At 67.3% G+C, this 904,322-nt stretch carries 795 protein-coding genes, 5 tRNA genes, 14 pseudogenes and 3 riboswitches (2 of these 817 running past the window's edge); of the genes and pseudogenes, 414 read left to right on the top strand and 400 right to left on the bottom strand.

Annotation, left to right across the window (positions count from 1 at the left end; all coding sequences use genetic code 11):
- The 5 genes and pseudogenes from AC1Z3O_RS31095 to AC1Z3O_RS31075 all read left to right on the top strand — a co-directional run.
- Positions 1-534: the end of an acetyl-CoA C-acetyltransferase gene (locus AC1Z3O_RS31095; protein ID WP_483520570.1), read on the top strand. Its footprint begins 705 nt before the window's first position; only the last 534 of its 1,239 coding nucleotides appear in the window; its start codon lies beyond the left edge, outside the window; its stop codon occupies positions 532-534.
- A gap of 409 nt (positions 535-943) precedes the next feature.
- Positions 944-2,572, top strand: a complete 1,629-nt coding sequence (locus tag AC1Z3O_RS31090) for a long-chain-fatty-acid--CoA ligase (RefSeq protein WP_483520568.1) — start codon at positions 944-946, stop codon at positions 2,570-2,572.
- Positions 2,573-2,675: 103 nt separating this feature from the next.
- Positions 2,676-2,807 (top strand): annotated as a pseudogene (locus AC1Z3O_RS31085) (acetyl-CoA C-acyltransferase); the annotation flags it as partial.
- 12 nt (positions 2,808-2,819) lie between these two features.
- Positions 2,820-3,179 (top strand): acyl-CoA dehydrogenase family protein, encoded by a 360-nt coding sequence (locus AC1Z3O_RS31080; protein ID WP_483520566.1) that lies wholly within the window; start codon positions 2,820-2,822, stop codon positions 3,177-3,179.
- Positions 3,180-3,273: 94 nt separating this feature from the next.
- The gene (locus tag AC1Z3O_RS31075) at positions 3,274-4,512 is read left to right on the top strand and encodes an ABC transporter substrate-binding protein (RefSeq protein WP_483520564.1); all 1,239 of its coding nucleotides are present in this window, start codon (positions 3,274-3,276) and stop codon (positions 4,510-4,512) included.
- Between the two features lie 48 nt (positions 4,513-4,560).
- Here AC1Z3O_RS31075 and AC1Z3O_RS31070 read toward each other — a convergent pair whose 3' ends face one another.
- Positions 4,561-4,830, bottom strand: a complete 270-nt coding sequence (locus tag AC1Z3O_RS31070; protein WP_483520563.1) for a response regulator transcription factor — start codon at positions 4,828-4,830, stop codon at positions 4,561-4,563.
- 1,466 nt (positions 4,831-6,296) lie between these two features.
- Between AC1Z3O_RS31070 and AC1Z3O_RS31065 the strand changes: the two genes are divergently transcribed.
- The 3 genes from AC1Z3O_RS31065 (at position 6,297) to AC1Z3O_RS31055 (ending at position 8,394) form a co-directional block, all read left to right on the top strand.
- On the top strand, positions 6,297-7,163 hold the full coding sequence (locus tag AC1Z3O_RS31065) for an 8-oxoguanine DNA glycosylase OGG fold protein (RefSeq protein ID WP_483520561.1): 867 nt from the start codon (positions 6,297-6,299) through the stop codon (positions 7,161-7,163).
- Positions 7,164-7,464: 301 nt separating this feature from the next.
- Positions 7,465-7,611, top strand: coding sequence for a hypothetical protein (locus tag AC1Z3O_RS31060; protein WP_483520559.1), 147 nt, complete (start codon positions 7,465-7,467; stop codon positions 7,609-7,611).
- A gap of 45 nt (positions 7,612-7,656) precedes the next feature.
- On the top strand, positions 7,657-8,394 hold the full coding sequence (locus AC1Z3O_RS31055; protein ID WP_483520557.1) for an IclR family transcriptional regulator: 738 nt from the start codon (positions 7,657-7,659) through the stop codon (positions 8,392-8,394).
- Positions 8,395-8,422: 28 nt separating this feature from the next.
- Here the strand turns inward: AC1Z3O_RS31055 and AC1Z3O_RS31050 are convergent, their stop codons facing one another.
- Positions 8,423-9,319, bottom strand: a complete 897-nt coding sequence (locus AC1Z3O_RS31050) for an HpcH/HpaI aldolase/citrate lyase family protein (protein WP_483520555.1) — start codon at positions 9,317-9,319, stop codon at positions 8,423-8,425.
- Between the two features lie 253 nt (positions 9,320-9,572).
- Here AC1Z3O_RS31050 and AC1Z3O_RS31045 point away from each other — a divergent pair, with 253 nt between their 5' ends.
- The 9 genes and pseudogenes from AC1Z3O_RS31045 to AC1Z3O_RS31005 form a co-directional block, all read left to right on the top strand.
- Positions 9,573-10,943, top strand: a complete 1,371-nt coding sequence (locus AC1Z3O_RS31045; protein WP_483520553.1) for an MmgE/PrpD family protein — start codon at positions 9,573-9,575, stop codon at positions 10,941-10,943.
- Positions 10,940-11,458 carry a MaoC family dehydratase gene (locus AC1Z3O_RS31040; protein ID WP_483520551.1) on the top strand — a complete coding sequence of 173 codons (519 nt, stop codon included), beginning with the start codon at positions 10,940-10,942 and terminating at the stop codon, positions 11,456-11,458. Before AC1Z3O_RS31045 ends, AC1Z3O_RS31040 begins: the two co-directional genes overlap by 4 nt.
- Before the next feature lie 26 nt (positions 11,459-11,484).
- Positions 11,485-12,699, top strand: coding sequence for an acyl-CoA dehydrogenase family protein (locus tag AC1Z3O_RS31035; protein ID WP_483520549.1), 1,215 nt, complete (start codon positions 11,485-11,487; stop codon positions 12,697-12,699).
- A complete protein-coding gene (locus tag AC1Z3O_RS31030; RefSeq protein WP_483520547.1) occupies positions 12,696-13,190 on the top strand; it encodes a MaoC family dehydratase in 495 nt (164 codons plus the stop codon). The genes AC1Z3O_RS31035 and AC1Z3O_RS31030 overlap by 4 nt, the downstream gene beginning before the upstream one ends.
- A complete protein-coding gene (locus AC1Z3O_RS31025) occupies positions 13,187-14,452 on the top strand; it encodes a CaiB/BaiF CoA transferase family protein (RefSeq protein WP_483520545.1) in 1,266 nt (421 codons plus the stop codon). The genes AC1Z3O_RS31030 and AC1Z3O_RS31025 overlap by 4 nt, the downstream gene beginning before the upstream one ends.
- A 53-nt stretch (positions 14,453-14,505) precedes the next feature.
- Entirely contained in the window at positions 14,506-15,417 is a 912-nt protein-coding gene (locus tag AC1Z3O_RS31020) for an HpcH/HpaI aldolase/citrate lyase family protein (RefSeq protein WP_483520543.1), read from the top strand.
- A gap of 119 nt (positions 15,418-15,536) precedes the next feature.
- Positions 15,537-16,574, top strand: a complete 1,038-nt coding sequence (locus tag AC1Z3O_RS31015) for a Bug family tripartite tricarboxylate transporter substrate binding protein (RefSeq protein WP_483520541.1) — start codon at positions 15,537-15,539, stop codon at positions 16,572-16,574.
- Positions 16,575-17,048: 474 nt separating this feature from the next.
- The gene (locus tag AC1Z3O_RS31010) at positions 17,049-18,029 is read left to right on the top strand and encodes a Bug family tripartite tricarboxylate transporter substrate binding protein (protein WP_483520539.1); all 981 of its coding nucleotides are present in this window, start codon (positions 17,049-17,051) and stop codon (positions 18,027-18,029) included.
- Between the two features lie 655 nt (positions 18,030-18,684).
- Positions 18,685-19,092, top strand: a pseudogene (locus AC1Z3O_RS31005) (ketopantoate reductase C-terminal domain-containing protein); the annotation flags it as partial.
- On the opposite strand, the gene AC1Z3O_RS31000 reads toward AC1Z3O_RS31005, so the two are convergent.
- Genes AC1Z3O_RS31000 through AC1Z3O_RS30980 form a run of 5 tightly spaced genes read right to left on the bottom strand, consistent with a single transcriptional unit; the run spans position 19,045 to position 24,460 of the window.
- Positions 19,045-20,067, bottom strand: a complete 1,023-nt coding sequence (locus AC1Z3O_RS31000) for a tripartite tricarboxylate transporter substrate binding protein (RefSeq protein ID WP_483520537.1) — start codon at positions 20,065-20,067, stop codon at positions 19,045-19,047. The pseudogene AC1Z3O_RS31005 and the gene AC1Z3O_RS31000 sit on opposite strands and share 48 nt — an antisense overlap.
- A 53-nt stretch (positions 20,068-20,120) precedes the next feature.
- Positions 20,121-21,707 carry a fatty acid--CoA ligase gene (locus AC1Z3O_RS30995; RefSeq protein ID WP_483520536.1) on the bottom strand — a complete coding sequence of 529 codons (1,587 nt, stop codon included), beginning with the start codon at positions 21,705-21,707 and terminating at the stop codon, positions 20,121-20,123.
- A gap of 49 nt (positions 21,708-21,756) precedes the next feature.
- Entirely contained in the window at positions 21,757-23,034 is a 1,278-nt protein-coding gene (locus tag AC1Z3O_RS30990) for an acyl-CoA dehydrogenase family protein (RefSeq protein ID WP_483520534.1), read from the bottom strand.
- On the bottom strand, positions 23,031-23,432 hold the full coding sequence (locus tag AC1Z3O_RS30985) for a DUF6285 domain-containing protein (protein ID WP_483520532.1): 402 nt from the start codon (positions 23,430-23,432) through the stop codon (positions 23,031-23,033). Before AC1Z3O_RS30985 ends, AC1Z3O_RS30990 begins: the two co-directional genes overlap by 4 nt.
- Positions 23,432-24,460, bottom strand: coding sequence for a phosphotransferase family protein (locus AC1Z3O_RS30980; protein ID WP_483520530.1), 1,029 nt, complete (start codon positions 24,458-24,460; stop codon positions 23,432-23,434). The genes AC1Z3O_RS30985 and AC1Z3O_RS30980 overlap by 1 nt, the downstream gene beginning before the upstream one ends.
- A 298-nt stretch (positions 24,461-24,758) precedes the next feature.
- Here AC1Z3O_RS30980 and AC1Z3O_RS30975 point away from each other — a divergent pair, with 298 nt between their 5' ends.
- From AC1Z3O_RS30975 to AC1Z3O_RS30940, 8 genes are all read left to right on the top strand, one after another.
- Positions 24,759-25,718: a cyclase family protein gene (locus tag AC1Z3O_RS30975; RefSeq protein ID WP_483520529.1), complete on the top strand. Its 960-nt coding sequence runs from the start codon at positions 24,759-24,761 to the stop codon at positions 25,716-25,718.
- A gap of 492 nt (positions 25,719-26,210) precedes the next feature.
- A complete protein-coding gene (locus tag AC1Z3O_RS30970) occupies positions 26,211-27,086 on the top strand; it encodes an enoyl-CoA hydratase/isomerase family protein (protein ID WP_483520527.1) in 876 nt (291 codons plus the stop codon).
- A 148-nt stretch (positions 27,087-27,234) separates the two neighbouring features.
- A complete protein-coding gene (locus AC1Z3O_RS30965; RefSeq protein WP_483520525.1) occupies positions 27,235-28,428 on the top strand; it encodes an ABC transporter substrate-binding protein in 1,194 nt (397 codons plus the stop codon).
- A gap of 279 nt (positions 28,429-28,707) precedes the next feature.
- Positions 28,708-29,844 carry an acyl-CoA dehydrogenase family protein gene (locus AC1Z3O_RS30960; protein WP_483520523.1) on the top strand — a complete coding sequence of 379 codons (1,137 nt, stop codon included), beginning with the start codon at positions 28,708-28,710 and terminating at the stop codon, positions 29,842-29,844.
- 22 nt (positions 29,845-29,866) lie between these two features.
- A complete protein-coding gene (locus AC1Z3O_RS30955; RefSeq protein WP_483520521.1) occupies positions 29,867-31,111 on the top strand; it encodes an acyl-CoA dehydrogenase family protein in 1,245 nt (414 codons plus the stop codon).
- 356 nt (positions 31,112-31,467) lie between these two features.
- Positions 31,468-32,661 carry an acyl-CoA dehydrogenase gene (locus AC1Z3O_RS30950; RefSeq protein WP_483520519.1) on the top strand — a complete coding sequence of 398 codons (1,194 nt, stop codon included), beginning with the start codon at positions 31,468-31,470 and terminating at the stop codon, positions 32,659-32,661.
- A 16-nt stretch (positions 32,662-32,677) separates the two neighbouring features.
- The gene (locus tag AC1Z3O_RS30945) at positions 32,678-33,805 is read left to right on the top strand and encodes an acyl-CoA dehydrogenase family protein (RefSeq protein WP_483520517.1); all 1,128 of its coding nucleotides are present in this window, start codon (positions 32,678-32,680) and stop codon (positions 33,803-33,805) included.
- Complete coding sequence (locus tag AC1Z3O_RS30940) at positions 33,805-34,053, top strand: tripartite tricarboxylate transporter substrate-binding protein (protein ID WP_483520515.1); 249 nt, start codon at positions 33,805-33,807, stop codon at positions 34,051-34,053. The genes AC1Z3O_RS30945 and AC1Z3O_RS30940 overlap by 1 nt, the downstream gene beginning before the upstream one ends.
- 126 nt (positions 34,054-34,179) lie before the next feature.
- Here the strand turns inward: AC1Z3O_RS30940 and AC1Z3O_RS30935 are convergent, their stop codons facing one another.
- Entirely contained in the window at positions 34,180-35,844 is a 1,665-nt protein-coding gene (locus AC1Z3O_RS30935; protein WP_483520513.1) for a long-chain fatty acid--CoA ligase, read from the bottom strand.
- Between the two features lie 753 nt (positions 35,845-36,597).
- On the opposite strand from AC1Z3O_RS30935, the gene AC1Z3O_RS30930 reads away from it, so the two are divergent.
- Positions 36,598-38,244: an AMP-binding protein gene (locus tag AC1Z3O_RS30930; protein ID WP_483520511.1), complete on the top strand. Its 1,647-nt coding sequence runs from the start codon at positions 36,598-36,600 to the stop codon at positions 38,242-38,244.
- Positions 38,245-38,491: 247 nt separating this feature from the next.
- On the opposite strand, the gene AC1Z3O_RS30925 is transcribed toward AC1Z3O_RS30930, so the two are convergent.
- Positions 38,492-39,184: a Crp/Fnr family transcriptional regulator gene (locus AC1Z3O_RS30925; protein WP_483520509.1), complete on the bottom strand. Its 693-nt coding sequence runs from the start codon at positions 39,182-39,184 to the stop codon at positions 38,492-38,494.
- Positions 39,185-39,337: 153 nt separating this feature from the next.
- On the opposite strand from AC1Z3O_RS30925, the gene AC1Z3O_RS30920 reads away from it, so the two are divergent.
- A complete protein-coding gene (locus AC1Z3O_RS30920; protein ID WP_483520507.1) occupies positions 39,338-41,809 on the top strand; it encodes a penicillin acylase family protein in 2,472 nt (823 codons plus the stop codon).
- A gap of 131 nt (positions 41,810-41,940) precedes the next feature.
- Here AC1Z3O_RS30920 and AC1Z3O_RS30915 read toward each other — a convergent pair whose 3' ends face one another.
- A complete protein-coding gene (locus AC1Z3O_RS30915) occupies positions 41,941-42,945 on the bottom strand; it encodes an NmrA/HSCARG family protein (RefSeq protein ID WP_483520505.1) in 1,005 nt (334 codons plus the stop codon).
- Between the two features lie 110 nt (positions 42,946-43,055).
- On the opposite strand from AC1Z3O_RS30915, the gene AC1Z3O_RS30910 reads away from it, so the two are divergent.
- A complete protein-coding gene (locus AC1Z3O_RS30910) occupies positions 43,056-43,985 on the top strand; it encodes a LysR family transcriptional regulator (RefSeq protein ID WP_483520503.1) in 930 nt (309 codons plus the stop codon).
- A 115-nt stretch (positions 43,986-44,100) separates the two neighbouring features.
- Here AC1Z3O_RS30910 and AC1Z3O_RS30905 read toward each other — a convergent pair.
- Positions 44,101-44,454 (bottom strand): annotated as a pseudogene (locus tag AC1Z3O_RS30905) (transglycosylase SLT domain-containing protein); the annotation flags it as partial.
- Positions 44,455-44,535: 81 nt separating this feature from the next.
- On the opposite strand from AC1Z3O_RS30905, the gene AC1Z3O_RS30900 reads away from it, so the two are divergent.
- Positions 44,536-45,645: a sulfurtransferase gene (locus AC1Z3O_RS30900; protein ID WP_483520501.1), complete on the top strand. Its 1,110-nt coding sequence runs from the start codon at positions 44,536-44,538 to the stop codon at positions 45,643-45,645.
- Positions 45,646-45,801: 156 nt separating this feature from the next.
- Positions 45,802-46,311: a hypothetical protein gene (locus AC1Z3O_RS30895; RefSeq protein WP_483522096.1), complete on the top strand. Its 510-nt coding sequence runs from the start codon at positions 45,802-45,804 to the stop codon at positions 46,309-46,311.
- A 22-nt stretch (positions 46,312-46,333) separates the two neighbouring features.
- On the opposite strand, the gene AC1Z3O_RS30890 is transcribed toward AC1Z3O_RS30895, so the two are convergent.
- A complete protein-coding gene (locus AC1Z3O_RS30890; RefSeq protein WP_483520499.1) occupies positions 46,334-47,350 on the bottom strand; it encodes a GlxA family transcriptional regulator in 1,017 nt (338 codons plus the stop codon).
- A 155-nt stretch (positions 47,351-47,505) separates the two neighbouring features.
- Between AC1Z3O_RS30890 and AC1Z3O_RS30885 the strand changes: the two genes are divergently transcribed.
- Entirely contained in the window at positions 47,506-49,899 is a 2,394-nt protein-coding gene (locus tag AC1Z3O_RS30885; protein ID WP_483520497.1) for an acylase, read from the top strand.
- A gap of 226 nt (positions 49,900-50,125) precedes the next feature.
- Here the strand turns inward: AC1Z3O_RS30885 and AC1Z3O_RS30880 are convergent, their stop codons facing one another.
- From AC1Z3O_RS30880 to AC1Z3O_RS30865, 4 genes are all read right to left on the bottom strand, one after another.
- Positions 50,126-51,352: a YeeE/YedE family protein gene (locus tag AC1Z3O_RS30880; RefSeq protein ID WP_483520495.1), complete on the bottom strand. Its 1,227-nt coding sequence runs from the start codon at positions 51,350-51,352 to the stop codon at positions 50,126-50,128.
- Between the two features lie 485 nt (positions 51,353-51,837).
- Positions 51,838-52,551, bottom strand: coding sequence for a 4-carboxy-4-hydroxy-2-oxoadipate aldolase/oxaloacetate decarboxylase (locus tag AC1Z3O_RS30875; RefSeq protein WP_483520494.1), 714 nt, complete (start codon positions 52,549-52,551; stop codon positions 51,838-51,840).
- The gene (locus AC1Z3O_RS30870) at positions 52,548-53,285 is read right to left on the bottom strand and encodes a PIG-L deacetylase family protein (protein WP_483520492.1); all 738 of its coding nucleotides are present in this window, start codon (positions 53,283-53,285) and stop codon (positions 52,548-52,550) included. Before AC1Z3O_RS30870 ends, AC1Z3O_RS30875 begins: the two co-directional genes overlap by 4 nt.
- Before the next feature lie 61 nt (positions 53,286-53,346).
- Positions 53,347-54,348, bottom strand: a complete 1,002-nt coding sequence (locus AC1Z3O_RS30865) for a tripartite tricarboxylate transporter substrate binding protein (protein ID WP_483520490.1) — start codon at positions 54,346-54,348, stop codon at positions 53,347-53,349.
- 140 nt (positions 54,349-54,488) lie between these two features.
- Between AC1Z3O_RS30865 and AC1Z3O_RS30860 the strand changes: the two genes are divergently transcribed.
- Both AC1Z3O_RS30860 and AC1Z3O_RS30855 read left to right on the top strand, forming a co-directional pair.
- Positions 54,489-55,421, top strand: coding sequence for a LysR substrate-binding domain-containing protein (locus AC1Z3O_RS30860; RefSeq protein WP_483520488.1), 933 nt, complete (start codon positions 54,489-54,491; stop codon positions 55,419-55,421).
- A gap of 330 nt (positions 55,422-55,751) precedes the next feature.
- Positions 55,752-56,375: an HAD family hydrolase gene (locus tag AC1Z3O_RS30855; protein WP_483522094.1), complete on the top strand. Its 624-nt coding sequence runs from the start codon at positions 55,752-55,754 to the stop codon at positions 56,373-56,375.
- A 279-nt stretch (positions 56,376-56,654) separates the two neighbouring features.
- Here AC1Z3O_RS30855 and AC1Z3O_RS30850 read toward each other — a convergent pair whose 3' ends face one another.
- Complete coding sequence (locus tag AC1Z3O_RS30850; protein ID WP_483520486.1) at positions 56,655-58,157, bottom strand: tripartite tricarboxylate transporter permease; 1,503 nt, start codon at positions 58,155-58,157, stop codon at positions 56,655-56,657.
- Position 58,158: 1 nt separating this feature from the next.
- The gene (locus AC1Z3O_RS30845; RefSeq protein ID WP_483520484.1) at positions 58,159-58,446 is read right to left on the bottom strand and encodes a tripartite tricarboxylate transporter TctB family protein; all 288 of its coding nucleotides are present in this window, start codon (positions 58,444-58,446) and stop codon (positions 58,159-58,161) included.
- A 77-nt stretch (positions 58,447-58,523) separates the two neighbouring features.
- Between AC1Z3O_RS30845 and AC1Z3O_RS30840 the strand changes: the two genes are divergently transcribed.
- The gene (locus tag AC1Z3O_RS30840; RefSeq protein ID WP_483520482.1) at positions 58,524-59,270 is read left to right on the top strand and encodes a histidine kinase dimerization/phospho-acceptor domain-containing protein; all 747 of its coding nucleotides are present in this window, start codon (positions 58,524-58,526) and stop codon (positions 59,268-59,270) included.
- 2 nt (positions 59,271-59,272) lie between these two features.
- Positions 59,273-59,476: an ATP-binding protein gene (locus AC1Z3O_RS30835; protein WP_483520481.1), complete on the top strand. Its 204-nt coding sequence runs from the start codon at positions 59,273-59,275 to the stop codon at positions 59,474-59,476.
- A 123-nt stretch (positions 59,477-59,599) separates the two neighbouring features.
- Here the strand turns inward: AC1Z3O_RS30835 and AC1Z3O_RS30830 are convergent, their stop codons facing one another.
- The 4 genes from AC1Z3O_RS30830 to AC1Z3O_RS30815 all read right to left on the bottom strand — a co-directional run bounded on the left by AC1Z3O_RS30830 (position 59,600) and on the right by AC1Z3O_RS30815 (position 63,665).
- Complete coding sequence (locus AC1Z3O_RS30830) at positions 59,600-59,956, bottom strand: SpoIIAA family protein (protein ID WP_483520479.1); 357 nt, start codon at positions 59,954-59,956, stop codon at positions 59,600-59,602.
- Between the two features lie 243 nt (positions 59,957-60,199).
- Positions 60,200-60,934 carry a dienelactone hydrolase family protein gene (locus AC1Z3O_RS30825; protein WP_483520477.1) on the bottom strand — a complete coding sequence of 245 codons (735 nt, stop codon included), beginning with the start codon at positions 60,932-60,934 and terminating at the stop codon, positions 60,200-60,202.
- A gap of 979 nt (positions 60,935-61,913) precedes the next feature.
- Positions 61,914-62,597, bottom strand: coding sequence for an aspartate/glutamate racemase family protein (locus tag AC1Z3O_RS30820; RefSeq protein ID WP_483520475.1), 684 nt, complete (start codon positions 62,595-62,597; stop codon positions 61,914-61,916).
- A gap of 138 nt (positions 62,598-62,735) precedes the next feature.
- Positions 62,736-63,665: an MBL fold metallo-hydrolase gene (locus AC1Z3O_RS30815; protein WP_483520473.1), complete on the bottom strand. Its 930-nt coding sequence runs from the start codon at positions 63,663-63,665 to the stop codon at positions 62,736-62,738.
- Positions 63,666-63,945: 280 nt separating this feature from the next.
- Between AC1Z3O_RS30815 and AC1Z3O_RS30810 the strand changes: the two genes are divergently transcribed.
- Positions 63,946-64,821 (top strand): class II glutamine amidotransferase, encoded by an 876-nt coding sequence (locus AC1Z3O_RS30810; protein ID WP_483520472.1) that lies wholly within the window; start codon positions 63,946-63,948, stop codon positions 64,819-64,821.
- Between the two features lie 57 nt (positions 64,822-64,878).
- Here the strand turns inward: AC1Z3O_RS30810 and AC1Z3O_RS30805 are convergent, their stop codons facing one another.
- Positions 64,879-65,628, bottom strand: coding sequence for an SDR family oxidoreductase (locus AC1Z3O_RS30805; protein WP_483520470.1), 750 nt, complete (start codon positions 65,626-65,628; stop codon positions 64,879-64,881).
- A gap of 235 nt (positions 65,629-65,863) precedes the next feature.
- Between AC1Z3O_RS30805 and ada the strand changes: the two genes are divergently transcribed.
- Together ada and AC1Z3O_RS30795 are read left to right on the top strand one after the other, a co-directional pair.
- Positions 65,864-66,994: a bifunctional DNA-binding transcriptional regulator/O6-methylguanine-DNA methyltransferase Ada gene (ada, locus tag AC1Z3O_RS30800; RefSeq protein ID WP_483520469.1), complete on the top strand. Its 1,131-nt coding sequence runs from the start codon at positions 65,864-65,866 to the stop codon at positions 66,992-66,994.
- A 77-nt stretch (positions 66,995-67,071) separates the two neighbouring features.
- Positions 67,072-67,740, top strand: coding sequence for a 2OG-Fe(II) oxygenase (locus AC1Z3O_RS30795; RefSeq protein ID WP_483522093.1), 669 nt, complete (start codon positions 67,072-67,074; stop codon positions 67,738-67,740).
- A gap of 86 nt (positions 67,741-67,826) precedes the next feature.
- Here AC1Z3O_RS30795 and AC1Z3O_RS30790 read toward each other — a convergent pair whose 3' ends face one another.
- Together AC1Z3O_RS30790 and AC1Z3O_RS30785 are read right to left on the bottom strand one after the other, a co-directional pair.
- Positions 67,827-68,960 carry a thiolase family protein gene (locus tag AC1Z3O_RS30790; RefSeq protein ID WP_483520467.1) on the bottom strand — a complete coding sequence of 378 codons (1,134 nt, stop codon included), beginning with the start codon at positions 68,958-68,960 and terminating at the stop codon, positions 67,827-67,829.
- A gap of 55 nt (positions 68,961-69,015) precedes the next feature.
- Entirely contained in the window at positions 69,016-69,816 is an 801-nt protein-coding gene (locus tag AC1Z3O_RS30785; protein WP_483522091.1) for an SDR family NAD(P)-dependent oxidoreductase, read from the bottom strand.
- 134 nt (positions 69,817-69,950) lie between these two features.
- Here AC1Z3O_RS30785 and AC1Z3O_RS30780 point away from each other — a divergent pair, with 134 nt between their 5' ends.
- Positions 69,951-70,895, top strand: coding sequence for a GlxA family transcriptional regulator (locus AC1Z3O_RS30780; protein ID WP_483520465.1), 945 nt, complete (start codon positions 69,951-69,953; stop codon positions 70,893-70,895).
- Between the two features lie 65 nt (positions 70,896-70,960).
- Here the strand turns inward: AC1Z3O_RS30780 and AC1Z3O_RS30775 are convergent, their stop codons facing one another.
- Entirely contained in the window at positions 70,961-71,995 is a 1,035-nt protein-coding gene (locus AC1Z3O_RS30775; RefSeq protein WP_483520463.1) for an AraC family transcriptional regulator, read from the bottom strand.
- Between the two features lie 153 nt (positions 71,996-72,148).
- Between AC1Z3O_RS30775 and AC1Z3O_RS30770 the strand changes: the two genes are divergently transcribed.
- Positions 72,149-72,568, top strand: a complete 420-nt coding sequence (locus AC1Z3O_RS30770; RefSeq protein WP_483520461.1) for a carboxymuconolactone decarboxylase family protein — start codon at positions 72,149-72,151, stop codon at positions 72,566-72,568.
- Positions 72,569-72,750: 182 nt separating this feature from the next.
- Positions 72,751-74,034 (top strand): MFS transporter, encoded by a 1,284-nt coding sequence (locus AC1Z3O_RS30765; protein ID WP_483520459.1) that lies wholly within the window; start codon positions 72,751-72,753, stop codon positions 74,032-74,034.
- Between the two features lie 2 nt (positions 74,035-74,036).
- Here AC1Z3O_RS30765 and AC1Z3O_RS30760 read toward each other — a convergent pair whose 3' ends face one another.
- The 4 genes from AC1Z3O_RS30760 to AC1Z3O_RS30745 are packed head-to-tail and all read right to left on the bottom strand — an operon-like array spanning position 74,037 to position 80,718.
- Positions 74,037-74,912, bottom strand: coding sequence for an alpha/beta hydrolase (locus tag AC1Z3O_RS30760; protein WP_483520457.1), 876 nt, complete (start codon positions 74,910-74,912; stop codon positions 74,037-74,039).
- Positions 74,913-74,941: 29 nt separating this feature from the next.
- Positions 74,942-76,381, bottom strand: coding sequence for an efflux transporter outer membrane subunit (locus AC1Z3O_RS30755; protein WP_483520455.1), 1,440 nt, complete (start codon positions 76,379-76,381; stop codon positions 74,942-74,944).
- 18 nt (positions 76,382-76,399) lie between these two features.
- Positions 76,400-79,543: a multidrug efflux RND transporter permease subunit gene (locus tag AC1Z3O_RS30750; protein ID WP_483520454.1), complete on the bottom strand. Its 3,144-nt coding sequence runs from the start codon at positions 79,541-79,543 to the stop codon at positions 76,400-76,402.
- Positions 79,544-79,563: 20 nt separating this feature from the next.
- Complete coding sequence (locus AC1Z3O_RS30745) at positions 79,564-80,718, bottom strand: efflux RND transporter periplasmic adaptor subunit (protein ID WP_483520453.1); 1,155 nt, start codon at positions 80,716-80,718, stop codon at positions 79,564-79,566.
- A gap of 133 nt (positions 80,719-80,851) precedes the next feature.
- On the opposite strand from AC1Z3O_RS30745, the gene AC1Z3O_RS30740 reads away from it, so the two are divergent.
- From AC1Z3O_RS30740 to AC1Z3O_RS30730, 3 genes are read left to right on the top strand one after another with little or no spacing between them, the layout of a single operon-like run.
- A complete protein-coding gene (locus AC1Z3O_RS30740) occupies positions 80,852-81,592 on the top strand; it encodes a response regulator (protein ID WP_483520452.1) in 741 nt (246 codons plus the stop codon).
- Positions 81,589-82,695: an ATP-binding protein gene (locus AC1Z3O_RS30735; RefSeq protein ID WP_483520450.1), complete on the top strand. Its 1,107-nt coding sequence runs from the start codon at positions 81,589-81,591 to the stop codon at positions 82,693-82,695. The genes AC1Z3O_RS30740 and AC1Z3O_RS30735 overlap by 4 nt, the downstream gene beginning before the upstream one ends.
- Positions 82,696-82,727: 32 nt before the next feature.
- On the top strand, positions 82,728-83,132 hold the full coding sequence (locus AC1Z3O_RS30730; RefSeq protein WP_483520448.1) for an SRPBCC family protein: 405 nt from the start codon (positions 82,728-82,730) through the stop codon (positions 83,130-83,132).
- Positions 83,133-83,353: 221 nt separating this feature from the next.
- On the opposite strand, the gene AC1Z3O_RS30725 is transcribed toward AC1Z3O_RS30730, so the two are convergent.
- On the bottom strand, positions 83,354-84,277 hold the full coding sequence (locus AC1Z3O_RS30725; protein WP_483520446.1) for a LysR family transcriptional regulator: 924 nt from the start codon (positions 84,275-84,277) through the stop codon (positions 83,354-83,356).
- 211 nt (positions 84,278-84,488) lie between these two features.
- On the opposite strand from AC1Z3O_RS30725, the gene AC1Z3O_RS30720 reads away from it, so the two are divergent.
- From AC1Z3O_RS30720 to AC1Z3O_RS30705, 4 genes are all read left to right on the top strand, one after another.
- Complete coding sequence (locus AC1Z3O_RS30720) at positions 84,489-85,799, top strand: MFS transporter (RefSeq protein ID WP_483520444.1); 1,311 nt, start codon at positions 84,489-84,491, stop codon at positions 85,797-85,799.
- A gap of 47 nt (positions 85,800-85,846) precedes the next feature.
- The gene (ttdA, locus tag AC1Z3O_RS30715; protein ID WP_483520442.1) at positions 85,847-86,746 is read left to right on the top strand and encodes a L(+)-tartrate dehydratase subunit alpha; all 900 of its coding nucleotides are present in this window, start codon (positions 85,847-85,849) and stop codon (positions 86,744-86,746) included.
- The gene (gene ttdB / locus AC1Z3O_RS30710) at positions 86,743-87,351 is read left to right on the top strand and encodes a L(+)-tartrate dehydratase subunit beta (RefSeq protein ID WP_483520440.1); all 609 of its coding nucleotides are present in this window, start codon (positions 86,743-86,745) and stop codon (positions 87,349-87,351) included. Before ttdA ends, ttdB begins: the two co-directional genes overlap by 4 nt.
- Positions 87,352-87,516: 165 nt before the next feature.
- A complete protein-coding gene (locus AC1Z3O_RS30705) occupies positions 87,517-88,032 on the top strand; it encodes a tellurite resistance TerB family protein (protein ID WP_483520438.1) in 516 nt (171 codons plus the stop codon).
- On the opposite strand, the gene AC1Z3O_RS30700 is transcribed toward AC1Z3O_RS30705, so the two are convergent.
- Positions 87,947-88,831 (bottom strand): LysR family transcriptional regulator, encoded by an 885-nt coding sequence (locus AC1Z3O_RS30700; RefSeq protein ID WP_483520436.1) that lies wholly within the window; start codon positions 88,829-88,831, stop codon positions 87,947-87,949. The genes AC1Z3O_RS30705 and AC1Z3O_RS30700 overlap by 86 nt on opposite strands.
- 243 nt (positions 88,832-89,074) lie before the next feature.
- Here AC1Z3O_RS30700 and AC1Z3O_RS30695 point away from each other — a divergent pair, with 243 nt between their 5' ends.
- The 3 genes from AC1Z3O_RS30695 to AC1Z3O_RS30685 all read left to right on the top strand — a co-directional run bounded on the left by AC1Z3O_RS30695 (position 89,075) and on the right by AC1Z3O_RS30685 (position 92,405).
- A complete protein-coding gene (locus AC1Z3O_RS30695; protein WP_483520434.1) occupies positions 89,075-90,352 on the top strand; it encodes a hypothetical protein in 1,278 nt (425 codons plus the stop codon).
- Between the two features lie 224 nt (positions 90,353-90,576).
- Positions 90,577-90,660, top strand: a riboswitch (ZMP/ZTP riboswitch).
- A 20-nt stretch (positions 90,661-90,680) separates the two neighbouring features.
- Positions 90,681-91,313, top strand: a complete 633-nt coding sequence (locus tag AC1Z3O_RS30690; protein WP_483520432.1) for a LysE family translocator — start codon at positions 90,681-90,683, stop codon at positions 91,311-91,313.
- 132 nt (positions 91,314-91,445) lie between these two features.
- Positions 91,446-92,405 carry an alpha/beta hydrolase gene (locus tag AC1Z3O_RS30685; protein ID WP_483520430.1) on the top strand — a complete coding sequence of 320 codons (960 nt, stop codon included), beginning with the start codon at positions 91,446-91,448 and terminating at the stop codon, positions 92,403-92,405.
- Between the two features lie 71 nt (positions 92,406-92,476).
- Here the strand turns inward: AC1Z3O_RS30685 and AC1Z3O_RS30680 are convergent.
- Together AC1Z3O_RS30680 and AC1Z3O_RS30675 are read right to left on the bottom strand one after the other, a co-directional pair.
- Positions 92,477-92,641: pseudogene (locus AC1Z3O_RS30680) on the bottom strand (MFS transporter); the annotation flags it as partial.
- An 82-nt stretch (positions 92,642-92,723) separates the two neighbouring features.
- On the bottom strand, positions 92,724-93,272 hold the full coding sequence (locus AC1Z3O_RS30675) for an RBBP9/YdeN family alpha/beta hydrolase (protein ID WP_483520428.1): 549 nt from the start codon (positions 93,270-93,272) through the stop codon (positions 92,724-92,726).
- A 118-nt stretch (positions 93,273-93,390) separates the two neighbouring features.
- Here AC1Z3O_RS30675 and AC1Z3O_RS30670 point away from each other — a divergent pair, with 118 nt between their 5' ends.
- Positions 93,391-93,846: an Lrp/AsnC family transcriptional regulator gene (locus AC1Z3O_RS30670; protein WP_483520426.1), complete on the top strand. Its 456-nt coding sequence runs from the start codon at positions 93,391-93,393 to the stop codon at positions 93,844-93,846.
- A 299-nt stretch (positions 93,847-94,145) separates the two neighbouring features.
- On the opposite strand, the gene AC1Z3O_RS30665 is transcribed toward AC1Z3O_RS30670, so the two are convergent.
- Positions 94,146-95,129, bottom strand: coding sequence for a helix-turn-helix domain-containing protein (locus AC1Z3O_RS30665; RefSeq protein ID WP_483520424.1), 984 nt, complete (start codon positions 95,127-95,129; stop codon positions 94,146-94,148).
- Between the two features lie 123 nt (positions 95,130-95,252).
- On the opposite strand from AC1Z3O_RS30665, the gene AC1Z3O_RS30660 reads away from it, so the two are divergent.
- The 9 genes from AC1Z3O_RS30660 to AC1Z3O_RS30620 all read left to right on the top strand — a co-directional run bounded on the left by AC1Z3O_RS30660 (position 95,253) and on the right by AC1Z3O_RS30620 (position 107,504).
- Positions 95,253-95,966: a fumarylacetoacetate hydrolase family protein gene (locus AC1Z3O_RS30660; protein WP_483520422.1), complete on the top strand. Its 714-nt coding sequence runs from the start codon at positions 95,253-95,255 to the stop codon at positions 95,964-95,966.
- 24 nt (positions 95,967-95,990) lie between these two features.
- Positions 95,991-96,869 carry a polysaccharide deacetylase family protein gene (locus AC1Z3O_RS30655; RefSeq protein ID WP_483520420.1) on the top strand — a complete coding sequence of 293 codons (879 nt, stop codon included), beginning with the start codon at positions 95,991-95,993 and terminating at the stop codon, positions 96,867-96,869.
- Between the two features lie 58 nt (positions 96,870-96,927).
- A complete protein-coding gene (locus tag AC1Z3O_RS30650) occupies positions 96,928-98,178 on the top strand; it encodes an MFS transporter (RefSeq protein ID WP_483520418.1) in 1,251 nt (416 codons plus the stop codon).
- Entirely contained in the window at positions 98,175-98,930 is a 756-nt protein-coding gene (locus AC1Z3O_RS30645; protein WP_483520416.1) for a sulfite exporter TauE/SafE family protein, read from the top strand. The genes AC1Z3O_RS30650 and AC1Z3O_RS30645 overlap by 4 nt, the downstream gene beginning before the upstream one ends.
- A 44-nt stretch (positions 98,931-98,974) precedes the next feature.
- Entirely contained in the window at positions 98,975-100,426 is a 1,452-nt protein-coding gene (locus AC1Z3O_RS30640; RefSeq protein WP_483520414.1) for an amidohydrolase family protein, read from the top strand.
- 786 nt (positions 100,427-101,212) lie between these two features.
- Positions 101,213-102,505, top strand: coding sequence for an HlyD family secretion protein (locus AC1Z3O_RS30635; protein ID WP_483522089.1), 1,293 nt, complete (start codon positions 101,213-101,215; stop codon positions 102,503-102,505).
- Positions 102,506-102,536: 31 nt separating this feature from the next.
- Positions 102,537-103,889, top strand: a complete 1,353-nt coding sequence (locus tag AC1Z3O_RS30630; protein ID WP_483520412.1) for a hypothetical protein — start codon at positions 102,537-102,539, stop codon at positions 103,887-103,889.
- A 14-nt stretch (positions 103,890-103,903) separates the two neighbouring features.
- Positions 103,904-105,868 carry a glycosyltransferase gene (locus AC1Z3O_RS30625; RefSeq protein ID WP_483522088.1) on the top strand — a complete coding sequence of 655 codons (1,965 nt, stop codon included), beginning with the start codon at positions 103,904-103,906 and terminating at the stop codon, positions 105,866-105,868.
- 58 nt (positions 105,869-105,926) lie between these two features.
- Positions 105,927-107,504 carry an efflux transporter outer membrane subunit gene (locus AC1Z3O_RS30620; protein ID WP_483520410.1) on the top strand — a complete coding sequence of 526 codons (1,578 nt, stop codon included), beginning with the start codon at positions 105,927-105,929 and terminating at the stop codon, positions 107,502-107,504.
- Between the two features lie 83 nt (positions 107,505-107,587).
- On the opposite strand, the gene AC1Z3O_RS30615 is transcribed toward AC1Z3O_RS30620, so the two are convergent.
- The 4 genes from AC1Z3O_RS30615 to AC1Z3O_RS30600 form a co-directional block, all read right to left on the bottom strand.
- Positions 107,588-109,138: an FAD-binding oxidoreductase gene (locus tag AC1Z3O_RS30615; protein ID WP_483520408.1), complete on the bottom strand. Its 1,551-nt coding sequence runs from the start codon at positions 109,136-109,138 to the stop codon at positions 107,588-107,590.
- Between the two features lie 12 nt (positions 109,139-109,150).
- Entirely contained in the window at positions 109,151-109,717 is a 567-nt protein-coding gene (locus AC1Z3O_RS30610) for a hypothetical protein (RefSeq protein ID WP_483520407.1), read from the bottom strand.
- A gap of 14 nt (positions 109,718-109,731) precedes the next feature.
- Positions 109,732-110,046 carry a c-type cytochrome gene (locus AC1Z3O_RS30605; RefSeq protein ID WP_483520405.1) on the bottom strand — a complete coding sequence of 105 codons (315 nt, stop codon included), beginning with the start codon at positions 110,044-110,046 and terminating at the stop codon, positions 109,732-109,734.
- Positions 110,047-110,132: 86 nt separating this feature from the next.
- Positions 110,133-111,584 carry an aldehyde dehydrogenase gene (locus AC1Z3O_RS30600; RefSeq protein ID WP_483520403.1) on the bottom strand — a complete coding sequence of 484 codons (1,452 nt, stop codon included), beginning with the start codon at positions 111,582-111,584 and terminating at the stop codon, positions 110,133-110,135.
- Positions 111,585-111,925: 341 nt separating this feature from the next.
- Here AC1Z3O_RS30600 and AC1Z3O_RS30595 point away from each other — a divergent pair, with 341 nt between their 5' ends.
- Positions 111,926-112,885, top strand: a complete 960-nt coding sequence (locus AC1Z3O_RS30595) for an AraC-like ligand-binding domain-containing protein (protein WP_483520401.1) — start codon at positions 111,926-111,928, stop codon at positions 112,883-112,885.
- Positions 112,886-113,088: 203 nt separating this feature from the next.
- A tRNA-Arg gene (locus AC1Z3O_RS30590) sits at positions 113,089-113,165 on the top strand.
- Between the two features lie 165 nt (positions 113,166-113,330).
- Here AC1Z3O_RS30590 and AC1Z3O_RS30585 read toward each other — a convergent pair.
- Complete coding sequence (locus AC1Z3O_RS30585; protein ID WP_483520400.1) at positions 113,331-115,661, bottom strand: sensor histidine kinase; 2,331 nt, start codon at positions 115,659-115,661, stop codon at positions 113,331-113,333.
- Between the two features lie 189 nt (positions 115,662-115,850).
- Between AC1Z3O_RS30585 and AC1Z3O_RS30580 the strand changes: the two genes are divergently transcribed.
- The 3 genes from AC1Z3O_RS30580 (at position 115,851) to AC1Z3O_RS30570 (ending at position 124,989) form a co-directional block, all read left to right on the top strand.
- Positions 115,851-116,624 (top strand): response regulator transcription factor, encoded by a 774-nt coding sequence (locus AC1Z3O_RS30580; protein ID WP_483520398.1) that lies wholly within the window; start codon positions 115,851-115,853, stop codon positions 116,622-116,624.
- 644 nt (positions 116,625-117,268) lie between these two features.
- Positions 117,269-124,459 (top strand): YadA-like family protein, encoded by a 7,191-nt coding sequence (locus AC1Z3O_RS30575; RefSeq protein WP_483520396.1) that lies wholly within the window; start codon positions 117,269-117,271, stop codon positions 124,457-124,459.
- Between the two features lie 83 nt (positions 124,460-124,542).
- On the top strand, positions 124,543-124,989 hold the full coding sequence (locus AC1Z3O_RS30570; RefSeq protein ID WP_483520394.1) for an outer membrane protein assembly factor BamE: 447 nt from the start codon (positions 124,543-124,545) through the stop codon (positions 124,987-124,989).
- Positions 124,990-125,145: 156 nt separating this feature from the next.
- On the opposite strand, the gene AC1Z3O_RS30565 is transcribed toward AC1Z3O_RS30570, so the two are convergent.
- The 13 genes from AC1Z3O_RS30565 to AC1Z3O_RS30505 form a co-directional block, all read right to left on the bottom strand.
- Complete coding sequence (locus AC1Z3O_RS30565) at positions 125,146-126,078, bottom strand: shikimate dehydrogenase family protein (RefSeq protein ID WP_483520392.1); 933 nt, start codon at positions 126,076-126,078, stop codon at positions 125,146-125,148.
- 114 nt (positions 126,079-126,192) lie between these two features.
- A complete protein-coding gene (gene gabD / locus AC1Z3O_RS30560; protein ID WP_483520390.1) occupies positions 126,193-127,641 on the bottom strand; it encodes an NADP-dependent succinate-semialdehyde dehydrogenase in 1,449 nt (482 codons plus the stop codon).
- 131 nt (positions 127,642-127,772) lie between these two features.
- Entirely contained in the window at positions 127,773-128,513 is a 741-nt protein-coding gene (locus AC1Z3O_RS30555) for an SDR family NAD(P)-dependent oxidoreductase (protein WP_483520388.1), read from the bottom strand.
- Between the two features lie 45 nt (positions 128,514-128,558).
- Positions 128,559-129,965: a dihydrolipoyl dehydrogenase gene (gene lpdA, locus AC1Z3O_RS30550; protein ID WP_483520386.1), complete on the bottom strand. Its 1,407-nt coding sequence runs from the start codon at positions 129,963-129,965 to the stop codon at positions 128,559-128,561.
- Positions 129,966-129,974: 9 nt separating this feature from the next.
- Positions 129,975-131,222: a pyruvate dehydrogenase complex dihydrolipoamide acetyltransferase gene (locus tag AC1Z3O_RS30545; protein WP_483520384.1), complete on the bottom strand. Its 1,248-nt coding sequence runs from the start codon at positions 131,220-131,222 to the stop codon at positions 129,975-129,977.
- Position 131,223: 1 nt separating this feature from the next.
- Positions 131,224-131,712: a VOC family protein gene (locus tag AC1Z3O_RS30540; protein WP_483520382.1), complete on the bottom strand. Its 489-nt coding sequence runs from the start codon at positions 131,710-131,712 to the stop codon at positions 131,224-131,226.
- A gap of 43 nt (positions 131,713-131,755) precedes the next feature.
- Positions 131,756-133,945 (bottom strand): alpha-ketoacid dehydrogenase subunit alpha/beta, encoded by a 2,190-nt coding sequence (locus AC1Z3O_RS30535; protein WP_483520380.1) that lies wholly within the window; start codon positions 133,943-133,945, stop codon positions 131,756-131,758.
- A gap of 78 nt (positions 133,946-134,023) precedes the next feature.
- On the bottom strand, positions 134,024-134,896 hold the full coding sequence (locus AC1Z3O_RS30530; protein ID WP_483520378.1) for an SDR family NAD(P)-dependent oxidoreductase: 873 nt from the start codon (positions 134,894-134,896) through the stop codon (positions 134,024-134,026).
- Positions 134,893-135,627 carry an ABC transporter ATP-binding protein gene (locus AC1Z3O_RS30525; protein WP_483520376.1) on the bottom strand — a complete coding sequence of 245 codons (735 nt, stop codon included), beginning with the start codon at positions 135,625-135,627 and terminating at the stop codon, positions 134,893-134,895. The genes AC1Z3O_RS30530 and AC1Z3O_RS30525 overlap by 4 nt, the downstream gene beginning before the upstream one ends.
- Positions 135,624-136,382: an ABC transporter ATP-binding protein gene (locus AC1Z3O_RS30520; protein WP_483520374.1), complete on the bottom strand. Its 759-nt coding sequence runs from the start codon at positions 136,380-136,382 to the stop codon at positions 135,624-135,626. Before AC1Z3O_RS30520 ends, AC1Z3O_RS30525 begins: the two co-directional genes overlap by 4 nt.
- A complete protein-coding gene (locus tag AC1Z3O_RS30515) occupies positions 136,379-137,656 on the bottom strand; it encodes a branched-chain amino acid ABC transporter permease (protein ID WP_483520372.1) in 1,278 nt (425 codons plus the stop codon). The genes AC1Z3O_RS30520 and AC1Z3O_RS30515 overlap by 4 nt, the downstream gene beginning before the upstream one ends.
- A gap of 2 nt (positions 137,657-137,658) precedes the next feature.
- A complete protein-coding gene (locus AC1Z3O_RS30510) occupies positions 137,659-138,600 on the bottom strand; it encodes a branched-chain amino acid ABC transporter permease (protein ID WP_483520370.1) in 942 nt (313 codons plus the stop codon).
- Positions 138,601-138,731: 131 nt separating this feature from the next.
- Positions 138,732-139,979 carry a branched-chain amino acid ABC transporter substrate-binding protein gene (locus AC1Z3O_RS30505; protein WP_483520368.1) on the bottom strand — a complete coding sequence of 416 codons (1,248 nt, stop codon included), beginning with the start codon at positions 139,977-139,979 and terminating at the stop codon, positions 138,732-138,734.
- 410 nt (positions 139,980-140,389) lie between these two features.
- Between AC1Z3O_RS30505 and AC1Z3O_RS30500 the strand changes: the two genes are divergently transcribed.
- Both AC1Z3O_RS30500 and AC1Z3O_RS30495 read left to right on the top strand, forming a co-directional pair.
- Positions 140,390-141,094, top strand: a complete 705-nt coding sequence (locus AC1Z3O_RS30500) for a FadR/GntR family transcriptional regulator (RefSeq protein ID WP_483520366.1) — start codon at positions 140,390-140,392, stop codon at positions 141,092-141,094.
- A gap of 41 nt (positions 141,095-141,135) precedes the next feature.
- Positions 141,136-141,489: a VOC family protein gene (locus AC1Z3O_RS30495; protein ID WP_483520364.1), complete on the top strand. Its 354-nt coding sequence runs from the start codon at positions 141,136-141,138 to the stop codon at positions 141,487-141,489.
- 25 nt (positions 141,490-141,514) lie between these two features.
- Here AC1Z3O_RS30495 and AC1Z3O_RS30490 read toward each other — a convergent pair whose 3' ends face one another.
- Complete coding sequence (locus tag AC1Z3O_RS30490; RefSeq protein WP_483520362.1) at positions 141,515-141,982, bottom strand: hypothetical protein; 468 nt, start codon at positions 141,980-141,982, stop codon at positions 141,515-141,517.
- 424 nt (positions 141,983-142,406) lie between these two features.
- Between AC1Z3O_RS30490 and AC1Z3O_RS30485 the strand changes: the two genes are divergently transcribed.
- Positions 142,407-143,411, top strand: a complete 1,005-nt coding sequence (locus AC1Z3O_RS30485; protein WP_483520360.1) for a tripartite tricarboxylate transporter substrate binding protein — start codon at positions 142,407-142,409, stop codon at positions 143,409-143,411.
- A 36-nt stretch (positions 143,412-143,447) separates the two neighbouring features.
- Here the strand turns inward: AC1Z3O_RS30485 and AC1Z3O_RS30480 are convergent, their stop codons facing one another.
- Positions 143,448-143,948, bottom strand: coding sequence for a DUF2938 domain-containing protein (locus AC1Z3O_RS30480; RefSeq protein ID WP_483520358.1), 501 nt, complete (start codon positions 143,946-143,948; stop codon positions 143,448-143,450).
- A gap of 166 nt (positions 143,949-144,114) precedes the next feature.
- Between AC1Z3O_RS30480 and AC1Z3O_RS30475 the strand changes: the two genes are divergently transcribed.
- The gene (locus tag AC1Z3O_RS30475; RefSeq protein ID WP_483520357.1) at positions 144,115-144,534 is read left to right on the top strand and encodes a helix-turn-helix domain-containing protein; all 420 of its coding nucleotides are present in this window, start codon (positions 144,115-144,117) and stop codon (positions 144,532-144,534) included.
- 163 nt (positions 144,535-144,697) lie between these two features.
- Here the strand turns inward: AC1Z3O_RS30475 and AC1Z3O_RS30470 are convergent, their stop codons facing one another.
- On the bottom strand, positions 144,698-145,567 hold the full coding sequence (locus AC1Z3O_RS30470) for an IclR family transcriptional regulator (RefSeq protein WP_483520355.1): 870 nt from the start codon (positions 145,565-145,567) through the stop codon (positions 144,698-144,700).
- Between the two features lie 173 nt (positions 145,568-145,740).
- Here AC1Z3O_RS30470 and AC1Z3O_RS30465 point away from each other — a divergent pair, with 173 nt between their 5' ends.
- The 4 genes from AC1Z3O_RS30465 (at position 145,741) to AC1Z3O_RS30450 (ending at position 150,137) form a co-directional block, all read left to right on the top strand.
- Entirely contained in the window at positions 145,741-146,511 is a 771-nt protein-coding gene (locus AC1Z3O_RS30465) for an enoyl-CoA hydratase/isomerase family protein (RefSeq protein WP_483520354.1), read from the top strand.
- A gap of 9 nt (positions 146,512-146,520) precedes the next feature.
- The gene (locus AC1Z3O_RS30460) at positions 146,521-147,789 is read left to right on the top strand and encodes a CaiB/BaiF CoA transferase family protein (protein ID WP_483520352.1); all 1,269 of its coding nucleotides are present in this window, start codon (positions 146,521-146,523) and stop codon (positions 147,787-147,789) included.
- A 54-nt stretch (positions 147,790-147,843) separates the two neighbouring features.
- Positions 147,844-149,013, top strand: coding sequence for an acyl-CoA dehydrogenase family protein (locus AC1Z3O_RS30455; RefSeq protein ID WP_483520350.1), 1,170 nt, complete (start codon positions 147,844-147,846; stop codon positions 149,011-149,013).
- Positions 149,014-149,120: 107 nt separating this feature from the next.
- Entirely contained in the window at positions 149,121-150,137 is a 1,017-nt protein-coding gene (locus AC1Z3O_RS30450) for a Bug family tripartite tricarboxylate transporter substrate binding protein (protein WP_483520348.1), read from the top strand.
- A 75-nt stretch (positions 150,138-150,212) separates the two neighbouring features.
- On the opposite strand, the gene AC1Z3O_RS30445 is transcribed toward AC1Z3O_RS30450, so the two are convergent.
- Positions 150,213-151,412: an amino acid aminotransferase gene (locus AC1Z3O_RS30445; RefSeq protein WP_483520346.1), complete on the bottom strand. Its 1,200-nt coding sequence runs from the start codon at positions 151,410-151,412 to the stop codon at positions 150,213-150,215.
- Positions 151,413-151,564: 152 nt separating this feature from the next.
- Positions 151,565-152,956, bottom strand: a complete 1,392-nt coding sequence (locus AC1Z3O_RS30440; protein ID WP_483520344.1) for an amino acid permease — start codon at positions 152,954-152,956, stop codon at positions 151,565-151,567.
- On the opposite strand from AC1Z3O_RS30440, the gene AC1Z3O_RS30435 reads away from it, so the two are divergent.
- Positions 152,955-153,083, top strand: a complete 129-nt coding sequence (locus AC1Z3O_RS30435; protein ID WP_483520342.1) for a hypothetical protein — start codon at positions 152,955-152,957, stop codon at positions 153,081-153,083. The two genes, AC1Z3O_RS30440 and AC1Z3O_RS30435, sit on opposite strands and share 2 nt — an antisense overlap.
- A gap of 65 nt (positions 153,084-153,148) precedes the next feature.
- Here the strand turns inward: AC1Z3O_RS30435 and hppD are convergent, their stop codons facing one another.
- Positions 153,149-154,228, bottom strand: coding sequence for a 4-hydroxyphenylpyruvate dioxygenase (gene hppD / locus AC1Z3O_RS30430; protein WP_483520340.1), 1,080 nt, complete (start codon positions 154,226-154,228; stop codon positions 153,149-153,151).
- Positions 154,229-154,662: 434 nt separating this feature from the next.
- Between hppD and AC1Z3O_RS30425 the strand changes: the two genes are divergently transcribed.
- Both AC1Z3O_RS30425 and AC1Z3O_RS30420 read left to right on the top strand, forming a co-directional pair.
- Positions 154,663-155,142: an Lrp/AsnC family transcriptional regulator gene (locus tag AC1Z3O_RS30425; RefSeq protein ID WP_483520338.1), complete on the top strand. Its 480-nt coding sequence runs from the start codon at positions 154,663-154,665 to the stop codon at positions 155,140-155,142.
- A gap of 374 nt (positions 155,143-155,516) precedes the next feature.
- Entirely contained in the window at positions 155,517-155,936 is a 420-nt protein-coding gene (locus AC1Z3O_RS30420; protein WP_483520337.1) for a hypothetical protein, read from the top strand.
- Between the two features lie 186 nt (positions 155,937-156,122).
- On the opposite strand, the gene AC1Z3O_RS30415 is transcribed toward AC1Z3O_RS30420, so the two are convergent.
- The gene (locus AC1Z3O_RS30415; protein ID WP_483522086.1) at positions 156,123-156,584 is read right to left on the bottom strand and encodes a DUF6130 family protein; all 462 of its coding nucleotides are present in this window, start codon (positions 156,582-156,584) and stop codon (positions 156,123-156,125) included.
- A 425-nt stretch (positions 156,585-157,009) separates the two neighbouring features.
- Between AC1Z3O_RS30415 and AC1Z3O_RS30410 the strand changes: the two genes are divergently transcribed.
- Complete coding sequence (locus AC1Z3O_RS30410; protein ID WP_483520335.1) at positions 157,010-157,924, top strand: alpha/beta fold hydrolase; 915 nt, start codon at positions 157,010-157,012, stop codon at positions 157,922-157,924.
- Between the two features lie 142 nt (positions 157,925-158,066).
- A complete protein-coding gene (locus AC1Z3O_RS30405; RefSeq protein WP_483520333.1) occupies positions 158,067-158,468 on the top strand; it encodes a cupin domain-containing protein in 402 nt (133 codons plus the stop codon).
- Between the two features lie 130 nt (positions 158,469-158,598).
- On the opposite strand, the gene AC1Z3O_RS30400 is transcribed toward AC1Z3O_RS30405, so the two are convergent.
- Entirely contained in the window at positions 158,599-159,027 is a 429-nt protein-coding gene (locus tag AC1Z3O_RS30400) for a VOC family protein (protein WP_483520331.1), read from the bottom strand.
- Positions 159,028-159,144: 117 nt separating this feature from the next.
- The gene (locus AC1Z3O_RS30395; RefSeq protein WP_483520330.1) at positions 159,145-160,149 is read right to left on the bottom strand and encodes a dienelactone hydrolase family protein; all 1,005 of its coding nucleotides are present in this window, start codon (positions 160,147-160,149) and stop codon (positions 159,145-159,147) included.
- A 433-nt stretch (positions 160,150-160,582) separates the two neighbouring features.
- Between AC1Z3O_RS30395 and AC1Z3O_RS30390 the strand changes: the two genes are divergently transcribed.
- From AC1Z3O_RS30390 to AC1Z3O_RS30380, 3 genes are all read left to right on the top strand, one after another.
- Positions 160,583-161,233 (top strand): response regulator, encoded by a 651-nt coding sequence (locus AC1Z3O_RS30390; protein WP_483520328.1) that lies wholly within the window; start codon positions 160,583-160,585, stop codon positions 161,231-161,233.
- Positions 161,230-164,187 carry an ATP-binding protein gene (locus AC1Z3O_RS30385; protein ID WP_483520326.1) on the top strand — a complete coding sequence of 986 codons (2,958 nt, stop codon included), beginning with the start codon at positions 161,230-161,232 and terminating at the stop codon, positions 164,185-164,187. Before AC1Z3O_RS30390 ends, AC1Z3O_RS30385 begins: the two co-directional genes overlap by 4 nt.
- 230 nt (positions 164,188-164,417) lie before the next feature.
- Complete coding sequence (locus AC1Z3O_RS30380) at positions 164,418-164,924, top strand: YMGG-like glycine zipper-containing protein (RefSeq protein ID WP_483520324.1); 507 nt, start codon at positions 164,418-164,420, stop codon at positions 164,922-164,924.
- Between the two features lie 196 nt (positions 164,925-165,120).
- Here AC1Z3O_RS30380 and AC1Z3O_RS30375 read toward each other — a convergent pair whose 3' ends face one another.
- Entirely contained in the window at positions 165,121-165,597 is a 477-nt protein-coding gene (locus AC1Z3O_RS30375; protein WP_483520322.1) for a hypothetical protein, read from the bottom strand.
- Positions 165,598-166,508: 911 nt separating this feature from the next.
- Here AC1Z3O_RS30375 and AC1Z3O_RS30370 point away from each other — a divergent pair.
- The 4 genes from AC1Z3O_RS30370 to AC1Z3O_RS30355 all read left to right on the top strand — a co-directional run bounded on the left by AC1Z3O_RS30370 (position 166,509) and on the right by AC1Z3O_RS30355 (position 170,186).
- Positions 166,509-166,973, top strand: coding sequence for a DUF3302 domain-containing protein (locus AC1Z3O_RS30370; protein ID WP_483520320.1), 465 nt, complete (start codon positions 166,509-166,511; stop codon positions 166,971-166,973).
- On the top strand, positions 166,974-168,152 hold the full coding sequence (locus AC1Z3O_RS30365; RefSeq protein WP_483520318.1) for an HlyD family secretion protein: 1,179 nt from the start codon (positions 166,974-166,976) through the stop codon (positions 168,150-168,152).
- A 10-nt stretch (positions 168,153-168,162) separates the two neighbouring features.
- Positions 168,163-169,581, top strand: a complete 1,419-nt coding sequence (locus AC1Z3O_RS30360; RefSeq protein ID WP_483520316.1) for an efflux transporter outer membrane subunit — start codon at positions 168,163-168,165, stop codon at positions 169,579-169,581.
- Positions 169,582-169,796: 215 nt separating this feature from the next.
- On the top strand, positions 169,797-170,186 hold the full coding sequence (locus AC1Z3O_RS30355) for a hypothetical protein (protein ID WP_483520314.1): 390 nt from the start codon (positions 169,797-169,799) through the stop codon (positions 170,184-170,186).
- A 145-nt stretch (positions 170,187-170,331) separates the two neighbouring features.
- Here the strand turns inward: AC1Z3O_RS30355 and hpnJ (AC1Z3O_RS30350) are convergent, their stop codons facing one another.
- Entirely contained in the window at positions 170,332-171,753 is a 1,422-nt protein-coding gene (hpnJ, locus tag AC1Z3O_RS30350; protein ID WP_483520312.1) for a hopanoid biosynthesis associated radical SAM protein HpnJ, read from the bottom strand.
- A gap of 656 nt (positions 171,754-172,409) precedes the next feature.
- Between hpnJ (AC1Z3O_RS30350) and AC1Z3O_RS30345 the strand changes: the two genes are divergently transcribed.
- On the top strand, positions 172,410-172,751 hold the full coding sequence (locus AC1Z3O_RS30345) for a hypothetical protein (RefSeq protein WP_483520310.1): 342 nt from the start codon (positions 172,410-172,412) through the stop codon (positions 172,749-172,751).
- A gap of 54 nt (positions 172,752-172,805) precedes the next feature.
- Here AC1Z3O_RS30345 and AC1Z3O_RS30340 read toward each other — a convergent pair whose 3' ends face one another.
- Both AC1Z3O_RS30340 and AC1Z3O_RS30335 read right to left on the bottom strand, forming a co-directional pair.
- Positions 172,806-173,369 (bottom strand): hemerythrin domain-containing protein, encoded by a 564-nt coding sequence (locus tag AC1Z3O_RS30340; RefSeq protein WP_483520308.1) that lies wholly within the window; start codon positions 173,367-173,369, stop codon positions 172,806-172,808.
- Between the two features lie 368 nt (positions 173,370-173,737).
- Positions 173,738-174,379 carry a hypothetical protein gene (locus AC1Z3O_RS30335; protein WP_483520307.1) on the bottom strand — a complete coding sequence of 214 codons (642 nt, stop codon included), beginning with the start codon at positions 174,377-174,379 and terminating at the stop codon, positions 173,738-173,740.
- Between the two features lie 716 nt (positions 174,380-175,095).
- On the opposite strand from AC1Z3O_RS30335, the gene AC1Z3O_RS30330 reads away from it, so the two are divergent.
- Positions 175,096-175,263, top strand: coding sequence for a hypothetical protein (locus AC1Z3O_RS30330; RefSeq protein ID WP_483520305.1), 168 nt, complete (start codon positions 175,096-175,098; stop codon positions 175,261-175,263).
- Positions 175,264-175,303: 40 nt separating this feature from the next.
- Here AC1Z3O_RS30330 and AC1Z3O_RS30325 read toward each other — a convergent pair whose 3' ends face one another.
- From AC1Z3O_RS30325 to AC1Z3O_RS30295, 7 genes are all read right to left on the bottom strand, one after another.
- Positions 175,304-176,512, bottom strand: a complete 1,209-nt coding sequence (locus tag AC1Z3O_RS30325) for an NnrS family protein (RefSeq protein ID WP_483522084.1) — start codon at positions 176,510-176,512, stop codon at positions 175,304-175,306.
- 74 nt (positions 176,513-176,586) lie between these two features.
- Positions 176,587-177,810: an NO-inducible flavohemoprotein gene (gene hmpA, locus AC1Z3O_RS30320; RefSeq protein ID WP_483520303.1), complete on the bottom strand. Its 1,224-nt coding sequence runs from the start codon at positions 177,808-177,810 to the stop codon at positions 176,587-176,589.
- Between the two features lie 307 nt (positions 177,811-178,117).
- Positions 178,118-179,581 (bottom strand): gamma-glutamyltransferase family protein, encoded by a 1,464-nt coding sequence (locus AC1Z3O_RS30315; protein ID WP_483520301.1) that lies wholly within the window; start codon positions 179,579-179,581, stop codon positions 178,118-178,120.
- Positions 179,582-179,612: 31 nt separating this feature from the next.
- Complete coding sequence (locus AC1Z3O_RS30310; RefSeq protein ID WP_483520299.1) at positions 179,613-179,915, bottom strand: 2Fe-2S iron-sulfur cluster-binding protein; 303 nt, start codon at positions 179,913-179,915, stop codon at positions 179,613-179,615.
- A gap of 45 nt (positions 179,916-179,960) precedes the next feature.
- A complete protein-coding gene (locus AC1Z3O_RS30305; protein WP_483520297.1) occupies positions 179,961-180,254 on the bottom strand; it encodes a ferredoxin in 294 nt (97 codons plus the stop codon).
- Positions 180,255-180,334: 80 nt separating this feature from the next.
- Positions 180,335-180,646 carry a 2Fe-2S iron-sulfur cluster-binding protein gene (locus tag AC1Z3O_RS30300; RefSeq protein ID WP_483520296.1) on the bottom strand — a complete coding sequence of 104 codons (312 nt, stop codon included), beginning with the start codon at positions 180,644-180,646 and terminating at the stop codon, positions 180,335-180,337.
- Positions 180,647-180,720: 74 nt separating this feature from the next.
- A complete protein-coding gene (locus AC1Z3O_RS30295) occupies positions 180,721-182,259 on the bottom strand; it encodes a hypothetical protein (protein WP_483520294.1) in 1,539 nt (512 codons plus the stop codon).
- Positions 182,260-182,621: 362 nt separating this feature from the next.
- Here AC1Z3O_RS30295 and AC1Z3O_RS30290 point away from each other — a divergent pair, with 362 nt between their 5' ends.
- The 7 genes from AC1Z3O_RS30290 (at position 182,622) to AC1Z3O_RS30260 (ending at position 189,188) form a co-directional block, all read left to right on the top strand.
- A complete protein-coding gene (locus AC1Z3O_RS30290; RefSeq protein WP_483520292.1) occupies positions 182,622-183,545 on the top strand; it encodes an ornithine cyclodeaminase family protein in 924 nt (307 codons plus the stop codon).
- Between the two features lie 144 nt (positions 183,546-183,689).
- A complete protein-coding gene (locus AC1Z3O_RS30285; protein ID WP_483520290.1) occupies positions 183,690-184,421 on the top strand; it encodes an iron-containing redox enzyme family protein in 732 nt (243 codons plus the stop codon).
- Positions 184,422-184,505: 84 nt separating this feature from the next.
- Positions 184,506-185,966 (top strand): aldehyde dehydrogenase family protein, encoded by a 1,461-nt coding sequence (locus AC1Z3O_RS30280; protein WP_483520288.1) that lies wholly within the window; start codon positions 184,506-184,508, stop codon positions 185,964-185,966.
- Between the two features lie 48 nt (positions 185,967-186,014).
- Positions 186,015-186,494, top strand: a complete 480-nt coding sequence (locus tag AC1Z3O_RS30275; protein ID WP_483520286.1) for a GlcG/HbpS family heme-binding protein — start codon at positions 186,015-186,017, stop codon at positions 186,492-186,494.
- A gap of 66 nt (positions 186,495-186,560) precedes the next feature.
- Positions 186,561-187,571 (top strand): 2Fe-2S iron-sulfur cluster-binding protein, encoded by a 1,011-nt coding sequence (locus AC1Z3O_RS30270; protein ID WP_483520284.1) that lies wholly within the window; start codon positions 186,561-186,563, stop codon positions 187,569-187,571.
- An 83-nt stretch (positions 187,572-187,654) separates the two neighbouring features.
- Positions 187,655-188,365 carry a GntR family transcriptional regulator gene (locus AC1Z3O_RS30265; protein ID WP_483520282.1) on the top strand — a complete coding sequence of 237 codons (711 nt, stop codon included), beginning with the start codon at positions 187,655-187,657 and terminating at the stop codon, positions 188,363-188,365.
- A 106-nt stretch (positions 188,366-188,471) separates the two neighbouring features.
- On the top strand, positions 188,472-189,188 hold the full coding sequence (locus AC1Z3O_RS30260; protein ID WP_483520280.1) for a GntR family transcriptional regulator: 717 nt from the start codon (positions 188,472-188,474) through the stop codon (positions 189,186-189,188).
- 37 nt (positions 189,189-189,225) lie between these two features.
- Here AC1Z3O_RS30260 and AC1Z3O_RS30255 read toward each other — a convergent pair whose 3' ends face one another.
- Positions 189,226-189,852 carry a glutathione S-transferase family protein gene (locus AC1Z3O_RS30255; protein ID WP_483520278.1) on the bottom strand — a complete coding sequence of 209 codons (627 nt, stop codon included), beginning with the start codon at positions 189,850-189,852 and terminating at the stop codon, positions 189,226-189,228.
- 311 nt (positions 189,853-190,163) lie between these two features.
- Here AC1Z3O_RS30255 and AC1Z3O_RS30250 point away from each other — a divergent pair, with 311 nt between their 5' ends.
- Together AC1Z3O_RS30250 and AC1Z3O_RS30245 are read left to right on the top strand one after the other, a co-directional pair.
- Positions 190,164-190,343: a hypothetical protein gene (locus AC1Z3O_RS30250; RefSeq protein WP_483520276.1), complete on the top strand. Its 180-nt coding sequence runs from the start codon at positions 190,164-190,166 to the stop codon at positions 190,341-190,343.
- Between the two features lie 364 nt (positions 190,344-190,707).
- Positions 190,708-192,525 carry a SulP family inorganic anion transporter gene (locus AC1Z3O_RS30245; RefSeq protein ID WP_483520275.1) on the top strand — a complete coding sequence of 606 codons (1,818 nt, stop codon included), beginning with the start codon at positions 190,708-190,710 and terminating at the stop codon, positions 192,523-192,525.
- Between the two features lie 12 nt (positions 192,526-192,537).
- Here the strand turns inward: AC1Z3O_RS30245 and AC1Z3O_RS30240 are convergent, their stop codons facing one another.
- Both AC1Z3O_RS30240 and AC1Z3O_RS30235 read right to left on the bottom strand, forming a co-directional pair.
- Positions 192,538-193,467, bottom strand: a complete 930-nt coding sequence (locus AC1Z3O_RS30240; RefSeq protein WP_483522083.1) for a tripartite tricarboxylate transporter substrate binding protein — start codon at positions 193,465-193,467, stop codon at positions 192,538-192,540.
- Positions 193,468-193,633: 166 nt separating this feature from the next.
- Complete coding sequence (locus tag AC1Z3O_RS30235) at positions 193,634-194,947, bottom strand: MFS family transporter (protein WP_483520274.1); 1,314 nt, start codon at positions 194,945-194,947, stop codon at positions 193,634-193,636.
- Positions 194,948-195,133: 186 nt separating this feature from the next.
- Here AC1Z3O_RS30235 and AC1Z3O_RS30230 point away from each other — a divergent pair, with 186 nt between their 5' ends.
- A complete protein-coding gene (locus AC1Z3O_RS30230; RefSeq protein ID WP_483520273.1) occupies positions 195,134-195,532 on the top strand; it encodes a DUF488 domain-containing protein in 399 nt (132 codons plus the stop codon).
- A gap of 55 nt (positions 195,533-195,587) precedes the next feature.
- Here the strand turns inward: AC1Z3O_RS30230 and AC1Z3O_RS30225 are convergent, their stop codons facing one another.
- The 11 genes from AC1Z3O_RS30225 to AC1Z3O_RS30175 form a co-directional block, all read right to left on the bottom strand.
- On the bottom strand, positions 195,588-196,424 hold the full coding sequence (locus tag AC1Z3O_RS30225; protein ID WP_483520272.1) for a carbon-nitrogen hydrolase family protein: 837 nt from the start codon (positions 196,422-196,424) through the stop codon (positions 195,588-195,590).
- On the bottom strand, positions 196,421-197,311 hold the full coding sequence (locus AC1Z3O_RS30220; protein ID WP_483520270.1) for a serine hydrolase: 891 nt from the start codon (positions 197,309-197,311) through the stop codon (positions 196,421-196,423). Before AC1Z3O_RS30220 ends, AC1Z3O_RS30225 begins: the two co-directional genes overlap by 4 nt.
- Positions 197,312-197,320: 9 nt before the next feature.
- On the bottom strand, positions 197,321-198,781 hold the full coding sequence (locus AC1Z3O_RS30215) for a gluconate:proton symporter (RefSeq protein WP_483520268.1): 1,461 nt from the start codon (positions 198,779-198,781) through the stop codon (positions 197,321-197,323).
- Between the two features lie 124 nt (positions 198,782-198,905).
- Positions 198,906-199,880: a Bug family tripartite tricarboxylate transporter substrate binding protein gene (locus tag AC1Z3O_RS30210; RefSeq protein ID WP_483520266.1), complete on the bottom strand. Its 975-nt coding sequence runs from the start codon at positions 199,878-199,880 to the stop codon at positions 198,906-198,908.
- An 84-nt stretch (positions 199,881-199,964) separates the two neighbouring features.
- Positions 199,965-201,398: an N-acyl-D-amino-acid deacylase family protein gene (locus AC1Z3O_RS30205; RefSeq protein WP_483520264.1), complete on the bottom strand. Its 1,434-nt coding sequence runs from the start codon at positions 201,396-201,398 to the stop codon at positions 199,965-199,967.
- Between the two features lie 67 nt (positions 201,399-201,465).
- A complete protein-coding gene (locus AC1Z3O_RS30200) occupies positions 201,466-201,840 on the bottom strand; it encodes a RidA family protein (protein WP_483520262.1) in 375 nt (124 codons plus the stop codon).
- A gap of 41 nt (positions 201,841-201,881) precedes the next feature.
- The gene (locus AC1Z3O_RS30195) at positions 201,882-203,135 is read right to left on the bottom strand and encodes a D-amino acid dehydrogenase (RefSeq protein ID WP_483520260.1); all 1,254 of its coding nucleotides are present in this window, start codon (positions 203,133-203,135) and stop codon (positions 201,882-201,884) included.
- Between the two features lie 138 nt (positions 203,136-203,273).
- Positions 203,274-204,209, bottom strand: coding sequence for a LysR family transcriptional regulator (locus AC1Z3O_RS30190; RefSeq protein WP_483520258.1), 936 nt, complete (start codon positions 204,207-204,209; stop codon positions 203,274-203,276).
- Between the two features lie 87 nt (positions 204,210-204,296).
- Entirely contained in the window at positions 204,297-205,610 is a 1,314-nt protein-coding gene (gene fahA, locus AC1Z3O_RS30185; protein WP_483522081.1) for a fumarylacetoacetase, read from the bottom strand.
- A gap of 25 nt (positions 205,611-205,635) precedes the next feature.
- On the bottom strand, positions 205,636-206,442 hold the full coding sequence (locus AC1Z3O_RS30180) for a cyclase family protein (protein WP_483520256.1): 807 nt from the start codon (positions 206,440-206,442) through the stop codon (positions 205,636-205,638).
- Positions 206,443-206,492: 50 nt separating this feature from the next.
- Complete coding sequence (locus AC1Z3O_RS30175; protein WP_483520255.1) at positions 206,493-207,770, bottom strand: MFS transporter; 1,278 nt, start codon at positions 207,768-207,770, stop codon at positions 206,493-206,495.
- Positions 207,771-207,930: 160 nt separating this feature from the next.
- Between AC1Z3O_RS30175 and AC1Z3O_RS30170 the strand changes: the two genes are divergently transcribed.
- Positions 207,931-208,629: a TetR/AcrR family transcriptional regulator gene (locus tag AC1Z3O_RS30170; protein WP_483520253.1), complete on the top strand. Its 699-nt coding sequence runs from the start codon at positions 207,931-207,933 to the stop codon at positions 208,627-208,629.
- A 63-nt stretch (positions 208,630-208,692) separates the two neighbouring features.
- Here AC1Z3O_RS30170 and AC1Z3O_RS30165 read toward each other — a convergent pair whose 3' ends face one another.
- A complete protein-coding gene (locus tag AC1Z3O_RS30165; protein WP_483520251.1) occupies positions 208,693-209,688 on the bottom strand; it encodes a LysR family transcriptional regulator in 996 nt (331 codons plus the stop codon).
- A 101-nt stretch (positions 209,689-209,789) separates the two neighbouring features.
- On the opposite strand from AC1Z3O_RS30165, the gene AC1Z3O_RS30160 reads away from it, so the two are divergent.
- Positions 209,790-211,307, top strand: coding sequence for a CoA-acylating methylmalonate-semialdehyde dehydrogenase (locus tag AC1Z3O_RS30160; protein WP_483520249.1), 1,518 nt, complete (start codon positions 209,790-209,792; stop codon positions 211,305-211,307).
- Positions 211,308-211,367: 60 nt separating this feature from the next.
- On the opposite strand, the gene AC1Z3O_RS30155 is transcribed toward AC1Z3O_RS30160, so the two are convergent.
- Positions 211,368-212,456, bottom strand: a complete 1,089-nt coding sequence (locus AC1Z3O_RS30155; protein ID WP_483520247.1) for a YbfB/YjiJ family MFS transporter — start codon at positions 212,454-212,456, stop codon at positions 211,368-211,370.
- An 82-nt stretch (positions 212,457-212,538) separates the two neighbouring features.
- Here AC1Z3O_RS30155 and AC1Z3O_RS30150 point away from each other — a divergent pair, with 82 nt between their 5' ends.
- Positions 212,539-212,772 carry a hypothetical protein gene (locus tag AC1Z3O_RS30150; RefSeq protein WP_483520245.1) on the top strand — a complete coding sequence of 78 codons (234 nt, stop codon included), beginning with the start codon at positions 212,539-212,541 and terminating at the stop codon, positions 212,770-212,772.
- Between the two features lie 203 nt (positions 212,773-212,975).
- On the opposite strand, the gene AC1Z3O_RS30145 is transcribed toward AC1Z3O_RS30150, so the two are convergent.
- On the bottom strand, positions 212,976-214,358 hold the full coding sequence (locus tag AC1Z3O_RS30145) for an NCS2 family permease (RefSeq protein WP_483520243.1): 1,383 nt from the start codon (positions 214,356-214,358) through the stop codon (positions 212,976-212,978).
- Positions 214,359-214,799: 441 nt separating this feature from the next.
- Between AC1Z3O_RS30145 and AC1Z3O_RS30140 the strand changes: the two genes are divergently transcribed.
- Positions 214,800-214,973 (top strand): hypothetical protein, encoded by a 174-nt coding sequence (locus AC1Z3O_RS30140; RefSeq protein WP_483520241.1) that lies wholly within the window; start codon positions 214,800-214,802, stop codon positions 214,971-214,973.
- Between the two features lie 26 nt (positions 214,974-214,999).
- Here the strand turns inward: AC1Z3O_RS30140 and AC1Z3O_RS30135 are convergent, their stop codons facing one another.
- A complete protein-coding gene (locus tag AC1Z3O_RS30135) occupies positions 215,000-215,863 on the bottom strand; it encodes a LysR family transcriptional regulator (protein ID WP_483520240.1) in 864 nt (287 codons plus the stop codon).
- A 161-nt stretch (positions 215,864-216,024) separates the two neighbouring features.
- Here AC1Z3O_RS30135 and AC1Z3O_RS30130 point away from each other — a divergent pair.
- Positions 216,025-216,450 (top strand): annotated as a pseudogene (locus tag AC1Z3O_RS30130) (MFS transporter); the annotation flags it as partial.
- Positions 216,332-217,270 (top strand): annotated as a pseudogene (locus tag AC1Z3O_RS30125) (MFS transporter); the annotation flags it as partial. The pseudogenes AC1Z3O_RS30130 and AC1Z3O_RS30125, both read left to right, overlap by 119 nt.
- 303 nt (positions 217,271-217,573) lie before the next feature.
- Here the strand turns inward: AC1Z3O_RS30125 and AC1Z3O_RS30120 are convergent.
- Positions 217,574-218,179, bottom strand: coding sequence for an N-acetyltransferase (locus AC1Z3O_RS30120; RefSeq protein ID WP_483522079.1), 606 nt, complete (start codon positions 218,177-218,179; stop codon positions 217,574-217,576).
- A gap of 113 nt (positions 218,180-218,292) precedes the next feature.
- Positions 218,293-219,156, bottom strand: a complete 864-nt coding sequence (locus AC1Z3O_RS30115) for a hypothetical protein (protein ID WP_483520238.1) — start codon at positions 219,154-219,156, stop codon at positions 218,293-218,295.
- 733 nt (positions 219,157-219,889) lie between these two features.
- Between AC1Z3O_RS30115 and AC1Z3O_RS30110 the strand changes: the two genes are divergently transcribed.
- The 4 genes from AC1Z3O_RS30110 (at position 219,890) to AC1Z3O_RS30095 (ending at position 224,490) form a co-directional block, all read left to right on the top strand.
- Entirely contained in the window at positions 219,890-221,053 is a 1,164-nt protein-coding gene (locus AC1Z3O_RS30110; RefSeq protein ID WP_483520236.1) for a WD40/YVTN/BNR-like repeat-containing protein, read from the top strand.
- A gap of 39 nt (positions 221,054-221,092) precedes the next feature.
- Positions 221,093-221,344, top strand: coding sequence for a MoaD/ThiS family protein (locus AC1Z3O_RS30105; protein ID WP_483520234.1), 252 nt, complete (start codon positions 221,093-221,095; stop codon positions 221,342-221,344).
- Between the two features lie 91 nt (positions 221,345-221,435).
- Complete coding sequence (locus AC1Z3O_RS30100) at positions 221,436-222,404, top strand: chemotaxis protein (protein ID WP_483520232.1); 969 nt, start codon at positions 221,436-221,438, stop codon at positions 222,402-222,404.
- Between the two features lie 442 nt (positions 222,405-222,846).
- Complete coding sequence (locus tag AC1Z3O_RS30095; protein WP_483520230.1) at positions 222,847-224,490, top strand: SulP family inorganic anion transporter; 1,644 nt, start codon at positions 222,847-222,849, stop codon at positions 224,488-224,490.
- Positions 224,491-224,548: 58 nt separating this feature from the next.
- Here the strand turns inward: AC1Z3O_RS30095 and AC1Z3O_RS30090 are convergent, their stop codons facing one another.
- Positions 224,549-224,743 carry a CopG family transcriptional regulator gene (locus AC1Z3O_RS30090; protein ID WP_483520228.1) on the bottom strand — a complete coding sequence of 65 codons (195 nt, stop codon included), beginning with the start codon at positions 224,741-224,743 and terminating at the stop codon, positions 224,549-224,551.
- Positions 224,744-225,466: 723 nt separating this feature from the next.
- On the opposite strand from AC1Z3O_RS30090, the gene AC1Z3O_RS30085 reads away from it, so the two are divergent.
- On the top strand, positions 225,467-225,595 hold the full coding sequence (locus AC1Z3O_RS30085) for a hypothetical protein (RefSeq protein WP_483520226.1): 129 nt from the start codon (positions 225,467-225,469) through the stop codon (positions 225,593-225,595).
- A gap of 31 nt (positions 225,596-225,626) precedes the next feature.
- Here AC1Z3O_RS30085 and AC1Z3O_RS30080 read toward each other — a convergent pair whose 3' ends face one another.
- The 7 genes from AC1Z3O_RS30080 to AC1Z3O_RS30050 all read right to left on the bottom strand — a co-directional run bounded on the left by AC1Z3O_RS30080 (position 225,627) and on the right by AC1Z3O_RS30050 (position 230,290).
- The gene (locus AC1Z3O_RS30080; protein WP_483520224.1) at positions 225,627-226,736 is read right to left on the bottom strand and encodes a dihydrolipoamide acetyltransferase family protein; all 1,110 of its coding nucleotides are present in this window, start codon (positions 226,734-226,736) and stop codon (positions 225,627-225,629) included.
- Positions 226,737-226,798: 62 nt separating this feature from the next.
- The gene (locus tag AC1Z3O_RS30075; protein WP_483520222.1) at positions 226,799-227,776 is read right to left on the bottom strand and encodes an alpha-ketoacid dehydrogenase subunit beta; all 978 of its coding nucleotides are present in this window, start codon (positions 227,774-227,776) and stop codon (positions 226,799-226,801) included.
- A gap of 80 nt (positions 227,777-227,856) precedes the next feature.
- Positions 227,857-228,939 carry a pyruvate dehydrogenase (acetyl-transferring) E1 component subunit alpha gene (gene pdhA, locus AC1Z3O_RS30070; protein WP_483520220.1) on the bottom strand — a complete coding sequence of 361 codons (1,083 nt, stop codon included), beginning with the start codon at positions 228,937-228,939 and terminating at the stop codon, positions 227,857-227,859.
- A 297-nt stretch (positions 228,940-229,236) separates the two neighbouring features.
- A tRNA-Thr gene (locus AC1Z3O_RS30065) sits at positions 229,237-229,311 on the bottom strand.
- A gap of 24 nt (positions 229,312-229,335) precedes the next feature.
- A tRNA-Gly gene (locus AC1Z3O_RS30060) sits at positions 229,336-229,411 on the bottom strand.
- A 6-nt stretch (positions 229,412-229,417) separates the two neighbouring features.
- Positions 229,418-229,493 (bottom strand) — tRNA-Asn (locus AC1Z3O_RS30055).
- Between the two features lie 275 nt (positions 229,494-229,768).
- Positions 229,769-230,290, bottom strand: coding sequence for a hypothetical protein (locus AC1Z3O_RS30050; RefSeq protein WP_483520219.1), 522 nt, complete (start codon positions 230,288-230,290; stop codon positions 229,769-229,771).
- Positions 230,291-230,986: 696 nt separating this feature from the next.
- Between AC1Z3O_RS30050 and AC1Z3O_RS30045 the strand changes: the two genes are divergently transcribed.
- The gene (locus tag AC1Z3O_RS30045) at positions 230,987-233,224 is read left to right on the top strand and encodes an NADP-dependent isocitrate dehydrogenase (protein ID WP_483520217.1); all 2,238 of its coding nucleotides are present in this window, start codon (positions 230,987-230,989) and stop codon (positions 233,222-233,224) included.
- A gap of 180 nt (positions 233,225-233,404) precedes the next feature.
- Here the strand turns inward: AC1Z3O_RS30045 and fabV are convergent, their stop codons facing one another.
- Entirely contained in the window at positions 233,405-234,595 is a 1,191-nt protein-coding gene (gene fabV, locus AC1Z3O_RS30040) for an enoyl-ACP reductase FabV (RefSeq protein WP_483520215.1), read from the bottom strand.
- Positions 234,596-234,763: 168 nt separating this feature from the next.
- On the opposite strand from fabV, the gene AC1Z3O_RS30035 reads away from it, so the two are divergent.
- The gene (locus tag AC1Z3O_RS30035) at positions 234,764-235,267 is read left to right on the top strand and encodes a NuoB/complex I 20 kDa subunit family protein (RefSeq protein WP_483520213.1); all 504 of its coding nucleotides are present in this window, start codon (positions 234,764-234,766) and stop codon (positions 235,265-235,267) included.
- 17 nt (positions 235,268-235,284) lie between these two features.
- The gene (locus AC1Z3O_RS30030; RefSeq protein WP_483520211.1) at positions 235,285-236,115 is read left to right on the top strand and encodes a helix-turn-helix domain-containing protein; all 831 of its coding nucleotides are present in this window, start codon (positions 235,285-235,287) and stop codon (positions 236,113-236,115) included.
- Positions 236,116-236,238: 123 nt separating this feature from the next.
- On the opposite strand, the gene AC1Z3O_RS30025 is transcribed toward AC1Z3O_RS30030, so the two are convergent.
- From AC1Z3O_RS30025 to AC1Z3O_RS29985, 9 genes are all read right to left on the bottom strand, one after another.
- Positions 236,239-237,060: a MetQ/NlpA family ABC transporter substrate-binding protein gene (locus AC1Z3O_RS30025; protein WP_483520209.1), complete on the bottom strand. Its 822-nt coding sequence runs from the start codon at positions 237,058-237,060 to the stop codon at positions 236,239-236,241.
- 318 nt (positions 237,061-237,378) lie between these two features.
- Entirely contained in the window at positions 237,379-238,653 is a 1,275-nt protein-coding gene (locus tag AC1Z3O_RS30020; RefSeq protein WP_483520207.1) for an O-acetylhomoserine aminocarboxypropyltransferase/cysteine synthase family protein, read from the bottom strand.
- 98 nt (positions 238,654-238,751) lie between these two features.
- Complete coding sequence (locus AC1Z3O_RS30015; protein ID WP_483520205.1) at positions 238,752-239,759, bottom strand: TauD/TfdA dioxygenase family protein; 1,008 nt, start codon at positions 239,757-239,759, stop codon at positions 238,752-238,754.
- Between the two features lie 84 nt (positions 239,760-239,843).
- The gene (locus AC1Z3O_RS30010) at positions 239,844-240,677 is read right to left on the bottom strand and encodes an ABC transporter ATP-binding protein (protein ID WP_483520203.1); all 834 of its coding nucleotides are present in this window, start codon (positions 240,675-240,677) and stop codon (positions 239,844-239,846) included.
- Positions 240,678-240,740: 63 nt separating this feature from the next.
- The gene (locus AC1Z3O_RS30005) at positions 240,741-241,586 is read right to left on the bottom strand and encodes an ABC transporter permease (protein ID WP_483520201.1); all 846 of its coding nucleotides are present in this window, start codon (positions 241,584-241,586) and stop codon (positions 240,741-240,743) included.
- 25 nt (positions 241,587-241,611) lie between these two features.
- Positions 241,612-242,460 (bottom strand): ABC transporter permease, encoded by an 849-nt coding sequence (locus tag AC1Z3O_RS30000; RefSeq protein ID WP_483520199.1) that lies wholly within the window; start codon positions 242,458-242,460, stop codon positions 241,612-241,614.
- Between the two features lie 4 nt (positions 242,461-242,464).
- Positions 242,465-243,571 carry an ABC transporter substrate-binding protein gene (locus tag AC1Z3O_RS29995; RefSeq protein WP_483520197.1) on the bottom strand — a complete coding sequence of 369 codons (1,107 nt, stop codon included), beginning with the start codon at positions 243,569-243,571 and terminating at the stop codon, positions 242,465-242,467.
- 12 nt (positions 243,572-243,583) lie between these two features.
- Positions 243,584-244,579, bottom strand: a complete 996-nt coding sequence (locus AC1Z3O_RS29990) for an IS110 family RNA-guided transposase (protein ID WP_483515946.1) — start codon at positions 244,577-244,579, stop codon at positions 243,584-243,586.
- Between the two features lie 903 nt (positions 244,580-245,482).
- Positions 245,483-246,676: an isochorismatase family protein gene (locus AC1Z3O_RS29985; protein WP_483520195.1), complete on the bottom strand. Its 1,194-nt coding sequence runs from the start codon at positions 246,674-246,676 to the stop codon at positions 245,483-245,485.
- A gap of 103 nt (positions 246,677-246,779) precedes the next feature.
- Between AC1Z3O_RS29985 and AC1Z3O_RS29980 the strand changes: the two genes are divergently transcribed.
- The gene (locus AC1Z3O_RS29980) at positions 246,780-247,673 is read left to right on the top strand and encodes a LysR family transcriptional regulator (protein WP_483520193.1); all 894 of its coding nucleotides are present in this window, start codon (positions 246,780-246,782) and stop codon (positions 247,671-247,673) included.
- A 247-nt stretch (positions 247,674-247,920) separates the two neighbouring features.
- Here the strand turns inward: AC1Z3O_RS29980 and AC1Z3O_RS29975 are convergent, their stop codons facing one another.
- A complete protein-coding gene (locus AC1Z3O_RS29975) occupies positions 247,921-248,826 on the bottom strand; it encodes a LysR substrate-binding domain-containing protein (RefSeq protein WP_483520191.1) in 906 nt (301 codons plus the stop codon).
- 208 nt (positions 248,827-249,034) lie between these two features.
- On the opposite strand from AC1Z3O_RS29975, the gene AC1Z3O_RS29970 reads away from it, so the two are divergent.
- From AC1Z3O_RS29970 to AC1Z3O_RS29955, 4 genes are all read left to right on the top strand, one after another.
- Complete coding sequence (locus AC1Z3O_RS29970; RefSeq protein ID WP_483520189.1) at positions 249,035-250,027, top strand: Bug family tripartite tricarboxylate transporter substrate binding protein; 993 nt, start codon at positions 249,035-249,037, stop codon at positions 250,025-250,027.
- A gap of 185 nt (positions 250,028-250,212) precedes the next feature.
- Positions 250,213-251,235 (top strand): 2-oxoadipate dioxygenase/decarboxylase family protein, encoded by a 1,023-nt coding sequence (locus AC1Z3O_RS29965; RefSeq protein ID WP_483520187.1) that lies wholly within the window; start codon positions 250,213-250,215, stop codon positions 251,233-251,235.
- A 31-nt stretch (positions 251,236-251,266) separates the two neighbouring features.
- Positions 251,267-252,493, top strand: coding sequence for an aminotransferase-like domain-containing protein (locus AC1Z3O_RS29960; protein ID WP_483520185.1), 1,227 nt, complete (start codon positions 251,267-251,269; stop codon positions 252,491-252,493).
- A gap of 164 nt (positions 252,494-252,657) precedes the next feature.
- The gene (locus tag AC1Z3O_RS29955; protein WP_483520183.1) at positions 252,658-253,428 is read left to right on the top strand and encodes a class I SAM-dependent methyltransferase; all 771 of its coding nucleotides are present in this window, start codon (positions 252,658-252,660) and stop codon (positions 253,426-253,428) included.
- Positions 253,429-253,471: 43 nt separating this feature from the next.
- Here AC1Z3O_RS29955 and AC1Z3O_RS29950 read toward each other — a convergent pair whose 3' ends face one another.
- Entirely contained in the window at positions 253,472-254,170 is a 699-nt protein-coding gene (locus tag AC1Z3O_RS29950) for a DNA-3-methyladenine glycosylase (RefSeq protein WP_483520181.1), read from the bottom strand.
- A 216-nt stretch (positions 254,171-254,386) separates the two neighbouring features.
- On the opposite strand from AC1Z3O_RS29950, the gene AC1Z3O_RS29945 reads away from it, so the two are divergent.
- The 3 genes from AC1Z3O_RS29945 to AC1Z3O_RS29935 all read left to right on the top strand — a co-directional run bounded on the left by AC1Z3O_RS29945 (position 254,387) and on the right by AC1Z3O_RS29935 (position 257,498).
- The gene (locus AC1Z3O_RS29945) at positions 254,387-255,328 is read left to right on the top strand and encodes a LysR substrate-binding domain-containing protein (protein WP_483520179.1); all 942 of its coding nucleotides are present in this window, start codon (positions 254,387-254,389) and stop codon (positions 255,326-255,328) included.
- Between the two features lie 66 nt (positions 255,329-255,394).
- Positions 255,395-256,123 (top strand): IclR family transcriptional regulator, encoded by a 729-nt coding sequence (locus AC1Z3O_RS29940; RefSeq protein ID WP_483520177.1) that lies wholly within the window; start codon positions 255,395-255,397, stop codon positions 256,121-256,123.
- Positions 256,124-256,256: 133 nt separating this feature from the next.
- Complete coding sequence (locus tag AC1Z3O_RS29935) at positions 256,257-257,498, top strand: GGDEF domain-containing protein (RefSeq protein WP_483520175.1); 1,242 nt, start codon at positions 256,257-256,259, stop codon at positions 257,496-257,498.
- A 49-nt stretch (positions 257,499-257,547) separates the two neighbouring features.
- Here the strand turns inward: AC1Z3O_RS29935 and AC1Z3O_RS29930 are convergent, their stop codons facing one another.
- Together AC1Z3O_RS29930 and AC1Z3O_RS29925 are read right to left on the bottom strand one after the other, a co-directional pair.
- Positions 257,548-258,384: a citryl-CoA lyase gene (locus AC1Z3O_RS29930; RefSeq protein ID WP_483520173.1), complete on the bottom strand. Its 837-nt coding sequence runs from the start codon at positions 258,382-258,384 to the stop codon at positions 257,548-257,550.
- A complete protein-coding gene (locus tag AC1Z3O_RS29925) occupies positions 258,381-259,580 on the bottom strand; it encodes a CaiB/BaiF CoA transferase family protein (RefSeq protein ID WP_483520171.1) in 1,200 nt (399 codons plus the stop codon). The genes AC1Z3O_RS29930 and AC1Z3O_RS29925 overlap by 4 nt, the downstream gene beginning before the upstream one ends.
- Before the next feature lie 339 nt (positions 259,581-259,919).
- Here AC1Z3O_RS29925 and AC1Z3O_RS29920 point away from each other — a divergent pair, with 339 nt between their 5' ends.
- From AC1Z3O_RS29920 to AC1Z3O_RS29895, 6 genes are all read left to right on the top strand, one after another.
- Complete coding sequence (locus AC1Z3O_RS29920) at positions 259,920-261,197, top strand: Hsp70 family protein (RefSeq protein WP_483522077.1); 1,278 nt, start codon at positions 259,920-259,922, stop codon at positions 261,195-261,197.
- 297 nt (positions 261,198-261,494) lie between these two features.
- On the top strand, positions 261,495-261,698 hold the full coding sequence (locus AC1Z3O_RS29915) for a cold-shock protein (protein ID WP_008650922.1): 204 nt from the start codon (positions 261,495-261,497) through the stop codon (positions 261,696-261,698).
- A 136-nt stretch (positions 261,699-261,834) separates the two neighbouring features.
- A complete protein-coding gene (locus AC1Z3O_RS29910; RefSeq protein ID WP_483520168.1) occupies positions 261,835-262,419 on the top strand; it encodes a BON domain-containing protein in 585 nt (194 codons plus the stop codon).
- A 321-nt stretch (positions 262,420-262,740) separates the two neighbouring features.
- Positions 262,741-263,589: a presqualene diphosphate synthase HpnD gene (gene hpnD / locus AC1Z3O_RS29905; RefSeq protein ID WP_483520166.1), complete on the top strand. Its 849-nt coding sequence runs from the start codon at positions 262,741-262,743 to the stop codon at positions 263,587-263,589.
- A gap of 72 nt (positions 263,590-263,661) precedes the next feature.
- Positions 263,662-265,671 carry a squalene--hopene cyclase gene (gene shc, locus AC1Z3O_RS29900; RefSeq protein WP_483520164.1) on the top strand — a complete coding sequence of 670 codons (2,010 nt, stop codon included), beginning with the start codon at positions 263,662-263,664 and terminating at the stop codon, positions 265,669-265,671.
- Complete coding sequence (locus AC1Z3O_RS29895; protein WP_483520162.1) at positions 265,659-266,372, top strand: phosphorylase; 714 nt, start codon at positions 265,659-265,661, stop codon at positions 266,370-266,372. Before shc ends, AC1Z3O_RS29895 begins: the two co-directional genes overlap by 13 nt.
- Before the next feature lie 32 nt (positions 266,373-266,404).
- Here AC1Z3O_RS29895 and cysK read toward each other — a convergent pair whose 3' ends face one another.
- A complete protein-coding gene (gene cysK / locus AC1Z3O_RS29890; protein WP_483520161.1) occupies positions 266,405-267,322 on the bottom strand; it encodes a cysteine synthase A in 918 nt (305 codons plus the stop codon).
- A 462-nt stretch (positions 267,323-267,784) separates the two neighbouring features.
- On the opposite strand from cysK, the gene AC1Z3O_RS29885 reads away from it, so the two are divergent.
- The 10 genes from AC1Z3O_RS29885 to AC1Z3O_RS29840 all read left to right on the top strand — a co-directional run bounded on the left by AC1Z3O_RS29885 (position 267,785) and on the right by AC1Z3O_RS29840 (position 285,776).
- Entirely contained in the window at positions 267,785-270,631 is a 2,847-nt protein-coding gene (locus AC1Z3O_RS29885; RefSeq protein ID WP_483520159.1) for a bifunctional glycoside hydrolase/polysaccharide deacetylase family protein, read from the top strand.
- Complete coding sequence (locus AC1Z3O_RS29880; protein ID WP_483520158.1) at positions 270,606-274,745, top strand: tetratricopeptide repeat protein; 4,140 nt, start codon at positions 270,606-270,608, stop codon at positions 274,743-274,745. Before AC1Z3O_RS29885 ends, AC1Z3O_RS29880 begins: the two co-directional genes overlap by 26 nt.
- A 60-nt stretch (positions 274,746-274,805) precedes the next feature.
- Positions 274,806-275,348 carry a penicillin-binding protein activator LpoB gene (locus AC1Z3O_RS29875; protein ID WP_483520156.1) on the top strand — a complete coding sequence of 181 codons (543 nt, stop codon included), beginning with the start codon at positions 274,806-274,808 and terminating at the stop codon, positions 275,346-275,348.
- 16 nt (positions 275,349-275,364) lie between these two features.
- Entirely contained in the window at positions 275,365-276,873 is a 1,509-nt protein-coding gene (locus AC1Z3O_RS29870; protein WP_483520154.1) for a PelD GGDEF domain-containing protein, read from the top strand.
- Positions 276,866-277,852: a tetratricopeptide repeat protein gene (locus tag AC1Z3O_RS29865; RefSeq protein WP_483520153.1), complete on the top strand. Its 987-nt coding sequence runs from the start codon at positions 276,866-276,868 to the stop codon at positions 277,850-277,852. The genes AC1Z3O_RS29870 and AC1Z3O_RS29865 overlap by 8 nt, the downstream gene beginning before the upstream one ends.
- On the top strand, positions 277,849-279,459 hold the full coding sequence (pelF, locus tag AC1Z3O_RS29860) for a GT4 family glycosyltransferase PelF (RefSeq protein WP_483520151.1): 1,611 nt from the start codon (positions 277,849-277,851) through the stop codon (positions 279,457-279,459). The genes AC1Z3O_RS29865 and pelF overlap by 4 nt, the downstream gene beginning before the upstream one ends.
- 1 nt (position 279,460) lies before the next feature.
- Complete coding sequence (gene pelG / locus AC1Z3O_RS29855) at positions 279,461-280,831, top strand: exopolysaccharide Pel transporter PelG (RefSeq protein WP_483520149.1); 1,371 nt, start codon at positions 279,461-279,463, stop codon at positions 280,829-280,831.
- Between the two features lie 149 nt (positions 280,832-280,980).
- Positions 280,981-281,691: a response regulator transcription factor gene (locus tag AC1Z3O_RS29850; protein ID WP_483520147.1), complete on the top strand. Its 711-nt coding sequence runs from the start codon at positions 280,981-280,983 to the stop codon at positions 281,689-281,691.
- The gene (locus AC1Z3O_RS29845) at positions 281,675-283,378 is read left to right on the top strand and encodes a FecR domain-containing protein (protein WP_483520145.1); all 1,704 of its coding nucleotides are present in this window, start codon (positions 281,675-281,677) and stop codon (positions 283,376-283,378) included. The genes AC1Z3O_RS29850 and AC1Z3O_RS29845 overlap by 17 nt, the downstream gene beginning before the upstream one ends.
- Positions 283,368-285,776, top strand: coding sequence for a CHASE2 domain-containing protein (locus AC1Z3O_RS29840; RefSeq protein WP_483520144.1), 2,409 nt, complete (start codon positions 283,368-283,370; stop codon positions 285,774-285,776). Before AC1Z3O_RS29845 ends, AC1Z3O_RS29840 begins: the two co-directional genes overlap by 11 nt.
- On the opposite strand, the gene AC1Z3O_RS29835 is transcribed toward AC1Z3O_RS29840, so the two are convergent.
- Together AC1Z3O_RS29835 and AC1Z3O_RS29830 are read right to left on the bottom strand one after the other, a co-directional pair.
- A complete protein-coding gene (locus AC1Z3O_RS29835; RefSeq protein ID WP_483520142.1) occupies positions 285,773-285,961 on the bottom strand; it encodes a hypothetical protein in 189 nt (62 codons plus the stop codon). The two genes, AC1Z3O_RS29840 and AC1Z3O_RS29835, sit on opposite strands and share 4 nt — an antisense overlap.
- A 320-nt stretch (positions 285,962-286,281) precedes the next feature.
- The gene (locus AC1Z3O_RS29830; protein ID WP_483520140.1) at positions 286,282-287,184 is read right to left on the bottom strand and encodes a LysR family transcriptional regulator; all 903 of its coding nucleotides are present in this window, start codon (positions 287,182-287,184) and stop codon (positions 286,282-286,284) included.
- Positions 287,185-287,283: 99 nt separating this feature from the next.
- Here AC1Z3O_RS29830 and AC1Z3O_RS29825 point away from each other — a divergent pair, with 99 nt between their 5' ends.
- From AC1Z3O_RS29825 to AC1Z3O_RS29805, 5 genes are all read left to right on the top strand, one after another.
- Positions 287,284-288,837, top strand: coding sequence for an AMP-binding protein (locus tag AC1Z3O_RS29825; protein WP_483520138.1), 1,554 nt, complete (start codon positions 287,284-287,286; stop codon positions 288,835-288,837).
- Positions 288,838-288,848: 11 nt separating this feature from the next.
- Positions 288,849-290,033 carry an acyl-CoA dehydrogenase family protein gene (locus AC1Z3O_RS29820; protein WP_483520136.1) on the top strand — a complete coding sequence of 395 codons (1,185 nt, stop codon included), beginning with the start codon at positions 288,849-288,851 and terminating at the stop codon, positions 290,031-290,033.
- Positions 290,030-291,010, top strand: coding sequence for a Bug family tripartite tricarboxylate transporter substrate binding protein (locus AC1Z3O_RS29815; protein WP_483520135.1), 981 nt, complete (start codon positions 290,030-290,032; stop codon positions 291,008-291,010). Before AC1Z3O_RS29820 ends, AC1Z3O_RS29815 begins: the two co-directional genes overlap by 4 nt.
- A 22-nt stretch (positions 291,011-291,032) precedes the next feature.
- Positions 291,033-292,130: a CaiB/BaiF CoA transferase family protein gene (locus AC1Z3O_RS29810; RefSeq protein ID WP_483520133.1), complete on the top strand. Its 1,098-nt coding sequence runs from the start codon at positions 291,033-291,035 to the stop codon at positions 292,128-292,130.
- Between the two features lie 189 nt (positions 292,131-292,319).
- Positions 292,320-293,315 (top strand): TonB family protein, encoded by a 996-nt coding sequence (locus AC1Z3O_RS29805; RefSeq protein ID WP_483520132.1) that lies wholly within the window; start codon positions 292,320-292,322, stop codon positions 293,313-293,315.
- A 104-nt stretch (positions 293,316-293,419) separates the two neighbouring features.
- Here AC1Z3O_RS29805 and AC1Z3O_RS29800 read toward each other — a convergent pair whose 3' ends face one another.
- Together AC1Z3O_RS29800 and AC1Z3O_RS29795 are read right to left on the bottom strand one after the other, a co-directional pair.
- A complete protein-coding gene (locus tag AC1Z3O_RS29800) occupies positions 293,420-294,394 on the bottom strand; it encodes an alpha/beta fold hydrolase (RefSeq protein WP_483520130.1) in 975 nt (324 codons plus the stop codon).
- On the bottom strand, positions 294,391-296,679 hold the full coding sequence (locus AC1Z3O_RS29795) for an SDR family NAD(P)-dependent oxidoreductase (protein ID WP_483520129.1): 2,289 nt from the start codon (positions 296,677-296,679) through the stop codon (positions 294,391-294,393). Before AC1Z3O_RS29795 ends, AC1Z3O_RS29800 begins: the two co-directional genes overlap by 4 nt.
- A gap of 82 nt (positions 296,680-296,761) precedes the next feature.
- Between AC1Z3O_RS29795 and AC1Z3O_RS29790 the strand changes: the two genes are divergently transcribed.
- On the top strand, positions 296,762-297,409 hold the full coding sequence (locus AC1Z3O_RS29790) for a TetR/AcrR family transcriptional regulator (protein ID WP_483520127.1): 648 nt from the start codon (positions 296,762-296,764) through the stop codon (positions 297,407-297,409).
- Positions 297,410-297,497: 88 nt separating this feature from the next.
- Here the strand turns inward: AC1Z3O_RS29790 and AC1Z3O_RS29785 are convergent, their stop codons facing one another.
- Together AC1Z3O_RS29785 and hpnN are read right to left on the bottom strand one after the other, a co-directional pair.
- Positions 297,498-298,424 carry an MlaA family lipoprotein gene (locus AC1Z3O_RS29785; RefSeq protein ID WP_483520125.1) on the bottom strand — a complete coding sequence of 309 codons (927 nt, stop codon included), beginning with the start codon at positions 298,422-298,424 and terminating at the stop codon, positions 297,498-297,500.
- 6 nt (positions 298,425-298,430) lie between these two features.
- On the bottom strand, positions 298,431-301,109 hold the full coding sequence (hpnN, locus tag AC1Z3O_RS29780) for a hopanoid transporter HpnN (RefSeq protein WP_483520123.1): 2,679 nt from the start codon (positions 301,107-301,109) through the stop codon (positions 298,431-298,433).
- A gap of 220 nt (positions 301,110-301,329) precedes the next feature.
- Here hpnN and AC1Z3O_RS29775 point away from each other — a divergent pair, with 220 nt between their 5' ends.
- Complete coding sequence (locus tag AC1Z3O_RS29775; RefSeq protein WP_483520121.1) at positions 301,330-301,968, top strand: MlaC/ttg2D family ABC transporter substrate-binding protein; 639 nt, start codon at positions 301,330-301,332, stop codon at positions 301,966-301,968.
- Between the two features lie 163 nt (positions 301,969-302,131).
- Here AC1Z3O_RS29775 and AC1Z3O_RS29770 read toward each other — a convergent pair whose 3' ends face one another.
- From AC1Z3O_RS29770 to ispH, 6 genes are read right to left on the bottom strand one after another with little or no spacing between them, the layout of a single operon-like run.
- The gene (locus AC1Z3O_RS29770; RefSeq protein WP_483520119.1) at positions 302,132-303,163 is read right to left on the bottom strand and encodes a lysylphosphatidylglycerol synthase domain-containing protein; all 1,032 of its coding nucleotides are present in this window, start codon (positions 303,161-303,163) and stop codon (positions 302,132-302,134) included.
- A gap of 7 nt (positions 303,164-303,170) precedes the next feature.
- On the bottom strand, positions 303,171-303,986 hold the full coding sequence (hpnK, locus tag AC1Z3O_RS29765) for a hopanoid biosynthesis-associated protein HpnK (RefSeq protein WP_483522075.1): 816 nt from the start codon (positions 303,984-303,986) through the stop codon (positions 303,171-303,173).
- Positions 303,987-304,018: 32 nt separating this feature from the next.
- The gene (gene hpnJ / locus AC1Z3O_RS29760; protein ID WP_483520118.1) at positions 304,019-305,452 is read right to left on the bottom strand and encodes a hopanoid biosynthesis associated radical SAM protein HpnJ; all 1,434 of its coding nucleotides are present in this window, start codon (positions 305,450-305,452) and stop codon (positions 304,019-304,021) included.
- On the bottom strand, positions 305,449-306,645 hold the full coding sequence (hpnI, locus tag AC1Z3O_RS29755) for a bacteriohopanetetrol glucosamine biosynthesis glycosyltransferase HpnI (RefSeq protein ID WP_483520116.1): 1,197 nt from the start codon (positions 306,643-306,645) through the stop codon (positions 305,449-305,451). The genes hpnJ (AC1Z3O_RS29760) and hpnI overlap by 4 nt, the downstream gene beginning before the upstream one ends.
- A gap of 5 nt (positions 306,646-306,650) precedes the next feature.
- Entirely contained in the window at positions 306,651-307,817 is a 1,167-nt protein-coding gene (gene hpnH, locus AC1Z3O_RS29750; protein ID WP_483520114.1) for an adenosyl-hopene transferase HpnH, read from the bottom strand.
- 21 nt (positions 307,818-307,838) lie between these two features.
- Complete coding sequence (gene ispH / locus AC1Z3O_RS29745; RefSeq protein ID WP_483520112.1) at positions 307,839-308,828, bottom strand: 4-hydroxy-3-methylbut-2-enyl diphosphate reductase; 990 nt, start codon at positions 308,826-308,828, stop codon at positions 307,839-307,841.
- Between the two features lie 173 nt (positions 308,829-309,001).
- On the opposite strand from ispH, the gene hpnA reads away from it, so the two are divergent.
- The gene (hpnA, locus tag AC1Z3O_RS29740) at positions 309,002-310,003 is read left to right on the top strand and encodes a hopanoid-associated sugar epimerase (RefSeq protein ID WP_483520110.1); all 1,002 of its coding nucleotides are present in this window, start codon (positions 309,002-309,004) and stop codon (positions 310,001-310,003) included.
- Between the two features lie 38 nt (positions 310,004-310,041).
- On the opposite strand, the gene AC1Z3O_RS29735 is transcribed toward hpnA, so the two are convergent.
- The 4 genes from AC1Z3O_RS29735 to AC1Z3O_RS29720 form a co-directional block, all read right to left on the bottom strand.
- The gene (locus AC1Z3O_RS29735) at positions 310,042-311,205 is read right to left on the bottom strand and encodes a glycosyltransferase (protein WP_483520108.1); all 1,164 of its coding nucleotides are present in this window, start codon (positions 311,203-311,205) and stop codon (positions 310,042-310,044) included.
- 4 nt (positions 311,206-311,209) lie between these two features.
- Positions 311,210-312,178: a ferritin-like domain-containing protein gene (locus AC1Z3O_RS29730; RefSeq protein WP_483520106.1), complete on the bottom strand. Its 969-nt coding sequence runs from the start codon at positions 312,176-312,178 to the stop codon at positions 311,210-311,212.
- 198 nt (positions 312,179-312,376) lie between these two features.
- Positions 312,377-313,693, bottom strand: coding sequence for an EAL domain-containing response regulator (locus AC1Z3O_RS29725; protein ID WP_483520104.1), 1,317 nt, complete (start codon positions 313,691-313,693; stop codon positions 312,377-312,379).
- A complete protein-coding gene (locus AC1Z3O_RS29720; protein ID WP_483520102.1) occupies positions 313,690-316,416 on the bottom strand; it encodes an ATP-binding protein in 2,727 nt (908 codons plus the stop codon). Before AC1Z3O_RS29720 ends, AC1Z3O_RS29725 begins: the two co-directional genes overlap by 4 nt.
- 307 nt (positions 316,417-316,723) lie before the next feature.
- Here AC1Z3O_RS29720 and AC1Z3O_RS29715 point away from each other — a divergent pair, with 307 nt between their 5' ends.
- From AC1Z3O_RS29715 to AC1Z3O_RS29695, 5 genes are all read left to right on the top strand, one after another.
- The gene (locus tag AC1Z3O_RS29715; RefSeq protein WP_483520101.1) at positions 316,724-317,881 is read left to right on the top strand and encodes a helix-turn-helix transcriptional regulator; all 1,158 of its coding nucleotides are present in this window, start codon (positions 316,724-316,726) and stop codon (positions 317,879-317,881) included.
- A gap of 378 nt (positions 317,882-318,259) precedes the next feature.
- On the top strand, positions 318,260-318,772 hold the full coding sequence (locus AC1Z3O_RS29710; protein WP_483520099.1) for an AmiS/UreI family transporter: 513 nt from the start codon (positions 318,260-318,262) through the stop codon (positions 318,770-318,772).
- A gap of 139 nt (positions 318,773-318,911) precedes the next feature.
- Positions 318,912-320,144 carry a formamidase gene (fmdA, locus tag AC1Z3O_RS29705; protein ID WP_483520098.1) on the top strand — a complete coding sequence of 411 codons (1,233 nt, stop codon included), beginning with the start codon at positions 318,912-318,914 and terminating at the stop codon, positions 320,142-320,144.
- A 74-nt stretch (positions 320,145-320,218) separates the two neighbouring features.
- A complete protein-coding gene (locus AC1Z3O_RS29700) occupies positions 320,219-320,539 on the top strand; it encodes a zinc ribbon domain-containing protein (RefSeq protein WP_483520096.1) in 321 nt (106 codons plus the stop codon).
- Positions 320,540-320,755: 216 nt separating this feature from the next.
- Positions 320,756-321,703, top strand: coding sequence for a bestrophin family protein (locus AC1Z3O_RS29695; RefSeq protein WP_483520094.1), 948 nt, complete (start codon positions 320,756-320,758; stop codon positions 321,701-321,703).
- Here AC1Z3O_RS29695 and AC1Z3O_RS29690 read toward each other — a convergent pair.
- Positions 321,700-323,097: an amino acid permease gene (locus tag AC1Z3O_RS29690; protein ID WP_483520092.1), complete on the bottom strand. Its 1,398-nt coding sequence runs from the start codon at positions 323,095-323,097 to the stop codon at positions 321,700-321,702. The genes AC1Z3O_RS29695 and AC1Z3O_RS29690 overlap by 4 nt on opposite strands.
- A gap of 329 nt (positions 323,098-323,426) precedes the next feature.
- On the opposite strand from AC1Z3O_RS29690, the gene AC1Z3O_RS29685 reads away from it, so the two are divergent.
- The 5 genes from AC1Z3O_RS29685 to AC1Z3O_RS29665 all read left to right on the top strand — a co-directional run bounded on the left by AC1Z3O_RS29685 (position 323,427) and on the right by AC1Z3O_RS29665 (position 328,718).
- Positions 323,427-325,001 (top strand): DUF1800 domain-containing protein, encoded by a 1,575-nt coding sequence (locus tag AC1Z3O_RS29685; RefSeq protein ID WP_483520090.1) that lies wholly within the window; start codon positions 323,427-323,429, stop codon positions 324,999-325,001.
- A gap of 22 nt (positions 325,002-325,023) precedes the next feature.
- Positions 325,024-326,382, top strand: a complete 1,359-nt coding sequence (locus tag AC1Z3O_RS29680; RefSeq protein WP_483520088.1) for a DUF1501 domain-containing protein — start codon at positions 325,024-325,026, stop codon at positions 326,380-326,382.
- Positions 326,383-326,471: 89 nt separating this feature from the next.
- A complete protein-coding gene (locus tag AC1Z3O_RS29675; protein ID WP_483520086.1) occupies positions 326,472-327,002 on the top strand; it encodes a 2-thiouracil desulfurase family protein in 531 nt (176 codons plus the stop codon).
- Between the two features lie 78 nt (positions 327,003-327,080).
- Positions 327,081-328,340, top strand: a complete 1,260-nt coding sequence (gene alaC / locus AC1Z3O_RS29670) for an alanine transaminase (protein WP_483520085.1) — start codon at positions 327,081-327,083, stop codon at positions 328,338-328,340.
- Positions 328,341-328,565: 225 nt separating this feature from the next.
- Positions 328,566-328,718, top strand: coding sequence for a hypothetical protein (locus AC1Z3O_RS29665; protein WP_483520083.1), 153 nt, complete (start codon positions 328,566-328,568; stop codon positions 328,716-328,718).
- Positions 328,719-328,758: 40 nt separating this feature from the next.
- On the opposite strand, the pseudogene AC1Z3O_RS29660 reads toward AC1Z3O_RS29665, so the two are convergent.
- Both AC1Z3O_RS29660 and hutU read right to left on the bottom strand, forming a co-directional pair.
- A pseudogene (locus tag AC1Z3O_RS29660) lies at positions 328,759-328,917 on the bottom strand (arginase family protein); the annotation flags it as partial.
- Positions 328,918-329,051: 134 nt separating this feature from the next.
- Positions 329,052-330,749: a urocanate hydratase gene (gene hutU, locus AC1Z3O_RS29655; RefSeq protein ID WP_483520081.1), complete on the bottom strand. Its 1,698-nt coding sequence runs from the start codon at positions 330,747-330,749 to the stop codon at positions 329,052-329,054.
- A 222-nt stretch (positions 330,750-330,971) separates the two neighbouring features.
- Between hutU and hutC the strand changes: the two genes are divergently transcribed.
- Positions 330,972-331,685, top strand: coding sequence for a histidine utilization repressor (hutC, locus tag AC1Z3O_RS29650; RefSeq protein WP_483520079.1), 714 nt, complete (start codon positions 330,972-330,974; stop codon positions 331,683-331,685).
- Between the two features lie 77 nt (positions 331,686-331,762).
- Here the strand turns inward: hutC and AC1Z3O_RS29645 are convergent, their stop codons facing one another.
- From AC1Z3O_RS29645 to AC1Z3O_RS29635, 3 genes are all read right to left on the bottom strand, one after another.
- Positions 331,763-333,178, bottom strand: a complete 1,416-nt coding sequence (locus AC1Z3O_RS29645; RefSeq protein ID WP_483520077.1) for a purine-cytosine permease family protein — start codon at positions 333,176-333,178, stop codon at positions 331,763-331,765.
- Between the two features lie 511 nt (positions 333,179-333,689).
- On the bottom strand, positions 333,690-334,835 hold the full coding sequence (locus tag AC1Z3O_RS29640; protein WP_483520075.1) for an acyl-CoA dehydrogenase family protein: 1,146 nt from the start codon (positions 334,833-334,835) through the stop codon (positions 333,690-333,692).
- The gene (locus AC1Z3O_RS29635) at positions 334,832-336,079 is read right to left on the bottom strand and encodes a CaiB/BaiF CoA transferase family protein (protein WP_483520073.1); all 1,248 of its coding nucleotides are present in this window, start codon (positions 336,077-336,079) and stop codon (positions 334,832-334,834) included. Before AC1Z3O_RS29635 ends, AC1Z3O_RS29640 begins: the two co-directional genes overlap by 4 nt.
- Positions 336,080-336,157: 78 nt before the next feature.
- On the opposite strand from AC1Z3O_RS29635, the gene AC1Z3O_RS29630 reads away from it, so the two are divergent.
- Positions 336,158-337,072, top strand: a complete 915-nt coding sequence (locus AC1Z3O_RS29630; protein WP_483520071.1) for a LysR substrate-binding domain-containing protein — start codon at positions 336,158-336,160, stop codon at positions 337,070-337,072.
- A 98-nt stretch (positions 337,073-337,170) separates the two neighbouring features.
- Here the strand turns inward: AC1Z3O_RS29630 and AC1Z3O_RS29625 are convergent, their stop codons facing one another.
- From AC1Z3O_RS29625 to AC1Z3O_RS29535, 19 genes are all read right to left on the bottom strand, one after another.
- Positions 337,171-337,818 (bottom strand): DUF2459 domain-containing protein, encoded by a 648-nt coding sequence (locus AC1Z3O_RS29625; protein ID WP_483520069.1) that lies wholly within the window; start codon positions 337,816-337,818, stop codon positions 337,171-337,173.
- A gap of 149 nt (positions 337,819-337,967) precedes the next feature.
- Positions 337,968-338,639, bottom strand: a complete 672-nt coding sequence (locus tag AC1Z3O_RS29620; protein WP_483520067.1) for a DUF2894 domain-containing protein — start codon at positions 338,637-338,639, stop codon at positions 337,968-337,970.
- The gene (locus AC1Z3O_RS29615) at positions 338,632-339,279 is read right to left on the bottom strand and encodes an OmpA family protein (protein WP_483520065.1); all 648 of its coding nucleotides are present in this window, start codon (positions 339,277-339,279) and stop codon (positions 338,632-338,634) included. Before AC1Z3O_RS29615 ends, AC1Z3O_RS29620 begins: the two co-directional genes overlap by 8 nt.
- The gene (locus AC1Z3O_RS29610) at positions 339,276-342,416 is read right to left on the bottom strand and encodes a DUF802 domain-containing protein (protein ID WP_483520064.1); all 3,141 of its coding nucleotides are present in this window, start codon (positions 342,414-342,416) and stop codon (positions 339,276-339,278) included. Before AC1Z3O_RS29610 ends, AC1Z3O_RS29615 begins: the two co-directional genes overlap by 4 nt.
- A gap of 10 nt (positions 342,417-342,426) precedes the next feature.
- The gene (locus AC1Z3O_RS29605) at positions 342,427-343,185 is read right to left on the bottom strand and encodes a DUF3348 domain-containing protein (protein ID WP_483520062.1); all 759 of its coding nucleotides are present in this window, start codon (positions 343,183-343,185) and stop codon (positions 342,427-342,429) included.
- Between the two features lie 279 nt (positions 343,186-343,464).
- Positions 343,465-343,734, bottom strand: a complete 270-nt coding sequence (locus AC1Z3O_RS29600; RefSeq protein ID WP_483520060.1) for a hypothetical protein — start codon at positions 343,732-343,734, stop codon at positions 343,465-343,467.
- A 234-nt stretch (positions 343,735-343,968) separates the two neighbouring features.
- On the bottom strand, positions 343,969-344,532 hold the full coding sequence (locus tag AC1Z3O_RS29595) for an AAA family ATPase (protein ID WP_483520059.1): 564 nt from the start codon (positions 344,530-344,532) through the stop codon (positions 343,969-343,971).
- A gap of 77 nt (positions 344,533-344,609) precedes the next feature.
- Positions 344,610-346,139 carry an efflux transporter outer membrane subunit gene (locus tag AC1Z3O_RS29590; RefSeq protein WP_483520057.1) on the bottom strand — a complete coding sequence of 510 codons (1,530 nt, stop codon included), beginning with the start codon at positions 346,137-346,139 and terminating at the stop codon, positions 344,610-344,612.
- 1 nt (position 346,140) lies between these two features.
- Positions 346,141-349,311 (bottom strand): efflux RND transporter permease subunit, encoded by a 3,171-nt coding sequence (locus AC1Z3O_RS29585; protein ID WP_483520055.1) that lies wholly within the window; start codon positions 349,309-349,311, stop codon positions 346,141-346,143.
- Between the two features lie 17 nt (positions 349,312-349,328).
- On the bottom strand, positions 349,329-350,579 hold the full coding sequence (locus AC1Z3O_RS29580; RefSeq protein ID WP_483520053.1) for an efflux RND transporter periplasmic adaptor subunit: 1,251 nt from the start codon (positions 350,577-350,579) through the stop codon (positions 349,329-349,331).
- 534 nt (positions 350,580-351,113) lie between these two features.
- On the bottom strand, positions 351,114-351,944 hold the full coding sequence (fdhD, locus tag AC1Z3O_RS29575; RefSeq protein WP_483520051.1) for a formate dehydrogenase accessory sulfurtransferase FdhD: 831 nt from the start codon (positions 351,942-351,944) through the stop codon (positions 351,114-351,116).
- A gap of 33 nt (positions 351,945-351,977) precedes the next feature.
- Positions 351,978-352,073 (bottom strand) — tRNA-Sec (locus tag AC1Z3O_RS29570).
- Positions 352,074-354,032, bottom strand: coding sequence for a selenocysteine-specific translation elongation factor (gene selB, locus AC1Z3O_RS29565; protein WP_483520049.1), 1,959 nt, complete (start codon positions 354,030-354,032; stop codon positions 352,074-352,076).
- A complete protein-coding gene (gene selA / locus AC1Z3O_RS29560; RefSeq protein WP_483520047.1) occupies positions 354,029-355,459 on the bottom strand; it encodes an L-seryl-tRNA(Sec) selenium transferase in 1,431 nt (476 codons plus the stop codon). Before selA ends, selB begins: the two co-directional genes overlap by 4 nt.
- Complete coding sequence (fdhE, locus tag AC1Z3O_RS29555) at positions 355,449-356,390, bottom strand: formate dehydrogenase accessory protein FdhE (protein ID WP_483520045.1); 942 nt, start codon at positions 356,388-356,390, stop codon at positions 355,449-355,451. Before fdhE ends, selA begins: the two co-directional genes overlap by 11 nt.
- Positions 356,391-356,438: 48 nt before the next feature.
- A complete protein-coding gene (locus AC1Z3O_RS29550; protein WP_483520043.1) occupies positions 356,439-357,080 on the bottom strand; it encodes a formate dehydrogenase subunit gamma in 642 nt (213 codons plus the stop codon).
- Positions 357,067-358,005, bottom strand: a complete 939-nt coding sequence (fdxH, locus tag AC1Z3O_RS29545; protein WP_483520041.1) for a formate dehydrogenase subunit beta — start codon at positions 358,003-358,005, stop codon at positions 357,067-357,069. The genes AC1Z3O_RS29550 and fdxH overlap by 14 nt, the downstream gene beginning before the upstream one ends.
- Before the next feature lie 10 nt (positions 358,006-358,015).
- Positions 358,016-361,084, bottom strand: coding sequence for a formate dehydrogenase-N subunit alpha (fdnG, locus tag AC1Z3O_RS29540; RefSeq protein ID WP_483520039.1), 3,069 nt, complete (start codon positions 361,082-361,084; stop codon positions 358,016-358,018).
- Positions 361,085-361,261: 177 nt separating this feature from the next.
- The gene (locus tag AC1Z3O_RS29535; RefSeq protein ID WP_483520037.1) at positions 361,262-362,587 is read right to left on the bottom strand and encodes an aminotransferase-like domain-containing protein; all 1,326 of its coding nucleotides are present in this window, start codon (positions 362,585-362,587) and stop codon (positions 361,262-361,264) included.
- Between the two features lie 136 nt (positions 362,588-362,723).
- On the opposite strand from AC1Z3O_RS29535, the gene AC1Z3O_RS29530 reads away from it, so the two are divergent.
- Positions 362,724-363,353 (top strand): LysE family translocator, encoded by a 630-nt coding sequence (locus tag AC1Z3O_RS29530; RefSeq protein WP_483520035.1) that lies wholly within the window; start codon positions 362,724-362,726, stop codon positions 363,351-363,353.
- Positions 363,354-363,417: 64 nt separating this feature from the next.
- Entirely contained in the window at positions 363,418-363,753 is a 336-nt protein-coding gene (locus tag AC1Z3O_RS29525; RefSeq protein ID WP_483522073.1) for an antibiotic biosynthesis monooxygenase family protein, read from the top strand.
- 94 nt (positions 363,754-363,847) lie between these two features.
- On the opposite strand, the gene AC1Z3O_RS29520 is transcribed toward AC1Z3O_RS29525, so the two are convergent.
- Complete coding sequence (locus tag AC1Z3O_RS29520) at positions 363,848-364,870, bottom strand: tripartite tricarboxylate transporter substrate binding protein (RefSeq protein WP_483520033.1); 1,023 nt, start codon at positions 364,868-364,870, stop codon at positions 363,848-363,850.
- A gap of 253 nt (positions 364,871-365,123) precedes the next feature.
- Between AC1Z3O_RS29520 and AC1Z3O_RS29515 the strand changes: the two genes are divergently transcribed.
- From AC1Z3O_RS29515 to AC1Z3O_RS29505, 3 genes are all read left to right on the top strand, one after another.
- Positions 365,124-366,920, top strand: coding sequence for an IlvD/Edd family dehydratase (locus AC1Z3O_RS29515; protein ID WP_483520032.1), 1,797 nt, complete (start codon positions 365,124-365,126; stop codon positions 366,918-366,920).
- A 3-nt stretch (positions 366,921-366,923) separates the two neighbouring features.
- Positions 366,924-367,625 carry a GntR family transcriptional regulator gene (locus AC1Z3O_RS29510; protein ID WP_483520030.1) on the top strand — a complete coding sequence of 234 codons (702 nt, stop codon included), beginning with the start codon at positions 366,924-366,926 and terminating at the stop codon, positions 367,623-367,625.
- Between the two features lie 164 nt (positions 367,626-367,789).
- Positions 367,790-368,539 (top strand): ProQ/FinO family protein, encoded by a 750-nt coding sequence (locus tag AC1Z3O_RS29505; RefSeq protein ID WP_483520028.1) that lies wholly within the window; start codon positions 367,790-367,792, stop codon positions 368,537-368,539.
- 94 nt (positions 368,540-368,633) lie between these two features.
- Here AC1Z3O_RS29505 and AC1Z3O_RS29500 read toward each other — a convergent pair whose 3' ends face one another.
- The gene (locus AC1Z3O_RS29500) at positions 368,634-369,050 is read right to left on the bottom strand and encodes a hypothetical protein (RefSeq protein ID WP_483520026.1); all 417 of its coding nucleotides are present in this window, start codon (positions 369,048-369,050) and stop codon (positions 368,634-368,636) included.
- A 356-nt stretch (positions 369,051-369,406) separates the two neighbouring features.
- On the opposite strand from AC1Z3O_RS29500, the gene AC1Z3O_RS29495 reads away from it, so the two are divergent.
- Together AC1Z3O_RS29495 and AC1Z3O_RS29490 are read left to right on the top strand one after the other, a co-directional pair.
- Positions 369,407-369,835 carry a MarR family winged helix-turn-helix transcriptional regulator gene (locus AC1Z3O_RS29495; protein WP_483520024.1) on the top strand — a complete coding sequence of 143 codons (429 nt, stop codon included), beginning with the start codon at positions 369,407-369,409 and terminating at the stop codon, positions 369,833-369,835.
- Positions 369,836-370,140: 305 nt separating this feature from the next.
- A complete protein-coding gene (locus AC1Z3O_RS29490) occupies positions 370,141-370,428 on the top strand; it encodes a DUF1840 domain-containing protein (RefSeq protein WP_483520023.1) in 288 nt (95 codons plus the stop codon).
- 167 nt (positions 370,429-370,595) lie between these two features.
- On the opposite strand, the gene AC1Z3O_RS29485 is transcribed toward AC1Z3O_RS29490, so the two are convergent.
- Positions 370,596-371,528 carry a DMT family transporter gene (locus tag AC1Z3O_RS29485; protein WP_483520022.1) on the bottom strand — a complete coding sequence of 311 codons (933 nt, stop codon included), beginning with the start codon at positions 371,526-371,528 and terminating at the stop codon, positions 370,596-370,598.
- 124 nt (positions 371,529-371,652) lie between these two features.
- On the opposite strand from AC1Z3O_RS29485, the gene AC1Z3O_RS29480 reads away from it, so the two are divergent.
- Complete coding sequence (locus AC1Z3O_RS29480) at positions 371,653-372,615, top strand: LysR family transcriptional regulator (protein ID WP_483520021.1); 963 nt, start codon at positions 371,653-371,655, stop codon at positions 372,613-372,615.
- An 89-nt stretch (positions 372,616-372,704) separates the two neighbouring features.
- On the opposite strand, the gene dinB is transcribed toward AC1Z3O_RS29480, so the two are convergent.
- The gene (dinB, locus tag AC1Z3O_RS29475; protein ID WP_483520020.1) at positions 372,705-373,880 is read right to left on the bottom strand and encodes a DNA polymerase IV; all 1,176 of its coding nucleotides are present in this window, start codon (positions 373,878-373,880) and stop codon (positions 372,705-372,707) included.
- 352 nt (positions 373,881-374,232) lie between these two features.
- Here dinB and AC1Z3O_RS29470 point away from each other — a divergent pair, with 352 nt between their 5' ends.
- Together AC1Z3O_RS29470 and AC1Z3O_RS29465 are read left to right on the top strand one after the other, a co-directional pair.
- Positions 374,233-374,790 (top strand): carboxymuconolactone decarboxylase family protein, encoded by a 558-nt coding sequence (locus AC1Z3O_RS29470; protein WP_483520018.1) that lies wholly within the window; start codon positions 374,233-374,235, stop codon positions 374,788-374,790.
- A 37-nt stretch (positions 374,791-374,827) separates the two neighbouring features.
- Positions 374,828-375,673, top strand: coding sequence for a helix-turn-helix domain-containing protein (locus AC1Z3O_RS29465; protein ID WP_483520016.1), 846 nt, complete (start codon positions 374,828-374,830; stop codon positions 375,671-375,673).
- A 268-nt stretch (positions 375,674-375,941) separates the two neighbouring features.
- On the opposite strand, the gene AC1Z3O_RS29460 is transcribed toward AC1Z3O_RS29465, so the two are convergent.
- Complete coding sequence (locus tag AC1Z3O_RS29460) at positions 375,942-377,195, bottom strand: MalY/PatB family protein (RefSeq protein WP_483520014.1); 1,254 nt, start codon at positions 377,193-377,195, stop codon at positions 375,942-375,944.
- Positions 377,196-377,256: 61 nt separating this feature from the next.
- Positions 377,257-378,645 (bottom strand): branched-chain amino acid transporter BcaP, encoded by a 1,389-nt coding sequence (bcaP, locus tag AC1Z3O_RS29455; protein WP_483520012.1) that lies wholly within the window; start codon positions 378,643-378,645, stop codon positions 377,257-377,259.
- A 311-nt stretch (positions 378,646-378,956) separates the two neighbouring features.
- Between bcaP and AC1Z3O_RS29450 the strand changes: the two genes are divergently transcribed.
- Positions 378,957-379,415 carry an Lrp/AsnC family transcriptional regulator gene (locus AC1Z3O_RS29450; protein WP_483520010.1) on the top strand — a complete coding sequence of 153 codons (459 nt, stop codon included), beginning with the start codon at positions 378,957-378,959 and terminating at the stop codon, positions 379,413-379,415.
- A gap of 368 nt (positions 379,416-379,783) precedes the next feature.
- Here the strand turns inward: AC1Z3O_RS29450 and AC1Z3O_RS29445 are convergent, their stop codons facing one another.
- The 4 genes from AC1Z3O_RS29445 to AC1Z3O_RS29430 form a co-directional block, all read right to left on the bottom strand.
- Positions 379,784-381,145 carry an MFS transporter gene (locus tag AC1Z3O_RS29445; RefSeq protein WP_483520008.1) on the bottom strand — a complete coding sequence of 454 codons (1,362 nt, stop codon included), beginning with the start codon at positions 381,143-381,145 and terminating at the stop codon, positions 379,784-379,786.
- Between the two features lie 161 nt (positions 381,146-381,306).
- Positions 381,307-382,878, bottom strand: coding sequence for a benzoate-CoA ligase family protein (locus tag AC1Z3O_RS29440; protein ID WP_483520006.1), 1,572 nt, complete (start codon positions 382,876-382,878; stop codon positions 381,307-381,309).
- A gap of 54 nt (positions 382,879-382,932) precedes the next feature.
- On the bottom strand, positions 382,933-384,477 hold the full coding sequence (locus AC1Z3O_RS29435; RefSeq protein WP_483520004.1) for a 3,4-dehydroadipyl-CoA semialdehyde dehydrogenase: 1,545 nt from the start codon (positions 384,475-384,477) through the stop codon (positions 382,933-382,935).
- An 11-nt stretch (positions 384,478-384,488) separates the two neighbouring features.
- On the bottom strand, positions 384,489-384,956 hold the full coding sequence (locus tag AC1Z3O_RS29430; RefSeq protein ID WP_483520002.1) for a DUF4863 family protein: 468 nt from the start codon (positions 384,954-384,956) through the stop codon (positions 384,489-384,491).
- A gap of 88 nt (positions 384,957-385,044) precedes the next feature.
- Here AC1Z3O_RS29430 and AC1Z3O_RS29425 point away from each other — a divergent pair, with 88 nt between their 5' ends.
- From AC1Z3O_RS29425 to boxA, 4 genes are all read left to right on the top strand, one after another.
- The gene (locus AC1Z3O_RS29425; RefSeq protein ID WP_483520000.1) at positions 385,045-386,094 is read left to right on the top strand and encodes a helix-turn-helix transcriptional regulator; all 1,050 of its coding nucleotides are present in this window, start codon (positions 385,045-385,047) and stop codon (positions 386,092-386,094) included.
- A 118-nt stretch (positions 386,095-386,212) separates the two neighbouring features.
- A complete protein-coding gene (boxC, locus tag AC1Z3O_RS29420; protein ID WP_483519999.1) occupies positions 386,213-387,871 on the top strand; it encodes a 2,3-epoxybenzoyl-CoA dihydrolase in 1,659 nt (552 codons plus the stop codon).
- Between the two features lie 109 nt (positions 387,872-387,980).
- On the top strand, positions 387,981-389,408 hold the full coding sequence (boxB, locus tag AC1Z3O_RS29415; RefSeq protein WP_483519997.1) for a benzoyl-CoA 2,3-epoxidase subunit BoxB: 1,428 nt from the start codon (positions 387,981-387,983) through the stop codon (positions 389,406-389,408).
- Positions 389,409-389,512: 104 nt separating this feature from the next.
- On the top strand, positions 389,513-390,793 hold the full coding sequence (gene boxA / locus AC1Z3O_RS29410; protein ID WP_483519995.1) for a benzoyl-CoA 2,3-epoxidase subunit BoxA: 1,281 nt from the start codon (positions 389,513-389,515) through the stop codon (positions 390,791-390,793).
- A 463-nt stretch (positions 390,794-391,256) separates the two neighbouring features.
- On the opposite strand, the gene AC1Z3O_RS29405 is transcribed toward boxA, so the two are convergent.
- From AC1Z3O_RS29405 to AC1Z3O_RS29390, 4 genes are all read right to left on the bottom strand, one after another.
- On the bottom strand, positions 391,257-392,774 hold the full coding sequence (locus AC1Z3O_RS29405; protein ID WP_483519993.1) for an MFS transporter: 1,518 nt from the start codon (positions 392,772-392,774) through the stop codon (positions 391,257-391,259).
- Between the two features lie 153 nt (positions 392,775-392,927).
- Positions 392,928-393,836, bottom strand: a complete 909-nt coding sequence (locus tag AC1Z3O_RS29400; protein WP_483519991.1) for a hypothetical protein — start codon at positions 393,834-393,836, stop codon at positions 392,928-392,930.
- The gene (locus tag AC1Z3O_RS29395; RefSeq protein WP_483519989.1) at positions 393,833-394,165 is read right to left on the bottom strand and encodes a hypothetical protein; all 333 of its coding nucleotides are present in this window, start codon (positions 394,163-394,165) and stop codon (positions 393,833-393,835) included. The genes AC1Z3O_RS29400 and AC1Z3O_RS29395 overlap by 4 nt, the downstream gene beginning before the upstream one ends.
- A gap of 380 nt (positions 394,166-394,545) precedes the next feature.
- Complete coding sequence (locus tag AC1Z3O_RS29390; RefSeq protein WP_483519987.1) at positions 394,546-395,091, bottom strand: MarR family winged helix-turn-helix transcriptional regulator; 546 nt, start codon at positions 395,089-395,091, stop codon at positions 394,546-394,548.
- Between the two features lie 134 nt (positions 395,092-395,225).
- Here AC1Z3O_RS29390 and badH point away from each other — a divergent pair, with 134 nt between their 5' ends.
- The 12 genes from badH to fabG all read left to right on the top strand — a co-directional run bounded on the left by badH (position 395,226) and on the right by fabG (position 405,217).
- Positions 395,226-395,993: a 2-hydroxycyclohexanecarboxyl-CoA dehydrogenase gene (badH, locus tag AC1Z3O_RS29385; protein WP_483519985.1), complete on the top strand. Its 768-nt coding sequence runs from the start codon at positions 395,226-395,228 to the stop codon at positions 395,991-395,993.
- A 56-nt stretch (positions 395,994-396,049) separates the two neighbouring features.
- Positions 396,050-396,832, top strand: a complete 783-nt coding sequence (gene badI, locus AC1Z3O_RS29380; protein WP_483519983.1) for a 2-ketocyclohexanecarboxyl-CoA hydrolase — start codon at positions 396,050-396,052, stop codon at positions 396,830-396,832.
- Between the two features lie 30 nt (positions 396,833-396,862).
- Positions 396,863-398,014, top strand: coding sequence for a cyclohexanecarboxyl-CoA dehydrogenase (aliB, locus tag AC1Z3O_RS29375; RefSeq protein ID WP_483519981.1), 1,152 nt, complete (start codon positions 396,863-396,865; stop codon positions 398,012-398,014).
- A gap of 284 nt (positions 398,015-398,298) precedes the next feature.
- Positions 398,299-398,691, top strand: coding sequence for an ArsR/SmtB family transcription factor (locus AC1Z3O_RS29370; protein ID WP_483522071.1), 393 nt, complete (start codon positions 398,299-398,301; stop codon positions 398,689-398,691).
- 156 nt (positions 398,692-398,847) lie between these two features.
- Complete coding sequence (locus AC1Z3O_RS29365; protein WP_483519979.1) at positions 398,848-399,282, top strand: YeeE/YedE family protein; 435 nt, start codon at positions 398,848-398,850, stop codon at positions 399,280-399,282.
- Between the two features lies 1 nt (position 399,283).
- On the top strand, positions 399,284-399,739 hold the full coding sequence (locus tag AC1Z3O_RS29360; protein WP_483519977.1) for a DUF6691 family protein: 456 nt from the start codon (positions 399,284-399,286) through the stop codon (positions 399,737-399,739).
- A 169-nt stretch (positions 399,740-399,908) separates the two neighbouring features.
- The gene (locus tag AC1Z3O_RS29355) at positions 399,909-400,694 is read left to right on the top strand and encodes a c-type cytochrome (protein ID WP_483522069.1); all 786 of its coding nucleotides are present in this window, start codon (positions 399,909-399,911) and stop codon (positions 400,692-400,694) included.
- Positions 400,695-400,976: 282 nt separating this feature from the next.
- The gene (locus tag AC1Z3O_RS29350; RefSeq protein WP_483519975.1) at positions 400,977-401,294 is read left to right on the top strand and encodes a high-potential iron-sulfur protein; all 318 of its coding nucleotides are present in this window, start codon (positions 400,977-400,979) and stop codon (positions 401,292-401,294) included.
- A gap of 324 nt (positions 401,295-401,618) precedes the next feature.
- A complete protein-coding gene (locus AC1Z3O_RS29345; RefSeq protein WP_483519973.1) occupies positions 401,619-402,056 on the top strand; it encodes a carboxypeptidase-like regulatory domain-containing protein in 438 nt (145 codons plus the stop codon).
- A 524-nt stretch (positions 402,057-402,580) separates the two neighbouring features.
- A complete protein-coding gene (locus tag AC1Z3O_RS29340; RefSeq protein WP_483519971.1) occupies positions 402,581-403,165 on the top strand; it encodes a COG4648 family protein in 585 nt (194 codons plus the stop codon).
- A gap of 41 nt (positions 403,166-403,206) precedes the next feature.
- A complete protein-coding gene (locus AC1Z3O_RS29335) occupies positions 403,207-404,436 on the top strand; it encodes an NAD(P)/FAD-dependent oxidoreductase (protein ID WP_483519969.1) in 1,230 nt (409 codons plus the stop codon).
- A gap of 49 nt (positions 404,437-404,485) precedes the next feature.
- Entirely contained in the window at positions 404,486-405,217 is a 732-nt protein-coding gene (gene fabG / locus AC1Z3O_RS29330; protein ID WP_483519967.1) for a 3-oxoacyl-ACP reductase FabG, read from the top strand.
- 30 nt (positions 405,218-405,247) lie between these two features.
- On the opposite strand, the gene AC1Z3O_RS29325 is transcribed toward fabG, so the two are convergent.
- The gene (locus tag AC1Z3O_RS29325; RefSeq protein ID WP_483519965.1) at positions 405,248-406,027 is read right to left on the bottom strand and encodes an IclR family transcriptional regulator; all 780 of its coding nucleotides are present in this window, start codon (positions 406,025-406,027) and stop codon (positions 405,248-405,250) included.
- Positions 406,028-406,197: 170 nt separating this feature from the next.
- Here AC1Z3O_RS29325 and AC1Z3O_RS29320 point away from each other — a divergent pair, with 170 nt between their 5' ends.
- The 6 genes from AC1Z3O_RS29320 to AC1Z3O_RS29295 all read left to right on the top strand — a co-directional run bounded on the left by AC1Z3O_RS29320 (position 406,198) and on the right by AC1Z3O_RS29295 (position 414,969).
- The gene (locus AC1Z3O_RS29320) at positions 406,198-407,826 is read left to right on the top strand and encodes an acyl-CoA carboxylase subunit beta (protein WP_483519963.1); all 1,629 of its coding nucleotides are present in this window, start codon (positions 406,198-406,200) and stop codon (positions 407,824-407,826) included.
- Positions 407,827-407,914: 88 nt separating this feature from the next.
- Positions 407,915-409,075, top strand: a complete 1,161-nt coding sequence (locus AC1Z3O_RS29315; RefSeq protein ID WP_483519961.1) for an acyl-CoA dehydrogenase family protein — start codon at positions 407,915-407,917, stop codon at positions 409,073-409,075.
- Positions 409,076-409,142: 67 nt separating this feature from the next.
- A complete protein-coding gene (locus tag AC1Z3O_RS29310) occupies positions 409,143-410,000 on the top strand; it encodes an enoyl-CoA hydratase/isomerase family protein (protein WP_483519959.1) in 858 nt (285 codons plus the stop codon).
- A gap of 63 nt (positions 410,001-410,063) precedes the next feature.
- Complete coding sequence (locus tag AC1Z3O_RS29305) at positions 410,064-412,100, top strand: acetyl/propionyl/methylcrotonyl-CoA carboxylase subunit alpha (RefSeq protein ID WP_483519957.1); 2,037 nt, start codon at positions 410,064-410,066, stop codon at positions 412,098-412,100.
- Positions 412,097-413,890 (top strand): acyclic terpene utilization AtuA family protein, encoded by a 1,794-nt coding sequence (locus AC1Z3O_RS29300; RefSeq protein ID WP_483519955.1) that lies wholly within the window; start codon positions 412,097-412,099, stop codon positions 413,888-413,890. The genes AC1Z3O_RS29305 and AC1Z3O_RS29300 overlap by 4 nt, the downstream gene beginning before the upstream one ends.
- 65 nt (positions 413,891-413,955) lie before the next feature.
- Positions 413,956-414,969 (top strand): tripartite tricarboxylate transporter substrate binding protein, encoded by a 1,014-nt coding sequence (locus AC1Z3O_RS29295; RefSeq protein ID WP_483519953.1) that lies wholly within the window; start codon positions 413,956-413,958, stop codon positions 414,967-414,969.
- Positions 414,970-415,322: 353 nt separating this feature from the next.
- Here the strand turns inward: AC1Z3O_RS29295 and AC1Z3O_RS29290 are convergent, their stop codons facing one another.
- Positions 415,323-416,540, bottom strand: coding sequence for a CaiB/BaiF CoA transferase family protein (locus tag AC1Z3O_RS29290; protein WP_483519951.1), 1,218 nt, complete (start codon positions 416,538-416,540; stop codon positions 415,323-415,325).
- 376 nt (positions 416,541-416,916) lie between these two features.
- On the opposite strand from AC1Z3O_RS29290, the gene AC1Z3O_RS29285 reads away from it, so the two are divergent.
- Positions 416,917-417,456: a cysteine hydrolase family protein gene (locus AC1Z3O_RS29285; protein ID WP_483519950.1), complete on the top strand. Its 540-nt coding sequence runs from the start codon at positions 416,917-416,919 to the stop codon at positions 417,454-417,456.
- Positions 417,457-417,498: 42 nt separating this feature from the next.
- Here the strand turns inward: AC1Z3O_RS29285 and AC1Z3O_RS29280 are convergent, their stop codons facing one another.
- Positions 417,499-418,401 (bottom strand): patatin-like phospholipase family protein, encoded by a 903-nt coding sequence (locus tag AC1Z3O_RS29280; RefSeq protein WP_483519948.1) that lies wholly within the window; start codon positions 418,399-418,401, stop codon positions 417,499-417,501.
- Between the two features lie 202 nt (positions 418,402-418,603).
- Between AC1Z3O_RS29280 and poxR the strand changes: the two genes are divergently transcribed.
- The 15 genes from poxR (at position 418,604) to AC1Z3O_RS29205 (ending at position 434,155) form a co-directional block, all read left to right on the top strand.
- Positions 418,604-420,310, top strand: a complete 1,707-nt coding sequence (poxR, locus tag AC1Z3O_RS29275; RefSeq protein WP_483519946.1) for a phenol degradation transcriptional regulator PoxR — start codon at positions 418,604-418,606, stop codon at positions 420,308-420,310.
- Positions 420,311-421,249: 939 nt separating this feature from the next.
- Positions 421,250-421,480 (top strand): phenol hydroxylase subunit, encoded by a 231-nt coding sequence (locus AC1Z3O_RS29270; RefSeq protein WP_483519944.1) that lies wholly within the window; start codon positions 421,250-421,252, stop codon positions 421,478-421,480.
- Positions 421,481-421,572: 92 nt separating this feature from the next.
- Complete coding sequence (locus AC1Z3O_RS29265; protein WP_483519942.1) at positions 421,573-422,568, top strand: aromatic/alkene monooxygenase hydroxylase subunit beta; 996 nt, start codon at positions 421,573-421,575, stop codon at positions 422,566-422,568.
- A gap of 10 nt (positions 422,569-422,578) precedes the next feature.
- The gene (locus AC1Z3O_RS29260; protein WP_483519940.1) at positions 422,579-422,851 is read left to right on the top strand and encodes an MmoB/DmpM family protein; all 273 of its coding nucleotides are present in this window, start codon (positions 422,579-422,581) and stop codon (positions 422,849-422,851) included.
- Positions 422,852-422,915: 64 nt separating this feature from the next.
- Positions 422,916-424,430 carry an aromatic/alkene/methane monooxygenase hydroxylase/oxygenase subunit alpha gene (locus AC1Z3O_RS29255; RefSeq protein WP_483519938.1) on the top strand — a complete coding sequence of 505 codons (1,515 nt, stop codon included), beginning with the start codon at positions 422,916-422,918 and terminating at the stop codon, positions 424,428-424,430.
- A 41-nt stretch (positions 424,431-424,471) separates the two neighbouring features.
- Positions 424,472-424,831 (top strand): phenol hydroxylase subunit P4, encoded by a 360-nt coding sequence (locus tag AC1Z3O_RS29250; protein ID WP_483519936.1) that lies wholly within the window; start codon positions 424,472-424,474, stop codon positions 424,829-424,831.
- Positions 424,832-424,855: 24 nt separating this feature from the next.
- A complete protein-coding gene (locus tag AC1Z3O_RS29245; RefSeq protein WP_483519935.1) occupies positions 424,856-425,926 on the top strand; it encodes a 2Fe-2S iron-sulfur cluster-binding protein in 1,071 nt (356 codons plus the stop codon).
- A 12-nt stretch (positions 425,927-425,938) separates the two neighbouring features.
- Positions 425,939-426,256 (top strand): 2Fe-2S iron-sulfur cluster binding domain-containing protein, encoded by a 318-nt coding sequence (locus AC1Z3O_RS29240; protein WP_483519933.1) that lies wholly within the window; start codon positions 425,939-425,941, stop codon positions 426,254-426,256.
- A gap of 84 nt (positions 426,257-426,340) precedes the next feature.
- Positions 426,341-427,273, top strand: a complete 933-nt coding sequence (locus AC1Z3O_RS29235) for a catechol 2,3-dioxygenase (protein ID WP_483519931.1) — start codon at positions 426,341-426,343, stop codon at positions 427,271-427,273.
- A 364-nt stretch (positions 427,274-427,637) separates the two neighbouring features.
- Entirely contained in the window at positions 427,638-429,092 is a 1,455-nt protein-coding gene (locus AC1Z3O_RS29230) for a 2-hydroxymuconic semialdehyde dehydrogenase (protein WP_483519930.1), read from the top strand.
- Positions 429,093-429,100: 8 nt separating this feature from the next.
- Entirely contained in the window at positions 429,101-429,883 is a 783-nt protein-coding gene (gene dmpE, locus AC1Z3O_RS29225) for a 2-oxopent-4-enoate hydratase (protein ID WP_483519928.1), read from the top strand.
- Between the two features lie 37 nt (positions 429,884-429,920).
- On the top strand, positions 429,921-430,709 hold the full coding sequence (dmpH, locus tag AC1Z3O_RS29220) for a 2-oxo-3-hexenedioate decarboxylase (RefSeq protein WP_483519926.1): 789 nt from the start codon (positions 429,921-429,923) through the stop codon (positions 430,707-430,709).
- 160 nt (positions 430,710-430,869) lie between these two features.
- Positions 430,870-432,645 (top strand): arylsulfatase, encoded by a 1,776-nt coding sequence (locus AC1Z3O_RS29215; protein ID WP_483519924.1) that lies wholly within the window; start codon positions 430,870-430,872, stop codon positions 432,643-432,645.
- Between the two features lie 71 nt (positions 432,646-432,716).
- Positions 432,717-432,908, top strand: a complete 192-nt coding sequence (locus AC1Z3O_RS29210; RefSeq protein ID WP_483522068.1) for a 2-hydroxymuconate tautomerase — start codon at positions 432,717-432,719, stop codon at positions 432,906-432,908.
- Positions 432,909-432,916: 8 nt separating this feature from the next.
- Positions 432,917-434,155 (top strand): formylglycine-generating enzyme family protein, encoded by a 1,239-nt coding sequence (locus tag AC1Z3O_RS29205; RefSeq protein WP_483519922.1) that lies wholly within the window; start codon positions 432,917-432,919, stop codon positions 434,153-434,155.
- Positions 434,156-434,171: 16 nt separating this feature from the next.
- Here the strand turns inward: AC1Z3O_RS29205 and AC1Z3O_RS29200 are convergent, their stop codons facing one another.
- Genes AC1Z3O_RS29200 through AC1Z3O_RS29190 form a run of 3 tightly spaced genes read right to left on the bottom strand, consistent with a single transcriptional unit; the run spans position 434,172 to position 436,455 of the window.
- Positions 434,172-434,945 carry an amino acid ABC transporter ATP-binding protein gene (locus AC1Z3O_RS29200; RefSeq protein WP_483519920.1) on the bottom strand — a complete coding sequence of 258 codons (774 nt, stop codon included), beginning with the start codon at positions 434,943-434,945 and terminating at the stop codon, positions 434,172-434,174.
- 4 nt (positions 434,946-434,949) lie between these two features.
- Entirely contained in the window at positions 434,950-435,609 is a 660-nt protein-coding gene (locus AC1Z3O_RS29195) for an amino acid ABC transporter permease (RefSeq protein WP_483519918.1), read from the bottom strand.
- 9 nt (positions 435,610-435,618) lie between these two features.
- On the bottom strand, positions 435,619-436,455 hold the full coding sequence (locus AC1Z3O_RS29190; protein WP_483519916.1) for a transporter substrate-binding domain-containing protein: 837 nt from the start codon (positions 436,453-436,455) through the stop codon (positions 435,619-435,621).
- Between the two features lie 347 nt (positions 436,456-436,802).
- On the opposite strand from AC1Z3O_RS29190, the gene AC1Z3O_RS29185 reads away from it, so the two are divergent.
- Positions 436,803-438,071, top strand: a complete 1,269-nt coding sequence (locus AC1Z3O_RS29185; protein WP_483519914.1) for a D-amino acid dehydrogenase — start codon at positions 436,803-436,805, stop codon at positions 438,069-438,071.
- Positions 438,072-438,074: 3 nt separating this feature from the next.
- Positions 438,075-438,845: an aspartate/glutamate racemase family protein gene (locus tag AC1Z3O_RS29180; protein WP_483519912.1), complete on the top strand. Its 771-nt coding sequence runs from the start codon at positions 438,075-438,077 to the stop codon at positions 438,843-438,845.
- A gap of 25 nt (positions 438,846-438,870) precedes the next feature.
- On the opposite strand, the gene AC1Z3O_RS29175 is transcribed toward AC1Z3O_RS29180, so the two are convergent.
- Positions 438,871-439,920, bottom strand: a complete 1,050-nt coding sequence (locus AC1Z3O_RS29175) for an EAL domain-containing protein (RefSeq protein WP_483519910.1) — start codon at positions 439,918-439,920, stop codon at positions 438,871-438,873.
- A 528-nt stretch (positions 439,921-440,448) separates the two neighbouring features.
- Between AC1Z3O_RS29175 and AC1Z3O_RS29170 the strand changes: the two genes are divergently transcribed.
- The 3 genes from AC1Z3O_RS29170 (at position 440,449) to AC1Z3O_RS29160 (ending at position 444,708) form a co-directional block, all read left to right on the top strand.
- Positions 440,449-442,164 (top strand): FAD-dependent oxidoreductase, encoded by a 1,716-nt coding sequence (locus AC1Z3O_RS29170; protein WP_483519909.1) that lies wholly within the window; start codon positions 440,449-440,451, stop codon positions 442,162-442,164.
- A gap of 304 nt (positions 442,165-442,468) precedes the next feature.
- Positions 442,469-443,200 carry a glutathione peroxidase gene (locus AC1Z3O_RS29165; RefSeq protein WP_483519907.1) on the top strand — a complete coding sequence of 244 codons (732 nt, stop codon included), beginning with the start codon at positions 442,469-442,471 and terminating at the stop codon, positions 443,198-443,200.
- A 113-nt stretch (positions 443,201-443,313) separates the two neighbouring features.
- Complete coding sequence (locus AC1Z3O_RS29160) at positions 443,314-444,708, top strand: dihydrolipoyl dehydrogenase (RefSeq protein ID WP_483519905.1); 1,395 nt, start codon at positions 443,314-443,316, stop codon at positions 444,706-444,708.
- A 103-nt stretch (positions 444,709-444,811) separates the two neighbouring features.
- Here the strand turns inward: AC1Z3O_RS29160 and AC1Z3O_RS29155 are convergent, their stop codons facing one another.
- Positions 444,812-446,362, bottom strand: coding sequence for an efflux transporter outer membrane subunit (locus AC1Z3O_RS29155; RefSeq protein ID WP_483519903.1), 1,551 nt, complete (start codon positions 446,360-446,362; stop codon positions 444,812-444,814).
- Between the two features lie 144 nt (positions 446,363-446,506).
- Here AC1Z3O_RS29155 and AC1Z3O_RS29150 point away from each other — a divergent pair, with 144 nt between their 5' ends.
- The 4 genes from AC1Z3O_RS29150 (at position 446,507) to AC1Z3O_RS29135 (ending at position 450,551) form a co-directional block, all read left to right on the top strand.
- Positions 446,507-447,052 (top strand): winged helix-turn-helix transcriptional regulator, encoded by a 546-nt coding sequence (locus AC1Z3O_RS29150; RefSeq protein ID WP_483519901.1) that lies wholly within the window; start codon positions 446,507-446,509, stop codon positions 447,050-447,052.
- A 102-nt stretch (positions 447,053-447,154) separates the two neighbouring features.
- Entirely contained in the window at positions 447,155-448,303 is a 1,149-nt protein-coding gene (locus AC1Z3O_RS29145) for an HlyD family secretion protein (protein WP_483519899.1), read from the top strand.
- Complete coding sequence (locus tag AC1Z3O_RS29140; protein ID WP_483519897.1) at positions 448,303-449,919, top strand: DHA2 family efflux MFS transporter permease subunit; 1,617 nt, start codon at positions 448,303-448,305, stop codon at positions 449,917-449,919. Before AC1Z3O_RS29145 ends, AC1Z3O_RS29140 begins: the two co-directional genes overlap by 1 nt.
- Positions 449,920-450,029: 110 nt before the next feature.
- Entirely contained in the window at positions 450,030-450,551 is a 522-nt protein-coding gene (locus tag AC1Z3O_RS29135) for a winged helix-turn-helix transcriptional regulator (protein WP_483519895.1), read from the top strand.
- Positions 450,552-450,570: 19 nt separating this feature from the next.
- Here AC1Z3O_RS29135 and AC1Z3O_RS29130 read toward each other — a convergent pair whose 3' ends face one another.
- Positions 450,571-451,362 (bottom strand): crotonase/enoyl-CoA hydratase family protein, encoded by a 792-nt coding sequence (locus AC1Z3O_RS29130; protein ID WP_483519893.1) that lies wholly within the window; start codon positions 451,360-451,362, stop codon positions 450,571-450,573.
- Positions 451,363-451,614: 252 nt separating this feature from the next.
- Between AC1Z3O_RS29130 and AC1Z3O_RS29125 the strand changes: the two genes are divergently transcribed.
- From AC1Z3O_RS29125 to AC1Z3O_RS29110, 4 genes are all read left to right on the top strand, one after another.
- Positions 451,615-452,544, top strand: coding sequence for a LysR substrate-binding domain-containing protein (locus tag AC1Z3O_RS29125; protein ID WP_483519891.1), 930 nt, complete (start codon positions 451,615-451,617; stop codon positions 452,542-452,544).
- Positions 452,545-452,685: 141 nt separating this feature from the next.
- Positions 452,686-453,804: an OpgC domain-containing protein gene (locus AC1Z3O_RS29120; protein WP_483519889.1), complete on the top strand. Its 1,119-nt coding sequence runs from the start codon at positions 452,686-452,688 to the stop codon at positions 453,802-453,804.
- Positions 453,805-453,979: 175 nt separating this feature from the next.
- Positions 453,980-454,600: an NAD(P)H:quinone oxidoreductase gene (wrbA, locus tag AC1Z3O_RS29115; protein ID WP_483519887.1), complete on the top strand. Its 621-nt coding sequence runs from the start codon at positions 453,980-453,982 to the stop codon at positions 454,598-454,600.
- A gap of 92 nt (positions 454,601-454,692) precedes the next feature.
- A complete protein-coding gene (locus AC1Z3O_RS29110; RefSeq protein WP_483522066.1) occupies positions 454,693-455,031 on the top strand; it encodes a carboxymuconolactone decarboxylase family protein in 339 nt (112 codons plus the stop codon).
- 6 nt (positions 455,032-455,037) lie between these two features.
- Here the strand turns inward: AC1Z3O_RS29110 and AC1Z3O_RS29105 are convergent, their stop codons facing one another.
- Together AC1Z3O_RS29105 and AC1Z3O_RS29100 are read right to left on the bottom strand one after the other, a co-directional pair.
- Positions 455,038-455,688, bottom strand: coding sequence for a uracil-DNA glycosylase family protein (locus tag AC1Z3O_RS29105; protein WP_483519885.1), 651 nt, complete (start codon positions 455,686-455,688; stop codon positions 455,038-455,040).
- A gap of 43 nt (positions 455,689-455,731) precedes the next feature.
- Positions 455,732-456,817: a calcium:cation antiporter gene (locus AC1Z3O_RS29100; protein WP_483519883.1), complete on the bottom strand. Its 1,086-nt coding sequence runs from the start codon at positions 456,815-456,817 to the stop codon at positions 455,732-455,734.
- Between the two features lie 339 nt (positions 456,818-457,156).
- Here AC1Z3O_RS29100 and AC1Z3O_RS29095 point away from each other — a divergent pair, with 339 nt between their 5' ends.
- Both AC1Z3O_RS29095 and AC1Z3O_RS29090 read left to right on the top strand, forming a co-directional pair.
- A complete protein-coding gene (locus AC1Z3O_RS29095; RefSeq protein WP_483519881.1) occupies positions 457,157-457,990 on the top strand; it encodes an AraC family transcriptional regulator in 834 nt (277 codons plus the stop codon).
- A 161-nt stretch (positions 457,991-458,151) separates the two neighbouring features.
- Entirely contained in the window at positions 458,152-459,114 is a 963-nt protein-coding gene (locus AC1Z3O_RS29090; RefSeq protein ID WP_483519879.1) for a Bug family tripartite tricarboxylate transporter substrate binding protein, read from the top strand.
- A gap of 37 nt (positions 459,115-459,151) precedes the next feature.
- Here the strand turns inward: AC1Z3O_RS29090 and AC1Z3O_RS29085 are convergent, their stop codons facing one another.
- Complete coding sequence (locus tag AC1Z3O_RS29085) at positions 459,152-459,862, bottom strand: MgtC/SapB family protein (RefSeq protein ID WP_483522065.1); 711 nt, start codon at positions 459,860-459,862, stop codon at positions 459,152-459,154.
- A gap of 214 nt (positions 459,863-460,076) precedes the next feature.
- Complete coding sequence (locus AC1Z3O_RS29080; RefSeq protein ID WP_483519877.1) at positions 460,077-460,220, bottom strand: hypothetical protein; 144 nt, start codon at positions 460,218-460,220, stop codon at positions 460,077-460,079.
- 674 nt (positions 460,221-460,894) lie between these two features.
- Between AC1Z3O_RS29080 and AC1Z3O_RS29075 the strand changes: the two genes are divergently transcribed.
- Together AC1Z3O_RS29075 and AC1Z3O_RS29070 are read left to right on the top strand one after the other, a co-directional pair.
- Complete coding sequence (locus tag AC1Z3O_RS29075) at positions 460,895-461,626, top strand: BON domain-containing protein (protein WP_483519875.1); 732 nt, start codon at positions 460,895-460,897, stop codon at positions 461,624-461,626.
- Positions 461,627-461,792: 166 nt separating this feature from the next.
- The gene (locus AC1Z3O_RS29070) at positions 461,793-462,086 is read left to right on the top strand and encodes a GYD domain-containing protein (protein ID WP_483519873.1); all 294 of its coding nucleotides are present in this window, start codon (positions 461,793-461,795) and stop codon (positions 462,084-462,086) included.
- A 78-nt stretch (positions 462,087-462,164) separates the two neighbouring features.
- On the opposite strand, the gene AC1Z3O_RS29065 is transcribed toward AC1Z3O_RS29070, so the two are convergent.
- Positions 462,165-463,064 (bottom strand): LysR substrate-binding domain-containing protein, encoded by a 900-nt coding sequence (locus AC1Z3O_RS29065; protein WP_483519871.1) that lies wholly within the window; start codon positions 463,062-463,064, stop codon positions 462,165-462,167.
- A gap of 148 nt (positions 463,065-463,212) precedes the next feature.
- Between AC1Z3O_RS29065 and AC1Z3O_RS29060 the strand changes: the two genes are divergently transcribed.
- From AC1Z3O_RS29060 to AC1Z3O_RS29050, 3 genes are all read left to right on the top strand, one after another.
- Positions 463,213-463,698 (top strand): CidA/LrgA family protein, encoded by a 486-nt coding sequence (locus AC1Z3O_RS29060; RefSeq protein ID WP_483519869.1) that lies wholly within the window; start codon positions 463,213-463,215, stop codon positions 463,696-463,698.
- The gene (locus AC1Z3O_RS29055; RefSeq protein WP_483519867.1) at positions 463,691-464,383 is read left to right on the top strand and encodes an LrgB family protein; all 693 of its coding nucleotides are present in this window, start codon (positions 463,691-463,693) and stop codon (positions 464,381-464,383) included. The genes AC1Z3O_RS29060 and AC1Z3O_RS29055 overlap by 8 nt, the downstream gene beginning before the upstream one ends.
- Positions 464,384-464,489: 106 nt before the next feature.
- Positions 464,490-465,149, top strand: a complete 660-nt coding sequence (locus AC1Z3O_RS29050) for a DsbA family oxidoreductase (protein WP_483519865.1) — start codon at positions 464,490-464,492, stop codon at positions 465,147-465,149.
- 129 nt (positions 465,150-465,278) lie between these two features.
- Here AC1Z3O_RS29050 and AC1Z3O_RS29045 read toward each other — a convergent pair whose 3' ends face one another.
- Positions 465,279-465,605: a hypothetical protein gene (locus tag AC1Z3O_RS29045; protein ID WP_483519863.1), complete on the bottom strand. Its 327-nt coding sequence runs from the start codon at positions 465,603-465,605 to the stop codon at positions 465,279-465,281.
- Between the two features lie 287 nt (positions 465,606-465,892).
- On the opposite strand from AC1Z3O_RS29045, the gene AC1Z3O_RS29040 reads away from it, so the two are divergent.
- A complete protein-coding gene (locus AC1Z3O_RS29040) occupies positions 465,893-467,137 on the top strand; it encodes an MFS transporter (protein ID WP_483519862.1) in 1,245 nt (414 codons plus the stop codon).
- On the opposite strand, the gene AC1Z3O_RS29035 is transcribed toward AC1Z3O_RS29040, so the two are convergent.
- Positions 467,071-468,753 (bottom strand): acyl-CoA synthetase, encoded by a 1,683-nt coding sequence (locus tag AC1Z3O_RS29035; protein ID WP_483519860.1) that lies wholly within the window; start codon positions 468,751-468,753, stop codon positions 467,071-467,073. The two genes, AC1Z3O_RS29040 and AC1Z3O_RS29035, sit on opposite strands and share 67 nt — an antisense overlap.
- Before the next feature lie 256 nt (positions 468,754-469,009).
- Between AC1Z3O_RS29035 and AC1Z3O_RS29030 the strand changes: the two genes are divergently transcribed.
- The 4 genes from AC1Z3O_RS29030 (at position 469,010) to AC1Z3O_RS29015 (ending at position 472,628) form a co-directional block, all read left to right on the top strand.
- Positions 469,010-470,041, top strand: coding sequence for an NAD(P)-dependent alcohol dehydrogenase (locus tag AC1Z3O_RS29030; protein WP_483522063.1), 1,032 nt, complete (start codon positions 469,010-469,012; stop codon positions 470,039-470,041).
- 100 nt (positions 470,042-470,141) lie between these two features.
- On the top strand, positions 470,142-471,092 hold the full coding sequence (locus AC1Z3O_RS29025; protein ID WP_483519858.1) for a DUF3626 domain-containing protein: 951 nt from the start codon (positions 470,142-470,144) through the stop codon (positions 471,090-471,092).
- A gap of 190 nt (positions 471,093-471,282) precedes the next feature.
- Positions 471,283-471,597 carry a PadR family transcriptional regulator gene (locus AC1Z3O_RS29020; protein ID WP_483522062.1) on the top strand — a complete coding sequence of 105 codons (315 nt, stop codon included), beginning with the start codon at positions 471,283-471,285 and terminating at the stop codon, positions 471,595-471,597.
- On the top strand, positions 471,594-472,628 hold the full coding sequence (locus AC1Z3O_RS29015) for a GIN domain-containing protein (RefSeq protein WP_483519856.1): 1,035 nt from the start codon (positions 471,594-471,596) through the stop codon (positions 472,626-472,628). The genes AC1Z3O_RS29020 and AC1Z3O_RS29015 overlap by 4 nt, the downstream gene beginning before the upstream one ends.
- 77 nt (positions 472,629-472,705) lie before the next feature.
- Here AC1Z3O_RS29015 and AC1Z3O_RS29010 read toward each other — a convergent pair whose 3' ends face one another.
- The 4 genes from AC1Z3O_RS29010 to AC1Z3O_RS28995 form a co-directional block, all read right to left on the bottom strand.
- On the bottom strand, positions 472,706-474,121 hold the full coding sequence (locus tag AC1Z3O_RS29010; protein WP_483519854.1) for an ATP-binding protein: 1,416 nt from the start codon (positions 474,119-474,121) through the stop codon (positions 472,706-472,708).
- Positions 474,097-474,762 (bottom strand): response regulator transcription factor, encoded by a 666-nt coding sequence (locus AC1Z3O_RS29005; RefSeq protein WP_483519852.1) that lies wholly within the window; start codon positions 474,760-474,762, stop codon positions 474,097-474,099. Before AC1Z3O_RS29005 ends, AC1Z3O_RS29010 begins: the two co-directional genes overlap by 25 nt.
- A 39-nt stretch (positions 474,763-474,801) precedes the next feature.
- Positions 474,802-475,563 carry a COG4705 family protein gene (locus AC1Z3O_RS29000; protein ID WP_483519851.1) on the bottom strand — a complete coding sequence of 254 codons (762 nt, stop codon included), beginning with the start codon at positions 475,561-475,563 and terminating at the stop codon, positions 474,802-474,804.
- Positions 475,564-475,715: 152 nt separating this feature from the next.
- On the bottom strand, positions 475,716-476,357 hold the full coding sequence (locus AC1Z3O_RS28995) for a helix-turn-helix transcriptional regulator (protein WP_483519849.1): 642 nt from the start codon (positions 476,355-476,357) through the stop codon (positions 475,716-475,718).
- 144 nt (positions 476,358-476,501) lie between these two features.
- On the opposite strand from AC1Z3O_RS28995, the gene AC1Z3O_RS28990 reads away from it, so the two are divergent.
- On the top strand, positions 476,502-476,975 hold the full coding sequence (locus AC1Z3O_RS28990) for a RidA family protein (RefSeq protein ID WP_483519848.1): 474 nt from the start codon (positions 476,502-476,504) through the stop codon (positions 476,973-476,975).
- A gap of 13 nt (positions 476,976-476,988) precedes the next feature.
- Here AC1Z3O_RS28990 and AC1Z3O_RS28985 read toward each other — a convergent pair whose 3' ends face one another.
- Positions 476,989-477,915, bottom strand: a complete 927-nt coding sequence (locus tag AC1Z3O_RS28985) for a LysR family transcriptional regulator (RefSeq protein WP_483519847.1) — start codon at positions 477,913-477,915, stop codon at positions 476,989-476,991.
- A 278-nt stretch (positions 477,916-478,193) separates the two neighbouring features.
- Here AC1Z3O_RS28985 and AC1Z3O_RS28980 point away from each other — a divergent pair, with 278 nt between their 5' ends.
- The 4 genes from AC1Z3O_RS28980 (at position 478,194) to AC1Z3O_RS28965 (ending at position 485,827) form a co-directional block, all read left to right on the top strand.
- Complete coding sequence (locus AC1Z3O_RS28980) at positions 478,194-479,111, top strand: alpha/beta hydrolase (protein WP_483519845.1); 918 nt, start codon at positions 478,194-478,196, stop codon at positions 479,109-479,111.
- 164 nt (positions 479,112-479,275) lie between these two features.
- Positions 479,276-480,568 (top strand): efflux RND transporter periplasmic adaptor subunit, encoded by a 1,293-nt coding sequence (locus AC1Z3O_RS28975; RefSeq protein WP_483519844.1) that lies wholly within the window; start codon positions 479,276-479,278, stop codon positions 480,566-480,568.
- A 215-nt stretch (positions 480,569-480,783) separates the two neighbouring features.
- Positions 480,784-483,972: an efflux RND transporter permease subunit gene (locus tag AC1Z3O_RS28970; protein WP_483519842.1), complete on the top strand. Its 3,189-nt coding sequence runs from the start codon at positions 480,784-480,786 to the stop codon at positions 483,970-483,972.
- A 340-nt stretch (positions 483,973-484,312) separates the two neighbouring features.
- Positions 484,313-485,827 (top strand): efflux transporter outer membrane subunit, encoded by a 1,515-nt coding sequence (locus AC1Z3O_RS28965; protein ID WP_483519840.1) that lies wholly within the window; start codon positions 484,313-484,315, stop codon positions 485,825-485,827.
- Between the two features lie 147 nt (positions 485,828-485,974).
- Here the strand turns inward: AC1Z3O_RS28965 and AC1Z3O_RS28960 are convergent, their stop codons facing one another.
- Positions 485,975-486,715, bottom strand: coding sequence for a TrmB family transcriptional regulator (locus tag AC1Z3O_RS28960; protein WP_483519838.1), 741 nt, complete (start codon positions 486,713-486,715; stop codon positions 485,975-485,977).
- A gap of 400 nt (positions 486,716-487,115) precedes the next feature.
- On the opposite strand from AC1Z3O_RS28960, the gene AC1Z3O_RS28955 reads away from it, so the two are divergent.
- The 4 genes from AC1Z3O_RS28955 (at position 487,116) to AC1Z3O_RS28940 (ending at position 491,672) form a co-directional block, all read left to right on the top strand.
- On the top strand, positions 487,116-488,723 hold the full coding sequence (locus AC1Z3O_RS28955) for an AMP-binding protein (RefSeq protein ID WP_483519836.1): 1,608 nt from the start codon (positions 487,116-487,118) through the stop codon (positions 488,721-488,723).
- 42 nt (positions 488,724-488,765) lie between these two features.
- Positions 488,766-489,221 carry a MaoC family dehydratase gene (locus AC1Z3O_RS28950; protein WP_483519835.1) on the top strand — a complete coding sequence of 152 codons (456 nt, stop codon included), beginning with the start codon at positions 488,766-488,768 and terminating at the stop codon, positions 489,219-489,221.
- Positions 489,222-489,273: 52 nt separating this feature from the next.
- Positions 489,274-490,617, top strand: coding sequence for a short-chain fatty acid transporter (locus tag AC1Z3O_RS28945; RefSeq protein WP_483519834.1), 1,344 nt, complete (start codon positions 489,274-489,276; stop codon positions 490,615-490,617).
- Positions 490,618-490,697: 80 nt separating this feature from the next.
- Positions 490,698-491,672, top strand: a complete 975-nt coding sequence (locus AC1Z3O_RS28940) for an NAD(P)H-dependent flavin oxidoreductase (RefSeq protein WP_483519832.1) — start codon at positions 490,698-490,700, stop codon at positions 491,670-491,672.
- A 56-nt stretch (positions 491,673-491,728) separates the two neighbouring features.
- Here the strand turns inward: AC1Z3O_RS28940 and AC1Z3O_RS28935 are convergent, their stop codons facing one another.
- Positions 491,729-492,643 carry an IclR family transcriptional regulator gene (locus AC1Z3O_RS28935; RefSeq protein WP_483519830.1) on the bottom strand — a complete coding sequence of 305 codons (915 nt, stop codon included), beginning with the start codon at positions 492,641-492,643 and terminating at the stop codon, positions 491,729-491,731.
- A 128-nt stretch (positions 492,644-492,771) separates the two neighbouring features.
- On the opposite strand from AC1Z3O_RS28935, the gene AC1Z3O_RS28930 reads away from it, so the two are divergent.
- The 9 genes from AC1Z3O_RS28930 to AC1Z3O_RS28890 all read left to right on the top strand — a co-directional run bounded on the left by AC1Z3O_RS28930 (position 492,772) and on the right by AC1Z3O_RS28890 (position 501,235).
- Positions 492,772-493,749 carry a tripartite tricarboxylate transporter substrate binding protein gene (locus AC1Z3O_RS28930; RefSeq protein ID WP_483519828.1) on the top strand — a complete coding sequence of 326 codons (978 nt, stop codon included), beginning with the start codon at positions 492,772-492,774 and terminating at the stop codon, positions 493,747-493,749.
- Positions 493,750-493,817: 68 nt separating this feature from the next.
- Positions 493,818-495,026, top strand: coding sequence for a CaiB/BaiF CoA transferase family protein (locus AC1Z3O_RS28925; protein WP_483519826.1), 1,209 nt, complete (start codon positions 493,818-493,820; stop codon positions 495,024-495,026).
- A 72-nt stretch (positions 495,027-495,098) separates the two neighbouring features.
- The gene (locus AC1Z3O_RS28920) at positions 495,099-496,262 is read left to right on the top strand and encodes an acyl-CoA dehydrogenase family protein (protein ID WP_483519824.1); all 1,164 of its coding nucleotides are present in this window, start codon (positions 495,099-495,101) and stop codon (positions 496,260-496,262) included.
- A 9-nt stretch (positions 496,263-496,271) separates the two neighbouring features.
- Positions 496,272-497,048, top strand: a complete 777-nt coding sequence (locus AC1Z3O_RS28915; protein WP_483519822.1) for an enoyl-CoA hydratase/isomerase family protein — start codon at positions 496,272-496,274, stop codon at positions 497,046-497,048.
- A 10-nt stretch (positions 497,049-497,058) separates the two neighbouring features.
- Positions 497,059-498,183 (top strand): thiolase family protein, encoded by a 1,125-nt coding sequence (locus AC1Z3O_RS28910; protein WP_483519820.1) that lies wholly within the window; start codon positions 497,059-497,061, stop codon positions 498,181-498,183.
- Between the two features lie 2 nt (positions 498,184-498,185).
- Positions 498,186-498,617 (top strand): Zn-ribbon domain-containing OB-fold protein, encoded by a 432-nt coding sequence (locus AC1Z3O_RS28905; RefSeq protein ID WP_483519818.1) that lies wholly within the window; start codon positions 498,186-498,188, stop codon positions 498,615-498,617.
- A 19-nt stretch (positions 498,618-498,636) separates the two neighbouring features.
- Complete coding sequence (locus tag AC1Z3O_RS28900) at positions 498,637-499,593, top strand: Bug family tripartite tricarboxylate transporter substrate binding protein (protein ID WP_483519816.1); 957 nt, start codon at positions 498,637-498,639, stop codon at positions 499,591-499,593.
- 282 nt (positions 499,594-499,875) lie between these two features.
- Positions 499,876-500,064, top strand: a complete 189-nt coding sequence (locus tag AC1Z3O_RS28895) for a hypothetical protein (protein ID WP_483519814.1) — start codon at positions 499,876-499,878, stop codon at positions 500,062-500,064.
- Positions 500,065-500,116: 52 nt separating this feature from the next.
- Positions 500,117-501,235: a TauD/TfdA family dioxygenase gene (locus tag AC1Z3O_RS28890; RefSeq protein ID WP_483519813.1), complete on the top strand. Its 1,119-nt coding sequence runs from the start codon at positions 500,117-500,119 to the stop codon at positions 501,233-501,235.
- 14 nt (positions 501,236-501,249) lie between these two features.
- On the opposite strand, the gene AC1Z3O_RS28885 is transcribed toward AC1Z3O_RS28890, so the two are convergent.
- The gene (locus tag AC1Z3O_RS28885) at positions 501,250-502,140 is read right to left on the bottom strand and encodes a LysR family transcriptional regulator (protein WP_483519811.1); all 891 of its coding nucleotides are present in this window, start codon (positions 502,138-502,140) and stop codon (positions 501,250-501,252) included.
- Positions 502,141-502,268: 128 nt separating this feature from the next.
- On the opposite strand from AC1Z3O_RS28885, the gene AC1Z3O_RS28880 reads away from it, so the two are divergent.
- Together AC1Z3O_RS28880 and AC1Z3O_RS28875 are read left to right on the top strand one after the other, a co-directional pair.
- On the top strand, positions 502,269-503,264 hold the full coding sequence (locus AC1Z3O_RS28880; RefSeq protein ID WP_483519809.1) for a tripartite tricarboxylate transporter substrate binding protein: 996 nt from the start codon (positions 502,269-502,271) through the stop codon (positions 503,262-503,264).
- The gene (locus AC1Z3O_RS28875) at positions 503,264-504,253 is read left to right on the top strand and encodes an asparaginase (protein ID WP_483519807.1); all 990 of its coding nucleotides are present in this window, start codon (positions 503,264-503,266) and stop codon (positions 504,251-504,253) included. Before AC1Z3O_RS28880 ends, AC1Z3O_RS28875 begins: the two co-directional genes overlap by 1 nt.
- Before the next feature lie 212 nt (positions 504,254-504,465).
- Here the strand turns inward: AC1Z3O_RS28875 and AC1Z3O_RS28870 are convergent, their stop codons facing one another.
- The 3 genes from AC1Z3O_RS28870 to AC1Z3O_RS28860 are packed head-to-tail and all read right to left on the bottom strand — an operon-like array spanning position 504,466 to position 509,505.
- Complete coding sequence (locus AC1Z3O_RS28870) at positions 504,466-506,613, bottom strand: 3-hydroxyacyl-CoA dehydrogenase NAD-binding domain-containing protein (protein ID WP_483519806.1); 2,148 nt, start codon at positions 506,611-506,613, stop codon at positions 504,466-504,468.
- 28 nt (positions 506,614-506,641) lie between these two features.
- Positions 506,642-507,904, bottom strand: coding sequence for a branched-chain amino acid ABC transporter substrate-binding protein (locus AC1Z3O_RS28865; RefSeq protein WP_483519804.1), 1,263 nt, complete (start codon positions 507,902-507,904; stop codon positions 506,642-506,644).
- Between the two features lie 59 nt (positions 507,905-507,963).
- Positions 507,964-509,505 carry a class I adenylate-forming enzyme family protein gene (locus AC1Z3O_RS28860; RefSeq protein ID WP_483519802.1) on the bottom strand — a complete coding sequence of 514 codons (1,542 nt, stop codon included), beginning with the start codon at positions 509,503-509,505 and terminating at the stop codon, positions 507,964-507,966.
- Positions 509,506-509,782: 277 nt separating this feature from the next.
- Between AC1Z3O_RS28860 and AC1Z3O_RS28855 the strand changes: the two genes are divergently transcribed.
- From AC1Z3O_RS28855 to AC1Z3O_RS28845, 3 genes are all read left to right on the top strand, one after another.
- Positions 509,783-510,919: a sensor domain-containing diguanylate cyclase gene (locus tag AC1Z3O_RS28855; protein ID WP_483519800.1), complete on the top strand. Its 1,137-nt coding sequence runs from the start codon at positions 509,783-509,785 to the stop codon at positions 510,917-510,919.
- A 224-nt stretch (positions 510,920-511,143) separates the two neighbouring features.
- The gene (locus AC1Z3O_RS28850) at positions 511,144-512,238 is read left to right on the top strand and encodes an NAD(P)H-dependent flavin oxidoreductase (protein ID WP_483519799.1); all 1,095 of its coding nucleotides are present in this window, start codon (positions 511,144-511,146) and stop codon (positions 512,236-512,238) included.
- The gene (locus AC1Z3O_RS28845) at positions 512,226-513,098 is read left to right on the top strand and encodes a hypothetical protein (protein WP_483519797.1); all 873 of its coding nucleotides are present in this window, start codon (positions 512,226-512,228) and stop codon (positions 513,096-513,098) included. Before AC1Z3O_RS28850 ends, AC1Z3O_RS28845 begins: the two co-directional genes overlap by 13 nt.
- A 74-nt stretch (positions 513,099-513,172) precedes the next feature.
- Here the strand turns inward: AC1Z3O_RS28845 and AC1Z3O_RS28840 are convergent, their stop codons facing one another.
- The 7 genes from AC1Z3O_RS28840 to AC1Z3O_RS28810 form a co-directional block, all read right to left on the bottom strand.
- Positions 513,173-514,132, bottom strand: coding sequence for a GNAT family N-acetyltransferase (locus tag AC1Z3O_RS28840; RefSeq protein WP_483519795.1), 960 nt, complete (start codon positions 514,130-514,132; stop codon positions 513,173-513,175).
- Positions 514,133-514,549, bottom strand: coding sequence for a DUF5990 family protein (locus tag AC1Z3O_RS28835; protein ID WP_483519793.1), 417 nt, complete (start codon positions 514,547-514,549; stop codon positions 514,133-514,135).
- A gap of 140 nt (positions 514,550-514,689) precedes the next feature.
- Positions 514,690-515,832, bottom strand: coding sequence for a porin (locus AC1Z3O_RS28830; protein ID WP_483519792.1), 1,143 nt, complete (start codon positions 515,830-515,832; stop codon positions 514,690-514,692).
- 167 nt (positions 515,833-515,999) lie between these two features.
- Positions 516,000-517,343: an MFS transporter gene (locus AC1Z3O_RS28825; RefSeq protein WP_483519791.1), complete on the bottom strand. Its 1,344-nt coding sequence runs from the start codon at positions 517,341-517,343 to the stop codon at positions 516,000-516,002.
- 172 nt (positions 517,344-517,515) lie between these two features.
- Positions 517,516-518,460 (bottom strand): PDR/VanB family oxidoreductase, encoded by a 945-nt coding sequence (locus tag AC1Z3O_RS28820; protein ID WP_483519789.1) that lies wholly within the window; start codon positions 518,458-518,460, stop codon positions 517,516-517,518.
- Entirely contained in the window at positions 518,457-519,506 is a 1,050-nt protein-coding gene (locus AC1Z3O_RS28815) for an aromatic ring-hydroxylating dioxygenase subunit alpha (protein ID WP_483519787.1), read from the bottom strand. The genes AC1Z3O_RS28820 and AC1Z3O_RS28815 overlap by 4 nt, the downstream gene beginning before the upstream one ends.
- Positions 519,507-519,709: 203 nt before the next feature.
- A complete protein-coding gene (locus AC1Z3O_RS28810; protein ID WP_483519785.1) occupies positions 519,710-520,477 on the bottom strand; it encodes a GntR family transcriptional regulator in 768 nt (255 codons plus the stop codon).
- Positions 520,478-520,915: 438 nt separating this feature from the next.
- Here AC1Z3O_RS28810 and AC1Z3O_RS28805 point away from each other — a divergent pair, with 438 nt between their 5' ends.
- Positions 520,916-521,395, top strand: coding sequence for a YbhB/YbcL family Raf kinase inhibitor-like protein (locus AC1Z3O_RS28805; RefSeq protein ID WP_483519784.1), 480 nt, complete (start codon positions 520,916-520,918; stop codon positions 521,393-521,395).
- Positions 521,396-521,527: 132 nt separating this feature from the next.
- Positions 521,528-521,983: a DUF2127 domain-containing protein gene (locus AC1Z3O_RS28800; protein WP_483519782.1), complete on the top strand. Its 456-nt coding sequence runs from the start codon at positions 521,528-521,530 to the stop codon at positions 521,981-521,983.
- A gap of 32 nt (positions 521,984-522,015) precedes the next feature.
- Here AC1Z3O_RS28800 and AC1Z3O_RS28795 read toward each other — a convergent pair whose 3' ends face one another.
- A complete protein-coding gene (locus AC1Z3O_RS28795) occupies positions 522,016-522,978 on the bottom strand; it encodes a LysR family transcriptional regulator (RefSeq protein ID WP_483519780.1) in 963 nt (320 codons plus the stop codon).
- 97 nt (positions 522,979-523,075) lie between these two features.
- On the opposite strand from AC1Z3O_RS28795, the gene AC1Z3O_RS28790 reads away from it, so the two are divergent.
- Together AC1Z3O_RS28790 and AC1Z3O_RS28785 are read left to right on the top strand one after the other, a co-directional pair.
- Positions 523,076-526,651 carry an indolepyruvate ferredoxin oxidoreductase family protein gene (locus AC1Z3O_RS28790; protein WP_483519778.1) on the top strand — a complete coding sequence of 1,192 codons (3,576 nt, stop codon included), beginning with the start codon at positions 523,076-523,078 and terminating at the stop codon, positions 526,649-526,651.
- A 114-nt stretch (positions 526,652-526,765) separates the two neighbouring features.
- Entirely contained in the window at positions 526,766-527,206 is a 441-nt protein-coding gene (locus tag AC1Z3O_RS28785; protein WP_483519776.1) for a copper resistance protein CopQ, read from the top strand.
- A gap of 101 nt (positions 527,207-527,307) precedes the next feature.
- Here AC1Z3O_RS28785 and AC1Z3O_RS28780 read toward each other — a convergent pair whose 3' ends face one another.
- From AC1Z3O_RS28780 to AC1Z3O_RS28760, 5 genes are all read right to left on the bottom strand, one after another.
- Positions 527,308-528,330: a fumarylacetoacetate hydrolase family protein gene (locus AC1Z3O_RS28780; RefSeq protein WP_483519774.1), complete on the bottom strand. Its 1,023-nt coding sequence runs from the start codon at positions 528,328-528,330 to the stop codon at positions 527,308-527,310.
- On the bottom strand, positions 528,327-528,869 hold the full coding sequence (locus AC1Z3O_RS28775) for a VOC family protein (RefSeq protein WP_483519772.1): 543 nt from the start codon (positions 528,867-528,869) through the stop codon (positions 528,327-528,329). Before AC1Z3O_RS28775 ends, AC1Z3O_RS28780 begins: the two co-directional genes overlap by 4 nt.
- Positions 528,870-528,937: 68 nt before the next feature.
- The gene (locus AC1Z3O_RS28770; protein WP_483519770.1) at positions 528,938-529,918 is read right to left on the bottom strand and encodes a Bug family tripartite tricarboxylate transporter substrate binding protein; all 981 of its coding nucleotides are present in this window, start codon (positions 529,916-529,918) and stop codon (positions 528,938-528,940) included.
- 65 nt (positions 529,919-529,983) lie between these two features.
- Positions 529,984-530,214, bottom strand: a complete 231-nt coding sequence (locus tag AC1Z3O_RS28765) for a hypothetical protein (protein ID WP_483519768.1) — start codon at positions 530,212-530,214, stop codon at positions 529,984-529,986.
- Complete coding sequence (locus tag AC1Z3O_RS28760; protein ID WP_483519766.1) at positions 530,211-531,992, bottom strand: FAD-dependent monooxygenase; 1,782 nt, start codon at positions 531,990-531,992, stop codon at positions 530,211-530,213. The genes AC1Z3O_RS28765 and AC1Z3O_RS28760 overlap by 4 nt, the downstream gene beginning before the upstream one ends.
- 222 nt (positions 531,993-532,214) lie before the next feature.
- Here AC1Z3O_RS28760 and AC1Z3O_RS28755 point away from each other — a divergent pair, with 222 nt between their 5' ends.
- Both AC1Z3O_RS28755 and AC1Z3O_RS28750 read left to right on the top strand, forming a co-directional pair.
- A complete protein-coding gene (locus AC1Z3O_RS28755; RefSeq protein WP_483519764.1) occupies positions 532,215-533,036 on the top strand; it encodes a LuxR C-terminal-related transcriptional regulator in 822 nt (273 codons plus the stop codon).
- A 130-nt stretch (positions 533,037-533,166) separates the two neighbouring features.
- On the top strand, positions 533,167-533,799 hold the full coding sequence (locus AC1Z3O_RS28750; protein ID WP_483519762.1) for a CDP-alcohol phosphatidyltransferase family protein: 633 nt from the start codon (positions 533,167-533,169) through the stop codon (positions 533,797-533,799).
- A gap of 37 nt (positions 533,800-533,836) precedes the next feature.
- On the opposite strand, the gene AC1Z3O_RS28745 is transcribed toward AC1Z3O_RS28750, so the two are convergent.
- The 8 genes from AC1Z3O_RS28745 to AC1Z3O_RS28710 all read right to left on the bottom strand — a co-directional run bounded on the left by AC1Z3O_RS28745 (position 533,837) and on the right by AC1Z3O_RS28710 (position 542,762).
- Complete coding sequence (locus tag AC1Z3O_RS28745; protein WP_483519760.1) at positions 533,837-535,675, bottom strand: ATP-binding response regulator; 1,839 nt, start codon at positions 535,673-535,675, stop codon at positions 533,837-533,839.
- A 43-nt stretch (positions 535,676-535,718) separates the two neighbouring features.
- The gene (locus tag AC1Z3O_RS28740; protein ID WP_483519758.1) at positions 535,719-536,351 is read right to left on the bottom strand and encodes a response regulator transcription factor; all 633 of its coding nucleotides are present in this window, start codon (positions 536,349-536,351) and stop codon (positions 535,719-535,721) included.
- A 330-nt stretch (positions 536,352-536,681) separates the two neighbouring features.
- Positions 536,682-537,527 (bottom strand): phosphodiesterase, encoded by an 846-nt coding sequence (locus AC1Z3O_RS28735; RefSeq protein WP_483519756.1) that lies wholly within the window; start codon positions 537,525-537,527, stop codon positions 536,682-536,684.
- 32 nt (positions 537,528-537,559) lie between these two features.
- Positions 537,560-538,612 (bottom strand): ABC transporter ATP-binding protein, encoded by a 1,053-nt coding sequence (locus tag AC1Z3O_RS28730; protein WP_483519754.1) that lies wholly within the window; start codon positions 538,610-538,612, stop codon positions 537,560-537,562.
- On the bottom strand, positions 538,605-539,504 hold the full coding sequence (locus AC1Z3O_RS28725; RefSeq protein ID WP_483519752.1) for an ABC transporter permease: 900 nt from the start codon (positions 539,502-539,504) through the stop codon (positions 538,605-538,607). Before AC1Z3O_RS28725 ends, AC1Z3O_RS28730 begins: the two co-directional genes overlap by 8 nt.
- Before the next feature lie 10 nt (positions 539,505-539,514).
- Positions 539,515-540,333 (bottom strand): ABC transporter permease, encoded by an 819-nt coding sequence (locus AC1Z3O_RS28720; RefSeq protein ID WP_483519750.1) that lies wholly within the window; start codon positions 540,331-540,333, stop codon positions 539,515-539,517.
- A 318-nt stretch (positions 540,334-540,651) separates the two neighbouring features.
- Entirely contained in the window at positions 540,652-541,671 is a 1,020-nt protein-coding gene (locus tag AC1Z3O_RS28715) for an ABC transporter substrate-binding protein (protein ID WP_483519749.1), read from the bottom strand.
- Positions 541,671-542,762 carry a LacI family DNA-binding transcriptional regulator gene (locus AC1Z3O_RS28710; RefSeq protein ID WP_483519748.1) on the bottom strand — a complete coding sequence of 364 codons (1,092 nt, stop codon included), beginning with the start codon at positions 542,760-542,762 and terminating at the stop codon, positions 541,671-541,673. Before AC1Z3O_RS28710 ends, AC1Z3O_RS28715 begins: the two co-directional genes overlap by 1 nt.
- A 398-nt stretch (positions 542,763-543,160) precedes the next feature.
- Here AC1Z3O_RS28710 and AC1Z3O_RS28705 point away from each other — a divergent pair, with 398 nt between their 5' ends.
- From AC1Z3O_RS28705 to AC1Z3O_RS28670, 8 genes are all read left to right on the top strand, one after another.
- Positions 543,161-543,943: a fumarylacetoacetate hydrolase family protein gene (locus tag AC1Z3O_RS28705; RefSeq protein WP_483522060.1), complete on the top strand. Its 783-nt coding sequence runs from the start codon at positions 543,161-543,163 to the stop codon at positions 543,941-543,943.
- On the top strand, positions 543,940-544,704 hold the full coding sequence (locus AC1Z3O_RS28700) for a fumarylacetoacetate hydrolase family protein (protein ID WP_483519747.1): 765 nt from the start codon (positions 543,940-543,942) through the stop codon (positions 544,702-544,704). Before AC1Z3O_RS28705 ends, AC1Z3O_RS28700 begins: the two co-directional genes overlap by 4 nt.
- A gap of 37 nt (positions 544,705-544,741) precedes the next feature.
- Positions 544,742-546,202, top strand: a complete 1,461-nt coding sequence (gene hpaE / locus AC1Z3O_RS28695; protein ID WP_483519746.1) for a 5-carboxymethyl-2-hydroxymuconate semialdehyde dehydrogenase — start codon at positions 544,742-544,744, stop codon at positions 546,200-546,202.
- 1,107 nt (positions 546,203-547,309) lie between these two features.
- Positions 547,310-548,158 carry a 3,4-dihydroxyphenylacetate 2,3-dioxygenase gene (hpaD, locus tag AC1Z3O_RS28690; RefSeq protein ID WP_483519745.1) on the top strand — a complete coding sequence of 283 codons (849 nt, stop codon included), beginning with the start codon at positions 547,310-547,312 and terminating at the stop codon, positions 548,156-548,158.
- A gap of 26 nt (positions 548,159-548,184) precedes the next feature.
- The gene (locus tag AC1Z3O_RS28685) at positions 548,185-548,577 is read left to right on the top strand and encodes a 5-carboxymethyl-2-hydroxymuconate Delta-isomerase (protein ID WP_483519744.1); all 393 of its coding nucleotides are present in this window, start codon (positions 548,185-548,187) and stop codon (positions 548,575-548,577) included.
- An 88-nt stretch (positions 548,578-548,665) separates the two neighbouring features.
- Complete coding sequence (hpaH, locus tag AC1Z3O_RS28680) at positions 548,666-549,469, top strand: 2-oxo-hept-4-ene-1,7-dioate hydratase (RefSeq protein ID WP_483519743.1); 804 nt, start codon at positions 548,666-548,668, stop codon at positions 549,467-549,469.
- Positions 549,470-549,522: 53 nt separating this feature from the next.
- Positions 549,523-550,338, top strand: a complete 816-nt coding sequence (gene hpaI, locus AC1Z3O_RS28675; protein ID WP_483519741.1) for a 4-hydroxy-2-oxoheptanedioate aldolase — start codon at positions 549,523-549,525, stop codon at positions 550,336-550,338.
- A gap of 146 nt (positions 550,339-550,484) precedes the next feature.
- Entirely contained in the window at positions 550,485-551,486 is a 1,002-nt protein-coding gene (locus AC1Z3O_RS28670) for a Bug family tripartite tricarboxylate transporter substrate binding protein (RefSeq protein WP_483519739.1), read from the top strand.
- On the opposite strand, the gene AC1Z3O_RS28665 is transcribed toward AC1Z3O_RS28670, so the two are convergent.
- Positions 551,473-552,426 carry a LysR family transcriptional regulator gene (locus AC1Z3O_RS28665; RefSeq protein ID WP_483519737.1) on the bottom strand — a complete coding sequence of 318 codons (954 nt, stop codon included), beginning with the start codon at positions 552,424-552,426 and terminating at the stop codon, positions 551,473-551,475. The genes AC1Z3O_RS28670 and AC1Z3O_RS28665 overlap by 14 nt on opposite strands.
- Positions 552,427-552,550: 124 nt before the next feature.
- Between AC1Z3O_RS28665 and AC1Z3O_RS28660 the strand changes: the two genes are divergently transcribed.
- From AC1Z3O_RS28660 to AC1Z3O_RS28650, 3 genes are all read left to right on the top strand, one after another.
- The gene (locus tag AC1Z3O_RS28660) at positions 552,551-553,978 is read left to right on the top strand and encodes a M20 family metallopeptidase (protein ID WP_483519735.1); all 1,428 of its coding nucleotides are present in this window, start codon (positions 552,551-552,553) and stop codon (positions 553,976-553,978) included.
- Between the two features lie 64 nt (positions 553,979-554,042).
- On the top strand, positions 554,043-555,050 hold the full coding sequence (locus tag AC1Z3O_RS28655; protein ID WP_483519733.1) for a Bug family tripartite tricarboxylate transporter substrate binding protein: 1,008 nt from the start codon (positions 554,043-554,045) through the stop codon (positions 555,048-555,050).
- Positions 555,051-555,168: 118 nt separating this feature from the next.
- Complete coding sequence (locus AC1Z3O_RS28650; protein WP_483519731.1) at positions 555,169-556,062, top strand: LysR family transcriptional regulator; 894 nt, start codon at positions 555,169-555,171, stop codon at positions 556,060-556,062.
- Between the two features lie 38 nt (positions 556,063-556,100).
- On the opposite strand, the gene AC1Z3O_RS28645 is transcribed toward AC1Z3O_RS28650, so the two are convergent.
- Both AC1Z3O_RS28645 and AC1Z3O_RS28640 read right to left on the bottom strand, forming a co-directional pair.
- Positions 556,101-557,453 carry an MFS transporter gene (locus AC1Z3O_RS28645; protein ID WP_483519730.1) on the bottom strand — a complete coding sequence of 451 codons (1,353 nt, stop codon included), beginning with the start codon at positions 557,451-557,453 and terminating at the stop codon, positions 556,101-556,103.
- Entirely contained in the window at positions 557,450-557,725 is a 276-nt protein-coding gene (locus AC1Z3O_RS28640) for a hypothetical protein (protein ID WP_483519728.1), read from the bottom strand. Before AC1Z3O_RS28640 ends, AC1Z3O_RS28645 begins: the two co-directional genes overlap by 4 nt.
- Before the next feature lie 103 nt (positions 557,726-557,828).
- On the opposite strand from AC1Z3O_RS28640, the gene gtdA reads away from it, so the two are divergent.
- The 4 genes from gtdA to AC1Z3O_RS28620 all read left to right on the top strand — a co-directional run bounded on the left by gtdA (position 557,829) and on the right by AC1Z3O_RS28620 (position 561,781).
- Positions 557,829-558,893: a gentisate 1,2-dioxygenase gene (gene gtdA, locus AC1Z3O_RS28635; RefSeq protein ID WP_483519727.1), complete on the top strand. Its 1,065-nt coding sequence runs from the start codon at positions 557,829-557,831 to the stop codon at positions 558,891-558,893.
- A 208-nt stretch (positions 558,894-559,101) separates the two neighbouring features.
- Positions 559,102-559,806: a fumarylacetoacetate hydrolase family protein gene (locus AC1Z3O_RS28630; RefSeq protein WP_483519725.1), complete on the top strand. Its 705-nt coding sequence runs from the start codon at positions 559,102-559,104 to the stop codon at positions 559,804-559,806.
- Between the two features lie 11 nt (positions 559,807-559,817).
- Positions 559,818-560,462 carry a maleylacetoacetate isomerase gene (gene maiA, locus AC1Z3O_RS28625; protein ID WP_483519723.1) on the top strand — a complete coding sequence of 215 codons (645 nt, stop codon included), beginning with the start codon at positions 559,818-559,820 and terminating at the stop codon, positions 560,460-560,462.
- Between the two features lie 35 nt (positions 560,463-560,497).
- The gene (locus AC1Z3O_RS28620; protein WP_483519721.1) at positions 560,498-561,781 is read left to right on the top strand and encodes a 3-hydroxybenzoate 6-monooxygenase; all 1,284 of its coding nucleotides are present in this window, start codon (positions 560,498-560,500) and stop codon (positions 561,779-561,781) included.
- Between the two features lie 67 nt (positions 561,782-561,848).
- Here AC1Z3O_RS28620 and AC1Z3O_RS28615 read toward each other — a convergent pair whose 3' ends face one another.
- Together AC1Z3O_RS28615 and AC1Z3O_RS28610 are read right to left on the bottom strand one after the other, a co-directional pair.
- Positions 561,849-562,541, bottom strand: coding sequence for an AraC family transcriptional regulator (locus AC1Z3O_RS28615; RefSeq protein WP_483519719.1), 693 nt, complete (start codon positions 562,539-562,541; stop codon positions 561,849-561,851).
- An 82-nt stretch (positions 562,542-562,623) separates the two neighbouring features.
- Entirely contained in the window at positions 562,624-563,346 is a 723-nt protein-coding gene (locus AC1Z3O_RS28610; RefSeq protein ID WP_483519718.1) for a Crp/Fnr family transcriptional regulator, read from the bottom strand.
- Between the two features lie 234 nt (positions 563,347-563,580).
- On the opposite strand from AC1Z3O_RS28610, the gene AC1Z3O_RS28605 reads away from it, so the two are divergent.
- Both AC1Z3O_RS28605 and AC1Z3O_RS28600 read left to right on the top strand, forming a co-directional pair.
- On the top strand, positions 563,581-565,218 hold the full coding sequence (locus AC1Z3O_RS28605; RefSeq protein ID WP_483519716.1) for an acyl-CoA synthetase: 1,638 nt from the start codon (positions 563,581-563,583) through the stop codon (positions 565,216-565,218).
- A gap of 132 nt (positions 565,219-565,350) precedes the next feature.
- Positions 565,351-566,811 carry a M20/M25/M40 family metallo-hydrolase gene (locus tag AC1Z3O_RS28600; protein WP_483519714.1) on the top strand — a complete coding sequence of 487 codons (1,461 nt, stop codon included), beginning with the start codon at positions 565,351-565,353 and terminating at the stop codon, positions 566,809-566,811.
- A gap of 54 nt (positions 566,812-566,865) precedes the next feature.
- On the opposite strand, the gene AC1Z3O_RS28595 is transcribed toward AC1Z3O_RS28600, so the two are convergent.
- Positions 566,866-567,342 carry a PaaI family thioesterase gene (locus AC1Z3O_RS28595; RefSeq protein WP_483519713.1) on the bottom strand — a complete coding sequence of 159 codons (477 nt, stop codon included), beginning with the start codon at positions 567,340-567,342 and terminating at the stop codon, positions 566,866-566,868.
- A 60-nt stretch (positions 567,343-567,402) separates the two neighbouring features.
- Here AC1Z3O_RS28595 and AC1Z3O_RS28590 point away from each other — a divergent pair, with 60 nt between their 5' ends.
- On the top strand, positions 567,403-567,861 hold the full coding sequence (locus AC1Z3O_RS28590) for a MarR family winged helix-turn-helix transcriptional regulator (protein WP_483519711.1): 459 nt from the start codon (positions 567,403-567,405) through the stop codon (positions 567,859-567,861).
- Positions 567,862-567,902: 41 nt separating this feature from the next.
- On the opposite strand, the gene AC1Z3O_RS28585 is transcribed toward AC1Z3O_RS28590, so the two are convergent.
- Both AC1Z3O_RS28585 and AC1Z3O_RS28580 read right to left on the bottom strand, forming a co-directional pair.
- Positions 567,903-569,210, bottom strand: coding sequence for a D-amino acid dehydrogenase (locus AC1Z3O_RS28585; RefSeq protein ID WP_483519710.1), 1,308 nt, complete (start codon positions 569,208-569,210; stop codon positions 567,903-567,905).
- Between the two features lie 49 nt (positions 569,211-569,259).
- Positions 569,260-569,386, bottom strand: a riboswitch (glycine riboswitch).
- Positions 569,387-569,555: 169 nt separating this feature from the next.
- Entirely contained in the window at positions 569,556-570,422 is an 867-nt protein-coding gene (locus AC1Z3O_RS28580) for a LysR family transcriptional regulator (protein ID WP_483519708.1), read from the bottom strand.
- A gap of 340 nt (positions 570,423-570,762) precedes the next feature.
- On the opposite strand from AC1Z3O_RS28580, the gene AC1Z3O_RS28575 reads away from it, so the two are divergent.
- Positions 570,763-572,499, top strand: coding sequence for a putative bifunctional diguanylate cyclase/phosphodiesterase (locus AC1Z3O_RS28575; RefSeq protein ID WP_483519706.1), 1,737 nt, complete (start codon positions 570,763-570,765; stop codon positions 572,497-572,499).
- A 129-nt stretch (positions 572,500-572,628) separates the two neighbouring features.
- Complete coding sequence (locus AC1Z3O_RS28570) at positions 572,629-574,197, top strand: methyl-accepting chemotaxis protein (RefSeq protein ID WP_483519704.1); 1,569 nt, start codon at positions 572,629-572,631, stop codon at positions 574,195-574,197.
- 44 nt (positions 574,198-574,241) lie between these two features.
- Here the strand turns inward: AC1Z3O_RS28570 and AC1Z3O_RS28565 are convergent, their stop codons facing one another.
- Positions 574,242-574,412 (bottom strand): hypothetical protein, encoded by a 171-nt coding sequence (locus AC1Z3O_RS28565; RefSeq protein WP_483519702.1) that lies wholly within the window; start codon positions 574,410-574,412, stop codon positions 574,242-574,244.
- Positions 574,413-574,469: 57 nt separating this feature from the next.
- Here AC1Z3O_RS28565 and phnC point away from each other — a divergent pair, with 57 nt between their 5' ends.
- The 4 genes from phnC to AC1Z3O_RS28545 all read left to right on the top strand — a co-directional run bounded on the left by phnC (position 574,470) and on the right by AC1Z3O_RS28545 (position 577,952).
- Entirely contained in the window at positions 574,470-575,303 is an 834-nt protein-coding gene (gene phnC / locus AC1Z3O_RS28560) for a phosphonate ABC transporter ATP-binding protein (RefSeq protein ID WP_483519700.1), read from the top strand.
- 108 nt (positions 575,304-575,411) lie between these two features.
- Positions 575,412-576,392 carry a phosphonate ABC transporter substrate-binding protein gene (gene phnD, locus AC1Z3O_RS28555; RefSeq protein ID WP_483519698.1) on the top strand — a complete coding sequence of 327 codons (981 nt, stop codon included), beginning with the start codon at positions 575,412-575,414 and terminating at the stop codon, positions 576,390-576,392.
- Positions 576,393-576,476: 84 nt separating this feature from the next.
- Positions 576,477-577,271, top strand: coding sequence for a phosphonate ABC transporter, permease protein PhnE (gene phnE / locus AC1Z3O_RS28550; RefSeq protein WP_483522058.1), 795 nt, complete (start codon positions 576,477-576,479; stop codon positions 577,269-577,271).
- Between the two features lie 153 nt (positions 577,272-577,424).
- On the top strand, positions 577,425-577,952 hold the full coding sequence (locus tag AC1Z3O_RS28545; RefSeq protein WP_483519696.1) for a phosphonate degradation HD-domain oxygenase: 528 nt from the start codon (positions 577,425-577,427) through the stop codon (positions 577,950-577,952).
- A gap of 235 nt (positions 577,953-578,187) precedes the next feature.
- Here the strand turns inward: AC1Z3O_RS28545 and phnN are convergent, their stop codons facing one another.
- From phnN to phnF, 4 genes are all read right to left on the bottom strand, one after another.
- Positions 578,188-578,787 (bottom strand): phosphonate metabolism protein/1,5-bisphosphokinase (PRPP-forming) PhnN, encoded by a 600-nt coding sequence (gene phnN / locus AC1Z3O_RS28540; protein WP_483519694.1) that lies wholly within the window; start codon positions 578,785-578,787, stop codon positions 578,188-578,190.
- Positions 578,784-579,527 (bottom strand): DUF1045 domain-containing protein, encoded by a 744-nt coding sequence (locus AC1Z3O_RS28535; RefSeq protein WP_483519693.1) that lies wholly within the window; start codon positions 579,525-579,527, stop codon positions 578,784-578,786. Before AC1Z3O_RS28535 ends, phnN begins: the two co-directional genes overlap by 4 nt.
- Positions 579,528-579,535: 8 nt before the next feature.
- Positions 579,536-580,729 carry an alpha-D-ribose 1-methylphosphonate 5-triphosphate diphosphatase gene (locus tag AC1Z3O_RS28530; protein ID WP_483519691.1) on the bottom strand — a complete coding sequence of 398 codons (1,194 nt, stop codon included), beginning with the start codon at positions 580,727-580,729 and terminating at the stop codon, positions 579,536-579,538.
- A 100-nt stretch (positions 580,730-580,829) separates the two neighbouring features.
- Complete coding sequence (gene phnF / locus AC1Z3O_RS28525; RefSeq protein ID WP_483519689.1) at positions 580,830-581,564, bottom strand: phosphonate metabolism transcriptional regulator PhnF; 735 nt, start codon at positions 581,562-581,564, stop codon at positions 580,830-580,832.
- A 207-nt stretch (positions 581,565-581,771) separates the two neighbouring features.
- On the opposite strand from phnF, the gene phnG reads away from it, so the two are divergent.
- The 8 genes from phnG (at position 581,772) to AC1Z3O_RS28485 (ending at position 588,447) form a co-directional block, all read left to right on the top strand.
- Positions 581,772-582,251, top strand: coding sequence for a phosphonate C-P lyase system protein PhnG (gene phnG / locus AC1Z3O_RS28520; protein ID WP_483519688.1), 480 nt, complete (start codon positions 581,772-581,774; stop codon positions 582,249-582,251).
- A gap of 1 nt (position 582,252) precedes the next feature.
- Positions 582,253-582,882 carry a phosphonate C-P lyase system protein PhnH gene (gene phnH, locus AC1Z3O_RS28515; RefSeq protein ID WP_483519686.1) on the top strand — a complete coding sequence of 210 codons (630 nt, stop codon included), beginning with the start codon at positions 582,253-582,255 and terminating at the stop codon, positions 582,880-582,882.
- Position 582,883: 1 nt separating this feature from the next.
- Positions 582,884-584,038: a carbon-phosphorus lyase complex subunit gene (locus AC1Z3O_RS28510; RefSeq protein ID WP_483519684.1), complete on the top strand. Its 1,155-nt coding sequence runs from the start codon at positions 582,884-582,886 to the stop codon at positions 584,036-584,038.
- On the top strand, positions 584,035-584,937 hold the full coding sequence (locus AC1Z3O_RS28505; protein WP_483519683.1) for an alpha-D-ribose 1-methylphosphonate 5-phosphate C-P-lyase PhnJ: 903 nt from the start codon (positions 584,035-584,037) through the stop codon (positions 584,935-584,937). The genes AC1Z3O_RS28510 and AC1Z3O_RS28505 overlap by 4 nt, the downstream gene beginning before the upstream one ends.
- On the top strand, positions 584,934-585,713 hold the full coding sequence (gene phnK, locus AC1Z3O_RS28500; protein ID WP_483519681.1) for a phosphonate C-P lyase system protein PhnK: 780 nt from the start codon (positions 584,934-584,936) through the stop codon (positions 585,711-585,713). Before AC1Z3O_RS28505 ends, phnK begins: the two co-directional genes overlap by 4 nt.
- A gap of 89 nt (positions 585,714-585,802) precedes the next feature.
- Complete coding sequence (gene phnL, locus AC1Z3O_RS28495) at positions 585,803-586,522, top strand: phosphonate C-P lyase system protein PhnL (protein ID WP_483522057.1); 720 nt, start codon at positions 585,803-585,805, stop codon at positions 586,520-586,522.
- Between the two features lie 153 nt (positions 586,523-586,675).
- Entirely contained in the window at positions 586,676-587,869 is a 1,194-nt protein-coding gene (locus AC1Z3O_RS28490) for an alpha-D-ribose 1-methylphosphonate 5-triphosphate diphosphatase (protein ID WP_483519679.1), read from the top strand.
- The gene (locus tag AC1Z3O_RS28485; protein ID WP_483519677.1) at positions 587,866-588,447 is read left to right on the top strand and encodes an MOSC domain-containing protein; all 582 of its coding nucleotides are present in this window, start codon (positions 587,866-587,868) and stop codon (positions 588,445-588,447) included. The genes AC1Z3O_RS28490 and AC1Z3O_RS28485 overlap by 4 nt, the downstream gene beginning before the upstream one ends.
- 58 nt (positions 588,448-588,505) lie before the next feature.
- Here the strand turns inward: AC1Z3O_RS28485 and AC1Z3O_RS28480 are convergent, their stop codons facing one another.
- Both AC1Z3O_RS28480 and AC1Z3O_RS28475 read right to left on the bottom strand, forming a co-directional pair.
- Entirely contained in the window at positions 588,506-588,775 is a 270-nt protein-coding gene (locus AC1Z3O_RS28480) for a hypothetical protein (RefSeq protein ID WP_483519676.1), read from the bottom strand.
- A gap of 231 nt (positions 588,776-589,006) precedes the next feature.
- On the bottom strand, positions 589,007-589,258 hold the full coding sequence (locus AC1Z3O_RS28475) for a hypothetical protein (RefSeq protein WP_483519675.1): 252 nt from the start codon (positions 589,256-589,258) through the stop codon (positions 589,007-589,009).
- Positions 589,259-589,430: 172 nt separating this feature from the next.
- On the opposite strand from AC1Z3O_RS28475, the gene AC1Z3O_RS28470 reads away from it, so the two are divergent.
- Positions 589,431-590,576 carry an AGE family epimerase/isomerase gene (locus AC1Z3O_RS28470; RefSeq protein WP_483519673.1) on the top strand — a complete coding sequence of 382 codons (1,146 nt, stop codon included), beginning with the start codon at positions 589,431-589,433 and terminating at the stop codon, positions 590,574-590,576.
- A 46-nt stretch (positions 590,577-590,622) separates the two neighbouring features.
- Here the strand turns inward: AC1Z3O_RS28470 and AC1Z3O_RS28465 are convergent, their stop codons facing one another.
- Together AC1Z3O_RS28465 and AC1Z3O_RS28460 are read right to left on the bottom strand one after the other, a co-directional pair.
- Positions 590,623-591,336, bottom strand: a complete 714-nt coding sequence (locus AC1Z3O_RS28465; protein ID WP_483519671.1) for a Crp/Fnr family transcriptional regulator — start codon at positions 591,334-591,336, stop codon at positions 590,623-590,625.
- 256 nt (positions 591,337-591,592) lie between these two features.
- Positions 591,593-592,453, bottom strand: coding sequence for a LysR family transcriptional regulator (locus AC1Z3O_RS28460; protein ID WP_483519669.1), 861 nt, complete (start codon positions 592,451-592,453; stop codon positions 591,593-591,595).
- Between the two features lie 134 nt (positions 592,454-592,587).
- Between AC1Z3O_RS28460 and mdtD (AC1Z3O_RS28455) the strand changes: the two genes are divergently transcribed.
- Both mdtD (AC1Z3O_RS28455) and AC1Z3O_RS28450 read left to right on the top strand, forming a co-directional pair.
- Positions 592,588-593,991 (top strand): multidrug transporter subunit MdtD, encoded by a 1,404-nt coding sequence (gene mdtD / locus AC1Z3O_RS28455; RefSeq protein ID WP_483519668.1) that lies wholly within the window; start codon positions 592,588-592,590, stop codon positions 593,989-593,991.
- A 245-nt stretch (positions 593,992-594,236) separates the two neighbouring features.
- Positions 594,237-594,980: a head GIN domain-containing protein gene (locus tag AC1Z3O_RS28450; protein WP_483519667.1), complete on the top strand. Its 744-nt coding sequence runs from the start codon at positions 594,237-594,239 to the stop codon at positions 594,978-594,980.
- Positions 594,981-594,999: 19 nt separating this feature from the next.
- Here the strand turns inward: AC1Z3O_RS28450 and AC1Z3O_RS28445 are convergent, their stop codons facing one another.
- The 14 genes from AC1Z3O_RS28445 to AC1Z3O_RS28380 form a co-directional block, all read right to left on the bottom strand.
- The gene (locus AC1Z3O_RS28445; protein WP_483519665.1) at positions 595,000-595,368 is read right to left on the bottom strand and encodes a hypothetical protein; all 369 of its coding nucleotides are present in this window, start codon (positions 595,366-595,368) and stop codon (positions 595,000-595,002) included.
- A gap of 73 nt (positions 595,369-595,441) precedes the next feature.
- Positions 595,442-596,122, bottom strand: a complete 681-nt coding sequence (locus AC1Z3O_RS28440) for an alpha/beta hydrolase (protein ID WP_483522055.1) — start codon at positions 596,120-596,122, stop codon at positions 595,442-595,444.
- A 127-nt stretch (positions 596,123-596,249) separates the two neighbouring features.
- Complete coding sequence (locus tag AC1Z3O_RS28435; RefSeq protein ID WP_483519663.1) at positions 596,250-596,543, bottom strand: hypothetical protein; 294 nt, start codon at positions 596,541-596,543, stop codon at positions 596,250-596,252.
- Between the two features lie 350 nt (positions 596,544-596,893).
- Positions 596,894-597,823 carry an alpha/beta hydrolase gene (locus AC1Z3O_RS28430; protein ID WP_483519662.1) on the bottom strand — a complete coding sequence of 310 codons (930 nt, stop codon included), beginning with the start codon at positions 597,821-597,823 and terminating at the stop codon, positions 596,894-596,896.
- 120 nt (positions 597,824-597,943) lie between these two features.
- The gene (locus tag AC1Z3O_RS28425; RefSeq protein ID WP_483519661.1) at positions 597,944-598,690 is read right to left on the bottom strand and encodes an alpha/beta fold hydrolase; all 747 of its coding nucleotides are present in this window, start codon (positions 598,688-598,690) and stop codon (positions 597,944-597,946) included.
- Positions 598,687-599,721, bottom strand: coding sequence for a M14 family zinc carboxypeptidase (locus AC1Z3O_RS28420; protein WP_483519659.1), 1,035 nt, complete (start codon positions 599,719-599,721; stop codon positions 598,687-598,689). The genes AC1Z3O_RS28425 and AC1Z3O_RS28420 overlap by 4 nt, the downstream gene beginning before the upstream one ends.
- Positions 599,722-599,909: 188 nt before the next feature.
- Positions 599,910-600,623 (bottom strand): HAD family hydrolase, encoded by a 714-nt coding sequence (locus tag AC1Z3O_RS28415; protein WP_483519658.1) that lies wholly within the window; start codon positions 600,621-600,623, stop codon positions 599,910-599,912.
- 164 nt (positions 600,624-600,787) lie between these two features.
- Positions 600,788-601,696 (bottom strand): LysR substrate-binding domain-containing protein, encoded by a 909-nt coding sequence (locus tag AC1Z3O_RS28410; protein ID WP_483522053.1) that lies wholly within the window; start codon positions 601,694-601,696, stop codon positions 600,788-600,790.
- Between the two features lie 189 nt (positions 601,697-601,885).
- Positions 601,886-604,024 carry a phosphocholine-specific phospholipase C gene (locus AC1Z3O_RS28405; RefSeq protein WP_483519656.1) on the bottom strand — a complete coding sequence of 713 codons (2,139 nt, stop codon included), beginning with the start codon at positions 604,022-604,024 and terminating at the stop codon, positions 601,886-601,888.
- 89 nt (positions 604,025-604,113) lie between these two features.
- Complete coding sequence (locus AC1Z3O_RS28400; protein ID WP_483519655.1) at positions 604,114-604,305, bottom strand: hypothetical protein; 192 nt, start codon at positions 604,303-604,305, stop codon at positions 604,114-604,116.
- Positions 604,306-604,336: 31 nt separating this feature from the next.
- A complete protein-coding gene (locus AC1Z3O_RS28395) occupies positions 604,337-606,349 on the bottom strand; it encodes a hypothetical protein (protein WP_483519653.1) in 2,013 nt (670 codons plus the stop codon).
- 393 nt (positions 606,350-606,742) lie between these two features.
- Positions 606,743-606,994, bottom strand: a complete 252-nt coding sequence (locus AC1Z3O_RS28390; protein ID WP_483519652.1) for a copper resistance protein CopQ — start codon at positions 606,992-606,994, stop codon at positions 606,743-606,745.
- A gap of 230 nt (positions 606,995-607,224) precedes the next feature.
- A complete protein-coding gene (locus AC1Z3O_RS28385) occupies positions 607,225-608,178 on the bottom strand; it encodes a helix-turn-helix transcriptional regulator (protein ID WP_483519650.1) in 954 nt (317 codons plus the stop codon).
- A gap of 171 nt (positions 608,179-608,349) precedes the next feature.
- Positions 608,350-609,516: a DSD1 family PLP-dependent enzyme gene (locus AC1Z3O_RS28380; protein WP_483519648.1), complete on the bottom strand. Its 1,167-nt coding sequence runs from the start codon at positions 609,514-609,516 to the stop codon at positions 608,350-608,352.
- Between the two features lie 140 nt (positions 609,517-609,656).
- Between AC1Z3O_RS28380 and AC1Z3O_RS28375 the strand changes: the two are divergent.
- Positions 609,657-609,926, top strand: a pseudogene (locus AC1Z3O_RS28375) (sulfite exporter TauE/SafE family protein); the annotation flags it as partial.
- 38 nt (positions 609,927-609,964) lie between these two features.
- Here AC1Z3O_RS28375 and AC1Z3O_RS28370 read toward each other — a convergent pair.
- The gene (locus AC1Z3O_RS28370) at positions 609,965-610,558 is read right to left on the bottom strand and encodes a 2-hydroxychromene-2-carboxylate isomerase (protein WP_483519646.1); all 594 of its coding nucleotides are present in this window, start codon (positions 610,556-610,558) and stop codon (positions 609,965-609,967) included.
- A 296-nt stretch (positions 610,559-610,854) separates the two neighbouring features.
- Between AC1Z3O_RS28370 and AC1Z3O_RS28365 the strand changes: the two genes are divergently transcribed.
- Positions 610,855-611,538: a PadR family transcriptional regulator gene (locus AC1Z3O_RS28365; protein WP_483519644.1), complete on the top strand. Its 684-nt coding sequence runs from the start codon at positions 610,855-610,857 to the stop codon at positions 611,536-611,538.
- 117 nt (positions 611,539-611,655) lie between these two features.
- Positions 611,656-612,468, top strand: a complete 813-nt coding sequence (locus AC1Z3O_RS28360; protein ID WP_483519642.1) for a siderophore-interacting protein — start codon at positions 611,656-611,658, stop codon at positions 612,466-612,468.
- Positions 612,469-612,524: 56 nt separating this feature from the next.
- On the opposite strand, the gene AC1Z3O_RS28355 is transcribed toward AC1Z3O_RS28360, so the two are convergent.
- Positions 612,525-613,352, bottom strand: a complete 828-nt coding sequence (locus AC1Z3O_RS28355; RefSeq protein ID WP_483519641.1) for an IclR family transcriptional regulator — start codon at positions 613,350-613,352, stop codon at positions 612,525-612,527.
- A gap of 96 nt (positions 613,353-613,448) precedes the next feature.
- On the opposite strand from AC1Z3O_RS28355, the gene AC1Z3O_RS28350 reads away from it, so the two are divergent.
- From AC1Z3O_RS28350 to tdh, 6 genes are all read left to right on the top strand, one after another.
- Positions 613,449-614,441 (top strand): tripartite tricarboxylate transporter substrate binding protein, encoded by a 993-nt coding sequence (locus AC1Z3O_RS28350; RefSeq protein ID WP_483522051.1) that lies wholly within the window; start codon positions 613,449-613,451, stop codon positions 614,439-614,441.
- A gap of 270 nt (positions 614,442-614,711) precedes the next feature.
- Positions 614,712-616,247: a class I adenylate-forming enzyme family protein gene (locus AC1Z3O_RS28345; RefSeq protein ID WP_483519639.1), complete on the top strand. Its 1,536-nt coding sequence runs from the start codon at positions 614,712-614,714 to the stop codon at positions 616,245-616,247.
- A gap of 10 nt (positions 616,248-616,257) precedes the next feature.
- Entirely contained in the window at positions 616,258-617,055 is a 798-nt protein-coding gene (locus AC1Z3O_RS28340; RefSeq protein ID WP_483519637.1) for a citryl-CoA lyase, read from the top strand.
- Positions 617,052-617,903, top strand: a complete 852-nt coding sequence (locus tag AC1Z3O_RS28335) for an SDR family NAD(P)-dependent oxidoreductase (RefSeq protein ID WP_483519635.1) — start codon at positions 617,052-617,054, stop codon at positions 617,901-617,903. Before AC1Z3O_RS28340 ends, AC1Z3O_RS28335 begins: the two co-directional genes overlap by 4 nt.
- A gap of 196 nt (positions 617,904-618,099) precedes the next feature.
- Complete coding sequence (locus tag AC1Z3O_RS28330; protein WP_483519633.1) at positions 618,100-619,302, top strand: glycine C-acetyltransferase; 1,203 nt, start codon at positions 618,100-618,102, stop codon at positions 619,300-619,302.
- A 21-nt stretch (positions 619,303-619,323) separates the two neighbouring features.
- On the top strand, positions 619,324-620,352 hold the full coding sequence (tdh, locus tag AC1Z3O_RS28325) for an L-threonine 3-dehydrogenase (protein WP_483519631.1): 1,029 nt from the start codon (positions 619,324-619,326) through the stop codon (positions 620,350-620,352).
- Positions 620,353-620,377: 25 nt separating this feature from the next.
- Here tdh and AC1Z3O_RS28320 read toward each other — a convergent pair whose 3' ends face one another.
- Complete coding sequence (locus tag AC1Z3O_RS28320) at positions 620,378-620,815, bottom strand: universal stress protein (RefSeq protein ID WP_483519629.1); 438 nt, start codon at positions 620,813-620,815, stop codon at positions 620,378-620,380.
- Positions 620,816-621,189: 374 nt separating this feature from the next.
- On the opposite strand from AC1Z3O_RS28320, the gene AC1Z3O_RS28315 reads away from it, so the two are divergent.
- Together AC1Z3O_RS28315 and AC1Z3O_RS28310 are read left to right on the top strand one after the other, a co-directional pair.
- Positions 621,190-622,269: a Leu/Phe/Val dehydrogenase gene (locus AC1Z3O_RS28315; RefSeq protein ID WP_483519627.1), complete on the top strand. Its 1,080-nt coding sequence runs from the start codon at positions 621,190-621,192 to the stop codon at positions 622,267-622,269.
- 332 nt (positions 622,270-622,601) lie between these two features.
- On the top strand, positions 622,602-622,736 hold the full coding sequence (locus AC1Z3O_RS28310) for a hypothetical protein (RefSeq protein WP_483519626.1): 135 nt from the start codon (positions 622,602-622,604) through the stop codon (positions 622,734-622,736).
- Between the two features lie 26 nt (positions 622,737-622,762).
- Here the strand turns inward: AC1Z3O_RS28310 and argC are convergent, their stop codons facing one another.
- Positions 622,763-623,716, bottom strand: a complete 954-nt coding sequence (argC, locus tag AC1Z3O_RS28305; protein ID WP_483519624.1) for an N-acetyl-gamma-glutamyl-phosphate reductase — start codon at positions 623,714-623,716, stop codon at positions 622,763-622,765.
- Positions 623,717-623,880: 164 nt separating this feature from the next.
- Here argC and AC1Z3O_RS28300 point away from each other — a divergent pair, with 164 nt between their 5' ends.
- A complete protein-coding gene (locus AC1Z3O_RS28300; RefSeq protein ID WP_483519622.1) occupies positions 623,881-624,765 on the top strand; it encodes a LysR family transcriptional regulator in 885 nt (294 codons plus the stop codon).
- Between the two features lie 62 nt (positions 624,766-624,827).
- On the opposite strand, the gene AC1Z3O_RS28295 is transcribed toward AC1Z3O_RS28300, so the two are convergent.
- The 3 genes from AC1Z3O_RS28295 to AC1Z3O_RS28285 all read right to left on the bottom strand — a co-directional run bounded on the left by AC1Z3O_RS28295 (position 624,828) and on the right by AC1Z3O_RS28285 (position 628,369).
- Positions 624,828-626,063: a multidrug effflux MFS transporter gene (locus AC1Z3O_RS28295; RefSeq protein WP_483519621.1), complete on the bottom strand. Its 1,236-nt coding sequence runs from the start codon at positions 626,061-626,063 to the stop codon at positions 624,828-624,830.
- Between the two features lie 126 nt (positions 626,064-626,189).
- The gene (locus tag AC1Z3O_RS28290) at positions 626,190-627,458 is read right to left on the bottom strand and encodes an MFS transporter (RefSeq protein ID WP_483519620.1); all 1,269 of its coding nucleotides are present in this window, start codon (positions 627,456-627,458) and stop codon (positions 626,190-626,192) included.
- A gap of 92 nt (positions 627,459-627,550) precedes the next feature.
- Entirely contained in the window at positions 627,551-628,369 is an 819-nt protein-coding gene (locus AC1Z3O_RS28285; protein WP_483519618.1) for an SDR family NAD(P)-dependent oxidoreductase, read from the bottom strand.
- Positions 628,370-628,491: 122 nt separating this feature from the next.
- On the opposite strand from AC1Z3O_RS28285, the gene AC1Z3O_RS28280 reads away from it, so the two are divergent.
- Complete coding sequence (locus tag AC1Z3O_RS28280; RefSeq protein WP_483519616.1) at positions 628,492-629,496, top strand: AraC family transcriptional regulator; 1,005 nt, start codon at positions 628,492-628,494, stop codon at positions 629,494-629,496.
- A 27-nt stretch (positions 629,497-629,523) separates the two neighbouring features.
- On the opposite strand, the gene AC1Z3O_RS28275 is transcribed toward AC1Z3O_RS28280, so the two are convergent.
- Entirely contained in the window at positions 629,524-630,129 is a 606-nt protein-coding gene (locus AC1Z3O_RS28275; RefSeq protein ID WP_483519614.1) for a J domain-containing protein, read from the bottom strand.
- A 348-nt stretch (positions 630,130-630,477) separates the two neighbouring features.
- On the opposite strand from AC1Z3O_RS28275, the gene AC1Z3O_RS28270 reads away from it, so the two are divergent.
- A complete protein-coding gene (locus tag AC1Z3O_RS28270) occupies positions 630,478-630,921 on the top strand; it encodes a cupin domain-containing protein (protein WP_483522049.1) in 444 nt (147 codons plus the stop codon).
- A 124-nt stretch (positions 630,922-631,045) separates the two neighbouring features.
- On the opposite strand, the gene AC1Z3O_RS28265 is transcribed toward AC1Z3O_RS28270, so the two are convergent.
- The 3 genes from AC1Z3O_RS28265 to AC1Z3O_RS28255 form a co-directional block, all read right to left on the bottom strand.
- Positions 631,046-631,378: a DUF2322 family protein gene (locus tag AC1Z3O_RS28265; RefSeq protein ID WP_483522047.1), complete on the bottom strand. Its 333-nt coding sequence runs from the start codon at positions 631,376-631,378 to the stop codon at positions 631,046-631,048.
- Between the two features lie 49 nt (positions 631,379-631,427).
- Positions 631,428-632,705, bottom strand: a complete 1,278-nt coding sequence (locus AC1Z3O_RS28260; protein WP_483519612.1) for an adenylate/guanylate cyclase domain-containing protein — start codon at positions 632,703-632,705, stop codon at positions 631,428-631,430.
- A gap of 466 nt (positions 632,706-633,171) precedes the next feature.
- Positions 633,172-633,303 (bottom strand): hypothetical protein, encoded by a 132-nt coding sequence (locus tag AC1Z3O_RS28255; RefSeq protein ID WP_483522158.1) that lies wholly within the window; start codon positions 633,301-633,303, stop codon positions 633,172-633,174.
- 12 nt (positions 633,304-633,315) lie between these two features.
- Between AC1Z3O_RS28255 and AC1Z3O_RS28250 the strand changes: the two are divergent.
- From AC1Z3O_RS28250 to AC1Z3O_RS28240, 3 genes and pseudogenes are all read left to right on the top strand, one after another.
- Positions 633,316-633,840: pseudogene (locus AC1Z3O_RS28250) on the top strand (aldehyde dehydrogenase family protein); the annotation flags it as partial.
- A gap of 34 nt (positions 633,841-633,874) precedes the next feature.
- Positions 633,875-634,942: a maleylacetate reductase gene (locus AC1Z3O_RS28245; protein WP_483519610.1), complete on the top strand. Its 1,068-nt coding sequence runs from the start codon at positions 633,875-633,877 to the stop codon at positions 634,940-634,942.
- Positions 634,943-634,984: 42 nt separating this feature from the next.
- The gene (locus AC1Z3O_RS28240) at positions 634,985-635,869 is read left to right on the top strand and encodes an intradiol ring-cleavage dioxygenase (RefSeq protein ID WP_483519608.1); all 885 of its coding nucleotides are present in this window, start codon (positions 634,985-634,987) and stop codon (positions 635,867-635,869) included.
- A gap of 281 nt (positions 635,870-636,150) precedes the next feature.
- Here the strand turns inward: AC1Z3O_RS28240 and AC1Z3O_RS28235 are convergent, their stop codons facing one another.
- Positions 636,151-636,705 (bottom strand): TetR/AcrR family transcriptional regulator, encoded by a 555-nt coding sequence (locus AC1Z3O_RS28235; RefSeq protein WP_483519606.1) that lies wholly within the window; start codon positions 636,703-636,705, stop codon positions 636,151-636,153.
- A 154-nt stretch (positions 636,706-636,859) separates the two neighbouring features.
- Between AC1Z3O_RS28235 and AC1Z3O_RS28230 the strand changes: the two genes are divergently transcribed.
- From AC1Z3O_RS28230 to ggt, 3 genes are all read left to right on the top strand, one after another.
- Complete coding sequence (locus AC1Z3O_RS28230) at positions 636,860-637,696, top strand: alpha/beta hydrolase (protein WP_483519604.1); 837 nt, start codon at positions 636,860-636,862, stop codon at positions 637,694-637,696.
- A 287-nt stretch (positions 637,697-637,983) separates the two neighbouring features.
- Positions 637,984-638,553 carry a P-loop nucleotide/nucleoside kinase family protein gene (locus AC1Z3O_RS28225; protein WP_483519603.1) on the top strand — a complete coding sequence of 190 codons (570 nt, stop codon included), beginning with the start codon at positions 637,984-637,986 and terminating at the stop codon, positions 638,551-638,553.
- A 362-nt stretch (positions 638,554-638,915) separates the two neighbouring features.
- On the top strand, positions 638,916-640,652 hold the full coding sequence (gene ggt, locus AC1Z3O_RS28220) for a gamma-glutamyltransferase (protein ID WP_483519601.1): 1,737 nt from the start codon (positions 638,916-638,918) through the stop codon (positions 640,650-640,652).
- A gap of 234 nt (positions 640,653-640,886) precedes the next feature.
- On the opposite strand, the gene AC1Z3O_RS28215 is transcribed toward ggt, so the two are convergent.
- The 6 genes from AC1Z3O_RS28215 to AC1Z3O_RS28190 form a co-directional block, all read right to left on the bottom strand.
- Positions 640,887-641,291, bottom strand: a complete 405-nt coding sequence (locus AC1Z3O_RS28215) for a hypothetical protein (RefSeq protein ID WP_483519599.1) — start codon at positions 641,289-641,291, stop codon at positions 640,887-640,889.
- A gap of 197 nt (positions 641,292-641,488) precedes the next feature.
- Positions 641,489-642,883, bottom strand: a complete 1,395-nt coding sequence (locus AC1Z3O_RS28210; protein ID WP_483519597.1) for an FAD-binding oxidoreductase — start codon at positions 642,881-642,883, stop codon at positions 641,489-641,491.
- A 255-nt stretch (positions 642,884-643,138) separates the two neighbouring features.
- Positions 643,139-643,666: a DUF3455 domain-containing protein gene (locus AC1Z3O_RS28205; RefSeq protein ID WP_483519595.1), complete on the bottom strand. Its 528-nt coding sequence runs from the start codon at positions 643,664-643,666 to the stop codon at positions 643,139-643,141.
- 77 nt (positions 643,667-643,743) lie between these two features.
- The gene (locus AC1Z3O_RS28200; protein ID WP_483519593.1) at positions 643,744-644,376 is read right to left on the bottom strand and encodes a malonic semialdehyde reductase; all 633 of its coding nucleotides are present in this window, start codon (positions 644,374-644,376) and stop codon (positions 643,744-643,746) included.
- A gap of 317 nt (positions 644,377-644,693) precedes the next feature.
- Complete coding sequence (locus AC1Z3O_RS28195; protein WP_483519591.1) at positions 644,694-644,939, bottom strand: hypothetical protein; 246 nt, start codon at positions 644,937-644,939, stop codon at positions 644,694-644,696.
- 660 nt (positions 644,940-645,599) lie between these two features.
- Positions 645,600-646,805 carry a tetratricopeptide repeat protein gene (locus AC1Z3O_RS28190; RefSeq protein ID WP_483519589.1) on the bottom strand — a complete coding sequence of 402 codons (1,206 nt, stop codon included), beginning with the start codon at positions 646,803-646,805 and terminating at the stop codon, positions 645,600-645,602.
- 430 nt (positions 646,806-647,235) lie between these two features.
- Between AC1Z3O_RS28190 and AC1Z3O_RS28185 the strand changes: the two genes are divergently transcribed.
- Positions 647,236-648,372: a zinc-binding dehydrogenase gene (locus tag AC1Z3O_RS28185; protein ID WP_483519587.1), complete on the top strand. Its 1,137-nt coding sequence runs from the start codon at positions 647,236-647,238 to the stop codon at positions 648,370-648,372.
- 58 nt (positions 648,373-648,430) lie between these two features.
- Here AC1Z3O_RS28185 and AC1Z3O_RS28180 read toward each other — a convergent pair whose 3' ends face one another.
- Both AC1Z3O_RS28180 and AC1Z3O_RS28175 read right to left on the bottom strand, forming a co-directional pair.
- A complete protein-coding gene (locus AC1Z3O_RS28180) occupies positions 648,431-648,694 on the bottom strand; it encodes a DUF302 domain-containing protein (RefSeq protein ID WP_483519585.1) in 264 nt (87 codons plus the stop codon).
- 156 nt (positions 648,695-648,850) lie between these two features.
- Positions 648,851-651,403, bottom strand: a complete 2,553-nt coding sequence (locus tag AC1Z3O_RS28175) for a winged helix-turn-helix domain-containing protein (RefSeq protein ID WP_483519583.1) — start codon at positions 651,401-651,403, stop codon at positions 648,851-648,853.
- Between the two features lie 384 nt (positions 651,404-651,787).
- Here AC1Z3O_RS28175 and AC1Z3O_RS28170 point away from each other — a divergent pair, with 384 nt between their 5' ends.
- The 4 genes from AC1Z3O_RS28170 (at position 651,788) to AC1Z3O_RS28155 (ending at position 657,182) form a co-directional block, all read left to right on the top strand.
- Positions 651,788-653,071 carry an acyl-CoA dehydrogenase family protein gene (locus AC1Z3O_RS28170; protein WP_483519581.1) on the top strand — a complete coding sequence of 428 codons (1,284 nt, stop codon included), beginning with the start codon at positions 651,788-651,790 and terminating at the stop codon, positions 653,069-653,071.
- Complete coding sequence (locus AC1Z3O_RS28165; protein WP_483519579.1) at positions 653,071-654,702, top strand: AMP-binding protein; 1,632 nt, start codon at positions 653,071-653,073, stop codon at positions 654,700-654,702. Before AC1Z3O_RS28170 ends, AC1Z3O_RS28165 begins: the two co-directional genes overlap by 1 nt.
- A gap of 53 nt (positions 654,703-654,755) precedes the next feature.
- Positions 654,756-655,874 carry a saccharopine dehydrogenase family protein gene (locus AC1Z3O_RS28160; RefSeq protein ID WP_483519577.1) on the top strand — a complete coding sequence of 373 codons (1,119 nt, stop codon included), beginning with the start codon at positions 654,756-654,758 and terminating at the stop codon, positions 655,872-655,874.
- 66 nt (positions 655,875-655,940) lie between these two features.
- The gene (locus AC1Z3O_RS28155) at positions 655,941-657,182 is read left to right on the top strand and encodes a thiolase family protein (RefSeq protein ID WP_483519576.1); all 1,242 of its coding nucleotides are present in this window, start codon (positions 655,941-655,943) and stop codon (positions 657,180-657,182) included.
- A gap of 205 nt (positions 657,183-657,387) precedes the next feature.
- On the opposite strand, the gene AC1Z3O_RS28150 is transcribed toward AC1Z3O_RS28155, so the two are convergent.
- The 3 genes from AC1Z3O_RS28150 to AC1Z3O_RS28140 all read right to left on the bottom strand — a co-directional run bounded on the left by AC1Z3O_RS28150 (position 657,388) and on the right by AC1Z3O_RS28140 (position 659,643).
- Positions 657,388-658,164, bottom strand: coding sequence for an SRPBCC domain-containing protein (locus tag AC1Z3O_RS28150; protein WP_483519574.1), 777 nt, complete (start codon positions 658,162-658,164; stop codon positions 657,388-657,390).
- A complete protein-coding gene (locus tag AC1Z3O_RS28145) occupies positions 658,161-658,484 on the bottom strand; it encodes an ArsR/SmtB family transcription factor (RefSeq protein WP_483519572.1) in 324 nt (107 codons plus the stop codon). Before AC1Z3O_RS28145 ends, AC1Z3O_RS28150 begins: the two co-directional genes overlap by 4 nt.
- Before the next feature lie 187 nt (positions 658,485-658,671).
- Positions 658,672-659,643, bottom strand: a complete 972-nt coding sequence (locus tag AC1Z3O_RS28140; protein WP_483519570.1) for a LysR family transcriptional regulator — start codon at positions 659,641-659,643, stop codon at positions 658,672-658,674.
- 102 nt (positions 659,644-659,745) lie between these two features.
- Between AC1Z3O_RS28140 and AC1Z3O_RS28135 the strand changes: the two genes are divergently transcribed.
- From AC1Z3O_RS28135 to AC1Z3O_RS28115, 5 genes are all read left to right on the top strand, one after another.
- Positions 659,746-661,233, top strand: coding sequence for an aldehyde dehydrogenase family protein (locus AC1Z3O_RS28135; protein ID WP_483519568.1), 1,488 nt, complete (start codon positions 659,746-659,748; stop codon positions 661,231-661,233).
- 27 nt (positions 661,234-661,260) lie between these two features.
- Entirely contained in the window at positions 661,261-661,923 is a 663-nt protein-coding gene (locus AC1Z3O_RS28130; RefSeq protein WP_483519566.1) for an NADPH-dependent F420 reductase, read from the top strand.
- A gap of 42 nt (positions 661,924-661,965) precedes the next feature.
- The gene (locus AC1Z3O_RS28125) at positions 661,966-662,613 is read left to right on the top strand and encodes an NADPH-dependent F420 reductase (RefSeq protein WP_483519565.1); all 648 of its coding nucleotides are present in this window, start codon (positions 661,966-661,968) and stop codon (positions 662,611-662,613) included.
- Positions 662,614-662,622: 9 nt separating this feature from the next.
- Positions 662,623-663,033, top strand: a complete 411-nt coding sequence (locus tag AC1Z3O_RS28120; protein WP_483519564.1) for an ester cyclase — start codon at positions 662,623-662,625, stop codon at positions 663,031-663,033.
- 388 nt (positions 663,034-663,421) lie between these two features.
- The gene (locus AC1Z3O_RS28115; RefSeq protein ID WP_483522045.1) at positions 663,422-664,369 is read left to right on the top strand and encodes a pseudouridine-5'-phosphate glycosidase; all 948 of its coding nucleotides are present in this window, start codon (positions 663,422-663,424) and stop codon (positions 664,367-664,369) included.
- Between the two features lie 316 nt (positions 664,370-664,685).
- Here AC1Z3O_RS28115 and AC1Z3O_RS28110 read toward each other — a convergent pair whose 3' ends face one another.
- The 4 genes from AC1Z3O_RS28110 to AC1Z3O_RS28095 all read right to left on the bottom strand — a co-directional run bounded on the left by AC1Z3O_RS28110 (position 664,686) and on the right by AC1Z3O_RS28095 (position 666,944).
- Positions 664,686-665,036, bottom strand: coding sequence for a 4a-hydroxytetrahydrobiopterin dehydratase (locus AC1Z3O_RS28110; RefSeq protein ID WP_483519562.1), 351 nt, complete (start codon positions 665,034-665,036; stop codon positions 664,686-664,688).
- A gap of 61 nt (positions 665,037-665,097) precedes the next feature.
- Entirely contained in the window at positions 665,098-665,229 is a 132-nt protein-coding gene (locus tag AC1Z3O_RS28105; protein ID WP_483519560.1) for a hypothetical protein, read from the bottom strand.
- 27 nt (positions 665,230-665,256) lie between these two features.
- Positions 665,257-665,706 carry a hypothetical protein gene (locus AC1Z3O_RS28100; RefSeq protein WP_483519558.1) on the bottom strand — a complete coding sequence of 150 codons (450 nt, stop codon included), beginning with the start codon at positions 665,704-665,706 and terminating at the stop codon, positions 665,257-665,259.
- Between the two features lie 380 nt (positions 665,707-666,086).
- A complete protein-coding gene (locus AC1Z3O_RS28095; RefSeq protein ID WP_483519556.1) occupies positions 666,087-666,944 on the bottom strand; it encodes an oxidoreductase in 858 nt (285 codons plus the stop codon).
- 119 nt (positions 666,945-667,063) lie between these two features.
- Here AC1Z3O_RS28095 and AC1Z3O_RS28090 point away from each other — a divergent pair, with 119 nt between their 5' ends.
- Positions 667,064-668,044: a LysR family transcriptional regulator gene (locus AC1Z3O_RS28090; protein WP_483519554.1), complete on the top strand. Its 981-nt coding sequence runs from the start codon at positions 667,064-667,066 to the stop codon at positions 668,042-668,044.
- 166 nt (positions 668,045-668,210) lie between these two features.
- Here the strand turns inward: AC1Z3O_RS28090 and AC1Z3O_RS28085 are convergent, their stop codons facing one another.
- Entirely contained in the window at positions 668,211-669,875 is a 1,665-nt protein-coding gene (locus AC1Z3O_RS28085) for an ABC-F family ATP-binding cassette domain-containing protein (protein ID WP_483519552.1), read from the bottom strand.
- Between the two features lie 503 nt (positions 669,876-670,378).
- Here AC1Z3O_RS28085 and AC1Z3O_RS28080 point away from each other — a divergent pair.
- On the top strand, positions 670,379-670,885 hold the full coding sequence (locus AC1Z3O_RS28080) for a hypothetical protein (protein ID WP_483519550.1): 507 nt from the start codon (positions 670,379-670,381) through the stop codon (positions 670,883-670,885).
- A gap of 481 nt (positions 670,886-671,366) precedes the next feature.
- Here AC1Z3O_RS28080 and AC1Z3O_RS28075 read toward each other — a convergent pair whose 3' ends face one another.
- From AC1Z3O_RS28075 to AC1Z3O_RS28050, 6 genes are all read right to left on the bottom strand, one after another.
- A complete protein-coding gene (locus AC1Z3O_RS28075; RefSeq protein WP_483519548.1) occupies positions 671,367-671,825 on the bottom strand; it encodes a DUF2846 domain-containing protein in 459 nt (152 codons plus the stop codon).
- Entirely contained in the window at positions 671,822-672,205 is a 384-nt protein-coding gene (locus AC1Z3O_RS28070) for a hypothetical protein (RefSeq protein ID WP_483519546.1), read from the bottom strand. The genes AC1Z3O_RS28075 and AC1Z3O_RS28070 overlap by 4 nt, the downstream gene beginning before the upstream one ends.
- A 659-nt stretch (positions 672,206-672,864) precedes the next feature.
- Positions 672,865-673,026: a hypothetical protein gene (locus AC1Z3O_RS28065; RefSeq protein WP_483519544.1), complete on the bottom strand. Its 162-nt coding sequence runs from the start codon at positions 673,024-673,026 to the stop codon at positions 672,865-672,867.
- Between the two features lie 145 nt (positions 673,027-673,171).
- Positions 673,172-674,734 (bottom strand): alpha/beta hydrolase family protein, encoded by a 1,563-nt coding sequence (locus tag AC1Z3O_RS28060; protein WP_483519542.1) that lies wholly within the window; start codon positions 674,732-674,734, stop codon positions 673,172-673,174.
- Positions 674,735-675,486: 752 nt separating this feature from the next.
- Entirely contained in the window at positions 675,487-675,738 is a 252-nt protein-coding gene (locus AC1Z3O_RS28055) for a DUF4148 domain-containing protein (RefSeq protein WP_483519541.1), read from the bottom strand.
- Positions 675,739-676,994: 1,256 nt separating this feature from the next.
- Positions 676,995-678,896, bottom strand: a complete 1,902-nt coding sequence (locus AC1Z3O_RS28050; RefSeq protein WP_483519539.1) for a DUF3857 domain-containing transglutaminase family protein — start codon at positions 678,894-678,896, stop codon at positions 676,995-676,997.
- Between the two features lie 613 nt (positions 678,897-679,509).
- Between AC1Z3O_RS28050 and AC1Z3O_RS28045 the strand changes: the two genes are divergently transcribed.
- From AC1Z3O_RS28045 to sorB, 4 genes are all read left to right on the top strand, one after another.
- A complete protein-coding gene (locus AC1Z3O_RS28045) occupies positions 679,510-680,394 on the top strand; it encodes a glycosyltransferase family 87 protein (protein WP_483519537.1) in 885 nt (294 codons plus the stop codon).
- Between the two features lie 116 nt (positions 680,395-680,510).
- Complete coding sequence (locus AC1Z3O_RS28040) at positions 680,511-680,759, top strand: hypothetical protein (protein ID WP_483519535.1); 249 nt, start codon at positions 680,511-680,513, stop codon at positions 680,757-680,759.
- Between the two features lie 1,176 nt (positions 680,760-681,935).
- Positions 681,936-683,168, top strand: coding sequence for a SorA family sulfite dehydrogenase catalytic subunit (sorA, locus tag AC1Z3O_RS28035; RefSeq protein ID WP_483519533.1), 1,233 nt, complete (start codon positions 681,936-681,938; stop codon positions 683,166-683,168).
- A gap of 9 nt (positions 683,169-683,177) precedes the next feature.
- Positions 683,178-683,861, top strand: coding sequence for a SorB family sulfite dehydrogenase c-type cytochrome subunit (sorB, locus tag AC1Z3O_RS28030; RefSeq protein WP_483519531.1), 684 nt, complete (start codon positions 683,178-683,180; stop codon positions 683,859-683,861).
- Positions 683,862-683,870: 9 nt separating this feature from the next.
- Here sorB and AC1Z3O_RS28025 read toward each other — a convergent pair.
- From AC1Z3O_RS28025 to AC1Z3O_RS27995, 7 genes and pseudogenes are all read right to left on the bottom strand, one after another.
- Positions 683,871-684,083: pseudogene (locus AC1Z3O_RS28025) on the bottom strand (DUF1348 family protein); the annotation flags it as partial.
- Positions 684,084-684,537: 454 nt separating this feature from the next.
- Positions 684,538-685,731: an ABC transporter permease gene (locus tag AC1Z3O_RS28020; RefSeq protein WP_483519529.1), complete on the bottom strand. Its 1,194-nt coding sequence runs from the start codon at positions 685,729-685,731 to the stop codon at positions 684,538-684,540.
- Complete coding sequence (locus AC1Z3O_RS28015) at positions 685,728-687,218, bottom strand: efflux transporter outer membrane subunit (RefSeq protein WP_483519527.1); 1,491 nt, start codon at positions 687,216-687,218, stop codon at positions 685,728-685,730. The genes AC1Z3O_RS28020 and AC1Z3O_RS28015 overlap by 4 nt, the downstream gene beginning before the upstream one ends.
- Entirely contained in the window at positions 687,215-688,150 is a 936-nt protein-coding gene (locus AC1Z3O_RS28010; RefSeq protein WP_483519525.1) for an efflux RND transporter periplasmic adaptor subunit, read from the bottom strand. Before AC1Z3O_RS28010 ends, AC1Z3O_RS28015 begins: the two co-directional genes overlap by 4 nt.
- Positions 688,147-688,893, bottom strand: coding sequence for an ABC transporter ATP-binding protein (locus AC1Z3O_RS28005; protein WP_483519524.1), 747 nt, complete (start codon positions 688,891-688,893; stop codon positions 688,147-688,149). Before AC1Z3O_RS28005 ends, AC1Z3O_RS28010 begins: the two co-directional genes overlap by 4 nt.
- A gap of 99 nt (positions 688,894-688,992) precedes the next feature.
- Positions 688,993-690,288 (bottom strand): sensor histidine kinase, encoded by a 1,296-nt coding sequence (locus AC1Z3O_RS28000; protein ID WP_483519522.1) that lies wholly within the window; start codon positions 690,286-690,288, stop codon positions 688,993-688,995.
- Positions 690,272-690,961, bottom strand: a complete 690-nt coding sequence (locus AC1Z3O_RS27995; protein ID WP_483522043.1) for a response regulator transcription factor — start codon at positions 690,959-690,961, stop codon at positions 690,272-690,274. The genes AC1Z3O_RS28000 and AC1Z3O_RS27995 overlap by 17 nt, the downstream gene beginning before the upstream one ends.
- An 833-nt stretch (positions 690,962-691,794) precedes the next feature.
- On the opposite strand from AC1Z3O_RS27995, the gene AC1Z3O_RS27990 reads away from it, so the two are divergent.
- Positions 691,795-692,097 (top strand): hypothetical protein, encoded by a 303-nt coding sequence (locus tag AC1Z3O_RS27990; RefSeq protein ID WP_483519520.1) that lies wholly within the window; start codon positions 691,795-691,797, stop codon positions 692,095-692,097.
- Between the two features lie 120 nt (positions 692,098-692,217).
- Here the strand turns inward: AC1Z3O_RS27990 and AC1Z3O_RS27985 are convergent, their stop codons facing one another.
- From AC1Z3O_RS27985 to AC1Z3O_RS27975, 3 genes are all read right to left on the bottom strand, one after another.
- Positions 692,218-692,481, bottom strand: coding sequence for a cupin domain-containing protein (locus tag AC1Z3O_RS27985; protein WP_483519518.1), 264 nt, complete (start codon positions 692,479-692,481; stop codon positions 692,218-692,220).
- A 303-nt stretch (positions 692,482-692,784) separates the two neighbouring features.
- Positions 692,785-694,344 carry a methyl-accepting chemotaxis protein gene (locus AC1Z3O_RS27980; protein WP_483519516.1) on the bottom strand — a complete coding sequence of 520 codons (1,560 nt, stop codon included), beginning with the start codon at positions 694,342-694,344 and terminating at the stop codon, positions 692,785-692,787.
- Between the two features lie 150 nt (positions 694,345-694,494).
- Positions 694,495-694,884 carry a hypothetical protein gene (locus AC1Z3O_RS27975; RefSeq protein ID WP_483519514.1) on the bottom strand — a complete coding sequence of 130 codons (390 nt, stop codon included), beginning with the start codon at positions 694,882-694,884 and terminating at the stop codon, positions 694,495-694,497.
- Positions 694,885-694,925: 41 nt separating this feature from the next.
- A riboswitch (SAM-I-IV-variant riboswitch) is annotated at positions 694,926-695,036 on the bottom strand.
- 204 nt (positions 695,037-695,240) lie between these two features.
- Between AC1Z3O_RS27975 and AC1Z3O_RS27970 the strand changes: the two genes are divergently transcribed.
- A complete protein-coding gene (locus AC1Z3O_RS27970; protein ID WP_483519512.1) occupies positions 695,241-696,254 on the top strand; it encodes a helix-turn-helix domain-containing protein in 1,014 nt (337 codons plus the stop codon).
- 190 nt (positions 696,255-696,444) lie between these two features.
- On the opposite strand, the gene AC1Z3O_RS27965 is transcribed toward AC1Z3O_RS27970, so the two are convergent.
- The 11 genes from AC1Z3O_RS27965 to pedF (AC1Z3O_RS27915) form a co-directional block, all read right to left on the bottom strand.
- Positions 696,445-696,879: a cytochrome C gene (locus AC1Z3O_RS27965; protein ID WP_483519510.1), complete on the bottom strand. Its 435-nt coding sequence runs from the start codon at positions 696,877-696,879 to the stop codon at positions 696,445-696,447.
- Between the two features lies 1 nt (position 696,880).
- Positions 696,881-697,378 (bottom strand): c-type cytochrome, encoded by a 498-nt coding sequence (locus AC1Z3O_RS27960; protein WP_483519508.1) that lies wholly within the window; start codon positions 697,376-697,378, stop codon positions 696,881-696,883.
- A complete protein-coding gene (locus AC1Z3O_RS27955) occupies positions 697,375-697,890 on the bottom strand; it encodes a methylamine dehydrogenase light chain (protein WP_483519506.1) in 516 nt (171 codons plus the stop codon). Before AC1Z3O_RS27955 ends, AC1Z3O_RS27960 begins: the two co-directional genes overlap by 4 nt.
- Positions 697,891-697,909: 19 nt before the next feature.
- Positions 697,910-698,497 (bottom strand): methylamine dehydrogenase accessory protein MauD, encoded by a 588-nt coding sequence (gene mauD, locus AC1Z3O_RS27950; protein WP_483519505.1) that lies wholly within the window; start codon positions 698,495-698,497, stop codon positions 697,910-697,912.
- A gap of 45 nt (positions 698,498-698,542) precedes the next feature.
- The gene (locus AC1Z3O_RS27945) at positions 698,543-699,094 is read right to left on the bottom strand and encodes a MauE/DoxX family redox-associated membrane protein (RefSeq protein WP_483519503.1); all 552 of its coding nucleotides are present in this window, start codon (positions 699,092-699,094) and stop codon (positions 698,543-698,545) included.
- Entirely contained in the window at positions 699,091-700,230 is a 1,140-nt protein-coding gene (locus AC1Z3O_RS27940) for an amine dehydrogenase large subunit (RefSeq protein ID WP_483519501.1), read from the bottom strand. The genes AC1Z3O_RS27945 and AC1Z3O_RS27940 overlap by 4 nt, the downstream gene beginning before the upstream one ends.
- Before the next feature lie 408 nt (positions 700,231-700,638).
- Positions 700,639-701,052: a GNAT family N-acetyltransferase gene (locus tag AC1Z3O_RS27935; protein ID WP_483519499.1), complete on the bottom strand. Its 414-nt coding sequence runs from the start codon at positions 701,050-701,052 to the stop codon at positions 700,639-700,641.
- 35 nt (positions 701,053-701,087) lie between these two features.
- Positions 701,088-701,654 carry a peptidoglycan L,D-endopeptidase MepK gene (mepK, locus tag AC1Z3O_RS27930; protein WP_483519498.1) on the bottom strand — a complete coding sequence of 189 codons (567 nt, stop codon included), beginning with the start codon at positions 701,652-701,654 and terminating at the stop codon, positions 701,088-701,090.
- A 23-nt stretch (positions 701,655-701,677) separates the two neighbouring features.
- Entirely contained in the window at positions 701,678-703,300 is a 1,623-nt protein-coding gene (locus AC1Z3O_RS27925) for a L,D-transpeptidase family protein (protein ID WP_483519496.1), read from the bottom strand.
- 130 nt (positions 703,301-703,430) lie between these two features.
- Positions 703,431-703,871: a thioesterase family protein gene (locus AC1Z3O_RS27920; protein WP_483519494.1), complete on the bottom strand. Its 441-nt coding sequence runs from the start codon at positions 703,869-703,871 to the stop codon at positions 703,431-703,433.
- Between the two features lie 165 nt (positions 703,872-704,036).
- Positions 704,037-704,519: a cytochrome c-550 PedF gene (gene pedF, locus AC1Z3O_RS27915; protein WP_483519493.1), complete on the bottom strand. Its 483-nt coding sequence runs from the start codon at positions 704,517-704,519 to the stop codon at positions 704,037-704,039.
- Between the two features lie 254 nt (positions 704,520-704,773).
- Between pedF (AC1Z3O_RS27915) and AC1Z3O_RS27910 the strand changes: the two genes are divergently transcribed.
- A complete protein-coding gene (locus tag AC1Z3O_RS27910; protein WP_483522041.1) occupies positions 704,774-706,903 on the top strand; it encodes a sigma-54-dependent Fis family transcriptional regulator in 2,130 nt (709 codons plus the stop codon).
- Between the two features lie 30 nt (positions 706,904-706,933).
- Here the strand turns inward: AC1Z3O_RS27910 and AC1Z3O_RS27905 are convergent, their stop codons facing one another.
- Both AC1Z3O_RS27905 and AC1Z3O_RS27900 read right to left on the bottom strand, forming a co-directional pair.
- Positions 706,934-707,923 (bottom strand): MBL fold metallo-hydrolase, encoded by a 990-nt coding sequence (locus tag AC1Z3O_RS27905; RefSeq protein ID WP_483519491.1) that lies wholly within the window; start codon positions 707,921-707,923, stop codon positions 706,934-706,936.
- On the bottom strand, positions 707,920-709,008 hold the full coding sequence (locus tag AC1Z3O_RS27900; RefSeq protein WP_483519490.1) for an alpha/beta fold hydrolase: 1,089 nt from the start codon (positions 709,006-709,008) through the stop codon (positions 707,920-707,922). Before AC1Z3O_RS27900 ends, AC1Z3O_RS27905 begins: the two co-directional genes overlap by 4 nt.
- A gap of 107 nt (positions 709,009-709,115) precedes the next feature.
- Here AC1Z3O_RS27900 and pqqA point away from each other — a divergent pair, with 107 nt between their 5' ends.
- The 5 genes from pqqA to pqqE all read left to right on the top strand — a co-directional run bounded on the left by pqqA (position 709,116) and on the right by pqqE (position 712,425).
- Positions 709,116-709,190 (top strand): pyrroloquinoline quinone precursor peptide PqqA, encoded by a 75-nt coding sequence (gene pqqA / locus AC1Z3O_RS27895; RefSeq protein ID WP_083384790.1) that lies wholly within the window; start codon positions 709,116-709,118, stop codon positions 709,188-709,190.
- A 152-nt stretch (positions 709,191-709,342) separates the two neighbouring features.
- The gene (pqqB, locus tag AC1Z3O_RS27890) at positions 709,343-710,260 is read left to right on the top strand and encodes a pyrroloquinoline quinone biosynthesis protein PqqB (protein WP_483519489.1); all 918 of its coding nucleotides are present in this window, start codon (positions 709,343-709,345) and stop codon (positions 710,258-710,260) included.
- Positions 710,257-710,949, top strand: coding sequence for a pyrroloquinoline-quinone synthase PqqC (pqqC, locus tag AC1Z3O_RS27885; protein WP_483519487.1), 693 nt, complete (start codon positions 710,257-710,259; stop codon positions 710,947-710,949). Before pqqB ends, pqqC begins: the two co-directional genes overlap by 4 nt.
- The gene (pqqD, locus tag AC1Z3O_RS27880) at positions 710,946-711,245 is read left to right on the top strand and encodes a pyrroloquinoline quinone biosynthesis peptide chaperone PqqD (protein ID WP_483519486.1); all 300 of its coding nucleotides are present in this window, start codon (positions 710,946-710,948) and stop codon (positions 711,243-711,245) included. Before pqqC ends, pqqD begins: the two co-directional genes overlap by 4 nt.
- Positions 711,217-712,425 (top strand): pyrroloquinoline quinone biosynthesis protein PqqE, encoded by a 1,209-nt coding sequence (gene pqqE / locus AC1Z3O_RS27875; RefSeq protein WP_483522039.1) that lies wholly within the window; start codon positions 711,217-711,219, stop codon positions 712,423-712,425. Before pqqD ends, pqqE begins: the two co-directional genes overlap by 29 nt.
- Before the next feature lie 133 nt (positions 712,426-712,558).
- Here pqqE and AC1Z3O_RS27870 read toward each other — a convergent pair whose 3' ends face one another.
- From AC1Z3O_RS27870 to adh, 6 genes are all read right to left on the bottom strand, one after another.
- A complete protein-coding gene (locus tag AC1Z3O_RS27870) occupies positions 712,559-712,891 on the bottom strand; it encodes a c-type cytochrome (RefSeq protein WP_483519484.1) in 333 nt (110 codons plus the stop codon).
- A 62-nt stretch (positions 712,892-712,953) separates the two neighbouring features.
- Complete coding sequence (locus AC1Z3O_RS27865; protein WP_483519483.1) at positions 712,954-713,910, bottom strand: quinoprotein relay system zinc metallohydrolase 1; 957 nt, start codon at positions 713,908-713,910, stop codon at positions 712,954-712,956.
- A complete protein-coding gene (locus tag AC1Z3O_RS27860) occupies positions 713,907-714,791 on the bottom strand; it encodes a quinoprotein dehydrogenase-associated SoxYZ-like carrier (protein WP_483519481.1) in 885 nt (294 codons plus the stop codon). Before AC1Z3O_RS27860 ends, AC1Z3O_RS27865 begins: the two co-directional genes overlap by 4 nt.
- The gene (locus tag AC1Z3O_RS27855; RefSeq protein WP_483519480.1) at positions 714,788-715,819 is read right to left on the bottom strand and encodes a tripartite tricarboxylate transporter substrate binding protein; all 1,032 of its coding nucleotides are present in this window, start codon (positions 715,817-715,819) and stop codon (positions 714,788-714,790) included. The genes AC1Z3O_RS27860 and AC1Z3O_RS27855 overlap by 4 nt, the downstream gene beginning before the upstream one ends.
- Position 715,820: 1 nt before the next feature.
- On the bottom strand, positions 715,821-716,225 hold the full coding sequence (locus AC1Z3O_RS27850) for a DUF779 domain-containing protein (RefSeq protein ID WP_483519478.1): 405 nt from the start codon (positions 716,223-716,225) through the stop codon (positions 715,821-715,823).
- 100 nt (positions 716,226-716,325) lie between these two features.
- Positions 716,326-717,846, bottom strand: a complete 1,521-nt coding sequence (gene adh, locus AC1Z3O_RS27845; protein WP_483519476.1) for an aldehyde dehydrogenase — start codon at positions 717,844-717,846, stop codon at positions 716,326-716,328.
- A gap of 458 nt (positions 717,847-718,304) precedes the next feature.
- Here adh and AC1Z3O_RS27840 point away from each other — a divergent pair, with 458 nt between their 5' ends.
- From AC1Z3O_RS27840 to pedF (AC1Z3O_RS27830), 3 genes are all read left to right on the top strand, one after another.
- Complete coding sequence (locus tag AC1Z3O_RS27840; protein ID WP_483519474.1) at positions 718,305-720,227, top strand: methanol/ethanol family PQQ-dependent dehydrogenase; 1,923 nt, start codon at positions 718,305-718,307, stop codon at positions 720,225-720,227.
- A gap of 114 nt (positions 720,228-720,341) precedes the next feature.
- A complete protein-coding gene (locus AC1Z3O_RS27835; protein WP_483519472.1) occupies positions 720,342-720,935 on the top strand; it encodes a pentapeptide repeat-containing protein in 594 nt (197 codons plus the stop codon).
- A 6-nt stretch (positions 720,936-720,941) separates the two neighbouring features.
- Entirely contained in the window at positions 720,942-721,463 is a 522-nt protein-coding gene (gene pedF, locus AC1Z3O_RS27830; protein WP_483519470.1) for a cytochrome c-550 PedF, read from the top strand.
- Between the two features lie 318 nt (positions 721,464-721,781).
- On the opposite strand, the gene AC1Z3O_RS27825 is transcribed toward pedF (AC1Z3O_RS27830), so the two are convergent.
- The 8 genes from AC1Z3O_RS27825 to AC1Z3O_RS27790 form a co-directional block, all read right to left on the bottom strand.
- Positions 721,782-723,248, bottom strand: coding sequence for an N-acyl-D-amino-acid deacylase family protein (locus AC1Z3O_RS27825; RefSeq protein WP_483519468.1), 1,467 nt, complete (start codon positions 723,246-723,248; stop codon positions 721,782-721,784).
- A 47-nt stretch (positions 723,249-723,295) separates the two neighbouring features.
- Entirely contained in the window at positions 723,296-724,291 is a 996-nt protein-coding gene (locus AC1Z3O_RS27820; protein WP_483519466.1) for an ABC transporter ATP-binding protein, read from the bottom strand.
- Positions 724,288-725,316: an ABC transporter ATP-binding protein gene (locus tag AC1Z3O_RS27815; protein ID WP_483519464.1), complete on the bottom strand. Its 1,029-nt coding sequence runs from the start codon at positions 725,314-725,316 to the stop codon at positions 724,288-724,290. Before AC1Z3O_RS27815 ends, AC1Z3O_RS27820 begins: the two co-directional genes overlap by 4 nt.
- 15 nt (positions 725,317-725,331) lie before the next feature.
- On the bottom strand, positions 725,332-726,237 hold the full coding sequence (locus tag AC1Z3O_RS27810; protein ID WP_483519462.1) for an ABC transporter permease: 906 nt from the start codon (positions 726,235-726,237) through the stop codon (positions 725,332-725,334).
- A gap of 15 nt (positions 726,238-726,252) precedes the next feature.
- Positions 726,253-727,188 (bottom strand): ABC transporter permease, encoded by a 936-nt coding sequence (locus AC1Z3O_RS27805; RefSeq protein ID WP_483519460.1) that lies wholly within the window; start codon positions 727,186-727,188, stop codon positions 726,253-726,255.
- Positions 727,189-727,199: 11 nt separating this feature from the next.
- Positions 727,200-728,783, bottom strand: coding sequence for an ABC transporter substrate-binding protein (locus AC1Z3O_RS27800; protein WP_483519458.1), 1,584 nt, complete (start codon positions 728,781-728,783; stop codon positions 727,200-727,202).
- 57 nt (positions 728,784-728,840) lie between these two features.
- The gene (locus tag AC1Z3O_RS27795; RefSeq protein WP_483519456.1) at positions 728,841-730,289 is read right to left on the bottom strand and encodes a M81 family metallopeptidase; all 1,449 of its coding nucleotides are present in this window, start codon (positions 730,287-730,289) and stop codon (positions 728,841-728,843) included.
- 105 nt (positions 730,290-730,394) lie between these two features.
- Positions 730,395-731,552, bottom strand: a complete 1,158-nt coding sequence (locus AC1Z3O_RS27790) for an NAD(P)/FAD-dependent oxidoreductase (protein ID WP_483519454.1) — start codon at positions 731,550-731,552, stop codon at positions 730,395-730,397.
- Between the two features lie 152 nt (positions 731,553-731,704).
- Between AC1Z3O_RS27790 and AC1Z3O_RS27785 the strand changes: the two genes are divergently transcribed.
- Positions 731,705-732,481: a helix-turn-helix domain-containing protein gene (locus AC1Z3O_RS27785; protein WP_483519452.1), complete on the top strand. Its 777-nt coding sequence runs from the start codon at positions 731,705-731,707 to the stop codon at positions 732,479-732,481.
- A 537-nt stretch (positions 732,482-733,018) separates the two neighbouring features.
- A complete protein-coding gene (gene mgtA / locus AC1Z3O_RS27780) occupies positions 733,019-735,781 on the top strand; it encodes a magnesium-translocating P-type ATPase (RefSeq protein ID WP_483519450.1) in 2,763 nt (920 codons plus the stop codon).
- A gap of 53 nt (positions 735,782-735,834) precedes the next feature.
- Here the strand turns inward: mgtA and serA are convergent, their stop codons facing one another.
- Entirely contained in the window at positions 735,835-737,187 is a 1,353-nt protein-coding gene (gene serA, locus AC1Z3O_RS27775) for a phosphoglycerate dehydrogenase (protein ID WP_483519448.1), read from the bottom strand.
- 137 nt (positions 737,188-737,324) lie between these two features.
- Between serA and AC1Z3O_RS27770 the strand changes: the two are divergent.
- Both AC1Z3O_RS27770 and AC1Z3O_RS27765 read left to right on the top strand, forming a co-directional pair.
- Positions 737,325-737,612 (top strand): annotated as a pseudogene (locus AC1Z3O_RS27770) (D-aminoacyl-tRNA deacylase); the annotation flags it as partial.
- 64 nt (positions 737,613-737,676) lie between these two features.
- A complete protein-coding gene (locus AC1Z3O_RS27765) occupies positions 737,677-739,428 on the top strand; it encodes a dipeptidase (protein WP_483519447.1) in 1,752 nt (583 codons plus the stop codon).
- A 175-nt stretch (positions 739,429-739,603) separates the two neighbouring features.
- Here AC1Z3O_RS27765 and AC1Z3O_RS27760 read toward each other — a convergent pair whose 3' ends face one another.
- Entirely contained in the window at positions 739,604-740,452 is an 849-nt protein-coding gene (locus AC1Z3O_RS27760) for a class II glutamine amidotransferase (protein ID WP_483519445.1), read from the bottom strand.
- A 323-nt stretch (positions 740,453-740,775) separates the two neighbouring features.
- Between AC1Z3O_RS27760 and mdtD (AC1Z3O_RS27755) the strand changes: the two genes are divergently transcribed.
- Positions 740,776-742,215 carry a multidrug transporter subunit MdtD gene (gene mdtD / locus AC1Z3O_RS27755; RefSeq protein ID WP_483519444.1) on the top strand — a complete coding sequence of 480 codons (1,440 nt, stop codon included), beginning with the start codon at positions 740,776-740,778 and terminating at the stop codon, positions 742,213-742,215.
- 41 nt (positions 742,216-742,256) lie between these two features.
- Here the strand turns inward: mdtD (AC1Z3O_RS27755) and AC1Z3O_RS27750 are convergent, their stop codons facing one another.
- Both AC1Z3O_RS27750 and AC1Z3O_RS27745 read right to left on the bottom strand, forming a co-directional pair.
- On the bottom strand, positions 742,257-743,279 hold the full coding sequence (locus tag AC1Z3O_RS27750; RefSeq protein WP_483519442.1) for an alpha/beta hydrolase family protein: 1,023 nt from the start codon (positions 743,277-743,279) through the stop codon (positions 742,257-742,259).
- A 119-nt stretch (positions 743,280-743,398) separates the two neighbouring features.
- Positions 743,399-744,589 (bottom strand): helix-turn-helix domain-containing protein, encoded by a 1,191-nt coding sequence (locus AC1Z3O_RS27745; protein WP_483519440.1) that lies wholly within the window; start codon positions 744,587-744,589, stop codon positions 743,399-743,401.
- Positions 744,590-744,798: 209 nt separating this feature from the next.
- On the opposite strand from AC1Z3O_RS27745, the gene pcaH reads away from it, so the two are divergent.
- From pcaH to AC1Z3O_RS27720, 5 genes are all read left to right on the top strand, one after another.
- Positions 744,799-745,500: a protocatechuate 3,4-dioxygenase subunit beta gene (gene pcaH, locus AC1Z3O_RS27740; RefSeq protein WP_483519438.1), complete on the top strand. Its 702-nt coding sequence runs from the start codon at positions 744,799-744,801 to the stop codon at positions 745,498-745,500.
- Positions 745,501-745,503: 3 nt separating this feature from the next.
- On the top strand, positions 745,504-746,073 hold the full coding sequence (pcaG, locus tag AC1Z3O_RS27735; protein ID WP_483519436.1) for a protocatechuate 3,4-dioxygenase subunit alpha: 570 nt from the start codon (positions 745,504-745,506) through the stop codon (positions 746,071-746,073).
- A gap of 61 nt (positions 746,074-746,134) precedes the next feature.
- Positions 746,135-747,526 carry a 3-carboxy-cis,cis-muconate cycloisomerase gene (locus AC1Z3O_RS27730; protein ID WP_483519434.1) on the top strand — a complete coding sequence of 464 codons (1,392 nt, stop codon included), beginning with the start codon at positions 746,135-746,137 and terminating at the stop codon, positions 747,524-747,526.
- 115 nt (positions 747,527-747,641) lie between these two features.
- Positions 747,642-748,811 (top strand): bifunctional 3-oxoadipate enol-lactonase/4-carboxymuconolactone decarboxylase PcaDC, encoded by a 1,170-nt coding sequence (gene pcaDC, locus AC1Z3O_RS27725; protein ID WP_483519433.1) that lies wholly within the window; start codon positions 747,642-747,644, stop codon positions 748,809-748,811.
- Positions 748,812-749,124: 313 nt separating this feature from the next.
- Complete coding sequence (locus AC1Z3O_RS27720) at positions 749,125-750,093, top strand: methyltransferase (RefSeq protein ID WP_483522037.1); 969 nt, start codon at positions 749,125-749,127, stop codon at positions 750,091-750,093.
- 36 nt (positions 750,094-750,129) lie between these two features.
- Here AC1Z3O_RS27720 and AC1Z3O_RS27715 read toward each other — a convergent pair whose 3' ends face one another.
- Positions 750,130-751,572, bottom strand: a complete 1,443-nt coding sequence (locus tag AC1Z3O_RS27715) for a Do family serine endopeptidase (protein WP_483519431.1) — start codon at positions 751,570-751,572, stop codon at positions 750,130-750,132.
- A gap of 216 nt (positions 751,573-751,788) precedes the next feature.
- Between AC1Z3O_RS27715 and AC1Z3O_RS27710 the strand changes: the two genes are divergently transcribed.
- From AC1Z3O_RS27710 to AC1Z3O_RS27690, 5 genes are read left to right on the top strand one after another with little or no spacing between them, the layout of a single operon-like run.
- Positions 751,789-753,009: an amino acid ABC transporter substrate-binding protein gene (locus tag AC1Z3O_RS27710; RefSeq protein ID WP_483519429.1), complete on the top strand. Its 1,221-nt coding sequence runs from the start codon at positions 751,789-751,791 to the stop codon at positions 753,007-753,009.
- Between the two features lie 25 nt (positions 753,010-753,034).
- Positions 753,035-753,898 carry a branched-chain amino acid ABC transporter permease gene (locus AC1Z3O_RS27705; protein WP_483519427.1) on the top strand — a complete coding sequence of 288 codons (864 nt, stop codon included), beginning with the start codon at positions 753,035-753,037 and terminating at the stop codon, positions 753,896-753,898.
- Positions 753,895-754,842: a branched-chain amino acid ABC transporter permease gene (locus tag AC1Z3O_RS27700; RefSeq protein WP_483519425.1), complete on the top strand. Its 948-nt coding sequence runs from the start codon at positions 753,895-753,897 to the stop codon at positions 754,840-754,842. Before AC1Z3O_RS27705 ends, AC1Z3O_RS27700 begins: the two co-directional genes overlap by 4 nt.
- On the top strand, positions 754,839-755,609 hold the full coding sequence (locus AC1Z3O_RS27695; RefSeq protein ID WP_483519423.1) for an ABC transporter ATP-binding protein: 771 nt from the start codon (positions 754,839-754,841) through the stop codon (positions 755,607-755,609). The genes AC1Z3O_RS27700 and AC1Z3O_RS27695 overlap by 4 nt, the downstream gene beginning before the upstream one ends.
- Positions 755,606-756,370 carry an ABC transporter ATP-binding protein gene (locus tag AC1Z3O_RS27690; protein ID WP_483519421.1) on the top strand — a complete coding sequence of 255 codons (765 nt, stop codon included), beginning with the start codon at positions 755,606-755,608 and terminating at the stop codon, positions 756,368-756,370. The genes AC1Z3O_RS27695 and AC1Z3O_RS27690 overlap by 4 nt, the downstream gene beginning before the upstream one ends.
- A gap of 47 nt (positions 756,371-756,417) precedes the next feature.
- On the opposite strand, the gene AC1Z3O_RS27685 is transcribed toward AC1Z3O_RS27690, so the two are convergent.
- From AC1Z3O_RS27685 to AC1Z3O_RS27655, 7 genes are all read right to left on the bottom strand, one after another.
- Complete coding sequence (locus tag AC1Z3O_RS27685) at positions 756,418-757,011, bottom strand: hypothetical protein (RefSeq protein WP_483519420.1); 594 nt, start codon at positions 757,009-757,011, stop codon at positions 756,418-756,420.
- Between the two features lie 178 nt (positions 757,012-757,189).
- Entirely contained in the window at positions 757,190-759,967 is a 2,778-nt protein-coding gene (locus tag AC1Z3O_RS27680) for a molybdopterin-dependent oxidoreductase (RefSeq protein ID WP_483519419.1), read from the bottom strand.
- Positions 759,968-760,036: 69 nt separating this feature from the next.
- Positions 760,037-761,266, bottom strand: coding sequence for an NAD(P)/FAD-dependent oxidoreductase (locus AC1Z3O_RS27675; RefSeq protein WP_483519418.1), 1,230 nt, complete (start codon positions 761,264-761,266; stop codon positions 760,037-760,039).
- Positions 761,263-761,643: a nitrite reductase small subunit NirD gene (gene nirD / locus AC1Z3O_RS27670; protein WP_483519416.1), complete on the bottom strand. Its 381-nt coding sequence runs from the start codon at positions 761,641-761,643 to the stop codon at positions 761,263-761,265. Before nirD ends, AC1Z3O_RS27675 begins: the two co-directional genes overlap by 4 nt.
- A gap of 16 nt (positions 761,644-761,659) precedes the next feature.
- Positions 761,660-764,221 (bottom strand): nitrite reductase large subunit NirB, encoded by a 2,562-nt coding sequence (gene nirB / locus AC1Z3O_RS27665; RefSeq protein WP_483519414.1) that lies wholly within the window; start codon positions 764,219-764,221, stop codon positions 761,660-761,662.
- 48 nt (positions 764,222-764,269) lie between these two features.
- Positions 764,270-765,580, bottom strand: a complete 1,311-nt coding sequence (locus tag AC1Z3O_RS27660) for a NarK family nitrate/nitrite MFS transporter (protein WP_483519412.1) — start codon at positions 765,578-765,580, stop codon at positions 764,270-764,272.
- Positions 765,581-766,146: 566 nt separating this feature from the next.
- Complete coding sequence (locus tag AC1Z3O_RS27655) at positions 766,147-766,641, bottom strand: winged helix-turn-helix transcriptional regulator (RefSeq protein WP_483519410.1); 495 nt, start codon at positions 766,639-766,641, stop codon at positions 766,147-766,149.
- Between the two features lie 90 nt (positions 766,642-766,731).
- Here AC1Z3O_RS27655 and AC1Z3O_RS27650 point away from each other — a divergent pair, with 90 nt between their 5' ends.
- Entirely contained in the window at positions 766,732-767,334 is a 603-nt protein-coding gene (locus tag AC1Z3O_RS27650) for an N-acetyltransferase family protein (protein ID WP_483519408.1), read from the top strand.
- 45 nt (positions 767,335-767,379) lie between these two features.
- Here the strand turns inward: AC1Z3O_RS27650 and AC1Z3O_RS27645 are convergent, their stop codons facing one another.
- Positions 767,380-768,201 carry an EamA family transporter gene (locus AC1Z3O_RS27645; RefSeq protein ID WP_483522035.1) on the bottom strand — a complete coding sequence of 274 codons (822 nt, stop codon included), beginning with the start codon at positions 768,199-768,201 and terminating at the stop codon, positions 767,380-767,382.
- 274 nt (positions 768,202-768,475) lie between these two features.
- Between AC1Z3O_RS27645 and AC1Z3O_RS27640 the strand changes: the two genes are divergently transcribed.
- Positions 768,476-769,198, top strand: a complete 723-nt coding sequence (locus AC1Z3O_RS27640; protein WP_483519406.1) for an SDR family NAD(P)-dependent oxidoreductase — start codon at positions 768,476-768,478, stop codon at positions 769,196-769,198.
- A 33-nt stretch (positions 769,199-769,231) separates the two neighbouring features.
- Here the strand turns inward: AC1Z3O_RS27640 and AC1Z3O_RS27635 are convergent, their stop codons facing one another.
- The 4 genes from AC1Z3O_RS27635 to AC1Z3O_RS27620 form a co-directional block, all read right to left on the bottom strand.
- On the bottom strand, positions 769,232-770,533 hold the full coding sequence (locus tag AC1Z3O_RS27635; RefSeq protein WP_483519404.1) for a type II toxin-antitoxin system HipA family toxin: 1,302 nt from the start codon (positions 770,531-770,533) through the stop codon (positions 769,232-769,234).
- On the bottom strand, positions 770,530-770,823 hold the full coding sequence (locus AC1Z3O_RS27630; RefSeq protein ID WP_483519402.1) for a helix-turn-helix domain-containing protein: 294 nt from the start codon (positions 770,821-770,823) through the stop codon (positions 770,530-770,532). Before AC1Z3O_RS27630 ends, AC1Z3O_RS27635 begins: the two co-directional genes overlap by 4 nt.
- Before the next feature lie 137 nt (positions 770,824-770,960).
- The gene (locus AC1Z3O_RS27625; RefSeq protein ID WP_483519400.1) at positions 770,961-772,169 is read right to left on the bottom strand and encodes a GGDEF domain-containing protein; all 1,209 of its coding nucleotides are present in this window, start codon (positions 772,167-772,169) and stop codon (positions 770,961-770,963) included.
- Positions 772,170-772,395: 226 nt separating this feature from the next.
- Complete coding sequence (locus AC1Z3O_RS27620) at positions 772,396-772,593, bottom strand: hypothetical protein (RefSeq protein ID WP_483519398.1); 198 nt, start codon at positions 772,591-772,593, stop codon at positions 772,396-772,398.
- A gap of 289 nt (positions 772,594-772,882) precedes the next feature.
- On the opposite strand from AC1Z3O_RS27620, the gene AC1Z3O_RS27615 reads away from it, so the two are divergent.
- Positions 772,883-773,464, top strand: coding sequence for a TetR/AcrR family transcriptional regulator (locus AC1Z3O_RS27615; protein WP_483519396.1), 582 nt, complete (start codon positions 772,883-772,885; stop codon positions 773,462-773,464).
- A 27-nt stretch (positions 773,465-773,491) separates the two neighbouring features.
- On the opposite strand, the gene AC1Z3O_RS27610 is transcribed toward AC1Z3O_RS27615, so the two are convergent.
- A complete protein-coding gene (locus AC1Z3O_RS27610) occupies positions 773,492-774,187 on the bottom strand; it encodes a VIT1/CCC1 transporter family protein (RefSeq protein WP_483519394.1) in 696 nt (231 codons plus the stop codon).
- Between the two features lie 453 nt (positions 774,188-774,640).
- On the opposite strand from AC1Z3O_RS27610, the gene AC1Z3O_RS27605 reads away from it, so the two are divergent.
- From AC1Z3O_RS27605 to AC1Z3O_RS27560, 10 genes are all read left to right on the top strand, one after another.
- A complete protein-coding gene (locus tag AC1Z3O_RS27605; protein WP_483519392.1) occupies positions 774,641-775,090 on the top strand; it encodes a hypothetical protein in 450 nt (149 codons plus the stop codon).
- An 84-nt stretch (positions 775,091-775,174) separates the two neighbouring features.
- Entirely contained in the window at positions 775,175-776,260 is a 1,086-nt protein-coding gene (locus AC1Z3O_RS27600; protein ID WP_483519390.1) for an efflux RND transporter periplasmic adaptor subunit, read from the top strand.
- On the top strand, positions 776,260-779,400 hold the full coding sequence (locus AC1Z3O_RS27595) for an efflux RND transporter permease subunit (protein ID WP_483519389.1): 3,141 nt from the start codon (positions 776,260-776,262) through the stop codon (positions 779,398-779,400). The genes AC1Z3O_RS27600 and AC1Z3O_RS27595 overlap by 1 nt, the downstream gene beginning before the upstream one ends.
- Positions 779,397-780,677 carry a TolC family protein gene (locus tag AC1Z3O_RS27590; RefSeq protein WP_483519387.1) on the top strand — a complete coding sequence of 427 codons (1,281 nt, stop codon included), beginning with the start codon at positions 779,397-779,399 and terminating at the stop codon, positions 780,675-780,677. The genes AC1Z3O_RS27595 and AC1Z3O_RS27590 overlap by 4 nt, the downstream gene beginning before the upstream one ends.
- A gap of 106 nt (positions 780,678-780,783) precedes the next feature.
- Positions 780,784-781,539 carry an SDR family oxidoreductase gene (locus AC1Z3O_RS27585; protein ID WP_483519386.1) on the top strand — a complete coding sequence of 252 codons (756 nt, stop codon included), beginning with the start codon at positions 780,784-780,786 and terminating at the stop codon, positions 781,537-781,539.
- A 199-nt stretch (positions 781,540-781,738) separates the two neighbouring features.
- On the top strand, positions 781,739-782,869 hold the full coding sequence (locus AC1Z3O_RS27580) for a hypothetical protein (protein WP_483519384.1): 1,131 nt from the start codon (positions 781,739-781,741) through the stop codon (positions 782,867-782,869).
- A 186-nt stretch (positions 782,870-783,055) separates the two neighbouring features.
- Positions 783,056-783,472 (top strand): hypothetical protein, encoded by a 417-nt coding sequence (locus AC1Z3O_RS27575; RefSeq protein ID WP_483519382.1) that lies wholly within the window; start codon positions 783,056-783,058, stop codon positions 783,470-783,472.
- Positions 783,473-783,777: 305 nt separating this feature from the next.
- Complete coding sequence (locus tag AC1Z3O_RS27570) at positions 783,778-784,548, top strand: ferredoxin--NADP reductase (protein ID WP_483519380.1); 771 nt, start codon at positions 783,778-783,780, stop codon at positions 784,546-784,548.
- Positions 784,549-785,058: 510 nt separating this feature from the next.
- On the top strand, positions 785,059-785,535 hold the full coding sequence (locus AC1Z3O_RS27565) for a tripartite tricarboxylate transporter TctB family protein (RefSeq protein WP_483519378.1): 477 nt from the start codon (positions 785,059-785,061) through the stop codon (positions 785,533-785,535).
- A gap of 5 nt (positions 785,536-785,540) precedes the next feature.
- Positions 785,541-787,088, top strand: coding sequence for a tripartite tricarboxylate transporter permease (locus tag AC1Z3O_RS27560; RefSeq protein ID WP_483519376.1), 1,548 nt, complete (start codon positions 785,541-785,543; stop codon positions 787,086-787,088).
- 129 nt (positions 787,089-787,217) lie between these two features.
- On the opposite strand, the gene AC1Z3O_RS27555 is transcribed toward AC1Z3O_RS27560, so the two are convergent.
- Positions 787,218-787,829, bottom strand: coding sequence for a hypothetical protein (locus AC1Z3O_RS27555; protein ID WP_483519374.1), 612 nt, complete (start codon positions 787,827-787,829; stop codon positions 787,218-787,220).
- A gap of 620 nt (positions 787,830-788,449) precedes the next feature.
- On the opposite strand from AC1Z3O_RS27555, the gene AC1Z3O_RS27550 reads away from it, so the two are divergent.
- Positions 788,450-789,082, top strand: a complete 633-nt coding sequence (locus tag AC1Z3O_RS27550; protein WP_483519373.1) for a phasin family protein — start codon at positions 788,450-788,452, stop codon at positions 789,080-789,082.
- Positions 789,083-789,184: 102 nt separating this feature from the next.
- Here the strand turns inward: AC1Z3O_RS27550 and AC1Z3O_RS27545 are convergent, their stop codons facing one another.
- Positions 789,185-789,676, bottom strand: a complete 492-nt coding sequence (locus AC1Z3O_RS27545) for a GFA family protein (RefSeq protein ID WP_483519371.1) — start codon at positions 789,674-789,676, stop codon at positions 789,185-789,187.
- 46 nt (positions 789,677-789,722) lie between these two features.
- Complete coding sequence (locus tag AC1Z3O_RS27540) at positions 789,723-791,123, bottom strand: DUF2252 domain-containing protein (protein ID WP_483522033.1); 1,401 nt, start codon at positions 791,121-791,123, stop codon at positions 789,723-789,725.
- A gap of 345 nt (positions 791,124-791,468) precedes the next feature.
- On the opposite strand from AC1Z3O_RS27540, the gene AC1Z3O_RS27535 reads away from it, so the two are divergent.
- The gene (locus AC1Z3O_RS27535) at positions 791,469-791,861 is read left to right on the top strand and encodes a hypothetical protein (protein WP_483519370.1); all 393 of its coding nucleotides are present in this window, start codon (positions 791,469-791,471) and stop codon (positions 791,859-791,861) included.
- Positions 791,862-791,950: 89 nt separating this feature from the next.
- Here the strand turns inward: AC1Z3O_RS27535 and trhA are convergent, their stop codons facing one another.
- Positions 791,951-792,568, bottom strand: coding sequence for a PAQR family membrane homeostasis protein TrhA (gene trhA / locus AC1Z3O_RS27530; RefSeq protein WP_483519368.1), 618 nt, complete (start codon positions 792,566-792,568; stop codon positions 791,951-791,953).
- Positions 792,569-792,805: 237 nt separating this feature from the next.
- Here trhA and AC1Z3O_RS27525 point away from each other — a divergent pair, with 237 nt between their 5' ends.
- Complete coding sequence (locus AC1Z3O_RS27525) at positions 792,806-793,993, top strand: dipeptidase (RefSeq protein ID WP_483519366.1); 1,188 nt, start codon at positions 792,806-792,808, stop codon at positions 793,991-793,993.
- 263 nt (positions 793,994-794,256) lie between these two features.
- Here the strand turns inward: AC1Z3O_RS27525 and AC1Z3O_RS27520 are convergent, their stop codons facing one another.
- Positions 794,257-795,069, bottom strand: coding sequence for a MipA/OmpV family protein (locus tag AC1Z3O_RS27520; protein ID WP_483519364.1), 813 nt, complete (start codon positions 795,067-795,069; stop codon positions 794,257-794,259).
- A 713-nt stretch (positions 795,070-795,782) separates the two neighbouring features.
- Between AC1Z3O_RS27520 and AC1Z3O_RS27515 the strand changes: the two genes are divergently transcribed.
- Together AC1Z3O_RS27515 and AC1Z3O_RS27510 are read left to right on the top strand one after the other, a co-directional pair.
- A complete protein-coding gene (locus tag AC1Z3O_RS27515) occupies positions 795,783-796,328 on the top strand; it encodes a malto-oligosyltrehalose synthase (protein WP_483519362.1) in 546 nt (181 codons plus the stop codon).
- A gap of 322 nt (positions 796,329-796,650) precedes the next feature.
- Positions 796,651-796,836 carry a hypothetical protein gene (locus AC1Z3O_RS27510; protein ID WP_483519360.1) on the top strand — a complete coding sequence of 62 codons (186 nt, stop codon included), beginning with the start codon at positions 796,651-796,653 and terminating at the stop codon, positions 796,834-796,836.
- A gap of 161 nt (positions 796,837-796,997) precedes the next feature.
- Here AC1Z3O_RS27510 and AC1Z3O_RS27505 read toward each other — a convergent pair whose 3' ends face one another.
- The 4 genes from AC1Z3O_RS27505 to AC1Z3O_RS27490 form a co-directional block, all read right to left on the bottom strand.
- On the bottom strand, positions 796,998-797,687 hold the full coding sequence (locus AC1Z3O_RS27505) for a GntR family transcriptional regulator (protein ID WP_483519359.1): 690 nt from the start codon (positions 797,685-797,687) through the stop codon (positions 796,998-797,000).
- Between the two features lie 391 nt (positions 797,688-798,078).
- Positions 798,079-799,425, bottom strand: coding sequence for an amidohydrolase (locus tag AC1Z3O_RS27500; RefSeq protein WP_483519357.1), 1,347 nt, complete (start codon positions 799,423-799,425; stop codon positions 798,079-798,081).
- Between the two features lie 166 nt (positions 799,426-799,591).
- Complete coding sequence (locus AC1Z3O_RS27495) at positions 799,592-800,461, bottom strand: alpha/beta fold hydrolase (protein WP_483522031.1); 870 nt, start codon at positions 800,459-800,461, stop codon at positions 799,592-799,594.
- 280 nt (positions 800,462-800,741) lie between these two features.
- Complete coding sequence (locus tag AC1Z3O_RS27490) at positions 800,742-801,377, bottom strand: TetR/AcrR family transcriptional regulator (protein WP_483519355.1); 636 nt, start codon at positions 801,375-801,377, stop codon at positions 800,742-800,744.
- A 274-nt stretch (positions 801,378-801,651) separates the two neighbouring features.
- On the opposite strand from AC1Z3O_RS27490, the gene AC1Z3O_RS27485 reads away from it, so the two are divergent.
- The 4 genes from AC1Z3O_RS27485 to fahA (AC1Z3O_RS27470) all read left to right on the top strand — a co-directional run bounded on the left by AC1Z3O_RS27485 (position 801,652) and on the right by fahA (AC1Z3O_RS27470) (position 805,556).
- On the top strand, positions 801,652-802,038 hold the full coding sequence (locus tag AC1Z3O_RS27485) for a helix-turn-helix domain-containing protein (RefSeq protein ID WP_483519353.1): 387 nt from the start codon (positions 801,652-801,654) through the stop codon (positions 802,036-802,038).
- Between the two features lie 554 nt (positions 802,039-802,592).
- Entirely contained in the window at positions 802,593-802,814 is a 222-nt protein-coding gene (locus AC1Z3O_RS27480) for a DUF2783 domain-containing protein (protein ID WP_483519351.1), read from the top strand.
- Between the two features lie 46 nt (positions 802,815-802,860).
- Positions 802,861-804,189, top strand: coding sequence for a homogentisate 1,2-dioxygenase (gene hmgA / locus AC1Z3O_RS27475; protein ID WP_483519350.1), 1,329 nt, complete (start codon positions 802,861-802,863; stop codon positions 804,187-804,189).
- A 98-nt stretch (positions 804,190-804,287) separates the two neighbouring features.
- Positions 804,288-805,556 (top strand): fumarylacetoacetase, encoded by a 1,269-nt coding sequence (fahA, locus tag AC1Z3O_RS27470; RefSeq protein ID WP_483519348.1) that lies wholly within the window; start codon positions 804,288-804,290, stop codon positions 805,554-805,556.
- A gap of 39 nt (positions 805,557-805,595) precedes the next feature.
- Here the strand turns inward: fahA (AC1Z3O_RS27470) and AC1Z3O_RS27465 are convergent, their stop codons facing one another.
- The 8 genes and pseudogenes from AC1Z3O_RS27465 to AC1Z3O_RS27430 form a co-directional block, all read right to left on the bottom strand.
- Positions 805,596-806,069 (bottom strand): ApeP family dehydratase, encoded by a 474-nt coding sequence (locus AC1Z3O_RS27465; protein WP_483519346.1) that lies wholly within the window; start codon positions 806,067-806,069, stop codon positions 805,596-805,598.
- 1 nt (position 806,070) lies between these two features.
- On the bottom strand, positions 806,071-806,880 hold the full coding sequence (locus AC1Z3O_RS27460; RefSeq protein WP_483519344.1) for a beta-ketoacyl synthase chain length factor: 810 nt from the start codon (positions 806,878-806,880) through the stop codon (positions 806,071-806,073).
- Positions 806,877-808,115 carry a beta-ketoacyl-[acyl-carrier-protein] synthase family protein gene (locus AC1Z3O_RS27455; protein ID WP_483522029.1) on the bottom strand — a complete coding sequence of 413 codons (1,239 nt, stop codon included), beginning with the start codon at positions 808,113-808,115 and terminating at the stop codon, positions 806,877-806,879. Before AC1Z3O_RS27455 ends, AC1Z3O_RS27460 begins: the two co-directional genes overlap by 4 nt.
- An 80-nt stretch (positions 808,116-808,195) precedes the next feature.
- Entirely contained in the window at positions 808,196-809,050 is an 855-nt protein-coding gene (locus AC1Z3O_RS27450) for a polysaccharide deacetylase family protein (protein ID WP_483519342.1), read from the bottom strand.
- A complete protein-coding gene (locus tag AC1Z3O_RS27445; RefSeq protein WP_483519340.1) occupies positions 809,047-811,509 on the bottom strand; it encodes an MMPL family transporter in 2,463 nt (820 codons plus the stop codon). The genes AC1Z3O_RS27450 and AC1Z3O_RS27445 overlap by 4 nt, the downstream gene beginning before the upstream one ends.
- A gap of 29 nt (positions 811,510-811,538) precedes the next feature.
- Positions 811,539-812,150, bottom strand: a complete 612-nt coding sequence (locus tag AC1Z3O_RS27440; RefSeq protein WP_483519338.1) for a LolA-related protein — start codon at positions 812,148-812,150, stop codon at positions 811,539-811,541.
- 4 nt (positions 812,151-812,154) lie between these two features.
- Complete coding sequence (locus tag AC1Z3O_RS27435) at positions 812,155-813,135, bottom strand: LpxL/LpxP family acyltransferase (RefSeq protein ID WP_483519337.1); 981 nt, start codon at positions 813,133-813,135, stop codon at positions 812,155-812,157.
- Positions 813,132-814,936: pseudogene (locus tag AC1Z3O_RS27430) on the bottom strand (AMP-binding protein). The gene AC1Z3O_RS27435 and the pseudogene AC1Z3O_RS27430 overlap by 4 nt, the downstream one beginning before the upstream one ends.
- A gap of 422 nt (positions 814,937-815,358) precedes the next feature.
- Here AC1Z3O_RS27430 and AC1Z3O_RS27425 point away from each other — a divergent pair.
- Positions 815,359-815,619 carry a phosphopantetheine-binding protein gene (locus tag AC1Z3O_RS27425; protein WP_483519335.1) on the top strand — a complete coding sequence of 87 codons (261 nt, stop codon included), beginning with the start codon at positions 815,359-815,361 and terminating at the stop codon, positions 815,617-815,619.
- A gap of 54 nt (positions 815,620-815,673) precedes the next feature.
- Positions 815,674-816,516: a glycosyltransferase family 2 protein gene (locus AC1Z3O_RS27420; RefSeq protein WP_483519333.1), complete on the top strand. Its 843-nt coding sequence runs from the start codon at positions 815,674-815,676 to the stop codon at positions 816,514-816,516.
- Positions 816,517-816,587: 71 nt separating this feature from the next.
- Here the strand turns inward: AC1Z3O_RS27420 and AC1Z3O_RS27415 are convergent, their stop codons facing one another.
- The 3 genes from AC1Z3O_RS27415 to AC1Z3O_RS27405 form a co-directional block, all read right to left on the bottom strand.
- Complete coding sequence (locus AC1Z3O_RS27415; RefSeq protein ID WP_483519331.1) at positions 816,588-816,896, bottom strand: high-potential iron-sulfur protein; 309 nt, start codon at positions 816,894-816,896, stop codon at positions 816,588-816,590.
- A 788-nt stretch (positions 816,897-817,684) separates the two neighbouring features.
- Positions 817,685-819,109: a sensor histidine kinase gene (locus AC1Z3O_RS27410; RefSeq protein WP_483519329.1), complete on the bottom strand. Its 1,425-nt coding sequence runs from the start codon at positions 819,107-819,109 to the stop codon at positions 817,685-817,687.
- A gap of 1 nt (position 819,110) precedes the next feature.
- Positions 819,111-819,788 (bottom strand): response regulator transcription factor, encoded by a 678-nt coding sequence (locus AC1Z3O_RS27405; RefSeq protein ID WP_483519327.1) that lies wholly within the window; start codon positions 819,786-819,788, stop codon positions 819,111-819,113.
- Positions 819,789-819,964: 176 nt separating this feature from the next.
- Here AC1Z3O_RS27405 and zneB point away from each other — a divergent pair, with 176 nt between their 5' ends.
- Genes zneB through AC1Z3O_RS27390 form a run of 3 tightly spaced genes read left to right on the top strand, consistent with a single transcriptional unit; the run spans position 819,965 to position 825,715 of the window.
- Entirely contained in the window at positions 819,965-821,125 is a 1,161-nt protein-coding gene (gene zneB / locus AC1Z3O_RS27400) for a zinc efflux RND transporter periplasmic adaptor subunit ZneB (RefSeq protein ID WP_483519325.1), read from the top strand.
- Positions 821,118-824,237 (top strand): efflux RND transporter permease subunit, encoded by a 3,120-nt coding sequence (locus tag AC1Z3O_RS27395; protein WP_483519323.1) that lies wholly within the window; start codon positions 821,118-821,120, stop codon positions 824,235-824,237. Before zneB ends, AC1Z3O_RS27395 begins: the two co-directional genes overlap by 8 nt.
- Positions 824,237-825,715 carry an efflux transporter outer membrane subunit gene (locus AC1Z3O_RS27390; RefSeq protein WP_483519321.1) on the top strand — a complete coding sequence of 493 codons (1,479 nt, stop codon included), beginning with the start codon at positions 824,237-824,239 and terminating at the stop codon, positions 825,713-825,715. The genes AC1Z3O_RS27395 and AC1Z3O_RS27390 overlap by 1 nt, the downstream gene beginning before the upstream one ends.
- A gap of 180 nt (positions 825,716-825,895) precedes the next feature.
- Here the strand turns inward: AC1Z3O_RS27390 and AC1Z3O_RS27385 are convergent, their stop codons facing one another.
- Positions 825,896-826,678 (bottom strand): IclR family transcriptional regulator, encoded by a 783-nt coding sequence (locus AC1Z3O_RS27385; RefSeq protein WP_483522027.1) that lies wholly within the window; start codon positions 826,676-826,678, stop codon positions 825,896-825,898.
- Positions 826,679-826,802: 124 nt separating this feature from the next.
- On the opposite strand from AC1Z3O_RS27385, the gene AC1Z3O_RS27380 reads away from it, so the two are divergent.
- The 4 genes from AC1Z3O_RS27380 to AC1Z3O_RS27365 all read left to right on the top strand — a co-directional run bounded on the left by AC1Z3O_RS27380 (position 826,803) and on the right by AC1Z3O_RS27365 (position 830,453).
- Positions 826,803-827,195 (top strand): cupin domain-containing protein, encoded by a 393-nt coding sequence (locus AC1Z3O_RS27380; protein WP_483519320.1) that lies wholly within the window; start codon positions 826,803-826,805, stop codon positions 827,193-827,195.
- An 82-nt stretch (positions 827,196-827,277) separates the two neighbouring features.
- Entirely contained in the window at positions 827,278-828,255 is a 978-nt protein-coding gene (locus AC1Z3O_RS27375) for a Bug family tripartite tricarboxylate transporter substrate binding protein (RefSeq protein WP_483519318.1), read from the top strand.
- A 25-nt stretch (positions 828,256-828,280) separates the two neighbouring features.
- Positions 828,281-829,273 (top strand): Bug family tripartite tricarboxylate transporter substrate binding protein, encoded by a 993-nt coding sequence (locus AC1Z3O_RS27370; RefSeq protein WP_483522025.1) that lies wholly within the window; start codon positions 828,281-828,283, stop codon positions 829,271-829,273.
- 7 nt (positions 829,274-829,280) lie between these two features.
- Positions 829,281-830,453 (top strand): acyl-CoA dehydrogenase family protein, encoded by a 1,173-nt coding sequence (locus AC1Z3O_RS27365; protein WP_483519316.1) that lies wholly within the window; start codon positions 829,281-829,283, stop codon positions 830,451-830,453.
- A gap of 79 nt (positions 830,454-830,532) precedes the next feature.
- On the opposite strand, the gene AC1Z3O_RS27360 is transcribed toward AC1Z3O_RS27365, so the two are convergent.
- Positions 830,533-831,396, bottom strand: a complete 864-nt coding sequence (locus AC1Z3O_RS27360) for an NAD(P)-dependent oxidoreductase (protein WP_483519314.1) — start codon at positions 831,394-831,396, stop codon at positions 830,533-830,535.
- A gap of 428 nt (positions 831,397-831,824) precedes the next feature.
- On the opposite strand from AC1Z3O_RS27360, the gene AC1Z3O_RS27355 reads away from it, so the two are divergent.
- Complete coding sequence (locus AC1Z3O_RS27355; protein WP_483519312.1) at positions 831,825-832,403, top strand: acetate uptake transporter; 579 nt, start codon at positions 831,825-831,827, stop codon at positions 832,401-832,403.
- Positions 832,404-832,559: 156 nt separating this feature from the next.
- Here AC1Z3O_RS27355 and AC1Z3O_RS27350 read toward each other — a convergent pair whose 3' ends face one another.
- Complete coding sequence (locus AC1Z3O_RS27350) at positions 832,560-832,985, bottom strand: ACT domain-containing protein (RefSeq protein ID WP_483519310.1); 426 nt, start codon at positions 832,983-832,985, stop codon at positions 832,560-832,562.
- A 289-nt stretch (positions 832,986-833,274) separates the two neighbouring features.
- On the opposite strand from AC1Z3O_RS27350, the gene acs reads away from it, so the two are divergent.
- Positions 833,275-835,335: an acetate--CoA ligase gene (gene acs / locus AC1Z3O_RS27345; RefSeq protein WP_483519308.1), complete on the top strand. Its 2,061-nt coding sequence runs from the start codon at positions 833,275-833,277 to the stop codon at positions 835,333-835,335.
- A 92-nt stretch (positions 835,336-835,427) separates the two neighbouring features.
- Here acs and AC1Z3O_RS27340 read toward each other — a convergent pair whose 3' ends face one another.
- Complete coding sequence (locus AC1Z3O_RS27340) at positions 835,428-835,664, bottom strand: copper resistance protein CopQ (protein ID WP_483519306.1); 237 nt, start codon at positions 835,662-835,664, stop codon at positions 835,428-835,430.
- 301 nt (positions 835,665-835,965) lie between these two features.
- On the opposite strand from AC1Z3O_RS27340, the gene AC1Z3O_RS27335 reads away from it, so the two are divergent.
- From AC1Z3O_RS27335 to yjdN, 5 genes and pseudogenes are all read left to right on the top strand, one after another.
- On the top strand, positions 835,966-836,253 hold the full coding sequence (locus AC1Z3O_RS27335) for an H-NS family nucleoid-associated regulatory protein (RefSeq protein WP_483519304.1): 288 nt from the start codon (positions 835,966-835,968) through the stop codon (positions 836,251-836,253).
- A gap of 178 nt (positions 836,254-836,431) precedes the next feature.
- Positions 836,432-837,352: pseudogene (locus tag AC1Z3O_RS27330) on the top strand (crotonase/enoyl-CoA hydratase family protein); the annotation flags it as partial.
- 239 nt (positions 837,353-837,591) lie between these two features.
- Positions 837,592-838,269 carry a heavy metal response regulator transcription factor gene (locus AC1Z3O_RS27325; RefSeq protein WP_483519302.1) on the top strand — a complete coding sequence of 226 codons (678 nt, stop codon included), beginning with the start codon at positions 837,592-837,594 and terminating at the stop codon, positions 838,267-838,269.
- Positions 838,266-839,756 carry a heavy metal sensor histidine kinase gene (locus tag AC1Z3O_RS27320; protein WP_483519300.1) on the top strand — a complete coding sequence of 497 codons (1,491 nt, stop codon included), beginning with the start codon at positions 838,266-838,268 and terminating at the stop codon, positions 839,754-839,756. Before AC1Z3O_RS27325 ends, AC1Z3O_RS27320 begins: the two co-directional genes overlap by 4 nt.
- Before the next feature lie 128 nt (positions 839,757-839,884).
- Entirely contained in the window at positions 839,885-840,301 is a 417-nt protein-coding gene (gene yjdN, locus AC1Z3O_RS27315) for a VOC family metalloprotein YjdN (protein WP_483519298.1), read from the top strand.
- Between the two features lie 107 nt (positions 840,302-840,408).
- On the opposite strand, the gene AC1Z3O_RS27310 is transcribed toward yjdN, so the two are convergent.
- The 4 genes from AC1Z3O_RS27310 to czcI form a co-directional block, all read right to left on the bottom strand.
- Entirely contained in the window at positions 840,409-843,606 is a 3,198-nt protein-coding gene (locus AC1Z3O_RS27310) for a CusA/CzcA family heavy metal efflux RND transporter (RefSeq protein WP_483519296.1), read from the bottom strand.
- A 13-nt stretch (positions 843,607-843,619) separates the two neighbouring features.
- On the bottom strand, positions 843,620-845,125 hold the full coding sequence (locus AC1Z3O_RS27305) for an efflux RND transporter periplasmic adaptor subunit (RefSeq protein ID WP_483519294.1): 1,506 nt from the start codon (positions 845,123-845,125) through the stop codon (positions 843,620-843,622).
- Positions 845,126-845,140: 15 nt separating this feature from the next.
- A complete protein-coding gene (locus AC1Z3O_RS27300) occupies positions 845,141-846,454 on the bottom strand; it encodes a TolC family protein (RefSeq protein ID WP_483519292.1) in 1,314 nt (437 codons plus the stop codon).
- 77 nt (positions 846,455-846,531) lie between these two features.
- Positions 846,532-846,921, bottom strand: a complete 390-nt coding sequence (gene czcI, locus AC1Z3O_RS27295; protein WP_483519290.1) for a cation efflux protein, CzcI family — start codon at positions 846,919-846,921, stop codon at positions 846,532-846,534.
- A gap of 190 nt (positions 846,922-847,111) precedes the next feature.
- Between czcI and AC1Z3O_RS27290 the strand changes: the two genes are divergently transcribed.
- The 3 genes and pseudogenes from AC1Z3O_RS27290 (at position 847,112) to AC1Z3O_RS27280 (ending at position 850,745) form a co-directional block, all read left to right on the top strand.
- Positions 847,112-849,697, top strand: a complete 2,586-nt coding sequence (locus tag AC1Z3O_RS27290; protein ID WP_483519288.1) for a heavy metal translocating P-type ATPase — start codon at positions 847,112-847,114, stop codon at positions 849,695-849,697.
- A 374-nt stretch (positions 849,698-850,071) separates the two neighbouring features.
- Entirely contained in the window at positions 850,072-850,362 is a 291-nt protein-coding gene (locus tag AC1Z3O_RS27285) for a nucleotidyltransferase family protein (RefSeq protein WP_483519286.1), read from the top strand.
- Positions 850,359-850,745 (top strand): annotated as a pseudogene (locus AC1Z3O_RS27280) (HepT-like ribonuclease domain-containing protein). Before AC1Z3O_RS27285 ends, AC1Z3O_RS27280 begins: the two are co-directional and overlap by 4 nt.
- A 163-nt stretch (positions 850,746-850,908) precedes the next feature.
- Here AC1Z3O_RS27280 and AC1Z3O_RS27275 read toward each other — a convergent pair.
- The 9 genes from AC1Z3O_RS27275 to AC1Z3O_RS27235 all read right to left on the bottom strand — a co-directional run bounded on the left by AC1Z3O_RS27275 (position 850,909) and on the right by AC1Z3O_RS27235 (position 860,200).
- Positions 850,909-851,895 carry a GNAT family N-acetyltransferase gene (locus AC1Z3O_RS27275; RefSeq protein WP_483519284.1) on the bottom strand — a complete coding sequence of 329 codons (987 nt, stop codon included), beginning with the start codon at positions 851,893-851,895 and terminating at the stop codon, positions 850,909-850,911.
- Positions 851,896-852,083: 188 nt separating this feature from the next.
- A complete protein-coding gene (locus AC1Z3O_RS27270; protein WP_483519282.1) occupies positions 852,084-852,974 on the bottom strand; it encodes a polysaccharide deacetylase family protein in 891 nt (296 codons plus the stop codon).
- Positions 852,975-852,987: 13 nt separating this feature from the next.
- Positions 852,988-854,040 (bottom strand): bifunctional UDP-4-keto-pentose/UDP-xylose synthase, encoded by a 1,053-nt coding sequence (locus tag AC1Z3O_RS27265; protein WP_483519280.1) that lies wholly within the window; start codon positions 854,038-854,040, stop codon positions 852,988-852,990.
- Positions 854,037-854,981 carry a formyltransferase gene (locus AC1Z3O_RS27260; protein ID WP_483519278.1) on the bottom strand — a complete coding sequence of 315 codons (945 nt, stop codon included), beginning with the start codon at positions 854,979-854,981 and terminating at the stop codon, positions 854,037-854,039. The genes AC1Z3O_RS27265 and AC1Z3O_RS27260 overlap by 4 nt, the downstream gene beginning before the upstream one ends.
- Positions 854,969-855,970 carry a glycosyltransferase gene (locus AC1Z3O_RS27255; RefSeq protein WP_483519276.1) on the bottom strand — a complete coding sequence of 334 codons (1,002 nt, stop codon included), beginning with the start codon at positions 855,968-855,970 and terminating at the stop codon, positions 854,969-854,971. The genes AC1Z3O_RS27260 and AC1Z3O_RS27255 overlap by 13 nt, the downstream gene beginning before the upstream one ends.
- A complete protein-coding gene (locus tag AC1Z3O_RS27250) occupies positions 855,949-857,136 on the bottom strand; it encodes a DegT/DnrJ/EryC1/StrS family aminotransferase (protein WP_483519275.1) in 1,188 nt (395 codons plus the stop codon). Before AC1Z3O_RS27250 ends, AC1Z3O_RS27255 begins: the two co-directional genes overlap by 22 nt.
- 13 nt (positions 857,137-857,149) lie before the next feature.
- A complete protein-coding gene (locus AC1Z3O_RS27245; protein ID WP_483519273.1) occupies positions 857,150-857,521 on the bottom strand; it encodes an EamA family transporter in 372 nt (123 codons plus the stop codon).
- A 7-nt stretch (positions 857,522-857,528) separates the two neighbouring features.
- The gene (locus AC1Z3O_RS27240; RefSeq protein WP_483519271.1) at positions 857,529-859,289 is read right to left on the bottom strand and encodes a glycosyltransferase family 39 protein; all 1,761 of its coding nucleotides are present in this window, start codon (positions 859,287-859,289) and stop codon (positions 857,529-857,531) included.
- 341 nt (positions 859,290-859,630) lie between these two features.
- On the bottom strand, positions 859,631-860,200 hold the full coding sequence (locus AC1Z3O_RS27235) for an HdeD family acid-resistance protein (RefSeq protein ID WP_483519270.1): 570 nt from the start codon (positions 860,198-860,200) through the stop codon (positions 859,631-859,633).
- Between the two features lie 174 nt (positions 860,201-860,374).
- Here AC1Z3O_RS27235 and AC1Z3O_RS27230 point away from each other — a divergent pair, with 174 nt between their 5' ends.
- A complete protein-coding gene (locus tag AC1Z3O_RS27230; RefSeq protein ID WP_483519268.1) occupies positions 860,375-861,268 on the top strand; it encodes a hypothetical protein in 894 nt (297 codons plus the stop codon).
- Between the two features lie 114 nt (positions 861,269-861,382).
- On the opposite strand, the gene AC1Z3O_RS27225 is transcribed toward AC1Z3O_RS27230, so the two are convergent.
- The 7 genes from AC1Z3O_RS27225 to AC1Z3O_RS27195 form a co-directional block, all read right to left on the bottom strand.
- Positions 861,383-861,691: an amino acid ABC transporter permease gene (locus AC1Z3O_RS27225; protein ID WP_483519267.1), complete on the bottom strand. Its 309-nt coding sequence runs from the start codon at positions 861,689-861,691 to the stop codon at positions 861,383-861,385.
- A gap of 210 nt (positions 861,692-861,901) precedes the next feature.
- Complete coding sequence (locus AC1Z3O_RS27220) at positions 861,902-862,834, bottom strand: amino acid ABC transporter substrate-binding protein (RefSeq protein ID WP_483519265.1); 933 nt, start codon at positions 862,832-862,834, stop codon at positions 861,902-861,904.
- A gap of 302 nt (positions 862,835-863,136) precedes the next feature.
- Positions 863,137-864,624: an efflux transporter outer membrane subunit gene (locus AC1Z3O_RS27215; RefSeq protein ID WP_483519263.1), complete on the bottom strand. Its 1,488-nt coding sequence runs from the start codon at positions 864,622-864,624 to the stop codon at positions 863,137-863,139.
- Between the two features lie 16 nt (positions 864,625-864,640).
- Entirely contained in the window at positions 864,641-865,768 is a 1,128-nt protein-coding gene (locus AC1Z3O_RS27210; protein ID WP_483519261.1) for an ABC transporter permease, read from the bottom strand.
- 2 nt (positions 865,769-865,770) lie between these two features.
- Entirely contained in the window at positions 865,771-868,545 is a 2,775-nt protein-coding gene (gene rbbA, locus AC1Z3O_RS27205; RefSeq protein ID WP_483519259.1) for a ribosome-associated ATPase/putative transporter RbbA, read from the bottom strand.
- Between the two features lie 3 nt (positions 868,546-868,548).
- Positions 868,549-869,529, bottom strand: a complete 981-nt coding sequence (locus AC1Z3O_RS27200) for an HlyD family secretion protein (protein ID WP_483519257.1) — start codon at positions 869,527-869,529, stop codon at positions 868,549-868,551.
- A 247-nt stretch (positions 869,530-869,776) separates the two neighbouring features.
- Positions 869,777-871,315: a bifunctional aminoglycoside phosphotransferase/ATP-binding protein gene (locus AC1Z3O_RS27195; RefSeq protein ID WP_483519255.1), complete on the bottom strand. Its 1,539-nt coding sequence runs from the start codon at positions 871,313-871,315 to the stop codon at positions 869,777-869,779.
- 205 nt (positions 871,316-871,520) lie between these two features.
- Between AC1Z3O_RS27195 and AC1Z3O_RS27190 the strand changes: the two genes are divergently transcribed.
- From AC1Z3O_RS27190 to AC1Z3O_RS27165, 6 genes are all read left to right on the top strand, one after another.
- A complete protein-coding gene (locus AC1Z3O_RS27190) occupies positions 871,521-871,997 on the top strand; it encodes a MarR family winged helix-turn-helix transcriptional regulator (RefSeq protein ID WP_483519254.1) in 477 nt (158 codons plus the stop codon).
- A gap of 1 nt (position 871,998) precedes the next feature.
- Positions 871,999-873,984: an FUSC family protein gene (locus AC1Z3O_RS27185; RefSeq protein ID WP_483519253.1), complete on the top strand. Its 1,986-nt coding sequence runs from the start codon at positions 871,999-872,001 to the stop codon at positions 873,982-873,984.
- The gene (locus AC1Z3O_RS27180; protein WP_483522023.1) at positions 873,984-874,193 is read left to right on the top strand and encodes a DUF1656 domain-containing protein; all 210 of its coding nucleotides are present in this window, start codon (positions 873,984-873,986) and stop codon (positions 874,191-874,193) included. The genes AC1Z3O_RS27185 and AC1Z3O_RS27180 overlap by 1 nt, the downstream gene beginning before the upstream one ends.
- Positions 874,190-875,149 carry an efflux RND transporter periplasmic adaptor subunit gene (locus AC1Z3O_RS27175; RefSeq protein ID WP_483519252.1) on the top strand — a complete coding sequence of 320 codons (960 nt, stop codon included), beginning with the start codon at positions 874,190-874,192 and terminating at the stop codon, positions 875,147-875,149. The genes AC1Z3O_RS27180 and AC1Z3O_RS27175 overlap by 4 nt, the downstream gene beginning before the upstream one ends.
- Positions 875,146-876,675, top strand: a complete 1,530-nt coding sequence (locus AC1Z3O_RS27170; protein ID WP_483519251.1) for an efflux transporter outer membrane subunit — start codon at positions 875,146-875,148, stop codon at positions 876,673-876,675. Before AC1Z3O_RS27175 ends, AC1Z3O_RS27170 begins: the two co-directional genes overlap by 4 nt.
- Positions 876,676-876,849: 174 nt before the next feature.
- Complete coding sequence (locus AC1Z3O_RS27165) at positions 876,850-877,662, top strand: MetQ/NlpA family ABC transporter substrate-binding protein (protein ID WP_483519249.1); 813 nt, start codon at positions 876,850-876,852, stop codon at positions 877,660-877,662.
- 178 nt (positions 877,663-877,840) lie between these two features.
- Here the strand turns inward: AC1Z3O_RS27165 and pcaD are convergent, their stop codons facing one another.
- The 5 genes from pcaD to AC1Z3O_RS27140 all read right to left on the bottom strand — a co-directional run bounded on the left by pcaD (position 877,841) and on the right by AC1Z3O_RS27140 (position 881,923).
- Positions 877,841-878,620: a 3-oxoadipate enol-lactonase gene (pcaD, locus tag AC1Z3O_RS27160; RefSeq protein ID WP_483519247.1), complete on the bottom strand. Its 780-nt coding sequence runs from the start codon at positions 878,618-878,620 to the stop codon at positions 877,841-877,843.
- A 66-nt stretch (positions 878,621-878,686) separates the two neighbouring features.
- Entirely contained in the window at positions 878,687-878,971 is a 285-nt protein-coding gene (gene catC, locus AC1Z3O_RS27155) for a muconolactone Delta-isomerase (RefSeq protein WP_483519245.1), read from the bottom strand.
- A 118-nt stretch (positions 878,972-879,089) separates the two neighbouring features.
- Positions 879,090-879,386 carry a YciI family protein gene (locus tag AC1Z3O_RS27150; RefSeq protein ID WP_483519244.1) on the bottom strand — a complete coding sequence of 99 codons (297 nt, stop codon included), beginning with the start codon at positions 879,384-879,386 and terminating at the stop codon, positions 879,090-879,092.
- A gap of 49 nt (positions 879,387-879,435) precedes the next feature.
- Positions 879,436-880,779, bottom strand: a complete 1,344-nt coding sequence (locus tag AC1Z3O_RS27145; protein WP_483519242.1) for a short-chain fatty acid transporter — start codon at positions 880,777-880,779, stop codon at positions 879,436-879,438.
- 244 nt (positions 880,780-881,023) lie between these two features.
- On the bottom strand, positions 881,024-881,923 hold the full coding sequence (locus AC1Z3O_RS27140) for a LysR family transcriptional regulator (RefSeq protein ID WP_483519241.1): 900 nt from the start codon (positions 881,921-881,923) through the stop codon (positions 881,024-881,026).
- 108 nt (positions 881,924-882,031) lie between these two features.
- Here AC1Z3O_RS27140 and AC1Z3O_RS27135 point away from each other — a divergent pair, with 108 nt between their 5' ends.
- The 3 genes from AC1Z3O_RS27135 to AC1Z3O_RS27125 all read left to right on the top strand — a co-directional run bounded on the left by AC1Z3O_RS27135 (position 882,032) and on the right by AC1Z3O_RS27125 (position 884,548).
- On the top strand, positions 882,032-883,153 hold the full coding sequence (locus tag AC1Z3O_RS27135; RefSeq protein WP_483519239.1) for a muconate/chloromuconate family cycloisomerase: 1,122 nt from the start codon (positions 882,032-882,034) through the stop codon (positions 883,151-883,153).
- Between the two features lie 41 nt (positions 883,154-883,194).
- On the top strand, positions 883,195-883,473 hold the full coding sequence (catC, locus tag AC1Z3O_RS27130) for a muconolactone Delta-isomerase (protein ID WP_483519237.1): 279 nt from the start codon (positions 883,195-883,197) through the stop codon (positions 883,471-883,473).
- Positions 883,474-883,534: 61 nt separating this feature from the next.
- Positions 883,535-884,548 (top strand): tripartite tricarboxylate transporter substrate binding protein, encoded by a 1,014-nt coding sequence (locus AC1Z3O_RS27125; protein ID WP_483519236.1) that lies wholly within the window; start codon positions 883,535-883,537, stop codon positions 884,546-884,548.
- Between the two features lie 70 nt (positions 884,549-884,618).
- Here the strand turns inward: AC1Z3O_RS27125 and AC1Z3O_RS27120 are convergent, their stop codons facing one another.
- Positions 884,619-885,752 (bottom strand): site-specific integrase, encoded by a 1,134-nt coding sequence (locus AC1Z3O_RS27120; protein ID WP_483519234.1) that lies wholly within the window; start codon positions 885,750-885,752, stop codon positions 884,619-884,621.
- Positions 885,753-885,841: 89 nt separating this feature from the next.
- Here AC1Z3O_RS27120 and AC1Z3O_RS27115 point away from each other — a divergent pair, with 89 nt between their 5' ends.
- Together AC1Z3O_RS27115 and AC1Z3O_RS27110 are read left to right on the top strand one after the other, a co-directional pair.
- Positions 885,842-886,846 (top strand): DNA-binding protein, encoded by a 1,005-nt coding sequence (locus tag AC1Z3O_RS27115; RefSeq protein WP_483519232.1) that lies wholly within the window; start codon positions 885,842-885,844, stop codon positions 886,844-886,846.
- 130 nt (positions 886,847-886,976) lie between these two features.
- A complete protein-coding gene (locus AC1Z3O_RS27110; RefSeq protein WP_483519230.1) occupies positions 886,977-887,558 on the top strand; it encodes a hypothetical protein in 582 nt (193 codons plus the stop codon).
- Here AC1Z3O_RS27110 and AC1Z3O_RS27105 read toward each other — a convergent pair.
- Positions 887,527-888,639: an FUSC family protein gene (locus AC1Z3O_RS27105; protein ID WP_483519229.1), complete on the bottom strand. Its 1,113-nt coding sequence runs from the start codon at positions 888,637-888,639 to the stop codon at positions 887,527-887,529. The two genes, AC1Z3O_RS27110 and AC1Z3O_RS27105, sit on opposite strands and share 32 nt — an antisense overlap.
- 98 nt (positions 888,640-888,737) lie before the next feature.
- Here AC1Z3O_RS27105 and AC1Z3O_RS27100 point away from each other — a divergent pair, with 98 nt between their 5' ends.
- Entirely contained in the window at positions 888,738-889,190 is a 453-nt protein-coding gene (locus tag AC1Z3O_RS27100) for a MarR family winged helix-turn-helix transcriptional regulator (RefSeq protein ID WP_483519227.1), read from the top strand.
- 15 nt (positions 889,191-889,205) lie between these two features.
- Here the strand turns inward: AC1Z3O_RS27100 and AC1Z3O_RS27095 are convergent, their stop codons facing one another.
- Entirely contained in the window at positions 889,206-890,453 is a 1,248-nt protein-coding gene (locus AC1Z3O_RS27095) for an MFS transporter (protein ID WP_483519226.1), read from the bottom strand.
- Positions 890,454-890,552: 99 nt separating this feature from the next.
- On the opposite strand from AC1Z3O_RS27095, the gene AC1Z3O_RS27090 reads away from it, so the two are divergent.
- Positions 890,553-891,479 carry a LysR family transcriptional regulator gene (locus AC1Z3O_RS27090; RefSeq protein ID WP_483519225.1) on the top strand — a complete coding sequence of 309 codons (927 nt, stop codon included), beginning with the start codon at positions 890,553-890,555 and terminating at the stop codon, positions 891,477-891,479.
- A 71-nt stretch (positions 891,480-891,550) separates the two neighbouring features.
- Here the strand turns inward: AC1Z3O_RS27090 and AC1Z3O_RS27085 are convergent, their stop codons facing one another.
- The 4 genes from AC1Z3O_RS27085 to AC1Z3O_RS27070 form a co-directional block, all read right to left on the bottom strand.
- On the bottom strand, positions 891,551-892,834 hold the full coding sequence (locus AC1Z3O_RS27085; protein WP_483519223.1) for a S1 family peptidase: 1,284 nt from the start codon (positions 892,832-892,834) through the stop codon (positions 891,551-891,553).
- A 67-nt stretch (positions 892,835-892,901) separates the two neighbouring features.
- Entirely contained in the window at positions 892,902-893,507 is a 606-nt protein-coding gene (locus AC1Z3O_RS27080; protein ID WP_483519221.1) for a DUF2846 domain-containing protein, read from the bottom strand.
- Between the two features lie 231 nt (positions 893,508-893,738).
- Positions 893,739-895,415, bottom strand: coding sequence for a bifunctional protein tyrosine phosphatase family protein/NAD(P)/FAD-dependent oxidoreductase (locus tag AC1Z3O_RS27075; protein WP_483519219.1), 1,677 nt, complete (start codon positions 895,413-895,415; stop codon positions 893,739-893,741).
- A 143-nt stretch (positions 895,416-895,558) separates the two neighbouring features.
- Positions 895,559-896,443 carry an MBL fold metallo-hydrolase gene (locus tag AC1Z3O_RS27070; protein ID WP_483519218.1) on the bottom strand — a complete coding sequence of 295 codons (885 nt, stop codon included), beginning with the start codon at positions 896,441-896,443 and terminating at the stop codon, positions 895,559-895,561.
- Positions 896,444-896,758: 315 nt separating this feature from the next.
- Here AC1Z3O_RS27070 and AC1Z3O_RS27065 point away from each other — a divergent pair, with 315 nt between their 5' ends.
- Entirely contained in the window at positions 896,759-898,099 is a 1,341-nt protein-coding gene (locus AC1Z3O_RS27065) for a sigma-54 interaction domain-containing protein (protein WP_483519216.1), read from the top strand.
- Positions 898,100-898,353: 254 nt separating this feature from the next.
- The gene (locus AC1Z3O_RS27060; RefSeq protein ID WP_483519214.1) at positions 898,354-899,178 is read left to right on the top strand and encodes a sulfite exporter TauE/SafE family protein; all 825 of its coding nucleotides are present in this window, start codon (positions 898,354-898,356) and stop codon (positions 899,176-899,178) included.
- Between the two features lie 16 nt (positions 899,179-899,194).
- On the opposite strand, the gene AC1Z3O_RS27055 is transcribed toward AC1Z3O_RS27060, so the two are convergent.
- Positions 899,195-899,695 (bottom strand): hypothetical protein, encoded by a 501-nt coding sequence (locus tag AC1Z3O_RS27055; RefSeq protein WP_483519212.1) that lies wholly within the window; start codon positions 899,693-899,695, stop codon positions 899,195-899,197.
- Between the two features lie 421 nt (positions 899,696-900,116).
- On the opposite strand from AC1Z3O_RS27055, the gene msuE reads away from it, so the two are divergent.
- On the top strand, positions 900,117-900,683 hold the full coding sequence (gene msuE / locus AC1Z3O_RS27050; RefSeq protein WP_483519210.1) for an FMN reductase: 567 nt from the start codon (positions 900,117-900,119) through the stop codon (positions 900,681-900,683).
- A 121-nt stretch (positions 900,684-900,804) separates the two neighbouring features.
- Here the strand turns inward: msuE and AC1Z3O_RS27045 are convergent, their stop codons facing one another.
- The 4 genes from AC1Z3O_RS27045 to AC1Z3O_RS27030 form a co-directional block, all read right to left on the bottom strand.
- Positions 900,805-901,458 carry a methionine ABC transporter permease gene (locus tag AC1Z3O_RS27045; RefSeq protein WP_483519208.1) on the bottom strand — a complete coding sequence of 218 codons (654 nt, stop codon included), beginning with the start codon at positions 901,456-901,458 and terminating at the stop codon, positions 900,805-900,807.
- Positions 901,439-902,635, bottom strand: coding sequence for a methionine ABC transporter ATP-binding protein (locus AC1Z3O_RS27040; RefSeq protein WP_483519207.1), 1,197 nt, complete (start codon positions 902,633-902,635; stop codon positions 901,439-901,441). Before AC1Z3O_RS27040 ends, AC1Z3O_RS27045 begins: the two co-directional genes overlap by 20 nt.
- A 4-nt stretch (positions 902,636-902,639) precedes the next feature.
- Positions 902,640-903,413: a MetQ/NlpA family ABC transporter substrate-binding protein gene (locus tag AC1Z3O_RS27035; protein ID WP_483522021.1), complete on the bottom strand. Its 774-nt coding sequence runs from the start codon at positions 903,411-903,413 to the stop codon at positions 902,640-902,642.
- A 150-nt stretch (positions 903,414-903,563) separates the two neighbouring features.
- Positions 903,564-904,322, bottom strand: partial view of an LLM class flavin-dependent oxidoreductase gene (locus AC1Z3O_RS27030; RefSeq protein ID WP_483519205.1) — the 3' portion only. Its footprint extends 603 nt past the window's final position; the window shows 759 of its 1,362 coding nt (coding positions 604-1,362); its start codon lies off the right edge, out of view; it ends in the stop codon at positions 903,564-903,566.

Genomic DNA, 904,322 nt, shown 5'->3' with positions numbered 1-904,322 from the left:
CCGCTGGACGAGCAGGGAAATACCTATGCTGGCCTGATCCGCCAGGTCTACCCGGACCTCCGGATCAACTACGTGCACCACGCCGGCAACAGTTCTGGCGTGGTCGACGGCGCGGGCGCACTGCTGCTTGCCTCTGGCGACTATGTCAAGAAGCGCGGCCTCAAGCCCCGCGCGCGCATCGTGGCCATGGCGAACGTGGGCGACAGCGCCACGCTGATGCTCAACGCCCCGGTGCCGGCTGCGCGCAAGGTGCTGGCTAAAGCCGGGCTGACCGTGAATGACATCGACCTTTGGGAAATCAACGAGGCGTTCGCCGTAGTGGCCGAGAAGTTCATTCGCGACCTGAAACTCGACCGCGCAAAGGTCAACGTCAACGGCGGCGCGATGGCGCTCGGTCACCCCATTGGCGCTACGGGTTCGCTGCTGATCGGTACCGTGCTCGACGAACTGGAGCGGCGTGACCTCAAGCGCGGTTTGGTGACGATGTGCGCGGCCGGCGGCATGGCCCCGGCCATCATCATCGAGCGAGTCTAAGCGCTCGCCTTACTCTAGGGATCCTTGGCCAGCGCATGCCGGCCGAGCGCCCGGCTGGCCAGCACACGGAGATCAGGTCGAGCCGGGCCCCACCCCGGCATTGCTGACGAACAGCTTGTCGGGATTGCCTTAGATCCCTGTGGCCGTCCAATGGAGATAGCTGATTCTTCATCAATATCGCGAACCTGTGTCTCCGGTTGCGCCACTCGATGTCCAGGCCGACGTCAAGGGCGGTTTCCCGAGCATTGCACCGGAGAAGCTGTTGCGGACGATGCATGTTGCATGCTCACCGGGCGACGCGTGCCACGAAAGAACCGTCCGATCGGACGAGGTGGACCCGGTGGCAGGCCCTCCATAATCGGTCCGCAGGGCAGCCTGACGACAAAAACGACATGACGGAGACAACACGATGACAGCCGCACCGCTTGACTATTCGATGGATATCCCGCTGCTGCTGCCCGGCATGCTGCAGGCCGCGGCCCGTCATCATCGGCAGTCCGGCATCACGTCGGTCATCGACTGTGTCGTGCATCACCATAGCTACGCCGAATGCGATCACCGTGCGCGACGCGTGGCACAGGCCTGCCTGGCACTGGGCGCGCGCGCGGGTGATCGCGTCGGCACGCTGGCATGGAACGACCATCGGCACCTCGAGCTGTATTTCGGCATCAGCGGCATGGGGGCCGTGTGCCATACCATCAACCCGCGCCTGTTTCCGGAGCAGATCGCCCACATCATCAATGACGCGCAGGACCGCTTCATCGTGTTCTCGCCGGATTTCCTGCCGCTGGTGACAGCCATCGCGCCGCAATGCCCAAGAGTGGATCGCTGGATCGTGCTGGGCGATGCGGACCCGGCACTGCGCCTGGGCAACGACGCGGTGATTGGGTACGAGGACTGGTTGGCCGCGCAGGATGGCAATTACGCGTGGCCGGACCTGAACGAACGCCTGCCCGCATTCCTGTGCTACACGTCGGGCACCACGGGCAATCCCAAGGGCGTGGTGTATTCTCATCGCGCCACGGTGCTGCATGCCTATGCCTGCGCGCTGCCGGATTCGCACAACATTTCGGCGCGCGACGTGGTACTGCCCGTCGTGCCGATGTTCCACGCCAATGCTTGGCAGGCGCCATTCTCGGCCACGCTGACCGGTGCGCGACTGGTGTTGCCGGGGCCGAAGCTCGATGGCGAATCACTGTACAAGCTGATCGAGAGCGAAGGCGTCACGTTCTCGATCGGCGTCCCCACCGTCTGGTTCACGCTGCTGCGCTACATGCAGGCAAACGGCCTGCGCTTCACGACGTTGCGTCGACTGCTGCTGGGCGGCGCCGCCACGCCGCCTTCGATGATCGAGGCGTACGCGGAACTGGGCGTTGAGCTATACCAGGGCTGGGGCATGACAGAGACCGCCGCGCTGACGACGTGCGCGCAGCCGCTGCAGCATCAGGCCAACCTGTCGCCCGCCGAACGCCGAGCCGCCATCTTCAGTTCGGCCGGACGCATCGTGGCCGGCGCGGACATGCGCATCGTGGACGGCGATGGGCAGGAATTGCCGTGGGGCGGCAGCGCCGGCTATCTGCAGGTACGCGCGCCGTGGGCCATCAGCCGGTACTACGGCGCGAAGAGCAGCGCGCTGCAGGATGGATGGCTGCCCACGGGCGATATCGCGGAGATCGATCCGGACGGCTATATGAGGCTCACGGACCGCAGCAAGGACGTCATCAAGTCCGGGGGCGAATGGATTTCCTCGGTCGAGATCGAGAACATCGCGGCCGGCGTGCCGGGCGTGCAACTGGCGGCGTGCATCGCCGCCGCTCATCCGAAGTGGGGCGAACGTCCGCTGCTGGTGGTGCAGCGCGCGGCCGGCGTCACGCTGACGGAACAGCAAATCCTGTCGACCTACGACGGCAAGGTGGCCGCGTGGTGGAAGCCCGATGCGGTGGTGTTCACAGACAGCATCCCGCTGACGGCCACGGGCAAGCTGTTCAAGCTGGCCCTGCGCGAGCGCTACGGCAATCACCTGATGGACCGCCTCTGAGCCTTCCAGGCCTGCGCACCTGACGGGCCCTGCCAGCCTTTCAAATTGCCGCGTCGAATGCACGCGGCTGCACGATCATGCACTTCGCAAGGAATCTGCTGCAATGCATGACGCTTTCATCTACGACGCCATTCGAACGCCACGCGGCAAGGGCCGCAACACGGGGGCGCTACACGAGGTCACGCCGGTCTCGCTGGCCGCGCAGATACTGACCGCGCTGCGCCAGCGCAATGGCTGACGCATGTGCGTGAACGCCACGCGTTCGGGCGGCCGCTGGGGGGCGTTCCAGAATACGCGGTTCACGCTGGCGCGTCGCTTCGCCGAGCTGGAGGCGATGCAGGGGTGGATCGACACGCTGGTGATGGCGCATAACGCGGGCGGCCTCACGCCGACCAGCGCGGCGTCCGCCAAGCTGCTGGCGTCCGAACTGGAGAATCGCCTGATCGACGATTGCCTGCAATTGCACGGTGGCGCGGGCTACATGGATGAATACCGGATCAGCCGCATGTTCCGTGACGCGCGAGTGTCGCGCATCTACGCGGGCGCGTCGGAGATCATGCTGGAGATTGTGGCCCGATCGCTCGGGCTGACGGAAAAGATGCGATAGGGCGCGTCCCGCGCAGGCGAAGGGCGCTGACCGGACAAAGAGCCGCGCCCAGAGCCATTGGTGGTTCATTAAAAAAACCAGGAGGAGACAGATCATGCAACCATTCTTGCTTTCGTGTCGCGCGCTCGCATGCGCGGCGCTGGTACTGGGCGGCGGTGTGGCGCAGGCGGGCGCCAAGCCGGAGAAACTGTCCGATGGCGAGGTGCGCATCGGCGTGCTGACCGATCTTTCGGGCGTCTATGCCGACGCCAGTGGGCGTGGCTCCGTATTGGCCGCCCAGATGGCGATCGACGACTTCAACGCGCAGGCGAAGCCCGCTTTCAAGATCAAGCTGCTGTCCGGCGACATGCAGCTCAAGCCCGACGTCGGCGCAAACATCGCACGCACGTGGTTCGACCGTGAGGGCGTGGACATGATCGTGGACCTGCCGTCCTCGGCGGTCACGCTGGCGGTGATGAACCTGGCCAACGAGAAGAACCGCGTGGTGATCCCCACGGGGCCGGCGTCGCTGCGCATCACCAACGAGGATTGCTCGCCGACGACGATCCACTGGGCCTACGACGAGTACTCGCAGGGCCAGGGGACGGCACGCGCCATCACGGAAGCCGGTCACAAGACCTGGTTCTTCATCGAGGCGGACTACGCGGGCGGCCGTGCGCTGCGCGCGGGATTCGAGGGGGCCGTCAAGGCCGCGGGCGGTCAGATCGTCGGTTCCGCGCGCCACCCGCTTGGCGCATCCGACTTCTCGTCGCAGATCGTGCAGGCGCAGTCGTCGAAGGCGGCCGTCATCGGGATGGCCAATGCGGCGGGGGATTCCGCCAACCTGGTCAAGCAGGCGGCGGAATTCGGCGTCACACCGAAGCAGATCCTGGCGGCTTCGCTGACGCATATCACCGACATTCACGGCCTGGGCCTGAAGGCCACGCAGGGCATGTACCTGACCGATGGCTTCTACTGGGACCGCGACGAAGCGTCGCGCACGTGGTCCAAACGGTTCTTCGACAAGCAGAAGAAGATGCCGACGATGGTGCAGGCCGGCACCTATTCCGCTGTGCTGCACTACCTCAAGGGCGTTGACGCGGCCGGTACCGACGAGGCCAAGGCCGCGGTGACGGCGATGAAGTCGCTGCCGGTCAACGATGTCTTCGCACGGAACGGGCATATCCGCGAGGATGGCCGCATGGTGCACGACATGTATCTGTTCGAGGTGAAGAAGCCCGAAGCGTCGAAATATCCGTGGGACTATTACACGCTGAAGGCGACGATTCCCGCCGACAAGGCGTTCCGCCCGCTGTCGGAGTCGACCTGCAAGTACGTGAAGAAGGCCGCCTGACGGCGCGGCGCAACCAGATCACGCGACGCGCGCGGCGCCGCGTGATCCCTAGCGGATCAGTCCCCGCTTGCGCGCCACCGCCACCGCATGCGTGCGTGAGGTGGCGTCGAGCTTGCAGTTGATGTTGCGCAGATGGGTCTTGATCGTGGTTTCGGACACGAACAGCCGCTGCGCCATGATCTTGTTCGACAGGCCCTCGGCCAGCAGGCCCAGCACGTTCAGCTCGCGACCGGTCAGGCCGTCTGGATGTGCGGCGTCCACTTCGATGTCGGCCTGGGCGATCGATTCGGCCGCCGAGTCTTGCGGGGACGGCGTCAATCGATCCCGCCAGCCTTCCTGGGCGCGGCGCCGCCGCAGCGGCCGGGATCGCGCTGATCAACTCGGTGGGCAACCTGGCGGGCTTCGTAAGCCCCTGCATACTTTCGCGACTGAGACTGGCATGGGCGGGATGGTCGACCGTGAGGCGTACTGCGTTGGCCGATGAGCTGACAGGGCCGTTCTGCAGAGTGTAGGAGTCGTACTCAAACGCTATTCCAATGACGCAAAATGGCTGCGGATTCAACCGGTCGACAGCCACGCGAACTGCAACATTGCCGTCCTGCCTTTGAGGGCAAGTGGCGTCCACCCTTCAGGATCGCTGACGGACCAGGTTCAGAGTTGAGCGAACAAAGTTCAGAGTTAAGTGAATCTCTACACCAGACGGCACGATTGACCACGGTACCTCCCGACAGGATGGTCACACAGCCGACGAGCGCCTGCTGCAGCGAATGGGTCATGGGAATTGTGACCGTGGCGTTCTGCCCTGTCGGCACGATCCCGTCCAAACTGCGCAGGGGTTCACACCAGTGGCTCGATCGCGGTTGCCCGCCGCGCCCGCATTGGCCCCAGCGGGCCGGGCCGCCCGGTTCCGTGCGCGGTCGGCTGACACGCGGCATCCCGGACCTTGCCACCGTTCGCTGTGCGCAGGCAGCTGAGCGGTCCGGGCCAAGTCACAACTTTAGGCACAACTTTAGGTGTGTGAGCGGAGGACCCACTTCGTCGCTCGCACACCTCCTCCGCCTCCGTGTACCCATTAACTGTGAGACAGGCCGTGCCTTTTACCCATTTACTGTGAGATTCTGGCCCAGTTAGTTTGCGACAGTGCTGCGTAACTCCTTGATTTATCTGAGATTGGTTTCCCGCTAACTGTGAGACGTGACAGTAGGCAGACCTTCCGCAGGGACGACTGCTCCAGGTGTCGGACATCGCGCGACCAGACGGGGCAGTAGAGCGTAGGTGTCGAGATTCACTCAACTCTGAACCTGGTCTGTCAGCGATGCAGAAGGGTGGCTCGAGCAAGCACAGTTCCTGAGGATTCCAGTCCCTAGGTTGGCCATGCGCTATCGCACCGAAGCGGAGGTCAGCGCAGCCTACAACCGGCACAACTTCGGCGGCACTCCGCACCGCGAGGAAGAGCGAGTCTTATCCAGGGCGCTACCCGGCGGTCTGTTGACTGTTTGCCAGCCCTTTCGCTAGACTTGCCGTCCCAATCCGAGGTGGAGCAAGCCAAGACACTGCCCACCTGCAGTCCATTCACGCCGGGGTGACCTTGATCGCAAGAGGTTCACGCCAGTTGGACGGCCCAGGCTTACCTGGGTATCCCGGCTAGATAGCGCCTCGGCAGGGATTTTCTGCAATGCTGATCGACCGTCAGCATTGCAGAGAGTCCTTGCCGATGGCTATCTCAATTGCGGCATGGGGTCGCAAAACAAAGTCATCGGCATCTTCAACACAGGAGATCAACGATGGCTTTTTCGCTTTCTGAGGCCGGCATCTGCGCGCAGCATTGGCACCAGGCCGCCCTGGCTCAGCTTCGGAACCAGGACGATCCCCGCAACTGGATCGGGTACAGCACGGAAGCCTGGGCCCGGAGCTGGAGGAACGAAGCGCTGGCCGTCCGTTGCACCGCGCAACCCGAGCTGCGCTGCGCGCTCGACCGTTACGAGACGTGGGCTCTCTGCCATCGCTCTGACATCGACCTGGATCTGCGTGCGTACGCCGCCATGGCTTACGGCGGTGCCAATATGGGCAAGGGAGTCGATAACAACAGGCGCCTGGCCGAGTCCATGCCGAATCTGCTGCCGTTGCTGGAGGATCTGCCCACCCTGACCAGGGAGGAAGCCTATGAGCGCTTTCGCATGCTGCGGCGCCGGCACCTGCTGCGCGGGATTGGCCCGTCGTTCTTCACCAAGCTGATGTACTTCTTCGGCTGTCCTGGCGCCTATATCCTGGACCAGTGGCTTGCTAAATCGATCCTGGCCCTGCGTGCCATCAACTGGCGCCTCGATGCGACCGGCAAGCCTGTCTTCGAGCTGGTCGACGGTAACGGCATCCGGCTGAACCACGATGGTAAGGGCATCCCCGACTCCGTCAGCGGGCTGGACTACGAATTCTTCTGTCGTGAGCTGCAGTCGCTGGCCGAACTCCTGGATCTGCGGGACGGTGCTGAGGTCGAGCGCTGGCTGTTTTCCGAGTCGCAGTCTCCCTGGCGCCAGTACCTTGATGGCCTCGACTGGTCGTCGCCGGGCACCCGGAAGAAGGCGCGCCAAGTTGCAGGGACGTCGCTCCGCATCGCGCCCAGCACCTACGCCTGCGCGCAGCCTTCGCGTTGACCCCGGGGTGCCAAGAAAGGCGTCTCTCCTGCGGAACTGCTAGCAACCTATCGCGCTGCCCATGATCGGCATGGCTCCAGATTGCGCCATCCGCATCCCTGATAGCTTTCTGGATTTGGCCAAACGCTTCAAGACTTAACGAAGGCCGTGAAGGGGGCCCATGATTCGACGGCCGAGTTCAGTCTCGCCCATCGACCGATCTCGCTTTGCGAGACCGAATTCCGCCCCCGAGGCCAAAGAGGATGCCCAAGCGACCATCCGTTGCGCTAGATCTGAACCGAACCCGCGCATCTTCGGATCCGTGCTGCACGGCACCGACCTGGAAGGCAGCGACCTCGATCTGCTGGTCGATGCCTTGCCCGGCGCGACGCTGTCGTCGCATTCCATGTTGCCGCCGCCCTATCGAATTGCTGTGGGCCGGCATCATTTTTTGCTATCGTTGCTATGAGAAGAAAAGCACGCGACAAGACGCGTGAGGCAAGGAGACACTCATATGGGCAGCGGGATTGTCAAATCCGCGGATCGTGTATTCGATCTGCTCGAACTGTTCGAGCGCGTGCGCCGGCCGCTGCGCGTTGGCGAGATTGCCGAGCGCCTCGGTATCCCTCAATCCAGCGTTTCGATGCTGTTGCGGACCATGGTAGCGCGCGGCTACCTGGAGTTCGATGCGCAGATGCGGACCTATTGCCCTTCGGTCCGCGTGGCGTTCCTGTGCGGCTGGACCACGAGAAAGGAGGGCACTGGCGCATCGGTCCACGATGCCATGCGCCGTCTCTCCAGCGAGACCGGCGAGACGGTGCTGCTGGGCCGGCAGAACGGCAACATGCTGCAGTACCTGTCGGTGATCGAATCCAGCCACGCTTTGCGGCTGTCGGTCTCGTCGGGCACCATCCGGCCGATGCACCGCACCGCGATCGGCATCATGCTGATGAGCCGGATGGAGGACGAACAGATCGGACGGCTGCTGCGCCGCTACAACGCGGAAGCGGCGGAGGGCGAGCCGCGTGCCCGGCCTGACGAGATCATGCCTGCGGTGGAGAAGGCGCGCCGCCAGGGCTACTACGAGTCGGCCAGCCTGGCCTCGCCAGGCGCGGGGGTGATCGCCACGCTGGTGGCAACGCCGATACGCGGACAGTGGCTCGGCATTGGCACCGGCGGTCCCGTGGCGCGCTTGCACGCGCGCCGCAAGAAACTGCTGGCCGCCGTACTGGGCGTTGCGCAGGACTGCTGAGTGCCTGTCGAGGGCAGCGGGGCCGGGTTCAGCGGCCGGACTGTTCCCTGCGCGCCCGGATGGCATCGATGCGCGCCAGCAGGCGCGTGGCCTGCTCCAGATGCAGGCGCTCGACCATGCGCCCGGCCAGGTTGATCACACCCGCCGCGGAATGCTCAGGCCTAGCGAAGGCCGCGACGATCGCTTGCGCATCGGCGGTGGCGGCATCCGAGGGCGTGAACGCCAGGTTGGCCGGTTCCACCTGCGACGGGTGAATCAGCGTCTTGCCGTCAAAGCCCATCCTGACCGATTGCAGGACTTCCTTATCGAAGCCGATGTGGTCGCCGAAGTCGTTCCATACGCCGTCGAGCACGTCCATGCCGTAGCGCTTGGCCGCCAGTACCACTGACATCAGCCAGGGAAGCAGATACGCACGGTTATCGCCCGGATACACGCCGGTTTCCTTGGCGAGATCGTTGGTGCCGATGACCAGGCAGTCCAGTTGCAACTGGGCGCATTGGCCCGCGTTCAGGATGCCGTCGATGTGATGGATCGCTGCAGCCGTTTCGATCATGGCCCACAACTTGGGCACGGGGCCATTGGCGACGGCGCCGAGCGCTGCGGCGAAGCGTTCCAGGTCGGCACTGGTGTTGACCTTCGGCAGCAGGATCGCATCGGGCCGGCAGCCGATGGCCGCGCGCAGGTCGGCGTCGAATTCCGCGGTGTCCAGCGCGTTCACCCGGATCACGGTCTCATGCGCCGAAAACGGTTGTGTGGCGAAGGCACTGGCTAGGTTTTCGCGGGCCTGGCCTTTCATCGTCGGCGCCACGGCGTCTTCCAGGTCTAGCACGATGACATCGCAGGGCAGGCTGCGGGCCTTTTCGATGGCGCGGGTATTGGTTGCCGGCACGTAGAGCACGGAGCGGCGGGGTGCAGTCTTGTTCATGGTCATGAGCGTTGGCGTCGCCAGCGGCGACGCGGGCGTGAAAGGTTGACAGGTGCCGCGGTCACGGCGGTTTGGCGGCCAGAATGACCGCAGGAGAAAGTTTCCGGCCCACAGGCGTCCACGTCCATCACATATGTGATGAATGACCTGCGAGGGAAACACATCGCATATGTGATGCTCCGCCAGCCGACATTCGCCAATACTCGGTCCATCGACAACAACACGGCGCCGGTCAACGCGGCGATGCCTCCGAGTGGAAACTGACCAAACCATCGACAATACAGCGGACAGCGGTGGCTATACCCGGGCACTGGCCGACTGGATCAGCACGGTCGAGGATGCCGAGATCGGCGCACCGGCTTTCGCCTGGGCCCGGCACGCCATGCTCGACTGGATCGCCGTCACCATCGCCGCCGCGCGGGAGCCGCTGGTGGAAATGCTCACCGACGAATACGGCAGCCGGCAGGCGTTGCCGTGCGCGCTGGTGGGCAGCACGCTGCGCGCCGATGCGGCACAGGCCGCACTGATCAACGGCGCCGCGGGTCACGCGCTGGACTTCGACGACGTTGCCTCGGCGATGCATGGCCATCCGACCGTGCCGGTGGCGCCAGCAGCCCTGGCCGTGGCCCAGGCCATCGGCGCCAGCGGCAAGGATCTGCTGCGCGCACTGATCCTCGGGCATGAGGTCGAAAGCCGGATCGGCGAAGTGGTCGGCGCGGAGCAGTATCGCCTCGGCCTGCACCCGACCGGTACCACCGGCGCACTGGGCGCGGCAGCTGCCTGCGCCAGGCTGGGCGGGCTCGATCCGGTGCGCACGGCCCATGCGCTGGGACTGGCCGCGACGCAGGCCGCCGGGCTCAAAAGCATGTTCGGCACGATGGCCAAACCGCTGCATGCAGGCAAGGCCGCGATGAACGGCGTGATGGCCGCGCGGCTGGCGGCGCGCGGCTTCACTGCCAACCCCAACGGCATCGAGTGCGAGCAAGGGTTCGGCCGCACCCAGGCGCCCGCTGCGCCGCCGTTCCCAGCCACCTTCGAGCGTTGCGCAGGCATGGCCATCGAACGCACGCTGTTCAAGTTCCATGCCTCCTGCTACCTCACGCATTCCACTATCGAAGCCGTGCGCCAGGTCTGCCGTGAGCATGGCATCGACCTGGACGCGCTGGAATCGATGACCATCTTCGTATCGGGCCCGCATCGTGGCGTGTGTGATATCGCGAATCCGCAGACCGGCCTGGAGATCAAGTTCGCGATCCAGCATCTTGCGGCGATGGCCATGGACGGTGCGCCGACCGCATCGCTCGCCCTGTATTCGGACGAGACCGCGCGCGCGCCGCGCTATGTCAGGGCGCGGCAGCGAATTGCCCTGGAGGTCGTGCCCGGCACGGAGCGCAATGCCGCCAAGGTGGAGATCCTGATGCGCGATGGCCGTACTCTCGGTGCGCAGGCCAATGTCGCCGTGCCGGCCACGGACCTTGCCCTGCAATGGCGTCGCCTGGTGGACAAGGCCCAGGCCATAGTCGTGCCGCGTATCGGCGCGGCCAAATTCGCGAAGCTGGTGTCGGTGGTGGACTCGCTGGACCGGCTTCCTTCCATCGAACCCTTGTTTGAGGCAATCCAATGACATCTATCGATCCCAAGGTCCCCGCGGACCCGGCCGTCGCCCGCCTGAAGGCGGACGCCAAGCTGCGCGCCCGCGGCAACCGCTACGAGGACTTCGAACCCGGCCGGCACTTCCACCATCACTGGGGCCGCACCGTGACCGCGTCGGACAACACCATGTTTTCAGTGCTCACCCTGCACTACAACCCGCAGTACACCAACGATGCGGTGGCACGCGCCAACGGGCATGCGGGCGTACCAGTCAATCCGCTGCTGGTGTTCAACACTGTGTTCGGGCTGTCAGTGGAAGACCTCTCCGAAGGCGGGGGGCCTTTCCTCGGCGTCGACGAGCTGTCGTATGTTAGGCCGGTCTACCCCGGCGAGACGCTCTACGCCAGCTCCGTGGTGGTCGCGCGCAGGCCGGCCAGCAACCGGCCGGGCTACGGCATCGTGACGTGGCACACACGCGGCACCAATCAGCAGGGCGATGCAGTCATTGAGTTCAAGCGTTCGAATCTGGTCAGGATGAGGGGATAAGCATGTCAGGAGACGGTCTGGGTTACATGACGGAAGCGCGTTGCATGATCCGCGATGCGGCGCGTGAATTCACGATGAAAGAGGTGCTGCCGGTGGCCAACGCATTGGACGGCCCCGATGCTGAGATCCCGATGTCGCTGCGCGACAAGCTTGCCGAGATGGGCTACTTCGGCATCACCATTCCGGAGGAATACGGCGGCCTGGGTCTTGGCATTTTCGAGTACTGCCTGATCTGCGAGCAGCTGTCGCGTGGCTGGATGTCGGTGGCATCGATCGTCGCCCGTGCGCAGGGCGGCTGGATCATGAAATCGATGCCCGAGGACATGAAGCAGCAATACCTGCCGCGCGTGGTGCGCGGCGAATTCCTCAATGCCAGCGCGCTGTCCGAGCCGGACACGGGTTCCGACCTGGCATCGATCTCGTGCCGCGCTGTGCTCGAAGGCGATGAATGGGTACTGACCGGCAACAAGTACTGGTGCACCTTTGCCGACGGTGCCGACTACCTGATCGTGTTCGCGCGCACCTCGCCGCCGCCTTCGTCCGCCAAGCGCTGGGAAGGCATCTCGTGCTTCATGATCGAGAAGGAGCGGGGCGGCTTCCCGCCGGGCATGACCGGTTCGCCGATTCCCAAGATCGGGTACTTCGGCTGGAAGACGTTCGAGCTGGCGCTGGATGGCGTGCGGGTGCCAAAGCGCAACCTGATGGGGCCGGAGGGCAAGGCCTTCCTGCTGATGACCAAGGGACTGGAGGGCGCCCGCGCGCATACCGCCGCCCGCGCGATCGGGCTGGCGCAGGGCGCGCTGGAAGACGCGATCGCCTATTCGCTGGAGCGCCGCCAGTTCGGCATGCCCATCGCCGAATACCAGGCCATCCGCTTCAAGATCGCGACCATGGCCACCGAAATCGAGGCCGCGCGCCAGTTGCTCTACTTCGTCTGCAATGAAATCGACAGCGGGCGCCGCTGCGACAAGGAGGCGTCGATGGTGAAGTACTTTGCTTCGGAGATGGCCGAGCGTGTGACCTCCACCGCGCTGCAGATCTTCGGCGGCGCCGGCTATACCAAGCTGTTCCCGGTGGAGCGCTACTGGCGCGACGCGCGGCTGACCAAGATCTTCGAGGGCACTTCTGAGATCCAGCAGCGCATCATCGCCACCAGCCTGCTTGGCAAGTCGGAGGTCGAGGGCATGATCGCCAGCCGCGCATTCGGCAGCCAGGCCCGCCAGGGAAAGGAGGCAGCATGAAGCTCTCTGCCCTCACCAGCCCCGACGGCTACTTCGAGCACTTCGAGCCAGGCATGCTGATCCGCCATGCCCGCGGCAAGACCGTGACCGAGATGGACAACGTGATGCTGACCAACATGGTCATGAACACGGCCGAAGGCCACTTCAATGAAGACGCCATGCAGCGCGCCGCAAACGCAGGCGGCATCTTCAGACAGCGCGTTGTCTTCGGCGGGATCAACCTGTCGATGGTGCTTGGCCTTGCCGCGCAGGACACTGCCGAGCACTGCCTGCGCGAGCTCACGCTGGACAAGATCCGCCTGTCGCATCCGGTCTTTCACGGCGACACGCTCTACGCCTACACCGAGGTGCTGGGCAAGGAGGATTCCGACCGGGAGGATGCGGGCATCGTCCGCTTCCGCCACTTCGGCGTGAACCAGGACGACAAGATGTGTGTGCAGGCAGAACGCACCGCGCTGATCAAGCGCAAGAGCCACTGGGGCACGCGATGAGCGAAAGTGGCCGCACGGATCGCCGCGCAGCTGGCAGCACAACCGGCGCGCTCGACGGCCTGGTGGTGCTCGACCTGACCCAGATGCTGGCCGGCCCGTACTGCTCGATGATGCTCGCCGACCAGGGCGCGCGCGTGATCAAGATCGAGCCGCCAGGCGGTGACAATACCCGGCGCAACGGCCCGTATCTTGATGGGGCGTTGCGGATGGAGTCCGGCGGGTTCGGCGGCTACTTCGGCTCCATCAACCGCAACAAGGAATCGCTGGTGCTGGACCTGAAGCGTCTCGCCGGGCGCGAGACGTTGCTCAGGCTCGTGCGTAACGCAGACGTGCTGGTCGAGAACTATCGTGGCGGCGTGATGGAGCGCCTCGGGCTGGGCTATGAGCGGTTGGCCGAGGAAAACCCGAAGCTGGTGTACGCGGCGCTGCGCGGCTTTGGTGATCCGCGCAGTGGCGAAAGCGCCTATGCGGGCTGGCCTGCCTACGATCCTGTCGCGCAGGCAATGGGCGGCATCATGGGCATTACCGGCCCCCAGCGCGGCGGCGCGCCGACCAAGATCGGTCCAGGTGTCGGCGACATCGTGCCCGCCATGTTTCTGGCCTACGGCATCGCGGCAGCATGCTGGCACGCCCAGCGCACCGGGCGTGGCCAGTTCGTGGACGTGGCCATGGTTGATGCCGTCCTGGCGGTGTGCGAGCGCATGGTGTTCCAGTACAGCGCCACGGAACGGGCGCCAGGGCCCGAGGGCAACGGCCATCCGCTGCTCTGCCCGTTCGGCCTGTTTCCGGCCAGTGATGGCTACGTCAGCCTGGGCGTGCCCAACGACCGCTTCTGGAAGCTGCTGGTGGAGCGGATGGGCAATCCCCCGTGGACCGACGACGCGCGCTTTGCCACCAACGAATTGCGCGTACAGCACCGGACGGAAGTGGAGCAGGCAGTCGGCGCCTGGACGGCACGCCACACCAAGCGCGAGCTTGCCGCGATGCTGGGCGGCGAGGTGCCGTTCGGCCCGGTGTTCGATGCCGCCAACATCTTCAACGATCCGCACTTCCGCATCCGCGAGATGCTGGTCGAATCGGAGCAACCCGGCGCCGTGCGCGGGCTGACCATTGCCGGCAGCCCGGTGCGCATGAGCGCTACGCCCGGTGGTGTGCGCCATCGGGCCCCCATGACCGGGGAACACACGGACCGCACCCTGGCGGATTTCGGCTTCGACGCCCGTGAAATCGCCGCGCTGCGCGCGGATGGCGCGGTGCAGTAAAGGGCTCGCATTCACATCAGACCACACCCATACAACAAGCAGGAGACAAGATCATGCAGGAACGAACCAAGCGGCTGCGCCGTTGCCAGTTGTCCGTACCAGGCTCGAGCGAGAAGATGATGGCCAAGGCCGCGGGCATGGCCGTGGACTTCGTCTTCCTTGACCTGGAAGACGCGGTGGCGCCCAGCGAAAAGCGTCCGGCGCGCCGCAAGATCGTCGACGCCCTGAACGGGCTCGACTGGGGTCGCACCACGCGCTGCGTGCGCATCAACGACCTGACCACCGAGTATGCCTACGAGGACATCATCGAAGTAGTGGAGGGCGCGGGCCGCAACCTCGACGTCATCATGCTGCCCAAGGCCATGTCGGCGTCCGATGTGCAGTTCGTCGACAAGCTCCTGTCGATGATGGAGAAGAAGCTCGGCCTGACCCACCGCATCGGCATCGACGTGCTGATCGAAGAGGTGGAGGCGATGATGAACGTGGAAGCCATTGCCGCATCCACGCCGCGCCTGGAATGTCTCATCTTCGGCATGGGCGATTACTCCGCGAGCCAGGGCGTGTCCATACGTGACATCGGCGGTAGCGGCGGGTATCCGGGGGACATCTGGCATTACCAGCGCCAGCGCCTGACGATTGCCGCGCGCGCCAATCGGCTCGACGCCGTCGATGGCCCGTTCGCCGATTTCCGCAGTCCCGATGCATTCCGCGAGGAAGCCCGTCGCGCCATGATTCTCGGCATGGTCGGCAAGTGGGCGATCCATCCGTCGCAGGTCGAACTCGCGCAGGAAGTCTTCTCGCCGGGTGCCGCCGACGTGGCGCGTGCGCGTGACATGATCCGCGCATATGACGAAGCGCTGGCGCAAGGACTGGGCGCTGTCCAGTATGAGGGCAAGATGATTGACATCGCCTCGGTCCGCATCGTCAGGAACCTGGTGCAGCGCGCCGACCTGATCGGCATGTAGCCGCCAGCCATCCCCCCAGTTCTGCAAATCCTGCCGGCCGTGCGCCATCGCGCCACGGCCAATCCTGGCACCCGCGAGCCGTCGTGGGCGCCCGGATTGACGTTTTCGGGAGTAGACCCATGCGTTCCATTATTCCTCCGGGTAACGACTTGACCGGGAATACCGTAGACCTTCGTCGCCGCACGCTGCTAGGCGCAGCTGCTGGCGCGGCAGCATTGCCCTGGCTGCTGCCGCGCTCCGCGCTGGCCGCCGACTGGCCCTCACGCCCCATCCGCATCATCGCCGCGCAGGCGCCCGGCTCATCCAACGACAGCTCTGCGCGCGCTTTTGCCGAGTTCTTTTCCAGCAAGCTGAGGGTGCCGGTGGTGGTGGAAAACAAGCCGGGCGGCATCGGCATGATCGCCGCGGAAGCCGTGGCGCGTTCCAAGCCCGATGGCTACACGCTGTTGTGCACCTTGCACAGCCAGTTGGCGCAGGCGCCGGTGTTGCTGAAGAAGCCGCCGATCGATCCCTCACGCGACCTCACACCGGTGGCGGCCATCAGTACCGGTGTTGGCGTGATGGTGGCGACCAAGCGGCTGGAGGCCAACACATTCAAGGAGTTGATCGCGCTGGCGCACAAGCGGCCCATCAGCGTGGGCAACTACGGCATCGGCTCGGGCTGGCAACTGATGGTAGCCCAGTTGAAAAAGCTGACCGGGGGCCAGTTCGACATCGTCAACTACAAGGGCACCGGCGCCATGGTTGGCGACCTGATGGCCGGCCATATCGATATCGGTGCGGGGTCGCTGCTCGGGATGTCGGGTGGGCTGGCTAACGGCTCGTTCAAGCCGATGCTGGTGATCTCAGGGCCGCGCTCGCCGAAATTGCCCGGCGTGCCGACCTGGCAGGACGAAGGGATATCCGACCCGATCTTCAGCAACCTGGCCGAGTGCAATATGCTGCTGGGCCCGGCCGGGTTGCCGACCGAGATCATCACCAGCCTAGCGACACTGGTGCGGCAATCGGTCACCGAGTCGGAAGCCGTGATGAACGTGCGGGAGCAGCTTGGCAGCCAGGACACGCCCTTGACCGGTAAGGACCTGCAGCAGTTCATCGCACGTGTCTGGCCGACCTACCAGGCGATGACCAAGGCGGTGGGGCTGAAGGTGGAGTGAGGGCTGAGCCGGCGCAACCGTGAACGCTTGTCGTGTAAGGGATGCGCAACGTCTGCAGACTCCGGTCCCCGGTCACGCGCGCAACCAAGACACGACCCGCCAACGCGCCGATCTGGTGGGTGCTCTCTTTGGAAGTTGTCGCCGTTGGTAAGGTCCCCCGCAAGTATCCCCGTGCAAGACCAAGGATGTTGAGCCAACCACAGAAGGAGAGAAGATCTCACAACGGCACGGCGCGGCGTCCCGCACGCCAAGCATGGCTTGATTCGTTTACTCCATCCATCGCATACGTGATTCACGCCTGAATATCGTCTATTACCACTTTTAATCGAAGCTCCGTGCGCAAGGAACGACGCGTTGACCGCATATGTAGCATCGAGGTCCCGCGGGGAGACCGAAGTGCGGTATTGCCAGGGACGCTCTCTGAGAGTTCTCAAAATCAACACTCAAAATGCCGAGATTAGGCAGGAGACAATTATGCGGTTCGCTGCGTTGGTCGTATCAACCTTTCTTTGTTTGGCCGGCGGGCTGAGCGTGGCAGCAGAGGCCTATCCCTCGAAGCCGGTGAAGCTGGTAGTCGGGTTCCCACCCGGGTCTGGTTCGGATGTCACTGCGCGGCAGCTGGCGAAGCGGATGGCCGATGCGCTGGGGCAGTCATTCCTTGTTGAGAACAGACCAGGCGCGTCCGCGAGTATTGCCGCTCAGATGGTAGCGCAATCGACACCTGACGGGTACACCTTGCTCATCTCGTCGAGCGGACCGCTGATTCTGAGCCCGCTCTTCAATAATGAATTGCGGTACGACGCAGTCCGCGATTTCGAGCCCTTGGGGATTTTGTCCTCCGGCTCGTACGTTCTTCTGGTGAGCAGCAGGTCGAAATTCAAGACTCTTCAAGAATTTGTCGCTGAGGCAAAGGCCCGTCCGGGCAAGCTGAACTATGCTTCCGGCGGGCTAGGAGTCACAAATTATGTGCTGATGGAAATGCTTAAAGCACGTGCCGGCATTGCCCTTCAGCACGTTCCATATAAAGGGGCCTACCCTGCATTCACTGATCTTGCAGGTGGTCAGGTGGACGTCATGTTTGAGGCTGCATCTGTGGCCGAACCTCTAATCAAGCAAGGATTGCTGCGTCCACTGGCGGTTGCTGGCGAGATGCGAGTGGCCGCGTTGCCTGATGTACGTACGTTGAGCGAGTCTGGCTATCCCGGCTTCCAGGGAGAGGCATGGACGGCGATTCTTACTCCCGCTCGTACACCACCCAGCATCGTCGAAAAACTGAGTGCAACGATTCGAAAGATTACCGCAGATCCATCTTGGCGCTCAGACATGGAAGCACTTGGAGCTACTTCACCTCCCGTCTTAACGAATGCCGAATTGAAGCGTTTTATTATAAGTGAGAAAGAGAAGTGGCGATCTGCTATTGATAAGAAGATCATCGCTAGAAGTAATTCCCGTTGAAATATTGAATTAATTGATTTCGCGTCAAAAAAAGCGGTGATGCGGCATCGTGGCCTTTCCTTATATCGCTGCCGCCCATGGCAGGGGAGTCAAATGCACTGGACAGTTGGATCTTTCAGGACCAAGTCCGCCGCGACTGGCTCCGCGGCTTGAAGGCGCTCGCACAAGGGGAAAACGTCTACATCAACCTCGGCGCCCTGCCCGCTATGCAAGGGTAGTGATCGGTCGTCCCCACCCAGTTCGGAGGAGATGGCTGGCAGTTTGGATGCACGAAGCCACTGAGCTCTTTGGCGCGCACCGCGCGATGTTTGAGACCAACGCGCCAGTCCAACCCCTCTTCTCCAGCTATCACAGCACATGGAATGCCTTTAAGCGCATCGCCGCCGGCGCATCAGCCGACGAGAAGGCTGCCCGGCCGCGGCCGCCTATCGCTTGTGGCGTGGCGTCGCGAGGCCGTTCTTGGGAACGCGGTCTGGTACCGGCGCAGTCTTACGCGCCGACGCCAGCCTCTGCCTCCGTGTCCCATTAACTGTGGGACAGGCCGTGCCTTTTACCCATTTACTGTGAGAGATTCTGGCCCGCTTAGTTTGCGACAGTGCTGCGTAACTCCTTGATTTGTCTGTGATTGGTTTCCCATTAACTTTGGGATGTGACAGCCGGGCTGCCCCTGTCGACCCACGCGGACATGCTCCCGGTACAGTGGGGCAAGCTGCTGCTCAACCTCAACAACCCCGTCAACGCCCTCTCCAACCTGCCATTCAAAAGCCAGTTGCCGCAACGCGCCTACCGCCGCTGCGTGGCCCTCGCGCAGCGCGAAGCGCTCGAACTGCTGGCGCAAGCCGGCATCACGCCGGCCAAGATCACGCCCCTGCCGCCGCGCTGGATTCCGCCGCTGCTGGAGACGCCAGATGCGCTCTTTACGCGCTTGGGCAAAGCCATGCTGGCCATCGACCCGCTCGCGCACGAAATCGATTGGATCAACGGCGAGGTGCTGCGGCTGGCCGTGTCAGCCGGGTCAGTTGAGCTGCGTCAGTCGAGCCGGATCCCGAGACTGCTTCACGAAGTACTTGTCGCTGTCATATTGCGAGAAGGCGTACCTCTGATAGTCGTCGGTGCTCATGTAGGCATTCGGCATCGACTCCATCTGCAGCGCGCGCTGGTAGCCGGCGTCCGGAATAGCTGCCTTGAAGGCGTCGTGCAGGACCTTGACGACCTTCGGGTCCATGCCCTTCGGGCCGGCGATGCCGACTTCCGAGATGGCGACGATGTCGTAGCCCATTTCGCGCAGCGTCGGCACCTTGGCCCAGCGCTCCAGCCGCTTTTCCTCGGCCACGGCCAGCGGACGGATCCTGCCGGCCTCGGCGGATGCCGCCCAGCCCCCGTCGAACATGGCCTGGATATGGCCGCCCATCAGCGCCACCAGCACCTCGGCACCGCCCTTGAACGGCACGTAGTTGAGCTCCACGCCGGCCGCTTTTGCCAGCCGTTTGACGAGGATGTGCCCCGAAGTGCCGGTCCCTGTCGCCCCGATATTGACCTTGCCGGGGTTGGCCTTCGCAAAAGCGAGCAGTTCCTGCGGGGTCGTCCACGGCGCGTTGTTCGCCACGCACAAGCCGAACACATAGCGGTTCAGGCCCATGATGTAGGTGAAATCCGTGAGCGGATCGAACGACACCTTCTGGATATGCGGGAGACGGAACAGCGCGGCGTTGGCCACGGCGATGGTATAGCCGTCCGGCGCCGCAGTGCGGGCCATGGCGGCCGGACCCAGCGTCCCGCCCACGCCGGGCTGGTTGACGACAACGATAGACTGGCCCAGCGCCTTGGCGGCCGGGATGACCAGCGCGCGGAACTGCACGTCCGTCGCGCCACCCGCCGGGTACGGCATGATCAGCGTAATCGGCTTGGCAGGGTAAGCCTCCGCGGCGCGCGCGACGCGCGGCAGTACGGCGCCCGTCCCGGTAACGGCCACGCCGGCCAGCCCCGCGGGCACCGACAAGCACAGGGCGCGGCGGCGGCGATTGATCTGTTCGTTCAATTCACGTCTCCTTCTGCAAAGCTTGTTCTAGCCGGGGGCACATCGGGGGCGCATCAGTTGACCTGGCGCTCCTGGCCGTCCCAGTAGGGTTCCCGCAGCTTGCGGCGCAGGATCTTGCCGGACGGGTTGCGCGGCATGGCGTCGATGACGTCGATGCTCTTGGGCAGCTTGAAGCCGGCCACGCGCTCGCGCGCCCAGGCCAGGATGGCCGTGGTGTCCGGCTCCACGCCAGCCGCGGGGACGATCACCGCCTTCACGGCCTCGCCCCATTTGTCGTCCGGCACGCCGATCACGGCCACGTCCGCCACGTGCGGGTGGCCGTAGATGGCACTTTCGACCTCGGCGGGGTAGATGTTCTCGCCGCCGCTGATGATCATGTCCTTCACGCGGTCATGGATGTAGAGATAGCCCTCCGCATCCATGTAGCCCGCATCGCCGGTGCGCAGCCAGCCTTTGCTGTTGAGCGCGCGCTCGGTCTCCTCCGGCTGCTTCCAGTAGCCGGCCATGGTCTGGCTCGAGCGCACGATGACCTCGCCGACCTCGCCGGCGGCCAGCGGGCGGCCTTCCCAGTCGACCACAGCGATCTCCGCCCACGGCATCGCCTTGCCGGCGGCGCGCATGCGGGGCACCGCTTCTGTGGTATGCGCGTCGGGCGGCAGGGCCACCACCGTGCCGGTCGTCTCGGTCATGCCATAGGTCTGCACGAAGCCGCAGCCGAACACCTCCATGCACTCGCGCAACAGCGCGGCCGGAATAGGCGCGGAGCCGTAGACGATGTACTTGAGGCGCGAAAAATCCACCGAACGCGCGCGCGGGTCGCGCAGCACGATCTGCATCGCAGCCGGCACCATGAACAATTTGCTGATGCCCTCGCGCTCGAAGATCTCCAGCACCTGGTGCGGGTCGAACTCCCGTACCACCACGCCGCGCGCGCCGGCCAGCAGGCTGCGCAGCCCCCAGCCGGTACCGCCGATGTGGGCGACCGGCATGGCCACCAGCGAGGTATCGCCCGGGGACCAGCGCATCCAGCCGATGCTCTCGCGCTCGCTGATCTCGCCGCTGATGGTGAGGTTGCGGTGCGTCAGCATCGCCCCCTTGGGGCGCCCGGTGGTGCCGGAGGTGTAGAGCTGCAGCACCACATCGTTGGCCTGCGCCTCGTGCGTCGGACGCACGGCGGGACTGGCGTCGCGCCATGCAGCATAGGTGGTCCAACTGAAGGGGTTGCCCTCGCCTTCTTCCATGGCGATGATTTCGCGCAACTGCGGCAGCCCCGGCGCAACATTCGCCGCGAGCTGCGCCGATTCCCCGCCCGCGAACAGCAGCGCCGCTTCGCAATGGCCCAGGATGTAGGCGACTTCCGGCGCGGCCAGGCGCCAGCTCACCGGGGTGATGACTGCACCCATCTTGGCGGCGCCGAACATCAGCTCGAAATAGCGGTCGCTGTTCCGGCCGAGGTAAGCGACGCGGTCGCCGGGCCGCAGCCCGGCGGCCAGCATGGCTTGCGCCACGCGGTCAGTGTTGGAGTCGAAATCGGCGAAAGTGGTGTCGCGGTCTTCGAAGCGCCAGGCCACGGACGCGCCATGGCGGGCGCTCACGTGGCGCAGAGCGCGCGGCAGGGTTTCGTAATGACTCAGGTCCATGCGGTTGTCTCGTCGCGGCACGTGAAGGGAATGCTGACTACGGAAATGCTCAATGCTTGTTCGGCCCCATGTAGCCGAACAGGAAACCCGCCACCTTGCGCATCTGGATCTCGTCCGAGCCCTCGGTGATGCGGTAGCGGCGATGGTGACGGTAGATGTGCTCGAACGGCTTGTGGCGCGAGTAGCCGATGCCGCCATGCACCTGCATGGCGGTGTCGGCCGCCTCGCAGCACAGCCGGTTGGCGGTGTAGTTGCACATCGAGACCTTGTCGGACAGATGCTTGTCGACTTCGCGCTTGCTCATGCGGTCCATCTGCCAGGCGGTCTGGCGGATGAAGGCGCGCAGCATCTCGGCGCGGGTGGCCAGGTCGACCAGCGGGAACTGGATGCCCTGGTTGCGGGCCAGCTCTTCGCCGAAGGGCTTGCGCTCGCGGGCGTAGCGCACGCTCTCGTTGATGCAGTAGGTGGCAGCGCCCAGGCTGGAGGCGGCCTGGCGGATGCGGTTCTCGTGGACGAAATACTGCGCCACGGCGAGCCCCGCGCCGAGGTTGCCGAGGATGGCATCTTCCGGCACCCAGACGTTGGTGAAGCTCACGCGCGGGTGGTCCGTCGGCATGTTGAAGGTCCATAGGTATTCCTCGACCTTCACGCCGTCGGCCTGCGCCGGCACGATGAAGGCGGTGATGCCTGCGGCGTCGCCGTCCTTGCCGCTGCTGCGCGCGAACACCACGCAATGGCTGGCGACGTGCATGCCGGTGGTCCACATCTTCTCGCCGTGGATGCGCCAGCCGGCGCGACCGTTGCGCGTTTCCGGTACGGCGCGAGTTTCCATGTGCGTAGCGTCGGAACCGTGGTTAGGTTCGGTCAGGCCGAAGGCGAATTTCACACCGTCTTCCAGCATGCCCGGCACGAATTCCTTGCGCTGCGCCTCCGTGCCGAAATCGCGCATGATCAGCACGAAGGGCCGGTTGCCGACGATGGAGTGCTCGTTCTGCAGGTCGTTGTGCAGGCCCAGACCCTTGGACGCCAGGTGATCACGGATCACGGCCATGCCGAGGTTGGTCCCATCCTTGCCGCCGTATTCCTTCGGCAGGGCGTAACGCAGGTGGCCGGCACGGTCGGCGCGGCGGCGGCATTCGGCCAGTAGTTCTTCCCACTCCGGGCGCGGCAGGCCACCGTTCTCGAAATCGGTGCGGGCCCACTCGCGACGGTGGTCGAAGAAGCGCTCGTTGTCGTCCTGGGCTTGCAGGGGCTTGATCTCGGCGTCGATGAAGGCGTCGAGTTCGGCGAGGTAGGCCGTCAGTTCGGCGGGCAGATCGAAGTTCATTTGCGGGTCTCCGTTGCTTGCGAATTCGCTTGGTCCAGCAGGGCGCGGTAGCTGGCGTAGGTGGGCTGGTCTATGGCCACCTTGTCGAGGGTGACGGCCCACAGGTGGTCGGCCAGGCCAGGCGTGGCGGCGTCGAAGCGGCCGGCGGCGATCGCTTCGCACAAATCGCGGTTGAGTGCTTCGAGCGAGCCGTCAGTGCCCAGCAGTTCGCGCAGGCGGGCCCGCTCGGCGTCGCGCGCGGCGGGCGCCAGGCGCAGTTCGCGCTCGACGATGCCGAGCGCGCGCACGGCGACTTGTGTGTCGAAGGCCTCGCGGCCGCTGAGTTTCGGGATCACCGTCTCGCGCAGGAAATGCGCGACGGACTGCAGCATGTCAGCCGCGGATGGGGAGTCTTGCATCACTGGCCTCGCGGAAACATCAGGTTGAGCAGATCGATCTCGGTCTCGGAGCTGCGGCGCCCGATCACCGCGCGCTCGACGGTGCGCGGACCGCCGCTGGCTGGCGGCTGCGACATCGCTTCGCAGCCAATGCCCCACTTGAGCACGCCGAAGGTTTCCCAGAACCGCACGCGGGCCGCGTCGACCACCCCGCCGCCGGCTTCGTAGCCGGCGAACAGGTCTTCACGCGCGCCGAAGCCGCCAACCGGCCCCGCGCCGCCGAAGCGCCACGAATTCACGCAGATCCAGCCAAGGTCTTCCATGGGATCGCCGAGATGGGCGAGTTCCCAGTCGAGTACGGCACGCAGGCCTTCCTCGCCGACCATCACGTTGCCGTTGCGGAAGTCGCCGTGCACCAGCACCGGCCGCGCGGGCGGCGGTGGCACATTGCGCTGCAGCCACTGAAAAGCCAGCTCGAACACGGGCTTGTCGGCATGCAGGCTGCGGTGGCGCGCCAGGTAATTCTTCAGCTCGACGGCGGCGGGCGCTTCGCGCAGCCGGGGTAGGCCGTCGACAGGAATGCGGTGGATGGCGGCCATGGCCTGGCCGCACTGGAAGGCGAGAACGCGGCGGGCGTCGGCGAAGCGCGCATCGCGCACGATCTTGCCGCCCAGGGTCTCGCCATCGATATGGTCCATGACGAAGCCGTCGCCGAGTCCGTCGGACGGCTGCAGCACGGCGCGCACACGCGGCACCGGTACGCCGGCGCGGCTGGCCTGGGCGATCAGTTCGGCTTCGACGGCGAGGCCGGCCTGGGTCGATTGCTCTTCGGGCTTGCCGACCGCGGCCGAGGCACGGCGCAGGATCATGCGCTGCACACCGCCCTGGCCGGTGACAGTGAACGACCAGGTCTCCTGGCTCGCGCCGCCCGACAGGCGGCGCAGATCGGCTACGCCCGGGGCGGCTATGCCCGGTGAACTAGCAATCATCCGCCCGGCCACGCGGCGCAGGCGCTCAGTCATGACTTCAGGGTCTGCGGCTGATGCCATTCGCTTCTGGTATTCCACGTCATGCCCGCGCCATGCGCCGGCGTCTGGTCAGGGATGGCCGCTGGCGGCCGCGCAAGGCGCCACTGGCACCGGGTAGCCATTCTGCGCAGCGGCGCGCCGGCGGTGATCGTCGGATGCGACGATTTGCGCGCCCGAGTGGGGATAGCCCCGATGAGGACCCATCCTTCACTCACTACACTGACCCGTACCAGTCAGCACGATCGTTCCGATCGATAACAATGCGCGGCCTCCTCCCGCTCCCCGGGGCGGCCGCGCATCCTCTTCAAGGAGACAGTGCATGGATGCGAAGAAACCTGTAGTGGCCGACCTGCTGCGCGACTCGCCGAAAAACTGGGGAAAGTGGGGCCCGGACGACGAAGTCGGCTCGCTCAACTACCTGACCCAGGCCGAGGTGCTGCGCGGCGTGGCGGCGGTGCGCTCGGGCAAGATGTTCACGCTGCAGATCCAGATGGGCAACCCGAAGGGCGACCCGGTCTGGCCGGGCCGCCAGCAGGCGCGCCGCCTCAATGTGCTCGACAAGGGCCACTATTTCTGCGGCAAGCGCCCGCATTTCTCCGGGCAGGCCGAGTACAGCGATGACATGATGATCATGGACCTGCAAGGGTCCACGCAGTACGACGCGCTCGGTCACGTCTGGTACGACGACCAGCTCTGGAATGGCTACGACGCCAAGTCCACCATCGGCGGCATGGACCGCGCCAGCGTACTGCCCATCGCCGAACGCGGCGTGGCGGGCCGGGGCGTGCTGATCGACATGGCGCGCCACCGCGGCAAGGACGTGCTCGACGCCGGCGAGACCTTCAACCACGAAGACCTGATGGCCGCCGCCGAGGCGCAGGGCGTGCGGATCGAGAAGCACGACATCCTGATCATCCGCACCGGCTGGATCGGGTCCTTCTACCGGCGGGACCCGGCCGAGTTCTACAAGGACTTCATCGAACCCGGCCTGACGTACTGCCCGGCGCTGGTCGACTGGTTCCACGAGATGGAGATCCCCAACCTTGTGACCGACACCATTGCCAACGAGGTGACCGTTGACCCGGTCTCTGGCGTCGCGCTGCCGCTGCATAACGCGCTGATGCGCAACCTTGGGGTGGCACTGACTGAGATCGCCCAGCTCGATCCGCTGGCGGACGATTGCGCGGCCGATGGCCAATGGAGCTTCCTCTATACCGCGGCACCGCTGAAGGTTGTGAAAGGTAGCGGCGCTCCGGTGAATCCCGTAGTTATTAAATAATCATGGCGGTTTCAAGTGAGCGTGAATCTTCACCCCCAGGCAATCGGCCTGTGCCGGTGCGGCTGTCAGTGTGCATGCCAGCGTGGCGCCCAGCGCGGCGAGTGCGCGGGCAAGATCAGGAGCCCCAGCGTCGTGGCGTTGCAATACGCGGGTGCGGATGGATTCGTTGATCTGATACCGGCAGCAACGAGGTGGAGTACTGCCGCGCCTTGATAGCGAAGGCGACGGAAGTGACCTGCTATCGCCGCACCTTTAGGCACGCCCCCTGCAACGCGTACGTATCCCGCCGCGCAGGGGCGCCGGCGGGGTTGGTCCGCTGCCCGGGAAATTCGTCGCTTTCGACGATGGCCGCCCTCCCCACGCCGTCCAGAATCGGTTGCTTCCCCCGGAACAGCCGCCGGGCGGACCAACGTCTCCCTCCCAACCCTCCCAACCCTCCCAGCCCAGCCGTGCTGGCCGACGGCGGGGCATGGCTTTATCCGGAAGCGCACTATGTCCAACGCCGTTGCAGTCAGTCCTGTCGAGTCGGTTCCCGCCGACGCCGTCATCGAGGCCTCCCGCTACGAGGCCATCCACGTCGAACGGCGAGGCAGGGTGGACTGGGTGACGCTGAACCGGCCCGAGCGCCTGAATACGCTGAACCACCGGATGATTGCCGAATTGCTGCACTACTTCGGCGCACGCATCGAGGATCCGAACGTACGCGTGATCGTGCTGCGCGGCGCGGGCACCGCCTTCTGCGCAGGTCTGGACCTGCGCGACAGCCAGGGTGCTGATCCGGCCTTCCAGCCGCATCAGGGCGACCCGGCCACCCAGTTGCGTCGCCAGCGCCGCATCGCCGAGATCGTCATGCGCATGCGGCGCGCGCCGCAGCCTGTCATCAGCCTGATCCACGGCCCCGCCTGCGGCGGTGGCTTTGCCATGGCGCTGGCCTCGGATATCCGGCTGGCCGGGGAGAGCGTGCGCATGAACGCCGCTTTCATCCGCCTCGGGCTGTCGGCCTGCGACATCGGCGTGTCTTACTTCCTGCCGCGGCTGGTGGGCGTATCGGTGGCATCCGAGCTGATGATGACCGGCCGCTTCATCCACGCGGCGCGCGCGGAGCGCGTCGGGCTGGTGTCCGAAGTGGTGCCCGACGACCAGCTCGAGGCCGCCGCCCAGCCCTATATCGACGACATGCTCAACACCTCGCCGCTGGGCCTGCGCCTGACCAAGGAGTGCCTGAACCACAGCGTCAATGCCGCCAGCTTGGATGCCGCCATTGCCATGGAAGACCGCAACCAGGTGCTGTGCCTGCATTCGCGCGACTTCGCCGAAGGCGTGAGCGCCTTCCTGGCCAAGCGCCCGCCGCGCTTCGGCGACGCCTGAACCCGCCCGGCGGTCGCACCTGTCCGGACACGGCGCCAGCCGTTGCAGTGCCCCGGCTGGCAACGCCCCGCGCTGGGTAATCAACGGTACCAAGGAGGAGACACGTATGGCAGAGCAGGGATCGGGTTTCGGCAGGAGATGGACGCAGGTGAGGTTGCTCGCGGCCGCGCTGATTGGCGGCCTAGCCGCCGCGGGCGCCGTGAGCGCGCAGAAGGCGTATGACGAGGGCGCCTCGGATACCGAAATCGTGATTGGCAACACGATGCCTTACTCCGGCCCGGCGTCGGCGTATGGCACGGTGGGCAAGTCCCTCGAGGCCTACTTCCGCAAGGTCAACGCCGAGGGCGGCATCAACGGCCGCAAAGTCAAGCTGATTTCGCTGGACGACGCCTACAGCCCGTCGCGCGCCGTAGAGCAGACGCGCAAGCTGGTGGAGCAGGAAAAGGTCCTGCTGATCTTCGCCCCGGTGGGCACCGGCAGCAACGCCGCCACGCAGAAGTACCTCAACATGAGGAAGGTGCCGCAGCTCTTCGTCAGCTCTGGCGCCGACCGCTGGGGTGACCCGCAGCACTTCCCGTGGACCATGGGCTGGAACTTGAGCTACCGGCAGGAAGGCGGCGTCTACGCCAAGCACATCCTGGAAACCCGCCCGCAGGCCAAGATCGGCATCCTTTACCAGAACGACGAGTTCGGCAAGGACATGCTGCGCGGCTTCCTCGATGGCCTGGGCGAGAAGGGCAAGGCGCTGATCGTGTCGCAGGTCAGCTATGAATTGAGCGATCCGACGGTCGATAGCCAGCTGATCACGCTGAAGGCTTCGGGCGCCGATACGCTGGTCAACCTGTCCACGCCCAAGTTCGCTGCCCAGTCGATCCGCAAGATGGCAGCGCTCGGCTGGAAGCCGGTGCATTACCTGGGCAACGTGTCGTCGTCGATCACCGCGGTGATGAAGCCGGCGGGCCCCGAGAACGCCGTGGGCATCATCACCACCGGCTACCTGCGCGACCCGGCCGACCCGCGCTGGGCGCAGACCAAGGAAGGGCTGGACTTCGCCGCGTTCATGAAGCAGTACTACCCGGACGGCGACCCGCACGAGGGCCTGAACGTGATGGGCTACTCGGTAGCGCAGACGCTGGTGCAGGTACTCAAGCAGTCGGGCGACAACCTGACCCGCGCCAACATCATGAAGCAGGCTGCCAACCTCGACATGACGCTGCCGATGCTCTTCCCGGGCATCCGAGTGAAGACGTCGAGCGACAACTTCCACCCGATCAGGGGCATGCAACTGATGCGCTACAACGGGACGTGGTATGACTTCGTCGGCGGGGTCGTCGGCCAGTAAGGCGGCAAGCGGCAGAGAGGGGCGTGAATAACCGGTTCTCCGCGCCGTCCCCTCAGGGAATCCACGCAAGCCGGCGGAGCGATCAGATGGTCCCGTTGTTTCAGACCAAATGGGAACGATGGCGGGTCGTAGAGCTACCGCGTCGAGTTCGTCGATTCCGACGATTCCACGGGGTAGCTACGGAAGGGAAGATAACCCTCGTCCCGCGCACTCAAGACTGGACTGGAATTGCGGGATGCGCTCGCACTCTTGGGCGCGTAACGGAGGAGACCATTCCGAATGAACTTCGATTTCTCTGAAGACCTGGGCTTGTTGCGCGAGCAAGCGCGCAAGTTCATGGTCGAGCAATGTCCGACAACCGCAGTGCGTCGCGTGTTGGAGCGCGCTGGGGATGAGGCGGGCATGCTTCGCCCGCTGTGGCGAAAGGTGGCCGAAATGGGCTGGCTCGGCGCGGCGGTTCCCGAGCAGTACGGGGGTGTCGGGCTGGGCCACGAGGCCTTGTGCGTGGTGGCCGAGGAACTCGGACGGGCGCTTGCCCCGATTCCGTTCGCCTCAACGGCCTACCTTGTCATGGAAGCCATACTGACACATGGCACTGAGGCGCAAAAGGCAGAGTACTTGCCGCGTCTTGTGAGTGGCGAAATGATTGGCGCTTTTGCGTTGGCAGAGGGGCCGGGAAATCCCTCAGTCGGGGCGATCGGCGCGAGGTGGCGTGATGGTCGACTGAGCGCCGACAAGTGGCCGGTTGCCGATCTCAACGTCGCTGACCTGTTTGTGGTGGTTGCGCGGGATGACGCGGGTGAACCGACGCTGGTCTTGATGTCCAGGGAGACTCCCGGCGTCGAGCGACTGCCGGTGGACACGCTGGATCCCAGCCGCGACTATGGGCGCCTTTGCTGCAGCAACGCACCTGCCGTGCGTCTTGGCGATGCAGCTTGTGGCTGGGACGGTGTTCAGGCGTTGCTAGACAAGGCTGCGGTGCTTCTCGCATTTGAGCAACTGGGCGGAGCGCAGGCTTGCTTGGACATGGCGAATGCCTATGCCAAGGAGCGCATTGCGTTCGGACGGGCGATCGGTTCTTTTCAGGCGATCAAGCACAAGCTTGCCGACATGTACATCGCGATCGAACTCGCTCGATCGAACGCCTACTACGGCGCGTGGGCTCTCCAGACCGGAGCGGCGGAACTGGGGCTTGCTGCTGCCGCGGCACGCGTGGCCGCGACCGAGGCCTACCACCTCGCCTCCAAGGAGAACATCCAGACGCATGGTGGCATGGGCTTTACCTGGGAAATGGACTGCCACCTCTATTACCGTCGCGCCAAGACGCTGGCCCTCGTCGTTGGAAGCGCTCGCTTCTGGAAAGACAGGCTGGTAACGCTGTGGGGCGCGCAAAGCGATCCGGCAGCCGCTGTTTGATTCGCGACCTCAGGAGACACACATGGATTTCAACGACACCCCTGATGAGGCACGCTTTCGTGCCGAGGTTCGCGCCTTCCTGGATGCCAACGCTCAACATCAACGCGACGGTGAGCCCCAACTGCGTTCCGGTGATGAAAACGGTGCCAAGGCTCTCGCTTTGGCAAAGGCGTGGCAGGCCACGAAGTACGATGCAGGATTCGCCGGCATTACCTGGGATAAGCGGTGGCATGGCCGGGGCGGGACGCCCATCCAGCAAGTGATCTACAACCAGGAGGAGGCACGGTACAAGGTGCCGCGCGGCTTCTTCGACATTGGGTTGGGCATGTGCATTCCAACCATGATTGCATACGCTACGCCGGAGCAACTGGAGCGCTACGTGCGCCCGGCGCTGCGTGGGGAAGAAATCTGGTGCCAGCTATTCTCCGAGCCCTCCGCCGGCTCCGATGTGGCCGGGCTCCGCACGCGAGCCGAGCGGGTATCGGACGAGCCCGGCGCGGATTGGATCATCAACGGGCAAAAGGTTTGGACCAGCGGGGCGCACTACAGCGATTACGGCATCGTGCTCGTACGTACTGACCCTAGGGTGCCGAAGCATGCGGGCCTGACCATGTTCTTCATCGACATGAAGACACCTGGTATCGAGGTACGACCCATCAAGCAAATTCTGGGCACTTCCAATTTCAACGAGGTCTACTTCCACGATGTGCGCGTTCCGGATGCCCAACGGCTCGGTTCGGTAGGCGGGGGCTGGAAGGTGTCGATCACGACGTTGATGAACGAACGTCTGGCAGTCGGCCAAAGCCCGGGGCCGGATGCGCAGGACATCATGCGGCTGGTGCGCGGCCTGCAACTGGAGGGCAGGCCGGCGCTTGCTGATGATGCCGTGCGTGAGCGCCTGGCCGACTGGTATGTTCAGGCTCAGGGGCTGAAGTTCACTCAGTTCCGTACGATGACCGCACTGTCGCGCGGGCAGACTCCTGGCCCGGAGGCATCGATCACGAAGATCGTCAGCGCCAACAAGCTTCAGGCTATCGCCTCCTTCGGTATCGACTTGTTGGGGCAGGCAGGGTCTGTTACCGACCCGGCGCTGGTTCCGGTGCGTGGCTGGTTCCAGCAGGCGCTGCTGTACGCCCCGGGTATGCGGATCGCCGGCGGCACGGATGAAATCCTGCGCAACATCATTGCCGAGCGCGTGCTCGGCCTTCCGGGCGATGTGCGCGTTGACAAGGATCGGCCGTTCAACGCTCCCGCTACCGCGACCTGATGCGGAATTCGCGAACGGTTGCGCGCCTGGCGTCGCGCCGCTCGCCTCTGCTTGCGATTACGTATCGCACCGTGAATAGAAACCGGCCTTGACTCCGTGGCTGATCCAGACGTACGCCGTCGAACCGGGGTACCCCAGCTTCGCCCGACCAGAGCGGCGCGCGCTTGGCTGCAAAGGCTTGAGTCCTGCAATGCGGTCCATGGAGCTGAGTGCGACCTGGGTGGGCGGCATCTGGTTCTCCCAGGGTTCAAGTACTGGAAGCACGCGCCGAGAACGTTGCCTGATTTGCTGATTGCGGTATCCGCCGGGGCTCGCAGCCGAGCGCAGGGCCTGGCGGCCTATGACAGGAGCCACTCATGGATTTTCACTCCGATGCCGGACTGGAAGCGTTCCGGGCGGAGGTTCGCGCCTTCCTGCGCGACCACATGCCGGACGATCTGAAAGGGCGCGTGCACGGCGCCCGCTCGCCGCGCGCCGACGCGCGCCGCTGGCAGGCCACCCTCAACGCCCACGGCTGGGGCGCGCCCACCTGGGCGAAGGAGCACGGCGGCACTGGCTGGTCGCCACGCCAGATTCAGGTATTTGACGAGGAATGCGCGGCCGCCGGTGCGCCCACGCAGGACGGCTTTGCGCAGCGCCTGCTGGGCCCGGTGATGAATGCCTTTGCCACGCCCGAGCAGAAAGCCGAGCACATGCCGCATATCTTTAACGGTACGCGCCACTGGTGCCAGGGCTTCTCCGAGCCTGGCGCCGGGTCGGATCTCGCCTCGCTGCGCATGCAAGCCGTGCTGGATGGCGACCACTACGTCGTCAACGGCCAGAAGATCTGGACCAGTTACGCCCACGAGTCGGACTGGATTTTCCTGCTCGTGCGTACCGACCCGCACGTGAAGAAGCAGGCCGGCATCAGCTTCCTGCTCGTCGATATGAAGTCCCCCGGCATCACGGTGCGCCCCATCATCACCATCGACGGCTGCCACCATCTTAACGAAACCTTCTTCGACAACGTCCGCGTGCCGGTGCACAATCGCATCGGGGCCGAAGGCGAAGGCTGGAAGGCTACCAAATTCCTGCTCAATAACGAGCACGCCGCCACGGCCGACCTGCCGACGCTGACGCGCTTCTTTCGCAAGCTGAAGGAGTGCGCCACGCAGCAATATGCGGACGGCACCCGCCTCATCGAGCAGCCGGCATTCGCGCTGCGGCTGGTGCGGCTGGAGGCGGAACTGCGCGCCATTCGCGTGATGGTCCAGCGCGTGGCCGAACTGGATCAGGAGCACGACCACGAGGCACATGCGATGGGATCGATGCTGAAGATTCGCGGCACCGACCTGCAGCAGCGCATGAGCGAATTCCTGGTCGAATCTCTCGGTGACTATGGCGCCGTGGCGTATCCGGCGGCCTATGGCGACGAAGCCGATGTGCTGCCTGGCCAGACGCTGGGCAAGGGCGCGGCCGCCCAGATGTTCTTCCGCCGTGCCTCGACCATCTACGGCGGCACCAGCGAAGTGCAGCGCGGCATTATCGCCAAGCTGAAGTTCCGGTTCTGACGAGGAGGACGTCACCATGAAATTCAAGCTGAACGCGGAACAACAACTGCTGCAGGACAGCGTGCGCCGCTTCGTCGACAAAGCCTGCGGATTCGACTCGCGCACCGCCCAGCTGCGTGCTGGAGACGACCTGCGCCACTGGCGCGACATTGCTGCTAACGGCTGGGTGGCCGCAGCAGTGCCGGAAGCCTATGGCGGCCTCGGCGGAAGCACCATCGATACCGCGCTCATCGCGCACGAATTGGGCCGTGGCCTGGTGGTAGAGCCCTACCTCGGCAACGGCGTGCTCGCCGTGCAGACGCTGCTGGCCGCTGCCAGCGAGGAACATAAAGCCGGCGTCGTGCCTGCAGTGGTCGACGGTGCCCGCCGCCTCGCGCTCGCCTACAGTGAGCCGGGCACGCGCAGCAACCCCGCCCTGGCAACGACGCGTGCCGAAGCCCACGCCGGCGGCTATCGCCTGACGGGGCGCAAGACGCTTGTGCTCGGCGGCGTTGGTGCTGACCAGTACCTCGTTTCCGCTGTGACGGATGAAGGTGCCGGCATTTCGCTGTTCCTTGTCGACGCCGGTAGCCCGGGCCTGACCGTGACCGTTCTACCTTTGCACGACGGCAGCCATGCCGCCGAACTGTCGCTCGATGGCGTCGCCGTGCCCGGCGCGAACCTCGTCGGCGGCATCGGCGCGGGCTTGCCCGCGCTGCGCACGGGCATCGCCCACAGCATCGCGGCGCTCTGCGCAGAACTCGTCGGCGCCATGGAGCGCGCCATCGAAATGACGTCCGACTACCTCAAGGTCCGCCAGCAGTTCGGCGTGGCCATCGGCACCTTCCAGGCGTTGCAGCACCGCATGTCGGACATGGCCGCCGATCTGGAGCTCGCGCGCTCGATGCTCTACGCGCTGCTCGCCGCGCTGGAGAACGATGCACCCGCCGAGCGCGACTACGTCGCCTCGCAGGCCAAGTCTCTCGTCGGCCGGCTGGCGAGGACCGTGTGCGGGCAGGCCATCCAGCTCCACGGCGGGATCGGCATGACCGAGGAATGCGCGATCGGGCATTATTTCAAGCGCGCCGTGGTGGCCGACGTGCTGCTCGGCAGCGCTGACCAGCACGACATGGCTTGCATGCAAGCCATCCAAGCCGCGCCCTGATGACGGACTGCTTCAAGGCGAAAGCGGACACCACCGACGTGGTGAGCGTGTCATGCAAGGGAACCGGCCCGCAGATGCAAGCGGTCGTCGCCGGCGAGGTGGATATGGCAATCGATCCGTTCAACTCGCTGGCCTTCCGGCCCGGCAAGCTACGGCCGCTGGCGGTCTTGTCGGCCAAGCGCTCGCCGGCGCTGCCGGCACGTTGGGCCCACATCGTGAGGGAAACCGGCTATCGTGCAGGCGCGTAAGCCCGGGTAATTGCGTTCGTGATGCTGCCTGCAGCAAACGAACCGAAGGCCGCCCTCCTGCCGGAGCGGCGGCCTTTCTTTTGATGCTTCACGGTACTATCTGCCGCAAGGAATCGCCCGCTTCCCTCATTGCACGCTATGCAACCCTGCCTCCTGCAAGGCACGCCACATGATCTTGCCCGTGGCTGACTTCGGCAGCGTTTCTACGATGTCAACGATGCGTGGCACCTTATACACGGCAAGACGCTCGCGACACCAGGCAATAATGGCTTCCGGCTCGGCTTCAGCGCTGCCTCGCGCCGGGGGCTTTATGGACACCACTGCCCGCACGGTCTCCCCGCGCGTGGCATCCGGCGCCGAGACTACACAAGCTTCGTGAACGGCCGGGTGGCTGTACAACAGGTTTTCGACCTCCGCCGGCCAGACCTTGAAGCCACTTGCGTTGATCATCCGCTTCAGACGATCGCGCATGAAGAAGTAGCCGTCCTCGTCGACGAAGCCAAGGTCTCCGGTCCTCAGGAAGCGCTTGCCGTCGCGCTCGATGAAGGACTCGGCATTTGCCTTGTCATTGTTCCAGTACCCCATCAGCACTTGCTTGCCGTGGACGATGATCTCGCCCGTCTCGCCGGGAGGCATCTCCGCAAGCGTCTCCGGGTCGATCACGCGAGCGTCGACGCCGAACGTAGGAATGCCCAGACACTCCCGCTTTGGCCGATGACGCGGATTGGAAAGGAGGAACGCCGCCGTCTCCGTCATTCCGTAGCCTTCGATATAGCGCAGGCCGAAGCGCTGCAGCAGCAAATCGGCGATGGCGTCGGGCATCGCTGCGCCGCCACCGCCGATGAATGCGAGGCTGGACAAGTCACGATCGGCGATACCAGGCTGCGTGAAGAAGTCGACCAGCATTGAGGGAGGCGCCCCCCAGTTGGTCACACGGTAACGTTCAATCAGCTCAGCGGCAAGCACCCGGTCCCAGCGGGGCAGCAGCACAACCGTCGCCCCCTGGAAGAAGGGGGTGTTCATGCTCCCCTGCATGCCGAGCAGATGGAACAGCGGCGCAACCGACAAGCAGACAGCTTCGGAGGTGGTGCCGATCCAGACCGGCGATGCGACCGCAGCCGCCATCACGCTGCCATGCGTGTGGATGCAGCCTTTCGGATTGCCAGTGGTGCCGGATGTATAGGGCAGCATGCACATCGTGTCCGGTCCGGCTTGGTGCGGCAGAGGTTCCTTGCCGGCCGACATGGCGTCTGGCCACCGCGTAAGCGGATGGCACACCTCAGACAGCGCCGTGGGAACGCGCGCCCAGTCGGGCACTGGCAGACCACCGTCTTCGATTAGCGCTTCAGCGTAGTCATGTGCGATCACGTGCTGCACGGCTTCGCCATGCAAGGGTGCGAGGCGACCATACAGCTCGTTAGCGCAGAAGGCAACGCGCGCGCCACTGTCCTGAACAACGTGCGCGAGTTCATTGGTGAGCCACATCGGGTTGGCTGGCACGACGACGCCCTCGGCGCGAAGGATCGCATAATAGGCAACGTAGTATTGTGGGCAATTCTGGCTGTACAACAACACGCGATCGCCCGGCGTCACGCCACACACCGCTTGCAGGTAGCCCGCCATGCGCTCGATCTGGTCATAGAGCACGGCGTAGGTGATCGATGTCCCGAAGTATTGAATCGCGGTCTTATCGGGGTAGCGGCGGGCGGCGACCTCGACGTTGTAGACAAGACTCGTCCGAGGCACGTGCAGCGTGGCGGGGAGGCCCGCAGGCCAGTATGGGGAGCGCATCACGGAGTTCTTAGCAGTCATGAAGGAAGGGGAGAAGTACCTAGAGCGAAGCCAAGAAGCAGTCTGCTTCGGGAAACCTGACTACAGGCGCCTAACAAAAGGCCAGTCTGTCTGCCGGAATTCAATGCGCCCTCCGTCCCATCTCCACTGCTTTGCACGAGTGGATAGAAGGCAATGCGTCAACATCTCGCGTCCGACGACTGATGGACTCCGAATGATTGTCGGGGAGAAGTGTTTCTGCGTTCCTCGTCGGAATCGCTGAATTTGACGGTGGGCCTCGCGCTGCGAGAGCATGCGGTCTGGTCAGTAAAACGGCTCCTGCCGTCAGCGCGACATGACCGATATCTTTCCCCACGTCCAGGTCATCGATAGCAAGCACTTTTACATCCCCGGTTGCTTCCAGCACGCGTTCGCTCTCCTGCGGTACCGCAAGTTCAGCTCCAAGTACTCGAAAGCGCAGCCTCAGCTTCCCTGGTCCGAGGGGAATGATAGCGACGGTGTCGGAGGATCGAGGGCGAGCCATTGCCACGCGCTACGACAAGACAGCCGTTGCCTTTCCTGGCGCCATCCATCTGGCTGCCGCTGTCGTATGGCGCATTTGATGAGACGCCCTAGTGTCAGTCCACATCCACATGGCAGTCAAACTGCAAGAAATGCGGCAGTCTCATCTACGCCTCCCTTGTAACTTTCACCTGCGGACCTCAACAAAGGAGACAAGGGCGTGAACGGAATACAGAAAAATGAGGCACGAGCATGATGGTGAGGCCCTGGCAGTCATCGTATGGTCGCGTCCCCCTTGAGATTGATGCCGACAGGTATTCTTCCGTCGTTGATTTGCTGGAGGGCGCAATGCGGAAGTACGCTGCTAGGCGTGCTTTCTGCATGTTGGGCAGATCCTTGAGCTATGCCGATGTCGATCGGCTCTCATCGGCCTTCTGCGCTTATCTGCAGCACGAACATGGTATTACGAAGGGTGACCGTATCGCTGTCATGTTGCCGAATATTGCGGCTTTCCCTATCGCATTTCTCGGCATTGCACGGGCCGGTGCTGTGCAGGTTAACGTCAACCCTCAGTACACTCCGCGAGAACTGCAACATCAACTCCAGGATGCGGGCTGCAAGGCGATTGTCGTCTTCAATGGGGCGGCTGGGGTATTGGCTGATGTAATTGGTGAAAGCGGTGTGCGCACGGTGATCACCGCAGGCATGGGAGATGGAATTGGTGTGTCGGTAGATTTCCCGTCGTCCGACCCTCGTCTGGCCGGAAGCGTTACCTTGGAGCATGCGCTACGCATCGGCGTCGCAATGGAGCGTCGCCCTGTCGAGTTGAACGGCGGCGATCTTCTGTTCCTTCAGTACACCGGTGGTACCACTGGGCTGTCCAAGGGTGCTTGCCTCACGCATCGCAACCTAGTGGCCAATACCGAGCAGTTCAAGGCCTTCATGCAGGAGGCAATACGGCCGGGCGACGAGGTGATTGTGACGGCGCTGCCGCTGTATCACATCTTCGCGCTGATGGTGAACCTGATCAGCTACTTTTCAGTAGGAGCTGAGAACTGGTTAGTGGCCAATCCACGTGACATTGAGGGGCTGATCGATGTGTTCCAGCAGGCGAAGCCAACTATCTTCACCTCGGTCAATACACTTTATGCGAGCCTGGCGGCCCATCCCCGCCTCAAGGAGGTGGACTTCTCGCGCCTGCGGCTTTCGGCAGGCGGAGGCGCAGCTGTGCTTGCTGCGACAGCTGCGCGCTGGAAGGAAGCGACTGGTCGGATCATTCTTGAAGGTTACGGCCTGTCAGAGACAAGCCCAATCCTGACGATCAATCCACCGTTCATCAGTGAATTCACGGGTACCACCGGCCTGCCGGTTCCGTCAACAGACATCAAGCTAATCGACGATAAAGGCCTGGAGGTGCGACTGGGAGAGCCTGGCGAAATCTGTGCCAAAGGCCCGCAAGTTATGAGTGGATACTGGCAAAGGCCTGATGCTAATACTGAGGCCTTCACGACCGATGGCTACTTCCGCACCGGCGACGTTGGCATCTTCGACGAGCTCGGCTTCCTGAAGATTGTTGATCGCATTAAGGACATGATCATCGTATCGGGCTTCAACGTCTACCCGAATGAGATTGAGGCCGTGGCAACGGCATGTCCCGGAGTGACTGAGTGCGCCTGTATTGGGGTTCCGGACGGAAAAACAGGTGAGGCTTTGCAGTTGCTTGTTGTGAAGGCACCGGGTGCAAGTCTGACAGAGCAGGACGTCGTCGAGCATTGCCGTCGCGAGCTCACTGGCTACAAAGTGCCCAGGCAGGTGCATATCGTCGAGTCGCTGCCGAAGTCGACGGTGGGCAAGATTCTTCGGCGTGAACTGAGGCGTGGCATTACCAAGACGACCTGAAGCGGCTATCACTCGACACGATGGCCCAACTGCGCCGCATGTGGTGCGTTCGTTGCTCATCTTCAAAAACCTGCGCCTCGACAGGAAACACGGCGTCAGCGTACTGCCCCGCGAAGGAAGGCGAATAACCAGTACTGGCGTGAATTGCTTCAGTTCCCTGGACGAGTGCGCCAAATAAAAAACTCACACACAACAAGGATTGCTGCACTGTACGAACCTTCCGCGGTGTTTCCATTTCGGTATAGCGCTAGGACGGATCGCAGATCCGGCGCAGTTGCTCCTCCGAAAGGATGTCGATGTAGCGGTAGCCGATCCGGATTGCACCTTGCTCTTCCAGCAGCTTGAGTTCAATGCCTAGTGTCTGGCGTGTGATGCCGAGCATCATCGACAGAGCCTCTTGAGAAACTGGGATACGTGGGCGGATGTCCGGTTCGATTGCCGCATCGCCATGAGCGAGCATAAGCAGGCGATGCACGATACGTACTTGGACGGAGCTTAGCGTCGCAGCCTCCAGCGCGCCGTACAGCAAGCGCACGCGCGATGCCAACAATAACGAGATGGCTTGCGCGAACTCCAACTTCTTCATTAAGGCATTGAATGACGTGCGAGGTAAGGTCAGCACCTCTGTGTCTCGCATGGCAATCGCATCGTGCGGGCGAGGAGCGTCGTTGACCAGCGAGCTTTCGGCAAACCAGACTGCTGTCTCAATGACGGCGAGGACTGCCTCCTTGCCATCGCTGCGAAGGGTCGAGAGTTTTAATGCCCCGCTCACCACCCCATACATGCTGTTGGGGTGGTCGCCTCGTCGGTACAGCATTTCTCCGCGGCGTAGGTGTACCAGCGTGGACTCGTTGACCATGGCCTCTTGCAACTCGCTAGACAGGGCGGCGAACCAGCGATTGGATGACAGGAGCTTCAGTAATGCGGAGTGGACAGTCATGAGCCATCTCTTCTTCGATTGCAAGAAATACGGCAGTTCGCGAAGTCAGATTTTCTGTAATCTGCTGCGCGGATTCCATTGTACGGGACGCCTTCCAAAATCTATTTGCTTTCATAACAATCCATGGCCCGAAGAGGCCACAGGAGACTGTCTATGTTCGAAATTGCAAACCGACATCCTCGGGCTCATTTGAAATTCACGGGCTTGATGGCCTCGGCGGCTGCAGTCGCCGTGCTCAGCGGCTGCGCGACTGTTGTCGCACCAGGCGGAGGGGGAGAGCATTACGAAGCCAGGCTTCAACGCACCAGCTATGGCATTGCACATATCAGCGGCCAAGACTACGCGAGTATGGCGTATGGCCTGGGTTACGCTTTCGCCCAAGACAATTTCTGCGACTTGGCCGCAAAGGTTACTCAGGTAAAAGGTGAATATGCCAAACACTTCGGGGCCGAAGCGCGGGTGGCACTGGCTGCATCGGCCGTGCCGAACATCAGCGCGATCGATTCCGACTTCCTGCATAAGTTGCAGTACGACAAAGCGACCGTGGTAGCCGTCTGGGAAAAGGCCTCGACCGAAACACGCGACATGGCTCGAGGTTATGCGGCGGGCGTCAATCGCTACCTGCGAGAGACCGGTGTCGGCGCGCTGCCTCAGGCGTGCAGAAACGGTAGTTGGGTGCGCGAGATCACGGCAGCCGACCTTTATCTTTGGTGGACTGTCGTGGCCACCATTCCCGGTTCGCAGGCCTACGCGAGCATGCTGGTCAACGTTGCACCGCCGAGTGCGGCGTCTGCCAACGCGCGGGCCATGCCAGAGCCGGCGCCTATGAAGGTCCGGACTATGCTCGCCGATGCATCGCGCGCGCTATCGACCATCGAGCCATCGCTGCGTGATGCCGGCAGCAACGGGTGGGCGTTCGGCAAGGACACCACCGCCGACGGGCGCGGCATGCTGTTCAGCAACCCGCACTGGCCCTGGATGGGCATGAGCAAATGGCACCAGATTCACCTGACGGTGCCGGGCAAACTCGATGCAATGGGCGTGTCGTATCCAGGCATGCCGGTCGTGCTGGCCGGATTCAACAAGAGCCTGGGCTGGACGACCACGGTATCGACCGGAGTGCGTGCTGTGCTGCGGGAGTTGACGCTGGGGCCGACGCCCACGACGTATGTGCTGGATGGCGTGGTCAAGCCCATGACGACCCGCGAGATCACGGTGCAGACCCTAGATGGCGGAACGCAGAAGCGGACCTACTACCTCACCGAGTTCGGGCCCATCCTGAGTGCGCCATCGCAAGGTCTCACTTGGACGAGCAAGCGCGCCTTCGCGCTGACCGACATCAACCTGCAAAACAACCGCGTCGTAGACCACTGGCGGGTTCTGGCCCAGTCTGGATCGGTCGAGGAGGCCGCCCAGAGGATGGCCGCCGTCCTGGGCAACCCGCTGGCCAACCTCGTCATGGCCGACGCTGAAGGCAACGTGGGCGTTAGCGACCATACCGTCAAGGTCAACTTGACCGATGCGCAGCTCGCGGCGTGCGCGCTGCCCGGCGTCGGGCAGGCATTGACTGCGCAGGGGCGACCGACGATTGATGGTTCGCGCAGCGCTTGCAACCCGGGCAACGATGTTTCAACGCCGCAGGCCGGTATACTCCCCGCGCGCAGCCTGCCCTACCTGCATCGGACGGACTATGTGGCCAACGCCAACAACAGCTATTGGCTCTTCAACCCATCGGCACCGCTGACCGGCCTGCCGCTGGTGAATGGCGCGGCGGCAGTGCCCATCAGCCTGCGCGCCCGTATGAACTACGTACAAATCGAGGACCGACTGGCCGGCCGCGATGGCCTGCCAGGCACCAAGATCACGCCGGAGGCCATGCAGACCATGCTCAATGGCTCCGTGGCCAAGCCCCAGTTCGGCAACCGTAGCATGGGCGCCGAACTGCTGATGCCAGCGGTGGTGGAGCTGTGCAAGTCGTCCGCACCAGTGGCAATGCCCGACGGCACGACGCAGGACATCCAATTCGCCTGCGCGGTGCTGAGCCGATGGGACCGCCGCTACAACCCGGAATCCGTTGGCGTGCCCATCTTTCGCGAGTTCTTCAACCAGGCGTCCAGCCTGGGAGATGCGATGTGGGCAGTTCCCTTCTCGCCGAACGACCCGGTCCACACGCCACGTGAACCGAAGCTGGGCGACGCAACGATCAAGCGTGGGCTGCAACAGGCGCTGGGCACTGCCGTCCGCACGCTGGCGGCCAAGGGCATTGCCCTGGATCACCCGTGGGGAGAATTGTTTTACACCAATGTCAACGGCCAGAAGGTGCCGATGGGCGGCGGCAGCACGAACGAAGGTCTGACCAATCAGATGAACGGTGGTCCGTTGACCGCCAGTGGCTACAACGATGTAATCTCCGGTTCAAGCTACGTCTCGGTGATGGCTTTCGGCCCCAATGGTCCTGAGGTCGATGCTGTATTAATTCCCGGTCAGTCGACCAACCCCGCTTCGCCCCATTACTACGACCAGGCTAAGGCGCTGTGGGTGACGCACAAGTGGCAGCGGCTCCCATTCACCCCTGACCAGATCATGGCGGATCCACAGCTCACTCAGAAGTTGCTGCGCGAGTAAGGTCTGTGTTCGTTGCAGTTCAGAGCCAATGTGGGCAAGGCGGGCATCGTACCGAGCAGCTGCTGGAAGGTCGAATTTCCAGCGGCCTAGCTACTCGGGCGAGGTGGCAACTTCGACCAGTTCGCCGGTACTCACCCCGCTTCGAACTCCGCCTGCGTAGTCTCGGGCGGGGCGCCATAGCTCAGCAGCTCGCCTTGCCATTCGCTTCGCTGAAGGAACTGCTCCCAGGTCAGCGCGTTGGGGTCGATCTTTCGGCTCCATTCCATGTCGCGCTCGGGCGCATAATAGCCGTATTCGGCCGCGTACTCCGCCATGCCCACCAGCTCGCGCACGAGGCACTCATTGGCACCGAATGCGGGGAAGTGATGCAGTAACTCCTCGCGCGTGCAGGCTGAGGCGTAATGCGCCTTCTGCCTCGACACGCGGACGAACGTGTCCACCATCTGCCGCGCTGTCAGGACCTCGCCGATCACGGGCAGAGTCTTGCCGGCGTATTTCTCCGGATGGTCGAACACCTCCAGCACTGCGGGGCCAGCCGCGGTGAGAGGGTCCACGAACGGCATGGGCGCGTCTGGCGGCAGATACATGGCGAAGGTCAGGCTCCCGTCAGGGCCGCGCCGGGGCACGTAGTACTCCAGCAAGTTGCTGTAAAAGAACGCCAGGTAAATGAAAGAGCTGCGCAGCGGCAGAGCGCGGATGTGCTCTTCTACCAGCGCCTTCTCGGTGAAGTGCGGCACCCACTTGGTGCCGCCCGTGCGCGCTTCGACGTTCTCCAGGCCGCTCCACACGATGTGCTGCACACCTGCGGCGTGCGCCGCATCGGCCAGCTCGCGACCCAGCGCCAACTCGGGCTGGCCTGGCGGCGGCACCGGTGTGGTCGGCGGCGTCATCAGGAAGGCGCCATCGGAGCCGCGCATCGCGGCGGTGAGCTCGGTCTGGTGGCCCAGCTCCAGCGGCGCCACGACGATCTCAGCGCCGCGCTCAGCCAACTGGCGGATCGGTGCGCTGTCCGTACGCCGGCTAAGCGCGCGCACGCGGTAGCGGCCGCTGGCCAGCAAGGTGTTCGCCACGCTGCGCCCCTGTTTGCTGGACGCACCGGCCACGGTGATTAGGGGTTTTCGTGAAGTGAGGGACATGCGGTTTCTCCGGAAATGCGTAAGCGGCTCGCGCCCGCGAATGAGTACCTAGTCTCGGCCCCGGGATGGCATATGTAAAATTGCAGATTTGTTGGGCTACTATTTGTTTCGTGGATACCAAGCGCCTTGACCTCAATCTGCTGGTCACACTGGAAGCCCTGTTGGCGGAGCAAAATGTGACTAAGGCGGCAAGCCGCCTGCACCTGAGCCAGCCAGCAGTGAGCGCGCAGCTCAGCCGCCTGCGCGACCTGTTCGACGACCCGCTGCTGATACCCGCGCAGCGAGGCATGACGCCTACGGCCAAGGCGCTGGACCTGCTGGAGCCGCTGCGTCATGCACTGGACCAGGTGCGCACGACGGTGGCCCAGCACAGCGACTTCGACCCCGCGCGGGCGCGCCTGACGGTGGTCATCGCCTGCACCGACTACCTTCAAGCTGCACTGGTGCAGCCGCTGGTGCTGCGGCTGCGCAACCAGGCGCCCGGCGTGCGCGTGGCGCTGCGTAGCCTGGACATACCGGAGCTGGGGGCGCTGATGGCGCGCGGCGAGGTGGACTTGGCGCTGATGACGCCAAGCGCTGCGGCGCCCAGCCTGCGCACACGGCATCTGTTCGACGAGCGCTATGTGCTGATCGGTCGGCGCGGTCACCCCAAGCTTCGCAGAAGCATCACCGTGGCGCAGTTTGCGCAGCTGGAGCACGTCATCGTGTCACTGCGCGGCGGCGAGTTCGTCACGCCAGTAGACGACGCGCTGGCGGCGCTGGGTCACAAGCGCAACGTGGTGCTATCGGCGTCGTCGTTCCTATTCCTGCCGGAGATCGTGACGCAGTCGGACTTCGTGGCACTGGTGCCGCAGCGGCTGGTGCGCGATCGCGCCGATCAGTTGCAGATCGTTGAATGCCCGTTTCCGGTGGAAGGATTCGAGGTGAGCATGGTGTGGCACGAACGAAACCACGGTCACAATGGACAGCGCTGGATGCGTGAGGCGTTGGTAGCGCTTGTCGCCGACAGGGGGAGTGACAGGGAGGCGGTCACCGGATGACCAGTCTCAATGGCGTCTGCAGCTTGCACAAAGAAGCGCCGCATCACGGGGTCCCCTTGATCCTGCGCCTCTGTTTCATTTGCAACACCTCCACTGCGGCGGGACATGTCCGCCGATTGATATTGGATTCGGCGATCGCGATGCTGTCCACGTTGAGCTGCTTCCCGGTGGCGGGCATCACCTGTATGATCCCGATCGCTCCCGCGCGCCTGCGCGCACCTTGGTTGAGCTGCGATTCCTGGAATCCCTGTGCCGCAAGCATCAGCGGATCGAAATTGTAGGCATTGCCGCACTTCTCGAAGAAGGCAATGCTGTCGTGGAATCGTTTGATGTCGGCATGCTGATGACCTTCCCGTACCGCAAGATCCTCGTGAATCTTGATCTTTGGGAATATCTGGGCCCAGGTGCGCGCCTTCCAGTCATCGACCACCAGAACCTACAGGGCGCCCGCGTTCAGCATTTCCCTAGCGAGAGGCTGTGCATGTAACAGATACTCGTGGGAATGTTTGGTCGGCACCCTGGGAAGTGCCGCAAGCATATCTTCGATTTTGTGAGCGCCGACTTCATGTCCGTGCGCCTGCGAATGTCTCAAGAACGGAATCGGATGTCCCGCCAGTTAAATGGGCCAGATTGTACGGACGGCAACATCGTCAGCATTGCAACGACGCACAGAACAATGAGCTCACGCGGGGCAGTCCCCCACATTCCGCGCGTTCAAGTAGACGGGGATTCCGGCGAACTGCTGAGGCAGCTGGTGAAGCCCGCGTGGCTGGTCGGGCTGGTGGCGGGCCTGCCGATGATTCCTGCGCCAGCGCGCTCCTGGCGCCTGTTAGAGGTCGGCTGCGGCGGCGCCGTCGATTTCGCGCAAGGGCATATTCCCGGTGCGGGCTACATCGACACCGGCGAGCTGGAGCGCGGCCCCTGGTGGAACAAGGTTCCCGACCACGAGCTGCGGCGCGTGCTGCTGGCCCACGGCATCCGCCGCGACACCACAGTCATTCTCTATGGCCGCAGCATCCTCGCTGCGGCGCGGGCTGCCCACTTGATGCTGTACGCGGGTGTGGAGGATGTGCGTCTGCTCGATGGCGGTCTGACGGCTTGGCAGGCGGCCGGTTGCCCGATGGAGCCTGGGGCGCCCCAAGCTTACCCGGCGCTGGTCGACTTTGGCACACCGGTGCCCGCTTGTCCCGAGTACCTGATGGACACCACCCAGGTGCGGCACCTGCTGCAGCAACGGGATGGCATGCTGGTCAGCGTCCGTACCTGGAGTGAATTCGTCGGTCGGACTTCGGGCTACGACTACATCAAGGTCAAGGGCGACATCCCTGGTGCGCACTGGGGACGTGCCGGCCGCGACGGCGACGTCCACAGTATGAGCGATTACCAACGCCCGGACGGCACCATGAAACCGCACGCCGAGATTCAGGCGTTCTGGAGGCAGGCCGGCATCCAACCCGGGCGCCGTATCGCCTTCTACTGCGGCACCGGCTGGCGCGCCTCGCTCGCATTCTATTCCGCTTGGCTAATGCACTGGGAACACATCAGTGTGTACGACGGTGGCTGGTGCGAGTGGAGCAGCGACCCGGCCAACCCCGTGACTGCCGGCCCCCGCTGCAGAACCGGGCAGCAGCCAGTGCATGCCCACATCTACCACCCATAGGGGGCCTGCTGTAGTCGTACGCGTGTGCCTGCCAATTTCTCAAAAACGAAATCGGGCGATGTCTTCATCGCTGGCGTGCCCACAATCACTTGAGATCGGGGCTCCGCGGCCCTTGCTGTATGCTGGCGGGTTCGACGACAGGTACGGTGAATAATGATGCGCCATTCTGACAATGCCCCGGCGAACGAGGCGTCTGCGGTCTGTGAACCGCGTCTATGGCGAGACAAAGGCTGGACCGCCCGGGTCATCAAGAACGAGGACGGCGACGGATGGGCAGTGGCAATGACGCAAGACGGCTGCGCCGAGCCGGCACTGGTCGGGCCCTGGACCATGGGGCGAAACAAAGTTGACCCGAAGCCGCTGGACGCCACAGCGCACCAGACGCTGATCAAGACCGCCTCAGAGGTCATCCGGCGACATGAGCAGCAGTTGCACGCTCAGCTCAACAAGCAATGCAGCATCGAGACCGACCTTGGAGCAGTGACCATCAAGCTCGTCGTGACACCAGACGAATTCGAGCCTTTCGGCACGCTCACGGCCGTTGACCCCTTTGGGGACGAGATTGCGCGACTCAAAGTGGCGCCTGATTTTCGCCTGACGCGCGACAGTGCCGGCCGATGGGCAAACAGCGGTTTCGGCAAGATCGGCAGCTCGCGGGAAGGCTGAGATTCACGATCCCACGAGAGTGCTAGCGCCTCAACTCGGCGCGCACCGAATGCGCGCGCCGGTGTTCTCCGGGCGGCCGCCCCGTGTACCGCCGGATCAGCCGCCGGAAGGCCGACATGTCCTGATAGCCGCACTGCTCGGCAATCGCCGTCAGGCTCAGCGTGCTGACCTCCAATAGGTGACACGCGCGCTCCACGCGCAGCCGGTGCAGCAATTGCATCGGCGAAGTCCCCACCGTTTTCGTGAAATGCCGCAGTAGCGTCCGCTCGCTAGTCGAGGCGGCGGCGGCCAGCTTGCCCAGATCGAACGGCTCGTGCAGATGCTGCTGCAGGTAGCGCCGCGCGCGCAGCACCACGCTCTCGCGGATGGCCGGCTTGCTGCGCAGCCAGATGGCGCTAGCCTCGCCGCGCGAGGGCTGGTCGAGCACGGTATTGGCAAGTGTGCGTGCCAGCCGCGTGTCAGCCAGGCTTCCGACGAGGCGCTGCGTGAGCGCCGCGCCGTGCTCCATCGCACGCGCAGTGATGACGTTGCCGCTGTTGACGATGGCCTGCCCTGGCACCGGCTTCAGGTGCGGGGCGTGGCTTTGCAGCCAGCCGGCGATCAGCCACGTCACCGTCAATCGTTGGCCGGGCGGCAGAACATCGGCCAGTATTGCCACGCCAGTGAACGACGAGGCGACCAGCCGGCCGCCATCCAGGTAGCGGCGGATGGTAGCGCGCTCGGCCTCCAGCAGCGCCAGCCGTTGCTCCATGGTGCTGATGTGGTCGAAGCTCAGCGGTGGCACGACCAACGCATCGCCAAGTTCGGTGTCGTCCTGCGGCAGTGGCTCACAGCGGCTGGCGAGGGCCTCGGCTGCCGCCTGCCAGCGCGCCGGATCGCGCGCGATCAGACGCCAGCCGAACACCGGTGCGGTGGCGGTATCGGCGCGCTTGCCAGCCTGCATGGAGGCCAGTGCATTGGCCACGCCGAGTGTGTCTGCGGCGGTCGCCAGCGTGGAAAAAGCGGCGTCGGGGAAAGTCAGCAGGTCAATGGTCGGCATGGCCTCAGTATAGAGGCAGGCGCCCCATCCAATGGCGATATTGACCCCAACTCTGGCGGGAATGCCTCTTTCAGAGCAGGCGGGTCTGATTGATGATGCCGCGGTGGTTGCGCCAACGCACCCAGAAGAACAACACCGATACCAGGAGACAACGCATGACGCATGGATTCGCACTGCGCAGCACGCTCGCCGTGGCCACGCTTGCGGCGCTGGCCGGCTGCGCGAGCACGGCCGAGAGTGGCTGGGACACGCTGCCCGACACGGGCCTGTCCGCCGAGATCCGCCGCACCACCTTCGGCGTACCGCACATCCGCGCCAACGACTACGCGAGCCTCGGCTTCGGCATGGCCTATGCGTACGCGCAGGACAATGTCTGCCTGTTGGCCGACCAGGTGGTCACCGTCAATGGCGAGCGCTCGAAAAACTTCGGGCCGGAGGGCACCGTCACCGTCTCGTTCAAGCCGATCGCGAACACGCAAGCGGACGCCTTCTTCAAAGGCATCTTCGACGAGGCCGGCCTGCGCGCCGGCTACGCGCAGATGTCGCCTGAGGCGCGCGAGCTGCTGCGCGGCTACATCGCCGGCTTCAATCGGTATCTGAAAGACACGCCTCCCGCCAACTTCCCGGCCGGATGCCGCAACGCCGCCTGGGTGCGTCCGCTCACGCTGGCCGACATGATGCGCATGGGCGAGGAGAAGGCGATCCAGGCCAGCGCTGGCGCCATGCTGGAGAGCATCGTCGCCGCGCAGCCGCCTGGCCGCGCGACGGTCTCGGCCCGCGTGATCCCGCCGCAAGCCGTCGACACCGTCGCGCTCGACCGCGAGCTGCAGCTGCGCGACATGCCGATCGGCTCCAACGGCTGGGCCTTCGGCGCCGCCGCCACCGACAACGGCCACGGTGCGCTTCTCGGCAACCCGCACTTTCCGTGGACGACCACCAATCGCTTCTACCAGGTCCACCTGACCGTGCCCGGCAAGCTGGACGTGATGGGCGCGTCGATTGCCGCCTTCCCCGTCGTGAGCATCGGCTTCAACCGGGACGTCGCGTGGACGCACACCGTCTCCACCGGCCGCCGCTTCACGCTGTTCGAACTGAAGCTGGCCGAGGGCGACCCGACCACCTACCTCGTCGACGGCACGCCGCACAAGATGACCGCACGCACCGTGGCGTTCGACGTGAAACTGCCGGACGGCCGCATCGAGCGCCGCACGCACACGTTCTACAGCACGGCGTACGGTCCCGTGTTGTCGATGCCGTCCGGCGGCATGCCGTGGACCGCGCAGAAGGCCTATGCGCTGCGCGACGCTAACCGCAACAATACCCGCTCGATCGACACGTGGCTGCATATCGGCCAGGCCAGGGACGTGGCTGGCATCCGCCAGGCGATCGCCAACCTCGGCATTCCCTGGGTCAACACCATCGCTACCGACCGCAACGGCCGCGCGCTGTTCGCCGACGTGTCGACCACGCCGGACGTGTCGGCAGGATCGCTCAAGCGCTGCGCCCCGTCGCCGTTGGCTGACAAGCTGTTCACCGGCGTGGGGCTGGTGCTGCTCGACGGCTCGCGCAGCTCGTGCAACTGGCATGTCGATCCGCAATCCCCGGTGCCGGGGCTGGTTGCGCCGGCGCGCATGCCGGTGCTCGAGCGCGATGACTACATCGCCAACAGCAATGACAGCTCGTGGCTGACCAACCCGGCGCAGAAGCTGACCGGCTTCTCGCCGGTGATGGGCTCGGCTGACGTGCCGCAGCGCCTGCGCACACGCATCGGCCTGATCGAGATCAGCCGCCGCCTGGCCGGCACCGACGGCCTGCCCGGCGACCGCATCAACCTGCCAAACCTGCAGGCGATGATCTTCCGCGACACCAACCTGGCCGGCCACCTCGTGCGCGACGACCTACTTGCGGCCTGCAAGGCGAGCGGCAAGCCCGCCGACCTCGACGCCGATGTGCGCGACGGCTGCGCGGCGCTCGCACAATGGGACCGCACCAGCAACGCCGATGCCCGCGCCGCGCACCTGTTCCGTGAGTTCTGGATGCGCGCAAAGGACATCCGACACGTCTACGCCGTCGACTTCGACCCAGCGGACCCGATCTACACGCCACGCGGTCTGCGCATGAACGATGAGGTGGTGCGCAAGGCGGTGTTCAAGGCGCTCAAGGACGCGGTGGACGCGGTACGCAAGGCGGGCTTTGCGCTGGATGCGCCGCTGGGTACGGTGCAGACGGCGCGCGCACCGGATGGCCATATCGCCCTGCACGGCGGTGAGGAGTACGAAGGCGTGCTGAACAAGCTGCAGAGCCAGCCGATCGGGCCGACGGGGCTGCCCGTGTATTTCGGCACCAGCTACATCCAGACCGTCACCTTCGACGACCAGGGCCCGGTGGCAGATGCCCTGCTCACTTACGGCGAATCGACCGATCCGGCCTCACCGCACGCGTTCGACCAGATGCGCGCGTTCTCGGCCAAGCGCTGGAACCGGCTGCCGTTTTCGGAAGCGGCCATCGCGGCCGATCCGGCGCTGAAGGTGACCAAGCTTTCGCAGTAACCGGCTCGCGGTCCCCGCGCAGTCGGGGACCCTGCAGCGCCATCGTGTCTGCTTCAAGCGAAAAGGGGGGGCGCGTCTGTCCGGGATCAGCATAAGGGGGCTACGACGCCCCGCAACGGCCGCGTGCAAGCCCTTGATTTCTGACTCCCGTCGCGCGCGCGGTGGAAATCTGTAGCTTTGCGTGCCTCGCCTGCGCTGCCTTACGAGTGGGGCAGCAGTGGTCGGCTTAGCTAGGTTTGCACTTCAGGCGTTCCACCTCGAGACCGAAGAGAGGGCGAAGCTTGGTGCCGGCCACGCTGCCGGCGAACGCGCAGACCAGCCACAACCAGCCGTGAAGGCTTCCCGAAACGATGCCGCTGAAGTAGGCGCCAATATTGCAGCCGTAGGACAGGCGTGCGCCGTAGCCAAGCAGCAACCCGCCTATCACAGCAGCCAGCAGAGATCGGAGTGGAATACGCCATACGGGCGCATAGCGTCCGGCAAGAGAAGCCGCGATCATTGCGCCGAGTACCACGCCGATGTCCATCACGGTGGTGACGTCATGGCTGGCAGGTGCGGCGAGGGCGGCGGCATTCGGACCTGCACTCCAGTATTTCCAGCTTGCAACATCGGCGCCAAGCGCGGACAGACCCTTCGCGCCCCATAGGGCGAACGCTGAGGTGACGCCCCATGGACGGCCCGAGAGGGCGAGCGTCGCGAAGTTAAGCAAAGCGAGCGCGATTGCGCCGGCGAAGAGCGGCCAGGGCCCTTGCAGCCAGGGCGAGCCGTGTTGAACTCGCGCCGGTTCATTGACGAGCCGACCATGGCGTCGCCTTTCAATAACAATGGTCAGCGCAGCGATGACGGCGAATACCGCCAGATTGAGCGCCATAGCAGCGCCAGCGCCGAACACCTTCACAAACGAAATCGGTTTGAGTTGTGGCAAGGCCGTCCAGAACGGCATATGGGCTGTCGCAATCACCGAGCCGATAATGAACGCGATCAACGTGACAACCATGCGCGTACTGCCGCCGCCGACAGTGTAGAGCGTGCCGGATGCGCAGCCCCCACCAAGTTGCATGCCAACACCGAAGAGGAACGCGCCCACTATCACTGAGGTGCCTGCGGGCGAAACAAGGCCCGTCACCGGTTGGCCAAAGAGTGACCCCGACGATAGCGCTGGGAAGAACAGCAGCACGCCAATCGCGAGCATCACCATTTGCGCGCGGAGCCCGGCGCCGCGACCGTCGGCAATGAAAACGCGCCATGCAGAAGTAAAACCAAACGCCGCGTGATAGAGCGTCAGGCCAAGCAGCGCACCCACTGTGTAGAGCGCAGCCTGCCGCGCGCTTTCCGTCTGCGCCAGGTACACAACGCCGAGGATCAGGACTAGCAGAGCGGCACTGAGCGGTTTCGCATTGATGGTGTCGAGTAAGCGCGGGGCGCGTACCGTTGCGGGTGACGGATGGAGCATGCTTAAGCGATAAGTCTAAGAAAAACTGGGATTGCAGCACTGAGCCGGACAAAGACCGGCTTCGTTCAAGCTGGCGGGAGGCCAGCGCGATAGTCGTCGATTTCGCAGGGAGCGATTGTGCGCCGAACTCCGCAAAGCCGCGGTATGGCTCGAGGTGGCGTCTCGATATTGGCTGGCAACGTCGGCGGGGAGATTAGCACGAAATAGTTGACCGTTCAGGAGAGCCCGTGCCGTTCCCCGGCCGGCAGAGGCGCTGTGGAAGTCATTTCTCGTCCGCATGCCCCAGCGCCCGGGCCAGGACATGGTTGTCCTTGGCGCGCGCTTCATCGCCCCGCCGCATCACCGGTCTGTACAACGACGTTCGCTCGAGCGCACCGCGCACGGTCAACAACGAACGAGCGGCGTACTTGATTCAGACCACACGGCAAACCAAGCCCGCCAATGGCGCGGCACGCCCGCGGGGCGAGGTCGCCGTGCCGGTGCACTCAAGCTTCCTCGAAGCCGCTATACCAATCAACCACCTGCTCGTTGTACACCAGGCCCTTGGCGGCCAGCGCCTCGCGCATACGGTACATGTCCAGGCCCAGCACGCCGGCCGCCAGCTGTGCCCGCTTGGCCTCCTCGGCCGCTTCGCGTTCCGCTGCGCGGTGCGCGGTTTCGCCGGCCAGCGGCCGCGGCACGACTACCACGCCGTCGTCGTCGGCAACGATCACGTCGCCAGGGCGGACCTGGGCGCCCGCGCACACTACCGGCACGTTGACCGCACCGACCGTTTCCTTGACGGCACCCTGCGCGTGCACCGCGCGCGACCAGACGGGGAAGCCCATGCGCTTGAGCGTGGCCACGTCGCGGACCCCTGCATCGATCACCAGGCCGCGCGCGCCGCGCGCTTTCAGCGAGGTTGCCAGCAGGTCACCGAACAGCCCGTCGCTGCAGTCGCTGACCAGCGCGGCGACCAGCACATCTCCCGGCTGCACCATCTCCACGGCGACGTGGATCATCCAGTTGTCGCCCGGGTGCATCAGCACCGTGACCGCGCTGCCGGAAATCGAAGCGCCGGTCTGGATCGGCCGCATCTGCGTCCGCATCAGCCCAGTGCGACGCTGGGCCTCGTGCACCGTGGCCACTCCGGCTGCGCCCAGCGCAGCGATGTCCGCCTGCGGGGCGCGCAGGATGTGGCGATAGGCGACGGTCCTCATGCCAGTTGCTCCGAGACCTGCGGGAAAACGCGGGCATAGCCCTCGCTGTACGCGACCTTGCGATCCGAGTTGCGCGTGGCCTGCGCGCCGCGCTGCAGCGCCACCCGCGTGTAGTACTCCCACAGATGCTCCTGGGCCGCCATGGTGGCGAAGGCGCGCTGCTTCTTTTCCCAGACAGGCGTGATGTCGAGCAGCACGTCCGGCTTCCAGTTGCACTGCTCGGGCTGATGCGGCTCGAACAGGAAGACCGGTGGCGCGCCGATCACGGGCAGCTCGGGCCTGTAGCCGTGCGCCTGGGCGATGATGCGCGCCTCCTGTGCCACATGGGTAGCAAGCGGGTGGTCGAAGTTGTACAGGTCCTCGCGCGAATGGGTCAGCACCAGTTCGGGCCGCAATTCGCGATAGAGATCGGCCAGCCGCAGCAAGGCCTCGTCGGGCACGCGCAGCGGATAGTCACCGAGGTCGAAGCACTCGAGCGTGGCGCCGAGGATGGCGGCGGCCTGTTCGGCCTCTTCACGGCGCGCGGCCTTGACCCGCTCCAGGGTCATGCCGGGCTGGCGCCACATCTTGGCGGATTCGCCGCGCTCGCCGAAGGACAGGCACACCACGCGCACGTGGTAGCCGCGCTCGGCGTATAAGGCAATGGCGCCGCCGGCGCGCCATACAAAGTCGGCCGCGTGGGCGCTGACGACCAGCACGGAACGGCGGCCGGCGTGAGTTGAGACATCTGGCATGAAGGCTCTCTAGATGATGCGAAAGACGTAGGAAACGGTACCTGCTCAGGACCGGCGCGGTTCAGTCGACGGTAATGCCCGCCTTGCGGATCACGCCGCCCCAGGCCGCGGCTTCCGCACGCACGAACTGGCCGAACGCTTCCGGCGTGCTAGGCACGATCGTCACGCCAAGCTGCGTGAGCTGGCTGTGCACTGCCGGGTCGGCCAGCGCGGCGTTGGCCGCCTCGTTGAGCCGCTTGATCAGGGTATGTGGCGTCTTGGCGGGGGCGACCAGCCCCCACCAGACCGAAGCCGTGAAGCCCGGCAGCCCCTGCTCCCGGGAGGTCGGCACGTCCGGCAATAGAGGCGAGCGTGCATCACTGGCCACGGCGATGGCGCGCAGGCTGCCCGAGCGGATATGGGCCAGCACTTCGAGCGGGTTGATCGGCATGAAGGAGATGCGCTCGCCCAGCAAGTCTGTGATGGCGGGCGCGCCGCCCTTGTACGGCACGTGCAACACGTCGACGTGGGCCGCCTGCTGGAACAAGGCGCCGGCGAGATGTCCCGAGCTGCCATTGCCGGCGGAGGCATAACTGAGCTTGCCGGGATTGGCCTGGGCTCGCGCGATCAGTGCTTTCAGCGAGCCGATGCCGGACTTGGCTGGCACCACCAGCACCAGCGAGGCCTGGCCCACACGGGCCACCGGCGTGAAATCACGTGCGGGGTCGAAGGGTAGCTTGGCGAACAGCGCAGCATTGGTGGCCAGGCTGTTGGACGCCATCAGGATCGTGTAGCCGTCCGGCGCGGCCCGGGCCACGTATTCCATGCCAATGTTGGTGCTGGCGCCGGGGCGGTTGTCGACAATGACGGGCTGGCCCATCAGTACGCTCATCTTCTGGCCCACCGCGCGCGCCACCATGTCGACACCGCCACCGGCGGCATAGGGCACGACCAGCCGGATCGGCTTGGCGGGGAAGTCGTCCGCGGCAACGGCGGCAGCGCCGGGCAGCGCCAGTACGGTGGCCAGCATGGCGCCGAGCAGCGCGCGGCGGGATCGGAAGGCGGGGCGGGGCGAGGCCGGCATGTGGTATCTCCGTGGGCTGGCGCCCAGCCCGCGTATCGCCTGGCGGGACAGGACACCTGGTTATGCGTGCATTCTGGCCATCGCCTGTGATAGTGTCCAATACGTTTTCAGGACACTGGTTATTTCACCTCGATATAAAGATGGATTTCCGCCAACTGCGCTACTTCGTCGCCGTGGCCGAGGCGCTAAGCTTCAGCGAAGCCGCACACAAGCTGCACATCAGCCAACCGCCGCTGAGCATCCAGATCAAGGCCCTCGAGGATGAACTCGGTAGCCCGCTGCTCGAACGCTCGCGCCATCACGTAGCGCTGACGCCGGCCGGCACGCTGTTCCTCGACAAGGCCAGGGCTGCGCTGGCGAACCTGGAGCAGGCACGCGAGGTCGTGCGCCAGGTGGCCAGTGGCGAAGCCGGGGAGATCCGCGTGGCATTCACCGCCTCGGTGCCGATGCAGGATGCCTTCCCTCGCGCGATCCAGCAGTTCCGCGAGGCGCATCCGCGCGCGCTGCTGGAACTGGTGCACATGTCCACCGGACAACAACTGCAAGGGTTGGAGAACGGAGAAGTGGACATCGGCTTCCTTCGCCCCTCCCCCCAGTTCCGCGCGCCGGCCAGCATCACCGTGCGCGAAGTGCTGGCCGACCGGCTGGTGGCGGTGCTGCCGGCCACCCATGTGCTCGCCCGTCCCGTCTCGGCACCGCCCGGCAGGCGTAGGGCCGGAAGAAGGCCCGCGGGAGCGCCCGCCGCGCTCGACATCAGCATGATGTCCGGCCTGCCGTTCCTGTTGTTCCCGCGCGGCCTCGGCTGCGGCCTGTTTGACCACGTCACCACGCTGTGCAACCGCGCCGGCTTTGCCCCGCGCGTGGCTCAGGAGGCCCGCGAAGCCACCACCATCATCGGACTGGTCGCCAGCGGCGCGGGTGTCTCGGTACTTCCCGAGATCTATGCGCGCACCGGCATTCCCGGCGTCGTGTACGTGCCGCTGGCCGGCGCCGACGCAGGCAGCCGGGTGCTGGTGGCGCATCGCAGCGGGACGCTGTCGCCGATCATGCATCGCTTCCTGGCGCTGTTCTGAGCCCAGGACGGCGCGGCATCTGGCCGCGATGGGTAAAATGCCGGCAGGTCAGGCTCGCGTCTCCACGACATGAAACGGCTCCCCGGGGCACCTTCCTCTTTGCCGCTCACCGCCTCTATTCACTCAAACCATGCGATTCGCCTCTCGGCGTCTTTCTCTTGCAATGCCCGCCTGGCCACAACCCAACTGTGATTCGCTTGTCTACACACGGAGTATGGGGTGATCAAGGAAAAGCAAGGTCGCGCGCCGGATGTCTCCCCGGCGTACCCCGGTGCAACGCCTGCGGATTTATCGCAGGTCGCGTCCGGCGATCGCGATCGCAATCAGCCAATGCTCGGCGACGATGTCGTCGCCGCTTTCGATTTCGACGGCACGATCACTACGTCGGACAGTTTGCGTGATTTCGTGCGCGACACGGTTGGTAACGCCAGAATGATCTGCGGCGCCCTTTGCACAGCGCCATGGCTGGCGGGCATGCTGCTCGGCTTATGCGAACGGGGAGCCACGAAGGCGCGTTTCCTTGCCGCGACCATCGGCGGCAAGACGCGGCGAGAACTGGAGGCCGCTGCCCAGCAGTACGCGACGGGAAGATTGCTCGAATTGATCCGCCCGGAAATGGTCGCGAGGATCCAGGAGCACAAGCGCCGTGGGCACCGGCTCGTCCTGGTCAGTGCGTCGCCTGCGCTCTACCTGAATATCTGGGCTGAACATGCCGGGTTCGATGCCGTCATCGCAACCGGGCTCGAGTTTCGCGACGAGCGGTTCTCCGGTCGGCTGGCCACACCGAATTGTTGGGGGCCTGAAAAGGTGCGCCGGCTCCAGCAGTGGTTCGGGAGCCACCGGCCGCGCGTGCTGTTCGCCTACGGCGATAGCCGCGGCGATACGGAAATGCTCGCGCTTGCCGATCGTGGCTGGCTGCGCGGCCACGGCGAGTTGCCTGCTATCGACACCTAGCGGAAAGGCTGGCGGCGCCGCCGCCGGGTCTTTCATCCGGCCTTGAAATTACCAATCACGGACTTCCGCCAGAAATGCCATGATGATTTCTGGCGGATCGATGCAATATAGGAATGTCGTGGCGATCAGATACAGCCAGAGCCATTTCATTTGGGATTCCCGTGATCCGCTCAGGGTTCATTCCGGGAGTGGGGCGGGAGGCTGACGACCACGATGAATCCGGCTGCCGTGGTCCATCCTTGCATCCCAACCCCCGCCACATCCCAACCGTGCCGCTGGCTATAGCTGGGCTTCGGCACCTCGACGTCTGGCAGTCTGCATGCCGAACGCCACCAGTTGCCAGGCCACGAATGCGATGATCAACGTCAGTAGCGTGAGGCTGATGGGCCGCGACACAAAGATGTCAAAACTGCCCCGGCTCAGCAACATGGCACGGCGGAAGTTCTCCTCGAGCATTGGCCCCAGGATGAAGCCCAGCATCAACGGTGCCGCGTCCAGCTTGAGCCGCATGAACGCGTAGCCGAGCACGCCAAACATGGCGGTGATGTAGATATCGTGCAGATTGGTATTGACGCTGAACGTCCCGATACAGCAGAAGAACAAGATGGACGGGAACAGTACGTTGTAGGGAATCTTGAACACCGACAGCCAATAGCGCACCAGCGGCACGTTCAGCGTGATCAGGAAACAGTTGCCGACCCACATGCTGGCAACCAAGCCCCAGAACAGCTCCGGGTGTTCAGCGATCATGTTCGGGCCAGGCTGGATACCCTTGATGATGAACGCAGCGAGCATCAAGGCTATGACAGCGTTTTCGGGGATGCCGATACTCATCAAGGGAATGAAGCTGGTGCGTGCGGCCGCCTCGTCGGCGGCGGCCTGGCCGGCCACGCCTTCGATGCACCCGCTGCCGATCTCGTGCTTGTACTTGCTGACTTTCTTGTCCACGGCATAAGCGGCGAACTGCGCAATAGCTGGACCACCGCCCGGAAGAATACCCAGGATAGACCCGACGACGCTACCGCGCAGCGCGGGAGGCAGGATCCGCTTGAATTCCTGCCAGGTGGGAATCAGCTTGATCTTGCCGCTGAACGGTGAGCGCAGTTCTCTTGCATCCAGGTTCTTGGTGATCTCGGCAATGCCGAAGCAACCTAGCGCGATGCTCACCAGGCCGATCCCATCCATCAGGAAGGGCAGGTCCATGGTGAATCGTGGCACACCGCTATTGACGTCGGTGCCGATCGAACCGAGGAGCACGCCGATCAGGCACATCGCCAGGACGTTGAGCAGGCTGCCCGTTGTAACGAAGCTCACGCAGACGAAGCCCACCATCATCAGGGCGCAGTAGTCTGACGGACCGAAATGGTGCGCTACGTCCCCTAGTACCGGTGTGAGAAAGGTCAGTACCACGATGGCGACAGTGCCACCGATGAAGCTGGAGAACCCCGCTGTGAAGAGCGCAAGGCCGGTCTTGCCCTTGAGCGTCATCTGATAGCCGTCGATGCAGGCGACGATGCTGCTTGCATGTGGAATCTTCATGGTGATCGCGCTAACGCTATCGCCATACTGGGCACCGTAGTAAATGCCCGCCAGCATGATGAGCGCCCCGGTGGTGTCCATCGAATAGGTCATCGGCAGTAACAGGCTGATGGTGGCGAGGGGTCCCAGGCCAGGCAGCAGTCCGACTAGCGTACCGACGACACAGCCGATCGCGCAGAACATCAGGTTCTGGAGTGTGAGGGCGTGTTCGAATCCGAACAGCAGATTTTGCAGAGCTTCCATGTCAGTAGAGCGGTAGGTTCAGGCCAAGAAGCTTCTGGAAGCCTAGAGCCACGATCAAGAGAGCGATCGACAAGATGACGTTGCGCTTCCATGAGTAGTCCGTGCCCGCGAGGGTAGAGCAGAACACCAGGAACACGATCCCGGCCGCCATGTTCACGAAGGACGAGATCAAGGCGAACCCGCAAAGGCTCGCGATGATGATGGCGATGTTCCTGGGCTTCAAATCCATCGGGATCGGCTTCACGATGAACGAGCGCCCAACGCTGATGATTCCGATCAGCAGCAGCATGGCGCTGACCGGACGATCTGACTGTCCAGAAGCCTCGCTTCTACGATGGCAAGATCGGAGATCGCAGCGTCAGGATCGTGGCGATCCGCCTCCGGTACCCGGCTGATGAATTCATCATTCAGGTCGCGGAAACCAAGAGCAAGCGGGAATCCACCATCGGGGAGATCCTGCGCTATGCCGTGCCGCTGCTGGCGCTTGTACTGGCGCTCACGTGGGCGGTGATCTGGTTTGCCGTGACTTCCGGGCTTCGCGTCATTGACCGTCTCACCCAGGATCTCGATCACTACGAGCCGGAAAAACTGCTCCCCCTCGACAAGGTCGCGGGTGTGCCCACGGAACTCGAGACCTTGCTGAACGCCTTGGACCATCTGATCGCAAGGCTGGCGGATTCGCAGGATGCACAACGCCGCTTCATCGCGAATGCGGCTCACCAGCTTCGCACGCCGCTGACGACGCTGCAGGTGCAGACCGAGCGCGCGCTGCGCGAACCCGACGCAGCACGGCGTAGCGAAGCACTCTCGGACATCCTGGCGGCTGTCACGCGGTCGCGCCACCTCGCTCACCAGTTGCTGACGCTGGCGCGGTCGGAGCGCTCTGGCCAACCCATGTTGCGGATGACCGCCGTGGACCTGGCCGAGTTGGCGCGGGATGAACTCGAACGCTGGGCGGATGCCGCGATCGCCCGCAACATCGATCTCGGCTACGACGGCCCCGATAGCGGCGTCATCGTGACGGCGGAACCCGTGCTGCTGCGCGAACTGATCGGCAACCTGGTGGACAACGCCATCCGCTATGGCCGGTGCAGGCGTCACCGCTCGTACTGACGGTGGATGACGATGGCACGGGCATTCCCCAGGACGAACGACTGCTGGTGCTGGAGCGTTTCTATCGCCGCAATGGGAGTGGCGGGAATGGCTGCGGCCTCGGCCTGCCCATTGCGCAAGAGATTGCCGCAAGGCACGGCGCCAAGCTGCGGATTCTCGACAATCCTCTGGGCTGCGGTACCCGCGTCGAAGTTGCCTTTGCTTGAGCGGATGCTGTGTCGCAGCAAGCCTTCGGTGAAATCAGGCGGGGGGCGGCGCGCCGCGCCGACAATGTGGGCTGGCGCTACTCGGCGACGGCGCAGGACGATGCGCGATCGGCCGGGCGGTGCTCAGGCATTGATCCAGGCGCGCGCCTGCTCCAGTTCGTTGACGTGGAACGCCTTGACTTCGGCCTTCGTAAAGAACCGCGCCAGATGCATCGAGGCGTGGATCCATCCCGCATCAGCCACCACGGCGGCGCGCGTGATTCTGCGGGCGAGGGGAACGCCGAGCGTCAAGTCGGTCCACAGCGCCTTGGGCTCGATGCCGGTGAAGTGCTCGATGCGTTCCAGCACGCGGGTCTTGCCATGCAGTTCGATATCCCCACGCATGCGCTCGATGGCTTCGCGCAGATCGTGGTCGGTGACCTTGCCTTCGACGGTAATTTCGACGATCGGGGAATCGGGGTCGGTGTGATAGAGGATCATGGCGGAACCCCTTGGCAGAGGAGACGTGACACACACAGGCATGGGAAAACCTGGCATTCGATCACTTTTTAATGGTACGCCTTTTCACCCGGCCCGGATCGCACAGGGCACCGGTTCCCCCCAACTAGACCCACAAACGGTGAGACAAGGCGGCACCGCGCGCTGGCTCATACAGAGGGTCGGCCGGGATTCGCGGAAAATCCGCCACATCGGCGCTAAGCCACGGCTTTACATGACAATTATCTACCCCTCGTTCCGGCCCATGGTGGGGACCCCGAACACCTCCTCGAGAAGCGCGAGCATCATCGTCCATGACCGCTTGTCTGCGGATGGGTTGTAGCCGTAGCCGGGCTTGTTCAGGCGGTCAATGTCGGGATTGGTGTAGGCGTGCCCGACACCACCGAAGAGGTGAAGCTGCCAGTCCACCTGCTTGCGCTCCATTTCTGCTGCGAAGGCGGCCCTGTCCTCGGCCGGTACATCGGGATCCTGGTCGCCGATCATCATCAGGACTTTGGCCTGGATCGCTTGGTCAAGACTTCCTGCGGGACGCATCAAGCCGGGATGAAAGCCGACAGCGCATCGAATGGGGGCGCCGCCGCGCGCGAGTTCGAGGGCGCTGATGCCTCCTTGGCAAAAGCCGATGGCCGCCATCCGCTTCTGGTCGACGCCAGGCAGAGTCATCAGGAGCCTGAGCGCAGCACTTGCTCGAGCGAGTAGGAGTCCTGGTGCGGACATCAACTCGACATGGCGGCGCACTGCTTCGGATAAGGAAAATCCCTCGGCGCCATACATGTCGAGGGCGAACGCTGCATAGCCAAGCTCGGCCAGGCGCCTTGTTCGTGCCCGTATATGATCGTTCATCCCGAAGGCCTCATGCGCGATCAAAATCGCAGGCTTCTCCGTGTGCGGCGCATTGTCGGCGTAGTACCCCGTCAGCGGAGTTCCTTCACATTCGTAGGCTATCGTGCGTGTCTCCAACGTCGAATCTCCTTGCTCGGTAGGATGATTGGCCACCAGGTTTTGGTGGAGGCTGGTTGGTCTATGTGGATCCGACATTGAACGGGCATCGGCGCCAACCACACGCCGCGTAGGCCAAGCGCGTAGCCGAGTCGTTTCGATTGAGCCTAGGCGGAGCACCGCGTCAGTGTACCCATTAACTTTGAGACGGGACATCAAGTCCCATAGTCGGTTGGCCTTGTGCCGAAGTTAGTGGATTGGATTCTCAAAGATCATGGGCAGACGGAGCGCGCGGAAGGGCGGGGCAGCAGCGCACAATGCCTTGCAAAGAAGGCTTCATTCAGGAAGAAACCTGCGCGACCAATGTCGGCTTTCGCGAGTTCTGTCAGTTGTGATCGGATGCGCTGGATTACAGCCTCCCCCTCCATTGCGTGGGGCACTGACGCACGGATGAATACGCCACCAATGTCAGTGGGAGGACGTCCAGGACTCGAATCGCACCACCCGCCTCAAGGCGCGATGGTCTGACGAGGTGCTGTGACCAGGCGCTAAGACCAGTGCGGGTGCTTGTGGTGTTCGCCAGCGCGGGTAAGCCAGGCCGGGATGTCACCCCGAAGCTTGGGCGGCATCTGGCGCGCAAAGGAGAGTCGTGCCGAGGCCGGGGGCAGCGAGCGGGCGGCTTGCGCCACATGGGCAATAGAGTCACGGGCGCCGACGCTGGGAGCGGCTATCCCTGAAATGAGGAATACGATGCCCACGAGCACCGCACCGAGCATTCCTCCCGCAAGGGGCAGGGTTACAGCACGCCACATAGCCACCAACCTCCGGGAGTCGGCCGAATGTGCACCAGTACCACAGACAGCCCGGACTCACCCTACAGCATCTCCGTTTGATAGTAGCCTAAGGAAAGGCGAAGCGTGCCTTCCGGCGATCCGCTGCAGGTCCCCGGCGATTCTGCGCGACAGCCCCTGGCTCCGGTCACCGCGGAAATCCGGAACCTTCAGCCCTCGCTTTCCCGCCGCGCGCCGGGCAGGTGTAGCCCGGGCGCTGGGCGTCCTGGCGGCGAGACCGCTCGCATAGCAGCAAGCAAGCCAGAGGCCGGACTGCAAAGCAGTTTCGGTGAACTTCCCACGAGCTCCCTGGCTCCCGCCATGGAAGCCTGCGCGAGCGCGACGACATTGGCTCCCTCGTCATACGCCTGCTGGGCCGCAGCGGCAATGGTTTCAAGATAGCGCGCAATTTCGCCAGCCATAAACAATGGCCATGCTCCTTGCACTAGTCGAATCTCAACGGTGGCTCCGGATGTCTCGGCGGCATCCTGGAAGATGCGCGCAGTTGGGCCCAGTGTTGTCTCCACAGCGCACAAGACGATAACGCGGCCTCCCGCACTAGTGGCCTCTCGTGCCAAGGCGCTGTCAACTCGGACCACTGGCACAGGGCCGATCCTTTCCGCTTTCACGCAGGGACCGAGGGTCGAACATGTCAGAAGGACTGCGTCGGCCGCAAGCGCGAGTTCTGCCAACGCCATGGCAGTCTGACGTTCGATCTCAGCGTTCAGGCCTCCGCATTGTTGCGCTGCAGCGAGCAAATCGGGGCGCACCTTGTGGGTCAGGCTTAGTGCGGCGATATCCATCCCTGCCAGCGTCGCCTCAAAGACGCCAACATTGCTTTCGGCGGTATGCAAGCATGCAATGCGCACGTGAGTCCTCCTGATGGTCGACCCCGGAGTCTCGCATACTCGCGCCTGCCGCGACGGCGATGCCTGCACGGAAAGAGGCAGCTCGGCCTGGCTGGTTCGCAGGCCGGCGGCGAATGGTAGCGATCACCCAGGCCGGTAGACCCCGAGCTCGTTCACCTGTACCCGCCCGTCGGCCAGGAGTTCGGCCAGATGCCGGGAAATCGTGCGCGTCTCGGCGTCGACGACCCACAAAGCCTCATAGCCCGGCGGATACAGCAGCCGTTGCTCGACCAGTTGCGCCAGTGTCTTCGGGGATTCGCCCAGCATGGCCAGCAGGCGCTGCTCGCGTTCGTCGAGCTTGGCTGCGTAAGCGGCGAGATCGCGCAGGAAGCGCTCCCGGTCGGTGTAGACACCACGGTGATGGGATGTGACCCACACCTTTGCCGGAATATCCGGCAGCCGCGCCAGGCTGCGGCGGAAGTCGCCCAGGTTTGAACAGGCATCGCCGTAGTACGGCCCGAAGCCGGTCAGATCGATGTCGCCGATGAACGCCACGCCCTCTGGTTCGACCAGCAGGACGCAGTGGCCGGCGGTGTGTCCAGGCATGTGGAAGGCGCGAACCTGCACCTGCCCGAGATCCCAGGATGCACCGTCCACATAGGCTTGCGCGTCGGGTCGCGGTGCATAGAAGAAGTTGCGCTGGAACTTGGCCAGCATCTCCAGCGCGTGTGCGTCAGAACTGCCGTAGGCGGCGCGCAGTCCGTCCCAGCTGCGGGCAGCCTGCACATCGGCTTCGTGCACGTGCACGCTGGCGCCAGGAAGGCGGTGCAGGCCAGCCATATGGTCTTCGTGTACATGACCCATCACCACCAGTTCAGTCGCGTCAAACTCGGGGCCGATGTAGTTCGAGACGATGGGCGTGTCGAAGGCCGCGCGCGTGTCCGAGCCCCGGATGAGCACCTGGTTTCCATCGGGGTATTTCCCGCTCTTCTCGCCGAAGAAGACAGAGACGCGCCCGAAGTCGGCGCGGTGGATTTGCGGACCGGAACCGGGTTTGCCGGCGATGAGGCTCATATTGATCATCCCTTTTCAGATGGAATCTGTCGCAGCGGAGATCGGGAAGGACTGGTTGCGAAGCTGGCGGACCAGCACGTCGATCGGTGATCAGCCACTGGGCTGCCTGGTTTTCTCTTGCCTTCGCAATTCTGAAGAGGAGCCTCGGTTATATCAATGATCAATGGAACAATCGCTATCAAGGGGGAAGCTCTCCGCGCATTGCCCTTCGCGCTTCGCCGTCCTACAACTGCAAGTGGACCTGGAATGCACCGGGCCGCACTTGTCTAGGAGACGCACTATGTGCCGCTGGCTGGCCTACTCGGGCAAATCCGTTCCGCTGGAAACGGTGCTGTTCCAGCCGGAACACTCGCTGATCGACCAGAGCCTGAAATCGCGCCTGGGTCATACCACCACGAATGGCGACGGGTTCGGGGTCGGCTGGTATGGACGTCACTCGGAAGTACCATTCCGCTACCGCTGCCTGCACCCGGCCTGGAGCGACACCAACCTGCGCGAGACGGCGCGGGCGGTGAGGGCGCCGCTGTTCGTCGCTCACGTGCGTGCGGCCACTGGCACGCCGACGCAGGAGACCAATTGCCATCCCTTCCGCTTCGGCCGCTGGCTGTTCGCCCATAATGGCTTGGTCCGCGAATACCCCCTCCTGCGGCGCGACCTGATGATGGCCGTGGCGCCACACCTGTTCCGCTGGATCGAGGGGTCGACCGATTCCGAAGTGATGTTCTTCCTCGCCCTGACCTTCGGTCTGGAACGAGACCCGTGCGGCGCGCTGGAGCGGATGGCGGGGCTGGTCGAGGAAATCGGCCACCGCTACGACGTGCAGTTTCCGCTCAACATGACCATCTGTGTGACCGATGGTGAGCAGATCGTGGCGGTACGCTACTCGAGCGAGGCGAACTCGCGCTCCCTGTTCCGCAGCACCTCGTTCCGGCAGTTGCGCTCCCTGTACCCGAATGACCCGCGCATCATCGCGGCCGGCGATAATGCCTTCCTTGTCCTGTCCGAGCCGTTGATCGACGTGCAGGGAGTGTGGGAGGAGATTCCCGAGGCGAGCATCCTGATTGCCCGGGATGGCGAGGTGGAGCACCACCGCTTCGTGCCGCGGCTGCCGCAACCAGTCGAGTTGAGGGTCGTGGCTGGGTTGCCGCTAGGCTGATTTGCGGAATGATCCTCTTCACTTTGACATCGACGACCCAGGCTCACAGATGGACTGTCACTTGACTGCAGCGTTACCGCCGTCAGCGAACAGAGCCGAACCGGTGACAAAACTTGCCATGGGGCTGGCGAGAAAAAGCGCGGCGGATGCGATCTCGTCCGGTTGGGCGATTCGCTTCATGGCATGCAGCCCGGCTGCCCAGTCCTTCTGGCTTTGATCCCCGGCCATTGCGGTGTCCACACCGCCCGGCAGCAGTGCGTTTGCCCTGATCCCGTGTGCGGCGTAGTCGGCGGTGATGCCTTTCACCAATCCCATAAGACCGGCTTTCGACGCACCATAGGCAGCCATGCCGGGAAGGCCGACACTGGTTCCGACAAAGCTGGAGGTGAATACGATCGAGCCCCCGCCGCGCTTGATCATGGCGGGTATCTGGCTGCGCGCCCCCAGATAGGCGGCGGTCAGATTGGTGGCCAGTGTCTGCTGCCAGTCTTCCGGTGAGATGTCGGCGAGTGGCTTGATCGGCCCGACAGTGCCCGCGTTGTTGATGGCAATGTCGAGCCCACCGAATTCGTGCAGTGCCGCCGCAACAAGCCTTTCATGAGTATCGGCCAGACTGACGTCGCCAGCGGACGCATAGGCCTGCCCACCATGACTGCGGATTTCGTCGGCAACCTGATCCAGCTTGGCCTTGTTTCGCGCTGACAGGACGACCGCTGCGCCTTGTGCAGCGAACATCAGTGCGATCGCGCGTCCAATGCCGGCCGATGCGCCGGTAACGATGGCTATCTTTCCGTCAAGTGCGGTCATTTGTGATGCATCCTCTTGCTGTTGTTCTTAACGGCAATGTATTTGACCTTGCCCCACCAGGCACTCCGTTTCTTGCTTTCAAGGCATTCATGCGCGCAGCAACGTGTTGGAGCCGCTGGTGCCATGCTGGTACATCACCGAGAATTTCAAAGCAAGATTCGGATTTCAGGCTGTGATGGTGCTTGCTATAAAGCTATGGCAAAGACACATGACGGGTTGCTAGCGGAGGCATGAGATGTACACAGACAGGCCGAAGAAGGATGTTTCAAGGGGAGCGGACTCGCTCGCTGCCAGCCAGGGCGGAAGCAATCCATTGGTTTCCGCTGATGAGGATCGGTACTGGAATGCAATCGTCCATCGCGATGCAGCGGCTGAAGGGCGATTCGTCTATGCCGTCCGATCGACCGGCATCTATTGCCGGCCCGGTTGCCCATCGAGGCTGCCGAAGCGAGAAAACGTGTCATTTTTCGCATTAGCCGAGGAGGCTGAGAAAGCAGGCTTTCGGCCGTGCAGGCGCTGCCGGCCCGATGGTGTCTCCTTGGCCGAAAAGAATGCTGCCGCCGTCAGTAAGGCGTGCCGCTTGATCGAGATGTCGGAGACGTTACCGACACTCGATGATCTGGCTGTCGCCGTCGGCATCAGCTCCTACCATTTTCACAGACAGTTCAAGGCCATCACGGGCCTGACGCCAAAAGCTTATGCGAAGGCCCATCGCGCGAATTCCGTTCGTCAGGCGCTGGCCGACACGGATGGAACGGTCACGCAGGCAATCTACGAGGCAGGCTTTGGCTCGAACAGCCGTTTCTACGAAACGTCCACCGAGACACTGGGCATGACGCCAAGCGCCTACAGAGACGGCGGTGCCGGTGCCCAGATCCGGTTCGCCGTGGCCGAGTGTTCGCTCGGTGCCCTTCTTGTCGCTTGCAGTGCCAAGGGCGTATGCGCCATTGCGCTGGGAGAAGATCCCGACGCCCTGGCGCGCGAGCTTCAGGACCGCTTTCCGAAGGCGCAGCTCGTCGGTGGTGATACCGACTTTGAAAGGGTGGTCGCCCAAGTCGTGGGTTTTGTCGAGGCACCCGGCATCGGCCTGAACTTGCCGCTCGACATTCGGGGCACCGCCTTCCAGCAGAGAGTCTGGCAGGCGCTGAGAGACATCCCCGCCGGCCAGACGGCCAGCTATGCCGATATTGCCAAGCGCATCGGCGCCCCCACGGCGATGCGTGCCGTCGCGCAGGCCTGCGCTGCCAACACCATCGCAGTTGCGATTCCCTGCCATCGCGTGGTCAGGACAGACGGCTCGCTTTCCGGCTATCGCTGGGGTGTCGAGCGCAAGCGGGCGCTGCTGGAGAAGGAAGCAGAGTCATGAGCGGGCATTCCCTTCGGCCATCATGCTCCGACGCTTGTGCGACGATCAGGGACCGCATCGAGACCTATCGCTGGGACATGCTTTCGGCCGAGTTGGACACCCAAGGCTTCGCGGTAATGGGCGGTCTTCTCACGCCCCATGAATGCCGGACGGTTGCGGCCCTGTATCCGCATGCTGAGCATTTTCGCAGCCAGGTTCAGATGGGGCGGCATGGATTCGGCCAAGGCGAGTACAAGTACTTTCGCTACCCTCTGCCCGACCTGATCACCGCACTGCGCACAGGCCTCTATCCGCATCTTGCACCGGTGGCGAACGGTTGGAACGAAAGAATGGGGCTCGAAAGACGGTACCCGGCGCAGCACGCACAGTTTCTGCAGGAATGCCACGGCGCAGGGCAGAAGCGGCCCACGCCGCTTCTTCTGCAGTATGTGTCCGGCGACTTCAACTGTCTCCACCAGGATCTTTATGGAGACCTCGTCTTCCCGCTGCAGGTCGCCATTCTTCTATCCGAGCCTGGGGAGGATTTCACCGGTGGCGAGTTTGTCCTGACGGAACAGCGCCCACGCATGCAGAGCCGCGTGGAGGTCGTCCCCTTGCGTCGCGGAGATGCGGTCATCTTCGCAGTCCATCATCGGCCCGTTCGTGGAACCCGGGGGGATTACCGGGTCAATCTCCGGCATGGCGTAAGCCGAGTCCGCTCGGGATTACGCCATACCCTCGGCATCATTTTCCATGATGCCCAATAGAACTGGCCACTTGCTGGGGCGGTCATGGTTTCAAGGCGAAGGGGGGAGCCACGACCCTAGAGGTTGCAGCCGGTTGCTGGCGATCGCTACGGCCGCTCCAGTATCGTGGCAATGCCCTGTCCGCCGCCTACGCATTGCGTGGCCAACGCATAGCGCCCATGCTGCTGAGCGAGCAAGGCTGAGGCCTTGCCGGTGATGCGCGCGCCGGTGGCACCCAGCGGATGGCCGATGGCCAGCCCCCCACCGTCGATGTTCACGGTTGCCATGTCCAGCCCCAGATCGCGGATGCAGGCCAAGGCCTGCGACGAGAACGCTTCGTTGATTTCCACGACGTCGAGATCGGCTGCCGTCAGGCCGGCCCGTGCCAGCGCCTTGCGCGTCGCCGGAATCGGACCGATGCCCATGATGGCCGGGTCGACCCCCACGGTGGCAAAGCTGCGCACACGCGACAGCGGCTGCAGCTTGTGGCGCAAGGCAAACTCATCGCTTACCACCAGCACTGCCGCGGCGCCATCGGTCAGCGGCGACGAAGTGCCGGCCGTGACCACGCCATCGGCCCGGAAGGCCGGCTTCAGTCCGGCCAGCGCCTCCTGCGTCGTAGCGGGGCGGATGCAGCCGTCGGCATCGACCACTTCGCCATCCTGCAGGCGGATCGGCACGATCTCGTCGGCCAGGCGACCCTGCTCGCGGGCGGCGGCGGCCTTCTGGTGGGACTGCAGCGCGAGCAGTTCCTGATCGGCGCGGCTCACGTTCCAGAGCTGCGCCACGTTTTCCGCCGTTTCGCCCATGGAGATGTAAGCAGCGGTGTTGGCCTGCAATTCAGGGTTGGGAGAAAAGTTGAAGCCGCCCTGCGGCACCATCGTCATCGATTCCACGCCCACACAGAGGAAGGCATCGCCCATCCCCGCCTCGATCTGCGCCGCCGCAATGTGCACCGCTTGCATCGAGGAGCCGCAGAAGCGGTTTACCGTCATGCCGCCCACTGCCTCCGGCAGACCCGCCAGCAGGCCGACGATGCGCGCCAGGTTGTTGCCCTGTGCGGCCTCGGGGTAGGCGCAGCCGAGGATCACGTCCTCCAGCAGCGCCGGATCGAGGTCGGTGCGCTGCAGCAGGCCTTGCACGACCTGCGCCGCTAGCGTGTCGGGCCGCACTTCGGCCAGGCGGCCTTTGCGGGCAAAGTGAAAGGGCGAGCGCGCATAGGCGGCGATGACAGCTTTCATGGTGTTTACTCCTTGCATTCCTGGAAGGGATCGGGCAGGGCTTCAGGTGCGCCGATCAGAGCGCAGCCGCATAACGCTGCGCGACGGTGTTGCTGGATAGGTGGCCCGCCATGGTCTGGCGCGCAGCTTCGTAGGCATCCCACTCTTCGCCGGCGTGCAGGGATGGGATGGTGACTCTCTCGCCACGTTCAAAGCCCAGCAGCGCGGCATCGACCATGTCTTCGGCACGCATCACGATGCGCTGATCCAGGTGCTCGACCGGCAGACCGCCGGTGGCCCAGAAGTCGGTGGCGGTAGCGCCGGGCAGCACGGCCTGCACCTGCACTCCCTTGCCGGCCAGTTCATGCTGCAGCGACTGGCTGAAAGCCAGCACGAAGGCCTTGCTGCCGCCATAGACGCCGTTCAGTACCTCCGGCGCGATGGCGACGATGGACGCGATGTTGATGATTGCGCCCCGGCCGCGTGCCACGAACCCCGGGACCACGGCATAGGTGAGCCGCATCAGCGCCGTGACATTCAGTTCGACCATGCGGGTCATCTGCTCCACATCGCTTTCCAGCAGCGGCGTGTGAGTGCCAATGCCGGCGTTGTTCACCAGCAGGGTAATGCTGGCGTCCCGGCGCAGTTGCTCCTCCACCTGCGCCAGCCCGGCCCGGTCGTTCAGGTCAGCGGCCAGTACCTCCACCGCACGCCCGGTGCGGGTGCTGATGTCGTTGGCCTGCGTGTTCAGCCGCTCGCGGTTGCGCGCAACGAGGATCAGGTCGTAGCCGCGCTGTGCAAGTCGGTCCGCGTAGAGCGCACCGATGCCGCTGGATGCGCCGGTGATGAGGGCGGTGCCGCGATCGGACTGGGTCATGGACTGAGTCATGGTGAATCTCCTTGGCAAGGGTCGGATAGGCCCGTGGCGTGAATAGTGGGGTTTGCAGCCGATGTCGTAAATGACGTATATAGTCATGAATAAGGACATCGATGGAAGGAAGGAGCGATTCCATGCATCGCATCGGTTACATACTCCCTGAGGGCTTCCAGGTCATGGCGCTCAGCACCCAGGCCGTATTCGAGTTCGCCAACCTGTTGGCAGGCCAGCCTTTCTACGCCGTGGAGAACTACGCCCTGGGCGGCATGGCGCGCGCATCGACGGGCCTGGCGGCGCAAGCCCGCTCACTCACCGCGCGCAGCAGTGCCGATACCTGGCTGGTGGCCGGTATCATCACACCGCTCTCCATGCCCATGTCGTCCGAACTGCCCCGGCTGGTGGGCAAGATCGCCGCGCGTGCACGGCGCATCGCAGGCTTGTGTACCGGCGCATTCGTCGTGGCCGACGCAGGCCTGCTCGACGGACGCCGCGCCACCACGCACTGGTACTGGGCCGAAGCCTTGCAGCAGCGCCACCCCCGCGTGCAGGTCGAGGCCGATCGCATCTACATCGCCGACGGTCCGGTGTGGACCTCCGCCGGCATGACGGCGGAGCTGGATCTGGCGCTCGCGCTGGTGGAAAAGGATCTGGGCGCCGAGATTGCGCGCTCAGTGGCGCACCGGCTGGTCATGCACCAACGCCGCTCAGGCGGGCAGTCGCAGCATTCCGAGATGCTCAAGCTCGCGCCCAAGTCCGACCGCATCCAGCAAGCGCTCGAGCATGCGCGGCGCAACCTCGCGCAGCCACTGAGCGTGGAGGAACTGGCCGAGGCCGCGCACCTGAGCCCACGCCAGTTCAGCCGCGTGTTCACAGCCGAGACGGGGCAGTCACCAGCGAAGGCCGTCGAGGGACTGCGGCTCGAAGCTGCGCGGCTGATGATCGAAAGCAGCCGGCATTCGCTGGACGTGGTGGCCAAGGAGACGGGATTTCGTGACCGGCGTCATATGCGCGAGGCCTTCATGCGCGGCTTCGGCATGCCGCCTCAAGCCGTCCGGCGCGAAGCGCGGGGAGCGCAGTGAGCCTCTCCATGGGCCGCAAGGCTTTAGGGCGCCGCCAAACTGCCTTTCTTCTGCCTACCGGTTGCCTATTGGCGGGGCGCAAGATCGCTGTGGCTGGATTCCGGCGGGTTGGCCCGCCACTTGGACACACTGCAACCAAACTGGCCGCTGAACCACCGCGAAAAGGCACTCAAGGAAGAAAAGCCGAGCAGCATGGCGACTTCCGACAGCGGTCGCTCTCGATTCTCGATGTAGCGCCTCACCAGATCGACCCGCACTGCATTGAGCACCGTCGAATAGTTCTCACCATGAATGCTCAAGCGCTGGTGAACGGTGCGCCGATCCACGCCGAGATGTTGTGCGATGCGGTCGACGGAGCAGTTGCCTGAGGGAAGCATGGTGACCACCAGCTGCCGCACCTTGTCGGGCATGCTCGCGTTGGTCTGCGCAAGCATGGTGTCGAGGTACTGCTTCACCTGTTGCGCCATGATGGGGTCATAGGTCGGCAAGGGCGCTTCCAGATCGGAGGCGCGGCAGACGATGCCGTCAAAGTCCTGGTTGAACAGCACCGGCATGCCGAAGATGCGCGTATGCGTGGTCGCATTGGCTGGCGCCGCGTGCGTGAAGCAGATGCTGCGCGGCCGCCATGACGGGCCCAGGAAGAGATGCAACATGCGATACAGGACGCCAACGGCCAACTCAACGGATTGACGCGCCGACCCGGGCACGCGCACGCCCAGCAATTCCTCGCGGATGATCACGAGCCCCTCCACTTCTTCGATTCGGGTCGCCAGTCCTTCGTTGTGTACACGCATATGGCGGGCCATCGATTCGAGCGCGCCGCGCAGCGTCGGTTCTTCCCGCAGCGCGAAAGCCAAAGCCCCGAGGTGCGCGAGCTGGCGCGTCTCAGCCATGCGCAGACCGAAGCCCTCGACGCCGGCGACTCGCGCTGACGTCTCCAGCAAGCGACCCAACGCTTCGAGCGGAATCCTGGTATCCGGGTCCAGCAGCGCATAGTGGCTGATGCCCGCCGCACTCAGCTGCTGGTAAGGATCCAGCCCGACCGAGCGCGCGACTTCCACATAGTTGTTGAGGCTGGCGCTGCGTATGAAAGAGGACATCACGTTTTCCCTTGGTCTCCCAAAATGTTAAATCAAACTCCCAAAAGGTCAAATTGCGGCGGGTCGATCACCGATACTGGCCACGTCGCGTATGCCCTGCACAGGTGCCTGAAGGAAGCCTGAGGGAACGCAGAGACTCGATGGAGACTACCCATGAGCAAAGAAGAAAACGGCAAGGCCGAGGCTAGCGTCACCCCCGTCTGTGATGGCCTGCGAGCATCCGGATATTGGAATCCTGTCTGGGATCCTTTTGCCGAGCTCGACCCGATCTGGACCGAGAAATTCATGGCGATGACCATGCACCCCATTATGTCGGGCGTGCTCGAGCCGAAGGTGCTGGAGTTTCTCGCCATTGCCGTGGATGCGTCATGCACGCATATGTACGCGCCGGGCACGCGCCGGCACATCCGCAGGGCGCTCGAACTTGGCGCCACCAAAGAGGAGGTCAATGCCGTACTGCAGGCCGTGAGCGTCCTCGGTATTCACACGAGCAGCCTGGGCGCGCCGATCCTTCTAGAGGAATTGGCTGCCATGCAAGAGACACAAAGAGCGGATGATCGGGCTGCGGCGTGAGTGCCGCAATCACGATCAGGTAGGGCAGGTCATCGGCCCGAACGGCGGCATGTTCTGCTCGAACGGTGGTCGATTCCTGCCCTGTCCGTAGCAAAGTCGAGTTGGCACGAGATGGCCGAGGCAGTCCTGGCCTGACACCCAAGAAAGAGACCGCGTGAGCGGCGCAATTCCAGGAGACAACCGTGTACAAGAAGAGTCCGATCGTCGCGTTGGCGGCGTTGCTGTTCATTCACGTGCTGGCGCACATCGATCGCTACATGCTGCTGGGCTTTTCCTCCCAGGTGATTGGCGATCTTCGCCTGAGCAATGCCCAATATGGCTTCCTGGTGGGGGCGGTCTGGGTGCTGAGCTTCGGCGTGATGGCCGTATTCCTGGGCACGCTTGCCGACCGCTTCAGCCGCACACGCGTTATCGCTGGTGGGTTGTTGATCTGGAGCGTTTGTACTGCGGCCTCAGGCTTCGCGCAGAATTTCGAACAGATGGTGGCTGCCCGCTTCTTCGTGGCCAGCGGTGAGGCTGCATTGGTGCCGGCAGCGGTGGCATTGCTGGTCGAAATGTTCTCCGAGAAGCGGCGGGGCACTGCGATCGGGGTGTTTTTCATGGGCATCCCGCTCGGCGTCGGCTTCAGCTTCCTGCTGGCCGGCACGTTCGGCGCCACGCATGGCTGGCGTTCGACGTTCCACGTGCTCGGGGTTCTTGGCATCTTGATCGCCTTGCCGCTGGCATTCATCAAAGACGAGCGTAAGCACACGGCTCAGCATGAGCGTGGTGCTCCGTTCCTTGCCCAGGTGCGTGGCGCGCTGGGTGTCCTGGGCGGCAATCCGACCTTGCTGGCGGTCACGGTGGGTTTTGTGCTGGTGCATTTCGCGTTTGCCGGCCTGGCGTTCGCGCAACTGTGGCTGGTGCGCGAGCGTGGCTATGACGCCGCAACCATTGCGCGGACGATCGGGGAGCTGCAACTGGTCTTCGGCACCTTGGGATCGGTGGCCGGTGGCGTGCTCGGCGATCGCTTCTCAAAGCGCCTGCCGGGCGGTCACCTGGGGTTCATGTTGTTGCTCGTTGCGATCTGCGGCCCGCTGATGATCGCCTACCGCTTCGCTGCCCCGGGCTCGGCGCTGTTCTATGTCGGGATGTGCGCCGGCTTCTTCCTGCCGCTGGCGCTCTATGGCCCGACCAACACGGTGATCATGAGCCAGGTGCCGGCAAGCATGCGTTCGACGATCTCCGGGTTCAACATGCTGCTCGTCAACGTGTTTGCCGTGGCTATCGGCAACCTCGCTGCCGGCACGATCAGCGACGCGCTTGTCCGGTCTGGTTTTTCCGCGCCGCTGACCTATGTACTGCTGGGTACGGACGTGCTGGCCGTTGCATCCGGCTTGTGCTTCTTCATTGCCGCGCGGCGCGGCTTCCGCACCAAGATGCCGCTGGGCCATGCGGACCAAGCCGCGTCGTACCCTCACGCTTGAGACTAGGCACGTGCTCCGGCCAGGAATTCAGTCACCTGCCGGGCCACGTCCTCGCGCTCGTTGTCGATGCAGATCATGTGGTAGCTGTTGCTGAGCGCCACCAGACGGGCCTTGGGCCGGGCGCGATCACCGGCGCCGCCATCGTTGTTGACGTGATCACGGATGTACTGGGCGGATTTCAGGCTGGTGAGCTCATCATCCACGGAGTGGACAAGCAATGTCGAACATTGCAGCCGCTCCAGGCCCCGCTTCGCGATCTGCCGAAGCCGGTCGAGCTCGCGGATCGTGCTCAACGGCACCCAGGCGTAGTGTCGGCTGTCACCGCGCGAGAACCGTCGCTTGAGCAGGGTGCGCAGGCGCTGGTTCTTCACGCCGTACGGGCTTCGCTCCGGGACCCTGAGGTAGTCGGCCAGCAGGGGGATGCGATAGAGGACGTGCCGGATGAACCGGTACCAGGGCTGCGACCAGCCATCGAGGAACAGCGGGGGCGCCAGCAGCACCAGCCGGTCGCGCCCGTTGCCACCGAGCGCTTCAGTCTTGCCCACCTCCAGGGCCAGCAGTGCTCCCATGCACATGCCGACCATATGCACCGCCCGGTATTGCTGGCGCAGGCTGGCCAGCTTGCCGCGCAACGCTGCCAGCCAATCATCGAGCGTGACCTCGCGCAGGGCTTCAGGACGCGTGCCATGTCCTGGCAGCAGCAGTTCGGCGGTCTGCATGCCCTGGGCGGCGATCTGGCTCTTCAACTTTCCCAGATCGTGCTCGGTGCCGCCCAGCCCATGGACCAGCAGCACGACCTCGGCCCGGGTGTGGCTCGCGTTGTCTGCGTCGCCAGCGTTGCCCGCGTTGTTCGCATTGTTCTTGTGTTCGGCGTTCATGTTCAACTGATTCGACAAGTCCTCTTGATCTACTGTCGCGACGCGCTGCCGGCGGCGGCGTCGGTGTCCGCCATGCCGCCGCCCAGCGCCTTGTAGAGCGCAACGGCGTTACCGAACTCGTCGCGCCGGAGGTCCAGCAGCGATTGCCGCGCGGCATACAGTTGCCGCTGGGAATCCAGCAGTTCCAGGCGGCCATCGAGGCCTGCGCGGTAGCGCAGGTTGGAAAGCTCTGTCCGGCGCTCGGCGCTGGCCACCGCCCGGGTCTGTGCGGCAATCTGGCGGCCGAACGTTTCGCGCCCGGCCAGACCGTCGGCGACTTCCCGGAACGACGCCTGGATCGCGCGCTCGTACTCGGCGACGGCGCTGGATTTGCGCAACTCCGCCAGGCGCAGTTCAGAGCGAAGCCTGCCGCCCTGGAACAGCGGGATCGCGACCTGCGGCGCAAAGGCCCAGCTGCGGTGATCGTCGTCGAACAGGCCACGCAGGGCGGGACTGACAAAGCCCAACGAAGCGGTCAGCGACAGCCGCGGAAAGAATGCCGCGCGCGCCGCGCCGATGTCGGCATTGGCCGCCATCAGTTGCTGCTCCGCCTGCAGGATGTCCGGTCGGCGCAGCAGCAGGTCGGACGGCAGGCCCGCGGGGAGCTGCGTCACCGCCGGCTGCTGTTCCAGCGGCAGGGGAGGGGGGAGATCCGCGCGCAGTTCGGTGCCCACCAGCAATTGCAGCGCATTGCGGGCTTGCGCCACGGCGCGCGTGCGCGCGTCCAGGTCCGCTTCGGCGCTGGCCACCTGGCCTTCGGCTTGTGCCACGTCGAGGCCGCTGTTCTGGTGGCCTTCGCGCAGCCGGCGTGCCAGTTCGAGCGATTGCTGCCAGTCGGCCAGCGTGCGCTGGGCCAGTTGCCGCTGCTCGTCGGCCAGGCGTTCTGCGAAGTAGGCATCGGCCACCGCGCCGACCAGCGAGATCTGCGCGGCCCGGCGCCCTTGCTCGCTGGCCAGGTAGCGTGCGAAGGCAGCGTCGGAGAGCGACCGCAAGCGGCCGAACAGGTCGATCTCGAATGCGCTCAGTCCGACGTTGACGCCAAACTGGTTCTGCGTGGCCGCAGGAATCGCGGGATCGACAGCCGCGTTGGCCGCCGTGCGCTGCCGCGCGGCGGTTCCGGTGGCATCGATGCTGGGGAACTGCGCGGCGCGTTGAATGCCGTACTGCGCCTGGGTGGCCTGCGCGGCCAGCGTGGCCAGGCGGAGGTCACGGTTGTTGGCCAGCGCCAGCTCGATCAGGCGCTGCAGACGCTCGTCGCCGAACATGGCGCGCCAGCCCAGATCGGTTGCCTGCGCGGCTGCCTGCGCGTGTTCGCCGGCGGCCGTGCTTGTGGGGTACGACTGCGGCACAGGCAGGTCGGGTTTGACCAGCGCAGGCGTCAACGAGCAGGCCGACAAGGCCACGACAATGGGGAGAATGAGAAATCGCATGATGAAAGTACTCCTGCCTTAGTCCTCTTGCCCGTGGCCGGGCGCGGCTTGCTTGCGGCGCGACGCCAGCCACCGCCCCAGGCGCTCCTGCAGGCCCGTCACGAACACGAAGAAAACCGGAACGAAGAAAATGGCCAGCACCGTGGCGGCCACCATGCCGCCGAACACGCCGGTGCCGATCGCGTGCTGCGTTTCGGCGCTGGCGCCCGACGCGATCATCAACGGCACCACGCCAAGCCCGAAGGCCAGTGAGGTCATCAGGATCGGGCGCAGGCGCAGCCGCGAGGCTTCCACGGCCGCTTCGACGAGGCCCTTGCCTTCTTCGCGCAACTGCTTCGCAAACTCCACGATCAGGATTGCGTTCTTCGCCGACAGGCCGATCACGGTGATCATCCCGACCTTGAAGAACACGTCGTTCGGCAAGCCGCGCAGCAGCACCGCGCCGATCGCGCCGATCAGGCCGAGCGGCACCACCAGCATCACCGACAGCGGAATCGACCAGCTCTCGTAGAGCGCGGCGAGCACCAGGAACACGACGATCATCGACAGCGCCATCAGCAGCGGCGCCTGCGACGCCGACTGGCGTTCCTGCAGCGACTGTCCGGTCCACTCGACCGCGAAGCCGTTCGGCAATTGCGCGGCCAGTCGTTCCATCTCGACCATGGCCGCGCCGCTCGAGTGGCCGGGCGCGGCGGTGCCCGAGATGCGCGCGGACGGGTAGCCCTGGAAGCGCACGAGCTGCAGCGGCGTTTCGGACCAGACCGGCTGGACCACTTCAGACAGCGGCACCATGCCGCCGCCCGCGTTGCGCACATACAGCTTCATCACGTTGTCGAGCTGCATGCGCGCCGGCACGTCGGCCTGGATGATCACCTGCTGCATGCGGCCCGCGTTCGGGAAGTCGTTCACGTAAGTCGAACCCATCGCGGCCGACAGCGTGTCACTGATGCTCGTGAACGACACGCCGAGCGCTTCGGCCTTCTGCCGGTCGATTTCCAGGCGAACGCTGGTGCCCGGCGGCAGGCTGTCCGGGTAGACGCCGGTGACGACCTTGCTTTGCGCGGCCAGTTCGAGCAGCTTCGTTTCGGCCGCCTTGAGCGCCGCGGCGCCCTGGTTCGCGCGATCCTGCAGGCGCATCGTGAAGCCCGAGCTGTCGCCGAGTTCGTCGATCGCAGGCGGCATCAGGCTCATCACCATCCCTTCGGTCACGCCGGACATCGCCTGCTGCGCGCGCATCGCTTCGTCATAGGTGGTGGCGCCGTTGCGCTCGTCCCAGTCCTGCAGCACGCTGAAGTTCAGTGCGGCGTTCGAGCCCGATCCGGAGAAGCCATAGCCGATCACCGAGACGTTCGACTGGATCGACGGACGCGATGCGAGATGCTTCTCGAGCGTCTCAACCACGTCGACCGTACGCTCGGCCGTGGCATCCGCGGGCATCAGGAAGCTGGTGATGAAGTAACCCTGGTCTTCCTCTGGCAGGAACGACGACGGCAGCGTGCGAAACCCGACCACCAGGGCGCCGCAGATCGCGACGAACAGCAGCAGCACGCGGCCCGTGCGGCCGACCAGGCGGCCGACGCGGGTGTCATACCATTGCGTCAGGCGTTCGAAGCGGCGGTTGAACCAGCCGAAGAAACCGCGTTTCTCGTGATGACCCAGCTCGACCGGCTTGAGCATCGTCGCGCACAGGGCCGGCGTGAGCGTCAGCGCGAGCAGCGCGGAGAACAGGATCGAGACGGCCATCGACAGCGTGAACTGCTTGTAGATCACGCCGACCGAGCCGCTCGCGAGCCCCATCGGGATGAACACGGCGGTCAGCACCAGCGTGATGCCGACGATGGCACCCGTGATCTCCTTCATTGCCTTGATCGTGGCGTCCTTTGGCGACAGGCCTTCCTCGGCCATCAGGCGCTCGACGTTCTCGACGACGACGATCGCGTCGTCGACGATGATGCCGATTGCGAGCACCATGCCGAACATTGTCAGCACGTTGATCGAAAAGCCCGTGGCCAGCATCACGGTGAAGGTGCCGAGCAGCGCCACCGGCGCGACGATCGCCGGAATCAGCGTGTAGCGCACGTTTTGCAGGAACAGGTACATCACGAGGAACACCAGCACCATCGCCTCGACCAGCGTATGCAGCACCTTCTCGATCGAGATCTTGACGAACGGCGAGGTATCGAACGGAATCGAGGCGCTCATGCCGGCCGGCATCGACTTGCTCAGTTCCGCGAGGCGCGTGCGCAGCGCGTCGGCGGTCTTGACCGCGTTCGCGCCCGGCGAAAGCTGCACCGCCGCGAAGGTCGCGGGCTTGCCGCCCTGCCGGCTGAGGAAGGCGTAGGATTGCGAACCCAGTTCGACGCGCGCGACGTCGCCCAGTACGACCTTCGAGCCGTTCGCGTTGGCGCGCAGCACGATCGCGGCGAACTGTTCGGGCGTCGTCAACTGGCCCTGGGCGGTCAGCGGCACGGTCACCCGCTGGCCCGGCAAGGCCGGCGACGCGCCGAGGCTGCCCGGCGAGATCTGCACGTTCTGCTGAGCGATCGCGCCGGTCAGGTCGGTCATCGACAAGCCATAGGTGATCAGCTTGTTCGGGTCGACCCAGATGCGCATCGCGCGCTCGGCACCGAACACTTGCACGCGCCCGACCCCTTCGGTGCGTCGCAGATCCTCGACGATGTTGCGGGCCATGTAGTCGCTGAGCTCGGCTTCGCTGAAGCGGCCGCTTTCGGACTGGAGGCTGATGAACATCAGGAAGCCGGACGACGCCGATTCGACGATCAGGCCGTTCTGGCGCACCGCGGACGGCAGGCGCGGCTCGACGGCCTTGATCTTGTTCTGCACGTCCACCTGGGCCAGCGCCGGGTCCGTGCCGGGCTTGAAGGTCACGGTGATCTGCGCCAGGCCCGAGGTGTCGGACGACGACTCGAAGTAGAGCAGGTTCTTGACGCCGGACAGCTCGCGCTCGATGAGGCTCAGCACGCCATCGCTCATGGTCTGCGGGGTGGCGCCCGGATAGGTCGCGTAGATCGTGACGCTGGGCGGCGCGACCGACGGGTAGCGCGCGATCGGCAGTTGCGGGATCGCGATCAGGCCCATCAGGATGATGAAGAGGGCGATCACCCACGCAAAGACCGGGCGCCGGATGAAGAATTGAGACATGGCTGGATCCTCCCCGTGGCTCAGTGCGCCGCGGCGGTCGTGGCGGCGTCAGGCGACTTCCAGTCGGTCGCGGTCACGGCCGCGCCCTCGGTCAGGCGCTCCATGCCTTCGACGACGACCTTCTGGCCGGCCCGCAGGCCCGACTGGATACGGTAGCGGCGGTTCGTCAGCTCACCCACTTCGATGGCCTGCGGGTGCGCCCGGCTTTTCGCGTCGAGCACCCACACCAGCGGCTTGCCGCCCGCGCGCACGACCGCCTGCTGCGGCACCGTCAGCGCGTTCGCGTAGTGCGCGCGTGGAATCCGGGCGCGCACGTACATGCCCGGCAGCAGTTGCCGGTTCGGGTTGTCGACCAGTACGCGCAGCAGCACGTCGCCGGTGCCCGGGTCGACGTTGACGCCCGAGAACAGCATGCGGCCCTGCACGTCGTAGCGCGTGTCGTCGTCGCGCAGCACGTCGACCGGCAGGCCGGTGCCCGACCCTTCCGGCTGCGCCGCGAGCGCGCCGCGCAACCGTTCGAGCGACGCGGCCGGCTGGCGCACGTCCACGTAGACCTGGTCGATCTGCTGGATGCGCGCCATCGGCTGGCCGTCGCTGCCGGCGACCAGCGCGCCCTCGGTCACGAGCGCCTGGTCGATGCGGCCCGAGATCGGCGCTTCCACGGTCGCGAACTTCAGGTCGAGCTGGCGGCGGGCGAGGGTGGCGCGCGCCTGCGACACGTCGGCGGCGGCCTGGTCACGCTGGGATACCGCGTCGTCATACACCTGGCGGCTGATCGCGTCCGCCTCGACCAGGGGCTGGAGCCGGGTGGTCTGCACGCGTGCGCGCGCCAATGCGGCGTCGGCCCGCTGCAATGCCGCCGCGGCCGTGTCCATCTCGGCCTGGAACGGCGCAGGATTGATCTGGAACAGCGGCTGGCCGGCCCGCACTTCGGTGCCTTGCTCGAAAAGCCGGCGCAACACGATGCCGCTGACTTGTGGCCGGATCTCGGCGATGCGCACCGCCGCGACGCGGCCGGGCAGGTCTTCGGTCAGTTTGAGTGGGGCCGGGACCACGGTGGTCGTGGCCACATGGGGGGCCACCGGAGCGGCCTGCTGGGTCTCCCCGCAACCCGCGAGCAACGCTGCCGCCAGGGCGCATACACCGCCGTAGCGGCACCATCGTTCGTGTTTCATATCGACTCCGTGAGGCAGCGCCGGCAATCACCTGCCGACGAAGACAGGCGCAGTCTGACTGTGGCCGATGGTGTTTCGTCTGCGGTAGTATGGAGATTCGATGGAGACGCTGTGAGAGCGTGAAGTGGCCACCATGCCGGATACGAAGCAACCGAGCGGCGCCGAGCAAGGCGTCCAACCCCTGATTCTCATTGCCGAGGACGAGCCCGAGATCGCCGAGATCCTGACGGCCTACCTCGCGCGCAGCGGCATGCGCAGCGTGCATGCCCCGGATGGCCGCAAGGCGCTGGAACTGCATCTGTCCCTCAAGCCCGACCTGGTGCTGCTGGATGTGCAGATGCCCCGCGTCGATGGCTGGCAGGTGCTGGCCGAAATCCGCCACCGGGGTAACACGCCGGTCATCATGCTGACGGCGCTGGACCAGGACATCGACAAGCTGATGGGGCTGCGCATCGGTGCGGACGACTATGTGGTCAAGCCATTCAATCCGGCAGAAGTCGTGGCGCGCACCCAGGCTGTGCTGCGCCGGTCGATGTCGGGCGCGGGCCAGGGCGGGCAGCAAAGGGTGCTGCGCGCGGCGCCGTTCGTGATCGACCTGGAGCATCACGAGGCCGTGGTCGAGGTCGAGCGGCAACAGCATCGCCTGGCCTTGACGTTGACGGAGTTCCGGCTGCTGGCGCAGCTCGCGCGCGCGCCCAGGCGGGTGTTCAGCCGTGCCGAGCTGATGGCGACCTGCCTGCCGGAGGGCGATACCTTGGAGCGGACCGTCGACAGCCACATCAGCAAGCTGCGCAGGAAGCTGGAAGACCTCGGTGTCGAGGGCATTCCGGTTGGCGTGCGCGGAGTCGGCTACAAGCTCTGGGGCGCAGAATGAAGCTGCAGGGGCTGAGCCGCCAGATCGCCGTGTCGATGGCGGCGATGGCGTTTGGCGTCATGCTGTTGGTCGTGCTGACGTCCTACGCCTTCTATTTTCTGGCCTCGATTTACTGGCCGACGCATTTCGATGAACCGAGCTGGATTCCTACCGGACCGGAGTGGGTGTGGCTGATCTCCACCACGCTGACCGGCCTGGTGCTGGCGCTCATCGTGGGCGTCAACCTGGCGCGCCGCATCCTGGTGCCGTTGAACTCGGTTGCCGATGCCATACGCCGCGTCTCGCAGGGCGATCTTGACGCGCGCGCCATCGCCGGTGATCGCTCCTTGCGCGAGGCGGCTTTGCTGGCCGACCAGTTCAATGCGCTGGCGGCGCAGTTGCAGCGTGTGACCAACGAACAGGCATTCTGGAACGCCGCCATTGCCCACGAACTCCGCACGCCGGTCACCATCCTGCGCGGCCGCCTGCAAGGCTTGGCGGAAGGTGTCTTTACCCCCGATGAAACCCAGTTCCGCAGCTTGCTCACCCAGGTGGAAGGGCTGGTTCGACTGATCGAGGACCTGCGCGTGATCAGCCTCGCCGAGAGCGGTCACCTTGATCTGCAGATGCGGGAAGCCGATCTTGCCGTCGAGGTCGGCGCCGTCGTGGCGGTGTTCGGCGATGCGCTCCGGGCGGCGGACCTGCATCCTGTGCTGGATCTGGATGAGAGGCCGATGCAATGCGACCCGGTCCGCATTCGGCAGGCTCTGCTGGCCCTGCTGGAAAATGCACGCAAGTACGCCGTGCCCGGTTCGATCCGAATCCAGACCCGCGTGGAGCATGGCAGGTGTCATCTGCGTGTGGAGGACGATGGTCCGGGCATTCCAGGCGACCTCGCGCCGCAGATCTTCGAGGCATTCCGGCGCGGAGGCGACGCGCGCCAGGGCGCGAACGGCGGTAGCGGTGGCAGCAGCAGCGGTCTTGGGCTGGCGGTGGTGGCAGCCATCGCGCATGCTCACGGCGGGCAGGCCCAGTGCAGTCCTGCTGCCGGCGGCGGAACGCGATTCGAACTGGACTGGCCAGCCCATCCGCCAAATTGCACTCATCGCCCTGGTGAACTATAGTCATCCGCATTGCCAACCACACTGCTGGGACTATGAAAATCACCGTTGAAACCACCGTTGCAGCCCCGATTGAGAAGGTGTGGCGTGCCTACACGACGCCGGAAGACATCAAGCAATGGAACGCCGCTTCCGACGACTGGCACACGACGGCCGCCACGGTCGATTTGCGGGAAGGCGGCGCCTTTTCCTCGCGGATGGAGGCGAAGGACGGCAGCATGGGATTTGACTTCGCCGGAACCTACACGAAGGTCGTTCAAAACAAATTGATTGAGTATGCCTTCGGCGACCGAAATGCTCAGGTCGAGTTTCTCGACACGCCAGAGGGTGTCACGGTGCGCGTGAGCTTCGACGCGGAAACGCAGTATCCGGTCGAGCAGCAGCAACAAGGTTGGCAGGCCATCCTGAGCAACTTCAAGCGGTACGTCGAATCGCACTGACGATGCACTGGCAACGCATTCGACGTTGCACGAAGCGCCCGTAGCCCGCTTTGGCGGGCTTTTCTTTTGGGGCTTTGATGATCTGTGGGGGCTTGGGGTTCTGGGTGCGCTGGCTTTCCTCACTGCGGCTGGCGATTGCCGCCCCCGCTGTGCGCGAGAGAGGGAAGGGCAGAGGCGGGAACTGTTTGAGTTGAAAATTAAACTCCGCGCGTGCTCAAAGGCTACCAATTCGACCGGTCCTGGCTCGGGCTGTCGGCGTGATGGCTCAGGAAGCTCCGCAGGTGTTCGACGAAATACGAGACCTTGGCGGACAGGTTCAGTCGCTCCAGATAGACGGCGTAAATGTCCGCGGGCGGGGTGTCGTAGTCGGCAAGTACCTGAACCAAACGGCCGCTGCGCAGGTATTTGGCGACATCCCACTCCGCGCGCATCAGGATCCCGTGCCCTTCCAGCGCCCAGTTGAGGGCCACTTCTCCGTCGTTGGTGCTGAGCCCGCCGTGCACCTTGACGGTTTCCGTCTGCTTCCCGCGGGTCAGCCGCCAATTGCCATAGGCGGTCTCGTTCTGCCGCAGCACGATGCACGCATGCTGCGTGAGGTCGTGCGGGAATAGCGGTTCGCCCGCGGTGCGCAGATAGGCCGGTGACGCGCAGAGCAGGCGCCGGTTAGGCGCGATCCGCTTGGCGATGAGACGGGAGTCGGGTAAGTCGCCGAAGCGGATCGATACGTCGATCGCTTCGTCCGGCAAGCTGATCGGGCGGTCCGTCAGTTGAAGCTGGACTTCGACGTCCGGATAGGTCTTCGAGAAAGCCGAAATGGCCGGGCCGATATAAGAGCGGCCGAAGCCGAGCGGCGCATTGACGCGCAACAGTCCTTTCGGCGCCGCGCGGTTGCTCGACACCAGCCGCTCCATTTCGTCGATGTCGCTCAGGATGCGCATTGCATTCGCGAAATAGACCTCCCCCTCGTTCGTGAGACTGATCCGTCGCGTCGTGCGGTTCAACAGTCGCACTCCCAAGCGCTCTTCCAGTTGCGATAGGCGCCGCGATACCGCGGGCGGCGTCAGGTTCAGTTCACGCGCCGTCGAGGCAAGGCTCCCCTGCTTCACGAGCAGGCAGAAGAAGGCGAGCTGGGAGTCGGAGTCCATTAGTAAAAATTTTGCAAGGATGTATTAACTCTACATCGATTCATCGCTGAACTGAAGCGAATAACCTTCGATCACGCCCAATCAGCCAGTGCTGCCTGCTACCAGCGCGACTGACAAAAGAGCTGAAAAGGCTGCGGGAGAGTGAGGGCACCGAGGCCGACAAGCCGCGTTCCCGCACCGATCGGGATTTCATCGATAAGGAGACACCCCTATGCAAGCGGACATCGAGAAGCGGACATTGCGCCGCATCAGTTGGCGCATCGTGCCGTTCATCATGCTCTTGTACTTCATCGCCTACATCGACCGGGTCAATATCGGCTTCGCCGCCCTGACGATGAAAACGGACCTCGGTTTTACCGCGTCGATCCTCGGTTTCGGCGCAGGCATCTTCTTTTGGGGTTATTTCCTGTTCGAGGTGCCGTCCAATATCGTGCTTCACAAGGTGGGCGCGCGCCTCTGGATCGCCCGCGTGATGCTGACGTGGGGACTGATCTCGGCCGGCATGGCCTTCGTCCAGGGCCCGACCAGCTTCTACATCATCCGCTTCCTGCTCGGTGCGGCCGAGGCAGGATTCTTCCCCGGCATCATCCTGTACCTGAGCTACTGGTTCCCCGCACGTCACCGGGCCGGCGTGACGGCGTTCTTCATGGCCGCGGCGCCGATCTCCACTGCCCTCGGCTCACCGCTCTCTGCTGCGCTGCTGGAAATGAATGGCGTCATGGGCCTGGCCGGCTGGCAGTGGATGTTCATCCTCGAAGCGATTCCGGCAGTCATCCTTGGCGTCGTGGTCTTCTTCTACATGACCGATCGCCCCGAGCAGGCAACCTGGCTGAAGGACGACGAACGTGCCTGGCTGGTCAAGGCCATGAGAGAGGAGGCCGCCGGCAAGGGGCATCACGGTAGCCACGGCATCCTGCGCGGCCTCGCCGACCCGCGGGTGCTCGCCCTTGCGCTGATCTACTTCGGCACGTCGGCCGGTCTCTACACACTCGGCATCTGGGCGCCGCAGATCATCAAGCAATTGGGCGTTTCGTCCATCACGGTCGGCTTTCTCAACGCCATTCCTCCGATGGTTTCGGTCATCGCCATGGTCCTGTGGTCCCGCCATTCCGACCGCACCGGCGAACGCACCTGGCACGTCATCCTGGCCTGTGTCGCCGCCGCAGTGGGCCTGGTGGTCGCGGCAAGCGCCAACAGCATCGTCGGGCTGATCGCCGCACTTACGCTCGTCAATGTGGGCATCAGTTGCGCCAAGCCGCCCCTGTGGACCATGCCGACGGCGTTCCTGTCCGGCGCGGCCGCCGCGACGGGCATTGCCACCATCAATTCGATCGGCAACCTCGGTGGCTTTGCCGGCCCCGCCATGATCGGCTGGATCAAGGACCAGACGGGCAGCTTCGCGGGCGGACTCTATTTCGTCGCAGGCCTGCTCGTGCTTTCCGCTGTGCTGACTCTCGTACTGGCCTCTTCGCAGAAGCCGGAGGCGACCGCGCCGAACGAGCCGAACGCGACAGTTCACTGAACGCATTGCACCCCCAATAACCCCCCGCATATCACAAGGAGTACCACATGGACACCGAAGCAGCAGTCCAGTCCCTGACGGACACCATGGCCAAGTTCACTGCCTACATCGGCAAGCGTCTTCCCACGGACGTCAAGAAGAAGCTCGCCGAACTGCGCACGATGGAAACCAATCCGCTGGCGAAGTCGATCTACGATTCGATGGCGGGCAACCAGGAAGCCGCGGACAAGCTCGATCGCCCGAGCTGCCAGGACACCGGCGTCATCCAGTATTTCGTCGAGGCCGGCGCCAACTTCCCGCTGTTGGGCGAGCTGGAAGAGATCCTGAAGGAAGCCACCGCCGAGGCCACCCGCATGGGGCCGCTGCGCCATAACGCCGTCGAGACCTTCGATGAAAAGAACACGGGCACCAATACCGGTACCCAGATCCCGTGGCTGGACTGGCGCATCGTGCCGGGCCTCGATAGCTGCACCATCGACGTCTACATGGCCGGCGGCGGCTGTACGCTGCCGGGCGCGGCCAAGGTCCTGATGCCAGGTCAGGGTTACGAGGGGGTCGCGGAATTCGTGATGGATGTCATCACCGAGCGCGGCGTCAATGCGTGTCCGCCGCTGCTGGTCGGCGTGGGCGTGTCGACATCGGTCGAGACGGCTGCGCGGCTTTCCAAGCTCGCGATCATGCGGCCAGTCGATTCAAAAAGCGCAAATCCTCGTGCGGCGCTCATGGAAGACCTGCTGGAGCAGGGCCTCAACGAGGTCGGCATCGGTCCGCAGGGCCTGACAGGAAACAACAGCGTCATGGGCGTCAACATCGAATCGTCCGCCCGTCATCCGTCGACGATCGGCGTGGCCGTCAATACCGGCTGCTGGGCGCACCGCCGCGGCAAGATCCGGATCAACGCCGACATGTCCTACGAAATCATTTCCCACGAAGGAGTCGTTCTGTGAAGAAAATCCTGACTACCCCCATCAAGGACGAAGACCTTGCGAGCCTCAACGTTGGCGATGTGGTCTATCTCACAGGACGCCTCGTGACCTGCCGCGACGTGGCGCATCGCCGCCTGATCGAACAGGGGCGCGAGCTTCCCGTGAATCTCGAGGGCGGCGCCATCTTTCACGCGGGCCCGATCGTCCGCAAGAAGCAAGACGGCGGCTTCGAGATGGTGTCGATCGGCCCGACGACCAGCATGCGGATGGAGAAGTTCGAGCGCGAGTTCATCAGGCAAACCGGCGTGAAGCTGATTGTCGGCAAGGGCGGCATGGGACCGGAAACCGCGGCAGGTTGCCAGGAGAACGTGGCCGTGCACGCGATCTTTCCCGGTGGCTGCGCCGTGCTGGCAGCAACGCAGGTGGAGGAAATCGAAGGCGCCGAATGGCAGGACCTTGGCATGCCGGAGACACTCTGGATCAACCGGGTCAAGGAATTCGGGCCGTTGATCATCTCGATCGATACCAAGGGCAATAACCTGATCCAGCAGAACAAGGCCGAGTTCAACGCGCGCAAGGCACCGATCCTCGAGCGGATCAGCAAGGAACTGGGCTTCATCAGGTGATCCCGGCCCCCGCATCAGGAGGCGAACCGGCCTCTTGATGCGGCGAGACCACATCGTTACTTCGGTTTTTTCGAAGCAGCAGTCAACGATACCTTGGTTTTTATCGGGCCATTCAGGGCCGACACTGTGCGCTCGTTCAACACTTCCTTCCGAAGGAGCAAGCGAATGCGCAACTACCCCCGAAACAGCCCGCAAGCTGCGGCTCGAATCGTCGCCCTCGTGCAGATCGCGGACGGACACGTCTGCTGTTCCGAAGACAAGGCCCTGGACAAGGTCGATGTCGCACGCGAGCTAGGGCTTCATCCTCGCGAATTCAAACGCATCGTACAGACGCTTTGCGAGGACTACGTACTGGGCACCATCCACACGGGACAAGCGCCAACGCCCGTTTCTGAGTCCGTATTTGCCGCCCTGATGGCCGAAATCGACGAGCCGCACCTGCAACGGACCTTGCTGCGCGTTTGCCTGGAGGTTGTGAACGCCGACGGGCATTGGGCAGATGGCGAAATGGCAGTGTTGGCAGCGGCACTCAGGTATTGGCCTCTAGCCGCAGAGCATGGCTTCCATACCATGAGCCCCATTCCGCGCGAGCTGCTCAGCGCCGTGCGGCGGCCAGCACTTGCTGGGCAAGCGGGTGATGCTGGCCACGCTGCGACTGAATGCCGAAGATCTCCTCTGTGACGCCTTCCGAACGGCCGAGCCACTGGAGACCTTGCAGTAATGTCAGCTCTCCGGCGCGCAATTCGCTGACCGGGAACACGCCCATGCCGCGCGCGGCGAAGATCGCCATCAGTGCACTATCGGCGAACTCACCAACGATGCGTGGGCGGATCCCTTCAGCGTCGAACCAGGCATCCAGCTTTGCTCGCAGCGCCGAATGCCCGATGGGCAGCAGCACCGGTAGTTCGGCAAGGCAATGTGGAAAGGGGGGCAAATCCTGGCGTGCTAGAGCCAGAGAGAGCGGCTCATACCAGTCCACGGGCCACTCCGCCAGGCGCTCGCTGGTCAGGCGAAGATTGGCGTTGTACGGCGCCGGCTGTCCGGCCAGCACCAGGTCGAGGCGATGCAGGGCCAGGGCGGAAAGCAACTGCTCGTAGTTTCCCTCATGACAAAGCAAGCGCAACGATGGGGTATCCAGCACGGGTTCAAGAATCGCGTGCGCGGCTAGCTTGGAAATATCGTCAGAAAGTCCGACGGCGAGCCGCGCGATCTTGAGGGTTGCTGCCTGGCTCACTTCCTCTGGTATCAGCCGCCCGATCCTGAAGATCTCTTCGGCCCGGATGAACGCCGCTTGGCCAGCCTCGGTCATGGTGACGCCGCGGCCGGCTGGCTTGAGCAATTGATGCCCCATCGACTTTTCCAGTTCGCGGACCTGCGCACTGACCGTCTGGACTGCGATGCCCAGCCGCTCGGCAGCCCGGGTGAAACCGCCTTCCTTCACGACGACCCAGAAGTAGTGTAGGTGACGATAGTTAAGCACTTCCGCGCCCTTGCTTCACCAAAAGCGAACTGTCATTCAGGCTATTGCTGTTTTTTTCGAATTTCAAGATCGCGGATCATGGTGGCATGCGTGAGTTGGCGACCACGAAGTCACGATGTGGTCCGAAGACGACTCCGACCTGCCGCTGTCTGATTTGTGTGTCCGGCATCGGCAAGCCGATAACCCATCTATCTCGCGGCGCAATCGACCTGGGGCCCCGAGCACAGCGCCCAAGGAGTGCAAATGGCCGAAATCCAGAAAGAATGGCAATGGAAGCTTAAGAGTTCGGAGCAGCGCTATGCGCCCATCACTGCGCCTCACCTGAGCGGGAGCGGTGGCGGAAGCTTCATGAAGGTGCAGGATTTTTCCTTAGTCCTGGGCGGACCGCTGTTCCAGCTACTAAGACGAGCGCGCTTGTCCGACGATGCCATGACCATGGTGCACCGGCGCGTGATTGTTATCTCGCTTCTAGCCTGGCTGCCACTTTTGGTTCTTTCCGCGCTGGAAAGCCATCTGTTCGAGAACAGCGTAGCTGTACCCTTCCTGGCCGATATTGAGGTCCACATCCGCTTCCTCGTCGTACTGCCGCTACTGATCGTCGCGGAGTATGTGGTGCACCAACGCATGTGTCGCATCGGCCATGCGTTCCTGGAGCGAAAGTTGGTTCCCGAAGCTGCAATGCCACGGTTCAGTGAGGCCATTGCATCGGCTTTTCGCCTGCGGAACTCAGCGCTTGCCGAGGTGCTCCTGCTCGTAGTGGTCTACGGTGTCGGTGTGCTAGTCGTCTGGCGTCAATATACTGCCCTCGACACAACTACCTGGTATGGGTTGCCGTCCTGGGCCGGCGCCGATCTCTCCCTCGCCGGCTTATGGTACGGCTATGTGAGCCTGCCGATTTTCCAGTTCCTGCTGGTGCGCTGGTACTTTCGGCTGCTTATCTGGATGCGGTTTCTCTGGCAAGTCTCCCGCATAGATCTCCAACTGATTCCCACTCACCCGGACAGGGTCGGTGGCGTGGGATTCCTTTCCAATACGATCTACGCGTTCGCCCCGCTGGTTCTCGCGCATGGCGCCATGCTTGCGGGCCAATTTGCCAACCGAATCGTCTTCCTCGGCGCGGAGCTACCGGATTTCAAGATGGAGATCGCGGCGATTGCTATCTTTCTCCTGTGCATTGTGCTCGGCCCACTACTGGTATTTTCCCCACAGCTTGAGCGGACGAAGCGGACGGGCCTCGGAGAGTATGGCGTGCTTGCGGCAAAGTACGTGCGCCAATTCGATCTCAAATGGCTGCGGGGCGGGGCACTTGGCGATGAGTCACTTTTGGGCAGTTCTGATCTTCAGTCGCTGGCAGATATGAATCACAGCTATGGAGCCGTCCGCAACATGCGTCTTGCACCATTCGGCCGCGACGCTATCCTGCTGCTGGCAGCTTTTCTACTCGCTCCCATCGCACCGCTTCTGCTGACCTTGATGCCCCTTGAAGACCTCCTGAAGCAACTGTTTGGCTTGATGTTCTGAAATGTTCGGCTCTGAGTTAAACATCAACCCGAAGGAACACGGTGCCTTGGCTGTCATGCCCCACACGGGGCCACTATTGCTGAATTCGTGGCCTCAACGAGGTGTCGACGCATGGCAAGGGAGTCGGGCGATACCATGGTTGGTGATTCACTGCTGGCGGGCGCAGTTCCCCCATCCCATACGTGGCCTTGGTCCTCGTGGAAACAGAAGACGTGCTAGGATCTCTGCACTCATGTGACTGGCGCATACAGATAGGGCACTATCGGGGAGCGTGAGGTTGTTGGCCGCCGCGCGCCTGGGCATTACCTACTATCTTTGGAGATGGGTTATGCCTGATTTCACGCAATTGCTCATGTTCGCTCTTGTGGCGTTGGGAATGGTGTTAACGCCGGGGCCGAACATGATTTATCTAATTTCCCGCTCAATTTGCCAAGGTAGACGCGCAGGCCTCATTTCGTTGGGAGGCGTTGCTCTGGGCTTTGTGTTCTATATGCTCTGTGCGGCATTCGGAATCACGGCTTTCGTATTTGCGGTACCTTACGCATACGACACGCTTCGCTTTGGCGGCGCTTTGTACCTTCTGTATCTTGCCTGGCAAGCGGTCAAACCGGGCGGGCGGTCCGCGTTTGCAGTGCGCGACCTACCGGTCGATACCCCGAGGAAGCTCTTTGGCATGGGGTTTATCACTAACCTGGTGAATCCCAAGATCGCCGTCATGTATCTGTCTCTGCTTCCCCAGTTTATTACGCCAGGACACGGCAGTGTTCTTACCCAATCGCTGGCGCTCGGCAGCGTTCAGATTTCGATCAGCCTCGCTGTGAATGCACTGATCGTCGCGACAGCCGGATCGATATCTATCTTCCTGTCAGGACGCCCGTCGTGGCTGTCGGTGCAGCGCTGGCTGATGGGAGGCGTTCTGACAGGTCTGGCGGTGCGGATGGCATTCGAATCCAGGAAATAGCAACGACCCGCATCGGCGTACGTCTTCCCCTGCGTCAAGGAAGGTCTGCACAACGCGGATTCATGCTGGCCTTCCACGCCCCCAACAGTTGAGTGATCGCCCCGGATACCGCGTTCCGCACATCATCTACCGATGCCCCAGGCAAGCTACAAGACGGAAACCTATTGGAAGCAGTACCAATCGTTTTTTCCCGCACATGCGCGAGTCACCGCCGCCAACAGCCCGAATGAAGAGCGGCTCCCCTGGAAAGGAGCATCGATCCATGTTGATCGATTTCCCTGCGTTGCATCGCCGCTGACGGTGATCGTAGTGCATGGAGGTGGAGGGTATGGCCGGCTGTTCGCGCCGATTGGCAAGCTGCTGCACGGCGCCGGCTACGAGGTAATAGCTCCGGATCTACCGGGATATGGATTGAGTCAGGCGCCTGCTTCACTGGTTACTTACGAGGCGTGGACCGACTTGCTATGCGATCTGGCATCCATCGAATACCGGAACACTGGGCGGCGCGTAGTGTTGTGCGGCGGTAGCCTTGGTGGCTATCTGGCTTACCTGTGCGCGGCGCGAATGGGTGGCGGCCCGATTGCTGGCGTGATCGCCACGACCCTTGCGGATCCGCGCTCGCCGCTGGTGAAACGGCAGTTTGCCCGCAATGCGCTGGTGTGCCACGTCATGATGCCCCTGTTGCCCTTCTGCGCCCCTCTGATCGGCGGACTGAGACTGCCCGTGAAGTGGTTTACCAAAATGGGCGCGATGTCGAACGATCCATCGCTGAACCGGTTCGTTGCCGAAGATCCTCATGGCGGCGGCGTACGTGTGCCGGTCAACTTCATGCAGTCAATTTTCGCCGTGCGGCCGGACATTGAGCCTGAGGACTTCGACTACTGTCCTCTCCTGCTGGCACACCCCGAAAACGACCGCTGGACGGATTTCGAATCGAGCCGGCAGTTCTTTGACCGCATCAAGGGCGAGAAGAGATTGGTGATGCTGGAAAACTGCGGTCACTTTCCGGTGGAGGCGCCAGGCATCGCCCAATTGGAACAGGCTTCGATTCGATTCCTGCAGGAGATTGCCAGCAACCGATCGCGCGCGTGACCGCGTGACATTGGTTTGTGGTGACGAGGTCAGCGGCGCATCACTGCCCACTGGTGGCCGGTCATGGCTGGCAATACCCCTTGTACCAGCAGAAATCCCATCAAGGCGATGTTGATGGCCAGGGAGATCATGCCGGCGCGCGCGCTCGACACCGAACCCGTCGTGGTGTTGGTCACAGGCGTATTGGTGATGCCCAGGCCCGCGCCAGCCAGCAGGCAGCCTGGCGGCACGGTCAGCCTCCAGGCCCGCAGACGATGACATCGCTCCTACGTTGACGTCCCAAAGTTGCGACCAGATATTCGCTCGCGAGATTGCCTGTCAGGTAGGTGCGCTCGCATCAAAATGCTGCAGGAGCCGGTATCCCTCAGCCCAGTCATTCAGTTGGCTGGCGGCATTCAAATGTCCGCGTGCTCCGACGTCGAGAAATTCGCTACCCCATGTACTGGCACAGGACTGTGCATAACTGATTGCTGCATAGGGATCGTCGTTGCTTGCAACCAAGATACTGCGAAAGGGCAATCTTGCTGACGGTACGGGCGAGAACCCGATGCTGAAGGCGCTGGGAAAGGCCGATGCCGATGGGTCTGGAACAGCTACGAGCAGTGCCCCTCGAATGGCGGCGGCGTAACGCGTGGCCCAATGCACAACCGCGAGGCACCCGAGACTATGAGCGACGATGATCGTATCAGGACCGAGAGCCGCCACTTCGCGATCGATTGCCGCTACCCATTCGTCGCAGACCGCGTGATCCCAGTCTTCCACCTTCATGCGGCGCCAGTGCCCCGGCTTCGCAGCCTCCCAGACACTTTGCCAGTGTGTTGCTCCCGAATTGCCGTGACCAGGCACGATCAGAACGCGTCGACTCATGTTTAGCCCCCCTGAATGAGTATCCAGTGTAAAAGCCGATGGTCTCTGCCAGAATAGCCGAACCAATGAAATCGTTGCCCACGGGCTTCGAATGCACGGAATTGAGGGGCATGCACGAATGAAACCTAAGCAGGTGGAACTGGATCGACTCGACTGGCGCATTATCGAGGCGCTGCAAACGCATGCGCGCGTGACGAATACCGAGCTAGGCAAGCAGATCGGACTGTCGCAACCAGCTGTCAGCGCCCGGATCAGGCGACTCGAGGAGCAAGGCGTGATCGAAGGTTACTCGGCAAGAATCAACGCCGGGCTGATCGGTCGTGATATCTCCGCGCTAGTCCGCATACAAACGAGTCATGCGCAGATCGCGAAGTGCCTGAAGGCCTTTGCGGCGATGCCTGAGATCATCGAGGCGCATCGCATCACGGGCAGCGACTGCTTCATTGTTCGTGTGGTAGTTGAAAGAATGAAGCAGCTGGAAACCGTCATCGACGCGCTGGCCAGATTCGGACCTGTGACGACCTCGATCGTACTGGCAAGCTACCCGCCCAAGGCGATTGGTGAAATCAGGTAGTACATCAATATGGATGTACTCCTGTCACGGCACCGGTGGCCAGCCCTGCGTCTATCGTGCGCTGCGCGATGGCACGCGGCTCGCCGTGACCGCAATCTCAACCAGCCATCCGGGCGGCACTAGCCGGACTACTTCCGAGCGCGTCCGTGCAGGTACGTTGGGTTGCTTGTCCGTGCCGAAAAACTGGTTATAAAGCCGGGAAGATACACGAGCGTGCTGCGCGCTCCGACCGGTATCGTGCAGGCGTCACGAATTGACGCGCTCCCTCCTGCGTTCCAACCGCTGTTTGACAGTTGGGCCTACTCAACCCAGATGCGCGCGCCCACGCCCTGGAATTGGCGTCGAAATGCCAGCGGCGTCGACCCTACGATCTGCCGAAACCGCCTGGCAAAGTTATTCGGTTCGCCGAATCCCGTGCTTTGCCCGATTTCTGCGGCGGAAGCGGATGTGAAAACCAGCAAGCTCTTTGCCCGCTCAATCCGCCTTTCAGTCACCAGTTCCAGAAAAGTCTTTCCGGTTTCGTTCTTCAGGAGGTGGGCCAGGTGGGTTGCTGACACATGACTGGCTTGCGCAGCATCGCCCAGAGTCAGTTCCCCGGAGAGGTTGTCAGTGATATAGCGCATGCAGCGAAGCACGGATTGCTTGTACGGCTGCAGATGTCGTCCGCTAGCCTCGCAACTACGGATCTTGTCGCCATGGCGTCGCCATACCATGCCAATCAGGTTTAGCAGGTGGCTGCGGATCAACAGGTTGCTGGCCGTGTCGCCACTCGGCGATTGCAGCGCCTCTTGTGCCATGCGCTCGCAAAGCTGCTGAAGGTAATGCGTGTCCAGATCATCGAATTGAAAATCCAGGCAATGCTGAAACCGGAAGGGGGCGAGTTCTGGCGCGTGCGCAAGAGGCACGTCCGAGAGCGCGAAAACGTCAAGATTAAGTGATGGCAGCAAGTACTCCTTGCTGATGTTGATCACGTAGAACTGGCCGTCCGCTGGATTCGGAATGTAGTGAACAACGAACGGTAGCACGAAGCTTATCGTGCCGGAGCGAATGGGACGCTGCTGGTCCCCGATGTAGTGAGTGGACTCGCCCTGTATGTTGACGTAGATCTGGAAGTACTCGTGACGGTGCGGTACCGGATTCGGCAGACAATTGCTCTGATCGTGGATGCCAAAGTAGGCGCTCTGCGCCCGGGCCGCCATGGTGTAGTTCCGGATGGAAGCGCGCTTTTCGCCGTTGTGGTGCAGGGGTGGCAGCGGGTCGTTCGAGGGATGCGCCTGGTGCATGGGAAAGGGGCAAAGGATCGCAAGGATTGCACATTTTTTCGCAAGCCTGTGCATTGAGACTGAATGACCTCAACTCTAAACTCTAGCCACTCCGTCAGAACATCTTACTAAGAGACAATCCATATGCCTAGTACCAGTGCAGACAACATCGCGCAGTCGACCGAGATCCTGAGCGTTGCCCCAACCTTCCTTGATATCGTTGACAGCGACCAACGCTTCCAGGTGCGGCGCGTCTATTGCGTGGGGCGTAACTATCTTGCCCATATTCGGGAGATGGGGGAGGGCGACGAACGCGACCCGCCATTCTTCTTCCAGAAGCCGGCTGATGCCATTGTCACCGATGGGCGCGTCCCCTATCCGACGTTTACCGAGGACTTTCAGTTCGAGTTTGAACTGGTCGTCGCCATCGGCAGCGAAGCGGTAAGCGTGTCGCCGGACACGGCATTGAACCATGTCTTCGGCTATGCCGCAGGTCTTGATATGACACGGCGGGACCGCCAGCGCGAATGCAACAAGCGCGGCCTGCCGTGGGAACTGGGGAAGTCATTTGACCATTCGGCGCCATGCGGTCCCATCCATCCCGTAACGCAGGTCGGCCATCTCCGTTCGGGGACACTTAGCCTGGCGCTGAACGGGACTGTGCGACAGGACTCTCTGCTTGAGAAGATGATCTGGAACGTCCATGAAATCGTAAGCGAACTGTCCAGGCAATACCGCCTGCTTCCCGGCGACCTGATCTTCACCGGCACCCCCGAAGGCGTCGGCGCGGTGCAGCGCGGTGACAGGCTCACTGGCCGCATTGAAGGACTCGCCCCCTTGCAGGTCGAGATTGTCTGAGTACCACGTCAACGGAAACACACCATGAAGCCCCTTGAACGCATCTCGTATTCGGCTATTTCAGAGCGTCCGGCCTTGACGTTGCCGGGCGGCAAGCGCCTGGCTGTCTGGGTTATCGTCAATGTCGAGGAGTGGGATATCAACGAGACCATGCCGCGCACGGTTCTCACGCCTCCCGCCGGCGGCTCGCCGATGCCCGATATCCCGAACTGGGCCTGGCACGAATACGGCAACCGCGTCGGCTTCTGGCGCATGCTGGACGTCATCGACGAATTGGGGATCAGCGCCACGCTTGCCATCAACGGCTCCGCGATCGATGCGTACGAGCCTATCGCCAGGGCGGCGAAGGCGCGCAACTGGGAGTTTATCGGTCATGGCTTCGGGCAGCGCAACATGCAGAAGGTGCCCGACGAAGCGATCGACATCGCGAAGACCACCGAAGCCATTCGCGCCTATACCGGCAAGCGCCCGCGTGGCTGGCTTGGCCCGGGGCTCACCGAAACTTGGAACACGCCGGACATCCTTGCAGAGCAAGGCTACGAGTATGTGTGCGACTGGGTGCTCGACGATCAGCCGGTGGAACTGATGACGCGCGATGGCGGCCGCATCGTGAACGTACCCTACACGCAAGAGTGCAATGATGTAGCGATGATGCTGATTCAGCATCACAAGGCCAGCGAGTATCGCGACCGCGCGATCGACCAGTTCGAGCAGCTCTACGCTGATGCGAAGAGCTCGGCCCGCGTGATGGCGCTGGTTGTGCATCCGTACATCATGGGTGCGCCACACCGCCTGCGCTACTTTCGGGAGGCGCTGGCGCACATCCGGGCGCGCGACGACGTCGCCTTCCTTACTGGGGAAGAAATCCTCGATTGGTACAAGGCGGCACGACTCGACCTATAGCCGGCCAGAGCTGCCGGCAACCCGAAAAAAATCTCGCTTGACGAGAAGGAGACACCAAGTGAATTCCTCGACATCGGCCAATCCGCTGACCGGTGAGGGGCGCAACGAAACGCCCGTCACAGCACTGGAGATCGGCATGTTTCTTGTGCTGCTCGCCTCTTACGCGCTCAATGCGATGGACCGGCAGATCTTTCCGCTGATCGCCGCGGACGTGCGAAGGGAGTTTGGGTTCGGCCTCGCCGACACCGGCCTGCTCTCGACCATCTTCACGCTTGGGATGGCACTGGCAGGGGTGCCGACCGGATATCTGCTGGCGCGGTGGTCGCGCAAATCCGTGCTGCAGCTCGGCATCGCGGTTTTCTCGCTCGCCACGCTGCTCACTGCCTATTCGAGCGGCTTCGGCGACATGATCGTGTACCGCGCTGCTACCGGTATCGGCGAGGCGATGCAACTGACCGTGGTTATCGCCACAGCGGCGAGCTATTTTGCGCGATTCCGCGCGACTGCAGTCGGTGCCATCAACTTCTCCTTCGGGGTCGGTGCCATCGTAGGGCCGCTGCTCGGTGGGCACCTGATTGGCTTCGACCGCAACTGGCGCCTGCCGCTGATGGTGTTCGGCCTGGCCGGATTCGCCGCCATGGCACTGATCGCGGCTGCAGTGAGCAAGCGCATGACCGAGAAGGCCAGCACCATTGACATGCGCATCGACACGCGCGGTGCAACGGCGATGTGGAACCGGAACACGGTACTGTTGACCGCGATGAGCGTCATCGGCGGACTGTGCATCTATGGCTACCTCGGCATGTATCCCACTTTTCTGCGAGAGCATCTGCACTACACGCCTTCAGACACGGGCCGGGTCATGAGCATCTTCGGATGCGGGGTGTTCGCCTCCATCTTTGGCGGCTGGCTCGGTGACCGCTTTCATCCCAAGCTGGTGCTGTCGCTGAGCTTTGCGGGGGCCGGGTTGCTCGGCATCCTTCTGTTCTCGGGGCCGACAGGCATGGTGGTCCAATCGGTGTTGTCCTTTGTTTGGGGACTGGTGGTGAGTGGCGTGCTGTACGTGAACCTGGCCGGATACCACATCAAGGCCGTGCGCGCTTCGCTCACGAACCGGGCGACCGGTGTCTTCGTGACGACGCTCTACGGCGCCGGCGCTTTCGCGGGCTACATCATCGGCGGCATCGCGGCGCGCTTTGGCTGGAGCGCGGCCGGCTTCATACAGATCACCTTGCTATCGGTCATCGGAATAGTACTCACGATGCTACTGCGGATCGATCGCATGTCTCTGCCCGTGCCCAAGCCATGACGCCGGTCGATTGGGTATTGCTCGGTGGCGCGGCGACCCTGGCCGGTACGCTGAATGCCGTGGCAGGCGGCGGTAGTTTCCTGACGCTGCCGGCCTTGGCGATGGTTGGCGTGCCGCTGGTATCTGCCAACGCCACTGGGACGGCCGCGCTCCTGCCCGGCTACGTGGCTGGTGCCTGGGCCCTGCGCAAGGAACTGTCCGAGCCGATGTCGCCCTCGCTTGTCCGGATGGGTCTGCTGTCGGTGCTGGGCGGAGCGGCAGGCGCAGCGTTGCTGCTATCGACTTCGAACAGCGCCTTCGGCCGCATCGTGCCCTGGCTGCTATTGGCCGCGACACTTCTCTTTGCCTGTGGGCCATGGCTTCTGCGCAGAGGACGCCCCGCGGCCAATGCTCGCTGCGAATGGGGCGCGGACATCGGCATCGTTGCGGTCGCGATCTATGGTGGTTATTTCAACGGGGGTCTCGGTATCTTGCTGCTGGCGACGCTCGGCGCGCTCGGGCATACCGACTTGAGCCGAATGAATGGCATCAAGAACTTCGTCTCCGTGATCCTGACACTGATGGCCGTCGTCATCTATGCGGCAAGCGGCGCCATCGCCTGGACGCATGCACTATGGATGGCGGCTGGTGCTACGGCCGGCGGGTATTTCGGCGGCGCGATGGCGCGGCGGTTGAAGCCGGCTGTAGTACGCGGCTTTGTGGTCCTGACAGGGCTGGCCATGACCATCGCGTTTTTTCTCAAAACGCGTTGACGACACCTATTTTCCTGCAATCCGCGTCGTATTGGGAGACAAAGATGAGAACCACAAGAAGAGCATTTACCAAGGCCGCCGGCGCAATGATTGCCGTGGCAACAGGGATCCCCTCGCTTGTCGCTTCGGCGCGGGGCGGCGCGCCATCCGCAGCGCCCGGAGCCCGTCGTGGCACCTACCTGATCAGGAATGGCATGGTCATCACTGTTGATCGGAACAAAGGCGTATTGCCACGCGCCGACATATTGATTCGAAACGGTGTGATCGAAAAGATCGGTCGGGGATTGAGCGCGCCTGGTGCGCAGCAGATCGATGCCACGGACATGATTGTCATGCCCGGCTTCGTCAACTCTCACTACCACATGTGGAGCGCGATCGGACGCAGTTTCACTGCGCGTAACGGCGGCTTTTCCTACTATCCGGCCAAGAGTGCCACTTCTGGCCTGTATACGCCCGAGGACTTCTACAACAGCGTGCTCCTTGCGTGCGCCGAACTAGTGAACGGCGGGACCACTACGGTGCACAACTGGTCGCACAATACCCGCTCAGCAGCCCACGCGGACGCCGAGCTTCGCGCGCACCAACACTCGCTGCTGCGGGCTCGTTACTCGTACGGGCACATCGACAAGCTCCCGGTGGACGAGGTGAACAGGTTCAACGACCTTGCGCGCGTCCGGCACGAATGGTTCGGTGCAAATTCTCCGTTCGACGGTCTGGTTCATCTGGGATTGAATCTGCGCGGCCCGCAGCAAAGCACGGAAGCCGTCTTTCACGAGGAAATGAAGTTCGTCAAGGAGAGCGGGCTTCCGGTAGCAATCCATGCGCCGCAGGAGTCCCCCAACAATGTTGATGCGGTCGACTACGAGCGGCGCGGCTATCTCGGTCCGGATTTCATGATCGCGCACTACATCCCCGCGACCACGGAAGATCTGGCGGCGATGGCGCGTACGAAGACACCGCTTTCGTTTGCGACGCATTCCGAGCTCCGGCTCAGTAGCACGGGCGATGCCCGCGCCGCCCTGTTCGCGATGCGTGCCGCGGGGCTGACCATCTCGTTGTCAAGCGACGCGACGTCCATTGCCCCACCGGATATGTTCGAAATGATGCGCTTTACCTGGAATCTCGGAGTGCCCTGGGCAGGCACGCCGAGCGAGCGGGCGTCTGCGGTCAGCGTGCAAGAGGTGATCGAGATGGCGACGATCAATGGGGCCATTGCCATGGGGATCGGTGACATTACTGGATCGATTACCGAGGGTAAGCGTGCGGACATCATTCTGGTGCGGGCCAAGGACCTGAACATCTGGCCAATCGGCAATATCGAAACGGCGATTGTTCAGAGCGGCACCGCCAGCAACGTCGACACAGTGCTGGTCGATGGGCGACTAATCAAGCGGAACGGCCGCCTGCTAGCCTACAACGTGGACAGCATTGTGCGCCGTGCTCAGCAGTCCTCCGCCCGGATTCTCAATACGGCAGATGAGATACTGAAGTTCTGAGCGCTCCCAAGGTGGCACTACTGGCCGTGTGCCTGGCCTCACCAGCATGAGGAGAGCACATTCAAGGAATGTGATGTCCCGTATTTGGGCTCGATTGCGCGATGCGATCTCAGCGTTGGTCCGGAGGCTGGGCGCATGCGCCTATCGAGCGCCTGTGATGAGCGTAGGAAGCGCCCACGGACAGGCTGCATACACTGGGTACACCGGGCCGCTACCGTTGCCCCGCTAACTGTGCTCATGAACGTCGATGCCGCAGCGGATCCGTCGAGTTGTGGCTCGTGTCCGATCCCACAGTTGGTGGGTTCTGTGCCGCCAGCGGCTTGGACAGCGAGCGTGACAGCACCGACAGATCACGCGATTTAAGCAGTGCTACCGTCTGCCCTTACACATTCTTACAGCAAGTGCCGGCATGCTTGAGTAGCCTTAGCGTACACGCGCTGGTGTCGCAGCATCGTTCTAGCCAGCGTGAAACCAACGTGACCGTAAGGTCTATTCAGTGACACGCCCCGGTGCGCCGGGGCGAATCGACGGACCGGTATGCCGGTCGTCCTGATCGTGCGTCGATGCGGCATTTCGCCATCGACTCGCACATCGAACAACAAGCGGGAAGGGGACATGCAAGCCGGGCTGCGCAACGCTCAAGCGCGGGGGCAGGCTTGCATGCGCGCCCGCCAACCGCGCTGATCATGCATCGCGGCGGGCTCCCCTTTTCCCGTGCCTCACCCGTCGGAGGATGCCATGCCAGATTCGCTCGAACACCGCCAGGATGCCCGCACGGAACACCAGATGTCAGGGGTCCGTGCACCTTCGCACCACGGTGTCGTCACCGCCCCGCGCGGCCCCCTGATCCCGCGCCCCGTGTGGCAGCTTCTGCCACGCGCCGCTGGCTATGGCTTTGTCTTGTTCGTCATCTGGGTCGTGCTCACGGTGATGTTCCCCAATGTCTTCACGCGCAGCTCCGAACGCGCCGTGGTCAATAGTCCGGTGACCTTGATCACCTCGCCGGTGGAAGGCGTGGTGACCGGCCAACTCGTGGCGCGGGGCAAGCCGTTCCAAGCCAGCCAGGGCCTGATGACGGTGCAGAATCCCAACATCGACCGCTCCCTGCTGGTCGAGCTCACCGGCAAGAAGCTCGACAACCAGCAGCGCTTTGATGCCGCCAAGGCCAAGCTTGAGGGTGAGCAGGTGCAATTGGCCGCGAACGAGCGCGACCTGCAGCGCTACCATGCCGCCGCGGAACAAGAGCACTCCTCCAACGTCCGCGCCCTGCAGGCACGAGTGGCCGTCGCCAAGGCACAGGTTGACCAGCAGGAAGAGGTGGTCAACCGCAATCAGTCCATGCAGTGGGCGGGCGCGGTAAGCGAGGCCTACACGAGTGCCTCGCGCTACCAGCTCTCCGTGCTGAACAATGCCAAGGCTGCCGCCAAAGCGGAGCTGGACAATGCAGTAGGCAGCAGCCAGGCATCGAAGGGCAAAGTCTTCATCTCGGCCACCGACGGGCCGGTTGCCGCTCTCCAGCAACAGCATACCCAGCTCAGCGCCGACATCGTGCAGCTCAAGGCCCAACTGCAGCAGTTGCAGGACTACGACGCCTCCGTCGACAAGCTGATCGCCACTGAGCAGGGCAGGCTCGACCGCTTGTCCAACCTGGAAATCCGCGCCAGCGAGGCCGGCGTGATCGAGGATGTCCTCGCCGCGCCGGGCACGAGAGTCGCAGCCGGTGCCACGCTGGCACGGGCCAGCAATTGTTCGCAGACGCAGGTGGTGGCCGTCTTCCCGCGCAGCTTGAGCGACAACCTGCTGCCGGGCTCCCGTCTTCGTGTGCATGTTGACGGTGTTCCGTCCGCCTTGCCGGCGTCGGTGGCGGAAATCCTACCGCGCGCCTCGGAAGGCGAGCAGGCACGCTATTTCGTTCCCTTCCCGCCGATCGAGAAGAACGAGATCTACGTGATCGCCAAGCTCGACAAGCCTCTGTCGGCGGCACCACGCCTGGCCACCGCTGACGCCACGCAGCATTGCGCGATGGGCCGGTGGGCCAAGGTAAGCCTGGAGCGGAGCTGGCTCGGCGCGCGCCTCTGAGCGCGTCATGGTGAGCACCGGGAGCCGGATCATGTCGAGTCGCCGCATCCTATCCCTCTTGCCCGTGTCACTGCTGGGCTTGCCCCTGGCGCTCTCGCTGATGTTCGGGCGGTGTGCCGTGGCGCAGCCGGCCTCGCCCCAGACTTTCCAGGCTTCGCCGCGTGCCGCGCTGCTGGCCGCCGGCTGTCGCACACTGGCGGCGCGTGTCGATGCGGTCCCTGGCGGCGGGCCTTTGTTTCTGGCCAGCTACGAGCCCGCTCCCGGCGGAGAGCCCATCATACCGGCGCTGGGCCAGGCGGCATTCGTCTACGACAATGCGCTCGCCGGCATCGCGCTGGTCGCCTGCGGGCGCACGGAGCAAGCGCGCCGGATCGGCGATGCCGTGCTGCGGGCCAGCGCACAGGATCGCTTCTATCACGACTCTCGCCTGCGCAATGCCTACCGTGCCGGGGCTGTGCCGGCCGGGCCGGTACCCTTGCCAGGCTGGTGGGACACACCGTCCAAGCGCTGGTTCGAGGATGAGTACCAGGCCGGCACCGCAACGGGTAACGTCGCCTGGGCCGCCTTGATGCTGCTGGCCTTGCATCAGGCCACGCACGATCCACGCTATCTCGATGGCGCCGCCGCGATGATGGGATGGATCGAGCACGGCATGTTCGACCCAGCGGCGCCGGCAGGCTACACCGGCGGCTATTTCGGCGAGGAACCACGACCGACCCGCCAGGGCTGGAAATCCACCGAGCACAACGTCGACGCCTACGCCGCCTTTCATTGGCTGGCGGGGACATCCGGCGCGCCGCGCTGGGCCGCGCCAGCTGCGCGTGCCCGCGCCTTCGTCGAGGCGATGTGGAGCGCTAGCGACGGCCGCTTCGTGATCGGCACCGCGGAGGACGGCCGCACCCTGAACAAGGGCCCATCCGCGCTGGATGCCTCGTTGTGGCCATTGATCGCCATTCCCGATGGCGCCGGCGGCTGGCAGCGCAGCATCGACTGGGTGGCGCACCACCACCGCGTGCAGGACGGCTTCGGCTTCAATGCCAATCCCGACGGCATCTGGACCGAGGGGACGGCGCAAGCGGCCTTGGTCCTCGTGGGCGCGGGCCGGCAGCAGGACGCCGCACCGCTCTGGCCGCTGCTGCTGGCGCAGCGCGCGCCGTCCGGCCTGCTCTACGCCACGCCGCAGCCTCGCATCCGCACCGGCTTGCGCATCGGCCCGACCTCGACGTCCGACGACTTCTTCTACTTCCACCTGCCGCACCTCGGTGCCACGGCCTGGGCGGTGCTGGCCGCCGCCGGCTGGAATCCCTTCCGTCCCGGCGGCTGCCTGAATGCGCAGTGCGGCGAGCCGCCCGCCAACACCGCGGCAACGCCGCGCCAGGAGTGACGATGCTGACCTCGATGTTCTCCTTCTTTCTCGACTCCCCGATCCTTGTCGTGATCAATGCCGGCGTACTGGTGGTGGTGCTCGCCCTCGGACAGCTAGGCAGGCCGGAGCGCCCGGCCGACCGCGTCCTGTTCGGCGCTTTCACCGCGACTTTGCTGCTCGTCTATCTCGGCTGGCGCGCAAGCCAGACCCTGCCCGATTTCCGCATGGACTTCGCCAGCATCTGGGCGTACCTGTTCTTCGCCTTCGAATGCATGACGATGGCGTACACCTTGCTCTCCATCATCGTGCTGAGCCGAAGCAGCGACCACTCACGCGCGGCCGACGCCGGCGAGGCCGCGCTGCGCCGCGCGCGCTCGGTCCCGCAGGTGGACATCTTCATCGCCACCTACAACGAAGGGCTGGAGATCCTGGAGAAGACCATCGTTGCCGCGCTCGCCATCGACTATCCGGATTTCCGCGTCTGGGTGCTGGACGACACGCGGCGCGACTGGCTCAAGACGTTCTGCGAGAGCGTGGGTGCGCGCTATGTGACACGCCCCGACAACCTGCACGCCAAGGCCGGCAACCTGAACAACGGCCTGCACCATAGTGCGGCGGCCGGCGGCGCCCCCTACATCCTGGTGCTCGACGCCGACTTCGCTCCCCATCGCAACATCCTGCTGCGCACCATCGGCCTGTTCTCCGACCCCAAGGTCGGTGTCGTGCAAACGCCGCAGTTCTACTACAACGCCGACCCGATCCAGTACAACCTCCGCTCCCAGGAATGCTGGGTCGACGAACAACGCGCCTTCTTCGACGTCATGCAGCCAGCCAAGGATGCCTGGGGCACGGCCTTCTGCATCGGTACATCCTTCGTGGTGCGCCGCGACCTGCTCGGCCGCATCGGCGGCTTCCCCACCGGCACGGTGACCGAAGATATCCACCTGACCTACCGGTTGATGCCGCTCGGCTACATCACCCGCTGGCTCAATGAGCGCCTCAGCGTGGGCCTGTCCGCCGAAGGCCTGCCCGAGTACATCAGCCAGCGCAGCCGCTGGGGCCTCGGTACCATCCAGGTAGCGCTGACGGCGGACGGGCCGCTGCGGGGACGCGGCTATACCTGGCGGCAGCGCTTGCATTACATCCACGGCCTGCTGCACTGGGTTGGCCGCCCGTTCACGCTGATGCTGCTGGCAGGCCCCCTCCTGTACTGGTACTTCGACGTACCGACCCTGTCCACCAACGACCCGCTGCAGTTCCTGGCGTACGGCGCGCCGGCTTTGCTCGCGTACTGGGCCTACAGCGTCTGGATCACGCGCTGCCGTGCGCTGCCCATCTTCACCGAGGTCACCCAGATCGTTGCCGCGCTGGCGGTCTCTGCCTCGCTCGTCAGCGCCATCTTCAGACCGTTCGGACGGCCGTTCAAGGTCACCAACAAGGGGCTCGACCGCTCGCGGCTGGTCATCCACGGCAAGCTGGCCGCCCTCTACCTGGGATTGATGCTGCTGTCGGCATTGGGCCTGGGGCACGCTCTGGCCGCCAACCCCGACGCGCCCGGGCTAGCCTTCAATGTCGCCTGGACCACCATTGCCCTGACGCTCTACCTGGCGTCGATGCTGGTCTGCGTGGAATTGCCGCGTCCGCGCAAAGAAGAGCGCTTTCCGTTCGAGGAGCGGGCGCTGCTGCGTGTGGCCGGCAAGGAGTACCGCGTCAGCACGCAGGACCTCTCCTGCAACGGCGCCGCCGTAGTGACGCCGTCGGCCGCCGCGGTGCCCGTTCCGGCCGAGGGCGCCTTGTGGCTGCGCCAGACAGGCTGGATCCCCTGCCGCATCGTGCGCCGGCAGGGCACCTTGCTTGGCGTCGCGCTGCATACAGACATGGCGGCGCGCCATGGCCTGATCCGCATGCTGTTCAGCGATCCGCCCCACAACATCGCAGCCCTGGGACGACCTGGGCTGGCGATCTCGCGCCTGGTGCGAAGGGCGCTCTCCGGCTGATGCCACGCGCTGCCGAGCCAAGCGCCCGCCCTGTCCGGTCCTCTCCCTGATGCTGCCCATGCCTAGTCCGAACCGCTCTCTATCCCTCTTCGTATGCCTATCTGCCCGCACGCGCTGGCTGTATGTCGCGCTCGCCTTGCCGCTGGCAGCCTGCACGCTGGAACCCAATTACCAGCGTCCCGCCGCCCCCGTTCCGTCCAGCTGGCCGAGCGGCGCGGCCTACGCGCCGGCCTCGGGCAGCGCCGCACCACCGGCGCCGAATGCGCCGAACCATGCGCCGGTCGAAGTGGGGTGGCGCGAATTCTTTGTCGATCCGCAACTGCAGGAGCTGATCTCACGCGCGCTGTCGGGTAACCGCGACCTGCGCATAGCGGCACTGTCCGTCGACGAGGCTCGCGCCTTGTATCGGGTCCAGCGCGCTGCGCAGTTCCCGGAGATCGATGTCAATGCCGGCTTGGCAAGCACGCGTGTGTCGCCGAAGCTGCGCGCCCCCGGGCAGTCCGCCCAGATCAACAGCTATACCGCCGGCATCGGCTTCACCTCCTATGAACTGGACTTCTTTGGCCGCGTGCGCAGTCTCAAGCATGCCGCGCTGGAAGAGTTCATGGCCACCGAAGACGCCAGGCGCAGCGCACAGATCACGCTAGTGGCCGAGGTCGCCGATGCCTACCTGACGCTGCTGGCCGACCGCGAGTTGCTCGGGCTGTCGCAGGACACGCTCAAGAGCCAACAGGAGGCTGCCGAGATGGTGTCGCGCGGGCAGCGCGCCGGCGCCCTGGCCAAGCTCGATGAACATCGTGCGCAGACCCAGTTGCAGACAGCCCAGGTCGGGGTGGAGCAATACACGCGCCAAGTCGCGCAGGATGAGAATGCACTGACCCTGCTGCTTGGCGGGCCGCTTCCTGCTCAGCCGCAGCAGGCGCCGGCGCTCGACGCGCCAGGCCTGCTCGCCGCGGTACCTGCCGGACTGCCTTCGAGCCTGCTGGAGCGGCGCCCCGACATTCACGCCGCCGAGCACCAGCTCAAGGCCGCCAACGCCAATATCGGTGCGGCGCGCGCCGCCTTCTTCCCCAGCATCACGCTCTCCGGCGTGCTCGGCGTGGCCAGCACCAGCCTCGCCGGCCTGTTCTCCGGCGGCCTGGCCTGGGTCTTCGCGCCGCAACTCACCATGCCGATCTTCACGGCTGGGCGCAACCAGGCCAACCTGGACCTCGCTACGATTCGCAAGGACATCAACGTGGCGAACTATGAGAAGACCATCCAGACGGCCTTCCGCGAGGTTGCCGACAGCATGGCCGCCACCGCCACCTACGACCGCCAGATCAAGGCGCAGGAAACCATGGTCCAGGAAATCAGCGAAACCGAAAAGCTGTCGCGCATGCGCTTCCGCAATGGGGTCGATGACTACTTCGGCGTGTTCGATGCGCAGCGTCAGCTCTACAACGCCCAGCAGCAACTCGTCACCTATCGCTTGGCGAAGCTGGACAGCCAGGTCGCCTTGTACAAGGCGCTTGGGGGTGGCTGGCGGGAGTCCGGTGCAGCTGGGCAGGACGGGAACAATGCGCAAGGCGAGCCGGCGGCGGCCACCCAACGCACACCGGCAGCTGCAAGCAGCGCAAGCAGCGCAAGCCGCTGACAATGGCGGCGCGGCCCACCTTGCCGGCCCGCGCCGCCGGGTGCCGCTCACTGCCTGCGCGGCGGCACCCTGCAAACGCATCGTCAGATGCGGATGCCTGACTTGCCCGGTGCCAGGATGCCATTGGGATCCAGCGCGCGCTTGATCTTGCGTTCCACATCGCGCTTGACTGGGCCATAGCTGCTGGCCACGCGGTCCATGAAGGCGGTGTTCACCCGGTACACGGCGTAGCCTTGCTTCTCGAACGCGTCGAGCAGCTCGGTGAAGCAGGCGTGGGCGCGCTTGGTTTCCTCTTCGTTCGAGCGGTCGTACAGGACATCGATGATGTGATGCATGTCGCGCCAGCCGACGATGAACTCGCCCACATAGTCGAGACCGTGCTTGTTCAGGATGGACTTGGCCAGCTTGGCCTGCTTGTGGGTCTCGCTGCCGCGCGCCTGGCTGACCGGCGCGAACCACATCGAGCCGCCGCCGCCGCGCCAGTTGTACAGGCCGAACTCCTGCAGGTTGGGTACGCCGTACATGAGCTGGGCGCGGTATTTGAACGGCTGCGTATCGCCGGCTTCCTCCTGCGTGATGATCTGGCCCTTGCCGGACTTCTTGACCACCTGCGTGACGATCTCCCAGTTCACCGCGATCTGCTCGGGCGTGCCGTACAGCGCCGCGTAGACGTTCCAGGCGCCCAGGCCCTTGTCGTGCTTGATCTTCTCGACCACGCTGTCGGGCGTGGCGCCGGGGGTCTGGATGTAGTCGGCGCGGCGCACGTTGGCGCTGCCGGCTTCCCACAGCGCGTTGGCGATCACCACCGCGTTGGGGATGATCTGCGCGATACGCAGCGGGCGCAGCAGCTCGACGATCTCGCTGATGTCGGCCTCATTGTCGTACTTGATGGAGAACGGCTTGTAGGCGGGCGGCTTCGGCATCAGCCAGAAGCCCATCTTGGTGCAGATACCGTAGTTCGACTGCGTGAAGATGCCGTCGAGCGTCGGCCCGTAGCCCCACTTGAAGACCTGCCAGCTGTTGTTGCCCTGGACTCCGCCCATGCCCGTGCGCAGTACGTCGCCGTTGGCAAGGACCACCTCCATGCCGCACTGCATGAGGAAGTGTTCGCCGTACGGCGTATAGCCGACGCCGCGGTCCATGGTGTTGCCCACCGGGCCCGCGATCGCCGAAGGGGCCGGCATCGACAACATCAGCGGCAGCTTGCGTTCTTCGATGTAGTCGTAGAGCTGCTGGTAGGTCACGCCCGGTTCCACCAGCGCCGTGCACAGCTCCGGGTCGACCTCGATGATCTTGTTCATCTTGCGCAGATCCAGCACCACCTGGCCCCGTTCGACCGGTGCGGCCGAGCCGTAGCCGAAATTGCGGCCGGTCGAGATGGTCCAGATCGGGATCCGGAAGTCATTGCAGATCTTGACGATGGCTTGCACCTGCTCCACGGTGGTCGCCATCAGCACGGCGGAAGGCGCGTGCTTGGCCGCGTCTTCCGCAATCATGATCTTCATGTAGGACGCCAGGCGCTCGAGCGAGGTCAGCACATTGTCGGCGCCGACAACGCCCGCGAACTTGGCGATGGCGGCATCGAACTGGCTTTCTGAGACGCCCTTGGGCAGGGAAACGTATTTGCTATTCATGCTCTTGCTAAATCAGATCACGCAACGAAAGGAAACGCAGGCCTGTGCGCCAGCGCCGGCCGAGGTCGGGGTGGCGTCGGTGGCGGCGTGGGCGGCCGCCAGGCTGCGGCCCAGGGCGCGCGCCCACGGCGCTGCATCCGGCCCATTGCCGACGCGGTGGTGCTCGACCGCCAGCACCCGGCCACCGGCCGAGCGCACCAGATCCAGGACCAGCGTGGCGGTGGCGTCGTCGGTCAGGCCGACCAGCATGGTCTGCTCCGTGTCCTTGAGCAGGCTGTCCAGGCGGCCGAAGGCGGCCGCGTCCAGGCCGCGCAACTGCATGGCGGGCAAGGCGGGCAGGGTGGGGCGGACGGCGGCGCTGCCCGCCTCAACGCCCGCGAGGAAGGCGGCATCGAGCGCGCCGCCGCCGGCCTGCGATGTCAAGGCCAGCAAGGCGGTCGCGGCCGCGTCCGTGCCGGGGGCGGCCAGCCCGGGCGCAAGGGCGGCGCCAGGCCCGCCGGTGCGCGCCCAGGCCACGCCGGACACGGCCAGGCCTGCCGCTGCCAGGCCCTTGAGAACCAAACGACGATCCGTGTTCATGAGCGTCCTCCCGTTCATTTCTGGACCGGGGTGTGCGACAGGTAGGACGCCAGGTCTTTCAGCGTCTCGTCGTCGATGTCGGACACGCGGAAGGCCGGCATGGCATTGAAGCCATTGCGGGCGATGACCATGTAGGTCATCTCGGGAAAACCGCGGCCCTTGATCACCGGGCCGATGCCGGCTTCGTGACACTTCGCGCAAACCTTTTCGTAGAAGCGCTGGCCCTTGCCGATGGCCTGCGGCTCCTGTGCGCCGGCCAGGCATGCCATGCCCGCCAGCGCTACGCCAATGGCCGCCTTGGCGACCGACTTTCTGGCTGATTGAATCAACTGCTTATCTCCTCGTGATGCTCGATCTCGTGCGTCGTACCGATACGCGCCGGCGCCTGCGAGCGGCGCCGGGCCGGGCGAGCTGTTCAGAATGGGTAGTGGCGCGGTGTGGTCTGCACCGTGATCCAGCGCAGTTCGGTGAAGGCGTCGATCCCCGCCTGGCCGCCGAAGCGGCCGTAGCCGGAAGCCTTCACGCCACCGAACGGCATCTGCGCTTCATCGTGGACCGTCGGTCCGTTGATGTGGGTGATGCCAGCCTCGATGCGCGACGCCACCTGCCAGGCGCGCGCGATATCGCGGCTGAATACCGCCGAGGCCAGGCCGAATTCGTTGTCATTGGCGGTGGCCACCGCCTGCTCCACGCCGCGCACGCGCACGATGGCCTTGACCGGGGCAAAGGACTCCTCGCGGTAGATCCGCATCGCCGGCGTAACGTGGTCGAGCAGGGTGGCGGGCATGAGCGTGCTGTCGGCCTTGCCGCCGCATACGAGCGTGGCGCCCTTGGCCAGCGCATCGTCGATCAGCGCGTTGCAGCGCTGCACGGTGCTCAGGTCCACCACGGAACCGAGTACCACGGGACCCTTGCGGGGATCGCCCAGCGGCAGGCTCTGCGCCTTGGCCGACAGCTTGGCGACGAACTCGTCGGCCACCGCCTCGTCGACCACGATGCGCTCGGTGGACATGCAGATCTGGCCGGAGTTGGCAAAGGAGCCGAAGGCGGCGGCGGCCACTGCGGCGTCGATGTCCGCGTCGTCCAGGATCAGCATCGGCGCCTTGCCGCCGAGTTCCAGCACCACCGGCTTCAGGTACTTCGCGCAGGTCTGCGCGATCAGCTTGCCCACGTGCGTCGAGCCCGTGAAGTTGACCCGGCGCAGCGCCGGGTGTGCCACGATGGCTTCCACCACGGCCGCGGCGTCGGCCGGCGCATTGGTGATGAAGTTGACCACGCCGGGCGGCAGGCCTGCTTCCTGCAGGGCCGAAATGATCAGGCCGTGCGTGGCCGGGCACAGTTCCGAGCCCTTGAGCACGACGGTATTGCCGCAGGCCAGCGGCGTGGCGATGGCACGCACGCCGAGGATCACCGGCGCGTTCCAGGGTGCGATCCCCAGCACCACGCCCGCTGGCTGGCGGACCGCCATGGCCAGGTTGCCGGGCACATCGGAGGGGATCACCTCGCCCTGGATCTGGGTGGTGAGCGAAGCAGCTTCCTGCAGCATGCCGGCGGCAAGATGGACATTGAAACCCGCCCAGATATCCGAGGCGCCGGTTTCGGCCGCCATGGCGGCAGCAAAGGCGGCCCCCTTGGCCCGCAGTGCTTCGGACGCCTTCAGCAGCAGGGCGCGGCGCTCGCCGGGGCCCAGCGCGGCCCAGGCGGGAAAGGCCTTGGCCGCGGCATCGACGGCAGCCGCGGCATCGGCTGCCGTGGCGGCCGGCGCGCGCGTCGCCACGCTCTGGTCTAGGGGGTTGCGGCGCTCGAATGTGGCGCCATTGGCGGCGCCACAGGCGGCGCCGCCGATCAGCATCTGGATGTCGGCCATGGATTGTCTCCTGGGATGGTGGAGCGGAGCGTCACCGCCCCGTCAGGCGCGCGCCCCTCCGGTTTGCCATCCGGCCGGGGGCGGCCGGGAGCCACTGCCGAAAGCGGACGCAGTGTGGGCGATGCGCTGGTGCCTGTCTTTTACTGGGGGCCGGCACCTTTGCGAAGGAGGAAGCGCGAGTCCGGGTATCGTAAGAACAATCGTGTGGCGGCGCTGTGCCAGGTGTGCACAAGGCATTGTTCGGATCGCGCAAATCCGCTAGGGATTTCCCCTAGCCCTGCGCGGGTAGGCCAATCTGCCTATAATTTGCGCTGCCCCCGCAGTCAGCGTCTGTCAACGCCATGTCCCTCTCCCAAATGATCTCCACCGAGCAGTTCGCCCCGCGCGAGCGGGTGGCAGTGTGGCGTGAATGGATGTGGCACCAGTTCGGCGGGCTGGAATGTGATGTGTACGGCGACGCCACGTTCGACGGTCAGCTCGACGTGCGCCACGCCGGCGACGTGGTCCTGACCCGGCTGGAAGCCAATCGTCATCGCGTGATGCGCACGGCTTCGCTGGCGCGCGCAAGCGAGAGCGCCTTTCTCAAGATTGTCGCGCCCCTGCGGGGCTGCGCGGCAGTCGAGCAGGAGGGCCGGCAGGCCGAGGTGGGCGCCGGCAGCTGGACCATCTACGACACGACCGAACGCTATACGGTGTCCAACCCGGAGTTCTCGGACCACCTGGTCGTGATGTTGCCCAAGACCCGCCTGCTTGTCGCCGGCCTGCCGCTCGACGAGCTGACCGCGCGGCATGTGGGCGCCACGCTCGGGATTTCGCGCGTCACGCTGGAAACGCTGCACAAGACCTGGCAGGAACTGCCCCACATGCATGCTGCCAGCGCGCATGGCAGCGGCGAGGTGATCATGCAGCTGGTGCAGATGTCCTTGCTCGAGCTCGCCGGCCAGCGCACGGAGCGCTCACAGCGCGAAGCGCTGCGCGACCGGGTGCGCCAGACCATCGCCCTCCACCTGCGGGATCCGGGCTTCAACGTCAACCGGCTGGCCGAATTGCTCAACTGCAGCCGGCGTCATCTGCATAGCGTGTTTGCGGGCAGCAGCCAGACTCTCGCTGAGAGCATCCAGCATCAGCGGCTGGAGGCCTGCATGCGCGATCTGTGCGCGCCGGACATGGCCGCGCGTTCGATCACCGAGATCGCCCTGTCCTGGGGCTTCAGCAACTTGTCGCACTTCAGCCGCATCTTCCGCGCCCATGCCGGCTGCAGCCCGAGCGAGTGCCGGGCGGGAATCGCTCCCGGCGGTTGACGGGATGCCGCAGACGCAGTGCGTGCGGATGGGCGCGAACCAATCCCCCGACACGTTGAACCTGGTCGCGCCAGGCCCTGGAACGGCCACGACGGGATGTGCCTGACGTTGCCCGGAGACGCCGGGCCAGCGTACGGAATCCAGCTCGAATGCAGAAAGGGCTTGCAATTTCCGCTGGATGCGATATAGTTCTGTCCTCGCGTGCGGCTGTAGCTCAGTTGGATAGAGTACTTGGCTACGAACCAAGGGGTCGTGGGTTCGAATCCTGCCAGCCGCGCCACCTAATTCAGGAAGTAGCAAATGGACGGTCTGTGTGCCTTGGGCACCCAGACCGTTTTTTTGTTTGTGGCTGCCTGGCGCACCGAGTCTATGCGCCCGCTTGCGCGGGCGCGACGAGCATTTCCAAACCAATGGGATGGACACCGCGCCTTTTGGGCAGGTCGCTCTAAGCCGTCCCGACCGGATCTTCCGGCGCGCAGGGGCCGGTGGCCGGCGAGCCGGGCGGTGTCGACAACGCAAGCGACTCGATTTGCGCGAGATCCAGTATCTGCAAGGCGGCACGGATGTCTCGGAGGAACTCCGGATAGGCTGGCGCTGAAGCCGCCAGGACGTCCACCCAGGCTTCGATGTCGGTCAGCCGGCCGTCGCGTGCGAAGGTGGCCAGCGCCATGCGCGCGTGCGCGGGCGGCAGCGGGTAGGGCGCGCGCGGCGGTGCGGGCGGTCGCGCAGAGCGGCGCCCGGACAGGGCGCAGAGCGCATCGCGGGCGATCAGCGTGTCGTCGACACCTTGAATCTGAATGGCGAAGCTGAACTTGCTGCCCTCGCCGGGTATGCTGTTCACCAGGAGCTCGCCCCCCATGCCTTCGACGATGCGCTGGCCGATGAACAGCCCCAGGCCGACGCCGTTCCCCTTTGTGCCGAACTGCGTAAATGCGTTGAAGACACTCGCCTGCGCCTTGGGCTCGATGCCGATGCCCGTATCGACGACGGCGAACCGCAGCAGCCAGGCGCCATCGGCGCGCTCTGCGCCGACGATGAGCTGGATGGTGCCCTGGCGCGTGAACTTGGCCGCGTTGGACAGCAGGTTCAGCAGCACCTGCCGCAGCCTGCGCCCGTCCACTGAGACGCTGGCAGGCAATGGCGTGGCCGGGCGGAAGACGAATTCGTTGTGCTGCTGGGCGCTCAGGCTCAGGGCGTGCTGCACGATGTCTTCCAGGAAGGCCTGCGTCTGCACCGGCTCGGACACGATCTGCAGCGGCTGCAATTCGCCCTTCGCATACTCCAGCAGCTCGTCGATCAGCGTGATCTGGTAGTGGGCGCTGCGCTCGATCGCGCGCAGGTAGGGGCCTTGCTGCGCAGGCGAAGTCTGGCCGAGCCGCCGCGCGTAGCCGAGCATGGTGGCGAGCGGCGCGCGCAGGTCGTGGCTGATGTAGCCGAGCATCTCGCTGCGCTGGCGGTTCTTCGCGTCCGCGTAGGCCAGCGCCTGGTTCAGCGCGTGGGTCTGCCGCGCGACTTCGTCCTGCAGGCGGTGCTGCTCCTGCCGCTGCCACTTGTCCAACTCGTCGTGCGCGGCCTTGCGTTGCAGGCGCGCGTGGTTGATCCAGGCTGCCATCAGCGTCAGGTTGATGCCGAGCCCGATCAAGGCGATCAGCGGGTTGGTCGAGACATCGCCATTGCCGATCTGCTGGATGAAGGACGGTGTCCAGCCGAAGTGCTCCGTCGTGCGTAGGACCAGGTGCAGCATCACGAAGCCGGCGGTCAGCAGCATCAGCCTGCCGGTCGGGACCATGCGCGTGAGCAGCACGCACGCCGCCGCCACTACGCTCAGCCCGACCAGCAGGTTGAGGGCCATGCCGAACCTGCCGATCGCGTCCAGGCCGCCGAGCGCGGCGGCAACGGCCATCAGGCATTCCAGGGCGGCCAGTGCGATGAAATGCCGGCGCCATGGCATGGCGATCTTCTCGTGCGCGGAGACGCTGATGAGGAAGGCGATGAACAGGGCCGTGCTGCCGTAGCCCAGCACCATGGTGCTGCGGTCGGCCCACACGGTAGATTCCGGCCACAGATAGCGCTTGGCGTAGCCGCGCATGGCCGCTTCATACAAGGCGATGCCCACGCATTGCATGGCCAGGATCAGGAAGGGGAGCCGCCGAGAGAAGGCGGAGATCAACAGTGCCCCCCAGGCCAGCGCCAGCAGGCCGCCGAACAGCAGGCCGTCCCACAGTCTCCCCTGGTCTTCCAGCTCTTGATAGGCGCGCTCCGTCTGCAGCCGGGGCCACAGCGCGACGGGGCGGCTGCTCTGCATGCGTACAAAGATGCGCGTTCGCTCCGCCGGCGCCAGGGCGAAGGGATAACTCGGCAGCCGCGACACATGCTCGTGGGCCGAGGCGGGCACGCCCTCGCCGGCTTGCGCATGGTGCCAGCCCGCCTCCTGCTGCCGGTAGAAGTCGATGCGCTGCAGTCCCGGCGAGCCGAGCAGCAAGCGCAGCGCCAGGGGAGCCGGCGTGTCGTTGCCGGCCTCGATTTCCAGCCATTGCACCGCACGCGCCTTGACCAGCAGCCGGGAACCCCCTTCCAGCGGCACGAAACAGGAATCGGAGCCGGAGGCCAGCAGGGCAATATCTCGGACCGTGCGTTCTCCGGAGTCGTCCTCGCAGACGCGGATGCTGTGCGGGAAGCCGGCCACGGGCGACGGTTCAGCCGGCATGGGCCAGGACCCTGCCTGGGCGATGGTGCTCAGAATGCCGATCACGATCCCAAGGACTATCTGGTGCATTTTCTGGTTCTAGTTCTAGTTCTAGTTCTATCGGGGGGTTGAAGTGCCGACTTGCGCAAAGCTAATATCTGCGCCCGATCCGCGATGCTTATTCCCGGTTTTTTATTTCATCCATTTGGGTGAAATGGCGTGCATTAATCAATGGCGCGCCATAAATCTCGCGGCGCGCCATTTATCGATACGGCCATCATGGACGCACGCGAGCTCCCACACTTTCATATTCTGCTGATTGACGACAGCCCGGATGAATTGCGCCTGCTGGTTGAAACCTTGCGCGATGCGGCATTCCGGCTGAGCGTCGCGTTCGATGGCGTGCAGGGTTATGACCGGGCGGTAGCTTCCTCCCCCGACCTGATCCTGCTGGATGTGCAGATGGCGAAGATGGATGGGTTTGCTACCTCGCGGCTGCTCAAGGCCAATCCGGCAACCGCCGGCATTCCGGTGATCTTCCTGTCCGCGCGGGCGGATGTCGACGCGCGCCTGACCGGCCTGCGGGAAGGGGGCGTGGACTACATCACCAAGCCGTTCTCCCCCGACGAGGTGCTCGAGCGGGTCCGCATCCATCTCAAGCTGGCCGCCGGGGCGAGGCTTCGGATTGCCGGCGCCGCGCCGCAGGCGGATGACGCCGGCGCTGCCAGCGGCGACGAGATCCTGGTGCGGGCCGCCCGCAGATACCTGGCCACTCGCCTGGCCGAGCCCCCCTCCCTCGAAGCGCTGGCGCGCGCCTTGGGCTCCAACGAGCGGCGGCTCTCCGCGGCATTCCATCGTTACGTCGGCCTGACGGTATTCGCCTATGTCCGCGAGGAGCGTATGCGCAAGGCGCGGCATCTGCTGGCGCACACGGCTTCCAGCATCGCAGCCATCGCGGAAGAGGTGGGCTTTTCCAGCACCGCCAATTTCTCTACCGCGTTTCGCGAACATGCGGGCGAGTCCCCGTCGGCGTACCGCGGCAAGAAGCCCTGAAAGCGGTGCCGGACCTGCGCTCCGTTCGCAGCGGCCGACCCGTTTGCTGCTGACCATTCCCGCGCGGGCGTAGCGCACGCTCGCCGGCTTCTCCCCGCCGCCATTCCGGGCCGGCGCCCTTCCATTGCCCGCAGCCAGGCCGGCCCTCCCCGGGCCGCCTGCCAATCTGTCCCTTTTCCCCATATCCCGATCGCAATCCCGCGGCCATGCAGTTTTCCCGTTCTGCTGACGGAATGACCGCACCCTAGGGTTATCTGTTGTTTTCAGTGCCGCGAGACTATCACCAGATTTTCAACGTTGGGATTGCCTTGTCTCCGCGTTTTCATTTGTTTGCAAATTATTGTCGGGATTTCAGTTCCGGCAAAACAATATGCGCCTGCAGCAAAAGAATCGGCTGATTAACTCCGGCATCCTGCGCCCTGTTCATTCTTTGCGAAGCTGAACAATTGAGTGGTGCCTAAGGGTGCGAAACAAGGGTCGGTATTCATTACCGTCGGCGCTTTTTCAGCCGATGCCATTTTTTCAATGGGCGCGCCTGTCCGGGCATTAAAAAACAAACGAGAAGCATTCCGATGCTGCCGCGCCGACTTTGTCGGGGCAGGGCAAGGTCGGGCGGAGCGCTTCCATTCTCGATGGGAAATGGCGTGAATCGTATCTACAGAACCGTTTGGAACGAAGGGACAGGGACCTTTGTCGCCGTGGCCGAGAACAGCAAGGCCAAGGGCAAGGGCGGGCGCTCCGGGCGCCGCAAGCTGGCGCTGACGAGCGCCCTGCTGGCGGCCGGCGTACTGGCGATGCCCGGTGCGATCGCGCAGACGGCCGTGTCTGGCACCACGAACAACAACAACGGCGGCAACGGCAAGACGGCCACCGTCGATACCAACTGCACCACCAACTTCGTCAATCGCAAGAACCCGGGCAACGACCCCACGCCGGCCGCGCAGTACATCCTGCAGAACGGCTGCAGCACGGCGGTCGGTACCAATGCCAACGCCGGCGCGGCATCCATCGCCGTGGGCGACCGCGCCAATGCCAGCGATTCCGGCATCGCCATCGGTGTGGGCGCCTCGTCGACGAAGAACTCGGCGATCGCCATCGGCGCTGTGTCGCTGGCGACCGGCAACACCAGCTTCGCCATGGGACGGCAGTCGGCAGCAACCGCCGACTATGCGATGGCCATTGGTAACGTGGCCTATGCCAACGGCGAGAGCGGCATCGCCGTGGGCCATTCGGCGAATGCCTCCGGCTATCGCTCCATCGCCATCGGTGCCTCGGACTCGAAGAACGCCGGCAATGACGGCGTGTCGGCCGGTGCCTCCTACAATGCAAGCAGCCAGACACGGGCAAGCGGTATCGGCTCCGTCGCGCTGGGTGCTGGCGCTACGACCAACGTCGACAACAGCGTCGTGATCGGCTCGGACAGCGTAGGCGCGGCCAATGCAAAGGGGCCTGCCCTGTATAGCGGCGACACCATCAAGGCCGGCGGTGCCGTGTCGGTCGGCAGTACCGGCAACGAACGCCAGGTCAAGAACGTGGCCGGCGGCACGAGCGGCACCGACGCCGTCAACGTCAATCAGCTTAAGGCGGTAGCCGATAACTCGGTCAACTACGACGACGCTAGCAAGGGCAGTGTGACGCTGGGCGGCACCACCTCGACCGATGGCGGCAAGACCGGTGGCACCCGCATCACCAATGTGGCGCAGGGCAATGTCAACGCCAACAGCACTGACGCGGTCAACGGCTCGCAGCTGTACACCACCAACCAGAATGTGACGCAGCTGGGCAACCAGGTGACGAACATCGATGGCCGGGTGACGACCAACACCACCAACATCGCTGGGCTGCAACAGGACGCGCTGCAGTGGAATGGTGCACTGAACGCCTATGACGCCAGCCACGGCAGCGGCACGGCACAGAAGATCACCAACGTTGCCGCCGGTGATGTCAACGCCAACAGCACCGATGCGGTGAATGGCTCGCAGCTGCATGCGACGAACCAGAAGGTCGACCAGAACACCAGCAACATCACCAAGCTGGGCGACACCCTCACGCAGGTCGCGGGCGACACCAGCACGACCTATGTGGAGCAGAACGGCCGCGGCGTAAAGTACGTGCGCACCAACGACACCGACCTGCCGGGCGCCGACGCACATGCGACGGTGGCGGGGGCGACGGCGCTGGGCTACAACGCGACGGCCAGCCATGAGCAGAGCGTGGCAATCGGCCGCGACGCGGTGGCGGATGGCAGCACGCTGGGCCAGCAAGCCTATGCGGTGGGCGGCACGGCGCTGGGCGAGGTGTCGGTAGGCAAGGCCGGTGCGGAGCGGCGCGTCACGAATGTGGCGGCCGGCGCGGGTGATACCGACGCAGTCAACGTGGCGCAGCTCAAGAAGGTGGCCGGCGATGTGACCCAACTGGACAGCAACGCAGTCAAGTACGACGACGCCAGCAAGGGCAGCGTGACGCTGGGCGGCACGACCTCGACCGACGGTGGCAAGACCGGCGGCACCCGCATCAGCAACGTGGCGCAGGGCAATGTCAGCGCCAACAGCACCGATGCCGTCAACGGTTCGCAACTGCACGCGACCAACCAGAACGTGACGCAACTGGGCAACCAGGTGACGAACATCGATGGCCGGGTGACGACCAACACCACCAACATCGCCGGGCTGCAACAGGACGCGCTGCAGTGGAATGGTGCGCTGAATGCGTATGACGCCAGCCATGGCAGCGGCACGGCACAGAAGATCACCAACGTGGCTGACGGCAAGCTCGATGCCAACAGCACCGACGTGGTGAATGGTTCGCAACTGCACGCGACCAACCAGAACGTCACGCAGCTGGGCAACCAGGTGACGAACATCGATGGCCGGGTGACGACCAACACCACCAACATCGCCGGGCTGCAACAGGACGCATTGCAGTGGAATGGTGCGCTGAATGCCTATGACGCCAGCCACGGCAGCGGCACGGCGCAGAAGATCACCAATGTGGCCGCCGGCCAGGTCGATGCCAACAGCACCGACGCGGTCAATGGCTCGCAGTTGCATGCGACCAACCAGAACGTCACGCAGCTGGGCGACACCCTCACGCAGGTCGCGGGCGACACCAGCACGACCTACATCCAGCAGAACGGCCGCGGCGTGAAGTACGTGCGCACTAACGACACCGACCTGCCGGGCGCCGACGCACATGCGACGGTGGCGGGCGCAACCGCGCTGGGCTACAACGCGACGGCCAGCCATGGCCAGAGCGTGGCGATCGGCCGCAATGCGGTGGCGGACGGCAGCACGCTGGGCCAGCAAGCCTATGGGGTGGGCGGCACGGCGCTGGGCGAAGTGTCGGTGGGCAAGGCCGGTGCGGAACGCCGCGTCACGAATGTGGCGGCCGGTGCGGGCGATACCGATGCAGTCAACGTGGCGCAGCTCAAGAAGGTGGCCGGCGATGTGACCCAACTGGGCGACAACGCGGTGAAGTACGACGACGCCAGCAAGGGCAGCGTGACGCTGGGCGGCACGACCTCGACCGACGGTGGCAAGACCGGCGGCACCCGCATCAGCAACGTGGCGCAGGGCAATGTCAGCGCCAACAGCACCGATGCCGTCAACGGTTCGCAACTGCACGCGACCAACCAGAACGTGACGCAACTGGGCAACCAGGTGACGAACATCGATGGCCGGGTGACGACCAACACCACCAACATCGCCGCGCTGCAACAGGACGCGCTGCAGTGGAATGGTGCACTGAACGCGTATGACGCCAGCCATGGCAGCGGCACGGCGCAGAAGATCACCAATGTGGCTGCAGGTGACGTCAACGCCAACAGCACCGACGCGGTGAACGGTTCGCAGCTGCACGCGACCAACCAGAACGTGACGCAACTGGGCGACACCATCACCAACGTGGCGGGCGACACCAGCACGACCTACATCCAGCAGAACGGCCGCGGCGTAAAGTACGTGCGCACCAACGACACCGACCTGCCGGGCGCCGACGCACATGCGACGGTGGCAGGCGCGACGGCGCTGGGCTACAACGCGACGGCCAGCCATGGTCAAAGCGTGGCAATCGGCCGCGATGCGGTGGCCGACGGCAGCACGCTGGGCCAGCAGGCCTACGCGGTGGGCGGCACGGCGCTGGGCGAAGTGTCGGTGGGCAAGGCCGGTGCGGAACGCCGCGTCACCAATGTGGCGGCCGGTGCGGGCGATACCGATGCAGTCAACGTGGCGCAGCTCAAGAAGGTGGCGGGCGATGTGACCCAACTGGGCGACAACGCGGTGAAGTACGACAACGCCAGCAAGGGCAGTGTGACGCTGGGCGGCACGCCCTCGACCGACGGTGGCAAGACCGGCGGCACCCGCATCACCAATGTGGCGCAGGGCAATGTCAGCGCCAACAGCACTGACGCCGTCAACGGTTCGCAGCTGTACACCACCAACCAGAACGTGACGCAGCTGGGCAATCAGGTCACGAACATCGATGGCCGGGTGACCACCAACACCACCAACATCGCCGCGCTGCAACAGGACGCGCTGCAGTGGAATGGTGCGCTGAACGCTTATGACGCCAGCCACGGCAGCGGCACAGCGCAGAAGATCACCAATGTGGCCGCCGGCCAGGTCGATGCCAACAGCACCGACGCGGTCAATGGCTCGCAGCTGCATGCGACCAACCAGAACGTCACGCAACTGGGCGACACCATCACCAACGTGGCCGGTGACACCAGCACCACCTACATCCAGCAGAACGGTCGCGGCGTGAAGTACGTGCGCACCAACGACACCGACCTGCCGGGCGCCGACGCGCATGCGACGGTGGCGGGCGCGACGGCACTCGGCTACAACGCGACGGCCAGCCATGAGCAGAGCGTGGCGATCGGCCGCGACGCGGTGGCCGACGGCAGCACACTGGGCCAGCAAGCCTATGCGGTGGGCGGCACGGCGCTGGGCGAAGTGTCGGTGGGCAAGGCCGGCGCGGAGCGGCGCGTCACGAATGTGGCGGCCGGCGCGGGCGAAACCGATGCGGTCAACGTGGCGCAGCTCAAGAAGGTGGCGGGCGACGTGAGCCAGCTGAGCGACAACGCGGTGAAGTACGATGACGCCAGCAAGGGCAGCGTGACGCTGGGCGGCACGCCCTCGACCGACGGTGGCCAGACCGGTGGCACCCGTATCAGCAATGTGGCGCAAGGCAATGTCAGCGCCAACAGCACCGATGCGGTCAACGGTTCGCAGCTATACACCACCAACCAGAACGTCACGCAGCTGGGCAACCAGGTGACGAACATCGACGGCCGGGTGACGACCAACACCACCAACATCGCCGCGCTGCAACAGGACGCATTGCAGTGGAATGGTGCTCTGAATGCCTACGATGCCAGCCATGGCAGCGGTACCGCACAGAAGATCACCAATGTGGCTGACGGCAAGCTCGACGCCAACAGCACGGACGCGGTCAATGGCTCGCAGCTGCACGCGACCAACCAGAACGTCACGCAACTGGGCGACACCATCACCAACGTGGCGGGCGACACCAGCACGACCTACATCCAGCAGAACGGCCGCGGCGTGAAGTACGTGCGCACCAACGACACGGACCTGCCGGGCGCCGACGCGCATGCGACGGTGGCGGGCGCAACCGCGCTGGGCTACAACGCGACGGCCAGCCATGGCCAGAGCGTGGCGATCGGCCGCAATGCGGTGGCCGACGGCAGCACGCTGGGCCAGCAAGCCTACGCGGTGGGTGGCACGGCGTTGGGCGAAGTGTCGGTGGGCAAGGCCGGTGCGGAACGCCGCGTCACGAATGTGGCGGCCGGTGCGGGCGATACCGATGCAGTCAACGTGGCGCAGCTCAAGAAGGTGGCGAGCGACGTGAACCAGCTGGACAGCAATGCAGTCAAGTACGACGACGCCAGCAAGGGCAGTGTGACGCTGGGCGGCACGCCCTCGACCGATGGCGGCAAGACCGGCGGCACCCGCATCAGCAATGTGGCGCAGGGCAATGTCAGCGCCAACAGCACCGATGCGGTGAATGGTTCGCAGCTGTACGCGACCAACCAGAAGGTGGAGCAGAACACCACCAGCATCACCAGGATCGGTGACACGATCACGCAGATCGCCGGCGACACTAGCAATACCTATACGGTCCAGAACGGTGCGGGTATCCGCTACGCGCGCACGAATGAAAACGGCCTGCTGCCGAGCGATGCGTTCGCCCAGGCTCAGGGCGCCACCGCGCTGGGCTACAACGCCGCCAGCACGGCAGCCGACGCCGTGGCGATCGGACGCGGAGCCAAGGCCAGCTCGGCAGGTAGTGTCGCGCTGGGCGCCGGCTCGGTCGCGGACGGCAGCACGCTGGGCAATGCCGCCTATCTGGTCGGTGGCACGGCCAAGGCCGAGGTGAATGTCGGCAAGCGCCGCCTCACCGGGGTGGAGGCCGGCGCCGAGGACACGGATGCAGTCAACGTGAGCCAGCTTCGCTTCCTCGATTCGAAGATCGTCAACATCGCCAACGGCTCGATGGGCATGTTCCAGGTGAGCCAGGACTACAACGCGCCGGCGCCGCAAGCCAGCGGTACGGCGTCGGTGGCGGGCGGTGCGAACGCGGTGGCGTCCGGCGCGGGCTCCATGGCGGTCGGCAACAACGCCACGGCCTCCGGTGACACCAGCCTGGCAATGGGCAATGGCGCCAAGGCCAGTGCCACGGGCAGCACCGCGGTGGGCAATGGCGCCAGCGCCAGCGCTGCCGGCAGTGTGGCCCTGGGCAACGGTGCCAGCGATGGCGGGCGCGGTGCGGAAAGCTATGTCGGAAAGTACTCGGGCGCGCAGAACAACAGTGTCGGCACGGTTTCCGTCGGCAATGCTGCGACAGGCGAAACCCGCACCATCAGCAACGTAGCGGACGGCGTGAAGGACACTGACGCGGTCAACCTGCGCCAGCTCGACGGCGCGGTCAAGGCGGCCAACGAGTACACGGACCAGAGCATCAAGAACATCTCGAAGGACATTACCAATATCAACAATGGTTCCGCGGGCATGTTCCAGGTCAGCCAGGACGTCAACACGCCGACGCCTGTGGCGACGGGCGCGAACTCCGCCGCTGGTGGCGCGGGCGCAATCGCGTCCGGAAACAACGCCACCGCCATCGGCAACCGGAGCCAGGCCAGCGGCGCAAACAGCACCGCGCTGGGCAACGGTGCGATCGCCACGGGCAGCAACTCGGTCGCGCTCGGTGCGGGCTCTAGCGATGGTGGCCGCAGCAACGTGGTATCCGTCGGCAGTGCCGGCGCGGAGCGGCAGGTCACCAATGTCGCTGCGGGCACGGCCAATACCGACGCGGTCAACGTGGCCCAGCTCAAGGAGTCCGAACGCGGCGCCGTGCGCTACGACGTCCACACCGATGGCACGGTCAACCACGGCAGCGTGACCATGGGCAACAACTCGGTCTCGTCGGTGGTGATACGCAATATCGCCGAAGGTGTGGCGCCGACCGATGCGGTCAACGTCCAGCAGCTCAACAACGGCATCAACAGCGCAGTGAACCAGGCCAACCAGTACACGGACGGCCAGGTGCGCCAGTTGCGCGGTGACATGGACCGGATCGAGCGCGACGCCAATGCGGGCACGGCAGGCGCCATGGCCATGGCGGGCATGCCGCAGGCCACGTTGCCTGGCCGCAGCATGCTGGCCGCCGGCGTGGGCGGCTATCGTGGGCAGTCCGCGGTGGCCGTGGGCGTCTCGGCACTGTCGGAGAACGGCCGCTGGATCTACAAGCTGCAAGGCTCGGCGAACTCGCGCGGCACGTTCGGCGTGGCCGCCGGCGCGGGCTTCCACTGGTAAGCGGCCCACCCGCCGCATTGGAGACGGCGGGCGTGCCCCACGAGCGGGCACGCCCGCATGGAATTCGAGACGAGAAACCGATCATGCAAACGAACCTGAAACGAGCCGTGGGCCTTGGCGCCGGCGCCCTGCTCCTGATGCTGCAAGCGTGCGGGACCACCATGTACGTGAGCGAGGGGATCAGCGACGACGGCAAGGCGAGCCAGGTGGTCTTCCCCGACATCGAGCGCGATGCCTGGATCAAGGAAGGCACCTTCCCCAACCTGGACAACCTGCGCGCGGTAGGGCCGGGCGTCACCAAGCCGCAGCTCTATGCGCTGCTGGGCAGCCCGCATTTCGCCGAAGCCGCCATACGCGTGCGCGAATGGGACTATGTCTTCCGCTTCCGGAGCGCCAAGGCCGATGGCGAGGCGCGCACCTGCCAGTACAAGGTGATCTTCGACAAGGAGCAGCGCGGGCAGACGTTCCTCTGGCAGCCCGCCGATTGCGCGGAGGTATTGCGCGGTTCAAGCGCGGCGGCAGCCGGCTGAGCGGCGTCCGGCGGCAGGGCTGACGTGCAGCGCATGCGCTGAGCCATTCCTGCCGCTAAAAGGTGTACCCCGATGGCCGGAGAGGGATCTTCGCCATCTTTTACAAGCCCTGGCCATCGTTCCCGCGTGGCCCGGGCTTCTTTTTATTCTTTCTTGCTAGACGCCATCCGGGCCGAGAATATGCGCCACATGCGCCGGGGTCAGCGGCACGCCCATGAAGCGCGCAATCTCCACGATCTGCCCGTAGAGCATCCATTGCCCATGATGGACCGCGCAGCCGCGCTCGCGCGCTGCCCGCAGCAGCGGCGTATCGCCGTCGCGTACGACCGCTTCGCAGACCAATGCGCCGGCGTCAAGCCGGTCGGCGGTGACGGGCAGGGCGTCGCTGTCGCGCAGGCCGAGCGCGGTGGCATTGACGATCACGTCGAAGCCGGCGGGGTCGTCGCCGCCCGCGCGGATGGCCACGCCAGGCACCGCTTGTGCGAGGCGGGTTGCCAGTTCCTGTGCCTTGTCGGCCGAGCGGTTGTAGATGACCAGTTCCGCAGGCCGCTCACGCGCGATCGCATAGGCCATCGATTTGCCGGCGCCGCCCGCGCCCAGTTGCAGCACGCGCTTTCCCGCCAGCGTGTGGCCGCGCTCGCGCAGGCCGGCCACGAAGCCGTCGCCATCGAAATTGCCGCCGATCCAGCAGCCCCTGTCGCGGTCGAAGCGCATGGCGTTGACCGAGCCCACCAGCCGGGCGGTCTCGCTCAGCTCGCCGCAGGCGGCCACCACGGCCTCCTTGTGCGGAATGGTGACGACGAGCCCGTTCAGGCTCTGGATCACGCGCGCGCCATCGAGGAAAGCCGCCAGCCCGGCCGGGTCGACATGAAAGGGGACGCATGCCGCGTCGATGCCCTGTCTGACGACCGAGGCGTTGAACAGTTGCGGCGTGCGCACGTGGGAAATCGGCGCGGCGATGATGCCGACGAGTTGGGTATTGCCGTCGATCTGCATGGTCGTGATGGCTTGGGTGGGTTCTGCAGGTGGTGAGGGGGAGAGTGAGATAGGGGGAGTCCGGTCATGGTCGGCGACGTGGTATCGCTTCATCGACCGCGCGGCTTTCTCCCCTCTCCCACTTGTGGGAGAGGGGTCGGGGGAGAGGGCAGGCGCTCGCGTAGCGCGGGCCGCCTGCATGCAACCGGCGCAGCAGGCGCGCCGGCCTCAGATCCCCGCCATGCAGGTGTACTTGACGACCAGGTAGTCCTCGATGCCGAAATGCGAGCCTTCGCGGCCGACGCCAGACTGCTTGACGCCGCCGAACGGTGCCACCTCGTTGGAGATCAGGCCGGTGTTGACGCCCACCATGCCATACTCCAGGCGCTCGGATACGCGCCACACGCGGCCCAGGTCGCGCGCGTAGAAGTAGCTGGCGAGGCCGAACTCAGTGTCGTTGGCCATGGCCACCACCTCGTCCTCGGTCTCGAAGCGGAACAGCGGCGCCACCGGCCCGAAGGTTTCCTCGCGCGCCACCAGCATGCCGGGCTTGACGTCGGCCAGCACGGTGGGCTCGAAGAAGGTGTGGCCGAGCGCATGGGGCTTGCCGCCCGACAGCACGCGCGCGCCCTTGGAGACCGCATCGGCGATGTGCTCCTCGACCTTGGCGATGGCCTTGCCGTCGATCAGCGGCCCGATGCGCACGCCGTCATCCATGCCGTTGCCGACCTTGAGCGCGGCGACGGCGGCCACCAGCTTCTGGGCGAAGGCGTCATAGACCTTGCTGTGCACATAGAGGCGGTTGGCGCAGACACAGGTCTGGCCGGCGTTGCGGTACTTGGAGATGATGGCGCCTTCCACCGCGGCGTCGAGGTCGGCGTCCTCGAAGACGATGAAGGGGGCGTTGCCGCCCAGTTCCATCGACACCTTCTTGATGGTGGAAGCGGTCTGCGCCATCAGCTGGCGGCCCACCTCGGTGGAACCGGTGAAGGTCAGCTTGCGCACCAGCGGGTTGCTGCTCAGTTCGCCGCCGATGGCGGAGGCGGAACCGGTCACCACCGACAGCACGCCCGCGGGGATGCCGGCGCGCTCGGCCAGCACGGCCAGCGCCAGGGCGGACAGCGGCGTCTGCGAGGCGGGCTTGAGCACCATGGTGCAGCCGGCGGCCAGCGCGGGACCGGCCTTGCGGGTGATCATCGCGGCGGGGAAATTCCACGGCGTGATGGCGGCGCACACGCCCACCGGCTCCTTGGTGACGACGATGCGCTGGCTGCTGACGGGGGCCGGAATGGTCTCGCCGTAGACGCGCTTGCCTTCCTCGGCGAACCATTCGATGAAGGAGGCGGCGTAGGCGATCTCGCCGCGCGCTTCGGTGAAGGGCTTGCCCTGCTCGGCGGTCATGATGGCGGCCAGGTCGTCCTGGTTGGCCAGCAGCAGCTCGAACCACTTGCGCAGCAGCGCCGAGCGTTCCTTGGCGGTGCGGGCGCGCCAGGCGGGCAGCGCGCGGTTGGCGGCCTCGATGGCCTGGCGGGTCTCCTCGGCGCCGAACTGCGGGACTTGCGCCACGCGCTCGCCGGTGGCCGGGTTGTTGACGACGATATGGCGTTCGCCATCCACCCAGCGGCCATCGATGTAGCACTGCTGGCGCAGCAGGGAGGGGTCTTTGAGATTCAGCATGATGGAATTCCTTGGCGACGGTGCAATGTGAGGGATGCGCTGCAAGGTTGCCGGCGCGCCGCGCGCGGGCGGCCGTCGGTTTGATTCTACGCCGGCGCTGCGCTCGCGCTCGGCCGGCGCTAAAGCGGCGCTCAGCCTGCGATATACAGACCGCCGTTGACGTGCAGCACCTCGCCGGTGATGAAGCTGGCGGCCGAGCTGCACAGGAATCCGATCGCGGTGGCGATCTCGCGCGGCTGGCCCAGACGCTTGAGCGGCGTCTGCTCGACCGAGTCGGCGCCGCGTTTCTGGATCAGGTCGGCCGTCATCGGTGTTTCGATGACGCCCGGCGACACGGCGTTGACGCGGGTGCGCGGACCGAGCTCGCGCGCCAGGCTGCGCGTCAGGCTCAGCAGGCCGCCCTTGGAGGCGGAGTAGTGCGCGTTGTAGTAGGCGCCGCGATGAGCCGCCACCGAGGTCAGGTTGACGATGGCGCTGCCTTCGCGCAGCGCCGGCATGGCGCGGCGCACCAGGTAGAACACGCCGTCCAGGTTGATGGACAGGGTGCGCCGCCACTGTTCGTCGCTCATGCCTTCGGCCGGCTGCGCTTCGTACAGGCCTGCCGACGGCACCAGGAAATCGATGCCGCCGAAGCGCTGCTGCGCCAGCGCCACGGCGCGCGCGCTGTCGTCGGGATCGGCCGCATCCATGCGCAGCGTGGCGACGCGTGCGCCGCTCGGGTCCAGGTCGCGCGCGAAGGCGGCCAGGCCGGCCTCGTCGAGGTCGCTGAGCACCAGCCGCGCGCCGTGCGCGTAGAACAGCCTGGCGGTTTCGCGGCCGATGCCGCCGTTGGCGCCGGTCAGCAGCAGGGTGCGTTGGTCAAAATCGTACATGGCGTCTCCTTGATGCGGATGGATTCGGTTCGCGCTGCGCGCGCCTCAGATGTGCAGGGCCCGTCCGTAGGCGGCCAGCACGGCTTCGTGCATGGCCTCCGACATGGTCGGGTGGGGCAGGACGGCCGCCATCAGGTCGGCCTCGGTGGTCTCCAGCGTCTGCGCAATGGCGTAGCCCTGGATCATCTCGGTGACTTCGTCACCCACCATATGGGCGCCCAGCAGCTCGCCGCTGGCGGCGTCGAACACGACCTTGACCAGGCCCGCGGTGGCGCCCATGGCGATGGCCTTGCCGTTGCCGACGAAGGGGAACTTGCCCACCTTTACCTGATGGCCGCGCTCGCGCGCCTGCGCTTCGGTCAGGCCGACGCTGGCCACCTGCGGATGGCTGTAGGTGCAGGCGGGAATGCGCGCGGGGTCCAGCGCATGCGGATGCAGGCCGGCGATGTGCTCCACGCAGATCACGCCCTCGTGGCTGGCCTTGTGCGCCAGCCAGGGTGGCCCGGCGACGTCGCCGATGGCATAGACGCCGGGCTCGCCGGTGCGGCCGAAGCCGTCGGTGACGATATGGGTCTTGTCGACCTTGACCGCGGTGGACTCGAGCCCGAGACCTTCCACGTTGCCGACGATGCCCGCCGCCACCAGCACCACGTCCACCTCCACGCGCACGGCACCGCCGGCGCGCGGCTGCAGCGTCACGGCCCAGCCCTCGCCCTGGCGCTCGGCGCGCTCGAGCGCGGTGGCCACGTGCAGCACGATGCCATCGCGCGCGAGGCTGGCGGCCACCTGGGCCGAGATCTCGGCGTCTTCCACCGGCAGGATGCGCTCGGCCATCTCGACCACCGTCACCTCGACGCCGATGGCGCGGTAGAAGCTGGCGAACTCGATGCCGATGGCACCGGCCCCGACGATCAGCATGCGGCGGGGCTGGCAGGGCGGCGCCAGCGCTTCGCGGTAGGTCCACACGGTCTTGCCGTCGGCCGGCAGCGCCGGCAACTGACGCGCACGCGCGCCGGTGGCCAGGATGATGTGGCTGGCCGACAGCGTGGTGGCCGCGGTGGCGGCGCTCTCGGCTGCCACCGCGAGCCGGCCCTTGCCGGCCAGCCTGGCGTGGCCCGGGATGACCGTCACGCCGTTCTTCTTCATCAGGTGGGTCACGCCCTTGTTGAGCTGCGCGGCCACGGCACGCGAGCGCGCCACCATGGCCGGCAGGTCGGCACTGGCCGCGCCGGCGCGCACGCCGAAGGCGGCGGCCTCGTTGACCAGGCGCAGCACGTCGGCCGAGCGCAGCAGCGCCTTGGTCGGGATGCAGCCCCAGTTCAAGCAGACGCCGCCGAGCTGCGCCTTCTCGACCAGGGCGGTCTTCATGCCGAGCTGCGCCGCGCGGATCGCGGCCACGTAGCCGCCGGGGCCGCCGCCCACGACGACCAGGTCAAATGCGGAATTTGCCATGTCGGGTCCTCAGATCAGCATGGACAGGGGGTTTTCCACCAGGCGCTTGAACGCCGCCAGCCATTGCGCGGCCAGCGCGCCGTCGATGGCGCGGTGGTCGGCCGACAGCGTGCAGCGCATCACCTGGCCGGCGCGGAGCTCGCCCTCGTCCACCACCGGCACCGCCTGCGTGGCGCCCACCGCCAGGATGGCGGCCTGCGGCGGGTTGATGATGGCGGAGAACTCGGAGACGCCGAACATGCCCAGGTTGCTGACGCTGAAGCTGCCGCCCTGGTATTCCTCGGGCCGCAGCTGCCCGGCGCGGGCGCGCGCGGCCAGGTCGGCGATCTCGGCACTGATGACCGACAGCGGCTTCTGGTCGGCGGCGCGCACGATGGGCGTGATCAATCCGGTGTCGGTGGACACCGCCACCGACACGTCGGCCTGGTGGTAGTGGCGCATGGCGCCGTCGGTCCAGCCGACGTTAGCCTGGGGCACCTCGCGCAGCGCGACGGCCACGGCGCGGACGATGAAGTCGTTGACCGAGATCTTGCGCGGCGCCTGCGCGTTGACCTGCGCGCGCAGCGCGAGCAGCTTCTCCATGCGGCAGTCCGCCGCCAGGTAGAAGTGGGGGATGGTTGCCTTGCTCTCGCTGAGGCGGCGTGCGATGGTGCGCCGCATATTGCTGTGGGGCACCTCGGTGAAGGCCGCGGCCGGCGCGCTGGCGGGTGCTGCCGGAGTGGCTGCGGTGGCCGGTGCCGCCGACGGCTGCGCTGCGGCCGTGGCGGGCGCGGCGCTCTCCACATCGCGCTTGACGATGCGCCCGTTGGGGCCGCTGCCGTGCAGCGTAGCCAGGTCGATGCCGCGCTGGCCGGCCAGGCGCCGGGCCAGCGGGCTGGCGAAGATGCGTGCGGGGGCGGCGGCTGGGGCAGGTACTGCCGCAGCGGCCGGCACAGCAGCGGATGCCGTGGCCGCCGCCGCAACAGCAGCAGGCGTGCCGCCGGCGGCGATCAACGCATCGATGTCGACGGCGGACTCGCCATCCACCAGCAGCACGCCGATCGGCGCGCCCACCTCGACTTCCTGTCCGGCCGCCACCAGTTGCCGGCCCAGCACGCCGGCTGCGTCGGCGTTCAGTTCCACCACGGCCTTATCGGTCTCGATCTCGGCGACGCAATCGCCGACGGTGATCGCTTCGCCTTCCCGGCGGGTCCACGACTGCAGCGTGGCGTGGGTGGCATTGGCCGCCACCTCGGGCATGCGCAGGAGAATGGCCATATCAGCGCGCCTCCGCAGCAAACAGGTCAGGGCGGTAGGCCGCGATATCGTCGTACTGCACGATCTCCAGCACATTGCCTTCCGGATCGTGGCAGAACGCGAGCCAGGTGCCGGGGCGGACCTCCACTCTTTGCGGGCCGGTCAGCAGGCGCACGCCGGCCGCGGCCAGTGCGTCGATCACGGCCTGGATGTCGTCGACGATGAAGGTGAGATAGCTGGCGTTGGCCTTGTCGAGGATGTACTCGGGTGCAGGCGCCGCGGCCGGCGGCCTGGCCGGGGCCAGCAGCTTGATGCGCTCGCCGCGGTTGGTCTGCAGGCGCACGGCGGTATAGCCATGCTGGTGCATGGCGGCCTGGGTGGCGGCCGCCGGCGGTACCGCGACCTCGCTGACGAAGGCGAAGCCCAGCACCTGCTCATAGAAGCGGCGCATCAGAGGCAGGTCGCGCACGGCGATGCCGACCTCCAGGGGAACGGTCATGTTCACGGTCATTGGGGAATCCTTGGCTGCATCGAACGGTTCGGGCGGGCGCGCATCAGGCGGCGCCCTTGTCGCGCATCACCTGGCGCAGGCCTTGCACCACTTCCTCGGTGCGCGCGGCGGCGGCGCGCTCCAGCACCTTGGAAATGCTGGGCGCGGCTTCGGCGCCGGTCACGCGCTGCACCGGCTGGTCCAGCCAGTCGAAGCAGCGGCGCTGGATCTCGTCGGCCAGCCAGCCGCCATAGGAGGTGCCGCGCGCGCCTTGCTCGACGATCAGCACATTGTTGGTCTTGCGGATGCTGGCCTCGATGGTGTCCCAGTCGAGGCTGGCGCGGTCCAGCCAGCGCAGGTCGATCACCTCGGCATCGATGCCGGTCTGCTCCACCGCTTCCAGCGCATGGCCCACCATCGACAGGTAGGAGATCACCGTCACGTCCGCGCCGCTGCGGCGCACCGCGGCCTTGCCCACCGGCAGGTGGTAGTCCAGGTCGTCGGCCGGACCGATGCCCGAGCTGTTGTACAGGTCGACGTGCTCGATCACCAGCACCGGGTCCTTGCAGGCCAGCGCGGTGTTCATCAGCCCCACGTAGTCGAAGGGATTGGACGGTGCGACGATGCGCCAGCCCGGATTGGTGGCGAAGATGCCGGCCGGGTCCATCGAGTGCTGCGAGCCATAGCCCGTGCCCATGGCCACCTTGGTGCGCAGCACCAGGGGCACGTCGCTCTCGCCGCCGAACATATGGCGCGCCTTGCCGATCTGGTTGAAGACCTGGTCGGCCGCCACCCACATGAAGTCGGGGTACATGAACTCGACCACCGGCTTGAAGCGGCCGTCCAGCGCCATGCCGCCGCCCAGGCCGACGAAGGCGTTCTCGCTGATCGGCGTGCCCAGCACGCGCTCAGGGAAGCTGTCGCGCAGGCCGCGCGTGGCGCCGTTGGTGCCGCCCTTCAGACGGTGCACGTCCTCGCCCATCACCACCACCGACGGGTCGGTCTGCATGCGCCGCTGCATCACGTCGGCCACCACGTCGATGAACTTGCGCGTCTCCAGCTTGCCGCCGAAGCTGTCCTGGTCCGCGTAGCGCAGCCCTTGCAGTTCACTCAGGTCGCCGCGGATGCCCACGTCGCGGAAATCCGGGCTGGGCCACAGCTCGGGACGGATGCGGCGCTTGCCCGGCTTGCCGGAGGGATCGGCCTCGGTCAGCGCCGAGGCTGCCTCGCGCATGGCCTGCTTGACGCTCTCGCGCAGGGCGGCGATCTCCTCGGCGCTGATCAGCCCGCGTGCCTGCATGCGTCGCGCCATCAGTTCGAGCGGATCGCGCGCGCGCCATTGCTGTTCTTCTTCCTTGCTGCGATAGCCGAAGGCGCTGCCGGGGAAGGGACCGTTCTGATGGAAGAAACGGTACAGGTCGGCCTCGACGATGGTGGGGCCCTTGCCCGCGCGCATGTGCGCCAGCGCTTCCTGCGTGGCCAGGTGCACGGCCAGGGGGTCCATGCCGTCGACCTTCCAGCTCGGGATGTTGAAGGCCAGGCCGCGCGCCGACAGGCGCGGCTCCGCGGTGGACTCCTCCACCGTGGTGGACACCGCATAGCGGTTGTTCTCGATGAAGAAGCACAGCGGCAGATGCCAGGCCGCGGCCAGGTTCATCGTTTCCAGCACCGAGCCGATGTTGACCGCGCCGTCGCCGAAGTAGGTGATGGCCACGGCGTCGGTGCCGGCGTGCTTGTGCGACCAGGCCGCGCCGGCGGCCATGGGCACGCCGCCGCCGACGATGGCGTTGGTGCCCAGCGCGCCGGCCTCGGCCCACTGCAGGTGCATGGAGCCGCCGCGGCCCTTGCAGAAGCCTTGCGCCAGGCCGAGGATCTCCGCCAGCGTGCGCTGCAGCAGGGCCTGGATGGCGGGCGTGACTGGCGCGCGCGGGTCGATGCCGGCCGGCGCCAGGTAGCCCAGCGCCTTGGACAGGAACTGGTGGTGGCCGCGGTGCGAGCCGTTGATCTGGTCAGCGCCGCTCAGGGTCACGAGGGAGCCGGCGGCGCCGCCCTCCTGGCCGATGCTGGAGTGGGCGGGGCCGTGCACCAGGCCCTCGGCGGCGAGTTCGAGCACGGCTTCCTCGAAGCCGCGGATCAGGTGCATATGGGCCAGCAGCGTGCCCAGCAGGGCGGGGTCGGCGCGGGCCCAGTCTTCGTCGGTGGCGCGCAGTTCCACCCATTCTGCGGCGGGGCGCAGGGTGCTACGTTCGGACATGAGGCAATCCTTGAATGCGAGTCGGTTGTGCAGTGATGCGGTCGTGCGGTATGCGGGCAGGCCGGGGGCGGGCCGCGCTCAGAAGCCGTCGGCGGTCCAGCCGCCGTCGGAGACCAGGGCGTGGCCGGTGATGAAGGCCGCCGAATCGGAGGCGAGGAAGAGCGCCACCTCGGCCATCTCTTCCGGCGTGCCGAAGCGACGCAGCGGCGTGCGCGCCATCAGCGCCTCGCCGTCCATGGCGCCGCGCGCGAGCAGCGTGTCGACCAGCGCGGTACGCGTGTAGCCGGGGCAGACCGCGTTGACGCGGATGTTGTGCTCCGCCCATTCGGCCGCTAGCGACTTGGTCAGCGACACCACGCCCGCCTTGGCCGCGCAATAGGCCAGGCGCCGGGCGGAGGAGGCCAGGCCCCACATCGAGGCCGTGCTGAGGATATTGCCGCCGCCCTGGCGCACCATGCGGCGCGCCGCGGCCTGCGTGCAGAAGAAGACGCCGGACAGGTCGATGTCGATGGCGCGCCGCCAGTCTTCCGGTGTCAGCTCCAGCGAGGGCTTGTTCATGGAGATGCCGGCGTTGTTGAGCAGCACGTCGATGCGGCCGAAGCGGGCCTCGGTGGCGGCGCAGGCGGCCTCGACCGCCTCGGGATCGGTGATGGAGGCGCGCACGGTCTCGACTTCAACGCCCGGATAGGCGGCTTCCAGCTCGGCCTTGGCCGAGGCCAGCCTTTCCACGTCGAGGTCCAGCAGCATCAGGCGCGCGCCGTGGCGGGCGAAGCCGTGCGCCATGGCGCGGCCGATGCCGCTGGCGGCGCCGGTGTCGAGCACGACCTTGCCGGCCAGGCCGGGGTAGTGGGCGGGCGCGAACGGCTGGGCGTTCGGGTATCCGCTTGGGAGTCCGTTCGGGAGTCCGTTCGGGAGTCCGTTCGGGATGCCATTCGGCTGTGCGTTGCTCATACGGCTAACCAGTCCTTCATCAGTTGGGTGTTGGCGGTGAGTTGTTCCGGGCTGCCTTCGTAGACGATGCGGCCGTGCCCCATCACGCAGACGCGGTTCGAGACCTTCAGGGCGATGGCGAGCTTCTGCTCCACCAGCACCACCGACACGCCGCGGCGGTGGATGTCGGCGATGGCCTCGCCGACCACCTGCACGATCTTGGGCGCCAGGCCCTCGGTCGGTTCGTCGATCAGGATCAGCAGGGGATTGCCCAGCAGCGAGCGGCACATGGTGAGCATCTGCTGCTCACCGCCCGACAGGCTGCCGGCCTTGGTGTTGCGGCGCTCCTTCAGGCGCGGGAAGTAGTCGAACATCTGTTCGATGGTCCACTTGGCCGCGCCTTCCGGCGCGCGCTGCTCGCCCATGCGCAGGTTCTCGTCGACCGTCAGGTTGGCGAACACCTCGCGCTCCTCGGGCACGAAGGCGATGCCGCGGCGGCAGATGGCGTAGGGCTGGGCGCCGGCCAGGTCGCGGCCGCGCAGCTTCACCTGGCCCGCGCTGGGCGGCACCAGGCCCATGATGGCCTTGAGCGTGGTGGAGCGGCCGGCGCCGTTGCGGCCAAGCAGGCTGACCACCTCGCCCTGGTCGACGTGGAAGTCCACGCCATGCAGGATGTGGCTCTTGCCATAGTGGGCGTGCAGCCCCTCGACGGAGAGCAGCCGCTCGCCGCCCGGTTTGCTGATGGCGTTCATACCGTGACCTCCTCGCCCAGATAGGCTTCCTTGACGCGAGAGTCGTTGCGGATCTGGTCCGGCGTGCCGGTGGCGACGATCTCGCCGTAGACCAGCACGCTGATGCGGTCGGACAGCGAGAAGACCACGTCCATGTCGTGCTCCACGATCATCAGCGTGCGGCCGCGCGAGATGTCGCGGATCAGCTCGGCGGTGTAGTCGGTCTCTTCCTGCGACATGCCGGCCATCGGCTCGTCTAGCATGATCACCTTGGGGTCGGAAGCCAGCGTCATGGCGATTTCCAGCGAACGCTGCTCGGAGTACGACAGCTCGCCGGCGATGGCCTGCGCACGGGGCGCCAGCCGTACCTGCTCCAGCAGGTGCATGACTTCCTCACGCACGGCGCGCAGGCGGTGGGCGAAGCGCCACAGCACGTACTGCAGGCCATGGCGGCGCATCACCGCCAGGCGGATGTTCTCGAACACGCTCAGGCCGGCGAAGATATTGGTGATCTGGAAGGAGCGGGCCAGGCCGCGCCGGTTGATCTCCTGCGGCGGCAGGCCCTGGATGGGCGCGCCGTCGAGCAGGATCTCGCCGCGCGTGGCTGGCAGGCGGCCGGAGATCAGGTGGAACAGCGTCGACTTGCCGGCGCCGTTGGGGCCGATCAGCGCATGGCGCTCGCCGCTGGCGATGTCGAGGTCGACGCCGCGGATGATCTCCGCGTCGCCGAAGGATTTGCGCAGGCCGCGCAGCGAAAGGATGGCTTGCGGGTTCATGCCGGGTTCCTGTGAGCGTGGGCGGTGGGGACGGTGGGCGCGGCGGCGGCATCCTGCAGGCGCAGCCAGCCGGCGTTGGCAAGGCGGGCGGCGGTGATGCCGGCGCCGGCCAGCACGGCGGGGACCAGCCAGGTCAGCGGGGAGAGCGGGTCCCACTCGCGCCCGAACAGCGGGATCGGCGGCCAGCCGCCCCCAGCCAGCGCCGCCATCGAGCGGTAGTCCTGCGAGAAGGCGCGTTGCAGCATCTCCACGGTGAAGACGGTGGCTGCTGCCAGCAGCAGGGCGCACAGCAGGTAGGCCAGGGCCACCGGCAGCATGCGGCGCAGGCCATGCGCGCGGCAGTTGGCCAGCAGGGACTGGATCAGCCCGGCCAGGCCGGCAGGCATGAACAGCATCACCAGCACGAAGACGATGCCCTGGTACAGCAGCCAGGAGCGCGTCAGGTCCGACACCGCATAGCCGAAGAAGGTCATGGCCGCGGCGCCCAGCGCCGGGCCGAGGAAGAGCTTGACGCCGCCGATATAGCTGTTCAGCACCACCGCCGAGGAGGCCGTGGCGTCGAAGACGACATAGTTGGCCGCTTCCATATTGATGGCCTGCAGGCCGCCGGCCACGCCGGAGAACATGGCCGAGACCGCGAACACCAGCACGCTCAGGCGGTGCACGTCATAGCCAAGGAAACGCAGCCGGTTGGCGTTTTCGCGCAGGCCCAGGGTCAGGCGTCCGACCGGGGTCAGCGTGTAGAGGTAGAGCAGGCCCAGCGACAGCAGCACCCAGGCCAGCGTCAGGTAGTAGACCTGCTCGCTGTCGCCGAAGGTGAAGCCCCAGGCCGGCATGCGCATGGTGGAAATGCCCGCCTCGCCGCCGAACCAGCCCGCCAGGTGCGGGGCGAGGGCGTGGAGCAGCTCGGCCAGCGCCAGCGTGATCATGGCGAAGTAGACACCGCTGCGCTGGGTGGCGAACCAGCCGGCCGCGAGGCCCGCGACCAGGCCCATGGCGCCGCCGGCGAGCGGCAGCAGCGGCGTCGGCAGCAGGCCGTTGCCGCCGAAGGCGTTCATGGCGTGCACGGTGGCGAAGGTGCCGATGCCGAAGTAGGCGGCGTGGCCGAAGGACAGCATGCCGCCCTGGCCGCTCAGCAGGTTGAATGCGGCCGCGAACAGCACGGCGATCAGCATCTGGATCGAGGCGTTGACCAGCGCCGGCGAGAACACGGCCGGCACAACGGCCAACGCCGCCACGCCGAGCAGGACGAGGAATTTCTGGATCGGGGTCATGCTTACTCCTTTTCACCCATCAGCCCGGAGGGGCGTACCAGCAGGATCAGCAGCATCAGGGCGAAGGGGATGGTGGCGGACAGGCTGGAGAGCTTCAGCGTCAGCAGGCCGCCGACTTCCTCCGCCCAGCCGCGGGCGCCGAACAGTGCGAACAGGTCGGCGAGGCTGCGGTCGACGCCGACCGACAGCGAGGTGATCAGGCCGATCAGCAGCGAGGCGAGCATCGCGCCCTCGAGCGAGCCCAGGCCGCCCACCACCACCACCACGAAGACCATCACGCCGAGCTCCAGCGCCATATTCGGATTGGTGGTGTAGAAGGCGCCAGCCACCGCGCCCGCCAGCCCGGCCAGCGCGGCGCCCACGCCGAACACGCCCATGAAGACCAGCGGCACGTTGTGGCCGAGTGCCTCGGCCATGCGCGGCTTGTAGATGGCCGAACGCACCACGATGCCAACGCGGGTGCGCGTCAGCATCAGGTAGATCAGGCCGAACATCAGCAGCGCGATGCCGCCCATCAGCACGCGATAGAAGGGGTAGGAGGTGGCGCCGAGGTGGAAGGCGGCGAAGTCCAGCGCAGCGGGCACCCGGTAGTCGACCGGGAAGTTGCCGAAGAACAGCTTGATCAGTTCGGCGATGATGAAAGACAGGCCGAAGGTCAGCAGCAGTTCATGCGCATGGCCGAAACGGTGCACGCGGCGCAGGAAGAAACGCTCCACCGCCACGCCGGTCAGGCCGACCAGGATGGGCGACACCACCAGCGACGGCCAGAAGCCGAGCGCGCCCTGCAGCGTATAGGCCAGGTAGGCGCCGAGCATGTAGAAGGAGGCGTGCGCGAAGTTCAGCACGCCCATCATGCCGAAGATCAGCGTGAGGCCGGCCGAGACCATGAACAGCAGCAGGCCGTAGATCGCGCCGTTGAGCAGCGAGACGATGAGGTATTCCATGAGGCTTCCTGGGCTTTTTTTGGACGAGCCAATCCACTGCGCGGCAGCGCCGTCGGAGGACGGCTGCCGCCGCGCATGCCGGGACGCGCCGCGGATGGCGCGCGCCGGTCAGCGTGATGGGTGTCGCGGGATCAGCTGGGGCGCTGCATCTTGCAGCTGGCCTGCGGCGGGGTGGCGGCTTCGGCCGCGGAGAAGGTCTTGACCGGCTTGAAGCCCATGTCGGTGCCGTCGACCTTGAACTTCGCGTCCTTGCTGACCACCGACACCACCATCGGCAGCAGCACCTGGTGGTCGGCCGCACGCATGCTCATTTCGCCGAGCGGCGTCTTGACCTTGGCCTTCTCCAGCGCCAGGGCGAGTGCCTTGGTGCTGAGCTTGCCGCCTTCGGGCTTGACCGACTTCAGCGCCTCACCCAGCATCTCGATGCCGAACACCGACTGCGGCTCGATGAAGACCGGCATATGGCCTTCCTTGGCCTTGAACTCGCTGGCGAGCTTCTCGCCGTCGGCGCCGCCGGCTTCCGCGTTGAAGGGGTGGGCGACATAGTGGCCCAGCGCCACGTCGCCGGCATTGCCGACGTTGCCCGGCTGGTCGAGGAAGACGGTGGCGAAGCGGGTCTTCAGGCCGGCGGCCTTGCTGGCCTTCATCAACAGCAGCAGGTCGTTGGACCAGTTGCCGGTGATCACCGTGTCTGCCTTGGCGGCCGCGATCTTCGCCACGTAGGGCGAGAAGTCCTGCACCTTGTTGACGTCATGCAGCGTCTTGTCCACCACCGTGTAGCCGCCCAGGCCGGCGTAGTCGGCGACGGCCTTCTGCATGTCGGTGCCCCAGGAGTAGTTCTGGTTGATGGCGTACACGCGGGTGCCCAGCGTATTGAGCGGCTTCATCGCGCCGACCAGCGCCTTGACGCGGATCTGGGCGTTGGTGGCGAAGCGGAAATGGTAGAAGTGGCATTTGTCGCCAGTCAGCTCCATCGCCTCGCCGCCAAGGTTCAGGTAGAGGATCTCCTTGCCGGGGTTGCGCAGGTTGAACTTGCGCACGTCCTCGGTGATCTGCCCCGACACGGCGGAGGACGAGCCCTGCATCACGATCTGGGCGCCGTCGGCCACGGCGGCCTTCAGCTTGTCGGCGGCGCCGGCGGGGCCGCCCTGGTTGTCGTACTCGACCAGCTGCAACGGCTCGCCGTTCCAGCCGCCGGCCGCGTTGAGCTTGTCGATGGTGTAGCGCGCGGCGGCGCGGAACATCAGCCCGGTCGAGGCCTGCGGCCCGGACAGGGTCTCGACCAGCGCAATCTTCACCGGGGCCGCCGATGCCGCGCCTGCCAGCAGGGAAAGCGCCGCTGCCGCGAGCAAAGGACGGGAAATACGGCTACCGCTCATGCATGTCTCCTGGATAGTTAGGCCATCCGGATGCGCCGCGCGGGCGTCATCCTTTATTGGTCTGACAGTTATAAAATTGGTCAGACAGGTTTACTATAGGGAGTTGGACAGGCTGCGTCAACGGCGCTGCCGGCGTATCCGGGTTTTTACTGATGGCCGAAGAACCCCGCTAAAACGGGCAGTCCGGCGAGACGGCGCGCTATTGGAAGCGGGGTGCGAAGGCATCTTGGACAGCGCTGCGTTCGCCTTGCACACGTCGATGTGCGCAAGCGATTGCACTCGCATCGAGACGTGCTACATTGACCTGTAAGACCAATTTGCAGACCGCGCCGGCTGGCGCGAGGGAGAGAACTGTGAGCAAGACCGTGCCGGACATGGCACCTTCTGGCGGGAACCGTGCGGAAAGCGTGATGTTCCACCCTGAACCGAAGCACCTGCCGGACGAGATCGCGCGGCGCCTGAGCCAGGCGATCTCGTCCGGCGAGTTCGCCGTGGGCGACCGCCTGCCGAGCGAACGCTTGCTGTGCGAGCAGTTTTCGGTCAGCCGCGCCGTGGTGCGCGAAGCGCTATCGCAACTGAAGTCGGAAGGGCTGGTGGAGTCGAAGGCCGGCAGCGGCGTGTTCGTGATCGAGCGCAGCCAGCGGCAGGCCTTCCGCATGCAGGACGTGGCTATCGACGAGAAGCACTCGCTGTCGATGGTGATGGAGCTGCTGGTCACCATCGAAGTGGCGGCCACCCGCTTCGCGGCGATACGCCGCACGCCGGAAGACCTCAAACGCATCCGGCGGGCGCTGATCGGCATGGAGTATGAGATCGCCAACGACCGCCTCGGCGACGACGAGGATTTCGCCTTCCACCAGGCCATCGTCGACGCCACCCACAATCCGCACTTCCAGGCCCTCAGCGAGCACCTGGAACACGGCGCACGCCGGCTGATCAGGCAGGCGCGCAGCAATACCAAGAGCCGCCACGCCGACCTCGTCGAGGCCGTGCAGGAAGAACACAAGCTGATCTACGACGCCATTGCCGCCGGCGATCCCGAGCGCGCGGCGGAGGCGGCGGAGTCCCACCTGCGCAATGCGGCCAAGCGCTTGAACATGTACTTGAAGGGGTAGGGCGGCCGGTTGAGCGCGCCGGCCGGCCTCAAGGAGAGCACATGAAGGTCAAACGCATCGTTGCCAACATCGCCGCGGCCGACATCGGTGCGGCCCGCCGCTTCTACCAAGATGTGCTGGGCCTCGACCTGCTGATGGACCATGGATGGATCGCCACCTACGGCGCCGAGCGGAGCATGGGCATCCAGCTCAGCATCGCTACAGAAGGCGGATCGGGTACGCCGGTGCCGGATCTGTCGATCGAGGTCGATGACGTCGACGCGGTGCTGGCGGGCATGCGTGCAGCTGGCTTTGCGGTGGAGTACGGGCCAGTCGACGAGCCCTGGGGCGTGCGCCGTTTCTATGTGCGCGACCCCTTCGGCAAGCTAGTCAATATCCTGATGCACGCCGGCTAGCGGCTGCACTACGGCGCCGGCCTTCCTAGAGCTTCTGCGCCGCGGCCAGGGTGAAGATCTTTGCCCAGCGTTGCGCTTCCTTGCGCGAAGGCATGGGGATGCGCCACAGAGGCTGGGCGTTGTGCTCCAGGCGCAGCGCGAGCGTCCACGCGCCGCCCTCGCTGGCGGGCTCGGCCCCCGCGATGTCCGCGAAGATGAAGCGGGAGCGCGCCTCGTGCAATGCCAGCAGGCCGTGCTTGTGTTCGGCGTCGATGCGCAGGCTGCCCCACGCACCGTCCAGCAACAGGATGCGCTCGCCATTCACGGTGGTGCCGTGGATGCGTCGGTAGCGGCGCACGACGCTGGCGATCAGCGCAACCAGCAAGGCGATGGCCAGCAGCACGGCGCCGGCGCCGGCAAGCGGCCCGAAGGCCGCCGCCACCGCCATGTACAGGCGGACCAAGCCATAGATGAGGGCGCCGATCAGGGCGAGGCCAAGAAGAATGAATGGCACGTTCGGATTCCGGTGTGGCGGGTGGAGCGGGCGCGGGTCCCGCCGCGCCACACCGGATCGGGACGGGTGTGTCGGCGGCGGTGTGGCTCCGGCGCGGGCGCCGCGCGGCGGCTCCACAGAGAACGCCCGATTCTACCCAGCGTGCCCATACCGCTTCAAGCAGGAAGCGGGCCGCCGCCGCGGCCGAACCCGCATGCCCGCCATCCGGCCGGCTTGGTCCATGCCGTCGAGCTGCGGGAGCCGGAACGCTCGCCCCAACGGCTCCGCGCCCTGTGGCGGATCGCCGATGACCGCACAAAATTGCACGCACTTTTTGTTGCAATGTGTCTACTTGATAGCATTACATGTCATGCTTGGCGCGCGTGCGCAAAGAACGCACAGGCGTGACGCAGCGCGCGTTTCACAAGAGATAGAGAGGAGCACAATGGCAGTAAACAAACCGTTCGCCGGCCGTCTGCCGGCCATCGCCGCCGTCGCCACCGCCGCCTTGCTCGGCCAGACTGCAATGGCGCCCGCCGCCTTCGCGGCCGAGGACGCCTGGCCCGCCAAGCCGATCCGCGTGATCGTGCCCTACACGCCCGGCGGCTCGACCGATACCGTTGCGCGCGTAGTGTTCGAGAAGGTGGCCGAACGGCTCAAGCAGACGGTCATCGTCGAGAACCGCCCCGGCGCCAACAGTACGGTGGGCACCACCGTGGCGGCGCGCGCCAAGGGCGACGGCTACACCTTCCTGTCGGTGCTGGCCGCCTACTCGGCCAACCCGAGCCTGTACAAGTCGCTGCCCTACAAGCCGGCCGACCTGAAGCCGGTCAGCTACATGGCCGACCTGCCGCTGTTCCTGTTCACGGCCAAGCAGATTCCGGCGCATACCGTGGCCGAACTGATCGAGTACGGCAAGCGCAATCCCGGCAAGCTGAACTTCGCCTCCAGCGGCACCGGCTCCAGCGCGCACCTGGTGGGCACCCGCTTCGCCATGGTCAGCAAGCTGGAGATGACCCATATCCCCTACAACGGCAGCGCGCCCATCCTGACCGACCTGATGTCGGGCCAGGTGTCGATGGTGTTCGACCCGCTGCTGGTGCCGATGCCGCAGGCCAAGGCCGGCAAGATCAACGTGCTGGCCGTGGCCTCGGCCAAGCGGCTGGCCGTGGCGCCCAATGTGCCGACGATGGAGGAGGCGGGCCTGCCCGGCTTCGTGATGAGTTCCTGGACCGGCCTGATGGCGCCGGCGGGCACGCCGCAGCCGATCATCGACCGCATGTCGCGCACGATCGCTGAAGTCGTGCGCCTGCCTGAAGTGCAGAAGCGGCTGGAAGACCTGGGCTACGTTGCCGTGGGCAGCACGCCGGCGGAGTTCCAGAAGCTGATCGATCGCGACGGCGCACGCTACGCGGAGATCATCAAGGCGGGCAATATCTCGCTCGACTGAGGCGCTTGAGCGTGCGTGATCGCGCCGGCGATCACGTCACGCGATGACAGCGGCCAGCGTACGTGCGGCCAGATAGAGGCCGAACCCGAACGACAGGTGCGCAATGAGGCTGCGCCGCCGCGCGACGTTCGGCCTTGGCGTGCGCGCGGCCGCGATGCCGAAGCCGAACGCCGGCTGCATCACGCAAAAGGGCGCCACAACGCTCGCGAGGCCTGCCGCAAGCGCTGGGATGAGCGTCGGCGTGCGCGCCCAGTCTGGTCCCGCGGACGCCAGCAGCAGCGCCGCAAATGCGATTCCGATCGCGTAATGGGCGACCCAGCCGATCGCGCGTTCGTGCGCCACCGGTGGCGCCGACATGATCGATGCATGCCGGAATTGCCCGCCCGGCATGTGACCGAGCCAGCGGCCCACCAGCGCGTAATCGAGCGATGGCACGCCGAACGCGCGTCGCTGCAGCACGGCCCAGAGATCCATCCCCAGCGTGCCGCCCGCGCCGATGATGAGCGCATCGCGCAGCATCTCGATCGTTTCATGCATCGCCGCCTCCGGCCGGTTCGGTTCGGACGGGGCAGGGGCCGCCAGGGTCGCGGTGTGATGCCGGCCGCTCGGCGCGGCGCGGGATCGGTGTCGTTTTCATGTTGCTTGTTTCAACGGGATCGAGCCGGTATCTTGCTACTTCAAGTTAACTTGAGGTCAAGCAAGCATGCGCTCTCTGGACATCGGCGATGTCGCGCGCCAATCGGGATTGCCCGCTTCGACGTTGCGCTACTACGAAGAGAAGGGATTGATCGCGTCGACCGGGCGGCGCGGCTTGCGGCGTCAGTACGACCGCGAGGTGCTGCAGCGGCTAGCTCTGATTGCGCTCGGGCGCGAGGCCGGCTTTTCGCTCGACGAGATTCGCGCGATGTTCGGCGCCGACGGAGAGCCGGCGATCGACCGTGCGCAGCTAGATGCGAAAGCCGATGAGTTGGACCACACGATCCGCCGGCTCAGCGCGATGCGCGACGGTCTGCGGCACGCCGCCGTGTGCCCGGCGCCGAGCCATCTGGCCTGCCCGACGTTCCAGAAGCTGCTGCGCGCGGCCGGGCGGCGCGCGCGTCCGCCGAAATCCGAGGCACGATAGCTGGCCTATAGGGCGCCGCAGCGTTCGCCGCTGCTGCCCGAAGTGCTGGTCTTCCTCTGCTACAACTTCCAGAAACAAATCGATCGCGACGGTACCCGCTAGGCGGAGATCATCAAGGCGGGCAATATCTCGCTCGACCGAGGCGCGCCTGCCGGCGACCTCCTTATTCGGTGACGCCATCCGCGGCGCCGGCCACGGACGCGCCACCCCAATGCCCGGCCATGCCGACGCGCTGCGCCAGGCCCAGCAGCATGGCCGCGTAGCGCTCGCTGTCGTGGCGGCCATGGCCGGGCCGTTGCGCGTAACTGATGTTGAGGCCGTAGAGCTGCTGGTCCGGGCCGATGAAGGCGGTGCCCACCGCCGCGAGATGGCCCGGCTGGTAGGCCGCCACGCAATAGCCCTGGCGCTGCGCCTGCGCGATGCGGCGGGCGATGCCGGCGGCCCGCCGTTCCCACCGCTCGCCCAGGCGCGTTTCGATGCGCAGCAGCAGATCCTGCCGCACCGCCGCCGGCAGCATCGCGAGATACGCCAGGCCGATCGCGGTGCGCTCCATCGCCACTCGCGTGCCCGGTGCCACGCGCCGCGTCAACGACACGCTGTCCTGGCTGTGCCGGATCGACGCAAGATAGACCATCTCGGTCTGGTCGGCCACGGCCAGTCCGACGTTGACGTGCTCGGCCTCGGCGATCGCGCGCATGCCCGGCAGCGCCAGTTCGGGCACCGGCGTTGCCTGTCCGAAGGCATCGGCCAGGCTCACCACCACCGGCGCCAGCCGGTAGGCGCGCGCAGCGACGTCATAGTGCAGGAACCCCGCATCCACCAGCGAGCGCGTCAGGCGGCTCACCGTCGGCCGCGGCAGGCCGGTGCGCGCGGCCAGTTCCGCATTGCCCAGGCAAGAGGTGCCGACGCGGAAGGCGCGCAGCAGCGCCAGCCCGCGCTCCAGCGACTGGCTGCCTTCGGTGCCGCGTGTGAAGCGGCCGCTGTCGCTTGTCTGGCGCCGTGTCGACGGCGCCGGGGGATCGCTGGCAGGCATGGCAAAAGATTTCGGAATCCGAAATTGCAGTATAGCGGCCGGCCGAGGTTCGGCGAATACTGAGTGCGGTCGAGCGGCAGCGCAATCCGGCCCAATCCGGCGCGTCGCCGGCCGCTCCATTTCCAGCCACCCTGCACGGGCCGCCGTGCCCGCCGTCGAGGAGTCCTTGCCCCATGTCAGCCGATGCCGAAATCCGCGTCTCGCAAGCGCAGCACGTCACCGTGGTCGAACTCAGCCGGCCGCCGCACAATTTTGTCGATGTCAACGTAATGCGCGAGCTTGCGGAGACCTTCGCACAATGCGACGCGGACGATGAATGCCGCGCCGTGCTGCTGTGCTCCGGCGTGGGCACATTCTGCGCCGGCGCCGATTTCAGCGGCGCCGAGCGCGGCAGCGTGGCCAATGATCCATCGGCCTTTTACGCACAGGCGATGAAGCTGTACCGCAACCGCAAGCCCATCGTCGCGGCGGTCGAGGGGCCGGCCATCGGCGCCGGACTGGGATTGGCGCTGGTCGCCGACTTCCGCGTGACCTGCCCCGAGGCGCGCTTTTCCGCCAACTTCAACCGGCTGGGCTTCCATCCCGGTTTCGGGCTGAGCCTGACGCTGCCGCGGCTCGTGGGCGAGCAACAGGCCGCGCGGCTCTTCTATACCGGCCGGCGCATCGGCGGCGAAGAGGCGGTGGCGATCGGCCTGGCCGACGAGCTGGTGCCCAAGGACCAGGTCAAGGCGCGGGCGCTGGCGCTGGCCGGCGAGATCGCGCTGTCGGCGCCGCTGGCGGTGGAGAGCACGCGCGAGACGTTGCGCCTGGGGCTGGCCGATCGCATCGCCGAGATCAACCAGCGCGAACTGGCGATCCAGCGCGTGCAATTCGCCACCGAAGACTTCCGCGAGGGCGTAGCCGCGATGGCGCAGCGGCGCGATCCGGCGTTCCGCCGTCGCTGAGGAGGCACCATGCGATCGATCGATGAAACCGCAGCGGCGGCGGGCGGCGCACGCCGTGCCGCTCCCGGCCACGCTGCGGGCAAGGCACGCACCGGTCCGCTCGACGGCATCCGCGTGCTCGACCTGACCTCGGTGGTGCTGGGCCCGCTGGCCACGCAAGTGCTGGCGGACCTCGGCGCGGACGTGATCAAGGTGGAGGGGCCGGAAGGCGACCTGATGCGCGCCAACGGCGTGTCGCAGCACGCCGGCATGAGTTCGATCTACCTGGCGCTGAACCGCAACAAGCGCTCGGTGGTGCTGGACCTGAAGAGCGCCGACGGCGCGGCCGCGCTGCGCGAGCTGATCGCCGGCGCCGATGTCCTGGTCCACAACATGCGCGTGTCCGCCATCGAGCGGCTCGGCTTCGGCTACGCGGCGGTGGCGGCGCTGAACCCGCGCATCGTCTATTGCGTGGCGACCGGATTCGGCCAGGACGGACCGGACCGCGACAAGCCCGCCTTCGACGACATCATCCAGGCAGCCTGCGGCCTGGTGGCGCTGGGCTCGGCCGCGGGCGAGCGGCCGGAATACGTGCCCAGCCTGATCGCCGACAAGACCACCGGCCTGGCGCTGGCCAACGCGGTGCTGGCCGCGCTGCTGCACCGCGAGCGCCACGGGGAAGGGCAGCAGGTGGAAGTGCCCATGCTGGAGACGATGGCCAGCTTCGTGCTGGCCGAGCACCTGGGCGGGCTGACCTTCGATCCGGCCACCGCGGGCGCCGGTTACGCGCGCCTGCTGCAGGGCGGCCGGCGCCCGGCGCGCACGCGCGACGGCTGGATCTGCGCGCTGCCCTATACCGACCGGCATTGGCAGGCCTTCTTCCGCGCCGTGGGCCGCGAAGACCTCGGCGAGAAATACGACATTTCGAGCCGTGCCCAGCGCAACGCGAACATCCGGGCGCTCTACCAGCACCTGGGGGAGATCACGCCCGAGCGCAGCACCGCCGAATGGATGGCGCTGTTCGAGACACTGGATATCCCGGCCACGCCGATCTACGCGCTCGATGCGCTGCCGAACCATCCCCACCTGGAGGCGGTCGGGCTGTTCCAGCGCACCGAGCACCCGAGCGAAGGGCCGCTGCGCGAGATGCGGCCGGCGGCGCGCTTTTCGGCGACCCCATTGTCGCTGCGGCGGCATGCGCCGCGCCTGGGCGAACACACCGCGGAGGTGCTGGCCGAGGCGGGGCTGGATGAGGCGGCGGTGGCGCGGCTGGCGGCCGGCCGCCAGCCGGCGCCGTGATGCGTGGATCCACGCGCCGCAACCCCAGCACCAAGCGCAAGGAGGAGACCAACGATGAATTTTGAACTGGACCAAGAACACCGGATGCTGAAGGACCTGGTCGCGCGATTCGTGCGCGAGCAGTTGCTTCCGCTCGAGCCGGCCGTGCTGGCGCGCGAGGCCGAAGGCGGCCAGCTGGCGCTATTGCCCGAGGAACATGCGCGGCTGGATGCGCTGTCGCGCGAACTGGGCCTGTGGGGGCTGGACGCCCCCGCCGAAATGGGCGGCTCGGACCTGCCGGTGGTGGCGATGGTTGGCGTCAACGAGGAGCTGGGCAAGACCATCACGCCCTATGACCTGCCGCCGGACTCGCCCAACCTGCGCATGCTGCTGCAGACCGCCAATGAAGACCAGCGCGCCCGCTACCTGGCGCCCTATGCGCGCGGCGAGACGGTGTCGGCGATTGCCATCTCCGAGCCGGGCGCGGGAGGCGACCCGTCGATGATGACCACCCGCGCCGAGCGCGACGGCGACCACTGGGTGCTCAATGGCCGCAAGATCTGGATCAGCCGCGCGGCCCGTGCGGACTGGACCATCGTGATGGCCGTGACCGACCGCACGCGCGGCGCGCGGCCGGGCATCTCGGCCTTTATCGTCGAGCGCGGCACGCCGGGCTTCAAGGTGGAGCGGCGCATCCCGATGATCGGCGGCCATTCCACCTATGAGGTGGTGCTGGAAGATTGCCGCGTGCCGGCCGGCCAGCTGCTAGGCACGGAGGGAGAAGGGTTCGCGCCGATGCAGACGCGCCTGTCCACGCGGCGGGTGCAGATGGCGGCCTGGTGCATCGGCCGCGCGCAGCGCGCGCTGGACATGCTGTGCGAATACGCGCCGCAGCGCCGCACCTTCGGCGCCGCACTGGCCGACCGCCAGGCCATCCAGTGGTGGGTGGCCGATGCCGCCACGCGCATCCACGCCTGCCGCCTGATGACCTACGACGCGGCCGCGCGTATCGATGCCGGCGACCAGGCGCGCACCCAGGTGTCGATGATCAAGGTGTTCGCCACGGAGATGGCCTGGGACGTGATCGACCATGCCATGCAGGTGTTCGGCGCGATGGGCATGACCAAGGAGCTGCCGCTGCAGCAGATGGCCAACGAGACGCGGCTGATGCGCATCTACGAGGGGCCGTCCGAGGTGCACCGCTGGGTCATCGCACGCGACCTGCTCGGACTGAAGCACCGTTGAGCGCCCGCTGCCGCCGCCCGCAGGCCGGGCGCCGGCCAGGCGAAGACCGGGGCCAGCGATGCCCCGGCAAGCACCGGCCGTGCCGGGACAATCATCAAGGAGACATCATGCACACCGCCAACCCTCATTCCACGCCACCGGCGCGCAGGCGCCTGGTCTTCGCGCTGGGCGCAGCCATCCTCGCCGCGGCCACGCTTGCCGCGCCGCCCGCGGCGCGCGCCGCGGACGCCGCCTTTCCGAGCCGGCCGCTACGATTCGTCGTGCCCTTCCCGCCGGGCAGCGGCACCGATATCACCGCACGTGTGTTCGCCAAGAAGATCGGCGAGCTGAGCGGGCATGGCGTGGTAGTGGAGAACAAGCCGGGCGGCAATGGCTTCATCGGCGTGCAGACGGTGTTGAGCGCGGCCCCGGACGGCTACACCGTCTTCATCGGCAGCAACTCGACGCTGTCGACCAATGCCGCCACCTTCCGCAAGCTGCCCTACGATCCGATCGCCGACTTCGCGCCGATCACGCTGCTGTCGCGCGGGCCATGCCTGGTGCTGGTGCCGGGCAACTCGCCCTACACCACGCTCAAGGCGCTGCTCGATGCCGCGCGCCAGCGTCCCGGCGCCCTCAACTATGGCTCGGGGTCGATGTCGTACACGCTGTACACGGAATGGCTGAACGAGCTGGCGGGCGTCAAGACGACGAACGTGCCCTACAAGGGCGCGGGCGATGCGATCAACGGCGTGGTGGCGGGCAATGTGGACTTTGCCGTGGTGGATGCGAGCGGGGCGATCGAGCTGGCCAAGGCCGGCAAGGCGCGCGCGCTGGCCTATACGGCGCCGCAGCGTTCGCCGCTGCTGCCCGAGGTGCCGACCTCGGCCGAGGCCGGCATGCCGGACTTCCTCTGCTACAACTGGGTGGCTGCCGCGGTATCGGCAAAGACGCCGCCTGCCGTCGTGCAGCGCCTGGTTGCCCTGTTCGCCGCCGCGGGTGCGGCGCAGGACGTCAAGGAGTACTACCAGCGGCAGTCGACCTCGCTGATCCTGTCGACGCCGGCCGAACTGCGGCGCTACCAGAGCGAGGAGATCGCACGCTGGAAGCGCCTGGCACAGGTGGCGAAGATCGAACTGCAGTAGGGGACCATGCCGGTGGCGGCCACCGGCATGGCTGGGGCCCGCATGGCGCGGGCCCGCCTTGGCTTTACTGTGGCTTTAGGCCTTGGCCAGCACGGTGCCGATGGCCTTGGCCACGATCGACACATTGCTCTCGTTCAGGCCAGCCACGCACATGCGGCCCGAGCGCAGCAGGTAGACGCCGTGCTCTTCGCGCAGGCTGTCCACCTGCTCGGCGCTCAGGCCGGTGTAGGTGAACATGCCGCGCTGCTTGACGTAGCGCGACAGCGCCTCGCCGCTCACGTGGCCGACCAGGCTGTCGTGGATGGCCTGGCGCATGCGGGTGATGCGCTCGCACATGGCGGCCAGCTCGGCCTGCCACTGGGCGCGCAGCGCCGGCGTGGTCAGGACCTTGTTGACGATGCGCGCGCCGTGCGTGGGCGGGTTGCTGTAGTTGGCGCGCACGGCGCCGGTCAGTTGGCCGAGCACGCGCGAAGCTTCGTCGGCGCTGTTGCAGACCACGCTCAGGCCGCCGCAGCGCTCGCCGTACAGCGAGAAGTTCTTCGAGAACGAATTGGCCACCAGGAAGGACAGGCCCTCGCGCTCCATTTCGCGGATGGCAAAGGCGTCATCGTCCAGGCCAGCGCCGAAGCCCTGGTAGGCCATGTCGACGAAGGGCAGCAGGCCTTGTGCCTTCAGCACAGCGATGACCTGGCGCCATTGGTCCTGGTCCAGGTCCACGCCGGTCGGGTTGTGGCAGCAGGCGTGCAGCAGCACCACGTCGCCCTTGGGCACGGCCTTCAGTGCGGCCAGCATGGCGTCGAACTTCAGGCCGCCGGTGGCGTCATCGTAGTAGGGGTAGCTTTGCACCGTGAAGCCGGCGCGCTCGAAGACCACGCGGTGGTTTTCCCAGCTCGGGTCGCTGATCCAGACCTGGGCCTTGGGGAAGTAGCGCTTGAGGAAGTCGGCGCCCACGCGCAGCGCGCCCGAGCCGCCCAGCGTCTGCAGCGTGGCGATGCGGCTTTCGGCGCGCGCCTTGGCCTGTTCGCCGAAGACCAGCGCCTGCACGGCGTCGCGGTAGGCTGCCAGGCCGGCCATGGGCAGGTAGGGGCGGGGGCCGATGTCGGCCAGCAGCGCGGCCTCGGCCTCGCGCACGGCCTGCATCACGGGCAGCTTGCCGTTGTCATCGAAGTAGATGCCGATGCTCAGGTTGACCTTCTGGGTGCGGGGATCGACCTGGAAGTTTTCGTTCAGCGAGAGGATCGGGTCGCCCGGAAAGGCTTCGATGTGTTCGAACATGGGAGTTCCTGCGTGCTTGGGTTTGGGGGTGAAGCGGACGCCCGCCCGACGGCGCCGGGCGGGCTAAAAGACAGAGAATGCCACAGACGGCGGGCCAGGTCAGCCCATGCCGCTTTCCGCCCGGGCCGGCATGGCGGCCCGGGGGCATCGGATTACCGCGCGGCGACGCCGCCGCCCAGCGCGGCGCCATGGGGCTGGCGCTTCTGGCGGAAGCGGTAGCTGATCGCCAGCACGCCCAGCCAGACCGGGATCAGATAGACCGAGATGCGCAGGTCGGGGGTCAGGTACATGATCACCAGGATGCCGGCCAGGAAGGCCAGGCACAGGTAGTTGGTCAGCGGGTAGCCCAGGCTCTTGAAGCGCGTCTCCTGGCCGGCACGGCGCTTGTCGTGGCGGAACTTGAGGTGGATGACGCTGATCATCGCCCAGTTGATCAGCAGCGCCGACACCACCAGGCCCATCAGCAGCTCGAAGGCCTTGCCGGGCATGAAATAGTTGATCACCACGCACAGCGCCGTGGCCGCAGCCGAGACGCCCAGCGCCACCAGCGGAATACCGCGCTTGTTCACCTTCAGCAGCGCCTGCGGGGCGTTGCCCTGCTTGGCCAGGCCGTACAGCATGCGGCTGTTGCAGTAGACACCGCTGTTGTAGACCGACAGCGCGGCCGTCAGCACCACCACGTTCAGCACGTGCGCGACGATGTCGGCGTTCAGTGCGTGGAAGATCAGCACGAAGGGGCTACCGCCGGTGACAACCTTCTCCCACGGGTAGAGCGAGAGCAGCACGCCCAGCGCGCCCACGTAGAAGATCAGGATGCGATAGATCACCTGGTTGGTGGCCTTGGGGATGGTCGTCTGCGGCGAGTCCGCCTCGGCCGCGGTGATGCCCACCAGTTCCAGGCCGCCGAAGGAGAACATGATGACGGCCATGGCCATCACCAGGCCGCCGAAGCCGTTGGGGAAGAAGCCGCCGTGCTGCCACAGGTTGGTGACGCTTGCCTGCGGGCCCGCCGAGCCGGACACCAGCAGGTAGCCGCCGAAGCCGATCATGCCGACGATGGCCGCCACCTTGATGATGGAGAACCAGAACTCCATCTCGCCGAAGGATTTCACGCTCGACAGGTTGATGGCGTTGATGATCAGGAAGAAGGCCAGCGCCGACATCCAGGTCGGCACGTGCGGCCACCAGTACTGGATATAGATGCCCACGGCCGAGAGCTCGGCCATGCTGACCAGGATATACAGCACCCAGTAGTTCCAGCCCGAGATGAAGCCGGCGAATTGGCCGCAGTACTTGTCGGCGAAGTAGCTGAAGGAGCCGGCCACCGGCTCGTCCACCACCATCTCGCCCAGCTGGCGCATGATGAAGAAGGCCACGATGCCGGCCACGGCATAGCCGAGCAGCACGGAGGGGCCGGCCATCTTGATGGTCTGGGCGATGCCCAGGAACAGGCCGGTGCCGATGGCGCCGCCCAGCGCAATCAGCTGGATATGCCGGTTCTTGAGCCCGCGCTTTAGCGAGCCGTTCTCATTGTCGGAATTCATGTTGTTCCTCTACCCATTCTTTTGGAATGTGAATCCGCGCCTCTCGTCGAACCCCTTCGGTCTCGAGCGCTTCGTGGTGTTGCCGGCCGTCGCCGCAGCGGTGCTGCGGCGACGGCCGGTGCAGTGATGCGGCCGGCACTGGCGAGCCTTATGGGCTGCCGGGCCGCCGGGCCGCTGCATGTGTGGCGGGGGTCAGACCTTCAGGGCGCCGCGCTCGATCTGGTCGCGCTCCAGCGATTCGAACAGGGCCTTGAAGTTGCCTTCGCCAAAGCCGTCGCTGTAGTCGCCCTGGCGCTCGATGAACTCAAAGAACACCGGGCCGAGCAGGGTCTTGGAGAAGATCTGCAGCAGCAGGCGCGGCTTGCCGCCTTCGGTGGTGCCGTCCAGCAGGATGCCGCGTGCCTGGAGCTGGTCGACCGGCTGGCCGTGGCCGGGCAGGCGCTTTTCCAGGCCCTGATAGTAGAAGTCGTTGGGGGCGGTCATCAGCGGCACGCCGGCCATCTGCAGCTTGTCGATGACGTCGACCAGGTTTTCCGTCAGCAGGGCGATGTGCTGGATGCCCTCGCCGTTGAAGGCCATCAGGAATTCCTCGATCTGGCCGCTGCCCTTGGCCGATTCCTCGTTCAGCGGGATGCGGATCTTGCCATCCGGCGCGGTCATTGCCTTGGAGGTCAGGCCGGTGTACTCGCCCGAGATGTCGAAGTAGCGGATCTCGCGGAAGTTGAACAGCTTCTCGTAGAAGCTCGCCCAGTAGGCCATGCGGCCGCGGTAGACGTTGTGCGTCAGGTGGTCGATCAGCTTCAGGCCGTGGCCAACCGGGTGGCGGTCCACGCCCTCGATGAATTCGAAGTCGATGTCATAGATGGACTTGCCTTCCTCGAAGCGATCGATCAGGTACAGCGGCGCGCCGCCGATGCCCTTGATGGCGGGCAGGCGCAGTTCCATCGGGCCGGTGGCGATCTCGACGGGCTGGGCACCCAGTTCCAGCGCGAGCGCATAGGCCTTGTGCGAGTCCTTCACGCGGAAGGCCATGCCGCAGGCGCTCGGGCCATGCTCGGCGGCGAAGTAGGCGGCCTCGCTATTGGGCTCGCGGTTGATGATGAAGTTGATGTCGCCCTGGCGGTACAGCAGCACGTCCTTGGAGCGGTGGCGTGCCACCAGCGTGAAGCCCATCTGCTCGAACAGCGGTTCCAGCACATTGGGGGTGGGCGAGGCGAATTCCACGAATTCGAAGCCCATCAACTGCATCGGATTTTCAAACAGGTCGGCCATGGCGATTGCTTAGCAAGGTGGGAGGGAGTTCACAGCAGCCAACGCGCATGCGTGCTGGCTGCCACCTGCGTGCCGGCCGCGAAGGCGCGCGCCGGCAGGCTTGCAGGGAACGGGGATGAGGTCCCGAGGCACAGCTGGCCGGTAGCGCGGCGCGAGCCGCGTGGCCGGAAATCTGGGGCTGCTGTACGGTCTTCGGGGGACATGCACTGTCTCGGGGGCGGAGAAATAATATTTCGGGTGGGCCGCATGCGATGCTGCGTGTGCCACGCCGGGCCTGACCGTAGCGGCGCAGGGAAACCGGAGGAAATCCCGACGCCGTGTACTGCAGGCATGTCGGGCAGTGTATATTCCGGCGTGGAAAATAGGATTTCGTAAGCCACACAGGGAAACCCTAGATTGCGACACGAAATTTCATTTTTGGTAACGTTAAGGAGATGAAATTGCAGATTACGGAGCTGGACCGCATCGACCGCCGCCTGCTGGGCGTCCTGCAGGAGCACGGCAGGGCCTCCAACCTCGAGCTGGCCGAGGCCATCCGGCTGTCGCCGGCGCAGACCTTGCGGCGTCACCGGCGCCTGGAGGAAAGCGGCATCATCAAGCGCTATGAAACGCGGCTGGATGCCACCAGCCTTGGCTTCGGCGTGGTCGCGTTCATCCACGTCACCATGGAGCGGGGCCATATCCGCGACCTCTCCAATTTCAAGAGCCTGGTCGCCGAACTGGCGCAGATCCAGGAATGCTTCTCGGTGACCGGCGATATCGACTATGTCCTGAAAGTGGTGGCGCGCGATCTCAAGTCGCTGTCGGACTTCCTGCTCGATACCCTGATGCGCATCCCTGGCGTCAGCGGGGTCAAGTCCAGCGTCTGCCTGGACGAGATCAAGTGCACCAGCGCCATGCCGCTGGAAGGTTGAGAGGCCGGGGCGGCCTGGCGCGGCTGGATCCCTGGCGACGCCGGCAGGCCGCTGATGTGATGATGGGCCGCCCCCGGCACGGGAGCGGCTCGTGTGGTAATGACAGTACTTTTCGCGGCAAGGTCCGCAGAGCTCGCCCATCCTGTCAGAAAATCCTTGACTATCTATCTACAGGTAGATAATATTGCGTCATGGATCGCTGCTGCACTCCCGCCCGAAGCGGAAGCCGAGCCAAGAGGATCCAGCGCGACATCGGGGATTTCCCCGTTTTTTCAGGGCCGGTCATCTATCTATGAGTAGATGTGTGTGACGACCCAGACGCCGCGAACAACCGATCCCGAACGCGCGGATCCTCACTGGAGATGGAGAACATCATGAGCACCAAGACCCTGAACGCAAACGCCGTTGCCAAGGCCCTGATCGCTGCCGTCGCGTTATCCGTCGCAGCCCTGGCCGGCCAGGCTCACGCTGCGGGCCCCAAGGACAGCGGCTTCAGCGGCGACCGTTATGGCTATGTCTTCCGTGGCAACGAAAGCCGCAGCGCCTTTACAGACGGCGCCAAGGCAGCCCGTTTCGATCCGTTCACCGATGGCGCCAAGGCCGGCAAGTTCGATCCCTACAGCGACGGCGCGCGCGTCAGCAAGAAGGGGCCGTATGTTGATGGTTTCGGCACGCTCGCGGGCCTGGACCGCGTGGGTGTGTCGTCCGCGCCGGCCCACAACAGGTTTGACCCGTACACCGAGGGCGCCAAGGCTGGCAAGTTCGATCCCTATACCGACGGCGCGCTCGCCTGACGCTAGCGGCGGCACCAGTCCGCCGCCAGCCCTGAACCGTGTCTCCGATGCACGGGGATCTCTCTCCTCTCCGATCCCCGTACAACTGGCCGGCCTTTGTGCCGGCCTTTTTTCGCCCTCTGCGCGAGGCCGGCCCGCGAACCCCTGTGTCGAATCAAGCGCGGAGTACAGACGGATCCAAATAGCTCAGTGCTGATGCGATGCCGGCGCTCTTAAATCCGGCACCGTGACGGCGACGGTCTCGGTGGCCAGGATCTTGTGGTTGGGATCGGCCAGTTCGAGCCGAAGCCTATGTGGACCAGGCGTCAGCCCCACGACGATGATGGGGTCCTCGCTGGTATGCGCCCAGGTACCGTGTGCGTCGTCAATGGTCACATGCAGGTGCCCGATACGCGGCGATATCTCTACGGCGGCCTTGCCGAATACCGGCATGACACGGAAATGCTCGGTTCGGAACTGGACGATGACGACGCCGCGGGCCAGTGGCTCGGCCAGCGGCGGGTACGGAATCAGCTTGGGAGCCGGCTCTGATTGGAGCGGAAGGATTGCCGGAGGGCGGTTGGCATCTGGTGCAGCTTGCGCGAATGCCGTTACGCAGAATGCCGCCCCGGCCGCAGCGACCGACAGGTGTCTTAGTAGGGAGCGCATGGTGTTTTCCTTCTTCAGCAAAGAAAAGTTGCCCCGGCGCGCGAGCCCGTTTCGGTCTCGCGCGTAAGTACAGAGTAGATGGGGCATGGCGGCTCAGGCGGGGTGACCGTGGAGCGATCCATCGCCCGCGCGTTCTTGAGTGAACTGGCGGCGAGCTGACTGTTGCCGGTCTCTTCCGGCTGGCGTGCGCCGGTACCTGGAGGTTCTTACAAGCAAGCCAGGTTACTTACGCAGCATGCTGTGGAGAATTTTGTATGGGAATGTACCGACAGTAGTGCCGGATACGCAGGGGTACATCCGGGCCCGTGGATCGCCATCGACCAGATACATGCCTGTCCTTCAATGCTGCGTATGCAACTGAGGCAACAGAGTTCTTCCGCGCTGGTTTGAATCTGTTCTCGAGTGATTGAGCAAAGGTGAACGACATGACCAAGACGACCACGGATCGCCGATCGTTTGTTCCGGGTGCCAAAGCGAGACCCGAATTTGGGTATGTACAGGTCAACTCAGATATAACAGTCAGGCGGATGGTCGTACACAACACCGGTTCAAAGGGCACGGCGCTGTTCCTGCATGGCTTTCCCGAGACACTCTACGCTTGGCAGGAAATTGCCTCCGCGCTTGGTGAGGAGTACGAAGTTCATGCATTCGATTGGCCGGGATACGGCCAATCGTCCCGACCTTCCGCCGATCAATTCGGATATGCGCCACGGGACTACGCCACTGTATTGAAGGGCTATATCGAGAAAGCCGGGATCGACAAGCAAAACCTTGTGATCTACGCAACCGATATTGGTGCCTTGCCGGCCTTGCTCGCGGCGATTGACGATCCGGAAATTGCAAGGCACATCGTCGTTGGCGACTTCGCACCGTTCAACCGACCGCAATACATGCAGGAACGCCTGCAAGGTCTGAAGGATCCCAAGTCGGCCCAAGCGGTTCGGGCGGCCTTCAACAAAACGCGTGATGAAATTCTCAAGAACACGTTTACGCGGGGATTGCCTGCGGCGTCTCACTATGAATTGGCCCAGGAATTCAAGGCCGACGTGGCACGTGGTTGGCAGAATGGAGAACTGACGTCCGCCGACGCGTTCTACCACTACTATTCGCACTTTACTCGCGATCAAGATGACTTTGAGGCGAACCTGGCGCAGCTCAAGACACCCGTCAAGGTGATCTGGGGAGAGCTGGACTCCTATATCAAGAAGGAAATGGGAGAGGAGTTAGCCAGCCGGGCAGATCTGAGCCTTCGGGTCCTTCCGAACATTGGCCATTATCCGCACCTGCAAGATCAGGCGACCACTATTTCCGAGGTGCGCGCCGTATTTGGCGCCAGATAATCCGATATCGCGCACGCCAGCACGCCAGCACACCATTCACGCTCGCGACTGGCCAAACGAGTTGCCCGCCACCATTGGCGCCAGATACCTGCGCCGGTTGCAATGGGAATTCCCCAGCTGATCAAGACGAAGGAAACTCCAAATGAAACTGAACCGAATCATTGTGGCTGCCATGCTTGCCGCCGGTGCCGCTATGACGCTGCAGTTGGCGCAAGCGCAAACTGCGGAAGTCCATCGAACCGATCTCGTCCAGCACGATCTCAGCGTGCCGGATCGCGAGGCAATACAGGTACGCGTCGACTTCGATCCCGGCGCATTCGCTCCGCAGCACTCGCATCCGGGAGAGGAGATCGCCCATGTCCTGCAGGGGACGCTGGAGTATCAGCTCGGCGGCCAGCCGCCTGTAACGCTCAGGGCCGGTGATTCCTTGTTCATTCCGGCGGGGACTGCCCACTCGGCGAGAAACGTCGGCAGCGGCAAGGCATCTGAACTGGCGACTTACATCGTGAAGAAGGGGGCGCCGCTGGTTGTGCCGGCCAAGTAAGCACCCGGCCCCGATTCGCTGCTACTGCGCAATAACAAGCTGGTAGTCCTGCCCGTTTCGCACCGTGCTGCGTCGAGAAGTCAACCTTGGCCTTGTCGGCGCAGCCTTCATCGCGGTGGGGCAGGCGATGCTATTTTTCTTTCCGCATCCATGGTGTGAAAGTGATACCAATCAGTAATCCTTCCGGCGAGAGGAAACGACTGACAGTCTGACCCCACGGCTCTCTTCTGCTATTCACAAGCATTCGATATCCTCGTGCCTCAAGCTCCACTGTTGCCTCCTCGACGCTATCAACGTCAAACTCAAGCCAAGCTTGTGGAACAGGAATGTCGTCAGGCCAGGAGTCTTTACCAAAGCACGACTGGGCTGCCTGAGAGAGCGGCCAAAGGGCAAAGCTATTTGCTCCTTTCAGCGCCTCCGTATGAAGGTAACCACCACTCTCTTCTTTGAAGGGGATGCCGAGGTTCTCACTATAAAGCGTGCGGCTTGCCCCCGTGTCGCGGACAATTGGACCAAAGCCCGCAATGAACAGAATTTTGATGTTGCCGATTCGATTCATGGCACCCCTCCAACCAATACACTGAGTTTCGACTTGGCGTGCCCCGTTGGCTGCCACAACTTCCCGATCCACTTCGGCCCTATGACCACCAGGCTCCCTTCCGGAGTGTGCCGGTGATCAGGGGGGAATGGTTGAAGCGGTGCCGCTGGGTGCCAGCACGCGCGCCACTATCTCGTGAACAGCCTGTCTTGCCAGCCGTGCCGCCGGCTCGTCATATGCGACCGTCACCCCTCTTTCGACACAAGGGTCGTTGTATGTAAAGGGCTCCCGTGTCTTTGCGTTGACCAGTAGCCCGCTTTCCAGTTCGATTGCCCTGCAATTTCGGGTCGTCTGCGCCTGCGATAGTTGTACCGGCGGCCGGAGAGCCATCGAGTCGAATTGATGATGCGCCCCAGGGTATTCGGTGAGCTGAACATCGTTACCCGTCGCTCTTAAACGACCCACGTACGCACGGCACGGAGCAACCGGATTGTAGTTGTCCGCACCGCCCTGAAAAATGCGTACCGGCTTGTCAACCAGGCTGTCGTCTTCGTGATACGTGTAGGTGCAGTCCGGGTAAAACGCAATGTAGGCAGCGAATTGTGTCCCGGGCAACGCGTGTAATCGGTGAAATCGCTTCAAGCTTGCGTAGAGCGCATTCTGCCCGCCTCGCGAGAATCCCATGAGTATGATCTGTGCAGGGTTAATCCGCGGGTGTCTGGAAAGAACGGCGAGCGCACGATAGGCGTCCTCGGTCTGCGCCAGACGAGGAAGCTGGGTCTGATCGTTATTGGTGTTGATGATGCTGCGCCCCGAGAAGCTGTCGAGGACGAAAGTGGCGACGCCCATTTCGAGCAGGTCATGCTCCCAGTCCGTCACGCCACTGGCAATGCCGCCTGAACCATGCAGCAGGATAACTAGTGGAAGCCGACCGGACGCATTCCTGGGTAAGCGAAGTTCGCCTGCGATCGTAGCCGGTCGGCCGTTTTCGTGGCCGGTCAGGAACTCCTGATCGGTCATTGTGACAGTTTGGATTGGAATGACCTCGGTCCGAACCGGCTGCGCCAGTCCAGCAATCGGCGGACTCACGAGCACCAGCAGCGAAGCAAGCCGGGCAAAGAAGCGGGTATACGTCGGCTTCATGGCACCCTCCTTCTTTAACCTTAAGTTGTGCAGAATCCGCGTACAAAGTACCGCTCCACGAGGCATTCTAGACGGCGAAATTCGCCACTGCCGGAAAGCTAACCGACGGCGTTACGCATCCAACGGCCAAAATTGCTGCTCCCCCTCCGCCTTCGCCATTAGTGATTTACAGCGGAAGTCATCCTTCAGGTGGGCCGTGAGTGGGACGATCGGCAAAATATCTGTCCCGTACGGCAAAACCGGTGCCACGGCAAGTTGGTAGAATCAGGAGCCCTATGCAGGCTGGTTCACCCGGCAGGCTACGCCGCCCCCGTTGATTTGCGCGTGCCGCCGGACCTGTCGAGGCCGTTCTGCCTTGAGGATGGACCATCCACTGCATGCTGTAAGAAAGTGCGCTCCCAGGATCGACCTGGAGTGCGGAGAAATAACGCGCATGCCACCACGTACCATCTCCGTCGTGATCGCGGACGATCACCCGGTGATTCAGCTCGCAGTCAAGAGCACCTTGAGCGAGATCCCGAATGTCCAGGTTTCTGCAACGTGTTCATCAGGAAAGGAACTCTTCGCCGCGCTGGAAACGCATCAGCCTGATCTCATCATCACAGACTTCACAATGGAGCGTTCCCAGGGCAATGACGACGGACTGCGCCTGATTCAGCGGCTCAAGCAGTTCAGCCCCGGAACGCCGATCATTGTCTTCACGATGCTGACCAATGGTGGCCTGCTCACGCGTATCAAGGAGTCGGGCGTCGCCGCCATCGTGGGGAAGAACGAAGAGCCGGGCATCCTGAGGCAAATCTGCATCGACGCGATGTCCGGCCACGCTCAGCGGCTCTCGCCGGCGATAGCTGCCCGGATGGCAAGCGCCGGTGCGCTGGCCGATGGCGGCACAAGCCCGCTGTCGCCGAAGGAGATCGAGGTGGTGCGCATGTTCGCGGCCGGCAGCACCATCACGGAAATCGCCGGGTATCTGCATCGGTCGCTGGCAACCGTCGCGACGCAGAAGCGCTCCGCCATGCGCAAGCTGAACATCACCAGCAATGCAGACCTTGTCACGTACGCACGCGACAACGGTCTTACATGATGCAAAGCACGTTCGAGCCGCCGCCGTCACCCGACCTCCACGACGTCGAACGAAACCTGCAGCGGGAACGCCGGGTGTTCTCGATGGTGATCTTGTTGCTGGCGCTGGTCGTCATCGCGATCGCCTCGGCAACCGTGCTGGTCCGGCTGAATGGCTCGCTGCGTGCCCAGGAGCAGGTTGCCCGCCTGTATGAGCAAGGTATCGTCGACGCCGTCCTGGAACGCCGGAGCACCCTCACTGCGACGAACCTGATCCTGGAACTGCGTGCCAATGGCACGTTCCCCGTCTCGCCGGGCAAGCCGGCCGGGCATCTCTGCAAGCAGGTTTCGCCTTCGTCTCCGCCGGACGATGTCCTGCAGCAGAGCTGCGACCAGTCGGTCCGCACGCTGACGGCCGCAAGCCAGAGGCCATCGATCGAGATGATCGCGATTGCAAACGGCGCGACGTATCGCTATGAGGCGGAAGATCCATCGGGATCGGTCGCGCGGCCGGTGCTTCCGCTGATGTCGTCATCGACGATCATCGGCACGGTCCTCAATCGCTTTCAGAGCCGCGACCTGGACCTGCTGCAGGCGGCAAGGGAGAAGCGCGTCATCTGGCAGGGATTCCCGGCGGGAACTGCGGGACACGATCCCGAGATGATCGGCGCATCGCTGGTCGCGAAGGGCGACGCGCTCTACGCCATCGTCCTGACGCGAATCCCCCTGCGGGAGCTGCTGCGGCCGGCGGGACCCAACCTGTCGATCCCCGAGCCGATCGTTTTCGACAGCCTTGGCGCGCCACTGGTCGCTGCGGGCGCTCGCGCCGGCGTGCAGCACCTGGACGCCCGGCTGGAAGAGCAGCCGGATGAGCTGTTTCACTGGGTTCCGGACTATGGCTGGGCACTGCGCCGCCCGCCATTGGTGGCCGATTTCGGGCATCTGATCTTTGCGCTCCCGGTAGGCCTTCAGTTGCGGGAAATGACGGACGAACTGATCGTCATCGGCCTGACCGCCGCCGCGCTCATCGCCTTGCTGTTTGCGATGTACCGCTACTGGAACTATCGCTTCCTGACCGGGACCTATGCCGAAGCAGCACGCGCGCAGCGCCTCCTGCACGAGGCAAAGCTCGCGAGCGATGCGGCCGCCAAGGCCAGGGTGGCGTTCTTTGCGTCGATGAGCCACGAGATACGCACCCCGCTTGCCTCGCTCCTGGGCAATATGGAGCTGGTTGCCATGGGGGCGCTGGAACCGGAGCAGCGGGCGAGGGTGAGTGCGATGCAGGTGTCGGCCGAGGGGCTGCTGCAGATCGTCAATGACGTGCTCGACTTCTCGCGGATCGATGTGGGGGCATTGAGCATCGCCGAGGAAGCTGTATGCGTCACCGAGCTTCTCAGCCGGATTGCGATCTCGCACGCGCCGCTTGCGGCGCAGCGCAAGCTGACCTTCCTTGCGGTGTACGGCAAGGGCATTCCCGCACGGCTCGAGCTTGACCCGCTGCGCCTGACCCAGATCGTCAGCAACCTGCTTGGCAATGCGTTCAAGTTCACGCAGGTGGGCAAGATCGTCCTGCGCGCGCAGTGGGTGGACGAGAACCTGGAGATCCTCGTCTCCGATACCGGCATAGGCATACCGGCGGAATACAAGGATCGGCTCTTCCAGCCATTCTCCCAGGTCGACAACAACCGCCTGGCCCAGGCCCGGGGGACCGGTCTTGGCCTGTCGATCTGCATGCGGCTGGTGGAGCGGATGAAGGGCCGTATCACGCTGGACAGCATATTGGGTGTCGGAACACGGGTCACGGTTCGCCTGCCGCTCCGGGTGTCCGACGCGGCGCCGACGCTGCGCCTGGATCTGCCGCCGAACCGGACGCTTGTCCTGTCCCGTGAGCCGGAGTGCCTTGAAGGGTTGCTGAATCAGTTCGACTGGGGGGCGTGTCAGCCGTCGGCCCGTTCAGGCATGGATGAGCCCGTGGACGGCGGCCGCTATGACTGCTTGTTCGTGACCGAGGCATTCGATCCCGAGCAAGTCATCGCCTGGTGGCCAAAGCCGGCCTCGATCGTATGGCTGAAGCAGTTGGGTCCGCTCGTCCCAACGACGCGGCCAGACGGCGGCCGCGATGTTTCCGCCTATAGTCTGCCCGGCATCCATGCCGCTGCGCTGGCGGTCATCACAAGGGCGCAGCCGCTTCAGCTGCTTCAGCGGCCTGGCGAGGGCCTTATCGAATCCGCCACGCACGAGCGCCGCCCAGCGCCGCTTGCGGGCTTGTCCGTGCTGGTCGCCGAAGACAACCTGCTGAACAGGAACCTGCTGCGGGACCAACTGCGCGCGCTCGGCGCCAGTGTCGTTGAAGCGAGCAACGGCAGCGAGGCCATGGCGGCGCTGTCGGAGCATGGCGTGGACGCGGTCCTGACCGATATCGACATGCCGGTCATGAACGGCTTCGACCTGCTTCGCGAGATCAAGCATGCCGGTATGCAGATCCCGGTGTATGCCGTGAGCGCAAGCGCGCGGCCCGAGGATGTCGCGGAAGGGGAGGCGAGGGGGTTCACCGGCTATCTCACCAAACCGCTGTCTCTGGCCGCGCTTGCATCGGTTCTCGCTGGCGTCGGCGATCCTGCCGGCATGATGCATGCGGAAGATGGCGTGCAGGCGGAAACGCTGGCCGACGACGAGCTTCCAGAGCTGCCGGTGGTTCCTGCCGAGTATGTCGAAGCCTTCCTCACGCAGACCGGAGCGGATCTGGACGAATGCGACGCCATTCGGGCCGAGCGCGACGTGCAACGGCTAGAACGGCTGCTGCATCGCATCTCGGGCACCCTGGCGGTGGTCGGCCGCTCGCAACTGGCCGAGCTGTGCGAAGACCTGCATGACTACGCGGCGGATGCGGATGGCTGGGACGAGGAGATCGAGCTCCAGTCCGGCTACATCGCGCAGCGTCTGAGGCAAATGTGTGAGCTCCTGCCCACTGATTAGCCGATTAGCCGATTAGCCGATTAGCCGATTAGCCGGATTGCCGGATTGCCGGCCGCGCCGCTGCGCCGATTTTCTAATTCCTATGATTGTGATTGCTCTCCTGCGCCGCGAACATTGAGGGGACGGGTGACTGCCCCTCTTTCAGGCACCCGTCTTGGGGGCTTCCCCAAGCAAGACCTCGCAGTTTGCCCGCCTCACCGGCGGGCTTTTTTCTTTGAACAGGAGAGTTCATGAGCAATCGTCACCACTTTGCTCTTGCCGCGTGCACGGCATTCGCACTGATCTCAGGCGCGGTACCCGGCACGGCCGGAATGGCACGGGCTCAAACCATTTTGCAGAAGCCCATTGCCTATCCGGCTCGAGGGCAATCGGCACCTCAGCAGGCCAGCGACGATGGCGCCTGCTACGGCTGGGCCAGGCAGCAGTCAGGCGTTGATCCGTACCGTGTCGCGAGTGCGCCAGTCCCGGTCATCGTGCCGGGCGGCGAGCGGGTCAGGGGAGCGGCCGGCGGCGCGGCTGCCGGTGCCGTGGTGGGTGCGATCGGCGGTGACGCCGGCCAGGGGGCCGCAACGGGCGCCGCAGTCGGCGCAGTGGCCGGTGGCATCGCGCATCGCCAGCAGCGCCGCCAGGCGGCCGCGGTCAGCGCGCAGATGCAGGCCAACAACGATTGGGCGTTGTCGTCCTACTGGCAGGCGTGGAGGGCTTGCATGACGGGCCGCGGTTACTCGGTGCAATAAGAAACGCCGTCAAAACGATTCTGGCGTCATTGCGCGGCCTTGCCGTACGACTTGTACTGTCTGCGGCCGCGCGCCTAGCCAGAACCGCTTCGCTTCATGTTGATAGCGTTTCTAAGCGCGACGGAAGGTGGACCGGGCCGACGGCGGCCGGTCCACCCCGGCCCCGGGGAGACAGCGTCGATACGTTCTGGAGAAGCTAGAGGACAGCGCACTCTTCGGCGGCGGTGACGACAGTCAGGCTTACCTGCGCATCGTTGCGCAAGAGGACGCACAGATAGCCGCCCGTGATGTCTTCCGGATGCGGATCTTCAAGCCACAGGCGCGGCGGCGGCGTCGTGGCGGCGTGCACCTTCCCCTGAGCGGAAGCCGCGTTGGATTCCGCGCCGGCCACGGCATCGTTCCAGGTGACCGCGATTGGCCCCTCCGGTTTCTCGCCGAGGAAGCAGAACGATGGGGTTGATTGCGAGTCCCGTGATGCGGGTCCGGTTTCGCAACGGCCGGCGCGCACGGCCAGCACGTCATGATCGGTGCGATTGACGGCCACGATCTTGGCCCACGGCCAGGGTTCCTGGAACGGGCTCAAGGTCTCGGCATTGGGGAACGCGCATCCAGACAGGGCGCTTGCGGCTGCAATGGCAATGACGCCAGCAGACATCGAGGAAACAACATTCATTTGGGTAATGGGTTCAGGCGAGCCTGGGCTTCACCTGGGGGACGTGCAACGGCGGACAGGGTAAGGGCGGCCTTGCCGCGCGGGCTATCAAAGGAATTCGAAAAGCCTGGTGATACCGGGGTTAGGTCAATCCGGCGCGTGCTTACTTTCTAATTCCTTTGATAGCCGCGATTGACGCGCCGCAATAAAGTGTGTTCTCGATCGAGACGTGGCCGGCGGTGCCGGTGGGCGTCGACGGAAGCTGAATTACTTCGGAGGGAACTGCAGACATGGTCAAGAACTGCCGATCGGCCATCACGGCAATAGGCGTTGCACTACTGATCGTGGGCGCCGGGCAAGCACACGCGCAGATCTCGGCTGGCTCCCGGCTGCAAGGGTCCACCGATCAGTCGGACCTATGCACGGGCACCGGTCTTGCTGCGACGGCCGCGGTGTGCCGTGCTTCAGGTGCGCCAAGCAGGAGCAAGTACAACCTCCTGTACGCGGCCGATGTACCAGCGACCGAAGACGCCTCGTCGTCAGGGGACGACGCGCGATCCGATCGGCCGGCAGGGCGCACGCCAAAGGACGCTGCCCGCGGCGGCCTGCGCGGCGGGGCAGCAGAGTCCTAGTCCGCTGAATCATTGAAATGGGAGGTGAAGGACATGCCATGCGGGAATCAGCGCTAGGGCGGAGCAGGGAATTCGGATTGCATAGCAATCCGCCTGCGCAGCGGCACGCGCTTACCAGCGCGTGCGCGCCCTGCAAGCGCAAAGCGCAGCAATAGCACGGCTATTGCGAGCATTTGCAACGACGCGATGAGCCCGCATGGCGTGGCAGGCACCGACCGATTTCAGTGATTCAGTGGACTAACCCAGCCGGTGCACTGTGCAACTGAGCCTTCGTGCTCCATCTCATAACAAAACTACTTCATGAAACTGCGACCGTATCTGCTGGCGGGCATCTGCCTGCTGGCACTGACTGAACCTGCTCTTGCATCCGAGCTCAGCGGAAAGGCGCTGGATAGCGTGGCCAATGCCATCTCCTGGGTGGTGTTGGTCTTCGTTCCCGTTGCAGGCGTGTACCTGTTCTGGATGCTCCATATCTGGCCGGAGAAGATCGCGCATCAGAAGCGCCATCCGCAAAAGGAAGCGATCCACGCGCTGTGCCTGCTCTCGCTCTTCTTCGGCGGGCTGCTGTGGCCGCTGGCCTGGCTCTGGGCGCATACCAAGCCGGTGTTCTACCGGGCAGCCTATGGCACCGACAAGGCGCCGGAGGACGACGAGGCACCATCGCATGGCGCCGGGAAATCGACCCCACGTAGCGCCACGACCCTGCCGACGTCCACGATGGAACCGGTTGCCAGCGCGATGCGCGGCGCAAAGGAGTCGATCTGAATGGACGCTCTACTGCTTGCGGTCTACGCGCTGGTCGTGTGGCTGGTCTTTTTCAAGTTCAAATGGCTGCCGTGGAACACGAAGTCGATGGTCATCGTGGTCACGATCCCGGTGGTCGCGATGACGATGCTGATCCTGACGCTCAACGTGGTGGCACCGTCCTCCCATGACATCAGGGTCATGGGCAAGGTCCTTCAGGTGGTGCCGCAGGTCCGCGGCCGCATCGTCGAGCTCGCTGCCGAGGGTAACCGGAGCTACAAGAAGGGCGATGTCCTGCTGCGCATCGATCCGACACCGTATCAGGCCTCGGTCAAGCAACTCGAGGGCAGGCTGATGGCGGACGACGCGGCGCTTGCCGAGGCCCAGGCATCGGCGCGCCAGCTAGGCGAATCCATGCGTGGCGCGGCCGGCAGGGTGAGCGCGGTGGAGGCCAAGCTGACGCTGGCCCGTCAGCGGGTCAAGGAACATGACGCGCTGCTTGCGGCCGGGGCCGGCTCGAAGTTCGACCGGGACGATGCCATGGCCCGCCAGCGCGAGCTGGAAGGCGAACTGGTCAGTGCGCAGGCTGCCGAGGATGAGGCAAAACAGAAGCTGTCCGCCAAGAGCCAGGGTGAGTTCGCGGCCATCGCCACTGCGCGCGCCAAGCGTGCGGAAACCGAAGTCATGCTTGAAAAGGCCAAGTGGGACCTTGACCAGACCGTGTACCGGGCGCCCTCCGATGGCAAGGTCGTAAACCTGCAGGTGCGCGTGGGCACCATGCTTGTCCCGCTCCCCTTCATGCCGGCATTCAGCTTTGTGGAGGATCAGCAGGAGGTGCTTGCCTTCTACCGGCAGAACGAGCTCTACAACGTCAAGGAGGGAGATCTCGCGGAGATCTATCTGCCGACGCTTCCGGGCGAGATCATCAAGGCGAAGGTGGATTCTGTGGTCTGGGCGCAATCGCAAGGGCAGTTTGCCCAGGGCGGCATGATCCCGAATACCGGCGCCACGGATGTCGTGCCGAATCGCTTCGCGGTCAAGCTGGACCTGCGTGACGAGTCGAAGAACCTGATGCTTCCTGTCGGCGCAGTCGGGGCCGGCGCGATCTATACAGAGCATATGAAGATGTTCCACATCATTCGCATGGTCTTCCTGCGCGTCAGTTCCAAGCTGAACTACCTGGTATTCAAGCTCCACTAAAGGGATGTCCGTGTCATCGTCACACATCAAGAAGATTCTTCCGGCATTGCTGGCGCTTCCGGTGGCTATGCTCTGCGGCTGTGCCCTGCAGACGCCGCCTCAAGGTGCCGACCTTCGACACCAGGCGGTGCCGGTGCTCGAAGGACAGCCCGCCTGGGTAAACGACGCCGCAGCGGGCAATCCCGCTGACGGCTGGCTTGCAAGCTTCGATGATGCTGAGCTCCAGCGTCTGGTGCGGGAAGCCATCGCGCACAACAACGACCTCCGGCTCGCCGCGGTGCGTGTCCAGCAAGCGCAGGCGCTTGTCACCATCCAGAGCAGCGGCCTGCTGCCGAGCGTAGGCGTGAAGGGCCGGGCGGGCCATTCGGAGACCCAGATCCTCTCCGTCGGTGCGACCTGGGAGGTCGATCTCTGGGGGCGTATCCGCTCGCAATCGCGGGCAGCAGAATCCCAGTACGCCGCCACCAAGGACGACTATCTCTGGGCCCAGCGCGTCGTCGCCGCAGCCACGGCCAAGGCATGGTTCGCGCTGATCCAGAACGCACAGCTCGAGGACCGGTTGCGGCAGGCCGCTGCCATCCAGGATCAACTGGTGCAGATCGCCGGCCAGCGTGTTGCCATCGGCATCGCGCCGGACAGCGAACTGCTGGAAGCGCAGAATGCGCGCCGGTCGCAGCTTGACGCGCTCAAGACGGCCGAGCTGGCCAGGAGCCGGGCTGCACAGGCCCTGGAACTGCTGCTGGGCCGCTACCCCGCCGGGGAAATCGCCAAGATCGTGCCAGGGCTGGATTTGCCGGCCATGCCAGCGGCCCCTCAGGCGGGCTTGCCGGCGGATCTGCTCGATCGCCGCCCCGATCTTACGGCGGCCGCCCACAAGGTGGCTGCAGCCTTCGACCTGAGGCAGTCAGCCGAGGCAGCACGCCTGCCGCAAATTTCCATCAGCGCGGCCGTTACCGGCATCCGCAGCGACGTGTTCCTGCTTAATCAGGCCGGCACCCCGATCAAGGGGCTGAACGCCGCGCTCTTCGCGCCGATCTTTACCGGCGGAGAACTCAAGGCACGGGCGGACTACTACACCGAGGAGCAAAAGGCCGCCCTGATCGCCTATGGCAACAGCGCCCTGCAGGCGCTGAGCGAGGTGGAGGCGGGATTGCAAGCCGAGTCCAACTATGCCGAGCGCACCAAGCAACTGCAGGACAGGGTGAACGAAAGCCGGGTGCTGGTCCAGCGTGAAGAAGCACGCGCCAGGATCGGGGCCTCGGACACGCGCAGCGTGCTGAAGGACAAGCAGTCACTTCTGGCTGCCGAGATGGACCTTATCAACGTGCAGGGCGGCCATCTCAACCAGCGCATTGCGCTGTTGCTGGCGCTAGGGGGGGACTGGACCCAGAAGGGAGATGCCGCCGTAGCTTCCGGGGCCGGCGCCTGAGGTGCAACGATACTGGAGCCTTTGCAGTCACTGTCGCGAACGAAGAAGGCACGCCGAGGGGGAGAGATCGGCGTGCCGACAGGTCCGCAATACCGGTCGCGCGGCAAAGTTGTATCCTTGATGCACGGATGTACCGGGCGCATTGCCCAGCCAGGCTCGCACCACAGCGATCAGCACATTGATAGTCACGGCACAGGAAGCAGGGCGGTGACGACATGAACCGAATTTACGCAATCGTTGCCGTGTGCAGCCTGTTGGCCGCCTGTGTCTCGACGGGCGTTGACGTCAAGAAAGAGCAATTGGCGAACTTCCTCCCGGGTTTCTCCACCCTTGACGACGTGACCGGGCAGCTTGGGGCTCCCACCTCCCAGGTGGTGCTGAGTAGCGGGTCGACAATACTGATCTATTCGTTTGCAGCCTCCACGCCGCATCCTGAAAGCTTTATGCCGTTCATTGGCCCGCTATTTGCCGGAGGCGAGATCCGGTCGTCGACGGTTCTGTTCGAGTTCGACGCAAACGGTGTTCTCAGGAGCGAGCGCAGGACCACCACTACCGGTAATTCGGGCTTGACCGTAATGCCTCATCAAGGGGGCGAGCAAGACTAAGGCAATCCGATGTCATAAGCCATGCGTTTATGACGAGCCGAGTTTTCTGCATGTCTTTGCTATAAAGGATGGCCCCCATCGAGGCTGCGCGGACGTCAAGGCACGTAGTTGCCGTCCTTGACGACCGCAAACGCATACTGGGGACTTATACCTTGCGCGCCCGGAGAAATTTGAAGAACTCCACGCCTTCCTGCAAGCGCCGCTTCATCATCTCCCAACTCATCAGCATCTCGCGGACGATTTCCCAGATCTTCGACGGCCTGAAATAGAACCGCTTATAGAATTCCTCCACGCCAAGATAGATCTCTTCGCGCGACAGGTGCGGATAGCCGATAGTCGACGCCTGGGTGCCGGTGTCGTTGACGAGGGTGATGACCTTGCTGTCATTCAGCCATCCATTCTCGACCGCTTGCTTGTGAAGGACCGTACCCGGATAGGGCGCCGCGAGTGACACCTGGATCGTGTGGGGGTTGATCTCTTTCGCGTACTGGATCGTCTTCTTGATCGTTTCGTGCGTCTCGCCGGGGAGTCCGAGAATGAACGTGCCGTGGATCTTGATGCCGAGTTTGCGGCAATCCTCACTGAATCGGCGTGCCATATCGGTCCGGAGGCCCTTTTTGACATTCACGAGAATCTGGTCGTCGCCAGATTCGTAGCCGACGAGCAGGAGCCGCAACCCATTCTCTTTCATCACTTTGAGGGTTGAATAAGGCACGTTCGCTTTGGCATTGCACGACCATGTCACGCCTAGCTTGCCAAGGCCGCGGGCGATCTCTTCGGCTCTCGGTCTGAGGTCGGTGAAGGTATCGTCGTCGAACATGATCTCCTTGACCTCGGGCATGTTGTCCCGGATCCACTTTACTTCTTCGAGAACATGCTCGACCGAGCGCGTGCGATAGCGGTGTCCCCCGACCGTGTGCGGCCAGAGACAAAACGTGCACCTGGATTTGCAGCCTCGCCCCGTGTAGATCGATACATAGGGATGCTTGAGGTAGCCGCTGAAGTAATTCTTGGTCGTCAGGTCGCGCTTATAGACGGGCGCGACAAACGGAAGCTGATCCATGTCTTCCAGAATCGGCCGGGCCTCGTTGTGCATGATGGCGCCGTCGGGCAGGCGATAGCTGAGTCCGAGAATGGACTCGAAGGGAAGCCCCTGCGCGATGTCGCGACATGTGAAGTCGAATTCTTCACGGCACACGAAGTCGAGTGCATCGCTTGCGGTAAGTGAGCCGTGAGGATCAACGGCTACTTTTGCACCGACCATTCCGATGAGGACCGTGGGCTTGCGCCGTTTCAAATGCTCCGCGAATTGAACGTCGCTCGGGAACGACGGTGAGCTCGTATGAATAATGACCAGTTCGTATTGCTCAGCAATGCCAAGGGTCGTTTCCAGCGACAGGCCGTCTGCGGGGGCATCCACGACGCGGCTATCCTCGATCAGCGCAGCGGGCTGGGCAAGCCACGTCGGATACCAGAAAGATCGAATCTCGCGCTTCGTCTGGAAACGTGAACCCGCTCCACCATCGAAGCCGTCATATGAAGGTGCTTGCAGAAACAGCGTTTTCATCAATGTCCTCGAAGAAAGTAGTCGGCTTGACTGCGAGCAGTCACCCGTATGAACTCGCGAGGCATCAGCGATGTCCGCAAGTTGTTCAAATACCTTCAAGAATCTGACAGTCGCCGGATTGCTGCTCTGGACGTGGTCTTCCCTTTGGGACTATCGGGACGGACAAGCAGGATATCGACTCATCATCTTCCTTACAGAGTCCCAAGGCAGCCGAGGTGAAGCAGCGAAGCAGCGGCAGTCACAGGGGAGCAGGATGCGGGTCAAGAATACTACGACTTGCGCTCTCGTCGCGGCGAAAAAATTGGCCCTGACATCGGTTGGTCGGCACGGCGCGATGACATTGACGGTTGGCGGTCACATGAACCTGCTGTAGACGCCACTTTTGAGGAAACGCACACTTCAAGAGGTACGCCAGCCGCGATCGCACGCTGTTCCAGCCGGCATAAGCGAAGCTCTCTGTACTATATTTTGGTGAATCCGCAGCAGGGCTTTCCTTGAGCCGCGCGGCGTGCGACATTGCTTCCAACGGCAAGCCCCGTGCAGTGCCGCGCGCAGCAATCCGGCCGCCGTGGGTGGCCTTGCTGAGCAGCCAGCAGCGGTAGTGACACGGTTTCGCGCGTTCACAGCACTCGGTGCTCCAAAGCAGGAGGTGATGTATGGCGCTAGATCACGACAGCACAGCCGGTGTGCCTGTGGGCAATGGTCGGCACATCAGCCCGGCCGAATTTCTGCTGATGGCAGGCTTTCTCGCCTACCGGGCTCCCCGGGCGGAGGTCGATGCCCGCGCTGCCGCCCGGCGCGTCCTGGATGCCGTTCTCGGCGCCGCGGCAGCTCACGGATTCGCTCATTCGGACACGCTCGAATCGATGATGGCGAGCGCCGAAAAGTCTACGCGCGTGTGGAGACTCGCGGAGCAGGCTACCGCTGCCGTCGGCGATACGATTGCCTACCTGCAAGTGATTCGCGGTGCTGGCGTAACGCTGGAGGTGGACTTTTGAACGCGGCCGTCGACGATTCAGCTGCCGACGTTGACCGTCCGCGCATGGCCGAATCTAGCCCTGGCCGGACACACTCGCCTCGCTTTCGATTTCCTTGCGTAGCATCGCGAAACGCTCCTCGACGTTTTTCCCGAAGAGCGGGTCGTCGCTCGCCGGAATAGCAGCGTCAACTGCTGCCCAATCCTCGGGCGTCAGCATCTGAGCTGCGCGCGGCATTACGTGCCGCTCCTCTGTCGAAAGGTGATTTCGATAATACACAAGGTACATCGCTCCGGCGGCCTCCAGCGCCGCGCGCGAACTTATCACATCTCTTTCAGCCTCATTGAGGCGGTCTGATAGCGCCTCGCCCACCGTGGCAATTACGCGATGTTCCTGCTGGAGCCGGCTAACCACAATCTGCATGCCGGGATCTCGCTCGACGAGCCGTGCGTATGCAATATCCTCACGCGGATGGTGAACGCGATCGCCGAAACTCCGCATGTAATAGATGATAATGCTCATCAAATTGTAATTTGGCCGCTCGCCTCGATCAAATAGAATGACCTGCTCTTCCAAAAGGTCTAGCAGCCGGGCAAAATGAATGTGATCTTCGTGCCATACTGCAAGTGCGGTGTTCACGGCGCGCTCCTTGGAAATGGGTTATGCTCAGGTCGCCTTCGACGCCATATCGAATCGAAGCGGCTTACTTAATACAGTAAGCCGCGATCCAGAGACTGTCATGACATAGATCAAAGGTTCGAGCTTATGTCGTTTGCACTCGTCGTAAGCGGCCGAAAATGGCCGACGCCAGCCGGCGGAGGGAAGGGGGCGGTCGGCGCTTGTGGACCTCTTACGGAGATTCGCGCACCCTAATACGAGCGACCAAGGTCTGGCCTTTTCTGTCGTTGACGCGCTGCTTGCCAGATGATTGAAATGGCCGCAAAGGAAGAGCCGTTCGAGCTATTCGAAGGCGATGCCAGCGCGAACTGGCCAGCGGTCACGCCAGATTATCGATCAGGGGCCTTCACGGCTTTTTGGGTGGTGGTGCGAGGATCCTGCCCCGGCTCAGGGGCGCTCGATACAATTGGCCGATTGTGCGTCCAGTTGATGAATCCATTGATCAATGGGTGCAGTAGTGGATCATCGAGACCGGATAGGTTCAGCGCCGTTGCGTCTAGGTACAGGACCGTCTTTCCGGTGGTGGCGTCGATGGCCTTCAACGTGGCTTCCCACTTATACCCGCCCAACCAGATGCCGTCTGGCTCAACGATAAGAAACGGTCCGATCTCCTTACTCAGGTTATTGAGGCTAACAAGATCCGAAACCCCTGGAACCTTGCTGCCAAGGTTCCTCTCGATAATCATCGCTTCCAACTCATCCTGTGTTACGATTTTCTCAAAGGTATTCATATCCCTGAATGCCGAAATGAAGAAGTTGGTGAAGCGCTTGTCTCGATTTTTGGATTCGATCTTGAGATAGAGCAATCGCTTATAGACCGGATCAAACTTTTCTTCCACCACTACATCACCAGGCTTAAGCATCGAGGCGTTAGCGTAGAGCCCTGTCGCGGGATCCGGCTTCGTGACCTGAAGCGTCGTGTTGCATCCAGCAAGCATTCCAATAAGAATCAGCGTGAAGACAGCGCGCACGATGAACTCCCACTTAGCTGGCCACTAGTCAGTCCGACAGAGGGCGGAGACGAGGGGCGTCGATCAGTCATGCACTTGCGTTATCCGCTTGGCCGCAACGGCTTGCCACTCCGCATGAGCTTAGGATCGGAAGAGCTTCCAGATACATCTCTATTCTTCGCAATCAGCGGTCCGACTGTGTAAATGGCGAAAATTGGGTGCCTACATAATCATTCTCTATCAGATTAAGAACACAATGACCGTTCGGTAACGCACATAGGGAAAGATGGAATGACCATGTTCTCGCGCTACCGGGGCCGGTCCGCGAATATCCGCTCGTGACCGCGAGCGGCCGCAGCATCGGTCTGGATCAGAAGTCCCAATTTGGCCTTAGCTGGCATCGCCAAGAGATCTGCACGTTGCAACCGGGTCAGCCGCACCAACACCACCGTCTCTACCGAAGAGCCGACAACATATCGTTGCCATCGTCTCCATGAGATGTGATCGATGATGCGCGTCATCAACTGCGGCGCAGAACAGGCTAGTAGCAGCAACACTAGGAGGAGAACACTAATGGTGGCGCCCCTCAGGTGCGGTGCAGCAATACCCGTTGCCGCTGGGATCGCATTCGCCTTCCCGCAGGTCTGCCGCGCAGGCTAGGGAAAACTACCTGTGACAAATTGCCGCGCCAGCGCCTAAATTGAATCATCACTATAAGAAGGCGAGAGGAGGCTGGTATGCAAAACTATGACGGTCTTGTGTTCGTAAGCGCCATCGTGCTGGTGTGCATGTATGTCTTCCTCGGCACCCAGATCCAGAGCCGCGCACTGACCTACGCCTCGCCGGCGATCGTCGGTGTTCTCGTCTTCCTGTATTCCATCCTGCCCGGCCGGGTCATCGGTTGACCGGAGGGCGCCGCCGCCCCCCGGCGCCAACGGACCTTTTCTAGCCTTCCTTGCCGTCTGCGCGAGCCGTGGACAGCATGGGCGCGTACCGCCACAGGTAAGCGAGGAAGGCGATCGCCCATAGCGCGGACGCCGTCGCGACCCATACCGCCTTCCATTGCGGCAGCAGCGCCGGGCCGCCCACGCGGATCAGCGCGGCCGCCGCGATGCAAGCGTAGGCCAGGGTTTCCGCGCGCCCCGCAACCAGGAGCCGCCCGGTGTGCCCGAGCGCCGTGCGCGTGATCATGCCGATGATGGCGCAAGCGATGGCGCCGGTGGTCAGGGCGTGCAACGCCGTCGAGCGGTCGAGCCAGCCCAGCGCGGCAAGCGCCAGCAGCGCCATCCCGGCGGCCAGGAAGCCGTAGGCCAGGTGCAGGATGAAGACAAGGGGCCGCGTCAGCGTGCGGGCAGTGCCCCAGCCGGCCAGGCGCCAGCCATGCAGCAGCGCGGCCGCGCCAAACAACGTTGCCGCAGCCGCGCCTTGCAGGCCAAGGCCAAGTGTCGCGATAGCGGCGACGGTCAGCGGCAGCACCATCTTTTCCACCCATGTGCGCCGCCGTATCGCGACGCCGGGAATGGCATTGGCGGTGAACATCGGGATCACACGTCCGCCGATGATGGCCACGAACAGCGTCAGCAAGCCCGTTCCGCCCTCCGCGAGATGCAGCGCGACGGCGGCATTGCCGGTCGCGAGCGCCAGATGAAAACCGATATTGAATGCGCCCAGCAGCAGCAGCGCCCCGGCCAGGCCGAGGTTGCGCCGGTTGTGCGCGCGCAGCAGTACGCGCAGGAAGAGCAGGCCGCACAAGGGCAGGAAGGCCGAATCGACCACTGCCGCCAGCGGGGCCGGTCCGGTCCAGAGCAGCACGCGCGCGGCCAGCCAGAGACCGGCAAGCGCCGCCAGCTGCCTGCCGCGCGGCGTCTGCAGTCCGGTCCAGTTTTTGCCCGCGGTGAAGAGAAAGCCCGTGACGACGGCGCTGGCGAAACCGAACACCATTTCATGCGCATGCCAGAACAGGGCCGGCATCGTCGCCGGTGCCCTGCTGGCAGGCAGCCAGCCGAGGTACAGCGCGCACCACAGCAAGGCGGCAATCGGTGCGAAGGCTGCGGCGAGCAGGTAGAGGGGACGAAAGCCCAGGGCGAACAGCGGGTGCCGCCCTGGACAGGCGCTTGCGAGCCCGCGGGCTCGCGTATTGCCGAGGGTGTCCATCATTTCCTCCCTTCCCGAAGGCAGGTTGGCGAGCGGCGGGCCCGCGCCGGGCGGCGAGGGCCCGCCGTCGGCCCTTACAGGATGTGGTCCAGCAGATCCGGACCGAAGACTTCGCGGTGAATGCGTTCCTGCGCGACGCCGCGCGCGAGCAGGGCGGCGCGCTGGGCCTGCATGAACGGCAGCGGGCCGCAGAGGTAGAAGTCCGCCTCGGCGTCGTGGCGCGCGTCGAGGAAGCTGTCCACCTGCATGCGCCCGGCAATGGCGGGCTGCTCGGCCAGTGTCGCGCCTTCGCCGGATTCGACGAAGAAGTGCAGGTCGAGCCGGTCGAGTTGCTCGCTGGCCCGTTCGATATCCTCGAGGTGAGCCACCTGTGACGCGGCGCGTGCGGCGTGGGCGAAGACGATGTCGCGTTGCGGGTCGCGCTGGGCAATGTTGTTCAGCGCCGAGATCATCGGCGTGATGCCGACGCCGGCCGACAGCAGCACCACAGGCGCCGTGCCTTGCGCGCTCACCGTGAAGTCGCCGAAGGGCTGGCTGACCAGCAGCACGTCGCCGACCTTGGCGTGATCATGCAGCCAGTTGGAAACCGTACCTTGCGGGCGGGCAGGCGCGTCCGTTGCTGCTTCGCCGGTCTCGCGCTTGACCGAGATCCGCCACTGACGGCCGTTGGGGGCATCTGACAAGCTGTACTGGCGCTGCTGGTAGACGCCGGGCGACAGTTCCACCTGGACCGAGATGTATTGGCCGGGCAGGAAGTCGGCCAGTGCGCTGCCGTCGGCCGCTGCCAGCGTGAACGAGACGATGCCGTCCGTCTGCTGCTCGCGCGCCACGATGCGCACCGGCTGGCGGTGGTCCGGGCCAGACTGCGCGCTCTGATACAGCCGCGCCTCGGCCGCGATCAGTTCGGCGGCCAGCAGCCAGTACGCTTCGTCCCAGGCCGCGATCAGCTCGGGCGTGGCAGCCGCGCCCAGCACCTCGGCGATGGCGCCCAGCAGGTGGCGGCCGACGATGGGGTAGTGCGCGGGCTTGAGACCCACGGCGGCATGCTTGTGTGCGATGCGGTTGAGCACCGGCGCCAGCGCATCGTTGTTGCCATAGTTGGCCGCGTACGCGAACACCGCCGAAGCCAACGACTGCTGTTGCGCACCGCTGGCCTGGTTGCCCATATTGAACAGATTGGTCAGTTCCGGGCGGTCCGCAAACATATTGCGGTAGAAGGTACGGGTGATGGTGAGGCCGTGTTCCTTCAGGACAGGGACGCTGGCATCGATCAGGGGTCGGGCTTGGGCGGAGAGCATAGCTTAATTGATGTATTTAAGATGCAACAAAAAGGGCGAGGTACCGGCAGGGATCGCTTCCGGCCTCTGGCGCGTTGGCTCACTGGCGTGCGCTGGAACTGATTTTATTTAACATGCATCAGCAATGCAACAAAATGGGCGCACGAATTCGTGGCGGATGCGGCGCTTGCGATGCGGCGGATTGTCGCGGGCAAGGCTTGCGGCCCCGGGGATCCTTGCAGGCAGAAGGGGGGACGATTGCGCCTATCCCGGGGCCGCGGCGCTCAGAGGGCGCTCAGGCGGCGCTCAAGGGCGCTCAGGGAGGAACTCATTCCCCCAGCGCGATGCCGTCCTTGCGCTTGTCGGAGCCGCCCAGCAGAGTGCCGTCGGCAGCACGCATGACCACCTGCGCGCCGCCGAAGTCGCTGCGCCCGCCCAGCTCGCCCGCCCCCGCGGGGTCGGTGTAGCCGGCCGCGCGCAGCACCTGCACGATGGACTCGGGCATGCCGCCTTCGATGGCCAGCGCGGTGTCGGATTCGAGCCGCCAGCGCGGGGCATCGAGCGCGGCCTGCAGCGGTTGTTGCCAAGCCGCAAGCCGGACCAGCAACTGGAGCTGTCCTTGCGGCTGCATCAGTCCGCCGACCACGCCGAAGCCGGCATGGAAGCGGCCGTCGCGCCGCGCCGCGCCCGGCACCACGGTGTGATAGGGGCGCTTGCGCGGCGCCGCGCTGTTGATGTGGCCCGGCGCGGCGAAGCCGAAGCCGCGGTTCTGCAGCACGAAGCCGCATCCCGGCACCGCGATGCCGGAGCCGAAGCGCTTGAAGATACTGCTCATCAGCGTGATGGCGAGACCGTCCGCGTCGACGACGACCGTGCACACGGTATTGCCGGCCGGGTCTGCCACCGTCTCTTTGGCGTAGCGCATCGCTTCGCCCATGGCGCGCACCGTCTGCAGCACGGTGGCGGGATCGTCCGGCGCGAGCGCCAGCGGCTCCAGCGCATCGAGCGCGTGAAGGATGGCGACGCCATGGGTGTTGGGCGGGCATTCGAAGATCTCCAGCCCGCGGAAGCGCGTCGACACCGGCGCGCAGAATCCGCCGCTGTGCTCGGCGAAGTCAGCGGCCGCCAGCACGCCGCCGCGCGCCTGGCAGGCTTGCGCCGCGGCGCGGGCTGGCTCGCCAAGGTAGAAGGCATCGGGGCCGTCGCTGGCAATCGCCTGCAATGTGCGCGCCAGGTCCGGATTGGCGAAGCGCTCGCCGGCCACCGGCGGATTGCCGGCGCGGTAGAGGGCGGCGCAGTTCGGGTCGGCATGCAGCACGCGATCGAACAGGGCCCATTCGCGCGCGGCCACCGGCGCCACCTCGAAGCCGTCGCGCGCCAGCGCAATGGCCGGTGCGAACAGGCGCTTCCACGCCAGCCGCCCGTGGCGGCGGTGCAGGTCATGCCAGCCGCGCACCACGCCGGGCGTGGTGCAAGAGAAGGGATGGCGCTCGGGAATGCGCTGGCCGGGCAGGGCATCCAGCAACACGGGATCGAGCGCCGCCGGCGCGCGGCCGGTGCCGTTGTAGCTGCGGACCTCGCCATCTGGCGAGACCACCATGGCGAGCACGTCGCCGCCGATGCTGGTGGCCATGGGTTCGACCACGCCCAGGATGGCGTCGGCGGCCAGGGCGGCATCGACGGCGCTGCCGCCTTCCCGCAGGCACTGCAGCGCGGCCTGCGCCGCCAGCGGATGGCCCGTCGCCACCATGCAGCGCGCGGCGCGCACGCCTTCGGCTTGCAGCTTGCTCATGCGGCTTTCTCCGGAGGTAGGGGTTGCCGCCTCAGCGGGCGACGGTCTCGAGGACCTTCCATGACACGCCGATGTCGCCATTGACGAAGGTCTGGCAGGCCATGCGGTAGCCGGCAGCGAGCTCCTCGGCCGACAGGTGCTTGTGCTCCTTGGGCTTGACCGCGTCGGTATGCTCCAGGCCGTGCTCAATCTTGCACTTGCAGGTGCCGCACAGCCCCCCGCCGCACTTGAAAGGAATGCCGCCCTTCTCGCGCAGCGAGACGCGCAGCAGGTTGCTGTTGGGCGGGGCCGTGACGACCTTGTTGTCGTTGGTCAGGAAGGTAATCTGGATCATCGGTGTTTCCATAGCGGGAGTGCGGTGGCCCGTGCGCAGCGGCGCTCAGGCCTTGGCCAGTTGAAGGTCCATGCTGCCGAAGCTGGCCAGGCGGCGCAGTTCCTCGCGAGCGGCCTCGAGCGTGTCGAAGCGCTCCAGGAATTTCGTCGGCACGTGGTTGACCAGCGTCGGCTGGTTTTCCTCGACCACGCGGACCTTGGTCTCGCGCTGCAGCTCGGCGATGACGAAGTGCGCCGTCTTGCGGCCATAGAAGAGGTAGTCGTAGCTTTCCACGGCCCGCAGGCCTTCGACAGGCTCGGTGCGGAATTGGCCGGGTTTGCTGGTCAGGATCACGTACATGGTCTGGCTCGAAAGGGCGGGGCGGCCGCCAGGAAGGCGGTCGCGCTGGTCGGTTTCTCTGGTGGAGGCTTCTGGCCAGCTCAAGCGGCGGCCTGCACCTCGTCGTCCTGCGCCAGCTCGATGTCGTGGGAGATCCAGAGCTGGCAGGCCAGGCGATAGCCTTGTTCCAGCCGCTCGCCGAGCTGCTTCTTCTCCTTCCAGTTGGGCGCGGGCAGGTGCTCGGCGCCGGCGATCACGCGGCACGCACATTTGGAGCACTTGCCCATGCCGCATTCATAGCGCAGGTTCGGATAGGGAAACTGCTTGATGCCGGCGCGCACCACCAGGTTGGTGTTGTCCTTGACCTCGTCTGCGAAGACCTGGCCGTGCTTGTGGAAGAGAACTTTGGGCATGACGTCTGCTGGCTTGGTGATAGCGATGTGATGGTGTTCGGGGCGTTGTGGGGCGCGCGCCGGGCGCGGCAGGTTCAGGACCAGATCACCATGGCGGCCGCGGTGGAACAGGCCAGGCCGATCAGCACCGGTATCAGCAGTGCGCGCACGGCCTCCAGCACTGGTACACGGGCGAAGCCGGCCACGGCAATCAGCGAGGACCACGCGATCAGCGTGCCGCCGCCGGTCCACACGGCGCCCATCTGCCCGACCGCCGCCAGCGTGGCCGGGTCGAAGCCGACCACGGGGCCGAGCGCGCCGGCCAGGGTGCCGGTCAGCGGCAGGCCGGCGAAGCCGGAGCCGTCGATGCCGGTGATCATGCCCACCAGCAGCACGCCGAAGGCGACCAGCACGTGGTTGTCGGGAATCATGTGCTGGTAGGCCTGGATCAGTTCGAACAGCAGGCTGGGCGCCTTGCCGGGCGGCAGGCCGAGGATCTGCGCGGCCGTCTCGCCGGCGCCGACGAAGAAGAAGCCGGCGATCGGTAGCACCGAGCCCATGGCCTTGAAGGCGAAGACGAAGCCGTCGGTGATGTGCTCGGGGCAGACGTCCAGCATCTTGCGGGGGCCTTCGGCCGCCAGCGTGGCCAGCATCATCAGCACCGCCGCCACGCCGCCCACTAGCGCCGCGGCCTCGCCGCCCTTGAGGTCGGCGATGTCCGAGCCGATCTTGGGCAGCACCATGATGGCGACCACGCAGAGGAAGGCCAGCGGCGTCACCACCGCGAAGCACTTCGACCACTTGACGCGGCGCTGCTCCACCATGGACAGGCTGGCCTCGATGTTCTTGTCGGTGGCCAGCGGCTCTTCGTGGCTGGTGCCGCGCGCGAGTTCGGCCTTGTCGAAGGTGCCGCCGCCATCGACGGGCTGCGCCGCGCCGCTGGCGCGTGCCTGCCAGCGGTCGAGCAGGGAGCCGTTGGCGGGCACGATGTGCTTGCGCATGGTCAGGTAGGCCAGGCACAGCGCGATGCCGCCGGTGATGATGGACAGCGTCAGTGCCCGGTCCGCGACCACCGCAGCGCTCACCGCCGCGCCCGCCGCCTTGGCGCTGATGCCCGGCGCCACACCGATCACGTAGTCGGAGGACAGCGCCATGCCCTGGCCGGCGATAGCGATCGCCATTGCCCCGGCCAGAGGCGGCAGCCCGGCGGCGATGGCCGCCGGCAGCAGGATGGCTGACACCAGCGGCACGGCCGGCGTCGGCCAGAAGAACAGCGAGATCACGTAGGTGATGGCCGCCAGGATGAAGAAGGCCGAGTGCCCGTTCTTCATCACCACGCGAAAGGGCTCCACCATGCGGATGTCGGAGCGCAGCGTCTTCAGCGAATTCAGCAGCGCCGTCATGAAGGCGATCACCAGGAAGATGTTGAACAGCTCCTTGGCGGCGACCAGGCTGGCCGAGAAGATGCCGCCCAGCGCCTGGATCGGGCTGCCGGTCAGCGCAAAGACAACCAGGAAGGTGCCGGCGATGGCGGGCACCACCACGTTGGCGCGCAGGATCATGGTCAGCACGATGACCGCGACCCCCAATAGATAGATCCAGTGCGCGGCACCGATCACGACATCGTGTTGCATGGCTTTTTCCCCCGGGGCTTAGGTGTTGTGTTCTGAGGTCGGTTGCTTACCGTTTTCGTATACTATATTCCAACATTGCGTCAAACAAGAGGATTCTGATCCGGATTTGTACGGACCCAATCTTGGTGCGCGTGACCGAGAGGGCGCGCATTTATTGGGCATTCAGGCGCCAATCCGGGGCCGCAGGGTTTTCCTTGCTTGCTGTGCTGTTTCTGTATTGTGTAGACTGTATACCAAATTGCAGTTCGGAATCGCAGAAACGCCCAGCCGCACCGGCAGGCCGCATCGGCGGCCCTGACCGTGGGAGGGGTTTCCATCTGACTACACCGCCGGGCCTCCCCGCCGGCCAACCCGGAGTTGCCATGCAGCATATTTCTGATGACATCATCGACCGCCACGTCAGCGGGCAGGAGGCCCAGCAGGTGATGCTCGAAGCCTTCCGCAGCTTCGGCGAGCAACGCGCCGCGATGCAGGAGCGCATCCGCACCGAAGCCGGCGGCGTCAAGCTGTCGACGCTCGGCGCGGTGATCCCGGACCGTGGCGTGGCCGGCGCCAAGGTCTACACGACCATCGCCGGGCAGTTCTCCTTTGTCATCCTGATCTTCTCCACCGAGGACGGCCGTCCGCTGGCCTCCTTCGATGCCGGCGCCATCACGCGGCTGCGCACCGCGGCCTGCTCGGTGGTGGCCGCGCGCCACCTGGCCAGTCCCGAGGCCGCCACGCTTGCGCTGTTCGGCGCCGGCACGCAGGGCGTTGCGCACGCGCGGCAACTGAGCGCGGCCCTGCCGCTCAAGCGCATCCTGCTCAACGATCCCTACGCCGATGCCTCCTTGCCCGGGAAGCTGGCGGACTGGTGCGGCGTTCAGGTCGAGCTGGCCGAGGCCGACGCGGCTGCCGCCGAGGCGGACATCGTGGTGACGGCGTCGCGCTCCACCACGCCGCTGTTCTCCGGCGCCTCGCTCAAGCCCGGCGCCTTCGTCGCCGCCATCGGCTCGAGCCTGCCGCACACGCGCGAGCTGGACGACGCGGCGCTGCGCCGCGCCGCCGCTGTCGTGGTGGAGTGGCGCCCGCAGTCCACGCGCGAGGCGGGCGACATCGTGCTGGCCGGCCCGGACGTCCTGCCGGAGGGCAAGGTCGTGGAACTGGCCGATGTGCTGCTGGGCAAGGCCCAGCCGCGTCGCAGCGCCGAGGACATCGTCATCTACAAGTCCGTGGGCGTGGGCCTGGAAGACATCGCCCTGGCGGGCTTTGCCTGGGAAAAGATCCGCGCGGCTGGTCACGCCTGAGCATCCGGCGCACAGGGCGGGTGCAATCGACGCAGAAAGCCCTTGCCGCCCAGTGATGTATGTATATAGTATACCGAAATGGCGCTGCGATCCCTGACCAGTGCCGAACCGCCCTCAAGCCAAGCCAAGACAAGGAGCCCCGACATGGCTGAACTGATGAACCGTGAAGATTTCCGTGCCGCCCTGGAAGAAGCCATCAAGGGCAAGAGCGCCAACAAGGCCCCGTTCAGCGTGGCCTGGGCCAGCGGCAAGCTGAGCCGGGCGCATCTGGCACGCTGGGCCGAGAACCACTATCACTACGTCGGCCCGTTCGCGGACTACCTCGGCTATATCTATGCGCGCACGCCGGACCGCTATACCGAGGCCAAGGACTTCCTGCTGGCCAATATGTATGAAGAGGAGATCGGCGGCGACCGCCACACCGACCTGCTGATCCGCTTTGCCGAGGCCTGCGGCACCACGCGCGACCGCGTGATCGATCCGGACAATATGTCGCCCACCACGCGGGGCCTGCAGTCGTGGTGCTATGCCGTCGCCATGCGCGAAGACCCGATCGTGGCGGTGGCCGGCCTGGTCGTGGGCCTGGAGTCGCAGGTGCCGTCCATCTACCGCAAGCAGACGCCGACGCTGCGCGAGAAGTACAACTTCACTGACGAGGAAGTCGAGTTCTTCGACCTGCATATCGTCTCCGACGAGATTCACGGCGAGCGCGGCTACCAGATCGTGCTGGAGCACGCCAACACGCCCGAGCTGCAGCAGCGCTGCCTGAAGATCTGCGAGATCGGCGCGCAGATGCGCCTGCTCTACACCACGGCGCTGTATCACGACTACGTGGCCAAGGACCTGGCGCTGGACCAACTGGAGATGGCGGCCTGAGCGCCGCGCCGCAAGCCACGCGCGGCGCCCTGACGCTCGATGAAGGGAAGGGCGCCGCTCCGATCGATTTCCAGGGTTCGCATCATGACAGTCGGACAGCAAGACGAGTTCTACAACCATATCGACGGTGAATGGTCCGCAAGCCGTTCCGGCCGGACGTTCGACAACGTCAATCCGGCCAACGTCAAGGACATCGTGGGCCGCTTCCAGGCCTCCACCGCGGAGGATGGCCAGGCGGCGGTGGCCGCCGCGGCCGCGGCCTTCGACGGCTGGCGCCGTACGCCGGTCTCCAGGCGCGCAGCTATCCTCAATCGCGCGGCGGACCATCTCGAGGCCAATGCCGCCGGCATCGCCGAGGAGCTGACGCGCGAGGAAGGCAAGCCGCTCGCGCAGAGCAAGGATGAGATCCTGCGCTCGGCGCAGACGCTGCGCTTCTACGCGGTGGAGGGGCAGACCTTCACCGGCGAGACCTATCCCAACGACGATCCGGACATGGTGGTCTACAGCCAGCGCGAACCGCTCGGCGTGGTGACCGTGATCGCGCCGTGGAATTTCCCGATGTCGATTCCGGCGCGCAAGATCGCGCCGGCACTGATCACCGGCAATACCGTGGTGTTCAAGCCGTCGTCGGACGCGCCACTGACCGGCTACCGGCTGGCCGAGGCGCTGGTGCAGGCGGGCCTGCCCAAGGGCGTGCTGAACTTCATCACGGGTAGCGCCGCCGAGGTGGGGCCGTCCATCACCGAGAATCCGGTGGTACGCGCCATCTCCTTCACCGGCTCGACCCGCGCGGGCGAGCAGATCCATCGCGCGGCGCCGCTGACCACGCGCACGCAGATGGAGCTGGGCGGCAAGAACCCGCTGATCGTCATGGAGGATGCGGACCTCGACAAGGCCGTCGACCTGACCATCAAGGGCGGCTTCTCGCTGAGCGGCCAGGCCTGCACCGGCACCAGCCGTGTGCTGGTGGCGTCGGCCGTCAAGGCGCGTTACACGGAGAAGCTGCTGGCGCGGGTGCAGTCCCTGAAGATCGGCAGCGGCCTCGCGCCGGGTATGGATCTCGGACCGCTGGCCACGCGCAAGCAACTGGAGACGGTGCTCGGCTACATCGAGATCGGCAAGGGCGAAGCCACGCTGCTGTGCGGCGGCGAGCGGCTCACCGGCGCGGGCTTCGACGAGGGCTTCTATGTTTCGCCGGCCGTGTTCACCGACGTGACACAGCCGATGCGGATCGCGCGCGAGGAGATCTTCGGCCCGGTGATCGCCATCATCGAGTTCAGCGACTACGCCGACGCCATCGCCAAGGCCAACGACACCGAATACGGGCTGTCGGCCGCGATCGTCACCAGCAACCCGCGCTACATCCACCATTTTGCCGCCGACATCGAGGCGGGCACCGTCAAGATCAACCGCACCACCACCGGCAACCTGGTCAACGCGCCGTTCGGCGGACTCAAGCGTTCGAGCACCTCGACCTTCCGCGAGTCGGGCCGCACGGGGCTGGAGTTCTATACCCAGGTCAAGACCGTCTATCGCGGCTGCTGAGCGGCATGCCGCGGCGGCCAACACGAATCAGGAATCAGGAGAATCGCAGTGAAGAAAGCCATCAAGCTGGAACTCAAGGAAGCGCGCCACATGGTCGCCGCGGCCATCGCGAAGTCGGAGGAAATCGGTGTGCTCGAGTCGATCTGCGTGGTCGACGAGGGCGGCTATCCGCTCGTGCTGGAGCGCATGGACGGCGCCCGCATCACCGGCCCGCAGATCGCCTGGAACAAGGCCTTCACCGCGGCCGGGCATAAGCGCTCCACGCACCTGTTCAACCAGGCGCCCAACGGGCCGGCACTGCCCGGCAATGAAGCGTTCGGCATCCAGTGGAGCTTCGAAGGCAAGTTCGCCGTCTTCGTCGGCGGCTTTCCCATCGTCGTCAACGATGAGGTCATCGGCGGCATCGGCCTGAGCGGCGGCAACGGCGAGCAGGATACCCAGGCCGGCCTGGCCGCGCTCAAGGCGCTGCAGGAACTGCTGGCGCCGCAGGACCTGTCGGTGCTGGTGCAGGCCGACATCAAGCGCTAGTCACCGCGCCGGCGCCGGCAGCCTGCCGCCGGCGCCATGCATCACCCGCTTCCGTTCGAGTCCATCATGTCCTACCGCATCCAGATCCTGGAAACGCGCGAGTCGTTTCCCGTCGAACCCGGCGAGACCCTCTTGCAGGGCGCCACGCGCGCCGGCGTGTGCCTGCCCCACGATTGCCAGCTCGGCGGCTGTGGCACCTGCCGCATCAAGCTGATCGAAGGCGCCGTCGACTATGAGGAGCTGCCGATGGGACTGGCGCCCGACGAAGAGGCGGCCGGCTACGCGCTCGCCTGCCAGGCGCTGCCGCGCGGCGATGCCGTGATCAGCACGGCGCGCGGCGACGAGGCGTGCGCCGATCCGGTGGCGCATACCGCGCTGGTGCGCGAGACGCGCCCGCTGTCGCGCGACGTGCACTACCTGAAGCTCGAGGTGCCGGCGGCCGGGCTGCTCGACTACCGGCCCGGCCAGTACCTGAAGGTGCGCACCGCAGACGGCAGCACGCGCAGCTTCTCGATGGCCTCGGTGCCCAGCGCCGGCATGGTCGACCTGCACGTGCGGCGCATTCCCGGCGGTGCCTTCACGGACGGCGCGATCCAGCGGCTGCGCCCGGGCGATGCCATCGAGGTGGAATTGCCGCACGGTGCCTTCTTCTATCGCGCGAAGGACTATCGCCCGTTGCTGATGGTCGCCACCGGCACCGGCCTGGCGCCGATCAAGAGCATCCTCGAATCGCTGATGGACGACGGCGATTGCCCGCCGGTGTCGCTCTACTGGGGCACGCGCGAGGCGTCCGACCTGTACCTCCACGACGAGATCCAGGGCTGGGGCGAACGCCTCTACGATTTCCGCTATGTGCCCGTACTGTCGCGCGCGCACGATGACTGGCAGGGCCGGCGCGGCCATGTGCAGTCCGCCGTGCTGGAGGATCTCGGCGAGCTGTCGGGCGAGCTGTCGGAGTACGCGATCTACCTGTGCGGCTCACCCAATATGATCCAGGACGCGCGCCAGGCCTTCGTGGCGCGCGGCGCCAGCCCCGACCACATCTACGCGGACAGTTTCACGTTCCAGCGCACCTGAGCGCCTGAGCGCTCACCGGCCGCCCGCCAAGGGCCGGGCGGGCGTTCCCGATCCATTCCGAACCTTCCCGACAAGGGGGAGCCATGGCATCTCGCGGCGAGGGGCGCATCGAATCCGGCGTGGCGCAATGGCCGGGCGACGATGCAGGACTGCAGACCATTCCGTTGTTCGCGCAGGTTGCGGAGCTGTTGCGCCGGCGCATCGTCGCCGGCGTCTACACGCAGGGTGTGCGGCTGGTCGAAGGGCGGCTATCGGTGGAGCTGGGCGTGTCGCGCGTGCCGGTGCGCGAGGCGCTGCATGCGCTGGCGGCCGAGGGGCTGGTCGAACTGTCGCCGCGCCGTGGTGCCTCGGTCACGCGGGTGCCGGCCGCGATCGGCCGCGAATTGGTGGAAGTGCGTGCCACGCTGGAGGGGCTGAACGCGCGGCTGGCCGCGCAGCGCCGGGATCCAGCGCTGAGCGCGCGCCTGGAAGCCGTGCAGCGCGAGGGCCTCCGGGCGGCGGACGCCGGCCACACCGAGGCCTTGCTGCAGCTCAATGCGAGCTTTCACGAACTGCTGGCCTCCACCGCCGCCAACAGCGTGTTGCGCGAGATGGTGCGGTCGCTGCGCGAGCGCACCTTCCTCATGTTCGCGCCGGTCGACGCGGCGCGCGCCCGCCAGAACTGGGAGGAGCACGCCCAGATCCTGCAGGCCGTGATCGACGGTGACGCGGACCTGGCGGCCTTGCTGGCCAGCCGGCACGTGTACAGCGCGCACGCCGCCATGAGCCGGCGCCAGGCGGTCGCCGCGGGATGAAGTCGCTGCGGCCCTGGTATACAATACGGCCATATGTCTCCCATCCTCCCTCGTCCCGGCGGACGCGGCGATGGCGGGGCGCTTCGCCAATCCCGGTATCTCCTTCATGTCAGAAAAGCACGCCAATGCCCAGTCCGGGCCTGCCTCCGAGCCAGCGGTCGTGAGCCTGGGCGCGAGTCATTCGCCGCTCTTCGCGCTGGTCACGGACAAACTGCGCGAGCGGATCCTCAATGGCCAGTACGAGCCGGGCGAGCGGCTCGTGGAGAACAAGCTGTCGGCGGAGCTGGGGGTGTCGCGCATTCCGGTGCGCGAGGCGCTGCGATCGCTGGCCACCGAAGGGCTGGTGGTGATCGAACCGCGCCGCGGCGCCTCGGTGGCGAAGCTCTCGCCGCACGTGGCGCGTGAGATGGTGGAAGTGCGTGCCACGCTGGAAGGCCTGAATGCCAAGCTGGCCGCACAGCGCCGTGACCCGGCGCTGATCGCCGAACTGGAGCAGGTGCTGCGCGAGGGTGCGGACGCGGCGACCCAGGGACGGGCCGACCAGCTGCTCGCGCTGAATACGCGCTTCCATGAGGTGCTCGGCACGATCGCAGCCAACAGCGTGCTGCAGGAAATGATGCGTTCGCTGCGCGAGCGCACCGCCGTGCTGTTCGCGCCCGCCAATGTCGTGCGCGCGCGCCAGAACTGGGACGAACACGCCCAGATCCTGCAGGCCGTGATCGCCGGCGATGCCGACCTGGCCGCCTTGCTGGCGGCCCGGCACGTCTACAGCGCCGCCAAGGCGGCCGAGCTGCCCGTCGGCGACGATACCCGCGCTGCCTGAGCGCGGGCGCTCCGCCCGCGCGCGTTCCCTGCGCGGCTCAGCGCGATGCCGCCTGCTCGCGCAGCGCGAAGGCCCGCCGCGCTGCGGGCCGGGCCAGGCAGCGCTGGTGCCAGCCCCAGGCCGCGGCAAGGCGTTCGCCGCCAAGTTCGGCGAAGCGGTGCAAGACTGCCGCCAGGTTCAGGTCGGCCACGGTGAAGTCCGATCCCAGCAAATAGTCCCGACCGGCCAGGTGCGCGTCCAGCACCGCGAAGCGCTGGCTCAGTGCCTGCAGCGCTTCATCCACCAGCTCAGGCCGGCGGCGCTCCGGAGGCAGCATCCGGCTGTGCTGCGTCCACTGTGTGGTCAGCGGTTCCACCGCTGTCGCCGCCCATAGCGTCCATTGCAGCGCCTGCGCCCGAGAGTCCTGGCTGGCCGGCCACAGGCCGCCGGCCTCATGCTTCTGCGCGAGGTGCAGCGTGATCGCCAGCGATTCGAACAGCACCAGGCCGTCGTCCTCGATGGTCGGCACCAGCCCGTTCGGGTTCAGCTTCAGGTAGGGGGCAGACTTCACCTCCGGTGAGGCGTAATGCAGCGGGATGTTCTCGTAGGTGAGGCCGAGTTCCTCCGCCGCCCAGAGCGGGCGGATCGCGCGGGATGCCGGAATGCCGTAGATCTTCAGTGTCATGGGTGCACAGGTCCAGTGGATCGGTCGCTGAAAGTCCTTTCGATTGTATACCTTGTGCCGAATTCGAAGGTGCGCGCAGGCCGCTCGACGGTATGCCGGCGCCGTGCCCCGGTGTCCTTGCAGGACGGGTGATCCGGCCGGAAATTAAGAGAAATTAGGGTGAGTTTCCGAGATGGTGGCGGGAGCGCGCCCGGTGATGGGGTGATGCGTCGTGCCCTGCACTGTCATGGAGCGGGCTGTGCCCGTTATTGGCGCAGTGCACAAAAATTGTGTATACTATCGACAATAAGAAGCCGCAATAGGGAAAGACCATGAACTACCCCGATGCCAGATACCACGGCACGCCCGTCGGTCAGCAACTTCTCGAACACTATGCGCGCCGCGACGCAGTGCGCCACGCCACGCCGCTGGTGCCGCTGCGCTGGACTGATCTCCGCGCCTTCGCGCGCGCGCTGTTCGGCCGCAAGACGGTCGGCCACCGCCACTGCTGATCCCGCTGTCGCGAAGAATCTTCGGGACGGGACTGCGGCATGCTCCGGACCGCGAGCCGGGCCCGGGCATTTAGAATGTACGTTTTGCGGCGATGCTGTTCAGTTGAGCCGAGGTCGCCGTTCCGCGCAGGCAGGACAATGCCCGCAGCGCATTGGACATCCACAGGACGAGCACCGGTCCTGCCACCCCGCGTCGTTGGTGCGTTGACACCGTTGAAGCCACCGGGTTTCCGCCAGCGCGGGGACGAAGGGGAATACGCTTCAGCGCTTGACTGAACGGCATTCACGCTTATGCGGTCCCATGCGCGCCACGGGCTTCCCGCCCCAGGCGCCACAGGGCAGTTTCAACCCGAAAGCGTTGCCTATGCCCATGATCCCTGCGCTCTACCGGCTGATGCCGGGCCTGGAAGAACTTGTAAAGTACCCCGCGCGGCACCTGCGCGCCGACCTGTCCGCGGGCCTGTCGGTGGCCGCGGTGTCGCTGCCGGTCAGCGTTGCCTATGCGCAGTTGGCCGGGCTGAGTCCCGTTGCGGGCCTGTACAGTTCCATTCTGCCGATGCTGGCCTATGCGCTGTTCGGCTCCTCGCGGCAACTGATCGTCGGGCCGGACGCCGCCACGTCGGCAATGATCGCCGCTACGCTGGCGCCGCTGGCTGCGATCGGCAGCGAGGAATACCACGCGCTGGCGGTGTCGCTGACGCTGCTCACGGGTTTCTTCTGTGTGGTGGCGAGCCGCTTCCGCTTCGGTTTCCTGGCGGACTTCCTCTCCATTCCCATCCTGACTGGGCTGCTCAACGGCGTCGCCGTCAGCATCGTCATCAGCCAGCTCGGCAAGGTGACAGGCCTCACCTTGTCCGGCCGCGACGCGATCGGCCAGGTCCTCTCGCTGGTGGCCCAGCTCGGCGATGTGCACCTGCCCACCTTCTTCGTTGCCATCGGCACGTGCGGGCTCTACTTTGGCGTGAAGGCCTTCTGGCCGCGCGGTCCCGCCGCGCTGGCCGCGCTGGCGGCTGCGGGCGTGGGCAGCTGGATGTTCCGCGCGAAGGCGCTGGGCGTGGAGATGGTCGGCGCGCTGCCTGCGGGCCTGCCTGGCTGGGTCACGCCTTCGCTGCCGCACGAGATGCTCGGCACGCTGGTGCCGGCCGCGGCGGGCCTGGCGCTGATCTCCTTCAGCAGCGGCATGCTCACCGCCCGCAGCTTCGCCGTGCGCAATGGCTATCGCGTCGATGCCAACCGCGAGTTCCTGGCCACCGGCGTGGCCGACATCGTCAGCGCGCTCAGCCAGGGCTTCGCCATCAGCGGCTCGAGTTCGCGCACGGTCGTCAACGAGGCGGCCGGCGGCCGCACGCGCCTGGTGTCGGTGGTGGCCGCGCTGACGATGCTGCTGGTGCTGCTGTTCCTCGCCAACGCGCTGGCCCTGGTGCCGGTGCCGGCGCTGGGCGCGATCCTGGTGGGGTCGGCGCTTGGCCTGGTCGACCTGGGGTGGCTGATGGCGCTGCGCAGGTACAGCCGCGCCGAGCATGGCATTGCACTGGCGACGCTGGCCGGTGTGGTGGTGTTCGGCGTGATGTCGGGCATCCTGCTGGCCGTCACGCTCGCCTTGCTGCGCTTCCTGGCGCAGATGGCCAGGCCCTCGGACCAGATGTTCGGTGTCATCCCGGGACGCGAAGGGCTGTACGAGCTGGCGCACTACCCCGAGGCGCAGGCCGTGCCCGGGCTGCTGATCTACCGCTTCGAATCACCGCTCACCTTCTTCAATGCTGATTACTTCACCGTGCGCCTCAAGCAACTGGTCGACGCCCAGCTGCCGCGCTGGGTGGTGATCGATGCCGTGTCGATCGCCGCGGTGGACCTGACCGGTGTCCTGGCGATCCGGGATCTGCAGGAGGCGCTCGCCAAGCGTGGCATCCAGCTGGTGATCGCCGGGCGCACCGCGCAACTGCTGGCCTGGCTGGACCAGCGCGATATCGCGCCGGAGAGTACCGGGATCCTGTTCTACCCGAACCGGCTGGCGGCAATGGCTGCGTTCGAGGCCGGCACGCCGCCCGCCACGGACGATGCGGCGCACGGCGATGATGCCCCGGCCGACGAAGGGCCGGGCGAGGGGGCCGAGGCCGAAGCGGCGTGCGCGCAGGATGATGGCGCGCCGCCGGAGCCGACGCCGCCTAGTCCGGCGACCTGAGCGCCGGCCGGCTCAGTCGACCGAAGCGCCCGAGCGGCGCACCACCGGCCCCCACTTGCGGATCTCGCTCGAAACGAAGCGGCCGGTTTCCTCCGGGCTCATCGGCATCGGCTCGGAGCCGCGCTCGACGATGAAACTCTTCAGGTCGGGGCTTTGCAGCGCCTTGACGGTCTCCGCGTTGAGCTGGGAGATGATGGCGGGCGGCACGCCCTTGGGGGCCATCAGCACGGCCCAGCCCAGCGCCTCGAAATCGGGCCAGCCCTGCTCACGCACCGTGGGCACGCTGGCCAGCTGCGGCACGCGCCGCGTGACCGTCACCGCCAGCGGCACGGCCTTCTTCGACTGGATCAGCGGCAGCGCAGCCGTGACGGAATCCACCATCAGCGGAATCTGGTTGCCCAGGAAATCGGATTGCGCCGGGCCGCTGCCTTTGTAGGGGATGTGGACCATGAAGATGCCGGCCTGCGCCTTCAGCAGCTCGGCCGACAGGTGCTGGGTGCCGCCGATGCCGGCGCTGGCATAGCTGTACTTGCCCGGCGCGGCCTTGGCCTTGGCCACCAGGTCACGCAGCGAGGTGATGCCGGACGCCGGCGTGGCCAGGAAGACCAGCGGCACCGAGAACACGCCCGAGACCGGCGCGAAATCCTGCTGCGCGTCATAGTTGAGCTTCTTGTACAGCGTCTGGTTGATCGCCATCGCGCTGCCGGCCATCACCAGCGTGTAGCCGTCCGGCGCCGCGTGTGCCGCCAGTTCCATGCCCAGGTTGCTGCCCGCGCCGGCGCGGTTGTCCACCACCACGGATTGGCCCAGTTGCTTGCCCAGCCGTTCGGCGAGCGCACGCGCGAAGATGTCGGTGGCCTGCCCCGGCGGGAAGGGCACGATCAGCTTGATGGGATGGTCGGGGTAGGCGGCGTGGGCCCGCGCTGCGGCGATCAGCAGCATGGCTCCGCACGCGCGTGCGGCGATGTTCAATGCGGTCTCCTCGGGGATATCTTGTGTCGCCGCACGACCGGCGGCGCTGCCGTGCAGCGTGGCTGCCGACCACAGCATTGTATTGGAATGCATGCAATGCTGCAGCCTGCCGCCTCAAGGTCGGCTCAATGTCGGCTCATTGCTCGTGGTGCAGATAGGCGGCCTGGCGCGGCAGGCGCAGCGCGACCAGGAAGGCGACCACCATCATCGCGGTCACGTACCAGAAGAACGAGGTTTCGCGGCCGACAGACTTCAGCCCCAGCGCGACGTATTCGGCCGAACCGCCGAAGATCGCATTGGCGATCGCGTAGGCCAGTCCGACCCCCAGCGCGCGCACCTCGGCCGGGAACATCTCGGCCTTCACGATGCCGCTGATCGAGGTGTAGAAGCTGACGATGGCCAGCGCCACGCTGATCACCGCGAAGGCCATGAGAGGGCTGTGCACATGCTGCAGCAGCGTCAGGATGGGCACGGTGAAGATGGCGCCCAGCGCGCCGAACAGCAGCATGTTGTTGCGCCGGCCGATGCGGTCGGACAGCGAGCCGAATAGCGGCTGCATGCACATGTAGAGGAACAGGCAGCCGGTCATTACGTAGCTGGCGGTCTTGATCGACATGCCGGCCGTGTTGACCAGGTACTTCTGCATGTAGGTGGTGAAGGTGTAGAAGATCAGTGAGCCGCCGGCGGTGAATCCCAGCACGGTGAAGAAAGCCGCCTTGTGGTCATGGAACAGGCCGGTGAGCGTGCCGGCCTCACGGCTTTCGCGCGTCGCTGCCGTGGTGGTCTCGTGCAGCGTCCTGCGCAGGTAGACGGCGACCACCGCAGTAATCGCGCCGATCACGAAGGGAATGCGCCAGCCCCAGTCCTTGAGTTCCTGCTCGTCCAGGAACTGCTGCAGGATCACCACCACCAGCACCGCCAGCAACTGGCCGCCGATCAGCGTCACATACTGGAAGGAGGAAAAGAAGCCGCGCTGGCCGCGCAGCGCCACCTCGCTCATATAGGTGGCGGTGGTGCCGTATTCGCCGCCGACCGACAGTCCCTGGATCAGCCGCGCCAGCAACAGCAGCGCGGGCGCCCACACGCCGATGCTGGCATAGGTGGGCAGGCTGGCGATCAGCAGGGAGCCGCCACACATCATCGTCACCGAGATCACCATCGAGATCTTGCGACCGTGCCGGTCGGCAATGCGGCCGAACAGCCAGCCGCCGATGGGACGCATCAGGAAGCCGGCGGCGAACACGCCCGCTGTATTGAGCAGCTGCGCGGTCGGATTGGCCTTGGGAAAGAATGCGTGCGCGAAATAGATCGCGCAGAAGGCGTAGACGTAGAAGTCGAACCACTCGACCAGATTGCCGGACGAGGCCGCGACGATGGCGAAGACACGCTTGCGCTTCTCCTCTGCCGTATAGTGCGGAGAAGTGCTGGTCTGGCCGTTCGCGATGGTCATGGTGTTGCGCTGCAATGTCCTGCCGCGGCACGCCACGGCGAGAGACCTGTTGACGCGGGTTCCAGTCGATTATAGGCGCCGCGCAAGGGGACGGCGGAAGCAAAACGTTCGTGGCACGGCATAATCCCGCTGCGGCACGGCAAGCGGACCGCAGCGCATCATTCAGCCGATGGAGGGAAGAAGAATATGGGAATCCGCATCGTTCGCCTGGGCACACCACGCGCGCCTGACGAGGGCCTGCGCATCGGCACGGTCCGCCGGCCGCCGCGCGGCGTGCCCAAGGCCGAGTTCGCATCGCAGGACTGGTATGACGTCTGGTTCCCGAACCTGGCGCCCAGCGCCGAACTCATGAAGCAGGCGCTGGAGGCCCAGCGCAACCACGACGAGAAAGGCTGGGCCGGCTTCGTCAGGCAGTTCCGCGCCGAGATGGCGCAGCCCGGCGCCGTGCACGATCTCGACCTGCTTGCAGCCCTGTCGCACACCACCAATGTCGCGGTGGGCTGCTATTGCGAAGACGAAGCGCACTGCCACCGCTCCGTGCTGCGCGTGCTGCTCGCGGGGCGTGGGGCGGCGCTGGTCGACTGAGGGTCGACGAAGTGTCGAGCGAGCGGCCGGCGCGTTTGTGCGCGGCCCCGATCGCTCAGCCGGCCGCCTGCATGCCGCCGAAATACAGGTCGGTGCGGCGATGCTCCCAGGCCGGCAGCGCGGCGCGCAGGCCGGCCACTCTCGCCGGGTCGAGCTCAGCGGTGATGTAGCCGCAGGTGTCGGGCATGCAGGCCAGCACCGTGCCCCAGGGATCGATGATCATGCTGCGCCCCAGGCAGGGCAGGCTCGGTCCTGGCCCGCCGACCTGCGCGGCGGCGATCACGTAGCACTGGTTCTCGATGGCGCGGGCGCGCAGCAGCGGCTCCCAGTGGTCGCGGCCGGTATGGACGTTGAAGGCGGCCGGCACCACCAGCACGTCGGCGCCGCGTGCGCGCAAGCTGCGGTAGAGCTCGCCGAAGCGCAGGTCGTAGCAGATGCTCAGGCCGAGCGTGAGGCCGGCGGCGGCCACGGTCTGCAGGCTGTCCCCCGGCGCGAAGTCGGCCGACTCGCGATAGGGCAGACCGTCCACCATGGCGTCGTAGAGATGCACCTTGCGATAGCGCGCGGCGATGCTGCCGTCGGGCGCGAAGGTGAGGCCGGTGTTGCCCAGCCGCTCTTCGCCCGGCAGGCGCTCGTGCATCGAGCCGAGATGGATCCAGCAGCCGGTGCGCCTTGCCAGAGCGGCGATGCGCTCGGAGACCAGGCCCGGCACGGTGCTGGCCGCTGACTGCAGCACGCCGGTTTCGCCACGCACATCGCTGTACTCGGGCGTGACGATCAGCTTGGCGCCGTCCTCGGCGGCGGCGAGGATCCAGTGCTCCAGCGACGCCAGATTGGCGTCGCGATCCTGCCGGCTGTCGATCTGGATGGCGGCTACCTTGATCCGCATCATTTCCCTCCGTTTCTCTCTCTGTCGTCCTGAGGCGCGGCAAGTGCCAGCGCCACGATGCGCGCCACCTGGGCCAGCAACTGCGCGCCTTCCCCGCCTTGCAGCGTCTGCGCGGTGCGCTCGTCGGTGAAGCCGTCGGCCAGCACCGCCATCACCACGCTGCGCTCGCCCACGGTCAGGATGCCGGCGTCGTGGCGCAGGCCGGGCAGCTGCCCGGTCTTGTTGGCCAGCATGGCCTGGGCCGGCAGCGTGGCGCCGAAGTGGGCGCGCTCGCGCTGGTCGGCCAGCAGGTCCAGCGCGAAGGCGCGCAATGCCTGCGGCAGCGTGCCGTCGCGCAGCAGCCAGCACAGCGCGGCGGCCGCGTCGCCGGCGCTGGTGAAGTTGTCCAGGCCGGCCGCGCGTGCGGCGGCGTCCATCATGCGCCGCTGCAGGCGCGTCTGCGCCAGGCCGGCGCGCTCGCTCCAGCCGTTCACGGCGTCGCAGCCGAGCAGGCAGATCAGCGCATTGGTGGCGAGGTTGTCGCTCAGCACGATCATCAGCCGCGCCAGCTCGGCCAGCGTCAGGCTGCCGACGCTCGGCAGCTGGCTGAGGATGCCGGTGCCGCCCACGCGTTCGAGCCCGTCCAGCGACACGCTCTGCTCCAGCCGCAGGCGGCCCTGCGCCACCTGTTCCAGCATGGCGAGCAGGATGGGCACTTTGATGATGCTGGCCGATGGCTGCACTCTTGCGGCCTCGCGCTCGAGCACCACCGTGCCGTCGAGCAGGCGCAGGCTCAGCGCCACGCGCGCCGGGGTGGCGGCCAGCAGCGGCGCGAGTCCGCTTTCTACGCGAGCGTGCAGCGCGGCCGTGTCGGACATCTGCGTGCCGAGCGGGAAGAAGGTGGGGATCATGGTGCCTCCTCAGACCAGCAGGAAGAACAGCCCGGAGAACAGGCACAGGTTCACGATGATCACCGCCCAGCCGTTGTAGAGCATGTACTTCAGCTGGGTGGAGCGGGCCAGGCCCATCTGGCCGAACATGTCGGAGGTGGGGAAGGGGCCGAACCAGTCAATCTGCGAGCTGCCCAGGATCACCGCCGTGGTGGCGGCGGGACCGACGCCGGCGGCCGCCAGCAGCGGGCCGAAGATCTTGGCGGTGAAGGTCATCTGCGCCACTGCCGCACCCGGGATGTGGCCGATCACGTTGAACCACAGGATGATCACGCACAGCATGGCGCCGCCGATGCCCGCCAGGTGCGGGCTGGCGAGGTCGAGCAGCGCGTGGTAGGCGTTGAGCTTGTCCACCAGCACCAGCACCGGGTTGAACAGCCAGAACAGGAAGAAGATCCAGATCAGCTTGCCCGCGCCCGCATACATCGCCTGCAGGATGGCGCGCGGGCTCATGCCGCCGGCCAGGCCGGTGGTGGTGGCCAGCGACACCATGACGATGATGGCGAAGGCGAAGCCGGCCTTGGCGACCACGCCGGCGGCGGCCAGCCCGACGATGGTCAGGCAGAAGGCCCAGGCGGCGCGCACCGCCTGGCGCGGCGGCGTGGCGGACAGGTCGAAGGCGGCCGGGTTGCCGCCGGCGGCTTCCTCGTACTGGTGCTCGGCCTCGGTCATCTTCTGGATGCGGCCCGACATGAACCAGCCGCTGGCCAGCGTCGCCGCGGCCATCGGGATGCCCGCCACCATCAGGTACTCCGGATAGCTCAGGCCGGTCAGCCCCAGCACCGTCACCACATTGGGCGTGAACGGTCCCAGCACCAGGCCGGCCGAGCCGGCGGTCTGGAACAGCGCGGCCACCGCGGGCGGCGACAGGCGCACCGCGGCCGCGATCGGGATCACCACCGCGGCGATGATGGCGTTGCCGCCCGCCAGCGTGCCCAGCGCGCCGCAGATCAGCGTGGAGGTCACCATGATGCCCAGGCGCACGCGCACCTGGTTGGACAGGCCGATGCGGCGCACGATGGCGCGCACCAGCTGCTCGGCGGCGCCGGTGCGCGAGGCCACCTCGCCCACGCCCGCGCCCAGCACGATGATCAGGCCCACCACGGCGATGAAGGAGCCCAGCGAGTCCGCCAGCAGCTTGCCCATGCCGACCGGCGTGGTGCCCGTCATGATGGCGCCGAGCACGATGGCGGCGATGGTGGACAGCACAATATCGACGCCCAGCAGCGCGATGACCGCGAACACCAGCACGGGTGTCAGGCCCCAAAGGCTGGTTTCTCCCGGCATGGCGAGATGCGCGTAGAGGGCGATCGCCAGTCCCAGCAGGAACACGGCGATCGCCGCATTGCGCCTGCCGGGTTGCAGTCCGGGGGAGGCGGCTTGGGGGGAGGCCGCCTGGGGGGCGGCAGCCTTGCTTGCTACTGAGGTCATGTGACGGCTCCTACTTGCTTATTTTTTGTCTGGCCGCGTCCGATCACAGCGGATCGCGTCTTCTCGTCGGCCGCGCCGGCTCCTTCCCGCCGGCCGCGGCGACGCACGCTTGTGCCGCTTGTACCTATTGCGGCGCGATGCCCGCCTTGCGGATCACCGTGCCCCAGCGCTCGTATTCCTGGCGGATCTGGCGCGCGAAGGCGTCGGGGCCGGTGGCGACCGGGAAGGCTCCGGCATCGACCAGGCGCTGGCGCGTGGACGGGTCGCTGAGCGCCGCATTGAAGGCATCGGCCAGCCGGGTCCGCACCTCGGCGGGCAGTTTGGCCGGTGCCACCACGCCGTACCAGGCGCTGACGTCGTAATCCTTGTAGCCCTGCTCGGCGAAGGTCGGCACATCGGGCAGCTTGTCGTTGCGCTGCGTGCCGGTGATGGCGAGCGCGCGCAGCTTGCCGGCCTTGATGAAGGGCAGCGAGGATGGGAAGTTGTCGAAGATGACCTTGACGTTGCCGCCGATGGCGTCGTTGAGCGCGGGCGCCGAGCCCTTGTAGGGCACGCTGATCATGCTGGCCTCGCTGAGCTGCAGGAACCAGGCCATGCCGAGGTCATTGATGCCGCCCGCGCCCGCATTGGCATAGCTTTCCTTGCCAGGGTGCTGCTTCACGTAGCCGACGAAGTCCTTCAGCGTGTGCGCCGGGAAGCCGGGATGGACGCTGAGGATATTGGGGCTGCTGACCAGGTTGATCACCGGCGTGAAGTCCTTGACCGGATCGTAGGGCGGCTTGGCCAGCAGGTGCGGCGCGGTGCCGTGGGTGCTGACGGTGGCCAGGCCGAGCATATAGCCGTCGGGCTTGGCGCGCGCCACCGTGGTCATGCCGATGGTGCCGGCCGCGCCCACGCGGTTGTCGACCACGATCTGCTGGCCGAGGATCTCCGAAGCCTTGCTGGCGACGATGCGGCCGACCACATCGGTGGGGCCGCCGGCGGAAAACGGGATCACCAGCGTGATCGGCCGCTCGGGATAGGCGGCATGCGCCAGCGTGGCGGCGCCCAGCGCCAGTGCGCCGAGTGCGGGCGTGAGCAGGAAGCGTCTGCGGTTCATTTCGGGTCTCCTCGCATATTCTGTGGATTGGTGTTTTCGGGCGTGGCGTGCGTGCGGTCCGCGCCGCGCACGCCTGGCGCCGCGTCAGTGGCGCAGGAACTGCCCGGCCGCCGCCCCGGTGGCGCCGTCCGGCCCCCAGACCTGCAGTCCGTTCACATAGACCGCATCGATGCCAGCGGACGGCTCGCACGGTTGCGCGTAGTCGGCGCGGTCGATCACGCGCTCGGGGTCGAACAGCACCAGGTCCGCCGCATAGCCGGCCTGCAGCACGCCGCGGCCGGGCAGTCCGAACACCGCGGCGGGCAAGGACGTCATGCGGCGCACGGCGTCCTCCAGCGTCAGCAGCCCCAGTTCGCGCGCATAGTGGCCAAGCACGCGCGGGAAGCTGCCCCACAGGCGCGGATGCGGATACGGGCCGGGGATGCCATCGGAGCCGATCATGGTGCGCGGGTGCGCCAGCACGCGGCGCAGGTCGCCTTCGTCCATCTGGAAGTAGATGGCGGTGGCCGGGCCGAGCCGCGCCGCGGCGTCTTCCAGCGAGACGCCCCAGTCGGCGGCGATGGCCGACAGGTCGCGCCGCGCCTGCTCGGGATGCGGCTGCGAACTGGTGACGATGATGCGGTCCGCCTCGCCGACGAACTCGGGCAGCAGCACGGTGGAGCTGGCCGTGTAGGGATAGACGTCGAGCGCCACGTCCTGCGTGGCCAGCGCCTTGTCGATCAGGCCGAGCGTCACCGTGGTCTTGCCGAAGTTGCGCCGGCCGATGCATTTATGGTGCGAGATCACCACGGGGAGGGCCGCCTCGCGCCCGATCTCCAGCGTCTCGCCCACGGCCTCGATGACCTGGTCGCGCTCGCTGCGCATATGGGTGGTGTAGATCGCGCCGGGGTGGCGCGCGGTCACGCGTGCCAGCGCCACCACCTCGGCGGTGGGCGCGGCGCGGCTTGCCGGGTAGCTGAGGCCCGTGCTCAGGCCCAGGCCGCCATCGCGCAGCGCCTGGTCCAGCGCCGCGGCCATCGCGTCGATTTCCTCGGCCGTGGCGGCGCGCGCGGTGTCGTCCATGGCGCCCGCGCGCAGCGTGCTGTGGCCTACCAGCAGGCCCACGTTGACACTGGGCGGCGCGGCTTCCAGCGCGCGCCGGTAGTCCGCCACGGTGGGGAAGCGATAGTCGGCGGCCTCGCCCAGCAGCATCAGCGGCTGGGGCAGGCCGTGGCGCGGCACCAGCGGCGCGATGCTGATGCCGCAGTTGCCCGCGATCACGCTGGTCACGCCCTGGCTGGTCTTGGCGGGCATCGCCGGCGTGCCCAGCAACGCGCTGTCGTCGTGCGTGTGCACGTCGATGAAGCCTGGTGCCAGCACACGGCCGCCGGCGTCGACCGTGCGCGCGGCCTGCCAGCCGGCGCAGTCGCCCAGCGCGGCAATGCGTCCGTCGGCGACGGCCAGGGCGCCGGCGCGGCGTGCGGCGCCGGTGCCGTCGATCAGCATGGCATTGGTGAACAGCAGGTCGCAGGATGGCATGGGATCAGCTTTCCGGATGGGGCGCCCGCGCAGGCGCCGAAGGTCGTGCGTGAGGAAGCGCCCGCGGTCAGCCGAGGGCGGCGTAGGCCAGGATCTCCACCAGCATCTCGGGCCGGCCGAAGCCCACCGTCACGATGGCGGCCCGGTTGGGATACGGCGCCGGGATCATCTCCGCGTAGACGCGGTTGAAGACTGCGAGGTCGGCGCGGTCGGTGACGTAGACGATGACCTGGGTCAGGTCGGCAAGGGTACCACCCGCCGCTTCCAGGGTTTGCTGCAGGTTGCGCAGCGTCTGGCGCGCCTGCGCTTCCATGCCGCCTTCCACCACCGTGCCATCGGCGCCGACGGGGATCTGCGTGGTGAACAGGATGCCGTTGCCCAGCACGGCCCATTCGACGGGGGCGGGAGAGCGCGGCAGTGCGGTATCGATGATCTTTTTCATGGGACTCGCTTGGGTCGGTTTGCAGCCAAGGGATTGGGGGTTCAACGCGACAGGGCGAAGGCCGACAGGTCCAGCGCCGCCGGTCGCCCGGCCATGGCATCGGCCAGCAGGGCGGCGCTGCCGCAGGCCAGGGTGAAGCCCAGCGCGCCGTGCCCGGTGTTCAGCCATAGGTTGTCGTAGGGTGTGGCACCGATCAGGGGCTTGCTGTCGGGCGTGGCCGGGCGGCCGCCGCACCAGGTGGTGGCGGCCTCGAAATCCGCACCGTCCGGAAAGGTCTCGCGCGCCTGCTGCTTGAGCAGGGCGATGCGGCGCTGGTCGGCGCGCGGGCGGCGGCCGACCAGGTCGACCATGCCGGCAACACGCAACTGCTCGCCCAGGCGGGCATAGACCACCTTGTAGTGCAGGTCGGTCACGCTGATGGCCGGTGGGTGGTGGCGGCCTGACATGACCGGTGCGGTCAGGCTGTAGCCGGTCAGTGGATAGAGGGGCAGGCGCAGGCCCAGCGGCGCCAGCAGCGCCGCGCTCTGCATGCCGGCGGCGACCACGAAGGCGTCGGCCTCGATGTCGCCGGCGCTGGTGCTAAGCGCGACTACGCGACGCCCTTCGCAGCGCAGGCCGGCCACGCGCACGCCGTAGAGGAAGCGCGCGCCGAAGCGGCGCGTGGCCGCCGCTGCCAGCTCGACGGTGAAGGCGTGGCAGTCGCCGGCCTCCTCGCTGGGCGTGTGGATGCCGCCGGCCAGCTTGCCTTGCAGGGCGGCCAGCGCGGGCTCGAGCGCCACGCAGGCGGCACCGTCCAGCGCTTGCTGCTGGCTGCCCAGCCTGGCCTGGTACTCCAGTTGACGGCGCGCGCCGGCGAAGGCCGCCGGGTCACGGTAGACGACCAGCTTGCCGTTGCGCTGGTAGTCGAAGCGCAAGGCCTCGCGCTCGACCAGAGCGTGCACCTGGATGCGGCTGAGCTGGCCCAGGCCGAGCAACTGCGCGGTGACGGCCCGCGCCACGCTGGCGCGGCAGGCGCGCAGGAATTCCAGGCACCAGGACCATTGCCGCCAGTCCAGGCGTGGCACGAAGCGCAGCGGCGAATTGCTGTCGAGCAGCCAGCCGGGCAGCTTGGGCAGCACGGCAGGGTCGGCCAGCGGCGCGACGTAGCTATAGCTGAGCTGGGCGCCGTTGGCGAGGCTGGTTTCCTGCGCCAGCCCGTCGCGCGCCTCGAGCACGGTGACGGTATGCCCCTCGCGCGCCAGATAGTAGGCGCTGGCGACACCAATCACACCGCCGCCCAGTACGCACACCCGCATGTCCTGTTCTCCTGCCTCGAAAATAGCCTTGCCGCCGGCCGCTGCGGCGGCTGCACCCGCACTGCGGGCAAGACAAGAGTGTTGACGAGACAGCGGCGCGGTTCAAATGACGATTAGCGCATGCCCTATAACCTCAGGTTATGTAGTCTGGTCGATCGCCGGCAAGTCAGCTGGGATCGGAGGCGCCGCATCGAACTGCGTCCTGAGCACTTCAAGCAGGGTGTCCAGCGCATGCGACGAGGCGGCGCCGTCCGGGTAGATGGCGGCCACGCCCACCGACAAGGGCGGCGCCAGCGGGCGGATCAGCAGTTCCCCGCCGCTGGCGCGCAGCGCGAACTGGGCGGAGAACTGGTCGACCAGGGTATAGCCGACGCCGCACTCCGCCAGCGCCGCCGCCACGTAGTAGGTGCGCGCCTCGATCATCGGTGTGCGCTCTTCCAGGCCGAGATCGCGGCCGGCCTGGGCGATCAGGCCACCGAGCGGGTCGCTGTTGCCGATGCCGATCCAGTGCTGGTCATCGAGCGCAGCCAGCTGCACCGGCCCCTGTGCCGGCGCAGTTGCCGGCGGGCCCAGATAGACCACCGCCGCGCGCCCCAGCTCGCTGGACGCGACACCGGGCCGCGCCGGTGGGTCGAACACCACGGCGATATCCAGTTCGCGCGATAGCACCAGGGCCAGCAACTCGTCGCTGTGGCGCGTCTGGATCTCAAGCGAGACGCCCGGGCACCGCTGCCTGAAATCGCGTACCGCCTGCGGGATCAGGCTCAGGCCGAGGCTGGGCAGGCAACCGATGCGCAGGTGGCCTTCGGGATGCCGCTTGAGGTTGCGCGCGAGCCGCCGCACGTTCTCCAGGTTGGCGAACAGGTGGGCCGTCTCCGCATGCAGCAGCTCCGCCTCGCGCGTCGGCAGCAGGCGGCCATGAGCACGCGTGAACAGCTTGAAGCCGAGATCGCGCTCGGCGTGGGCCAGCACCTTGCTTGCGGCCGGCTGGGAGATGAAGAGCAGTTCGGCGGCACGGCTCAGCGAGCCGGTCCGCATCACGGCGTGGAAGATTTCGAGGTGGCGCAGGCGCATGGAACAGCAGGGGAGCGATGACCTGCGCCGCAGTGTAGCGGATGGCGGCGCGGCGCCAGCGCCGCGCCGGCCGCGCGGGTGCGGCGGTCAGGCGGCCGATGGTGCCGGCAGCACGGTGCCGTGGTTGGCGCCAAAGCCGATCCGCGCGTAGCCCGGGCGTTCGCACCAGCCGCGGAACGTCACCGTGTCGCCGTCCTCGAGGAAGCCGCGGCGCTCGCCGTCGCCGATATCGACTGGCTGCGTGCCCGACACCGTCAGCTCGATCAGGGCGCCGGCCTCGCCTTCCGTGGGGCCCGAGACGGTGCCGCTGCCGAGCAGGTCGCCGGGCTGCAGGTTGCAGCCGCCCATGGTGTGGTGGGCGATCATCTGGCCCAGGGTCCAGTACTGGTGGCGGAAGCTGGTGCGGGTCAGCGCGCGCGGCGGCCGTCCTTGCACACGCTGGCGCGCGCTCTGCACCGACACCTCGAGCTGGATGTCGAAGGCGCCGGCGGCGGCATCCTCCGCTGCGCGCAGGTAGTCCAGCGGTTGCGGGCGCTCGGGCGCGCGCGTCCAGGCGGTGCGGTAGGGCAGCAGCGCCTCCAGGGTGACGAGCCAGGGCGACACCGTGGTGGCGAAATTCTTGGCGAGGAACGGCCCGAGCGGCTGCATCTCCCAGGACTGGATGTCGCGCGCAGACCAGTCGTTGAGCAGGCACAGGCCGAAGATATGCCCTTGCGCCTGCGCCAGCGGGATCGGCGTGCCGCGCGCATTGCCGCTGCCGATCACGGCGCCCAGCTCCAGCTCGTAGTCGAGCCGCCGGCAAGGCCCGTGGACCGGGGCGCCGGCCGGGTCGGGGCGGTACTGTCCCATCGGCCGGTAGACCTGCTGGCCGCTGACGCCGATGGAGGAGACGCGGCCGTGGTAGGCGATCGGCAGCCAGTCGAAGTTGGGGCTGACCTCGATGCCGAATTGGCGGCTGCAGTTCACGGCGTGGTCGAGCGAGGTGTAGAAATCGGTGTAGTCGCCGATGCGTACCGGAACGGCGTACTCGGCTTCGGCCTGCGGCACCAGCGTGCCGCGTACAGGCTTCTCGTGCCCGCTGCCGGCCTCCAGCAGTGCGAAGATGCCGTGGCGCAGCGCTTGCCAGGCAGCAGGCCCCATCTCCAGCAATGCGTTGAGCGACGGTGCCGCCGCGGCATGCAAGGCTTCGGCGGCGAGGTCGCGCAGGCAGCCTGTCTCCCGCAGCGCGGCGAGGTCGACGATCTGGTTGCCGATGCCAACGCCGCCTCGCCAGGCCTCGGTGCCACCGCGCCGCCGGAACACGCACAGGGGCAGATTCTGCAGCGGGAAGTCTGTCTCCTGCGCATTGGCCGTAGCGAGCCAGCTGCGGCGAGAGGCGTCATGCGTGTGGTTCAGCGCCATCGGGGCGCGATCCTGTGCCATGGCGTCAGCCTGCTGCATTGAGTGCATCGTCGAAGATGGCGACGGCGCGCGTCCAGCCGGCCGAGGCGCCGCGGATCTTGTGCGGGAAGCAGGAGATGAAGAAGCCGTGGGGCGGCAGCGCCTCCAGGTTGTGCAGCTTCTCCAGGTGGCAGTAGCCGATGTTGCGGCCGGCCTTGTGGCCTTCCCAGATCAGCGAGGCGTCATGCGTTTGCGCGTACTTCTGCGCGGTATGCACGAAGGGCGCATCCCAGCTCCAGGCGTCGGTGCCGGTCAGGCGCACGCCGCGCTCGAGCAGGTACATGGTGGCGTCGAGGCCCATGCCGCAGCCGGCGGAAACGTAGCCGGGCTGACCGTAGCGCATGCCTGCGCGCGTGTTGACCACCACGATCTCCAGCGGCTTCAGTGTGTGGCCGATGCGCGCGAGTTCCGCCTCGACGTCGGCGGCGCTGACCACATAGCCATCGTCGAATGCGCTGAAATCCAGCTTCACGCCGGGCTGGAAGCACCATTCCAGCGGCACTTCGTCGATGGTGGTCGAGCGCTCGCGCTCGCCCAGCGATTCGTTCATGGTGCTGTGGAAATGATAGGGCGCATCCAGGTGGGTGCCGTTGTGTGTGCTGAGCTGGATATTCTCGATCGCCCAGCCCTCTCCGTCGGGCAGGTCGGCAGGCTTCAGGCCCGGGAAGAAAGACGCGACCTGCTCGGCGGTGGAGCCGTGGGACAGGTATTCGATCTTGGGGCCGAAGCCGGGCGGGTCGGAGATGACGTCGTTCTCCAGGTAGATCGAGAGGTCGACGAAGCGGCGTGTCATGGTCAGTGTCTCCTGTTCGGGATTGCGCGGCGATGGCGCGGACGATCGGTTCAGTTAGCGTCGAGCGAGGGATCGGCGGTCCCGCCGCCGACGGCATTGTGGGACGCGCCCGGCTGGAGGGCGATGCCGACCGTGTCGCGCGGCAGCAGGGCGACCACGGCGGCAGCCAGCAGGAACAGTGCGCCGCACAGTGCGATGCTGGTGGCGAAGCCGAGCGTGGCCGCCGCCGCGCCCATTGCCAGCGGCGCGAAGGCGGAGATGCCGCGGCCCACGTTGAAGCAGAAGCCCGCGCCGGTGGCGCGGATGCGGGTGGGAAACAGTTCGGCGAAGTAGGAGCCCACCAGGCCGGCGAAGGCCATGAAGAAGGCGAAGACGGGACCGAGCAGCAGCAGGGCGCCGTGGCCGGTGGTCAGTGCGTAGACGGGCAGTGTCAAGCCGGTGCCGAGCAGCGACACGATGATCGCGCGTTGCTTGCCGATGCGGTCGGCGAGCAGGCCGAAGACGTTGTAGCCGATGAACATGCCCAGGTTGAGCACGGCCACGAAGCTGGCCATGGTGGCCATGTCGAGGCCGCGTTCCTTGACCAGGAAGGTCGGCAGCCACGTCGTGGCGCCCCAGTAGGCGGCGAGTGCCAGCGCCGATGCCGCAGTGCCGAGCACGGTGTTGCGCAGCAGGCCGGGGGCGAACAGTTCGGCCAGGCTGGCCCCCTGGGGCAGCGCGGCGGTGGGCTGCCTGCCGTGTCGTTGCGCGCGCCAGACCTCCGACTCCGGCACGCGCAGCCAGACGTAGATGATCGCAATCACTACCGCGGCCCCACAGACAAAGAACAGCACGCGCCAGCCATGCACCGGCAGCAGATAGGCGGATACGGCGGCGGCCAGGCTGGCGCCGATTGAGAAGGAGCTGAGGACGAAGGCGGTGGCGCGTCCCCGCTGGTGGGCCGGCCAGGTTTCGTTGACGTAGGCTGCCGCCGTGCTCCAGACCCCGCCCAGGCCCAGCCCGGACAGGAAGCGCAGCACCAGGATCTGGCGCCAGTCGCTGGCACCCGCGATGGCCATGGTCAGTGCGCCGAAGCTTGCCAGCGACAGCAGCAGGGCGGTCCTGCGCCCCAGCGTGTCCGCCAGCCGGCCCATCACCACGCTGCTCAGCCCGATGCCGAGCAGGGTGGCCGTGACCAGCAGGCCGGCCTGTGCCTGCGTGATGTGCAGCGAAGCCGTGATCGCCGGCATGGCGATGGCGAGGATGATGATGTCCACCGCGTCGAACATATAGCTCAGGAAGCAGCCGATCAGCACGCGCCACTTCAGGGAAGCCGGGTCTGGGGTCACGATGTCTCCTCGATCCGCCGCCTGGCCCGTGCCGGCCGGCGTGCTATGATTTTTACTGACTGTACGATCGTACAGTCAGTATTTGCACTAGGGTAAACTAGCGGATGGGTCGGCAGGGATGCCGCGTGCGGCCATCGAAATTCTTGATCGCGGAGAGAGCATGCAAGGCAAGGGTGCGCCGGGGGCGTCGGCCAAGGGGCCAAGAAGGGCGCAGGGCGGGGCGCAGGACAGGGCGCTGGTGCAGCCGGCAGCGGAGACGAGCAAGCGCGAGCGCGTGCTGGATGCGGCGGAGCGCCTGTTCGCCGAGGGCGGCTTCGATGGCGTGTCGATGCGCGACGTCGCGGCGGCGGCCGGTGTCGGGCTGCCGCTGATCGTCTATCACTTCGAGACCAAGCGGAATCTCTACCGCGCGCTGTTCGAGCGCCGCAAGACGGTGCTCGAGGTCCGCCTGGCGGCGCTGCGCGAGCCCGTGGCCGCCGGCGAGGATGCGCTCGAACACATCGTGCGCGCCTTCGTGATGCCGGTGATGCGCATCCAGGATACCGAGGCCGGCATCGCCTACGCCAAGCTGGTCGCGCGCGAGGCGTCCGATCCGCGCGAATCCGAGCGCGGCATCGTGTCGGACTACTTCGATCCCTTCGCCATGGAATTCATCCGCGCCATCCGCAAGGCGCTGCCGGGCCAGGGCGCGAGCTATGCGCACTGGGCCTATCTGTTCGCCGTGGGCGCGCTGGTGATGAGCGTGTTCGACAGCCGTATCGAGCGCATCTCGGGCGGCAAGGTCAAGGCCGGTGACCTGAGGCGCAAGACCGAGTACCTGGTGACGTTCATCGTCGCGGGGATCCGCGCTGGGGCGTAAGAGGGGGGCAGCGCCCGCCCGTCTCAATGCGTCTCCGGGTCCTGCTAGCTGGTGCCCGCTTTGCTACCCGCGTACCCTGGCGGCGCCTTGCGCCTCCTTGCGCGGGCGCTCCATCGGATCGAAGCCACCCCGCAAAGCCGTCCTCAGCCAGTCGACGAACACCGAGACCGCGCGCGGCACGTGCGCCGCGTAGGGGCGGATGGCGAAGATCTGGTCCGGGAAGGCGCCCACCGGCCGCCAGCCCTCCAGGACTTCCACCAGCTTGTTGTCCCGCAGCGCGGATTGCGCCGTGAAATCCGGCACGAGGGCGATGCCGAGGTTGGCGATGGCGGCGTCGCGCAGGGCCTCGCTGTTGGTGGCGCACAGCGGGCCGGCCACTGGCACGGTGATGCGCTGCCTGGGCGCCCGCGTGCCGGGGCGTGCGTCGAGGAAGTGCCAGGCCGGGGTGTCGCGGGCGCGCGGGTAGTAGAGGCAGTCATGGTCGGCGAGATCAGTGGGCCCCGCGGGCGAACCGCGCCTGCGCAGGTAGGCGCGGCTCGCCACCAGCAGGCTGCGCGTGGGGCACAGCGGCCAGGCGACATGGGTGTCCGGCGGCGCCATGGTGTGGCGGATGGCGAGATCGTAACCTTCCAGCGCCAGCGAGCGCAGCTTGTCGGAGAGATCCAACTCCAGCCGGACTTCCGGATAGCGTTCGAAGAACCCGGCCAGGCGCGGCACCAGTTGCTGCCGCGAGAACGCCACCGGCGCCGTGACACGCAGCACGCCGCGCGGCTCGCCGGCGGCATCGCGCACGCCGGCGAAGCTCTTGGCGATCTGCTCGAAAGGGCTGCCGACCTCCTCGACCAGCCGCTGCCCTGCGTCCGTGAGCCGGACGCTGCGCGTGGTGCGCTGGACCAGCGGCACGCCGGCGGCGCGCTCCAGTTCGGCGATGCGCTGGCTTACGGCGCCCTTGGTGACGTTCAGATAGGCGGCGGCAGCGGTGTAGCTGCCCTGCTGCGCCAGCACGGTCAGCCAGTGGAGATGACCCCACATCTCGTCTTTGTTCTTGGTCTTCACCATCGACTGTTTAAAAAATTAAACAAGAAGTTCTCCGCGGCGGGCTTGGCGGGCAGGTAAGTGCATCTTAGTCTTTTGCCAGACAGCTAACCGGAGCGCAAGTCATGCAAACCACCAGCAACGCAATCGAGCACTATATCGGCGGCCGCCGCATCGCGGGCACGTCCGGCCGCAGCCAGGCGGTCACCAATCCCGCCAGCGGCAAGGTCACCGGGCAGGTGGCGCTGGCCGATGTGTCAGAGGTCGACGCCGCGGTTGCCGCTGCTGCGGCGGCCTTTCCCGCCTGGTCGCACACGCCGCCTATCCGCCGCGCGCGCGTGCTGTTCCGCTTCCTCGAACTACTGAACCGCGACAAGGACAAGCTGGCGCACCTGATCACCGCCGAACATGGCAAGGTGTTCACCGATGCCCAGGGCGAGGTGGCGCGCGGCATCGACATTGTGGAGTTCGCCTGCGGCATTCCCCAGCTGCTGAAGGGCGACTACACCGCGCAGGTCTCCACCGGCATGGACAACTGGACCCAGCGCCAGCCGCTGGGCGTGGTCGCCGGCATCACCCCGTTCAACTTCCCCGTGATGGTGCCGATGTGGATGTTCCCCGTCGCCATCGCGGCGGGCAACACCTTCGTGCTCAAGCCCAGCCCGACCGACCCCAGCCCCTCGCTGCTGATCGCGGAGCTGCTGAAGGAGGCCGGCCTGCCCGACGGCGTGTTCAACGTGGTCCAGGGCGACAAGGTGGCGGTCGACGCGCTGGTCGAGCACCCGGACGTGCGCGCCCTGAGCTTCGTCGGCTCCACCCCGATCGCCGGCTACATCTATGAGGCGGGCGCGCGCAACGGCAAGCGCGTGCAGGCCCTGGGCGGCGCCAAGAACCACATGGTGGTGATGCCTGATGCTGACATCGACCAGGCCGTCGACGCGTTGATCGGTGCCGCCTACGGCTCGGCCGGCGAGCGCTGCATGGCGATCAGCGTCGCGGTGCTGGTCGGCGACGTGGCCGAGCGCCTGATGCCGAAGCTGGTGGCGCGCACCAAGTCCCTCAAGGTGCTGGATGGCGAGAACCTCGCCGCCGAGATGGGGCCCATCGTCACCCGTGCGGCGCACGAGCGCATCACGGGCTACATCGCCCAGGGCGTGGCCGAGGGCGCGTCGCTGCTGGTGGACGGCCGCGACTTCGACCCGGCCTCGGCCGGGGAAGGCTGCGGCGATGGCTTCTGGATGGGCGGGACGCTGTTCGACCACGTCACGCCGGACATGCGCATCTACAAGGAAGAGATCTTCGGCCCGGTGCTGTCGTGCGTGCGAGTCAAGGATATGGCCGAGGCCGTGCACCTGATCAACGCCCATGAGTTCGGCAACGGCGTGAGCTGCTTTACGCGCGACGGCAACGCCGCGCGCGAGTTCGGCCAGCAGATCGAGGTCGGCATGGTGGGCATCAACGTGCCCATTCCGGTGCCGATGGCCTGGCACGGCTTCGGCGGCTGGAAGCGCTCCCTGTTCGGCGACATGCACGCCTACGGCGAGGAGGGTGTGCGCTTCTATACCAAGCAGAAGTCGATCATGCAGCGCTGGCCCGAGAGCATTGAGAAGGGCGCTGAGTTCGTCATGCCGACGGCCAAGTAAGCGCGGCGGGGCGGCGGCGGCCGCCGCCGGCCTCGCAGCGGCCAGCCTGGCCTGGCTTGTCTAGATGCGGCAGAGCAGTGCGGCAATCAGCAGCGCTGCCGCGGCGATTTCCATCGATCCGTTGAAGCTCCCGCCGTGCGCGGCAAGCGCCGAGGCGATCAGCGGGCCGACGATCTGACCTACGCCATAGGCAGCCGTCATCACCGCGAGCAGATTGAAGCGGACCGAACCTGCCGCGTGCCGCGCTGCCGGCATCGCAATGGTGACCGTGCCCACGAAGGTGCCGCCGACCAGGACCGCGCTCGCGAGATAGGCGGCGGCGGTGTGGTGCAGCACCGGCAGCGCGACGCCAAGGGCCTGGATGGCGAGATTCCATTGCATGGCGCGGCGCGTGCCGAGGCGGTAGTGCAAGGCGTGCCAGAAGAAGCACGAAGGCACGGCGGCAAGTCCGAAGGCTGCCCAGACGTGGACCGGATCGATCCCGTGCAGGACATCGCGGATGATCAGCGGCAGATAGGTCGCCGTGATGATGTAGCCCAGACCCGCCAGTCCGTAGCTGGCGATGAGGGGCCACGCTCCCATGGCCTGCGATGCGTCGAGCCGGGCCTGGGCCGGAGGCGCGGTGGCAGGCGTCGCTGGCTTGCCGAAATGCCGCCAGGCCAGCGCGGTCAGCGCGCCGGCCCCGATTGCCAGGGCAAGCCAGAGCATGCCGCTGTGCGAGTGGGCCAGGTTGCCCGCCGCGATCAACTCGGCGGAGGCGACGATGCCCGCGCCGACGCCGGCGAACAGCAGCGGGGCCGCCTCGGGCCGGCCGACCTCATGGAACAGCCAGACCGCGGCGCACACCAGGGCCAGTGCGCTGAGCAGGCCCGCGAGGAAGCGGACGGCGATCAGCAGGGCGGGCGCTGCCGGCAGGGCCAGAGGCAGCAGGCAGGCGACCGTCCCCGCCAGCGCGATCCGGGTCCAGGTGCTGGCCGCTCGCTGCGGTATCCGCGCGGCGAGAAGCGCGCCGGCCAGATAGCCCGCATAGTTCGCGGAGGCGGCCAGCGATCCCGTCGCGACCGACATCGTTCCGTCGCGCACCATCAGTGGGTACATCCCGGTGAAGGCGAAGCGGCCGAAGCCCATCGCCACGGCCAGCGCGAACATCGCGGCCAGGGGCTCCTGCCAGGCAGTGCGCGGGATGGCAGGTTCCCCAGCCACCGTGGTTCGTGCCAATGGAAGCCTAGGCATGACGCAACTCCTGAAAGAACGTTTCGAACGCCGAAGTGATGAAGCCGGCCCGCTTGACGAGGAAGGTGTGCACGGGGCGGACCGGCACGGCCTGCAGCTCGGCGGTTTCCCGCTGCAGGGCCAGCAGAGCGCGCGGTACGACCGCGGCAGCCGAGGAAGATCTCGAGTTCTGCTAGGTCCACTTCTGCACCCGACTTGGCTTCACGTTCTCAAAATGAGAATGAAGCTGTAAAAAGTATCATAAATAGAGATTACGAAGTCAAGGAAGAATTGCCGCCAAGCGGCCCCACCAAAAAAAACCGGGCCGACAGGCCCGGGGCGGTAGACCAGCGCCGAAGCGGCTGGAGGAGTGGAGGAGGCAACATCGCGCCTTGCCCGGCGCGCCAGCCTGGCGGGCGCGGCCGTGCCTCGCTCGTTCTGCTTTGGGGGTGTGCCTCAGATGGCCCAGCCGCCGGCGTAGAAGGCCGCCAGCACCACGGCGATGGCCACCGTGCCGACGTTCAGCTTGCGCCATTCGCCGGCCACGATGCGGCCCACCACCAGGGTGCAGAAGCCGAGCATGATGCCGGTGACGATATTGCAGGTGAGCACGATGAAGACGGCGCAGACGAGGCCGGCCATGGCGTCGACGGTGTCCGCCATGTGCAGCTTGCTGACGCTGGAGAGCATCAGCAGGCCGACGTACATCAGCGCCGGCGCGGTGGCGTAGGAAGGCACCAGGCCGGCCAGCGGCGAGAAGAACATCACGGCCAGGAACAACAAGCCGACCACCACCGCCGTCAGGCCGGTCTTGGCGCCGGCGGCGACGCCCACGGTCGATTCGATGTAGGCCGCCGCTGGTGCGCCGCCGAAGCAGGCCGAGAAGATCGAGCTGACCGAGTCGGCGGTCAGCGCACGGCCGCCATTACGGATGTGGCCGTTGGCGTCGAGCTGGCCGGCCTGGCCAGCCACCGCGCGGATAGTGCCGGTGGCGTCGAACACGGCGGTCATCACCAGCGCGAACACGCTGGGCAGCACGGCGGCGGACAGCGCGCCGCGCACGTCCATGGCGCCGATCAGCGAGGCGTGGCCGGGCGCGCTCAACGAGGGCAGGGCGAAGACGCCGGTGAACTTCACCGCCGGGTCGAAGGCCAGGCCCAGCGCCGAGATGGCGACGATCACCAGCAGGATGCCGCCGGGCACGCGGCGGCGCTCCAGGCCGAAGATGGCGGCGAGGCCCAGCACCGACATCACGACCGGGAAGGCGGTGATCTTGCCCAGCGTCACCGGCAGGCCGGCGCCGCTGTTCTTGACCACCAGGCCGACTTCGTTGGAAGCGATCAGCAGCAGGAACAGGCCGATGCCGATGCCGGCGCCGTGCGCCACGCCCGCCGGCAGGTTGCGCAGGATCCAGGAACGCACGCCGGTGACCGAGATGGCGGTGAACACCACGCCCATCAGGAACACCGCGCCCAGCGCCACGGCCGGCGTCAGGTGCTGGCCCAGCACCAGGCCGAAGGCGACGAAGGCGGTCAGCGAGATGGCGCAGCCGATGGCGATCGGCAGCTTGGCCCACAGGCCCATCAGCAGCGAGCCGAAGGCGGTGGTCAGGCAGACGGCGACGAAGACGGCGCTGCTGTCGAAGCCGGCCTTGCCGAGCATGCCTGGCACGACGAAGACCGCATAGACCATCGCCATGAAGGTGGTGATGCCGGCCACCACTTCCTGGCGCGTACTGCTGCCGCGCGCGCTGATCTGGAAGTAGCGGTCCAGCTTGTGCAGCGGGGTGGCGGATGGCGCGTCGAGTTCCGTCGCCGACGGAATGGATTGGTCGATCATGATCTGCTGTCTCCTGGCGGGGCGCCGGGCACCGCGAACGGGTGCTCCGTGCCGGCCTGATTTTGTGTGGTTCTGGAAGCGGACCCGCCTGTGCCAGTCTGAGCGGCATCAATGAACGGGCGAGGCTCAAGGCTAGGGGAGTTGTCCGCGATTTTCATCAGCGGGGCGGAATGCGCGGTATGCCGTGCGGGAAATGAGCGAATCGCGGTGATTTCGCGCGGGGAGCGGGAGCCGGCATCGTCGCTTGTGCGGCCCGCGATCACGCTGGGCCAATCCCCGCGATCCGGGCTTGCTCAAGCCGGCAAGTGCCGAATCGAGTGTTATACTAGGGAAAACCCTAGGTCGTGTCATTCGAGCAGGAAGACGGCGGCCCGGACGCAGGCAACGAGTCAACAGCCCACCAGCAGCACGCCTGCGCAAACGAACCCAACAGGAAAAACGGTGCAGCCGTACATCGAAACACAGATCAGCAAGACCCCCCAGGCCGCCCAGACCGCCGCCAAGCCGGCGCAACCCCGTTCGCTGCTGGCCCGACTGCAGGCCTATCTCGACGGCGGCTGGCAACACTATGTACACCATGCGCAGGCGCTGGCTCGCGTATTTGCCGGCCGCTGAATCTGGCCACTGAATCCGGCCCGCCCTCAGCGCCGGAACGCTGCCGCCAGCGCTTCGATCACCGCGCGCACCCGCGCCACGCGGCGCAGGTCGGGGTGCAGCACCAGCCAGATGTCCACCCAGTCGCGCCGGTCGGGGAAGATCCGCACCAGCCCGCCGTCGCCATCGGCCAGGAAGGCCGACAGCATCGCGATCCCCATGCCGCGCGCCGCCGCCGAGCGCAGCGCCATCTGCGAATTGGACTGCAGCGCCACGTGTGCGCCGCGCAGGCTCTCGCCGCAGAGTTCCTGCCAGTGACGCGGTACCGTCTCGCGCGGAAACAGCAGCAGGTCATGTCCTGAAAGGCCGGCACCGCGCCTGGGCTTGCCGCGCCGCGCCAGATAGTCCGGGGCGGCGTACAGCCCCATCTCCACCGTGCCCAGCTTCTTGATGATCACGTTGCCCGCTTGCGGACGCAGGCCGCGCACGGCGAGGTCGGCCTCGCGCGCAGCCACGTCCACCAGTCCGGTCGACGTCATCAAGGTGAATTCGAGTTCGGGGTGGCGGCGTTGCAGTCCCGCCAGCGCCGGCAGCACGAATCCTTCGGCCAGCGTGTCGGTGGTGGCGATGCGCACCGGCCCGGCCAGGATGCGGTCGGCCTGGGCCGACTTGCGGCCGATCGCCTCGGCCGCGCTTTCCATCCGTTCTGCGTCGGCCAACATCAGCTCGCCGGCGCTGCTCAGCGCATAGCCCTGCGGCGTGCGCAGGAAGAGGGTCGTGCCCAGTTCTTCCTCAAAGGCGGCGAGGCGCCGTCCTACCGTGGCCTGGTCCACCTCCAGGCTCGCGGCGGCGCCGCGCAGCGTGCCGGCGCGTGCCACGGCGAGAAAGTAGCGGGTGTTGTCCCAGTTCATGCCTTGCCCTTCCAGTCGGGATCGTCGACGCGTGTCCGGCGCTCTCCGCCAATTTTTTATCATGCAGAAATGCATCATAACACTGCATTTATGCTGCTTTATTGCATGCTCCTGCGTCTCTAGCATGGCGGGGTTGTTGACTTTCTCATGCCTTGCTTTCCATGCCAGAACCCCTACGCCATGCTTGCCCCGCCGGAGCGGCCGATCTTCATGCCCTGAACCCGGCAGCGCCCCTTGCCACCACGCGCGCAGCGGCGCCGCCGGGCATGTCCGTGCTGGCGGTGCTGTCGACCGGCATGTTCATGGCCATTCTCGACACCAATATCGTCAACGTGGCAATGCCCGCCATCCGCCAAGGCCTGGGTGCCAGCCTGTCCGGGCTGGCCTGGATCGTCGATGCCTACAACCTCAGCTTCGCCGGCCTGATGCTCAGCGCGGGACTGCTCGCCGACCGCCTCGGTGCGCGGCGTGTCTTTCTCTGCGGCCTTGCGCTCTTCCTGCTCGCTTCCGCGCTGTGCGGCGCTGCGCCCACGGTGGCGGCGCTGGTGGGCGCGCGCCTGCTGCAGGGTGTCGGCGCGGCCTTGTTCATGCCGAGTCTCGCTCGCACTGCTGCGCGCGGCCTATCCCGAGCCCGGCGCCCGCGCGCGCGCCGTCGGCGTGTTCGGCGGGCTGGTGGCGACCGCCGCGGCCGCGGGGCCGGTGCTGGGCGGGATCGTGCTCGGTCCGCTGGGCTGGCGCGGTGCCTTCCTGATCAACTTGCCGTTCGGGCTGCTTGCCCTGCTGGCCGGCGTGCGTGTGCTGGCGCCGGTGCCGGCGCGGCGCGGGCAGGGTGCAGACTGGGGCGGCCAACTGCTCGGCATGCTGGCGCTGGGCGCACTGAGCTTCGCCCTGATCGAAGGACCGGCGCGCGGCTGGCTGTCCGTGCCGGTCTGCGTCGCCGCGCTGGCCGCGCTGCTGGCGGCGCTGGGCTTTGTGCGGGTCGAGCGTCGCGGTGCGGCGCCGATGATCCCGGCGCGGCTGTTCGCGGATCCCGCCCTGGGCGGTGCCAACTGGGTCGGGTTCGTCATCGGTGTGGCCTACTTCGGCAGCCTGTTCCTGCTCAGCCTCTACCTGCAGCAAGGTCTCGGCTTGTCGCCGCTGCACACGGGTCTGGGCCTGCTGCCGCTAGCACTCTGCCTGACCGTGGGCAATGTCGTCGCGGGACGGCTGCTGCCGCGGCTGGGCGCGCGGTGGCAGATCTCCGCGGGCCTGGTGCTAGCCGTTGCAGGCTATCTGTTGTGCGCGGCCGCCACCGTGTCCGGCAGCATGCCTTTGCTGCTCGTGGCGATGCTGCCCTTGGCCGGCGGCACGGCCCTGGCGATCGCGCCGATGACGGCGACCGTGCTGGAGCGCGCGCCGGCCGACCTGGCCGGCACCGCCTCGGCCGTGCTCAACGCCACGCGCCAGGTCGGCGCACTGGTGGGGGCGGCGGGCGCGGCCATTGCGGTGGCGGCCTGCGCGGATAGCGCCGCGGCAATGTGCTCGGGCGCCTGCGCGGGGGCGCTGCTGAGCCTGGCCGGCCTTGCCGGTGCGCGGCGCATTGGCCCCCATCCCTGGCCTCAAGCCGCCAGCATCGCCTCCAGCAGCCATGAAGCGGCCGGCCCCAGCGGCCGGCTGCGATTCCAAGCCGGCGCCGAGCCGGCTTTGTCATTTCTGGCGGATGCTGCCCGTTCAGCGCATGCCGGTGACGTCGGCCAGCGAGGCCAGCGTCCAGCCCCTTCCCAGCAGGATCATGCGCGTGTGCAGGTCGTCCAGCACAGCGGGGGTGACCGTGTCGCCCAGATAGCGCAGCGTCTTGCCGCGCAGGTCGACATAGCCCAGCGTGTAGCGCGCGCCCAGCGCCATCCACAGCGCATGGGCGCCGCTCGATTGGCGCGCGCCGGTGACCAGGCACAGGCCGGCGTCGAGGCCCCAGCGATAGATGGCCGAGGCCAGTCCGCGCCGCTGGTAGGCCGGCGCGTATTTTGAATGCGGCGCGCGCAGGTGGGGGTCGGCACGCCGGCTGACTTCGATCAGCCGGTTGAATACCGTATAGCCGGCGAGCCTGCGCCGCGCCACGTCTTCCACATAGATGTAGTACTCGCCGTCGGCCTCGCGGTAGCGCAGGCGCAGGCCGGGGATGCCGGATTCGGTGGCGGGCATGCCGTACAGGGGGCTGCCGGGCTCGTAGAGGCGCTCGTGCACCGCGTCGATGTCACGGTCGATTTCCTCGGGGCTGGGGCTGACGTCGATGCGCAGCTCGAGAGGACGCGGCACGCGTGCGGCACCGGAGCGCATGCGCAGTGCGTCGCGCAGCCAGGGAGGCCAGGACGGCCACGCGACACCGGTGCCGGACGGGGCGCGCCGCGCTGGCGCCATGGCGGGCAGGCCGAATGCCGTGCAAGCGAAGCTCATGGCGCCTCCCAGTGGCCGCTGATGAGCAGCGCGGGCCGGGTGCTGGCGCGTACGCGCGCGCTGTGCGGCCAGTCCTCCATGCGTACGCTGAGTCCCGCATGCACGCCGTAGCCGGCGCCGGGCAGGATCTCGCCGCCCGCCTCGATGCCCTCGCCGGCCCGGATCGCCCCCTCGGCGCGGATATCCGCACCGGCCTTGATGCCCCAGCCGGCCTCCAGGTGCATGCCCGCCTGGATCACCGTCCCTGCCTCGATGCCGCAGGCGACGACGATGGTCTCCTCACCCTGCAGGCAGCCCCCGGCGCGCAGGCCCTTGCCGCAATGCAAGTGGCCCTTCACCAGCAGGTCTTCCCCGACCAGCACGCCTGAGCGCGCGTCGACACGGTCGCCGCAGCGCAGGTCGCCGCGCGCCCGCAGGATGCCGCTGCACTGGAGCATGCCTTCTACGTCGACGCTCCAGCCCACGCGGATGTCGGCGCCCGACTGCAGCGTGCCGCCGCATTGGAGGGCGCCATCGGTCTCGATGGCATCGCCCGCCGTGATGGCTTCGCCGGCGCGGATGCCGGCGCCGGCGCGTATCGACTGGCCGGCGCGCAGCACGGAGCCGACATGCACGTCGCCGCGCACGATGACCGAGCCGGCGAAGACCAGTGCCTCGGCCTCGATGGCATCGGCCTCGAGCACGGCATCCGTCGGGCCGAACTGGTCCAGCAGCCATAAGGCGTCGGAAACGCGGTGCTGCTGCACCAGAGAGTCCAGCAGGTGCTGGTAGTCGGTGCCGCCGTCGCGGTTGCGGATATACCAGCGGTACCCATCGGCACAGGGGCGCTTGGCTTTGACGAAGTTCTGACTGATTTCCATGGCACTCGAATCGCGTGCGCCGGCGCGCCGCGCGGGCGAGCCGGTGCCGGCCGTTGCGCGAAGCCGCACGGCCGCCGTTAGGGGACAGCGGCCGCGCAGGCGCGGCCGCTGCTCACAGGGGTGGCAAGCGAAGCGTGGGGAGGCGCGTGGCGCCCTCCCAGGCATGCGGGCCGCGGCGCGCGTCCTGCCGGATGGCGGGAGGCGGGCTGCGGCGGGTCACAGGCACCCGGAGGTGTGATGCCGTGCGGGGGAGGCGGGCCGGCCTTGGCCGGTGCCATCCCCCGCACGGCTCAGGAAAGCACGGCGAGGAGGAAACGCCGGCTGGCGGCGGCTGGCGTACGCGGACCGGGCGCACCGCACCGGCCGGCGCGGGCGCGCGCGGACACGCCAGGCGGGAAGGGCCTGGGCGAAGCGCTGCGGTGCGGGCGGGTACGCATGATCGGTTCTTCGGTATCCGGTTGACTGGGCCGGCTCCGGAGCGGCGAGCGGTGCGATGTGCGTCACATCGGGGGCTGGCATGGGGAGCGGCGAATGTCCTGTATGCCACAGCCGGCCGCGCTTGTCCACCCTTAAGTGCTTCTTTAGCCGCAAAAGGAGGGCGGCGACCGTGTATCCCCTCCGGCCACCGGCGTTCGGGCCGGGCGGATATCCTAGAATCGGAGATCGGGGACAGCGGTGGCCCGATGCAACGGTGGGTCCGTCACGTGATGGCTTTATCACAGGAGGCATGGCGATGGCAGCATCTTCCGCTCCGGCAGTCGCGCAGCAAGACGGCGCACTCGTGCTGCTCGTGGCCACGCGCAAGGGCGCCTGGCTGTTCCACGCGGATGCCGCGCGACGCCGCTGGGTGCCGGAGGGGCCGGCGTTCCTGGGCCATATCGTGCACCACATGGTGCTCGACCCGCGCGACCGCCGCACCTTGCTCGCGGCGGCCCGCACAGGCCACCTCGGGCCGACCATCTTCCGTTCGGAGGATGCCGGCCGCAACTGGAAGGAGGTCGCGCGCCCGCCGGCCTTTCCCAAGGCCGAGGCCGGGCAGGAGGCGCGCGTGGTCGACCACGTCTTCTGGCTCGCGCCGGGCCACGCGGACGAGGCCGGCGTCTGGTACGCGGGCACCTCGCCCCAGGGCCTGTTCCGCAGCGAGGACGGCGGCAACAGCTGGGCGTCCGTATCCGGCCTCAACGACCACCCGATGCGGCGCGCCTGGACCGGTGGCGAACAGGATGGCACGCCCGACGGGCCCAAGCTGCATTCCATCCTGATCGACCCGCGCGACTCTCGGCACCTCTATATCGGCATGTCGAGCGGCGGTGTGTTCGAGAGCACCGATGGGGGCGCCGACTGGGCGCCGCTGAACGCCGGCTGTGCGGCCGACTTCCTGCCGCCGCCGCCGCCCGAGTATGGGCACGATCCGCACCGCGTGCTGCAGCATCCGGCCGATCCGGACATCCTGTACCAGCAGAATCACTGCGGCATCTACCGCATGGACCGGCGCGAGGGCGTCTGGCGGCGCATCGGCGAAGCCATGCCGGCGGAGGTGGGCGATATCGGCTTGCCCATCGTGGCGCACCCACGCGACCCGGACACCGTCTGGGTCTTCCCCATGGACGGTTCGGACGTCTGGCCGCGCGTGAGTCCGCACGGCAAGCCGGCGGCCTACGTCACGCACGATGCGGGGCGCAGCTGGCAGCGCCAGGACCGCGGCCTGCCGCCCGAGCAGGCCTGGTTCACGGTGAAGCGCCAGGCGATGGCAGCGGATGCGCACGACCCGGTCGGCCTGTACTTCGGCACTACCGGTGGGGAGATCTGGGCGAGCGCCGACGAGGGGGCGCAGTGGTTCTGCATGGCGCAGCACCTGCCCGAAATCTATGCACTGGAAACCGCGCGGTTCGCCTAGCGGCGCCGCGCTGCATGCCATGGTATCGCCATGAAGGTCATGATCTGTTCCCCCCTGCATTCCTACACGGCCCGGCAGCCGGTGGTGGAGGCCGGCGGCGCGAGCGTGGACGAACTGCTCGCCGACCTGGACCGCCGCTATCCGGGCATCCGCTTCCGCATCGTCGACGAGCAGGGCGCGATGCGCCCCTATATGCGCATCTTCGTCAACCGGCAGCAGGTCATGCGCCTGGACACGCCGCTGGGCGAGACCGACGAGGTGCACATCCTGCAAGCCCTGGCCGGCGGCTGAGCCGCGCCCTAAATTCTTCGCGCTTTCTGCCGTTAGTCGCCCGTAGCGGGACAAGGGGTGTGCCGAACAACGCTAGGTAGCGGAGCGAAGGATGAGCAGCAGCAGCGCCATGAGAGAGGTCGATGAGCGGACCAATCTGACCAACAACAACCAGTTCGAGCTTTTGTTGTTCCGCCTTGGCGATTCGAATCACTCCGGCCACTCGGAATGGTTCGGCATCAATGTCTTCAAGGTCCGCGAGATCCTGGTGATGCCCACCGTGACGACCGTCGTGGGCGCCGCGCCGACCGTGCTCGGCATGGCCGATATCCGCGGGCAGGTGATCCCGGTGATCGACCTGCCCCGCTTGGTGGGCTGCACGCCACGCAGCGGACTGAACATCCTGCTGGTGACCGAGTACGCGCGCTCCACGCAGGGGTTTGCGGTGGAGGCGGTGGAAGAGATCGTGCGCCTGGACTGGAACCAGGTCGTGTCGGCCGAGACCAGCGTGAAGGGCGACCTGGTGACCAGCATCGCCAAGCTCGACGCCGATACCGAGAGTCCGCGCCTGGTGCAGGTGCTCGACGTGGAGCAGATCCTGCGCGACGTGCTGCCCACGCGCCAGCCCGAGGTGGATCCCACCACCGTCGGGCCGAAGCTCGGCCTGCGTCCGGGCACACGTATCCTGGCCGCGGACGATTCCGCCTTTGCGCGCAGCCTGATCGAACAGGGCCTGGCGGCCATGGGCGTGCAGGTGCAGATGGCCAAGACGGGGCAAGAGGCCTGGGACATGCTCGGCAAGATTGCCACCGATGCGGCGAACCAAGGCAAGTCAGTGCGCGATGAGATCGCGCTGGTGCTGACCGACCTCGAGATGCCCGAGATGGACGGCTTCACGCTGACGCGCAAGATCAAGAGCGATGCACGCTTCAAGTCTTTGCCTGTGGTGATTCATTCCTCGCTGTCGGGCGAGGCCAGCGAGGAACATGTGCGCAAGGTCGGCGCCGACGCCTACGTTTCCAAGTTCCTGGCCAAGGACCTGGCCGACACCATTCGCGGCGTGCTGGCGCGCCGCGCCTGAACGCCCGCCGGCGCGGCCCGGCCGCGCCGTCTCCGGCCATGGTGCGGGGCATCCGTCCCCGCGGCTATGCTGCGCTGCGCTCCTTGCCAGCATTGCGCAGGCGGGTCGCTCCCGCTGCATTGCGCCACGCCTCTTGCGCGGCCCGCCTCCACCATCTTCGCGAAACGCCATGCCGACCAGGGCTTGACGGCACCCTGCAATCCTGCCTCCGCGCCCTCGATCGAGGGTTTGCCTATAATTTGTGCAGTCCAGCTTTTTCTAATGCCGGCGCGCCTTTGCGGGCGACGGATGGCGCGGATATCCACTGTTTCTGTGGATACCTTGGATAAGTCGAGGGCCGTGCTTCCCCCTTCCGGGTGAATCGCCTTGCTCGACCTTGCCGGCTGTGGCAGGCACATCTTATTATCATGCGATGCGATGACATGGTAATGGAGCGTGTGTCATGGTGGCCCTGCTGGAAGCTTGGCGCGCCGGCCTGTTCCGGCGCGAGAACTGGTTGCCGAACATCGTGTCCGGCGTGATCGTCGGCGTCGTGGCCCTACCGCTGGCTATGGCCTTCGCCATTGCCTCCGGGGCCAAGCCCGAGCAGGGTTTGTACACGGCGATCGTCGCGGGCCTGCTGGTGTCCGCATGCGGTGGAAGCCGCGTGCAGATCGCGGGTCCCACCGGCGCCTTTATCGTGATCCTCTCGGGCATCACCGCGCGCCACGGCATCGACGGATTGCAGATCGCCACCTTGATGGCGGGCATCATGCTGCTGGCAATGGGGCTGGTCCGGCTGGGCGCGGTGATCAAGTACATTCCGGCGCCTGTGATCGTCGGCTTCACCGCCGGTATCGCCGTCATCATCTGGGTCGGCCAGTGGCGCGATTTCTTCGGCCTGCCCGCGGTACAGGGCGCGCATTTCCACGACAAGTTCTGGCACTTGCTGCAAGTGCTGCCGCAATGGCATCCGGCCACGACGGGGCTCGCCGTGTTGAGCCTGGTCCTGGTGCTGGCCACGCCCCGCATCGCGCCGCTGCGCCGTGTGCCGGGCCCGCTGGTGGCATTGGTGGTGGCTACCGCGGTGCAGGCCTTGTTCCATTTCGATGGCGTGGCCACGATCGGCAGCGCCTTTGGCGGCATCGCGCGCGGCTTGCCCGGATTCACCTTGCCCGAGGTGACGATGGCACGCGTGGTCGAACTGATCGGGCCCGCGTTCACCATTGCCATGCTGGGCGCGATCGAGTCGCTGCTGTCGGCGGTGGTGGCCGATGGCATGGCGGGCACGCGGCATGATTCGAACCAGGAACTGGTGGGACAGGGCATAGCCAACATCGTCTCGCCGCTGTTCGGCGGCTTCGCTGCCACGGGTGCGATTGCGCGCACGGCCACCAATATCCGCAACGGCGGCAACAGTCCGCTGGCCGGCATCACGCATGCCATCGTGCTGATGCTGGTGGTATTGCTGCTGGCACCGCTGGCAGCAAGCGTGCCGCTGGCGACGCTGGCGGCCATCCTGTTCGTGGTGGCCTACAACATGAGCGAGATCCGGCACTTCGGCCGCATGGTCCGCCGGGCGCCGCGGGCCGACGTGGCCATCCTGCTGATCACCTTCATGCTGACGGTGTTCGCCGACCTGGTGGTGGCCGTCAACATCGGCGTGATCCTCGCGATGATGCAGTTCCTGCGGCGCATGTCAGCATCGGTCGAAGTGGCGCCCATGGACAACACTGCGCTCGGCAGAGAGCTGGGTACCGCGCCCCGGCTGCCGCCCGGCGCGCTGGTCTATGCGATCGAGGGTCCGTTCTTCTTCGGCGCGGTCGAGAACTTCGAGCGTGCCCTGGTGGAGACGCACAGCGATCCGCGCTGCCTGGTGATCCGGCTGCGCCGCGTGCCCTTCATGGATATCACCGGCCTGCAGACGCTGGATGAAGTGGTCGGCAAGCTGAAGCAGCGCGGGGTGGCCGTGGTGATCAGCGAGGCCAATGCGCGTGTGCGTAACAAGCTGGCGCGGGCTGGCGTGCTGGCCGCGCTCGGCGAGGGCAACTATGCCGACAGCCTGGAAGACGCGCTGGCGCGCTGCGAGGCGCTATTGCGCGAGTAAGGGGCAGGGGCGCGGCCGGCCAGGGTCTGGACATGCCCGCGGCCTTGCCGTGCTGCCGTCACTGGGAACGCTTGCGTGCCGGCGTGCTGCGGGCCTTGGTGGCGTAGTCGACGCCATGATGCTGCAGGTAGTCGCGAATCAACTGGCGCACCACTTGCGACGGCGTCAGGTCCTGGGACGCGCACAGCGTCTCGAAGGCCTTTTTCTTGACCGGATCGATCAGCACGGTAAGGCGGGCGGTCTTGGATTCCATGGAAGATTCGGCGTGCTGTGATGTTAATGATGTTAATCAGATTAACATTATATACACAGCATGCACCATGCAACGGGCGGCACGCGCCATGCCGCGCGCGCATCCGCCCATCCCCGCCAATCCCAGTCAATCCCCGCGCATCCTTGCAGGCTCGCGCGATTGGGCGGCACCCTGGCGGAGCGGCGTTGGCTGGACTTATCCGAACTTGTATGGCATAAGGGATGTTCCCGTGCGACGCCGGCGCGGCGGCGCACCTGTCATGCAGATGCGCCGCGCCGATCTTCCCGCCGAGCGCCCCGCCCGTCATATCGATCAACCAACACGGATTTTCCGAGCCACGAACGATGCCATCCGCCCGCACCCGCCAAGCCCTTCGCCGCCGGCATATGCCGTGCGCGTCGGCGTGCGCGCGTGCCGCCCGTGGTGTCGTCGCCGTTGGCGCCTGCCCTGCCGCCGTGGCTGCCCACGGCCATCCGGCCGTGCTTTTCCCGGCCGTGCGGGAAATCGGGATCCAAGCAGCACAGTCCTGATTCTCCCGCACGGCGCCCTGTCTGGAGGCGGCTTCGCGCCGCACGTTCAAACACGGAACCGGGAGAACAACTGATGCCAGCCATCTATCACAAGACCCTCTACGCGATCGGCACGGTCGCGGCCCTCTATCTCCTGATCAACCTCTGACCGCAGGCGGCATGGCGCGGTGCCCCGTGCAGCGCGCCCGCGCCAGTGCCGCCCGCTCGTTGCGCGCTGCCGGTAAGGAGTCTTTCGATGTTCTACAAGTTGATGCTGATCCTGGTGTTGTTCATGATCGCCATCGCCGCCCTGACCCAGGCATTCCAGCACCTGCCGAGCTGAGGGCCGGCGGACCGCCCGCGGACGGCCCGCCTCAGGCGGGCAGGGCCAGGTCCGCGATCACCGCGGCAAGGAAGCGCGCCGCCTCGCCGCCGGTGACGACGCGATGGTCGAAGGTCAGGCTGAGCGGCAGGATGCGGTGGACGGCCGCGGCGCCGTCAACCGCCACCACCGCGTCATGGATGCGGCCCGCGCCCAGGATGGCCACCGTCGGCGGCACCACGATGGGCGCGGCATACTTGCCGCCGATCATGCCGAAGTTCGACAGCGTGATGGTGTTGCCGCGCATTTCCTCGGGCGCGATGGTGCGCGCGCGGATGTCGGCGCGCATGCGCTCGAGCCCGGTGCGCAGGTCCGCCGCATCGCGTCGTCCCACGTCGCGCAGCACCGGCACGAAGAGGCCGTCCGGCAGGTCCGCGGCGATGCCCACATCGATCTTCTCCAGGATGTGGCGGCGGCCCGTGCCGCCCTCGTACCAGCCATTGAGGCCGGGCTCGGCGCGACATCCGGCCACCAGTGCACGCACCAGCCGCATGGTGGCGTCGTTGCCCGGCGTCCAGGCCTGGATATCGGCGTCGTCCATCACCGTGGCCGCGGCCACCTCGCTTTGCGCGCGCGCCATGTTCTGGGCCATGGCGCGGCGCACGCCGCGCAGGACTTCGGCCGGGCCGGTCTCGGACAGCGCCTTGGCCACGCGCTCGACGTCGGCGGCGGTGATGATGCCGTCCGCGCCGGAGGGCGTGACCATGGCCAGGTCCACCGACAGCTTGCGCGCAAGCGCGCGCACCGCGGGTGCCGCGCGCACGGCGCCCGCGCCCGTGGCGCCGCCGGCCAGCGGCGCCGGGCTTTCCGCCACGACCTGGCTGCCGACCGCCACGGTGCCCACCACGGTGCCAGCATCGTCCTCGCCCGCGCCTTCGAAGCCTGCCAGCGGCGCGCCCAGGTGCACGATATCGCCGGGGCTCGCATAGCATTTGGCCAGCCGCCCCGCGAAGGGCGAGGGAATCTCGACGATGGCCTTGGCGGTTTCCACCGACAGCAGCGGCTGGTCCGCCGCGACGGTGTCGCCCTCGGCGACGTGCCAGGCGACGATTTCCGCTTCCTGCAGGCCTTCGCCGAGATCGGGCAGCTTGAAGATGCGCATCTTGTCCTCCTTGCTTGGCGCGCGTGGCGCGCCGCTTCGTGTCGCCTGCCCCCGTGGCCGACTCAGGCGGCCAGCACGCGGCGTGCGGCGTCCATGATGCGCGCCACGCTGGGCATGTACAGCGCCTCCTGCCGAGCCAACGGCACCACGGTGTCGTAACCGGTCACGCGCAGCACCGGCGCCGCCAGCGAAAACAGGCCCGCATCGGCCAGGCCGGCGGCGATTTCCGCGCCGAAGCCGGCGGTGCGCGGGGCCTCGTGCACGATCACGCAGCGACCGGTGCGCGCCACTGAGGCGAGGATGGTGTCCAGGTCCAGCGGCTTGAGCGTGGCAACGTCGATGACGGCGGCGGACACGCCTTCCTGCTCCAGCTGGTCGGCCGCGGCCAGCGTCTCCTGCAGCATCGCGCCCCAGCTCACCAGCGTCAGGTCGGTGCCTTCGCGCAGGCTGAAGCAGGCATCGAGCGGCAGCGCCTGGCCGTCATCGGCCACCTCCTGGCGGAACAGGCGATAGAGCCGCGTCGGCTCCAGGAAGATCACCGGGTCGGGATCGCGGATGGCGGCCAGCAGCAGTCCGTAGGCGCGCGCCGGCGAGGATGGGATCACCACGCGGATGCCTGGCATGTGGGCGAACATCGCCTCGGGGCTCTCGGAATGGTGCTCGGGCGCGTGGATGCCGGCGCCGAACGGCGAGCGCAGCACCATCGGGCAGCTCAGGCGCCCGCGGCTGCGATGGCGCATGCGTCCCGCATGATTGATGATGTGGTCGATGACCGGATAGATGAAGCCGGTGAACTGGATCTCTGCCACCGGCTTCAATCCCATCGCCGCCATGCCGACGGCAGCGCCGGCGATGCCGGATTCCGCCAGCGGGGTGTCGATCACCCGCTGCGGCCCGAAGCGGGCCTGCAGTCCGACGGTGGCGCGAAACACGCCGCCGTTGACGCCGATGTCCTCGCCCAGCAGCACGACGCCGGGGTCATGCGCCAGTTCGTATGCCAGTGCCTGGTTGACGGCTTCGACCAGATTGATTTCGGCCATGATGTGTCCGCCTCGCTGTGTCCGCCTCGCTTGCTGGTACGCGCCTTGCCGCGCCTCGTTGTTGCCGCACGTTGCAGCCCTCAGTGCTTGCCTTCCGGGGTGTGAAAGCGCTGCGCAGTGGCCAGTTGCTCGGCCATCGCGGCCGGCAGCGCCGCATACAGATGCTCGAACATCGCCGCGGGCTCGGGCATGGGGACCGCCAGGTAGGCCTCGACTGCCTGCGCTACCTGCTGGGCCAGTTCCTTGATCAGCTGCTCCTCCCGCGCTGCATCCCACGCGCCGATGCTGGCGAGGTAGTTGCGCAGGCGCAGCACCGGTTCCTCCTGCCAGTGCGCCTTGACGCTGGCTTCGTCGCGATAGCGGCTGGCGTCATCGGCCGTGGTGTGGTCGCCGAGGCGGTAGGTGACGGCCTCGATCAGCGTGGGGCCATCGCCCGCGCGCGCGCGGGTCAGCGCTTCCTCGGCTGCCTGCCGCACGGCGATGATGTCGTTGCCATCGATCTGCCGGCCGGGAATGCCCGCGGCAATGGCCTTCTGCGCCAGCGTCTGCGCGGCCGTCTGCGCCGCGCGCGGCATCGAGATGGCCCACTGGTTGTTGCTGACCACCAGGACCAGCGGCGCGCCCCAGGCGCCTGCCAGGTTCATGCCCTCGTAGAAATCGCCCTTCGAGGTGCCGCCGTCGCCCAGCAGGCAGACGGCCGCGCGCGCCTCGCCGCGCAGCTTGAAGGCATAGGCGGCGCCGGCTGCGTGGCAGACCTGGGTGCCGATCGGCACGTTGTTGGGGAAGTCGTGCGGTGCCGCGGCGAAGTGGCTGCCGCGCTCATCACCGCCCCAGTACAGCAGGCTTTCCGTCATGGTGACGCCGCGCATGAACTGCGCGGCGTGGTCCCGGTAGGAGGGCACCAGCACATCCTCCGGCCGCATCGCGCTGGCCACGCCGACCCCGATTGCCTCCTGCCCGATGGCCGAGGCGAAGGTGCCGATCTTCCCAGTGCGCTGCAGCGCAATCGCCTTCAGGTCGAACTGCCGGGTCAGCACCATGGCTCGGTAGAGCGGCAGCAGGGCCGCCGGATTCCGCGCGAATTCTGGCAGGGCCTGAGTTGGCTCGCCGCGCGGGTCGAGATACTGCGTATAGCCGATTTCAAAGCGTGCAACCGTGCCCATTCCGAGCCCCTTCTTGCGTTCCTGCTTTGCCTTCCGCGCCGCAACACCGGCAGGCCCGCGGCGGACCGATGCTGACTTGAGTGTAGGGCAAGCGTGGAAAAGCGGCGTGGCGCGCGCACGACGGCATTGTGCGGCAGGGCGCCAAGACCAGAAGCCTGGCGGCGAGCGGCCGCGGAGGTGCTCGGCGGTATCGCGTGCGCACGGCAGTCAGCGCTGAGGGATGACCGTGTCAGCCGCGGCAAGTGCGTGACGCAAGGATACGTTCGGGGGAATGTGCCGGAAACCGGCGAGAAGGGATGGTGCCCATGGGCAGGATCGAACTGCCGACCTCTCCCTTACCAAGGGAGTGCTCTACCACTGAGCCACATGGGCATTGGCACTTAAGCCTATGCAATTTGGAGCGGGAGACGAGTCTCGAACTCGCGACCTCAACCTTGGCAAGGTTGCGCTCTACCAACTGAGCTACTCCCGCTTTTTTTGGCTCCCCGACCTGGGCTCGAACCAGGGACCTACGGATTAACAGTCCGGCGCTCTACCGACTGAGCTATCGGGGAACTACGTTCGCTGTAGTGTGTGGCACTGCAGCGGAGGCCGGATTGTACAACAGACTTTGCGCGAATTGGAAGAGTTATTTCGATTGCCGCAAATTTCCTGCTGCGGAGACGTCTGGCGTGCGTATCGCCCCCGGCTCCGCCGATGCCGCTACCTGCGTTCGGTGAGGGCGATGCACAGGGCGAGTACGCCTAGCTCGCTGCCCATGACGCAGCCGTGGCGCTACACACGCGGCCGGCGCTCGCTGCGCGAGAGGAGGGTGGTGAGGCCGGATCGCCTATTTGCTGCTGTGCTCGTGGTCGCCGCCGAGCGGATCGACGATGATCATGGTGCGGTCGACTACGCCGTTGTCGTCGAAGTAGACACTGAAGTGGGCCGACTGGTAGGCGGCCACGTACATACGGTAGGACCAGGCCTCACGCTTCATCAGTGGGTAGTACTGGATCGGCTCGCGTGGCGTACCGAAGCGCTCGGCGATGTCGCGCTTGGTCCAGATGCCGGGGCGCGCCTGGTAGATCTCCTGCTCGGTCAGCATCTGGCGGAAGTTGGTCAGGCGGCCGTTGGCGTCGAAATCCGCCGCGTAGACCTGATAGCCCAGCGGCTGCTTCGAATAGATCCAGCGGCTGGTGCCGCCGGCAAGCTGGTAGGTTTCAGTCGGCGCGCCAAAGGTATCGCGCACGGAACTTTGCGGACTGCCTATCATCTTCTGCGCGGTCTCGACCGGCTGGAGCGTCGCGCACGCACACAGGGCGGCTGCTGCCGCAGCCATGCCTATCCATCGGGCTGAACGAAATTGCATGACCATTCTCCAGCTTCGGCGCGGGGCCGATTTCGTGCCGGCTACGCGTTCAGCATAGTCGACGCGCGCGTGGAACACACCACAAGCCCATGAAGTAAACGCGTCCGGCACGGGCAATATTCCACCGGATGGCGCAGGAGAGGCTGGGGCGGAACGCCCATCGGGTGCCGGCTGGAAGGCGCATGGCGAGCACCAACTGGCGCAGCGCCTCGGCCGCGAGCGCTGGTACGAGGACTTCCGCGTACGCATCTGCAAGGTCGAGCGCGAGTATGGCTTCTCGCGCTGAAGTGCCTGCGCGTGCCGTGATGTCGGTGCCGTCTCTGAGGGGATGCTGCGCTGCAATATCGATTATTGCTCTGGTCGCTCGCCCAGCGGGGCGGCGATTGCCATTGCGGCATGCGTGTCCGCCGCAGCGGTCAGCGGCGACGTGAGATCAGTGGTGATGAACGAGGATTCTAGGGAGTTGTGTGCAACTGCACGCAATGTTGCCATGACGAGGCCATTCCACCTCGATCCGATGCCACGCATGCGCCCCAAGCCAGTGCACCAAGTCTGTGCGCAAATGGTTTCGCACGCAATAAATTCGGCGGATTGTCAGGCCTCCGACAGCAAAATCAGGCAAAATTCTGTCTTTACTGTCCGGCTGCGATCCAACCGGCGGGGTTTTCCTACTATTTCTTGACCTAGAGGTAAGCAATGAGTAACCAGCAACCCACCATCATCTATACGCTGACCGACGAAGCACCCTTGCTGGCGACCAGTGCTTTCCTGCCCATCATCCGCACCTTCACCGCGCCGGCGGGAGTCAACGTCACCACCAGCGATATCTCGGTGGCGGCGCGTATTCTGAGCGAGTTCTCCGAATTCCTGAGCGAGGAACAGCGCGTCCCCGACAACCTGGCCGAACTGGGCCGCCTGACCCAGCTCGCCGACACCAACATCATCAAGCTGCCCAACATCAGCGCCTCGGTGGCCCAGCTCAAGGCGGCGATCAAGGAACTGCAGGGCAAGGGCTACAACATTCCCGACCTGCCGGAAGATCCCAAGACCGAAGAAGAGTCGGCCATCAAGGCGCGCTACTCCAAGTGCCTGGGCTCGGCGGTGAACCCGGTGCTGCGCGAGGGCAACTCCGACCGCCGCGCACCTGGTGCGGTGAAGAACTACGCCAAGAAGCACCCGCATTCGATGGGCGAGTGGAAGCAGTGGTCGCGTACCCACGTCTCGCACATGGAGCACGGTGACTTCTACCACGGCGAGAAGTCGCTGACGCTGGACCGCGCGCGTGAAGTCAAGATGGAGCTGGTCACCAAGAGCGGCAAGGCCATCGTGCTCAAGCCCAAGGTCAAGCTGCTGGACGGCGAGATCATCGACTCGATGTTCATGAGCAAGAAGGCGCTGTGCGAGTTCTACGAGCAGCAGCTCGAGGACTGCCGCCAGGCCGGCATCCTGTTCTCGCTGCACGTCAAGGCGACCATGATGAAGGTCTCGCACCCCATCGTGTTCGGCCACTGCGTCAAGATCTACTACAAGGAAGCCTTCGAGAAGCACGGCAAGCTGTTCGACGAGCTGGGCGTCAACGTCAACAACGGCATGGTCGACCTCTACGAGAAGATCAAGACCCTGCCCGAGTCCAAGCACGAAGAGATCATCCGCGACCTGCACGCCTGCCAGGAGCACCGCCCGGCGCTGGCCATGGTCGATTCGGCCAAGGGCATCACCAACTTCCACTCGCCCAACGACGTGATCGTGGACGCTTCCATGCCTGCGATGATCCGCCAGGGCGGCAAGATGTGGGGCGCCGACGGCAAGCCGTACGACTGCAAGGCCGTGATGCCTGAGTCGACCTTCGCCCGCATCTACCAGGAGATGATCGCCTTCTGCAAGTGGCACGGCAACTTCGACCCGCGCACCATGGGCACCGTGCCGAACGTCGGCCTGATGGCACAGAAGGCCGAGGAGTACGGCTCGCACGACAAGACTTTCGAGATGGCGGAAGACGGCGTCGCCAACATCACCGACCTGGCCACCGGCGAAGTGCTGCTGTCGCAGAACGTCGAGGCGGGCGACATCTGGCGCATGTGCCAGGTCAAGGACGCGCCGATCCGTGACTGGGTCAAGCTGGCCGTCACGCGCGCGCGCAACTCGGGCATGCCGGCGGTGTTCTGGCTCGACGCGTACCGTCCGCACGAGAATGAGCTGATCAAGAAGGTCGAGACCTACCTGAAGGACTACGACACCAGCGGCCTCGAGATCCATATCATGTCGCAGGTGCGCGCGATGCGCTACACGCTGGAGCGCGTGGCACGCGGCCTGGACACCATTTCGGTGACCGGCAACATCCTGCGCGACTACCTGACCGACCTGTTCCCCATCATGGAACTGGGCACCAGCGCCAAGATGCTGTCGATCGTTCCGCTGATGGCCGGCGGCGGCATGTACGAGACCGGTGCCGGCGGCTCCGCGCCCAAGCACGTGCAGCAGTTGGTCGAGGAAAACCACCTGCGCTGGGATTCGCTGGGCGAGTTCCTGGCGCTGGCGGTGTCGCTGGAAGAGCTGGGCATCAAGAACGACAATGCCCGCGCCAAGATCCTGGCCAAGACCCTGGACGAAGCCACCGGCAAGCTGCTCGACCTCAACAAGTCGCCGTCGCGCCGCACCGGTGAGCTGGACAACCGTGGCAGCCAGTTCTACCTGGCCCTGTACTGGGCCCAGGCGCTGGCAGCGCAGACCGCGGACGCCGAACTGGCGGCCAAGTTCGCGCCGCTGGCCAAGACGCTGACCGCCAACGAGAAGACCATCATCGGCGAGCTGTCCGACGTGCAGGGCAAGCCGGTGGACATCGGCGGCTACTACCTGCCCGACTTCGACAAGCTCGACGCCGTGATGCGTCCCAGCAAGACGCTGAACAACGCGCTGGCGGCCGTCTCGGCCTAAGCCGGTTGCGCGCCGCCCGGCGGCGTCCCGTGCCTGCATGCGTTGCGGGTGGCGGGCCGCCAGGCGGGCAGGGCGCTGCTATCTGCGGAAAGAAAACCGCGGCCCCTCGGGGCCGCGGTTTTCTTTTGTGGGAAACGAGGGCTTGCCTGTGTTCCCCGGGGACGGGTCGAGCGCCGCGCCTCAGGCCAGGTGAGGGATCGCCACCTCGGGGTTGACATCGGCGCCGTAGTCCACGCCGGCGATCTCGAAGCCGAACAGGCGCAGGAAGTCGGTCTTGTAGCCGGCGAAATCGGTCAGCGTGTACAGATTGTCGTCGCGCACTTCGTTCCACAGCTGCTGCACGCGCGCCTGCACGGTCGCATCCAGCTCCTTGTCGTCGGCACGCAGGCGGCCTTCCTCGTCGAGCAGAGGCTGGCTGCCGTAGAGGCTGTCCTTGCACAGACGGTAGACCTGCTCGATGCAGCCCTCGTGCGTGCCCGTTTCCTTCATCACCTTGAACAGCAGCGACAGATAGAGCGGCATCATCGGGATGGCCGAGCTCGCCTGCGTGACGACGGCCTTGAGCACCGCCACGCGTGCGTCACCCCCCTTGGCTGCCAGCCGCGCGCGGATGGCGAGCACCTTCTGGTCCAGGTCCTTCTTGGCCGCGCCGATGGAGCCGTTCCAGTAGATGTCGTGCGTGATCTGCTCGCCCAGGTAGGTGAAGGCGGTGGTCTTGGCGCCGTCAGCGAGCACGCCCGCCTCGTCCAGGGCGTCGATCCACATCTGCCAGTCCTCGCCGCCCATCACGGCCACGGTGTGGTCGATCTCCTCCTGGGTGGCCGGCTCCAGCACGGTCTCCTTGACTACTTCCTTGTCGGTGTCGATGCCACGCAGCGTGACCGCCTTGCCGATGGGCTTGAGCGTGGAGCTGTAGGTCACGCCGGTCTTCGGGTGCGTGCGGCGCGGCGAGGCCAGGCTGTAGACGACCAGGTCGACCTGGCCGAGGTCGCGGCGGATGCGCTCGATGGTCTGCTGCTTGATCTCATCGGAGAAGGCATCGCCGTTGATGCTGCCGGCGTACAGGCCTTCGGCCGTGGCGAGCTTGTCGAACGCGGCCGAGTTGTACCAGCCGGCGGTGCCGGGCTTGCCTTCGCTGCCGGCCCGTTCGAAGAAGACGCCCAGGGTGTCGGCGCCTGAGCCGAAGGCGGCGGTGATGCGTGCCGCCAGCCCGTAGCCGGTGGACGCGCCGATCACCAGCACCTTCTTCGGCCCGCCGGCGATGGGGCCGTTCGCTTTGACGTACGCGATCTGTTCCTTCACATTGGCTTCGCAGCCGACGGGATGGGTGGTTACGCAGATGAAGCCGCGTACGCGCGGTTTGATGATCATGGATGCCTCGCTGTTGGGGTGCTTCGCCGGCCTGTGGGCGGCGAGATTGGCGAGCATTGTAATGGAGACGGCGGCGCGGGCCAGGCCCGCGGCGATGTCGCATTCGTACAAGCCAGCAGGAGAGGCGCCGCATATGCTGGCGCATCCACTTGGCACCCGCATCCTCCCATGACAAATCCCGCCTACTCGCTCGAGCGCGATGGCTTCATCCTGACCTCGCTGGACGCCGTCATGGCTGCGGCGCAGCGCAACAGCCTCTGGTACATGACCTTCGGCCTGGCCTGCTGCGCGGTCGAGATGATGCATGCCGCCGGCGCCCGCTATGATATGGACCGGTTCGGCATGATCCCGCGCGCCTCGCCGCGCCAGTGCGACCTGATGATCGTCGCCGGCACGCTGACCAACAAGATGGCGCCGGCCATGCGCAAGGTCTATGACCAGATGGCCGAACCGCGCTACGTGGTATCGATGGGTTCCTGCGCCAATGGCGGAGGCTACTATCACTACAGCTATTCGGTGGTGCGCGGCTGCGACCGCATCGTCCCGGTCGACATCTACGTGCCGGGCTGCCCACCGACGGCCGAGGCCTTGATCTATGGATTGCTGCAACTGCAACGCAAGGTGGGGGAACGGCGCACCCACAGCCAGCCCAGGCTGCTCGCGCGCCGCTGACGGCGGGGAGCCGCGGCGTGGATAGCGCCAGGCGCCTGTATGCGCCGCGCCCGGCGCTGGCCGGCGTGGTGAATTGCGTCTTCGCCGAGGCCGGGCGCAGCGGGCCCATGCTGTTTCCCGCGACGCCGAATCCCTCGCTCACCGTTTTCCTCCAGGGCGCATCCGTGCATGCCGATGGCCGCGCCTATGCACAGACGCTGCTTGTCGGCCCGCAGGGACAGGCCACCTGGGGAACGATGCTGCCGGGCACGACCTACGTCAGTGCCGTGTTCCGCCCCGGAATGCTGGCGCGCGTCCTGCCCCCATGCGTTGCGCCGGCACTGGACGAAGCCGCCGAACTGGCGGCCTGGGTGCCGCAGGCCGACGCCGATGTGCTGCTGCGTGCCGTGCGGCAGGCTGGCACCAAGGCCGCCGCGGTGGCGGCCTTGGAGGACTGGCTGATCGCCCAGGCCGCGCGGCAGGAACGGCGCCGCACGATGCCGCTGCTGCTGCCGATGTCGGCCATCGGCATGCCGATCGAGCAGGTGGCCACGGCATCGGGGCGCAGCCCGCGGCAGGTCGAGCGGCTGTTCCGCAGCACCTTCGGCGCCTCGCAGCGCGAACTGCGCGCGCTGTTCCGCTACGGCCGCATGCTGGGGCGCCTGCTCGCGGCTGACGTTTCCCGCCATGGCCTCGGGGCTGCCGCGCTCGACTGCGGCTACTACGACCAGGCGCAGATGGCGCGAGACATGCGCCGCTTCACCGGTCTGTCGCCGCGTGAACTGGCCACTGCAGCTGGCGGCGGCGGTGGTACCGCCATGGCCATGTTCCAGTACAGCGACGTCGAGCGGCGCATCCTGCTGGGCTGAGCGGGCCCGCATCGCCGCGGCGCGCTCATCGCCCGCACGGCCACAGCATGCAAAAGAAAACCCGCGCCGGAGCGCGGGCTTGTCGCGGACGGTGCCCGCGCAGGGCGGGCATGCCAGGCGCGCTCAGCGCTGGTACGCGGGCGGCAGGAAGCCGGCGAAGCGCTGCTGCGAAATGGCCTTGAACTCGGCCGACTGGTAGGCGGCGCGGATGTCCTTGACGTAAGGCTTGTTCAGGTCCGCCGTGCGCACCGCGACCAGGTTCATGTAGTAGTCGGGGATCTTCTCCAGCGACAGCGCCTCGGTCAGCTTCAGGCCGGAGGCGAGCGCGAAGTTGCCGTTGACGAAGGCGTAGTCGACATCGTCGAGCGAGCGGGGCAGCTGCGCGGCTTCGAGCTGGATCAGCTTGAGCTTGTGCGGGTTGGCATCGATGTCGCGCTCGCTGGCGCGGATCGGGTCGGTGCCGGCCTTCAGCGTGACCCAGCCGAACTGCTGCAGCATGGCGATGGCGCGCGCGAGGTTGGTCGGGTCGTTGGGCAGCGAGACGCTGGCACCGCTCTTCACTTCGCCGAGCGTCTTGTGCTTGCGGCTGTAGATGCCGATCGGGGCGGTGGGCACCTGGACCACATCGGAGAGCTGCAGCTTGCGGTCGGCCGAGAACTTCTTCAGGTAGGCCACGTGCTGGAAGGCGTTGGCGTCGATGGCGCCGTCGGCCAGTGCCAGGTTGGGCTGCACGTAGTCGCTGAACTCGACGATGGTGACCTTGTAGCCCTGCTTTTCCAGGATCGGCTTGACGCCGTAGCGGATCTGGTCCGAGTACGGGCCGGCGGTGGCGCCGAAGCGGATCTCCTTCTTGTCCGGGTCAGCCGCGCCGGCGGCGTGCATGACGCCGAGTGTGCCGATTGCCAGTGCCGCTGCCACGAGTCGTTTTGCGATGCCGATCTGCATATTCCGTTGCTCCCCTGTTGGTATCGATCGATGTGCGGCTATCGCCGCTTGAGTCGTGCCATTGTAGGGGCGGCCCTTCGCTCGGGGAACGAGTAATTCATCATGCCCTTATGCTGCCGGCGCATAAGGGCAGGCGGGCATTTGCTTATGGCAAATCAATAGTTGGCCGCCGGGTGTGCCGGACGTACCATCCGCCACTCTTCTTTTCTGCCTTTATGGCGGGAACTCTGGCCCGCTCGCTGAGCGGGCTTTTTCTTTTTCTTCTGCGGCTCAGCGCCGCTCCGGCGCGGGCCGGAGCAGCGTGTGTCTCAGTGCGCCTCAGGCCGCGGCCAGCGCGCGGTCCAGGTCCTCGATCAGGTCATCGATATGCTCGATGCCGATCGACAGGCGCACCATGTCTTCGCTGACGCCGGCGGCCTTCAGTTCCTCGGCGTTGAGCTGGCGGTGCGTGGTCGAGCCCGGGTGGGTGGCCAGCGACTTGGCATCGCCGATGTTGACGAGGCGGGTGAACAGCTGCAGCGCGTCGAGGAAGCGCGCGCCGGCTTCGCGTCCGCCGCTCTTGAGGCCGAAGGACAGGATGCCCGGGCCGCGGCCGCCCAGGTAGCGCTGCACCAGCGCGTGGTCGGGATGCTCCGGCAGGCCGGCGAAGTTGACCCAGCCCACCTTGGCGTGGCCTTGCAGGTGGCGCGCGATGGCCAGCGCATTCTCGGTGATGCGATCCAGGCGCAGCGCAAGGGTCTCGATGCCCTGCAGAATCAGGAAGGCGTTGAACGGCGACAGCGCGGCACCGGTGTTGCGCAGCGGCACCACGCGCGCGCGGCCGATGTACGCCGCCGCGCCCAGCGCCTCGGTGTAGACCACGCCGTGATAGGACACATCGGGCTCGTTCAGGCGCTTGAAGCGCTCCTTGTGCTGGGCCCAGGGGAACTTGCCGCTGTCGACGATGGCGCCGCCCACGCTATTGCCGTGGCCGCCCAGGTACTTGGTCAGCGAATGCACGACGATGTCCGCGCCATGCTCGAACGGACGGCACAGATAGGGCGAGGGCACAGTGTTGTCGACGATCAGCGGAATGCCGTGGTCGTGCGCGACCTTGGCGATGGCGGCGATGTCGACCACATTGCCCAGCGGGTTGCCGACGGATTCGACGAAGATGGCCTTGGTGCGTGCGTCGATGCGCTCGGCGAAGGCGGACGGCTTGCGGCCGTCGACGAAGCGCGTCTCGATGCCCGACTGCGGCAGCGTGTGCGCCAGCAGGTTGTAGGTGCCGCCGTAGAGCTGGCTCGCCGAGAGGAGGTTGTCGCCGGCCTCCGCGATGGTCTGGATCGCGTAGGTGATGGCGGCCATGCCCGAGGCCAGCGCCAGCGCGCCCACGCCGCCCTCGAGCGCGGCCAGGCGCTGCTCGAGCACGTCGTTGGTCGGGTTCATGATGCGGCTGTAGATATTGCCCGGCACCTTGAGGTCGAACAGGTCGGCGCCGTGCTGCGCGCTGTCGAAGGAGTAGGCGACGGTCTGGTAGATCGGCACGGCGACGGCGCGCGTGGTCGGATCGGGGGAGTAGCCGCCGTGGACGGCAAGGGTTTCGAGTCTCATGGTCTTCTTATGGCTTGAGGGAGGAAATTTCTGACGTCCGCATGGTAGCAGCGCCGGCGGCAGGCCGTCACCCATGCCGGGGCATGGACGTCTCCGCGTCAGGCGGCGGCGCGACGCGCGGCGTCCGCGCTGTTGGCGCTTTCGGGGCTCTCGGCGCCCTCGGCCGCCGCACGCGGTGCCGGCTTCAGGGCAACGCTGCGGCGCCCGTCCACGCTGACCGGCACGTCCCCGGCAATGGTCACGCGGCGTACCACGCGCAGCGCGTCGCCGTAATCGTTGATGGCGTAGTGCTGCGTGGCGCGGTTGTCCCAGATGGCGACGTCGCCCTCGCGCCAGCGCCAGCGCACGGTGTTCTCCAGCCGGTGCACATGCCCCTGCAGCACTGCGACCAGGTGGGCCGAATCGACCGAAGAGTAGCCCAGCAGCTTCTTGACGAAATGGCCCAGCACCAGCGTGCGCTCGCCGGTCTCGGGGTGCACGCGCACCACCGGGTGCTCGGTCTCGTACAGCGTCGAGGTGAAGACCTCGCGGTGGCGGCGCAGGCCTGCGCCGTTGATGACGCTGCGGCTGGCCGCGTAGTCGTAGTCGTTGGTGTGCAAGGCCCAAAGCTTGTCGGCCAGGTCCCGCAGCGGCTCGGGCAGGTCGAGATAGGCGGCCGCGGTGTTGGCCCAGACGGTGTCGCCGCCGGCGGGCGGGATGGTCACGCCGCGCAGCACCGAGACCTGCGGATAGGCGAGGTCGAAGGTCACGTCGGTGTGCCAGGAGTTGGCGCGGCCGCCGTGGCGGGAGTCGAGCTCGAGCAGGTACTGTGTGCCGTCGCGCGCGGGTACGGTGGGATGAGCCACCGGCTCGCCGAAGCGCTTGGCGAAGGTTTCCTGGCTGGCGTCGTCGAGGTGCTGCTGGTCGCGGAAGAACAGCACCTTGTGGCGCAGCAGCGCGGCGCGGATGGCGGCGAAGGTGGCGTCGTCGAGGTCGGCGCCCAGGCGCACGCCGCGGATCTCCGCGCCGATGCGGCCGGCCACGGGGTGCAGGTCGATCGGCTTGGTATTGGCGGATGCGAGGGGCGCGGCGGTGGTGGTCGAGTTTGCTGCGTGCGGATGGGTCATGGCGGGTCTCGGCTAGGGTGTTGAGCGGGGTTGGGTTGAGATGAATAGGGATGCAATCCCTCAGGGATGGCTTCAAATGGCGAACTAAACGGCGAACTGGAACGTCGGTGGCAGCCGGTCCAAGGGCGGCTCGGGCCGTACCGGCGCCTCCGCCAGCTCGGCCAGGCGGCCGCTGAACTCGCGCAGCACGTCGTCCTTGATGCCGGCGAAGGGCAGGGCGGCACGGTCGCGCGGGTGGGGCAGGTCCACCGGCACGATGCGGCGGATGCGGCCCGGACGCGGTTCCATCACCACCACGCGGTCGCCCAGGTAGACGGCTTCCTCCACGTCGTGGGTGACCAGGATCATGGTGATGCCCTCGGCCTGCCAGATGCGATGCAGTTCCTGCTGCAGGTAGGCGCGCGTGAGCGCATCGAGCGCGCCGAAGGGCTCGTCCAGCAGCAAGATCTCGGGCCGCGTCACCAGCGCCCGCGCGATCGCCACGCGCTGCGACATACCGCCGGAGAGCTGGTGCGGGTAGGCGGCTTCGAAGCCCGCCAGGCCGACCAGCTCGATATGCTCTTGCACGTTGCGGCGCTTGTCGGCGTCGCTGCCCGGCGTGTTGAGCAGGGCCAGGCGGATGTTCTCCTCGACGGCAAGCCAGGGGAAGAGCCGATGCTCCTGGAACACGATGCCGCGCTGCAGGCTGGTGCCGATCACGCGCTGCCCGTCGAGCAGGATCTCGCCCTTGTAATCGTCCTCCAGTCCCACCACCAGCCGCAGCAGCGTGGACTTGCCGCAGCCGCTGGCGCCGACGATGCTGACGAACTCGCCCGGCGCGATGGTCAGGTCGATGTCTTCCAGCACGGGCAGGACCTCGCCCTTGACCTGGTACTGCTTGCGCAGATGCTGGATGCTGAGGGTGCCGGCTTGGGCCATGGGTTCTCCGTATCGATGGGCTTGGGTTCGTTGGGGTGCGTTGGCGCGGATGGCTCGGCCGCATCAGAAGGCGGCCACCGAGCGGCCGCGCCAGGACAGCAAGCGGTGCTCGATGCGGCCGGCGAGCCAGTTCAGGACGAAGCCCACCAGGCCCACCACGATCACGCCGAACAGCACCAGGTCCATCCAGAAGTTCTCGCGCCCGTCGATCATGGTGTTGCCGATGCCCTTGTCTGCCACCAGCAGGTACTCGGCGCCGAGCGTGGCAAGCCAGGCGTAGATCAGCCCCAGGTGGATGCCCGCGAAGATGGAAGGCAAGGCGGCCGGCAGCACCACGCGCCACAGCAGCTGGCGGCGCGAGAACTTCAGCACGCGCGCGACCTCGACCAGCTCGGCGGGCACGCCGCGGATGCCTTCGAAGGTGTTGAGCACCACCGGGAAGAAGGCGGCGAGGGACAGGAACACCACCTTGGCGGTGTCGCCCAGGCCGAACCACACCGAGAGCAGCGGGATCCAGGCGAACAGTGAGATCTGCTTGACGGTATGGAAGGTCGGTCCGACCAGCCGCTCGAACAGGCGCGACAGCCCGAGTGCTGTGCCGAACAGCAGGCCCGCACCGGCTCCCAGCGTGAAGCCGGCGAGGTCGCGCCACAGGCTGGCGGCCAGCGCGCTGGTGAGGGCGCCGCTGCGCCACTGCGCCTGCGCGGTGTCCCACACCTTGGCCGGCGGCACCAGCAGCGGCGACTGCGACCAGCCGAAGCGTGCGGCCGCCCACCACAGCGCCAGCAGGGCGAGCGGCAGTACGCAGCCGCGCAGGGCGGGCACGATGGACGGCAACGAGGACGACGAGGACGGCAGGCGCAGGCGCCTGCGGGGCAGCGTCGCTGCTTGAGCGGGATGGCCGGTCATGGCAGTTTCCTTTGTCATGCTTGCCTCAGAATCCGGGCTTGCGCCAGCGCAGCACCGCGCGCTCGGCGAGCGCCAGCACCTTGTCCAGCGCGAAGCCCACCACGCCTACCACCACCACCGCGGCGATCACCATGTCGAGCTGGAACAGCTGGCGGCCGTAGACGATCATGTAGCCCAGCCCCTCGGAGGAGGCCAGCAGTTCCACCACCACCAGCGCCAGCCAGGCATGCGTCAGTCCGTAGCGGATGCCGTTCCAGATCGGCGCGGCCGCCGCCGGGAACACCACGCGCCACAGCAGCTGCCAGCGCGTGAAGCGCAGCACGCGCGCGACCTCGATATAGCGCGTGGGCACGCTCTGGATGCCCTTGTAGGTGTTCATTGCGATAGGCACCAGCGCGGCCTTCGCGATCAGGATGATCTTGAGCGCCTCGTCGATGCCCACCAGCAGCATCAGCAAGGGCAGCCAGCCCAGCACCGGCACCTGGCTGAAGGCCTTGAAGCTCGGATAGAGGTGGTCGCGCCAGCGCGGCGAGAGGCCCATCGCGGCGCCGAGTGCCAGGCCGCCGAGGAGGCCCACTGCGAAGCCACCTGCCACGCGCAGCGCGCTGATGCGCAGGTTGTCGAGCAGTTCTCCGCTGGCATAGAGATCGGCCAGCGTCTGCGCCACCGATGCGGGGGCCGGCAGGACCTGCGGCGCGATCCACTCGAAGCGCGCGGCCAGGTACCAGAACAGCAGCAGCGCGAGCGGCACCGGCCAGGCCAGCAGCCAGCCGGTGGCCTGGCGCCAGGCGGTAGGCAGCAGGCGGCGCGCGCCGCCAGGCGGATGCGGCGCCACGCTGGCGGGCGCCTGCAGGGGCAGCGAGTCGGCGGCCATGGCGTCAGGCTCCCAGGATCTTGCCGTTGGCCTGGTAGACCGGCCAGTAGCTTTGCAGGCCGAGGTCGTTCAGCGCGGCCTTCAGGAAGCGCTGGTCGATCCATTGGTCCACGTCGAACTTCGCGCGGCTCAGGCGGAAGCGGTAGGCCTGCTCGGCGGCGTCCTTATAGCGGCCGACCAGGAAGGGATCGAAGTTGGGGTTGAGCCGCACCCGCAACGGCTCGCCGTCGAAATCCTCCTTCCAGTGCTCATAGGGCGTGCCGGCGCGCGCCCAGGTGCGCAGCACCTCCTCGCGGTGGCTTTCGTCGGAAGCCCAGCGCGCCGCCTCGACAGCGCTCTTGACGAAGTGCTGGGTGGCTTCGGGATATTTGTCGGCGAAGGCGTCCGTCACCAGCACATGGCTCTGGCGCGTGTAGATGGGAGACTGGTTCTTGCTGGAGTAGAGGATGCGCACCGCGCCCTTGTCGCGCAGGCGCAGGATGTCCATCGCGCCGATGGCGGCATCGATGTCGCGCGTGCTCAGCGCGGCGAGGTAGCCGGCGGTGTCAAGGTTGAGCAGGCGCAGGTCCTTGTCCGTGAGGCCATTGGCCTCCAGCAGGCGCAGCGCCGGCAGATGCATATTGGTCCCCTTGAACAGCGAGACTCTCTTGCCGCGCAGGTCGGCCACTGTCCTGAGCGGCAAGTCGGGCGGCACGCCGATGTAGATGTTTGCGCGCACGCCGGTGGCCAGCACCAGCCGGGTCTTCAGGCCGGCGGCGCGCGCCACGATGGCGGGCAGGTCGCCCTGCAGCGCGAAATCGAGCTGGCGGTTGGTCAGCGCCTCATTGACGGCGGGGCCCGCGCCCTTGAAGAAGTACCACTCGACGCGCGTGCCGCTCGGCTTGAACGATTCCTCCAGCCAGCCGCGCGCATGCGCGATCGACAAGGAACTGCCGGCGAAGGTGGGCGGCTGGCCGGTGGCGGGCTGGGCCACGCCGATGCGGATCACGACGGGGCGGGCGGCGCCGCTGGCGGCGAAGGCGCGCAGTGGAGATAGCGCGGGCAGTGCGGGTAGTGCGGCGGCCAGGCCGGACAGGCCCAGTTGCTTGAGCAGGGTGCGGCGGGAGAGCAACTGTGTTTCAAGTCAAGGCTGGAGGGCCTGTGAAGCATGCCTGGTTGGATCCCATAGGGCGCCATCCCTGGCCATAGCATTGAGGATGGTCAGCAGCTTGCGCATGCAAGCGACGATCATGACCTTCTTGGGCTTGCCGGCGGCCAGCAAACGCTGCCGGAAAGCCGCGATCGCCGGGTTGTAACGCATCGCCGACAGGGTGGCCATGTAAAGCACCGCCCGCACGTCTGCACGCCCACCCCAGATACATCGGGTCCCCTGGCGCTTGCCGGAATCACAAGCCAGTGGCGCAACGCCAACGAGCTTGCTGATCGCCCGGCGCCCAAGCTTGCCCAGCTCCGGCAGCGCCGCCAGCAATGTCATCGTCGTCACCGCCCCGACACCCTTGACGCTATCGAGCAGCTTGCGCTGCTCCTTGAAGTGCTGCTCGATGTGGTCATCCAGATCCGAGTCGATCTCGGCAATCTGCTTGTCCAGCGTGCGTATCACTGCGCGGATGCTGCGCGCCGTCTTCGGCCCCGCCTTCTCCAGCCGATTGCCTTCGGCCACTCGCATCTCCACCAACTGGCGCCGCCGAATCATCAGCGCCGCCAGCGACTCCCGGTGCGCCTCCAGCGGTGCCGTGAGGTACTTGTGGCGATCCGGATGGCGTGCCAGCACATCGGCAAAGTCGCGCAACCCTCGCGCGTCGATCCGGTCTGTCTTGGCTAACTCGCCCATCGCCTTAGCAAAGTCGCGAGCCTGACGCGGATTCACCCGCGCAACTTCCACTCCTTCTTGCTGCAGCGCCCGTACCAGGCCTCGCTCGTAGCCGCCGGTCGCTTCAACCACAACCAGGTCGACATCGCACGCCTTGAACTTCGCTATCAACTCGCCCCATCCCGACGCCTCATTGCCTACCCGCAGCGACTGATCCATCCAGCAAGCATCAAGATGCTCCTTGGACACATCAATCCCTGCGGTGGGCCGTGGACGCCCGTCATTCGGTTCCCTGCCTTGCGGATGCATATTCAAAATTGGCAACTGTTCGGGTTATACGAAATGGATGAAGCGGACCCGTACGTTGACCACATGCTCTCCCGCGAGCTTCAGGCTCCGAGGGGTTTCAGGTTTGGCGTACCGGTGGCGAAGTTCCGCCCTATCGACAGCACTGTCCTATAAACCTTTGATCTTTCCTTGGCAATAGGACTGCAAATCCTGGCTTCGATTCGGGCTGATGGAAACATACAAGGGGGCGCGGCTGGGCCATGGGTGGCGTTTCCTCTTGGGGGCGTTGGTAGACGGTTCCCAAGATAAGCGCCGCGCCCGTGCGGGCAGAACGAATGATTTTGCGCTTGCTTATCGCGCGCGTGCATATGCGGGGCCCTGGCGGCGCCTGTTTGCGAGGCAAAGGCCTGTTTCGGCTCCCCTGCGGGGAGTCGGCCTGCTTTCTTGACTTGGACTTCGAACATGAAGGTTCCAGGCGCGGAATAGGACGTTTCTTGTGGCCGCATCCTGAGTGCCATGCCACCTTCCGGATGCTGATCCTGCGGGCGCTTCTCTCCCGCTCGCGAACTGTGCTACTGCATGTTCCCCAGGCTGTCTTCCGGCAGCCTGGTTTTTTTCCATGTCGGAGCCACTGGGAGCGTCACGTTGCCCAAGAGCTTTCCCTTGTGTAGCGAGACCGGCCCGCTACTTCGTTTTGACTGGATACCCTATGCAGGCCCTGTGGATTCTCAAGCGCGCTTTGCTGCAGTTGAGGCGACAAAACGAGAAGTACTCGCCCGGCCCGATTCCTGCGCCACCCATCTGGGCCATGCGCCAGGCGCAGGTTGGGGAAGTTCCGACGTCAATCCTGGAACTGCTCACGCTCTACTTGGCCTGTAGCCTGATTCTTGGCTCGTTTGGATGCGCATCGAGGTGCAGCGGAGCTCAGCCCTGGCTGATGACTGCAATCGCATCGATCTCGACTTGGACATCGGGACGGAACAGCGCCTCTACGCCGATCAGCGCGCTCGCTGGGGCGTGCCCTTTGAGCCAGCGGTCGCGCACGGCTCGAATGGTGTCCAGTTGCTCAGGCCGGTAGCCGCGGACATAGAGCGTCATCCTGGCGATGTGTTCCGGCGCGCTGCCGGCATGGCGCAAGCTTGCATCCAGGTTCTGGAAGGCTTGTTCCAGTTGGGCTTCCAGGGTGGGGGCCACGGTTCCATCAGGTGCCACCGGTACGTGGCCGCTGAGTATCAGCAAGCCGTCGTTCACCACTGCCGCGCCGGAAATTCCTGGGATCTCTTGTCCGGGGGCCGTCAGCATGCGCAGGGCGGCCGGTGCAGTCCCTGGCGCGGGGGCGGGCTTGGGGCTGTCCGTTGCCTTGGCAGGTGCGCCCAGGGACGGCAATTCTGCGATGAATGCTTGCGTGGGCATGGCCCAGCCGAAGTGGTGGACGACCTCGCTCAGAACGTGCTGTTGCTGCTCGGCAGTGAATGCGGCGGTGGCATCGCTGAGCACGACAGGCTCATAGCCAAGGTCGTGCGCCGCGCGAAGGGTTGACTCGATGCAGACATGGGTTGCGTAGCCTGCCAGGTACAGGCGGGTGATGCCCTGGCCGCGCAGGTAGTTGTCGAGGTCGGATGCCGCGAACGCGCTGGCGCCCGCGCGGCCGCTGATGACGAACTCGTCTGAGCGGGGAGCGAACGGCGGGTAGAACTGCCAGCCGCTGTCCTGCTTCCGCCAAGTACCTGCCTTGGGAATGGCACCGCGCAGGCCGAATCGTCGATGGCCGAGTTCGCGGTAGTCGGGCGACAACTGCAGCGTGGCATGGATGACCGGCATGCCGGCAAGGCGCGCAGCGGCCAGGGCTTGCTGCGCCGCGACCTGCGAGCTGGCGAACTGGTGCTCATCCTGGATCAGGCCGCGCAGCTTGCCTTGCGGAGCCAGCCATTCGTTGACGAACTCGATCATGACCAGCGCGGCCTTGCCGCTGCCAGGCTCCAGCGGCGGCGGACTATGCACGGTGGCTGCGTGATCCGTCGTGGTCGGGCGCGACGGCGATGCGGCCTCGCTTGTCCCGGCGACGATGGACGACAGCAGGAACAGGCTGGAGAACAGGTGTTTGGTGGATTTCAACATGTCGGACCCCTCGTGAAACGATGTGGGATCGACTATATGGGTGAATGCGGGGCATGATAAGTCGATAGAATTCAGACTAATTGTGAATCCAGGGAATGGTGAGGTGGATCCATTCAACGACATCAGTACCTTCGTCCGCGCCGCTGAGGCGGGCAACTTCACGCGGGCCGCGCGCGTGTTGCGGCTCAGTCCATCGGCCGTCAGCAAATCCATTGCCAGGCTGGAGGCGGAACTGGGCGTCAGGCTGTTTCACCGATCGCCACGGCAGATCACGCTGACCGGGGACGGGGAGGCCTTCTTCGAGGTGTGCCGCCAGGGCATGACTGCGATCGAGGACGCACGCAGCAGGCTGGCCGGACAGGCGCAACCATGGCGTGGCAAGTTGCGGCTGTGCGTGCCGGTGAGCTTCGGCCAGTACGTGGTCGCGCCAGCGTTGAGTGGTTGGCTCGGCGAGCATCCTGGTTTGGAGGTCGAACTGATACTGACGGATCGGCATGTCGATATGACTGCCGAGCGCTTCGATCTGGCGGTGATGCTTGGCGAGGTGCCGGACTCGCGCCTGGTGGCTCGCCCGCTGCCGGCGCACCGATTCCTGACGGTCGCCGCACCCGGCTATCTGCAGCGGCATGGTACGCCACGCACGCCGGGGGACCTCGTGAATCATGTCTGCCTGCGCTATGTGATGGCTAACAGCGGGCAGTTTCGTGTCTGGACCTTCGGCCGGGATGGGCGACAGCTCAGCCATTATCCCGAAGGCCCGCTGGCGAGCGACCATGCAGCGGTGCTGCTGGCGCTGGCTGAAGGCGGGCGGGGCATCGTGCAGGCACCGTACTACGTGGTGGCGCCGGCGCTGGAAGCGGGTCGCCTTGTGCCGGTTCTGACGGAGTTCGACAGCGTAGGCGCGCCGTTGGCAGTGGTGTATGAGAAGGCGCGCCAAGCGTCGGCACGCACCCGGCTTGCCGTGGAGTTCCTCTTGGGACTGGGCGATTGCCTCTGAGTGACCGTCGCAGCGAGGCGCCGAGGTCCCGAGCGCAGGCAGGATCTCGTTCACGCACGAGCAGTACCGCGTCTGGCCACATCGAACCTTCACTGAGAATCGGAAAAACGCCTAACACGTGCCGGTCGCCTGAAGGAAACCAGGCGGCAGATCCGAGCATCGACGAAGGCTAGCCATTGCCGCCGAAAGCCAATCGACACTCCCGCCGTGCCGCCGCGAGGAAGCAATGTCTTTCCGGCGCGAGTCCCTACGCCTGGCCACCGGCGAACGCCCCCGCCGCTTCGAGCAGCCACTCGCGCAACCGCAGCATGGCGTCGCTCATCGGCCTGGAGTCAGGCGAGACGAGGTAGTAGGCGCTGGACGAGCGTAGCGAGTGCGCGACCGGGATCACCAGCAGCCCGCGTGCGAGGTACTCCTCCACGAGGAAGCGCGGCACCAGGCCGACGCCTAGCCCGGATCGGGCCGCGCTGATCACCATGCTGTGGTGCTCGAAGCGTGCGCCGCGCATGGCGTTGACCTCGTCGATGCCCGCCGATTCCAGCCAGTGTTGCCAGTCGAAGCGGCGCGTGGCCAGGTGCAGCCGCGCTGCCTGGGCGACGTCCTGCACCGTGACCCTGCGCTTGCCACGGAAGAAGCCGGGGTGGCAGACCGCGACCGACTCTTCGCCGAACATGTGCTCGGCGCGGGCGCCCGGGTAGGCCGCTTCGCCGAAGTGGATGGCGGCGTCATAGGGCGTGCCGTCGAACAGGAAGACGTCGGACTGCGCGCTGATATTGACCACCACCTGGGGGTGGCGCGCATAGAAGTCGGGCAGCCGGGGGATCAGCCATTCGACGGCCAGTGTGGGCACGCTGGCCAGCTCGACGCTGCCGCCCGCACCCTCGTGCGCCATGATGTCGAGCGTGTCGCGCTGCAGCTGGCGCAGCATTTCGCGCACCTGGCGGCTGTATAGCGCGCCGGCCGCCGTCAGCGTGATGCGCTGGTTGGCGCGGTGGAAGAGCTGCACGCCCAGCTGGCTCTCCAGGGAAGCGATCTGGCGCGACACGGCGCTCTCGGTGATGAACAGGTCTGCCGCCGCGCGGCGCAGGTTCAGGTGCAGGGCCGCCGCCTCGAAGGCGCGCAGGCTGCTCAGGCTCGGAAGGCGTTGGCGCATGCTGTCGCGCGCCGCCGGGACGCTCGCTGCTAGCGAGAGGGGGAGGGCGACGCGAGTTGATGACTAAAGCTCATCATCCTATACCGAAATCTCGCTTGAATCCGATGACTTGATGAGAAATGATTCGGGCTTGCGCGGCTGCCCCGCCGCCCAAGAGATTTTCGATCACATCACGTAGACAAACCACAAACAAAGACAGGGAGACAGCATGAAGGGTCTGTTCAGCGTCCTCGCAAGCACCAGCATGGTGGTTGGCATGGCAGTGTCCGGCATGGCCGGCGCCACCGATTTTCCGGGCAAGCCGGTGCGTATCATTGTTCCGTACCCGCCGGGCGGCACCACCGATATGGTGGCGCGCCTGGTCGGCGACCAGCTCACCGCGCTGTGGAAGCAGTCCGTGCTGGTCGACAATCGCCCCGGCGCGGGCGGTATCGTCGGCACCGGCGCCGCTGCCAAGTCGCCGGCTGACGGTTATACGCTGCTGATGGGCTCGGTTGGCGAGTTCGGCATCAACCCGACGCTGTACAAGAAGCTGCCCTACGACGCGGCCGCGGACTTCGCGCCGGTCTCGCTGGTGGCGCGCGTGCCCAACGTGGTGGTGCTGTCGCCGGCCTTCGCCGAGCGCGCCCGCGTGCAGACGCTGGCGGAATTCATCGCCTACACCAAGGCGCACCCCAAGCAGGTGAACATGGCCTCGGCCGGCAATGGCACCTCGACCCACCTCGCAGGCGAGCTGTTCCAGCGCATGACCGGTACCGAGATGAGCCACGTGGCCTACAAGGGCAGCAGCCCGGCGATCTCCGACCTGATGGGCGGCAACGTCGACGTGATGTTCGACAACCTGCCGGCCTCGCTGCCCTTCATCCGCTCGGGCAAGCTGAAGCCGCTGGCCGTGACCACGCCGGCGCGCTCGTCCGCGCTGCCCAATGTGCCCACCGTGGCCGCCGCCGGCCCGGTGCCCGGCTTCGACGCCAGCCCCTGGTTCGGCCTGCTGGCGCCGCGTGGCACGCCTCCCGCCGTGGCGCAGAAGATCAGCCAGGACCTGACGCGCGTGCTCAGCGATCCGGGCGTGCAGGCCAAGATGCGTGAAATCGGTGCTGAGCCTTCGCCCACTACGCCGGAAGCGTTTGCTGAGGTGCTGAAGCAGGATCGGCAGAAGTGGGGGGAGATTGTGAAGATGTCGGGGGCGTCGGTGGATTGATGTTCTAGTGGTGGCGAGGCCGGGGCCGCGCGGTTTGCGGAATTGGCCTTGCTTCAGGCGGTGCTGGTTGATCGAGGCAAAGGCCTGTTTCGACTCCCCTGCGGGGAGTCGAAACAGGCTTTTGCCTTGCAAACCAACGAATCACGCCAAGAGCTGAATTTCCTCTCCCAACGTCGTTTCAAATCATGACCAACAACATCTCCCCCCTCGTCTCCCTCAACCTCGGCCCCGACACCGCCGCCCGCCTCGCGAGCCTGGTGGCCACGCCCCAGCAACTGCCGACCGGCGAGCCGGGCCGCCCGAACCGCGCGGAGATCGCCCACGCCCTGAATCTGGTGCTGTTCGCCGGCATCCTGGAGCGCGTGCCGACCGGCAAGGCCTACACCGAAGACGTGGCCGCCGCCGGCGGCAAGGTGCATTTCGACCACGGCGCGATCCGTACCGTGCGCTGGCGTGACAACGGCGCGCTGCCGGCCGGCGAGGCCGCGTTCACGCGCATCCTGCGTCCGCTCGGCTATCGCCTCAACGGCACCTATCCGCTCGAGCGCATCGGCATGACGGGGCGTTCCTACGCGCATGCGGATGCGCCCGAGGAGATCGCGCAGTTCTTCGTCAGCGAGTTCCATCCCGAGCGCTACAGCGATGGCTTCCAGCAGGCGGTGAGCCGCGTGACCGGCGCTTCCACCGATCCGCTGACGCCGCGCGCGCAGTCGCTGCTGTGGGAGCTGGAGCGCGATGGCGCCTTGCCCGAGGCCGAGGCTGCCGAGCTGATCGGCGTGCTGGCCCGTTGCTTCGAACGCCAGCATGCGACGCCGGGCCTGGAGGACTATGAGCGCCTGCTGGCGGAGTCGGCCGAGATGGCGTGGATTGCTACCGAAGGCAATGCCTTCAACCATGCCACCGATCGCGTCGATGACGTGTTCGCGCTGTCTGAGCAGCAGAAGTCGATCGGCCGCCCGATCAAGGAGAAGGTCGAGGTTTCGCGCAGCGGCCGCGTCAAGCAGACCGCCTTCCGTGCCGACCCCGTGCAGCGGGCCTTCATCGGCACGGACGGGGCCGAGGTGGTGCGCGAGGTGCCGGGCTCCTTCTACGAGTTCATCACGCGCGATACCTATGTGGACGAAGTGCAGGCCGTGACGCGTACCGACCTGGGCTTCGATGCCGGCAACGCGCAGGGCATCTTCAAGATGACCGCCGCCGCCTGCTGAGCACGGACACCGCCAAACGAGCGAGAGCGCCATGAGCACAGCCTATCCCTTCGTTCCCGCGCTGCGCGCGCCCGAAGGCTCGCCGATCCGCGAGCTGTTCAAGTACTTGTCGGATCCGCAGATGATCTCCTTTGCCGGCGGCTATCCTTCCGCGGCGCTGTTCGATGCCGCGGGGATCGGCGCGGCATCGGCGCAGGCGCTTGCGGAACGGCCGGCGGAATGCCTGCAGTACGGCGCGACCGAAGGCACGCCGGCCTTGCGCCGGGCGCTGACGGCGCTGATGGCCGAGCGCGGCGTGCAGCTGGCGCCGGAGGAGCTGCTGGTCACCACCGGTTCGCAGCAGGGCTTCGACTTCCTGGTCAAGGCCCTGGTCGAGCCGGGCAGCCTGGTGCTGGTGGAGGAGCCGACCTACTCGGCCACGCTACAGGCATTGCGGCTGGCCGGCGCCGAGCTGCGCGGCATTCCGGCCGACCCCGACGGCATCGATGTCGAGGCGCTGGAGGCGGTGCTGGCCGGCGCCAGCGGGTCGCAGCGGCCACGCCTGCTCTACGTGGTGCCCACCTTCGCCAACCCGACCGGTGCCACGCTGTCGCTGGCGCGGCGGCTGCGCTTGCTGGAACTGGTGGCACGGTACCAGGTGGTGCTGGTCGAGGACGATCCGTATGGCGCCTTGAGCTTCGATGGCCCGCCGCCGCCTTCGCTGCTCTCGCTGTGCGCCCAGGTGCCGGCCGCCCGGCCCTGGGTGGTGCACCTGGCCAGCCTGTCGAAGACATTGGCGCCCGGGCTGCGCCTGGGCTGGATGGCGGGACCGGCGGAGATCGTGCGTCGTGCCGTGATCGCCAAGCAGGTGTCGGACCTGTGCACACCGCCCTGGCTGCAACTGACCGCGGCCCATTACCTGGAGGCGGGGCTGTTGCCGGCGCAGGTGGCACGCGAGGTGGCGGCTTACCGCGACAAGCGCGACCGGCTGGCGCAGGCGTTGCGGCAGGCATTCGGCGAGCGCATCCGCTTTGCCCGGCCTGCGGGCGGTATGTTCCTGTGGGCGGAGGTCGCGGGCATCGACGACGCAGCGGCCCTGCTGCCGCATGCGATCGCGGAGAAGGTGCTGTTCGTGCCGGGCGCGGGCTTCTATGCCGAACGGCGCGCACGGCCGGCGTTCCGCCTCTCGTTCGCCGGCGCCGACCCGGCGCAGATCGGCGAGGGCGTGGCGCGCCTGGCGCGTGCCGTGGCGAGAGTCGTCCCGAGCGATAGACGGTAAGCGGGCAAGCGCGAGCGATCTGATTCGTGGTCGCACGCTGGCGCCCTCTACAGTGCCGGGCGGAATGGCGAGCCTTGCAGCACGTCGCTCGCCGCGCTAATGTAGCGCGGCGCCGGCCGCTATTCCGGCGCCGACCTCCGCCAACCTCGCGCCAGCCTATTGCCATGACCAGCATCCACCATGCCGCCGCCCAGGGCTTTTCCAGCCAGGCCGACACCTATGCCCGCGGCCGTCCCGACTATCCCGCCGAACTCGATGCCTGGCTGCGCGACGCGCTCGGGCTGGGGTCAGGCAAGACGGTTGCCGACGTCGGCGCCGGCACCGGCAAGTTCAGCCGCCTGCTGGCGCGGACCGGGGCTGAGGTGATCGCAGTGGAACCGGTGGCGGCGATGCGCGCCCAGCTCGCCGTGGCGCAGCCGTCGGTGCAGGTTCGGGAAGGCACCGCCGAAGCGCTGCCGCTGGCCGATGCCAGCGTCGATGCGGTGGTCTGCGCCCAGGCTTTCCACTGGTTCGCCAACCCGGCGTCGGTGGCGGAATTCCGCCGCGTGTTGCGCCCCGGCGGCAAGCTGGGGCTGGTCTGGAACGTGCGTGACGAATCTGTCGACTGGGTGGCCCGCCTCACGGCAATCATGACGCCCCACGAGGGCGATGCGCCGCGCTTCTACAAGGGCGATTGGAAGCGGGTCTTCCCGGCCGAGGGTTTCGGCCCGCTGGAGCTGTCCAGCCTGCCTTACGAACACGTGGGGCCGCCGCAGCAGGTGATCGTCGACCGTGTGATGTCAGTGAGCTTCATTGCCGCGCTGCCGCCGGCGCAGCAGGACGCCGTGCGGGCGCAGCTGGACCGGCTGATCGCCAGCCATCCGGAATTGGCCGGCTGGGACACGGTCGCCTTTCCCTACCGCACCGAGGCCTATTGCTGTACGCGGCTGGTCTAGCTAGTCAGGGCGCCCAATGGGCCGAGCTTGGCGCTGACTTGCCTCAGTGCCCTTCCGGCGAGGTCCGCAACGCCGCGCGCGGCCCGCTGACATAAGGGTTGCCCACCAGGAAGAAGCGCAGGGGAAGGTCGGCTGCACGCGACAGGCCGATGCGGCGTGCCACACCGATGGTGCCGGAAGTACCGGCCGCATCGGCATCCGTCGCCAGCCACAGCCCGGTGCCCGTGCACAGGTCGGCGCCATCCAGTTCCGGGCCGATCGCCATCGCGGCGCCCAGGCGGCCGGGGCCGCGCGCGAGGTCGAGGGGACGGGCCGATGGCCTGCGTGTGCGCATCCACTCCAGGCCGGCGAGCGGCTCCAGCGCGCGCAGCAGGATGCCGGCACCGGCGCCTTCGGCCTCGGCCGAGACATTGAGCGTCCAGGAGAGTCCGTACAGCAGGCGTACGTGCGCGTGTCCGGGCGCCTTGAACATGGCGCCGTTGGCCCGCGTGCGGCCGCGGTAGGCGTAGCTGGCGGCATCGCCGAGCGGGTAGGCCTCGGTTTCCACGATGCGCCCGGCGACGCGGCCCTCGGGCAGGTCATGCACCAATACCTTGCCGAGCATAAAGTGCGCCATGGCCACGGCGTCGGGCGGCAGCGCTGCGCGCGCCAGCGGGCGCAGCCTGGGGGATTCCGCGGCCGGCCCGCTGCGCGCCGCCATGCCCAGTGGCGAGGCTGCGAGAGTCGTACTGTCGTGCGGCATAAGGGAGGTGGGGTGGGGACGACGGAAATCCGGCCGGGCGGCAAGGCGCAACCAGGAACTGCCGCCATGCGGCACCCGGGCAGGTGGTGATGGTACCGGCTGCGGTGGGATCCTGCCCTGCGCTGCCTGGAACCGGCCGCGGATGCATGGCGTCTTCCTTGCTGAAAATTATTCATGTAGATTGCGGATTTCCGTCTTTTCCATAACCGCTCCGGCATGAATGACGCCTTCCGCAAGCGCGTGCGCCTGCGCCACCTGCATTGCTTCGTCGCCGTGGCCCAGTTGCAGCACCTGGGCCAGGCAGGCGAGAAGCTTGGCCTGACCCAGCCGGCCGTGTCCAAGACGCTGAGTGAGCTGGAGGAACTGGTAGGCGCGCGCCTGCTGGTGCGCAAGCGTTCGGGCACCGACCTGACGGCTGCCGGCATGCGCTTCCTGCGCCATGCCCTGCGCATCCTGGACGACATCGACGAGGCCGCGTGCAGCGTCAGCGACGGCCCGGCGGCGGCCGAGCGCATCCGGTTGGGCGCGCTGCCCAGCGTGGTGCCCGACCTGCTGTTCGATGTGCTGGTGGCCTTCCGGCAGGCCCACCCGGAAATCGCGGTGGCGGTGCAGACCGGCATGAACCGTCCGCTGATCGAATTGCTGAAGGCAGACATGCTCGATGTGGTCGTGGGCCGCATGGACGATCCGGCGGCGATGGAAGGGCTGTGGTTCGAGATGCTCGGCACCGAGCCGCTTGTGCTGGCGGTGCGCAGCGGCCACCCGCTGGCTGCAGCGCGCCATCTTCTGCTGGCCGAGGCGCTGGCCTACCCGCTGGTGTTGCCGGCCGCGGGCTCGGTCCCCCGCCATAGCGCGGAGAGCCTGCTGGCGCGCCACGGCCTGCCGCTGCCGGCGGGCTGCCTTGAAACTTCGGATGCCTTGCTCGGGCAGATGACCACGCTGGCAGGCGATGCGATCTGGCTGGCGCCGCTGTCGGCCGTGCGCCGCGCGATCGTGCAAGGCAGCCTGGTGCGGCTGCCCATCGACAGCCAGGGCACCGAGGAACCCATCGGTCTGCTGCGGCGCAGTGGCAGTGAGCTCGGGCCGGCCACCGAGGGCTTCCTGCGGGCCCTGCGCGAGGCGGCCGCGCGGCGTCCGCAGGGCCAGGCGCTGCGGTAGAATGCGCTGCCTCGCCGCGGCGGCCTGCATCTGTCATGCCGCGTCGTCAAACCGGCCTTCTCACGCATGCCACGCAAAGCCGCACAACTTTCCGAAGCCGACAAGCACGCCGCTCCGGGCGGCGCGGCCGCCGTCGACCGCGCCTTGTTCGTGCTGTCGATCTTCCGGCTCGGCGACACCACGCTCAGCCTGGTCGAGCTGGCGCAGCGCAGCGGGCTGTACAAGAGCACGCTGCTGCGATTGCTCGCCTCGCTCGAGCATGCCCGGCTGATCGTGCGCCATGCCGACGGCCGCTATGGCCTGGGGCCCGAGGTGGCGCGGCTGCACGCGGTCTATGCGGCATCGTTCTCGCTCGAGGCGGCGGTGATGCCGGTGCTGCGCCAGCTGGTGCAGGACACGCGCGAGAGCGCGGCCTTCCATGTCGAGCAGGGCGAGCACCGCCTTTGCCTGTACCGTGTCGATTCCCCGCAACCCGTGCGTGACCATATCCGCGCCGGCGACCTGCTGCCGCGCAATCGCGGCGCCGGCGGCCGCGTGCTGCGCGCCTTCTCCGGCGCGCGCGGCGAGCTGTACCAGAAGATCCGCGAGGAGGGCGTGGCCGAGCTGATCGGCGACCGCAGCCCGGACATCGCGGGCGTGTCGGCACCGGTCTTCGGTCCCGGCGGCGAATTGAAGGGCGCGCTCACGCTGACTTGCCCGACGCCGCGCTTCGAGGCCGGATTCCGCGCCAGCGTGCTGCGCGCGGCGCGGGCGCTGACGCAGCAATTGGGTGGGGTTTTCCCTTATCCCGATTGAGCTGCGGCAGCGGGCTAACCGGTCCCTAGTGGGGTGTTTCCACATGCACATCAGGGATATCATCGCGGATGGTTCGCCGCGCCCCTGATCCGGGATAACGGCTGCGCACGCGGGAGTCTTTAAGAGGAAATCCGTGCACCTGGTCCAGCAAACCCTGGTTGTCGTCATGTTGGTGGTGTTCTCCAGCACGCTGGTCATTGCAGCGGGGCTGGTGATCGCCCTTCGTGCGAGCGAGGCAGGCCGGCTCTGGGCGGTCGGGCATGTCCTGGTGGCCAGTGCCGGGCTGGTGCTGGCGGCCGCCATCGGCGGCGAGGCGCACGGCCTGATGGCGCTGGCGGGCTGGGTCCTGCTGCTTGGGCGGCTGGCCATCTACCAGGGCATCCGGGTCTATTTCGCGCTGCCCGACCGGCGCATGCTGCTGCACACGGCCGCCTGGCTGTCGTTTCCGGCCCTGCTGTACGCCGCCCTGCAGCCGAATGCGATGGCGGCGCTGCAGTTGACGGGCTATGTCATGCTCGCCGCGTTGTCGCTGCTGTCGTTGCTGGCCCTGCTGCATCCCGGCCGCGTGCGGCGCAGCATCGGCGGGCCGCTGGCGGTGAGTGCCTGCCTGCTGCACCTGGCGACGCAGGTGGCAGGATTGTTCCATGTGCTGGGAAGCGGCAGTGACCCCGAGCATGTCTTCTTCTTCGCCGACGGTGGGCATGTGGTGTGGGCGCTCCTGCCTCTGATCGGCACCCTGCTCGGCGTGTTCGGCTTTACGCTGCTGGCGACCGAGCAGATCATTGCCCGCAACGAGAGCGGGGCGCGCCTGGACGCGCTGACCGGCCTGCTGAACCGCGGCGCGCTCGACCAGAGCGCCGCCGGGCTGGTTTCCCGCTGGCAACGCAGCGGTGAGCCGCTGTCCTGCCTTGCCATCGACGTCGACTATTTCAAGCAGGTCAATGACCGGTGCGGCCACCACGTGGGGGATGCCGTGCTGCGCCAGATCGCGCAGGCCATCGACAACTCGCGGCGCGCCTCCGACGTGGCCGCGCGCTATGGCGGCGAGGAGTTCTGCATCCTCTGCCCTTATACCGACGAGAGCCAGGCCAGCGCGCTGGCCAACCGCATCCTGCGCAAGGTCAGGGCCATCGAGCTGCCCGGGGAGCGCGGCAACGCCAGTGTGAGCATCGGGGTGGCGCAGATCTCCGGCAGTGCCGCCAGCCGGGAGGCCCTGTGGCAAGGCCTGTTCGCCACGGCCGACCGGGCCTTGTACGTCGCCAAGCAGCACGGGCGCGACCGCCTCGTGCTGGCTTCCTCGCTCGAAGCCCCTGCGCAGCCCGCGGACGAAGCTCCCGCGCGGCCCGCGGACGAAGCACTGGCGCAGCCGGCCTGAGCGGGGCCTGGCAGTGGCCTGGCAAGCCCGACTGACGGCCGCACCCGGCTCAGTCCTGCCGCGGCACGTCGCGCGGCGGATGGCCATCGTAGGTCCAGATGAACTGGCGCGGGATCGGTCCTTTGTTGCGCCCGCCTTGCTGGGTCTGCTCCCAGGCATGGGCGAGGATGCCCACCGAGCGCGACAAACAGAACAGGCCGCGCGCCAGCGGTGCCGGAAAGCCCAGCTCCGCGTAGATGACGGCGGTGGCGCCATCGATGTTCATCGGGATGGGCTTGCTGCGCCCCGCGCCCAGTTCGGCCTCCACCGCGCGCGCGATCCTGGCGAAGCGGCCGGACACCACGCCGTCGGCAGCGGCGCGGTCAACCAGTTCGAGCAGTCGCGGGGCGCGCGGATCGAGCGGGTGGAAGCGGTGGCCGAAGCCGGATACGAACTTGCCATGCCGTTCCCGCCAGTCCCGCAGCGCGCCGCGCACCGCCTCATCCTGCGGCTCGCCGGTGTCGATCCGCCGCGCGATCTCCTGGTACAGCTCCACCGCTTGCTCGCCGGCGCCGCCGTGCACATCGCCCAGCACGTTGACCGCGGACGCCATCGCATTGTTCAGCCCCACACCGCAGGTGGCGGCCATGCGCGCCATGGCAATGCTGGGCGCCTGCGGACCATGGTCCACCGCTGACATCAGCGCGGCATCGAGCAGCTCGCCTTGCGCGCGGCCCGGCAGTTCGCCGCGCAGCATCAGCCAGATCATCTGTGCGAATGAGACCTGCCCGATCAGTTGCTCGATCGGGTAGCCCCGGTAGCGGATCACGCCCGGCTGCATGTCGATGATCTCGGTGCGCCACCAGTCCTGCGACAGGCGCTGGCCTTCATCCATGGTGTCACTCATATGGCTCGCTCCTGTTGCAGGGTCTCGATCTCGGCTTCGTCGTAGCCGATCTGGGCAAGGATTTCGCGTGTGTGCTGGCCGAGTTCGGGCGGCGGCGCATCGACCGCGGGCGCCTGTCCGTTGACCTTGAAGCCGGTGCGCACCAGCCGGATGTCGCGCCCCACGCCGGGCACCGCCGGGAATTCGCCGATCATGCCGCGCGAGGCGATCTGCGCATGCGCCAGCGCATCGGGCACGCCCAGCACCGGGCCGGCCGGCACGCCCGCTTCATTCAGCCGCTGCCACCAGTCGGCGGCCGAGGTCCTGGCCAGTTCCAATTCCAGTTCGCGAGTCAGGGCGGCGCGGTTCTGCAGGCGCGCCTGCCGCTCGGCGAAGCGGGGATCCGTGGCCAGTTCGGGGCGGCCCACCACGCGGCAGACCGCCTCGAACTGTTCTTGCTTGTTGGCGGCGATATTGAGCAGGCCATCGCCGGTGCGGAACGTGCCCGAGGGGCTGGCGGTCATGTTCTCGTTGCCCATCGGCGCCGGCGCCTTGCCCGCGATCAGGTGGTTCGAAACCGCCCAGCCCATCGTGCACAGCGTCGACTCCAGCATGGAAACGTCGAGGAAGTAACCCGTCTCGCGCGACGTGTCGGCCAGTGAGGCGGCGATGGCGAAGGCCGCCGTCATGCCGCCGATGGTGTCGGAGACGGGGTAGCCGACCCGGTAGGGCGCGGTGTCGGGGTCGCCGGTAATGCTCATCACGCCCGCCATGCCCTGGATGATCTGATCGTAGGCCGGCAGGCCGCTCAAGGGGCCGTCCTGGCCGAAGCCGGAGATCGCGCAGTAGATCAGGCGCGCATTGACTGCCTTGAGCGCTTCATAGCCCAGGCCCAGGCGGTCCATCACGCCGGGGCGGAAGTTCTCCACCAGCACGTCGGCGCTGGCGACCAGCTTGCGCAAGACCTCCTTGCCGCGCGCGTGCTTGAAATTGACGGTGACCGAACGCTTGCCGGGATTCTGCGCAAGGAAGGAAACGCCCATCAGCCGGCGGTTCAGTTCGGGGTCGGCGCCGAGCTGGCGGGCGAGATCGCCGGCGCCCGGCGTTTCGACCTTGATCACCTCGGCGCCCATGTGCGCCAGCTGGTGGCAGCAGAACGGCCCGGCCAGCACATTGGTCAGGTCGAGCACGCGGATGTGCCGTAGTGGTTTATGCATCAGTCTGATTCCCGTGTCGGGTTTGTTGGCGCGCCTGACTCCACGTGGGCGCGCGACTCGCGGACGATTCGCTGCCGATCACGCTCCAGCGGGCGTGCTCGGCCTTGATAAGGAGGGCCGCCCGGCATCATCGCAGTCTTATCGTTCGTTCTGTAAGATGGAACAATGATCCTTTCAAAAGAACGTGGCGAGAATAGGAGGACGGTGCCGCGCTGTCAAGCGCCGGGGCGCGCGGCCGCTTGCCACTACAATGACGGCCCGGCAGCGCGCGCCCGCCGCCGGGACCCGGCCCCGGCCGGGGCATTCCGGCGCGGTTCCAGGCAAGGATGGGGTTTGAAGTTGCAAAGCGCAGGATGGCAGGACAGGCAGGCACAGGCGTGCGGGGTGGACTTCGGCACGTCGAATTCGACTGTAGGCTGGTACCGGCCGGGCGAGTCGGCGCTGCTGTCGCTGGAGGAGGGCAAGTCGTCGCTGCCGTCCATCGTGTTTTTCCATGCAGAGGATCCGCTGGTCAGCTATGGCCGGGCCGCGCTGTCCGACTACCTCGCTGGCTACGAAGGGCGCCTGATGCGCTCGCTCAAGAGCCTGCTGGGGACCTCGATGATGGATGACTGCACCGAGGTCATGGGCCAGCCGATGCCGTTCCGCGGCCTGCTGGCGCAATTCATCGGCGAGTTGAAGCGCCGTGCGGAGCAGGCGGCCGGCCGTGAATTCACGCAGGCGGTGCTCGGGCGCCCGGTGCGCTTCATCGATGAAGACGACGAGGCCGACCGGGTGGCGCAGCAGACGCTGGAAGACATCGCCCGCGCGGCCGGTTTCCGCGACGTCGCCTTCCAATTCGAACCGATTGCCGCCGCGTTCGACTATGAGGCGCGCATCGGCGGCGAGGAACTGGTGCTCGTGGCTGATATCGGCGGCGGTACCTCCGACTTTTCGCTGCTGCGGCTCTCGCCGCAGCGCGCCGGCCTGGCTGACCGCCGCGACGATATCCTGGCCAGCGCCGGGGTGCATATCGGCGGCACCGATTTCGACCGTGGTCTCAGCCTGGCCAGCGCGATGCCCCTGCTAGGCCTGGGCAGCACGCTGCGCAACGGCAAGGCCATGCCTTCCGGCTTGTATTTCGACCTGGCGAGCTGGCATACGATCAACCACGTCTACACCCGCAAGGCCTGGGCGCACGTGATGGACAACTATCGCGACGCCGGCGACAAGGCGCCGCTCGACCGCCTGATTACCCTGATCCGGCAGCGCGCCGGCCACTGGCTGGCATTGCAAGTGGAGTCGGCGAAGATCGCCTTGTCGGCCGAGAACGGGGCGCGCATCGACCTCGAGCGCATTGCGCCGGGCGAATTCCTCGATGTCGTGCGCGGCGATTTTGACGACGCAATCGCGCGCCTGGTCAGTAAGGTGGAGCGGACTGTGTACGATTTGCTACAGAGCGCGGGGGTCGAGGCGGGTGGCGTCGATACCATTTTGTTCGCCGGCGGCTCCAGCTCGGTTCCGCTCTTGCGCCAGCGGCTGGCAGCCTTGCTGCCGCAGGCGCGGTGCGTGGAGGGCGACATTTTTGGCGGCATCGGGGCCGGTTTGGCGCTCGATGCTGCGCGCAAGTTTGGCTGAAGGCAGCATTGTTCGCCTGGCGAAGTAGAAAAGGCTAATCTCTGTTGTTGGAAATATTTAATGAGTTTTTGCGCAAAGACATATTTTCTAAGGAGTTCACCGATTGACAGCGCGGCGAATTCGTTGAAAATGAGCGCTCGCATGTGCACCGTCTGGTGACTTTATCGTCCGGCGTAATGTTGGTTCGCAGACATACTGGCGCAGTGCATGGCTGCTAAGCTTCGGCTGCTGTCATTCCCTACGTATCATGCTTGGTGAGCAAAACGCGCTTATTTGAAATCTGAGGTAACACAGAAAATGGAAACCGGTACCGTTAAGTGGTTCAACGACGCAAAGGGCTTTGGCTTCATCACCCCGGACGCGGGTGGCAATGACCTGTTCGCGCATTTCTCCGCGATCGAGGGCAATGGCTTCAAGTCCCTGAAGGAAGGCCAGAAGGTCCGCTACGTCAAGGCCATGGGTCAGAAGGGCGAGCAAGCCACCAAGATCCAGGCGATCTGAGCCGCGCGACCGGCTAGTTGTACCAACAAGCCCCGCCCAGCGGGGCTTGTTTTTTGGCGGCGCCGGGGAATACTGAACCAGCATGCGCGCCGCCGGGCCAGCCCGGCGGCGCAATGCATTCGGGAGGGCCATATATATGGTGATTGCCAGGTTCCTGTCGCCCTGCTGGTCATCCCGCCACACCCGGGCTGCCTGCCTCGGCCTGCTTGTCGCCGCCGGCACGGCGCTGGCGCATGCCGGCGACGGCGCGCTGCTCAACCGCGGCGGCGATCCTTTCCTGCAGGTCTCTTCCGCGCTGCCGGGGTGTCCGGAGCCCGCCGGGCCGCGTGTCAGCGAGGCCGAATGGATGCGCGAATCCCACCATCGCATCGAACACGGCAACCACTGCTGGCTGGAAGGGCGCTGCCGCCTGCCCAATGCCTATCTGTACGACAAGGACGTCGCCGAAAGCCTGCAGCGGCGCCTGCGCACGCTGAACACCCAGTTGCCGGCGTGGCGCCACAGTTCCTTGTGGATCACCGTCAGCGCCCGCTGGATCAAGGTGCAGGGCTGCGTCGCGGCGGATTTCCCCTCCGCCGCCTTTTTTTCCGCGCTCGGCGAGGTGGCGGACGTGGAGCGTGTGATCGACCAGACCACGGCGACACCGGCGCGCGGCGTGCCGTATCCGCGCTTCCCGGCGTCGGCCCCGGGCGCCGCAGCCGGGGCAGCCCCGCCGCGATGACGGTGTGGCCGGGTGGTGGTGCGGCGTATGATGCCCGCGGCGCCGGTGAGGCGGCCGATCAGGCGGCCAGGGGCGGCTTGGGGCGGCGTCCTGGCTGGTGAAGTTGCTATAATCCGGCCGACCCCCAATCCGCCATCCGCTGCTTGCACGACCGGCATGCCAAGCGGCTGTTTCACGATGACGCGGCGGTCCCTGCCTTTGGCGCTCCGCGCCTGCGTTCTGGCATGGACATTCGCCCCTGGCGCTGCCGGATCATCACTGCAACAGCCTGCTTTTCGCCGCGATGCCAGACGGAGGGCATAGAGCGTGTCGAGGAATTACGTGGCTGGTACCGAAATCGCAGCGCCAAGCATGCCGTCCGAGGCGAACGTCGTCTCGTCGAGCAGTTCCTTCCACGCGGCCATGCGGATCCTGCCGGCGCCCCAGCGCACGGCGATGTTCCACATCTACGCATTCTGCCGCGCGGTCGATGACATCGCCGATGGCGATGCGCCGCATGCTGCCCGCCTGGCCGGGCTGGACGCGTGGCGCCGCGATATCGCGGCGTGCTACGCCGGCGCGCCGCCTGCGGGCTTGCGCGAACTGGCGCAGCAGATCGAGCGCTACGACCTGGAGCAGGCGGATTTCGTGGCCGTGATCGACGGCATGACGATGGACGTGGTGGCCGATATCCGCGCGCCCGACGCGGCCACGCTCGACCTGTACTGCGACCGCGTGGCCAGCGCCGTCGGGCGCCTGGCGGTGCGCGTGTTCGGCATGGGCCGGGAGGACGGCGTGGCGCTGGCCTATCACCTGGGCCGGGCGTTGCAGTTGACCAATATCCTGCGCGACATCGACGAGGACGCCGCCATCGGGCGCCTCTACCTGCCGGCCGAAGCGCTGGCCCAGGCGGGCATCGAGCCCGGCGAGCCGAGCGCAGTGATCGCGCATCCGGCCATCGGCCAGGTCTGCGCCGGGCTGGCGCGCGAGGCGCAGGCGCATTACGACCAGGCCGACGCCATCATGGCCCGTTGCCCGGCGCGCCAGGTGCGCTCGCCGCGCATCATGAGCGCCGTTTACCACGAGATCCTGGTGCGCATGCTGGCGCGCGGCTGGAGTGCGCCGCGTGCCCGCGCCAAGGTGCCGCGCGTGCGCCTGCTGTGGCTGGTGCTGCGGCATGCGCTGGGCTGAGCGCAAGCGCTTTACGGCGCCGGCCGCCGGGCGAAGTTTTTTTGGATTCAGAGTAAGAGGGTTGGACCGACAATGTCCCAGCTAGCAGTTCCCAAGAGTTCCCCGGCGCCGGTCGCGGCCGCCGGGCCCGACGAGATGCTCGACCGTGCGATCGGTCGCGCGACCGACGCGCTGCTCGCGCGCCAGAAGTCCGATGGGCACTGGGTGTTTGAACTCGAGGCGGACGCCACCATCCCGTCCGAATATGTGTTGCTGGTGCATTATCTCGGCGAAAGCGCCGATGAGAAGCTGGAAGCGCGCATCGGCCGCTATCTGCGGCGCATCCAGAACGCGGACGGCGGCTGGCCGCTGTTCCACGAAGGCGCCTCCGACGTCAGCGCCAGCGTCAAGGCGTACTTTGCGCTGAAGATGATCGGCGACTCTCCCGAGGCCGCGCACATGCAGCGCGCGCGGGCCGCCATCCACCGCATGGGCGGGGCCGAAGCATGCAATGTGTTCACGCGCACGCTGCTGGCCCTGTACGGCGTGATGCCGTGGCGCGCGGTGCCGATGATGCCGGTGGAGATCATGCTGCTGCCGCAGTGGTTCCCCTTCCACCTGTCCAAGGTTTCCTACTGGGCGCGCACCGTGATCGTGCCCCTGCTGGTCCTGAACAGCCTGCGCCCGCAGGCGCGCAACCCGCGCAAGATCGGCATCGACGAACTGTTCATCCAGCCCTGCCAGTCGACGCGGTTGCTGCCCAAGGCGGCGCACCAGAGCCGCCTGTGGTTCACCGTCTTCAGCGGCCTGGATGCGGCGCTGCGCGTGGCCGAACCGCTCTTTCCGCGCTCGCTGCGCCGCCGCGCCATCGAGCGCGCGCGCAAATTCGTGGTCGAGCGCCTGAACGGCAAGGACGGGCTCGGCGCGATCTTCCCCGCCATGGCCAACTCGGTGATGATGTTCGACGTCCTGGGCGTGCCGGCGGACGACCCGCACCGCGCGATCGCGCGCGAGTCGATCGAGCACCTGCTGGTGGTGCACGAAGACGCCGACGAAGCGTATTGCCAGCCCTGCCTGTCGCCGGTGTGGGATACGGCCCTGGGCAGCCATGCGCTGCTGGAGGTCGGCGACGAGCGGGCCAGCGCGGCCGCCGAGCGCGGGCTGGAATGGCTGCGGCCGCTGCAGGTGCTCGACGTGCGCGGCGACTGGATCGTGCGGCGCCCCGACGTGCGGCCGGGCGGCTGGGCCTTCCAGTACGCCAACGACTACTATCCGGACGTCGACGACACCGCGGTGGTGGTGATGGCGATGGACCGCGCCGCGCGTGCCGATGCACCCGTGCCGCTCGGCCAGCGCGAACGCTTTGCCCAGAGCATCGCGCGCGCTACCGAGTGGATCGTCGGCATGCAGAGCAGCGACGGCGGCTGGGGTGCGTTCGAGCCGGAGAACACGCACCTCTACCTGAACAACATCCCCTTCGCCGACCATGGCGCGCTGCTCGATCCGCCCACCGCGGATGTGTCGGCGCGCTGCCTGTCGATGCTGGCCCAGCTGGGCGAGATGCCCGAGCGCAATCCCGCCGCGGCGCGCGCGCTGCACTACCTGCTGGCCGAGCAGATGCCGGATGGCAGCTGGTATGGCCGCTGGGGCCTGAACTATATCTACGGCACCTGGAGCGCCCTGTGCGCGCTGAATGCCGCCGGCCTGAAGCCGGAGGCGCCGGAGATGCAGCGGGCGGTGAACTGGCTCGTCGGCATCCAGAACCCGGATGGCGGCTGGGGCGAGGATGGCGACAGCTACAAGCTGGATTACCGCGGCTACGAGCGTGCGTCGAGCACGGCCTCGCAGACGGCCTGGGCGCTGATGGGCCTGATGGCCGCCGGTGCCGTGTCGCATCCGGCCGTGGCGCGCGGCATCGCTTACCTGCAGGCCACCCAGCAGGACGACGGTTTCTGGGACGAGGCACGCTTCACTGCCACGGGTTTCCCGCGCGTGTTCTACCTGCGCTATCACGGCTACGCCCGCTTCTTCCCGCTGTGGGCGCTGGCGCGTTACCGCAGGCTGGTGCGCGGCGGCACCCGCCAGGTGGCATGGGGCATGTGAGCCAGGAGCGCGGCGCGCCGTCCGTGCTGGTGGTCAGCGGCATGGACTTCGAGGCGCGGCTGGCGGCCGGCCCCGGCGTCATGACGCTGTACGGCCTGCGCGCCGGCGCGTTGCAGGCGGCGCTGGAGCAGGGCGCCTGGCCGGGCTGCACCGGCGTGATCAGCTTTGGCGTGGCAGGCGGGCTGGATCCCGCGCTGGCGCCGGGTGCGATCGTGCTGGCCGAGCGCGTGCATGACGGCGCCAACGTCTACCCGGCCGACCCGGACTGGCTGTCGGCGCTGCACCGGGCCCTGCCCGAAGGCATCGGCGGCGCGCTGGCCGGCGCCGATGCCGCTGTCACCGCCGTTGCCGACAAGGCGGCGCTGCACCAGCGCACGGGCGCGCTGGCGGTCGACATGGAATCCCATATTGCGGCGCGCTTTGCCCGCGCGCGAGGACTGCGCTTCGCGGCCTGCCGCGTGGTGATCGACCCGGCCGGGCGCGCCGTGCCGCCCGCGGCGCTGGCGGGCATGGCGGCGGACGGCAGTACCGACGTCGGTGCCGTGCTGCGCAGCCTGCTGGCCGCGCCGGGACAGATCGGCGGCCTGCTGCGGCTGGCGCGCGATGCGTCGGCCGCGCGCGCGGCGCTCAAGTCGGCGCGCCGGCGGGCAGGGCAGGGGTTCTCTCAGCCTGCTGGCCTGGTTCCCTCAGCGGTGGGCTGAGACGCGGCCGCCGCGCCGGCTTCATGCCGGCTTCAGGCCGGCAGGAAGCCTTCCACCGTCAGGTAGCGTTCGCCCGTGTCGTAGTTGAAGCCCAGCACCGTGGCGCCCGCCGGCAGGTCGGGCAGCTTCTGCGCGATCGCGGCCAGCGTGGCACCGGACGAGATGCCCACCAGCAGGCCCTCTTCGCGCGCGGCGCGGCGCGCCATTTCACGTGCGGGCTCGGCGTCGATCTGGATCACGCCATCGAGCAGGCCCGTATCGAGGATCTTGGGCACGAAGCCCGCGCCGAGGCCCTGCAGCGGGTGCGGCGCCGGGGCGCCGCCCGACAGGACGGGCGAGGCGGTGGGCTCGACGGCGAACACCTTGAGCTTGGGCCAGGCTTCCTTGAGCACGCGCGCGCAGCCGGTGATATGGCCGCCCGTGCCCACACCCGTGACCAGCGCGTCGATGCCTTCCGGGAAGTCCGCCAGGATCTCGCGCGCCGTGGTGCGCTCGTGGACTTCCACATTGGCGGGATTTTCGAACTGCTGCGGCATCCAGGCGCCCGGCGTGGCCGCCACCAGTTCTTCCGCGCGCGCGATGGCACCCTTCATGCCCTTCTCGCGCGGCGTCAGCTCGAAGGTGGCACCGTAGGCGAGCATCAGGCGCCGGCGCTCGATCGACATGCTGTCCGGCATCACCAGCACCAGCTTGTAGCCCTTGACCGCGGCCACCATGGCCAGCCCGACGCCGGTATTGCCCGAGGTGGGTTCGATGATGGTGCCGCCGGGCTTGAGGCGCCCGTCCTGCTCGGCCGCCTCGATCATGGCCAGCGCGATGCGGTCCTTGATGGAGCCGCCCGGGTTGCTGCGTTCCGACTTGATCCAGACACGATGCTGGTCGCCGAACAGGCGCTGGATGCGGATGTGCGGCGTGCTGCCGATGGTGTGCAGGATGCTGTCGACCTTCATCTGGAATCTCCTTTGACTGGCGCCGGGCGGGCCCGCCGAACGCCGGCGCGGCCGGCCCGGCGCCACGATTCTAGCCGGATTATCGATGAGTCGGATGCCGCGGCCGGATGCTTGCTTGGCAGGATCGGCGCGCGCCGATGTTCTGCGAATGCGAATTTCGAAAGCGTTGACGGGGACACATTTGTTGACAGTACCGATTGACTTCGAACGCTAACATGCGCTGCTCGCTTGGGAAAATTCCCAATCACAGACCGCTCGTTCCTCAACTTGAAGCGGCGTAGCGAAGCTTGCCGGACACCTGTTCCGGAACGTCCTCAGGGTCATTTGGATGTGCCCGCGCCAACCCGGCGCCCCAGCGATGCTGGCGGGCAAGTCAACGAAAACCAGCCAGTGAAGAACACCGCTTTTCCATCTCCCTTTCCATCACCCCGGTCTCGCCTGCGCGCGCTCCTCGGTCGCTGGATGGCGTGGCTGGTTGCGGCGCTGGCGCTAGGCGGCGTGCCCTTCAGCGCGGCGACCGCCGCGGCGCCGTCGATGCCGAACATCGCCTTTCACTATGGCCAGCAGCCGCCGGTGGACATGCTGCAGGCCTTCGACATCGCCGTGGTCGAGCCCGATAGCGGCTTCGATCCCGTCAAGGCCAGCGCAGCCGCGCCGCACACGGCGTGGTTCGGCTATGTCAGCGTGGGCGAGGTGCTTGCCTCGCATCCGGCCTACGCGGACATTCCCAAGGCGTGGCTGGTCGGAGCCAATGCGGCCTGGGGCGCCAAGGTGGTAGACCAGGCCGCGCCAGGCTGGCCGGCGTTCTTCGTCGACCGCTTTATCGCGCCGCTGTGGCAGCGCGGCTACCGCGGCTTCTTCTTCGATACGCTCGATTCCTACCAGATCGTGGCCAAGACCGATGCCGAGCGCGCGCGCCAGGAGGCCGGGCTGGCCGCCGTGGTGCAGGCGGTCAAGGCACGCTATCCCGAAGCCAGGCTGATCTTCAATCGCGGCTTCGAGATCCTGCCCAAGGTGCACGGGCTCGCCTATGCGGTCGCCTTCGAGTCGCTCTTCCGTGGCTGGGACCAGGGCGGCAAGCGCTACGTGGAAGTGAGCCAGAGCGACCGCGAGTGGCTGCTGGGGCAGGCGCGCACGATCCGCGAGCAGTATGGCCTGCCCGTGATCTCGATCGACTACTGTCCGCCGGCGGACCGCCAGTGCGGGCGCGACACGGCGCGACGCATCCAGGCGCTCGGCATCATGCCCTACGTCGCTGATCCCGGCCTGCAGACGGTGGGCATCGGCGCCATCGAAGTGATGCCGCGCCGCGTGCTGGTGGTGCAGGATCGCCGCCCCGAGGAGTCGCTCGACAATTCGTCCGGCGTGCGCTACGTGGCCATGCCGCTGAACTACCTGGGCTACCGCGTCGATTTCGCCGACGCCGACCAGCCGCTGCCCGAGATCGGCCGGGACCGCTACGCCGGCGTGGTGTTCTGGCTGTCGGACAATGTGGCCAGCCACCCGGGACGCTTCCAGGACTGGATTGGCGCGCGTATCGCGCAAGGCATGCCGCTGGCTTTCATGAACGGATTCGGCGCGCCGATGGGGGCATCGCTCGCTGCGCGGCTGCAGCTCGATCTGGCCAAGGGGCGCACCGCGGGGCCGGTCCAGGTACTGCAGCGGGATCCGATGATGGGCTTCGAGATGCCGGTGGCACCGGACCGGACCGCCGCCGTGCCGGTACAAGCCCGGGAGAGCGCGGGCGGCCGGTCGCTGCTGCGCCTGCGCTCCGGCGCGTTGACCTACGATGCCGCGGCGATCATGCCCTGGGGCGGCTACGTGCTGGGCCCGTACGCGGTGCGTGAGAGCGGCGTCTCCAAGCAGGCGCGCTGGGTGGTGCAGCCGCTCGACTTCCTGCGCGAGGCGCTGCGTCTGCCGGCGATGCCGGTGCCCGACGTGACCACCGAGAACGGGCGGCGCCTGCTGACCGTCCATGTCGACGGCGACGGCTTTGCCTCGCGCGCCGAGATTCCGGGCGGGGGTTTCGCGGGCGAGGTGCTGCTGCGCGAGATCTTCGATCGCTACAAGCTGCCCATGACCATGTCCGTGATCGAGGGCGAGGTCGCCCGCGACGGCATGTATCCCAAGCTGAGTGCCGAACTCGAACCGATCGCCCGCAAGATCTTCGCCCGGCCCTATGTCGAGGTGGCGAGCCACACCTATTCGCACCCCTTCGAATGGGGCCGCACCGTGAGCGGTGCTGGCGGCGGCACCCATGCCAGCGAGGGCGACGAGGCCTTCTTCCTGCCCATCCCGGGCTACAAGATGAACCTGCGGCGCGAGATCGGCGGCTCGATCGACTACATCAACCGCGTGCTGGCGCCGCCGGGCAAGCCGGTCAGCCTGATGCTGTGGTCCGGCGACTGCCAGCCGCCGGCCGAAGCGCTCAAGCTGACCGCGCAGGCCGGCGTGCTCAATATGAACGGCGGCGATACGCTGATCACGCGCAGCAATCCGACCTGGACCGACATCGCGCCGCTGGGCATCAACAAGCCGGAAGGCACCTTCCAGGTGTTTGCGCCCAACCAGAACGAGAACGTCTACACCAACCTGTGGCACGGTCCCTACTACGGCTTCGAGCGCGTCATCGAGACCTACGAGCTGACCGACAAGCCGCTGCGCTTCAAGCCGGTCAACATCTACTACCACAGCTATTCGGGCACCAAGGCCGCTTCGCTGCGCGCGCTGCGCAAGGTCTATGACTATGCGGTCAGCCAGCCGCTGCTGCCGCTGCACGCGACGGACTACGTGCGCAAGGTGATCGATTGGCAGGGCATGGCGGTGGCGCGCGAGATCGGCGCGGCCGGCGCGGCCGACACCGGCGGCGCGCCGGGCAGCGCCTGGATCGTGCGCGGCGACGGCAACCTGCGCAACCTGCGCTGGAATGGCGCGGGCGTGCCCGACTTCTCCACCGCGCGGGGCGTGACCGGCACCGCGCCGGCGGCCGGCGGCGGCGTCTACCTGTCGCTGGACGGCGGCGACGCGCGCTTCACCCTCGGCGCCGCCAGGCCCGCCGCGGCGCCGCAGATCGCCGAGGCCAGCGGCTTCGTGCGCAACTGGCGCCGCGACGGCACGGTCACCCGCTTCACGTTCAGCGGCTACTACCAGCCCTTCTTCCGCCTCTCGGGCGCCGCGCAATGCCGCGTACGCATCGATGGCAAGCCCGTACAGGGCGTAAGCGAGCGCGGCACGCTGCGCGTCGATACGCCTGCCCTCAACAATGCCGGACATAGCGAGCAACATGTCGAAGTCTCCTGCGCCGCCTGAGCGCGAGCGGCTGCTGCCGCCCGCGCTGGTGCTGGCCTTCACCGCGCTGGTCGGGGTTGGCCTGGCCGCGATATTCCCGCATGAAACATTGCGCGAACGCCTGCTGGGCGAAGACCGCAGCGTCGACGGCCTCACCGTGGCCTACCTCGAAGCCTGGCTGCGGGTGGCCCCGGAGGATATCGGCTTCCTGTCCGTGCTGGCCGAACAGTACGCGCGCACCGGCCGGCTCGACGCAGCGGAAGAGCTGCTGGAGCGCATGCAGGCGCAGGCGGTGACGGGTCCCAGGACCGGCCCCAAGACCGGCCGCGAGCAGGACGAACTGAACGCCGGCATCCTGCGCACGCGCATCGAGATCGCGCGCCAGCGGGCCTATGCGGCCACGCCCGGCACGCCCGAGCGCGATCAGTATCTGGCGCAGGCCGTGACGCTGATGGATGAGGCCGCAGGCCGCTACTGGGACTTGGCCGACCTGCAGGCGCTGGCCCGGCTCGCCCGCGAGCTGAATGCCACCGACGCCGCCACGCGGCTGTATCGCGCACTGGCATCGCGCGATGCCGCCCGTGCCGATCAGTGGAACCGGCAACTGGCCGAGCTGGCGCTGGCCGGCGGGCACTACCGCGAGTCTGCCCAGGCGCTGTTCGATGCGCAGCAACGCGCCGGCAGCCTGGACGAGCGCCGCCGCCTCTTCCTGAAGGCGCTACAGACCCTGCAGGCAGGGCAGTTGCTAGACGAGGCGCTGGCCGAGGCGGAGCGCCGCGGCGGACCGCTTCTCGACGATGCCGAGGTATTGCGCTACCTGATGCGGCTGGCGCTGGCAGCGAACCGGCCTGAGCAGGCCAGCCGCTACGCCACGCGCCTGCTGAGGCTGGAGGCGTCGCTGGGCCGGCGCGCGCCGGCCGCCGAACGCGCGCGCTTGCACCAGGCCATGGCAGCCCAGCCCTGGGCGGCGCGCGGCCTGGTGTTCCTCGATGGTCCGCATGGCCTGGCACTGCGTGCGGCGCTGGGCGAGGCCGGCGAGCCGCGGCTGCGGCGCGTGTCTGCCCGGGTGGACGGGGCGGATGCGGCGCCGGAAGCGCAGGGCGGCAAGGCTGCCAAGAATGGCGGCGCGGCGTCTGCTCCCTCCGTCCAGGTGTTGGCTGACGATTACGCGCTGGCCTACCAGGTGTTCCTCGCCGCCGGCAAGCTGGGCGAAGCCCAGCGTGTGGCGCAGGCCGCCGTCGCGCGCCTGCCGGACCAGCGGGTCTGGCGCGAGCGGCTGGCGCAGGTCGCCGAGTGGAACCGCCAGCCGCAGGTCGCCCTGAAGAACTGGCTCGACATGGCACGGGCCAGCGGTGACGAACGCGCCTGGGAAGCCGTGCTGCGCCTGGCCCCTGGCCTGTCGGACGACCAGGCCTACCTGGAGGCGCTGCGCCACCGCGCCAGCGGCGGCGGCAGCCTCGAACAGATCGACCAGGTGGTCGCCGCCTATGAGCGGCTGGGCGAGCCGGAAGCGGCCTTGGGCTTTCTGCAGGGCCTGCGGCAAGGGCCGCGCGCGCGCGAGGTCATGGAGCGCCAGGGGGCGCTGGCGGAGCGCGCCGGCATGGACGAGCGCGCCCTTGCCATCTACGGCGAGCTGCAGCGGCGCTTCGGGCCGCGCGCGGACTACGCGCTCAAGCAGGCCGGCCTGCTGTATGCGCGCGGCAAGCTGCACGAGGCCCTTGACGCCATGCTGCCTGCCATGCAGGTCACCGGTACCGACGGCGCGGTCGAACTGCGGTACTGGCGCACCTTCAATGAGCTGGCCGCGCTGAACCAGCGCGACGATCTGCTGGGCCAAGGCCACCGCAAGTTGATGCTGGCCATGGAGCGCACGCAGGATGCGCACTGCCAGGCCATGCCGCCAGGGGCGGCGCGCAACGACTGCCTGGCCGATGTGCGCGATGCCGAAGACGCCAACTTCTCCAACCTGATCGCCTACTACGACAGGTCGCCGATCGACGCGGGGCGCATTGCCGAGGCCGCCTGGCACAAGGACGGCAGTCCCGCCAAGCTGGACCTGGCGCTGTACTACTACACGCGCGCCCGCGCCTATGCGCGTGTCGCGGCCCTGCTCGGGGCCCTCGACACCACCCAGCTGCAGGCCGCCGAACGTTCGGCGTCATTCCTGGCGCGGCGCGCGGAATACTGGCGCGCCACCGGCGAGCCGGGGCGCGCGCTCGCCGACCTGCGCCGCGCCGGCAGCCTGCCCGATGCCGACAGCGAGACACAGGCGGCCCTCATGTGGGCGCTGCTCGATCTCGGCAGCGACGCGGAGGTCGGCGCCATGATGCGCCGACTGCAAGGCGAGGCCGAAGGCGACTCCGGCCTGTGGGGCGCATTTGCCGCCGGCAGCATGCGCTTCCAGGATGGCCGGACCGCGCTGCACTATCTGCGCAAGCTGAGCGATGCGCGCCGCGCCGACCCGCTGTGGCTGGGTCTGGCGGCCGATGCCTACGAGGCCATCGGCCAGGCGGACGTGGCCTGGCGCCTGCGCCGCCAGGCCTGGGTCGAACTGCATCAAGCCTGGCGGGCCGGCGGCGTCGAGGGTAGGTCGGCCGTCGCCGCCGGGGCGGATGACGAGCCGCTCGACGACGAAGTCGAGAGCGCCGAAGGCATGCCGTCGCGCGGGGACCTGCAGCGCCAGACGGTAGCGCTGGGCCAGCTCTTTGCCTCGGGCGACGTGTCTCGGCAACTGGTCGCCGAACTGCTGCGTGGCGACCGCGCGGCGGCCGCCGGTGCCAGCGATGCCGGCGGCGCGGTTTCGGCGCTGGGCGAGGTGCCTGGCCTGCCGCCGCTGGAGATGGCGCCGCCGCCGGAATTCGCGCGCCGGCAGCAGCAGGTGTCGGCCGCGGCGAAGGAGGCGGTGCTGGCCTGGACCCTGTCGTCCGAATCCGACGAGCAGGCGCGCGCCTGGCTTGCCAAGCACTATGCCGGACAACTGATGCGGCCCGCCTATGCGGAGGTCACGCTGGCGCTGTCCGCCGGCGACCTGGACGGTCTGGACCGCATCCTGGCGCGGCAGGCCGGAAGAGTGCCGGTGGCGAACCGCATCGAGGCCGAGCACAAGCTGGGCCGGCTCGCCGCGGCGCAGACGCTGGCCTTCGAGACACAGGAGCGCGCGCGCAGCGATGACGCGCTGCAGGACACGCTGCAGGAAACCCTGCTGGCCAATGCGCAGGCCATCGAGCCGCGCGTGCGCTACCTGCACCAGGCCCCGCTGGCCTTCTACGAAGGCAGCCTGGCCGCGGGTGTCCGCCTGTGGCGGGGCTACGACCTGGGTCTTGCCGGCGTCTGGCGCGACCAGCGCAGCGTCGACAGCGCGCAGTTGACAGGCGTGCCGGCGACGGACCGCCGCGCGGACGTGTCGCTCGGCTACCGCGACCCCTGGCAGAGCTGGCGCCTGTCGGTGGGGCGGCGGGACGGCCTGGACAGCATGACGACCGCGCGCTTCTTCGGCGAATGGCGCCAGGGCAGCCGCTTGACCTTCACCACGCTGGCCGGGCTGAACCAGCCCGCCGACGAATCGGCGCCCTTGCGCGTGGGCGGCGCCAAGGACGTGCTGGCCCTGGGTGCCACCTGGCGCTTCAGCCTGCGCGAGTTCGTCGGCGCGCGCGTCGAATATAGCCGCTTCGTCGGCCAGGACGGCAGCCAGCTCGGGCACGGCATGGTCTACGAGGCCGAAGCCGGCTATCGCATCCGCACCGCCTACCCGGACTACACCGTCCGCCTGCTCGGCACGCATGCCAGCTACAGCGGCGGGGACGGCGGGCTGACGCCGTTGCTGGCCACGCTGGTGCCTGCCGGACATGCCGCCACGCGCAGCTTCTACCTGCCGCAGGGCTTTACCCAGGTGGGCGTGACCTTCGGTTTCGGCACCGAGCTGGCAGAGGTGTACACGCGCAAATGGCGGCCCTTCGCCGAAGTGGGCCTGCTGTACGACACGCGTGCGCGCCATAACGCGCGCGCGCAGGCCGGCGTGGCCGGCTCGGTCTTCGGCAATGACCACCTGTCGCTCTATGTCTCGCACGAGACGGCGGCGCTCAACGGCGGCAAGCCGCTGACTGAAGCAGGCCTGCGTTATCGCTGGCTGTATTGATCAACCGTGGCGCGCGGAAGGGTTCCGCCGCCGATTGCAAGCAAGGATGGGGAGGACGAGATGAACAAGCTGAATATGGCACGCTGGCTGGCGCGTTGCGCGGCGGTGGCCGCCGCACTGTGGCTGTCGGCCTGCGCGGTGACCGACGTCGGCCGCGCACCGGCGATCGCGCGCGGCGACACCGTGGCGCTGCTGCCCATTGCCAACTACACCGAGACGCCGCAGGCCGGCCTGCGCGCCGAGGCCATCGCCGCCAGCCTGCTGCAGGCCGGCGGCAACGCCAACCTGAAGCAGTACCCGGCCAATCTCAATCCGGAAACCCTGTTCGAGCCGGCCGAGCGTGAGTCGGTGGGCCGGGCGCTGGAGTGGGCGCGCGGCGAGAAGGCACGCTATGCGCTGACCGGCGCGGTGCAGGAGTGGCGCTACAAGGTGGGCGTGGACGGTGAGCCGGCGGTCGGCATTTCCCTGCAATTGCTGGAGGTGTCCAGCGGCCAGGTGGTGTGGTCGGCCACCGGCAGCCAGAGCGGCTGGAGCCGCGAATCGCTGTCGGGTACGGCGCAGAAGCTGCTGCGGCGCCTGCTGGCACCGCTCGCGCAGAGCTGATAAGGGGAGCGCGATCGTGTCCGCCTCCGAGGTGAAGATCAGGGAAGGGCAGGGCATCGGCCGGGGCCGCGCCTACGCGCGCCTGCTGGCGCCGTCCGTGGCCGGAGCGGGCGCCCTGGTGGAACTGGCCGTCTCGATGGCGCTGGCCCTCGGCCTGGGCTATCTGCTGCGGCCGGAAGACCCGCTGATGCTGGACATGGGCTTCCCGTGGGCATGGCTGCTGCCGCTGATCCTGGCGCTGCGCTATGGCACGCTGGTCGGTGTGGGTGGCGTGCTGATGATGCTGGCCGCCTGGTATCTGTTCCACCAGGGCGGCGCCGAAGCAGGCGACTTCCCGCGCATGTTCTTCCTCGGCGGGCTCCTGCTGATACTGGTGGCCGGCCAGTTCGGCGATGTGTGGGGCAACCGGCTGGCGCGGGCGCGCGCCGTCAACCGCTACCTGGACGAGCGCCTGTCCGCGCTGACCAAGAGCCACTACCTGCTGCGCCTCTCGCACGCGCGGCTCGAGAACGACCTGCTGGCGCGCCCCACCACGCTGCGCGACACGCTGGCGCAGATGCGCGGCGTTGCCCGCGATGCCGACGCGCGCGACGGCGCGCTGGCCGGCGCGCAGGCCATGATGCAGCTGGCCGCACAGGCCTGCCAGGTCGAGTCCGCGGCGCTCCATCCCTGCCGCGGCGAGGTGCCGCTGGCCGAGGCGGCGGCAAGAGTCGGCCCCGCCTTCGACCTGGATCCGGCCGACCCGCTGGTGGAGGCATGCTTGCGCACGCGCCAGGCGGCGCACTTGCGCTCCGACGGGCTGCAGCACGAAGCAGGGTCGCCACGCACGCGCTACGTCGCCGTCGTCCCGGTGCTGGCCGGCTCGGACCACTTGCTGGGCCTGCTGGTGGTGGAGCGGATGCCCTTCCTTTCCTTGAACTACGAGAACCTGCAGTTGCTGATGGTGCTGGCCAGCTACTACGCCGACGGCGTCGAGCATGCCGCGGCCACGCATGGCATCGAGTCCGCGCTGCCCGCCTGCCCGCCCGCCTTCGCGCTGGACTATGCGCGGCTGGCGCGCCTGCGCGCGCAGGCCGGCGTGCAAAGCTCCGTGGTGGCGCTGGTGTTCGACCTCGACGAAGCGAGCGACGCGCCCTACGAAGCCGTGGTGCGCAGCCGGCGCGAGCTGGATGTGGCCTGGCAGCTGCGGGGTAGCCGCCGGCGTGCGCTGGTCACCTTGATGCCCTTGTCGGATGCGCGGGCGGTGTCGGCCTATCTGCTGCGCATCGAAGCCATGCTGCGGGCGCAGCTCGGCACGGACCTGGCGCAGTTGCGCGTGGGCGTGCACAGCCTCAGCGTGCCGGCCGAGGGCGCCGTCGAGCCGCTGGTGCGCTTGCTGCAGCGCATCGGGGTGGACGGGGTGGGCGGCGGGGCCGGACAGCAGGACGACGCCTCGCTGCGCCAGGCGCAGGGCGAGGCCGGCCTGCCGTCGTCGTTGGCGCATGCCGGGCATGCCGCGCCTGCCGGAAAGGCGGCCCATGGTTAAGCTCACCGCCAGCGGCATCGCCGCGCAACTGGCCGCGCTGGCAGTGCTGGCGCGCGCCGGCAACAGCATCGGCCTGCTGCTGCTCTTCCTGCTGCTGCAGGGCGCGGCGGCGGCGCTGCTGGCGCTGGCGCTGTGGCGGCTGCTGCCGCGCCGGATGCGCACGCCCTTCGCCTGGAGCTACGGCTACCTGGCCGCCTTCTGCTTCTTCGTGCCGCTGGGCGGCGTGCTGTTGTGCCTGGGCGGCTGGGTGCTGGGACGCCTGCTGCCGGCGCCCGGCCGCGGCGGCGGCATTGCCGCCGTGGGGCTGCCCGAGTTCGTCACCGGGCTGGTCGCGCGCGTCAGCCACGGCGGCGGAGCGCGGCTGCGCGCCCAGTTGTCGAATGAGCGCGCACCGCTGCCGGAGCGGCTCAATGCGCTGGCCGCCATGCAGGCTATGCCGGCGCGCTCGGCCAGCCCGCTGCTGCGCACGCTGCTGGCCGACAACGCCGACGATGTGCGCCTGCTCGCCTATGGCATGCTCGACGGCGCCGAAAAACGGTTGACGCAGCAGATCCTGGCCGAACTGCCACGCCTGGAGAGCGCCGCCACGCCGCAGGCGCGCGGCGAGATCCACAAGCGGCTGGCCGACCTGTACTGGGAGCTGATCTACCAGAACCTGGTGCAGGGCGATGTCTACCGCCACACCGCGGAACAGGCCGAACACCACGCCGCCGCCGCGCTTGCCGCCGATCGCGGCAACGCCGCGCTGTGGTTCATGCGCGGCCGCCTCGCGCTGGCGCGCCGGGACACCGACCGGGCGCGCGACTGGCTGACCCATGCCGAGTCGCTCGGCTTTGCACGCGAGCGTGTGGTCCCCCTGCTGGCCGAGGCCGCCTACCTGGAGCGCGACTATGCCGAGGTCCGCGCCTTGATGGCTGCCTTCGGCAGCGCCTCTCCCTTGCCGCTGCTGCGGCCCGTCCTGCGCTACTGGCAACCATGAGTGAGATCCTTGTCCAAGGCCGCGAGGCCGACGTCGCCCTCCTGCTCGAGGGCACCTTTCCCTTTGTCAGCGGCGGCGTGTCGAGCTGGGTCAACCAGATGATCCGCGCCTTCCCGTCGCTGCGCTTCGCCATCGTCTTCATCGGCAGCCGGCGCCAGGACTACGGCAAGATGGCCTACACCCTGCCCGATAATGTCGTGCACCTGGAGACGCACTACCTGTACGACTTCGCGCCGGCGCCCCTGGTGCACGGCAGCGCCGGCGACGCACAGGCCTTCGCCGCCTCCGCGCGCCTGCACGAGGCGCTGCGCACGCCCGGCCGGCAAGAGGCGGCGGGCGCGCTGCTGCGCGAGCTGCTGCCGGCGCTCGGGGCCGGCGGGGCGCTGGGCGAAGATGCCTTCCTGTATAGCCGCCGCGCGTGGGAGGCCATCGCCGACTCCTACCGGCGCTACTGCACCGATCCCTCCTTCACGGACTATTTCTGGACCGTGCGCATCATGCACAAGCCGCTGTGGCAGCTGGTGCGCATCGCCGAAGGCATGATCCCGGCACGGGTCTATCACACGGTGTCGACCGGCTACGCGGGCTTCCTCGGCGCCCTGCTGCGCTACCGCAACCGGCGTCCGCTGCTGGTGTCCGAGCATGGCATCTACACCAAGGAGCGGAAGATCGACCTGTTCCAGAGCCAGTGGATCCGCGACAACCGCAATGTGTTCGAGCGTGACGTTTCGCAGATCAGCTACTTCCGCGAATTGTGGGTGCGCTTCTTCGAGACGCTGGGGCGGACCTGCTACGACGCAGGCGAGCGCATCGTCGCCCTCTACGAAGGCAACCGGCTGCGCCAGGTCGCCGACGGTGCGTCGGCGGCGCGCACCAGCACCATTCCCAATGGCATCGACCTGCCGAGGCTGGCCGCGCTGCGCGCGCAGCGCCCGCCAGGCGTGCCGCTCGTGCTGTGCCTGATCGGCCGGGTGGTGCCCATCAAGGACGTGAAGACCTTCTTGCGCGCCATGCTGACGGTGGTCAGGCAATGCCCGCAGGCCGAGGGCTGGATCGCCGGCCCCGAGGACGAGGATCCGGAATACGCGGCGGAATGCCGCAACCTGGTGGAAAGCCTGGGATTGCGCGACAGGGTGAAGTTCCTGGGCTTCCAGCGCATCGATGCGCTGCTGCCGCGCGTCGGCGTGCTGGTGCTCAGTTCCATCAGCGAGGCGCTGCCGCTGGTGGTGCTGGAGGGCTTCGCCGCCGGCGTGCCCTGTGTGACCACCGATGTGGGCGCCTGCCGCGAACTGGTCCATGGCCGTGCGGGAGAGGACGCGGCGCTGGGCGCGGCGGGCGGCGTGGTGCGCATCGCCGACCCCGAGGCCCTGGCCGCCGAGGCCTTGTCGCTGCTGACCGTGCCGCAGCGCTGGCAGGCGGCGCAGGCCGCCGGCATCGCGCGTGTCGAGCGTTACTACACGCAAGAGCAGATGGTAGGGAGCTACCGCGCCTTGTACGAAGAACTTGCCGGGCAGCCGGACTACGCGGCGCCGGGGCAGTCCGGCGCCGGGGCCGGCGGCAATCCGGCACGCTGCCCGATGCGTTGCCCCGTAAGCGGGAGGCACTGAGATGGCCGGCATCGGATTCGAATTGCGCAAGATGATGCGCCGCGACAGCCTGTCCGGCGTGCTGGGCGCCTACGCCTACGCGGGCATCATCAGTTCCGGGCCGTGGATCCTGTCCATCGTCGGCATCCTGCTGATCGGCGTGCTGAGCCTGCCTTTGGTGGTGCCGGGGGTGCAGATCACCCAGTTCCAGGTGTCGGTGACCTACCTGATCGCCGGCAGCCTGATCCTGACCGGGCCCATGCAGCTCTCGTTCACCCGCTTCACCTCGGACCGGCTGTTCGAGAAGCGCGATGACCTGGTACTGTCCAATTACCACGCGGTGGCGCTGCTGGTCACGCTGTTGTCGGGCGGGACCGGCCTGGTGGCCGCGCTGTTCGCCTTCCCGGCGCAGTCGGTGCTGTACCGGCTGCTGATGATGGCGGGCTTCGTGGTGATGGGGAATATCTGGATCGCGGCGATCTTCCTGTCGGGCATGAAGCAGTACAAGGCCATCGTCTGGAACTTCCTGTTCGGTTACGGCATCAGCGTAGCGGCCGCGCTGGCCTTGCGCGGCCAAGGCCTGGAAGGGCTGCTGGCGGGCTTCGTGGCCGGCCAGCTGTGCCTGCTCACCGGCATGGCGGCGCTGATCTACCGCAACTACAGCAGCCCGCGCTTCATTTCCTTCGAGGTGTTCGAGCGCCGCCGCCTGTATCCCACCCTGATGGCGATCGGCCTGCTGTACAACCTCGGCGTGTGGGCCGACAAGTTCATGTTCTGGTACGCGCCGTCCACCGGGCAGCAGGTGATCGGCCCGCTGCACGCCTCCATCATCTATGACATCCCGGTCTTTCTTGCCTATCTGGCGATCATTCCGGGCATGGCGGTGTTCCTGGTGCGCATGGAGACGGACTTCGTCGAATACTACGATGCCTTCTACGATGCGGTGCGCGGTGGCGCCTCGCTGCAGCATATCGAGGACATGCGCAACACCATGGTGCGCACGATCCGGCTGGGCCTGTATGAAATCGTCAAGGTGCAGGCGATCGCGTCGCTGCTGCTGTTCGCGGCAGGCAGGTGGGTGCTGCAGATGCTGGGCATTTCGGAGCTCTACCTGCCGCTGCTCTATGTGGACGTGATCGGCGCCAGCCTGCAGGTGGTACTGCTGGGCGTGCTCAACATCTACTTCTACCTGGACCGGCGCCGCGAAGTACTGCTGCTGACAGCGCTGTTCCTGGTGCTGAACCTGGGCCTGACGCGGCTCACGCTGGCGCTCGGGCCGGCCTGGTACGGCTACGGCTTCGCGCTCGCGCTGCTGGTGGTGGTGGCGCTGTCCTTGTGCCTGCTGGACCGCAAACTCGGCCGTCTTGAGTATGAAACCTTCATGCTGCAATGACGAAAACGCTGAGTTGTCCCGTGATCCTTCCCCTACTTTTCCAGGGTCGACGGATGGGGCATCAGTTATGTAACATGGCAAAGGCGATGCGCCCCAGCGCATCCCCGGAGCCGTGCCAGGTGGGTGCGGCGGAGGCGGAAGAGGGATGTATGAGAATTGCCTCGGTCGAGGACGACAAGGACCAATCTGAGCTGATCCGGCAGATTCTTGAAGAGGCCGGCCATGAGTGCGCCAGCTTTGCGGACGGCAGGAGCCTGCTGCGGGCGTTGCGCGACCAGGTATTCGACCTGCTGGTGGTCGACTGGCAGTTGCCCGATATCGCCGGCCCCGAGATCGTTGCCTGGGTGCGGCAGAATTCCGGCCGCCTGCCGCCCATCCTGTTCTTGACCAGCCGCTCCCAGGAAGAAGACATCGTCGCGGGCCTGACCGTGGGCGCCGACGACTACATGATCAAGCCGATCCGGCGCGCCGAGCTGAATGCGCGCGTGCAGGCGCTGCTGCGCCGCGCCTACCCGGAAGCGGCCCAGCAGGAAGAGATCATCCGCCAGGGCAATTATGTGCTGGATGCCGGCGCGCGTACCGTCACCGTGGGCGGGGAGCTGGCCGATGTGTCGCCGCGCGAGTTCGAACTGGCGCTGTTCCTGTTCCGCAATATCGACCGGCTGCTGTCGCGCGAGGTCGTGGAGCAGGCCGTGTGGGGGCGCAGCATCGGGGCGGGCTCGCGCACGCTGGATACGCATATGTCCCGGCTGCGCATCAAGCTGGCATTGCGTCCAGAGAATGGCGTCAGGCTGACGTCGGTCTATTCCCACGGTTACCGTTTTGAGAGCGTGAATGCAGCGGATGAGCAGGCGGAATGAAGGAAGCCGGTGCGGCGCCACACGGCGGCTGGCCGGCTTGTTGCTGGGCGTGGCCAGTGCCACGTGCGTCACGCCGGTGCTGGCACAGCCCGCCGGCACGGAGGGCGAGGATTTCATCCACATCGTGCAGCCGGGCGATACGCTGATCGGCCTGGCGAACCGGTACATGGTCCGGTCCGAGAGCTGGCGTGCGGTGCAGCAACTCAACCGCGTCGATGACCCGTACCGGCTCCAGCCGGGCACGCGCATCCGCATCCCGTTGAAGTACATCGCCGAACAAGCGGGCAGCGCGCGCGTGGTGGCCGCGCACGGCGACGTCCGCGCCAATGGTGCGCCGCTGCGCGCCGGCATGCAGCTGGCCGAGGCGGCAAGAGTCGAGACCGGCGTCAACGGCCTGGTGACGATCGAATTGTCGGACCGCTCGCGCGTGACGCTGCCGCCAGCGAGCGTGGTGCAGGTGCGGCGCCTGCGCGCATTCTCCAAGACCGGACTGACCGATTCGGTGTTCACCGTGAGCACCGGCGCGGCCGAGGCACAGGTGGCGCCGAGCGGCACGGGCGTGGGCCGCTTCGAGATGCGCACGCCGATGATGGTGACCGGTGTGCGCGGCACGCGGTATCGCGTGGCGGCGGACGATGGCGGCAACCGCAGCGAAGTGCTGCAGGGCCTGGTCGGCGTCGCCGGCGCGGGGGCGGCCGGCGCCAGGACCAAGCTGTCGGCCGGCTATGGCGTGTCCGCCGCGGCCGGCGGGCGGCTGGCGGCGCCGCTGCGCTTGCCTGAGCCTCCGGCGCAGCAGGCGCTGCCGCAGCCGGTGCTGGGCGCGACGGCCATGCTGCAGTGGCAGCCGGTCGACGGCGCCACGGCCTACCGCGTGGTGGTGTCGCGCGATGCCGAACAGACCGAGTGGCTGTCCACGCAGCAGCTTGCCGCGACGCATGCCACCTTGGCCGACCTGCCCGAGGGCGATCTCTATGTGGGCGTCAGTTCCGTCGGCGCGCAGCACCTGACCGGACGGGCTTCGGTGCAGCGCTTCACCGTCAAGCTGAACCCGCCGGCGCCGTTCATGCTGCGCCCGGGCAAGGACTCCACGCAGTACGGCCAGCGCGTCGGCTTTGCCTGGGCCCGGGTCGAGTCCGGCGTGCACGCCTACGAGTACGAGGTCGCCGGCGATGCGGATTTCTCCGGCGATGTGCGGCCCATGCGCGGCGAGCAGATCGAAACCAGCAGCGAGCTGGCGGTGGGCAAGTGGTGGTGGCGGGTGCGCTCGCTGGACGGCGCGGGCATGCCCGGGCCGTGGTCGGAGGCGGTGCCCTTCACCGTGGAGCCGCCGCCACCCCAGCCGAGCCTGGCCGACGATGGCGGCGATACGCTGCGCATCCGCTGGCCCGGGGCGGCTGCGGCCGGCGTTGCCTATCGCGTGCAGCTGGCCGACGATGCCAGCTTCGCGCATCCGCTGGTGGACGAGCGCACCGAGACCAATGAGCTGGCCCTGCCACGCCCGGCCTCGGGCGCGTACTATGTGCGCGTCGCGCGCGAAGGGGGCGGGGATGGCAACGGGGGTGGCAAGGGCGCGGTCAGCGATGCGGCATTTTCGGCACCGCAGCGCTTCGAGGTCGTGCAGTACCTGCGCGATGGCGCCGGCCAGCCCATCGGCGGCACGGGCGGCATGATCCGCCGTGGACAATAGGCGACCCGGCAAGCTGCGAGACGCGCTGGCGGCGTATCTGGCGCCGTACCGGCGCCGTACCCTGCTGGACTGGTGGCTGCTCAGCGCCGCCGTGATCGCCCTGGCCGTCGCCTGCGTCCACTGGCAGTGGACCGAGCGCGCCGACCTTGCCGTCTACGATATCGCCATTGCCGCGCAGTCCCACGCGCCGCAGCGCGACATCATCATCGTCGCCATCGACGACGCCAGCATCACCTCGATCGGGCGCTGGCCGTGGCGCCGCGCCGTGCTGGCCGAACTGATCGACCGCATCGCCGCCGGCAAGCCACGCGTGATCGGGCTGGACATCATCCTGTCCGAGCCCGACCTGCGTTCGCCCGGTGACGACGAGGCGCTGGCGGCCGCCATGGCTCGCGCGGGCAATGTGGTGTTGCCTGCCCTGCCCGAGGCGGTTGGCGGCGGCTGGACGATCCGCTACCCGATGCCGGGCCTCGGGGCCGCCGCCATCGGGCATATCGACATGGCCGTCGACGTCGACGGCGTAGCCCGGCAGGTATTCCTGCGCGAAGGCCTGCCCGGCGCCATGCTGCCGCACTTCTCGACGGTGATGGCCGGATTCGGCCGCAGCGAGCGGCCGGTGGCCAGCTACCGCCACGAGGCTGCGCCCGACGCCGCCCGCGTGGATGGCGACTGGCAGCGGCGCTACCTGGTGCGCATTCCCTATGCCGGCCCGCCCGGCACCTTTCCGCGGGTCTCCGTGCGCGACGTGCTGAGCGGTGCGGCCTCCCCCGCGATCTTCCGCGGCAAGGCCGTACTGGTCGGCGCAGCCGCGACCGGCCTGGGCGACGTGTTCCCCACGCCGGTATCGCGCGACGGCCGCGGCATGAGCGGCGTCGAGATCCTGGCCAACACCATCCAGGCACTGGAACGGGACAGCGTCATCGTGGCCGTTTCGCCGCCGTGGTTCTGGGGTGGCACCGTGGTGCCCATCCTGCTGGCGGCGCTGGCGGCGCTGATCCTGGCGCCCCGCACGGCACTGCTGGTCAGCGGGCTGCTGGCGGCCGGCGTGTTCATGGCCAGCCTGCTGCTGATAGGCTTTGCCCATCTGTGGTTCGCCCCGGCTCCCGCCATCATCGGCTGCCTGCTGTTCTACCCCCTGTGGAGCTGGCGCAGGCAAGAGGCGGTGCTGCGCTTTCTGGCAAGCGAGGCCGCACGGCTGGAGGCCGAGCCGGGCGTGCTCGGCGCTCCGGCGCCGCGCGGCCCGGCGGGCCGCTCGCTAGATCACCGTATGGAGGCGGTCTACCGCATGAGCTCGCGCTTGCGCGACCTGCGGCAATTCCTGTCGGACGCCCTGGAAAGCCTGCCGGAGGCCACCGTGATCAGCGCGCCGGACGGCCGCCTGCTGCTGGCCAACCGGCGCTGCGTGGCGCTGTGCGCCTGCGAGAGCGGGCTCGCGACGGACGAGGCGGGGCCCTTGGGCGCCGGCGTGCCGCCCGACGTGCGCGCCTTGCTGGGCATGCTGTTCCCCGCCGCAGGGCCGGGACTGGCCTACTGGGAGGCCCTTCACGCCGCCTTGTCGACGGGCGAGGCCGGCCAGCAGGATAGCGAAGAGGGTGGCGTGGAGCTGAGCACGCGCGACGAGCGGCCCTTCCTGGTGCGCGGGGCTGCCTTGCGCAGCAGCAGCGGCGGGCTGGCGGGGGTGATCGTCAGCCTGATCGACATTTCCGAGGTGCGCCGCGCCGAGCGCCAGCGCGAGCAGACGCTGCGCTTCCTGTCCCACGACATGCGTTCGCCGCAGGCTTCCATCCTGGCCTTGCTCGAATTGCAGGCCGACGCTGCCAAGGCCTTGCCGCAGCCGGCGCTGCTGGCCCGCATCGGGGGGCTGGCCAGGCGCACGCTGGACCTGGCCGATGACTTTATCCGGCTGGCGCGCGCGGAGACGCAGCCGCTGCGCCTGATGGAGGCCGACCTCGCCGGCCTGGTGCTGGATGCCACCGATGCGCTGTGGGCGCAGGCCAGCGCGCGCCGCATCGAACTGAAGCTGGATATCTGCGAAGAGCCCTGCGTGATGATGGCCGAGCCGGCCATGCTGGCGCGCGCGGTCGCCAACCTGGTCGGCAATGCGATCAAGTTCAGCCCGGACGGCGGCACCGTCACCGTGGCACTGGCCCAGGCGCCGGGCGCCTACCTGATCCGGGTGTCCGACCAGGGGCCGGGCATTGCCGAGGAAGACCAGGCCAGGTTGTTCCGTCCTTTCAGCCGCCTGCACGAGGGCGAGCAGGGGGCGCCGGGCGGCGTCGGCCTGGGGCTGGTGTTCGTGCGCACGGTGGTGCAGCGCCATGGCGGGGCCATGGCCGTCGAGAGCCGGCGGGGAGCCGGCGCGACTTTCATCATGCGCCTGCCGGCGCCGCGGAGCTAGCGGCGTGCCGTCTGCGCGGCGTCATGTGCGGCCACAGGCTGGCTCAGCACGCGGCTTTCCATCTGCTTGATCTTGCGTGCCTCGCCCGCTTCCTTGCCCTGCTGCAAGGTGACGCAGAGCACCGAGAACAGTGCTGCGGCGACCATGGCCATGGCGAGATAGCCGATTACCTTCTTGCGGTCCATCGACGGTCGGGTCCTAAGGTGGGGAAAGAGGCGGAGTTTAAGGGGCGCCGGCGCCGCCTACTGCAAACAATTGCAATGACGGCAGCCGCCGGGGCCGTCTTCGCCGTCGCGGATCGTTTCCCGACACAATTGTTGGCAGTACGCTGGCAAAGCTGTCAGTAACATCCCGATTCCGCCAGAACGACCTCGATCTGCGCGGTTTTCGTGCCCGCCCAGCCCCCCGCAAGCAATTCTGGTGCGGGCACTCTTTTTCTGCTGGGCTATGCCCACTCTTCCCGCCCACCGCCCACCGCGACACAGCATCGTCGCGCACGGTCTGTTCAGCTTGCCACCCCTGCGGCACCCTCCTGCAGCAATCCGATCATCCGTTGCGCCAGCGGCGACACGTAGGCACCTTCGCGCGAGATCACGCCGATATGGCGCCGCAGGTCGAGTTCTTCCTGGCGCAGGTTCAACGGCCGCAGGCCGGCGGTGGCGACGCTCTCTCGCGCGCTGGCGATCGCCAGTATGCGGGTGCCCTCGATCAACCGGAACAGCGAGGTGCTGCCGAAATCGATTTCGATGCGCAGCCGCGGCTCGCCCAGCCCGTGCTGGCGGAAGGCTGCGTCGACCTGCTGGCGCAGCACGATATGGGATTCGGGCAGCAGCCACTCCTGGTCGGCCAGGTCTGCGAGCCGCAACAGTCCGCGCTGCAGCAGCGGATGATGCTGGTCGGCGACCACCGCCAGGCTGTCATCGTAGAGCGGGGTGCTGGCGAATTCGCCGGCGCGCAGCCTGGGCAGGGGCGCAACGGCCAGATCCAGCCCGCCGGCCAACAGCGCGTCGTTCAGGTCGCGGGCCAGCCGCCTGTGCAGCCGCAGGCGGGCGGCGGGGCGTTCGCGCAGCAGCCGGCGGCAGGCGTTCAGTACCAGCGCGTCGGCTATCGAAGGTGAATAGCCCAGCCGCAGCAGCCCGAGCTGGCCGGTGCGGATGCCTTGCATTTCCTTGATCGCGTCGTCGTACTCGAGCTGGATGCGGCGCGCGCGATCGAGGAAGAGGGTGCCGGCTTCCGTCGGCCGCATGCCGCTGGCGCTGCGCTCGAACAGCGGTAGGCCTGCCTGTGCCTCCACGCGCTGGATGGCCTTGGTCAACGCGGGCTGGCTGAGCCCGAGCGCTTCCGCCGCGCGTCCGATGCTGCCATGCGCCGCGATCGACAGCAGGTACTCCAGATCCCGTGTCTCCATCTGCACATTCCCAATGGTTATGACTTGATAGCCAATGCTGCATTGTAGTGATGGGCGGCATCTTACAGACTGGGGCCAGGATTCATCAAGGAGACATCGATGGCTTTTGCCCTATTCCTGCGGCGGGCTGCGCGCTACTGGGGAGACCAGGCCGCAGTCATGCACCGCGACCGCGTGCTCAGCTACCGCGAACTCGACCAGCGCTCCACGCGGCTGGCCAACGCCCTGCTCGGGCTCGGGCTGCGCCCCGGGGATCGCGTGGCCGTGCAATCGCGCAATTGCACGGAACTGGTGGAGATCGAGTGCGCGCTGTACAAGTCCGGACTGGTCAAGGCGGCGCTGAACCCGCGCTTCACCGCGGCGGAGGCCAGCGACGTGGTGGAAAACTGTACGCCGCGCGTGTTTATCGGCGGCACAGGCTTTACGGACTATTCCGCAGCGACGCCCGGCTTCGCCGCGATCGAGGCCTTCGTCGCCATCGGTGCGCCGGCGCCGGGCTATGCCGGCTACGAAGACCTGCTCGCGAGCGGTGGCACCGAACTGCCGTCGCACGTGCCGGCACCAGCGGACCTGGCGGTGCTGCATTTCTCTTCCGGCTCCACCGGCAAGATCAAGGCCGCCATGCAGAGCTATGGCAATCGCGTGGCGGCACTGCGCAAGATGCTGCTGGGCATGGACGGCATGGCGCGCCCCGGCGACCGGCTGGCGCTGATCGGCCCAGTCACGCACGCCTCCGGCATGCTGATGCAGCCATTCCTGTACTGCGGCGCCACGCTGGTGCTGTTCGACAAGTTCGAGCCCGCTCACTTCCTGGCCGAGGTGGCGCGACTGCGCATCACGCACGCCTTTATGGTGCCCGCAATGATTCACATGCTGCTGGCCGAACCGGCGCTCGCTCACGCCGACCTGAGCAGCCTGAAGACGCTGAGCTACGGCGCCGCACCGATGGCACCCGCGCGCATCCGCGAGGCGTGGGAGCGCATCGGGCCGATTCTCTCGCAGGGCTATGGCGCCAGCGAGTCCACCTCGGGCGTGACCCGGCTGTCCACCGCCGACCACGCGCAGGCGCTGGCCAGCCGGCCCGAGCGCCTCGCTTCCTGCGGGCGGTCGCATGGCGAGACCGAGGTGCGCGTGGTCGACGAGCAAGGACAGGAAGTGGAGCCCGGCGCGATCGGCGAGATCGTGATCCGCGGCGACGATGTGTTCCAGGGCTACTGGGGCGAGCCGGAGCTGACGCGCGAGGTGCTGGCCGACGGCTGGCTGCGCACGGGAGACCTCGCACGGGTGGACGAGGAGGGCTTTATCTACCTGGTGGACCGCATGAAGGACATGATCATCTCGGGCGGCTTCAACGTCTATCCGACCGAGGTCGAGGCCGTGCTCTACCAGCATCCCGACGTGATGGAGGCCTGCGTGATCAGCGTGCCCGACGCGACCTGGGGCGAGAGCGTGAAGGCGGTGGTGGCGCTGCGGCCCGGCGGCAGCGCCGACGCCGAGGCGTTGATCGCGCACTGCCGCGCGCGCATCGCGGACTACAAGACGCCGCGTTCGGTGGAGTTTGTGCGTGAGCTGCCCAAGAACGCCAGCGGCAAGGTGGCGCGCAAGATCGTGCGCGAACCGTATTGGCAGGGCGTGGCCCGCCGTGTGAACTGAGGAGACAAGCCGTGTTCGATCATCTTACCGATCCCGCCCTGGCCGACCTGCGCGTGCGCGTGCGCCGCTATGTCGAAGAGGAACTGTTGCCGCTCGAACGCGAGCTGGGCCTGGGCGCCGAGGACGCCTGGCCGCGCGAGGTGCTGCGTGGCATCTGGCGCCGTTCCAGCGAACTGGGCTTCTACGCTGCCTGCCTGCCGGTGGCGCTGGGCGGCCAGGGACTGAGCATCGCCGCGCAGTGCGCGCTCAAGGCCGACCTGGCAGCCAGCGGGGCTGCGCTCGCGCCCCACGTGCTGGGTGAGCTGGGCGGGCCGCCGCGCGTGGGCAATATGCTCAAGTACGCCACCCCGGACCAGCTCCAGCGCTATTTCCTGCCGGTGATCCGCGGCGAGAAGTCGGTGTGTTTCGCGCTGACCGAGCCGCACTCTGGCTCGGACGCGCAGAGCATCACCACCAGCGCGGTGGCCGAGGGCGACATGCTGCGCATCAATGGCAGCAAGCACTACATCAGCGGCGCGCCGTTCGCCGACTTCGCCATCGTCATGTGCGTGACCGATGCCACGGTCTCGCCGCCGGCGATCTCGGCGGTGCTGGTCGACCTTGACCTGCCCGGCGTGACCGTCAGCCAGCAGTACGTGCCGATGTCTGGCCAGCACATTGACGCCGACATTGCCTTCGCCGACGTGCGCGTGCCGCGCGCCAACATTCTTGGCGGCGAGGGCAACGGCTTCAAGCTCGGCATGTCGCGCATCAACGTGAACCGCCTGCTGCACTGCCCGACCATGCTGGGCCTCGCCACGAGCGCCTATGAGGCATCGCTGGCGTATGCCGGGCAGCGCCGCCAGTTCGGCGGACCGATCGCGCGCTTCCAGGCTATCCAGCACATGCTGGCCGACATGGCGGCGGCCTTGTGGGCCTGCGAGAGCATGATCGCCCAGACCGCTGCGCTGGCTGACAGCGGCGCCGACCTGCGCATGAAGGCCGCCGCCTGCAAGCTGTTCGTCTCGGAGCGCTGCTTCGAGGTGGCGGACAAGGCCGTGCAGATCCATGGCAACGTGGGCGTGACGCGCGGCCATCCGGTGGAGCAGGCCTTCCGCAAGCTGCGCATGTTCCGCATCTTCACCGGCACCAGCGAGATCCAGCGCAACACCATCGCGCGCGCCATCCTGCAGCCGGCCCAGGGAGACGCATCATGAATCGCAGACAATGGCTTGCGATGGCCGGCTCGTCCGCCCTGGCGGGCATGGCCGGCGGCGTCGCGCGCGCTGCCGCTGACTTCCCCAACCGGCCGATCCGCCTGATCGTTCCCTTCGTCGCAGGCAGCGCGCCGGACAGCACCGCACGCGTGCTGTCCGAAGGACTGCGCACGCGCCTGGGCCAGCCCGTGGTGGTGGAGAATGTCGCGGGCGCGGGCGGCATCATCGGTGCCGGCGCCCTCAAGCGGGCGGCGCCGGACGGCTACACGCTGGGTCTCCTCGCCAATACGCACGTGATCAATGTGCATACCTACCGGCATCCTCCCTATGATCCGGCGCGCGATTTCACGGCTATCGGCGCGCTGGCTGGTGGTCCCACCGTGCTGGCGGTGCCCGCCTCGGCGCCCTACCGCAGCGCGCGCGATCTGGTGGCGGCGCTGCGGCGCGCACCGGGCGCGCTCAGCTATGGCTCTGGCGGCAAGGGCAGCATCGCCCACCTGGCCGTGGAAATGCTGCTGCACCAGGGCGGCACGCGCGCGCTGCATGTGCCATACAAAGGGGCGACGGAACTGGTGGCTGCCATGCTCAGCGGCCAGACCGACTTCGGCATGCCGGTGCTGGGCACGGCCGCGCAGTACCTGCACAACGGGCAGCTGCGCGCGCTGGCGGTATCGTCCTCGGCCCGCTCTCCTTACTTCCCGGAGGTGCCGACGCTGGCCGAAGCCTTGCCGCCAGGCTTCGTCATCGACAACTGGAGCGGCCTGTTCGCGCCGGCCGGGCTGCCCGCGCCGCTGCTGCAACGCATCTTCGCGGCCGTCGGGCAGGTGCAGGCGAGCGGGGCGTTCGATACGCAATTGCGCACCAGCGCGGGCGAACTGCGCCGCAGTGCCTCGCCGGGCGAATTCAATGCGCTGGTCGCCGCCGAGACGCGCCGCTATGGCGCGCTGATGCGCGAGATCGGCATGGATGACAGTTGAGACCCGCAACGGAAAGCCGACGATGAAACCAGAGTGGTCCTGCCTGAAGGACGTCAAGATCATCGATTTCAGCCAGCTGCTGCCGGGGCCGCACGCCACGACCTTGCTGATGCAGCTCGGCGCCGATGTGATCAAGGTGGAGCAGCCCGGCGTCGGCGACACCTCGCGCCAGCTCGGTGCGGCCGTGTTCGCGCAGTTCAACCGGGGCAAGCGCTCCGTCGTGCTGGACCTGAAGAGCGCAAGCGGGAAGGCGGCCTTCCTCGACCTGGTGCGCGAGGCCGATGCGGTGGTCGAAGGGTTCCGCCCCGGCGTGCTGCAGCGGCTGGGGCTGGACTACTCGGTGCTCGCCGCGGTCAATCCCGCCGTGGTGCTGTGCTCGATCTCGGGCTTCGGCCAGAGCGGGCCGTACGCCGAGCAGGCGGGGCACGACCTGAACTACCTGGCGCTGGCCGGCTACTGGTCGGTGCCGGTGCAGGTGGAGGACAAGGTCTCGCGTCCGCGCGCCCGCGTGTCCGACTACGCTGCCTCCGGCTACGCGGCGCTGTCACTGGCAGTGGCGGTGATGAGCGCGCGCCAGAACGGGCGTGGGCAGCACCTCGACGTTTCGATTCACGATGCGATCCTGTCCTGGACCGCACACGGCGCCTGGGCCGCGCGCGAGTATGAGGCGCAGCCGCTGGCCGCGCCGACCGTGCTGCCCGACAACGACCTGTTCGCCACCCGGGACGGCCGCCACCTCGCCATGGGCATCCTGGAGAACAAGTTCTGGCTCAACCTTGCGGAGGCGATGGGCACCGCCTATCCCGCCCTGCGCGATGCGCGCTTCGTTTCACGCGCCGGTCGTCAGCGGCACAAGGCCGAGGTCAATGCTGTGCTCAAGGCCATGTTCCTGAGCCGCACGCTGGCGCAGTGGGAGGCAGCCTTTGCCGGCCGTGACCTGCCGTTCTCTCCCGTGCTCGGTGCCCGCGAGCTGTTCGCGGACCCGCATGTGCAAGCGCGCGGCATGGTCCGCAGCTTGCCGGAGGAGGGGAGCATCGCGCTGCGCTTTCCTGTGAAGTTCTCGCTGGGGTTGCCGGACAGCGGTACCGAGGTGCCGGCGCTGGGCGAGGGCGGCGCCTAGCCGGCCCGCGGGCACCGTGCCGGCCGCTCGGCACGGACAGGCGCTGCGCGGTGTAGCGCACGAAACGGCGGTGTCGTATCTGGGTATGATGTTGCTGAGGGGGCGACGGCAGGGCCGCCGCCCGCGCCACCCCGAACGGGCCAGCCCACAGCAGCGAACCCGGTCTTGCCGGAACGCCCAGATCCTCTCATGCCACGGTCCAAGTACCTGCCGGCGCCGCGCCTCGCGATCGCGGCTGCCCTGCTTGCTGTCCCCGGGCTGTGCGGCGCGGCGCCGCAGCTCGCCTTCTCGCTCCAGGATCTCGCCACGCAGGCCAGCACACCGTGCCAGGTCGAGTCGCCCGTGTACCCGCCGGCGCTGCGCGCTGCCGGTGTCGCGGGACAGGTGCAGCTCGAACTGGTGCTGGGCGCAGACGGCAGCGTGGAGTCCGCCACGGTCCGGCAGAGTTCGGGCGAGGCAGCGCTGGATGCCGCGGCGTTGGCCTCCTTGCGCCGGGCCCGGTGCCAGCCGTTCCACGACCCGGCGACGGGCAACGCCATCCGCGGTACCGCGCTGGCCCGGCTCGATTACCGTGAGACGGACGGCGGCGCAGGCCAGCCGCCCGAGCGGCCGCAGGCCGAGCCCCTGGCAATGACCAACGAGCAGCGGGCGGCGCCGCCGCCACAAGCGTTCCCGCCCGACTTCGAGGAAGCGCTCAACGTGCTGGTCCGCGCTTACGACGTAGGGCCCGTGGTGGCATCGGGCATGGACAAGGCATTCGCCAAGCTGCCCGACAAGCTGGGGCCGGTGCCGAAGGCGCGCTATGTCGAATGCGCCCGCGCGCGCTTGAGCGAGCCGGTGCTGGAGCAGGTCGTCAGGCCGGGCTTTGCCATGGTCATCACGGATCCGGGGCTGATGATCCGGCTGGCCCGGCTGCTGGGCTCGCCGCTGGGCCGCAAGGCCAAGGCGGCGGCGCTGGAGGGCAAGAGCATCGAGGCTGCCGGTATCACGGGGGCGGATGCACTGGAGGCCAACAGCCTGCTCGAGAGCCCCGACCTGAAGGCCTTCCTGGAGCAGGGCGGCCTCAAGCGCATCAGCGATGCGATCGCGCCCTATCTGTACGTGGCCAGCCGGCAGGCGACGGAGGCCTGCATGAAGGAGCTGGTGCCGCCGGGCTACAAGGCGAAGAGCGAGCTGCCCGCCTGAACGGGCTGCTTAAACGAGCTGCTTGAGAGGGCTGCTTGAACAGGCTGCTTGAGCGGGGGGCCGCCTGAACGGCTGCAACGGGGCGGCGCGAGCCGCCCCGGGACTCACGCCGGCACGCGCTCCGGCTCCCGCAGCCGCGCCGCCGCATCGCGCACGAAGCGCACGGTGGTATCGGCGGCGGTGATCGGCAGCATATGGCCGCCGGGCACCAGCGTCAGCGCGGCACCCGGCACCTTGGCGGCCAGCGCCTCGCCGTTCTCCGCCGGGTCGAGGATGCGGTCCTCGCGGCCGTACAGGATGCTGAGCGGCAGGCGTAGCGTTCCATAGCGCGGCAGCAGCGGTGGCAGGCTGTGTTCGGCGGCATTGAGGTCTTCCGACGCGGCGACGAAATGGCCAGGGCGCAGAGCGAGCAGGCCGCCGCCGCGCGTGGCGAAATCTGGCGGTACCGGGTCGGGGCCGAAGACAATGTCCATCACCTGCTCGCGGCGGGCGATCGACATCGGCGTGGCCAGCGTCCAGGCCACCAGCCGGCGCAGCCAGGGCTGCCGGATCGTCAGCGCCTTGAACACCACGGGGATGTCGGAGGGCGGATGCGTCAGCGGTGCCACCAGCGCCAGTCCGCCCACGCGCTCCGGATGGCCGATGGCCAGCGCCAGCGCCACCGCCCCGCCCAGAGAGTGTCCTACCACCAGCGGCCGCTCCAGCCCGAGCTGCTCGATCAGCGCCGCCAGCGCGCTGGCCTGAGCCGGCAGGCCAGCGTCCGCTCCCGGCGCACGCGTGGAATAGCCGGCGCCCGGCCGGTCCACGGCCACCACGCGGAAATCGCGCGCCAGCGGCTCGATCATGCCATAGTTGAAATTGCCGAGCTGGCCCGACAGGCCGTGCACCAGCAGCACGGCGGGACCTTGGCCGCGCTCCACCACATGCAGCCGGGCGCCGGGCACGTCGACGAAGCGGCCTGCGGGCGGCAGGGCGGCTTCCACGCGCTTCGCGGTGCGCCACGTGAACCAGGCCAGGCCGGCCACGGCCAGCACCACCAGCAGCGCCAGCGCCGCCACCACGATCAGCGGCGCGCTCATACCTGTACGCTCCGGCCAAGCAGCCGCCAGTAGTGCACCGGCGCAAGGCGCTCCAGCCACGACACCACCACCGCGTCCATGCCCACCAGCACGCGCGAGCGGCGCTTTTCCAGTCCGCGCACGATGATGTCGGCCGCCTTAATCGGCGGCATCCGCAGCATCTTGTCGGCGCGCGCGAGGCGCTGCTGCAGCTGCTCCTGCGGGATCGGCTCCGCCAGGCGCGCATTGCGCGCGATCGACGTGGCGATGCCGCCGGGATGCACCACCGTGACACCGATGCGGCTGCTGGCCAGTTCGTGCCGCAGCGCATTCGAAAAGCCGCGCACCGCGAACTTGCTGGCGGAATAGGCGCTCTGGCCGGGCGGCGAGATCAGGCCATACAGGCTGGAGACGTTGACGATGCGGGCGTCGTCGCTGCGGTGCAGCAGGGGCAGGAAGGCCCGCGTCATGCGCACCACCGCCTGGAAGTTGATCGACATCAGCCAGTCGAAGTCCGCCTCGCTGACCTGCTCGAAGCTGCCGCCCAGGGCCACGCCGGCGTTGTTGACGAGCACGTCGACGCGGCCGTGCTCGGCCAGCACGGCGGCCGGCAATGCCGCCACTGCGTCGCGGTCGGCCACGTCCAGCGCGTGCACGCTTACACGCACGCCGCGCAGTTCGGGCAGCGCGGCCGTCTGCGCCAGGCCGGCCTGGTCGCGGTCGGCCAGGGCCAGATGGCAGCCGCGCTGCGCCAGCGCCTGCGCGAGCGCGCGGCCGATGCCGCTGCCCGCGCCGGTGACCACCGCCACCCGGTCCTTGAGCTGCATCCGCGCCGGCAGCGGGGCGTCGAACTGCATCACGCCGTCGTCGATGCCGCCGTGCCGGATCGTCAGCATGTCCATGAAGTAGTTCTGGTACACGCGCCACGGCTTGCGGTCGCCCTGCTTGGGCAGCACGCCGGCGGCACGCTGCACGTAGCCGGAGGTGAAGTCGAGGAAGGGCGCGGGCTGCACGCCGGCATCGCGGCGCGGCACCGCGATGCGGTGGCCGCGGCGGTCCATGTGGCGCAGCAGCCGGCATACGTACTCGGCCGTCAGGTCGGCCTTCAGCGTCCAGGAGGCGTTGGTGTAGCCGAAGGCGAGCACCAGATTGGGCACGTCGTTGAGCATCATGCCCTTGTAGGCCATCGATTCGGCGGGCAGGCGCGGCTGGCCGTCGACGGTGATGGCGATATCACCCAGCATATTGAGCTTGAGGCCGGTGGCCACCACCACGACGTCGGCCGGCAGTTCCTTGCCCGAGGCGAGCCGGATGCCGTTCTCGGTGAAGCGCTCGATGGTGTCGGTGACCACTGAGGCGCGGCCGTCGCGGATTTCGCGGAACAGGTCGCCGTCCGGCACCACGCAGACGCGCTGGTCCCAAGGCTTGTAGCGCGGCGTGAAGTGGGTGTCGATGTCGAAGCTGGGGCCGAGCTGCTCGGCCGCCATGCCGACCATGCGCATCTTGACCTGCTCCGGCTTGCGGCGCGCGAGCTGGTAGAAGAACATGCCCAGCAGCACGTTCTTCCAGCGCGTCAGCATATAGGCGTGGCGTTCCGGCAGCAGGCGGCGCAGCTTGTGCGCGATGGCGTCTTCGCCCGGGCGGGGCACGATATAGGTCGGTGAGCGCTGCAACATGGTCACGTGGGCGGCGCTGCTCGCCATGGCCGGTACCAGCGTGACGGCGGTGGCGCCGCTGCCGATCACGACCACCCGTTTGCCCGCGTAGTCCAGCGACGGGTCCCAGAACTGCGGGTGCACCATCCGGCCGCGGAAATCCTCTTCGCCGGCGAAGGCGGGGCGGTGGCCTTCGGCGTAGCTGTAGTAGCCGGCGCAGACATAGAGCAGGCGCGCGCGCAGCCGTACCCGGCCGCCATCCTCGCTGCGCTCGGCCTCGACCGTCCAGCACGCCTCGCCGCTGTCCCATGCCGCGCTGATGACCTTGTGGCCAAAGCGGATGTGCTGGGTGATGCCGGCCTCCTCGGCCGTCTCGCGGATGTACGCCAGGATGGACGGGCCATCCGCGATCGCCTTCGCGCCTTTCCAGGGCTTGAAGCGGTAGCCCAGCGTGTACATATCGGAATCGGAGCGGATGCCTGGGTAGCGGAACAGGTCCCAGGTGCCGCCCATCGACGCGCGCGCCTCGAGGATCGCATAGCGTTTGCCGGGGCAGCGCTGCTGCAGTTGGCGGGCCGCGCCGATGCCGGACAGGCCGGCCCCGACGATCAGGACATCCAAGGGTGTGTCAGTGGGGGCGGTGGCAATCATGGAGTGGACCCAGGTCGAATGCTATTCTGACACTGTAGGTTGTCAGATATCATCTGACAATAGGGAATGTCATAATGGCGCCATGACGACAGAGCTTTCCCCCGCGCGCCGCTACCGCGGCGCCGCAGCCGACGAGCGGCGCGCGCAGCGCCGTTGCCAACTCATTGCCGCCGCCATCCAGGTCTATGGCGAGCGCGGCTACCAGCACTCGACCGTGAAGGCGGTGTGCGAGGCGGCGGGCCTGACCGAACGCTATTTCTATGAATCCTTCGCGAATAGCGAAGCCTTGCTGGCCGCCTCGTTCGAGGCGGTCACCGATGCGCTGCTGGAGGCGATCTCCCTCGCCGGCGACGCAGCCGGGCGCAGCGGACGGCGCCGCGCGCTGGCGATGCTGGCGGCCTATTTCGGTGCCCTGCAGCGCGAGCCGCGCTCGGCACGCGTCTTCCTGGTGGAGATCCAGGGTGTCAGCAAGCAGGTGGACGAGGCGCTCGATGCCTCTCTCCGCTCGCTCGGCAGCCTGCTGGCGCAGGCCTTGCTGCCGGCCGGGGAGGAGCCGGATCCGCTACTGCTGGCGGGTGCGACCGGCGGGATCATGCATATCGCGCTGCGCTGGATACGCAACGGCTACACGCCGTCTGTCGAGGCGGTGGCGGGCAGCGCGCTGCAACTGGCGCTGGTGTTGACCCGCAAGCCAGTGATGCCGACGCAACCTGGCGTGCTCGCGGGGTAGTGCGGGGTAGTGCGGCGGGCCTTGCCGCCGCGCCGGCGTGCGCAGCGGACGGGCGGCGCCCGTTGCGCGGCGTCAGGGACGCGGGGGCTCAGGGCTTGGCCGGTGCCGCCTCCTGTGGCGCGGGCTCTTTCGTGGGCTCTTTCGCGGGAGCAGGCTCTTTCGACGGCGCCGCTTGCTGCGGTGCGGCGGGCGCTGCGCCCGCCGGCACCTGGGCCGGCTCGGCCGGCTTGCCCGCCGCGCCGGATTCCGGTTCGTTTTCCTCGTAGTTGGGCAGGTTCTTTTCCGCTTTGCTGCCCTCGATCAGGTAGCGCCGGCGCTGCAGGTAGGCGTCGCGCGTGAAGGCGTACTTGTCGAGCGCGGCCAGCGCCAGCAGGTCGGTGGCGCCCAGCAGGTTGGTGCGGGTGTCGACGATGTTCACGCCGAACAGCGTATTGCGCCAGGCCGGATCGAAGTAGGTGGTCGGGTCGAGCTGGAAGTTGACGTACAGGCCGACGCCGTCGCGGAACGAGCTGGGACCGAACAGCGGGAGCACCAGGTAGGGCCCGGACGGGATGCCCCAGACGCCCATGGTCAGCCCGAAGTCCTGGGCGTGGCGGTTCAGGCCGGCAGGCGTGGCGATGTCGATCAGGCCGCCGATGCCGAAGGTCGAGTTGATGACGACCCGCATGAAGCTCTCCGTCGCGTCGACGCCCTTGCCTTGCAGCATGTTGTTGACCGTGTTGCCGACATCGCCCATGTTGGCGAAGAAGTTCGTGACGGCGCTGCGCACGGGCGTCGGCGTGACCGCGCGGTAGCCCTTGGCGATCGGCTGCGCCACATACGTGTCGACCTTGTCGTTGACCTTGAACACGACACGGTTCATCGGCTCGAGCGGATCCTCGGGCGATGCCTGCGGCCCGGTCGCGCAGCCGGTGCAAAGCAGGGCGGCGCTTGCGAGCGCGCACAGCGGGCGGGCCACCGTGCCGGGAAGGGGAAAGGAGAGGGGCTTGTCGCTACGCATTTTTCTTGAGTGCATGCCGGCTCAGTCGGCCGACGAGGTTGTCTTTGTCTTTCCGTGGCGCGCGGGGGCCTTGGCGGCATCCGTCCCGGCACGCGCGCGCCGCGGACGGCCCATCAGCATGGGCTGGAAGAACACGGCGCCCGCCAGCGTGCAGGCCAGGGCCAGGGCCAGCAGCTTGCCCATGCTGGCGGTGCCCGGGTGGCTGGACAGCCACAGGCTGCCGAAGGCGGTGGCAGTGGTCGCGGCGCTGTAGAGCACCGCGTGCGTCAGGCTGGACTGCAGCAAGTGGGTCTTGCCGGCCCGCCAGGCGATCACGTAGTAGATCTTGAAGGCCACGCCGATGCCGAGCAGCAGCGGCAAGGCGATCACGTTGGCGAAGTTCAGGGCGATGCCGAACACCACGCACATCTCCAGCGTCACCACGGCCGATACCAGCAGCGGCACCAGCGTGCGCAGCACGTCGCCGACGCGGCGCAGCGCGATCCACAGCAGCACGGTGATCGACAGCACGGCCCACACGCCCGCATGGGCGAAGGCCGTCATGATGGTCTCGGCCGAGCCGCGGATCGCGATGGGGCCGCCGGTGGCCTGCGGCTCCACGCGCAGCACGGCATCGATGAAACGGTCGATGGCCTGCTCGCGCGCATCGCCATCGCCGCGCGGCAGCTTGGGACTGACGCTGACCAGGGCGCGGCCGTCCGGTGCCAGCCAGTCGCGCACCAGTTCGGGCGGCAGGCTCTGCTCGGTGACCGGCTGCGGCGACAAGGCGCGCTGCAGCCGGCTCAGGGCAAGCCGCAGCGGCAGGCTGAGCGCCTGCTCGGCGCGGTCGCGCGTGGCGGCATCGGCCGCGGCGAGTTGTTTGAGCGCTTTGCCCAGGCGTGCCGCTTCGGTTGCACCCGGGCCCGGATGGTCTTCGGCAGCGAGGGAGAGCTGGCGTGCCGCGTTCTTCAGCGAGGCCACGCGCAGCGCGTCGGTGGCCGCTGTGGCCGGGGTTTGCTCCAGCACCGGCCGCAGGTTGGTCGCGGCGGCGGCGATGGCGGCAAGCTTGGGCGGCTGGTCGCCCGGGATGAAGCTTTGCAACGTGATCACGCGCGCCACCTCGGGCAGCGCAGACAGCTTATCCGCGATCTGCCGCGCGGCGTCCAGCGACGGCGCGAGCACGCTGACATCGTCGGTACCTGCCTGCGGGGCGTCCTTGAGCGCCAGCAGCGTGGACATCGACTCGGAATTAGGATCCTTCAGGTGCAGCGGGTTGAAGTCGAAGCGCAGGTGCAGCAGCAGCGGCGAGGCCAGCAGGATGGCCGCAGAGGTGGCGATCAGCACGGGCTTGCGGTGGCGCTCGAAGAAGGCATCGGCGGCCGCCAGCCGGGGCACGCCCGGGGCGACCCGGCCGCCCTCGGGGCGCATCAGCGAGATGAGGGCGGGGAGCAGCGTGAACGTGCCGGTGAAGGCGACCAGCATGCCGACGCCGGCGATCTTTCCCAGTTCGGCAACACCGCGGTAGTCGGTAGGCAGGAAGCAGAAGAAGGCGGCGGCGGTGGCGGTGGCGGCCAGGGACAGCGGCATGGCCGAAACGCGCGCGGCGTGCACCAGCGCGGTACCCACGTCGACGCTTTCGTCGGCATGGCGCTCGGCGCGGTAGCGCACTCCGAACTGGATGCCGAAGTCCACGCCCAGCCCGACGAACAGCACGGCGAAGGCCACCGAGATCATATTGAGCGCGCCGACCATGGCCAGGCCGAGCGCGGCGGTGATCATCAGGCCGGAGAACAGGCTGATCAGCACGCAGATGATGAGTCGCTTGGAGCGCAGTGCCATCCACAGGATCAGGATGACGGCCAGCACCGTCAGCGCGCCGTTCAGGGCCGCGCCCTCGCTGACCGAGGCGAACTCATCGTCGGCCAGCGGTTGCGGGCCGGTCAGCCGTACCTCGGCGCCGTAGCGCTCGGCCAGCCGCAGTCGCACCGCGGCCGCGCGGATGGCATCGGAGGCGGCGGCACCGGCCTCCAGGTCGCTGTAGTTCAGCACCGGGCTGATGGTGATGAAGCTGCGCGCGAGGCCGTCGGGGCCGGGGCGCAGGTCCGCATCGAGCAGGCCCATCCATGACAAGGCGGCCGGCTTGCCGGCCAGCACGCCCTCGGCCGCGTTCGCGCTCTGGCCGAGCAGCGTGGCCATGTCGGAGAGCTTGACCTGGCCGAGCTGCAACGGCAGTGTCAGCGTGGTCGTCAAGGTGTCGGACAGGCCACGCAGCGATGGATCGCGTGCCAGCGTGTTGAGCAGCGGGCGCGCCTGGCCCAGCTGCGCGGTCATGTCCTTGACCGCAGCGGTGTCCAGGAACAGCAGGCCGTTGCGCGTGAAGAACTCGCCGCCGCCGGGCTGGCTCACCGCGTGGAAGCGCGCCGGCTCCTGGCGCAGCGCGCCGGCCAGCTCGTCGGCCGCGGTGTCGGCCAGTTCCACGGCCGGCGCCTGGACCACGGCCAGGATCAATTGTTCGCGTTGCGGGAAGGCCTTGCCGATGGCAGCGTCGCGCTGCGCCCAGGGCGCACTGGATTCGAGCAGGCGGCCGATGTCCGTATTGATGGCGAAGTGCCGGGCCACGTAGACGCTGCTGAGCAGGGTCAGCAGGGCGGCCACGACGATCACGCTCCAGGGGCGGGAAGTGGCGAATTTGACGATGCGGGTGAGCAGCGACGTGAGCATTGGGCAGGTCAAGGGTGCAATACGGCAGCCGGGAGTATACCCGTGCGGTGGGCTGAGGGCCGTCTGCGCCACCGCATTGATACATTGATGTGATGCCGGTAACGCCGCGGTCCGATACGGCCGCCGTAGGCTATACTGATCCGTTTAGGGCCGGTTCCCATGGCGGGGGTGCCGACGAAGCCTGTTGCCGCCACTGAGGCTATTGGAGCCCATCGTACGTATGAAGACGCAAAGTATCGTTTCCCTGATTCCGTTGGCCGCCGTCGTGATGGTGTCGGCCGCGCAGGCGCAGAGCATCGACCGCGCCACTGCCAACCCGGACAAGCTGGTCCAGGCGGCGGTGGAGGGCGTGATCACCACGATCAAGAGCAATCCCGAGACCCGCAGCGGCGACCTGGCCAAGATCACCGCCGTGGTTCAGCGCCAATTCCTGCCGTTCACAGACTTCGAGCGCACCACCCGGCTCGCCGTCGGCCCCGCCTGGCGCGATGCCACGCCGGAGCAGCGCAAGCAACTGCACCAGCAGTTCGAGGCGCTGCTGGTGCGCAGCTACGCCGTGTCGCTTGCGCAGCTGCGCGAGCAGAATGTCAAGTTCACCTACAAGCCGGCATTGCCTGCGCAGGGCGCGAACGACGTAGTCGTGCAGACGCGCGTGCTGAACAACGGCGATGAGATGCAGATCGACTATCGCCTGCAGCGCACGCCCAACGGCTGGAAAATCTACGACATCAATATGATGGGCGCCTGGCTGATCGAGGTTTACCGCCGGCAGTTCTCCGACGTCGTCGCCCGTGGCGGCGTCGATGGCCTGGTCAAGTACCTGACCAACCACAACGCCAAGCAGTCGGCTGACGCCTGAGTGGCTCGGCAGGCCTGAGCACTCGCCTCGCCCAGGTGCCGCCATACCGGCGCCGCCTGGGCTGTCTACCTTCCCTTCCCGTACCTGTACCCGTACCGCTTGGGCGCGCTGGCCGCGCCGGCCCGTTGCTGCGTGCACCGGACCGCGCAGGCCGGCCGCTGCCTCAGCGCAGCGGCGCCTTTTGGGCGCCGGCCGCGGCCGCGGCCGCTTTGCGCACGCCGCGCCGCCAGCGGCGCAGTTCCATCCATTGCCAGGACACCAGCGCGGGCACGCCGTACAGGATTTCCCGCGCGCGCTTGACCAGGGCCAGCGACATCGATGTCTGGGGATCCACACCAAGCATGTGGCCCAACAGCAGCACCACCGCCTCCTGCACGCCCAGGCCGGCCGGCACGAAGAAGGCGACCTGGCGCGCAGCCTGGGTCAGCGCTTCGATGGCCAGCGCCTGCCAGATCGGCACCGGGTGGCCCAGCAGCATCAGCGCAAACCAGACTTCGAGCGTGCCAACCATCAACCCGGCGAACTGCCAGGCGACCGCCTTGAGCAGCACGCTGCGGCGCTGGTTAAGCAGCCGGATCTGCGCATCCAGGCGTGTGCCGTCGATCATCACGGCGATGCGGTTGTCCTCGCCGAACAGGCGTCGCGCCGCACCTTCCAGCTTTTCGAAGATGCCACCGTGCCGCAGCGACACGGCGAACAGCACCGGCACCGGCAGCGATAGCAGCAGCCCGGCCAGGATGACCGTGCCGTGGCCACCGGTGTCCATCGCCAGCAGCAGCATCAGCACGCCCAGCACGGAATACAGGTAGTGGGCGAACAGCGTGACCATGGCCTCGACCACGACACTGGCGGCGACCGCCGTGGTGTCGGCCACCCGCATGCGCGCCAGCCGGATGCCGACCAGATCACCACCGATGGTGAGGGTCGGCAGCAGCCGGCCGACGGCCTCGCGCACGCCGGCTACCCACCACAGGAAGCCCAGTCCGGCGTGGCGGCCGGGATCGACCGGCGCCAGCAGCACGCGCCAGCCCTGGGCGTCGAGCAACAGCGGCAGGCCGTGGAACGGCACGAGCAGCAGCAACAGCCAGCCGCCCTGCGCCAGAATGTGCGCGACGTCGCCCACGCCCTGGTGCGCCACGAGGGCGGTCAGGGCGATCAGGCCGAGCAGGCCGGTGAGGTAAGCAATACGTTTCATCTTCGGTTCATGCCGGCGCCAGGCCATCGAACACGTCAGCGAAGCCGCCGCGCCTTGGCGCCACTTCATCCAGCGCCGCACGCACCCGCGGCGAGAGCAGGGCCGCCAGTTCATCGGCATGGCGGTAGCCAGCCATCGATTGCGTCACGCGCGCCCCGGACTCCACGCCCGGGTGCAGGTAGATCTCGCCGACGCCGGCCGGCAGGCGGCGCAGTGCCGCAAGCAGCACCGACTCGTCCATGCCGCCACTGTTGGCGATGCCCACCACGTAATCATTGTGGACGATTCCAGCGGCACGTAGGCGGCGGCGTAGCAGCGCCAGCCAGGGCCGCAGGAACAGCGGCGCGCCGGTCTCCAGCGGCAGCCGCATGGCGCGCAGGCCGTACTCGCGGCCGATGCGCAGGATCAGCGACAGCACCGTGGGGTGCAGGTGGAAATGCTTGTGTGTATTGACGTGGTCGAGCGGCAGCCCGGTGGCCGCATAGGCCTCGAACTGCGCGCGGATTTCCGCCGCAAGCTGCCGCCGCACATGCGGCAGGAAAAAGAAACGGCAGCCGTCGCGCGCCATCGCGGAGCCGAAACGGCCCTCGGCGTCGACCAGGTCTGGAATCGCACTGCGCGGCAGCACGGCCGGTCCGTCGGCCAGCACCACGTGCAGGCCCACGCGCAACTCCGGCAGCCGACGCGCGCGCGCCACGGCGTCGGCAACGGCCGGCGCGCCCACCATCAGGCTGGCTGCGTTGAGCACGCCGTCGCGGTGCGCCAGTTCGACCGCCTCGTTGACCCCAGTGGTGAGACCAAAGTCGTCGGCGGTGACGATCAGCGCGCGGGCAGGGGGGGCGGGCCGTTCCAGGATCAAGCCTCGTGTGAACGCAGGAAGCGGAAGAACTCCACGCCTTCGCGCAGGCGCCGCTTCATCATGTCCCAGCTGCCGAGCATCTCGCGCACGATCTCCCAGATCTTGCTGGGACGGAAATAGAAGCGCTTATAGAAGGTCTCGACGCCGTGGTAGATGTCTTCCTTCGACAGGTGCGGGTAGCTGATCGCCGCCAGCTGCACGCCCTTGTCGTTGACCAGGTTGATCACCTTGTTCTCTTCCAGCCAGCCGTTCTCGACCGCCTGGTCGTACAGGCGGGTGCCGGGGTAGGGCGCAGCCAGCGACACCTGGATGGTGTGCGGGTTGATTTCCTTTGCGTACTCGATGGTCTTCTCGATGGTCTCGCGCGTTTCGCCCGGCAGGCCCAGGATGAAGGTGCCGTGGATCTGGATGCCCAGCTTGCGGCAGTCTTCAGTGAAGCGGCGGGCGATGTCGGTGCGCAGGCCCTTCTTGATGTTGTGCAGGATCTGGTCGTCGCCGGACTCATAGCCCACCAGCAGCAGGCGCAGGCCGTTTTCCTTCATGATCTTCAGCGTGCTGTACGGCACGTTGGCCTTGGCATTGCAGGACCAGGTCACCCCCAGCTTGCCCAGGCCGCGCGCGATCTCTTCCACGCGGGGCTTGAAGTCGGTGAAGGTGTCGTCGTCGAACATGATCTCCTTGACCTCGGGCATGTTCTCCTTGATCCACTTCACCTCGGCGATCACGCTTTCGGCCGAGCGGGTGCGGTAGCGGTGGCCGCCCACGGTCTGCGGCCACAGGCAGAAGGTGCACTTCGAGCGGCAGCCCCGGCCGGTGTAGATCGACACATAGGGGTGCTTCAGGTAGCCGATGAAGTAGTTCTCGATCTTCAGGTCGCGCTTGTAGATCGGGGCGACGAAGGGCAGTTCGTCCATGTTCTCGATCATCGGGCGCGGGCCGTTGTGCTCGTGCGAGCCGTCGGCCAGCTTGTAGCTCAGGCCCAGCACGTCCTTGAGCGGCTTGCCCTGTGCGACTTCCATGCAGGTGTAGTCGAATTCCTCGCGGCAGACGAAGTCGATGGCGTCGCTGGCGCCCAGCGTGCCGCCCGGGTCCACCGCCGGCTTGGCACCGACCATGCCGATCATCACGCCCGGCTTGCGCTTCTTCAGTTCCTCGGCGAACTTGGCGTCGGTCGGGAAGGACGGCGTCGAGGTGTGGATGATGACCAGGTCGTACTCGGCGGCGATGTCCAGCGACTGCTGCACCGTCAGCTCGTCGGCGGGCGCGTCGAGCACGCGGCTGCCCGGAATCAGCGACGCGGGCTGGGCCAGCCAGGTCGGGTACCAGAAGGACTTGATCTCACGCTTGGCTTGGTAGCGCGAGCCGGCGCCGCCGTCGAAACCGTCGAAGGAGGGGGCTTGCAGGAACAGGGTTTTCTTTGCGGCGTTCATAACAGCTTGCTGGAAACGATGCCGTTTGCGGCTGGGTTGGTATTGTCGGGTTCCGGGCGGGCGGCCTGCGCGTGGGGCGCGGCCGGCGCCAGTGTGGGCCGGTCTTTGGTCGACATCACCTGGTCGCGCCAGCGCACGCGCGTGCCGGGCAGGGCGGCAGCCCATCCGGCCAGCAGCAACGCATCGCGCAGCGGCGCGAGCAGCGCCGCGCGGGCACTGCCGGCGAGCAGGCTGCGCGCCAGCACACCAAGCGCGGCCACGGCCAGCGCGGCAGGCAGCGGCGCCAGGGCCAGGCCCAGCGCCAGCATCGGCCAGGTGAAGGTGATGAAGGTGAAACTGAATCCGGGCGGGTTCAGCGAGCGGATCGTGCGCAGCCAGCGCAGCTCGTGCGTCCACAGTTCGGACAGCCGGGTCTCGGTCACGTCGGTTTCGACGATGACCTCGGACAGCACCGTGCGCAGGCCGAGCTGCCGGGCCAGCTCGCCCAGCCAGAAATCGTCGGCGAGGCGGTCGGACAGGGCCGCGAAGCCGCCGATGGCCGCCAGCGTGTCGCGGCGCAGCGCGATCGTCGCGCCGAAGGCAAAGCGGCGCGAGCCGCCGGCATGGGCGATGCGCACCGAAGGTGCGAACCAGTCATTGATGAAGCCGGCGCCCAGGCGCGACCACAGGCCGCCAACCGGGCGCCCGCGGTAGAGGCAGGTCACCACGCCGACCTGCGGGTCGGCCAGGGGCGCCGCCACTCTCGCCAGGTAGTCCGGCGGCACAGCGATATCGCTGTCGGCCAGCACGAGGTCGTCGTGGCGGGCGGCGGCGAACAGGTTGATCAGGTTGCTGACCTTGAGGTTGCCGCCATGCACGCGTGGATCGACCACCAGCGCGATGTCGCAGGCGGGGAAGTCGGCGCGCAGCCGCTCGACCACGGCGATGGCCGGGTCATCCGCGTCACGCACGCCGAACACGAACTGGTAGCACGGATGCGTCTGGCGGCACAGGCCGGCCAGGTTCTCGTACAGTCGGGGCTCGGCGCCGCACAGCGGCTTGAGCACGCTGACCGGGCGCGGCGTGGCCGCCGGCAGGCCCGCCGCGGACCAGGCCGCGGGCGGGCGTCGGCTCGCCCAGGCAGCGGCCAGCGCGTAGCCCGCCGCCACCGTGGTGAGCGCGCTGCCAAGCAGGGTCGGCCAGGCTGCTGACATCGTCCTCAGGCGGCTTCCGTAGCCTGGTTGGCCGCCTTGCCGGACTTGCCCTTGGGCTGGGCGCGGCCGATCTCGGCGAGCTTGATCTCGACGTGGCGCGAGAAGACGTATTCCGCGGGACGCTGCTTGTCCAGCGGGATGTCTGGGGCCATCGGGCCATCGGTCTTCACGCCACGCAGGCTCACGCCCAGGGCCTTCAGCGGATGCGCGAACGTGTCGGCCACGGCCGTGGCCTCGAAGCCGCTGTGGACCATGCAGTTGGCGCACTTTTCATAGTTACCAACGCCGTAGGCGTCCCAGTCAGTGTCTTCCATCAGTTCCTTGAAGGTCTTGACGTAACCTTCGCCCACCAGGTAGCACGGACGCTGCCAGCCGAACACCGTGCGCGCCGGGTTGCCCCAGGGCGTGCACTTGTAGGTCTGGTTGCCGGCCAGGAAGTCGAGGAACATCGTGGACTGGCTGAACGCCCAATTCTTGCCGGCATTGCCGCGCGAGAGGATGTCGCGGAACAGCTGCTTGGTCTTGCCGCGGTGCAGGAAGTGCTGCTGGTCCGGGGCGCGCTCATAGGCGTAGCCCGGCGATACCGTGATGCCGTCCACACCCATCGCCTTGACCGAGTCGAAGAACTTCGCCACGCGGTCGGGCTTGGCATCGTTGAACAGCGTGCAGTTGATGTTGACGCGGAAGCCTCGCTCCTTGGCCATGCGGATCGCTTCCACGCACCGGTCGTAGACGCCTTCCTGGTTCACCGAGTGGTCGTGCGCCTCGCGGTCGCCATCCAGGTGGATCGACCACACGAAGTACGGGCTCGGCTCGTACTGGTCGATCTTCTTCTCCATCAGCAGCGCGTTCGTGCACAGGTAGACGAAGCGCTTGCGGGCGATGATGCCCTTGACGATCTCCGGCATCTCCTTGTGCAGCAGCGGTTCCCCGCCGGCGATGGAGACCACGGGCGCGCCACACTCATCGACCGCTTCCAGGCACTCCTGCACCGACAGGCGCTGGTTCAGGATGGGGTCCGGATAGTCGATCTTGCCGCAGCCGTTGCAGGCGAGGTTGCAGCGGAACAGGGGCTCAAGCATCAGCGCCAGCGGGTAGCGCTTCTGGCCGGACAGGTGCTTGCGCACGATATAGGCGCCCACGCGGGCAACCTGCAGGAAAGGAATAGCCAAAGCGTATTTCCTAATTCAAGTTCAGCCGGCCGCGGTCTGCGGATCCAGCTGAGGTTCGGTTTGACGGGCGGCCGCCACTGCCGGACGGGCATCCTCCAGTTCGGCGGGCAGGCGGAATTCAGCGTGTTCCTCGATGCCTTCCATGGTCGAGACCTCGACAGGTCCCAGCCGGCGCAGCGCGGCGATCACGTCCTCCACCATCTCCTCGGGTGCGGAGGCGCCGGCGCTGATGCCGACGACCGCCGCATCGCGCACCCACGCCGGGTCCAGCTCGCTGCCATCGGCAAGCAGGTAGCTGGGCACGCCGCTCTCGGTGCCGATCTCGCGCAAGCGATTGGAATTCGAGCTGTTGGTCGCGCCGATCACCAGGATCACGTCGACGCGCTTGGACAGCTCACGCACCGCACTCTGGCGGTTCTGCGTCGCGTAGCAGATGTCGCGCGTGTCCGGGCCGACGATGTCGGTGAAGCGGCGGGTCAGCGCGGCGATGATGCTGCGCGTGTCGTCCACACTCAGCGTTGTCTGGGTAACGTAGGCCACCGGGGTGTCGGTCGGCAGGTCCAGCGTCTGCGCCTCGGCCTCGTTCTGCACCAGGATGACCTTGCCCGGAATCTGGCCCATCGTGCCTACCACCTCGGGGTGGCCGGCATGCCCGATCAGGATCACCGTACGGCCGCTTGCGGCGTACTGTTGGCCCTGCGTGTGCACCTTGATGACCAGCGGGCAGGTGGCGTCGATGGCGCGCAGCTCGCGCGTACGGGCTTCAGCCTCGACTTGCTTGGACACCCCGTGGGCGCTGAAAATGGTCACGGCGCCAGAAGGCACCGTGTCCAGTTCCTCGACGAATTTTGCGCCCTTGCGCTTCAACCCCTCGACAACGTGCTTATTGTGCACGATTTCGTGCCGAACGAATACCGGGGCACCATGCTTCACGAGGGCGCGATCGACAATTTCGATGGCACGCACCACGCCGGCACAAAAGCCCCGGGGTTGGGCAAGAATCACTTGCATACTGATGGCCCCCGATCCAGACATGGGCTTGAAAGACAATTTAATATTGCTGTTCCGGAATCACATTTCCGTAACACGGTGGTAACTATATACCGCTGCCGGTTTCTTTGTTCGTGCGACCGGCCGGTCAAGCTGGTTTTTGGCATGTTCGCGACACTACCGCGATAGGACTCATGACGGTAAAAGATGAAGTTTTGGTGACCGGCGCGTCCGGCTTTCTTGGCTCTGCTGTGGCGCGTCAGGCGCTTGCGCGCGGCTTCGGCGTGCGTGCCTTGGTGCGGGCCTCGAGTCCGCGCCGCAATCTGGAGGGCCTGCCGGTGCAGGTCATCGAGGGCGACATGCGCGATGCGCGGGCGATGGCGCGCGCGCTGGACGGCGTGCGCTACCTGTTCCACGTGGCGGCGGACTACCGCCTCTGGGCGCCCGACCCCGAGGAAATCGTACGGACCAACCTGGAAGGCACGCAGACCGTGATGCGCGCCGCGCAGGCGGCCGGCGTGGAGCGCATCATCTATACCAGCAGCGTGGCCACGCTGAGGGTGGCCGGCGCCACCGCCCCGGTGGATGAAACCGCGGCGATGCGCCCTGATGAGGCCATCGGCGCCTACAAGCGCAGCAAGGTGCTGGCCGAGCGTGCCGTCGAGCAATTGGTGGGGGAGTCCCGCCTGCCCGCGGTGATCGTCAATCCGTCCACCCCGATCGGGCCGCGCGACGTCCGTCCCACGCCGACCGGCCGCATCATCGTCGAAGCGGCCACCGGCAAGATTCCCGCCTTCGTGGACACCGGGCTGAACCTGGCCCATGTGGACGATGTGGCGGAAGGCCATATGCTGGCCCTGGAGCGCGGCCGCATCGGCGAGCGCTACATTCTGGGTGGCCAGGACGTCACGCTGCAGCAGATGCTCCACGACATCGCCGGCCTGGTCGGCCGGCGCGCGCCGACGATCCAGCTGCCGCGCTGGCCGCTGTATCCGCTGGCGCACGTGGCCGAGGCCGTGGCACGGCTGACCGGCAAGGAGCCGTTCATCACGCTGGACGGCCTGGCCATGTCGAGATACCGCATGTTCTTCAGCTCCGCCAAGGCCGGCCGCGAGCTGGGCTACCAGGCCAGGCCGTACCAGGAGGCCCTGCGCGACGCGCTGGACTGGTTCCGGCAGGCAGGCTACCTGGACTGAAGCGGGCACCGCAGGAACGTCGGTTCGTCTGACCCAGCTCAAGAGCGTACCGGCGCCTGCGCGCGCCCCTTCCATTGACCGCCGCGGCGCAGCCAGTAGCGGCGCGCCGAATCCAGCGTGGCGCCGAGGTAGAACAGTGCCGTGGCGGGCAGCAGCGGCGCCAGCCAGGCCGGCTGGCGGTACTCGCGCAGCATCGGCAGGTAGGCCAGGCTCATCATGGCCCAGGCCAGCCAGGCCGGCCACAGTACGGCGCCGGCCGCCAGGCCGCCCAGCGCCAGCAGCGGCGGCGCCAGGTAGGTCAGCACCATGCCCAGGCAGGCGCCCGCCAGCAGCAGCGGCGAATAGTGCAGCTGGGTGTAGGCGCTGCGCGCGATCATGTCCCACAGGCTGCGCCAGTCGTCATAGGGCCGCAGCGAAATGCTGTCGTCCGCCAGGTCCAGCCGGATCGAGCCGCCGCGCTTGATCTGGGCGGCCAGGCTGCAATCGTCGATCAGCTCGTGGCGGATGGCGGCGAAGCCGCCGATGCGCGCCAGCGCGCTGCGGCGCGCCAGCATGCAGCCGCCGGCAGCGCCGGCCACCTTGCTGCGCGGGTTGCTGATGCGGGCGAAGGGATAGAGTTTGGCGAAGAAGAAGACAAAAGCCGGCACGATGAAGCGCTCCCACCACGAGGCGCAGCGTAGCCGCACCATCAGCGAGACCAGGTCACGCTCCTCGTGTTCGGCACGCGCCACCAGCTCGGCCAGCACACCTGGGCCGTGGTGGATGTCGGCATCGGTGAGCCACACATAGCGGGTATCGGGCGCGATGGCATCGGCGGCGGCCAGCCCCTCGGACTGGGCCCAGACCTTGCCGCTCCAGCCGGCCGGCAGGTCGCGGGCGGAAATCACGGTCAGCGAGTCGGCACGGCCGATGGCGGCGGCGGCATCCCGCGCGATCGCGGCGGTGCCGTCCTCGCTATGGTCGTCCACCACCACCAGCCGCAGCTTGCCTTCATAGCGTTGCCCGAGCATGCCGGACACGGCGCGGCCGATCACGTCAGCCTCGTTGCGCGCCGGCACAATGCCGACCACTTCCGGCCATTCGGCCGGCCGCGGGGAGGGCGCCGGCTTGCGCACGCGCCAGAAGCCTGCGCGTGCGCCTAGCAGCACGCACCAGATCGCCAGCGACACCAGCGCCAGCCCAAATAAAATCTGCATGAACATGGAATCAGTGGAGGAAACGGCGGGCAAAGCGGGCCAGGCGGGGCACGGTGGTCGGGCGCAGCAGGCGTACCTCGTAGCCCGCCATGCGCTTGTCGTTCTCGCTCAGGCACAGGTCGATCATCGCCGCTGGCGACAGTGCCTCGCCCAAGGCCTCGGCGCCGTTCATGGTGAAGTTGGCGTCCTGTGCCGCGCCGTCGGCGTCGATGCCGCGCGCGATGCCCACGCGTTCCCAGATCAGGAAGGCCCAGACGCGCGCCACCTTCAGCGCGAACAGCGGGCGGCGCCACCACGGCAGGTTGCGCTTGTACCAGGCGGCCCAGTTGACAAAGAACAGGATATGCCGCCCTTCTTCCTGGATCACCGGCTCGAAGGTCTCGACCAGTTCGGCCGGGAAGAAGCCGGAACGCTGGGCGGCGGCGAACAGGCCGAAGGCGAAGAAGCTGTCGATGCACTCGCTGTAGCCGGTCACCAGCCAGCCCCATTCCGGGTCGGCGGGCGGCGGATAGTCGGGTTCGGGCGCCAGCGGGATGCCATAGGCCTCCACCAGCTTGGACAGCACCACCTTGTGGCGTGCCTCTTCTCCGCCATCCATGTCCAGCGCGTTGCGCAGCACCGGGTGGGTGACGGTCTCGGCGAAGGTCTTGACCCGGATCGAGGCGCGGCCCTCGGTCTGCACTGCGATGTCCCAGATCGGCAGCGAGGTGACCCGGTGCAGTGCCTCGGGCGACAGTTTCGGCCATTCGATCACGGCCGGCTTGTACGGGTTGTGGGTCTGCAGCAGCATGTCGCAGAACATGCGCAGGTGCTGCTCGGAGCCGATGCGCAGCGGGCCCGGTGTCGGGTCGGTCCAGTTGCGCATGGCGTAGTCTGCCTGCTCGATGGCGGCACGGGCGATGGTGGTCGCCACTTCGGCGGCCCTGTCCTCGGCGCCGGGCCGCGGGTCACGCGGCGGCACGTCTAGAGCGTCGGACATCCTCTTCCCTCTTCCTCTGGCAAGTGATTGCACGGGGGCGATTGTAACCGGGACGCGCGAGGCTTGGCTCGGCCGAAGGGCAGATTAAGGCCGGAAGCACCGCTTCCATGCGGCGGTTGGAACATTCCAGTGCTCGATCCGCCTCTCGCGCAAGCTCTCCCCGGGGGCGGCGGCGCACCGGGTCCCCGGGCGGACGGATCAGGCCCGCGGCAGCGCCTGTGGCCAGTCCGCCGTGTCCCAGGCAGGGCCGGGCAGATCGCCCTGGCCATGGTCGCAGCCTTCCCACTTGAAGAATTGCAGTTCCGCCGCGCTGGCGATGCCGTCGGCCAGTACCCGCACGCCCAGCGTGTGCGCCAGCGCGATCACGGCGCGGGCGATGGCGGCGCGCTCCAGATCGTCGGCCACGTCGCGTACATGGCTGGCCGCGATTTGCAGCCGGTCGGGCAGCAGCCGGCGCAGATGCGCCAGCGAGATCGGGCCGCTGCCGATGTCGCTCAGCGTGATGGAAACGCCTTGTGCGCGGATCTGCGCGCAGACGTCGCGGGCCGCTTCCGCTGCGGCCGCGGAGGTGGCGGGGAGGTTGCCCGGCAGCAACAGGTCGAGCGCCCCGCCAGGCAGGCCGCACTCGGCCAGTGCCTGGCGCACCAGGCCGGGCAGGGCCTGCAGCGCGGCGTCGCCGCTGGCCGCGCGCGGCAGCAGCACCGGCACGCTGATCCTGGGCGGCCAGCCGGCCGCGCCGGTCGCATCGCCTGCCATGTCCCAGTGATCGAGCCATGCGCGCGCCAGCGCGCAGGCCCGGCGCAGCACCGCGTCGTTGATGGCCTCGAGCAGCGCCGGGCTGCGTACCTGGCTGGCCATCTCGGGATGCGCGGTCCAGCCGGCGGAAGCGGGCCATTCGGGCAGCAGCGCGACCGCGGCCAGGCCGCCATCGACCAGGTCGTACTGGCACTGGGCACGCAGCCGGTAGCGCGACTGCTGCAGGGCCTGCGCGATCGCTTCCTCGGCACCGGCCTGGGCGCCGGCCGCTGCCTCGCTATCGTACTGCGGGTCCTGCGGCAGGTGCGCCTGCTGCAGCGCCCTGACGTACTGGTAGCTGCGCAGCCCGGCGATGACGACGGAGGCCAGCTTCCGGGCGGTCAGCTCGGTCTTGACGAAGTAGCCGTTGATCTCATAGTCGGTCACCACCTCCGCCTCGGGTGCCATCCCGGGGTGGCCGGTGCGCAGGACGATCTGCACGTCGGCATTGCGCAGCTCCTCGCGGATGCGGCGCACCACCACCAGGCCGGCATCGTCCGTCTCCATCACCACGTCCAGCAGGACCAGCGCCGTGTCGGGGTGCGCCGCCAGGTGGGCCACGCATTGCTCGCCCGTGTAGGCGCTGTGGAATACCACCTGGCGTCCGGAAAACGTCAGGTCGCGCAGTACAAGGCGGGTCACGTCGTGCACCGCCGGCTCGTCATCAACCAGCAGTACCTGCCACGGGGGCATCGTCGACATCGACGGATTCACATTCATGAGAGGTTCCCGACGGGAGCGATTGGAATGGTGGCCCTGGCCGACGGCGTGACTCTCGGCACCTGCACCGTGAACACCACGCCGCCGCCGGCGCGGTCATCCACCGCGATGGTGCCGCCCAGCCGCTGGGTGACCAGGTTGTAGACCAGGTGCAGGCCCAGCCCGCTGCCGCCCTGGCCGCGGCGCGAGGTGAAGAAGGGCTCGAAGATCTTCTCATGCAGCGCGCGCGGGATGCCGCAGCCGTCGTCGGCGTAGCGCAGGACGATCTCGTCGTCGCTCGCCTGCCACGCGGCGATGCTGATGGTGCCGGCGCGGCCGTCGGCGAAGGCATGCTGCAGCGAATTCATCACCAGGTTGGTGATGATCTGCGCGATCGGGCCGGGGTAGCTGTCCATGGCGATGCCGGGGGCGCAATCGACCTGCAGGCGCACGCGGGTGTCGCGCATGCCGGGCTCCAGGCTTACCACGGTCTCGCGCAGGTAGCCGCCCAGGTCGAAGCCGCGCCGCTTCTCGCTGGTCTGGTCCACCGCCACCTGCTTGAAGCTCTGCACGAGCTGGGCCGCGCGGTTGGCGTTGGACAGCAGCAGCCGGGCCGATTGGGCGGCGTCGGCCAGGTAGCGCTCCAACTCGGCGGGACCCAGCGCGCTGCGCGCCTGCTGGGCCAGCGCGGCGTCGGTGCGGTCCTGCAGGTAGGATGCCGCGCTGACCACGATCCCGACCGGTGTGTTGATCTCATGCGCGACGCCGGCGACGAGGCCGCCCAGTGACGCCATCTTTTCGGCCTCGACCAGGTTCTTGCGTGCCGATTCGAGGTGGCGCAGCGATTCCACCAGTTCGGCGCGCGCCAGTTCGCGGCTTTCATGCGATAGCACGATCCACCAGGCGCCAAAGGCCAGCAGGGGCAGCGTGGCCGCGTAGACGCGCAGCAGCAGGTCGCCGAAGTTCTCGCCGGGCGGCGCACCGCCACTGGCCATCAGGCGCAAGGCCAGCAGGAAGATGGCACCCATGGCCGCCGCCGCGGTCCCGAACAGGCCGAGGAAGCGGCCCAGGCGCCCGGTGAAGCGTGGCGCCAGCACGCCGGCCAGGCCGCCCCGGCGCGCCGGCGCCTGGACGTCGAGCGCGCCCGGGCGCTTGCAGGCATCGTGGCAGTGGTTGTCCAGGCCGCAGCACAGCGAGCAGATCGGGCCCTGGTAGAAAGGGCAGTGCGCCATGTCGGGCGCTTCGTAGTCGCGCTCGCATACGCAGCAGCGGAGTGGCTCGTCGGCACCGTGCCCGCGGTAATGCGTGTTGTCGCGTGCGATGTAGTAGCGTCCGCCGGTGGCAAAGGCGATTGCGATGGCGCTGAGAAACGAGGCGCCCAGCGCGATGAAGGCGGAGTAGGCCTGGGCGGCGGGGCCGAACAGGCCGGCGTAGGCGCTGATGCCGGCCAGCGAGGCGATCAGCATGGCGCCGCAGCCGACCGGGTTGAAGGCATGGAGGTAGGCGCGGCGGAACTCCACATGGCGGGGACTGATGCCCAGCGGCTTGAGCACCACCAGGTCCGCCACCAGTGCGCCCAGCCAGGCGATCACCACATTGGCATAGACGCTCAGCACCGCCTCCAGCGTGCTGAAGATGCCCAGCAGGGCCAGCAGCAGCGCGATCACCACGTTGAACACCAGCCAGACCACACGGCCGGGATGATAGTGTGCCAGCCGCACGAACACATTGGACCAGGCCAGCGAGCCGGCATAGGCGTTGGTGACGTTGATCTTGATCTGCGATACCAGTACGAACAGCAGCGCCGCCGCCAGCACGACCTCAGGCTGGTCGAAGACCTGGCCGTAGGCCCACATATACATGTGGATCGGCTCCATCGCCTGCTTGCCGGGCACGCCGGCGCCGATGGCCAGCACCGCCAGCAGGCTGCCGGCGAGTACCTTGAGGCCGCCGATCAGGATCCAGCCCGGGCCGGCGAACAACAGGGCGCTCCACCAGGCGCGGCGGTTCTCGCGCGTGCGGTCGGGCAGGAAGCGCAGGTAGTCAACCTGTTCGCCGATCTGTCCCATCAGCGAGAACAGCACGCCGGTGGCGGTGCCGAAGGCCAGCATGTCGAAGCGCGGCGAGCCGCCGTCCTGGCCGGTGAAAGCCGCCCATTGCGCAAGCACATCCGGATCGTGGCGCAGGATGTAGACGAAAGGCAGCACCAGCATCACGGCCCACAGCGGCTGCGTCCACATCTGCAGCTTGTTGATCAGCGTGACGCCGAAGAACACCAGCGGCACGATCACCAGCGAGCAGACCAGGTAGCCCAGCGTCAGGTTCAGTCCTGTCGCCAGCGTCAGCGCCTGCGCCAGGATGGCCGATTCGAGCGCGAAGAAGATGAAGGTGAATGACGCGTAGATCAGCGACGTGACCGTGGAGCCGGCATAGCCGAAGCCGGCGCCGCGTGTGAGCAGGTCGATGTCGACGTTGGATACGCTCGCGTGATAGGCGACCGGCAGGCCGATCAGGAAGATTAGCAGGCAGACCAGCACGATGGCGGGGAAGGCGTTCTGGAAGCCGAAGCTCAGTGTCACGCTGGCGCCGATGGCCTCCAGGGCCAGGAAAGACGCGCCGCCCAGTGCGGTGTTGGCCAGCGTGAACGGCGTCCAGCGCCGGTAGGAGCGCGCCGCATAGCGCAGCGCGTAGTCTTCCAGCGTTTCGTTCGCGACCCAGGATTGATATTCTCGTTTGATGCGCATGGCTTGGGCGTCGGTGCAGAGCGCGCTGGCTGCGAACGGTTCGGGCGGCAGGCCGGCGCCGGGCCGACGCCAGGAGCAGGCGCACCGATTATTGTCGGAATCCTGATGTCGTGCAATGGCGCGCAAGTGGGGGTCGCAGGCGCCGCCGGCGCCAAGGCCGGATATATGCGTGCCTTGGGGTATGCGTGCCTTGACTTTTGCGCCTCGAGCGGAAAAACTTGCCGGCAACTAACGCGGCCAGCCGAGCCTTGTCCCGCCGGCGCTGCCCTAAGAACCCGCACTGCCGGGACCCATGGAGGAGGCGCGGTTGCCAGCGCACAACGCCGATCCGCCCGAGACGGGCGAACTGGTCTACCGCATCCACGCCGCCGCCGCCGCCAGTGACGACGAGGCGTGGCACGGCGTGATGGCGCTGCTGCGCGAGCGCTTCAGCGCGGCGTCGGCGGTGCTGGCACGGCGCCATCTCGCCAGCGGCCAGGGCGAGGTGCTGTACGGCATGCCCGAGGATGCCGCCTTCGCGCGCGCCTTTGCCGAGTACTCGCCGCGCAATCCCTGGTTCCTGTCCACCGACGCCTGCCAGCCGCTGCATGTCAGCAGTGGCGAAGAGGTGCTGGGCAGCCGCGACCTGTTCCGTACCGACTACTACCAGGCCCTGCTGCGGCCCTACCGCTACCTGCACCGGTTGTGCGGCGTCGTCGCGCGCGATGGCGAGGCCTTGTGCTATCTGGAACTGTTCCGCGATGAGGACCAGCGGCGTTTCGCCGCCCGCGAGAAGGCGGAATTCCGCGGCCTGCTCGCGCATATCGCGCTGGCCATGGAGAACCGCTGGCATCGCCGCCACGCCGCTGACCTGGGACAGGCCCTGATGCGCATCGTCGATGGCCATGCCAATGCGACCTTCCTGGTCGAGCCGGACGGCCGCATCGTCTACTGCAACCGCAATGCGCAGGCGCTTTGCGGGCAGGGCAGTGGCTTGTTTCGCGACGGCGAGCACCTGGCGGCCGTGACGCCGGCCGACCATCGCGCGCTGCGCGAGATGCTGGCCGCCATGGCGCGGGGCGCAGACGAGGGTGTGGCACGCGCCGACACGGCAGCGACGCAGGTCCTGTCGGTCTCGGCGCCAGGCGCGCTCTTGCCGACCACGCTCACGCTGCAGCCTGCCGGGGCCTCGCTGCGCAGCGGGCCCGGCCCGGGGCGCGCGCTGCTGGTGGTCAGCGCGCGCCGGCAAGGCACGGAGCATGCCCACCACGACTGCCTGTTTGCGCGCCAGTTCAAGCTGAGCGAGGCACAGGCGCGCGTCAGCGCGCTGATCTTCGCCGGCCACTCGATCGCCACGCTTGCACAGGCGCTGCACGTGTCCGAGAACACGGTGCGCAGCCACCTCAAGCAGATCTTCCAGAAGACCAATACGCACGGCCAGATGGAACTGGTGCGCCTGCACGCGCAGCACTGCCCGGACGCCTGATGCCCGCGCCCCTCCGGGCGCCTGCCTTTCTCCCTCGCCTCGCGCTTGACTGCGCCGCCGTGCGCGCCGCCACGGGTGCTTGCTCGCCCAATCCGATCAGGAAAGCCTCACCCCGCTGGGTGAGGCGGCGTCCTCCCGCCGGATGATGCGCGATTCGTCGCCGCGAGGGATTCGCCTCGGCTGGCACCTGCATATAGTGGATCCGTCGCCGCGTGCAGTCGCGGCGCGGGCACGGCGCGCCGCAGCATGCCGGGCCAGCGCGGCGCAGAGGCACAAGCCCGTCGGCTCGCAAGCGCGACAAGAACGGGCAGGCCCACAAGAACGACGAGAACGACGAGAACAACGAGAACAACGAGAACAATCGGGAGGAGAGACCCCATGCTAGGCCTGACCTTGCTGTATGTAGGCGCGGTGCTGTGTCTGAACGGCTTGTGGCTGCTGGGCCGGATCGGCGACCGCGAGATCTGGGTCGTCAATATCTTCTCCGGCGGCGTGACCATGCTGGTCTCCTTGCAGCTCATCTTCGGCAGCGATGCCGGCATCGCCTCGATCAAGGCAGGGGCACTCACGCTGCTGTTCACGTTCACCTACCTCTGGGTGGCGCTGAACCGCTTCAACGGTGCCGATGGCCGCGGGCTGGGCTGGTTCAGCCTGTTCGTCTCCATCACCGTGATCCCGGTGGCCATCGAATCGCTGCAGAACGCCGCCACGGTCTGGGACGTGTGGTTCGCCTGGTGCTGGGTCGGCTGGGGCGTGCTGTGGTTCCTCTATTTCGTGCTGCTGGCGCTGCAGCGTCCCATCCTCAAGCTGACCGGCGTGGCCACGGTGCTGGCCGGCATCGCCACCGGCTGGCTGCCCGGCTACCTGCTGCTCAGCGGCACGCTCAAGTAAGACGGACGGGCCGGCCCTGCAGGCACGGCCCGCCCCATGCGCAGTGCAGGCAGGCGGCCCGCAGCGTAGCGTCGGCCGCTGTTTCCAACCCAGGCCAACACCCGGCGATCGACCGGGCCCACCGCAAGGAGACAGGCATATGGCAGATACCCTCATCAAGGTCGACCTGAAGCAATCGGCCTATGAAAACGAGATGGTGCACAACCGCTGGCATCCGGATATCCCGATGGCCTGCTGGGTCAATCCGGGCGACGATTTCATCCTGGAGACCTACGACTGGACCGGCGGCTTCATCAAGAACAACGAGTCCGCCGACGACGTGCGTGACATCGACCTGTCCATCGTCCACTTCCTGTCCGGGCCGGTGGGCGTGCGCGGCGTCCAGCCGGGCGACCTGCTGGTGGTCGATCTGCTGGATATCGGTGCCAAGGCGGACAGCCAGTGGGGCTTCAATGGCTTCTTCTCGAAGAAGAACGGCGGCGGCTTCCTGACCGACCATTTCCCGCAGGCGCAGAAGTCGATCTGGGATTTCCATGGTGTCTACACCTCATCGCGCCACGTGCCCGGCGTGCAGTTCGCTGGCCTGATCCACCCGGGCCTGATCGGCTGCCTGCCCGATCCCAATCTGCTGCGCACCTGGAACGAGCGCGAACTGGGCCTGATCGAGACCGACCCGCACCGCGTGCCGCCGCTGGCCAACCCGCCATTCGGGCCCACCGCCCACATGGGCAAGCTGCAGGGCGAGGCGCGCCAGAAGGCCGCCGCTGAAGGTGCGCGCACGGTGCCGCCGCGCGAGCATGGCGGCAACTGCGACATCAAGGACCTGTCGCGCGGCTCGCGTGTCTACTTCCCGGTCTATGTGGATGGCGCCGGCCTGTCGGTCGGCGACCTGCACTTCAGCCAGGGCGATGGTGAAATCACCTTCTGCGGCGCCATCGAAATGGCCGGCTGGGTCCATATGCGCGTGAACGTGATCAAGGACGGCATGGCCAAGTACGGCATCAAGAATCCGATCTTCAAGCCCAGTCCGATCACGCCCACCTACAACGACTACCTGATCTTCGAAGGCATCTCGGTGGACGAGAGCGGCAAGCAGCACTATCTCGACGTCAACGTGGCCTACCGCCAGGCCTGCCTGAACGCCATCGAGTACCTGACCAAGTTCGGCTACTCGCGCGCGCAGGCCTACGCCATCCTGGGCACGGCGCCGGTGCAGGGGCATATCAGCGGCGTGGTGGACATTCCCAATTCCTGCGCCACGCTGTGGGTGCCTACGCAGATCTTCGACTTCGACATCCGTCCCGATGCCAACGGACCCACCGTGCACATCAAGGGCGGCGCCGACGTGCTGCTCTCGCCCGACCTCAACTGAGCCCCCGCGCGCCGTCCCGGTGTGGTCCCGGGCGGCGCGCAACCCACCGAATCCATCCGGACGGAGAGACGCTGATGCCTATCTACGAGTACGCCTGCGCCGACTGCGGCGAGTTCACCGCGGTGCGGCGCATGGCCGAGCGCGACGACCCGCAGGCCTGCCCCGCCTGCGGCGGGCCGGCGCAGCGGCTGGTGGCCGCCACCATGCTGGCGCTGATGCCCGCGGCCCAGCGCCGCGCCCACGCGGGCAACGAACGCAGCGCCCATGCGCCGGTCAGCGTGCAGGGACACCGCCATGGGCCGGGCTGCGGTTGCGGTGGTGCGCAGGCCAAGGCGTCCCAGGCGGGCGGCGCCAAGTCCTTCCTCGGCAAGCGCCCCTGGATGATCAGCCATTAGCCGGATGTCGGCCGGATGCCGGTCAGGCGCCGGCCGGACCCGCCTGCGGTCCGCCGTGGCTACGCGGGCCAGGCGGGCAGGGCGGCGAGCACGCTATGCTAGAGTGGCGGCACCGGCGGATGGCCGCGCCTCCCGCTCGCGCCTTGGCCCGCCCGCGCCTGGCGGGATGAGACGTCGTGACAGGCGCGCTGCGCCGCCGCCTCCACGACGCCACCGATGATCGTTCGCCCTCGCCCCAACTGGCTGCGCATGCTGTTCGTGCTGCGCGGCTCGGTGCTGCAGGACATCGCCCTGCAGCTCATCCTGACCACCGCCTTCGCCGTCCTGGTGACCCTGCTGCATGGCAGGCTGTTCTTGTGGAAGATCCCGCTGACCTTCGTGCCTTTTTCACTGATCGGGCTGACGCTGGCGATCTTCCTCGGCTTTCGCAACAGCACCAGCTATGCGCGCTACTGGGAGGCGCGCAGCCTGTGGGGTGCGCTGCTCAATGAAGCGCGCACGCTGGCGCGGCAGGCCTGCACGCTGGTCGATGGCGACGCGGGCAAGGATGGCAAGGTTGGCGATGGCGCGGCAGACCAGGCGCGTCCCTTCGTCTACCGGCTGGTGGCCTTTACCCACGCGCTGCGGCACCAGCTGCGCGGCACGGCGCCGGCGGCCGACATGGCGCGGCTGCTGCCGCCGGAAGAATGCCAGCGCGTGGCGCAGGCGCGCTACCAGCCGGCCGTGCTGCTGCTGATGGCCGGCGAATGGCTGCGCGACATGCGCCGCCAGGGGCGTATCGACGTGGCGCTGGTGCCGGCCATGGAGCGGCCGCTGGCGCGCCTGAGCGAGGTGCTCGGCGGCTGCGAGCGCATCGCCGGCACGCCGATCCCCTTCACCTATGCGGTGATCCTCCACCGCACCATCTCTCTGTACTGCCTGTTGCTGCCATTCGGCCTGCTGGACTCCATCGGCCCGATGACGCCGGTCATCGTGGCCTTCATCGCCTACACCTTCTTTGCGCTGGAGGCGCTGGCGGCGGAGCTGGAGGAGCCGTTCGGCACGGCGCAGAACGACTTGGCGCTGGAAGCGATCTCACTGACGATCGAGGCGACCCTGCGCGAGACGCTGGGCGAGCGGGACCTGCCCGCCCAGCCGGCGGCCGTGGACTACGTGCTGCGCTAGCCGCGCGAAGCCACCGAGGCCTGGCGGCCTTCGAGATTGAGCCGGCGGTACAGCACCGTCAGCAGCAACAGCCAGGCCGGTCCGACGTAGAGCGCCACGCGCGTGTCGGGGAAATAGGCCATCAGCGCCACCACGCCCGCCAGGAAGGCCAGGGCGATCCACGAGCCGTAAGGCCAGAAGGGCATGCGGAAGGCCAGAGAGTCGCGCTGCGCGGGAGACAGGCTGCGGCGGAAGTTCATCTGTGCCACCAGGATCACCGCCCAGGTCCAGACCGCACCGAAGGTCGAGATCGAGGTGACCCACACGAAGACCTTCTCAGGCACCAGGTAGTTGAGCGCCACGCCGCACAGCAGCGCGGCCATCGACACGAGCACCGCGCGGCGCGGCACGCCATTGCGGTCGACCTTGCCGAAGGCGCGCGGCGCCTGGCCCTGCAGCGCCAGGCTGTAGAGCATGCGCGCCGTGCTGAAGATGCCGCCGTTGCACGACGACAGCGCGGCGGTGAGCACCACGAAGTTGATGATGCCGGCGGCGGTACGGATGCCCAGGCGCTCGAAGGTCATGACGAAGGGGCTGCCCTGGGTGCCGATGCCATCCCAAGGGTAGAGCGACAGGATGACGAAGAGCGCGCCGACGTAGAAGATCAGGATGCGCCAGAACACCGAGTTGATGGCGCGCGGGATGGACTTGCCTGGATTGCTCGCCTCGCCGGCGGTCAGCCCGACCATCTCCACGCCCAGGTAGGCGAACATCACCATCTGCAGCGACATCAGCACGCCGCCGACGCCGTTCGGCAGGAAGCCACCGTGCGCCCACAGGTTGCCGATGCCGATCGGCACGCCGCCATTGCCGAGTCCGAACACGATCAGTGCGCCACCGGCCGCCAGCAGCAGCACGATGGTGACGATCTTGATCATGGCGAACCAGAACTCGATCTCGCCGTAGGCCTTGACGGCCAGCAGGTTGATCGAGCCCATCGTGCCCAGCGCGGCCAGCGCCCAGATCCAGCGCGGCACCTCGGGGAACCAGATGCCCATGTAGATGCCCACGGCCGTGATCTCTGCGATGCAGGTCACCAGCCAGACGAACCAGTAGTTCCAGCCTGTCAGGTAGCCCGCCAGCGGGCCGACGTAGTCCTGGGCGTAGCGGCAGAAGGAGCCGGCCACGGGATGGTGCACGGCCATCTCGCCCAGCGCGCGCATGATCAGGAAGATCATCGCGCCGCCCAGCATGTACGCCAGCATGATGGCGGGGCCGGCCATGCGGATGGCGTTGGCCGAGCCCAGGAAGAGTCCGACGCCGATCGCGGAACCCAGTGCCATCAAGCGGATATGGCGCTCGCCGAGGCCGCGTTGCAGTTGTCCTGTCTGGTGTGACGTTTGGTGATCACCCATGTTTTCGTTGTCTCCGATTGTTTCGACAGTGGCGCCGGCCCTTGTGAAGCAGGCGCCCCGGGGGTGGCAGTCGGGTTGCCTTGCGCGCCGGACCAGATCGTGGTGGCGCGCGCAATCTCCTGCCGAAAGGAGACGGATGATGGCAGAAGTTTCATCAAACTGGCAAATCCACAAAGCGAAAGTGGCGACCATGCCATGAAAGCTGGCACAAGACTTGTTTGGGCTCCTCGCTCCCGGCCGCTCGGGCCCGCCGCCGGACAGGTCAACCGTCGGCGCTGCCGGCGCGTCAGTGCGGTGTCGAGACCTTGCCAGCGAGGGGTGCCAAAGTGATGGAAGCGATGCTCCGCCAGATGCGCCTGTGCTTGCTGCCGATGGTGGCGGCCAGCCTGCTTGGCGCCTGCGCAGTGGATCAGCGGGGGGCCGAGGCGGCTACCCAGGCCACCATCGCCGCCGCGGACCTGCGCTGGCTGGACCGCGTCACCTTCGGTGCCGACCAGGCCTGCATCGCCCGCCTGCGGCAACTGGGGCGCCAGCGCTTCCTCGAAGAGCAGCTAAAGCTGCCGGCGGCGGACTCGCCTGAGCTGATTGCCGCCATCGCCGGCCTGAGCGTGTCGCAGATGGACGGCGCGCAGCGCTATCGCGCGATGCGCACCGAACAACAGCGCATCAACGGCCTGGCGGACGAAGACGAGAAACGCCAGGCGCGCGATGCCCTCAACCGGCTGGGCAATGACCTCGTGCTGGACAGCGCGCGGCGGCACCTGCTGCGGGCGCTGTACTCGCCGGCGCAGTTGCGCGAGCAGATGACCTGGTTCTGGATGAACCACTTCAGTGTGTACGCGGGCAAGGGCGCGGTGCGCTGGACGCTGGGCGACTATGAGGAGCGGGTGGTGCGCCCGCGCGCGCTGGGCAATTTCCGCGACCTGCTGCTGGCCACGCTGACCGCCCCTGCGATGCTGGAGTACCTGGACAACGCGCAGAGCGCCGCCGGCCATATCAACGAAAACTACGCCCGCGAGCTGATGGAGCTGCACACCCTGGGCGTGGCGGGCGGGCCGAGCGGCTCGCGCTACACGCAGCAGGACGTGCAGGAACTGGCGCGCGTGCTGACCGGCGTGGGGCTGGACGTCACCGGCCAGCCCCCCAAGCTGCCGCCGCAGCGCCAGGCCGACTACCGCGCGCAGGGGCTGTTCGCCTTCAACCCGGCGCGCCACGACTACGGCGCCAAGACCCTGCTGGGCCACCCGATCGCGCCCGGCGGCTTCCGTGAGGTGGAGCAGGCGGTCGATATCCTGGCCGCCGAGCCCGCCACCGCGCGCTTCCTCTCGGCCAAGCTCGCGGCCTACTTCCTGGCCGACGATCCGCCACCGGCGCTGGTCGCGCGCATGGCCGGCACCTTTGCGCGCAGCCACGGCGACATCGCCGCGGTGCTGACGACCCTGTTCCTGTCGCCGGAAATGGACCGCGCGGCAGCCACCGCCGGGCGCAAGTTCAAGGACCCGATGGTGTTCGTGGTGTCCTCGCTGCGGCTGGCGTACGATGGCCGCCCGGTGGCCAATGTGCGCCCCGCGGTGAACTGGCTGCAGCAGCTGGGCGAGCCGCTCTACGGCCGCGTGACGCCGGACGGCTACCCGCTGTCGGAGAGCGCCTGGGCCAGTTCGGGCCAGCTGGTCAAGCGCTTCGAGATCGCCCGCGCCATCGGCAGCGGCCCGGCGGGGCTGTTCCAGGGCGACGACGGCAAGCCGCTGCCGCGCACCGGCTTCCCGATGCCGGGCAACCGGGTCTATTTCGACGCCATCGAGGGCACGCTCGGCGCGGGCACGCGCGCGGCACTGGCACAGGCCGCCACCCAGGCCGAGTGGAACACCATGTTGCTGGCTTCGCCCGAATGGATGCAGCGATAGCGCGGGCGCCAAGGAGAAAGCGATGAATCGCAGAAGCTGGCTCAAGCGGGCCGCCATCGGCATCGGCAGTGCCGGCACGGCGCTGGCCTGGCCGGGCATCGTGTCGCGCGCGTATGCGCTGCCCCGGCAGGCCGACGCCCGTTTCCTGCTGGTCTTCCTGCGCGGCGGCTATGACGCCTGCAGCGTGCTGGTGCCGGCAGGCAGCGATTTCTACTACGCCACGCGGCCCACTATCGCGATCCGGCGCCCCGTGGCGACCGGCGCGCCGCCCGACCCGGGCGCGGCGATCGCCCTGGCGGCGGGCTTCGAGGCGGATGCCGGCGCGCGCGCCATCGGCGGCTGGGCCCTGCATCCGGCCTTGCGCGACAGCATGCTGCCCATATGGCAGCGGCAGCAGCTTGCCTTCCTGCCCTTTGCGGGTACCAGCGATCTGTCGCGCAGCCATTTCGAAACGCAGGACAGCATCGAGGCAGGCCTGCCTTCCGCGCTCGCAGCAGGCGGCGTGGGTCGGGGCAGCGGTTTCCTGAACCGTCTTGCCCAGGCCATGGGTGGCGAAGCGGCCCCGGTCGCCTTCACCGACGGCATGCCGACCGTCCTGTCGGGCGCGCGCGAGGTGCCCAATGTCTCGCTGAAAGGCACCGGCCGCACGCCCTTCGATGCGCGCCAGACGCGGCTGCTGGCGCAGATGTACAAAGGCACGCGCTTCGAGCCGCTGATCGACGAAGGCTTCGAGTTGCGGCAGACCGTGGCGCAGGAGGCCGAAGCCATGCAGCGCCGCGCGTCCATGCCGCCCATCAGCGCGACGGCGGCGGGCGAGGGCAACGGCGCAATGATGGCGGCGCGGCTGGAGGAAATGCAGGCGGCCAACCGGCGCGCGCTGAGTGCCAAGGGCTTCGAACTGGAGGCGCGCCGCATGGCCGGGCTGATGCGCGACAAGTTCAATCTCGCCTTCATCGACGTGGGTGGCTGGGATACCCACGTGAACCAGGGCGCGGCGCAGGGCCAGCTCGCCAACCTGCTGGACAACCTGGGGCGCGGCCTGGCCGGCTTCGCCGAGGAGATGGGCCCGGTCTGGGACAAGACCACGGTGGTGGTGGTCTCCGAGTTCGGCCGCACCTTCCGCGAGAACGGCACGCGCGGCACCGATCACGGCCACGGCACAGCCTACTGGGTGGCCGGCGGCGCCGTGCACGGCGGGCGCATCGCCGGTGAGCAGGTGGAGGTGGCGGAGCGCACGCTCAACCAGAACCGGGACTGGCCCGTGCTCAACGAATACCGTGCGGTGCTGGGCGGCCTGTTCCAGCGCCTTTACGGCCTGGACCAAGGGCGGCTGGCGCAGGTGTTTCCTGGTGCAAGGCCGCGCGATGTCGGCCTGGTGTAGCGCGCCTGGGGCGCATGCCTGGCGCGATTGCCAGCACGGCAATGGCATTCGATAATCGCTCGTTTCCTCGTTCGTCTGAGCCCCGCCCGATGCTGCCCGCCGCCTCCCGCCCTTCGCTGTTGATCAGTGCCTGCCTGCTGGGCCGGCCCGTGCGCTATGACGGGCAGGGCAAGGCCCAGCCGAATGCGGTGCTGGAGCGCTTGCGCCAGGTGTTCGACCTGGTGCCGGTGTGTCCCGAGGTGATGGGCGGACTGCCCACGCCGCGCCCGCCCGCGGAGATCGTCGGCGGCAGCGGCACGCAGGTGCTGGCAGGTATCGCCGTCGTGCGCGAGCGCACGGGCGCCGATGTCAGCGCGGCCTTCGTCGCGGGCGCGCACCAGGCATTGGCCCACGCGCGCGAGCGAGGCTGCCGGCATGCCCTGCTGAAGGCCCTGAGCCCGTCCTGCGGCAACCGCGCGCACTATGACGGCAGCTTCAGCGGCGCGCGCCGTGCGGGGCAGGGTGTGGCTGCCGCGCTGCTGGCCGAGGCCGGCCTGACAGTCTGGAACGAAGACGAGGTCGACGCTCTGCTGCAGACGGTCGCGGCGGAGGTGCTTGCCGCTGGCGATCTTCCTCGCTAAGATGAGTGCTGCCTGCCGCACCAACGGCAGGACGCGTCGCTCGGACGGTTCCGGGCGCTTACGTTGAAAAGGAACTCCATGTCTGCCGCTTCGGGCAAGCGCCGCTTTGCGCGCATCGATCGCCTTCCCCCCTACGTTTTCAATATCACCGCCGAGTTGAAGATGGCCGCCCGCCGCCGTGGCGAGGACATCATCGACATGAGCATGGGCAATCCGGACGGCGCCACGCCGCCCCATATCGTCGCCAAGCTGACCGAGGCGGCGCAGCGGCCGGACACGCACGGCTACTCCGCCTCGAAGGGCATTCCCCGCCTGCGCCGCGCGATCTCGCACTGGTACCGCGAACGCTACGACGTGGAGATCGATCCCGACACCGAGGCGATCGTCACCATCGGCTCCAAGGAGGGCCTGGCCCACCTGATGCTGGCGACGCTGGACCGCGGCGACACCGTGCTGGTGCCCGACCCGAGCTACCCCATCCACATCTACGGCGCAGTCATCGCCGGCGCTGACATCCGCTCGGTGCCGCTCACGCCGGGCGTGGATTTCTTCGCCGAGCTGGAAAGCGCCATCCGCGGCAGCTACCCCAAGCCCAAGATGATCGTGCTGGGGTTTCCGTCCAACCCGACCGCGCAGTGCGTGGAGCTGGATTTCTTCGAGCGGGTGATCGCGCTGGCGCGCAAGCACGACATCTTCGTGGTGCACGACCTGGCCTATGCCGACATCGTCTTCGACGGCTGGAAGGCGCCGTCGATCATGCAGGTACCGGGCGCCAAGGACATCGCGGTGGAGTTCTTCACGCTGTCCAAGAGCTACAACATGGCGGGCTGGCGCATCGGCTTCATGGTGGGCAATCCCGACCTGGTGGCCGCGCTCACGCGGATCAAGAGCTATCACGACTACGGCACCTTCACGCCGCTGCAGGTGGCGGCTATCGCCGCGCTGGAGGGAGACCAGCAATGCGTGAAGGAGATCGCCGCGCAATACCAGTCGCGCCGCGACGTGCTGGCGCGCGGGCTGATCGAATCCGGCTGGCCGGTCGAGATCCCCAAGGCCTCGATGTATATCTGGGCGCGTATTCCCGAGCCCTACCGTGCGCTGGGCTCGCTGGAATTCTCCAAGCAACTGCTGGCCAAGGCCAAGGTCTCGGTGTCGCCGGGCATCGGCTTCGGCGACTATGGCGATGAGTACGTGCGCTTTGCCCTGATCGAGAACGAATCGCGCATCCGCCAGGCCGTGCGCGGCATCAAGGCCATGTTCCGCGCCGACGGGCTGGTCAAGGTGCCGGTCGACGAGCAGCACGGCCAGCAGGGGAGCGCAGGCAAGGCGCGCACCTGACCCAGGGCGCGAGCGCGGCCCGCGATGGCCGCGCTCGGCCGCCGGGCGGGCGCCTCGCAGCTGGCACCGTCCGTGCGTGCAAGGCACGCAGCACATGGCGGGAAGCAGCGCGGGTGGAAATGAACCCATACATGGCGGGCGCGCCGGCGTCGCTGACTATACTGGAACCATTGTTATCCATCGTGCCCGGCTTCCGTGTGGCAGGCGGGTCAGGGGGGAAGCGCAATGCAACGGTATGCCCACGTGCTGCTATTGCTGCTGCCGCTGGCGTTGGCCGGCTGCATCTCCTTCAGCAGCAGCAATCCGAATCCGCCCGACAAGACCACGGTGGTGGTGCCGCAGCCTGGTACCACGGTTTGCAGCCCTGGGCCCTGCTAGTCCTCCCGCCGGATCAGTTCGCCACCGTCGGACTCGTGTTGCGCAGGTCGAAGTGAGCATCGAGGTTGACGATGCCAATGCAGGGCGGGTGCGGTGTGTCGTTGGCCGTCAAGGATGCGAGGTGCCGCGCCAGGCCGCCAAACGATCCGAACGCCACCTCGTGCCCGCCGCCCGGCACCAGCGGGAACAGTCCGCGCGAACATGTCTGTCCACATGCCGTTGGACGTGGGTAGTGAAGTCAGGCTTTTGATGGTCATTCGATGCCACGGGAACGACGGCAGCTGCTTGCGAAGGCGTACCCGCCGGCGCATCCCGCGGTCTGTCGATGTAGGCTTACTTGATCATCGGCAGTTTGAGGCCAAACTTCTTCGCGGTTGCCACCGCGAGTTCATAGCCGGCATCGGCATGGCGCATGACGCCCGAGCCGCAGTCGTTGACCAGCACGCGTGCCAGGCGCTTTTCCGCCTCGTCGGTACCGTCGCAGACGATGACCATGCCCGAGTGCTGGGAGTAACCCATGCCGACGCCGCCACCGTGATGCAGGCTGACCCATGTGGCGCCGCCCGCGGTATTCAGCAGCGCGTTGAGCAGGGGCCAGTCGCTGACGGCGTCGGTGCCGTCCTTCATGGCTTCGGTCTCGCGGTTCGGGCTGGCTACGGAGCCGGTGTCCAGATGATCGCGGCCAATCACCACCGGTGCCTTCAGTTCGCCCTTGCGGACCATCTCGTTGAAGGCAAGGCCCGCGAGGTGGCGTTCGCCCAGGCCGAGCCAGCAGATGCGTGCGGGCAGGCCCTGGAAGGCAATGCGTTCGCGCGCCATGTCGAGCCAACGATGCACGTGCTGATTCTCGGGAAACAGCTCCTTGATCTTGGCGTCGGTCTTGTAGATGTCCTCGGGATCGCCCGACAGTGCCACCCAGCGGAACGGGCCCTTGCCTTCGCAGAACAGCGGGCGGATATAGGCCGGGACGAAGCCCGGGAAATCGAAGGCATTCTTGACGCCCTTGTCGAATGCGACCTGGCGGATGTTGTTGCCATAGTCGACCACTGGGATGCCCATCGACTGGAAGTCAAGCATCGCCTGTACGTGTGCCGCGCAACTGTTGGCGGCGTCTTCCGTCAGGCGGGCGTGTTGCGACGGGTCGCGCTGTGCGTCCTTCCACTGCGCGACGCTCCAGCCAGCTGGCAGATAGCCGTGAATCAGGTCGTGGGCCGACGTCTGGTCGGTCACGAGGTCCGGCTTGATGTCACCTGCACGAGCGCGCTTGACCAGTTCCGGCAGGATGTCCGCCGCGTTGCCCAGCAGGCCGATGGAAACCGCTTCGCGGGCAGCCGTGTGTTGCTGGATCAGTGCAATCGCGTCGTCGAGGTCTTTGGCCTGCTTGTCCAGGTACCGGGTGCGCAGGCGGAAGTCGATGCTGCTTTGCTGACATTCGATGGTCAGCGATACGGCGCCAGCAAGCGTAGCCGCAAGCGGCTGAGCGCCGCCCATGCCGCCCAGTCCAGCCGTCAGGATCCAACGCCCGGCGAGGTCGCCGCCGTAGTGCTGTCGACCGGCTTCGGCGAACGTTTCGTAGGTGCCTTGCACAATCCCCTGGCTGCCGATGTAGATCCAGCTACCGGCAGTCATCTGGCCATACATGAACAGGCCCTTGCGGTCGAGTTCGTTGAAGTGCTTCCAGTTCGCCCATTGCGGCACGAGGTTCGAGTTGGCAATCAGCACGCGCGGTGCATCGGCATGTGTCTTGAAAACGCCGACCGGCTTGCCTGACTGCACGAGCAGCGTTTCGTCGGCCTCGAGGTCTTTCAGCGAGGCCAGGATCTGGTCGTAGCACTTCCAGTCACGCGCAGCGCGGCCAATGCCACCATACACCACGAGCGCCTGCGGATTCTCGGCAACCTCGGGGTCCAGGTTGTTTTGAATCATGCGGAACGCGGCTTCAGCCAGCCAGTTCTTGCAGGTCAGTTGATTGCCTCGCGGAGCACGGATTTCGCGGGTGGGGTCGAAGCGGGGATCGAGGGCGGTGGTCATGCAACAGTCTCCTTGGCTGGTCAGGTGCCCCGTACGACGTGATGAACGAGGCTGCATCCGATGTCATGACTATACTTGTATAGTCATGATTATTCAAGTTCAGTTGAACCGGGTTTTCCCGTAAACTTGCATAGTTGTCTAGACACGATTCTGCGAGTGGCCTGACTCAATGCCTAAGCCGGCACTCGATGACCGAAGATTTTTGAGGGGACTCCGTCCGTCATGAAATACGCTCCGCCCGCTGCGGCATACGCTCGCGTCAAGGCCTATCTCAAAGAAGGTTTAAGCGACGGCAAGTGGTCGCCTGGCATGCTGATGCCGTCCGAAGCTGAACTCGTGGCGCAGTTCGGCGTAAGCAGGATGACGGTAAGCCGCGCAGTGCGGGAATTGCAGGCCGAGGGAGCCGTCGAGCGGGTCCAGGGTGTGGGAACATTCGCGGCACAACCCTATCGGGCGTCATCCACGCTGACGATCAGGGATTTGCACACAGAGATTGCCGAGCGGGGTCACCATCACCACGCCGAGGTGGTTTTTGTGCGGCAAGAGGAAGTCAGTCCTCAACTGGCGCAACGTATGGGGCTGCCGGTTGGCGGTGCGGTCTTTCACTCGCTGATTGTCCATTTTGAGGACAGCGTGCCCCTTCTCTGCGAAGACCGCTATGTGAACCCCGCGGCCGCACCCGAGTACCTTTCTGTGGATTTCACGCGTACCACGCCGACCGAGTACCTGTTGTCGCTTGCACCGTTGTTGGAAGCACGCTATTCGATCGAGGCGGGGCGGCCGACGCCGGCGGAGGCGGAACTGCTGAGCGTGGATGCCGGCGAACCCTGTCTGATCATCCAGCGCCGCACGCATAGCCAGGGCGCGCCAGTGACATGGGTCCGCATGGTGCATCCGGGGACACGCTACACGATTGAGGGTGTGTTCAACCGTTAACGAACGAGCGGCGCCGAAGCGCCGCTCATCATGCCTGCTGCCGGGTTTTCCGGCGAAGTCCGTTTCTAGCGCTACGCTCAAGCCTTTTCCGCGGCCGTCCCATACGTCTCGGCCGGATAGATCGTCTGGGCCGGTGTTTTCGCCGAGTTCCTCGCCAGCGCGTAGTACATGAAGCCGGTGAAAACCAGTCCGACGATCCACGAAATGTCCGCGCCGCCCAGCGCCCGGGTCAGCGGGCCGGTGTACATGTGCTGCGCCAGGAACGGAATCTGTACCACGACGCCCACCAGGTAGCAGAGCAGTGCCGGCCAGTTCCAACGTCCATAGCGCCCATCGGCGTCATAGAGCGCGGGAATGTCGATGCGCTCCTTCGAGACCAGGTAGTAGTCAATCAGGTTGATGGCGCTCCACGGCGTGAAGGCCATCAGCAGCAACAGGACGAAGTCCCGGAATGTTGCCAGGAAGTCTTTGGAGGCCAGCAGCGCGACGAGTACGGAAGCAAGAATAAAACTGAAGATGAACAGTGCGCGCACGAAGCCGGTCACACGACGTGTGCCCGTGAATGCGGTGACCGTGGTGAGTATTGTCATGAAGCCGCCGTATGCGTTGAGCGTGTTGACCGCAAGCTTGCCAGTGACGATCACCACGTAGATCAGCACGGCCACGGCACCCCCACCGGCCAGGTCGCCGATGAAGGAGACCTGCGACTTGAGGAACGTCGCGCCCCAGGCGGCCGCAACCAGTGCGCCGATGGTCATCGACCATTGCGAGCCCAGGACACTTCCCAGCAAGGTGCACCAGAACGTGCTGCTGACTTTCGTGCTTTGCGGCAGGTACCGCGAATAGTCGGCCACATACGGCCCGAAGGTCAGTTGCCAGCCCGCGCCCAGGCCGACGGCGAGGAGAAACGTCGGCCATTCGAACGGCTTCATGCCGAGGAGAACTGGCACGTTACCCGTGGCAAACAGGCGCACGGCCAGGTACGTGAAACCTATGGCGCCGACGATGCTCGAGATTCGCCCGAGCGTATGGATGAGCTTGTAGCCCACGGTGGCCACCAGCATTGTGAGCGCACCGAAGATGAGGATACCGACCGCGGGCGTATCCGCACCGATGATCTTGTTGATGGCCTGGCCGGAGAGCACCGTCCCGGTAGCGGCAAAACCAAGGTACATCAGGATGACGAGTACCAATGGCAGGCAGGCACCGTACACGCCGAATTGTGCGCGGCTCGAAATCATCTGCGGAATGCCCATGCCCGGACCCTGCGCCGAGTGCAGGGCCATGACGATTCCCCCGAAGATGTTGCCAATCAGCAGACCGATGACGGCCCAGAGCGGGTCCGCACCGAAGACAACGGCGAGCGCCCCATCGACGATTGCCGTAATTTGCAGATTGGCGCCGAACCATAGCGTGAACTGCCCGAAGGGCGTGCCATGGCGCTCCCCATGAGGAATGAACTCGATGGTGCGCCGTTCCATTTGTACTGCCATTCTGTCTCCTTGTGCTTTGCCCAGGCTGGTGTCAGGCGGACCTCGCCCGGCGAAGCGTTTGGCACGCCATGCAACGGCAGAAGCCGGTGTCGCGTGCTCTTTACTTCATTCCTGCCCGTCGTTGATCAATCGCATGCCATATGATCATTCATGTCTAAACATGTATATACAACTATACGAAGATGCCACCCGAAACGCAATGGCGCACCGAGCACTTTGTTTCTAAGGAAAACCCTAGGAAGCATGGGCGCCCTAGGTTCTGTATGCCGTGCCCCGCATCCTGCGCTGGATGGTCCAGAACAGGACGCGCAAGGCGACGTTGTCAGTCGTCGACACAGCTGACGAGGTCAACCGGGGGATCCAGCTGGAGACCCGGTTCGACAGCACAGGCATAGCCGACCACCGAGTCGTGGCTGATCGAAACCGGGGCATGGCGACGCATGTCGAGGCTGTGGTGCCGGCCCTGGTGCAGCAGGGCCGACAGCCGGTCACGGGGTTGGGGGGGGCTGGCTCATGCCAGCAACGTGCGCGCGATGATGTTACGCTGGATTTCCGACGAACCCTCATAGATGCGCAGGATGCGCGCATCGCGCACGTAGCGTTCGAGGGGCAGTTCGCGCGTGAAGCCGTACCCGCCATGGATTTGCAGCGCGGTGTCGGTAACGAATGCCACCATTTCGGACGCATGCAGTTTCGCCATGGCGGACTGCAGGGTGAACGGTTGGCCAGCCTCTCGTAATGCAAGGGCCTGCATCGTCAGTCCCCACGACGCGTCGAGTTGCAGCTTCATATTGGCAAGCATCCACTGGATTCCCTGCTTCTCGGCCAGCGCCTCACCGCCGATGCGGCGGTCCTTTGCCCACGCGATCGCCGCAGCCAGAGCGGCTTCCGCGATGCCCAATGACGTAGCCGCGACATCGAGGCGGCTGTTGTCGAGTACCTTCATTGCCGTTTTGAATCCGGTCCCTTCGCTGCCGAGGCGGTGGTCCGCGGGGACCCGGACTCCCTCGAAGGCCACCTCGAAGGCATGGCCGCCGCGGATGCCCATCAGCTTTTCGGGCGAAGAAACATGGATGCCGGGCGTGTTGGTCGGAACGACAAAAGCACTGACACCCCTGGCCCCCGCATCCATGTCCGTCTTGGCAAAGACCACGAGCAGGTCCGCCTCGCCGGCATTGGAAATGAAGTGCTTCACGCCATCGATGACATAGTCGGCGCCGTCCCGAACCGCTTTCGTGCGTAGGTCCGCCGGGTGAGAGCCGCCTCGCGGCTCGGTCAGCGCGAAGCCGGCAAGCCACTCGCCTTGCGCGCACTTTGGCAGCCATCGCTCGCACTGGGCGTCGTCGCCTCCGATGAGGATGGCGTCGGTGCCGAGATAATGCGCGCCGATCATCGACGACGTGGCCGCGCAGGCGCGCGATATGGCCACCAGCGACAGCAGCATGGCGGTCGGCGAGACGCCGGGACCGCCAAAGCGCTCGGGAATGTTCATGCCCATCACGCCCAGGCTGGCAAGCTCGGGAACGTGACAGGTTGCAGACAGCGCGAGCTCGTCAATCTCGCGGGCACGTGGCGCCAGTTTTTCTTGCGCGTAGCGGTCAATGGCGTCGGCCAAAGTCTGATCGTCAGCGGTGATGCCAAAACGAGGGGAAGTCATTTCAAGGTCTCCTTTGCAATGGAATGCAGATGTCCAAGCACGCCCGACGCTGCGAGTTGCTCCAAGCGATCCAGGCCGTAGCCAAGCGCGCCCAGCACTTCATCGGTGTGCTCACCTAGCCGGGGGGCTCGCTCCGCGCGATTGGGAGCGGCGCCTCCAAAACGCACGGGTTGTGTCGGCAGGCGCAAGCCAGGCAGCGCTTCGTCCGTCACCGCAGTCAGCAGGCCGCGTTCGATCGCCTGCGGAGACGCCAGCGCCTGTTCGATGTTCCAGATAGGCGCGGCAGGCACGCCCCCCTGCTCCAGGCGGCGAATTACCTCGTCGACACCCAGCGCTGCGGCCCAGGTCTCGATGGCCGTACGCAGAGCCGGTTCGTTTGCTGACCGCAATTCATCGCTGGCGAACCGGGATTCCTGGGCAAGGCCCGGCTGCTCCATCGTTTGGGCCAGCATCGCAAAGAGTTTCTCGTTCAGTACAGCGAGCGCGAAATGCCCGTCTGCTGCGGCATACACGCCGAATGGGGCCGACAGCGGATGCCGGTTGCCCACGCGGCGCGCAGGACGGCCAGTGAACAGATACCGCGCCACGGACGTCGCCAGGAATGCGAGTGTGGTGTCGAACATGGCCACGTCGACGTGCTGGCCCACGCCAGTGCGCCGCGTCTGGAGCAATGCCGCAAGCGTGCTCCAAGATGCAAAGAGGCCCGCAACCACGTCCGAAACGGCTTCGCCTACGAGTGTTGGCGGGCCGTCGGGATCGCCGGTGGCCTCCATCAATCCACTCATTGCCTGCACCACGATGTCGTATGCAGGCCGATGGGCAAGCGGCCCGGTCTGGCCGAAGCCGGAAATGCTCACATACACGAGCGCGGGGTTGAGCTGGCACAGCGTGGCGGGGCCAATGCCGAGTCGCTCCGCGACGCCGGGCCGGAAGTTCTCCACCACGACGTCTACCTGCATCGCGAGTTCGTGAACGACCCGCACCGCGTCCGGCGACTTTAGATCCAGCACCAGACTCTTCTTGTTGCGATTCATTACCGTGAAGAGCGCGCTTTCGCCGTTCTCCATTGGGCCGATGGAGCGATAGTCGTCGCCCTGTGGTGGTTCGATCTTGATGACTTCGGCGCCCAGGTCGGCAAGCAGAGCCGTGGCCATGGGGCCGGCGAGTACGCGGGTGAAGTCGAGGATGCGCACTCCGTCAAGCGGCCGCGAGGTGGAAGTTGTCGTCAAAGTTGCTCCTTGCATGGGGAAGGAATCCCTGCATGCTCGGGCAAATCTGAATAGAATAAAAATATTCTTTTGTGATCAACTGGATTCAAAAAAATGATTCACATGAGCCTGAGGCAGCTCGAGTATTTTGTGGCTGCCGCGCGATACGGGGGCGCTGCCCGTGCGGCAGAGTCACTGAGTGTTTCGCAGCCGTCGATCTCGAAAGCGATCGCCGATCTGGAAGCCCTGTGGGGAGAGACGCTCTTCGTCCGCCTGCATGCCCGGGGGCTCGCGCTGACCGCTGCTGGCGCGGCGCGTCATCAGGAGGCACATGCCTTGCTCGCGCAGGCGCGAGCGCTGGAGGGTCCGCGATCCACCGAGTTGGCTGGCCTGCTGCGCGTTGGTTGCCTGAGCACGCTTGCGCCACGCTGGCTACCGGCCATCCTTGCGCAATTGCGTGTCGCACACCCGGCTATCGAGGTGCAATTGCACGAAGGCAATGCGGAAGACCTTACGCGAATGCTGGAGCGGGGAGCGCTCGATGTCGCCTTGTTGTATGACCTTGGCCTCGCGCGCGCGGGTGTCACCCTGGAGCATGTAGCAGATCTGACGCCCTATGCTCTGCTGCCGTGGCGCCATCGGCTTGCCGCCAGCGCAAGCCTGACACTTGCCGCCTTGGCTCACGAGCCACTGGTACTTATCAATCTTCCACATAGCCGCGAGTACTTCCTGTCGTTGTTCCGCGATGCCGGGGTAACGCCGGTCATCGCCTATGAAACGTCGTCTCTGGAAATGGTGCGGTCTCTGGTGGCGAATGGACTAGGCGTATCCTTGCTGACGACACGGCCCGTGCATGACCGCTGCCAGGATGGTCGCCGGCTGGCCTGCCGTCCATTGCGGGGGCCGCTCGCGACCCAGGCAGTTGCAATTGCCTACCCGGCAGAGACGAGGTTTCGTACTGCGCTTGCGGGCCCCTTTGTATCCATCGTGCACAAAGTGTTAGAGCCTGCGATAGCGCAGTTGGGCTGAGGGCGTCCGTCTCTATGGCGCGGCCACTGCGGGCGGCGTTAGGCACACCGCCGTCGCGATCGGGATGTCCACGGCGGCGATGATGGCGTTACCGCCGGTTAGTCGACGGGCGCCTGGCGCCGGGACAGTTCGCGCGCCTGGCGCATCAGGGCGCCGGAAAGCAGGGTATTGGCGTCAACCGGCAGCGCTGCCGCCTGGAGCGCGCTGGCCGTCCAGGTATTGCAGGTGAAAAAGGCATCATAGGTACCCGTGGCTGCGAAGAACAGGCTGCCCGGATAGGGGCCTTCGCCTAGCCGGACAGGCTCGCCGTCGGCGGTGTTTTGCACAGAGTCGCGCACGTAGCGCTGCAGGCCCTCCAGGCCGCTGCGGCCTACCTGCAGGGTGACGACACTGGGCTGGCCGAACGCGGCGTCTGGCGGCGCATTGAGCACGGTCATCAACAGGGCTGCGCGGCTGGGCAGCAAGGCCGAGAGCATGGCCAGCACGCCGTGCTGGCGCGCCATGACGAACTGGCGTTCACCGAAGCCGAAGCACAGGTAGCGCGCACCGTCGAAGCCGTGTGCCAGCGCTTGCACGGGCGCCCCGGCGTCCTCATAGCGGAGGCAGACGTCGGTGTGCCAGCCGCGCTCGACCACGGCGATACTGGCCACGGGCGCGTCCTGTGGCGGGGCGGGGAGCGAGGCGCAGCCGACGAGCCACAGGATGGCGCCGGCCGGCAAGAGCCTGAGTAGATCGGAGGTTGGCAAGGGCGCGCCGGCTCCTGTTTGAACTCGCGAATTCGCGCCCGGGCCGAAAGGGGGGAAGCAGGCCGGGCCCCCTCATGAGTGTAGGTCGAAGCGAGCCTGCCGCCGGCGGCTGACGCGGCTGACGCGGCTAGCGTGGCTTGCCACGGAGGCTAGCGCGGCTTGCCACGCGCCTGCGGCTTCTTCCTGGCGCTGCCACCGCGAGCGCTGTCCTTGCCTGGCAAGACCTCGGTGCCGTTCATCTGCTCCAGCCATGCCAGGGCGTCGACGTATGACAGGAACTGGTGGAGATACTCCGGCGACAGTTCGCGCATCAGCGAGAGCGAGCGATGCATGAGGTGGCGCGAGTTGAGCGGGCCGGCGTGCTCGGGCACCTGCTGCAGCGATTGCTCCAACTGCCGGCTGGTGCGGATCCTGGACCAGGTGTCCCTGAAGTAGTCCATCACGGCCGGCTCGGGCGCTGCGGTGCGCCGGGGCAGGGGGGCACGCGCTACGGGGACGTCGCCCTTGGCCTGCGCCTGGCTGGCGACATGGTCGACGAGTTCGGCCAGCGGGCCGCGGGCAGGCGGGCGCGGCAGTGCCGGGAGGCCGGGATCCCCGGCATGCCCGGGTTTGCCTGCGGCGCTCTCGAGTGCGTCGCCATAGGCCGCGAGCAAGGTCGACAGCCTGTCCTCCAGCCGCTGCCGCGCCTCGCCGCCATGGCCGTCCGCCCGCCGTGCCAGCGCCTCCATGAAACGAAAGCGGACCGGATCGAGGCGATCGGCGCCACCTTCGCGCCATGCCTCCAGCCGTGACCGGGTGTCGGACATCCCCTCGCTACGCATGGGGCTTCGCCGTTCCCATGGAGACCCGCGGGACCGGCGCGATCTCCACGCGCCGGTTCTTGGCCCGCCCCTCGGCGTCGGCATTCGAGGTGATGGGCTGCTCGGCGCCGAACGCCGCCGAGAAGACCGAGCCGGGCGGGATGCCTGCATCGATCAAGGCTCGCGTCACGGTCAATGCGCGCTGGGCCGACAGTTCCCAGTTGTCGGCAAAGCGGCGGTTGCCTTCCCGGACCTGCTGGTCGTCGGTAAAGCCGCTCACCATCAGGATTTCGTCGCGGGAGCGGAGATAGGCGGACAGCGGCTCGGCCAGGCTCTTCAGGATCTCCCGGCCTTCCGGCTGCAACTGGTCGGAGTTGAGGGCAAAGAGGACGCTGCCGTTGATGCCGATGCGCCCGTTCACCAGGGTCACCCGGCCCCCCGCCAGCGGTCCGGCCAGCGCCTTCTCCAGTGTCTCGCGGCGCTGCATTTCCTCCTGCCGGTGCTTGACCTCGTCTTCCAGCCTGGCCGAGAGCTCCAGCTGCACGCCGATCGTGCCAAGCAGGATCAGCACGAAGGCGCCCAGCAGCACCGACATCAGGTCGCCGAACACGGCCCATGTCGGCACCGACGGCTCCACGCCGGCGTCGATGTCTTCTCTCATGCCGCCTCGGCGCTGGTGGATGCCGGCCGGCCGGCGAGGCCCCGCAGGTCTTCGAGGATCTGCTTCTGCGAGAGCATGCTCAGGTCGACCACTTCCCTGGCCTGCGCCACGTAATAGGCCAGCTGCTCGTCACTGCGTACCATGGACTTGTCCAGCGCAGCTTCGATGCGTTGCAGGTGGGCCGTCAGCTTGTCGTTCGATTCGCTGAACAACTGTACGGCCATGCCGAATGCTTCGCCCAGGCTCGCCACCTCGACGGCACTGCCGGTGACCTGCGCGGCGACGGCGGCAAGTTTTCCGGTCTCGGTCCCGACCTTGTCCGTGAACTGGGTGCCGACGCGATCCAGCAGATCCGCCGTCGTGGCGACCAGCGCATCGACCGCCGTGCGCTGCTCGGTGGAGGCGTGGTTCACGGCATCGAGCAGCGTTTCCAGGGTTTCCAGCAGGCGGCTGCGCTCTTCCAGCATCGCGTTGTCGCGGGCCATGCTGTCGGTGAGCTTCTGCCGCAGCTCGGCGATGACCTCGGCGGCGGCCTTGGGCGCTGCCGTGGCGGCCTGCACCAGCGTGGCGACCTCCGCGATCGTGCTGCTGGCGTGGGCCTGCGTCTGGGACGAGATGTCGCGCGCGGTCTGGGCCAGCGTCTCGCAGATCTCCTGCTGCTTGCTGGTGGCGTGCGCGCTCGCCTGTTCCCACTCGCCGCGCAGCGCCGTGGCCATCGCGGCGAGGGTCTCGCTCCACGCCGCCAGCCTTTGTTCGTCCCGCGTCGCTAGTTCCGCCTGCAGCGCGGCCGCGGCCTTGGGCGCTTGGGCGGCGGCCTCCACCAGGCGGTCGATCTCCGCAATCGTGCTGCTGGCGTGCGCCTGCGTCTGGGACGAGATGTCCTGCGCCATCTGGCCCAATGTCTCGCAGATCGCTTGTTGTCGGCTCGCGTTGTGCGCGCTCGTCTGTTCCCATTCCTCGCGCAGCGACACGGTCATTGACCCGAGGGTCTCGGTCCATGCTGAAAATCGTTGTTCGTCCCGCGCCGCCAGTTCCGCCTGCAGCGCGGCCGCGGTCTTGGGCGCATGCGCGGCGGCCTGCACCAGGCGGTCGATCTCGGCGAGCGTGCGGCTGGCGTGCGCCTGCGTCTCGGACGAGATATCGCGCGCGGTCTGCGCCAATGTCTCGGAGATCGCTTGCTGCCGGCTTGCGTTGTGCGCGCTGGTCTGTTCCCATTCCTGGCGCAGCGCCATGGTCATCGACCCGAGGGTGTCGGTCCATGCTGCAAACCGTTGTTCGTCCCGCGCTGCCAGTTCCGCCTGCAGCGCAGCTGCGGTCTTGGGCGCTTGCGCAGCGGCCTGCACCAGGCGGTCGATCTCGGCGAGCGTGCGGCTGGCGTGCGCCTGCGTCTCGGACGAGATGTCGCGCGCGGTCTGCGCCAAAGTCTCGGAGATCGCTTGCTGCCGGCTTGCGTTGTGTGCGCTGGTCTGTTCCCATTCCTGGCGCAGCGCCATGGTCATCGACCCGAGGGTGTCGGTCCATGCTGCAAACCGTTGTTCGTCCCGCGCTGCCAGTTCCGCCTGCAGCGCAGCTGCGGTCTTGGGCGCTTGCGCAGCGGCCTGCACCAGGCGGTCGATCTCGGCGAGCGTGCGGCTGGCATGCGCCTGCGTCTCGGACGAGATATCGCGCGCGGTCTGCGCCAGCGCCTCGCAAATCTCCTGCTGGCGGCTGGCACCGTGCGCGCTCGCCTGCTCCCACTCCATGCCTAGTGTCGCTGCCATCGTGCCGAGCGTCTCGGTCCACGCCGCCAGCCGCTGGGCGTCGCGCGACGCGAGTTCCGCCTGCAGGCCGGCATGCGACTCGCCTACCTCGCGCAGCAGTGATGCCGAGTGCTGCTCGAACGCTGCCGCCGCTGCCGTGAGGGCTTGCTGGTTGTCGCCCGCCACCTTTGCGCTGACGCTTGCGTGCTGGGACAGCGCGCGGTCCCACGCTGCCGAAGCGCTGGAGGCCGCGGCATCGAGGCGGCCGGAAACGCTGTCCAGCAGGCTGGCCGAGCCTTGCTCGAAGGCTGCGGCGAATCCGTCCAGCGAGGCGCGCAGATCCTTGGCCTGCGCCTCACTCGTGCGCTGGTGCGTCGCCAGCGCCTGGTTCCAGGTGTCCGCCACGGTTGCGGTCGTGGCGGCGAAGCGGGTCGACAGTCCGTCCAGCTGCTGCGTCACCGCGTGCGAGATGTTGTCGCGCCACGATGCCGTCTCGCGTGCCAGGCCTGCCATGGTGGCCTCAACCGCCGGCTGCAGCGCCGCGCCGGCTGCGTGGGCGCTCTCGGCGACGCTGTCTTTCAGCGATTGCGCCACGGACGACGCCAGACGTTCGTACACCGCCTCGGTCTTGCCGTGGAAGGCGTCCTGGCTGGCTGCCAGCCGATCGGTCAAGGCCTGGTTTTGCCGTTCCATGGCCGTCATCATGGCCTGCAGGCGGTCGACCAGGGTGGGCATCACCTCGGACTGCTGCTGCAGCAGCCTGAAGACTTCCTCGCGCTGATGGGTCAGCGAATGGATACGCAACGTAGTCGCGATCCCGGCGTCGAGCGATTGCGCCGCCTGGATACGCTCGCGCCGGCACAGGGTGGACAGCAGCCCCAGCATCGCGGAGGTGGCCACGCCCGCGACCGAGGTGCCGAACGCAAAGCCGAGGCCTTTGACCGGCGCCGCAAGGGAGGCGCGCATTGCCTGCAGGTCGGTGGCGCTTTCCAGCGCGATCCCGGTGCCTCGCAGCGTGGCCACCATGCCGAGAAACGTGCCCAGCATGCCGAGCAGCACGAGCAGGCCGACCAGATAGGGCGTCAGCGCCGGTCCGGGCAGGGCAGTGCGCTCGCCCTCGATGCGCAGGCGCACCGCACTGCGCAGGCTGGGATGCAGCCGGTCCAGCCAGTGTCCGAGGTCGGCCGGCGGTTCGGACACGCCTGCCATGGCCTCTGCCAGCGTGACAGTGGCCTGGTGATAGCGCCGCAGCTCGAACGCGCCTGTCAGGTAGACGGCGCCGATCAGCAGGGTGACGGTCAGCGCCAGCGCGTTCGAGCCCGCGTAGCCGGCGCCGATCCAGCACACGACGGCCAGTCCCGCCAGGAAGACTGCAATAGGGGTGAGGTATCTGGTCATGATGTCCTGGTTAGCTGGCGCGAAGCGCCGCGAGCAGCCCCTCGACCGGCTGGAAGCGAATCTCCAGCTCGGCGAGCAGTACGCTCTGCATATCGTTGCGAAAGACGCTTAGCCATGCGCCGGGGGCGGCCGCTGCCGCTGCCGCTGCCGTTGCCGGATCCCGCGCTGCCTGCGCGTCGGCCAGTGCCGCCTGCTCGGCCTGCTGCAAGCGCTCGAAATGGGCCTCGAGCATCGCCGGTACGGCGCCGAGGAGACTCCGCTCGCGCGCTCCCAGCACGCGCTCCATGACGGCATCCACCATCGCGAGCTTGGCCATGCCGGGCATCCGCGTGGCCAGCTCCGTCCGCAGGCGGCCGCGCAGCTGGCCGATGCCCGTCTCCATGGTCTGCTGCAAGGCGAGATAGCGCTGGCGATAGGTGGCGTAGTCGACTGCCGCCTCCGCAGCATCCGGCTGGGCGGGCGCACGCGCCGGTACGCGCCGCCGGGCGGCAAACGCGCGCTCGTCGGTGATGGCCTCGGCCAAGGCCGACCGCACGCGGGCGCACTCGCGCTCCTGGGCGCTGGCCAAGGCGCGCGCACCGGATGGCACAGCCGGAGTACTGCCTTTCAGCGCCGTGGACAAGGCAATGGCGTCGGTCCAGCCGAGCCATTCGCTCAGCCGGTCCGATAGCGACTGTGTGGATTCGGGAACGTCGGCGTCGGTCAGGCGCGCCAGCAGGCGAACGAGTGCCGGGCCGCTTACGCCTGTGCGCCGTGGTATTTGCAGCATACCGCCAGAGCAAAAAATCCAGCAGTTTACACTCCCGCCGGCGGCGGACCCACTGTGCGTGCATACAACAGGTCCGGGCACCGGCCCGGCAGCGATCGCGCCAGGGGTGCTGCTGCGCCTGTCCGCTGAATCATTGAAATGGGAGGTGAAGGACATGCCATGCGGGAATCAGCGCTAGGCGCAAAGCGCAGCAATAGCACGGCTATTGCGAGCATTTGCAACGACGCGATGAGCCCGCATGGCGTGGCAGGCACCGACCAATTTCAGTGATTCAGTGGACTAGGTACGGCGCACGTGGCCGAGCGCCGCGATGACGACGCCCGTGATGAAGACACCGAAGCAGACCAGCAGCCAGTCGCCGCTGCTCATATTGATCAGGTAGCCGTTGGGGGCGCCCGCGTACCGGATCAGGTGGATCCGGTAGCCCTCGAGCATCATGCGGAACAGGTGTGGATTGCCCGGAATGTCGCTGAAGGGAATCGCGACCAGCAGGCCGAGGATGGCCATGCCCACCGAACATCCCATTATCTTGTACCCGAGCCTTCTCATGCCCTTGATGTCCTTGCGTTGCCGCGCGGCGGCGTTCCGCCCGCCGCGCGCCCGGCTCGGCGGCGGGGGCCGCAAGCCGGGGTGTTGTTGTTCTGAGCCATGGCGCGTGGTGCCAATGCCTGCCAATGCCGCAACCTTATCGGATGGCGCTTTGCCGACATCTGACCCAGGTCAATTGCCGGCGTGTTGTGCTGGTCACTTCCGGGTCCCGCCACATGCTTTGGGCCGCTGGCATCAGCGTAGGTCATCCAGCCGCGTCAGCACGAAGTCCACCCGCTCGCGCACCCCGGCGTGCGGCACCTCGACCAGCTCGTAGCCGTAGTCCGCGTAGGTGGCGCGCATCGCCTCGCAGGTGCGCACCGCCTCATCGAAGTCCTGCCGCCGTTCGGCGTCCTGGGCGAAGATCTCGCGCCAGGGCGGCAGCAGGAAGACCTGGCGGCGATAGCGGAAGGCGCGCGCAGCGCGCTCGACGTGGGGCGGCACCGGCAGGCCGAGCAGGCGCAGGTAGCCGGCCACGTCGGGCATGCCGCGGTCGAAGAAGACCCGGCCGGCCTGCTGCCGGGCCAGCCGGTAGGAGCGCATCTCCCAGCCGAGCATCTGCTCGGCGAAGGCAGCGGGGTCGTGCCAGGGCAGCGCCCGGCCGCCGATGGCGGACTGGTCCTGGATCACGCCGCGCCCGGCCTCGTCGGTGCGGGCGTGGCCGCCCCGGGCCAGAGAGTCGATCAGGGTACTCTTGCCTGCGCCGGGGCCGCCGGTCAGGACGATAAAGCGGGACGCTTCGTTGGCGTCGATGGGCATGGTGTGTTCTTTCGAGTTGGGTAGGTAGCCGCCGACGCGCGTGCGGCGCGAAGGCCGGGCGTGCCCGGGCCGCCGGGTCATGGCGTGGTCGGGACCGTGCCAGAGGCCGGGGCCTGGGCGTAGTCCGCCGGCGCATCGGACGGGCGCGGCGCCTCGCCGCTATGCTCGATCCAGCCGCCGCCGAGGGACCGGTACAGGTCGACCAGGTTGGTCAGCCGCTGCAGGCGGGCCGAGATGAGCAATTGCTGCGCGACATAGAGGTCGTTCTGCGCCGTCAGCACGGCGAGATAGCTGTCTACGCCGTTGCGGTAGCGCATGTCCGACAACTCCAGCCGCCGGCGCTGCGAATTGGTGAAGCTGCCCAGCGAGCGGATCTGGTTGTCAAAGGTGGCGCGCGCGGCCAGGCCGTCCGCGACTTCGCGAAAGGCGCTCTGGATCGCCTTTTCGTAGTTGGCGATATCGATGCGCTTCTGCACATGCGCCAGGTCGAGGTTGGCGATGTTCTGCCCGCCTTCGAAGATCGGCAGGGTGATCTGCGGCGTGAACGACCAGGCACCCGAGCCCGGCTTGAACAGGCCGCCGAAGGTGGGCGACAGCGTGCCGCCGCTGCCGGTCAGCGTCACGCGCGGAAAGAAGGCCGCGCGCGCCGCGCCGATATTGGCGTTGGCGCCCTGCAGCACGTGTTCGGCCGCGGCGATGTCGGGCCGTCGCGTCAGCAGGTCGGAGGGCAGGCCGGCGGGAATGTCGGCAAGCAGGTTCTGGCTGTCCAGCGGCAGTCCCGGCGGCAGGTCGGGCGGCAGCGGCTCGCCGATCAGCAGGACCAGCGCGTTCTCCGCCTGGGCGCGCAGCCGCAGCTGCGATTCGAGGTTGGCGCGCGCCTGCTCGACGACGCCTTCGGCCTGGCGCAGGTCCAGTTCGGAGCCGGTTCCGGTGTCGAATTGTAGCTTGGTGATGCGGAACGATTCCTCCGCCGTCACCAGCGTGTTGCGCGTGACGGCCAGCGCGTCGTCGAAGGCCAGCATGGTCAGGTACTGGTCGGCGACCGAGGATACCAGCGCGATCTCCGCTGCCTTGCGGTTCTCAGCCTGCGCCAGGTATTGGGCCAGCGCCTGGTCCTTCAGGCTGCGGATGCGGCCGAAGAAGTCGATCTCCCAGGACACGTTGAGCTCGACCGAATACTGCGTGGTGATCGTGCGCCCGGTGATGGACAGGTTTTCGGGGGTATGCGTCCGGGTCATCGACCCGGACGCGGCGACGGCGGGAAAGAGGGCCGCGCGCACGATCTGGTACTGCGCACGCGTGGCATCCACGTTCAGCACGGCGACACGCAGGTCACGGTTGTTGCGCAGCGCGATCCCGACCAGTCGCTGCAAGCGAGAGTCGGCAAAGAAGTCGCGCCAGCCGATGTCCACGGCGGCCATTCCCGCGGCGCTGCGGCTTTTGTCGGCCGCGGCCGCGGCATCGAGCTGGCGGTCGTAGACGCCGCCCTGCGGGAAGGTGGCATCTACCGGCGCCGCGGGCCGCTCGTAGTGCGGCGCGAGCGTGCAGCCGGACGCGAGCAGTGCGAGCAGTGCGGTGCAGGCGGCGCTCAGTGTCTGTCTGCGCATGTCATTGTCCTTCCGTTGGCTCAGCCGCGCCGCCGGGACCGCCGGGCGGGGAGGCCGGGGCCGGCTTGGTCTTCTGCTTGCTGAAGCGGCTGATCACGACGAAGAACATCGGAATCATGAAGATGGCCAGGAAGGTCGCCGTCAGCATGCCGCCGATCACGCCCGTGCCGATCGCATGCTGGCTGCCCGAGCCCGCGCCATTGCTGACGGCCAGCGGCGTCACGCCGAGGACGAAGGCCAGCGAGGTCATCAGGATGGGGCGCAGCCGCAGCCGTGCCGCTTCCACCGCAGCGTCGACGGAGGACATGCCCTGGTCGCGCAGATCGCGTGCGAACTCGACGATCAGGATCGCATTCTTGGCCGACAGGCCCACCGTGGTCAGGAGGCCGACCTGGAAGAACACATCGTTCTGCAGGCCGCGCAGCGTGGTGGCCAGCAGCGCGCCGACCACGCCGAGCGGCACCACCATGATCACCGAGAACGGGATCGACCAGCTTTCATAGAGCGCGGCCAGGCACAGGAACACGAAGAGGATGGAGATGCCGTACAGGATGGGCGCCTGCGAACCGGACTGCCGCTCCTGGTAGGACAGGCCGGTCCACTCGTAGCCGATACCATCGGGCAACTTGGCCGCGATGGCCTCGACCGCCGACATGGCCTGTCCGGTCGACTTGCCCGGCGCCGCCGTGCCCTGGATCTCCACGGCGGGAATGCCGTTGAAGCGTTCCAGCTTGGGCGAGCCGTAGATCCATTGCCCGGTGCTGAAGGCGCTGAACGGAACCATGGTGCCGGCGGCGTTGCGCACATACCAGTAGTTCAGGTTCTCGGGAGTCATGCGGAAGCGCGCATCACCCTGCGCATAGACCTTCTTGATGCGGTTGTCGATGTCGAGGAAGTTGTTGATGTACTGCGAGGCCCAGGCGATCGAGAAGGTCTGGTCGATCACGGCGGTGGTGATGCCGAGCGCATTCGCCTTCTCGCGATCGACGTTGATCTTGAACTGCGGCGTGTCGTTCAGGCCGTTGGGCCGCACCTGTGCCAGCGAGGGGTCCTTCGCCGCCATGCCCAGCAGCATATTGCGGGATTCCATCAGCTTCTCGTGGCCGAGCCCGGCGCGGTCCTGCAGTTCGAAGTCGAAGCCCGAGGCCGTGCCGAGTTCCGGGATCGAAGGCGGGTTGACCGGGAACACCATGGCATCTTTGTAAGGGGCGAAGTGCGCAAACATGCGGCCGATCAGCGCCGGTACCTTGAGGTTGGCTGACTTGCGCACGCTCCAGTCCCGCATCCGCACGAAGGCCAGGCCCGAGTTCTGCCCGCGGCCCGCGAAGCTGAAGCCGTTGACCGTCAGCACCGCTTCCACCGATTCGTGCTCGTCCTCGAGCAGGTAGCGGCGCACATCGTCGAGCACTTTCTGCGTGCGCTCCTGCGTCGAGCCGACCGGCGCCTGTATCAGCACGAACATCGAGCCCTGGTCTTCTTCCGGCAGAAAGGACTTGGGCAGCTTGAGGAAGAGCACGGCGACCACGGCGATCACCATCAGGTAGATGATCAGCCAGCGCCCGGAGCGGCGGATCACGTGCTGGACGCCGCCGTGGTAGCGCTTCTGGCTGGCGGAGAAGGTGCGGTTGAACCAGCCGAAGAATCCTGTCTTCTCCTCGTGATGTCCCTGCGGGATGGGCTCGAGCATGGTCGCGCACAGTGCCGGCGTCAGGATCAGGGCCACCATCACCGACAGGATCATGGCCGACACGATGGTCAGCGAGAACTGGCGGTAGATGGCGCCGACCGAGCCGCCGGAAAAGGCCACCGGCACGAACACCGCGGACAGCACCAGTGCCACGCCGACCAGCGCGCCGGTGATCTGCCCCATCGCCTTACGGGTGGCGTCGCGCGGCGAGAGCCCTTCCTCGGCCATGACCCGCTCGACGTTCTCCACCACCACGATGGCGTCGTCCACCAGCAGGCCGATGGCCAGCACCATCCCGAACATCGACAGGGTGTTGATGGAAAAGCCGACCACCGACATCACCGCGAAGGTACCCAGCAGCACCACCGGCACGGCGATGGTCGGGATCAGCGTCGCACGCAGGTTCTGCAGGAACAGGTACATCACCAGGAACACCAGCGCGATGCCTTCGAACAGTGTCTTGACCACTTCCTCGATCGACAGCTTGACGAAGGGCGTGATGTCGTAGGGGTACTCCACCACCAGGGCGTTGGGGAAGTACCTCGACAGGGCGGCGATCTTGTCGCGCACCGCCTGGGCCGTGCGCAGGGCATTGGCACCCGTGGCGAGCTGGATGCCGAAGGCGGCGGTCGGCCGGCCGTTGTACTGCGTGTCGAAGTTGTAGGTCTCGCCGCCCAGCTCGATGCGCGCCACGTCCTTGAGCCGTACCTGGGAGCCATCGGTGTTGACCTTGAGCAGGATATCGCCGAACTCCTCGGGCGTCCGCAGCAGCGTGGCCTCGGTGATGGTGGCCTGCAGCATCTGGCCCGGCACGGACGGCGTGCCGCCCAGGCTGCCGCCCGCCACCTGCACGTTCTGCGCCTGCACCGCGGCGCTGACGTCGAGCGGCGTCAGGCTGTAATTGTTCAGCTTGGTCGGATCCAGCCAGATCCGCATCGCATACTGCGAGCCGAACAGGGTCACCGTGCCGACGCCGTCGATGCGGCTGATCGGGTCGAGCACGTTGGAGGCCACGTAGTTCGCCAGGTCATAGCGGGTCATGCTGCCGTCCTTGGACACGAAGGCGAGCACCAGCAGGAAGCTGCTGCTGGATTTCGTCACCTTCGTGCCGAGCTGCTGCACGACCTGCGGCAGCAGCGGCGTGGCAAGCTGGAGCTTGTTCTGCACCTGCACCTGCGCGATATCCGGGTTGGTGCCGGGAGCGAAGGTCAGCGTGATGGTGGCGGTGCCGGAGTCGTCGCTGGTGGAGGACAGGTAGAGCAGGTGGTCGAGGCCGCTCATCTGCTGCTCGATCACCTGCGTCACCGTGTTCTCCACGGTCTTGGCGGAGGCGCCCGGATAGGTCGCGCTGATCTGCACCGCGGGCGGCGCGATGGTCGGGTACTGCGCGATCGGCAGGGTGATGATCGATGCCAGCCCGGCCAGCATCAGGATGATGGCGATCACCCAGGCGAAGATCGGGTGGTCGATGAAGAACTTTGCCATGGCGCCGGCTCCCTACCTTAGTACGCGGCTGCCGCCGGCGCGGCCGATGCGCTGGCGCCGGCCGGCGCCTGTGCCGGTGCCAGCGCCGTCGCGGCAGGCGGGGCCGCCTGCGCGCCGGAAGCGGCCTCGGTCGGCAGCCTGGGCGCGACAGGCTTGACGGTCATGCCCGGCTTGACCTTCTCGACGCCGTTGACGACGACGCGCTCGCCGGGGCTCAGTCCATTGTCGACCACCCAGTAGCTGCCAAAGGTGCCCGAGGTGACCAGCTGGCGCAATGCGACCTTGTTGTCCTTGTCGAGCACCAGTGCCACCGGCTGTCCCTTCTGGTCGTGGGTAACGCCGATCTGGGGCACGATGATGGCCCTGTCGTTGATACCTTCGTCGATGCGCGCGCGCACGAACATGCCGGGCAGCAGCACACCGCTCTTGTTCGGGAAGATCGCGCGCACGGTCACCGAGCCGGTGGTCTGGTCCACGCTGACATCGGTGAACTGCAGTCTGCCGAGCTCGGTGTAGGTGCGCCCATCCTCCAGCAGCAGCGTCACCTTGGCCGCATTGGGCCCGCCTGTCTGCAGCCGTCCCTCCTGCACCTGGCGGCGCAGCCTGAGGCCCTCCACGCTGGACTGGGTCAGGTTGACGTAGATCGGGTCGAGCTGCTGGATGGTGGTCAGCAGGGTCGCCTGGCTGGCCTGCACGTAGGCGCCGGGCGTGATCTGCGACAGTCCGGTGCGCCCGGTGATGGGCGAGGTCACATCCGTGTACCCCAGGTTGATCTGCGCGGTGTCGACCGCGGCCTTGCCAGCGGCCACGTCGGCCTGTGCCTGGCCCAGCGCGGCCACGGCGTTGTCATAGTCCTGCTTGCTGACCGCGTTGCCGGCCACCAGCACCTTGTAGCGCTGCACCAGCGCCTGTTGCGTGGCCACGTTGGCCTGCGCCTTGGCCAGCGAGGCCTTGGCGCTGTTGAGCGTCGCGATATAGGGCTGCGGGTCGATCTTATAGAGGAGCTGGCCGGCCTTGACGTCGTCGCCTTCCGTGAACACGCGGCGCAGCACGATGCCGTCCACGCGGGCACGCACCTGCGCGACCAGGAAGGCGTTGGTGCGGCCCGGCAGTTCGCTGATCACGGGTACCGGCGTGGTCTGCACCGTATAGACGCCGGCCTCGGGCATCTGGGCCGGCGGGGCAACCGGCTTTTTCCCGCATGCCGAGAGCACGGTGGCGGCCGTCGCGGCACAGGCCAGGAGGAGTGGAACCCGTTCGACACGCATAAAGGAACCTCAGCTTCAGTACGGTGAGTACGGTGGATCAGGTTGCGCACGGAGCCGCTCTGGCGCTGCCGCGCCGCCCACGGCGAACGGCGGGGGATTCGACAGGGATCTGTCTGCGGCAGGACCGGACACTGCGATCGACACGGGTTGGCCGCCTGCGGGGGAATCAGGCGATGGTTGATCCCCCATGCGTCACGCGCATGACAGGCATGACAGGCATGGTACGCCCGGTGGCGCCCCACCGGTGGCGGGTGCTTGCAGGAAAGGCGGCGCAACGGATGGCCGCGGGCCGGGCGGGGTGGGGTGGGGCTGCGAGCGGTTGGCGGGCATCTGGAATAGGAACTCTGTGCCGGCATTGCCGGGCTTGCCATCGTGCAGCACGCTGGGTGCCGCGGCGCTACGGACTGCGCCGCCAGGATGCCGCGGAATCCATTGCATCACTTTAGATCACGCAGCACACAATGCAAGAAACGGATGGCGCACGTGGCATGCCGGAGGGCGGCGTGCGCACGCCAGGCGTGCACAGCCCGGCCGCTAGCTCGCGCCGCCAGGTGGCGAGCCGTCCGCGTACTCGACGAAGTTGCCGTCGCGGCAGAAGCTCACCAGCCGCATGCCCGCCTGCCGGGCGATATCGATGGCCAGCGAGGTGGGCGCGGAGATCGTCGCCAGCATGGGGATGCCCATGCGCGCGGCCTTGCGCACCAGCTCGTAGCTGGCGCGGCTGGACAGGAAGACGAAGCCGCGGCTCAGGTCGACGCCGTCCTGCGCGAGGGAGCCGACGAGCTTGTCGAGGGCGTTGTGGCGGCCAACGTCTTCGAAGGTGCGCAGGATGCCGCCGTCGAGCCCGCACCAGGCTGCGGCATGCGCGCCACCGGTGGCGGCCATCAGCGTCTGGTGCGCGGGCAGCTCCTGGCAGGCGCGCGCCAGTGCCGGGCCCAGCGGCATCTGCGGCAGCGGGCGCGCGATCGGTGCGGGGGTCAGGTCGAGCATCTGCAGGCTTTCGATGCCGCATAGCCCGCAGCCCGTGCGTCCGGCCAGCGTGCGCCGCCTGTCCTTGAGTGCCAGGAAGGCCGGTTGCGCGACGGTGAGCTGCACCTCCGCGCTGTCGGCATGCAGCAGCACCTCGATGTCGTAGATGTCGTTGATGCGCGAGACCAGGCCCTCGGTCAGGGCGAAGCCGGTGGCGAAGGCTTCCAGGTCGCACGGCGTGACCATCATGACCGCGTGCGAAATGCCGTTGAAGACCAGGGCGACCGGCAATTCCTCGCAGACGTCGTCGGCGTCCGCCGTGCGCGCATCGCCTTGATGCCGGACGATGGCAAAGCGCCGGGTTCCGGTGCGTTCGGGTTGCATCTCAGGGAGCATGGCCTTCCCTCGGTGGACTTGCCCTCGAATCGATGGCGGAAAGCAGTAGGAGTCGAACCTACCTGGGAACGGCTGACGCCCCCAACCGGATTTGAAGCCCGGCCGCATCACCGGATACGCATGCCTTCCTCACGGCGCACTATCCCGAATGGCGGTGGGCTGCTCCGGATTGCCATTCGCTTGCCACTGGCTGTCGGGGCGCAGCACGCGCGCATTGCCGACACGCCGAGTGTAACCGACACGATCGAGGAATTCCAAAACCTGGATCGCGCGCTTGCGGCCCAGTCCGACGGCATCGCGGAAGGTGGCTGCGTCGATGCTGCCGTCGCGCGCCACCAGCGTGGCCACTCTTGCGGCCAGCGCCTGCACGCGCGCGCCGTCATAGAACAGATCGGGCACGACCTGGTGGACCAGGCCTTGGCGGGCCATCTTGCGCAAAAGCTGGCGCATGGCGTCTTCGGGCACTTGCAGCGCGCGGGCGAGGTCGCGCACCCAGGGCGGGTCGTCGCCGTCGGCCGCCAGCATCGGCAGCACGCGCTGGGACAGGGCCAGCTCCGGCGCGCTCAGGCTGGTCGAATGCGTGGGCAGTTGCAGCCAGGCGCCTTGCCGCCGGATCCTGCCGGACCCGAGCAGCGTCTCGACCAGGGCGGCCCACACCGTATCCGGCACGGCTGCGCTGGCAAAGGCGATGCGGCGCAGCGCGCCGCCGTCAGGGCCGGGCGCGTCGGGCTGGCGCGCGTGGAAAGCGGCCAGTGCTTCCAGCGCGCGGGTCTGCAGGCCCAGCCAGTGCCCGGCCAGGACGATGCTGGCCTCGCTCTGGCCGGGCGAGCCGATGCGCATGGCGTCGTCCGGCAGGTGCCAGGTCTCGGGTGCGCGCGTGCTCAGGCAGCGCAGCCGCGCCACCGAGATGCCCTGCGGCGATTGCGCCAGCAGCGGCGCGAGCGCGCCGGTGCCCGCCAGTTGCTCCAGCGCGCGCAGCCACGCCAGCCGCTGCGGGGAACGGCGCCGGCGCTCGGGGGCGAAGGGATCGAGCACGCCGCCGCCGCCTACGGTGCGGGTCGCCTGCGCATTGCGCACGATGAAGCGGTCGCCGGGCCAGGCGCAGAGCGGCGCGGCGAACACCAGTTGCGCGAAGGCCTGGCCGCCGGGCTCGAGCGTCTCGCCTTCGAGCAGCACGACATTGGCCAGGCGGTGCGTGGTGCCAAGGTGCACATGCAGCGGCGCCCACTGGGCCAGCCCGTGCTCGGCGCCAGGCAGCAGCGCCAGCCTGACGTCGAGCCGCGTGGTGGCTGCCAGCAGGGCCGGGTCGACCACCCAGTCGCCGCGTGCGATGGCATCCTTGTCGACGCCGGCCAGGTTCAGCGCGCAGCGTTGGCCGGCGAGGCCGGCCTGGGCCGGGCGCTGCTGGGCGTGGATGCCGCGCACGCGCACGGGCAGGCCGGACGGCGCCAGGCACAGCAGGTCGCCGGCGCGCACTTGTCCGCCGAAGACGGTGCCGGTGACGACCGTGCCATAGCCGGGCAGCGTGAAGACGCGGTCGATGGCCAGGCGGAACAGCCCGCCATCGGCGCGTGGCGCCAGCGCCTGCGCAGCGGCGTGCAGGTGCGCGCGCAGCGCCGCCACGCCGGCGTCGTCGGCCTGCGTGGCATCGAGCGCGAACACCGGCGCCCCGGCGAAGGCCGTGGGCGTCAGCAGTGTCGCGATTTCGGCCCGGGCCGCTTCGAGCCGCTGCGCGTCGACACGGTCGGCCTTGGTCAGCGCCACCGCGGCACGGCGCACGCCCAGCAGTTCGAGGATGGCGACATGCTCGCGGGTCTGCGGCATCACCCCGTCGTCGGCGGCCACCACCAGCAGCGCCAGATCGATGCCGCTGGCGCCGGCCGCCATGGTGTGGATGAGGCGTTCGTGGCCGGGCACGTCGATATAGCCCAGCACCTCGCCATCGGGCAGCGGTGTGTAGGCATAGCCCAGTTCGATGGAAATGCCGCGCGCCTTCTCTTCCTTGAGGCGATCGGTGTCGACGCCCGTCAGCGCGCGCACCAGCGTGGTCTTGCCGTGGTCGATGTGGCCGGCGGTGCCGACGATCATGGCCGCAGTGCCCGCCACTGGGCAAGGAAAGCGGCTTCGTCCTGCGGCTCCAGGCAGCGCAGGTCCAGCCAGAGCGCCTGCTCGCCGATGCGGCCGAGCACGGGGCGGGGCAGCTTGCGCAGGGCGGCTTCCAGCCGCTGCAGCTGCCTGCCGCCGGCGCCGCGCCGGGCGCCGGCGGCGGTGATATGCAGGCCGTGGCTGGAGAGCTGGCCGGCCGGCAGCGCACCGCTGCCGATCTGGCTGAACATGGGCATGGCCGCGATGCGGTAGTCCTCGCCCAGCGCCGGCGCGAGCAGCGGGCACAGGCGCTCCGCCTGCGCCTGAAGTTCGGCGGCGGGGCGGGTCAGCAGGCGCAGCGTGGGCAGCGTCTGCGCCAGCCGCTCGGGCGAGCGGTACAGCCGCAGCACCGGCTCCAGCGCGGCCAGCGTCAGCTTGCCCACGCGCAGCGCGCGCTTGAGCGGATTCTTCTTGATCCTGCGCACCAGCTCGGCACGGCCGACGATCAGCCCCGCCTGCGGGCCGCCCAGCAGCTTGTCGCCGCTGAAGGTCACCAGGTCGGCGCCGGCCTCGATGGTCTCGCGCACCGTGGTCTCGCCCGGCAGGCCCCAGCGGCGCAGGTCGACCAGCGTGCCGCTGCCCAGGTCCACCACTACCGGCACGCCGCGCGGGCGCGCCAGCGCCGCCACCTCGGCCACCTCCACGCTGCGCGTGAAGCCGCTGATCTGGTAGTTGCTGCAATGCACCTTCATCAGCAGCGCCGTGCGCGGGCCGACGGCGTCGGCGTAGTCGTGCGGATGCGTGCGGTTGGTGGTGCCGACCTCCACCAGCCGCGCGCCGGCGCGCTGCATGATGTCCGGGATGCGGAAGGCCCCGCCGATCTCTACCAGTTCGCCGCGCGACACTACCACTTCCCGCCGCTGCGCCAGCGTGTTCAGCATCAGCAGCACTGCCGCCGCGTTATTGTTGACTACAGTCGCGGCCTCGGCGCCGGTCAGCTCGCACAGCAGGTCCGCGACGAGGTCGTCGCGGTCGCCGCGGCCGCCCGTATCTAGGTCGAACTCCAGGTTCGCCGGGGCGGTGAGCGCCTGCACCACCTCGCTGACCGCATCCTGCGGCAGCAGCGCGCGGCCCAGGTTGGTATGCAGCACGGTGCCGGTCAGGTTGTAGACCGCGCGCAAGCGGGGCCGGGCGGCCGCGGCCAGGTCCGTCGCCAGCGCTTCGGCCAGCGCCGTGTCCTCCAGCGCACGCAGGTCGAGCCGGCCGTCCACGGCGGCGTCTCGGCAGGTGTCGAGCAGCTGGCGCAGGGCAGCGGTGACCTGGGTGCGGCCGTACCGTGCCAGCAGGGGTTGGAGGGCTTCGGTGTTCAGCAGGCGGTCGACAGAGGGAATCGCCACCGGGCCGGCCATGGCGTGCCCGCTAACTGCCATCGGCCGCCTCCGTGCTCGCCTGCCACAGCAGGGGGTTGGCGCTGGCGCGCGCATAGCCGGCTTCTCCCATCAGCACGTCCAGCGCCAGGCTGGCGAGATCGTCCGCCAGCGGGTCGACCAGCGGATCCTTTTCCATGTAGCAGATCTTGCGGTAGCTGTGGCAGTGGTCGCAGGACTCGGCCTTGACGGCCTCGCTGCCGCCTTCGAGCGTGTAGTAGCCGATGCCTTTGGTGGATTCGCAGTGGCTGCATTTGACGCGCACCATATGCCATTCGCTGGCGCACAGCGCGCAATGCAGGTAGCGCAGGCCCTGGTAGCGGCCGCCGATGCGCACGATGCTGGCCACCGGCAGCGTGCCGCAGACCGGGCAGACGCCCGCCACATCGAGCAGCGGCACGTCTTTCTCGCGCAACTGGCTGGCCTGGCTGGTCCAGCTGACCTGCAGCGCGGCCATCAGGAAGGGCGCGAGGGCGGCGTCGACCTCGGCGTCGCGGGCGGCCAGCAGGGCCTGGGCCTGTTCCTCCAGCGCGCGCGCCGGCAATTCGCCAAGCCGCGCCAGGGTCCGCAGCGCCGGCGCGGGCAGCCCGGGCGCCTTGCCCAGCCGCTCGAGCAGGCCTGCCAGTGCGGCGTGCCAGGCGCCCTGCGCCTGCCCGCCCGCCGCCGCCAAGGGCGGCATGCCGTGCTCCAGCGCGAGTTCGATGTCGCGCGGCTCGGGCGCGGGAACGGGGAGGGCCTGGGCGATCTCGTGCTGGGCGGCGACAAGCGTGCCCATCACATCGAGGTAGGGGCCGATCGGGTTGCCGGCGGCGAGCTGCCGCAGGCGGGCGGCGCGTGCGGCGAAGACCTCGCCGCGGGCCGGCAGCCGCAGCCGCGCCAGCGCGACATGGTCGAGCGATTCGATTTCGTGGGGTTGCAGGATGCGCTGCGCCATGACCCCTCCACAGAGGAGGCCGGCCGGCGCATGGGCATCCGGCCGGCGCTATTTATTGCCTTGCCTGAAGACTTCCCGGAACCACGCGCGGTGGTGCTTCCAGGCCCATCCGCGGGTCACTGTGCCACGTGTCATCGCCCTGACGGAGCCCTTGATCCACAGTGCCGCGTAGATGTGGACAATGATGCCGCAAATCAGCACGAAGGCGCAAATGGCGTGCAGGACCGAGGCGGCACGGATTATCCCGATGGAGTAGTACTGCGAAAAGTAGGCGCGCCAGATCACGATGCCGCTCAGCAGCAGCAACAGCATGCAGACGACCATCAAGAAGAAGAGCAGCTTCTGCCCTCCGTTGTAGCGGCCCACCTCGGGCAGGGCCTCCTCGCGGTTGTTGATCACGTCGCCCAGGTGGCCGAGCCAGGCGCGGTCGGCGTGCGTCAGCAGGTTGTGGCGCCACATGCGCAGCGCCAGCACGGCGAAGGCCAGCGCCATGACGATGCCGAGGAAGGGGTGCAGGATGCGGGTCCAGGTGCCGCCGCCGAGCAGGTTGCTCATCCAGAACATCGACGGATGGAACAGCGCCAGCCCGGACAGCGCCAGCAGCACGAAGGTGATGGCGACGATCCAGTGTGTGATGCGCTCGCCCGCCGTGTAGCGCTGGACCAGGCCGGGCTTGTCATCGGGTTTCATCGCGCTTCTCCTGGCTGTCCGCGCCGTCCCCGCGGGTGGGTTCCTTCTTTGCGGCGTCCTCGTCCTCCGGCCCGGTTTCGTTCGGGCCCACGCGGATGTAATGGAAGAAGCCGGCCAGCGCCGCCAGCACCATGCCGGCCACCGCGATCGGCTTGGCTACGCCTTTCCACAGGCCGACCAGTGGGCTGATGCGCGGTGCGTCCGGCAGCCCGGAATAGAGGGAGGGCCTGTCGGCATGATGCAGCACGTACATCACGTGGGTGCCGCCCACGCCGGCCGGATCGTACAGGCCGGCCTTGTCGAAGCCGCGCGAGTTCAGGTCCACGATGCGCTCGGCCGCGTGCGCCTTCATGTCCTCCTTGGTGCCGAAGACGATGGCGCCGGTGGGACAGGTCTTGACGCAGGCCGGCTCCAGGCCCACGCCGACCCGGTCCGAGCACAGCGTGCACTTGTAGACCTTGTGGTCGGTCTTGGACAGGCGCGGGATGTTGAACGGGCAGCCGGTGATGCAGTAGCCGCAGCCGATGCAGTTCTCCTCGTGGAAGTCGACGATGCCGTTGGTGTACTGCACGATCGCGCCTGGCGAGGGGCAGGCCTTCAGGCAGCCGGGATCCTCGCAGTGCATGCAGCCGTCCTTGCGGATCAGCCACTCCAGGTTGCCGTTCGCGTTCTCGTACTCGGCAAAGCGCATCACCGTCCACGACTGCGCGGACAGGTCCGCCGGATTGTCGTAGACGCCGACGTTGGTGCCGACCTCGTCGCGCAGGTCGTTCCATTCCATGCAGGCGGCCTGGCAGGCCTTGCAGCCGATGCACTTGGTGGTGTCGATCAGCTTGGCCACCTCGCCGGCGGCGGGTTGCCGCGCCTGTGGGGAGGGCGTGGTGGTGGCCGAGCGGCGCTTGATGTCAAGGGATTGCAGTGCCATCGCGCCTCTCCTATGCCTTCTCGACCTTCACCAGGAAGGACTTGAACTCCGGCGTCTGCGAGTTGCCGTCGGCGACGAAGGGCGTCAGCGTGTTGGCCAGGAAGCCCGGCCTGGCCATGCCGGTGAAGCCCCAGTGGATGGGGATGCCGACCGTGTGCACCATGCGGCCGTCGATCAGCAGCGGCTTGAGGCGCTTGGTCACCACCGCCACGGCCTTGATGTAGCCGCGGTTGGAGCTGACCTTGACTCTGTCGCCGGCGACGATGCCGATCTCCTTGGCCAGCGCCTCGCCGATCTCGACGAACTGCTGGGGCTGCAGCACGGCATTGATGTGCGCGTGCTTGGTCCAGTAGTGGAAGTGCTCGGTCAGCCGGTAGGTGGTGGCCACGTGCGGGAAGGCATCAGCCTTGCCGAAGGCGGCCCAGTCGTCCTTGAACACGCGCGCCGCCGGGTTGCTGGTGGCTTCCGGCCGCTTGCCGTTCAGCAGGTTGTAGCCCAGCGGGTTCTCGAAGGGCTCGTAGTGCTCGGGGAAGGGCCCCTCGGCCATGTTGTCGCGCGCAAAGAAGCGCGCCGCGCCCTCGGGCAGCATGATGAAGGGCCCCATGCCGTGCGCCGGATCCTCGTCGATCTTGAAATCGGGCACGTCGGCGCCGCCCCAGCTCTTGCCGTTCCAGCTGACCAGCTTGCGCGCCGGATTGAAGGGCTTGCCGGTGAGGTCGCAGGAGGCGCGGTTGTAGAGCACTCTCCGGTTGGCCGGCCAGGCCCAGGCCCAGCCCAGCGTCTGGCCGATGCCGGTGGGGTCGGCGTTGTCGCGGCGCGCCATCTGGTTGCCCGCGGACGTCCAGGCGCCGCAGAAGATCCAGCAGCCGGACAGCGTGCTGCCGTCGTCGCGCAGCTCGGCGAAGCCGGACAATTGCTCGCCGGCACGGCGCAGGATCTTGCCCGGATCCTTCGGGTCGGCGAGGTCGGTCACCGCGCGCCCGGAGTACTCCATGGCAATCTCTTCCGGCGTGGGGCTGGCCGCATTGGCATAGGGCCAGGACAGGTTGACGATCGGGTCGGGGAACTTGCCTCCGTCCTTCTGGTACAACTGGCGCAGGCGCAGGAACAGGGCCGACATGATCTCGATGTCGGTGCGCGCCAGGCCCGGCGGCTCCGCGCCCTTCCAGTGCCATTGCAGCCAGCGCCCCGAATTTACCAGGGTGCCGTTTTCCTCGGCGAAGCAGGATGTGGGCAGGCGGAACACCTCGGTCTGGATCTTTGAAGGATCGACGTCGTGGTGTTCGCCGGCGTTGCGCCAGAACTCCGAGGTCTCGGTGGTCAGCGGGTCCATCACCACCAGGAACTTCAGCTGCGACAAGCCGCGCATCACCTTGGCCTTGTTCGGCGCCGCCGCCAGCGGGTTGAAGCCCTGTGCGAGATAGCCGGTCATCTTGCCCTGGTTCATCAGTTCCAGGACCTGCAGCAGGTCATAGGACTTGTCCAGCTTGGGCAGGTAGTCGAAGGCCCAGTGGTTCTCCGCCGTGGCGGCATCGCCCCACCACGCCTTCATCAGGCTGACGTGGAACTTGCCGTAGTTCTGCCAGTAGCTGAGCTGGTTCGGCCGCAGCGGCTTGGGGGCGCGCGCGGCGATGTACTTGTCGTAGTCCTGTTCCTGCTCGGAGGGCAGCGTCAGGTAGCCCGGCAGCAGGTTGGTCATCAGGCCCAGGTCGGTCAGGCCCTGGATATTGGAGTGGCCGCGCAGCGCGTTCATGCCGCCGCCGGCGATGCCGATATTGCCCAGCAGCAGCTGCACCATGGCCCCGGTGCGGATCATCTGCGAGCCGATCGAATGCTGCGTCCAGCCCAGCGCGTACATGATGGTCATGGCGCGCGTGGGCGTGGCGGTGGACGCCATCATCTCGCAGACGGTATTGAACTTGTCCTGCGGCGTGCCGCAGACGCGCTCGATCATCTCCGGTGTGTAGCGCGCGTAATGCTGCTTGAGCAGGTTGTAGACGCAGCGCGGGTGGGCGAGCGTCGGGTCGGTCTTGACGTAGCCGTCCTCGCCCGTCTCGTAGTCCCACGAAGTCTTGTCGTAGCTGCGCTTCCCGGCGTTGTAGCCGGAGAAGAGGCCCTGGTCGAAGGCGAAGTCCTCACGCACGATGAAGCTCAAGTCCGTGTAGTTCTTCACGTAATCGTGCTGGATCTTGTCGTTGGCCAGCAGGTAGCGGATCACGCCGCCGAGGAAGACGATGTCGGTGCCGGTGCGGATCGGCACGTACAGGTCGGCCACGGAGGCGGAGCGCGTGAAGCGCGGGTCGATCACGATCAGGCGCGCCTTGTTGTGCGCCTTGGCCTCGGTCACCCATTTGAATCCGCATGGGTGGGCCTCGGCGGCATTGCCGCCCATGATCACGATTACGTCAGCGTTCTTGATGTCGACCCAATGGTTCGTCATCGCGCCGCGGCCAAACGTCGGGGCAAGACCTGCCACCGTCGGGCCGTGTCAGACACGTGCCTGGTTGTCGAATCCGAGAATGCCGAAACTGCGAATGACCTTGTGGGTCAGGTAGCCGACTTCATTGCTGCTGGCCGATGCGGCCAGCATGCCGGTGCTCAGCCAGCGGTTGACGGTGAGGCCGTCCGCCGTCTTCTCGACGAAGTTGGCGTCGCGGTCCTGCTTCATCAGCCGGGCGATGCGATCGAGCGCGTCGTCCCAGGCAATGGGCTGCCACTTGTCGGAGCCGGGGGCGCGGTACTCGGGCTGCGTCAGCCGGCTGGGGCTGTGGATGAAGTCGATCAGCGCCGCACCCTTCGGGCACAGCGTGCCGCGGTTGACCGGATGGTCGGGGTCGCCCTCGATATGGATGATGCTGGCCTTGGCATTCTTGGCGCCATCGCCCAGGCTGTACATCAGCAGGCCGCAGGCCACCGAGCAGTAGGGGCAGGTGTTGCGCGTCTCGGTGGCGCGCGCCAGCTTGAAGGCGCGCACCTCGGCCAGCGCTGTCTCGGGCGCGAAGCCGAGCAGCGCGAGGCTCGATCCCGCGAGGGAGGCGCCTGTCACTTTAAGGAACTGGCGCCGGTTCATCGTAACCATGGGGACACCTCCTCGTCATCGCGTCTGTGGCCTGTGCCGTGCGCGGGCATGACTGCCTTGGAGTATAGGTCAGGTGGCGCAGCAAACACTATGGGAGACTCCCCCGACTGCCGCGTGGGCGGCCTTTCTTGTGCTATGCACAATGCGGGGTGCTGTGCTGTGCTGTGCGCGGGCGCCTCAGCCTGCGGCGGCGACGGCGACCTTGCGCAGCGCGGCGTCCAGGGCGTCCATCGAGATCGAGCCCAGCGCCACGCGCAAGGCCTGCGGCGCCGACGGCCCGACGGAGAATGGCTCGGCCGTCGTCACCAGCACGCCGGCACGCTCCAGCGACGCGGCGACGCCGTCGGCGCGCACGTCCTCCGGCAAGGATAGCCACAGGTAGTAGGACGACGGGTGCGCGCTGATGTGGTGGCCCCGCAGCACGCGCCGCGCCAGGGCCTGGCGGCGCCGTGCGTCGCTGCGCTTGCGTGCCTCCAGCGCATCGACCGTGCCCGACTCGATCCAGTTGCAAGCCAGCGCCACCATCAGTGAAGGCGTGTTCCAGGTCGATACGCGGATCGCGCGCTCCAGCGCCGGTACCAGCTCAGGCGGGGCGGCCACGAAGCCCAGCCGCAGTCCGGAAGCCACGCTCTTGGACAGGCCCGAGACATAGATGGTGCGCTGCGGCGCATGGTTGAAGACCGGCGCCGGCGCCGGTTCGGCCAGGAAGGCATAGGCGCCGTCCTCGATGATCAGCAGGTCGTAGCGCTGCGCGATGGCGGCAAGCCGGGCACGCTCCGCCTCGGCCATCACCAGGCCCAGCGGATTGTGCATGGTGGGCATGGTGTAGACGGCGCGCACCGGGCGGCGCCGGCACAGTGCTTCCAGCCGCGCCAGGTCCGGGCCGCCGGCCAGCATGGGCAGCGGTTCCAGGTCGATGCGGCTGGCCTGGGCCAGGGTTTTCATGCCCGGATAGGTCAGGGCGTCGACGGCGAGCACGTCGCCGGGGCGCAGCAGCGCCATGGTCGCCACCGCCAGTCCCTGCTGCGCGCCGTTGACGATCAGCACCTGTCCGGCCGGCACCCGTATGCCGCGGTTGCGCAGGTGCCGCGCGACGGTCTGCCGTTCATGGGGGCGGCCGCCCTGGGGCGCCGAGTGCAGCAGGGCGTCGAGGTCACCCGAAGCGGTAAGGGCGCGCAGGCCGTCGCGCAGCAGCTCCGCTTGGCCCGGCAGGGCCGGATAGTTGAAGGTCAGGTCGACCGCGCCCGATGCCAGCGGCTGCTGCTCCAGGCCCAGTCCGCGCGGCAGGGTGGTGTCGCGCACGAAGGTGCCGCGGCCCGTCTCGCCCACCACCAGGCCGGCTGCCTCGAGTTCCGCGTAGACGCGCGTGGCGGTGGCCAGCGCGATGCGGTGCTGCTTCATCAGGGCGCGCACGGCGGGCAGGCGGGTGCCGGGCGGCAGTTCGCCGGCGCGGATGCGCCCGGCTAAGGCGTCGACGATGGTCTTGTAGCGGGTGATGCCCATCGGTGGCGGAGGAGGTGGTGGTGGAGGTGGCCTCGGGAGCGGTCGATTGTGGTCGAATGTATCTAGGACAATTTCTTGTCCGTACCAGGTGCGGAGTTTAGCCTGACCGCGTCATCCATGCTTCCAGGCCCATCCGATGCCCGATCCCGCCACCCTGTCGATCTTTGCCGGCGCCGTGCTGCTGCTGATGCTGTCGCCCGGCCCGAACATGGCCTTCGTCGTGGCGCACGGCGCTGCCTTCGGCTTCGGCGGCGGCATCGCCGCTTCGCTGGGCATCGCGGCCGCCGATCTGGTCCTCACCGGGCTGACCGCGACCGGCATCACGGCACTGGTCGCTGCCTGGGCACCGGCATTCGACGCGGTCCGCTATGCCGGCGCCGCCTACCTGTTGTGGCTGGCCGCCAAGGCCCTGCGCCCGTCGCGCGGCTCGGGCGCGGCGGTGGCGATGCAGGCTTCGCTGCCGGCGGTGTTCGTGCGCGGCATGCTGAACTGCCTGCTGAACCCGAAGGCACTGCTGTTCTTTATGGTGTTCCTGCCGCAATTCGCCGAGCCCGGACGCGGTCCCGTCGCGCCCCAGTTGCTGATGCTGGGCTGCGTGCTGACGGCGATCAGCCTGGCCTACCACGGCGCGCTGGGCGTGCTCGGCGGCACCGCGCGCCGCCTGCTGGCCGCCAGGCCGCGCATGGCCCGGCTGCAGTCCGGCGGCCTGGCCGCGGTGCTGCTGCTGCTCGCGCTGCGCCTGGTGCTGATGCAGCGCCCCGGCTGAGACGGGCCCAGGCATGACCGGATTCCTCAACCCAGGCCAATCGAGCCTTGTCCATCCCATGTCTATGTATATCGCTGCCTTCATCTACAAGCCAGGCCAGGCCGACGAGACCTTTCACCGCCTGAGCGCCATCATCGACGACGTGGCCGCCGGCATCCCGGGCTTCGCCGGTGCCGAGTCGTGGCGCTCGCCCGACGGCAGCATGGCCAACGCCACCTACTACTGGCGCGATCTCGACTCGCTGCAGGCCTTCGCCAGCCATCCCCGCCACCTCGCCGCCAAGCGCCAGTACCGCCGCTGGTACGAGGGCTACCACGTGGTGGTGTCGCGGGTTGAGCGGGCCTATGGTGACGGCAAGCTGCCGCACCCCGTGCCCGACAGCCGCGCGGCCGCGGCCTGAGCGGCCGGCCATCAGCAAGAAGGGGCGGTACGGGGCGCAGCAGCCATGCTGCCCTGCCCCGTACCGCCCCGCTTGCGTCAAGCCGGCCCGATGCTTACTCCGGCTTGACCCCCGCATCCCGGATTACCGCGGTCCACCGCGTCATCTCGGTCTTGATCCTGGCCCCGGTCTGCGCCGGCGTGGTCCAGGTGGCGATCGCGCCCTGCTTGAGCAGCGTCGCCTTGACATCCGGCTCCGCGAGGATCTTCTTCAGGTCCGCGCTGAGCCGGTTGATGATGGGCGCCGGCGTGCCGGCCGGCGCCACGATGCCGAACATCGAGCTGACCTCGAAGTCCTTCAGGCCCGCCTCGGCCGCGGTGGGCACGTCGGGCAGCGTGCTGACACGCTCGTTGCTGGTGACGGCCAGCGCGCGGATCTTGCCGCCCTTGATGAAGGACTGGGCTGCCGGCACCGTTTCCACCATGCTCAGCACCTGGCCGCCGATCAGGTCGGTCATGGCCGGGCCGCTGCCCTTGTAGGGCACGTGCAGCATGTCGACGCCGGTCATGTGCTTGAACAGCTCGCCCGCCAGATGCTGCGGTGAACCATTGCCGGCCGAGCCAAAGGTGATGCTGCCGGGCTTGGACTTGGCCAGTTCGACCAGCTGGGGCAAGGTGTTCGCCTTGACCGAGGGATTGACCACGAAGACCAGCGGCACCGTGCCGACGATGGCGATCGGCGCGAAGCTCTTCTCGAGGTCGTAGGGCACGCGGCTCTTGTACAGCGCAGCGTTGATGGCATGGCTCGTCAGCGCGCCCATCAGCAGGGTGTAGCCGTCGGCGGGCGACTTGGCCACCAGCTCGGCGCCGATGTTGCCGGCGGCGCCGGCGCGGTTGTCCACCACCACCTGCTGGCCGAGCGTGGTCGTCAGCTGCTGTGCCAGCGTGCGGCCGATGACGTCGGTGGCGCCGCCGGGCGGATAGGGCACGACCAGGCGGATCGGCTTGGTGGGGTAGTCGGCGGCGGCGGCGATGGCCGGCGCCAGCAGCAGGCTGGCGCATGCCGCCAGCGAGGACAAAAGCAGGGCGCGCCGCGCGCCCGTGCGGGCGCGGCCGGGCATGCTCAAGAGGCTGGGCATGAAGGTCTCCTGTGCCGGGATCCATTGGAATCGAAGGGAAGGGCGGTGGCGCATCGCCGCCGCGCCGATGATGCCCGGCTCAACATCGAGGCCTAGTGTATGAAACGTCTCTTGATAGAAGAATCAGAATCTTTCTATCGACTGATCTCAGATTTCAATTAATTTCCGCCGGCCGATGCCGGGCTTGCCTCCGCCCCGTCTTGCCAGCTAAGCTGTGCGCCTCGATTATCAATAATATTATTGGAGATACCGGATGTCCTCCGACAAGCGCCCAAGCGCCCAGAACGATGCGGCCGACACGCCGCAGGCAGCGCAACCGTCCGCCGGCCGCAGCACGCAGGGACTGGCCAAGGGCCTGACCAACTACGGGGACACCGGTTTCTCGCTCTTCCTGCGCAAGGCCTTCATCAAGGGCGCGGGCTACACCGACGACGCGCTGTCGCGCCCGGTCATCGGCATCGTCAACACGGGCAGCAGCTACAACCCTTGCCATGGCAACGCGCCGCAACTGGTGGAGGCGGTCAAGCGCGGCGTGATGCTGGCCGGCGGGCTGCCGGTGGATTTCCCGACCATTTCGGTGCATGAGAGCTTCTCCGCGCCGACCAGCATGTACCTGCGCAACCTGATGTCGATGGACACCGAGGAGATGATCCGCGCCCAACCGATGGACGCGGTGGTGCTGATCGGCGGCTGCGACAAGACCGTGCCCGCGCAGTTGATGGGCGCGGCATCGGCGGGTGTGCCGGCGATCCAGCTCGTCACCGGCTCGATGCTGACCGGCGCGCACCGAGGCGAACGCGTGGGCGCATGCACGGATTGCCGCCGCTACTGGGGGCGCTTCCGTGCCGAAGAGATCGACGGTGCCGAGATCGCCGACGTCAACAACCAGCTGGTGGCCAGCGTGGGCACCTGCTCGGTGATGGGCACGGCCAGCACGATGGCCTGCCTGACCGAGGCGCTTGGGATGATGGTGGCCGGCGGCGCTTCGGCCCCGGCAGTTACCGCGGACCGCATCCGCGTGGCCGAGCGCACCGGCACCACTGCCGTGGCCATGGCGGCCGCGCGCCTGACGCCGGACCGGATCCTGACCGGCAAGGCCATCGAGAACGCGCTGCGCGTGCTGCTGGCGATCGGAGGCTCGACCAACGGCATCGTGCACCTGACGGCCATCGCGGGCCGGCTCGGCATCGATATCGACCTGGCCGGGCTCGACCGCATGAGCCGCGAAACGCCCGTGCTGGTAGACCTGAAGCCGTCGGGCCAGCACTACATGGAAGACTTCCACAAGGCCGGAGGCATGCCGGCGCTGCTGCGCGAACTGCGTCCGCTGCTGCACCTGGACGCGCTGACCGTCTCCGGCCGCACCCTCGGCGAGGAGCTGGACGCGGCACCGCCGCCCTTTGCGCAGGACGTGATCCGCTCCCGCGCCGAGCCGATCTACCCGGCGGGCGGGCTGGCCGTGCTGCGCGGCAATCTCGCGCCGGGCGGCGCCATCATCAAGCAGTCCGCGGCCGATGCGGGGCTGATGGAGCACGAAGGCCGTGCCGTGGTGTTCGAGGATGCGGAAGACATGGCGCGCCGCATCGACGACGAAGACCTAGACGTCAAGGCCGACGACATCCTGGTGCTCAAGCGCATCGGGCCCACCGGCGCGCCGGGCATGCCGGAGGCCGGCTATATGCCGATTCCGAAGAAGCTGGCGCGCGCCGGCGTCAAGGACATGGTGCGCGTCTCGGACGGGCGCATGAGCGGCACCGCGGCTGGTACCATCGTGCTGCATGTGACGCCGGAGGCTGCCATCGGCGGGCCGCTCGCGCATGTGCGCAGCGGCGACCGTATCCGCCTGTCGGTGTCGCGCCGGGAAATTGCGCTGCTGGTCGACGATGCCGAGCTGGCCACCCGCGCCGCCGGGCAGCCGGTGGCGCGCCCGCAGGCCGCGCGCGGCTATCGCAAGCTCTTCCTCGACACCGTGACGCAGGCGGACCAGGGCGTCGACTTCGATTTCCTGCGCGCGGAGCAGACCGTGGAAACCGTGCCGCGCGAGCGTTGAGCCATGGCCGATGAAACCACCACCGACGAGAGCGGCGCCGAGGCCGGGGCAGATGCGCTGCAGCTGGCTATCGACACGATCGAGGAAGACATCGTCTTCGGCCGCCTGCATCCGCGCGAGCGCCTGACCGAGGACGAGCTGATGGCCCGTTTCGGGCTGAAGCGGCACCTGGTGCGGCAGGCCCTGTCCATGCTCGAGCAGATGGGCGTGGTGGAGCGCCGGCGCAATATCGGCGCGGTCGTGCGCGCCTTCGCCACCCATGAGGTCATGGAACTGTTCGGGCTGCGCGAGTTGCTCGAGGCGCATGCCGCCGCGCTGATTCCGCTGCCGGTGCCGGCGGCGCGGCTCAAGGAACTGGTGGCAGTGCAGCAGCGGCACGACGCGGCCGTGGCGGCGGGCGATGCGCGCGCCGTGTTCCGTATCAACCAGCAATTCCACCGCGAGCTGTTCTCGCTGACCGACAACGCGGTGCTGCAGCAGGCGATCGGCGAATATGCGCGGCGCACCCATCCGATCCGCTTCGGCTCGCTGGCGACCGCAGCCTACCGGGAGCGCGCGCGGCAGGAGCATTGGGCGATGATCGAGGCGCTGCGCGAGGGGCGCCGCGAGGAACTGGTCGCCCTGTGCCGCCAGCACCTGCAGCCTGCCCGCGACGCTTACCTGGCCGCCGAGCGCGAGCGCAGCGGCGCTGCCGAGCGGCGCTAACGCCCTGATCTGCAATTAACTGACCATTTTCCTGGCCAGGCGGCCGTGGAACGGGGACCCAGGCCAGCGCTGGCGCGGCCTGCTCGTTGCCGGCGAGCGAGCCGCCGCCGGGCAGCCTGCTAGAATGGGGGCTTATTTCCAGATCAGACGCAATAGACGCAACGATGGGCTTTGAACAACTTGCCGCACTGAAGGCGCAACTGGCGGCGCAGGCCAAGGAGAAGGCGGCTGCTGACAAGCCGCCGGCAAAGGCGAAGCCGGCAGGCGCGAAGCCGACGGGCGCGAAGCCGACGGGCAAGGGCCAGGGCAGGGGTGGCGCCAAGACCAATGCCAACCCCAATGCGAACGCCAATGCCAAGGCCTCGCATGCCAGGCAGGCGGCCAAGGCCGAGCCGGTCGATCCGGTGATCGAGTCGATCCGACGCCTGCAGAAGCAGTTTCCGCGCGCCTTTCCGAAGAAGCCCGAGCCCAAGCTGCCGCTCAAGCTGGGCATCATGCACGACCTCGTGGCGCAGCAGGAGAAGCTGGGCCTGACCGAGGCGCAGCTCAAGGAAGCGCTCGCCACCTGGTGCAAGGGCAGCCGCTACTGGAGTTGCATGGTGACGGGCGCCCCGCGGGTCGACCTGCAAGGCAACCCGGACGGCGAGGTGACCGCGGCGCAGGCTGAACGCGCCAAGTGGCTGGCATCACGCGGTCCCCGCCGACAAGGCGCGGACAAGGGCGAACGCCGAGGGCGCGGCCCGCGCGACGGTTCGGTCAAGCAAGCCGAGGCCACGCCTGCCGAGGCCAAGCCCGCCGAGGCCACGCTCGCTGAGGCCACGCTCGCCACGACGCAACCGGTCGAGGTCGCGCCCGCCGCGGCCGGCGAACCGTCGTCCGCCCCGACCCAGACCGCCCCGACACAGTCCGCCTGACGCCCTGGCCCCTTGATCGGGGCAGGGCGCCATCGCGCTTTCGCGCGCGCGGAAGCGCGGCTGCCGGACCCCGGTCTCGAGCCGGTGCCGGCGGCTAGCGTCCGCCATCGAAGGGGCTCTTCTCCCCCGCCCCGCTGTCCGGTGCGCGCGGGTGTTCGTCGCCGCCCGTTTCGCGCCGCACACGAACATAGCCGTCGCGCATGGCCATCTCGAACAGGCGCGGTTCATGCGCCAGACGGTGCGCGAGTTCCCCGGCGGTCTCGATGCCGTACCGCCACTTGAACCGGTAGGCGAGCGGACTGTCGGCGGCCACGCGCAGTTCCCAGTCCGGCGGAATCTCGGTCACCGTGTCGACGGCCTCGCACCAGGCGCGCCAGGCCAGGCGCGCGCGTGGATCGAGATAGTCGCCATCGCTGCGGCAGGGCATGGAACGTGCGGTTTCACCGTGAAATGCGCGCGCGAACCAGTGCTCGAACTTCCAGCGTCGCAGATCGAACGTTCCCCCGCTCACGCCCTTTCGCACCCTGTTTCGCACCACCTTGGCGGGATCTTGTGTTGCCGCTGCCCGCGGCAGCCAGCGTTCCGACCTTCCCATCGCATTCCCCGGCAATACATCGCACACATCGAATACGTCGCCAACCGCGTCAGGCGATGTGCCTGGCTTCATGTTTAGCGTAGGCCGGTGTCCTTAAGCCTCGCTTAAGTCGTGGCGACCATCATGAATCCAGTGAAGGCCTGGCCACGATGTGGATGGTGTCCGGTGTACGGCTTGAATATATCACAACGTGATATAAATTCGAGTTGACGGCCTCATCATTGCGAGGCATCGGGATAGCGCAATGGCCACGCTGTCCATCGGAGGCTGACATGGAGCGCAGAGCGCGCAGCGCACAGGAAGCGGTGAGCAAGGGGGAGCTGGAGGCCTTGTCCGCGTTTCGCTATCGGCTGCGCTGTTTCCTGCGGTTCTCCGAAGCCGCCGCGCGCGCGGAGGGCATCACGCCGCTGCAGTACCAGTTGCTGCTGCATATCAAGGGGTTCCGAGGCCGCGAATGGGCCACGATCGGAGAACTCGCCGAGCGGCTGCAGGCTGCGCCGAATGGCGTGGCGGCCCTGGTGTCGCGCTGCGAGGCCGTGGGGCTGGTGCGGCGCTGTCCAGGCGAGGTGGATCACCGGCAGGTTCAGGTGCACCTGCTGGCGGCGGGCGAGCATTGCCTGATGCGGCTGGCGGCCCAGCACCGGCGGGAACTGGACGTATTCAGCAGTGCCTTCCGTGCCGCCTGGGCGGAGCGGGAGTGAATGGCAGGGGCAGAGGGAGCAGAAGGAGCAGCAGATGCGAGACGGATTGAATGAGCACTGGGTGCAGTACCGCGGATTCATTGTCAGGGTCCGCTGCGATTGTGTCGGGGACTTGCGGCCGCCGGTGTGGGCCGTGCAAGTCGACCTGAGGAAGGGAGGTGATTCGCCCTTGCTCTGGCACCCCGATACGGGCCACCGCTTCGCCACGCGGACCGAGGCCGAGCAGGCAGGGTTCACGTGGGGCAGGCAAGCCGTGGACAGGATGCTGCCATAGCTGCCGATGTCCTTTTCTTTGGGAGACCACCATGCTTGTTAGATTTCATTCGTCCGCGGCGCAGGATCTCACGATGCTGAGGGACCTTGCCCAATATCTGCTGGGCATCATCGGCAAGCGCATCGGCGAGCGCGGCGTCATTACCTCCGAGGAACTGCCTGCGGCGATCGGCCGGCTAGAAGCCGCAGTCGCGCCGGCCGTTGCGAACGGTGTCAGCGGCGATCCCGTCCACGCGATGCAGCGAAGGCGCGTCTACCCGTTTCTCGACCTGCTGCGCGAAGCCCGTCGCCAGCATGCCGACGTGATGTGGGGCTTCTGACCATCAACCTCGAGCGGGTCGCCTGGCGCCTGCACGCGCCAGCGCGTTGTTGTCTTCCCCGCAATCCGCCGGCCGCTTCGGAAGGGGATTTCGCATAGGCACCTCAAGGCCGTGGGCGTCTCGGCAGGCAGCGTCGCCCTGCCGGGGCGCCAGCCCGCTTGCGCCCTTCACGCCTGCGAGGCCTGCGTCAGGCTACCGCTCTCAGCGGGCCGCCAGCGAACCGTCGCCAGCAGAGAGGCGAGCACGATCAGCGCGCCGCCGGCCCATCCCGCGGCGGTGATGCGTTCGCCCAGCCAGAGGCAGGCGAACAGGGCGCCGAAGGCCGGCTCGCTGCCCATCAGCAGTGCCACACGCGTGGCGCTGCTGCGGCGGATGGCATAGTTCTGCGCGAAGAAGGCGAACAGCGTGCAGGCGAGGACCAGGTACAACACGCTGGTCCAGAAGCCCGCATGCCCGGCGGGTGAGGGCAGGGCCTGCCACTGGCCGGGCGCGAACAGCAGCGCCGCGGCGGCGCTGCCCAGCGCGACCACGCCGGCCTGCACGGCGGTCAGCGTCAGTGCGGGCAGCGCGGGGCGGGAGGCGCGCGCCAGCATCAGACGCTTGGTCACGCAGACGATCAGCGCACGCAGGGCCGCTGCCGCCAGGATCAGCGCGTCGCCGGCCTGGAAGCGCAGCACGCCGCCGGTCAGCAGCCACGCACCTGCCAGCGACAGCACGACCGCGGTCCACTCCATGGGTGACGGTCGCCGGCGCAGCAGCGCCCACTCCGCGAACGGAGTCAGTACCACGCACAGGCTGATCAGGAAGGCGGCGTGGGAAGCCTGCGTCAGCTGCACGCCGAAGGTTTCGCACAGGAAGATGGCGAGCAGCAGCCCGCCTGTGGCCACCATGGCGGCCAGCGTGCGGATGTCGCAATGGCGCAGGTGGCGCAGCGCCGGCAACAGCAGCGTGAAGGTGATGCCGAAGCGCAGCGCCAGCAGGCCGAGCACCGGGTAGACGATGAGGGCTTGCTTGACCACGCCATAGCTGCTGCCCCAGACCACGGCAACGGCGAGCAGCATCAGGTCGGGCAAGAGGGTGGCGTGCGGTCGGCTGGGCATGGCGGACTGGAAAGTGAGGGGGCGGGAGAGCATTGTCGTGCATTGCGCTGGCGGCGATAATCGCGTCCATGTGCACATGATCTGTGCCACCATTGCATAAATAGACCGCCACCCGCGTCCCGCCATGAATCCAACTGAGTTGTTCACCCTGTTGCCGGACATGGCCGTGTTCGCCCGCGTGGTCGATGCGGGCAACTTCTCGCTGGCCGCGCGCCAGCTCGGCAGCACCCCCTCGACGGTCAGCCGGCAGATCAAGCGGCTGGAAGAAGCCCTGGCCACCAGGCTGCTGGAGCGTTCCACGCGCAAGGTGCGCGTGACGGCGTCGGGCGAGCAGGTCTACCGCCATTGCCGCGACCTGCTCAGTGCCGCCACCGGTGCGGTGGACGCCGCCGGCGCGCTGGCGGCGCGGCCGGCGGGCCGGGTCAGCCTGAGCGCGCCCACGGCCTTCGCCAAGACGGTGATCCATCCGCTGGTGCCGGACTTCCTGGCCGCGTATCCGGAGGTGGACGTGCACCTCGTCTTTACCGACGCCGAGGTGGATCCGCTGGACTATGACCTCGATCTGGTGATCCGCCTGACCGACCACCCGCCGCCCGGCCTCGCCGGCCGCAGGGTGGGCCAGGTGGAGTGGGTGCTGTGCGCGTCACAGGCTTACCTGGAGGCGCGCGGCACGCCCCGGCATCCGCGCGAGCTCGCGGGCCACGACTGCCTGTTCCTGGGCGAGACTGCCGACGACAACCGCTGGCGCTTCCGCCGGAGCGTGGCCGCCGGCGGAGCGCGGCAGGGTGGACGCGGCGCCGATGCGCAGTCCGAGACGGTAGCGGTGCGCGGGCGCTACATCGCCAACCACGCGGGCGCGCGGCTGGAGGCGGCGCAACAGGGCCTGGGCATTGCCAGCCTGCCGGATTTCGCCGCTGCGCAGGCATTGCGGCGCGGCGACGTGGTACGCGTGCTGGCTGACTGGGCGCTGGAGGCGCGCGCCTACGTCGGCGCGATCTGGCTGCTGTATCCGCCCAACCGCTTCCTGCCGCCCAAGGTCAGGGCGCTGATCGATTACCTGGACGCACGACTGCGGGGCGCGGACTGAACCAGGTCGCTCCGCAGCGGCGGCGCGCGCCAACGGTCACGCGATTCGTAGCGGACCGAGCGGAATGCCTCGTGCGGCGGCGGGTCGGGCTAGGAGGAAGCGGTATCGGGCGGCCCGAAGGGCAGTTCGCCCTGCACCGGCAGCGTGGCCTCGCTCGCCTCTTCGGCCGGCAGCAGCGCGCTGACGCGCACACCCAGCAGCCGCAGCCGGCGGTCCAGCGGCACGCGGCGCAGGCATTCGGTGGCGGCGCGCCGGATGGTGGCGCCATCCGCCGATGGCTCGGGCAGCGTCAGGTCTCGCGTCACGGTGCGGAAATCGTCGTAGCGCAGCTTGATGCCGATGGTGCGGCCGACGTATCCCTTGCGCCGCAGATCGTCCGCCACGCGCAGGCACAGCCCGGTGAATTCCTCGGTCAGCAGGGGCCGGTCATGGCGCGGATGCAGGTCGCGCTCGAAGGTGGTCTCGCGGCTGATCGACTTGGGCTCGGAGCTGACCACCACCGGCCGCTCGTCATGGCCCTGCGCCGTCTGCGCCAGCCAGGCCGTGTAGCTGCGGCCGAAATGCTCTTGCAGCAGGCCGAGGTCGGCGCGCGCCAGGTCGCCCACCGTGACGATGCCCAGCGTCGCCAGCTTCTCCGTGGCCTTGGGCCCGATGCCGTTGACCTTGCGCACCGGCAGCGGCCAGATGCGCAGCGGCACGTCTTCCATGCCCAGCAGCGTGAGCCCGTCCGGCTTGTCCAGTTCCGAGCCGATCTTGGCCAGCAGCTTGTTGGGGGCGACGCAGATCGAGCAGCTCAGGCTGGTGGCCTCGCGCACCGCCTGCTTGATGCGCGCGGCGATGTCGGCCGCCTCGCCGGGCACCTCCGTCAGGTCGATGTAGATCTCATCGATGCCGCGGTCCTCGATCTGGGTGGTGAAGCGCGCCACCGCGGCCTTGAACAGCCGCGAGTAGTGGCGGTAGGACTCGAAATCGGTCGGCAGCAGGATGGCGTCGGGGGCGAGCTGGGCCGCCTTCATCATGCCCATGGCGGAGAACACACCGAAGGCGCGCGCCTCGTAGGTGGAGGTGGTGACGACGCCGCGGCCCACGTAGTCGCGCAGCCGGGCAAAGCGTCGGGTGCCGTCTTCCAGCACCTGCGGTATGGCATTGCGCCCGCCGCCAATTACCACCGGCTGGCCGCGCAGTTCCGGGTAGCGCAGCAGTTCCACCGACGCATAGAAAGCGTCCATGTCCAGGTGGGCGATGCGGCGGGTGGCGGGTGGCATGGCAGCAGGGCTGGCGAGGCGGCGGCGGAGATCGGTTCATGGCGGCGTACCGCCGCTCGCGGCCGGCACGCCTGACTGTATGAATATACAGTATATGGGAATTCTCCGAGCCGGACGATAGGACGATGTAGGACGATGTAGGACGATGTAGGACGATGCGTCCTGCGGGTGCGAGGAACCAGAATTGGCTGGACTGCACACGGCTGGATTTTCGGTCGTCTTGCACGACGACTCCATGGGCCATGCTTCGCAGCGTTGATTACATCCGATGTAATTGGCACAAGGAACGCCCGTTTCTACTCTTCGGCTATCGCGCTTCCATTCCGGTAGCGCGCACCGCCAAGGAGATACCATGTCCAGCTATCCCGTGTACACGATCGAAACCGCTCCTGCGCAATCCAAGCCCGTACTCCAGAAACTGCAACAGGCATTCGGGCTGATCCCGAACATCGCGGCCAAGATGGCCGGATCGCCGGTGCAGATCAACGGTTTCATCGGCCTGTTCGAGCGCGTGCATGCGAGCAGTCTGACCGAGCCGCAGATTCAGACGGTGCTGCTGACCAACGCCGTCACGAACGCCAGCGAATGGCCGGTCGCGTTTCACACGGCGCTTGCGTTGAAGGCGGGCGTGCATGCCGCCGATGTTGACGCGATGCGGCAGGGCGTCTTGCCCGATGACGCCGGACTGGCCGCGCTATCAGCATTGGCGCGCACGCTGATCGAAAAGCGCGGCCGCCTGGCCGAATCGGAACAGATACGCTTCCTGGAAGCGGGGTTCAGCGCTGAGCAGATCCTCGAGGTCATTGCGGTGGTTGCCGCATCGACGATCACGAACTACACCAGCAGCGTAACCCAGCCGCCGCTCGAAGTGCAGTTCGAGGATTTTGCCTGGCATGCGCCCGCTCCCTGAGTCCTCTCCATTCATCCACCCAGACTAGGGGAATCCGATGAACGCCACCAGTCCCGATCCAAAAGCGCCGCCGAGCGAACTCGGTGACTTGCTGCGCTATTGGCGCGACGCGCGTGGCGTGAGTCAGCTCGATCTGTCGCTCGAGGCCGGCGTCTCGCAGCGTCAGATCAGCTTCATCGAAAGCGGGCGCAGCGTGCCGGGCCGGGAAACCCTGCTGACACTCGCACAGACCCTTGACGTGCCGCTGCGCGAGCGCAATGCCCTGCTGCTCGCCGCCGGCTACGCGCCCGTGTATTCAGAGGCGCCGTGGAACGCGCAGGAGATGCATAGTGTCATCCACGCGCTCGAACGGCTCATTCGTCAGCATGAGCCGTTTCCGGCAATCGTCATGGATCGCCACTGGAACGTTCTGATGACCAACGACGCGGCGCCGCGCTTCTTCGACTGTTTCATCGACATGGCCTCGCGCGAAGGTCCGCGCAACATGCTGCATCTGATCTTCGATCCGCAGGGGATGCGTCCATTCGTGGCCGATTGGGACACGGTCTCGCGAAGCTTGCTGCAACGCGTGTATCGAGAATCGGTTGGTCACATGGTCGACGCCGGCACCAGGCACCTGCTCGAAGAACTGCTTGCCTATCCAGACGTGCCCCGCGACTGGAAGAAGAGTCATGGACAGTCCGCCGCGCCCACGATGCCTGTCATTCCGATGGGATTCGTCTGCGAGGGAGTCGTGCTTCGATATTTCTCGATGGTCACGATCGTAGGCGCACCGCAGAGCGTTGTGGCACAGGAACTACGGCTGGAATGCATGTTCCCCGCCGATGACGAAACCGAAGCACGCCACCGGCAGTTGCTCGCCGTGCATTCAAGACATCACTGAACCCCTGGCCGATGCCCACTTGCACCCCGGTCGGACTCAGTCAGTCGGACCGGCCCGCAGCTCCGCAGTCCTTCTGGCGTCGCATCGCCGTTCGGAAACCGCCATTCAATTGGGCCAGGATCGAGTGACAGAAAAAGGTCGGTAAAAGGCGACCGGGTAATGGCGGACCGAGGTCGCTTCCCGACCATTAGGTGTCAGTCGCCTAATCGTTCAAACGTCGGCTATGCATCTGAGTGCGGCCATTGATAGGTTCATGAGTTTCCCTCTGTTACGAAAGTTGGTTGAGGGGGTGACCATTACTATCGATGGTCCGGCCTTCGTGGAAGCCAACGATCGCATCGCGTATCCTTTCCAGCGACCGCTGTACCTGCGCTCGTGGGCATGCCAGATTGAGTCGGACTCGGCAATTGCCGTTCTCGACGAACATCTCGCCGCCCTCGAGGATGACGTCGGCCTTTTCAAGGAAGAATCGGGTGAGGTTGACCGACTCGTCGAAATAGGCCCGCAGGTCGACCCATGCGAGATAGGTCGCATCCGGAATGCGGAACTTGGCCTTGGGCAAGTGCTCTTTCAGAAACCGTTGGGTCCACGCGAAGTTGCCGTCGAGATACGAGCGCAACTCGTCCAGCCACGGCGCGCCGTTCCGATACGCGCCAATGGCAGCCGAGAGGCTGAGCGGGTTCACGAAGGGGTAGTGCCGCCGTTTCCATTCCGAGCGCAATGCCGGATCCGGGACGATCACAGTCGCGATCATCATCCCCGCCAGGTTGAAAGTCTTGCTGACGGCCATGCAGGTGATAATGTCCCGGCTGCCCGGGAACAACTTGGCCAACGGCGTGTGCCGGCTTCCGGTTCTGAGCAGATCGCAATGGATCTCGTCGGAAACGATCTTGACGCCGTTGGCAATGCAGAGCTCACCCATTCGGCGCAGTTCGTCATCCGTCCAGGTCCTGCCGGTCGGGTTGTGCGGATGGCAAAGGAAAAAGAGCTTCACGGCCGGATCGCGGACTTTCGCCTCGAAGTCGTCGAAGTCGATCGTGTAGCCGCTATCCTCGGAGGCGAGCAGGCGCGACGTCACGAATTCCCGATCGCGCTGAACCGTCGCATGCTTGAAGTATCCATAGGCCGGCGTCAGGCTAAGCACTTTGTCGCCGGGCTGGCAGACATATTCGACGAGCCCGAAGAGCGCCGGTATGACGCCCAGCGCGACCAGCATCTCCTCCCGGGCGAAACGCCAGCCGTATCGCTCGACACACCAGGAATGGAAAGCCTGATAGAGCTGATCGTCGAAGTTCATCGTGTAACCGAAGACCGGGTGCTTCAGGCGCTCGGCGATCGCGTCGATTGCCGCATCCGGCGCGGCGAACTGCATGTCCGCCACCCACATGGAGATCAATTCTTCTCTCGGCACATCGAGCGCGGGCGCGGGCGCATCGGCGCCGAACAGATAGTTTTCGAAGCCGTCCTCCGCCAAGGCATTGGTGCCGCGGCGAGAAATCAAGCGATCAAAGTCGTAACTCATATGCGTTCAGTCCTTCAATAAAAAGGCCGCCCGGGCCGATACCCCGTGCGATGTCCCGGAGTCAGTTGAGGAGCGACCGTTGCCGTGCGTACGTGAAATACACGACGAGCCCGATCGCGAGCCAGACCAGAAACGCGATCCAGGTCGTGGCTTGAAGGAACACGGTCAGCGTGATGCAGAACGCGATCGCAAGCAGAGGCACCAGCGGCACGGCCGGGCAGCGGAAGGCGCGCGGCAGATCGGGGCGGGTTTTTCGCAGGATGATGACGGCGACGGAAATCAGGCTGAACGCCGCCAACGTCCCGATGTTGATGAGTTCGGTCAGCACGTTGAGCGGAACCACGGCCGCAACCAGACCAAACAGGATCCCGACGATCCAGGTCGCGAAAAACGGCGTGCCGAGACTCGAATGAACGCTCGACAGTCTCTTCGGCAAAAGGCCGTCGCGCGACATCGCGAAGACGATGCGCGTTTGCCCATAGGTCATCACGAGAATGACGGTGGTCATGCCGAGAATCGCGCCGAGATCGACAAAGCCCGCAACCCAGTTCTCGCCCGCGTATTGCAGTGCAAGCGACACCGGGTGGTCGACGCCGAGGAACTTCTGGTATGGAACAATGCCGGTCATGATGGCCGATACCACGACATACAACACCGCGCAGACGGCCAGCGATCCGATGATGCCGATCGGCAGATCGCGTGCCGGCCGTTTCACCTCCTCGGCGGCGGACGTGACCGCGTCGAATCCGATGAACGCGAAAAACACGAGTGCCGCTGCACTGAACACGCCCGAATAGCCGAAGGGCGTGAACGGATGCCAGTTCACCGGTTGAACATGGCGTACACCGACCAGAATGAACAGCAACACGACGCCGACCTTCAATCCGACCATCACGTTGTTGAGCCGGGCCGATTCGCGCACGCCGAACGACAGCAGTGCGGTCAACACCACCATGACGAGGAACGCCGGAAGGTTGAACCATGTCTGGACGCCGGGAATGGCGCCCGGCGCCGCTGACAGCGCGGCGGGCAGATGCAGGCCAAAACCGCCGATGAGCGACTGGAAGTAGCCTGACCAACCCACCGACACCGCGGAACTCGCAAGCCCATACTCGAGCATCAGGTCCCATCCAATCATCCACGCGACCAGCTCGCCCATCGTGGCATAGCTGTAGGTGTAGATCGAGCCGGCAACCGGCACCGATGACGCGAATTCCGCATAGCACAGGGCCGCAAATCCGCAGGCCAGGGCGGCGATGACGAACGACACGGTCAACGCCGGTCCGGCGGTCAGCGCGCCGGTGCCAGTCAATACGAAGATGCCGGTGCCGACGATCGCTCCGATCCCCATCAGGATCAGATCGAATGGGCCAAGCACTTTCTTCAGGCCGTGCGGTGCCTGACTCGCGGCAACCATCGTCGCGAGATCCTTGGTTCTAAACAAACTCATCCGTCGTCTCCAGTTCTTCTATGTAGATCGCAAGGACCCGTTTCTGGGGCCCAGCCGTTCAGGCATTCACAGACGCAATCCAGACGCCGCGAACTGCGGCACGACCCTCACTCGTCCGCTCCCGCGTGGTTAATGATCGTCGATAGTGCAGTTAAGAAGATTTCACGCGGATAAGTTATTTTGCGCTCTCGGTGAATATAATTAACCAGTCAACACTGAACGCGAGCCAGCCCCGAGACAGTGACTGAATAGGCTCTAGGCGCACCGGATGCGCTCGTCGCAATGCCGTGGGGCAACGGAGAGGAGTGGAAGTGAGAGATCTGGACGATACGGACAGGAAGATCCTGGAGTTGCTGCAAGTCGATGGCCGACTGGCCAACGCGGAAATCGCGGAGAAGGTTGGCTTATCGGCACCCGCCTGCTGGAAGAGACTGAAGCGGCTGGAAGAGCATGTGATCCAGGGTTACCACGCGACGCTGAATCAGCAGGAACTTGGGCTTGGCCTCTTTGCCTTCATCAATATCATGCTCGACAGTCACTCGGAGAAAGCCATGCGTGCGTTCGAGTCTGGGGTGATGGCGCTGCCAAATGTGGTGGCTTGCCACAATGTATCCGGCAAGTACGACTATCTGCTTCAGGTCGTCGTGCGGGATATGGAGGCATTCCATCAGCTTGCGATGCACCGGATCCGCACCCTCGGCAATATCAAGGAGATGTACACGGGCTTTTCATTGAAGGAGATCAAGCGCTCGACGAGCCTCCCGCTATGAGGTCGGAGCCTGTCCACCAACGCACACGAATACGAGTCCGCTGAACACCAAGAGCGGACCTTGACGCGGAACGGCGTCAGCGGGCTGCAATGGGTAGGTCGAAAGGAGCCAGTGAGCAACGAGTGAGGAGCAGTCAAACGAATTCGCGCTTCAAGTCAGGGCAGTCTCGCCAATTCCGGTTTTAGTGCGGGCGAGCGCTGGCCGAATTGACTGCTAAGTCATTGATTCCTCCGAAAATGCAGTCTCACGAATTCCGGTTCCTCAAAGCGGGTTTGCTGCCGCCGGGGACCGCCGCCGGCACGCGCGCGGCCCGTCCTGCCGAAGGCATGCCGCAGCGAGGCGCGCGGGCCGCATCGACCTAGCCGCGCTCAGCCCCCGCTGCTGCCGGCCTGTGCAGCGGCCCCTGCCGGATAGCCAGCCTCCACCGCGGCGCAGCGCCGGTGGTCGATCATGGCGATCGCGAGCATGGCGATCACGGCGGGAATGGCGATGGCGATGAAGTTCTGCTGCAGCGGCAGCGACAGGCTCACCAGCACGCCGATCACGATGGGGGCGAGGATGGCGCCGCTGCGGCCGACACCCGAGGCCCAGCCGATGCCGGTGCCGCGCACGGCCATCGGGTAGTACTGGCCGGCATAGGCATAGGTCACGATCTGGGTGCCGATGGTGGAGGCCCCGGCGAGCGCCACCAGCACATAGAGCAGGGCGGTGGGGACGTTGAAGCCGAGCAGCGTGATGGAGACCGCGGCCAGTCCGTACATGGCGATCAGCACATGCTTGATATTGAAGCGATCAGCCAGCCAGCCGCCGCCGATCGCGCCCAGCATGGCGCCGAAGTTCAGCACCAGCACGAAGGTCAGCGCGGAGCCCAGGCTGTAGCCGGCGCTTGCCATCAGCTTGGCCAGCCAGGAGCTGAGCGCATAGACCATGAACAGGCACATAAAGAAGGCAATCCACAGCATCACGGTGCTGAAGCCGCGGCCGTCGCGGAACAGGCTGCCGATCGGCGCGCCGTCGGCGCGTTCGGCCGCCGGCAGCGTGAAGCGGTCGCCCGGCTCGGGACGATACGACGGCGACAGGCGCACGGCGATGTCACGCAACGCCTCGTTGCGGCCGCTGCGCGCCAGGTAGGCCAGCGATTCCGGCAACGAGCGGAAGATCAGCGGGAGCAGCAGCACGGGCACCCCGGCGGCGAGAAAGACCGACTGCCAGCCGTAGCTTTCGATCAGTCCCTTGCCGAGGATGGCGGCGAGCATGCCGCCCACCGAATACCCGCTGAACATCAGCGTGACCATGGTGCCGCGGATGCGGCGCGGCGAGTATTCTGTCATTTGCGCCACCACATTGGGCATCACGCCGCCGATGCCCAGCCCGGCCAGGAAGCGCGTGACGCTGAAGCTGACCGGATCGCCGGCCAGTCCGGCCGCGGCGGTGAAGACGCTGAACAGCGCGATGCAGATGGCGATGGCACGGCGCCGGCCGATGCGATCCGCGATGGTGCCGAGGAAGATGGCGCCGAACATCATGCCGAACAGCGCCGAGCTGACCATGAAACCGCCGCCGGTGGGCGACACGCCCATCTCCTTCATGATCGACGGCAGCGCGATGCCGGCCACGGCCAGGTCATAGCCGTCGAAGATGATGATCAGCGCGCACCAGAACAGCACCAGGCCGTGGAAGCGGTTGAAGCGGGCCTCGTCGGCCAGCCGTTGTACATCGATGTTGCGCATCTGTTGTCTCCTTCCTTGTCTTGTGTTTTGTTGTGTTTTTTTGTGGTTCGGCGGGGGGGCCGGGCAAGCCAGTCCCCTGCCGGTGGCGAAGCGGGCATGGGAAGGGCGGGCGCGGCCGGGGTGGCTGCACGCGCCGGGGGGAAGGTCGGGACCGGTCCGGCTCAGCGGCCGGCGGCGTCCAGCTCGCGCAGCTTGAAGCGCTGGATCTTGCCGGTGGCCGTCTTGGGCAGGCCGTCAACGAACTCGATCAGGCGCGGGTACTTGTAGGGTGCGAGCCGTTCCTTGACGAAGGCCTTGAGTTCGGCGTCGCCGGCCGAGGCGCCGGGCTTGAGCACCACATAGGCCTTGGCCCGGGTCAGGCCATCGGCATCCTGCACGCCGATGACGGCCGCCTCCAGCACCGCGGGGTGCTGGATCAGCGTGGCTTCCACTTCGAAGGGCGAGACATAGATGCCGCTGACCTTGAGCATGTCGTCGCTGCGCCCGGCGTAGCTGTAGGTGCCGTCGGCGTTGTGCAGGTACTTGTCGCCGCTCTTGGTCCACTCGCCGCGAAAGGTGTCGCGCGATTTCTCGCGGTCGCACCAGTACATCAGCGCGGCGCTGGGCCCCCGGATATAGAGGTCGCCCACCTCGCCGTCGGGCACCGGGCCGCCGTCCTCGCCGCGCAGCTCGATGGTGTAGCCGGGCACCGGCCAGCCGGTGGTGCCGTAGCGCACGCGTCCCGGCCGGTTCGACAGGAAGATGTGCAGCATCTCGGTGGAGCCGATGCCGTCGATGATCTCGCAGCCGAAGTGGGCGGTGAAGCGTTCGCCGATCTCGCTTGGCAGCGCCTCGCCTGCGGATGAGCACAGGCGCAGCGAGACATCGGCGCGCGCCGGCAGATGCGGCGAGGCCAGCAGGCCCGCGTAGCCGGTCGGCGCGCCGAAGAACATGGTGGGCTGATGGTCCAGCCAGCGCCGGATGGTGGCCTCGGGCGTGGGGCGGTCGGCCATCAGCACCACGGTGGCGCCGGCACTCAGCGGAAAGGTCAGTGCGTTGCCCAGGCCGTAGGCGAAGTAGAGCTTGGCGGCAGAGAAGCATACGTCCTGCTCGCGCAGGCCCAGCACCGGGCCGCCATAGAGCTCGGCGGTCCAGTAGGGATTGCCGTGACTGTGCACCGCGGCCTTGGGACGGCCGGTGGAGCCGGAGGAGTACAGCCAGAAGCCGGGGTCGTCCGGCCCGGTGGCGGCCGGGGCCGGCAGCGCTTCATGGGAGGCCAGCAGGGTGTCGAGCGTGGTGAAGCCGGGCCTGTCCGGCGCCGTGCCGCGTGACACGATGACCGCTTTCACCTCGGTACCGCCCTGCGCCATGGCCTGCTGCAGCGCGGGCAGTAGCGCCGCCGACACCAGCACGGCCTGGGCGCGGCTGTGGCGCAGCATATAGGCGTAGTCGTCGGCGGTCAGCAGGGTATTGACCGCCACCGGCACGATGCCCGCGTACATGGCGCCGAGGAAGCAGACCGGCCAGTCGCTGCAGTCGTGCATCAGCAGCAGCACGCGCTCCTCGCGGTGCACGCCCGCGGCGAGCAGGGCTGCGGCCAGCCGGCGCACGCGATCGTCCAGCGCGCCGTAGCTGAGCGAGCCGTCGTCGTCGACATAGGCGGTCTTGCTGGCACGCGCCGCATTGCGCGCCAGCAGGTGGTGGGCGAAGTTGAAGGCGGTCCCCGGCGGCTGGACCTGCGGTTGGGCTGTCATGCTTGTCTCCCCATCGGAATGTCTTGGTATCTGCCTGGCAGGCGTGCGCCGGTCTTAGAGCCGTTCGAGCACGCCGGTGCTGGCCTGGATGGCGCTGCGGCGGTGATAGAAGCCGAGCGCGCGCAGGCCGCCCAGTTCCTCGCCGCCGCCGGCGCGGCCGGGCCCGCCATGCAGCGATTGCGGCATCACGTTGCCGTGGCCGGTATGCAGCTGGCCCACATCGGGCGAGACCACATGCACGCGGCCGTGGCTGTCGGCCAGCGCAGCGGCGCCGTCGGCCAGCACGGCGGCGTCGCTGCCGTACAGCGAGGCCACCAGCGAACCTTGGCCGCGCCGTGCCAGCGCCATCGCGTGGGCGGTGTCACGGTAGGGCAGCAGGGTGGCGACCGGGCCAAATACCTCGGTGTCGTGGACCAGCGCGGCGCCGTCGGCGTCGCGCGTGCCGAGCAGGGTGGGGCCGACGCAGCAGGCCACGGCCGGATCGGCGTCGATGAGCGGGCGGTCCGCGCCGTCGTGCAGCACGTCCGCGGCCTCGCGCAGGCGGGCCAGGCCCGAGCGCACGGCGTCGAGCTGGGCGCGGCTGACGAGGGCGCCCATGCGCACCTCGGCATGGCGCGGATTGCCCACCGTGACCTTTGCCAGGCGCGCGCCGATGGCCGCGGCGGCGGCGTCGTAGAGCGCCTCGGGCACGAACACACGGCGGATGGCGGTGCACTTCTGCCCTGATTTCACCGTCATCTCGCGCGCCACCTCCTTGGCCAGCAGCGCGAAGGCTTCGCTGTCCGGCCCCTCGCCCGGCAGCAGCAGCGCCGAGTTGATGCTGTCGGCCTCGATGTTGACGCGCACCGAATGCCGGCTTACCGCCGCATGCGAGCGGATCAGCGCGGCGGTGTCGGCGGAGCCGGTGAAGGACAGCACGTCGAAGGGTTGCAACTGGTCCAGCAGTCCGGCCGCGCTGCCGCACACCACCGAGAGCGCCCCGGGCGGCAGCACGCCCGCCTCGATCACATCGCGCACCATGCGCTGGGTCAGCCAGGCGGTGGCGGTGGCGGGTTTGACGATTACCGGCACGCCCGACAGCAGCGCCGGCGCGGCCTTCTCCCACAAGCCCCAGCTGGGGAAGTTGAAGGCATTGATGCAAAGTGCCACGCCGCGCGTGGGCACCAGCAGGTGCTGCGACTGGAACAGCGGGTCCTTGCCCAGCCGCGCGGCCTCGCCGTCGAGCAGGTAGTGCCGCTCGCCCAGCGTTTCGCCCAGCCGCGCATAGGTGCCGAGCGTGAAGATGCCGCCGTCGATGTCGACCGCCGAGTCGCTCGCCACCGTGCCGCTGTTGGCGGTGGCGATCTCGTAATAGGCGTCGCGGTTGGCCTGCAGCACCTTGACGATGGCACCGAGCAGGCCGGCGCGCTCGCGATAGCTCAGCGCGCGCAGCGCGGCGCCGCCTTGTTCGCGCGCAAAGCCGAAGCCGGCGGCGAGGTCGAGGCCGCCCGAGTCCACGCGCGCCAGCTCCGTGCCCAGTACGGGATCGATCAGTGCCGTGCCGGCGCCGCTGCCGGGCTGCCAGCGGTCGCCGAGATGGTTGGGTAGCAGTTCGCTCATGTGCGGCTCCTTTACTGGCGCGTGAAGTCGATGCGCCCTTCGGGCAGCAGGTAGAGCACCAGCGCGCGGCCGCCGCTGACGGTGGGGCGGTGCGCGCTGCCCGGCGGGCACACCAGCCAGCCGGCGGGACGGCCGTCGAAACGGGCCTCGCCCTCGAGGGGCATGATCAGGTCGATCTCGCCCTTGGGGTGGACATGGTGGGGGCCGGCGATGTCCTGCATGTCGACCACATCGACCGAGAAACCGTACAGGTCCTCCGCGGGCTTGAAGATGCGCCCGTAGCGGATGCCGCCGCCTTCGCGGTCGCACAGCCAGCCGGCGGTGACGCCGGCTTCGCAGGCGGCCTTCAGTTCACGGTAGGTGGCGCTGCCGGCACCGTGCTCTGCGTTCAGCCAGGCATCGAGCGCGGCATCCAGCGGGCGGTCGGCGATTTGCGCGGTGAGCCGCGCGATCTGCTCGCGAAATTCGGTAGGGGACATGCGGGGGCTCCGTCTGGCATGGCCGGCTTGCGTGCCGGCGATTCATGCATTATTGTGCATGGACGAAACATAGAGCCGCGTGAAAATCATGTCAAGCACTATATTGCATGGGTCGGGGTTAACGCTGGCAACTCCGCTGGCAACTCCGCTGGCAACTCCGCTGGCAACCCCGCCGGAGCCGCCCGGTATCGCCGTGTCTGCGGCTTCCCGCCCGTCCGGACAGCGCTCGCGGCCGAATGCGGCAGGCGAGGCGCGCAGCCCGCTGCTGGTGGCGTTGGGCGAGCGTGTGCGCCAGCTGCGCGCGCGGCGCGGCCTGACCCGCAAGGCGGTGGCCGCTGCCGCGGGCGTATCCGAGCGGCACCTGGCCAATCTGGAATATGGCGAGGGCAATGCTTCCGTCCTGGTGCTGCAGCAGGTGGCGGGCGCGCTGCAATGCGCGCTGGCAGAACTGCTCGGCGATGTGACGACGTCGAGCCCCGAGTGGCTGCTGCTCCGCGAACTGCTGGAGCACCGCGACGAGGCCACGCTGCGGCGCGTGCGCATCGCGGTGGGCGAGATGCTGGGCACCGGCGGGCAGAACGGCGGCCAGGGTGTCGGACAGGCCGCGCGCAGCCCGCGCGTGGCCCTGATCGGCCTGCGCGGTGCCGGCAAGTCCACGCTGGGTGCCATGCTGGCCGAGGACCTGGGCTGTCCCTTCGTCGAACTGAGCAGCGAGATCGAGCAGTTCGCCGGCTGCAGCATCTCGGAAATCCAGAGTTTGTACGGCATGAACGCCTACCGCCGTTACGAGCGGCGGGCGCTGGAGGAGGCGATCCAGATCCACCCGGAGGCCGTCATCGCCACACCGGGCGGGTTAGTGTCCGACCCGGCCACCTTCAACCTGCTGCTGGCGCACTGCACCACCGTCTGGCTGCAGGCCACGCCGGAAGACCATATGAATCGCGTGCGTGCCCAGGGCGACCTGCGGCCGATGGCCGCCAGCCGCGAGGCGATGCAGGACCTGCGGCAGATCCTGGTCGGTCGCGCCGCTTTCTATTCCAAGGCGGAGTTCTGCCTGGACACCAGCGCCCAGCCGCTCCAGCCGACCTTCCTGTCGCTGCGGGAGGTCGTGCGCACCGCATTGCAGCTGCCGCTGTGAGTGCGTGCGTGGAACACGCAAGATAGTTCTTGACCTGGATTCGATGCATGCACTATAGTGCTTTTACCGAACCGCAACGAATGCACTATTCTGCGTTATAGCTGAGGAGACAACGAACATGAGCACCGCCCCCCGCGTCGACTACCAGACCGATCCGACCCAGTACCGCCACCTGAAGCTGAAGTTCGACGGCCCGGTCGCCACCCTGTCGGTCGACATCGACGAGAACGCCGGCCTGCGTCCTGGCTATAAGCTCAAGCTCAACAGCTATGACCTGGGCGTGGACATCGAGCTGAACGACGCGCTGAACCGCATCCGCTTCGAGCACCCCGAGGTGCGCAGCGTGGTGGTGACCAGCGCCAAGGACAAGGTGTTCTGCTCGGGCGCCAACATCTTCATGCTCGGTGTCAGCAGCCATGCCTGGAAGGTCAACTTCTGCAAGTTCACCAACGAGACCCGCAACGGCATCGAGGACTCCTCGAAGTACAGCGGCCTCAAGTTCCTGGCCGCGGTCAACGGCGCCTGCGCGGGCGGCGGCTACGAGCTGGCGCTGGCCTGCGACGAGATCCTGCTGGTGGACGACCGCTCCTCCGCCGTCAGCCTGCCCGAGGTGCCGCTGCTGGGCGTGCTGCCGGGCACCGGCGGCCTGACCCGCGTCACCGACAAGCGTCACGTGCGCCACGACCTGGCCGACATCTTCTGCACCACCACGGAAGGCGTGCGCGGCCAGCGCGCCAAGGACTGGCGCCTGGTCGACGATATCGCCAAGCCCGCCGTATTCGCGCAGAAGGTGCAGGAGCGCGCGCTGGACCTGGCGGCCGGCAGCGACCGCCCGGCCGACGCGCGCGGCGTGGCGCTGACGCCGCTGGCGCGCACCATCGAGGCCGACGCGCTGCACTATCAATACGTCAGCGTAGCGATCGACCGCGCTGGGCGCACCGCCACCTTCACCGTGCGCGCCCCGTCCGGCGCGCAGCCCGCCACGCCGCAGGCCATCGCCGAGGCCGGCGCCGGCTGGTATCCGCTGCAGCTGGCGCGCGAGCTGGACGATGCCATCCTGTCGATGCGCACCAACGAGCTCGACATCGGCACCTGGCTCATCAAGACCGAGGGCGACGCCGCCGCCGTGCTCGACGTCGACGCCACGCTGCTGGCGCACCAGGACCACTGGCTGGTGCGCGAGACCATCGGCCTGCTGCGGCGCGCGCTGTCCCGCCTGGACGTGTCCTCGCGCAGCCTGTTCGCGCTGGTCGAGCCGGGCTCCTGCTTCGCCGGCACCTTCCTGGAACTGGCGCTGGCCTGCGACCGCATCTATCACCTGGCCCTGCCCGACGACGAGGCGCGCGCGCCGAAGACCACCGTGGGCGAGACCAACTTCGGCCTGTATCCGATGGCCACCGGCCAGAGCCGGCTGGGCCGCCGCTTCTACGACGAGGCGCCCGCGCTCGACGCCGTGCGCGCCAAGGCGGGCCAGCCGCTCGATGCTGACGCCGCCTTCGCGCTCGGCCTGGCTACCTCCAATCCGGACGACATCGACTGGGCCGACGAAGTGCGCATCGCGGTGGAGGAGCGGGTGTCGATGTCGCCCGACGCGCTGACCGGCATGGAGGCCAACCTGCGCTTCAACGGCCAGGAAAACATGTTCACCCGCATCTTCGGCCGCCTGACCGCCTGGCAGAACTGGATCTTCCAGCGGCCCAACGCCGTGGGCGAGAAGGGCGCGCTCAAGGTCTACGGCAAGGGCGACAAGGCCGCCTTCGACTGGAACCGGGTCTGAGCGGCACGCACCGAAGGCTTACCCCAGCATCGTCCTGCCGCGCGAATCCGCGTGGCGCGCGGCAGGCGAATCCCATCCACCCGGAAGCAAGACAGCGACGGAGACAACGATGTCCGGTATCAACTACAGCGACAAGATCCCCAACAACGTCAACCTCAGCGAGGACCGCACGCTGCAGCGCGCGCTGGAGCAGTGGCAGCCCAACTACCTGAGCTGGTGGAACGACATGGGCCCGGACGGCTCGCACGGTTTCGACGTCTACCTGCGCACGGCCATCAGCGTCGATCCGCAGGGCTGGGCCCACTTCGGCCACGTCAAGATGCCGGACTACCGCTGGGGCATCTTCCTGAACCCGGCCGAGGCCGGCCGCAAGATCCATTTCGGCGACCACAAGGGCGAGGATGCCTGGCAGGACGTGCCGGGCGAGTACCGCGCCAACCTGCGCCGTATCATCGTCACCCAGGGCGACACCGAGCCGGCCTCGGTCGAGCAGCAGCGCCACCTGGGCCTGACCGCGCCCAGCATGTACGACCTGCGCAACCTGTTCCAGGTCAATGTGGAAGAAGGGCGCCACCTGTGGGCCATGGTCTACCTGCTGCACAAGTACTTCGGCCGCGACGGCCGCGAGGAGGGCGAGGCCCTGCTCGAGCGCCGCAGCGGCGAGCAGGACAACCCGCGCATCCTGCAGGCCTTCAACGAGAAGACGCCCGACTGGCTGTCCTTCTTCATGTTCACCTACTTTACCGACCGCGACGGCAAGTTCCAGCTGTGCGCGCTGGCCGAGAGCGCCTTCGACCCGCTGGCACGCACCACCAAGTTCATGCTGACCGAGGAAGCGCACCATATGTTCGTTGGCGAGTCGGGCGTGTCGCGCGTGATCCAGCGCACCTGCCAGGTGATGAACGAGCTGAAGACCGACGACCCGGGCAAGCTGCGCGCCGCCGGCGTGATTGACCTGCCGACCATCCAGCGCTACCTGAACTTCCACTACAGCGTCACCATCGACCTGTTCGGCGCCGATGAGTCGTCCAATGCCGCCACCTTCTACAGCACGGGTCTGAAGGGCCGCTACGAGGAAGGCAAGCGCGCCGACGACCACCTGCTCAAGGGCGACAGCTACAAGGTGCTGCAGGCCGTGGGCGGTCAGCTGATCGAGAAGGAAGTGCCGATGCTCAACGCGCTCAACGAAGTGCTGCGCGACGACTACATCAAGGACAGCATGGCCGGCGTGGAGCGCTGGAACAAGGTCATCGACAAGGCCGGCATTCCTTTCCGCCTCAAGGTGCCGCACAAGGCTTTCCACCGCAATATCGGCGCGCTGTCCGGCGTCAAGGTGTCGCCGGACGGCCGCGTGATCTCCGACGCCGAGTGGGCGGCCAATGCGCCCCAGTGGCTGCCGACCCCGGAAGACCGCGCCTTCGTGGCCAGCCTGATGGGCCGCGTGGTGGAGCCGGGCAAGTTCGCCAACTGGATCGCGCCTCCGGTGATGGGCATCAACCGCCAACCGGTGGACTTCGAATACGTGCGCTTTAACTGAGCGGGCAGTCCGAGACACCACGGAGACACGGCGGGCGCCGCCACGGCGCCCGCCCAGAAATAACGCCCCCGCATCCGAGGGACGCTCACCGCCAGGAGAACGCCATGGACATGGCCGACACTCAAGTCATCAAGCAGCATCTGATCGACCCCGAGATCTGCATTCGCTGCAACACCTGCGAAGCCACCTGCCCGGTGAACGCGATCACGCATGATTCACGCAACTACGTGGTCGATGCCGACAAGTGCAATTTCTGCATGGCCTGCATCTCGCCATGCCCGACCGGTTCGATCGACAACTGGCGCGTGGTGCCGCGCGCCCGGCCCTATGGCGTCGACGAGCAGCTGGGCTGGGACGAGCTGCCGGTCGCGCTGACTGAACAGCAACTGGCCGAGCAGGGCGTGGTGCCCGGCGCGCCGGCCATGCTCGAGCCCGCGCTGAGCGAGCCGGCGGTCGCCACGGTCGGCCAGGAGGCCTTCAACAGTGCGCGCTACGGCGCCACCATGCCGCCGTGGTCGGCTGCGCGCGCCTTCACCAACGTCTACGGTCCCAAGGCCGAGCGCAAGTCGGTCACCGCCACCGTGGTCGGCAATGCGCGCGTCACCGAGGTCGGCCGCGAATACGACACCCACCACATCGTGCTGGACTTCGGCGCCATGCCCTTTCCGGTGCTGGAAGGGCAGTCCATCGGCATCGTGCCGCCCGGCGTGGACGAGCAGGGCCGCCCGCACCATGCGCGCCAGTACTCGATCGCCAGCGCCCGCAACGGCGAACGGCCCGGCTACAACAACCTCTCGCTGACGATCAAGCGCGTGCTGTCCGATTACCAGGGCAATCCGGTGCGCGGCGTGGCCTCCAACTATATGTGCGACCTGCAGGTCGGCGACAAGGTCGAGGTGATCGGGCCGTTCGGTGCGAGCTTCCTGATGCCCAACCACCCGCGCTCGCACATCGTGATGATCTGCACCGGCACCGGCAGCGCCCCCATGCGCGCCATGACCGAATGGCGCCGGCGCCTGCGCAAGAGCGGCAAGTTTGAAGGCGGCAAGCTGATGCTGTTCTTCGGCGCGCGCACGAAGGAAGAGCTGCCCTATTTCGGTCCGCTGCAGAACCTGCCCAAGGATTTCATCGACATCAATTTCGCCTTCTCCCGCACGCCGGAACAGCCGCGGCGCTATGTGCAGGACGCCATGCGCGAGCGCGCGGCCGACCTGGCGATGCTGCTGGCCGATCCGGACAGCTACTTCTATGTGTGCGGGCTGAAGAGCATGGAAGAGGGCGTAGTGCTGGCGCTTCGCGACGTGGCGCGGCAGGCCGGGCTGGATTGGGACACGATCGCGGCGGCGCTGAAGGCAGAAGGGCGGCTGCATCTGGAGACGTACTGAGCGGCGCGAAGCGGTTCGCGTCAGTCGAAGCCGACAGGGTGCACCAACACCGTGGGCCAAGCATTGTGTCTTGGCTCCCTCTCCCCTCATGGGGCGAGGGCTGGGGAGAGGGGTGGTCTAGCAAGGCGCCACATACAGACGAAGCCGTCGGTGTGGTCCAGCACGCCGCCGTTCGCAAGTGCCCGCCCTCACCCCCAGCCCCTCTCCCGCAAGCGGGAGAGGGGAGCGAACCGGCGCGAGGCGAAACCCAGCGCGCTTGCCGAAGCCGACAGGATGCACCAGCACCGTTGGCCAAGCATAGCGTCTTGACCCCCTCTCCCCTCATGGGGAGAGGGCCGGGGTGAGGGGTGGTTTAGCAAGGCGCCACGCATAGACGAAGCCATCGGTGTGATCCAGCACGCCAATGCAAAGACGAAGCCAACGGTGTTGTCCAGCACGTCGCCTTTCGCAAGCCCCCCACGATTCACCGCAGCGCCCGCTGCACCACCGCCACCAGCGCGATCACCACGCAGGCGGCCGCCAGCAGCGCAAACAGATTGCTGGACGCGATCAGTTGCGCCTGCTGGTCGATCTGCCGCGACAGCCGCAGCAGCGCGGACTGGTCGAGCCCTTCGGGAAAGCCGAAGGGCGTGATATTCCCCACCAGCTGGGTGCGCGCCATCACCTCGCCGTACTGCAGCCACAGGCTGGCCACACCGGTGCCGCCGGCAGTGGCGACCTGGCGCACGATGTTCTTGAACTGGTAGGCGTGGGCGAAACTGTCGACGCTGAGGTCGGCGTATGTCAGGCCGGCCACCAGCATCAGCACGAAGGGCACCGTCAGGCTTTGCAGCGTCAGCGCCGGCAGCAGCACGCCGATCGATGCGCCCGACATCAAGCGCTGCGACAGCAGCCAGGCGGCCGCAGCGAACATCAGGTAGCCCAGCGCGATATAGCGCCGCTGCCCGGTCAGCTTGGGCCCGCCGAAGGTGAAGAGCACCGCCGCGCCGAAGCCGGCCAGCCCGGTCGTCGACAGCACCGCACCGGTGGTCTGGAAGGTGAAGTCCAGCCCCGCTTGCAGCGTGGTCGGGACGACATAGCCCCACAGCCCGCTGAGAAAGTAGTAGAGCGCATAGAAGGACAGGCCGGCGATATAGCGCCGGCCCAGCAGCAGGCGCGGGTTGAGCCAGGGATCGGGGTGCCGGTGCTGGTGAACGAAGACAGCGGCGACGCAGGCGAGGCCGACCAGCGGTGTCAGCGCCACGCTGGGCGAATTGGCGAATTCGTAGAAGCGCAGATCGCCCAGCCCGTGCAGCAGGATCAGCGCGCCGGCGCCGAGCAGGATCACCGTCAGCCAGTCGAGCTTGCCCACATCGAGCTGCCAGGGCAGCAGCGTGGTGCGCATGCGCCGGGGGTAGGCCGCCAGCACGAAGACGAAGGTTGCCATGGCCAGCGCCGCCTGCAGCAGGAAGATCATGCGCCAGTCGGTGTTCTGCACGAGCTGTGCCGTGACCCAGGGGGCAAGCGCCGGCATGCCCAGGGCGCCTACGTTGAAGCCGAGGAAGAGGGGGCGGCGCTCCTCGCGCTCGGCCGCGAGCTGGATGATGATGCGCGAGGCCGAGAACAGGCCGCCCGCGCCCAGGCCCTGCACGGCGCGCGCCAGGCTGAGTTCCAGCGGCGTTCCGCAGAGCGCGCACAGCAGGGCGCCGGCGGCGGCGACCACCAGGCTCACCAGCGTGTAGCCGCGGTAGCTGATGTCTTCCGCGATTCGCCGCAGCACCAGGTTGGCCACCACCGCGGCCGCCGCGTAGGAGGTCAGGCTCCAGAGGAAATCCTCGGGGGAAGCGAAGACGCCGGCACGGATGTGCGTGCCCGCCACGCCCATCATCGACGAGGCGACGAAGTCCACGCCGGTTGCGCAGCCGAGTGCCAGCCCGAACAGATGCACCTGCACGGCAGACAGGTCGGGGTGCGCCTTCAGCATGACCGTGCCTTGCTTCATGGTGCCCCTGGACTCGGATGAACGTGGCCTGCCGCTGAATTCCTGCGGCGCTTCGACAATGATTGTGCGAGCACCGGCCCGGCGTCAAGCATCCCGGTCCGGATGGCGGCGCCCGCTACGGCTTCAATGAGGAACCGATTGGCCGCGCCGTGCTCAGGGCGTGTCGACGGTGTCCAGTGCTTCGATCGACGTGGTGTCGATGCGCTGGACCTTGCCGTTCTCCTCGACGTCGGACCGCATCACGAAGCCCTGGGTCGGGCAATACCAGTCGACGACATGCATGACGGTAGGCTGGGTCGGTATCGCCTCGCCGGCGACTTCCAGCGGGCCGATATTGGTCTCGCGGTCGTAGCGGATCGGCACACAGTCCATGCTGCCCAGCGCGGTGTCGATGATCTGGCGCTTGCCTACGCTGCGCGACGCTACCTTGATGGTGGCCTGAGGCGCCTCGAGCGTGCCCACTTCAGTGCCGGATTCGCGCTCAAGGATGGTGAGCTTGACGCGCGACGAGACCGATTCGCCGCCGAGCACCGTGCCCTCTCGCAGGTCCTGATTGGCGTAGTCGAACACGCCCGTGCCGATGCTGTGGGTAGCGCCGTGCAGGCGCGCGTAGCGCCCGCTGGCGTCGACGACGGCGCCGCCTTCGATTTTGCCGGGCGTACCATCCTGCGGCGGCACGATGACGACGGCGTACTGCTGGTCGGTGACGACGGGCGGGCCCATCAGGGCCGCCAGTGCCGTCTTGGAATGGAACTGGAGCAGCACGGAGCAGGCATTGCCACTGGCGTTGGGGCGCTGCTGCACCGTGTGGCGCGACATGGGCATCGCGCCATCGGCCTCCATCTGCACCTTGGCGCCGTCGCGGAACCAGACCGTGCGGCAGGCATCGTCGGCGCGGTGTGCCAGGGACGCCGCCGCAACGGTTGGCGGCGGCGCTTCATCCGCCCATCCGTCCGGTGTCAGTGCCGCCAGGCTGGTGGCGAGGAAGGCGAGCCGGAATGCCGCGCGGCGACGGCCCGCCGCGGCACTCAGGCGGCGGCGGGGAGGCTGGGGTGCTGTCATGAGCCCTCGAAGTACGGGTTGCGACGGTGGAGCGTGCCGGTCGACGAGTCGAAGGGGTAGTCGCGATTGAGGGTAGGCCCACCCGGGTTGTTCGGGTCGAGCGGCGCGTTTGGATTCAGGTTCTGCTGGGTGGATTGGTTCATGCCCTGCGAGTACGGGTCAAACTTGTCGCCAACGCGCGCGCCCTGCGAGTAGGGGTCGCTGGTGCCGGTAGTGCCTTCCGCACCGCTGGTGTAGGGATCCGGTTGCTTCTGGGTCGTCTGGGCATGCGCGGTCCCGATGCTTCCAAGCGCCAGGCATGTCAGAAGGAATGCGAGCTTTTTCGACATGATCTAGGAGTCCGGTTGACAGTCACAGGCCCACTGTTCCGCCTGTCGGAATGGTTTCCAGGCAGGCACATTGGGCGGCACATTGGCCGGTGAATCCGGGGGGGGGGAATCGTGCGGCAATGCCTTTCCAGCATAGTGCGCCGCCGCACAGGCGCAAGCAGCGACAGCGGCAACCAGATCATGTTCGCCTATCTCGCGCGGGTGGGCATGCCGCGCGAATATCCCGTCATCGCGGCAGCGCCTGTCGCGCGAGTACGCCGGCACCAGCGACAGCTTCCGAAATGTCGAGAGGGTGATGGTTGGCTTCGCGCAGGACGCAAGCTGGTGCGTGCCCAGATCGTGCACGTCGGCATCCGTTTGAACGGCACGCATTCCCTCCCTTATTCCCGATCGGCTTCTTGTTCCGCGGCGGTGGCGTCCTCCGGCTCGCCTTCCGCCTCCGATTCGAGCTGTTTCATGTTGTCAAGCAACTTAAGCAGGTAGTGCAGTGTATGGGTCAGGTCGGCACCCGAAAAGCCGGCCAGGGCGCGCTCGTAATAGTCGCGGATCTTCGGCTGCGCGCGCTCGAGCCAGACCTCGCGGCCCGACGCGGTCATGGAGATGCGGCGCGAACGGCGGTCGCGCCCGTCGGGCGCCGCCTGCAGGTGGCCGTCGCGCTCCATGCGGCCGACCAGGCCGGACAGGTTCTGCCGGCTCACCATCAGGTAGCGCGCCAGATCGCCCACGCTCATGCCGTCTGGCACCTGCGGGCGCGACAGCGCCCCCAGCACGGCCCACTGCTGCGTCGTCAGTCCTTCCTCTTCCACGGCGCGCGTACCTGTCTTATGCAACATGTTTGCGCATTGATAAAGGCGGAAGAACAGCCGATTGGCCATCTCACTGCGTGATTCACGGCTGAATTCGTCACTTGATTCCGGGTTAACCATAGGTCGAAGGCACGCGTACGTGCTTGTGCTTGTCCTGGGCAGGATCTAATATAGGTAAATATATTGACTTATATGTCGTGCGGCGGCAACGCCTCAGCCGCACGATACCACCGCCCATCCCCAAGGAGGACATTGTGCGCAATCTAGAAGGAAAGACCGTGATCGTCACCGGTGGTGGCGGCGGCATCGGCGGCGCCACCAGCCGCCGTTTCGCGCGCGAAGGCGCAGCCGTTGCCGTGCTCGACCTGGATCCCGCCGCAGCGCAACGCGTGGCCGCGCAGATCCGCGACGACGGGGGTCGCGCGGAGGCCATCGGCTGCGACATCACCGACCGCGCCAGCGTGGACGCTGCCGTGGCCCAGGTGCAGGACAAGCTGGGCCCGGTCGATGTGCTGGTCAACAACGCCGGCTGGGACGTGTTCCGTCCCTTCGTCAAGACCGAGCCGGCGCAGTGGGAGCGGCTGATCGCCGTGAACCTGACCGGTGCGCTGAATATGCACCACGCCGTACTGCCCGGCATGGTCGAGCGCAAGCGCGGCCGCATCGTCAACATCGCCTCGGACGCGGCCCGCGTCGGTTCTTCCGGCGAGGCCGTCTACGCGGCCTGCAAGGGCGGGCTGGTGGCCTTCTCCAAGACCATCGCGCGCGAGCATGCCCGCCATGGCATCACCGTCAACGTGGTCTGCCCGGGGCCGACCGACACCGCGCTGTTCGCCGAGTACAAGCAGGGCGCGGGCAATCCCGACAAGCTGATCGAGGCCTTCACCCGTTCCATTCCGCTGGGCCGCATCGGCCAGCCCGAGGACCTGCCCGGCGCCATCGTCTTCTTCGCCAGCGAAGACGCCGCCTATATCACCGGCCAGGTGCTCAGCGTGTCTGGCGGGCTGACCATGAACGGCTGAGCGCCGCAGCTGCCCGAACCGCATTGACCATCGAACATCGACAGGAGACAAGCGACATGAACTACGAAGACATCCTCTATGAAGTGCGCAACGGCGCCGCGTGGATCACCATCAACCGCCCGGAGAAGATGAACGCCTTCCGCGGGCGCACCTGTGACGAACTGATCCACGCGCTCAACCGCGCCGGCTACGATCCGGCCATCGCCTCCATCGTGCTGGCGGGCGCCGGCGACAAGGCCTTCTGCACCGGCGGCGACCAGTCCGCGCACGAAGGCCAGTACGATGGGCGCGGCACCATCGGCCTGCCGATGGAGGAGCTGCACAATGCAATCCGCGATGTGCCCAAGCCGGTCATCGCGCGCGTGCAGGGCTATGCCATCGGCGGCGGCAATGTGCTGTGCACGATCTGCGATTTCACCATCGCCTCGGAGCGCGCGGTGTTCGGCCAGGTCGGCCCCAAGGTGGGATCGGTCGACCCCGGCTACGGCACTGCCTACCTGGCGCGCGTGGTCGGCGAGAAGAAGGCGCGCGAGATCTGGTACCTGTGCCGGCGCTACCCGGCCGCCGAGGCGCTGGCGATGGGGCTGGTCAATACCGTCGTGCCGCCCGAGCAGCTCGACGCCGAGGTGCAGAAGTGGTGCGACGAGATCCTGGAGAAGAGCCCGACCGCGCTCGCCATCGCCAAGCGCTCCTTCAACATGGACACCGCGCACCAGTCCGGCATCGCCGGCATGGGCATGTACGCGCTCAAGCTCTACTACGACACCGAGGAATCGCGCGAGGGCGTGCGCGCCTTCCAGGAAAAGCGCAAGCCGGACTTCCGCAAGTTCGCCAAGTAGGCGCACGCCACGCATGCCGGAGGCATCATCATGAATCCGTATCTCGACGAAGACCTGGTCGCGCTGGCCGACCATGCCCGCCGCTTCGCCAGCGAGCGCATCGCGCCGGGCTTCCTGGAGCGCGACCGCACGCGCGTGCTCGACCGCGCGCTGATGCGCGAGATGGGCGAAATGGGCTTCATCGCGCCCGAATTGCCCGAACAGTACGGCGGCCAGGGGCTGGGCTGCCTGGCGGCGGGCGTGATCCACGAGGAGGTGGCGCGCGCCGACCTGAGCCTGTCCTACGTCAACCTGCTGGCCTCGCTGAACGGCCAGATCCTGGCCCAACACGCGGCGCCCGATGTCGCTGCGCCCTGGCTGCAGCGGCTCACGCGCGGCGAGGCGCTGTTCGCCATCGCGCTGACCGAGCCGCGCGGCGGCTCGGACGCGGCCAACCTGCGCCTGCGCATGGAGCGCGTCGGCGACCACTACGTGCTCAACGGCGAGAAGACCTCGATCTCGGCGGCCGACCAGGCCGATGCCGCGGTGGTGTTCGCGCGCAGCGGCACGGTGGAGGCGGGCGCGCGCGGCGTGTCGGCGCTGCTGGTGCCGATGGACCTGCCGGGCATCACCACCAGCCGCTTCGACTGCCACGGCCAGCGCGCCATCGGGCGCGGCTCGATCTTCTTCGAGAACGTGCGCGTGCCGGTCAGCCACCTGCTGGGCAAGGAGGGCGAGGGCTTCGTGCAGGTGATGCAGGGCTTCGATTTCTCGCGCGCGCTGATCGGGCTGCAGGTGCTGGCGGTGGCCGCCGTCAGCCTGGAGGAGACCTGGGAGTACGTGGCGCAGCGGGAGGCCTTCGGCAAGCCGCTGTCGGCCTTCCAGGGCGTCTCGCATCCGCTGGCGGATTTTGATACCCAGGTGCAGGCGGCTCGCCTGCTGTGCCTGCAGACCCTGTGGCTCAAGGACCGCAGCCTGCCGCACACGGCGGAGGCCGCTATGTGCAAGTGGTGGGCGCCCCGGCTTGCCTACGACACCGTGCACCAGTGCCTGCTCTCCTTCGGCCACGGCGGCTACGACCGCGGGCCGATGGAGCAGCGCCTGCGCGACGTGCTCGGCTTCCAGATCGGCGACGGCACCGCGCAGATCATGAAGACCATCATCGCGCGTGGCCGCGCGGGGCGGCAGGCGGTGCCGGCCTGAGCGGGCGGCGCTGCGGGTCTGCCTGGCGCCAGCTGCGGCAGACCAGCCCGCCCGGCAGCTGGCCTGCCTCGCAGGCCAGGTCGAAGTCACGCAGTTTTCCGCGCCGGCCGGATAAGGCCGGCGCCTGCTATTGGGGAAGGCTCCCCACCTCACAACGAAGTATTTCGCCCAACCATATCGGCTGGATCGCGCCGGTTGCCGGCCGCGCTGCCGGGTCGCTTGCAAACATTATATATAATCATATAATGTTCAAGTCCACACGACAGGTGTCCGATATGTTCGATATGCACGGTCCGGCCGGCGGTAACGATCCCGCGGCCGGCCTCGAGGTCGAGGCCATGCGTGGCGCCGCCGCGCGCGCCTGTGCACTGCTGAAAGCGCTGGCCAATCCGGACCGGCTGATGCTGCTGTGCCAGCTTGCCCAGGGCGAGTTGTGCGTCAGCGACATCGAGGCGCGGCTCGGCATCCGCCAGCCTACGCTGTCGCAGCAGCTCGGCGTGCTGCGCGACAGCGGCGTGGTGTCCACGCGGCGCGAGGGCAAGAACATCATCTATGCCATGGCCAGCCCGGAGGCGATGGCTGTCATGCAGACCCTGTACGCTCACTATTGCGCCAAAGCGGATGAAGTGGACGAAGCGCATGCAGCCGGCCCGCAGGGCCGGGCGGGCAAGCGCTGATGCGGCTTAGCGCTGAACCGGCATGCCGCGGATTCACGATGCAAGCGATCCCGTACGGAGCCACTTCGGCAGCCACTTTGGTCGCCACATTAGTCGCCACATTAGTCGCCGCTTCGGCAACCATCTCGGCAACCACTTCGACAAGCAGGAGCCACCATGCTGATTGACCTCGGAAACTTCACGCCAACGCTGTCCTTCTCGGGAGGCGTGCTGATCGGCGCCGCGGCCGCGGTGCTGGTGCTGTTCAACGGACGCATCGCCGGCATCAGCGGCATCGTCGGCGGACTGCTGGCGATGCCGCGCAAGGACATGGCCTGGCGCGCGGCCTTTCTCGTCGGGCTGATCGGCGCGCCGATCCTCGCAGCGCTGGCCGGCCATGCCGTGCAGCCGGACATCGAGACCGGCTGGGGTGGCGTGCTGCTGGCCGGCTTCCTGGTCGGCGTGGGTACGCGCTACGCCAGCGGCTGCACCAGCGGGCACGGCGTGTGCGGCATCTCGCGCGGCTCGATCCGTTCGCTGGTGGCGACGCTGACCTTCATGGCGGCGGGCTTTGCCACCGTCTTCGTGACCCGCCACCTGCTCGGAGCCTGACATGTTCCTCGTTACCGCTCTGCTTTCCGGCCTCTTGTTCGGCATCGGCCTGATGGTGTCCGGCATGGCCAATCCCGCCAAGGTGCTGGGCTTCCTTGACCTGGCGGGCGAATGGGATCCGTCCCTGGTCTTCGTGATGGTGGGCGCCATCTGCGCAGGTTCCTTCGCCTTCTTTCGCGCCAAGCGGCGCCAGCGCTCCTTGCTTGGCCTGCCGATGCAGCTTCCCACCAGCAGCCTGATCACGCCCAGGCTCGTGCTGGGCAGCGCGCTCTTCGGCGTGGGCTGGGGGCTCGGCGGCTTCTGCCCGGGCCCCGCGCTGGTCGCGCTGGGCGCGGGCTATCCCAAGGCCTGGGGCTTTGTCGCGGCCATGCTCGCCGGCATGCTGGTGTTCGAGGTGATCGAACGCATGGGTGCCGCGCGGCGCGGCGGCGGGCAGCCCGCGGCCAACAAACCATAACGCTGTGTCCCGGCAAGGAGGTGCACTGAGCGCAGACGACAGGCAATGATCCGTACCCATGGCGGCTAGCCATGGCGAAAAACAATACAAGAAACAACAAGAAACACAGCAGAGAAGAAGACGAATGAGAATCAAAACGAAGATCGCCCCGGGTGTCGTACTGGCAGGCATGCTGCTAGCCGCAGCCTCCCTGCCTGGCTGGGCCGCACAGGGAGACGCGGCCTTTTCCGTGCCCGATCCGGCATCCATTCCGAAGGGCCCGGTGGGCGACGCCATCCTGCGCGGCAAGGCGCTGCTCAGTGACACGCGCAAGATGCTGCCCGCCAATGTCGGCAATGGCCTGAACTGCACGAGCTGCCACCTGAACGGCGGCACCGTGGCCTATGCGGCGCCATGGGTGGGCCTGACCGCGGCCTTCCCCGAATACCGTTCGCGCAGCGGCAAGCTGATCTCGCTGCAGGAGCGCGTCAATGACTGCTTCCAACGCTCGATGAATGGCAAGCCGCTGCCGCCGGACTCCAACGAGATGAACGACATCCTGGCGTACATGAAGTGGCTTTCCAGCGGCGTGCCCGTCGGCAAGGACGTAGCGGGCCGCGGCTTCGAGAAGATCGACACCTCCCTGGTGCCGGACCGCAAGCATGGCGCCGCGGTCTACGCCGCGCAGTGCGCGTCCTGCCACGGCGCCGAGGGGCAGGGCATGCCCAATCCGCAGGGCGGCTACATCTTCCCGCCGGTGTGGGGCAAGGACTCGTTCAATGTGGGCGCGGGGATGGCCCGGATGTACACGGCGGCGGCCTTCGTCAAGCACAACATGCCGCTCGGCCAGGGCGGCACGCTGTCGGCACAGGACGCGCTCGACGTGGCAGCATACTTCACCGAGCAGACCCGGCCCGATTACGCGGCGCGCGTCAAGGACTGGCCGCTTGGCGGCAAGCCCAAGGATGCCCGCTGAGGCCAAGGGTCCGGCTATCGGATGGGAGTTTGCGCTACGTCATGGCGGCGGCGCGCACATTCGGTAGAGTCGCGGGAGCGCCGCGGCCGGTTCTTGCCGGCCGGCGGCGTAGCCCGTTCATGCCCTGTGGCGCGGCGCCGACGGCTGGTGCCACCGCCTGTCCTGCTGCGCTAGTATGGATGGGCGGCGGCGGTCGGCCTGGCCTGGAGCCGGGTGCGCAAGCCGGTTCCGCGCCATACAAGAACAGTTGTACCCCTACCCCCACATAAAGAAGGAAGCATCATGTCCAATCGTCGACAGTTTCTGAAGACCATCCCGATCGTGGCCGCCGGCGCCATGGCCGTATCCACGCTGGCACGCGCACAGGCGGGCGGCGCGATGGTTGACGAGAAGGATCCGCAGGCAGTGGCGCTCGGCTACAAGGCCGACACCACCAAGGTCGACAAGGCCAAGTACCCGAAGCACGAAGCCAGCCAGCATTGCGGCAATTGCCAACTGTTCCAGGGCAAGGCCGGCGATACGAAGGGGCCGTGCCCGCTGTTCGCCGGCAAGCAGGTGGCGGTCAACGGCTGGTGCAGCGCCTGGGTGAAGAAGGCCTGATGTCGCCGGCGCGGCCCGCCACGGGCCGCATGCCGGCCATGCCCGGGCGCCATGGCGCCCGGGCGGTTCCCTGAGACGCGCTTCGTCTGCGCTCCTGCCGCAGTTCGTCCGGTGCCGCGTCCCGCAGTGCTCTTCCCGCGTTTCCCAGTTCTCCCTCGTTACTCCGCGTTACTTCATCACGCCTGCGCAGAGCCAGGCTTAAGCCTGCGTTAAGCGGGACCACCTAGCTTGAAACCATGGCCGCAGCCCGCGCTCGCGTGGCGCGAAAGGGGTGCGCTCGCACTTCCGCAGGGCGTGGCCTGGATGACTGTGAAGGAGAACAAGATGAAAGGGCAATGGATCTGCACGAGGGTCGTGGCCCCGGTATTGCTCGCGGGGCTCACTTCCGGGGCGTGGGCCTTCCACACCGGTCTGCCACCGGTGCAACATACCGGACCGGTGACTTATCTGTCGGGCGGCGTTGGCCAGGACGAATCGCAGGCCATCCGCGCCGAAATCCCTCGCTATGCGCTCACGCTAGAATTTGCCGGCGCCACAAGCAGCGGTAACGAGTACCTGGCCGACGTGCCGGTGACCATCGCCGACGCGCATGGCCGGACGGTGCTGTCCACCGCTGCGCGCGGTCCGTTCATGCTGGTCTCGCTGCAGCCCGGCCGGTATACCGTCCGCGCCACGCATGACGGCAGGACCGAACAGCGTAAGGTGGATGTCATGGCCGGGGCGCATGCGCGCGAGGTCTTCGTCTGGCGGATGGCATCGTGACCGCGCAGCGATACCTGATCTGCGGCAAATCGCCGCGGCCGTCGTCGCGGTCGTCGCGGCGGCTGGCGCGGCGGCCCTGGGGAGGCCACCGACGCCAGGCTGTTCGGCGGGCCAGGCCCTGGCGGGAGCGGTCACTGTGACTGCGTGTGTGAGTGTGCTGCGGCGCTCGTGCCGATGGCAAGTGGCGCCGGACTGGCGCACGCCTGTCCCGGTCGGACCATGCCGTGTGGCTCATCCGCGGGCGCCGATGCATTCGAGCTTGGCTTGAGGCACTTTTCCTTTGCCCGGCCGCGTCGTGCGCGGGGCGGGGGCGGCGCTGGTAACGAATCCTTACCAGTGAACACTGGCGCGTGCCGTGCGCATTGCGCGAGAATTCCGCGTCCAGATGTGACAGTCAGATGTGTGCCGTCGGCCCCGAAAGCGGACCGGAAACCGACCGGAAGGTGGCCGGAAGACGGCCGGGGCTGCCGCCTGGCCACGACAACCAGAACGGTCCGGCCGTAGGACACCCGCCATGAACAACCATGACATCGGCATGCCGATGCCTGCCTGAGCGCACCATGCGCCTGCGCAATGCCTTGCTGAGCCTGCTCGCGCTCGGCTATCCCCTGCTGCTCTATTTCGGCCTCCAGCACTGGTCGCCACGCGCGATGGCGCTCGTGCTGCTGGCGCTGGCGGCCGCGCGCGCCTGCGCAGGGGGCGGGCGTGCCTGGTGGTGGCTGGCCGGGGCCACGGCGCTACCGGCGCTGGGCGGACTGGTCTCCGGCGACGCGCTGCCGCTCAAGCTCTATCCGGTGCTGGTCAATGCTGCCATGCTTGCGGTATTCGGCTGGAGCCTGCGCGGTCCGCAGTGCCTGGTCGAGCGGCTCGCGCGGCTGCAGGAGCCCGACCTGCCGCCGGCGGGCGTGCGCTATACGCGCCGCGTCACGTGGGCCTGGTGCCTGTTCTTCATCGGCAACGGCACGCTGGCGGCGCTGACGGCCTGCCTCGCCAGCGACCGTGCGTGGGCCCTGTATAACGGTTGCATTGCCTACGGCCTGATCGGGGCCATGTTCGCGGGCGAGTGGCTGCTGCGGCAGCGCATGAAGGCCAGGGCGGGACACGCTTGAGCGGTGCGCGGCCCGATGTTTCCATGATGGGAGGAAGACGGATGAAAACAGAACAGTCGGATGTGCTTATCATCGGCGCCGGCCCGGCGGGCGCGGTCGCCGCGGGACTGCTGCGCAAGCGCGGTGTCCAGGTGCTGGTCCTGGAGAAGGAAACCTTCCCGCGCTTCTCGATCGGCGAGAGCCTGCTGCCGCAGAGCATGGCCTATATCGAGGAAGCGGGCATGCTGCGGGCGGTGGTGGAGGCGGGTTTCCAGTACAAGAACGGCGCCGCATTCTCGCTGGGCGGCCGTTACACCGATTTCGACTTCCGTGAGAAGTTCTCGCCCGGCTGGGGCACGACCTACCAGGTCCAGCGCGCGCATTTCGACGACGTGCTGATCCGCGAGGCCGCACGGCAGGGCGCCGAAGTCCGCTTCTCGCACCAGGTGCTGGCGGTGGACGTGGACGGAGACCGGCCCTTGGTGACGGTGCAGGCGCCGGACGGCGAACGCTACCAGGTCAGCGCCGGCTTCCTGCTCGACGCGTCCGGCTTCGGGAGAGTGCTGCCGCGCCTGCTGGGGCTGGAATCGCCCTCCGGCTTTCCGGTGCGCAGCGCCATCTTCACCCATGTGGAAGACCGCATCGCAACGGGCACGTTCGACCGCAACAAGATCCTGATCAGCGTTCACCCGGAGCACGTCGACGTCTGGTACTGGACCATTCCATTCTCAAATGGCCGCTGCTCGCAGGGCGTGGTGGCGCGCAAGGCGTTCCTCGACAGCTATGCCGGCGACGAGATGACGCGCCTGCGCACGCTGGTCGGCGAAGAGCCGGGCCTGGCGCGGCTGCTGGCCGATGCGCGCTGGGATACGCCGGCGCGGCAGATCGCGGGCTACGCGGCCAACGTCACGTCGCTGTGGGGCAAGGGCTACGCGCTGCTGGGCAACGCCGGCGAATTCCTCGATCCGGTGTTTTCCTCCGGGGTGACCATCGCCTTCAAGTCGGCCAGCCTGGCGACGGACTGCCTGGTGCGCCAGCTGGACGGTGCGGCGGTGGACTGGGAGCGCGAGTTCGCGCAGCCCCTCAAGGCTGGCGTAGACTGCTTCCGTACCTTCGTCGAGGCCTGGTACGAAGGCAGTTTCCAGAAGTTGATCTTCCACGCTCACCACTCGGCCGAGATCCGTGGCAAGATCTGCGCCGTCCTGGCCGGCTATGCCTGGGACCGCGACAATACCTTCGTGACGGATCCGCGCCGCTGCCTGAACGTGCTGGAACAGTTCTGCGCGAGCTGACCGATCTTGCGCCCGCCACCGGGCGGGCACTGCTTCTGGAGCCACCAGCATGAGCAATCTGAATGTCCTTGTCACCGGCGCCTCGCGTGGCATCGGACGCGCCGTGGCGCTGCGGCTCGCGCGCGACGGCTACGATGTCACGCTGCATTGCCGCTCTCGCCGCGACGACGCCGAGGCGGTGGCCGAGTCGGTGCGCGCGCTGGGCCGCGCCGCGCGGGTGCTGTGCTTCGACGTGGCCGACCGCCAGGCCGCGTCCGATATCCTGCTGGCCGACATCGCGGCCCACGGCTGCTACTACGGCGTGGTCTGCAACGCCGGACTGGCGCGCGACGCGGCCTTCCCGGCCATGACCGGCCAGCAGTGGGACGAGGTGGTGCACACCAACCTCGATGCCTTCTACAACGTCCTCAACCCGCTGGTGATGCCGATGGTGCAGCGGCACGCGCCGGGCCGCATCGTCACGCTGTCGTCGGTGTCGGGCCTGGTCGGCAACCGTGGCCAGGCCAACTACAGTGCTGCCAAGGCTGGCATCATCGGCGCCACCAAGGCGCTGGCGATCGAGCTGGCCAAGCGCGAGATCACCGTCAACTGCGTGGCGCCCGGGCTGATCGATACCGAGATGGTCGCGTCGCAGGTGCGCGAGGAAGCCATGCGCATGATCCCGGCGCGCCGGCTTGGCAAGCCGGAAGAGGTGGCCGCCGCGGTGGCCTTCCTGATGTCGCCCGACGCGGCCTACATCACACGCCAGGTGATTTCGGTCAACGGCGGCATGATCGGCTAGCCCCCCGCCCGGCGGGGCCGCCGCCATACCTCAGGCGAACATCGCTGCAATCACCCTGCCGATCTCGTGGCGCCGGCTGGCCGGCATGCGCGAGACGGTGGACACGATGCTGATGGCCGCGTCCGCGCCCATCGGCGGTGGCAGCGCGTAGCCGATGCCGGCCACGCCCTCGGCGCCGGCCAGCGCGTAGCCCTGCTTGCGGCAGCGCTCCACGCCGCGCTGCAGCTTGAGCAGGCTCAGCCCCCCGGCCTCGTACTCGGCGCGGTGGCGGGCGAAGTGCGCGGCGATGTCTTCATTTTCCAGCGCCGCCAGCAGCGCCATGCTGCCCGTGCCCTGGCCGAGCAGGCGCGAGGTGCCGGTCAGCATGTGAAAGGACTTGATGCGGTGGCTGCCTTCCTCGGTGTGCAGGCAGTGGCCGTGGTCGCCCAGGCGGGCGATCAGGAACACCGTGTCGCCGGTGAGCCGGGCCAGCGCCTTCATCTTGACCACCAGCGGGCTGTCCTGCGCGGTGCGGTTCAGCGCGCGCAGGCCCAGCGCCATGGCCGCCGGGCCCAGGTGGAAGCGTTTGCCGGCAGCCTCCTTCTCCACATAACCCGCGCTTTCCAGGAAGCGCATCATCCGGTGCGCCGTGGTGCGGTCGATGCCGGATTGCGCCACCAGTTCCGGTAGCGCCAGGCCCGCGGCGTTGTGCCCGGCCAGCAGGCGCAGCAGGTCGAAGGCGCGTTCCAGGCTCTGCACGCCGCCCGGGCGCGCGGATTCGGCACGGATGGCGGAGGCGGGCATCTGCGCGGGTTTGGCGGTGGTCGACATGGGAGCAGAGGAGTAGGGGTAGGAGCTCGGGGTTTGCCCTGGGTAGCCCCGGCCATTGCGGCGACGGGCCGGCAATCTGTGCATATTATGCACAAAGCGCGGGATTCCGGTTGTAAGCCGGGTGGTCATGGTTTGCAATCGTTCCATCACGGAACCACGCCCTGCGCCACATGAGCCCCATCGATTCCCGCATTGACCCGGCGTCTGCCGCGTTCGCCACACAGAGCAGCGGCATGGCCGCGCTGATCGAGCAGATGCAGGCGCTTGAGCGCCGCGCCGGCGACGCCTCCGAGCGCGCGCGGCCAGCCTTCGCCAAGCGCGGCGCGCTGCTGCCGCGCGAGCGCCTCTCCCGCCTGCTGGACCCCGGCGCGCCCTTCCTGGCGCTGGCCAAGCTGGCGGGCTATGGCATGGACGACCCCGATCATGCCACCTCGATTCCCGGCGGCTCCCTGCTGGCCGGCATCGGCTTCGTCTGCGGCGTGCGCTGCATGGTGGTGGTCACCGATTCGGGCATCGATGCCGGCGCCATGACCGAGGGCGGCAATCTGAAGATGATGCGCTGCCAGGACATCGCGCTGGAGAACCGCCTGCCCTTCATCCACCTGGTGGAATCGGCCGGCGCAAACCTGCGCAAGTACCGCGTCGACAAGTTCATCCGTGGCGGCGCCATCTTCTACAACCTCGCGCGCCTGTCAGCCGCGGGCCTGCCGGTGATCACCGTGGTGCACGGCTCGTCGACCGCCGGTGGTGCCTACATGCCGGGCCTGTCCGACTATGTGGTGATGGTGCGCAAGCGTGCGCGTGCCTTCCTGGCCGGGCCGCCGTTGCTGAAGGCGGCCACCGGCGAGATCGCCACCGATGAGGAACTGGGCGGCGCCGACATGCATGGCGAGATCAGCGGCCTGGCCGAGTACCTGGCCGAGGACGACGAGCATGCCATCGCCATGGCGCGCGATGTGGTGGCCAGCCTGGACTGGCCGGACGCCGCCCTGCCGACACCGCGGGCGCCGCGGGCGGCGCGCCCGCCGCGCCTGGACCCGGCCGAGCTGCTGGGCGTGATGACGCTGGACATCAAGCGTCCGGTCGACATGCTGGAGGTGATCGGGCGCATCGTCGACGACTCGGCCTGGCTGCCCTTCAAGCCTGACTACGGCCCGGCCACGCTGTGCGGGCATGCCCGCATCGACGGCCACGCCGTGGGCTTCATCACCAACAACGGCCCGATCGATCCGGCCGGCGCTACCAAGGCCGCGCAGTTCATCCAGGCCTGCAACCAGTCGGGCACGCCCATCGTCTTCCTGCAGAACACCACCGGCTTTATCGTGGGCCGCGCCTCGGAGGAGGCCGGCATGATCAAGCACGGCGCCAAGATGATCCAGGCGCTCTCCAACTCCAAGGTGCCGCAGATCACGCTGTATTGCGGCGCATCGTACGGCGCAGGCAACTTCGGCATGTGCGGGCGCGGCTTCCGTCCGCGCTTCTGCTTCTCCTGGCCGAATGCGCGCACCGCGGTGATGGGCGGCGAGCAGGCCGCCATGACGCTGGAGATCGTCGCCCGCCAGCAGGCCGAGCGCAAGGGCGCGGCCGTGGACGAGGGGCGGCTGGCGCAGCAGACCGCGGAGATCGTCGCCAATTTCGAGCGGCAGGCCAGCGCCTTCGTCACCAGCGGCCTGCTGCTGGACGACGGCGTGATCGACCCGCGCGACACGCGCGCCGTGCTGGCCTTCGTGCTGGCCACCGCACGCGAGGCACAGGCGCGCGAGGTACGGCCGGTGCAGTTCGGGGTGGCGCGGTTCTGAGGAGGCCCGGCGAAGGCCCTCGCACACCTCGCATAAGACATAAGTCATAAGACATAAGACGATTGACACAGGATTCAGGAGACAAACGATGCTCTACACCGAAGACCACCGCAACATCATGGACAGCATCCGCCGCTTCGTCGCGGCGGAGATTGATCCGCACGTGGAAGAGTGGGAGGCAGCCGAGATCTTCCCCGCGCACGCGCTGTTCAAGAAGATGGGCGACCTCGGCTTCCTCGGCATCACCAAGCCGACCGAGTACGGCGGCATGGGATTGGATTTCTCCTTTGCGGTCGCCGCCGCGGAGGCGCTCGGCCATATCCGCGCGCAGGGCATCGGCATGGCCATCGGCGTGCAGACGGACATGGCCACGCCGGCCCTGGCCGCCTTCGGCTGCGACGCGCTCAAGCGCGAATTCCTGGCGCCGGCCATCACCGGCGACATGGTGGCCTCGATCGGCGTGTCCGAGTCGGGCGCCGGCTCCGACGTGGCCTCGCTGAAGACGCGCGCGCGCCGCGATGGCGACGACTACGTGATCAGCGGCTCGAAGATGTGGATCACCAACGGCACGCAGGCGGACTGGATCTGCCTGTTGTGCAATACCTCCGACGGCCCGGTGCACAAGAACAAGTCGCTGATCATCGTGCCGCTCAAGGAGGGCGGCAAGCGCGCGCGTGGCATCGAGGTGCAGAAGATCAAGAAGTTCGGCATGTGGAGCTCGGACACCGCGCAGATCTTCTTCGACGAGGTGCGCGTGCCGGTGCGCAACCGCATCGGCGAAGAGGGCATGGGCTTCATCTACCAGATGAAGCAGTTCCAGGAAGAGCGCCTGAACGGCGCCGCGCGCCGGCTTGCTGCGGGCTGGCTGATCGACGAGACAGCCGCCTACCTGCGCCAGCGCAATGCCTTCGGCAAGCCCTTGCTGGACAACCAGTTCATCCAGTTCAAGCTGGCCGAGCTGAAGACCGAACTGGAAGCGCTGCGCGCCCTGGTCCATATGGCCACCCAGACCTATATCGCGGGCGGCGACGTCGTCGAACTCGCGTCGATGGCCAAGCTCAAGGCGGGCCGCGTGTCGCGCGAGATCGCCGACTGGTGCATGCAGTTCCAGGGCGGCATGGGCTACACGTGGGACAACCCCGTTTCCCGTGCCTTCCGTGATTTCCGCCTGGGCTCGATCGGCGGCGGCGCCGACGAGGTCATGCTGACCGTGATCGCCAAGCAGATGGGCCTGATGTCGCGCGGCTGAGGCGCGCAAGCGCCAGCATCCACGCGTCCTGATTCGCCATCCCGCGCCATCCCGCCGAGCCATCGCCATGCCGAACGAAATGGAACAAGACCCGGTCATCGTCCGCCGCTACCAGGACGTGCTGTTTCTCACCCTCAACCGCCCGGCCACGCGCAATGCGCTGGGCCCGGACGTGGTGGACTCTCTGGTCGCCGCGGTGGAGGCTGCCGGCCGCGACACCGCGCTGCGCGCGCTGGTGCTGCGCGGCGCCCAGGGCTTCTTCTGCGCGGGCGGCAACGTCGGCAACTTCCAGGCGCGGCTGGCTGCCGCCCCTGGCATCGCTGACCCTGTGGCGGCGCGCAACCGGCAGTTCGGCTATTTCATGCAGCAGCTGGCCTCGCTGCCGGTGCCGGTGATCGCTGCCGTGGAAGGCGCGGCCATGGGCGGCGGCATGGGGCTGGCCTGCGCCGCCGATCTCGTGCTGGCCACGCGCGACGCGCGCTTCGCCCTGTCGGAGACGTCGCTGGGCATCGTCGCGGCGCAGATCGCGCCCTTCGTGGTGGCGCGGCTGGGCGCGCGCACGGCGCGCCGCCTCGGGCTGACCGGCGAGCGCGTCAGCGGGGAGACGGCGCGCGCGCTCGGCCTGGTCGACGACCTGGCGGACGATGGCGCCGCGCTGGACGCGCTGCTGGCGCAATGGCTCACGCAGCTTTGCCGCTGCGCGCCCCATGCCAATCGCGCCTTCAAGAAGCTGGTGGCCCGCTGCGGCACGGAGCCGCAGGGCGAACTGCTCGACGCCGCCGCGCTGGTCTTCGCCGATTGCATGCGCGACGAGGGCGCCGAAGGCGTGCAGGCCTTCCGCGACAAGCGCGACGCCGCATGGGTTGCCCGCTTCGACGCCGCCGCAGTGCGCGCCGCCCAGGCGCCCGCCGCCACCTCCCGCTGATCCCTGCGTCGGGCTTGCCACCATCGATTGCCTGGCCCGCCCGCGCTCTTCTGGACCCAAGACATGCTTGCTAGCACCCGTCCCTTTCATACCCTGCTGGTTGCCAACCGCGGCGAGATCGCGTTGCGCATCATGCGTACCGCACGCCGCCTCGGCCTGGGGGTGGTGGCCGTCTATTCCGAGGCCGACCGCCATGGGGCGCACGTTGCCTTTGCCGACCGCGCCGTGCGCATCGGCGGTGCCGCGCCGCGCGACTCCTATCTCAACATCCCGGCGCTGATCGAGGCGGCACGCGCCAGCGGAGCCGATGCCGTGCATCCGGGCTATGGCTTCCTGGCGGAGAATGCCGAATTCGCCGAAGCGGTGACGTCCGCCGGCCTGGTCTTCGTCGGACCGCCCGCCGAGGCCATTCGCGCCATGGGCAACAAGGCGCAGGCCAAGCGGCTGATGCAGACGGCCGACATGCCCTGCGTGCCTGGCTACCAGGGCGAGGCGCAGGACGACACCACGCTGCTGGCCGAAGGCGAGCGGATCGGCTTCCCGCTGATGGTGAAGGCCGCGGCAGGAGGCGGCGGGCGCGGCATGCGGCTGGTGCACGAGCGGGCCGCGCTGCCCGGCGCGCTGGCGAGCGCCCGTTCGGAGGCGGATGCCGCCTTCGGTTCGGCGGAGCTGATCCTGGAGCGCGCGGTGATCGCGCCCCGCCACGTCGAGATCCAGGTCTTTGCCGACAGCCACGGCAATGCCATCCACCTGGGCGAGCGCGACTGTTCGGTGCAGCGCCGCCACCAGAAGGTGGTGGAGGAGGCGCCGTCGCCGGCCGTGGGCGCCGCATTGCGGGCGCGCATGGGCGAGGCGGCGGTGCGGGCCGCACGCGCGATCGGCTACGTCGGCGCCGGGACCATGGAGTTCCTGCTCGACGCACAGGGCGCCTTCTATTTCATGGAGATGAACACGCGCCTGCAGGTGGAGCATGCTGTGACCGAGGCCATCACCGGCTTCGATCTGGTCGAATGGCAGTTGCGCGTGGCCGCCGGCGAGCCGCTGCCGGTGGCGCAGGACGAGGTGGCGCTGCGCGGCCACGCCATCGAGGTGCGGCTGACCGCCGAGGACGTGCCGGCCGGCTTCCTGCCGCAGGGTGGCCCGGTGCTGCGCTGGCGCGCGCCGGACGCGGGCCGTGGCGTGCGCGTCGATCATGCGCTGGAGGAGGGCGGCGCTATTCCCACCCACTATGACTCGATGATCGCCAAGCTGGTGGCGCACGGCCCCACGCGCGAAGAGGCGCGGCGCAAGCTGTTGCGCGCCGTCGAGGATTGCGTGCTGCTGGGCGTGCCGACCAACCAGGGTTTCCTGGCCGACTGCCTGGCGCACCCGGCCTTCGCGGGCAACGATGTGCACACCGGCTTCGTTGCGGCGCATATGCAGGCGGCACTGCAGCCAGCGTTGCCGTCCGCGCCGGTGGTGGCCTGCGCCGCGCTCGCTGCCGCCGGTCTGCTAGACGGGCGGCCCACGGCGGCGCTGGCGCCGGCGGTCGTCGCCTTGACGTTGCAGAGCGCCGATCGCGCCTGGCGCGTGGCGCTGCGCGCCGATGGCGAAGGCTGGCTGGCCGAACTGGAGGCCGCCGGGCAGCCGGCGCCGGGCGAGGATGCCGCGCCGACCCTTGCGTTGCGAGTCTTGCGTGCCGATGCCGCGCGTGGCGATGCGCTGGTCGAATGCGATGGCGTGGTCTATCCGCTGGTGTTCGCGCTGGATGGCCACGCGCTGCACCTGTCGGCGGCAGGGCGTGCCTGGCGCTTCCAGCGGCAGGACGCGCGCCGCAGGCGCGGCGCGGACGAGAGCGGTGCCGGCGGCGGCGCGCTCGTGGCGCCGCTCACGGCGCGCATCGTCGCGGTGCACGTGGAAGCGGGCGCCAGCGTGGAGGCGGGCCAGCCGCTGGTAGTGCTGGAAGCCATGAAGATGGAGCACACGTTGACCGCCCCCTTCGCCGGTGTCGTGGTGGACCTGCCGGCGCGCGCTGGAGGCCAGGCGCGCGCAGGGGCCTTGCTGGCACGGGTGCAGCCGGCGGCGCAGGATGGCGTGGCCAAGACGGGGGGGCAAGCATGAGCGCCGCCAACCGAGGAAAGCGCACGGTCCGCATCGGCGGCGCGTCCGGCTTCTGGGGCGATTCGGCCACCGCCACGCCGCAGTTGCTCGATGTGCCCGGCCTGGACTACCTGGTCTACGACTACCTCGCGGAAACCACGATGTCCATCCTGGCCCGCGCGCGCGCCAAGAACCCGGCGCTCGGCTATGCCACCGATTTCGTGCAGGCGGCCATGGCTCCGCACCTGCGCGAGATCCTGGCGCGGGGCGTACGCGTGGTGGCCAATGCCGGTGGCCTCAACCCCGCCGCCTGCCGCGACGCGCTGCTGGCGGCGGCGCGCGAACAGGGACTGTCGCCGCGCATCGCCGTGGTCAGCGGCGACGACGTGATGCCGTACTACGCGCAGTGGCAGGCGCAGGGCCTGCAGTCATTCGACGGCGGCAGGCTGCCTGACGAGCCGTGGTCCGCCAATGTCTACACCGGGGCGCAGGGGATCGCGCGCGCACTCGACATGGGCGCGCAGATCGTGATCGCCGGCCGCTGCGTCGACAGCGCCGTGGTGGTCGGCGCGCTGGCGCACGAGTTCGGCTGGGGCTGGGACGATTGGGACCGGCTGGCAGCCGGCACGCTGGCAGGCCACCTCATCGAATGCGGGGCGCAGGCCACCGGCGGGCTGTTCACGGACTGGCAGCGGGTGCCGGACTGGGATCGCATCGGTTATCCGGTGATCGACTGCGCGCCGGATGGCACCGTGGTGCTGTCCAAGCCCGACGACACCGGCGGCCTGATCGACCCTGGCGCCGTCGCCGAGCAGGTGTTGTACGAGGTCGGCGACCCGGCCAACTACCTGATGCCCGACGTCACCTGCGACTTCCGCATGGTGCGCGCCGAGCCGGCCGGGCCGGGGCAGGTCAGGCTGAGCGGTGCGCGCGGGCGCGCGCCGGGTTCGCACTACAAAGGCAACGCGACGTGGCAGGACGGCTTCCAGCTCAGCCTGATGATGGCCATCCGCGGCATCGATGCGCCGGCCAAGGCGCGCCGCACGGCGGATGCGCTGCTGGCGCGCACACGTCGCATGCTGGCCGAGCGCGGGCTGCCGGACTACACCGAGACCATCGTCGAGCTGCTGGGCTGCGAGTCGCAGTACGGCCCGCAGGCGCGCGTGCTGCCCACGCGCGAAGTGGTGCTGCGCATCGGCGCGCGGCATGCGCAGGCCCGCGGCCTGGCGCCGCTGCAGCGCGAAGCCGCGTCGGCGGGCACGTCCATGGCGGCGGGCACGCGATCCTCGTTCTCGGGGCGTGTCGAGATCCAGCCGGTGGTGAAGGTGTCGTCCTTCCTCGTGCCCAAGCAGTGGGTGCCGATGCAGGTCGAGCTGGATAGCGCGCGCCTGACGCTGCCCTGCGCCGCGCTGTGCGGTGAGCCCGGCCTGGCGGTGGCGCTGCCGATGCCTGCGCAGGAACCGCCACCGCAGGACGAGCCGCGCGTGCAGCGGCCGCTGGTGGCGCTGGCCTATGCGCGCAGCGGTGACAAGGGCGATGACGAGAACATCGGCGTGATCGCGCGCGAGCCGCGCTTCCTGCCGCTCCTGCGCGAGCAACTGACGACCGACGCGGTGCGCGGCTACTTCGCCCATCTGCTGAGCGGAGGCGTCGAACGCTTCGAGGTACCCGGCCTGCATGCGCTCAATTTCCTGCTGCACGGGGCGCTGGGCGGGGGCGGCGTGGCCAGCCTGCGCTCCGATCCGCTAGGCAAGAGCTACGCCCAGATGCTGCTTGATTTTCCCCTTTCGGTGCCGCAGAGCTGGGCGTAGACCTGGCGGCAGCATCACGGCGCCCGGCAAGGGGCGGGCGCAACATCGATTCCAGAGGAGACACCATGGACTACCCGAAACGCAGGCAAGGCCTGCATCGCTCCCGCCTGCGCGCGCTGCTGTGCGCCGCCACACTCGCACTGGCCCTGCCGCTGCTGCCGGCCGCGGCCTCGGCGCAGCCGGCCTACCCAAGCAAGCCGATCCGCGTGGTGGTGCCCTACACACCGGGCGGTGTGTCCGACACCGTGACCCGGCTGGTGATGCTGAAACTGGGCGAACGGCTGGGCCAGCCCGTCGTGGTGGAGAACCGGCCTGGCGCCAACGGCATGATCGGCTCGGACAACGTCGCCAAGTCGGCACCTGACGGCTACTCGCTGCTGGTGGTGGTGGCGGCGCACGCCATCAACCCGAGCCTGTATTCCCACATGAACTACGACCCCGTCAAGGACCTGACCGGGGTCAGCCAGATTGGCCGCATCCCCATGCTGATGGTATCCAGCGGGCAATTGCCGCCCAACAACGTCAAGGAACTGGTGGCGTGGGGCAAGGCCAATCCGCAGCGCATGACCTTTGCCTCCAGCGGCAACGGTTCCGGCGCCCACCTCACGGGCGAACTGTTCGCGCGCGCAGCCGGCATGAAGATGATCCACGTGCCCTACAAAGGCATCTCGCCGGCGCTGCCGGACCTGTTCTCCGGGCAGGTGGCGGTGATCTTCGATTCGGTGCAGACCATGATGCCGCAGGTGCGGGCCGGCAAGATCAAGGCGCTGGCCATCACCGGCCCCACGCGCTGGCCGACCGCGCCGGACGTCCCGACCATCGCCGAAGCCGGTTATCCCGCGGCGGCCGCCTCCAGCTGGATCGGCCTGCTGGCGCCGGCCAAGACGCCCAAGACGGTGCTGGACAAGCTATCGGTGGAAATGGCGGCTGTACTGGCGCTGCCCGAGGTTCATGCACGCTTGATCGACTACGGCATTGAGCCCGTGGGCGGGACGCCGGAGCAGTTCCAGGCGTTCATCCGCGAGGAGGCGGTGCGGTGGGCGGCGGTGGTGAAGCAGGCGGATATTCATCTGGATTGAGGTGGGGGCTTTGGCTTGGCGTGCTGGACAACACCGACGGCTTCGTTTGTGCGTGGCGCCTTGCTAGACCACCCCTCTCCCCAACCCTCTCCCCATGAGGGGAGAGGGAGCCAAGACCTCGTGCTTGGCCAATGGTATTAGTGCATCCTGTCGGCTTCGGCTAGCGCGATGGAATTGGCGCCGCGTTGGTAGTATTGGCGCTTCCTGTCGGCTTCGGCTAGCGCAATGGCATTCGCGCCGCGCCGGTTTGCTCCCCTCTCCCGCTTGCGGGAGAGGGGCCGGGGGAGAGGGCAGGCGCAAGCCAGAACGATCCCGCGTACGGGGCGCAGGGCGCCCGCCACAAGGCCGTGCCCCTACACCACCCCCTTCTCCCGCAACCCCGCCAGCTCCGCATCCCCCAGCCCCAGTTCCGCACGCAGCGCCGCCTCGGTATGCTCGCCCAGTATCGGCGGGGCACGCATCTCGACCGGCGTGGCGGAGAAGCGCAGCGGGCTGCGCAGCGAGGGGGCGTCGACGCCGCGGCCATGGGGCAGGCGCTGCAGCAGGTCGCGGTGCTGCACCTGCGGATCCGCGAACACCTCGTCGAGTGAATTGATGGGGCCGCACGGCACGAACGCGCGTTCGAGCGCGGCCAGCAGGTCGGCCGAGCGCCAGCTGGCCGCGCGCGCGGCGATCTGCTCGCGCAGCGCCATGCGGTGGGCCACGCGGCCGGTGTTCTCGCGGAAGCGTTCGTCGTCGAGCAGCTCGTTGCAGCCGAGCACCTTGCACAGCGAGGCGAACTGGCCATTGTTGCCCGCTGCGACGATCAGGTGGCCGTCGGCACAGGCGAACACTTCGGACGGCGCGGCAACCGGGTTAGTGTTGCCCGCGCGCCCCGGCACCTTGCCCGTCATCAGATAGCCCAGCGCCAGGTGGCCGCTGGCGGCCACCGCGGCGTCGAGCATGGCCGCGTCGATGTACTGGCCCTCGCCGGTGGCGAGGCGGTGGTAGAGCGCGCCCATCAGGGCCACGCTGGCATTGAGGCCGGTCAGGATGTCGGTGACGGGAATGGCCGTGCGCATGGGCTCGGCGCCGGGGCTGCCGTCGGGCTGGCCGCAGGTGCTCATCAGGCCCGCCATGCCTTGCAGGATGAAGTCGTAGGCGGGGCGCGCGGCATAGGGGCCGTCGGGGCCGAAGCCGGTCACCGAGCAATAGATGATGTCAGGGCGCAGCGCGCGGATCGTCTCGTAATCGAGACCGTACTTGCGCAGGCTGCCGGCCTTGTAATTCTCGACCACCACGTCGCAGCGTGCGGCCAGCCGGCGCACCAGTTCGGCGCCTTCCGGCTGCGAGATGTCCACCGTGACTGACTGCTTGCCGCGATTGCAGCACAGGTAGAAGGCCGAGTCGTTGCTGGTCTTGCCTTGCGCATCGGTGAGGAAGGGCCCCATCTTGCGCGTGTCGTCGCCATCGCCCGGCTTCTCGATCTTGTAGACGGTGGCGCCCATGTCGGCGAGATTCTGCGTGGCCCACGGGCCCGCGACGACGCGGGTCAGGTCGAGCACTTTGATGCCCTTCAGGATTGCACTCATCGATGCCTGCCTGTCTTGAAGTGAACGTGCGACATGGTTGAGCCGCGGCGACGTTCGCACAATTCCTTTGTGCCAAAGCATGTGTATGCCCCAGGCGAAGCGTAATGCGGCAGGCGGCGTACGGTGCGAACGCGCGGAGGGTTGACGATGCGCCGCTCCCACTGCATGATGGTTGCCATGCATCCCGACGCGCTCCGCGCCATCACTTCGACCACCACCACCACCACGACCGCGCCAGGCGGGTCGTGAGGACGGTATCGAGTCGGAGATCGCATACTTGCTTCAGGGCCCCGCCAGCGATGGACGGGGCCTTGTTGTTTCTCCGTCCATCGCAGGGGCCGCTGACCGATCGATGTGACATGACTGGAGAAACACCATGGCCGAACCTTCCCTGCGCCGTGCCCTGCTGATCATCGACATGCAGCGTGGCCTGTTCGACGGCCCGGAGCCGCCCCACGAAGGCGAGCGTATCCTCGCGCAGATCAACCAGCTCGCGGCCCGCGCGCGCCAGGCCGGTGCGCCGATCTTCGCCGCGCGCCACACCGGCCCGGCGGGATCGCCCATTGCCGCAGGCAGCCCGGCCTGGGAGCTGTTGCCGCGCCTGGCCGTGAACGCCGCGCACGACACCGTATTCGACAAGACCCGGCCGAGCTGCTTCTTCGGCACGGAGCTGGCCGAGCGCTTGGCCGAAGCGGGCGTGAAGGAACTGGTGATCACCGGCATGAAGACGCAGTACTGCATCGATGCGACCTGCCGCGCGGCGGCAGACCTGGGCCTGCGTCCGGTGCTGGTGGCCGATGCGCATACCTGCATGGACACATCCGTGCTGCCCGCTGCGTCCATCATCGCCCACCATAACCTCACCCTGGGTGGTGCGTTCGCACAACTGGTGGCCGCGGCGGATTGCCGTTTCTAGCTTCGCGGACGGACAGCCATGCCGGCGGGCATTCAGCGCCGGCTAGTGCACTGCCGCGGCCGGGAAGTCGACGCTGCAGTCCGGGTGATCCGCATCGTGGCTGTGCGGGTGGAGGGCACCCGGTACGTCACAGCGATCGAGCCCACCGGCATTCAGCCAGGCGGCGGTGGCGGCGGCCGCGCGCTCGATCAACTCGCTGCAGCGGGTGTAGTCGTAGGGCGAGACGTCGAGCGGGCATAGCGGCGGCACCACGCTGATGCGGGCCCGCTCGGACCAGCGTTCAAGGTCCTGCACGAGCTGGCGCGCCACCAGCAGCGACAGTGCGTTGAACGCATGCTCGATGGGGCCGCGCGGCTCGCGCCGCTGCGAGCAGGCAAAGCCGGCCGGCAGCACCAGCACGCGCGTGGCGCCCAGGCGCACGGCGGTGGATACCGGCGTGTTGTTGGCCACTCCGCCGTCGATCAGGGCGCGGCCGCCGAGCCGTACAGGCGGGAACACGCCGGGAATCGCGGCGCTGGCCAGTACCGCCTGGACGATATTGCCGGAGGACAGCACCACTTCTTCGCCGGTCTGCATGTCGGTGGCCACCACGTGCAGCGGTAGCTCGGTACCCTCCAGCTGCGCGTCGCCGAAATTGCGGGCCAGCAGCCGCTGCAGCGCGGTGGACTCGACCAGGTGTCCGCGCCGCCCGCCGAACATGCCGAGCATGCTGCGCCAGGTCCAGGGCATGACATCAGCGCGCCGTACACCGCGCCACAGTGACTCCAGCCGCGAGGTGCCTTCCATATGGGGATAGCAGGCGAAGTAGGCGCCGTTGATGGCACCGGCCGAGGCGCCGACCACGAAATCCGGTATCACCCCGGAGGCCACCAGCTCGCGCAGCATGCCGGCCTCGATCGCGCCGAGGCTGCCGCCGCCAGCAAAAACGAAGGCTGTCTTTTCCATGGTGTGTTGCGATGCAGCAGGTGCGCGGCAAATCGCCTGGGTGGGAAGGTGAGACTAGGGTATATCGTGGCCGCGTGCGCTGCCAGTACCGCAGGCGGGAAAGGGCTGGAAGGGGGGCTGCCCTGCCTTTGGCACATAATGTGCATAGCGTTGCCACAAAAAAGGCACGCCGGCCCGCAGGCCGGTGCAAAGAGAGGAGACTATGAGCAGTTCTACCGACAATTTCTCGGCCACCATGCGCGATGGCCTGTCCAATCTCGCCCGCCGCCTGCGCTTCGCCATGAAGGAAGGCTCGATCTGGCTGGGCGAGCAGCGCATGATCCTGCTGCATACGGCAGCGCTGGGCGCGCTGCGCAAGGAACTGGTGGACACCCTCGGCATGGAGCGCGCACGCGGGCTGTTCATGCGCATGGGCTTCCATTCCGGCGCCCGCGATGCCGAGCTGGCCAAGTCCATGCGCTCGGGGCACAGCGATTTCGGCAGGCTGGAGATGGGGCCTTGCCTGCACACCATCGAAGGTGTGGTCCGGGTGACGCCACTGGCCGTGGACATCAATATCGCCGAGGGTGTCTATCATGGCGAGTTCCTTTGGGAAGACTCCTTCGAGGGGGATGTCCACCGGCAGATATTCGGCGTGGCGCAGGCCCCGGTGTGCTGGATGCAGATCGGCTACGCCACCGGCTACACCTCGGCGCTGATGGGCAAGACCATCCTCTACCGCGAACTCGAATGCGTCGGCTGCGGGCATGACCACTGCCGCATCCTGGGCAAGCCGCTCGAAGAGTGGGCCGACGGGGAGGCCGAACTGGCCCTGTACCAGCCGGACCCGGTCATCGACACCATCCTGGCGCTGCAGAGCGAGGTCGAGCAGTTGCGGGCCCTGCAGCGCGCCAACGATCAACCGGCCGACCTGGTCGGCGGCTCGCCGGGCTTCCGCGCGGCCTGGAACCTGCTGCAGCGCGCGGCGGGCAGCAATGTGACGGTGTTGCTGCTGGGCGAGACCGGGGTCGGCAAGGAACGCTTCGCGCAGGCGCTGCATGGCGTCAGCGCGCGTGCGGACAAGCCCTTCGTGGCGGTGAACTGCGCGGCCATTCCCGACGAACTGATCGAGTCCGAGCTGTTCGGCGTGGGGAAGGGCGCCTACACCGGGGCCCACCAGTCGCGCGCCGGCCGCTTCGAGCGCGCGCATGGCGGCACGCTGTTCCTGGATGAACTGGGCGAGCTTTCCGCGTCGGCCCAGTCCAAGTTGCTGCGCGTGCTGCAGGAGGGCGAGGTCGAGCGCGTGGGCGGGACCGAGCCGCGCAAGGTCGACGTGCGCCTGGTGGCCGCCACCAATGTCGACCTGGCCGAGGCGGTCAGGCAGGGTACCTTCCGCAAGGACCTGTATTACCGGCTCAACGTCTACCCGGTCACGATCCCGCCGCTGCGCGAGCGCCTGGACGATATCCGGCCGCTGGCCGAGCGCTTCATCGCCCGCTACGGCGCGCGCCACGGCAAGAAGATCCTCGGCATCACCGACCGCGCGCTGGCCGAACTGCGCCGTTATGACTGGCCGGGCAATGTGCGTGAGCTGGAGAACGTGATCGAGCGCGGCGTGATCCTGGCGGCCAACGGCGGCCACATCACCGCCGAGCAGCTCTTCCTGCCAGGCAGTGAAGCACCGCCCGCGGTTGACACCACGCCCCGGCTGGGAGAGCAGGGCGCGCTGCCCGGCCTGCGCGAGGCCGCCGTGCACGGCCTGCTCGACTATATGGCCGAGAACGGCCTGGCGCTGGGCGAAGTGGAAAGCGTGCTGATGGATGCCGCCATGCAGCGGGCCGACGGCAATATGAGCCAGGCGGCCCGGCTGCTGGGGCTGACGCGGCCACAGCTGGCATACCGATGGAAGACGCGCGGCAAGAGTGGCTGAGTGAGGCCGAAAGGATGCGTCAACACCATGGGCCAAGCACGAGGTCTTGGCTCCCTCTCCCCTCATGGGGAGAGGGTTGGGGGAGAGGGGTGGTCTAGCAAGGCGCCACATTCAAACGAAGCCGTCGGTGTGGTCCAGCACGCCAAGGCGAGCCGAAGCCGACAAGATGCGCCAACACCGTTGGCCAAGCATAGTGTCTTGACCCCCTCTCCCCTCATGGGGAGAGGGCCGGGGTGAGGGGTGGTCTAGCAAGGCGCCACGCACAACGAAGCCGTTGGTTTTATCCAGCACGCCAAGCCAAAGACGAAGCCGATGGTGTTGTCCAGCACATCGCCATTGGCAAGCACCCGCCCTCACCCCCAACCCCTCTCCCGCAAGCGGGAGAGGGGAGCAAACCGGCGCGGCGCGAAACGACGGCACACGTATGCGCGCGGCGCAAGCCGACGCCGTGCGAACAAGCCGGCGCCCGTCGAACCACCCACCGACAAGCCGGATCTCCCGGCTTCCTCATCTCCCCACCCCCATTTGATCATTTGATGCACCAGTGACGCGGCCGCCCGATCCCGGCCTGCGGCACGCGCGCTCGCGATGCTGCGCCGCGTCGTGCCGCGCGGCCCCCGTCTCGTCGCGGGAGCGGAGCATCCGCCGCACCCTGCTGTTGCAACGCGCAAGGCGCCAGGCGAGCCCGTACGCTGCCCGCAAACGCCCGCCCGGCGCGGCATTTGATCATTTGATCAAGCGCGGGAGGGGGCTTGATGAATTGATCTAGCTCCGACGTCGCGCTTTGTCCGGGTTTGTACGGAGGCAGCGCGCTCCCGCAGCCCGCGTGCTTCCCGCGGAGGCCGCATCCACGCGGGTGGTCGGGGGCCTGGCACGGTCTTCGCAATGGTCTGGCGAAACAGAACGCAGAACGCAGAACGCCACGCGCAAGGAGACACCATGATCAACCAGTCGGTCCCGCTCTTCGAAGCCACGCCGCGCTACGTGCGGGTGGAAGGCCGTACGCCGGAGGGCTTCGTGCTGTTCGCCTTCAGCGTCGCTGACCCGGAGCTGAACGTCGAACTCATCATGCCCGAGCCGATGTTCGAGGCCTTCTGCAGCGTGAACCACGTGCAGTTCCTGCCGACCATCCCAGCACCCACCGAGCTGGCAGAGCAGGACGCGGCATAGCCAGCATTTCCCCCGCAAGTCAGAAATCGAACGTCGCCGGCCGCACGCGCGAGCGCAGGCCGCCACAGAGACACACACCAGGAGACATCGCGATGCAAGTCGACATCAAGACGCAGCAGATCCAGCCGCTGCGCCAGACCTACGGCCACGTGGCGCGCCGCTTCGGCGACAAGCCGGCCTCGCGCTACCAGGAAGCGACCTACGACGTGCAGTCGGAGGTCCACTTCCAGTACCGCCCGACCTGGGCGCCGCAGTTCGAACTGTATGACAAGCGTCGCACCGCCATCGAGATGGCGGACTGGTACGCGCTGAAGGATCCGCGCCAGTACTACTACGGCGCCTACGTGGGCGCGCGTGGCCGCCAGCAGGATGCCGCGGAGAAGAACTTCGCCTTCGTCGAGAAGCGCGGCCTGCTGCAGGCAATGCCGCTGGAATGGCGCGAGCGCCTGACCGAAGGGCTGCTGCCGCTGCGCCACGTCGAGTGGGCGGCGAACATGAACAACTTCTACTGTGCCGACTATGGCTGGGGCACGGCCATCACGCAGGCCTGCACCTATTGCGCCATGGATCGATTGGGCATTGCCCAGTACCTGTCGCGCATCGGCCTGCTGCTCGACGGCAACACCGGCGCGGCCCTCGAGCGTGCACGTGCTGCCTGGCTGGAGAGCGCGGCCTGGCAGCCGCTGCGCCGCTTCATCGAGCACAGCTTCGTCATCGAGGACTGGTTCGAGACCTTCGTCACCCAGAACCTCGTGCTCGATGGCTTGCTCTACCCGCTGATCTACCAGCACGCCGACGCTGCCATCGTGCGTGCCTGCGGCACCGGACTGGCGGTGCTGACCGAGTTCATGAACGACTGGCGCGACGAGCACGTGCGCTGGGTCGACGCCGTGGTGCAGACGGCGGCCGCCGAATCGGATGCCAATCGCCAGCTCCTGTCGGGCTGGGCGCGCAGCGCGCGTGCCCAGGCGGCGGAGGCGCTGCAGCCGGTGGCCGGCATCCTGCTGGGCGAGGAGGGGGCGCAGGCGGTGGCGCTGTGCCTGGAACAGTTCGACGCACGGCTGGCCAAGCTCGGCCTGGCTGCCTGAGGAGACCGAGATGAGCGCCAACGTCTATATCGCCCTGCAGAACAACGACGATACCCGTCCCATCATCGATGCCATTGCCGAGGCGAACCCGCAAGCGGTGGTGTCGCAGTTCCCCGCCATGGTCAAGATCGACGCCCCGGGGCGGCTGACCATCGTGCGCGAGCTGGTGGCCGACAAGCTCGGCCGCGACTGGGACCTGCAGGAGATCCACCTGAACCTGATCTCGCTGTCGGGAAACATCGACGAGACCGACGAAGCCTTCACGCTGCACTGGAGCGCCTGAGCGCCCGAACCCCTGAACGCCAGAAGCGGCAACCGCACGAAACGAACGAGAACACGGAGACATCATGGACGCACGCAAGAAGCTCAACCTGCGCGAGAAGTACGCGATGATGACGCGCGACCTCAGCTGGGAAACCAGCTACGAGCCGATGGACAAGGTCTTTCCCTTCGACAAGTACGAAGGCATCAAGATCCACGCGTGGGACAAGTGGGAGGATCCCTTCCGCATGACCATGGACGCCTACTGGAAGTACCAGTCGGAGAAGGAGCGCAAGCTGTACGCGATCATCGACTCCTTCGTGCAGAACAACGGCCACCTCAACGTCTCGGACCCGCGCTACCTGAACGCGCTGCGCCTGTTCCTGACCGGCGTCACGCCGCTCGAATATGCCGCGCACCGCGGCTACGCGCACCTGGGCCGCCATTTCCGCGGCGCCGGCGCGCGCGTGGCGGCGCAGATGCAGTCGATCGACGAACTGCGCCACGCGCAGACGCAGCTGCACACGATGTCGGTCTACAACAAGTACTTCCACGGCTTCGGCGAATGGCGCCACATGCACGACCGGGTCTGGTACCTGTCGGTGCCCAAGTCCTACTTCGAGGACGCCATGAGCGCGGGGCCGTTCGAGTTCATCACCGCGATCTCGTTCTCCTTCGAGTACGTGCTGACCAACCTGTTGTTCATGCCCTTCATGTCGGGCGCCGCCTACAACGGCGACATGGCGACTGTGACCTTCGGCTTCTCCGCGCAGTCCGACGAATCGCGCCACATGACGCTGGGCCTGGAGGTGGTCAAGTTCATCTGCGAGCAGGATCCGGACAACATCCCCATCGTGCAGAAGTGGCTGGATAAATGGTTCTGGCGCGGCTTCCGGCTGCTGACCCTGGTCGGCATGATGATGGACTACATGCTGCCGCGCCGCGTGATGTCTTGGGCCGAGGCCTGGGAGATGTACTTCGAGCAGGCCGGCGGTGCGCTCTTCAAGGACCTGGAGCGCTACGGCCTGCGCATGCCGAAGTACCACGAGGTCGCCACCAAGACCAAGGACCGCATCACCCACGAGGCCTGGGGCACCTTCTACAACTACGCCGCCGCCGCCGGCTTCCATACCTGGATTCCGAAGGAAGACGAGATGGCGTGGCTGAACGAGAAATATCCCGACACCTTCGCACGCTACTACAAGCCGCGCCTGGACTACTGGCACGAGCGCCAGCAGGCCGGCGAGCGCTTCTACAACGGCACGCTGCCGATGCTGTGCCAGACCTGCCAGATCCCGATGGTGTTCTCCGAGGCGGACGACCCCACGCAGACCTGCTACCGCGAAAGCAGCTACCACGGCATGAAGTTCCACTTCTGCTCCGACGGCTGCAAGGACATCTTCGACGGCGAGCCGGAGAAGTACGCGCAGGCCTGGCTGCCGGTGCACCAGATCTACCAGGGCAACTGCGGCGGCGCCTCGCTGGAGGACGTGCTCAAGTGGTACCGCTTGAATCTGGGCGCGGACAACCTCGACTTCGAGGGCTCGCAGGACCAGAAGAACTGGAATGCCTGGAAGGGCGTGCCGCAGGCTGCCGCCTGAGCGCCGCGCGGCATCGAACGACAAGCAAAGGAGACACGATCATGTCCGTCGCATCCATCGGCGAATACCGCTTCGAACTCGCGGACCGCGAGGCCGTCTTCCACGGCAACCGGCTGCTCTACATCGGCTGGGACCAGCACCTGCTGTTCTGCGCGCCGCACTGTTTCCCCTTTCCGCCGGCCATGCGCTTGCGCGACGTGGTCGAGCAGGTGCTCCCGGGCGTCTACGGCTACCACCCCGACTTCGGCCGCATCGACTGGGACAAGGTGGAGTGGCTGCGCGCCGGCCAGCCCTGGCAGCCCGACTTCGACGCCACGCTGGAACAGAACGGCCTGGGCCACAAGGAAGTGATCCGCTTCCGCACGCCCGGCCTGGACGGCATCGGCGGCAGCGCAAGCTGAGCGCTGCCGCGCAAGGAGAGGAAGATGTATTCGCTCACCATTGAGCCCATCGGGCAGACCATCCCGATCGCGCCCGGCCAGACCGTGCTGGACGCCTGCCTGCGCAGTGGCGTGTGGCTGCCGCACGCCTGCTGCCACGGCCTGTGCGCCACCTGCAAGGTGCAGGTGGTGGAGGGCGAGGTCGACCAGGGCGAGGCCTCCAGCTTCGCGCTGATGGACTTCGAGCGCGACAACGGCCAGTGCCTGGCCTGCTGTGCCACCGCGCAGTCGGACCTGACCATCGAGGCCGACATCGAGGAGGATGAAGATGCTCAGGGCTTGCCGTTGGCCGATTACGAGGCCGAAGTGGTGGAAGTGCGCGCGCTCACCCCGACCATCCGCGGTATCTGGCTGCGCGTCAAGGGCGGCGCGAAGGTGGCTTTCCAGGCGGGCCAGTACCTGAACCTGCAGGTGCCCGGCTGCGACCAGCCACGCGCCTTTTCGCTGGCCAATGCGCCGCACGACGAGCTGGTGGAACTGCACGTGCGCAAGGTGGAAGGCGGGCAGGCGACCGGCTTCCTGCATGAGCGGCTGGCGGTCGGCGACGCGCTGCGCTTCTCCGCGCCGTACGGGCGCTTCTTCGTGCGCAGGTCGGCGCAGGCGCCGATGCTGTTCCTGGCGGGCGGCTCCGGCCTGTCGAGCCCGCGCGCGATGATCCGCGAGCTGCTGGCGGCGGGAGAGACCCTGCCGATCACGCTGGTGCAGGGCGCACGCAACCGGACCGAGCTCTACTACGACGACGAGTTCCGCGCGCTGGCGCAGAGCCACCCCAACTTCCGCTATGTGCCGGCGCTGTCAGACGAGCCGGGGGAGAGCGCCTGGGATGGCGCGCGCGGCTTCGCCCACGAGGCGCTGGCGGCGCTCTATGCCGATGGCGAAGGCCGTGCCGACTTCCGCGGCCACAAGGCCTACCTGTGCGGCCCCCCGCCGATGATCGAGGCCTGCATCCGCACGCTGATGCAGGGCCGGCTGTTCGAGGCGGACATCCATACCGAGAAGTTCCTGTCGGCGGGCGATGCGCAGAACAGCGCGCGCAGCCCCCTGTTCAAGATCTGAAAGGAGGCGGACATGCATACGGTGGAGATCGCAGACAGCGGGCAGCGCTATCCCTGCGGCCCGGGACAGAACCTGCTGCGCGCCATGGAGGTGCTGGGGCAGCGCGGCATTCCCGCGGGCTGCCGCGGCGGCGGCTGCGGCGTGTGCAAGGTGCGCATCGAGGCGGGACGCTACCGCACCGGCAAGATGAGCCGCGCCTGCCTGAGCGAGGCGGAAGAGGGGGAGGGACTGGTGCTGGCGTGCAAGGCCTTTCCCGACAGCGATATCCGGCTGCGGCCGGTTGCGCTGCTGGCGCGCTGCCTCGACAAGGCGCGTGCGCGGCACGAATAGCAGGCCGAGCAGGACCAGCAGGCAAAACCGCAAAGGCGGCAACAAGAAACACGGATCGCGGATCCGGACATCAAGGAGACGAAGATGGCATTGACTGGCGTATTGCGCCCGGGGCACGTGGCACTGCGCGTGCTGGAACTGGAACCGGCGCTGAAACACTACATCGGAGTGCTCGGCCTGAGCGAGACCGGCCGCGACGCGCAAGGCCGCGTCTACCTGAAGGCCTGGGATGAGCATGACCACCACAGCGTGGTACTGCGCGAGGCGGACAGTCCGGGCATGGACTACATGGGCTTCCGCGTCGACAGCGATGCCACACTGCAGCGCCTGGCGCGCGATGTCGAGGCGAGCGGCCTGGCGCAGGACTGCCAGTGGATCGCCGCCGGTGAGCACCTGCATACCGGCAGGCGCTTCCGCTTCACCATTCCCACCGGCCATGCCATCGAGCTGTTCGCGGAGAAGGACAAGCTGGGCTGCCAGACCGGTGACCTGAACCCGGACCCCTGGCCGGACGACCTGCGCGGCATGGCGCCCAGCCGCTTCGACCACTGCCTGCTGTACGGCGACGACCTCGACGGCACGGTCAAGCTGTTCCAGGACGTGCTCGGCTTCTCGCTGGCCGAGAAAGTGGTGGCGGGACCGGAGCGCATGGTGATCGGCGCCTTCCTGACCTGCTCCAACAAGGCGCACGATATCGCCTTTATCCGGCATCCGGAGAAGAACCGCTTTCATCACGCTTCGTTCCAGCTCGACAACTGGAGCGAGGTGCTCAAGGCGGCGGACATCATCTCCAAGCGGGACGTCTCGCTGGATATCGGCCCGACCCGCCACGGCATCACGCGCGGCGCCACGATCTATTTCTTCGATCCTTCGGGCAACCGCAACGAGGTCTTTGCCGGCGGCTATATCCACTATCCGGACAAGCCGACTATTACCTGGACGGACGATGAACTGGGGCGGGCGATTTTCTATCACGACCGGAAGCTGAATGATGCCTTCCTCAATGTGTTGACCTGAGGGGGATCGATTCGAGAGGGAACGGGGTCTTCGGAAAGTGCGGGCCATCGCATTGTTCGGGCGCTGGCCCTCTCCCCCAACCCCTCTCCCGCAGGCGGGAGAGGGGAGCCGCGGCGGCGCGTTTCAAGCGTCCACGCACGCTCGGGCGGAGGGCAGGCTGTCCTCTCCCACGCTGTGGGAGAACGGCAGGTTTGCTCCCCTCTCCCGCTTGCGGGAGAGGGGCTGGGGGAGAGGGCTGGCGCTTGCAGCTGCGAAGACCTGCGTTGTTCCACAGACCTTGGGAAGGAAGGACGGTACCGAGCGCCGCGTGCGCAATTGAGGCAAGACCCCACCGCCAACCCCAAGCAGCAACGAGACAAACACCATGAAAGACTTCCAGAACTTCATCAACGGCGAATGGGTAGCCACCGGCCGCCACTTCGACGACCGCAACCCGGTCGACAACAGCCTGATCGGCCGCGTGCACGAGGCCGGCCAGGCCGAAGTCGATGCGGCGGTGGCCGCCGCGCGCGCGGCACTGAACGGGCCGTGGGGCCGCATGACCGTGGCGCAGCGGGTGGAACTGCTGCACGCCGTGGCCGACGGCATCAACCGGCGCTTCGACGACTTCCTGCAGGCGGAGATCGCCGATACGGGCAAGCCGCTGTCGCTGGCCAGCCATGTCGACATCCCGCGCGGCGCGGCCAACTTCAAGGTGTTTGCCGACCTGATCAAGAACGTGCCCACCGAGAGCTTCGCCATGGCCACGCCCGATGGCGGCGAGGCCGTCAACTACGCGGTACGCGCGCCGCGCGGCGTGATCGGCGTGGTGTGCCCATGGAACCTGCCGCTGCTGCTGATGACCTGGAAGGTCGGTCCGGCGCTGGCCTGCGGCAACACGGTGGTGGTCAAGCCCTCGGAGGAAACGCCCGCCACCGCCACGCTGCTGGGCGAGGTGATGAACGAGGTGGGCGTGCCGCCGGGCGTCTACAACGTGGTGCACGGCTTCGGCCCGGATTCAGCCGGCGCCTTCCTGACCCAGCATCCGGACGTGAATGGCATCACCTTCACCGGCGAGACCCGCACCGGCGAAGCCATCATGAAGGCCGCGGCCAACGGCGTGCGCCCGGTGTCCTTCGAGCTGGGTGGCAAGAACGCCGGCATCGTCTTCGCCGACGCGGATTTCGACAAGGCGGTGGCCGGCATCACGCGCTCGGCCTTCGAGAACAGCGGCCAGGTCTGCCTGGGCACGGAGCGCGTCTATGTGCAGCGGCCCATCTTCGAACGCTTCGTGGCCGCGCTCAAGGCCCGCGCCGAAGGGCTGAAGCTCGGGCCACCGAACGGGGCGGGTGTCACCATGGGGCCGCTGGTCTCGCTGGAACATCGCGAGAAGGTGCTGTCCTACTACCGCAAGGCGGCCGAGGCGGGCGCCACCGTAGTGACCGGCGGCGGCGTGCCAGACATGCCGGGCGCGCTGGCCGAGGGCGCCTGGGTGCAGCCGACCATCTGGACCGGCCTGCCCGAGAGCGCGGCGGTGATCCGCGAGGAGATCTTCGGGCCGTGCTGCCACATCGCCCCGTTCGATACCGAGGAAGAGGTGATCGCGCTGGCCAACGACACGCCCTACGGGCTGGCCGCCACCGTGTGGACCTCGGACCTGGGCACGGCGCACCGCATGGGGCGTGCCTTGGAAGTGGGCATCTGCTGGATCAACTCCTGGTTCCTGCGCGACCTGCGCACCGCCTTCGGCGGCGCCAAGCAATCCGGCATCGGCCGCGAGGGCGGGGTGCATTCGCTGGAGTTTTACACCGAACTGCGCAATATCTGCGTGAAGCTGTGAGGCCCGCCATGCAAGACGAACAACTGCGAGAGATCGGCGCCAGCCTGCACCAGGCGCTCACGGACCGGCAGCCGGTGGCGCCGCTGACCGAGCGCTGGCCCGAGCTTTCCATCGACGACGCCTACCGCATCCAGCTCGCCATGGTGCAGTACCGACTCGATGCCGGCGAGCGGGTGGTCGGCAAGAAGATCGGCGTGACGAGCAAGGTGGTGATGGACATGCTGGACGTGCGCCAGCCGGATTTCGGCCACCTGCTGTCTGGCATGGTCTATCCGGACGGCGCCGCCATTGAGGCCGCCACCCTGATTGCTCCCAAGGCCGAGGGCGAGATCGCCTTCGTGCTGAAGGACGACCTGGAAGGCCCGGGCGTGAGCAATGCCGACGTGCTGCGCGCCACCGCCTATGTGCTGCCCTGCTTCGAGATCGTCGACTCGCGCATCCGCGACTGGAAGATCCGCATCCAGGACACCGTGGCCGATAACGCCTCCTCTGGCGTGTTCGTGCTGGGCGACGCGGCGGTGGACCCGCGCGGCCTCGACTTGGGTACGGTGGGCATGACGCTGGAGAAGAACGGCGAGATTGTCGCCACCGGCGCGGGCGCGGCGGCACTGGGCCATCCGGCGAATGCGGTGGCGTGGCTGGCCAATACGCTGGGACGGCTGGGTATCGGCCTGAAGGCGGGCGAGGTGATCCTGTCCGGCTCGCTGGCGGCGATGGTGCCGGTGCAGGCCGGCGACCGCTTGCGCATCAGCCTGGGCGGCATCGGCTCGGCCGGCGTGCGCTTCGTCTGAACGCGGAATGCCGCAGGGAAAGCCACAAGGAAAGACCATGAACCTGACACAAGAGACCATCCAGCAACTGGCCGAGCACCTGGAGAACGCTGAGCTGCAGCGCGAGGCCGTGCGCAAGATTACCGACGCCCACCCCGAGATGGACTGGGACGACGCCTATGCGATCCAGGACGCGATCCGCGCGCGCAAGGAAGCGCGCGGCACGCGCATCGCAGGGTTGAAGATGGGGCTGACCTCCTTTGCCAAGATGCGGCAGATGGGCGTGAGCGAACCTGTCTACGGCTTCCTGACCGACTACGGCGCCTGCATGGACGGGGCGGCGATCGACACCGGCGGCCTGATCCATCCCAAGGTGGAGGCCGAGATCGCCTTCGTGCTCAAGCGTCCGCTCAAGGGGCCGGGCTGCCATATCGGCGACGTGCTGGCCGCCACCGACTTCGTGCTGCCGGCGGTGGAGGTGATCGACTCGCGCTACGAGAACTTCCGCTTCGACCTGAAGAGCGTGATCGCCGACAACACCTCGTCGGCGCGTTTCGTGACCGGTGGCATCAGCCTGGGGGTGGAAGGGCTGGACCTGAAGAACCTGGGGGTGGTGCTGGAGAAGAACGGCGAGGTGGTGGCCACCGCCGCGGGCGCGGCGGTGCTGGGCCATCCGGCCAACAGCGTGGCGATGCTGGCGAATATGCTGGGTGCGCGCGGGCGGGAGTTGCCGGCCGGGACCTTCATCATGACCGGCGGGGTGACCGAAGCGGTGGCGGTGGCAGCGGGCGACAATGTCACGGTGCGCTATCAGCGGCTGGGGACGGTGTCGATGCGGTTTGTGTGACAGGGAGGGCGCAGATCGCGTGCAAGCGCCAGGACGAAGGCGCTGCGCCGATTCCCGCGCGCGGCAAGCAAGTCGCGCGCCGCCTGCATGGCGGCGGCGCGGCAGGCAAGCGGATTACAAAGCAAGCAGGCACGAACCTGCGGCGAAAGGAGACAACGCAATGCAAGTTCCCCACATCCTCGCGGCGCTGGCGGCCGCGGCTGCAGCCACGGCGGCCTTCGCGGCTCCCCCCTCGCAGGCAGACCGGCCGGCAGGCGCGCAGCGCCCCAACATCCTCCTGATCGTAGCCGACGACCTGGGTTACTCGGACATCGGTGCCTTCGGCGGCGAGATCGCCACGCCCAACCTGGACCGGCTGGCGCGCTCCGGGCAAAAACTGACCCAGTTCTACGCCTCGCCCTATTGCTCGCCGACGCGGGCGATGCTGATGTCGGGCGTGGATCACCATCGCGCTGGCTTTGGCAGTATGGCGGAGCTGCTGACGCCAGCGCAGCGCAGTCAGCCCGGCTATGAAGGCTACCTGAACGCGCATGTGGCGCCGCTGCCGGCGCTGCTGCGCGACGCCGGCTACCACACCTATATGGCCGGCAAGTGGCACCTGGGCGTAGCCGAGGGCGCCAGCCCGGCCGCGCGCGGCTTCGAGCAATCCTTCGCCCTGGTGCAGGGCGGCGCGAGCCACACCGACCAGACCGGCATCATCACCGACGATCCCGACAAGGCGCCCAAGGCGCTGTACCGCGAGAACGGCAAGCCGGTCGACCTGCCCAAGGACTTCTACTCCAGCACCTTCTATGCCGACCGCATCATGCGCCAGATCGGCAGCCATCGCGGCGACGGCAAGCCCTTCTTCGCCTATCTCGCCTTCACCGCGCCGCACTGGCCGCTGCAGGCGCCGCCGGCCTACATCCGCAAGTACCTCGGCAAGTACGATGTCGGTTACGACGTGATCCGCGAGCGGCGCCTGGCGCGCATGAAGCAGCTCGGGCTGGTGCCCAAGGATGCACGGCCCTATGAGGGCAGCGGGGTGTGGCCCGAGTGGGGCGCGCTGAGTCCGCTGCAGCAGCGCATCGAAGCCAAGCGGATGGCAGTGTATGCCGCCATGGTCGAGCAGATGGATGCGCAGATCGGGCGTGTGCTGGCCTACCTGAAGGCCAGCGGCCAGTATGACAACACGCTGGTTTTCTTCATGTCGGACAACGGTGCCGACGGCAACAGCGTGCTGGACGAGGCGGCCAATCGCGAATGGGTGCGCCGCCATGCGGACAACAGCCTGGCCAACACCGGGCTGCGGGGGTCCTTCGTCGAGTACGGGCCCGGCTGGGCCCAAGTCAGCTCGACGCCGTTCCACCTGTACAAGGCCTTTGCCTACGAAGGCGGCATCGCCGTGCCCGCCATTGCCTCCTTGCCGCGCCGCACCGGTGCCGGGCGCGTCAGCGCGGCGCCGGCCAGCGTGATCGACATCGCGCCGACGCTGCTCGAACTGGCCGGCACCCGGCCCCCTGGCACGCGCTACCAGGGTCGCGCGGTCTATCCGATGGAGGGCCGCTCGATGCTGCCCTTCCTTTCGGGCCAGGTGGCGCAGGTGCATCCGGACGGCTTTTCGGCGGGCTGGGAGCTGAACGGACGCAAGGCCATGCGCCAGGGCGACTGGAAGATCGTGCAGGCCAATCCGCCCTGGGGCAGCGGGCAGTGGGAGCTCTATAACGTGCGCGCGGACCGCGAGGAGCGCGACAACCTGGCGGCCCGCTACCCGGACCGGCTCAAGGCCCTGCAGGCGGCCTACCAGGCCTACCAGCGCGACAACGGGGTGATCGACATCCCCGGCCTGGCCGAGCGCAAGGGCTACAGCAACGGCACGCACTACTACCAGGATATGCTCGACGAACTGCAACCCGCCACGGCGGCGACCGCGCCGGCTGCTGCCATGGCACGATGACGGCACTGGGCGGCGGGGCCGCCGCCCGGTTTTCCACCTCGATAGACAAGGACAAGGATAAGGAGCATCCCATGCCAATCATGCAAGTCTTCCTGATCGAAGGCCGCAGCGAGGAACAAAAGGCACGCCTGATCGGCGCGCTGACCGATGCCGCGGTGGAGTCCATCGGCGCGCCGCGCGAAACGGTGCGCGTGATGATCACGGAGATGCCGAAAACCGACTTCGGCATCGGCGGAAAGACCGCCAAGGAACTCGGGCGCTGAGCGGCGGCATGCAGGCGCAATCGTCTCCGGAAACGCGGGTGCGCACCGGCACGGCAGGCTTGCCGCGCCTGGCGCTGGCCCTGTCCGTGGCGCTGGCCGCGGCGGGGGGCGTGTGGCTTGGCCTGCCGCTTCCCGAGGCCGCAACTCGACCGCCCGCACCGCCAGGCATACAGGTGGGCGATGGCGTGCGCGGGCCGGCGGGCATGGTCCACGTGCCCGGCGGCGAATTCCTGATGGGCAGCGACAGCAAGATGGCGCAGGCCAACGAGAGGCCGGCGCACAAGGCGGGCGTGCGCGGCTTCTGGATGGACCAGCACCACGTGACCAATGCCGAGTTCCGCCGCTTCGTCGAGGCCACCAGCTATGTCACCACGGCCGAGAAAAAACCGGAGTGGGAGACGCTGCGCGTGCAGCTCCCGCCGGGCACGCCGCGGCCGCCGGACAGTGCCATGGTGGCGGGCGGCATGGTGTTCGTCGGCACCGATCGGCCGGTTTCGCTGCGCGACTATTCGCAGTGGTGGCGCTACGTGCCCGGGGCCGACTGGCGCCACCCGAGCGGGCCGGGCAGTTCCATCGCAGGCAAGGACGACCATCCGGTGGTGCAGGTTTCCTTCGAAGACGCGCAGGCCTACGCCAAGTGGGTCGGCAAGCGGCTGCCGACTGAGGCGGAGTGGGAGTTCGCGGCGCGCGGCGGGTTGGAGCAGGCCACCTATGCCTGGGGCAACCAGTTCACGCCCGCGGGCCAGCAGATGGCCAATGTGTGGCAGGGCCAACAGGGGCAGCCCTTCCCGGTGGTGAGCGCGAAGGCCGGCGGGGCGCTCGGCACGAGCCCGGTGGGTACCTTCCCGCCCAACGGCTACGGCCTGTCGGACATGACGGGCAATGCTTGGCAATGGGTGGCCGACTGGTACCGTGCGGACCAGTTCCGGCGCGAGGCGGCGCTGGGCAAGCGGATCGACGATCCGGCCGGGCCCGCCGCCTCGTGGGATCCGAGCGAACCCGGCGTGCCGGCGAACGCCCCCAAGCGCGTGACGCGCGGCGGCTCCTTCTTGTGCAATGAGGATTACTGCCTGAGCTACCGGCCCAGCGCGCGGCGCGGCACCGATCCGTACAACAGCATGTCGCACCTCGGCTTCCGGCTGGTGATGGACGATGCGGCCTGGGAACGCCGGCACCGGCAAGCGAGGCTGGCCGCGCCGGCCGGTCCGCCTGTCCCGGCGCGGCCGGGCGAGAGGGGGGCGGGCTGAAGCCGCCGCCGCGGTATCAGCCTGCCGTGCCGCTGACGCGCGACAGGAAAGCCCGCGTCGCCGCCTCGCGCGGCGCATCGATGACCTGGGCGGGCGGGCCGGCTTCCACCACCACGCCATCGCGCATGAACACGACCTGATCGGCCACTTCGCGCGCGAAGGCGATCTCGTGGGTCACCAGCATCATGGTCATGCCCTCTTCAGCGAGCGCGCGCATCACGGCCAGTACCTCGCCGACCAGTTCCGGGTCGAGCGCGGAGGTGGCCTCGTCGAACAGCATCACGTCGGGTTTCATGGCCAGCGCCCGTGCGATGGCCACGCGTTGCTTCTGCCCCCCGGAGAGCTTGTCCGGGTAGGTGTCGGCGCGCTCGGCCAGCCCGACGCGCGCCAGCAGTGCCTGCGCGCTTGCGCGGGCCTCGGCCTTGGGGCGCCCAAGCACGGTGACCATGCCCTCCATGACGTTCTGCGCGGCGGTCATGTGGGGGAACAGGTTGAAGTGCTGGAAGACCATGCCGGTGCGCGCGCGGAAGGCGGCCAGCGCGCGGTCGCCCAGCTGCGGGCTGTCTGCCTGGTCGAAGTCGAAGCGGTGGCCGCCGACCTCGATCACGCCCGCGCAGGGCGTGGTCAGCAGGTTGACGCAGCGCAGCAGCGTGGACTTGCCGGAGCCGGATGGGCCGATCAGCGCCACCACCTCGCCCTTGCCGACCTCAAGGTTGATGTCGCGCAGCACGGTGACGTCGCCGAAGCTCTTCTTCAGCCCCCGGATGGAGATCATCGGTTCGCTCGGCATGCGGCTAGGCCCCCGCGGTTTGGGATTCCAGCCGCTTCGCCAGCATGGTGGCGGGGAGCAGGATGGCGAAATAGATGACGGCCACGAGCGTATAGATCTCCAGCGGGCGGTAGGTGTCGTGCGCGATCACCTGGCCCTGGTAGAGCAGGTCGGGCACGGCCAGCACCGAAAGCAGCGAGGTGTTCTTCAACTGCATGATGGACTGGCTGACCAGCGGCGGGGTCATGCGGCGGAAGGCCTGCGGCAGCACGATGCGCCGCATCACCTGCCAGCGGGTCATGCCCAGCGCCTGGCCGGCTTCCACCTGGCCCGGGTCGATGGAGATGATGCCGCCGCGCACGATCTCGGAGTAGAAGGCACCACCGTACAGCGTCAATGCCAGCACCGCGGCCATGCCGGGCGTGAGCTCGATGCCGAGCAGCACGGGCAGGGCGTAGTAGAACCAGATCAGCTGCACCAGCACCGGCGTGCAGCGGAACACTTCCACGAAGGCGCGCAGCGAGCCCGCCAGAGTCCGGCTGGACGATACCCGGCCCAGCCCGACCAGCACACCTAGCAGCAGTCCGGTGACGATGACCGTCACCGTATAGGCCAGCGTGGTCAGCACGCCAGCCGTGATGATGCCGCGGTACGCCCACAGCGAACCGAAATCCCACTGATACATGCTGCAGCCTCAGAAGCGGACTTGCGGCGGGAAGGCGGTGGCCGGCACGTTGGCCAGCTTCTGCATATTGCTGACGATGGTGTCGCGGATGCGGCCGGCCTTGCGCGCCTCTTCCAGCCAGGCGTTCAGCGCATTGACGAAGGCCGGGTCCGACTGCTTGCGCACGCCGATATTGGTGACCGCGGTCTGCGGCGGCGTCGGGTACAGGATGTGGCCGATGCTGGGCAGCTTGGCCAGCAGGGCGGTGGACAGCAGCACCACAAGGATCTGGCAGTCGACGCGGCCGGATTGCAGCGCCATGGTGGCGGCCGCCGAGGTCTCGAAGCGCTGCACATTGGCGCGCGGCAGCAGCTGGGTGGCAAGCTGGTCGTGATTGGAGCCGACGTCCACGGCGATGCGCATCTCGGGCACGTTGAGCTGTTCCCAGCGCTCGATGTTCAGCGACTTGCGCGCCACCACGGTATGCAGGTTCTGGAACAGCGGGTTGCTGAAGTCGACCGCCTCGCGCCGCTGCGGCGTGGGGGCCATGGCGAACTGCGCATCGATCTTGTTGGTCTGCACATCCAGCACCGAGTTGCCCCAGGTGGTTTCCACCCACTCCACCTGCGCGCCCAGGTGCTTGGCGAGGTCGCGCCCGAAGTCGATGCAGAAGCCGCGCCACTCACCGGTGGCCAGGTCCTTGCTGAAGTAGGGCGAGGCGCCGTTGATGGCGCCCAGGCGCAGGCGGCCGGTGCGCTTGATGCGGGCCATCGTCGATTCGGGTTCGTCGGCGAAGGCCGAGGGATAGGCGAGTACCGAGCCGCTTGCAATGGTGGCCTCGATGAACTGCCTGCGCGTGATCGCCATGGTGCGTTTCCTCTCTCTTTGTTGTGTTGGTGCTGCTGTTTTTCTGGTGCCGATGGCTGGCTGTGGCGGCCTGCCGTGCCGGCGCGCCTTGCGCGCGCCGCCTCCATCCCGGTGCCCGAGTGTAGCAGCAAGGGGGGAGCCGGCGGAATGTATGCGCGGTGAAAGGCGGGGCTCGCTCGGGCGATGCAGGTGACATGGGCCGGTTCAACGGCCGGGGTGTGCGCCGCCTTGGGGCATGCGCGTCTTTCGCGTGGCGGCGAAGCTCAGTAGACTCTTGGGCAGCAATGCCGGCGCGCTGGCCGGCCTATCGCTTCCTTGCATCCTTTTTCGGGCACGAGCTCTCCAACATGAAAGTCGTAGTGATCGGCGGCGGCGTGATCGGTACCGCCACGGCGTACTGGCTCAACCGGCATGGTGCCGAGGTGACGCTGGTCGAGCGCGAGGCCGACGTGGCGCGCCAGACCAGCGCCGGCAACGCGGGCGTGATCGCGCCTGGCTACGTGACGCCCTGGGCGGCGCCCGGCATGCCGGCCAAGATCCTGAAGTACCTGATGAAGTCGACCGCCCCGGTCATCTTCCGGCCGCAGTTCAGCCTGCGCCAGTGGCGCTGGATCGGCCGCTGGCTGGGCAACTGCGAACTGGCGCGCTACCGCGAGAACAAGCTGCGCATGCAGCGCGTTGCCTACTACAGCCGCGCCTGCCTGCACGAGTTCCTGCGCGACCATCCCTTCGACTATGGCCGCAGCCAGGGCTACCTGCAGCTGTTCCGCAGCCGCTACGACGAGGAACTGGCCAAGCCCGCGCTGGAACTGCTGGCCGAGGCCGGCATCCCCCACCGCGTGCTCAGCGCCGAGCAGTGCGTCGAGATCGAGCCCGCGCTGGCGCGCGCGCAGGTATCGCCGGTGTCCGGCCTTTACCTGCCCGAGGACGAGGCCGGCGATTGCGCGGTCTTCACACGCGAGTTGCGCGGCCTGTGCGAGCAGGCCGGCGTGCGCTTCCGTTTCGGCGCCACCGTCACGCGCATCGAGGCGGCGGGCGGCAGAGTCGACGCGGTGTGGCTCGATGGCGCTGGCCGGCAGGGTGGCGCCGAGCGCTTGCCTTGCGACGCGCTGGTGATGGCCGCCGGCGTTGACAGCCACACGCTGCTGTCGCCGCTGGGCATCGCGCTGCCGCTCTACCCGGTCAAGGGCTATTCGGCGACGCTGCAGATCACCGATGCCGACGCCGCGCCACGCGCCGCGGTCATGGACGAGTCGCTCAAGACCGCCATCACGCGCATGGGCAGCCATGTGCGCGTGGCCGGCACGGCCGAGCTCGGCGATGACCGTCTGGCACTGCGCGAGGCCAGCCTGCAGACGCTGCGCCAGGTGATGGCGGACTGGTTCCCCGGCGCGGGCGACATGAGGGGCGCGCGCTACTGGGTGGGACGCCGGCCCATGACGCCGGACGGACCGCCCATCCTCGGGCCCACCACGCATGCCAACTTGTTCCTCAATGTGGGCCACGGCTCCACCGGCTGGGCCATGTCGATGGGATCCGGCCGCGTGGTGGCCGACCTGGTGATGGGACGCCAGCCCGAGATCGACCTGGCCGGCCTGACGCTGGCCCGCTACTGAGCCATGGACGAGCGACAGACAGCACACGCGGCTGGGGTGGCGGCAGGGGCCACCGGGGCCACCGGGGCCGCAGCGGACCCGGACACCTTGCGCCGCGGCCCGCCGCTGCTAGGCGTGGTGATGCTCGACACGGTCTTTCCGCGGCCAGTCGGCGATATCGGCAATCCGGCGACCTTTCCCTTCCCCACGCGCTTTCGCAAGGTGCCGGCGGCCTCGCCGCGGCGCGTGGTGTTCGGCCAGGCGGAAGGGCTGGGCGGCGGCTTCATCGCGGCGGCGCAGGACCTGCAGCAGCAAGGCTGCCAGGCGATCGTCACCAGTTGCGGCTTTCTTGCGCTGCAGCACAAGGAGATTGCGGCGCACCTGCGCGTGCCCTTTGCCAGCTCCGCGCTGTGCTGGCTGCCCACGCTGTACAACGCCTTCGGCGGGCCGGAGGTGGTCGGCGTGCTGACGGCTTCCGCCGGCGCCCTGACCGATGCCCACGTGGAAGCGGTGGGCGGCTCGGCGCGCTCGCCGCGCATGGGCATGGCCGAGGGCAGCGAGTTCGCCCGCGTGATCCTGGGCAACCAGCCCGAGGGCGACATGGCGCGCGTCGGGCGCGAAGTGGTGGAGACAGCCGAGCGCTTCGCCGCGGCGCATCCCGGCCTGCGGGCACTGGTGCTGGAGTGCACGAATATGCCGCCCTATGCGGCCGAGATCGTGCGCCGCTGCGGGCTGCCAGTGTTCGACCTGGTGTCGCTGGCGCGCCAGATGATGATGGGGGTGGCGACCCCCTAGGGCGCCGTGCGCCGGCGGGCGCGGATCAGGGCAGCAGCGCCGGCGGAGCTGCCTCGAAGGCCGGCGGTGCGAACAGGTTGCCCTGGAACTGCTCGATGCCCGCGCTGCGCAGGCAGCGGTACTGTTCGGTCGTCTCCACGCACTCGGCGATGATCCCGACGCCCAGATCGCCGCAGGACTGCACCATCTGCGACACGAAGCGCTGCAGGCGCGCATCTGTGCTCACGCCGCGCACCGTCTTGCGGCTGAGCTTGACGAAGTCCGGCCGCAGGGCGGCGAGCAGGTTGGCGCCCGCCAGCCCCGCGCCGATCTCGCTGAGAGCCACGCCCAGGCCGAGCGCGCGCAGCGGCATCATGCGGCGTGCATAGACTTCCGGGCGCTCGACCATTTCGTCGGCCTTGATTTCCAGCACCAGGCGGCCGTCGTCGTAGCCGAGCGTGCGCGCCGTCGCGACCGTGCGCTCCAGCGAGGCCTGCGCTTGCGCAAGCTCACTCACGAAGCAATTGATGTGCAGGCGCAGGCGGATGCCCAGCCGGGCCGCGACCCGCATTGCCGTGGCCCGGCATGCGTCATCGAATTCGTGGATGGAGCCGGATGGCACCGCGCGCAGGATGGGCGCCGCGCTCTCGTCCCGGTCGCCTCGCACGAAGGCTTCATAGCCGACTACCGCGCCACGCGCCGCGTCGACGATGGGCTGGAAGGCGAAGGAGTAGCGGGGCATCTCCGCGCTTGCAAGCTGCTCCTGCTGCAATGCGGGCGCTGGCTGGAACACCGGGCCGCCGGTCGTGCCGGTGGCCGCGCTCATCATCGCCGCGGCGGCGCGCCGGCCATAGGCGGCGACATAGCCCGATTCGGTCAGCTTCAGGTCCGATTCGCCGCTCGGATTCGTCAGCCCGCGACGCAGCAGGCCTGACTGCAACAGGCGCGATACCTGGGTGCCGGGAATGAGCCGGTGGCCGTTCGGCGCATGCTCGTCGCGCAGCAGTGCGCCCTGGACGGGCGCGCCCCACGGCGTGCAGGAGAGATAGAGTCGCGCGCCCTGCGCCACACGCTTGAGAAGTTCGATGCGTTGCATGGGATCTTGCCGTCAGATGGCGTCTGCCGCCGAACGGATGCCGGCGCCGGCGAGGGCCGAGGCGCCTGCCAGGCGCGCTGCGCGGGTTGCCGGGGCCGGGCCTTCGGGCCGCCGACCCCCTGTCGGAAGGATGTTGCTGAGCTTCATCGGGCGTGTCTCTCGTTTTCTTCGCCGCGCGTTCGCCGTTCGATGGGCGCAAGCGCGGGACCGTCTTGTATAACGGATGAGGTTGCGCATTTTGTCCCCCTCATGCGAAGGGTAAGGCGCTTTCCCTGGAGCGGACAGTATGCCGCAGAAGTGGAGTCTGCACTATGCCAGGTCCCGTGCGCCGTGCAATCGGTGTTTGCGCTGCCTAGTATCTAGTATCTCTTGCCGGCCCCGGGGGCGGCTCGCATTCGCCGAGCCGCCCCCGACGGGATGGCCGGCATGCCAAGGGGGCCGGCAAAGGGGCCAACAAAGGGGCCAACAAAGGGGCCAACAAAGGGGCCAACAAAGGGGCCAGCAAAGGGGCCAGCAAAGGGGGCAGGCATGGAAACGGCGAAGGAAATGGCGGGAAGCGAGCCTGGCGGGCAGGGTACCGGCGCGCAGGGCGATGCGCCGGAGGCACCTTTTTCGCCGCTGGAATCCCGGCGGCACCAGATGTTTCCCCGGCTCAGCGCGGCCGAGATGGAACGCATGGAGCGCTTTGGCGAGCACCAGCGCTGGCGCGCGGGCGAGACGCTGTTTTCCATCGGGGACAGCGGGCGCGGTATGTTCCTGATCCTGAGCGGGCGGGTGGCGGTGGTGCAGCGTGATGGGCTGGGGCGCACCCGTACGATCGTCGAAGAGGGTCCGGGCCAGTTCTTGGCCGAGGTAGGGCAACTGACCGGCAAGCCTGCGCTGGTCGACGGCATCGCCGTCGCCGATACCGAGGCGCTGGTGATTTCGCCCGAGCGGCTGCGCGCCCTGCTGATCGCAGAGGCGGAGCTGGGCGAATGCATCATGCGCGCGCTGATCCTGCGGCGCGTGGGGCTGATCGAGCGCGGCAGCGGTCCGTTGCTGGTCGGGCGCGGGGCGGCGCCACGGCTGCTGGCGCTGCAGGCTTTCCTGCGCCGCAACGGGTATCCGCATACCGTGCTCGATATCGAGAAGGATGCCGAGGCGCTTGCCTTGCTGGGCGATTGCACGCTCGCTCCCGGCGACCTGCCGCTGGTGATTTGCCCGGGCGGCAATGTGCTGCGCGCGCCGGACGAGGGCCAGCTCGCCTCCTGCCTGGGGCTGCTGCCGGAGTTCGATCCCGACCACGTCTACGATGTGGTCGTGGTGGGCGCGGGCCCGGCCGGATTGGCCACCGCCGTCTACGCCGCCTCGGAAGGACTGTCAGTCGCGGTGCTGGACTCTCGTGCGCCGGGCGGGCAGGCGGGTGCCAGCGCGCGCATCGAGAACTACCTCGGCTTTCCCACCGGCATCTCGGGCCAGGCGCTGGCGGGGCGCGCCTTCGTGCAGGCGCTCAAGTTCGGCGCCCACGTCGCCATCCCGATGGCGGTCCGGGCCATGCACTGCGAGCTTTTTCCGATCCGCATCGAGCTGGCCGACGGCCGGGAGGTGCCGACCCGCACTGTGGTGATCGCCACCGGTGCGCAGTACCGGCGCCCGGACATCGCCGGGCTGGCGCGCTTCGAAGGCAGCGGTGTCTACTACTGGGCGTCGCCGGTCGAGGCCAAGCTGTGCAAGGACGAAGAGGTGATGCTGGTGGGTGGCGGCAATTCGGCCGGCCAGGCGGCCGTCTACCTCGCCTCGCACGCCGCGCGCGTCAACCTGATGGTGCGCGGCAGCGGCCTGGAGGCCAGCATGTCGCGCTACCTGATCGACCGCATCGCCGGCCTGGACAATGTGCAGCTGTGGACGGGCGCCGAGGTGACGGGGCTGGATGGCGATGCCTGGCTGGACACCATCCAATGGCGCAGCCACAGCGCGGGCGAGCGCAGCCAGCCCTTGCGCCACCTCTTTCTCTTCATCGGTGCCGATCCCAATACCGACTGGCTGCGATCCTGCCCGGTCGAGGTCGACGCGCGCGGCTTCGTGCGCACCGGCGCGGACGCGGGCCAGGCCGACCCGCTGCAGACCAGCGTGCCGGGCGTGTACGCCATCGGCGATGTGCGGGCCGGCTCCATCAAGCGCGTTGCCGCCGCCGTAGGTGAGGGGGCCGCCGCGGTGGCGCAGCTCCACGCCTACCTGGCCAGTCATCCACTCCACGCCGCCTAGCGGCAGCACCTGGCCATACCTTCCTGCCCGGGCCCCGCCTTCCCTCGCGCGGGTGCGCCCGCCTGCGCCTGGCGTTTACGCCGGTGCTGGCCGGTAACGCGCTAAGCGATCCTCGATTGCAATCCATGGGGCACTTTTTTGCTCTGTATGTGTCTTATGGGTAACTTCAATGCTTAATAGCTATTGGCAATCGCTTAGTTAAAAACGATGAATTGTACAAATCAATCGGGGATCGACAGAATGGGGCCTTCGCTGCAACACACAGCGCCAACCAACCCCGACCAACCGATAAGGAGTGTCATCCATGCTGCAATCCCGTGAAGGCCAGCGCGTCCCCGCCGTTTCGTTCCGTGTGCGTGAAAACAATGAGTGGAAGACGGTGACCTCGGCCGACCTGTTCGACGGCAAGACCGTGGTGGTGTTCTCGCTGCCGGGCGCCTTCACCCCGACCTGCTCGTCGACCCACCTGCCGCGCTACAACGAGCTGGCGCCGGTGTTCGCCAAACACGGCGTGGACGCGATCTTGTGCGTCTCGGTCAACGACACCTTCGTGATGAACGAGTGGGCCAAGGACCAGGAGTCGGCCAATATCGTGATGATTCCCGATGGCAACGGCGAGTTCACCGAAGGCATGGGCATGCTGGTGGACAAGGCGGACCTGGGCTTCGGCAAGCGCAGCTGGCGCTATTCGATGCTGGTCAAGGACGGCGTGGTCGACAAGATGTTCATCGAGCCGGAAGAGCCGGGCGACCCGTTCAAGGTGTCGGATGCCGACACCATGCTGAACTACGTCGCGCCGAACGCCAAGCGCCCTGACCAGGTGGTGGTGTTCTCCAAGGTGGGCTGCTCCTTCTGCGCCAAGGCCAAGCAGATGCTCGACGACAACGGCTTCGAGTACATCGACGTGCCGCTGGAGCACAAGGTCCGCGGCAAGGTGCTGGGCGCCGTATCGGGCAACATGACCGCGCCCCAGGTCTTCATCAACGGCAAGCTGATCGGCGGCGCCGAGGCGCTGGAGCAATACCTGGCCCGCTGAGCGTGCCGGCCCGCCGCGCCCTCAGGTGCGCGGCGGTGCGCGGTCGCCATTCCGCCGGCCGATCGAGGCTTGCTTCCACCCGCATCCCGCAACCATTTCAAGAAAGAGATCCTATGCAGACCATCACCACCGACGTCGCCGTGATCGGTGCCGGCACCGCCGGCCTCGCCGCCTACCGTGCTGCCAAGGCGGCCGGCAAGCGCGCCGTGATCATCGAAGGCGGTCCCTACGGCACCACCTGCGCCCGCGTGGGCTGCATGCCGTCCAAGCTGCTGATCGCGGCCGCCGAGGCCGCGCACGAGATCCGGCATGCGGCGCCCTTCGGCGTGCACGTGGAGGGCGAGATCCGCATCGACGGCCGCGAGGTGATGGCGAGGGTGAAGCGCGAGCGCGACCGTTTCGTCGGCTTCGTGGTGCGCGGCGTGGAGGGCATCGACGAGCCCGACCGCATCCGCGGCTACGCCCGCTTTATCGACAACGCCGTGCTGCAGGTGGGCGAGGACATTACAGTGCGGGCGAGCCGCGTGGTCATCGCCACCGGCTCCAGCCCGGTGGTGCCCGAGGCCTTCCGCGTGTTCGGCGACCGGCTCGTCGTCAACGACGATGTGTTCGCCTGGGACGACCTGCCGCGCAGCGTGGCCGTGTTCGGCCCCGGGGTAATCGGGCTGGAACTGGGCCAGGCGCTGTCCCGCCTCGGCGTGCGGGTGCGCGTATTCGGCGTGCGCGGCGGCGTGGGTCCGCTGACCGATCCGGCGGTCAAGGCCGCCGCGCTGCGTGCCTTCCGCGAGGATTTCCACCTGGACCCGGAGTCCCATGTCAGCGAGATGCGCCGTGAAGGAGACGAAGCGGTGATCCGCTACACCGATGTGGAGGGCCGTGAGGTGACCGAGCGCTTCGACTATGTGCTCGCCGCCACGGGCCGCGCGCCCAATGTGCGCGGGCTGGGGCTGGAGAACACCGGGCTGGCGCTGGACGCGCGCGGCGTGCCGCTGTTCGACGCCGCCACGCTGCAATGCGGCGCGGCGCCGGTCTTTATCGCGGGCGATGCCAACGACGTGCTGCCGCTGCTGCACGAGGCCGCCGACGAAGGCAAGGCTGCCGGCGAGAACGCCGCGGCCTGGCCTGCAGTGAAGCCGCTGGCGCGCCGCGCGCCGCTGGCGGTGGTGTTCTCGGACCCGCAGATCGCCATGGTCGGCAAGCATTTTGCCGACCTGGCCGAGGGCAGCTTCGTCATCGGCGAGGTCAGCTTCGAGGACCAGGGCCGCAGTCGCGTGATGCTGAAGAACCGCGGCCTGATGCATGTCTATGCGGACCGTGCCGACGGCCGTTTCCTCGGCGCGGAATGGAGCGGCCCGCGCGCGGAGAACATCGCGCACCTGCTGGCCTGGTCGGTCCAGCAGGGCCTGACCATCGAGCAGATGCTGGCCATGCCGTTCTACCATCCGGTGGTGGAAGAGGGCCTGCGCACCGCGCTGCGCGACGCGGCGGCCAAGCTGCAGGCGGCCTGAGCGCGCGGCGGCGAAAGGCGCCGCTCGCACCTTGCCGGCCCGGTCCGCGCGCCATTGCGCGGGCCGGGCCGTTTATCTTTGGGGCCCCGCTCTGCTGTCTTGCCTACCAACCGCCGCCAAGCGCGCGGAAGGTGGCCACCGCCGCGCGTGCGTCGTCCGCATGCACGCGGGCCTGCTGGTCGCGCGCGGCCAGCAGCTGGGTGTCTTCCACCAGCACTTCGAACAGGCTCACGGCGCCGCCCTTGTAGGCGTCTTCCGATGCCTGGCGGGAGCGCGTGCGCGCCGCGACCTCGGCGGCCAGCTCGCTGCTCTGGGCTTCGAGCTGCGTCAGCGTGACGATGGCATTCTCGACGTCCTCGGTGGCGCGCAGCATCGACAGGCGGTAGCGCGCCAGCGCCTCGGCATTGGCGCCCTTGGCCTGCTCGACTTCGGCGTCGACACGGCCGAAGTCAAACAGGCGCCAGCGCAGGCCCGCCAGCGCGGCTGGCTGGAAGGTGGCGGCGCTGAACAGCTTGCCGCCCAGGCTTTCGAAGCCGAGCAGGGCCGATAGCGACAGCTTCGGGTAGTACTCGGCCACGGCCTCGCCGATGCGCGCGCTCGAGGCCGCCAGGCGCCGCTCGGCGGCAATCACGTCGGGGCGGCGCCGCAGCAGTTCGGCCGGTGCCGGCCCCTGCTCGGACACAATCGCGGGCACGGCGAGGCTGCCCGGGGTGCTCCGGCCCCCACCCGCATCGTCCGCCTGCAGTTCCGCCGCATAGGTGCCCGGCGCTGCACCCATCAACACGTCGAGGCGGTTCAACTGGGTTTGCAGCTCGATCCGCAGCGGCGGCAGCGTGGTGCGCGCCTGGGCCAGCTGGGCTTCGGCTTGCGCCACCTCGCGGGTGGAAGCCAGCCCGTCGGCCAGGCGCAAGCGCACCAGCGCCAGCAGGCGCTCATCGGTCTGCACCTGTTCGCTGGCGATGGCAATGCGCTGCTGCGCGCCACGCACGCGGAAGTAAGAGTCGGCCGCCTCGGCCGCCACCGTCACGCGCTGGCCCAGGCCGTCCGCCTGCGCCGCCTGGGCCTCGGCGTCGGCCGCCTCAGCCCCTCGCCGCAATCCGCCGAACAGGTCGATTTCCCAGCTTGCCCGTGCCCCCACGTTATAGAGCGACTGGTTGCGCGAATAGCCGGGCAGGGAGCTGCCGATCTTGCCCAGCGGGCTTTCCAGCGACTGATGCTGCCTGGCCGCGCTGGCTTCCAGGCTCCCGTCGGGCAGCAGGCGCGCGCCGGCGCCGGCTGCTGCTGCCTGCGCCTGTTGCACGCGTGCCAGCGATGCCGCCAGGTCCAGGTTCTGCCCCAGCGCGCGTTCGACGATGCGCACCAGCACGGGGTCGTCGAAGCCGGTCCACCAGCGATCCAGGGACGGCGCCGGCAGCGCGGCCTCACGTGACTGCAGGGCATCCGCATGCGGGTAGCGCGCCGGCAGGTCGGCGGCGGGGGCGCGGTAGTCGGGCCCGACCGCGCAGCCCGCCAGCGCCAGTGCCGCCAGCAGCGGCGCCAGCGCGCGGGCTGTCCTGCCGGCGCGCGGCGGCGTAGGCGGCGTAGGCCGGAAAGGGACGGATCGGGACGCGCCGGCCGGCGTGGCGGAAGGGGCGCAAGGGGCGGTAGAGCTCATCTCGGATTCCTGTCGGTACCGTCGCTGCCGGCATGCCCCGCGGGCGCTTCGGTTTCGGTCGGTGCATCTTGTTACTTGCATGATGCTATCGACAACTCTATACTAACTTGCATCATGAAAGCAACTGGATAAATGAGGTGCGTCATGCGAACAGAGATGCCTGGTGACCCGCAATGCCCGATCGTGCGCAGCCTGGCGCGCGTTGGTGACGCCTGGAGCATCCTGATCCTGCGCGAGGCGTTCTACGGGGTGACGCGGTTCGATGCGTTCCAAAGCAATCTGGGCATCGCGCCGAACATGCTGACGCGCCGGCTGCGCACCCTGGTCGAGGCCGGCGTGCTGGAACGGCACCGTTACTGCGAGCATCCGCCGCGCTACGAATACCTGCTGACCGAACGCGGCCGCGATTTCCGCCCGGTGCTGCTGACGTTGCTCGCCTGGGGCAACCGCCATTTCGCCCCGGAAGGCGAGAGCCTGCGCCTGGTGCGCCGGGGCGACAGCGTGCCGGTCGATCCCGTGCTGGTCGATGGCAACACCGGTCAGCGCATCACCGCCGCCGACCATGTGATCGCGGCCGGACCGGCTGCCGGCGAGCCCGTGCGCGCGAGGATGGCGCGCCGCGCGAGAGCCGGCTCCGGCACATCCGTCTCGCGTGCAAGGCGCGCGGAGGGCGATGAGGCGACGCCCTAGCGGGCCGGCGCGGCGTCTTCCGCACCGAGCCGCCGTCGCCTTCCCAGTTCCATGCATTACCCCTCGCTGGCAAGCACTAATCCACTGTCCAAAGGAAGCATCATGACGAGCAGCACCCTGGCCGAGACCGGCACCGCCGAGCGCGCGCAGACCGGAGTTCCTCCCGCCGCCCCGCCCGCAGCAGCCCCGCCAGCCCGCACTTCGCGCCGCATCGGCCGGCGCGCGCTGGCCGCGGCCGCCATCGGCGTGGCCGCGCTCGGCCTGGCGGGCTACGGCATCCACTGGTGGTCTAACGGCCGCTTCCTGCAACGCACCGACGATGCCTATGTCGGCGGCGACGTGACCGTGATCGGCCCGCGCGTGAGCGGCTATATCGCCGAGGTGGCGGTGACGGACAACCAGCAGGTCCACGCCGGCGACCTGCTGGTGCGCATCGACGACCGCGACTACCGTGCCGTGCTGGCCAAGGCGGAAGGGGCGGTTGCGGCCCAGCAGGCGCTGCTGGCCAACCTGGATGCCAACGACCACCTGCAGGAGGCGGTCATCGCGCAGGCGCGCGCCGGCGTGGCGGCCACCGACGCGGACACCGCGCGCACGCGCGACGATCAGGCGCGCTACGCCAGCCTGGTCGCCAAGGAGGCGGTGTCGCTCCAGAGTTCCCAGAAGGCCGACGCCGACTACCGCCAGTCGGTGGCCAACGGCCAGAAGGCGCAGGCCAGCCTGGTGGCCGCGCAGCGCCAGCGCGATGTGATCGAGACGCAGAAGCAGCAGGCGCGTGCGGCGCTGGCGCAGGCCATTGCCGAGCGCGACCTGGCGCGCCTCAATCTCGGCTATACCGAGTTGCGCGCGCCGATCGACGGCACCGTCGGTAACCGTCGCGCACGGGTCGGTGCTTATGCGGGCAACGGAGCCCAGCTGTTGTCGCTCGTGCCGGCGCGAGGCCTTTGGGTGGACGCCAATTTCAAGGAAAGCCAACTGGCGCGGATGCGGCCCGGCATGCCGGTCGCGGTCGAGGCCGACGTGCTGCCGGGGCGTGTCTTCCATGGCCGCGTGGCGAGCCTCGCGCCCGCCACCGGCGCGCAGTTCAGCGTGCTGCCGCCGGAGAACGCCACCGGCAACTTCACCAAGATCGTGCAGCGGGTGCCGGTGCGCATCCTGCTCGACGAGCGCGACGCCGCGCTCGGCCTGCTGCGGCCCGGCCTGTCAGTGACGGCCGAGGTCGATGCGCGGCCGCAGGCGGGAGAACGGTGATGGACACCGCCGTCCTCGACACACCGGTCCGACAGGCCCCGCCGCCGGTTGCGGCCTTCACGCCTGGCGCGATGTCCACCGGTGCCAAGGTGTTTGCCTTCGCCACCATGTGCGTGGGCATGTTCATCGCGCTGCTGGACATCCAGATCGTTTCGGCCTCACTGCGCGATATCGGCGGCGGCCTCTCGGCTGGTGCCGACGAGACCGTGTGGGTGCAGACCAGCTACCTGATCGCGGAGATCATCGTGATCCCGCTGTCGGGCTGGCTCTCGCGCGTGATGTCGACGCGCTGGCTGTACGCGGTGTCGGCCGCTGGCTTCACCGCCACCAGCCTGCTGTGCGGCCTGGCGTGGAACATCCAGAGCATGATCGCCTTCCGCGCCCTGCAGGGCTTCCTGGGCGGCTCGATGATCCCGCTGGTGTTCACCACCGCCTTCGCCTTCTTCGCCGGCCCGCAGCGTGTGATCGCCGCCGCCACTATCGGCGGGTTGGCGTCGCTGGCGCCCACGCTCGGACCCACCGTGGGCGGCTGGATCACCGAGCACTTTTCCTGGCACTGGTTGTTCTTCATCAATCTGGTGCCCGGCATCTTCGTCACGGTGGCGGTGCCGTTGCTGGTGCGCATCGACCGGCCCAACCTGTCGCTGCTGCGCGGCGCCGACTACGCCGGCATGGTGCTGATGGCGCTCTTCCTCGGCTGCCTGGAGTACACGTTGGAGGAGGGGCCGCGCTGGGACTGGTTCGGCGACGAGGTGATCCTGGCCACGGCCTGGACCGCCGGCCTCGCCGGCGTCGGCTTTATCTGGCGCAGCATGACCCACGCGCAGCCGGTGGTGGACCTGCGCGCCCTCAAGGACCGCAACTTCGCGCTCGGCTGCTTCTTCTCCTTTATTGCGGGCGTGGGCATCTTTGCCACGATCTACCTGACGCCGCTGTTTCTCGGCCGTGTGCGCGGGTTCAGCGCGCTGGAGATCGGGCTGGCGGTGTTTTCCACGGGGCTGTTCCAACTGGTGTCGATCCCGATCTACGCCTTCCTGGCCAATCGCGTGGACCTGCGCTGGCTGCTGATGGCCGGGCTCGCGCTGTTCGCGCTGTCGATGTGGCAGTTCACCCCCATCACGCACGACTGGGGCGGGCAGGAACTGCTGCTGCCGCAGGCCCTGCGCGGCATGGCCCAGCAGTTCGCGGTGGCGCCGGTGGTCACGCTGACGCTGGGCGGCCTGCCGCCCGAACGGCTCAAGCTGGCTTCCGGCCTGTTCAACCTGATGCGCAACCTCGGCGGCGCCATCGGCATCGCGGCCTGCGCGACCATCCTGAACGATCGCACCAACCTGCATTTCCTGCGCTCGGCGGAACACCTCGGCACCGGCAATCCCACCCTGTCCGCCGTGCTCGACGGCATGGCGGCCAACCTCGCCGCGCTCGGCAAGGACGCGGCCGAGGCCCAGGCCGGCGCGCTTCGGCAGCTATGGGCGCTGGTCTGGCGCGAGGCGCAGACGCAGACCTTCGCGGATGCCTTCCTGGTAATCATGGTGTGCTTCGTGATCGCCACCGCGATGGTGCCCCTGATGCACAAGGTTGCGCCGCCGAAGGCACCCTCGGCAGATGCGCACTGAGTGGCGTGCGGGCGCAGGCGGCCGGGCCTGCCGCCGGCTTGCATCGTGATAGGATCAGGTGTCGCCATCATGCCGGCCACGCGGAAATGTGCCGCGCAGGAGTCACGACCATGCAACGAAAGACTTTCAAGGAAATGCAGTGCCCCATCGCCCGCAGCCTGGAGCGCGTGGGCGAATGGTGGAGCATCTTGATCCTGCGCGAGGCGCTGTACGGCACCACGCGCTTCGACGATTTCCAGCGCAACCTGGACATCGCGCCCAATATGCTGACCCGCCGGCTGGGCGGGCTGGTGGAGGAGGGCCTGCTGGAGCGCAGGCAATACTCCGAGAAGCCGCCGCGCTTTGAATACGTGCTGACCGAGCGCGGCCGCGACTTCCAGCCGGTCATGCTGGCGCTGCTGGCCTGGGGCAACCGGCACTTCGCACCCGAGGGGGTCAGCGTTCAGCTGGTGGACAAGGCGAGCGGCCGGCCGGTCGAGCCGCGCCTGGTCGATGCCGACAGCGGCCAGCCTATCAGCTTCGCGCGCCACGCGCTGGTGCCGGGACCGGCGGCCAGCGAAGGCACGCGCAGGCGGCTGGCCGCGGCGCAGGAGCACCTGTTCGCGCAGGCGGACGACACGCTCGCCGGCTGAGACGCAGGCCGGGATCTCCCTATTGCCCGCGGAACCGCGGCTCCCGCTTTTCCAGGAAGGCGCGCGTGCCTTCGCGCGCATCCGCCGAGGCGGCGGCGATCATGAACTGCATGCCTTCGATGGCCAGGCCTTCATCGATCGGTACATTGATGCCGCGCGTCACCGCGCGCAGCGCGGCGGACACCGCGATCGGCGAATGCCGCGCGATGCGATCGGCCAGCGCCAGGCTTTCGGTCAATAGTTCGGCGGCGTGCACCACACGGTTGACCAGGCCGATCTGGTAGGCGGTGTCGGCATCGATGGCGTCGCCAGTCAGGATCATCTCGTTGGCGCGCTTGCGGCCCACGTGGCGCGGCAGCCGCTGCGTGCCGCCGAACGTCGGGGGAAAGCCGAGCCGGATTTCCGGCTTGGAGAAGGTGGCGTGCGTGGCCGCGACGGCCAGGGTGCAGGCCTCCATCACCTCGCAGCCGCCGCCGAAGGCCAGGCCGTTGACGGCGGCGATCACGGGCTTGGGATAGGTCTCGAGGCGTCGTGTCATCGCCTGCCCGCGCAGCAGGAAGTGGCGGTGCGCCTGCTCGGGCGAGGCGACGATGTCCGGCGTGAAGCCGGCAATGTCGGCGCCAGCGCTGAAGGCGCGCTCGCCCTTGCCGGTGAGGATGACACAGCGCACCGAGGGATCGGACTCGATGGCGTCAAGGTGCGCCATCAGTTCGTCGATCAGGGCATAGCTGAGGGCGTTGAGCTTTTCCGGGCGGTTCAGCACCAGCAGGGCGTGCTGGCCGTGCCGCCGGGCGTCGATGTATGAAGTCATGCTTGGCTCTCCTGCACACTGGATCTGTCTGGATCCGTGGATGAGTGGGGTGGCGCGCAAGGCGCACCACATGTGCGGACCACGCCACGCGCGCAGATCGGGTAACATCCCGGGTCGGGCACGCGGACTCGCGTGCCTCTCGCCGCACGGCCGCCCTGGTGATCCCGGCGGGTGGCAGGTCCATGTGCCATGGTCGTCGCAAATCGTCCGCACCGGTCGGAAGTGTTGTCATCCCGGGTATTCCAGCCGCTCATGTCCATGCCGAGTCCCGCCGCGACCGCCGCGCTGCGCGCCATGTCGCTCGAAGCCATCCGCGGCTTCGAATGCACCGCCCGCCTGCTGTCGTTCACGGCGGCGGCCGAGGTGCTGTGCCTGACGCAATCCGCGGTCAGCAAGCAGGTGAAGAGCCTGGAGGACGCGCTCGGCGTCGCGCTGTTCGTGCGCAGCGGCAAGGGCCTGCGCCTGACGGCAGAAGGGCGCCAGTTCTACGAGGCGGCGCACATCGCCATCGGCCAGCTCGGCGAGGCCTGCGAGCGGCTGCTGGCCGCGGAGCGCAGCGCGGTCGCGGTCACCACCACGCCCTCGTTCGCCTCCTTGTGGCTGGTGCCCAAGCTGGCGCGCTTCCAGGCCCTGGAGCCCGGCATCGACGTGCGTGTCGATGCCTCGGAGCCCACCGCCAACCTGGAGCGCGAAGGCTTCGACCTGGGCATCCGCCTGAGCGACGGCGCCGATGGCGAACCGCTGCTGCTGCGCGAAAGGCTGATGCTGGTGGCCGCGCCCGCCGTGGCCGCACGCATCCGCCGCGCCGCCGACATCCTGCGCACGCCGCTGCTGGTCTATCACGATCCGGCCGGGCGCTTTCCCTGGATGTCGTGGGGTGACTGGTACCCGCGCCTGGGCCTGGTGCGCTCGCCCGGCCAGCCCTGCCTGTACTTCTCGGAGTACGAGCACGTGCTGCGCGCGGCCGCCCAGGGGGCCGGCGTGGCCATCGGGCGCACCCCGCTGGTGCTGCCGCAGCTGGCGCAGGGCCGGCTGCAGGTGGTATTGCCCGAGCAGACTGCGGACGGGGTTGGCTATCGCATCGTGGTGGCGCCGCAGGCGGCATCGCGCCCGGCCGTGCAGCGCTTCTGCCAGTGGATCGAAAGCGAACTGGCGGCGGAGATCATCGGCCAGCCTGGCTGAGCCGGCGGTCGGTGCCGCCGTAGGCCCGTGTCGCGGCAGCGCAGGGGAACACCAGCAAGAACACGAAGCATCACGAAGAAATTCGACGAATCACGAAGAAATTCGAAGGAACAGAAGCAGGAAGTGAACGCAGTCATAAGCATGTCCCAGCGCCGTACTGAGATCGACCTGATCCGCGGCATCGCGCTGATCTTTATCGTGGTGGACCACGTCAACGGCAGCGTGCTGGCCGACTACACCATCCGCAATTTCGCGCTGTTCGATGCCGCGGAGATCTTCGTCTTCCTGGCGGGCTATTCGGCGGCAGCGGCCTATCTCGCGATGGAGGCCCGCCACGGCGCGGACGCCGCGGGCCAGCGCCTGCGACGGCGCAGCTGGGAGATCTACAAGGCCTTCTTGCTGACCGGCGCGCTGATGCTGGCCTTCGGCCTGCTGCTGGCGATCTACCGCATCCCGGCGCCGGCGGTGCGCTCGACCGAGGCGCTGGTGTTCCAGGCGCATCCCTTCACCACGCTGGTGGAGCTGATCAGCCTGTCGCGCCAGCCCTTCGTCTCCGATGTGCTGCCGATGTACGCGGTTTTCATCGGGCTGGCCCCGCTGTCGATACGTGCGGCGCGGGCGCGCCCGCTCGCCTTCGTCGGCTGCAGCGTGGCGCTGTGGCTGATGGCGCCGGCGCTGACGTGGCTGCTGCCCAGCAGCGACGGCAATGGCTGGTCCTTCAATCCTTTCGCCTGGCAGTTGCTGTTCGGGCTGGGGACGCTGGCCCGGCTGCGCCCGGACGTGATGCTGCCGCAGCGCGCGCTGGGGCGCTCCCTGCTGACCCTGGCCGCCATCGCCATCGCGCTGTGCAGCGTGATGCTGGCCTATCTGTGGATGCGCCCCCATGTGTACGAACCGTGGCTGCCGGCCTGGGTGCCGGTGCTGCCATTCCCGGTGCCCAAGCAGAGCCTGGCGGCGCTGCGCCTGGTCAGCTTCCTCGGCCTCGCCTGGCTGGTCTACCTGGCAGCGCGCGCGGGCTGGGTGGCGCGGCTGGCCGAGGTGATGGGGCCGGTGGTGCAGATCGGGCGGCATAGCCTGTTCTGCTTCGTCTTCGGCGCCTCCCTCTCGGTGATGATCGAGGGCTTCACCTATGGCGTGGCGGGCGGGCGGCCGACGCGGCCGATCGCGCTCACCGGCGACCTGATCGCGGTCGCGCTGCTGCTCGTCATCGGCGGCTGGTGGGGGCGGCGCAAGGAAGCGCGGCGCTACCAGGCCGCCTGATCCTGCCGCCGGCGCGCGCCGACACGGTTGCGCCGCGGACGGAGGCTTCGCCTAGACTCCTTGGGAGGTGCGGCCGCGGCAGGCCGCGCTCACGTGCGGCGGCCGCGTGGCGCGCCCGCCGCAACGCCGATGCACGTGGGGCGCGCGAGGCGTCCCGGTCTCAAGGAGAACGGCGATGGCAACCCGGATCCAGGTGGTCTTCTACAGCATGTATGGCCACATCTACAAAATGGCCGAGGCGGTGGTGGCGGGGGCGCACGAAGCAGGTGACGTCGAGGTGACGTTGCTGCAGGTGCCCGAGCTGGTGCCCGACGCGGTGCTGGAAAAGAGCGGCGCGAAGGCCGCACGTGCCGCGTTCGCGCATGTGCCGCTGGCGGAGCCCGCACGACTGGCGGAAGCCGATGCGATCCTGTTCGGCACGCCTACGCGCTTCGGCAATATGTGCGCGCAGATGCGCAACTTTCTCGATCAGACCGGCGGCCTGTGGATGAGCGGCGGCCTCATCGGCAAGGTCGGCAGCGTCTTTACCAGCACCGCCAGCCAGCACGGCGGACAGGAAACCACCATCACCAGCTTCCATTCGACGCTGCTGCACCAGGGCATGATCGTGGTCGGCGTGCCTTACTCGGAAGCACGCCTGCTCGATATGAGCGCGCTCAGCGGCGGGACGCCCTATGGCGCCTCGACAGTGACGGCGGGAGACGGCTCGCGCCAACCCAGCGAGAACGAGCTGGCCATCGCGCGCTTCCAGGGCCGGCATGTCGCCGGCATTGCCAAGCGGCTGGCCGCGCGGTAGCCGCACACCCCTGCACTCCCGCGCGATTGCCCCTTCACGCTGACCAACCGCCGCGGCTGGCGTAGCCGGCCCTGGCCGGAGGATCGATCATGATGCTCGACTGGAATGCCTACCGCAAGCAACTGCTCGCCACCATCGCCGACATGGCCAAGCTGAGCCCGGAGACCGTGCACGGCTACGGCCAGCTCAGTGAAGCCGGTGCCAAGACCGGCCACCTTGATGCCAAGACGCGCGAACTGATCTCGCTGGCCGTGGCGGTGACGCGGCAGTGCGATGGTTGCATCACCATCCACGCCGAAGCCGCGGCCAAGCGCGGGGCCACGCGCGAGGAAGTGATGGAGGCGCTTGGCGTGGCCATTGCCATGAATGCCGGCGCCGCGCTGGTCTATTCGGCCCGCGTGATGGATGCCTTTGCCGCCAAGACGCCTTAGCCGGCCTTATCCGGTCTTATCCGCGGCACGCGTGACGGGCGCCCTCAGCGCCGCACGCACGCGCCGGCGCAGCACCGGCAGCAGCTCGTGCTCGAACCAGGGATGGTGCTTGAACCAGCCCTGGTTGCGCGGCGAGGGGTGGGGCAGGGGGATCACGGCCGGACCGTAGCTGGCGAAAGCCGCCACGGTCTCGGTCAGGTTGGCGCGCGCCGCACTGCCCAGGAAGCGCCGTTGCGCGTACTGGCCGAGCAGCAGCGTCAGCCGGATGTCCGGCAGCTCGGCCAGCAGCGCGTCCAGCCACAGCGGCGCGCATTCGCTGCGCGGCGGCAGGTCGCCGCTCTTGCCCCGGCCCGGGTAGCAGAACCCCATCGGCACCAGTGCGATGCGCGAGGCATCGTAGAAGAGGTCCTTGTCCACGCCCATCCACTGGCGCAGCCGCTCGCCGCTGGCGTCGTCCCAGGGCACGCCGCTGGCATGCACGCGCGCCCCAGGTGCCTGCCCGACCACCAGGATGCGCGCCCCGGTGCCGGCCTGCAGCACCGGCCGCGGGCCCAGCGGCAGGCTTGCCGCGCAGGCGCGGCAGGCGCGTATCTCGGTGAGCAGGGCGTCGAGCCCGCCGGGGTGGCGGGCGACGGGCAGGACGGGTCTGGTCTTCATGCGGGGCCGGCGCCGGAGCGCCGCGTGAGGGGCAGGGCGGGGTTCAGGGAACGACGGACAGGAACAGGTAGGCCGCGAAGATGGCCAGATGTACCACGCCTTGCAGGATGGTGGTGCGGCCCATCCCCAGTGTCAATGTGCTGACCACCACCGTCAGCGCCAGCAGCACCATCTCCTTGGGGCCCAGCCCGAGTGTCAGCGGCTGGCCCACCACGATGAACACCGCCGCCACGGTCGGGATGGTCAGCCCGATGCTCGCCAGCGCCGAACCCAGCGCCAGGTTCATGCTGGTCTGCAGGCGGTCCGCCTGCGCCGCGCGCAGCGCAGCCAGGCCTTCGGGCAGCAGCACCATGGCCGCGATGATGATGCCGACCACCGCCGCCGGCGCGCCGGCACGCGCCACCGCCGACTCGACCACCGGCGACAGCACCTTGGCCAGGCCCACCACCGCGACCAGGCAGACCATCAGCATCAGCAGGCTGGTCATGGCCATGCGCAGCGGTGGGGGCGGCGCGTGTACGCTCTCGTCCGAGTTGCCCGCCACCAGGAAGTAGTCGCGGTGGCGCAGCGTCTGCACGAAGACGAAGACGAAATACAGCACCAGCGCGATGATGCCGGAGAAGGCCAGTTGCGGCGGCGACAGCACCGGGCCCGGCACCGTGCTGGTGTAGTTGGGCAGGACCATGGTCAGCGTCAGCAGCGCGGCCAGCACCGCCAGCGCGGCATTGGCGCCGGGCGCCTTGAAGGCCTGCTCGCGGTGGCGCAGGCCGCCGACGAACAAGCATAGGCCGACGATGCCGTTGCAGATGATCATCACTGCCGCGAACACCGTGTCGCGTGCCAGCGCTGCCTTCTCCGGGCCGGAGGACAGCATCACCGAGACGATCAGCGAGACCTCGATCACCGTCACGGCCACGGCCAGCACCAGCGTGCCGAAGGGCTCGCCGACCCGGTGGGCCACCACCTCGGCGTGGTGGACCGCCGAGAAGACCGCGCCCGCCAGCGCCAGCGCGGCGATCCAGAGCACCCAGCCCTGGTCGGGTAGCGCCATGTTGACGCCGAGGACCGCCCACGCGCCCAGGGGCGCCCAGATAGTCCATGCCGGCAGCTTGTTCGAGGCCAATGCCATCCAGTATTCCTTTCGATTTTTCGATTTCTGTTTGTCGGGGATCGCACCGGCAGCGCTCTGTGCATGGCGCTGGATACGGGTGACCAGGGGTATGGCAAGGTTGATGGACCAGGGTTCCGTGCCATTTCAAGAACTTAGACTGACTTCCCGATTTTAGTCGAGGACTTTCGCTGCAATTGGAGAAATTGCCAGCCGTTTCTTTGCTCCGCTGTCGAACGTCTACGATCCCTCGCGCGACTACTGACAGGCCCCGGCGCAGCGGGGCGCCTGGCGACGTTGCGCCGAAAACCGCAAAATCTGCAAATCCGCCTTAGCTACATTGCGTTCCAAGGAGACCGCATGAAGCCTGAAACCCTCGTCCAGTACGGCCAGCGCTTGGACCCCGTCCTGCGCTGGCTGGCAAGCCACCCCGACTCCGACCCGGACCTGTACCAGTTGGCGGACCTGGCCTGCCTGTCGCCGTACCACTTCCACCGCGTGTACCGCGCGATGATGGGAGAAACGGTGAACGCCACGGTGCAGCGCATCCGCATGCACCGCGCGGCAGCCGCGCTGCTGGGTTCGCAGGATTCCTTGCGTGACGTTGCGCAGCGCGCCGGCTACGAGTCGGACGCGGCGTTCAACCGGGCATTCGGCACGACCTTCGGCATATCGCCGGGGCGCTACCGGGCGGCCCGCTCCGGTCCCTTCGACCCACAGGAGCTAGGCATGTACCCCATCAAGATCGAGACCTTCCCCGGCGCCGTGCTGGCCGCGCTGCCCCATCAAGGCAGCTACCAGGAAATCGGTCCGATGTTCTCCCGCGTCTTCATGCTGGCCGCCAGCCGCGGCATTGCGCGGCCGGAAACCATCGGCTACGGCGTGTACTTCGGCGACCCCGAGCAGGTGCCAGCCAGCCAGCAGCGTTCCATGGCCGGCGTGTCGGTCGCGCCCGACGCCGACCTCGGCCCCGAACTGCAGCGCTTCGAGATCCCGGAAGGCCGTTGCGCCATCCTGACCTACACCGGGCCGTACAACGAGATGCACAAGCCCTACAACTGGATGTTCTCGCAATGGCTGCCGGGCAGCGGCGAAGTGCCGGCCGACTTCCCCATGTTCGAGCAGTACCTGAACGACCCGCGCACCACGCCGCCGGCGCAATTGCAGACGCGCATCTGCCTGCCGCTGAAATAGGCGGGCCCAGGGCGGGCGCAGGCGCCCCGTGTCGCCGGACGAGCCTTCCCAGGCTCGTCCGGCAGCCCTACAATCCCGCGTCGCGCGGGGACCGTATCAACGGGAGGACACCGCGAGCCGGCCTGTCTTGGACAGGCCGAACCACAAGACCAAGGAAATCCATGAAGAAGACTCTTGCCGCGGCGCTGTCGCTTGCCGCCGCGCTGGCTGCCGTGCCCGCGCTGGCCGCCTATCCCGACCGCCCGGTCACGCTGGTGGTGCCCTACGCGGCGGGAGGCAGTAACGACCTGGTGGCGCGCGTGCTCGGCCAGCGCCTGGGGCGCGAGCTGGGAGTCTCGGTAGTGGTGGACAACGCGCCGGGGGCCAGCGGCACGATCGGTGCGCTCAAGACCATCAGCGCAGCACCGGACGGCTATACCCTGCTGCTGGGCTCCAACAGCGAGATCTCGATCGCCCGCCTGACCAATCCGCGCATCAAGTACGACGGCCAGCGCGACCTGGTGCCGCTGCGCATGGTGGGCTCGCAGCCGATGGTGCTGGTCTCGGGCGCGCAGTCGGGCATCCGCGGCATCGATGGCTTCCTGGCGCTGGCCAAGAGCAAGAAGCCGGTCAACTACGGCACCTCGGGCATCGGCACGCCGCTGCACCTGTCGGGCGAACTGATCCGCAGCGCCAGCAAGGTCGACATGACCCATGTGCCCTACAAGGGTGGCGCGCCGGCGATCGCCGACCTCATGGCCAACCAGATCGAGCTGGGCGTGCTGGTGCTGTCGACGGCGCTGCCGCAGATCAAGTCGGGCAAGCTCCGGGCCATCGGCGTGACCTCGGCCGCGCGCTCGCACGCGGCGCCCAATATTCCGGCGCTGGCCGAGAACAAGACGCTGTCGGGCATCGACATGCGCCTGTGGTTCGGCGTGTTCGCGCCGGCCGGCACGCCCAAGGCGGTCACCGACAAGCTGTCGGAGGCACTGGCTCACGCCATCAACGATCCGGAGGTGAAGAGCAAGCTGTCGGAGTCGGGCGTCGATATCGATGCCAAGGACGGTGCGGCCTTCCGTGCGTTCATCGCCAAGGAAACGGATGCCTACCGCAAGATTGTCAGCGAGGCCAACATCCAGGAGTGAGGGCGCTATCGCCGGCCCTGCAGGCCATGCCGGCGCCTCAGTCAGTCGTGCTGGGGCTCCAGTAGGCCTGCGATACGAAGGGCTTCAGCACCAGATCATCCACCACGCGATCGAGTTCGTCCGAGTCGACCGAGGTGCTCAGCAGGGTAGCGACGATTTCAACATCGTCCTCGCCGAAGGTTTCCACGTCGAGATCGCCCACCGGGTAGCTGGCGTGTTCCAGGCAATCCTCGAGCGCGGCCAGCGCCTGCTTGCCGTGCTCGCGCGGCGCGATCACGCGCATCTGGTAGGTGACTTCGGTGGAGGCGTCGTCGATCGGCGCGCGGTTGATGGTGTTGACCACCGGGCGCAGCAGCGTGTTGGCGGCCAGCACGAACAGCGAGGAGAGCAGCGCTTCGGCGGCGAAGCCCGCGCCGGCGCAGGCGCCTACCGCGGCGGAACCCCACAAGGTGGCGGCGGTGTTGAGCCCGCGCACATTGATGCCTTCTTTCATGATGGCGCCGGCGCCGAGGAAGCCCACGCCCGAAACGACGTAGGCGATCACGCGCACCGCGCCGTCGCCGCCGCCCAGGCGGAAGGCCAGGTCGACGAAGACCGCGGAGCCGACCGCGACCAACGCATTGGTGCGCAGCCCCGCGGTACGTTGCCGGAACTGGCGTTCCAGCCCGATCGCGGAGCCGAGCACGAATGCGAGGGCCAGGCAGGTCAGGGTATCCAGCAGCGGCAGCCACTGGAAGTTGTCGATCATACGCACGAAATGCTCCTTTGCCGCCAGCACGACAGGCGGCAGCTGTCAGCCCGCAAGCCTAGTCGGCACGCATGGCAGGCGCGTGACGTCCCGGCCGGAGCTGGCGTACGGATGCGCGTAGCACGAACCCGCCGGCCAAGCCGGAGACGAGGCGAAGTATTAGCGAAGTATCAGGGATGGGCCGCGGGCCCGGAGCAGGCCCGCGGCAATTCGCTCAGCCCTGGCGGCCGCCGAGCAGGCGGCGCAGCCATGCCAGTGCATGCTGCGCGCCCGCCGCGCGGATAGCGCGCATGCGGTCGGCGTCGTGGGTGGCGATTTCGGGGTGACGGAAGTCGGGCAGCAGGATGGAGTGCTTCATTGGAATTCTCCTGTCGGGGCCCAAGCTTGGCGCCGCTCAGTCAGGCTTGGCAGCGGACGGCGCCGTCGATCGGGCAGGGTAGTGGCATGCGCGCCGGCCATGCGCGGCGCGCGACGGATCGGGTCGAGGACTACAAGGGTCGTCGGGCATCGTGGATCTCCCTGGCTGCGGTTGAACAAATTGGGGCGGCCTGAGGCCGGCATCCCGTCGGCATGACGGGCGAGGACGCGCGCTGCCGCGCAATATGCGGCATGCAGGCGGCCAAAATCCGGCCTCATCGCGAGCGACGGGCGCTGGCGACAGACGATACGGGTAAAGCGTGCTGGATGCGGGTAGCCGGAATGGCTGGGCGCGCACCGTCTTGCAAATCCTGCCAGACGGTGGCCTAGAAAAACGGCGGGTGTGTCTGGCGGGGATTACTGCTTGACCAACGAATCAGGACAACTGAAAGTGTCCAATTGGGAACCCCAAGGCTTTTAAGAACGGACGATGTTAAAGGAAGGATGCGTGCTTGTCAAGCCTCCCGGGACGGCAGCACGGTCCGGGCGGGCGGGCCGGTCGTTCCTATAATGGGTTGAGGCCGCCGCGCAAGCCGGCCTGCGCCGCCGTGGCATGCGCGTGCTGCGGTCGCCGGAGCGCCTTCCTTCACCCGATGACAAGACGAGGCAGACATCATGCAGAGTAGCGAAGCAGTGCTGACGCAGGCTCGCGCCGCCCTGGCGCATGTGCCCTTCCATGGTCACCCCCAACACCCGGTCATTCACATGCGCCTGTCCGAGGGCGCGCTGCTGCTCGAAGGCGAGGTAGCCGACATCGTCGACAAGACGCGGACCGCGGCGCAGATGCGCCGCGTCGAAGGCGTGTCCAGCGTGATCGATCACCTGTGTGTCTCGGACGGGGGCGAACCGGTGGGTGACGGCGAGCTGCGCGACGCGGTGTGCGACCGCCTGCTCGACGATATCGACTTCCGCAACTGCCGCATCAGCGTGCAGGCGAAAGGGCGCAGCAAGGAACTGCGCGAGGCGGGCGAAGACAGCGCGGGCGAGATCGAAGTGGCGGCCAGCGACGGCGTGGTCACGCTGACTGGGCGCGTGATCAGCCTGTCGCACATGCGGCTGGCCGGCGTGCTGGCCTGGTGGTCGCCGGGCTGCCGTTGCGTGGTCAACGATTTGAAGGTGGAGCCGGCCGAAGACGACAGCGATGACGAAATCACCGAGGCCCTGCACTTGGTGCTCGAGACCGATGTCTTCGTCGACGCGGAGCAGATCGGCGTGCGCACCGAGAACCGCGTGGTGACGCTGGAGGGCAGCGCCAGCAATGAAGCGTCGCGGCGCCAGGCCGAGCGCGACGCCTGGTACGTGCAGGGCGTGGAAAACGTCGTGAACCACATCGAGCTGGTCGGCTAGCGGTCGGCGCGGGCGCCGCTCGTATGCCCCTGGCGTTTGCCGCGCGCCCGCGGCCGCGCCTGCCGCCCGCGCCAGCCGTTCGCTGTCCGCGTTCGTCGCGGCTGCCGAGCGTGCCGGCTGCGCGCGGCATCCGCCCGACAGGCGCAGCCGGTCAGGAGGGCGCATCATGGCAACGTACCTGGTGCTCTTGAACTTCACGGACCAGGGCATCCGTACCGTCAAGGACACCACCAAGCGCGCGGCGGCATTCCGCGAAATGGCCGCCAAGGCCGGTATCCAGGTGAAGGACCTCTACTGGACCCTCGGGCAGTACGATCTGGCTTGCGTCCTCGATGCACCCGACGATGCCACCGCGACCGCGCTCGGGCTTTCGCTCGGCGCGGCGGGCAATGTCCGCTCGCAGACCTTGCGGGCGTTTTCCGCGCAGGAGATGGATGGCATCCTGAGCCGCATGCCTTAGGCAGCATGTGGTCCGGCCGGCCGCGTTGCGAAACGCGGCCGGGCCACGCGGCAAGTGTGGGAAATGCCGCTTCGTGTTTCAGGGGGCTGGTGCGGCCGGCGGCGTGCCGAAGGCCTGCTGGCAGCAGGCCAGCCATGCCCGCGCGGCGCGCGACAGGTAGCTCTCGCGCCAGACCAGGCCGAGTTCCCAGGCCAGGTGCGGCGCTGCCAGTGGCCGCACGGCGATGCGTGCCGGGTCCAGGCTGCGCGCGATCGGCTCGGGCAGCAGCGCGATGCCGACGTCGGCGGCGACGAGTTCGCCGATGAAATCCCAGTGGCGGCTCTGCCCGGCGATCGGCGGCAGGAAGCCCGCTGCCTCGCAGGCGTCGAGGATGACGCGGTAGAGCACGAAATCGTCTTCATACATCACGAACGGCTCGCCGGCCAGGTCCGCCAGGCGTACAGGTCCGGTCCGCCGGGGTGCCCGCGCGGCCGGATAGATCACCGTCAGTGCATGGCGCGTCACCGGCAGTGCCGACAGCCCGGGCACCGTGGTCGGCAGCACCGTGACGCCGAGGTCCAGCTCGCCGGACGCCACGCCTTCTTCCAGCGCGCGGCCGCCCTGCTCGCGCAGCCGCAGCGCCACGCCGGGGTACTGTTTGCGATAGGCGCCGATGACAGGGGCGAAATAGCGGCCCGCCATCGGCGGGATGCCCACCGCCAGCTCGCCGCGCGCCATGCCATCGACCTCGGCCACTTCCTGGCGCAGGCGCGTCACCTCCGCCAGCACGGCCTGCGCGCGCGCCAGCACCACCTTGCCCGCATCGGTGAGCTGGACCGTGCGGCCCTCGCGCAGCAGCAACGGGCCGCCCAGTTCATCCTCCAGCGCCTTGATCATCTTGCTGATGGTCGGCTGGGTCACATGCAGCGTGCCGGCGGCGCGCGTGAAGCCACCCTGGCGCACCACTTCAACGAAATAGCGAAGGCCGCGGATATCCATATTTCTATTCCAATGCGGAATCGAAAGAATAATTTATATTCATTTTATATATCGATTGGGGCTTCGTACACTAGGGGCATTGTTTTTCTGTCCACGCCCCCGGCCGCTCCGGCCGCTCCTGCCGCCTGAGGCGGCCCGATTCCAGATCATGCACGCCGCATCGCCTTCCTCCGGCCCCACCGTCCGCCCGGCCGGGCCGCGCTCCCGCCCTGACTCCCGCCCTGACTCCGCTTCCCGCCTGCGCACCGGCGCCACCGCCCTGTGCCAGGTGGTGGCGCTGTCGGCGCTGTGGCTGCTGGCGGACTGGTTGCGCGGGCGCCTCGGGCTGCCGCTGCCGGCGGGGCTGATCGGCCTGCTGGTGCTGGCAGTCCTGCTGTTCGCCGGCGTGATCCGCTCCGGATGGATCCGCGGCGGCGCCAACTGGCTGCTGGGCGAGATGCTGCTGTTCTTTATCCCTGCCGTGCTGGCGGTCGTGCAGTATCCGCAACTGGTGCGCCACGATGGCTGGCGCATCTGCGCGGTCATCGGCAGCAGCACGGTGGCCGTGATGGTGGTCACGGCGCTGGTGGTCGACCGGATCTACCGCCTCGAACTTTGGCTGGCGCGCCGCCAGCGGGGGCAGCACCATGTCTGACGCTCTGCTGGCCGGCGTGTGCCTTGCCGCCACGCTCGCTCTCTACTATCTGAACAAGTACGTCTATGCGCGGCGCGCCAGCCTGCTGCTGATGCCGCTGCTGGCCACGCCGGCGGTGCTGATCGCGCTGGTGCTGGCCGCGCATATTCCATACCGCGACTATATCGCCGACACGCGCTGGCTGATGTGGCTGCTCGGCCCGGCCACGGTGGCGTTCGCGCTCCCCATCTACGACCACCGCGCGATGGTGCGCAAGCACTGGTTGTCGATCTCGGTGGGCGTGATTGCGGCCGTGCTGACCTCGGTGGTGAGCTCGGTCTGGCTCGCGCGCTGGCTCGGCCTGTCGGTTGCCTTGCAGAAGGGCCTGGCGGTGCGCTCGGTCACCACGCCTTTCGCGGTGGAGGCGGTGCGTTCGCTGGGCGGTCCAGCCGACCTGGCCGCGGTCTTCGTGGTGATCACCGGCCTGACCGGCATGGCCATCGGCGAGCTGGTGCTGTCCTTGCTGCCGATGGTGCGCAGCCGGCTGGCCCAGGGCGCCATCTTCGGTGCCGCGGCGCACGGGGCCGGCACCGCCAAGGCGCGCCAGCTCGGCGAGGTACAGGGCGTGGTGGCGTCGCTGGTGATGATGATCGCGGGGCTGGTGAGCGTGCTGGGGGCGCCGCTGATCCGCATGTGCTTCTTCTAGCCGGGTAAGCCGGGCACCGGCACTGCCGCGCGCAGGCTCGTTGCCAAGCGGGTAACATTGGGCGCTGCCGCGGCACGGTCCGCAGCGCATCTCCACCAGGAAAGCCATGACACAAGCGCTCAAGATCGATTTTGTTTCCGACATCGCATGCCCATGGTGTGCGATCGGCCTGTCCTCGCTCCAGCTTGCGCTATCGCGCCTCGGCGACGCGGTGGACGCCCGTATCGTCATGCATCCCTTCGAGCTGAATCCGCAGATGGGGCCGGAGGGCGAGGCCATCGTCGATTATCTCGGCAAGAAGTACGGGCGCACGCCGGCGCAGATCGCCGAGACGCAGGCCATGATCCGCGAGCGTGGCGCCAGCGTCGGCTTTGCCTTCGGTCCGCGCACGCACGTGTACAACACCTTCGACGCACACCGCCTGCTGCACTGGGCCGGCATCGAAGGCAGGCAGCTGCCCCTCAAGCTGGCGCTGCTGCGGGCCTACCATGGCGATGGCAAGGATCCGAGCAATCATGACGTCCTGGTCGAAGCCGCGGCATCGGTCGGACTCGATGCCGCGCAGGCGCGCCAGGTGCTGCAACGCGGTGACTATGCCGATGAGGTGCGCGCGCAGGAACGGGAATACCAGGCAATGGGAATCCAGTCGGTGCCGTCCATCATCTTCAATGATCGCTACCTGGTGACCGGCGGACAGCCCGTGGAAGCCTTCGAGGAAGCGATCCGCCAGGTTCTGGCCGATACAGCAACAAGCGCGCCGGACTGAAGTGCAATCCATGGATTGCCGCCATGTCGGCGATGCATGGGGCTGGCAGACGCACGCCCGCCTGCCATCGTCCAGGATGGCCGGCGCTGCCCTACGTCGCTGCGTTGGTGCGTCGCGCGCCTGCGCGCGTCAGAACGCCTGCGATGCGGCGTCGTGGTCGCGCACCACGCCGTTCATCACATCCAGCAGCATGACCGGGCCGAGCGGAATGGCGGCTTCGATCTGCCGCATGTAGCCGAGCAACTGGTGCTTGGCGTCCTCGGCGAAGGCGGAGGGCACGCCTTCGTCATCGTGCAGGATGACGTAGGAGCGGGCGAAGCCGTAGAGCAGGTAGTAGGCGCTGGCATGAGCGGGGTCGCTGGACATCAGCGCGTGCATGTGCGTCTTGACGGCGAGGAAGGCGTCCGTGCCCGGCGCGCTGGCTTCGAACTCGTCTGCGATATGGCTGAGATGCATGATGGCCTCGTCCTGTGCAGGTCGATGGATCCGCGGCGCGGTCGCCGCCCCGATTGAGCATCTTTCCACCGGAAGGGGGAGGGCGCAAGAGCCGCCCGCGGCCGGCGCGCGGGAACCCTGTCCCATGCGGTACACTGCGGCCCGCGAGCGGCCGGCTCCCTGGCGGCTCGCCGCGCCCATGCCCTCCCGAGCAGGCGGCCGGTCCTGCCCCCGCGCAATGCGGCGGCGATGCCGGTGCGGCGGCGCGACCCTGCCACGACGCCAACAACACAGGAGGAGCGTCCCCCATGCAAGCCAATGCCAAGGCATCGGTGCCCCCGTCCGCCGACATCCGCGCCGCCCATCCTCCCGCCTATGCCTGGAAGGCGCTGGCCGGCTCCACGGTGGGCTATGCGATGGATGGCTTCGACCTGCTGATCCTGGGCTTCATGCTGCCGGCCATCAGCGCCTCGCTGAGCCTGTCGACCGGCCAGTCCGGCGCGCTGGTGACCTGGACGCTGGTCGGCGCGGTGGTCGGCGGCATCCTGTTCGGGGCGCTCAGCGACCGCTTCGGCCGCATCCGGGTGCTGACCTGGACCATCGTGCTGTTCGCGGTCTTCACCGGCATGTGCGCCTTCGCGCAGGGCTTCTGGGACCTGCTGGCCTACCGCACCATCGCCGGCATCGGCCTGGGCGGCGAGTTCGGCATCGGCATGGCGCTGGCCGCCGAGGCCTGGCCCGCCGCCAAGCGCGCGCGGGCTTCGTCCTACGTGGCGCTGGGCTGGCAGGCGGGCGTGCTGATGGCGTCGCTGCTGACCCCGCTGCTGCTGCCGCTGATCGGCTGGCGCGGGATGTTCATGGTCGGCGTGCTGCCGGCGCTGGTGGCCTGGGCGGTGCGCAACAAGCTGCACGAACCGGAGCTGTTCGTGCGCCAGGCGCGCAAGCCCAGTGCCAACGCCTTCAAGCTGCTGGTGGCCGACTCTCGCACGGCCCGCATCAGCCTGGGCGTGGTGATCCTGTGCTCGGTGCAGAATTTCGGCTACTACGGAATCATGATCTGGCTGCCGACCTATCTGTCCAAGTCGCTGGGCTTCTCGCTCACCAAGTCGGCGCTCTGGACCTCGGTCACCGTGCTGGGCATGATGGCGGGCATCTGCCTGTTCGGCCACCTGGCCGACCGGATCGGGCGCAAGCCGACCTTCCTGCTGTTCCAGGCCGGCGCGGTCGGCATGGTGCTGGCCTATTCCCGCCTGTCCGATCCCGTGACGATGCTGTGGGCGGGCGCGCTGATGGGCATGTTCGTCAACGGCATGATCGGCGGCTACGGGGCGCTGATCTCCGAGGCCTATCCCACGGCAGCGCGTGCGACCGCGCAGAACGTGCTGTTCAATATCGGCCGCGCGGTCGGCGGCCTCGGGCCCATCGTGGTGGGCGCGCTGGCCGCCGCCTATTCCTTCCCGGTAGCCATCGCGCTGCTGGCGGGCCTCTACCTGCTCGACATGGTGGCCACGCTGTTCCTGATCCCCGAGTTGAAGGGGGTGGAATTGGAGTAACGCGGCCGCCAGCGGCCAGACTCAGCCCTGGCTGTACCGTTCACGCAGCTGGAACTTGAGGATCTAGCGGTGGGGTTGCGCGGCAGTGCCGGCACCAGTTGCAGCCGGCGCGGGATCTTGTAACGCGCCAGGCGCGTGCTGGCAAAGTCCTGCAGCGCTTCCAGCGACAGGTCCTGGCCAGACTTCACCGCCACCACGGCCAGCACGGTCTCGCCCCAGCGCGGGTCCGGCGCGCCGATCACGGCCACCTCAGCCACCGCGGGGTGACCGTACAGGACGCTTTCGACCTCGGCCGGATAGACGTTCTCGCCGCCGGAGATGATCATGTCCTTGACCCGGTCGCACACGTAGTAGAAGCCGTCCTCGTCCGCGTAGCCCACGTCGCCGGTGCGGAACCAGCCGTCGGCATCGATGGCCGCCCGCGTGGCCTCGGGCTGGTTCCAGTAGCCGCGCGTCACGTTGGGCCCGCGCACGCAGATTTCGCCGCGCGCATGCGGCGCCGTGACCGCGTTGCCCTGCGGATCGATCAGCCGGATCTGGATCAGCAGCGCGGTGTGCCCCACTGAGCCGATCCTCGCCAAGGCGTGCTCGGCCGTCAGCACCGTCACCAGTGCGGCGGTTTCGGTCAGGCCGTAGCCCTGCAGCACGGCGATGCCCCGCGCGGCGTAGGTGCGCAGCAATGGTTCGGGGCAAGGCGCGCCGCCGCAGAAGATCATGCGCACGCTGTCCAACGGGGCATCGCCGAAAGCGGGGTGCTGGCTGATGAAGAGCAGCATCGCCGGCACCGCAAAGAGGGTGCTGACACGGTAGGCCGCAATGTCCTCCAGCACGCGCGCCGGCTCGAACTGGCGGTGCAGCACGGCGTGCCCGCCTTTGAGCAGCGTGGTCAGCAGTAGCACATTGAGGCCGCCGATGTGGTAGATCGGGGCGAAGACGAGCAGCACGTCGTCCGCGAGGACGTCCGCGGTGTACATCTCTCCGACGTGGTTCCACCAGAAGTTGCCATGCGTCAGCATGGCGCCCTTGGGGCGTCCGGTCGTGCCCGAGGTGTACATGATGACGGCAACGTCGTCGTTGCGCGCTGCCACGGGCGGGTGCGGCCACGGGGCGGCGTTCGCCATGGCGGCGGCGAGCGGCGGCCAGCGGGCCGGGTCGGACGGTTCACCCTCGACGCAGTGGTAGCGCGCGCAGCACAGCGTCTCGCGCACCGTGTCGATCACACCCAGGTGGTCGGGGTCCACCAGCAGGGTGTGGATGCCCGCATCGTTGACGATATAGGCCAGCTCGGCGCCGGTCAGCCGGTAGTTCAGCGGCACGAAGATCGCGCCCAGCTTGGCGCTGGCGAACATGGCTGCCAGGAACAGCGGGTGATTGAACCCCAGGTATCCCACTCGCATGCCAGGACGCACGCCGCCCGCGTCGAGCACGGCGGCGAGGCGGTCCACCTCGGCCAGCATCTGGCCGTAAGTCCAGGTCGTGCCCTCGAAGCTCAGGGCGGGGCGTTGGGAGGCGCGGCGGGCGCGCTCGGTGAACCAGTGCGCCATGCCAATGGCAGGCGGGGGCGAGGGTTGTCCGCCGAAGCGGTCTGCGGGCAGGTCCAGCGGGGTGACGCTCATCTTCGACTCTCCTGGCTATCATGCGGCTGGCTGCAAAGGCTAAGCACGGGACGGCAGGATGTCTTGCGGGAAGTGGCTGGAGGCGCGCGGCCGGCACCTTGCCGTGCCGCGCCCGCGCCGCATGCATCACCTGGCATTGTTGCGCTGGGTCAAGTTTGCGTCTGGGACGGGAACCTAGAATGGCTATTCGCAAGGTCCTTTTGGGAGTGCGCCATGGCAAGCATGCAAGCAGCTTGTCTTCCTCGGTCCCGGCAAGATCGTCCTGCAGGAGAAGCCCATTCCGGATGTCGGTCCGGGCGATGCGCTGCTGCGGATCACCACCACCACGATCTGCGGCACCGACATCCATATCCTCAAGGGCGAGTATCCCGTCGCAAGCGGATTGACCATTGGCCACGAACCGGTCGGCGTGATCGAGAAGCTGGGGCGCGAGGTCAAGGGATACCGCGAGGGCCAGCGGGTGATCGCGGGCGCGATCTGCCCGAGCTTCCATTCCTACGCCTGCCAGGACGGCGTGCCGTCGCAGGATGGCCAGTGCCACGGCCACGGCTACAAGCCCATGGGCGGCTGGCGCTTCGGCAACACCATCGACGGCACGCAGGCCGAATACGTCCTGGTGCCCGATGCCCAGGCCAATCTCGCGCCCATCCCGGACGGGCTGAGCGACGAACAGGTGCTGATGTGTCCGGACATCATGTCCACGGGCTTTGCCGGCGCCGAGCGCGCCGACATCAAGATCGGCGATATCGTGGCCGTCTTCGCGCAGGGGCCGATCGGCTTGTGCGCCACGGCCGGCGCGCGCCTGCGCGGCGCGGGCATGATCATTGCCGTGGACGGCATCGACGAGCGGCTGGAGATCGCGCGCAGGATGGGCGCGGACGCCACCATCAACTTCCGTAAGGTGGACGTGGTCGACGAGATCCTGCGCCTGACCGGCGGGCGCGGCGTGGATGCCGCCATCGAGGCGCTCGGCACGCAGACCACCTTCGAGGCGGCCCTGCGCGTGCTCAAGCCGGGCGGCACGCTGTCCAGCCTGGGCGTCTATTCGAGCGACCTCAGCATTCCGCTGGGTGCCTTCCACGCGGGCCTGGGCGACAACCGCATCGTCACGTCGCTGTGCCCGGGCGGCAAGGAGCGTATGCGCAGGCTGATGCAGGTGATCGAAACCGCGCGCCTGGACCTGGGCCCGATGGTCACCCACCGCTTCAAGCTGGCGCAGATCGAAGAAGCCTACGAACTGTTCGGCAACCAGCGCGATGGCGTGCTGAAGGTGGCGATCACACCCTGAGCGCGCACTTCCGGGTGGGCGATGCGGAGGGGGCGCGAGCGCGGCTACGCACCCCGCCAGCCGCGGCCAGGTCGGCTGGTGACGCGCGCGGTGCCGCGTTATGCTGGAAGGCCTTGTCCTGCCGGGCAGCCTACCTCCACTCGCCATGCCGCGTGCGCCGGAATCCCGCCGTCCCAGTCCTGCCTGGCAGCCGCCGGCAGGCTCGCCGCAGGAGCGCGCGCTGGCCCGGGTCACCGCGCACAGCAAGGGCGGCCCGCTGGGCGCGGACCTGCGCATCACGCTGAATTTCCACCCTGACAGGCTGCACCGCGGCGAGCCCATCCTGCACAGGCTGGTGAGCGATGGAGTCTACCGCTCGCAGTTCGAGACCGGCACCAGCAACGGCGGGCTGACCGCCCACCTTGGCGGCGACCGCTGGCGCTGGGAGAGTCGCCTGTTCGGCGGCGCCTATGACGGCGCGCCGCGGCAGGCGCGCCCCAAGTACGGCGCACTCGACGACCGGCGCGATCCGGTCGGCGCCTCGCCGCGCTTCGGCTCTGCACACCTGCGACTGCGTCCGGAAGTGTTGTCGCGCTGCTCCTTCTGCTTTCCGGACAGCGTGTTCGAACCGGTCGATTTCGGCGTGGCCGAGCGCATGGCACTGCTGCCGCTGGCGCGGGCAGGGCGACTGGATCCCCGCACAGACGCGCTGGACGGCTATATCGAGGCCCATGTCCACGGGCCGCTGCGCCTGGCCTGCGACGTCGAGGCACTCGTGCTGGACCCAAGCTTCCGCGGCACGGAGGTCGAGGCGCTGGCAGCGCACCTGCCCTGCGCAATCGAATGGCACGCGGGCTTCCGCGTGCATGCAGACATGCTGGGCGCGCATCCCGACTACCGCGGCGCGGTGTATGCAAGGCTGGGTCAGGCACTCGCGCGCGACGGTGTGCTGACACCGGCCATCCTCGGCGAGGCCGCGCGTAGCGGCCGGCATGATCCACAGGACCTGAAGAAGGTGTGGCACTACCTCGCGCGCTTCGGTCATCCGGACTGGCGCGCCGTGCGCGCCTAGCGCCTGGCCTGGATCCCGAGCCCGTTCCCTTCCCGGTCGTCGCTGCCGCCGGCGCCTGGCCTTGCCGCCGGCTTCCTTCCTGGCACTCATGCTTGGCAAGCTACCTTGCAATACAATATACCTTGCTTTATGCTGTATCCCGACGAAGGCAACAGGGCCATCCATAACAGGGCCATCCATGGCGGATTCCATTTCCACCCAATTGAAGAAGGGCGTGCTCGACCTGTGTGTGCTGGCCCTGCTCGCCCGGGGTGACAGCTATGCCTATGACCTCGCACGGCAGCTTGCCGAGGCCGTCGACATGGGCGAGGGCACCATCTATCCGCTGATGCGCCGCCTGCAGGCGGACGGCCTGGTCGATGCCTACCTGCAGGAATCGGCAAGCGGCCCGCCGCGCAAGTACTACCGCATCACGGAGGCGGGGCGGGCCGCGTTCGCGGTCCAGCAGCAGGAGTGGCAACAGTTCACTGGTGCGGTCAACCGGCTTATCGGAGTGAGTTCGTGAGCAAAGAAGCGTTCCTGCGGCGGCTGCGCCGCGCCTTGAAAGGGCTCGCGCCCGCCGAGATCGACGAGATCGTCGCGGACTACGCGGCCCACTTCGACGAGGCCCTGGCGGCCGGGCGCAGCGAGGCCGGCACCGCCGCCGCGCTCGGCGATCCGGAGCGGCTGGCGCGCGAGCACCTGACTGACATTCACTACCGCCAGTGGCGCCAGCAGCGGCACGCGGCAAGCTTCGTCAAGTGGCTGCTGGTCTCGGCGGGGCTGGCCTTCCTGCTGCCCTGTGCCGGCTTGCTGATGTTTGCCGTGCCGCTGCTCGCCGTGGTGCTGGCCGGCGTGCTGCTCGGTGGCAGCGTGATGCTGCTGTCGCTGGTGCCAGTGCTGGCGGGGCTGCTGCTGTTGCTGGCGGCGGGGCTGGCCGCGGGCGCCCTGGTGGCGCGCCACCGCGACCGCCTGCAGCCCTTCGGCGCGGACGGGGACGATTTCGTCGAGCGCGAGCTGGCGTGGTCGCCGGGGCAGCGCATGCAGATCTGCCTGCCAGCCGAGGTGCATTGGAAGCCGGCGGCAGTGCCGCGCGCGCTGGTGCGCGCCAACCCCTGGCTGATCGAGCATCTGCGCCTCGAAGGCAATCGGCTGGCCGGCCGCTTCAACTGGCGCGCCTTCCGCCGCAACCATATCGAGGTGAGGCTGGAGGGGCCGGCAATCGCGCACTGGGCCATGGTCGGCAGCGGCGACCTGTTCCTGCACGAGGTGGCGCAGCAGGATCTGCACCTGGAGCTCGACGGCAGCGGCAGCATCTGCGCCACCGGCAGGGTGGAAGACGTATCCGTGGCAATCGCCGGCTCGGGCGATGTCGACATCGGCATGCTGCAGCAGGCGCGTGCCACGGTCGAGGTCCGCGGCAGCGGCGACGCCGTCGTCGCGCCCAGTGAGGCGGCCGACCTGTCGATCCACGGCAGCGGCGACATCCGGGTGCTCAGCAGGCCCGCCAGTGTGCGTACGCACGTTGCCGGCAGCGGTGACGTCTGCATGGCCTGAGCTGCGCGGCTTGCGGCGCCGGGCCGGCGGGCGAGAACCGCCCGCGATACGTACGCCATCCAGGCGCCATCCAGGTATCAGCGGTGCGCCGGCGCGGCGCCTGTGCCGCGCGAGTCGGCCGGCAGCGACACGGTCACGCGCAGGCCGCACTGCGCGGCTTCGTCGGCATAGGCGAGCGATACCTCGGCGTCCAGGCGCTCGGCGATGGTCTTCACGATGGACAGGCCCAGGCCGGAGCCGGTGGCCGTATTGCCGGGCGCGCGGTAGAAGGCATCGAATACCCGCGCGCGTTCGGCGGGCGGGATGCCTGGCCCGGAATCCGTGACCTGCAGGATCACGCGGTCGCCGCGCCGGCCGGCCGACAGGTCGACGCGGCCGCCTGGCGGCGTGTAGCGGATGGCGTTGTCGACCAGGTTGCGCAGCAGCGCCGTCAGGTCCACCGTGCCGGCGGCCACCTGCGCGTCGCCGTCGTCCGCCTGCCGGCCCTCGTCCGTCCAGCCGACCCCCAGGTCGATGCTGCGTGCCTCGGCCAGCGGCACGAGGTCTTCCAGCACATGCCGCAGCACCTGCTGCACCGATACCGTGCCGGCCGCGCCGCGCGGTGCCGCTTGGGCGCGCGACAGGGTCAGGAGCTGTTCCAGCAGGTTGCGGCCGCGCTCGATGCCGCCGCGCAGCGCGGCGAGCCGCTCCCTGGCTTCGTCCGACATTGGCGCGTGGCCCAGCCGCTCGGCCTGCAGCGACAGCGCGGTCAGCGGCGTGCGCAGCTCGTGCGCGGCATCGGAGACGAAGCGCCGCTGCGCCGCCATGGCCTGGCCGGTGCGCGACAGCAGGCGGTTGATGGCGCCGACGAAGGGCGCGATCTCGGCCGGGATGTGTGCCTCGCGCAGCGGGCGCAGGTCCTGCTCGCCGCGCTCCTCGACATCCGCCGCCAAGCGGGCGATCGGCTGGAACATCCGGCGCAGCAGCACGCCCAGCAGGGCCAGCATCACCGGCACCAGCAGCAGGAAGGGCAGCACGGTGCGCAGGGCGCTGTCACGCGCGATCTCGTTGCGGATGCCGGTTTCCTGGGCCACGACGATGCGCTCGCCGCTGGCGAGCGTGCGCACCACGGCGCGGAAGGATTCGTCGCGGATCGTGATGGTGTGGATGCCGTCGGCGAGGCCGGTGCCGAGCGGCAGCGAGACGGCATCGTCGCTGCGCCCGAGGGAAGCCACGGGCCGCGAGCGGGGCAGGTACTGCACGATCACGCGCGCGTCCTCGTCGCTGCCGGGCAGGCGGCCCGCGTCGCCGAGATGCGGGGCAGGCAGGTGCTGCGGGTCGAATAGCGCCGAGACCTGCCGCAGCGTGTCGTCCTGCAGCGCATTGGCTTCTTCGAAGGCAGCGCGGAAGGACACGGTGCCGGCCGCCAGCGCCACGGCCAGGATCGTCAGCGCGAGCCACCACGCCAGGCGGCGCCGGATCGACGGGTTCAGGCTTCCTTGGCCACCATCCATCCCACGCCCCTCACGTTCTTGATGATGCCGCTGCCCAGCTTCTTGCGCAGCGCATGGATCAGGTATTCGACGGCATTGCTCTCGACTTCCTCCCCCCAGCCGTAGATGCGGTCCTCCAGCTCGGCGCGCGAGAGGATGGCGCCGGGGCGAACCAGCAGCGCCTGCAGCAGCGCGAACTCGCGGTTGCTCAGCAGGACAGGCTCGGTGCCGGGCACCGTCGCCTGGCGCGTGGCCGGGTCGACGCTCACCTGGCCATTACCAAGCAGGGGCGTGGCGGTGCCGCCGCGGCGGCGCCACACGGCCCGCATGCGCGCCAGCAGCTCGTTCATCTCGAAGGGCTTGAGGACGTAGTCGTCCGCGCCGGCGTCGAGGCCGCGGATGCGCTCCTCCAGTTCGTCGCGCGCGGTCAGGATCAGCACCGGGACCGCATCGCCGCGGGCGCGCAGCGCGGCCAGCACCTCCATGCCGTCGCGCCCGGGCAGGCCCAGGTCCAGCAGGACAAGGTCATAGCGCTGGCCGGCCAGAGTGGCCAGCGCGGTCTCGCCGTTGTTCACCCAGTCCGCCGCGTGGGCGGCGTCCTTCAGCGCGGCCTGTACGACCTGCCCGATCATCGGGTCGTCTTCGATCAGCAATACCCGCATGCATGCTCCCGTTGCGCTGTCCCCGGGCCGGCCGGCGCTTCAGTGTCCAGATCGCACCGCCGCCCGCTGCGGAAACAGCAGGATGAAGGTCGCCATCAGCCCCAGCAGTATGCCCGATGCCGTGTAGCGGCTCATGGCCAGCCCGCCGGCGTGCAGCGGCTTGTCGAGGAAGTCTCCCACCACCGCGCCGAGCGGCCGGGTCAGGATGAAGGCCGCCCAGAACAGCAGGGTGCGGGAGATGGCGGTCCAGTAGTAGGCGGCGGCGACGGCGGCCAGCAGGGCCCCGAACACGACTGCGCCGCCCAGGTAGCCGAGGCCCGCGGTGTCGGCCGTCCAGTCGCCCAGCGCGGTGCCGAGCGTCTGCGAGAACATGATCGTCACCCAGTAGAACAGCTCGCCACGCGGCTCGCCCACCGTGTCGATAGAGACCGAGCCGAGCGTGCGCTGCCACAGCGCCAGCGAGCAGAGCAGCAGCAGGACCAGCAGCGTGGTGCCGCCGGCATAGCCGATGCCAAGCGAGCGGTCGGCGAAGTCGGCGAGCGTGGTGCCGACCGTGGTGGTGGCGATGATGGTGGCCCAGTACAGCAGCGGGTGGAAGCGTTTGGCGCGGATCTGCGCGCTGACGGCCACCAGGAACACCACGGCGAAGATCGCCGTGCTGACGAGGTAGCCGAGGTTCATCGACATCGACAGGGCGTCGCCGCCGGTTTCCCCCAGCGTGGTGGCGGCGATCTTGATGATCCAGAAGGCCAGGGTGACCTCGGGGACCTTGATCGGGCTAGGTTGCGCATTCGCTCTCATGGATCTGCACCTTTCGCGGTGTCCCTCGGTCGGGACGCATGTGACGGGTGGGCGGCCGCGCGCGGCGCGGCCGGTATGGGAGGCGACTCTACCTGGGGAAACTTAGGTCTGGCTGAGGGAAGCATGCGCCACGCCGGCGACGGCCGGCGCGATCAGCCCGCGGCGCTGACGCGGTACACGCAGCGGCGTGCGCCGGCCAGCAGGTGCTCCACGCGCTCGACTTTCGCATCGCTGCCGAGCACGTCGCGGAATACCTGCAGTTCCGCGCGGCAGAAACCCTGGCAGCTCTGCGCGGCGGCGCAGATGGGGCAATGGTCTTCGATCAGCAGCCAGTCCGCGCCGTCGCGCTCGACGCGTGCCATATAGCCTTCCGCTTCGCGCAAGGCGGCCAGCCGGCGCAAGCGGTCGGGGAGCGTGCGCTCGCCGGCGCAGGCCTGCGCATAGTCGTCGCGCGCCTGCGCCTCGCGCTGGCCGATCAGCTTGTCCAGGCCGGCCTCGCCGAAGAGCTGCCGGATCGAGCCGATCAGCTGCACCGTGAGCTGCGCGTGCGTGTCGGGAAAGCGTGCCTGTCCCGCCGCGCTCAACTCCCATTCCTGGCGGGGGCGCCCGGCTCCGCTCGCGGCCTGGCGCCGGCCCTCGACCAGGCCGGCCGCGAGCAGCTTCTGCACCTGCTGGCGCGCGGCCTCGGCCGTGATCTCCAGGCGCTCGGCGATCTGCGCGGTCGAGGCCGGCCCGCGCGTCTTCAGCAGAAACAGGATGCGGTCCGACGATTGGGGATTCCCTGAATTATCCAAGGGATTTGTTGTGTAATTCACTGGCTGCGCCTAATATCCAACATCATTCTTGGATATTAGGCCGGAGCTGCCAGTCTGTCGAGCGTTCCGGCGTCCATGGCGGCCATCCCGGCAGCCGCTCGGACAGCACAATGGAGCCACGCTATGCAGCAAGCCACCTTCCCGCACCTCACCCCGTTCACCGACGCCCGCCAGCCGTCACGCGGGCTCACCTTTCTCAACCCGCTCGGCCTCTACGATCCGCGCCCGAACGGCTATTCGCACCTGGCGCTGGTGCCGGCCGGGCGCGCGCTGATCTGCGTGGCCGGGCAGGGCGGCGAGCGCGAGGACGGCACCTTGCCCCACAGCTTCGCCGCCCAGGTGCGGCAGGCCTTTGCCAATCTCGGCACGGCGCTGCGTGCGGCCGGCGCGGGCCCGGCCGACGTGGCCAAGCTGACCGTGCTGGTGGTCGATCACGACGAGTCGCGGCTGCGCGTGCTGGCCGATGAGGTCGCGCGGATGTGGGGCGAGGCGCCGGCGCCCGCGTGCACGCTGATCCCGGTGCCGCGGCTTGCGCTGGACGGCATGCTGTTCGAGGTCGAGGCGCTGGCCGTGGGCGGCGGTGCTGGCGGCAACTAACGCAATGCCGCGTTCATGCAGCCTGCCGCGGCGGCTCGCCGAAGTGGGGGTGGCGCGCGAACAGCTCGGCGGCCCAGTTCACGAAGATGCGCACCTTGGCCGACAGGTGGCGGTTTTGCGGGTACATCGCCGAGATCGGCAGCGTCTCCGTCTGCCAGTCGCTCATGAGCTCCACCAGCCGGCCGCTGCGCGCATAGGGCTCGGCGATCGCGCACGGGATATAGGCGATGCCCAGTCCCTGCAGCGCGCAGCCGAGGTAGACGTCGGAATCGTTGGTGGCCATGACCGAGGACAGCCGCAGCTCGTGGTGCTGGTCGCCGCGCGTTACTTCCCACGTCACTTCGCGCCCGGTGCGGTGGGACAGGTAGTTGATGCACCGGTGCGCCTGCAGTTCGGCCAGCGTGCGCGGCGTGCCGTGCTGGCGCAGGTAGATCGGCGAGGCGTAGATCGCCAACTTGAGCTGGCCGATGCGGCGCGCCACCATCGACTCGTCGACCAGGTCGCCCACGCGCAGTACTACGTCCACGCCTTCCTGCAGCAGGTCGATGGGCTTGCCATTGGTGGTCAGCTCCAGCTTCAGGTCGGGATAGGCGGCAAAGAAGGCCGGCAGCTCCGGCAGCAGCACCATCTCGGCCAGGCTGCTGACTGTATCCACGCGCAGCGTGCCGCGCGGATTGTTGTTGTGATGGGAGAGGGACTGCTCGGCCTCATCGACGTCGGCGAGGATGCGCACGCAGCGCTCGTAGTAAGCGGCGCCTTCGGTGGTCACGCTGATGCGGCGCGTCGTGCGATGCAGCAGCTTGACGCCCAGGTGCGTTTCCAGGTTCTGGATCATGCGCGTCAAGGTGGCCTTGGGCAGGTCCAGCGATTCCGCGGCGCGCGCGAAGCTGCCGACATCGACCACGCGCGTGAAAGCCTGCATTGAGATGAAGCGATCCATGGCGATTCCCTGGCGAATGAAGCGCGGCGCGGTGCCTGTAGGCGCCGGCGGCGGCGTAGACAATACCGGCCCGCGCATGTGGCGCGCGCGCCGGGAAGCGCGAGTGGAACACAAAATGGATGACCTTGCACGGCGTGGGGTCTCGGCGCCGCGATTATTTCACCATTGCAACAGTGCGTTGGTCGGGCATCGCTTTATCCCACCCCTGTCAATCACCATAATCCGATGCATCGCAACAAGCCAAGGCCGGGCGTTCGCGCCAGCCGCCGGAGTCGACGATGCCCAGCAAACCGCATGCGCAGCCGCCCGCCGTACCGCCCGCCGGCAAGCCCGGCCGCGTGCAGATGCTCGACTATGTGGTGGAGAGCGGCGAGCGCACCGTGGCTGCCCGCTTGTGCTATCCGGCCGGCTATCCGGCTGCCGGAGCGCCGCCGCTGCCGTGGCTGATCTATCTGCATGCGGGCGGCTTCGTGGAGTGCAGCCCGGAGTCGAGCGAGTGCCTGGCCGTGTCGCTGGCGGCCAAGGTGCCGGCGGTGGTGGTGGTGCCGGCCTATTCGCTGGCGCCGGATTATCCCTTTCCGGCGGCGCCGGAGGATGCGTTCAGCACGGTGGCCTGGGTGCTTTCCCATGCGCGCCGGCTGAAGGTGGACAAGCTGCGCTTCGCGCTGGTGGGCGAGGAGGCCGGCGGCAACCTGGCGATCGCACTGGCGCAGATGATGCGCGACCGCGGCCTGCCAGCGGCGCGCGCGCAATGGCTGATCAGGCCCTTGACCGATCCCTGCCTGCAGCATGCCTCGTGCGCGCTCGGCGCGGCCGGCCCCCGCGTGCCGCTGGAGAGGCTGCAGCGCATCGCGGACAACTACCGCGACTACCTGCCGACGCCGGCAGCGAGCGTGCACCCGTATGCCGCGCCCGTCCACGCCTCGCGCCTGGCGGGGCTGCCGGCCACGCTGATCCAGGTGGCGGAGCAAGATGCGCTGCGCGCCGAGGGCGAGGCCTTCGGCGAGCGGCTGCGCGGCGTCGGCGTGCCGGCGCAGACCATGATCATGCCCGGCGCCTGTGGCGACGGGGTGGAAGAGACCCATGAAGCCTGTGAAGTGTGGGTCGATGAAGGTGCGCGTTTCCTGCGGCAAAGCCTGGCGGGAAGCGACGACGCCTCAGAACGGACCGAACGCCGCACGCAAGACCGGCCCTGAGGCCGGCGCGGAGCGGGGCCCGCCGGCTGGGCGGCCCCTGGCGTAGAAACTGCCTGCCAATCCTGGATTTCCGGACCCCCTTCGCGGGCCCGGAGGGAGGCGTTCGGCCTTTTGCTTTTCCAGTTGAAGAAAGCCAGAAAGAAAGCCAGAAACGGAGTGAAGAAATGCAATATTCAAACAATACAACTCGACGTACCTTGATCGCGGTGGCTGTGTTCGCGCTGCTCGGTGCCGGCCTGGCCGCTTCGCTGCTTCGTCCGCACGGGGGCGAGGCCCAGGCGGTGACGGCGCCTGCAGCGCCGGCCGTGGACGTGGCCACGGTGATCGGCAAGACCATCACCGAATGGGATGAATTCTCCGGCCGACTGGAGGCTGTGGATCGCGTGGAGATACGCCCGCGCGTCTCGGGCACCATCGAGGCGGTGCACTTCCGCGAAGGGGCGCTGGTGAAGAAGGGCGATCCGCTGTTCACCATCGATCCGCGTCCCTACGCCGCGGAAGTGGCGCGCGCCGAGGCGGCACTCGCCGCCGCCCAGGTGCGCGCAACGCATGCGCAGACCGAGCAGGCGCGCGCCCAGCGGCTGCTGCAGGACAACGCCGTGTCGCGCCGCGAGTTCGACGAGCGCGACAACGGCGCGCGCGAAGCCAGCGCCAATGTGCGTGCCGCGCAGGCCGAGCTGGAAGCGGCGCGGCTCAACCTGGCCTACACGCGCATCACGTCGCCGGTGACGGGGCGCGTATCGCGCGCCGAGATCACGGTCGGCAACCTGGTGGCGGCGGGCGCAACGTCGCCGGCGCTGACCACCGTGGTGTCGGTATCGCCGGTGTACGCCAGCTTCGAGATCGACGAGCAGAGCTATCTGCGCTACACGGCGCCGGGCGCCGGCGGCGGCCAGGCCAACCTGCCGGTCTTCCTCGGCCTCGCCGATGAAAGCGGGCATCCGCATCAGGGCCGCATCCAGTCGGTCGACAACCGGCTCGATCCGAAGAGCGGCACCATCCGCGTGCGCGCGGTGTTCGACAACGACGACGGGCGCCTGCTGCCCGGCCTGTACGCGCGCATCAAGTTCGGTGGCGGCGCGCCGCATGCCGCGGTGCTGGTCAACGACCGCGCGGTCGGCACCGACCAGGGCAAGAAGTTCGTGCTGGTGGTGGGCCGCGACAACAAGCTGATCTACCGCGAGGTGGAACTCGGCCCGGCCTACGAGGGCCTGCGCGTGATCCGCAAGGGCCTGGCGCCGGGCGAGACCATCGCCGTGAACGGGCTGCAGCGTGTGCGGCCGGGCGACTCGGTGGCGCCCAAGCCGGTGGCGATGGCGTACAAGCGCGAGGTGGAGCCGCGTAGGGAGGCGGCTGATCGCAAGCAGGCGCAGGCCGGGGTGGCGGTGGAGAAGCTGGCGGCTGAGCCCGCAGCGGGAGCGCCGGGCTCGCGGGGCGAGATCAAGCCGGTGAGTTGAGGCCGGCACGGGCTGGTGGTTTGCTCCCCTCTCCCATAAATGGGAGAGGGGAGCAAACCATTGGCCGGTTTTCGGCGCCGCTGAGTTGCTGAAGCGCCAAGCCGCCACACCGCCTTACAAGTTTTTCACGCGTCCCCTGACATATGGATGGCGCCCGCCCGCGGGCCGCCAGGGGCGCGTGTTTGCCGCTTTCACGAGATTTAGCCGAGACCAAGATGAATCTCTCGAAATTCTTTATCGACCGCCCGATCTTCGCGGGTGTGTTATCGGTGCTGATCTTCCTGGTCGGCGCCATCTCAATGTTCAAGCTGCCGATCTCGGAGTATCCCGAGGTCGTGCCGCCTTCCGTGGTGGTGCGTGCCCAGTACCCGGGCGCCAACCCCAAGGTGATTGCCGAGACGGTGGCTTCGCCGCTGGAAGAGCAGATCAACGGCGTGGAAGACATGCTTTACATGTCCTCGCAGGCCAACAGCGACGGCGTGCTGACGCTGACCGTCACCTTCAAGCTCGGCACCGATCCCGACAAGGCGCAGCAGCTCGTGCAGAACCGCGTGGCGCAGGCCGAGCCGCGCCTGCCGGAGGACGTGCGCCGGCTGGGCGTGACCACCGTCAAGAGCTCGCCGGACCTGACCATGGTGGTGCACCTGGTCTCGCCCAACGGCCGCTATGACATGACCTATCTGCGCAACTATGCGGTGATCAACGTCAAGGACCGGCTGGCGCGCGTCCAGGGTGTGGGCCAGGTGCAGCTGTTCGGCTCGGGCGACTACGCCATGCGCGTGTGGCTCAACCCCGAGAAGATGGCCGAGCGCCACCTCGCCGCCTCGGACGTGGTCAAGGCCATCCGCGAGCAGAACGTACAGGTGGCGGCCGGCGTGATCGGCTCCTCGCCGGCGGTGCCCGGCGCCGACTTGCAGCTCTCGGTCAATGCCCAAGGCCGCCTGTCGACCGTCGAGGAGTTCGGCGACATCATCGTGCGCACCTCGGCCGACGGCGCCGTGACCTACCTGAAGGACATCGCGCGCATCGAGCTGGGCGCGTCGGAATACGCGCTGCGCTCGCTGCTGGACAACAAGCCGGCGGTGGCCATCCCCATCTTCCAGGCGCCGGGCTCCAACGCCATCCAGATCTCGGATGACGTGCGCAAGACCATGGACGAGCTGAAGCAGAACTTCCCGGACGGCGTCGACTACAGCATCGTCTACGACCCCACGCAGTTCGTGCGCCACTCCATCGAGGCGGTCACACACACGCTGTTCGAGGCTATCGCGCTTGTCGTGCTGGTGGTGATCCTGTTCCTGCAGACCTGGCGCGCGTCCATCATCCCGCTGCTGGCGGTGCCGGTGTCGATCGTCGGTACCTTCGGGCTGATGCATGCCTTCGGCTTCTCCATCAACGCGCTGTCGCTGTTCGGCCTGGTACTGGCCATCGGCATCGTGGTGGACGACGCCATCGTGGTGGTGGAGAACGTCGAGCGCAATATCGAGGAAGGCTTGTCACCCAAGGAGGCGACCTACAAGGCCATGCGCGAGGTCAGCGGCCCCATCATCGCCATCGCGCTGACGCTGATCGCCGTGTTCGTGCCGCTGGCCTTCATGACCGGCCTGACCGGGCAGTTCTACAAGCAGTTCGCGCTGACCATCTCGATCTCGACCATCATCTCGGCCTTCAACTCGTTGACGCTGTCGCCGGCGCTGTCCGCGCTGCTGCTGCGCGGCCACGACTCTCCCAAGGACTGGCTGTCGCGCGGCATGGAGCGTGTGCTGGGCGGCTTCTTCGCGCGCTTCAACCGCTTCTTCGGCGCCAGCGCTGAGCGCTACGGCACCGGCGTCAAGGGCGTGATCTCGCGCAAGGGCGCGGTGTTCGGCGTCTACGCGGTCATGCTGGCGCTGACCTGGGGCGTGTTCCAGATGGTGCCCAAGGGCTTCGTGCCGGCGCAGGACAAGCAGTACCTGGTGGGCTTCGCCAAGCTGCCCGATGGCGCCACCTTGGACCGCACTGAGGACGTGATCCGCCGCATGTCGGAGATCGCGCTCAAGCACCCGGGCGTGGAGTCGGCGGTGGCCTTCCCGGGCCTGTCGATCAACGGCTTCACCAACAGCCCGAGCGCCGGCATCGTGTTCGCCACGCTCAAGCCCTTCGACCAGCGCAAGGGCAAGGACATGTCGGGCGACGCCATCGCGCAGCAGCTCAATGCCAAGTACGCGGCCATCCAGGACGCCTTCATCGCCGTGTTCCCGCCGCCGCCCGTGCAGGGCCTGGGCACCATCGGCGGCTTCAAGCTGATGATCGAAGACCGCGCCGCGCTGGGCTACGATGCGCTGTTCGACGCCACCAATGCCTTTATCGGCAAGGCGCGCGCCACGCCCGAGCTGACCGGCGTGTTCAGCAACTACCAGGTCAACGTGCCGCAGCTCGACGTCAAGCTCGACCGCGTCAAGGCCAAGCAGCTCGGCGTGCCGGTGACGGATGTGTTCGACACGCTGCAGACCTACCTGGGCTCGGCCTATGTGAACGACTTCAATAAGTTCGGCCGCACCTACCAGGTCAAGGTCCAGGCCGATGCACCGTTCCGCGCCCACGCCGAGGACATCCTGCAGCTGAAGACGCGCAACGCGGCCGGCGACATGGTGCCACTGTCCTCGCTGGTGCAGGTGAAGCAAGGCTTCGGCCCGGACAGCGTGGTGCGCTACAACGGCTTCACCGCCGCCGACGTCAACGCCGGCCCGGCGCCGGGCTTCTCCTCGGGCCAGGCGCAGGCCGCGGCCGAGCGCATCGCCGCCGAGACCCTGCCCAAGGGCATTAAGTTCGAATGGACCGAGCTGACCTACCAGGACATCCTCGCCGGCAATGCGGGCGTGTGGATCTTCCCGCTGTGCGTGCTGCTGGTGTTCCTGGTGCTGGCCGCGCAGTACGAAAGCCTGACGCTGCCGCTGGCGGTGATCCTGATCGTGCCGCTGAGCCTGCTGGCGGCGATGACGGGCGTGTGGCTCACGCGCGGCGACAACAACATCTTCACGCAGATCGGTTTCATCGTGCTGGTGGGGTTGTCAGCCAAGAACGCCATCCTGATCGTGGAGTTCGCGCGCGAGCTGGAGCACCAGGGCCGCTCCATCGTGGCCGCCGCGATCGAGGCCAGCCGCCTGCGCCTGCGCCCCATCCTGATGACGTCCTTCGCCTTCATCATGGGCGTGGTGCCGCTGGTGGTCTCCACCGGCGCCGGCGCCGAGATGCGGCACGCGATGGGTGTGGCGGTGTTCGCCGGCATGCTGGGCGTGACCGTCTTCGGGCTGTTCCTGACGCCGGTGTTCTATGTGGCGCTGCGGCTGTGGGCTACGCGTGGCGAGCGGCGGGTGGTGGCGCAGAGGGCCGAACCGGTGGTTGCGGCGGTTGAGCCGAACTAGAGAGGAAAGGGCTGCCCGGCTTGCCGCGCGCAGGCACGACTTCCCTGTGAGCCAGCCGAAGCCGGTGGGATGCGCCTACAGCCGTCGCCAAGCACGAGGTCTTGGCTCCCTCTCCCCTCATGGGGAGAGGGCGGGGGAGAGGGGTGGTCTAGCACGGAGCCAGGCCCGACGAAGCCTTCGGTGTTATCCAGCACGTCGGCACCTGCAAGCGCCCGCCCTCTCCCCCAGCCCCTCTCCCATAAATGGGAGAGGGGAGCGAACCACCGGCATGCAAGCGATCGCGCTGCTACAGCCAGGCCCTGACACACGCATACGAACAACAGCATCTGAGGACCACATCATGATCCGACAACTCAACAGCTCGCTGCCCCGCCTGGCCACGCTGGCCGCCGCGCTGGTGCTGGCCGGCTGCTCGCTCGCCCCCACCTACAAGGTGCCCGAGACCGCCGCCGTGCCGGCCTTCAAGGAAGCCGAAGGCGCGCGCGCCGAGGCTGCCAACTGGAAGACCGCCACGCCGGCCGAAGGCGCCGACCGTGGCCAATGGTGGAAGATCTTCGCCGATCCCGAACTGGACCACCTCGTCGACGCCGCCACCAGCGCCAACCAGGACCTGGCCGCCGCCGCTGCGCGGCTGAAGCAGGCGCGCGCGCTGACCGGCGTGGCGGAGGCGGACCTCTATCCGCAGCTCAGCGTGGGCCTCGACCCGACGCGCGCGCAGACCTCGGCCGCCGCCAACGGCCTGCCGGATGGCACCAAGGTGCCGCCGCAGACCTTGCTGCGTGCCCGGGCCTTCGCCAGCTATGAGCTCGACCTGTTCGGCCGCGTCGCCAGCAATACACAGGCAGCGCGCGCCGAAGGCGAGGCCGAAGCAGACCTGTATCGCTCGGTCCAGCTCGCTCTGCAGGCCGACGTGGCCCAGGCCTATTTCGCCCTGCGCACGCTGGACAGCGAGCGCGAGCTGCTGCAGGCCACGGTGGCGCTGCGCGAAGACGCGCTCAAACTGCTCAAGCGCCGCTTTGACGCCGGCGAGACGACGGACCTGGACCCGGCTCGCGCTGAGGCCGAACTGGGCACCGCGCGCGCCGACCTGGCGGGCATCGAGCGCCGCCGCGCCAACCAGGAGCACGCGCTGGCGGTGCTGACCGGCTTGCCGCCGGCCGCCTTCTCCATGCCGCCGCGCCCGTTCGACACGCAGCCGGTGGCAATTCCGGCCGGCCTGCCGTCCGACCTGCTCGAGCGTCGCCCGGACATCGCCCAGGCCGAGCGGCTGATGGCCGCGGCCAATGCCCGCATCGGCGTGGCCAAGGCCGCCTTCTTCCCGCGCATCACACTGACCGGCCTGTTCGGCTTCGAGTCCGGCGACCTCTCCCACCTGTTCCGCTGGTCGTCCACCGTGTGGGCGCTCGGTCCGCTGATCGGCTCCACCATCGCCATGCCCATCCTCGACGGCGGGCGCAATAGCGCCAACCTGGCGGCCGCACGCGCCCAGCACGAGGAAAGCGTGGCGCGCTACCGGCAGACCGTGCTGGTGGCCTTCCGCGACGTGGAAGACAGCCTGGCCGACAGCCGCTGGCTGAGCCAACAGGCGCAGGCATTGGACAGCGCGCTGACCGGCGCGCGGCGCGCGCAGCGCATCTCGCGCAGCCGCTACGATGCCGGCGCGGTGGACTACCTCACCGTGATCGACGCCGACCGCACGGTGCTGCAGGCACAGCGCGAAGCCAACCAGGTGGCGGGGCTGCGCGCCGCGGCGACGGTGTCGCTGGTGCGCAGCCTGGGCGGCGGCTGGGGTACGCCTGGCGGCAGCGCGGTGCCGGTGGCCAGCGTGGCGCCGGTCGGGCCGGAAGCCCGTTGAAGCTCGTCGGGAGGGTGGCGGCCTCTGCTGCCTCGGCAGGACGTGATTCCGTTCCGCGATGTGGCCTCCATCCACCTTCCCGCATGGCGTGGCAGGTGGGGACCGATTTCGGCGGATAGGCGGCTGCGAGCCCGCTTTGAATCCAGCTCAGCGCATCGGCTGCGAAATGGCCCATAGACCATCGAACATCGCCGCATACAGGGTCGCGAAATCGTGGCTCTGGATGATGAGGCCGTAGTCCTCCCGCTTGGAGGACAGCATGACGACCTTGTCGTCGTAGACATAGGTCGTCATCGCCAGCGTGATGTGTTCAGGAGCGTAGCGCAGCTCGCGCAACTGCTGATCGGCGTGCGGCCACAGCGAATCGATGTCCTGCGACGACGAGCGCAGCACCTGCAGCCGGATGCCTGCCTGCACGCGCTTGGAGATGTATTCCTCCATGCCGACGCTGCCGACCGACTCCAGCAGTTGGGCGGCGGACAGCACGCCCCGCAGATGCTTCGACTGCGCCGTCAGGGTGTCCCACAGCACCGTGCGCACCGCATCCTGTCCCTCGTAGAAGCGGATTTCCGGCTTGGTGCGGGAGCTGTTGTACAGCGAGCGGAGTTGCGGCATCAGCTCGGCCAGCGTGCGCTGCCGAGCTTCCAGTCGCCGCATCAGTACGTTGGGATCCTCCGGCACGACGAAGCGCTTGTCCTCCCGGTCGACCAGCAGCACCAATCCTTCTTCCTGCAGCCGCTCGATCACGCTGTATGCCGTGGTGCGGCCGAGGCCGGCCCGGGTGGCCACCTGGTTGACGGTGGCTTCGCCGAGCTCCAGCGATGCCATGTAGGCGTTGTACAACTTGCCCCGGATTCCAAGTTGATGCATCGCGAGTTCCAGATCCATGGCTGTCCTTTTGTTTTGACAAACGCTGTCTTCAGAAAACAAAAAACATTATAAATCAATGAATTAGTTTGTCCATAGATTTGGACATACGCGTTGACACCGGCGAGGGCGCTGGCCATAATCTGCGGCATGCCAGGTGTCCGCCACGATGCGGGCACCACGACAGGAGACAAGAGCATGACCTTCTCGCCGCCAAAGCCGGGCTGAGCTTCCTAGCCCGGCGGCAATCCGCCCACGGCCCTTGCCCGGATCGGCGGGGCCGCGCCCGCATCCACCCGCACCGAATCGTTGCCAGTCCGCCTTCGCTACGCGCAGGGCGTGGGGGCGCTCGTCCCTGCGCACGCAGCCGGCGGTTTCTGCGGAATGGCACGCCCCCATGGAATCGAAGGAGCCCATCCCCTTGGAACAGAACGACAAGCTCTGGAGCCTGATCGAGCAACGACTCGAGGCCTCGCCCGACGCCACCGCCTTCATCGAAGGCGAGCGCACCATCACCGTCGCGCAATTCCACGCGCAGTGCAGGCAGGCCCTGGCGTGGCTGCAGGCGCAGGGCGTGCGCCGCGGCGACCGGGTTGCGGTCTGGCTGGTGAACCGCACTGAATGGCTGGCGCTGCTGTTTGCGCTGGCGCGCCTGGGCGCCGTGCTCGTCTCGGTCAACACGCGCTATCGCAGCGAGGAGGTCAGCCATATCCTCGGCAAGAGCGGGGCCCGGCTCTTGGTCTGCCAGCCGGGCTTTCGCAAGATCGACTTCGCCGACATCCTGCGCGGCATCGCTCCGGATGCCTTGCCGGCGCTGGAGGGCATCGTGGTCGTCGATGCCGGCGACGACACCGCCGGCACGCTGCTCGGGCGTCCCGTTGCCCGCTTTCCGGGCCATGATGATGGCGCGTGCGCCGGTAGCGCGCCGGCAGCGGACAGCTCCGACCCCGGCGAGGCGGCCATCCTGTTCACGACGTCGGGCACGACCAAGGGGCCCAAGCTGGTGATGCACCCGCAGCGCACGCTGGTCGACCACGCGCGCCGCTGCGCCCGCGCCTACGGGCTGGACCAGCCGGATGCGGTCCTGCTCGCGATGCTGCCGTTCTGCGGCGTGTTCGGCTTGAACGGGGTGCTGGCGGCGTTCGCCGCTGGCGCGCCGGCCGTGCTGATGGACGCCTTCGACGGCGAGGCCGCGGCCGGCCTGGCGCAGCGCCATCGCGTCACCCACACCTTCGGCAGCGACGAGATGTACCAGCGCATGGCCGAAGCGGCCGAGGGCGAGCGGCCGTTCCCCGCCGCGCGGCTGTTCGGCTTCGGCGCCTTCACTTCGAGCTTTGGCGAGGATGCGCGCCAGGCGTGGTCGCGCGGCATTCCGCTGGTCGGGCTCTACGGCAGCAGCGAGGTGCTGGCCTTGTTCGCGAGCCAGCCGCTGGAGCTGCCGCTGGAGGCTCGCATCGAGGGCGGCGGCCGGCCGGTGGCCGCCGCGCTGGCGCAGGTGCGCGTGCGGGACACGGAGAGCGGCGAGCTGCTGCCGCCCGGGCGCTCGGGGGAGCTGGAGATCCTCGCCCCGAGCAATTTCCTGGGCTACTTCAACGACCCGCAGGCGACGGCGTCCGTGGTGCTGCCGGATGGCTTCTTCCGCACTGGCGACCTCGGCCACCTGCGCGACGACGGCACCTTCGTCTACGAGACGCGCATGGGGGATGCGATACGCCTGGGCGGGTTCCTGGTCAACCCGGTCGAGATCGAGGCGGTGCTCAAGCGCTTCGACAGCGTGGCCGACGCGCAGGTCGTCGCGGTAGAGATCGAGGGCCGCATGCGCGTGGTGGCGTTCGTCATTCCGCGCCCCGGGTGCATGCCGGCGGAGGCCGACCTGATCGCGCAGATGGCCGCGCAGACGGCGTCTTTCAAGGTGCCGGCGCGCATCTGGTTGGTCGACCAGTACCCGGTTACGCAGAGCTCGAACGGCGTCAAGACACAACGCAACAAGCTACGTGACATGGCCATCGAGCGCCTGGCGCAGGGCTGAACGCGCCGCGTGCGCACCCACCGCAGATTCCAAGGAAACACCATGTCCCATTCCTACTACTTCGAAGACTTCGAGGTCGGCCAGGTCTTCGAAAGCACGGCGAGGACCGTCACCGAAACCGACCTGACCATGTTCTCCATGCTCTCGGGCGACTGGAACCCCATCCATGCCGACGCCGAGTTCGCCGCCCAGACCCGCTTCGGCCAGCGCGTGGTGCATGGCACGCTGGGCATCGCGATGGCCACCGGGATGATGCACCAGCTCGGCATCTTCGAGCGCACCGTGGTGGCCATGATGTCGCTCAGCAACTGGCGCTTCGTCGCACCCATGCTCGTCGGCCAGACGCTGCACCTGCGCCTGGGCATCCTGGAGAAGGAGGCCGGCACGAGCCAACGCGTCGGGCGCATCAACCGCAGCCTGCAATTGCTCGACCAGCATGGCGCGGTCGTGCAGGACGGCGTCAGCGACGTGCTGGTGCTCAAGCGCGGCGCGGCCTGACGCCGGCGCGGATCACGAACAACGACAACGACAACGACAAGAGGAGACATCCATGCACAGCCTGACCAGCTTTTTCACCGAACTGATGCGCAAGTACCTGCCCGATCCCTTCGTGTTCGCGATCGGCTTGACCATCCTGACCATGGGACTGGCCATCGTGGTCGAGCAGCAGAGCCTGCTCGCGACCGTCGACAACTGGGGCGCGGGCTTCTGGAACCTGCTCGGCTTCACCACGCAGATGGCCGTCATCCTCGTGATGGGCTACGTGCTGGCGCGCGCGCCGCTGGTCGACGCGCTGTTGTCGGCGCTGGTCAGCCGGGTGCAGCGCCCGGCCACGGCGGTCGTGGTCGCCACGCTGGTCGGCGGCGTGGCCAGCTACATCAACTGGGGATTCGGGCTGGTGGTCGGCGGCATCGTCGCCAAGAAGCTCGCGCTGAAGCTGCGCGACGTGCACTACCCGCTGATCATCGCCTCGGCCTACAGCGGCTTCACGCTCTACGGCATCGGCCTGTCGGCGACGATTCCCATCGTGATCTCCACCAAGGGGCACGCACTCGCGGACGCGATGGGCGTCATTCCGCTGCGCGAGACCATCTTCTCCGCGCCCATGCTGCTGGCCGGCCTGGTGCTGCTGGTCACGCTGCCGATCCTGAACGTGATGATGCTGCCGCGCCGCCGCGACCAGGTGGTGCCGATCGACCCCGCGCTGGCGCCGGCCGAGCGCGGCGCCGCCGGTGCGCCGGCGGCGGCCCCCGCGGGTGGCAGGACGCTGGCTCAGCGCCTCAACGAAAGCTGGCTGCTCAGCCTTGCTATCGGCGCCGTGGCGGCGATCTACCTCTATCGCTACTTCGCGGCCGGCAAGGCGTTCGACGTCAACATCATCAACTTCATCATCCTGTTCGCGGGCGTCGTGCTGCTCGGCACGCCCGCGCGCTATGTCGAGATGCTGAACGAGGGCATCAAGGCCGTCGGCGGCGTGATCCTGCAGTACCCGTTCTATGCGGGCCTGATGGCCATCATGGCGGGCAGCGGGCTGGTCGAGAGCATCTCGCATGCCTTCGTCGACATCTCCACGCCGCACACGCTGACGCTGTGGGGCATCGTCAGCTCGTTCCTGATCAACTTCTTCGCGCCCTCGGCGGGCGGCCACTGGGTAGTGCAGGGGCCCTTCATGATCGCGGCGGCGCATTCGCTGGGCGCGCCGCTGAACCAGACCGCGATGGCCGTGATGCTGGGCAACGCCTGGAACGACCTGGTCCAGCCGTTCTGGCTGCTGCCGGCGCTGGCGCTGTCGCGCCTGCACCTGAAGGACATCATGGGCTACACCGTCGTCCACATGCTGTGGGTGGGCGCGGTGTACATCGTCACCTTGCTGATCTGGGCGCGGCTCGGCTGAGCCCGCGCTCCCCTGGTTTTCCTGCTTCCCCCGCTTCCATGCAACCGCCGCGAGACCCGCGCTTTTCCGTCGATATCACCATGTCTGAGATTTCCCATATCCCGCCCGTCCTGCGCGAGCTCGCACTGCCCGTGATCGCCTCGCCGATGTTCACCGTCAGCTATCCGGAACTGGTGCTGGCGCAATGCAAGGCAGGCATCGTCGGCTCGTTCCCGGCCCTCAACGCCCGCCAGCCCGAGCTGCTCGACACCTGGCTGGGCGACATGAAGCGGGAGCTGGACGCCTTCAAGTCAGCCAACCCCGGCGCAACCGTCGGCCCCATCGCCGTCAACCAGATCGTCCATGCCTCCAACGTCCGGCTGGAGAAGGATGTGGAGACCTGCATCAAGCACCAGGTTCCCATTCTGATCACCTCGCTGCGCGCGCCGGTGCGCGAGATCATCGATGCCGTGCATGCGTACGGCGGCATCGTGCTGCACGATGTCATCAACCTGCGCCATGCGCGCAAGGCGCTGGACGCGGGGGTCGACGGCCTTATCGTGGTGGCCGCAGGCGCGGGCGGCCATGGCGGCACGCTTTCGCCGATGGCGCTGGTGGGCGAAGTCCGGCGCATCTTCCGCGGCCCGGTCGCGCTGTCCGGCGCCATTGCGACGGGCGACGCCATCCTGGCGGCGCAGGCGATGGGCGCGGATTTCGCCTACATGGGCACGCGCTTCATCGCCAGCGAGGAAGCCAATGCCAGCGCTGCCTACAAGCAGGCGCTGCTGCGCGCCAGCGCGGCTGACATCGTCTACACCAACCTGTTCTCCGGCGTCCACGGCAACTATGTCCGCGAGAGCATCGAGCTGGCCGGGCTCGATCCGGACCGCCTCGACGTTGCCGACAAGAGCCTCATGAGCTTCGCGGACGGGCGCTCGAAGGCCAAGGCCTGGAAGGACATCTGGGGCGCGGGGCACGGCGTGGGGCAGATCGGCGACATGCCTCCGGTGCGCGAGATCGTTGCGCGCCTCGCGACCGAGTACCGGCAGGCGAAGGCCCGCATCGCCGCACTGTAAGCGCGGCGCCGGCGCCATGCTCAGGCCGCCGGGTGTAAGCGGACCCCGGCGCGCTTCTAAGCCGCCCCGCTCGCCGCCGTACTGCTCAGGATTTCACCGATCTGCGCCGCCGTGTTCAACACGGCCGCAGACAGCTCTTCCAGCCGCTCCACGGACATGCGTTCCGTCGGCCCGCTGATGCCGACCGCGGCAACGGCCGAACCATCGCTCACCAGGACGGGAGCCGAAACCGAGTTCACATTGACCCGCCAACCGCTGATCGAGATGGCATAGCCCTTGCGGAAGATCTCACCCAGCTCGGCCATGACGGTCTCCAGCTCGAGCTGCGCGGCCTGCGGGTGCGTGCGGATCAGTTCGGCGACGATTTCGCGGGCCTTGGGGCTGTGGGCCAGCAGGGCCCGGCCGGACGCAGGGAAGACGGCCGGGATGCGGCCGCCGGCCTGGGTCGCCGTCCGGATCGGGTAATTGGCGCTGATGGATTCCAGATACAGGATATCCGTGTCGACCAGCACCGACAGGTGCACATTCTCCTGGTACTGCTGGTGCAGCATGCGCATGAAGGGCAGGGCCACCCGCTTGATCGCATTGCGGCCCGCGACCTTCATGCCGAACTCCCAGGTCTTGAGCGTGGGCGAGTAGCGACTGGTCTCCGGGTGCTGCTGTACGTAGCCGAGTGCCCGCAGCGTCTGCAGCAGCCGATGCACATTGCTCTTCTGCAAGTCCAGTTGCTGGGCGATCGCCGAGACCCCGAGGGGCTGCTCCGAGCTTGCCAGCAATTCCATCAGTGAGAACACCTTGACGATGGTCCGGTCCAGGACAGGGCTCTTCGGTTGACCGGATGGTTCCGGGCTGAACGGCTCTTCGGGTAGCTCCAACTGCAGATTCTCCGTGGTTTTCATTGCGAGGCGTGCCGGCGCACGCTGGAATGATCTTACCTCGTCCTGACCCTTGTTTTTGTGCAACGCATTCAAGGGAAAACCCCTGGAACAGTTTGATGGAATCACGCCTTCTCCTGCTTTAGAATGATTTCACGTTCCAAATAGTAGAACAGCGTAACCTAATAGGGAACATAGTTCTGCTTTTAAGGATGGAGGCAGATGTGAGGATCAAGCTGCATTTCTGTGGGCGACTGATCGCGACCCTGTTCGCCTTGCTGGCCGCCACGAGCGCCGCTGCCGCGGCCTATCCGGACCGGCCGATCAAGCTGGTCGTGCCATACCCGCCCGGTGCGTCGACCGACAACCTGGCGCGGATGGTCGGGTTGGAACTGGGGAAGACGCTTGGCCAGCCCGTCGTGGTGGAGAATCGCCCGGGCGGAGAAACCACCATCGGCACCGGCGTGGTGAAGCGTGCGGCGGCGGACGGCTACACGCTGCTGCTCCAGAGCGGCAGCCTGATGACGGCACTTTCCAGCGTGAAGCGCCCGGGCTATGCACTGTCGGATTTCACGCCGATCAGCCCGCTGACCAAGACGGCATTTGTCCTGCTGATCCCGGCGGACCTGCCCGTGAAGTCGCTGGATGACTACTTCGCCTACGCCCGGCGGCAACCGTCATCCATGAACCACGGCACGCTGGGTTCGGGCGCGTCCGTCTACAAGGTGTTGGGCGACGCGATGCAGCGGGCAGGCCGGTTCACCTGGACGGACGTGCCGTACAAGGGTGGCATGGAGGGCGTGCAGGCTGTCATCTCCGGGGAGATTCAGGCCTATCTCGCCACGGTATCCCTGGCGGTTGCCCAGCGCAGCCAGCCGCGCCTGCGGCTGATGGCGGTCAGCGATGTGCATCGCAGCGCCTTCCTTCCCGACGTGCCCACCTTCGCCGAACTGGGCTATCCGGACGTGGTGGGCAGCAGCCTGTACGGCCTCTACGTCAGGTCCGACACGCCAGCCGGCATCCAGGCTGTGCTGGCGCGCGCGATGCAGAAGGTGATGGATTCCGAGGCGGTCAAGCAGAGCATGGCATCGCTGTCCCTGGACCCCTATCGCGGCACGCTGGACGACTTCCGCAAAGAAACGCGCGAGGTCGAACAACGGTTCCACGACGATGCGCAGCGCCTCGGCCTGCAACCCCGATGAAGTCGCAACCGAAGTCGCAACCGAAGCCGCAACCGAAGCCGCAACCGAAGCCGCAACCGGATCCCGAGATGAACGATAACAAGACAGCGCTGCCGCCATTGAACGGTGTGGTCGTCCTCGACCTGACACAGATCTACAACGGGCCCTACGCCACGTTCCTGATGGCGCAGGCCGGCGCCACCATCATCAAGATCGAGCCGCCCGCCGGAGAACTGCTGCGCAAGCGGGAGCGCTCCAAGGGTGTGGCCGAGCCCTTCGCGGTGCTCAACTGCAACAAGCAGAGCGTCGTGCTGAACCTGCGCATCCCCGAGGCCCGCCAAGCGCTGCTGAAGCTGGTCGAAGGCGCCGACGTCATCGTGGAGAACTTCGCGCCGGGCGTCATGCAGCGGCTGGGCCTGGGGCACGAAACGCTGCGCGCAGCCAACCCCGGCATCATCATCGCATCGAGCTCCGGCTATGGCAGCGTGGGTCCCTACCGCGACTACCCGGCCATGGATCTGACGGTGCAGGCCATGGCCGGTGTGATGGGGATCACGGGCGAGGCCGGCGGGCCGCCACTGAAGGCGGGGCCGGCGCTCTGCGACTTTTTCGCCGGCGTGCACCTGTACGGCGCGATCGTCACCGCGCTCTATGAGCGCGCGGCTACCGGCAAGGCCGGCACGGTCGAGGTTTCGATGCTGAGCGCGGTCTATCCCAGCCTGCTTTCCAGCCTGGGGCTGCATCAGCGCGGCGACCGCGGCTGCAAGCGCACCGGCAATCGCCACGGCGGCCTGACCATGGCGCCCTACAACGTCTATCCGACCGCCGACGGCGAGATCGCCATCCTGACCGCCAACGACGGCCACTGGACCGCGCTGACCCAGGCGCTGGAGCGCGAGCACTGGCAGTCCGACCCCCGCTTCGCTACCCGCGCCGCGCGCATCGCGAACATGGAGGCGCTGGACCATGCCGTCGGGGAGCGTACCTGCGCGTTCTCCAAGGAGGCATTGTTCGCCTTGCTGATCCAGCACCGCGTGCCGTGCGCGCCGGTGCGCGAGCTCGATGAAGTCATCAACGATCCGCATCTGCACGCCACGGGCATGCTGCGCTGGCAGCAGCATCCTCAATACGGCGAGATGCTGGCGCATGGCAGTCCGCTCGTCTTCCAGGACCGCGATACGCCCGCCTATGTGCCGAGCGCGCCCTTGGGCGCCGATACGGACGAGGTCCTGGCACGTATGGCCGGAATGACCCGCGACAACATCGAGGCGTTGCGCGAGCAGGGCGCACTGAGCTAGCGCCTGCCCGGTCCCTCCACTTTGCCTGCGCCCGCTGCCGTGACGGGCGCGCCCATCCATCAGGAGCATCCCATGAGTGCACACAACGCCGGCTTGCCGGAAGAGCTGATCCAGATACGCGATACCACCCGGCGCTTCATGCGCGAGAAGGTGCGCCCCGCGGAAGACAAGGTCCCGCACGATGCCTTCAGCCTGCCGCCCGAGCTGCTGCAGCCTCTCCAGGAACAGGCCAGGAAAATGGGGCTATGGGCCGTGCGCGCCCCGGTGGAGTATGGCGGCGGGGGCATGAGCCTGCTGGCAACCGCGGTGATCGCGGAAGAGACCGCGCGCTGCCGCATGGGCGCCTATATCCCGGCCTGTGGCGCCACCGGCTCGAATCCGCCAGCGCCCATCCTGCTGGGCACGCGTGAGCAGATCGAGCGCTTCGCCGTGCCCGCGATCCGCGATGGACGCAAGGCCTTCGTGGCGATCAGCGAGGCGTCCGGCGGCTCCGATCCCGCGCGGTCGATCCGTACCCGGGCTGTGCGCCGGGGCGATCGTTACCTGCTCAATGGCGCCAAGATGTGGATCACCGGTGCTGCCAGTGCCGATTGGGGCCTGGTCTTTGCGCGCACCGGCGAACAGGGGCAGCGCGGCGGCATCACCTGCTTCATCATCGAGGGCAAGCCGAAAGGGATGGAATGCCGCGAGATTCCTGTCATCCGCTCGTGGTCGCCGTACGAGGTCGTGCTGGAGGACGTGGAAGTGCCGGTCGAGCACCGCCTGGGAGAAGAGGGCCAGGGTTTCGCGCTGTGCGAGAAATGGCTGGTGGAAGGCCGCGTGCCCTATGCGGCCGGCACCATCGGCATCGCACAGGAGGCCTTGCAGATCGCCATCGATTGGGCGCGCGAGCGCGAGACCTTCCGCAGCAAGCTGGCTGACAAGCAGGCGATCCAGTGGATGATTGCCGATAGCGAGATGGAACTGCGCCAGGCGCGCCTGCTGGTGTACGAGGCCGCGCAGCGCGGCGACGCCGGCCTCGACTTCAAGACCGAGGCATCGATCGCCAAGGTGGTGGCAACGGAAACGGCGGGAAGAGTGGTGGACCGCTGCATCCAGATCCTCGGCGGCATGGGCGTGTCGAAGGAGCTGCCGCTGGAGCGCTGGTACCGCGAGTTGCGCATCAAGCGGATCGGGGAGGGCCCCTCCGAGGTGCACCGCATGGTGCTGGCGCGGGAACTGCTCTCGGGCAACTAGGAGGCCATCATGTCCATCGATTTCGACATCCTCGAGAGCGGCATCGCGTTGATCACCATCAACCGTGCGGACAGGCACAACGCCTTCGATGCCGAACACTACGCCGCGCTGTCGCAGGCGTGGCAGCGGGTGCGCGATGACACGGAAATTCGCGTGGCGGTCATCACCGGCGCGGGCGACAAGGCCTTCAGCGCCGGCGCCGACCTCAAGAGCTACGTCGGCAGGCAGTCTCCGGCCGCGGAGTTCTACCTTACCCAGAAGGACCAGTTGCTCAACCGCGGGCTGGAGGTCTGGAAGCCCGTGGTCGCCGCTGTCAACGGCTACTGCGTCGGCGGAGGGATGACGTTGCTGCTGGCCACCGACATCCGCATCGCGGCGGAGCATGCGACCTTCGGCCTGGCCGAGGTCAAGCGCGGCATCATCGCGGCCAACGGCGGCACGCAGCGCGTGGCCGCACAGTTGCCCTACGCGATCGCGATGGAGATGCTGCTGACCGGAGACCGCATCGACGCGGCCGTTGCCGAGCGCTGGGGGCTGGTCAACAAGGTGGTGCCGGCTGCGGAACTGCTCGATACCGCGATGCAGTACGCGCGGCGCATTGCCGCGAACGCACCGTTGGCGGTGCAGGCCGCCAAGGAACTGGCGGTACGCGGGCCAGACATGGGCCTGGCGGCGGGACTGCGGATGGAACAGTACGCCAACAGGTTCCTGTCCGCCACCGAGGACGCGCAGGAGGGCCGGCAGGCGTTCGCCGAGAAGCGGGTTGCCCGTTTCGCCGCGAAATGAGGAGGATGCTATGCGCGGACGATATGTGATCGCCGGCATCGGCCATACCGGATACGGCAAGCTCGGGCTGGACACCGTCACGCTGAACGCGATGGCGTGCAGCCGGGCGCTGCAGGACGCGGGCATCGAAAAGGAGCGGGTCGACGGCCTGTTCCTGAAGGTACCGACGTCTGCATCCAAGGAGATCCTGTATGGGCAGAAGGTGGCCGAGGCGCTTGGCCTGCAGCCCCGCTGGGGCGGTGCCTGGGACCAGGGAGGCGCCGCCAATATCACGCTGATCGACATGGCCATGATGGCCATCGAGACCGGGCAATGCGAGATCGCTCTGGTCTCCTATGCGGACAATCCGCGCAGCGGTTCCCGCCAGGCCTACGGGCGGCCGCGTGGCAACGAGGCGCCCTACGGCTGGTTCTCCACTGCGGCCGGCTACGCGATGATCCACAGGCGGCATGTGGCGGAGTACGGTACGGCCGAGGAAGCCTTCGGCGCGGTGGCAGTGGCCGCGCGCAAGCACGGCGCGCGCAATGAGCACGCGCAGTTGCGCAAGGAAATCAGCATGGAGGAGTACCTGGCGGCACCCTGGGTCGTGGAGCCGCTGCGGCGCGACGACTGTTGCCTGGTTTCCGACGGCGGCGCGGCGGTGGTGGTGATGAGCGCGGACACAGCAAGGCAGCTGCAGGTGGACAAGGCGGTGCCGATCCTGGGCGTGGGCGGGGCGCAGACCTCGTTCGACCTGCCGCTGCGCGGCACGCTGACCTCCACCGAGGCCGTGCGCTCGGGCCGGCTCGCCTTCGAGATGGCGGGCCTCAAGCCGGCGGATGTCGACGTGGCGCAGATCTACGACTGCTTCACGATCACGGTTCTCATGACACTCGAAGACTATGGTTTCTGCGAGAAGGGCCGGGTAGGGGAGTTCGTGCGCGATGGCCAGATCGAGATCGGCGGCAGGCTGCCCCTCAACACCAGCGGAGGCTTGCTCGCCGAGACCGGCATGCCGGGCATGCAGCTGGTCATCGAAGCCGTGCGGCAGCTGCGGGGCACGGCCGGGCTGCAGGTGCCGCACGCGAACGTCGCGCTGGTCAGCAACCAGGGCGGCGTCATGCATACCCATTCCACGCTGATACTCGGAAACTGACCATGGCCGCATCCACAACACGAACGACAGAGGCGGCAGCCGGTCCGGCGCCGGAAATCGATAGCATCAACGAGGCGTACTGGCACGCGCTGAAGCACGGCCGCCTGCTCTACCAGGGTTGCGCCTGCGGCCACCGCTGGCTGCCTCCGCGGGCGCTCTGCCCGCAATGCCTGGGCACGGACTGGAGCTGGCGCGAGGCCTGCGGGCGAGGCGAGATTGTCAGCTGGGTGGTGTACCACGTGGCCTACGACCCGGCCTTCAAGGACCGGTTACCCTACAACGTCGCCATCGTCGCACTCGAGGAAGGTCCGCGGCTGATCACGAACATCCTCGATGAGAACGATCAACTTTCCGTCGGCGCGCCGGTACGACTGGCAATAGACACCGGGCATGAAAGGCCGTTAGCGCAGTTCCGGCTGATGGCGAAATCCTGAGGAGGAAGCGATGAGACACTTGAGAAAGCTGGTCGTGGTGCTGGCCGCACTACAGTGCGTCGTAGCGCATGCTGCGGGCAGCTATCCATCCAAGCCCATTCGCCTGATCATCCCCTATGCGGCCGGTGGAACGACGGATATCCTCGGCCGGGTGCTTGCCAAGGAACTGGGTCAATCGCTCGGACAGAGCATCGTGGTGGAGAACAAGGCCGGCGCCAACTCGATGATCGGCACGTCGCAGGTGGCGCGGGCTGCTCCGGATGGCTACACGCTGCTGCTGACCTCCGACGTCGTGGTGATCAACGAGTTCCTGTACAGCCAACCTGCCTACAATGCCTTGACCGACCTGACGCCGATCGCGCCGGTCGCATCGACACCATACTTCCTGATCGTCAACAGCAAGTTGCCGGTGAAGTCGGTGGCGGACCTGGTCCAGTACGCCAAGGCGCATCCCGGCAAGGTATCCTTCGGCTCGTCGGGAACGGGCGGCACGCCGCATCTGGTGGGTGAGTTGTTCCAACTGAGGACGGGGACGAAACTGCTGCACGTGCCCTACAAGGGAACCGGCCCCGCCACCATGGATCTGGTAGCCGGCCAGGTGCAGGCCATGTTCGTCGGCATGCCGACCGTCGAGCCCTTCGTGCGCGAGGGAACGCTGCGTGTGTTGGCTGCCGCCGAGGACGAGCGCTCGCCCCAGATGCCGCAGGTCCCCACCATCAGGGAGGAGGGCTTTCCCGGTGTCGCCGCTACGAACTGGTTTGGCTTGCTGGGGCCGGCGAAGCTGCCACGTGATGTTGTCGAGCGCCTCTCCAATGCCGTTGCCGAGATCGACAAGCGGGACGACTTCCGCAAGCGCTTGGCGGGCCTGGGCGCTGAACCCATGCAAAGTACGGTTGAGGCGTTTGGTGCGCTGTACAAGTCCGATCGTGAGCGGTGGGGGCAGGTCATCCAGGCCAATCATCTGAAGCTCGAATAAGCCAGTGGCGAAGCCATCCGAATGACGATGCATGGGATGGTATCAACAGGGGATATCAAGCAGAGGCGAGTGGCCGCACCATCCCCAGGCTAGCGCGGGTGCGCCATTGCTTTGCTTGAGTTACATCTGGGCAAGTAGACGATTCGCCTGCATTAGCAGGCGTCATCCGTCATCCATCTATGGCTGGCACAGCCAGAAGCGCTCGCTGAGCGCATGTACCGGCCGGGGTTTTCCATACGGCCTATCAGGTGCACCTTCTTGCCGTCGATATGGCATCGCTCGATGTTCGTGACGGCCCTCTCTGCAATTTACAGAACGAAAGGCTACACCGGAAAAAGCCTGATCAATCCGGTGAACGTCCCCTTACAGGTATTCCAAGGAGCCAAAGTGCGGCTTGCCTTTTGGTTCATCAAGAAACCTTCACAAGGACTGAAGAACTTCGCGCTTTTTTCTGATCGCAACCGAACCTAGACTCTCCTTCGTCGAGGCCGACGAGCCATTAACACACGAGGAGATCCGTCCAATGACCACCACTTTCCGTCCGCGCGCGTGGACCGCCGACGAAGCCAGGAATGACGCTTCCTGGATCCTGCGGCTGTCGCCCGACGAGGCCGAAGGCATTCACGATGCGCTGCTCCAGGCGATTGCTGCGAACAAGCCGCTCACAGCCATGACACCACAGGACTTCCCACTGCCCGAAGTCTCCCGCGCCGCACTTGAGCGGGCGATCGATATCACGCAGGGCCGTTGGGGCATGTGCCTGGTCAAAGGTCTGCCTACCGATCGCTGGACTGAGGCCGAGGCCCGCCTGGCTTATTGGGGTATGGGCATGGTCATGGGCACGGCCCGCACCCAGAACCGTGCTAGCCAGTTCATTGCGGACGTGCGCAACGAGGGTGGCGCGTACAAGACGAAGAACAGCCGCGGCTACAATACCAACGCCTCCCTGGACTTTCACTGTGACTCTTGTGACGTCGTAGCATTGCTGTGCCGGCGCACGGCGCGCAGCGGTGGCGAGAGCAAAGTGGTGAGTTCGATCGCACTGCGTGACGAAATCGCCCGCCGCCGACCGGACCTGATCCCGGTACTGCAGGGGCCGTGGTACCACAGCTACCAAGGCGCGCAAGGCCCGGGGAAACCGCCGTTCTACATGTGCCCGATCCTTGGCGACGATCCGGAGTTCTTCGCGATGCGGGCCAATCGCAAGAACGTCAATGCAGCGCAGCGTGAGTTTCCGGAGGTTCCGCGCCTGACGCGGCAGCAGGAGGAGGCACTAGACCTGCTGGACCAACTTATGATGGATCCGCATCTGTGTTTCTCGATGTGGTTGGAGCGGGGCGACATGCAGTTGCTCAATAGCTACGTCACGCTGCATTCGCGCACCGATTTCGAGGATTACGAAGATCCTGACCTGAAGCGGCACTTGTACCGTCTGTGGCTGTCCGTGCCTTCCTCACAGCCGCTGCCCCCCCAATGGGAAGCTTACTTCGGCGACACGCGCGCGGGGGCGGTGCGAGGCGGGCTGCGCGGCGACCATCTAACGCAGGACTTCATCGACTTCGAGACGCGACAGGCCGCCTTCCTGGGCATGCCGCTGAAGCTTCGGACCATTGGGGGCAAGGCGTCCACTCTCGCCGCCTGAGGGTGGGAGTGCGGTCAGCGGCCAGTGCTTCCTGCCGCGTCACCTGATGCTGCCATCACCGCGTCGCGCAGCGCTTGGAGCTTGCGGGTATCCGCGTCTTCGGGCCGCGCAACGAGCGCGAGTTGAATGCGCGGCGCATTGCGCCCCAAACGCACGATGCGCACTGGCAGGGGCTGGATCGGGGACGTGTCCGGCTCCGGCACGATGGAGACGCCCAGTCCCGCGCTGACCATGGCCAGCACGGCCTGCACCGATTGCAGTTCGACCGTCGGCCGCAGGCCCGATGCGTGCTCGCGGACCCAATGCGCGGCCAGGCGACCGGTACTTGTCTCCTGGTCGAAGCGGATCCATTCATAGTGTTTGAGCAAGGCTGCCGCATGCGCTTCAGTTGACTGAGGGGGAGCCACAAGCACCAGTTCCTTGCGCATCACGGGGTGCCAGAATAGCCGCTGGGACCCCCCTTTGGCCGGTTGCACCACGATCGCCGCATCCAGATCGCCCCCTTTCACCGAGTCCAGCAGTTCCGTAGTGCGGCCGCGCACCGGCCGCACCTGTAGCGCCGGGTGATGCGAGCGCAGCCAAACCATCGCAGCAGGCAGCAGCGTTGCCTGCATCGTCTCGATGACACCCAAGCGCACCTGTCCTTCCACCCGGCCACCCGTGCGAAGACGCAGCGCTTCCAGACGGACCATCGGCTCGCGCATCACTGCAGCGATCTCCAACGCGATCGGTCGTGGCCGCACGGTGAGACCTGCCCGATCAAACAGGGGCTGCCCGAAGTGGCGTTCCACCTGCTTCATCTGCATGCTGACTGCACTAGGCGTCACATGCATCTCGCGAGCAGCGCCGGCCATGCTGCCAGTCCGAAGTACGGCTTCCAGAGTCTCGAAGAACGACAGCTTCATCAGTTTTTCTTCACTATCACTTGCACAAATGTAGCTTTATGCAAAAGGCGCAAGATCTAGAATCTACCATCAAACACGCCCGCGGGCGCTGCATTCAGCGACCGTAGCGACAAACAGGAGACGCCCCCATGAACAAGCCCATCCGCAGGGCCATGACCTTTGGCCTTGCCGGGATCGTGGCCGGATTCGCCGCCACGCCCATTGCATTCGCCGCCGAGGACACCGCAAGCTATCCTTCGCGCCCTATCACCATCCTTCTCGGCTATCCGCCAGGAGGCCCCACTGACCTCATCACTCGCGTAGTCGCGGAGAAGCTGACACAGGAATGGGGAAAGCCGGTCATCGTGGAGAACAAGCCGGGAGCGGGATCCAATATTGCCACTGAGCAGGTTGTGCGCGCGGCACCGGATGGCTACACCTTGCTGGTGGAAACCATTGCCAATGCGACGAATATGTCCGTGTATAACAACTTGCGCTATGACACACGCAAGGATCTCGCGCCCATCGTGCAGTTCATGGCTTCGCCTAGCATTCTCGTGGTCGGCCCGAAGGTACACGCGAACAACCTGAAGGAACTGCTCGCGCTGGCAAAGGCTGAGCCAGGCAAGCTCAACTATGCTTCAACCGGCGTGGGAGGCTCACCGCACCTCGCGGGCGAGATGCTCAAGATGCGCGCCGGTGTCGATATCGTTCACGTTCCGTATAAGGGCGCGGTGCCAGCGCTGCAGGACCTGTTGGCAGGACACGTGGCCATGGGATTCATGACCACCCTTGGGGTGCAGCAATACCTGCAACCCGGTAAGCTGCAAGCCATCGCGGTAGCGAGCCCGAAACGCATTCCTGAGTTGCCGAATGTACCCACCATGGCGGAGGCCGGACTGCCGAACTTCAATGTGCTTTCGTGGAATGGCCTGGCGGCACCGGCGAAGACGCCGCGCCCCATCATCGACAAGCTCAATGCAGAAGTGAACCGGATTCTCGCTATGCCCGACGTCCACAAACAGCTTCAGTCGATTGGCGGCGATCCAGTTGGTGGCTCGCCCGCGCAGTTCTCGAAGTTCGTGGACGCCGAGATCATGCAGTGGGGTGCTGTTGTCAAATCCGCCAAAGTTACACTCGACTAATGCTCCAGAATTTGCCACAACGCTGCGCCCTGATCACGACGGGCGGCACGATCGTGTCTCGCATTGATGCCGCTACCGGGCTCGCAATGCCAGTACTGGGCGGCCAAGACCTTCTAGAAATGCTGGGCGCAGAAGCCGGCGACGTGGAAGTGCATGACTTCTGCCGCGTCGCCTCGCCGCAGTTGGGGCCAGAGCATTGGGTGGGGCTGCAACCGCTCGCCCAGGCGCTGCTTGAGCGCGAGGATATCGCGGGCGTGGTCGTATCACACGGCACATCGACTCTGGAGGAAACCGCCTGGTTCCTGGACCTCACCCTGCGCACCAACAAGCCAGTGGTCGTCACCGGGGCACAGCGCAACGCCTCCGCGCGCGACTTCGATGGCCCTCGCAACTTGCTCACCGCGCTGAAGATCTGCCGCGCCCCGGCGGCGCGCGGACATGGGGTGCTGGTGGCACTGAACGAGCACATCAATGCAGCGCGCGAGGCCGCCAAATCGCATACGGTAGACGTCGAGACCTTCCAGTCGGGCGAATGGGGCTACCTGGGCGCTGTCGTCAACGACCGCATCACCTTTCACCGCTCGCCGCTGCGGCGCCTGCACTTGCCCCTGCGCGGCGCAGAGCTGCCGCGGGTCGATATCGTCCCGATGTACGCCGGTGCAGACGGCGCCTTGGTACGCGCCGCCGTTGCCGCCGGAGCGCGCGGCCTGGTGATCGAAGCCGTGGCCTCGGGCCATGTCAACGCTGCAATGCACGAAGCCATCCTGGAGCTGCTGGAGCAGGGCATACCGATCGTTGTGTCAACCCGCATTCCCCGCGGCGGCACGCGAGCCGGCTATGGTTTTCCTGGTTCTTCGCAGTCCATGGTGGAACGAGGCGCGGTGCTCAGCGGCGACCTTTCGCCCTGGAAGGCGCGCATCGTCCTCATGCTGGCGCTGCAGCACGATCTGGTGGGGCCGGACGCGCTGGCGCACCTGTTCGAGACTTGAGTCAACGGCACGCCGGCGTGGTGCCATCCAGTGCTGAATGGCCTTGGCCGAGGACGAAGCCAGTCTACAAGCGCAGTAGCAGTTGGCCAGCGCCAGCGGGCTTTCAGCCAGATAGCCCGCTTCGGTTAGCCCGGCGAACAGCGCATTCAGGACGACCATCGGCTGCCAGCGGTCTGGCATAGAGGATCATGCCAGGCCGCTGGCTCAGCGCTTTACAGCGCGCTCCAGTCGGACAAGCGCTTGCCCTCGCGGGCCAGCCTGGCGAGCAGCGGCGATACGTTCCAATAGCCGTAGGCGTTGCCGCGTTCGCCCGCGTAGTGTGCCAGCCGCTCGGCAATTCGCGCGATGCCGTGCTCGTCCGCCAGCCACACCGGGCCGCCGCGATAGTCGGGGAAGCCGTAGCCGGCAGTCCACACCATGTCGATGTCGCCGGCACGGTAGGCGATGCCCTCGTCCATGATCTGCGCGGCCTCATTGACCATCGGGTAAAACAACCGCTCAACGATCTCGATGTCGCTGATTTCGTTGCGACGGGCGAGGCCGTGCTTGCGCGCCAACTCCGTGCAGATCTCGGTAACGTGGTAATCGGGCTGCGCCTCGCTGCCCTTGTAGCGGTAGAAGCCGGCGCCGGCCTTCTGGCCGTGGCGGCCCAGCTCGTAGAGCTTGCGCACCACCGCGCGGTAGCTCGCATCGGGCGGCAAGCCGCCGGCCTTGCCGTACTGGATCACCCTGCGCGCGTCGACGTCGACGCCGGCCAGGTCGAGCATGCGACATGGCCCTATGGCCATGCCTTCCTTCTCCATCACCGCGTCAATCCGAGCCGGCGTAGCGCCCTCCATCAGCAGGAACTCGGCCTCGCGCAGGTACACCTCGGCCATGCGCTTACCGATGAAGCCATGGCAAAGACCGGTCGCCACCGGCACGATGCCAATGCGCCGCGCCAACTGCATCATCGTGGCCAGCACCGCCGGCGCGGTGGCATGGCCCCGCACCACTTCCAGCAACCGCATCACGTTGAGGGGGCTGAAGAAATGCAGTCCGACCGTGTCGGCCGGACGGCCACTGGCATCTGCAAGCGTGTTCACGTCCAGCGTGGAGGTGGCGGTGGCAAGGATGGCGCCAGGCTTGCACAGCGCGCCCAGCTGCTGCCACAGCTGCGACTTGATGGCCATGTCCTCGATCACGGCCTCTACCACGAGGTCGCAGCCAGCCACGTCGCTCAGGGCCACGGTGCCCTGGATCCGCTCCGTGCGCGCGTTGTACTGATCCAGCCTGATCTCGCCACGCGCCAGTGCTCCCTTATCGTTGTCGCGCACGCCGGCCAGCCCGCGCTCCAGCGCGTCCGCATCCCGCTCCACCAGCACCACCGGCAGACCCGCATTGGCGAGAAGGATGGCAATGCTGCTGCCAATGGTACCGGCGCCGATCACGGCCACTCGCTCCACCGGCTTGAGCGGTAACCCTCTGGGCAGCCCCGGGATCTTGGCGGCCTGGCGTTCGGCGAAGAACAGGTGACGCATGGCGCGCGACTCCGGGGACTTCACGCAGGCTCGCAGCAGGTCCGCCTCGATGAGCTCACCCTGCGCGAACGGCAGCGTGGCGGCTGCCTCCACAGCGGTCAGAATGGCTGCGCGGGCGGGATAACGGGCGGCGCCCGCGGCTTCCTTGCGGCGCGCTTGCTCAAAGAAATCGGGCGGCAGGCCGGAAGTGGCGGCGCTGCGTTCGCTCAAGCGCTGCGGCAAGGCGCCGCACGCAAGCAGCCTTTCCAGGTAGTGCAGACCGGCGCGCAATGCGCCTTGCTCGCCTTGCTGTTCTTCGTCGGCAATAGCGTCGATGATGCCGGCCGCCAGCGCCTCTGGTGCATCGACCATGCGACCGCTGAGCATCATCTCCAGCGCAGGCGCGGCGCCGACGGCGCGCGGCAAGCGCTGCGAGCCGAGCGAACCCGGCAGCAGCCCAAGTTTGACCTCCGGCAACCCAACCCGCGTGTCCGGCAGCGCCACGCGGTAATGGCAGGCCAGCGCCAGTTCCAGCCCACCGCCCAGCGGCGTACCGTGCAACGCGGCCACGACCAGACGCGGACTCGCCTCCAACCGCCCAAGGATGCGGTTGTAGGGACCGGCATCAAAATCCGGTGCCTCGAAGTTGGCGATGTCGCCGCCGGCCACGAAGGTTCGGCCCGCGCCATAGACCAGCAGCGCGCGCAGGCTGCCGTCCGCCTCGAAGGCATCGACCTGCCGCGCCAGCGCCGCCACGGTCTGCTTGGACAGCGCGTTGACGGGCGGATTGTTGATGCGCAGCAGGCCGATGGCGCCCCGGCGCTCCAGGGTTACGGGCTGCTCGCTGGTGGAGTCGTGCATGGAGCTTCCTTCGGGTTATTTGTCAGCATCAAGGGGAATTGGGCCGCTTCATCTGGCAGGTGGTCGGCAGCATTGCGCCATAGGTGTCGAACTTGCGGTTGGTTTGCCAGCCGTAGCCGGTGCCCTCCTGGTCATAGCGCACGTCGCGGCCATTCACCTTGACCCAGGTGGCGATATACAGCGGCTGCTGCAATTGGTGGTCGCTCTTGCGCATTTCCACGTCGCCGTTCAGGCTCTTGAACTTCATACCCTCCATGGCGAAGGCCACCTTGACCGGGTTGGTGCTGCCGGCCTGCTTGATGCCGTGCGACAGCAGCGCCAAGCCCGCATAGGTGGCGCCGGAGTAGTAGTCGTCGTTGTACTTCTTGCGGAAGGCCTCAACGATTTCCTTGCCGGCGAAGGTCTCGTTATTGGGATGCCAGTAGGGCACGCTTTTGACGCGGTCCGCGCCCGCCGCACCCATCGCCGCCGGCACGCCGCTGCTGTTGCCGAACAGCGTATACAGATTCGCCTTCAGCCCACCTTCGCGCGCGGCCTTGACAAAGAGGGCCAGGTCGCTGCCAGCGTCACCGGTGATCACGGCATCGGCGCCGGACGCGACGATCTTGGTCACGTAGGGTGCGAAGTCTTTCACCTGCCCGAACGGGTGCAGCACCTCGCCGACGATCTGCAGGTCGGGGCGCTTGTCCGTCAGGTCAGCGCGTGCGGCGCGCGTGACCTGATGGCCGAAAGCGTAGTCGGGATTGATCAGGTAGACCTTCTTCACCGCCTTGTCGGCAATGATGAAGTTGGTCAGCGCGTTGATCTTCATGTCCGCGTGCGCATCCAGGCGGAAATGCCAGAAGCTGCATTTGGCATTGGTCATGTCGGGATCGCCGGCCGAGGTGTTCAGGTAGACGATCTCCTTGCCGGGGTTGCGCGCATTGTGCTTGTCGATGGCGTCGAGCAGCGCCAGCCCGGCGCCCGAGCCGAAGCCCTGGGCTACGTAGCGGTAGCCGCGGTCGATCACCGTCTTGAGCACGGTGAGCGTTTCCTGGGGGCTGCCCTTGTTGTCGAAGCCGGTGACCTCGAACACGTTGTCTCCGGCCCAGTGCTCGCGGTTGGCAATGTCGGCCACCATCTGCCAGCTCTTGAGCACGTTCTCGCCGGTGGCGGCGAAGGGGCCGGAGAGGGGATCGATGTAGGCAATGCGCACAGTCTCGGCTTGAGCGGGCGAGAACGCCAGCAGCATCGCCGTGGAGAGCGCGGCAAGCAGCGGCCTGGACAGGCGCGGGGATTCAGCGTGGAACATGGCAGTCCTTCAAATAGGGAAGAAGGGAAGATGAGGGGGCAGGCCGCTGCGCAGGGCGGCTACGACGCAGCCAGGCGCGCCTCCAGTTCATGCCGTTTGACCTTGCCGGTGGTGCTGCGCGGCACATCAGCGGCATCGATGAAGATCACAGACCTGGGCAGCTTGTAGTCGGCGATGCGGCCACGGCAGTGGGCCACTACCTGTTCGCCTGTGAGAGACGCATCCGCCTTGACCACGAAGGCCACCGGCGTCTCGCCCCAGCGCGCATCGGCACGACGCACCACGACTGCGTCAGCGATGCGCTCCCAGGCCAGCAGCACGCGCTCGATTTCAGCCGGGTAGATGTTCTCGCCGCCGGACTTGATCAGGTATTTGCGGCGGTCCACGTAGTCCAGGCTGCCATCTGGGTTGCGAACAAAAACGTCGCCCATGTGGAACCAGCCGTCGCGAAAGTCCTTGGCCGTGGCCTCCGGCGCACCCCAGTAGCCGCTGAACAGGCTGGGGCCGCGCATGGCGAGTTCGCCTGGGCTGCCGTCTGGCACCTCCGCGCCATCGGTATCCACCAGCCGCACCACGCAATGGGAGTTCTGCCACTTGGAAAGCGAACGCGGCAGCTCGCCCACGGGAATCAGGTGGCGGCTGGCCGGCGCGGCACCGGTCTCGGTGGAGCCAAAGGAGTTCAGGAATGGCGCGTTGAAGAGGCGCGTGACCTCGGCGATCTGCGCGGCAGGCACAAGGTCGGCCATGCAGCCGAGCGTGCGCGCGGCCAGCGGACCAACCGTGGCGCGCCGCGCGGCCTCGATGACGCGCTCCACCATGCCGGGAATGAGCGTCAGGTGGCCGATCTTTTCACTGGCGCTCAGGGCCACGATCTGGTCGGCGTCCGGCCCATCCATCACGATCACCTTCCCGCCGCTGGTCAGGAGCCCGTAGACGGAATCGGTGGAGACCATATGACACAGCGGCGCCCAGGCAATGAAGGTGTCGCCAGGCGCCTGCAGTCCATCGGCGCGGCTGATCATCGAACGGGCGATCATCGCGCGATGGCTGATCAGCGCGCCCTTGGGCAAGCCGGTGGTACCGCTGGTGTAGAGGATGATCAGGCCATCCTCGGGCTCGGGATCTTCCGCTTGTCGGGTATCCGGTGCGGCGGCCAGCAGCGGCTCGTACTCCGTTTCCAGTTCGATCACGGTGGGCACATCATGCGCGAGGCGGGCCAGCGTCTGCGCATAGCGCGCGGAGACGAACACCATTCGCGGCGACACCAGGCGGATGCAATGCAGCAGTTCCTCGTCCGCCTGTCGCCAGTTCTGGCAAGCCAGGATTACGCCGAGCAAGGCGGCGGCGAGTTCCAGCTCGATATACTCGAGGCGATTCTCCGCCAGCACGGCCACGCGGTCGCCGCGCTGCACGCCATGCGCGCGGATGCCATTGGCCAGGCGGCGCACGCGCTGGTCAAGCTCGGCATAGCGCAGTTGGTGCTCGCCCTGCTGCAGTGCCACCCGCTCCGGGCTGCGCGCCACCTGCTGGCGCCACAGGGCGGCAACGTTCAAGCCTGCGGCCTGGCTCGTCAGGCGGGCTGCTTCTTCTTGCGTGGTCATGGCGTCTCCTCTGGTCTCCTCTGGACCGGTGCACGCGTGTGTACCCTGGCGTGCGTTGCCGAGTGGAGTGGCAAAGCTGACCCCCGGCGGCGTACCGGCACCTTACAATCCGAAGCAGGCAGTGTCTTGCGCCAATTGGCTGCGCGCTGAGAGTGCGGCAGTTGGGGGGTTGGAAAATGGCCGGGGAATCTGGCACCCTAGGCATCGGGAATGAAATCCGACCATCGGTTCACTGTGCGTAGGTGGCCGAGGAAGGCTCTAAGGTTCCGTCGAGAGTATGGAAAACAAGAATCAGAACCAGCCGATGGCTGCGCATTGGGTGGTGCAGATGAACCACCGCAATCGGACCGCTTCGTGGTGGATCGTTTTCGCGATCTTTGCCTTGCACTTTCGTGCCCGAGGGGATGGCCCGGTGGCATGGGCCTTGATGTCGCTTCAGTTTCTGGTCTATCCCCATGTGGTCTATGTGGTGGCCAAGTACGCGCGTAATCCCTTGGCGGCCGAAATCAATAACCTGCGCCTGGATGCCTGCTGCTTCGGCTTGTGGGCCGCCTGCTTGGGTTTTCCGCTCTGGATTTCCTACCTGCTGCTGGTCTGCGGCTGCATCAATCTGGCGGCGTTTCGTGGGCTTCGCGGCGCACTGGAGGCAGTGGCGCTGTCGGGGCTGGGGGCTGCCGTGTCGGTGGTCCTGTTCGGCCTGCGCTTCGAGCCGGACACGACGATGCCGGTGACAGCCTTGAGCATGGCGTGCCTGACCGGCTATTTGCTGATGTTTGCGCGCGGTGCCTATACCAGGGCGGTCACCCTGAGCGAGACCCGCCACAAGCTGCGCCAAAGCGAACAGGCGCTGCAGCGTCAGCTGGAGGCCGTGCAGGCCCTGCAGGCACAGCTCTCGGAGCAGGCCAACCGGGACCCGCTGACGGGCTTGTATAACCGCCGCTATCTGAACGACGCCTTGCAGCGCGAATTCGACGGTGGCAGCCAGGCCGGCAAGCCGGTCGCGGTGTTATTGATCGATATCGACCATTTCAAACAGATCAATGACCGCTACGGTCACTCGGCCGGCGATCAGGTGCTTCAGGACGTGGCCAGGCTGCTGCAGCAAGGTGTGCGCCCCAACGACGTCGTCTGCCGCTATGGCGGTGAGGAATTCCTGATACTGCTGCCTGAGCTGGACCCCGATGCCGCGCAGAATCGCGCGGAGTGGTACCGGGCGCAGGTTTCGATGCCCGGCGCCCTCAATGCGGCAGTCCAGGAGCCGGTGACCTTGTCGGTTGGCGTGGCATGTACGGCGGGCATGGCTGTGAGCCCGCAGCGCTTGATCGATCAGGCAGACGAGGCGCTGTACCAGGCGAAGTTGGGTGGCCGCAATCGGTGCGTGCTCTATGCGGGCGACGATACCTTGGCCGCCTGAGTTGGAAGCAGGCCTAAGGATTGGGGTTCACAAGCTGCGTAGCAGGGTTGTCGAGCCTGCCGGCCTGCCCGAGGAAGCCTTGCTGGCGTGGGTGCGCGCCACCGGCTAGAATGTGCCGATTGATGCCTTTCGGACCCCGGGCAGCGCTTCTGCGAACTCACGAACGCCCGATGAGAGACTGATCGACCGGCGCTCGCCGGCCATGCCACGAGAGTCCCCTGCCTATGCTGCCTTCTCGTCTTCCTATCATCCAAGCGCCGATGGTCGGTTCCCTGAGCCCGCTCGCGATCGCGGTCTGCGAGGCCGGGGGCCTCGGCTCGCTGGCCTGTGCCGCGCTGACGCCTGCGCAATTGCGCGAGCAGGTCGCGGCGATCCGTGCGGCGACGTCGGCCCCGTTCAATGTGAACTTCTTCTGCCACACCCCGCCGCAGCCAGACGAGGAGGCGCAGGAGAACTGGCGCCGCTTGCTTGCCCCGTACTACCGGGAGATCGGCCTCGACCTGTCGGCCGCCCAGAGCGGGCCGGGCCGGGCGCCTTTCGACGAAGCCACGTGCGAGGTCATCGAGGAGACCCGGCCGGCCGTCGTCAGCTTCCATTTCGGCCTGCCCGGCGAAGGCCTGCTGGCGCGGGTGCGCGCTACGGGCGCCATGATCCTGTCTTCGGCCACCACGGTCGAGGAAGCGCGGTGGCTGGAGGCGCGCGGGGTCGACGGCATCATTGCGCAGGGCGCGGAAGCAGGCGGCCACCGCAGCATGTTCCTGAGCGAGGATATCCATGCGCAGCCAGGCTTGTTCGCCTTGCTGCCGCAGATCGTCGATGCGGTACGCCTGCCCGTCATCGCCGCCGGTGCCATCGCCGATGGCCGTGGCGTGGCTGCTGCCTTCGCCCTGGGCGCGAGCGCCGTGCAGATCGGAACCGCCTACCTGCTGACACCCCAGGCCGGCCGCTCCGCCATCCACCGCGCCGCGGTGCGCGGTGCACGCGATGACATGACGCGGCTGACCAACCTCTATACGGGGAGGCCTGCCCGCGGACTGCTGACCCGCTTCATGCGGGAACAAGGCCCCATGTGTGCCGCCGCTCCAGAGTTCCCGCTCGCAACCGGCGCCGTCGATCCGCTGCGCGCCGCCTTCGAGAAGGCAGGCAGCGGCGATTTTTCCTTGCTCTGGTCTGGCGAAGCGGCCGCCCTTGCGCGCGAGGCGGATGCGACGCAGCTCACGCAGCAGATCTGGGCCGCCGCGCAGCAATGCGCCGCCGGCCTGGGTGCGGCACTGGACAGCCGTGCAGGCCAGGCGGCGACCGGATCATGCGGCGCATGACTGCCGGGCCGACCCCCTCCACCCGGCCCTCGGGGCGCGGCCGCAAGCGCGCCGGCGCCGCGCTGCCGACACCCGAGCCGCTCGCCAAGCGCCGCGTGCTGGCGGCGCTCGCAAGCCGATTCTTTGTCCGCTGCCACGTCATGCTGATCGCGCTGTGGGCGCTGTCGATCGGCGTGCTGGCCAGCAAGCTGCTATGGATAGCCGGCATGGCATCGCTGCCGCTGCGATACGGGCTGGCGACGGTGGCGGCGTACCTCGGTTTTCTGCTCGCGGTGCGTCTTTGGCTGGCTTACGTGGGATTGTCTGGTTGCCTGGGCGAACGCCGTAGCGCCCAGGAGTCCTCCGATGGGGAGGGCGTTGCCGACGTCGTGGCGGATGTGGCGCAGTGGCTGCCCCTGCCGCGCCGCGGCCCGTCGCCGCAGGTGGCGGGGCAGGGCGGCACCTTCGACGGCGGCGGGGCGTCGGGCAATTTCGATTCGGCCGAGTTGACGAAGCTGGCCGACAGCGACAGCGCCGCCACGGGCATCGGCGACGCGCTGGAGGGAGCAGGTGACGCCGACGACCTCTTCGGTGTGGTGCTGCTGGTCCTGGGCCTGCTGGTGGCCGCCGTGCTGGGTGCCGTCTATGTGCTCGGACAGGGGCCGCTGATGCTGGCCGAAATCGCCTTCGAGGCGCTGCTGGCCGGCGGCATGGTCCGCGTGGCGCGCCGTGCCGATGAGGCCGACTGGCTGCGCGCCGCCTTGCGCGTATCGGCACTGCCCGCGATCTCCGTCGCCGTGCTGGCCATCGGGCTGGGCCTGGCGCTGCAGCACTGGTTCCCCGAGGCCCAAAGCCTCGCGCAGGCGCTGGGTTTGCGCTGAGCTTTCGGGCGCTGTGTCAATCTGGCTGCGTACATTTGACGCGCGGTGTACGTGCCGGGACGTTATCCGGCTAGCTAGGCCGGCTCGCCGAAGCGCAGCAGATGGCCATCGGGATCGCGGACGGTGAATTCGCGCCGCCCCCAGGGCTGCACGGCAAGCGCCTCGACGATCGGCACGTTCTTCTGCCGGTACTCGTCATAGAGCATGTCCAGTCGCGGCGCGACCGAGAGGTAAAGCGCACCGGAAGGCGCACCCGACGCTTGTCCCCGCTGTGTCAGTTGCAGCCGCAGCCCCTGCGTAGACCACTCACCGCGGAACAATCCGGCATGCGAAACCGGGTCGCCAAACACGAATTCCACCGTAAAGCCCAGTTGCTCTCGGTAGAACTGCACGGCGGCGACGACGTCAGCCACCTCCAGGATCGGCTCGACCCCATAGAACTGCGGCCCGCCGTCTTCGGGCACCGCCGCCCGATCGTCCGCCGGTGCATCGCGCCCGAGCCACTGCGCACGCGTGCCGCCATACACCGACGTTTCACGCGATCGTCCCTCGCGCAGATAGATCTGGCGGAAACAGCCGCGTCGCGCGAACCCCAGTGATTCGGCGAGCCGCCGGGATGCCGTGTTGGCCTCATGGATCCACAGCTCGACACGGTCGAGATCCAGTTGCCGAAAGCCGAAATCCAATGCGGCTCGCGCCGCCTCCGCCGCGTATCCCCGCGACCGATGCGCGGGATGGATCGCATAACCGAAGCCCGGAACGGTGCCGAACCCGAGATAACCCAGGAACCCGATCGTCTCCTGCTTAGTCTCGTGCTTTGCGGCAGTCCGCACGGCCCACCAGCAGGCGCGCGGCGGACGCAGCATGGCCTCGATGGCCGACCGCGTCTCTTCCACCGTCCTGTGCGGGAGCGTGTGCCAATACGGCATCGCGTCGGGATCGTGGAACAGGTCGAACAAGGCTGGCGCATCGTCCGGACACAAGGCATGCAACTGCAGCCTGTCGGTTTGCAGGGGCGCCGCCAGCGTCTTCATTCAGCTGCGCTCCGTGATCGTCCAGACAATCTGCTCGGTCGCGTGGGGTCGGCGGCCGGTAATGTCCGCGCGGATCGCCGTCGCCGCCCCGAGATCGGCGGCCTTGAACACCAGCGGTATCTTTACGCGCTGCACCCAGGGCGCCGCGGCTGCGGCAGTCCGTTTCCAGCTCAGGTACACAAAGCGCGCCGCCGGCGTGCCGTGAACGAAGGGGCCGGCGAAATCGAGTTGGCCGGCGCCCTTGTCGCGAGCCTGGATCACGCATTGGAATTCGAAGGAACCGTCGCGCTTGCGCGTGCCTTCACGGACGTCCTGGTTCTTGTCCTGGATGCCGACGGTCGCCGGCTCCTCGATCTGCGGCAGCGACTTGCATAGCAGGGTCACCTGGACGTCGCGGGGAAAATCGCTCATCTGCATATCCTTGTGTCGTCCACCGGTCGCGCGGCTTGCTCTTGGTTCGTAGACGGTGAAACCGGGTAGCAAGCCGTCGACGAGGTGGGCGGGGCGGCCTTGCCCCAATGATAGCAATGGATGTAGCCGGGCCGCCCGGGGATCGTTCAGAAGATCTGCTTCATGCCCAGCATCAGCCCGAGCTGCTTGCCGCCGGGCGCCGGATTGGCGCCGGCCTGCCCGTTGCTGACCGACAGCGCCAGGTCGCCCAGATTGCTGATATAGCCCGCGGTGGCATAGACCGACGTGCGCTTGCTGAAGGCATAGGTGCCGCGCGCGGCGAACAGCCAGGCCTTGTTGGCGCTGTCGTGGTAGCGCAAGTGGAAGACCTCCCCGTCCACGCTGAAGGCGGGCGTGACCGGATAGGAGACGCCGCCGTACCAGAGATCGCTGCGCGGCGTGGTGCTGGCGCGGTTGTCGCGGCGCAGCCAGCCGAGGCCGACCTTGGCCTCGCCCAGCATGGCGTAGCCGTTGAGCGAGAGACGGTCGTCGCGCAGGGCGCTGCTGGTGAGCCCGGCGAAGGCGCCCGGGCCGCCGCGCAGCGAGTCATAGGCGGCCGCCACGCTCCAGCGGGCCGCGTCGTACTTGAGCAGGGCGGACCATTCGCGGCAGGCGCGCGCGTCGCCCGGAGTCTCGCCGGCGCAATTGGTGCCTGCCGGACTGGGGCCGGCATTGACGGTGTCGCGGCCGAAGCTGTAGGTCGCGCCCACCGTCAGGCCGCCGAACGTGCCCTTGTAGGCGAGAGAGTTGTCGGTGCGGGCGTTGGGGATGTAGCTGTCCAGCGAGCCCGAGCCGAAGGTGTTCGGCCCCAGCATGTCCGGTTCGGCCATGGCCCAGAACAGCATGGTGTACTGGCGGCCGAGGCTGAGTTGGCCCCAGTTGCCGGCCAGTCCGACCGAGGCTTGCCGCCCGAACAGGCGGCCGCCCTGGTTGCTGGCCCCGCTGTCGGGGGCGAAGCCGGACTCCAGCCAGAACACGGCCTTCAGGCCGCCGCCGAGATCCTCCGCGCCGCGCAGGCCCCAGCGCGAGGGCACCGTGCCGGACAGGCCGGGCATGCGCACGACATCATGCTTGCCGGCGCCGACATTGCTGACATATTCCACGCCGCTGTCGATGACGCCATAGAGCGTGACGGATTGCGGCGCGGACGATTGGGCCGATGCGATGGCCGGCAGGGACAGGGCGGCAACAGCGGCCCATTTCGTTGCCTGTTTTGCGGCTTGTTTCCCGGTTCGTTTCGTTGCTCGCATTGACGGTTCTCCCTTCTTCTCGTTGTGTAGCGAGCGGCAATGCGCCGCCCCGCCGCCAGGCCATCGGGCCTGCCGGATTCGTTGTTTTCCCTGGGATTGGGGTCCGGCATCCTCAGATACCGGACCGGGCCGCACGGCAGCCGTGCCGCGCGGCGGGGGGGGCAGCGTCAGTGCGCCGCAGTGGGGGCCGCTTGCGCGCCGCGCACGCCCGCGCGGCCGAGCAGGGCCACGCTCAGCGTGGCGGCGAGCAGGGGCAGGGCGAAGACGTAGTACAGCGAGCCGGTCGGCCAGCCGCCGTCGACCAGCACGCCCGCGGCGATGGGGGCCAGCACCGCGCCGAAGCGGCCCATGCCGATCGACCAGCCCATGCCGGTGGTGCGGTTGGCGGCGGGGTAGAGGATGGGCGCGAAGGCATAGAGGCCGGCCATGCAGCCGAAGATGCCGGCGCCGATCCCCATGGCCACGGGGAAGGCGATGGCCAGGGTGTCGACAACCATGCCGAAGCAGGCCATCAGCGCAGCGGTGAGCACGAAGCAGGTCCACAGCAGCGCCTTCAGGCCGACGCGCGCCGACATCACGCCGAACACCGTGCCGCCGACGATGCCGCCCACGTTGAGCAGCACGCCGCCGGTGATGCCCTGCTGGGCCGACAGGCCTGCCGCCACCAGCAGCTTGGGCGTCCAGCTCAGCACGAAGTAGAAGCTGAACATGATCAGGAAGAACGAGGCCCACAACATCAGGGTGTCGGCCGCCAGGCGGCCTGCGAACAGGCTGCGCAGTGCGCCGCGGCCCTCGGCCTCGCGCTCCCGGGCCACGGGGGCGGGCAGGACGGAGACCGGTGCGCGTTCCATGCGCCGCAGCAGGGTGTTGAGCTTGTCGAGCGCGCCCGCAGGTCGCCGGGCGACGAGGAAGTCGAGCGACTCCGGCAGGCGCGCAAGCACCACGGGGATCATGGCGGCGGTGATCAGCGCGCCGAACAGGAAGACACTGCGCCAGCCGTAGTGCATCAGCAGGAAGGCGGCGATGGCGCCGCCGATGGTGGCGCCGATCGGATAGCCGGTGGCCTGCAGGCTGATGCAGGTGCTGCGCCATTTGTCGGAGGCGTATTCGGCGGTGATCACGTTGATGCTGGCCAGCATGCCACCGATGCCGATGCCGGTGACCGCGCGCGAGGCCGCCATTTCCGCGACGCCGTGCGTGAGGGCCGACCACAGCATGCCGAGCGCGATGGTGACGAGGCAGAACAGGATCAGCGGGCGGCGGCCGAAGCGGTCGGCCCAGGGGGCGAGGAACAGCGAGCCGGCCGCCATGCCGAACAGGCCGGCGCTGAGCAACAGGCCCAGTTCCTTGCCGCTGAGCTTCCAGTCGGTGGTCAGGTGCGAGGCCGAGAAGGCCATGGCCAGCACGTCGAAGCCGTCCAGCATATTGAGCGCGATGCAGATCACGATGGCCATGACCTGGAAGCGGCGCATGGGGCCGTGGTTGATGGTTTCCCGGATGTCGGTTGTCATGGGTCTCCTCCTTGTGGAATTGCTTTGTTTGAATGTGTGGGAGCTTGGCGCTTGGCGCTTGGCGCTTGGCGCTTGGGGCGCAACGGCGCGCGTGGCCCGCCATCGCCCTTTTCCCGCTTGTGGAAAAGGGGCGCGGGGATAGGGGCGGCGCTTGCTGCCGCGCCCCGTCCGGCTAGAGGTCCAGCACCAGCACCGGCGTGCGCGCGCGCGAGCAGCACGGCAGGAACTGGTCGTTCGCCGCACGCTCTTCATCGGTCAGGTACTGGTCGCGGTGGTCGGGCTCGCCTTCCAGCACGCGTGTCAGGCAGGTGCCGCAGATGCCCTGCTCGCAGGAGGTGGGCACCTCCACGCCGTGGGCGGCCAATGCCTGCACCACCGTCTGTTCCGCGCCGACCTCGACAAGCTGGCCGCTGGTGGCGAGCTTCACCTGGAAGGCGCCGCCCGCGGCCTCGGCGGGCGGCGCGGCAAAGTACTCGCGGTGCAGGTTGGCCTCGTGCCAGCCGGCTGCACGCGCCTGGCCGAGCACCGCCTCGATGAAGCCGGCCGGCCCGCAGACGTAGAGATGCTTGCCGTCGCCTGGCGTGCCGACGATGGCGCCGAGGTCGGCGCGCTGCGCCGCGGGGGCGTCGTCGTGGTAGACGCGGGTGTGCTCGCGCAGCCCGGGCTCGGCCAGCCGCTCGCGGAAGGGGGTGCGCGCCGGCGAGCGCGTGCAGTAGTGCAGTTCGTAGCTGGCGCCGTCGGTGCGGAGTTGCTCCGCCATGGCCAGGATGGGCGTGATGCCGATACCGCCCGCCAGCAGCACCGAGTGCCGCGCATCGGCTTCCAGCGGAAACAGGTTGCGCGGTTCACCGACCTCCAGCAGCGCGCCGGTCTCCAGCGCATGCATGGCCGCGGAGCCGCCGCGCGAGGCCGCTTCGCGCAGCACGCCCAGGCAGTAGCGGTGGGTTTCGCCGGGGCGGTTGCACAGCGAATACTGCCGTACCAGCCCGCCGGGCAGGTGCACGTCCACGTGCGCGCCGGCGCTGAAGGCCGGCAGGGGCGCGCCGTCGGGCGCGGCCAGCTCGAACAGGCAGATGTCCGCCGCCGCCTCGGTCTTGTCGATCAGTGCGAGCTTCATGCCGCCCTCGCTTCGCGCGCCGCGGTTTCCTGCTGCAGCAGGCGCTCGATGACCCGGCGCGACTGCACGCCGCCGGCGTCGATGTTCAGCTTGAGCAGCTTGCGCTCGGGCAGCCGTTCGAGGTTGCGCTGCTGCGCCTCCAGCATCTCCAGGTCCTCGCCGAAGATCTTGCCCTGGCCTTCGCGGATGGTGGCGGTGAGCGCGTCGTCCTGCGGGCGGAAGTTGCGCGCCATGCCCCAGAAGTACCAGATCGAGGACTCGGTCTCCGGCGTGATGAAGTCCACCACGATGCTGCCGGCCTTGTGTTCCGGTGCGGCGTGATAGCCGCCCTTGCCGGCATGCGCCACGCCGACCTCGATCATCACGTGGCTGGGCGGCGTGAAGCGGCAGATCTGCCAGCGATCGCAGGGCACGTCGTCGGCCAGGCCGTTGCCGCGCAGCGCGGCGGCCCAGAACGGCGGCGGCATCACGTTCTCCATGAAGCGGCTGGTCACGACGGTGTCGCCTTCTGTCTTGGTGGCGGGCGCTGCGTCCTCGATCTCGGCCTGGCCGATGCTGCTGGCATGGACGTAGGTCTCGTGGGTCAGGTCCATCAGGTTGTCGATCATCAGCCGGTAGTCGCAGCGGATGTGATAGAGGCCGCCGCCGTATGCCCAGGCGGGGTTGTCGGCCCATTCCAGCGCGGGGATGGCGGCGGGGTCGGCTGCCTCGGCGTCGCCGGGCCAGACCCAGATAAAGCCGTGGCGCTCGACGGCGGGATAGCGCCGTGCCGGCGGGAAGCCGCCCACGCGCTGGCCGATCATCTTGGCGCAGCGCCCGTCGGCGCCCAGCGTGAGGCCGTGGTAGCCGCACACGAGCTGGCCGTCGCGCACGAAGCCGAGCGAGAGCGGCGCGCCGCGGTGGGGGCAGAAGTCTTCCAGTGCCGAGACCTCGCCGCCGGCGCCGCGGAACAGCACCATGGGCTCGCCGCAGATCCGGCGTCCGAGCGGCTTGTCGGCGATTTCGTCGGGCGTGCAGGCCACGTACCAGGTGTCTTTCAGGAACATCGTCTTCTCCTGTTGCCGGGGCGCGCGGCCCCGTTTCGATTGCGCGGGATGCCGCCGGTCCCGGCGGCCGCGGGGGCGGCACCGTGACAGGCGCATCGGAGGATGGGGTGGCGGGCAGCCGCAGGATGAGCGCCGTCGCGCCCGCGCCGATGCCGGCGAGGCGTGCGGAGACGGCGTTCAGGGGAGGGCGGCGCGCCCGGACGCTAGCGGCCGGGCCGGCGGATCAGGTTGCCGCCCAGCAGCTGGGACATGGCCTTCTGGTTCTGCAGTGCCAGCTTCAGGTTGCGGTGGGCGATGCGGCTGTGCTCGCGCATCAGCGCTTCGGCGCGCGTGCCTTCGCGGTGCTCGATGGCCTCGACCACGGCGCGGTGCTGGGCCTGCGCCAGCAGCAGCATTTCGCGCGCGCCTTCTTCGATCGCTTGCACCATCACGAAGGCGCTGGCGGAGGCGAAGGGCAGGTGGCTGGCCTTGTCGAGCTGGCGGGCGATCACCTCGCTGCCGGCGGCCTCCGCCAGCATCTGATGGAAGCGCTGGTTCAGGTCGACGTAGAGAGAGAAGCGCGTGGCCGTCAGCTCGCCGGCCAGCGCGGTGTCGATCTGTGCCACGCAGTCGCGCAGATCGTCCAGCAGGGCGGGGGCGACGCCGCGTTCCGCGGCCAGCCTGGCCGCCAGGCCTTCCAGCGTGCCGCGCAGTTCGATGGCGTCGCATATCTCGCTTTCGGCAAAGGACCGCACGGCGAAGCCGCCGGAGGGGATCGGTTCGACCAGGCCTTCATCCAGCAGGCGGATGAGTGCCGCGCGGATCGGTGTGCGCGAGACGCCGAGGCGCTCGGCAACCCATACCTCCGAAATGCGGGCGCCGGGCTGCAGCTCTCCGCTCAGCACGAGTTCCCGCAGGTTCAGAAGCGCCTTGACCGTCTGTGACGCGCTGCTGCCTTTGCTGTCCTGGGTGAAATCGTTGCCTGCTTCCATGGGGGCTCTCTCCTGCTTCGGGGGCGTGTTGGCGCGGTCATTCTATGTGCCGCGCTCATTGAATACACAGTGTATACAGCACTTCATGCGATTCCAAGTGGGTCAAGGGTAAACGATAGGAATTTCCGGGGAACATCGAGGATTTTGCTGTGATGTCTCGGGCTGTGACGTTGTTTATCCATTTTCTGCGTTCCATCTTGCTTTTGATGTATACAAATAAACGGGCATGCCGAGATCCGCTGCAAAAGCGACTGAGAATCCAGGACCTTGCGCCGCACTTGCAAGCCGGCCGGTCTCGCCCTACGGTGGAATTGCGCCTCGGTTTCCTTGGGGGCGTTCGTCCTGCACCGGATTGCCATGTCGCCCCGAAATCGCGCCGTCCTTTTCCTTCTGGGGGCGCTCTTCGCGTTTCCCCTTTCCTCTCAGACGAGGCCCGCCATGCCTCTTTCCGTGACTTCCTCCGCGTTCGCCGCCGGCGGCGCCTTGCCCGTGCGCTTCAGTTGTGAGGGCGCAGGCGTTTCGCCGCCGCTGGCGTGGTCCGGCGTGCCGCCCGGCACCCGCAGCCTGGCGCTGATCGTCGACGATCCCGATGCGCCGGATCCGGCCGCGCCCCGCATGACGTGGGTGCACTGGGTGCTGTACAACGTGCCGCCCGAGGCGGCGGGGCTGCCGGAGGCCGTGGCGCCGGCGCAATTGCCGGCGGGTACCCGGCAAGGCAGCAATGACTGGCAGCGCACGGGCTATGGCGCCGCTTGCCCGCCTGTGGGCAGGCACCGCTACTTCCACAAGCTGTACGCCCTGGATGTGGTGCTGCCGGACCTCGGCACGCCCGACAAGGGCAAGCTGGAGCATGCGATGCGCGGTCATGTGCTCGCGCAGGCGGAACTGGTCGGAACCTACCAGATGCAGAAGCCCTAGCCCGGCAGGCGCTTTCTTGCCGATGCGGCTGTGGCAGCGGCCGCGATGACAACGGCGTCCGGGCCGGTTGTCTGCCGGATGCTGCACAATAGCGCCATCGCAACTGGTAACCGACAAAGGAAAGGGCAGACGATGGCAAAGCCGAGCCGGCATCTTGGGCTGAAAGGCGTGGCGCTGTTCGAGGCGTCGAAGGGCGCACTGGTGATCGTGGCAGGCCTGGGCCTGATGGCGCTGCTGCACCATGACGCGCAGGCGATCGCCGAGGAGATTGTGCGCAAGCTGCACCTGAATCCCGGCATGCACTATCCGCGCGTCTTCCTGGAACTGTTCAACCAGCCCAGCAACACGCGCCTGTGGGCCATCGGCGGCTCCGCCCTGGTCTATGCCGCGATGCGCTTTACCGAGGCCTACGGCCTGTGGCGCGAGCGCACCTGGGCGAGCTGGCTGGGGGTGTGGTCGGGCGGTGTCTATATCCCGCTGGAGCTGTACGAAGCCGTGGCCCATCCGACCTGGCTGCATATCGGCCTGGCGGTCGCCAATACCGGCGTGGTGCTGTACCTGGCGCAGGGCTTGCGCAAGCAGGCTTGATGCCGTGCCGGACGCCGCGGCCTGCCGCAGGCTCAGCGGCCGCAGGCGTAGATCAGGAAGTCCCGCAGGGCCTCGGCCGGCCTGGCCAGTTCGGCGCCGGACTGCCATAGCAGCCCCACTTCCATGTCGGGGATCACGTCGGCAATGGGCCGGGCCTCGATCTCCTTGCCCTCCAGCGACCAGGGCCGGAACACCATGTCGGACAGCACCGTGATGCCGAAGCCGTGCGCCACCAGGCCGCGCAGCGCTTCCATCGAGGCGGTGCGGAAGGCCACCGTGGGCGTCTGCCGCTTGCTGCGCCAATAGCGCAGCGTCGATTCCTCGCCTTCGTCAACTGTCAGCAGGATATAGGGCCAGCCGGCGATCTGCTTGAGCGTGGGCGCGCCGCCCGCCAGCAGCGGGTGGCCCGGCGGCGCCCACAACTGCCGCCGCGAGCGGATCAGCGTATGGTGCGCGAAGCGCTCGGGGCGGCGCACATTGGACAGCAGCACCACGCCCAGTTCGATGTCTCCCGACAGCACCGCTGCCTCGATATCGGGCCGGTCCATGTCACAAAGGTCGAACACCACGTCCGGATAGTGCGCGCGGAAACGCGCCAGCAGGCTCGGCAGGAAATAGCCCAGCACGGTGTAGGAGGCGGCAAAGCGCACCGTTCCCGCCAGCTCGCGCACCTGGAAGCGCGGCTCGTGCAGTGCGTCTTCCACGGAATCCAGGATGCGCGTGACTCTCTGGTACAGGTGGTTGCCTTCGGCGGTCAGCGCCACGCCGTGCGGCAGGCGGTCGAACAGCCGCACGCCCAGGCGCTGCTCGAGCGCCAGCACGGCATTGGTGACGGCCGATTGCGAGACATGTTCGCGCGTGGCCGCCATGGAGAACTGGCCGGTCTCGGCGGCCGCCTGGAAATAGCGGAACTGGCGCAGCGTGACCTCCTTGGACAGGGGCGCCTCGCGCGTCTTCGCGGCTCTGGAGGGCTGTTGGGGTTGCTGGCCTGCCATGCGTTTTTCAGATATCAGGGCTGAGATTTCTTGATTTTACGATAGCGAGGGCCAAACCTACACTCGACGGACAAACGTGCAGCCGGAGACAATGCACATGAACCGTCCTCTATCGCCCAGCGAGCAGCAAGCTCTCGCTGACACCCTCGCATCCGCCAGCCTCGACGACAAGTACACCCTGCAGAAGGGCCGCGTCTACCTGAGCGGCACCCAGGCCCTGGTGCGGCTGCCGCTGCTGCAGAAGGCGCGTGACCTGGCCGCCGGCCTCAATACCGCGGGCTATATCTCGGGCTACCGCGGCTCGCCCCTGGGCGGGGTGGACCAGGCGCTGTGGAAGGCCAAGTCCCACCTGGCCGCCAGCGACGTGGTGTTCCAGCCGGGCGTCAACGAGGACCTGGCCGCCACCGCGGTGTGGGGCACGCAGCAGGTCAACCTCTTCCCCGGCGCCACGCGCGACGGCGTGTTCGCGATGTGGTACGGCAAGGGCCCGGGCGTGGACCGTTCCCTCGACGTGCTCAAGCACGCCAACTCGGCCGGCTCCTCTAAGCACGGCGGCGTGCTGGTGCTGGCGGGCGACGACCATGCCGCCAAGTCTTCCTCGGTGGCCCACCAGTCCGAGCACGTGCTGCTGGCGTCGGGCATCCCGGTGCTGTATCCGTCCAATGTGCAGGAATACCTGGACTACGGCCTGCATGGCTGGGCCATGAGCCGCTACTCCGGCCTGTGGGTGGCAATGAAGTGCGTGACCGACGTGGTGGAATCCACCGCTTCGGTGGAGATCGATCCGGAGCGCGTGCAGATCGTGCTGCCGCAGGACGTGGCGATGCCCGAGGGCGGCCTCAATATCCGCTGGCCCGACCCACCGCTGGCGCAGGAAGCGCGCCTGCTCGACCACAAGTGGTATGCGGCGCTGGCCTATATCCGCGCCAACAAGCTGAACCGCGTGGTGCTCGATTCCCCCGACGCCCGCTTCGGCATCATGACCGCCGGCAAGGCCTACCTGGACGTGCGCCAGGCGCTGTCGGACCTGGGCCTGGACGACGACACCTGCCGCCGCATCGGCATCCGCGTGTTCAAGGTCGGCTGCGTGTGGCCGCTCGATGCACAGGATGCCCGCGAATTCGCCACCGGCCTGGAGGAAATCCTGGTGGTGGAAGAGAAGCGCCAGATCCTCGAGTACGCGCTCAAGGAAGAGCTGTACAACTGGCGCGAGGATGTGCGGCCCAAGGTGTACGGCAAGTTCGACGAGCGCGGCAACCAGGGCGGCGAGTGGTCGCAGCCGCGCGGCAACTGGCTGCTGCCGGCGCACTACGAACTGTCGCCCGCGCTGATCGCCAAGGCGATCGCGCGGCGCCTGGAGAAGGCCGACCTGCCGTCCGATGTGCGCGAGCGCATCGCCGCGCGCGTGGCGCTGATCGAGGCCAAGGAGCGCGACGCGGCACGGCCGCGCCTGACCGTGGAGCGCAAGCCCTGGTTCTGCTCGGGCTGTCCGCACAATACCTCGACGCGCGTGCCGGAGGGCTCGCGCGCGCTGGCCGGCATCGGCTGTCACTACATGGCGATGTGGATGGACCGCAAGACCGACACCTTCAGCCAGATGGGCGGCGAAGGCGTGGCGTGGACCGGCCAGATGCACTTCACCAGCGAGAAGCATGTCTTCGTCAACCTGGGCGACGGCACCTATTTCCATTCGGGCCTGCTGGCCATCCGCGCTGCCATCGCCGCGCGCGCCAACATCACCTACAAGATCCTGTTCAACGACGCCGTGGCGATGACCGGCGGGCAGCCGGTGGACGGCGTGCTGACGGTGCCGCAGATCGCTCATCAGGTGGTGGCCGAGGGCGCGCAGGAGATCGTGGTGGTGACCGACGAGCCGGAGAAGTACGGCGATGGCAAGATGCTGCCGGCCGGTGTCACCGTGCACCACCGCGATGAACTCGACGCCATCCAGCTACGCCTGCGCGATACCGCGGGCGTGACCATCCTGATCTACGACCAGACCTGCGCCACCGAGAAGCGTCGCCGCCGCAAGCGCGGCACGATGGCGGACCCGGCGCGGCGCGCCTTCATCAACGATGCGGTATGCGAAGGCTGCGGCGATTGCTCTGTCAAGTCGAACTGCCTGTCGGTGGAGCCGCTGGAAACCGATCTCGGCACCAAGCGCAAGATCAACCAGTCCTCGTGCAACAAGGACTTCTCCTGCGTGAACGGCTTCTGCCCGAGCTTCGTCACCGCCGAGGGCGCGCAGCTGCGCAAGCCGCGCGCGGCCGGCGGCAAGGCGGGGCTGAACCCGGCCGAGCTGCCGCAGCCTGCGCTGCCCGCGCTGGACCGCCCCTACGGCATCCTGGTGACGGGCGTGGGCGGCACCGGCGTGGTCACCATCGGCGGCCTGCTGGGCATGGCGGCCCACCTGGAGCGCAAGGGCGTGACCGTGCTCGACATGGCCGGCCTGGCGCAGAAGGGTGGCGCGGTGCTGTCGCACGTGCAGATCGCACCCTCGCCGTCCGGGCTGCATGCCACCCGCATCGCCACCGGCGAGGCGCGCCTGCTGATCGGCTGCGACGCCATCGTGTCCGCCTCGCCCGAAGTGCTGTCCAAGATGCGGCTGGGCGTGACCGCCGCGGCCGTCAACAGCGCTAACACGCCGACCGCCGAGTTCATCGGCAACCGCAAGTGGACCTTCCCCGGCGCCTCGGCCGAGCAGGAACTGCGCGGCGCCGTCGGCGAGGCCTGCGCCTTCCTCGACGCCAATGCCTGGGCGCTGACCCTGCTTGGCGATGCGATCTATTCCAACCCGCTGCTGCTGGGCTTCGCCTGGCAGAAGGGCTGGATTCCGCTGTCGCAGGCCAGCCTGGTGCGCGCCATCGAGCTCAACGCCGTGTCCGTGGAGAAGAACCTGAGCGCCTTCGACTGGGGGCGTGCCCTGGCCTACCTGGGCGAGGATGCCGTGCGCGCGCGGCTGCACGCAGCGGCACCGGCCCAGGTCATGCCCATGCCGGAAACGCTGGACAGCCTGCTGCGCCGGCGCGAGGCCTTGCTGACGGACTATCAGGATGCTGCCTACGCGCGCCGCTACCGCGCCGTGGTCGAGCGCGTACGCGCCGCCGAGGCCGCAGTGGCGCCGGGCGGGAAGTTGGCGCTGACCTGGGCGGTGGCACGCAACCTGGCCAAGCTGATGTCCTACAAGGACGAGTACGAAGTGGCGCGCCTGTATGCTGACCCGGCCTTCCTCGACAAGCTGCGCGCCCAGTTCGAAGGCGAGCCGGGCAAGGACTACCGCCTGAACTTCTACCTCGCGCCGCCGCTGCTGGCGCGCAAGGATGCGCAGGGGCGCCTGGTGAAGCGCCGCTTCGGCCCCGCCGCCTTGACCGCCATGCGCCTGCTTGCGCGGCTGAAGGGCCTGCGCGGCACCATCCTCGATCCCTTTGGCAAGACCGCCGAGCGGCGCGAGGAGCGGCGCCTGATCGACGACTACGTGGCAATGGCAGAGGAATTCGCCAAGTCACTGTCGGCGGCCAATCTGGACACCGCCCGGGAACTGGCGGGCCTGCCGGACGATATCCGCGGCTACGGGCACGTCAAGGAGCAAAGCGTGGCGCAGGTGGCGCAACGGCGCGAAGCGCTGCTGGCGGCATACCGCACGGCGCAAGGTGCCGGCGAGGTGGCCGCCTAGTCGCCAGGGTGCGTAGCCGCATCATCGCGCCACCGCGAATTTTTTCGCGGCAGCGTGTAAGGGCGTGGCGGTCCCCGCGACGAATGGGCTCATTCCCCGTTGCTGGAGACTGCCATGCACCCCGTCCTCACCAAGCCCCTGTTCGCCGCCGCTGCCGTGCTTGCGTTCGCCACGGCACTTCCCATGGCAGTGCATGCCCGCGCCGCCGGCGATCCCGCCACATCCGCCGCGGCGGACGGTGCCTTGCGGCTGGCCGGGTTCGATCGCAGCGGGGTATCTTCCGATCCGGCACACCGGTTCGAATCCTATACAGATGGCGCCCACGCAGGCAGAGCCGATGTCTTCACGGAAGGCGCCTTTCGGCTGGCGGGCATGGACCGCAGTGGCGTGTCGTCCGATCCGGCGCATCGCTTCGATTCCGATAAGGATGGCTTCCGCGCCGGCATGGATGTCGACACCGATGGCGCCCTCCGGCTGGCCGGCATGGACACGCGCGGCGTGTCGGCGGCGCCCGGACGTGCGGCGGAAGGGGGAGCGGTGGATGCGATGGCCTGAGTGGCGTCGCCCCGTTGGCGACTGCTTTGTGGCGGCACCCCGGGTGGGACACACGCGCACGGTGCGGTAAGCGCCGGCGCGCGGCCGGCGCCCCGATCTGCCTAGCCGGCGCGTATCACCACGCGCTGGTCGATGGCGCCGAAGATCGATCCTCCCTCGCCATCCAGCACCTCCATGCGCACGCGGTCGCCGTGGCGCAGGTAGGGGTGGAGCGCGCTGTCGGGGACGCCGGCCAGCATCTGCCTGACGCGCGCCTCGGTGATGCAGGCATTGCCGCTGGCCGGGTCCGCGTTGCTGATGGTGCCGGCGCCCACGATGCTGCCCGCGCACAGCGCCCGCGTGCGGGCCAGGTGCGCGAGGATGTGGCCGAAATGGAAGACCGTCTCCTCGCCTGCGTGCGGATGGCCGAACCAGTCGCCGTTCAGGTGGATCCGGACCGGCAGGTGCAGCATGGCATCACGCCAGGCTGTGCCGAGCGCCGCGGGTGTCACCGCCACCGGGGCGAAGCTGGTGGCCGGCTTGCTCTGGTAGAAGCCGAAGCCGCGCGCCAGTTCCGCGGGAATCAGCCCGCGCAGCGAGACGTCGTTCAGCAGCACCACCAGTGCGATATGGTCCAGCGCCTGTTCGGAGGTGACGCCCATCGGCACGTCGGTGGTGATGACGGCGATTTCGGCTTCGAGGTCGATGCCGTGGGCCTCATCCACGGCAACGATGTCCTGCGTGCCGCCCAGCATCACGTCGGAGCCGCCTTGGTAGACCAGCGGCTCGTCTTCATAGCGGGGCGGGATCGGCTCCTTGCGCCACTGGTAGATCAGCCGCGCATGGTTGCGGTAGACCGAGGCGTCGGCCCATTGGTAGGCGCGCGGCAGTGGCGCCAGGCAGGCGGGGGCGTCGAATGGCTCGGCGGCGCGCCAGCCGTCGGCATCCAGCGCGCGGCGCAGCGCGTCCAGCCTGGGCGCGGCCGATGCCCAATCGTCCAGCGCTGCCTGCAGCGTGGCGGCCACCTCGGGCACCGGCTGGCAGCGCCGCAGATCGTCGCTGACCAGCACGAGTTGGCCATCGCGGCCGCCGCGAGCGCGGGTGGCCAGCCGCAGCGCGGCCTGTTTCACGGTCGGGGCGCTCATGCCTCGGCTCCCGCAGCGCGGCGCTTGACCGTGTCCCAGCGCGCGAGTTCGGCATGAGCTTGCTCGGCATAGGCGCGCACCACGGCCGGCGGCGCCACCTCGGTGGTCAGTTCCAGGCGCAGCCCGTTGGGATCGAAGAAGTAGATCGACTCGATGTAGCCGTCGTGGTCGACCACGCCCAGCACCTCGACGCCATTGGCGCGCAGACGCGCCTGCATCGCTGCCAGCGCCTCGCGGTCGGCGACCATCAGCGCGATGTGGTTGACCCAGGCCGGCGTGTTGGCGCTGGGCGCGGCCGCCTCGTCGTCGCCGAGGTCGAAGAAGGCGATATGCGAGCCGTCATGCAGGCGGAAGAAGATGTGCACGTAGGGGCAGGGCTCGCCCGTGCTGGGCACGGTGTCCTTCTTGATGACGTGCACCAGCGGCAGGCCGAGGATGTCCTCGTAGAAGCGGCGCGTCTGCTCGGCGTCGCGACAGCGCCAGGCGAAGTGGTGCAACCGCTCGATCGGGCGCGCCGCGGGGGCGGCTTGGTCGGGCATGGGGTTTCTCCGGTGTCAGTGTGTCTTGGATGCCGCGGCCGGGCGCGGCGGGTATTCCTGAAGAGGCGCTAGTCGAGCGAGATATGGTTGGCCTTGATGATCGGCCCCCAGCGCTTCGCTTCCTCACGCGCCAGAGCGCGGAACTGCTCGGGCGTGCCCGGCATGGGCTCGAGGCCGTAGTCGGTGAAGCGCTTGATCACGGCGGGCGTGCGCAGGGCCTTGTTCAGCTCCTGGTTGAGGCGGCCGGTGACCGCTGCTGGCAGGCCGGCGGGGCCGAGCACGCCCTGGAAGGCGAAGACCTCGACGTCGGCCACGCCGAGCTCGGCCAGCGTGGGGACCTCGGGCAGCACCGAGGAGCGGTTGCGCGAGCCGATCGCCAGCGGCCGCACCTTGCCGCTCTGGATCACGGACAGCCCCGAGGCCAGGTCGAGGAACATCACCGGGACCTGGCCCGCCATCACGTCCTGCATCGCTGGCGCGGCGCCGCGGTAGGGAACGTGGGCCAGGTCGACACCGGTGCGGTTCTTGAACATCTCCATGGCCAGGTGATGCGGCGAACCGTTGCCGACCGAGGCGTAGTTGACCTTGCCCGGATTGGCGCGCACGTAGGCCATGAACTCTTTGAAGGTCTTGGCCGGGAAGTCCGGGTGCACCACCAGCGCCAGCGGAAAGCGGCCGATGGCGCCGATATAGGTGAAGTCCTTTTCGGGGCTGAAGGGCAGCTTCTTGAACAGGTACTCATTGAAGGCCATCAGCGCGTTGTCGGCCGACATGATGGTGTAGCCGTCGGCCTTGGCGCGCGAGACCAGTTCCGCGCCGACATTGGTGGCGGCGCCGGGGCGGTTCTCGACGATCAACTGCTGGCCCAGCGTGGCACGCATGCTGTCCGCCAGCGTGCGCGCCAGGTTGTCGGTGCCGCCGCCGGGCGGGTACGGTACGACCCACTTGATCAGCTGGCTGGGGTAGGGGGCCTCTGCCCGTGCCAGCGGTGCTACGAGCAAGCCGGCGAGCAGGCCGGCGGCGGTGGCGGTGAATTGGCGGCGTTGCATGTGTGTCTCCCGTGTGTTTGTTGTGGCGTGTCTGCTGTGTGGTGTTGTGGCGAAGGCGGGTGCCTTCAGGCGCGGATGCCTTGCGCGTCGGGCGGCAAGGCGCAAAGCGAAGGGGTGGGCAGGTCGCGCAGCGCTGCATCGATGGCGCGGTGGCAGCCGGCCTCGTCGGCCAACTGCTCGCACAGCAGCAGCGCCAGGCGCGCGAGGAAGAGCGCCTCGCGCTCCGGACCCGCCTCGGTGATGGCGTGGGCGCAGTGGGTGTAAACGCGGTCGCGTGCGTTGGCTTCCATGGTCATGCCAGGTTCTCCTCGATGCGGTCGGCGGCGTGGCCGCAGGCGCGCGCCATGGCGCGCAGCAGGGTGTCGGGGTCGGCGCGCTGCCAGCGGCCGGCCACGTGGCCGTCGGGCCGCAGAAGGTAGGCAGCGACGGCGCCGGCCGGGTCGGCGCTGTTGCCGGTCTGAGCGCCGGGGCAAGGTGCGGCGCCTGCCATGCCGTAGCGCGCATGCACCACTCCCTGCGGGTCGGGCAGCGTGGCGACACTTGCTCCGACCGCCGGGGCGGCGGCGTCGCGGTCGATGCGGACCACGCGCACCGGCAGCGGCGCTTTGTTCAGCTCCGCGGCAAGCCGTTCGGCCTGCGCTTGCGGCGCGCCGAACAGCAGCACGGTGAAGCCGGCCGGGGCGAACAGGTCGCTCAGGTGCGGACCGTCAGCCACGGGCAGCATTTCTTCGAAGGGCGCGCCGGGCGGCAGGCCGCCGGCCAGTGCGTCGCCGGGGCTCGACAGGGGCGAGTCCGGGTAGTGGATGGCGCTGGTCTGGCGCGGATTGATCAGCTGGGCGATCTCCGGGTGCGCCCCGGCCAGCGACAGGCAGGCCTCGCGCATCACGTCGAAGCCGCGCGACGGGGGCGACATGAACTCGGTACTGCGCATGGCGCTGGCCGCATTGACGTGGAAGGCATGCACACGCTCTTGCGAATAGCTGTCGAGCACGGCCGCGGGCGCCGCGCCGCGCACCACGGCCGCTAGCTTCCAGGCCAGGTTGTCGGCGTCGTCGAAGCCGGAGTTGAGGCCGCGCACGCCGAAGATGGGCATCGCATGCGCCGCGTTGCCGGCGAACAGTACCCGGCCGTGGCGGTAGTCGGCCAGCGTCATCGCGCCGGCCCGGTAGACGGACGTCCAGACCGGATGCCAGGGCAGGTGGCCTTCGCCGATGGCATCGAGGTGGCGCTGCACGAAGGCCTGCACGTGCTCGGGCGAAAGCGCATCGTCGGCGTCTTCTTCCGGGCGGAGCTGGTAGTCGATGCGCCAGATGTCGTCGGGCTGGCGGTGCATCAGGATGGTGGAGCCAGGCCACCAGGGCGGGTCGAACCAGGCGCGGCGCTCGGTCGGCGCGCTGCTGGGCAGTTCGATGTCGATGATGGCGTAGCGGCCTGCGTAGCCGGTGCCTTCCAGTTTCAGGCCGAGTTCGCCGCGCACGAAGCTCTGGCCGCCATCGCAGGCCACCAGCCAGCCGGCGCGTGCCGCGTAGCGGCCGAGTGCGTTCTCAAGCGTGACATCGACACCCTCCATGCCGGCGTCGATGGCGACGAGGCGCGTGTCCCAGCGCACGTCGATCAGGCCGGGGGACGCGGCATTGCGGCGCGCGATGGCATCGAGCAGGTACTGCTCGATGTAGTACTGCTGCAGATTGATCATCGGGGGGTACTTCTGCGCCGGGTCGTGCGGCATGGCGAAGTGCAGCACTTCGCTTTCCCGGTAGAAGCTGCGCCCGCTGGTCCAGGCGAGGCCCTTGTCGAGGAAGGCATCCACCGCGCCGAGCCGCTCGACGATCTCCAGGCTGCGGCGCGAGATGCACGCCGCGCGGCTGCCTTCGCAGACGCTGTCGTCTGCCTCCACCACCACCGAGGCCACGCCGTGCGCCGCCAGCCCGAGCGCCACGGCCAGGCCGACGGGGCCGCCGCCAGCGATCAGCACGGCATGGTGCCCCGGTTCGTGCCCGTCGGCCAGCAGAGGCAGGGTGGGAGAGTAGCGGCGGTAGGCGAAGGGGCCGATGCGGTCGATGCGTGGGTTCATGGTTTGCGGGGTCTGTCGCTGCTGCCAGGGTGGGAGGGTCGGGCAGCGGTTGCAATTTCCGCATTCTTGAGCAAACATCTCGTCGCGTTGTCCTAATTTTTTACTACAGGGTTTCCCTTGGTCGGGGCACGAGAAGCAGGCAAGGGGCAGGCAAGGGGCAGGCAAGGGGCAGGCAAGGGGCAGGCAAGGGGCGGCAGGGATCGGCAAGGAAGCAGCGAGGCCATGAAGCGTTGGAAGGTGCGTACCGCAGAAACGTCGTCGGCGTCGATCCCGGTGGGGTTTGCCGTGCGCGTGGTGGCGGCCATCGGCACGCCGGAGCTGGCGCGCGGACTGCTGGAGGCGATGCAGCGCCTGATGCCGGCCAGTCACTGCACGGTCTTCGCGCTGGAAGGCGACGGGCGCGTGTCGGCGGTCTCGACCGCGAGCGCGCATGGCGTGGTCGCCTCCATCACGGCCACCGAGTACTATCGCAACGGATTCGACCTGATCGACTCGAACATGGTGTGGCTGGCGCGCAAGCAGACGCCGCGGCGCTCGCAGACGTGGCTGAGCCACCAGTGCGCGGGAGAGGTGGCAGACCCCGACTACCGCCGCGTCTGCTACGGCGAGCCCGGCATCCGCGAGCGCACCTCCGTGCTGCTGCTACTTGATGACGGGCGGCGCATCGCGGTCAGCTTCTACCGCAACCTGGCCTTCGCTCCCTTCGGCCCGCAGGACTTCGACACCATCGCCGCCTGTGCGCCGCTGCTGCAAGAGGCGGTGATCGCCCATGTGCGGCAGGTGGGGCAGCATTCGGCGGGAGCCGGGCTGCGGCAGAAGATCCTGTCGTCGCTGCCCAGCCGCGAGCGCCAGGTCATCACCCATGTGCTGGCGGGGCGTACCACGCGGGAGGCGGCGGAGATACTGCGTCTGGCGCCGACCACGGTGCTGACCTATCGTTACCGTGCCTTTGCCAAGCTCGGCGTGCGCACGCAGCGTGAGCTGTTCGCCATGCTCGATCGGCTGCCGGCCAACGTGGCGCCGGCCGGGCGCGTCGCTGACTGAGGGGCGGATCCGGCGCGCCGGTTCATGGCGCCGACCCTGGGCCCGTTGAAGGCGCCGGCCCGGTGCGCCGGCCGCGCACCATGCAATGAACCAAGACCGCCGGCAGGTGCCGGCCCGAACAAGGAGTGCCATGTCATCCCCGTTGGAACGTTCCAAGCATTTTTCGATGCTGCGTGAGCTGCAGCTGGCCGATCTCTTCACGCTGGGCAACGCTGCCTGCGGCATGGGTTCGGTCTTCTTCGCGATGTTCTACGTGGCGGGGCAGAATCTGCAGGATTTCTTCATCGCCGCCGCGCTGGCGCCGGCCGCCTTCATCTTCGACGTGCTCGACGGCCGCATCGCGCGCTGGCGGCACCAGCATTCCGCGCTCGGGCGCGAGCTGGATTCGCTGGCGGACATCATTTCATTCGGGGTCGGGCCTGCCACGCTCGCCTTCGCCGCCGGCCTGCGCGGGGGCTGGGACCTGGCCGTGCTGATCTACTTCGTCTGCTGCGGCGTCAGCCGGCTGGCGCGCTTCAACGTCACCGCCGAGCAGCTTTCGGCCGGCAGCGACAAGGTCGCCTACTTCGAGGGCACGCCGATCCCCACGAGCGTGCTGCTGACGGGGGTGCTGGCCTGGTGCGCATCGCAAGGCCGTATCGGCGAGCTGGTCTTCGGCGGCGTGTGGACGATCGGGCCGGCCGATCTGCACCCGCTGGCGCTGCTGTTCGTGCTCTCCGGCACGCTGATGGTCAGCAAGACGCTGCGGATCCCCAAGCTCTGAAGTCCTCTGCTGCCCCAGGGCGCCAAACGACCGTCGCCTAGGGCGCGCGCGTGGCGTCGGCGGCGTGGTCCTGGTGCGCTTGGTGCGCCTGCGGCGTGTCCGGGGCCTGGCCCCAACCATGCTCGCGCATCGTGGCGATCATGGCCGCCTGCAGCTCCTCGGCCACCACGGGTTTGTGCAGCAGCGTGCTGCCGTCGGCATGGACATCGCGCAGGCGGTCCGCGGCGGTGTCGCCGGTGACGACGATGGCCGGCACGCGCCGGCCCAGGTGGGCATGCACCGCCTCCGCGGCCTGCAGGCCGGTGCGCTCGCCGCGCAGGCGATAGTCGACCAGCAGCAGGTCGGGGGTGAACGTATCGAGCACGGCCAACGCCTCGGCCTCGGAATCGACCGCACGGCAGCGGCACTGCCAGCCGCCGAGCAGCTCGCAGATCGCCACGCGGATGGCCTCGTCGTCGTCGATCACCAGCACGGACAGGCCGTCCAGGCCGCGCGGCACCGGCGTGGCGACGCCCTCGTCCGGCTTGCTCAGCGATAGCGGCAGCACCAGCCGGAAGACCGAGCCGCGCCCCGGCCGCGAGGCAAGCGTCACGCGTGTGTCCATGGTGCGTGCCAGCCCTTCGACGATGGCAAGTCCCAGGCCCAGCCCCTTGCGCTGGTCGCGCTCGGGGTTCCCCAGTTGGTGGAACTCCTGGAAGATGGCGCGGTGCTGCGCGGGCGGGATGCCGATCCCCGTGTCCCACACTTCCAGCCTGGCCTGCCGGCGCCGCTGGCGACAAGCCACCAGCACGCCGCCCTGGCGCGTGTAGCGGATGGCATTGGCGATCAGGTTGCGCAGCACCAGCTCGACCAGGGTGGGATCGCCGTAGAGTACGGCGGTGGTGTCGCGCGTGCGGTAGACCAGCCCGCGCGCATTCGCCTGCGGCGCGAACTCATTTTCCAGCTTGTGCAGTAGCGGTTGCAGCCGGAACGGCCGCGGCCGCGCCTCGACCACGCCGGCGTCCAGCTTGGAGAAGTCGAGCAGCGTGTTGAGCATTTCGCGCGCCGCACCCGAGGAGGCCTGGATATGCTCGATCAGCTGCCGCTGCCGATCGTCCAGCGCCGTCCTGCCCAGCGACACCACGAACAGGCCGAGCGCGTGCAGCGGCTGGCGCAGGTCGTGGCTGGCGGAGGCCAGGAAGACCGACTTGGCGCGGTTGGCCTCCTCGGCCGCGCGCTGGGCGCGTTCCGAGCGCGTGGTCTGTTCGCGCAATTGGGAGATCAGTTCGACGTTCTCGAAGCGCAGGGCGATCGAATGGCGGGCAACGCGCGCATAGTTGCGGGCGAATACCATCAGCACGCCCAGGTAGAGCGGGGTGCCAAGGAACATCGGCAGGTAGTCGAGGTCGCCGGTGACGAGGAATGCGATCCACACTGGCAGGATGGCCGGCACGAAGAAGCCGATGGCGACCGGCAGGCAGGCCGAAAACACGGCCAGGGCCGCTGCGCTCATGCCCGCGATCAGCGACAGCACGCAGATCACGGTGGACGGCGAGCGTACGTCCAGGTAGAGCCACGCGACCACGCCCCACAGGCTGCCGATCACCGTCAGCAGCATCGTCATGGCGCGCGCGTAAAGGCCGACGCGCGCCTCGCTGAGTCGATCCGGCATCAGGAAGCGCCCATAGTGGCCCACGGCGCAGGCCACCGCGATGGCCGCGGCCCAGGGCAGCGGTCCCAGCGAGGCGCGTGTCAGGCTCAGTCCGGTGGCCAGGATGATGGCGGCCAGAGAGCATCCCAGCATGGCGATGCCGAAGCTCTGGTCGAGCAGCTCCATCTGTGCCGACAGCACGCGCGGCTCGTCGAAGTGGGGCAGCAGGGTGAAGGCGGGCGGCATGGGCGGGGCGCGGGTCGAAGGCCAGGGTGGACGCCGAAGCGGTTCAGCGCACCGCCTGGATCAGGCCCCGGCGTTGCGCCTCCAGGATGGCTTCGACGCGGCTGACCACGCCGAGATGGTCCAGGATGGCGGCCACGTGGACGCGCACGGTGTTCTCCGACAGGCCGAGATGATGCGCGATGACCTTGTTGGAGCGGCCCAGGCTGAGCTGCTCCAGCACCTCGAGCTGGCGCGGCGTCAGCGTGCTGGACTGGTAAGCCGGGGCCGGCGCGGCGCGTGTGCCGCTCTCCGCGGGAAAAAAGCTGCCGCCATCCAGGCAGCAGCCCAGTGCTTCCTCGATCTGCCGCGTGTCGGCGGACTTGGGCAGGAAGCCGGCCAGTTCCCTGCGGGCATCGGGCGGCACGACCTCCAGTCCTGACGTGCCCGACACAATCAGGATGCGTGCCTCGGGGAAATGCCGGCGCAGAACCTTGACGCCCTCGATGCCGTTCAGGCCGGGCATCTGGATGTCGAGCAGGATGATGCCGAAGGTTTTGCCGCCGTGCGCCTGCACGGCCTCCATCACCGAACCGCTCTCCGCGATGGAGGCGACCCGCGGGCTATCGGCCAGCACCAGGCGCAAGCCGGTGCGGAACAGGGTGTGGTCGTCGATCAGGAGCAGGCTGGCTCGGGACATGTTCTTGTTCTTGGGAAGGGGCAAAGCCAGCGCGCGGCACGCCGTATGCGTGGTACGCCACAATTCGTGTGATTGGAACGCATTCGCGCGGCTTTGTCCATGCGCCATAGCGAGGAGGCGGGGCAGGTTCTGTGCGCCGCGCCACAGCTAGTCCGGAAAGATTATTCATCTCGCGCCGGCGGGATGCGATCATTTGCCAGTGGCTGCCCGCATGCGGGCGCCAACACCACTTCGTCTACCCCCACTACCACCCGGCAGTGGGTTTTTTTTGCCCGCGGACTTGTTGGTTTCAGGCGCCTGCCTTCGCTATCGCCTGTTTTTCAGGCCCTCCTAGTCGATCAACTTCCCATCCGCATCGTAGAAGGGGTAAGCCGGTCCATGGTCGCCGATCGCGGCGGCATGGGTGACGAGGCCATGGCGCGGATGCCACCAATGCAGCAGGTAGCCGGGCGGCTCCATGCGGAAGCGTGACGGCGCGTCCGGATCGAGGTCCAGCGCCACCTGGTGGGCCGGGCTCGGCGCGGTCATGGCGATGGTGCCGCCGAAGCGGCGGATGATGTGCCGGTGCAGGTGGCCGCACAGCACGCGCTCTACCTGCGCATGGCGGCGCACCACCGCCTCCAGTTCGGCCGCGCCTTCCAGCCCCTGTTCGTCCATGTGGCCGATGCCGGTGTCGAAGGGCGGGTGGTGCAGCATCAGCAGGGTCGGCACCGCAGGCGCGGCGGACAGGGCGGCGTCCAGCCATTGCAGGCCCGCCGCATCGACGCGGCCGCCGCTGCGGCCGGGCACCGTGCAGTCGAAGCCGACCAGCCGCAGCGGGCCGGCCATCACGCTGTAATGCACCGGTGCCTCGCCGTCGCCGTTGGCGAACAGGTAAGCGTGGTCCGGGAAGACGCGGCGCAGCGCGGCGCGGCTGTCGTGGTTGCCTGGCAGCAGGTAGAGCGGCATGGGCAGGGCATCGAGCAGGCCGCGCAGGAAGCGGTATTCGTCCTCGCTGCCGAAGTCGACCAGGTCGCCGGTGATGACCACCGCGTCGGCGCGCTGCGGCGTGGCCAGAAGGGTGTCGATGCAGCGCCGCAGCGCGCCGGCCGTGTCCACCATCCGGTAGGAGAGGCGCCCGCCGGCCTTGATATGCAGGTCGGTGATCTGAGCGATGAGATAGGAGTCGGGTGTCATGCTGTTCGCGGTGCCGTTCGTGATGTGGGGGTTCATGCCGCGGCGGGCAGGGTGATCAGGTGCGCCATTTCCACCCGCAGCCCGATGCGCGTGCCGGCCTGCCAGTTGCCGCGCTGCGCGGTGTCGACCACGAGCGGCGCCGGCGCGCCCACGTCGACCAGCAGCCGCGTGCAGTTGCCCAGGAAGAGCGCGGTGAGCACGGTGCCGTTCAGCGCGGCGGCCTCGCCGGCACCGGCCGGCGCGACGTCCTCGGGGCGGAACATCAGCTCGGCTTCGGTGCCCGCGGTGCCATCCGCGCGCGGCAGGCGGCCGCCCGGCACCTGCCAGGCGCCGTCCGCCGCGCTGGCGGGCAGGCGGTTCATGGTGCCGATAAAGTCGGCCACGAAGGCGCTGGCCGGCGCGCGGTAGATCTGCTGCGGCGTGCCGGTCTGGGCGATGCGGCCCTTGTCCATCACGATGATGCGGTCGCCCAGGGCCATGGCCTCGGCCTGGTCGTGCGTGACGTAGACGGCGGTGATGCCCAGGCTGCGCAGCAACTGGTTGATGTCGGCGCGCAGGCTGTCGCGCAGCTTGGCGTCGAGGGCGGTGAGCGGCTCGTCGAGCAGCAGCACGCGCGGCTGCACGGCGATGGCGCGCGCCAGCGCCACGCGCTGGCGCTGGCCCCCGGAGAGCTGGTCGACGCGGCGGTCGGCCAGCGCCTCCAGCTGCATCATGCCCAGCATGTCGTCCACGCGGCGGCGCCGCGCCGCGGCGTCCAGGCGGCGCACGCGCAGGCCGTAGCCGATGTTCTCGGCCACCGTCATATTGGGAAAGAGCGCGTAGTTCTGGAACACCATGCCGACGCCGCGCTTTTCGATCGGCTGCGCCGTTACGTCCTGGTCGCCGAACCACACCTCGCCACCGGCATCGGGGAACTCCAGCCCGGCGATCAGCCGCAGCGTGGTGGTCTTGCCGCAGCCGGAAGGGCCCAGCAGCACGACGGTCTCGGCCGCGCCGATGTCGAGGTCGAGCGGCTGCAGCGCGAGGGTGCCGTCAGCGAAGGTCTTGGCGCAGCGGCGCAGCCGGATGGGAATCGTGTCATGCATGGCGGGTCTTGGCAGTGAGCTTGGGGGCGGTGGCGGCGATGGCGGCGGCGTCGCCGGATGCGTCGAGCGGTGCGGCGCGGTGCTTGCGCGCGCGCGCGCCGACGGCGGACAGGGCCTGCATCAGCACCAGCAGCGGAATGATCATCACGAAGAAGACGATGGTGTAGGCCGAGCCGATCTCCAGGCGCATCGAGGCGTAGCTGTCGGCCAGGCCGACCGGCAGCGTCTGCGTGGTCGGGGTGTGCAGCATCCAGGTCAGGTTGAACTCGCCCACCGACAGCGTGACCACCATCAGCGCGCCGGCCAGGATGCCCTGGCGGCAGTTGGGCAGCACCACGCCAAAGAAGCGCTGCAGGCGCGAGGCGCCGAGGCTGGCGGCGGCATCCTCCAGGGTGCGCACGTCGATGGCCGACAGCACGGCCAGCACCGCGCGCACCATGAAAGGCAGGGTGAACAGCACATGGCCGATCAGGATGAAGACCCAGCTGGTGCGCAGCGCCGGCCAGCCGCCGTAGAGCAGGATCAGGCCCAGCGCGGTGGCCAGGCCCGGCACGGCCACCGGCAGCATCAGCAGTTCCTCCACCAGCCGCGTCAGGCGCCCGCGCCGCAGCGCCATATAGTAGGCGGCGGGCACGCCCAGCACCAGGGTGCAGGCCAGGCAGGCCAGCGCGATCCACAGCGACAGGAAGATGGTATTGCGGTAGAGCGACCAGACCTCGCCCAGCCAGCGCGTGGTCAGGCCGCTTTCCAGGCCGATGAAGATATTGTTGGTCAGGCCGGCCAGCACCGACAGCACGACGGGTGCCGTCATGAACAGGCAGACCAGGCAGGTCAGTGCCAGCTGCAGCCAGTAGCCTGCGCGGCGGGGTTGTGCGGATCGCGTCGCGGACATGTTTGGGCTCCTAGGCAGTGGCGGCGACGGCGTCGCCCGAGAACCAGCGCGCCAGCGCCAGCATGGCCCAGGTCACGCTGCCGAGCAGCACGGACAAGGCGGCGGCCATGCCGAAGTTGGCATAGTTGGTGAACTCGTTGTAGATGGTCAGCGGCAGCACGTCGAGTTGGGTGGCCAGCGTGAAGGCGGTGCCGAAGGCGCCCATGCTGGTGGCGAAGCAGATGGCGCCGCTGGAGATCAGGGCCGGCATCAGCGCGGGCAGCATCACGTCGCGCACCACGCGCCAGGGGCCGGCGCCCAGCGAGCGCGCGGCTTCCTCCAGTGAGGGGTCGAGCTTATCGACGGCCGCCATCACGGTCAGGATCACGCGCGGGATGGAAAAGTACAGGTAGCCGACGAACAGGCCGGCCAGCCCGTAGGCGAAGGTCCAGCGTTCACCCGCGAGAAGGTCGCCGATCGTGGCGACCAGGCCGTTGCGCCCGCCCAGCATGATCACCATGAAGCCGATGACCACGCCGGGAAAGGCCAGCGGAAAGGTCAGCATGGCCACCAGCACCGGCTTGCCGGGCACAGAGTGGCGCTGCAGGAAGGTACCGGCCACGCCGGCAATCAGCAGGGTGGCCAGCGTTACCACGCCGGACAGCAGCACGGTCACCATCAGGCTGTGCAGGTAGCGCGGGCTGCTGAGCACGGTCCAGTAGACGCCGGCGCCTTGCTCGCCGCCAAGGCTGATCGCCAGCAGCTTGGCCATCGGCAGGCAGAAGAAGGCCGTGAAGACGATCAGCGCCGGCAGGGCGAAGGGGAAGAGGCGTGGAGCACGGGGTGGCATGGATCGGGCGCAGTCAGGGATTCAGGGGCCGCATTGCGGGTGTGGGTGTGGGTGTGGGTGTGGGCGTGGGCGTGGGCGTGAGCGTGAGCGTGGGCGCGAGCGTGGCGCCGGGTGTTCTCCCCTCTCCCGCTTGCGGGAGAGGGGCGGGGGAGAGGGCGGGCATTCGCCAGAACGACGACATGCGCTTTGCGCAAGCGCCGGCCCTCTCCCCCGGCCCCTCTCCCACTCTGTGGGAGAGGGGAGCAAACCATCGCGGGGAGAGCGCTACCAGGGCGCAATCGCTACCAGGGCGCGATCGCCCCCGCCACTCTCCCGATATCAGCGCACCTCCTTCAAATACTGGTCGCTGAACGCCTTCTGCACCTCGGCCATCCTGCCGTAGTCCACGGTCTTGGCGCGCGCGTAGTCCGCCGCGGGCAGGAAGCGCGCCTGCACCTCCTTGGGCATGGTGCCGCGCACCGGGCGCAGGTAGGCGTTGGCCCACAGCGCCTGGCCGGCGTCGGACAGCACGAAGTCCAGCACCTTGCGGCCCTCGGCCTCGTGCGGCGCCTTGTTGACCAGGCTCATCACATAGGGCACCACCACCGAGCCTTCCTTGGGAATGACGAAGGCGACGTTGGCGTGGTCCTTGTAGCGGGCGCGGTAGGCGTTGAAGTCGTAGTCGAGCAGGATGGGGATCTCGCCCGACAGCACGCGCGCGTAGGCGGTCTGCTTGGGCACGATCGGCTGGTTCTTCTGCAGGTCCTTGAAGTACTTGAAGGCCGGGCCGAAGTTGTCCAGCGTGCCGCCCAGCGCCTGGTTGACGGCGACAGCGCCGACATAGCCGACGAAGGCGCTGGCCGGGTCGAGGTAGCCGACCAGGCCCTTGTATTCGGGCTTGAGCAGGTCGGCCCACGATTGCGGCACGGGCTTGCCGCGCAGCGCGTCGACGTTGACCATGAAGCCCATGGTGCCCGAGTGGATGGCAAACCAGTTGCCCTGCGGATCCTTCAGGCCGTCGGGAATGTCCGCCCAGTGGGCGGGCTTGTAGGCGCCGGTGACGCCGTCCTTCTTGGCCTGGATGCCGAAGGTCACGCCGTAGTAGACCACGTCGGCCACCGGGCTGGCCTTTTCGGCCACAAGCTGCGCCAGAGACTGGCCGGAGTTCTTGTTGTCGAACGGCACGGTGACGCCGGTCTTGTCCTTGATGGCGCGGATCTGCGCGGCCCAGTCGGCCCACTCGGGCGGGCAGTTGTAGCAGATGGCGGTCTGCGCCATGGCAGCGTGGCTGAGGGTGGCGGCGCTGAAGGCCAGCGCGAGCCCGCGCAGGCCGCGGTGCCAGGAACGGATCGGATGCATCAGGAGCTCCTAGGTTGGACAGCAGGGGAAGAGGGAAGACGGACGGGCCTGGCAGCCGGCGCGGCAACGGTGCCGCCCAGGCGCAAGACATGCGGAAGCAGGGTGACTCTCGGTCCCTTGGGCGCCGCGCCCGGGTCCAGCCGGGACAGCAGCCGCGCCACGGCCTGGGCGCCGATCTCGCCGTTGGGCTGGGCCACGGTCGCCAGCGCGGGCTCCACCGCCGTGCCCAGGACAATGCCGTCGTAGCCGAGCACCGACACGTCGGCGGGCACGCGCAGGCCCAGGCGGCGCAGGTCGGAGATCACGCCGATGGCCAGCAGGTCATTGGTGCAGAACAGTGCCGTGGGTGCATCGGGGCCCGCCATCAGCGCCGCGAGCTGGCCGGCGTTGCTGGCGGTGTGCGAAGGCAGGCACAGTGCGGGCGAGGGCGCCAGCCCGTGCGCGTGCATGGCGTCCTGGTAGCCGGAGAAGCGCTGGCGCGCCCGGTCCGAGGCGACGAAGGCGCCCGATACCACCACCACGCGGCGGTGGCCGGCCGCCAGCAGGGCCTCCACGCCGGCGCAGGCGCTGCGGCGGTTATCAACCGAAACGGAATGGCGCCGGCCACGCGCGCCCGACTGGTTGTAGACCAGCACATAGGGCAGTCCCTCCGCGTCGAGCTGGTCCAGCACCTCGCTGCGGGCTGCGTCCGCCACGGTCAGCACCATGCCGTCGACCCGGTGCCGCAGCAGGTACTCGATGCGTTCGCGCTCGCGCTCCGGCCGGTAGCCGCTGGTGACCAGCATCAGCGAATAGCCGGCCGCCAGCGCCGTCTCCTCGATGCCGTGCCAGCATTCGGCGAACACCGCGTTCTCCATCGTCGGCAGCATGACGCCGATCATGCGGCTGCGCTGTGCGCGCAGCTTGCTGCCCAGCAGGTTGGGGCGGAAGCGCAAGGCGCGGGCGGCATCCAGCACGCGGCGGGCGGTGGCTTCGCGCACCAGCGCCGGGCTGCTGAACACGCGCGAGGCCGTGGCCAGCGACACCTGGGCGGCTTCGGCCACATCCAGCAGGGTCGCGGCGCCCGGCGCGGGCTGGTCTTGGGGTGTCATCGGCGGGCTTCCGGCCGGTGCCGGCGCGGGACGGTTGAAAACGTTTTCATTCAAGTGCCAAAAAACAAGGCGTCAAGGCCTTGGAGTGTTGCGGTGCGACATCGCGCGGCACGGGCGCCCGAGGCGCCGATGCTTGCCGCGCATTCTGCGAGGTGGCCGTGACAGCGGCATGACAGCAGGGGTAAGGTGGCGCTTGCGTTCGAGATGCGGTCCGAGGTGCCGTCCGAGTTGCGACAAGACGCACCCTCGTGTGCTTCGGGCGGGACTTGAAAGCGCAAAAAATTTTGCTTAACATGTTAATAATTGATCGGACGCGATCCGATCCGTGGTCGCGGGCGGAGTGTCCCCGGCCGATAGCAATAGACCGAAAGCGAGAGGAGACGATGAACGCAAGCACGATGCGGCTGGCCCGGATTGCTGTGCGCGGCGGGCAGCCCGGCACTGCCGTGGTGGGTGAGGCCAGCGGGCTGCCGCTGGAGGGTGGCCGTCCGCTGGCGCAGGAAGAGTTCCGCTGGTTGCCGGCGGCGACCGGCACCGTCTACGGCGCCTTGCTGAACTTCCGCGGCGCGCTCGAGGCGCTGGGCGACAGCGTCAACGCGCCGCCCTACCAGGCGCCGCCCGCCGCCCCCATTCTGTACATCAAGCCGCGCAATACGCTGGCGGGCCACCTGGCTGAGGTCGCGCTCGCGCCCGGCGCCGAGGCGCTCGAGATCGGCGCGGCGCTGGGTATCGTGATCGGCCGCCGCGCCACCCGCATTGACCCGGCGCGCGCCAGCGATTACATCGCCGGCTATACCGTGGTGTCCGACGTCAGCGTGCCCCATGCCAGCTACTACCGTCCGGCGGTGCGCCACAAGTGCCGCGACGGCTACTGCCCGATCGGGCCGTGGATCGCACCGCGCACCGCGGTGCCCGATGCCGGCGCGCTGGCGATGACGTTGCGCATCAATGGTGAGGTCCGCCAGCGCAACAGCACGGCCAACCTGATCCGCCCGGTGGAAACGCTGCTGGCGGAGGTCAGCGCCTTCATGTCGCTGGAGGCCGGCGACGTGCTGCTGGCAGGCGTGCCGGAGGGCGCCCCGCTGGCACGCGCCGGCGATGTGGTGGAGATCGAGATCGAGAACGTGGGCCGCCTGCAGCATCGCGTGGTGGCGGCCACCCCGACGGAGGAAGCAGCATGAGGACCGCGCGCGTTGCCTATGACGGCCTGATCCATGCCGCGCGCCCCGCCGGAGAGGGCCGGCTCAAGCTCGACGACGGCCGCGAGGTGGCCGAGGACGCAGTCACCTGGCTGCCGCCGGTGGAGCCGCGCACCAGCTTTGCGCTGGGGCTGAACTATGCCGACCACGCCCGCGAGCTGTCATTCAAGGCGCCCGACGAGCCGCTGGTCTTCCTCAAGGGACCCGGCACCTTTATCGGCCACCGCGGCCACACGATCCGGCCGGCCGGCGTGAAGTACATGCACTACGAGTGCGAACTGGCGGTGGTGATCGGGCGCACCGCGCGCAACGTCAAGGCGGCCGATGCCTACGACTACGTGCGCGGCTATACCGTGGCCAACGACTACGCCATCCGCGACTACCTGGAAAACTACTACCGCCCCAACCTGCGCGTGAAGAACCGCGACACCTGCACGCCGCTGGGGCCCTGGCTGGTGGATCGCGACGACATCGCCGACCCGATGAACCTGACCCTGCGCACCACCGTCAACGGCAAGCTGACGCAGGAAGGCTCGACGCGCGACATGATCTTCGACATCCCCTGGCTGATCGCCTACCTGAGCAGCTTCATGACGCTGGAAACAGGCGACATGATCCTGACCGGTACGCCCGAGGGCCTGGCCGACACGCAGCCGGGCGATGAAGTGGTGACAGAGATCGAAGGCGTCGGGCGGCTGGTGAACACCATCGCCGCCGCGAGCGAATACGGCAGCGCGGATTGAGCCGCGCGCAGGGATGCGAGCAGGCAAGGAGATTGAAATGATCAAGCATTGGATCAACGGCAAGCAGGTCGACAGCAAGGACCGCTTCACCACCTGGAACCCGGCCACCGGCGAGGCCATCGCCGAGGTTGCCGCCGGCGGCGAGGCCGAAATCGACGCGGCGGTGGCCGCCGCCAAGGCCGCTTTCCCCAAGTGGGCCAACACCCCGGCCAAGGAGCGCGCACGCATCATGCGCCGGCTCGGCGAGCTGATCGCGCAGAACGTGCCGCAACTCGCCGCGCTGGAGACGCAGGACACCGGCCTGCCCATCGCCCAGACCGGCAAGCAGCTGATTCCGCGCTCCTCGGAGAACTTCAATTTCTTCGCCGAGGTCTGTGTGCAGATGAATGGCCGCACCTATCCGGTCGACGACCAGATGCTGAACTACACGCTCTACCAGCCGGTGGGCGTGTGCGCGCTGATCTCGCCGTGGAACGTGCCCTTCATGACCGCCACCTGGAAGGTCGCGCCCTGCCTGGCGCTGGGCAACACCGCGGTGCTGAAAATGTCGGAGCTGTCGCCGCTGACGGCCGACCAGCTCGGCATGCTGGCACTGGAAGCCGGCGTGCCGCCGGGCGTGCTCAACGTGGTGCAGGGCCTGGGCGCCACCGCGGGCGACGCGCTGGTGCGGCATCCCGACGTGCGCGCGGTGTCCTTCACCGGCGGCACCGTCACCGGTAAGCGCATCATCGAGCGCGCTGGGCTGAAGAAGTTCTCGATGGAGCTGGGCGGCAAGTCGCCGGTGCTGGTGTTCGACGATGCGGACCTGGAGCGCGCGCTCGATGCGGCGCTGTTCACCATCTTCTCGATCAACGGCGAACGCTGCACGGCCGGCTCGCGCATCTTCGTGCAGGAGACCGTCTACGACGAGTTCGTGCGCCAGTTCGCCGAGCGCGCCAGCCGCCTGCGCGTGGGCGATCCGACCGACCCGCAGACCCATGTGGGCGCGATGATCACGCGCCAGCACTGGGAAAAGGTGACCGGCTACATCCGCCTGGGCGAGCAGGAAGGCGCGCGCATCCTCGCCGGTGGCCCGGACCTGCCCGAAGGCCTGCCCGCCCACCTGAAAGGTGGCAACTTCGTGCGCCCGACCGTGCTGGCCGACGTCGACAACCGCATGCGCGTGGCGCAGGAAGAGATCTTCGGCCCGGTCGCCTGCCTGATCCCTTTCAAGGGCGAGGAAGACGGCCTGGCGCTGGCCAACGACACCAGCTACGGCCTGGCCTCCTACATCTGGACGCAGGACGTGGGCAAGGTGCATCGCCTGGCGCGCGGCATCGAGGCCGGCATGGTCTTCGTCAACAGCCAGAACGTGCGCGACCTGCGCCAGCCCTTCGGCGGCACCAAGGAATCGGGCACGGGGCGCGAGGGCGGAGAGTACAGCTTCGAGGTCTTCGCCGAGGTGAAGAACGTGTGCATTTCGATGGGCGGCCACCATATTCCGAAGTGGGGGGTGTGAGGGCGGGGGCCTAGGCGTAGGCTTGTTTTCTCCCCTCTCCCACTTGTGGGAGAGGGGCCGGGGGAGAGGGCGGGCACATCCACGAAGCGAGCGCCTTCGTTCTGGCGAATGCCGTCCCTCTCCCCCAACCCCTCTCCCGCAGGCGGGAGAGGGGAGCAGGATGGCGGTGAATCGGGCGATGTCGCATCGCGTGCCGCAAGGTTTTCTCCCCTCTCCCACTTGTGGGAGAGGGGCCGGGGGAGAGGGCAGGCGCTCGCGCGTAGTGAGCGTGGTCGCTCTGGCGAATGCCGGCCCTCTCCCCCAACCCCTCTCCCGCAGGCGGGAGAGGGGAGCAGCTTGGCGGTGAATCAGGCGATGCCGCATCGAGTGCCGCAAGGTTTTTTTCCTCTCCCACTTGTGGGAGAGGGGCCGGGGGAGAGGGCAGGCGCTCGCGCGTAGTGAGCGTGGTCGCTCTGGCGAATGCCGGCCCTCTCCCCCAACCCCTCTCCCGCAGGCGGGAGAGGGGAGCAGGTTGGCGGTGAATCGGGCGATGCCGCATCGCGTGCCGCAGGGTTTTCTCCCCTCTCGCACTTGTGGGAGAGGGGCCGGGGGAGAGGGCAGGCGCTCGCGCGTAGTGAGCGTAGTCGTTCTGGCGAGTGCCGGCCCTCACCCCCAACCCCTCTCCCGCAGGCGGGAGAGGGGAGCAGGTTGGCGGTGAATCAGGCGATGCCGCATCGAGTGCCGCAAGGTTTTTTTCCTCTCCCACTTGTGGGAGAGGGGCCGGGGGAGAGGGCGGGCGCTCGCGCGTAGTGAGCGTAGTCGTTCTGGCGAGTGCCGGCCCTCACCCCCAACCCCTCTCCCGCAGGCGGGAGAGGGGAGCAGGTTGGCGGTCAATCGGGCGATGCCGCATCGAGTGCCGCAAGGTTTCTCCCCTCTCCCACTTGTGGGAGAGGGGCCGGGGGAGAGGGCAGGCGCTCGCGCGTAGTGAGCGTGGTCGTTCTGGCGAATGCCGGCCCTCTCCCCCAACCCCTCTCCCGTGGGCGGGAGAGGGGAGCAGCTTGGCGGTGATCGGGCGATGTCGCCTCGAGCACCGCGCGGTGGCAATACAACAAGACTGGAGACAAGACAATGGGCAAGCTATCGCTGGCCGCCAAGATCACCCATGTGCCGTCGATGTACTTGTCGGAAATGCCCGGCAAGCACCACGGCTGCCGCGAAGCGGCCATCGCCGGGCACCGGGAGATCGGCCGTCGCTGCCGCGAACTGGGCGTGGACACCATCGTGGTGTCGGACGTGCACTGGCTGGTCAATGCCGGCTATCACGTCAACTGCAATCGCCGTTTCCAGGGCACCTACACCAGCAACGAGCTGCCGCATTTCATCAAGGACATGCAGTACGCCTACCCGGGCAACCCGGAGCTGGGCCGGCTGATCGCGCAGACCGCCAGCGAGCACGGCGTGATCACGCGCGCGCACGAGATCGACAGCCTGGAGCTGGAGTACGGCACCCTGGTGCCGATGCGCTACATGAATAGCGACCAGCACTTCAAGGTGGTGTCCATCGCCGGCTGGTGCGCCTGGCACCAGCTCGACGAGAGCCGGCGTTTCGGCATCGCGCTGCGCGAGGCGATCGAGAAGAGCGATGCCAATGTCGCCTTCCTCGCCAGCGGCTCGCTGTCGCACCGCTTCAACGACAACAACAGCCCGGAAGAGAGCATCCACCAGATCAGCCGCGAGTTCTACAAACAGGTCGACCTGCGCGTGGTGGAGCTGTGGAAGCAGGGCGACTGGGCCACCTTCTGCCGCATGCTGCCTGAGTACAACGAACTGTGCGTGGGCGAGGGCGGCATGCACGACACCGCCATGCTGCTCGGCCTGCTGGGCTGGGATGCTTATGACAAGCCGGTGGACATCGTCACCGACTACTTCACCAGTTCCGGCACCGGCCAGATCAACGCGATCTTCCCGCTGCCCTGATCCCGTCTAGATACCGCGAGCGAGCCATGCCACACGTCATCGTCGAATACACCGACAACATCCGCGCCGAGGCCGAGGTGCCCGCGCTGCTCAAGACCATCAACGAGACCTTGATCGCGCAGGGCGGCGTCTTCCCCATCGGCGGCATCCGCTCCCGCGCCATCGCGCTGACCGACTACCGCATGGCCGACGGCGAGGAGGACTACGCCTTCGTGCACGTCACGCTGAAGATCGGCGCAGGCCGCGAGGAGGCGGTCAAGAAGAAGGCCTGCGACGAACTGTTCGAGGCGATCAAGCAGCATTTCGCTGCGCTCTACGCCAAGCGCTACCTGGCGCTGTCGATGGAGCTGGCTGAATTCAACGAGGGCGGCAGCTACAAGCACAACAACGTGCACGCCCGCTTCAAGAAGGCCGGCTGAGCGCCGCCTGCCCGCCATCGCGCGGGCGGGCGCGGCCACGCAGCCGGACGCATTTCCCTATCGCGGCGCTCGCGCCGCCGGAGCCCCCATGCTGAGTCCCGAACTGATCCGCCAGGTGGCGGAACGCCTGAACCAGGCAGAGAAGTCCCGCGTGCAGATCCGCCAGATCTCGCTGGACCACCCCGACATCACCATCGAGGACGCCTACGCCATCCAGCGCGAATGGGTCGCGCTGAAGCTCGCGGAGGGCCGCACCGTCAAGGGCCACAAGATCGGCCTGACCTCGCGCGCCATGCAGATGTCATCCCAGATCGACGAGCCCGACTACGGCACGCTGCTCGACGACATGTTCTTTCACGAAGGTGGCGAGATCCCCGCCGGCCGCTTCATCGCGCCGAGGGTGGAAGTGGAGCTGGCCTTCATCCTGGGCAAGCCGCTGTCGGGGCCCAACTGCACGCTGTTCGACGTCTACGATGCGGTGGAGTACGTGATCCCCGCGCTGGAGATCATCGATGCGCGCAGCCAGTCAATCGATCCCGAGACCAAGCGCCCGCGCAAGGTCTTCGACACCATCTCGGACAATGCCGCCAATGCCGGCGTGGTGATGGGCGGGCGGCCGGTGCGTCCCTTCGATGTGGACCTGCGCTGGGTCTCGGCCATCATGTCGCGCAACGGCGTGATCGAAGAGACCGGCGTGGCCGCCGGGGTGCTGAACCATCCGGCCAACGGCGTGGCCTGGCTCGCCAACAAGCTGCACCCCTTCGGCGTGCGGCTCGAGGCGGGCGAGGTCATCCTCGGCGGTTCGTTCACGCGGCCGGTGGCGGCCACGCCGGGCGATACTTTTCACGTAGACTACGGCCCGCTGGGTGCCGTGGGCTGCCATTTCGTCTGACTGCGCGCGCTACCGCGAGAGCATGGGGCCTTGCGGCCCAAGGAGCCACGTTCATGGATTTCCCCATCAATACCTTCAAGCGCGCGCTCCAGGCGGGCGAGCAGCAGATCGGCCTGTGGCTGGGGCTGGCCAGCCCCTACACGGCGGAACTGCTGGCCGGCGCCGGCTTCGACTGGCTGCTGATCGACGGCGAGCACGCGCCCAACACCGTGCCGTCCGTGCTGGCGCAGTTGCAGGCGCTCGCCCCCTATCCGGCGCGGCCGGTGGTGCGCTGCGCCTGGAATGACCCGGTACAGATCAAGCAGCTGCTCGATATCGGCGTGCAGACGCTGCTGGTGCCGATGGTGCAGACGGCAGAGGAAGCCGCCGCTGCCGTGGCCGCCACCCGCTATCCGCCGCAGGGCATCCGCGGCGTGGGCGCGGCACTGGCGCGCGCCTCGCGCTGGAACCGCGTGCCCGGCTACCTGGCGCGCGCCAACGAAGAGATGTGTGTGCTGGTGCAGGTGGAGACGCGCGCCGGGCTGGACAACCTGGATGCCATCGCCGCCACCGAAGGCGTGGATGGCGTCTTCATCGGTCCGTCTGACCTGAGCGCGGATTTCGGCCATCTCGGCAATCCCGGCCATCCCGAGGTGCAGCAGGCTATTGCCGACGCCATCGCGCGCATCCGCCGGGCCGGCAAGGCAGCAGGCATCCTCAGCGGCGACGCGGCGCAATCGCGCCGCTACATGGACCTGGGCACCCGTTTCACCGCCGTGGGTGTCGACACCACCGTGCTGGCGCGCGGCGCCGAAGCCCTGGCCGCGCAGTTCAAGGCCGCGCCGGCGGCGGCTACGGCTGACGCTGGCGCCAAGGACAAGACCTACTGAGACTGAGCCCGCTCCCGGCCGAGCGGGCAGTGTCGCCGCGCGGCGGCCCGCGCCGCACCGGCCGGCGAGCACCGCAGGCCGCGCCTTCAGGCTAATATCACGCGCGGCCGCATCCGGGCCGCACCCTGTACAAAGGAGATTCACGCATGCCGGCAGCACAACGCCCGCGCCTTTCCCCAGCCCGCCGCGCCGCCTTGCTCGGGACGCTCGCCGCCCTGGCCGGCATCGGCCTGGGCGCCGCCTTGCCCGCGCGTGCCGAGCCCGCTGCGCGCTGGGTCGTGCCCTATAGCGCCGGCGGCGGCAGCGACCTGGCCACGCGCATCATTGCGCAGAAGATCTCGCCGGTGCTGCAGCAGAACATCGTGGTGGACAACAAGCCCGGCGGCGCCACCATCCTGGCCGCGCAGGACGTGGCGCGGGCCAAGGCCGACGGCGCCACGCTGCTCACGGCGGGGCAGGGCACCCTGGTGCTGAACCCAGCGCTGTACCGCAAGCTGCCCTATGACGCCAAGGCCGATTTCACGCTGGTGACCTCGCTCGTCAAGCTGCCGGTGGTGCTGGTGACCAGCCCGCGCGTGCCCGCGCACACGCTGCCCGAGTTCATCAACTGGCTGAAGGCGGACAGCGGCAAGGCCACCTTCGCCTCGGTGGGCACCGGCAGCCCGCACCACCTGAGCGCCCAGCTCATGCTGGACCGCCTCAAGGCACAGGCCGTGCACGTACCCTACAAGGGCACGCCGCCGGCGCTGCAGGACCTGGCCGGCAACCAGGTCGACTTCATGATGGCCGACCTGTCCGCCGCTGCGCCGCTGATCCGCGCCGGCCGCATCCGCGCGATCGCCCTGCCGGCGGAGCAGCGCGCCGCCGTGCTGCCCAATGTGCCGACCTTCGCCGAGGCCGGCCTGCCGGACTTCACCGCCTTCGCCTGGCAAGGCGTGGTGGTGCCCGCCGGCACGCCCGCGGCCACCGTGGACAAGATCAACGCCGCCATCGTCGCCGCGCTCAAGGACCCGGGCGTGGTCAAGCAGATGCAGGACCTGGGCCTGGAGCCGATGGGCGACAGCCGCGCCGGCTTCGCCGCCTTCGTGGCGCGCGAGCAGGCCAAGTGGGGCGAGCTGATCCGGGCGCACCATATTACGCAGGAGTAGCCTTGGCGGCGGGCGGCGCTGAGCTGCGCCGCCCCGGCAACTCGGCCCGCAGGGCATCGACCAGTGCCGCGCGGAACGCGTCCGCCGGCCCAGGCAGCGTCTGGCCCTGCAGCGCCAGCAACTGGACCGCGCGCGAGGCGAACTGCGGCGCGTCCAGCGGCCGCGCCGCCAGGCGGCCGTCGCGCACGGCGTGGGCCACGCTCAGGCGGGCCGACAGGGTGAGTGCCCGGCCGCTTTCGACCAGTGCGAGGATCGTCGCATAGGGGCCGCCGAAGGCGGCCTGGTATTGCAGGCCGCGTTCGCCGCACACCAGGTCTAGCACCCGGCGCGCGGTGGCCTGCCCGTCGGGCAGCGCCAGCGGATAGCGGATCAGCTCGCTGACCTTGATCCGCTGCTGCTGCGCCAGCGGATGCGCGGGCGCCATCACGGCCAGGATGGGCGCGCGTGCGCTGAAACAGACGGCCAGCCCTCTTTCCGGCGCCACTGAGAACTTCAGTCCCAGTTCGACTTCGCCGCGCAGCAGCCAGCGCGAGACGTCGGCGGGAGAACCTACGCGCAGATGCACGCTGGCCCAAGGATTTGCCGCGTGGAAGGCCGCCATCACCTGCGGCAGAAACCCGGCGGCGAAGCCATCGGTGCTGGCCACGTCAATGCGGGCCAGCCGCTGCGCGCCAAGCCCGCGCACCTCGTCCAGTACCCGTTCCGCGTCCTGCGCGACGTGACGCAGATGGGCCGCGAGCCGCTCGCCGGCCTCGCTCAGGACCATGCCGCGCGCCCGGCGCTCGAACAGCGCGCAGCCCAGCCCTTCTTCTAGCTTGCCGATCTGCCGGCTGATGGCCGAGGCCGCCACGTGCAGGCGCGCCGCCGCCTCGGTGACCGAACCGGTGCGCGCAACCTCGAGAAAGTAGCGGGAAGCGGTGCCGAGCAGGAGGTGGAGCATGGCGCGGAGCATTGCCAAAAAGGCAATCGATCGTGATGAATTCTCAAATTGTAATGCGTCGGGACGCTCCATAGAATGGCCCGGACACTCCGATCCCGTTTCCACCACGAGCCGCGTTCCCGCCATGTCCCGTGATTCCGCCCTTGAAGCCGCAGCAAGCTGGTTCGATACCGGCCTTTTTGCCGAAACCTTGCAAAAGCGCGTCGCCTGGCGCACGGAAAGCGACGGGCCCAGCGCCGACGCAGCTGTGCTCGGCGGCTACCTGCAGGAGGAGATCGCGCCGGCGCTGTCCGCGCTGGGCTTCGCCTGCGAGCTGCTGCCCAATCCAGTACAGGCGGACAAGCCCTTCCTGGTCGCGCGGCGCATCGAAGACCCGCGCCTGCCCACCGTGCTTACCTATGGCCACGGCGACGTGGTCGGTGGACAGGAGGCGCACTGGCGTGCAGGACTGCAGCCCTGGCGGCTCAGTGTCGAGGGCGACAAGTGGTACGGCCGGGGCACCGCGGACAACAAGGGCCAGCACACCGTCAACCTCGGCGCGCTGGCGCAGGTGATTGCGGCGCGCGGCGGCCGCCTCGGCTACAACGTGACGGTGCTGATGGAAATGGGCGAGGAAGCCGGTTCGCCGGGCCTGCGCGAGTTCTGCCTCGCCCATCGCGAAGCGCGCCTGCGGGCCGACCTTCTGATCGCCTGCGACGGGCCCCGGGTGGCGGCGCAGAGGCCGACCGTGTTCCTGGGCTCGCGCGGGCTGGTCAATTTCTCGCTGCGGCTGCGCTGCCGCGAACGCGCCTACCACTCCGGAAATTGGGGCGGGGTGCTGGCCAATCCGGCCATCGTGCTGGCGCACGCCGTGTCCAGCCTCGTGGATGCGCGCGGCCGCATCCTGGTGCCTGCGCTGCAGCCGCCGCCGCTTGCTGCGGCGGTACGGGCGGCCTTGCAGGACCTGCCGGTCGGCACCGACGACGATGCCCCGGCGCTGGATCCGGACTGGGGCGAGCCCGGCTTGAGCGCGGCCGAGCGCCTGGTCGGCTGGAACACGCTGGAAGTGCTGGCCCTGGGCGCGGGATCTGCGGCGCGGCCGGTCAACGCCATTCCGCCCGAGGCGGTGGCGCATTGCCAGTTGCGCTTCGTCGTGGGCACCGATTGGCAGGGGCTGGCGCAGGCCGTGCGCGCCCATCTCGCGGCGCGCGGCTTCGGCGCGGTGGAAGTCAGCGTCAGCGCGGCCTGCCCGGCGACGCGACTGCCGCTGGACCATCCCTGGGTCGGCTGGGTGCTGGCGTCCATCGAGGCGAGCACCGGCAAGCGGCCGGTGCTGCTGCCGAACCTGGCCGGCTCGCTGCCCAACGAAGTCTTCGCCGAGATCCTGGACCTGCCCACGCTGTGGGTGCCGCACTCCTACCCGGCATGCGCCCAGCATGCGCCCAACGAGCACTTGCTCGCGCCGGTGGCGCGCGAGGGGCTGCGCATGATGGCGGGCCTGTATTGGGACCTGGGCGCCGAGGGCGGCCTGCCGTGGCATGGCGTGAGCCGCCGCGCCGGGCAGGGTGCCTGAGCCGCGTGGCGTCAAACCTCTCGAACTTCTTGAACTTCTCGATCCACTAGAACAGGAGCACATCATGGTCCCTGGCCGCCATTTCCTCGGGCACGCCGTCGCGCCAGCGCGGCTTCGCTGCCTTGCCGCGTGGCTGCTGTTGCTGCTCGGCATGTCGCTGGCCCATGCGCAGACCTGGCCGACCCGGCCGGTGCGCATCGTAGTGCCGTTCCCGCCCGGCGGGGCTACCGACATCGTCGGTCGCGTGGTGGCGGAGAAGCTGGCGGCACGCATCGGCCAGCCGGTGATCGTGGAGAACCGGCCGGGCGCCGGCACGGCAATCGGCGTGGATGCCGTGGTTAGGGCCGAGCCCGACGGCCATACGCTGCTGGTCTCGGGCAGCAGCAGCTATACCGTGGTGCCGGCCCTGCGTGCCAAGCCGCCTTACGATCCGCTCAAGGACCTGGCGCCGCTTGCGCTGGTCGCCAACGCGCCGCTGGTGGTGGTGACGGCGTCAGCCAAGCCCTACCGCTCGATCGGGGACGTGCTGGCCGCGGCCCGCGCGGCGCCGGGAAAGCTCTCCTATTCGACCTTCGGCGCCGGCACCGCGCCGCACCTGGCGGGCGCCATGCTGGCCGACGCCGCCGGCATCGCCATCGACCCGGTGCCCTACAAGGGCAGTGCCGAGGCCCTGCTCGGCGTGATGCGGGGCGAGGTGGACCTGGGCATCGACACGCTGGCGGCGGTCGGCCCGGGCGTCAAGTCCGGCAAGCTGCGGGTGCTCGCCACCGTGGGGCGGACGCGCACGCCGTTCATGCCCGAAGTGCCAGGCATGCATGACCTGAAGCTGGAGCAGGCGGCTTTCGACGGCTTCTATGCGGTGGCCGCGCCGGCGCGCACGCCGCCCGCGCTGCTCGAACGCATTGGGCGGGAACTGGCGGCGGTCATGGCCATGCCAGAGGTGAGGCAGGTCCTGGCGCAGCAGGCGCTGGAGGCCACGTCCATGGGGCCCGCCGCACTGCGCGCGCTGATGCAGGCGGACCTTGAGCGCTACCGCGCGATTGGCCGGCGCATCCATATCAGCCTGGATTAGCTCCCGCCGGTTGACTGCTTACCGGTCGGGACTCCTGGCCCAGGCTGACAGCACACTGCCCTTGCCCTACCATATGGCTCCGGCGGCCGCGTCCTGCGGCCGCATTCCGGCGCCCCCCATGGAAATCGACCTCAAGCTGCTGCAGGTGTTCGCCGTCCTGTACGACACCGGCAGCGTTTCGCAGACGGCCAATGTGCTAGGCCTGTCGCAGCCCACCATCAGCTTCAACCTGGCCAAGCTGCGCGATCATTTCCAGGATCCGCTGTTCGTGCGCACACCGCGGCGCATGGAGCCCACGCCCTGCGCGCAGGCGCTGGTCGCGCGCATCCGCCCGTTGCTGGCCGCGGCCGAGGAGGTCAGCCGCTACCGCGCCGTGTTCGAGCCGGCCAGCGCCGCGCGCAGCTTCACGCTGGCGATGACCGATATCAGCCAGATCGTGCTGCTGCCCACGCTGCTGGACCGCCTGCGCCAGGTGGCGCCGCAGGTGCGCATCCGTGTGCGGCACATCGGCGCCGACACCGCGCGCCAGCTCGAAGAAGGGCAGGTCGACCTGGCGGTGGGCTTCATGCCGCAGCTCGATGCCGGTTTCTACCAGCAGAAGCTGTTCGCGCAGGTCTACGTGGCGCTGGTGTCGCATCGCCATCCGCGCATCGGCGACACGCTGACCCTGCAGCATCTGGCCGAAGAAGGGCATGTGGTGGTGGACCCGGCCGGCACCGGCCACCACTGGATCGAGCAGCTGCTGCAGGAGCAGAAGCTGCAGCGCACGGTGGTGCTGGAGGTACCCAGCTTCCTCGGCCTGGCGGCCATCGTGGCCCACACCGACCTGATCGCGCTGGTGCCGGAGCGCCTGGCCACCATGCTGGCCTCGCCCGAACCGGTGCGGCTGCTGCCGCTGCCGATGGCGATGCCGTCCTATCTGGTCAAGCAGCACTGGCACGAGCGCAATCATGCGGACCCGGGCCACCGCTGGCTGCGCGGCCTGATGGCCGAACTCTTTCTCACCGACTGAGCAGCGGCGCCGCACGCCGCGGCGGTGGCGGGGGCGGTTCAGCTCTCGCCGACGGCCAGCACCGCCGTGGCGGCGCGGGCGCGGTGGCGCGTCAGCAGCCCCATCAGTGTCAGAGCCGCGGCGGCCACCACCGCCGGCACCGCCAGCGCGCTGAAGATGGCCTGGAAGCCGAGGTCCATCGCCATCATGCTGCCGCCCGCCATGGAGCCCAGCACGGAGCCGCAGCGGCCAACCGCATTCGACCAGCTCACGCCGGTGGCGCGGCTGCTGGTCGGGTAGTAGGCGGCCGTCAGCGCGTTCACGCCGACCTGTGAGCCGCTCACGCAGAAGCCCACGCCGAAGATGGCGGCGGCCAGCAGCCAGGTCGAGCCGGCCGAACCGGCACACAGCACGATGAAGCCGGCCGCCGCCAGGTAGGCGGTGCCCAGCACGCGGTAGGGATCGAAACGGTCCATCAGCCGGCCTAGGGCGATGGCGCCCACGGTGCCGCCCACCTGGAACATCGCCGTGACCAGCGCGGCGCGCTGCAGCGGTACGCCGATGCTGGCCAGCAGCGTGGGCGTCCAGCTCGACACCAGGTAGACGATCAGCAGGCTGGCGAAGAAGGTGACCCACAGCAGCAGCGTGCCGGTCAACATGCCGCCGCGGAACAGTTCGCACACCGGGGAAGCGGCGCTGGCGGTGTCGGGGACGAAGCGGTGGGTGTCCGGCAGGGCCGGGTCCAGCCGGCGCGCGATCGCCAGCACGCGCTCAGGCGCGCGGCCGCGCGCCACCAGGAAGCGCAGTGACTCCGGCAGGCGCAGCGCCAGCACCGGCGCCAGCAGCAGCGGCAGGATGCCGCCCAGCGCCAGCACGCCGCGCCAGCCGATCACCGGCAGCAATTGAGCCGAGGCGATGCCGCCCAGGGCCGAGCCGATGGTGAAGCCGCAGAACATCAGCGTGACCAGGCCCGAGCGGCGCGGCCGCGGGCAGTACTCCGACGTGAGCGTGATGGCGTTGGGCATGGCGCCGCCGAGGCCGAGGCCGGTCAGGAAGCGCAGCACGATCAACGTGCCGAGATCCGGCGCCAGCATCGAGGCCAGGCTGGCCAGGCCGAAGAAGACGGTGGTGGCCACCAGCAGCGTCCTGCGTCCGAAGCGGTCGGCCAGCGGTCCGAATACCAGGGCGCCCGCCATCAGGCCGAACAGGCCGGCGCCGAACAAGGGCGCCATGGCGGCCGGCGCGATGTGCCACTCCGCGCGGATGGCCGGCGCCAGGAAGCCGATGGCCGCGGTGTCGAAGCCGTCGATGGCGACCACCAGGAAGCACAGGACGAGCAAGGTCCGCTGGAAGGGGGAGAAGGGGCGCGTATCGATGAAGTCCTCGATGCGCGAGGGGGCGATGGCTTTCACGGTGTCTCCTGTCCGGCCGGCCGAAGCTTCGATGATTCGATCGCTCGATCCGGCTCGATCTTGTGATGTGGCGCGGCATGCGTGGCCGCGTCCGGCGCGGGCGGGGCCCGCGCCTCCCGCCGGGTGGCGGCGGAAGTACCGACGATCTTAGGCAGCGGGCCGGCGATGTCCATAAAGCCCGTTCGATGGGCGCCATCGATGCCATCGATGTGGCCGCCAGCCCTTGCCGTGCAAGGGCACGCAGCGTCATCGGCGTTTTCGATGGGGGGCATCGAAGCGACTGCATGGCGCCGGCGCAGGCGCCTGCCTAGACTGCAACGGACATCCCGGGGCGCCACCTGGCGCGCCGGACGACAGGAACTACAGGAGACGAACTTGCAAGCCGTTCCTTCCAGCGATCCGCGCCGCCAGGCGCTGCGCGAATTCCGCGAATCGATCCAAGCCCAGCACCTGAGCCCGCTGTGGGATTCCCTGCACACGCTGGTGCCATCCGAGCCCAGGCCCGCCTGCAGGCCCGCGCTGTGGCGCTACCGTGACATCCGCCCGTGGCTGATGCAGGCCGGCGAACTGATCACCGCCGAGGAGGCGGTGCGCCGCGTGCTGGTGCTGGAGAATCCCGGCCTGCCGGGCCAGTCGGCCGTCACGCAGGCCCTCTACGCCGGCCTGCAGCTGATCCTGCCCGGCGAGGTGGCGCCTTCGCACCGCCACACGCAGTCGGCGCTACGCTTCATCGTCGATGGCAAGGGCGCCTATACCACGGTCGACGGCGAGCGTACCACCATGCATCCGGGCGACTTCATCATCACGCCCTCGTGGACCTGGCACGACCACGGCAACCTGGGCATGGACGGCCACGCCGAGCCGGTGGTCTGGCTCGACGGCCTGGACATTCCCATGCTGCGCTTCTTCGACGCGGGCTTCGCCGAGAACGACAGCGCGGCCTCGCAGCAGGTCGTCCGCCCGGAAGGCAACAGCTTTCACCGCTGGGGCTACAACATGGCGCCGGTGCGCCAGATCGGCGCGATGAAGAACTCGCCCATCTTCAATTACCCGTATGCGCGCAGCCGCGAGGCCCTCGACCGCCTGCAGCGCGATGGCGGCGCCGACGCCTGGCATGGCTTCAAGCTGCGGTATGTCAATCCGAGCGATGGCGGCTGGCCCATGCCGACCATCGGCACCTTCCTGCAACTGCTGCCGGCGGGTTACCGCGGCAAGCCGCACCGCAGCACGGACGGCACCATCTACTGCGCCGTGGAAGGGCAGGGTACGGCCGTCATCGGCGGCGAGCGCTTCGCCTTCCGGCCGCAGGACATCTTCGTCGTGCCGTCCTGGGCAACCCTTTCGCTCGAGGCCGAGGCGGAAACCGTGCTGTTCAGCTACTCCGACCGGCCGGTGCAGATGGCGCTCGGAATCTTGCGCGAGCAGTTCTTGGAGGCCTGAGCGCCGCCGCCCGCGCCGGCGGTTGGCTCCCCTCTCCCGCTTGCGGAAGAGGCGCCGGGGGTGAGAGCAGGCGCTGGCGGCTGCGCTGACGGTCGCGCAGCGCCAGCCCTCGCATCCACTTTCGGCCCACCATCCGCCGGGCGCAGCCGCAGATTCCAACGCATCCCCAAACCAGCCGTTCCAAGCCATTTATCTTCGAGGATTACCCATGACCTTCGCCTTCGCCCCCACCCCCACCGTCGGCCTGCCCATCGTGGGCTCGCAGGAGCAGTTCCCCGTGCGCCGCGTCTACTGCGTCGGCCGCAACTACGCCGCCCATGCCCGCGAGATGGGTTTCGATCCCGACCGCGAGCCGCCGTTCTTCTTCTGCAAGCCCAATGACGGGGCTTCGATCGTGCCGGTGCCGGCCGGCACGCGCGCCGAGCTGCCTTACCCGCCGCGCACCGCCAACTACCACTACGAGGTGGAGCTGGTGGTGGCGATCGGCCGCGGCGGCAGCGATATCGCCGTGGAACAGGCCGCAGAGCATATCTACGGCTTTGCGCTCGGCCTGGACATGACGCGCCGCGACCTGCAGATGCAGATGCGCGAGCAGGGCCGTCCCTGGGAAGTGGGCAAGGCCTTCGACTACTCCGCGCCGATCGGCCCGATCCGCACGCTGGCCGAGACCGGCGATCTGGCGCGCGGGGCAATCTCCCTGGAAGTGGACGGCGAGGTGCGCCAGAGCAGCGACCTGGCCAAGCTGATCTGGTCGGTGCCGGAGGTGATCGCGAATCTATCGACGCTGTTCCGGCTGGAGCCGGGCGACCTGATCTTCACCGGCACGCCCGAAGGCGTAGGCGCGGTGCGCGCCGGCCAGCGCATGGTGGCAAAGCTCGACGGCTTCCCGGCGCTGGAAGTTGCTGTGGTCTGAGGCCGACGGACATGAAGCTGCACACCTATTTCCGCAGTTCGGCCTCGTACCGGGTACGCATCGCCCTGAACCTGAAAGGGCTGGCCTTTGAAGCGGTGCCGGTGCATCTGCGGCGCGGCGGCGGCGAGCAGTTCGCGCCGGCCTACACCGCGCTGAATCCCGAGCAACTGGTGCCGGCGCTGGAGGCGGACGGCCAGGTCCTGACGCAGTCACTGGCCATCATGGAGTATCTCGACGAGTGCCATCCGCTGCCGCCGCTGCTGCCGGCCGGCGCCGCGGACCGCGCCTATGTACGCAGCCTGGCGCTGCAGATCGCCTGCGATATCCACCCGCTCAACAACCTGCGCGTGCTGGCCTATGTGGAAGGCCTGCCGGGTGTGGGCGAAGCGGGACGCGCGGCCTGGTACCGCCACTGGATCGAGACCGGCTTCGACGCGCTGGAGCGCCGCCTCGCCGCCGATCCGCGCACGGGATGCTTCGCCTGCGGTGACAATCCGACGCTGGCGGATATCTGCATCGTGCCGCAGGTGTTCAACGCCAGCCGCATGGGCATCGATATGGGCCTCTGGCCCACGCTTGCCGGCATCGCCGAGCGTGCCGGCGCCCTCGACGCGTTCGCGCGCGCCGCCCCCGCGGTGCAATCCGACGCCGAATAGGCGTGCGGGGCCTCGACTAAAGATTGGAGACAGACATGACATCCCCCATTCCTTCCGCAACGATCAACCAGAACGGGCCTGCACAGGGCAGGACCGGCGCGCCGGTCATCATCATCGGCGGCGGCATCGGCGGCCTGGCCACGGCGTTGGCGCTGGCACGCCTGGGCGTGGCCAGCGAGCTGTTGGAGCAGAGCGAGCAGATCGGCGAGATCGGCGCGGGCCTGCAGCTTGGCCCCAATGCCTTTGCCGCGCTCGATGCGCTGGGTGTCGGCGAGGCCGTGCGGTCCCAGGCGGTGTTCACCGAGCGGCTGCTGATGCTGGACGCGGTGGATTGCGCCGAGGTGGCCTCGGTGCCCGTCGGCGAGGACTTCCGCCGCCGTTTCGGCAATCCCTATGCGGTCAGCCACCGCGCCGACCTGCACGGTGCCTTGTTCGACGCCGTGCGCGCCGAGCCGCTGGTGCGCTTTCATACCTCGGCGCGTGTCAGCGAAGTGGCCTATGACGACCAAGGCGCGCGCGTGGCCACGGCGGACGGGCGCGCCTGGCAGGGCTGTGCCGTGGTCGGCTGCGATGGCGTCAAGTCGGTGCTGCGCGAGGCGCTGGTAGGAGACACCGCGCGCGTATCCGGCCACGTGGTCTACCGCGCCGTGGTGCCCGTCGCCGATATGCCCGAGGACCTGCGCATGAACGCGCCGGTGGTCTGGGCTGGCCCGAACTGCCACCTGGTGCACTACCCCTTGCGCGGCGGCGAGCTGTACAACCTGGTGGTGACCTTCCATAGCCGCGAGACCGAGACCTGGGGCGTGCGCGAGGGCAGCAAGGAAGAGGTGCTGTCCTACTTCGGCGGCATTCATGCCCGCCCGCGCCAGTTGCTGGACCGTCCCACCTCCTGGCGGCGCTGGAGCACCGCCGACCGCGAGCCGGTGGCCAACTGGAGCAGCGGCGCCGCTACGCTGCTGGGCGACGCCGCCCACCCGATGATGCAGTACCTGGCCCAGGGCGCCTGCATGGCGCTGGAAGACGCGGTGACCCTAGGCGAGGCGGTGAAGGCCTGCGACTTCGACCTGCCCGCAGCCTTCCGCCTCTACCAGCAGGCGCGCATCACGCGCACCGCGCGGGTGGTGTTGTCGGTCCGCGAGATGGGCCGTCTCTACCACGCGGCAGGCGTGGAGCGGCTGGTGCGCAACGCGCTGTGGAAGGGGCGCTCGCCCGAAGGCTTCTATGACGCGGTGGCCTGGCTCTACGACTGGACGCCGTCCCGCTGTCTGGCAGACGGCGGCGTGCCGCAAGTGGCGCCGGAGCTGGCCCGGGCGGCCTGAGCGCGGTACTTGCGTTGCGGCCCCTGGGCCGCCCGCGCTAACGCAGCCAGGGCGCAGCCATGGCGCATCAAGCGGCGGCGGGATGCCAGCCGGGCAGCGCGTGCAGGCCGCTGGCGGGACCGGGCACTGCCAGCAGGCAGTCCGGTGTCACGCCGTGCAGGTTGGCGCAGGCATTCGCCAGCGCGGCGGCGTCGCGCAGGCCCGCGGCCTGGGCCAGCCGGGTCAGCCCGGCCGCTGTCGCCGACTCGGGCGCCAGCACGGGCGCGGCCAGCGCGTAGACCGCATGCGCTACCCGCTGCTCGCGCAGCAGCGCATGCAGCGCTTCGCCTTCGGCAAATAGCCGCGCGCGCACCAGGCGCGGCGGCACATGCCAGCGGTCGGCCGCCAGGCCGGCGTTCCACGCTAGCCGCGGCTGCAGGAAGATTGCCCGCGCCAGCGCGCGCGACCAGTATTTTTCCTGGCCACTGGCCGCCACCATGCGCGGGCACGCCTCGTCGGGCACGGCGGTCAGGGTCAGTTCGACCGGCCGGGCCGGTGCGGCCAGCAGGTCGCAGTCGAAATGCGCGAAGGCGGGCACCACGAAGGGATTGCCGGGCCGCACCTCGCGCCGCGCGTTGGCATCGTGCAGCCGCACCACGCCGCGCAGCGCTTCCACCCGCACTGCGAAGGGAAAGCGCAGGCGGGTGAGGCGGAGTTCGGAGCTGCTGAGGAAGGCCATGGCGGAACGGAAATCGGGCGTGGCGGCGTGCCGTTCCTTCATTGTATGCCGGCCGGGGCGCCGTCATTGTCATCGGCGCGACAAGGCAAGCGCGACAGGGCAAGGACAGCGGGGCGTGGCGCGCTCATAGTTCCGACAGCCCGAAGCGGCGCAAGCGCTCCAGGTCGGTGACGCGGATGCTCTGGTAAGACAGGTCGACCATGCCGTCCGCCGTCAGCCGGCGCAGGGCCTGGTTCACGCGCTGGCGGGACAGCCCGGTCAGCAGGCCGATCTCTTCCTGCGACAGCTCCAGTACCGCGCTGGTGCGCGGATAGAGCGCCGGGTGGAACAACTGTGCGATGGCCTGCGCCACGCGCGCGTCGGCGCCCAGTAGCCGATCGTTCTGCACCATGGCGATGAACTGGCCCATGCGCTCGTTGAGCTGCCGTACCACGAAGGCGGCGAAGGGCAGGCTCTCGTTCAGCAGGGTATGGAAGACATCGTCCGGCACCAGCAGCGCGCGCGAGGTTCGGATGGCGATCACGTCGTAGCGGCGCGGCTCGCGCTTGATCACGCTGCCTTCGCCGCACCAGCCGCCAGCCGGCACACCGGAGAAGGTGCAGCCGCGCCCGTCGGCGGTATAGACCGCCAGCTTGATGAGGCCGGTGTCCACGCCGATCCAGTAGCGCGACGTTTCGCCGCGGCGGGCGATATAGGCGCCGGCCGGGTAGTCGAGCGCCAGGGTTTGCCGCGCCGCCAGCTCCTGGTGCGCCGGCGCCAGCGCGGCGAACCACTCGTGCCCGGCGAGCAGCGCCGCGGCCTGGGCCGGCGAGCCGGTGGTGGCGGAGGACGGAACGTCGGTGGTCATGTCGCGGAGAGGTGGCGAGGAGAGAGGCGAGGCTGGTGGCGGCAAGTAAATAGGGAGCAAAAAAGAGAAAAAAGGCAGCAAGGGCGGCAGGGGCGCCAAAATGCGCCGGGCGCGTCGCACCGTCGCACTGTCATCCAGGCGACAGTGCGGCGGCGTGTGCGATGATAGCCTTGCAGCGCAAAAAGTAACAGCAGCCGGCTGCAGACCGCGCCGGTGCAAGCGGAGACTCCAATTATGCCAACCGACTTCGAGACGGGCCTGGGCAAGAATCCGGCCAATTTCGTTCCCCTGACTCCGATCGACTTCATCGCCCGCGCTGCCGAGGTGTACGGCGACCGGCTGGCGATCGTGCACGGTCCCGTGCGCCAGAACTGGCGCGACACCTATGCCCGCACCCGCCGGCTGGCGAGCGCGCTGGCCGCCGCAGGCGTGGGCAAGGGCGACACGGTGGCGGCGCTGCTGCCCAATACGCCGGCCATGGTCGAGGCCCACTTCGGTGTGCCGATGGCCGGCGCGGTGCTCAATGCGCTCAATATCCGCCTCGATGCCGCCAACCTGGTGTTCATGCTGCGCCACGGCGAGGCGCGCGTGCTGCTGGCCGACACCGAGTTCGCTGACGTGGCGCGCCAGATGGCGCTCGAAATCCCGGGCCTGAAGGTGATCGCGGTGCACGACGCGCTCGGCCCTGAGCCGTCCCAGCCCTTCGGCGAGACCGACTACGAGAGCTTCCTGGCCGGCGGCGATCCCGAGTACGCCTGGCGCCTGCCCGACGACGAATGGGACGCCATCGCCCTGAACTACACCTCCGGCACCACCGGGGATCCGAAGGGCGTGGTCTACCACCACCGGGGCGCGGCGATCAATGCCGTCTCGAACATCCTCGAATGGGACATGCCCAAGCACGCCGTCTACCTGTGGACGCTGCCCTTGTTCCACTGCAACGGCTGGTGTTTCCCCTGGACTGTGGCGGCGCGCGCGGGCGTCAATGTCTGCCTGCGCAAGTTCGAGCCCAAGCTGGTCTTCGACCTGATGCGCGAGGAGGGCGTGACCCACTACTGCGCCGCGCCGATCGTGCACACCGCGCTCGTCAATGCGCCGCCCGCCTGGCGCGAAGGGCTGCGCGGACCCGTGCGCGGCATGGTGGCCGGCGCGCCGCCGCCGGCCGCGGTGCTGGCGCAGATGGAGGCGATGGGTTTCGACCTGACCCATGTCTATGGGCTGACCGAGGTCTACGGCCCGGCCGCGGTGTGCGCCGAGCAGGATAGCTGGACCGCGCTGTCGCAGGAGGAGCGCGCGGTCATGAAGGCGCGCCAGGGCGTGCGCTACCACCTGCAGTCGCAGGTGGCCGTGCTCGATCCCGACACCATGCAGCCTGTGCCGGCCGATGGCGAGACCATCGGCGAGATCATGTTCCGCGGCAACATCTGCATGAAGGGCTACCTGAAGAACGAGAAGGCCTCGCGCGAAGCCTTTGCCGGCGGCTGGTTCCACACGGGCGACCTGGGCGTATGCACGGCCGACGGCTACGTGAAGATCAAGGACCGCAGCAAGGACATCATCATCTCCGGCGGCGAGAACATCTCCAGCGTGGAGGTGGAAGACGCCCTCTACCGGCACCCTGCGGTGCTGGCGGCGGCCGTGGTGGCCCAGCCCGATGCCAAGTGGGGCGAGACGCCGTGCGCCTTCGTGGAGCTGAAGGAGGGCGCAAGCGCGACCGCAGAGGAACTGATGGCACACTGCCGCACGCTGCTGGCCGGCTTCAAGGTGCCCAAGGCGATCTACTTCGGGCCGCTGCCCAAGACCTCGACCGGCAAGATCCAGAAGTTCGAGCTGCGCCGCAAGGTCAAGTCGGACTCGGCCATCGACGTCTAAGGCGGCCCTCGGGGCTGGTCCGGCCCGCGGGGCACAGCGGCGGCATGCCGCCGCCTGTGTCCCGCGCTGCCCCTGTGCGACAATGTTCGGCACGGCCCGCCAGGGCCGCTTCCCACCTGCCAGGACCTCCCCATGACCTCCAATACGGCTGAACCGATCCGCGCGCTCGATGCCGCCGCGCTGCGCGAATTCGTCGAGCGGAAGTGGGACGACGAAATCGTCGCCGCGCTGACCGACTACATCCGCGTACCCGCCAAGAGCCCGGCCTTCGATGCCGCCTGGGCGGACCACGGCTACCTGGAGCGCGTTATCGCCGATGCGGCAGCCTGGGCCGAGCGCCAGCCGGTGCGTGGCCTGAAGCTGGAAGTGATCCGCCTGCCGGGACGCACGCCGCTGCTCTATTTCGAAACGCCGGCCACGCGTTCGGGTGCCAACGAGACGATCGTGCTGTACGGGCACCTGGACAAGCAGCCGGAATTCGACGGCTGGCGCCGCGACCTGGGCCCCTGGACGCCGAAGATGGAAGACGGCCGGCTCTACGGCCGCGGTGGCGCGGACGACGGCTACGCCATCTACGCCAGCATCGCGGCCCTGGCCGCGCTCGACGCGCAGGGCGTGGAGCGGCCGCGCTGCGTGGGCCTGATCGAGACCTGCGAGGAATCCGGCAGCTACGACCTGCTGCCGTACGTGGACGCGCTGCGCGAGCGGCTGGGCCGGGTCAGCCTGGTGGTCTGCCTCGATTCGGGCGCGGGCAACTATGACCAGCTATGGCTGACCACCTCGCTGCGCGGGCTGGTGGTGGGCGACCTCGAAGTCGAGGTGCTGGAGGAGGGCATCCATTCGGGCTCCTACGGCGGCATCGCGCCGTCCAGCTTCCGCGTGATGCGCCAGCTGTTCGAGCGCCTGGAGGATGCGGCCACCGGCAACATCCTGCCGGGCGCCTTCCATTGCCCGGTTCCGCCCGACCGCCTGCGCGAGACCGAGGCCGCCGCGCATATCCTGGGCGAGGCGGTGTGGAAGGGCATGCCCTGGTCCTGCGGCGGCGATGGCCGCCCGGTGCTGCCGGTCGTCGCCGATCCGCAGGAGGCCTTGCTCAATGCGACCTGGCGGCCATCACTGTCGGTCACGGGCGCGGCCGGCCTGCCATCGCTGGCGGATGCCGGCAATGTGCTGCGTCCCCGCACCGCCTTCAAGCTCTCGCTGCGCCTGCCGCCGCTCGTCGATGCCGCGCAGGCGGCCGCAGACCTGAAGGCGCTGCTGGAGCTGGATCCGCCCTACAACGCCAAGGTCACCTTCAAGCCCGCAGCAGGCGCCGCCAACGGCTGGAACGCGCCCGGGCTCGCGCCGTGGCTGGCGCAAGCCATGGACGAGGCCTCGCACACGCACTTCGGCCACGACCTCGCCTATATCGGCCAGGGCGGCACCATCCCGCTGATGAACACGCTGCAGGCAGGCTTCCCGTCGGCGCAATTCATGGTGTGCGGCGTGCTCGGCCCGAAGTCGAACGCGCACGGCCCGAACGAGTTCCTGCACGTGCCCTACGCGAAGAAACTGACAGCCGCGGTGGCGCAGGTGATCGCGGTGGCGCCATAAGGACGGCGCAGCGCCTGTGATACCGCCGGCGCAGGGCGTGCATGCGCCCCGCCTCTAGCGGCGCGGCTGCAGCACCAGCAGTGTCGAGGTGCCGTGGGCCAGGATGCGGCCGTCGGCCGCCAGCACACGGGCCTCGGCGGTGATGATCTGCCGCCCCTGGTTGATCACCTTCCCCTCGGCGCGCACGCGGCCGGCGTCGGGCAGGATCGGCCGGGAGAAATTGCCCTTGGTCTCGACCGTGGTGTAAGCCGAACCGGCCGGCAGCAGGGAATGCGCGGCGCATCCCGTCGCACTGTCGATCAGGGTCAGCGCCCAGCCGCCGTGCACCGTGCCGAGCGGATTGAGCAGGTGTGGTGTCGGCTCGCCTTCGAAGACGGCGAAGCCGTCGCCGACCTCGGCCAGCCAGAAGCCCAGCACTTCCGTGATCGGTGGCTGCGGCAGGCTGCCGTCCACGATTGCCTGCAGCACGGCCTTGCCGCTCATGTCGGCGATCTGGGCCGGGTCGGCCAGGCCATAGCGATGCGATGTCATGTGTCTCCTCTCAGTGGAATATATGTAGATGCAATGATTGTATCTGCATATACTAGTGGCATGGAGAAACGAAGACAAGCCCCAAGAACCCTGCGCACCGATGCGCACTCGGCGCTCGACGCCGATCTGGGCGGGCTCGCGCGCATGGTGGCGCGGCGCATCACGGCTGAGCTGGATTCGGCCTTGTCGCCCTCCGGCTTGTCCAGCACGCAGTTCAGCCTGATGTGCCTGATCGCATCCGCGCCGGACGACACCCTGGCCGCACTGGCCCAGCGTGCCGGGCTGAACCAGTCGACCATGTCGCGCAATGTGGACCAGCTCGCCAGCGCGGGCTTGGCCGAGGTCGTGACCTCCGAATCCGACCGGCGCCGGCGCGCCGTCTGGCTGACCGAGACGGGTGCGTTCCGCCTCAAGCAGGCGCTTGCGCTATGGGCACTGGCGAACCGCGCGCTGGTGGCGCGGCTCGGGCCCGGGCTGCCGAAGCTGTTTGCCGAGACCGCGGCTGCGCTTGGCGAATAGGCGCGCAGCGGGCACCGTCTGCCGGTGCCGGCACGAGCCCATCAGTGCGCCGCCGAGCGCGGCGCGGCGGCGGCCCCGGTGCGCGCCCGGGGTACCTCGCCGGTGAAGGCGAAGTCCACCTCCGGCGCGCGCCCGCCGATGATGTCGGCGATGGCCCGGCCCGAGCCGCAGCCGTGGGTCCAGCCCAGCGTGCCGTGTCCCGTGTTCAGGTAGAGCCCCGGCACGCCGCTGGCGCCGATATACGGGACGTTGCCGGGCGTGGCAGGGCGCAGGCCGGTCCAGTAGCGCGCCAGTTCGGGCCGGCTCATGCCGGGGAAGATCTCCAGCGTGCGCCGCACGATGGCCTCGCAGCGCAGCGGGTTGAGTTCCATCGCATAGCCGTTCAGTTCCGCCGTGCCGGCAATGCGCAGGCGGTCGCCGAAGCGGGAGAACACCAGCTTGTATTCGTCGTCGGTGAGGCTCACGCTGGGCGCGCACGAGGGGTCCAGCACCGGCAGCGTGGCCGAGTAACCCTTGGCCGGGTAGATGTCCAGCTTGACGCCGAGCGGGCGTGCCAGCAGCGGGCTGAAGCTGCCCAGGGCGAGCACGTAGGCGTCGGCGCTTTCCAGCTGGTAGGCGCCGCTTTCGTCAGCATATTCCACCGCGCGCATGCCGCCGCCGTCGGCGTGCAGGCGCTGCACGCGCACGCCATAGCGGAAGCGCACGCCGCGCGCCTCGCATTGCGCCGCCAGCGCGGTGGTGAAGCGGTGCACGTCGCCCGATTCATCCTCGCTGGTGAAGGTGGCGCCGGCCAGCCGCGGCGCGATCGCAGCCAGCGCCGGTTCGATGCGTACCACCTCGTCGGTGCCGATCACCTGGCGCTCGCAGCCCAGCTCGCGCATGACGCGGGCCGGCTCGATGGCGGCGTCGAATTCCTTCTGGCTGGTATAGAAATGCAGGATGCCGCGCGTCAGGTGGTCGTACTCGATGCCGGTCTCGGCGCGCAGCGCCTGCAGGCTGGCGCGGCTGTAGGTGCCCAGGTTCAGCAGTTGGATCATATTGTGGGTGGAGCGCCGCGCCGAGCATTCGCGCAGGAACTTCAGGCCCCAGGACCATTGCGCCGGGTCGGCGCGCAGGCGGAACAGCAGCGGGGCGTCTTCGCGGCCCAGCCAGCGCAGCATCTTCCACGGTGCGGCAGGGTTGGCCCAGGGCTCGGCATGGCTGACCGAGATCTGGCCGCCGTTGCCGAAGCTGGTCTCGCGCGCCGCGCCAGCGTTGCGCTCCAGCACCACCACGTCGTGGCCCGCTTTGGCGAGATACCAGGCCGAGGCCACGCCGATCACGCCTGCACCCATCACGATGACTTTCATTTCTCTGGCTCCAGGAAAGCAAAAAGGGGCAGGCGCGCCGTCTGGCACGTCTGCCCCCACTGTCCTTTTGCCTGAGAGATTCGCCTGGTCCACCCGGACGTCGGCTTGCCCCTTCGGCGGCCGCCAACCCTGGCGGGTTTGCAACCCGGGGCGCGGCGCTCTCCAGTTCGTTTGGTGTCCAGTCTTCTGTACCTGAGCGTTTCGGGGATACGCCTTCGGCAGGGACGGGCCAGGCTGCTGGCCGTTTTGTCCCGTTCTCCTGGAAAGCGCACCATAGCATGTACCGCGCCGGTGCGGCAAGTGCGGCAAATGCCGCTTGCAGACGGCGGGTGGCCGCTGCCGGCGCTACTGGAGACTCATATTCCAGTGGCGGGATCCCGCGGTGAGCGCAGCCAGGAAGGCCTGGCGCTCGGGCAAGCAGTGGCCGGCGCCGGCAGCGACGACGATGTCGAGCGGTTCGATGTCGGCCAGCCCGTCGAGGGGGCCGAGGGTCCTCAGCGCGCTGCCCGCTGCCTGTATCGGAACCGCGCCCACCGCGATGCCGGCGCTGATGCCCGCGAGCATGCCCGCCAATGAATTGCTCTCGTGGACGCAGAGGTAGCGGACCCGGGTGTGCTGCAGCGCGTCCAGCACATGGGTGCGGGCGGTGCTGCCGGGCTCGAACAAGGCAATGGGCACCGGTCTGCGCAACCAGATCTCGGACGCCGAGCCGTGCACGGCCCAGCGCAGCGCCTGCTTGCAGAGAAGCTCGCCGTCCATATGCCTGCCGCGCACGCCGATCGCCACATCGATGCGCCCGTCCTTCAATCGTTTCGCGAGTTGCGCCGTGGGCGCGGAGAAGAGATCGACGCAGACATCCGGCCGAGCGTTGGTGAAGTCGCGCAAGGCGTCGACCAGCAGCGGCATGTAGATTTCGGGAGCGCCTACGCGCAAGCGGGTCTTGGCCCGGTGGCGCATCGCACCCCAGGCCTCGGCCTCCAGCGAGATCATTTCCTTGGCATAGGCGTAGAGCGCTTCGCCGGCGCTGGTAAGCGCCGATTGGCGCGCCCCGCGCACGAACAGCTTGGCCTCGGCGATGTCCTCGAGCTGTCGCATCTGCATACTGACCGCGGCCTGCGTCTTGTGCGTGGCGCGCGCCGCCAGGGTGAAGCTCTGGTGCTCCGCGGCCGCGATAAACACGCGCAACTGCTCGATGGTGGGTCTGCGTCCCATAAGGAAAACTACTGCCTCCGCATCAATTTATCTTGCTTTACATGCCGCGCGACTATACACATACTGGCTGCGCCCCGGGTTGAGTTAAGTCAAAGGCAGGAGTGCGGGAGTCCTGTTTTCGGGGTGCATGTGCTCCGGACAAAAGAGTCGGGCACATTGCAGAATAGTTTAAAAAATAATGTTGAGTATCGCCTGAATTTCGTCGGATTTTTATTGTAGAAATTCAAATGCTTTGCTCTGGGTTGTTCAGAATAAATACCACGCCCGCCACTAGAGCGGGCTTCCGGATCCGATTTGCGCGGCAGACCGGTCCGGCTTCAGTGACGGGGAAAAGGCGGCGATGCAGCTCAAGTGTGCCGGCGAAGCGGGGTGGGGCGGTACAGCGTGCTTGGACGACAATCTGTCGATCTATGCATTCGCCATGGAACAGGCAGGCGATTCGATTGTCATCACGGAGTCAAATGGCCGTGTTATCTATGTCAATCGTGCCTTCGAGCTGCTGACGGAATATGCGCGCGCCGATGTCATCGGTCATTCGCTCTCGATATTGAAATCTGGAGAGATGAGCGATGAGTTTTATCGGGAATTGTGGTCGGTAATCAGTGCGGGAAAATCATTCAGCGGGGTTTTCGTTAATCGGAGGAGGAGTGGGTCTCTTTTCTCCGAGGAGAAAGTGATAACCCCGCTGCGGGACGCCTGCGGACGCATCACCCATTTCGTCTCCGCCGGGCGCGACGTGACCTTCCGCCTGGAGTCCGAACGCCGGCTGCGCGAGCTGGCCTGCTACGACGACCTGACCAAGCTCCACAACCGGGCGAGCTTCTTCGACAGCCTCGATGCCTTGTTGTCGGCCAGCAGCGAACGCTGCCAGGGGGTCACGCTGCTGCTGATCGACCTGGACCGGTTCAAAGGCATCAATGACGCGCTGGGGCATGACGTCGGCGACCGCGTGCTGACCAAGGTGGCGGAACGGCTGGCCGGCGCGGTGCGGGCGTGCGATATCGTGGCCCGGCTGGGCGGCGATGAATTCACCATCGCGCTGGCCGGCCCGCTGACGGACGAGGACCGCGAAGCCATTCTCCAGCGCATCTCCGACCAGGTCGAAGCGCCCATCGTGCTGCCCGACATGACGCTCTACGTCGGGGCGAGCATCGGCGTCAGCCGCTTTCCGGACGACGGCGGCGACAGCAAGGCGCTGTTCAAGCAGGCGGACATCTCCCTGTACGAGGCCAAGCGCGAGGGGCGCGGCCGCACCAAGCACTATTCGCCAACCCTCAAGCGCAACGCCGAACGCTATCACCAGATCTACCAGGCAATACGCCGTGCCTTCAGCGCCGATGAGCTGTGGGTGGCGTACCAGCCCATGTTCGACCTGCAGAGCGGACAGGTGGTAGGCGTGGAGGCGCTGATCCGTTGGAACTCCAAGAGCCTCGGGCCGGTGCCGCCGATTGAATTCCTGCCGGTGGTGCATGACCTCGGGCTTGGCGGCAAGCTGACCGACTTCGTGCTGGAGCGCGCCTGCAGCGACATTGCGCGCACCTGCCACGAAGTCGGCACGAATCTGAGCGTGTCGGTCAATATTCCGGCCGACGAACTACACGCCAGCGGTTTGGCGGCAAAGCTGGAGGCCCTGCTGGCCCGCATCGGCCTGCCGCCCGGCGCGCTGAAGATCGAGATCACGGAAGGCGCGCTGATCCGGGAGGGCGACTGTACCTCGAATGCGCTGGAAAGCCTGACGCGGGCCGGGATCGAGATCTATATCGATGATTTCGGCACCGGCTACTCGAACCTGGGCTATCTCGGGCATATCCCGGTCGCCTCGCTCAAGATCGCGCGCCAGCTCATCGCCGGGATCCGTCATGGCGCGTACTCGGCCAAGATCATCCGGGCCATCATCCACCTGGCATCTGCGCTGGGCGTCGGCGTGATCGCCGAGGGCCTGGAAACGCGCGAGGAACTGCATTTCCTGATGGCCGAAGGTTGCCGTTTCGCGCAGGGGTTTGCGCTGGCGCGGCCCATGCCGATCGGCGAACTGGTGCACTACCTGAGGACACGGGGCGCAGGCGGGGGCTGGTAGCAGCCTGCCGGCGGCTCTTTGTTGTTCCGCCAGCCCACCCCGTTCGCGCGCCGGGAACGGCTGGCACTGGCCCACACCTGCTGCGGCAGTGGCGGGGCGGCGCGCGCGAATCGACCAACAGGCAAGGCAATGCGCGAGAATCTACCGATCAAGAATGAAGAGTACGTGCTGCCGGACGGCGAGGTGATCGTCACGCGCACGGACACGGCGAGCCGGATCACCTATGCGAACGACGCCTTCATCCGCAGCAGCGGCTTCGCGCGCGAGGCCGTGCTGGGAGAGCCGCAGAACATCGTGCGCCATCCCGATATGCCGGCGAAGGTGTTCGCCGACATGTGGCGGACCCTGGAGTCCGACCGGCCGTGGACCGGGGTGGTCAAGAACCGGCGTGCGGACGGCGGCTTCTACTGGGTGCTGGCCAATGTCACGCCGGTGTTCAAGTCGGGGCAGAAGATCGGCTACATGTCGGTCAGGACCAAGCCCACGCGCGTGCAGGTCGACGCCGCCGATGCCTTGTACCGCAAGATCCGCGCAGGCGATGACCGGGGCTTCGTGATACGGCGGGGCGAAGTCGAGCGCACCGGGCTGGCTGGCCTTGCCGGCAGGGCGCTGGCGTGCCCGGTCTATCTCCGCCTGTGGGGAGTGATACTGGCGCTGGTGCTGGTCATGCTGCTGGAGACAGTGGCGGCGATGCTGCCCGGCGGCGCGGAGCGCGCCACGCTGGTGTGGTCGCTCTTTGCCGCGGGGGCGGTCATCTGCCTGGGTGCGGCGGTCTATCTGTCGCGCCAGGTACTGCTGCCACTGAAGCAGCTCAATGAGACGGCATTCGCGGTGTCGACGGGCATGGTGCAATGCCAGTTCCCCGAACACGGTGATACCGAGACGCGCATGCTGGGGCGGGTGCTGAACCAGATGAACGCCAAGCTGATCGGCGTGCTGCTCGACGCGCGCACGGCCGTCGACGTGATCCGCGTCGCCGCCAGGAACCAGGCCGACCACAACGCTGATCTGTCCCAGCGCAACGAGGAACAGGCCACTACGGTGGAGCAGACCACGGCCAGCCTGTCGCAGATCACGGAGAGCGCGCGCCGCAACGCGGTCGGCGCGGACGGCATGCACGATGCTGCGGGGCAAGCGTCGGCGGCGACTGCGGTCGCGAACGACGAAGTGCGCAAGGTGGTCGATATCGCCGCGGCCCTGCACCGGCAGTCGCGCAAGGTGGAGGAGATCGCGTCCCTGATCGACGGCATCGCTTTCCAGACCAATATCCTGGCGCTGAATGCGGCCGTGGAGGCCGCGCGCGCGGGCCAGGCCGGGCGCAGCTTCGCCGTGGTGGCAGGCGAAGTGCGCAGCCTTTCGGAGCGGACCGCGGCGGCGGCCAAGGAGATCAAGCTGCTGCTGGCCGAGTCGGGGCAGGGGATTGCGGTGGTCGGCGCAGCCGCGACGGCGGCAGGTGCGTCGATGGCGGGCGTCGCGGACACCATGGGCAAGTTGTTATCGTCGGTTGCCGCCATCGCTCACGCCAGCCAGGAACAGAGCCAGGAGATCGGCAATATCGATCAGGCGGTGGTGCAGGTCGCCCGGCTGACACAAGGCAATGCCGCGCTGGTCGAACAGGCGGCCGAGGGCGCGTTCCGGCTGGAGCGGCAGGCGCAGCAACTGGAGGATTGCGTCAACGTCTTCATGCTGGCGGACTGAGGGAGCTGCCGCGGCGGCGGCGCGCCCCGCCCCGGCCGCGCCGCTCAGCGCACGGCGACGTGGCTGTCGCGGCGGGCGTCGCCGCGCAGCTGGCGATCGGTCCGGCCAGTGGGTCGAATGTCTGTTTGCCGAATGCCTGCTAAATGTCTGGCAAATGTCTGCAAAATGACTGCAAGGTGGCAGAAAACGGCTGCAATTTGGTCGGCCGTCTTCATCGTTTTGTCATCGTTGCCGGCCAGAATCTGCGCATCTGTTCAAGCAAGGAGAGCGGCATGACCCATGCGATTGAAGTGCGCGGGCTGTCTAAATCATTCCGGGTGGATCGCAAGGCCCTCGACGACGTCACACTGACGGTGGCGCCGGGCGAGATGGTGGCGCTGCTGGGCGCCTCGGGTTCGGGCAAGTCGACACTGCTGCGCCATGTGGCCGGTTTCGTCGGCGCCGATGCCGGCTGCGGCGAGGTGCTCGTCAACGGTCGCTGCGTGCAGCGCGACGGGCGGCTGGCGCGCGATGTGCGCCAAGTGCGCAGCGATATCGGTTTCGTGTTCCAGCAATTCAACCTGGTGGGCCGCCTGCCGGTGATCACCAATGTGCTGACGGGCATGCTGCCGCGCATCCCGCTATGGCGCAGCCTGATCCGCTTCTTCCGTCACGAGGAGATCGACGCCGGGCTTGATGCGCTTGCCCAGGTTGGTATAGACGACTATGCGTTTCAGCGTGCAGCTACGCTGTCGGGCGGCCAGCAGCAGCGCGCGGCCATCGCGCGCACGCTGGTGCAGAACGCGAGCGTCATCCTCGCCGACGAGCCGATCGCTTCACTGGATCCCGAGTCTGCGCGGCGTGTGATGGAGCTGCTGGCGCAGATCAACCGCAGCCGCAGGGCAGCGGTGGTGGTCTCGCTGCACCAGGTCGACGTGGCCATGCGCTATTGCCCGCGCGTGGTCGCGCTGCGCCACGGCAAGATCGTCTACGACGGCCCCTCGGCGGCACTGACCGCCGACATGCTGCGTGAGCTCTACGGCACCGACGCCGCCGAGCTGCTGGAGCCCGCGGCCCCGGCCAGTGACGCACCACTGTGCGCGCCGGCGGCCCTGGTCGCGGCCTGAGGCGCAACGGGCGCCGCGCGCGCCCGTTGCCGGCCGGCCTAGGTCGGTCCCTATCCGCGGTCCCTATCCGATTTCCACTGTAGTGCCCATCCCCCAACGGAGTTGTCCATGCTTCGCAGAACCTTTGTCGCGGTGCTCGCATTGAGCGCCATCGCCCTGCCCGCCGCCGCCCAGGAGGGCAAGACGATCAACCTCGGCCTGATCTCGACCGAGACCTCGTCCAACCTGAAGGCTGCCTGGCAGCCGGTGATCGACGACCTGAGCAAGACGCTCGGCATGCAGGTGAAGCCCTTCTTCGCCTCGGACTACGCCGGCATCATTGAGGGCATGCGCTTCAACAAGGTGCAGATTGCCTGGTTCGGCAACCAGTCGGCCATGGAGGCCGTCGACCGCGCCAACGGCGAAATCTTCGCCTCCGTCATCGACAAGGACGGCAACCCCGGCTACTGGTCGCTGCTGATCGTCAACAAGGACAGCAACCTGAAGACGCTGGACGACGTGCTCAAGCACGGCAAGGAACTCAGCTACGGCGCGGGCGATCCCAACTCCACCTCGGGTACCGCCGTGCCGGGCTACTACCTGTGGGGTGCCCACCATGTCGAGCCCAAGACCCTCTTCAAGGCGGTGCGCATCAGCAACCATGAAACCAACCTGCTGTCCGTGCTGAACAAGCAGGTCGACGTGGCGGTGAACAATACCGAGAACATGGAGCGCTACCGCATCAACACGGGCAAGAATGCCTATGACCAGGTGCGCGTGCTGTGGAAGTCGCCGCTGATCCCCGCCGATCCGATGGTCTACCGCAAGGACCTGCCGGCCGACCTGAAGAACAAGATCAAGGCCTTCTTCGTCAACTACGGCAAGAGTGGCGATGCACACGAGAAGCAGGCCCTGGCCGCGCTGACCTATCGGGGTTTCCGTGCCTCGAGCGACGCCCAGCTCCTGCCGATCCGCCAGATCGATCTGGCCAAGCAGAAGGCTAAGATCGAAAGCGACACCACGCTGGACGCAGCCGACAAGGAAAAGCGCCTGGCCGACGTGAGCCGCCGCCTGGCTGAACTCGACAAGGCCGCCTCGGCGCAGCAGTAAGCGCACCGTGGCCCGGCGCGCCAGCGCCGGGCCGTGCCGCATTCCCTTCTGATGTTATTGATGTCCACTTCTCCCCGGCCCGCCATGTCCTCCACCGCCACCACCAAGCTGCCGGCCCGCCCGCCACGCAATTCGCTCCCGCTCCTGCTGGCCTGGGCGATCGTGCTCGCCCTGCTGGCGCTGTCCTGGCAGGGCGCCGACATGCGTCCGCTGGACCTGCTGCGCGACTCCGGCAACATGGCCAAGTTCGCCGCCGATTTCTTTCCGCCCGATTTCCGCGACTGGCGCAACTATCTCGACGAGATGGTGGTGACCGTCCAGATCGCGATCTGGGGCACCTTCCTGGCTGTGGTGATGGCGGTGCCGCTGGGCCTGCTGTGCTCGTCCAACATCGTGCCGCCCGCGGTCTACCAGCCGATGCGGCGGCTGATGGATGCCTGCCGCGCCATCAACGAGATGGTGTTCGCGATGCTGTTCATCGTTGCCGTGGGACTGGGTCCGTTCGCCGGCGTGCTGGCGCTCTGGGTACACACCATGGGCGTGCTGGCCAAGCTGTTCTCCGAGGCTGTCGAGGCCATCGACCCGCGCCCGGTCGAGGGCGTGCGGGCCACCGGCGCCTGTGCGCTGGAAGAAATCGTGTTCGGCGTCATCCCGCAGGTGCTGCCGCTGTGGATCTCGTTCTCGCTGTACCGCTTCGAGTCGAACGTGCGTTCCGCCTCGGTCGTGGGCATCGTTGGCGCGGGCGGCATCGGTACCTTGCTGTGGGAGATCATCCGCAGCTTCCAGTACGCACAGACGTGCGCGGTGATGATCATCGTCATCGCCTTCGTGACCGCGATCGACCTGCTGTCGGCGCAGATCCGCAAGCTGCTAGTGTGATTACCGGGCCGGGCGCGCGCGGGAAGCGCGTCGTCTATCCGGCGAGCGGACGCATGTGTCCGCCCCCGAGCCCGGTCCCGATCTCGGTCCACAAGCCTTCACCACCCCATCCGGCGCAATTCCGCGCCGCTATTTTTTTCCCCTGTTGCCATCATGCTGACCCTGGAACGGATCGAAGCCCTGTTCGCCGGATACGGCGCTGCCTACTACGGTGGCGAAGCCATCAGCCAGACCGAGCATGCGCTCCAGTGCGCCCTGCTTGCCGAGCAGGCGGGCGAGCCCGAAGCGCTGATCGTCGCGGCCTTGCTGCACGATGTCGGCCACCTGATGCTCGCCGAGAGCAGTACCACGGACATGCGCCACCAGGAGGCGGGCGCGGATGCGCTGGCCGCTTTGTTCGGCGCAGACGTGACCGAGCCCGTGCGCCTGCACGTGGCCGCCAAGCGCTATCTGTGCGCAAGCGATCCTGCCTACCACGCGAGCCTGTCGTCCGCCTCGCAGCACAGCCTGGCACTGCAGGGCGGGCCATTCGACGCGGCGCAGGCGGCTGCGTTCGGCGCCGGGCCGTACGCGCAGGCGGCCACGCGGTTGCGCCGCTATGATGACCTGGCCAAGGTGATTGGCCTGGCTACGCCACCGCTGGCCCACTATCTCGCCATGGCGGCGCGCTGCGCGCGGTAGGTGCAATGAGGTAGGTGCAATGAGCGCCGGCGGCCTGTGCCGGCACGTGGCCGGCAGCGAGGCGGAGCCGGGCGAGAAGACCAAGGCGGTCAGGCTGAGCGAGGAAGCTTGTCACCGTCGTCCCCGCAGAGGCGGGGACCCAGTGGCTTTCGCCGCGCAGCCGCACCAGTTCTATTGCCGCCTCGGCCTTGTCGAGCACGGCATCCGCATCCGCGTCAGCATTGCGCTGACGTCTTCAGGCGGCCAGGGGAGGGCGAACCAGCGCAAGCAGCGCAGTGGCGGCCCGTTCCAGCGGGCCGCTGTTGTCGATCTCGGTAAGGCGGCAGCCGGTCGGCACGGCAAAGGGCCGCGTGGCACGCGCCAGCCGCGCTGCCACGGCCTCTCCGGCCTCCCGGCCGCGCTGCGCCAGCCGGGTTTCCAGGACGTTGCGGTGTACCTGCACGTGCAAGGCGTGCAGATGCGGGTAACGGGCGTGCGCCTCGCCGAGATGCTCGCGCGAGCCGTTGAGCACGACCGAGATGCCGCGTGCCATCCAGGTCTCGATCTCGATGCCGATCCCGTAGTGAAGGCCGTGGCTGTGCCACTGCAGGGCGAAGCAGCCCAGCGCCGAGCGCCGGGCGAATTCGGCCGGCGTGAGCGATACCGAGGCTTCGTTGGCATCGCTGTCGCGCGTGATGTAGCGGTGCGCCACCAGCACCGGGTCGGATGCGCCAAGGCAGTCGCGCAGCGAGCGCAGCAGCGAGTCCTTGCCGCTGCCGGATGGACCCATCAGGTAGAACAGCGATCCCGGCGCGGTGCCTTGCGGCATGGGTGGAGACGTCTGCAGTCCGTTCATGCCTCGCTCCCGAGGTAGTGTGCACCGGCGCCATCCACGGTGCCGCCATCGAAGCCATAGTGGCGCGCGACGAGGAAGTCTGCGCCAGGCTCGGGCTGCACGTAGAGGCTGATGCGGTCGACCGGCATCGGTGCCTGCGTCCCTGCGCCCGCCAGTGTGCGCAGCCGGGTCGATGCCTCGGACTGGGCAGCGGGGTCGAGCAAGCCGGTCAGCGTGATGTGGAAGGTGAAGGTGTCGAACGCATAGGGGTAGCCCCAGCGCGTCAACATGTCGCGTTCGGCGGCGCTGAGCCGTTCCGGGCGGCGGCGGGCGATTTCCTCGGCCGTGGGCGGCGCGCGGAAGACGTCGAAGTCGCGCACGGCGTCGTCGGCCAGCGCGTGCATGCGGCGGCGACCCTCGTGCGCCTCGGGCGCGTCGGCCAGGCACCAGGCGAGGAATCCGCGCAGGTCGCGTAGCGCGAGCTGCGCGGCGAAGGCCTGCTGGCGCCGGGCGAAAGCGCGCGCGGTGGCATCGAGCATGGCGGCGGTGTGGCCGTCGGCAAGCCGGAAAGGCGCCTTCAGCGTAGCGTGCAGGCCATAGTGGGCGGGCTCGCGGGTCCACGCCGCGCGGCGCGGATCATCGGGTTGGGGGCCTGGCAGGGGGCCGCCGGTATCGGCGCAGCGGCCCAGCCAGCGGCTGCCGATGTCACGAAACGGGTCGGCCGGTGCCAGGTAGACGGCGTAGCGGTGGGCTTGGGGCATGGCGGACCTCAGGCGGCGGCGCGCGCCGCTTGCGGGGCGGTCATGCCGAAGCCCCGCGTGGCGTGGTGCAGCACACCGTTGACGATGGCCGCGCACACGCGCGGGAAGCCGGGTACGCTGTCGTCGACGACGATGGCGTCGGCGCGCATGCCCGGTGCCAGCACGCCGCGGTCGCGCAGGCCGGCCGCGCGCGCTGGGTTGCGCGAGACCAGGTCCCAAGCGGCAGGCAGACTGGCGACGCCGAGCTGTGCAAGATGGAAGGCTGCCTGCAGCGGCGCGGGGTAGTAGTAGTCGGAGGCCAGCACGGTGCACAGCCCGGCGCCGATCATCTCGGTGGCGTTGGGTGCGCCGGTGTGGCTGCCGCCGCGCATGACGTTGGGCGCGCCGAACACGGTGTCGTTGCCGAGTTGGCGGGCAAGCTGGGCGGCCTCTACCGTCAGCGGGAACTCGGCGATCGCGCAGCCCTGGTGATGGTAGTGCTGCCGTGTGGCGCGGTCGGGGTCATCGTGCGAAGCGACCGGCAGCCCGGCGGCCCGCGCACCGGCGATGAGCCGGGCCATGGCCGCCGGCACCTCGGCCGCATGTTGGCTGGCCTGGCGCAGGCGCTGGCGGAACGCCTCGGAGTCGCATTCGGCGCGGTCAGCATATTGTGCGATCTTGCGCTCGTCGCCCAGCCGGCGGGCCATGCCGGGCAGGTGGTCGTTGATGGCGAGCAGCTTGACCTTGCCGCTGGCGATCCAGTCCAGCGCCGTGTCGATGCCGGTCAGGTGGTAGCTCTCGAAGCGCAGGTGGACGTAATGGCTGGCGCCGAAGAAGGGGCGCAGGCGTTCCAGCGCATCGAACATGCGCAGTGCGTAGGCCTCGCCGCGCAGCCCGCCTTCCCAGGACAAGGTCACGCCGTGCAGCTCGGTGGTGATGCCATGTGCCAGCAACTGCCGGTCCACGTCGAAGAGTGCCGCCTGGTAGGGAAAGCTCACGCCCGGGCGGGGCATCACGGCGCGCTCGAAGGCATCGCCATGGATATCGACGATGCCGGGCAGCACCAGCAGATCCCCGGCGTCGAGGCAGGGGCCGGCGCTCGCGCCCGGCGCGATGCTGCCGTCATGGAAGGCCAGGGTGGCGGCGCCGATGCCGTCGGCGCCAAGCACGCGCCGGCCAGTCAGGCCCGCGAGAGGGAGGGGAGGTTGAGTGTAAGGGTCCATACCGGCGAAGGTATCGCGTCGAGATGACGGCCAGATGTCTAGACGAGTGAAGAGGAGTGGCGCGCCGTGCACGCGCGCGTATGGCGCGTGCGCAGGCGGGTCAGTCGGGGTCGGAGACCGTGAGTTGCACCCAGTCTCCGGCAAAGCGCACCAGGCTGTACTGCAGCGGCGCGCCGTCGAGATCCACATTGAGTGCTTCCACCTGCAGCACCGGGCGCGTCTTGGGCTGGTTCAGCAGGCGCGCCACCGGTGCGCTGGGCATGGTGGCGGTGATGCGCGACCACTTGCGCGTGTAGTCGGCGATGCCGAAGTGCGCGAAGGCGCGCGAAATGGACTCGCGTGCGCGCAGCTGCTCGTCCATGCCGGAGAAGCGTTGGGCGTCGAAGTAGTTCTCGGCCACGTCGATGGTGCGGTCCTCCGCCTTGCCGAGCATCTGCACGCGCAGGATGGGCGCGGTGCGCGCCAGCCCGAGATGCTTGGCGATCTCGGGGGCGCGCATGGTCTGCACCTCCAGCACCTCGGTATGGCCGCGCATGCCCTGGCTGGCCAGGTTCTGCGAGAAGCGCGTGCGTCGGCCGATCGCGTAGTCGATGGCGTGCTCCTGCACGAAGGTGCCGCGGCCCTGTTCGATGCGCACGAGACCGCTCTGCTCCAGCTCGCCCATGGCGCGCCGGATGGTGTGGCGGTTCACGGAGAACTTGGCCGCCAGTTCGGGCTCGGGCGGCAGTTGCTCGCCAGGCCCGTACAGCTTGGTGCGGATATCGTGCGCCAGTGCTTCGCCGATCTGGCGCCACACCGCGACACCAGAGCCCCGTTCGACTTCTCGTTCGGCCATCTTCCCTTGCCTTATGTCATCAAGCATTCATCATCAATATGCGATTTTGCCTCATTGCGGCACATCGCGACACCGCGCCGCGGGGAGCCCGACCCCGGTGCGGGTGCGTCATCAAATCTTCATGTTTATCTGGTGTAGTGTCGCCGTCGGTGGTAATTTTACATCTAAACGTATAGACGTATAGGGGTGATGATGAGCGAATGTGGGATGGACCACGGGAATGCGGCGCCCGGCCAGCCGGCCCGCGCTGCCTGGCTGCGCGTGCTGGCGCTGGCCGGCGACGAGGCGCTGGACCAGGCCTTCGGGCGGCTGCAGCAGGCCGGCGGCCTGCCGGGCTGGCGGTTCCTGCGCAAGCCCGAATGCGGCATGGCCATGGTGCGCGCCCGCGCCGGCGGCACAGGAACCCAGTTCAACCTGGGCGAGACCACGGTAAGCCGCTGCGCGGTGGCGCTGGATGGCGAGCCGGCGACGGTGGGGGTGGGCTATGTGCAGGGCCGCAGCCTGCGCCATGCCGAGCAGGCGGCCGTGCTCGACGCACTGCTGCAGCTGCCGGCCTGGCATGAGCGGGTGCAGGAAGGGGTGCTGGCGCCCTTGGCGCGCGCCCACGCCGAGCAGCGCGAGGCCCGTGCCGCGGTGGCGGCGCAGACGCGCGTGGACTTCTTCACCATGGTCAGAGGCGAGGACTGAGATGGAAACGATGATGGATTCGATGGCATCGGATGGTGCCGCGGCGGCCCCGGGCCTAGTGCCCGGCTTCGACGACCCGGTGAACGATGCCCAGCATACGTTCCGCGCTGCGCTGGATGCCTTCGCCCACCCGGGGCGTGTGGAGACGGCGGGCGCCGCCTGCGGTGTGCCCGACGGGCTCTCCGCCGCCATGGCTGCGTTGCTGCTGACGCTGGCGGACAGCGACACGCCGGTCTGGATGCCGGCTGCGGTGCCCGCCGCGGCGCGCGCCTTCCTGCGCTTTCACTGCGGATGTCCCTTGGTGGACGATCCGGCCGCGGCGGTCTTCGTGGCGGTACCGGCCGGGCACGCTGCGCCGGCGCTGTCGGCCTGTGCCCAGGGCGACCCGGCCTATCCCGACCGCTCCGCCACGCTGCTGCTCGAGGTGGCATCGCTGGAAGCCGGCGAGGCACTCAGCCTGAGCGGCCCCGGCATCGCGCATCGCCAGGCACTGCTGGTCACGGGCCTGCCCGACGGCCTGCGCGGGCAGTGGCGCGCGAACCACGCGCGCTTTCCGCTCGGCGTGGACCTGATGCTGACGAGCGGCGCGCGCTTCTGCGCGCTGCCACGTACCACCCGCATGGAGGACTGAGATGTACGTTGCCGTCAAGGGAGGCGAGCGCGCCATCCTGAATTCCTACCGCATGCTGGACGACTACCGCCGCGGCGATCCGGCGGTGCCCGAGCTGAGCCTGGCCCAGATCCGCGAGCAGATGCCATTGGCGGTGTCGCGCGTGATGGCGGAAGGCTCGCTGCACGATACGCACCTGGCAGCGCTGGCGATCAAGCAGGCCGCCGGCGACCTGATCGAGGCCGTCTTCCTGCTGCGCGCCTATCGCACCACCTTGCCGCGCTTCGGCTACACCGAGCCGGTCGACACCGGCGCGATGCAGCTGAGCCGCCGCATCTCGTCGACCTACAAGGACGTGCCCGGCGGGCAGGTGCTGGGGCCGACCTACGACTACACGCAGCGCCTGCTGGATTTCAGCCTGGAAGCCGAGCGCGCCGCCGATCCGCTGCCGGCGTCCGACGTGCCGCTGGCCGCCCGCATGCCGCGCGTGACCGAGCTGCTGGAGCGCGAGGCCTTGATCGAACCCGACGCCGTGCCCGAGGGCGACCCGGCGCCGCGCGACCTGACACGCGAGCCGCTGAACCTGCCCGCCGATCGCGCCACGCGCTTGCAGAACCTGGCGCGCGCCGACGAAGGCTTCCTGCTGTCGATGGGCTATTCGACGCAGCGCGGCTACGGCAACTCGCACCCCTTCGCGGCCGAGATCCGCTACGGCAGCGTCGAGATCGATCTGTTCGTGGAGGAACTGGGCTTTGCCGTCACCATCGGCGAGATCGAGCTGACCGAATGCCAGATGGTGAGCCAGTTCACCGGCGACGCCGAGGCCGGTCCGCGCTTCACGCGCGGCTACGGGCTGGTGTTCGGCTACGGCGAGCGCAAGGCGATGTCGATGGCGCTGGTGGATCGCGCGATGCGCGCGGAAGAACTGGGCGAGGCCGCCGATGCGCCCGCCAACGATGTGGAATTCATGCTCTATCACAGCGATAACGTCGAAGCCTCCGGCTTCGTGCAGCACCTGAAGCTGCCGCATTACGTGGATTTCCAGGCCAACCTGGAGCTGCTGCGCCGCCTGCGCGCGGAGCGCGACGGCCAGGGCCAGACGGATGGTGAGGCTGCCGGCGATGCCACCGCGGCCTCGCCCGATGCGCTTGCCCCGCAAGAGGAGACGCTCGCATGAATGCCGCCGCCAAGATGGAAAACAGCGTCGACAACAGCGCCGCGCGCGACGCGCACTACAACTTCGGCTACCTCGACGAATCGACCAAGCGCATGCTGCGGCGCGCCTTGCTCAAGGCGGTGGCGATTCCCGGCTACCAGGTGCCGTTCGGCGGGCGCGAGATGCCGCTGCCCTATGGCTGGGGCACCGGCGGCATCCAGGTCACGGCCGCCATCATCGGTCAGCAGGATGTGCTCAAGGTGATCGACCAGGGCTCGGATGACACGACCAACGCCATCAATATCCGGCGCTTCTTTGCACGTGTCACGGGCGTGCACACCACCGAGCGCACGGCCCAGGCGAGCATCATCCAGACGCGCCACCGCATCCCGGAAACGCCGCTGGCCGCCGGCCAGATCATGGTGTTCCAGGTGCCCATTCCCGAGCCGCTGCGCTGGCTGGAGCCGAGCGAGAGCGAGACCCGCACCATGCATGCGCTGTCCGAGTACGGCTCGATGCACGTGAAGCTGTACGAAGACATCGCCCATCACGGCCATATCGCCACCACCTATGACTATCCGGTGATGGTGAATGCGCGCTACATGATGAGACCGTCGCCGATTCCCAAGTTCGACAACCCGAAGCTGGACCGCAGCCCGGCCCTGATGCTGTTCGGCGCCGGCCGCGAGAAGCGCGTCTATGCGGTGCCGCCCTATACCAGCGTGAAGAGCCTGGACTTCGAGGACCATCCCTTTACCGTGGAGACGTGGTCGACCTGCTGCGAGCAGTGCGGTGCCACCGACAGCTACCTGGACGAAATCATCATGGATGACAGCGGCACCCGCATGTTCGTCTGCTCGGACACAGAGTATTGCGCAGAGCGCCAGCACGCGCAGGGCGGCACGGGGGGTGCGGCATGAGCACCGCCCAGACCTTGTTGTCGGTGCGCGACCTGACCCGCACCTGGGATGGCGTGCACGGTTGCCATCACGTGAGCTTCGACCTGTATCCCGGCGAGGTGCTGTGCGTGGTGGGCGAATCAGGCTCGGGCAAGAGCACGCTGCTGCAGGCGGTGTCGATGCAGGCGGCGCCGCAGTCGGGCAGCGTTCACTACGATATGCGCGAGCAGGGCCTGACCGACCTCGCCACGCTTTCCAGCGCGCGGCTGCGCCTGCTGGCGCGCACCGACTGGGGCTTCGTGCGCCAGCACGCGCGCGACGGCCTGCGCATGCAGGTGAGCGCGGGGGCCAATATCGCCGAGCGGCTGATGGCCGTGGGCGAGCGGCATTACGGCGAACTGCGCGAGGTGGCGGGCGCCTGGCTGGAGAAGATGGAGATCGACCTCGGCCGGCTGGACGACGCGCCGGCCTCGTTCTCGGGCGGCATGCAGCAGCGGCTGCAGATCGCACGCAATCTGGTCACGCATCCGCGCCTGGTGTTCATGGACGAACCCACCGCCTCGCTGGACGTCTCGGTGCAGGCACGGCTGCTCGACCTGCTGCGCAGGCTGGTCGGCGACCTCGGCCTGGCCGCCATCATCGTGACCCACGACCTGGCCGTGGCGCGCCTGCTGGCGCACCGCACGCTGGTGATGCAGGGCGGGCGCGTGGTGGAAAGCGGCCTGACCGACCAGGTCCTCGACGATCCGCAGCATCCCTATACCCAACTGCTGGTCTCCTCCATCCTGCAGAGCTGAACATGAACCAAGAACGGATTCCGCAACACCCGGCGCAACACCCGGCTGCCACCCATGCCGCAAGCGCTGCGCCGGGCGCGCCCGAGCGCATGATCGAAGTGCGCGGCCTGGGAAAGATGTTTACGCTGCACAACCAGGGCGGCGTGCGGCTCCCGGTACTGCGTGCCGTGGACTTCGATGCCGCGCGCGGTGAGTGCGTGGTGCTTGCCGGCCCCTCCGGCACCGGCAAGAGCACACTGCTGCGCTGCCTGTACGGCAACTACCTCGCGACCGACGGCAGCATCCGCTTGCGCGATCCTGCGCGCACGGACGATCCCTGGGTCGAGTTGACCACGGCGCCGGAGCAGCGCGTGCTGCAGTTGCGCCGTGACGTGGTGGGCTATGTCAGCCAGTTCCTGCGCGCCATTCCGCGCGTCTCGGCGCTGGATGTGGTGGCCGAGCCGGCGCTGCGGCGGGGGGTGCCGCAGGAGCAGGCGCGCGAGCGCGCTGCCGGCCTGCTGGCGCGACTGAACCTGCCCCGCCGCCTGTGGGGCTTGCCGCCCGCCACCTTCTCGGGCGGCGAGCAGCAACGCGTGAATATCGCGCGCGGCCTGGTGGGAGGGCATCCGGTGCTGCTGCTGGACGAGCCCACGGCGTCGCTCGATGCCGACAACCGCGCGGTCGTGGTGGCGCTGATGCGTGAGGCGCTGGCGGAGGGCCGCTGCCTGGTCGGGATCTTTCACGACGAGGCCGTCCGCGATGCGGTCGCCACGCGCCTGCTGCCATTGCAGCCGGCAGTGGCCGACACCGTGGCCGGCGGCGCCGCCTGATGCAGGTGGGGCGCCGTCGCCTGCGGCGTGCCGGGCAGCGCTGCGATGCACCGCAGCGTGCATCGCGCCGCATTGCCGGGCAGCCGTAGCCCCAGTATCCCCCATACTCGTACTAGTCGTATCTGCCGTACTGCCTTGTCATTGGACCCGAACATGCCTCCCATCTACCTGACGCATGCCAATCTAGTGTTGCCGGACCAGGAACTGGCCGACAGCGCTTTGCTGATCGATGACGGCCGTATCGCCGCCATCGAGCCCGAGCCGGGCAGCGTGCCGCGTGACGCCCACATCGTGGACCTGAGCGGCCAGACCCTGCTGCCCGGCCTGATCGACCTGCATTGCGATGCCATCGAGAAAGAAGCCGAGCCGCGCGCTAACGTGCTGTTTCCGCTGGATTTCGCCGTGGCGCAGGTGGACCGGCGCAATGCCGCGGCCGGCATCACCACGCCATACCACGCCTTGTCCTTCTCCAGCCACGAATCCGGCGTGCGCAACAACGCTACCGCCTCGGCCATCGTGCGTGTGCTGGCCGCCTTCCGCGACCACAGCCTCGTCGACAACCGCGTGCATTGCCGCTACGAAGTGACCGACGCTGCCGCGGTGCCGGCCCTGGAGCAGTTGATGGGCGAAGGCGTGGTGGACCTGCTTTCGGTGATGGACCATTCGCCTGGCCAGGGCCAGTTCAAGACCATGGAAGCCTACCTGAGCTACATGATGGGCAACCATGCCATGAGCCACGAGGAGGCCAGCGCCGCCGCGGACCGCAAGCTCAGTGCCCAGCAGGGCGCGGCCGAGCGCGTGGAGCGCCTGCTGGCACGCGCGCACGGTCTCGGCATTCCCGCCGCCAGCCATGATGACGATTCCCCCCAGCGCATCGAGGCCATGCGCGCGCTGGGCGTGCGCATGAGCGAGTTCCCCATCAACCTCGAGACCGCGCATGCCGCGTACGGGCGTGGCTTGCCCACGATCCTGGGCGCCCCCAACGTGCTGCGCGGCAAGAGCCAGAGCGGCTCGATGCGCGCCATCGATGCCATCCGCGCGGGCGTGGCCAGCATTCTGTGCTCGGACTACCAGCCCTCGACGCTGGTCGCTTCGGCCTTCGCAGCCGCGCGCCAGGCCGAACTGCCGCTGTGGCAGGCCTTGGCGCTGGTGACGGCGAATCCGGCGCGGGCCTGCGGCCTGGACGACCGCGGCCGCCTGGTGCCGGGCCTGCGCGCCGATCTTGCCGCGGTGGCCATGGTTGCCGGGCAGCCGCTCGTCACGCACACGTGGTCGGCGGGGCGGCACGTATTCGCCGCAGGCTACCCGGTACCCGTGCCGGCGCAGCCGCAGCGCGAGGCGGCATGAGGACGGGCGCGGCGGTCGATGCCAAGACGGCGCGGCTGGAAGGCCGCATCGTAGCGGTCGCGCGTAGTGCCGTGCACGGCTTCAGCAAGGACGTCGTGCCGGAGATCCGCCTGCTGGCCGGGCTTGGCGTCGAGGGCGACGCCCATGCCGGCGTGACCGTGCAGCATCGTTCGAGAGTGGCAGTGGACCCGACGCAGGCCAATCTGCGCCAGGTCCACCTGATTCCGGTCGAGCTGCTGGCGCGACTGGCTGCGCAGGGATTCGACGTCGACTGGGGCGCGCTTGGCGAGAACATCGCCACCGAAGGCCTGGACCTGCAGGCGCTGCCGGTCGGCACCCAACTGCGCGTGGGCGGCACCGTGTGCCTGGAACTGACCGGGCTGCGCAATCCCTGTGGGCAGATCGAGGCATTCCGGCCGGGGCTGCTCAAGGAGGTTGTCGGGCGCGACGAAGCAGGCAGGCTGGTGCGCAAGGCTGGTGTGATGGCAATCGTGCTGGCAGGCGGCTTGGTCCGGGCCGGCGATCCGGTCGCGGTGGATTTGCCGGGGGAGCCGCATCGGCCGCTCGATCGGGTCTGAGGGCCTGCTTGAGACGGCCTTGTTTTTGCCCCCTGGCAAAGTACGTGCCGCAAAAGCCTTAATGCGGCAGCTTGGGCGTGTCGTGGGCGGCGCGGCCCCAGTCCTGCGCGATGTCGGGGAAGACATCACATTCACCGCGCACGATGGCTTCGATTGTCGCGCACACGCATGCCGTGCCGCGCGGGCCGACGCAGACCAGGCTGCGCGGGCGGGGGCTGTGCTGGGGAATGGCGTAGACGTGCATGCCTTCCCGGTACAGGGGATGCATGCTCAGGCGCTCGTTCAGGATTTCGACGAAGCGCTGGGGACTGACGATCGGTTTTGCCATGGCGCGCTCCCATGTTTCCCGGCCGCTTGCGCAAGGCAAACAGCACCGGCCTGCTGCCGGCAACAAGTCGGGACGGCGGGATGCTGGCACAGCGCAAAGTCGGGGGAGGGCATGGCGCGGTGCCGCAAAGCCGCTCCCAAGGCTTTCAGACTAGTCAATCTTTGGCGCGGTGCAAGATAAGAAGGAAGGCCAGCCGCGCCAGGCGGCCTTGGCGGTACGCCGGTGGTACGGTCAGGAGGCGCGTGCGTCGCCTGCCGTGCGGATGCCGTCGAGCAGGCGGTTGCCTGCTGCCCAGCAGGCAGCTTCCGCCTCGGCATGCGAGGGATAGTCGGACGGCGACTCGATGGTCGAATCGCACTCCGCGGCCGCGCCGCCGCATTCTTCGACGACGATACGCCAGCAGTAGGATCCGGGATGATCTTCAAGCACATGCAGGACCAGGGTGCGGTGCTGATCGGTCAGGGTGAGGGGATGGTTGGTCATGGCAGCCTCCCATACGGGAACGCCTGCTGAAACATGCAGCAGCAACGTCTTCAATTTAGGCCGGCGGGCACGCGGCAGAAAGGGGATTTCGGTGCCGCAGGCTTCCGTCGTGGCACCATTTCCAGTATCTTCTGCGCTTGCGCTTTCCGGTGCCCCGTCCAGCACACGCCGTATGTCCGATCAGTCTTCCGCCCCACCGCAATCCGCCACGCAGCTCGCTGAGCCTATCGCGGCGCTGACCCACCACTACGCGGCCACGATCCTGCCGCTCTGGCGCGGCGCGGGCTGGAACGCAGCCCTGCGGCTGCCCTACGAAGCACTTGACGGCGCCAGCGGCGCGCCCTTACCGGCCGTGCGCTACCGGGCCATGGCCTGTGCGAGGCAGCTTTATATCTTCGCGCATGCAGGCGAGCCGGGCAGCGCGGACGCGCAGCACGCCGCAGCCCTGTTTGCCTCGCTCGAGGCCTGCTTCGGCGACGACGAGGGCGGCTGGGTCTACAGCGTCGACGCGGCGGGGCAGCCGCTGGACCGCACGCGCGATCTCTATACCTTCGCCTTCGCCGTCTTTGCGTGCGCCGAATACCACAAGCGCAGCGGCAGCGAGGCCGCGCTGCGCCTGATGGCGCGCACCACCCAGATCATCGAGGCGCGCTTCGCGGATGGCCGCGGCCTCTACCGATCCGCCCTGGACGAAGGCTACGGCGACGCCGGCGCCCCTGTGCTGCAGAACCCCATCATGCACCTGACCGAGGCCTACCTGGCCGCCTACGGCATCGCCGGCGATGCCTGGTATGGGCAGCGCCTGCGCGAAATCGCCGGCGCAGTGCACGCGCGCTTCGTCGATGCGGCCAGCGGCTGCGTGGCGGAACTGCCGCAGGGCGAAGCCGGCAACCGCATCGAGCCGGGCCACCAATTCGAGTGGTTTTCGCTGGTTACGAGCGCGCCCGCGCTGTTCGGCGGTTCCGCCCTGGAGGATGCGCTGCGCCGCGCCTTCGAGTTCGCCCAGCGCCACGGCGTTGCGGCCGGCACGCTCGGGGTCAGCGCGGCCCTGGCGGCCGATGGCACCCTGCTGGACGGCTCCCAGCGCATCTGGGCCCAGACGGAGTTCGCGCGCGCGCTGGCCGTGGAGGGCAGTGCGCGCTCCCTCGCCACCCTGTCGGATTGGGCGGTGCGTTTCCGCGCCCGCTTCCTGCACGCGGGCGGCTGGCACGAAGTGCTGGGTCCGGACGGCGCGGTGCTGCGTACCGACATGCCGTCGACCACGCCTTACCACCTGCTCGGGGCGTACCGCGCGCTGCCGGCACCGACCGGCGCCTGAGCCGGCAGGCAGCGTCCAGCCTGCCATCCCCGGCCGGCAGGGCCGGCTATGCTGCCGTGCTCAACAGGCGGTCGAATTCGTGCTTGACGATGCGGTAGGACTCGCCAGAGTAGCCCTCCAGGCCGGCGCGGTCGATCACCGTGATATGGCCGCGGGTATGCGCGATCAGGTGCAACTGCACGAGGCGCCCGACCGCCTCGGTCACGCCTTCGCGGCGCACGCCCAGCATGTCGGCGATCGTCTGCTGCGTCACGTCGAGCTCGTTGCCGGTGGCCCGGTCCAGCGCCAGCAGCAGCCAGCGGCACAGCTGCTCGGTCAGCGAATGATGGCGCACGCTGACCACTGTCTGCGCCACCTGCGTCAGCAGTGCCTGCATGTAGAGCAGGTTCATGCGCTGCAAGGTGGGCAGCATCGTCCACTGGCGGCGCAGGTCGCCTGAGGCGATGCGCAGCGCCATGCCGCTCTTCCTGACCTCGGTGCGGTTCGGCATGGTTTCGCCGCCGGTCAGCGCGGGCAGGCCGACCAGCCCTTCGTGGCCGATCGAGGCCAGCTCCACCGTGGTGCCGGATTCCTGCAGCGACAGCATGGAGATCATGGCGCTGACCGGAAAATAGACGTGGCGGATGCGCTGGCCGGAATCGCTCAGCAACTGGCCGGTGCGCAGGTTCACCGGTTCCAGGCAGGGCAGGAGCAGGGACTGCTCGCTCGGGGGCAGGCGCTTGAGCAGCTGGTTGCCGGTCAGGTCCAGTACGGTTCCCATGATGGTGTTCTCCCCGGATTCCCATCGAGACAAAGGCGGCGTGGCGGCGTCCACCGCAAGGCGCGGCCTGTCTGTGCGTGATGCCACGCTGCATGCCGCATCCCATATGTCCATTAAGCGATATGTGTGGGGCCGGGAACAGTGGCCGGAGGTTGGAAGCCGGGAGGGAAATCGGGTGACATGCTTTGGGATGACATCAACCCTTTGGCCGGTGGCCAGCGGCAGTGGCGGGTCACCGCCCGTCCATCCGGAGGGATCAGTCGTCCAGCCGTGAACCGCGCAAGTCGCTTTTCTGCAGCAGGCGCAGCAGCGTCTCAGCCGGACGGCTTAGACGCCTGGCCGCCAGCGAGATGAACTCGACCGAGGGCAGGGCAGGCAGGCCGGCGCAGTTCACCGGCGGCGCCAGGCCCCGGCCGGCCAGGTGCTGCGCCCGCACGGTCAGCCCGAGGCCGCCGCGCGCCGCGGCGATACAGCCGGAATGGCTGCTGCTGCTGCAGACGATGCGCCACTGTACGCCCGCCTTGGCGAGCGTGTCGAGCACCACGGCGCGGGTGACGCTCGGCTCGTTCACCAGGATCAGCGGCAGCGGCTGGGCGATGTCGACCACCGTGCCCGGCACGGCGAGCCATTCCAGCGCCGCGCGGAACAGCGGCACGCCGCGCCGCTCGCCCTCGCGGCGCTTGCCCACCATCAGGTCGAGCGCGCCAGCCTCCATCAGTTCGTAGAGCTTGCCCGTCATGCCGATGGTGATCTCCATCTCCACGTCGGGATGCGAGTTGCGAAACGCTGCCAGCACCTTGGGCAGCGGACCCTGGGCGAGATCGTCAGAGGTGCCCAGGCGCACGCGGCCCTGCAGCCGCGGCGCGGTGAACTGGGATTCGGCCCGCGCCAGCGCCTGCAGGATCAGCCGGGCGTGGACGAGAAGCGCCTCGCCGTCGGGCGTCATGGCCAGCGAGTGGGTGTCCCGCACGAACAGGCGCCGCCCCACGCTTTGCTCCAGCCGGCGGATGTGCTCGCTGACGCTGGACTGCGACAGGCCGAGCTGGCGCCCGGCATCGGTGAAGCTGCGCGCGGCGGCGACGGTGGCGAAGGTTTGGATCCAGACCGGGTTGAGCATGCGTCATTGTCATCGGTAATTCCGATGACAGTCAATGAATCCAGCGGGGTTCACGATTGGCGTGCCACTGATTAACATGCCAACAGTTCCTGCGTGCCACGGTGTGCGGCACGAGGCACGACAGAGAATGACTGATGACACAGGATTCGCCCCGCCTGCAGCCGATGCTGTGGATCGTCGCCGCCGGCTTCTTCATGCAGACGCTCGACACCACCGTCGTCAATACCGCGCTGCCCGCGATGGCGCGCAGCCTCGACGAGACGCCGCTCGCGCTGCAGCCAGTGGTGGTGGCCTACACGCTGACCATGGCCATGCTGACGCCCGCCTCGGGCTGGCTCGCCGACCGCTTCGGCATGCGCCGCGTCTACTTCAGCGCCATCCTCATCTTCGTGCTCGGCTCGCTCTTCTGCGCCGGCGCCCACAACCTGCCGCAGCTTGTCGCGGCACGCGTGGTGCAGGGCGTGGGGGGCTCGATGCTGCTGCCCATCGGGCGGCTGGCCATCCTGCGCAACGTTTCGAGCGAGCAGTACATCGCCGCGCTGGCCTTCGTTTCGGTGGCGGGGCAGGTGGGCCCGATCTTCGGTCCGGTGCTTGGCGGCTGGTTGGTGCAGAGCGTCTCCTGGCACTGGATCTTCCTGATCAACGTGCCGATCGGCGTGGCGGGACTCGCCGCCGTGCTGCGCTATCTGCCGTCAGGCGGCGAGCTCGAGGCGCCGCCCTTCGACTGGCTGGGCTGCGGCCTGCTGTCGCTGTGCATGGTGGCCTTTTCCCTTGCGCTCGACGCGCCCGGCAGCGCCGGCCATGGCCTTGTGAGCGGCGCGCTGTTCGCCACCAGCCTGCTGTCCGCCTTGCTCTACATCCCCCATGCGCGCCACAGCCGGGCGCCGCTGTTCCGCCTGGCGCTGTTTCGCGAGCCCAATTTCTCGGTCGGACTCGCAGGCAACCTGGTATGCCGCATCGGCTCGGGCGCGGTGCCCTTCCTGTTGCCGCTGCTGCTGCAGCTGCAGCTGGGCTACACGCCGCTGCATTCGGGGCTGATGCTGTTGCCGGCGGCGCTGGCGGGCACCGTCGCCAAGCGCTGGATCGTGCCGCTGGTCAACCGCTATGGCTATGACACATTCCTGCTGGTGAACACGCTGCTGGTGGGGGCATCCATCGCCTCCTTCGCCGCGATCTCGCCGGGCTGGCCGCTGGTACTGTCGATTGCGCAGCTGGCGCTGTTCGGTGCCACCAACTCCATGCAGTTCGCGGCGATGAACAGCGTCACCCTCAAGGGCCTGCGCCGCGAAGACGCGGGCAGCGGCAACAGCCTGTTCTCGATGGTGCAGATGCTGGCGATCGGGCTGGGCGTCACCATCGGCGGCGGGCTGGTGAGCCTGTTCACCACGCACGCCGGCATGGCCGGTGGCGCCTTCCGGCTCGCCTTCCTCTGCGTGGGCCTGATCACCCTTGCTTCGGCCGCCGTGTTCCGGCGCCTGGACTTGGCCGAGCCGGGCAAGGAGCGGCGCACCGCGCGCGCGCCGCTTTCCAAGATCTGAGGCGTCCCGCCGAGCCACCCCGGGGCCGGCATCCGGCGCAGGCCAGCCGCGCCAGCGGGCCGGTGAACGTTTGCGGGTTCACGCCGGCTTACGATGGCAGGGCATGGCTGCGAGCGCCATGCACTATCCTTATCGCTGGGCTTGCGTCCGGCGAGCGTTACCGCTGTGCGGCGGTCTCCACCGTCGCATTCGGCGCCGTTCGGCGACGGGGCACCGGACTTCATGCAACTGAGCAGGGGGCTACCTTGAAGCGCTATCTCAGCGTGGCCTGCACGGCGCTTGCCGCGATCACCGCGATCACCGGCGGCGCCCGGGGGGCGACGGTCATCGTCGACGGCACGCAGGTCGTGACCAGCGGCGACGCCGTCGCCGTCATCAACGGCAAGGTCTACCAGGGCGGCAACGCCGTGCCGGAGGCTTCAGGCGCGCTTGTCAGCGAGACTCGGCAGGTCGGCGCATTCTCGGAGATCGACCTGGCCATGGCAGCGGACGCCACGTTCCGCGTCGCGCCCAAGCCCCGCATTACCGTCGTCGCCCAGTCCGATCTCCTGCCCAGGATCCGCACCACTGTCAGAGGGCGAACCCTGGTGATCGCGCCGGACGGCGCCTACGCTACGGCCAGGCGCATCAAGCTGATGATCGAAGGGCCGGCGCTGGACGCGCTCGAGGTGTCCGGCGCCGGTGCGTTCACGGCCTCCGGCGTGCGCGGCGACGCGCTGCGGCTCGGGGTGTCCGGCTCTGGGTCGATCGTGGCGGACGGCGCCGTCGACCGCGTATCAGTGGACGTGTCAGGGGCCGGCAGTGTCGACGCTCTCGGGCTGCGCGCAAAGGCGGTGTCGATCGGGGTGTCGGGCGCGGGTCGCGTCGCCGCCTATGCCTCGGATGCGGCCGATATCGACACGAGCGGTGCCGCCAGCGTTCGAATCGCCGGCAACCCGGCCAGGCGGCATGTCGACCGCAGGGGCGCCGGCGTGGTCCGGTTCGAGTAGGCGCGGCGGGGCCGCGGATTCATTCCTCGACGCCGCGCTCGCGCAGCATCCGCGCGCATTCGTCGAGCAGGTCGTGCGCGAAGGCCGACTGGTAGTTCGGGTCCAGCGCTTCCATCATTTCGTGCGAGGCGTAGAGGCCGGCTTCGCGCGACAGCGTGCCGGCGAGTTGCCGCGCGAAGTCGTCGCTCAGCTCCGACAGCAGGCGGCGCTCGGCCAGTGCGAGCTGCAGCCGGGAGCGCGACAGCCACTCCCCGGCCAGCGTCGCGCCCTGGGCTTCGGTCAGCCACTGTCCGTGTTCGTAGTAGGCGGACAGCCGCTCTGCGGTTAGCGCGAACAGTAGTGCCTTGCGGGTATTGAAATCGAGTTTGACGAAAGGGGCAGGCTTCATGCCGGACGCGTTGCGGGTGGAGAAAGGACGCGAGCCTACCACGGCGCGGCCGCCCCGTGCCACGCGGGCCGGATCAGGCCACAGCCGCCATGCGCCCGCGCAGCCAGGCGCCGATCGCCTGCAACTCCTCCAGGCAGACGGAATGGGGCATGCGATAGTCATGCCATTGCACCGCGCAGCCGCGCGCGCGCAGCGTGTCGCGCGCCAGCTCGCCGAGCTGCAGCGGGACGATATCGTCCTCGCTGCCGTGCGCCGCGAAAATGGGCGTGGCCAGGTTGGCATCCCGCATGCCGTCGTCGAGCAGGGCGGGGGCGGGCAGATAGGTGGATAGCGCGATGATGCCGGCCAGCGGTTGCGGATGGGTGAGCCCCGTCGTGTAGGCGATGGCGCCGCCCTGCGAGAAGCCCGCCAGCACGATGCGCGAGCAGGGCACGCCGCGTGCGTTCTCGCGCGCGATCAGCGCGCGGATGGCCTCGCGCGATGCGGCGATGCCCGCCTCGTCGATATGCCGGCGTGCGTCGTCGAGCGTGAAGATGTCGTACCAGGCGGGCATCACGTACCCGCCGTTGCAGGTCACGGGAATGGCCGGCGCATGCGGAAAGATGAAGCGCACGCCGGGCGAGCCGGGCAGGCCGAGCTCCGGCACCACGGGTGCGAAGTCACTGCCGTCGGCGCCCAGGCCATGCAGCCAGATGACGGCATACGCCGGATCCGGCGCGGTCTCGAGTTCGATGGCGGGCAGCAGTTCGCTTATGGCCTGTTCCTGTGGTGGGTGCCCGCACCGGGCCGCGCGATGCGGCCGGCTGCGGGCATGCCACGCGAGTATCGCACAGGCAGGCAAGGCTCCCGGCGGCTGAGCGGCCGCGGGGCCGCCAGGACGGTCAGGCGGCGGAGGGAACCATGGGAACGGAGGGCACCGTGGTCAGGCCCGGCGCTGGGCGTGCGTCGACCTGGGCCGGCCGGGCGGCGGCGCGGCGCTTGTCGACCACGCCCTCCACGCCGGTTGCGGCCACGTCTTCCAGGAAGGCGATGACATCGCGGTAGTAGTCCACCTGCATCTGCGCTTCCAGCAGCCGCCGTTCGGCCTGGAAGAGCGTCAGCCTCATGTTCTCGAGTTCCCGTGCGGCGACCCTTTCCGGGGTGGGCTGACTGAACAGGTTAGCGAGCAAACGCATGGCAGTATCTCCAGGGCTGTCAACGGCGGCGATTGGATGCTCTTCCCATGTGACCAATATAGACAAGAAAGCTGGCCGCAACAGCGGGTCCCCCCTTTCGTAGCAGGTCATCCACATGCACGGTTGCCGGATGCGCGCGAGTAGAGTAGATTGCCTGATCCCCGCTGCAGGCGCGGCGGCTCCTCCGGGCTGCTCGTGGCGTGCTTCGTTGCACGGCGGCTTGCCCCTGCGCTCTCCGGCGTCCTGTGGCGCGGCTTCATTGCATTGCCCCTGGAGCCTTGTGCGGCAAGGGTTTGCGGCTCTATCCAGCGCGCCCGTCCGCCCGCGAGTGGCGCAAGCCCGCTCAGCTTTCAACCGTGTTGCGAACCCCCCGTCGCGGATGACGCGGATGAGGGAGCGTTGCGCGCCGGCGACGCGCTGGCCAGCGTATTGGTGCGCAGATAGGCTGCGATCGGGCTCCAGAATTGCTCCGTCTCGTCGGGTTCGGTGCCCGCGTCGTGCTCCAGCCCGTCGTAGACCAGCAGGCGGTGCGGTCCCGTCGCCGCCCGTGCCAGGGACTCGGCCTGCGCGAAGGGAATGACTTCGTCGGAACGGCTGTGGACCAGCAGCAGCGGCAAGGCCAGTTCGTGCACCCGCGCTTCATTGTCCCAGGGGTCGGGCAACAGCGTCGCCAGCCAGGCCGGCAAGAGGCCGCTGGCGACCGCGGCCGCATTGGCGGTGCGGAAGCCGGCCGCGATGACCACGCCGGCAGGGGCGGGCCGCAGCGAGCCGACCAGGTCGAGCAGGACGCCACTTCCGAGAGAGTAGCCGAGCACGTAGCGGCGTGCCGCCTTGGGCGTTGCCGCCAGGAAGCGGGCATAGGCCTGTTCGCCGTCCTGGCGCAGCCTGCCGACGCTGGGCCGGCCGCTGCTGGCGCCATAGCCGCTGTAGTCGAACACGAAGGTGCTGATGCCTGCGCGGTAGAGCAGGGCCTGCACGCGCGCCCAGTCGGACAGCGTCTCGTCGTCGCCGTGGTACACCAGCAGCGCGGGTGCGGCCTTGTCGGCGGCCTGCACGAAGGACGCGTGCAATGTGCGCCCCCCGCTATCGAAGGTGGACTGTAGCGAGGGCGCGCCGAAATCCTCGGGCGTCAGCGGGCCCGGGCGCGCCGGCTCGAAGGCGTTGTACTCGATGGCCAGGTAGACGGCCTGGCGTCCGAGCGCGGCCAGCAGCGCGACACAGGCTGCGCCGGCCAGCCAGCGCAGCAGCGCTAAGCGCTTGCGGGACGATTGGCTTGTCATGGTGTCGGGCGGGAGGCGCCTGCCGATGATGCAGTGAGCGTGTGCATGGCTGAAGTGTAGTCGCACGGACGGCCGCTTGACCGTGCGCGCGCCGGCCGGCGCGCCCGTCGGCGGTGCGCCTCAGCGGCGGAAGGCCTCGCCCAGCACGTGGGCCAGCCAGGCCGGATCGTCGTGCGGCAGGTCGTGGCCCGCCCAGGGGTGGCGCCGGTGTTCCGCATGCCATGCCTGTGCCAGCCGTTCCGAGCAGCGGGGGTTCACCAGGCCGTCGCCGGCCGAGGATAGCAGCAGCACAGGGCAGGCCGGCGTGCCGGCGCGCGCCCGGAAGCGCGCCGCAGCCAACAGCTGGCGCAGCGCGGAGGCGCGGCTGACCGGTGCGCTGGCGCCGATGGCGCTCCAGTCACGGAGGTCGGCGTCGCGTGTGTCGGTGCGCTGGCAGGTGAGCGCGTGGACGATGCGCTCGCGCGCGGCATGATCGTGCCACAGCGCGGCCAGGCGCAGCAGCGCGGGCCAGGCGCGTGGCCGCAGCCGCTCGTCGACCCTGCAGAAGGGGCGCATGCTGGTGTTGATCAGGACCAGGGCCGCGATTTCGTTGGGATGGTGCTGGGCCCAGTCCACGGCCACCATGCCGCCGAGCGACATGGCGAGCAGTCGGTAGGGCGGCCGCAGTCCCGCCTGCCGCGCCTGCGCACGCACGAGGGCGCGCGTCGCGCCGATCGACGCCGGTGCCAGCGCCTGCGCCTGGCCGCCACTGCCGGGCAGGTCGAGCAGCGTGGCCGGGCCCAGGCCACTGGCCGCCAGGCGTTGCGGCAGATCGGCCCAGTGCCGTGCCTCGCGCGAAAGCCCGCGCAGCAGCAGCCATTGGCTCATGACTGCTTCCATGACAACCAGTGCGCATCGGCCGCGAGGCGCAGCTGCTCGCGCCGCTCCCCGGTCGGCAACCAGCGTTGCGGCGCCACGGCCAGCCGCCCCAGGAAATCGAACAGGCTGACGTGGCGGCGCAGTACGCGCGCGGTGCGGTGGGCCATGATCGGATTGAAGATGCCCTGGCGCGAGAAGATCTGACGCGGGTTCTTCTTGATCCAGAGCCAGGACCCGAGCTCCAGCGTCATGGGCAGGAAGACATTGGGCGCATGGGAGCGGTCGTAGGCGTAGTCCCACAGGTCGCCGTGCAGCAGGTATTGCTGGCTCTGCGGCTCGAAGGCGTAGCCATGGTGGGGGTGGGCCTGCTCGAACAAGGTCTTCAGCAGGTACATCTCCGCAAGGTGGGGCATGGGCTTGGTGGTGCGCGCGTAAGGGAACCAGATGCTGTCGCGCCAGCCGTAGCCGGAATGGCAGTCCACCGCGAAGCTGAGCGGACGCGGCAGCAGTTCCTCCTCGACCACGCGCAGCAGGGCCGCGCTTTCGCGCTCCATCGGCGCGCCGGCGGGGCCGCGGTACCAGGGCAGCCAGGAGCCCAGGCGCTGGCCGCCGGCGAGGAGGGGCACGCGGCCTTCGGCGTCCTGGGGTGCGTTTCGCATCAGGTCCACGCCCGCCGGATTGGCGCGTGTGCCAGCCCACATGCCGCCTGGATTGACGATGGGCATGAAGACCAGCCGCACCGAGTCGAGCTGCCGCTGCAGCAGCTCATCCCACTCCAGGCGGCCCAGCAGCGCGCGCATGTAGTCGAGCACCAGCAGCGTGCCGATGCGCTCCAGCCCGTGGATGCCGCCGAAGATGCCGATGGCCGGCGCCTGCGGCGACTCGCTGCCCAGGCAGGCCACGTAGACGGCGAAGCGATGGCCGTGCGTGGTCACCTCACAGGCCACGCGCGCGCGCAGCACGCCGGCGCCGGCCGCCAGGATGGCCTGCAGTTGCTCGTACTCGTCAAAGCTGCCACTGCGCGGGTCGGACAATGCCATGCGAGTTCGGTCTCCGGTTTTCCTTTTGTTCGCCTCGCGGTGCCGCGCGCCGGGCCAGGCGGCAGCGGCGGTGATGATGGCGTCGCTTTGTGAAAGCCGCATGACACTTCCGTGACGCCGTGCCGGTGCTGCGATGCATTAGCCCGCGCACCGGCGGCCTGGCCACGCCGGCGCACGGCGCCTCGGCCTCAGTCGCCGCGGTCGAGCGACAAGGCCGCCGGCAGCGGGCCGTCGGCGAACAGATCCAGCACCGGCCAGCCGCGCGTGCGTGCCAGCGAGAGCAGCGCGGCATCGGGGTTGGCGGCCACCGGGTGGCTCACCTGCTCCAGCAAGGGAATGTCATTGCGCGAATCACTGTAGAAGAATATGCGATCAAAGGCATCCCGGCGCAGACCCTGTGCGTCCAGCCATTGCGCCACGCGCGCCACCTTGCCGGCGCCGAAGCTGGGTTCGCCGGACAGTTCGCCGGTGAATTCGCCGCGAGCGTCGGCGACCGCTTCGACCGCGATCAGATGGGGCACACCGAGGCGCGCGGCGATGGGCTCGGCCACGAAGCGGCAGGTGGCCGTTACGATGCAGCACAGGGCGCCCTCGCTCTGGTGCCGCGCCAGCAGTGCCAGCGCGGCGGGCAGCACGGCGGGCTCGATGACCTGCTGCATGAAGCCCTCGCGCCATTGCTCCAGGTGCGCGCGAGGATGGCGCGCCAGCAGGCCCAGGGCGAAGCGGGCATGCTCGCGGTAGTCGAGCGTGCCCGCCTCGTAGGCGGCGAGCCAGCGCGCGTTGTACGCATCGGCCTCGTGCGCGTCGAGCGCGCCGACGCGTACCAGATGGCGGGTCCATTCATATTCGCTGTCCAGTGGCAGCAAGGTGTGGTCGAGGTCGAACAGGGCGAGACTGGTCATGCTGCGGATTCCGTGAAGAAAGCCGCAAGCATGTGGCGGGGCAGTGACCGGTCCGTGATGATTGCCGCAAGATTTCCGATGCCGCCATCGGCGCCGCCGGGGGGCCGATGGAAGACCGATGCAGGACCGCCTGCGCGGCCGCCGGGGCAAGACCGCGCGGCCGTTCAGGCGAGTGCGGGCGCGCGCGCGCCGGCGGTGGCGCCGGCAGGGTCGTGCGCCGGCACCAGGCAGTCGAGGAAGGCGCCGAGCAGGCGCGTGCCGCGGCGGTTCTCCAGGCAGTACAGGTATTCGTGCAGCACCGGCGGCTGGCATGCGAAGGGCACCACGCGCAGCGCGGGGTCGTCGGGCACTTCGCCCAGCGGCACGACGCTGGCGCCCAGTCCCTGGCGGATGGCTTCGTAGATGGCTTCGCGGCTGCCGATCACGGTGTGCGGCGGCAGGTCGAGTCCGGCCTCGGCCAGCGCGGTCTCGGTTGCCTTGCGGGTCATCGAGCCGTGCTCGCGCATCAACAGGTGGCAGGCGGCGAGTTGCCCGAGTTCCACGCGCGCCAGGCGCGAGAGCGCGTGCCCGCGCGGAACCACCACCACCAGCGGGTCACAGGCCAGCTGCACGCGCGCAAGGCGGGGATCATCGACAGGATGCGAGGAGACCGCGGCATCGATGCGGTACTCGAACAGGGCATCCAGCATCTGCTGTGAATTGCCGATGTCGATGCTGATCTCGATCGCCGGGTAGCGCTCGCGGAAGGCGGCCACGCTGCGCAGGATGTAGTAGGGCCCGGTGGCGCCGATGCGCAGGCTGCCGAAGCGCAGGTCGCCGGCATTGCGCAGCAGGAAATCGGCGCTGCCCTCCTGCTGCACCAGTTGCTCCACGATGGGCATCAGGGCCACGCCGACGTCGCTGAGGTCGACGCGGCTGGCGCGGCGATGGAAAAGCTCCACGCCGTAGAGGTCCTCGAGCTGGCGGATGCGGCCCGTTACCGTGGGCTGGCTGACGCGCAGCTGCTTGGCGGCGGTCGTGATGCTGCCCTGGCGTGCAACCTCGAAGAAGGTCATCAACAGATCGCCGAGCATCATGCGTGGGGAATTGGGGGTTACTGGGCGCGCCAGTGTACCCACCGATTGTGACAGTACGGTTGGCGCCCGGCCCGGCCAGCTTAGGCCAGGCCCGCAGCGCAGCGGCATGCCGCCGGCCGATGCCGCCACGGTTGGCGCGGCATCGGCCGGCTCTCAGCCCGGCACCGGGCGTGCGTCAGGCCGGCTTCAGCTCCCCTGGCCCATCGCCGGATCGGAGACGCTGTCGGCGCCCGTCTCGATCCGGCCGGCGAAGCGGCGCATGAAGCCGCCTTGCGCCGTGGTCACGGTGAAGTCGTACCAGTTGCCCTGGCGGCCCACCGGCCAGTGCTGCTCGAGCTGCTTGCCCGCGGGGATCTCGTAGGTCCAGGGGCCGTCTCCGCGGTAGGCGTTGGGCGTCACGGTGAAGGTGCAGGCCGAGCCGCCGGTGTTGATCAGGTCCAGGTAGACATGGGCATTGGCCACGTCGTAGCAGACACGGATTTCCGGTGCGGCCGCGCCCGGCACGGCGAGCGCGCTGACGTTGCCCTGGAACGCGCGATGGAAGCCGTTGGGGCCGAGCACCCACAGGTCGTACTGGCCGCCTTCGGTGGCGAAGGTATCCCAGCTCGCATTCAGTTCCTTGCCGGGCTCGATCGCGTAGCGGCGGGGTACGCGGTCCAGGTGCAGCTTGTCATAGACATGGAATACCGCGGCGGCCTTGCCGGTGTTGCGCAGGATCAGCCAGACGCGGCGCCCGGCGAAGTCCTCGCGCGCGCTGACATGCAACTCATAGGGCAGGGCGCGCGACGGGCGGGCGCCGGTCGCCTGTGCCGGCAGCTTCTGCGTGGCGGTCGGCGGCAGCGGCACCTGGGCGAGCAGGCCTTGCGCGGTGCGGATGGCATCGGCCCCGGCCTTGTCTCGATTGGGCAGCGAGGGCAGCGTCTCGCGGTTGGGATTGACGAAGTTGAAGGCAGAGGTCAGGTCGCCGCAGACCGCGCGGCGATAGGCGCTGATATTCGGCTCGGCCACGCCAAAGCGGGCTTCCAGGAAGCGCAGGACCGAGGTGTGGTCGAATACCTGCGAGTTGACCCAGCCGCCCCGGCTCCAGGGGGAGACGACGTACATCGGCACGCGCGGGCCCGGGCCATAGGGATGCTGGTCCACATGGTATTCGCCATCAGTGGCGATGGTCGACGCCCCCGCCAGCACGCCGCCGTCGAAGGCCGGCGCGCACGGTGGCGGCACGTGGTCGAAGAAGCCGTCGTTTTCGTCGAAGTTGATCAGCAGCACCGTGCGGCTCCAGACGTCCGGATTGGCGGTCAGTGCGTTAAGTACCTCCTGCGTGTACCAGGCGCCCTGCACCGGGCTGGATGGCCCGGGATGCTCCGAGTAGGTTTGGGGTGCCACGATCCACGAGACCTGGGGCAGCTGTCCGGCGGCGATGTCATCCTTGAAGGCCTGCAGGAAGCCGCCGTCGGGCATGGTGTTGCCGATGCCCTTGATCAGCGGGCTGACAGTCTCGTCGGCCACCGTGTACGGAGGGTAGGGACTGCCGTTGGGCTGATTGCCGCGCGCGGCATTGGCCTTGCGGTACTGGTCGAAGCCGGCCAGGGGATTGTCGGTGTAGTTGTCCGGCATGTTCTGGTACACCTTCCACGCCACGCCTGCGGCCTGCAGCCGCTCGGGATAGGTGGTCCAGCGGTAATTGACGCCGGTGGCGTTGAGCGAGTCGCCGCTGTTGTCGATCACCGGGCCGCCCAGGGCCCCGGTGGGGTCGTTGGTGCCGGTCCACATGAACAGCCGGTTCGTGTTGGTGCCGCCGTGGAAGCCGCAGTGGTAGGCATCGCACAGCGTGAAGGCGTTGGCCAGTGCGAACTGGAAGTCGAGCTCGGCCTCCGTGTAGTAGCCCATCGACTGCGTCTGCTTGTACGTGGGCCACTTGTTCATGCGCCCAAGGTCCCAGGCACTCTGCGCATCCGGGTAGCTGTGCGGCGTGCCGTTGACGCGCTGGGCGTTGCCCGCCTGGCTGTCCAGATGGTAGGGCAGCACCGTGCGCGAGCCCGCCGTATAGGTCTGTTGCCAGACGTTGAGGCCGCCGGCGAGCGGGATCGGGAAACGGTCGCCGAAGCCGCGCACGCCTTTGAGTGTGCCGAAGTAGTGGTCGAGGGAGCGGTTCTCCTGCGTCAGGATCACCACGTGTTCGACGTCGCGGATGGTACCTGTCGCGTTGTTGGCCGGAATGGCCAGGGCGCGGCGGATGGCGGGCGGGAAGGCGGCGAGCGCTGCCGTGGCGGCGGCGCCGGCGCCGGTCATGCGGAGAAAATTGCGTCTGCTGGACGAGGTCATGTCGGTGCGTGCAGCTTGAATGGTGTGCGATCTGGGAAATGCGGTGCCTCGGGCCGCGCGCTTGCGCGGCCTTCGTCAAGGGCGGCGCCTCAGGGCGCGCAGCGCTTCTGCGGCGCCTGTGCCGGCGGCGGGTTGGGCGCGTCGGGCTGGCCCGCGGGCGTTTCGGCGGACGGCGCTCCGCTGCTGCTGCCGCCATCGCCGCCGCAGGCGGCCAGCATCGCGCACAGCAGTGCGGCGGCGAGCCAGGGCATGCGCCGAAGAAGTGAGGAGGATTGCGTCATGGCGTTCAGGTCCGGTTCTGGTGTTGTCGGGTCACGGCTGCAACGAGGAAAGGGGCTGGCGCGAGGCCGGGATGGACTTGATCTCGTCCAGCGTCAGCGTGCGCGTCCACATTGCGAGGTCGTTGAACTCCATCACGCCCTTGAGCGAGCCGGAGTTGTTGCCGACATAGTTGTGGGTGGCGTCGTCGTTGAGGCCCCAGGTCTTGGTGGCCAGGCCATTGAGCTTGCTGACGTCGGTGTTGGCGATGGCCCGGTTCTCGGCCTTCTGCAGACCGAGCACCGGGTCGACGATGTAGGCGCTGAAGGTCTTGGCGGTGGCATCGATCGACAGCGCCAGGTAGGCCCACTGGTTGGCGCTGACCTTCATGCCGTTGATGTCGTCGCGCTTGCCGCCGCTGCCGATGTTGAAGCGCACCTCGCAACTGCCGAACAGGCCGATGGCGATGCCGGCGTTGCTGCCGGACGTATAGTTCTTGTTCGACAGGATCGGTTCGCCGGTGCCGTTGCCCTGCGTACAGTCCGTCTTGAACCAGAGGCCGACGGTGAGCTGCGGGCTCAGCGCCAGGTCGGCGCCGCTGAAGGCCAGCTTGTAAGAGTCGATGCGCGAGTCCACCTTGAGTGCGCCGGTGCCGTAGTTGTCGACGCTGGCCGAGCCGCCGTCGGTGCCCGCCACCCAGGGGCCGATCGTGGACGCGCCCTTGGCATCGACGGGCGGCAGCTTGTCGAAGCTGTAGTAAAGCGCCAGGTTGTCGCGCAAGGTCGTGGCCAGCGGCGTGGGGCGGATGTAGTTGATCTGCGCCAAGTACGACGTCGGCACCGTGTTGCGCACCAGCGTGTAGTTGAAGCGATAGAGCCCGCTGGGCAGATCGAAGCCGGTGTCGTTGTATTGCGTGGCGGTGGGCGGCAGCGTGGCCAGGGGCTTGCCATCCCGCAGCAGGGTCATCGGCCCGGTGGCGGCGGTGGGGTTCTGCCAGCTGAGCTGAAGTGCGTCGCCGTAGCGGCCGACGGTGGTGGCGATGCCGCGTACGCCGGTCGCCTGCGAGATCAGCGAGGCGCCATCGATGGCGTTGGCGGCGGCGTCGATGTGCACGCCCGCGTGGTCGAGTACGGTGGGCACGATGTCGGCTTCGCTCGGCAGCGAGGCCAGCACGGCATCGTTGGCGGGGGCCGGCGCGCCGGGGCTGGCGAGCACCGGATTGACGGGCTTGTTGATGGCGATGAAGGCCGTGCGGTTCTCCAGCATCGGCACCGAGGTCGTCGCGCCGGTGGCGTCCAGGCCGTGGCTGGCCGTGACCAGCACCAGCCAGTCCTCCCCGGGATTGGCCTTGCGGCGATCGGCCACGGCCGCCAGCAGCTTGCCCAGCGCCGCGTCGACGGCGCCCAGCGCGGTCGCGTAGGCGCCACCCTGGAAGCCCTCGGCGGCAGCCGCCGCGCCAGGCGCGGTGTAGTGGGCGAAAACCAGGTCATAGCCCGAACCCAGCAGGCGCAGGCTGTTCTGCGTCACGCAGTCGTCGGCACCCGCGCAGTCGACCATGGTGTCCAGCGCGCCGCTGGCCTGGTCGGCCTTGAGCAGGCCGGGCATTGCCGCGGAGCTGGTGGCGGCGCCGAAGTGCTGCGCGGCCGGTGCGCTCGCGCGCAGATAGCGGAACAAGGTCGACGCCTGCAACTGCGTCGCGGTGTCGTCGGCGATGCCGTGGCGGTTGCGCCAGGCGCCGCTCAGCACCGTGGCCCAGCTCGGCGCGTCCAGCGGTGCCTGCTGGGTGACGGTGCCCAGTATGCCGCCGGTCGCGCTGGGCATGAGCGTAAGCTGCGCCAGATTGGGCAACGCGCGTTGCAGCAGCGCGGTCTGGATCTGCGCGTAAGTGGCGCCATCGATGCCGACCAGCAGCACCTTCTTGCTGGAGCCAGCCGGCGTTTCCGTGCCCGGCGGCGACTGGCCCGGCCCAGTGCCGGTTTCAGGCGGAGCGTCGCTGCCGCCGCAGGCCGCAAGCGTGCCGGCCAATGCCAGTCCGCACGCTAGACGTGCGTGTCGTGTCCATGCCATCTGAAATTCCCCTTCTTATGATCTGCCGCGGCGTGTATGTACCGCGGGTCGTGCAGCGTGACGGATTGCACTCCCTGCAATGGGTACGCAGCGTAAGGAAGGGGCTTGTCATCGAAGTGACAGATGGGGAAAGAATCCTGATGCGGCCATTCGGATTATTGAGTGGCCTCAGGTTGACCTGGCACGTCAGGGGGTGCTAGACACGAGCCGGCCGGGCGGACGACAGCGTGTCCCCGTGGCCTGCGCATCGCGGGGATGCTGGCACGAGGCTGTGGGGGTGTCGGGGAAGGGGCGCCTGGGCAGGACAGCGCAGGCCGCCAAGAGAACGGTCAGGCGAGGCCCGTCGCCGGCAAGGGGCGGCTGACCTCGTTTTGCGGGGGAGGGGTGCGCTGCTTAGTTGCCGCCGTCTTGGTAGGGATCGCGATTATCCCTGACCGACCGGCTGCCATCCGTATAGGGGTCGCGCGATTCCGTCACGCTTCTGGCTGCGGTCGCGTAGATCGATTCGACAGTCTGCCTGCTGCCCGGCGGTACCGCTTGCTGTGCAGTGTCGATTGCGCCCGGCGTCGCGCCAGCGATGCCAGCCAGGGTGCCCAGCGCGGCAGCGAGGGCCGCTGTGAAGGCAATCTGCTTGATCTGTTTCATGGGCTTCTCCTGCGGTGGCGGGCTTTCCGGTCCAGGCGGAATGCCTGAGCGAGGCACGGAGGTCGGGCGATATCATCACGCGCGCCCAGGCAGGGATCGGGCTTCCCACCAGGTGCCGGCGCATGCCGTCCTCCGTGCAGGGTGAGAATAGAAGCCGCCAACGGGGCTGCCAATGATGCAAATGCATCAAGGCCGGTGGGCGGTGGGGCGGCCGCCGCGGGGAGAGGCGTTCAGAACGCTGCGGACCTGAGATGCAGGACCAGTTCCGCGTTGGAGCGCACCCCAAGGCGCTCATGGGCGCCTGCGATATGGTTGCGCACGGTCGCCGGGGCGATCGCCAGCTTCTTGGCGATCGTCTTGTAGCTGTCGCCGGCGGCCACGCATTGCGCGATGGCGAGTTCGCGCGAGGTCAGGCTGTCGACCGGCAATCGGTGGCGCGCGCGCAGGAACAAGGGCATGCCGTCGCGCACGCGCCTCACTGCAATCGCATCACCAAGGTAAGCCGGTCGGAGTTCTGTGATCACGGCGGTGCGCAGTGGCTCCGGCAGGTAGAGGCGCTCGGCGTGCGGCCATTGGAGGCGCAGCAGAGACAGGAAGCCCGCTTCGGCATGCAGGATATAGCCGCAATCGTCGACGATGGCGCCGGGGTGGCGCAGGTCACCGAAGGACGGCGGCAGGCCTGCCAGGCCAAGGGACAGATTGATCGCCTGTGCCTCGATCAGGTGCGGCACGAGATCGCGGCACAGGCTCGCATCGTCCTCGCTGAAGTACTGCAGCGGCCCGCGGCGGTAGAACGAGATGCTCTGCACGGTACCGCACTGTCCCGGCAGCACGATGATGATGCCGTTCGCATGGTGCAAGCTGCCGGGGGCGTCCACCATGTCCTTCTGCGCGGTGCGGAACTCCGATGCCGCGCAGAAGCGTTCCGGCACGCCGGGGCGGGCCAGGGCGAGGTGGGTCACTGTGTCCTGCAGTGTCGCCCCGTCATACAGCAGGGGGTCGTCCTGGAAGAGGTGAGTGCACAGGAAGTGGATGCCGCCAGGCGAGATGCGGCCAATGCCCCATTTGCATGCGTCGAACGCGAGCGCCGTGCGCAGTGTATGCAGTGCTGCGTCCTGGAACTCGCCGACATCGCGTTCCCGCGCGCACTGATAGATTCTTAGAATGAGGCGCGGAATGTCCATGACGGCCTCCCGTCAATCGTCCCCGGCCTTCCCTGTCGCTATCGGAAATGTTAGGCAAGATTCGCGGGGGAAGCCACTCGGAATTGCCGCCGCGCCAAGGACGAGCGACATGCCGCGCAAATTAGTCGAAACTGGGTTCTTGAAATGCCACGCGCGAAATGCGTCGCGCGCTCAACGGCTCAGCCCGCGCGCGGCCACCGGCCACAACGAGGCCACGCGACCGTCGCGCACGCCGACGATCCAGTCGTGCAGATTCAGCGTCGGATCGCAGTGGCCCGGTACCAGCAGCAGCGGTTCGCCGAGCGCAGGCAGCGCCTCGGCGCTCGCACCCTGCGCAGGTGCGAGGATGCCGTGCTCGTCATTGGCGGCGGTGTAGGCGACGCTCGCGTCAGGCGCGCCGTCGCGCCAGATCCATGGCAGGCCCGAATCGACGGCGAGCGATTTCAGGCCGGCATCGACGATGGCCCGGTCGCCCGCGGCCACGCTCATCACGGTGGTGGCGAGGAACAGGCTGTGCTCGAAGCGCAGGCTGGCCTGCGTCTCGTTGCGCGCGTAGTCCGCGTCCATGAAGACGTAGGAGCCGGGCTGGACCTCGGTATAGACACCGCTGTCGAGATCGAACTCGACGCTGCCGGTGCCGCCGCCGGTGACCGTTTCGCAGCGTATGCCCGCGCCTTCCAGCGCGGCAAGGACCTGGCCGGCATATTCCGCGGCCCGCTGCGCTGCCACGCGCCGCGCATGCCAGCCGCGTTCATGCTGGATGCCACCGTGATAGGCCTGCAGGCCGCTCAGGCGCAGCGCATCGTGCGAGCCGATGCGTTCGGCGAGCTTCAGCGCGGCGTCTGCGTTGCCGACGCCGCAGCGGTGCTGGCCCGTGTCGATCTCGACGAAGACGCCGATGCTGCTGCCGGCGGCGCGGGCGGCCGCTGCCAGCTGGTCGACCTGCGCGGCGTCGTCCACGCAGACGCTGACGCGGGCGAGGCGCGCCAGTTGCGCGAGGAGCGCGGCCTTGGCCGGCCCGGCGATCTCGTTGCTGATATGGATATCGCGGATGCCGGCGCGCACGAAGGGCAGTGCTTCGCTGACCTTCTGGCAGCAGATGCCGACGGCGCCGGCGGTGAGCTGCGCGCGTGCGATGTCGGGGCTCTTGTGGGCCTTCGCGTGGGGACGCAGCGCGACGCCGGCGCGTGTGGCGGCGTCCTGCATGCGGGCGACGTTGCGTTCGAACGCATCGAGCGCGAGCACCAGGGCAGGGGTGTCGATGGCGGCGACAGGATCGCCGAGGCGGGCGGGCGGCGGCAGTTCGAGCGCAGCGATGGAGGACAGCGGTTCGGTCATGGGCGGGTTCGGCAAGACAGGGATGGCGTGGCGGGGGTGGCGTGCTGGAAAGCGCGGCAATTCCGGGTGCCGCGCTTTTCGCCGGGTCGCGCTCGATGATGTTGCGGGCGCGCGCGGCTGTCAATGTCGCGGCGCCGGTGCGAGGCGTGATCCAGAACTTCAACCTCGCCACGCTGGCCTTCACGATGGCCGGCTACGTGGGCAGTGGCATGGTCACGTCCGAGATGCTGCCCAAGTTTCTGGTGGTGGCGCCGGCGATGCTGTTGCCGGCGTTGCTCGGGGCGCGGTTGTATATCGGCATCAGCGAGGCGGCATTCCGCAAGATCATGCTGAGCCTGCTGACACTGTCGGGCCTCGCCCCGCTGGCGGCCTCGTTGCCGGCCTCATTGTCGGCATGGATGCGCGGCTGAATCCGGCGGGCCGCCAGCGCATTCGGCTGCGCCCGCGCTCAGCCCGCCAGTGCTTCCTCGACGAAGTGCAGGCGGTCATTGCCCCAGAACAGCTCCTCGCCCACGATGAAGCTGGGCACGCCGAAGATGCCGCGTGCCACGGCGGCCTCGGTCTGTTGCTTGAGCGCATCCTTGACCGCGGGGTCTTCGATCATCGCCAGCACGGCACGCGGATCGAAGCCGGCCTCGCTCAGCACCGCGCCGATCTCCGCCGCGTCGTTCAGGTTGCGGCCTTGCTCCCACATTGCACTGAAGATCGCCTTGACGTAGCGGTGGAACGCGGCGTCGTCCTGGCGCTGGAAACCCGCCGCCGCGCGCATCAGCATCAGCGTGTTGATCGGGAAGTGCGGATTCTGGCGGAAGGGGGCACCATACTTCTGCGCCCAGCGCGCGAGGTCGGTCTGCGACCAGCGCCCCTTGGCCGGGATCTCCGCCGGGCTGTGGTTGCCGGTGGCCTTGAACACCCCGCCCAGCAGGATGGGCCGCCAGACGATGCTGGCCCCCGTACGCTGCGCCACGCGCGGCAGTTCCTGGTAGGCCAGGTAGGAATAGGGGCTGCCGAAATCGAAGAAGAATTCCACGCTCTGGCTCACGGTCTTGTCTCCTGTTTTATGGGGGTACGGCCTGTTGTCGGCTCCGCCCGCAGCCGGTGCTGGCCGGGCTGCCGGGCAAGGGGGGGACCGCCCGATCGACGATCGTTGTATAACGATCGTTTAGTCACGAACGTTATGGCGGGCCGGCGTGGATGTCAAGGCGTGGATAGCCGCCGCCATGCCACGGGGGCCATGCCGCGCGGTGCCCGCAGCCTCGCGCGCACCTGATTTGTCTTGACAGTCGCGGATCCGATTTATATCGTAAGATATGTTTTACGATATATCGGAGTGACGTGATGCATCCTCATCACCAAGGCATGGGTCTCGGCCACCACCTCCTCGGCCGGCTGTCAGCGCATTTCGACCGCCACGCCATCGGCCGCCACCAGCGCGGCGGGCGCGCTGCCTTCTGGAGCGGCTTCGGCGATCCCGGCGGCGACGGCGCTGACGATTTCGACGATGGCGGCTGGCGTCGCGGCCGAAAGTTCAGTGCAGACGACCTGCAGCTCCTGCTGCTGTCCCTGCTGGAAGAGCAGCCGAGCCACGGCTACGAGCTGATCAAGGCGCTGGAGTCGCGCACCAATGGCTTCTACAAGCCCAGCCCCGGCGTGATCTACCCCGCGCTGACCTATCTGGAGGAGGTCGGCTATGCCACCGTCGATACAGAGGGCAACAAGAAGCGCTACCACCTCGCCCCGCCGGGGCGGGCGCACCTGGAAGCCAATCGCGAGCGGCTGGTGCTGATGGTTGGCAAGCTGCGACACGTGGCGCGCAAGATGGACTGGATGCGCCGCGCCATGGCGGGCGAGCCCGCGCTCGAGCCGGAGGCGGGCGGCTGGCTGCCCGAGTACGTGGCGGCGCGCCAGGGGCTGAAGCGGGCCCTGTTGCTGCGCACGGAGATGTCGGCCGAAGAGCAGCGCCGTATCGCGGCCATCCTGCAGCGCGCCACCGCGGAGATCGAAGCGGGTGGCCAGGCTTGAGCCCGGCAGCCCGCGCTCTCCAGGCCCTCTAACCATGCCCTCTATCCAGGCCTTCGGGGAAGGCCCGGGAAGGCTTTTACGCCGGGCGTTCAAGCCCGGCATTCAGCAAGGAAACGCATGACGACACGTGATCTGACCGTCCAGCGCCTGCGCCATCCGCTCAAGATGCGGCTGGTGCAGGTGCTGCGCACCCACCTGGTCTCGCCACAACTGCTGCGCGTCACCTTCGGCGGCGACGACCTGGCCGATTTTCATTCGGCGTCCTTCGATGACCACGTCAAGGTCTTCTTCCCATCTTCAGGGCAGGACAAGCCGGTGCTGCCCGAGGTCGGGCCGAACGGGCCCGTGTTCCCGGAAGGCGCGGCGCGGCCCGCAGCCCGCGACTACACGCCGCGCCGTTTCGACAATGCGGCGCGCGAGCTCGACATCGAGTTCGTGCTGCACGGGGACGGCCCCGCCTCGACCTGGGCTGCCCAGGCCAGGCCCGGCCAGTTCCTCGGCGTGGGCGGGCCGCGCGGCTCCTTCGTGATCCCGCGTGATTTCGACTGGCACATGCTGGTAGGCGACGAGACCGCGCTGCCCGCCATCGCCCGCCGGCTGGAGGAACTGCCGGCCGGCGTCAAGGCGCTGGTGGTGGTGGAAGTAGCGAGCGCCATCGCCGAGATCCCGCTGCAGAGCGAGGCAGAGGTGGAGCTGCACTGGCTGCACCGCAACGGTGACGCGGCCGAGGGCAGCCTGCTGGCGCCGGCCCTGCAAGACCTGCCACTGCCGGACGGCGAGGGCTATGCCTGGGCTGCCGGCGAAGCGGCCGCGATGCGCGCGGTGCGCGAGCACCTGGTCGGCCAGCGCGGCGTCGACAAGAAGCGTATCCGCGCCTCGGCATACTGGAAGCGCGGCGCCGCGGCCGTGCATGAGACGCTCGAGGACTGAGCGCCCGCGCTGCGGGAGGTCGCATGGCGGCATGGCCTCGCGCGGTGGGCTGCTCGCTACAAGCCCTCCGGCAGCTGCATGGCAAACGCCTTGCGCATGGCGCGTGCGATCAGTTCCTGGCGCGCGCGCGGCATGCGCGCCATCGTCGAGGCCACGCTGATGGCGGCGAGCGGCTCGCCCGTGCCGTCGCGAACCACCATGCCGACCGCGAGCACGTCGCGCGTGGCGTGGTTGCCGATCACCGACCAGCCGCGCTCGCGCGTGGCGCGCACCAGGATGCGCATGCGCTCCGGCGTCATGCCGCCATAGCGCTCCAGCGTGGTGGCATTGGCCGCGATGGCGGCCTCCACCTCGGCATCGGGCAGCGCCGACAGCAGCGCCAGCCCTGCCGCGCCGACCCCCAGCGGCTGGCGCGTGCCGACCTGGATCACCAGCACCTGCACGGGATAGCTGCCGACGTGCCGCGCGATGCAGTGTGACAAGGCGCCTTCGCGCACTACCGCGAAGGCCGCGTCGCCGCAGGCCTCGCTGACCCGGGCCAGCACCGGCTGCAGCCGCGCTGCCAGGCCGGGCGTGCCACGGGCCTGCGCGACCGCCGCCAGGCGCGGTCCGCCCACATAGCGGAAGCGGCCTTTCTGCACCACATACCCGCATTCCACCAGCGTGCTCAGCAGGCGGTAGACGGTGGCCCGCTCCAGCCCCGCCAGGCGGCACAGGTCCACCACGCGCAGGCCCTCGCGGCCGCCTTCCAGCACCGCATCCAGCAACTGCAGGCCGCGCCGCAGCGTGCGGCTGCCGGGGTCCTCGCCGCAGTCCGTGGCGGCCAGGCCGGCTGGCGAAACGTCCGTCTGGCGGACATTCGGGTTGGCAGGGCGAGGCGGCATGGAGAAGAATTTCCTGGTCGACGGAACCGTCCCGCAGTATGCCGCAGCGCGGCCCGGGCGGTGCGCGACAGACCAGAAAGAGGAGACAAGATGACCATGCAGACCCAGGGCCGCCGGCATTGGCTGGCGCTCATGGCGGCGCTCGCCCTCGGCGCGGCGCTGTCCCCGGCCACGGCGCGCGCGGGCGCCGCCAACTGGCCCACCCGGCCGATCCGCCTCGTCGTTGGCTATGCCGCCGGCGGCGCCACCGACGTGCTCGCACGCATCGTCGCGCTCAAGATGGGCGAGCAGCTCGGGCAGGCGGTGATCGTTGACAACCGCGCCGGCGCCAACAGCAACGTCGGCGCCGAGGTGGTGGCCAAGGCGGCGCCGGACGGCTACACGCTCTATGTCTACACCATCGCCAACACCATCAACGCCACCCTCTACGGCAAGCTCGGTTATGACCCGCAGAAGGATTTCGAGCCGATCGGAATGATCGCCAAGATCCCCAATATCCTGGTGGTGAACCCGAAGCTGCCGGTGCAGAGCGTGGCCGACTACGTGCGCTTTGCCAAGTCGTCACCCAACGGCATCACCTTCGCCTCGTCGGGCAGCGGCTCGTCGATCCACCTGTCGGGCGAGATGTTCAAGATGCAGGCCCACCTCAATATGCTGCACGTGCCCTACCGCGGCAGCGCGCCGGCGGTATCCGACCTGCTCGGCGGGCAGGTGCAATCCATGTTCGACAACACGCCGTCTTCGCTGCCGCACGTCAAGGCCGGGAGGCTGCGCGCCATCGCCATTACCAGCGCGCAGCGTTCGCCGCTGCTGCCGGACGTGCCCACCGTGGCCGAGTCGGGCTACCCGGGCTTCGATGTGCAGTCGTGGTTCAGCCTGGCCGCGCCGGCCGGCACGCCGCGGTCGGTGATCGACAGGCTCAACGCCGGGCTGAACAAGAGCCTGTCTGCGCCGGACGTGCGCCAGCGGCTGCTGGACCTGGCCGCCACGCCGGAGCCTGGCACGCCGGAACAGGCGCGCGCCTTCGCCGCCGCCGAGATCAAGCGCTGGCGCGAGGTGGTCAAGCAGTCCGGCGCCAAGGCCGACTAGTTCGCTGAATCATTGAAATGGGAGGTGAAGGACATGCCATGCGGGAATCAGCGCTAGGCGCAAAGCGCAGCAATAGCACGGCTATTGCGAGCATTTGCAACGACGCGATGAGCCCGCATGGCGTGGCAGGCACCCACCGATTTCAGTGATTCAGTGGACTAACACCGGCCATCGCGCGGCCGCGACGCCGCGACGATAGCGAGACGCCGGCAGGTCGGCCGCGGGAAGCGCGCCGATCGCCAGCCATTCCACAGGAGAGAAAGCCCAACCATGTACCCCATCGACTTCTTCTGGCGCGCGGCCCAGCGCTGGCCAGAGCGCCCGGCCATCGACTCTCCCGAGGGCACCATCGCCTATCGCGAGCTGGCCGCGCGCGTGGCGGCACTGGCCGCGGCGCTGCAGGACCTGGACAGCGTGCCGCAGAGCCGGGTCGGCATCTGCGCCGGCAACAGCGCCGAGCATATCGTGGCCTTGCTGGCGGTGCTGGCCTGCGGCAAGGTGTGGGTGCCGCTCAACCCCAAGAGCACGCATCACGAGATCCGCCGCATTATCGAGGTGACCGAGCCCTCCATCCTGGTGCTCGATCCGGGCTGCGCGCCCTTGCTAGAAGGCGCGCCCGGAGTGCGCATCCATTGCGGCGCCGCCCCCGCGGGCGGCCTCAGCGTGGCCGGGCTGTGCGCGGCGCACGCCGGGGCGCCGCGGCCGGTGTTCGACCTGCCGCCGGAGGCCACGCAGGCAATCAAGTTCACCGGCGGCACCACCGGGCTGCCCAAGGGGGTGATGCAGCCCTACCGCGCCTGGATGGCCAACATCGCCAACCAGATCCAGGCCTGGGGCTTCGACGCTGACGACCGCTACGTGGTGGCCGCACCGGTCACCCACGGGACCTCCACCTACCTGCTTCCCATTCTGGCCCAGGGCGGCTGCCACGTGGTGCTGGCCGGCGCCGGCGCGGACGCCGTGCGCGAGGCCTTCCGCACGCGCGGCGGCACGATCTGCTTCATGCCGCCCACGCTGATCTACATGCTGATGGCGCTGCCGGGCGCCTCGCGCGCCGATTTCCCCGCGCTGCGGCGCCTGATCTACGGCGGCGCGCCGATGCCGCCCGAAAAGATCCGCCAGGCGCGCGACTTCTTCGGCCCGGTGCTGGGTACCACCTACGGCCAGACGGAGGCGCCGCAGATCCTTACCGTGATGCGGCCGGAGGATTTCGAGCAGGAGGAGAACTGGGCCGCGGTGGGCCGTGCCACCTGGTTCAGCGACGTCGCGATCATGGCGCCGGACGGACGCCTGCTGCCGCCCGGCGAGGTGGGCGAGGTGGTGGCGCGCGGCGACCTGCTGATGCGCGGCTACTGGAAGCTGCCCGAGAAGACCGCGCAGACCCTGGTCGACGGCTGGCTCCACACCGGCGACCGTGGCCTGATCGACGAGCGCGGCTACCTTTACCTGAAGGACCGTCTCAAGGACATGGTGATCACCGGCGGCTTCAACGTCTATCCGGTCGACGTGGAGAACGCGCTGGGCCAGCACCCGGCCGTGCATGAATGCGCGGTATTCGGCGTGCCCGACGACAAATGGGGCGAGGCAGTGCAGGCCGCGGTGCAGCTTCGTCCCGGCATGCAGGCGCAGGAAAGCGAGCTGGTCGCCTTCGTGCGCGAGCGCCTGGGCCCGGTGCAGACACCCAAGCGCATCCATTTCCACGCCAGCCTGCCGCTGTCGCCGGTGGGCAAGGTGCTGAAGACCGCCGTACGCGAACAGGCCATCGCTGCCGCCGCAGACGGGCACCAGAACCAGAACCAGAACTGAGGAGACTGCCATGACATCGAAGCCGGACCAACGCCCCGTCACCCGCCTGTGCACCCACACGCTGACCAGCCTGCACTACCGCGACGCCAACCTGGTCGAAGACCTGATGGGCAAGAAGACCTTCACCGAGGTGATGCTGATGCAGATCCTGGGCCGCACGCCGCGTCCGGTCGACCTGCGCATCACCGACGTGGTGCTGATCGTGCTGATGGAGCACGGCCTGACCCCCAGCGCCATCGCCACGCGGCTGATCTACATGAGCGCACCCGAGAACCTGCAGGGCGCGGTGTCGGCGGGGCTGCTGGCGGTGGGCAGCTCCTTCGTCGGCACCATGGAGAACTGCTCGCGCCTGCTCGACCGCATCGGCGCGGCCGCCGATCCGGATGCCGAAGCGCTGGCCATCGCGCGGCACTACAAGGAGATCAAGAGCGCGGTGCCCGGCTTCGGCCACCACCTGCACAAGCCGGTGGACCCGCGCGCCTACAAGCTGCTGGAGATGGGCCGCGCGGAGCCGGAACTGGCGGGCGACAAGATCCGCGCCCTCGAACGGCTGTCGCAGGCCGTGGATGCGGTGGCCGGCCGCCCGATCACCATCAACGCCACCGGCGCGGTCGCGGCGCTGCTGGGCGAGATCGGCGTGCCGACCGGCGTGATGCGCGGCTTCGCAGTGATTTCGCGCGCGGCCGGGCTGGTCGCGCATATCGTCGAGGAACAGCAGAGCCCGTCCGGGCGCTTCATCTGGGATACGGTTGAGGAGGCCATTCCCTACGTGGGCGAGGGTGGCAAGGCCGGCGGGGAAGGGCAATGAACGCGCCTGCAGCGGGGTCGCAGGGCGCGGCGGGCAGGCCGCCGGCGCTGCCGCTGGACCTGTCCGGGCGCACGGTGCTGGTGGCCGGCGGCGGCTCGGCGGGCCCGGGCTGGAGCATCGGGCGCGCCGCGTGCGTGACCTATGCCCGGCTGGGCGCGCGTGTCTGTGTGGTGGACCGCGATGCCGACTCGGCCGAGCAGACCACGGCGCTGATCCGCGCCGAGGGCGGTACGGCGCAGACGCTGCTGGCCGACCTGGCAGAGGAGGCCGACATCGCACGTGTCTTCGCCGCCGCGCGCGAGCACTTCGGCCGCATCGACGTGCTGCACCACAACGCCGGCATCGGCAAGACCGGCGGCCCGATGGAGACCAGCGCGGCCGACCTCGAACGTGTCCACGCGGTCAATGTGCGCAGCCTGCTGCTGTGCACCCAGCAGGTGCTGCCCGGCATGGTGGAGCAGGGGCGCGGCGCCATCATCGCCATCGCTTCGGTGGCGGGCATGCGCTACGTGGGCTATCCGCACCTGGCCTACAGCGTGACCAAGGCCGCGGTGATGCAGTTCACGCGCATGGTGGCGCAGCAGTACGCGCCGCACGGCGTGCGCGCCAACACCGTGGTGCCGGGCCTGATCGATACGCCGCGCATCGCCGGCACGGTGGCGCGCATGTTCTCCGAGGGCAGCCTGGACGAGGCCCGCCAGGCGCGCGCGCGCCAGGTGCCGATGGGGCGCATGGGCAGCGCCTGGGACGTGGCGCACGCCTGCGCCTTCCTGGCCTCGGATGCGGCGGCCTATATCACCGGCACGGAACTGGTGGTCGACGGCGGGCTGACCGGCAAGTATGCCTGAGCCGTCGCACGGCACGCCCAGCCAGCCGCCTTGTGCGCACCGGGCGCGCGCACTAGACTAGTGTCCTGTTCCGCAAATAACTTGACTGGAAAGCCATTTGCGGGCCAGGACACTAGTCGGGCCGGGGCACGCCGGGGCGCACGGGCGCTGCGCCGGCCGCCCGGGCGCTCCAACTTGCCGCCGAGGGCTGCCTGCCATGGACGACCGTTACCTTCCGCATCTGCGCGACACGATCGCGGCCATCCGCGCCGAGGGGTTCTACAAGGCCGAGCGCGTCATCGGCAGCCCGCAGTCGGCCGGCATCCGCCTGGCCGGCGGCGGCGAGGTGCTGAATTTCTGCGCCAACAACTACCTGGGCCTGGCCGATGATCCGCGCCTGATCGAGGCGGCGCGGCGCGGCCTGTCGGAAGACGGCTTCGGCATGGCGTCGGTGCGCTTCATCTGCGGCACCCAGTCGGTCCACAAGACACTGGAAGGGGCGCTTGCCTCTTTCCTGCGGACCGAGGACAGCATCCTCTACTCGAGCTGTTTTGACGCCAATGGCGGGCTCTTCGAGACCCTGCTGGATGACCGGGACGCCGTCATCAGCGACGAGCTCAACCATGCCAGCATCATCGACGGCATACGCCTGAGCAAGGCCCGGCGCTACCGCTACCGCAACAACGACATGGCGGACCTGGAGGCCTGCCTGCAGGAGGCCGAAGCGGCCGGCGCGCGCTTCAAGCTGATCGCTACCGATGGCGTGTTCTCCATGGACGGCATCGTCGCTGACCTGAAGTCCATTTGCGACCTGGCCGATCGCTACCGCGCGCTGGTGATGGTCGATGACTCGCATGCGGTCGGCTTTGTCGGCGAGCACGGGCGCGGCACGCCTGAGCTGTGCGGGGTCGAGGGTCGCGTCGATATCCTGACGGGAACCCTGGGCAAGGCGCTGGGCGGCGCGTCGGGTGGCTATGTGGCCGCGCGCCGCGAGGTGGTGGAACTGCTGCGGCAGCGCTCGCGTCCCTATCTGTTTTCCAACTCGCTGGCACCGAGCATCGCCACCGCCACGCTGAAGGTGCTGGAGCTGCTGGCCAGTGGCGAAGGTGCCGCGCTGCGCGCGCGCGTGCGCCAGAACGGCGAGCATTTCCGCCGCGAGATGACCGCGCTGGGCTTCACCCTGGTGCCGGGCCACCATCCCATCATCCCGGTCATGCTGGGCGACGCCGCGCTGGCCACCGGCATGGCCGATGCGCTGCTCGCCGAGCACGTTTACGTGATCGGCTTTTCCTATCCGGTGGTGCCGCGCGGGCGTGCACGCATCCGCACGCAGATGAGCGCGGCGCATACGGCGGCGCAGGTCGAGCAGGCGGTAGCGGCCTTCGCCAAGGTGGGGCGCGAATTCGGCGCCATCGTCTAAGCTTCAGGCAGGAGACCCAGCATGAAAGTCCTTGCCAAACTTGAACGCGCGCCCGGACTGACGTTGGCCGAGCTGCCTGAGCCGGAGGTTGGCCACAACGATGTGATGATCCGCATCCGCCAGACAGCCATCTGCGGCACCGATATCCACATCTGGAAGTGGGACGAGTGGGCGCAGCGGACCATCCCCGTGCCCATGCAGGTCGGGCATGAGTATGTGGGGGAGGTGGTCGCCATCGGGGAGGAAGTGCGCGGCCTGTCCATCGGCGACCGGGTTTCCGGCGAGGGCCACATCACCTGTGGCTTCTGCCGCAACTGCCGGGCCGGACGCCGCCACCTGTGCCGCAATACGGTGGGCGTGGGCGTGAACCGGGCGGGCGCCTTTGCCGAATACCTCGTCATCCCGGCTTTCAATGCCTTCCGCATCCCGGACGACATTCCCGACGAGATCGCAGCCATCTTCGACCCCTTCGGCAATGCCACGCACACCGCGCTGTCCTTCGACCTGGTGGGTGAGGATGTGCTGATCACCGGCGCCGGGCCGATCGGCATCATGGCGGCGGCCATCGCGCGCCATGTGGGCGCGCGCAACGTGGTGGTCTCCGATGTGAACGACTACCGCCTGGCGCTGGCCAGCCGCATGGGCGCCACGCGTACCGTCAACGTCATGCACGAGAACCTCAAGGACGTGGCGACCGGCCTGCACATGACCGAAGGCTTCGACGTGGGGCTGGAAATGTCGGGCGTGCCTTCGGCCTTCGCAGCCATGCTCGAAGGCATGAACCACGGCGGCAAGATCGCGCTGCTGGGCATTCCGCCGTCCAGTGTCGCCATCGACTGGAACCAGGTCATCTTCAAGGGCCTGGAGATCAAGGGCATCTACGGGCGCGAGATGTTCGAGACCTGGTACAAGATGGTCGCGATGTTGCAGAGCGGGCTGGACCTGTCGCCCATGATCACCCACCGTTTCCCCATCGCGGAATACGAGGCGGGCTTCGCCACCATGTTGTCGGGCAACAGCGGCAAGGTCCTGCTGGATTGGACCGCCTGAGCGCGGGCGTCCGCTGCAGCAATGCCTACCGGTAGACCAGCACCGGGATGGTGGAGTGCGTCAGCACCTTGCGGGTTTCGCCTCCGATCAGAATGCCGGCCACGCCGCGGCGCCCGTGCGAGGCCATGGCGATCAGGTCGCAGCCCTTGTCGCGCGCCGTGTCGATGATCGCCTCGTAGGGGTGATCGTGGATCAGGGCCACCGTGTCGCAGGCGACGCCCGCAGCGAGCGCTTCATCTGCCATCGCGCGCAGGTAGCCCTCGGCGGCGCGGCTGGCCTCGCGCGTGTACTGCGCGTGCGTGTCGCTCAGCAATTCCACCTGGTAGGTATGGAGCTGGAATTCGGGAATCACGTGCAGCAAGGTGGCGCGGGCACCGATGCCGCCGGCGAATTCGAGCGCCTTGCGGAAGGCGGCCTCCGCATGCGGCGTGCCGTCGATGGGCAGCAAGAGATGGTGGAACATGGTTGGCTCCTTGCGCCGGAGGGAGTGGGCCGGGCGGGCCGGGCGGCATCACGTCTTGAGTATAGCTACCGGCACCCGCGCCGCAATGCGGCGCGAGGCTGGCCGGCCGGCATGGCGCGTGCAGCGTCAAGCCCCCTGTAAACCCTATGCCGCGGCAGCGCGATTGCCGCTATGATCCGCCATCGGCGCCGCGCCTCCGGCCGGCGCCCGCGTGTTTCCGAGGCCCGGCGTCAACACAATTGCCGCCTGGCCTTCTCGTGGCGGCAGCCGTCCCGGCGGCGGCCGTCGAACCTGCACCGCCTTGCGACCCAATGCGGTGTGCCGGGAAGGCAAAGTTACCGCTTTGCGCTTCCGATCCTGTTGGAGAAGACAGCTTGACAGCACGCATCCAAGCCGACGCCGCACGCGGCCTGTTCGGCACGGGCGAAGGCCCGTCCCATGAGCTCATCACGCTCGCCACCGACCCGGCGTCGGGCCTGCGAGCCATCATCGCCATCCACGACACCACGCTCGGCCCGGCCTTCGGCGGTTGCCGCTACTGGACCTATGCAGCGGAGCAGGACGCGCTGACCGACGCGCTGCGCCTGTCGCAAGGCATGGCTTACAAGAACGCGCTGGCCGGGCTGCCCTTCGGCGGCGGCAAGGCGGTGATCCTGCGCTCGCCGGAGCAGACCGACCGTACGGCCCTGTTCCGCGCCTTCGGCCGCCTGGTCGAATCCCTGGACGGACGCTACATCACCGCCGAGGACGTCGGCAGCACCGTGGAAGACATGCGGGTGGCCCAGTCCGAAACGCGCTATATCAGCGGCCTGCCGCGCGAAGGCGGTTTCGGCGGCAATCCCTCGCCCAAGACCGCCTACGGCGTGTTCGTCGGCATCGAAGCGGCGGTGCGCTGCGCGCTGGGCCGCGAGACCCTGGACGGCGTTTCCGTGGCCGTGCAGGGCCTCGGTTCGGTGGGCTGGGAGCTGTGCCGCCTGCTGCACGAGGCCGGCGCGCAACTGACCGTCGCGGACGTCGATGCCGCCAAGGCCACGCAGGCGGGCGAACGCTTCGGCGCGCGCGTGGTAGCGGCCGCCGACATCGTCGGCGTGCAGGCGGACGTCTTCGCGCCCTGCGCGCTGGGCGCGGTGATCACCCCGTCCGTGGCGGCAGGCTGCGCCTTCCAGGTGGTTGCGGGGGGCGCCAACAACCAGCTGGCATCCCTGGCCGAAGGCGACGTGCTGCAGCGCCGCGGCATTTTCTATGCGCCCGATTTCCTGATCAACGCCGGCGGCATCATCAGTTGCGCCCGCGAGTACCTGGGGGGTGCCGACGAGGCCGCGGTGGTGGCGGAGGTCGCAGGCATCCGCGAACGCGTCTTCGAGCTGGCCGAGCGCGTGCGCGCGAGCGGGCAGGCCCCCGCGCGTGTGGCGGTGCAGTGGGCGCAGGAGAAGCTGCGCCGCAGCGCAGCCTGACAGCCCAGCGCGCGATGCCCTGGCGCCAGCGGCGCCGGGCCATTCCGCATGGCGCGGCGTTCCCGACACATGCAGCGCGTTTCGCGCAGCATGGCCGGCGCTTCGCCGCCGTTCGCGCTGGTCGGTACCTACCCTAGGGTTTATACTAGGTTCCGAGTTCTCGCCGCATCACGGCGCGGACGTGAACGGCCCGCTTGGCGGGCCGTCATTCCTTCCAATCCGCCCGCCTCGCTTGTCCCTCGCCGCAAGACGGCCTCCGGCCGCCCGTCACGGCTGCCATCGCAGGAGTCGGGCAGCCGTCACGCGGGACGGCACCTTCACCGGTATGTTTCATGAAGCGGATGGCTGCTTTCTTTGTCGTGAGCTGGACGGCTGCGGCGATTCTCCTGCTTTCAAGGGATTCCGTGTCCCTGATCGCACTCAGCGGCGTGGTCGCCTTCGGCGGCCTCGACCTGCTGCGTCCCTAGGGCTGAGCGGGGGGCGTCGCGACGCGCTACGCTGCCTGCCGCTCGGCACCCCGGCAGGCCGCCAGCATCAGGTCCAGGTTCTGCACGGCGGCGCCCGACGCCCCCTTGCCGAGGTTGTCGAATACCGCTGACAGCAAGACCTGCCCGTGCTCCTCATTGACGAACACGCCCAGCCGCAGATCGTTGGTCCCGTTCAGCGCTTGCGGGTCGAGGTGCGTGGCGGCCTGCGATTCTGCCAGCGGCATCACCTCGACATGGCGCGCGCCGGCGTAGTGCGACGCCAGGCAGGCATGCAGCTTGTCGCCATCCGTTCCGGGTGCGAGCAGGTCCACGTCCAGCGCCACGGTCAGCACAATGCCCTGGCGGAAGGCACCGTAGGCCGGCACGAAGACCGGGCGCCGCGACAGGCCGGCGTGTTGTTGGATTTCCGGTGTGTGCTTGTGGGCGAGGCCCAGGCCATAGACCTGGAAGGGCAGCGCCCGTCCGGCGTCGGGGCCTTCGTAGGTTTCGACCGCGGCGCGGCCGCCTCCGGAGTAGCCCGACACGGCATGGATGGCGAGCGGATAGTCGCGCGGCAGCAGGCCGGCTTCCACCAGCGGACGCAGCAGCCCGATCGCCCCGGTGGGGTAGCAGCCCGGATTGCTCACGCGCAGCGCGCCGGCGATGCGTTCCGCCTGGCCGGCCGCCATTTCGGGAAAGCCGTAGGTCCAGCCCGCTTGCGTGCGATGCGCTGAGCTGGCATCGATCACCCGCACCGCCGGATTGGTGATGGCCGCCACCGCTTCGCGCGCTGCGGCATCCGGCAGGCACAGGATGGCGATATCGCAGGCATTGATGGCCTCGGCGCGAGCGCGCGGTTCCTTGCGCTGCGCGGCCGGCAGCGTCAGCAGGCGCAGGTCGTCGCGAGCGCGCAGGCGCTCGTGGATCTGCAGGCCGGTGGTGCCTTGGTCGCCGTCGATGAATACCAGGGGATAGCTCATGTCGTGAATCCTCGGTCGTTGCGTGGAGATGGCACGCCTGGCTGGCGTGGCTGGCGCGGCCGGTGCGGCAAGCGCGCGAAGGGCCATCTTGCGCCTCGGGATAGAATCGGAAAAGTTGAATTTCCAAACGACAAGATTCATATTTCCTGAACGAGGAGCCACCCATGCGTGAGATCAGCCTGGACCGCCTGCGCACCCTGGTCGCCATTGCCGACCTGGGCTCCTTCGCCGAGGCGGCGCGTGCTCTGCACCTGGCGCCACCCACCGTCAGCCTGCACATCGCCGACCTGGAAGCCCGCGTCGGGGCGCCGCTGCTCTCGCGCAAGCGCGGCGAGGTGCGGCCTTCCGCCATCGGTGAAACGCTGGTCGAGCGCGCCCGCCGGCTGCTCGCCGATGCCGACCAGGCGCTCGATGACGTGCAGCGGCAGGTGCAGGGCCTGGCCGGCCGCGTGCGCCTTGGCGCCTCCACCGGTGCCATCGCTCATCTGCTGCCACAGGCACTGGCGACACTGGCCGAGCAACATCCCGACATCGACGTACAGGTCGCTGTGCTCACCTCGCAGGAAACGCTGGCCCGGCTGGCCGCCGGCACGCTCGATGTGGGCCTGGTGGCGCTGCCGCAGTCGCGCGTGGCGGGCCTCACCATCCGCCCCTGGCGGCGCGACCCGGTCATGGCCTTCCTGCCGGCCAGCTGGCCATGCCCGGGGCGCATCACACCCGCCTGGCTGGCGGCGCGCCCGCTGATTCTCAACGACGCCTCCACGCGCCTGTCGCGCCTGACCGCGGAATGGTTTGCCAGCGGCGGCCACCAGCCGGTGCCGCGCATCCAGCTCAACTACAACGACGCCATCAAGAGCCTGGTAGCGGCCGGCTACGGGGCAGCCTTGCTGCCGCAGGAGGCCACCACGCCGATGCCGGATGCGCGCGTCATCACGCGGCCGCTGCGGCCGGCGCTGTGGCGCCAGCTCGGGCTGGCGCACCGGTCGGGGGAGGTAGAGCGGGCGACGGAATATGTACTGGAGGCGTTGTGGGCGCTGCGCGCGGGGTAGGGTGGCGATAGCAGGGGGCGCCGTGGGGGAGGCTTCTCGTCATCCCCGTGTCAAAGCGGGGCTCAATCGTTTGGAGACGCAGCGGCCACCCTGCCGCGTTGCGAGGCCACGAACATGATGAGGCCGAACAGTTGCAGTCCAGCCATGCACAGCGCCATCTTGACGGTCGAGTCCAGCAGCAGCGGGACCAGCACCGCCGACAGCAGGAAATTGCCGAACTGCTGCACCGTGACATAGCCGCTCGAAGCCAGTCCGCGCCGCTCGGGAAAACAGTCCAGAGCCAGCAATTGCAGGCTCGGCTGCGTGATGGTCATCCCGGCGGCAAAGACCGGCAGTGCCACCAGCGCCCAAGGAAATGCCGGGGCATGCAAGGTGGTCACCGCAATATTGAACGCGCCTGCCAGCAGCATGACGGCGTGCCCGAGCATCACGCTGCGCTCGGGGCTCATCCGGCCGGCGACGCGATGTGAGATGAGCGAGCCCACCAGGATTCCGGACACGATCGGGATGAACAGCCAGCCAAACGACTGCGCATCAAGTCCGAGATGCTGGGTCACGAAGCGAGGGGCGGCAAATACGTAGATGTAGATCGCGACGTTGACGCCGGCATTGGCGAGCGCCAGCGCGATGAAGCGCCGATGCGTCAGCATGGTCCCATAGGCGCGCGCCAGCAGCACGGCGTGAAGCGGGTGCCGGCGGGCCGGCGGCAAGGTCTCCGGCACCCATCGCCAGCAGGCGACGAGGAGCAGCGTGGACACCAGCGCCAGGAAGACAAAGATGCTGCGCCACCCCGCCCAAAGCAATAGCCAGCCGCCGCAGACCGGTGCCAGGGCCGGCGCCAGGGCGAAGATCATCGCGACGAGCGCCATGACCTTCTGGGCCTGCATACCGTCGAAGACGTCGCGGATCATTGCCCGCCCTACGATGACGCCGATGCCGGCACTGACACCCTGCAAGGCCCGCCCCGCGTGAAGCATCGCGATGCCGGTGGCGCCGGTGCAGATCAGGGAGCCGAGGGTGAAGAGCGCACAGCCGAGCAGAATCATCCGTCGGCGGCCTACCGCATCGGAGATCGCGCCGTGCCACGGGATCATCAGCGCGAAAGGCAACAGATAGGCGGTGAGCGATTGCTGGACCTGCGCAGTACTTGCGTGCAAGTCGTTGCTCATGACCGCGAAGGCGGGCAGATAGGTCGCGATGGCAAATTGCCCGAGCATGGACAGGCCCGCGGCCATTGCCGCCATGGCGGCAACACCGGGGAGGGCGCCCGCGTGAGGGTTGGAGCGTGAAATCAGCAAGCCTGGAGGTCCTTATCGGATGTGGCCCCGCTACGTAGCGGTAGTTGCGACACTTGCAGGACTTGCGCCCATGTTCCACTAGGAGCGCCGGGGCATCGCGTCTCCGCGCTTCGCTGCCAGGCGGGATCAGACTCTCTGCACATCGTCATCGTAGTATCGGTCGGCGATCATGAAGGCAGCGGCTGCCCCCAGGCCCACGAGCGGGAGGGCCTGCATGGCCGTCCGCAGGCCAAAGGCGTCGGCAAGCACGCCGACGAGGAAGGGGCCCGGCGCATAGCCCAGGATATTGTTCGCCAGCGTCAGCATGGCAAATGCGGAGGCATGGATCGCGGGGGGAGAGACCGCCGTGACGATCACGCCGGAGGCACCCACGAAACCCGATCCCGTCAGGAAGGCCGCGGCGATGGCAAGCAATTGGGGATTGCCTGGCGGCAGTTGGAAGGCGATGAGCAGCAGCACAAAGTAGCACAGCGCGAAGCCCACCATGATACGTAGACGGCGTACGCCGTGGCGCGCGCTGAGATAGTCGACCATGGCACCGCCAGCGATCATGCCGACACCCCCTGCGATCACCAGCAGGCCCGTGGTGACGCCGGCGCGCGTCATGTCAAAGCCGTAGTAGCGGTTCATCAAGGAGGGCATCCATGCAAGCAGCGCACCCTGGATGAACAGCATCAGGCCGGAACCTAGATACGTCCACAGTGCCGTCCGGGTCGTGAGCAGGCGCTTCAGGACATCCTTCACCGGCAGGTGCGTCTTGACCCGGGAAGGGTGGACGTGCGTTTCCCTGACACCCATCACGTAAAGCAGGGACAGGAGCAGTCCGCCTGCGCCGATGGCGAAGAAGGCCGTGCGCCAGCCATGCCGCTGTGCCAGCATCCCGCCAAGCACGAGTCCGGATACGGAGCCGAACAGCGCCGCGGACAGGAAGCTGTTGATGATGGTGCCGTGCAGCCGCCGTGGAAAGACACTGACCAGAATCGCGCCGCCGGCGCTTGCATATCCGGCCTCGCCCACGCCGACCGCCGCCCGTGCCATGAACATGGTGGCATAGTTGCCGCTCAGCCCGCAGGCAATCGTCGCCACGCTCCATAACAGCGCCATCAGGGAGACGCTCTTGACGCGCCCCCAGCGATCGGCCATCAGCGAGACCGGAAAGGAGAGGACGCCGACGGCCAGCGCCACAACGCTGACCAGCGCGCCGAGCTGGGTATCGCTCAGGGCCCACTCTGCCTTCAGCGCGGGAAAGGTGGCGTTCAGGACCTGCCGCGAAATGTAATCCGACAACATGAGCCCGACGCTGAGCGCGAGCACGCGCAGGGCATAGAAGCGGGAGACCGGGTAGGCGTCCGGTGCGAGGCTGGTCGCGTCGCTGGTGGGAAGATGGCTCGCCAAGGCGATGTCCTTTCGTCGATGCGGCAGGCGCCACTAAGTAGACTGCCTGCCGTCGCGTTGATATTGCAGCCCGTCGCGCAGGACGGGATCGCTCAATGCCCGAGGGCCTGTGCTTCCTCCATGCGCTGGCGGAGCACGGCACGCAGGTCCTCGCCGTAACCGGTGAGCACGCCGCCGTCGACCGCGAGCAATTGGCCTGTGATCATGTTGGCGCGTTCACTGGCCAGGAAGGAGGCCGCCTCACCGATCTCCTCGATCTTGCAAAAGCGACCAAGCGGAATGACGCGCTTGGCGATGGCGTCGCGCAACTCCGGCTTGGTGTGTTCCTCCAGCAATGGCGTCAGGATCCCGCCGGGACAGACAGCATTCACATTGATGCGGTGATCCGCCACTTCCCACGCCAGATGTTGGGTCAGCCCGGTGACGGCATGCTTCGACGCAGTGTAGTCAACGCTGCCGAAGAAGGTCATGCGAATGCCGGCGATCGAGTCGATGTTGACGATCTTGCCGCTCTTCTTGGCGATCATGGTCGGCAGGACAGCCTGGCAGCAAAGCAGCACGCCCTTGGCGTTCACGCCCATCACGCGATCCCACTGTTCTTCGGCCAGATCCTGGACCAGAACGGGAGTCGCTTCGATGCCTGCATTGTTCACCAGGATGTCGATCGTACCGAAGGCACGGAGCGTTTCCGCCGCCATCGCCTCGGCGCCGGCCTTCTTGGAAATGTCGGCGTGAATCGCGATGGCCCGCGTGCCGGTCGGATCGATGCTCCTGGCAACGCGCTGGGCGTTCTCAAGATTGAGGTCAACCAAGGCCAGGCGGGCACCTTCCCGCGCCATGACCCGAGCGATGCCCTCTCCGGCACCGCGCCCACCGCCGGTGACGATCGCGACTTTGTCCTTCAGTTCCATTCGGGGTCTCCTATGCCAAGCAGGCGAGTTCTTTTGACCTGATGGTAGGGACATGAGAAACTCAAAAAGTCACAATACGCGCCAAAAAGATCGCAGATCACGCCAACCTAGGGAATACGCTAATGGGTTTGAATATCCGATCCGCTTCCTTGTCGCGGTTCCTGGACGTCGCCAGCGAGCTCGGCCTGGATCCGGAGCCGCTGTTGCTGCGGCACGGCTTGAGCCGGGCCCTGCTGGCTCCGACGGAGCGCAGCTTCCTGCCCGCGCGTGTCGTGATTCAGTTGCTGGAAGACGCGGCGAGCGCCTCCAATTGCATGGCCTACGCGGCGTTGATGGTGGAGCGGCGCCAGCTCTCGGATATCGGGGCGATCAGCCTGTTGCTGCGGCATCAGCGCTCGGCACGCGCGGCCATCGGCTTTTTGACGCGACACAAGGGCCTGCTGAATGACGTCCTCGCCATTCGAATCGAGGACCATGGCCAGTTTTCGCTGGTCCGGGTCGAATTGATATCCGACGTCTATTCGCGGCAAGCGGCCGAGCTGGGCGTGGGGGTGATCATCAACATCTTTCGATCACTGCTCGGAGAACGCTGGAGTCCGCATGAAACCTACTTTTCGCATGCGGCGCCGGAGGATCTCCAGATCCATCGCCGCGTCTTTCGCTGTCCGCTCCGGTTCGGTGCGGAGTATTCCGGGTTTGCCTGCCTCACGAGCGACCTGGATTCGCCTTCGGATTTCTCGGCGGTCGAGTTGAAGAACTATGAGCGGTTCTTCATCGAGAATCTTCCCGTCATCAATCGCGAGTCTGTGCTGGAGGACGCCAGAAAGGCGATTTCCTTGTTGATGCCCAGCGGCAAGGTCGACCTGTCCTTGCTTGCCGATTATCTGAAGATGAGCCCGCGCACGGTGCAGCGGCGACTGGCAGAGGAGGGAGCCACCTTCATGGGAGTCTACAACTCCGTGCGCCGGGACAACGCGCGGCGCTACCTCGAGAATACGCGCCATTCCATTTTCGCGATCTCGGAACAGCTGGGCTTTGATAGTTCAAGGTCATTCACGCGCTGGTTCTCCCAGGACTTCGGTGTCTCACCGAAGCAGTGGCGAAAGGCGCGGATGCAGAAAGACTGACGCGCGGGGGACGTCCGCCGGCCCCCGTTACGTGCGGACGCCGAACAGCCCGTGCCAGAATGAATCGAAGCTGCCGAAATGGCGCCAGGGTTGCGGCGCCTCGTCGCGGTTGGGGGCAGCGCCCGCGTCGCCTGTCGGCGCCGCCTCGGCGTCAGGGGTGCCGGCGGCCGCTGCACTCGCCCGCCGCGACTCCTGCAAGGCCCATACGCTGTCCGCGATGCGGGCCGCCAGTTCCGCCTCGCAGTCCTGGCCGAGCAGCACGCCGAAGAGAACGTCGCGATTATGGCCGTCGTCGGCAAAGCGCATCGCGATGGCGACCATCTTCTCGTATTGCTCCTGCGCGGCGCGCTCGCTCTCGCGTTGCGCCTGGCGCTCCTGCTCTTCCTGGGCCTCGCGCTCGGCCTGCCAGCGCCGCATCTCCCGCTCGAATACCTCGTCGTAGACCCGGCGCTGCTCCGCATCGGAAAGAATGGCATAGGCATCGCGGATTTCCTGGAATTCCGCGTGCGCCTCCGCCTGGCGGCCAAGGTTGCGGTCGGGGTGGCACTTCATCGCGGCCCGGCGGTAGGCGCGCTTGATCTCGTCCAGGGTGGCGTTCTCTTGCACGCCGAGGGTCGCGTAGAGGGTGGTCATGGAGCGGTGGAGCGGCAACTGTGCAAGCGCCCATCCTAGCACGGGGTAACCGCCCGAAGCCCGCCGCCTCGCCGGCGTGGCGCGTGCAGCAGCCCGCGGGCAGCTCGCACCGCGGTCACACATTCCTGTAACGCATCCGTGCTGGCGTGGTCCATGCTGAAACAGGTCCCTGCCCACTTGGGTGTCTGCTATCTTGAACCATGGATCGGCAGCCCCCCGCGCCTTGGGGTCGCCTGGGCAATGCGCGCTGACATTAGTAGTTCCGCCCGCGCTGGCGCCAACTTCCATGTACGGCAGGCCGTGGCGCGCTTCGCCGGGACGGCGTCCCGGATGACGGAGACAGAGAATATGAAGCCTCTACCATTTGCGGTGACCCCGGATGCCTATGCACCTGCGCTTGATGTGCTCGGCGAGAAGATCACGGTGCTGGCATCGAATGCCGTCACGAACGGCTATGAGGTGTTCCTGCAGCAGGGCGAAGAAGGCAGCGGCCCGCCGCCGCACAGCCATGACTGGGACGAGTCGTTCTACGTCACCCGGGGCACGCTCGAGATCGGCTACGGCGACCAGGTCATCACAGCCACGGCGGGTGCGTTTGTTTATGTGCCCGCCGGCACGGTGCATCATTTCCGTTTCGGACCCGGGGGCGGGGCAATGATCTCGGTGACAGGGCAGGGCAGCAGGGCATCGCAGCTGTTCACCCGGATCGACGAGGAGATTCCGCCCGGGCCGCCCGACGTGGAGAAGCTGCTTGCGGTGGTGCAGGGATGTAGCGTGACGATTCCAGGGTGAGGCCTGTCCGGGGCCGCCCGGCCGATCGCCCCGAACTGCCGGGGCCCGCGTTATTTGGCGCTGTTGCAAGCCCGCCCGCTGCTCGAAGCCATGGGCCGGCGCGGCGGGCATTCGCCAGAGGCGCTCAGGCCTTGGCGACGACGCTGATGCGCAGCGCTTCGCCGCCAGCCGCGATCGCCAGCAGGCGGTCGATGTTCGGATGGGCGCCGGGGCGGTTGCGCGCATCGGCAGTGTGCTCGGCAAACAGCGCAAGGCCGTATTCAGCCGCCTTGGCATCAAGCGTGCCGAAGACCTCCTGCAGGTAGTGGTACACAGCCAGGGAGCCTTGCTTGCCCGGCTTGTTCTCGATGTCTGCAACCACCGCGCCTGTGCCGTCCACCAGATCGATGCGATCGATAGCATCGATGGCGGGCATCTGGGCGAGGTTATCCTTGAATACGTTGCTCGGTTGAATCACTGAAGGCACTCCGTTTGTTTGATCGGCCGCTAGGCGGGCGGGCCGTATCTTATCCGATCGGGTGCTGTACATCAGGCGGCCGCTTCTTGCCGGCAGGTGGACCACTTCGGCCTGTCAGGAACCACGTATGAACGGTGCCTAAGCCTTTCGCCTCGATGGCTCCCCGCTCTTCCACCAGGAACGGTTTTCCGAGCAAGCGCCGAGTGGCATCCGTCAGTTGCACGCGCCCGGCGACGCCCTGGGATTCCATTCGGCTGGCAGTGTTGACCGCATCGCCCCATAAATCGTAGATGAACTTCCGTTTGCCAATGACGCCAGCGACCACTGGGCCACTATTCAGTCCGATCCGCATCTGCAGATTGAAGCCCCTGCGCTGATTGAATAGCGCGAGCGCATCGATCATATCCAGGGCCATATGCGCAGCTCGATCCGCGTGATCCTCCGCTGGCATCGGTAGCCCAGCGGCGGCCATATATGCGTCCCCGATGGTCTTGATCTTTTCGAGACCCCGGTCGTCCGCAATCGTATCGAATTCGGCGAAGATTTCGTTGAGGATGGTCACCAACTGCTCAGGACTCATGCCAGCCGAGATCCGGCTGAATGCGACAATGTCCGCAAACAAAACCGTGACCGCAGGAAAGCTGTCCGCGATGATTTCCGGAATGGTGTCGGCGATCAAGTCCGGGCGCGTCTTCAGCCGCTCCGCGATGGGATAGGGCAGAAGATTGAGCAGTAGCCGCTCGGACAATTTCTGCTCGGAGACGATTGTGTCGTAAAGCTCCTGGAGCTCATCGCGCTGACGACGGATCAGTTCCCAGCTTGCACGCAGTTCTTCATTCTTACGCGCTATCGCTTCCTCGGCGCGTCTTTTCTCAGTGATATTGCGGCCTTCCGGAAGCAGAAATACCACGTTGCCATCCGAATCTTTAATGGGCAAAAGCGAGAAATCAGCGATGATAGTTTCCTCGCCCGTGGCTTGGCCGTAGACCTCAACATCGTACCGAACGAACTCCCCTTGGCTTGCACGGCGGATCGATTCACGCAGCATTTGCTGTGTCTCGGCCGATATGACCCACCAGCGAGCTTCCCAGAACGGCTTTCCGCGAATGTCGTCCATGCGTATGCCCACTGAATCCAGGGCCGCCCGGTTAATTTCAAGCATGTTGCCGTGCACATCCAGGAGGCCGACGAACTGGTACATCTCGTCCAGCATGATGCGCGCGAGCTTATCCCGCCTGGTATCGAAATCATCACTCGCAGAAAGCGTTACATCGCGTACGTGAAGCGCTTCAGCGTCGGCGGAAACTCGACCGTTGTTGGTAGCCATGCTTCACCTCTCAACCTGCCAGCAGAATGCGCGGGGCGCGTGCGTTGCAGGACGGCAGGCGCCTTGATGCAGTTCAGTACTGTTATAGCCGCAGGATTCGTGAGCTGATGAAGTCGATGAGGACTCTCGCTCGCTATGCTGGAGCGGCACAGCGAGCGACCAGGACAGCAAAGCGGCTATCGCGATAAGGGGGCGCTCATGGTCCTGACGTTCTCGCGCCATCGCGCGCCGGGAAAGCGCCCCGCCTAGGCAGAATGCCGCGCCCAATGCCTAGTCCACGTCGCTTGCGGTGCAGCAGGTCAAACCGTCCTGTCTAGTTGGCCGACCTGACAACTAGCCCGACGTGACCTGCGCACGACGGTCCGTTCTATGGTGCCGCCTCGCAGGGAGCGGCGTCCGTAGATCGCCGCGAACCGCCGTTGTCTATCCTTCCAGCGAGTATGGGGCCGAAGGCACGTGGATTCAGCTATCGCATCAATCCGACCAACCCGAGCGCGATGCCCGGCACAAGAATGACCAGCACCAGGGCGATGACATTGGCGGCCAGGAACGGGATCGTGCCTTTGAAAATGGTGCTGATCGACAGCTCCGGCAGCATGGTCCTGACCAGCTCGATCCGGATACGGAGATGGGACCGCTGCCGTCGGCGCAGCATCGCGACAAGGTCCTGTCCTATACCGGCGTGGCGCGAGAGCAGGGAGGGCGCGTGCTGGCCGGTGGCCGGGCACCGGCGCTTGCAGGGCTGGAGAAGGGCTATTACGTAGAGCCCACCATCGTCGAGGCCAGGCCGCATGATCGTGTGGCGCAGGAGGAAGTGTTCGGTCCCTTCGTCACCGCATTGCGCTTCGGCAGCGACGACGCAGCGCTGGCCATCGCCAATGCCACCGAGTACGGCCTCGGCAGCGGCCTGTGGACGCGCGACCTGAGCCGCGCCCACCGGATGGCCAATGGCATCCAGGCCGGCATGTGCTGGATCAACTGATACAAGCGGGTGAACCCGGGCAGCCCGTTCGGCGGGCTGGGCCAGTCCGGCTACGGTCGCGAGATGGGTTTCGAGGCCATGCACGACTACACTGAAGCGCGGTCGGTATGGGTCAATGTGGACGCCACGATACCGCCGCACTTCAAGCGCTGAAGCACTCGGTCAGGTCAATTCGTCAGGAGGGGTGATGGAATCGTTTGTCTACCAGGCCACACCGTCGCGGGTGGTCTTCGGGCCGGGCCGGCTGGCAGCGCTGCCGGACGAGGTGAAGCGGCTCGGCGCGCGGCGCGCGCTGGTGCTCACCACGCCGGAGCAGCGGCCGCTCGGCGAGCGCGTGGCCGCGCTGCTTGGAGACTGCTCGGCGGGCGTCTACAGCCAGGCGGTGATGCATGTGCCGATCGAGGTGGCGCAAGCCGCCCGGGACGAGGCCGCGCGGCTTGGCGCCGACTGCTACGTGGCGGTCGGTGGCGGCTCCACCATCGGGCTCGGCAAGGCCATCGCCCTCGTTTCGGGGCAGCCCATCATCGCCGTGCCAACCACGTACGCCGGGTCGGAGGTCACGCCGATCTATGGCCTGACCGAAGGGCGCCTGAAAAAGACCGGCCGCGACCAGCGCGTGTTGCCGCGCACCGTTGTCTACGATCCCCAACTGACGCTGACCTTGCCGGCCGAGATCTCCGCCGCCTCCGGCATGAATGCGATGGCGCATGCGGTCGAGGCGATGTATGCCGAAGACGCCAACCCGATCATCAGCCTGATGGCGGAGGAGTCGATTCGCGCGCTGGCCGGGTCGCTGCCCGCCGTGGTGCAACGGCCGGACGATATCGACGCCCGCGGCCGCGCCCTGTACGGCGCGTGGCTGGCAGGCGTCTGCCTGGGCACGGTTGGCATGGCGATCCATCACAAGCTTTGCCATACGCTCGGCGGTACGTTCAACCTGCCTCATGCGCAGACGCACGCCGCAATGCTGCCGCATACCGCCCACTACAACCACGCCGCCGCGCCGCGGGCGCTGGAACGCGTGGCGCGGGCACTGGGCGGCGGCGAGGCGCAGGATGCCGGCGTCCTGCTGTTCCGGCTGAACCAGTTGCTGGGCATCGCCACGGCGCTGTCGGCCATCGGGATGCCCGAGGGCGGGTTGGACGAGGCCGCGCTGCTGGCCTGCACCAACCCCTACTACAACCCCAGGCCCGTCGAGCGCGAGGCAGTCCGGGCGCTGCTCGGACGCGCCTGGCGCGGCGAAAGCCCGGCCTGAATGCGGCAACCACGAGAAGAACCACGAGAAAGGAAGGACATCATGGACGCAACCTCCCACGCTGCCGCCGAAGCCGCGCTGACCGAGCAGGTCGTCGCCCGCTTCGCCGATACCCCCGACCCTCGCCTGCGCATGTTGATGCAGGGGCTGGTTCGCCACTTGCACGCCTACGTCCGTGAACTTGAGCCGACGGAAGCAGAGTGGTTTGCCGCCATCCAGTTCCTGACTGACACCGGCAAGATGTGCGACGGACTGGTCCGCCAGGAATTCATCCTGTTGTCGGACACGCTGGGCGTGTCGATGCTCGTCGATGCGATCAACCATCGCCAGTCCACGGGCGCCACCGACACCACCGTCTTCGGCCCGTTCTACATTGCCGGCATGCCCGATCGCGCCTGTGGCGAAAACATGGCCGTCACGCCCGGTACCCCGGCGCTGGTCCACGGCCGCGTTTTCTCTGCCGACGGCACCCCGTTGCGCAACGCCGTGCTCGACATCTGGCAGACTGCGGAGAACGGCATGTATTCCGGCCAGGACGCCGCCCAGCCCACTGGCAACCTGCGCGGCCGCTATTGCACCGACGAGGAGGGCTACTACGCCATCCGCACCATCGTGCCGGTGAGCTATCCGATCCCGACCGACGGGCCGGTTGGCCGCATGCTCACCGCCACCCGGCGGCATCCGTGGCGGCCGGCCCATCTGCATTTCATGATCGATGCGCCCGGCCATCGCAGGCTGGTCACGCATCTGTTCAATCAGGGCGATCCATACCTGGACTCGGATGCGGTGTTTGGCGTCAAGGAGTCACTGCAGGTGGCCTACGAGGAACGGCCTGCCGGCTATCCGCTGGCGCGGCGTTTCGGCATCGAAGGCCCGTTCCGTGAAGCACGCTATGACTTCGTCCTCGACCCGGCCTCGCAAGGATGATCGCAATGCCTCGCTTCTATGCCATTTTCGCCACCGACAAGCCCGGCATGCTGGCCACGGGCGAGCCATCCTGCTGGCGGCGGCATACTCGTCATCGCCCCATGCCGTAGCCATCGCCACGCTGGTCGGAGCCGTGTGGCTCGCCTGTGCAGCGGTGATCCTGCGCAGTCTCCATGAGATGTTCGCGTAGTCGCGAGCGACGAAGCGCGGAGAGGCGCCGTCGGCCCAAGGCTCGTAGCACGAATAACGGCCAGCCTGCAGCAACGACAAATGGAGCGCGGTCAGCTCAGCCCAACTACCTGGCGCGCCGTGCGACGAAAGGTGGTCGTCACCGCGTCGCCGTCGAGGTAGACACCGACGAGGGCGGCGTCACGCAGTAGTACCAAGGCGGCGGCGGCTTGGTTTGCGTTCGGGATTCCCGCCGCCTTGCACACGGCACCGAGCTTCTGGCGGAACCAGGCCCTATGCCCGTCGATGACGTCGCGAATCTCTCCATCGGGGTATTCGGCTGCGGCGTTGATGAACGGGCAGCCACGCCGGTGATAACGATGGGCGTCCTCAGCGATCCCGTCAATGACCGCGACCAGCAGGTCGGTAGGGCTGCCGCCTGCTGCATCTGCGGCGGCGAAGTAGTTGCGGATGATCGCGTCCTCGCGCCCTAGGTACGCAACGACCAGACCTTCCTTGCCTGCGAAGTGCCGGTACATCGTGGCCCGGGTGACTCCCGCTTCAGCCAGGATTCGGTCAACGCCCACGCCCTTGATGCCTTCGGCGTAGAAGAGCGCCGACGCCACCGCGAGGAGGCGGTCACGCGGTGAATGCGATTCAGTGTGCATGTTCATTTCCGAACTATAGCTGAGCGCACTTGACAACAGGCCGCGGAAGGAGTCTGATAGAACGATCGTTCTTTCTGCATGCCTCACATGTTCAGAAGATCTCGATAAGCCACAGGCATGGTTTTCGTAACCCAACGATCATGGGAGCGGTCATATGCAGGTAGAAGCACGTACAGACACGGTTGTACTGATCCACGGTCTCTGGATGACGCCGTTGTCTTGGGAGCATTGGGTAGCCCGTTACGAGCAACGAGGAATGCGGGTGATTGCGCCTGGGTACCCAGGGATCGAGCCGGGTATTGCCGGAGTCGAGGCGCTCCGGCGGGATCCAACACCCTTGGTGAACCTGGGCGTGCGCGAGGTCTTCGATCACTTGGCCAAGGTGATCGCCGCCCTCGACACGAAACCGATCATCATGGGGCATTCGTTCGGCGGGGCTTTTGTTCAGCTCCTCCTCGACGCCGGCTTCGGCGCGGCCGGCGTCTCCATCGACGGTGCAGCGGTGAAGGGGGTGTTGGCGCTGCCTTTCAGCGAGATCAAGGCAACGTTCCCGGTCCTGCGCAACCCGGCCAACCTGCGCCGGGCGGTGCCGATCACCGAGAAGGAATTCCACTACGCGTTCACGAACAACTTGAGCGTCGAGGAATCGAAGACTGTCTATGAGCGGTACGCCGTCCCCGTGTCGGGGCGGATGTTGTTCCAGGGAGGGTTCGCGAACTTCACCCCGAATGCCGCGACAGCCTACAACTTCGCCAACGACAAGCGCGCACCGCTACTCTTCGTTGCTGGCGGCAACGACCACATCCTGCCGCCGGTCGTGCAGCACGAGAATTTCGAGAAGAACACCAAGCACTCGCGGGCGATCACTGCATACAAGCTGTTCGCAGGCCGCAGTCACTACACCTGCGGCGAGAAGGGCTGGGAGGAGGTCGCCGACTTCGCGCTTGACTGGGCGCTCGCGCCTGTCGCGGGAAACCTCGACAAAGGCTGACACGCCCGCGTCGCCGTGACAAGGGCGCGGCCTAACAGTTCGAGCAGGCCGATTTCGCTTCGCGGCATGGCTTAATTCAGGTTCTTTGCCGATCTGCGGGGTGGCTTACTGCTTGCGCGCATAAGCGCGATTCGCTATGCTCTGGCGCATGAACCGATCGCACATCAACTCGATTATTTGCGCCGACACGTTGCCGGCGGGATAGCTATCGACTTGAGTTCAACGTCATGACAACCCGCCCGGAAGGCGGGTTTTTGCTTTCTGGGCATTGAATGGAGCGCCTGGAAATGCTGACTGCAAAGAAGAATCACGGTGCGGCGTGGGATGCCGCGACAACCCTCCATATGGTCTGCGGCAAGATCGCATCAGGAAAGTCGACTCTCACGGCGACGCTTGCTGGCGCTGAGCGAACGATACTGATCAGCGAAGACGTTTGGATGTCGCGCCTCTATCCGGGCGAAATTCTGTCGTTCGAGGACTATGTCCGCTGCGCAGGGCGCATCAAGAATGTCATTGCAGAGCATACGCATTCCCTGCTCTGCGCAGGTGTCTCCGTGGTACTCGATTTCCCGTTCAATACCGTTGCATCGCGCGCGTGGGGTCATGGCCTGTCGAAGCGTGCCGGATGCGGACACCGACTTCACTATCTTGACGTAAGTGACGAGGTTTGCAAGACGCGCCTGCGCGCGCGGAATGCGCGAGGAGAGCATCCGTTCCAGACTTCGGAAACCGAATTCGAGCAGATCACACGCTACTTCGTTCCCCCTGACCTGGCAGAAACGCTTGACATCGTGACTTACGACGAAGCAGGCACCGTCTGCGGTCGCAGCGAACATGATATTGGATCATCAACGTAAGTGCGATTCCATCGTCCGCTCCTGACCGACCGCGATCAAATGGCCGGGATGGGGCAATCATGGTTTTCCCGTATCAATGCCGTCGTCCGATGACGCTAGCTGAAGCGTATCTTCCCATACCACGCTGAACCGCCTGTCGCTGCAGGATGATGAGTCATGAGGGTGGCGGCAAAGAGGCAGGAAAGTGCGGAATTTCTGTGAGAAGATTGTCTGCCCTGGCAGTCGCCGAATGCCGGCGTACTGCGTCTGGTGTTTATCAGAACGACGCCAGAGGCCGACAAGTGCAAGGCGCATGCGTACGTTTTCGACGTTTTCGCTTATATAAGTTCTTCTGAATAACGGCATTCACCCGGGGGGAGTCTATGAAATCGAAATCAGGTTTGCGGTGGTACACCGCAATTGCGACCCTGTGTCTGACTACGAGTTTTGCGCCGTCGTCATACGCTGCTTCTGTTGCCCCAGTCGCCGCCGAGAACGGCATGGTCGTCACCGCCCAACATCTGGCTACCAGGGTGGGCGTGGATGTGCTCAAGCGCGGCGGCAATGCGGTCGACGCCGCGGTCGCAGTGGGCTACGCGCTGGCCGTGGTGTACCCGGCAGCGGGTAACCTGGGTGGCGGCGGGTTCATGACCATCCAGCTTGCCGATGGCCGCAAGACCTTCCTTGACTTCCGGGAGGTCGCACCCAAGGGTGCCACCGCGAACATGTACCTTGACAAGGATGGCAACGTTATCAAGGGTGCCTCCACCAAGGGCCATCTCGCGGTAGGTGTTCCCGGCACGGTGTCCGGCATGGAATACGCGCGCCGGAAGTACGGCACCATGAAGCGCGCCGACCTGCTTGCACCGGCAATCAAGTTTGCCGAAAACGGCTTCACGCTCGACCAGGGCGACGTGGACATGCTGCACACCTCGACCAAGGACTTCCAGGAGGATCCAGCCTCTGGAGCGATCTTCCTGAACAAGGGGCAGCCGTTCGAGGTAGGCCAGAAGCTGGTGCAGCACGATCTGGCAAAGACGCTGAAAGCGATCAGTGCCATGGGAACCGAAGGCTTCTACCAGGGCTGGGTGGGCCAGGCCATTGTCGCTTCCAGTCGCGCTGGAAAGGGCCTGATCACGCAGGAAGACCTGGACTCCTACAAGACGCGTGAACTGGCGCCGGTGGAGTGTGACTACCGCGGCTATCACGTTGTATCCGCACCGCCGCCCAGTTCGGGTGGCGTCATCATTTGCGAGATGCTGAACATCCTGGAGGGCTATCCGCTCAAGGAACTGGGCTATCACTCGGCGCAGGCAGTGCACTACCAGATCGAGGCCATGCGCCATGCCTACGTCGACCGCAATAGCTACCTGGGCGATCCGGACTTTGTGAAGAACCCGCTCGACCGCCTTCTCGACAAGAACTACGCCGCCAGGATTCGTGCCGTGATCGATCCGAAGAAGGCGGGTGTGTCGAAGGACATCAAGCCGGGTGTGGAGCCGCATGAGGGCAGTAACACCACGCACTACTCGATTGCCGACAAGTACGGCAATGCGGTGTCGGTCACGTACACGCTCAACGATTGGTTCGGCGCCAAGGTGACGGCGGCGAAAACAGGCGTGCTCCTGAACGATGAGATGGACGACTTCACCGCCAAGGTCGGCGTGCCGAACCTGTATGGCCTGGTACAGGGCGAGGCCAACTCGATCGCCCCAGGGAAGCGTCCCCTCTCGTCGATGAGCCCAACCATCGTCACCAAGGACGGTAAGCCGGTGATGGTAGTGGGAACGCCGGGCGGCAGCCGGATCATCACGGCCGTCATGCTGACGATGATCAATGCCATCGACTACAACATGACCGTGCAGGAAGCCGTCGACATGCCGCGCTTCCACCAGCAATGGCTGCCCGATCTTACCAATGTGGAGGACTACACGTTGTCGCCGGACACGCGAAAGATCCTCGAAGATATGGGTCATCACTTCGGGCCGCCGCAGCCGGCCAATCACCTGGCGGCGATCATCATCGGCGCGCCGTCACTCAACGGCAAGCCAGTGGGAAATAACCGCTTCTATGGCGCCAATGATCCGCGTCGCAACACCGGGCTGGCAGCGGGCTATTGATCGGCCGTCATGTGATGGAAGCCCGCTTCGGCGGGCTTTTTTTGTGCGATGGCTGAATGGTGGAACGCCTTCGCGAGAAGCCATCGTTCCCTGCCATGAGCTGAACGGCGCCGTGGCCTGGCTAACCGGCTCATGCGCATCATGATGTTGCCTGTCTGTGTCTACCACCGCCTTCATCGCCAAAACGGCGAGATAGAAAAACCGGCGGCGCAGCAGCCCAGTACGCTCTAGTTGCTACTGGGGGGAAGGCGGATTCAACAGCTGACTCAACGGCTTCAGTGGGCCTATTGGGAGGAGCGAGAATGTCATCAAGTGCGCTTTCCCCAAGGGAAGCGCCTCAAGCATTTCATGCGCTTGACTGACGTCCGTAACGTTCAGGATGAACGCCACCCCAGCCCGGTCTTGCAGTGAGTACCACTGGTCAATCTTGCCCGCGAGGTAGAGCTGCGCCGTCTCGCGAACTTCGGTTGGAAGAATGCGTTGGACAAGTTGCATGTCAGTGCCCGGCGGAAAGGTGCCAATCGCCAAGATCTTCGTGGTTGGCGTGGTTGGCATCGGAGTGGTTTGCGCCATGGCGACTCCAGCAGAGGCGACCAGCACAGAGGCTGTTGCCAATCTAAGAAGAAGGCGTTTCATCATGCGGCATGGTCGTAGATGGCCGACCTCGGTCAACTGAGGGGAGGGCGCCAGTCGGAAGGTCCTGTCCCTGGACAGCCTTTCGTCTGGGCGCCATCTCAACGGTAGTTACGGCATAAAGATGAAAGGCCATCGGATGTCCTTTCTCCCGCATGCGGGAGGGGGCCACCGCCGGTAGCAGGTCATGACCAGGCCGGTTCCTAAGACCCGCTGGCCGGGGCAATGTTCTGGTTCGCTCGGAACAGGTTCTGCGGGTCGTATGTCCGCTTGATCTGCGTGAGCCTTGCGTAGTTCGGCCCGTAGGCCGCGCCGATGCGGCCGGTTTCCTCCTCGGTCAGGAAATTGACGTAGACGCTACCGGCGGCGAGCGGCTCGGTGGCGCGGAAGAAGTCGCGCGCCCACGCGATGCAGGCCTGGTCTTCCTCGGGGCGTTCCCAACGGGCATGCACGTTCATCACGAAGCGGGCGTCGCGGGGGTGGTAGGCCATGGCGTCGGGCGCGACCCGGCTGGCCTGGCCGCCGATCAGGCCGATGAAGATGTCGGTCAGCGGCGACGGCAGGCGCGCGGCGTAGTCGACCATGGTGTCGATGGCCTCGTCCGGCAACCTGGCGAAGTTGTGCGACTTCCAGTAATTGCGCGCCCCGGGGCCGAGGAGCGGGTCGAACATCTTTTGCCACGCGGTGTAGGGCATCACGCCGATATGAGCCCCCAACGGTGTGCCGAAGGCCTGCACGGGCGCGAGCAGCGCTTGCCCTTGGGCCGGGTCACCAGCGTAGAAAACCGGTAGCGCGAGCACGTCGGTACCGTGCACGGACGGCGGCAGGAACGGTAGCGGTGGCGCCTTGCGCAGCACCACCCAGACGCTCAGGTCATCGGGCATGGTGTCGACGAAATCCCGGTACTTGCGCAGCACCGACCTGGCCTCGTCGGCGGGGAAGACGATCAGGCCGGCCAGCACGTCCGGTCCCACCTTGTGCAGGCGGAATTCGAACAGCGTCACCACGCCGAAGTTGCCGCCGCCGCCACGCAGTGCCCAGAACAAGTCGGGATGCTCCTTGGCATTGGCAAGCACGCGCTGGCCGTCTGCCGTCACCACGTCGCAGGAGACTAGGTTGTCGATCGTCATGCCGTATTTGCGCGACAGCCAGCCGAAGCCGCCGCCCAGCGTCAGGCCCGCCACCCCGGTGGTCGAGTTGATGCCCAGCGGCGTGCCTAGGCCGACCGCCAGCGCCTCGTGGTCGAAGTCGCCCAGCGTGGCGCCTGGCTCCACATACGCGCGATGGGTGGAAAGATTGACCTGTACGGACCGCATGCGCGAAAAATCGATCACCAGTCCGTCGTCGCAGAGGGCACTGCCGGCGATGTTGTGGCCGCCGCCGCGCACGGCCAGCCGCAGGCCGTTATCGCGGGCGAAGTTCACCGCCGCCACCACGTCAGCCACGCCGGCACACTGCACCATCAGGGCGGGGCGCTTATCGCACATGGCGTTCCAGATCGTGCGCGCAGCGTCATAGCCGGCGTCGGTGGGGGTCAGGATGGTGCCGCGTACGTTCTGGCGCAGCGCGTCGACGCGGTCATTCGGAATCGCAGGCATAGCAGTCCTCCTTGCTCCGTACATCGGCCGGACGCCGCCGGGCGGACGAAGCCCCCCGGATGCCTGGCCAGCGTAGTCCGAACCTTCTACCGATGCATAAAACGAGCCATCCGGCACCGGAGGCCGGTCTTACGACTACGGCACGCCTGGGTGGCGTGCAAAATGCCTCCGACTGTTACATCGCTGATACAGCCTAATGAGGCGCTGGTTTGGAAGTCTCTACGCATTGGGCAATGCTGCATCTAATTCGCATAGCTATTCCAGGAAGATATAGTCCGCCCGATATGGCATCCGATTTTCCTGTCCCTCCAGTGTGCAAGCCTGAGGGAGAGCCTGTCCGCCTAGCGTATTCAGCCGTTGCACGTAACGCGTCCTCGCAAGCTTGCCAGCTCCACCGGTGCTCGTTGCCTGTAACAGCAAGAGTGGAATGCTGTCCGGTTCCTGGGCATTGGGCATTTGCCGCAATACCTTGCCGGTCACCTTGCTGCCATCAGGCGCTTCCCAGGTCGGTCCAGAGTAATGTTTGACGACGAGTTGCCCCGTGTCATCCTTTAGAGTTGCTTCTGGCGCCGAGAAGATCCATAACAACCGGCCGTCGTTCGCGCGCTTGCACTGATAAATCTGTACTCCGGATGCGTGCAACACCGCGATCGTTCCGCGTGCGTCGGTGGGCTGGAGTTCGGGCGGAGCAGAAGTCCTCACTGTGGCACACGCAACGAGCGCGCTTGCCATGCAAAGTACAGTGAGATCCGCTTTGCGAAAATGCCGAGAACCTTTCGACATTCGGCCTCCTTACCTTGACCGGAGGACAGTATTTCCCGAGCGACGTTGCTAGTCGCGTTGGCGCGGGTCCGAGCGCCTCAGAGCAGTTTGCATGCTTCGTCGAATTCCAGGCGAGGGCTGCGCGGAAACAGCTTGGCAGTGTCGCCATAGCCCAGATTGCACAGGAAGTTCGATTTCACGTGACTGTCCGGGAAATATTCGAGCTGAAAGGCATTTTCCTTCGGGTCCGCGGGAAAGAACTCGTGATCGACCTTGGCATTGTCGAAGCCGGACATCGGTCCGCAGTCGAGCCCCAGCGAACGGGCTGCAATCATGAAGTACGCACCCTGCAGGGAACTGTTCCGCCTGGCGGTGGTGAGAGCGAGTTCCGGCGTCTCGGCGAACCATGCGCGTGCGTCGGTATGCGGGAACAGCTTAGGCAGAAGTTCGTAGAACTTGATGTCGTAGGCGATGATGGCGGTGACCGGCGCGGCCATGGTCTTCTCCGCATTGCCCGGTGCCAACGCAGGCAGCAGGCGCTGCTTGGCCTCAGCGGTACGCAGAAACAGTATGCGCGCGGGAGAACAGTTGGCGCTGGTTGGACCCCATTTCATCAAGTCATAGAGCTGCCGCAGGGTTTCGTCGCTCACGGGCTGGTTCAGCCACGCGTTGTGCGTACGTGCCTCGCGAAAGAGCAGATTCATGCCTTCTTCACTCAAGCGCTTGCTCACGGTTGTCTCCTTGTACCGGGATGGAACACGCGGTGGCCCGACCGGCTCGCCGCTTCTATCCAGCATAGCCGGTGCCGATCGCGCCGCGGGGCCGGCTTCTGCGCAAATCCACTTGCCTCCACCATCGGCCGTGCCATCAAGGGCAGGGCATGGTTGCCGGCCTGCCAGCATTCAGCGCGCGAGCATCCGAACGTGTGCGCTAACGGGTGGGCGTTGTTCGAACATAACGCCCGCTCACCGAGATTCTGCTGGTTGCCGGGGAGGTTATGTTTGAGCGGAGGCGAAGGGCAGGGGTGTCTGCCGGCGGCGCCGGCATCTCAGTCGGCCGTGGACAGGCAGCCACGGGGCAGGGCAGAAAAATCGAAATGGGCGGCCGCATACACGGCGTTGCACGCCCAGACTTCTTTCCCGTCTTTGTAGAAGGTGACCCACTTGCCGTCGCTGAGGCAATGGGCGCCGGGAAACACCTCATCGTGACCGTTGCCCATATCCAGTGGGAAGGGCGCATGAGGCACGGCCCAGTAGTGGCCGCTCGGTAAGGCTTCGATCGATTTACGGGACATTCTTTTCAGCACCATGCCATTAACGCGCAAGCTCGCCGCCGCCCCAAAACGGTTCGTGTCAATCCTGCCAAAGCGTGACACCGTCGCGAGACAGTCTCGTGTAGGCTCACTGCGCATCGCCTCTTGCCTATCCAGTGTAATTTCACCATGGGGCCAACCCTCCGCATCGCCATCCGAGCGCTCGGCATCGGCGCCATCATTGTGATCATCGCCGTTGTCTCACGGCAAGTCTATCTGCGAGTGGCCGCGGACGCTGACTTAGACAGCTCGGATGAGGAACCCGCGGCAATGATGTTGATCCGTTGCGAGACGATGCATTACCGCCTGCAGAATTCGCCCAGGCCCGCCGACACCGCGGATGCTGACGAAGCATCACACGCTCGTTGTAAGGAGTCTTGAGTCGGAGCGCTTCTGATCAGTCCAGAGATTACGCTGCTTGTGTGAAGCTGACGGGCTGCCCACAGCAAGCGCTGAGGCAGAGGGGCTTGGTTCGTCGCCGTTCTGGCGACCTCGAATCGCCTAGTCGGAATGGTTACCAACACATTGCCGCCATCCGAAGAAGCGAAAGGGGAAGGCAAGGGATTCAGGCGGCCTCCTCCATGGGATTGAGCTGGAAGCCGAGCGCGGCGGCACGTCGTTTGAGCGCGGCGATGCTGCGACCTAGGCAGCGAGCTCAACTGCTCTTGTCTCAAGCAGATCGATTAGTATGCGCTCAACACGACTTCCACCGACGCCAACGCGTTGATCTGCAGATATCAGCTTCAATGTATCGGCTGCCTCAGTGTACTGCCCTCTAGCATACTGACTGACAGCATCAACCAGCCTGAGCGAGAGCCGCGTCTGGTCGCTGGGTTCCTTGGCGGTGATAGCCGCCTTGCTTCGCTCAAGCGCAGCAATATCGCCCGCCGATGCCTGAATTCCAGCAAGATGCAGTGCTACAAACGGATGCGACAGCATAGAGTTGAAGCGCTCGGACAGGGCCGAAACCGCGGCTGAAATCGGACGCGTAGCCCCTGTGCGCAGGTATTCGCGCAACAAAAAGCCGCCGCAATCGGCCAGAGCCAACACCGGACCACAGCGAGTGGTCTCTGGTGCGCAGTAACGTTCATAGCGCTGCCATGCCTGCTCGGTTAGCCCCAACTGCCACTCTGCCAGTGCCAGGTGCCACTGCACATGACCATACATGACGCCGCCTTCCGCTGACAGGCGGTGCTCATTTAGCCAGTTACCGAGCAATTCCAATGACTCTCCAGGTTCACCCTGATCGTGCAGCACATGCGCATAGCTATGGATAACGTAGAGCGCCTGTGGGCGCCGCTGCAGTGCTCGCTCGACAAGTGCACGCCCACGGTTCTGATCACCGGCCTCACTGGCCGCGAACCCAAGGCGTGCGAGCCAGGCCCAATCATCCTGCAAACTGGGATCGACCGATTCCATGATATTCAGAACGCGCTCAAGCTTGCGCGCCCCGCCATAGAAGATGAGATAACCACAAAGCTGCGAGATGACTAGCAGGTCACTGGGATTGGCAGCGATGTAGACCTCAGTAGCCGCAAGGTTGGTGTAGGGGTCTTCAAGCAGGCCAAGGAGCGCGGAGACATGCGCACGCTCCCAGGGCAGTGCAGCTCGTGCTGCCAGTAGCGCACGCTCTTTGAAGAAATCGGCGTCCGCAGCCCCGGAGTCTTTGGCAAGCATATGGCGCGCAGCCAGGGCCAGGGCGAGATTGCTGTCTAGCGCCAAAGCCTGATCGAGGGCTTCCGCAGCGCCCGCCTCAGAGCCGAGGATTCGATCAACAGCGAGCTGATACCGTTCAGCAGCTTCTGGATGGTCAGTAGTAAGACGTCTACCGGTACGCGCATCAATCATATTGGCTCCTTGAGTTGCAAATTGCTGATGCGATGCGCTCCAAAGCTTTCAGTGTAGTTCAGCCCGCTGGCCATCACCGGAACCCGGAGACTGCCCGTGTTGCCCTACACTCCTACCCTGGTTGAACCGGGCAGAACTGGCTTTGATGCGGTGTAGTGTCGCCCCACGTGGCTTGCCAGCGCCTGCCGTCACGCGGCTCATCAAGGAACCGCGGAGTGATGGCATTGCCTGAGGTTCGTGACAACTATGGCGGAAATTCAGGTCATGCGTCGGCCGACAGGCCATCATGCATCGCACTGATAGCGGTAGATGGCGGTCAGCTCTCCCAGTACGGGATTCGCAGGAACTTGCTACATTGCTGACTGCTGGCGAAAACAGCCCCACGCTGCTGCCCCGCTCAACGCAAACCGACAGACCAAGGAGACATTGAATGCACAGCGCACTTCAACTTCGTTCGCAAATCAAAAGCAGCGGTGAACTCGAGCTGTCGCTAGACAGCATCGACACGCCGCACCCTGGTCCGGATGAAGTGCTCATCCGCATTGAAGCCTCTCCCCTCAACCCGTCCGATCTCGGCCTGCTGTTCGGTGCTGCGGACATGAGCACGGCCAAGGCCGGCGGCACGGCCGAGCGCCCCATAGTCACCGCGCGCGTTCCGGAAGGCGCGATGCGCAGCATGGCGGGCCGCCTGGATGCGTCCATGCCGGTTGGCAATGAGGGCGCGGGAGTGGTCGTCGAGGCAGGCTCGTCCCCTGCGGCGCAAGCCTTGATGGGCAAGACTGTGGCTGCCATCGGCGGCGCGATGTACTCGCAGTACCGCTGCATTTCCGCGGACCAGTGCCTGGTCCTTCCCGAAGGCGCCACACCTGCTGACGGCGCGTCGTCATTCGTCAACCCGCTCACAGCACTGGGCATGGTCGAGACCATGCGGCTCGAAGGACATAGCGCCCTGGTGCACACCGCCGCGGCCTCCAACCTGGGCCAGATGCTCAATCAGATCTGTCTCAAGGATGGCATCAAGTTGGTGAACATCGTGCGCAAGCAAGAGCAGGCGGACCTGCTCAAGGCACAAGGTGCGGTCCACGTCTGCAACGCCGCGTCGCCCACGTTCATGCAGGACCTCACCGAGGCACTCGTCTCCACTGGCGCAACGATCGCGTTCGACGCCACGGGCGGCGGCAAGCTCGGCGGCCAGATCCTCACCTGCATGGAAGCGGCCTTGAATAAGTCGGCCCGCGAATACAGCCGCTATGGCTCGACCACCCACAAGCAGGTCTACCTCTATGGCGGCCTGGACACAAGCCCGACCGAGTTTAACCGCAACTTCGGCATGGCGTGGGGCATGGGCGGCTGGCTGCTGTTCCCGTTCCTGCAGAAGATCGGGCGCGAGCGGGCCAACGCGCTGAAGCAACGCGTGGTGGCGGAGCTGAAGACCACCTTTGCCAGCCACTACTCGAAAGAGATCTCGCTGGCCGAGGTACTGGACCTGGACGTGATCGCCGTCTACAACAAGCGTGCGACCGGGGAGAAGTACCTGATCAACCCGAACAAGGGCCTGGCTGGATAAATCGCCCCGGGAGCGCCTTGGGCGCCCACCGTGTCAAGAATCAGCCTCTGCGCCATAGTCAGCGGCGCTGCGTTCCGCTGCCGGCCGGCAATGGGTGAGCGCCTTCCAGTTCCGTGGCGGTGTAGAAGCTCACACAGGTGCTGCCCTGACAGTCATCGCGCACCAGCACGCGCAGGGGGAAGTCCAGCGCAACGCTGGGTGCCGCGAGTATCAATGGCGTTGCCCGCTTGGCGTTGCCATAGATCTGCACCTGCGTCGGCGGCATTGCCAGACCGGCGTTGCGTGCGGCCTCAGCATGGTCAATCCGCGTGAAGATCGTCATCCCCTTGTCCAATTTGCCGGCCACGGCCGGCCGCGGCCGTCTCTGACCGACCCATCTCGGGCGTTCGGCAAGATCAAGCGAGCGACCGTATCGGGCCCAGGAGCGGTCGCGCGTCGCCATCATGACGAGCGGCGCGGGACTCCTGACCGGAAGACCTCACAAAAGGCCAAGTTCCCTCGCGCGTGCCACGGCTTGCATTCTGTTGCTTGTGCCCAGCTTGCCATTGATACGGCGGAGGTGGGTCTCGATGGTATTTTCAGAAACAAACAGCAAGCGTGCCAAGGCCTTGTTGGCGTGCCCGTCGGCGACACGCCGGATGATCTGGAGTTCGCGAGGACTGAGAAGGTCTTCCTGTTCGCCGCGCACGGGTGCACTGCGCTTCGATGGGACCTTCACAGCCTGCACCAGTCGCTCCAGATACCGCGTATCGAAGACATGCTGCCGCGACGCCAGCGATGTCAGCAGCGGCTCCAGATGCCAGGGCTCATCGGCGAGGATCCGATGTGTCTGCCACGCCTGCCCCTGTGCCAGGGCGCGCTCAAGCCAGATCAGCGCTTGTGCTGACCGGCCCGCGGCATGGTGCGCCTGTGCCAGCAGCCAGGCAAGGCGCAAGGCACGGCGCGCACGGCCGCTCTTCTCGGCACGGCGTAGTGCCGTTTCGATGCGCTCCACGTCAGCCTCCTCATCTGTGGCAACCAGCGCAATACGAATGCCGGCGATCTCGAGATCGTCGAGGTCGTCCGAGTAGCGCATCAGGGTGCCGGAAGGGGGCGCCAATGACGCGGCCAGGACCAATGCATGCCTCGCACTGGAGATATCCCCAGCCAGCAAGGCAAGCCGGCTCCTGTCAATGGCGGCAGCCATGCTCAGGCTGGCGATGCCGCGTGCGTCGCCAAGTTCCTGGAGCGTGTTGAGCTGGTCAAGGGCCTTGCCGGAATCGCCGCCCAGCCACGCGATGCGCGAAGCAACCCGATGGGCCACGATCAGGTGGTCCGGCAGGCAGGTGTCGCGGATCAGAGGCAGGTACTCGCTCAGCAGGGCATCGGCTGCCGCGCTGTCACCGAGTTCGTAGAGCGCTTCGGCCAGCAGCGTGCACGCGACCGGGCCCGAGCTCGTGTAGCGTTGCCCGGCGGCAACGATGCGGTTCAGCATGGCGCTGAAGCGGGCAAGGCCGTCGCGGACGTTGCCCTGCAACATGTCGATCATGCCTTCGATGCATGCGCTGTAGGTCAGTCCGTAGATCGCATTGACGGATTCGAGCTCGCGCTTTGCCTGCAGCAAGGCATGCCGCGCCGGGACAAACCGGCCCTGCAACATATCGCCGTACGCCATCGCATTATGGAGCAGTCCGCTGACAAAGGGCGACGCGGGCTCGCCGCCGGCCAAGGCCGTGCGTGCCGCCAGGACCGCATCGTCCATCCGGTCCAGCCAGGCCGACAACATGACACGCAAGACGGTTACGTCTTCCTCGTGGCTGATTCCGGGATGTTTCTCCAGCGCGCCCAGCAGGCGTTCGGCGGGCGCATACCGGTGCAAGAAAACCATGGCGTACGCAGCCGCTGCCAGCACGGCTGGGCGCCGTTCAAGTTCCGCGTGCGGCAGCGTGTCCACCCACTGCACCACCAGGCTCATTTGCCCGCCACGTACATAATCCATGCCGCATCGTTCGAGGAGGTCTGCGGTCAGCGCGGTATCACCGGCGGCCGATGCATGGGCGATGGCCTGGGCGTAACGGGCCGTCGATGCCAGCCAGTGCGCCGCGCGCACATGCAGCTCCGCCATTTCGTGCACGGCGGTGCGCGAGAGTTGCGCGCGAAGGAACTGCCTGAAGAGGGGATGGTATCGATACCACTCGCCTTCCGCCTCGATCGGTAGCAGGAAGAGGTTGTCACTGACGCTCTGCGCAATCCAGTCCGCGCTGTCCGCGCTCCCGAACGCCGCATCGCATAGCTGGGGGCAGAACGCATCGAAGATGGACGAGCGCAGCACGAAGCGGCGATGGGGCTCGGACAGCCTGGACAGCACGTCTTCGGCCAGGTACTCAGCAAGGTTGCCGGATGCGCCGGAAAGCTGCTGCAACCATGCCCGCGAGTCAGCGTGGCCGGCGAGGGCCGAGGCCGCGAGCTGCAGTGCCGCTGGCCAGCCTTCGGTGTGGATCTGGAGTTCACCGAGGTCGGCATCCGCCATGCCAATGCCGCGGCAGCCTGTGACGTAGTCACGGATTTCGCCGGCGCTGAAGCGCAACATCGCCGCGTCGATCTCGAGCAGGCGCTGCTGCACGCGCAGGCGCCCAAGCGGCAGGCCCGGCTTGTGCCGGGATCCAAGTACGAGACGCTGACCTGGCGCCAGGCTGAATGCCAGTTCGCTGAAGAGGGACAGCACGCTGCTGTCCCTGATCAGCTCGAATTCATCCACAAACAGCACGAATGGCGTCTCCACCCGGGACAGTACGTCGAGCAACTGCCGGGCGGACCCTCCTGGCAGCCCCCGCGAGGCGTCGATCCAGGGACCGGTCGACGGCGCTTCCCCAAGCGAAGGCACCGTCGAATGCAGGGCTGCCCAGAGGTAAGGCGTGATCCGGCCAAGGTCGTTGTCGGCGCTATCGATGTTCAGCCAGGCAGCCGGTACGCCTTGCTGGCGCGCTACGCTCAGGAGCTGCCGCATTGCGGTGGTCTTGCCAAAGCCGGCCGGTGCGCATACGAGCGTCACGGCTGCGCGGCTCTTCGCCCAAGTGGCAGCAATGGCACTTCGCTCGACGCCTGGCCCGATCTCGCCGGGCGGCGCTAGCTTGAGCGGATTTAGCGGAGGGCCGGAGAAAGGATCGTTGCCAGGGAGCATGGGCACGGTTCGACGTTGGCGGCACGAGGGTGGGGACGATCAGGCGGGCACCAGCGTACCGCGTCCCGGCGCCAGCCGCCAGTGGCATATGTGGCACCGCACCGGCAATCACGGATTTCCGTGACACCGCGCCGGCCACTGATTCACGGTTCAGCGTGATACAGGCGGAAGTCACGGCGCCCTAAGCTTCGGGCACAGAGATCGGACGCACCGTCAGGCGTACCGACCGGACGCTTGAACACAAGGAGACACGCCATGAATGCCACGCCCACCCCCCACGCCGAAGCGGTAGCTATGCCGGCTTCCCCGAAACCCAAGCTTGGCCCCCTTGGCGCGCAGCCGGCGCTGTCCGAGACGGCGGCCATGGTCCAGGAGACGGTGCACCGCTTGGCCGTTGAGGTGCTTCGGCCGGTCGGCATCCGGCTCGACAAGATGACGCCCGACGCCGTGATCGCGCCTGACTCGCCGTTCTGGAAGGCGCGCAAGCAGTACCTGGACCTGGGCTTCACCATCGAATCCATCTTCGAGCTCGAGCCGGCCGAGCGCGCCCAGGTTCTTTGTGTGTTGTTCGAGGAGCTGGGCTGGGGCGACGCGGGCCTGGCCATCTCCATCGGCGCCGGCCTGCTGCCCGCTTTCATGGCGGCCGCATTCGGCAATCGCTTCCTGATGGAGCGCTTCCCGGACACGATGCTTGGCTGCTGGGGCATCACCGAGCCGGACCACGGCTCGGACTCGCTGGATGCGAACCGCATGATCTTCCATCCCCAGGGCAACTACGGGCGGCCCAACTGTGTGGCAACGCTGGACGGTGATTCGGTCGTGATCAACGGGCAGAAGTCCGCGTGGGTCTCCAATGGCACCATCGCCGACGTTTGCATCCTCTACTGCGCCGCCGATTCCGGCAATGGCCCCGACCCCCGGCGCGGCTGCGTGGTCTATGTACCGATGGACGTACCCGGCGTCTCACGCGGCAAGCCGCTGGACAAGATGGGCCAGCGCGCGCTCAACCAGGGCGAGATCTACTTCGACAACGTCCGCCTGTCGAAGCAATACCTGCTCGCCGGCCCCGAGGACTACCTGACGGCGGTCTATGCCATCCACACCTTTGCCAATTCGATCATGTCCACCGTGTTCACCGGCACGGCCCGTTCCGCGTATGAATTGGCGCTCGACTACGCGCATGAGCGCACGCAGGGCGGCGTGCCCATCATCCGCCACCAGTCGGTAGCCCACCGTCTGTTCCATCTGGCACGCAAGGTGGAATGCTCCCGGGCATTGGCCCAGCGGGTCGTGCACTACAACCTGACCAATGATCCGCCCGCGCTGCACGCCGGAATGATGGCCAAGATTACCTCGACGCAGCATGCGTTCGAAGTGGCCAGCGACGCGCTGCAGATCTTCGGCGGCAATGGCCTGACGCGCGAGTACCCGATCGAGAAGATCCTGCGCGACGCACGAGCATCGCTGATCGAGGATGGCTGTAACGAGGTCCTGGCCATCAAGGGCGGGGCCTACCTGATCGATGAGGAGCGCGTGTGATGGGCGCGACCGAAGCTGGCGTGGCGCCCGGCACTGCGGCCACGCGTGATGAACTGATCCTGGCCAATCTGATTGCCAATCGTGTGGAATCGGAGCCGGATCGCGATGTGCTGACGTTCGACCACGAGGGCGGCTCGGCCGAGGTTCGGACCTACCGCCAGCTCTGGGAGAACGGTTGCCGCATCGCGGCCGCCCTGGAACAGGCACGCATGGCGCCAGGCGACCGGTTTGCGCTGCTGATGCAGAACCACCCCGAGTTCGTCGACGCCATGGTCGGCGCATCAATCAGCGGCACGGTATTCGTGCCGATCGATCCCCGCACCCGTGGCGACAAGCTTGCTTACATGCTGCGCCATTCAGGCTGCAGAGGTGTCATCTGTGCCGACTATGCGCTGCAGACGCTGATGGCGGTCAGCCAGGACGTCCCGGATCTGCAATGGATATGGCTGCTGGAGTCCGATTCGTCGGAGGTAGCGCCGCTGCAGGGTGAATATCCGCGAATGGCGGATATCCTGGGCGCGGCGGTTACCCCGCAGACGGTCCGCAGCGTGGATCCGCTGGCACCGATGCAGATCATGTACACCTCGGGTACCACCGGCGATCCCAAGGGTGTGGTCATGCGCCACGCGCGCTACGGCGCCGCTGCGGGGTGGGCGCCGCTGTTCGGCTATGTCCGGGATGACCGGCCCTATACCGGGCTCTCGCTGACGCACGGCAATGCCCAGATCGTGACGCTGGCCGCCACGCTCAAGCTGGGCATGCGGGCGGTTTTCAGCCGGCGCTTTACCAAGTCGCGCCTGTGGGACATCGCCCGCAGGTATGGCTGCACCACCTTCACGCTGCTTGGCGGCATGACCACTGCAGTCTACAGCGAGCCGCCCAAGGACAACGATGCCGACAACCCGGTGCGCTTCGTCATCAGCGCGGGCATGCCGGCAGCCATCTGGGAAGCGTTCGCGAGGCGGTTCGATGTGCGCATCGTCGAGTTCTACGGTGCGGTCGAGGGCGGGCTTTCCGTCAACCTGGGCGATGGGCCGGTTGGCAGCATCGGCAAGCCGCCGCCTTTCCTCAATGTCCGGGTCGTCGACGAGCAGGACCACGTCGTCCCGGCAAACCAGCCAGGGGAACTGATCTTCCAGCTTGCCAACGGCACGCCTGCTGACGTGGTCTACCTGCACAACCCTGACGCATCCGCCAAGAAGACCCGCGATGGCTGGCTGCGCATGGGCGATATCGGGCACCGGGACGAGCAGGGCTGGCTCTACTTCGACTACCGCATCGGCGGGGGTATCCGGCACAACGGGGATTTTATCCAGCCCGGCGAGATCGAGAAGGTCATCGCCGAGTGCGAAGACGTGGCCGACGTCTATGTCTACGGCGTGCCGGCGGCATCCGGCGCGCCCGGCGAGAAGGACGTCGTGGCCGCCATTGTGCCGGCAAACGGCAGGAGGATTCACCCACAAGCGTTGTTCGCCATCTGCCGGAAACGATTGAGTGCGGGCATGGTCCCGTCCTACCTCCAGGTCATTGCGGAGATACCCAAGACGGCGTCGGAGAAACCACAGGACCGGTTCCTGCTGGAGGCCTTCCAGGCCCAGGGCGAGAACGTTTTCCAGGAAGTACAGGTTTAAGCCACACAAAAACAGGGCAAGGCAAGCCCGCCATGATTCTCAGGAGACAAGAGATGAGTACCGATCAATATGAAGTCGTCGTCTACGGCGCAAGCGGCTACACCGGCAAACTGATTGCATGGAAACTGGCCACCGCCGGCATTCCCTTCATTGCGGCCGGGCGCGACCAGGCGCGCCTTGAGGCCCAGATGGCACTGGTCCCGGAACTGGAAGGCCACGACTATCGTTGCGTAGGGGTGCGGCACGAGCACGCGGATCTGCTGTCCCTGTTCACCGGGCGCAAGGTCGTCATCAATGTGGTGGGGCCTTTCATGCAATTAGGGCTGCCGGTGGTCCAGGCGGCGCTGGAAGCCGGTGCGCACTATCTCGACACGACCGGCGAGCAGGACTGGATGCTGCTGCTGAAACGCGAGTTCGGCGAGAAGTTCCGCCAGCGTGACCTGCTGCTGTGCCCGGCGAACTCCTATATGTGGGCCGAAGGCGTGTTGGCAGCGGAACTGGCGCTGGAAACGCCGGGCATCGACACGCTGGAAACTGTGTATCTGGCCGACTCGCAAGTCAGCGTGGCATCGACTATGTCATTCCTGCGCATGTGCACCAATCCGCAGTACCGGATCCAGGACCGCACGCTGGTCGAGTGGCCTTATGCCACGGCCTATACCGTCAATGTGCCTGGCGAGCACGTCGCCATCATGGCCTTGCCGTGGAGCGGTGGTGGGGAGCCGGTCTGGTACGAGGGCGACGAGCGGGTGCGACATGCGCGCACGCTCGTGTCCTTCAAGAACCAGGATGCGTTCCAGGCAGTGTTCGGCATGCTGCAGAAGTTTGAAGCCGAATGCAGGCAGCTCCCGCATGAGGAGCGGGAAAAGATCACCAATGACTGGGGCAAGGGCATGACCACGGCGGAGCCCCCGCGCGAAGACCCCAACGTGAATCGCTGCGTGCTGTCGTGCTTCGGGCGTGGCAACACGGCATCGGTATCGGTAGTGCTGCGCGGCAATTCACCGTATGCACAGACCGGCGTCTTCAACGCCGAGGCTGCCCGGCGCTTGCTGGCCGGCAAGCTGAAGGCCACCGGCTTTGCCTCGCCGGCTGCGGCCTTCGGCGCGCGGGAACTGATCGGTGCCCAGGCGGAGCAGGGCTACCTGGCGTGGAACGTGACGCAGTTCTGATGCGGCAATGACGCGAAGGCGCCGGTGCGGCATGGCCGCACGGTGCCATCGCCTCGGGGAAAGACAATGAGCGAGACGGTATACATCGCCGGCGTCGGCATGACGCCATTTGGCAAGCAGTTTGACAAGAGCATCAAGGACCTGACGCGCGATGCCGTGACGTCGGCCCTGAAAGATGCGGGCTGCGAGGCCCGTGCGTTGCAGGGTGCCTTCTTTGCCAACTGCACGCAGGGGCGTATGGAGGGCCAGGACATGATCCGTGGCCAGATCGCGCTGCGCAGCATGGGCATCCAGGGCATCCCGGTGATCAACGTCGAGAATGCGTGCGCCAGCGCCAGCTCGGCGCTGCACCTGGCCGTCCAGTACGTCAAGGCGGGCGCCGCGGATATCGTGCTGGCGGTGGGCGCGGAGAAGATGTTCTCGGCCGATAAGGCGCGCACACTGAGCGTGTTCGATGGCGCGTGGGACGTCCACGACAAGGAAGCTGGCACCGCCCGGCTGCTTGCGATGGGTGAAGGTGTGGAAGTGCCGGATGGCTCGACCTCGCCCAAGCCCTACAGCGTGTTCATGGACATCTACGCGGCCATGGGCCGGATGCACATGCGGGAATACGGTTCGACGCAGCGCCATTTTGCTGCCGTCTCTGCCAAGAACCATCGGCATTCCGTCCATAACCCGCTGTCGCAATACCGCGAGGCCTACACCATCGAGGAAATCCTGGCCGCGCCGCCGATTACGTTCCCGTTGACGCTGCCGATGTGCTCACCCATCAGCGATGGGGCTGCAGCCGCCGTCGTCTGCAACGAGGCAGGCCTTGCCCGGCTCAACGGCAGCCGCAGCCGCGCCGTCCGGGTGCTGGCCTCCGTGGTCGTGACCGGCAGCGACCGCGCGCCGGCACAGCTTGCCGACCACCTTGTGCGCAAGGGGTCGGCCGATGCATATCGGATCGCCGGGGTGGGGCCGCGCGATATCTCGGTTGCTGAGGTGCACGACGCCAGCGCCATCGGCGAGGTGATCCAGGTGGAGGCCCTCGGCCTCTGTGCTCCCGGCGAGGGCGGCCTGGCCGCGGAGCGTGGCGATACGAGCATCGGTGGACGCATCCCCGTCAATACCTCCGGCGGCCTGGAGTCCAAGGGGCATCCGATCGGCGCCACGGGCCTTGGACAGGTCTACGAGCTGGTATCGCAGTTGCGGGGAGAAGCGGGCGCGCGCCAGGTGGACGGTGCACGTATCGCCATTGCCGAGAACGGCGGTGGCCTGCACGGCGTGGAAGAGGCGGTGGCCTGCCTGACCATTCTGGGCAGGTAGGCAGGCAACTGACAGGGAGGTGGTGTGGCCGCGCAAGCCCATGTCGAAAGCACCGCGCGGCATGTCAGGATGCATGCCGCTTCGGTGCCACCCCGGCTCAGCACCGAGCTTTCCGAGTTGTTGCGTGAAGTGCGCGAAGTTACGGCGCACGCCCCAATCACGCCGCACAGTACCTCGTCACTCAAAACGTGACTGCCGGTCTGCACTAGTACACAGCCGTCATCATCGGAAGGATTTCGTACCGCATACCAATGTCCGCCAGCATCGCCGGGTCCGCATCGCGCATCGCTTCGACGCTGGCGACTTCCTTGGCGCGTACGATACCGACGCCCCAGCCGCCTTTTGGGTCGGCTACTGGCCCGAATGCGACCACGATGCCCTCCTGAAGCTTCCCAGCCCAGTACCTGGCATGCTCGCTCATCGCCGACTTCTCCTGCACATTCATAGTCAGAGCGAAGTCTGGCCGTGGGGGAATCAGCCGGCACAGGAAATGAGAGAGCTTTCCATCGGGGGATGCGTAAGCCGTTAGCCACCCGAGCACGCGCTCCCAGCCTTGCGCATGTCCGGCACACGATTGTGGACGGCCAGAAAAGCCTTCGTGCCACAACGTCAGTCGCGTGCCGCCGTCAATTGAACTGAGCTCGTACGTGAGGGTCGTGGCGTTGCCGCCGTCCCAATCCGCCACCCAGGTCTGCACAAGCCGCGTTGGTGGCGACACTTCGAGGTACTCTCCTCCCACGTTGAAGAGGTGGCCGTCGGTAGCGCCCACGCCACTCGCCCGCCATTTGCCACCTGGTCGAACCTCGGCCTCCCACTGCGTGACCTGATAGGTATCAGGCGATCCCCACCACCGGGTGACTTCGCTGGAGGTCAAGGCGTCAAAGATCTTCTGCACGGGGGCCGCGATTTCCACGACGGCCAATATCGCGCCGCGGTTGACGTCGGCAAGCGCGCGGGCTCTGCTATTGGGCGAAACGCTCATGATTTCTCCATCAGATCCTTGAGACTGTCCAGACTGACCTGCCAGTGCGTCCGGTAGGCTTCAATCCAGCCCGCTACTTGTTGCATCGGCGCGCCTTGCAATCGATATACACGTTCGCGTCCGGCCGGCTCCGCGATGACAAGTTCCGCCTCGCTCAACAGTCTCAGGTGTTTGGAGATGGCCGGACGGCTTTGCTGAAAGCCCGCAGCCAGGTCCTTGACCCTCGCAGGGCCCTGGCGCAGCCGGTCGAGGATCGCGCGTCGAGTGGGATCGGCGATCGCGTGAAACACGTCGGCTTGCGCCGGGATGGGCGGCATCATGTCGAGAATTGGTAACCATTCGGTTACCAATATAGGCCCAACGGGTCGACTCGTCAAATACGTGCCGCGCGTTGTTTTGCGGGGCTACGAACGCGAGACCGGTTCGCGCTGGACTTCGATGCCCGCGCCGACGGCTCGCGACTTTGCTCTGAATGCATTAACCGTGACAAGAAGGCCATCCGGGGATTCACCGGGCCTGAACGGAACGCTGCAGTACCAGTTCCCTGGATTGATTGACGATCTCGCTGTGCCGGACCTCCTCGACGACAAACTCGACGAACGCCCCGACGCGCGGCGGCAGGTGTTTCCTCGCCGCATAGTAGATGCAGATGTCGCTGCGCTGTGAGACGAATTTCGGCAGCACCCGCTCCAGCTTCCCAGCGGCAATCAGCGCGGCCGCATGATGTGCACCAAGCAGCGCGATGCCGCAACCGCCCACGGCAAGTTCGGTCAACGCTTCCGTATCGGAGACGATGAGGTTCGAACCCGGCTCGAACACCACCTCCTTGTTGCGTGCCTGAAGCCTCCACGTCTGGACTCTTCCCGAACTGGGAGAACGGAACGCGATGAGTTCGTGGTGCTCGAGGTCTTCGATCGACTGCGGTTCGCCATGCCGTTCCAGATAGGCGGGCGCCGCGCACAGGATGAGCGTCAAGGACGCGAGCTTGCGCGCGACTACACTGGAATCCGTATCGTGCAATTGTCCGATCGCGCAGTCATAGCCTTCCGAAATCAGGTCCACGTGGCGATTTTCGAATCGCAGATCAACTGTGACCTGAGGGTAGCGCTCGCGGAATCGGCCCAGCACCGGCAGCAGTGCGACGCGGCTGAAGGCGATCGGCAACGACACCTTGACCGTGCCGCTCAATTGAGTTTCGTCAGACGACAACGCGGCGATCGCGTCTTCGATCTGTTGTGCTGGCTCGTGCACCATCGCATACAGGCGCCGCCCCTCGTCCGTCACCGATAGATGGCGTGTCGTACGCTGGAACAGCCGGCAACCGAGCATCGTTTCCAGCATGCCGATCTGTTTGCTCACCGCACCGGGTGTCACGCCAAGTTGGCGGCCAGCCGCCGAGAAATTCGTCGATTCGACGGTGGCGGCGAACGTTTTCAGGGCCCTGAACAGATCGATCGAGCCGCCTCCGTCCGCTTTCATCTTGCACCTCGGCTCATAACTGTTTCTCTGCTCCATAGCATAGACCAGCCTCTACCGCGCGCCTAAACTGGACTTTAGCGAATGAATCGCGAGGTGGCTGCCATGAAACAGGAACCGGCGCGGATCCCACAGCGCAAACGTCTGCCGCAGGGACAGCTTCTGATCGACGGCAAATGGCGTGACGCGTCGGACGGCGCGACCCTTCCGACGATCGATCCCACCACCGAGGAGCCCATCACGGAGGTTGCAAAGGCGTCTCCCGAGGACGCCAATGCCGCGGTTGCAGCGGCGCGCAGCGCCTTCGAGGCGGGCGACTGGCCGCGCCTGCATCACGAAGCCCGCGCCAGAATCCTGTTCCGCGTGGCCGATCTGCTGGACGAGCGGGCGGAAGACTTCGCGCTGCGAGAAGCAATGGATATGGGCATGCCGTACCGCGACTTCATCGACGTCATCATGCCGCACTGTTCCGGGCTGTTCCGCTTCTTCGGCGGACTCGCGATGCATGGGATGGACGGCGCCTATCGCGCGTCATACGAGTCGCAGATCCGGATTCTCACGCGTCGCGAGCCGCTTGGCGTGGTGGCAGCCATCACGCCGTTCAATTTCCCGCTGGCATTGACCTGCTCTAAGGTCGCGCCGGCGCTGGCGGCCGGCAACACCATCGTGCACAAGCCGGCCTCCGACACGCCGCTGACGGCGCTGGCGCTCGCTCAAGTAATGCTGGATGCCGGTGTGCCGGACGGCGCGTACAACCTGGTGACCGGCCCCGGCGGCACGCTCGGCGACGCGCTCGTCAAACATCCGGGGATCGACAAGGTCGCCTTTACCGGTTCCACGAGCGTGGGGCAGAACATCATCCGCAACGGCGCTGAAACGCTCAAGCACACGACGATGGAACTGGGCGGCAAGTCGCCGAACATCATCTTCGCCGACGCCGATCTCGATGCGGCGGTGCAGGCGGCATTCTGGGGCGTGTTCTGGAATAAGGGAGAGGTGTGCGTGGCGGGCTCGCGGCTCCTCGTCGAACGGCCGGTCTACGATGAGGTCGTCGAGCGGCTAGCCGGCATGGCCAAGTCCGCCGTGCTGGGCGACCCGCTCGACCCGCGGACCCAGGTAGGGCCGCTTGCCTCGAAGGCTGAGTTCGACAAGGTGCAGCACTACGTCGAGTCCGGCAAAGCGTCGAGCGCGCGCCTTGTCGCCGGCGGCGACGTGCGCAAGATCGACGGCCGTGGCCTCTTCATCGAGCCCACCGTCTTCGCCGACGCGACCAATGATCTGAAAATCAGCCGCGAGGAGATTTTCGGGCCGGTCCTGCCGATCATTCCGTTCGATGGGGACGATGAAGCCGTGCGCATCGCCAACGACACACCCTATGGACTCGCATCCGGAATTCAGACCCGCGATCTGGGCCGGGCGCTGCGCCTCGCGGACCGCATCATGGCCGGCACAGTCTGGATCAACACCTGGCATAAGTACCACCCGAGCGGGCCGTTCGGCGGCTACAAAATGTCCGGCTACGGGCGAGAACAAGGCGCCGAGGCGCTCGAGAGCTACACGCAGTACAAGTCAATCTGGGCAAACTTCGCTTGAAGTCCGTCGCACGAAGGAGACTCGATCATGAACATTGGCATCATCGGAGCGGGCAACGTCGGCACCGGCCTCGCGAAGCATTTCATCGCGCGCGGCCACGCCGTGATGCTGAGCTTCAGTCTCGACATGGACAAACTCAACGCGACCGCCGCCGAACTCGGCGCGCGCGTCGGCACGGTCGCCGAAGCGGTGCAGTTCGCCGACGTGGTGGTGCTGGCCACCCCTTGGACTGTCACGCCCGATGCGCTCAAGGAGACCGGCAGTGTGCAGGGTAAGAAGATCATGTGGGATTGCACGAACGCGCTGAAACCCGACCTGAGCGGCCTCGCCATTGGAACCACCACATCGGGCGCGGAGGAGATTGCGAAGCTCGCGCCATGGGCGACCGTCGTCAAGGCAATTCCGCCATTCGCGCAGATGCTGCACTCACCCAGCATGCTGATCGGCGAGCACCGTGCAGGCGTATTCGTCTGCGGCGACGATGCCGATGCGCGGGCCATCGTCGCCAAGCTGGTCGACGAGATCGGCGCTCAACCGGTTGATGCGGGACCCCTTGCCCTCGCGCGTTACGTCGAACCCGCAGCGATGCTGCTCGTGCAGCTCGCCTACCAACAGGGGTTCGGCGCGCGCATCGGGCTGTCGCTGCTGCAGGAGACACCGGGCGGCGCGCCCCAGGGCGCGCGTGCCTGAGCACAGGCATTGCCGCTAAGGGATATCGTCGAGGAGGCTGAAATGAAAGTGGGTGTATTAGGATCGGGAGTCGTAGGCCGGGCGCTCGGCGCGGGCTTCGTGAGGCACGGGCATGACACAGTGTTGGGCACGCGGGATCCGCAAAAGAGCGACGTGCAGGACTGGGTTCGCGAAACAGCCGGCGCGAGAGCGGGGACATTCGCGCAGGCGGCGCAGCATGGCGATCTCGTGGTGCTCGCCGTGCTCGGCCGCATTGCCGGGAGCGTGATCGCGCTTGCCGGTGCGGAGAACCTAGCTGGCAAGACGGTCATCGACGCAACGAACCCGCTCTCGGACGAGCCGCCGGTCAACGGGGTCCTCGAATACACGACAGGGCCGAACGAGTCGCTCGGCGAATGGATTCAGGCACGGCTTCCCGACGCGCATGTGGTCAAGGCCTTCAACAGTGTCGGCAATGCCTTGATGGTAAATCCGCACTTTTCGCAGGGCACGCCGACGATGTTCATGTGCGGCGATGACGACAGCGCCAAGGCACAGGTCAGCGCGATCATCCGGCAGTTCGGGTGGGAGCCCTACGATTGCGGGAGCATCGTTTCAGCCCGTGCGCTCGAGCCATTGTGCATGCTATGGTGCTTGCCGGGGTTTCTCCGCAACGACTGGCATCATGCGTTCAAGATGCTCACGGAGTAGGAGCGCACCATGGAAGCCTACCGAACACCGCCCGAGGGCGACCCAGGATTCACGCTGGAAGAGATGAAGCGATTCGTGATCGCCCATTTCGAAGACTTCGTGAACCGGAAGAAGCCAGAAGTGGCGCGCGAGAATTTCAGCGCGGACTTCCTTGACCATGACGAACCGTCGGGGCCGCAGATCGGCCCGGAAGCGGCAATAACCATGATGAAGGCGGCTTATCAAAAATGGCCGGACCTGCACGTCACCGTCGAAGACATCGTCGCCGAGCGTGACAAGGTGGTGGTGAGAAACACGTGGCGCGCGACCGACGCGGTGACCGGACAGAAGATCGAGTTCAACGGCTTTGTGCTATGGCGGTTCGCTAATTGGAAGATCGTCGAGCGATGGGCGACGCTTACAGTACCGCATACACCATGACGAACGCAGGAAGTGGTCGGCGAGGCTATGGCGGTGCGTGAGCGCAACGGCTGGCGTGACGTTGACGACGCACCTGCGTGTGACCGCTATCTGGGTGGAAGAGGCGTCTGAATGTCCGGCAAAGCAGGAGAGTGAAGGGCCGAAACTGGCCGGATGCAGTCCCGCAGGAGGCGGCGGCTGAATCGCTGTTTCCGAGATATCTTGGACATGCGGCAACTTTAGGCCGAACGACGGGATCGAGGCGATTCAGCGGGTGCCAGAGTCAGCGGGGCGATTCACACGCGGAGTGCCATGACCGCGTGGCATCGTACTCCGCGCTTCCGCATCAAACCGTGGGGCCAGCCGTGTGCCGCACACCCAAGTGAATCACACCGTCCAAAGCATCGAGATGACTGCCACCCTTGCACACTCCTGGTTGACCTTCAGCGCGCCTGTGGCCGCGGCACGGGCCGCCGGCCGGCCGCTCGTGGCGCTGGAATCGACCATCATTGCTCACGGCATGCCCTACCCGGAGAACGTTCGCACTGCGCGCGAAGTGGAGGCCTTGATTCGCAACCTGGGCGCCGAGCCAGCGACGATCGCGCTGATCGGTGGGCGAATCCGCATCGGGCTTTCGGATGACGAGCTGGAACTGCTCAGCCTCTCGGGCCAGGCACAGAAGGTCAGCCGCCGCGACCTGCCGGCCGTGTTGGTCAGCGGCGGGCTCGGCGCCACGACAGTAGCTGGCACCATGATATGCGCCGCGCTGGCCGGTATCGAGGTCTTCGTCACCGGCGGCATTGGCGGCGTGCATCGTGGTGCGCAGGAGACCTTTGACATCTCGGCAGATCTGCAGGAACTGGCGAAGACCTCGGTGGCGGTGGTCTGTGCCGGCGCGAAGTCCATCCTCGACATCGGGCTCACACTGGAATACCTGGAGACACATGGCGTGCCGGTGCTCAGTTGTGAACAAGACAATTTCGCCGCGTTCTATACTCGCGACAGCGGCTTTCGCTCGGATTTCAGGCTGGACGACGCGGCGGAGCAGGCACGCTTCATCCGCACCAAATGGGACCTGGGACTTGCGGGCGGCGTGGTATTGAGTGCTCCGGTGCCAGAAGCAGAAGCGATGGCGTCAGATGAAATCGACGCGCTTACTCAGCAGGCGCTCGCCGAGGCCACGGCGCAAGGAATCACCGGCAAGGCCGTGACCCCCTTCCTGCTGGCTCGCATCAAGGCGCTGACGAGCGGACGCAGCTTGGCAACAAACATCGCACTCATCAAACACAACGCCGAGGTGGGCGCAAGGCTGGCACTGGCGCTGGCACAGGTGGGGCGCGGGGCGGGCGCAGCGTAGATGCGGGAACGCCCGCTCTCCACAATCCTTCGCGCCAGTGTCCAACGACAGCGCTCCTGGCCGGATCCGGTCCGACGCCGAACCCGTCCGGCAGTGGATGCTCGAGCGTGATTTGCAGGTCATGGTCAGATGCCCGATCTCCGGGCACTTCCGTCAGCAATATCAGCTCGCTATTTCCGCGAAGCGAAGGGGGGCGCGCCGGCGTTGTAGATCTTGAGTAGGGCGGCTGGATGATAAGAGGGTGGCCATACGGCACGGTTGCATGGCAGCCGGTCGCGACGAAAACACGCCGAGCGACCTGCCTGCCTCAAATGCGCTATGCGTCCTGCATGGCCTCCGCCAGGGCAGTCGTCTTCGCCGCCATGATGAAGTCGTTGCGATGCAGGCCCTTGATCTTTTTGGTGCGCCACGAGACCGTGGCATGCCCCCAGCCAAAGCTTATCTCCGGGTGGTGCCCCTGCGCTTCCGCGAGCTGGCCCACGCCGTTAGCAAAGGCCAACGCCTGCGCGAAGTTGCGGAAGGTGAAGCTGCGCTCCAGCCGCCCGCCATCATCAGCAAGCGCCCAGCCCGGAGTTTCCTGCAACAGCGCCTCTGCCTCGGCACGCTCCAGCGGCGCCACTCCGCCCCGGCAAGGCGTGCAGGTGTGGGTTTCAAGTTTCTCGTTCATGCCTGTTGTCCTCCTGTGTGGCGCGCTGCAGGATGTGGCGCAGGACGCGGCGTAGCAACAGCTAGGCATGCATCCAGATCAGCATGCCGTAGAACAGCACCGCCAGGAACAGCGTCTCCAGCACCATCAGTGCCACAGGCTTCCAGCCCACGGTCAGCTCAGGACCTGCAACCCGCGCCACCGGGGTAGCCAAGGGCGCTGGCGCCGCCCGCACGCGGTGTCACGCCCCGCTGACGCGCTGACAATGTTCGCGAAACCAGCGGTCCAGCCCCTGCTGCGCGCCGGCCCAGGTCGGCACCTCGCCGACTGCGCCGGGCGTCAGCCCGAGGCTTTCCCACGCCGAGTGCAAGAGTTGATCGACAGGCTTCCAGGAACGCCCCCCCAGATTCTGCGGCTCCAGGACAACGTCGTGCGCCTCGATCCACGCGTAAAGAGCTCGCCGGTCTTGCTCCGAGGGCAACTCGGCCGACTGCAGCGCCCGTGGCGAGGGCCTGCCGATCGCGGCCGCTTCCAGCCACGCGGCCAAGGCACCACCCAGCGGCTGCTCGGCCAGCATGGCTGACAACGCGACGCCCCGGCGCAGGTCCGCGAGCAGGTAAAGGCAGGCGCGCGGCGGCGTCTGCCCGCGAAAGAGCGTGCAGTGGAGGGCCCAAGTACGGGCGGAGGGCAAAGGGGACGTCTGCGGGGACATAGGCGATAACTGGAGAGCCGCTTCCTTTCGCAAGCAAAGCTCGCGCCGGCCGCGATGTCAAGCGCTGGCAACTCTGGCGTCTGCTCGCAGGGGCGCATGCTTTGCAACGAGTGCCTGTTGCCCGGCGCTTCCCCACGAGCATGGGAAGTAATACTGCGGCGCGCGCGATTGGGGCTTGGGGTGGCGAGGGGGCCTCCTGTGCGTGCCCGGCACGCGTGTTGCGAGAGCGAGCGCCGGTCGGCTCTTCCCGACCCGTTGCGGACCTTCCCGCCCCCGCGCCCAAAACGACGGCTTCGAGGCTGCAACGGCCATTCACGCGGACAGGGGCTCAGCCGCCGTCGAGCCGCCGCTTTCCTCGCTCAGGCAGCGAAGTCAGTCGAAGCCGACAGCGTCTTCCACGCGTCCGTTTCCTGCGTCACGTAAGCGTTTTTCGCAGCGATGGCAGCCAGTGTGTCCGTGCCAAGAGGAAGGCGCAGCGGTGGGTTCGGCGCGTCGACCAGCGTGATCATCGCGGCCGCAAGCTTTGTCGGGTCGCCAGGCTGGTTGTGATTTATCTGCACGGCCTTGCGGCGAACCGCACCCGAGGTTTCGTCGTAATCGTCGATCACTTCAGGCGCAACGACCAGCGAGGACGCATCCAGAAAGTCCGTACGAAAATACCCCGGCTCGACAACTGTCGCGTGAATGCCTAGCGGCTTCAACTCGGAATGCAACGCTTCCGTAATGCCCTCGACCGCAAACTTCGTCGACGAGTACACGCCAAAGCCCGCTGCGGCCCGATAGCCGCCAATCGATGAAATATTGATCACGTGGCCCGAGCGGTTCGCGCGCATCGTCGGCAACATCGCACGCGTGACATTCAGCAAGCCGAATACGTTCGTGTCATACATGCGACGCACGTCCTTATCGGCGGATTCTTCCACCGCACCGAGGAGACCGAAGCCGGCGTTGTTGACCAGCACATCGACGCGGCCGAATTTTTCAACCGCCGCCTGCACGGCCGCCTTTGCCTGGGCCTCGCTGGTCACATCCAGCGCAACCGGCAGCAACGCAGCCGACTCGCCAAGACGCTTGGCGATGGCCGTGACATTGCGTCCGGCGGCCACGACCGCGTTGCCGTCCGCGAGCGCGGCTTCGGCAATCAATGCACCGATACCGCGCGACGCGCCAGTGATGAACCATACGCGCTTGAAACCACCTTGTTGGACGTCAGCCATGATGTCTCTCCTACGTGTGTGATGAAGTGATGTCATCGTAGGCCCGACGATTGACATCAACTAGCCGTCCATTATTGGGGTCATAATCAACTTTTATTTGCGAATCTAGGGCGCCAGAAATGAACGGAATTCGTGCGATCACCGTTTTCGTGCGCGCCGCGACGCTCGGAAGCCTGCGCAGCGCGGCCGTCGATCAAGGCATCTCGCCGCAAGCCGCGAGCCATGCTGTGATGCAACTGGAGAAGGATCTGGGCGTGCGGCTCTTTCATCGGACCACCCGCAAGCTGAGCCTGACAGAGGAAGGCCAACGGCTTTTCGACAGCGTGAAGCCGGCGCTCGCGACTCTATCGTCCGCTCTCGACGAGGCCCGGCGCTCGAAGGAAGAAGTGGGCGGCATGCTGCGCGTGAGCGCGCCGCGTGCGCTTGGGCTCCCGGTCCTGTGGCCGTACTTCGAGGAATTCCAGAAGCTCTATCAGAACGTGCAACTCGAAGTGCAATTCGATGATCAGTTCACGGATCTCGTGACCGACCGCTCCGATGTGGGATTTCGAGGTGGGCCGCCGCCATCGGGCGGCTCGATTGCACGCCGACTGGTGCCGATTCAGCTGATCGTGTGCGCGTCGCCGGAATATATCGAGCGCAACGGCGTGCCGCAGACCATCGAGGAACTGGCTCAGCATCGCTGCACCGGGTACCGGCGCGCAAACACGGGCAAGCTCGCACAGTGGCAGTTCCGGGTCGGTGATGAGATCGTCTATCGCGACGTGCCCGCTGCCATCTGCGTGAACGACACAGAAATGGAAACACAGGCGGTGCTATCGGGCCTCGGCATCGGGCAGTTGGGTAGCTTCAACGCAACGACTCATATCAGAAGCGGCCGACTGATTCCGTTGCTGACGCGGCACGTCGCCGAGCACGGCATGATCTATATCTACTATGGACATCGAACCGAGCAGTCGCTGCGCGTGAAGACATTCATCGACTTTATGGTTGAGCGCATGTCCGGCAACCGGAATTTTTTCCTTGACCCACACGAGCTTCGCGCCGCGCCGCCGCAGCGGGATCGCGGAGCGAGGGGACGTGGCCAGCAGTTGCTTTGACAGAAGATGCAACGAGCACGCTCGTCGAAGGAAGGGCCGCTTTTTGTACCGAGCCGACGTTTGAATGTCCGCGAGAGTGCGTGGTCGATCGGCGGATCATGGCCGAACCCGGACGCCGGCGGCTGGGCCCACGGGCGGGCGTCCCACCATTTCAGGCGATGACCTTCTACCCTGCGGCAGACTGCTCGCGCATGCGACGGGCTTCATCGCGCAGGAACTGCTGGTAATCGTCCAGATCCCCGTCGAAGGGCTCGACGCCGCCCTTGGTAACCAGCCAGAACTCGTCACATACGGCGCGCAGCAGGGCCCGGTCGTGGCTGACCAGCATCACTGTGCCTTCGAATTCGTTGAGCGCCATGCCCAGCGCTTCGCGTGTGGCCAGGTCGAGGTGGTTGGTAGGCTCGTCGAGCAGCAGCAGGTTGGGGCGCTGCCACACGATCATGCACAACACGAGCCGCGCCTTTTCGCCACCGCTCATCGTGCTAACCGCCTGATGGACCATGTCGCCACTGAAGTTGAAGGTGCCGAGGAAGGTGCGAAGGGATTGTTCGGTGCCACTCTGGCCGGGCGCACGCATGTGCGCCGGCGTGTCCTTGGCAAGGCGGATCATGTGTTCCATCGGCGTGTCGAGCGGGCGCAGCACGTCGAGTTCCTGCTGTGCGAAGTAGCCGATATTCAGGCCTTTGCCTTCGCTGATTTCGCCGGAAATCGGCGTCAGCGCGTGCGCCACCGTCTTCACCAGCGTGGACTTGCCTTGGCCGTTGGCACCGAGAATGCCGATGCGCTGCCCGGCCAGCACGGAACGGTTGATGCCCCGCACGATGACCGTGGGCGGCGTGCCCGGCAGTGCGCCGGTCGGCGCCGGGTAGCCGAAGCTCGTGTCCAGCATCGACAACAGCGGGTTCGGGACGTTGAGTGGCTCCTTGAACTCGAAGTTGAACTCTGCGTCGGCAAGCACCGGTGCGATCTTCTCCATGCGTTCGAGCGCCTTGACCCGGCTCTGCGCCTGCTTCGCCTTCGAGGCCTTGGCCTTGAAACGGTCGATGAATTTCTGCAGGTGGGCGATCTTTTCCGCCTGCCTGGCCATGGCGGCCTGCTGCAATATGAGTTGCTCAGCGCGCATGTCTTCGAACTTGCTGTAGTTGCCGCCATAACGCACGAGCTTGGCGTTGTCGACGTGCACCGTCACCTGCGTCACCGCGTCGAGGAATTCGCGATCGTGGCTGATCACTACCAGGGTTCCTTGATAGCGCTTGAGCCAGGCTTCCAGCCAGACCAGCGCGTCAAGGTCGAGGTGATTGGTCGGCTCGTCGAGCAGCAGCAGGTCGGACGGGCACATGAGCGCGCGCGCCAGTTGCAGTCGCATGCGCCAGCCACCGGAGAAACTGTTGACCGGCTGGCTAAGCTGCGCAGCACTGAAGCCAAGGCCCAGGATCAGCGCTTGGGCACGTGCGGGGGCATCGTGTGCACCGGCGTCGTGCAGGGCCATGTAGGCGTGCGCCATGCGCATGCCGTCGTCACTGGCCTCAGCGGCGGCTACTTCGGCCTGCGCGGCCAACAGCACGGTGTCACCCTCGACTACGAAGTCGGTCGCGCTCTGCTCGGTCTCCGGCATCTCCTGCGCGACCTGGCCCATCTTCCATGCAGCGGGAATCGAGAACTCGCCGCTGTCTTCGTGCAGCGTGCCGTTGAGAAGGCCGAAGAAGGACGACTTGCCGGCGCCATTGCGGCCGACGAGACCGATCTTTTCGCCGGGGTTGAAGGTGGCGGACGCGCGGTCGAGTACGACATTGACGCCGCGACGCAGCGTGACATTACGGACGGAAATCATAGGGAACTACTTCGGAGAGGATTGGCATGATAGCCGACTGGACGTGCAGGGCTGTCCTTTTTCTGGCCGCACGCGTGAAGAGCCGCTTGTGCTTTGCGGCGCCCACCGGCCACAAAGCAAGGCAGCCCCTGGCGCACCGACGGGGAGGGGAGTGTAGGGTTCCGTGACGATCTCCCTTATACAAAGGGAGATCAAGTCTGCACTTCTCCGGATATCCGGATAGCCGCTGTCCGACCCGAAGCGGTCGTTGGGGTGGCTCAGGCGCGGACTCCGAGGGTGACGCTCAACGCGGTCCAAAGGCGCTCAGCAACCATTTCGACGTACGCTCGATGGAATGACTAGGTCGACTAAGACTGAGACGATTCTCAGGACCTCGGCTTGCCACCGAGGAGAGCGTATTGGCGTCGCGGGCCAGAAGCCAGCGGCCGTCGGGCTGTTTTCGGTATATGGTGATTCGATGACAGGCTAGTTAGGCGGCGCAATTCACGCGAGGACAATGTCTTATGTTCCTAGCACTTCAAGTCGTTACCGTTTTCCTCGTAGCAGTTGCCATGAGTCTAGCGCTGGCGCCTGCCCTTGAACTGCCCGTCAAGATGCGTCTCGACAAAGAGATCTACATTGCCGTCCAGGCCATTTATTACCCCGGCTTCACCTATGGCGGAATCGGCGAGGGTCTGGGGATGCTTACAACTCTCGCTCTCCTGCTCATGACGCCCACTGACCGCACCGCGTTCTGGTGGACATTCACAGGATTCGTCGCACTCGTGGCCATGCACGCCGTGTATTGGGTCATCACTCATCCGGTGAACAAGTCTTGGTTGAAGGACACAGCCCTGAAGGGGGTTGCAGGAGGATTTTTGTCCTTAGATCCAATGGAGCAAGGGGCGGCTTCCGAAGATGGCGGTGAGGGCTGGAAAAGGCTCCGGGACAGATGGGAGTACTCTCATGTCTTGTGGGCCGTCCTTGCTGTGATTGCTTTGATCGCGCTGATCGTTGCCATTGCAATTTAAGACTCCCGGAGCCGAGAAACATGAATTGAGCGTCTATTACCGGCAGGCGAGGGCACCTTCCTTTGCTTTGGCAGATGGGGGGGAGCTTCAGCGGGCTGCTTTGAGACGGTCAACCCTGCTGTGAAATCGTGTTTCCGATTTGCTCGACTCTTGCATTGCAGCATGCAATGAGGGTATCAACCAGAAAATGCGAATACCCATAATTTTCCGGGCCAGGATTGTCTGCGTTTTTCGCTTGCCTGCGGAGCCGACGCCTGAATGTCCGGGCGACGCTGCGTGCGAATGACGCTTCGTGGCCGGTGTGCGATGCTGACCGGCGAGCGCTTGGCGGACAGTTCCCGACCCGAAGCGGTTGCTCTGCTCCGAGCGGCCCCTGCGGCAGCTTCCAGCCGCCCAACAGACATCTGGCTGTCGGGTCGTTGTCTCAGAGCGGAAGGAAAGGATGCGGGAGGCACCCTCCCGCCTCCGGCGCCGCTGAATCTTATTTGGCCGCGGCGTTGACCGGCATACCGGTGTAGCTCAGCGAAGACAGTTCTTCCTTCGCTTTTTCGGGCGTCTCAAGTTCGAGCACGACACGGCCCACCATCAGACCCAGCGAGGGCGAGCTACGCACGTACTTCGTTTCGCCAGCATCGAGCACGAAACTGAGCGTCTTCTCGGTTTCCGTGGCAGCCGACGCGACGTACTTGCCAGCCGGACGATCGACGAAGAAAAAGCCACCGGGCTTGGATTCGCCCACTACTTCGTTGTTCAGACGGATATCGGGCTGAATGGCAGCGCCGAACATCGATGCGGACCGCAGAAAGTAGACGCGCCCTTCACCCGCCTTCACGGTCGGAATCGATGCGGCCATCTCGCTATGCTTGACCCCGGAGGCGCAACCAGCCAGCAGCGACGTAACGGCTACCGCGGCAAACAGCATGCGCGTGACCTGTTTCATTGTATTTCTCCTGTTGCAATCGGAACTGCCGTGGAAAGTGGTGAGTAGCTCTGCTCACCAGGAAGGTAGAAGCCAACAAGTTGCTTGTCCTGAATGACGAGATACGCCTCATGTACCTGCCGGCCTTCGATCGTGAAGACCGTGCCTGCTGGCCGATACACTGTCCCCTGCGGCAATCGCCCTGCCGACTTCCAGATCGAACTACGGGCAAGCGTTCGTGTGTAGCCGGTATCGAGACGAAGGTCGGTGTTGGTCTCGAAACGGATCGCTGGCACCGATGCGCCATCTGTGAGCGGCATCAGTTGCACCGGTGCGGTTTGGATCATCGGGGCACACCCTGCAAGTGCCAGCAAGGCAATCAACAAGAGTCGCTTTTTCATCGTTTGGTTATTATTGGTGCGCCCTGCGGGCCATCGCGTAGGCATCAGTTAGTAGCATGCCGAGAAAGATAGCAAATGACACCACCGCGTAAAATGCCGTCGCACCAGACTGATGGGATTTGTATGGAAATCGCGACGTACGCTGAGTGGTGTCTTCAGTACCATTTCCAAAAATTAAATCAATACAGACGGGCTGGACCATGCGTCGAACGTATAAGGGACCGCGCCAGCCTAAAGCTTGCCTCCCGCTGTGCCGATATACGTTCATTATGGTCGGAATCGACCGTGCTGCTGCGCCATTTTCCTGGCCAAACGCCCCCTCTAAAGTGGGATTGGCAGTAAGCTGCGCAATTCTGCTTTCTTGCGCTGTGGATCTTGAAAGTCCCTGGTTCTGGTACGGTGACTAATTCCCAGCGCGAATTCAATTTCCGTCGTTGCTTGTCTCAGAGGCCGTTTACAGCGCGGGGCTGACGTCTGAATGACCGGCCTGAGATGTGTGTGAATAACGCTTCATGGCCGGTCTCGGACGGCGGTTCGTCGCGATACCGGCGCGGCCTTCACCTGATCGGCGGGCTGATCGCTGGTCGCAATCGATGGGCAACAAAAAAGCACCTTTACAGGTGCTCGGCGCGTTCAGCCCTCGATGCGTCCGAACCGGGTCAGCGTTCCTGATCCGGTTCGGGCTTGCAGGTTGTCGGCCTGCCACGACCACATTGGTAGACCGGGGCTTGCTTTTTGATCCAGGCGTCGAACCTGTCGAGGGTTGTGAGCGCCACCGGGCCAAGTTGCGCCTTGATGATTTCGAGATCGAGACCGTCCATGCTTGATCGCTTCTGCAAGCGCGTAGGGAGCTTCAATCGGTCAAATTTGATAGCTCTCCAAATTTGACCATGCCCTGGTGCCTATCCGCATGTGTCTTGTGGCGAGCGATGTGTCCGCAATGCTACATGTATAGGCTTGGGAGGCTCAGAAATTCCCAAAGAACGTGCGGGCTGCAGCCATGCAAAAAGGCGCCACGAGATTGCTATGGTAGGCCTCGATAACTGCGGAGGCACCGCCATCCGTTGCGCCTCCGGCAACCGCCTGCGCGGCCAGCGTTGCCTTCGCGGTGGCAAAGCCTTGCTTAATGGCGGCATAAGGATCATTCGCGCCGGCAATGGAGTCGACATCCAGCACCGTGGTCAGCTTTCCAGGCACTTTGGCGCCTTTCCAATACGCCTGCTCGACGGTCGCGTTGAAGAAAAAGACGGTCGGATCCGCGTGCCCGCCGCAGAGTTGAACCGGGGACTTCGGCGTCCAGTTGCGCAAGTCGTTTCGCATGAACGCCTGACGCAGCGGGTGGGTAGGATTGGCCGCCGGCGCCATTGCAACGGTCGTGTTCGGGTACGCGCCGTCCGGATTCACCAGTTCGTCTTGCAGTATGCTGAGGCGATACGCATTACGCACGAGGTTGCCAGTGCCGAACCCGATGGCAAAGACGGGCGTCAGTTCGGACGGCACAAGCGGCGGTGTGGTCGGGGGCGTCAGTGATGCAAATTGCGAGGCGGGAGCGGTCAGACTAAAGAGCGCCGTCTCAGGAAGTTTTCCCTTGCCGATCAAGACGTCAATGGACGTCACGCTGGGCAGCAACTGTTCGATGCCCGGCACGTAGGCAGCCTCATAGAAATCGCCAGGACTTGCGTAGAGATTCCCATAGGCATGCTGGTAGCTCGTCGCTACCAGCGTCGTAAACACGGTGGATCCGATATCCACCTCGCCCGCAACCAGTGCATCGCCCATCGCCCCCAGGGTATAGGGGCCTGAACCCATCGATGCTGCCGTCACATTGACGCCCGCTGCTTGCAGAGCACGTTGTGTGGCCATGGCAACGTAGCCGCCCTGTGAATAGCCCGTCACAAAGAGCTTGCCATTGTCCCAGGTGAGCTTTCCTGAGTTCGTTCCACCCATGGCCGCCCGCCCTGCCGTGAGCGAGTCGATCATATCGGCCGACTGCTGCGCTGCATTCAGGTAGGGGTGATAAGTCAGGCCTGAGCCGGAATATCCCGCGTAGTTGCTCGCCACCACGATATAGCCTCGAGTCGCGTACATAGCGGCAACAGCGAGGCCTTCTGAGGCGCCGTCTCCGTTGTTCTTGTCTGTCTGCGTCAGATCGGCAATGTTGAAATTGCGATACGTGGTGGTCCCATGCGCATACAGCATGGTCGGGCGAGGCCCGCTGCAGGCCAGCCCGCCGCTGGGAATCATCAAGGCGGCGCTGGCGTTGGTACTCTCGTTGGCGCCCCCGATCGTGCCATAGCGGAAGTACACGACCTCCAGGTCGCAGACTGGAGTACCGGCGACCTGCATAAGCTGCTGTCCGGATGCGGTTGAACTTAGCAGGTTTGCTAACGCGCCCGCGCTCAGGCGTAGCGTGGTTTTCTGAGCCAGTAGCTGGCCGCGGCCCCCAGACACGGTTTGCGCGAAAGCGCCGGCACTCAGCGCCAGGCAGGCCAAAACGGCAATACCACCCCTTTGGAAGATGCAACGCATGTTCGCTTTCCTTGTTCTTCGTTGTTGTCCGTCGGGCGCGCCCGATGGTCGAGGTCGCGGCTGCGGTGCTGACGGCTCTCAAGTGTCGACGGGTTAGCGAATAGGTCGCAATAACTCAAGCTAGGTATTCAACTTCACCTGGTACCGTGCTCTGAGTGGCGTATGGTTATCAATCTCGGATGCGCCCTCGCGTGCTCCCGTTCCGATCTCCAGAAGACAAGATGTGGCTGATTGGGTAACGCGAAATCAGCTTCCGTTAGCCGGAATCATGCCGATTTCCTTAGCGCTGTCGCAGCCACGATTACTTCGCGAAGGCGCGCCGGCACGCGGGCCGCCTGGGCGGCAATTGTGGTGGAAAATTGGCCCGCGCTCGCTTTCTCGGGTTGAGGCCCACTCAACAGGTTGAATCTGCAACCCTTTTGGGCCATTCGACGCCGTGTCCGATCGATATCCGGCTTGGAAGTGCTGCGGCCGTTCAAGTTGAGCCGCCGGCCGGACTCTGGACTTTGCTGTCTCGCTGAGGAGGACGTCGGTCCGAAGGACGACCTATTGGTGAGGAGTTGGGCATCGAGGATGGCGTGGCAGCCCGCACGCGGTTGGGGGCCATTCAAGGCTATCTGACCTTGATGGCCGGGTGTCGCCAATCGTGGTTGGCGGCGCCCCGGCGGACTCAGCGCATCAGCCGGATTCGACGGCAGGCGGTGATGTGAGAAGGTCGGCCAGCGGGATCCCTGACCTCCGTGAGCTTCAGTCTATCGCGCTTCCTTCGTAGCGGACTGGTTCATGGCCGCTACGCGAGCCTCCGCGGCCTGAAGATCGGCCGGGTAGTTGCTGCTGTCGCGATGAGGATCATAGCCTGCGGCTTCGAGCTGGGCGAGTTCCTTCTGGACTTGCGCACGCGTAACGGACTGCGTATCGCCAGAGGACTGGGCATGCGCAGCGGCCGAAGCGGTCGCCACGGCAACACTTGCGACGAGGAGCCGGAACAGCTGTTGGGCTTTCATGGATTTCACCTTGAGGTTGGCAGTTGAATCGCAGGCACCCCGGGATGCGGACTGGCGGTGTCGCCGGGCAAGATGGCCGTGCTGGCTGGCGGTTCGTCCGCAAGGAGCGCAGGATCCGCCAGGGCAAGACCGGCGAAGGGAATCGTAACGGCGGCGAGTAGAGCGCGATAACGAAGGGTCGCGTTCATTTCGGATTTACTTTCAGATTCCAGGGCGGGCACAAGACGCGAGGACACACGACTCGTTAAGTTGAGACTGCTGGATCGCCGCGGCGCGACTTGCGAGCGTTTCAATGCGAGAGCCGTGCCAGGTCCCAGATCTCAGCGTAAGTTTTGCGCCAGGCCCTTGAAAATTCAATGTTTTCCCGCCCGCCACGTTCGCGGCGAAGCATGACGTGCGCGATGCGCGAGCGCCTGCGCTCACGAGATTTCGTGAGTGTCCCGAAATCTCGTGAGCATCAGTCCTTCCGGTAGGTGGCGAGCCGCTTCATGCGTGACTCCAGTGTCGTCGGCCGCAGCCCAAGGAGTTCGCGAGGTGCTTGTTGCGGTACTGCGCGAGCGGCAGTCGGTAAGGCTGGGCTGGCGGGGCCAATTGCGATGTTAGGCTTCCGCTTGTGGGCGGCATCGTTTCTCTCGTTATGGGTGCTTATGGGTGCTTCACCTTGATCCCGTCGGGTGAGCGCATGCCACGCGGTAGGTCTAGCCGAGCCGCCGGTAGCTGCTGGGATGTGGCTCGTCGGATAGAGCATCCACGATGACCTTCGATAGCCACGATGCGTCATTGCGGGCCAGCCACTTACACAGTGCCACGAAAGCGACACCGACCCCAAACATCGCCATCCCAGCGAAGGGGAACCACCACCATGCATGCGACTCACACCCCGCGCTCAAAACTGCACCTCCTGTCCAAAGCAGGCACATGCCGAACCATAACGACTGGATTAGCTTAACCGACCAATGCAGGGTGAAACGGCCTTTGAGAACGACACGTCCGTTCCTTTCGCTGAATTGCCCGATGAAGAACGGCTTAAACGAGTTTCCAACGAAGGGGATTACCCGTTGGAGGGACACGCGCTCCTTGGATACGCGGCCGGCTGCCACCTGCTGTGTGAGGCCCGCGAAGACGGACCTCTTCGTTGCCGCCGATAGTCTCTTGACCGACTCCTCAATGCCAAAGGCACTGTCGAAATCAGCCGGGACTGCCCCGTACAGTAAGTCAAATAGCCAACGGATCACCGGATCCCCTTCGACGGAGCGCTACTTGTAGAGCAATTGCTGTCGCATGTCGTCCAATACTGGACGCAGGGCTTCGCTGATCATCTTCGAGACGTCCGCCGAGCAAATATTGCCAGGGCTCCGATCGTTCAATGTGCGAGTCGCTTTTAGCTCGCGCCCCTCCAGGGAATAGCGGCTTTCATAGCTGAGAAACTTGCTGTCCACTTTGGCGCCCTCGGGCAGCGACAGCACCTGGAACTTCTCCGGCAGCGTGATGACGTATTCCTCTTTGCTTGTAGCTGGCAGGCAGACCGTATCCTGTGGCTCGACCGGGAGCAAGGCTTGCTCCGCAAAACGGCCCACGGGCCCCTCCGTGTACAGCCACGGAACGATTCTGAGTCCGCCCGAGCGTGGATAGGAGACTGCCTTTCGCACCTTGAATGTTCCCTTGTAGGAAAAATGGTCCACCAGCGGATGCGGGTCATCAAAATCGAAGGTGCCATCGGCCTCAAGGCCATAGCGGCGGAATGCTTCACGAATGTAGCGCGCCTGCTCATCTTTCCCGACATTGAGAAGGCGTTGGCGGGCCAGTTCAGCGAACCGCCCGGTCACTTTGACAGCGATATCACCTTCAACCGAGCCGTCATTGTCAATGCGCAGACGTGAACTCACAGTTTGGCTGTGACCGCCCTTGTCGACTGGAGTGCGAGCCGGCACATCGGACGACGCGCTCAGCACGGGCTTGTCCTGGTCCGTTATGGGCAGACGGCCAAACACAGTGCGGCCGTCAGTGGAGTCCAGGAAGAGGTTGAGTTCCGGTACGTAGTTAATGACATGGTTGACCGTCGAGGCCACGACGATCTTTGGCAGCTTGTAGACATTGCCCGCATTGACGAGTACCTGTTCGCTGGCTATATCTTGGGATGCAAGCAGGGCTTGCATCAGCGTAGCGTGGTCCTTGCAGTCGCCCATTTTTGCATCGAGGACGACATCCATGTCACGAGGCACGACAGCACCAATTCCCACACAGTTGCCGCCGTAGGTGATGTTTTGGCTGACCCAGTCGTAGATTGCATGGGTCTTAGCTTCGACAGTGGTCCGCTCACCCACAATCTGCGCGGCGAGTTGACGCAAGCGCGGCGTCACCGCGGCCTTCGGCGTGGCGCGCTTCACATAGCTTCGTGCGAGGTCTGCCCAATCTGTAAAGCTGCTCACCGCAATCCCAGGTTCGGCTTCCATGTCAACGACCGTCCAGTCCTTACGCTCGGAGAGTTGGGCCACCTGGTCCTGCAGGGTCCAGACTAGATACTGGCGTCCGCCCTTTGACACAACGCTTTCTTGCATGTCCCGCGCGGCGTACTGCAGTTGCATAGCTGCCGGCGCCTCCACACTGACAACAGCATGGTCGAAGGGCAGACTGCGCGAGAAGCTTTGATCGATCGATAGCTTGCCAGGGAAGAGCGGATCGATGGTCGACTTGCGATACTTGAGCACCGTGGTGTCACCCACCGCCAGATCCGGAAATACCAAGCCGATGCTGCTGTGGTCCGAGAACATCGCCGTAGCGCCCTTATGACCCTCGTCTTTGCGTATCTGCCAACTTGAACGTGGGACAGGCAGTCGTTTTCCGTTGGCCTTAAGCGTATATGCTTCGAGTACGTCGATTCTTTCCGCACTGCGGCTAAAGCTGAGGGTCGTCTGCTTGGCGTCCGCCAGTGCGCTAGTCTTCAGTACCTGGATCGACGCTGCAATGGTGGCAACGTCTTTGCCATCGATCCCAATGACGTGATTTTCGCTGTATGACACGATGCGGATGGCGGGGTCCGCCCTCTGGCGTTCCACCGCTGCCGCCGCGGGCGAAGGTTGTGTCTGGGCGAAGCAAGGGGAAACGAGCAAGGCGACCAACACGAAAAGGCGGCTCGCAAGCGAGACAGGGCTATTCATAGTCTTTTCCTCCCGAATTATTTCCGTTCGTGAAATTATTGTCGATAGCAGGAAAACCTATCCAGCAATGGAACTGCAAACTGGAATTATTCCTCGCCCAGTCATTCGAGCAGTAAGGTTGGGCTTGGCACGCGACCTCCCGTTTTAGCCGCTGCCGTGAATATAGGATGACGAAGCCAGAAAATATCAGGCCGATACCCATCCCGGATGTACGCCCGCGCTCATAAAGGTGGCGAAGAAGGATGGCCGATCTTGCTCAATCTCTTCAGTTGAGCAGTGTGTGGGAAGGGGGCTCGACATGGTTGGCTGTTCGCTTAGGCGGTATATTGAACTCAGAAAACCGGTCTGTCTGTCATCGGCCTTTGCGGGATTGTTAACGTTTGAAGCGGGAGTCTCGGACGACCGTTCCTGGCACGGGAAGGGACCCCGTCGGTCACGCGCCGACTGGCCGCTCCTGGGCGATGAGGGACCTCGAAATGTTGATCGCGTTTCTTCAACGGCTAGTCGGTCTCGATCGCCGCCTGGGTAATTTCAAAATAACGTTCGCCACACGCCAAGCCGCACTGTACACCATGAACGAAGCGCACATAATATATTAACGGGAAGGTCGAAATTGAAAGAAAAATCGCCTGATATCGGTACGCGTTTTGCAGTGTACAGTTGGGTTTGCCTTGGGGCGCAGTTCATTTTCCTGGCTGGCCTGATTACTCGCCACTACATACTGCAACAGCCGCAATCCCCCGCGCTAGGGACGGACTTCGCCGTGTACTGGTCCGCTGCACGTGTCGCCATCGAACACGGTGCGGTTGCAGTCTATTCTCCAGAATTCATGCGCCCCCTAGAACTGGCCGTGCGTCCGGACATGGACTACACGCCATGGCCGTATCCCCCGACTTTTTTGCCGTTCGTGCTCCCGGTCGGCTGGCTCAGTTTCAATGCAGCGCTGGTCACTTTCCTCACCGCAAGCATCCTGCTTTATGTTTATGCGATGCATCTCATCGCACGCCCCATCGGCATCCCGGTTTGGCGATATGCGCTTGCATTCCCGGCAATCTTCATCGTGATTGCCTTCGGACAGAACTCCCTGCTGACAGTTGCCATCGCGACCATTGCCCTATCGCTGCTGCCAACGCACCCCATCATCGCGGGAGCAGCAATAGCGTTGCTCAGCATCAAGCCGCAACTGGGCGTTCTCTTTCCCGTGGCCCTGATTTGCGGGCGGCAGTGGAAAGCATTTTTCTCAGCCATTTTTTTTACCGGATTTTACGCTGGGTCCTGTTTGCTGATTTTTGGGAAAAATTCCTTTATCGCCTTCTACCATGCGCTAGAAACATTTGGCGATTCCTGGGTAACGCAAAACGCCAACGACATCTGGGGTGCAATGACCAGCATTTATGGCGTACTTAGAGTTTACGGTGTCGGAGCACGTCAGGCTTACTTGGTTCAATGTATCTACAGTGCTGCCGTATTAGCGGAAATCGCCGTTATCATCAGATAAAATGTGCCGCTTTGGCCATTGCAACATTATTGATCTCGCCATATATTATTTTTTATGATCTAGCATGGCTTGCGATTTTCATAGCATTTATTTCGGTAGACATATTTCGCAATGGCGTGAACAAGGTGCTCACCTATATCGCAATTATCGCTTGGTTTCTTCCGTTTCAAGCTTTACTCGCACGTTGGTTTCCCAACATCTATCAATGGGCACCTTTTGTTCTGCCGATTTTCCTGCTCGTCATCGCCAGGCGCAAACTCACAAGCTCTTCATCTGAAGTGCCCCCATCTTTCGACGGCCAGAAAATACTCAGCAGACAAAGGTCTGGCGGCTCAGGTTGCCAAGACAGATTTCCTGCGAAGTGATTCAACCGGTTCACGCTACATGACTCATATCCTCTTATCGCCACTAACCCAGCCACAAGCGCGATTCCGAGACCGAGAGCAATTCCTTGCAGCTCGTCCATTCGTCCATGGGACTCATATACGATCCGAATCGCCATGAAACACGCAAAGGCAATCGCAATCCATAGCGTTACTCCCAGTATCGGGCTAGGCCTTAAACAGGTACGTGACAAAGAACTTCTCCTTCATTTTGCACAAGTGCATGAGTCTGTTGATGCTGCTCGCGGGTCCCGCAAGCCCGCAAAGTCGCCGGTTTCGAGCGCATGGTTAGAACGCTCTTGTTCACTTACATGGGAAAAATGAAGCATAAACAACCCCAGGAAGAACGACGCGAGCAGCAACCAAGAGCGCGACGCCAAACAAGATCAATGGACCACCAAGTGTCAGATACCAATTTCTACCATAGCCGCGCATGAATTGAAGTAAGAGAGAAGACGATACTAACCACGAACTAGAGGCGGCAACCATAGCCCAAGCGGAGATGCCCGACATATAAAGTTCGGTCCGCTTGGATGGAAACCACAAATGGTCCTGCAGTGCCCCCCAAACGCAATATGTAAAGAGAGCTGCTGAAATCAGCCACCCGATTGCGGCTTGAGTTTTCGTTTCAATTCGCGCCATGGCAATAGTGTGGAGATTATTGGCACGTGCTTCACACTACAAAGTGCCGACGAGCTTGTGTGTACGTTGGCAAACATAGGCGGTTGCGTCCATTCCTCCGCTCTAAGCGTCCTTGGCTTGCCTGCGACTGCTGACCCATTCTGGCCGGTGTTCGCCGTCGACGAGCGAGCGTCTCACGGGCAGTTCCCGACCCACACCGGCCGTTCGTGCCTCCCAGCGGTCATGCGAAGGCGGGAAGGGGCAGAGCCTTGCTGGAGGCGGCTCTCCGGTTGATCGCCGCCACTTTTCGCACGAAAGGCACGATCACCCCAGTAACCCACTGCACCAGCAGGCCGCCCCAGCAGGTCGCGCCGCCCTACACTGACCCGGCGCGGCCTGTTTAGCAGGAATTCCGTTTGTTGTTATCGATTTAATCTGCTTTACAGGTATTGTGACGCCCAATAGGCTTTGTTCCCGTCCTCACGCCCGTGCGCAGCCCCTTGCCACGGGCCGGATTAAGAAAGACGGAGACAAGGCATGGAGAATCAAGCCCGGCGACGCCGGTTTCTCAAGCAGGCCGGCGTGCTGACGGCCAATGCAGTCGTCGGCACCACCGCGCTGAACGCCCTCGCCGCGAACGGCGACAAGCAGGTTCAACTCCCCTTTGAGAATGGTGGGCGCGAACTCGTTGCGTTTCCGCAGAAGCGCCCGTTGATTCTGCTGACCAGCCGGCCGCCCCAGCTTGAAACCCCTTTCAGCGTGTTCAACGAGGGAATCCTGACGCCCAACGATGCCTTCTTCGTGCGCTACCACTGGAGCGGCATCCCGACCTCGGTCGACCCGCAGACCTATCGCCTGCACGTGGGCGGCAAGGTGAAAGCGCCACTGGAGCTGTCCCTGGCTGACATCAAGACCCTGGCGCAGCCCGTGGAACTGGTGGCCGTCAACCAGTGCTCGGGCAACAGCCGCGGCTTCCTCGATCCTCGCGTCAACGGCGGCCAACTTGCCAATGGCGCCATGGGCAACGCGCGCTGGACCGGCGTACCGCTGAAGGCCGTGCTCGAAAAGGCCGGCGTGCAGCCGGGCGCCGTGCAGGTCAGCTTCGACGGCCTGGACCGTCCCCCGCTCGACAACAGCCCCGACTTCGTCAAGGCCCTCGACATCGACCACGCGCTCGACGGCGAGGTCATGCTGGCCTGGTCGATGAACGGCGAGGACCTGCCGATGCTCAACGGCTACCCGCTGCGCCTGATCGTGCCCGGCCACTACGGTACGTATTGGGTGAAACACCTTTCGTCCATCCAAGTCCTCGACAAGCCGTTCGACGGATTCTGGGTGCAGAGCGCCTATCGCGTGCCCGATAACGCAGGCGCGAACGTGGCGCCTGGTACCGCCCCGGCACGCACACGCCCGATCGGGCGCTTCAACGTGCGGTCGTTCATCACGAGCCTGACCGAGGGTGCATCCGTGCCGGCCGGCCGCGAGACCGTGGTACGGGGCATCGCCTTCGACGGCGGCTACGGGATTGCGGAGGTTGCCTTCTCGGCCGATGGCGGCCGGACCTGGACCGAAGCCACGCTCGGGCAGGATCTTGGCAAATACTCGTTCCGCGAGTGGCGCGCCGTGTTCCGTCCAGCGCGCAAGGGCAACTACGACTTGCGCGTGCGTGCGGTCAACCGCATCGGCCAGAGCCAGCCGCTGACTGCGCTGTGGAACCCCGCTGGCTATATGCGCAACGTGGTGGAAGCCACGCGTGTGAAAGCCGCCTGAGGAGCCGCCATGCATAAGACCTCCCGCAAACGCTTCTCGCCTCAACATCTTGCAGCCTCCCTCGCGTTGACACTGGCGGCCGTCCCGGCAGCGCACGCACTGGAGATCCAGCTTCCGCCAGAGACGGCCAGCTACCAGCCCAGCGAACTGCCCGGCTACCGACTGGTGCAGCAAAACTGCATGACCTGCCATGCCGCCCAGTACGTGGGCAGCCAGCCGCATTCGCTGGGCCGCGCCTACTGGGATGCCACGGTCAAGAAGATGAAGACCGTTTTTGGCGCGCCGCTGCGCGATGAAGACATCCCCGTGATGGCCGACTATCTGGTCAAGACGTACGGTGCGGAACGTACGGCAACGACGGCTGCCGCCATCACGACGACGGCAACTGCGACGGCGACTGCAGCCGCAACACCGGCCGCGGCTGCACCGGCTCCGGTCAAGGCGCATGACGCCAGCACCCTGCTGGCCGCCAACAATTGCCTTGCCTGCCACGCAGTGGACAAGAAGGTGGTCGGCCCCGCTTTTCACGATGTCGCGGCAAAGTACGCGGGCCAGCCCAATGCGGTTGGCGCCGTGATGCAGAACATCCGCACCGGCGGCAGCGGTAAATGGGGGCCAGTGCCCATGCCGCCGTTTGCCAGCGTCAGCGATGCCGACCTGCGCGAGCTGGCCGGCTGGGTGTTGGGTCGCTGATAGCAGGCGTCAGAAGTGCAGGTCGCTCAGGCCCGGATGTTCATCGGGCCGGCGACCCAGCGGCCGGTGGGCCCCAGCGGCCAGTGGTACTTGCGGTCGCTCTCGCGAATCGGCGCATCGTTGATGCATGCATAGCGCTTTCGCATCAGGCCGTTCTCGTCGAATTCCCAGGGTCTCGTTGCCGTACGACCGGTACCAGTTGCCCGAATCGTCGTACCATTCATCTGGGCGCACTGACCGATGGCCGCTTCTGGCCGGTCTCAGCCGTCGGGCCATCAGCCCTCGCCGGAAATCGGCGATGAACCAAGAAAAACGCCCTCTCAAAAAGAGAGGGCGTCGCAAACATCGGCGCTCGAAGGGACAGCAAAGGTAGTCTCTAGTCCTCCCCGCCGCCCACTAACTTCAACCCCATGGTGGACTTGGACTCCTCGCGCTTTGACTGAGCTGTTGCCAGGCGATCATCCACCGCCTTTCGGATAGGACAAGGGCGCACCGCCAACGCTCCCCGTGGGTCCGGCGCTACCCGCCATGTTGGCTGATGTGGAATGCGAGCTGGCAACCCATTTCAGTCGCTTGCGATTTGGAACAGAGTGACCGATATGAAGACTAACTCGGACGTCCGCCGAAGAGCAGGCGCAGCCTTCAGTTCACGTGTCTGTGCGGAGGCGACGACTAGCTAGCGCCCTCCAAACACCGCCACAGGCTGCAGCTTCAGCACCGGGCGGGCACTCAACGCTGCAGCGACAATGCTCACGACCAGGACCATCAATCCGCCAAGCAGCGGCGTGAACCACATAATGCGAAACGGGAAGCCTGCGATTGCAGTAAATTGGCCGAGAATGCTGCACAGGCCAACGCCTAGACCCGTTCCGATCAAGGCGCACAAGCCCGCCTGAGCGAAGACCATGGACAGCAACATGCGAGACGTTGCGCCCATCGCGCTGAGCACCGCGTAATGCCGCCGGTTTTCCTGGGTGAACATGTAGAGCATGACACCGGTGACGCCAAAGCCGACGGACATGGCCATGGTGAGCATGGCCGCGATGTCGCCGACATCTTCGGAGTTCTCCAGAATCCAGTGAACGGTATCGGCCTTGAAATCCGCAGAGGTCCGCGCACGCAGCCCGGTATTGGTTTCGATGCGTGTTGCCAGCGCTTGCGCCGAAACGCCGGGGGCCCCGGAGACCAGGACGAACGTCAACTGGCGCCGCTCGGGTGGCAGGATGCGAATGGCGTTGCCCAGCGTCATGTAAAGCAGCGGTCGGGGCGGATACCTCGACAGGCCGTCAGAGCGTCCCGCTACCACTACCCGCTGATCGTTGACAAGCAACTCATCTCCGACGGCCAGTTCCCGCGTAGGCACCTGAAGGTGCGGCCCATCGGGCGGCCATTGATCCGCCTTGTGCACCGGAGTCGCAAGCTTGTCGCTCGTGCCGCCGGCGTCGGCGATCACGGCGTCCGGCATGCGCAGCGCCATCGGAGACACGCCATCCCGTATGGGAGGGATACCCGGGAGCGAAGCATCATCGACGCCAATGATCTGGAAAGGCTGGAAGCGACCATTCGGAAAGCGCGCCTGAACCGTTCCGAGCACCAGTGGCACCGCCGATTGCACGCCCGGGACGCTGCGTACACGATCCAGTGCCGCCCAGGACATGTTGGTCGTCAGTTCCACGGATTCCACTGCGGGCTCCATGACCCAGACGTCAGCCCTGCTGTTTTCACTGATCAGCGCGAATCCCTGCGTCATGAAACCCGTGAAGTACGACGCGGCGAAAGTCACGAGAAACGACGTGAAGGTGATTCCCGAGATCAGACCGGCATACTTGGCCCGATCTCCCAGCAGCATCCTGAGGGCGATGTAGATCATTGCGTCTCGCTTCCTTGCCCCGACGGGCGCTGAGCTTGCGGCGCCGCCAGCGAGTTCGCGTTCCAGCCGCCGCCCAGCGCCTTATACAAGGCCACCAGGCCAAGTGACGAGGCGGTGACGCTTTGCGCAAGGTCGCTTTGCGCCTGGAACAGGCTGCGCTGCGCGCTGAGCACGTCCCGGAAATCGGTCAGGCCGCCGACATAGCGGTCGCGTGCGTATGCCGTGGCCCGCTGTTCCGCGGCGACCGCCCTGGCGAGCGAGGCGCGTCGTGCCTGTTCGTGGCGGTATGCGGCCATGGCGTTCTCGGCATCCTCGATCCCATTCAGGATGGCCCGCCGGTAGCCGATCAGCGCCTGCTGTTGCTGCGCGTCGCGCACCTCGATGGTGGCGACGATCTGCCCGCCCCGGAAGATCGGCCAGGTAATCGATGGGCCGATCGACCATAGTGCGCTCGCGCCGGAGAAGAAGTTGCCCGCCGCCACGCTTGCCAATCCCACTGTGCCGAGTAGCGAGACCTTGGGATACAGGTCCGCCACGGCCGCCTCGCGCCGCGCATAGGCAGCCGCGACCGCACGTTCGGCACTACGGATATCGGGTCGCTGGCGCAACAGGTCCGACGGCAGCCCGATGGGCGGCTGCACGGACGTAGTCGGGAGCGGCCCCTCGGTCCGCAACTCGTCAGCCAAGGCGCCTGGTGGCTCGCCGATCAGCACCCCAAGCCGATGCAGCGCTCTCTTGTAGGCCGTATCGAATGCCGGCAACTGCGAGGCTGTGCCTTCCACCTGCGCTTCGGCACGCTCCACGTCCAGGTCTGTTGCCATGCCCCCGGCGCGACGCGCACGCACCAGCGTCAGCGTATCCTGCTGGGCCGCCAGGCTTTCGCGCGCGATCCGGCTCTGCTGCTGAACGCCGCGCAACTCGATGTAATTTCTCGACACTTCGGCCAGCAAAGACAGCAAGACGGCGCCATGATCGTACACGGCGGCTTCGACATCAGCCTGCGCCGCTTCGGTGGAGCGTCGCAGGCCGCCGAAAAGATCGATTTCCCATTTCGCGTCGAACCCGGCCTGGAACAGGTTTTCGGGCTGCCCCGGCGGCTCGACTTCGCCGTTTGGCAGCACGCGCAGCGGGTTCGGCGCGTTCTGGCTTTCCTGCTCGCGTGCAACGGACGCTCTGGCGCCGATTGAGGGGGCCTGAGCTGCGCTTGCGATGGTGCGCCTGCCGCGCGCTTCGCACACGCGTGCTTGCGCGAGCAGAAGGTCCAGATTGGCATGCCGGGCACGCTCGATGAGCCGATCGAGTTCCGGATCGTTGAACGTCGTCCACCATGCCGCATCGGCATTTGCGGCTGGCGTGCGGCTGTCTGGTGCCTCGCTCCAACGCGCCGGCACGTCTGGTGCTGGTGGCGTGTGGTTGGCCGTTACCGCACAACCCGCCAGGGCCACACAGAGCATTCCCGGGACAATGCGACGATGCCGGGTCATCATGATGCGTGATCTCTGGGACCGGCGGCTGCAGGGGTCGCAAGCGGCGCTGCCTCGATGAACACGTCGACCTGCTGACCCACATAGGTGCCAGGCAGCGAGGCCGGGTCAAAACTGTAAAGCGCCTGTAGCACGCGCGCGTCGGTTCGCTCCGTGCTGCTGCCTCGGAGCACGGTCTTCGGCACGACATAAGGCTCGATGCGTTCGAAACGCAACGCGGCGCGCTGGCCGGACGTGCCGCGAACAAACAATTCCGCGGCCGCGTCGGGTCGCACCCGCCACACATCGAACTGGTCGATATCGACGCGCACATAGAGTCGCGTATCGTCGCCGATCACCATGAGCGGCGTCGGCAACGCTCCGCTTTGGGCAAACTCGCCGGGCCGCAGATTGACCTGCAGGATCTTCCCCGGCGCCAGCGCACGGACAGTGCGGCGCTCGGTTTCCAGCTTGATCTGCTCGATCTGCGCCCTGGCCGTCGCCAGCGTGGCCGCACTGATGGCCACGGCGGAGCGGCGGTTGCTCAGTTCTTCGGTGCTGATGGCGCGCTGGTCGGGCACGCTCTCGGCCAGCCTGAGCTGGGCCCTGGCCTGTTCAACCCGGGCTTCGGATTCTCTTGCTCTGGCCAGCGCGGGGATCATTTGCGCCTGCAGATCGCGATCATCGAGTGCGAAGAGCCGGTCACCGGCCTTCACATGGTCGCCCCACTTGACGAAAAGGGTGGTCACGATGCCGGGCACGGGGGTGCCGACGGCGATGTTTCCGCCGCTTGCCTCGATGACACCGCCACCGGCCACATATGACGCAAACGTTGGCCTGGGTGGCGGGACCAATGGGCCCGTCTGGGGCGACGGAGGGTTCCCAAGGACCACTGCGACGATGGTGGCAATCACGCCAGCCGCTGCGAGCCCCGGCAGCAGAAACTTGCGGATCATTGCGACGCTCCTGGTGGCGTCAAGCCGCGGATATCGACGATCTGCCCATCATCGAGATGCGCGATGCGGTCGGCAAATTCAAAAATGCGGTTGTCGTGTGTGACGACGATGAGTGCCCGGCCAGGCGCCTGGGCTTGTTGCTTGAGTAGCGCCATGACGTGATGCCCGGTCGAATGGTCAAGGTTGCTGGTGGGTTCGTCGCAGACGATCAACTCCGGCTCATGTACGAGCGCGCGGGCAATGGCGACGCGTTGTTGCTGGCCACCGCTGATCTGTGCCGGAAGTACATGGGTTCGGTCGCCAAGGCCTACGGCATTCAGTACATCTTGCGCCTTGGCCATCGCGGCCTTGCGTACCATGCCCTGGATCAGCAGCGGCACGGCGACATTTTCAGCAAGCGTGAGCGACGGCAGCAGGTTGAACGACTGGAAGACAAAGCCAATTGAACGGCCGCGAAAGCGCGCGCGCTCATTGGCACGGCATTGCTGAAGGTCGTGATCGAGTACGAGACATTGCCCGGCATCCTGATCCAACATGCCGGCAATTACCGAGAGCAGCGTGGTCTTGCCGCTGCCCGACGGGCCCACCAGCATAAGCAATTCGCCGTAGTGGATGTCGAGATCGATCCCGCGCAGGGCTGGCGTTCGCGCATCCCCTGTCCCATAAGCCTTTGTCAGGCCCCTGCAACGGACGGCGATTGGGTTCGACTTCGCTGGGTGGCCTTGCGGGGGAGTGATTGACATGCGTAGCTCAAGCGGGCAATCCACGGCAGGTAACGTGTCGCGCACATTGCCTGCCGGTGTTTCACGTGAGATGCTACGCGGCCGGTTGTGAAGTTTTCGTCAAGAAGGCGCCGACGGACTGGCAGTCGCCAATCGGACCTTCACGCAGGTACCTCGGTCAGGCTCGCTGTGCAGTTCGATCGGCCAGCCGTACTGGTCGCAGATCTTCTTCACGATCGCCAGCCCGATGCCGAAACCGTGTACCCGGGTTTCCTCCGGGCCTGCCTGGTAGAGCCGGGTGAAAACGTGTGGCAACGCTTGCGGGGCAATGCCCGACCCGGTGTCCTCGATACTCAGCCAGCCGTCCCCGTACGAGAAGCGAATGTGCCCGTGCGCGGTATGGCGGGCCGCATTGTCAATGACGTTCGAAAGCACAATGGCAAGTGCGGCGCGATTTGTCGTGACCCGCAGTTCAGGGGCGACGTCAAGCACCATGTCGACACCTTCGGCCGCCAGGCGATTGACAAACGGCGCCAGCGCAGTCTCAATCACTTCTTTCAGGTTGAGCGCTTCCTGAGGCTCGGCCGGAGTCTCTCTTGCCAGCATCAGCAACGCGCTGACCATCTCACGCATGTGGTCGGTCGCCTGCGCGATCTGGCGAATCCGCGCACGCGATCTGGCGCCAATCGACGCGTCATGGTCGAGCAATTCGCAGCTTGTCTGGATGACGGTGAGCGGCGTGCGCAGTTCATGGCTGACGTTGCCGGTGAACGCCTTCTCGCGCTCCACCATGTCGGCCATCCGTTGGTGGTAGGCATTGAACGCATCGGCCAGTTCGGCGACTTCCGCTTCGTCATACCTGCCCGGGTTGATCGACGCTGCCTTGCCAAACCGAAGTGCCCTGACTTGCTGCGCCAGGCTCGCCACCTGGCGGACCAGCACACCTGCGAGGCCATACGCGAGCCAGATCGTCAGCACCGCGATGATGCCCGTGCCGGCCATGAGTGCGTTGATCACGAGCTTGAATCGCCGCTCGTAGGCACTGAAGTCGTAGACCCGGTACAGCCTCGCATGATCGAACTGGGTGATGGCGACGTGGATCTCCTGGTCGCCGACGATGATCTCGTGCGTACCGTCTGGCAGATCCTTGACCGTTGTGGGCAGCGCGGCTGGCGCGCGACCCGCCCTGGAAACGTAGCCGTTCATTCGTGCGTCGAACTGCGGCAGCAGTGCCGGATCGCTCCGATACGACGCCAGCAGATTCGCGATGTCATCCTGGATCAGTGCATCGATCAGCCTCTCTTCCTGTGCCTCGGCGAGCGTCTTGACGCCCAGCGCCTGAGCAAGGAGCAGCAGGATCGTTAGCGCCGAGAAAACCAGTGCGACTTTGAAACGCAGGCTACGACGCGTTGGCATCGCTCACCGTAAGCCGGTAGCCGAGACCATGCACCGTCTCGATGAGATTGGCTTCGCTCTCGGTGGAAAGGGCACGGCGCAGGGTGTAGACGTGCGCGCGCAGCGTATCGCTGTCACCAAGCTCCTCGCCCCAGATCTGCGTTTCGAGCTCGACACGGCTGAATACGCGGTTCGGTGATTGCATCAGGATGCGCAACAACTGCAGGCACTTGGGCGGCAGCTTGATGGTGCGGCCGTTGCGTTCGACGACCAGCGTCGCCAGATCGAGACGTACGTCCCCACAGCAGAGCACCGCCGGCGCAACCTGTCCCTTGTAGCGCTTGATCAGTGCGCCTAGCCGCGCGCCGACTTCCTTGAGCGAAAACGGTTTGACCAGATAGTCATCGGCACCGTGCGTGAAGCCAAGGAGTTTATCGTCCAGTGTGTCCTTGGCGGTCAGCATGAGCACCGGCGTGTCCCGGTGCGCCTCCTCCCGAAGTTTGCGACACAGCGTCAGACCGTCCATGCCCGGCAATGCCAGGTCAAGCAAGATGGCATCCCACGGCTGAGCCAGTGCGAGTTGCAGACCGGCGGGGCCGTTCGATGCCCTGTCAACGACGTAACCAGAACCCTCAAGGTAGTCATAGAGGTTGGCAGCAATGCCAGCGTCGTCTTCGATAATAAGTACCCGCACTATGTTTACTCCCAGGCCGCGAGTTTCGAAGGGTGAAATATAAATGCTATACCGATTGGCCTCAGCGGACAGTCGTCCTACCACTACCGCTTTTCGCTGAAGATGGAACCCTTTATAAGTCGGAACGGCAGCTTTTCGGCTGACTCGGCCATCGAACGCGGATACGTCGACTGGCTGAAACTGGCCGGAGATGGTCATACCGGCCCGTGGGAGGGACATTGACGGCTCTTCGCACGTGTCTGCCCATTGGCAGTCGCAGATTTGCGGGTGTCCGGCCAGGAATGCAGGCGGGCAGGAGGTTGCAGGCAGCCGTGCTCGCTGAACCCCCGCTCGCGATACAGACCAGCCCTCACTTCGTAGGTTGGGGCCGACAATCATTTGCCCCTCCAGGGTAGCTACCAATCGAGCAGTGATGAATTACCTGCGGAACGGTGAATTCCCTTTTGCCCGACACGCTCCCTTTGCCGCAAGACAGACTCGGTCAAGGTATACTCGGAGTGTCGCGGCAACCACCGCGACCGGGTTTAGCAGCCCGAACAAGAAGGCGGACGGACCGCCATTTGGCGGTCTTATTGCGTCCGTCGCGCCAACGCACGTCCCTATGGGCGGGCCTTGGCGGGGGAGCCTTCGGGCTCGCCGGTTCCTTCTTGCCGGTCTGCTAACCCTGCCTCGCGCCCGCCCACCCGATTAGCAGCGGGGAGCGGGTCCCAATCCGCTCAAGAAGGAGGCAATCTCATGCCCCGATCCCACCTCGTCCGTACCGGGCCGCCGCCGTGCGCGCAGTCAAGAGCGCTGGCCGCATTGCGTGCAGGTTTCGCAAGTGGAGGCGCCCGATGACCCACCCCCGCCAACACACCCGCTACGGCCTCACCGCCGAACACCGCAACGCCGACATCCACCTTCACACCCGCGTGTTGTGCGAATCGCCGCTGAGCCTGGCCTCGGATAAATCCGCACAGCTCTATGCCTTGCTCTTCCTAGCCCGGGACAGCGCGGAATCTGGCATCTTCTGCGACCTGAACCCGGAGTTCCAGATCAGCGTGCTGACGCTGGCGATCGGGTTGGCGCATGAGACGCTGGTGTTGAGTGAGCTGGCCGCGCAGGGCGAGGCCGACGAAGACGTGCCGGCGGCTTGAGCGGTGCGCGGGAGCCGGCACAGGGCCGGCTCCCGTATGCATCCTATGTCTGGATCAGGGGTGGTTCTGCAATGGGGCGTTCGCTATGCATGCCCCGGGACGGACCGGTGGGTGCTGGCCTCATTTCCTGCCGACCAGGTACTGCACACCCTGCGGGCCATACCGCTCGGCGTGCGGGATGTTTGCCGGCAGGTGGAACACGTCACCTGGCTGGTAGAGCCGCTCCTCGTCGCCGATGCGGATATGGATCTCGCCCGCGAGGATCAGGGCCTTGGCCTCGAAGGGGTGGGCGTGTTCTTCCAGCGCGCCGGCCTCGCGCGTGACGATGACCAGCTCGGTGAAGCCCTCCTTGGCAAGGGCGCTGGTGAAGGCTTCGCGTTCCATGATGATGTCCTCGATCGGCGGGCTGGAGGGACGGCAGATGCCAATGTGGCATGTTTTCACGCTGGCCGCATCGGCTCGATAGCGGACCTCGAATGGAGTTGGATAGGCGTCACCTGATGGCGCTGTCCGGCAGTCGCGGCCTGTGATCGGTGCCAGACAAGCTACCTCGATCCGGCCGGGGCAAGGTCAAGCGCGGCGGCCGCCGCGCGGGTAAACATGCTCCAGTCGGATGCGCAGCACCTGGGACTCCAAGCCGGGCGATGACTCGCCAATGCGCGACCGACACCGAGCCGCCGCCAGATCCTAAGCAGAGTGCGCCGGCGCCAACTTGAACACGCTCACGGCCTCCGCGAGGCTGTTTGCCTGCTCTTGCATCGACTGCGCCGCGGACGCTGCTTGTTCTACCAGCGCCGCATTTTGCAGGTTGACGCTCTCCATCTGCGACACCGCCGCATTGACCTGGCCGATGCCTTGCGATTGCTCGCTGGATGCAGCCGAGATTTCGTTGACCGTGTCGGCCAGGCGGCGGACGGCGACGACGATTTCCTCGATGGTGGCGCCGGCTTGTTCCACCTGGGCGCCGCCAACATCCACCTTGCTGACAGACGAATCGATCAGCGCCTTGATCTCCCTGGCCGCGCTTCCGCAGCGCTGGGCCAGCGCGCGCACTTCGCCGGCAACCACGGCGAAGCCGCGGCCGTGTTCGCCCGCCCGTGCCGCTTCCACGGCGGCGTTCAGCGCGAGGATGTTGGTTTGGAACGCGATGCCGTCGATCACGCCGATGATGTCGGCGATCTTGTGCGAGCCGGAGTTGATGTCGCGCATGGTATTGACGACGCTGCGGACGTCTTCGCCGCCCCGCGCTGCCAGGTTGGCAGCATTGCGGGCCAGCTCGCTCGCATTCGACGCGCTTTCGGCATTGTTGCCGACCGTGGCAGTCAGCTCTTCCATGCTGGCCGCGGTCTGCTCGAGGGCGCTCGATTGCTGTTCGGTGCGCGACGACAGGTCGGTATTGCCGGCGGCAATCTCGGACGCGCGGATGGTCACGGCATCGGAGCCCGCACGTACCTTGACCACGGTCTGCGTCAGGCCGGCCTGCATGCGCGACAAGGCGGACAGTAGCTGGCCGATCTCATTCTTCCCGGCCTCCGGCACCACGATGCTCAGGTCGCCGTCAGCCACGCGCATGATCAGCTGCGAGGCTTCCGTCAACGGCGCCACCACGAGGCGGCGCAGCGCCAGGTGCACAACCAGGATGAGCAGCACCGATGCCACCAGGCCCACGATCACCAGCACGACAACGCGGTCGAAGCGCGAGCGACCCGCCTGAATCTCCTGCTCGCTCAGCGTCGCAGCCAGTTGTTGGAAGCGCTCCACGCCGTCGGAATACTTAGAGCCGGACGCCGCGATGTCTTGATCGTTGAGCGCTGCGAAGCCCGCAAGATCGTTGTTGCGCAGCAAGGCCAGCCCGCGCTTCACGGCATCGACATGCGCGCGGCCGGCGCTGACGACAGCGTCGCGTGCCGACTTATCCTGCTCCGCAGACACCAGGGCCTTTTCAAAGGCATCCAGGTGCTCGGTGGAACGGCTGATCGACCGCTCCGCACTGCCGACGGCCTCGGCGTTGACCCCACCGTTCTCGGCGGCGGCGCTGGACGCCCGGGTCAGCGCCGAGCGCGCCAGGGTGATGTCTTTGTAGGCATCGTTCAGCAGGCGCGCCTGGGTGGAGATCAGGTGGATCTGATCGGCCGACGAACTGGCTGCGCTCAGTTGGCTGACGCCCAGCCCGGCGCCGAAGACGATCATCAGGCCGAAGAGCACGAGCGTCGCCAGCAGGCCACCGCGAATACTTACGTTGTTCATTTGACGGTTCACATAGAAGGAGTCCCGAACAACGTAAACGTCTGCGGCCTGAAGTCTCTGAACCCCTTCGCGGGGAAAATTTGTCTTAGATCAAATTCAGGGCTGTCCGGTCTCCCGCTTCCGGGGCGGTATTGGCGGCGCCGTCGAGAATCATCGGATTCCGCTTCGGTTCGGACGGCCCTGGCGGCCACTGGTGCGCAGGTAGACGTGCTCGAGCCGCACGCGAAGCACGTTCGCTTGCTGCTGCAGGTCTTCGCGCAGTTTGCGGGCACGCGTCTGGCTGACGCCGTGGATCTGCACGATCTGGTCGAGCTGATCGCCGCTGCGGACGGCACGCCGCGTAGCCACCGGAGCGCCCACGGCACGCAACCGGTCGCTGATACCGTCAATGGTGGCGGCATCCGGTGTCGACGCAATGTAGAAAACGTGCAGGAGCCGGTCGCCGGCTGGCGGAAATTCGCTATCCGCGCTGGTGGCACGAGCCGGGGCAGGGGAAAGGGAGGCGGAAGCGGAAAGGAGGGGGGAGGAGGACTGCTGCATAGCTGCTCGCGATTAGGTAATTCGAACCGGTGCGCGCCATGCCGCTCCCGCTTCGTTGCCGACCATCGGCCGCATCGCCTTGAGGCAACCACCTTGCCCGGGATAGGCAGGTTGGCGTTGGTACCGTCGGGTACCAACTCTGGATGCAAGCGTGACTATAGCAGACGGGATGGCGGCGGCGGAAGAGGACGGGGGCGCATGGGCCGCTTGCACCAGGGAGCGCGCGGCACCAGGGTTGTCCCTCTTATGGCGGGCAGGGTGCCTTGGATACACTGCCTTGGCTGCGCTCGCACGCCAGTCCACACCTGGGCCGTGACGGGCGCCCGACAAGGCAAACGCAGAAGGCAGGCGTTCCCATGCAGCCGACCCAGCCACCATCCATCCCGTCTTCTCCCCGTACCGCGCCACCGGGCGCCGTTGCCGCCGCGCGCGGGCTGCGCCGTGTGGTCGCGGACGAAGCCCAGGCCGCCGCGGCGGAATTCGCTGGCTGGCAGCTGCGCTACCAGCAGCTCACGCCCGGCGCGTTCCATGCCGAGGTGGAGCAGGTCGTGTATGGCGACGTCCACGTGTTCCGCGAGCGGACTTCGCAGGCCTTGCTGGAGGAGGGCGAGGCGAAGCCGGGCTATGTCTCGCTGGCGCTGCCGCATGCGCAGTGCGATGGCGGCTGGTTCCACGGCTACCGGATGCATGGGGCGGCACTGCTGTGCGCCGGCAACGGCCAGGCGTTGGCAATGCGCACGCCGCGCGACCTGGACCTGGTCGGCTTGACGATGCCGCTGCCGGCCTTGCAGCGCGCACTGGCGCTGCAAGGCAGCGAGGCCGCGCCGGCAGGCTGGGCAGAACCGGTGCGAGTGCTGCGGCCGGCGGTGGGCGAGGAACTGCGCGCGGCGCTGTTGTCGGTGCTGGCGACGGCCGTGATCGAGGCCGACGTGTTCAGCAACCGCTTCGTCGAGCGCGCGATCCGCGATGCGCTGCTGCTGGCGGCCGCTACCGCGTTGACCGCTGACGACGACCGTGCGCGCGAGACGCTGCCCACTCCCGCCGCCAGGCAGCGGCTGGTGGCCGATGCCTACGAACTGGTGCGTGCCGCGCCCGAGGCGGCATGGAGCGTGCTGGCCTTGTGCGAGCGCCTGGGTGTGTCGCGCCGCACGCTGCAGTACAGCTTCAATGAGGTGACCGGGCTGGCGCCGCTGGATTTCGTGCGCGCGTTGCGCATGAACGGGGCCCGGTCTGCACTGCGTGCCGGCGAGGGCCGGTCGGTGGGGGCCGTAGCGGCGCGCTACGGCTTTCATCATCTGCCGCGGTTTGCCGCGCAGTATCGGGCGTTCTTCGGGGAGCTGCCGTCGCAGACGCTGGCCCGGCTGCGTTGAGGTGGTTCAGCCGCGGGAGGCGGCACCGAGCAGGAAAGCACCATCGGCTTCGTCCTGGCCTTGGCGGGCTGGACAACACCGACGGCTTCGCTTGGCGTGGCGCCTTGCTAGACCGGCCCTTTGCCCATGCGGGGAGAGAGAGCCAAGACCTCGTGCTTGTCCGGCGGTGTGGGCAGCAGGCTGCGCGCCGTCAGCGCGAACCGGACAGGACGGCCGCGCGCTGTGCCGTGACGTCGTCGAGCGGGGCGCCGCGGTAGCGGGTCACTTCCTGCGGCGTATAGGCTGGGTCGGGGGTGCCGCGGCTCAGCGCCGGCACCATCCAGTTGATCAGTTCGGCGATCTCGGCGTCGCCTAGGTCCGAGCCCGAGGTGCCCGGCGCCTGGATCACGAAGGCGCGCCCTGCCGGCGTGGCGAGCAGCAGGGGCAGGGTGGCGCGCATGTCGGGAATGCCGGCTGCCGGCTTGCCGGAGCCGTCCGGCAGGTGGCAGCCGGAGCAGTGCAGCAGGTAGTTGGCCTGGGCGCGTGGCAGCTTGTCCTGGGCCTGCGCTGCCGCGGACACGGTGCCGGCCAGCAGGCCGGTGGCCGCCCAGCAGGCCAGCGCGCGGCGCAGTGCGGCGCTGGCCATCTCAGTGCGCCGCAGTGCCATCGCGCAGTTTGCGCACCGCGCCCGGCGTCTTGCGCTCGGCGCGCGCCTTGGCCAGCATGTCGGCGCTCACGCTGGGGGCGGCCTGTCCGTTCTGCGTGCCGAGCCAGGCCAGCACGGCCAGCAAGTCGTCGTCGGGCAGCGCGGCGAAGGGCGGCATCACGCCGTTGTAGGACTGGCCTTGCGCCTCGATCGGGCCGGCCAGGCCGTGCACCAGCACATTGGCCAGGTAGGCCTGCCCGGCCGGCGAGGCCAGCCGTTCGCGCAGGGCGCCGGCCAGCGGCGGGGCGATGCCGGCGATGCCGGAGGCATCCACGTTGTGGCAGGCCGCGCAGTTGGCGGCGAACAGCGCCTTGCCGTCGGCCGGCGTGCCGGCGGCGGGCGCGGGAGCTGCGGCGAGCGCGGCCAGCAGCAGCAAGGCATACCGCGCGGGCGGGAAGGACCGGAAGGACCGGACGGACTGGAAAGGCAGGCGCGTCATTCCTGGACCCCGAGGATGATGGAGGTGGTGCAATGGAACATCGTGCTGCTGTTGCTCATGCACCAATTGACGTCGTTGTGCACGCCGAGCTTGTAGCCCGGGCGCTCGCGCTCGTTGGTGTTGCACTCGCAGCGCCCGCAGGTGGTCTTGCCGCAACAGTCGTTGTAGCTGACCATGTAGTCCTTGCCGTCGGCCGGGTTGCGGCAGGTGCCCACCCAGGACACACGCGAGGGCTCTGTGCCGGGCGGGCAGCTGGTGGAGCTGCCGCCGCAGCAGGCGCACAGGAAGCCATCCACGGCGCAGTATTTCCAGTAGTCGCAGGAGGTTTCGTCCACGGCCTTGCCGGGGCGGGCGCCGTGCGCGCCGGCTGCGTGCGCGCTGCGGTCGAAGGGCAGTACCGGCAGCGCCAGGCTGCCCACCATCGCCTTGCCCAGCGTGGCCAGCGCGCTGCGCCGGCTGGTGCGCTGCGCCGCGCGGCGGGTCTGGCGCTCGATCAGTTCGTCGAACCACATGACAGGTGTCTCCGTGCCCTCAGGCGTGGGTTTCCAGGAATTGCTGCACCGAGGCCACGTTCATGTCCATGGCGGTGAACAGGCTTTCGAGCTGCTCGCGCGAGTTGACCAGTCCCTTGGCGCGCAGCGTGCCGGCCGCGTCCAGCAGCACGGCGTAAGGCAGCTTGCCGATCTGCAGGTGCATGCCCAGTTCCTTGGACAGTACGTAGGGGAAGTCGCCCAGCCCGGCCTGGCGTTGGAAGGCCAGGTGCTCGGGCTGCTCGCCGTCGGAGGCCAGCACGATGCGCAGCCAGCCGCGCTCACTGGCGGCGATGGACTTCAGCACCGGCAGCAGCTTCTTGCAGATGGGGCACGTGGGCGAGAGGAAGAACAGCAGCGTGCTGGCGGGCTGCACGCCGCCCACGGCGACCGCGCCACCGCGCACGTCCTGCAGGTCGAAGCGGGCCAGCGGCTGGCCTACGCGCGGGCCGGCGTCGATCATCAGCGCGCCCATCGGGGCTACCCGTTCGTAGAGGATGCCGACCTGGCGCGCCAGCGCATAGAGCCCGAACAGCAGCGCCAGCACGACGATCCACAGCACGATATTGGTGATCACGAGAGCAGTCATGGTGAACTCGGCAAGAGGTTGGGAAAGGGAATCAGCCGCAGGGAATCAGCCGCGTGCGCGGCCGGCATTGACCAGCAATTGGGTGGCGGCCAGCCACAGCAGCAGCAGGGCGAGCGCGCAGAAGCCGGCGGCGGCGTAGTCGAGCGCACCGAGCACGCGTGTCCCCCCGGCACGGGCGGAGGCCGCGGCCAGCGCCATGACCGCCAGCAGGCCGGCGTTACGCGCCACCAGCGCGCCGGAGATGGGCATGCTGTCAGCGGCCGCGCCGCAGCCGCAATGCAGCTCGCGCCGGCCGCGCGCCAGGTTGGCGCAGACGGCGGCGGTGGCGAGTCCGGCCACGGTCAGGCCGGCCAGGGCCGAGGCCGGGTGCAGCGGCAGCCCCACCATCAGCAGCGCCGCGCCGGCCTCGGCGGCCACGAAGCTCAGCGCGGCGAGGTGCGTCCACGCTGGCGGCACCAGCGCGTAGGCGGCCAGCGCCGCATGGAAGCGGGGGAAATCGCGCAGCTTGGGCGCCACCGACAGTGCCAGCACCAGCGCAGCGGCGGCATGGCAGGCGGCGGCGGCGACCGGATCGGCCAGCAGGGCGGCGGCGCTCATTGGTGGGCCTCCAGGCGCAGGACATCTTCGCCGACCCCGTCGAGGCGGGCCACGGGCTTGAGCCGGTTGGCGGGATCGAGTGCGACCACGCCGGCGGTGGCGGCATCGAGCGCGTAGAGGGTGGGACGCTCGCCTTGCGTGACCGTGAGCGCCAGCGCATGCTGGCCCGGGCTGCGCGCCAGGCGCTTGTGGCTGGCCAGGTCGACGGTCCAGATCTCCGCGGCGGGCGACTTGTGCGAGCCCTCGCGCCCGCGTGGATGCATGCCCACGTACAGCCGCTGCGTGGCGGCATGCACGGCGAATAGCTGGTAGCCGCCGGGCCGCCAGCCGCCCTTGGCGTCGGCGGGGCCGACCAGGGGCCAGGGCGGGTCGAAGGCGGGGGCTTCGCCGGACAGGTCGGCGCGATAGACATTGCCGTTGAAGGAGACGAAGTAGAGCATGTCGCCGACCTTCTCCGCATGCAGGAAGACCGGATCATGCTGCGGATCGAACATGCGCGTGCTGCGCTTCTGCCCGGCCGGCTGGCCCTGGGTGTCGTGCGAGACGGTCAGCATGGCGCCGTCGCTGCACAGGGTGCGGAAACGCGCGCTCGACGCCGGCGTGACAAAGATGCCCCAGCAGCCGGGCGTCTGCACTTCGGATGCCAGCTTGCCGGCCTGCAGGTCGACGATGCTGACCGAGGTGGCCGGCGTGGCATTCTGCACATAGAGGAAGCGGCCGTCGGGCGAGATCGTGATGATGCCGCGGTAGGGCAGCGACTGCGCGTGGCGCGGTGGGATCACGATCTCGCTGCGGTAGGCCAGGGTGTCGGCGTCGTAGGCGCTGACCACGTCGGTGCGCTCGCCGCGCGACAGGCGCGGATAGTAGGTGGCAACGACGTAGATGGTGCGCTTGTCGGGCGACAGCACCGCCTGCCCTCCGAAACCGGTCGGCACCAGGCCCAGGTATGTCATGCGCTTGCCGTCGACCACGTGCAGGCGCCCGTCCACCATGTGCCGAAAGGCGACGTCGGATATGTAGAGCCGGTTGGCATCGGCCGGTGGGAGCTGGGCGACCGTGAGCGTTTCCGGCGGCAGGTCCTCGGCGCGCGGTGTGCCGGGCGCTGCGGCCAAGGCGGCCAGCAGGGCGGCGGACACGGCGTACTGCCGGGCACCGGGCCGGGCCCGGCGTGGGGGATGGTCGGCTGAAGGGGGCATACGCCATGGCGTACGGATGGTTTGGCGTGGCGCCGGGCTGGCGTGCTTCACGTCGGGCTCCTGTCGAGGCGGGACGGGAACCAGTCTACGGAGGCGGCCGCGGCTGGCGTGAGCCGGAATCGGCAAGGCGGGCACCGGGGATTGTACGGAGCGGTGCCGCTATCGCCGGTTTGCCGGTTTGCCGGAGGACGTCGTTATGGTGCCGACGTGGCGCGAGCCTGGCGCGGCATCACGGCTTGGGCGTTGCCTGCGGGCGGGGCGGGCAAGGCGCCATGGTGGCGAGAGGGGGAGTGCCGCGCAGTCGCGGCCATCCGTTTTCGGCAATCAGGCGGCCCGGTGCGCGCCGGATCAAAGCCGCTTGCGCATGAATACGCGGTAGGAGCCGACGGGGAAGTCGTCGAGCCGGCCGAATTCAACGTAGCCGTGCCTGGCGTAGAAGGGCGCGGCCTGCCAGGCGAAGGTGTCGAGGTAGGCACCGTGCGCGCCTTGCGCCCGGGCCTGCGCCTCGGCTTGGGCCAGCAAGCGCGAGCCAAGCCCCTGGCCGCGGGCGTCTTCCGCCACCCACAGGACGCCGATGGCCAGCCATCCCATGAAGAGCTGGCCGGTGAGCCCGCCCAGCATCCGCCCATCCGGTGCGCGCGCAACCAGCCGCAGCGGCTCGATGTCGTACTCGCCGATGGCAGCATGGTTGAACTGGCGCAGCCGTCTGCCGATCTCGCTGGCCTCCTCGGCGGTGGCGGCCTGGATGGCGATGCCGGTCATGGCGAAGGGCAGGCGGCTTGCCGGCCGGTGCCTGGCTACCAGGCCCGCACGCGCCCCGTATCCACGTGCACGAACTGTTCCCTCTCGTAGTACCCCACGCCACCGCCCTGCAGCGACAGCGCGGCGTCGCGCAGGTCGGCCAGCGGCACGCCGGCCAGCCGGATGTCGATGGCCTGGCCGTCCATGTGCAGGCTGTGCTTGGCCACGCCGCCGCCGCCGGTCCTGCGCAGGCGTGCGTTGGTGGCGGGGCTGCGGAAGCCGGAGATGACCTGGAAGGGGGCGTCGGTGCCCAGTTCCTGCTTCAGGCGGTAGAGCAGGGCGAAGAGCTGCGGGTCGATGGTGCCGACCTCGCCGGAGTAGTGGTCGCGCAGCAGGTGGTTGAGGGATTGCAGCGCCGCGGGCACGAAGCTGTCGCCGACCTCGAACACGGTGGAGAGGCGCTCGCCGGTGTGCAGGTTGTCGAAAGACAGCGTGTGCGCGTTGGGCAGGGCCATCAGCGCGGCCAGCGCTGGGCGTGGCGCCAGCGGGATCAGGGTGGCGGCAAGGGCGGCGCCGCCTGCGCGATGCAGGAAGCGGCGGCGTGCATCGTTGGCCAGGTCCATGGTGACTAATGCTCCAGTGCGCTTCATGAGCGCGATGCGGCCGACGGCGGCTTGCTGGCCGAGGCGGTGCGGCGCGCGCTGTGCTGCCGCAGGGCCTGGTCGAGCAGTTTGTCGAGGCCGTAGATATCAGGCAGGAAGTTGACGCGGCCGTCTTCCTTGACGATGGCGGTGCCGTAGGCCAGCACCACGGGCAGGGGTTGCGCCAGGCGCAGCGTGTTCGATTGTCCCTTGGTCATGGCCTGGCGGATGCGGTCTTCGTTCCAGCCGGGCATGTCCTGCAGCACGAAGCGGGCCAGCGCCACCGGCTCTTCGACGCGGATGCAGCCGTGGCTCAGGTCGCGCCGGTCGCGCCTGAACAGTTGCGCCGTCGGGGTGTGGTGCAGGTAGATGTTGTCGTTGTTGGGGAAGATGAACTTGATGTCGCCCAGGGCGTTCTGCGGCCCGGGGCGCTGGCGTATGCGCATCTGTCCGTTCAGCACCGCATCGAGGTTGGCGTCCGACAGCGTGGTGATGGCGCGGCCGTCGCCACTGACGAACTCGAAGCCCTGGCGCTGGAAGTAGCCGGGGTCGCGCCGGATGCGGGGAATGGTCTCGGCACGCGCGATGGAGCGCGGCACGTTCCAGTAGGGGCTGAACTCGATGTAGCGCATGTCTTCCCTGAACAGCGGCGTGCGGGTATCGAGCGCCTTGCCGACGATGACCTTCATTTCTACCTTGACCTGCACCTGGCCGTCGTGCACTTCATAGGCGCGCAGCACGAACTCCGGCACGTTGACCACGATCATGCGCGGCGCATCGAGCAGCGGTGTCCAGCGCAGCCGTTCCATCGTCAGTTCGATCTGGCGCGCACGCGCGGCCGGCGGGGTATTCAGCTGCTCCAGCGTGGCGGCCCCGATCACGCCGTCGGGTTGCATGCCGTGCCGTGCCTGGAACGCCTTGACCCCTTCCACCAGGCTGCCTTCGTAGCGCGTGGGTGTGCGGCGGCCGGCGGGAAGGTCGCCGAGTGCTTCCAGGCGCCGCGCCAGGGCCGCGGCGCCGGCGTAGGCCTGGCCGGGAGCAAGCTTGCCCCCGGGCGGTGCGGGCAGCGGTGCCTGTACCGCCGGATTGGCGCCCAGGGCGCGATAGCGCGCCAGCGCATCACGCAGGGCGCCATATAGCGGGATCGTCGGGGCGGCTTGCTGCAGCGCCTCGGGCAGCCGTTGCGCGTCCACCGCTGCACGCAGGAAGGCGGGCGGGTCGAAGCCATCGGCGGGCGGGGCGAAATTCGCGCGCACCTTGCGCGGGTCGACTCGGCCGTTGTGCAGGTCGGACAGGTAGTGCTGCATGGCCACGGTCAGCGACGCATCCAGGGCGCTGGCGGCGTCCGATGCCAGGGCGCTGCCATCGTGCGCCTGCGCGACCGCGCGGCGCAGGCCGTCGGCGTCGTAGTCCTGCGGATCGAGCCCGTCCGCGCCGGCCGCGGCCAGGGCATCGATTGCCTGCATCGCTTGCGTGTTCGGGCGGCCCTGCGCGAACCAGAGCAGGGCATCGTCCGCCAGCGCGGGCGCCGCCCAGGCCGCGGCGCAGGCGAGCAGGCAGGCGCCGAGGAACGGTTTCGCGAAGGCGCGCCGCATAGCGGCCGTGCCGGCAGGCATGGGTTGAGGCATTGTGGCTCCGTACACCCCTGGCCGGTGCTGCCGGCGTGGTCAAGCGAGACCGGGATGCGGAGGCGGGCGGCGTGCGGGGAAGATGCCTTTTAGTATACCGCCAGGCACCGGGGCAGCCGTTGCTTCCGGCCTACACCCAGTTGACGCGGGGGAAGCGGCCCGGGAAGGCCTCGGGCATCGGTACCACCTTCTTGCTGACGTAGTTGAAAAAGACGAAGCCAGACTTCGCCATGGCGATCAGCGCGCCGTCGCGCGGGCGGGTGATGCGGAAGGTGATGTCGCCACCGTATCGGTTGAAGTCCATGACGCCGACCTCGAAGCGCAACTGGTCGCGCGCATGGGCCTCGTTGCGGTAGGTGGTGGCCAGGTCGGTGACGATGATGCCGACCCCTTCGCCCTGGATCTCGCCGACGCCGAAGTCGTGCAGGAAGCGGGCGCGCGCCTCAGAGATCATGGAGATCATCGAGTCGTTGGCCAGGTGGTTGGCGGAATTGATGTCGGTCACGCGCACCGTCAGGTGCGTGTCGTAGCAGAACTGGTCTGCGGGAAAGTCGAGCTGCAGGCGGGCCATGGCGGATGGGAGGACAGGAAAGCAGCCGGTGCCACCCTGGGTGGCGCCGGCGCCGCTGTCCGGGGCGGCCGCGGCGGGCCGGCCCGGCGGGCGACGGGCGCTATCATAGTCGAAGGCCCGCCGCCCCGTCTCCCCGGCAGCGCTTTCGTGCTCCCGGACCAGCGCTTACTGCGTATGGCGGGATTCGATATACGTCTTGATGGCCCAGACCGCCTCCTGCGACAGCGTGCCCTCGAACGGAGGCATGTAGACGCGGCCGTCGCGGGTGCGGCCCTGGCGTACAGTGGTGGAGAAGTACTGGTCGATCTCGCTGTTGCAGGCTTGTTTCTTGGCAGCGTCGGCCAGCGAGGTGCAGTCGGCGTCCAGGCCGCGCAGGTCGGGCGCGATACCGCCCGACACCACTTCCAGGCCGTGACAGCGTGCGCAGTTCTGGTTGTAGGCCGAGCTGCCGATATGCAGCGCCTCCTTGCGCGCGGCGCCGCTGCGATAGGGATTGTCCTGCTTCCATTCCGCGCCGAGCTGAGGCAGCGTGCCGATATCGACCGCCTGCGGAACGACGTCGCCGTGCGCCAGCGCGGGGGCAGGCAGCGCGGCTGCCAGGCCGGCGCAGAGCGCCAGCGCGGAAAGGATGGGGCGGAATTGCGCCATGGGTGTCACCTCCTGTTGTTGAACGTGTTTGACGGCTTTCTGCAAGACGCGTACCAAGTGCAGAGGGCGCGGCACGGTAGGATGTTGCGGTGCATCGCGTTGCACAGGCGTGCGCTGCCTGCCCAGAAATGCAACAGGCTGGCAAGCGTCTTGCTTCACCATGCAACAGTGCCCAGGCGGTATGGCACAAGCACGTGCCGCCGACGACCCGTACGCGAAGACGACGGGCGACCCAGACAGGAGACGGACGAATGATGATTTCCCAGCCGGCAGGTGCACCCGCAGGCGCCGCGGGTATTCCGATCGATGGCGACCGCGCGCGCCCTGAAGCCATTGCGCAGGCGCACCAGCGCTCCCAGTCCTATGGACTGCGGCCCTATGAATCCCCGGATTTCTGCCCGGTCGCGGACAGCGAGCTGCGTGTCGGCATCGAGCACAGCCAGTCGCTCTACGCGCATGCACTGCCCGTGATGGAGACGCTGTACGACCAGATCGTCAACACGCACAGCATGGTGATGCTGACCGACGCCTCCGGCCTGATCCTGCACTCGCTGGGCGACGAGGATTTCCTGCAGAAGGCTGACAAGGTCGCGCTGCGCGCCGGAGCGGTGTGGTCGGAAGAAAGCAAGGGCACCAATGCCATCGGCACGGCGCTGGCCGAGGGCCGGCCGACCCTGGTGCATGCCGGCGAGCACTTCCTGCAGGCCAACCAGTTCCTGACCTGCTCCTGCGCGCCCATCTTCGACCCCTATGGCAAGGCCGCGGGCGCGCTGGACGTGTCAGGCGACCACCGCGGCTTCCACAAGCACACCATGGCCCTGGTGCGCATGTCGGCCCAGATGATCGAGAACCAGCTGTTCGGCAATGCCTTCCATGACATGGTGTGCGTGCATTTCCACTCGCGCCAGGAGTTCCTCGGCACCATCGTCGAAGGGCTGGCGGCCTTCACGCCGGGCGGCCGCTTTCTCTCCGCCAACCGCAGCGGCCAGTTCCAGCTTGGGCTTTCGCTCGGCGCGCTGCAGGTGCATACCTTCCCGTCGCTGTTCGGCATCGCCATGTCGGCACTGTTCGATGCGCTGCGTGGCGCGCACGGTGGGGCGCTGCAACTGAGGCTGCCGAGCGGGGTCAAGGTGTGGGCGCGGGTGGAGTTCAAGCGGCCTGCGGCGATGCCGGGGGCACGGCTGGCGGCTGACGACTCGGCAGGCGACGCGGCTGCTGGTGCCAAGGCAGGGGCCGAGGCCGAGTCGCCCGCGCCGCGCCGTGCCGCGCCTGGCCAGCCGCAGGCGGACGAGGGGCTGGCGGGGCTCGATACCGGCGACGCACAGATGCACACCGTGATCGGCAAGCTGCGCAAGGTGATCGGCCGCGACGTGCCGGTGATGATCCTGGGCGAGACCGGCACCGGCAAGGAACTGCTGGCGCGCGCGATCCACGCCGACAGCCCGAACCGGCAGGGCCCCTTCGTGGCCGTCAACTGCGCTTCGATCCCGGAGACGCTGATCGAGTCGGAGCTGTTTGGCTACGAGGAGGGGGCCTTCACCGGGGCGCGCAAGAAGGGTGGCATCGGCAAGATGCTGCTGGCCAACGGCGGCACCCTGTTCCTCGATGAGATCGGCGACATGCCGCTGCACCTGCAGGCGCGGCTGCTGCGCGCGCTGCAGGAGCGGGCGGTGACGCCGCTGGGCAGCAACAAGGTGATCCAGGTGAGTTTCTTCCTGGTCTGCGCCACCAACCGCAACCTGCGCGAGGAGGTGGCCGCGGGCCGCTTCCGCGAAGACCTCTACTACCGGCTCAACGGGCTGGTGGTGCGGCTGCCGGCGCTGCGCGACCGCGCCGACCTGGCAGCCATCGCGGCCAAGCTGCTGGCGCAGGACCGCACGGCGGCCTGTCCCGCGCACATCGCCGACGGCGTGATGCGCCTGTTCGAGACCTACCACTGGCCGGGCAATATCCGCCAGCTCGGCAACCTGCTCAACACGGCGCGGCTGATGGCGGCCGGCGAGGACGAGATCGACGCGTCCCACCTGCCCGACGACTTCCTGGAGGACTGGCAGGAGCGCCATGCCAAGGCGAACCAGGGCGGCGGCGAGGGCGTCGTGGCCACCTCCGCTGTCCCGGGTGTCTCCGGGATCCCCAGCGTTGCGCCACCGCCGATCGGCTCGATCGGCGGTGGCACGCCTGCAGCAGAACGGCCGGCGGCCACGCCGACCCGGCTGGCCGAGGTCGAGGCGATGACGACCATCGCGACCGTGCGCGCGCACAACGGCAATATTTCGGCTGCTGCCAAGGCGCTGGGCATCTCGCGCAATACCGTGTACCGCAAGATCAGCGAGGCGGCTCGACTGATGCATGAGCGCGGCGAAGGGGACGGCGGCCAGGGCTGAGCCCGGGCGGGTCGGCCCCGCCGCCCGGCATCAGCCCGGCGGCGCTTCGCTCAGGTAGCGGTCCTCCAGCTCCAGCCACGCGCGCTGCACGTTCAGGGCGTGGCGTGGCGCGAAGGCCTGCCAGTGATGAAAGTCCTCTCCGGGCACGGCGCGCGCGGCGTCTGAGGCATCCAGGCCGGCGCGCAGCGCGCGCTGGATGCCGGCTTCCAGCGCATCGAGATAGGCCAGGGTGGGCGCCAGTGTCTGTGCCGGCGTGCCGGCACCCGCGCCCGCCACCTGGCGCGCCCCCAATGCCTGCAGGGTGCGCAGCGCCCCCTGCCAGCCCGCCAGGCTGCCTTCGCGCAGGTCGGGCACGCGCTCGCGGGTCACCAGGCCGCCTGCGCACAGCAGTCCTCGCGCCGGCGCGTACAGCGCGGTGTCGCTTGGGCTGTGGGCATTGGCGTAGACCTGCACCTGCCAGCGCACGTCGCCGGTGACGAGGGCCTCGCCGTCGCGCAGGGCCGGCGCCGGCAACACAATCTCCGTGCCGGCCAGCGTGGCGGGGCCGAGCAGTTCCGCCAGGTAGCGCCGGCAGGCCGTGCAGCGTGCGCGCATCAGCGCGGCGGTTCCGGGCGAGGCGAGGAAGGCGGGCCGCGGCCGCAGCTGTGCAAAGGCCGCATTGCCCAGCACGTGCTCGGGGTGGGCGTGGGTGTTGACGACCCAGCGCACCGGCAACGGTGTCAGTTCCCGGATGGCGGCGATCAACCGCCGGCCCCAGCCCAGGTGCGGGCCGGGATCGACAACGAGCACGCCGTCGCGCGTCACCACCACCAGCGATGGCACCACTTCCCCCAGATTGGCGCGCGCCGGCTCGGCATTGGCGGCAGCCCCCACCCAAGCGCCCGGCCCGAGCGGCAGCAGTGCCAGGCCGGCGCGTGCCGCCGGGCTTGGGGCGGTGGCACGCGCGGCGGCGGGCGCCGCGGCCAGGGCCAGCGCGCGTGCCAGCCAGGCGCGCCGGCCGGGGTTGGTCAGGCCGGTCATGCGGCTTGCGGCCCGGCCTGGGAGCGGGCCTGGGATTCGACCTGAGAGTCGGCGTGCAGTGGCGCATCCAAGCGGGCCGCCGGACTGGATAGCGGCCCGGATTGCTGCCGGATCGCGTCGGCCAGGGCCGCGGCCAAGGCACCCTGCGCCAGGTGGCCGGCCGGCACGCGCCGCAGCTCCGCCTGCGGAATCATCTGCCGCAGCCGCTCGGCATTGCGTGGTGCGCAGACGCGGTCCCGCGTGCCGTGCAGCAGCGTGACCGGGATGCCGGCCGCGCCGATCACGGCCGCGGCCTGAAGCAGTGCCGGCTTGCCCAGCCCGCAGCGGCGCGGCAGGTAGTGGGCCTGGATGCGGTACTTGTGCCGCATGGCCCGGGCGCGGCGCGGCGCGGCAGGCGTCCGGTGCGGCGCGTGTGCGCCGGACTGCCCCAGCATGCGGGCCTCCACGCGGCTCCAGCGCCACGCGGTGTCACATTGTTGGACAACTGTTCCGTTTCGCAACAGCGCAACTGTCGCACGCAGATGCGCGGCGGCGTCGCCGAGGTGCGCATGCGGCGCAGCATGCCGGGCGGGGGCGAGCATGGACAGGCCGCGGGCGCGGGCGCTGAACAGCCGCAGGATGTCGTCGCGCCCGGTCAGGAAGGTGCCGCGCAGCACCAGCCCGGCCACGCGCGGCGCGAAGCGGGCCGCGTAGGCCAGCGCCAGCGCGGCGCCCCAGGAACCCGCCGCCACATGCCAGCGCGCGATGCCGAGGGCCTCGCGCAGCCGCTCCAGGTCGGCCAGCAGGGCGCCCGTGGTATTGCGCCGGAGCGAGCCGGCGGGCCGGGAGCGTCCCGCGCCGCGCTGGTCGGGCAGGATCACGCGGTGGCGCGCCAGGTCGAACCAGTCCGCCATGGCCGGCGAGCAGCCGCTCCCCGGGCCGCCGTGCAGGACGAGCCAGGGCTCGCCGTCGGGCGGGCCAAGGAGGCGCACGTGCAGCCGGTGCGCGTCGGGCGTGCGCAGCCAGAAGATGTGCTGGGGCGGCGTGTTGGTGGGCACGACGTTGGGCACGACGTTGGGCACGACGTTGGGCATATCGTTGGGCATGGAACTTGCCTCGTGCAAGGGGTGCGGGGCGGCGGCATCGCCGCGGTTCCGCGCATGGCAATCACACTTCGTGCCAACCTATCCCGATCAATCAAGAAGGAGGAGACATGACCTGGAATACCCCTGCCTATACCGAACTGCGCCTGGGCTTTGAGATCACGATGTATATCGCGAACCGCTGAAGCCAAGGCAAGCGAAACCGGCCCGCCTCCTGGCGGGCCGTTTCTTTTTTGCGGCATGCGTGGGAGCGGCGTGGGAGCGGGCTGGCCGGATTCTTGCTCGCAGGCCAGGTCAGGAGACAACGGAGACAGGCGCGCAGCGCCGGACAAGAATCATGGTGACACTAAGGGTGCTGGGGTCGGCCGCCGGCGGCGGCTTTCCCCAATGGAACTGCAATTGCCCGAATTGCGATGGCGTGCGGCGCGGCACGCTGCGGGCCACGCCGCGCACGCAGTCGTCGATCACGCTGTCGGAGAACGGCCGCGACTGGTTGCTGGTCAACGCCTCGCCCGACATCCTGGCGCAGATCCGCGCCACCCCGGCGCTGCAGCCGGCGCGCGGCCGGCGCGATACGGGGATCGCCGCGGTGCTGCTGATGGATGCGCAGATCGACCACGTGACCGGGCTGCTGATGCTGCGCGAGAACACCGGGCCGCTGCCGCTGTACGCAACCGCACCGGTGCTGGCCGATCTCGATGAAGCCTTCCCGCTGCGCCGCATCCTGTCGCACTACTGCGGCCTGCAGGCGAACACGCTGCCGTGCGACGGCAGCGCGCTGCGCGTGCCGGTACTGCCATCGGTGACGCTCACGCCGGTGCCGCTGGACAGCAAGGCGCCGCCTTATTCGCCCAACCGCCACGCGCCCAAGCGCGGCGACAACATCGGCCTGCGCATCGTCGACACGCGCAGCGGCCGCCGGATCTTCTACGCGCCGGGGCTGGGCGCGATCGAGCCGCACGTGATGGCGGAACTGCAGGGCGCCGACGTGGTGCTGGTCGACGGCACCTTCTGGCGCGATGACGAGATGCAGCAGCTCGGGCTGTCGGCCAAGAGCGCGCGCGACATGGGGCACCTGGCCCAGTGGGGGCCGGGCGGCATGGTCGAGGTGCTCGACGCCGTGCCGCGCGCACGCAAGATCCTGATCCACATCAACAACACCAATCCCATCCTCGACGAAGACTCGCCGCAGCGCCGCCACCTGGCCGAGCGAGGTATCGAAGTGGCATGGGACGGCATGGAGATCACGCTATGACGCACACCGAGCCCTGGAGCCCCGCGGAATTCGAGGCCAGGCTGCGCGCCAAGCAGGCGGGCTACCACATCCACCACCCCTTCAACCAGCGCATGGCGGCCGGCCGCTGCACGCCGGAGCAGATCCGCGGCTGGGTGGCCAACCGCTTCTACTACCAGATCCGCATTCCGCAGAAGGATGCCGCCATCCTGGCCAACTGCCCGGAGCGCGATACGCGCCGGGAATGGGTGGTGCGCATCCTCGACCACGACGGCACGCCGGAAACGCCGGGCGGCATCGAGGCCTGGTCGCGCCTGGGCGAGGCGGTGGGGCTGACGCGCGAGCAACTGTGGTCGCAGCAACTGGTGCTGCCTGGCGTGCGCTTCGCGGTGGACGCCTATGTCAACTTCGCGCGCAGCGCGCCCTGGCAGGAGGGCGTGTGTTCCTCGCTGACCGAGATGTTCGCGCCGGAGATCCACAAGGAACGGCTGGCCGGCTGGCCCGGGCACTATCCCTGGGTGGAGGCCGAGGGCCTGGCCTATTTCCGCTCGCGCATCCCGCTCGCGCAGCGCGACGTGGACCACGGCCTGCGCGTCACGCTTGAGCACTTCCGCACCCCGGCGCAGCAGCAGCGCGCGCTGGACATCCTGCAGTTCAAGCTCGACGTGCTGTGGTCGATGCTGGACGCCATCGAAAAGGCCTATCCATGAACGTCGCCGCCAATGTCGCCGACATCGCCAATGTCGCCAACGATGCCCGCATGCCCCTGCTGCACGGCACCTTCCGCCTGCAGTGGGAGGAGGCGCAGCAAGCCTGGGTGCTGCTCTATCCCGAAGGGATGGTCACGCTCAACGACAGCGCGGCCGCCATCCTGCAGCGCTGCGATGGCTCGCGCACCTTCGACATGCTGATCGATGAACTGCAATCGGTATTCGGTGTCACGGGTATCGCTCCGGAGGTCCACGCCTTTGTCAATCATGCGATCGAACGTGGCTGGCTCGTTTGAGGCCGAGACGGCGGCGCCTGGCGCGGGTGCGGCCGATGCGCCGAGGCCCGGCCCGCCGCTGTGGCTGCTGGCCGAGCTGACCTACCGCTGCCCGCTGCACTGCGCCTTCTGCTCCAATCCGGTCGACTACGCGCGCCACGGCACGGAGCTGGACACCGCCCAGTGGCTGGACGTGCTGACCCAGGCGCGCGCCCTGGGCGCCGTCCAGCTCGGGCTGTCCGGCGGCGAGCCGCTGATGCGCAAGGACCTGGAGACGCTGGTGGCGCATGCGCATGGCCTCGGCTTCTACACCAACCTGATCACCTCCGGCATCGGCCTGAGCGACGCGCGCCTGGCCGCCTTGCGCGCAGCGGGGCTCGACCACATCCAGCTTTCCTTCCAGGATTCCACGCGCGAGCTGAACGATTTCCTGTCCAGCACCCGCACCTTCGAGCTCAAGCGCCGCGTGGCGAAGAGCATCAAGGCGCATGGCTATCCGATGGTGATGAACTGCGTGCTGCATCGGTACAACCTGCCGCACGTCGCCACCATCATCGAGATGGCGCTGCAGATGGGCGCCGAATACCTGGAGCTGGCCAACACGCAGTACTACGGCTGGGCCTGGGAGAACCGCCTGGCGCTGATGCCCGATGCCGAGCAGCTGCGCGAAGCCGAGGCGGTGGTGAACCGCTATCGCGAACGGGTGGGGCAGCGCTGCCGCATCCTCTTCGTCGTGCCGGACTACTTCGAGGGGCGCCCCAAGAAGTGTATGAATGGCTGGGGCACGACCTTCCTCGGCGTGGCGCCGGACGGTACCGCGCTGCCCTGCCATGCGGCGCGCATGCTCCCCGGGCCGGCCCTGCCCAATGTCAGGGAGCACAGCTTGCGGCATATCTGGCAGGACAGCGAGGCCTTCCGCCGTTATCGCGGCACCGGCTGGATGAAGGAACCGTGCCGGAGCTGCGACGACCGCGCGGAGGATGCCGGCGGCTGCCGCTGCCAGGCTTATCTGATGACGGGCGATGCGGCGGCTGCTGATCCGGTCTGCACGCGCGCGCCCGAGCACGGCCGCGTGCAGGCGGTGGTGGCACAGGGACGGCTGGCCGCGGCGCTGGCGCCGCGGGCGGCGCCGGGCGAGCCGGTATCGGCGCCGCTGGTCTTCCGCACCGATGCGAACTCCTTGCGGATGAGCCGGGGGTAGGGAGACGCAGTGACAGGAGCGGGGGAGGCGGTTGCCTCCCCGCGTCGCCTGTGTGGCGGAAGAGGGCGGGGTTCCTGTGGGAGCAAGTGGCCATCGCCCCGCCGCTCGCCGGCAGCGGGGTGGCCGCGGCGCGTCAGCCCGCGCCCAGCACCCAGTCCGCCAGCTGCCGTGCCTCGGCTTCCTTCAGGATCGGATGGGGCGGCATCGGGATGCGGCCCCAATTGCCCTTGCCGCCTTCCTGGATCTTGCGGGCCAGCCGCGCGGCGGCCTCGCCGTCGCCCTTGTACTTGGCCGCGACCTCGGCGAAGCCGGGGCCGATCACCTTGTTCTGCATGCCGTGGCAGGAAAAGCAGCCGCTCTTGTCGGCCAGTGCCTGCATGTCGGGCGCCGCGCGGGCGGACGTGGCGGCCAGGCAGAGCAGGGCGATGGCAGGCAGCAGAGCGGCGATTGGGGGCGTGTTGCGCATGGATGTCTCCTGTTGTGGGTGGATGCGGGTCTGGGGTCTGGGGTTTGCCCCGGGGCGCTGCGTCATTTCGCCAGCGCCGCGTTCTCGTAGGCCGGATAGAGATGGGTGAGGTTGCGCACATACTCCTGCGGCATCGCCGCCCAGCCGGCAAAGGGCGCGGGCGCTGGCATGGCGATCACCTCCGACAGGTCGCGGCCCGCCGCGGCGGACTCGCGCATATGCCCATCGAGCCAGCGCAGGTAGGTGCGCGTCTGGGCGATGGCTTGGCTGCCGTCGCCGACCGGGCCGTGGCTCGGCACCAGCAGGCGGGCGCCGCTCTCGCGCGCCACCTGCTCCAGCCGGTCCAGGCTGGCCAGCCAGCGGCCGATGTCGGCATGAGGCGTGGTCGGCACGCGCTCACGAAAGGCGAGGCCGCCGGCGAAGACCACGCCGGTGGTGCGGTCGAGCAGCACCAGGTCGTCGCTGGTGTGCCCGTCGAAGCGGATCAGCTCCAGCACGTGGCGGCCCTGGGTGATGCGGCCCGCTTGGGCGGGCACGGTGGCCGGCGCCGGCTGGGTGCCCTGCATCCAGCTGCCGCACAGGCGGTAGAGGTTGTCCGCATAGGCCTCGCCCTCGCGCGCGGCGCCGGCGATGGTGCCGGGCAGGGCGCGCACGGGGACGTCGCCATAGGCCTGGTTGCCGAAGAAGTGGTCAGGGTGCAGGTTCAGGTTCAGCACCATGCGCACCGGCGCCGGCGTGACGGCGGCGATGGCCTGCCGCTGCTGCTGTCCGTAGCGCGCCGACGGGCCGGTATTGATGACCACCACGCCGTCGCCGGTGTCGATGAAGGCGGTGTTGATGATGTTGCAGCCGTTGGCGGGGGAGAAGTCGGCGTTCTCGCCTTCGATCACCCAGGTGTCGGCCGCGAGCTGGCGCGGGGCGAGCCGGTAGTTGCTCTGCGCGGCGCCGTGCAGGGCGAAGCCGGCGAGGACAGCCGCGGCGGCGAGCCGGGCGAGGCGTGCTCGCAATGTTGTCTTCATAGCGCCACCCGCGCGGCGATGCGGTTGCCGTTGTTGTCCTGTCCCGTGACCATGGTGCCGGTGCGGGGCCAGGCCGGCAGGTCGAGCGAGAACACCGGGTTCTCGCTGACCGGCTCGTACAGCCGCAGCACGGCCAGCGGCGCCGCGCCGGGCTCGCCGATGGCCAGCCGCTCGATATGGAAGGCGGGGATGCCGGCCACCAGGCCGGTATCCATGGGGTGCATCACGCGCAGGCGCAGCCGCGCAGTGCCCGGCGCGCGACCGGGAAACACGCGTGCCTCGACCCGGTTCAGCGTGGTCTCCCAGGAGCCGTCGCGGCGCGTGTCGCCGGGCACGGTGCAGCCGCCGCCGGCGGCATTGACCAGCACGCCGCCCACGTGCCACACCCCGTCCTCGGTCTGCGCGGCCACGCGCACCGGCGAAGCCTGTTCCTGCTTGAAGCGGAAGGTTAGGGCCGGGCGCAGCGCGCCGGGCTCGAACTCCAGCACCTTGCGGATCGGATTGCGGTCGACGGCGACGACGATGCGCCGGACCTGGCCGAGCGCGCTGGCATCGAAGGCGATCGGCACGTGCATCGCGTCTTCGGCGAAGGCAGGGCCGCTGACCTTGACCCGTGCGTCGAACACCACGGCCTCGCCACCGAGCACGTCGCGCCAGATGGCGGGCCACTGAGGCGAGCCGAGCGGGTCCTTGCCCTGTGCGCAGGCGGGCGGGGCGGCAAGGGTGGCGAGGGCAGCGATCGGCAGCAGTAGCGCAGCCAGCGCGCCGCGCAGCCGGACCGGCAGCCGCGCGGCCGGGGGGCCGGACGAAACGCGGGCGGCCCATGTACGCAAGGCGCCGAGGCGGCCGAACCGGCCGGAGGAAGCGAAGGCCGCCATCATCGCGCCTGCTCCTTGCCCGCCGCCGTGCCGAGACGCTCGGCCATGCGACGCTCCTGCTGCCACAGTTCGCGCGTGTACGCGTCGTAGTGCGCGGTGTCCAGGTAGGACAGGGACTGGTCGTACTTGGCCAGCTCGGCCAGGTGGGCGGGCGCGCGCATGGCGCGCAGGAAGGCGTCGTGCAGGCGCTTGACGATGCGTGCATCGGTGCCGCGCGGCACGGCGATGCCGTAGGGCGCGGTATGCACGGCGCCGGGAAAGCCCAGCTCGGTCATGGTGGGTACCTCGGGCCAGCGCGGCGAGCGTTTCTCGCTGAAGATGGCGAGCAGGCGCATCTTGCCGCTTTCGATGAAGGGAGCGAAGCCGGTGGAATTGACGCCGGCCATCAGCGAGCCGTTGGCGACCGCCAGCATCTGGTCGGCGGTGCCGCGGTAGGGCACATGCACATAGGGGATGCCGCGCCGGCCCAGCACGTCTTCCATGGCCAGGTGGGCGGTGGTGCCAACGCCGGTGGAGCCCACCGTGAGCCGGCCCGGGTGAGCGGCGGCCCAGTCCAGCAGGTCGTCGAAGCTGCGGAAGGGGCTGTCGGCCGGCACCACCACGCCGAAGGTGTAGCCGGAGATCAGCAGCACCGGCTGCAGGTCCCGCAGCGGCTGCCAGCTGGTGCGCTGCTGGTGCGGCAAGCGGTACACGGTGGGCGGGAGCTGGCCGAGGGTGTAGCCGTCGGGCGCGGCGGCGGCGAGCAGGCCGGCCACCAGGGTGCCGCCGGCGCCGGGCCGGTTCTCCACCACGATGGGCTGGCCAAGGTCACGCCCGGCCAGCTCGGCCAGGATGCGCATGGAGATATCGGTGGCGCCGCCCGCGGGCCAGGGCACGATCAGCGTTAGCGGGCGCGCGGGATAGTCCGGGCGTGCGTCCGCCCGCGCGGGGCCGGCGAGCACTAGCAGGGCCACGAGGACGAACAGACGCGCGAACAGAGGCGCGAACAGGCGCGCGAGGCGGAGCGTGAGCAGCGTGGCGTGAGCGCCCATGTCATTGGAAGTCCATGGAAGCGCGCTGCGGCGGATGGCTTGCCAGCAGTGCGCACTCTTCGTCGGTGAACAGCCGCGAGCGGGTCAGGAAGCGCATGCCGGTGGCGCGCTCCATCGAGAACATGCCGCCGTTGCCGGGCACCACGTCGATGATGAGCTGGGTGTGCTGCCAGTACTCGAACTGCGCCTCGCCCATGTAGAAGGGCGCGCCGCCGATCTCGCCCAGCTTGACGTCGCCGCCGCCGACGAGGAACTCCCCGCGCGGGAAGCACATCGGCGCGCTGCCGTCGCAGCAGCCGCCGGACTGGTGGAAGAGGATGGGGCCGTGGTCGCGCGCGAGGCGGGCGATCAGCGCTAGGGCGGCGTCGGTCGCGGTCACGCGGGCGGGCAGTGTGGTGTCGGACATGGTGCGCAAGAAGGAAAACCCGGCCGCCGCGGGCGGCGGCCGGCAAAGCGGGTGCCGGGGGCGGGCACCCAGTCAGCAGAGGAGAACCGAAGGACCGGGATCAGAAGAAGCCGAGCGCGTTCGGGCTGTAGCTGACCAGCAGGTTCTTGGTCTGCTGGTAGTGGTCCAGCATCATCTTGTGGTTCTCGCGGCCGATGCCGGACTGCTTGTAGCCACCGAAGGCCGCGTGCGCCGGATAGGCGTGGTAGCAGTTGGTCCACACGCGGCCGGCCTGGATCTCACGGCCGAAGCGGTAGGCGCGCGTGCCGTCGCGGGTCCAGACGCCGGCGCCCAGGCCGTACAGCGTGTCGTTGGCGATCTCGAGCGCCTCCTCCTCGGTCTTGAAGGTGGTCACCGACACCACCGGCCCGAAGATTTCTTCCTGGAAGATGCGCATCTTGTTGTGGCCGCGGAAGACCGTGGGCTTGACGTAGTAGCCCTGGTCCAGCGAGCCGCCGAGCTGGTTGCGCACACCGCCGGTCAGCAGCTCTGCACCCTCCTGCTTGCCCAGGTCGATGTAGGACAGGATCTTCTCCAGCTGCTCCTGCGAGGCCTGTGCGCCGATCATGGTGGAGACATCGAGCGGGTGGCCCTGCTTGATGGCTTCCACGCGCTTGATGGCGCGTTCCATGAAGCGGTCGTAGACCGATTCCTGGATCAGCGCACGCGACGGGCAGGTGCAGACCTCGCCCTGGTTCAGCGCGAACATGGCGAAGCCTTCGAGCGCCTTGTCGAAGAAGGCGTCGTCCTTGTCCAGCACGTCGGCGAAGAAGATGTTGGGGCTCTTGCCGCCTAGCTCCAGCGTGACCGGGATCAGGTTCTGCGAGGCGTACTGCATGATCAGGCGGCCGGTGGTGGTCTCGCCGGTGAAGGCGATCTTGGCGATGCGCTTGTTCGAGGCCAGCGGCTTGCCGGCCTCCAGGCCGAAGCCGTTGACCACGTTGAGCACGCCCGGCGGCAGCAGGTCGCCGATGATCTCCATCAGCACCAGGATCGACGCCGGGGTCTGCTCGGCCGGCTTGAGCACCACGCAGTTGCCCGCGGCCAGCGCCGGTGCCAGCTTCCAGGTGGCCATCAGCAGCGGGAAGTTCCACGGGATGATCTGGCCGACCACGCCCAGCGGCTCGTGGAAGTGGTAGGCGACGGTGTCGTGGTCGATCTCGGAGATGCCGCCTTCCTGGGCGCGGATGGCGCCGGCGAAATAGCGGAAGTGGTCGATGGCCAGCGGCAGGTCGGCCGCCATGGTCTCGCGCAGCGGCTTGCCGTTGTCGATGGTCTCAGCCACGGCCAGGCGCTTGAGGTTGGCCTCCATGCGGTCCGCGATGCGGTTCAGGACGTTGGCGCGCTCGGCCGGCGAGGTGCGGCCCCAGGCGGTCTTGGCGGCGTGCGCGGCATCCAGCGCCAGTTCCACATCATCGGCATTGGAGCGCGCGATCTTGCAGAAGGCTTGGCCGGTGACGGGCGAGAGATTGTCGAAGTACTGGCCCGACAGCGGCGGCACCCACTTGCCGCCGATGTAGTTGTCATAGCTGGCCTTGTAGGGGAATTCCATGTCGAGGAACTTCATTTCGGCGTGGTTCATGACTGTCTCCTGATGGTTCGATGGTTCGAGATGTCCGGTCTCCAGGCGCGGTGCGCCGGGTCCGCGGCAGGTAGCGCAAGTGCCATGCCAGAGGTCGAGTCGTTGCATCAGGCTAAGGGTTTGTGCGGAGACGGCGTGCCCTTTGTCGTGCGGTTTGCCGTGCGTGAAGCGGCTTTGCAGGTGTGCCCGGATGGCTGCGCGGGCTGGCGCGCCCTTGCCTGGCACCGGTCATGCTGTGCCGTTGTTGCGTGGCGGATCGTTGCGCCACCGGCGCTGTTGAGGATTTGAACAGTGCGCCGCGCGCCGGGCGGCGGGAATGCGCAAGTGCGGCCCACGCGGCATTGGCACGGCGATTGCAAGGCGTTGCAGCGGCCAATGCGTCGCGCGCCGGTGCCATCCCCCGTGCCGCGGCGCACCCACCGGTTCATTCCACTAAGAAGAAGGGAGACATTGCAACCATGAAGCCACAGCAATCCACGGGCCCCGTGCTCAAGACCCTGGTCGCGCTGACCACCGCCGCCCTCGCATTCGGCGCCACGGTCGGCGTCGCCGAGGCGGCAGCCGGCGACGTGACCTGGGAGGACATCCTCAACGACGACAAGACCCCTGGCGACGTGCTGACCTACGGCCTTGGCGTCAAGGCCCAGCGCTACAGCCCGCTCAAGCAGGTCAACGCCAGCACCGTGGGGCAGCTGGTGCCTGCGTGGTCCTTCTCCTTCGGCGGCGAGAAGCAGCGCGGCCAGGAAGGCCAGGCCCTGGTGCGCGACGGCGTGATCTACATCACGGCGTCCTACTCGCGCTTCTATGCCATCGACGCGCGCACCGGCAAGCAGCTCTGGGCCTACGAGCACCGCCTGCCCAACGACATCCGCCCGTGCTGCGACGTGGTCAACCGCGGCGCTGCCATATACGGCGACAAGATCTTCTTCGGCACGCTGGACGCGGCCGTGGTCGCGCTCGATCGCAAGACCGGCAAGGTGGTATGGAAGGAGAAATTCGGCGACCACAAGGTGGGCTACACCATGACCGGCGCGCCGAGCATCGTCAAGGACCAGCGCACCGGCCGCGTGCTGCTGGTGCATGGTTCGTCGGGCGACGAGTTCGGCGTGGTGGGCTGGCTTTTCGCGCGTGATCCCGACACCGGCAAGGAAGTGTGGGCGCGCCCGCTGGTCGAAGGCCATATGGGCCGGCTGGACGGCAAGGACAGCACGCCTACCGGCGACCCCAAGGCGCCGTCGTGGCCGGCCGATCCCGAGTCGCCGACCGGCAAGGTCGAGGCCTGGAGCCATGGCGGCGGCGCGCCCTGGCAGAGCGCCTCCTTCGACGTGGACACCAACACCATCGTCATCGGAGCGGGCAACCCGGCGCCGTGGAACACCTGGAAGCGCACCGCCAAGGGCGACGATCCGCGCAACTGGGACAGCCTGTTCACCTCGGGCCAGGCCTACGTCGATGCCAGCACCGGCGAGCTCAAGGGCTTCTTCCAGCATACGCCCAACGATGCGTGGGACTTCTCGGGCAACAACTCGGTGATCCTGTTCGAGTACAAGGACGCCAAGACCGGCAAGCAGATCAAGGCCTCGGCCCACGCCGACCGCAACGGCTTCTTCTTCGTCACCGACCGCGAGAAGCTGGCCACCGGCGCCGGCTACCCGAACAAGCCGACCTCGCTGATCGGTGCCTGGCCCTTCGTCGACGGCATCACCTGGGCTTCGGGCTTCGACCTGAAGACCGGCAAGCCGATCGAGAAGAACAACCGGCCGCCGCTGCCCAAGGACGGTGAGGACAAGGGCGAAAGCATCTTCGTCTCGCCGCCCTTCCTGGGCGGCACCAACTGGCACCCGATGTCCTACAGCCCCGACACCGGACTGTTCTACATCCCCGCCAACCACTGGGCGATGGACTACTGGACCGAGCACCTGAGCTACAAGCCGGGCTCGGCATACCTCGGCCAGGGCTTCCGCATCAAGCGCCTGTTCGACGACCACGTCGGCATCCTGCGCGCGATCGACCCCAAGACCGGCAAGATCGCCTGGGAGCACAAGGAGAAGTTCCCGCTGTGGGCCGGCACCTTGACCACCGCCGGCGGCCTGCTCTTCACCGGCACCTCGGACGGCTTCATGAAGGCCTTCGACGCCAAGACCGGCAAGGAGCTGTGGCGCTTCCAGACCGGCTCGGGCGTGGTTTCGGTGCCGATCACCTGGGAGATGGACGGCGAGCAGTACATCGGCGTGCAGTCCGGCTACGGCGGCGCAGTGCCGCTGTGGGGTGGCGACATGGCCGAGCTGACCAAGCAGGTGACGCAGGGCGGCTCGATGTGGGTGTTCAAGCTGCCGAAGCAGGCCAAGCAGACCAAGCAGACGAAGACGGCGCGCCTCTGAGCGCCGTGTTCCGCCGGCGCGCCGCCGTTGCGGTGGCGCGCCGGGCTGCTTCGCCGGACGCCGCGCGCCCCGCGCGCGGCGCCTTCCTTCGCCACCTGCTTCCTGGAGCTTCCGATGCGATTTTCCACGCGCCACGCGGCGCTCGCCCTGGCCGCGGCGGCTGGCTGGCTCGCCGCCCCCCTTGCGCAGGCGCAGCCGCAGACCGTCACGCCGCAGGTCATCAATGGCTGCGGCATCTGGCCGCATGCCCGCTGCCCGGGCGCCGACCTGCGCCATGCCGACCTGGCCGGCGCGAACCTGGCCGGCGCCGACCTGCGCGGCGCCAAGCTGGCGCGCGCCGACCTGCGCGCGGCCAACCTGGCGGGCGCCATCCTCGACGGCGCCGACCTGACCGGCGCGCGCATGAGCAAGGTCAACGCGCCGGCGGCGTCCTTCCGCAATGCCAAGCTGGTCGGCGCCGACCTGGAGTTCGGCCGCATCATGCGCGCGGATTTCAGCGGCGCCGACCTGACGGCCGCCAACCTGGAGGCGGCGCGGGCGCAGTTCGCCTGGTTCGCCGGCGCCACGCTGGCCGACGCCAACCTGCAGGAAACCAAGTTCGTCACGGTGAACTTCAAGGACGCCACCTTGGAAGGCAGCCTGATCCGCTACACCATCTTCCCCGACAGCTTCTTCGACGGCTGCCGCGGCTGCCCGACCGACTGGTGAACCCCGATGATGCAGACAACCCAGATGGCCATGCCGCGGAGGCACAAGACCATGCGACTCGCCGACATCCCGCTCTGGCTTGCGCTCGCAGCGCTGGCCCTTTCCCTCTTCGTGCTGTCGGCCGGCTGCGCCGCGGCCGAAGTGGCGCACGCGCCGGTGGTGGACGCCTCAGCGCTGCCCCCGCTCGGTCCCGAATGGCGCGCCGAGAACCCCTATCGCGGCAATGCGCGCGCGGAGGAGATCGGCCGCACGGTGTTCAACCAGTCCTGCGCGCGCTGCCACGGCGCGGACGCCGCGGGCGGCGGCAGCGCGCCCGACCTGCGCCGGCTCGACGCCTACTGCCGCGCGATCGGCGACGGCAAGCTGCGCCACGACTGCATGCTGGACAACGATGCCTTCTTCAAAGAGTCGGTGCTGCACGGCAAGGTCCGCGTTGGTGTGGTGCACATGCCGCCGTGGGAGGGGTTGTTGTCGCAAGAGGTGGTGTGGGCGGTGCAGGCGTTTGTGGAGTCGCAGCGGGGGAAGTGAGGGGGGGGCGTGCTGGATAACACCGAAGGCATCGTTGTTCGTGGTACCTTGCTAGTCCACCCCTCTCCCCAACCCTCTCCCCGTGAGGGGAGAGGGAGCCAAGACCTCACGCTTGGCGAGCGGTCTTGGTGCATCCTGTCGGCTTCGGCAAACGCCTTGGCTTTCGCCCCGCGCTGGTTTGCTCCCCTCTCCCGCTTGCGGGAGAGGGGCGGGGGAGAGGGCGGGCACTCGCAGTCACGATGCGGCGTCGCGCTGCCACGGTCGTGGGATGCGGTGCCGCGCCCGAAGTTCGCTCCCGTCAGCCCGGATTCCCCTTCTTCAACTGGCAGCGCCCTCACTCCGCGTAATCACCTGCCCGTTGCGCACCCCACTGTGCCCCCCATCGCGCCAAGTGATGACCCCATTGACGATCACCGTATCGATGCCCTCGGCAGGCCGCGTCGGCGTGTCGTAGTCGGCGGCGTCGCGTATGGTGCCGGCATCGAAGATCACGATGTCGGCATGCTTGCCCACCGCCAGCGTGCCGCGGTCTTGCAGGCCGAAGTTGCGCGCGGTGAGGCCCGTCATCTTCCACACGGCGGTTTCCAGCGGGAACAGTCCGATGTCGCGGCAGTAGTGCCCCAGCACGCGTGGGAAGGTGCCCCACAGGCGCGGGTGCGGGTTGTCGCCGACCGGGATGCCGTCCGAGCCGATCATGGTCTCGTCGAAGGCCAGGATGCGCTGCACATCGCCTTCGTCCATCAGGAAGTAGATGGCCGTGCCGGGCTGCAGGCGCCGCGCGGCCTCTTCCTTGGCCACACCCCATTCGCGCGCGATGTCGTCCAGGTCGCGGCCGGCACATTCCGGGTGCGGCTGGCTGGAAGCGATGCGCACGCGGCCTTCCAGCATCGCGGCCTCGGTGCGGATCATGGTGGAGCCGGCGGTGTAGGGATAGCAGTCCAGTGACACGCACTGGTGCTTCATGGTCTCGCGGATGAAGGGCAGAGTGACGCGGCTGCGGCCGAAGTTGGGGGTGTTCTGCACCTTGTGGTGCGACACCACCACGGGTATGTCGAGCGCCCGGCCGATGCGGAAGGTCTCTTCCAGCGCCTCCATCACCTGGTCTGACTCATTGCGCATATGCGTCACATAGAGTGCCTTGCGCGCGCTCAGCGGGCGGCAGACCGCGATGATCTCCTCGGTGGTGGCCTTGGCTGCCGGCGGATAGAAGGTGCCGGTCGACAGGCCGATGGCGCCGGCCTGCATGGCCTCTTCCACCAGCGCCTGCATGGCGGCGATCTCCTGTGCGTTGGCGGCGCGGTCGAGTGCCGCCATGGTGACGGCGCGCAGCGTGGAGTGGCCCACCATTGCCGCCACGTTGACCGAGCTGGGCGTGGCGCGCAGGGCGTCCAGGTAGGCGCCGAAGGTAGGGAAGCGGCCTTCGCGTGGTGCGTCGATCAGGCCCAGCGGCATCGGCAGGTCCATGTCGGCGCGCAGCGGCGCGGCGCTGATGCCGCAGTTGCCGGCCACCACCGTGGTCACGCCTTGGGAGATCTTGAACGACATGTCGGCCTGCGACAGCACGGCCTGGTCATCGTGCGTATGCGCGTCGATGAAGCCCGGAGCGACGATGCGGCCGCCGGCGTCCAGCGTCTGCTCGGCAGTGTGTCCGGCGAGATCGCCGATGGCGGCGATGCGGCCGGCGCGCACGCCGATGTCGGCGCTGAAGCGCGGGGCTTTGCTGCCGTCGATCACGGTGCCGCCGCGGATCAGCAAGTCATGGTGGGTCGAAACTTGGTCAGCCATCGGGAAGGACTCCTGGTGCGAAGTTGGCAACGCCCGCTCAGCGGAAATCAGCGGAAATGGCAGGCGACGTGGTGCCCGCCGGGCGCATCGGACGGGCGGGCGGTCAGCGCGGGAGCCTGTTCGCGGCACACGGGCTGCGCGAGCGGGCAGCGCGTGTGGAAGCGGCAGCCTGGGGGCGGATTGGCCGGGCTCGGCGGGTCGCCTTGCAGCAGCATGCGGCGTGCCGGCGTGCGTGGGTCCGGCGCCGGGGCGGCCGACAGCAGGATCTCGGTATAGGGGTGGCGCGGGGCCGAGAACAGGGCGTCGCGGTCGGCAAGCTCGACGATGCGGCCCAGGTACATCACGGCCACGCGGTGGCTGATGTGGCGTACCACGGCGAGGTCATGCGCCACGAAGAGATAGGCGATGCCGAACTCTTGCTGCAGGTCCATCAGCAGGTTGACCACCTGGGCCTGCACCGAGACATCGAGCGCTGAGACCGGTTCATCGCAGACGATGAGCCTGGGCTGCATCGCCAGGGCGCGGGCGATGCCGAGGCGCTGGCGCTGGCCGCCGGAGAACTCGTGCGCATACTTTGCCGTGGCTTCCGGGCGCAGTCCGACCTTGCTGAACAGCCACTGGACGCGGGCCTCGCGCTCGGCGCGCGAGCGCATGCCGAAGTTGCGCAGCGGTTCCGCCACGATCTCGCCGGCTCTCAGGCGCGGACTCAAGGAGGCGTAAGGGTCCTGGAAGATGATCTGCAGGTCGCGCCGGCGCTGCCGCATCTCGGCGGCCGGCAGCGTCAGCAGTTCCTCGCCGTCCAGCCGCACCGAGCCGGCGGTGGGTTCCACCAGGCGCAGTACCGACTTGGCGGTGGTGGTCTTGCCGCAGCCGGACTCGCCCACCAACGACAGCGTCTCGCCGCGCGCCACCGTGAAGGAGACGTCGTCAACGGCCTGGATCGGCGCCGGCGGCGGGGCGGGCCAGCGCCGCGGCGCGGCATAGTGCTTGCGCAGCCCGCTGACCTGGAGCAGGGGGACGGCCGGTTCGCTCACGGGTTTCATGCGATTGCCTCCGGCATGGTGTCGGCGTGGTCCGCTGCGACGGCGAAGCAGGCCACGGAATGGTCGGCGCCCAGGCGGGCGAGCCCAGGGATCTCGGTGTGGCAGCGCGCCGCGGCCAGCGTGCAGCGGGGCGCGAACGCGCAGCCGCGCTGGGGCTGCTGGGGCGAGGGCACGAGCCCGGGAATCTCGGCCAGGCGCCGGCTGCTGGTATTCATCGAGGGCATCGACGCCATCAGCGCGCGCGTGTAAGGATGCAGCGGCCGCGCGAACAGTTCGCCCACGTCGGCTTCCTCGACCTTGCGCCCGGCGTACATGACGATGACGCGATGGCAGCTTTCCGCCACCACGCCGAGGTCGTGCGTGATCATCACCACGCCCATGCCGAGCGCCTGCTGGAGCTGGCGGATCAGGTCGAGGATCTGCGCCTGGATGGTGACGTCCAGCGCCGTGGTGGGCTCGTCCGCGATCAGCACCTCGGGGTTGCAGGCGAGCGCCAGCGCGATCATCACGCGCTGGCGCATGCCGCCCGAGAGCTGGTGCGGGTATTCGTCGACGCGGCGTTCGGGCTCGGGAATCTGCACCAGCCGCAGCATCTCGATGGCGCGCTGGCGTGCTTCGGACCGGCTGGCGCCCTGATGCAGGCGGACGGTTTCGGCGATCTGCCTGCCGACGCTCAGCACAGGGTTGAGCGAGGTCATGGGCTCCTGGAAGATCATGGAGATGCGGTTGCCGCGGATGCGGCGCATCTCGCGCTCGCCGAGCTGCAGCAGGTCGATGCCACCCAGCCGCACGGCGCCGCGCACATGGGCGGGCGGCGTGGACAAGAGGCGCATGACCGCCAGCGCGGTCACGCTCTTGCCGCAGCCGGATTCGCCCACCACGCCGAGCGTCTGGCCGGCGTGCACGGTGTAGGAAACCCCGTTGACCGAGCGCGCGGGGCCCGTCAGGGTATCGAAGCGGACGTGCAGGTCCTGCACTTCCAGCAGCGGCGTGCCGGGGGGCAGCGCCTTGCGTGATGGCGTCATGGTCGGCTCCCGGTGTCAGAGTTGGCGTGCCAGGCGCGGATCGAGCGCATCGCGCAGTCCGTCGCCCAGCAGGTTGATGGCCAGCACGGTGGCGGCCAGCAGCAGGCCGGGATAGAGCAGGATGTGGAAGGCAACGGCGACGAAGTTGCGGCCTTCGGCCATCATATTGCCCCAGCTCGGCGTCTGGGCCGGCACGCCCACGCCGAGGAAGGAGAGCGCGGCTTCGGTCAGCACCGCGGCCGCCGCGACGAAGGTGGCCTGCACGATCAGCGGCGCCACCATATTCGGCAGCACGTGGCGCAGCAGGATGACTGGCAGCCGCGTGCCGACGGCATGCGCGGCTTCCACATAGAGCTGCTCGCGCAGCGTCAGCGCCAGCGAGCGCACCAGGCGGACCACGCGCGGCACCTCGGGGATGGTGATGGCGACGATCACCGCGCCCAGGCTGGCCTGGGTCACGGCCATCAGCGCGATCGCGAGCAGGATGCCGGGAATCGCCATCAGCCCGTCCATCACGCGCATCAGGATGGCATCGGTCCAGCGCACGAACCCGGCTGTGAGGCCGATCAGCACGCCTAGCAGTGTGGCCAGCAGACCTACCGAGAGGCCGACCGTCATCGACACGCGGCCGCCCCAGACGGCGCGGCTGAAGACGTCGCGGCCCAGGGCGTCGGTGCCGAACCAATGCATGGACGATGGCGCCTGCATGCGCGCCAGCGGATCGATGTCCTGCGGATCGAAGGGGGCGATCCAGGGCGCGGCGATCGACAGCGCGGCCACGGCGAGCAGCAGCGCGGCGCCGATGACGAGGGTGGGATGCTTGCGCAGCCAGTACCAGCGGGGCAGCGCGAAAGGGGTGTCGGCATCGTCAGGCGCCGGCCGTGCGGCGGCGTCCTGACTTGCGGGCAGGGAAGCGGTCATAACGGGGCCTGTGGCTCAGTACTTGATACGGGGGTCGAACAGCCGGTAGCTGAGGTCGATCAGCAGGTTGATCAGCACATAGGCCCCCGCCGACAGCAGCAGCACGCTCTGGATCACGGGGTAGTCGTGGCGCTGCACGGAATCCACCACCAGCCGGCCGATGCCGGGAATGGCGAAGACCGTCTCCGTCACCACCACGCCGCCGATCAGCAGCGCGATGCCGATGCCAACGGTGGTGGCGATGGGGATCGCGGCGTTGCGCAGCGCGTGCCCCAGCACCGGCAGCACACCCAGCCCCTTGGCGCGGGCAGTGCGGATGTAGTCTTCGTGCAGCACCTCGAGCACCGTGGCGCGTGTCATGCGGGTGACCAGGGCGATGTAGACCAGGGCCAGGTTGACGCAAGGAAGCACCAGGCTGCGCAGCCACGCCCCGGCGCCGTCGGCCAGCCGCGCATAGCCTTGCACGGGAAACCACGGCAGCTGGATGGCGAAGGCATAGACCAGCAGGTAGCCCACCAGGAAGACCGGCAGCGAGAAGGCCAGCACCGCGAACAGCATCACCAGCCGATCGATCCAGCTGCCCGCGCGGTAGGCAGCCAGCGTGCCCAGCGGCACCGATACCAGCAGCGTCAGCAGCATGGTCAGCGCGGCGATGGACAGCGTCGGCTCCAGCCGCTGGCCCAGCAGCTCGGACACCGGCACCTGGGTGAAGATCGAGGTGCCGAGGTCGCCGCCGGCCAGGCGTCCGGCCCAGATCACGAACTGGCGCCACAGCGGCTGGTCCAGGCCCAGCGCGGTGCGCAGGCGGGCGATGTCGTCGACCGTGGCGAGGTCGCCTGCGATCAGTGCCGCCGGGTCTCCCGGCGACAGGTGGATCAGCAGGAAGACCACGACCGCGACCACGGCCATCACCGGCAGCGTCGCCAGCAGGCGGCGGATCAGGTAGCCCATGGCCCGGCGCCTCAGCGGTCCAGCGCCCAGACCGTGGGCACGCCGCCCCACAGCTTGTCCAGGCCCTTCAGGTTGGCGCGCGCGGCGAAGGCGGACGAGTACTGGCCGGCGTTCACATAGGGAACCGCCTCGTAGGCGCGCTTCTGGAAGGCGTCGAGCAGCTCGCGCCGCTTGGCCGGCGCCACCTCGCGCACCCAGGCGCTGCGCAGCTCGTCGAGTGGCTTGTCGCACGGCCAGCCGGGCAGGCTGTTGCCGCAGGCGGCGCTCAGGTAGGCGTTGGTGATAGGGGAGTTGGCGTCGAACTCGCCGGCCACGGTTGCGTACATATTCCAGCCGCCTGCCTCGGGGGCGTCGCGCTTGGCGCGCCTGGCGCCGATCGACGCCCAGTCCATGTTCTGCATGTCGACGTTCATGCCGATGCTGCGCATGGTCTGCGCTGCCATCAGCGCTTCGGCATTGAGCGCGGTGATGTCGGTGGGCACCAGCAGCACCACCTTCTCGCCCTTGTAGCCGGAGGCGGCCAGCATCTGCTTGGCCTTGGCGATGTCCGCCTTGCGGTACGGCTCCGCGCCGGCAGAGGTATCGTTGGGGCTGCCGCAGATGAAGAAGGTGGCGCAGTAGTTCATGCGCATGTCGAGCGGAAAGCCCATGGCGGCGGTGAAGCGCTCCTGGCTGACCGCCTGCAGGAAGGCCTGGCGCACCTTCGGATTGTTGAAGGGCGGATGGAGCTGGTTCATCACCAGCATGCCCTGGTAAGCGCCGCCGGATCCGATCTTGATGTCTTTGTCGGCGCGCAGCGGGGTGATGTAGTCGGGCGGGAGCTGTTCGATCACGTCGACCTCGCCACGCTTGAGCGCGGCGATGGCGCTGTTGGCGTCGGGCAGGTAGAGCCATTCGATGCGGTCGAAGTGGCTGGTCTTGTTGCCGGCCAGCCCGCTGGGCGCTTCGGCGCGGCCGACATAATCGGGGTTGCGCACGAATACCGCCTTGTTGCCCGGCACCCACTCGTCGCGCTTGAACAGATAGGGGCCAGAGCCCACCACCTCGGTCAGCGGCGCCGTCGCCGGCAGCTTGGCCAGGCGCTCCGGCAGGATCACCGGCGGGAAGCCGGAGGGCTTGGCCAGCGCCTCCAGCACCATGCCGAAGGGCTGCTGCAGGGTCAGCGTGAACGTGCGCGGGTCCACTGCCTTCCACTCGGCGCCCGCCTCGCCCATGGCGCGGCCGAGGCTGTCGCGCGCGCCCCAGCGCTGCAGTGACGCCACGGCGTCGGCGGCGGTCACGGGCTTGCCGTCGGAGAACTTCAGCTTGGGGCGCAGCGTGAAGGTCCACTGCTTGCCGTCCTTGCTGCTGGTGTACTTCTCCACCATCTGCGGTTGCGGTTTGCCACTGGCATCCTGGGCGAACAGGGTGTCATAGACCATGTAGCCGAAGTTGCGGGAGATGTAGGCCGTGGTGAAGGTCGGGTCGAGGATCTTCAGGTCGGCGTGGGGCACGATCTTCAGCGTTTTGGTCTGGGCCTGGGCCTGCAGGGGCAGGCTGGCGCCGGCCAGCAGCAGGGCGCCGAGGGCAAGGGCGGCAAGCGGTCGGTGGTGCATGGGTTCGTCTCCGGAATGTCGTTGTTCTGGTTTTGTTGGCATCAGCGGCAGGGCGCCTCAGGCTGCATCGAGAGGCCACTTGGGCCGGCGGATCTTGCGGTAGGGCAGGGTGCGCAGGTCCAGTGTCACCGCCCCCGGGGCGCCGGCGTAGATCACGTGGCGCGCGACCTTCGAGAACGAGGCGTAGAAATGCTGCGAGGACTTGACCACGACGATCTTCCTGGCGGCCAGGTCGCAGCCGAGCTGGGTGAAGAGATCGGTGCCCATGGCCTGGTTGCGCAGGGTGATCAGCACGATGTCGATGCCGTTGGCTTCCACCAGTGCGCAGTCGCCCAACTGCATCGCCGCGTTGGCGAGACCGGTCATCACCATGTCCGGCACCAGCGCCTTTACCGTGCATTCCAGGTCGAGCGGCTCACCGGAGAGCGGGCTGATCTTGCCGCCGATGCGCATCGGCAGGCGTGCCCCGGCACCGGCCTCGAAGGCGATGCGCACCGCGACCGGGTCCCACAGCGGGCCGATGGCAGCGTTGACTATGCCGCGCTCGATCATGCGGCGCAGGATGAAGGTGGAATCGCCGGCCGCGCCGCCGCCCGGATTGTCGGCGCCGTCGGCGAGCACCACCGGGCCGCCGTCGAAGGCGAGCGCCTGGTCCAGCGCGGTGTCGATGTCCGGATACGGCACGTTCAGTGCCTCGCGCATGTCGACCAGCTCATCGGCCAGCCGGCGGGCAAGTGCCTGGGCCCCTGCCGCGTCGCCGTCGGTGTAGACCAGCACCTTGGTGCCCATCTCGGGCACGTCGCCCCAGCCGAAGCCATGGGCGACTGAGATCGACAGCACGCCGTCGCGGCCTTCCAGCGCCTGGATGCGGTCGACGAAGCCGCGCGCCGGCTCGCGCGAGGTGTGCATGGTGACGATCATCTGGCAGTCCACCACGGCTGCCACCGGCCGGATCTTCCCCTCGGCCTTGGCCGCGCACAGGTCGACCAGTTCGAGCGCGCGCTCGAGCACGTCGGTGTGCGGGTACTCCTTGAAGGCGATCAGGAGGTCGGCGTGCGCGATCATTGCCGGCGTCAGGTGGCTGTGCGGATCGAGTTCCGCCCCGACCACCACGTCCGGCCCGACGATGGCCCGCACCCGTTGCAGCAGGTCGCCCTCGCAATCGTCATAGCCGTCGGCGACCATGGCGCCGTGCAGGCCGAGCAGCACCATGTCGACCGGCAGTGCGGCCCGCAGGTCAGTCAGCAATTCCTCGCGCAGCGTCTCATAGGCCTCGCGCGTGGTGATGCCGCTGGGCTGGGCCCCGGCCACCATGCCCTCCAGCAGGGTCCAGCCGCGCTCCTTGCCGCGCAGGCGCGCCGCCCAGAGCGGGCCGGAGAAGAAGGTCATCTGGTCCGGATGCTGGCCCGCCGGGAAATAGCCCCGGTCGCGGAAGGACGCCAGCCCGGTCGGCATCGGCGCGAAGGTATTGGTTTCGGTGGCAAGGGAAGCGCTGAACACACGCACGGTAGTCTCCTGGATTGTTGTTGTGCTGGTCGTGCTGCTTGTGGTGCTGCTTGTGGTGGTGCCTGTCGTCGTGCCTGTAGTCGTACCTGACGCCCAGGCCCGGCGCTATGAGGCCGCGGCGCGGCGCAGCCGTGCCGGCCCCAGCATCTCGGCGGTCAGGCCGAAGGAAGCCGCATGCGCGGGCACCGGCAGGCCGCGCGCGAGCGCGGCGCAGGTCTCGCCCATGGCGGCCGAGGTCTGGATGCCGTAGCCGCCTTGCGCCGCCACCCAGAAGAAGCCGGGCACAGAGTCGTCGAAGCCGCCCACCAGGTCGCCGTCCGTCACGAAGGAGCGCAGGCCTGCCCAGGTGCGGGCGGGATGGCGGATCGACAGCGTGGTCGCTTCCTCGATGCGGTGGATGGCCAGCGCGATATCCAGTTCCTCGGGCTGCACGTCCTGCGGCTCGACCGGATCGGCGTTGGCCGGGGAGCCGAGCAGCATGCCGGCATCGGGCTTGATGTACCAGGACTCGTCGGCGCTGTGCACCATCGGCCAGCCGTGGCTGTCGATGCCGGCGGGCGGCTGGAAGACGAAGGCGGAGCGGCGGCACGGCTGGATGCCGAGCGGTGCGACACCGGCGAGCCGCGCGATGGCGTCGACCCAGGCGCCGGCGGCGTTCAGCAGCACCGGCGCTTCGTAGCTGGCATCGCCGGCTTCCACGCGCCAGACATCGCCGGCGCGCGAGATGGCGCGGACCTCCGCATCGCAGACGAGCTTGCCGCCGGCGTGGCGCATGCCGCGCAGATAGCCCTGATGGATGGCGTGCACGTCCATGTCGGCTGCGCCTGGCTCGTAGACGGCACCGATGACTTGATCCGGACGCAGCACCGGCACGCGCTCGCAGGCCTGCTGCGGGCTCAACAGTTGCGCCTCAGGCGCCATGGCGCGCAGGATCTGCCAATGCTCGTCGAGCAAGGCCTGCTGGCCGGGTGCGGCGACCATGAGCGCGCCGCGCGGCGTCAGCAGCGGGTGCGTGGTGAATCCCGGCGGCGGGTTATCGAGAAAGGCGCGGCTTGCCATCGTCAGCGCGCGCACTTGCGGCGTGCCGTAGCTTTCCATGAACAGGGCGGCCGAGCGGCCGGTCGAGTGATAGCCGGGCTGGCTTTCGCGCTCGAGGATGGTCACGCTGCCGTGCGGCGCCAGCCAGTGCGCGACGGATGCGCCGGCAATGCCGGCGCCGATCACCAGGAAGTCGGAGCGGTAGGGAGTGGAAGTGCTACGCATTGGCATGGGTTCAGTGTGCGGCGTGTTCCGTGTTGCAGGCAGTGTATTCAAGAATTTGCGAATACGCAAATTCGCGGATCCGCAAATTCTGGGATAATCTGTCCGTAGGGCGTGAATGCCGGAAACGGCATGGCGGCCATCGGCCCGGCGTCATGCCATCGAGAAAGGATCCTGGCTTGAAAGACAAAAACGTTCCGGAGCGCAGCGGCGACGCAGCGCGCACGCTTGACCGGGAAACCTTCGGCAAGCGCCTGCGCAGCGCGCGCAAAGGATTGGGGTGGACACTGGCCCACCTCTCGGCGCTGTCCGGCGTCTCCATCACCACCATCTCTCGCGCCGAGCGCGGGCAGTTGGCGCTCGGCTACGAGAACTTCGCCGCGCTGGGCAAGGCGCTGCAGATGGACATGGGCGCAATGTTCGTCGGAGCGGGCGAGACCTCGGCGCCGTTCCGCGGGCCGATCGTCACGCGTGCCAACCAGGGCGTGGCCTACACCGGGCAGTCGATCACCTATGAATTCCTCGGCACCGAGGCGGCCGGCAAGCAGATGATCCCGACTGTAGCCACTGTGCATGCGCGCAGGATCTCGGGGCCCGAGGCCTTCGCCAGCCATCCGGGGGAGGAGTTCGTCTATGTGCTCAGCGGTGAGATCGAGGTGCATTTCACCAACGGCGAGTTCGTGCGGCTGGCGCGCGGTGACTCGCTGTACTTCGATTCCCGCCTGGGACACACCTACATCAGCGTCAGCCGGCAGCTCGCGCGCACGGTCGGCGTGACCACCAGCGCGAGCCAGGAGATGCGCTCCGCCCAGGCGCAAAGCGCCAAGGCTGCTGCCGGCACGCGGAAGGGGCCGGCACGGGCGGAGCCGGCCGCTGGCGCGGGGCAGGGTGGCCGACCCCGCCCGGCGAGGACGCGCAAGCCGCAGGCATGAGGCAATGTGGCGGGCGGCGCTTCCGCGGCGCGGGGGACGCGTCCGGAGCGCGCCTTGCGCGTTGCACCATGGTGCGAAAATTCCGCCGGAAAAACCGCGAAAAATGCATTGCGCGTCAATTTGCCTCTTTGGTATGCTTCGCAGCGTCTCTACTACGGGTGATTCCCATGGACAGTTGTTCTAGTTGGCCTCCGGCCAAATCCTGAACGGCTAGTCAGTCAAGGCGACCCATCGCCACTGCCTAGCCGAAACGGCGGGTAGTGGTATTCGCGCGGGTTCTCCGCGCGACCATCTCCCACATACTTGTATTCGACATCCGCTGAACCTGCGGCGGCCGGCGCTCGTTCGCCTGCCGGTCCCGCGTGTTCCTGGCGGGGTGTCATGCTGGCATGCGCTCGTGGAGCGCATGGGAGGTCTCATGTCGTTGATGCTTTTCCAGTTCAGCGTTGCCACGCTGCCCTACCTGCGGGCCCTGCGCGGGTCCCGCCAATCCACCGCGGCGTCGCGGCTACGCAGAACTTTCCGGGGAGGCCGCCCATGAACTTCAGCTTCCTCAGAACCCTGTACGTCGCCTTTCTGCGCACGCGGCGTGCTACGCATCATTTCCGCCGGCTCGCGCTGTTCGAATCGCTGGGCGACCAGAAATCGGCGCGTACCATGCCTGAACAGCTCGCCCGTGAGCTGCAGCGCGCAGCGCGCGATGACATCCCCGAGGTACTGGTGCGCCTGCGTTCGCACGAGGATGGCCTCAACAAGCTGGAAGTCGAGGAACGGCTCGACCGCCTCGGGCCGAACGAGGTGGAGCACGAGAAGCCGCTGCCCGCCTGGCTGCATCTGTGGCATTCCTACCGCAATCCCTTCAACCTGCTGCTGACAGTGCTGGCAGCCATCTCCTGGCTGACCGAGGACATCAAGGCGACCATCGTCATTGGCACCATGGTCGGGCTGTCCACGCTGATTCGTTTTGTGCAGGAGCGCCGCTCCAACCAGGCGGCGGACGCGCTCAAGGCGATGGTCAGCACCACCGCCACCGTGGTGCGGCGCGACCTGGTCCGGCAACTGGCGGAGGCCAGTGCGAAGCACTTCAATATGCGGGTGCATTCCCGGCCGCCGTCACAGGTGGAGGTGCCGCTGCGCGAGCTGGTGCCGGGCGAGATCGTGGTCTTGTCGGCAGGCGACATGATCCCCGCGGATTGCCGCATCATCGGCGCCAAGGACCTGTTTGTCAGCCAGGCGGCAATGACGGGCGAGTCGCTGCCGGTGGAGAAGTTCGCGGAGCTGCGCGCGCCTACTTCCAATGCGCTGGAGCTGGGCAATATCGTCTTCATGGGGACCAATGTCGTCTCGGGCGCCGCCACGGCCGTGGTGCTGGAGACGGGTAACCGCACCTACTTCGGCACGCTGGCCTCGCGCGTGACCTCCACGGACCGCTCGCCGACCGCCTTCCAGGCAGGGGTCAACCAGGTGAGCTGGCTGCTGATCCGCTTCGCGCTGGTGATGGTCCCCATCGTGCTGCTGGTCAACGGCTTCACCAAGGGCGACTGGATGGAGGCCTTCCTGTTCGCCTTGTCGGTGGCGGTCGGGCTGACGCCGGAGATGCTGCCGATGATCGTTACCTCGACGCTGGCCAAGGGCGCGGTGCTGATGTCGCGCCGCAAGGTCATCGTCAAGCGGCTCGACGCCATCCAGAACTTCGGCGCCATGAACGTGCTGTGCACCGACAAGACCGGCACGCTGACGCGCGACAAGATCGTGCTGGAGCGGCATACCGATGTGCGCGGTCAGGTTTCCAACGACGTCTTGAAGCATGCCTACCTGAACAGCTATTTCCAGACGGGCCTGAAGAACCTGCTGGACCGTGCCGTGCTGGAGCATGCGGAGTTGCAGAAGGAGTTGAAGCTGGTGCTCGACTACCGCAAGGTCGACGAGATCCCCTTCGACTTCGAGCGCCGCCGCATGTCCGTGGTAGTGTCGGAACGGGGCGACCACAACGAGCTCATCTGCAAGGGCGCGGTGGAGGAAGTGCTGGGCGTGTGCACGCGCGTCCAGATCGACGGCGGTGTGCTGCCCCTGGATGCGGCGCTGCTCGCCCAGGTACGGCAGGTGACGCACGACCTGAACCAGGAAGGCCTGCGCGTGGTGGCCGTGGCGATGAAGGAGACGTCGGCGGCGGTAACGACCTATAGCGTGGCGGACGAGTGCGAGCTGACCCTGATCGGCTACATCGCCTTTCTCGATCCGCCCAAGGAGTCGACCGCGCCGGCGCTGCAGGCGCTCGCCGAGCACGGTGTCGTGGTCAAGGTGCTGACCGGCGACAACGAGCTGGTGACGGCCAAGATCTGCCGCGACGTCGGCCTGGAATTGAATGGGGTGCTGCTCGGGCCCGATGTGGAGGTCATGGATGTCGAAGCCTTGTCGCGCGCGGTCGAGACGCACAATGTCTTCGCGCGCCTGTCTCCGCTGCACAAGGAACGCATCGTTCATGCCCTGCGCGACAACGGGCACGTGGTCGGCTTCATGGGCGACGGCATCAATGACGCACCGGCACTGCGCGCTGCCGATATCGGTATCTCGGTGGACAGCGCGGTCGATATCGCCAAGGAAGCGGCCGACATCATCCTGCTGGAGAAGAGCCTGATGGTGCTGGAAGCCGGCGTGATCGAGGGGCGGCGCACCTTCTGCAATATGCTGAAGTACATCCGCATGACGGCCAGCTCCAACTTCGGCAATGTGTTTTCCGTGCTGGTGGCAAGCGCCTTCCTGCCCTTCCTGCCGATGCTGCCGCTGCAGTTGCTAGTGCAGAACCTGCTCTACGACATCTCGCAGATCGCCATCCCCTTCGACAAGGTGGACGAGGAACTGGTCAGGCGTCCGCTGACGTGGAACCCGGGCGATATCGGCCGCTTCATGGTCTTCTTCGGGCCGATCAGCTCCCTGTTCGACATCGCCACCTTCTTCCTGATGTGGTTCGTGTTCGCCGCCAACACGCCGGAGCATCAGTCCTTGTTCCAGTCGGGCTGGTTCGTGGTCGGCCTGGTGACGCAGACGTTGATCGTGCACATGATCCGCACGCCCAAGCTGCCTTTCATCGAAAGCCGGGCCGCGTTGCCGCTGACACTGATGACGGCGCTGATCATCGGCATCGGCATCTTCCTGCCGATGGGTTCGCTGGCCGGCTACTTCAAGCTGGAGGCGCTGCCGACGGCCTACTTCCCGTGGATGGTGGCCATCGTGCTGGGCTATGCCTTGCTGACCACGGCGATGAAGCGCTTTTATATCCGGCGCTTCGGCTGGGTCTAAGCGCTAGGGGCGACGCTGCCGCGCCGCCCGAAGGGAGCGCGGCAGCAGGGGGGCTACTTGAGCAGTACCCGCGAGCGGACGAAGCCCGCATGCTCCCGTAATGCCGTCATCAGCTGCGCGGAAGGCACGCGGTCCAGGTCGGTGACGACATAGCCGGTGGCGCCGCGCGTCTGCAGGTGCTGGCCGGTGATGTTGGCCCCTTCCTGTGCCAGCAAGGTGTTGAGCGCGGCGAGCGCGCCGGGGGCATTGTGGTGGATGTTCAGCAGGCGCGCGGTGGCATGCAGCGGGCCGGGGTCGACTTCGGGGAAGTTCACCGCGCCGATCGTGCCGCCGGTGGTCAGGAAACCCGCCAGCTTGGTGGCCACCTCAGTGCCGATGTTCTCCTGTGCCTCCTCGGTGCTGCCGCCGACGTGGGGAGTCAGCAGGACGTTGGGCAGTTGCTGCAGTTCGCTGACGAACGGGTCGTTGTTGGTTTTCGGCTCATCGGGGAAGACGTCGATGGCCGCGCCGCCGAGCCGCTTGCTGCGCAGCGCGTCAACGAGCGCGGCAATGTCGACGACGGTGCCGCGCGAGGCGTTGATGAGCATGGCGCCGGGCTTGCACGCGGAGATCACCGGGGCATCGATCATATTGCGTGTGCGCGCCGTCGCCGGCACATGAAGCGTGACTACGTCGGCCTGCGACACGGCCTCCTCCAGCGTCCCGGCGGCACGCGCCGAGCCCAGGGACAGGCGGGCGACCACGTCGAAGTAGACGACCTTCATGCCCATGGCCTCGGCCAGTACGCCGACCTGCGAGCCTATATTGCCGTAGCCGATGATGGCGATGGTCTTGCCGCGCGCCTCGAAGGCGCCGCTGGCGCCCTTGGCCCACTTGCCCGCGTGCGCCAGCGCGCTCTTCTCGGGGATGCGCCGCAGCAGCATCACGGCCTCGGCGATGACCAGCTCGGCCACGGAGCGGGTATTGGAGAAGGGGGCGTTGAAGACCGGGATGCCGGCCGCGGTGGCGGCGTCCAGGTCGACCTGGGAGGTGCCGATGCAGAAGCAGCCGATCGCCAGCAGGTCCGGGGCGCTGCCGATGTCGCCGGCGCGCAGGTGAGTGGCGGAGCGGATGCCGATCACGTCGTGGCTGGCCAGGACCTGGCGCAGCGCCTCGCCGGCCAGCGCGCCGGACTGGCGCTCGACGTCGACTCCGGCGGATGCCAGCGGCGCGGTGGCCTTCTGGTGGATGTTCTCCAGCAGCATGGCGCTTGTCATGGCTGCCTCGCTGCGGTGATGGCGGCGGGCTGCGCCCGCCGCGTTCGATCTTGCTGGACCGTGGTCAAGTTCATCTCCCAATGTGTGGCGAAGACGGTGTGGCGAAGACGGCGTCGCGCCTGCCAGCGCGGACGATAATGCGGTCGCCATCGGGGACATTGTCCACGAAGTCAGCCGGCGGTGCCTGGATGCCCCTGCGGGCAGGATGGGTCCTTCCGTGGGCGCGCCTCGGGGCGCTGGCAGGCAGGACCGAGGCGAGTTGGCACATCTGCATTGTGGTCCAATACGAAGCTGGCAAGATGAACCGAAGCGTGCAGGATGTGGTGGGGGGATTGCTCATCGTCAGCCAGTTCACATTGGCCGCCGACACCAGCGGCGGCAACCGCCCCAGCTTCACCAACGCCGCGCCGCCCGCCGACGGCGAGCGCCTGTACGACTACATCGTGCAGCAGGCCCGCGCGCAGCACCCGGTGGTGGCCACCGGCCGCTTCGGCGCGGACATGAAGGTCTGGCTGATGAACGACGGGCCGGTCACCATCCCGCTGCGCATTGCGCCGGCCGGCGCCTCGGTGTAAACGGGATCTGGCGGCCAGGCAGCAATCGCCGTATTCTTCAGGGCTTGCATTCCGTGAGAAATCCATGAAGAACTTCTGCAATCATTCACTCCTGGCTATTGCATTGGGGGTGGCGCTCGCCTGCGGCCTGCCGGCCCAGGCGCAAACGCTCAAGAAGCCCGAGCTCGACGCATGGCTTGTCGCCGAGCCACTGCCCGCGACCTTCGCTGCTTTCGTCCAGCAGACCGCTCAGGCCCAGCCCTCGCTGGCTGCCGCCGCGCAGCGCTACACCCGGGGCGAGGCGCTGGCGGGCGATGAGCTGGCCGACATTGCGCGCCTGCTGGGCGTCTACACCCGCCGCACGCAGGAGGCCGCGGTGATCGACAGCCTGCGGCGCATGGTGGCCCTGCCCACGGTGCGCGATCCCAAGGTGCCGCCGCACGAAAGCCCGGCCATCATCGATTTCGGCAAGCTGGTCGAGGCCATGGCCCGCGACTTCGGCCTGCGCTACCGCAATGTGGACAACCGCATCTTCGAGGTGACCCTGCCCGGCACCAGTAGCGAGGAATTCGGCATCCTCACCCATGCCGACGTGGTGCCGGTGGTGCCCGCCGAATGGGAGCTGGACGGCAAGGAGATCAATCCCTTCGAGGTTACGCGCGTGGGCGACCGGCTCTACGGTCGCGGCACCATCGACGACAAGGGCTCCATCGCCACCGTGCTGTATGCGATGAAGGCCGTCAAGGACAGCGGCCTGCCGCTGGCGCGCAGCATCCGCTTGATGATCGAGACCACCGAGGAAACTGGTGGCGACGCGATGAAGTACTACCAGGCCAAGACCGCGCTGCCCGAATACAACATCGTGCTCGACAGCAAGTACCCGGCCGTCGTTGCCGAAAAGGGCTCGGGCGCGCTCAAGGCCGTGTTCGCCGATGCGCCTGTAGATGCCGCCAAGCCCGCCATCACTGCCATGGCGGGCGCGGCCTCGGCCAATGCCATCGCGCTGACAGCCACCGCCACCATCTCGGCCACCGACGCGGCGGCGCTTGCCGCCGTAGCGCAGCGCCTGAGCGCGGCGAAGGACGCATTCATCGCCCAGCACCAGGCTCAGGGCGGCAGGTTCGCCATCGATGTGCAGCAGGGCAGCGGCGCCGTCACCGTCAAGGTTACCGGCACCTCGGCCCACGGCTCGCGCCCCGAAGAAGGCGTGAACCCCGTGCCGCGCCTGGCGCTGTTCCTGCAGCAGACCTTGATGCCCGAGCAGGGCGCGGCGCTGGTGCAGCCCAACCAGTACAGTCAGGCCGTGCGCTACATCAACGGCGTGTTCGGCCTCGACTACTTCGGCAAACAGCTGGGCATCGCTTATGCCGACGACTTCATGGGCCCGCTGACCCTGTCGCCCAACCTCATCAAGGCGGCGGACGGCAAGCTCGAAGTGACGACCAACGTGCGCATGCCGCGCGGCAAGACGCCCGAGCAGCTGCGTGCCGAGGTTGAGCAGGGCATCGCCCGCTGGAGCGAGGCCGCCAAGGTACCCGTCACGGTGCAGTACACCCAGGGCAACTGGATGGCGCGCGACCCCAAGGGCGCATGGCTGTCCACCCTGCTCAACATCTTCGGCGACACCACAGGCCTCGATGCCAAGCCCGTGCCCACGGCCGGCAGCACCACGGCCAAGCTCATGCCCAATGCCATCAACTTCGGCCCCGCCATGCCCGGCAAGAAGTACACGGCCCACAACGCGCTCGAATACCAGGAGCTGCCCGACCTGCGCACCGATATGCAGATGTTCACCGAGATGCTGGTGCGCATCGGGAACCTGAAGCAGATGCAGTAAGTACAACCGGGCCCCATCCTCGAAGCGCCTTGCCTGTGCAAGGCGTTCATTTATTGGGACCCAACCCCACCGATCGCGCGCGACCAGTCAAGGCACCAATTCCTGATGGACGCGCAAGGTATTCCATTGGCGCTGATACTCACTCGCTGGCGCCAACCGCAATGCAATCCCCCCCTCAGTGCGCCGGCAGGGCCGGCAGGTGCGGGCGGAAGGGGTGCTGCGCGACCACGCCGCCGCGGGCGACGATGGTGGTGGCCTCGGGGATCTCCTCCCAGACGCCGGGCAGGTCCACCAGGGGCTCGGACAACACCAGGAAGGCATCGAGGCCTGCCGCGGTGATGCGGGGATCGTCGGGATAGAGCTCCTGCAGGTGGCGGAACGACGCGCTGTGGAAGAGCGAGCGGGACTCGCCTTCGCTCGAGTAGCGCACCGCCACGATCTGCTCGCCGTCGGTTGCGCAGATGGTCATGTTGATCGGGTGCGCCACGCCCTTGCCCCGGGCAACTGCCTCGATCGCGCCTGCCATCTGTTCGAGCGCGCGGACCGGATCGCGCTCGAGCCCGAAGGTCAGCGCGAGGAAGAACATGATTTCCGAGTCGGTGGAGCCTTCGATCGACGGGAACAGGTCGGGCGCAATCATCAGCATCAGCTCCCGTCGCACCGCGGGATAGCTGCGGATCAGGCCGTTGTGGGCGAACAGCCAGCGCCCGTGGCGGAAGGGGTGGCAATTGGTCTCCTGCGCCGGGGTGTCGGTGGCGGCGCGGACGTGGGCGACGAACAGCGGCGAGCGGATGGCGCGGGCCGCCTCCCTCAGGTTGCGGTCGCTCCAGGCTGGCGCGATGCAGCGGTAGCGATAGGGCGGCTCCGTGGTGTGGCCGTACCAGCCGATGCCGAAGCCGTCGCCGTTGGTGGTGGTGTGCCCCATGCGCGAGTGCAGGCTCTGGTCGATCAGAGAATGCTGCGCTCGAAACAGCACGGCTTCGAGATGGATGGGGTTGCCCGAATAAGCTAGCCAGCGGCACATGGTCTGTCCTCCTCGCTTGACGCGCTGCCGACGCCGGTGCGGCGCGCGGAATGCAGTTGTGCAAGGGTAGACCTGCTGGCCGGGCGGATCAATCGCGGGAGTCGGCGCCAGGCCCGCCGCGGTCGGGTCCGCTGGCTATGACCTCAGGCTCGCCATGACTTCATGGTGGATTATGTGTTGTCTGCATCACAATAATCCGGTCGGTCGAGGTGGCGAATGCGCGCCGGGCCGGCGCCGGAGATTTCCCCTTGTGTGCTGTGGCCGGCAGCAGTAAGGTTCCGGCTCCACCGTCGGCTGACGGCTTTCAATCCCGCGCCCCACTAATGCACCCGCCCCAGCCCCAGCACAGCGACCGCTACCGCACCGTCATGCTCTGGGTGGTGGCCGTCGGCTTCTTCATGCAGACTCTCGACTCCACCATCGTCAACACCGCCTTGCCGGCGATGGCCCGCAGCCTGGGCGAAAGCCCGCTGCGCATGCAGTCGGTGATCATCGCCTATTCGCTGACCATGGCGGTCATCATCCCGGCGTCGGGCTGGCTGGCTGACCGCTTCGGCACCCGCACCATTTTCCAGCTCGCCATCGTGCTGTTCGTGGCGGGATCGCTGCTGTGCGCCTATTCCAGCCAGCTCACCTGGCTGGTTGCGGCGCGGGTGGTGCAGGGCATCGGCGGCGCGATGCTGCTGCCGGTGGGGCGGCTGGCGGTGCTGCGTACCTTCCCGCGCGACCAGTACCTGCGTGCGCTGAGCTTCGTCGCCATCCCAGGCATGGTCGGGCCCCTGATCGGTCCGACCCTCGGCGGATGGTTGACCCAGGCGCTGTCCTGGCACTGGATCTTCCTGATCAACGTGCCGGTCGGCATCGCCGGCGGCATCGCGACGCTACGCTACATGCCCGACAGCAGGCTGGCCGGTCTCGGGCGTTTCGATCTCGGTGGCTATGTGCTGCTGGCCACCGCCATGGTGACGCTGTCCTTTTCCCTGGATGGGCTGGCCGAGCTCGGCTTCCAGCACGCTACCGTGCTGATGCTGCTGATCGGCAGCATGGCCGCGCTGACCACCTATGTGCTGCATGCCGGGCGCACGAGCCAGCCGCTGTTTCCGCTCAAGCTGTTCCACATCCATACCTTCAGCGTCGGCTTGCTGGGCAATCTGTTCGCGCGCATCGGCAACGGCGCCATGCCCTTCCTGATCCCGCTGACGCTGCAGCTGAGCCTGGGCTATTCCCCCTTCGACGCCGGCATGATGATGCTGCCGATCACCGGGGCCGGCATGCTGTCCAAGCGCCTGGCCACCAGCCTGATCGAACGCCACGGCTACCGCCGCGTGCTGGTGGCCAACACCTTCGTGGTGGGGCTGGTGATGGCCTCCTTCGCGCTGATCTCGCCGGCCCAGCCGCTGTGGCTGCTGTTGCCCCAGCTCGCGCTGTTCGGTGCGGTCAACTCGGTCCAGTTCACTGCCATGAACACCGTGACGCTCAAGGACCTGGGCACGGCCGGCGCGAGCAGCGGCAACAGCATGCTGTCGATGGTGCAGATGCTGTCGATGAGCCTGGCGGTCACCTCGGCGGGCGCCTTGCTGGCTACGTTCCAGCAGGTGTTCGGCAAGCACGGCATGACCGGCGTGCTGCCGGCCTTCCATGCCACCTTTGTCTGTGTGGGCCTGATCACGTCGGCATCTGCCTGGATCTTCCTGCAACTGTCGCCGGAAGTGCGCCTGCACGCGGCAAAGCCCGCGCATCCCGCCGACGAGTTGCCGCACTAGAGTGGACGCCGCCGCACGCCTCTGCGGATTCGCTGCGGCGGTCAAGGCAGCAGGTGCCGCGAGAAGAAGTCGGTGATCTTGCGGTTGACCACCGCGACCTCGCTGCGGTCGAAGCCGGGCGGGTCGTTCAGCAGTTCGCCCACCAGTCCGTCCAGGCCCGGCGGAGGCGGGGACAGCAGCGCGCCGTGGCCGCCGGCAGGGAGGTCGGCGACATGCTCGCAGGTCTGGCAGACCGCGAGCACGCGGTCGGCGTGGAAGCGCGGGGTCAGCCAGCGATCCTGCGCGGCCGTGACCAGGCCCAGCGGCACGGCTGGCCGTTCCAGCGACGTCATGTCGAAGTCAGCGGCGGCCGGCACGCCGGCGACCGCCGCGGCGATGCGCGGATCGGCATTGATGCGTGGCGTATCGTCGTCGAAGCGGTGACGTATCACTAGCAGGGCCAGCCATTTCTTCAATCCGTCCAGCGGGCCACCGGTCAGTTTTGTGATCAAGCCGACGCAAGACTGAAAGTCCTCCGCGATATGCTGCTCGCAATGCCGCATGAATCCGGCCGGCGACCAGCGGCCGCCGGCGAGGCTCAGCGCCGTGTGGCCGCCCGCGGACATGCCGAACACCCCCACCTTGTCGAGGTGGAGCAATGGTGCAAAGCGCGGGTCGCGGCCCATGGCGTCGATGGCGCGTGAAACCTCGGCCGGCCGGATGGTCCAGCTATCGGGGCCGGGGTCGCTGGGGTCGAGGTAGTTGTCGGCCCGGTGCTGGGGCATGGCGACGATGAAGCCGGCCTCGACCAGATCGCGAGCCAGGTCGGCGTGGACCCAGGGAGCGCCGCCCGATCCGTGCGAGATGACCACCAGGCGCCCGTTGCCCGGCAGGGGGCGGCCTTCGGCCGCCACATCCAGCATAAAGCGCCCGCGGTGCACCGGCTGGCTCGCGTCGCCAGACGGGTAATACACCGTGACGGGCCCGTCCTGGGCGGTGGCCGGCAACTCGCTCAGGCCCATCGAAGCGTGGGCGAGACTGCACAGCAATGCCAGCGCCAGGCCGGCCCAACGAAATACATGCATCGGAAACCTCTCTTTGACTGGTTCGGGAACGGGGGAGCACCCCGGTTTCCGAAGCATGTGCTGTGGCGCCGGCCGCGTCTCGCCGAAAGCGGAAAGCGCCGGCATCCGGCTGGCCGATTTCAGGAATCGGCCAGCTTCTGGCGGCGGTATTCGGTCGGCGTGAAGCCCGTGGCGGCCTTGAAGGCGCGATTGAAGGGTCCGATCGACTGGAAGCCGGCCTCCAGCGCGATGGTCAGCACCGGCAGCGTGCGCCGTGCGGGATCGCCGAGCGCCACGCGCGCTTCCTCCAGCCGGAAGCCGTTGACGAAGGCGTTGAAGTTGCGGTACCCGAGCCGCTGGTTGATAACGCGCCGCAGGCGGTATTCCGGCACGGTGAGCTGCGCGGCCAGGCTGGCGATGCTGAGGCTCTCGCTGCAGTAGGCGCGCTCGTCCGCCATCAGCCGCAGCAAGGCGTTCATCAGTTCCAGTTCGGCCTCGTTGGTCGCAAAGGGCTGGCCGGCGCCGGCCGGCAGGGCTTCGGCAGGAGGGGGCGGTGGCGCCGGCGCTTCGAGCCGGGCGGGTACGTTTCCGGCCGCGGTGCGGCGGGGCGCCGGTGGGGACGTCGGCTGAATGGCGGAAGGCGCCGGCGAGCGGGCCGATGGAAACAACTCCGTGGCAGTCATGCGCAGCATGCTGCACGCGAGCGGCACCACGATGCACAGCAGCAGCGCGGTGTCGAGCGTCGCGCCGGTGTTCGACAGCCGGCCATCGGGCGATGCCAGCCGGGCGCCAAGTTGCAGCAGGGTGTAGCCGACGCCGGCGATCACGATAAAGGCACGCAGCCGGCGCCTGCCCTCGACCAGGTCGCTGCGCCATCCGGCCGCTGCGGCGATCACCGTGAGCACGGCGAACAGTAGCGGCAAGGCGCGCTGCAAGCCCATCGTGACTGGCGCGATGGCCCAACCGCTATGTGCGAACACCGCGCAGTTCAGCGCGCCGAGCCCGGCCGCAGCGGCCCAGGCGAGCGCGTGGACGGGGCGGAAGGTGAAACCGTCGTCGAACAGTGCCTGCACGAAGATCCAGAACAGCGCGGCATTGCCCACCGCGATGCCGACCAGCGGCGCCTGCCAGAGCCGCGGTGCGGACTGCTCGAACCAGGGCGTGGCGCTCGCGACCTGCACGGCCAGGCCGGCGGCCAGCGCCACGGCTGCGCGCACCGCAGGCAGGGCAGGGCGGTCGCGCCCCAGTACCCCGGCCAGCAGCGCCAGCAGGGCCAGCACCATGCCGCGCAGCATGGCGTCGAGCAGAAGGATGGGAAGTGACATGGTCATCGGGGGCTCGCCAGGGCCGCGCAGGTCGGTACAGGCTCCGCCATGCTACCGCGATGGCGTAGTAGTCAGGTGACAGAGTCAGGCGACAGGTATCGCCCATCGTTGCTGGATCGATAAAAAGTTATCGAAATCAAACAAAATCTCAATTTACATGACTTCCTGTCGCGGTTAGAGTGCCCCAATCGATGCCCCACGGAACCCCGAACGTCATGGAAAAGCTCGCTCAGTACCGGCGTCCCTATTGGGATACGCAGCCGGAATACCGCTTCGATCCCTATGCCTCGACCCAGTCGCGCTCGCCGTCGCAGCCGCTGATCGAACTGCCGCAGACCCTGTCCGAGGTGACGGGGCCGGCGTACGGCGCCGAGTTCGTGCGCGCCGGCGACAATGACCTGACCGCCGGCCACGCCGGCGAGCCCATCGGCGAACGCATTCTCGTCAGCGGCCGCGTGCTGGACGAGAACGGCCGCCCGGTGCCCGGCGCGCTGATCGAGGTCTGGCAGGCCAACGCGGCCGGCCGCTACCTGCACAAGCGCGACCAGCACGATGCGCCGCTCGACCCGAACTTCAGCGGCGAGGGCAGGGTGGTCACCGATGCGCATGGGCGCTATCAGTTCAAGACCATCAAGCCCGGCGCCTATCCCTGGCGTAACCACCACAATGCCTGGCGGCCCCAGCACATCCATTTCTCGCTATTTGGCAACGCCTACGCCACGCGGCTGGTCACGCAGATGTATTTCCCCGGCGATCCGCTGCTGCCCTTCGACCCGATCTTCAATTGCGTGCCCGACGCCAAGGCGCGCGACCGCCTGATCGCCGCCCTGGATTGGGAAACCACGCAGCCCGAGTACGCGCTGGGCTACCGTTTCGATATCGTGCTGCGTGGCCGCGATGCCACGCCGATGGAGTAAGACATGCTGTACGCCACCCCATCCCAGACCGTCGGGCCTTATCTGCATATCGGCCTGGAAGGCCTGTACTGTGAAGACCTGACCGCGCAGGCGCCGTCGCTGGCCGCGCAACGCATCGTCATCGAAGGCCGCGTGATCGACGGCAACGGCGATCCCGTGCCGGACGGCATGGTCGAGATCTGGCAGGCCAACCCCGCCGGCCGTTACCGCCATACCGACGATGAACGCGATCTGGAACTGACGCCGGGCTTCACCGGCTTCGGCCGCGTGCCGACCGGCCCGGACGGCGACTTCCGCTTCGTCACCGTCAAGCCGGGCGTGGTGCCGGGCCCGGACGGCAAGCCGCAGGCGCCCCACCTGGTGGTGGCGGTATTCACGCGCGGCCTGCTCAAGCACGTGTCGACGCGCCTCTATTTCCCCGACGAGGCCGAGGCCAACGCGGCGGATTGGGCGCTGTCGCAGGTGCCGGCCGAACGCCGCCACACGCTGGTGGCCAAGGAAGCGGGCCCGGGGCGCCTGAGCTGGCAGATCGTGCTGCAAGGCAAGGACGAAACCGTATACTTCAGCATCTGAGCTCCGGCATTCCGACGCGGCATCGCCTCCGCCGAGAGGCGGGCCGCGCAGCCCCCTACGCATGCCTACTTCTTCCCGACTGACCGATCCCATGTTCGGCAGCCCTGCCGTGCTGGCCGCCTTCTCGGATACCGGCACGGTACGCCGCATGCTGGAGGCCGAGGGCGCGCTGGCGCGTGCCCAGGCCCGCTGCGGCGTGATCCCGGCCGCGGCCGCTGCGGCAATCTCAGCGACCTGCGCGGGCGAACCGGCCGAGGTCATCGACCTCGACGCGCTCGCCGCGGGCGCCGTGGCCGCCGGCAACCTTGCCATTCCCTTCGTGCGCCAGTTGACGGCGCGCGTGGCCGCCGCCGACGAGCCGGCCTCGCGCTTCGTGCACTGGGGCGCCACCAGCCAGGACATCATCGATACCGCCATGGCCTTGCAGTTGCGCGAGGCGCTGGCGGCCATCGAGGACGACCTGCTGGCACTCGGCGCGGCCTGCGCCGCGCTGGCCCAGGCGCACCGCGATACGCCGATGGTCGCGCGTACCTGGCTGCAGCATGCGCTGCCGATGACCTTCGGCCTGAAGGCCGCCGGCTGGCTCGACGCGCTGCGGCGCGACCTGCTGCGCCTGGGCGCGGCGCGCGCGCAGGCCGCCACGCTGCAGTTCGGCGGCGCCGCCGGCACGCTGGCCAGCCTTGGCGAGGCGGCGCCCGCCGTGGCCGAGGCCTTCGCCGCCGAACTCGGCCTGGCGCTGCCGGCACTGCCCTGGCATGCCCACCGCGACCGCTTTGCGGAGGTGGCCGCCACGCTCGGCATGCTGACCGGCACCCTTGGCAAGATGGCGCGCGACATCTCCCTGCTGATGCAGACCGAAGTGGCGGAAGTGGCCGAACCGGCGGGCCCGGGCCGCGGCGGCTCCAGCACCATGCCGCACAAGCGCAACCCGGTGGGCTGCGCGGCGGTACTGACGGCGGCGGTAAGAGTGCCGCCGCTGGTTGCCACCATGCTGGCCGGCATGGTGCAGGAGCACGAGCGCGCGCTGGGCGGCTGGCAGGCAGAATGGGACACGCTGCCGCAGATCGTGGCGCTGGCCGCCGGGGCCCTGCGCCAGATGGCGGAAGTGGCGGCCGGCCTGCAGGTCGATGCCGCACGCATGCGCACCAATCTCGACATCACGCGGGGCCTGATCCTGGGTGAGGCTGCCATGCTGGAACTGGGCGGACGCATCGGGCGGCTGCCGGCCCACCACCTGGTCGAGTCGGCCTCGCGCCGCGCCGTCGCCCAGGGCGTGACCTTGCGCGAAGCGCTGGCGCAGACCCTGGCCGAATCGCCCGACACCGCGTCATTGCTCGATGCCGCGGCGCTGGATCGCCTCAGCGACCCGGCGAACTACGCCGGACAATCCGCCCGCTTTGCCGACGCGGCCATCCAGGGCTGGCAGGCCGCGCTGGCGGCGCGGCCTGACTAGCCGCCAGCCCGCTCACCCGCCCATCCGCACAGGCATGGGGAGCGGCGCTCGCCGCTCCCCACCGTTGATCCGCACGCCGGCACCCATGCCGGCGGCACCCAGACAGGAGACCGTCTTGCCCTTCCTTGACCACGCCGGCGTCCGGCTCTACTACACCATCGAGGGCCCGGCCGCCGCGCCGGTCCTGATCTTCTCCAACTCGCTCGGCACGGACCAAGGCATGTGGGAGCCGCAGGCGCGCGCGCTGGCGGGCCGCTTCCGCGTGCTGCGCTACGACACGCGCGGCCATGGGCAATCGAGCACGCCCGCCGCGCCGTTCACGGTGGCAGAGCTTGGCGCCGATGTGCTGGCGCTGATGGATGCGCTCCATATCCGCCGTGCTGCCTTCTGCGGGCTCTCGATGGGGGGGCTGACCGGGATGTGGCTGGGCGTCAACGCGCCGCAGCGCTTCAGCCATATCGTGCTGGCCAACACCGCAGCCAAGATCGGCAATGCCGAGATGTGGAACCCGCGCATCGACGGCGTGATGCGCGACGGCATGGCGCCGCTGGTCGATGGCTCACTGCAGCGCTGGTTCACGCCCGAGTTCGCGGCCGCAGCCGGCGCAGGGCTGGACGACCTGCGCGCGGTGCTGACGCAGATCGACCCGCGCGGCTACGCCGCCAATTGCGCAGCTGTGCGCGATGCCGACCTGCGCGAGGCAGTCAAGACCATTCCCGTGCCGGTGCTCGTGATCGCCGGCAGCGCGGACCCGTCGACCAGCGCCGCGCAGGGCAGGGAACTGGCCGATGCGATTCCGGGCGCGCGCTACTGGGAGCTGCCCGCGGCGCACCTGTCCAACCGCGAGCAGCCCGAGCGATTCACCGAGGCGCTGGTCGACTTCCTTGGCAGCGGCCGCGCCGCCAGCCTGGACGACGACGCACGCTATGCGGCCGGCCTTGGCGTACGGCGGGCCGTGCTGGGCAGCGAGCACGTGGACCGCTCGCTGTCGCGCCTGACGCCGCTCAATACGGAGTTCCAGAATCTGATCACGCGCTATGCCTGGGGCGAGATCTGGACGCGCGAGGGCCTGCCGCGCCACACCCGCAGCCTGCTGACCATCGCCATGATGGTGGCGCTCAATCGCAATGAGGAACTGAAGCTGCATCTTCGTGCGGCGGCGAACAATGGCGTGACCCCGGACGAGATCAAGGAGGTGCTGCTGCAGACCGCGATCTACTGCGGCGTGCCAGCGGCGAACTCGGCCTTCCACATGGCGGGCGAGATCCTCGGCGAAGACGGCTGAACGGGTGGAGTCCTTCCCCTTGGGCTGACGATCTGGGCCGAAAATCGGGCGGGCGGCATGCGTGTGCCGCCCGCTTCCTTTTTCGCTCACCAATACGGTCCGGCTCCGGGCCAGCTGCACAGGGCTGGATTTCTGTTTTCCCGGTGCCTAGGCTTAGACCCATCGATCCGCCTGTTTCGGCATCGGGCGCGTCACCGCACATCCGTTCCTGGGGGCAATGATGCAAAGCACACCACGTGTGGATCCGCAGGAACCCGGTGCCGACGGCACATCGCAAGCGCAGCGCACGCCTGAGCGTCTTCTCCAGCTGGGCATGGGATTCTGGGCGGCGAAGACACTGCTGTCGGCGGTCGAACTTGGCGTGTTCACGCACCTGGCGCGCGCTCCGCTCGGCGCGCAGGAACTCACGTCCGTGCTCGGGCTGCATCCACGATCCGCCCTCGACTTCCTGGATGCGCTGGTCGCGTTGCAAGTGCTGGAACGCGATGACGGGACGTACCGCAATAGCGCAGACGCCGATCTCTTCCTGGACAAGGCCAAGCCGACCTATGTCGGCGGCTTGCTGGAAATGGCCAATGCCAGGCTGTACGCGTTCTGGGGTTCGCTGACCGAAGCCCTGCGCACTGGGCAGCCGCAGAACGAGGCAAAGCAGGGCGGAAGCCTGTTCGATGCGATCTACCGCGATCAGCAGTCGCTTGAGGGCTTTCTGCGGGCGATGACTGGCGTCAGCCTGGGCGCGGCCAAGGCGATGGCGGAGAAATTTCCCTGGCAGAACTACGGTTCGTTCATCGACATCGGCGCGGCGCAAGGGGCCTTGCCCGTGCAGGTCGCGCTGGCCCATCCGCATCTGCGCGGCGGCGGCTTCGATCTGCCCCAGGTCGGCCCCGTGTTCGAAGCCTACGTTGCCGCGCACGGACTGCAGGATCGGCTGCGCTTCCACCCGGGCGACTTCTTCAAGGATCCCTGCCCCTCGGCCGACGTGCTGGTGATGGGACACATCCTCCACGACTGGGACCTCGAACAGAAGCGCGAGCTTCTGGCCAAGTGCCATGCGGCGCTGCCCCCTGGCGGCTGCCTGATCGTCTATGATGCGGTGATCGACGATGCGCGCAGGCAGAATGCGTTCGGGCTGCTGATGAGCCTGAACATGCTGATCGAGACGCCGGGTGGTTTCGACTATACCGGCGCGCAATGCTGTGCCTGGATGAAGGAGGCGGGCTTCGCGCAGGCACGTGTCGAGCCGCTGGCCGGCCCGGATTCCATGGTGATCGGCACCCGCTAGCAGCGGGAGGGGACGGGGCCGGACAGGCAGCGCGCCTCAGTCGAGATCGAGCGGCACGAAGATGCGGGTATCGCCGCGCTGGATCAGCAAGGCGATCTGCTTGCCGGCCTTGGCGGCGAGCTCGCGCAGCTGGTCGCTGCTGCTGGCCGGCGTGCCATTCAGCGAGAGGATTACGTCGCCCGCCTCGATGCCGGCCTGCGCCGCGGCGCCGTCTGCCTCTTGGACGACCAGGCCGCTGTCGATGCCGCCTTGCCGTTTTTCGCCCGGGGTGAGCGGACGCACCGTGACGCCCAGGCGTGATCCCGCCTGCGGCGCCGCACTGGCCTCGGTCAGCGTGCCCACCTGGATCGCCAGCGTCATGGGCTTGCCCTTGCGATAGACCTTGACGGTCGTATGCGTTCCCGGCGCGATATCGGCCACCTGCTCGGGCAGGTCGGCCGAGCGTTCGATGGGTGCGCTACCCAATTGCACGATCACGTCGCCGGGCTTGACGCCGGCCTTGGCGGCCGGGCCTTCGGCGTCCACCTCATCCACCAGCGCGCCGGTAGGCCGGGGCAGCCCGAACGATTGCGCAAGCGCCTGGCTGACTTCCTGCACGGCCAGGCCGATATGCCCGCGCGTGACGTTGCCGTGCGCGATCAACTGCGCCTCCACCCGGACCGCCACGTCAATCGGCACGGCGAACGATAGACCCTGATAGCCGCCGGTCTCGCTGTAGATCTGCGAATTGATGCCGATCACCTCGCCGTACTGGTTGAACAGCGGGCCGCCCGAACTGCCCGGATTGACGGCGGCGTCGGTCTGGATGAAGGGCACGTAGTTCTCGTCGGGCAGCGAGCGCGACTTGGCACTGACGATCCCTGCCGTGACCGTGTTTTCGAAGCCGTAGGGCGAGCCGATCGCCAGCACGGGCTCGCCGACGCGCACGCGCGACGCATTGCCCAGCCGCACGGTGGGCAGCCCGTTTGCGTCGATGCGAAGCACCGCCACGTCGCTCGGCGTATCCACTCCGATGACCTTGGCCTTGAACTCGCGGCGGTCGATCAGCTTGACCGTCACGTCCTGGGCCTTGGCCACCAGGTGGGCATTGGTCAGGATCAGGCCGTCGGGGCTGACGATAAAGCCGGAGCCTTGGCCTTGTACCAGGGGAGGCTCTCCCTGGCCTGGGGACTGGGGGCCGAAGCGCTTGAAGAACTGGTAGAGCGGGTCGTCGGGGTCGACGCCGGTCGGGGAACCCCTGCCATCGGTCTTGCCCGATGCCGTGACGCTGATGTTGACCACGGCGGGCCCGTAGTGCGCCACGATGTCGGAGAAGTCGAGCGGTTTGCCGGGCGCGGCCACGGGATCCGCCGGCGCGGCGACGACGGCAGACCCGCCAGCCTGGGCCGCCGGCTCGCGGCGCAGGTAGGTAACGCCGCCGACGGCGATGGCCAGCGCGGCAATGGCCGTGGCAGAGCGCACAAGGGTCGGGCGGATCATGTCGGTTCGGTCTGGATGGGCCGATGGACTCGGCAGGCGCTGGCCGGCGCCATGACACAAGGCTAGGGGGGAATTCTTAAGCGAAACTTAAGGCAGTTGCGCTGCGCTGCGGCATGCGGGGCGGCGCGTCGGGGTATCGGTCGCGGGGCGCCGGCATTGCGAAAGAGCAGGAAGACACTAATATCAATTCGTAATGTTCCATGCGGAGGCTACGCCATGTCCACAGTCTGGTCACGCCTTCTGCCCGCCGCGCTCGCCGTACTGGCCCCCTTGACCCTCTTGGCCCCGGTCCGCGCCGCACTGGCACAGGATATCGTGCTGGGCGCTTCGGTCCAGTTGACCGGGCCCATGGCCAACACCGGCCGCTATTACCGCGACGCCTACCAGATTGCGATCGACAAGATCAATGCCACGGGCGGTGTCAAGATCGGTGGCCAGCCGCACAAGCTTGCGCTGAAGCTCTACGACAACCAGTCCGACGTCAACCTGAGCGTGCGCCAGTACACGCAGCTCGTCGCCGAGGACAAGGTCAACCTGCTGCTCGGGCCGTTTGCCAGCAATTTCGCGCTGGCGGATTCCGCGGTCTCCGAGAAATACAAGGTGCCGATGGTGCAGGGCGGCGGGGCCTCGGACCAGATCTTCTCACGCGGCTTCCACTATGTGTTCGGCACGCTGGCGCCGGCCAGCAATTATTTCGGTACCACGGTGGAGATGCTGCGCGCGCTGAAGCCCGCGCCGCGCTCGGTAGCGCTGCTGTATGCCGACGACGCCTTCGACGTCTCGGTGGCGGAGGGTACGCGGCCCAAGCTGAAGCAGGCAGGGCTGGTGGTGGCCATCGATGAGCGTTACAGCACCAACGCCAGCGACTTCAGTTCGCTGCTGTCGCAGATCAAGAGCAAGGGCGTGGATGCGGTGCTGGTGGCCGGGCACGAGACCGAAATCCTGAACTTCGTGCGTCAGGCCAAGAGCCTGGCCGTGGCCCCGGCCATGTATGCGTTCACCGTTGGCGTGCCGACCGAGGATTTCCGCAAGGCGCTGGGCAGGGACGCCGACTACGCCTTCGGCATGACGCCCTGGCTGCCCTCCGCGGCGCTCAAGGATCGCTGGTTCGGTGATGCTGCGCGCTTCGCGCAGGAATACAAGACCCGCTTCGGCTACGACCCGGACTACCACGCCGCCTCTGGCGTGGCGGTCGTCGAGGCGCTGGTGCAAGCACTCGAGGACGCCGGCTCCAGCGATCCGCAGAAGGTGCGCGACGCGCTGGCCAAGGTCAGCTTCGATAGCCTATACGGTCCCATCGCCTTCAGTGCCAAGGGGCAGATTGACCTGCCGCAGGTGGTGGTGCAGGTCCAGGGCAACCAGCTCGCGGAAATCTACGGCGCGCACGGTTTCGTCAAGCCGCCCAAGTATCCGATGCCGGCCTGGACCGCCCGCTGAGCGGCGCGGCAGGCAGGGTGGCAAGGTGGCGCTGCTGGCCCAGATCCTGGTGAACGGCCTGCTGCTCGGCGGGCTGTATGCCGTGATGGCGCTCGGGCTGGCGCTGGTGTGGGGGGTGCTGAACATCGTCAATCTGGCGCACGGCTCCTTCATCATGCTGGGTGCCTATGTGTCCTGGTACCTCTACACGGATGCAGGCATCGATCCCTTTCTCGGCCTTCCGCTCACCGCCGCAGCGCTGTTTGCGGTCGGCTACGTGCTGCAGCGCGGTCTCTTGAACCGCGTGGCGCGCGCGCCGATGTTCAATACGCTGCTGATCACCTTCGGCATCGAGGTGGTGTTGACCTACCTGGCGAAGCTCGTCTTCTCGGCCGACTTCCGTACCATCAACCCCGCCTATGCCGGCGACAGCATCGCGCTCGGGCCGCTGACGCTGCCGGTGGCGCGGCTGGGCGCCTTCGGCGTGGCCATCGTGGCGACAGTGGGCATGTGGCTGTTCCTGTTGCATACACGCCAGGGCCGCGCCATCCGCGCCACCGCGCAGAACCTGGTGGCCGCGCGCCTGTATGGGGTGGAGCCGCGCCACCTGTATGCGTTGACCTTCGGACTCGGGCTGTCGCTGGCGGGGATCGCCGGGGGGTTGTACGGCACCATCTCGCAGATCAATCCGTACATCGGCGCACCCCTTACCGCAAAGTGCTTCGCCATCTCGATCATCGGCGGGCTGGACAATCCGCTGGGGGTGATCGTCGGCGGGCTCCTGCTGGGCGTGGTCGAGGCCCTGGCCACGCTCTACCTCGGGCCGACCTTCGTCGACGCGGCGAGCTTCGGCGTCCTCGTGCTGGTGCTGGTGGCGCGGCCCGGCGGCCTGCTGGGGCGGACGGCATGAAACGCCGCCACGTGGCCGCGATGCTGCTGGCGCTGGCCGCGCTGGCGGGCGTGCCATGGTATGGCTCCGACGTGCTGGTCCAGTTCGGCATCAACGCGCTGCTGCTGGCGGTGCTGGCGCAAGCCTGGAACATCATCGGCGGCTATGCGGGCTATACCTCCTTCGGTAACTCCACGTTCTACGGGCTGGGCAGCTACGGCGTGGCCATCGCCATGGTGCAGTGGCACTGGCCCTTCGCGGTGGGACTGGCGTTCGGCGCGGTGCTGGCGGTGGCCTTCGCCATCCTGCTGGGCTTGCCTGTGCTGCGGCTCAAGGGACACTATTTCGCCATCGCCACGCTGGCGCTGGCACAGGTGATGGCCGCCATCGTCTCCAATGTGCCGCTGGCCGGCCAGAACATCGGCCTGGTCCTGCCGCCCCTGAACGATGACCCGCTCTTCTACGAGCTATCGCTCGGCCTGCTGGCGCTGGCCACGCTGACCGTGCTTTGGATCGGGCGCAGCCGCTTCGGCTTTGGCCTGGTGGCGATCCGCGAGAGCGAGGAGGCGGCGGCGGTGATGGGGGTCGACACCACGCGCTTCAAGGTGACGGCGTTCACCTTGTCGGGCTTGTTCAGCGCGCTGGCCGGCGGCATTCACGCCTACTGGGTGACCTTCATCGATCCCGGCAGCGCGTTCGACCTCGGGCTGAACGTCAAGATGATCATCATGGCGGTGTTCGGCGGGCCGGGCACGGCCTTCGGGCCCGTCATCGGCGCCCTGGTCCTGTCCGCGGTGTCGGAGCTGTTGTCGAGCAAGGCTACCAGCGTGGCGGGGATGTTTTTCGGGCTGGTGATCGTCGCCGCCGTAGTGCTGATGCCGCGCGGCCTGGCCGACCTGCTGCGGCGCTTCGGCAAGGCCCGCTGGCGCTACTTCAGCGAGAACCTGCGGGCGCACCGGCTATGAGCGCGATCCGGACCACCCTCCCTTCGGCCCCGGCGGCCCCGATCCTGGCGGTCAGCCACATCACGCAGCGCTTTGTGGGGCTGACCGCGCTGGACGACGTCAGCTTCGCGCTAGGAGACGGCGAGATCCTCGGGCTGATCGGCCCGAACGGGGCGGGCAAGACCACGCTGGTCAGCGTGATCAGCGGCACGCTGGCGCCGAGCGCGGGCGAGGTGCTGTACCGCGGCCAGTCCGTCACCGCGCTGCCCGCTTTCCGGCGGGCCCACCTGGGCATCGGCCGCACCTTCCAGATCATGCGGCCCTTCCCCGGCATGTCGGTGCTGGACAACGTCACGGTGGGCGCGCTGTTCGGGCGCGACGGCGGCACGCGGCGGCTGGCGCAGGCGCGCGAGCAGGCGCGCGCCTGGCTGGAGTTCGTCGGCCTGGGGCGCCAGGCGGGCGCGCGCGCCGACTCTCTCGGCGGCCCCGACCGCAAGCGCCTGGAGCTGGCCAAGGCACTGGCGATGCAGCCCAGCGTGCTGCTGTGCGACGAGGTGATGGCGGGGCTGAACCGGGTGGAGATCGAAGAGGTGATCGCGGTGATCCGCAAGGCGCGCAGCGAAGGCATCAGCGTGCTGGTGATCGAGCACGTGATCCAGGCCATCAAGAGCTTGTCGGATCGGCTTATGGTGCTGCACCACGGCCAGCTGATCGCCGACGGGGCGCCGGAGGCGGTACTGGCCGACCCCGCCGTGGTCGAGGCCTATCTCGGCAAGAGGCGGACATGAGCACGGCATCGACCACGGCGGCGAGCACGGCAGCGCAGGCCGCGCCGCTGCTCGCCGTGCGCGCGCTGGAGGCGGGCTATGGCGAGATGCGCGTGCTGCGCGGCGTCGACCTGTCGGTCGGGGCGGGTGAGATCGTGGCGCTGGTGGGCAGCAATGGCGCCGGCAAGACGACGCTGCTGCGGGCGCTCTCGCATGTGCTGCCGAGCACGGGCAGCATCGTCTTCCGCGGGCGCGACCTGGCCGGCATGACACCGGACGCGGTGTTCGGGCTGGGCCTGGTGCAGGTGCCGGAAGGCCGCCAGCTGTTCGACCGCATGACGGTGGAGGACAACCTGCTGATGGGCGCCTACCGCCGTGCCGAGCGCCGAGCAGAAAGGGACAGCGTGGCGCGCGACCTGGAACGCGCCTATGCGCTCTTCCCCCGCATCCGCGAGCGGCGGCGCCAGCTGGCGGGCAGCCTGTCGGGGGGCGAGCAGCAGATGTGCGCGATTGCGCGGGCGCTGATGGCCGCGCCCGTGCTGATGATGGTGGACGAGATGAGCCTCGGGCTGGCGCCGGTCGTGGTCGATGCCTTGCTGGAGGCGCTGGTCGCCATGCGCGGCGCGGGCGTGACCGTGCTGCTGGTGGAGCAGGACGTGCACCTGGCGCTGTCGCTGGCTGATCGCGCCTATGTGCTGGAGACCGGCGCCATCGTGCGGGAGGGGGCCGCCAGAGCGTTGATCGGCGACGCGGAGGTCAGGCGCGCCTACCTGGGCGGCTAGAGGCGCCGGCACGCGAGGCGGCCCAGGCCCGCGCAGCTCAGCGCGGTTCAGCGCGGGGCAAGCAGGCCACTCAGCGAATCCATGGTCATCGGCTGCTCTTCGCGCGGCGCGCGCCCGCTTGCTCCGGGTGCGGGCACGGCGGGGGTGGCGGGCCTGGCAGCCACCGCCAACGTGGCGGTCTGGCCGGCCGTCGGCGTGGCCAGGTCCCGCTCCATCGCCGTCTCGGCCGCAGACGCCATGGTGACGAGGGTGTTGCTGCCCATGTCGACCTGGATGTCTTCAGGGTAGTCGTAGGCTGCGCCCGAGGTAGCGTCAATGGCCACGCCGATCAGGCCGCCGAACAGGATGTTGCCGAAGGCCAGGGCCTTGGTGGAGGAGCGCACCGATGCCGTGCCGGGCTCGAGCGGGTCGAGTTCGCAGCGTACCGTCAGGTCGTCGAAGGCCCGGCTGATAGTGACAGTGCCCGGGGAGATGACCTGGTATGTCCCCTTGCTGTTGGCCAGGCGGCATTGGGCGCCGGTGACGGGTTTGGCGTCCTTGCGGGCCTCCACCCGCACGTGCTGGCTGGTGCCGCCCACGATGGACGCGCAGCCGCCGGCCAGGCCGGCACATGCCAGCAGTGGCAGTAGGGTAAAGCGCATGATTTCTCCCTGGATATCTTGTTGTCGTTGTCTTGTCCGGGCGGCGGCGGGCTGGTCCCCGTGCAGCCCGGCGATACTCTAGCGCGCCGCACGCAGGAAGGCGGGAATTTCCCCCGGATTCAGTAGGACTTGGGGCGAGGCGGGAGGGCGGCCCGCGCGTCGGCGGGCCGGGCAGCGCTCAAGCGGCGTCCGCCACCTGCAGTTCGACCAGCAGTTTCTTCAGTTCCGGCACGCAGGAGCCGCAGTTTCCGCCGGCCTTGACGCAGGCCGTGATGTCCGACGGGGTTTGCAGGCCGTGCTTGCGCACCGCATTGCAGATGGTGTTGCGGCCCACGCCGAAGCAGGAGCAGACCGTCGGGCCGGCGTCGGCGCCTTTCTCCAGCGGCTGGCCGAGCAGCAGGGCGGTGCGGTCGGTGTCCTCCAGCCGGTCCTTGGAGAACAGCGTCGCCAGCCAGGCGCGCGAGGGCAGTTCGGGGCGCGCGCTGACATAGACGCAACTCTCGATGCGGTCATCCACCACCAGGCCGGCGTGGTAGATGCCCGCGCTGCGGTCTTCGTACTCGATCCAGTCGGCATCGGGATCGGTCACACCGAGCAGGCTGCGTGCCCAGGCGCTGCGCTCGGCAACGTTGTCGCGGCCGGCGAATTCGTAGCGCGTGAACTGGCTACCCTGCACGCGCGTCCAGTAGGTCAGAGAGTCCAGCGGCAGGTTGCGGCGGCTCAGCACGAAGCCGTGCCAGTTGACGCGGAATTCCTCCACGCGCACCGGCGTGTGCTTGAACTCGGGTTCGCCCGAGAGCGGGTCGACCACCGGGTTGACCAGCGCGCCGACGCGGGCATCCGAGCTGAACTGGTCGTTCCAGTGGATGGGCACGAACACGCTGCCGCGGGGGATGCCACCGCCGTGGCGCACGCGCGCCACCATCGCGCCCCAGCGCGTGCTGACGCGGGCGAGCCTGCCTTCGCTGACGCCGGCAAGCAGGGCGTCCTGCGGGTGCATGTCGACAAAGGGCTCGGGCAGGTGCTCGCCCAGGCGCGGCGCACGGCCGGTGCGCGTCATGGTGTGCCACTGGTCGCGCACGCGGCCTGTGTTGAGCACGAGCGGGAATTCCGCATCCGGTGCATTGGCCGGGGCGCGCGGCGTGGTAGCGACGAAGCGGGCGCGGCCGTCCGCATGGGCGAAGCGGCCGTCGGCGAACAGGCGCGCCGTGCCCGCAGTTGCCGCGCCCGCCGCACCCGCCGCGCCTGGTGTGGCTGGCGCCGGCAGCGGCCACTGCACCGGTGCCAGCGCATCGTAGGCCTGCGGCGACAGCCCGGCCAGCGCGCCGATGTCGAAGGCGCGCGGCGCGCCGCCGGGGCCGCCATGATTGCGAAAGGCGCTCAGGCGGGCATGTTCGTCGAAGATCTCGTGCGGGCCCGCGTAGTCGAAGCCGCCGAAGCCCATCCGCTGCGCCACCTCGCACACCATGCGCCAGTCGGCGCGTGCCTCTCCCGGTGCGGGCAGGAAGGCGCGCTGGCGCGAGATGCGGCGTTCGGAGTTGGTCACGGTGCCGTCCTTCTCGCCCCAGCCCAGCGCCGGCAGCAGCACGTGGGCGCAGTCATTGGTATCGGTGCGCATGACGATGTCGGAAGCCACCACCAGTTCGCAACTGGCCAGCGCCCGGCGCGCCTGGTCGGCGTTTGGCAGGCTGACCAGGGGGTTGGTGGCCATCACCCAGACCGCCTTGACACGGCCGGCTTCGATCGCCTCGAACAGTTCCACCGCCTTCAGGCCCGGTTGCGAGGCCATGGCCGGGGACTGCCAGAACGCCTGCGTGATCTCGCGGTGCAGGGGGTTGGCCAGTTCCATGTGGGCCGCCAGCATATTGGCGAGGCCGCCCACCTCGCGCCCGCCCATGGCGTTGGGCTGTCCGGTCAGCGAGAAGGGGCCGGCGCCGGGCTTGCCGATGCGGCCGGTCAGCAGATGGCAGTTGATGATGCTGTTGACCTTGTCGGTGCCTGCCGAGGACTGGTTCACGCCCTGCGAGAACGCGGTGACCACCTTGGCGGTGCCCGCGAACAGCGCGTAGAAGGCACGCACGTCCTGTTCGTCGAGCCGGCAGGCGCGGGCGACCGAGGCCGGGTCGGCGCCGTCGGCGCGCGCCGCGGCGAGCGCCTCGTCAAGCCCCTCCGTATGGGCGGCCACGTAGGCCGTGTCGGCCGCGCCCTGCTCGGACAGCCAGGCCAGCAGGCCGTTGAACAGCCAGACGTCGCTGCCGGGCTTGAGCGCCAGGTGCAGGTCGGCCAGTTCGCAGGTGGCGGTGCGGCGCGGGTCGATGGCCACGATCCGCATCTGCGGGCGCGCCTCCTTGGCTCTTGCCAGGCGCTGGTACAGGATGGGATGGCACCAGGCCGTGTTCGAGCCGACCAGCACCACCAGGTCCGCCTGCTCCAGGTCCTCGTAGTTGCCGGGCACCAGGTCCTCACCGAAGGCGCGTTTGTGGCCCGCCACCGCCGAGGACATGCACAGCCGGGAGTTGGTGTCGATATTGGCGCTGCCGATGAAGCCCTTCATCAGCTTGTTGGCGACGTAGTAGTCCTCGGTCAGCAGTTGTCCCGAGACGTAGAAGGCGACAGAGTCCGGGCCATGGCGCGCGATCACGTCGGCGAAGCCGCGCGCCACGGCGTCCAGCGCCTCGTCCCAGCCGGCACGGCGCAGGCTGCCGCCGGGTTCGCGCAAGTGGGGGTGCAGCAGCCGCCCTTCCAAGCCCAGGGTTTCGCCCAGCGCCGAGCCCTTGACACACAGGCGCCCCTGGTTGGCGGCATGCGCCTGGTCGCCGCTCACCTCGATGCGGCCATCGGCCTGCAGCGTGGCACGCACGCCGCAGCCGACGCCGCAGTAGGGGCAGGTGGTGGCCGTGGCCGTGCCGGCGGCGGCCGGCGTGGCGGCAAGGACGGGGATGTCGGAGAGGTTCACGCTGTCTGTCTACCTTGGAGTGCCTTGGACTGCCTTGGACTGCCTTGGAAAGTTGCGGGGCGGGCCCGCCTAGGCGGCGAGGGCCTCGCACTGGGCGCGCCCGAACAGCAGCCGCTGGCGCATGGCGCCGACGCGGGCTCCGCTCTGGATGAGGTCGAAATACCAAGGGCCATCCTGCACGTCGCCGTACAGCACGGCGCCGACCAGGCAGCCGTCCTGCAGCACCAGCCGCTTGTAGACGCCGCGGCGGGCATCGCGCAGCACCAGGTCCTCGCTGCCTTCGCCGCCGACGAAATCGCCGGCCGAATACAGGTCGACGCCGGTCACCTTGAGCTTGGTCGCAGTCGCCTGCTGGATGTAGCGGCGGTGGCCGGCGCCGGCCAGGTGGGCCGCGCAGACGCGCGCCTGGTCCCAGATCGGCGCCACCAGGCCGAAGGTGGCGTTGCGATGCTGCACGCACTCGCCGACCGCATAGATACGCGGGTCGTAGGTCTGCAGGGTGTCGTCGACCACGATGGCGCGCTCGCAGCGCAGGCCGGCCGCCTGTGCCAGCGCGATGTTCGGCCGTACGCCGGCGGTCATCACCACCAAGTCTGCTGGGATCTCGCTGCCGTCCTTGAAACACACACCGGTGACGCGGTCCTGCCCGAGGATGCCGCTGGTCTGGGCATCGAGCAGGAAGCGCAGGCCGCGGCGCTCCAGCGCCTGCTTGAGCAATGTGGCCGCCGGCTTGTCGAGCTGGCGCTCCATCAGGCTGTCGGTCGCGTGCACCACCGTTACCTCCATGCCTTGGCGCAGCAGGCCGTTGGCGGCTTCGAGGCCGAGCAGGCCGCCGCCGATGACCACCGCGCGGCGCTGCTGGCGTGCCGCGGCGAGCATGGTCTCGACGTCCTGGATGTCGCGAAAGGCGACGACGCCTTCGAGCTGGTGCCCCGGCACGGGCAGGATGAAGGGCTTGGAGCCGGTGGCCAGCAGCAGGCGGTCATAGCGCACCTCGTGGCCCGACTGCGCCCGCACGCTGCGGCGTGGCCGGTCGATGGCGACGACCGGATCCCCTGCCAGCAGTTCGATGCCGTGCTGCGCATACCACTCGCGCGTGTTCAGCATGATGTCGTCGACCGTCTTTTCGCCGGCCAGGAGCGGCGACAGCAGGATGCGGTTGTAGTTGCCGTGTGGCTCGGCGCCGAACACCGTGATGTGGTACAGGTCCGGCGCCAGGCGCAGCAGTTCCTCGACCGTGCGCATGCCGGCCATGCCGTTGCCGACCACCACCAGGCGGGGTTTGTCCGTCGTGCTCATGCGGCCAGCTCTTCGACTTCGCGCCCCACGGCGCTGGCCGCTACCCAGACCTTGCCGCCATAGACGCGGGCGGGGTAGGCGTCCACGGAGTTCTCGGGCGCTTCCAGGCAGGCTCCGGTGCGCAGGTCGAAGTGGTGCTTGTAGATGGGCGAGGCCACCACGACGTGCTCACCGAGGTTGCCGACCAGTCCGCGCGACAGCACCGCTGCCTGGGCGTTCGGATCGTAGTTGGCGATGGCGTAGACATCCTCGCCGCGGCCGAGGCGGAAGATCGCGATCTGCTGGTCGTCCACCAGCGCGCAGACACCAGTATTGGGCACGATGTCGCGCAAGGTGCAGACGGCGGTCCAGGTTTCCGCTTGATGGGGATGGCTCATCACGTTCTCCTTTGAATCATGCTGCGTTGGCGGGCACGGCGACCACGGGAATGTGGCTCAGTCGGGATTGCTGCAATTTCCGTTCCTGCGGCGTCGCGGGGCGGATCTGGCCGCGCTCTTCCATGAAGACCAGGTTCTCGTCGTGCTGCTCGCTGTTGACGAAGTGGCGGAAGCGGCGGCGCGTCTCGGGATCGGTGACGGCACGCTTCCACTCGTCTTCATAGCTATCCACCACGCGCTGCATGTCGGCTTCCAGTTCCGCACCGATGGCCAGCTTGTCGTCGACGACCACGGCCTTCAGGTAGTCCAGACCGCCTTCGAGGTTGTCGCGCCACACGCTGGTGCGCTGCAGGCGGTCGGCCGTGCGGATGTAGAACATCAGGAAGCGGTCGATGTAGCGCAGCAGCGTGTCGCGGTCGAGGTCGCCGGCGAGCAGCTCGGCGTGGCGGGGCTTCATGCCGCCGTTGCCGCACACGTACAGGTTCCAGCCGCGCTCGGTGGCGATGACGCCCACGTCCTTGCCCTGTGCCTCGGCGCATTCGCGCGTGCAGCCGGATACGCCGAACTTGATCTTGTGCGGCGCGCGCAGGCCCTTGTAGCGGTTCTCCAGCGCGACGGCCAGGCCGACGGAATCGTCCACGCCATAGCGGCACCAGGTCGATCCCACGCACGATTTCACCGTGCGCAGCGCCTTGCCGTAGGCGTGGCCGGATTCGAAGCCGGCCGCGATCAGCTCTTCCCAGATCAGTGGCAGTTCTTCCAGGCGGGCGCCGAACATGTCGACTCGCGCGCCGCCGGTGATCTTGGTGTACAGGCCATACTTCTTGGCGATGCGGCCGACGGCGATCAGCCCGTCGGGCGTCACCTCGCCGCCCGGCATGCGCGGCACCACCGAGTAGGTGCCGTCCTTCTGGATATTGGCCAGGAAGTAATCGTTGGAATCCTGCAGCGCGGCGTGCTCCTCCTTGAGCACGAAATCATTCCAGCACGAGGCCAGGATGCTGGCCACGGTCGGCTTGCAGATGTCGCAGCCCAGCCCCTTGCCGTGGGCATCCAGCAGCGCCTCGAAGCTCTTGAACTGGCCGACCCTCACCAGGTGGAAGAGCTCCTGGCGGGAGAAGGGAAAGTGCTCGCACAGGTGGTTGTTCACCGCCATGCCCTGCTTGTGCATCTGCGCCTTCATGATCTGCGTCACCAGCGGCACGCAGCCGCCGCAGGCGGTGCCGGCCTTGGTGCACGACTTCAGTGCGCCGATGCTGGTGGCGCCGTCGTTGACCGCCGCGCAGATTTCGCCCTTGCTGACGTTGTTGCACGAGCAGATCTGCGCGCCATCGGGCAGCGCATCGGCGCCGAGCGCGGGCTTTGCCTTGCCATCGGACGAAGGCAGGATCAGGAACTCGGGCGATTCCGGCAGCTCGATGCGGTTGAGCATCATCTGCAGCAGCGTGCCGTACTCGGTGGCGTCGCCGACCAGCACGCCACCCAGCAGGTGCTTGCCGCACTCGGAGACCACCAGCTTCTTGTAAACCTGCTTGCGCTCGTCAGTGAACTGGTAGGCCCGGCTGCCCGGCACATTGCCATGCGGATCGCCGATGCTGGCCACGTCCACGCCCATCAGCTTGAGCTTGGTGCTCATGTCGGCGCCGGCAAACTCCGCGGCGTGGCCGCGCAGGTGGCGGGCGGCCACCCGGGCCATGTCGTAGCCCGGCGCGACCAGGCCGTAGATCTTGCCTTGCCACAGGGCACACTCGCCGATGGCATAGACATCGGGGTCTGACGTCAGGCAGTTGTTGTCCACGGTGATGCCGCCGCGCTCGCCCACCGCGAGTCCGGCGGCCCGCGCGAGTTCGTCGCGCGGCCGGATGCCGGCCGAGAACACGATCATGTCGGTGTCCAGGTGCGAGCCGTCCGCAAAGCGCATGCGATGCGTGCCGGCTTCGCCGTCGACGATCTCCACCGTGTTCTTGCCGGTGTGCACGCTGACGCCGAGCGCCTCGATCTTCTGGCGCAGCATGCGGCCGCCCGCGTCGTCGACCTGCACGGCCATCAGGCGCGGCGCGAACTCCACGACGTGGGTCTGGAGGTTCATGTCGCGCAGGGCCTTCGCGCATTCCAGGCCGAGCAGGCCCCCGCCGATCACCACGCCCGAAGTCGCGTGCGCACCACACGCCTGCATGGCCTCCAGGTCTTCGATGGTGCGGTAGACGAAGCAGTCCTTGCGGTCTTTGCCAGGAATCGGCGGCACGAAGGGGTAGGAGCCGGTGGCCAGGACGAGCTTGTCGTAGTGGAGCGTCTCGCCTGCCGCGGTGGTGACGGTGCGCGCGGCGGTATCGATCGACGCGGCCCGGTCGTTCAGGCGCAGCAGCATATTGCCGTGCTCGGCGAAGAAGCCGGGTGCCACCAGCGACAGGTCGTCGGCGGACTTGCCAGAGAAGAACTCGGACAGGTGCACGCGGTCATAGGCGGGGCGCGCTTCCTCGCACAGCACGGTCACGTCCATGTCCTGCGCACCGGCCTCGGCCAGACACTCCAGGAACTTGTGGCCGACCATGCCGTGCCCGACGATGATGATCTTCATGATGCTTTCCTTGTCCTGTTTCTTGCGGGAATTCCGTGGCGCGTCCGCTCAGTTCGCCAGTGCGTTGTCGTAAAGCGCTTGTTCGCTGGCCTTGTGCTCGGCGCTGAAGCGGATGGCGAGGGCGCACAGCGCCGCGGCGGTCGCCACCACGCCGAGCACCGAAAGCGTCAGCTGCACGTTGCCCAGGCTTTTGAGCAGGAAGCCGGCGGCCACCGCGCCGACGTTGCCGCCGGCGCCGATGATGCCGGCCACGCCGCCCAGCGCCTTGCGGTCGATGAAGGGCACCAGCGCATAGGTGGCGCCGCAGGCCATATGGGTGAAGAGGCCGAAAGACAGCATCGCCGCTATCGCCAGCGCAACCTGTTGCGCATGGGCGAACCACAGCAGGCCAAGGCCTTCACCCAGGATCAGCACGAACAGCAGCGTGGTGCGCGCGTCCAGCCCGCGGCGCTGCGCAGCCTTGTCGGACAGCCAGCCGCCCAGCGCGCGGGCGAACAGCGCGAGCAGGCCGAAGCTGGCAGCCGCCATGCCCGCGCTGCCCAGCGACAGGCCGAAACGGTCGACGTAGTAGCTGGCCGCGACGTTGTGGATGAACAGCTCCACGCCGAAGCAGGCGCCGTAGGTGATGAAGAGCATCCACACGCGGTAGTTCGTGCTGGCCGCGCGAAAGCTGGCCCAGCCGCCTTTCTTGCCGCCGTCGATGGCGATGCCGCGGGCCCGCAGCTCGGCGAAGTCGCCCTGCGGGCAGTCCTGCGCATAGCGCCAGTAGAGCGCGGCCACCACCAGCATCAGCACCCCCGGGACCAGCAGCGCCAGGCGCCAGCCGAGCGTGTGGTCCACGCCGAGCATCAGGATGGCGGCCAGCAGCAAGGGCATCACGCCCTGCGCGACGCCGCCGCCGGCATTGCCCCAGCCGGCCGAGGCCGCGTTGGCGGTGCCCACCACATTGGGCGCGAACATCACCGAGGTGTGGTACTGCGTGACCACGAAGCTCGCGCCCACCGCGCCGATCAGCAGGCGGAAGACGAGGAAGGTCTCGTAGTTCTGGGCTAGCGCCACGCCCAGCACCGGGATGGCGCCGAGCGTGAGCAGGCCCGTATACGTCTTGCGCGGTCCGAAACGGTCGCACATGGGGCCGATCACCAGGCGCACGAGGATGGTGACGGCCACCGCAGCGATATTGATGTTGGCAATCTGGGCCGGGCTGAGGCCGAACTCGCCCTTGAGCACCGGCATCAGCGGGGCGCAGGCGAACCAGGCGAAGAAGCAGACGAAGAAAGCCATCCACGACAGGTGGAAGGCGCGCATCTGCGGGGTGCGCAGGCTTAGCAGGTCGATCCGAGTGGCTTTGCCGTTCATGAGCGGGCTCCGGAAAAACAAAAGGCGTCCCGCGAACCGGTCGCAGACCGGTCCAAGGGACGCCGTTGTCCTGGCGCCGGCCAGATGGCATGGCCGGCGCCCTTATTGGGTAGGCAGACCGCCGTTGGCCCGCCTGACAGGACTTACGCAAGGGCTGTGCCAGGCAGCGGAAGTGATGCGCGAGTCCGGTTTCGCGGCCTGCATGCGCGCCACGCCATGGCTGTCAAGGCGCGGCGTGCGCCGCACCGGTGAATGGGCGTGGCGCCGGCACACGGATGGTGCGGTGCAATGGATCAGGCTGGTGCGCGAAATCCGCGCGAGCGGGTTAATGCCGTTCAGTTAAGGCTGGACGGCATTTTTCTGGGGCGGCGCGGGTCTGAGCGCTTTGCTTTAGCGGTGTGGGTTGATCGTGGCAAAGGCCTGTTTCGACTCCCCCCGCAGGGGAGTAGAAACAGGCCTTTGGCTTGAACAACAACTCCGTACGCTAGCGAAAGTAAGGGGAACAAGCTTCAACGCTTAACTGAACGGCATTAGCCCGAGCGGGCGTGTTTGCTGTCGGCGCCGCGCTAGGCGGGATCGCGGGCCGCGTCCTCGCTGGCGGCGGGGGCGTCGGCGCTGGTGTTCAGGTGGATGGCGATGTCGGACGGCGACACGAGTTCGCCCTGGTCGTCGACCAGCGCGGCGTGCACGGGGCGGTCGGTCGATGCTGCGCGCAGGGTGACCGGGCCCTTGCCGTCCGGGCTGAGATGGGCATCGCCCCATTGCATCAGGCCGACGAGCACCGGCAGCAATTCGACGGCGGCTCGCGTGGGACGGTATTCGAACCGTTCGCGCGCGCCCGGCTCGCGGTAGCTGACGCGGCGCAGCAGGCCCGCATCGGTCAAGGTCTTGAGGCGTGCGGACAGAACGGCCGGCGAGCAGCGCAGCCGGACCAGGAAATCGTCGAAACGGCGGATGCCGTGAAAGACGTCGCGCAGGATCAGGATCGTCCACTTCTCGCCGATCAGGGCTAGCGTGGCAGCGATCGAGCATTGATCGAGGTGGGGGCTGCGCGGTTCCATGGTGCGATCAGCATAGCATGCTGGCTTCATTTGCAAAAGTCAGATCGCTGACTATACTCTGACTATAAAAAATGAAGTCAGGAGTCAGCCATGCTCTTCGATGCCTCGATCTCGCAGTCTCTAGTGCGGCAGACCTGGTTGCTGCGCGACGGCACGCGCCTGCACATGCGCCCGGCAGTCCCTGCCGATCGGCCGGACATGCGGGCCTTCGTCGATGGCTTGTCCCGCGAGAGCCGGTACTTCCGCTATCTGACGGGCGGCCCCGTGTCCGACGAAGTGCTGGATGCCTTCCTGGCTTCCGCCGCGGACGGCGGGGTGGCGTTGCTGGTGCTCGCAAGCACGGATGACGGCGAGCGCATCGTCGCCAACGGCCAGTACGTGGTCGATCAAGGCACGGCGGAGTTCGCGGTGGCGGTGGATGATGACTGGCAGGGGCGTGGGCTGGGCCGGCGGCTGGTCGCCACCCTGCGGCAACTGGCGCAGCAGGCTGGGCTGCCGCGCATTCGTGGCGACGTGCTCAGCGAGAACCGGCGCATGCTGGCGCTGATGCGCGATCTCGGCTTCCGCTTGCGCCGCAATCCTGAGGACGCCCTGTTGCACGTGGTGGAAGCCGGGCCCGGCGATGCGCCGCCTGTACGGCCGACGCTTCCCGGCGTGACGGCTGCTGTGCCCGCATCGGCCCAGGCCTGGTAGCGCCATGGCCACTCAGGCGGCCTTCAGGCGGCCTTCAGGCAGCCCTCAGGCGGTCTTTTCCCCGTGGCCGGCACGTGCCGTGGCGGTGGCGCCGGCCGAGGCGAAGATGATGGCGCCGATGGCCAGCCACTGGCGGCCGCTGAGCTGCTCGTGCAGCAGCGCCATGCCGGCCAGCGCCCCAATCGCCGGCTCCAGGCTCAGCAGGATGCCGAAGGTGCGCGGCGGCAGGCGCTTGAGCGCCACCATCTCGAGCGAGTAGGGGATCGCGCTGGATAGCACGCCGACGGCCAGGCCAGCGGCCAGCAGCGCCGGATCGAGCAGTGCGCTGCCGGCGTGCGCGACGCCGAAGGGGGCGACCACCAGCGCAGCGGCCGTCAAGCCCAGCGAGGTCGCCTGCCCGCCATGTGCTTTGCCGGCGCGCTTGCCGAACACGATGTACAGCGCCCAGCCCACGCCGGCGGCCAACGCGAAGGCGATGCCGGCCGGATCGAGCCGGCCGCTGGAGGCGGTGTCGAGTGGCAACAGCAGTGCCAGCCCGAGCAGCGCGCAGCCAATCCACAGGAAGTCCAGCGCGCGCCGCGATGACAGCACGGCGATCGTCAGCGGGCCTGTGAACTCGATGGCGATGGCCAGCCCGAGCGGAATCGTGCGCAAGGACATATAGAACAGCAGGTTGGTGGCGCCCAGCGCGGCGCCGTACAGCGCGATCGCGCGCGCATTGGCCAGGCTCAGCGGCAGGCGCCACGGGCGCCACACACACAACAGGACCAGGGCGGAAAAGCCGACGCGCAGCGCCGTGGTGCCCTGCGCGCCGAGTGCGTCGAACAGGTGCTTGGCGAAGGACGTGCCCAGGCAAAGGGAGGCCATGGAGCCGATCAGGGCCAGCACGGCAATGAGGGTGGAGCGGTCGGTGGCGTGACTGGACACTTCGGATTCCGGCAAAAGGTGCGGCAGGCCCACGGCGCGGACGCCGGTGGCGAAGGCGCATCTTGCCCCATCGCGGTGCCGCTGGCTAGCGCTGGCGGGGTTTGAGCCGGCGGTGGCGTTGCCTATCGTGAAGACGGGGCCGCGATGGGGCGCCGGGCCATGGCAGCCGGCCCAGGATGGCAGACAGGCAACGGTCGGATGACGGAGAGAGACGATGCAAAAGGCAGAGGCGGGACGCGGGGTGGTGATCACCGGAGCGGCGGGAGCGCTGGGCCGCGCGGTGGCGGCGCACTTTGGCCAGGAGGGGGCGCGGCTGGCGCTGATCGACCGGGCGCTGGCGCCGCTGCAGGCGGCATTTGCGGGTACCGGCGGCCTGGGCGCGGCGCCGCCGCTGCTGCACGAGGCCGACGTGACGTCGACTGATTCGATGGCACGCGCAGGTGCGGCCATTCTCGCCGCGCTGGGCCGCGTGGACGTACTGGTCCACGTGGCAGGCGGATTCGAGATGGGCGATCCCACCTACGCGCTGAGCCGTGCGGCGTGGCTGCGCATGATGGACCTGAACGCCTGGTCGCTGGTGGTGGTGACCGGGCCGTTCCTGCCGGCCATGCTGGCGCGCGGCAGCGGCAAGGTGGTGGCTGTCTCGGCCCGCTCCGCGGCTGCCGGGGTGGCGAACATGGCAGCCTACTGCGCCTCGAAAAGCGCCTTGCAGCGCTTGGTGGAGAGCCTGTCGCACGAGGTACGCGGCGCCGGCGTGAACGTCAACAGCATCGCCCCGAGCGTGCTCGATACGGCGGCCAACCGCCAGGCCATGCCGGACGCCGATCCGGCGGCATGGGTGTCCACCGCGCAGGCCGCGGCGGCGATCGGCTTCCTGGCGTCCGACGCGGCGCACGCCATCCACGGCCGGCACCTGGTGCTGGACGGGCTGAGCTGAGCGCCGGCCTCGCGATGGCGATGGCGACGGCGATCAGGCGCCTTGCGCGAGCGGCAGCGAGGCCAGCCGCTCCAGCACGGTCTGGCGCATGGCGGGCGGCGCGGGCAAGGTATCCAGCAGCCCGGGCCAGCGTTCCTGCGCCAGCGCCACGGCGTCCTTGACCGCCGCGGTGACGATGCGTTCTGCGATGCGCGCGCTGCGCGCAAATTCGCGATAGGTCTCCAGCGTCTGGGCACGCTGCTGGCGATCGATCGCCACGTTCTGGCCGAAGGCGGCGAAGCCCGGCAGCGCCGCCACGCTGACGATGTCATAGGCGGGCGACAGCTCGGGCGCGAGGCCGTTGCGGTAGAGGAAGGAGAAATTCTTCAGGTGGGCATCGCTGTTGCCCAGGAGCGTGTTGACCGCCTGGCGGATGAAGAACTGCCGCACGTCCTCGATGCCGCGCACGCTGAGGCGGTCCAGCAGCCGTACCAGCAGCACGTAGGCGTCGGTGCCGGCGTACTTGCGCGCCGGCATGCGGGTCAGCAGCTGGCAGCCATCTTCCGCATGCACGCGCCCGCCAGGCTCGCGGTCGAAGCGGTCGACGCCGAGGAAGTGCAGTTCCGGCCCCAGCGCGTCGGCCAGGCCTTCCACTGCGATCGCCGACAGCGGCAAGGGCCGGCAGGGCGCCACCGCCACGCCGGCCGCCTGCGCAAGCTGCATCGAAACATACTCGTTGAAGACCTGGGTGTCGTCGTTGCGGGCGGGCAGCTTGGCGATCAGGTCGGAAAGCCGGCCGTGCGTGGGCATGGTGTAGCGCTTGCCGGCCTGTGCAGTCGATAGGGCAAGCTTGTTCTGCACGCCCGAGACCGAAGCCGCGCCCTCTGTCGGGCCCTCGATGACCGCGATCTCAAGATTGTCGGCACCGCCGGTGACCCCCACGGCGCGCGCATAGGGCGGCAAGGCATCGATCTCGGCCGGCCGCACCACCAGTGCGCCCGGCAGGTCATCGCCGGCGGCGGCCAGCACGCCGAAGTCGTCGCGGTCTTCGGGGTGGTGCCGGGTGGCCTCGAGCCGCTTGCGCAGTTCGCTTTCCGGCAGCAGGCCGGCGAAATAGGGCGGCAGTTCGCCCCCCGTGCTGAACAGCGCCGGGTGGAACGCGTTGGTCAGGATAGTGGCGGTCAGGGCCTCATTGCCGGGTACGGTCAGCGACAGGCTGAGCGTGGGCCGGGCGGGATCGCCGCGGAAGGTCTCGGCCGGCACGAAGCGGCAGGTGCGCTCCACCTCGCAGAGATAGCCGCACAGCACGCCATGCAGATGGACCTCGAGATAGCGCGGGCGCAGGCCGTCCGTCATGCCTCGGCCTCCAGCAGCATTTCGACCGAGGTCCTGGCCTCGCGGTCCGGACCGCTGTCCTTGCCTGCCAGCAGCCGCTGCACCGGCGCGAGGTGTTCGCGTGGCACCAGCACCCATTCGGCATCCAGGGCAGCGGCGACGGCGTCCAGGGTGGAGGCGCGCACATCGTTGCGCCCCTTGAGCGCGGTGGTCAGGTTTGACGCCGCCATGCCGATCAGCCTCGCCACCGCAGCCAGCGGCACCTTGCGCTGCCGCCGCAGTGCCTGGAGTTGGGATGTGAAGGATGACATCGCATCATTTTCCATAGAATCCTATGGAACATCATAGTACAGCCTCTTGTTGTATTATGCTATTTCATATCATTATGGTAAAGATTATGTTATTGCATAGTGCTGATGGCGTGGCGCAAGCGGTGGATGGAGGCGGCTCAGGCGGCGGCTGCGCCAGGGTCGGGGGCGGGTACGTGCACGCGCGTCCGGCTGCCATGCTTGGCGTCGTAGAGTGCGCGATCCGCGCGGGCATAGGCTTCTTCGTAGCGCTCGCCGGGGCGGAAGCGGATGGCGCCGATGCTGAGCAGCAGGGGTTGGCCGTCAGGCAGGCGCACGAAGGCCGCCTGCTGGTGCAGCCGGTACACCAACTCCGGCAGGGCTTCGGCCTCCGGCTGGCGGACCAGTAGGGCGAACTCGTCCCCGCCCAGGCGCCCGGACAGGCCGTTGGCACCGGCCTGCTTGCGCAGCAGCGCGCCCAGCTCGCGCAGGACCTGGTCGCCAGCGATATGGCTGAAGCGATCGTTGACCTCCTTGAACCGGTCCACATCGAGAAGCAGCAGCGCCAGCGGCGTGTCGCGCCGGGCGGCCGCGGCGATCCACTGGACCGCGGTCATTTCGAAGTGCGACCGGCTCGCGACGCCGGTGAGGCCGTCGGTGTTGGCGCGCTGCTCGAGCTGCGCCTGGATGCGGAGCAACTCGGCTTCCTGGGCGGCGTGCATGAGCGCCAGCATGGCGCAGACAAAGGCGAAGTCGACAAGGAGGCCGGTCAGGGTCAGCAACAGGGCATCCGGTACGCCGGAATTCTGGAGCGCATGGTTGTCCAGCCAGGCGAGCCGCCCCAGCCGTTCCAGGCAGGTCAGCAGGGTCAGCGCCAGCCCACCCTGGATGAGCCGGCGGGCGCCCGCCGGAATATGCTCCCGGTACTTGACTACCATGCTGAAGAACCAAAGTCCCTGCAGCTCCAGGCCCGCCGTGACGGCGACGCTGCGTGCCGTATAGCCTGCATCTGTCAGGAATGCCAGCAGCCACAGCCCAGCTGCGACGACGCCCATGGTCCACAGCATCGACACAGGCTGGCGCGCCGCCTTGTCGATGAAATGGTTCAGGCCGGTCGACAGCATGGGGATGGAGAAGAACAGCAGGGTATTCGAGACGGTCAGCACCACCCACAGCGGCAGCGCGCGTGTCAGCAGCAGGATCAGCGTGGCAACCGAGAGGAGTACTGCGTTGCCCAGCCACCAACCGCCACCCCGGCGGCCCAGGTTACCGTGCCAGAACGTGAAGATGACCATCGCCAGCAAGGCATGGCTGAGGCCGGCGAACAGCAGCGCCGTATTCAGGTCCAGTTTGGGAAGCCAGTGGCTCATGTGGGTTCGCGGCCCGCCTTATTGCGCACGACGTGCGCCTTGTGGTCGTCTTTGTCTTGTGTCGCGAAAGCGTTGCAGCGCGCCCTCCGGGTGGTGCGGCCGGTGGGCAGGTGACGCGCAATGTACTGGCAAGCACCCTGCGCTAACCATCGGCGACCCGCGCTGAGTGGTCAACCCCACTGTGGTATGGGAGAGGCCGCTCGGGCCAGGCACGGTAGCGCGTTTTTCAGGAAGCGCGGGCGACGGCCTGGAGGAAGGAGTAGCCGCGACGGGTCAGGCTGGGGTAGGTGGGGCCTTGTGGCGCGGGGTCGACTCGCACCAGGTCTTCGCGGATCAGGGTGTCGAGATCGATGGGGTCGAGCTGCAGCGGGTCGGGCCTGTCCCTGAGCAGCATCAGCGTCGCGATTTCGTGCGGGCTCAGCATTCTCGTCTCCTTGGGCGGGAGGGGTTCGCAGGGGATCGGGAGGATCGGTCGTCTCTGTGCGCCGGCGCGCCCGCGCGGCGTGCTGCCGGGGGCCTATGGCGCATCCACAGCCAGCGTGCCAGCCATGGATTTCCCTTTTTTGACGGCGTGCGCTGCCTCGGGTTCATCCTGATTTCCGATTGTGGCGTCCGCGCCGCGGCATTCTGCTTTATTGCTGAACGATGGTCATGCTATCGTTGACGACAGTGGGGCACTTGCCCCCTTAAGGTTTCGTGGGAGGCGGGCGGCCATGCGCTATTCGGGAAAGCACAAGCAGGAAATGCGCGAAAAGCTGCTTGAGAGCAGCAGCGCCATCGCCAAGAAGGGTGGTTTCGGCACTACCGGGGTCGACGCGCTGATGGCGGCGGTCGGGCTGACCGGTGGCGCCTTCTATGGGCATTTTCCCTCCAAGGATGCCTTGTTCGCCGCGATCGTCACGCGCGAACTGGAGCGCAGCGTGCACATGCTGGCCGGCGATGAGAATTCGCCGGCCGATCATGTTGCCCGCTGCCTTCGCCACTACCTGAGCAACGCGCACGCGGAACAGCCGGAGTCGGGATGCGCATTGCCCGCGCTAGGCGCCGAGATCGCACGCGCCGATCCGGCGGTGCGCGCGCAGGTGGAGAACGCGCTGAAGGCGCTGCAGGGCGGATGGCGTGACCGGCTGGGGGATGCGGATGCCGCCTGGGCGCTGATCGCCCAGTGCGTCGGCGCCATCGTGCTGGCGCGCGCCGTCGAGAGTGAGGCGACGCGGCGGGAGATCCTGTCTTCCAGCCGCCGCTTTCTCGATGAGGTCGTCACGCCGACGGCGGAGAAGCCCGGTTCAGCCTAAGCGCGCGATGGGCGGCGCGCGGCCGGCTCAGACCGAGGCGCCGAACAGCCGCCCGATGCCGGCGGTCAAGCCAAGCGCCAGCGCTCCCCAGATAAAGACCCGCAAGGCCCCGCGCCCGACCGGCGCGCCGCCGGCACGGGCTGCGGTGCCGCCCAGCAGCAGCAGGGCCACCAGCGTCGTTGCCGTGAGGCTGATCGAGATCAGGCGGGCCGGCGCGGCCAACACGGTCAGAAGCGGCACCACGGCCCCCACGGTGAACGAGGCGGCCGAGGCGAATGCGGCCTGCAGCGGGCGTGCCCGCAGGGTGGCCGTGATGCCCAGTTCGTCGCGTGCATGGGCTTCCAGCGCATTGTGGGCGGTCAGCTTCTCGGCCACGCGCCGGGCAAGCTCGCGGTCGAGCCCGCGCTCCATGTAGATCGTCGTCAACTCGGCCAGTTCGTGGTCGGGACGCGAGGCGAGTTCGTGGCGCTCACGCAGGATGTCCGCGTCCTCGGTATCTGCCTGCGATTTCACCGATACATACTCGCCGGCCGCCATCGACATGGCTCCCGCCACCAGGCCGGCGATGCCGGTCAGCAGAATGCTTTCCCGCGTTGCGCCGGATGCGGCGACACCGAGCACCAATGCCGCCACCGAGATCACGCCATCATTCGCGCCCAGCACGGCGGCGCGCAGCCAGCCGACACGGTCGGAGTTATGGAATTCCTTGTGAACGCGAGTCATTGCTATTACCTTTTCCTTTTGCCTTTACCTTTGCCTTTTGTCTTTTGCCTTTTGCCTGTTGAATCGGTGCGGGGAAATGAATATCGACTTGCCGCCGATTATGGACGGCGGTATCACGGATGTCATGGGGGCGTGCATCGGAGGGCGGGGTGCCGTCACGGCCTTGGGGCCTTGGCGAGCGCGTGGCCAGGGAGCAGGCTATGCGCGAAGGAGACCGAGCAATCCGGCCGCGGGAGCGGGGCGGCAAGGCGCGTAGGGGATGGAGAAAAGTTCGTGAAAATGCAAGCACATCAATTCCACATGCCTCGTGCACGCGCGTCAAGTGCCGGATTCAAAATCATGTGAATGGCGAATCAAAATGCGAAGCATTATTGAACAATGGGTTTGGCGCGCAATGCGATAAATTGTCATATCCAAGCCGCCGGCGTCGGATGCGTCGGATACAATCCCGGCATGTCGCGCACTGACAGGAACCCCTTCTTCAGGGGAGCGATGTTGCTGCTGCTGTTCTCCATGCAACTCCTCACCCCACTTTTGCACGGCCACTTCGGTACGCCGAAGCTCACCGGCTTGCACGTGCATCTGCTGCAGCAAAGCGCGATCTATTCTTATTCGCATTCCGCTGGGACTGGCGATGTGGCTGCTGCCGCCCAGAGTGGCAGCACGGATGCTGCTGCGGTGGCGCTCGAGCCGCTCGAAGTCGACGTGCAGACGGCTATCGGGCCGCTGCTGCTGGCGCTCGACGTGCGGCCGGTCGAGCGCCTGGTCAGCCTGCTTTTCGCCTTTGCCGTGCTGGCTTCGGCGATGCCGGTGCCGCGCTGGCGGCCGCGCCCGATACGTCTGCGGGTGCGCCGTGGCGAGGCCAGACGGCCGCCAGCGCAAGCCCCACCTTTCCCCGCCTGATTTCCCTGCCGGCCAGGCCGGCCTTGTGAGCCTGCGCGCCCTCCTGCGGCGCGCGGTCTGCCAACTCATGTTCTGGAATCAGGAATGGTTTTCCCTCGCCCCCTTTTTGCCGCCGCGTGCGCGGCGATGGCGGTGCTCGTGGCAAGCACTGCGTGCGCGCAGTCCCTGCCGCTGAGCGCCGCGCAAGTGCAGGCGCTCGGCCTGCGTTTTGCCGCGGTCAGCCGCGCCGATGAGCTCGATGTCGGCGCCAGCGCGCGCGTTGTGCTCAAGCCGGATGCGCAGTATGTCGTCGCGGCACCCTATGCCGGCATGGTGCCGCGCGTGCTGGTCTCGATCGGGCAGACAGTGCGCGCCGGGCAGCCGCTTGCCACCTTCGCCAGCCCGCAACTCTATGAGGCGGGGCGCGCCCTGACCGAGGCGCGTTCCCAGGCCGCGCTGGCCGGCCAGGCGCTGGCGCGCGATCGCAACCTGCACGACGATGGCATTATCGCCGCCAGCCGGCTGCAGGCCAGCCAGGCGCGCGCGACCGAAGCCGCGGCGATGGTGCGTGCCCGCGAGGCCGAGATGGCGGCGGCCGGCATCGTGTTCGCGCCGCGCACCGGCGAGCCGCAGCTCGTGGCTGGCCGCCCTGGCCTGATCGCCGAGGTCAATGCCGTGCCCGGCGTGCGGGTGGACAGCGCCGCACCGCTGTTCCGTATCGTCGATCCCACCGCGCTGGAGCTGGACCTGCTGCTTGGCCGCGACGTGCCGGCGCCGCACGGCGGCGAGAGAGTCGAGGTGCGCGCGCGTGGCGCGGCCGGCAGCGTGGCCGGCGTGGTGCCCGTGAGCGACGGCACTGCCGCCGTGCGCGTGCGCGTGGTGCTGGACCGACGAGGCAGCCTGCAGGCAGGCGAGAGCGTCAACGTATCGATGCGCCTGCGCGATGGTGCCGGTGCCGGCGCCGGTGCCTCGGGCGCGCCGCGCGTGCGCGTGCCGGCGGCAGCGCTGACCTACTGGAAAGGCGCCCCGGGCGTGTTCGTGCAGGGCAAGGACAACGCACGCTTCCAGCCGGTGACGGTGGAGTCGGTGGATGAGGCGGCGGCCACGGTTCGCGGCCCGCTGCCGGCGGGTACCCGTGTAGCGGTGTCGGGCATCGGCGCGCTCAAGGGCATGCTCGACGGGGGACAGTGATGCTGGCCGGGCTGATTGATTTCTCCTTGCGCCAGCGCGCGCTGGTGCTGATCGCGGCTTGCGTGCTCGCGATCGCGGGCGGCTGGGCCTACCTTAACCTGCCGATCGACGCCTTTCCCGATATCTCGCCCACCCAGGTCAAGGTGATCCTGAAGATCCCCGGCATGACGCCGGAGGAGGTGGAGCAGCGCGTCTCGACACCGATCGAGCAGGAACTGCTCGGCATCCCGCACAAGACCATCGTGCGTTCGGTGTCGAAGTACGGCATCTGCGACGTCACGGTGGACTTCGAGGAAGGTGTCGACCCGTACTGGGCCCGGCAGCAGGTGTCCGAACGCTTGTCGGGCCTGCTGCGCGACCTGCCGCCGAACGCCATCGGCGGGCTGGCGCCCATCACCACGCCGCTTGGCGAGATGTTCATGTTCACGGTGGAGGGCGAGGGCTACTCGCTGGCCGAGCGCCGCCGCGTGCTCGACTGGGTGATACGCCCGGCTCTGCGCACGGTGCCCGGCGTGGCGGACGTGAACGTGCTGGGCGGCGAAGTCCGCAGCTACGAGATCATCCCCGATCCGGCGCGCCTGCGTGCGCGCGGGGCGACGCTCGACCAGTTGCGCCAGGCGCTCGACGCCAACAACCGCAACGACGGTGCCGGCCGCGTGGAGCAGGGCGAGGAACATTGGGTGGTGCGTGTCGAGGGCGGTGTACGCAGCGTCGCCGACATTGCGCAGATCGCGCTGCCCGCCACGGACGCTGCGAGCGCTGCCCCGCTGGTGACCGTCGGCGATGTGGCCACCGTGCGGCTGGGCGTGGCCACGCGCAACGGCGCGGTCACCAAAGACGGGCGCGGGGAGGCAGTGGAAGGCCTGGTGCTGGGGCTGCGCGGGGCCAGCGCGCGGCAGCTGGTGGAGGCCGTGCAGGCGCGGCTCGACGCCCTGGCACCGCAATTGCCCAAGGGCATGACCACCCATGTCTTCTATAACCGGGGGGAGCTGGTGACGCGCGCGGCCAATACCGTGGTGCGCGCCCTGATCGAGGCCAGCCTGCTGGTGGTGGTGGTCCTCTACCTGTTCCTGGGCGGCCTGCGCGCCGCCCTGGTGGTGGCGGCCACCTTGCCGCTGTCGATGCTGGCGACCTTCCTGCTGATGCACTACGTGGGCTTGAGCGCCAACCTGATGAGCCTGGGCGGCCTGGCCATCGCGCTCGGGATGCTGGTCGATGCCGCGGTGGTGGTGGTGGAGAACATCGAGTCTGCACTGGCGCGCGGCAGCGACGGCAGCGACGGCAGCGACGGAAGCGCAGACGGCGGGCGCCAAGCGGTGATCCGCCAGGCCGTGGCCGGGGTGGCGGCGCCGATGCTGGCCGGGGTATCGATCATCGCCATCGTGTTCCTGCCGCTGCTGACCCTGCAGGGGCTGGAAGGCAAGCTGTTCGGGCCGGTGGCGCTCACCATCGTGCTGGCGCTGGCCTCTTCGGTCGTGATCGCGTTCACCGTGGTGCCGGCGCTGGCTTCGCTGCTGCTGCGCGACCATGCCGACGAACCGCCCCTGCTGATGCGGCGCATCCTGTCAGGCTTCCTGCGCGTGCAGCGATGGAGCGAAGGGCACAGCCGCATGGTGTTCTCGCTGGCGGGGGTATCGCTGTTGCTGGCTGTCGGCCTGTATCTTTCCGTCGGCAAGACGTTCATGCCCACCATGGACGAAGGCGACCTGATCGTGCAGTTGCAGAAGACACCCTCCGTCTCGCTGGAAAGCTCCGTGGATCTCGACCTGCGCCTGCAGCGCAGCCTGTTGGCCGAGGTGCCGGAGATCCGCTCGGTGGTGGCGCGCGTGGGGTCGGATGATCTCGGCCTGGACCCGATGGGGCTGAACGAGACCGATACCTTCCTGGTTCTGCAGCCGAAGTCGCAGTGGCGCGGCAGCAAGGACGACATCGCCGATGCCATCCGCCGCGTGATGGAGCGCTTTCCCGGTGTGGTATTCGGCTTCACGCAGCCCATCGAGATGCGTGTTTCGGAAATGCTCACCGGCACGCGCGGCGATGTCGCCATCAAGATCTTCGGCAATGACCTGGCCGCCATCGATCGTGCGGCGCAGACGATTGCGGAGCGGGTGCGCCGGATCCGCGGCGCTGCCGAGGTGATCGCCCCCAGCAACGATGGCGTGCAGTACCTGACGCTGGCGCTGGACCGGGCCGCGCTGGGACGCGCGGGCCTGTCGGGCGATGCGCTGCAGGGCTTGCTGCGCGCCCAGGTCGAGGGGGAGCAGGTCGGCATCGTGCCCGAGGGGACGGTGCGCACGCCGCTGATCCTGCGCGGCGGCGACAGCCTGCGGCGCACGCCCGAGAACTTCAGCGCGCTGCTGGTCAGCGCGCCGGATGGCAAGGCCTGGCCGCTCACCACGCTGGCACAGGTGCGTCGCGTGGTCGGGCCGGTGCGGGTCAACCATGAGGACGGCAGCCGCTTCGCGGTGATCCAGGTCAGCGTCGAAGGGCGCGACCTGACCGGCTTCGTGGAGGAGGCTAGGACGGCCGTGGCCGGCCTGCCGGGCCTGCCCAAGGACCTGCGGCTGGTCTGGGGCGGTCAGTTCGAGAACCAGCAGCGCGCGGCGGCCCGTCTGGCGCTGGTGGTGCCGGTGGCCCTGGCGGCGATCTTCCTGCTGCTGATGCTGACCTTCCGCACGATGCGCCAGGCCGCGCTGGTCGTCGCCAACATCCCGTTCGCACTGGTCGGCGGCATCGCGGCGCTGCGGCTGTCCGGCGAGTACCTGTCGGTGCCGGCCTCGGTCGGTTTTATCGCGCTGCTCGGCATTGCCGTACTCAACGGCGTCGTGCTGGTATCGCATTTCAATTCCCTGCTGGCGGCCGGCTGTCCGATCGGCGAGGCGGTCCGCAGCGGCGTGCGCGATCGCCTGCGGCCGGTGCTGATGACGGCCTGCATTACCGCGTTGGGGATGATCCCGCTGCTGCTGGCGAGCGGGCCGGGGTCCGAGATCCAGCGTCCGCTGGCCATCGTGGTAACGGGCGGCCTGGTCAGCTCGACGGCATTGACGCTGCTGTTGCTGCCGCTGCTGTTCGAGCGCTTCGGCTTACCGCGGGCGGGCAGGCGGGAACCCGCCAGGAATGGACAAGGAGCCGCGCAATGAAGCCGGCAGACATCATGAAGATCGCGCAAGCCGCGATCGGGGTGGCCGGCGCGCTCGCGGGCCTGCCCCATGCTGCCCATGCCGCCCGTGCCGAGACGCCGGCGGCCGTGCTGCCCACGGAGTCCGCGGTGCGCGAGGCGGTGAGCAGCGCGCCCGACGTGCAGATGGCCGAGGCGGCGCGCGACGCCACGCTGGCGCGTGCCGACGGTATCCGCGCAGGCACCGCGGAAACCGTGCTGCGGGCGACCGCGCAGGGGCGCAAGGTGCGCGAGCCGTCAGAACGCTTTGCGGAAGGGCAACTGGCGCTGGAGCGGCAGCTGAGGCTGTGGGGCAAGGCAGGTGCGGACGGCGAACTGGCCGACGCCACAGCGCAGGCCGGGCAACTGTCGGTGATGGATGCCCGGCACGAAGCCTCGCGCCAGATCCTGTCGCTCTGGTTCGCCGTCGTGCGGGCGCAGCAAGCGCGCGTGGCCGCTCAGGCCGCCGATGATCTGGCGGCGGAGCTGGCCGGCGTCACGGCGCGGCGGGTCAAGGCGGGCGATGCCGCGCGCATGGACCATGAACTCTCCTTGGCCGACCGTGCACGCACGGCGGCGGCACTGGCAAGCGCCCGCGCGGCAGAGGCCGCAGCCCACGCTGAACTACGCGCGCGCTTCCCGGGGCTGGGCCTGCCGGCACCGCTGCCGCCGTCGACGGCGCTGCCGGCCATGCCGGCGGAGCCTGCCGAGGCCCTGCGCGATCAGTACGTGACCGGCAGCCATGAATTCCTGCTGGCCCAGGCGCAGGAAACGCAGGCCCAGCGCCAGGCGCGGCGTATCGACCTGGAACGCCATCCCGATCCCACCGTCGGCGTCTTCTTCACGGTGGAGCGCGGTGGCGCCGAGCGCATCGCCGGGGTAAGCGTGGCGATGCCGCTCGGTTCGGCGCACCGCCGCTCGGCGGCAGTGGCGGCTGCGGCCGATGCAGAGGGCGCGGCACGCCGCCGCCTGGTGATCGAGCGCAAGGTGACGGCGGAGTTCGAGCAGCTCTACCACGCGCTGGAAGGCAAGCGCAGCGCGGCGCTGGCCCAGGCCCAGGCACTGCAGCTGCAGCGCAGCGCAGCGGCGCGCAGCGGTCGCGCCTACGCCGAGGGCGAGGCGGGCTTGAGCGAACTGCTGCTGGTGCGCCGCACGCTGGCAGACAGCATCCTGGCCGAGCGGCTGGCCTTGGTGGACGCACTGGAGGCCGATACCCGGCTGCGCCTCGACATGCATCGCATCTGGGACTTCGACGACTGAAGTTGGCGCGCGGCGCTGGCCTGGACGGGGATTTCCCCGCCTTGACAGTCCGCCGCGCGCGGCCTACCGTCTCATTACTTAACGATCGTTTAGAAACGGAGGCGAGATGGTGGGACAACCGCAGAAGGAAGGGGTGGCGCTCGCAGGGGTGGCGCTGGTGATTGGCGCCGGCGACGCGACCGGTGGCGCCATTGCCCGGCGCTTCGCCGCAGGCGGACTGACCGTGTGCGTTACGCGCCGCTCGGCCGACAAGCTGCAGCCGCTGGTCGATGAGATCCGGGCGGCCGGCGGCCGGGCACATGCATTCGGCACGGATGCGCGCAAGGAGGAGGAAGTTGCCGCCCTGATCGAGAAGATCGAGTCGGAGATCGGGCCGATCGAGGTGATGGTGTTCAATATCGGGGCGAACGTGCCCAGTTCCGTGCTGGACGAAACCGCCCGGAAGTACTTCAAGGTCTGGGAAATGGCCTGCTTCTCGGGCTTCCTGAACGGGCGCGAGGTGGCGCGCCGGATGGTCGCGCGCGAACGCGGCACGATTATCTTCACGGGGGCCACGGCAGCCTTGCGCGGCGCCGCGAACTTCGCAGCCTTCGCCGGCGCCAAGCATGCCTTGCGCGCGTTGGCCCAGAGCATGGCGCGCGAGCTGGGGCCGCGCAACATCCACGTGGCGCACGTGGTGGTCGATGGCGCCATCGACACGGAGTTCATCCGCAGCAATTTTCCCGAGCGCTACGCACTGAAGGACCAGGACGGCATCTTGAATCCCGATCACATCGCGGAGAACTACTGGCATCTGCACCAGCAGCCGCGCGATGCCTGGACCTTCGAGCTGGACCTGCGCCCCTGGCTGGAACGCTGGTAAGGCGCTGGCGGCCAGGCAGCCATGCGGCCCATCGGCCCATCGGCCCATCGGCCCGGCATTTTACATTTGCCCTTGCCGGCGCTAGCATCGGCAGCCTGCTCGAGAGAGGCCGGCGCCAGCTACTGCCGGGCGGTAGCTCGACGAGCATGACACCCGCATAATTGCCGCGGCCTGCCCGCAGGCCCAGGAGGGAGACACCATGCCGAGCCCGAGCGCAGCCGCGCGTCCGACGTTCCCAACCTTGCGCCGGCTGATGCCGGTCCTGGCCGCCATCGCGCTGCTCGCGGGCTGCGCGGCGCCGCCGGAGGGGGAGCAGCCTGGCGCCGGCACGCAGGCGGCGGCCAGGCCGGCCTGGCAGCGGGTTCACCTGGGTAGCGGTGCCGGGGCCTACGATTTTCCGGTCTATGCCAACCATCCGCTGGATGGCGACCTGAGCCGGATTCGGGAGGTGGTGTTCGTGCTGCATGGGCTGCAGCGCAATGGTGACGATCACTTTGCCGCCGGCGCCGCACTGCTGGCAGGCAGCGGGCTCGATGCGGCCGAGGTGCTGCTGATCGCGCCGAATTTTCCCGGCAGGCCGGACGCTGGCAAGGGCTTCGGCGGCATGCCGATGTGGAGCGAGCAGGGCTGGATGAGCGGCGAGGACGCGCTCAATCCCCCGCTCTCGGTCAGCTCGCTGCAGGTGCTCGACGACCTCGTCGCACTAGTGACGGACCGTGCCCGCCTGCCCGATGTGGCCCGCGTGACCATCGCCGGCCATTCCGGCGGCGGACAGCTCGTGCATCGCTACGCGGTGCTCAACCAGGTGGACGAGCGCGTGCGGGCGCAGGGCGTCGACCTGCGCTATGTCATCGCCAATCCTTCGTCCTACCTTTACTTCACCAGCGTGCGCCCGCGCGGCAAGGGCTTCGGCCCCTATGACAAGGCGAAGTGCCCGGACTACGACCGCTACCGCTACGGCATGCAGGACATGGTGCCGTATGCGCGCGGAGCAAGCGGGCTGAGCCTGTTCCGACGCTATGCCCAGCGGCAGGTGACCTATCTGTTGGGTTCGGATGACAACGATCCCAACCACCGCGTGCTCGACAAGAGCTGCGCCGCCGAGGCCGAGGGGCCGACCCGGCTGGATCGCGCGCGCGGCTATCTGCGCTACGAACGCTACCTGGCGTCCGGACGCGGCATCGCGATTCGCCACCAGGCGTTCGAGGTGGTCGGCGTCGGCCATGACCAGGCGCGCATGTTCGGTTCGCGCTGCGGCGCCCAGGCCGTGCTTGGCACCGCGCCGGCGGACAACAATGGTGGGGCCGCCTGCCGCACCCCGCAGCTCTGACCTTGCGCCACGGCAAGACGGCGGCAAGACGGCGGGAACGCCGCGAGAGATGCCAGACACGAACCGGATACACTGAGCGCTTAGTCTGTGCGCTTTCCCGTATGCCGCCTGTCGCGGTCCGCAGGCAGCGCGTGTCGGGCGCCGTCGCAACGGGGTGCCCGGATCGATGGGGGAGGCGAGCGCGAGATGACGAGAAACACCGGAAAGACCTGGACGAATCATCTCCGGCGGAGTGCGCTGGCTGCGGCATGCCTGGTTTCGCTGGCGCTGGCCGGCACGGTATACGCGCAGGGGGCGGACGCCGATGGCGATGAGGCGATGCACAATATCCAGAGCAACTTCCAGCGAATGACGCCGCCGCCGCGCACGGTGGAAAGCATCAACCAGGAACTCAAGCACGACAAGCCCGCAACGGTCTCGCGGGGTGGCGGACGCGGCCACGGCCGGCGGCAGCAGCAGAATGCGCCGGACGGTGGCGGCACGGGCGGCATTGGAGCGAATGCCGGGAATGCCGGGAATGCCGGTTTCGGCGGCGAGGGAGTTGGCGGACCTGGCGGCGGCGGGCAATCCGCGCCGGCAACGGGATCGGCGCCGGGCTACTAAGCTTGGAAAGCCCGGCCTGGCCGGCGCCGCATCCGGCCTCGGCGCCCTCGGCAAGCGCCGGCGGCAAGTGCAGTGCACCATCCACGGTGCAGCGGAAAATGGCGCCGGGCGGTGCGCCGCGGCTTGCGGTAAGGCAAAAATTGCATGGAAAGGGCAGGTTGTTGCCAGGGTGTTGGCTGCCGATTTGGGAAAAATCGTTTATCTTCTCACCTTGGCCGTTTTCCGACGCCCCTGGCGTGCCCGACGGTCGCTGTCGAAACCACTGCGGCAAGCCGTCAGCAGCCCAGGCTGGCGCCCTCTTTTTCATGAGCAATCTCAACCAGCAATCCATTCTGTCCGTCCACCACTGGACCGATACGCTTTTCAGCTTCACCTGCACTCGCGATCCGGGTTTCCGCTTCGAGAACGGCCAATTTGCCATGGTTGGCCTGGAAGTGAATGGTAGGCCGCTTTTGCGCGCCTACAGCATCGCCAGCGCGAACTACGAGGAAACGCTGGAGTTCTTCAGCATCAAGGTGCCGGACGGCCCGCTGACCTCGCGCCTGCAGCACCTGCGCGAAGGCGACCAGATCTTCATCAGCAAGAAGCCCACGGGCACGCTGCTGGTCGACAACCTGCTGCCCGGCAAGACCCTGTGGCTGCTGGCTACCGGCACCGGCCTGGCGCCCTTCCTGTCGATCATCCGCGACCCCGAGGTCTACGAGCGCTATGAGCGCATCGTGCTGACCCACACCTGCCGCTTTGTCGAAGAGCTGGCCTACCGCGAACTGATCTCCGAGCACCTGCCCGCGCATGAATACCTGGGCGAGATCGTCAAGGAGAAGCTGCTCTACTACCCCACCGTCACCCGTGAGGAGTTCGAGAACCGCGGCCGCATCACCGACCTGATCGAGTCTGGCGAACTGTTCGATCGCCTCGGGCTGCCGGCGCTCTCCACCGAGAACGACCGCGTGATGCTGTGCGGCAGCCCCGATATGCTGCGCGACACGCGCGCGCTGCTGGAGTCCCGCGGTTTCGAAGAAGGCAATATGAGCACGCCCGGCCATTTCGTGCTGGAGAAGGCTTTCGTCGGCTGACGAGGCTCCGCGCCGCGCGCAACGCGGCGCAGCGTGACACCAGGGCCGCCCAAGGGCGGCCCTTTGCATTGCGGCGCTACACGATCGGCTTATCAGCGAGCCTCGGGCCGGGACCTTTCGTCGCCTCTCGCCGCCTCTCATCACCTCCCGTCGCCTGGCATTCCGGCACGATCATGGTCACGCCGTAGCGATTGCGGCCCCCATCAGTCCTGGCAAAGCGGCGTTTTCGGCGCGTGTGAATGCTGGGGTTTTCCCGCGAAAATGCAGAAATCCGTGACGTGGCGAGCACTCGAAAGGCGAATGCAAGCCGCCAGAAAGCGGTTTGGAAGCTGCTCTTTTTAGACTCCGCACGCCGGCGCATTTCGACTGCGTGATGCGCAGCCGAAATGGGCGCTGGCGACTCAGGAGACTAGAGGAAACCCCCATGTATCAAACCATCCATGCACATCGGCCGGCCATTGCCTGGCTGAAGGCGGGTCCGTGCCCGTCCGCGGCGAAGGAGCAACGGCAATGAGCAAGCCCTCCAAATTCAAGAAGGACTACTACGGCGGCGCGCTGATGACGCTGATCGGACTTTCCGCGTTAGCGGCAGGTCTGCAGTACCGCGTCGGCACCTTGCGCCAGATGGGCCCGGGGTTCTTCCCCGCGGCCGTGGGCACGTTGCTGGCGCTAGTGGGCGTGCTGATCGCGGTGTCGGCGCGTAACGCCACGGAGTCCGCCAAGGGCGCGCCGGGGCACAGCCATGAGCTGCCCGACCTGCGTGGTGCCGTCGCCATCATCGTCGGCGTGCTGGCCTTCCTGCTGCTTGGCAAGTTCGGCGGCCTGGTGCCGGCAACCTTCGCCATCGTCTTCATCAGCGCCATGGGCGACCGCACCAATACCGTCAAGCAGGCCGTCCTGCTGGCAGCGGCGATGTGCGTGGTGGCGGTGGTCGTTTTCTGGTGGGCGCTGCAGTTGCAGCTGCCGCTGTTTGCTTGGGGGGCGTAAGCACCATGGTATCGAATGCACTTCACGATCTCTGGTTCGGCTTCGGCGTCGCCTTCCAGGGCACCAACCTGATGTGGTCGTTCTTCGGCGTGCTGATGGGCAACCTGATCGGCGTGCTGCCCGGCATGGGCGCGCTGTCGGCCATTTCCATCCTGCTGCCGCTGACCTACGTCATGCACCCGGTTCCCGCCATCCTGATGCTGGCCGGGATCTTCTACGGCTCGCAGTACGGCGGCGCGATCGGCGCCATCCTGCTGAACCTGCCTTCGCACCCGCCGCACGCGGTGACCTGCCTTGACGGCTATCCGCTCACGAAGGCCGGCCGCGGTGGCACGGCGCTGGGCATCACGATGATCTGCTCGTTCTTCGCCGCTTCGGTGGGCATCATCGTGATGATCTTCTGCTCGCCGCTGCTGACCGAGATCTCGTTCAAGTTCGGCCCGACCGAGATCTTCTCGATCATGCTGCTGGGCCTGCTGGCCGGCTCGACCATGTCGCGCGGCTCGCCCCTGAAGGGCGTGGCGATGACGCTGTTCGGCCTGCTGTGCGGCGTGGTGGGAACGGACGTCAACACCGGCACCTTCCGTTTCGCCTTCGACATCCCCGAGCTGAGCGACGGCCTGGAACTGGTGGCGATCGCGATGGGCCTGTTCGGCGTGGCGGACTTCCTGCTCAACGTCAACCGCATGAAGACGGTGACGGCCAAGACGACGCTGCGCATCCGCGACATGCGCCCGAGCAAGGCCGAGCTGAAGGAGGCGTTCTGGCCGATGGTGCGCGGCACCGGCGTGGGCACGCTGTTCGGCGCCATGCCCGGCACCGGCCCGACCATCACCACCTTCATCGCGTATGCGCTGGAGCGCAAGATCTCGAAGACGCCGGAGAAATTCGGCACCGGCATGGTCGCCGGCGTGGCCGCACCCGAGGCCTCGGCGCACTCGAAGACGCAGGTGGACTTCATCCCGACCATGAGCCTGGGCATTCCGGGCGACGCGGTGATGGCGCTGATCCTCGGCGCGCTGATGATCCAGGGCATCACCCCGGGTCCGCAGCTGATCAGCGACCACCCGGACATCTTCTGGGGCCTGGTGGCCAGCTTCTGGATCGGCAACGTGATCCTGATGGTGCTGAACGTGCCGATGATCGGCGTTTGGGTCAAGCTGCTGCAGGTACCGTACCGCTACCTGTTCCCGGCGGCGATGTTCTTCATCGTGGTGGGTGTGTTCAGCACGCAGAACAGCCTGTTCCAGATCTGGGAAGTGCTGGCCTTCGGCGTGATCGGCGCACTGCTGATGTACCTGGAGTTTTCGGTGGCGCCGATCGTGCTCGGCTTCGTGCTGGGGCCGATGGTGGAAGAGAACTTCCGCCGCGCGCTGCTGCTGTCGCGCGGCGACATGATGGTGTTCGTCGAGCGGCCGATCAGCTGCGCCTTCGTGGTGATGTCGGCGCTGTTGGTGGCCGGGGTGACCTACTCCGCCTGGCGCGGCAGCCGCCGTGTCAAGCAGCAGCGCTTGTCGCCGCTGGCTGGCGAGCAGTTCGTCGCCGGCGAGTAAGCCGACGTACATAAGCCGACGCACGCCGCGGGCGTACCGGAGACGGTACGCCACACCCGGAACGCACCATGCCGCTGGCCGCGGCATGGTGCGTTTCTGCTTTCCGGGTGCCCTTTTCAGGTGCCCCGTTCAGGGATTGGCGGCGGGGGCCGTCACCATCACCGAATCCACCTCGCGGTAGACGATGCGGGCGGCCTGTCCGACCTTGACCTGGCTGAGGTCGATCGAGGGGTCGGTCACCTTGACCGTACGCACGGTCTGGCGCGGCCCGCGGAAGGTCAGCGTGCGCTTGGCCTGGTCGACTGCGATCACATTGGCCACCACCTTGGTCGTGCGCGCGCGCACGAAGCCGGGTTTGTCGCCTTCGCCAGCGCGGGCGGTCTGCTCGACGGTCTCAGCAATGGCCGATGCGCTTTGCCCGACGGGTTCCAGTGCGGCAAGCAAGACGGCTTCGCGCGAGAACGTCACCGTGTCGCCCTTGTGGATCTGGTCGAAATTCTCGACCCGGTCGCCGGCATCGACGACCAGAAGGTCGCCGCTCGGGCCGCGGAGCACGACGACACGGGCCGTGGGGTCGACCTCGACCACGCGCGCGGTGACCATGCCTTCCACTGCAATGCCGACCGGGCGCGGCGTTGCGGGGCGTGTGGCGGGGCCGGCTGCGACGGCCTGGCCCGCGGCGATGGACAGTGGCAGGGCAAGGGTCAGCAGTGCGCGTGAAAGCCGGCGTGGATCGGGCATGGTGCTCTCCTTTCGGGCGGATCGAGGTTGGGGCCGGCCAGGCGCACGGCGGCCTGCACCAGCGCCCGGCGCCGCGCGCCGCAGGCTGTGCGGCCGCATGTGCCGGGCGGGCCGGCAGCGTTGATCGTCGCATGCCCGGCGCGGTCTCGCACTTACTCTTCTTGCTCCGCGATATGAAGGTTTTTTCAATGGGAGGCGGCGGGCTGGTGGGCTGGCGGGTGGGCGAGCAGTGCGTGCTGCGCTGCGGCAGGCTGGCCCCGGGGAGGACGCTCGCCGGACAAGGGAAGGCTCGGATTTCGTGCTCGCCGCGCCGGCAGCGGGCGGGCCATGACGCCTTTCCGCTTGGTCCCGTTAAGTCCCGCTTCGTCGCGCTTGGTCCCGCCTGGCGGGGGGATGCGCGAGCCCGGGGCGTGACGCGAATGCCGCCTGCAGCCTGGCTTCGCGGGATGCCGCGGAGGCTGCCGCGCCTGGTGTCTGTCCTGCCGGACTGGATAAGATGTCGACTTTAAGGCACCAAAACGGTGCAATTGGCTGGCCGTATCGGGGTATGTCCTGATCCTTTCGCGCGCGCAAAACCAAGCCCGTACTCTAGAATCGCCAATCGGATGGTGCGGTGCGCAATGGAGACCGTCCGCACCATTCCGATTGTCCGAATGTCCGAAATGAAGCGATTCCGCCGGTCGCGTTTCGCGCCGGCCCAAAGGAGAGAGTACATGTCTGTTTTCGCGCCCGATCAGTTGGTCGCCGCTCAGAAAGCGCAACTCAATAGCCTGCTCGCCATGACGAACACGGCGCTGGAGGGCTTTCAGAAGCTGGCCGAACTGAATCTTCAGGCAGCCAAATCGACCTTCGCGGAAGGACGCGAACAGGTCGAGGCGGCACTTGCCGGGCAGGACCTGCGCAGCGCGGCCATCGTGCCCGGCGCGCTGCTGCAGCCCACCACCGAGAAAGCGCTGGCGTACGCCCGCCAGGTGTACGACATCGTGTCGAGCACGCAGGCCAGCCTCGCGCAGATGACCGAAGCCCACTGCGAGCAGTACGGCCGCGCCGTGCAGGAATTCGCAGAGAGCTATGTCAAGAACGCGCCTGTGGGCACCGAGGCGGCCACCGCCATGCTGCAGGCTGCTACCACGGCCACCAGCGGTGCCTATGGCGCGTTGCGGCAGGTAGCCCGCCAGGCGGCGGAAGTGGCCAGGAGCAACCTCGACACCGCAGCGACGGCGGTGACCGGCGCGGCCAAGCGCGCTGCCTGACGGCTGGCCGGGCAGGGCCGGCGCGGGTTCGCCCGACCGTGCCGGCACCGGTGGCCAGGTCCGCGTGGGCAGCGCAGGCGCCCCGTGCCGCCCCTGGCCGCTTCAGCCGGCGCTGAGCAGGCCCTTGCGCTCGTGCCAATCGTGCAGCGATTCGGCCGGCCACGTCCGGCAATGGACGTGGCCCTTGCCGCGGGGCACGTCGACCCACGGTGCCGCGTAGTCCAAAGCGGCCTCCACCACTTCCGGCGGCTTGGGCAAGGGTGTGTCGATCGCCGAAGCATGGGGATGGACGAGCTCGGGCCAGCGCGGGTCCCACAGCCAAAGCGGGCTGCCGCACTTGAGACAGAAGTGGCGCCCGGCCGGGGAGCGCGTGGCGCGCTTGCCGGCTTCCCGCATCACCGCGTGATAGACCCCGAGATACTTGCGGCCGCGCACGCGCAAGGTGCGTGCATCGCCGCCGAGATTGATCGCATAGCCGCCGCTGCCGGCAGTCTTTCGGCAGATCGAGCAATGGCAGTGCATGAAGGGATAGGGGCTGTCTGCCTCCAGGTGGAAGCGGACAGCGCCGCAATGGCAGGAGCCTTCTAGGTGCATGGGGGTCTCCCGGGAATTGTCATCCTGATTTCAATCATTCAGCAAACTAGACCTGGAAGTCCGCGGCCATGTCGGCGTCCGTGCGCGCCTCCAGCCGTCCCGCCCGGCACGCTGCGACGAAGACATCGTAATCGCGCTCGACCTGGTCGGCGTAGGCATTGGCATAGGCCACCATCGCCTCCGGGAATTGTTCGCTTGCGCCCAGGTAGGCGCTGATCTCCGCCGCCCGTGCGCTGGCTTTGGCGTGGGCGCGGGCCAGCACCCATCCGCACAAGGCAGCATATCCGCCAAGTTGCATGGCATCGAACAGCTCGATCTGGGGAGAGAGCTTCATGTCGCGCAGTTGGCGCACATAGAAGTGGCGGCCCGCAGGGCCGACGGTCCAGCCGAGGAAGGGGTCGCTGGCCGCCTGCATCAGCCGCTGGCCCTCCACCACGCGGCGTCCTTCGTGCGACGCCCTGGGCGTGTTGTAGTACCGGGCGACGACCGACTGCACGGCCTCCTTGACCTGCAGGAAGAGCGGCTGCCCGTGCGGGTCCACCATCAGGACGATCAGGCAGCGCGTGCCCACGCTGCCGACGCCCACCACCTTGAAGGCTGAGTCGTGGCGCACGAAGTGGCTCAGCAGATCGCGCCGGTCCGGGGCCAGCGTCTCGATGTAGCCGGCGAACGCCTTCTTCAGCGCAAGCGCCCCCGGCGGTTGGCCCATCCACTGGTCCGACGTCGCGAACAGCGACGTCTTGCCTGCCGTGTGGAAGACAGTGGGCGGGGTGTCGAGGATGCGGTAATGGTCGCCGATCTTCTCGGTCATCTTCGGCAGCAGCGACTCGTGCGTGCGCCGTGCCGCGCGCTCCATGGCCTTGCGCACGCGCTTGTGCGCCAGCGGCGAGGCAGCTTCGGCAAGCAGGCGCTCGAACGTGATGTGGTCATACCAGGTATCGAGCACGCCCTTGTCGGCGTAGCCGGCCATGCGCTCCTGGTAGCTGCGCGCCACGCGGTAGGCGATCTCGTCGGCTGCGGCGCGGCTGTGGCGCAGGTGGCGGGCGGCCACGACCAGGCTGGCCGCGAGGCGCTTCAGGTCCCATTCCCACGGGCCGATGCTGGTTTCGTCGAAGTCGTTGACGTCGAACAGCAGGGCGCGCTCCGGCGTGCCGAAGCCGCCGAAGTTGGCCAGGTGGCAGTCGCCGCAGATCTGCATGGCGATGCCGGAATCCGGGAGCCTCCCGAGGTCGTGGGCCTGGATGATGGCGCTGCCGCGATAAAAGGCAAACGGCGAGGCGATCATCCTGCCGTAGCGCAGCGGCACCAGGGCCGGCACGCGGCCCTTGCTGCTGATCTTCAACAGCTCGATGGGGTCGCGGTCGATGTCGCTGATGCGCGCGTGCTCGCCGCGCGGTACCCGCTTGCGCGCCGCCTTGCCGCGCGCGCGCAGCGTCTCGAGATCCATGGCTGGCAAGGAGGCGGCGCGCCGCAACGGGGCGAGCGCTCTGTCTGACCGTGCTGCGTCCATGCCTTGCCCTCCTTGTACATAGGCCCGCGGGCGGTCGCCGGCCGGCGCCTCGGCCAGGACGCCTTGCGCGGCGCCACGCCGATCGTGCCACGCCGGATTTCGGGCAGCGCTTACTTTTTCTTGGGGGGCGATATGAAAGTTTTCATGCGCGGGCGCGGCCGCCGGCAAAGTGGCATACATTCGCGCAGAGTGTGGCGCCTTCCGTTCCGCCTGGCCCGGCAGGCGAGAGCTGATCGAGCCCCCGGCGCACGGAGCGCCGACCCTTCCTGCACAGGAGATGCCATGCCCCTGCGAAGCGCACTTGCGGCAGCAACGCTGGCCTGCCTGCCGTTGCTGTGCTCACGGCCGGCAGCGGCGTATTTCGACACCTTCGTCAACAACACGGTGATGGGTTCGATGAATCAGGCCGAATCCGCCGCCTTCGCGAAGGCAATGCGCCAGGTGCTCGAGGAAGGACAGGATGGCACGCCGGCACCCTGGAGCGTCGGTGCCAGCAAGGGCCGCGCGGCCATTACCGGAAGCATCACGCCGGTGCGCACCAAGACAGACCAGGGCCAGCAGTGCCGCCAGATCCGCACGGAACTGGAGCGCGGCACCAATCATGACCAGTGGAGCAACTGGTACTGCAAGCAGCCCGACGGCCGCTGGAGGTCGCGCAAGGTCCAGGGAGAGTGATCACGGCGGTGCCGGGGTATCGGCACCATCCGGGCCGGCCCGCTCAGGCACTACGTGACCTGTGTGCCTCGGTGCTGAGATGCCGCCCGCTAGTTCACGTACCAGAGGATGCTGACGAACTGGCAGACGCTGCCCGCCAGCACGAACAGGTGCCAGACGCCGTGGAAATGCCGGACTTTCTCGTCGAAGAGGAAGAAGATGATGCCTACCGTGTAGATGGCGCCGCCTGCTACCAGCCAGTAGAGGCCAGCTGGGGGCAGCGCGGAGACCAGCGGCCCGAGGGCGGCCAGCACCAGCCAGCCCATCAGTACATAGAGCAGTAGCGAGAACACGCGCGTCCGGTGTCCGATCCACAATTCCTGCACGATGCCGATCACAGCCAGCGCCCAATTGATGCCGAACAGCGCCCAACCCCACGGCCCGCGCAGCGTGACCAGCGCGAAGGGCGTGTAACTGCCGGCGATGAGCAGGTAGATGGCGCAATAGTCGAGCCGCCGCAGGATGTCCTTCGCGCGCCCGCGCAGGCTGTGGTAGAGCGTGGAGATGGTGTACAGCAGCACCAGCGTGGTGCCATAGACGACCGAGCTGACCACCTTCCAGGCATCGTGGTACAGCGCGGAGGAGGTCACCAGCACCGCCATGCCGGCCGCGGCGAGCACCGCGCCCGCCAGATGGGTGTAGCCATTGAAGCGTTCGCCGTGGTACATGCCGGTGCTCTCTCGCTTGGAATTCGAATCGTTGCCGGTTGCGGCCGGAAGGTGCGGCCCCAGCCGCTATTCTGGCATGAAGAAGGCATCGGTGTCGGCCTGCGTCCGCAAGCCGCAGCGCGGCAGCCGCCCCGCTGCGCGAGATTGCGCAGTTGCCTTGCCGCTGCTGCCGGCGATATCCTCTGCCATCCCGGCCGCCGGCCAGGTACAAGCGGCGCAAGGCGCCGGGGAGAGGCAATGCAGCTTGACTGGTCAACCATCCGCGTGGGCGAGGCCGACCAGATGACCGAGGCCGTGCCGCTTGGGCAGCGGCCGGCCATGCCAGGCCGGCGCGCGTTTCTGGCCGCCGGCGCGGCGCTCGGGCTGGCAGCGTGCGCGCCGGGGCGTTTCGCCTCCTACGCAGATGATCCTGCGCCTGCGTCGGACCCGCCCCCGGCGTGGCGTCCGGCGGCCGGCGAACTGACGATCGACATGCACAGCCACGCCGGCCGCGTGACCGTGTCGCGCGATCCCGCCATCGGCGATCGCCGGCCCTTCATCCCGCTGGCCGAGCCCATGCGCGCCGGCGGCATGCAGGTGATCTGCCTGGCGATCGTGACCGACACCACCGTCACCCAGGTCTCGGCCAAGCGGATGCGTTTCGAAGCGTGGCGCACCCCGCAGCCCGGCGAGCTCTATGGGCTCGCCCAAACCGAGTTTGCCCGTGCCCGCGCATTGATCGCGCGCGAGCAGATGCAGGTCGTGACGGATGCCGCCTCGCTGGTCGCCCTCGGAGCGGCCGGGCCGAGCGTGATTCTGTCGGCGGAAGGGGCTGACTTTCTCGAAGGACGGATCGAGAGAGTCGACGAAGCCTATGCGCGGCATCAGTTGCGCCATCTGCAGTTGACGCACTACCGGGTCAACGAGCTGGGGGATATCCAGACCGAGTTGCCCGTGCACGGCGGCCTGAGCGACTTCGGCGCCGAGGTGGTACGGCGCTGCAATGCGCTGGGCATGGTCGTCGACGTGGCCCACGGCACCTATGCGCTGGCCAAGCGCGCAGCCGGGGTTTCCAGCAAGCCGCTGGTGCTCTCGCATACCGCGCTGGCCCCGCATCCCGGCGCGCGCAGCCGCCTGATTTCGCCCGACCATGCACGCGTGATCGCAGGCACCGGGGGTGTCATCGGTGTCTGGCCGAGCGCGGGCAGCTTTCAGGACCTCCACGCGATGGCGGAGGGCATCAAGCGCATGGTGGACGTGGTCGGCGTGGATCACGTGGGGCTCGGCTCGGACATGCTGGGCTTTATCTCGCCGCCGGTGTTTCGCAGCTACGCACAACTGCCGGCGCTGGCGCAGATGCTGCTGGACACGGGCTTTGCCCGCGCCGAGGTGGGCAAGCTGCTGGGCGGCAACTATCGGCGGATATTCGAAGCGTCGGTCGGCTAGGGCCGCTCTGGGGGCAGGCAAAAAAAAAGCGCCAGGCGGGTCAGAGCCTGGCGGTACGGGTAGATCCGCCCCTGGGAGCAACCAAGGGTTGTAATTAGTCTAGTCAGGCCGCTCCAGTCCAACTGTCAACAAATGCAAGGTCCGCAGTGCGGGGCGGTCGGCGAACGGGTATGGGATACGTTACCCGGCAAGGCGGGGTTGTGATGCATCTGGCTCATGGTTGCGGTGCGCGACAGGCGCAGGCGCGAGCAAGGCGGGTGCCGTCAGAACTCGTAATTCACGGAGGCATCGACTGACACGCTGAGCGGGCTGCTGGCGAGCGGGCTGCCGGCAGCCGGACCGAGCAGGCGGCTCAATGCCACGTCGGCGGTGCCAAACCAGTGCTTGCTGAAGTAGAACACGGTGCTCAGGCCGGCGCCAACCGACTTGATGCCGCCGCCCGGGCTGTACTGCGGGTGGCCCGAACTGGCCGACTGCTCCGCGCTGATACCGAAGCGGCGCCCCATGTAGCGGGAATCGGCAAACGAAACGGTGGGACCAGCGAACCAGAAGAAGGTCTCGCTGCTGCCAGGCAAGGGAAGATAAGCGCCGATGTCGCCGGTCCAGCCGTCATCCGTGGCCAGCGTGCGGCGCACGTTCACGCGAAGCACCAGCGGGAATTCCTTCGAGACCACGTAGTCTGCGAAGAGCTTGGCTTCCGGCGCGGGATTGATGTTCGGCAGTCCGTGCAGGTGGTCCAGGTCGTCGGCGCTGCGCCGGCCAAGGTCATAGGACAGCGCGACGCCGGCACGCCAGTGCGGGGTGCTGATCAGGTTGATGCCGAGGCCTTCTCCGGTCGACAGGAACAGGAGGTCGCGATAGCGGATGTCGATGCTTGGGCCTGCCAGCATGTGATAGCGTGACGCACCGTCGTAAATCGGCCGCATGATGGCGCCGCCGCCCAGTCGGACCTGCCACTCCGGAATCTCCGGTTCGAACATCTTCTGAAGCGGGATACCCACCGAGTACTGCCACTCCGCCACTGGTGACGGGGTCTGGGCGCTGGCCGGCATGCAGGCCAACGCCAACGCGAACATCAGCGCCTGCGCCAATGCGCGGCAGACCCGTGCCACGACCGATGGCAGCGACGCTGGCGGGCCGGACCGCCCTCGCGCCGCCCATTGCGCTGCGCAGCCTCTGCTCATGGTGCCCGCTCAGAGCCGGCCGTATTGGGGCGGAGGCGGTGGCGTGTCGCCCGGCGGAGGATCCGTAACCGGCTCGGGCGATGGCGTTGGCTCGGATGGGGGCGGTTCCGGTTGCGGTGGAACGACGTCCGGGTCAGGAGTGATATGCATGCGTGGTCTCCTCGCAAGGCTCCGCCTCACCGCTTCGGGGGTACAAGTAATGCTAACGCCTGTCTTGGCATGCTGCCAACCCAGGTTGGGCGGTGACGCACGCAGAAGCGTTGCCCGTCTGGCGGCAAGGTGGCCGGCTGCCCGATGCGCGCCGCACCATGCCGATGGGTCGCCTCGTTCGCCGTGAGGCCCAAGTCCCGCATGAAAAACCACTGGCAATCCGGCACCCGCCAGCATTTACTACAAGATATCGTGGGGTAAGGCCGTCGACGGGCCCTAGGGAACGTAGCGGGACGCAGCCTGGCGGCAACATCGGCCGCGCCGGAGTGATGGCTGCCTGGGATGCGCGGTTTCCGGCCGCGGACAGCCGCCGTGCCAACCGGAGTAGCGTCGACCAACGGCCGACCGGAAGGCTGCGTCGCGCTGCCGAGGGCCTTCCAGGCCGGGAGGCTGCGATGAACCTGCTGACTACATTTGCGACCCTGTTCCTGGCCTCGTCGCTGGCCGTATCTTCCGCGCCAGTCCCGAAACCTCTGTTCGGCATCAGCCCGGGCGAGTTCACCCAGCACTTCAACGCCGTGGCCAAGCATACCGGCACGCAGCTGACGCTGCCGGCCTTCCGCGTCCAGCACGGCTGGCACCGTGCCGTCCCCAGCACGGGCATCTCGGTGCTGGTCAAGGCGGCCGACGGCGGCCAGGCGCTTGACGAGGTGGTCGTGGTCTGTGGGACGGTGGAGAAGTGTTTTCTGACGATCTGCACCGTAGCGCTCACGCTCGACGAAGAGGCGGACCTCGCCGTTCTGCAGCGCTTCGTGCTGGCCAGGCTGGGCTCCGAGTTGGGCAACGTGGGCCTGGTGATGTCGGACCTGGCCTACATCGTCATTGCCGAGGAAAGCTATGTCGCCCTCGTGATCCGGCCCTTCGTGGCGGCCGATGTCGTGGGCAACCGGCCGCAGGCCGATGCGGGGCAGGGCATCACATTGGCGCAGTCTTCGCTTTGACTGTCTGTGCGACGGCTGCTCCGGCTGTCCGGTCGCCAGTTCGTGTGGCCGACCATGCGCGGGCCCGCGCGTCTCGCTGTGCCGATCGTGGCACAACGCTCATGTGCTTCATGATTTGCTTGTAGGGGCGGGTTTGCGGTCGCCACATCACCAATATGCGGTGGCGGCAGCGAAGCTGTTGCGCAGATGCCGCAAGAAGGCAGCGGATGTGGCAGAAGTGCCGCCCGCGCGGATACGTAGTATTACCTAATGCTGCGATGCGTCATTTCCTTCGCTATAATCAGGGAAAACCCCATAAGGGTATTCCCTAGGAGTGAATGTCATGAGCACCCAATCCGATATCAAGCTGACTGATCAACTGGAACGCGAACTGATCGAGCGCGAGCTCGACACCCCGCGCCTCGGCTTTGCCGACGACCTCAAGCACATGGTCGCTGCCTTCCAGGGCGCGCTGCTGCGCCTGCAGCGGCAAGCGCGCAAGGCCAAGGTCGCTTTCGCCAACGGCTGATTTCCGTTCAGGCGCGCGCGCCCGGCCGCCGTACCCCGGTAATGGGCGGCGCTGGCGCCAGGCGATGACACCATCGCCAGCGAGGCCGGCCTGGTTTCCGCATACCTTGCGGGGCCAGGCCGGCTTTGTTCATTTCCGAAGTGCGACGTGGCCGGGTGCGATCAGTTGCCCGCCTGCTCCTCGATCCAGAGCGAGAGCCTGACCTTGTAGGCCTGCTGGATATGCCGGCGCATGATCTGTTCGGCCAGCGCGGTATCGCGATGCTCCAGGGCTTCGATCAGCGAGATATGTTCCTCGTACGAGGCGCGCGGCCGTCCGGGCACTGCCAGTGTGCTGCGGCCCAGCAAGGCCATCGATTCATGCAGCGAGCGCAGTGTCTTGAGCAGGTAGCGGTTGTGGGCGCAACGGTGCAGGGTCTCGTGGAACAGGCGGTTATTGGCCGCGAGGCGCGCCGGATCATCCGCGATCGCCAGGTCGCGCTCGACGATATCGCGCAGCAGGGAAAGCTCCACATCGGTGGCATGGCGCGCGGCCAGGGCGGCCGCTGTCCCTTCCAGTACTTCGCGCATCACGTACAGCTCGCTGACCATGCTGGCGTCGAGCTGCGTGACCATCATGCCGCGGTTGGGCTCATTGACGACCAGCCCCTCGGACTCAAGCCGGGACAGCGCCTCGCGCACTGGCGTGCGCGACAGGCCGAGAGACTCAGCCAGCTCGACTTCGCGCAGCCGCGTGCCGGGGGCAAGCTGACCCGCCTGGATCGCGGCGCGCAATTGTTGGTACGCGCGCTCGGCGCGCGGCAGGGAGGTGTTGGCGCCGCCATCCGGGGCGGCGAGTTCGGTAGGAATCATTCGACAAGTGTTTCTGGTCTTACGCGAGGGATGATACCCGCTTGCGCGTGCGGCACATTATTGCCGGTCAAAGCCGGCTGCAGATGCCGGCAAGTCGGAGGGGCAGGCGGGACGGTGGCCGGCGCGCAAATGTGCGCGGCGGGAGGGGGGGCTGCGCAGCGGATCGCGGCAAACGCAGTGTTCAGTAACGCAATTAACGGCCGATCTGGTGGGCAAACGACCCACGGCCTCTGGCGATTGTCATCGCCAGAGGCCGCACCCATATTGAATGCAGGGGAAAGGGCCTGAATGCAAGGGAAAGTGCCGGTCGAGCCTCTGGAACGCCTCGAAGGGCTGGCCGGATTGCCCCGCGCGTGGGGCAATCCGGTGGTCATCGGCCGGAAAGCGGCGCTCAGTTGGTCTTGGGCAGGGTCAGTGCATTCAGCACGGCCAGGCTCATGGCGCCCACGCCCGTCTTGATGGATGGCTCCGGCAGGGGGGCGAAGAAGGGTGAATGGTTGGAAGGCAGCGGCGTCGCACCCGGCTTGCGCGAGTCGAGGTAGCGCTGCAGGTCATAGACCCCGACGAAGAAGAACATCGAAGGCACGCCGGTATTGACGAAATCAGAGAAGTCTTCGCTGGCCGTGATCGGCGGGACGCGCATCACGTTCTTGCCGTAGGCACCGCGCAGTACGGCCTCGGTCCGGCTGACGAGCTGCGGATCATTATTGACCGCCTTGCCGCCTTCCTCGATGTGTACCTCGGGCTCGGGCGCGCCCGACATGTCGGTCACCGCCTTGGCAGTACGGCGCACGCCCGCCAGCAGGCTCTCGCGTACCTCGGGCTTGTAGCTGCGGATCGTGCCGCGCAGTACAGCCTCATCCGGAATGATGTTGCCCACCGTGCCGCTCTGGAATGCGCCCACGGTGACGACGCCGAACTCCTGCGGATCCTTCTCGCGGCTGACCACGCTCTGCAGGTCGACCACGAAGCGCGAGCCCATCATGACGGGATCGATGGTCTTGTCGGGAGCGGAGCCGTGCCCGCCACGGCCCTTGAATCGCACTTCCAGTCCGTCGGAGTTCGAAGTGACCGGACCGGAATTGAAGCTGATCGTGCCCGCCGGGGCCGGCGCAGTGTGGAGTGCGAATGCGTAATCGGGCTTGCCGAAGCGGGTGAAGAGACCCGCCTTGAGCATCGAGGCCGCGCCGGAAACCAGCTCTTCGGCCGGCTGGGCGACGAACATCAGCGTGCCATGCCAACGGTCTTTCATCGCCACCAGCGTGCGGGCCGTGCCAACCCAGGCCGCCATGTGAATGTCATGTCCGCAGCTATGCGCAACCGGTGTGGGCTTGCCGTTCCAATCGGTCATGGCCTTGCTCGCATAGGGCAGGCCGGTCTTTTCCGCCATCGGCAGCGCATCCAGTTCGGTGCGGACCATCACCGTAGGGCCGTTGCCGTTGCGATAGATGGCAACGAGCCCGGTCTTGCCAATGCCTTCCGTCACCTCGAAGCCCAGGCGACGCATTTCGCGGGCCAGCGTGGCCGCGGTGCGCGTTTCCTGGAAGCCGAGCTCGGGATGGGCGTGGAGATCCTTGTAGAGTGAATCCAGGTCGGGGTAGGACGAGGCAAGCTGGGTGTCGATCGCCTGTTTCGTGGCGACGGGATCGATGGCGGCGGTCTGTGCTCCGGCCGAGGCGGCGCAGGCGGTCAGCAGGGCGGCGCAGGCAAGCTGCGCCGCGCGAGGGCGATGGCTCATGCAGGAATCTCCTCTGGTTTTTATGCGGTGCGCGGTGGCCGGCTGTCTGCCCGCTCGCATCCGCGCATCCAGCGGCAGAGTATTGGCGGTGCCGGCGTATGCTGTCAACGCCGCCCGCTTCGCGCCGCGCACGCTCTCGGCGCAGGGCCCCGCAGCCCCCGCAACTTCAGGCGGGTATCGCCTGAACGGACCTTGCCTGCCGTGCGGGCGGCACGGCGGCGGGCGCGAGAAACGCCACTGCCTCCGCGATGACGCCGGCATCGCGCATGATGCGCCGGTGGCCCAGGCCCTCGGTCGTCAGCAGGCGCGCGCCGGGCCATGCGCCGGCGATTGCCGCGCCGTCCTCCCAAGGGACCTCCCGGTCACCGCGATCGTGGACGATCAGCGTCTTCGGCACGGTGCGCTGGCGGCCTATCTCGGGCACGTTGAAGTCCGACCAGGGCATGCCCATCCAGCGCTCCGCGCTGCGCTGCATGCGGTGCAGCACGGCGGGACCGAGGCCAAGCTGCCAGGCTTGGGCAGAGCAGGCGCGATAGAGGTCGGCCGGCGGCCCGATCAGCACGGCTGCATTCGGCAGCAAGCCCTCACGGAAGGCCAATGCTGCGGCGGCCCCGCCCAATGAGTGGGCGACCAGGCCATGCACGGGGCCGACATGCCAGGCTGCGGCCAGCAGCGCGCGGGCCATTTCGAGAATCGATGTCTGCTGCGGACCGCGAGCGCCTGCATCGGATGTGCCGTGGCACAGGGCGTCGAATGCGGCCACGCGGAAGCCGGCCTCCAGGAGCGGCGGGATCGCGGCATGCCATTGGCCTGCGTGGCCTCCCCAGCCGTGGGAAAGCAGCACCGTCGGCCCCTCGCTGCCCCAGCGGTAGACGCGCACCCGCCGGCTGCCACCCTGGCCGATGACCAGGGCCCAATCGGCGCGGGCTGCGTCGAGCATGTGTTGCGCCGGCTCGTCGACGCGCGGAGGCGGTGGGCGGAAGCAGGCGCGTTCCAAGGCCCGCGCGGCCCCATCGGGATAAAGCAGTCCGGCCATCTGCCAGCCCAGGCGCAGCCAACCGGCCGGCGAGGGCTTGTTGCGCGACGCCTGGCCGGAAGCATTGCCAGCCGGGGAGCGGGATGAGAGCGAGGAAGAAAGGTCAGCCACGTCGATGCCTCCGGATGAAAGGGGATACTGGCTGGCCGGTACGCGAGCGGCGCTGCGCCGCAAGGCAGCCGCTGCGCCACTTTAGAACCGACCGGTCGTGCTATTTCCGGGGCAAAAAAAATGGCGCCAACCTACTGGCCGGTACCGCCCCACAGTACCGGCTTCGCGCTCAAGCAGTTGACGCGGCGGCTTGGTGCCCGGTCGCGCGGTTGCGCGGCGCACGCGCGTGCTCGAGCAGGGCCTCAAAGGCGTTGCGCGCCAGCGTCTCGGCGTCGGCCCGTCCCAGCAACTGGAAGGACTGCTGGAAGGACATACCGATACCGACGAACTCGAAGGCCACTTGGCGCGCGTCCGTGCCGGGGGCAAACTCACCCGTCGCCACAGCACCCTCGACCACGCGCGCGATCACACCATGCCATGCGTCGAACACCTGCACCACCCGCTCGCGTATCGGCCCCGGCCGGTGGCGATACTCCTGGCCGAGTGCGATGAAGAGGCAATACCCACGCGCGGCGGTGCCACCGATCCAGCCCAGGTAGCCATCGAACAATGCGCGCAACCGCGCCTCTCCGCGCGGCGCGCGCAGGGCGGGCCGCACCACGATGGCGGCGAAGTGCTCGGTGGCCAGTTCCAGGACCGCCTGCTGCAACGCTTCCTTGGACTTGAAGTGTGCATACAGGCCACTCTTGGACATACTGGTGTCCTGGGCCAGCGTCGCGAGCGAGAGTGCATCGAACCCGACTTTAGCGGCGGTTTCGAATGCCTGCTCGATGATTGCAGTGCGTGTCAGTTGGCCTTTCAACATGGAGCAGAGAATAGCACGACCGGTCGTTTTGTAAAGTGTTGTAACGATTTGGGGTCAACGAGTGATCCTCTGTCCCGTTAGTGTCTGGGCGGAAACGAGGATTTGTGCTGAATCGGCCCTATCCTGGCGTGTCCGGGTGTTGTTAAGGACGCTTCGTGAAGGCTTCTCAAGAAATCTGCACAAAGTGTTGTCGCGACTACATACGGAATGCCTTGCGTGCTCTATACTCGAATGCACGTCCGCGCACTTTTTCAACTGGTGACTGGAGACCGATATGAACAGTACAGCCGTGCCAAGAGGCGCTAGCGAACCGTTCCGGCAACTGCGGGCCCTGCGCCGAGCGCGCAAGCTCAAGCAGGAAGATGTCGCCCGAAAGGCCGGGATTTCCCGGGAAGCGTACCTGCGGGCGGAATCGGGTCAGGCTGACCCGCGCATGTCAACCTTCCTCGCCGCGTGCGAGGCGCTCGGACTGGAAGTGGTACTGGCCCCGCAGCAGCTCGCTGCCGAGGTCAATGCCTTCATCGCCAGCCGCAATGGCGGTGTGACGGTGGCCTCGATGGCCGGCCCGGCACCCACCGCCACCACATCGACGTCACCTGCGACGCCCAGCCCCGGTGGTGGCTTCGGCTCTGCACCGGGCGAAGGCCACAAACCTCTCTAAGCTGGTTCGCAGGGCCAGGGCAGGGTAGCCCCGGCCATCCCGCTTCCCCACAGAGCGGGCATGGTGGGGCCGGCCTGCAGCGCCTGTTATCCGGTTTCCAACCCTGCCCGGGGGCGGCTTGCCGCCTCCGGGCAGCGTTTGTCGCGCCGCGCTCGCGGGCGCGCTCATGCCGCCAGCGGGCTCCCGCCGGGCGGATCGCCTGCTTTACCCGTTTCCCACCGTTTCCTGCCGCCAACCGTGGCAGCGCTGGCGCGTCCACTTTTTCCGGCTCCACCTCTTTTCTACCGCCTGGCGGCCCACTCCCCATCGGCTCATCGCGCGGGCGCCTATGCTTGGCTCAGGCCGCCCATTCGCGGGGCGCAGCTGCGTGGTGGTTTGACACGTCCCGATGGTCAGGATTACGATATGGTAAATCGATTACGGAATACGTAATTCGAGGCCACGCCAGAAGCACGCCACCTTTGCGCACCCCGTCCGATCGTCTGCCACGCCCGGCACAAGGCGAGCGGGCGCCCGTTTGCGCGGGCTGCAGGGAGGTTGCAGGGGGGATTGCCATGGCACTGAACACCGAGGCGAATCTTGCGCGACCGGACGATTTCTATGAGGCATTGCTCAATATGCATCGTGATCTGACCGACGCGCAGAGCCAGGCGGCCAATGCGCAATTGATTCTGCTGCTGGCCAACCATATCGGCGACCTTGCAGTGCTGGAGGAAGCTATGGCGTTCGCCCGCGCGGGCGTGCTTGAACCCGGCGCCGGCGGGCCGGCGGCATGAACGCCGCGCATACGCCGATTCACCGATCCTGAGGAAGAGAGACGAGATGACCCAGACGCAATCGATGGTGCCGCAGGCCGCGGCCGCCGGCTACCAGTCGGGCTTTGCCAATGAGTTCGCCACAGAGGCCCTGCCGGGAGCGCTGCCGGTTGGCCAGAACTCCCCGCAGCGCGCGCCTTACGGCCTTTATGCGGAGCAGTTGTCCGGCACGGCCTTCACCGCGCCGCGTGCGCACAACCGGCGTTCCTGGCTCTACCGCATCCGCCCGGCGTCGATGCACAGCCCGTTCGCGCGCGTAGAGCAGTCGCGCTGGATGAGCCGCTTCGACGAGGTGGCGCCTTCGCCGAACCAGATGCGCTGGAGCCCGCCGGCCATGCCGACCGAGCCGACCGATTTCGTCGAGGGCATCGTCACGATGGCCGGCAACGGCAGCCCGGAGGCAATGAGCGGCTGCGGCATGCACCTGTACCTGGCCAACCGCTCGATGCAGGATCGCTTCTTCTATAACGCCGACGGCGAAATGCTGATCGTGCCGCAGCAGGGCCGCTTGCTGCTGGTCACCGAAATGGGCCGCCTCGAGGTGGAGCCGCAGGAGATCGCGGTGATCCCGCGCGGCGTGCGTTTCCGCGTGGAACTGCCGGACGGCGAAGCGCGCGGCTATATCTGCGAGAACTACGGCGCGCTGTTCAAGCTGCCCGACCTGGGCGTGATCGGCTCCAATGGCCTGGCCAACCCGCGTGACTTCCTCACCCCGGTTGCCTGGTACGAGGACCGCGAAGGCGACTTCGAACTGCTGGCCAAGTTCCAGGGCAATCTGTGGCGCGCCGAGATCGGCCATTCGCCGCTGGACGTGGTGGCCTGGCACGGCAACTATGCCCCGTACAAGTATGATCTGCGCCGCTTCAACACCATCGGCTCGATCAGCTTCGACCATCCGGATCCGTCCATCTTCCTGGTGCTGCAGTCCCCCTCGGACACGCCGGGCGTGGACACCATCGATTTCGTTATTTTCGGGCCGCGCTGGCTGGCGATGCAGGATTCCTTCCGCCCGCCCTGGTTCCACCGCAACATCGCCAGCGAGTTCATGGGCCTGATCGCCGGCGTGTATGACGCCAAGGCCGAGGGCTTCGCGCCGGGCGGCGCGAGCCTGCATAACTGCATGACTGGGCACGGTCCCGATGCGGAGACGTTCGAACGCGCCAGCGCTGCCGACACCAGCACGCCGCACAAGATCAGCGACACCATGGCCTTCATGTTCGAGACCCCTGGCGTGATCCGGCCGACGCGGTACGCCGCCGAATCCCCGGATCTGCAGGGCGACTACTACACTTGCTGGCAGGGCTTGAAGAAACACTTCAACCCGAACGTGCGCTGAGCGGCACGAAGCCGCCAACGATAAACGAATACGGACAAACGACCACGGCATGGCGGCCGCCCCCGGCGCCATGCCGGCTGCATTACCCGGAGCCCCAAATGACTGAACGCAAGACGAGCTGGATTGAATCCGCCAACGACGGCCAGACCGATTTCCCGCTGCAGAACCTGCCTTACGGCATCTTCTCGGCCAGTGGCAAGACGCCGCGCGTGGGCGTGGCCATCGGCGACATGGTGCTGGACCTGGCGGTGCTCGACGACGCCGGACTGCTGCCCGCGGCCGCCAAGGGCGCGTTCGGCGTTGACAACCTGAACCGCTTCATCGCACTGGGCAAGTCCGTCTGGTCCGATACGCGCAAGCGCCTGACGGCCCTGCTGTCCGGCGAGGACAAGGCGCTGGAAGACAATCCCGCGCTGCGCGCCTCGGCTCTCGCGCCGGCTACCTGGGTGACGATGCACCTGCCGGTGCAGATTCCCGGCTACACCGACTTCTACTCGTCGAAGGAACACGCGACCAATGTCGGCCGCATGTTCCGCGACCCGGAGAACGCGCTGCTGCCGAACTGGCTGGAGATCCCCATCGGCTACAACGGCCGCGCCAGTTCCGTGGTGGTGAGCGGCACCGAGCTGCGTCGCCCCAATGGCCAGATCAAGCTGCCCAACGAGGCACGCCCGATCTTCAGCGCCTGCCGCAAGCTCGACTTCGAGCTGGAGATGGCCTTCATCGTCGGCAAGGAGTCGACGCTGGGCGAGCCGGTAAGCACGGCTGCCGCGAACGAGCACATGTTCGGCATGGTGCTGCTCAACGACTGGAGCGCGCGCGATATCCAGCAGTGGGAATACGTTCCTCTCGGTCCGTTCAACAGCAAGACCTTCGGCACCTCGATCTCGCCCTGGGTGGTGACCATGGAAGCGCTGGAGCCGTTCCGCCGCGACAATCCCGCGCAGTCGCCCGAGCCGCTGCCCTACCTGCGGCAGCAGGAACGCAATGCCTACGATATCGACCTGGAGGTGCTGCTGCGCGCCGACGGTGTGGAAGAGGCTGCCACCATCTGCCGCACCAACTTCAAGGCGATGTACTGGACCATGGCGCAGCAACTGGCTCACCACACGGTGTCCGGCTGCAATGTGCGCGTGGGCGATCTGATGGGCTCCGGCACCATCAGCGGCACCACGCCCGACTCGTACGGCAGCCTGCTCGAGCTGACGCGCAACGGCGCGGAGCCGGTGACGCTGACCGGCGGCGCCAAGCGCGGCTTCCTGGAGGATGGCGACGAAGTGGTGATGCGTGGCTGGTGCCAGGGCGAGGGCTATCGCGTCGGCTTCGGCGAGGTACGTGGCCGCATCCTGCCGGCTATTGCAGCCTGAGGCAGCCTGAGGCAGCGGGTGGCAAGGTAGGTGCTGCCGCTAGCGCGGCGGCACCTCCAACAGCACGGCTGCCCGCCCTTCGAGCAGGCTGCGCCCGGCCGCGCTTACCGTGAACAGGTAGAGCACCCGGGCGCCGTCCGCGCCAGCCCGGCTGGCCTCGATGCGCAGCGGCGCGGCAATGTCGTCGAGCCGTTCGACGTGCATGGCCAGCTTGCGCACGCTGGCGAGATAGCCCAGCGCAGGCCGGTTGGCGCCTGCCGCGCCTGCCTGCAGTGCGGCGCCGTGCGCTGCCATGGCCTGCGCCGCATATTCGATGCCGCACACGGCGGCGAGGCGGCCCGCCGCACGCAGCGGGTTCGCCGGATCGGTGTGGCTGCTCGCCTCGCAGACGATGTGCTCGGCGTCGAACGCCAGCACACTGTCGAGCAGGCACATCGCACCCTGGTGCGGAATGCGCGCGGCGATCCAGTCGCGCGGCAATGGCGGCAGAGGCAGGATGGGCAGGTGGTCCATCTCAGCCGGCACCGCCAACGCTCGGCGCAAGCCTGGCGCTCAGTCGCAGGTCTTCCAGATAGTCCAGCACGACCGGCCCATCATCACGGCAAGCCAGCGCCCGCAGGAGCGGCAGCGCGCGCGCCGCGGGCACCGAGAGGCGCAATGTCTCCAGCGTGGCATCCTGCATCCGGGTGGCCGCTTCCGTGCTCCATTCCACTTCCAGCCGCGCCAGGGTATGCGCGCCGGCCGCCGGCGCGAGCACCAGCGCCAGCCCGAAGGTGTCGGCGATCGGGCGGAAGGTGCGCATGGGTTCCGGGTAATCGGTGTCGTAGGCGATCAGCATGCAGGCGCCGTCGCCGGTCGCCACCTGGCACAAGGCGTCGAGCAGGCCGGCGCAGAAGCTGGCGTCATGTGCGCACAGCACATTGGAGGGGGTCATGGCGCCGGTGGCGATGCTCCAATATCCTGCCGCCGCGTTGTGCACGGAGTTGTGAAAGCGCGTCGGCGACAGTGCGGGGTCGGCGCTGGCCAGCGTCTCGCAGATCGTGTGGTAGTTGTGGCCATCAGCCCCCGAGGCTGCGAACACCGTCGGCAACTCGGCCGCCTGACAACCGCTGGCGGCCACCGCTTCGCTGCCGGCGGCCAGCGCCGCCCTGACGCCGGGACCGCTGCGGCGCCGCTCGGCGCTGGGCAATACCGCCGGGGCGGGAGCTTCCGTACGGCGAGGAGCATAGGCAGCGTGGCCGGCGAGCATGGCCTCGGCCTGCGCCCAGCTGTCCAGGCCGGGTCCGATGAGGCCCACGCCGTCGATATAGGCGGTCAGCTTCATGCCTTGCCTCCCTGCATGGCAGCGTCGGCGCGGCCGAACAGCAGGCTGCAGTTGGTGCCGCCGAAGCCGAAGGCGTTTGACAGTGCGTAGCGCAGCGGCGCGCTGCGGCTATGGAGCAGGTAGTTCACCGGCAAGGCGGGGTCCAGTTCGGCGGTGTTGACGCCGCCAGGCAGCAGGCCATGGCGCAGCGCCAGCGCGCATACCACGGCCTCGAGCGTACCGGCCGCGCCGAGCGTATGGCCGGTGGCGCCCTTGGTGGAACTGCAGGGCGCGCGCGGCAGCAGGTCCAGCATGGCACGGCCCTCGGCGGCATCGTTGCTGCGTGTGGCGGTGCCATGCAGGTTCACATAGCCGATATCCTCGGGGCGCACGCCGGCCGTGGCCAGTGCCTGGGCCATTGCCATGCGCGCGCCGAGCCCTTCGGGGTGCGGCGTCGACATATGGTGGGCATCGCTGGATTCACCGATGCCGACCAGCATCACGGCGTCGCCTGGCACCGGAGCCCCATCCGCCGGTGCTCCAGCAGCCGGTGCACGCTCCAGCAGGGTGAAGGCGGCGGCCTCACCGATAGAAATCCCGTCGCGGGCGGCATCGTAAGGGCGGCAGGCGTGATGCGAGACCAGTTCCAGCGAGTTGAAGCCATACAGGGTGGTGTGGCAGAGCGAGTCGACGCCGCCGACCAGGGCCGCATCGATCACGCCGGCTTCGATCATGCGGCGCGCCGAAGCGAACACCTTGGCGCCCGACGAACACGCCGACGAAATGGCCAGCGCCGGGCCGTGCAGCCCGAAGCGGGCACGCAGGAAGGCGGCCAGCGCGAAGGGGGAATGTGCCCCCGCGTAGCGGAAGTCCGCCGGCAGGGCCCCGGTGGCCGGGTCGCGCCGGCGGTAGGCCTGCTCGGTATCGAACACGCCCCCGGTGCTGGTGCCGGCGAACACGCCGATGCGCTGCGCGCCGTAGCGGGCGAGCAGGCGCGCCACTTCCTCGGCGAAGCCATCCTGGGCCAAGGCCAGTTCTGCCAGGCGGTTGTTGCGGCAGTCGAAATCCGACAGCGGCGCCGGCAAGCGGACGGCGTCCACCCCCGCGACTTCCCCGACATAGGTGTCGAGCGTCACATCGCTGAAGCGGCAAGGCGCGAGGCCGCTGCGCCCTTCGCGTAGTGCGGCCAGCATGGCATCGAGGCCATGTCCAAGACAACTGGTGGCCGTAAAGTGGGAGACCAGGAGGGGCGACACTGCGGAATCCGGCTGGGTAACGTGGCTCATGAGGGGGCTCATGCGGGGCTCATGAAATTGTAGCAAAGGGGCCGCCGGGCTCAGGCCGCAGGGCCCGTCCCGGCGGCAGGCAGGCCGACGGCGTCGCGCAGTGTCACGCAGCGCAGTCCGGCGCGCTGGACTGCCTCCAGCACGCGCGGCAGCACCTCGGGCAGGACCGGCGCGCCGTCCGCCATGCGGCCGCCGTGGCCGTCGTGCAGCAATAGGATGTCGCGCGCCGCGAGGCCACGCAACAGCCGTGCGGCAATGCGTTCCGGGCGCGCGTTGGGCAGCGTGTCGAAGCCGCGCCGGGTCCAGCTCGCCAGGCGCAGGCCGACCTTGCAAAGCGCGGGCTCCAGGAAGGGATTGCGCAGTCCGGCGGGCGCGCGAAAGAAGAGCGGCGGCACGCCCGCCAGTTCGCCGAGGATGTCTTGCGCGCCCCGGATCTCGGCCATCATCCAGCCGGGTCCGGACACGGAGAAGCGGTGCGAGTGGCACTGGCTATGGTTTTCCACGGCGTGACCCGCGCGCGCGATCTCGCGCACCAGTTCCGGATGGCGCTCGGCGCGGGCGCCGATGCAGAAGAAGGTGGCCCGCAGATCGTGGCGGGCCAGCCAGTCGAGCACGCGCGGTGTCATGTCGGGGTCCGGCCCGTCGTCGAACGTCAGTGCGATGCAGCCGTCCGCCTGCGGCGGCAGCCGGCGCAGATTGGGGCCGAGCAAGGCGCTGCGCGGCCACAGGCCGGCGCCTGCTATCAGCAGATGCGATGCGATCACGCCGCCCGCCGCCCACGGCAGCGTGGCGGGCTGGGCCAGTACGGCACCCAGTGCGCCGACATGGGCCACCGCCGTCGCGCGCAGCAACATGGACGGATGCCAGGGGCGCGGTGCGGGCAGTGCGGCCGTCTGCAGGCTCATGCTGCCTCCTTTCTCTTGCCCGTCTTGCCCACTGTGGCCGGCGCTGCCAGGATCGCCGAGAAGGCCAGCGCCAGCACGGCCCCGGGCGCTACAGTCAGCCCGAAGGCCTGGAGCAGCGGCAGGGTGGAGGCGCCCAGCAAGCCGAAGGCGGTGACCGTGGTCAGGTTGGCCAGTGCGAGCGATACCAGCGTATGCGGTGTGGGTGTCGCATCCGGCGCGCCCGGTGCGCCGCCGGCGCGCGTATTGAAGAACAGCGCGTAGTTGGAGCCGATCGCCACCAGCAACAGCATGCCGATCAGGTGCAGCAGGCTGAGCTGCCTGCCGTTTGCCGTCAGCGCAGCGGCGACCACCAGTGCGGCGGCGGCCAGGGGGATGAGCGTGCGCAGCACGCGCGCGGGCGATCGCAATGCCACCGCCAGCAGTACCACGATGGCGGCGAATCCGGCCAGGGCAAGATGCACGGCTTCCCGCAGATAGTTGTCGTAAAGGCGATCGGATTCGCCCTTCAGATCGACGAAGAGTGCGCCGGGCACGTCGGCGCGGGCCAGCGCGGCGCGCACCGGTGCGGCTTCCGGTGTCCCGGCGGCGCGCAGCGGCAGCGTTGCGCTCCAGTGACCGTCCCGATGGCGCAGCAGTGCGTCGACGGCCAGCGCCAGTGATGTGCCGCGCAGGTCCTCGGGGCCCAGCAGGGGAGCCTGCCGGGCCCGCTCCACATCATCGAGGAAGGGCGCGAAAAGGGCGGGCTTGACGGGCTGGCCTGCCAATGCGGCGGCCAGGCGCTGCTGCAGCACAGGGCGCGGCGGCAGGCTGGCCTGCCGCGCGCGCTGGGTGGCTTCGCTCGGCAGGTAGCGTGCCGGCGTCTCGTAGCCGCTCAGTACGCCTTGCGCGACCAGCGCGTCCAGTTCCTTCCCGATGCGCTCGGCGCCTTGCAGGACGCTTTCGCGGTCGGGGCCGTCGAGCACGATCAGGTAACGCACATCGGGTGCGCTCACATCGTTGCGCAGCGAGGCGTCCAGTGCCTGGGCGGCCTTGGGTACCGGGCTCAGCGAAGACAGCTCCGGATTCCACAGGCTGCCCTCGTGCGTGGCGAGCATCGCCAGTGCGGCCAGGGGCAGCACGAGAAGGCTCCAGCGCAGGCGTCCCGCCGCCGCGGCGGCCCGCGCGAGCCGCGTGCCCAGCGGGGTGACGTCGCGCAGACGGAAGTCGGCTGGCATCAGGGACGGCAGCACGTAGCGGGTGGTCAGGGCTGCGGTGGCGAGGCCGGCGATCGAGTACAGGCCGAGCTGGGCCAGGCCCGGAAAGCCAGACAGCAGCAGGCAGGCGAAACCGCAGATGGAGGTAAGCACGCCGAGGCGGATGGTTGGCCAGAAGCGGCGCACCCAGTCGCGCGGATCTTGGCCGCCAGCCTGCGACGACTGTACGAAGAGGTAGATGGAGTAATCCACCGCCTCACCGATCAGGGTGGTGCCGAAACCGAGCGTAAGGCCGTGCACCGTGCCGCCAAAGCCCAGGCTGACCGCGGCCACGCCGGCCAGCGCGCCGCTGAGCACGGGCACCATGCCTAGCAGCAGCGTGCGCGGCGAGCGGTAGACCAGAAGCAGCAAGACCACGATGATGGCGAGCGCGGCCGTGGACAGCCGCTCGACATCCCGCTTGATGGTGTCGCGCGTCTGCACCGAGAAGACACCGGGGCCGGTCATCAGCAGGCGGTAGGGGGCGGCGTCCGCGGGCGCAGCGAGCGTGCGGGCCGCCTGTGCGAAGGCAGCCTCGATGGCTGCGATGGCCTGCTCCTGCCCATCCGTGTCGGAGCCCGCCGCTGCGGTCTGTGCCAGCAGCACGGCGCGCCTGCCGTCGCGCGAGACCCAGGCTCCGTTGCGCATCGGCACATTGTGGCCGGCGTCGAACTGGCCAAGCAGCGTCGCCATCTCGCCGGTGGGGTCGCGCGGCAGCAGCGACTTGGTGAAAAGGCCGGCAGGCGACGCCAGCAGGTCGAGCGAATCGGAGACCGCGGCCCGCAGGCCCGGCTCGGTGAAATGCTGGGGCGTTACGGCCGGGCTCAGCAGGTAGCGCTGGCCGTAGAGCAGGCGCTGGTCCGCCGCGCGGTTGACCGGTTCGCCATTGTTGATGGAGGTGAAGCGGTCATCGCCACGCAAGCGCGCAGCGAGCGCGCGTGACAGCGCGGCGCGGCCGACTGTGTCGCCGCCCTCGATGCCGACCAGGATCAGCCGCGACACCAGTCCGTCGCGCAATTGATCGACCAGGACCTGCTGCTCGGTGCTGGGCGCGCGCGGCAGGAAGGCCGACAGGTCGGCCGTGAAGCGGCTGCGCGCGGCTACCAGTGCGCAGGCCAGCAGCAAGGCCAGCCAGAGCCAGACGGCCCAGCGCGGCCGGCGGCCGGGTTCCTGCCGGGAGGTTGGGGGCGAGGTGGGCGGTGAGGGCGGATGGTGCGTTGCGGCCATGGCGTGTCCCGAGCGGATTCAGGGTGGGCTCAGGGTGCCGGCAGGATCTGCATGACCGAGCGGTCGCCGTCGGCCTGCAGGATCTCCACCGTGCGGAGATTGTCGCGCGCGCCGTCGATGCGGATCTGCTTGATCTGCGCCGCCATGCGCGCATCGGTCGGGGTCAGTGTCAGCACCCAATGCCCCGCCGCGCCGTCGATGCGCAGCTTGTAGACGCGCTCGAGGGCATCGCGGTTGCCCGCCAGCGTGCCGCGGATGCTCTCGATGAAGGCGGCCAGCTCAGGATAGTTCTGCAGCGGCAACACGTACTTCTTGCCGGCGCGCTCCACTGTCAGCATGTCCCCGTCCAGCACCATCGTCTCCGGCTTGGGCGTCAGGGTGCGCTTCTCGAGGTGATCGGGTGCGACGAAGACCAGCTCGCCGGTGGATTCCACCGGGCGCTCCAGCATGGCCAGGTACTTGCGTTCGGCGAAGCGGACCCGGCCCGATTTGCGCTGCGCGAGCGTGGACATCAATTGGTCGATGCTCCAGCCATCGGCGCGGGCCGCCGCCTCGGCGGCGGCCCGCGCAGACGGTGCGGATGCGAGCGCGAGCCAGCCGGCAAGCAGGAGGGAGGTCAGCGGAAGCGGGCGAATGCGCATGTCGTCATCGGTTGCCAGGGTGGGATGCCTGTGCGGCGGGCACCTGCCGCGCGCAGCCATCCTGCCAGAAGTCGTAGAAATTGAACCAGTTCTCCGGGGCCGAGCGGCAATGCCGCTCCAGCGCTTCGACGTAGCGCGCGAGCGCGGCCTCCATCTGCGCCTCGCGCTCGCGCGGTGCCGTTTCGGAGAAGTCGGCCAGCAGTTCGAAATGGATGTCGTAGCGGTTGCCACCGCGGTACAGTCCGGTCATGAATATCGCGGGCCGGCGCAGCATGGCCGCGATGCGCAGGGGTCCGGTGGGAAAGCCCGCTGGCGCGCCGAGGAAGTCGTGCGGCGTGATCGGATCGGAGGCGCGCTGCGTCAGCGTGCGGTCGGCCAGCATCCCGACCAGGAAGCCGCGTTCCAGGTACGCACGCACCTTGAGCATGGCATCGAGGCTGCCCAGCGGGATCAAGTGTTGCCGCATGGCCGGATTGACCGCCTGCAGCACGTCGTTGACCTTGCGCGCGTTCTCCTCGTACATGGTGATCGCCACCTGCATTCCAGGCCGCTTGCGGCCGATGGCGCGGATCACCTCGAAGCTGCCAAGGTGGGCGCCCAGCAGGAAGGCCCCGCCGCCGCCGTCGAGCGCGTCAAGGATGTCCTCGCCGCCGTGGATGCGGATGTCGAACAGATCGAAGCGCCCGTTGAGCAGGTAGATGCGGTCGAGGATGGTGCTGGCAAAGCTGAAGATGTGGCGGAAGCTGTCGCGAAGCCGCGCCGGGCGTCCGGAAACGCGGTCCAGGTAGGCCAGGGAGGCGCGCCGCGCGGCTGGCGCGAACAGCAGGAAGTAGAGCGCGATCGGGTAGAGCAGCACGCGGCCGACGCGCCGCCCCAGCCGCAGCGACAGCCAGGTCATCAGCCGCAGCGTGAACATATTGCTGCGCTCGCGGCCCTCGCTCCAGTCGGCCGGCCCGGTGGGGGGGCTCCCGGTGCAGCCGCTCATCGCAGGGACTCCTCGGCCGGCGCCGTGTCCGGGGTTGCGTCCGGAAGGAGCGCGAAGATGCCGTTCGCCACTTCGCGATCGTCCACGCACAAGGTGAAGCGCAGCGTGTCCGAGGCGCCCGTCTGGTGGGCCAGTTGCACGATTTCGCCCGGCACCACCGGATGCAGGAACTTCGCCGAGCTCAGACAGAGCCTGCCAGGTGGCACGCCGAGCAGGGCGGCCAGATGCAGCGCGGCCAGATCGAGCAGGACCACGCCGGGCACCACCGGGTGGCCGGGAAAGTGCCCCGGCAGGGCGGGGTGGTCCGCTGGCACCTGGAAGCGGGACGCGGGCGCCCCCGCAGGCGTGCCGTTCATGATGACCTCCCCATGCGGCGCGCCGCCAGCAGGCGGTCGACCAGCGGCGCCAGCACATCGCGCGGCAGCTTGCCCGTGGCATTGCGCGGCAGGCTGTCCACGAGCAGCAGGCTGCGCGGCATGAAGGCCGGGTCGATACGCGCGCGCAGTGCGCGCCGTATCTGCGAGGCGTCGAGGCCCGGGGCGACCGCCAGGGCGACCAGGCGCGTTGCGCGGCCTGTGCTGCCCGTGCTGCCCGTGCCGCCGGTGCGGTCTGCCGTTGGTTTCGTCTCGTCGGGCATGAAAAAGCAGCCGTCCTGCACGCCCTCGATGGTATTGAGCTGATGGTTCAGATAGGCGAGGGAGCTGCGCTTGCCGGCGATATTGACGAGATCGGCACGGCGTCCATGCAGCAGGAAGCGGCAGGCGTCGATCCGCTCCAGCACATCGCCCATCGGTACGGGCCGCTCGACATGCCCGCCCGAGGCCCATGCCACCGGGCCATCCTCGTCACCGGGATCGGTGCGCCAATCCAGGCCGATGCCGGGCAGCAGTTCCCAGGCAGCCTCATGCGCACTGGCACGAACCGCGATCTGGCCGGTCTCGGTGCTTCCATAGATTTCCAGCAGCGGCGCGCCAAAGCGCTGTTCCGCCTGGCGCGCCAGCGCCTGGGGCAGGGCCGCGGTGGCGGACAGCAGCAGATCGGCCGCTGGCAGATCGCCGCCGTCCAGCAGCAGGGCGCGCAGATGCGGTGGCGAGGTGACCAGCACGCGCGGGCGCGGCGTGGCCTGCAGCGCCGCGCGGATATCGGCCGGATAGAACACGGGCGTGGCCTGCAAGGCGAGACCGGCCTGCAGCGCGAGCACCACGGTACATTCGAAGCCGAACATGTGCTGTGGCGGTACCGTGCCGACCAACGCGTGAGAGCGCCCGTCGTCCAGGCCCAGGCGCGCCGCCGAAGCGCGCGCCAGCGCGACCAGCTTGCCCCAGGTCTTGGCGTGGGGCACCGGCAGCCCGGATGAGCCGGAGGTGAATACATAGGCCATCACGCGTTCGGCGGGGACCAGGGGCACGACAGGCGCATCTTGGGCTGACTCATCCCCCGCCGGCATTTCCATCGGATATGCCAGGCATGGCAGATCCAACCCGGACAGCGCGCCGCCCACCGCTGCCTCGCCGTCGTGCAGGCAGAAGACATCGGGCGCGAAGGCGCGGATGCTGGCGAGTGTCTGCGGGTTCAAGGTGGGCGGCAGCAGGCTGGGCTTGCCGGCCACCAGCGCCGCGCAGAGCCCGACCGCAAAGCGGTAGCGGTCGCTGCAGAGGTTCAGCACATGGCTCCCTGCCGGCAGCAGTGCGGCCAGGGCATTCACGTCCGCCAGGAACCGGCGCACGGTGATCGCGTGCCCGTGCCGGTAGGCGATCGCGCTGTCGAGTGAGGCGTGGGAGACGAGCGGATAGTCTGACATGGCTTGTGGCGGTTCGATCTGCCTCAGGCGGAGGGACATACCAATGCGGCGGGCAATTGCCGATTGTGATACAAACACCTCATGGTGGAGGCACGGGCGGGCGCGGGAACTAAGTGATTTATTAGATGCATGACGGCGCTCTGGTTGTGCGGCCCAGGCCGCACAGGCGACCGGGCCAGACCGGGAGTCAGACTGGACACGCCATGAAGACCGCGCCGCCGGGGCATTGTTTCCGGCCGCGTCGACAATGTTGTTACGAAACTTCTCTCACCTAGTGAGTTGTTGCCGGGCTTGGTAGCATTCACCCCAAAATTCGCCCCAAAGGCGGAGCGCGAGTATACCTTAGTAACATAGCCGCTCGTCGCGGCGCTGCGCCCGCTGCAAGGGCCGAACCGGGCCGCAAGCCAATGCAATCTTGAACGATGAACGAACTGGAAACTGAACTCGCGCGCCTGATCATCGGCGAACTCGACATCACTGACATCGCGCTGGCGGACGTCGAACCCGGCACGCCGCTCTATGGCGAGGGGTTCGGCCTCGACTCGATCGATATTCTTGAGATTGCGCTGCTGGTGTCCAAGAAGTATGGCTTCGAACTGCGCTCCGACAACCCGGACAACGAACGCATCTTCCAGTCGCTGGGCAGCCTGGCGGCCTATACGGCGCAACAGCGCACGCGCTGATGTCGGGTCAAGGCATGGCTTGAGCGGACGTCCGTCCGCATGAGAAGGAAAGCGATGGATCGAAGCCTATCCCCCGACGAACCGGTGGCATCGAAGACACACCTGGTGCTGATTCCCAGCTACAACCCGGGAGAAAAGGTGCGGGAGACGGTGGAAGCCGCCCGCCGCGCCTGGAACCCGGTGTGGGTTGTGGTCGATGGGAGCACCGATGGCAGTGTCGCCTGGCTGCGCCAGGAAGCCGCCCGGGATCCCGGTCTGCGCGTGCTGGAACTGCCGCGCAATGCGGGCAAGGGGGCTGCCGTGCTTTACGGCGTGCAGCAAGCCGCCGCGGCGGGCTTCACCCATGCGCTGGCGATGGACTCCGACGGCCAGCATCCCGCCAACCTGATCCGCCAGTTCATGGCGGAGTCACAGCGCGATCCCGGCGCCCTCGTGCTGGGCCGGCCCGTCTTCGACGCCAGTGCGCCGCGCGAGCGCGTGTATGGCCGCCGCCTGTGCAATCTCTTCACCGATATCGAGACCCTGTGGGGTGGAATCGGCGATTCGCTGTACGGCTTCCGGGTCTATCCGATCGCGCCGCTGCGCGCGGTCATGGACGGTCGCCCATGGATGCGCCGCTTCGATTTCGATCCGGAGGTCGCCGTGCGCCTGTGCTGGCGTGGCGTGCGGCCGGTCAACATCGCCGCGCCGGTGCGGTATTTCCGCGCGGACGAAGGCGGCGTTTCGCACTTCAACTACCTGCGCGACAACCTGCTGCTGAGCTGGATGCACCTGCGCCTGCTTGCCGGTGGCCTGCTGCGCTTGCCGCTGCTGGCGTGGCGCCGCTTGCAGCCGTCGCGCAGCGCGAGCACGGCCGAGCCGCTCAAGGGCCGGAGCACCGAGGCACTGCGGCGCTGAGTCTCCGAGCCCCGCCGGGCCGCTGTGTCGCCGCGCGTGCGAAGCGCGGTGGGATGGTCCTCTATGCGGGCCTACATATTCGTGTAGGCACTGCACCAACCGCGCGCCGCGACCTGCTTGTCGCCGAACAGCACGCAACCGCCCCAGGCCGCACCGGCGTCGCCCTGGTAGAGCGAGCAACTGCCGCAGTCCTGTCCCTGCGCATAGGCGGGAAACCTGACCTTGTCCACTTTGCTGGCGTCGTGCACGTAGCCGACGGCCCGCGCTGCCGGGTCGGATTCATCCAGATGCGGGGTTTCGGCGGCGGCCTGCCGCGGCAGCACCAGTACGGTGCCCAGGCCGAGCCCGGAGGCCAGAAAGCTGCGTCGTGACGTATTCATGATGGCGTGAGCCTCTTTTCTTCTTCGCTTTGCGTCGTGATGAGGATGCGCGCGGGCGCGCTTGCGCAAGAGTAGCGCACCCCGTGCCGCCGCGGGCTCCTGTGCGTTCCGCGCCGGCTGCAGGGCGACGCTGCGCTTGGCCTAGCACGGACCGGTGTCAGTCATATGTTTCAGCGCTGAAACATATGCCGGCGTCCGCGTTTGGCTCCGAACGGACAGGCTCAACAGGGTTGCATTTCGCGACGACACATGGCGATGACACGCCGTGAGGGACGGACGATATATGGAATTACCAGAGCGTGCGGCAAAACCGGACGGCCGCATCAGCGTATTGCCGGTCGGTCATCGGTGCGTTGCCGGATGCTACACGGCGGCCGCCATGGCCAGACGATTTCGCGGTTGAGGTGTCCGACGGTACTTGGGCGCGCAGGAACGGGGATGACAGACGTTCCGTGAGTGCGGAGGTCCGGGTGGTGGAAGAGAAGAATTTGCGCATTTCCGACTCCTTGGCCATCCGGCTGAGCATGACCGGACAGCGGGGCCTGCGAGAGCAGGCGAGTGCGAGTGGCGCGCGGCGGGCTGAGGAGCCCGGCATTGCCGCTGCGTGACTTGCGATCGATGCAAGCCAGCGGCAAAGGGATGCGGGTGGCTTGCTTAACCTTGCTTCGAAGATCGACTAGAACAACTGTCCATTTGAGGGTCTCCCCAGGTTTGCCTTGACGGGACGGAGATTATCAAGGGGGTGCCGCTGCGTACACTGAATTCTTCTTCAGGTTCTCCACGAATCTTCAGTTTCTCCACGAATCGGATTCCTGTCGCGCGAGGGGGATCCTGACCGTGAAGACCGCGCCGCCGCCAGGCGCGTTGGCGGCCTCGATATGCCCGCCCTGCGCGTGAATGATGGACTGCGACAGGGCCAGGCCGAGGCCCACCCCCTCGCTTTCCGATGCCCGCGCGCTTGCGCCGCGGAAGAAGCGGTCGAACAGGTAAGGCAGTTCGTCTTGCGGAATGCCGGGCCCTTCGTCGGTGACCTTCAACAGGGTGTCCTGCGCGTCGGTGGCGCAGTCCACCGTGATCTTGCCGCCCGGCGGAGAGAACTTCAACGCGTTGTCCACGAGGTTGGCCAGCACCAGGCTGACCGATGCATGCGCCACCCTGGCGCCGGCCGCCGCATCATTGTGCACCACGAAATCGATCTGCCGCTCGCGGGCGACAGGGCCCGCGCGCAGCAGTGTCTCGGCAATCAGTGCGTTCAGCGCCGGCGCCTCGCCGCTCGGGCGGTCCTGACCCGCATCGAAGCGCGCGAGCATCAGCAATTCCTCGATCAGCCGTGTCAGGCGGCCGACTTCATCCAGGCAGGAGTGCAGGGTGTCCCGATACTCCTGGCTTTCGCGCGGGCGCCGCAGCGTCACTTCGATCTCGGTACGCAGCCGTGACAGCGGCGAGCGCAACTCGTGCGACGCATCGGCGGTGAAGCGCCGTTGCTGGTCGAACGCCTGTTCGAGCCGGTCGAGCATCGCGTTCAGCGTGTCGACTAGCTGGCCGATCTCGTCCGATGCGCCCGGGTGCGGCAGGCGTTCGCCGAGATTGGCGTCGCCGATGAGCCGGGCCTGTTTCACGACGTCGTTGATGCCACGGAACGTGCGTCGCGTCAGCACCACCCCGGCCGCGCCGACTGCGGCCAGCAGTGCCGCCGCCATGATGCTGAACAGGATCGTTGCCGATGCCAGCACCTTGCGCGCATCGTCCAGCGAGCCCGCCACCTGGACGACGACGGGCTTGCCGTTCGCCACTGCGGGGACGGACACCATGCGCAGTGGCTCGTCGCCGAAGTTCGGCAGCGTTTGGAACACTTCTTGCCCACCGGATGCGATCTCGGCCAGCAGGGCGGGCGGCGCGGGCAGGCTGGCATTGCCGAGGTTGGCGCTGCGCGCCAGGACCTCGCCCCTGGCGTTGACGATCTGCACCAGGCGGTCCAGGCGCACCAGCGAGGGTGGCGCCGAGCCGGGAGGGCGCTCATGCGCCCTGACAGGCTCTCCGTGGCTTTCGGCCTGCATGCCGGCCTCGGTCTCCGCCAGTGCCAGCAGCGCAGCGTCGAGCTGTCCGTGTACCAGGCGGGAAAGCTGCCACCACCCGGCGAACGCCGCGCAGGCAACGATCACGACGATGACCGCCCAGTGCGTCAGGACCAGCCGCTGCCGGAAGTTCAGCACGTCAGGAGGCTCCCGCCGGTGCAAGCCGGAACCCCTGGCCCCGCACGGTATGGATCAGCACCGGCATGCCCGGAGGGTCGAGTTTGCGGCGCAGGTTCTTCATGTGGACGTCGATCAGGTTGTCGATGGCGATCAGGTCCGCGTGCCAGATGCGTTCCGCAAGCTGGGCACGGCTGACCACTTCTCCGGCGTGGGCGACCAGCAACGTCAGGATCGCATACTCCTTCGGCGTGAGGTCGAGCCGAGCGCCGGCGCGTGTGACCGCGCGGGATTTCGGATCGATGACCAGGTCGTCCAGCGTGATCTGCGCGGGTTGTGCCAGCTCCACGCGGCGCAGCAACGCCCGCACGCGCGCCAGCAGTTCCTCGAATACGAACGGCTTGGTCAGATAGTCGTCGGCGCCGGTGTCCAGGCCGGCGATGCGGTCGGCCACCGCGTCGCGCGCGGTCAGCATCAGGATCGGCGTGCGCACGCCCTGGGCGCGCAGTTCCCGGCAGAAGTCGACGCCGCTCTTGCCGGGGAGCATCCAGTCGAGGATGAGCAGGCTGAAGGCGGTACAGTCGTGCGACGCGGCCGTGTCAACCGAATGCGCCGTCTCCACGTCATAACCTTCTTCCTGCAGACCGCGAGCCAGCAATCGTGCTGCCTTCTGGTCGTCATCTAATAATAGGATCCTCATGGGTTGGCCTTTCGGGGTCGGGGCAGATTCTATCAGCCCCCTGAACGGCCTATTGCGAGCGCGCCCCCGCCTGAAGAAGAATTCAGGGTGCGCCGCAGCACGCATGCGTACCATTGGCAGAAATTTCCGCATGTGGCGGTTTCATATCTTTCTGCATATCAGCGTCGGAGTGAATGATGAATAACAGGCCAGCCCTTCCCGGGCGCGCTGCCTACTGGCTTTCCGCACTGATCGTATTGGGTCTGGGTGGCGCAGGAATGTGGGCGCTGCGCGCCAAGGGCGAGCAGAAGCGCGCGGACCCTCCCGTTGCCGTGCGCCATGAAGGCGAGCGCCTGATCGTGCCCGCCGACTCGCCACTGCGCCGCACCCTGGTTGTGGCCCCCGCCACGCTCGAAACGGTGGCCGCGCCGTTCAACCTGCCGGCCATCGTCGAGGCGGACCCGGCCAAGCTGGTCAAGGTGCTGCCCCCGCTGGCGGGCCGCATTGTCACGCTGAACAAGCAGCTTGGCGACGCGGTGAAGGCTGGCGACGTGCTGTTCTCGATCGATTCAGCCGATCTGGCGCAGGCCACCAGCGATGCCGCCAAGGCCCGTGCCGCGCTGACGATGGCGCGCCGTAACCTGGACCGCCAGCGCGAGCTCGACAAGTCGGAAATCGCCGCGAAGCGCGATTTCGAGCAGGCCCAGAGCGACTACGACCAGGCTGCCAGCGAATCCGAACGGGCCAATGCGCGCCTGGCCCTGCTCGGCGCCAAGGGTGGCGCCACGGCGCAAGTGGCGGGTGGTGGCCATGTCCTGACCGTTCGCTCGCCGATCAGCGGGCGCGTGGTCGAACTCAATGCCGCCACCGGCGGTTACTGGAACGACACCACCGCGTCGCTGATGACCGTGGCCGATCTTTCCCATGTCTTCGTCACGGCAAACGCACAGGAAAAGGACCTCGGCCACGTGTACGTCGGCCAGTCGGCCACCGTCAAGTTCGATGCCTACGGCGAGCCGCGGCCGGGCAAGGTGCGCTACGTGGGCGATATCCTCGACGCCGATACCCGCACGACCAAGGTGCGCCTTGTGTTCGACAACCCTGACGCCAAGCTGAAGCCGGGCATGTTCGCGCAGGCCACGTTCCTGTCGCAGCCGCATGAAGGCATCGTCATTCCGATGTCGGCCATCGTCCAGAGCGGGTTCTACACGCGCGCATTCATCGAAGTGGCGCCTTGGCAGTTCGAGCCGCGCGTGATCAAGCTTGGCGCGCAGCTCGGCGACCGCATGGAGGTGAAGTCCGGCCTGGCCGCGGGTGATCGCGTGGTGGTGAAGGAAGGGGTGCTGCTGAATGATTGAGCGTCTCGTCACCCTTTGCTTCAACCGGCGCGGGATCGTGTCGCTGGTGTTCGTGATGGTCGCGCTGTACGGCTGGTATGCCTGGAAGCAACTGCCGCTGGAAGCGTATCCGGACATTGCCGATACCACGTCGCAGGTGGTCACGCAGGTCAACGGCCTGGCCGCCGAGGAAGTGGAACAGCAGATCACCATTCCGCTCGAACGCGAGATCATGGGTGTGCCTGGCATGCATGTGATGCGTTCCAAGAGCACCTTCGGCCTGTCCCTGATCACGGTGGTGTTCAAGGACGGCGCGGAGGACTACTGGTCGCGCCAACGCCTGCAGGAGCGGATCAGCAGCATTACTCTGCCCTACGGCGCGCAGGCAACGCTCGATCCGCTGACTTCACCGATTGGTGAGATCTACCGCTATACGCTGGTCTCGAAGACCCGCGATCTACGCGAGCTGTCGGAACTCCAGTTCTGGAAGGTCATTCCCCGCTTGAAGCAGGTGGCGGGCGTGGTGGACGTGGCCAACTTCGGCGGCCTGACCACGCAGTTCATGCTCGAGTTCGATCCGCTGATGCTGTCCAAGTACAACATCTCGCTGAACCAGATCACGCAGGCGATCTCGCAGAACAACGCCAACGCTGGCGGGAGCATCCTCAACCGCGGCGAACAGGGCATGGTAGTGCGCGGCGTAGGGTTGATCCGCAATCTGGACGATCTCGGCAATATCGTCGTCACGCAGAAGAACGGCGTGCCGGTGCTGGTCAAGGATCTCGGCCGGGTCGTGCTGGGCAACCCGCAGCGGCACGGCATCCTGGGCATGGACAAGAATCCGGACACGATCCAGGGCATCACGCTGCTGCTCAAGAACGAGAATCCATCGGTCGTCATGGAAGGCGTGCACGAAGCCGTGCGCGACCTGAACGAGAACATCCTGCCCAAGGACGTCAAGGTGGTGGCGTATATCGACCGGAGCAATCTCGTCGATGCCACCGTGCACACGGTGGGCAAGACCCTGCTCGAAGGCATGGTGCTGGTTTCGCTGGTGCTGCTGCTGTTCCTGGGAAGCCCGCGCGCGGCGATCATCGTGGCCATCACGATTCCGCTGTCGCTGCTGATGGCGTTCATCCTGATGCACCACTTCAAGATCCCGGCGAACCTGCTGTCGCTCGGCGCGATCGACTTCGGCATCATCGTGGACGGCGCCATCGTGGTGATGGAGAACATCCTGCGCCGGCGCGAGGAAGACGCCGAGAGTGAGCTGCACGGCAGCGACATCATGCAGTCGGTGTTGCAGGTGGCGCGTCCGATCTTCTTCGGCATGGTTGTGATCATCACGGCCTACCTGCCGCTGTTCGCCTTCCAGCGCATCGAGTACAAGCTGTTCTCGCCGATGGCCTTCGCCGTGGGCTTTGCGCTGTTCGGGGCGCTGCTGGTGGCATTGCTGCTGATCCCGGGCCTGGCCTACTGGGCCTATCGCAAGCCGCGCAAGGTGTTCCACAACCCCGTGCTGGCCTGGCTCGGGCCACGCTACGAGGCAATCCTGAACCGGCTGGTCGGCCGCTCGCGCACGGCGCTGGGCATTGCTGGCGCCACGCTGGTTGGCGTCATGATCCTGGGCGCCACCATCGGGCGGGACTTCCTGCCATACCTTGACGAAGGCTCGATCTGGCTGCAGGTGACCCTGCCGCCGGGGATCTCGCTCGACAAGGCCAGCCAGATGGCGAACAACCTGCGTGCCGCGACCCTGGAGTTCCCCGAGGTCGATCACGTGGTGACGCAGGTCGGGCGCAATGATGAAGGCACCGATCCGTTCACGCCGTCCCATATCGAGACGGCCGTGACCCTGCATCCGTACAGCACGTGGACCTCCGGGCGCGACAAGCAGCAGTTGATCGAGGCCATGGCCACGCGCTTCCGCGAACTGCCGGGTACCCAGGTGGGCTTCTCCCAGCCGATGATCGATGGCGTGCTGGACAAGCTCGCGGGTGCGCACAGCGACCTGGTGGTCAAGGTGTATGGCAACGATTTTGCCGAGACCCGTCAGGTCGCCAACGCGATCACGCGCGTACTGAAGGAGGTGCCGGGCGCACAGGACGTCATCATCGACCAGGAACCGCCGTTGCCGCAGGTCCGTATCGATGTGGATCGTGCGGCGGCGGCGCGGCTGGGCATCAACATTGCCGACGTGATGGCGCTGATCCAGAGCGGTATCGGCGGCAGCCCGGTGACGCAGGTATTTGTCGAGGACCGCAGCTATGAGGTGGTGGCGCGCTTTGTCGCCAGCGCGCGGAACAATCCGGACGCGATCGGCAACCTGACGTTGACCGCCGCGAATGGTGCACATGTGGCACTGGCGCAGGTGGCCCGCATCCGTCTGGCCGAAGGCGAGACCACCATTACGCGAGAAATGAACAAGCGCCACCTTACCGTGCGCCTGAATCTGCGCGGGCGGGACCTGGCCTCGTTCCTTGACGAAGCGCGCGAGCGGATCGAGAAGAACGTGCCGTATGACCACACCCATATCAAGGTGGCGTGGGGCGGGCAATTCGAGAACCAGCAGCGCGCACAGGCCCGTCTGGCCGTGATCCTGCCGATGGTGCTGGCGCTGATGTTCGTGCTGCTGTTCGGCGAGTTCAAGAACCTGCGCCAGCCTGCACTGATCCTGATGGCGGTGCCGCTCGCCACGCTCGGCGGTCTGGTGGCGCTGCACCTGCGCGGCATGACGCTCAATGTGTCGTCGGCGGTAGGCTTCATCGCGCTGTTCGGCGTGGCGGTGTTGAACGCGATCATCATGATCGCCAACCTGAACCGCTGGCGCGATACCGGCGGTGTGAGCCTGAAAGAGGCCGTCGTCCGCGGCGCGGGCGAACGGATGCGGCCGGTGCTGATGACGGCGACCGTGGCGGCGCTGGGCCTGATCCCGGCCGCGCTCGCGCACGGCCTGGGCAGTGACGTACAGCGCCCGCTGGCCACCGTGGTGGTGGGCGGGCTGATCACGGCGACCGCACTGACGCTGGTGCTGTTGCCGGCGCTGTATTACCTGATCGAGGCACGCGCGGCAACGCGGGTGCGCGCGGAAGCGCCGGTCGCATACGGCCCTGTCAGTGAAGGGGAACTGTAATGGAACGACTCACTTCGATTAGCCTGGCTGCGCTGCTGGCGCTCGGCACCGCCGGGTGCGCAGTCGGCCCGGACTTCCAGCGGCCTGCCGCGCCGGATACCGACCGCTATACGGCGATCGACATGCCGGCCGAGACCGCCTCGGCGGCCACCGTAGGCGGGCAAGCGCAGCAGTTCGCGCCGGGGCAGGACGTCCCGGCGCAGTGGTGGACAATGTTCGGCTCCAGCGAGCTGAACGCGCTGGTGGAAGCCTCGCTGCAAGCAAATCCCAATCTGCAGGCCATGGAGGCCGCGCTGCGTGTGGCCCGCGAGAACGTGGCGGCGCAGCGCGGCGCGTTCTTCCCCAGCGTCGATGCCGAGTACTCGGCGTCGCGCCAGAAGATCGCCACGATCATTGCGAGTCCGCTTTCCGACAACAGCGATCTGTTCTCGCTGCACACGGCACAGTTGAGCGTTTCCTATGTGCCCGATGTCTTTGGTGCCACCCGCAGGCAGGTTGAGGCGGGTGTCGCGCAGGCCGATGTCGCGCGCTTCCAGTGGCAGGCGGCGTATCTCACGCTGACCTCAAATGTCGTGAACGCGGCGATCCAGGAAGCCTCGCTGCGCGCCCAGATCCGCGCAACGCACGATGTCATCGCGCTGTCCACGCGCCAGCTCGAAGCCGTGCGCAAGCAGCAGCGCACGGGGCAGGTTGGCGCCGCCGAGGTGGCCGCGCAGGAGGCCGCACTGGCCCAGGTCGAAGCTACCTTGCCGCCACTCGAGAAGCAGCTTGCCCAGCAGCGCAACCTGCTGGCGGTCCTGACCGGGCGCCTGCCGAGCGATGCGGTATCCCAGCAGTTCGAGTTCGAATCGCTCTCGCTCCCCGGGACGCTGCCGCTGAGCCTGCCGTCGAGGCTGGTCGGACAGCGCCCGGATGTTCGGGCGGCCGAGGCGCAGATGCATGTGGCCAGCGCACAGATCGGGGTGGCCACGGCTGCGCGCCTGCCCAACATCACGCTGACGGCGAGCTTGGGCAGTTCGTCTCAATCGATAGGGGATCTCTTCACATCGGGCACCGGGTTCTGGGGGCTTTCGGCAGGCCTGGTGCAGCCGATCTTCAAGGGCGGCATGCTGCTGCATCAGCAACGCGCCGCGGAGGAGGCCTACAAGCAGGCCTCCGCGCAATACCGCAGCACCGTGCTGACTGCCTATCAGAACGTGGCCGATTCGCTGCATGCCATTGAGGCCGATGCCAGGGGGCTGCGGATGGCATTCGACGCCGAGCGTGCCGCGTACCGGAGCTTCAACATCGCGCAGCAGCAATGGAAGGTCGGGCAGATCGGCTACCCGGCCGTGATGCTGGCCGAACAGACGTACCGGCAGGCGTCGATTACCCTGGTGCAGGCGCGTGCGAGCCGCTACGCGGATACGGTGGCGTTGATGCAGGCGCTAGGCGGCGACTGGCGGGACGAGGCAGGCAGGGATGCGAAAAACGGCTGATACAGGGCGTAGCGCAGAAAGCTAGCGGTCTCGAGTCGCGGAGTCGGCGTGATTGCAGTGCGATTCGCTTGCCGACCGACGCCGGGCGAAGCGACACCGGCGAATGCGACACCGGCGGGTGTAGTGAAGCATCACGGCCTCATTGCACGCCGCCGGCTACCCGCTCCTCGATCCAGCGTGTCACGTAGCCGCGCCGGTGTTCGGCAAGCGGGGGGCAGCCAAATCAAGGGGATCCCTCTCCAGCGTTGCGCAGGCGGTGCGCAGCATCGCGGCGTAGCGCTCCAGGTTCGGCTCGATACGGTAGACCGGCCCGGCAATCGAGATCGCGTACCACTCGCCGGACAGCTTGACCGGCCAGGCCAAGGCGCCCACGTCCGGCATGGATTCCCCAAGATTGACGAAGCAGCCTCGCTCGATGCTGCGGCGCAGATCGGCCTCGAGCTTCGCAGCACTGGCCACGGTGCGCGGGGTGAAGCGGGTGAACGGCAATTGCGACAGCAAGGTCTCGCGTTCGGCTTTGTCCATCGTGGACAGCAAGGCCTTCCCAATCGAATTGGAATGGAGTTCGCGCCGCTCCCCAGCCGTGGCGATGTAGCGGATCGCGTGCGGAGATTCCAGCACATCCAGGTAAAGCACCTCGGGCCCATCGCGCAGCTTGCCGATCACGACCGTTTCGCCGGTAGCGTCGCGCAACTCGTTCATGGTGTCGTGCACGCGGTCCAGCACCGGGTCATGGCGCGCGATCTGCTGAGCCATGGCAAGGAGGCGGCCGGTCGGATAGTAGCCCTGGCGCCGGCCTGTCTCGTACAGGTAGCCGAGCGCGGTCAGGGTGCGGATCAGTGCCAGGCAGCTGGAGGCCGGCACCGACAGCAGGCGCGCCAGCTCGGACAAGGACAGCGCGCGCCGCTCCCGGGCAAAGGTCTCGATGATCTCGATCACGCGCAGCGCGGTCTTCACATTCATTGTCTGGGCGCCCGGCGCCTTGGTTTCGGCGGTCTGCATCTGCTGGTGGTTGACTAGTGTTTTCATAAGTATAAAATCAGTTTCACAAATATGAAAACAGCGCGAACGCGCGATGGAGACACACATGACGCAGGCCACCCCTTGCTACTTCGTCCGGACGGACGAGGTGCCGGGCTACCACCCCGCCAACCACCACGGCACGCTGAACCGCCGCCTGATCGGGCGCGAGACGGTCGGCGCCACGCAGCTGGAGGTCATTCACGGCACCATCGAAAAGGGCAAGGGCGCGTTGCCGCATGCGCATCCGGGCATCGAGCAGGTCTGCTACGTGCTGGAGGGGCGCGCCCGCGCAGAGGTGGGCGGCCAGGTGCGCGAGCTGGGCCCGGGCGACTGCTGCTTCTTTCCCGCCGACACGATGCACGTCTTCACGGTGGTCAGCGACGAACCCGTCAAGCTGCTGGTGGTCTATGCCCCGCCGTATGAAGAGTCGCCGCAGCGCGTGGTGCGCCCGGCCTGATTCGTGACGCCCTGGCACTTACGGAGCCAGGCTAGAAGCGTATTTCGCGATGTTCGCCGAGCAGGCAAGCAAGGAGGAGCGCATGAGTTTGATATCCCGACGCCGCTGGATAGGGTTGGCCGCGGCATTGTCCCTGACGCCCGCGCTGGGCTGGGCCGATACGTATCCGAGCCGGCCGATCCGGCTGGTGGTGCCGTATGCGCCGGGCGGCGCCACCGATGTGGTGGCGCGGCTGTTCTCGCAGAAGCTGGGCGAGGCGCTGAAGCAGCCGGTGGTGGTGGAGAACCGCCCGGGCGCCAACGGCATCATCGGCACCGACCAGGTGGCGCGCGCCGCGCCGGACGGCTACACGCTGCTGCTGAATACGGCCGGGGCCCAGACGCTGAGCCCGGTGCTCTACAAGGCGGGCTACGATCCGGTCAAGAGCTTCGCGCCCATCAGCCTGATCAGCTCGATCGGCTTCGTGATGGTGGTCCATCCTTCGGTGCCGGCCAAGACCGTGCAGGAGTTCGTGGCGCTGGCACGGTCGGGCAGCCGTCCGCTCAGCCTGTCGGCCGGCAGCAGCATGATCGAACTGATCGGCGAGACCTTCAAGTCCACCATCGGCACGCCCAATATCGTCAGCGCGCCTTACAAGGGCACCGGCCCGCAACTGCAGGCGGTGGTGGCGGGCGAGGTCGACATGACCATCGATCCATTCAACGGCATGCAGATGATCCGCGCCGGCAAGCTGCGCCCGCTGGCGGTGCTGGCGTCCAAGCGCTCGCCGGCGCTGCCGGACGTGCCGACCATGCAGGAAGCGGGCATCCCCGGCATGAACTTCAACTCCTGGGCCGGATTGCTGGCGCCGGCGGGCACGCCGAAGGAGATCATCGCGCGCTTGAACCAGGAGGTCAGCCGCATTGTCGCCTCACCCGACATCAAGGAGCGGCTGGCGGCCATCGACTATGAGGCCGTCGGCAGCACGCCAGAGCAGTTCGCCACCATCCTTGCCGAGGACAGCGCGCGCTGGGCCAAGCTGGTGAAGGACACCCACTACAAGGACAAGATGGCGCAGTGAACGCCGTCGCGAGGAGACAACGATGATGTCGAGGATTCCGGCGGCGCTGCGCGCCGTCTTTCTGCCGGGGCTGTGCGCGGCCGCGGCAATGGTTACGCCGGCAGGGCCGGCGGGGGCGGCCGAGGGCTATCCGCATCGGCCGATCCGGCTGGTGGTGCCGTTCGCGGCAGGTAGCGGCACCGATGCGGTGGCGCGCATCACGGCCAAGGAACTGGGCGAGGCGCTCAAGGAAAACGTGGTGGTCGACAACCGCCCGGGCGCCAACGGCGCGATTGCCGCCGAGCTGGTCGCGCAGGCCGCGCCGGATGGCTACACCCTGTTCATGACCACCAACACCACGCATTCGGCCAACCCGTCGCTGATGAAGAAGCTGCAGTACGACCCCATCCGCGATTTCACCCCGGTGGCGCGCATGGGCAACCTGCCGTTCATGCTGGTGATCAATCCGAAGCTGCCGGTGAGGACGGTGCCTGAACTGATTGCCTGGGCGAAGTCGCATCCCGGCCTGTCCTATGCCAGCGGCAACAGCACCGGCATCGTCGCCGGTGCCACGCTGGCCCGCATGGCGAAGCTGGATCTGCTGCACGTGCCATACAAGAGCACGCCACCGGCGATGACCGACGTGATCGCCGGCCAGGTGCCCATGATGTTCGTGGACGTCGCCGCTGGCATCGCCAATGTCAAGGCGGGCAAGCTGCGCGCGCTGGCGGTCACCACAGCCCAGCGCAGCAAGCTGCTGCCGGATCTGCCGCCGCTTGCGGATACGCCCGAGCTGAAGGGGTTCGACATCACCTCATGGAACGGCGTGTTCGGCCCGGCCAGGCTCCCGCCGGACATCGTCGCCCAGCTCAACCGAGAGCTGTCGCGCATCGCGACGAGCAAGGATGTCGCCCCGCGCTTCGAGGCGCTGGGCTTTGAAGGATTCGGGCAGTCGCCCGGACAGTTCGCCGGCTTTGTGGCAGATGAGCTGGTCAAGTGGACAAAACTGGTCAAGGACGCCGGCATCCAGCCGGAATGAGGCAGGCATGAATTTCGAGAGATCCCCCGAACAGCGCGCCATCGTCGAGGCGGTGACGCAGCTTTGCAGCGACTTCGGCCCCGAATACTGGGCCGAGCAGGACAAGCGCCATGAGTTCCCGCACGCCTTCCACCAGGCGATGGCCAAAGCCGGCTGGCTTGGCATCGCCATGCCCGAGGCCTATGGCGGGGCGGGGCTCGGCATCACCGAGGCGGCGCTGATCATGCAGACCGTGTCTGCCTCGGGCGCGGGCTTTTCTGGTGCGTCCTCCATTCATATGAATGTGTTCGGACTCAATCCGGTGGTGGTGTTCGGCAGCGAGGCACAGAAGCAGGGTGCGCTGCCGCCGTTGATCGCCGGACAGGACAAGGCCTGCTTCGCGGTGACCGAGCCGGACGCGGGCCTGGACACTACCCACCTGAAGACCCAGGCGGTGCGCAGCGCCGACGGCTCGGCCTATCGCGTCGACGGACGCAAGATCTGGATCTCCACTGCCCAGGTCGCTAACCGCATGCTGCTGCTGGCGCGCACCACGCCGCTGGAACAGGTGCGCAAGCCCACCCACGGCCTGAGCCTCTTCTATACGACGCTGGACCGCAAGCACATCGAGGTACGCGAGATCGACAAGATGGGGCGCGGTGCGGTCGACTCCAACATGCTGTTCATCGACGGCCTAATGGTGCCCGAGGGCGACCGCATCGGCGAAGAGGGGCGCGGCTTCGAATACATCCTGCACGGCCTCAACCCGGAGCGCATCCTGATCGCCGCCGAGGCGGTGGGCCTTGGCCGCGCCGCGCTGGAGGCGGCCACCCGCTACGCGCGCGAGAGAGTCGTGTTCGGCCGGCCGATCGGGCAGAACCAGGGCATCCAGCATCCGCTGGCGCAGGCCTGGATGGCGCTGGAAGCAGCGGACTTGATGGTGTGGAAGGCGGCCTGGCTCTATGACCAGGGCCAGCCGTGCGGGGCCGAGGCCAACGCGGCCAAGTACCTGGCGGCCGAGGCCGCGCACCAGGCCTGCCAGACCGCCGTGCTGACTCTAGGCGGCATGGGCTATGCGCGCGAATACCACGTGGAGCGCTACCTGCGCGAATCCTATATCCCGCGCATCGCACCGGTCAGCGCGCAGCTGATCATGTGCCACATCGCCGAGCGCGTGCTCGGGCTGCCGAAGTCGTACTGAAGGTAGGGATCGGGCCGGTCGTACAGGGCAGGGCGCCGCGCATGGCTTGCGGCGCCCGCCGAGGCGGCTCAGTTGCGGCTCAGTCGCGCAGGCGCTTGATCAGCGAAGACGTGTCGGCGCGACCGCAGCCGCGCTGCTGCAGGTCTGCGTAGAACTGGTCGACCAGCGCCGTGACCGGCAGGGTGGCGCCGTTGCGGCGCGACTCGTCCAGGCACAGGCCCAGGTCCTTGCGCATCCAGTCCACCGCGAAACCGAAGTCGAATTTGTTCTCGATCATGGTCGGGCCGCGGTTCTCCAACTGCCAGGAGCCGGCGGCGCCCTTGCTGATCACGCCGAGCACCGTCGGCATGTCGAGCCCGGCGCGCTCGCCGAAGGCGATCGCTTCGGAAAGGCCCTGCAGCAGGCCGGCGATGCAGATCTGGTTGACCATCTTGGCCAGTTGTCCGGCGCCGGGACCGCCGATGCGGGTCACCGCGCGTGCGTAGGCCGCGATCACCGGTTCCACGCGCGCGTAGGCGGCTTCGTCGGCGCCGCACATCACCGTGAGCACGCCCTTCTGCGCCCCGACCTCGCCGCCCGAAACCGGAGCGTCGACGAATTGCAGGCCGCGCGCGGTGGCCGCGGCGTGCAGTTCGCGCGCTACGTTGGCGCTGGCCGTGGTGTGGTCGACGAAGACGCAGCCAGCGGCCGCCGTAGAGAAGGCGCCGTCCGCGCCCACCAGCACCGCGCGCAGGTCATCGTCATTGCCCACGCAGGAGCAGACCACCTCGGCATCGCGCGCGGCCAGCGCCGGCGTGGCGGCCGTCTTGCCGCCGAACTCCGCGACCCAGCGCTCGGCCTTGGCAGCGGTACGGTTGTAGACGGTGACATCATGGCCCTTGGCCACCAGATGGCCGGCCATGGAATAACCCATGACGCCGAGCCCGAGGAATGCGACACGCATGAGGACGTCTCCCTGACTTACTTTGCTTTAAAGCCACGATTCTACGTGAGTACGTGATTGCGCGGCTTGCCGTGCTGCGTTGCCACATCCGGCCGCCGACGAAGTTCGGAAGCAGGGCGGAGTACAGCATGAATAACTTACATAGAGCGCGTTCGCATCGCCTCGTCAAATAATGCGGCGTGACCCAAGTACATGAACGCCATATCGATGACTCAGCGCTTTCCGACTCGGCGAGCGGCACAACTCAGCCTACACTGAAGATGAACCGCGCAGGCTTGCACGTGGCTGCGCCGAATTAGGGTCAAAACTCATATTTCTGCGCCGATAGCCATTGAAAGCGAGCATTGCACGGTCGCGTTCGGCGGCGACCGAGGAGTTGGCGTCGCCTCCGGATATGTCTCACGGGCTAACCACCACGGAGGCGATCTATGAACGGTAAGCTTTCTAATCCGGCGCCGCTCGGGCTGGCCGGGTTCGCATTCACAACATGGATGCTCAGCATGGTGAACGCCGGCTGGTACAGCGCCGATGCCATGGGACTGGTGCTGGCCTTGGCGTTCGCTTTTGGCGGCACGGCGCAGATGATCGCGGGCGTGCTCGAGTATCCGCGCGGCAACACGCTGGGCACGGTAGCGTTCCTGAGTTACGGCGCCTTCTGGTGGTCCTTTGCGCTGTTCATCGCGTTATTTAGCGCCAAGGTGCCTGCGTCTTTCGTCGGCTGGTATCTGCTGGTGTGGAGCGTCTTCACGTTCTACTTGTGGATCGGCTCGCTGCACACGAGCACATCCGTGCAACTGGTGTTCCTGGCGTTGTGGATCACGTTTCTGCTGCTGGCCATCGGCGAATTTACGGGCTCGGGCCTGGCTACGAAGATCGGCGGGTATACAGGCTTGATCACGGCCCTGCTGGCGTTCTATGCGTCGGCAGCCATGGTGATCAACGAGAGCATGGGACACACTGTGCTTCCAACGCATGACTGGGCACAATCTCATCCGCACGCGGCCTAGCAACTAGGCATCAGTCGGTCCTGCGGTGCCCCTTGGAGGAGGGGCACCGGTTCGATTCGATGACGTCCATGCATCGGCGGAGGGCGCTCCGCGCGACGCGGATGTACCGGATTCGCCTTCCGTTGCGGGACATCGACCCATTTATACGGAAGTGACCTATCGCGTTCGCTGCAGGATCTCAATTGCACGAACCGCGTCGTCCAGGGAGTCCATCGCCAGGTAGGCGACGAACTGCGTGCCTACGGCGGCAGCCGAAACGCCGCGGAGGTTGATTCCCCCTGCAGCCAAGGCCTGGGTCAGCTCCGCAATGATGCCAGGCCGGTCGGTGCCCATCACGCGCACCGAATGAAGACTCGGCGTGACATTGAATCCCACCTGCGCAGCGGCGCGGATTTCGTGGTCGTTCTGAAGCGGCGCGAGAAACACGACCGCCTTTCCGGATGCCTCCGGCGTTCGGCGGGAGATGATGAATTGCAGGTCCGCTCCGGCGTCTCGCAGCACACTGAGCACTTCGGCGAGACCACCAGGCCTGTCCTCTATGGTGGCCGCCCACACATCGACACGTTCAACGAGCAGGTCCATGGCATCCACCTCCTCATGTTTGATGCACTCCACTGAAAATCTAGTTCGGGGCTGACGTGGCGGCAAGCCGGTTGGCATCGTCTTTCCCATGCCATTTCCGGTCGGAAAGCAGCGCTTAGGCGGGAGATACGTTGCTTGGCATTACATCCGCCCCGGACGTAAACTTGTTATGCAGCGCATGCACTGCCGCGCCTGGTGCCTCGACCCGTGAGGAAAGAACGGAAGATGCGCTGTCGCGGGTAGCGCGGACACTTCGTGCCCCGGCATCTGGGAGCAAGGAGGAATTGTCATGTCACGCGACAAGTCATCGCGCCGCGCTTCCGCAGAGCAACAATCGGTCGAAGTTTCCGAGGCGCAGATCGCCGTGCATTGGCCAGAAGAGGAATACTTCCAGCCACCTGCCTCGTTTATCGGCCAGGCCAATCTGACGGACGAGGGCGTGTTCGCGCGCTTCTCCCTCGACAAGTTCCCTGAGTGCTTCAAGGAGTTCGCCGATCTTCTCGACTGGTACAAGTACTGGGAGACGACGTTCGACGCGAGCAATCCGCCGTTCTGGCGCTGGTTCGTCGGTGGCAAGATCAATGCATGCTACAACTGCGTGGATCGCCACCTCGCCAAATACCGTAACAAGGCCGCGATCCACTTCGTGCCGGAGCCCGAGGACGAGACGGTCCAGCATGTCACCTACCAGGAGCTTTATGTCCGGGTCAACGAGTTCGCGGCCATGCTGCGTGACGTCTGCGGCCTGAAAGCCGGTGACCGGGTCACCCTCCATATGCCCATGGTGGCGGAACTGCCCCTCACGATGCTTGCCTGCGCGCGGCTCGGGGTAATACATTCGCAAGTCTTCAGCGGCTTCAGCGGCGCCGCCTGCGCCGATCGCATCCTGGATTCCGAAAGCCGCCTGCTGATCACGATGGACGCCTACTGGCGTGGCGGCAAGCTGATCGATCACAAGGAAAAGGCCGACATCGCCTTCGACGAAGCTGCCGCGAAGGGGCACAAGGCCGAGAAGGTCCTGATCTGGCAGCGCTATCCGGGCAAGTACTCGAGCCCGACCAAGCTCGTGGAGGGACGCGACCTGATCGTCAACGAGACCATCAGGGCGTTCCGCGGCAAGCGTGTCGAGCCCGAGCAGATGCCGGCGGAGGCGCCGCTCTTCCTGATGTATTCGAGCGGTACCACCGGGCGCCCCAAAGGTTGCCAGCATTCCATTGGAGGCTTTCTCGCCTACGTCGCCTGGACGTCGAAATACATCCAGGACATCCACCCCGAGGACGTGTACTGGTGCATGGCGGACATCGGCTGGATCACGGGCCATTCCTACATCGTGTACGGCCCGTTGGCGCTCGGTGCCTCGTCGGTCGTGTACGAAGGCGTGCCGGTCTATCCCGATGCCGGGCGCCCCTGGCGGATTGCCGAAAGCCTAGGCGTCAACATCTTCCACACGTCACCGACGGCGATCCGGGCACTGCGGCGCAGCGGACCGGACGAGCCGGCGAAGTACAGCTATCACTTCAAGCACATGACGACCGTCGGCGAACCGATCGAGCCCGCAGTGTGGAAGTGGTACTACCAGTCCGTCGGCAAGGGGGAGGCCGTCATTGTCGACACATGGTGGCAGACGGAAACGGGCGGGTTCCTGTGCAGCACGGTGCCGGCATTGCACAAGATGAAGCCCGGCAGTGCCGGCCCGGGGATTCCCGGCATTCATCCGGTGATCTATGACGACGATGGCAATCAGCTGGCGGGCGGATCTGGCAAGGCCGGCAACATCTGCATCCTCAATCCGTGGCCCGGAGCGTTTCAGACCATCTGGAAGGCCCCCGAGCGTTACGTGAAAACGTACTATGGCCGCTATTGCAGGGATCCCAACAGCAAGGACTGGCGCGATTGGCCCTACATGGCGGGAGACGGGGCTGTCGAGGCTGCGGACGGCTATTTCCGGATTCTTGGCCGCATCGACGACGTGATCAATGTCGCCGGCCATCGCCTCGGTACCAAGGAAATCGAGTCGGCCGCCCTGCTTGTCCCCGATGTCGTCGAAGCGGCGGTGGTACCGGTCGCCGACGAGATCAAGGGCAAGGTGCCCGAGCTCTATGTTTCCTTGAAGCCCGGCGTGCAAGCTTCGGCGGATGTGGAAAAGCAGGTCCTGGACTCAGTGGTCGCGCGGATCGGATCCATTGCGCGGCCGCACCGGGTGCTCATCGTTCCTGACATGCCGAAGACCCGGTCGGGCAAGATCATGCGGCGGGTGCTCGCGGCACTTTCGAACCATCAGGACCCCGGAGACGTATCCACGCTGGCCAACCCCGAGGTGGTCGACAGTCTGCGGGAACTCGTGAAATAGGGGAGAGGTACGTCCATCCATACGCCCGCGATATGCCTGCGATACGCCCGCGCCTCGGCCCGAGGCGCGGGCTGAATCCGCTACCGGACCGCTCAGGCGCCGTCGCTGAAGGAATCGCGGGCTTCATTGATCTGGCGGTTCCCGTCCGTGTAGGGATCGCGCGGGCTGTCGATGCGGTGGGCACCTTCCGGATAGGCGGAACGTGTGATGCCGGCAGCTCCGTCCGTGTAGACGTCCGGGCTGCGGGGGGCGGCGTTGGCGATGCCGGCGACGGTGCTCAGGGAGGCGGCCAGGGCAGCGCCGAGCAGGGCTTGCTTGAGGGTGCGCATATCGATTCTCCTGTAAGTAAGGCGAAGGCGGCCGTGGCGACCGCCGATGGAAGGCAGTCTACGTAGCCGTCACCCACCACGACATGACCGCAACATGACAATCCTGTCATCCGGCCGGGGCCGCCTTGACACGCCGGCACCCGCGCATTCCCACACAGTCCTCAGGGCCATTTCCACCGTTTCCGCCTGGCACGATGGCCGACAGCCTGTAGAATGCGCGGGCACAGAGCGGCCGCCCCCTCGCCGCTCACCCACGTTTGCCCGTCCGGCATGCCGGCCCACGGGCTTCTTGATCAAACCAATGTCAGAGTTTGAAACTGCCAAGCTCGCTGCAGCCGCATGGGTGCGCGAGCAGATGGATCGCCATGGCCTGACGCTCGAGGATCTCGTCCAGGCAGGTTGCTTCCCGGCCAGCGACGACGGAATCGCGCAAGCCGATGCAAAGCCACCCGAGTCAAAGGCGCCGGTTCCTGCCGTGCTGTACCGCAATGCGCTGGGCCAGTCGTGGGATGGCACCGGCGAATACCCGGACTGGCTGCAGCGTGCCGTCAACGCGGGCCAGTCCATCGAGCACTTCCGCGTCGAATAGCCGCTTACTGGCCCGCTTACCAGCTCGCTTACCGGCTTTACCGGCCGGCTTTCGCTCCGCTCGCGGGCGTTTTCCTGGGTTCCAGCCCGGCCGGCTTGCCGCGCCGCAGCTTGTTTGCCGCCAGTTGCTGCTGCTCTAATGGTGCGATACCACCCCGCACCGACCCGAGGAGACAGCGACCATGGAATTCTCGACCCTGAAGCTGGATGTGGAGGACCGGCTGGCCTTCATCACACTGAACCGCCCAGAGCGGCTCAACGCCATCGATGTCGCCATGCCGGGCGAGATCGCCCAGGCCGTGGCGCAGGCGAACGACGATGACCGCGTCCACGTGATCGTGCTGCAGGGTGCCGGCGACGCGTTCTGCGCGGGATACGATCTGAAAGCCTTCGCCGAAGGCGACCGCGAGCGCCAGTACACGCAGCCCATGCCCTGGGACCCGATGCGCGACTATCGCTTGATGCGCGCAAATACCGACCACTTCTTCAGCCTGTGGCGGTCCTACAAGCCAACTATCTGCAAGGTGCACGGCTATGCCGTTGCCGGCGGTTCGGATATCGCCCTGTGCGCCGACCTGCTGGTGATGGCCGATGACGCGCGCATCGGCTACATGCCCGCCCGTGTGTGGGGCTGCCCGACCACGGCGATGTGGGTTTACCGGGTGGGCGCGGAGAAGGCCAAGCGCATGCTGTTCACAGGTGACATGATCGACGGCCGGACGGCGCAGGCCTGGGGCCTGGCGCACGAGTCGGTGCCAGCCGACGAACTGGATGCGACGGTGCGCGGGCTGGCCGAGCGCATCGCCGCAGTACCGAAGAACCAGTTGATGATGCAGAAACTGATGATCAACCAGGCCTACGAAAACATGGGCCTGAACAGCACGCAGACACTGGCCAACCTGTTCGATGGCATTACCCGGCATTCCCCCGAGGGCATGTGGTTCAAGGCCTACGCCGAGCGTTACGGTTTCGCCGCGGCGGCCGAATGGCGCGATTCGGGCCGTCCCATCCCCGAACCGGCACCCGGCGCCGACCTGGATGCGATGATGCCGCCACCCGATGCGGGCGCGCGCTCGCGCTGGTCGCGCAAGGGCGATTGACGGCGGCGCGCGGATTTGCTGCGGCGCAGCATGGTCGCCGCGCCGATCCGGCCGGCGGCGCGGTGAACCAATGGAGGCTGTGCGCGGTCAACCTGAGATTGCACTGGGCTTCCAACCTTCGTTTTGCTGACAACTGCAAGACGAAGCTGCATTCTTCGCCGCTGCGCAGTCTGCCTCCGGCAGCGTATCGCCAGAGAACGCGCCGCCGTCCGCGAAGTTCGCCATCAATGAGTTAATGCATGCGTATCCTGATCGTGGAGGATGAGCCGAAAGCAGGCGATTACCTGCTCAAGGGACTGACGGAATCCGGCTTCGTGGCCGACCTGGCGCGCGACGGCGTCGATGGCCTGGCGCATGCGCGCGGCCAGGAGTACGACCTGATCGTGCTCGACGTCATGCTGCCCGGCCTGGATGGCTGGCAGGTGCTGCGCGAACTGCGGCGCGACCGCGATACGCCCGTGTTGTTCCTGACCGCGCGCGACACGCTGCCGGATCGTCTCAAGGGGCTGGAACTGGGCGCGGACGACTATATGGTCAAGCCTTTTTCCTTCGCCGAACTGGTGATGCGCATCCGCACCATTCTGCGCCGCGGGCCGCTGCGCGAGAGCGAGCTGATCGAGGTGGCGGATCTGCAGATCGACACCATCCGCCGGCGCGTGACGCGCGCCGGCCAGAAGGTGGAGCTGACGTCGAAGGAGTTCGCGCTGCTGCAATTGCTGGCGCGCCGGCGCGGGGAGGTCTTGTCGCGCTCGCTGATCGCCTCGCAGGTCTGGGACATGAACTTCGATAGCAATACCAATGTGGTCGACGTCTCCATCCGGCGCCTGCGCGCCAAGGTGGATGAACCGTTCGAGCGCAAGCTGATCCACACCCGGCGCGGCATGGGCTACGTGCTGGAAGAGGAGGGCCTGGCATGAGCACGGGCGGCGGCGGTGGCGGGCCGCCGGACGGCGTGCACGGCAGGGGTAGCCCCCGCGAGGCGCAGGGGAACGCGGCGGCAAGGGCGCTGCGCGGTGCGCATGTCTCCTTGACCGCGCGCCTGGCACTGGCCTATGGGCTGGCCACTGTGGCGATCCTGGTGGGCGTCGGCACCTACCTCACGCGTGGCCTTGCCGGGCAGCTGGAGGAGCGCGACGAGAGCGAGCTGATCGGCGAGGTGCAGATGGTGCGCCACCTGCTGCGCGAGGTCGGCTCGATCGACGAGGTGCGGCTGGACGCCCACCGCTTCTCCGATCTGGCGCTCGGCCACGAAGGCCTGATCCTGCAGGTGCGCACGCGCCAGGGCGAAACGCTGATCAACTGCAATCCGCGCCAGGAGAGCGTGCCGCCGCTGCGCATCCTGGCCGCCGGCGCCACGCCGGACAACGGCGACCTGCAGACCTGGTACCCGCGCAATGGCGTGCCCTCCAGCGGCATCGCCGCGCTCGGCCAGCTCGGCGATACCGACGAGGCCGTGGAGATCGTCGTGGCGCGCGACGCCGGCTATCGCGTTGCGCTGATGAAGGCATACCAGAAGCGCATGCTGTGGGCGACGCTGTGCGGCGCGGCGGTGGCCGCCGCGCTGGGCTGGTTGCTGGCACGTCGCGGCCTGCAACCGCTGCGGCGGATGGCCAAGGAGGCCTCGGCCGTGACCACCAGCCGTCTGGCGACCCGCCTCGACACGACGCGCACGCCGGCGGAGTTGCGCGAACTGGCCGAGGCGCTCAACGGCATGCTTGCTCGCCTGCAGGACAGCTTTTCCCGCCTCTCGGAGTTCTCGGCGGACCTGGCACACGACTTCCGCACGCCGATCAGCAACCTGATCGGCCAGACCCAGGTCACGCTGGCGCAGCCCCGAACTCCGCCGGAGTATGAAGCGCTGCTCGAGTCGAACCTGGAAGAGTACGAGCGGCTCGCGCGCATGATCGAGAACATGTTGTTCCTGGCGCGCGCGGACCACGCCCAGGTGGCGCTCGATGTCCGCCCGCTCGATGCCCGCGCCGAGCTCGAAAAGGTGGTGGACTACTTCGAGGCAGTGGCCGCCGAGCGCAGCCTCGCACTGGTCCTGGCCGGCCGCGGGACCGTGCAGGCCGACCAGACGCTGCTGCGACGCGCGGTGACCAATCTGGTCGAGAATGCCCTGCGCCACTCCCCGGTGGGCAGCCGTGTCGCCATCGAGGTGATGGCCGGCATTGAGACAACCCGCATCCGCGTGGTCAATGGCGGCGCGGGCATCGCGCCGCAGACACTGCCGCATGTGTTCGGGCGCTTCTACCGCGGCGATCGGGCGCGCACCAATTCGGCCGGGGCCACCGGGCTCGGGCTGGCCATCGTCGATAGCATCATGCGGCTGCATGGCGGTACGGTGACGGCCTCCAGCCGTGCCGGAGAGACCGTGCTGGAGCTCGTGTTTCCAGAAAATTAGCGGAAATACAAGGCCTTGCGGGCGTAACGCACGGTTCCTGCTGCGGGCGGGATGGGTACCGCCGCGGCGGGCCGCCGTGGCATCATAATGACCTCTCCGGCATCCCGCCGGACGACAGGAGATTCGAAATGCAAGTCCAGCCTTATCTGACCTTTGGCGGCCGTTGCGAAGAAGCCTTTACGTTCTATGGCGAGAAGCTCGGCGCCACCGTGACCTTCATGATCCGCCAGAAAGAGGCCCCGGCCGGCGGCCCGCCTGTACCCCCCGGATGGGAAGAGAAGATCATGCATGCCAATCTCCAGATCGGCGAAAGCCAGATCATGGCCTCCGATGGCATGCCCGGCCAGCCGGCCGTCTTCTCCGGCTTCAGCCTGTCGCTGGACCCGCGCACCGTCGAGGAGGCGCAGCGCCTGTTTGATGGGCTGTCTGACGGTGGCAAGGTGCTGATGCCCTTGCAAAAAACGTTCTGGACGGAGGGCTTCGGTATGGTCCAGGACCGCTTCGGGGTGTCCTGGATGCTGAACGTGGTGAGCGAGGCCGCCTGACGCCTCTGGCCTGCAAGCCCGGGAAGCGCAATTCTTGCGGCATTCCGGGCGCAGCAGGAATTTAGTGACATGCCCGGCGGCGCGGCCGGCCCCCGGGCACGCTTGTGCTAGCCGCCTGCCGGCAACTCTGCCGCAGCGGCGTTCCCCAAGTTGGCCGGCCGCGGCGCGGCATCGCGCCGGTGCGCCAGCCGGTACAACACCGGCAGCACCAGCAGTGTCAGCGCCGTCGAGGACAGGATGCCCCCGATCACCACAGTGGCGAGCGGGCGCTGCACCTCGGCGCCGGTCCCGGTGGCGATCGCCATCGGAACGAAGCCCAGCGACGCTACCAGCGCCGTCATCAGCACCGGCCTCAGGCGGGTCAGCGCGCCGTGCCGCAAGGCCTCGTCCAGGCCCAGCCCCTGGTCGCGCAAGCCGCGTACGAAGGACAGCATCACCAGCCCGTTGAGCACCGCCACACCGGACAACGCGATAAAGCCGACCGCCGCCGAGATCGACAGCGGGATGCCGCGCAGCCACAGCGACAGGATGCCACCGGTCAGGGCAAAGGGGATGCCGGTGAAGACCAGCAGCCCGTCCTTGAGGTTGCCGAACATGCTGAACAGCAGCAGGAAGACCAGCAGCAAGGCCACCGGCACCACCACTTGCAGCCGGGCGGTGGCGGACTGCAACTGCTCGAAGGTGCCGCCCCAGGTGACCCAGTAGCCCGCGGGCACCTTGACCTGCCGGTCCAGCGCCTCCATCGCCTGCGCGACGAAGCCGCCCACGTCGCGCCCACGCACATTGGCGCTGATCACGATGCGCCGCTTGCCGTTCTCGCGCGAGACCTGGTTGGGCCCCGGCGCCAGATCCAGCGTGGCCAGTTCACCCAGCGGGATATAGCTGGCACGCGCCGTGCCGGCCGCGGGCTCGGCGGCCTTGGGCAGGGGGATCGGCAGGCGGCGCAAGGCCTCGACGTCGGCACGGATGCCTTCCGGCAGGCGCACACCGATATTGAAGCGGCGGTCGCCCTGGTACAGGATGCCCGCATCGCGCCCGCCGATCGCGATGGCCACGGTGTCCTGCACGTCCGCCATGTTCAGGCCATAGCGGGCCGCCTTGGCGCGGTCGACCTCCACCGTCAGCACCGGCAGGCCGCTGGTCTGCTCGACCTTGACTTCGGTGGCGCCCGGCACGGCGCGCAGCACCGCGGCGATCTTCTGCGCGCTGTCTTCCAGCACGGCGTTGTCATCGCCGAAGAGCTTGACGGCCACATCGCTGCGCACGCCGGAGATCAGCTCGTTGAAGCGCAACTGGATCGGCTGCGAGAACTCGAAGCGGTTGCCCGGGATGGTCTCCAGCTCGGCCTGCATCTGCTCGAGCAGGACGGCACGCGGCTTGGACGGGTCGGGCCACTGCGCGCGCGGTTTGAGCATGACATAGCCATCGGAGGCATTGGGCGGCATGGGGTCCGCGGCGATCTCGGCCGTGCCGGTGCGGGCGAACACGCGTTCGATCTCCGGGAACTTCGCCTTGAGGCGCACTTCGATCTGCTGCTGCATGGCCAGCGACTGGCTCAGGCTGGTGCCGGGAATCCGCAGCGCCTGCACCGCAAAGTCGCCCTCGTCCAGGCTTGGAATGAACTCGCTGCCCAGCCGCGTGGCCGCCAGGCCGGCCAGCAGCACGGAGGCCACCGCGAAGGCCAGCACCACCGGCGTGTTCGCCAGGGTCCATGACAGCAGCGGCGCGTACACGCGGCGCGCCCAGCCCATCAGCCGGTTCTCCTTCTCCGCCACGCGTTCGCCGATGAACAGCGCCACCGCGGCCGGCACGAAGGTCACGGACAGCAGCATGGCGCCGGCCAGCGCCAGCACCACCGTCACTGCCATGGGGTGGAACATCCGACCTTCGACGCCGGTCAGCGCGAGGATGGGCAGGTAGACGATCATGATGATCAGTTGACCGTAGATCAGCGCACGGCGCGCCTCGCGGGAGGCAGCGAAGACCTCCTGGAAGCGCTCGCTGCGCGTCAGCGGACGTCCCCGTTCCTGCTGGGCGTGGGCCAGCCGCCGCACGCAGTTCTCGACGATCACCACCGCGCCGTCGACGATGATGCCGAAGTCCAGCGCGCCCAGGCTCATCAGGTTCGCGCTGATCTTGTAGGCCGCCATGCCGGTGAAGGTGAACAGCATCGACAGCGGGATCACCAGTGCGGTGATCAGCGCGGCGCACAGGTTGCCAAGAAACAGGAACAGGATGGCCACCACCAGGGCCGCGCCCTCCAGCAGGTTCTTCTTGACGGTGGCGATCGCCTTGTCGACCAGCACCGTGCGGTCGTAGACCGTGACGGCATGGACCCCGGGCGGCAGCGTCCGGTTGATCGCTGCCATGCGTGCGTCCACCGCGCGGGACACCGCGCGGCTGTTCTCGCCGATCAGCATGAACACGGTGCCCAGCACGACTTCGCGCCCGTTGTCCGTGGCCGCACCCGTGCGCAGTTCGCGGCCGAGACCGACTTCCGCCACGTCGCGGATGCGGATGGGCTGGCCCTGCGCGGTGCCGACGATGACTTCGCGGATATCGTCGAGCGACTTGACCTGGCCGGGCGCGCGCACCAGGTACTGCTCGCCGCGACGCTCGATGTAGCCCGCGCCCACGTTGGCGTTATTGCGTTCGAGGGCCAGCACCACGTCTTGCAGGGTCAGGCCGTATGCGCCCAGGCGCTCGGGACTGGGCGCGACCAGGTACTCCTTGGCGAAGCCGCCGATGGTGTTGATCTCGGTCACGCCGGGGACCGTGCGCAGCTGTGGCTTGATCACCCAGTCCTGTACCTCGCGCAGGTCGGCCGGCGTATAGGGCGTGCCGTCCGGCTTCTTCGCGCCGGGTTCGGCTTCCACCGTCCACAGGTAGATTTCGCCCAAGCCGGTCGAGATCGGCCCCATCTGCGGCACCACGCCGGCCGGCAGGTGGACCTGGGCCTCCTGCAGGCGCTGGTTCACCAGTTGCCGCGCGAAATAGATGTCGGTGCCGTCGTTAAAGATCACGGTGACCTGAGACAGGCCGTAGCGCGACAGGGAGCGCGTCTGTTCCAGGCCCGGCAGGCCGGCCATCGCCGTCTCGATCGGGTAGGTCACGCGCTGCTCGGTTTCCAGCGGAGAATAGCCGGGCGCGGCGCTGTTGATCTGCACCTGGACGTTGGTGATATCGGGCACGGCGTCGATCGGCAGCCGCGTGTAGCTGTAGATGCCCAGTGCGGCCATGGCCAGTACGGCGAGCATGACCATCCATCGCTGCGCGATGGCGAATCGGATCAGTCGTTCGAACATGGTTCCCTCCGCCTCAGTGCGCGTGCTCGGCGCCTGCCTTGCCCATCTCGGCCTTCAGCACGAAGCTGTTGGCGGCGACATAGCTCCAGCCGGGCTCCAGGCCGGAGACGATCTCCACGCGCTTGCCGTCGCTGCGGCCAGTCTTGACCGGCTGCGCCAGGAAGCCCCCGGGCACCGCAACGAAGACCCGCGTTTGCCCGCCCTCGGTCTGCAGCGCCTCGGCGTCGATGGCGACAGGCACCTCGGTTTCGCTGCTCGTCACGCTGACGGTGACGAAAAGACCCGGGCGCCACGCCATGTCGGGATTGGGCAGGGTGACGCGCGCGGTCGCGGTGCGGGTCTGCTGGCCCAGCAGCGCGCCGACATAAGACACGCGCCCCTCGGCCTTACCCTCGAACGCGGTCGACGCGATCTTGACCGGTTCGCCCAAGCGCACGCTGTCCAGGTCTTTGGGGGCGATCACGAATTCGGCCCACACCGTGGCCAGGTCGGACACCGTGAAGACATTGGCGTCGGCTGCCACGGCCTCGCCCAATGACAGGTGTTTCTCGACGATGATGCCGTCGAAGGGGGCGCGCAATTCGAAGCGGTTGAGCGCGCTGCCGGTGCGCGCTGCGCCGATCGCGTCCAGCTTCTGCGCCGCGTTGCCGGCGGCGATCTCGGCTTCCTGCAGTGCGGTGCGTGCGGCCAGGAAGTCCTGTTCGGCCGAGATGCGGTCTTCCCACAGCGTCTTTTCACGCGCGTACGTGGCGCGCGCGAGCTCAAGGCGCCGCTGGGCGGCCTGCCATTCGCTGCGCTGGTCGGACAGTGCGGTGCTCGCGAATACGGCCAGCAGTTCGCCCTTTTTCACGCGCTGCCCCAGGTTGGCGGGCACGGCCTGCGCCACGCCGGCCACGCGTGGCACCACATGGGCCGTGCGGTCTTCATTGAAGCGGATCTCGCCCGGGAACTGCACGCTGTCATCGACCCGCCCCGGACCCGCCTTGCGCAACGTCAGCCCTGCTGCCTGAATCTGTTCGGGCGTCATCTCGACAAGACCTTCCTCGCTGGTGAAGGCGATGGCCAGGGGTTCCCCGCGGCCGGGCACGGTCAGGTGAAGCCTGGCCTCGAAGGCATGCGGGGCGGCCACGGCGGTGGTGCTTTCCAGGCCATCCTTGGTGGCCCGGAAGGCGAGGGGCTCGGTCTTGCCCGTGGGACGCCGCAGCGTGCCTTGCAGCTTCAGGCCGGCGGGCGCAAGCGGCTTGCCGGCCGCTGTCGCCCAAACCCGCATGCGGGGTGCGTCGCCGTCTTCGGTCAGCAGGACTTCGATTGCGTAGTCGCCCTGGGCATAGCGCTTGCCGCCGTTCGGACCGGTCGCCGCGCTGGCGGGGCCGCCTTGCGCGTCATGGGCGTGGGCTCCTTCGCCTTCGGCATGCGCGTCGGCGCCGCCTCGGCCCGTCAGCAGCAGCCCGGCCGCCGCCAGTGCAGCGGCCACGGCGATGGCCGCGATCATCGTCTTCTGTTGTCTGGTGATTGCCATGTGTGTGGTCCTGTGTCAGCGGCCGAGAATGCCGTCGATGGCGGCGGTTGCCTGGTAGGCGCTGGCCAGCACGCCGAGGTAGCGGATACGGGCCTGGAACAGCGTGCGTTGGGCATCCAGCACGTCCAGGTAAGTGAACTTGCCTGCTTCGAAGCCGCGCCGGGCTGCGCCATACGCCTGCTGCGCGGCGGGCAGCACGGTGGCGTGCAGGGATTCGGCCGAGGTCCGGGCGACCGCCAGCCGGCTGGCCGCCTGGCGCAGCTCGGTGTCCAGCCGCACGCGCGTGGCGCGGTATTCGTCAGCGGCCTTGTCGGCCTGGCGGATGGCGGTGTAGAGGCGGCCCTGGTTGCGGTCGAACAGCGGCAGCGGCAGCGAAAGGCCGAGCACCGGATAGGCGCCGCGCCCCGTGCCGTTGTCGCGCTTGGCGCCCAGGCTGACGGTGAGATCCGGGTACTGGCGGCTGCGCTCCACCGCGATCTCGGCCTGGCGGCGCTCCAGTTCGCGCTGGCTGGCGAGCAGTGCTGGCGCGGTGTCCAGGTCGTCGCGCAACTGAGCTTCAGCCGGTGCCGCCGGCACGGCCTGCAGCTCGCCGCCGGCCGCGCTGAAGTGCGGCGCGGGATTGCCCCACAGGCTGCCCAGACCCTGGCGCGCCTGCGCCAGGGCGGCCCCGGCCTCGGACAGCTCCAGCTCGGCGTTGGCCTGTTCCACGCGGGCCTTGGTTTCCTCCAGCGGCGGGATTTTCCCCGCGCTCACGCGCCTGGCCGCCGCCTGCACGCCTTCGTTGGCGATACCGAGCGCACCGCGCGCGAGCGCCACGCGCTCCTGTGCGATCAGCAATTGGAAGAAGGCCGCCGCAACCGCCGCGCGCAAGCCGGCCTGGGTTCCGGCCAGTTGAGCGCCGGCGAGTTCCCGCGCCTTCTGGGCGGCACCGACCCGCGCGGCCCGCTTGCCGCCCAGTTCGACCGGCAGATTGATCTGCGCCGTCAGCGAGCGTGAGGCCTCGCGGGTGTCCTCCATCTGCACGGCAACTTCCGGGTTCGGCAGCAGGCCGGCCTGCAGCACGCCGCCATCGGCAGCGGCCAGTTCATGGCGCGCGGCGCGCAGGTTGTCGTTGTAGGCGATCGCCAGCGTGAGCGCGGCGTCCAACGTCAGTGCGCGGGCGGGTTCGGCAGGGCCATCCGCGGCATACGCTGCCGCCGGCGGGGCCGCCTGGGCCGCCTGGGCCGCTTGTAGGGGCGGCTGTGGGAGTGGGGAAGCCACGTCCTGCGCGGACGCGGCATGGCCGAGCATGGCTGCCGCCAGCCCGAGCGGTATCACGAGTGTTCTCATCGAATTTCACCGGTTTCAAAACGGGGAATTCGGCGAGACGAATGAGCAGGAAGAAGAGGTCGGGATCGTCTCGCCGCCTAAGCGGGGCGAGACCATTGCGGGCGGTCGGGCGCCTGCTCGGGCGCAGAGCGCCAGGCGGAGGGCAGGCTGTGGTACTTGAGCGTAGCGACGCTGTGCGAGGTGGCCCAGGCCGCTTCCGAGACCAGCCCGTATGAGCCGGCGAAGTGGCAGACCGCGCAGTCCAGGTCGGGCAGCTTGACGGTCTTGCCGCTGCTTTCGCCCTGGCCGGCGGCGGCAAAGTCCTTGTGCGGATGCGTGTGGTGGCCGAAGTGCTTGCTGGCCACGCCTGCCGCTTCGTGCCCGCAATAGGCTGCGGCACCGGCCCAGGCGAGCTGGAGCGGCAGCAGCAGTGCGAACAGGATGATCAGGAAGCGGCGCATGAGCGCGATTATAGCGAGGCGTTTCAAATCGCCGCTATCCCTTCACCTTGCAGGGATTTCACAAAGGCAGGGGCGATTTTCCCTACCGATGCAGGTGGAATGGGCCGTGGGCAGCGCGGCAAAGGCCGGTTCGGACCGGCCGCCGCCAGCGGGGAAGTTTCTGATTTTGTGCTGAATTTGACACACGCTTGACCCTGTAGCCACTTTAGGGTCTTCAATGAAGGGTAAGACGAATCTATCGACAATTCATCGGACCAGGGCAATGACTGACAAGGCTCAGAAGCAGGGCTGCACGGCGCAAGGTTGTGGCACGCAGGGCGTGCACCAGCACGCACAGGCTGGCGGATGCGGCGGCCAGAACACGTGCCAGGGCGCGGCCCCAAAGGCGCGGCACCAGGGTCATGCGCACGATCATAGCCACGACCACGACCACGACCACGATCACGACCACGATCACGGGCATGCGCACGATCACGATCACGACCACGGGCATGCGCACCATCACGGTGACGAACATCGTCACGCGCATGGCGCCGGCTGCGGGCATGCCGGCGCCCAGGCCGACTGCTGCGAGGCCGCGCCGGTGCTGCGGACCGCGACGCCTGCGCCGCCGGGAACCCGCTCGGTGCGCTACCGCATCGATGCCATGGATTGTCCCACCGAGGAAAGCCTGCTGCGCGACAAGCTGGGCGCGATGCCCGGTGTCGCGGCGCTTGACTTCAACCTGATGCAGCGCGTGCTGACCGTGCATCATAAGCTGGCCTCGCTCGATCCGCTGGTCCAGGCCATCGAAAGCCTGGGCATGAAGCCCGAGCCGCTCGAAGCCGGCGCGCAGCCGGCGGCCGCGGCCGCGAATACCGTGCACAAGCCGTGGTGGCCGCTGGCACTGGCCGGCGTGGCCGCGCTGTGTGCGGAACTGGCCGAGTGGCTGGGACTCGGCGCACCCTGGCTGCCGCTCGCCTTCGCGCTGGCAGCCATCGCTATGGCCGGGCTCGATACCTATCGCAAGGGCTGGATCGCCCTGCGCAATGCCAAGCTCAATATCAACGCGCTGATGAGCATTGCCGTGACCGGCGCCATGCTGATCGGCCAGTGGCCGGAAGCGGCCATGGTGATGGTGTTGTTCGCACTGGCCGAGCGGATCGAGGCGGCCTCGCTGGACCGTGCGCGGCAGGCCATCCGTGGCCTGATGGCCATGACGCCGGAGCAGGCCACGGTGCGACAGGCCGACGGCGGCTGGCAGGCCGTCGACGCGCGCGCGGTGGCGATCGGGGCGCGGGTGCGCCTGCGCCCCGGCGAGCGCGTGCCGCTGGACGGCAAGGTCGTGCAGGGGCGCTCCACCATCGACCAGGCGCCCATCACCGGCGAAAGCGTACCGGTCGAGAAGGGCGTGGGCGACAGCGTGTTCGCCGGGTCGATCAACCAGGCGGGCGAACTGGAATATGAAGTCACCGCGGTGGCGGCCGATTCCACGCTGGCACGCATCATCCACGCGGTCGAGGCCGCCCAGGCCAGCCGCGCGCCCACGCAACGCTTCGTCGACCGCTTCGCCCGCATCTATACCCCGGCGGTGTTCGCCGTGGCGCTGCTGGTGGCAGTCGTGCCCCCGCTCTGGCTGGATGGCAACTGGCTGGACTGGTGCTACAAGGCACTAGTGCTGCTGGTGATTGCCTGCCCCTGCGCCCTGGTGATCTCCACGCCGGTCACGATCGTCAGCGGCCTGGCCGCTGCGGCGCGGCGCGGCATTCTGGTGAAGGGCGGCGTCTACCTGGAGCAGGGCAAGAACCTGCGCTGGCTCGCGCTGGACAAGACCGGCACGCTGACGTACGGCAAGCCGGAGCAGACCGATTTCGCGCTGCTGGCCGATGGCGTGCCGCAGGCCCGCCAGATCGCCGCCAGCCTGGCCGCGCGCTCCGATCACCCCGTTTCGCTGGCGGTCGCACGTGCCGCCGCCGCGGACGGCCTCGACGTGCAGGGCGTGGAAGCATTCGAAGCGCTGCCCGGACGCGGCACGCGCGGCACCGTGGCGGGCCTGCGCTACTGCCTCGGCAACCACCGCCTGGTGCATGAACTCGGCCTGTGCTCGCCCGCGCTGGAGGCACGGCTGGAAGCGCTGGAGCGCCAGGGCAAGACCGTGGTGCTCCTGGCCGGCATGGAAGGGCCCGGCAGCGCCGCGCACGGCGTGTTGGCCCTGTTCGCAGTGGCCGACACGGTACGCGAAAGCAGCCGCCAGGCGGTGGCGGAACTGCATGCGCTGGGCGTCAAGACGCTGATGCTGTCGGGCGACAATTCCCACACCGCGGCCGCGATCGCGGCGCAGGTGGGCATCGACGAGGCACGCGGCGACCAGTTGCCGCAGGACAAGGCCGATGCCCTGGCGGCGCTGTCCGCAGCGTTGGCGGGCGGCCCGGGCAAGACCGGCATGGTGGGCGACGGCATCAACGATGCACCGGCGCTGGCGCGCGCCGACATCGGCTTCGCCATGGGGGCCGCCGGCACCGATACGGCGATCGAGACGGCGGACGTGGCGCTGATGGACGACGACCTGCGCAAGGTGCCCGCCTTCGTGCGCCTGTCGCGGCGTACCTCGCGCATCCTGTGGCAGAACATCGCGCTGGCCCTGGGCATCAAGGCCGTGTTCCTGGTCCTGGCGGTGATGGGCGAGGGCACCATGTGGATGGCGGTGTTCGCCGACATGGGCGCGAGCCTGCTGGTGGTGTTCAACGGCCTGCGGCTGGCTCGCCCGGGCGCGGCAGAGCCGGTGCGCGCCGTAGCGCGGACGGCAGGCGGCGTGGCCGCCTAGCAGGGCGTTCGCCGCATCCGGCAGCGCTGTGTGACGGGGAGCAGGGCGGCCCAGGGGGCCGCCCTCGCTATTTGGAGTCGCCTCAGAAAACGGAAAATAAGGCACGCTGTGCCGGTTGCCGCGGCCGTAGCGTCCTGGATTTGCCCGCGCCGATCTTGGCGCTGCTGCGCCAGAGTGACGCTGGCGAATTTCGCAGGCGGCACCAAGTAATCCTCGAGGTCCTTGGACTGTCGAGAAAATGTAGGTTTGTGACCGGCCCGCCAAGACAACCGACGCGGCAAGGCAAATCAAGGCATTGCGATCCTCGAAAGCGATTTTTGAAACTCCATTCTCAATGGCTTACCATCAACGAGTTTCGATAAGAAAGGATGCCCATGCGACCGTCCGTTGTGCTCGACATGAAGCGAAGCGCAGTGCGCGAAGCGGCAAGCCGTTTCCGCGCGGCGAATCCGCGCGTCTTCGGATCCGTGCTGCACGGCACCGACCAGGACGGCAGCGACCTCGATCTGTTGGTCGACGCGCTGCCCGGCGCGACGCTGTTCGATCTAGGCGGCCTGCAAGACGAATTGGAATCGCTGCTTGGTATCCACGTCGATCTTCTGACCCCGGCCGACCTGCCGCCAAAGGTCCGGGCCAGGGTGCTCGCAGAGGCGCAGCCGGTATGAGTGAGAATCGTCTGCCCGACTACCTCGACCACATGCACTAGGCCGCGACAGATGCATGCGGCTTCGCAGCGGGCTTGGCCAAGGACGACTTCCTTGAGGACAAGCGTACCCAGCAGGCCGTCATCATGAGCCTCATCATCATTGGCGAGGCGGCCACGAAGCTGATGGACGGCTACGCCGAGTTCACGCAGGCACACCCCGAAATACCGTGGCGCAGCATGCGCGGCATGCGCAACCGTATCGCTCACGGCCATTTCGACATCAACCTCGATTTGGTGTGGGAAACCGTGCAGACGGCGCTTCCAGAGCTACTGAAACTACTGCCCGCCGCGAGCCACGATGCCGAAGATGAAGACCGCAACGAAGGTGGGATGGGGTCATGACCGAAGCGGAAATGGGGGCGATTTCGCAATGCTCGGCGCCTGCAGAACCAGCGGGCCGACCGTAGTTCCTCGTTACCTCAACGTCAGGAAACGGGCCTCTTCCGTCATCTTGCCGCTCTCCCGGCGCACTAGCGTGCTTTATTTTCCGTTTCTGAGACGATCCCTATTTCAACTCCGACGCTGATGGCTCAAGCACGACGCACAGCTTGCCCAGCACCCAGTTGAGCCAGGGCGTGCCGTGCCGGTAGTAGTTCCAGGTCGGTTCCTGCCGCGCGCCCAGGATGCGCTTGAACTCATAGGACGTCGCGCCGAGTTCCAGCGTGAGATAGCCTTCGCGCACGCCGAATTCCACTGCCTTGATGAACATGGCGAAGTACAGGCCGTGGCGCTCGCTCTTGTCGTAGTCCAGCCCGATGTAGCGATTGATCAGATGCCCGCCGCGGCCGATCAGTTGCGTGAAGCCGACCAGTTCATCCTCGTGGAAGAACAGCAGGTATTTGCTGATGCCGCTGGTGCGCCGGAAATACTCCGGCCTGAGCTTCTCGAACTTCAGCTCGGCCTTGTTGTAAGTCTTCATGTACAGCGCGTGGACTGCGTCCACCAGCGCCGCCGGCAGGCCGTCATGCTCCTCGCAGCGCAGCGCGGCGGCCTTCTTCAGCTTGCGCTTGAGCAGGTTGCGTCGCTCGCTCTTGAGGGCGCTGAAATAGTCGGGGGCGAGCGGGAGCACCGGCACGGGCAGGCCCACCGCCTGCACGAAGCCATCCAGCGGCAGGCCGTCGCCGAAACCCTTGTAGGCGAGCAGGCTGCCGTGGCTGGCGAGCGCCGCGTTGATCAAGGCGAGGACATCGGCGGAGACCTCGCCGTGGATCCGGCCGACGTCGGCCGTGGGATTGCCGATGCAGGCCAGCTTGAACTTGATCCAGCTCAGGCTGCGCTTGAGCAAGCCGCCCGGCAGCAGTGTGTCGAGCCGGAAGTCCATCACGAAGTAAGGTGCCATCGTGATGAGTTCGTCGTGCCGGTAGACGGCGAAATACCCGAAGCGGAATCCTTCGATCCCGGCGCCCTGGATGGCGGTGTAGAAGTCGTATCCCTCTGCCTGGTCGCGCAGGAATCCCTCCGGCGGCGTGTCCAGATCTTCGATGCGTAGCATGTGGCGCAACCCCGATGGCCTTCCGTTCTTCGCCGGAGTGGGCCCGTTTCAGACTCCCTTGCTTAGCGGTGCCGGCAAGGTGGCGTTGACAGGGTTTTCCCGCGCTGGCGGGATAGGGTGCAATAAGGGAAGGCCCTCCGGGGAGGATTAGACCGGAGAGGGGCGGGCAGCGACGTGCCCGCCGGGTACTAAGGCTGGATGATCAGCTCGCCGCTGCGCCCCTCGATGCTGCCCCAGCGTACGGGCAGCTGCGGCAGCGTGCTGCGGTCCAGATGGCGGTAGTAGGTAGCCATCGACACCAGTTCGTGCCCCTGCGCCCGCCAGCCGTGCAGCAGGCGCATGAACACCGGCGCCAGCTTGCCGCCTTCCAGTTCGGTGTGCAGCGTGAAGACATGGTCGCGCCCGTCGTTGCTCAGCTGCAGCACCGCTTCGTGCACATTGTCTTCGGTCAGCCCGTCGACACCGATCAGCTCGTCCAGCGTGGGCAGAGTGGTCGGCATCTGCACGTGGCGGCAGGCCTTGCCGCCGACAGTGGGGATGTAGGGCGAGACGCCGCGGCCGTCGGAGGCATAGGCCATGCCCCAGTCGTCGATCTGGCGGAAGGCCTCGTCGTTCATCTGCCAACCGGCGGCGCCGTGCGTAGGCGGCGCTTCGCCGAAGATCTCGACGAAGCGGTCGAACGCGCTCTGCATCTGCCGGCGCGTCCAGGCCGCATCGCGGCCGCGCACATTGTCCTGCCAGTAGACGTGGTCCCAGGTGTGGATGCCGCACTCGTGGCCGGCCGCGCGTGCGGCCCGCATTTGCGCCGCGGCACGGCGGCCGATGTCCGGCCCGGGCAGCAGCACGCCGTACATCAGCGTGCGCAGCCCGTAGTTCGACACCACCGAGGTGCGCGAGACCTTCTGCAGGAAGCCGGGGCGGAACACGCGGCGCAGCGCCCAGCCGGTATGGTCCGGCCCGAGGCTGTAGAGGAAGGTGGCCTCGGCGCGCACCTTCTCCAGCATGTTCAGCAGCGCCGGCACGCCCTCGCGGGTGCCGCGCAACGTGTCGACGTCGACCTTCAGGGCGATGCGTGCCATTTCTCCGCCGGCGTCAGTTTGCCGAATCGACCAGGGTGCGGGCCTCGACCACCTTGCTGCGATAGGCCTCGAAGATGCGGCGCAGCGCCTCTTCCATGCTGACCTCGGGCTTCCAGCCCAGTTCGCCGATGGTGTTGTCGATCTTGGGCACGCGGTGCTGCACGTCCTGGTAGCCCTTGCCGTAGAAGTCGCCGGACGAGGTCTCGATGATCTGCGTCTTCTTGGCTTCCTCGGCGTACTCGGGGTAGTCGGCCGCCATCTTCAGCATCATTTCGGCCAGCTCGCGCACCGAGTGGATGTTGCCCGGGTTGCCGATGTTGAAGATCTTGCCGCTGGCCACGCCGTTCTGGTTCTCGATGATGCGCATCAGCGCGCTGATGCCGTCCGAGATATCGGCGAAGGCGCGCTTCTGCGCGCCGCCGTCGACCAGCTTGATCGGTTCGCCGCGCACGATGTGGCCCAGGAACTGGGTCACCACGCGCGAGGAGCCTTCCTTCGATTCGAAGATCGAGTCCAGGCCGGCGCCGATCCAGTTGAAGGGGCGGAACAGCGTGTAGTTCAGGCCTTGCTCCATGCCGTAGGCGTGGATCACGCGGTCCATCAGCTGCTTCGAGCAGGCGTAGATCCAGCGCGGCTTGTTGATCGGGCCATAGACCAGCGGGGAGGACTCGGGATCGAACTCGTCGTCGGCGCACATGCCATAGACTTCGGAGGTCGACGGGAACACCAGGTGCTTGCCGTATTTGACCGCGGCGCGGACGATGGGCAGATTGGCCTCGAAGTCCAGCTCGAACACGCGCAGCGGCTGGCGCACGTAGGTGGCTGGCGTGGCGATGGCCACCAGCGGCAGGACCACGTCGCACTTGCGGATGTTGTACTCGATCCACTCCTTGTTGATGGTGATGTCACCTTCGAAGAAGTGCATGCGCGGATGCTCGACGAGGTCACCGAGACGGTCGGACGACATGTCCATGCCGTAGACTTCCCACGACGTGGTTTCGAGAATGCGGCGCGTCAGGTGGTGGCCGATGAAGCCGTTGACGCCAAGAATCAGGACCTTTTTCATCGGTTTTCCTCTTTGGACGATGCAGTAAAAAATGAAGCGAACTCCGACGGCGCCATCGGCGTGCCGTCGCACAGAAGTTCATGGACCAGGATCAGGCCGCCGTCGCCGCACAGGGCGGCGATGCAATCGCCGGCTGCATGCAGCCCGGGCGCGGCACCTTGCAGGGCGGCTGCCAGCGGAGCCTGGCTTGCGGGGGTCGGGCGGCGCGCCTGCGCTACGACGAAACGCCGTCCCCCGATATCGGTGAAGGCGCCCGGGTAGGGCGGCGCCACCGCGCGGATCAGGTTATAGACTGCCGCCGCCGGTTGTGTCCAGTCGATGCGGCCGTCCTCGGGCTTGCGGCCGGAGAAGTAGCTGCCTTGCTCGAGCGGGTTCGGATGGCGCGGGGTGTTGCCGGCCAGCATGTCGGGCAGCACTTGCCACAGTGTCTGTTCGGCCGCCACGGTGACCTTGTCGAAGACTTGCGACGCGGTGTCGTCCGGCAGGATGGGCACGGCCGTCTGGCCGACGATGAAGCCGGCATCCGGCTTCGCCTCCATTGCGTGCAGGGTGGCCCCCGTTTCCGACTCCCCGTGCAGCACTGCCCAGTTGACCGGCACGCGGCCGCGATATTTGGGCAGCAGCGAGCCATGCATATTGAATGCACCCTGCGGGGCCAGCGCCAGCAGCGCCTGCGGAATCATGGCGCGGTAGTAGAAGGAGAAGATCATGTCCGGCCGCGCCGCCTCGACCGCCGCAGCCAGCGCCGGATCGGTCGGATCCTCGCCGTAGATGCAGGGCAGGCCCAGTTCGGCAGCGGTGTCGGCCACGCGGCGGAACCAGATGTTCTCGTCGGCGCGGTCGCGGTGCGTCACCACCAGCGCGATCTCCACGCCGCGCGCGTGCAGCACGCGCAGGCAGCGGTCGCCGACGTTGTGGTAGGCGAAGACTACTGCGCGCATGGCGACTCCACGCTGGCCGGCTTGGCCGCGCCATCGGCGCTGGCCTCGAGCACGGCCTGGATGCGGTAGCGCGGCCGGTTGCGCACTTCCTGGTAGATGCGGCCGATGTACTCGCCCAGGAGCCCGATCCCGAACAGCATGATGCCGACCAGGAAGAAGTTGAAGGCCAGCAGGGTGAACACACCTTGCACTTCCGCGCCGAACAGGAAGCGGCGCGCCAGCAGCAGCACCACCAGGCCTGCCGAGGCGATCGACAACATCGTGCCGATGGCGGAGAACCACTGCAGGGGCACGATCGAGAAGCCGGTCACGAGATCGAAGTTGAGCCGGACCAACTGGAACAGCGAGTACTTCGACTCGCCGGCGTGCCGCTGCTCGTGCTCGACCGTGATCTCGACCGGGTTGGCCGAAAAGGTGTAGGCCAATGCCGGAATGAAGGTGTTCACCTCGCGGCAGGCGTTGATGGTGTCGACGATATTGCGGTCATAGGCGCGCAGCATGCAGCCCTGGTCCGTCATCTTGATGCGCGTGATGCGCTCGCGCAGATGGTTCATCGCCCGCGAGGCGATGCGGCGGAAGGCCGTGTCGTTGCGCTCGCGGCGGATCGTGCCGACGTAATCGTGGCCTTCGCGCATGGCGGCGACCAGACGAGGGATTTCCTCTGGCGGGTTCTGCAGGTCGGCATCCAGCGTGATCACGATCTTGCCGCGCGTGTGCTCGAAGCCGGCGAGGATGGCCATGTGCTGGCCGAAGTTGCCGTTGAACAGGATGACCCGCGTCACGTCCGGGCGGCGATGGTACTGCGCGGCCAGCAGCTGGGGCGAGCGATCGCGGCTGCCGTCGTTGATGAAGATGATCTCGTAAGACTCGCCGAGCCCGTCGAGCGCCGGGTAAAGGCGATCGAACAGGGCCTGCAGGCCATCCTCCTCGTTGTAGACGGGGATGACGACCGAGACCTCGACGGGACTCATTTGAAGAGGCGTTTGCATGTTTCGCTTAGGGTTGCGCAGACACGTTCCACGTCGGCATCGCGCATGGCGGGGAACATCGGCAGCGTCAGGATGCCGCGCCCGATGCGCTCGGCGTGCGGCAGCATGCCCTCGCGCCAGCCGAGGGAACGGTAATAAGAAAACAGGTGGACCGGCGGGTAGTGCACGCCGGTACCGATGCCACGCTCGCGCATAGCTTCCATCACCGCGGCACGCGCGCCTTGCGGGTGGTCGCCGGTGAAGCGCTCGACCGGCAGCACCACCTGGAACATGTGCCAGTTGGTGGTGGCCTCGCGCGGATCGAGCGGCAGCGGCAGCTCGATGCCCAGCCCTTGCAGGCCGGCGGCATCGGCGCAACGGAAATAGGTCTCGGCCAGTTCGGCACGCCGCGCGGTGATGGCGTCGAGCCCCTCCAGTTGCGACAGGCCGATGGCCGCGTTCACGTCGGTAAGGTTGAACTTGCCGCCTGGCTCCTCGACGTCCATGCCATCCATGCCGGTGCGGATCACGCCCTGCAGGCGCAGCCGCTCAGCGCGCAGCGCTTCTTCAGGCGAGTTCATCACCAGGCAGCCGCCTTCGATGCAGGTGATGTTCTTGTTGGCCTGGAAGCTGAAGCTGACCAGGTCGCCGAAGGCGCCGATGCGCTGGCCGCGCCAGTGCGAGTCAATGGCCTGGGCGGCGTCCTCGATCACCCGCAGCTTGTGACGGGCCGCAATCGCATAGAGGCGATCCATGTCGACGGGCAGGCCCGACAGGTAGACCGGCATGATTGCGCGCGTGCGCGGCGTGATGGCTGCTTCGACGGCGTCCAGGTCAATATTGCGCGTGCGCGGATCGATGTCGACGAAGACCGGGCGGGCGCCTACGGTCAGCACGACATTGGCCGTGGCCACCCACGTGATCGGGGTGGTGATCACCTCGTCGCCCGGGCCGATGTCGGCGATACGCAGGGCGATCTCCATGGTCGCGGAGCCGTTGGCGAAGGTGCGTACCGGCCGGCCGCCGAACAGCGCGGACAGCGCAGCCTCGAAAGCTTGCATCTTGGGACCGGACGTGATCCAGCCCGAAGCCAGCACCTTGCCGACCTCGGCGATGGCGGCCTCGTCAATGCTCGGCCTGACGAAAGGCAGGAAGTCCTGCGCGGCGGTGGAAGCGGAAGCGGACATGGGAAGCAGGTTCCTAGGAACGGGCGATCAGAAAAACGCCAGCCAGTATCAGCAGGATGCCGGCGACGCGCAAGGGGCCGATCATTTCACCGAACAGCCACCACGCCGCCAGCGCATTGACGACATAGCCGAGCGAGAGCATCGGATAGGCGATCGACACGTCCACGCGGGACAGGCCGACGATCCAGACCCCGACGCTGACGACGTAGAGCGTCAGGCCGGCCAGCACCGGCCATTGCGTCAGCACGCGCAAGGCTGTGGTGATCAGCGTGGCGCGGTCGATGGTGATAGCGCCCACGGCATTGACACCTGCCTTGAGCAGCAGCTGGGCGCAAGCGTTAAGCAGCACGCCGGCGAAGATGAAAGCGAAGGTCGACAGGCTCATGACGTGCTCACTGCGGGGCTGCCGCGCCGGCGGCAGGCATGGCGGCCGAGGCGGGGGCCGCCTGGACGGGTGCGGCCGCCTTGCCCGGCGGCGCGAAGTTGGCCACGACGACGCGGCGCGTGTCCTGGGCGATCTTGAACATCGTGACTTTGCGCTCGCTCAGCTGCCGGTAGGTATCGGCGCCCATGATGGCCATGGCCGGCTGGCCGTCCTGCCACTTGGCGATAAAGCCATCCAGCGTCGGCACCCACTTCTGCGGCTCCTGCTTGGTGCCGAAATCCAGCTCGTCGGGCGCTTCCACCATGATCAGCGTGTGCTGCAGGTAGAACGGCAGCGTGTGGTCGAGCATGCGCACGCCGTACAGCGGCATGTCATCCTTGAGCACGGCCTTGATGGCCGGCACCATGTCCGCGCCGGAGGATTGGCGGCCCATCACCTCGTGCCCCAGCAGCGCGACCGTGAATCCGCAGAACATGGCCACCGCATAGGTGACGACGCTCACGAACACGCCGCGCTTGCGCAGCATGCGGTAGCTCAGCCAGATGCCGGCGAGCAGGGCGACGAAGGCCGCGGCGACCCAGACCGCGAAGGGGCGATAGAGCGCGTTGGGCGTATTGTCGGAATTCAGCGTCGCCACATAGGGGCTGGCCGCCAGGCCGATGGCGCAGATCACCGCCATCGCCAGCATCTGCCGGCGCCATGAGCGCTCGCTGATGTGTTCCAGCGCGACCCCGGCCAGGATACCCAGCGCCGGGAAGATCGGCACGATATAGCCCGGCAGCTTGGAGTCCGACAGGCTGAAGAAGACGAAGATGGCGATGGCCCAGATGGCCGTGAGCAGGGCCGGCTGGAACGGGCGGGTGCCGCGGCCGATCGGCGCGCCCGCGCGCACCACTTGCCACATGCGCGGGAACAGGCCGAGCCAGGGCAGGAAGCCGGCGATCAGCAGCGGCACGAAGTAATACAGCGGGCCGGTGCGCGAATGCACCTTCGAGGTGTAGCGCTGCCAGTGCTCGTGGATGAAGAAGAACTGCAGGAACTCGGGATTGCGCTCGGACACCAGCCAGAACCAGGGCACGGTGACGATCAGCATCAGCGCGATGCCGGAGAGCAGATGAATGCGCCGCCACAGCGCGAAATCGCGCGAGATCAGCGTGTAGAGCACCAGTACCAGCCCGGGCAGGGCGATGCCCACCAGGCCCTTGGTCAGGATGGCCACGCCCATCGCCAGCCAGCAGGCCCACATCCAGCCGCGCCGCGCGGCCGGGGTGTTGCCCGGATGCTGGGCGAGCAGCATGAAGGCGAGCACGCAGGCCATGGCGCCGGACAGCGTCATGTCGAGCGAGTTGAAATGGGCCGCCACGGCCCACATCGGCGCTGCCACCAGCACCAGCCCGGTCAGCAGCCCTGCGCGCGTACCGAACCAGCGCGTCGCGGCCGCCATCGAGGCGACCAGGCCGATCATGCCCGACAGCGCCACGCACAGCCGCGCTTGCCAGTCGCCCAGGCCGAACAGGGTATAGGTCAGCGCACTGACCCACATATGGAAGGGCGGCTTCTCGAAGTACTTCAATCCGTTGTAGCGGATCGTCACCCAATCCCCGGTGGCGAACATTTCACGGGCGATCTCGGCATAACGCCCTTCGTCCGAGCGCAGCAGATGGCGGGCGTCTAGCGTGCCGAACCAGACCAGCAGGATGAACAGGCTCACCAGCGCAATGGCAGCAACGGATAGCCCCGCCTGGCGCGAGGTCGATAAACTACGCATAAATCTCCTGGAGAACTGGCTTGGTGGTCGTCTGACGCGGCACGCCGGTCCGCCACGCCGACGCCTCCCGGCAGGCGTGCGGCAAGCCAGGGACGCTTTCCCGGCGGCCCAGGGGCCGGGCGGGAAACAAGACAACGCGGCAGCAGGGTATCCGGTGGACGCAATGTAACCGGATGATTACATAGGCGATACCAAAAAGAGCGCTTTAAATCACAATCGGCGCGCGTTCCGGTGCTGTCCGTGGCGCGCGGCGCGCAATGGTAGCACGACCGACCCTGCCCACCCGGCGGATTGCCCGCCGGACCAAGCCTTCACGGGCCTCGGCGGGCCTTCGCAGCCCTTCAGACGGGCTGCGGCTTGGCCTGATTGCCCTCGTGATGCGCTCGGCGCAGGCGGAGCGCCACGCCAATGAGTAGAATGCCGCACACGATGGCCCAGGAAGCGATCATCCACAGCACGGCGAGAGCGCCGGCCACCGGGTTCCACAGCAACAGGAATGCCAGGGCGATGCTCGCCAGCCCGGCTAGCACCAGCCACCATTCATTGGGGATATCCTTGCGCAGCCGGATCGCCGCGATGATCTGAAGCACACCGGTGGCCAGCGTCCATGCCGCGATATAGAGCAGCAGCGATAGTGCCGTGATAGCCGGGCTGAACAACGTCAGGGCACCGATTCCCACGCCCAGCAGACCTTGCAGTGCCAGGATCCAGCGATCGCTGGTCTCGCGCTGCTTGCCGGAGATGGCCATGAACAGTGCTCCGATGCCGTCGGCCGCCGCGAATGCTCCAAACACGAGGATCAGCGCGGCCAGCGTGGCGATCGGCGCGAAAAAGGCGAAGAGCCCGAAGAGAATGGCGAACAAGCCGCGCAATGCCACGACCCACCACAGTTTGGCGTAATACGGAAGCATAGGAACTCCCTGCAAGGGCGCCAGGACACGGTGCCTGGGATCTGAAAACCGACGAGACAAGTCGCGCGAAACACGCTAATTTCCATCTGTGCCGCCAGATAAAACGCAGCGGACTGGCAGAACTTGCCGTCGGGCATCTTTTGGGGCGCTGACCTCATTCTAGACAGGATTCAAGTGAAGAAAACGGCGCAGAAATTTCTCCCGCTCGCGGCGGCACTGCCCTGGCTCTTGCTGGGCCCGCTGGCGGCTGCGCAGAACGCCCCGGAAGCCGCGCCTGCGCGGGTGAGCGGGGAAGCCGCCATGCCGGCCACGCGCGGCACGCTGTGCGACGCGCCCTGGTTCCGTTCCGGATCGCGCGTGCAGATGGAGGGGGATGGCACGATGCCGATGTCGATCACCATGACGCTGCGCGACACCGACCAGACGGCCGATGGCTGCCGGGCGGTATTGGAGGTGATGTCGAAATCGGCGTTCTCAGCCCTGATGGGCCCGCCCGTGGTGATGGACCAGGTCCACGAGGTCTCCATCGACCGGCATGCCAGGCGCAAGGCGGACGATGGATCCGGCGGCAGCGAAATCGAGAGCCAGCATGCCGTGATCAATGCGCGCGGGCGCTATGCACGCATGTTCGGCGAGGCGGCCTTCAAGGGGTCGGGCGTGTTCAACTACGCCGGCCTGGACATCCGGGAAGGGGCGACGCTGGCCGGGGAAACCTTCGAGTCCAGCGTGGCACTAGACATCTTTCCGGTCGGCTCCGACGAGGTCGTGGGCAATATGCGCGCCCTGCACGCTTCGATCATCGTCGGCTCCCGCCATGTGGGCAAGCGCCAGACCATCGATACGGTCCTCGGCCGCAAGCAATGCCTGCCCATCACCTATGACAAGCGCACTTCGCTCGGCCCCTTGATGGTTGGCGACGAGGTCATCCAGGTGGAGCCGACGGTGATGCACGTCACCGATTGGTACTGCCCGGCGGAAGCCTTCGTGCTGCGCACCGACATCCGGCAGCAGAACCAGGTGCAGCGGGTGGATGTGACATCGATGACCATGGACGCCGGCGATCAATGATCGGTGCGCGCATCCGCGCTGCGTGACCCGGTTTGCCGGCCGGGGCGCCGACGAGAGAAGCCATGAAAAAAGCCCGCAAATGCGGGCTTCTTCCTTGCTGCAACAGCGGGACGATCAGCTTGCGGCTGCGTCCGATGCGGGCTTCTTCGACTTCTTGCTCTTGTGGCTGCTCTTATGGTTCTTCTTCGGCTCGGGTGCGGATGCCTCGCTGGCCAGGTCGGCACGCGTGCTCTTGTTCGCACCCTGGCTGTACGGGTCGAACTTGTCGCCGGACTTGGCACCCTGGCTATACGGGTCGAACTTTTCACCAGACTTGGCACCCTGGCTGTACGGATCGAACTTCTTGCCCGAATTTTGTGCGTAAGCTACCAGCGATGCAGTGCCAAGAGTGAGCGCGACGGCCGTCGCGACGAGTTTCTTCATGGTTTCTCCTCAAAAAGCCGCCCCTCCGGCGGTCGAATACGCGTGGCCGGCATGGCAGCTGCATCAGGGCAGGCTCCGGCTCCGCTTGAAAGCAGTTTCGCTAACATTTCGCCTGACTGTCAACTTTCTTGTCGACCCGGGGCGGCGCCGACGCAACGGTCCGCCCCGCGGCGTAATGTCATCAAAATAGGACAAGATGCGGGAAGATCCTTACTCGGCCGCGCTGTCGGAGGGATGTTTCCAGGCCGCACGCACCTGTTCTGACGGCACCAGCGCCAGGTTCACGCGACGCGCGCCGATCGGCTCCTGGAACCAGCGCTTCTGCAGCGCCACTACATCCTGGCCCGCGAAGGCCTTGGTGAGGGTCTGGTCGACCAGCCGCTTCCATTCCGGATCGGCCTTGGACATCATCAGCGCGTTCTGCTCCACCGACAGGGCCGGACCGACGATCACATATTCGGACGGATTCTTGGCGCGAGCGCGCAAGCCGGCCAACAGCACGTCATCCATGACGAAGGCCTGGGCCCGGCCGGATTCCAGCAGCAGGAAGGATTCGCCGTGGTCCTTGGCATAGACGTCGCGATAGCCGTACTCCGCCTTCAGGCGCCGCACATGGCGGTCCCCCGTGGAGCCCGCGCTGGTAACCACGGTCTTGCCGCGCAGGTCGGCAAAGGAGTGGATGCCGGAATCGGCCCGCACCAGCAGGCGCACCGTGGAAACGTAGTGGGAAACGCTGAAGGCGACCTGTTTCTGGCGCTCCAGGGTATTGGTATTGGGCGCGCAGTCGAGGTCGACCAGGCCATTGACGACGGCCGGCACGCGGTTCTGCGGCGTCAGCGGCAGCCAGCGGACCTTCAGGTCCTGCAGGCCGAGTTTCTGCTTGGCGGCCTCGGCAACGCGCAGGCACAGGTCCACGGCATAGCCGGCGGGCTGGCCCTTGTCGTCGGCAAAGGAGAAGGGCAGGGCCGATTCGCGGTAGCCGAGCGTGATCGTGCCGGCCTCGCGGATCTTTTCCAGCACCGGGCTTTGCGCCTGGGCAATGCCCGGCAGGCAGACGGCCAGCGCGGCAAGGAGGCCGCCCAGGGCGGGCAGGCGAGGGAAGCGGGCGGAAGCGATGCGGGAGGAAGCAGCGGGGAACGGCATGGGGAAAGCGGGCAAAAACGCGAAGCCTACCTCCTTGCCGAGCCATGGGCAAAGAACTTATTCGTCATAAGCTCATGCTCCGCTCGCCCCGGCCGGGCGGCGGCGAGGCGACGAGAGCCAGGCGCGCCCCAGGCGCAAGACAGAAAAAAAGAGCCACGACAAGGCGCCGTGGCTCCCGGGAATGACAGGGGGTCAACGCCTGCCTCAGGCCATTGTGCTTGAGTCGTGGCGCATTCGGCACCCCACCTGAGGGTGAAGTGTTCGAGGCAAGGGGTTCGGCGCGACGCGCCCGCTCGCCGCGGTCAGCCGCGCGCGTCCGGGTCCGCGGACGCTGGCTCGATCGTGTCCGCCGCTGACCAGCCGCCGCCCAGCGCCCGGTAGAGCTGGACCGTGGCCAGGGCCTGTCCGGTCTGCGCCTGGAGCACTTCGTCTTCTCGCTGGAGTGCGCCGATGCGGGCATCGAGTACGTCCTGGAGGGTGCGCCGCCCGCCTTCGTACAGCCGCTGCGCCTGGTCGGCATTGCGCTGGGCGATGGCAAGGGTGCCTTGCAGCCGCTGGCCCCGCTGGTCAAGCCCATGGCGCACGCCGTAGGCGCTGTCCACCTCTTCCAGCGTGCGCAGCACGGTCTTCTCGTGCTCGGCCAGTGCCGCCTGCAGCCGGGCATCGTTGGCCGCGATATTCGAGCGGATGCGGCCGGCGTTGAACAGCGGCAGGTCGACGCCGGCGCTCAGCAGACCTGCGGTACCGCTAAGGGCGGGCAGGCCGTCGATGCGGATGCGGCCGTCCAGGCCGATGAAGCTGAGGTAGAAGCGCGGCAGCAGATCGGCCTTGGCGCTGCCGAGCCTGGCCGCCTGCGCGCGCAGCAGGGCGGCGCTGGCGCGCACGTCGGGCCGGCGCTCGAGCACGGCCGACGGCAACTCGCCGGCAGGCACCGGCGGCACGCGGAAGGCGGCGGGCGCAGGCAGGGCCTCGGCCGATGGTGCCGACTGTGCCGCCTTTCCCTCCAGTACGGCGAGCCGGCGCTGGCGTACCTCGATCTGGCTGGTCAGCAGCGGCCGCTCCGCCTGCCGCGCGGCGATCTGTTCGCGCACGCGCTCCACATCGTAAGCCAGGGCTTGTCCGGCGCGGAAGCGCGCCTCGGCATAGCGCTGCAGCGCGCCCAGCGTAACCAGGTTGCGGTCGAGCAAGGCGAGCCGCCGCTGCAGGCCCCGCGCTTCCAGGTAGTTCTGCGCGACGTCGGCGGCGATCGCCAGGCGCACGCCGCGCCATTGCTCCTCGGCGGCCTGCGCCAGCGCCGCCGCCGCAGCGGCATCGCTGGCGCGCCGCCCGAAGATGTCGACCTCCCAGGCCGCGCTCAGGCCGACGGCATAGGCCTCGAGGGCCGGCGAACCATCCGGCGCGGGCGACGGGCTGCGCAGGTCGCCCTCACCGCGCGAGGCGCCGGCCAGCGCGGCCACCGTGGGATAGCGCGCCGAGTCGGCTACGGCCGCCATGGCACGGGCCTCCAGCACGCGCGCCCGGGCCACGCGCAGGTCGGTGTTGGCGCGCAGCGCCGCGTCGATGCGGCTGGTCAGGTCGGGGTCCTGCCAGTCCTGCCACCAGCGCGCCAGGTCGGCCTGCGTGCCGTCCGACGGCGGCATCTGCTGGAAAGCGGCCGGCGCCGCGGGGGCGGGCGGTATGTCCACGCGCACCGCGGTGCAGGCCGCCAGCATCACTGTGGCGGCCGCGAGCGCGGCGGCGCACAGCGGGAATCCGGCCTTCTTCTGCTTCACATCCTTGCTCCGATTCATGTCTGCTTCACCTGGCTCAGCCCTGCTGCGCCAGCATGGCGCGAAAGCGCGTGAGCGCCAGGGTCAGGAAGATCGCGCCCGCCGCCGTGACGCCGAGCAGCTGCGGCCAGACCACGTCGACGCCCGCGCCGCGGAACAGGATCGCCTGCGTCAGCGTGACGAACTGTGTGGTGGGCAGCAACTGCACCACCGGCTGCATGGCGGCCGGCATGCTCTGCACCGGCGTGGCCGCGCCCGACAGCAGGTAGGCAACGGCGTAGGTCGGCACCGCCAGCAGGCCGAACTGCGGCATGGCCGGCGCCAGCGTGGCCAGCCACATCCCCAGCGCCGTCACCGAGAACAGATACAGCGCGGTGCTGAGCGCGAACAGCGCCATCGATCCCTGCAGCGGAACCTGCAGCCACAGATTCACCACCAGCCACAGGGACAGCAGCGAGACGAGGAAGATGACCGAGCCGTTGGCGATGATCTTGGCGGCGGCGATCTCGCTGGCGCGTACCGGCATTACCAGCAGGTGCTCGATGGTGCCGTGCTCGCGCTCGCGGATCACGGCGGCGCCCACCAGGATGATGGAGAGCACCGTGATGTTGACCACGATCTGCATGGTCGAGGTGAACCAGTAGGATTCCGTGTTCGGGTTGAACAGGACGCGCAGCACGGCTACGGCCGGCAGCTGCGCCTGGATGTCGTGCGCGCGCAGGAAGGCGAGCGTCTCGCTGGTGAAGATTTCCTGCAGGTACGCCGTGCCCAGTCCGGCCTGCGTCATCGCGGTGGCGTCCACCAGCACCTGCACGGCCGGCGCGCGGCCTGCCAGCACGTCGGCTTCGAAGCGCGGCGGGATCTCGATCGCGAAGATGTAGCGGCCGCGGTCGAGCTCGGCATCGATGTCGCGCCGGTCGATGTCCACCGGCGGCTTGAAGTAGGGCGGCTGCACCGCATCGCGCAGGCGGCGCGACAGCGCCGAATGGTCGCCGTCGACGATGGCCACCGAGGCATTCGACACCTCGGCCTTGATCCCCTTGGCAACGGAGTAGACCGCGAGGGTGAAGGCGAAGACGATCAGGATCATCAGCGTGGCATCGCTGAACAGGCTGAAGATCTCCTTGCGGCTGAGCCGCGCGACGTTCTTGAACCATTGCCCCATCGCTAGGCCTCCTGCTTGCGCAACAGGCAGCGCGCACCGGCCAGGTAGGCCAGCGCGAAGCCGAGCAGCGCCAGGTACATGGTGCCGAAGCTGTCCGCGCCCAGCCCCTTGGTAAAGCTGCCCAGGCTGATGAGCTGGAACCAGGAGGAAGGAAAGCCCAGCCCCACCCAGTAGCCGCTGCCGGTCAGCGTGGAGACAGGGTAGAGCAGGCCGGAGAAGTTGACCGAGGGAATCAGGCACAGGATGGCGGTGCCAAAGATCGCGGCAACCTGCGAGCGCACGAAGGTGGACATCAGCAGGCCCAGGCTGGTCGCGGCCAGGATGAACAGCAGCGCGCCCAGCGACAGGGCCAGGAAGGAGCCCTTGAGCGGTACCTGCAGCAGGGTGACGGTCAGGGCCACCAGCGCCAGGTAGGCCAGCATGGCCAGGCCGGCGTACGGCAACTGCTTGCCCAGCAGGTATTCGCCCACGCTGGCCGGCGAGGCGTAGAGATTGGTGATGGAGCCCATCTCCTTTTCGCGCACCACGCCCAGCGCCGTCAGCATGGTGGGAATCAGGATCAGCGCCAGCATGATGATGCCCGGGCTGATGGCATAGATGCTGCGGAACTGCTCGTTGTAGACGAAGCGCGTTTCCACGCCCATCGGCAGGGCCGGGGCCGCCATCGGCAGCGCGCGGGCGCGCGCCTGCACATAGCCGAGCAGCGTGGCGTTGACATAGGTGCGCACGGTGGCGCCTGGGAAGGGGCTGGAGCCATCGATATAGAAGGCCACCTCGGGACGGCGCCCGGCCAGCAGGTCGCGGCCAAAGCCCGGCGGGATCTCCACCACCATCGATGCGCCGGCGGCGCGCAGCACCTGCCGCGCCTGCGCTTCGTCGCGCGCCGTGCCCGCCGGCACGAAATAGCGTGAGCCGGCGAATTGCTCGAGCAGTTCGCGGCTGGCCAGGCTCTGGTCGCGGTCGAGCACGGTAAAGCGTACGTTTTCCACGTCGAAGGACACGCTCCAGGCCGCCGCCAGCAGCAGCACGATCGGCCCGAGGATGGCGAAGGCGAGCCGCAGCTTATCGCGCGCCAGCTCGATGGACTCACGCCTGGCGAAGGCCCAGATGCGGGCCAGCGGCGCCGCGGCGGTGTGGCGCGGCGATGGGGCCTCGCCATTGCCGCGGGCCTCGATGCTGCCCGCCGGCCGTCTTGCCGGGGAGAGTGCCGGCGGCGCGCTGTTGGACTCGGCTTCCTCCAGGTACGCCACGAAGGCATCTTCCAGCGTGTCCGCCTGGCGCCGTTCGCGCAGATCCTCCGGTGTGCCGACCGCGAGCACGCGGCCGCGGTGCATGAAGGAAATCCGGTCGCAGCGCGCGGCCTCGTTCATGAAATGGGTGGAGACGAAGATGGTGACGCGCTGCTCGCGCGACAGCTTCACCAGGTGGCGCCAGAACATGTCGCGCGCGCCGGGGTCGACCCCGGAGGTCGGCTCGTCCAGGATCAGCATCTCGGGACCGTGCAGGCAGGCCGCGGCCAGTTGCAGCCGCTGGCGGATGCCTAGCGACAGGGCGGCCGGGCGTTCGTCGGCGTAAGGCGCCAGCTCGAAGCCAGCCAGCGCCTGCGCGACCGCAGCGCTGGCCTGCTCGCCTTCCATGCGGTAGAGGCGGGCATGCAGGTCCAGGTTCTGCCGCACCGTCAGCTCCTCGTACAGCGAGAAGGACTGGGACATATACCCGACGCGCATGCGGGTGCGCATGTCGCTGGCATCGATCGGCTTGCCCAGCAGTCTGGCGGTGCCGCTGCTGACGTCGAGCAGGCCGGTCAGCATCTTCATGGTGGTGGTCTTGCCGCAGCCGTTGGAGCCGAGGAAGCCGAAGATCTCGCTGCGCTCGATGCGGAAGCTGACCTGATCGACGGCGACGAAGTCGCCGAAGCGCCGCGTGAGGCCCTCGGCCTCGATCGCCGGCTCGCCGTCCTCCGGGGCGCGCGGCGGGATGACGAGTCCCGTGGCGTCGCCGCGCCGCGCGGGCGGCAGCAGCGAGATATAGGCTTGCTCCAGATCGTCGGTGCCCGCGCGCTGCAGGACCGCGGCGGTGCTGTCGCTGACCAGGACGCGGCCCGCATCCATCGCCACCAGGTGCTCGAAGCGCTGGGCTTCCTCCATATAGGCGGTGGCCACGATCACGCTCATGCCCTTCTGCTCGGCGCGCAGGTCGTCGACCAAGGTCCAGAACTGGCGCCGCGACAAGGGGTCGACGCCGGTGGTGGGTTCGTCGAGGATCAGCAGGTCGGGGTTGTGCACCAAGGCACAGCACAGCCCGAGCTTCTGCTTCATGCCACCCGACAGCTTGCCTGCGGGGCGGTCAGGGAAGGGGGCGAGGCCGGTGGCGTCGAGCAGCCGGCGGATGCGCGCGGCCCGCTCCGCCGCATCGAGGCCGAACAAGCGCCCGAAGAAGTCGACGTTCTCATACACCGACAGCGTGGGGTAGAGATTGCGTCCCAGCCCCTGGGGCATGTATGCCACGCGCGGCAGGATGGACTCGCGCTGGGCGCGATCCCGCAGGTCGGCGCCCAGTACCGAGGCCTGCCCCTGCTGGATGCGTTTGACGCCGGCGATGATGCCAAGCAGCGTCGACTTGCCCACGCCGTCGGGACCGATCAGGCCGATCGTGCTATGCCCGGGCAGGCTCAGCGAGACGCCCTCCAGCGCGCGCGTGCCACCGTAACGATGCGTCAGCCCCTCCACGCGAATGGCGCCGGACTGCGTGCCGGCGGTGCCGCCCACGTCTCCCACGTCTTATTCCCCGCGCACGGCCAGCGTCGCCGGCCAGGGCTTGGCGGGATCCAGCCGGACATAGCCTTCGCCGGTCATGCCGGCCTTCAGCCGCGGCGCCAGCTTGCGCGCCACCTCCACCGGCAGTTGCAGCTTGACACGGTACATCAGCTTGGCGCGCTCGCCCTCGGTCTCCACGAACTTGGGTGTGAACTGGGCTTCGCCGGCGACAAAGCCGATGCGGGCCGGAATGGGTTCGCCGGGAAAAGCGTCCAGCACGATGCGGGCCTGCGCGCCGATGGCCAGCCGGCCAGCCTGGGGGCCGGGCAGGAAGACAGTGAAGTAGATATCGTCCGGGTTCAGCAGCGAGACGACGCGCCCGCCGGGAGGCAGCACCGTGCCCACCTCCACCACGCGGTATTCGACGCGGCCCGCCAGCGGCGCACGCACCGTGGTTTCCGCCAGCACGGCGTTCAGGCGCGCGACCTGGGCGTCCGCTTCGGCCATGGCGGCACGCGCCTCGCCCAGTGCCGCGCGGGCGCCGTCGACGCCCGCCTGTTCGCCGTCCAGCGCGATGCGCCGGCGGTCCCGCTCGACCGCAGACACCTGCCCGTCACTGAACAACTTGACCGTCTCGGACCACTCCAGCCGCGCCAGGCGCTGGCGCGCGCTGCGTGCCTCGGTCTCGGCCTGCGCGCGCTGCGTGGCGTCGGCCGCGCGGGCCCGTGCGGCCGTGGCGGCCTCCAGCTGGGCGCGCAACTCGGCGTCGTCCTGACGCGCCACCAGCGCACCGGCGGCCAGCACATCGCCTTCGCGCACGGGCAACTCGACCACGCGGCCGCCGTACTTGACGGCCACGTCGACCCGCGCCATTTCCAGGCGGCCGTTGGCGTGGGCAATCTCGGCCGGCCACCGCTCGCCCCGGCCGTACTCCCACCACAGGACCGCCGCGGCGAGCAGGACGATGAGCAAGGCCAGCAGGCCCCAGCGGAGTTTGTTCTTCATTTACTACTCGTTGGATCGTTGCACGAACCCCGGGGCCCGGCGGACGCGATGGCGCCGCCAGGCGCCGCAGTGCCAGGGGGACGATGATGCACATGATGCTACACCGCTTGGTGCACCGCACAAGCCCCGCTGGCGGGGGAACTACGTGCAAAGACGGCTTCCTTGACCAGTCGCAAAGCCGCTGTAGAAGGATTCCTCGATTTTTCCACCGCAGAACGGCGGGGACCGGCAGGGAAGCCGGGCAGCCTCAGCCGAACCGTGCGGCCAGCGCATCGACCTCGGCGGCCTCGGCGGCGTCCACCGCCTGCCGCCGCTCCTCGGGCGCAAGCGGTTCCTGCGCCAGCACCTGCCGCTCGAGGACGGCCACGTCGGCGTCGGAGGGATCGTTGCGCGCACGGGCGCGCGCCTCCACCCGGGCGCGCAGCGTGCCGAGGCTGGCGTGGCAATCGACGATGACGAATGGGGTGCCGGCGCGCGCCGCCTGACTGGCAAAGCGGTTGCGGCGGCCCCGCTCCAGGAAGGTGGCATCGGCGATCATCGGGAAGCCGGCGCGCGCCCCGAGGCGGCACGCCGCCAGCAGGCGGCCGTACGTCCGCGCCGTCGCCGCCGGGGCGTACCAGCCGCCGGGCGGCGGGCTGGCGGTGCGCTTGCGCTCCACGTCGGCACGCACCCGGATCATGCCGCCGCGCTCCGCGAGCCTCGCCGCCACGGTCGACTTGCCGCTACCCGACAGCCCGTGCATCAGCACGATGGCGCCGCGGTGCTGGGTCAGCAGGGCCTCGGCCAGTGCCAGCAAGGCGCGGTACTCGTCTGCCTGCCGCGCGCGGGCGGCCGCGTTCTCCTCGGCCTTGCCCGCCTGGCGCACGCGTTCCAGTGCGACGCGGGCCCGCACCAGCGCGCGCATCGCGGCGTAGAAGGGCAGCAGGGCGAGTCCGGCGTAATCGCCGCCACGCTCCAGATACGCATTGAGCAGGCGGTAGGCGAGATCGCGCCGGCCGTGGTGAATCAGGTCCATGAAGAGGAATGCGATATCGCTGATGGTGTCGATCCACCGCAGTCCGGCATTGAATTCGAGGCAATCGAAGGGCTGGGCCTCGCCGTCCAGCACGACCACGTTACCCAGGTGCAGGTCGCCGTGGCATTCGCGTACGTGGCCGGCGCGCAAGCGCGCCTCGAAGCGCTCGCCGAGCGCCTGCGCGCGTTTGCGCAGGGCCGCGCCAAGGCGGCTGGCGAGGTGATCGTTACCGTCCAGGCCGCCCAGGCCATCCTCGCGGGCGATGCCGGACAAGCACTCCTCCACCGTGTGCCGGATGCGCTCCGGGGTCCCATAGCCGTCGCCCACGGCGGCGCGCGGCGCCCCTTGGTGGAAATCCGCCAGGCGCAATGCCAGCGCATCCACCTGGGCGATGTCGATGGTCCCCGCGCGGATGCGCGCTGCCATCAGATCCTGCTGAGGGAAGCGGCGCATGCGTACCGCATAGTCGAGCGGCGCGCCGGGGCCGCCCACGCGCACGCCATCGCCTGCCCGCGTGATGGGCACGACGTCGAGATACAGCCCAGGCGCAAGCGGGCGGTTCAGCCGCAGCTCCTCCTCGCAGTCCGCACGGCGGGCTGCCAGGGTGGAGAAATCGACGAAGTCGAAACGCACTGGCTTGCGCACCTTGTAGGCAAGATCGCCGGCAAGGAACACCCAGGAAATATGGGTTTCGATGCACTTCACCTCGGGTGCCGCATGCGGGTACGCATCGCTGCGCATCATTGCCCGCGCCAGGGCTCCGTCTTCCATGCACGTCTCCGAGCCATGCCCGCCAAGAGGCGGCTTGCGGCCATGATAGGCGGGCAGGGCGGCGTGATTGTTGAGGAACATCAAGGGGTGATACGGGACCGCACCGCGCCAACCACGCCATCTATATAGATACATAGAGGACGCCCTGATTCGTTCGCAGAAGAATAGTTTGCATTCTAATTATTTCACAGCTATCATTCCGACCATGACTTCCGAAGATGCGCTGCGCTTTGCCTTTACCGGTCAGCTGATGCTGGCTGGCAGGCAGTGGCGCCAGATTTCCCAAGCCGCCGTGACCTCCTACGGCGTTTCCGCGGCAGCCGCCGGCCCCCTGTTGTTCATCCGCCGCCTGGGCGGCGGCGTGCGCCAGGTCACTGTGGCCGAGTATGTCGGCCTCGAAGGCGCCTCGCTGGTCAGGCTGCTCGACCAGCTCTGCGCTGCCGGCCTGGTCCGCCGCGAGGTGGATGCCAGCGACCGGCGCGCCAACGCCCTGTGGCTGACCGAGGCCGGCGAGGAGCTGGCCGCCAAGATCGAGGTCGATCTGAAGCGCATCCGCGCCACCGTGTTTGAAAACGTGGCCCCGCAGGATTTCGAAGGCGCGTTGCGCGTGCTCGACGCCCTGGCAAAAGCCGCGGCGTCCGCCTCGGCGCCGCAGGAACCCACGACAGGCCAGGGGGCATGAAGTGATCAGTTGGCCCTCGGCAAGGGATTGGATTTTTTCCGCCAAAGCCTTCATCGCTTCCATGCTGGCGCTGTTCATCGCGCTGTACCTCGATCTGCCGCGCCCCTACTGGGCGATGGCGACGGTCTACGTGGTGGCGCACCCGCTGACGGGGGCGACCCGCTCCAAATCGATGTACCGCGTGCTGGGCACGCTGCTGGGCGCGGCGGCATCGGTGCTGTTCGTACCGGCGCTGGTGAACGCGCCGCCGCTGCTGATGGCGGCCGTTGCGATCTGGGTGGCGGTGCTGCTCTATGTGGCGCTGCTCGACCGCTCCCCGCGCAGCTATCTGTTCATGCTGGCCGCCTACACGCTGCCGATGGTCGCGCTGCCCGCCGTGGAGCACCCGACCGGCATCTTCGACCTGGCCGTGGCCCGCTCGGAGGAAATCGTCCTGGGCATCATCTGCGCCAGCGTGGTCGGCGCCGTCGTGTTCCCGGCCAAGGTGTCCAACGTGCTGCGCGACCGCCTGGCCCAGTGGATGGGCCACGCCGCGCAGTGGGCGGTCGACATGCTGTCGCCGGACAATCCCGGCGCGGCCGTCTCGCGCCACCACAGCCGTCACCAGTTGGCGGCCGACATCCTGGCCCTGGACCAGTTGATCAGCCAGCTTTCCTACGATACCGAGACCGCTGCGCGCATCCGCGACGCCAAGGAACTGCGCGGTCGCATGACCATGCTGCTGCCGGTGCTGTCCTCGCTCGCCAGCCTGGTCGAGACGATGCAGCGCGACGAAGCCGGCGTGCCGCCGGAACTGGCTGCGCACATGGCCACGGTCTCCGCCTGGATCCGCGGCAATGCGAGCGAGCGCCCCCCCATACTCGACGACGATGCCGTGCCCGCCTTCGATACCGCCGTGGCGACGACGGCCTACGACCGGCTGCGCGAGTTCGCCGCGCTGTGGCAGGACTGCGTCTCGCTGCAGCGCCGCCTGGGCGAAGCCGCCCCGGCGACGGAGTGGGTGCCGGCATTCAGCCGCTGGAACGTTGGCGAAGCGCGCCACTATGACCACGGCATGCTGCTCTTCTCGACGGCCACCACGGCGCTGGCCATCTTCTGCATGGGCATGGTGTGGATCATGACCGGATGGGCCGACGGCGCCGGCGCCGTCGCGATGGGCGCGGTCTCATGCTGCTTCTTTGCCGCGCTGGACGAACCGGCGCCGATGATCCGTTCCTTCTTTGTCTGGAATGTGGTCTGCGTGGTGCTGGCCATGGTCTACCTGTTCATGATCCTGCCGCGCGCGCACGATTACGAGATGCTGGTGGCCATGTTCGTCATCCCGTACCTGCTGTTCGGCGTGATGATCGCCCAGCCGCGGCTGAGCCTGATCGCCGTGCCGCTGGCCATGGTGACCGCCACCGATATCGGCCTGCAGGGCAGCTATAACGCGGACTTCCACGCCTTCTTCAATAGCAGTGTGGCCGGCGTCGCCGGCATCCTGTTCGCGCTGATCTGGACGCTGATGGTGCGCCCCTTCGGCACCGCCGCGGCGGCACGCCGCCTGGTGCGCGCCAGCTGGGGCGATATCGCTCGCAATGCCACCGGCCGCGAGCCGGGCGAGCATGAGCGTCTGCGCGCCCGCATGCTGGACCGCCTGGCCCAGTTGGTGCCGCGGCTGGCTGCCAGCGAGAGCGAGCAGGCGACCGACGGCTTTACCGAGGTGCGCGTGGAGCTGAGCACGCTGGCGCTGCAGCGCGAACTGCCCGCGCTGCCCGACGCTGCGCAGCATGCAGTGCGCCGCGTGCTGCATAGCGTCGCCGGCTATTACCGCGGCCGGCTTGACGCCAAGGTCGACGCGCCGCCTCCCGCGCTGCGCCTGCGCCTGACGCGGGCCATGCAGGGCGTGGCCGACCGGGCCGACCAGGCCTCGCGCACGGCGCTGCTGGCCCTCGTCGAAATGGAAGTGGCCTTGTTTTCAACCTCTCCCGTGAGCGGGAAGCAATGATGAGCGGTGAAGTCAACCTTTACGGTGTGTATATACCCAGCCTGCTGGTCTGGATGCTGGTGGCCTTCGTGATCATGGCCGGCCTGCGTGCCGGGCTGTCGCGCGTGGGCTTCTATCGGCTGGTCTGGCACCGCTCCCTGTTTAACCTCGCGCTGTACGCCATCATCCTGGGTGGGGTGGTGTGGCTGGCGGCGCATCTGCAATCATGAAACTCAGACTCAAATCCATCGGGCCGGTCGTGCTCACGCTGGCCCTGACCGCCGGCGGGGCGGTTGTCGCCAAGCACCTGTGGGACTACTACACGGTCGCACCGTGGACGCGCGACGGGCACGTCCGGGCCGATGTCGTGCAGATCGCCCCTGATGTCTCCGGCCTCGTCACCAAGGTGCTGGTCAAGGACAACCAGCAGGTCAAGCGCGGCGATGCACTGTTCGAGATCGACCGCGACCGCTTCGCGCTGGCGCTGCAGCAGGCGCAGGCCAATGCCGCGGCGATCCGGGCCACGCTGGGCCAGGCCCGCCGCGAGGCGACGCGCAGCCAGCAGCTGTCGGAGATCGTGTCCAAGGAAGTGGTCGAGGAAGGGCTGGCCAAGGTGCAGCAGGGCGAAGCCGCGCTGGCGCAGGCCGAGAGCGCGGTCGACCTGGCCAAGCTGAACCTGGAACGCACGCGCGTGCTGAGCCCCGTCGACGGCTATGTCAACGACCGGCTGCCACGGCTGGGCGACTACGTCAGCACCGGGCGGCCGGTGATGTCGATGGTCGATGAGAAGTCCTTCCACGTCGAAGGCTACTTCGAAGAGACCAAGCTGGCCGGCATCCACCTGGGCAGCCCGGTCGACATCCGCATCATGGGCGAGTCCAAGGTGCTGCGCGGCCACGTGCAGAGCATCGCCGCCGGTATCGAGGACCGCGACCGCACGGCCGGCTCCAACCTGCTGCCGAACGTGAACCCCACCTTCAACTGGGTGCGCCTGGCCCAGCGCGTGCCAGTGCGCATCGTGCTGGACGACATGCCGCCCGACATCCGCCTGGTGGCGGGCCGCACGGCCACCGTCTCGGTGGAAAACCAGCAGGGCGGCAAGAGCGGCGCAGCACCGGCCGCTGCCGCACAGGCCGGCCACACGGTCGCGCAAGGACCGGCCGCCAAGCAGGAGTCAGTACAGTGAAACGCTTTACGCTAGCCCTGATTCCGGCGCTGGCGCCGCTGTTGTTCGCCGCCTGCACCACGGTCGGCCCGGACTACCATGTGCCCGAGCATGCCGCCGTCAAGGCGCCCGAGGCCAACGGCCCGCTTGCCGGTATCGATCACCCCGCCGTCTCCATCGCGCCCGTGCCCGACGGCTGGTGGCGCCTCTACGACGATCCCCGGCTCGATGCCCTGGTGCAGGAGGCCCTCGCCGCCAACACCGACATGCGCGTGGCGGCAGCCAACCTGCGCCGCGCCATCGCCACCTACCACGAGGTGGAGGCCGAGAATCTGCCCCAGGCAGCCGTCCGGGCCGGCGCCCAACGAGGCAGGATCGCGGCGGAGCCGCTGCTGCACGAAGACGCGATCCCGGTGATGAACTTCGGCGACGTCGGCTTCGGCGTGTCCTACCTGATCGACTTCTTCGGCAAGCTGGCGCGCGCCGACGAGGCCGCGCTGGCCGGCGCGCAGGCCAGCCAGGCCGCGCTGGACCAGGCGCGCGTGGTGGTGGCCGCGGAGACGGTACGTTCCTATGTGGAAGGCTGTGCCGCCTCGCATGAACTGGCGGTCGCCGAGCAGCAGCTGGCGCTGCAGGAACGCGGCGTGGAGCTGACACGCAAGATCGTGGCGGCCGGCCGCGGCCAGCCGCTCGAACTGCTGCGCGCCCAGTCGCAGGCCGACACCTTGCGCGCTGCGCTGCCCAGGCTGCGGGCAGGGCAGGAGGCGGCGGCCTACCGGCTCGCCGTGATGCTGGGCAAGCCGCCCACCGCCGCGGCGACGTCCGAGTATGCCTGCCACGCCATCCCCAAGCTGGCCCAGCCGCTGCCGGTGGGCGACGGTGCCGCGCTGCTCAAGCGCCGCCCGGACGTGCGCCAGGCTGAGCGCGAGCTGGCCTCGGCCACGGCCCAGATCGGCGTGGCCACGGCCGACCTCTATCCGTCGATCAGCATCGGCGCGTCGGCCGGCTTCACCGGCATTCTGGAGCACCTCGGGCAGGCGCAGACCGCGCACTGGAGCATCGGGCCGATGATCACCTGGAACATCCCGACCAGTGGCACCCGCGCCCGCATCCACGGCATAGAAGCCGGCTCGGACGCCGCGCTGGCGCATTTCGACGGCGTGGTGCTCAAGGCCCTGCGCGAGACCGACACCGCGCTGAGCGCCTACACGCACGAGCTGGAGCGCAACCAGTCGCTGCGCGACGCGCGCGACAAGGCCAATGAGGCCGCGCGCCAGAACCGCCTCTTGTACGAAGCGGGCCGCGCGCCTTACCTGAACAGCCTGGACGCCGACCGCACGCTGGCCAACAACGATGCGGCGCTGGCTGCCTCGGACGGCCAGGTGGCGGTGGACCAGATCAACCTGTTCCTCGCGCTGGGCGGCGGCTGGCAGAATGCGCCTAAGGTGCGTGAGCAGCTCGCGACCGAGCGCTCGCACGCGCATGCGGATTCGCACTTGGAATCGCATTCGGACGCGCACGCGGACTCGAACACTTCCACGCATTGATGTACCCTTTGGCCTTTGCGGCGGCATCTGCCGCCGCAAAGGCCATTTGTCGTTCTGCCGGCACACCCATCGGTGCGCCGGGCAGGCCACGGACGCCCAGCCGGCGTACCGGGCCGGCGACAAGCCAATCCCGGCGCCAACCCGCGCCGGCATAACAAGCAATGTGAGATTCAGATGCGCGTATCCTCGATTTCCAGAACCCTTTCCTTCCTCATCGCCGCCTTCGGCATCACCGCGGCCGGCAGCGCGCTCGCCCAGGAACAGACGATTCGCGTCGGCACCGTCAGCGGTCCGGATTCGCAGGTCTGGGAAGTGGTGCAAAAGGTGGCCAAGCGCGAAGGCCTGAACGTGAAGGTGGTGGAGTTCAACGACTACGTGCAGCCCAACGCCGCGCTGGACGCCGGGGACCTCGACGCCAACAGCTTCCAGCACCAGCCTTACCTGGACAGCCAGGTCAAGCAACGCGGCTACAAGATGGTGAGCGTGGGCCTGACCTACATCTCGCCGCTGGGCATCTACTCGCAGAAGCTCAAGTCGCCCAAGGACCTGCCGCAGGGAGCCCGTATCGCCATCCCGAACGATCCGTCGAACGAGAGCCGCGCGATGCTGCTGCTGGCTGCCCAGGGCGTAATCAAGCTCAAGCCGGGCGCCGGCACGAACGGCAACAACGCCACGCCGCTCGATGTGGCCGAGAACCCCAAGAAGGTCAAGCTGGTGGAGCTGGATGCCGCCCAGCTGGCCCGCGCGCTGCCTGACGTGGCCGCCGCCGCCATCAATACCAACTATGCGCTGGCCGCCGGCCTGCAGCCGACCAAGGACGCCATCGCCCTGGAAGACGTGCACAGCCCCTATGCCAACGTGATCGTGGTCCGCACGCAGGATAAGGACAAGCCCTGGGTGAAGAAGCTGCTTGCCGCCTACCACTCGGAAGAGGTGCGCCAGTTCATGAAGAACCAGTTCAAGGGCGCGATGGTTCCCTCGTTCTGAAGTTGCTGAAGTTGCTGAAGTTGCTGAAGTTACGATAGCGGCCGCAAGCCGCGCTAGCAGTCGCGACAATGAAAAAGGCCGGGCATTGCCCGGCCTTTTTCGTTTACCGGCCGGTTCCTCCCGGCCGCTGCTTGCAGTCGCCGTCAGCCCGGCCTGCCGGACCGGCTGCGTGCGCCGCTCAGCCCTGCAGGAAGTCCAGCACGGCGCGCGTAAAGGGCTCGACCTGCTGCAGATTGGAGATATGCGCGGCCTCCAGCTCGACGTAGCGCGCGCCGGGGATAGTCTGCGCCAGGTACTGGCCGTCACGCGGCGGCGTGGGCAGGTCGCCCGAGCCGGCGATCACCAGCGTAGGCAGGGCGATATGCTTGATCTGCTCGCGCAGGTCGGCGTCGCGCACTGCCAGGCAGTTGGCGGCGTAGCCCTGCGCATCGGTAGCAGCGAGCATGCCGCGCAGGTACTTGACCAGCTCCGGGCGCTTGGCTGCGAAGCCGGGCGTCAGCCACCGGTCGACCACGGCCGCAGCGATCGACACCACGCCGTCGCGCTCCACCGCCGCAGCGCGGTTGGTCCAGTTCTCGGGCGGGCCGATATAGGCAGCGGTATTGCACAGGACCAGCTTGGACAGGCGCTGCGGGTGGGCGAGCGCCAGCCACATTCCGGTGATGCCTCCCATCGACAGGCCGCAGAAATGTGCGCGTTCGATCTGCAGGTCGTCGAGCAGGCCGATCACGTCGGCGCCCAGTTGTTCGACCTTGTAGGGGCCGGCCGGCACCGACGAGGCGCCGTGCCCGCGCGTGTCATAGCGCAGCACGCGGAAGTGCTTGGTGAACGCGGCGACCTGCGGCGTCCACATGTCGAGGTTGGTGCCGAGGGAGTTCGACAGCACGAGGACCGGCAGGCTTTCGTCGCCGTCGAGGCGGTAGTGCAGGCGGACACCGGGAAGGTCAGCGTAAGGCATGGTGTGGTGGCGGTTCGGGGTCGTTGGGTTGCGTAGCGTAGCGTACCGTAGCGTCGGATCAGCGGCTCAGTTCTGGGCGATGGCCGAACCGTGCTGCGCCAGCGGCGTCACGGTGATGTCCATGTAGGGATACAGCGGCAGCGAGGTCAGCAGCGCATGCAGCTCATCATTGGACTCGACATCGAAGATGCTGACATTGGCGTACTGGCCCGCGACACGCCACAGGTGGCGCCATTTGCCTTCACGCTGCAGCTTCTGCGACAGCGCCTTCTCGTCCGCCTTGAGCTGCTCGACGAAGGCGGGGTCGAGCGAGTGGGGAATGCGGACGGTCATTTCAGCCATGAACAGCATGGGCGGTCTCCTTGGGGGAAGGTTGGGCAATGGCCGCCGCCGTGCGACGGCCGAGCTTGAACAGGCAATGGTAGTGCGGCGGCAGGCGCGGCGCCGGAAAGCGCGCGCCTGCCCGGCTTCACAGGAAGCACTTGCCGTCGAGATAGGCCTTGCGCCAGCGGGTGATGCGCACCTCGGCGAACAGGCCGGCCTGGGTGAAGGGATCGGCGTCGATAAACCGCTGCGCGGCCTCGCGCGTCGGCAGATCGACGATGTAGATGCCGCCACCGGCGTCGCTGCCATCGTCGTTGAGCTTGGCCCCGCTGGCCAGCAGCAGCGCCTTGTTTTCCTCCAGGAAAACAAGATGGGCGGGGCGGTTGGCCTGGCGCACGGCTTGCTGGCCGGGCTTGTCCCAGGTCTCGATCAGGAACGGCATGGCAGTCTCCTTGTCACGGTATCTCGGTGGTGGATCACGGTAGCGCGACTCAGGCGATCTGTCCGCCCCACATCAGCATGGCGGCGATGAAGACCAGGCCGACCCAGAACATCATGATGACGGTGTAGCCCATCACATCCTTCAGGCTCAGCTTGGACAGCGCCAGCGCAGGCAGGATCCAGAAGGGCTGCACCAGGTCGTTCCACGCATTGCCCAGCATCACCGACATCGAGGTCTGGCTGACCGAGCTGCCGATGGCCTTGGCGGCGTCGATCATGAACGGGCCCTGGATCACCCAGTGGCCGCCGCCGGAGGGGGCGAAGAAGTTGATCACGAAGGAACTGATCAGGCCCCAGAACGGCAGCGTCTGCGGGGTGGCGATATCCACGAACACGCGCGAGATGGTGTCGACCAGGCCCGAGCCCGCCATGATCGCCATGATGCCGGCGTAGAACGGATATTGCAGGATGATGCCGGAGATCGTCTTGATGCCCTCGTTCAGCTTGGCCACGTAGTTGGCCGGCGTGCCCAGCAGCAGCACACCGAGGAACAGGATCAGGAAGTTGATCAGGTTCAGGTCGAGCGAGCCGCCGTCGCGGAAGTGGATCACGGCGTAGGCGACGCCGCACAGCCCGATCAGCAGGCTCAGCAGGCGGCTGTTGTTGAGCCGGCTGGCGAGGGTGTTATCGCCGCCCATGCTGTGCGCCAGCGCGGCACCGTCAGCCTTGCCCTCGTCGGCGGACAACTTGATCTCGACCACGTCGGCAGGGTTGCGCGGATGCAGCCACGCATTGAGCAGGGGCAGGGTGATGATCACCACCAGGCTGGTCAGCAGCATCGGCGTGGAGAAGATGGTCTCCGACAGCGGCACCACGCCCATCAGCTTCTCCAACGGGTGGCCCTTGGTCGAGATCAGCACCGGAATGCTGGCCGACAGGCCCAGGCCGTACATGGTGAAGCCGCTGTAGGCCGCAGCGATGATGAGCGGGTAGTGGACGCCCTTGATGCGCGTGGCCAGCTTCTTGGCGACGATGCCACCGATGACCAGGCCGAAGCCCCAGTTGAGGTAGCTGCCGATGCCGCCGACCAGCGTGGCGACGATGATGGCGGTACGCGGCGTTTGCACGGCGCCGACGATGCGGTCGAGCAGACGGTCGGTCAGCGGCGCGGTGGCCAGCACATAGCCCATGGCCAGGATCACGGCCATCTGCGTGGTGAAGGCGAGCAGGCTCCAGAAGCCCTTGCCCCAGCTAGTGACGACGGCCGGAGCCGCCTGGCCCTCGACCACCATGGCCATCAGCATGGTCAGCAGCGTCAGCCCGATGGCGAAAACGAAAGGATCCGGCAGGTACCGGCGCATCAGTTCCGTGAAGAACCCGGCAATCTTGTTCAATCTCTGTCCCCAAAACAAATCAAATACACTTGCTTGTTACCGCCTGTCGAACTCGTGTTCTTAATGCGAACTTAGCGGGCAGTGAGGGGATGCTAGAGATATCCGAACGGTCGGTCAAGTCAATGCGCCGGTCAATTGCCATCGCGCGGCGAAATAATCTCTCGAGAATTCCGCCTTTATGCTGGATTTTCGCGAAGCGGCATTGGCCACGGCGGGGTAGCCCAGGCAGCCGCCAGCCCCCGGGCTAGGAGGCCTCGGAGAGCTGCCCAGCCTGGCGATGGACCCAGGCGATGGCCCGCGCCAAGAAGGGAGAGCGGTCGCCGGCGCGATAGCTCATGATGACCGGAGAAGTGAAGCCGGGCGCATCGATCGCCTGGTAGCGCACATCATCCCGATGCAGGCGTTGCACCGAGGCCGGTACCAGGGTGATGCCCAGCCCGGCCGCGACCAGGCCCAGCGCGGTCTGCAGCTCGTTGGCCTCCTGCACGACGCGCAACTGCACTCCCTGGGAGCGGAACAGGCTGAGTACGTGGTCGGCATAGCTGGGACGGGGCCGGGCCGGGTAGAGGATGAAGGGATGGCGCGCCAGCGCCTGTGGCGACAAGGGCAGCTGGCCCGCCGCCGGATGCGCGGCCGGCAGCGCGGCCACCAGCGGTTCGGCCATTACCACCGAACGGGCGATGGCCGGGTCATTCAAGGTGATACGGCCAAAGCCGATGTCGATGCGTCCGGCCTTCAAGGCCTCGACCTGCTGCACCGTGATCAGCTCGGACAGGCCGACCTCCACCTGGGCGTCGGCCGCACGCAGCTCGCGGATGAGCTCCGGCAGAAAGCCATACAGCACCGACGGCACGAAGCCGATACCGAACCAGCGCTTGTCGCCCTGGCCGATGCGCCGTGTGCCTTCGATCACTTCCTCGATCCGCCCAGTCAGTTGCACCGACTGCTCCAGCAGGAAGCGCCCGGCCTCGGTCAGCCGCAGTCCGCGGCCGACGCGATCGAACAGCGGCACGCCGATCTCGTCTTCCAATTGCCGGATCTGGCGCGACAGCGGTGGCTGGGCGATATGGAGCCGGGCGGCCGCGCGCGTTACGTTCAGTTCCTCGGCGACAGCCTGGAAATAGCGCAGGTGACGAAGTTCCACATATACCTCCAAGGTATTGATTGAGACATCTTCGGTCTTGGACGCCGCCAAAGTCAACATGCATACTCAAGCCCAGATTTCCCAACGTCCAACCCAAATCCTTCAGGTATGAAAGCAAGCGTCAGTGCCATCGAGGCCATCCTGGTCGACCTGCCCACCATCCGGGCCCACCAGCTCGCCATGGCCACCATGCAGCGGCAGACGCTGGTCATCGTGCGCCTGCGCTGCAGCGACGGCGTCGAGGGCCTGGGCGAAGCCACCACCATCGGCGGCCTGTCCTATGGCGACGAAAGCCCGGAAGGCATCAAGCTGACCATCGACACCTACCTGGCACCCGCGCTGGCTGGTGTGGACGCCACCAACATCCACGGCGCGATGCAGAAGCTGGCCAAGGTGGCACGCGGCAACCGCTTCGCCAAGTCGGCCATCGAGACCGCGCTGCTCGACGCACAGGCCAAGCGCCTGGGCGTGCCGCTGGTGGAACTGCTCGGCGGCGCGGTGCGCCCGACGCTGCCGGTGCTGTGGACGCTGGCCAGCGGCGATACCGCGCGCGATATCGAGGAAGCCGAAGCGCTCCTCGAACAGCGCCGGCATGACACCTTCAAGCTCAAGATCGGCCGGCGCGCGCTGCGCGAGGACGTGGCCCACGTTTCGGCCATCAAGCGGGCCCTGGGCGACCGCGCAAGAGTCACGGTGGACGTCAACCAGGCCTGGAACGAGGCCGAGGCGGCCACCGGCATCGCCATGCTGGAAGCGGCCGGCGTCGACCTGATCGAGCAGCCCACCCCGCGCGAGAACCGTGGCGCGCTGGCGCGGCTGGCCGCGCGCTTCGTGGTGCCGATCATGGCCGACGAGGCCGTGTGCGGCCCGGAAGATGCCATGGAACTGGCGCGCATCGCCGGTGCTGACGTGTTCGCGCTGAAGATCGCCAAGTCCGGCGGCATCCACGGCATGCTGCGCACCGCCGCCGTGGGTGATGCGGCCGGCATTGCGCTGTATGGTGGCACCATGCTCGAAGGCAGCGTGGGTTCCATCGCCGCCGCGCATGGTTTCTGCACGCTGCCGCAGTTGGCCTGGGGTACCGAACTGTTCGGGCCGCTGCTACTCAAGGATGACATCGTCGTCGAGCGCCCTGTCTACCGCGACTTCAGCCTGCACCTGCCGGAAGGTCCGGGCCTGGGCCTGGCATTGGACGAAGACAAGCTCAAGTTCTACCGGCGCGCCGCCTGAGCCGCGCGCCCCGACCCACTCATCGCATCAAAGGACACGCCATGCTTTACCTGGTCAGGATGGACGTCAATATTCCGCACGACATGCCGGCAGCACAGGCCGACGAGATCAAGGCGCGCGAAAAGGCCTATTCGCAGGACCTGCAGCGCAGCGGTAAGTGGCAGCAGATCTATCGCGTGGTCGGCGAATATGCCAACTACAGCCTCTTTGACGTGGAATCGCACGACGAACTGCACACGCTGCTCGCGGGGCTGCCGCTGTTCCCCTATATGCAGATCCACGTGACGCCGCTGGCCAAGCATCCGTCGTCAATCCGCTAATCTGCCACTACCGCCGCCACGACCGGCATCCAGAAAACGCAAACCATTCCGAGGGGACACCTTGAACGCTAAACCCTTTGTGCGCCCGTCCGCGCGCCTGTCGGCTCACCTTCGCCGCGCCTGCGCCGCGGCGCTTCTGTTCGGCCTGGGCGTGAGCGCCGGCACGGCACACGCCGCCTATCCCGACAAGCCGCTGCGCTGGATCGTTCCGTTCCCGGCAGGCGGCGCCATGGACAATATCGCGCGCGTGCTCGGCCAGGAGATGGGCCGCTCGATGGGCCAGGCCGTGGTGGTGGAGAACCGTCCCGGCGCGGGGGGTAATATCGGCGCGGAAATGGTGGCACGTGCGCCGGCCGATGGCTACACGCTGATCATCGTCGCCAACGGCATGGCCGTGAACCCCTTCCTCTACGGCCGCCTCAGCTATGACCCGGTCAAGGACTTCGCGCCGGTCTCCCTGCTGGCCGTGGTGCCTAACGTGCTGGTGACCAACAAGTCCAAGCACGCCGAGAAGACCGTCGCCGAGGTGATCGCGCAGGCCAAGGCCCATCCCGGCAAGTACACCTATGCCTCGGCCGGCAACGGCACCTCCATCCACCTCGCAGGCGAGCTGTTCGCGTCGATGGCCGGCGTCAATATGCTGCACGTGCCGTACAAGGGCAGCGCGCCCGCCATGAGCGACCTGCTGGGCGGCCAGGTCGACTATATGTTCGACAGCATCACGTCGGCCAAGCCGCAGATCGACTCCGGCAAGCTGACCGCCATTGCCGTCACCACCGCCAAGCGCTCCACGGCCCTGCCGAACGTGCCGACGGTGGCCGAGGCCGGCCTGCCCGGCTATGAACTCTCGCCCTGGTTTGCCGCCTTCGTCCCGGCGGGCACGCCGCCGGCCGTCGTCGACAAGCTGAACAAGGCCATGGTCGATGCGCTGAAGCAGCCCGACGTGCAGAAGAAGCTGGCCAGCATCGGCGCCGAGCCGATCGGCAGCACGCCGGCGGCGCTGCGCGACTATCTTGGCCGCGAGCAGGCCAAGTGGGGCCCGCTGATCAAGTCCCGCGGCATCCACGCGGACTGAGGCGCGTCCCGCCCACCGGCTTCATTGCCGCACTGAAGACCCCGCCGGGCCGCAAGGCCGGCGGGGTTTTTTATTCCGCGCCACGCTCCCCCGTGCCGGCGGCCGCGTCGCCGTCGCCGCCAAGCAGGTCCGCCGCGCGCGAGCGCCACGCTTCGGCCGCACGGAAATAACCGACCACGGTGGCAACGCTGGCGTGGCCCGTCAGCGCCATGGTCTCGGCCAGCGGCACCTGCTGCCGGGCGGCTTCGGTCACGAAGCCCGAGCGCAGCGAGTGCGCCGAGAAATCTCCCTCCAGGCCCGCCTGCGCGCATCGCTCCTGCACGATGCGCCTCACCGCGCCATCCGATAGCGGCTCGCCCACGTGCCCGCCGCGCCGGATACGCCGGAAGATCGCCCCTTCGCGGATGCCCGCTGCCGCCAGCCAGTCTTCGAGCGCCTGCCCGGCGGCGCCGATCACCGGCTTTTCCTCCGCCGCCCGTGCATCGCCTCCCTGGTTGGTCTTGGACCAGCGCAGCGTATAGACGAACTCGCCCGGCGCGATCCGCCTGACATTGTCCATGCCAGCCCGCACGACTTCCGAGCGCCGCCGTCCGCCGCTGGACCACGCGAACAGCAGCAGGGCGCGGTCGCGCAGTCCGCGCAGGCTGGTGTCGCAGGTGGCCAGCACACGCAGCAGCAGCTCGCGCGTCAGGGCGTCCTTCTTGCCGGTTGGCGCGGCGCGCCGGGCATAGGCCCGGCGTGTGCGCGCCAGCAACTCACGCACCGCGGCATCGGCGCAGGGGTTGGGCAGCTCGCGCGCGCCGTGGGCCTTCGACAACACGCTGATCCGGTGCAGCAGGGTGGCCAGCGCCGGGGCGCCTGGCCGCGACTTCAGGCCGCGCGCGACCAGCTCCGCGTCGAGCGCCGGTGGCATTTCGCAGGCCAGGCCGGCCGGCGTAGTGCGCAGCGCATGGTCGACCACGAACTGGACGACCACGGCGGGGGGCAGGGGCAGGTTCAGCGGCGCGCCGTAGCGCAGGGCAAACCAGCCTTCCCAATAGCGCATGGCGGAGCGGTAGCTGGCGACCGTGTTGCCCGACTCGCCTTCTCGCGCCAGCTCGGCTGCGGCGCGGCGCGCTTGCGGCGCCAGCATTGCCGGCGCCGGCAAAAGGGAAGCCTCGCCGCTCGCGTCCGGCGAGGAAATGGCGGTATGTTCCGTCGGCATATTTTTTCTTACATGGCATGTATGTTATTATACAGACATACGCATTAAGTCACGATAAGTACTTCTTATCGAACCTTATCGAGCCATCCATGATTTCTACCCAGCGCCGCTCGCGCGGCATCACCGAGCAAGATGTCTGGCAAGCCGCCGACGCGCTGCTGCTGGCGGGCCAGCGGCCCACCATCGAACGCATCCGGCAGCAGCTCGGGCGGGGTTCGCCCAATACGGTCAGCCCCCATCTCGATGCCTGGTTCGCCGGCCTCGGGGCGCGCCTGCAGGACCCGCACGCCTTCGCTGCCGCTCCGTCCTTGCCGGAACCGGTGAACCAGGCCGCGCAATACCTGTGGGAGGCCGCGATGGCGCAGGCGCGGGCGGCGCTTGCTGCCGAATTTGCGGAAAGCGAAGCCGCGCTGCAGCGTGGCCGCGAGGCGCTGGCGGCGGACCAGGCAGCGCTGGAACAGGAGCGCGCGGTACTGACGGCCAGGCTGGAGGCCGCCGAGCAGGCCCGCACGGAGCTCGCCCGTAGCCGCGACGAGGCGGCCGACCGCGCACGGCAGGCCGAACAGCAGGCTGCCGGCTTGCGCGCCGAGCTCGATGCCGTGCGCGCTTCCCTGGCCGAAGCGCGAATGGAAACGCGCCAGCAGCAGGAAGCCGCCATTGCCCAGCGCGAAGCCGCGGACGGCGAGCGCGCGCTGCTGGTGGCGCGCTTCGATGCCGACGTGCGCCGCTTGCAGCGGGAACTGGATGCAAGCCGGCAGACGGCCAGGGAAGGGGAGAAGCGGTTGGAAGAAGAGCGCGCGGCATCGCGGCAACGCCTGCAGCAGTTGGCCGAGGCCGAACGTGAACTGGAAGGGCGGGTGGAATCGCTGGCGCGGGCCCTCGAGCACAGTTCCGCGCAGATTGCGCAGCAGCAGGCATTGCTGGAGGAATACCGCGTCATGCGCGAGGCGCAGGGCGAAGCGGCATTTGCCGCCCGGGGTGGTGGGGGTGGTGGGACGGGCAAGCCACCGCGCCGGCCGCCTCCCTCGGGCCTCCCGGTTTCGGCAAAGGCACGCGCCATGCTCCGTCGCGGGCGAAGCCGGCTCACGCCTTGAGGCCTGTCCGCGCCATGCAGCTCGGGTGCGGAGGCATGTGTGTGCAGTAGCGCATGCCATCCGGCGGGCACGTACCGGCAGCGTGCGCAAACAGGTATGCTGTGCGCGTGCGCCACTCCACGCTGCCACCATGCCGAAGGCCAGAACGCGCTGGACCGTACCCGCCGCGGCGGCCTTATGGGCCTTAGCCGCCTCCCTGCTGGCTGCCTGCATGCCGCGTTATCACGTAGAGGGCGGCACGCCCGCTGCCAAGGTCCGGTTGCTCACCAGCACGGACAACAACACGACGTTCACGGTACTCGATCCGGCGCGCTGCCCTGAAACGCCAAGAGTGCAGGTGCTGGCCGGCACCGGCCAACAGCTCGCGGCAATCGGCGCGCAGCCAAAGCTGGCTATCGGCGGCCAATCCCCCGAGCCGCCCGGCCGGACGCGCGAGCGCTGGCTGGCGGCCGGCAAGCGTCTCTATATCGCCGTCACGTCGACGGGGTCGCAGGGCGGCGAAGAATACCGCTGCGCCGCCGGCGTTTCCTTCGTGCCGCTGGCGGGCGCCGAGTATGAGCTGCGCTATTGGCGTGAAGCCGGCGCCAAGGCTTGCTCGGTACAGGTGACGCGCCTGAGTACACTGGCACGCCCCGAAGGCCCTGCCGAGCCCGAGCCGTCGCAGCAGGCTTTCCGCGCGCTCAGGCCGGCCTATCTGTGCGATTCGCTGTAGCCGGCGCGCCCGTGCTGCCTGTGCTGCCGGAGCGGGCCAGCACCTTCACCGCGACGAGATCCGCCAGCAGCACGAGCGCCGCGCCTGCCAGCGTGGCGCCGATCCGATCGAGCAGCAGGCTGCTGCCGAGCGGTGCGCGGGCGTCCAGGATGATCATGATCAGGGGCGTCATGGCCGCGGAATAGGCCAGATAGTTACGCGTGCGCAGCATCGGCCGCACGCTCGCCAGCAAGCCGGTGCCGAGCGCCAGCGTCCACAGTCCGAGATGGTGGCCGGCGAGCAGGGCGGCGATCGCCACCCCCAGCACGGTGCCGCCTATGCGCTGTGTCGACTTGGCAGAGAAAGGTTCGGGTTGCCGCTGCGTCAGCAGCGCCACCGTCATCGCGATCCACGCCAGGTGGCGGCTTGGCCAGGCTGCGCCCAGCGCCATGGCTGCCGCCAGCGCCAGGCTGAGGCGCAAGGCATATTGCCAGCCGGCCGCCTGCCACAAGGTGGAGCGCCAGCGCCGGAACTTCTGTGCCGCCGTCGGCCCCGCTGCCGCGGCAATCGCCGCCCCCGCGGCGGGCGCCCGCACGACCCCCGCAATGGCTGCAAACATCAGGCCCAGCAGCGCCGTCCACAAGGCGCCCGCCGTGATCGGCAGCAGCACGCCCGCGTGCAGCCCCTCGCCGCCGGCAAATCCGATGGTCATCAGCAGAAACAGAGTGAAACGCGTCGTGGCTATGGCCAATGGACGGCTATATCCGCTAGCCAGGGCCACCGTGCCGATCAGGCTGATCGTCAACGCACTCGTCAGCACGCCATGGCCTGCCAGCGCCACGCCCGTGGCCGCGGCCAGCAGCACCGGCACGAAGGCCGCCCGGAACGCGAGCCATCGTTCGCGGGTAGTGCCCCCGCGGATTGCGCCGCTGACGGCCATGCTGCCCAGTGCGGCCGCGATCCCCACCGGCAAGGCGCCGGCCATTCCGGCCAGCAGGATCGGAACACCCATGCCGAATGCCGCTGCCAGGGCTTCGGCCAGTCCGGCCTCTTCCTCGCCGGACCAGCGCAAGACCTGTTCGATATGTGCCTTCACTCCCATCATTGTCTCCTCAGTCCCCGCTCGATCTTTTATTGGTGCGGGTAGACAGCATATTAATACGCATTGCGTAGTATATTGCGGAGATGGAAAGCGATCACGTGGAATCTATTCTGCGCGCCGTGCTGGCCCTTGGCCGCCGCTTGCGCGCGCAGCGCCCGGACGGTGGCCCGCCGCTGTCTGCGCTAGGGGTATTGAGCACCCTCAACCGGCAAGGCCCGATGCCGGCGAACCGGCTGGCGGAGCTGGAGCGGCTGCAGCCTCAATCGTTGACCCGGATCCTGGCAGGCCTGGAGCAGGCCGGCTGCATCTCGCGCGAGCGCAACGAAGCCGACCGGCGCGAAACCCTGGTCGGCGTGACGATGAAGGGCAAGCGGCTGCTCGCCGACGATATGGCGGCACGCAGCCGCTGGCTGGCGGCTGCGCTCGACGGCGCCTTGAGCCAGGAGGAGCGGGCCACGCTGGCCATCGCCGCGCAAGCGATGCAGAAGCTCGCAGCGTACAGCGAAGACAGCGGGCCCTACGGCGACGGCGGGCAAGGTCCGGCGCGCTAGCGCCGGCACCCCGGTTCAGCAGGAGCGGGCCACCGGCTCGATGGCCGGCCGCGCCCGCGCGCCTTCCAGCCAGACGCTGAACAGGGCTACCGCCAGCGCGGACGACGGCAGCAAGGCCGCTATCCAGGGCAGCGCAACGAGTCCGGGCCCACCGTCGATGACCTGGCCGCCCAGCCAGGCCCCCAGTCCGTTGCCCAGATTGAAGGCGGCGATATTGAAGCTGGACGCCAGGTTCTGACCCGGCCCCCGGGCATGGTGCAACACACGCAATTGCAGCGGGGACACCGTGGCGAACGCCGCGATGCCCAGCAGCCCGACGAAGCCCGCCATGGCCACCTTGCCGTGCAGGGCGAAGGTCATCGCCCCCAGCACCAGCGCCAGGGTTGCCAGGCTGCCGAGCACGGCCAGCGCCGGACGGCGATCGGCAAGGCGCCCGCCCAGCAGGTTGCCGACGATCATGCCGCCGCCGAACAGCAGCAGGATGGGCGACACGGCGCTCTCGCCATAGCCGGTCACGCGCGTCAGCAGGGGCTGTACGTAGGTGATCACGGCGAAGATGCCCATTGACTGCAGCACGGTCATGCCCAGGCCGAGCAGCACCTGCGGCCGCGCCATCGTCAGCAATTCCTCGCGCAGCGAGACCGGCGCACTCGCGTCGCGGCTGCGCTCCACCAGCAGGGCGATCACCAGCAGCGAGGCCAGCCCGACTAGCGTCATCGCCCAGAAGGTCGCGCGCCAGCCGTAGTGCAGGCCCAGCCAGGCGCCCGCCGGCATGCCCAGCAGCGTGGCCAGGGTCAGCCCGGAAAACATGATCGAAATCGCCGAAGCCTTGCGCGCCTCGGGCACGAGGCCGGTCGCCACCACCGCGCCGACGCCGAAGAAGGTGCCGTGGGTGAGAGAGGTCAGCACGCGCGCCACCATCAGCGTGGCGTAATCCGGAGCCAACGCGCAGGCAGCATTGCCGAGCGTGTAGATCACCATCAGTGCGAGCAGCACGGCCTTGCGCGGCATGCGCCGCGTGAGCAAGGTCAGTACCGGGGCGCCGGCGAACACGCCCAGCGCATAGCCGGACACCAGCATGCCGGCGGCGGCGATGGACACGTGCAGGTCGGTGGACACCTGCAGCAGCAGGCCCATGATCACGAATTCCGCGCAGCCGATGCCGAAGGAGCCGGCGGTCAGTGCATAGAGCGCGATGGGCAACCGCTGGCGCGATGTGCCGGCGCCAGCGGAAGCGGGGTCAAGGGGGGATACGGTAGCCATCGAGTACCTCGGGGCGTAAGAGCAGGCAAGTTTGCCCCTAGGCATCTTCTCGAAAAACCGGCATGATCAATAATCAGTTTAAACAAATCCTTGATAATCATGGACCGGATCGGCGACATCGGGCTCTTCCTGCGGGTACTGGACCTCGGCTCGATCAGCGCGGCGGCGCGCAGCCTTGACTTGTCGGCGGCAGTGGCCAGCCAACGGCTCAAGCGGCTGGAAGCGGATCTGGGGGTGCGCCTGCTGCATCGCACGACGCGCCGCTTGCACCCGACGCCGGAAGGCGCCGTGCTGGCCGAGCAGGGGCGCGCGCTGATCGACGACCTCGAAGCCCTGGGCAGTTCGCTGCGCCAGGCGGGTACCGGCGTGAGCGGCACGCTGCGCGTGACCACCTCGGCCTCCTTCGGCCGGCAGTACATCTCGCCGCTGCTGCCGGATTTCCTTGCCAGCCATCCCGGCCTGCGCATCAGCATCAACCTGACCGACCAGGTACTGGACCTGGTCAGCAGCGGCTTCGACCTGGCCGTGCGCATCGGCACGCTGGCGGACTCCAGCCTGGTGGCACGCAAGCTCGCCGCCAACCAGCGCCTGCTGTGCGCCTCGCCGGACTACCTGCGCCGGCGCGGCAGGCCGCGCGCGCCGCAGGACCTGGCCGGGCACGAGTGCCTGTTGCTGACCGGTGCCCAGGGGCGCCAGGACGTCTGGACCATGCTGGACCGCGACGGGTCGGAGATCGCCGTGCGCGTGCAGGGCCGCATCGAGGCGAATACGGGCGAATTGCTGGCGGATGCCGCGGTCGCCGGCATGGGCATTGCCTTGCATTCGGTCTGGCATGTCTGGCGCGAGCTGGACGCAGGACTGCTGGAACCCGTGCTGCCCGACTACCCGATCCCCGATTCGGGCATCTACGCGGTGATGCCGCAGCGCCGGCTGATGCCGCCACGCGTGCGTGCCTTCATCGATTTCCTGGAAGCACGCTTCAGCGGCCTGCCGCAGTGGGAGCGTCGCGCCGGCCTGCAGGCCTGAGGAAGGGAGTTCCCGTCGCCGGCGCCGTCGGCGTATAGCGGGGCAGCCGTCTCGATGGCTGCCGGCCGGACTCAGTCGAGGCGATGCTCCATCAACACCAGGCTTTCGTCCTGCATTGACCAGCGAGAGGAGAAGCGGGCATCGAAGCGGACCACCCGCTTGAGCTCGGGCGCGTACCAGGCCACGGCGGAATAGGGCACCTGGCTGGCGTTGCCGCCGCCGGTGAAGCCATAGAACGGCCTCGCCACGTAGCCCTCGTAAGCCAGCCGCAGCACCCGGAAGCTGCCCGCCGGCACATTGATGGTGGTTTCGCCGGTCGCCTCACCGCTCAGCTCGGCCTCCAGCCCGCTCGCCGGCAGCCGGTAACTGTATTTCCAGCGCGACCCCACCTTGACGTCGGCCGGCACCCAGCCGCCCGGCGGCGAAGCGCCATCGAAGTCGCCGCCGCTGGGCGTCGTGATGCGCGTGACGCGGCCGTCCGGGCTTTCGATGCGCGCGCCCTGGTTGAAGATCACACGCTCGCCCTCGATGCGGTCGACTCTGTAGCTGACCTCGCGCCGCGCATTGGTCATCTTGTCGACCAGCTCATAGCGCCAAAGCTCGCCGACACGCGGCGACCCTGGCGCGGCGCCGGCGGAGGCTACCGGTGCAGCCGGGCGCGCGGCGTCGATGCCCGCCGCTGCCGGGGCCTGCGCGCGATACCGGGCCACGGCCGTGGCGCCACGCTCGGCCGCGGCCGCGATCCAGGCGGCCGGCACGGCCTTGATCAGCCCGCCTTCCTCGCCGCGGGCGCCGGCGACCAGCCCGACCAGGCGCCCGCTTTCGTCGAACAGGCCACCGCCGGCCGCGATCCGCAGGGACGTGGCGGCCTCGACGCGGTCGAGCTTGCCGTCCGCGCCCGCATGCAGGCCGGCAATCGTGCCCTCGGCAACCGAGACGCCCGTGGTGTCGGCGCTGGCGGCGAATACACGTTGCCCGAACGCAGGTACCGCAACCGAGAGGCTGGCTGCCGCTGCGGGGAAGTTATCGACATGGAGCAGGCAGAGGCCGCGTTCGACGTCCGGCGCCTCCAGCGTCGCGCCATAGCTGACATTGTCCCGGCGTACCGCGATGGAGCGCGCCCCGGCCAGCACCCGGCAGGCGGTGACCAGGCGGCCCGGGCCGATCACCACGGCCGAACCTTCTGCCAAGGGCGCGTCGCTGGGGCCGAGCGCGCGCACGGCGTAGAGGCTCTGCCCCAGCTTGGCGCGCATCTGCGGCAGCTCGGGGCCGGCTGCATGCGCCGGCAGCGCGGCCGACTGGCAGAGCACGGAAAGGGTCGCCAACACGGCGGCACGGGGGATCGGTCGAAGCATGCTCGTCAAGGTCTGGATGATCGGGTCTGGATGGAAGGCGCAGGAAGCCGCGAGCTGCGGCCGCGAATCAGCGCGTGGGCAGCAGATAGCGCAGGTCGTCCATGCGCACCGCGGCATCGCCCTGCGGGACGCTGCTGGACGGCTTGCGGCTGTCGGGTGCCGCGGGGGTGCGTGCCGGCTCCACCCTGGCCTGCACCGCGGGCGCAGGGGCGGCCGGCGCAGCGGTGCTCGTGGCGAGCGCGCTACCGGCCAGCGGTAGGTCCCCCGTGTACGCCAAGGTCATCAACTCCTGCCTGGCGTTGGTGCTGGCGTCCTCGCTCAGTTGCAGACGCCCGGCGAGGAAGCCCATGGTGATGGCGCTGCGCAGGTATTTCGTCTCACCTGCGCCGAGGTCGAAGTGATAGCGGGTCTCGACCTCGGTGGTGCCCGAGGCGACATAGTTGCCGGCGGCACGGTCGACGAAGAAGAAGCCACCGGGCCGGCTGCGCCCGACCACTTCCTCGTCCACGCGCAGCTCCGGCTGGATGGCCGAACCGATGGCCGAAGCCGAGCGCAGGAAGAACACGCGCCCCTGGCCATCGCGCAGCGGCGGGAACGACTGTGCCACCTCGTCGTACGATGGCCCGGTCGCACACCCAGCCAGCAGCGCCGTGCCGGCGGCAACGGGGGCCATTCCCCTGCGCAATCTCATCCCTTCTCCCTGTCTATGTCCTGCCCGAAGGCTTTGTATTTTTGCGGACGTATTCTGCAGGGGCGGCGTCGCCAGGACAAGGCCCATGTGACGTCTTTGCACGCCATCGCGGTGCCTGCGGCCGCAAACCCGCGGGCAGCGGCACCTGGATGGCGGGGAAGGGAGGCGTGCGGCCGGGCGCCGGGGCCTTCAGCCTTTCAGCCCTTCAGCGGATCAGGCGTTCACGGCCGGCTGGGCCAGCCATTCGCGCCCCTTGAGCATGCCTTCCCAGTACAGCGGAGGCAGGATGCGCTCCTTCAGCAGCCACGCCGCACGCGACGGCTGGGTGCCGTCGATGAACCAGCGCGGGAAGCTTGGGGCCACCTTGCCGCCGTACAGGAACTCGGCCAGTACCACCTTGCCGCGCTCCACCGTCAGCGGGCAGGAGCCGTAGCCGTCGTAGCTCGCCTCGCCCTGGGCCTGGCCGCGCAGCGCCAGCACGTTGTGCGCGACCACCGGCGCCTGCTTGCGCGCCGCCGCCGCGGTCTTCGCATTGCTCGTGTTGCCGGCATCGCCCAGCCCGAAAATATTCTCGTAACGCTTGTGGCGCAGCGTGGCCGGGTCGACGTCGACCCAGCCGGCGGCGTCTGCCAGCGGACTCACGCGGATAAAGTCCGGCGCCTTCTGCGGCGGCACCACATGCAGCATGTCGAATTCGCGCGTCAGGATCTCGCTGCCGCCGTCTGGCAGCGCCCGCCGGAAGGTCGCCATGCGCGCGGCGCCATCCACGCTCACCAGCGTCTGGCCGAAATTCAGCCCGATGCCGTAGCGCTCCACGTAGCCCATCAGCGCCGGCACGTAATCGGGCACGCCGAACAACACGGCTCCGGCATTGCAGAACTGGATGTCCATCCGCCCCAGCACGCCGTCGCGCTGCCACTGGTCGGCCGACAGGTACATGGCCTTCTGCGGCGCGCCGGCGCACTTGATCGGCATCGGCGGCTGCGTGAACACGGCCTTGCCGCCGCCGGCTGCCGAGAGCTGTTGCACCAGGCGCCACGTGTAGGGCGCGAGGTCATAGCGGTAGTTCGAGGTCACGCCGTTGCGGCCGAGCGTTTCCGGCAGCCCGTGGATCGCGTCCCAGTCCAGCTTCAGCCCGGGGCAGACCACCAGCTGCCGGTACTTGACCACGCGGCAGCCGTCCAGGATCACCGCATCGTGCTCCGGCTCGAACGCCGCCACCGCCGCCTTGATCCATTGCACGCCGCGCGGCAGCACCGAGCCCATGGCGCGCGCGGTGGCACGCGCGTCGAACACGCCGCCACCCACCAGGGTCCAGCCCGGCTGGTAGTAGTGCACGTCGGCCGGATCGATGATGGCGATATCCAGGCCCGGGCTGCGCGCCAGCAGACTGGAGGCGACCGCGGTACCGGCCGCGCCGCCGCCGATGATGACGACTTCGTGGCTGGCGTCGGCGACATCCAGCGGCGTGCTGCCACCATTGGCCACGCGCCGCACCACGCCCGTGAGGTCGTATCCGGCGGCCGCCGTCCGTTCCAGGATCTCAGGCAGCGGCAGGCGCCCGGCCTGCGACAGCGCCCACATCGTCGCCGAGCGCGTGCCGGTGCGGCAGTAGGCCAGCACCGGCTTTGGCAGCTCGGCCAACAGTGCGGCGAAGTCGCGTCCCTGCGCATCGCTCACCTTGCCGGGCGCGGCCGGCAGGTAGCGCAGGGCGAGCCCGGCAGCCTGCGCCGCACGTTCGATCTCGCCCACACCAGGCTGGTCCGGCGCTTCGCCGTCGGGCCGGTTGCAGATGATGGCGCGAAAGCCGCGCGCAGCGATTGCCGTCACGTCGGCGCTGGTGATCTGGGCGGATACGGACAACTCGTCCGTCAGGGTGCGGATTTCCATGGGAGGTCTCCAGTGGGGGCGGCCTGCCGTCCGGCCGTTGCGCGGCGCGGGCGTCCAGGTGGGAGCCGGATGGGGTAAAGGGGGGCAAGCGGCGGGCTCCGGGAGGAGGGCGCCTGCCACCCTCCTGCGCGCGCCGCGGCGTATTACAGCGCGTTGAGCGGGATCTTCAGGTAGTGCGTGCCGTCGTTTTCGGCGGGCGGCAACTGGCCGGCGCGCATATTGACCTGCACCGAGGGCAGGATCAGCGTCGGCATGCCCAGCGTGGCGTCGCGCGCCTGGCGCATGGCGACGAACTCGTCCTCGCTGATGCCGTTGCGCACGTGGATGTTCTGCTCGCGCTGGTTCGCCACCGTGCTGATGAAGCGCAACTCGCGACCGCCCGGCTGGTAGTCGTGGCACATGTACAGCCGGGTCTCGGCGGGCAGGCTCAGTACCTTGTTGATCGAGCGGTAGAGCGTGCGGGCGTCGCCGCCGGGAAAATCGCAGCGCGCGGTGCCATAGTCCGGCATGAAGAGCGTGTCGCCGACAAAGGCGGCCGTCTCAGCGCCGTCGCCGACCACATAGGTCATGCAGGCCGGCGTATGGCCCGGCGTGTGCAGGGCGCGCGCCTGCAACCGGCCGATGGCGAATGTCTCCCCATCATCGAGCAGGCAGTCGAACTGGCTGCCGTCGCGGCAGAACTCGGTGCCCGCGTTGAAGATGCGGCCGAACACCTCCTGCACGGTGGTGATATGGCTGCCGATGGCGATGCGTCCGCCCAGCCGTTGCTTGAGATAGGGCGCGGCTGACAGGTGGTCGGCGTGCACGTGGGTTTCCAGGATCCACTGCACGGTGGCTTCCAGTTCCTGCACGCGGGCAACCAGCCGGTCGGCGCTGGCGGTGCCGGTGCGGCCGGATTTCGGATCGTAGTCGAGCACGCTGTCGATCAGTGCGCATTGGCGCGTCTCGGGGTCGAGCACGAGGTAGCTGACCGTCCAGGTGCCAGGATCGAAGAAGCCTTCGACCTGCATGCGGGAGCGCGATGACATGGGTATCTCCAGGAATTCGAGGGCGGCGGCGAGCGGCCGCCAGCGGTATTTCGAGTCGCACCCCGCCGCGTCACATGCGGCAGGGCGCTGCCTGCCCCCGTAAAACAAGATTCATGCCACCATGCTTCTGCCAGTGCGCGGCCCCGCAAGCCATTGAATAAAAACGCTTTTTCCCTGCGCACACCGAACGTAGCCAAGTCCGGCAGCCGCCACCCGCCCGACTGACAGCCCCTGCGCACTGCCATGACTGCCAAATTGGCAGTCATGGCAGTGCCTGCTAGAATGCCCTGTCTTTTCCCCCAGGCTAGCCCCCCCATGGCCGACATCTTCAGCCCCGCCACGGTCCAGGCCGGCGAGGCAGCGCCGCAGGTCCAGGCGCTGATTTCCTTCCTCGAGCACGATCCGCAACCGACCATCGTGCTCGATCCCGAATACAACATTCTCGCGGCCAATACCGCCTACCGGCGCCAGTTCGGCGCCGTCGACCGGCCCTATATCGGCCACAAGTGCTACCGCGTTTCGCACCACTACGACATACCCTGCGACCAGGCCGGCGAGCATTGCCCGATGCGCAAGGCGCGCGAAACGAAGGGGCCCAACCGCGTGCTGCACATTCACCATACGCCGCGCGGGCCGGAACACGTCGATGTGGAATTGCGTCCCATCCTCAACGAGAACGGGGCAGTAGTGGCCTTCGTCGAACGCCTGTCGACGGTACGCAGCGCCTCGGCGCAGCCCAGCGCGGATGGCCTGGTCGGGCGCGCGCCGATGTTCAATGCCGCGCTCGGGGCACTACAGCGTGTGGCGCCATCGATGCTGCCGGTACTGCTGCTGGGCGAATCCGGCACGGGCAAGGAACTGTTCGCCCATGCCGTGCACGAGGCGAGCGCGCGCGCCGGCGGGCCATTCGTGGTGCTCGACTGCTCGGGCCTGACGGAGACGCTGTTCGAAAGCGAGCTGTTCGGCTATGAAAAGGGCGCCTTCACCGGCGCCGTCACCCGCAAGAAAGGCCTGGTGGAGACCGCGCAGGGCGGCACGCTGTTTCTGGACGAGATCGGCGACGTGCCACTGTCCATGCAGGTCAAGCTGCTGCGGCTGATCGAGTCCGGCACCTTCCGCCGGGTGGGCAGCGTCGATACCCTGCGGGCCGACTTCCGCCTTGTAGCGGCCACGCACAAGCCGCTGGAGAGAATGGTCGCGCAGGGCGAGTTCCGGCAGGATCTCTATTACCGTATCAGCGCGTTCCCCGTGCACCTGCCGCCCCTGCGCGCGCGGCTGGACGACATCCCGCTGCTGGTGGCTTCCTTCCTGCAGCGCGGCGGCGCCGGCGGACGACCGCTTACCGTCGTGCCGGAGGCGATGAAGCGACTGCAAGCCCACTACTGGCCGGGCAATATCCGCGAGTTGCGCAATGTGCTGGAACGCGCCCGGCTGTTCGCCGAAGGCGGCGTCATCGGCCTCGAGGCCCTGCCGCCGGGGCTCGGCCAGGGCGCGCCCGCGGCACCGGCCATGCCGGCGCCCGTCGGCGTGCTCGGCGAGGCCGAACTGCGCCAGCGCGCGGCTGCCTTCCGCGGAACGCGCCGCGAACTCGCTGCCGCGCTGGGCCTGTCCGAACGCACGCTCTATCGCCGCCTGAAAGCCCTGGGCCTGGCCTGAACGCGGCCCCGGAGGGTGCCGGTCTGGCACTGCCACCGCACTGCCAGACTGCCACGCACTGCCAGCATGCCGATTGGCAATGTGCGCTGGTGCCGACTAAGCTGCTGATTAAATATGACTTTCCAAGAACGTCCGGGTTGGCACGCTTCTTGATGGTTCTATCGGCATAGCCCCAACGATCGACAACGGTCCGCCGGCCTGCGGCGGAGCGGTTTTGTGATTCGATCAATGATCAAGAGGAAAGAGAGCCAAAGATGGAAAGCAGTGCGATTCTGGGCGGTGTAGTCGGCCTGATCCTGGCGTTGACCGGTGCCGGCGGCGCCATTTTGGCCGTACCGCTGCTGTTGTTCATCATGCATCTGAGCGTGGCCGAGGCCGGGCCGATCGCGCTGCTGGCAGTCGGCGTATCGGCCGCCGTGGGCGCCGTCATCGGACTGCGCGCGGGCATCGTGCGCTACCGCGCGGCGGCGCTGATGGCCGCGGCCGGCGTGGTCATTTCCCCGCTCGGCCTGTGGCTGGCGCACCAGTTGCCCAGCGGCCCGCTGACCCTGATCTTCGCCGCCGTGCTGGCCTATGTCTCGATCCGCATGTTCCGCCAGGCCACCGCGCCCGCGGGACAGTTGGCGCAACCCTTTCCCGCCGGACCGCCCCAGCCCTGCCAGCTCGACAACAGCAGCGGACGCTTCATCTGGACCGCTGCCTGCACCCGCGCACTGGCCGCCTCCGGGGTCGGCGCAGGCTTCCTGTCCGGCCTGCTGGGCGTGGGCGGCGGCTTTGTCATCGTGCCCGCGCTGCGGCGCGCAACCAATGCGCCGATGCATGCCATCGTCGCCACCTCGCTGGCCGTGATCACGCTGGTCTCGACCTCGGGCGTGGTTTCCACCGCCATCGCCGGCCGCATGAACTGGGAGGTGGGCATTCCGTTCGCCGGCGGCGCCATCGCGGGCATGCTGGGCGGGCGCCTGGTCTCCAAGCGCATCAGCGGCCCGCGCCTGCAGCAGGGCTTCGCCGTCGTGGCCGGGCTGGTGGCACTTGGCATGGTGGCCAAGGCGCTGCTGTCCGGCACGTGGTTCAGCTAGGCAGCCGAACCCGCCGCTAGCCGCGGCAGCCCAACCAGCGCTGCGCATCGCCCAATTCGCGCCGGGTACGCTTGCGCTCCTCCTGGCCATCCCAACCCCGCGTGCGCCGCGTGGCGGCGGCATTCGAGCGGGCGCGGCGCTCGATGCGCAGGCAGGCCTGGAGCCGGCTGCGCTCGGCCCGCTCCAGGCTGCGCCGTTCCTCTGCCAGCCGCGCCTGGTACTGGCGCTCCTGCTGTTCGCGCTGTGCCAGGAATTCCTGCTCCTGCTGCCGCACCGCCGGGCTTTTGCCGATGATGGAGAGCGCGCCGCCGGTGCGGTCCGCCATGTTCCTTCCCGTGCCGTCCGCGCTGTCCTCTCTGTCTGCGGCGAATGCTGCAGTGCCCGTGATATCCGCGTAGCCGGCTGGGCAAGGGCGTTCCTGGTAGAGGATCCGTCCGCCCTGGCGGCATTTGTTGGCATCCTGCGCGGGCGCGATGCCGGGCAGCAGGACGAGCATGAGGAAGATGAAGGGTCGCATGGTCGGTGGCCTCCGGTCGATGGTGCGGGAGCGCGAGCGGCAACAGGGCCGGACTTCCCGCCGCGCGCTCGGTACCGCGCGCGGAATCTTAGCCGGGGCCTTGCTCCCCAAACGATTCCAAACGTGACGCCCTGGGAAGCACGTCTCCCCGCGCCTCATGTCCCGCGCTCGCTTTGTGGGGAGGGGTGTCAGGCAAGGCATCCGCCGCATGCCGATATGCGCCGGCGGCATCTATCCATAGTCGAAATGCGTCCTTCGGCGCGCGCCGGCGCCGCGTTATCGTTTGCACGTCGCCAGCGGCCGGCACCTGCCGCCGCCGCTGCGCCGCTGCCTTCCCGCGGCACGCCGCGCGGCCTTGCCCGAGGGCACCTCGTGAACCTCGGAAGGCGCTACCCCATCCATCCGACTGGAGAGATTCCCCATGGCTGTTCAACTCAATGTGGTCGCCGTCAACGGCAGCGCCCAACAACCGTCTCGCACGCTCGCCCTGCTGCAGGCGCTGCTCTCAGAACTGGAAGACCGGCTGCTGCTGCGCAGCCGCATCGTCAACCTGGGCGAGATCGCCCGTCCGCTGGGCGCGGCGTTGTCGCGCCAGGAGTTGCCCGAGGCCGTCGAGCGGGAGCTGCAGGCGATCGAGAGCGCGGACCTCCTGTTGGTGGCGGCGCCGGTCTACCGCGGTTCCTACCCCGGTCATTTCAAGCACCTGTTCGACCTCGTCGGGCAGGAAGCGCTGGTCGACAAGCCCGTGCTGCTGGCCGCCACCGGCGGCAGTGACCGCCATGCGCTGGTGCTCGAACATCAGCTGCGCCCGCTGTTCGGCTTTCTGCAGGCGCTGACGCTGCCGATCGGGGTCTTCGCCGGACCGGCGGATTTCGAGAACTACCAGGTCAGCAGCGCCGCGCTGGCCGCGCGCATCCGTCTCGCGGCAGACCGCGCCGCGCCCTTGTTCCCCGCAAGCCGCCACGTGAGTCTGCAGCACGCGGCCTGAAGGGGAAAGGCGGCCGCCCAGGCCGCCTAGGCCGGGGAGGGTGGGCAGGGTGGCCGCGGGGAGCCGCGGCCCTGGCCCAGGATTTCCGGGCCGCCAAGGCCCGGACCCTGCCCGCCGTGCGTCAACGTGCGCGCAGGTGCCGCACCCAGCGGTCGCCCGCCCACTGGATCAGGCTGACCATACCGATCAGCAGCACGATCACCACGGCCATCACCGTGGTGTCGAAGCGCTGATAGCCGTAGCGGATGGCGATGTCGCCCAGGCCGCCGGCACCCACCGCGCCGGCCATGGCCGAGGCGCCGATCAGCGAGACCACGGTGATGGTGAAGCCGCCTACGATGCCCGGCAGGGCCTCGGGCAGGAGCACGTGCCAGACGATGTGCCAGCGTCCGCAACCCATGGCCTGGGCCGCTTCCACCAGCCCGCGGTCGACCTCGCGCAGGCTGATTTCTGCGATGCGGGCGAAGAAGGGGGTGGCGCTGACGGCCAGCGGCACCACGGCGGCCCAGACGCCGATGGTGGCGCCCACCACCAGCCGGGTGAAGGGCAGCAGCGCGACCAGCAGCACGATGAAGGGCGTGGCGCGGAAGCCGTTGACCAGGCTGCCCAGCACACGATGGAGGCGCGGCGCGGGCAGCACGCCCCCCGGGGCGCTCAGCACCAGCACCAGCGCCAGCGGGATACCTGCGGCCACGGCAATCAAGGCCGAGGCGCCGACCATGGTGAGCGTGTCGAGCAAGCCTTGCGAGATGCGTTCAATCGTGAGCGGGGACATAGCCGAGGACCTTGGTTTGCGGAAGGGACGATTCAGGATGGGCGGAAGATGCTGGCGCCGGCAGCGCGGTGCTGCCTGGCACGGCGACCAGCAAGCGGCCCTGGGTCCGCCCCTGGATGCGCTCGAGCCCGGCATGGAGCAGCCGCACGCGGCCGCCGAGCGCCGAGGCAACTTGGGCCAGATCGGGGGCGCCGGTGGCTGCGCCGCGCTGTGCCTCCTTGCCCGTATAGCGCAGCTCGACTAGTTGCTCGTAGCTGCCGCGCAGCGGTGGCGCGGGCTGCAGCCGCAGCGCGAGATCTTCCGGCAGGTCGGCCTCCAGCGGCCGCAGCAGGGCACGGGTGGCGGCATGGCGCGGCTCGCCGAACACCTGCCAGACCGGCCCTTGCTCGGCGACGCGGCCACCTTCCAGCACCAGCACGCGATCGCAGATATCGCGGATCACGCGCATCTCGTGCGTGATCAGCACGATGGTCAGGCCGAAGCGGCGGTTGATGTCTCGCAGCAGCGCCAGGATGGACTGGGTGGTCTCCGGATCCAGCGCCGAGGTCGCCTCGTCGCACAGCAGGATCTCCGGCTGGTGCACCAGCGCCCGCGCGATGCCCACCCGCTGCTTCTGCCCCCCGGACAGACGGCCAGGATAGCTATCCTCCTTGCCCGCCAGCCCGACCAGTCCCAGCAGCTCGGCCACGCGCCGCTCGATCTCGGCACGCGGCACGCCCGCCACCTTGAGCGGCAGCGCCACGTTCTCCTTGACCGTCTTGGCCGACAACAGGTTGAAGTGCTGGAAGATCATGCCGACGCGCCGGCGCAGCCGGACCAGGCCTGCGGCGTCGAGCGCGGCGATGTCCGCGCCGTCGACCAGCACGCGCCCGCTGCTTGGCTGTTCGAGCCGGTTGATGGTGCGCAGCAGGCTGGACTTGCCGGCGCCGCTGCGCCCGATGATGCCGAAGATGCTGACGGCGGGAACCTCGGCGTCGATCCCCTGCAGGGCGTGGACCTCGCCTGCCGCCGAGCGATAGACCTTGCCCACGCCCTCAAAGGCGATCGAACCCGCACCGGCGGTGTCGCCCGGCTGGCCCCGCGCGACCCCGTCATGCCCGGCAAGCGGGACGCGCACCACCTCCTGGTCCGCGCTGGCGGCGGCTCCGCGCCGCGCGATTGCAATTGCGTTTGCCATGGCGTCAGGGCTTCAGCCAGGGCAGGCTATAGAGTTTGTCGTTGTCGTCATAGGAGGCGCTGAGCTGCTTGCGCACTGCCGGCGATGCCTGGTAGAGCTTGACGAAGCGGGCGATACGCGGGTCGGCGGCATTGTCCTGGCGGCTGACGAAGCGGATCGCGAAGTAGGCGTCATCGACGCCCGAGTAGAGCAGGGCGGAGCCGGCGATCTTCGCCTTGCCGGCATTGACGAAGTGCGCCGGGTAGCCCTGCGCCAGGTCCACGTCGTCCAGCGCGCGCACGAGTTGCGGCCCTTCGATCTCCACGAACTTCAACTGCCTGGGGTTGGACACCACGTCGTCCAGCCCCCCGCGCGCGCCCACACCGGCGCGCAAGGCGATCAGGCCGGCCTTCTGCAGCAACAGCAGCCCGCGGCCCTGGTTGACCGGGTCGCTGGCCACGCCCACGCGTGCGCCCGGCTTGAGCTGGTCGAAGCGCTGGACGCGGCTGGAGTACAGCCCGATATTCGGCAGCACGCCCACGCCTACGCTCTTGAAGGCGTAGCCGCGCTCCTTGATGGCGTTGTCGAGGAAGGCCTGGTGCTGGAAGTAGTTGAGGTCGAGGTCGCCCGAGGCCAGCGCCACATTGGGCGTGGTCCAGTCGGTGAACTCGATCACCTTGACGTCCAGCCCCTGCTTGCGGGCCTCGGCCGCGGCGATCTCGACCGAATCGGCCAGCGCGCCGGGCGTGACGCCGATCTTCAGGGGCGCGGCGTGCGCGGCGGCGAACGGCCCCAGCATGGCGGACAGCAGCAGGACGGGGAGGGCAGGCAATAGTCGTCGTTTCTGGTTCATGGTTGGCGTTCCGGTGAGGAAGAGGGCGCAGCATGCCGCGCCCCGTGCGCTCGCCACGCGGGGCGGGCGCGACAGGTAACAGACAAAGGGGAAAGATCAGTCAGGCAGGACGCGGAATGCCGCCCCCGCGTGGCGCTCCGGCAGGCGATCGCCGCCGGCGAAGAGCTTGTGGCGCAGGCTGCCTTCGGTGTAGGCGGTCTTGTAGCGGCCGCGGTCCTGCAGCGCCGGCACCACGAGGTCGACGAAGTCGGCATAGCTTTCCGGCACCACCGTGCGGCTCAGGTTGAAGCCGTCGATGCCGGTCTCGTCCATCCAGGACACCAGTTCGTCGGCCACCTGGCCGGGATCGCCCACCATGGCGGGATAGCGCCCACCGAGCTCGAACAGCTGCAACAGCTTGCGCCGCGTCCAGCCGTGCTGCTGCGCCGTGCGCGTGGCCGATTCGATGGCGTTGCCGCCGCCGTAGTCCACCGGCGCATCGAGGTCGTAACGACCGAAGTCCACGCCGGTGCTGGCGGCGAAGTGCGCCAGGCCCGCCTCGCGGCTGGCGTAGTCCTTGTACTCGGCGTGCTTCTGGCGCGCCTCGGCCTCGGTGCGCCCCGTCACCACGGCGGTGCCCATGAAGACCTTGATGTCGTCCGGCCGCCTGCCCGCCGCCACAAGCTGCTCGCGCAGGGCCTTGACCGTCTGGCGCGCCGCCTCCTTGCTGGGCGGCGAGATGAAGACGCATTCGGCGTGGCGGGCCGCGAAGCGCTGCCCGCGTCCCGAGCTGCCGGCCTGGAACAGCACCGGCGTGCGCTGTGGCGACGGCTCGGCCAGGTGGTAGCCCTCGACCTTGTAGTAGCGGCCCGCATG

It is taken from the genome of Cupriavidus sp. 09_S30 (assembly GCF_056930435.1).
This window is presented reverse-complemented; position numbering and strand designations above follow the sequence as displayed.

Coding starts and splice junctions, on each gene's coding strand:
- AC1Z3O_RS31090 (WP_483520568.1), top strand. CDS start 944: ATGACAGCCGCACCGCTTGACTATTCGATGGATATCCCGCTGCTGCTG.
- AC1Z3O_RS31075 (WP_483520564.1), top strand. CDS start 3,274: ATGCAACCATTCTTGCTTTCGTGTCGCGCGCTCGCATGCGCGGCGCTG.
- AC1Z3O_RS31065 (WP_483520561.1), top strand. CDS start 6,297: ATGGCTTTTTCGCTTTCTGAGGCCGGCATCTGCGCGCAGCATTGGCAC.
- AC1Z3O_RS31055 (WP_483520557.1), top strand. CDS start 7,657: ATGGGCAGCGGGATTGTCAAATCCGCGGATCGTGTATTCGATCTGCTC.
- AC1Z3O_RS31050 (WP_483520555.1), bottom strand. CDS start 9,319: ATGAACAAGACTGCACCCCGCCGCTCCGTGCTCTACGTGCCGGCAACC.
- AC1Z3O_RS31040 (WP_483520551.1), top strand. CDS start 10,940: ATGACATCTATCGATCCCAAGGTCCCCGCGGACCCGGCCGTCGCCCGC.
- AC1Z3O_RS31035 (WP_483520549.1), top strand. CDS start 11,485: ATGACGGAAGCGCGTTGCATGATCCGCGATGCGGCGCGTGAATTCACG.
- AC1Z3O_RS31030 (WP_483520547.1), top strand. CDS start 12,696: ATGAAGCTCTCTGCCCTCACCAGCCCCGACGGCTACTTCGAGCACTTC.
- AC1Z3O_RS31025 (WP_483520545.1), top strand. CDS start 13,187: ATGAGCGAAAGTGGCCGCACGGATCGCCGCGCAGCTGGCAGCACAACC.
- AC1Z3O_RS31020 (WP_483520543.1), top strand. CDS start 14,506: ATGCAGGAACGAACCAAGCGGCTGCGCCGTTGCCAGTTGTCCGTACCA.
- AC1Z3O_RS31015 (WP_483520541.1), top strand. CDS start 15,537: ATGCGTTCCATTATTCCTCCGGGTAACGACTTGACCGGGAATACCGTA.
- AC1Z3O_RS31010 (WP_483520539.1), top strand. CDS start 17,049: ATGCGGTTCGCTGCGTTGGTCGTATCAACCTTTCTTTGTTTGGCCGGC.
- AC1Z3O_RS30995 (WP_483520536.1), bottom strand. CDS start 21,707: ATGGACCTGAGTCATTACGAAACCCTGCCGCGCGCTCTGCGCCACGTG.
- AC1Z3O_RS30990 (WP_483520534.1), bottom strand. CDS start 23,034: ATGAACTTCGATCTGCCCGCCGAACTGACGGCCTACCTCGCCGAACTC.
- AC1Z3O_RS30985 (WP_483520532.1), bottom strand. CDS start 23,432: ATGCAAGACTCCCCATCCGCGGCTGACATGCTGCAGTCCGTCGCGCAT.
- AC1Z3O_RS30980 (WP_483520530.1), bottom strand. CDS start 24,460: ATGGCATCAGCCGCAGACCCTGAAGTCATGACTGAGCGCCTGCGCCGC.
- AC1Z3O_RS30975 (WP_483520529.1), top strand. CDS start 24,759: ATGGATGCGAAGAAACCTGTAGTGGCCGACCTGCTGCGCGACTCGCCG.
- AC1Z3O_RS30970 (WP_483520527.1), top strand. CDS start 26,211: ATGTCCAACGCCGTTGCAGTCAGTCCTGTCGAGTCGGTTCCCGCCGAC.
- AC1Z3O_RS30960 (WP_483520523.1), top strand. CDS start 28,708: ATGAACTTCGATTTCTCTGAAGACCTGGGCTTGTTGCGCGAGCAAGCG.
- AC1Z3O_RS30955 (WP_483520521.1), top strand. CDS start 29,867: ATGGATTTCAACGACACCCCTGATGAGGCACGCTTTCGTGCCGAGGTT.
- AC1Z3O_RS30950 (WP_483520519.1), top strand. CDS start 31,468: ATGGATTTTCACTCCGATGCCGGACTGGAAGCGTTCCGGGCGGAGGTT.
- AC1Z3O_RS30945 (WP_483520517.1), top strand. CDS start 32,678: ATGAAATTCAAGCTGAACGCGGAACAACAACTGCTGCAGGACAGCGTG.
- AC1Z3O_RS30940 (WP_483520515.1), top strand. CDS start 33,805: ATGACGGACTGCTTCAAGGCGAAAGCGGACACCACCGACGTGGTGAGC.
- AC1Z3O_RS30935 (WP_483520513.1), bottom strand. CDS start 35,844: ATGCGCTCCCCATACTGGCCTGCGGGCCTCCCCGCCACGCTGCACGTG.
- AC1Z3O_RS30930 (WP_483520511.1), top strand. CDS start 36,598: ATGATGGTGAGGCCCTGGCAGTCATCGTATGGTCGCGTCCCCCTTGAG.
- AC1Z3O_RS30925 (WP_483520509.1), bottom strand. CDS start 39,184: ATGACTGTCCACTCCGCATTACTGAAGCTCCTGTCATCCAATCGCTGG.
- AC1Z3O_RS30920 (WP_483520507.1), top strand. CDS start 39,338: ATGTTCGAAATTGCAAACCGACATCCTCGGGCTCATTTGAAATTCACG.
- AC1Z3O_RS30915 (WP_483520505.1), bottom strand. CDS start 42,945: ATGTCCCTCACTTCACGAAAACCCCTAATCACCGTGGCCGGTGCGTCC.
- AC1Z3O_RS30895 (WP_483522096.1), top strand. CDS start 45,802: ATGCGCCATTCTGACAATGCCCCGGCGAACGAGGCGTCTGCGGTCTGT.
- AC1Z3O_RS30890 (WP_483520499.1), bottom strand. CDS start 47,350: ATGCCGACCATTGACCTGCTGACTTTCCCCGACGCCGCTTTTTCCACG.
- AC1Z3O_RS30885 (WP_483520497.1), top strand. CDS start 47,506: ATGACGCATGGATTCGCACTGCGCAGCACGCTCGCCGTGGCCACGCTT.
- AC1Z3O_RS30880 (WP_483520495.1), bottom strand. CDS start 51,352: ATGCTCCATCCGTCACCCGCAACGGTACGCGCCCCGCGCTTACTCGAC.
- AC1Z3O_RS30875 (WP_483520494.1), bottom strand. CDS start 52,551: ATGAGGACCGTCGCCTATCGCCACATCCTGCGCGCCCCGCAGGCGGAC.
- AC1Z3O_RS30870 (WP_483520492.1), bottom strand. CDS start 53,285: ATGCCAGATGTCTCAACTCACGCCGGCCGCCGTTCCGTGCTGGTCGTC.
- AC1Z3O_RS30865 (WP_483520490.1), bottom strand. CDS start 54,348: ATGCCGGCCTCGCCCCGCCCCGCCTTCCGATCCCGCCGCGCGCTGCTC.
- AC1Z3O_RS30860 (WP_483520488.1), top strand. CDS start 54,489: ATGGATTTCCGCCAACTGCGCTACTTCGTCGCCGTGGCCGAGGCGCTA.
- AC1Z3O_RS30855 (WP_483522094.1), top strand. CDS start 55,752: ATGCTCGGCGACGATGTCGTCGCCGCTTTCGATTTCGACGGCACGATC.
- AC1Z3O_RS30850 (WP_483520486.1), bottom strand. CDS start 58,157: ATGGAAGCTCTGCAAAATCTGCTGTTCGGATTCGAACACGCCCTCACA.
- AC1Z3O_RS30845 (WP_483520484.1), bottom strand. CDS start 58,446: ATGCTGCTGCTGATCGGAATCATCAGCGTTGGGCGCTCGTTCATCGTG.
- AC1Z3O_RS30830 (WP_483520479.1), bottom strand. CDS start 59,956: ATGATCCTCTATCACACCGACCCCGATTCCCCGATCGTCGAAATTACC.
- AC1Z3O_RS30815 (WP_483520473.1), bottom strand. CDS start 63,665: ATGAGCCTCATCGCCGGCAAACCCGGTTCCGGTCCGCAAATCCACCGC.
- AC1Z3O_RS30810 (WP_483520472.1), top strand. CDS start 63,946: ATGTGCCGCTGGCTGGCCTACTCGGGCAAATCCGTTCCGCTGGAAACG.
- AC1Z3O_RS30805 (WP_483520470.1), bottom strand. CDS start 65,628: ATGACCGCACTTGACGGAAAGATAGCCATCGTTACCGGCGCATCGGCC.
- ada (WP_483520469.1), top strand. CDS start 65,864: ATGTACACAGACAGGCCGAAGAAGGATGTTTCAAGGGGAGCGGACTCG.
- AC1Z3O_RS30795 (WP_483522093.1), top strand. CDS start 67,072: ATGCTTTCGGCCGAGTTGGACACCCAAGGCTTCGCGGTAATGGGCGGT.
- AC1Z3O_RS30790 (WP_483520467.1), bottom strand. CDS start 68,960: ATGAAAGCTGTCATCGCCGCCTATGCGCGCTCGCCCTTTCACTTTGCC.
- AC1Z3O_RS30785 (WP_483522091.1), bottom strand. CDS start 69,816: ATGACCCAGTCCGATCGCGGCACCGCCCTCATCACCGGCGCATCCAGC.
- AC1Z3O_RS30780 (WP_483520465.1), top strand. CDS start 69,951: ATGCATCGCATCGGTTACATACTCCCTGAGGGCTTCCAGGTCATGGCG.
- AC1Z3O_RS30775 (WP_483520463.1), bottom strand. CDS start 71,995: ATGTCCTCTTTCATACGCAGCGCCAGCCTCAACAACTATGTGGAAGTC.
- AC1Z3O_RS30770 (WP_483520461.1), top strand. CDS start 72,149: ATGAGCAAAGAAGAAAACGGCAAGGCCGAGGCTAGCGTCACCCCCGTC.
- AC1Z3O_RS30760 (WP_483520457.1), bottom strand. CDS start 74,912: ATGAACGCCGAACACAAGAACAATGCGAACAACGCGGGCAACGCTGGC.
- AC1Z3O_RS30755 (WP_483520455.1), bottom strand. CDS start 76,381: ATGCGATTTCTCATTCTCCCCATTGTCGTGGCCTTGTCGGCCTGCTCG.
- AC1Z3O_RS30750 (WP_483520454.1), bottom strand. CDS start 79,543: ATGTCTCAATTCTTCATCCGGCGCCCGGTCTTTGCGTGGGTGATCGCC.
- AC1Z3O_RS30745 (WP_483520453.1), bottom strand. CDS start 80,718: ATGAAACACGAACGATGGTGCCGCTACGGCGGTGTATGCGCCCTGGCG.
- AC1Z3O_RS30740 (WP_483520452.1), top strand. CDS start 80,852: ATGCCGGATACGAAGCAACCGAGCGGCGCCGAGCAAGGCGTCCAACCC.
- AC1Z3O_RS30735 (WP_483520450.1), top strand. CDS start 81,589: ATGAAGCTGCAGGGGCTGAGCCGCCAGATCGCCGTGTCGATGGCGGCG.
- AC1Z3O_RS30730 (WP_483520448.1), top strand. CDS start 82,728: ATGAAAATCACCGTTGAAACCACCGTTGCAGCCCCGATTGAGAAGGTG.
- AC1Z3O_RS30725 (WP_483520446.1), bottom strand. CDS start 84,277: ATGGACTCCGACTCCCAGCTCGCCTTCTTCTGCCTGCTCGTGAAGCAG.
- AC1Z3O_RS30720 (WP_483520444.1), top strand. CDS start 84,489: ATGCAAGCGGACATCGAGAAGCGGACATTGCGCCGCATCAGTTGGCGC.
- ttdA (WP_483520442.1), top strand. CDS start 85,847: ATGGACACCGAAGCAGCAGTCCAGTCCCTGACGGACACCATGGCCAAG.
- AC1Z3O_RS30705 (WP_483520438.1), top strand. CDS start 87,517: ATGCGCAACTACCCCCGAAACAGCCCGCAAGCTGCGGCTCGAATCGTC.
- AC1Z3O_RS30695 (WP_483520434.1), top strand. CDS start 89,075: ATGGCCGAAATCCAGAAAGAATGGCAATGGAAGCTTAAGAGTTCGGAG.
- AC1Z3O_RS30690 (WP_483520432.1), top strand. CDS start 90,681: ATGCCTGATTTCACGCAATTGCTCATGTTCGCTCTTGTGGCGTTGGGA.
- AC1Z3O_RS30685 (WP_483520430.1), top strand. CDS start 91,446: ATGCCCCAGGCAAGCTACAAGACGGAAACCTATTGGAAGCAGTACCAA.
- AC1Z3O_RS30675 (WP_483520428.1), bottom strand. CDS start 93,272: ATGAGTCGACGCGTTCTGATCGTGCCTGGTCACGGCAATTCGGGAGCA.
- AC1Z3O_RS30670 (WP_483520426.1), top strand. CDS start 93,391: ATGAAACCTAAGCAGGTGGAACTGGATCGACTCGACTGGCGCATTATC.
- AC1Z3O_RS30665 (WP_483520424.1), bottom strand. CDS start 95,129: ATGCACCAGGCGCATCCCTCGAACGACCCGCTGCCACCCCTGCACCAC.
- AC1Z3O_RS30660 (WP_483520422.1), top strand. CDS start 95,253: ATGCCTAGTACCAGTGCAGACAACATCGCGCAGTCGACCGAGATCCTG.
- AC1Z3O_RS30655 (WP_483520420.1), top strand. CDS start 95,991: ATGAAGCCCCTTGAACGCATCTCGTATTCGGCTATTTCAGAGCGTCCG.
- AC1Z3O_RS30645 (WP_483520416.1), top strand. CDS start 98,175: ATGACGCCGGTCGATTGGGTATTGCTCGGTGGCGCGGCGACCCTGGCC.
- AC1Z3O_RS30640 (WP_483520414.1), top strand. CDS start 98,975: ATGAGAACCACAAGAAGAGCATTTACCAAGGCCGCCGGCGCAATGATT.
- AC1Z3O_RS30635 (WP_483522089.1), top strand. CDS start 101,213: ATGTCAGGGGTCCGTGCACCTTCGCACCACGGTGTCGTCACCGCCCCG.
- AC1Z3O_RS30630 (WP_483520412.1), top strand. CDS start 102,537: ATGTCGAGTCGCCGCATCCTATCCCTCTTGCCCGTGTCACTGCTGGGC.
- AC1Z3O_RS30625 (WP_483522088.1), top strand. CDS start 103,904: ATGTTCTCCTTCTTTCTCGACTCCCCGATCCTTGTCGTGATCAATGCC.
- AC1Z3O_RS30620 (WP_483520410.1), top strand. CDS start 105,927: ATGCCTAGTCCGAACCGCTCTCTATCCCTCTTCGTATGCCTATCTGCC.
- AC1Z3O_RS30615 (WP_483520408.1), bottom strand. CDS start 109,138: ATGAATAGCAAATACGTTTCCCTGCCCAAGGGCGTCTCAGAAAGCCAG.
- AC1Z3O_RS30610 (WP_483520407.1), bottom strand. CDS start 109,717: ATGAACACGGATCGTCGTTTGGTTCTCAAGGGCCTGGCAGCGGCAGGC.
- AC1Z3O_RS30600 (WP_483520403.1), bottom strand. CDS start 111,584: ATGGCCGACATCCAGATGCTGATCGGCGGCGCCGCCTGTGGCGCCGCC.
- AC1Z3O_RS30595 (WP_483520401.1), top strand. CDS start 111,926: ATGTCCCTCTCCCAAATGATCTCCACCGAGCAGTTCGCCCCGCGCGAG.
- AC1Z3O_RS30585 (WP_483520400.1), bottom strand. CDS start 115,661: ATGCACCAGATAGTCCTTGGGATCGTGATCGGCATTCTGAGCACCATC.
- AC1Z3O_RS30580 (WP_483520398.1), top strand. CDS start 115,851: ATGGACGCACGCGAGCTCCCACACTTTCATATTCTGCTGATTGACGAC.
- AC1Z3O_RS30570 (WP_483520394.1), top strand. CDS start 124,543: ATGCAAACGAACCTGAAACGAGCCGTGGGCCTTGGCGCCGGCGCCCTG.
- AC1Z3O_RS30565 (WP_483520392.1), bottom strand. CDS start 126,078: ATGAAGCGATACCACGTCGCCGACCATGACCGGACTCCCCCTATCTCA.
- gabD (WP_483520390.1), bottom strand. CDS start 127,641: ATGCTGAATCTCAAAGACCCCTCCCTGCTGCGCCAGCAGTGCTACATC.
- AC1Z3O_RS30555 (WP_483520388.1), bottom strand. CDS start 128,513: ATGTACGATTTTGACCAACGCACCCTGCTGCTGACCGGCGCCAACGGC.
- lpdA (WP_483520386.1), bottom strand. CDS start 129,965: ATGGCAAATTCCGCATTTGACCTGGTCGTCGTGGGCGGCGGCCCCGGC.
- AC1Z3O_RS30545 (WP_483520384.1), bottom strand. CDS start 131,222: ATGGCCATTCTCCTGCGCATGCCCGAGGTGGCGGCCAATGCCACCCAC.
- AC1Z3O_RS30540 (WP_483520382.1), bottom strand. CDS start 131,712: ATGACCGTGAACATGACCGTTCCCCTGGAGGTCGGCATCGCCGTGCGC.
- AC1Z3O_RS30535 (WP_483520380.1), bottom strand. CDS start 133,945: ATGTCCGAACGTAGCACCCTGCGCCCCGCCGCAGAATGGGTGGAACTG.
- AC1Z3O_RS30530 (WP_483520378.1), bottom strand. CDS start 134,896: ATGAGCAACGCACAGCCGAATGGCATCCCGAACGGACTCCCGAACGGA.
- AC1Z3O_RS30525 (WP_483520376.1), bottom strand. CDS start 135,627: ATGAACGCCATCAGCAAACCGGGCGGCGAGCGGCTGCTCTCCGTCGAG.
- AC1Z3O_RS30520 (WP_483520374.1), bottom strand. CDS start 136,382: ATGAACCCGCAAGCCATCCTTTCGCTGCGCGGCCTGCGCAAATCCTTC.
- AC1Z3O_RS30515 (WP_483520372.1), bottom strand. CDS start 137,656: ATGACCCCGATCCAGAAATTCCTCGTCCTGCTCGGCGTGGCGGCGTTG.
- AC1Z3O_RS30510 (WP_483520370.1), bottom strand. CDS start 138,600: ATGGAATACCTCATCGTCTCGCTGCTCAACGGCGCGATCTACGGCCTG.
- AC1Z3O_RS30505 (WP_483520368.1), bottom strand. CDS start 139,979: ATGAGCGGTAGCCGTATTTCCCGTCCTTTGCTCGCGGCAGCGGCGCTT.
- AC1Z3O_RS30500 (WP_483520366.1), top strand. CDS start 140,390: ATGTTCCACCCTGAACCGAAGCACCTGCCGGACGAGATCGCGCGGCGC.
- AC1Z3O_RS30495 (WP_483520364.1), top strand. CDS start 141,136: ATGAAGGTCAAACGCATCGTTGCCAACATCGCCGCGGCCGACATCGGT.
- AC1Z3O_RS30485 (WP_483520360.1), top strand. CDS start 142,407: ATGGCAGTAAACAAACCGTTCGCCGGCCGTCTGCCGGCCATCGCCGCC.
- AC1Z3O_RS30480 (WP_483520358.1), bottom strand. CDS start 143,948: ATGCATGAAACGATCGAGATGCTGCGCGATGCGCTCATCATCGGCGCG.
- AC1Z3O_RS30475 (WP_483520357.1), top strand. CDS start 144,115: ATGCGCTCTCTGGACATCGGCGATGTCGCGCGCCAATCGGGATTGCCC.
- AC1Z3O_RS30470 (WP_483520355.1), bottom strand. CDS start 145,567: ATGCCTGCCAGCGATCCCCCGGCGCCGTCGACACGGCGCCAGACAAGC.
- AC1Z3O_RS30465 (WP_483520354.1), top strand. CDS start 145,741: ATGTCAGCCGATGCCGAAATCCGCGTCTCGCAAGCGCAGCACGTCACC.
- AC1Z3O_RS30460 (WP_483520352.1), top strand. CDS start 146,521: ATGCGATCGATCGATGAAACCGCAGCGGCGGCGGGCGGCGCACGCCGT.
- AC1Z3O_RS30455 (WP_483520350.1), top strand. CDS start 147,844: ATGAATTTTGAACTGGACCAAGAACACCGGATGCTGAAGGACCTGGTC.
- AC1Z3O_RS30450 (WP_483520348.1), top strand. CDS start 149,121: ATGCACACCGCCAACCCTCATTCCACGCCACCGGCGCGCAGGCGCCTG.
- AC1Z3O_RS30445 (WP_483520346.1), bottom strand. CDS start 151,412: ATGTTCGAACACATCGAAGCCTTTCCGGGCGACCCGATCCTCTCGCTG.
- AC1Z3O_RS30435 (WP_483520342.1), top strand. CDS start 152,955: ATGTTGTTCCTCTACCCATTCTTTTGGAATGTGAATCCGCGCCTCTCG.
- AC1Z3O_RS30440 (WP_483520344.1), bottom strand. CDS start 152,956: ATGAATTCCGACAATGAGAACGGCTCGCTAAAGCGCGGGCTCAAGAAC.
- hppD (WP_483520340.1), bottom strand. CDS start 154,228: ATGGCCGACCTGTTTGAAAATCCGATGCAGTTGATGGGCTTCGAATTC.
- AC1Z3O_RS30425 (WP_483520338.1), top strand. CDS start 154,663: ATGAAATTGCAGATTACGGAGCTGGACCGCATCGACCGCCGCCTGCTG.
- AC1Z3O_RS30420 (WP_483520337.1), top strand. CDS start 155,517: ATGAGCACCAAGACCCTGAACGCAAACGCCGTTGCCAAGGCCCTGATC.
- AC1Z3O_RS30415 (WP_483522086.1), bottom strand. CDS start 156,584: ATGCGCTCCCTACTAAGACACCTGTCGGTCGCTGCGGCCGGGGCGGCA.
- AC1Z3O_RS30410 (WP_483520335.1), top strand. CDS start 157,010: ATGACCAAGACGACCACGGATCGCCGATCGTTTGTTCCGGGTGCCAAA.
- AC1Z3O_RS30405 (WP_483520333.1), top strand. CDS start 158,067: ATGAAACTGAACCGAATCATTGTGGCTGCCATGCTTGCCGCCGGTGCC.
- AC1Z3O_RS30400 (WP_483520331.1), bottom strand. CDS start 159,027: ATGAATCGAATCGGCAACATCAAAATTCTGTTCATTGCGGGCTTTGGT.
- AC1Z3O_RS30395 (WP_483520330.1), bottom strand. CDS start 160,149: ATGAAGCCGACGTATACCCGCTTCTTTGCCCGGCTTGCTTCGCTGCTG.
- AC1Z3O_RS30390 (WP_483520328.1), top strand. CDS start 160,583: ATGCCACCACGTACCATCTCCGTCGTGATCGCGGACGATCACCCGGTG.
- AC1Z3O_RS30385 (WP_483520326.1), top strand. CDS start 161,230: ATGATGCAAAGCACGTTCGAGCCGCCGCCGTCACCCGACCTCCACGAC.
- AC1Z3O_RS30380 (WP_483520324.1), top strand. CDS start 164,418: ATGAGCAATCGTCACCACTTTGCTCTTGCCGCGTGCACGGCATTCGCA.
- AC1Z3O_RS30375 (WP_483520322.1), bottom strand. CDS start 165,597: ATGAATGTTGTTTCCTCGATGTCTGCTGGCGTCATTGCCATTGCAGCC.
- AC1Z3O_RS30370 (WP_483520320.1), top strand. CDS start 166,509: ATGAAACTGCGACCGTATCTGCTGGCGGGCATCTGCCTGCTGGCACTG.
- AC1Z3O_RS30365 (WP_483520318.1), top strand. CDS start 166,974: ATGGACGCTCTACTGCTTGCGGTCTACGCGCTGGTCGTGTGGCTGGTC.
- AC1Z3O_RS30355 (WP_483520314.1), top strand. CDS start 169,797: ATGAACCGAATTTACGCAATCGTTGCCGTGTGCAGCCTGTTGGCCGCC.
- hpnJ (WP_483520312.1), bottom strand. CDS start 171,753: ATGAAAACGCTGTTTCTGCAAGCACCTTCATATGACGGCTTCGATGGT.
- AC1Z3O_RS30345 (WP_483520310.1), top strand. CDS start 172,410: ATGGCGCTAGATCACGACAGCACAGCCGGTGTGCCTGTGGGCAATGGT.
- AC1Z3O_RS30330 (WP_483520305.1), top strand. CDS start 175,096: ATGCAAAACTATGACGGTCTTGTGTTCGTAAGCGCCATCGTGCTGGTG.
- AC1Z3O_RS30325 (WP_483522084.1), bottom strand. CDS start 176,512: ATGGACACCCTCGGCAATACGCGAGCCCGCGGGCTCGCAAGCGCCTGT.
- hmpA (WP_483520303.1), bottom strand. CDS start 177,810: ATGCTCTCCGCCCAAGCCCGACCCCTGATCGATGCCAGCGTCCCTGTC.
- AC1Z3O_RS30315 (WP_483520301.1), bottom strand. CDS start 179,581: ATGAGCAAGCTGCAAGCCGAAGGCGTGCGCGCCGCGCGCTGCATGGTG.
- AC1Z3O_RS30310 (WP_483520299.1), bottom strand. CDS start 179,915: ATGATCCAGATTACCTTCCTGACCAACGACAACAAGGTCGTCACGGCC.
- AC1Z3O_RS30305 (WP_483520297.1), bottom strand. CDS start 180,254: ATGTACGTGATCCTGACCAGCAAACCCGGCCAATTCCGCACCGAGCCT.
- AC1Z3O_RS30300 (WP_483520296.1), bottom strand. CDS start 180,646: ATGCCCAAAGTTCTCTTCCACAAGCACGGCCAGGTCTTCGCAGACGAG.
- AC1Z3O_RS30295 (WP_483520294.1), bottom strand. CDS start 182,259: ATGCAACACGATGTCGTGATCGGTGCCGCGCACTGGATCTATCTATTG.
- AC1Z3O_RS30290 (WP_483520292.1), top strand. CDS start 182,622: ATGCAGCATATTTCTGATGACATCATCGACCGCCACGTCAGCGGGCAG.
- AC1Z3O_RS30285 (WP_483520290.1), top strand. CDS start 183,690: ATGGCTGAACTGATGAACCGTGAAGATTTCCGTGCCGCCCTGGAAGAA.
- AC1Z3O_RS30280 (WP_483520288.1), top strand. CDS start 184,506: ATGACAGTCGGACAGCAAGACGAGTTCTACAACCATATCGACGGTGAA.
- AC1Z3O_RS30270 (WP_483520284.1), top strand. CDS start 186,561: ATGTCCTACCGCATCCAGATCCTGGAAACGCGCGAGTCGTTTCCCGTC.
- AC1Z3O_RS30265 (WP_483520282.1), top strand. CDS start 187,655: ATGGCATCTCGCGGCGAGGGGCGCATCGAATCCGGCGTGGCGCAATGG.
- AC1Z3O_RS30260 (WP_483520280.1), top strand. CDS start 188,472: ATGTCAGAAAAGCACGCCAATGCCCAGTCCGGGCCTGCCTCCGAGCCA.
- AC1Z3O_RS30255 (WP_483520278.1), bottom strand. CDS start 189,852: ATGACACTGAAGATCTACGGCATTCCGGCATCCCGCGCGATCCGCCCG.
- AC1Z3O_RS30250 (WP_483520276.1), top strand. CDS start 190,164: ATGAACTACCCCGATGCCAGATACCACGGCACGCCCGTCGGTCAGCAA.
- AC1Z3O_RS30245 (WP_483520275.1), top strand. CDS start 190,708: ATGCCCATGATCCCTGCGCTCTACCGGCTGATGCCGGGCCTGGAAGAA.
- AC1Z3O_RS30240 (WP_483522083.1), bottom strand. CDS start 193,467: ATGCTGCTGATCGCCGCAGCGCGGGCCCACGCCGCCTACCCCGACCAT.
- AC1Z3O_RS30235 (WP_483520274.1), bottom strand. CDS start 194,947: ATGACCATCGCGAACGGCCAGACCAGCACTTCTCCGCACTATACGGCA.
- AC1Z3O_RS30230 (WP_483520273.1), top strand. CDS start 195,134: ATGGGAATCCGCATCGTTCGCCTGGGCACACCACGCGCGCCTGACGAG.
- AC1Z3O_RS30225 (WP_483520272.1), bottom strand. CDS start 196,424: ATGATGCGGATCAAGGTAGCCGCCATCCAGATCGACAGCCGGCAGGAT.
- AC1Z3O_RS30220 (WP_483520270.1), bottom strand. CDS start 197,311: ATGATCCCCACCTTCTTCCCGCTCGGCACGCAGATGTCCGACACGGCC.
- AC1Z3O_RS30215 (WP_483520268.1), bottom strand. CDS start 198,781: ATGACCTCAGTAGCAAGCAAGGCTGCCGCCCCCCAGGCGGCCTCCCCC.
- AC1Z3O_RS30210 (WP_483520266.1), bottom strand. CDS start 199,880: ATGAACCGCAGACGCTTCCTGCTCACGCCCGCACTCGGCGCACTGGCG.
- AC1Z3O_RS30205 (WP_483520264.1), bottom strand. CDS start 201,398: ATGCCATCCTGCGACCTGCTGTTCACCAATGCCATGCTGATCGACGGC.
- AC1Z3O_RS30200 (WP_483520262.1), bottom strand. CDS start 201,840: ATGAAAAAGATCATCGATACCGCACTGCCGCGCTCTCCCGCCCCCGTC.
- AC1Z3O_RS30195 (WP_483520260.1), bottom strand. CDS start 203,135: ATGCGGGTGTGCGTACTGGGCGGCGGTGTGATTGGTGTCGCCAGCGCC.
- AC1Z3O_RS30190 (WP_483520258.1), bottom strand. CDS start 204,209: ATGCGCCTGCGCCACCTCGAAATCTTCCACGCCGTGATGCGGACCGGC.
- fahA (WP_483522081.1), bottom strand. CDS start 205,610: ATGGCGCTGAACCACACGCATGACGCCTCTCGCCGCAGCTGGCTCGCT.
- AC1Z3O_RS30180 (WP_483520256.1), bottom strand. CDS start 206,442: ATGACACGCCGCTTCGTCGACCTCTCGATCTACCTGGAGAACGACGTC.
- AC1Z3O_RS30170 (WP_483520253.1), top strand. CDS start 207,931: ATGCAAGGCAAGGGTGCGCCGGGGGCGTCGGCCAAGGGGCCAAGAAGG.
- AC1Z3O_RS30165 (WP_483520251.1), bottom strand. CDS start 209,688: ATGGTGAAGACCAAGAACAAAGACGAGATGTGGGGTCATCTCCACTGG.
- AC1Z3O_RS30160 (WP_483520249.1), top strand. CDS start 209,790: ATGCAAACCACCAGCAACGCAATCGAGCACTATATCGGCGGCCGCCGC.
- AC1Z3O_RS30155 (WP_483520247.1), bottom strand. CDS start 212,456: ATGTTCGCGCTGGCCGTGGCGATGGGCTTCGGCCGCTTCGCCTTCACC.
- AC1Z3O_RS30150 (WP_483520245.1), top strand. CDS start 212,539: ATGACGCAACTCCTGAAAGAACGTTTCGAACGCCGAAGTGATGAAGCC.
- AC1Z3O_RS30145 (WP_483520243.1), bottom strand. CDS start 214,358: ATGATCGACCAATCCATTCCGTCGGCGACGGAACTCGACGCGCCATCC.
- AC1Z3O_RS30135 (WP_483520240.1), bottom strand. CDS start 215,863: ATGAACTGGGACAACACCCGCTACTTTCTCGCCGTGGCACGCGCCGGC.
- AC1Z3O_RS30120 (WP_483522079.1), bottom strand. CDS start 218,179: ATGCGCTCCGGTGCCGCACGCGTGCCGCGTCCTCTCGAGCTGCGCATC.
- AC1Z3O_RS30115 (WP_483520238.1), bottom strand. CDS start 219,156: ATGGAAATCAGTCAGAACTTCGTCAAAGCCAAGCGCCCCTGTGCCGAT.
- AC1Z3O_RS30110 (WP_483520236.1), top strand. CDS start 219,890: ATGGCAGCATCTTCCGCTCCGGCAGTCGCGCAGCAAGACGGCGCACTC.
- AC1Z3O_RS30105 (WP_483520234.1), top strand. CDS start 221,093: ATGATCTGTTCCCCCCTGCATTCCTACACGGCCCGGCAGCCGGTGGTG.
- AC1Z3O_RS30100 (WP_483520232.1), top strand. CDS start 221,436: ATGAGCAGCAGCAGCGCCATGAGAGAGGTCGATGAGCGGACCAATCTG.
- AC1Z3O_RS30095 (WP_483520230.1), top strand. CDS start 222,847: ATGGTGGCCCTGCTGGAAGCTTGGCGCGCCGGCCTGTTCCGGCGCGAG.
- AC1Z3O_RS30090 (WP_483520228.1), bottom strand. CDS start 224,743: ATGGAATCCAAGACCGCCCGCCTTACCGTGCTGATCGATCCGGTCAAG.
- AC1Z3O_RS30080 (WP_483520224.1), bottom strand. CDS start 226,736: ATGCGCATCTTCAAGCTGCCCGATCTCGGCGAAGGCCTGCAGGAAGCG.
- AC1Z3O_RS30075 (WP_483520222.1), bottom strand. CDS start 227,776: ATGGCCGAAATCAATCTGGTCGAAGCCGTCAACCAGGCACTGGCATAC.
- pdhA (WP_483520220.1), bottom strand. CDS start 228,939: ATGGGCACGGTTGCACGCTTTGAAATCGGCTATACGCAGTATCTCGAC.
- AC1Z3O_RS30050 (WP_483520219.1), bottom strand. CDS start 230,290: ATGCAATTTCGTTCAGCCCGATGGATAGGCATGGCTGCGGCAGCAGCC.
- AC1Z3O_RS30045 (WP_483520217.1), top strand. CDS start 230,987: ATGAGTAACCAGCAACCCACCATCATCTATACGCTGACCGACGAAGCA.
- fabV (WP_483520215.1), bottom strand. CDS start 234,595: ATGATCATCAAACCGCGCGTACGCGGCTTCATCTGCGTAACCACCCAT.
- AC1Z3O_RS30035 (WP_483520213.1), top strand. CDS start 234,764: ATGACAAATCCCGCCTACTCGCTCGAGCGCGATGGCTTCATCCTGACC.
- AC1Z3O_RS30025 (WP_483520209.1), bottom strand. CDS start 237,060: ATGCAGATCGGCATCGCAAAACGACTCGTGGCAGCGGCACTGGCAATC.
- AC1Z3O_RS30020 (WP_483520207.1), bottom strand. CDS start 238,653: ATGAGACTCGAAACCCTTGCCGTCCACGGCGGCTACTCCCCCGATCCG.
- AC1Z3O_RS30015 (WP_483520205.1), bottom strand. CDS start 239,759: ATGACCCATCCGCACGCAGCAAACTCGACCACCACCGCCGCGCCCCTC.
- AC1Z3O_RS30010 (WP_483520203.1), bottom strand. CDS start 240,677: ATGGCCCAAGCCGGCACCCTCAGCATCCAGCATCTGCGCAAGCAGTAC.
- AC1Z3O_RS30005 (WP_483520201.1), bottom strand. CDS start 241,586: ATGACCGGCCATCCCGCTCAAGCAGCGACGCTGCCCCGCAGGCGCCTG.
- AC1Z3O_RS30000 (WP_483520199.1), bottom strand. CDS start 242,460: ATGGCCGCCGACTCGCTGCCCCTGCAGGCGCCCGCCAGCGTGGCGCCG.
- AC1Z3O_RS29990 (WP_483515946.1), bottom strand. CDS start 244,579: ATGCATCCGCAAGGCAGGGAACCGAATGACGGGCGTCCACGGCCCACC.
- AC1Z3O_RS29985 (WP_483520195.1), bottom strand. CDS start 246,676: ATGTTGAAATCCACCAAACACCTGTTCTCCAGCCTGTTCCTGCTGTCG.
- AC1Z3O_RS29975 (WP_483520191.1), bottom strand. CDS start 248,826: ATGCGCCAACGCCTTCCGAGCCTGAGCAGCCTGCGCGCCTTCGAGGCG.
- AC1Z3O_RS29970 (WP_483520189.1), top strand. CDS start 249,035: ATGAAGGGTCTGTTCAGCGTCCTCGCAAGCACCAGCATGGTGGTTGGC.
- AC1Z3O_RS29965 (WP_483520187.1), top strand. CDS start 250,213: ATGACCAACAACATCTCCCCCCTCGTCTCCCTCAACCTCGGCCCCGAC.
- AC1Z3O_RS29960 (WP_483520185.1), top strand. CDS start 251,267: ATGAGCACAGCCTATCCCTTCGTTCCCGCGCTGCGCGCGCCCGAAGGC.
- AC1Z3O_RS29955 (WP_483520183.1), top strand. CDS start 252,658: ATGACCAGCATCCACCATGCCGCCGCCCAGGGCTTTTCCAGCCAGGCC.
- AC1Z3O_RS29950 (WP_483520181.1), bottom strand. CDS start 254,170: ATGCCGCACGACAGTACGACTCTCGCAGCCTCGCCACTGGGCATGGCG.
- AC1Z3O_RS29945 (WP_483520179.1), top strand. CDS start 254,387: ATGAATGACGCCTTCCGCAAGCGCGTGCGCCTGCGCCACCTGCATTGC.
- AC1Z3O_RS29940 (WP_483520177.1), top strand. CDS start 255,395: ATGCCACGCAAAGCCGCACAACTTTCCGAAGCCGACAAGCACGCCGCT.
- AC1Z3O_RS29930 (WP_483520173.1), bottom strand. CDS start 258,384: ATGAGTGACACCATGGATGAAGGCCAGCGCCTGTCGCAGGACTGGTGG.
- AC1Z3O_RS29925 (WP_483520171.1), bottom strand. CDS start 259,580: ATGCATAAACCACTACGGCACATCCGCGTGCTCGACCTGACCAATGTG.
- AC1Z3O_RS29915 (WP_008650922.1), top strand. CDS start 261,495: ATGGAAACCGGTACCGTTAAGTGGTTCAACGACGCAAAGGGCTTTGGC.
- AC1Z3O_RS29910 (WP_483520168.1), top strand. CDS start 261,835: ATGGTGATTGCCAGGTTCCTGTCGCCCTGCTGGTCATCCCGCCACACC.
- shc (WP_483520164.1), top strand. CDS start 263,662: ATGTCCCAGCTAGCAGTTCCCAAGAGTTCCCCGGCGCCGGTCGCGGCC.
- AC1Z3O_RS29895 (WP_483520162.1), top strand. CDS start 265,659: ATGGGGCATGTGAGCCAGGAGCGCGGCGCGCCGTCCGTGCTGGTGGTC.
- cysK (WP_483520161.1), bottom strand. CDS start 267,322: ATGAAGGTCGACAGCATCCTGCACACCATCGGCAGCACGCCGCACATC.
- AC1Z3O_RS29885 (WP_483520159.1), top strand. CDS start 267,785: ATGGCGTGGCTGGTTGCGGCGCTGGCGCTAGGCGGCGTGCCCTTCAGC.
- AC1Z3O_RS29880 (WP_483520158.1), top strand. CDS start 270,606: ATGTCGAAGTCTCCTGCGCCGCCTGAGCGCGAGCGGCTGCTGCCGCCC.
- AC1Z3O_RS29875 (WP_483520156.1), top strand. CDS start 274,806: ATGAACAAGCTGAATATGGCACGCTGGCTGGCGCGTTGCGCGGCGGTG.
- AC1Z3O_RS29865 (WP_483520153.1), top strand. CDS start 276,866: ATGGTTAAGCTCACCGCCAGCGGCATCGCCGCGCAACTGGCCGCGCTG.
- pelF (WP_483520151.1), top strand. CDS start 277,849: ATGAGTGAGATCCTTGTCCAAGGCCGCGAGGCCGACGTCGCCCTCCTG.
- pelG (WP_483520149.1), top strand. CDS start 279,461: ATGGCCGGCATCGGATTCGAATTGCGCAAGATGATGCGCCGCGACAGC.
- AC1Z3O_RS29850 (WP_483520147.1), top strand. CDS start 280,981: ATGAGAATTGCCTCGGTCGAGGACGACAAGGACCAATCTGAGCTGATC.
- AC1Z3O_RS29845 (WP_483520145.1), top strand. CDS start 281,675: ATGAGCAGGCGGAATGAAGGAAGCCGGTGCGGCGCCACACGGCGGCTG.
- AC1Z3O_RS29835 (WP_483520142.1), bottom strand. CDS start 285,961: ATGGACCGCAAGAAGGTAATCGGCTATCTCGCCATGGCCATGGTCGCC.
- AC1Z3O_RS29830 (WP_483520140.1), bottom strand. CDS start 287,184: ATGGAGACACGGGATCTGGAGTACCTGCTGTCGATCGCGGCGCATGGC.
- AC1Z3O_RS29825 (WP_483520138.1), top strand. CDS start 287,284: ATGGCTTTTGCCCTATTCCTGCGGCGGGCTGCGCGCTACTGGGGAGAC.
- AC1Z3O_RS29815 (WP_483520135.1), top strand. CDS start 290,030: ATGAATCGCAGACAATGGCTTGCGATGGCCGGCTCGTCCGCCCTGGCG.
- AC1Z3O_RS29810 (WP_483520133.1), top strand. CDS start 291,033: ATGAAACCAGAGTGGTCCTGCCTGAAGGACGTCAAGATCATCGATTTC.
- AC1Z3O_RS29805 (WP_483520132.1), top strand. CDS start 292,320: ATGCCACGGTCCAAGTACCTGCCGGCGCCGCGCCTCGCGATCGCGGCT.
- AC1Z3O_RS29800 (WP_483520130.1), bottom strand. CDS start 294,394: ATGAGCGCGCCGCTGATCGTGGTGGCGGCGCTGGCGCTGCTGGTGGTG.
- AC1Z3O_RS29795 (WP_483520129.1), bottom strand. CDS start 296,679: ATGATTGCCACCGCCCCCACTGACACACCCTTGGATGTCCTGATCGTC.
- AC1Z3O_RS29790 (WP_483520127.1), top strand. CDS start 296,762: ATGACGACAGAGCTTTCCCCCGCGCGCCGCTACCGCGGCGCCGCAGCC.
- AC1Z3O_RS29785 (WP_483520125.1), bottom strand. CDS start 298,424: ATGCACTCAAGAAAAATGCGTAGCGACAAGCCCCTCTCCTTTCCCCTT.
- hpnN (WP_483520123.1), bottom strand. CDS start 301,109: ATGCTCACGTCGCTGCTCACCCGCATCGTCAAATTCGCCACTTCCCGC.
- AC1Z3O_RS29775 (WP_483520121.1), top strand. CDS start 301,330: ATGAAGACGCAAAGTATCGTTTCCCTGATTCCGTTGGCCGCCGTCGTG.
- AC1Z3O_RS29770 (WP_483520119.1), bottom strand. CDS start 303,163: ATGAAACGTATTGCTTACCTCACCGGCCTGCTCGGCCTGATCGCCCTG.
- hpnJ (WP_483520118.1), bottom strand. CDS start 305,452: ATGAACGCCGCAAAGAAAACCCTGTTCCTGCAAGCCCCCTCCTTCGAC.
- hpnI (WP_483520116.1), bottom strand. CDS start 306,645: ATGTCAGCAGCCTGGCCGACCCTGCTTGGCAGCGCGCTCACCACGGTG.
- ispH (WP_483520112.1), bottom strand. CDS start 308,828: ATGCAAGTGATTCTTGCCCAACCCCGGGGCTTTTGTGCCGGCGTGGTG.
- hpnA (WP_483520110.1), top strand. CDS start 309,002: ATGACGGTAAAAGATGAAGTTTTGGTGACCGGCGCGTCCGGCTTTCTT.
- AC1Z3O_RS29735 (WP_483520108.1), bottom strand. CDS start 311,205: ATGTTCATGCAGATTTTATTTGGGCTGGCGCTGGTGTCGCTGGCGATC.
- AC1Z3O_RS29730 (WP_483520106.1), bottom strand. CDS start 312,178: ATGTCCGACGCTCTAGACGTGCCGCCGCGTGACCCGCGGCCCGGCGCC.
- AC1Z3O_RS29725 (WP_483520104.1), bottom strand. CDS start 313,693: ATGAATGTGAATCCGTCGATGTCGACGATGCCCCCGTGGCAGGTACTG.
- AC1Z3O_RS29720 (WP_483520102.1), bottom strand. CDS start 316,416: ATGCGCATCAAACGAGAATATCAATCCTGGGTCGCGAACGAAACGCTG.
- AC1Z3O_RS29710 (WP_483520099.1), top strand. CDS start 318,260: ATGCTAGGCCTGACCTTGCTGTATGTAGGCGCGGTGCTGTGTCTGAAC.
- fmdA (WP_483520098.1), top strand. CDS start 318,912: ATGGCAGATACCCTCATCAAGGTCGACCTGAAGCAATCGGCCTATGAA.
- AC1Z3O_RS29700 (WP_483520096.1), top strand. CDS start 320,219: ATGCCTATCTACGAGTACGCCTGCGCCGACTGCGGCGAGTTCACCGCG.
- AC1Z3O_RS29695 (WP_483520094.1), top strand. CDS start 320,756: ATGATCGTTCGCCCTCGCCCCAACTGGCTGCGCATGCTGTTCGTGCTG.
- AC1Z3O_RS29690 (WP_483520092.1), bottom strand. CDS start 323,097: ATGGGTGATCACCAAACGTCACACCAGACAGGACAACTGCAACGCGGC.
- AC1Z3O_RS29685 (WP_483520090.1), top strand. CDS start 323,427: ATGGAAGCGATGCTCCGCCAGATGCGCCTGTGCTTGCTGCCGATGGTG.
- AC1Z3O_RS29680 (WP_483520088.1), top strand. CDS start 325,024: ATGAATCGCAGAAGCTGGCTCAAGCGGGCCGCCATCGGCATCGGCAGT.
- AC1Z3O_RS29675 (WP_483520086.1), top strand. CDS start 326,472: ATGCTGCCCGCCGCCTCCCGCCCTTCGCTGTTGATCAGTGCCTGCCTG.
- alaC (WP_483520085.1), top strand. CDS start 327,081: ATGTCTGCCGCTTCGGGCAAGCGCCGCTTTGCGCGCATCGATCGCCTT.
- AC1Z3O_RS29665 (WP_483520083.1), top strand. CDS start 328,566: ATGCAACGGTATGCCCACGTGCTGCTATTGCTGCTGCCGCTGGCGTTG.
- hutU (WP_483520081.1), bottom strand. CDS start 330,749: ATGACCACCGCCCTCGATCCCCGCTTCGACCCCACCCGCGAAATCCGT.
- hutC (WP_483520079.1), top strand. CDS start 330,972: ATGAAATACGCTCCGCCCGCTGCGGCATACGCTCGCGTCAAGGCCTAT.
- AC1Z3O_RS29645 (WP_483520077.1), bottom strand. CDS start 333,178: ATGGCAGTACAAATGGAACGGCGCACCATCGAGTTCATTCCTCATGGG.
- AC1Z3O_RS29640 (WP_483520075.1), bottom strand. CDS start 334,835: ATGACTTCCCCTCGTTTTGGCATCACCGCTGACGATCAGACTTTGGCC.
- AC1Z3O_RS29635 (WP_483520073.1), bottom strand. CDS start 336,079: ATGCAAGGAGCAACTTTGACGACAACTTCCACCTCGCGGCCGCTTGAC.
- AC1Z3O_RS29630 (WP_483520071.1), top strand. CDS start 336,158: ATGATTCACATGAGCCTGAGGCAGCTCGAGTATTTTGTGGCTGCCGCG.
- AC1Z3O_RS29620 (WP_483520067.1), bottom strand. CDS start 338,639: ATGCGTAGCGAGGGGATGTCCGACACCCGGTCACGGCTGGAGGCATGG.
- AC1Z3O_RS29615 (WP_483520065.1), bottom strand. CDS start 339,279: ATGAGAGAAGACATCGACGCCGGCGTGGAGCCGTCGGTGCCGACATGG.
- AC1Z3O_RS29610 (WP_483520064.1), bottom strand. CDS start 342,416: ATGACCAGATACCTCACCCCTATTGCAGTCTTCCTGGCGGGACTGGCC.
- AC1Z3O_RS29605 (WP_483520062.1), bottom strand. CDS start 343,185: ATGCTGCAAATACCACGGCGCACAGGCGTAAGCGGCCCGGCACTCGTT.
- AC1Z3O_RS29600 (WP_483520060.1), bottom strand. CDS start 343,734: ATGAGAAGGCTCGGGTACAAGATAATGGGATGTTCGGTGGGCATGGCC.
- AC1Z3O_RS29595 (WP_483520059.1), bottom strand. CDS start 344,532: ATGCCCATCGACGCCAACGAAGCGTCCCGCTTTATCGTCCTGACCGGC.
- AC1Z3O_RS29590 (WP_483520057.1), bottom strand. CDS start 346,139: ATGCGCAGACAGACACTGAGCGCCGCCTGCACCGCACTGCTCGCACTG.
- AC1Z3O_RS29585 (WP_483520055.1), bottom strand. CDS start 349,311: ATGGCAAAGTTCTTCATCGACCACCCGATCTTCGCCTGGGTGATCGCC.
- AC1Z3O_RS29580 (WP_483520053.1), bottom strand. CDS start 350,579: ATGCGTGTCGAACGGGTTCCACTCCTCCTGGCCTGTGCCGCGACGGCC.
- fdhD (WP_483520051.1), bottom strand. CDS start 351,944: ATGCTCCCTGAGATGCAACCCGAACGCACCGGAACCCGGCGCTTTGCC.
- selB (WP_483520049.1), bottom strand. CDS start 354,032: ATGATCGTCGGCACCGCCGGCCACATCGACCACGGCAAGACCACGCTG.
- selA (WP_483520047.1), bottom strand. CDS start 355,459: ATGGCAGTTAGCGGGCACGCCATGGCCGGCCCGGTGGCGATTCCCTCT.
- fdhE (WP_483520045.1), bottom strand. CDS start 356,390: ATGGCGCAGCGCATCCTGCAACCCCACGAAATCGAATCGCTCGACCAT.
- AC1Z3O_RS29550 (WP_483520043.1), bottom strand. CDS start 357,080: ATGAAACCCGATGACAAGCCCGGCCTGGTCCAGCGCTACACGGCGGGC.
- fdxH (WP_483520041.1), bottom strand. CDS start 358,005: ATGGCACTGCAATCCCTTGACATCAAGCGCCGCTCGGCCACCACCACG.
- AC1Z3O_RS29535 (WP_483520037.1), bottom strand. CDS start 362,587: ATGGGCATCACCCGCTACAAGACCATCGTCGACGCCTTAGCCGGGCGC.
- AC1Z3O_RS29530 (WP_483520035.1), top strand. CDS start 362,724: ATGCCCGATCCCGCCACCCTGTCGATCTTTGCCGGCGCCGTGCTGCTG.
- AC1Z3O_RS29525 (WP_483522073.1), top strand. CDS start 363,418: ATGTATATCGCTGCCTTCATCTACAAGCCAGGCCAGGCCGACGAGACC.
- AC1Z3O_RS29520 (WP_483520033.1), bottom strand. CDS start 364,870: ATGCCCAGCCTCTTGAGCATGCCCGGCCGCGCCCGCACGGGCGCGCGG.
- AC1Z3O_RS29515 (WP_483520032.1), top strand. CDS start 365,124: ATGTCCTCCGACAAGCGCCCAAGCGCCCAGAACGATGCGGCCGACACG.
- AC1Z3O_RS29510 (WP_483520030.1), top strand. CDS start 366,924: ATGGCCGATGAAACCACCACCGACGAGAGCGGCGCCGAGGCCGGGGCA.
- AC1Z3O_RS29505 (WP_483520028.1), top strand. CDS start 367,790: ATGGGCTTTGAACAACTTGCCGCACTGAAGGCGCAACTGGCGGCGCAG.
- AC1Z3O_RS29495 (WP_483520024.1), top strand. CDS start 369,407: ATGGAGCGCAGAGCGCGCAGCGCACAGGAAGCGGTGAGCAAGGGGGAG.
- AC1Z3O_RS29490 (WP_483520023.1), top strand. CDS start 370,141: ATGCTTGTTAGATTTCATTCGTCCGCGGCGCAGGATCTCACGATGCTG.
- AC1Z3O_RS29485 (WP_483520022.1), bottom strand. CDS start 371,528: ATGCCCAGCCGACCGCACGCCACCCTCTTGCCCGACCTGATGCTGCTC.
- AC1Z3O_RS29480 (WP_483520021.1), top strand. CDS start 371,653: ATGAATCCAACTGAGTTGTTCACCCTGTTGCCGGACATGGCCGTGTTC.
- dinB (WP_483520020.1), bottom strand. CDS start 373,880: ATGCCACCCGCCACCCGCCGCATCGCCCACCTGGACATGGACGCTTTC.
- AC1Z3O_RS29470 (WP_483520018.1), top strand. CDS start 374,233: ATGTCCAGCTATCCCGTGTACACGATCGAAACCGCTCCTGCGCAATCC.
- AC1Z3O_RS29465 (WP_483520016.1), top strand. CDS start 374,828: ATGAACGCCACCAGTCCCGATCCAAAAGCGCCGCCGAGCGAACTCGGT.
- AC1Z3O_RS29460 (WP_483520014.1), bottom strand. CDS start 377,195: ATGAGTTACGACTTTGATCGCTTGATTTCTCGCCGCGGCACCAATGCC.
- bcaP (WP_483520012.1), bottom strand. CDS start 378,645: ATGAGTTTGTTTAGAACCAAGGATCTCGCGACGATGGTTGCCGCGAGT.
- AC1Z3O_RS29445 (WP_483520008.1), bottom strand. CDS start 381,145: ATGCGCAACATCGATGTACAACGGCTGGCCGACGAGGCCCGCTTCAAC.
- AC1Z3O_RS29440 (WP_483520006.1), bottom strand. CDS start 382,878: ATGACAGCCCAACCGCAGGTCCAGCCGCCGGGGACCGCCTTCAACTTC.
- AC1Z3O_RS29435 (WP_483520004.1), bottom strand. CDS start 384,477: ATGAGCGAACTGCTACCCAACCATCTCGGCGACCGCTGGCAGCCCGGC.
- AC1Z3O_RS29430 (WP_483520002.1), bottom strand. CDS start 384,956: ATGTCCCCTACCGAATTTCGCGAGCAGATCGCGCGGCTCACCGCGCAA.
- AC1Z3O_RS29425 (WP_483520000.1), top strand. CDS start 385,045: ATGTCAAGCACTATATTGCATGGGTCGGGGTTAACGCTGGCAACTCCG.
- boxC (WP_483519999.1), top strand. CDS start 386,213: ATGAGCACCGCCCCCCGCGTCGACTACCAGACCGATCCGACCCAGTAC.
- boxB (WP_483519997.1), top strand. CDS start 387,981: ATGTCCGGTATCAACTACAGCGACAAGATCCCCAACAACGTCAACCTC.
- boxA (WP_483519995.1), top strand. CDS start 389,513: ATGGACATGGCCGACACTCAAGTCATCAAGCAGCATCTGATCGACCCC.
- AC1Z3O_RS29405 (WP_483519993.1), bottom strand. CDS start 392,774: ATGAAGCAAGGCACGGTCATGCTGAAGGCGCACCCCGACCTGTCTGCC.
- AC1Z3O_RS29400 (WP_483519991.1), bottom strand. CDS start 393,836: ATGACAGCACCCCAGCCTCCCCGCCGCCGCCTGAGTGCCGCGGCGGGC.
- AC1Z3O_RS29395 (WP_483519989.1), bottom strand. CDS start 394,165: ATGTCGAAAAAGCTCGCATTCCTTCTGACATGCCTGGCGCTTGGAAGC.
- AC1Z3O_RS29390 (WP_483519987.1), bottom strand. CDS start 395,091: ATGGTTAACCCGGAATCAAGTGACGAATTCAGCCGTGAATCACGCAGT.
- badI (WP_483519983.1), top strand. CDS start 396,050: ATGAACTACGAAGACATCCTCTATGAAGTGCGCAACGGCGCCGCGTGG.
- aliB (WP_483519981.1), top strand. CDS start 396,863: ATGAATCCGTATCTCGACGAAGACCTGGTCGCGCTGGCCGACCATGCC.
- AC1Z3O_RS29370 (WP_483522071.1), top strand. CDS start 398,299: ATGCACGGTCCGGCCGGCGGTAACGATCCCGCGGCCGGCCTCGAGGTC.
- AC1Z3O_RS29365 (WP_483519979.1), top strand. CDS start 398,848: ATGCTGATTGACCTCGGAAACTTCACGCCAACGCTGTCCTTCTCGGGA.
- AC1Z3O_RS29360 (WP_483519977.1), top strand. CDS start 399,284: ATGTTCCTCGTTACCGCTCTGCTTTCCGGCCTCTTGTTCGGCATCGGC.
- AC1Z3O_RS29355 (WP_483522069.1), top strand. CDS start 399,909: ATGCTGCTAGCCGCAGCCTCCCTGCCTGGCTGGGCCGCACAGGGAGAC.
- AC1Z3O_RS29350 (WP_483519975.1), top strand. CDS start 400,977: ATGTCCAATCGTCGACAGTTTCTGAAGACCATCCCGATCGTGGCCGCC.
- AC1Z3O_RS29345 (WP_483519973.1), top strand. CDS start 401,619: ATGAAAGGGCAATGGATCTGCACGAGGGTCGTGGCCCCGGTATTGCTC.
- AC1Z3O_RS29340 (WP_483519971.1), top strand. CDS start 402,581: ATGACATCGGCATGCCGATGCCTGCCTGAGCGCACCATGCGCCTGCGC.
- AC1Z3O_RS29335 (WP_483519969.1), top strand. CDS start 403,207: ATGAAAACAGAACAGTCGGATGTGCTTATCATCGGCGCCGGCCCGGCG.
- fabG (WP_483519967.1), top strand. CDS start 404,486: ATGAGCAATCTGAATGTCCTTGTCACCGGCGCCTCGCGTGGCATCGGA.
- AC1Z3O_RS29325 (WP_483519965.1), bottom strand. CDS start 406,027: ATGTCGACCACCGCCAAACCCGCGCAGATGCCCGCCTCCGCCATCCGT.
- AC1Z3O_RS29320 (WP_483519963.1), top strand. CDS start 406,198: ATGAGCCCCATCGATTCCCGCATTGACCCGGCGTCTGCCGCGTTCGCC.
- AC1Z3O_RS29315 (WP_483519961.1), top strand. CDS start 407,915: ATGCTCTACACCGAAGACCACCGCAACATCATGGACAGCATCCGCCGC.
- AC1Z3O_RS29310 (WP_483519959.1), top strand. CDS start 409,143: ATGCCGAACGAAATGGAACAAGACCCGGTCATCGTCCGCCGCTACCAG.
- AC1Z3O_RS29305 (WP_483519957.1), top strand. CDS start 410,064: ATGCTTGCTAGCACCCGTCCCTTTCATACCCTGCTGGTTGCCAACCGC.
- AC1Z3O_RS29300 (WP_483519955.1), top strand. CDS start 412,097: ATGAGCGCCGCCAACCGAGGAAAGCGCACGGTCCGCATCGGCGGCGCG.
- AC1Z3O_RS29295 (WP_483519953.1), top strand. CDS start 413,956: ATGGACTACCCGAAACGCAGGCAAGGCCTGCATCGCTCCCGCCTGCGC.
- AC1Z3O_RS29290 (WP_483519951.1), bottom strand. CDS start 416,540: ATGAGTGCAATCCTGAAGGGCATCAAAGTGCTCGACCTGACCCGCGTC.
- AC1Z3O_RS29285 (WP_483519950.1), top strand. CDS start 416,917: ATGGCCGAACCTTCCCTGCGCCGTGCCCTGCTGATCATCGACATGCAG.
- AC1Z3O_RS29280 (WP_483519948.1), bottom strand. CDS start 418,401: ATGGAAAAGACAGCCTTCGTTTTTGCTGGCGGCGGCAGCCTCGGCGCG.
- poxR (WP_483519946.1), top strand. CDS start 418,604: ATGAGCAGTTCTACCGACAATTTCTCGGCCACCATGCGCGATGGCCTG.
- AC1Z3O_RS29270 (WP_483519944.1), top strand. CDS start 421,250: ATGATCAACCAGTCGGTCCCGCTCTTCGAAGCCACGCCGCGCTACGTG.
- AC1Z3O_RS29265 (WP_483519942.1), top strand. CDS start 421,573: ATGCAAGTCGACATCAAGACGCAGCAGATCCAGCCGCTGCGCCAGACC.
- AC1Z3O_RS29260 (WP_483519940.1), top strand. CDS start 422,579: ATGAGCGCCAACGTCTATATCGCCCTGCAGAACAACGACGATACCCGT.
- AC1Z3O_RS29255 (WP_483519938.1), top strand. CDS start 422,916: ATGGACGCACGCAAGAAGCTCAACCTGCGCGAGAAGTACGCGATGATG.
- AC1Z3O_RS29250 (WP_483519936.1), top strand. CDS start 424,472: ATGTCCGTCGCATCCATCGGCGAATACCGCTTCGAACTCGCGGACCGC.
- AC1Z3O_RS29245 (WP_483519935.1), top strand. CDS start 424,856: ATGTATTCGCTCACCATTGAGCCCATCGGGCAGACCATCCCGATCGCG.
- AC1Z3O_RS29240 (WP_483519933.1), top strand. CDS start 425,939: ATGCATACGGTGGAGATCGCAGACAGCGGGCAGCGCTATCCCTGCGGC.
- AC1Z3O_RS29235 (WP_483519931.1), top strand. CDS start 426,341: ATGGCATTGACTGGCGTATTGCGCCCGGGGCACGTGGCACTGCGCGTG.
- AC1Z3O_RS29230 (WP_483519930.1), top strand. CDS start 427,638: ATGAAAGACTTCCAGAACTTCATCAACGGCGAATGGGTAGCCACCGGC.
- dmpE (WP_483519928.1), top strand. CDS start 429,101: ATGCAAGACGAACAACTGCGAGAGATCGGCGCCAGCCTGCACCAGGCG.
- dmpH (WP_483519926.1), top strand. CDS start 429,921: ATGAACCTGACACAAGAGACCATCCAGCAACTGGCCGAGCACCTGGAG.
- AC1Z3O_RS29215 (WP_483519924.1), top strand. CDS start 430,870: ATGCAAGTTCCCCACATCCTCGCGGCGCTGGCGGCCGCGGCTGCAGCC.
- AC1Z3O_RS29210 (WP_483522068.1), top strand. CDS start 432,717: ATGCCAATCATGCAAGTCTTCCTGATCGAAGGCCGCAGCGAGGAACAA.
- AC1Z3O_RS29205 (WP_483519922.1), top strand. CDS start 432,917: ATGCAGGCGCAATCGTCTCCGGAAACGCGGGTGCGCACCGGCACGGCA.
- AC1Z3O_RS29200 (WP_483519920.1), bottom strand. CDS start 434,945: ATGCCGAGCGAACCGATGATCTCCATCCGGGGGCTGAAGAAGAGCTTC.
- AC1Z3O_RS29195 (WP_483519918.1), bottom strand. CDS start 435,609: ATGTATCAGTGGGATTTCGGTTCGCTGTGGGCGTACCGCGGCATCATC.
- AC1Z3O_RS29190 (WP_483519916.1), bottom strand. CDS start 436,455: ATGGCGATCACGCGCAGGCAGTTCATCGAGGCCACCATTGCAAGCGGC.
- AC1Z3O_RS29185 (WP_483519914.1), top strand. CDS start 436,803: ATGAAAGTCGTAGTGATCGGCGGCGGCGTGATCGGTACCGCCACGGCG.
- AC1Z3O_RS29180 (WP_483519912.1), top strand. CDS start 438,075: ATGGACGAGCGACAGACAGCACACGCGGCTGGGGTGGCGGCAGGGGCC.
- AC1Z3O_RS29175 (WP_483519910.1), bottom strand. CDS start 439,920: ATGCAACGCATCGAACTTCTCAAGCGTGTGGCGCAGGGCGCGCGACTC.
- AC1Z3O_RS29170 (WP_483519909.1), top strand. CDS start 440,449: ATGGAAACGGCGAAGGAAATGGCGGGAAGCGAGCCTGGCGGGCAGGGT.
- AC1Z3O_RS29165 (WP_483519907.1), top strand. CDS start 442,469: ATGCTGCAATCCCGTGAAGGCCAGCGCGTCCCCGCCGTTTCGTTCCGT.
- AC1Z3O_RS29160 (WP_483519905.1), top strand. CDS start 443,314: ATGCAGACCATCACCACCGACGTCGCCGTGATCGGTGCCGGCACCGCC.
- AC1Z3O_RS29155 (WP_483519903.1), bottom strand. CDS start 446,362: ATGAGCTCTACCGCCCCTTGCGCCCCTTCCGCCACGCCGGCCGGCGCG.
- AC1Z3O_RS29150 (WP_483519901.1), top strand. CDS start 446,507: ATGCGAACAGAGATGCCTGGTGACCCGCAATGCCCGATCGTGCGCAGC.
- AC1Z3O_RS29145 (WP_483519899.1), top strand. CDS start 447,155: ATGACGAGCAGCACCCTGGCCGAGACCGGCACCGCCGAGCGCGCGCAG.
- AC1Z3O_RS29140 (WP_483519897.1), top strand. CDS start 448,303: ATGGACACCGCCGTCCTCGACACACCGGTCCGACAGGCCCCGCCGCCG.
- AC1Z3O_RS29135 (WP_483519895.1), top strand. CDS start 450,030: ATGCAACGAAAGACTTTCAAGGAAATGCAGTGCCCCATCGCCCGCAGC.
- AC1Z3O_RS29130 (WP_483519893.1), bottom strand. CDS start 451,362: ATGACTTCATACATCGACGCCCGGCGGCACGGCCAGCACGCCCTGCTG.
- AC1Z3O_RS29125 (WP_483519891.1), top strand. CDS start 451,615: ATGTCCATGCCGAGTCCCGCCGCGACCGCCGCGCTGCGCGCCATGTCG.
- AC1Z3O_RS29120 (WP_483519889.1), top strand. CDS start 452,686: ATGTCCCAGCGCCGTACTGAGATCGACCTGATCCGCGGCATCGCGCTG.
- wrbA (WP_483519887.1), top strand. CDS start 453,980: ATGGCAACCCGGATCCAGGTGGTCTTCTACAGCATGTATGGCCACATC.
- AC1Z3O_RS29110 (WP_483522066.1), top strand. CDS start 454,693: ATGCTCGACTGGAATGCCTACCGCAAGCAACTGCTCGCCACCATCGCC.
- AC1Z3O_RS29105 (WP_483519885.1), bottom strand. CDS start 455,688: ATGAAGACCAGACCCGTCCTGCCCGTCGCCCGCCACCCCGGCGGGCTC.
- AC1Z3O_RS29100 (WP_483519883.1), bottom strand. CDS start 456,817: ATGGCATTGGCCTCGAACAAGCTGCCGGCATGGACTATCTGGGCGCCC.
- AC1Z3O_RS29095 (WP_483519881.1), top strand. CDS start 457,157: ATGAAGCCTGAAACCCTCGTCCAGTACGGCCAGCGCTTGGACCCCGTC.
- AC1Z3O_RS29090 (WP_483519879.1), top strand. CDS start 458,152: ATGAAGAAGACTCTTGCCGCGGCGCTGTCGCTTGCCGCCGCGCTGGCT.
- AC1Z3O_RS29085 (WP_483522065.1), bottom strand. CDS start 459,862: ATGATCGACAACTTCCAGTGGCTGCCGCTGCTGGATACCCTGACCTGC.
- AC1Z3O_RS29080 (WP_483519877.1), bottom strand. CDS start 460,220: ATGAAGCACTCCATCCTGCTGCCCGACTTCCGTCACCCCGAAATCGCC.
- AC1Z3O_RS29075 (WP_483519875.1), top strand. CDS start 460,895: ATGCAGAGTAGCGAAGCAGTGCTGACGCAGGCTCGCGCCGCCCTGGCG.
- AC1Z3O_RS29070 (WP_483519873.1), top strand. CDS start 461,793: ATGGCAACGTACCTGGTGCTCTTGAACTTCACGGACCAGGGCATCCGT.
- AC1Z3O_RS29065 (WP_483519871.1), bottom strand. CDS start 463,064: ATGGATATCCGCGGCCTTCGCTATTTCGTTGAAGTGGTGCGCCAGGGT.
- AC1Z3O_RS29060 (WP_483519869.1), top strand. CDS start 463,213: ATGCACGCCGCATCGCCTTCCTCCGGCCCCACCGTCCGCCCGGCCGGG.
- AC1Z3O_RS29055 (WP_483519867.1), top strand. CDS start 463,691: ATGTCTGACGCTCTGCTGGCCGGCGTGTGCCTTGCCGCCACGCTCGCT.
- AC1Z3O_RS29050 (WP_483519865.1), top strand. CDS start 464,490: ATGACACAAGCGCTCAAGATCGATTTTGTTTCCGACATCGCATGCCCA.
- AC1Z3O_RS29045 (WP_483519863.1), bottom strand. CDS start 465,605: ATGCATCTCAGCCATATCGCAGACGAGTTCGAAGCCAGCGCGCCGGGC.
- AC1Z3O_RS29040 (WP_483519862.1), top strand. CDS start 465,893: ATGCAAGCCAATGCCAAGGCATCGGTGCCCCCGTCCGCCGACATCCGC.
- AC1Z3O_RS29035 (WP_483519860.1), bottom strand. CDS start 468,753: ATGAGCGTCACCCCGCTGGACCTGCCCGCAGACCGCTTCGGCGGACAA.
- AC1Z3O_RS29025 (WP_483519858.1), top strand. CDS start 470,142: ATGCTGGAAGGCCTTGTCCTGCCGGGCAGCCTACCTCCACTCGCCATG.
- AC1Z3O_RS29010 (WP_483519854.1), bottom strand. CDS start 474,121: ATGGATGGTGGCCAAGGAAGCCTGAACCCGTCGATCCGGCGCCGCCTG.
- AC1Z3O_RS29005 (WP_483519852.1), bottom strand. CDS start 474,762: ATGCGGGTATTGCTGATCGAAGACGACCCGATGATCGGGCAGGTCGTA.
- AC1Z3O_RS29000 (WP_483519851.1), bottom strand. CDS start 475,563: ATGAGAGCGAATGCGCAACCTAGCCCGATCAAGGTCCCCGAGGTCACC.
- AC1Z3O_RS28990 (WP_483519848.1), top strand. CDS start 476,502: ATGCAGCAAGCCACCTTCCCGCACCTCACCCCGTTCACCGACGCCCGC.
- AC1Z3O_RS28985 (WP_483519847.1), bottom strand. CDS start 477,915: ATGGATCGCTTCATCTCAATGCAGGCTTTCACGCGCGTGGTCGATGTC.
- AC1Z3O_RS28980 (WP_483519845.1), top strand. CDS start 478,194: ATGCCCAGCAAACCGCATGCGCAGCCGCCCGCCGTACCGCCCGCCGGC.
- AC1Z3O_RS28975 (WP_483519844.1), top strand. CDS start 479,276: ATGCAATATTCAAACAATACAACTCGACGTACCTTGATCGCGGTGGCT.
- AC1Z3O_RS28970 (WP_483519842.1), top strand. CDS start 480,784: ATGAATCTCTCGAAATTCTTTATCGACCGCCCGATCTTCGCGGGTGTG.
- AC1Z3O_RS28965 (WP_483519840.1), top strand. CDS start 484,313: ATGATCCGACAACTCAACAGCTCGCTGCCCCGCCTGGCCACGCTGGCC.
- AC1Z3O_RS28960 (WP_483519838.1), bottom strand. CDS start 486,715: ATGGATCTGGAACTCGCGATGCATCAACTTGGAATCCGGGGCAAGTTG.
- AC1Z3O_RS28950 (WP_483519835.1), top strand. CDS start 488,766: ATGTCCCATTCCTACTACTTCGAAGACTTCGAGGTCGGCCAGGTCTTC.
- AC1Z3O_RS28945 (WP_483519834.1), top strand. CDS start 489,274: ATGCACAGCCTGACCAGCTTTTTCACCGAACTGATGCGCAAGTACCTG.
- AC1Z3O_RS28940 (WP_483519832.1), top strand. CDS start 490,698: ATGTCTGAGATTTCCCATATCCCGCCCGTCCTGCGCGAGCTCGCACTG.
- AC1Z3O_RS28925 (WP_483519826.1), top strand. CDS start 493,818: ATGAACGATAACAAGACAGCGCTGCCGCCATTGAACGGTGTGGTCGTC.
- AC1Z3O_RS28920 (WP_483519824.1), top strand. CDS start 495,099: ATGAGTGCACACAACGCCGGCTTGCCGGAAGAGCTGATCCAGATACGC.
- AC1Z3O_RS28915 (WP_483519822.1), top strand. CDS start 496,272: ATGTCCATCGATTTCGACATCCTCGAGAGCGGCATCGCGTTGATCACC.
- AC1Z3O_RS28910 (WP_483519820.1), top strand. CDS start 497,059: ATGCGCGGACGATATGTGATCGCCGGCATCGGCCATACCGGATACGGC.
- AC1Z3O_RS28905 (WP_483519818.1), top strand. CDS start 498,186: ATGGCCGCATCCACAACACGAACGACAGAGGCGGCAGCCGGTCCGGCG.
- AC1Z3O_RS28895 (WP_483519814.1), top strand. CDS start 499,876: ATGTTCGTGACGGCCCTCTCTGCAATTTACAGAACGAAAGGCTACACC.
- AC1Z3O_RS28890 (WP_483519813.1), top strand. CDS start 500,117: ATGACCACCACTTTCCGTCCGCGCGCGTGGACCGCCGACGAAGCCAGG.
- AC1Z3O_RS28885 (WP_483519811.1), bottom strand. CDS start 502,140: ATGAAGCTGTCGTTCTTCGAGACTCTGGAAGCCGTACTTCGGACTGGC.
- AC1Z3O_RS28880 (WP_483519809.1), top strand. CDS start 502,269: ATGAACAAGCCCATCCGCAGGGCCATGACCTTTGGCCTTGCCGGGATC.
- AC1Z3O_RS28875 (WP_483519807.1), top strand. CDS start 503,264: ATGCTCCAGAATTTGCCACAACGCTGCGCCCTGATCACGACGGGCGGC.
- AC1Z3O_RS28870 (WP_483519806.1), bottom strand. CDS start 506,613: ATGCACGACTCCACCAGCGAGCAGCCCGTAACCCTGGAGCGCCGGGGC.
- AC1Z3O_RS28865 (WP_483519804.1), bottom strand. CDS start 507,904: ATGTTCCACGCTGAATCCCCGCGCCTGTCCAGGCCGCTGCTTGCCGCG.
- AC1Z3O_RS28860 (WP_483519802.1), bottom strand. CDS start 509,505: ATGACCACGCAAGAAGAAGCAGCCCGCCTGACGAGCCAGGCCGCAGGC.
- AC1Z3O_RS28855 (WP_483519800.1), top strand. CDS start 509,783: ATGGAAAACAAGAATCAGAACCAGCCGATGGCTGCGCATTGGGTGGTG.
- AC1Z3O_RS28850 (WP_483519799.1), top strand. CDS start 511,144: ATGCTGCCTTCTCGTCTTCCTATCATCCAAGCGCCGATGGTCGGTTCC.
- AC1Z3O_RS28845 (WP_483519797.1), top strand. CDS start 512,226: ATGCGGCGCATGACTGCCGGGCCGACCCCCTCCACCCGGCCCTCGGGG.
- AC1Z3O_RS28840 (WP_483519795.1), bottom strand. CDS start 514,132: ATGAAGACGCTGGCGGCGCCCCTGCAAACCGACAGGCTGCAGTTGCAT.
- AC1Z3O_RS28835 (WP_483519793.1), bottom strand. CDS start 514,549: ATGCAGATGAGCGATTTTCCCCGCGACGTCCAGGTGACCCTGCTATGC.
- AC1Z3O_RS28830 (WP_483519792.1), bottom strand. CDS start 515,832: ATGCGAGCAACGAAACGAACCGGGAAACAAGCCGCAAAACAGGCAACG.
- AC1Z3O_RS28825 (WP_483519791.1), bottom strand. CDS start 517,343: ATGACAACCGACATCCGGGAAACCATCAACCACGGCCCCATGCGCCGC.
- AC1Z3O_RS28820 (WP_483519789.1), bottom strand. CDS start 518,460: ATGAAGCTCGCACTGATCGACAAGACCGAGGCGGCGGCGGACATCTGC.
- AC1Z3O_RS28815 (WP_483519787.1), bottom strand. CDS start 519,506: ATGTTCCTGAAAGACACCTGGTACGTGGCCTGCACGCCCGACGAAATC.
- AC1Z3O_RS28810 (WP_483519785.1), bottom strand. CDS start 520,477: ATGGAAGCAGGCAACGATTTCACCCAGGACAGCAAAGGCAGCAGCGCG.
- AC1Z3O_RS28805 (WP_483519784.1), top strand. CDS start 520,916: ATGCCTCTTTCCGTGACTTCCTCCGCGTTCGCCGCCGGCGGCGCCTTG.
- AC1Z3O_RS28800 (WP_483519782.1), top strand. CDS start 521,528: ATGGCAAAGCCGAGCCGGCATCTTGGGCTGAAAGGCGTGGCGCTGTTC.
- AC1Z3O_RS28795 (WP_483519780.1), bottom strand. CDS start 522,978: ATGGCAGGCCAGCAACCCCAACAGCCCTCCAGAGCCGCGAAGACGCGC.
- AC1Z3O_RS28790 (WP_483519778.1), top strand. CDS start 523,076: ATGAACCGTCCTCTATCGCCCAGCGAGCAGCAAGCTCTCGCTGACACC.
- AC1Z3O_RS28785 (WP_483519776.1), top strand. CDS start 526,766: ATGCACCCCGTCCTCACCAAGCCCCTGTTCGCCGCCGCTGCCGTGCTT.
- AC1Z3O_RS28780 (WP_483519774.1), bottom strand. CDS start 528,330: ATGAGCGCCCCGACCGTGAAACAGGCCGCGCTGCGGCTGGCCACCCGC.
- AC1Z3O_RS28775 (WP_483519772.1), bottom strand. CDS start 528,869: ATGCCCGACCAAGCCGCCCCCGCGGCGCGCCCGATCGAGCGGTTGCAC.
- AC1Z3O_RS28770 (WP_483519770.1), bottom strand. CDS start 529,918: ATGCAACGCCGCCAATTCACCGCCACCGCCGCCGGCCTGCTCGCCGGC.
- AC1Z3O_RS28765 (WP_483519768.1), bottom strand. CDS start 530,214: ATGACCATGGAAGCCAACGCACGCGACCGCGTTTACACCCACTGCGCC.
- AC1Z3O_RS28760 (WP_483519766.1), bottom strand. CDS start 531,992: ATGAACCCACGCATCGACCGCATCGGCCCCTTCGCCTACCGCCGCTAC.
- AC1Z3O_RS28755 (WP_483519764.1), top strand. CDS start 532,215: ATGAAGCGTTGGAAGGTGCGTACCGCAGAAACGTCGTCGGCGTCGATC.
- AC1Z3O_RS28750 (WP_483519762.1), top strand. CDS start 533,167: ATGTCATCCCCGTTGGAACGTTCCAAGCATTTTTCGATGCTGCGTGAG.
- AC1Z3O_RS28745 (WP_483519760.1), bottom strand. CDS start 535,675: ATGCCGCCCGCCTTCACCCTGCTGCCCCACTTCGACGAGCCGCGCGTG.
- AC1Z3O_RS28740 (WP_483519758.1), bottom strand. CDS start 536,351: ATGTCCCGAGCCAGCCTGCTCCTGATCGACGACCACACCCTGTTCCGC.
- AC1Z3O_RS28735 (WP_483519756.1), bottom strand. CDS start 537,527: ATGACACCCGACTCCTATCTCATCGCTCAGATCACCGACCTGCATATC.
- AC1Z3O_RS28730 (WP_483519754.1), bottom strand. CDS start 538,612: ATGCATGACACGATTCCCATCCGGCTGCGCCGCTGCGCCAAGACCTTC.
- AC1Z3O_RS28725 (WP_483519752.1), bottom strand. CDS start 539,504: ATGTCCGCGACGCGATCCGCACAACCCCGCCGCGCAGGCTACTGGCTG.
- AC1Z3O_RS28720 (WP_483519750.1), bottom strand. CDS start 540,333: ATGCCACCCCGTGCTCCACGCCTCTTCCCCTTCGCCCTGCCGGCGCTG.
- AC1Z3O_RS28715 (WP_483519749.1), bottom strand. CDS start 541,671: ATGCATCCGATCCGTTCCTGGCACCGCGGCCTGCGCGGGCTCGCGCTG.
- AC1Z3O_RS28710 (WP_483519748.1), bottom strand. CDS start 542,762: ATGACACCCCAAGACCAGCCCGCGCCGGGCGCCGCGACCCTGCTGGAT.
- AC1Z3O_RS28705 (WP_483522060.1), top strand. CDS start 543,161: ATGCGGCTGGCCCGGATTGCTGTGCGCGGCGGGCAGCCCGGCACTGCC.
- AC1Z3O_RS28700 (WP_483519747.1), top strand. CDS start 543,940: ATGAGGACCGCGCGCGTTGCCTATGACGGCCTGATCCATGCCGCGCGC.
- hpaE (WP_483519746.1), top strand. CDS start 544,742: ATGATCAAGCATTGGATCAACGGCAAGCAGGTCGACAGCAAGGACCGC.
- hpaD (WP_483519745.1), top strand. CDS start 547,310: ATGGGCAAGCTATCGCTGGCCGCCAAGATCACCCATGTGCCGTCGATG.
- AC1Z3O_RS28685 (WP_483519744.1), top strand. CDS start 548,185: ATGCCACACGTCATCGTCGAATACACCGACAACATCCGCGCCGAGGCC.
- hpaH (WP_483519743.1), top strand. CDS start 548,666: ATGCTGAGTCCCGAACTGATCCGCCAGGTGGCGGAACGCCTGAACCAG.
- hpaI (WP_483519741.1), top strand. CDS start 549,523: ATGGATTTCCCCATCAATACCTTCAAGCGCGCGCTCCAGGCGGGCGAG.
- AC1Z3O_RS28670 (WP_483519739.1), top strand. CDS start 550,485: ATGCCGGCAGCACAACGCCCGCGCCTTTCCCCAGCCCGCCGCGCCGCC.
- AC1Z3O_RS28665 (WP_483519737.1), bottom strand. CDS start 552,426: ATGCTCCACCTCCTGCTCGGCACCGCTTCCCGCTACTTTCTCGAGGTT.
- AC1Z3O_RS28660 (WP_483519735.1), top strand. CDS start 552,551: ATGTCCCGTGATTCCGCCCTTGAAGCCGCAGCAAGCTGGTTCGATACC.
- AC1Z3O_RS28655 (WP_483519733.1), top strand. CDS start 554,043: ATGGTCCCTGGCCGCCATTTCCTCGGGCACGCCGTCGCGCCAGCGCGG.
- AC1Z3O_RS28650 (WP_483519731.1), top strand. CDS start 555,169: ATGGAAATCGACCTCAAGCTGCTGCAGGTGTTCGCCGTCCTGTACGAC.
- AC1Z3O_RS28640 (WP_483519728.1), bottom strand. CDS start 557,725: ATGCCCCCCATCGAAAACGCCGATGACGCTGCGTGCCCTTGCACGGCA.
- AC1Z3O_RS28630 (WP_483519725.1), top strand. CDS start 559,102: ATGACCTTCGCCTTCGCCCCCACCCCCACCGTCGGCCTGCCCATCGTG.
- maiA (WP_483519723.1), top strand. CDS start 559,818: ATGAAGCTGCACACCTATTTCCGCAGTTCGGCCTCGTACCGGGTACGC.
- AC1Z3O_RS28620 (WP_483519721.1), top strand. CDS start 560,498: ATGACATCCCCCATTCCTTCCGCAACGATCAACCAGAACGGGCCTGCA.
- AC1Z3O_RS28615 (WP_483519719.1), bottom strand. CDS start 562,541: ATGAAGGAACGGCACGCCGCCACGCCCGATTTCCGTTCCGCCATGGCC.
- AC1Z3O_RS28610 (WP_483519718.1), bottom strand. CDS start 563,346: ATGACCACCGACGTTCCGTCCTCCGCCACCACCGGCTCGCCGGCCCAG.
- AC1Z3O_RS28605 (WP_483519716.1), top strand. CDS start 563,581: ATGCCAACCGACTTCGAGACGGGCCTGGGCAAGAATCCGGCCAATTTC.
- AC1Z3O_RS28600 (WP_483519714.1), top strand. CDS start 565,351: ATGACCTCCAATACGGCTGAACCGATCCGCGCGCTCGATGCCGCCGCG.
- AC1Z3O_RS28595 (WP_483519713.1), bottom strand. CDS start 567,342: ATGACATCGCATCGCTATGGCCTGGCCGACCCGGCCCAGATCGCCGAC.
- AC1Z3O_RS28590 (WP_483519711.1), top strand. CDS start 567,403: ATGGAGAAACGAAGACAAGCCCCAAGAACCCTGCGCACCGATGCGCAC.
- AC1Z3O_RS28585 (WP_483519710.1), bottom strand. CDS start 569,210: ATGAAAGTCATCGTGATGGGTGCAGGCGTGATCGGCGTGGCCTCGGCC.
- AC1Z3O_RS28580 (WP_483519708.1), bottom strand. CDS start 570,422: ATGGGACGCAGACCCACCATCGAGCAGTTGCGCGTGTTTATCGCGGCC.
- AC1Z3O_RS28575 (WP_483519706.1), top strand. CDS start 570,763: ATGCAGCTCAAGTGTGCCGGCGAAGCGGGGTGGGGCGGTACAGCGTGC.
- AC1Z3O_RS28570 (WP_483519704.1), top strand. CDS start 572,629: ATGCGCGAGAATCTACCGATCAAGAATGAAGAGTACGTGCTGCCGGAC.
- AC1Z3O_RS28565 (WP_483519702.1), bottom strand. CDS start 574,412: ATGAAGACGGCCGACCAAATTGCAGCCGTTTTCTGCCACCTTGCAGTC.
- phnC (WP_483519700.1), top strand. CDS start 574,470: ATGACCCATGCGATTGAAGTGCGCGGGCTGTCTAAATCATTCCGGGTG.
- phnD (WP_483519698.1), top strand. CDS start 575,412: ATGCTTCGCAGAACCTTTGTCGCGGTGCTCGCATTGAGCGCCATCGCC.
- phnE (WP_483522058.1), top strand. CDS start 576,477: ATGTCCTCCACCGCCACCACCAAGCTGCCGGCCCGCCCGCCACGCAAT.
- AC1Z3O_RS28545 (WP_483519696.1), top strand. CDS start 577,425: ATGCTGACCCTGGAACGGATCGAAGCCCTGTTCGCCGGATACGGCGCT.
- phnN (WP_483519694.1), bottom strand. CDS start 578,787: ATGAACGGACTGCAGACGTCTCCACCCATGCCGCAAGGCACCGCGCCG.
- AC1Z3O_RS28535 (WP_483519693.1), bottom strand. CDS start 579,527: ATGCCCCAAGCCCACCGCTACGCCGTCTACCTGGCACCGGCCGACCCG.
- AC1Z3O_RS28530 (WP_483519691.1), bottom strand. CDS start 580,729: ATGGACCCTTACACTCAACCTCCCCTCCCTCTCGCGGGCCTGACTGGC.
- phnF (WP_483519689.1), bottom strand. CDS start 581,564: ATGGCCGAACGAGAAGTCGAACGGGGCTCTGGTGTCGCGGTGTGGCGC.
- phnG (WP_483519688.1), top strand. CDS start 581,772: ATGGACCACGGGAATGCGGCGCCCGGCCAGCCGGCCCGCGCTGCCTGG.
- phnH (WP_483519686.1), top strand. CDS start 582,253: ATGGAAACGATGATGGATTCGATGGCATCGGATGGTGCCGCGGCGGCC.
- AC1Z3O_RS28510 (WP_483519684.1), top strand. CDS start 582,884: ATGTACGTTGCCGTCAAGGGAGGCGAGCGCGCCATCCTGAATTCCTAC.
- AC1Z3O_RS28505 (WP_483519683.1), top strand. CDS start 584,035: ATGAATGCCGCCGCCAAGATGGAAAACAGCGTCGACAACAGCGCCGCG.
- phnK (WP_483519681.1), top strand. CDS start 584,934: ATGAGCACCGCCCAGACCTTGTTGTCGGTGCGCGACCTGACCCGCACC.
- phnL (WP_483522057.1), top strand. CDS start 585,803: ATGATCGAAGTGCGCGGCCTGGGAAAGATGTTTACGCTGCACAACCAG.
- AC1Z3O_RS28490 (WP_483519679.1), top strand. CDS start 586,676: ATGCCTCCCATCTACCTGACGCATGCCAATCTAGTGTTGCCGGACCAG.
- AC1Z3O_RS28485 (WP_483519677.1), top strand. CDS start 587,866: ATGAGGACGGGCGCGGCGGTCGATGCCAAGACGGCGCGGCTGGAAGGC.
- AC1Z3O_RS28480 (WP_483519676.1), bottom strand. CDS start 588,775: ATGGCAAAACCGATCGTCAGTCCCCAGCGCTTCGTCGAAATCCTGAAC.
- AC1Z3O_RS28475 (WP_483519675.1), bottom strand. CDS start 589,258: ATGACCAACCATCCCCTCACCCTGACCGATCAGCACCGCACCCTGGTC.
- AC1Z3O_RS28470 (WP_483519673.1), top strand. CDS start 589,431: ATGTCCGATCAGTCTTCCGCCCCACCGCAATCCGCCACGCAGCTCGCT.
- AC1Z3O_RS28465 (WP_483519671.1), bottom strand. CDS start 591,336: ATGGGAACCGTACTGGACCTGACCGGCAACCAGCTGCTCAAGCGCCTG.
- AC1Z3O_RS28460 (WP_483519669.1), bottom strand. CDS start 592,453: ATGCTCAACCCGGTCTGGATCCAAACCTTCGCCACCGTCGCCGCCGCG.
- mdtD (WP_483519668.1), top strand. CDS start 592,588: ATGACACAGGATTCGCCCCGCCTGCAGCCGATGCTGTGGATCGTCGCC.
- AC1Z3O_RS28445 (WP_483519665.1), bottom strand. CDS start 595,368: ATGAAGCCTGCCCCTTTCGTCAAACTCGATTTCAATACCCGCAAGGCA.
- AC1Z3O_RS28435 (WP_483519663.1), bottom strand. CDS start 596,543: ATGCGTTTGCTCGCTAACCTGTTCAGTCAGCCCACCCCGGAAAGGGTC.
- AC1Z3O_RS28430 (WP_483519662.1), bottom strand. CDS start 597,823: ATGACAAGCCAATCGTCCCGCAAGCGCTTAGCGCTGCTGCGCTGGCTG.
- AC1Z3O_RS28425 (WP_483519661.1), bottom strand. CDS start 598,690: ATGAGCCAATGGCTGCTGCTGCGCGGGCTTTCGCGCGAGGCACGGCAC.
- AC1Z3O_RS28420 (WP_483519659.1), bottom strand. CDS start 599,721: ATGGCATTGTCCGACCCGCGCAGTGGCAGCTTTGACGAGTACGAGCAA.
- AC1Z3O_RS28415 (WP_483519658.1), bottom strand. CDS start 600,623: ATGACCAGTCTCGCCCTGTTCGACCTCGACCACACCTTGCTGCCACTG.
- AC1Z3O_RS28410 (WP_483522053.1), bottom strand. CDS start 601,696: ATGCTCGGCGATCTGTTGATGACCTTCTTCGAGGTTGCACGCCAGGGC.
- AC1Z3O_RS28405 (WP_483519656.1), bottom strand. CDS start 604,024: ATGACCTCGTCCAGCAGACGCAATTTTCTCCGCATGACCGGCGCCGGC.
- AC1Z3O_RS28400 (WP_483519655.1), bottom strand. CDS start 604,305: ATGACGCAATCCTCCTCACTTCTTCGGCGCATGCCCTGGCTCGCCGCC.
- AC1Z3O_RS28395 (WP_483519653.1), bottom strand. CDS start 606,349: ATGGCATGGACACGACACGCACGTCTAGCGTGCGGACTGGCATTGGCC.
- AC1Z3O_RS28390 (WP_483519652.1), bottom strand. CDS start 606,994: ATGAAACAGATCAAGCAGATTGCCTTCACAGCGGCCCTCGCTGCCGCG.
- AC1Z3O_RS28385 (WP_483519650.1), bottom strand. CDS start 608,178: ATGGACATTCCGCGCCTCATTCTAAGAATCTATCAGTGCGCGCGGGAA.
- AC1Z3O_RS28380 (WP_483519648.1), bottom strand. CDS start 609,516: ATGACCGAACCGCTGTCCTCCATCGCTGCGCTCGAACTGCCGCCGCCC.
- AC1Z3O_RS28365 (WP_483519644.1), top strand. CDS start 610,855: ATGCATCCTCATCACCAAGGCATGGGTCTCGGCCACCACCTCCTCGGC.
- AC1Z3O_RS28360 (WP_483519642.1), top strand. CDS start 611,656: ATGACGACACGTGATCTGACCGTCCAGCGCCTGCGCCATCCGCTCAAG.
- AC1Z3O_RS28355 (WP_483519641.1), bottom strand. CDS start 613,352: ATGCCGCCTCGCCCTGCCAACCCGAATGTCCGCCAGACGGACGTTTCG.
- AC1Z3O_RS28350 (WP_483522051.1), top strand. CDS start 613,449: ATGCAGACCCAGGGCCGCCGGCATTGGCTGGCGCTCATGGCGGCGCTC.
- AC1Z3O_RS28345 (WP_483519639.1), top strand. CDS start 614,712: ATGTACCCCATCGACTTCTTCTGGCGCGCGGCCCAGCGCTGGCCAGAG.
- AC1Z3O_RS28340 (WP_483519637.1), top strand. CDS start 616,258: ATGACATCGAAGCCGGACCAACGCCCCGTCACCCGCCTGTGCACCCAC.
- AC1Z3O_RS28335 (WP_483519635.1), top strand. CDS start 617,052: ATGAACGCGCCTGCAGCGGGGTCGCAGGGCGCGGCGGGCAGGCCGCCG.
- AC1Z3O_RS28330 (WP_483519633.1), top strand. CDS start 618,100: ATGGACGACCGTTACCTTCCGCATCTGCGCGACACGATCGCGGCCATC.
- tdh (WP_483519631.1), top strand. CDS start 619,324: ATGAAAGTCCTTGCCAAACTTGAACGCGCGCCCGGACTGACGTTGGCC.
- AC1Z3O_RS28320 (WP_483519629.1), bottom strand. CDS start 620,815: ATGTTCCACCATCTCTTGCTGCCCATCGACGGCACGCCGCATGCGGAG.
- AC1Z3O_RS28310 (WP_483519626.1), top strand. CDS start 622,602: ATGAAGCGGATGGCTGCTTTCTTTGTCGTGAGCTGGACGGCTGCGGCG.
- argC (WP_483519624.1), bottom strand. CDS start 623,716: ATGAGCTATCCCCTGGTATTCATCGACGGCGACCAAGGCACCACCGGC.
- AC1Z3O_RS28300 (WP_483519622.1), top strand. CDS start 623,881: ATGCGTGAGATCAGCCTGGACCGCCTGCGCACCCTGGTCGCCATTGCC.
- AC1Z3O_RS28285 (WP_483519618.1), bottom strand. CDS start 628,369: ATGGAACTGAAGGACAAAGTCGCGATCGTCACCGGCGGTGGGCGCGGT.
- AC1Z3O_RS28280 (WP_483519616.1), top strand. CDS start 628,492: ATGGGTTTGAATATCCGATCCGCTTCCTTGTCGCGGTTCCTGGACGTC.
- AC1Z3O_RS28275 (WP_483519614.1), bottom strand. CDS start 630,129: ATGACCACCCTCTACGCGACCCTCGGCGTGCAAGAGAACGCCACCCTG.
- AC1Z3O_RS28270 (WP_483522049.1), top strand. CDS start 630,478: ATGAAGCCTCTACCATTTGCGGTGACCCCGGATGCCTATGCACCTGCG.
- AC1Z3O_RS28260 (WP_483519612.1), bottom strand. CDS start 632,705: ATGGCTACCAACAACGGTCGAGTTTCCGCCGACGCTGAAGCGCTTCAC.
- AC1Z3O_RS28255 (WP_483522158.1), bottom strand. CDS start 633,303: ATGCTGCCGGAGCTGTCGATCAGCACCATTTTCAAAGGCACGATCCCG.
- AC1Z3O_RS28245 (WP_483519610.1), top strand. CDS start 633,875: ATGGAATCGTTTGTCTACCAGGCCACACCGTCGCGGGTGGTCTTCGGG.
- AC1Z3O_RS28240 (WP_483519608.1), top strand. CDS start 634,985: ATGGACGCAACCTCCCACGCTGCCGCCGAAGCCGCGCTGACCGAGCAG.
- AC1Z3O_RS28235 (WP_483519606.1), bottom strand. CDS start 636,705: ATGCACACTGAATCGCATTCACCGCGTGACCGCCTCCTCGCGGTGGCG.
- AC1Z3O_RS28230 (WP_483519604.1), top strand. CDS start 636,860: ATGCAGGTAGAAGCACGTACAGACACGGTTGTACTGATCCACGGTCTC.
- AC1Z3O_RS28225 (WP_483519603.1), top strand. CDS start 637,984: ATGCTGACTGCAAAGAAGAATCACGGTGCGGCGTGGGATGCCGCGACA.
- ggt (WP_483519601.1), top strand. CDS start 638,916: ATGAAATCGAAATCAGGTTTGCGGTGGTACACCGCAATTGCGACCCTG.
- AC1Z3O_RS28215 (WP_483519599.1), bottom strand. CDS start 641,291: ATGATGAAACGCCTTCTTCTTAGATTGGCAACAGCCTCTGTGCTGGTC.
- AC1Z3O_RS28210 (WP_483519597.1), bottom strand. CDS start 642,883: ATGCCTGCGATTCCGAATGACCGCGTCGACGCGCTGCGCCAGAACGTA.
- AC1Z3O_RS28205 (WP_483519595.1), bottom strand. CDS start 643,666: ATGTCGAAAGGTTCTCGGCATTTTCGCAAAGCGGATCTCACTGTACTT.
- AC1Z3O_RS28195 (WP_483519591.1), bottom strand. CDS start 644,939: ATGTCCCGTAAATCGATCGAAGCCTTACCGAGCGGCCACTACTGGGCC.
- AC1Z3O_RS28190 (WP_483519589.1), bottom strand. CDS start 646,805: ATGATTGATGCGCGTACCGGTAGACGTCTTACTACTGACCATCCAGAA.
- AC1Z3O_RS28185 (WP_483519587.1), top strand. CDS start 647,236: ATGCACAGCGCACTTCAACTTCGTTCGCAAATCAAAAGCAGCGGTGAA.
- AC1Z3O_RS28180 (WP_483519585.1), bottom strand. CDS start 648,694: ATGACGATCTTCACGCGGATTGACCATGCTGAGGCCGCACGCAACGCC.
- AC1Z3O_RS28170 (WP_483519581.1), top strand. CDS start 651,788: ATGAATGCCACGCCCACCCCCCACGCCGAAGCGGTAGCTATGCCGGCT.
- AC1Z3O_RS28165 (WP_483519579.1), top strand. CDS start 653,071: ATGGGCGCGACCGAAGCTGGCGTGGCGCCCGGCACTGCGGCCACGCGT.
- AC1Z3O_RS28160 (WP_483519577.1), top strand. CDS start 654,756: ATGAGTACCGATCAATATGAAGTCGTCGTCTACGGCGCAAGCGGCTAC.
- AC1Z3O_RS28155 (WP_483519576.1), top strand. CDS start 655,941: ATGAGCGAGACGGTATACATCGCCGGCGTCGGCATGACGCCATTTGGC.
- AC1Z3O_RS28150 (WP_483519574.1), bottom strand. CDS start 658,164: ATGAGCGTTTCGCCCAATAGCAGAGCCCGCGCGCTTGCCGACGTCAAC.
- AC1Z3O_RS28145 (WP_483519572.1), bottom strand. CDS start 658,484: ATGATGCCGCCCATCCCGGCGCAAGCCGACGTGTTTCACGCGATCGCC.
- AC1Z3O_RS28140 (WP_483519570.1), bottom strand. CDS start 659,643: ATGAAAGCGGACGGAGGCGGCTCGATCGATCTGTTCAGGGCCCTGAAA.
- AC1Z3O_RS28135 (WP_483519568.1), top strand. CDS start 659,746: ATGAAACAGGAACCGGCGCGGATCCCACAGCGCAAACGTCTGCCGCAG.
- AC1Z3O_RS28130 (WP_483519566.1), top strand. CDS start 661,261: ATGAACATTGGCATCATCGGAGCGGGCAACGTCGGCACCGGCCTCGCG.
- AC1Z3O_RS28125 (WP_483519565.1), top strand. CDS start 661,966: ATGAAAGTGGGTGTATTAGGATCGGGAGTCGTAGGCCGGGCGCTCGGC.
- AC1Z3O_RS28120 (WP_483519564.1), top strand. CDS start 662,623: ATGGAAGCCTACCGAACACCGCCCGAGGGCGACCCAGGATTCACGCTG.
- AC1Z3O_RS28115 (WP_483522045.1), top strand. CDS start 663,422: ATGACTGCCACCCTTGCACACTCCTGGTTGACCTTCAGCGCGCCTGTG.
- AC1Z3O_RS28110 (WP_483519562.1), bottom strand. CDS start 665,036: ATGAACGAGAAACTTGAAACCCACACCTGCACGCCTTGCCGGGGCGGA.
- AC1Z3O_RS28095 (WP_483519556.1), bottom strand. CDS start 666,944: ATGGCTGACGTCCAACAAGGTGGTTTCAAGCGCGTATGGTTCATCACT.
- AC1Z3O_RS28090 (WP_483519554.1), top strand. CDS start 667,064: ATGAACGGAATTCGTGCGATCACCGTTTTCGTGCGCGCCGCGACGCTC.
- AC1Z3O_RS28085 (WP_483519552.1), bottom strand. CDS start 669,875: ATGATTTCCGTCCGTAATGTCACGCTGCGTCGCGGCGTCAATGTCGTA.
- AC1Z3O_RS28080 (WP_483519550.1), top strand. CDS start 670,379: ATGTTCCTAGCACTTCAAGTCGTTACCGTTTTCCTCGTAGCAGTTGCC.
- AC1Z3O_RS28075 (WP_483519548.1), bottom strand. CDS start 671,825: ATGAAACAGGTCACGCGCATGCTGTTTGCCGCGGTAGCCGTTACGTCG.
- AC1Z3O_RS28070 (WP_483519546.1), bottom strand. CDS start 672,205: ATGAAAAAGCGACTCTTGTTGATTGCCTTGCTGGCACTTGCAGGGTGT.
- AC1Z3O_RS28065 (WP_483519544.1), bottom strand. CDS start 673,026: ATGGACGGTCTCGATCTCGAAATCATCAAGGCGCAACTTGGCCCGGTG.
- AC1Z3O_RS28060 (WP_483519542.1), bottom strand. CDS start 674,734: ATGCGTTGCATCTTCCAAAGGGGTGGTATTGCCGTTTTGGCCTGCCTG.
- AC1Z3O_RS28055 (WP_483519541.1), bottom strand. CDS start 675,738: ATGAAAGCCCAACAGCTGTTCCGGCTCCTCGTCGCAAGTGTTGCCGTG.
- AC1Z3O_RS28050 (WP_483519539.1), bottom strand. CDS start 678,896: ATGAATAGCCCTGTCTCGCTTGCGAGCCGCCTTTTCGTGTTGGTCGCC.
- sorA (WP_483519533.1), top strand. CDS start 681,936: ATGGAGAATCAAGCCCGGCGACGCCGGTTTCTCAAGCAGGCCGGCGTG.
- sorB (WP_483519531.1), top strand. CDS start 683,178: ATGCATAAGACCTCCCGCAAACGCTTCTCGCCTCAACATCTTGCAGCC.
- AC1Z3O_RS28020 (WP_483519529.1), bottom strand. CDS start 685,731: ATGATCTACATCGCCCTCAGGATGCTGCTGGGAGATCGGGCCAAGTAT.
- AC1Z3O_RS28015 (WP_483519527.1), bottom strand. CDS start 687,218: ATGATGACCCGGCATCGTCGCATTGTCCCGGGAATGCTCTGTGTGGCC.
- AC1Z3O_RS28010 (WP_483519525.1), bottom strand. CDS start 688,150: ATGATCCGCAAGTTTCTGCTGCCGGGGCTCGCAGCGGCTGGCGTGATT.
- AC1Z3O_RS28005 (WP_483519524.1), bottom strand. CDS start 688,893: ATGTCAATCACTCCCCCGCAAGGCCACCCAGCGAAGTCGAACCCAATC.
- AC1Z3O_RS28000 (WP_483519522.1), bottom strand. CDS start 690,288: ATGCCAACGCGTCGTAGCCTGCGTTTCAAAGTCGCACTGGTTTTCTCG.
- AC1Z3O_RS27990 (WP_483519520.1), top strand. CDS start 691,795: ATGACCCACCCCCGCCAACACACCCGCTACGGCCTCACCGCCGAACAC.
- AC1Z3O_RS27985 (WP_483519518.1), bottom strand. CDS start 692,481: ATGGAACGCGAAGCCTTCACCAGCGCCCTTGCCAAGGAGGGCTTCACC.
- AC1Z3O_RS27980 (WP_483519516.1), bottom strand. CDS start 694,344: ATGAACAACGTAAGTATTCGCGGTGGCCTGCTGGCGACGCTCGTGCTC.
- AC1Z3O_RS27975 (WP_483519514.1), bottom strand. CDS start 694,884: ATGCAGCAGTCCTCCTCCCCCCTCCTTTCCGCTTCCGCCTCCCTTTCC.
- AC1Z3O_RS27970 (WP_483519512.1), top strand. CDS start 695,241: ATGCAGCCGACCCAGCCACCATCCATCCCGTCTTCTCCCCGTACCGCG.
- AC1Z3O_RS27965 (WP_483519510.1), bottom strand. CDS start 696,879: ATGGCCAGCGCCGCACTGCGCCGCGCGCTGGCCTGCTGGGCGGCCACC.
- AC1Z3O_RS27960 (WP_483519508.1), bottom strand. CDS start 697,378: ATGACGCGCCTGCCTTTCCAGTCCGTCCGGTCCTTCCGGTCCTTCCCG.
- AC1Z3O_RS27955 (WP_483519506.1), bottom strand. CDS start 697,890: ATGTGGTTCGACGAACTGATCGAGCGCCAGACCCGCCGCGCGGCGCAG.
- mauD (WP_483519505.1), bottom strand. CDS start 698,497: ATGACTGCTCTCGTGATCACCAATATCGTGCTGTGGATCGTCGTGCTG.
- AC1Z3O_RS27945 (WP_483519503.1), bottom strand. CDS start 699,094: ATGAGCGCCGCCGCCCTGCTGGCCGATCCGGTCGCCGCCGCCGCCTGC.
- AC1Z3O_RS27935 (WP_483519499.1), bottom strand. CDS start 701,052: ATGACCGGCATCGCCATCCAGGCCGCCACCGCCGAGGAGGCCAGCGAG.
- mepK (WP_483519498.1), bottom strand. CDS start 701,654: ATGGACCTGGCCAACGATGCACGCCGCCGCTTCCTGCATCGCGCAGGC.
- AC1Z3O_RS27925 (WP_483519496.1), bottom strand. CDS start 703,300: ATGCCTCAACCCATGCCTGCCGGCACGGCCGCTATGCGGCGCGCCTTC.
- AC1Z3O_RS27920 (WP_483519494.1), bottom strand. CDS start 703,871: ATGGCCCGCCTGCAGCTCGACTTTCCCGCAGACCAGTTCTGCTACGAC.
- pedF (WP_483519493.1), bottom strand. CDS start 704,519: ATGGCGCAATTCCGCCCCATCCTTTCCGCGCTGGCGCTCTGCGCCGGC.
- AC1Z3O_RS27910 (WP_483522041.1), top strand. CDS start 704,774: ATGATTTCCCAGCCGGCAGGTGCACCCGCAGGCGCCGCGGGTATTCCG.
- AC1Z3O_RS27905 (WP_483519491.1), bottom strand. CDS start 707,923: ATGACCGGCCTGACCAACCCCGGCCGGCGCGCCTGGCTGGCACGCGCG.
- AC1Z3O_RS27900 (WP_483519490.1), bottom strand. CDS start 709,008: ATGCCCAACGATATGCCCAACGTCGTGCCCAACGTCGTGCCCAACGTC.
- pqqB (WP_483519489.1), top strand. CDS start 709,343: ATGGTGACACTAAGGGTGCTGGGGTCGGCCGCCGGCGGCGGCTTTCCC.
- pqqC (WP_483519487.1), top strand. CDS start 710,257: ATGACGCACACCGAGCCCTGGAGCCCCGCGGAATTCGAGGCCAGGCTG.
- pqqD (WP_483519486.1), top strand. CDS start 710,946: ATGAACGTCGCCGCCAATGTCGCCGACATCGCCAATGTCGCCAACGAT.
- pqqE (WP_483522039.1), top strand. CDS start 711,217: ATGCGATCGAACGTGGCTGGCTCGTTTGAGGCCGAGACGGCGGCGCCT.
- AC1Z3O_RS27870 (WP_483519484.1), bottom strand. CDS start 712,891: ATGCGCAACACGCCCCCAATCGCCGCTCTGCTGCCTGCCATCGCCCTG.
- AC1Z3O_RS27865 (WP_483519483.1), bottom strand. CDS start 713,910: ATGAAGACAACATTGCGAGCACGCCTCGCCCGGCTCGCCGCCGCGGCT.
- AC1Z3O_RS27860 (WP_483519481.1), bottom strand. CDS start 714,791: ATGATGGCGGCCTTCGCTTCCTCCGGCCGGTTCGGCCGCCTCGGCGCC.
- AC1Z3O_RS27855 (WP_483519480.1), bottom strand. CDS start 715,819: ATGGGCGCTCACGCCACGCTGCTCACGCTCCGCCTCGCGCGCCTGTTC.
- AC1Z3O_RS27850 (WP_483519478.1), bottom strand. CDS start 716,225: ATGTCCGACACCACACTGCCCGCCCGCGTGACCGCGACCGACGCCGCC.
- adh (WP_483519476.1), bottom strand. CDS start 717,846: ATGAACCACGCCGAAATGAAGTTCCTCGACATGGAATTCCCCTACAAG.
- AC1Z3O_RS27840 (WP_483519474.1), top strand. CDS start 718,305: ATGAAGCCACAGCAATCCACGGGCCCCGTGCTCAAGACCCTGGTCGCG.
- AC1Z3O_RS27835 (WP_483519472.1), top strand. CDS start 720,342: ATGCGATTTTCCACGCGCCACGCGGCGCTCGCCCTGGCCGCGGCGGCT.
- pedF (WP_483519470.1), top strand. CDS start 720,942: ATGATGCAGACAACCCAGATGGCCATGCCGCGGAGGCACAAGACCATG.
- AC1Z3O_RS27825 (WP_483519468.1), bottom strand. CDS start 723,248: ATGGCTGACCAAGTTTCGACCCACCATGACTTGCTGATCCGCGGCGGC.
- AC1Z3O_RS27820 (WP_483519466.1), bottom strand. CDS start 724,291: ATGAAACCCGTGAGCGAACCGGCCGTCCCCCTGCTCCAGGTCAGCGGG.
- AC1Z3O_RS27815 (WP_483519464.1), bottom strand. CDS start 725,316: ATGACGCCATCACGCAAGGCGCTGCCCCCCGGCACGCCGCTGCTGGAA.
- AC1Z3O_RS27810 (WP_483519462.1), bottom strand. CDS start 726,237: ATGACCGCTTCCCTGCCCGCAAGTCAGGACGCCGCCGCACGGCCGGCG.
- AC1Z3O_RS27805 (WP_483519460.1), bottom strand. CDS start 727,188: ATGGGCTACCTGATCCGCCGCCTGCTGGCGACGCTGCCGGTGATGGCC.
- AC1Z3O_RS27800 (WP_483519458.1), bottom strand. CDS start 728,783: ATGCACCACCGACCGCTTGCCGCCCTTGCCCTCGGCGCCCTGCTGCTG.
- AC1Z3O_RS27790 (WP_483519454.1), bottom strand. CDS start 731,552: ATGCGTAGCACTTCCACTCCCTACCGCTCCGACTTCCTGGTGATCGGC.
- AC1Z3O_RS27785 (WP_483519452.1), top strand. CDS start 731,705: ATGCCATCGAGAAAGGATCCTGGCTTGAAAGACAAAAACGTTCCGGAG.
- mgtA (WP_483519450.1), top strand. CDS start 733,019: ATGAACTTCAGCTTCCTCAGAACCCTGTACGTCGCCTTTCTGCGCACG.
- serA (WP_483519448.1), bottom strand. CDS start 737,187: ATGGCGACCGCATTATCGTCCGCGCTGGCAGGCGCGACGCCGTCTTCG.
- AC1Z3O_RS27765 (WP_483519447.1), top strand. CDS start 737,677: ATGAAGAACTTCTGCAATCATTCACTCCTGGCTATTGCATTGGGGGTG.
- AC1Z3O_RS27760 (WP_483519445.1), bottom strand. CDS start 740,452: ATGTGCCGCTGGCTAGCTTATTCGGGCAACCCCATCCATCTCGAAGCC.
- mdtD (WP_483519444.1), top strand. CDS start 740,776: ATGCACCCGCCCCAGCCCCAGCACAGCGACCGCTACCGCACCGTCATG.
- AC1Z3O_RS27750 (WP_483519442.1), bottom strand. CDS start 743,279: ATGCATGTATTTCGTTGGGCCGGCCTGGCGCTGGCATTGCTGTGCAGT.
- AC1Z3O_RS27745 (WP_483519440.1), bottom strand. CDS start 744,589: ATGACCATGTCACTTCCCATCCTTCTGCTCGACGCCATGCTGCGCGGC.
- pcaH (WP_483519438.1), top strand. CDS start 744,799: ATGGAAAAGCTCGCTCAGTACCGGCGTCCCTATTGGGATACGCAGCCG.
- pcaG (WP_483519436.1), top strand. CDS start 745,504: ATGCTGTACGCCACCCCATCCCAGACCGTCGGGCCTTATCTGCATATC.
- AC1Z3O_RS27730 (WP_483519434.1), top strand. CDS start 746,135: ATGCCTACTTCTTCCCGACTGACCGATCCCATGTTCGGCAGCCCTGCC.
- AC1Z3O_RS27720 (WP_483522037.1), top strand. CDS start 749,125: ATGGGATTCTGGGCGGCGAAGACACTGCTGTCGGCGGTCGAACTTGGC.
- AC1Z3O_RS27715 (WP_483519431.1), bottom strand. CDS start 751,572: ATGATCCGCCCGACCCTTGTGCGCTCTGCCACGGCCATTGCCGCGCTG.
- AC1Z3O_RS27710 (WP_483519429.1), top strand. CDS start 751,789: ATGTCCACAGTCTGGTCACGCCTTCTGCCCGCCGCGCTCGCCGTACTG.
- AC1Z3O_RS27700 (WP_483519425.1), top strand. CDS start 753,895: ATGAAACGCCGCCACGTGGCCGCGATGCTGCTGGCGCTGGCCGCGCTG.
- AC1Z3O_RS27695 (WP_483519423.1), top strand. CDS start 754,839: ATGAGCGCGATCCGGACCACCCTCCCTTCGGCCCCGGCGGCCCCGATC.
- AC1Z3O_RS27690 (WP_483519421.1), top strand. CDS start 755,606: ATGAGCACGGCATCGACCACGGCGGCGAGCACGGCAGCGCAGGCCGCG.
- AC1Z3O_RS27685 (WP_483519420.1), bottom strand. CDS start 757,011: ATGCGCTTTACCCTACTGCCACTGCTGGCATGTGCCGGCCTGGCCGGC.
- AC1Z3O_RS27675 (WP_483519418.1), bottom strand. CDS start 761,266: ATGAGCACGACGGACAAACCCCGCCTGGTGGTGGTCGGCAACGGCATG.
- nirD (WP_483519416.1), bottom strand. CDS start 761,643: ATGAGCCATCCCCATCAAGCGGAAACCTGGACCGCCGTCTGCACCTTG.
- nirB (WP_483519414.1), bottom strand. CDS start 764,221: ATGAAGATCATCATCGTCGGGCACGGCATGGTCGGCCACAAGTTCCTG.
- AC1Z3O_RS27660 (WP_483519412.1), bottom strand. CDS start 765,580: ATGAACGGCAAAGCCACTCGGATCGACCTGCTAAGCCTGCGCACCCCG.
- AC1Z3O_RS27655 (WP_483519410.1), bottom strand. CDS start 766,641: ATGGAACCGCGCAGCCCCCACCTCGATCAATGCTCGATCGCTGCCACG.
- AC1Z3O_RS27650 (WP_483519408.1), top strand. CDS start 766,732: ATGCTCTTCGATGCCTCGATCTCGCAGTCTCTAGTGCGGCAGACCTGG.
- AC1Z3O_RS27645 (WP_483522035.1), bottom strand. CDS start 768,201: ATGGCCTCCCTTTGCCTGGGCACGTCCTTCGCCAAGCACCTGTTCGAC.
- AC1Z3O_RS27640 (WP_483519406.1), top strand. CDS start 768,476: ATGCAAAAGGCAGAGGCGGGACGCGGGGTGGTGATCACCGGAGCGGCG.
- AC1Z3O_RS27635 (WP_483519404.1), bottom strand. CDS start 770,533: ATGACGGACGGCCTGCGCCCGCGCTATCTCGAGGTCCATCTGCATGGC.
- AC1Z3O_RS27630 (WP_483519402.1), bottom strand. CDS start 770,823: ATGTCATCCTTCACATCCCAACTCCAGGCACTGCGGCGGCAGCGCAAG.
- AC1Z3O_RS27625 (WP_483519400.1), bottom strand. CDS start 772,169: ATGAGCCACTGGCTTCCCAAACTGGACCTGAATACGGCGCTGCTGTTC.
- AC1Z3O_RS27620 (WP_483519398.1), bottom strand. CDS start 772,593: ATGCTGAGCCCGCACGAAATCGCGACGCTGATGCTGCTCAGGGACAGG.
- AC1Z3O_RS27615 (WP_483519396.1), top strand. CDS start 772,883: ATGCGCTATTCGGGAAAGCACAAGCAGGAAATGCGCGAAAAGCTGCTT.
- AC1Z3O_RS27610 (WP_483519394.1), bottom strand. CDS start 774,187: ATGACTCGCGTTCACAAGGAATTCCATAACTCCGACCGTGTCGGCTGG.
- AC1Z3O_RS27605 (WP_483519392.1), top strand. CDS start 774,641: ATGTCGCGCACTGACAGGAACCCCTTCTTCAGGGGAGCGATGTTGCTG.
- AC1Z3O_RS27600 (WP_483519390.1), top strand. CDS start 775,175: ATGGTTTTCCCTCGCCCCCTTTTTGCCGCCGCGTGCGCGGCGATGGCG.
- AC1Z3O_RS27595 (WP_483519389.1), top strand. CDS start 776,260: ATGCTGGCCGGGCTGATTGATTTCTCCTTGCGCCAGCGCGCGCTGGTG.
- AC1Z3O_RS27590 (WP_483519387.1), top strand. CDS start 779,397: ATGAAGCCGGCAGACATCATGAAGATCGCGCAAGCCGCGATCGGGGTG.
- AC1Z3O_RS27585 (WP_483519386.1), top strand. CDS start 780,784: ATGGTGGGACAACCGCAGAAGGAAGGGGTGGCGCTCGCAGGGGTGGCG.
- AC1Z3O_RS27580 (WP_483519384.1), top strand. CDS start 781,739: ATGCCGAGCCCGAGCGCAGCCGCGCGTCCGACGTTCCCAACCTTGCGC.
- AC1Z3O_RS27575 (WP_483519382.1), top strand. CDS start 783,056: ATGACGAGAAACACCGGAAAGACCTGGACGAATCATCTCCGGCGGAGT.
- AC1Z3O_RS27570 (WP_483519380.1), top strand. CDS start 783,778: ATGAGCAATCTCAACCAGCAATCCATTCTGTCCGTCCACCACTGGACC.
- AC1Z3O_RS27565 (WP_483519378.1), top strand. CDS start 785,059: ATGAGCAAGCCCTCCAAATTCAAGAAGGACTACTACGGCGGCGCGCTG.
- AC1Z3O_RS27560 (WP_483519376.1), top strand. CDS start 785,541: ATGGTATCGAATGCACTTCACGATCTCTGGTTCGGCTTCGGCGTCGCC.
- AC1Z3O_RS27555 (WP_483519374.1), bottom strand. CDS start 787,829: ATGCCCGATCCACGCCGGCTTTCACGCGCACTGCTGACCCTTGCCCTG.
- AC1Z3O_RS27550 (WP_483519373.1), top strand. CDS start 788,450: ATGGAGACCGTCCGCACCATTCCGATTGTCCGAATGTCCGAAATGAAG.
- AC1Z3O_RS27545 (WP_483519371.1), bottom strand. CDS start 789,676: ATGCACCTAGAAGGCTCCTGCCATTGCGGCGCTGTCCGCTTCCACCTG.
- AC1Z3O_RS27540 (WP_483522033.1), bottom strand. CDS start 791,123: ATGGATCTCGAGACGCTGCGCGCGCGCGGCAAGGCGGCGCGCAAGCGG.
- AC1Z3O_RS27535 (WP_483519370.1), top strand. CDS start 791,469: ATGCCCCTGCGAAGCGCACTTGCGGCAGCAACGCTGGCCTGCCTGCCG.
- trhA (WP_483519368.1), bottom strand. CDS start 792,568: ATGTACCACGGCGAACGCTTCAATGGCTACACCCATCTGGCGGGCGCG.
- AC1Z3O_RS27525 (WP_483519366.1), top strand. CDS start 792,806: ATGCAGCTTGACTGGTCAACCATCCGCGTGGGCGAGGCCGACCAGATG.
- AC1Z3O_RS27520 (WP_483519364.1), bottom strand. CDS start 795,069: ATGTTCGCGTTGGCGTTGGCCTGCATGCCGGCCAGCGCCCAGACCCCG.
- AC1Z3O_RS27515 (WP_483519362.1), top strand. CDS start 795,783: ATGAACCTGCTGACTACATTTGCGACCCTGTTCCTGGCCTCGTCGCTG.
- AC1Z3O_RS27510 (WP_483519360.1), top strand. CDS start 796,651: ATGAGCACCCAATCCGATATCAAGCTGACTGATCAACTGGAACGCGAA.
- AC1Z3O_RS27505 (WP_483519359.1), bottom strand. CDS start 797,687: ATGATTCCTACCGAACTCGCCGCCCCGGATGGCGGCGCCAACACCTCC.
- AC1Z3O_RS27500 (WP_483519357.1), bottom strand. CDS start 799,425: ATGAGCCATCGCCCTCGCGCGGCGCAGCTTGCCTGCGCCGCCCTGCTG.
- AC1Z3O_RS27495 (WP_483522031.1), bottom strand. CDS start 800,461: ATGGCCGGACTGCTTTATCCCGATGGGGCCGCGCGGGCCTTGGAACGC.
- AC1Z3O_RS27490 (WP_483519355.1), bottom strand. CDS start 801,377: ATGTTGAAAGGCCAACTGACACGCACTGCAATCATCGAGCAGGCATTC.
- AC1Z3O_RS27485 (WP_483519353.1), top strand. CDS start 801,652: ATGAACAGTACAGCCGTGCCAAGAGGCGCTAGCGAACCGTTCCGGCAA.
- AC1Z3O_RS27480 (WP_483519351.1), top strand. CDS start 802,593: ATGGCACTGAACACCGAGGCGAATCTTGCGCGACCGGACGATTTCTAT.
- hmgA (WP_483519350.1), top strand. CDS start 802,861: ATGACCCAGACGCAATCGATGGTGCCGCAGGCCGCGGCCGCCGGCTAC.
- fahA (WP_483519348.1), top strand. CDS start 804,288: ATGACTGAACGCAAGACGAGCTGGATTGAATCCGCCAACGACGGCCAG.
- AC1Z3O_RS27465 (WP_483519346.1), bottom strand. CDS start 806,069: ATGGACCACCTGCCCATCCTGCCTCTGCCGCCATTGCCGCGCGACTGG.
- AC1Z3O_RS27460 (WP_483519344.1), bottom strand. CDS start 806,880: ATGAAGCTGACCGCCTATATCGACGGCGTGGGCCTCATCGGACCCGGC.
- AC1Z3O_RS27450 (WP_483519342.1), bottom strand. CDS start 809,050: ATGAGCCTGCAGACGGCCGCACTGCCCGCACCGCGCCCCTGGCATCCG.
- AC1Z3O_RS27445 (WP_483519340.1), bottom strand. CDS start 811,509: ATGGCCGCAACGCACCATCCGCCCTCACCGCCCACCTCGCCCCCAACC.
- AC1Z3O_RS27440 (WP_483519338.1), bottom strand. CDS start 812,150: ATGCGCATTCGCCCGCTTCCGCTGACCTCCCTCCTGCTTGCCGGCTGG.
- AC1Z3O_RS27435 (WP_483519337.1), bottom strand. CDS start 813,135: ATGAGCGGCTGCACCGGGAGCCCCCCCACCGGGCCGGCCGACTGGAGC.
- AC1Z3O_RS27425 (WP_483519335.1), top strand. CDS start 815,359: ATGAACGAACTGGAAACTGAACTCGCGCGCCTGATCATCGGCGAACTC.
- AC1Z3O_RS27420 (WP_483519333.1), top strand. CDS start 815,674: ATGGATCGAAGCCTATCCCCCGACGAACCGGTGGCATCGAAGACACAC.
- AC1Z3O_RS27415 (WP_483519331.1), bottom strand. CDS start 816,896: ATGAATACGTCACGACGCAGCTTTCTGGCCTCCGGGCTCGGCCTGGGC.
- AC1Z3O_RS27405 (WP_483519327.1), bottom strand. CDS start 819,788: ATGAGGATCCTATTATTAGATGACGACCAGAAGGCAGCACGATTGCTG.
- zneB (WP_483519325.1), top strand. CDS start 819,965: ATGAATAACAGGCCAGCCCTTCCCGGGCGCGCTGCCTACTGGCTTTCC.
- AC1Z3O_RS27395 (WP_483519323.1), top strand. CDS start 821,118: ATGATTGAGCGTCTCGTCACCCTTTGCTTCAACCGGCGCGGGATCGTG.
- AC1Z3O_RS27390 (WP_483519321.1), top strand. CDS start 824,237: ATGGAACGACTCACTTCGATTAGCCTGGCTGCGCTGCTGGCGCTCGGC.
- AC1Z3O_RS27385 (WP_483522027.1), bottom strand. CDS start 826,678: ATGAATGTGAAGACCGCGCTGCGCGTGATCGAGATCATCGAGACCTTT.
- AC1Z3O_RS27380 (WP_483519320.1), top strand. CDS start 826,803: ATGACGCAGGCCACCCCTTGCTACTTCGTCCGGACGGACGAGGTGCCG.
- AC1Z3O_RS27375 (WP_483519318.1), top strand. CDS start 827,278: ATGAGTTTGATATCCCGACGCCGCTGGATAGGGTTGGCCGCGGCATTG.
- AC1Z3O_RS27370 (WP_483522025.1), top strand. CDS start 828,281: ATGTCGAGGATTCCGGCGGCGCTGCGCGCCGTCTTTCTGCCGGGGCTG.
- AC1Z3O_RS27365 (WP_483519316.1), top strand. CDS start 829,281: ATGAATTTCGAGAGATCCCCCGAACAGCGCGCCATCGTCGAGGCGGTG.
- AC1Z3O_RS27360 (WP_483519314.1), bottom strand. CDS start 831,396: ATGCGTGTCGCATTCCTCGGGCTCGGCGTCATGGGTTATTCCATGGCC.
- AC1Z3O_RS27355 (WP_483519312.1), top strand. CDS start 831,825: ATGAACGGTAAGCTTTCTAATCCGGCGCCGCTCGGGCTGGCCGGGTTC.
- AC1Z3O_RS27350 (WP_483519310.1), bottom strand. CDS start 832,985: ATGGACCTGCTCGTTGAACGTGTCGATGTGTGGGCGGCCACCATAGAG.
- acs (WP_483519308.1), top strand. CDS start 833,275: ATGTCACGCGACAAGTCATCGCGCCGCGCTTCCGCAGAGCAACAATCG.
- AC1Z3O_RS27340 (WP_483519306.1), bottom strand. CDS start 835,664: ATGCGCACCCTCAAGCAAGCCCTGCTCGGCGCTGCCCTGGCCGCCTCC.
- AC1Z3O_RS27335 (WP_483519304.1), top strand. CDS start 835,966: ATGTCAGAGTTTGAAACTGCCAAGCTCGCTGCAGCCGCATGGGTGCGC.
- AC1Z3O_RS27325 (WP_483519302.1), top strand. CDS start 837,592: ATGCGTATCCTGATCGTGGAGGATGAGCCGAAAGCAGGCGATTACCTG.
- AC1Z3O_RS27320 (WP_483519300.1), top strand. CDS start 838,266: ATGAGCACGGGCGGCGGCGGTGGCGGGCCGCCGGACGGCGTGCACGGC.
- yjdN (WP_483519298.1), top strand. CDS start 839,885: ATGCAAGTCCAGCCTTATCTGACCTTTGGCGGCCGTTGCGAAGAAGCC.
- AC1Z3O_RS27310 (WP_483519296.1), bottom strand. CDS start 843,606: ATGTTCGAACGACTGATCCGATTCGCCATCGCGCAGCGATGGATGGTC.
- AC1Z3O_RS27305 (WP_483519294.1), bottom strand. CDS start 845,125: ATGGCAATCACCAGACAACAGAAGACGATGATCGCGGCCATCGCCGTG.
- AC1Z3O_RS27300 (WP_483519292.1), bottom strand. CDS start 846,454: ATGAGAACACTCGTGATACCGCTCGGGCTGGCGGCAGCCATGCTCGGC.
- AC1Z3O_RS27290 (WP_483519288.1), top strand. CDS start 847,112: ATGAAGGGTAAGACGAATCTATCGACAATTCATCGGACCAGGGCAATG.
- AC1Z3O_RS27285 (WP_483519286.1), top strand. CDS start 850,072: ATGCGACCGTCCGTTGTGCTCGACATGAAGCGAAGCGCAGTGCGCGAA.
- AC1Z3O_RS27275 (WP_483519284.1), bottom strand. CDS start 851,895: ATGCTACGCATCGAAGATCTGGACACGCCGCCGGAGGGATTCCTGCGC.
- AC1Z3O_RS27270 (WP_483519282.1), bottom strand. CDS start 852,974: ATGGCACGCATCGCCCTGAAGGTCGACGTCGACACGTTGCGCGGCACC.
- AC1Z3O_RS27265 (WP_483519280.1), bottom strand. CDS start 854,040: ATGAAAAAGGTCCTGATTCTTGGCGTCAACGGCTTCATCGGCCACCAC.
- AC1Z3O_RS27260 (WP_483519278.1), bottom strand. CDS start 854,981: ATGCGCGCAGTAGTCTTCGCCTACCACAACGTCGGCGACCGCTGCCTG.
- AC1Z3O_RS27255 (WP_483519276.1), bottom strand. CDS start 855,970: ATGCAAACGCCTCTTCAAATGAGTCCCGTCGAGGTCTCGGTCGTCATC.
- AC1Z3O_RS27250 (WP_483519275.1), bottom strand. CDS start 857,136: ATGTCCGCTTCCGCTTCCACCGCCGCGCAGGACTTCCTGCCTTTCGTC.
- AC1Z3O_RS27245 (WP_483519273.1), bottom strand. CDS start 857,521: ATGAGCCTGTCGACCTTCGCTTTCATCTTCGCCGGCGTGCTGCTTAAC.
- AC1Z3O_RS27240 (WP_483519271.1), bottom strand. CDS start 859,289: ATGCGTAGTTTATCGACCTCGCGCCAGGCGGGGCTATCCGTTGCTGCC.
- AC1Z3O_RS27235 (WP_483519270.1), bottom strand. CDS start 860,200: ATGCTTCCGTATTACGCCAAACTGTGGTGGGTCGTGGCATTGCGCGGC.
- AC1Z3O_RS27225 (WP_483519267.1), bottom strand. CDS start 861,691: ATGAAGAAACTCGTCGCGACGGCCGTCGCGCTCACTCTTGGCACTGCA.
- AC1Z3O_RS27220 (WP_483519265.1), bottom strand. CDS start 862,834: ATGCCGTTCCCCGCTGCTTCCTCCCGCATCGCTTCCGCCCGCTTCCCT.
- AC1Z3O_RS27215 (WP_483519263.1), bottom strand. CDS start 864,624: ATGAATCGGAGCAAGGATGTGAAGCAGAAGAAGGCCGGATTCCCGCTG.
- AC1Z3O_RS27210 (WP_483519261.1), bottom strand. CDS start 865,768: ATGGGGCAATGGTTCAAGAACGTCGCGCGGCTCAGCCGCAAGGAGATC.
- AC1Z3O_RS27200 (WP_483519257.1), bottom strand. CDS start 869,529: ATGAAGAACAAACTCCGCTGGGGCCTGCTGGCCTTGCTCATCGTCCTG.
- AC1Z3O_RS27195 (WP_483519255.1), bottom strand. CDS start 871,315: ATGGAAGACGGAGCCCTGGCGCGGGCAATGATGCGCAGCGATGCGTAC.
- AC1Z3O_RS27190 (WP_483519254.1), top strand. CDS start 871,521: ATGACTTCCGAAGATGCGCTGCGCTTTGCCTTTACCGGTCAGCTGATG.
- AC1Z3O_RS27180 (WP_483522023.1), top strand. CDS start 873,984: ATGAGCGGTGAAGTCAACCTTTACGGTGTGTATATACCCAGCCTGCTG.
- AC1Z3O_RS27175 (WP_483519252.1), top strand. CDS start 874,190: ATGAAACTCAGACTCAAATCCATCGGGCCGGTCGTGCTCACGCTGGCC.
- AC1Z3O_RS27165 (WP_483519249.1), top strand. CDS start 876,850: ATGCGCGTATCCTCGATTTCCAGAACCCTTTCCTTCCTCATCGCCGCC.
- pcaD (WP_483519247.1), bottom strand. CDS start 878,620: ATGCCTTACGCTGACCTTCCCGGTGTCCGCCTGCACTACCGCCTCGAC.
- catC (WP_483519245.1), bottom strand. CDS start 878,971: ATGCTGTTCATGGCTGAAATGACCGTCCGCATTCCCCACTCGCTCGAC.
- AC1Z3O_RS27150 (WP_483519244.1), bottom strand. CDS start 879,386: ATGCCGTTCCTGATCGAGACCTGGGACAAGCCCGGCCAGCAAGCCGTG.
- AC1Z3O_RS27135 (WP_483519239.1), top strand. CDS start 882,032: ATGAAAGCAAGCGTCAGTGCCATCGAGGCCATCCTGGTCGACCTGCCC.
- catC (WP_483519237.1), top strand. CDS start 883,195: ATGCTTTACCTGGTCAGGATGGACGTCAATATTCCGCACGACATGCCG.
- AC1Z3O_RS27120 (WP_483519234.1), bottom strand. CDS start 885,752: ATGCCGACGGAACATACCGCCATTTCCTCGCCGGACGCGAGCGGCGAG.
- AC1Z3O_RS27115 (WP_483519232.1), top strand. CDS start 885,842: ATGATTTCTACCCAGCGCCGCTCGCGCGGCATCACCGAGCAAGATGTC.
- AC1Z3O_RS27110 (WP_483519230.1), top strand. CDS start 886,977: ATGCCGAAGGCCAGAACGCGCTGGACCGTACCCGCCGCGGCGGCCTTA.
- AC1Z3O_RS27105 (WP_483519229.1), bottom strand. CDS start 888,639: ATGGGAGTGAAGGCACATATCGAACAGGTCTTGCGCTGGTCCGGCGAG.
- AC1Z3O_RS27095 (WP_483519226.1), bottom strand. CDS start 890,453: ATGGCTACCGTATCCCCCCTTGACCCCGCTTCCGCTGGCGCCGGCACA.
- AC1Z3O_RS27090 (WP_483519225.1), top strand. CDS start 890,553: ATGGACCGGATCGGCGACATCGGGCTCTTCCTGCGGGTACTGGACCTC.
- AC1Z3O_RS27085 (WP_483519223.1), bottom strand. CDS start 892,834: ATGCTTCGACCGATCCCCCGTGCCGCCGTGTTGGCGACCCTTTCCGTG.
- AC1Z3O_RS27080 (WP_483519221.1), bottom strand. CDS start 893,507: ATGGCCCCCGTTGCCGCCGGCACGGCGCTGCTGGCTGGGTGTGCGACC.
- AC1Z3O_RS27075 (WP_483519219.1), bottom strand. CDS start 895,415: ATGGAAATCCGCACCCTGACGGACGAGTTGTCCGTATCCGCCCAGATC.
- AC1Z3O_RS27070 (WP_483519218.1), bottom strand. CDS start 896,443: ATGTCATCGCGCTCCCGCATGCAGGTCGAAGGCTTCTTCGATCCTGGC.
- AC1Z3O_RS27065 (WP_483519216.1), top strand. CDS start 896,759: ATGGCCGACATCTTCAGCCCCGCCACGGTCCAGGCCGGCGAGGCAGCG.
- AC1Z3O_RS27060 (WP_483519214.1), top strand. CDS start 898,354: ATGGAAAGCAGTGCGATTCTGGGCGGTGTAGTCGGCCTGATCCTGGCG.
- AC1Z3O_RS27055 (WP_483519212.1), bottom strand. CDS start 899,695: ATGCGACCCTTCATCTTCCTCATGCTCGTCCTGCTGCCCGGCATCGCG.
- msuE (WP_483519210.1), top strand. CDS start 900,117: ATGGCTGTTCAACTCAATGTGGTCGCCGTCAACGGCAGCGCCCAACAA.
- AC1Z3O_RS27045 (WP_483519208.1), bottom strand. CDS start 901,458: ATGTCCCCGCTCACGATTGAACGCATCTCGCAAGGCTTGCTCGACACG.
- AC1Z3O_RS27040 (WP_483519207.1), bottom strand. CDS start 902,635: ATGGCAAACGCAATTGCAATCGCGCGGCGCGGAGCCGCCGCCAGCGCG.
- AC1Z3O_RS27035 (WP_483522021.1), bottom strand. CDS start 903,413: ATGCTGGGGCCGTTCGCCGCCGCGCACGCCGCGCCCCTGAAGATCGGC.